At 44.7% G+C, this 922,746-nt stretch carries 790 protein-coding genes, 5 tRNA genes, 7 rRNA genes and 1 riboswitch (2 of these 803 only partly in view); of the genes, 399 read left to right on the top strand and 403 right to left on the bottom strand.

Translation table 11 applies throughout. The features are described 5' to 3' along the window. The 3 genes in view from ftsX to ftsY are tightly spaced (at most 26 nt apart) and all read right to left on the bottom strand, a layout consistent with a single transcriptional unit that may run on beyond the window. Positions 1-618 carry the 5' portion of a permease-like cell division protein FtsX gene (ftsX, locus tag ACXAFM_RS11420; RefSeq protein ID WP_474829566.1) on the bottom strand. Its footprint begins 363 nt before the window's first position, so only the first 618 of its 981 coding nucleotides appear in the window; the start codon lies at positions 616-618; its stop codon lies beyond the left edge, outside the window. Next, on the bottom strand, positions 615-1,328 hold the full coding sequence (gene ftsE, locus ACXAFM_RS11415) for a cell division ATP-binding protein FtsE (RefSeq protein ID WP_474829564.1): 714 nt from the start codon (positions 1,326-1,328) through the stop codon (positions 615-617). Before ftsE ends, ftsX begins: the two co-directional genes overlap by 4 nt. A 26-nt stretch (positions 1,329-1,354) precedes the next feature. Continuing rightward, positions 1,355-2,965, bottom strand: coding sequence for a signal recognition particle-docking protein FtsY (ftsY, locus tag ACXAFM_RS11410; RefSeq protein ID WP_474829562.1), 1,611 nt, complete (start codon positions 2,963-2,965; stop codon positions 1,355-1,357). Between the two features lie 66 nt (positions 2,966-3,031). Here ftsY and rsmD point away from each other — a divergent pair, with 66 nt between their 5' ends. Next, a complete protein-coding gene (gene rsmD, locus ACXAFM_RS11405; protein ID WP_474829560.1) occupies positions 3,032-3,703 on the top strand; it encodes a 16S rRNA (guanine(966)-N(2))-methyltransferase RsmD in 672 nt (223 codons plus the stop codon). A 63-nt stretch (positions 3,704-3,766) separates the two neighbouring features. Here rsmD and ACXAFM_RS11400 read toward each other — a convergent pair whose 3' ends face one another. Beyond that, positions 3,767-4,345, bottom strand: a complete 579-nt coding sequence (locus ACXAFM_RS11400) for a YjaG family protein (RefSeq protein WP_474829558.1) — start codon at positions 4,343-4,345, stop codon at positions 3,767-3,769. Then, positions 4,346-4,948, bottom strand: coding sequence for a YhgN family NAAT transporter (locus ACXAFM_RS11395; RefSeq protein WP_118491750.1), 603 nt, complete (start codon positions 4,946-4,948; stop codon positions 4,346-4,348). Positions 4,949-5,445: 497 nt separating this feature from the next. Here ACXAFM_RS11395 and ACXAFM_RS11390 point away from each other — a divergent pair, with 497 nt between their 5' ends. Then, positions 5,446-5,628 carry a helix-turn-helix domain-containing protein gene (locus ACXAFM_RS11390; RefSeq protein ID WP_118491748.1) on the top strand — a complete coding sequence of 61 codons (183 nt, stop codon included), beginning with the start codon at positions 5,446-5,448 and terminating at the stop codon, positions 5,626-5,628. Between the two features lie 46 nt (positions 5,629-5,674). Here ACXAFM_RS11390 and pepB read toward each other — a convergent pair whose 3' ends face one another. Next, a complete protein-coding gene (gene pepB, locus ACXAFM_RS11385; RefSeq protein WP_474829555.1) occupies positions 5,675-6,958 on the bottom strand; it encodes an aminopeptidase PepB in 1,284 nt (427 codons plus the stop codon). Positions 6,959-7,148: 190 nt separating this feature from the next. On the opposite strand from pepB, the gene sfsA reads away from it, so the two are divergent. The 7 genes from sfsA (at position 7,149) to panC (ending at position 13,180) form a co-directional block, all read left to right on the top strand. After that, the gene (gene sfsA / locus ACXAFM_RS11380; protein WP_474829553.1) at positions 7,149-7,865 is read left to right on the top strand and encodes a DNA/RNA nuclease SfsA; all 717 of its coding nucleotides are present in this window, start codon (positions 7,149-7,151) and stop codon (positions 7,863-7,865) included. 240 nt (positions 7,866-8,105) lie between these two features. Further along, positions 8,106-8,555, top strand: coding sequence for an RNA polymerase-binding protein DksA (gene dksA, locus ACXAFM_RS11375; RefSeq protein WP_474829551.1), 450 nt, complete (start codon positions 8,106-8,108; stop codon positions 8,553-8,555). Positions 8,556-8,628: 73 nt separating this feature from the next. Beyond that, positions 8,629-9,552: a tRNA glutamyl-Q(34) synthetase GluQRS gene (gene gluQRS, locus ACXAFM_RS11370; RefSeq protein ID WP_474829549.1), complete on the top strand. Its 924-nt coding sequence runs from the start codon at positions 8,629-8,631 to the stop codon at positions 9,550-9,552. Between the two features lie 98 nt (positions 9,553-9,650). After that, on the top strand, positions 9,651-10,973 hold the full coding sequence (gene pcnB / locus ACXAFM_RS11365) for a polynucleotide adenylyltransferase PcnB (RefSeq protein WP_474829547.1): 1,323 nt from the start codon (positions 9,651-9,653) through the stop codon (positions 10,971-10,973). Beyond that, positions 10,966-11,481, top strand: a complete 516-nt coding sequence (folK, locus tag ACXAFM_RS11360; protein ID WP_474829545.1) for a 2-amino-4-hydroxy-6-hydroxymethyldihydropteridine diphosphokinase — start codon at positions 10,966-10,968, stop codon at positions 11,479-11,481. Before pcnB ends, folK begins: the two co-directional genes overlap by 8 nt. Positions 11,482-11,522: 41 nt before the next feature. Next, on the top strand, positions 11,523-12,317 hold the full coding sequence (gene panB, locus ACXAFM_RS11355; protein WP_014980494.1) for a 3-methyl-2-oxobutanoate hydroxymethyltransferase: 795 nt from the start codon (positions 11,523-11,525) through the stop codon (positions 12,315-12,317). Between the two features lie 11 nt (positions 12,318-12,328). Further along, complete coding sequence (panC, locus tag ACXAFM_RS11350; RefSeq protein WP_474829543.1) at positions 12,329-13,180, top strand: pantoate--beta-alanine ligase; 852 nt, start codon at positions 12,329-12,331, stop codon at positions 13,178-13,180. A 140-nt stretch (positions 13,181-13,320) separates the two neighbouring features. Here the strand turns inward: panC and panP are convergent, their stop codons facing one another. Continuing rightward, the gene (gene panP, locus ACXAFM_RS11345; protein ID WP_474829541.1) at positions 13,321-14,955 is read right to left on the bottom strand and encodes a pyridoxal-dependent aspartate 1-decarboxylase PanP; all 1,635 of its coding nucleotides are present in this window, start codon (positions 14,953-14,955) and stop codon (positions 13,321-13,323) included. Positions 14,956-15,514: 559 nt separating this feature from the next. Between panP and ACXAFM_RS11340 the strand changes: the two genes are divergently transcribed. After that, positions 15,515-16,246 carry an EAL domain-containing protein gene (locus ACXAFM_RS11340; protein WP_474829539.1) on the top strand — a complete coding sequence of 244 codons (732 nt, stop codon included), beginning with the start codon at positions 15,515-15,517 and terminating at the stop codon, positions 16,244-16,246. Between the two features lie 102 nt (positions 16,247-16,348). Here the strand turns inward: ACXAFM_RS11340 and trmB (ACXAFM_RS11335) are convergent, their stop codons facing one another. The 3 genes from trmB (ACXAFM_RS11335) to ACXAFM_RS11325 are packed head-to-tail and all read right to left on the bottom strand — an operon-like array spanning position 16,349 to position 18,803. Beyond that, complete coding sequence (gene trmB, locus ACXAFM_RS11335; protein ID WP_474829537.1) at positions 16,349-17,029, bottom strand: tRNA (guanine(46)-N(7))-methyltransferase TrmB; 681 nt, start codon at positions 17,027-17,029, stop codon at positions 16,349-16,351. Then, positions 17,029-17,844, bottom strand: a complete 816-nt coding sequence (locus ACXAFM_RS11330) for an ABC transporter permease (protein ID WP_474829535.1) — start codon at positions 17,842-17,844, stop codon at positions 17,029-17,031. Before ACXAFM_RS11330 ends, trmB (ACXAFM_RS11335) begins: the two co-directional genes overlap by 1 nt. 26 nt (positions 17,845-17,870) lie before the next feature. Further along, positions 17,871-18,803 (bottom strand): ABC transporter ATP-binding protein, encoded by a 933-nt coding sequence (locus ACXAFM_RS11325; protein WP_474829533.1) that lies wholly within the window; start codon positions 18,801-18,803, stop codon positions 17,871-17,873. Positions 18,804-19,534: 731 nt separating this feature from the next. On the opposite strand from ACXAFM_RS11325, the gene pdsR reads away from it, so the two are divergent. From pdsR to ACXAFM_RS11295, 6 genes are all read left to right on the top strand, one after another. Continuing rightward, positions 19,535-20,224, top strand: a complete 690-nt coding sequence (pdsR, locus tag ACXAFM_RS11320) for a proteobacterial dedicated sortase system response regulator (RefSeq protein WP_474829531.1) — start codon at positions 19,535-19,537, stop codon at positions 20,222-20,224. Positions 20,225-20,283: 59 nt separating this feature from the next. Next, positions 20,284-22,452 (top strand): proteobacterial dedicated sortase system histidine kinase, encoded by a 2,169-nt coding sequence (pdsS, locus tag ACXAFM_RS11315; protein ID WP_474829529.1) that lies wholly within the window; start codon positions 20,284-20,286, stop codon positions 22,450-22,452. 272 nt (positions 22,453-22,724) lie between these two features. After that, positions 22,725-25,031, top strand: coding sequence for a TonB-dependent receptor (locus ACXAFM_RS11310; RefSeq protein ID WP_474829527.1), 2,307 nt, complete (start codon positions 22,725-22,727; stop codon positions 25,029-25,031). Between the two features lie 72 nt (positions 25,032-25,103). Then, on the top strand, positions 25,104-25,784 hold the full coding sequence (locus tag ACXAFM_RS11305; protein ID WP_474829525.1) for a Fe2+-dependent dioxygenase: 681 nt from the start codon (positions 25,104-25,106) through the stop codon (positions 25,782-25,784). A gap of 171 nt (positions 25,785-25,955) precedes the next feature. Further along, a complete protein-coding gene (locus tag ACXAFM_RS11300) occupies positions 25,956-26,612 on the top strand; it encodes a methylamine utilization protein (RefSeq protein WP_474829523.1) in 657 nt (218 codons plus the stop codon). Further along, entirely contained in the window at positions 26,612-27,823 is a 1,212-nt protein-coding gene (locus ACXAFM_RS11295; RefSeq protein WP_474829522.1) for a porin family protein, read from the top strand. The genes ACXAFM_RS11300 and ACXAFM_RS11295 overlap by 1 nt, the downstream gene beginning before the upstream one ends. A gap of 64 nt (positions 27,824-27,887) precedes the next feature. Here ACXAFM_RS11295 and ACXAFM_RS11290 read toward each other — a convergent pair whose 3' ends face one another. From ACXAFM_RS11290 to ACXAFM_RS11270, 5 genes are all read right to left on the bottom strand, one after another. Then, a complete protein-coding gene (locus ACXAFM_RS11290) occupies positions 27,888-28,883 on the bottom strand; it encodes a hypothetical protein (protein WP_474829520.1) in 996 nt (331 codons plus the stop codon). A gap of 43 nt (positions 28,884-28,926) precedes the next feature. Beyond that, positions 28,927-30,120, bottom strand: a complete 1,194-nt coding sequence (locus tag ACXAFM_RS11285) for an energy transducer TonB (protein WP_474829518.1) — start codon at positions 30,118-30,120, stop codon at positions 28,927-28,929. 53 nt (positions 30,121-30,173) lie between these two features. Beyond that, entirely contained in the window at positions 30,174-31,256 is a 1,083-nt protein-coding gene (locus tag ACXAFM_RS11280) for a CNNM domain-containing protein (protein WP_474829517.1), read from the bottom strand. Between the two features lie 147 nt (positions 31,257-31,403). After that, complete coding sequence (locus ACXAFM_RS11275) at positions 31,404-32,573, bottom strand: SO_0444 family Cu/Zn efflux transporter (RefSeq protein WP_474829515.1); 1,170 nt, start codon at positions 32,571-32,573, stop codon at positions 31,404-31,406. A 269-nt stretch (positions 32,574-32,842) separates the two neighbouring features. Further along, entirely contained in the window at positions 32,843-34,528 is a 1,686-nt protein-coding gene (locus tag ACXAFM_RS11270) for a carbon starvation CstA family protein (RefSeq protein ID WP_474829513.1), read from the bottom strand. 315 nt (positions 34,529-34,843) lie between these two features. Between ACXAFM_RS11270 and ACXAFM_RS11265 the strand changes: the two genes are divergently transcribed. Beyond that, positions 34,844-35,362: a hypothetical protein gene (locus ACXAFM_RS11265; protein ID WP_474829511.1), complete on the top strand. Its 519-nt coding sequence runs from the start codon at positions 34,844-34,846 to the stop codon at positions 35,360-35,362. A gap of 117 nt (positions 35,363-35,479) precedes the next feature. Here the strand turns inward: ACXAFM_RS11265 and ACXAFM_RS11260 are convergent, their stop codons facing one another. Beyond that, positions 35,480-36,511, bottom strand: a complete 1,032-nt coding sequence (locus ACXAFM_RS11260; RefSeq protein WP_474829508.1) for an alpha/beta hydrolase — start codon at positions 36,509-36,511, stop codon at positions 35,480-35,482. Between the two features lie 319 nt (positions 36,512-36,830). Here ACXAFM_RS11260 and ACXAFM_RS11255 point away from each other — a divergent pair, with 319 nt between their 5' ends. Both ACXAFM_RS11255 and ACXAFM_RS11250 read left to right on the top strand, forming a co-directional pair. Continuing rightward, positions 36,831-37,718, top strand: a complete 888-nt coding sequence (locus ACXAFM_RS11255; RefSeq protein ID WP_474829506.1) for a TraB/GumN family protein — start codon at positions 36,831-36,833, stop codon at positions 37,716-37,718. Positions 37,719-37,914: 196 nt separating this feature from the next. Beyond that, positions 37,915-38,385, top strand: a complete 471-nt coding sequence (locus tag ACXAFM_RS11250) for a prepilin-type N-terminal cleavage/methylation domain-containing protein (protein WP_474829504.1) — start codon at positions 37,915-37,917, stop codon at positions 38,383-38,385. 266 nt (positions 38,386-38,651) lie between these two features. Here the strand turns inward: ACXAFM_RS11250 and tuf are convergent, their stop codons facing one another. The 10 genes from tuf to rplK form a co-directional block, all read right to left on the bottom strand. Beyond that, the gene (tuf, locus tag ACXAFM_RS11245; protein WP_012519826.1) at positions 38,652-39,836 is read right to left on the bottom strand and encodes an elongation factor Tu; all 1,185 of its coding nucleotides are present in this window, start codon (positions 39,834-39,836) and stop codon (positions 38,652-38,654) included. A 63-nt stretch (positions 39,837-39,899) separates the two neighbouring features. Next, positions 39,900-42,002, bottom strand: a complete 2,103-nt coding sequence (fusA, locus tag ACXAFM_RS11240; RefSeq protein WP_474829502.1) for an elongation factor G — start codon at positions 42,000-42,002, stop codon at positions 39,900-39,902. 27 nt (positions 42,003-42,029) lie between these two features. After that, positions 42,030-42,500, bottom strand: coding sequence for a 30S ribosomal protein S7 (rpsG, locus tag ACXAFM_RS11235; protein ID WP_014980519.1), 471 nt, complete (start codon positions 42,498-42,500; stop codon positions 42,030-42,032). A 75-nt stretch (positions 42,501-42,575) separates the two neighbouring features. Then, positions 42,576-42,950 carry a 30S ribosomal protein S12 gene (gene rpsL, locus ACXAFM_RS11230; protein WP_025257518.1) on the bottom strand — a complete coding sequence of 125 codons (375 nt, stop codon included), beginning with the start codon at positions 42,948-42,950 and terminating at the stop codon, positions 42,576-42,578. 309 nt (positions 42,951-43,259) lie between these two features. Next, positions 43,260-47,432: a DNA-directed RNA polymerase subunit beta' gene (gene rpoC / locus ACXAFM_RS11225; RefSeq protein WP_474829500.1), complete on the bottom strand. Its 4,173-nt coding sequence runs from the start codon at positions 47,430-47,432 to the stop codon at positions 43,260-43,262. An 81-nt stretch (positions 47,433-47,513) separates the two neighbouring features. Then, positions 47,514-51,542, bottom strand: coding sequence for a DNA-directed RNA polymerase subunit beta (rpoB, locus tag ACXAFM_RS11220; RefSeq protein WP_474829498.1), 4,029 nt, complete (start codon positions 51,540-51,542; stop codon positions 47,514-47,516). A gap of 325 nt (positions 51,543-51,867) precedes the next feature. Beyond that, positions 51,868-52,245 carry a 50S ribosomal protein L7/L12 gene (gene rplL / locus ACXAFM_RS11215; RefSeq protein ID WP_015068303.1) on the bottom strand — a complete coding sequence of 126 codons (378 nt, stop codon included), beginning with the start codon at positions 52,243-52,245 and terminating at the stop codon, positions 51,868-51,870. 57 nt (positions 52,246-52,302) lie between these two features. Continuing rightward, positions 52,303-52,821: a 50S ribosomal protein L10 gene (gene rplJ / locus ACXAFM_RS11210; RefSeq protein ID WP_014951041.1), complete on the bottom strand. Its 519-nt coding sequence runs from the start codon at positions 52,819-52,821 to the stop codon at positions 52,303-52,305. A gap of 306 nt (positions 52,822-53,127) precedes the next feature. Continuing rightward, positions 53,128-53,823, bottom strand: coding sequence for a 50S ribosomal protein L1 (rplA, locus tag ACXAFM_RS11205; RefSeq protein ID WP_014951042.1), 696 nt, complete (start codon positions 53,821-53,823; stop codon positions 53,128-53,130). A 4-nt stretch (positions 53,824-53,827) separates the two neighbouring features. After that, complete coding sequence (rplK, locus tag ACXAFM_RS11200) at positions 53,828-54,256, bottom strand: 50S ribosomal protein L11 (RefSeq protein WP_014951043.1); 429 nt, start codon at positions 54,254-54,256, stop codon at positions 53,828-53,830. Positions 54,257-54,717: 461 nt separating this feature from the next. Here rplK and ACXAFM_RS11195 point away from each other — a divergent pair, with 461 nt between their 5' ends. Together ACXAFM_RS11195 and ACXAFM_RS11190 are read left to right on the top strand one after the other, a co-directional pair. Further along, complete coding sequence (locus ACXAFM_RS11195; RefSeq protein ID WP_474829495.1) at positions 54,718-55,245, top strand: methanogen output domain 1-containing protein; 528 nt, start codon at positions 54,718-54,720, stop codon at positions 55,243-55,245. After that, complete coding sequence (locus ACXAFM_RS11190; protein WP_474829493.1) at positions 55,229-56,185, top strand: GGDEF domain-containing protein; 957 nt, start codon at positions 55,229-55,231, stop codon at positions 56,183-56,185. Before ACXAFM_RS11195 ends, ACXAFM_RS11190 begins: the two co-directional genes overlap by 17 nt. 317 nt (positions 56,186-56,502) lie before the next feature. Here the strand turns inward: ACXAFM_RS11190 and nusG are convergent, their stop codons facing one another. The 5 genes from nusG to ACXAFM_RS11165 all read right to left on the bottom strand — a co-directional run bounded on the left by nusG (position 56,503) and on the right by ACXAFM_RS11165 (position 60,570). Beyond that, entirely contained in the window at positions 56,503-57,054 is a 552-nt protein-coding gene (nusG, locus tag ACXAFM_RS11185) for a transcription termination/antitermination protein NusG (RefSeq protein ID WP_015068310.1), read from the bottom strand. Between the two features lie 4 nt (positions 57,055-57,058). Continuing rightward, complete coding sequence (gene secE / locus ACXAFM_RS11180) at positions 57,059-57,436, bottom strand: preprotein translocase subunit SecE (RefSeq protein ID WP_020744440.1); 378 nt, start codon at positions 57,434-57,436, stop codon at positions 57,059-57,061. Positions 57,437-57,516: 80 nt separating this feature from the next. Further along, a tRNA-Trp gene (locus tag ACXAFM_RS11175) sits at positions 57,517-57,593 on the bottom strand. 166 nt (positions 57,594-57,759) lie between these two features. Continuing rightward, positions 57,760-59,601: an ABC transporter ATP-binding protein gene (locus tag ACXAFM_RS11170; RefSeq protein ID WP_474829490.1), complete on the bottom strand. Its 1,842-nt coding sequence runs from the start codon at positions 59,599-59,601 to the stop codon at positions 57,760-57,762. Positions 59,602-59,943: 342 nt separating this feature from the next. Beyond that, on the bottom strand, positions 59,944-60,570 hold the full coding sequence (locus tag ACXAFM_RS11165; RefSeq protein WP_474829488.1) for an RraA family protein: 627 nt from the start codon (positions 60,568-60,570) through the stop codon (positions 59,944-59,946). Positions 60,571-60,829: 259 nt separating this feature from the next. Between ACXAFM_RS11165 and ACXAFM_RS11160 the strand changes: the two genes are divergently transcribed. Beyond that, positions 60,830-62,896, top strand: a complete 2,067-nt coding sequence (locus ACXAFM_RS11160; RefSeq protein ID WP_474829486.1) for a M13 family metallopeptidase — start codon at positions 60,830-60,832, stop codon at positions 62,894-62,896. A gap of 119 nt (positions 62,897-63,015) precedes the next feature. Further along, positions 63,016-63,687 (top strand): lysoplasmalogenase, encoded by a 672-nt coding sequence (locus ACXAFM_RS11155; RefSeq protein ID WP_474829484.1) that lies wholly within the window; start codon positions 63,016-63,018, stop codon positions 63,685-63,687. Between the two features lie 2 nt (positions 63,688-63,689). Here the strand turns inward: ACXAFM_RS11155 and ACXAFM_RS11150 are convergent, their stop codons facing one another. The 5 genes from ACXAFM_RS11150 to ACXAFM_RS11130 form a co-directional block, all read right to left on the bottom strand. Further along, complete coding sequence (locus ACXAFM_RS11150) at positions 63,690-64,094, bottom strand: ACT domain-containing protein (RefSeq protein ID WP_474829482.1); 405 nt, start codon at positions 64,092-64,094, stop codon at positions 63,690-63,692. Positions 64,095-64,148: 54 nt separating this feature from the next. Continuing rightward, on the bottom strand, positions 64,149-65,528 hold the full coding sequence (gene dbpA, locus ACXAFM_RS11145) for an ATP-dependent RNA helicase DbpA (protein WP_474829480.1): 1,380 nt from the start codon (positions 65,526-65,528) through the stop codon (positions 64,149-64,151). Further along, positions 65,528-66,751 carry a substrate-binding periplasmic protein gene (locus tag ACXAFM_RS11140; protein WP_474834617.1) on the bottom strand — a complete coding sequence of 408 codons (1,224 nt, stop codon included), beginning with the start codon at positions 66,749-66,751 and terminating at the stop codon, positions 65,528-65,530. Before ACXAFM_RS11140 ends, dbpA begins: the two co-directional genes overlap by 1 nt. A 56-nt stretch (positions 66,752-66,807) precedes the next feature. Further along, positions 66,808-67,854, bottom strand: coding sequence for a dihydroorotase (pyrC, locus tag ACXAFM_RS11135; RefSeq protein ID WP_474829477.1), 1,047 nt, complete (start codon positions 67,852-67,854; stop codon positions 66,808-66,810). A 97-nt stretch (positions 67,855-67,951) separates the two neighbouring features. Further along, positions 67,952-68,488, bottom strand: a complete 537-nt coding sequence (locus ACXAFM_RS11130) for a lipocalin family protein (protein WP_474829475.1) — start codon at positions 68,486-68,488, stop codon at positions 67,952-67,954. A 273-nt stretch (positions 68,489-68,761) separates the two neighbouring features. Between ACXAFM_RS11130 and ACXAFM_RS11125 the strand changes: the two genes are divergently transcribed. Then, positions 68,762-69,712: an aldo/keto reductase gene (locus ACXAFM_RS11125; protein ID WP_474829473.1), complete on the top strand. Its 951-nt coding sequence runs from the start codon at positions 68,762-68,764 to the stop codon at positions 69,710-69,712. A gap of 19 nt (positions 69,713-69,731) precedes the next feature. Then, entirely contained in the window at positions 69,732-70,115 is a 384-nt protein-coding gene (gloA2, locus tag ACXAFM_RS11120) for an SMU1112c/YaeR family gloxylase I-like metalloprotein (RefSeq protein WP_474829471.1), read from the top strand. 70 nt (positions 70,116-70,185) lie between these two features. Here gloA2 and ACXAFM_RS11115 read toward each other — a convergent pair whose 3' ends face one another. Together ACXAFM_RS11115 and ACXAFM_RS11110 are read right to left on the bottom strand one after the other, a co-directional pair. Continuing rightward, a complete protein-coding gene (locus ACXAFM_RS11115; RefSeq protein ID WP_474829469.1) occupies positions 70,186-71,001 on the bottom strand; it encodes a mechanosensitive ion channel family protein in 816 nt (271 codons plus the stop codon). Between the two features lie 140 nt (positions 71,002-71,141). Continuing rightward, positions 71,142-72,359: an MFS transporter gene (locus ACXAFM_RS11110; protein WP_474829467.1), complete on the bottom strand. Its 1,218-nt coding sequence runs from the start codon at positions 72,357-72,359 to the stop codon at positions 71,142-71,144. Positions 72,360-72,640: 281 nt separating this feature from the next. On the opposite strand from ACXAFM_RS11110, the gene ACXAFM_RS11105 reads away from it, so the two are divergent. Together ACXAFM_RS11105 and ACXAFM_RS11100 are read left to right on the top strand one after the other, a co-directional pair. Beyond that, positions 72,641-74,590 carry an alpha-amylase family glycosyl hydrolase gene (locus ACXAFM_RS11105; protein WP_474834616.1) on the top strand — a complete coding sequence of 650 codons (1,950 nt, stop codon included), beginning with the start codon at positions 72,641-72,643 and terminating at the stop codon, positions 74,588-74,590. Between the two features lie 344 nt (positions 74,591-74,934). Next, positions 74,935-75,234: a hypothetical protein gene (locus ACXAFM_RS11100; protein ID WP_474834614.1), complete on the top strand. Its 300-nt coding sequence runs from the start codon at positions 74,935-74,937 to the stop codon at positions 75,232-75,234. 103 nt (positions 75,235-75,337) lie between these two features. Here ACXAFM_RS11100 and folE read toward each other — a convergent pair whose 3' ends face one another. Beyond that, the gene (gene folE, locus ACXAFM_RS11095; protein WP_474834612.1) at positions 75,338-76,021 is read right to left on the bottom strand and encodes a GTP cyclohydrolase I FolE; all 684 of its coding nucleotides are present in this window, start codon (positions 76,019-76,021) and stop codon (positions 75,338-75,340) included. A 160-nt stretch (positions 76,022-76,181) separates the two neighbouring features. Here folE and folM point away from each other — a divergent pair, with 160 nt between their 5' ends. From folM to ACXAFM_RS11070, 5 genes are all read left to right on the top strand, one after another. Further along, positions 76,182-76,889: a dihydromonapterin reductase gene (gene folM / locus ACXAFM_RS11090; RefSeq protein WP_474829460.1), complete on the top strand. Its 708-nt coding sequence runs from the start codon at positions 76,182-76,184 to the stop codon at positions 76,887-76,889. Between the two features lie 114 nt (positions 76,890-77,003). Continuing rightward, positions 77,004-77,552: a hypothetical protein gene (locus ACXAFM_RS11085; RefSeq protein ID WP_474834610.1), complete on the top strand. Its 549-nt coding sequence runs from the start codon at positions 77,004-77,006 to the stop codon at positions 77,550-77,552. Positions 77,553-77,556: 4 nt separating this feature from the next. Then, complete coding sequence (locus ACXAFM_RS11080) at positions 77,557-79,575, top strand: alpha/beta hydrolase family protein (protein ID WP_474834608.1); 2,019 nt, start codon at positions 77,557-77,559, stop codon at positions 79,573-79,575. A gap of 151 nt (positions 79,576-79,726) precedes the next feature. Beyond that, positions 79,727-80,791, top strand: a complete 1,065-nt coding sequence (locus tag ACXAFM_RS11075; RefSeq protein ID WP_474834606.1) for an agmatine deiminase family protein — start codon at positions 79,727-79,729, stop codon at positions 80,789-80,791. Further along, complete coding sequence (locus ACXAFM_RS11070; RefSeq protein WP_474834604.1) at positions 80,778-81,671, top strand: carbon-nitrogen hydrolase; 894 nt, start codon at positions 80,778-80,780, stop codon at positions 81,669-81,671. The genes ACXAFM_RS11075 and ACXAFM_RS11070 overlap by 14 nt, the downstream gene beginning before the upstream one ends. Positions 81,672-81,741: 70 nt before the next feature. On the opposite strand, the gene ACXAFM_RS11065 is transcribed toward ACXAFM_RS11070, so the two are convergent. From ACXAFM_RS11065 to ACXAFM_RS11055, 3 genes are all read right to left on the bottom strand, one after another. Then, positions 81,742-82,791 (bottom strand): Gfo/Idh/MocA family protein, encoded by a 1,050-nt coding sequence (locus ACXAFM_RS11065; RefSeq protein ID WP_474834602.1) that lies wholly within the window; start codon positions 82,789-82,791, stop codon positions 81,742-81,744. 179 nt (positions 82,792-82,970) lie between these two features. Beyond that, positions 82,971-83,675: a ligase-associated DNA damage response endonuclease PdeM gene (gene pdeM / locus ACXAFM_RS11060; RefSeq protein ID WP_474834600.1), complete on the bottom strand. Its 705-nt coding sequence runs from the start codon at positions 83,673-83,675 to the stop codon at positions 82,971-82,973. Positions 83,676-83,862: 187 nt separating this feature from the next. Next, positions 83,863-86,373 (bottom strand): ligase-associated DNA damage response DEXH box helicase, encoded by a 2,511-nt coding sequence (locus tag ACXAFM_RS11055; protein WP_474834598.1) that lies wholly within the window; start codon positions 86,371-86,373, stop codon positions 83,863-83,865. Between the two features lie 298 nt (positions 86,374-86,671). Here ACXAFM_RS11055 and ACXAFM_RS11050 point away from each other — a divergent pair, with 298 nt between their 5' ends. The 4 genes from ACXAFM_RS11050 to efpL all read left to right on the top strand — a co-directional run bounded on the left by ACXAFM_RS11050 (position 86,672) and on the right by efpL (position 91,579). Then, a complete protein-coding gene (locus tag ACXAFM_RS11050) occupies positions 86,672-87,883 on the top strand; it encodes a DUF418 domain-containing protein (RefSeq protein WP_474834596.1) in 1,212 nt (403 codons plus the stop codon). 273 nt (positions 87,884-88,156) lie between these two features. Beyond that, a complete protein-coding gene (locus ACXAFM_RS11045) occupies positions 88,157-89,173 on the top strand; it encodes a ligase-associated DNA damage response exonuclease (protein WP_474834594.1) in 1,017 nt (338 codons plus the stop codon). Next, positions 89,173-90,903: a cisplatin damage response ATP-dependent DNA ligase gene (locus tag ACXAFM_RS11040; RefSeq protein WP_474834592.1), complete on the top strand. Its 1,731-nt coding sequence runs from the start codon at positions 89,173-89,175 to the stop codon at positions 90,901-90,903. The genes ACXAFM_RS11045 and ACXAFM_RS11040 overlap by 1 nt, the downstream gene beginning before the upstream one ends. Positions 90,904-91,003: 100 nt before the next feature. Continuing rightward, positions 91,004-91,579, top strand: a complete 576-nt coding sequence (efpL, locus tag ACXAFM_RS11035) for an elongation factor P-like protein EfpL (RefSeq protein WP_474829438.1) — start codon at positions 91,004-91,006, stop codon at positions 91,577-91,579. A gap of 135 nt (positions 91,580-91,714) precedes the next feature. Here efpL and ACXAFM_RS11030 read toward each other — a convergent pair whose 3' ends face one another. Continuing rightward, positions 91,715-92,683: a carbohydrate kinase family protein gene (locus ACXAFM_RS11030; protein ID WP_474834590.1), complete on the bottom strand. Its 969-nt coding sequence runs from the start codon at positions 92,681-92,683 to the stop codon at positions 91,715-91,717. 363 nt (positions 92,684-93,046) lie between these two features. On the opposite strand from ACXAFM_RS11030, the gene ACXAFM_RS11025 reads away from it, so the two are divergent. Both ACXAFM_RS11025 and ACXAFM_RS11020 read left to right on the top strand, forming a co-directional pair. Beyond that, the gene (locus tag ACXAFM_RS11025; protein WP_474834588.1) at positions 93,047-94,219 is read left to right on the top strand and encodes an ROK family transcriptional regulator; all 1,173 of its coding nucleotides are present in this window, start codon (positions 93,047-93,049) and stop codon (positions 94,217-94,219) included. Between the two features lie 27 nt (positions 94,220-94,246). Further along, positions 94,247-95,152: a homocysteine S-methyltransferase family protein gene (locus tag ACXAFM_RS11020; RefSeq protein WP_474834586.1), complete on the top strand. Its 906-nt coding sequence runs from the start codon at positions 94,247-94,249 to the stop codon at positions 95,150-95,152. A 32-nt stretch (positions 95,153-95,184) separates the two neighbouring features. Here the strand turns inward: ACXAFM_RS11020 and ACXAFM_RS11015 are convergent, their stop codons facing one another. Then, positions 95,185-95,946, bottom strand: a complete 762-nt coding sequence (locus ACXAFM_RS11015) for a hypothetical protein (protein WP_474834584.1) — start codon at positions 95,944-95,946, stop codon at positions 95,185-95,187. A 119-nt stretch (positions 95,947-96,065) separates the two neighbouring features. Between ACXAFM_RS11015 and ACXAFM_RS11010 the strand changes: the two genes are divergently transcribed. Further along, a complete protein-coding gene (locus tag ACXAFM_RS11010) occupies positions 96,066-96,965 on the top strand; it encodes a LysR family transcriptional regulator (RefSeq protein WP_474834582.1) in 900 nt (299 codons plus the stop codon). On the opposite strand, the gene ACXAFM_RS11005 is transcribed toward ACXAFM_RS11010, so the two are convergent. From ACXAFM_RS11005 to ubiG, 5 genes are all read right to left on the bottom strand, one after another. Continuing rightward, entirely contained in the window at positions 96,958-97,617 is a 660-nt protein-coding gene (locus ACXAFM_RS11005; protein ID WP_474834580.1) for a glutathione S-transferase family protein, read from the bottom strand. The two genes, ACXAFM_RS11010 and ACXAFM_RS11005, sit on opposite strands and share 8 nt — an antisense overlap. Further along, a complete protein-coding gene (locus ACXAFM_RS11000) occupies positions 97,617-98,225 on the bottom strand; it encodes a glutathione S-transferase family protein (RefSeq protein ID WP_474834578.1) in 609 nt (202 codons plus the stop codon). Before ACXAFM_RS11000 ends, ACXAFM_RS11005 begins: the two co-directional genes overlap by 1 nt. A 188-nt stretch (positions 98,226-98,413) precedes the next feature. Then, positions 98,414-99,412, bottom strand: coding sequence for a lipase secretion chaperone (locus ACXAFM_RS10995; RefSeq protein WP_474834576.1), 999 nt, complete (start codon positions 99,410-99,412; stop codon positions 98,414-98,416). Further along, the gene (locus ACXAFM_RS10990) at positions 99,412-100,386 is read right to left on the bottom strand and encodes an esterase/lipase family protein (RefSeq protein WP_474829420.1); all 975 of its coding nucleotides are present in this window, start codon (positions 100,384-100,386) and stop codon (positions 99,412-99,414) included. The genes ACXAFM_RS10995 and ACXAFM_RS10990 overlap by 1 nt, the downstream gene beginning before the upstream one ends. Positions 100,387-100,636: 250 nt before the next feature. Next, positions 100,637-101,386 carry a bifunctional 2-polyprenyl-6-hydroxyphenol methylase/3-demethylubiquinol 3-O-methyltransferase UbiG gene (ubiG, locus tag ACXAFM_RS10985; protein ID WP_474834574.1) on the bottom strand — a complete coding sequence of 250 codons (750 nt, stop codon included), beginning with the start codon at positions 101,384-101,386 and terminating at the stop codon, positions 100,637-100,639. A gap of 175 nt (positions 101,387-101,561) precedes the next feature. On the opposite strand from ubiG, the gene ACXAFM_RS10980 reads away from it, so the two are divergent. After that, entirely contained in the window at positions 101,562-101,927 is a 366-nt protein-coding gene (locus tag ACXAFM_RS10980; protein ID WP_269918491.1) for a DUF2237 family protein, read from the top strand. A 141-nt stretch (positions 101,928-102,068) separates the two neighbouring features. Here ACXAFM_RS10980 and ACXAFM_RS10975 read toward each other — a convergent pair whose 3' ends face one another. The 15 genes from ACXAFM_RS10975 to ACXAFM_RS10905 all read right to left on the bottom strand — a co-directional run bounded on the left by ACXAFM_RS10975 (position 102,069) and on the right by ACXAFM_RS10905 (position 120,170). After that, entirely contained in the window at positions 102,069-103,499 is a 1,431-nt protein-coding gene (locus ACXAFM_RS10975) for an aldehyde dehydrogenase family protein (RefSeq protein ID WP_474834572.1), read from the bottom strand. 31 nt (positions 103,500-103,530) lie between these two features. Then, positions 103,531-105,171 (bottom strand): acetolactate synthase large subunit, encoded by a 1,641-nt coding sequence (locus ACXAFM_RS10970; RefSeq protein WP_474834570.1) that lies wholly within the window; start codon positions 105,169-105,171, stop codon positions 103,531-103,533. Positions 105,172-105,322: 151 nt separating this feature from the next. Further along, positions 105,323-106,207 carry a dioxygenase family protein gene (locus ACXAFM_RS10965; RefSeq protein ID WP_474834568.1) on the bottom strand — a complete coding sequence of 295 codons (885 nt, stop codon included), beginning with the start codon at positions 106,205-106,207 and terminating at the stop codon, positions 105,323-105,325. Positions 106,208-106,349: 142 nt separating this feature from the next. Then, positions 106,350-106,751 carry a DUF4112 domain-containing protein gene (locus ACXAFM_RS10960; protein WP_014977648.1) on the bottom strand — a complete coding sequence of 134 codons (402 nt, stop codon included), beginning with the start codon at positions 106,749-106,751 and terminating at the stop codon, positions 106,350-106,352. Between the two features lie 93 nt (positions 106,752-106,844). Further along, the gene (gene hemH, locus ACXAFM_RS10955; RefSeq protein ID WP_474834566.1) at positions 106,845-107,924 is read right to left on the bottom strand and encodes a ferrochelatase; all 1,080 of its coding nucleotides are present in this window, start codon (positions 107,922-107,924) and stop codon (positions 106,845-106,847) included. A gap of 210 nt (positions 107,925-108,134) precedes the next feature. Further along, a complete protein-coding gene (locus ACXAFM_RS10950) occupies positions 108,135-109,736 on the bottom strand; it encodes an AbgT family transporter (RefSeq protein ID WP_474834564.1) in 1,602 nt (533 codons plus the stop codon). A gap of 294 nt (positions 109,737-110,030) precedes the next feature. After that, entirely contained in the window at positions 110,031-110,912 is an 882-nt protein-coding gene (hflC, locus tag ACXAFM_RS10945; RefSeq protein WP_474829402.1) for a protease modulator HflC, read from the bottom strand. Positions 110,913-110,917: 5 nt separating this feature from the next. Next, a complete protein-coding gene (gene hflK, locus ACXAFM_RS10940; RefSeq protein ID WP_474834562.1) occupies positions 110,918-112,069 on the bottom strand; it encodes an FtsH protease activity modulator HflK in 1,152 nt (383 codons plus the stop codon). A gap of 67 nt (positions 112,070-112,136) precedes the next feature. Then, entirely contained in the window at positions 112,137-113,426 is a 1,290-nt protein-coding gene (gene hflX, locus ACXAFM_RS10935) for a ribosome rescue GTPase HflX (RefSeq protein WP_474829398.1), read from the bottom strand. Positions 113,427-113,443: 17 nt separating this feature from the next. Beyond that, positions 113,444-113,692, bottom strand: a complete 249-nt coding sequence (gene hfq / locus ACXAFM_RS10930) for an RNA chaperone Hfq (protein WP_014951092.1) — start codon at positions 113,690-113,692, stop codon at positions 113,444-113,446. 78 nt (positions 113,693-113,770) lie between these two features. Further along, the gene (gene miaA, locus ACXAFM_RS10925) at positions 113,771-114,724 is read right to left on the bottom strand and encodes a tRNA (adenosine(37)-N6)-dimethylallyltransferase MiaA (protein ID WP_474834560.1); all 954 of its coding nucleotides are present in this window, start codon (positions 114,722-114,724) and stop codon (positions 113,771-113,773) included. Then, complete coding sequence (gene mutL, locus ACXAFM_RS10920) at positions 114,708-116,573, bottom strand: DNA mismatch repair endonuclease MutL (RefSeq protein WP_474834558.1); 1,866 nt, start codon at positions 116,571-116,573, stop codon at positions 114,708-114,710. Before mutL ends, miaA begins: the two co-directional genes overlap by 17 nt. 110 nt (positions 116,574-116,683) lie before the next feature. After that, a complete protein-coding gene (locus tag ACXAFM_RS10915) occupies positions 116,684-118,033 on the bottom strand; it encodes an N-acetylmuramoyl-L-alanine amidase (protein WP_474834556.1) in 1,350 nt (449 codons plus the stop codon). An 85-nt stretch (positions 118,034-118,118) separates the two neighbouring features. Next, complete coding sequence (gene tsaE / locus ACXAFM_RS10910) at positions 118,119-118,601, bottom strand: tRNA (adenosine(37)-N6)-threonylcarbamoyltransferase complex ATPase subunit type 1 TsaE (RefSeq protein ID WP_474834554.1); 483 nt, start codon at positions 118,599-118,601, stop codon at positions 118,119-118,121. A 69-nt stretch (positions 118,602-118,670) separates the two neighbouring features. After that, on the bottom strand, positions 118,671-120,170 hold the full coding sequence (locus tag ACXAFM_RS10905; protein WP_039221788.1) for a bifunctional ADP-dependent NAD(P)H-hydrate dehydratase/NAD(P)H-hydrate epimerase: 1,500 nt from the start codon (positions 120,168-120,170) through the stop codon (positions 118,671-118,673). A gap of 6 nt (positions 120,171-120,176) precedes the next feature. On the opposite strand from ACXAFM_RS10905, the gene queG reads away from it, so the two are divergent. Continuing rightward, complete coding sequence (queG, locus tag ACXAFM_RS10900; RefSeq protein ID WP_474834552.1) at positions 120,177-121,319, top strand: tRNA epoxyqueuosine(34) reductase QueG; 1,143 nt, start codon at positions 120,177-120,179, stop codon at positions 121,317-121,319. A gap of 40 nt (positions 121,320-121,359) precedes the next feature. On the opposite strand, the gene ACXAFM_RS10895 is transcribed toward queG, so the two are convergent. From ACXAFM_RS10895 to nudC, 3 genes are all read right to left on the bottom strand, one after another. Next, positions 121,360-122,007 carry a hypothetical protein gene (locus tag ACXAFM_RS10895; RefSeq protein ID WP_474829387.1) on the bottom strand — a complete coding sequence of 216 codons (648 nt, stop codon included), beginning with the start codon at positions 122,005-122,007 and terminating at the stop codon, positions 121,360-121,362. Between the two features lie 23 nt (positions 122,008-122,030). Further along, positions 122,031-123,122, bottom strand: coding sequence for a uroporphyrinogen decarboxylase (hemE, locus tag ACXAFM_RS10890; protein ID WP_179984851.1), 1,092 nt, complete (start codon positions 123,120-123,122; stop codon positions 122,031-122,033). Positions 123,123-123,388: 266 nt separating this feature from the next. After that, positions 123,389-124,222, bottom strand: coding sequence for an NAD(+) diphosphatase (gene nudC, locus ACXAFM_RS10885; protein ID WP_474829384.1), 834 nt, complete (start codon positions 124,220-124,222; stop codon positions 123,389-123,391). Positions 124,223-124,446: 224 nt separating this feature from the next. Here nudC and rsd point away from each other — a divergent pair, with 224 nt between their 5' ends. The 5 genes from rsd to ACXAFM_RS10860 all read left to right on the top strand — a co-directional run bounded on the left by rsd (position 124,447) and on the right by ACXAFM_RS10860 (position 127,599). Beyond that, entirely contained in the window at positions 124,447-124,911 is a 465-nt protein-coding gene (gene rsd, locus ACXAFM_RS10880) for a sigma D regulator (protein WP_474829382.1), read from the top strand. A 35-nt stretch (positions 124,912-124,946) separates the two neighbouring features. Then, a complete protein-coding gene (locus tag ACXAFM_RS10875) occupies positions 124,947-125,420 on the top strand; it encodes a transcriptional repressor (protein ID WP_474804052.1) in 474 nt (157 codons plus the stop codon). Continuing rightward, positions 125,410-125,874 carry a chemotaxis protein CheX gene (locus ACXAFM_RS10870; RefSeq protein ID WP_118491578.1) on the top strand — a complete coding sequence of 155 codons (465 nt, stop codon included), beginning with the start codon at positions 125,410-125,412 and terminating at the stop codon, positions 125,872-125,874. The genes ACXAFM_RS10875 and ACXAFM_RS10870 overlap by 11 nt, the downstream gene beginning before the upstream one ends. Continuing rightward, positions 125,864-126,301: a secondary thiamine-phosphate synthase enzyme YjbQ gene (locus tag ACXAFM_RS10865; protein WP_269918476.1), complete on the top strand. Its 438-nt coding sequence runs from the start codon at positions 125,864-125,866 to the stop codon at positions 126,299-126,301. The genes ACXAFM_RS10870 and ACXAFM_RS10865 overlap by 11 nt, the downstream gene beginning before the upstream one ends. Before the next feature lie 101 nt (positions 126,302-126,402). Continuing rightward, positions 126,403-127,599, top strand: coding sequence for an OmpA family protein (locus tag ACXAFM_RS10860; RefSeq protein WP_474829379.1), 1,197 nt, complete (start codon positions 126,403-126,405; stop codon positions 127,597-127,599). A gap of 153 nt (positions 127,600-127,752) precedes the next feature. On the opposite strand, the gene dnaB is transcribed toward ACXAFM_RS10860, so the two are convergent. From dnaB to ACXAFM_RS10835, 5 genes are all read right to left on the bottom strand, one after another. Then, positions 127,753-129,138, bottom strand: coding sequence for a replicative DNA helicase (dnaB, locus tag ACXAFM_RS10855; RefSeq protein WP_179984856.1), 1,386 nt, complete (start codon positions 129,136-129,138; stop codon positions 127,753-127,755). A gap of 115 nt (positions 129,139-129,253) precedes the next feature. Beyond that, complete coding sequence (locus tag ACXAFM_RS10850) at positions 129,254-129,724, bottom strand: hypothetical protein (RefSeq protein WP_474829376.1); 471 nt, start codon at positions 129,722-129,724, stop codon at positions 129,254-129,256. Between the two features lie 264 nt (positions 129,725-129,988). Further along, positions 129,989-131,002 carry a DUF4097 family beta strand repeat-containing protein gene (locus ACXAFM_RS10845; RefSeq protein WP_474834550.1) on the bottom strand — a complete coding sequence of 338 codons (1,014 nt, stop codon included), beginning with the start codon at positions 131,000-131,002 and terminating at the stop codon, positions 129,989-129,991. A 13-nt stretch (positions 131,003-131,015) separates the two neighbouring features. After that, entirely contained in the window at positions 131,016-131,528 is a 513-nt protein-coding gene (locus ACXAFM_RS10840) for a hypothetical protein (RefSeq protein WP_474829373.1), read from the bottom strand. Further along, positions 131,521-132,096 carry an RNA polymerase sigma factor gene (locus ACXAFM_RS10835; protein WP_474829371.1) on the bottom strand — a complete coding sequence of 192 codons (576 nt, stop codon included), beginning with the start codon at positions 132,094-132,096 and terminating at the stop codon, positions 131,521-131,523. Before ACXAFM_RS10835 ends, ACXAFM_RS10840 begins: the two co-directional genes overlap by 8 nt. Positions 132,097-132,207: 111 nt before the next feature. Here ACXAFM_RS10835 and ACXAFM_RS10830 point away from each other — a divergent pair, with 111 nt between their 5' ends. Then, positions 132,208-132,858, top strand: a complete 651-nt coding sequence (locus ACXAFM_RS10830; RefSeq protein ID WP_474829369.1) for an MOSC domain-containing protein — start codon at positions 132,208-132,210, stop codon at positions 132,856-132,858. A gap of 21 nt (positions 132,859-132,879) precedes the next feature. On the opposite strand, the gene ACXAFM_RS10825 is transcribed toward ACXAFM_RS10830, so the two are convergent. Further along, positions 132,880-134,010: an MBL fold metallo-hydrolase gene (locus tag ACXAFM_RS10825; protein WP_474829367.1), complete on the bottom strand. Its 1,131-nt coding sequence runs from the start codon at positions 134,008-134,010 to the stop codon at positions 132,880-132,882. A 272-nt stretch (positions 134,011-134,282) separates the two neighbouring features. Here ACXAFM_RS10825 and ACXAFM_RS10820 point away from each other — a divergent pair, with 272 nt between their 5' ends. Both ACXAFM_RS10820 and ACXAFM_RS10815 read left to right on the top strand, forming a co-directional pair. Continuing rightward, positions 134,283-134,972, top strand: a complete 690-nt coding sequence (locus ACXAFM_RS10820; RefSeq protein ID WP_474829365.1) for a response regulator transcription factor — start codon at positions 134,283-134,285, stop codon at positions 134,970-134,972. Further along, positions 134,969-136,411 carry a sensor histidine kinase gene (locus ACXAFM_RS10815; RefSeq protein WP_474829363.1) on the top strand — a complete coding sequence of 481 codons (1,443 nt, stop codon included), beginning with the start codon at positions 134,969-134,971 and terminating at the stop codon, positions 136,409-136,411. The genes ACXAFM_RS10820 and ACXAFM_RS10815 overlap by 4 nt, the downstream gene beginning before the upstream one ends. Here ACXAFM_RS10815 and ACXAFM_RS10810 read toward each other — a convergent pair. The 7 genes from ACXAFM_RS10810 to rpsF all read right to left on the bottom strand — a co-directional run bounded on the left by ACXAFM_RS10810 (position 136,380) and on the right by rpsF (position 145,539). Next, the gene (locus ACXAFM_RS10810) at positions 136,380-137,519 is read right to left on the bottom strand and encodes a PepSY-associated TM helix domain-containing protein (protein ID WP_474829361.1); all 1,140 of its coding nucleotides are present in this window, start codon (positions 137,517-137,519) and stop codon (positions 136,380-136,382) included. The genes ACXAFM_RS10815 and ACXAFM_RS10810 overlap by 32 nt on opposite strands. A 13-nt stretch (positions 137,520-137,532) precedes the next feature. Continuing rightward, positions 137,533-139,578: a TonB-dependent receptor gene (locus tag ACXAFM_RS10805; protein WP_474829359.1), complete on the bottom strand. Its 2,046-nt coding sequence runs from the start codon at positions 139,576-139,578 to the stop codon at positions 137,533-137,535. A 95-nt stretch (positions 139,579-139,673) separates the two neighbouring features. After that, a complete protein-coding gene (locus ACXAFM_RS10800) occupies positions 139,674-140,762 on the bottom strand; it encodes an efflux RND transporter periplasmic adaptor subunit (RefSeq protein WP_474829357.1) in 1,089 nt (362 codons plus the stop codon). Positions 140,763-140,775: 13 nt separating this feature from the next. Then, entirely contained in the window at positions 140,776-143,961 is a 3,186-nt protein-coding gene (locus tag ACXAFM_RS10795) for an efflux RND transporter permease subunit (protein ID WP_474829355.1), read from the bottom strand. 458 nt (positions 143,962-144,419) lie between these two features. After that, a complete protein-coding gene (gene rplI / locus ACXAFM_RS10790) occupies positions 144,420-144,872 on the bottom strand; it encodes a 50S ribosomal protein L9 (RefSeq protein WP_202262762.1) in 453 nt (150 codons plus the stop codon). 26 nt (positions 144,873-144,898) lie between these two features. After that, positions 144,899-145,126 carry a 30S ribosomal protein S18 gene (gene rpsR, locus ACXAFM_RS10785; RefSeq protein WP_012519954.1) on the bottom strand — a complete coding sequence of 76 codons (228 nt, stop codon included), beginning with the start codon at positions 145,124-145,126 and terminating at the stop codon, positions 144,899-144,901. Positions 145,127-145,137: 11 nt separating this feature from the next. Further along, on the bottom strand, positions 145,138-145,539 hold the full coding sequence (gene rpsF, locus ACXAFM_RS10780) for a 30S ribosomal protein S6 (protein ID WP_014951120.1): 402 nt from the start codon (positions 145,537-145,539) through the stop codon (positions 145,138-145,140). A 246-nt stretch (positions 145,540-145,785) separates the two neighbouring features. On the opposite strand from rpsF, the gene ACXAFM_RS10775 reads away from it, so the two are divergent. From ACXAFM_RS10775 to ACXAFM_RS10765, 3 genes are all read left to right on the top strand, one after another. Beyond that, the gene (locus ACXAFM_RS10775) at positions 145,786-146,073 is read left to right on the top strand and encodes a YebG family protein (RefSeq protein ID WP_014951121.1); all 288 of its coding nucleotides are present in this window, start codon (positions 145,786-145,788) and stop codon (positions 146,071-146,073) included. 222 nt (positions 146,074-146,295) lie between these two features. Then, the gene (locus tag ACXAFM_RS10770; RefSeq protein WP_474829352.1) at positions 146,296-147,120 is read left to right on the top strand and encodes an ABC transporter ATP-binding protein; all 825 of its coding nucleotides are present in this window, start codon (positions 146,296-146,298) and stop codon (positions 147,118-147,120) included. Beyond that, positions 147,120-148,442 (top strand): ABC transporter permease, encoded by a 1,323-nt coding sequence (locus tag ACXAFM_RS10765; RefSeq protein WP_474834548.1) that lies wholly within the window; start codon positions 147,120-147,122, stop codon positions 148,440-148,442. The genes ACXAFM_RS10770 and ACXAFM_RS10765 overlap by 1 nt, the downstream gene beginning before the upstream one ends. A gap of 24 nt (positions 148,443-148,466) precedes the next feature. Here the strand turns inward: ACXAFM_RS10765 and ACXAFM_RS10760 are convergent, their stop codons facing one another. From ACXAFM_RS10760 to ACXAFM_RS10720, 9 genes are all read right to left on the bottom strand, one after another. After that, on the bottom strand, positions 148,467-150,050 hold the full coding sequence (locus ACXAFM_RS10760) for a methyl-accepting chemotaxis protein (RefSeq protein WP_474834546.1): 1,584 nt from the start codon (positions 150,048-150,050) through the stop codon (positions 148,467-148,469). A 152-nt stretch (positions 150,051-150,202) separates the two neighbouring features. Continuing rightward, the gene (locus tag ACXAFM_RS10755) at positions 150,203-151,708 is read right to left on the bottom strand and encodes a sensor histidine kinase (protein WP_474829347.1); all 1,506 of its coding nucleotides are present in this window, start codon (positions 151,706-151,708) and stop codon (positions 150,203-150,205) included. A gap of 72 nt (positions 151,709-151,780) precedes the next feature. Next, on the bottom strand, positions 151,781-152,863 hold the full coding sequence (locus ACXAFM_RS10750) for a methyl-accepting chemotaxis protein (RefSeq protein ID WP_474834544.1): 1,083 nt from the start codon (positions 152,861-152,863) through the stop codon (positions 151,781-151,783). A 150-nt stretch (positions 152,864-153,013) separates the two neighbouring features. After that, entirely contained in the window at positions 153,014-153,412 is a 399-nt protein-coding gene (locus tag ACXAFM_RS10745; protein WP_474829343.1) for a hypothetical protein, read from the bottom strand. A gap of 45 nt (positions 153,413-153,457) precedes the next feature. After that, the gene (locus ACXAFM_RS10740; protein ID WP_474829341.1) at positions 153,458-154,756 is read right to left on the bottom strand and encodes a sulfite oxidase; all 1,299 of its coding nucleotides are present in this window, start codon (positions 154,754-154,756) and stop codon (positions 153,458-153,460) included. 65 nt (positions 154,757-154,821) lie between these two features. Continuing rightward, complete coding sequence (locus ACXAFM_RS10735) at positions 154,822-155,826, bottom strand: YeiH family protein (RefSeq protein ID WP_474829339.1); 1,005 nt, start codon at positions 155,824-155,826, stop codon at positions 154,822-154,824. 4 nt (positions 155,827-155,830) lie between these two features. Then, positions 155,831-156,838, bottom strand: coding sequence for a TauD/TfdA family dioxygenase (locus tag ACXAFM_RS10730; protein ID WP_474829337.1), 1,008 nt, complete (start codon positions 156,836-156,838; stop codon positions 155,831-155,833). Between the two features lie 9 nt (positions 156,839-156,847). Continuing rightward, positions 156,848-157,801 (bottom strand): aldo/keto reductase, encoded by a 954-nt coding sequence (locus tag ACXAFM_RS10725; RefSeq protein WP_081366557.1) that lies wholly within the window; start codon positions 157,799-157,801, stop codon positions 156,848-156,850. A 316-nt stretch (positions 157,802-158,117) separates the two neighbouring features. Further along, entirely contained in the window at positions 158,118-158,867 is a 750-nt protein-coding gene (locus tag ACXAFM_RS10720; RefSeq protein ID WP_474829334.1) for a GntR family transcriptional regulator, read from the bottom strand. 98 nt (positions 158,868-158,965) lie between these two features. On the opposite strand from ACXAFM_RS10720, the gene ACXAFM_RS10715 reads away from it, so the two are divergent. From ACXAFM_RS10715 to ACXAFM_RS10700, 4 genes are all read left to right on the top strand, one after another. Then, positions 158,966-159,718 (top strand): TSUP family transporter, encoded by a 753-nt coding sequence (locus tag ACXAFM_RS10715; RefSeq protein ID WP_474834542.1) that lies wholly within the window; start codon positions 158,966-158,968, stop codon positions 159,716-159,718. 173 nt (positions 159,719-159,891) lie between these two features. After that, positions 159,892-161,958 carry a glycoside hydrolase family 31 protein gene (locus ACXAFM_RS10710; protein WP_474834540.1) on the top strand — a complete coding sequence of 689 codons (2,067 nt, stop codon included), beginning with the start codon at positions 159,892-159,894 and terminating at the stop codon, positions 161,956-161,958. A 16-nt stretch (positions 161,959-161,974) separates the two neighbouring features. Continuing rightward, complete coding sequence (locus ACXAFM_RS10705; protein ID WP_474834538.1) at positions 161,975-163,702, top strand: solute:sodium symporter family transporter; 1,728 nt, start codon at positions 161,975-161,977, stop codon at positions 163,700-163,702. Positions 163,703-163,988: 286 nt separating this feature from the next. Then, positions 163,989-166,421: a TonB-dependent receptor gene (locus ACXAFM_RS10700; protein WP_474834536.1), complete on the top strand. Its 2,433-nt coding sequence runs from the start codon at positions 163,989-163,991 to the stop codon at positions 166,419-166,421. A gap of 126 nt (positions 166,422-166,547) precedes the next feature. On the opposite strand, the gene ACXAFM_RS10695 is transcribed toward ACXAFM_RS10700, so the two are convergent. Then, a complete protein-coding gene (locus ACXAFM_RS10695; RefSeq protein WP_474829324.1) occupies positions 166,548-167,489 on the bottom strand; it encodes a cation diffusion facilitator family transporter in 942 nt (313 codons plus the stop codon). A gap of 394 nt (positions 167,490-167,883) precedes the next feature. Here ACXAFM_RS10695 and ACXAFM_RS10690 point away from each other — a divergent pair, with 394 nt between their 5' ends. From ACXAFM_RS10690 to ACXAFM_RS10675, 4 genes are all read left to right on the top strand, one after another. Beyond that, on the top strand, positions 167,884-170,568 hold the full coding sequence (locus ACXAFM_RS10690; RefSeq protein ID WP_474829322.1) for a family 16 glycosylhydrolase: 2,685 nt from the start codon (positions 167,884-167,886) through the stop codon (positions 170,566-170,568). Positions 170,569-170,635: 67 nt separating this feature from the next. After that, positions 170,636-173,581, top strand: a complete 2,946-nt coding sequence (locus ACXAFM_RS10685) for a TonB-dependent receptor (RefSeq protein ID WP_474834534.1) — start codon at positions 170,636-170,638, stop codon at positions 173,579-173,581. Positions 173,582-173,730: 149 nt separating this feature from the next. Then, complete coding sequence (locus tag ACXAFM_RS10680; protein ID WP_474834532.1) at positions 173,731-175,566, top strand: Lnb N-terminal periplasmic domain-containing protein; 1,836 nt, start codon at positions 173,731-173,733, stop codon at positions 175,564-175,566. 31 nt (positions 175,567-175,597) lie between these two features. Continuing rightward, the gene (locus ACXAFM_RS10675) at positions 175,598-176,029 is read left to right on the top strand and encodes a DUF3015 family protein (RefSeq protein WP_474834530.1); all 432 of its coding nucleotides are present in this window, start codon (positions 175,598-175,600) and stop codon (positions 176,027-176,029) included. 77 nt (positions 176,030-176,106) lie between these two features. Here ACXAFM_RS10675 and ACXAFM_RS10670 read toward each other — a convergent pair whose 3' ends face one another. Further along, positions 176,107-178,659, bottom strand: a complete 2,553-nt coding sequence (locus tag ACXAFM_RS10670) for a glycoside hydrolase family 3 protein (protein WP_474834528.1) — start codon at positions 178,657-178,659, stop codon at positions 176,107-176,109. A 12-nt stretch (positions 178,660-178,671) separates the two neighbouring features. Next, positions 178,672-179,934, bottom strand: coding sequence for a sugar MFS transporter (locus ACXAFM_RS10665; protein WP_474834526.1), 1,263 nt, complete (start codon positions 179,932-179,934; stop codon positions 178,672-178,674). A 205-nt stretch (positions 179,935-180,139) separates the two neighbouring features. Between ACXAFM_RS10665 and ACXAFM_RS10660 the strand changes: the two genes are divergently transcribed. Genes ACXAFM_RS10660 through ACXAFM_RS10650 form a run of 3 tightly spaced genes read left to right on the top strand, consistent with a single transcriptional unit; the run spans position 180,140 to position 184,096 of the window. Continuing rightward, a complete protein-coding gene (locus tag ACXAFM_RS10660; RefSeq protein WP_474834525.1) occupies positions 180,140-181,498 on the top strand; it encodes a GH1 family beta-glucosidase in 1,359 nt (452 codons plus the stop codon). 20 nt (positions 181,499-181,518) lie between these two features. Continuing rightward, positions 181,519-182,520: a LacI family DNA-binding transcriptional regulator gene (locus ACXAFM_RS10655; RefSeq protein ID WP_474834523.1), complete on the top strand. Its 1,002-nt coding sequence runs from the start codon at positions 181,519-181,521 to the stop codon at positions 182,518-182,520. A 1-nt stretch (position 182,521) separates the two neighbouring features. Next, on the top strand, positions 182,522-184,096 hold the full coding sequence (locus tag ACXAFM_RS10650; protein ID WP_474834521.1) for a sugar porter family MFS transporter: 1,575 nt from the start codon (positions 182,522-182,524) through the stop codon (positions 184,094-184,096). On the opposite strand, the gene ACXAFM_RS10645 is transcribed toward ACXAFM_RS10650, so the two are convergent. The 6 genes from ACXAFM_RS10645 to ACXAFM_RS10620 all read right to left on the bottom strand — a co-directional run bounded on the left by ACXAFM_RS10645 (position 184,086) and on the right by ACXAFM_RS10620 (position 191,433). Continuing rightward, the gene (locus ACXAFM_RS10645) at positions 184,086-185,672 is read right to left on the bottom strand and encodes an ATP-binding cassette domain-containing protein (protein ID WP_474834520.1); all 1,587 of its coding nucleotides are present in this window, start codon (positions 185,670-185,672) and stop codon (positions 184,086-184,088) included. The two genes, ACXAFM_RS10650 and ACXAFM_RS10645, sit on opposite strands and share 11 nt — an antisense overlap. Next, positions 185,665-187,446 carry an ABC transporter ATP-binding protein/permease gene (locus ACXAFM_RS10640; protein WP_474835556.1) on the bottom strand — a complete coding sequence of 594 codons (1,782 nt, stop codon included), beginning with the start codon at positions 187,444-187,446 and terminating at the stop codon, positions 185,665-185,667. Before ACXAFM_RS10640 ends, ACXAFM_RS10645 begins: the two co-directional genes overlap by 8 nt. Positions 187,447-187,621: 175 nt before the next feature. Then, positions 187,622-187,735, bottom strand: coding sequence for a cytochrome bd-I oxidase subunit CydX (gene cydX, locus ACXAFM_RS10635; RefSeq protein WP_012519975.1), 114 nt, complete (start codon positions 187,733-187,735; stop codon positions 187,622-187,624). 10 nt (positions 187,736-187,745) lie between these two features. Continuing rightward, positions 187,746-188,882, bottom strand: a complete 1,137-nt coding sequence (gene cydB, locus ACXAFM_RS10630; protein WP_474803939.1) for a cytochrome d ubiquinol oxidase subunit II — start codon at positions 188,880-188,882, stop codon at positions 187,746-187,748. Continuing rightward, positions 188,879-190,459, bottom strand: coding sequence for a cytochrome ubiquinol oxidase subunit I (locus ACXAFM_RS10625; protein WP_474834518.1), 1,581 nt, complete (start codon positions 190,457-190,459; stop codon positions 188,879-188,881). Before ACXAFM_RS10625 ends, cydB (ACXAFM_RS10630) begins: the two co-directional genes overlap by 4 nt. Before the next feature lie 371 nt (positions 190,460-190,830). Beyond that, positions 190,831-191,433 carry a Tll0287-like domain-containing protein gene (locus ACXAFM_RS10620; protein WP_474834516.1) on the bottom strand — a complete coding sequence of 201 codons (603 nt, stop codon included), beginning with the start codon at positions 191,431-191,433 and terminating at the stop codon, positions 190,831-190,833. Positions 191,434-191,584: 151 nt separating this feature from the next. On the opposite strand from ACXAFM_RS10620, the gene ACXAFM_RS10615 reads away from it, so the two are divergent. The 3 genes from ACXAFM_RS10615 (at position 191,585) to ACXAFM_RS10605 (ending at position 195,567) form a co-directional block, all read left to right on the top strand. Beyond that, positions 191,585-192,907 carry a sigma-54 interaction domain-containing protein gene (locus ACXAFM_RS10615; RefSeq protein WP_474835555.1) on the top strand — a complete coding sequence of 441 codons (1,323 nt, stop codon included), beginning with the start codon at positions 191,585-191,587 and terminating at the stop codon, positions 192,905-192,907. Between the two features lie 62 nt (positions 192,908-192,969). Continuing rightward, on the top strand, positions 192,970-193,380 hold the full coding sequence (locus tag ACXAFM_RS10610) for a hypothetical protein (protein WP_474829294.1): 411 nt from the start codon (positions 192,970-192,972) through the stop codon (positions 193,378-193,380). Between the two features lie 69 nt (positions 193,381-193,449). Then, positions 193,450-195,567, top strand: coding sequence for a TonB-dependent receptor plug domain-containing protein (locus ACXAFM_RS10605; RefSeq protein WP_474834514.1), 2,118 nt, complete (start codon positions 193,450-193,452; stop codon positions 195,565-195,567). 76 nt (positions 195,568-195,643) lie between these two features. On the opposite strand, the gene ACXAFM_RS10600 is transcribed toward ACXAFM_RS10605, so the two are convergent. Beyond that, on the bottom strand, positions 195,644-196,414 hold the full coding sequence (locus tag ACXAFM_RS10600; RefSeq protein ID WP_474834512.1) for a sulfite exporter TauE/SafE family protein: 771 nt from the start codon (positions 196,412-196,414) through the stop codon (positions 195,644-195,646). Positions 196,415-196,529: 115 nt separating this feature from the next. On the opposite strand from ACXAFM_RS10600, the gene ACXAFM_RS10595 reads away from it, so the two are divergent. Further along, positions 196,530-196,706 carry a hypothetical protein gene (locus ACXAFM_RS10595; protein WP_201282662.1) on the top strand — a complete coding sequence of 59 codons (177 nt, stop codon included), beginning with the start codon at positions 196,530-196,532 and terminating at the stop codon, positions 196,704-196,706. A 321-nt stretch (positions 196,707-197,027) separates the two neighbouring features. Then, positions 197,028-197,450 (top strand): YybH family protein, encoded by a 423-nt coding sequence (locus tag ACXAFM_RS10590; RefSeq protein WP_474834510.1) that lies wholly within the window; start codon positions 197,028-197,030, stop codon positions 197,448-197,450. A gap of 224 nt (positions 197,451-197,674) precedes the next feature. Here ACXAFM_RS10590 and ACXAFM_RS10585 read toward each other — a convergent pair whose 3' ends face one another. Further along, positions 197,675-199,090 carry a 5-methyltetrahydrofolate--homocysteine methyltransferase gene (locus tag ACXAFM_RS10585; protein ID WP_474834508.1) on the bottom strand — a complete coding sequence of 472 codons (1,416 nt, stop codon included), beginning with the start codon at positions 199,088-199,090 and terminating at the stop codon, positions 197,675-197,677. A 40-nt stretch (positions 199,091-199,130) separates the two neighbouring features. Then, positions 199,131-201,554 (bottom strand): TonB-dependent receptor, encoded by a 2,424-nt coding sequence (locus ACXAFM_RS10580; RefSeq protein WP_474834506.1) that lies wholly within the window; start codon positions 201,552-201,554, stop codon positions 199,131-199,133. A gap of 90 nt (positions 201,555-201,644) precedes the next feature. Here ACXAFM_RS10580 and ACXAFM_RS10575 point away from each other — a divergent pair, with 90 nt between their 5' ends. The 4 genes from ACXAFM_RS10575 (at position 201,645) to ACXAFM_RS10560 (ending at position 204,727) form a co-directional block, all read left to right on the top strand. Further along, positions 201,645-202,298, top strand: a complete 654-nt coding sequence (locus tag ACXAFM_RS10575; protein WP_474834504.1) for a ZrgA family zinc uptake protein — start codon at positions 201,645-201,647, stop codon at positions 202,296-202,298. A 70-nt stretch (positions 202,299-202,368) separates the two neighbouring features. Further along, the gene (locus ACXAFM_RS10570; RefSeq protein WP_474834503.1) at positions 202,369-202,845 is read left to right on the top strand and encodes a MerC domain-containing protein; all 477 of its coding nucleotides are present in this window, start codon (positions 202,369-202,371) and stop codon (positions 202,843-202,845) included. A 95-nt stretch (positions 202,846-202,940) separates the two neighbouring features. Further along, complete coding sequence (folE2, locus tag ACXAFM_RS10565) at positions 202,941-203,867, top strand: GTP cyclohydrolase FolE2 (RefSeq protein WP_474834501.1); 927 nt, start codon at positions 202,941-202,943, stop codon at positions 203,865-203,867. A gap of 62 nt (positions 203,868-203,929) precedes the next feature. Continuing rightward, the gene (locus tag ACXAFM_RS10560) at positions 203,930-204,727 is read left to right on the top strand and encodes a 5'-nucleotidase, lipoprotein e(P4) family (protein ID WP_474834499.1); all 798 of its coding nucleotides are present in this window, start codon (positions 203,930-203,932) and stop codon (positions 204,725-204,727) included. Positions 204,728-204,745: 18 nt separating this feature from the next. Here the strand turns inward: ACXAFM_RS10560 and ACXAFM_RS10555 are convergent, their stop codons facing one another. Genes ACXAFM_RS10555 through ACXAFM_RS10545 form a run of 3 tightly spaced genes read right to left on the bottom strand, consistent with a single transcriptional unit; the run spans position 204,746 to position 206,523 of the window. Continuing rightward, the gene (locus ACXAFM_RS10555; RefSeq protein WP_474834497.1) at positions 204,746-205,474 is read right to left on the bottom strand and encodes a DUF3299 domain-containing protein; all 729 of its coding nucleotides are present in this window, start codon (positions 205,472-205,474) and stop codon (positions 204,746-204,748) included. A gap of 15 nt (positions 205,475-205,489) precedes the next feature. Further along, complete coding sequence (locus ACXAFM_RS10550) at positions 205,490-205,936, bottom strand: hypothetical protein (protein ID WP_474834495.1); 447 nt, start codon at positions 205,934-205,936, stop codon at positions 205,490-205,492. Positions 205,937-205,941: 5 nt separating this feature from the next. After that, a complete protein-coding gene (locus ACXAFM_RS10545) occupies positions 205,942-206,523 on the bottom strand; it encodes a DUF3299 domain-containing protein (protein ID WP_474834494.1) in 582 nt (193 codons plus the stop codon). 195 nt (positions 206,524-206,718) lie between these two features. Between ACXAFM_RS10545 and ACXAFM_RS10540 the strand changes: the two genes are divergently transcribed. Continuing rightward, the gene (locus tag ACXAFM_RS10540; RefSeq protein WP_474834492.1) at positions 206,719-208,593 is read left to right on the top strand and encodes a tetratricopeptide repeat-containing diguanylate cyclase; all 1,875 of its coding nucleotides are present in this window, start codon (positions 206,719-206,721) and stop codon (positions 208,591-208,593) included. A 73-nt stretch (positions 208,594-208,666) separates the two neighbouring features. On the opposite strand, the gene ACXAFM_RS10535 is transcribed toward ACXAFM_RS10540, so the two are convergent. From ACXAFM_RS10535 to ACXAFM_RS10465, 15 genes are all read right to left on the bottom strand, one after another. Then, positions 208,667-209,647, bottom strand: a complete 981-nt coding sequence (locus ACXAFM_RS10535; RefSeq protein WP_474834490.1) for an AgmX/PglI C-terminal domain-containing protein — start codon at positions 209,645-209,647, stop codon at positions 208,667-208,669. Then, entirely contained in the window at positions 209,640-210,179 is a 540-nt protein-coding gene (locus ACXAFM_RS10530; RefSeq protein WP_474834488.1) for an ExbD/TolR family protein, read from the bottom strand. Before ACXAFM_RS10530 ends, ACXAFM_RS10535 begins: the two co-directional genes overlap by 8 nt. Beyond that, positions 210,176-210,760 (bottom strand): ExbD/TolR family protein, encoded by a 585-nt coding sequence (locus tag ACXAFM_RS10525; protein ID WP_474834486.1) that lies wholly within the window; start codon positions 210,758-210,760, stop codon positions 210,176-210,178. The genes ACXAFM_RS10530 and ACXAFM_RS10525 overlap by 4 nt, the downstream gene beginning before the upstream one ends. A 6-nt stretch (positions 210,761-210,766) precedes the next feature. After that, positions 210,767-211,432, bottom strand: a complete 666-nt coding sequence (locus ACXAFM_RS10520; RefSeq protein ID WP_474829269.1) for a MotA/TolQ/ExbB proton channel family protein — start codon at positions 211,430-211,432, stop codon at positions 210,767-210,769. A 116-nt stretch (positions 211,433-211,548) separates the two neighbouring features. Continuing rightward, positions 211,549-211,896, bottom strand: coding sequence for a hypothetical protein (locus ACXAFM_RS10515; protein ID WP_474834485.1), 348 nt, complete (start codon positions 211,894-211,896; stop codon positions 211,549-211,551). Position 211,897: 1 nt separating this feature from the next. Further along, on the bottom strand, positions 211,898-212,710 hold the full coding sequence (locus ACXAFM_RS10510) for a tetratricopeptide repeat protein (protein WP_474829265.1): 813 nt from the start codon (positions 212,708-212,710) through the stop codon (positions 211,898-211,900). Next, positions 212,697-215,660: a tetratricopeptide repeat protein gene (locus tag ACXAFM_RS10505; protein ID WP_474834483.1), complete on the bottom strand. Its 2,964-nt coding sequence runs from the start codon at positions 215,658-215,660 to the stop codon at positions 212,697-212,699. The genes ACXAFM_RS10510 and ACXAFM_RS10505 overlap by 14 nt, the downstream gene beginning before the upstream one ends. Further along, entirely contained in the window at positions 215,660-217,816 is a 2,157-nt protein-coding gene (locus tag ACXAFM_RS10500) for a hypothetical protein (protein WP_474834482.1), read from the bottom strand. Before ACXAFM_RS10500 ends, ACXAFM_RS10505 begins: the two co-directional genes overlap by 1 nt. A gap of 11 nt (positions 217,817-217,827) precedes the next feature. Next, a complete protein-coding gene (locus tag ACXAFM_RS10495; protein WP_474829261.1) occupies positions 217,828-218,403 on the bottom strand; it encodes a hypothetical protein in 576 nt (191 codons plus the stop codon). Between the two features lie 10 nt (positions 218,404-218,413). Then, on the bottom strand, positions 218,414-219,547 hold the full coding sequence (locus tag ACXAFM_RS10490) for a DUF3570 domain-containing protein (RefSeq protein WP_474829259.1): 1,134 nt from the start codon (positions 219,545-219,547) through the stop codon (positions 218,414-218,416). After that, on the bottom strand, positions 219,534-219,788 hold the full coding sequence (locus ACXAFM_RS10485; RefSeq protein WP_474834481.1) for a DUF4266 domain-containing protein: 255 nt from the start codon (positions 219,786-219,788) through the stop codon (positions 219,534-219,536). Before ACXAFM_RS10485 ends, ACXAFM_RS10490 begins: the two co-directional genes overlap by 14 nt. 2 nt (positions 219,789-219,790) lie before the next feature. Further along, positions 219,791-220,315 (bottom strand): TlpA family protein disulfide reductase, encoded by a 525-nt coding sequence (locus ACXAFM_RS10480; protein ID WP_474829256.1) that lies wholly within the window; start codon positions 220,313-220,315, stop codon positions 219,791-219,793. Between the two features lie 10 nt (positions 220,316-220,325). Beyond that, positions 220,326-220,955 (bottom strand): outer membrane beta-barrel domain-containing protein, encoded by a 630-nt coding sequence (locus ACXAFM_RS10475; RefSeq protein WP_474834479.1) that lies wholly within the window; start codon positions 220,953-220,955, stop codon positions 220,326-220,328. Then, positions 220,925-221,680 (bottom strand): SH3 domain-containing protein, encoded by a 756-nt coding sequence (locus ACXAFM_RS10470; RefSeq protein ID WP_474829253.1) that lies wholly within the window; start codon positions 221,678-221,680, stop codon positions 220,925-220,927. The genes ACXAFM_RS10475 and ACXAFM_RS10470 overlap by 31 nt, the downstream gene beginning before the upstream one ends. 3 nt (positions 221,681-221,683) lie before the next feature. Continuing rightward, the gene (locus ACXAFM_RS10465; RefSeq protein ID WP_474834477.1) at positions 221,684-224,395 is read right to left on the bottom strand and encodes an HzsA-related protein; all 2,712 of its coding nucleotides are present in this window, start codon (positions 224,393-224,395) and stop codon (positions 221,684-221,686) included. Between the two features lie 476 nt (positions 224,396-224,871). Here ACXAFM_RS10465 and ACXAFM_RS10460 point away from each other — a divergent pair, with 476 nt between their 5' ends. The 3 genes from ACXAFM_RS10460 to ACXAFM_RS10450 are packed head-to-tail and all read left to right on the top strand — an operon-like array spanning position 224,872 to position 230,243. After that, complete coding sequence (locus ACXAFM_RS10460; RefSeq protein WP_474834475.1) at positions 224,872-226,131, top strand: hypothetical protein; 1,260 nt, start codon at positions 224,872-224,874, stop codon at positions 226,129-226,131. A 1-nt stretch (position 226,132) separates the two neighbouring features. Further along, positions 226,133-228,613, top strand: a complete 2,481-nt coding sequence (locus ACXAFM_RS10455; RefSeq protein ID WP_474834473.1) for a LamG domain-containing protein — start codon at positions 226,133-226,135, stop codon at positions 228,611-228,613. Between the two features lie 10 nt (positions 228,614-228,623). Then, positions 228,624-230,243 (top strand): hypothetical protein, encoded by a 1,620-nt coding sequence (locus ACXAFM_RS10450; RefSeq protein WP_474834471.1) that lies wholly within the window; start codon positions 228,624-228,626, stop codon positions 230,241-230,243. A 64-nt stretch (positions 230,244-230,307) separates the two neighbouring features. Here the strand turns inward: ACXAFM_RS10450 and ACXAFM_RS10445 are convergent, their stop codons facing one another. Next, complete coding sequence (locus tag ACXAFM_RS10445) at positions 230,308-231,276, bottom strand: FAD:protein FMN transferase (protein ID WP_474834470.1); 969 nt, start codon at positions 231,274-231,276, stop codon at positions 230,308-230,310. 918 nt (positions 231,277-232,194) lie between these two features. Here ACXAFM_RS10445 and ACXAFM_RS10440 point away from each other — a divergent pair. The 3 genes from ACXAFM_RS10440 to ACXAFM_RS10430 all read left to right on the top strand — a co-directional run bounded on the left by ACXAFM_RS10440 (position 232,195) and on the right by ACXAFM_RS10430 (position 234,955). Then, positions 232,195-233,358, top strand: a complete 1,164-nt coding sequence (locus ACXAFM_RS10440; RefSeq protein ID WP_474835554.1) for an MFS transporter — start codon at positions 232,195-232,197, stop codon at positions 233,356-233,358. A 430-nt stretch (positions 233,359-233,788) separates the two neighbouring features. Further along, positions 233,789-234,562, top strand: a complete 774-nt coding sequence (locus ACXAFM_RS10435) for a siderophore-interacting protein (RefSeq protein ID WP_474834468.1) — start codon at positions 233,789-233,791, stop codon at positions 234,560-234,562. A gap of 201 nt (positions 234,563-234,763) precedes the next feature. Next, a complete protein-coding gene (locus tag ACXAFM_RS10430) occupies positions 234,764-234,955 on the top strand; it encodes a CsbD family protein (protein WP_071816347.1) in 192 nt (63 codons plus the stop codon). A gap of 203 nt (positions 234,956-235,158) precedes the next feature. Here the strand turns inward: ACXAFM_RS10430 and ACXAFM_RS10425 are convergent, their stop codons facing one another. The 3 genes from ACXAFM_RS10425 to ACXAFM_RS10415 are packed head-to-tail and all read right to left on the bottom strand — an operon-like array spanning position 235,159 to position 237,000. Then, on the bottom strand, positions 235,159-235,680 hold the full coding sequence (locus tag ACXAFM_RS10425) for a CC0125/CC1285 family lipoprotein (protein WP_474834466.1): 522 nt from the start codon (positions 235,678-235,680) through the stop codon (positions 235,159-235,161). Then, positions 235,670-236,509 carry an anti-sigma factor gene (locus ACXAFM_RS10420; RefSeq protein WP_474834464.1) on the bottom strand — a complete coding sequence of 280 codons (840 nt, stop codon included), beginning with the start codon at positions 236,507-236,509 and terminating at the stop codon, positions 235,670-235,672. The genes ACXAFM_RS10425 and ACXAFM_RS10420 overlap by 11 nt, the downstream gene beginning before the upstream one ends. After that, positions 236,506-237,000 (bottom strand): RNA polymerase sigma factor, encoded by a 495-nt coding sequence (locus ACXAFM_RS10415; protein ID WP_474834462.1) that lies wholly within the window; start codon positions 236,998-237,000, stop codon positions 236,506-236,508. Before ACXAFM_RS10415 ends, ACXAFM_RS10420 begins: the two co-directional genes overlap by 4 nt. A gap of 250 nt (positions 237,001-237,250) precedes the next feature. On the opposite strand from ACXAFM_RS10415, the gene ACXAFM_RS10410 reads away from it, so the two are divergent. Next, entirely contained in the window at positions 237,251-238,666 is a 1,416-nt protein-coding gene (locus ACXAFM_RS10410; protein ID WP_474834460.1) for a S8 family serine peptidase, read from the top strand. A 42-nt stretch (positions 238,667-238,708) separates the two neighbouring features. On the opposite strand, the gene ACXAFM_RS10405 is transcribed toward ACXAFM_RS10410, so the two are convergent. From ACXAFM_RS10405 to arfB, 4 genes are all read right to left on the bottom strand, one after another. Continuing rightward, a complete protein-coding gene (locus tag ACXAFM_RS10405) occupies positions 238,709-239,728 on the bottom strand; it encodes an outer membrane beta-barrel protein (RefSeq protein WP_474834459.1) in 1,020 nt (339 codons plus the stop codon). 305 nt (positions 239,729-240,033) lie between these two features. After that, positions 240,034-240,942: a hypothetical protein gene (locus tag ACXAFM_RS10400; RefSeq protein ID WP_474834457.1), complete on the bottom strand. Its 909-nt coding sequence runs from the start codon at positions 240,940-240,942 to the stop codon at positions 240,034-240,036. 124 nt (positions 240,943-241,066) lie between these two features. After that, positions 241,067-241,744: a hypothetical protein gene (locus ACXAFM_RS10395; RefSeq protein WP_474834455.1), complete on the bottom strand. Its 678-nt coding sequence runs from the start codon at positions 241,742-241,744 to the stop codon at positions 241,067-241,069. 126 nt (positions 241,745-241,870) lie between these two features. Then, complete coding sequence (gene arfB / locus ACXAFM_RS10390; protein ID WP_474829226.1) at positions 241,871-242,287, bottom strand: alternative ribosome rescue aminoacyl-tRNA hydrolase ArfB; 417 nt, start codon at positions 242,285-242,287, stop codon at positions 241,871-241,873. A gap of 146 nt (positions 242,288-242,433) precedes the next feature. Here arfB and ACXAFM_RS10385 point away from each other — a divergent pair, with 146 nt between their 5' ends. Then, positions 242,434-243,375: an alpha/beta fold hydrolase gene (locus tag ACXAFM_RS10385; RefSeq protein ID WP_474834453.1), complete on the top strand. Its 942-nt coding sequence runs from the start codon at positions 242,434-242,436 to the stop codon at positions 243,373-243,375. Here the strand turns inward: ACXAFM_RS10385 and ACXAFM_RS10380 are convergent. The 4 genes from ACXAFM_RS10380 to ACXAFM_RS10365 all read right to left on the bottom strand — a co-directional run bounded on the left by ACXAFM_RS10380 (position 243,372) and on the right by ACXAFM_RS10365 (position 245,355). Beyond that, positions 243,372-243,806, bottom strand: a complete 435-nt coding sequence (locus ACXAFM_RS10380; protein WP_474834451.1) for a hypothetical protein — start codon at positions 243,804-243,806, stop codon at positions 243,372-243,374. The genes ACXAFM_RS10385 and ACXAFM_RS10380 overlap by 4 nt on opposite strands. A gap of 117 nt (positions 243,807-243,923) precedes the next feature. Further along, positions 243,924-244,376, bottom strand: coding sequence for a hypothetical protein (locus ACXAFM_RS10375; protein ID WP_474834449.1), 453 nt, complete (start codon positions 244,374-244,376; stop codon positions 243,924-243,926). A gap of 137 nt (positions 244,377-244,513) precedes the next feature. Next, positions 244,514-245,077, bottom strand: a complete 564-nt coding sequence (locus ACXAFM_RS10370; RefSeq protein WP_474829219.1) for a CBS domain-containing protein — start codon at positions 245,075-245,077, stop codon at positions 244,514-244,516. A 44-nt stretch (positions 245,078-245,121) separates the two neighbouring features. After that, positions 245,122-245,355 carry a hypothetical protein gene (locus ACXAFM_RS10365; RefSeq protein WP_474834447.1) on the bottom strand — a complete coding sequence of 78 codons (234 nt, stop codon included), beginning with the start codon at positions 245,353-245,355 and terminating at the stop codon, positions 245,122-245,124. A gap of 460 nt (positions 245,356-245,815) precedes the next feature. On the opposite strand from ACXAFM_RS10365, the gene ACXAFM_RS10360 reads away from it, so the two are divergent. Together ACXAFM_RS10360 and ACXAFM_RS10355 are read left to right on the top strand one after the other, a co-directional pair. Then, positions 245,816-246,343, top strand: coding sequence for a cytochrome b (locus tag ACXAFM_RS10360; RefSeq protein WP_474834445.1), 528 nt, complete (start codon positions 245,816-245,818; stop codon positions 246,341-246,343). Positions 246,344-246,365: 22 nt separating this feature from the next. Beyond that, positions 246,366-246,932: a YceI family protein gene (locus ACXAFM_RS10355; RefSeq protein ID WP_474803851.1), complete on the top strand. Its 567-nt coding sequence runs from the start codon at positions 246,366-246,368 to the stop codon at positions 246,930-246,932. A gap of 76 nt (positions 246,933-247,008) precedes the next feature. On the opposite strand, the gene ACXAFM_RS10350 is transcribed toward ACXAFM_RS10355, so the two are convergent. Both ACXAFM_RS10350 and ACXAFM_RS10345 read right to left on the bottom strand, forming a co-directional pair. Further along, positions 247,009-248,301 (bottom strand): NAD(P)/FAD-dependent oxidoreductase, encoded by a 1,293-nt coding sequence (locus tag ACXAFM_RS10350; protein WP_474834443.1) that lies wholly within the window; start codon positions 248,299-248,301, stop codon positions 247,009-247,011. A gap of 185 nt (positions 248,302-248,486) precedes the next feature. After that, complete coding sequence (locus tag ACXAFM_RS10345; protein WP_474834441.1) at positions 248,487-250,559, bottom strand: TonB-dependent receptor; 2,073 nt, start codon at positions 250,557-250,559, stop codon at positions 248,487-248,489. 316 nt (positions 250,560-250,875) lie between these two features. Between ACXAFM_RS10345 and ACXAFM_RS10340 the strand changes: the two genes are divergently transcribed. Together ACXAFM_RS10340 and ACXAFM_RS10335 are read left to right on the top strand one after the other, a co-directional pair. Then, positions 250,876-251,319: a DUF2721 domain-containing protein gene (locus ACXAFM_RS10340; RefSeq protein ID WP_118491429.1), complete on the top strand. Its 444-nt coding sequence runs from the start codon at positions 250,876-250,878 to the stop codon at positions 251,317-251,319. Positions 251,320-251,601: 282 nt separating this feature from the next. Next, positions 251,602-252,486 (top strand): LysR family transcriptional regulator, encoded by an 885-nt coding sequence (locus tag ACXAFM_RS10335; RefSeq protein WP_474834439.1) that lies wholly within the window; start codon positions 251,602-251,604, stop codon positions 252,484-252,486. A 99-nt stretch (positions 252,487-252,585) separates the two neighbouring features. On the opposite strand, the gene ACXAFM_RS10330 is transcribed toward ACXAFM_RS10335, so the two are convergent. Next, complete coding sequence (locus ACXAFM_RS10330) at positions 252,586-253,944, bottom strand: OmpP1/FadL family transporter (RefSeq protein WP_474834438.1); 1,359 nt, start codon at positions 253,942-253,944, stop codon at positions 252,586-252,588. Between the two features lie 384 nt (positions 253,945-254,328). On the opposite strand from ACXAFM_RS10330, the gene ACXAFM_RS10325 reads away from it, so the two are divergent. Then, a complete protein-coding gene (locus tag ACXAFM_RS10325) occupies positions 254,329-255,327 on the top strand; it encodes an NADP-dependent oxidoreductase (protein WP_474834436.1) in 999 nt (332 codons plus the stop codon). Positions 255,328-255,374: 47 nt separating this feature from the next. Here ACXAFM_RS10325 and ACXAFM_RS10320 read toward each other — a convergent pair whose 3' ends face one another. The 8 genes from ACXAFM_RS10320 to glmU all read right to left on the bottom strand — a co-directional run bounded on the left by ACXAFM_RS10320 (position 255,375) and on the right by glmU (position 266,405). Then, positions 255,375-256,445 (bottom strand): GGDEF domain-containing protein, encoded by a 1,071-nt coding sequence (locus tag ACXAFM_RS10320; RefSeq protein WP_474834434.1) that lies wholly within the window; start codon positions 256,443-256,445, stop codon positions 255,375-255,377. Between the two features lie 102 nt (positions 256,446-256,547). After that, positions 256,548-258,473, bottom strand: coding sequence for an ATP-binding protein (locus ACXAFM_RS10315; protein ID WP_474834432.1), 1,926 nt, complete (start codon positions 258,471-258,473; stop codon positions 256,548-256,550). 19 nt (positions 258,474-258,492) lie between these two features. Further along, entirely contained in the window at positions 258,493-259,515 is a 1,023-nt protein-coding gene (locus ACXAFM_RS10310) for an ABC transporter substrate-binding protein (RefSeq protein WP_474834430.1), read from the bottom strand. 123 nt (positions 259,516-259,638) lie between these two features. Further along, a complete protein-coding gene (locus tag ACXAFM_RS10305; protein WP_474834428.1) occupies positions 259,639-260,625 on the bottom strand; it encodes an LLM class flavin-dependent oxidoreductase in 987 nt (328 codons plus the stop codon). Positions 260,626-260,847: 222 nt separating this feature from the next. Next, positions 260,848-262,680, bottom strand: coding sequence for a glutamine--fructose-6-phosphate transaminase (isomerizing) (gene glmS / locus ACXAFM_RS10300; RefSeq protein WP_474834426.1), 1,833 nt, complete (start codon positions 262,678-262,680; stop codon positions 260,848-260,850). Positions 262,681-262,682: 2 nt separating this feature from the next. Beyond that, a complete protein-coding gene (locus ACXAFM_RS10295) occupies positions 262,683-263,495 on the bottom strand; it encodes a DeoR/GlpR family DNA-binding transcription regulator (protein ID WP_474834424.1) in 813 nt (270 codons plus the stop codon). A gap of 209 nt (positions 263,496-263,704) precedes the next feature. Then, positions 263,705-264,745: a Gfo/Idh/MocA family oxidoreductase gene (locus ACXAFM_RS10290; RefSeq protein ID WP_474834422.1), complete on the bottom strand. Its 1,041-nt coding sequence runs from the start codon at positions 264,743-264,745 to the stop codon at positions 263,705-263,707. Positions 264,746-265,046: 301 nt separating this feature from the next. Beyond that, a complete protein-coding gene (gene glmU / locus ACXAFM_RS10285) occupies positions 265,047-266,405 on the bottom strand; it encodes a bifunctional UDP-N-acetylglucosamine diphosphorylase/glucosamine-1-phosphate N-acetyltransferase GlmU (RefSeq protein WP_474834420.1) in 1,359 nt (452 codons plus the stop codon). Between the two features lie 236 nt (positions 266,406-266,641). Here glmU and ACXAFM_RS10280 point away from each other — a divergent pair, with 236 nt between their 5' ends. Next, positions 266,642-268,063 (top strand): sensor domain-containing diguanylate cyclase, encoded by a 1,422-nt coding sequence (locus ACXAFM_RS10280; RefSeq protein ID WP_474834418.1) that lies wholly within the window; start codon positions 266,642-266,644, stop codon positions 268,061-268,063. A gap of 17 nt (positions 268,064-268,080) precedes the next feature. On the opposite strand, the gene ACXAFM_RS10275 is transcribed toward ACXAFM_RS10280, so the two are convergent. The 3 genes from ACXAFM_RS10275 to ACXAFM_RS10265 are packed head-to-tail and all read right to left on the bottom strand — an operon-like array spanning position 268,081 to position 270,968. Next, entirely contained in the window at positions 268,081-268,965 is an 885-nt protein-coding gene (locus ACXAFM_RS10275) for a DMT family transporter (protein ID WP_474834416.1), read from the bottom strand. 33 nt (positions 268,966-268,998) lie between these two features. Continuing rightward, a complete protein-coding gene (locus ACXAFM_RS10270; protein WP_474834414.1) occupies positions 268,999-269,511 on the bottom strand; it encodes a methylated-DNA--[protein]-cysteine S-methyltransferase in 513 nt (170 codons plus the stop codon). Positions 269,512-269,513: 2 nt separating this feature from the next. After that, entirely contained in the window at positions 269,514-270,968 is a 1,455-nt protein-coding gene (locus tag ACXAFM_RS10265; RefSeq protein WP_474834412.1) for a DNA-3-methyladenine glycosylase 2 family protein, read from the bottom strand. Positions 270,969-271,190: 222 nt separating this feature from the next. Between ACXAFM_RS10265 and ACXAFM_RS10260 the strand changes: the two genes are divergently transcribed. Then, positions 271,191-272,339 (top strand): serine hydrolase domain-containing protein, encoded by a 1,149-nt coding sequence (locus tag ACXAFM_RS10260; protein ID WP_474829176.1) that lies wholly within the window; start codon positions 271,191-271,193, stop codon positions 272,337-272,339. A gap of 67 nt (positions 272,340-272,406) precedes the next feature. Here ACXAFM_RS10260 and speA read toward each other — a convergent pair whose 3' ends face one another. The 5 genes from speA to ACXAFM_RS10235 form a co-directional block, all read right to left on the bottom strand. Beyond that, the gene (gene speA, locus ACXAFM_RS10255; RefSeq protein WP_474829174.1) at positions 272,407-274,317 is read right to left on the bottom strand and encodes a biosynthetic arginine decarboxylase; all 1,911 of its coding nucleotides are present in this window, start codon (positions 274,315-274,317) and stop codon (positions 272,407-272,409) included. 156 nt (positions 274,318-274,473) lie between these two features. Beyond that, positions 274,474-274,899, bottom strand: a complete 426-nt coding sequence (locus ACXAFM_RS10250) for an arginine decarboxylase (RefSeq protein ID WP_474829172.1) — start codon at positions 274,897-274,899, stop codon at positions 274,474-274,476. 187 nt (positions 274,900-275,086) lie between these two features. Then, on the bottom strand, positions 275,087-276,475 hold the full coding sequence (locus ACXAFM_RS10245; protein ID WP_474829170.1) for an NAD(P)(+) transhydrogenase (Re/Si-specific) subunit beta: 1,389 nt from the start codon (positions 276,473-276,475) through the stop codon (positions 275,087-275,089). Between the two features lie 11 nt (positions 276,476-276,486). Beyond that, positions 276,487-276,768 (bottom strand): NAD(P) transhydrogenase subunit alpha part 2, encoded by a 282-nt coding sequence (locus tag ACXAFM_RS10240; RefSeq protein ID WP_014951245.1) that lies wholly within the window; start codon positions 276,766-276,768, stop codon positions 276,487-276,489. Between the two features lie 2 nt (positions 276,769-276,770). Continuing rightward, on the bottom strand, positions 276,771-277,928 hold the full coding sequence (locus ACXAFM_RS10235) for an NAD(P) transhydrogenase subunit alpha (RefSeq protein ID WP_474834410.1): 1,158 nt from the start codon (positions 277,926-277,928) through the stop codon (positions 276,771-276,773). 514 nt (positions 277,929-278,442) lie between these two features. On the opposite strand from ACXAFM_RS10235, the gene ACXAFM_RS10230 reads away from it, so the two are divergent. Then, positions 278,443-278,637: a DUF6435 family protein gene (locus tag ACXAFM_RS10230; RefSeq protein WP_474834408.1), complete on the top strand. Its 195-nt coding sequence runs from the start codon at positions 278,443-278,445 to the stop codon at positions 278,635-278,637. Between the two features lie 113 nt (positions 278,638-278,750). Beyond that, positions 278,751-279,497, top strand: coding sequence for a hypothetical protein (locus ACXAFM_RS10225; RefSeq protein WP_474834406.1), 747 nt, complete (start codon positions 278,751-278,753; stop codon positions 279,495-279,497). 58 nt (positions 279,498-279,555) lie between these two features. Here ACXAFM_RS10225 and ppiC read toward each other — a convergent pair whose 3' ends face one another. Next, positions 279,556-279,837 carry a peptidylprolyl isomerase PpiC gene (gene ppiC, locus ACXAFM_RS10220; protein ID WP_474834404.1) on the bottom strand — a complete coding sequence of 94 codons (282 nt, stop codon included), beginning with the start codon at positions 279,835-279,837 and terminating at the stop codon, positions 279,556-279,558. 201 nt (positions 279,838-280,038) lie between these two features. Next, complete coding sequence (locus ACXAFM_RS10215) at positions 280,039-282,219, bottom strand: methyl-accepting chemotaxis protein (protein ID WP_474834402.1); 2,181 nt, start codon at positions 282,217-282,219, stop codon at positions 280,039-280,041. Between the two features lie 595 nt (positions 282,220-282,814). Here ACXAFM_RS10215 and ACXAFM_RS10210 point away from each other — a divergent pair. Then, on the top strand, positions 282,815-284,089 hold the full coding sequence (locus tag ACXAFM_RS10210) for a tyrosine-type recombinase/integrase (RefSeq protein WP_474834400.1): 1,275 nt from the start codon (positions 282,815-282,817) through the stop codon (positions 284,087-284,089). Positions 284,090-284,242: 153 nt separating this feature from the next. On the opposite strand, the gene ACXAFM_RS10205 is transcribed toward ACXAFM_RS10210, so the two are convergent. The 3 genes from ACXAFM_RS10205 to ACXAFM_RS10195 all read right to left on the bottom strand — a co-directional run bounded on the left by ACXAFM_RS10205 (position 284,243) and on the right by ACXAFM_RS10195 (position 286,915). After that, positions 284,243-284,563, bottom strand: a complete 321-nt coding sequence (locus ACXAFM_RS10205; protein ID WP_474834398.1) for a hypothetical protein — start codon at positions 284,561-284,563, stop codon at positions 284,243-284,245. A 6-nt stretch (positions 284,564-284,569) separates the two neighbouring features. Continuing rightward, positions 284,570-285,547 carry a hypothetical protein gene (locus tag ACXAFM_RS10200; protein ID WP_474834396.1) on the bottom strand — a complete coding sequence of 326 codons (978 nt, stop codon included), beginning with the start codon at positions 285,545-285,547 and terminating at the stop codon, positions 284,570-284,572. Positions 285,548-286,048: 501 nt separating this feature from the next. Next, positions 286,049-286,915, bottom strand: a complete 867-nt coding sequence (locus tag ACXAFM_RS10195) for a hypothetical protein (protein WP_474834394.1) — start codon at positions 286,913-286,915, stop codon at positions 286,049-286,051. A 319-nt stretch (positions 286,916-287,234) separates the two neighbouring features. Here ACXAFM_RS10195 and ACXAFM_RS10190 point away from each other — a divergent pair, with 319 nt between their 5' ends. After that, positions 287,235-287,792, top strand: coding sequence for a recombinase family protein (locus ACXAFM_RS10190; RefSeq protein WP_474834392.1), 558 nt, complete (start codon positions 287,235-287,237; stop codon positions 287,790-287,792). A gap of 11 nt (positions 287,793-287,803) precedes the next feature. On the opposite strand, the gene ACXAFM_RS10185 is transcribed toward ACXAFM_RS10190, so the two are convergent. Then, positions 287,804-287,995: a hypothetical protein gene (locus tag ACXAFM_RS10185; RefSeq protein ID WP_474834390.1), complete on the bottom strand. Its 192-nt coding sequence runs from the start codon at positions 287,993-287,995 to the stop codon at positions 287,804-287,806. 104 nt (positions 287,996-288,099) lie between these two features. On the opposite strand from ACXAFM_RS10185, the gene ACXAFM_RS10180 reads away from it, so the two are divergent. The 3 genes from ACXAFM_RS10180 to ACXAFM_RS10170 all read left to right on the top strand — a co-directional run bounded on the left by ACXAFM_RS10180 (position 288,100) and on the right by ACXAFM_RS10170 (position 291,532). After that, positions 288,100-289,155, top strand: a complete 1,056-nt coding sequence (locus tag ACXAFM_RS10180) for a DUF3427 domain-containing protein (RefSeq protein WP_474834388.1) — start codon at positions 288,100-288,102, stop codon at positions 289,153-289,155. Between the two features lie 629 nt (positions 289,156-289,784). Beyond that, positions 289,785-291,038 carry a hypothetical protein gene (locus ACXAFM_RS10175; protein WP_474834386.1) on the top strand — a complete coding sequence of 418 codons (1,254 nt, stop codon included), beginning with the start codon at positions 289,785-289,787 and terminating at the stop codon, positions 291,036-291,038. 26 nt (positions 291,039-291,064) lie between these two features. Continuing rightward, positions 291,065-291,532 carry an RNase H family protein gene (locus tag ACXAFM_RS10170; protein ID WP_474834384.1) on the top strand — a complete coding sequence of 156 codons (468 nt, stop codon included), beginning with the start codon at positions 291,065-291,067 and terminating at the stop codon, positions 291,530-291,532. Between the two features lie 110 nt (positions 291,533-291,642). Here ACXAFM_RS10170 and ACXAFM_RS10165 read toward each other — a convergent pair whose 3' ends face one another. The 4 genes from ACXAFM_RS10165 to ACXAFM_RS10150 form a co-directional block, all read right to left on the bottom strand. After that, positions 291,643-292,635 (bottom strand): hypothetical protein, encoded by a 993-nt coding sequence (locus ACXAFM_RS10165; RefSeq protein ID WP_474834382.1) that lies wholly within the window; start codon positions 292,633-292,635, stop codon positions 291,643-291,645. Positions 292,636-292,843: 208 nt separating this feature from the next. Next, the gene (groL, locus tag ACXAFM_RS10160; RefSeq protein WP_474829158.1) at positions 292,844-294,484 is read right to left on the bottom strand and encodes a chaperonin GroEL; all 1,641 of its coding nucleotides are present in this window, start codon (positions 294,482-294,484) and stop codon (positions 292,844-292,846) included. A gap of 40 nt (positions 294,485-294,524) precedes the next feature. Further along, positions 294,525-294,815, bottom strand: coding sequence for a co-chaperone GroES (locus ACXAFM_RS10155; protein ID WP_012520088.1), 291 nt, complete (start codon positions 294,813-294,815; stop codon positions 294,525-294,527). A 290-nt stretch (positions 294,816-295,105) separates the two neighbouring features. Then, positions 295,106-295,642: an FxsA family protein gene (locus tag ACXAFM_RS10150; RefSeq protein ID WP_474834381.1), complete on the bottom strand. Its 537-nt coding sequence runs from the start codon at positions 295,640-295,642 to the stop codon at positions 295,106-295,108. Positions 295,643-295,855: 213 nt separating this feature from the next. Between ACXAFM_RS10150 and cutA the strand changes: the two genes are divergently transcribed. From cutA to ACXAFM_RS10110, 8 genes are all read left to right on the top strand, one after another. Beyond that, positions 295,856-296,170 (top strand): divalent-cation tolerance protein CutA, encoded by a 315-nt coding sequence (gene cutA / locus ACXAFM_RS10145; RefSeq protein ID WP_474829154.1) that lies wholly within the window; start codon positions 295,856-295,858, stop codon positions 296,168-296,170. A 63-nt stretch (positions 296,171-296,233) separates the two neighbouring features. Continuing rightward, positions 296,234-298,120, top strand: a complete 1,887-nt coding sequence (locus ACXAFM_RS10140; RefSeq protein WP_474834379.1) for a protein-disulfide reductase DsbD — start codon at positions 296,234-296,236, stop codon at positions 298,118-298,120. 115 nt (positions 298,121-298,235) lie between these two features. Further along, positions 298,236-299,045: a M23 family metallopeptidase gene (locus ACXAFM_RS10135; protein WP_474834377.1), complete on the top strand. Its 810-nt coding sequence runs from the start codon at positions 298,236-298,238 to the stop codon at positions 299,043-299,045. 304 nt (positions 299,046-299,349) lie between these two features. After that, the gene (gene aroQ / locus ACXAFM_RS10130) at positions 299,350-299,790 is read left to right on the top strand and encodes a type II 3-dehydroquinate dehydratase (protein WP_014951275.1); all 441 of its coding nucleotides are present in this window, start codon (positions 299,350-299,352) and stop codon (positions 299,788-299,790) included. Between the two features lie 14 nt (positions 299,791-299,804). Further along, positions 299,805-300,269, top strand: coding sequence for an acetyl-CoA carboxylase biotin carboxyl carrier protein (gene accB / locus ACXAFM_RS10125; RefSeq protein WP_474829148.1), 465 nt, complete (start codon positions 299,805-299,807; stop codon positions 300,267-300,269). A gap of 14 nt (positions 300,270-300,283) precedes the next feature. Next, positions 300,284-301,627: an acetyl-CoA carboxylase biotin carboxylase subunit gene (gene accC / locus ACXAFM_RS10120; RefSeq protein ID WP_474829146.1), complete on the top strand. Its 1,344-nt coding sequence runs from the start codon at positions 300,284-300,286 to the stop codon at positions 301,625-301,627. A gap of 361 nt (positions 301,628-301,988) precedes the next feature. Next, on the top strand, positions 301,989-302,933 hold the full coding sequence (locus ACXAFM_RS10115; RefSeq protein ID WP_474834375.1) for a hypothetical protein: 945 nt from the start codon (positions 301,989-301,991) through the stop codon (positions 302,931-302,933). Positions 302,934-303,232: 299 nt separating this feature from the next. Next, complete coding sequence (locus ACXAFM_RS10110) at positions 303,233-303,673, top strand: hypothetical protein (RefSeq protein WP_474834373.1); 441 nt, start codon at positions 303,233-303,235, stop codon at positions 303,671-303,673. A 55-nt stretch (positions 303,674-303,728) separates the two neighbouring features. On the opposite strand, the gene ACXAFM_RS10105 is transcribed toward ACXAFM_RS10110, so the two are convergent. From ACXAFM_RS10105 to ACXAFM_RS10095, 3 genes are all read right to left on the bottom strand, one after another. Beyond that, entirely contained in the window at positions 303,729-303,992 is a 264-nt protein-coding gene (locus ACXAFM_RS10105; protein ID WP_179984972.1) for a TIGR03643 family protein, read from the bottom strand. 99 nt (positions 303,993-304,091) lie between these two features. Then, positions 304,092-306,236 carry an exonuclease domain-containing protein gene (locus ACXAFM_RS10100; RefSeq protein ID WP_474834371.1) on the bottom strand — a complete coding sequence of 715 codons (2,145 nt, stop codon included), beginning with the start codon at positions 306,234-306,236 and terminating at the stop codon, positions 304,092-304,094. A 118-nt stretch (positions 306,237-306,354) separates the two neighbouring features. Beyond that, positions 306,355-306,660 carry a hypothetical protein gene (locus ACXAFM_RS10095; RefSeq protein ID WP_474834369.1) on the bottom strand — a complete coding sequence of 102 codons (306 nt, stop codon included), beginning with the start codon at positions 306,658-306,660 and terminating at the stop codon, positions 306,355-306,357. Between the two features lie 172 nt (positions 306,661-306,832). Here ACXAFM_RS10095 and ACXAFM_RS10090 point away from each other — a divergent pair, with 172 nt between their 5' ends. The 3 genes from ACXAFM_RS10090 (at position 306,833) to ACXAFM_RS10080 (ending at position 308,162) form a co-directional block, all read left to right on the top strand. Beyond that, entirely contained in the window at positions 306,833-307,024 is a 192-nt protein-coding gene (locus tag ACXAFM_RS10090) for a zinc ribbon domain-containing protein (RefSeq protein WP_105932532.1), read from the top strand. After that, positions 307,017-307,646, top strand: a complete 630-nt coding sequence (locus ACXAFM_RS10085) for a flavin reductase family protein (protein ID WP_474829137.1) — start codon at positions 307,017-307,019, stop codon at positions 307,644-307,646. Before ACXAFM_RS10090 ends, ACXAFM_RS10085 begins: the two co-directional genes overlap by 8 nt. Positions 307,647-307,868: 222 nt before the next feature. Beyond that, positions 307,869-308,162 carry a high-potential iron-sulfur protein gene (locus ACXAFM_RS10080; RefSeq protein ID WP_118491294.1) on the top strand — a complete coding sequence of 98 codons (294 nt, stop codon included), beginning with the start codon at positions 307,869-307,871 and terminating at the stop codon, positions 308,160-308,162. A 120-nt stretch (positions 308,163-308,282) separates the two neighbouring features. Here ACXAFM_RS10080 and ACXAFM_RS10075 read toward each other — a convergent pair whose 3' ends face one another. Beyond that, entirely contained in the window at positions 308,283-309,905 is a 1,623-nt protein-coding gene (locus ACXAFM_RS10075; RefSeq protein ID WP_474834367.1) for an amidase, read from the bottom strand. Positions 309,906-310,072: 167 nt separating this feature from the next. Next, complete coding sequence (locus ACXAFM_RS10070; RefSeq protein WP_474834365.1) at positions 310,073-310,834, bottom strand: substrate-binding periplasmic protein; 762 nt, start codon at positions 310,832-310,834, stop codon at positions 310,073-310,075. A gap of 206 nt (positions 310,835-311,040) precedes the next feature. Between ACXAFM_RS10070 and prmA the strand changes: the two genes are divergently transcribed. From prmA to ACXAFM_RS10030, 8 genes are all read left to right on the top strand, one after another. Beyond that, complete coding sequence (gene prmA / locus ACXAFM_RS10065; protein WP_474834363.1) at positions 311,041-311,919, top strand: 50S ribosomal protein L11 methyltransferase; 879 nt, start codon at positions 311,041-311,043, stop codon at positions 311,917-311,919. A gap of 369 nt (positions 311,920-312,288) precedes the next feature. After that, the gene (gene dusB, locus ACXAFM_RS10060; protein ID WP_014951289.1) at positions 312,289-313,287 is read left to right on the top strand and encodes a tRNA dihydrouridine synthase DusB; all 999 of its coding nucleotides are present in this window, start codon (positions 312,289-312,291) and stop codon (positions 313,285-313,287) included. Between the two features lie 30 nt (positions 313,288-313,317). Continuing rightward, positions 313,318-313,611, top strand: a complete 294-nt coding sequence (gene fis, locus ACXAFM_RS10055) for a DNA-binding transcriptional regulator Fis (protein WP_012520109.1) — start codon at positions 313,318-313,320, stop codon at positions 313,609-313,611. A gap of 82 nt (positions 313,612-313,693) precedes the next feature. Beyond that, complete coding sequence (purH, locus tag ACXAFM_RS10050) at positions 313,694-315,292, top strand: bifunctional phosphoribosylaminoimidazolecarboxamide formyltransferase/IMP cyclohydrolase (protein WP_474829131.1); 1,599 nt, start codon at positions 313,694-313,696, stop codon at positions 315,290-315,292. 341 nt (positions 315,293-315,633) lie between these two features. Beyond that, on the top strand, positions 315,634-316,449 hold the full coding sequence (locus ACXAFM_RS10045; RefSeq protein ID WP_474829129.1) for a class I SAM-dependent methyltransferase: 816 nt from the start codon (positions 315,634-315,636) through the stop codon (positions 316,447-316,449). A gap of 27 nt (positions 316,450-316,476) precedes the next feature. Beyond that, the gene (gene purD, locus ACXAFM_RS10040; RefSeq protein ID WP_474834361.1) at positions 316,477-317,766 is read left to right on the top strand and encodes a phosphoribosylamine--glycine ligase; all 1,290 of its coding nucleotides are present in this window, start codon (positions 316,477-316,479) and stop codon (positions 317,764-317,766) included. Between the two features lie 207 nt (positions 317,767-317,973). Further along, positions 317,974-319,170, top strand: a complete 1,197-nt coding sequence (locus tag ACXAFM_RS10035) for a hypothetical protein (protein WP_474834359.1) — start codon at positions 317,974-317,976, stop codon at positions 319,168-319,170. Next, positions 319,170-319,586 (top strand): hypothetical protein, encoded by a 417-nt coding sequence (locus ACXAFM_RS10030; protein WP_474803701.1) that lies wholly within the window; start codon positions 319,170-319,172, stop codon positions 319,584-319,586. The genes ACXAFM_RS10035 and ACXAFM_RS10030 overlap by 1 nt, the downstream gene beginning before the upstream one ends. 149 nt (positions 319,587-319,735) lie before the next feature. Here the strand turns inward: ACXAFM_RS10030 and ACXAFM_RS10025 are convergent, their stop codons facing one another. Continuing rightward, a complete protein-coding gene (locus ACXAFM_RS10025; RefSeq protein ID WP_474834357.1) occupies positions 319,736-320,497 on the bottom strand; it encodes a sugar-binding protein in 762 nt (253 codons plus the stop codon). Positions 320,498-320,660: 163 nt separating this feature from the next. Between ACXAFM_RS10025 and ACXAFM_RS10020 the strand changes: the two genes are divergently transcribed. The 5 genes from ACXAFM_RS10020 (at position 320,661) to envZ (ending at position 326,270) form a co-directional block, all read left to right on the top strand. Beyond that, positions 320,661-321,605: an ion transporter gene (locus tag ACXAFM_RS10020; RefSeq protein WP_474834355.1), complete on the top strand. Its 945-nt coding sequence runs from the start codon at positions 320,661-320,663 to the stop codon at positions 321,603-321,605. 121 nt (positions 321,606-321,726) lie between these two features. Beyond that, positions 321,727-322,632 carry a phosphoribulokinase gene (locus tag ACXAFM_RS10015; RefSeq protein ID WP_474803640.1) on the top strand — a complete coding sequence of 302 codons (906 nt, stop codon included), beginning with the start codon at positions 321,727-321,729 and terminating at the stop codon, positions 322,630-322,632. A gap of 163 nt (positions 322,633-322,795) precedes the next feature. Further along, a complete protein-coding gene (locus tag ACXAFM_RS10010; RefSeq protein WP_474834354.1) occupies positions 322,796-323,926 on the top strand; it encodes a DUF2855 family protein in 1,131 nt (376 codons plus the stop codon). Positions 323,927-324,079: 153 nt separating this feature from the next. Continuing rightward, on the top strand, positions 324,080-324,802 hold the full coding sequence (gene ompR, locus ACXAFM_RS10005) for an osmolarity response regulator transcription factor OmpR (RefSeq protein ID WP_118491268.1): 723 nt from the start codon (positions 324,080-324,082) through the stop codon (positions 324,800-324,802). Positions 324,803-324,935: 133 nt separating this feature from the next. Further along, entirely contained in the window at positions 324,936-326,270 is a 1,335-nt protein-coding gene (envZ, locus tag ACXAFM_RS10000) for a two-component system sensor histidine kinase EnvZ (protein ID WP_474829114.1), read from the top strand. A gap of 110 nt (positions 326,271-326,380) precedes the next feature. Here envZ and ACXAFM_RS09995 read toward each other — a convergent pair whose 3' ends face one another. The 5 genes from ACXAFM_RS09995 to hslR form a co-directional block, all read right to left on the bottom strand. Then, positions 326,381-327,562: an MFS transporter gene (locus tag ACXAFM_RS09995; protein ID WP_474829112.1), complete on the bottom strand. Its 1,182-nt coding sequence runs from the start codon at positions 327,560-327,562 to the stop codon at positions 326,381-326,383. A gap of 153 nt (positions 327,563-327,715) precedes the next feature. Next, positions 327,716-330,142, bottom strand: coding sequence for a TIM-barrel domain-containing protein (locus tag ACXAFM_RS09990; RefSeq protein WP_474829110.1), 2,427 nt, complete (start codon positions 330,140-330,142; stop codon positions 327,716-327,718). Positions 330,143-330,376: 234 nt separating this feature from the next. Beyond that, complete coding sequence (locus ACXAFM_RS09985) at positions 330,377-331,939, bottom strand: phosphoenolpyruvate carboxykinase (RefSeq protein WP_474829108.1); 1,563 nt, start codon at positions 331,937-331,939, stop codon at positions 330,377-330,379. A gap of 445 nt (positions 331,940-332,384) precedes the next feature. Further along, positions 332,385-333,284, bottom strand: a complete 900-nt coding sequence (gene hslO, locus ACXAFM_RS09980; protein WP_474829106.1) for an Hsp33 family molecular chaperone HslO — start codon at positions 333,282-333,284, stop codon at positions 332,385-332,387. A gap of 23 nt (positions 333,285-333,307) precedes the next feature. Then, positions 333,308-333,712, bottom strand: a complete 405-nt coding sequence (hslR, locus tag ACXAFM_RS09975; RefSeq protein WP_179984995.1) for a ribosome-associated heat shock protein Hsp15 — start codon at positions 333,710-333,712, stop codon at positions 333,308-333,310. A 128-nt stretch (positions 333,713-333,840) separates the two neighbouring features. Between hslR and gspC the strand changes: the two genes are divergently transcribed. From gspC to ACXAFM_RS09910, 13 genes are all read left to right on the top strand, one after another. Next, positions 333,841-334,761, top strand: a complete 921-nt coding sequence (gspC, locus tag ACXAFM_RS09970; RefSeq protein ID WP_474829104.1) for a type II secretion system protein GspC — start codon at positions 333,841-333,843, stop codon at positions 334,759-334,761. A 116-nt stretch (positions 334,762-334,877) separates the two neighbouring features. Continuing rightward, complete coding sequence (gene gspD, locus ACXAFM_RS09965; protein WP_474803613.1) at positions 334,878-336,923, top strand: type II secretion system secretin GspD; 2,046 nt, start codon at positions 334,878-334,880, stop codon at positions 336,921-336,923. A gap of 1 nt (position 336,924) precedes the next feature. Beyond that, positions 336,925-338,484 carry a type II secretion system ATPase GspE gene (gene gspE / locus ACXAFM_RS09960; protein WP_474829101.1) on the top strand — a complete coding sequence of 520 codons (1,560 nt, stop codon included), beginning with the start codon at positions 336,925-336,927 and terminating at the stop codon, positions 338,482-338,484. Continuing rightward, entirely contained in the window at positions 338,485-339,711 is a 1,227-nt protein-coding gene (gene gspF / locus ACXAFM_RS09955) for a type II secretion system inner membrane protein GspF (protein ID WP_474829099.1), read from the top strand. Then, positions 339,711-340,148 (top strand): type II secretion system major pseudopilin GspG, encoded by a 438-nt coding sequence (gene gspG / locus ACXAFM_RS09950; protein WP_474829097.1) that lies wholly within the window; start codon positions 339,711-339,713, stop codon positions 340,146-340,148. The genes gspF and gspG overlap by 1 nt, the downstream gene beginning before the upstream one ends. A gap of 5 nt (positions 340,149-340,153) precedes the next feature. Next, positions 340,154-340,780 carry a type II secretion system minor pseudopilin GspH gene (gene gspH, locus ACXAFM_RS09945; RefSeq protein WP_474829095.1) on the top strand — a complete coding sequence of 209 codons (627 nt, stop codon included), beginning with the start codon at positions 340,154-340,156 and terminating at the stop codon, positions 340,778-340,780. Between the two features lie 41 nt (positions 340,781-340,821). Next, positions 340,822-341,250, top strand: a complete 429-nt coding sequence (gene gspI / locus ACXAFM_RS09940) for a type II secretion system minor pseudopilin GspI (protein WP_474829093.1) — start codon at positions 340,822-340,824, stop codon at positions 341,248-341,250. 1 nt (position 341,251) lies between these two features. Further along, positions 341,252-341,878 (top strand): type II secretion system minor pseudopilin GspJ, encoded by a 627-nt coding sequence (gene gspJ, locus ACXAFM_RS09935; RefSeq protein WP_474829091.1) that lies wholly within the window; start codon positions 341,252-341,254, stop codon positions 341,876-341,878. Between the two features lie 59 nt (positions 341,879-341,937). Continuing rightward, complete coding sequence (gspK, locus tag ACXAFM_RS09930; protein ID WP_474829089.1) at positions 341,938-342,966, top strand: type II secretion system minor pseudopilin GspK; 1,029 nt, start codon at positions 341,938-341,940, stop codon at positions 342,964-342,966. Beyond that, positions 342,966-344,165, top strand: a complete 1,200-nt coding sequence (gspL, locus tag ACXAFM_RS09925; protein WP_474829087.1) for a type II secretion system protein GspL — start codon at positions 342,966-342,968, stop codon at positions 344,163-344,165. The genes gspK and gspL overlap by 1 nt, the downstream gene beginning before the upstream one ends. Beyond that, entirely contained in the window at positions 344,162-344,641 is a 480-nt protein-coding gene (gspM, locus tag ACXAFM_RS09920) for a type II secretion system protein GspM (RefSeq protein WP_474829085.1), read from the top strand. The genes gspL and gspM overlap by 4 nt, the downstream gene beginning before the upstream one ends. After that, positions 344,638-345,393 carry a type II secretion system protein N gene (locus ACXAFM_RS09915; protein ID WP_474829083.1) on the top strand — a complete coding sequence of 252 codons (756 nt, stop codon included), beginning with the start codon at positions 344,638-344,640 and terminating at the stop codon, positions 345,391-345,393. The genes gspM and ACXAFM_RS09915 overlap by 4 nt, the downstream gene beginning before the upstream one ends. Before the next feature lie 87 nt (positions 345,394-345,480). Then, positions 345,481-346,914, top strand: coding sequence for a YdgA family protein (locus ACXAFM_RS09910; protein WP_474829081.1), 1,434 nt, complete (start codon positions 345,481-345,483; stop codon positions 346,912-346,914). Positions 346,915-347,125: 211 nt separating this feature from the next. Here ACXAFM_RS09910 and ACXAFM_RS09905 read toward each other — a convergent pair whose 3' ends face one another. From ACXAFM_RS09905 to yrfG, 4 genes are all read right to left on the bottom strand, one after another. Further along, a complete protein-coding gene (locus ACXAFM_RS09905) occupies positions 347,126-348,217 on the bottom strand; it encodes an MBL fold metallo-hydrolase (RefSeq protein ID WP_474829079.1) in 1,092 nt (363 codons plus the stop codon). Between the two features lie 189 nt (positions 348,218-348,406). After that, positions 348,407-349,795: an NAD-dependent succinate-semialdehyde dehydrogenase gene (locus ACXAFM_RS09900; protein WP_474829077.1), complete on the bottom strand. Its 1,389-nt coding sequence runs from the start codon at positions 349,793-349,795 to the stop codon at positions 348,407-348,409. Positions 349,796-350,076: 281 nt separating this feature from the next. After that, complete coding sequence (gene yjjX / locus ACXAFM_RS09895) at positions 350,077-350,622, bottom strand: inosine/xanthosine triphosphatase (protein ID WP_474829075.1); 546 nt, start codon at positions 350,620-350,622, stop codon at positions 350,077-350,079. A gap of 13 nt (positions 350,623-350,635) precedes the next feature. Further along, the gene (gene yrfG / locus ACXAFM_RS09890; protein WP_474829073.1) at positions 350,636-351,349 is read right to left on the bottom strand and encodes a GMP/IMP nucleotidase; all 714 of its coding nucleotides are present in this window, start codon (positions 351,347-351,349) and stop codon (positions 350,636-350,638) included. Between the two features lie 71 nt (positions 351,350-351,420). On the opposite strand from yrfG, the gene nudE reads away from it, so the two are divergent. The 3 genes from nudE (at position 351,421) to ACXAFM_RS09875 (ending at position 353,544) form a co-directional block, all read left to right on the top strand. Continuing rightward, complete coding sequence (gene nudE, locus ACXAFM_RS09885) at positions 351,421-351,984, top strand: ADP compounds hydrolase NudE (RefSeq protein WP_014951322.1); 564 nt, start codon at positions 351,421-351,423, stop codon at positions 351,982-351,984. 3 nt (positions 351,985-351,987) lie between these two features. Beyond that, positions 351,988-352,833, top strand: coding sequence for a 3'(2'),5'-bisphosphate nucleotidase CysQ (cysQ, locus tag ACXAFM_RS09880; RefSeq protein WP_474829071.1), 846 nt, complete (start codon positions 351,988-351,990; stop codon positions 352,831-352,833). A 126-nt stretch (positions 352,834-352,959) separates the two neighbouring features. Further along, entirely contained in the window at positions 352,960-353,544 is a 585-nt protein-coding gene (locus ACXAFM_RS09875; RefSeq protein ID WP_474834352.1) for a YceI family protein, read from the top strand. Between the two features lie 110 nt (positions 353,545-353,654). Here ACXAFM_RS09875 and mdoH read toward each other — a convergent pair whose 3' ends face one another. Next, positions 353,655-355,655 carry a glucans biosynthesis glucosyltransferase MdoH gene (mdoH, locus tag ACXAFM_RS09870; RefSeq protein WP_474829067.1) on the bottom strand — a complete coding sequence of 667 codons (2,001 nt, stop codon included), beginning with the start codon at positions 355,653-355,655 and terminating at the stop codon, positions 353,655-353,657. Next, positions 355,636-357,261: an OpgD/OpgG family glucan biosynthesis protein gene (locus tag ACXAFM_RS09865; protein WP_474829066.1), complete on the bottom strand. Its 1,626-nt coding sequence runs from the start codon at positions 357,259-357,261 to the stop codon at positions 355,636-355,638. The genes mdoH and ACXAFM_RS09865 overlap by 20 nt, the downstream gene beginning before the upstream one ends. Positions 357,262-358,072: 811 nt before the next feature. On the opposite strand from ACXAFM_RS09865, the gene ACXAFM_RS09860 reads away from it, so the two are divergent. Continuing rightward, positions 358,073-358,627, top strand: a complete 555-nt coding sequence (locus ACXAFM_RS09860) for an outer membrane beta-barrel protein (RefSeq protein ID WP_474829064.1) — start codon at positions 358,073-358,075, stop codon at positions 358,625-358,627. A gap of 92 nt (positions 358,628-358,719) precedes the next feature. Here the strand turns inward: ACXAFM_RS09860 and ACXAFM_RS09855 are convergent, their stop codons facing one another. From ACXAFM_RS09855 to ACXAFM_RS09840, 4 genes are read right to left on the bottom strand one after another with little or no spacing between them, the layout of a single operon-like run. Then, complete coding sequence (locus ACXAFM_RS09855; protein ID WP_474829062.1) at positions 358,720-358,953, bottom strand: YheU family protein; 234 nt, start codon at positions 358,951-358,953, stop codon at positions 358,720-358,722. Positions 358,954-359,011: 58 nt separating this feature from the next. Beyond that, a complete protein-coding gene (locus ACXAFM_RS09850) occupies positions 359,012-360,046 on the bottom strand; it encodes a hydrolase (protein ID WP_474829060.1) in 1,035 nt (344 codons plus the stop codon). 20 nt (positions 360,047-360,066) lie between these two features. Continuing rightward, on the bottom strand, positions 360,067-360,573 hold the full coding sequence (locus tag ACXAFM_RS09845) for a TIGR02444 family protein (RefSeq protein WP_474829058.1): 507 nt from the start codon (positions 360,571-360,573) through the stop codon (positions 360,067-360,069). After that, the gene (locus ACXAFM_RS09840) at positions 360,554-362,527 is read right to left on the bottom strand and encodes an ATP-binding cassette domain-containing protein (RefSeq protein ID WP_474829056.1); all 1,974 of its coding nucleotides are present in this window, start codon (positions 362,525-362,527) and stop codon (positions 360,554-360,556) included. Before ACXAFM_RS09840 ends, ACXAFM_RS09845 begins: the two co-directional genes overlap by 20 nt. Before the next feature lie 118 nt (positions 362,528-362,645). Here ACXAFM_RS09840 and ACXAFM_RS09835 point away from each other — a divergent pair, with 118 nt between their 5' ends. Next, positions 362,646-362,852 (top strand): YheV family putative zinc ribbon protein, encoded by a 207-nt coding sequence (locus ACXAFM_RS09835; protein ID WP_012520152.1) that lies wholly within the window; start codon positions 362,646-362,648, stop codon positions 362,850-362,852. 178 nt (positions 362,853-363,030) lie between these two features. Then, positions 363,031-364,140 (top strand): DUF748 domain-containing protein, encoded by a 1,110-nt coding sequence (locus tag ACXAFM_RS09830; protein WP_474829054.1) that lies wholly within the window; start codon positions 363,031-363,033, stop codon positions 364,138-364,140. Between the two features lie 138 nt (positions 364,141-364,278). On the opposite strand, the gene ACXAFM_RS09825 is transcribed toward ACXAFM_RS09830, so the two are convergent. The 3 genes from ACXAFM_RS09825 to ACXAFM_RS09815 form a co-directional block, all read right to left on the bottom strand. Then, on the bottom strand, positions 364,279-364,437 hold the full coding sequence (locus ACXAFM_RS09825; RefSeq protein WP_474829052.1) for a hypothetical protein: 159 nt from the start codon (positions 364,435-364,437) through the stop codon (positions 364,279-364,281). Positions 364,438-364,686: 249 nt separating this feature from the next. Then, positions 364,687-364,935, bottom strand: a complete 249-nt coding sequence (locus ACXAFM_RS09820; protein WP_474803538.1) for a SlyX family protein — start codon at positions 364,933-364,935, stop codon at positions 364,687-364,689. Positions 364,936-364,944: 9 nt separating this feature from the next. After that, positions 364,945-365,877, bottom strand: coding sequence for a WD40 repeat domain-containing protein (locus ACXAFM_RS09815; protein ID WP_269917973.1), 933 nt, complete (start codon positions 365,875-365,877; stop codon positions 364,945-364,947). Between the two features lie 197 nt (positions 365,878-366,074). Between ACXAFM_RS09815 and fkpA the strand changes: the two genes are divergently transcribed. Next, positions 366,075-366,860, top strand: a complete 786-nt coding sequence (gene fkpA / locus ACXAFM_RS09810; protein WP_118491202.1) for an FKBP-type peptidyl-prolyl cis-trans isomerase — start codon at positions 366,075-366,077, stop codon at positions 366,858-366,860. Between the two features lie 264 nt (positions 366,861-367,124). Here the strand turns inward: fkpA and ACXAFM_RS09805 are convergent, their stop codons facing one another. After that, entirely contained in the window at positions 367,125-367,394 is a 270-nt protein-coding gene (locus ACXAFM_RS09805) for a hypothetical protein (RefSeq protein WP_474829049.1), read from the bottom strand. A gap of 174 nt (positions 367,395-367,568) precedes the next feature. Here ACXAFM_RS09805 and greB point away from each other — a divergent pair, with 174 nt between their 5' ends. The 3 genes from greB to ACXAFM_RS09790 all read left to right on the top strand — a co-directional run bounded on the left by greB (position 367,569) and on the right by ACXAFM_RS09790 (position 372,811). Then, the gene (gene greB / locus ACXAFM_RS09800) at positions 367,569-368,054 is read left to right on the top strand and encodes a transcription elongation factor GreB (protein WP_474829047.1); all 486 of its coding nucleotides are present in this window, start codon (positions 367,569-367,571) and stop codon (positions 368,052-368,054) included. 179 nt (positions 368,055-368,233) lie between these two features. Next, entirely contained in the window at positions 368,234-370,594 is a 2,361-nt protein-coding gene (locus ACXAFM_RS09795) for a Tex family protein (RefSeq protein WP_474829045.1), read from the top strand. Positions 370,595-371,032: 438 nt separating this feature from the next. Next, entirely contained in the window at positions 371,033-372,811 is a 1,779-nt protein-coding gene (locus ACXAFM_RS09790; protein ID WP_474829043.1) for a C1 family peptidase, read from the top strand. Positions 372,812-372,945: 134 nt separating this feature from the next. Here ACXAFM_RS09790 and ACXAFM_RS09785 read toward each other — a convergent pair whose 3' ends face one another. The 3 genes from ACXAFM_RS09785 to bioH form a co-directional block, all read right to left on the bottom strand. Beyond that, a complete protein-coding gene (locus tag ACXAFM_RS09785) occupies positions 372,946-373,896 on the bottom strand; it encodes a putative metalloprotease CJM1_0395 family protein (RefSeq protein ID WP_474829041.1) in 951 nt (316 codons plus the stop codon). A gap of 14 nt (positions 373,897-373,910) precedes the next feature. Then, positions 373,911-374,228, bottom strand: a complete 318-nt coding sequence (locus ACXAFM_RS09780; protein WP_474829039.1) for a hypothetical protein — start codon at positions 374,226-374,228, stop codon at positions 373,911-373,913. A gap of 175 nt (positions 374,229-374,403) precedes the next feature. Further along, positions 374,404-375,213, bottom strand: coding sequence for a pimeloyl-ACP methyl ester esterase BioH (gene bioH, locus ACXAFM_RS09775; protein ID WP_474829037.1), 810 nt, complete (start codon positions 375,211-375,213; stop codon positions 374,404-374,406). A gap of 98 nt (positions 375,214-375,311) precedes the next feature. Here bioH and ACXAFM_RS09770 point away from each other — a divergent pair, with 98 nt between their 5' ends. Next, complete coding sequence (locus ACXAFM_RS09770) at positions 375,312-376,025, top strand: ComF family protein (RefSeq protein ID WP_474829035.1); 714 nt, start codon at positions 375,312-375,314, stop codon at positions 376,023-376,025. A gap of 67 nt (positions 376,026-376,092) precedes the next feature. Here the strand turns inward: ACXAFM_RS09770 and ACXAFM_RS09765 are convergent, their stop codons facing one another. After that, the gene (locus tag ACXAFM_RS09765; RefSeq protein WP_474829033.1) at positions 376,093-378,750 is read right to left on the bottom strand and encodes a M14 family zinc carboxypeptidase; all 2,658 of its coding nucleotides are present in this window, start codon (positions 378,748-378,750) and stop codon (positions 376,093-376,095) included. Positions 378,751-378,911: 161 nt separating this feature from the next. Between ACXAFM_RS09765 and nfuA the strand changes: the two genes are divergently transcribed. The 5 genes from nfuA to ACXAFM_RS09740 all read left to right on the top strand — a co-directional run bounded on the left by nfuA (position 378,912) and on the right by ACXAFM_RS09740 (position 382,043). After that, positions 378,912-379,490, top strand: coding sequence for a Fe-S biogenesis protein NfuA (gene nfuA, locus ACXAFM_RS09760; RefSeq protein ID WP_118491185.1), 579 nt, complete (start codon positions 378,912-378,914; stop codon positions 379,488-379,490). Positions 379,491-379,535: 45 nt separating this feature from the next. Then, entirely contained in the window at positions 379,536-379,766 is a 231-nt protein-coding gene (locus ACXAFM_RS09755) for a hypothetical protein (protein ID WP_474829031.1), read from the top strand. A gap of 214 nt (positions 379,767-379,980) precedes the next feature. Next, positions 379,981-380,676 (top strand): aspartate/glutamate racemase family protein, encoded by a 696-nt coding sequence (locus tag ACXAFM_RS09750; protein ID WP_474809188.1) that lies wholly within the window; start codon positions 379,981-379,983, stop codon positions 380,674-380,676. Between the two features lie 73 nt (positions 380,677-380,749). Then, complete coding sequence (locus ACXAFM_RS09745) at positions 380,750-381,133, top strand: VOC family protein (RefSeq protein ID WP_474829029.1); 384 nt, start codon at positions 380,750-380,752, stop codon at positions 381,131-381,133. Between the two features lie 193 nt (positions 381,134-381,326). After that, the gene (locus ACXAFM_RS09740; protein ID WP_474829027.1) at positions 381,327-382,043 is read left to right on the top strand and encodes a class I SAM-dependent methyltransferase; all 717 of its coding nucleotides are present in this window, start codon (positions 381,327-381,329) and stop codon (positions 382,041-382,043) included. A 96-nt stretch (positions 382,044-382,139) separates the two neighbouring features. Here the strand turns inward: ACXAFM_RS09740 and ACXAFM_RS09735 are convergent, their stop codons facing one another. After that, a complete protein-coding gene (locus ACXAFM_RS09735) occupies positions 382,140-383,486 on the bottom strand; it encodes an MATE family efflux transporter (protein WP_474829025.1) in 1,347 nt (448 codons plus the stop codon). A gap of 122 nt (positions 383,487-383,608) precedes the next feature. Here ACXAFM_RS09735 and ACXAFM_RS09730 point away from each other — a divergent pair, with 122 nt between their 5' ends. After that, complete coding sequence (locus ACXAFM_RS09730) at positions 383,609-384,769, top strand: polysaccharide deacetylase family protein (RefSeq protein WP_474829023.1); 1,161 nt, start codon at positions 383,609-383,611, stop codon at positions 384,767-384,769. A 93-nt stretch (positions 384,770-384,862) separates the two neighbouring features. On the opposite strand, the gene ACXAFM_RS09725 is transcribed toward ACXAFM_RS09730, so the two are convergent. The 6 genes from ACXAFM_RS09725 to ACXAFM_RS09700 are packed head-to-tail and all read right to left on the bottom strand — an operon-like array spanning position 384,863 to position 389,462. After that, the gene (locus ACXAFM_RS09725) at positions 384,863-385,450 is read right to left on the bottom strand and encodes a GNAT family N-acetyltransferase (protein ID WP_474829021.1); all 588 of its coding nucleotides are present in this window, start codon (positions 385,448-385,450) and stop codon (positions 384,863-384,865) included. Between the two features lies 1 nt (position 385,451). Next, on the bottom strand, positions 385,452-386,096 hold the full coding sequence (locus ACXAFM_RS09720; RefSeq protein ID WP_474829019.1) for an SCO family protein: 645 nt from the start codon (positions 386,094-386,096) through the stop codon (positions 385,452-385,454). Beyond that, positions 386,093-387,010, bottom strand: coding sequence for a heme o synthase (gene cyoE, locus ACXAFM_RS09715; RefSeq protein ID WP_474829017.1), 918 nt, complete (start codon positions 387,008-387,010; stop codon positions 386,093-386,095). Before cyoE ends, ACXAFM_RS09720 begins: the two co-directional genes overlap by 4 nt. Beyond that, positions 387,003-388,220 (bottom strand): COX15/CtaA family protein, encoded by a 1,218-nt coding sequence (locus ACXAFM_RS09710; protein ID WP_474829015.1) that lies wholly within the window; start codon positions 388,218-388,220, stop codon positions 387,003-387,005. The genes cyoE and ACXAFM_RS09710 overlap by 8 nt, the downstream gene beginning before the upstream one ends. 5 nt (positions 388,221-388,225) lie before the next feature. Then, the gene (locus tag ACXAFM_RS09705) at positions 388,226-388,765 is read right to left on the bottom strand and encodes a hypothetical protein (RefSeq protein WP_474829013.1); all 540 of its coding nucleotides are present in this window, start codon (positions 388,763-388,765) and stop codon (positions 388,226-388,228) included. Next, positions 388,758-389,462, bottom strand: coding sequence for an SURF1 family protein (locus tag ACXAFM_RS09700; RefSeq protein ID WP_474829011.1), 705 nt, complete (start codon positions 389,460-389,462; stop codon positions 388,758-388,760). Before ACXAFM_RS09700 ends, ACXAFM_RS09705 begins: the two co-directional genes overlap by 8 nt. Positions 389,463-389,507: 45 nt before the next feature. Between ACXAFM_RS09700 and ACXAFM_RS09695 the strand changes: the two genes are divergently transcribed. Next, positions 389,508-389,717, top strand: a complete 210-nt coding sequence (locus tag ACXAFM_RS09695) for a DUF2909 domain-containing protein (protein WP_474829009.1) — start codon at positions 389,508-389,510, stop codon at positions 389,715-389,717. Positions 389,718-389,731: 14 nt separating this feature from the next. Here the strand turns inward: ACXAFM_RS09695 and ACXAFM_RS09690 are convergent, their stop codons facing one another. The 7 genes from ACXAFM_RS09690 to ACXAFM_RS09660 all read right to left on the bottom strand — a co-directional run bounded on the left by ACXAFM_RS09690 (position 389,732) and on the right by ACXAFM_RS09660 (position 401,560). Further along, positions 389,732-390,625 carry a cytochrome c oxidase subunit 3 gene (locus ACXAFM_RS09690; protein ID WP_474829007.1) on the bottom strand — a complete coding sequence of 298 codons (894 nt, stop codon included), beginning with the start codon at positions 390,623-390,625 and terminating at the stop codon, positions 389,732-389,734. A gap of 23 nt (positions 390,626-390,648) precedes the next feature. After that, positions 390,649-391,236, bottom strand: coding sequence for a cytochrome c oxidase assembly protein (locus tag ACXAFM_RS09685; protein WP_474830563.1), 588 nt, complete (start codon positions 391,234-391,236; stop codon positions 390,649-390,651). A 147-nt stretch (positions 391,237-391,383) separates the two neighbouring features. Then, the gene (gene ctaD / locus ACXAFM_RS09680; RefSeq protein WP_474829005.1) at positions 391,384-393,042 is read right to left on the bottom strand and encodes a cytochrome c oxidase subunit I; all 1,659 of its coding nucleotides are present in this window, start codon (positions 393,040-393,042) and stop codon (positions 391,384-391,386) included. Between the two features lie 10 nt (positions 393,043-393,052). After that, positions 393,053-394,216, bottom strand: a complete 1,164-nt coding sequence (gene coxB, locus ACXAFM_RS09675; RefSeq protein ID WP_474829003.1) for a cytochrome c oxidase subunit II — start codon at positions 394,214-394,216, stop codon at positions 393,053-393,055. 580 nt (positions 394,217-394,796) lie between these two features. Next, positions 394,797-395,423, bottom strand: a complete 627-nt coding sequence (lexA, locus tag ACXAFM_RS09670; protein ID WP_039221362.1) for a transcriptional repressor LexA — start codon at positions 395,421-395,423, stop codon at positions 394,797-394,799. A gap of 112 nt (positions 395,424-395,535) precedes the next feature. Continuing rightward, entirely contained in the window at positions 395,536-399,096 is a 3,561-nt protein-coding gene (locus ACXAFM_RS09665) for a hypothetical protein (protein WP_474829001.1), read from the bottom strand. A 175-nt stretch (positions 399,097-399,271) separates the two neighbouring features. Next, a complete protein-coding gene (locus ACXAFM_RS09660; protein ID WP_474828998.1) occupies positions 399,272-401,560 on the bottom strand; it encodes a sensor domain-containing diguanylate cyclase in 2,289 nt (762 codons plus the stop codon). A 280-nt stretch (positions 401,561-401,840) separates the two neighbouring features. Here ACXAFM_RS09660 and plsB point away from each other — a divergent pair, with 280 nt between their 5' ends. After that, positions 401,841-404,294, top strand: a complete 2,454-nt coding sequence (gene plsB / locus ACXAFM_RS09655) for a glycerol-3-phosphate 1-O-acyltransferase PlsB (RefSeq protein ID WP_474828996.1) — start codon at positions 401,841-401,843, stop codon at positions 404,292-404,294. A gap of 280 nt (positions 404,295-404,574) precedes the next feature. On the opposite strand, the gene ilvA is transcribed toward plsB, so the two are convergent. Beyond that, a complete protein-coding gene (gene ilvA / locus ACXAFM_RS09650; RefSeq protein ID WP_474828994.1) occupies positions 404,575-406,122 on the bottom strand; it encodes a threonine ammonia-lyase, biosynthetic in 1,548 nt (515 codons plus the stop codon). After that, positions 406,122-407,972 carry a dihydroxy-acid dehydratase gene (ilvD, locus tag ACXAFM_RS09645; RefSeq protein ID WP_474828992.1) on the bottom strand — a complete coding sequence of 617 codons (1,851 nt, stop codon included), beginning with the start codon at positions 407,970-407,972 and terminating at the stop codon, positions 406,122-406,124. Before ilvD ends, ilvA begins: the two co-directional genes overlap by 1 nt. 429 nt (positions 407,973-408,401) lie before the next feature. Between ilvD and ACXAFM_RS09640 the strand changes: the two genes are divergently transcribed. After that, positions 408,402-409,019: a trimeric intracellular cation channel family protein gene (locus ACXAFM_RS09640; protein ID WP_474828990.1), complete on the top strand. Its 618-nt coding sequence runs from the start codon at positions 408,402-408,404 to the stop codon at positions 409,017-409,019. Positions 409,020-409,222: 203 nt separating this feature from the next. Continuing rightward, a complete protein-coding gene (locus ACXAFM_RS09635; protein WP_474828988.1) occupies positions 409,223-410,737 on the top strand; it encodes a YifB family Mg chelatase-like AAA ATPase in 1,515 nt (504 codons plus the stop codon). A 19-nt stretch (positions 410,738-410,756) separates the two neighbouring features. Here ACXAFM_RS09635 and ilvY read toward each other — a convergent pair whose 3' ends face one another. After that, complete coding sequence (gene ilvY / locus ACXAFM_RS09630; RefSeq protein ID WP_474828986.1) at positions 410,757-411,629, bottom strand: HTH-type transcriptional activator IlvY; 873 nt, start codon at positions 411,627-411,629, stop codon at positions 410,757-410,759. A gap of 157 nt (positions 411,630-411,786) precedes the next feature. Between ilvY and ilvC the strand changes: the two genes are divergently transcribed. Beyond that, complete coding sequence (ilvC, locus tag ACXAFM_RS09625) at positions 411,787-413,265, top strand: ketol-acid reductoisomerase (protein ID WP_474828984.1); 1,479 nt, start codon at positions 411,787-411,789, stop codon at positions 413,263-413,265. Positions 413,266-413,413: 148 nt separating this feature from the next. Here the strand turns inward: ilvC and ACXAFM_RS09620 are convergent, their stop codons facing one another. Beyond that, positions 413,414-414,664, bottom strand: coding sequence for a multidrug effflux MFS transporter (locus ACXAFM_RS09620; protein ID WP_474828982.1), 1,251 nt, complete (start codon positions 414,662-414,664; stop codon positions 413,414-413,416). Positions 414,665-414,802: 138 nt separating this feature from the next. Next, the gene (locus ACXAFM_RS09615) at positions 414,803-416,788 is read right to left on the bottom strand and encodes an alpha/beta hydrolase family protein (protein ID WP_474828980.1); all 1,986 of its coding nucleotides are present in this window, start codon (positions 416,786-416,788) and stop codon (positions 414,803-414,805) included. A gap of 275 nt (positions 416,789-417,063) precedes the next feature. Here ACXAFM_RS09615 and ACXAFM_RS09610 point away from each other — a divergent pair, with 275 nt between their 5' ends. After that, positions 417,064-418,902 carry an autotransporter assembly complex protein TamA gene (locus ACXAFM_RS09610; RefSeq protein WP_474828978.1) on the top strand — a complete coding sequence of 613 codons (1,839 nt, stop codon included), beginning with the start codon at positions 417,064-417,066 and terminating at the stop codon, positions 418,900-418,902. Further along, complete coding sequence (locus ACXAFM_RS09605; protein ID WP_474828976.1) at positions 418,899-422,789, top strand: translocation/assembly module TamB domain-containing protein; 3,891 nt, start codon at positions 418,899-418,901, stop codon at positions 422,787-422,789. Before ACXAFM_RS09610 ends, ACXAFM_RS09605 begins: the two co-directional genes overlap by 4 nt. A gap of 43 nt (positions 422,790-422,832) precedes the next feature. Here the strand turns inward: ACXAFM_RS09605 and ACXAFM_RS09600 are convergent, their stop codons facing one another. Both ACXAFM_RS09600 and ACXAFM_RS09595 read right to left on the bottom strand, forming a co-directional pair. Beyond that, positions 422,833-423,453, bottom strand: coding sequence for a hypothetical protein (locus tag ACXAFM_RS09600; protein WP_474828974.1), 621 nt, complete (start codon positions 423,451-423,453; stop codon positions 422,833-422,835). Continuing rightward, positions 423,446-423,952, bottom strand: coding sequence for an RNA polymerase sigma factor (locus ACXAFM_RS09595; RefSeq protein WP_474830561.1), 507 nt, complete (start codon positions 423,950-423,952; stop codon positions 423,446-423,448). The genes ACXAFM_RS09600 and ACXAFM_RS09595 overlap by 8 nt, the downstream gene beginning before the upstream one ends. A gap of 210 nt (positions 423,953-424,162) precedes the next feature. Between ACXAFM_RS09595 and ACXAFM_RS09590 the strand changes: the two genes are divergently transcribed. Continuing rightward, positions 424,163-424,438, top strand: a complete 276-nt coding sequence (locus tag ACXAFM_RS09590; RefSeq protein WP_136782441.1) for a hypothetical protein — start codon at positions 424,163-424,165, stop codon at positions 424,436-424,438. Between the two features lie 16 nt (positions 424,439-424,454). Here the strand turns inward: ACXAFM_RS09590 and ACXAFM_RS09585 are convergent, their stop codons facing one another. From ACXAFM_RS09585 to proB, 4 genes are all read right to left on the bottom strand, one after another. Continuing rightward, entirely contained in the window at positions 424,455-425,357 is a 903-nt protein-coding gene (locus ACXAFM_RS09585) for a DMT family transporter (protein ID WP_474828972.1), read from the bottom strand. A gap of 9 nt (positions 425,358-425,366) precedes the next feature. Beyond that, positions 425,367-426,383 carry a D-2-hydroxyacid dehydrogenase gene (locus tag ACXAFM_RS09580; RefSeq protein ID WP_474834349.1) on the bottom strand — a complete coding sequence of 339 codons (1,017 nt, stop codon included), beginning with the start codon at positions 426,381-426,383 and terminating at the stop codon, positions 425,367-425,369. A 3-nt stretch (positions 426,384-426,386) separates the two neighbouring features. Then, a complete protein-coding gene (locus ACXAFM_RS09575) occupies positions 426,387-426,824 on the bottom strand; it encodes an acyl-CoA thioesterase (protein ID WP_474828968.1) in 438 nt (145 codons plus the stop codon). A gap of 125 nt (positions 426,825-426,949) precedes the next feature. Continuing rightward, positions 426,950-428,050: a glutamate 5-kinase gene (gene proB / locus ACXAFM_RS09570; RefSeq protein WP_474828966.1), complete on the bottom strand. Its 1,101-nt coding sequence runs from the start codon at positions 428,048-428,050 to the stop codon at positions 426,950-426,952. 193 nt (positions 428,051-428,243) lie between these two features. Here proB and ACXAFM_RS09565 point away from each other — a divergent pair, with 193 nt between their 5' ends. The 4 genes from ACXAFM_RS09565 (at position 428,244) to ACXAFM_RS09550 (ending at position 433,579) form a co-directional block, all read left to right on the top strand. Further along, a complete protein-coding gene (locus tag ACXAFM_RS09565) occupies positions 428,244-430,706 on the top strand; it encodes a M1 family metallopeptidase (protein WP_474828964.1) in 2,463 nt (820 codons plus the stop codon). Beyond that, entirely contained in the window at positions 430,696-431,280 is a 585-nt protein-coding gene (locus ACXAFM_RS09560; protein WP_474828962.1) for a DUF6702 family protein, read from the top strand. Before ACXAFM_RS09565 ends, ACXAFM_RS09560 begins: the two co-directional genes overlap by 11 nt. A gap of 278 nt (positions 431,281-431,558) precedes the next feature. Continuing rightward, positions 431,559-431,978, top strand: coding sequence for a hypothetical protein (locus tag ACXAFM_RS09555; protein WP_474828960.1), 420 nt, complete (start codon positions 431,559-431,561; stop codon positions 431,976-431,978). Between the two features lie 233 nt (positions 431,979-432,211). Beyond that, complete coding sequence (locus ACXAFM_RS09550; protein ID WP_474828958.1) at positions 432,212-433,579, top strand: ABC1 kinase family protein; 1,368 nt, start codon at positions 432,212-432,214, stop codon at positions 433,577-433,579. A gap of 131 nt (positions 433,580-433,710) precedes the next feature. Here ACXAFM_RS09550 and ACXAFM_RS09545 read toward each other — a convergent pair whose 3' ends face one another. After that, positions 433,711-434,019 (bottom strand): DUF6482 family protein, encoded by a 309-nt coding sequence (locus ACXAFM_RS09545; RefSeq protein WP_474828956.1) that lies wholly within the window; start codon positions 434,017-434,019, stop codon positions 433,711-433,713. Between the two features lie 96 nt (positions 434,020-434,115). Further along, positions 434,116-434,502 (bottom strand): hypothetical protein, encoded by a 387-nt coding sequence (locus ACXAFM_RS09540; RefSeq protein WP_474828954.1) that lies wholly within the window; start codon positions 434,500-434,502, stop codon positions 434,116-434,118. 382 nt (positions 434,503-434,884) lie between these two features. On the opposite strand from ACXAFM_RS09540, the gene ACXAFM_RS09535 reads away from it, so the two are divergent. The 7 genes from ACXAFM_RS09535 to ACXAFM_RS09505 all read left to right on the top strand — a co-directional run bounded on the left by ACXAFM_RS09535 (position 434,885) and on the right by ACXAFM_RS09505 (position 440,156). Continuing rightward, positions 434,885-435,745, top strand: a complete 861-nt coding sequence (locus tag ACXAFM_RS09535) for a DUF3014 domain-containing protein (protein ID WP_474828952.1) — start codon at positions 434,885-434,887, stop codon at positions 435,743-435,745. Beyond that, positions 435,732-436,313, top strand: a complete 582-nt coding sequence (locus ACXAFM_RS09530) for a DUF1285 domain-containing protein (RefSeq protein ID WP_474828950.1) — start codon at positions 435,732-435,734, stop codon at positions 436,311-436,313. The genes ACXAFM_RS09535 and ACXAFM_RS09530 overlap by 14 nt, the downstream gene beginning before the upstream one ends. Before the next feature lie 176 nt (positions 436,314-436,489). Further along, positions 436,490-437,782, top strand: a complete 1,293-nt coding sequence (locus ACXAFM_RS09525; RefSeq protein WP_474828948.1) for an amidohydrolase family protein — start codon at positions 436,490-436,492, stop codon at positions 437,780-437,782. Positions 437,783-437,806: 24 nt separating this feature from the next. Beyond that, positions 437,807-438,394, top strand: a complete 588-nt coding sequence (locus tag ACXAFM_RS09520; protein ID WP_474828946.1) for a YqaA family protein — start codon at positions 437,807-437,809, stop codon at positions 438,392-438,394. Positions 438,395-438,564: 170 nt separating this feature from the next. Further along, positions 438,565-439,026, top strand: a complete 462-nt coding sequence (locus tag ACXAFM_RS09515) for a hypothetical protein (RefSeq protein ID WP_474828944.1) — start codon at positions 438,565-438,567, stop codon at positions 439,024-439,026. Positions 439,027-439,053: 27 nt separating this feature from the next. Then, positions 439,054-439,236 carry a hypothetical protein gene (locus ACXAFM_RS09510; protein ID WP_474803402.1) on the top strand — a complete coding sequence of 61 codons (183 nt, stop codon included), beginning with the start codon at positions 439,054-439,056 and terminating at the stop codon, positions 439,234-439,236. Between the two features lie 116 nt (positions 439,237-439,352). Next, entirely contained in the window at positions 439,353-440,156 is an 804-nt protein-coding gene (locus tag ACXAFM_RS09505) for a DUF1206 domain-containing protein (RefSeq protein WP_474828942.1), read from the top strand. A 52-nt stretch (positions 440,157-440,208) separates the two neighbouring features. Here ACXAFM_RS09505 and tusA read toward each other — a convergent pair whose 3' ends face one another. The 3 genes from tusA to rph are packed head-to-tail and all read right to left on the bottom strand — an operon-like array spanning position 440,209 to position 441,871. Continuing rightward, the gene (tusA, locus tag ACXAFM_RS09500; RefSeq protein WP_474830559.1) at positions 440,209-440,469 is read right to left on the bottom strand and encodes a sulfurtransferase TusA; all 261 of its coding nucleotides are present in this window, start codon (positions 440,467-440,469) and stop codon (positions 440,209-440,211) included. After that, complete coding sequence (gene pyrE / locus ACXAFM_RS09495; protein ID WP_474803393.1) at positions 440,459-441,100, bottom strand: orotate phosphoribosyltransferase; 642 nt, start codon at positions 441,098-441,100, stop codon at positions 440,459-440,461. The genes tusA and pyrE overlap by 11 nt, the downstream gene beginning before the upstream one ends. Positions 441,101-441,157: 57 nt before the next feature. Next, the gene (rph, locus tag ACXAFM_RS09490; protein ID WP_025257195.1) at positions 441,158-441,871 is read right to left on the bottom strand and encodes a ribonuclease PH; all 714 of its coding nucleotides are present in this window, start codon (positions 441,869-441,871) and stop codon (positions 441,158-441,160) included. A 300-nt stretch (positions 441,872-442,171) separates the two neighbouring features. Here rph and ACXAFM_RS09485 point away from each other — a divergent pair, with 300 nt between their 5' ends. The 3 genes from ACXAFM_RS09485 (at position 442,172) to ACXAFM_RS09475 (ending at position 444,991) form a co-directional block, all read left to right on the top strand. Continuing rightward, complete coding sequence (locus ACXAFM_RS09485) at positions 442,172-443,035, top strand: YicC/YloC family endoribonuclease (protein ID WP_269917860.1); 864 nt, start codon at positions 442,172-442,174, stop codon at positions 443,033-443,035. Positions 443,036-443,306: 271 nt separating this feature from the next. Next, positions 443,307-444,308, top strand: a complete 1,002-nt coding sequence (locus ACXAFM_RS09480) for a LacI family DNA-binding transcriptional regulator (RefSeq protein WP_474834347.1) — start codon at positions 443,307-443,309, stop codon at positions 444,306-444,308. Positions 444,309-444,493: 185 nt separating this feature from the next. Continuing rightward, positions 444,494-444,991, top strand: coding sequence for a nuclear transport factor 2 family protein (locus tag ACXAFM_RS09475; protein WP_474834345.1), 498 nt, complete (start codon positions 444,494-444,496; stop codon positions 444,989-444,991). A 37-nt stretch (positions 444,992-445,028) separates the two neighbouring features. Here the strand turns inward: ACXAFM_RS09475 and ACXAFM_RS09470 are convergent, their stop codons facing one another. The 3 genes from ACXAFM_RS09470 to ACXAFM_RS09460 all read right to left on the bottom strand — a co-directional run bounded on the left by ACXAFM_RS09470 (position 445,029) and on the right by ACXAFM_RS09460 (position 447,658). Then, positions 445,029-445,670: a YiaD family glycine zipper/OmpA-like lipoprotein gene (locus tag ACXAFM_RS09470; protein WP_179985088.1), complete on the bottom strand. Its 642-nt coding sequence runs from the start codon at positions 445,668-445,670 to the stop codon at positions 445,029-445,031. 377 nt (positions 445,671-446,047) lie between these two features. Then, positions 446,048-447,247, bottom strand: coding sequence for an HD-GYP domain-containing protein (locus ACXAFM_RS09465; protein WP_474834343.1), 1,200 nt, complete (start codon positions 447,245-447,247; stop codon positions 446,048-446,050). Between the two features lie 72 nt (positions 447,248-447,319). Then, a complete protein-coding gene (locus tag ACXAFM_RS09460) occupies positions 447,320-447,658 on the bottom strand; it encodes an MGMT family protein (RefSeq protein WP_474834341.1) in 339 nt (112 codons plus the stop codon). A gap of 99 nt (positions 447,659-447,757) precedes the next feature. Between ACXAFM_RS09460 and ACXAFM_RS09455 the strand changes: the two genes are divergently transcribed. Next, positions 447,758-448,339: a tRNA-uridine aminocarboxypropyltransferase gene (locus ACXAFM_RS09455; RefSeq protein ID WP_474834339.1), complete on the top strand. Its 582-nt coding sequence runs from the start codon at positions 447,758-447,760 to the stop codon at positions 448,337-448,339. A 23-nt stretch (positions 448,340-448,362) separates the two neighbouring features. Here the strand turns inward: ACXAFM_RS09455 and ACXAFM_RS09450 are convergent, their stop codons facing one another. The 25 genes from ACXAFM_RS09450 to rpmH form a co-directional block, all read right to left on the bottom strand. Next, entirely contained in the window at positions 448,363-448,962 is a 600-nt protein-coding gene (locus tag ACXAFM_RS09450) for a glutathione S-transferase family protein (RefSeq protein WP_474834337.1), read from the bottom strand. A gap of 70 nt (positions 448,963-449,032) precedes the next feature. Beyond that, positions 449,033-449,896: a hypothetical protein gene (locus ACXAFM_RS09445; protein ID WP_474834336.1), complete on the bottom strand. Its 864-nt coding sequence runs from the start codon at positions 449,894-449,896 to the stop codon at positions 449,033-449,035. 21 nt (positions 449,897-449,917) lie between these two features. Next, positions 449,918-450,871 carry a hypothetical protein gene (locus ACXAFM_RS09440; RefSeq protein ID WP_474834334.1) on the bottom strand — a complete coding sequence of 318 codons (954 nt, stop codon included), beginning with the start codon at positions 450,869-450,871 and terminating at the stop codon, positions 449,918-449,920. 210 nt (positions 450,872-451,081) lie between these two features. Continuing rightward, entirely contained in the window at positions 451,082-451,495 is a 414-nt protein-coding gene (locus tag ACXAFM_RS09435; protein WP_474834332.1) for a F0F1 ATP synthase subunit epsilon, read from the bottom strand. A gap of 60 nt (positions 451,496-451,555) precedes the next feature. Continuing rightward, a complete protein-coding gene (atpD, locus tag ACXAFM_RS09430) occupies positions 451,556-452,941 on the bottom strand; it encodes a F0F1 ATP synthase subunit beta (protein WP_474834330.1) in 1,386 nt (461 codons plus the stop codon). A gap of 33 nt (positions 452,942-452,974) precedes the next feature. Continuing rightward, positions 452,975-453,835: a F0F1 ATP synthase subunit gamma gene (atpG, locus tag ACXAFM_RS09425; protein WP_012520217.1), complete on the bottom strand. Its 861-nt coding sequence runs from the start codon at positions 453,833-453,835 to the stop codon at positions 452,975-452,977. Between the two features lie 58 nt (positions 453,836-453,893). Then, positions 453,894-455,435, bottom strand: a complete 1,542-nt coding sequence (atpA, locus tag ACXAFM_RS09420; protein WP_014951450.1) for a F0F1 ATP synthase subunit alpha — start codon at positions 455,433-455,435, stop codon at positions 453,894-453,896. Between the two features lie 13 nt (positions 455,436-455,448). Then, on the bottom strand, positions 455,449-455,982 hold the full coding sequence (gene atpH, locus ACXAFM_RS09415; RefSeq protein ID WP_014951451.1) for a F0F1 ATP synthase subunit delta: 534 nt from the start codon (positions 455,980-455,982) through the stop codon (positions 455,449-455,451). Between the two features lie 14 nt (positions 455,983-455,996). Next, the gene (gene atpF, locus ACXAFM_RS09410) at positions 455,997-456,467 is read right to left on the bottom strand and encodes a F0F1 ATP synthase subunit B (protein ID WP_014951452.1); all 471 of its coding nucleotides are present in this window, start codon (positions 456,465-456,467) and stop codon (positions 455,997-455,999) included. A 45-nt stretch (positions 456,468-456,512) separates the two neighbouring features. Further along, positions 456,513-456,734 carry a F0F1 ATP synthase subunit C gene (gene atpE / locus ACXAFM_RS09405; RefSeq protein WP_012520222.1) on the bottom strand — a complete coding sequence of 74 codons (222 nt, stop codon included), beginning with the start codon at positions 456,732-456,734 and terminating at the stop codon, positions 456,513-456,515. A gap of 99 nt (positions 456,735-456,833) precedes the next feature. Then, on the bottom strand, positions 456,834-457,667 hold the full coding sequence (gene atpB, locus ACXAFM_RS09400) for a F0F1 ATP synthase subunit A (protein ID WP_474834328.1): 834 nt from the start codon (positions 457,665-457,667) through the stop codon (positions 456,834-456,836). 101 nt (positions 457,668-457,768) lie between these two features. After that, entirely contained in the window at positions 457,769-458,155 is a 387-nt protein-coding gene (locus ACXAFM_RS09395; protein WP_474828916.1) for an ATP synthase subunit I, read from the bottom strand. A gap of 206 nt (positions 458,156-458,361) precedes the next feature. Next, on the bottom strand, positions 458,362-459,240 hold the full coding sequence (locus tag ACXAFM_RS09390; RefSeq protein WP_474834326.1) for a ParB/RepB/Spo0J family partition protein: 879 nt from the start codon (positions 459,238-459,240) through the stop codon (positions 458,362-458,364). 45 nt (positions 459,241-459,285) lie between these two features. Further along, a complete protein-coding gene (locus ACXAFM_RS09385; protein WP_014951455.1) occupies positions 459,286-460,080 on the bottom strand; it encodes a ParA family protein in 795 nt (264 codons plus the stop codon). A gap of 35 nt (positions 460,081-460,115) precedes the next feature. Beyond that, complete coding sequence (rsmG, locus tag ACXAFM_RS09380; protein WP_334038552.1) at positions 460,116-460,751, bottom strand: 16S rRNA (guanine(527)-N(7))-methyltransferase RsmG; 636 nt, start codon at positions 460,749-460,751, stop codon at positions 460,116-460,118. 321 nt (positions 460,752-461,072) lie between these two features. Continuing rightward, positions 461,073-462,974: a tRNA uridine-5-carboxymethylaminomethyl(34) synthesis enzyme MnmG gene (gene mnmG, locus ACXAFM_RS09375; protein ID WP_474834324.1), complete on the bottom strand. Its 1,902-nt coding sequence runs from the start codon at positions 462,972-462,974 to the stop codon at positions 461,073-461,075. Positions 462,975-463,870: 896 nt separating this feature from the next. Continuing rightward, a complete protein-coding gene (locus ACXAFM_RS09370; RefSeq protein WP_071960318.1) occupies positions 463,871-464,698 on the bottom strand; it encodes an ATP-binding protein in 828 nt (275 codons plus the stop codon). Between the two features lie 6 nt (positions 464,699-464,704). Next, positions 464,705-465,373 carry a DnaT-like ssDNA-binding domain-containing protein gene (locus ACXAFM_RS09365; RefSeq protein WP_474828905.1) on the bottom strand — a complete coding sequence of 223 codons (669 nt, stop codon included), beginning with the start codon at positions 465,371-465,373 and terminating at the stop codon, positions 464,705-464,707. A 27-nt stretch (positions 465,374-465,400) separates the two neighbouring features. Next, positions 465,401-465,838: an FMN-binding protein MioC gene (gene mioC, locus ACXAFM_RS09360; RefSeq protein WP_474828903.1), complete on the bottom strand. Its 438-nt coding sequence runs from the start codon at positions 465,836-465,838 to the stop codon at positions 465,401-465,403. A gap of 97 nt (positions 465,839-465,935) precedes the next feature. Next, the gene (gene mnmE / locus ACXAFM_RS09355; protein WP_474828901.1) at positions 465,936-467,324 is read right to left on the bottom strand and encodes a tRNA uridine-5-carboxymethylaminomethyl(34) synthesis GTPase MnmE; all 1,389 of its coding nucleotides are present in this window, start codon (positions 467,322-467,324) and stop codon (positions 465,936-465,938) included. Positions 467,325-467,326: 2 nt separating this feature from the next. Then, positions 467,327-467,809: a YajQ family cyclic di-GMP-binding protein gene (locus ACXAFM_RS09350; protein ID WP_014977844.1), complete on the bottom strand. Its 483-nt coding sequence runs from the start codon at positions 467,807-467,809 to the stop codon at positions 467,327-467,329. A 70-nt stretch (positions 467,810-467,879) separates the two neighbouring features. After that, positions 467,880-469,538, bottom strand: coding sequence for a membrane protein insertase YidC (yidC, locus tag ACXAFM_RS09345; protein ID WP_474828900.1), 1,659 nt, complete (start codon positions 469,536-469,538; stop codon positions 467,880-467,882). Positions 469,539-469,548: 10 nt separating this feature from the next. Then, positions 469,549-469,797 (bottom strand): membrane protein insertion efficiency factor YidD, encoded by a 249-nt coding sequence (gene yidD / locus ACXAFM_RS09340; RefSeq protein WP_205422076.1) that lies wholly within the window; start codon positions 469,795-469,797, stop codon positions 469,549-469,551. Further along, positions 469,782-470,141: a ribonuclease P protein component gene (rnpA, locus tag ACXAFM_RS09335; RefSeq protein ID WP_334059820.1), complete on the bottom strand. Its 360-nt coding sequence runs from the start codon at positions 470,139-470,141 to the stop codon at positions 469,782-469,784. The genes yidD and rnpA overlap by 16 nt, the downstream gene beginning before the upstream one ends. 17 nt (positions 470,142-470,158) lie before the next feature. Beyond that, positions 470,159-470,293 (bottom strand): 50S ribosomal protein L34, encoded by a 135-nt coding sequence (gene rpmH / locus ACXAFM_RS09330; protein WP_014290886.1) that lies wholly within the window; start codon positions 470,291-470,293, stop codon positions 470,159-470,161. A 616-nt stretch (positions 470,294-470,909) separates the two neighbouring features. Between rpmH and dnaA the strand changes: the two genes are divergently transcribed. From dnaA to gyrB, 4 genes are all read left to right on the top strand, one after another. Further along, the gene (gene dnaA, locus ACXAFM_RS09325) at positions 470,910-472,577 is read left to right on the top strand and encodes a chromosomal replication initiator protein DnaA (protein WP_474828898.1); all 1,668 of its coding nucleotides are present in this window, start codon (positions 470,910-470,912) and stop codon (positions 472,575-472,577) included. A 32-nt stretch (positions 472,578-472,609) separates the two neighbouring features. Further along, positions 472,610-473,710: a DNA polymerase III subunit beta gene (gene dnaN, locus ACXAFM_RS09320; RefSeq protein WP_118491027.1), complete on the top strand. Its 1,101-nt coding sequence runs from the start codon at positions 472,610-472,612 to the stop codon at positions 473,708-473,710. A gap of 124 nt (positions 473,711-473,834) precedes the next feature. Next, positions 473,835-474,923 carry a DNA replication/repair protein RecF gene (gene recF / locus ACXAFM_RS09315; protein ID WP_474828895.1) on the top strand — a complete coding sequence of 363 codons (1,089 nt, stop codon included), beginning with the start codon at positions 473,835-473,837 and terminating at the stop codon, positions 474,921-474,923. Between the two features lie 8 nt (positions 474,924-474,931). Continuing rightward, positions 474,932-477,352, top strand: coding sequence for a DNA topoisomerase (ATP-hydrolyzing) subunit B (gene gyrB / locus ACXAFM_RS09310; protein WP_474803310.1), 2,421 nt, complete (start codon positions 474,932-474,934; stop codon positions 477,350-477,352). A gap of 166 nt (positions 477,353-477,518) precedes the next feature. Here the strand turns inward: gyrB and ACXAFM_RS09305 are convergent, their stop codons facing one another. The 3 genes from ACXAFM_RS09305 to glyQ all read right to left on the bottom strand — a co-directional run bounded on the left by ACXAFM_RS09305 (position 477,519) and on the right by glyQ (position 481,033). Then, positions 477,519-477,962 carry a hypothetical protein gene (locus ACXAFM_RS09305; protein WP_474828892.1) on the bottom strand — a complete coding sequence of 148 codons (444 nt, stop codon included), beginning with the start codon at positions 477,960-477,962 and terminating at the stop codon, positions 477,519-477,521. 84 nt (positions 477,963-478,046) lie between these two features. Then, complete coding sequence (glyS, locus tag ACXAFM_RS09300; RefSeq protein WP_474828890.1) at positions 478,047-480,125, bottom strand: glycine--tRNA ligase subunit beta; 2,079 nt, start codon at positions 480,123-480,125, stop codon at positions 478,047-478,049. Positions 480,126-480,127: 2 nt separating this feature from the next. Then, the gene (gene glyQ / locus ACXAFM_RS09295) at positions 480,128-481,033 is read right to left on the bottom strand and encodes a glycine--tRNA ligase subunit alpha (protein ID WP_014947716.1); all 906 of its coding nucleotides are present in this window, start codon (positions 481,031-481,033) and stop codon (positions 480,128-480,130) included. A 146-nt stretch (positions 481,034-481,179) separates the two neighbouring features. On the opposite strand from glyQ, the gene ACXAFM_RS09290 reads away from it, so the two are divergent. Beyond that, positions 481,180-481,788, top strand: coding sequence for a DNA-3-methyladenine glycosylase I (locus tag ACXAFM_RS09290; protein WP_474834322.1), 609 nt, complete (start codon positions 481,180-481,182; stop codon positions 481,786-481,788). A 126-nt stretch (positions 481,789-481,914) separates the two neighbouring features. On the opposite strand, the gene ACXAFM_RS09285 is transcribed toward ACXAFM_RS09290, so the two are convergent. The 4 genes from ACXAFM_RS09285 to ACXAFM_RS09270 form a co-directional block, all read right to left on the bottom strand. Further along, a complete protein-coding gene (locus ACXAFM_RS09285; RefSeq protein ID WP_474828886.1) occupies positions 481,915-482,376 on the bottom strand; it encodes a DUF2489 domain-containing protein in 462 nt (153 codons plus the stop codon). 18 nt (positions 482,377-482,394) lie between these two features. Next, the gene (yihI, locus tag ACXAFM_RS09280) at positions 482,395-482,898 is read right to left on the bottom strand and encodes a Der GTPase-activating protein YihI (RefSeq protein WP_474828884.1); all 504 of its coding nucleotides are present in this window, start codon (positions 482,896-482,898) and stop codon (positions 482,395-482,397) included. 127 nt (positions 482,899-483,025) lie between these two features. Beyond that, the gene (locus tag ACXAFM_RS09275; protein WP_474828882.1) at positions 483,026-483,673 is read right to left on the bottom strand and encodes a class I SAM-dependent methyltransferase; all 648 of its coding nucleotides are present in this window, start codon (positions 483,671-483,673) and stop codon (positions 483,026-483,028) included. A 353-nt stretch (positions 483,674-484,026) separates the two neighbouring features. Further along, positions 484,027-484,650: a c-type cytochrome gene (locus ACXAFM_RS09270; RefSeq protein WP_179981871.1), complete on the bottom strand. Its 624-nt coding sequence runs from the start codon at positions 484,648-484,650 to the stop codon at positions 484,027-484,029. A 174-nt stretch (positions 484,651-484,824) separates the two neighbouring features. On the opposite strand from ACXAFM_RS09270, the gene yihA reads away from it, so the two are divergent. Then, the gene (gene yihA, locus ACXAFM_RS09265) at positions 484,825-485,460 is read left to right on the top strand and encodes a ribosome biogenesis GTP-binding protein YihA/YsxC (RefSeq protein WP_474828879.1); all 636 of its coding nucleotides are present in this window, start codon (positions 484,825-484,827) and stop codon (positions 485,458-485,460) included. A 401-nt stretch (positions 485,461-485,861) separates the two neighbouring features. Here yihA and polA read toward each other — a convergent pair whose 3' ends face one another. After that, positions 485,862-488,651 (bottom strand): DNA polymerase I, encoded by a 2,790-nt coding sequence (gene polA, locus ACXAFM_RS09260; RefSeq protein ID WP_474828877.1) that lies wholly within the window; start codon positions 488,649-488,651, stop codon positions 485,862-485,864. A gap of 421 nt (positions 488,652-489,072) precedes the next feature. On the opposite strand from polA, the gene elbB reads away from it, so the two are divergent. Together elbB and ACXAFM_RS09250 are read left to right on the top strand one after the other, a co-directional pair. Continuing rightward, the gene (elbB, locus tag ACXAFM_RS09255) at positions 489,073-489,726 is read left to right on the top strand and encodes an isoprenoid biosynthesis glyoxalase ElbB (RefSeq protein WP_474828876.1); all 654 of its coding nucleotides are present in this window, start codon (positions 489,073-489,075) and stop codon (positions 489,724-489,726) included. Between the two features lie 251 nt (positions 489,727-489,977). Beyond that, entirely contained in the window at positions 489,978-491,429 is a 1,452-nt protein-coding gene (locus ACXAFM_RS09250) for a TrkH family potassium uptake protein (RefSeq protein WP_474803290.1), read from the top strand. A 148-nt stretch (positions 491,430-491,577) separates the two neighbouring features. Here ACXAFM_RS09250 and trkA read toward each other — a convergent pair whose 3' ends face one another. From trkA to def, 4 genes are all read right to left on the bottom strand, one after another. Then, positions 491,578-492,957 carry a Trk system potassium transporter TrkA gene (trkA, locus tag ACXAFM_RS09245; protein ID WP_136782368.1) on the bottom strand — a complete coding sequence of 460 codons (1,380 nt, stop codon included), beginning with the start codon at positions 492,955-492,957 and terminating at the stop codon, positions 491,578-491,580. 63 nt (positions 492,958-493,020) lie between these two features. Beyond that, positions 493,021-494,340 carry a 16S rRNA (cytosine(967)-C(5))-methyltransferase RsmB gene (gene rsmB / locus ACXAFM_RS09240; RefSeq protein ID WP_474828873.1) on the bottom strand — a complete coding sequence of 440 codons (1,320 nt, stop codon included), beginning with the start codon at positions 494,338-494,340 and terminating at the stop codon, positions 493,021-493,023. Between the two features lie 2 nt (positions 494,341-494,342). After that, the gene (gene fmt, locus ACXAFM_RS09235; protein WP_474828871.1) at positions 494,343-495,293 is read right to left on the bottom strand and encodes a methionyl-tRNA formyltransferase; all 951 of its coding nucleotides are present in this window, start codon (positions 495,291-495,293) and stop codon (positions 494,343-494,345) included. 8 nt (positions 495,294-495,301) lie between these two features. Beyond that, on the bottom strand, positions 495,302-495,811 hold the full coding sequence (def, locus tag ACXAFM_RS09230; RefSeq protein WP_474828870.1) for a peptide deformylase: 510 nt from the start codon (positions 495,809-495,811) through the stop codon (positions 495,302-495,304). Positions 495,812-496,030: 219 nt separating this feature from the next. On the opposite strand from def, the gene ACXAFM_RS09225 reads away from it, so the two are divergent. From ACXAFM_RS09225 to ACXAFM_RS09195, 7 genes are all read left to right on the top strand, one after another. Next, positions 496,031-497,092: a LysM peptidoglycan-binding domain-containing protein gene (locus ACXAFM_RS09225; protein ID WP_474828868.1), complete on the top strand. Its 1,062-nt coding sequence runs from the start codon at positions 496,031-496,033 to the stop codon at positions 497,090-497,092. A 40-nt stretch (positions 497,093-497,132) separates the two neighbouring features. Then, entirely contained in the window at positions 497,133-498,263 is a 1,131-nt protein-coding gene (dprA, locus tag ACXAFM_RS09220; protein WP_474828866.1) for a DNA-processing protein DprA, read from the top strand. Between the two features lies 1 nt (position 498,264). Beyond that, positions 498,265-498,741, top strand: coding sequence for a DUF494 family protein (locus tag ACXAFM_RS09215; RefSeq protein WP_474828864.1), 477 nt, complete (start codon positions 498,265-498,267; stop codon positions 498,739-498,741). Between the two features lie 84 nt (positions 498,742-498,825). Further along, a complete protein-coding gene (locus ACXAFM_RS09210) occupies positions 498,826-499,368 on the top strand; it encodes a DNA topoisomerase family protein (protein ID WP_474828862.1) in 543 nt (180 codons plus the stop codon). A 33-nt stretch (positions 499,369-499,401) separates the two neighbouring features. Further along, entirely contained in the window at positions 499,402-500,007 is a 606-nt protein-coding gene (gene tsaC / locus ACXAFM_RS09205; protein WP_474828860.1) for an L-threonylcarbamoyladenylate synthase type 1 TsaC, read from the top strand. Next, complete coding sequence (hemF, locus tag ACXAFM_RS09200) at positions 500,004-500,936, top strand: oxygen-dependent coproporphyrinogen oxidase (protein WP_474828858.1); 933 nt, start codon at positions 500,004-500,006, stop codon at positions 500,934-500,936. Before tsaC ends, hemF begins: the two co-directional genes overlap by 4 nt. 213 nt (positions 500,937-501,149) lie before the next feature. Next, on the top strand, positions 501,150-501,830 hold the full coding sequence (locus tag ACXAFM_RS09195; protein ID WP_474828857.1) for an OmpW family outer membrane protein: 681 nt from the start codon (positions 501,150-501,152) through the stop codon (positions 501,828-501,830). 115 nt (positions 501,831-501,945) lie between these two features. Here ACXAFM_RS09195 and ACXAFM_RS09190 read toward each other — a convergent pair whose 3' ends face one another. After that, complete coding sequence (locus ACXAFM_RS09190) at positions 501,946-502,377, bottom strand: group II truncated hemoglobin (RefSeq protein ID WP_474828855.1); 432 nt, start codon at positions 502,375-502,377, stop codon at positions 501,946-501,948. On the opposite strand from ACXAFM_RS09190, the gene aroE reads away from it, so the two are divergent. Then, a complete protein-coding gene (aroE, locus tag ACXAFM_RS09185) occupies positions 502,376-503,215 on the top strand; it encodes a shikimate dehydrogenase (protein WP_474828853.1) in 840 nt (279 codons plus the stop codon). The two genes, ACXAFM_RS09190 and aroE, sit on opposite strands and share 2 nt — an antisense overlap. On the opposite strand, the gene ACXAFM_RS09180 is transcribed toward aroE, so the two are convergent. Then, a complete protein-coding gene (locus ACXAFM_RS09180) occupies positions 503,212-503,754 on the bottom strand; it encodes a gamma carbonic anhydrase family protein (protein ID WP_474828851.1) in 543 nt (180 codons plus the stop codon). The two genes, aroE and ACXAFM_RS09180, sit on opposite strands and share 4 nt — an antisense overlap. A gap of 344 nt (positions 503,755-504,098) precedes the next feature. Between ACXAFM_RS09180 and ACXAFM_RS09175 the strand changes: the two genes are divergently transcribed. From ACXAFM_RS09175 to rrf (ACXAFM_RS09155), 5 genes are all read left to right on the top strand, one after another. Next, positions 504,099-504,926, top strand: a complete 828-nt coding sequence (locus ACXAFM_RS09175; protein ID WP_474828849.1) for a UDP-N-acetylglucosamine 2-epimerase — start codon at positions 504,099-504,101, stop codon at positions 504,924-504,926. A 383-nt stretch (positions 504,927-505,309) separates the two neighbouring features. Beyond that, positions 505,310-506,842 (top strand): 16S ribosomal RNA (locus ACXAFM_RS09170). Between the two features lie 329 nt (positions 506,843-507,171). After that, a 23S ribosomal RNA gene (locus ACXAFM_RS09165) occupies positions 507,172-510,047 on the top strand. Positions 510,048-510,182: 135 nt separating this feature from the next. Continuing rightward, a 5S ribosomal RNA gene (rrf, locus tag ACXAFM_RS09160) occupies positions 510,183-510,298 on the top strand. 139 nt (positions 510,299-510,437) lie between these two features. Continuing rightward, positions 510,438-510,552: ribosomal RNA gene (rrf, locus tag ACXAFM_RS09155) — 5S ribosomal RNA — on the top strand. The 16S, 23S and 5S rRNA genes sit together here, the layout of an rRNA operon. 393 nt (positions 510,553-510,945) lie before the next feature. Here the strand turns inward: rrf (ACXAFM_RS09155) and ACXAFM_RS09150 are convergent. The 8 genes from ACXAFM_RS09150 to ACXAFM_RS09115 all read right to left on the bottom strand — a co-directional run bounded on the left by ACXAFM_RS09150 (position 510,946) and on the right by ACXAFM_RS09115 (position 520,814). Beyond that, on the bottom strand, positions 510,946-511,476 hold the full coding sequence (locus tag ACXAFM_RS09150) for an acyloxyacyl hydrolase (RefSeq protein WP_474828847.1): 531 nt from the start codon (positions 511,474-511,476) through the stop codon (positions 510,946-510,948). 165 nt (positions 511,477-511,641) lie between these two features. After that, positions 511,642-512,433: a hypothetical protein gene (locus tag ACXAFM_RS09145; RefSeq protein WP_474828845.1), complete on the bottom strand. Its 792-nt coding sequence runs from the start codon at positions 512,431-512,433 to the stop codon at positions 511,642-511,644. A 142-nt stretch (positions 512,434-512,575) separates the two neighbouring features. Then, positions 512,576-515,665, bottom strand: a complete 3,090-nt coding sequence (locus tag ACXAFM_RS09140) for an error-prone DNA polymerase (protein WP_474834320.1) — start codon at positions 515,663-515,665, stop codon at positions 512,576-512,578. A 35-nt stretch (positions 515,666-515,700) separates the two neighbouring features. After that, positions 515,701-517,197 carry a Y-family DNA polymerase gene (locus ACXAFM_RS09135; protein WP_474834318.1) on the bottom strand — a complete coding sequence of 499 codons (1,497 nt, stop codon included), beginning with the start codon at positions 517,195-517,197 and terminating at the stop codon, positions 515,701-515,703. 2 nt (positions 517,198-517,199) lie between these two features. Continuing rightward, the gene (locus ACXAFM_RS09130; RefSeq protein WP_474828839.1) at positions 517,200-517,925 is read right to left on the bottom strand and encodes a recombinase RecA; all 726 of its coding nucleotides are present in this window, start codon (positions 517,923-517,925) and stop codon (positions 517,200-517,202) included. 247 nt (positions 517,926-518,172) lie between these two features. Continuing rightward, positions 518,173-518,685: a hypothetical protein gene (locus tag ACXAFM_RS09125; RefSeq protein ID WP_474828837.1), complete on the bottom strand. Its 513-nt coding sequence runs from the start codon at positions 518,683-518,685 to the stop codon at positions 518,173-518,175. Between the two features lie 2 nt (positions 518,686-518,687). Next, entirely contained in the window at positions 518,688-520,439 is a 1,752-nt protein-coding gene (locus ACXAFM_RS09120) for a DUF885 domain-containing protein (RefSeq protein WP_474834316.1), read from the bottom strand. A gap of 39 nt (positions 520,440-520,478) precedes the next feature. Beyond that, positions 520,479-520,814: a DUF1820 family protein gene (locus tag ACXAFM_RS09115; RefSeq protein ID WP_474834314.1), complete on the bottom strand. Its 336-nt coding sequence runs from the start codon at positions 520,812-520,814 to the stop codon at positions 520,479-520,481. A 188-nt stretch (positions 520,815-521,002) separates the two neighbouring features. On the opposite strand from ACXAFM_RS09115, the gene ACXAFM_RS09110 reads away from it, so the two are divergent. Both ACXAFM_RS09110 and ACXAFM_RS09105 read left to right on the top strand, forming a co-directional pair. Continuing rightward, positions 521,003-522,640, top strand: a complete 1,638-nt coding sequence (locus ACXAFM_RS09110) for a M28 family metallopeptidase (protein WP_474834312.1) — start codon at positions 521,003-521,005, stop codon at positions 522,638-522,640. Between the two features lie 786 nt (positions 522,641-523,426). After that, on the top strand, positions 523,427-524,110 hold the full coding sequence (locus tag ACXAFM_RS09105; protein ID WP_474834310.1) for a capsular polysaccharide export protein, LipB/KpsS family: 684 nt from the start codon (positions 523,427-523,429) through the stop codon (positions 524,108-524,110). 57 nt (positions 524,111-524,167) lie between these two features. Here ACXAFM_RS09105 and slmA read toward each other — a convergent pair whose 3' ends face one another. Together slmA and coaBC are read right to left on the bottom strand one after the other, a co-directional pair. Further along, a complete protein-coding gene (gene slmA / locus ACXAFM_RS09100; RefSeq protein WP_012516568.1) occupies positions 524,168-524,755 on the bottom strand; it encodes a nucleoid occlusion factor SlmA in 588 nt (195 codons plus the stop codon). A 115-nt stretch (positions 524,756-524,870) separates the two neighbouring features. Next, a complete protein-coding gene (coaBC, locus tag ACXAFM_RS09095) occupies positions 524,871-526,100 on the bottom strand; it encodes a bifunctional phosphopantothenoylcysteine decarboxylase/phosphopantothenate--cysteine ligase CoaBC (RefSeq protein ID WP_474834308.1) in 1,230 nt (409 codons plus the stop codon). Between the two features lie 205 nt (positions 526,101-526,305). Between coaBC and radC the strand changes: the two genes are divergently transcribed. The 5 genes from radC to ACXAFM_RS09070 all read left to right on the top strand — a co-directional run bounded on the left by radC (position 526,306) and on the right by ACXAFM_RS09070 (position 531,095). Beyond that, positions 526,306-526,983: a RadC family protein gene (gene radC / locus ACXAFM_RS09090; protein ID WP_179981900.1), complete on the top strand. Its 678-nt coding sequence runs from the start codon at positions 526,306-526,308 to the stop codon at positions 526,981-526,983. A gap of 93 nt (positions 526,984-527,076) precedes the next feature. Then, positions 527,077-527,436, top strand: a complete 360-nt coding sequence (locus ACXAFM_RS09085; protein WP_474834306.1) for a hypothetical protein — start codon at positions 527,077-527,079, stop codon at positions 527,434-527,436. A 94-nt stretch (positions 527,437-527,530) separates the two neighbouring features. Beyond that, entirely contained in the window at positions 527,531-528,220 is a 690-nt protein-coding gene (locus ACXAFM_RS09080) for a YjbF family lipoprotein (RefSeq protein WP_474834304.1), read from the top strand. After that, positions 528,220-528,969, top strand: a complete 750-nt coding sequence (locus ACXAFM_RS09075; protein WP_474834302.1) for a capsule biosynthesis GfcC family protein — start codon at positions 528,220-528,222, stop codon at positions 528,967-528,969. The genes ACXAFM_RS09080 and ACXAFM_RS09075 overlap by 1 nt, the downstream gene beginning before the upstream one ends. A gap of 8 nt (positions 528,970-528,977) precedes the next feature. Next, positions 528,978-531,095, top strand: coding sequence for a YjbH domain-containing protein (locus ACXAFM_RS09070; RefSeq protein WP_474834300.1), 2,118 nt, complete (start codon positions 528,978-528,980; stop codon positions 531,093-531,095). Between the two features lie 67 nt (positions 531,096-531,162). Here the strand turns inward: ACXAFM_RS09070 and ACXAFM_RS09065 are convergent, their stop codons facing one another. From ACXAFM_RS09065 to ACXAFM_RS09055, 3 genes are read right to left on the bottom strand one after another with little or no spacing between them, the layout of a single operon-like run. Then, entirely contained in the window at positions 531,163-532,185 is a 1,023-nt protein-coding gene (locus tag ACXAFM_RS09065) for a CDP-glycerol glycerophosphotransferase family protein (RefSeq protein WP_474834298.1), read from the bottom strand. Beyond that, complete coding sequence (locus tag ACXAFM_RS09060) at positions 532,182-532,580, bottom strand: FAD synthase family protein (RefSeq protein WP_474834296.1); 399 nt, start codon at positions 532,578-532,580, stop codon at positions 532,182-532,184. The genes ACXAFM_RS09065 and ACXAFM_RS09060 overlap by 4 nt, the downstream gene beginning before the upstream one ends. Then, on the bottom strand, positions 532,568-533,668 hold the full coding sequence (locus ACXAFM_RS09055) for a CDP-glycerol glycerophosphotransferase family protein (RefSeq protein WP_474834294.1): 1,101 nt from the start codon (positions 533,666-533,668) through the stop codon (positions 532,568-532,570). The genes ACXAFM_RS09060 and ACXAFM_RS09055 overlap by 13 nt, the downstream gene beginning before the upstream one ends. Positions 533,669-534,026: 358 nt before the next feature. On the opposite strand from ACXAFM_RS09055, the gene rpmB reads away from it, so the two are divergent. The 4 genes from rpmB (at position 534,027) to mutM (ending at position 536,067) form a co-directional block, all read left to right on the top strand. After that, positions 534,027-534,263 carry a 50S ribosomal protein L28 gene (rpmB, locus tag ACXAFM_RS09050; protein WP_012516576.1) on the top strand — a complete coding sequence of 79 codons (237 nt, stop codon included), beginning with the start codon at positions 534,027-534,029 and terminating at the stop codon, positions 534,261-534,263. Between the two features lie 11 nt (positions 534,264-534,274). After that, positions 534,275-534,430 carry a 50S ribosomal protein L33 gene (gene rpmG, locus ACXAFM_RS09045; protein ID WP_012516577.1) on the top strand — a complete coding sequence of 52 codons (156 nt, stop codon included), beginning with the start codon at positions 534,275-534,277 and terminating at the stop codon, positions 534,428-534,430. A gap of 362 nt (positions 534,431-534,792) precedes the next feature. Further along, entirely contained in the window at positions 534,793-535,254 is a 462-nt protein-coding gene (locus ACXAFM_RS09040) for a hypothetical protein (RefSeq protein WP_474834292.1), read from the top strand. A 3-nt stretch (positions 535,255-535,257) separates the two neighbouring features. Continuing rightward, positions 535,258-536,067 (top strand): bifunctional DNA-formamidopyrimidine glycosylase/DNA-(apurinic or apyrimidinic site) lyase, encoded by an 810-nt coding sequence (mutM, locus tag ACXAFM_RS09035; protein ID WP_474834290.1) that lies wholly within the window; start codon positions 535,258-535,260, stop codon positions 536,065-536,067. Positions 536,068-536,166: 99 nt separating this feature from the next. On the opposite strand, the gene coaD is transcribed toward mutM, so the two are convergent. Further along, complete coding sequence (gene coaD, locus ACXAFM_RS09030; RefSeq protein WP_179981907.1) at positions 536,167-536,655, bottom strand: pantetheine-phosphate adenylyltransferase; 489 nt, start codon at positions 536,653-536,655, stop codon at positions 536,167-536,169. 108 nt (positions 536,656-536,763) lie between these two features. Then, the gene (locus ACXAFM_RS09025; RefSeq protein ID WP_474834288.1) at positions 536,764-537,489 is read right to left on the bottom strand and encodes a 3-deoxy-D-manno-octulosonic acid kinase; all 726 of its coding nucleotides are present in this window, start codon (positions 537,487-537,489) and stop codon (positions 536,764-536,766) included. Between the two features lie 93 nt (positions 537,490-537,582). Here ACXAFM_RS09025 and ACXAFM_RS09020 point away from each other — a divergent pair, with 93 nt between their 5' ends. The 8 genes from ACXAFM_RS09020 (at position 537,583) to glpG (ending at position 546,486) form a co-directional block, all read left to right on the top strand. Next, positions 537,583-538,587, top strand: a complete 1,005-nt coding sequence (locus tag ACXAFM_RS09020; RefSeq protein WP_474830557.1) for a glycosyltransferase family 9 protein — start codon at positions 537,583-537,585, stop codon at positions 538,585-538,587. 86 nt (positions 538,588-538,673) lie between these two features. Beyond that, entirely contained in the window at positions 538,674-539,147 is a 474-nt protein-coding gene (locus ACXAFM_RS09015) for a hypothetical protein (protein ID WP_474828806.1), read from the top strand. Continuing rightward, positions 539,144-540,319, top strand: coding sequence for a hypothetical protein (locus ACXAFM_RS09010; RefSeq protein ID WP_474828804.1), 1,176 nt, complete (start codon positions 539,144-539,146; stop codon positions 540,317-540,319). Before ACXAFM_RS09015 ends, ACXAFM_RS09010 begins: the two co-directional genes overlap by 4 nt. Before the next feature lie 9 nt (positions 540,320-540,328). Beyond that, positions 540,329-542,773 carry a putative bifunctional diguanylate cyclase/phosphodiesterase gene (locus ACXAFM_RS09005; protein WP_474834286.1) on the top strand — a complete coding sequence of 815 codons (2,445 nt, stop codon included), beginning with the start codon at positions 540,329-540,331 and terminating at the stop codon, positions 542,771-542,773. A gap of 162 nt (positions 542,774-542,935) precedes the next feature. Continuing rightward, positions 542,936-544,132 carry a glycine C-acetyltransferase gene (locus ACXAFM_RS09000; protein WP_474834284.1) on the top strand — a complete coding sequence of 399 codons (1,197 nt, stop codon included), beginning with the start codon at positions 542,936-542,938 and terminating at the stop codon, positions 544,130-544,132. Further along, the gene (gene tdh, locus ACXAFM_RS08995; protein WP_474828798.1) at positions 544,129-545,154 is read left to right on the top strand and encodes an L-threonine 3-dehydrogenase; all 1,026 of its coding nucleotides are present in this window, start codon (positions 544,129-544,131) and stop codon (positions 545,152-545,154) included. Before ACXAFM_RS09000 ends, tdh begins: the two co-directional genes overlap by 4 nt. Then, positions 545,154-545,465: a thiosulfate sulfurtransferase GlpE gene (gene glpE, locus ACXAFM_RS08990; RefSeq protein ID WP_474828796.1), complete on the top strand. Its 312-nt coding sequence runs from the start codon at positions 545,154-545,156 to the stop codon at positions 545,463-545,465. Before tdh ends, glpE begins: the two co-directional genes overlap by 1 nt. A gap of 157 nt (positions 545,466-545,622) precedes the next feature. Beyond that, positions 545,623-546,486 carry a rhomboid family intramembrane serine protease GlpG gene (glpG, locus tag ACXAFM_RS08985; RefSeq protein ID WP_474834283.1) on the top strand — a complete coding sequence of 288 codons (864 nt, stop codon included), beginning with the start codon at positions 545,623-545,625 and terminating at the stop codon, positions 546,484-546,486. 204 nt (positions 546,487-546,690) lie between these two features. On the opposite strand, the gene ACXAFM_RS08980 is transcribed toward glpG, so the two are convergent. Beyond that, positions 546,691-547,104 carry a flagellar basal body-associated protein FliL gene (locus ACXAFM_RS08980; protein ID WP_474828792.1) on the bottom strand — a complete coding sequence of 138 codons (414 nt, stop codon included), beginning with the start codon at positions 547,102-547,104 and terminating at the stop codon, positions 546,691-546,693. Positions 547,105-547,252: 148 nt separating this feature from the next. Here ACXAFM_RS08980 and ACXAFM_RS08975 point away from each other — a divergent pair, with 148 nt between their 5' ends. The 4 genes from ACXAFM_RS08975 to ACXAFM_RS08960 all read left to right on the top strand — a co-directional run bounded on the left by ACXAFM_RS08975 (position 547,253) and on the right by ACXAFM_RS08960 (position 549,531). Continuing rightward, on the top strand, positions 547,253-547,822 hold the full coding sequence (locus ACXAFM_RS08975; RefSeq protein ID WP_474834281.1) for a chorismate--pyruvate lyase family protein: 570 nt from the start codon (positions 547,253-547,255) through the stop codon (positions 547,820-547,822). Then, on the top strand, positions 547,819-548,676 hold the full coding sequence (gene ubiA, locus ACXAFM_RS08970; RefSeq protein ID WP_474834279.1) for a 4-hydroxybenzoate octaprenyltransferase: 858 nt from the start codon (positions 547,819-547,821) through the stop codon (positions 548,674-548,676). Before ACXAFM_RS08975 ends, ubiA begins: the two co-directional genes overlap by 4 nt. Positions 548,677-548,848: 172 nt before the next feature. Then, positions 548,849-549,208, top strand: a complete 360-nt coding sequence (locus ACXAFM_RS08965; RefSeq protein WP_474828786.1) for a type II toxin-antitoxin system RelE/ParE family toxin — start codon at positions 548,849-548,851, stop codon at positions 549,206-549,208. Between the two features lie 17 nt (positions 549,209-549,225). Beyond that, the gene (locus ACXAFM_RS08960) at positions 549,226-549,531 is read left to right on the top strand and encodes an XRE family transcriptional regulator (protein WP_474828784.1); all 306 of its coding nucleotides are present in this window, start codon (positions 549,226-549,228) and stop codon (positions 549,529-549,531) included. 105 nt (positions 549,532-549,636) lie between these two features. On the opposite strand, the gene ubiK is transcribed toward ACXAFM_RS08960, so the two are convergent. Beyond that, positions 549,637-549,888, bottom strand: a complete 252-nt coding sequence (gene ubiK, locus ACXAFM_RS08955) for a ubiquinone biosynthesis accessory factor UbiK (RefSeq protein WP_012516595.1) — start codon at positions 549,886-549,888, stop codon at positions 549,637-549,639. Positions 549,889-549,999: 111 nt separating this feature from the next. Here ubiK and rep point away from each other — a divergent pair, with 111 nt between their 5' ends. Continuing rightward, positions 550,000-552,015, top strand: coding sequence for a DNA helicase Rep (gene rep, locus ACXAFM_RS08950; RefSeq protein ID WP_474834277.1), 2,016 nt, complete (start codon positions 550,000-550,002; stop codon positions 552,013-552,015). Between the two features lie 220 nt (positions 552,016-552,235). On the opposite strand, the gene ACXAFM_RS08945 is transcribed toward rep, so the two are convergent. Continuing rightward, positions 552,236-554,836 (bottom strand): sensor domain-containing phosphodiesterase, encoded by a 2,601-nt coding sequence (locus ACXAFM_RS08945; protein ID WP_474834275.1) that lies wholly within the window; start codon positions 554,834-554,836, stop codon positions 552,236-552,238. 103 nt (positions 554,837-554,939) lie between these two features. After that, positions 554,940-555,347, bottom strand: a complete 408-nt coding sequence (locus tag ACXAFM_RS08940; RefSeq protein ID WP_474828778.1) for a c-type cytochrome — start codon at positions 555,345-555,347, stop codon at positions 554,940-554,942. Positions 555,348-555,612: 265 nt separating this feature from the next. Here ACXAFM_RS08940 and ACXAFM_RS08935 point away from each other — a divergent pair. Next, a tRNA-Arg gene (locus ACXAFM_RS08935) sits at positions 555,613-555,689 on the top strand. Between the two features lie 334 nt (positions 555,690-556,023). On the opposite strand, the gene ACXAFM_RS08930 is transcribed toward ACXAFM_RS08935, so the two are convergent. The 4 genes from ACXAFM_RS08930 to ACXAFM_RS08915 all read right to left on the bottom strand — a co-directional run bounded on the left by ACXAFM_RS08930 (position 556,024) and on the right by ACXAFM_RS08915 (position 562,620). Next, positions 556,024-558,054 (bottom strand): multiheme c-type cytochrome, encoded by a 2,031-nt coding sequence (locus tag ACXAFM_RS08930; protein ID WP_474828776.1) that lies wholly within the window; start codon positions 558,052-558,054, stop codon positions 556,024-556,026. Between the two features lie 564 nt (positions 558,055-558,618). Then, entirely contained in the window at positions 558,619-559,476 is an 858-nt protein-coding gene (locus ACXAFM_RS08925; RefSeq protein WP_474828774.1) for a helix-turn-helix domain-containing protein, read from the bottom strand. A gap of 74 nt (positions 559,477-559,550) precedes the next feature. Then, on the bottom strand, positions 559,551-560,948 hold the full coding sequence (locus ACXAFM_RS08920) for a sugar porter family MFS transporter (RefSeq protein ID WP_474828772.1): 1,398 nt from the start codon (positions 560,946-560,948) through the stop codon (positions 559,551-559,553). Positions 560,949-560,958: 10 nt separating this feature from the next. Beyond that, complete coding sequence (locus tag ACXAFM_RS08915; RefSeq protein ID WP_474834273.1) at positions 560,959-562,620, bottom strand: sulfatase family protein; 1,662 nt, start codon at positions 562,618-562,620, stop codon at positions 560,959-560,961. A 592-nt stretch (positions 562,621-563,212) separates the two neighbouring features. Between ACXAFM_RS08915 and ACXAFM_RS08910 the strand changes: the two genes are divergently transcribed. The 4 genes from ACXAFM_RS08910 to ACXAFM_RS08895 all read left to right on the top strand — a co-directional run bounded on the left by ACXAFM_RS08910 (position 563,213) and on the right by ACXAFM_RS08895 (position 571,387). Next, positions 563,213-565,552 (top strand): TonB-dependent receptor, encoded by a 2,340-nt coding sequence (locus tag ACXAFM_RS08910; RefSeq protein WP_474828768.1) that lies wholly within the window; start codon positions 563,213-563,215, stop codon positions 565,550-565,552. A 241-nt stretch (positions 565,553-565,793) separates the two neighbouring features. Then, positions 565,794-568,085 carry a beta-glucosidase gene (locus ACXAFM_RS08905; protein ID WP_474828766.1) on the top strand — a complete coding sequence of 764 codons (2,292 nt, stop codon included), beginning with the start codon at positions 565,794-565,796 and terminating at the stop codon, positions 568,083-568,085. A gap of 11 nt (positions 568,086-568,096) precedes the next feature. Next, complete coding sequence (locus ACXAFM_RS08900) at positions 568,097-569,803, top strand: sulfatase family protein (protein WP_474834271.1); 1,707 nt, start codon at positions 568,097-568,099, stop codon at positions 569,801-569,803. A 399-nt stretch (positions 569,804-570,202) separates the two neighbouring features. Further along, positions 570,203-571,387: an MFS transporter gene (locus ACXAFM_RS08895; protein WP_474834269.1), complete on the top strand. Its 1,185-nt coding sequence runs from the start codon at positions 570,203-570,205 to the stop codon at positions 571,385-571,387. A 42-nt stretch (positions 571,388-571,429) separates the two neighbouring features. Here the strand turns inward: ACXAFM_RS08895 and ACXAFM_RS08890 are convergent, their stop codons facing one another. Continuing rightward, positions 571,430-572,140: a GntR family transcriptional regulator gene (locus tag ACXAFM_RS08890; protein WP_474834267.1), complete on the bottom strand. Its 711-nt coding sequence runs from the start codon at positions 572,138-572,140 to the stop codon at positions 571,430-571,432. A gap of 210 nt (positions 572,141-572,350) precedes the next feature. On the opposite strand from ACXAFM_RS08890, the gene ACXAFM_RS08885 reads away from it, so the two are divergent. Beyond that, positions 572,351-573,394: a Rieske 2Fe-2S domain-containing protein gene (locus ACXAFM_RS08885; RefSeq protein ID WP_474805514.1), complete on the top strand. Its 1,044-nt coding sequence runs from the start codon at positions 572,351-572,353 to the stop codon at positions 573,392-573,394. 19 nt (positions 573,395-573,413) lie between these two features. After that, complete coding sequence (locus ACXAFM_RS08880) at positions 573,414-574,367, top strand: PDR/VanB family oxidoreductase (RefSeq protein ID WP_474834265.1); 954 nt, start codon at positions 573,414-573,416, stop codon at positions 574,365-574,367. 85 nt (positions 574,368-574,452) lie between these two features. Here the strand turns inward: ACXAFM_RS08880 and ACXAFM_RS08875 are convergent, their stop codons facing one another. From ACXAFM_RS08875 to ACXAFM_RS08850, 6 genes are read right to left on the bottom strand one after another with little or no spacing between them, the layout of a single operon-like run. Further along, entirely contained in the window at positions 574,453-575,586 is a 1,134-nt protein-coding gene (locus tag ACXAFM_RS08875) for an FAD-dependent oxidoreductase (RefSeq protein WP_474834263.1), read from the bottom strand. Next, on the bottom strand, positions 575,583-575,945 hold the full coding sequence (locus tag ACXAFM_RS08870) for a Rieske (2Fe-2S) protein (RefSeq protein ID WP_474834261.1): 363 nt from the start codon (positions 575,943-575,945) through the stop codon (positions 575,583-575,585). Before ACXAFM_RS08870 ends, ACXAFM_RS08875 begins: the two co-directional genes overlap by 4 nt. A 9-nt stretch (positions 575,946-575,954) precedes the next feature. Continuing rightward, complete coding sequence (locus ACXAFM_RS08865) at positions 575,955-576,878, bottom strand: VOC family protein (RefSeq protein ID WP_474834259.1); 924 nt, start codon at positions 576,876-576,878, stop codon at positions 575,955-575,957. Positions 576,879-576,890: 12 nt separating this feature from the next. Next, the gene (locus ACXAFM_RS08860) at positions 576,891-578,048 is read right to left on the bottom strand and encodes an alpha/beta hydrolase family protein (protein WP_474834257.1); all 1,158 of its coding nucleotides are present in this window, start codon (positions 578,046-578,048) and stop codon (positions 576,891-576,893) included. Between the two features lie 53 nt (positions 578,049-578,101). Then, positions 578,102-578,890, bottom strand: coding sequence for a cyclase family protein (locus tag ACXAFM_RS08855; protein WP_474834255.1), 789 nt, complete (start codon positions 578,888-578,890; stop codon positions 578,102-578,104). Next, positions 578,883-579,872 carry a fumarylacetoacetate hydrolase family protein gene (locus ACXAFM_RS08850; protein WP_474834253.1) on the bottom strand — a complete coding sequence of 330 codons (990 nt, stop codon included), beginning with the start codon at positions 579,870-579,872 and terminating at the stop codon, positions 578,883-578,885. The genes ACXAFM_RS08855 and ACXAFM_RS08850 overlap by 8 nt, the downstream gene beginning before the upstream one ends. Before the next feature lie 150 nt (positions 579,873-580,022). Between ACXAFM_RS08850 and ACXAFM_RS08845 the strand changes: the two genes are divergently transcribed. From ACXAFM_RS08845 to ACXAFM_RS08835, 3 genes are all read left to right on the top strand, one after another. Then, entirely contained in the window at positions 580,023-580,922 is a 900-nt protein-coding gene (locus ACXAFM_RS08845) for a LysR family transcriptional regulator (RefSeq protein WP_474834251.1), read from the top strand. A gap of 246 nt (positions 580,923-581,168) precedes the next feature. After that, on the top strand, positions 581,169-581,570 hold the full coding sequence (locus ACXAFM_RS08840) for a protocatechuate 4,5-dioxygenase subunit alpha (protein ID WP_474828743.1): 402 nt from the start codon (positions 581,169-581,171) through the stop codon (positions 581,568-581,570). After that, positions 581,563-582,402, top strand: a complete 840-nt coding sequence (locus ACXAFM_RS08835; protein ID WP_474803091.1) for a class III extradiol dioxygenase family protein — start codon at positions 581,563-581,565, stop codon at positions 582,400-582,402. Before ACXAFM_RS08840 ends, ACXAFM_RS08835 begins: the two co-directional genes overlap by 8 nt. A 91-nt stretch (positions 582,403-582,493) precedes the next feature. Here ACXAFM_RS08835 and ACXAFM_RS08830 read toward each other — a convergent pair whose 3' ends face one another. From ACXAFM_RS08830 to ACXAFM_RS08805, 6 genes are read right to left on the bottom strand one after another with little or no spacing between them, the layout of a single operon-like run. After that, a complete protein-coding gene (locus ACXAFM_RS08830; protein ID WP_474834249.1) occupies positions 582,494-583,462 on the bottom strand; it encodes an aldo/keto reductase in 969 nt (322 codons plus the stop codon). 30 nt (positions 583,463-583,492) lie between these two features. Further along, entirely contained in the window at positions 583,493-584,431 is a 939-nt protein-coding gene (locus tag ACXAFM_RS08825) for a Gfo/Idh/MocA family oxidoreductase (RefSeq protein ID WP_474803085.1), read from the bottom strand. Positions 584,432-584,466: 35 nt separating this feature from the next. Then, the gene (locus ACXAFM_RS08820; RefSeq protein ID WP_474803082.1) at positions 584,467-585,357 is read right to left on the bottom strand and encodes an amidohydrolase family protein; all 891 of its coding nucleotides are present in this window, start codon (positions 585,355-585,357) and stop codon (positions 584,467-584,469) included. Next, positions 585,354-586,373 (bottom strand): amidohydrolase family protein, encoded by a 1,020-nt coding sequence (locus ACXAFM_RS08815; protein ID WP_474834246.1) that lies wholly within the window; start codon positions 586,371-586,373, stop codon positions 585,354-585,356. The genes ACXAFM_RS08820 and ACXAFM_RS08815 overlap by 4 nt, the downstream gene beginning before the upstream one ends. A gap of 21 nt (positions 586,374-586,394) precedes the next feature. Beyond that, positions 586,395-587,513 carry a 4-oxalomesaconate tautomerase gene (locus ACXAFM_RS08810; protein ID WP_474834244.1) on the bottom strand — a complete coding sequence of 373 codons (1,119 nt, stop codon included), beginning with the start codon at positions 587,511-587,513 and terminating at the stop codon, positions 586,395-586,397. A gap of 5 nt (positions 587,514-587,518) precedes the next feature. After that, on the bottom strand, positions 587,519-588,205 hold the full coding sequence (locus ACXAFM_RS08805) for a 4-carboxy-4-hydroxy-2-oxoadipate aldolase/oxaloacetate decarboxylase (protein ID WP_474803073.1): 687 nt from the start codon (positions 588,203-588,205) through the stop codon (positions 587,519-587,521). Positions 588,206-588,329: 124 nt separating this feature from the next. Between ACXAFM_RS08805 and ACXAFM_RS08800 the strand changes: the two genes are divergently transcribed. Continuing rightward, positions 588,330-589,526, top strand: coding sequence for a LysR family transcriptional regulator (locus ACXAFM_RS08800; protein ID WP_474834242.1), 1,197 nt, complete (start codon positions 588,330-588,332; stop codon positions 589,524-589,526). A gap of 10 nt (positions 589,527-589,536) precedes the next feature. Here the strand turns inward: ACXAFM_RS08800 and pobA are convergent, their stop codons facing one another. After that, positions 589,537-590,751 carry a 4-hydroxybenzoate 3-monooxygenase gene (pobA, locus tag ACXAFM_RS08795; RefSeq protein WP_474834240.1) on the bottom strand — a complete coding sequence of 405 codons (1,215 nt, stop codon included), beginning with the start codon at positions 590,749-590,751 and terminating at the stop codon, positions 589,537-589,539. Between the two features lie 127 nt (positions 590,752-590,878). Between pobA and ACXAFM_RS08790 the strand changes: the two genes are divergently transcribed. After that, the gene (locus tag ACXAFM_RS08790) at positions 590,879-591,790 is read left to right on the top strand and encodes a helix-turn-helix domain-containing protein (protein ID WP_474834238.1); all 912 of its coding nucleotides are present in this window, start codon (positions 590,879-590,881) and stop codon (positions 591,788-591,790) included. A gap of 89 nt (positions 591,791-591,879) precedes the next feature. Next, positions 591,880-593,286: a Na+/H+ antiporter NhaC gene (nhaC, locus tag ACXAFM_RS08785; protein WP_474834236.1), complete on the top strand. Its 1,407-nt coding sequence runs from the start codon at positions 591,880-591,882 to the stop codon at positions 593,284-593,286. Between the two features lie 113 nt (positions 593,287-593,399). On the opposite strand, the gene ACXAFM_RS08780 is transcribed toward nhaC, so the two are convergent. From ACXAFM_RS08780 to ACXAFM_RS08770, 3 genes are all read right to left on the bottom strand, one after another. Next, positions 593,400-593,819, bottom strand: coding sequence for a DUF6691 family protein (locus ACXAFM_RS08780; RefSeq protein WP_474834234.1), 420 nt, complete (start codon positions 593,817-593,819; stop codon positions 593,400-593,402). A 20-nt stretch (positions 593,820-593,839) separates the two neighbouring features. After that, positions 593,840-594,268 (bottom strand): YeeE/YedE family protein, encoded by a 429-nt coding sequence (locus ACXAFM_RS08775; RefSeq protein WP_474834232.1) that lies wholly within the window; start codon positions 594,266-594,268, stop codon positions 593,840-593,842. Between the two features lie 85 nt (positions 594,269-594,353). Further along, complete coding sequence (locus ACXAFM_RS08770) at positions 594,354-594,806, bottom strand: RrF2 family transcriptional regulator (RefSeq protein WP_171337007.1); 453 nt, start codon at positions 594,804-594,806, stop codon at positions 594,354-594,356. 129 nt (positions 594,807-594,935) lie between these two features. Between ACXAFM_RS08770 and ACXAFM_RS08765 the strand changes: the two genes are divergently transcribed. The 6 genes from ACXAFM_RS08765 to ACXAFM_RS08740 all read left to right on the top strand — a co-directional run bounded on the left by ACXAFM_RS08765 (position 594,936) and on the right by ACXAFM_RS08740 (position 601,877). Continuing rightward, the gene (locus ACXAFM_RS08765; RefSeq protein ID WP_474834230.1) at positions 594,936-595,736 is read left to right on the top strand and encodes a sulfite exporter TauE/SafE family protein; all 801 of its coding nucleotides are present in this window, start codon (positions 594,936-594,938) and stop codon (positions 595,734-595,736) included. Positions 595,737-595,746: 10 nt separating this feature from the next. Beyond that, positions 595,747-596,601 carry an MBL fold metallo-hydrolase gene (locus tag ACXAFM_RS08760; protein ID WP_474834228.1) on the top strand — a complete coding sequence of 285 codons (855 nt, stop codon included), beginning with the start codon at positions 595,747-595,749 and terminating at the stop codon, positions 596,599-596,601. Positions 596,602-596,612: 11 nt separating this feature from the next. Then, complete coding sequence (locus ACXAFM_RS08755; RefSeq protein ID WP_474834226.1) at positions 596,613-598,286, top strand: bifunctional protein tyrosine phosphatase family protein/NAD(P)/FAD-dependent oxidoreductase; 1,674 nt, start codon at positions 596,613-596,615, stop codon at positions 598,284-598,286. A 409-nt stretch (positions 598,287-598,695) separates the two neighbouring features. Next, positions 598,696-600,774 (top strand): TonB-dependent receptor, encoded by a 2,079-nt coding sequence (locus tag ACXAFM_RS08750; protein ID WP_474834224.1) that lies wholly within the window; start codon positions 598,696-598,698, stop codon positions 600,772-600,774. 6 nt (positions 600,775-600,780) lie between these two features. Further along, positions 600,781-601,317 carry a DUF2938 family protein gene (locus ACXAFM_RS08745; RefSeq protein WP_474834222.1) on the top strand — a complete coding sequence of 179 codons (537 nt, stop codon included), beginning with the start codon at positions 600,781-600,783 and terminating at the stop codon, positions 601,315-601,317. Between the two features lie 74 nt (positions 601,318-601,391). Continuing rightward, positions 601,392-601,877 carry a hypothetical protein gene (locus ACXAFM_RS08740; RefSeq protein ID WP_474834220.1) on the top strand — a complete coding sequence of 162 codons (486 nt, stop codon included), beginning with the start codon at positions 601,392-601,394 and terminating at the stop codon, positions 601,875-601,877. Positions 601,878-602,009: 132 nt separating this feature from the next. On the opposite strand, the gene ACXAFM_RS08735 is transcribed toward ACXAFM_RS08740, so the two are convergent. The 7 genes from ACXAFM_RS08735 to ACXAFM_RS08705 form a co-directional block, all read right to left on the bottom strand. Then, positions 602,010-603,674 (bottom strand): amino acid ABC transporter ATP-binding/permease protein, encoded by a 1,665-nt coding sequence (locus tag ACXAFM_RS08735; RefSeq protein WP_474834218.1) that lies wholly within the window; start codon positions 603,672-603,674, stop codon positions 602,010-602,012. Positions 603,675-603,681: 7 nt separating this feature from the next. Beyond that, positions 603,682-605,373, bottom strand: coding sequence for a thiol reductant ABC exporter subunit CydD (gene cydD / locus ACXAFM_RS08730; protein WP_474834216.1), 1,692 nt, complete (start codon positions 605,371-605,373; stop codon positions 603,682-603,684). Positions 605,374-605,375: 2 nt separating this feature from the next. Further along, positions 605,376-606,377, bottom strand: coding sequence for a cytochrome d ubiquinol oxidase subunit II (gene cydB / locus ACXAFM_RS08725; RefSeq protein WP_474828700.1), 1,002 nt, complete (start codon positions 606,375-606,377; stop codon positions 605,376-605,378). A gap of 2 nt (positions 606,378-606,379) precedes the next feature. Then, complete coding sequence (locus ACXAFM_RS08720) at positions 606,380-607,777, bottom strand: cytochrome ubiquinol oxidase subunit I (RefSeq protein ID WP_474828697.1); 1,398 nt, start codon at positions 607,775-607,777, stop codon at positions 606,380-606,382. 268 nt (positions 607,778-608,045) lie between these two features. Continuing rightward, complete coding sequence (locus ACXAFM_RS08715) at positions 608,046-608,441, bottom strand: rhodanese-like domain-containing protein (RefSeq protein ID WP_474834214.1); 396 nt, start codon at positions 608,439-608,441, stop codon at positions 608,046-608,048. Positions 608,442-608,449: 8 nt separating this feature from the next. Next, positions 608,450-609,313, bottom strand: coding sequence for an MBL fold metallo-hydrolase (locus ACXAFM_RS08710; protein WP_474828693.1), 864 nt, complete (start codon positions 609,311-609,313; stop codon positions 608,450-608,452). 62 nt (positions 609,314-609,375) lie between these two features. Then, the gene (locus ACXAFM_RS08705) at positions 609,376-610,026 is read right to left on the bottom strand and encodes a peroxiredoxin (RefSeq protein ID WP_474834212.1); all 651 of its coding nucleotides are present in this window, start codon (positions 610,024-610,026) and stop codon (positions 609,376-609,378) included. A gap of 137 nt (positions 610,027-610,163) precedes the next feature. On the opposite strand from ACXAFM_RS08705, the gene ACXAFM_RS08700 reads away from it, so the two are divergent. From ACXAFM_RS08700 to ACXAFM_RS08690, 3 genes are all read left to right on the top strand, one after another. Beyond that, positions 610,164-610,607 carry a hypothetical protein gene (locus ACXAFM_RS08700; protein WP_474834210.1) on the top strand — a complete coding sequence of 148 codons (444 nt, stop codon included), beginning with the start codon at positions 610,164-610,166 and terminating at the stop codon, positions 610,605-610,607. Between the two features lie 325 nt (positions 610,608-610,932). Continuing rightward, entirely contained in the window at positions 610,933-612,693 is a 1,761-nt protein-coding gene (locus ACXAFM_RS08695) for a BCCT family transporter (RefSeq protein ID WP_474834208.1), read from the top strand. Between the two features lie 175 nt (positions 612,694-612,868). Continuing rightward, positions 612,869-613,498 (top strand): hypothetical protein, encoded by a 630-nt coding sequence (locus ACXAFM_RS08690; RefSeq protein ID WP_474834206.1) that lies wholly within the window; start codon positions 612,869-612,871, stop codon positions 613,496-613,498. Positions 613,499-613,557: 59 nt separating this feature from the next. Here the strand turns inward: ACXAFM_RS08690 and ACXAFM_RS08685 are convergent, their stop codons facing one another. Beyond that, a complete protein-coding gene (locus ACXAFM_RS08685; protein ID WP_474834204.1) occupies positions 613,558-613,806 on the bottom strand; it encodes a DUF2960 family protein in 249 nt (82 codons plus the stop codon). 320 nt (positions 613,807-614,126) lie between these two features. Between ACXAFM_RS08685 and ACXAFM_RS08680 the strand changes: the two genes are divergently transcribed. The 9 genes from ACXAFM_RS08680 (at position 614,127) to dpdD (ending at position 632,829) form a co-directional block, all read left to right on the top strand. Further along, a complete protein-coding gene (locus tag ACXAFM_RS08680) occupies positions 614,127-614,921 on the top strand; it encodes a hypothetical protein (protein ID WP_474834202.1) in 795 nt (264 codons plus the stop codon). 290 nt (positions 614,922-615,211) lie between these two features. Continuing rightward, a complete protein-coding gene (dpdE, locus tag ACXAFM_RS08675) occupies positions 615,212-618,265 on the top strand; it encodes a protein DpdE (protein ID WP_474834200.1) in 3,054 nt (1,017 codons plus the stop codon). A 5-nt stretch (positions 618,266-618,270) separates the two neighbouring features. Continuing rightward, positions 618,271-620,766: a protein DpdF gene (gene dpdF / locus ACXAFM_RS08670; protein ID WP_474834198.1), complete on the top strand. Its 2,496-nt coding sequence runs from the start codon at positions 618,271-618,273 to the stop codon at positions 620,764-620,766. Continuing rightward, complete coding sequence (dpdG, locus tag ACXAFM_RS08665) at positions 620,766-621,731, top strand: protein DpdG (protein WP_474834196.1); 966 nt, start codon at positions 620,766-620,768, stop codon at positions 621,729-621,731. Before dpdF ends, dpdG begins: the two co-directional genes overlap by 1 nt. Further along, entirely contained in the window at positions 621,728-624,808 is a 3,081-nt protein-coding gene (dpdH, locus tag ACXAFM_RS08660; RefSeq protein WP_474834194.1) for a protein DpdH, read from the top strand. The genes dpdG and dpdH overlap by 4 nt, the downstream gene beginning before the upstream one ends. Further along, positions 624,805-625,605, top strand: coding sequence for a hypothetical protein (locus ACXAFM_RS08655; RefSeq protein WP_474834192.1), 801 nt, complete (start codon positions 624,805-624,807; stop codon positions 625,603-625,605). The genes dpdH and ACXAFM_RS08655 overlap by 4 nt, the downstream gene beginning before the upstream one ends. Before the next feature lie 18 nt (positions 625,606-625,623). Then, positions 625,624-630,033, top strand: a complete 4,410-nt coding sequence (gene dpdJ / locus ACXAFM_RS08650) for a protein DpdJ (RefSeq protein WP_474834190.1) — start codon at positions 625,624-625,626, stop codon at positions 630,031-630,033. Positions 630,034-630,056: 23 nt separating this feature from the next. After that, the gene (gene dpdK, locus ACXAFM_RS08645; RefSeq protein WP_474834188.1) at positions 630,057-630,641 is read left to right on the top strand and encodes a phospholipase D-like domain-containing protein DpdK; all 585 of its coding nucleotides are present in this window, start codon (positions 630,057-630,059) and stop codon (positions 630,639-630,641) included. Continuing rightward, positions 630,622-632,829, top strand: coding sequence for a protein DpdD (gene dpdD, locus ACXAFM_RS08640; RefSeq protein ID WP_474834186.1), 2,208 nt, complete (start codon positions 630,622-630,624; stop codon positions 632,827-632,829). The genes dpdK and dpdD overlap by 20 nt, the downstream gene beginning before the upstream one ends. Before the next feature lie 251 nt (positions 632,830-633,080). On the opposite strand, the gene queC is transcribed toward dpdD, so the two are convergent. Genes queC through queD form a run of 5 tightly spaced genes read right to left on the bottom strand, consistent with a single transcriptional unit; the run spans position 633,081 to position 637,413 of the window. Beyond that, entirely contained in the window at positions 633,081-633,761 is a 681-nt protein-coding gene (gene queC / locus ACXAFM_RS08635) for a 7-cyano-7-deazaguanine synthase QueC (protein ID WP_474834184.1), read from the bottom strand. Next, positions 633,762-634,856 carry a DGQHR domain-containing protein DpdB gene (gene dbpB / locus ACXAFM_RS08630; protein ID WP_474834182.1) on the bottom strand — a complete coding sequence of 365 codons (1,095 nt, stop codon included), beginning with the start codon at positions 634,854-634,856 and terminating at the stop codon, positions 633,762-633,764. A 2-nt stretch (positions 634,857-634,858) separates the two neighbouring features. Then, on the bottom strand, positions 634,859-636,109 hold the full coding sequence (gene dpdA, locus ACXAFM_RS08625) for a tRNA-guanine transglycosylase DpdA (RefSeq protein WP_474834180.1): 1,251 nt from the start codon (positions 636,107-636,109) through the stop codon (positions 634,859-634,861). 7 nt (positions 636,110-636,116) lie between these two features. Beyond that, the gene (locus ACXAFM_RS08620; RefSeq protein ID WP_474834178.1) at positions 636,117-637,061 is read right to left on the bottom strand and encodes a hypothetical protein; all 945 of its coding nucleotides are present in this window, start codon (positions 637,059-637,061) and stop codon (positions 636,117-636,119) included. Further along, positions 637,054-637,413 (bottom strand): 6-carboxytetrahydropterin synthase QueD, encoded by a 360-nt coding sequence (gene queD, locus ACXAFM_RS08615; RefSeq protein ID WP_474834176.1) that lies wholly within the window; start codon positions 637,411-637,413, stop codon positions 637,054-637,056. The genes ACXAFM_RS08620 and queD overlap by 8 nt, the downstream gene beginning before the upstream one ends. A gap of 189 nt (positions 637,414-637,602) precedes the next feature. Here queD and ACXAFM_RS08610 point away from each other — a divergent pair, with 189 nt between their 5' ends. Further along, the gene (locus tag ACXAFM_RS08610) at positions 637,603-637,788 is read left to right on the top strand and encodes a hypothetical protein (RefSeq protein ID WP_474834174.1); all 186 of its coding nucleotides are present in this window, start codon (positions 637,603-637,605) and stop codon (positions 637,786-637,788) included. On the opposite strand, the gene ACXAFM_RS08605 is transcribed toward ACXAFM_RS08610, so the two are convergent. Beyond that, entirely contained in the window at positions 637,785-637,967 is a 183-nt protein-coding gene (locus ACXAFM_RS08605) for a helix-turn-helix domain-containing protein (protein ID WP_474834172.1), read from the bottom strand. The two genes, ACXAFM_RS08610 and ACXAFM_RS08605, sit on opposite strands and share 4 nt — an antisense overlap. 167 nt (positions 637,968-638,134) lie before the next feature. Here ACXAFM_RS08605 and ACXAFM_RS08600 point away from each other — a divergent pair, with 167 nt between their 5' ends. Beyond that, the gene (locus ACXAFM_RS08600; protein ID WP_474834170.1) at positions 638,135-638,326 is read left to right on the top strand and encodes a hypothetical protein; all 192 of its coding nucleotides are present in this window, start codon (positions 638,135-638,137) and stop codon (positions 638,324-638,326) included. 46 nt (positions 638,327-638,372) lie between these two features. On the opposite strand, the gene ACXAFM_RS08595 is transcribed toward ACXAFM_RS08600, so the two are convergent. Continuing rightward, positions 638,373-640,070, bottom strand: coding sequence for a class I SAM-dependent methyltransferase (locus ACXAFM_RS08595; RefSeq protein ID WP_474834168.1), 1,698 nt, complete (start codon positions 640,068-640,070; stop codon positions 638,373-638,375). Positions 640,071-640,269: 199 nt separating this feature from the next. Here ACXAFM_RS08595 and ACXAFM_RS08590 point away from each other — a divergent pair, with 199 nt between their 5' ends. The 5 genes from ACXAFM_RS08590 to ACXAFM_RS08570 all read left to right on the top strand — a co-directional run bounded on the left by ACXAFM_RS08590 (position 640,270) and on the right by ACXAFM_RS08570 (position 647,561). Then, the gene (locus ACXAFM_RS08590; RefSeq protein ID WP_474834166.1) at positions 640,270-642,363 is read left to right on the top strand and encodes a TonB-dependent siderophore receptor; all 2,094 of its coding nucleotides are present in this window, start codon (positions 640,270-640,272) and stop codon (positions 642,361-642,363) included. Positions 642,364-642,587: 224 nt separating this feature from the next. After that, on the top strand, positions 642,588-643,109 hold the full coding sequence (locus tag ACXAFM_RS08585; protein ID WP_474834164.1) for a hypothetical protein: 522 nt from the start codon (positions 642,588-642,590) through the stop codon (positions 643,107-643,109). A gap of 109 nt (positions 643,110-643,218) precedes the next feature. Then, complete coding sequence (locus ACXAFM_RS08580) at positions 643,219-643,776, top strand: hypothetical protein (protein WP_474834162.1); 558 nt, start codon at positions 643,219-643,221, stop codon at positions 643,774-643,776. A gap of 389 nt (positions 643,777-644,165) precedes the next feature. Beyond that, positions 644,166-646,892, top strand: coding sequence for a TonB-dependent receptor plug domain-containing protein (locus ACXAFM_RS08575; RefSeq protein ID WP_474834160.1), 2,727 nt, complete (start codon positions 644,166-644,168; stop codon positions 646,890-646,892). Between the two features lie 150 nt (positions 646,893-647,042). Next, positions 647,043-647,561 (top strand): hypothetical protein, encoded by a 519-nt coding sequence (locus ACXAFM_RS08570; protein ID WP_474834158.1) that lies wholly within the window; start codon positions 647,043-647,045, stop codon positions 647,559-647,561. Positions 647,562-647,626: 65 nt separating this feature from the next. On the opposite strand, the gene ACXAFM_RS08565 is transcribed toward ACXAFM_RS08570, so the two are convergent. Further along, on the bottom strand, positions 647,627-648,847 hold the full coding sequence (locus tag ACXAFM_RS08565) for an acyl-CoA dehydrogenase family protein (RefSeq protein WP_474834156.1): 1,221 nt from the start codon (positions 648,845-648,847) through the stop codon (positions 647,627-647,629). A 223-nt stretch (positions 648,848-649,070) separates the two neighbouring features. On the opposite strand from ACXAFM_RS08565, the gene ACXAFM_RS08560 reads away from it, so the two are divergent. The 4 genes from ACXAFM_RS08560 (at position 649,071) to ACXAFM_RS08545 (ending at position 653,634) form a co-directional block, all read left to right on the top strand. Next, positions 649,071-650,006, top strand: coding sequence for a LysR family transcriptional regulator (locus ACXAFM_RS08560; RefSeq protein ID WP_474834154.1), 936 nt, complete (start codon positions 649,071-649,073; stop codon positions 650,004-650,006). Between the two features lie 191 nt (positions 650,007-650,197). Then, positions 650,198-650,959, top strand: coding sequence for an MBL fold metallo-hydrolase (locus ACXAFM_RS08555; RefSeq protein ID WP_474834152.1), 762 nt, complete (start codon positions 650,198-650,200; stop codon positions 650,957-650,959). A 201-nt stretch (positions 650,960-651,160) separates the two neighbouring features. Continuing rightward, positions 651,161-652,552, top strand: a complete 1,392-nt coding sequence (locus tag ACXAFM_RS08550) for a YcjX family protein (RefSeq protein WP_474834150.1) — start codon at positions 651,161-651,163, stop codon at positions 652,550-652,552. Further along, positions 652,549-653,634 (top strand): DUF697 domain-containing protein, encoded by a 1,086-nt coding sequence (locus ACXAFM_RS08545; protein ID WP_474834149.1) that lies wholly within the window; start codon positions 652,549-652,551, stop codon positions 653,632-653,634. Before ACXAFM_RS08550 ends, ACXAFM_RS08545 begins: the two co-directional genes overlap by 4 nt. 105 nt (positions 653,635-653,739) lie before the next feature. On the opposite strand, the gene ACXAFM_RS08540 is transcribed toward ACXAFM_RS08545, so the two are convergent. The 11 genes from ACXAFM_RS08540 to hemC all read right to left on the bottom strand — a co-directional run bounded on the left by ACXAFM_RS08540 (position 653,740) and on the right by hemC (position 666,344). Continuing rightward, entirely contained in the window at positions 653,740-654,966 is a 1,227-nt protein-coding gene (locus ACXAFM_RS08540) for a threonine/serine exporter family protein (RefSeq protein WP_474828636.1), read from the bottom strand. A 229-nt stretch (positions 654,967-655,195) separates the two neighbouring features. Continuing rightward, positions 655,196-656,329, bottom strand: coding sequence for a 2-iminoacetate synthase ThiH (gene thiH / locus ACXAFM_RS08535; protein ID WP_474828634.1), 1,134 nt, complete (start codon positions 656,327-656,329; stop codon positions 655,196-655,198). Then, positions 656,326-657,096, bottom strand: a complete 771-nt coding sequence (locus ACXAFM_RS08530) for a thiazole synthase (RefSeq protein ID WP_474828631.1) — start codon at positions 657,094-657,096, stop codon at positions 656,326-656,328. Before ACXAFM_RS08530 ends, thiH begins: the two co-directional genes overlap by 4 nt. A 1-nt stretch (position 657,097) precedes the next feature. Continuing rightward, positions 657,098-657,307: a sulfur carrier protein ThiS gene (thiS, locus tag ACXAFM_RS08525; RefSeq protein WP_474828629.1), complete on the bottom strand. Its 210-nt coding sequence runs from the start codon at positions 657,305-657,307 to the stop codon at positions 657,098-657,100. After that, complete coding sequence (locus ACXAFM_RS08520; protein ID WP_474830552.1) at positions 657,294-658,046, bottom strand: HesA/MoeB/ThiF family protein; 753 nt, start codon at positions 658,044-658,046, stop codon at positions 657,294-657,296. Before ACXAFM_RS08520 ends, thiS begins: the two co-directional genes overlap by 14 nt. Positions 658,047-658,173: 127 nt before the next feature. Next, positions 658,174-659,808, bottom strand: a complete 1,635-nt coding sequence (gene thiE, locus ACXAFM_RS08515; RefSeq protein ID WP_474828627.1) for a thiamine phosphate synthase — start codon at positions 659,806-659,808, stop codon at positions 658,174-658,176. After that, positions 659,805-661,715, bottom strand: coding sequence for a phosphomethylpyrimidine synthase ThiC (gene thiC / locus ACXAFM_RS08510; RefSeq protein ID WP_474828625.1), 1,911 nt, complete (start codon positions 661,713-661,715; stop codon positions 659,805-659,807). Before thiC ends, thiE begins: the two co-directional genes overlap by 4 nt. A gap of 313 nt (positions 661,716-662,028) precedes the next feature. After that, positions 662,029-662,140: riboswitch (TPP riboswitch) on the bottom strand. 111 nt (positions 662,141-662,251) lie between these two features. Beyond that, positions 662,252-663,427 carry a heme biosynthesis HemY N-terminal domain-containing protein gene (locus ACXAFM_RS08505; protein WP_474828623.1) on the bottom strand — a complete coding sequence of 392 codons (1,176 nt, stop codon included), beginning with the start codon at positions 663,425-663,427 and terminating at the stop codon, positions 662,252-662,254. Next, positions 663,424-664,596 (bottom strand): uroporphyrinogen-III C-methyltransferase, encoded by a 1,173-nt coding sequence (locus tag ACXAFM_RS08500; protein ID WP_474828621.1) that lies wholly within the window; start codon positions 664,594-664,596, stop codon positions 663,424-663,426. The genes ACXAFM_RS08505 and ACXAFM_RS08500 overlap by 4 nt, the downstream gene beginning before the upstream one ends. Further along, complete coding sequence (locus ACXAFM_RS08495) at positions 664,597-665,328, bottom strand: uroporphyrinogen-III synthase (RefSeq protein WP_474828619.1); 732 nt, start codon at positions 665,326-665,328, stop codon at positions 664,597-664,599. It lies immediately after the preceding gene. A 77-nt stretch (positions 665,329-665,405) separates the two neighbouring features. Further along, complete coding sequence (gene hemC, locus ACXAFM_RS08490; protein ID WP_474828617.1) at positions 665,406-666,344, bottom strand: hydroxymethylbilane synthase; 939 nt, start codon at positions 666,342-666,344, stop codon at positions 665,406-665,408. 197 nt (positions 666,345-666,541) lie between these two features. Here hemC and ACXAFM_RS08485 point away from each other — a divergent pair, with 197 nt between their 5' ends. Next, positions 666,542-667,603, top strand: a complete 1,062-nt coding sequence (locus ACXAFM_RS08485; protein WP_474828615.1) for a GGDEF domain-containing protein — start codon at positions 666,542-666,544, stop codon at positions 667,601-667,603. Positions 667,604-667,766: 163 nt separating this feature from the next. On the opposite strand, the gene ACXAFM_RS08480 is transcribed toward ACXAFM_RS08485, so the two are convergent. Further along, positions 667,767-668,438, bottom strand: coding sequence for an alpha/beta hydrolase (locus tag ACXAFM_RS08480; protein WP_474828612.1), 672 nt, complete (start codon positions 668,436-668,438; stop codon positions 667,767-667,769). Positions 668,439-668,715: 277 nt separating this feature from the next. On the opposite strand from ACXAFM_RS08480, the gene gmk reads away from it, so the two are divergent. The 12 genes from gmk (at position 668,716) to ACXAFM_RS08420 (ending at position 681,472) form a co-directional block, all read left to right on the top strand. Beyond that, the gene (gene gmk, locus ACXAFM_RS08475; RefSeq protein WP_474828610.1) at positions 668,716-669,357 is read left to right on the top strand and encodes a guanylate kinase; all 642 of its coding nucleotides are present in this window, start codon (positions 668,716-668,718) and stop codon (positions 669,355-669,357) included. 170 nt (positions 669,358-669,527) lie between these two features. Then, entirely contained in the window at positions 669,528-669,800 is a 273-nt protein-coding gene (rpoZ, locus tag ACXAFM_RS08470; RefSeq protein ID WP_015065914.1) for a DNA-directed RNA polymerase subunit omega, read from the top strand. Between the two features lie 142 nt (positions 669,801-669,942). Next, entirely contained in the window at positions 669,943-672,054 is a 2,112-nt protein-coding gene (gene spoT, locus ACXAFM_RS08465) for a bifunctional GTP diphosphokinase/guanosine-3',5'-bis pyrophosphate 3'-pyrophosphohydrolase (protein ID WP_474828607.1), read from the top strand. Positions 672,055-672,078: 24 nt separating this feature from the next. After that, positions 672,079-672,465, top strand: coding sequence for a RidA family protein (locus ACXAFM_RS08460; protein WP_014975316.1), 387 nt, complete (start codon positions 672,079-672,081; stop codon positions 672,463-672,465). A 3-nt stretch (positions 672,466-672,468) separates the two neighbouring features. Continuing rightward, positions 672,469-673,176, top strand: a complete 708-nt coding sequence (gene trmH / locus ACXAFM_RS08455) for a tRNA (guanosine(18)-2'-O)-methyltransferase TrmH (protein WP_474828605.1) — start codon at positions 672,469-672,471, stop codon at positions 673,174-673,176. A 188-nt stretch (positions 673,177-673,364) separates the two neighbouring features. Further along, positions 673,365-675,437: an ATP-dependent DNA helicase RecG gene (gene recG, locus ACXAFM_RS08450; RefSeq protein WP_474830549.1), complete on the top strand. Its 2,073-nt coding sequence runs from the start codon at positions 673,365-673,367 to the stop codon at positions 675,435-675,437. Then, positions 675,430-676,230 (top strand): class I SAM-dependent methyltransferase, encoded by an 801-nt coding sequence (locus tag ACXAFM_RS08445; protein ID WP_474834147.1) that lies wholly within the window; start codon positions 675,430-675,432, stop codon positions 676,228-676,230. Before recG ends, ACXAFM_RS08445 begins: the two co-directional genes overlap by 8 nt. A gap of 1 nt (position 676,231) precedes the next feature. Beyond that, complete coding sequence (locus tag ACXAFM_RS08440) at positions 676,232-676,705, top strand: peroxiredoxin (protein ID WP_136783182.1); 474 nt, start codon at positions 676,232-676,234, stop codon at positions 676,703-676,705. A gap of 353 nt (positions 676,706-677,058) precedes the next feature. Further along, positions 677,059-677,868, top strand: coding sequence for a hypothetical protein (locus tag ACXAFM_RS08435; RefSeq protein ID WP_474828601.1), 810 nt, complete (start codon positions 677,059-677,061; stop codon positions 677,866-677,868). A 9-nt stretch (positions 677,869-677,877) separates the two neighbouring features. Further along, complete coding sequence (locus tag ACXAFM_RS08430) at positions 677,878-678,912, top strand: extracellular solute-binding protein (protein WP_136783180.1); 1,035 nt, start codon at positions 677,878-677,880, stop codon at positions 678,910-678,912. Continuing rightward, positions 678,909-680,432, top strand: a complete 1,524-nt coding sequence (locus ACXAFM_RS08425) for an ABC transporter permease (protein WP_474828598.1) — start codon at positions 678,909-678,911, stop codon at positions 680,430-680,432. Before ACXAFM_RS08430 ends, ACXAFM_RS08425 begins: the two co-directional genes overlap by 4 nt. Further along, positions 680,432-681,472 carry an ABC transporter ATP-binding protein gene (locus ACXAFM_RS08420; RefSeq protein WP_474828596.1) on the top strand — a complete coding sequence of 347 codons (1,041 nt, stop codon included), beginning with the start codon at positions 680,432-680,434 and terminating at the stop codon, positions 681,470-681,472. The genes ACXAFM_RS08425 and ACXAFM_RS08420 overlap by 1 nt, the downstream gene beginning before the upstream one ends. A gap of 91 nt (positions 681,473-681,563) precedes the next feature. Here ACXAFM_RS08420 and ACXAFM_RS08415 read toward each other — a convergent pair whose 3' ends face one another. After that, positions 681,564-682,394: a mechanosensitive ion channel family protein gene (locus tag ACXAFM_RS08415; RefSeq protein WP_474802956.1), complete on the bottom strand. Its 831-nt coding sequence runs from the start codon at positions 682,392-682,394 to the stop codon at positions 681,564-681,566. A 289-nt stretch (positions 682,395-682,683) separates the two neighbouring features. On the opposite strand from ACXAFM_RS08415, the gene ACXAFM_RS08410 reads away from it, so the two are divergent. Continuing rightward, positions 682,684-683,865, top strand: a complete 1,182-nt coding sequence (locus tag ACXAFM_RS08410; protein ID WP_474828594.1) for a BaiN/RdsA family NAD(P)/FAD-dependent oxidoreductase — start codon at positions 682,684-682,686, stop codon at positions 683,863-683,865. Here ACXAFM_RS08410 and ACXAFM_RS08405 read toward each other — a convergent pair. Then, positions 683,862-684,341 carry a hypothetical protein gene (locus ACXAFM_RS08405; protein WP_474828592.1) on the bottom strand — a complete coding sequence of 160 codons (480 nt, stop codon included), beginning with the start codon at positions 684,339-684,341 and terminating at the stop codon, positions 683,862-683,864. The genes ACXAFM_RS08410 and ACXAFM_RS08405 overlap by 4 nt on opposite strands. Before the next feature lie 210 nt (positions 684,342-684,551). Here ACXAFM_RS08405 and ACXAFM_RS08400 point away from each other — a divergent pair, with 210 nt between their 5' ends. From ACXAFM_RS08400 to ACXAFM_RS08390, 3 genes are all read left to right on the top strand, one after another. Then, positions 684,552-684,860, top strand: coding sequence for a hypothetical protein (locus ACXAFM_RS08400; protein WP_474828590.1), 309 nt, complete (start codon positions 684,552-684,554; stop codon positions 684,858-684,860). A gap of 160 nt (positions 684,861-685,020) precedes the next feature. Further along, positions 685,021-686,193, top strand: coding sequence for a diguanylate phosphodiesterase (locus tag ACXAFM_RS08395; protein WP_474828588.1), 1,173 nt, complete (start codon positions 685,021-685,023; stop codon positions 686,191-686,193). A gap of 212 nt (positions 686,194-686,405) precedes the next feature. Continuing rightward, positions 686,406-687,953, top strand: a complete 1,548-nt coding sequence (locus tag ACXAFM_RS08390; protein WP_474828586.1) for a diguanylate cyclase — start codon at positions 686,406-686,408, stop codon at positions 687,951-687,953. Positions 687,954-687,960: 7 nt separating this feature from the next. Here the strand turns inward: ACXAFM_RS08390 and ACXAFM_RS08385 are convergent, their stop codons facing one another. After that, a complete protein-coding gene (locus tag ACXAFM_RS08385; protein WP_474828584.1) occupies positions 687,961-688,845 on the bottom strand; it encodes an ArgP/LysG family DNA-binding transcriptional regulator in 885 nt (294 codons plus the stop codon). Between the two features lie 217 nt (positions 688,846-689,062). Between ACXAFM_RS08385 and ACXAFM_RS08380 the strand changes: the two genes are divergently transcribed. Together ACXAFM_RS08380 and ACXAFM_RS08375 are read left to right on the top strand one after the other, a co-directional pair. After that, a complete protein-coding gene (locus ACXAFM_RS08380; protein WP_474828581.1) occupies positions 689,063-689,665 on the top strand; it encodes a LysE/ArgO family amino acid transporter in 603 nt (200 codons plus the stop codon). Positions 689,666-689,768: 103 nt separating this feature from the next. Next, positions 689,769-690,086, top strand: coding sequence for a DMT family transporter (locus ACXAFM_RS08375; RefSeq protein ID WP_334058715.1), 318 nt, complete (start codon positions 689,769-689,771; stop codon positions 690,084-690,086). 119 nt (positions 690,087-690,205) lie between these two features. On the opposite strand, the gene ACXAFM_RS08370 is transcribed toward ACXAFM_RS08375, so the two are convergent. After that, positions 690,206-690,922: a DUF1499 domain-containing protein gene (locus ACXAFM_RS08370; protein ID WP_474828578.1), complete on the bottom strand. Its 717-nt coding sequence runs from the start codon at positions 690,920-690,922 to the stop codon at positions 690,206-690,208. A 162-nt stretch (positions 690,923-691,084) separates the two neighbouring features. Here ACXAFM_RS08370 and ACXAFM_RS08365 point away from each other — a divergent pair, with 162 nt between their 5' ends. From ACXAFM_RS08365 to ACXAFM_RS08340, 6 genes are all read left to right on the top strand, one after another. After that, positions 691,085-691,756, top strand: coding sequence for a DNA-J related domain-containing protein (locus ACXAFM_RS08365; RefSeq protein WP_474828576.1), 672 nt, complete (start codon positions 691,085-691,087; stop codon positions 691,754-691,756). A 309-nt stretch (positions 691,757-692,065) separates the two neighbouring features. Beyond that, positions 692,066-693,211 (top strand): efflux RND transporter periplasmic adaptor subunit, encoded by a 1,146-nt coding sequence (locus ACXAFM_RS08360; protein WP_474828574.1) that lies wholly within the window; start codon positions 692,066-692,068, stop codon positions 693,209-693,211. A gap of 21 nt (positions 693,212-693,232) precedes the next feature. After that, a complete protein-coding gene (locus ACXAFM_RS08355; RefSeq protein WP_474828572.1) occupies positions 693,233-696,334 on the top strand; it encodes an efflux RND transporter permease subunit in 3,102 nt (1,033 codons plus the stop codon). 56 nt (positions 696,335-696,390) lie between these two features. Next, positions 696,391-696,888 carry a YqiA/YcfP family alpha/beta fold hydrolase gene (locus ACXAFM_RS08350; RefSeq protein ID WP_474828570.1) on the top strand — a complete coding sequence of 166 codons (498 nt, stop codon included), beginning with the start codon at positions 696,391-696,393 and terminating at the stop codon, positions 696,886-696,888. Positions 696,889-697,188: 300 nt separating this feature from the next. Beyond that, on the top strand, positions 697,189-699,036 hold the full coding sequence (locus ACXAFM_RS08345; RefSeq protein WP_474828568.1) for a GNAT family N-acetyltransferase: 1,848 nt from the start codon (positions 697,189-697,191) through the stop codon (positions 699,034-699,036). Next, positions 699,026-700,009 carry a histone deacetylase family protein gene (locus tag ACXAFM_RS08340; protein ID WP_474828566.1) on the top strand — a complete coding sequence of 328 codons (984 nt, stop codon included), beginning with the start codon at positions 699,026-699,028 and terminating at the stop codon, positions 700,007-700,009. Before ACXAFM_RS08345 ends, ACXAFM_RS08340 begins: the two co-directional genes overlap by 11 nt. Here the strand turns inward: ACXAFM_RS08340 and ACXAFM_RS08335 are convergent. Both ACXAFM_RS08335 and ACXAFM_RS08330 read right to left on the bottom strand, forming a co-directional pair. Then, positions 700,006-700,524, bottom strand: coding sequence for a DUF6436 domain-containing protein (locus ACXAFM_RS08335; RefSeq protein WP_474828564.1), 519 nt, complete (start codon positions 700,522-700,524; stop codon positions 700,006-700,008). The two genes, ACXAFM_RS08340 and ACXAFM_RS08335, sit on opposite strands and share 4 nt — an antisense overlap. A 38-nt stretch (positions 700,525-700,562) precedes the next feature. After that, a complete protein-coding gene (locus ACXAFM_RS08330; RefSeq protein WP_474828562.1) occupies positions 700,563-702,044 on the bottom strand; it encodes a methyl-accepting chemotaxis protein in 1,482 nt (493 codons plus the stop codon). 172 nt (positions 702,045-702,216) lie between these two features. On the opposite strand from ACXAFM_RS08330, the gene ACXAFM_RS08325 reads away from it, so the two are divergent. Next, positions 702,217-703,098, top strand: a complete 882-nt coding sequence (locus ACXAFM_RS08325; protein WP_474828560.1) for an ATP-grasp domain-containing protein — start codon at positions 702,217-702,219, stop codon at positions 703,096-703,098. 112 nt (positions 703,099-703,210) lie between these two features. Here the strand turns inward: ACXAFM_RS08325 and ACXAFM_RS08320 are convergent, their stop codons facing one another. From ACXAFM_RS08320 to ACXAFM_RS08305, 4 genes are all read right to left on the bottom strand, one after another. Beyond that, the gene (locus ACXAFM_RS08320; protein WP_474828558.1) at positions 703,211-704,683 is read right to left on the bottom strand and encodes a DUF3300 domain-containing protein; all 1,473 of its coding nucleotides are present in this window, start codon (positions 704,681-704,683) and stop codon (positions 703,211-703,213) included. A 183-nt stretch (positions 704,684-704,866) separates the two neighbouring features. Continuing rightward, entirely contained in the window at positions 704,867-705,481 is a 615-nt protein-coding gene (ribA, locus tag ACXAFM_RS08315) for a GTP cyclohydrolase II (protein WP_014947836.1), read from the bottom strand. 132 nt (positions 705,482-705,613) lie between these two features. Beyond that, positions 705,614-708,403 (bottom strand): EAL domain-containing protein, encoded by a 2,790-nt coding sequence (locus tag ACXAFM_RS08310; protein WP_474830547.1) that lies wholly within the window; start codon positions 708,401-708,403, stop codon positions 705,614-705,616. 198 nt (positions 708,404-708,601) lie between these two features. Beyond that, positions 708,602-708,919 carry a hypothetical protein gene (locus ACXAFM_RS08305; protein WP_474828556.1) on the bottom strand — a complete coding sequence of 106 codons (318 nt, stop codon included), beginning with the start codon at positions 708,917-708,919 and terminating at the stop codon, positions 708,602-708,604. A gap of 105 nt (positions 708,920-709,024) precedes the next feature. On the opposite strand from ACXAFM_RS08305, the gene ACXAFM_RS08300 reads away from it, so the two are divergent. Next, a complete protein-coding gene (locus ACXAFM_RS08300) occupies positions 709,025-709,693 on the top strand; it encodes a glutathione S-transferase (RefSeq protein ID WP_474828554.1) in 669 nt (222 codons plus the stop codon). An 86-nt stretch (positions 709,694-709,779) separates the two neighbouring features. On the opposite strand, the gene recQ is transcribed toward ACXAFM_RS08300, so the two are convergent. Next, on the bottom strand, positions 709,780-711,621 hold the full coding sequence (recQ, locus tag ACXAFM_RS08295; RefSeq protein ID WP_474828552.1) for a DNA helicase RecQ: 1,842 nt from the start codon (positions 711,619-711,621) through the stop codon (positions 709,780-709,782). A gap of 268 nt (positions 711,622-711,889) precedes the next feature. On the opposite strand from recQ, the gene ACXAFM_RS08290 reads away from it, so the two are divergent. From ACXAFM_RS08290 to rarD, 3 genes are all read left to right on the top strand, one after another. Then, positions 711,890-712,390 (top strand): thioesterase family protein, encoded by a 501-nt coding sequence (locus tag ACXAFM_RS08290; protein WP_474828550.1) that lies wholly within the window; start codon positions 711,890-711,892, stop codon positions 712,388-712,390. An 86-nt stretch (positions 712,391-712,476) separates the two neighbouring features. Then, positions 712,477-713,814, top strand: a complete 1,338-nt coding sequence (locus ACXAFM_RS08285; protein ID WP_474828548.1) for a magnesium transporter — start codon at positions 712,477-712,479, stop codon at positions 713,812-713,814. 314 nt (positions 713,815-714,128) lie between these two features. Next, positions 714,129-715,043 carry an EamA family transporter RarD gene (rarD, locus tag ACXAFM_RS08280; RefSeq protein WP_474828546.1) on the top strand — a complete coding sequence of 305 codons (915 nt, stop codon included), beginning with the start codon at positions 714,129-714,131 and terminating at the stop codon, positions 715,041-715,043. 160 nt (positions 715,044-715,203) lie between these two features. Here rarD and ACXAFM_RS08275 read toward each other — a convergent pair whose 3' ends face one another. Further along, positions 715,204-716,481 (bottom strand): GGDEF domain-containing response regulator, encoded by a 1,278-nt coding sequence (locus tag ACXAFM_RS08275; protein ID WP_474828544.1) that lies wholly within the window; start codon positions 716,479-716,481, stop codon positions 715,204-715,206. A gap of 42 nt (positions 716,482-716,523) precedes the next feature. Then, the gene (uvrD, locus tag ACXAFM_RS08270; RefSeq protein ID WP_118490711.1) at positions 716,524-718,695 is read right to left on the bottom strand and encodes a DNA helicase II; all 2,172 of its coding nucleotides are present in this window, start codon (positions 718,693-718,695) and stop codon (positions 716,524-716,526) included. A gap of 513 nt (positions 718,696-719,208) precedes the next feature. Here uvrD and cysE point away from each other — a divergent pair. Next, complete coding sequence (gene cysE / locus ACXAFM_RS08265) at positions 719,209-720,006, top strand: serine O-acetyltransferase (RefSeq protein ID WP_474828541.1); 798 nt, start codon at positions 719,209-719,211, stop codon at positions 720,004-720,006. A gap of 83 nt (positions 720,007-720,089) precedes the next feature. On the opposite strand, the gene ACXAFM_RS08260 is transcribed toward cysE, so the two are convergent. From ACXAFM_RS08260 to ACXAFM_RS08225, 8 genes are read right to left on the bottom strand one after another with little or no spacing between them, the layout of a single operon-like run. Further along, positions 720,090-720,830, bottom strand: a complete 741-nt coding sequence (locus ACXAFM_RS08260) for an HAD-IA family hydrolase (RefSeq protein ID WP_474828539.1) — start codon at positions 720,828-720,830, stop codon at positions 720,090-720,092. Between the two features lie 20 nt (positions 720,831-720,850). After that, entirely contained in the window at positions 720,851-721,771 is a 921-nt protein-coding gene (xerC, locus tag ACXAFM_RS08255; protein ID WP_474828537.1) for a tyrosine recombinase XerC, read from the bottom strand. 5 nt (positions 721,772-721,776) lie between these two features. Further along, a complete protein-coding gene (locus tag ACXAFM_RS08250; RefSeq protein ID WP_474828535.1) occupies positions 721,777-722,472 on the bottom strand; it encodes a DUF484 family protein in 696 nt (231 codons plus the stop codon). Further along, entirely contained in the window at positions 722,469-723,299 is an 831-nt protein-coding gene (gene dapF / locus ACXAFM_RS08245; protein ID WP_474828533.1) for a diaminopimelate epimerase, read from the bottom strand. The genes ACXAFM_RS08250 and dapF overlap by 4 nt, the downstream gene beginning before the upstream one ends. Before the next feature lie 35 nt (positions 723,300-723,334). Continuing rightward, a complete protein-coding gene (lysA, locus tag ACXAFM_RS08240) occupies positions 723,335-724,585 on the bottom strand; it encodes a diaminopimelate decarboxylase (protein ID WP_474828531.1) in 1,251 nt (416 codons plus the stop codon). Then, entirely contained in the window at positions 724,585-724,782 is a 198-nt protein-coding gene (lptM, locus tag ACXAFM_RS08235; RefSeq protein ID WP_474828529.1) for an LPS translocon maturation chaperone LptM, read from the bottom strand. Before lptM ends, lysA begins: the two co-directional genes overlap by 1 nt. A gap of 51 nt (positions 724,783-724,833) precedes the next feature. Further along, on the bottom strand, positions 724,834-725,901 hold the full coding sequence (locus ACXAFM_RS08230; RefSeq protein ID WP_474828527.1) for an MJ1255/VC2487 family glycosyltransferase: 1,068 nt from the start codon (positions 725,899-725,901) through the stop codon (positions 724,834-724,836). A 1-nt stretch (position 725,902) separates the two neighbouring features. Then, a complete protein-coding gene (locus ACXAFM_RS08225; RefSeq protein WP_167483156.1) occupies positions 725,903-726,415 on the bottom strand; it encodes a phosphatase PAP2 family protein in 513 nt (170 codons plus the stop codon). A 366-nt stretch (positions 726,416-726,781) separates the two neighbouring features. On the opposite strand from ACXAFM_RS08225, the gene rraA reads away from it, so the two are divergent. Beyond that, the gene (gene rraA, locus ACXAFM_RS08220; protein WP_474828524.1) at positions 726,782-727,267 is read left to right on the top strand and encodes a ribonuclease E activity regulator RraA; all 486 of its coding nucleotides are present in this window, start codon (positions 726,782-726,784) and stop codon (positions 727,265-727,267) included. 146 nt (positions 727,268-727,413) lie between these two features. Here rraA and ACXAFM_RS08215 read toward each other — a convergent pair whose 3' ends face one another. The 3 genes from ACXAFM_RS08215 to mpl form a co-directional block, all read right to left on the bottom strand. Then, positions 727,414-728,223 (bottom strand): S1/P1 nuclease, encoded by an 810-nt coding sequence (locus ACXAFM_RS08215; protein WP_474828522.1) that lies wholly within the window; start codon positions 728,221-728,223, stop codon positions 727,414-727,416. A 2-nt stretch (positions 728,224-728,225) separates the two neighbouring features. Beyond that, entirely contained in the window at positions 728,226-728,858 is a 633-nt protein-coding gene (locus ACXAFM_RS08210) for a flavin prenyltransferase UbiX (protein WP_283629947.1), read from the bottom strand. Positions 728,859-728,930: 72 nt separating this feature from the next. Then, positions 728,931-730,289 (bottom strand): UDP-N-acetylmuramate:L-alanyl-gamma-D-glutamyl-meso-diaminopimelate ligase, encoded by a 1,359-nt coding sequence (mpl, locus tag ACXAFM_RS08205; protein WP_474828508.1) that lies wholly within the window; start codon positions 730,287-730,289, stop codon positions 728,931-728,933. Between the two features lie 309 nt (positions 730,290-730,598). On the opposite strand from mpl, the gene ACXAFM_RS08200 reads away from it, so the two are divergent. The 4 genes from ACXAFM_RS08200 (at position 730,599) to ACXAFM_RS08185 (ending at position 733,856) form a co-directional block, all read left to right on the top strand. Next, a complete protein-coding gene (locus ACXAFM_RS08200; protein ID WP_474828506.1) occupies positions 730,599-731,576 on the top strand; it encodes a class 1 fructose-bisphosphatase in 978 nt (325 codons plus the stop codon). A gap of 162 nt (positions 731,577-731,738) precedes the next feature. Continuing rightward, a complete protein-coding gene (ppa, locus tag ACXAFM_RS08195) occupies positions 731,739-732,269 on the top strand; it encodes an inorganic diphosphatase (RefSeq protein WP_014947861.1) in 531 nt (176 codons plus the stop codon). 141 nt (positions 732,270-732,410) lie between these two features. After that, on the top strand, positions 732,411-732,896 hold the full coding sequence (locus ACXAFM_RS08190) for a DUF3299 domain-containing protein (RefSeq protein WP_474828504.1): 486 nt from the start codon (positions 732,411-732,413) through the stop codon (positions 732,894-732,896). Between the two features lie 27 nt (positions 732,897-732,923). Next, positions 732,924-733,856, top strand: a complete 933-nt coding sequence (locus ACXAFM_RS08185; RefSeq protein WP_474828502.1) for a dihydrodipicolinate synthase family protein — start codon at positions 732,924-732,926, stop codon at positions 733,854-733,856. Here the strand turns inward: ACXAFM_RS08185 and ACXAFM_RS08180 are convergent. Together ACXAFM_RS08180 and ACXAFM_RS08175 are read right to left on the bottom strand one after the other, a co-directional pair. Continuing rightward, positions 733,853-734,551 (bottom strand): 2OG-Fe(II) oxygenase, encoded by a 699-nt coding sequence (locus tag ACXAFM_RS08180; RefSeq protein WP_474828500.1) that lies wholly within the window; start codon positions 734,549-734,551, stop codon positions 733,853-733,855. The two genes, ACXAFM_RS08185 and ACXAFM_RS08180, sit on opposite strands and share 4 nt — an antisense overlap. A 22-nt stretch (positions 734,552-734,573) precedes the next feature. Further along, a complete protein-coding gene (locus tag ACXAFM_RS08175) occupies positions 734,574-734,993 on the bottom strand; it encodes an acyl-CoA thioesterase (protein ID WP_474834144.1) in 420 nt (139 codons plus the stop codon). Between the two features lie 186 nt (positions 734,994-735,179). On the opposite strand from ACXAFM_RS08175, the gene ACXAFM_RS08170 reads away from it, so the two are divergent. Then, complete coding sequence (locus ACXAFM_RS08170; RefSeq protein ID WP_474834142.1) at positions 735,180-736,682, top strand: Hsp70 family protein; 1,503 nt, start codon at positions 735,180-735,182, stop codon at positions 736,680-736,682. A gap of 64 nt (positions 736,683-736,746) precedes the next feature. Here the strand turns inward: ACXAFM_RS08170 and ACXAFM_RS08165 are convergent, their stop codons facing one another. Beyond that, positions 736,747-736,914, bottom strand: a complete 168-nt coding sequence (locus ACXAFM_RS08165; RefSeq protein WP_474828496.1) for a hypothetical protein — start codon at positions 736,912-736,914, stop codon at positions 736,747-736,749. Between the two features lie 202 nt (positions 736,915-737,116). Further along, positions 737,117-739,948, bottom strand: a complete 2,832-nt coding sequence (gene uvrA / locus ACXAFM_RS08160) for an excinuclease ABC subunit UvrA (RefSeq protein WP_474834140.1) — start codon at positions 739,946-739,948, stop codon at positions 737,117-737,119. Positions 739,949-740,330: 382 nt separating this feature from the next. Here uvrA and ACXAFM_RS08155 point away from each other — a divergent pair, with 382 nt between their 5' ends. Together ACXAFM_RS08155 and ACXAFM_RS08150 are read left to right on the top strand one after the other, a co-directional pair. Beyond that, complete coding sequence (locus tag ACXAFM_RS08155; protein WP_474834139.1) at positions 740,331-741,668, top strand: MFS transporter; 1,338 nt, start codon at positions 740,331-740,333, stop codon at positions 741,666-741,668. 65 nt (positions 741,669-741,733) lie between these two features. After that, positions 741,734-742,318 carry an HAD family hydrolase gene (locus ACXAFM_RS08150; RefSeq protein ID WP_474834137.1) on the top strand — a complete coding sequence of 195 codons (585 nt, stop codon included), beginning with the start codon at positions 741,734-741,736 and terminating at the stop codon, positions 742,316-742,318. A 74-nt stretch (positions 742,319-742,392) separates the two neighbouring features. Here the strand turns inward: ACXAFM_RS08150 and ACXAFM_RS08145 are convergent, their stop codons facing one another. Further along, positions 742,393-743,001 (bottom strand): hypothetical protein, encoded by a 609-nt coding sequence (locus tag ACXAFM_RS08145; protein WP_474834135.1) that lies wholly within the window; start codon positions 742,999-743,001, stop codon positions 742,393-742,395. A 214-nt stretch (positions 743,002-743,215) separates the two neighbouring features. Between ACXAFM_RS08145 and ACXAFM_RS08140 the strand changes: the two genes are divergently transcribed. After that, a complete protein-coding gene (locus ACXAFM_RS08140; protein ID WP_474834133.1) occupies positions 743,216-744,076 on the top strand; it encodes an alpha/beta hydrolase family protein in 861 nt (286 codons plus the stop codon). 413 nt (positions 744,077-744,489) lie between these two features. Here the strand turns inward: ACXAFM_RS08140 and ACXAFM_RS08135 are convergent, their stop codons facing one another. Further along, positions 744,490-745,491 carry a LacI family DNA-binding transcriptional regulator gene (locus tag ACXAFM_RS08135; RefSeq protein ID WP_474834131.1) on the bottom strand — a complete coding sequence of 334 codons (1,002 nt, stop codon included), beginning with the start codon at positions 745,489-745,491 and terminating at the stop codon, positions 744,490-744,492. 308 nt (positions 745,492-745,799) lie between these two features. On the opposite strand from ACXAFM_RS08135, the gene ACXAFM_RS08130 reads away from it, so the two are divergent. The 7 genes from ACXAFM_RS08130 to ACXAFM_RS08100 all read left to right on the top strand — a co-directional run bounded on the left by ACXAFM_RS08130 (position 745,800) and on the right by ACXAFM_RS08100 (position 754,659). Beyond that, a complete protein-coding gene (locus tag ACXAFM_RS08130) occupies positions 745,800-746,822 on the top strand; it encodes an aldose epimerase family protein (RefSeq protein WP_474834129.1) in 1,023 nt (340 codons plus the stop codon). Positions 746,823-746,991: 169 nt separating this feature from the next. Beyond that, positions 746,992-748,047, top strand: coding sequence for a UDP-glucose--hexose-1-phosphate uridylyltransferase (locus tag ACXAFM_RS08125; protein ID WP_474834127.1), 1,056 nt, complete (start codon positions 746,992-746,994; stop codon positions 748,045-748,047). Next, a complete protein-coding gene (galK, locus tag ACXAFM_RS08120; RefSeq protein WP_474834125.1) occupies positions 748,040-749,179 on the top strand; it encodes a galactokinase in 1,140 nt (379 codons plus the stop codon). The genes ACXAFM_RS08125 and galK overlap by 8 nt, the downstream gene beginning before the upstream one ends. Before the next feature lie 360 nt (positions 749,180-749,539). After that, a complete protein-coding gene (locus ACXAFM_RS08115) occupies positions 749,540-751,102 on the top strand; it encodes a sodium/sugar symporter (protein ID WP_474834123.1) in 1,563 nt (520 codons plus the stop codon). A 254-nt stretch (positions 751,103-751,356) separates the two neighbouring features. Then, on the top strand, positions 751,357-751,941 hold the full coding sequence (locus ACXAFM_RS08110) for a single-stranded DNA-binding protein (protein WP_105929930.1): 585 nt from the start codon (positions 751,357-751,359) through the stop codon (positions 751,939-751,941). A 211-nt stretch (positions 751,942-752,152) separates the two neighbouring features. Continuing rightward, on the top strand, positions 752,153-753,109 hold the full coding sequence (locus tag ACXAFM_RS08105; protein ID WP_474834121.1) for a hypothetical protein: 957 nt from the start codon (positions 752,153-752,155) through the stop codon (positions 753,107-753,109). Between the two features lie 263 nt (positions 753,110-753,372). Continuing rightward, positions 753,373-754,659, top strand: coding sequence for an alpha/beta hydrolase family protein (locus tag ACXAFM_RS08100; RefSeq protein ID WP_474834119.1), 1,287 nt, complete (start codon positions 753,373-753,375; stop codon positions 754,657-754,659). A gap of 136 nt (positions 754,660-754,795) precedes the next feature. Here ACXAFM_RS08100 and ACXAFM_RS08095 read toward each other — a convergent pair whose 3' ends face one another. From ACXAFM_RS08095 to glpK, 6 genes are all read right to left on the bottom strand, one after another. Then, the gene (locus ACXAFM_RS08095) at positions 754,796-756,925 is read right to left on the bottom strand and encodes an alpha-galactosidase (RefSeq protein WP_474834117.1); all 2,130 of its coding nucleotides are present in this window, start codon (positions 756,923-756,925) and stop codon (positions 754,796-754,798) included. 270 nt (positions 756,926-757,195) lie between these two features. After that, positions 757,196-758,653, bottom strand: a complete 1,458-nt coding sequence (locus ACXAFM_RS08090) for an SLC5 family protein (RefSeq protein WP_474834115.1) — start codon at positions 758,651-758,653, stop codon at positions 757,196-757,198. Positions 758,654-758,673: 20 nt separating this feature from the next. Then, entirely contained in the window at positions 758,674-759,423 is a 750-nt protein-coding gene (locus ACXAFM_RS08085) for a SapC family protein (RefSeq protein ID WP_474834113.1), read from the bottom strand. A gap of 13 nt (positions 759,424-759,436) precedes the next feature. Further along, positions 759,437-760,969: a tryptophan halogenase family protein gene (locus ACXAFM_RS08080; protein WP_474834111.1), complete on the bottom strand. Its 1,533-nt coding sequence runs from the start codon at positions 760,967-760,969 to the stop codon at positions 759,437-759,439. Positions 760,970-761,092: 123 nt separating this feature from the next. Then, positions 761,093-763,891, bottom strand: coding sequence for a TonB-dependent receptor (locus ACXAFM_RS08075; protein WP_474834109.1), 2,799 nt, complete (start codon positions 763,889-763,891; stop codon positions 761,093-761,095). A gap of 305 nt (positions 763,892-764,196) precedes the next feature. Continuing rightward, positions 764,197-765,681: a glycerol kinase GlpK gene (gene glpK, locus ACXAFM_RS08070; protein ID WP_474834107.1), complete on the bottom strand. Its 1,485-nt coding sequence runs from the start codon at positions 765,679-765,681 to the stop codon at positions 764,197-764,199. 159 nt (positions 765,682-765,840) lie between these two features. On the opposite strand from glpK, the gene ACXAFM_RS08065 reads away from it, so the two are divergent. From ACXAFM_RS08065 to tldD, 29 genes are all read left to right on the top strand, one after another. Continuing rightward, the gene (locus tag ACXAFM_RS08065; protein WP_474828456.1) at positions 765,841-766,599 is read left to right on the top strand and encodes a DeoR/GlpR family transcriptional regulator; all 759 of its coding nucleotides are present in this window, start codon (positions 765,841-765,843) and stop codon (positions 766,597-766,599) included. Between the two features lie 346 nt (positions 766,600-766,945). Next, positions 766,946-768,493 carry a glycerol-3-phosphate dehydrogenase gene (gene glpD, locus ACXAFM_RS08060; protein ID WP_474834105.1) on the top strand — a complete coding sequence of 516 codons (1,548 nt, stop codon included), beginning with the start codon at positions 766,946-766,948 and terminating at the stop codon, positions 768,491-768,493. A 153-nt stretch (positions 768,494-768,646) separates the two neighbouring features. Beyond that, entirely contained in the window at positions 768,647-769,228 is a 582-nt protein-coding gene (locus tag ACXAFM_RS08055) for a phosphoglycerate mutase family protein (protein ID WP_474834103.1), read from the top strand. A 230-nt stretch (positions 769,229-769,458) separates the two neighbouring features. Then, positions 769,459-769,962: a hypothetical protein gene (locus ACXAFM_RS08050; protein ID WP_474834101.1), complete on the top strand. Its 504-nt coding sequence runs from the start codon at positions 769,459-769,461 to the stop codon at positions 769,960-769,962. Positions 769,963-770,188: 226 nt separating this feature from the next. Beyond that, positions 770,189-771,043, top strand: coding sequence for an agglutinin biogenesis protein MshI (locus ACXAFM_RS08045; protein WP_474834099.1), 855 nt, complete (start codon positions 770,189-770,191; stop codon positions 771,041-771,043). After that, complete coding sequence (locus ACXAFM_RS08040; RefSeq protein WP_474834097.1) at positions 771,040-771,666, top strand: PilN domain-containing protein; 627 nt, start codon at positions 771,040-771,042, stop codon at positions 771,664-771,666. Before ACXAFM_RS08045 ends, ACXAFM_RS08040 begins: the two co-directional genes overlap by 4 nt. Continuing rightward, the gene (locus ACXAFM_RS08035) at positions 771,641-772,288 is read left to right on the top strand and encodes an agglutinin biogenesis protein MshJ (protein ID WP_474834095.1); all 648 of its coding nucleotides are present in this window, start codon (positions 771,641-771,643) and stop codon (positions 772,286-772,288) included. The genes ACXAFM_RS08040 and ACXAFM_RS08035 overlap by 26 nt, the downstream gene beginning before the upstream one ends. Positions 772,289-772,306: 18 nt before the next feature. Then, positions 772,307-772,624 carry an agglutinin biogenesis protein MshK gene (locus tag ACXAFM_RS08030; protein WP_474835553.1) on the top strand — a complete coding sequence of 106 codons (318 nt, stop codon included), beginning with the start codon at positions 772,307-772,309 and terminating at the stop codon, positions 772,622-772,624. Further along, a complete protein-coding gene (mshL, locus tag ACXAFM_RS08025; RefSeq protein ID WP_474834093.1) occupies positions 772,608-774,365 on the top strand; it encodes a pilus (MSHA type) biogenesis protein MshL in 1,758 nt (585 codons plus the stop codon). Before ACXAFM_RS08030 ends, mshL begins: the two co-directional genes overlap by 17 nt. A gap of 2 nt (positions 774,366-774,367) precedes the next feature. Continuing rightward, complete coding sequence (locus ACXAFM_RS08020) at positions 774,368-775,270, top strand: ExeA family protein (protein WP_474834091.1); 903 nt, start codon at positions 774,368-774,370, stop codon at positions 775,268-775,270. Further along, entirely contained in the window at positions 775,267-776,586 is a 1,320-nt protein-coding gene (locus ACXAFM_RS08015; RefSeq protein ID WP_474834089.1) for a tetratricopeptide repeat protein, read from the top strand. The genes ACXAFM_RS08020 and ACXAFM_RS08015 overlap by 4 nt, the downstream gene beginning before the upstream one ends. Further along, positions 776,586-778,298 (top strand): GspE/PulE family protein, encoded by a 1,713-nt coding sequence (locus tag ACXAFM_RS08010; RefSeq protein ID WP_474828434.1) that lies wholly within the window; start codon positions 776,586-776,588, stop codon positions 778,296-778,298. Before ACXAFM_RS08015 ends, ACXAFM_RS08010 begins: the two co-directional genes overlap by 1 nt. Continuing rightward, positions 778,298-779,527 carry a type II secretion system F family protein gene (locus ACXAFM_RS08005; protein WP_474828432.1) on the top strand — a complete coding sequence of 410 codons (1,230 nt, stop codon included), beginning with the start codon at positions 778,298-778,300 and terminating at the stop codon, positions 779,525-779,527. Before ACXAFM_RS08010 ends, ACXAFM_RS08005 begins: the two co-directional genes overlap by 1 nt. A 30-nt stretch (positions 779,528-779,557) precedes the next feature. After that, positions 779,558-780,058, top strand: a complete 501-nt coding sequence (locus ACXAFM_RS08000; RefSeq protein ID WP_474828430.1) for a hypothetical protein — start codon at positions 779,558-779,560, stop codon at positions 780,056-780,058. Positions 780,059-780,102: 44 nt separating this feature from the next. Beyond that, positions 780,103-780,690 carry a prepilin-type N-terminal cleavage/methylation domain-containing protein gene (locus tag ACXAFM_RS07995; protein WP_474834087.1) on the top strand — a complete coding sequence of 196 codons (588 nt, stop codon included), beginning with the start codon at positions 780,103-780,105 and terminating at the stop codon, positions 780,688-780,690. A gap of 22 nt (positions 780,691-780,712) precedes the next feature. Further along, positions 780,713-781,210: a prepilin-type N-terminal cleavage/methylation domain-containing protein gene (locus ACXAFM_RS07990; protein WP_474834085.1), complete on the top strand. Its 498-nt coding sequence runs from the start codon at positions 780,713-780,715 to the stop codon at positions 781,208-781,210. A gap of 1 nt (position 781,211) precedes the next feature. After that, positions 781,212-781,673, top strand: a complete 462-nt coding sequence (locus ACXAFM_RS07985; RefSeq protein WP_474830545.1) for a type II secretion system protein — start codon at positions 781,212-781,214, stop codon at positions 781,671-781,673. Next, complete coding sequence (locus ACXAFM_RS07980) at positions 781,663-782,184, top strand: prepilin-type N-terminal cleavage/methylation domain-containing protein (protein ID WP_474828424.1); 522 nt, start codon at positions 781,663-781,665, stop codon at positions 782,182-782,184. The genes ACXAFM_RS07985 and ACXAFM_RS07980 overlap by 11 nt, the downstream gene beginning before the upstream one ends. Then, on the top strand, positions 782,184-782,927 hold the full coding sequence (locus ACXAFM_RS07975; protein ID WP_474834083.1) for a PulJ/GspJ family protein: 744 nt from the start codon (positions 782,184-782,186) through the stop codon (positions 782,925-782,927). The genes ACXAFM_RS07980 and ACXAFM_RS07975 overlap by 1 nt, the downstream gene beginning before the upstream one ends. 7 nt (positions 782,928-782,934) lie before the next feature. After that, positions 782,935-783,408: an agglutinin biogenesis protein MshP gene (locus ACXAFM_RS07970; RefSeq protein WP_474834081.1), complete on the top strand. Its 474-nt coding sequence runs from the start codon at positions 782,935-782,937 to the stop codon at positions 783,406-783,408. Then, positions 783,408-787,130, top strand: a complete 3,723-nt coding sequence (locus ACXAFM_RS07965) for a DUF6701 domain-containing protein (protein ID WP_474834079.1) — start codon at positions 783,408-783,410, stop codon at positions 787,128-787,130. The genes ACXAFM_RS07970 and ACXAFM_RS07965 overlap by 1 nt, the downstream gene beginning before the upstream one ends. A gap of 355 nt (positions 787,131-787,485) precedes the next feature. Further along, the gene (locus tag ACXAFM_RS07960) at positions 787,486-788,529 is read left to right on the top strand and encodes a rod shape-determining protein (RefSeq protein WP_118490596.1); all 1,044 of its coding nucleotides are present in this window, start codon (positions 787,486-787,488) and stop codon (positions 788,527-788,529) included. Between the two features lie 37 nt (positions 788,530-788,566). Further along, on the top strand, positions 788,567-789,469 hold the full coding sequence (gene mreC / locus ACXAFM_RS07955; RefSeq protein WP_474834077.1) for a rod shape-determining protein MreC: 903 nt from the start codon (positions 788,567-788,569) through the stop codon (positions 789,467-789,469). Then, positions 789,462-789,938: a rod shape-determining protein MreD gene (gene mreD / locus ACXAFM_RS07950; protein WP_474828413.1), complete on the top strand. Its 477-nt coding sequence runs from the start codon at positions 789,462-789,464 to the stop codon at positions 789,936-789,938. Before mreC ends, mreD begins: the two co-directional genes overlap by 8 nt. Positions 789,939-789,974: 36 nt before the next feature. Continuing rightward, on the top strand, positions 789,975-790,565 hold the full coding sequence (locus ACXAFM_RS07945; RefSeq protein WP_474834075.1) for a Maf family protein: 591 nt from the start codon (positions 789,975-789,977) through the stop codon (positions 790,563-790,565). Next, positions 790,562-792,028 (top strand): ribonuclease G, encoded by a 1,467-nt coding sequence (gene rng, locus ACXAFM_RS07940; protein WP_474828409.1) that lies wholly within the window; start codon positions 790,562-790,564, stop codon positions 792,026-792,028. Before ACXAFM_RS07945 ends, rng begins: the two co-directional genes overlap by 4 nt. 26 nt (positions 792,029-792,054) lie before the next feature. Further along, a complete protein-coding gene (locus ACXAFM_RS07935) occupies positions 792,055-796,056 on the top strand; it encodes a YhdP family protein (protein ID WP_474834073.1) in 4,002 nt (1,333 codons plus the stop codon). Then, the gene (locus tag ACXAFM_RS07930; protein WP_474834071.1) at positions 796,049-796,867 is read left to right on the top strand and encodes a carbon-nitrogen hydrolase family protein; all 819 of its coding nucleotides are present in this window, start codon (positions 796,049-796,051) and stop codon (positions 796,865-796,867) included. Before ACXAFM_RS07935 ends, ACXAFM_RS07930 begins: the two co-directional genes overlap by 8 nt. After that, the gene (gene tldD, locus ACXAFM_RS07925; protein WP_474834069.1) at positions 796,860-798,302 is read left to right on the top strand and encodes a metalloprotease TldD; all 1,443 of its coding nucleotides are present in this window, start codon (positions 796,860-796,862) and stop codon (positions 798,300-798,302) included. The genes ACXAFM_RS07930 and tldD overlap by 8 nt, the downstream gene beginning before the upstream one ends. 87 nt (positions 798,303-798,389) lie before the next feature. On the opposite strand, the gene ACXAFM_RS07920 is transcribed toward tldD, so the two are convergent. Beyond that, positions 798,390-798,818, bottom strand: a complete 429-nt coding sequence (locus tag ACXAFM_RS07920) for a hypothetical protein (protein WP_474834067.1) — start codon at positions 798,816-798,818, stop codon at positions 798,390-798,392. Positions 798,819-798,878: 60 nt separating this feature from the next. Further along, a complete protein-coding gene (gene yjgA, locus ACXAFM_RS07915; RefSeq protein WP_269917653.1) occupies positions 798,879-799,436 on the bottom strand; it encodes a ribosome biogenesis factor YjgA in 558 nt (185 codons plus the stop codon). 72 nt (positions 799,437-799,508) lie between these two features. Here yjgA and pmbA point away from each other — a divergent pair, with 72 nt between their 5' ends. After that, the gene (gene pmbA / locus ACXAFM_RS07910) at positions 799,509-800,840 is read left to right on the top strand and encodes a metalloprotease PmbA (RefSeq protein WP_474834065.1); all 1,332 of its coding nucleotides are present in this window, start codon (positions 799,509-799,511) and stop codon (positions 800,838-800,840) included. Here the strand turns inward: pmbA and ACXAFM_RS07905 are convergent. Further along, positions 800,837-801,691, bottom strand: a complete 855-nt coding sequence (locus tag ACXAFM_RS07905; RefSeq protein WP_474834063.1) for an AraC family transcriptional regulator — start codon at positions 801,689-801,691, stop codon at positions 800,837-800,839. The two genes, pmbA and ACXAFM_RS07905, sit on opposite strands and share 4 nt — an antisense overlap. A gap of 104 nt (positions 801,692-801,795) precedes the next feature. Here ACXAFM_RS07905 and ACXAFM_RS07900 point away from each other — a divergent pair, with 104 nt between their 5' ends. Further along, complete coding sequence (locus ACXAFM_RS07900; protein ID WP_474834061.1) at positions 801,796-804,906, top strand: beta-galactosidase; 3,111 nt, start codon at positions 801,796-801,798, stop codon at positions 804,904-804,906. A 76-nt stretch (positions 804,907-804,982) separates the two neighbouring features. On the opposite strand, the gene arcA is transcribed toward ACXAFM_RS07900, so the two are convergent. The 6 genes from arcA to ACXAFM_RS07870 form a co-directional block, all read right to left on the bottom strand. Beyond that, positions 804,983-805,690: a two-component system response regulator ArcA gene (arcA, locus tag ACXAFM_RS07895; protein ID WP_131093847.1), complete on the bottom strand. Its 708-nt coding sequence runs from the start codon at positions 805,688-805,690 to the stop codon at positions 804,983-804,985. A 154-nt stretch (positions 805,691-805,844) separates the two neighbouring features. Next, positions 805,845-807,491 carry a HAMP domain-containing sensor histidine kinase gene (locus ACXAFM_RS07890; protein WP_474828391.1) on the bottom strand — a complete coding sequence of 549 codons (1,647 nt, stop codon included), beginning with the start codon at positions 807,489-807,491 and terminating at the stop codon, positions 805,845-805,847. Positions 807,492-807,711: 220 nt separating this feature from the next. Beyond that, entirely contained in the window at positions 807,712-809,136 is a 1,425-nt protein-coding gene (glgA, locus tag ACXAFM_RS07885; protein ID WP_474834059.1) for a glycogen synthase GlgA, read from the bottom strand. Between the two features lie 146 nt (positions 809,137-809,282). Next, a complete protein-coding gene (locus ACXAFM_RS07880) occupies positions 809,283-810,365 on the bottom strand; it encodes a methyltransferase (protein ID WP_474834057.1) in 1,083 nt (360 codons plus the stop codon). After that, the gene (gene trmB / locus ACXAFM_RS07875) at positions 810,365-811,084 is read right to left on the bottom strand and encodes a tRNA (guanosine(46)-N7)-methyltransferase TrmB (RefSeq protein ID WP_474828385.1); all 720 of its coding nucleotides are present in this window, start codon (positions 811,082-811,084) and stop codon (positions 810,365-810,367) included. Before trmB (ACXAFM_RS07875) ends, ACXAFM_RS07880 begins: the two co-directional genes overlap by 1 nt. Positions 811,085-811,175: 91 nt before the next feature. Then, a complete protein-coding gene (locus tag ACXAFM_RS07870) occupies positions 811,176-811,880 on the bottom strand; it encodes an alpha/beta fold hydrolase (RefSeq protein WP_474828383.1) in 705 nt (234 codons plus the stop codon). A gap of 150 nt (positions 811,881-812,030) precedes the next feature. On the opposite strand from ACXAFM_RS07870, the gene mutY reads away from it, so the two are divergent. The 4 genes from mutY to ACXAFM_RS07850 all read left to right on the top strand — a co-directional run bounded on the left by mutY (position 812,031) and on the right by ACXAFM_RS07850 (position 814,113). Continuing rightward, on the top strand, positions 812,031-813,098 hold the full coding sequence (gene mutY, locus ACXAFM_RS07865; RefSeq protein WP_474828381.1) for an A/G-specific adenine glycosylase: 1,068 nt from the start codon (positions 812,031-812,033) through the stop codon (positions 813,096-813,098). Between the two features lie 59 nt (positions 813,099-813,157). Next, positions 813,158-813,430 carry an oxidative damage protection protein gene (locus ACXAFM_RS07860; RefSeq protein WP_025256893.1) on the top strand — a complete coding sequence of 91 codons (273 nt, stop codon included), beginning with the start codon at positions 813,158-813,160 and terminating at the stop codon, positions 813,428-813,430. A 151-nt stretch (positions 813,431-813,581) separates the two neighbouring features. Then, positions 813,582-813,657, top strand: a tRNA-Phe gene (locus ACXAFM_RS07855). A 276-nt stretch (positions 813,658-813,933) separates the two neighbouring features. Then, complete coding sequence (locus ACXAFM_RS07850) at positions 813,934-814,113, top strand: DUF2986 domain-containing protein (protein WP_474834055.1); 180 nt, start codon at positions 813,934-813,936, stop codon at positions 814,111-814,113. 241 nt (positions 814,114-814,354) lie between these two features. Here the strand turns inward: ACXAFM_RS07850 and ACXAFM_RS07845 are convergent, their stop codons facing one another. Next, positions 814,355-816,148: a polysaccharide lyase family 7 protein gene (locus ACXAFM_RS07845; RefSeq protein WP_474828377.1), complete on the bottom strand. Its 1,794-nt coding sequence runs from the start codon at positions 816,146-816,148 to the stop codon at positions 814,355-814,357. Positions 816,149-816,966: 818 nt separating this feature from the next. On the opposite strand from ACXAFM_RS07845, the gene ACXAFM_RS07840 reads away from it, so the two are divergent. The 18 genes from ACXAFM_RS07840 (at position 816,967) to ACXAFM_RS07755 (ending at position 839,584) form a co-directional block, all read left to right on the top strand. Next, positions 816,967-818,127 (top strand): methyl-accepting chemotaxis protein, encoded by a 1,161-nt coding sequence (locus tag ACXAFM_RS07840; protein ID WP_474830543.1) that lies wholly within the window; start codon positions 816,967-816,969, stop codon positions 818,125-818,127. A 57-nt stretch (positions 818,128-818,184) separates the two neighbouring features. Then, positions 818,185-818,550, top strand: a complete 366-nt coding sequence (locus tag ACXAFM_RS07835) for a response regulator (RefSeq protein ID WP_474802668.1) — start codon at positions 818,185-818,187, stop codon at positions 818,548-818,550. A 38-nt stretch (positions 818,551-818,588) separates the two neighbouring features. After that, positions 818,589-820,760: a chemotaxis protein CheW gene (locus ACXAFM_RS07830; RefSeq protein ID WP_474828374.1), complete on the top strand. Its 2,172-nt coding sequence runs from the start codon at positions 818,589-818,591 to the stop codon at positions 820,758-820,760. Beyond that, positions 820,757-821,260, top strand: a complete 504-nt coding sequence (locus tag ACXAFM_RS07825) for a chemotaxis protein CheW (RefSeq protein WP_474828372.1) — start codon at positions 820,757-820,759, stop codon at positions 821,258-821,260. Before ACXAFM_RS07830 ends, ACXAFM_RS07825 begins: the two co-directional genes overlap by 4 nt. A 51-nt stretch (positions 821,261-821,311) precedes the next feature. Beyond that, complete coding sequence (locus ACXAFM_RS07820; RefSeq protein ID WP_474834053.1) at positions 821,312-824,215, top strand: methyl-accepting chemotaxis protein; 2,904 nt, start codon at positions 821,312-821,314, stop codon at positions 824,213-824,215. A gap of 3 nt (positions 824,216-824,218) precedes the next feature. Beyond that, positions 824,219-825,049: a CheR family methyltransferase gene (locus ACXAFM_RS07815; protein WP_474828370.1), complete on the top strand. Its 831-nt coding sequence runs from the start codon at positions 824,219-824,221 to the stop codon at positions 825,047-825,049. Between the two features lie 14 nt (positions 825,050-825,063). Continuing rightward, a complete protein-coding gene (cheD, locus tag ACXAFM_RS07810) occupies positions 825,064-825,693 on the top strand; it encodes a chemoreceptor glutamine deamidase CheD (protein WP_474828368.1) in 630 nt (209 codons plus the stop codon). Then, on the top strand, positions 825,668-826,714 hold the full coding sequence (locus ACXAFM_RS07805; protein ID WP_474828366.1) for a protein-glutamate methylesterase/protein-glutamine glutaminase: 1,047 nt from the start codon (positions 825,668-825,670) through the stop codon (positions 826,712-826,714). Before cheD (ACXAFM_RS07810) ends, ACXAFM_RS07805 begins: the two co-directional genes overlap by 26 nt. Positions 826,715-826,938: 224 nt before the next feature. After that, a complete protein-coding gene (locus ACXAFM_RS07800; RefSeq protein WP_474828364.1) occupies positions 826,939-828,150 on the top strand; it encodes a methyl-accepting chemotaxis protein in 1,212 nt (403 codons plus the stop codon). A gap of 65 nt (positions 828,151-828,215) precedes the next feature. Then, on the top strand, positions 828,216-828,581 hold the full coding sequence (locus ACXAFM_RS07795) for a response regulator (RefSeq protein ID WP_039217225.1): 366 nt from the start codon (positions 828,216-828,218) through the stop codon (positions 828,579-828,581). A gap of 38 nt (positions 828,582-828,619) precedes the next feature. After that, positions 828,620-830,566 (top strand): chemotaxis protein CheA, encoded by a 1,947-nt coding sequence (locus ACXAFM_RS07790; protein ID WP_474828361.1) that lies wholly within the window; start codon positions 828,620-828,622, stop codon positions 830,564-830,566. Then, positions 830,563-831,066: a chemotaxis protein CheW gene (locus tag ACXAFM_RS07785; protein WP_474828359.1), complete on the top strand. Its 504-nt coding sequence runs from the start codon at positions 830,563-830,565 to the stop codon at positions 831,064-831,066. The genes ACXAFM_RS07790 and ACXAFM_RS07785 overlap by 4 nt, the downstream gene beginning before the upstream one ends. A 5-nt stretch (positions 831,067-831,071) precedes the next feature. Continuing rightward, complete coding sequence (locus ACXAFM_RS07780; protein ID WP_474828357.1) at positions 831,072-833,378, top strand: methyl-accepting chemotaxis protein; 2,307 nt, start codon at positions 831,072-831,074, stop codon at positions 833,376-833,378. A gap of 104 nt (positions 833,379-833,482) precedes the next feature. Further along, the gene (locus ACXAFM_RS07775; RefSeq protein WP_474828355.1) at positions 833,483-836,398 is read left to right on the top strand and encodes a methyl-accepting chemotaxis protein; all 2,916 of its coding nucleotides are present in this window, start codon (positions 833,483-833,485) and stop codon (positions 836,396-836,398) included. Beyond that, positions 836,398-837,228 (top strand): CheR family methyltransferase, encoded by an 831-nt coding sequence (locus ACXAFM_RS07770; protein WP_474828353.1) that lies wholly within the window; start codon positions 836,398-836,400, stop codon positions 837,226-837,228. Before ACXAFM_RS07775 ends, ACXAFM_RS07770 begins: the two co-directional genes overlap by 1 nt. An 8-nt stretch (positions 837,229-837,236) precedes the next feature. Then, positions 837,237-837,854: a chemoreceptor glutamine deamidase CheD gene (gene cheD / locus ACXAFM_RS07765; protein ID WP_474828351.1), complete on the top strand. Its 618-nt coding sequence runs from the start codon at positions 837,237-837,239 to the stop codon at positions 837,852-837,854. Positions 837,855-837,856: 2 nt separating this feature from the next. Beyond that, on the top strand, positions 837,857-838,903 hold the full coding sequence (locus ACXAFM_RS07760) for a protein-glutamate methylesterase/protein-glutamine glutaminase (RefSeq protein WP_474828349.1): 1,047 nt from the start codon (positions 837,857-837,859) through the stop codon (positions 838,901-838,903). Positions 838,904-839,323: 420 nt separating this feature from the next. Next, a complete protein-coding gene (locus tag ACXAFM_RS07755) occupies positions 839,324-839,584 on the top strand; it encodes a hypothetical protein (RefSeq protein WP_474828348.1) in 261 nt (86 codons plus the stop codon). A 68-nt stretch (positions 839,585-839,652) separates the two neighbouring features. Here the strand turns inward: ACXAFM_RS07755 and ACXAFM_RS07750 are convergent, their stop codons facing one another. The 3 genes from ACXAFM_RS07750 to ACXAFM_RS07740 form a co-directional block, all read right to left on the bottom strand. Beyond that, positions 839,653-840,324: a haloacid dehalogenase type II gene (locus ACXAFM_RS07750; RefSeq protein WP_474828346.1), complete on the bottom strand. Its 672-nt coding sequence runs from the start codon at positions 840,322-840,324 to the stop codon at positions 839,653-839,655. Positions 840,325-840,521: 197 nt separating this feature from the next. After that, positions 840,522-842,318, bottom strand: coding sequence for a GGDEF domain-containing protein (locus tag ACXAFM_RS07745; protein ID WP_474828343.1), 1,797 nt, complete (start codon positions 842,316-842,318; stop codon positions 840,522-840,524). 130 nt (positions 842,319-842,448) lie between these two features. Beyond that, on the bottom strand, positions 842,449-843,342 hold the full coding sequence (locus ACXAFM_RS07740) for a DMT family transporter (protein WP_474828341.1): 894 nt from the start codon (positions 843,340-843,342) through the stop codon (positions 842,449-842,451). A gap of 280 nt (positions 843,343-843,622) precedes the next feature. On the opposite strand from ACXAFM_RS07740, the gene ACXAFM_RS07735 reads away from it, so the two are divergent. Then, positions 843,623-844,141, top strand: a complete 519-nt coding sequence (locus ACXAFM_RS07735) for an HAD family hydrolase (protein ID WP_474828339.1) — start codon at positions 843,623-843,625, stop codon at positions 844,139-844,141. On the opposite strand, the gene ACXAFM_RS07730 is transcribed toward ACXAFM_RS07735, so the two are convergent. Next, positions 844,138-844,296: a hypothetical protein gene (locus tag ACXAFM_RS07730; RefSeq protein ID WP_474828337.1), complete on the bottom strand. Its 159-nt coding sequence runs from the start codon at positions 844,294-844,296 to the stop codon at positions 844,138-844,140. The two genes, ACXAFM_RS07735 and ACXAFM_RS07730, sit on opposite strands and share 4 nt — an antisense overlap. A gap of 71 nt (positions 844,297-844,367) precedes the next feature. Between ACXAFM_RS07730 and ACXAFM_RS07725 the strand changes: the two genes are divergently transcribed. After that, positions 844,368-848,252, top strand: a complete 3,885-nt coding sequence (locus ACXAFM_RS07725) for a hybrid sensor histidine kinase/response regulator transcription factor (RefSeq protein WP_474828335.1) — start codon at positions 844,368-844,370, stop codon at positions 848,250-848,252. Positions 848,253-848,276: 24 nt separating this feature from the next. On the opposite strand, the gene ACXAFM_RS07720 is transcribed toward ACXAFM_RS07725, so the two are convergent. Both ACXAFM_RS07720 and ACXAFM_RS07715 read right to left on the bottom strand, forming a co-directional pair. After that, on the bottom strand, positions 848,277-848,600 hold the full coding sequence (locus ACXAFM_RS07720; protein ID WP_474828332.1) for a DUF3392 family protein: 324 nt from the start codon (positions 848,598-848,600) through the stop codon (positions 848,277-848,279). Between the two features lie 103 nt (positions 848,601-848,703). Next, positions 848,704-849,852: an iron-containing alcohol dehydrogenase gene (locus ACXAFM_RS07715; protein WP_474828330.1), complete on the bottom strand. Its 1,149-nt coding sequence runs from the start codon at positions 849,850-849,852 to the stop codon at positions 848,704-848,706. 500 nt (positions 849,853-850,352) lie between these two features. On the opposite strand from ACXAFM_RS07715, the gene ACXAFM_RS07710 reads away from it, so the two are divergent. From ACXAFM_RS07710 to ACXAFM_RS07680, 7 genes are all read left to right on the top strand, one after another. Further along, positions 850,353-851,885, top strand: a 16S ribosomal RNA gene (locus ACXAFM_RS07710). A 77-nt stretch (positions 851,886-851,962) separates the two neighbouring features. After that, positions 851,963-852,038: transfer RNA gene (locus tag ACXAFM_RS07705), tRNA-Ala, on the top strand. A gap of 37 nt (positions 852,039-852,075) precedes the next feature. Then, positions 852,076-852,152, top strand: a tRNA-Ile gene (locus ACXAFM_RS07700). A gap of 402 nt (positions 852,153-852,554) precedes the next feature. After that, positions 852,555-855,430 (top strand): 23S ribosomal RNA (locus ACXAFM_RS07695). Positions 855,431-855,549: 119 nt separating this feature from the next. After that, positions 855,550-855,665 (top strand): 5S ribosomal RNA (gene rrf, locus ACXAFM_RS07690). A 434-nt stretch (positions 855,666-856,099) separates the two neighbouring features. Beyond that, entirely contained in the window at positions 856,100-856,636 is a 537-nt protein-coding gene (locus tag ACXAFM_RS07685; RefSeq protein WP_474834051.1) for a PH domain-containing protein, read from the top strand. A gap of 206 nt (positions 856,637-856,842) precedes the next feature. Next, the gene (locus tag ACXAFM_RS07680) at positions 856,843-857,844 is read left to right on the top strand and encodes a branched-chain amino acid aminotransferase (protein WP_474828326.1); all 1,002 of its coding nucleotides are present in this window, start codon (positions 856,843-856,845) and stop codon (positions 857,842-857,844) included. 65 nt (positions 857,845-857,909) lie between these two features. Here ACXAFM_RS07680 and gpmA read toward each other — a convergent pair whose 3' ends face one another. Continuing rightward, positions 857,910-858,656, bottom strand: a complete 747-nt coding sequence (gene gpmA, locus ACXAFM_RS07675; protein ID WP_474828324.1) for a 2,3-diphosphoglycerate-dependent phosphoglycerate mutase — start codon at positions 858,654-858,656, stop codon at positions 857,910-857,912. Positions 858,657-858,832: 176 nt separating this feature from the next. Next, a complete protein-coding gene (locus ACXAFM_RS07670) occupies positions 858,833-859,294 on the bottom strand; it encodes a cupin domain-containing protein (protein ID WP_179982112.1) in 462 nt (153 codons plus the stop codon). Between the two features lie 474 nt (positions 859,295-859,768). Between ACXAFM_RS07670 and acnA the strand changes: the two genes are divergently transcribed. Beyond that, complete coding sequence (gene acnA, locus ACXAFM_RS07665; protein ID WP_474834049.1) at positions 859,769-862,486, top strand: aconitate hydratase AcnA; 2,718 nt, start codon at positions 859,769-859,771, stop codon at positions 862,484-862,486. Between the two features lie 78 nt (positions 862,487-862,564). On the opposite strand, the gene ACXAFM_RS07660 is transcribed toward acnA, so the two are convergent. Together ACXAFM_RS07660 and ACXAFM_RS07655 are read right to left on the bottom strand one after the other, a co-directional pair. Next, positions 862,565-863,059 (bottom strand): SEL1-like repeat protein, encoded by a 495-nt coding sequence (locus ACXAFM_RS07660; protein WP_474828319.1) that lies wholly within the window; start codon positions 863,057-863,059, stop codon positions 862,565-862,567. 109 nt (positions 863,060-863,168) lie between these two features. Then, positions 863,169-865,385, bottom strand: a complete 2,217-nt coding sequence (locus tag ACXAFM_RS07655) for a GspE/PulE family protein (RefSeq protein ID WP_474828317.1) — start codon at positions 865,383-865,385, stop codon at positions 863,169-863,171. A 427-nt stretch (positions 865,386-865,812) separates the two neighbouring features. On the opposite strand from ACXAFM_RS07655, the gene rpsJ reads away from it, so the two are divergent. Genes rpsJ through rpsQ form a run of 11 tightly spaced genes read left to right on the top strand, consistent with a single transcriptional unit; the run spans position 865,813 to position 870,750 of the window. Continuing rightward, positions 865,813-866,124 (top strand): 30S ribosomal protein S10, encoded by a 312-nt coding sequence (gene rpsJ / locus ACXAFM_RS07650; protein ID WP_010179497.1) that lies wholly within the window; start codon positions 865,813-865,815, stop codon positions 866,122-866,124. An 18-nt stretch (positions 866,125-866,142) separates the two neighbouring features. Beyond that, entirely contained in the window at positions 866,143-866,781 is a 639-nt protein-coding gene (gene rplC / locus ACXAFM_RS07645) for a 50S ribosomal protein L3 (RefSeq protein ID WP_014947975.1), read from the top strand. Between the two features lie 18 nt (positions 866,782-866,799). Further along, complete coding sequence (gene rplD / locus ACXAFM_RS07640; protein WP_118490523.1) at positions 866,800-867,405, top strand: 50S ribosomal protein L4; 606 nt, start codon at positions 866,800-866,802, stop codon at positions 867,403-867,405. Then, positions 867,402-867,701, top strand: a complete 300-nt coding sequence (gene rplW / locus ACXAFM_RS07635) for a 50S ribosomal protein L23 (RefSeq protein WP_012516959.1) — start codon at positions 867,402-867,404, stop codon at positions 867,699-867,701. The genes rplD and rplW overlap by 4 nt, the downstream gene beginning before the upstream one ends. Before the next feature lie 14 nt (positions 867,702-867,715). Beyond that, positions 867,716-868,540 (top strand): 50S ribosomal protein L2, encoded by an 825-nt coding sequence (rplB, locus tag ACXAFM_RS07630; RefSeq protein ID WP_012516960.1) that lies wholly within the window; start codon positions 867,716-867,718, stop codon positions 868,538-868,540. Positions 868,541-868,555: 15 nt separating this feature from the next. Beyond that, a complete protein-coding gene (gene rpsS, locus ACXAFM_RS07625; RefSeq protein ID WP_012516961.1) occupies positions 868,556-868,831 on the top strand; it encodes a 30S ribosomal protein S19 in 276 nt (91 codons plus the stop codon). 11 nt (positions 868,832-868,842) lie between these two features. Beyond that, positions 868,843-869,175 carry a 50S ribosomal protein L22 gene (rplV, locus tag ACXAFM_RS07620; protein ID WP_012516962.1) on the top strand — a complete coding sequence of 111 codons (333 nt, stop codon included), beginning with the start codon at positions 868,843-868,845 and terminating at the stop codon, positions 869,173-869,175. A 9-nt stretch (positions 869,176-869,184) separates the two neighbouring features. Continuing rightward, complete coding sequence (gene rpsC / locus ACXAFM_RS07615) at positions 869,185-869,889, top strand: 30S ribosomal protein S3 (protein WP_014947978.1); 705 nt, start codon at positions 869,185-869,187, stop codon at positions 869,887-869,889. A 2-nt stretch (positions 869,890-869,891) separates the two neighbouring features. Further along, positions 869,892-870,302, top strand: a complete 411-nt coding sequence (rplP, locus tag ACXAFM_RS07610) for a 50S ribosomal protein L16 (protein WP_012516964.1) — start codon at positions 869,892-869,894, stop codon at positions 870,300-870,302. Next, on the top strand, positions 870,302-870,493 hold the full coding sequence (rpmC, locus tag ACXAFM_RS07605) for a 50S ribosomal protein L29 (protein WP_012516965.1): 192 nt from the start codon (positions 870,302-870,304) through the stop codon (positions 870,491-870,493). The genes rplP and rpmC overlap by 1 nt, the downstream gene beginning before the upstream one ends. Continuing rightward, complete coding sequence (gene rpsQ / locus ACXAFM_RS07600) at positions 870,493-870,750, top strand: 30S ribosomal protein S17 (RefSeq protein WP_012516966.1); 258 nt, start codon at positions 870,493-870,495, stop codon at positions 870,748-870,750. The genes rpmC and rpsQ overlap by 1 nt, the downstream gene beginning before the upstream one ends. A gap of 121 nt (positions 870,751-870,871) precedes the next feature. Here the strand turns inward: rpsQ and ACXAFM_RS07595 are convergent, their stop codons facing one another. Together ACXAFM_RS07595 and ACXAFM_RS07590 are read right to left on the bottom strand one after the other, a co-directional pair. After that, a complete protein-coding gene (locus tag ACXAFM_RS07595; RefSeq protein ID WP_474828312.1) occupies positions 870,872-871,978 on the bottom strand; it encodes a glycosyltransferase family 4 protein in 1,107 nt (368 codons plus the stop codon). Between the two features lies 1 nt (position 871,979). After that, positions 871,980-873,053: a glycosyltransferase family 9 protein gene (locus ACXAFM_RS07590; protein ID WP_474828309.1), complete on the bottom strand. Its 1,074-nt coding sequence runs from the start codon at positions 873,051-873,053 to the stop codon at positions 871,980-871,982. Positions 873,054-873,182: 129 nt separating this feature from the next. On the opposite strand from ACXAFM_RS07590, the gene ACXAFM_RS07585 reads away from it, so the two are divergent. Then, positions 873,183-874,493: a 3-deoxy-D-manno-octulosonic acid transferase gene (locus ACXAFM_RS07585; RefSeq protein WP_474828307.1), complete on the top strand. Its 1,311-nt coding sequence runs from the start codon at positions 873,183-873,185 to the stop codon at positions 874,491-874,493. Positions 874,494-874,764: 271 nt separating this feature from the next. Here ACXAFM_RS07585 and ACXAFM_RS07580 read toward each other — a convergent pair whose 3' ends face one another. After that, positions 874,765-876,573, bottom strand: a complete 1,809-nt coding sequence (locus ACXAFM_RS07580; protein ID WP_474828305.1) for a cation:proton antiporter — start codon at positions 876,571-876,573, stop codon at positions 874,765-874,767. A gap of 207 nt (positions 876,574-876,780) precedes the next feature. Here ACXAFM_RS07580 and ACXAFM_RS07575 point away from each other — a divergent pair, with 207 nt between their 5' ends. Together ACXAFM_RS07575 and ACXAFM_RS07570 are read left to right on the top strand one after the other, a co-directional pair. Beyond that, positions 876,781-877,635 (top strand): hypothetical protein, encoded by an 855-nt coding sequence (locus tag ACXAFM_RS07575; protein ID WP_474828303.1) that lies wholly within the window; start codon positions 876,781-876,783, stop codon positions 877,633-877,635. A 199-nt stretch (positions 877,636-877,834) separates the two neighbouring features. Further along, on the top strand, positions 877,835-878,422 hold the full coding sequence (locus tag ACXAFM_RS07570; RefSeq protein WP_474828301.1) for a hypothetical protein: 588 nt from the start codon (positions 877,835-877,837) through the stop codon (positions 878,420-878,422). A 59-nt stretch (positions 878,423-878,481) separates the two neighbouring features. Here the strand turns inward: ACXAFM_RS07570 and ACXAFM_RS07565 are convergent, their stop codons facing one another. Both ACXAFM_RS07565 and ACXAFM_RS07560 read right to left on the bottom strand, forming a co-directional pair. After that, positions 878,482-880,392, bottom strand: a complete 1,911-nt coding sequence (locus ACXAFM_RS07565) for a methyl-accepting chemotaxis protein (protein ID WP_474834047.1) — start codon at positions 880,390-880,392, stop codon at positions 878,482-878,484. A 386-nt stretch (positions 880,393-880,778) separates the two neighbouring features. Continuing rightward, entirely contained in the window at positions 880,779-882,968 is a 2,190-nt protein-coding gene (locus tag ACXAFM_RS07560) for a M3 family metallopeptidase (protein WP_474828297.1), read from the bottom strand. 255 nt (positions 882,969-883,223) lie between these two features. On the opposite strand from ACXAFM_RS07560, the gene ACXAFM_RS07555 reads away from it, so the two are divergent. Next, complete coding sequence (locus tag ACXAFM_RS07555; RefSeq protein ID WP_474828295.1) at positions 883,224-883,742, top strand: YgjV family protein; 519 nt, start codon at positions 883,224-883,226, stop codon at positions 883,740-883,742. A gap of 64 nt (positions 883,743-883,806) precedes the next feature. Beyond that, positions 883,807-884,244 carry a hypothetical protein gene (locus tag ACXAFM_RS07550; protein WP_474828293.1) on the top strand — a complete coding sequence of 146 codons (438 nt, stop codon included), beginning with the start codon at positions 883,807-883,809 and terminating at the stop codon, positions 884,242-884,244. 95 nt (positions 884,245-884,339) lie between these two features. Here the strand turns inward: ACXAFM_RS07550 and purU are convergent, their stop codons facing one another. Next, entirely contained in the window at positions 884,340-885,194 is an 855-nt protein-coding gene (gene purU / locus ACXAFM_RS07545; RefSeq protein ID WP_039217723.1) for a formyltetrahydrofolate deformylase, read from the bottom strand. A gap of 249 nt (positions 885,195-885,443) precedes the next feature. Continuing rightward, positions 885,444-886,097 (bottom strand): RNA 2',3'-cyclic phosphodiesterase, encoded by a 654-nt coding sequence (thpR, locus tag ACXAFM_RS07540; RefSeq protein WP_474828290.1) that lies wholly within the window; start codon positions 886,095-886,097, stop codon positions 885,444-885,446. Positions 886,098-886,283: 186 nt separating this feature from the next. Here thpR and ACXAFM_RS07535 point away from each other — a divergent pair, with 186 nt between their 5' ends. Then, the gene (locus tag ACXAFM_RS07535) at positions 886,284-889,007 is read left to right on the top strand and encodes an ATP-dependent RNA helicase (protein ID WP_474834046.1); all 2,724 of its coding nucleotides are present in this window, start codon (positions 886,284-886,286) and stop codon (positions 889,005-889,007) included. Between the two features lie 178 nt (positions 889,008-889,185). Continuing rightward, on the top strand, positions 889,186-889,998 hold the full coding sequence (locus ACXAFM_RS07530; RefSeq protein WP_474834044.1) for a DUF4198 domain-containing protein: 813 nt from the start codon (positions 889,186-889,188) through the stop codon (positions 889,996-889,998). A gap of 88 nt (positions 889,999-890,086) precedes the next feature. Here ACXAFM_RS07530 and ACXAFM_RS07525 read toward each other — a convergent pair whose 3' ends face one another. Beyond that, positions 890,087-891,373 carry a lytic murein transglycosylase gene (locus tag ACXAFM_RS07525; RefSeq protein WP_474834042.1) on the bottom strand — a complete coding sequence of 429 codons (1,287 nt, stop codon included), beginning with the start codon at positions 891,371-891,373 and terminating at the stop codon, positions 890,087-890,089. Between the two features lie 268 nt (positions 891,374-891,641). Between ACXAFM_RS07525 and mrcB the strand changes: the two genes are divergently transcribed. Then, the gene (gene mrcB / locus ACXAFM_RS07520; protein WP_474834040.1) at positions 891,642-893,993 is read left to right on the top strand and encodes a penicillin-binding protein 1B; all 2,352 of its coding nucleotides are present in this window, start codon (positions 891,642-891,644) and stop codon (positions 893,991-893,993) included. 267 nt (positions 893,994-894,260) lie between these two features. Here the strand turns inward: mrcB and ACXAFM_RS07515 are convergent, their stop codons facing one another. Further along, the gene (locus tag ACXAFM_RS07515; protein ID WP_474828280.1) at positions 894,261-894,545 is read right to left on the bottom strand and encodes a hypothetical protein; all 285 of its coding nucleotides are present in this window, start codon (positions 894,543-894,545) and stop codon (positions 894,261-894,263) included. A 416-nt stretch (positions 894,546-894,961) separates the two neighbouring features. Continuing rightward, positions 894,962-895,885: a DUF808 domain-containing protein gene (locus ACXAFM_RS07510; protein ID WP_474834039.1), complete on the bottom strand. Its 924-nt coding sequence runs from the start codon at positions 895,883-895,885 to the stop codon at positions 894,962-894,964. Positions 895,886-896,013: 128 nt separating this feature from the next. Here ACXAFM_RS07510 and ACXAFM_RS07505 point away from each other — a divergent pair, with 128 nt between their 5' ends. Next, a complete protein-coding gene (locus tag ACXAFM_RS07505) occupies positions 896,014-896,793 on the top strand; it encodes a helix-turn-helix domain-containing protein (RefSeq protein WP_474834037.1) in 780 nt (259 codons plus the stop codon). A gap of 75 nt (positions 896,794-896,868) precedes the next feature. On the opposite strand, the gene ACXAFM_RS07500 is transcribed toward ACXAFM_RS07505, so the two are convergent. After that, the gene (locus tag ACXAFM_RS07500) at positions 896,869-897,723 is read right to left on the bottom strand and encodes a hypothetical protein (protein WP_474834035.1); all 855 of its coding nucleotides are present in this window, start codon (positions 897,721-897,723) and stop codon (positions 896,869-896,871) included. Positions 897,724-897,965: 242 nt separating this feature from the next. On the opposite strand from ACXAFM_RS07500, the gene glnK reads away from it, so the two are divergent. The 4 genes from glnK to ACXAFM_RS07480 all read left to right on the top strand — a co-directional run bounded on the left by glnK (position 897,966) and on the right by ACXAFM_RS07480 (position 902,608). Beyond that, positions 897,966-898,304, top strand: coding sequence for a P-II family nitrogen regulator (gene glnK / locus ACXAFM_RS07495; protein ID WP_012516988.1), 339 nt, complete (start codon positions 897,966-897,968; stop codon positions 898,302-898,304). A gap of 32 nt (positions 898,305-898,336) precedes the next feature. Beyond that, positions 898,337-899,584 carry an ammonium transporter gene (locus tag ACXAFM_RS07490; protein ID WP_014948004.1) on the top strand — a complete coding sequence of 416 codons (1,248 nt, stop codon included), beginning with the start codon at positions 898,337-898,339 and terminating at the stop codon, positions 899,582-899,584. 221 nt (positions 899,585-899,805) lie between these two features. After that, entirely contained in the window at positions 899,806-901,497 is a 1,692-nt protein-coding gene (ggt, locus tag ACXAFM_RS07485; RefSeq protein ID WP_474834033.1) for a gamma-glutamyltransferase, read from the top strand. 184 nt (positions 901,498-901,681) lie between these two features. Continuing rightward, positions 901,682-902,608, top strand: a complete 927-nt coding sequence (locus ACXAFM_RS07480) for a Dyp-type peroxidase (RefSeq protein WP_474834031.1) — start codon at positions 901,682-901,684, stop codon at positions 902,606-902,608. A 77-nt stretch (positions 902,609-902,685) separates the two neighbouring features. On the opposite strand, the gene ACXAFM_RS07475 is transcribed toward ACXAFM_RS07480, so the two are convergent. The 4 genes from ACXAFM_RS07475 to ACXAFM_RS07460 all read right to left on the bottom strand — a co-directional run bounded on the left by ACXAFM_RS07475 (position 902,686) and on the right by ACXAFM_RS07460 (position 907,031). Beyond that, positions 902,686-903,762: an adenylate/guanylate cyclase domain-containing protein gene (locus ACXAFM_RS07475; protein WP_474828267.1), complete on the bottom strand. Its 1,077-nt coding sequence runs from the start codon at positions 903,760-903,762 to the stop codon at positions 902,686-902,688. A 166-nt stretch (positions 903,763-903,928) separates the two neighbouring features. Then, complete coding sequence (hemL, locus tag ACXAFM_RS07470) at positions 903,929-905,209, bottom strand: glutamate-1-semialdehyde 2,1-aminomutase (protein WP_474828265.1); 1,281 nt, start codon at positions 905,207-905,209, stop codon at positions 903,929-903,931. A gap of 4 nt (positions 905,210-905,213) precedes the next feature. Then, the gene (locus tag ACXAFM_RS07465; RefSeq protein ID WP_474830538.1) at positions 905,214-906,227 is read right to left on the bottom strand and encodes an aspartate carbamoyltransferase; all 1,014 of its coding nucleotides are present in this window, start codon (positions 906,225-906,227) and stop codon (positions 905,214-905,216) included. Between the two features lie 144 nt (positions 906,228-906,371). After that, positions 906,372-907,031, bottom strand: coding sequence for a TetR/AcrR family transcriptional regulator (locus ACXAFM_RS07460; RefSeq protein ID WP_474828263.1), 660 nt, complete (start codon positions 907,029-907,031; stop codon positions 906,372-906,374). A gap of 129 nt (positions 907,032-907,160) precedes the next feature. Here ACXAFM_RS07460 and ACXAFM_RS07455 point away from each other — a divergent pair, with 129 nt between their 5' ends. The 3 genes from ACXAFM_RS07455 to ACXAFM_RS07445 all read left to right on the top strand — a co-directional run bounded on the left by ACXAFM_RS07455 (position 907,161) and on the right by ACXAFM_RS07445 (position 912,306). After that, the gene (locus tag ACXAFM_RS07455; RefSeq protein ID WP_474828261.1) at positions 907,161-908,300 is read left to right on the top strand and encodes an efflux RND transporter periplasmic adaptor subunit; all 1,140 of its coding nucleotides are present in this window, start codon (positions 907,161-907,163) and stop codon (positions 908,298-908,300) included. Then, entirely contained in the window at positions 908,300-911,446 is a 3,147-nt protein-coding gene (locus ACXAFM_RS07450; protein WP_474834029.1) for an efflux RND transporter permease subunit, read from the top strand. The genes ACXAFM_RS07455 and ACXAFM_RS07450 overlap by 1 nt, the downstream gene beginning before the upstream one ends. 164 nt (positions 911,447-911,610) lie before the next feature. Next, a complete protein-coding gene (locus ACXAFM_RS07445) occupies positions 911,611-912,306 on the top strand; it encodes a DUF2982 domain-containing protein (RefSeq protein ID WP_474828257.1) in 696 nt (231 codons plus the stop codon). 39 nt (positions 912,307-912,345) lie between these two features. Here ACXAFM_RS07445 and ACXAFM_RS07440 read toward each other — a convergent pair whose 3' ends face one another. Beyond that, positions 912,346-915,465 carry a hybrid sensor histidine kinase/response regulator gene (locus ACXAFM_RS07440; protein ID WP_474828255.1) on the bottom strand — a complete coding sequence of 1,040 codons (3,120 nt, stop codon included), beginning with the start codon at positions 915,463-915,465 and terminating at the stop codon, positions 912,346-912,348. 359 nt (positions 915,466-915,824) lie between these two features. Here ACXAFM_RS07440 and parC point away from each other — a divergent pair, with 359 nt between their 5' ends. From parC to ACXAFM_RS07425, 3 genes are all read left to right on the top strand, one after another. Continuing rightward, on the top strand, positions 915,825-918,110 hold the full coding sequence (parC, locus tag ACXAFM_RS07435) for a DNA topoisomerase IV subunit A (protein WP_474834027.1): 2,286 nt from the start codon (positions 915,825-915,827) through the stop codon (positions 918,108-918,110). A gap of 63 nt (positions 918,111-918,173) precedes the next feature. Next, positions 918,174-918,713 (top strand): heme NO-binding domain-containing protein, encoded by a 540-nt coding sequence (locus ACXAFM_RS07430; protein WP_474834026.1) that lies wholly within the window; start codon positions 918,174-918,176, stop codon positions 918,711-918,713. A 10-nt stretch (positions 918,714-918,723) separates the two neighbouring features. Beyond that, a complete protein-coding gene (locus ACXAFM_RS07425) occupies positions 918,724-920,892 on the top strand; it encodes a putative bifunctional diguanylate cyclase/phosphodiesterase (RefSeq protein ID WP_474834024.1) in 2,169 nt (722 codons plus the stop codon). Between the two features lie 65 nt (positions 920,893-920,957). Here ACXAFM_RS07425 and ACXAFM_RS07420 read toward each other — a convergent pair whose 3' ends face one another. Together ACXAFM_RS07420 and astD are read right to left on the bottom strand one after the other, a co-directional pair. Beyond that, positions 920,958-921,764, bottom strand: coding sequence for a DUF1338 domain-containing protein (locus tag ACXAFM_RS07420; protein WP_039217670.1), 807 nt, complete (start codon positions 921,762-921,764; stop codon positions 920,958-920,960). Positions 921,765-921,878: 114 nt separating this feature from the next. Then, positions 921,879-922,746, bottom strand: partial view of a succinylglutamate-semialdehyde dehydrogenase gene (gene astD, locus ACXAFM_RS07415; protein ID WP_474828246.1) — the 3' portion only. The gene runs 602 nt beyond the window's last position; only the last 868 of its 1,470 coding nucleotides appear in the window; its start codon lies off the right edge, out of view — the gene reads right to left on this strand; it ends in the stop codon at positions 921,879-921,881.

Genomic DNA, 922,746 nt, shown 5'->3' with positions numbered 1-922,746 from the left:
CAAAAGCAGGCCAATTAAAGTAACTAAGTCTCTTGCAATATCAATAACTGCGTACAAGCGCTCTAACCACTCAATATCAAGCTTTCCGATGTCTACCTCGCGCTGCTGGCGAAGCTTGTCTAACAGCGCTTTAGCTGCAGTGGGTGAAGCATGCTTTTCATTAGGGGTAACTAATACAACATCCGGAAGTGGGTTTTTCTCAAGATACGCGATGGCATCGCCTAATCCAGATAAGTGCTGAAATTCCTTGAGCGCATCATCGGCAGGAATGTAAACCACACTGTCTATTTCAGACCAAGTATTCAGTCTTGCGACCAGCTGTTGTGAGCTTGCAGCATTGATATTAGGCTTGAGAAAAAGAGAAATTTCTGATGCCTGATCCCAGCCAGCGGTAATTTTCTCGGTGTTTTTTACCATGATATAAAGTGTGCTTGGCAAGGTTATGCTCAAACCCAGAACACCTATTGTCATTAACGAGGCTAAGGGCTGTCGCCAAAGCTCACCAAGGCTAGACAGGGCTTGTCGCACATGGCTGACAAAAAACATGATAATAATTTGTACCATGCCCACTTTTGCTGAAGATGCGCCTTGTGCCCGCCCCTTAAATAAAATACTCACGACCACTCTCCTTCGCCATTACCTGAACCCGCGCCACCCATATCGTCGGTTAGCCCATCAGTAATCATTTGCCCGTTTTTAAGGGTAAGCGTGCGGTAGCGCATACGCGCAATTAGTCCTAAGTCGTGAGTCGCAATCAGCACAGATACTCCCGCTTGATTGAAATCTTCGAACAAACGGATAATTTCCATTGAAAGTTTAGGGTCGAGGTTACCGGTTGGCTCATCGGCTAGCAATAAGGGAGGTTTATTTACCACTGCTCGCGCAATACCCACCCGTTGTTGCTCACCACCAGATAACGTAATGGGTAAGCAACGGGCTTTGTCTCTAAGCCCCACCATTTCAAGTGCGGCTTCTACACGCTTGCGAATTTCTTTATGGGTGTACCCTTCAATGACAAGAGGTAACGCCACGTTGTCAAAAACCGATTTATCCATTAACAGCTGGTGACTTTGGAAGATCATCCCGATATCGCGACGAATGTAGGCAATATCTCGACGGGTAATGGCGTTAAGGTCGTGACCATTAATGAGAACGCGCCCTACTGTTGGGCGCTCCATAATACTGATAAGTTTGAGAAGTGTACTTTTTCCTGCACCTGAATGGCCTGTTAGAAAGGCCATTTCACCCGGGGCGATATGAAAATTAACCTTACTAAGCGCGCGTTGCCCGCCTGGATAGGTTTTGCTTACCTGCTCAAACTTTATCATTATTTTTCCCTACCGCTTTGCTGGTTTTAGCTTTCAGGTGTGTCCATTTCGCTAAACAAGGCGTCAATAAACTCTTGGCCGTCGAACTGGCGTAAGTCATCGATACTTTCGCCAACACCTATATACCTTATAGGAATTTTAAACTTATCGGCAATAGAGAATATAACACCGCCTTTTGCTGTACCGTCTAATTTGGTAAGGGTGATACCCGTTAAGCCCACGGCTTCGTTAAATAACTTAGCTTGGCTAATGGCGTTTTGCCCGGTACCAGCGTCTAGTGTAAGCATAACTTCGTGAGGCGCGTTCGGGTTGATCTTTTTCATTACGCGAACCACTTTCTTTAGCTCTTCCATCAAGTTGTTCTTGTTCTGCAAACGCCCTGCGGTGTCAGCAATAAGAATATCTGTGCCACGCGATTTGGCCGCTTCTAGCGCATCATAAAGTACCGATGCACTGTCAGCCCCAGTATGCTGTGCAATAACAGGAATATCGTTGCGCTCGCCCCATACTTGAAGTTGTTCAACGGCAGCAGCTCTGAAGGTATCACCGGCGGCAAGCATCACTTTCTTGCCTTCTTGCTGGAACTGCTTAGCCAGCTTGCCAATAGTGGTGGTTTTACCTACACCATTTACGCCAACCATTAAGATAACAAACGGGCCTTCACTAGAATCGTGCGCTTTCATAACTTCAGAAAGCGGCTGGTTTACTTCAGACAGCATACCCGACATTTGCTGCTTCATGATCTCCAGTAAAGCTTCCGCGTCTTTAAGATCTTTACGAGAAGCACTATCAGTCAAGTGGTCAATAATTTTCTGAGTGGTATCCATGCCCACGTCGGCCACTAAAAGCTGTGTTTCAAGATCCTCGTACAGCTCATCATCAATAGTTTTGCCTTTAAATAGGCTAACGATACCACTGCCCAAATTCTCTTTTGTGCGAGATAGGCTGGCTTTCAAGCGTGCGAATAGCGACTTTTTCTCTTTCGGCTTTTCTTCGGCTTGGGCTTTAGCCTGTGCTTCAGCTTCTGCCTTTGCGCGAGCCTCTTCTTCAGCTTGGGCTTCGGCTTGCGCCTTTGCGCGAGCTTCTTCTTCCGCTTGGGCTTTCGCCTGTGCTTCAGCTTCTGCCTTTGCACGAGCCTCTTCTTCCGCTTGGGCTTTAGCCTGTGCTTCGGCTTCCGCCTTTGCACGAGCCTCTTCTTCCGCTTGGGCTTTCGCCTGTGCTTCAGCTTCCGCCTTTGCACGAGCCTCTTCTTCCGCTTGCGCTTTCGCCCGTGCTTCAGCTTCCGCCTTTGCGCGAGCCTCTTCTTCAGCTTGGGCTTTAGCCTGTGCTTCGGCTTGCGCCTTTGCGCGGGCCTCTTCTTCCGCTTGGGCTTTCGCCTGTGCTTCAGCTTCGGCCTTCGCGCGAGCCTCTTCTTCCGCTTGGGCTTTAGCCTGTGCTTCAGCTTCGGCCTTCGCGCGAGCCTCTTCTTCCGCTTGGGCTTTTGCCTGTTCTTCAGCTTCTGCCTTTGCGCGAGCCTCTTCTTCCGCTTGAGCCTTCGCCTTTGCTTCGGCTTCCGACTTTAAGCGAGCTTCTTCCGCTTGGGCTTTTTGTTTCTCTGCTTTCTTGTTCTTACTGAACCAGCCAAAAAGTTTCGACATCGTTAGGACAAATCCTTATAAATTCTTAGCAATTTCGGCTACACTTGCCGCCTAATGTATGAACGCATGATACCATTGTCGGCCACTATGAAGCGAGTTTCTCGCCCCACTCGGGCACCATCTTCTGCAAAAAAACCTCATTCACCAAAAAATGGTAGAGCCCACCGTGAAAATAGCACGGGGCAAATACGCATTATTGGTGGTCAATGGCGCGGTAGGAAGCTGCCTGTACTAAACGCAGAAGGGTTAAGGCCTACTACCGACAGAAATAAAGAGACCTTATTTAACTGGCTAATGCCCTATATTAACGACGCACGCTGTCTAGATGTATTTGCGGGCTCAGGTGGACTGGGTTTAGAAGCAATATCACGCTATGCGGCACATTGCGATTTTATTGAATTAGATAATCAGGCTGCTTCGCAGCTAGAAAGTAATCTTTCTTTGCTTAAAGCAAATGAAGTAGCGTCAGCCAATGTCCATAAAGGTAATGCGCTAAACATCTTGAAGGGGCTCAACGGATCACCCTACGATGTAGTATTCGTTGATCCGCCGTTCGGCAAAGATTTAGTAGCACCTTCGCTTATATCGCTTGCAGAAAATAACCTAGTGCAAAGCGGCAGCGTAGTTTACTTAGAGCATGAGGGTACGCTCACAACACCAACGTTACCTACCCACTGGCAAGTTATTAAGGAAAAACACACCAGCGCACTGCGCTACATGTTAATAGAAGTGAGCTAATAGAACGTACGCTTAGCGTAGCGCAAAGCCGTGAACTTACCTAGAGTGCACGGCCTAGCTACTTTAAAGTTCAAGGCCTATGTTTGAGATACCCGCTTCCAGCGCGAGGGCTTTCATTTCGTCTGCTGCCTTTGCGGGATACTTAGCCTGCTCAACGTAATCGAGCAGTTCGTTTTGTACCTCTACTTCAAATTCCATAAGTGGATGACCTTTCACGGTCTCATCATCAGCTTCTTCGCTTTCTAATAAATAAGCTTCAACGCTACCTTGAGATAGTTTGCTGATCACCACAGCACCTTGGGGGTCGTCACCTGCTATTAGATTAAGCAAGCCCGCTAAACCGATGGCTGCATCAATAGCAGGGTACACGCCATAGTTATCGTGTTCGCTGGTATCCGGGGTGGCAACTTCTACTTTTTCAAGCTGTACCGCAATATTAAATTTACTTTTAGGAGACTTAAGTGTTTCCCAGACCAAGTTTAAGCAGTTGCGTAAGGCATTCGCATCACCACTTTCTGTAAGCTCACAAAAAAGCGTGTAGTTAGGCAGCATACGTTCAAGTAAAGCAGCGCCGAATGCAACGGATTTCCAGCCTTCCAAGGCGCGAACACGCCCAAAGGTATTAAGTTTTTGCTTTGCCATTTAAAGGGCTCCAGTGGCATGCATGAAATATTTGGTAACGCCATCTAACAACATTTGGATAGCAATCATAACGAGGATCATACCCATTAATCGCTCCATCGCAACTAGGCCACGCTCCCCTAAAATTTTATGAAACACGTTTGAAAATAATAAGATGACAGCGCTAATCGACCAGGAAGCAGCAAGCGCTAGTGACCAATCAACCATTCTATCCGGCGCTTGATTAGCAAGGAGTATTAGCGCCGCTAAGGTTGAAGGGCCTGCGATCATAGGAATAGCAAGAGGCACCAAAAAAGGCTCTTCACCCACAGCAAGACCACTTGGGTTGCCTGACGAAGGAAATATCATCTTAAGCGCGATAAGAAATAAAATAATGCCACCGGCAATACTTACAGTTTCTTGCTCTACATTCAAAAAGTTAAGAACCGACTGACCGCTGAACAGAAATAAGAATAAAATACCAAGCGCAAACAATAGTTCTCGTATAAGAATAAATTGCCGCCTTTTAGGCTCAATGGATTTAAGCACCGACATAAAAACCGGCAGATTACCAAGCGGATCCATGATCAAAAAAAGCATGACGGCAGCGGACCAGGTATCCATTTTTTTATTGTCTCCGATTGAGAGCGTAAGCCCAATTTAAGCGTGAATTGTAAAGTATAACCCAATATTCATGCAGATAGGTGGTTATGGCGCGCAATGGTAAACCAAGCAGAGTGAGTAAAAAACACCTTTTAACACTCGACTACTGCTCTTTATATCGATCTAAATCCGATTTCTAAGCAAAAAGCACATACTCAACATTAGTGAACATTAAAAGAATCGCTAAAAAAGACTCGAAAAATGGCAGAAATGGGCTTAACTAAAACAATAGGAAGCAGTATGCAACAGGCGTAGCAACGATAACCTTATCTAGCGTTTGGTTTATGCAATGCGTAAATAAGTACTCTCACCATAGCTGGATGTTAAGTATTTTATTCGCCTTTTAGGTAATGTCTTGTACAAAGCGCTTCTGATGTAATGACAAAATCACACAGCCTTGACCGAAGTAGAGGCCTGGTTAAAACCTAACAAAAACAACCACAATAGGAAAAATTGTAATGAGTTTGATGACGGTAAAAGAAGTGGCGGCATTTCTGGGTGTGCAAGAAGTACGCGTAGAGCGTCTAGAGCGCGAAAGCCTTTTAGTATCAAAAGACAAAGATACCGACGGTAACCCACTTTTTGATAGCGGTGACGTTGAACGTTATAAGAAACTTGCTGAACGCTTGGGCGGGATCTAGTTAACGAAAAGGGGCGACACACTGTGAAGCCCCCCTGTTTTTTTATTTATGCAGTGAAATCTTTTAGCATTCTGGCAATTGAACGAATGCCTTTTGCTGTAGCACCTACCGGCATTTCAGCGGTTGCACCACCGTGATAGGCCGCAGCCAAATCTAAATGCACCCAGCCTTCAGGCTTAACAAAGCGCGATAAGAAGCCCGCAGCGTTTGACGCACCGCCACCACCGCCACCTTTCATCGGGCGACTGTTCGCCGTGTCAGCAAACGCTGAAGGGCAACGGTCTGCGTGAAAGTCTTCAAGGGGTAATGGCCAAAAGCGTTCATTTTCTGCTTTCGCTGCTTTAAGCATTTGTTCGCGTGCATTGTCATCCAGAGAGAATACGCCATGATAATCAGAGCCCAGTGCAACCACTGCTGCACCGGTTAACGTTGCTGCATCGATAATAAGCGGTGCGCCAGTTTCCGTTGCCGCCATCAAACCATCAGCCAGTACTAAACGCCCTTCTGCATCAGTGTTAACAACTTCAACGGTTACTCCATTTTTGTAGGTAAGTACATCACCCAACTTATAAGCGTGACCGCTAATAAGGTTTTCTGCACAGCACAAAATAAGCTGAATACGCTTTTCACTGCCTTGAGAAATAGATAAGCCTAGCGCACCTGTTACCGTTGCCGCGCCACCCATGTCGCACTTCATATCTAACATACCTTCGCTAGATTTAATGCTGTAACCACCGCTGTCGAACGTGATACCTTTCCCTACTAGCACGGCATCGACGGGAGCATCTGCGTTGCCTGTAGGATTGTAATCAAGGACTAGCATTGCAGGCGGGCGTTCACTACCACGACCTACGTTATAAATACCTATCCAGCCTTGCTCTTTAAGATCTTCACCTACAGTCATTGAGTAAGTGACTTTGTCCCCACCCAGTGATTTCAGCCATTGCGCAGCGCGTGTCGCTAGGGTTTCAGGGCTAAGGTCTTCCGGCGTTTCGTTTACCAGCTGTCGAGTAAATAATAATGCCGCATACTCCTGCTCTAGCGTTGCTCTGTCAGCAGTATCCGCCCATTGGATAGAGGCAGGCTTAAGTGCACGTGTAAAGCTAAGTGCAAAGGCCCACTGTTGTTCTTTATGCCAATTACCCTTCAGCGTAACGGCAGGCAGCCCTAGACCATCTAGCTTTCTCGCTGCTTGCTGAATTACTCGCTCGTTAAGCTTGTCATCAGGTAGGTGAATAACTGCGCCTGATTCAGTGAAAGAAAGCTTAGCGCTTTCGCCCCATACAGCTTCAGCACTATTGGTTGAAAGGCTAACGGTAAATTCTGCCATCGCGTTTTATTCCTTATACATCGTTATGTTTTCGATAAGCGCTTTTTGCGCTTGCTCAAATCTTTGTTACTCTCTTTTGCCTGCATACCGCGAACATGTAGCGCGTTTCCCATAAATCCGATGCTATAGCACACGAGTACCAGCAGGAAACGCCTACGCGGTGAACCTAATTTTTAAAAAAAGGCGATACATGAAGTTTTCACCTTCCTTATTACGCGGCACCTTAATTAAAAGGTACAAGCGATTTCTTGCCGACGTTGAGCTAGACAACGGTTCAATCGTTACTGCTCATTGTCCAAATACAGGTGCAATGTCCGGCTGCGCTGAGCCGGGATACACGGTTTTTTTAAGTGAGTCGACAAACCCTAAACGAAAGCTAAAGTATACATGGGAACTTGCACAAACGTTTGATGGCCACTTCATCGGTATCAATACACACAATGCTAATAAGTTGGTGGCAGAAGCACTAGATAACAAGGTGCTAGATGAATTTTCCGATATCAGCGGTTGGAAAGCAGAAGTAACACCACCAACTGCCAATAGCCGATTCGACTTCGCGTTAACGCGAGAAAACACGCAGGGTCAAGAGCTTACAGAATATATGGAAGTAAAGTCCGTTACCTTAGCGGAAAATAATAAAGGCTACTTTCCCGATGCGGTAACCCAGCGAGGTGCAAAACACTGCTTAGAGCTAGCTCGCCTAGCGCAAAGCGGTGTAAAAACTAGCTTGTTGTTCTGTGTGCAACATACCGCTATTGAAAGTGTTCAAGTTGCAAAGCATATTGATCCAACCTATGCAGAAAGCGTACAGATTGCCGCTAATGCAGGTGTAACTCTGTTTGCCGCAGGCTGTATAATTGATGAACAAAAAATTCAATTAAATCAAATACTCCCTGTGATTTTATAAAAAATAGGTTGATTTTTTTCATTTCGCCTTCATATTTGCGCCTTGTTTTAGTGGTAGAACGCACTAATGCGTTTGCTGGTAGCCAGTCGTATAAGTGATTAAACATCTGGCAAATGTTAGAAACAACACACCAGCATAATAATTACATAGACACGATCGATTGCCTGAAGCTGTCGAGTCTGATATAGATATCGGTCCAATCAGGACAAGATGGATGTCGTAGTGTAGGAGATGTGGCAGATGCCAACAGGAAAAGAAACAAAATCCCTGGGACTATTAGCGCTGGCAGGTTTGCAGCCGTACGAGCCAAAAGCTGACGAAGAGTACATGGGCGAGGCCCAACTTGAGCACTTTCGTCTATTGCTTAAAGCGTGGCGCAATCAACTTCGTGAAGAGGTTGACCGTACGGTAACGCACATGAAGGATGAAGCAGCAAACTTCCCTGATCCTGTAGACCGTGCAGCTCAAGAAGAAGAGTTCAGCCTTGAGTTACGTACACGTGACCGTGAGCGTAAGCTAATAAAGAAAATTGAAAAAACGCTTAAGCGCATTGAAGAAGACGATTTCGGCTTCTGCGATTCTTGTGGTATCGAAATTGGTATCCGTCGCTTAGAAGCGCGTCCTACAGCTGATTTGTGTATCGACTGTAAGACCATGGCTGAAATCAAAGAAAAACAACTTCAAGGTTAAGCTAATAACCGCGAGTATGTTGATATAGAAAGCCTCATCCCAAAAAGATGGGGCTTTTTGTTAAACCTTAATTATGCATAACCACTATGTAGGGCGCTTTGCTCCCTCACCCTCCGGCCAATTACATTTCGGTTCACTCGTTACTGCTGTCGCCAGCTACCTAGACGCGAAAAGCCACAACGGCACTTGGTTGCTTCGCATGGAAGACATCGACGAACCACGCTGTATAGCAGGCGTCGACAAGGACATCCTCACCACACTTGAAGCCCATGGTTTGTATTGGGATGGCGATGTCATTTACCAAAGTCAGCAACATCCTCGTTATCAAGCGTTCCTTAACGATTTACTTGCTCAAAAGCATGCCTACTTTTGCACATGTACACGTAAGCAAATTAAAGCTATGGGCGGTATCTATAACGGCAATTGTCGAGACAAGTCAGTGTGCTCAGCCACACAGGACTGTGCACTGCGCCTAAAAGTAGATACGCCACTTGAGGCATTTGAAGATGTGCTCATGGGTGAGGTTACGCCTTCTAGTTCAAGCGCCAGCTTAAACGCCGAAGATGTACTACTAAAGCGACGTGACGGTTTGTTTTCTTACAATCTTGTGGTCATTTTGGACGATGTATTTCAGCAAGTTAACTGTGTAATCAGAGGGTGCGACCTTATTGATGTGACGCCATTGCAACGCGCGGTGTATAAAACACTTGGTTACACCGCCCCTCAATACGGGCATGTGCCGGTAGCGGCTGTCGCACCAGGCAGAAAACTCAGTAAACAAAACCGAGCAGCCCCCGTTAATAACAATACAGCGCTAAATAATATTGTGCGTGTAATGGACTTTTTAGGCTTTCCCTTTCCAATTGCATCAGAATTTGATGATATTGATTCAGCGCTTAAAGCGGCTATTTCGATGTGGGATAGGAAAAAAGTAGTGAAAACACCCGAAATTATTGTTCCACAGCATGAATCCACTTATTATAGCGAACCTTTATAGTCTGCGGAGATACCATCATCATTCATCGTGTTTTTAAATCTGTTAAGCGCGCTTTTTCAAAAGAGAGCTCGTCCTCTGACGCTTTGAAGCCAAGGACAATGACCCGTGGAGAACACGGCATTTCTCGTGAAGATGTAAGCGCAAATGCATTGAAAGTAATGTATCGCCTTAATGGAGCTGGCTTCGAATCCTATTTGGTCGGAGGCTGTGTACGCGATATTTTGATGGGTCACGAACCAAAAGACTTCGATGTGGTGACTAATGCTACACCTGAACAGATTAAGGGATTATTTAGAAACTGCCGCTTGATAGGCAGGCGCTTTCGCTTAGCTCATATTGTTTTTGGTCGAGAAATTATTGAAGTTGCCACATTCCGTGGTCACCACCAAGAGTCCGACGAAGACGAAAATCTGCCAAAGGGCAAAGCTATTGCAAAGCGTGATGCACATGGTCAGTTAGTTCGCGATAACGTATTTGGCTCTATCGAAGAAGATGCCGAGCGTCGTGACTTTACCTTTAATGCCATGTATTACAGCGTGGCTGACTTTACGGTGAAAGACTTTGCAAATGGTCTAGCCGCCATAGAAAAGCGTGAAGTTGAGCTAATTGGCGACCCAGAAACACGCTATCGTGAAGACCCAGTGCGAATGCTACGTGCGGTACGTTTTGCCGTTAAACTGGGCATGAGCATCGAAGAAAAAACCGCGGCACCGATAAAATCTCTGGCGAACCTTCTTCAGAACATACCACCAGCACGTTTGTTTGAAGAAACCCTTAAATTGTTTTTATCGGGTAAAGGAGAAGAAACCTTCTTAATGCTGCACGAATACGGTTTAATTGAGCCTTTATTCCCTCAGCTTACGCCGTTTTTAAAAGATGAAAACAGCCGAGAAATGCAGTTTGTACGCCGCGTGCTTGCCAATACCGATGAACGCATTAACAACGACCAGCGTGTTACCCCCGCTTTCCTTTATGCGGCACTATTGTGGTATCCGGTTGAAGAGCAGTCTCAACGCTTGCAAAGCGAATCTGGCTTAAACGCACACGATGCGTTTAACATTGCATCAGGCGAGGTTATTGCCCGTCAGACGCAACGCATTATGATCCCTAAGCGCTTCTCTACCGTGGTACGGGACATCTGGATTTTACAGCAACGCCTTCCCAAACGCTTTGGTCGTCGCGCGTTTCAATTGCTTACTCACCCTAAGTTCAGAGCTGGCTATGACTTCTTATTGGCTCGAGGTCAAATAGAAGGCGGCGACCTGCTTGAACTCGCCCAGTGGTGGACGCACTTCCAGCACGCTGACAATGGTAAACAAAAAGGCATGCTTAACGCACTTCGCAAAAGCGAGGGTGGCGGAAAAGGTGCACCGCGTAAACGCAAGCGTAAACCAGCAGCGAAACGAGGTCCAGATGCATAAAGAGCACGTTTACATTGGCGTAGGTAGCAACCTTGGCAATAGCCAAGAAAAAGCGCAGCGTGCGTTTGATGCCATTAACCAATTAGAAGATACTCGCGTACTTAAAACCTCTTCACTTTATTCCAGTAAGCCGATGGGGCCGCAAGACCAGCCTGATTATATTAATGCAGTATGCTTAATAGAAACGTCACTCAAACCTCACGGACTATTAAAACAACTTCAGCGCATCGAGCTAGAAGAAGGCCGCGAGCGTAAGGGTGAACGCTGGGGCCCACGCACGCTGGACTTAGACATATTGCTATACGGCAGTGAAACTATCGATACTGCAGACTTGATTATTCCTCACTACGGTATGGCTGAGCGTGAGTTCGTTATGGTCCCCTTGTTTGAAATTTCCCCTAATATGGTAATGCACGACGGTAAGCCTATTTCAGCGTGGGTTGCTAACTGCTCGCTAGACGGACTTAGTCGCCTGCGAGACTTCCAATTAGCAACAAAATCCGTATAGTTCGCCACACGATATCAACAAATATCAATCTGAGACATGTCATGAAGAAAGTAACAGTATCTGGCTTGCTTAAGAAAAAGCAGGCTGGGGAAAAGATCACCTCTTTAACCGCTTACGACGCCAGCTTCGCCAAAATGTTTGATGAACAAGGCGTAGACGCCCTTCTTATCGGCGACTCTTTAGGCATGGTTCTTCAAGGTGAAGACGACACCCTTCCGGTAACTATCGACGATATTGCTTATCACACAAAAAGTGTACGACGTGGTACCGAGCGCGCTTTCGTTTTAGCTGATATGCCATTCATGTCTTACGCTACACCAGAGCAAACCTACACTAATGCAGCAAAGCTAATGGCTGCCGGTGCTAGCATGGTAAAGATGGAAGGCGGAAGCTGGTTATGCGACACCATTAAAGGCTTAAACCTTCGCGGCGTGCCCGTATGCGGGCATTTAGGCTTAACACCGCAGTCAGTTCACGTATTCGGTGGGTTTAAAGTACAAGGTCGTGAAGCAAGCCAAGCGGAAAAGCTGCTTAGTGAAGCAAAAGCATTAGAAGAAGCCGGTATTCAGCTACTGGTACTTGAATGCGTACCCTCATCACTAGGGAAAGCAGTAAGCGAAGCCTTAACCATACCTGTAATAGGCATAGGCGCAGGTAAAGATACTGACGGCCAAATTCTAGTGATGCACGATATGTTTGGTATCAGCGCCAACTACATGCCTAAGTTTTCTAAGAACTATCTTGTAGAAACTGGAGATATGCGCAAAGCAGTATCAAAATACATTGAAGATGTGCAAAGCGGTGCGTTTCCTTCTGCTGAACACAGCTTCGAATAACGGGGTAAAATATGAAGGTGCTTGATAGTATTTCAACATTGCGCGACACCGTAAATACGTGGCGTCGAAATGGTGAAACCGTAGGTTTTGTACCCACGATGGGTAACCTGCACGACGGTCATCTTAAACTAGTTAAAAAAGCAAAAGCACACAACGACAAAGTGGTGGTAAGCATTTTTGTTAACCCCATGCAGTTTGGTGCGAACGAAGATTTAGACGCCTATCCACGCACTATTGAAGAAGATAAAGCTAAGCTTATTTCGGTGGGCGCAGATGCCGTATTTTTACCAAGTGTTGCTGAGATGTACCCGGCAGGTCTAGACGCGCAAACCTTTGTTGAAGTGCCTGGTATATCAGACTCTCACTGTGGGGCAAGTCGTCCAGGACATTTTCGCGGCGTGGCAACCGTGGTTACTAAACTGTTTAACATGGTACAGCCAGACGATGCCTTCTTTGGCGAGAAAGATTTCCAACAACTACAAGTTATTCGCGCTCTAGCGCGCGACTTGTCGATGGCGGTAACAGTTCATGGCGTACCTACCGAGCGCGAGGCGTCAGGTCTGGCAATGAGCTCTAGAAATGGCTACCTGACAGAGGCGGAAAAAAACACAGCAAGCGCTATTTTTGAAGAGATGCAGCGTATTAAAGCGAGCATTGAAAGTGGTAATACTCACTTTGCTGAGCTTGAAAATATCATGGTTGCTAACCTTGAAGCGAAAGGCTTTAAGAAAGACTACTGCCAGGTAGTTAACGCAGCTACGTTTGAAGCGGCTAACGATAGCGACAAAGAGCTAGTATTGCTAGTTGCTATGTTTATGGGTAAGACCCGTTTAATCGATAACATGCAAATTACGCGACGTTAAGCGAAAGCCACATATAAACGAAAAAACGCCCAATGCATTACTCTTAAACAGAGCCCGCATTGGGCGTTTTTTATTTGTTCGTTCTGAGAAGTTAGCTTTTTCGTTAGCGTCTAAAAGACTAACACTTGATAAGCTAACATCTATAAAGCAACGGTATCTGCTTCGCGAACAAAATCCATTAGCTCTTTCCACGCCTGTGTTTCTTTCGCGATTAAGTGCTGCTCAGCCAAAATAGCGGCCAAATCATTATGACTCGTTAGCGGGTTGGCTAACACCACGCGAAATACGGTAATACACTGAGATGGGTAATCTGGCGCTTCTAAGCGAGTACGAGATACAAATGACTTACCCGCTTCACGCTGCTGCTTTTGGACGGCAACAACAAGGGCATCAACCTTCTCATTAATAGCGTTGCGGGTTTTAGCATTCACATGCTTCAGCTTTTCCTGCACTTCTTCAGGGCACACTCGATAGGTTAATAGCGATAACGTCGGCGTAGTAGTTAATTCAAAGTCACTCGCCTTATCTATCATTTGTGAAAAGTCTTTGGCTTTATCGATGCTGCGATCAATAAGGAGCTCGTAACCTTTGCGACCAAATATATGCAGTGCCGAGTACACCATCATAGCCATACCGTTACGGGAGCCCTCTAACGTGGTAGCACCTAAATCTTTCGAGCCTGCACGCAGTATATACTGAGCATGATGTCTTACCGCGTTGGCATGTTGTGGGTCTTTAAAAAGGGCCATGCCTGCACCCATAGGCACGTACATTTGCTTGTGAGCATCAATAGTGACTGAGTCTGCTCGCTCTATGCCTTTTAGTCTGTCGCGATAACGCGCTGAGAACAACGTAGCGCCGCCCCAAGCTGCATCTACGTGGAACCAACAGCCCAGCTCTTTGGCGACGTCAGCAAGTTCATCCAGCGGGTCGACGTGACCGGTCTCAGTGGTACCGCCCACGCCAACAATAGCAAGGAGTTTATTGCCTTCTTCTTGATAGCGTTTACCAATGCGAAGGGCTTTCGCTGGATCTAGGGTTTGTTTCGGCGCAGCGACCGTTAGTAACTGCTCACGCCCTAAGCCTAGTAAGTCTACTGCCTTTGATAACGAGTAATGGCCACGTTTACTGCACATTACCCCTAAGTTATTAATATCGTAGTGACGATAAGCAGCGGCAAGGCCCGCTTTAGCCACGCCTGAAAAGCCCTTTTGTGGGCCGAGCAATTTATTGCGAGCTACCCACAAGGCAGTGATATTGGCGATAGTACCACCTGAACAGAATGCGCCTAATGAGTGTGCCGCACTGTGCAAGTGCTCATCGTAAAAGTCCTGGGGCTGGTCATACACAAGGTTGTGCATCATACCCAGCACTTGGCGTTCTAGGGGCGTAAACGCTTTAGAGGTCTCTATTTTAACCAGGTTCTGGTTAAGCCCTACCATTAGCTTAGAAAGCGGTAGGTGAAAATAAGGCAGCGCAGAGGTCATGTGACCAATAAATGTAGGCGAGTAAGTATTTACAGAGTGCGCAACGAGCTTATCGAGCAAGCTTTCAGCATGAGTAGACACAAACTCGGGTGACTCAGGCACCTTGGAGTCTGAAAAGTCTTTTTCAATTTCTTCTAACGACGTTTTTTTTGTCACGACATGCTGCGACAAAAAATCTAAGATATTGTCAGATAAATGCTGCTCTATTTGAGCCAGCTTTGAGTCTTTGTGTTCAGGTTTGGTAAAGACCCTAAACAGGTGCTCTAAACTAACTTGCGCTTCACCCACTCAACACACCTCATACTTTAAACAATCACACATTTCGCTTACATTTATTGGGCGAAATAAACAGGCGGTTTTGTAGGATACCGGCCTGACACTTACTTTTCCTTTTAGCCATTTAGCATGCTTCTTAAACAGCAGCTATTTAACCCCTATACCTCGTTGCTATAAAAAACTAGATATCGGCTAGGCTAATGCGCGTTGACGCGGTCCATTCGTTGCCAAACCTGAAACTTATCACAATACTTTCAGGGTGTGGCACTTTACATCAGATTGCAATGCTCGCCAAGAGGCAGAAACCGCCAATTCACCGTCTTATGTGAAACATTCAGACTAGTTAGTCAATTTTCATGGACACGGTGCACACACTATACCTATAGCTGCCTAGTGATGTGACCTGCAAGGATAAACCATACTTCTTTCAAATTAGTACCGCAAAATTTTGCACTCTCAACTATATTTAATTTATGAATAGTGCGAATGCGCAGTCTGCTATAGCTGTTAAGTACAGGTGTCAGCGACGTATCAGTCACTATTAGATACATTATTGCAAGGAGGTCGGTTTATGCCCATTCGCGAAATATCCGAGGATTTCTCCATAGAAGATATTGTCCCCTACTTTCAACCCATCGTTGATTTAAATAGCCAAGGAGTGTGGCGATACGAATGCTTGGCACGCCTTATTACACGAGGGGATAAAACCTTTCTGCCCAGCGAATTTCTTTATCTTATTGAACGAGAGCAACATGTAAATTCACTTGCAGCAAGTATGTTCGTTCAGTGTGCCAGTTACTTTCACGATGTGAATATTCCTTGGAATATTAATATAAGTGCCAAAGATTTGTATAACCAGGAACTTACCAACACACTTATAACCCATTTAGCGAGTTACCCAGCGCCAGAGCGAGTAAGCATTGAAGTCAGCGCATCTACAGCACTGTCTAACCCTAAAAACTTAACCGCCTTTATAGAAAAAAGTATGCATGCCGGGCTTGGCGTGTTTATCGATAATGTAGGCTCTTGCCCAGGAAATATACGGGCGTTGATGAACCTGCCAGTTCGAGGCATAAAGCTAGCGGGCGGGCTCATTAAACATTACGATGAACAAGAGGCGGTAAGAGAATATGTGGACTATTTACTGTCGCTGTGTGAACGACATAGCGTAAGCACCATAGCCGAACACGTTGAAGATGAAGCGCATTTAGAACGCGTAAAACGCTTGCCCATTCGCTATGCTCAGGGCTATGTGTTTAGTCCGCCTTTAGCGAACGTACGCTCTGCCACAGCACGGCATTAATAGGCTCGTCGTTTAGCGATATAGACGAAAAAAGGGCGAGGTATTGAAGTAAGCTCCCCGCCCTTTTATTTAAGTTAAGCTGCCGCCCAAATATTGAGAGCTTTATGCGCTTTCTTCACTACGACAATTTAGCTTCCAACAGGACTGCCCGCTACCTCGGTACTTTCGTTCAAACGGCGTCATGTGATTGTCGCCGGTGACTTCAGATAAGTCTGACACCATGCCGTAGTGTTTAGCCGCTTGCGCAAATTCCATTAGATAGATAAGCCAATTGCTTCGCACCTCTATGTTAGGGGTGATCGCCATCAAATCCACCATGGCCGCACTGCCGTGCCAACGCTTTTGAACCTGGGTCTTTTTGGGGTACGGGTTTGGGTACAGTAAAAAGTGCTGCGTCACGTTCCAGTTAGACTGTTTTACCAGGCGCCAAAAGTCATTCACATCAGCACGGATCACCCGATAGTTATCCTGCTGCGCGCTGTAATGCTCATGTTTATCTACTCGTAAAGCTGACTTATCAATGCCGATAACACGGGCATCGGGGTTAGCTCTTGCTATGTTTGCCGTACTTTCGCCAACACCACAGCAAGAGTCTAGAATAACCTCGCCGTTGAAGCCGTCGCCAGCATCAAACCACGCACTTACCTCGTCAAAGGCGGCTTGTGTATGCTCGCTAATGGGTCGCTTGTTTTCACTCGCTTGGTACTTTTTTACTAAGTCATCTAACTTATCGTGAATACCCACCTGCGATGTGGTGATTTCTCTAGAGTTACCGCTTGCCATTAGCTCCGAATACCTTTACCGGTTTTAAGTAAATAGTACGCTACGCTAAATAGCAACGCGTTGAAGCCCACTAACAAAGTAAGCGATAGTGTCACGTTCACGTCAGATACACCTAAAAAGCCGTATCGAAATCCGTTAACCATATATACAACAGGGTTCGCTTTGCTCACCCATTGCCAGAATTCAGGCAATAGCGTAAGAGAATAGAATACGCCGCCTAAATAAGTTAACGGCGTTAAAACAAACGTTGGCACCACGCTGATATCATCAAAAGTTTTGGCAAACACCGCATTAATCAGGCCCGCAGTGGCAAACAAGGTAGAAGTAAGTAATAACGTCAGCGCTATAATGCCTAAATGATGTATTTGTACATCAACGAAAAATAGCGATACCAAGGTAACAATAATGCCAATAAGAATAGCGCGGGCTACACCGCCACCCACATAGCCAAGAATGATGACCGAGGTGGGTACAGGCGATACCAATAGCTCTTCAATATTGCGCTGGAACTTTGCGCTAAAAAATGAAGACGACACATTGGCGTAAGAGTTTGTGATCACCGACATCATAATGAGACCCGGTACAATAAACTCCATGTAGGTAAAGCCCCCCATTTCGCCAATACGGTTACCGATAAGGCTACCGAATATAACGAAATAAAGGCTCATTGTAATAGCTGGCGGCACTAGGGTTTGTACCCATATGCGCAAAAAGCGCGTGCATTCTTTTATCCAAATCGTGGTTAGCGCTACATAGTTTTGTTTAAACCAACCCACGTTTTCTTCTGTGTTCATTTGTGTACTTTCAGTTTTCATGTTCTTCACCTTTTCCTGCTGTGGGCTTAGCTAGCTTGTTTAGCTGATTCAACTAAACGCACAAACAATTCTTCAAGGCGATTAGATTTGTTGCGCATACTCATTACTTGAACGCCCTTTTCACTGAGTTGCGTGAAAACTGGGTTTAGTCCTTCGGTTTTCTCTACATCAACTTCAAGGGTGTGGTCATCAATCAAGCGGTGCTCGAAACCGGTTAGCAGGTTGTCTGTGGTCGACACGCCATTTGGGGCTTTAATATCTAACACAAAGGTTTCTACATTAAGCTTAGACAGCAGCGCCTTCATGCTGGTGTTCTCTACAATGGTGCCCTTATTAATAATGGCGATATTGCGACACAGCATCTCTGCTTCTTCAAGGTAGTGGGTGGTGAGGATAATGGTTATCCCCTGACGGTTTATTTCTTCTAAAAAGCCCCACATAGAGCGGCGAATTTCAATATCTACGCCTGCAGTTGGTTCATCTAGAATAAGTAGCTTTGGTTCATGCATTAACGCACGAGCAATCATTAAGCGGCGTTTCATACCGCCCGATAACTCACGGGCGCGGGCATCGCGCTTTTCCCATAGATCGAGTTGAGCAAGGTATTTTTTAGCGCGTTCTTTCGCAACACTGCGCGGTACGCCATAGTACCCAGCTTGGTTAAGCACAATTTGCAGCACGGTCTCAAACTGATTGAAGTTGAACTCTTGTGGTACCAGACCAATGCAGGCTTTAGCTTGTTCTTTTTGCGTTGTGAGATCATAACCAAACACCGAAACACTGCCGTTAGTTTGATTAACAAGTGAGCTTATAATACCAATGGTGGTAGATTTTCCCGCCCCATTAGGGCCGAGTAATGCAAAGAAGTCTCCTTCTTGTACTGTAAGGTCGACGCCTTTTAGTGCCTGTACGCCACCTTTGTAGGTTTTGGTTAACCCTTTAATGTCCAACGCTTTCATGATTTGCCCGTAGTGAGAGTGTGACTACTAAGACATACTGACCTTTGCTATGAGCCGAAAATCAGTACGCCCTAACCAACTTTAGTGAGATGTCGTTATCTGTCGCTAACAATATATAGCCTACAAAGTGTAACCTAGTTCATGCTATTAAATGAATACACTCGCGTTTAGTGGTTGCTTTAAACAGTTAGAAAATGAGAGCGAAAAGCACTTTTTCAACCCTAATAAAAAAGCGCTGCGTACCGTTGGGGGAGCACGCAGCGCAAAGGGTAGCTATAAGCCAATAGAAATATTTACGTAGAAGTTCAGCCTTACCGCTTCCACGGTGCTGTTTGTCACTCTCTTGAGAATAAAAAAGACGTCAACAGCACAGTCTGTTTTAATCACGTTGCACCTGTTAAAACAGACTGAGTAAAGAAGCCTGTTTAGAAGCGGTGCGCACTGTGTTCGACAGATGATGTTTATTTAACACGGTATAAATGGCAGAAAAGGCACCCAATTGTGGAAATGTAATGATGGTTTAATACTAATCCACACAGACAGTACAATAGAACGCTAAGCCAGATAGAAACTCGCGTTGTAGAATGCTCTATTAATAAAAATTTCGCTCAACGCTTCTCAAATATGGCGTAAATGAGGCAAGTTTGAGGATTTTATGTCGAACTTAGGCAATAGCTTTTGTTCATAGGTATAGTGTGCGCTTTATTAGAATTATAATTGCGGGTTAATGTATGCCAAAGACAATTGCATTAGTGGAAGATGACGCGGCCATTCGCGAAAACTACATTATGGCGCTTAAAGCGCAGGGATATAGCGTAAATGCCTATGAAGACAGACCCTCTGCGGCCGAAGCGTTTAACCACACCCTACCCGACTTAGCCATTATTGATATTGGTTTGAAAGATGAAATAGAAGGTGGCTTTATGCTGTGCCAGCAACTGCGAGGTCTTTCTCAAACCCTTCCTATTATCTTTTTTACTGCGCGGGATAACGACGTCGATACTATTAGTGGCCTTAGAATGGGCGCTGATGATTATCTAACTAAAGATATCAGCATGGCCCACCTGCTAGCCCGAATTGCCGCACTGTTTAGACGTACAGATTTGCTTGCTGCTCCCACAGAGCAAAAAGATGAGCTAAAAGTAGGTGACTTAAAAGTAGATGTATCGAGAATGACGGTAAACTGGCAAAACCAACCTGTTTTACTGACGGTAACAGAGTTCTGGATGCTGCACGCACTCATCAAGCGACCAGGTCACGTAAAAAGCCGTCAACAGCTTATGGATGAGTCGAGAATGGTAGTCGACGACACCACCATTACGTCTCACATAAAACGTATGCGCAAGAAATTTGTGCAGCTTGACGCAAACTTTGATCATATCGATACCGTGTACGGTATGGGGTATCGCTGGCAGCTTTAAAGTACGTGGGTTTAACGCTGTGTATCATCAGTAAAAAATAGAGGCAACCGGCTACACACATGGGATTTCGCTTTTCTATCCGCCTTCAGCTTATGGTGCTGTCGTTGTTCCTATTCACCATTCCCTACTTGGGCTATAACTATGTGTGGGAGCTTGAACAATACCTTAGAAATGGTCAAGAGCAGACCATGATAGGTACGGCGCGAGCCGTCGCCACTGCGCTTCACGAGCGACCAGCTTTATTTGATAGTCAATCAGCTTATCTTCAAGACGTACGCCCCGGTACAGACCTTTACGCGCCGCCTATTCCTTATCCTATTCAGCTAGATGGCGAACTTAACGACTGGCAGCAAGTTAGTGAGTTGATGAGCGAGTATGGCAGTGATGAAATCATTGAGTATTACAACGGCTTTGCTGGCGAACCCACTAGCCTGTCTTTTAAGCATATGGTGGGACGCTACGGACAATTTTTGTATGCCATGTTTGAAGTGAGCGATGACGTGCTGTTATGGCGGCAACCTAATAGCTTAAGTGTAGAAACGGGCGACCATTTACTTATCGGCATGGAAACCCCAGAGGGCGAACTAGCAAGATACGTTGTTGCGCCCTATGAAAGTGGCTGGGTAAATGCGTACAAACTTGCTAGCAACACGTCTACAACGCGGGCAATAGAGAACGCCCTTTCAATTCAAGGTCGCTGGCAGGAAACCGCCACTGGCTACAATGTTGAATTGCGCTTTCCGCTGTCTATGACCACAGGCGGCTTAGCATTTTCACTTGTCGATGTTGATAATGAAGACAGCAGGTTGAAGCAATACGCGCTCGGCACGGCAAATACAAAAGAACTCGCTGAACTGGGAACTGTCATAACACCCTCCCCTGAAATTGAGCGTATTTTGGCAGGCTTGAAATATGCCGATTCTAGGGTGTGGGTTGTGGACAAGCACAAACGCGTGCTCGCTCGCGCTGGTGATATTCAATCGGCTACAGGCATTAAAGTCGATGAAAAAGAAGCCCCATCTAATGCGGTATGGCATTGGATAGAAAGTGAGTGGTTACTTCCACTTTACTACCAAATTCTTACGCGCCCACCTGCCGACTTTATCGATGAGTTAGACGATGCCTACGCACTCGTGGGGCAGGATTTAGGTACGGCGTTAAATGGTCAACCAGACTCACTGTGGCGTTTGTCTCCCGATAACAAAGCTATTGTACTTTCTGCTGCTTACCCCATTTTTATTGAAGGCAATGTAATGGGGGCGGTAATTGTAGAACAGACAACCAATGGCATTCGCACATTGCGAAACCGAGCCCTAGAACAACTTTTCCACGTTATTTTAGCAGTAATGACCATAGGTACATTGGGGTTACTGCTATTCGCTACGCGAATTTCAAATCGTATCCGTTCCCTTCGCGATAACACCGAGGCTGTCATTGATGACAATGGTAAAATTATTGGCACATTGCCGGTATCGAATCAACGTGATGAAATTGGCGATTTATCCCGTTCATTTGCGGACGTTCTTTCACGCTTACAGCAATACAACTCTTATCTAGAGAACATGGCCTCTCGTTTGTCTCATGAGCTTAGAACACCTATCGCTGTGGTGAAGTCATCGTTAGACATGCTTTCTCACGTTAATGACGCTGATCAACAAGCAGTATTTGTTGAAAGGGCTCAGTCGGGCGTAAATCGCCTAAGTACCATATTAAACAGTATGAGTGAGGCAACGCGATTAGAGCAGGCGATTGAGCAGGAAGACCTAGAAACCTTCAATATTATTAAGGTGATTGACGGATGTGTTCAGGGCTATCAGCACGCTTATGCGCAAAGAAAATGGACCTTTATATCTACTGATAATAGTTTGCTTATTAAGGGGTCACCTGAACTTATTGCCCAGCTTTTCGATAAAATCGTGTCAAACGCTGTGGACTTCAGCAAAGACAATGATGAAATTATCGTCAAACTCGAAAAGCACGAAAAAACTGTTCAATTGTCGGTGAGTAACCCTGGGCCTTTACTACCCAAAGGAATGAAGAGTCAGCTTACCCAATCCATGGTATCGGTAAGAAAAGAAAATGACGTGCAAAACGCGACTAACTCTCCTCATTTAGGATTAGGACTTTATATTGCGAACATGATAGCCACTTTTCATAAAGGTCAGCTCTTATTAAATGACAGAGGAGATGGCACGGGTGTCATCGTTACCGTTACTCTGCCGCTTTAATTCTGATATAAGCTATTTTTGGCAAAGTTACTTGTTATAAATAGTCGGAGAATCTAATAGCAAAGCAAAAGTCTCTCCTCATGAGACGTCCTTTTTGTTAAATGGCAGGCTATCTTACAAAAGCAACTGGCCGAAATATAAAGAGAATTTGAATTAAGCATTACTTAAGACTCTTTCAAACATATCAAATGAGAATGTTTATTATTTATATTTACATTGCTTTGCATATCTCATAGACTTCGTCCTCCTTACACACACTCAAGGGAAACAGGATGAAAAACACTAAATTAACTATGGGCGCACAAACCATTGCCGCTGCACTGGCATTTGGCAGCAGCGCAGTTATGGCCCAGGAAGAAGTAGAAACGTGTAATGACACTACTTCAGCAGAATGTGAGGCCGTAACTGACGAAGCAATAGAACTGATTAAAATTCACGGCGTACAACAATCTATCTACCGCTACAATAAATCTGGCGATCCTCGTCGCCTAGCAGATCTTGTTGACACACCACAAACCATTAGCGTTCTTACCCAAGACCAAATTCAAGAAAGTGGTAGAACAGATCTTAAAGACATTCTACAGGCACAAGCTGGTGTAACTTTAGGTACAGGTGAGAATGGTAATGCTTTTGGTGACCGCTATATTATTCGTGGCCACGAAGCACGCAGTGATGTATTCGTTGATGGTCTTCGCGACCCAGGTATGACAACCCGTGAAAGCTTCGCTACCGAACGCGTTGAAATAACCAAAGGCCCTAGTTCTACTTTTGCCGGTCGCGGTTCTTCAGGTGGTGCGGTTAACTCTATCACCAAAAAGGCGTCTACCGCTTATAACTTCGGCCGTATTGATGCCGCAGTAGGTACCGACGAGCACAAGCGAGTAACCGTTGATTTAAACAAAACGCTGACTGAAACCAGCGCTGTGCGCTTAAATGGCCTTTATTCTTCTGAAGATAAACCTGGCCGTGAAGGCATTGAACGTGATCGTGAAGGTGTGCAGCTTTCATATGTGAATCAGCCTACTGACCGCTTGTCTTTTACTGGCGATATTTATTACCTGAACGCTGAAGACATTCCTGACTTAGGTAGCTATTACGACAGCGAAGCCGGTTATCCGCTAGAAGATATTCCTGTATATGCACAAGACGAGGACTTCCAAAACTCGGAAGTGACCACATTCACCTTGCGTACTGAATATGATATTAGCGATAACGTGCGTTTTTATAACGCCACCCGTGTAGGTAAAACGGAAAACGAATACATTACAACGGGTATGCGTGGTACAAACCGTGATGCGACAGACCCTACTGCCCCAGGTGCTTACACCCTATCGCTAAGCAACCACCAAGGTTGGCAGGAAGTTGACTACGTAACTACCCAGTTTAACCTATTCTGGGATACGGCTTTTGCAGGTATTGATCACCGCTTTGTATTCGGTTTTGAATACACCGACGAATCGGTAGACAATGGCGTATTCAATATGGATTACACTAATCCATCGAACTGTTTAACTAGCGGCCGCCGCGGTGTATCTGAAAGTTACTGCCTATTAGATGGCAGTGGCAATGAAGTTGATAACATTAGTTCGTTGATGGGCAAAGCCTTCACACGTGGTGACGTGGATGCGCTATTCGACATTGAAACTTACTCACTATACGTTATGGACACCTTTGAGCTGACCGATAACTTTAATGTTTTCGCAGGCTTGCGTGTAGATAGCTACGACTATACTAATGCGACGTCGGGTCGTGGTGGTGATCAAGTGTACGCCTTCGAAGATGAGCTCTACAACGGTCACTTAGGGCTAGTGTACGATGTGACCGAAAACGGTAACATCTACGCTTCGTATAGCACGGCAACCAACATAAACGGCGGTGAATCAGATCTTGGTGCTAACTGTGGTTATGGCGGTATTTGTGGTACGCCCGAGCAAGCATCTCAAGCTGACCCTGAGCAAGTAGAAAACATCGAACTTGGCACCAAATGGTCACTGTTTAATGAAAAACTTGTCGCAAATGCAGCGCTATTCCGCATCACTAAGAGCGACGTACACGAGAGTGTAGGTGATGCCTACTCAACGCTTGGTACATTAAACACCGGTGAAAACCGCGTAGAAGGTATTGAGTTCGGTTTAAGCGGTGATATTACCGATAAGCTAAGTATCCAAGCATCTGCTGCATTTATGGATTCTGAGATTCTTGAGTCTTACAGCGAAGATAACATCGGTCTTGCGCTAAGTAACTTCGCAGACGAAAGCTTCTACATACAAATGCGCTATCAGCCCAATGAGAAGTTTGCCTTTGGTGGAGACTACAGCTACCAGTCAGAAATGTACGGCGGCCAACCAGATACTGCAGCTGGCTATAGCGCTGAAACCGGAGAGTACTCTATTGTAGTTCCTGATTATCAAGTGGTTAATCTATTCGCCAACTACTATCACTCAGAGTCACTAACTTTCCGTGTTAACATTGGAAACTTGTTTGACGAAGAATACTGGACGGCAGCCTACCGTTCTGGCGCCTTCATGTATATCGGTGATGGTCGCAACATTACAGGTACCGTTAGCTACGAATTTTAATGCTAGCATGACCTAGGCAGGCAACTGCCTAGGTCTTTTTATATTAAAAACACTCTTACAAGCGTTGAAAACATGATTATTATTGATGACTTATTGACGAAAAACGAAGTTGCTCAGTTTCGTCAGCAGCTTACTGATGTGCCCTTTGTTGATGGCAAGAACACAGCGATGGGTATGGCTGCAGGCGTCAAAAATAACGGTCAGGCAGATGCACAGGACAAACGTGTTCAGCAGCTGGCTAACCAATTGCTAAGCAAATTAGGTAACCACCCCAAAGTTATATCCGCCGCCCTTCCTCAACGTATTTTCCCGCCGTGCTTTAACCGCTACAGCGAATCGCAAACCTATGGCTATCACGTAGACGCCGCCATTATGCGTATTCCGAATACGCCCGATGTCTTACGCAGCGATATGTCGATGACGATTTTTCTTACTGACAAAGACGAGTACGAAGGCGGTGAACTTGTTATTCAGACAGGATTTGGCGAGCAAAGAATCAAATGCGATGCAGGTAGCGCAATAATCTACCCATCTTCAAGTCTACACAAGGTGACGCCTGTCACTAAAGGCGAGCGTATTGCCGCTATCACCTGGCTGCAAAGTATGGTGAGCGACCAACAAATGCGTGAAACCCTTTTCCAGCTTGACCAAAGTATTCAGTCGCTAGTTAACGCGGGCACCGCAGAGCGAGAGCAGCTTGATGGACTTCATCATGTTTACCATAACTTGGTAAGAAAGTTTTCTCAGCTTTAACCTCAATTCAACACAAGTACAATTTGTCACAAGCATTAGCGCGAAAGCTTTCTTAAAAACGAAATAAAGTCGCAGTCGATAGGGTCCTATACTAAAGGTGTAACGCAGTTGTATATTACTGGGTTTATTCTATTAACACTTTCTTTTTAAACTTTGTGCTGGGGTACTTGAATGAAATATAAAACACTTTTTAGCGCCCTTCTTTTTATGGTTTGTTCAAGTATGGCCTTAGGACAAAACGGCGAAACCGCTAGCTTTTCTATCACACTGAATGATAGCGATGGTGAGCCTGTCGATAACGGCGTGTTTCTTTTTGAGCCCCAGTTTGAGCCGGATGCACATCAGATGCCGCAGCAAGAACCAGCCGTAATGAATCAAATAGATAAACAGTTTGAACCTCACGTGCTTGTGGTAAAAGCCGGTACTGAAGTGACTTTCCCTAATGCGGATAACTTGTTTCACCACGTCTATTCTTTTTCTCCCACAAAGCAATTCGAACTGAAGCTTTATAAAGAGTTTACGGCAGAGCCTTTACGCTTTGAAAATGCAGGTATTGTGGATATTGGCTGTAATATTCATGATTGGATGCTGGGGTATATTGTTGTTTCAGATTCTCCTTATTTTGGTAAAACTGATACTCAAGGGCAATCTTTAATTTCACTTCCTCATGGTGAGTACACCGTCCGTTTTTGGCACCCGCAAGTGGAAGGTGAAAAAGCGCTCCCTGCACAGTCCATTTCTGTGTCTGCCGATACTCAAGTAACATGGGCACTTAATACAAACATAATTAGGGATGACGGATTCGATTCTGGTTTCGGCGACTATTGATGCGGTTTGTCACTCAATCATTAGCCCTATTGTCGTTAGTTTTCTCTATCGCAAGCTACGCAGAAACAGACTTTTTGTTGCGCGGAACCTGGGCGCTGAAAGAAAACACACAAAGTTTTCAAGACTTTGGCCAAAACCACCAGCGATTCGAAGGTGATGGCTTACACCTTTCTCAAGCCGTTATCTCAACCAACCTGCGTTTGTTTGATGATTGGACATTATCTGGTGTTTTAAACGCTTACAGTGACGGTGAGGAACGACTCAACTTTTCTCAGCTATATTTAAAATATCGGCCACTTAGCGCCTCATCTATAAAGCCAGAAGTAAAAGTAGGTGCATTTTATCCTGCTATTTCAGCTGAAAATACAGACATTGCTTGGCTATCACCTCACTTCCTCACTAACTCAGCCATAAACAGCTGGATCGGAGAAGAACTCAGAACCGCTGGCGTTGAACTGAGCTTTAGACAAAATGGCAGGCAAGTGCGAAGCAACTGGTCATGGAAAGTATTGGGCAGTGTATTTAAAGGTAACGACACCACAGGTACGTTACTTTCTTGGCGTGGCTTTGCACTTCACGATAGACAGTCACTTTACAACGAACGGGTGAATTTTTTACCTATACCAGGTGTCATCGATGAAGATAGATTGGGTGCTCCTGCATGGACCGAACCCTTTAGGGAAATAGACAATCGCTTTGGCTATTATTTCGGGGCGCACGTGGCGTACAAGCGCAGTGCTGAAATGCGCTATTACTATTACGATAACAACGCAGACGCCAATACAGTCGAGTCTGATCGCATCTACGCATGGCATACACGCTTTCATTCGTTAACGCTTCGCTATATGTTTAACCCTAACCTTACGGTATTTTCTCAGTTGCTGGTGGGCGACACTCTGATGGGTGAAAGTATTGTAGATAACGATTTTAAAAGTGGCTTTGTTGCTGCTGTATATAGCATGACTCCATATATGCTTGCTGCACGTGCTGACTGGTATCAAGTGAATGATAATGACAATTACGCGCTCGACCCTAATGGCAGTTTAGGGCGTGCGCTTACCATCAGCGCTGGGCGCAATATTAGCAAACACTTCTCAATAACCGCCGAGTGGCAAATAAACTCAGGCACTCAGCAAAACCTTCGCTTTTTTCAAGACAGCGAGCACTTTACCGAGCACTTGTTCCAGTTGGCACTTACAGCCACTTTCTAATTAACCTGCTTTCCATCAGAGTTATCTTTTTGCGTATTTAATCGACTTATATTGCTATTCTTTTCTAAAATAAACGCTTAGCGCAATCTGGTAGATTTTCAAAATCAAAACCCATGTTTTTCAGATTTTTACTGCCCAGTATCAGACTTCCAAAGGTACGATATTCAAGAGCTAAGCTTTTTTCAAATTGACGTTTGGCCACTTTCGGAAACGCTTTTTCCTCGATAGTTGAAAGGTACTTTTCTTCTCTTTTTTTGTTTAAGTATTTTTTAAATTGCGCTTTTGCAAATTTCACGGTTTCCACTTCCTTTTGAGAAAGTGCCGCTTCTACATCCAAGGCATAACTTCCATTTTCGTGTCGCCGAACAAAATACAAATAACTGCGAAGCGCCGTTACATCAAGTTGCTCAAGCCCATAGCTAACATACGTTAAACTGTTCACTACATGTGCTTTTACTTGTTCATTGACTTGCCCTTCTATTTCGAAAATATGATTGGCTCGTGTCAGTTCTGTAACAATCAAATGTGACAAGGCAGTCGAAGTATTTCCCATTACCGTTAAATGACGAGCGGCATTATTTCGATGTTTCATAGGAACATCTCTGCGCTGCATAAGAGTCAATAATGCGAATAAATCATCGTTTTTTGCGTGTGCAATGAGATCTTGTAAGTCCAGTTCTGCATAAGGCGCTAGCAAAGTAGCATTTGGTGATTCAAACACTGAATCTTCGGCGGCTAGTAAAATATCACCTCTCTCGATATCCCACTCTAAAGATTCTTTTTCGACTATTACACTCTCTGAATGCTCGGGCTCCGCTTCTATGGAACACCATCGACTTGCGCTGTGACTTTCTGGCGACAAAGAAACGTGAGGTTCGCTTTGCAGAATCGTTTGCGTTGAGTGAGATTCCTCTTGAAGACTAAGTTGGTGTACTCTTTCTTCGCTAGCCCTCTTGTTTGCGTAATTTGTATTGGGTTCAGCTCCAGATGAAACATCAAGCAAGTAGTAAAATAAAACCGCGACAATACCAATCGCAGCTATAAGTAACTTACGGTCCATCTGGTTAATTCCCTTTATCTAGTTTTAGCTCGTCTTAGCGAACTTATGAACTCTCAGCGACTTCAATAAGGTCGAAGGTGGTGGCGTCGTCACCTTTGACCATAACCTGACATTGACCCCAGCTTTGTGGAATATGCCAAACATGAGCCTCGGCTACGGTGAACTTTTCTCGATGAGAATCACAGCGCACTTCAACCGTATCAAGGTCGCCCTGTATATTATCAAAAGCAAACTTATTTCTTACCAGCGTGTGGAACCAACGTCCGTTGTCTCCCATGCTTACGGGTACCTTAAGATTTTTTTCAGACGCAATAGATGTTTCAATCTGATTTACTATTGCGGCAATTTCGTCAATACGTGGTTGTTGCTCATCCATTTCTTGAAGCCTGCTGTACGACTTTAGGGCTTCTGCGTAATACCCGCGCTGCGCATCAAGAAGTATTTTCCTTTGTAATACGTAAGCCACATAATCGTCATCAAAAACGGCATTGTTAAAACGCTTTTGTCCATTACTGGCAAGTAAACGCGTTAGGCTTTTCGCTTCTCTTTCAATGTCGCCTTGTTCTCTTGCAATCTGTGACTCCAAGTTGAGCAACCAAGCATTCTCGTACCGATTTAACGTATCCCAGTTCAATAGCTCTTTAAGCGCTTCGTCTGCCGCTTCAACATTACCTGCTTTGAATATTTTATCTACGTTTTTATACGCTTTAATAAATTTGCGAGTGGCGCCAGTTTTTCCGTTAATAGCAAAATCCATTTGAACCGCTTGATGGCATTGTTGAGTAGGTTCGCCATCTTTTAATGCAGGGTTATACTGCCACTTCTTAACTGCTGATAGTGCACTGCGTTTGAAAGACGGACTTCCGAAGAAATCTTCGACAACAGGGTCTTTCACTCGACCTTCTTCATCGATAACGTAGCTTAATCTAACCCATCCTTCACGGCCTTTTCTCACGGCTGTAGTCGGGTATCTGGGATTCACTCGCTCAAGAGGAGTAGCAGGTGTGAATGCGGTTATTCGCTCAACTTCATTGGCTTTCGCTTCTGCAAGGGCTTTTTCTTCTGCTTCATCACAGGGAATGCTAAGTTCTTGTGCAGCTATACTTGAGGTACAAGCCGAAAAAAATAACACAGCGAGTGTAAACGGTTTTCGCTCAGCTATGTGGGCACGCCATGAAACATTTGTGCTGGCGCTTTTTTTAAAAAGCGAACGTTTAGTCGTTACGGCCCAAATCATGTTTATCATCCTTAATAGTTGTTTTAACGATTAACGCATTCTAAGTTTATAAGCTATTTCTTGTTTGCCGACTTTTCAAGCGATGCATCAGGCACATTTTTGATCATCATCTGCTCTTTACGCTTGGTCATCATTTTAGCAAGCCTACGCATGCTTACCGTGGTGTCTTTTTCATCTACGATATCAACACCTAACAAGCGTTCTAGCAAGTCTTCTAGCGTAAGCACCCCTTCTAAACCACCGTATTCGTCGACTACCAGCAGCATATGTACATGTTTATTGATGAAGTGCTCGAAGGTGACTGACAGCGGCATAGTGTTTAACACGGTAACCATGTCTTTGGCATATTCTGAAAGTGGCTTGTCGGTGTTTCCTCTCGCCTGCGCGACCAACAAGTCAGAGCGCATAACGTAGCCAGTAATGTTCTCAGAGTCACTATCTTCAAACACAGGTATACGTGAAAACTCAATATTTGCGTGCTTATGGAAAAACGCTTCCACCGTCATCGACTCTGAGACTTTAAACAGCGCCGTGCGGTGGGTAATTGCGTCTTTCACTTTCAGCTCGTGCAAGCTTAACAAGCTTTGTAGAAACGCCGCTTCGTGATTGGCTAACTGCCCTTCCTGCCCTGACAATTCAGCCATAGCATGAAGTTCACTGCGGCTTAACCCGCGAAGTGGGCTGTCTTCTTTAAAGCCTTTCGTCATTAGCTCAGACATTTTAACGAACGGCATAAGTACAATTGAAAGGTATTTAAGAAAATATGCGGTTACCGGTGCTAATGCCCGCCAATAGGTAGCGCCAAGTGTCTTTGGAATAATTTCTGAAAAGATAAGAATAAGCAGCGTAAGCACTGCTGAAATAACACCTAAATAGGCATCGCCGAACACTGCGGCCGCTTGCGCACCTGCGCCTGCCGCCCCCATAGTATGAGCGATAGTGTTCAGCGTTAATATCGCTGATAAAGGCGTATTTATATTATCGGTTTGCTTACGTAATAGCGCACCACTGGCTTTACCCTCTTTTTCTAGAACAGAAATGTACGCAGACGAAACACTCAGAATTACAGCCTCTGCAATGGAGCACAAAAAAGAAAAGCCCAGTGCAATGAAGACGTACACAATAAGTAAAAGCATGTAGTTATTCCAAGCGTCCTTGTAGGTTTAAACGCGTTTTAATTTTAATTAGATGAACGACTATTATGGATAATAGAGCGGGATATACAAGCGCTCTATGAATATCATTTAAGCACTTTAATATGAAAGGCATCCGCTGGGCTACGGTTAGCCGCAGCACGCCGAATGTTGCTCTTGGTTATGACGGTGTTGCTGCAGCTTTTTCACGCCCAGCCTCACCATAAGCCCAGTCAACAGGATTGCACATAATCCGTAGATTATCTGAACACTTGCCCCGTGCTCATGAACGTGGCTGGTTGTTTTTATCATTGAAGATAAAGAAAGCGAGGACACCAAGTAGTTAAGTGCATAACCAAAACCTATACTTGCAGAGATAACACTGAAAAGGTAAAGCACTAACGTTCGCGTGCCCATTTCTTGTTTGATCATGCCCATGGTTGACACGTTAGTGGCAGGCCCTGCCATTAAAAATACTAGCACAGCACCTGGTGATAGCCCGGCAGCCAGAAAGCCAACCGCTAGCGGTGTAGACGCGGTGGCGCATATGTACATAGGAATACCTATAAGTGCCATAACAAGCATGGCGACCAAACCATCTCCCCACTGGGTAAGAAAGTCGGTAGGCACCCAGGTTTTTATAGCGGCGGCGAGCGCTAAACCAATAAGTAGCCACACCACAATATCTTCGAGCAACTTGCCGCTAGCATATGAAAGCACGCTTGTGATTTTCGAAGGCGAAGACTCGGGTAGAGGCGTGTCTGTTCTTTCGTGGCTATGAGAATGTGTTTTTTCGCTTGCACAGCAGGAGGTGCTGGCCTGTATTTGTGATTCTGGTTTGGGTGCTTGCTTTGACCCACAGCACGAGGACTCCGTCACCTCAGACTGTCGTTGTTGAGTTTCTTCTGCTTCTGCGAAAAAACGTACCATCGAACCAGCATAAATGGCGCTTGTAATGGCCGCGATGGGTCTAACAATGGCATATAGAGGCCCAAGCAATGCGTATGACACAGAGACACTGTCTACGCCAGTCTCGGGCGTAGATACTAAAAAAGATATCGTTGAAGACTTAGAAGCACCACTTCGGCGCAAACCAAGTGCTGCCGGAATAACGCCACATGAACAAAGTGGCAAAGGCGCGCCGATAATAGCTGCTTTGCTAATCGAGCCAAATGATGCGCTACCCATGTGCTTTTCAAGAAAAGAGACAGGCACTAACTCATGCATCACTCCTGCGACCAGTAACCCCAACAGCAGCCATGGCGCTGATTCCATGAACAACGCAAGAAAATTTTGCCCTAGTAAAATGATATCTGACACATAGCCTCTCTTGTAACCCTGACATAAGCTGCCTTACTTGCAGACATACACTACTCGTGTACAAAGTCACCTAGTCTTAAACGCTGTAAATAGTAACAGATATAAAGTGCGACAGAAAATCAACAAAACTGATTAGGTCAATTGTAGAAGCATAAAAATGGCCAGTACAAATGTACTGGCCGAATGTTGACTATCTCGAGAGTGTGCTTTTTAAACTCAGAGGTCAACCATGAAAAATCGTATCAGTGCCCAATTAGCTATTGAACTGCTTATTCTTGTGTGGCCTTTTGTTGTGACTCCTTTTTAAGCTTAGACACTACAGAGAAAGCTTCGAGCATGACGAGTACTGAAACCACCAGCACTACTGCGTCTAAGAAGACCAACAAATAGTTTCCTTCTACGTAGTACTCTTTAAGCTTTATCAGGCCAGCAAAGAAAGCCATGATAAGCACAAAAACCATTGGAATGAGCGTATATTTCGCTGGTCGGCCTAGTTTAATCAGCATAACCGAGATTACTAACAGCGTTAAACTGGCTAGTATCTGGTTGGTAGAGCCAAATAAAGGCCAAATAATCATACCGCCACTGCCTGACGCACCACCTGCACCGAAGGCCAGCAATAGGCAACATCCAACGGCTACAAGCGTCGCAACTACGCCGTTTTTCAGTGCACCGATAGAATAGATATCGCCCCACTCTTGTATGATGTAGCGCTGTAAGCGCACACCAGAGTCCATCGTTGTACCTGCAAACAGTACAACCATTACCGCAAGGATCGTTGAAGAGAAATCTACTGGCAATCCCCAGCCCTGCTGAATTAAGTTCGCACCACCGGTGATAAACGCGCCTACGCTGCCAGCGCCTAAGTGGCTGTATACCTCGTGCCACTCTTCAGGTGATGCAGCGAACGCGACACCACTTACTGCCACTATGGTAATAAGTGCCAATGAACCTTCACCAATTGCACCCAAATAACCAACAAAGCGCGCGTCTGTTTCTTTGTCGAGTTGCTTAGAGCTGGTACCCGATGACACTATGCCGTGGAAACCAGAAACCGCACCACACGCAATGGTAACGAACAGTAATGGAATGAGACTTGGTGAATCAACCGCAGTTTGCGTATTAAATGCCGGCGCTGTGATATCCGGCATTGCAAAGAATACCGCACCGTAAAGTAAGAATAAGCCAACAAGCAGCTGCATACCGTTAATGAAATCACGAGGCTGTAGCAACATCCAAACTGGTAGTAGGGAGGCAATAGCAGCATAAACAAAAAGAATGATTATCCAATTCGCTTTATCGGCCAAACCAAACATGGTTTCCGGTAGACTCAGTGGAATATAACTGCCTGCATAGACCGAGGCGTAAAGCACGATAATGCCGACAAGGCACAAAGGGATAAGGCTGAAGTTACGCTTTAACAACTGACCGATAATCAATGCAACGGCAATCGCCATCCACGCAGGGAAAACCGCATTGGGCTGAGACACAAAAGAATTAGCGATAACAACACCGAACACAGCGTTAACCATAAGAAGGACTAGGAATATTACTATCATGAAAAGCGCACGGGAGCGTTTACCGATAACGCTCTCAGAGAGTGCTCCCATGGATTTTCCTTTATGACGAGCGCTTGCCCATAGCGCGCCCATATCGTGGACACCGGCAAACAAGATAGTGCCGAAGACAACCCAAAGTACGGCAGGAACCCAGCCCCAATAAACTGCGATTGCTGGCCCTACTATGGGTGCTGCGCCTGCTACTGAGGTAAAATGATGGCCCCATAACACTACTTTATTGGTAGGAACAAAGTCGACACCATCTTGCATGGTATGGGCTGGGGTTACAAAACTATCATCCAGTTTGAATATGCGGCTCGCAATAAATTTTGAATAGACGAACCAGCCGAACAACATTCCAATGATGCCCAGTATCACTATGGCAATAGACTGCATATTATTATCCTAATATTGTTTTTCTAAAGCCTTTGAAATTCTAGCGTGTATCAGAGTTCAAAAGGCTCTAGCCTGTCTTTTAACATTAAACCATTTGTCGCCATGGTTTAACGCCATTGTAAGACTAAAGTCTAACTCGAACTTAGTTTTTTCCAACTCTTCATACCACTTGGTTGATTTTTTACGACTCTGATTCGCACAAGCTTGAGCCAAAACGGTTACTTAACGTAAATTTTGGTCAAATAAGAAATCAGCACTTTAAATAAGATGCATTCTCGTTTATAACTACGCTCTTTTTTTGGGGCGGATAAAAATATGGCATCACCTAAATTTCACATGGCTTTTCGCAAATATCACCGTTGGCTTGGTTTTTTTCTCGCGGGCATAATGGGTGTATACGCTATCAGCGGCATTCTTTTGATATTTCGCCCTACCGATATATTGAAGTATGAACAAGTCCAGACCAGGCAATTTGAAGCAAACCTATCAGGTGAAGAACTGCTGCCTTTGCTTAAAATGAGAGGCAGTAAAGTCACAAGTGAAAACGTAGACGAAATCGTACTTAATGTAGGCCAGTACAATAAAGCTACGGGTGAAGCCACTATCACCAAAAAAGATTATCCACTTGTACTCGCCAAAATGGTGAAGCTACATAAGGCGACCAACAACAGCCCACTATTCTGGCTGAATATAAGCTTTGGTTTAGGTTTGCTGTTTTTTGTGATTTCCGCGTTTTTGATGTTTGTTCCCAAACTACCCATGTACAAGAATGGGCTTAAAATTGCCGGTATCGGCGCTATCGTTACTGTATTAACATTAATCTTTGGTTCGTAAATTTTGCTTTGTAGTGTTTGCTTCGTTGTGATGGCTTCTAAATATTCGTTTAGTTAAGTCTGTGTCATGGCGCGCTTAGTACGCATACTGAACGGTATGCGTACTGGCTAATTAGAATCAGATGGCAGAGAGAAAAAAGGATTTCATCGACCTGTAAGTGGTCTCCGACTCTGGCGTTTTATAGAAAATCAAATATTCGGCGTGGGATAGCCCTTCAAAGATTTCTATTTGCGCAACACCTCCACTATCACGTATTGCACGACTCACTCTTACCGTATCGCTTAAAAACATGTCTCGCGTCCCTGTCACCAGCAAAGTTGGCGGGAATGCTTCAAAAGAACTGTAAAGTGGCGATATAGCAGGGTCTGTTAGTGCTTTTTTGCCAGCATATAGTTTTGCGGCAGCTTCAAGTACCCCATCGTAGGTCACCAACACACCATCTATACCCTCATTTGTAGAAAGGCTATCGCTGGTTTTGGTAAGGTCGGCCCAAGGCGTGCCTGCATACACAGCTTTGGGTAGAGGGCTTTTGCTGCTGATGAGATACTGGACTAGTGAAAGCACTAGACCACCTCCAGCCGATGTTCCTCCCACAAATACATTTCCCTTACCAGCTCGGTCGAGTAAAGCATTGTAAACTGCAACTACGTCATTCAGTGCAGCGGGAAAAGGAAACGTTGGTGGCATCCTATAGTCAACGCTATATACCACGATACCTAACCGTTCAGCGACGAGAAGCCCTTCTTCGATACTCGGCAAACCGCCAAAAAGCACAAACGCCCCACCATGAATATCAAGATAAACCTTGTCTTTAAATTCAGGAGTAATCGTTCTAGGTGTCAGCTTGCGCACTACCACATCATTTAAATCAATAAGCTCAACATCCACGTTAAGCTCTTTCTTCATTTTTTTAATCTTTTTCTTTTGTTCGCTATTTCTAGCGTGAACATAGTTTCTCCATGCGTCATTAGTACGAGGCGTACTCGCTACTATTTCTTCTTTGGCGAAGTGGGGAAATGCTGAGATGCTTTCTATGAGCGCCTCACTGGCTGCTTGGGGTAATGGTGGCTTATTGCTGTGCATAGGGCTTGTAGTAGTAGGAGTAAATAACAATGCAAGTACGTACATCAGTAGGTATATTAATTTCATAATGAATAAACGCCTTACGTAAATGTGTAGCTTTGTATAAGAGTTAAGGTACGTGAACAAAGCTGTAATACCAATCCGCATAAATGTAAAGCTTAGTCTGATTTGCGGCTTCAATTGCTAGCATTCACCTAGACCTAGATGCGCCTTTTCTAGGTAGTCTGAAAAAACTGCACTAAGTACAGGTTATATCTAAATTGCATTTTGCTATGCTAGCTTATACTTTACTCACTACCGTTAAAATGATTACGACTTTTTTTAAAAGCGAAGGGATACTAAATCGCACGCTTTAGCTAATAAGTACACAACCTTAGGGATGAAGATGAAAAGCTTTTCTATACACAAACTACTGTTCTCACTAGGACTCGCTGTATCTACAGTAACAACCGCTATTGCCAACGATGATAGCCAAACGTCAGTTTGGAAAGTATCTAATGGGGAAGACGCGGTATATGTAGGTGGCACTATCCATATTTTACCTATTTCTGAATTCCCTCTTCCGAGTGAATTTACCGACGTTTATGAACAAGCAGACACACTAGTGTTCGAAGTCAAAATGCCAGCTCCCACAGACATTGAAGGCCAACAGAAAATGATGGCAGGGCTCGCCTACGCGGAAGGTAAGTCGCTCAAAGATGATGTATCAGAAGAAACCTATCAAGCCCTTAATGCTTATTTAGCTAACTTCGGCGCTACTGCCGATCAGTTAGCTCGATTTAAGCCGGGTATGGTTGCATCAATGCTAGTTGCTATGGAAGCACAGCGCTCTCAAATGGCTGGGCAAGGGGTAGATGCCTACTTCATGCAGTTAGCAGCACGCGATGGTAAAGCAAGCGAATACTTAGAATCACTAGATTTTCAAATCAACATGCTTGCGAATATGGGCGCGGGTGAAGAAGATCGCCTTATTTCTGAAACGTTAGAAACCTTACCAGAGCTAAAAGACATGCTACAAAGCACTATTAAAGCATGGCGAAACGGTGACACTGATCAAATTGACAAGTTGGTGGTAGACACATTCAAACGTGAATCTCCTACCTCTTATGATGATGTGTTTACCAAGCGTAATCAAAACTGGCTACCTCAAATCGAAGCTATGTTCGGCGATGAAGACCAAGAGTTTGTTTTAGTGGGTGCGGGGCATTTAGTGGGTGATGACAGCGTTATTGCCCTATTAGAAGCTAAAGGTTACAAAATAGAACAAATGTAATTCGCCTTTGGCACAGGAAGTTCTAGACTAAAGCTAGGCAAATGCCTAGCTTTTTTATATCAACATTTGGTTAAAATTAGACTTAGACTTAGACTTAGACTTAGACTTAGGCTTATGTCTAAATTGAAACGTTTATTCAATGGTATACACTTTGACTAGGTTGCGAACGGTTTTAAGCTTCCAAGTACGGTAAGGTATGCACGTTAAAAATAAAGGCTTCACTTTAATAGAGCTAATTATAGTAATTGTTGTGCTTGGCATACTTGCTGTTACTGCTGCGCCTAAACTTTTAAACATTCAAAAAGACGCGCAAGTGGGCGCGCTACAGGGCTTAAAGTCTGCCTTAGTCGCTTCTTCAGATATTGTCTATGCAAAATCACTCCTTGAGGGCGTTCAAAGCAGCGCTGATACCACCTTAACTTCAGGTATTCGCGTACGTTATGGCTACCCTTACGCAACACAAACAAATTTGAAACTCGTAGCAGACTTCACCGAAGTAGATTGGAAATTAACAGGCTCGGCCCCTGAAGTTACCTTTACTCTAGAAAGACAAACTAGCGGCTTTAGCAATGATGAGATTGAAGAAGACGAAGTATGTAAGCTTACCTATCGCCATCCTAATCGAGGTGACAAACCCACTATAACCGTTAATAACTGTAATGCGTAACACAACCTTCGCGCAGTATTAGCAGAAACTTTTCGCGCTTTCACACTCTCTTCTAGAAGCCTTCATTTCACGCAGAGTAACGGGCGTGAGTGTTGTGCCTTCTGCCCCCCCATACCGCAGGGATGTGGTGTTGAAGCTCTCACATTAAAGCTGAGATGGGTTTACGGCGTGTTTTTGATGTGGCCTCACTCCCGAAGATTCAAATCGCAGGCATAAAAAAAGCGCACCTAAGTGCGCTTTTTTTGGCTTGTGTTGCTAAGTCTAGATTAGTCTAGGATCTTAGATACAACACCAGCACCTACTGTACGACCACCTTCACGGATTGCGAAACGAAGACCTTCTTCCATCGCGATCGGAGCAATTAGCTCAACTTTGAATTTAAGGTTGTCACCAGGCATTACCATTTCTACGCCTTCTGGAAGCTCTACAGCACCAGTTACGTCAGTTGTACGGAAGTAGAACTGTGGACGGTAGCCTTTGAAGAATGGAGTATGACGGCCACCTTCATCTTTAGATAGTACGTATACTTCTGCTTCGAAGTTAACGTGTGGAGTGATTGAACCAGGCTTAGCTAGTACTTGACCACGTTCAACTTCATCACGCTTAGTACCACGTAGAAGAACACCAACGTTCTCACCTGCACGGCCTTCGTCAAGAAGCTTACGGAACATCTCAACACCAGTACAAGTAGTCTTAGTAGTGTCTTTGATACCTACGATTTCTACTTCTTCACCAACCTTGATGATACCTTGCTCAACACGACCTGTTACAACAGTACCACGGCCTGAGATTGAGAATACGTCTTCGATTGGAAGGATGAACGGCTTGTCGATTGCACGCTCTGGCTCTGGGATGTATGAATCAAGCGCTTCACCAAGCTCGATGATTTTCTTTTCCCACTCTGCGTCGCCTTCAAGCGCTTTAAGAGCTGAACCTTGGATAACTGGTAGGTCATCACCTGGGAATTCGTATTCGTTAAGAAGTTCACGAACTTCCATTTCTACTAGCTCTAGAAGCTCTTCATCATCAACCATGTCACACTTGTTCATGAATACGATGATGTAAGGAATACCAACCTGACGACCAAGTAGGATGTGCTCACGAGTCTGAGGCATAGGGCCATCAGTCGCAGCTACTACTAGGATACCACCGTCCATCTGAGCAGCACCAGTGATCATGTTTTTAACGTAATCAGCGTGTCCTGGGCAGTCTACGTGTGCGTAGTGACGAGTAGGAGTGTCATACTCTACGTGTGAAGTAGAGATGGTGATACCACGAGCTTTCTCTTCAGGCGCGTTATCGATTTGATCGAAAGCCTGAGCAGAACCACCGTAGGTCTTTGAAAGAACTGTAGTGATAGCTGCAGTAAGGGTAGTTTTACCGTGGTCAACGTGGCCGATTGTACCCACGTTTACGTGGGGTTTCGTACGTTCAAACTTTTCTTTTGCCATTTTTCTCGTTTCCTAAGTTAAAAGTCCGACCCACCAATAGACCGGACCGAACCTTCATTTAGATTAAATTCTAGATTCAATAATAGCCTGCGCCACATTGTTAGGCGCCTCAGAATAATTGAAGAACTCCATTGAGTATGAAGCACGACCTTGTGTTTGTGAACGCAAATCAGTTGCGTAGCCAAACATTTCTGAAAGCGGCACTTTTGCACGTATTATTTTAACACCTGCTACGCCATCTTCCATACCTTCGATCATGCCGCGGCGACGATTAATGTCACCAACTACATCACCCATCCAGTCTTCTGGAGTAGTCACTTCAACTTTCATTGTGGGTTCAAGCAACACCGGATTTGCTTCTGCGGCGCCTTTTTTGAAACCCATAGAGCCGGCGATCTTAAACGCCATTTCAGAAGAGTCAACATCGTGGTAAGAACCATCAAACAAAGTAACCTTTACATCTAGTACTGGGAACCCTGCAAGAACACCACTTCGCATCTGCTCCTGAATTCCTTTATCGACCGCTGGAATGAACTCTTTTGGTACAACACCACCGACGATTTCGTTCACAAATTCGTAGCCTGAACCTTCTTCCTGAGGCTCAATGCGTAGCCATACATGACCAAATTGGCCTCGGCCGCCTGACTGACGAACGAACTTCCCTTCCACTTCAACAGATTTACGAAGGGTTTCGCGATAAGCAACCTGTGGGTTACCTACGTTACATTCAACTTTAAATTCGCGCTTCATGCGGTCGACAATGATATCAAGGTGAAGTTCACCCATACCTGAGATAATTGTCTGACCCGTCTCGTCATCAGTTTTAACTTTAAACGATGGATCTTCTGCCGCAAGTTTACTCAGGGCAATGCCCATTTTTTCTTGGTCAGCTTGAGACTTAGGCTCAACCGCAATTGAAATTACCGGCTCTGGGAACTCCATACGCTCTAGCGTAATAACATGATTAGGATCACAAAGTGTATCACCGGTGGTAACATCTTTAAGGCCGATAGCGGCGGCAATGTCACCTGCGCGTACTTCTTTAAGCTCTTCGCGGTCTTTTGCATGCATCTGCACGATACGACCAAAGCGCTCACGTTTACCTTTTACTGGGTTATATACAGTATCGCCCGTGTTAACTACACCTGAGTAACAGCGGAAAAAGGTCAACGTACCCACAAATGGGTCAGTTGCTATTTTAAATGCTAGTGCTGAGAAAGGCTCATCGTCGCTTGAATGACGCTCTGCTTCAGTCTCGTCTTTATCGTCAAGCACACCTGTAATGGCTTTAACTTCTGTTGGAGACGGTAGATAGTGAATTACAGAGTCTAGTACTGCCTGAACACCTTTGTTTTTGAAGGCACTGCCACAAGTGGCAAGAACAATTTCGTTGTTCAGTGTACGCGTACGAAGGCCTAAACGGATTTCTTCTTCAGTCAGCTCTTCGCCTTCTAAATACTTATCCATCAGCTCATCAGACGCTTCTGCAGCCGCTTCGATCATTTCGGTGCGGTACTGCTCAGCGGTATCAAGATATTCAGCTGGAATGTCTTCATAGGTAAATGTCATACCCATGTCTTCTTCATTCCAGTTAATGGCTTTCATCTTCACAAGGTCGATGACGCCATGGAAATTCTCTTCAGCGCCCATGTTGATTTGAATCGGAACACAGTTTGCGCCTAAACGCTTGCGGATTTGCCCCACAACGCGCTCAAAATCAGCGCCAGCCCGGTCCATTTTATTAACGAACACTAGGCGTGGCACTTCATATTTGTCAGCCTGTCGCCAGACTGTCTCTGATTGAGGTTCTACCCCAGAAGACCCACAGAAAACAACTACTGCACCGTCTAGTACACGTAATGAACGCTCTACTTCAATAGTGAAGTCTACGTGTCCAGGGGTGTCGATGATGTTAATTCTGTGCTGATCGAACTGTTGCTCCATACCAGACCAGAAACAAGTCGTTGCAGCAGACGTGATAGTAATACCACGCTCCTGCTCTTGCTCCATCCAGTCCATGGTAGCAGCACCATCGTGCACTTCACCGATTTTGTGAGACAGCCCTGTATAAAACAGGACACGCTCTGTGGTCGTGGTTTTACCCGCGTCCACGTGAGCCACAATACCAATATTGCGATAACGCTCAATCGAGGTCTTACGAGGCATAAATCTCTCTCAGTTAAATAACGTTGATTACCAACGGTAGTGAGCAAACGCTTTGTTTGCTTCGGCCATACGGTGAACGTCTTCACGTTTCTTAACCGCTGAACCTTTATTATCTGCTGCGTCTAGCATTTCAGCCGCTAGGCGTTGTGCCATAGACTTTTCGCCACGTTTACGTGCAGCTTCTACCATCCAACGCATACCTAGCGCGTTACGACGAACTGGACGTACTTCAACTGGAACCTGATAAGTTGAACCACCAACACGACGAGACTTAACCTCTACTGTTGGGCGGATGTTATCAAGCGCTTCCTCGAAGATATCTAGGTGTGCTTTGCCGGTTTTTTCAGCAACAATATCAAGCGCACCGTAAACGATTCTTTCAGCGACTGACTTTTTGCCGTCGAGCATTACGACATTCATGAATTTCGCAAGCAGTTGTGAACCAAATTTTGGCTCTGGTAGGATTTTACGTTGACCTACGACTCTTCTTCTTGGCATTTTCTATTCTCCGTATGAATTCAGGGAAAACCCAAAACTCTTAAACTTCAGTTTGGCCTTACTAACGGAGAACCGTTAAGATTTAGGCTTCTTCGCGCCGTACTTAGAACGGGCTTGTCTACGATCGTTTACACCTGCGCAGTCAAGAGTACCGCGAACTGTGTGATAACGAACACCTGGTAGATCTTTAACACGACCACCACGGATAAGTACTACACTGTGCTCTTGTAGGTTGTGACCTTCACCACCGATGTATGAAGAAACTTCAAAACCGTTAGTTAGACGTACACGACATACTTTACGTAGTGCAGAGTTTGGTTTCTTAGGCGTAGTAGTATATACACGAGTACATACACCACGTCTTTGTGGACAAGCTTGTAGAGCAGCTACGTTGCTTTTTTCAACGGGCTTTCTACGCGGCTTGCGCACTAACTGGTTAACTGTTGCCATTAACTAGCTCCTGATTAAAAACTACGAAAACCCAATCACTGTGATTGGGTCCATATTAATGCGATTAATTGTTTAATCGCGCTTGTTTGTGAACATTGTGCTCGTCAATATTCACTGAGCGCTGATACGAAAAACCGCGACCGTTTATCGAGCCATTTGATGGCTATCCAAAATCGGGTCGCGGAATATTAAAGATCATCGCTCTGACTGTCAAGGTGTACAAAGCTTAAGCAGTTAATTTATCTGCAATCTGTACAACTTCACTGCCAAATTGTTAGGAGTACGTTAACGTACTCCTATGATCATGCCTTATTCGGCAGTATCTTCGTCTGCACCTGCATTAAGCGCTTCGGTTAGTGCCTGTTCTGCTTCAGCAGCAGATACTGACATTTCTTCGATTTGCTCTTTGCGTTTTTGTGCACGGCGTTCATGGTAAGCGAAACCGGTACCCGCTGGAATTAGACGACCAACGATTACGTTTTCTTTCAGACCGCGTAGGTCATCTTCTTTACCTTGAACCGCAGCTTCAGTTAGAACACGTGTTGTTTCTTGGAACGATGCCGCTGAGATAAATGACTCAGTAGACAGTGACGCTTTAGTGATACCAAGCAGCTGTGTTTCGTACTGCGCTGGGATCTTACCGTGTTTTTCAATTTCACGGTTAGCCACTTTAACGTTCGATACTTCAACCTGTTCACCTTCAAGGAACTGCGTATCGCCTGGATTAGTGATAATACACTTACGTAGCATCTGGCGGATAACTACTTCGATGTGCTTATCGTTAATCTTAACACCCTGTAGACGGTAAACTTCCTGAACTTCGTTCACGATGTAGTTTGCTACTGCTGAAATGCCACGTAAACGTAGGATATCGTGTGGAGACTCTGGACCATCGGCGATAACTTCGCCTTTTTCCACTTTCTCACCTTCGAACACGTTAAGCTGACGCCACTTAGGAATCATCTCTTCGTACGCGTCACCTTCAGCCGGTGTGATTACAAGACGCTTCTTACCTTTGGTCTCTTTACCAAAGCCGATAGTACCTGAGATTTCTGCAAGAATTGCAGGCTCTTTAGGCTTACGTGCTTCAAATAGGTCCGCTACGCGCGGTAGACCACCGGTGATATCACGAGTCTTCGAGCTTTCCTGCGGAATACGTGCTAACACGTCACCTTCGTTAGCCACTTTGCCTTCTTTCGCTTCGATTGTGGTGAAGCTTGGAAGACGAATTTCTTGAAGACCGAACTCGTCGCTTTCAAGAATTAGCTTAGGCTCTTTCGCGTTAACTTTCGCAAGGTCTTTAACAACGATACGTGTTAGACCAGTAAGCTCGTCTTGCTGCATTTCGGTGTTAGAGTCATCAATGTCTGCAAAGCTAATCTTAGCTGCACGTTCAGTGATGATTGGGTGACTATGCGGGTCCCAGTTAGCAACAATGTCGCCAGCTGCAATCGTTGCGCCGTCATCCACGCTAAGTACAGCACCGTAAGGTACTTTATAACGCTCTTTCTCACGGCCTTGCTCGTCGATAACAGTAAGTTCTGTTGAACGAGAAACAATAACCACTTTGCCGTCAGAGTTACGTACGAATTTCGCGTTGTGTAGCTTAAGGCTACCCGCCGTCTTAACTTGTACGCTGTTCTCAGCAGATGCTCGTGATGCCGCACCACCGATGTGGAACGTACGCATGGTAAGCTGTGTACCTGGCTCACCGATTGACTGTGCTGCAATAACACCAACCGATTCACCGCTACCCACCATGTGACCACGTGCAAGGTCACGTCCGTAACACTTAGCACAAACACCGAAGTCGTTGTCACAAGTGATTACCGAGCGAACCATGATTTGGTCAACAGAGTTAGCTTCAAGCATGTCTACTAACGCTTCGTCTAGAAGAACATTACGCTCAACTAGTACTTCGTCAGTACCTGGCTTAAGTACGTCTTCTGCTACCACACGACCTAGTACACGCTCGCGTAGCGGCTCAACAACGTCACCACCTTCGATTAGTGGTGTCATTTGAACACCTTCGAATGTGCCACAGTCGTCGTTTGTAATTACCAAGTCTTGTGCAACGTCTACTAGACGACGTGTTAGGTAACCCGAGTTAGCTGTCTTAAGTGCGGTATCCGCTAGACCTTTACGAGCACCGTGAGTTGAGATGAAGTACTGTAGTACGTTCAGACCTTCACGGAAGTTCGCCGTAATTGGTGTTTCGATGATTGAGCCATCTGGCTTAGCCATCAGACCACGCATACCTGCTAGCTGACGAATCTGAGCGGCACTACCACGAGCACCCGAGTCGGCCATCATGTAAACAGAGTTAAATGATGATTGCTCTTCTTCTTCGCCATCGCGGTTAATTACGATGTCAGTCTTAAGGTTATCCATCATGGCCTTAGCAACTTTTTCGTTGGCATTTGACCAGATATCGATAACTTTGTTGTAACGCTCACCCGCGGTAACAAGACCGTTTTGGAACTGTTCCTGAATTTCAATAACTTCTGCTTCTGCTGCGTCGATGATGTCTTTCTTAGCAGCAGGGATAACCATATCGTCGATACCAACAGACGCACCCGCGATCATCGCGTAGTGGAAACCGGTATACATGATTTGGTCAGCAGCAATTACTGTGTCTTTCAGACCTAGCGTACGGTAACAAGCATTCAATAGTTTTGAAATTTGCTTCTTGCCCATCGCTTGGTTGATGATTTCAAATGGCAGACCCTTTGGAAGGATCAATGAGAAAATCGCACGACCAACAGTAGTGTCAGTTAGGGTTACTTTCTCAGTTTTGTTGCCATCTTCATCGATGTCATATTCAGTAATACGTACTTTAACGCGAGAGTGAAGCTCAGCATTACCTGTACGGTATGCTTTTTCTGCTTCATTCGGGCTGGTAAATACCATGCCTTCGCCTAAGCCGTTTACTTTGTCACGCGTTAGGTAATAAAGACCTAATACAACGTCCTGTGAAGGTACGATGATTGGCTCACCGTTCGCTGGTGACAGGATGTTGTTCGTTGACATCATAAGTGCACGTGCTTCTAGCTGTGCTTCGATTGTCAACGGTACGTGTACCGCCATTTGGTCACCATCGAAGTCGGCGTTGTACGCCGCACACACTAGCGGGTGAAGCTGAATCGCTTTACCTTCGATTAGTGTAGGTTCGAATGCTTGGATACCCAAACGGTGAAGTGTAGGTGCACGGTTAAGTAGTACCGGGTGTTCGCGGATAACGTCGTCTAGTACGTCCCAAACCTCTGGTGCTTCGCGCTCTACTAGCTTTTTAGCTGCTTTGATTGTTGTTGCAAGACCACGACCTTCAAGCTTACCGTAGATAAACGGCTTGAATAGCTCAAGTGCCATCTTCTTAGGAAGACCACACTGGTGAAGACGTAGCGTTGGACCAACGGTAATTACAGAACGGCCTGAGTAGTCAACACGCTTACCAAGAAGGTTTTGACGGAAACGACCTTGCTTACCTTTGATCATGTCTGCAAGCGACTTAAGTGGACGCTTGTTAGAACCGGTAATCGCACGACCACGACGTCCGTTATCTAGAAGCGCATCTACAGACTCTTGAAGCATACGCTTTTCGTTGCGTACGATAATGTCTGGAGCAGCTAGGTCTAGAAGACGCTTAAGACGGTTGTTACGGTTGATTACACGACGGTATAGGTCGTTAAGGTCAGACGTTGCAAAACGGCCGCCATCTAGTGGTACTAGAGGACGTAGATCTGGTGGAAGTACCGGAAGAACCGTCATGATCATCCACTCAGGCTTATTACCAGACTGTTGGAATGACTCAAGTAACTTAAGACGCTTAGTAATCTTCTTACGCTTAGTTTCAGAGTTGATTGAAGGCAGTTCTTCACGCATAGCCGCAACATCTGCGTCTACGTCTAGAACCGTTAGAAGGTCGAATACTGCTTCAGCACCCATCTTCGCTTCAAACTCGTCACCGTGCTCTTCAAGTGCATCCAAGTACTCTTCTTCGTTAAGAAGTTGGCTGCGCTCAAGCGTCGTCATACCTGGCTCTGTTACCACGTATGATTCAAAGTAAAGTACACGTTCAATATCACGAAGTGTCATATCAAGCATAAGGCCGATACGAGACGGTAGTGATTTAAGGAACCAGATGTGTGCAACCGGGCTAGCTAGCTCGATGTGACCCATACGCTCACGACGTACTTTAGTCAGTGTAACTTCAACGCCACACTTCTCACAGATAACACCACGGTGCTTAAGGCGCTTGTACTTACCGCAAAGACACTCATAGTCTTTAACCGGACCAAAGATACGCGCACAGAACAAACCGTCACGCTCAGGCTTGAACGTACGGTAGTTGATTGTTTCAGGCTTTTTAACTTCACCAAATGACCATGAACGAATCATGTCAGGTGAAGACAGACCGATTCGAATATTATCGAATTCTTCAGTCTTGTTTTGTTGCTTTAGAAACTTTAATAAGTCTTTCACATTACTCTCCCAGCGGAGTCAGTCTCTAGAGCCCGGCGCAAGCACCGGGCCATCTCATAACATTACGCGGCGATTGCCGTATTACTTTTCTTCAAGCTCGATGTTGATACCCAACGAGCGAATTTCTTTAAGTAGTACGTTGAATGACTCTGGCATGCCAGGCTCCATTCTGTGGTCGCCATCGACGATGTTCTTGTACATCTTGGTACGGCCGTTAACGTCATCTGACTTAACAGTAAGCATTTCCTGAAGGGTATATGCTGCACCGTATGCTTCAAGTGCCCACACTTCCATCTCACCGAAGCGCTGACCACCGAACTGTGCTTTACCACCAAGAGGCTGCTGTGTAACAAGGCTGTAAGAACCAGTAGAACGCGCGTGCATCTTGTCGTCTACTAAGTGGTTCAGTTTCAGCATGTACATGTAACCAACCGTAACTGGACGCTCAAACTCGCGACCGGTACGACCGTCGAACAATGAAATCTGACCGCTTTCTGGAATATCAGCAAGCTTCAGCATTTCTTTGATTTCAGATTCACGAGCACCGTCGAATACAGGCGTTGCTACTGGAACACCCTTACGAAGGTTTTCAGCTAGACGACGTACTTCGTGGTCTGTAAAGCTATCGATGTCAACTTCTTGGTGATTCTCACCAAGCTCGTACACCTTCTTCAAGAACTCACGCAGTTCAGCTAGCTCACGCTGCTCTTTAATCATGCGATCAATCTTCACACCAAGACCGTGCGCAGCCATACCCAAGTGAGTTTCTAGGATCTGACCGATGTTCATACGAGACGGTACACCTAGTGGGTTAAGAACGATATCTACCGGCGTACCGTTAGCATCGTATGGCATGTCTTCTACAGGCTGGATAGTCGAGATAACACCTTTGTTACCGTGACGTCCGGCCATCTTGTCACCCGGTTGGATGTGACGCTTAACCGCAAGGTAAACCTTAACAATCTTAAGTACGCCAGGCGCTAGGTCATCACCTTGTGTGATCTTACGACGCTTAGTTTCAAACTTCTTATCGAAGTCCGCTTTAATTTCAGCGTGTTGATCAGCGATTTGGTCTAGTTCTAGCTGTGCATCTTCGCTGTTAAGTGCAATTTCAAACCACTTTTCACGCGGTAGGCTGTCAAGCTTAGCTTGGTCAACACCAGCACGCAGAAGTGCAGTTTGTGCACGGGCAAAGATGCCGTCAGCAAGAATTTCGAACTCATCAGTAAGGTCTTTCTTAACCTGACGTAACTGCATGTCTTCGATTTCTAGCGCGCGCTTGTCTTTCTCTACACCATCACGGGTAAATACTTGAACGTCAATTACCGTACCATGAACAGAGTTAGGTACACGTAGCGACGTATCTTTAACGTCAGACGCTTTTTCACCGAAGATTGCACGTAGTAGTTTCTCTTCTGGCGTAAGCTGAGTTTCACCTTTAGGCGTTACTTTACCTACTAGGATGTCACCGCCTTTCACTTCCGCACCAATGTAAACAACACCTGATTCATCAAGCTTGCTTAGTGCAGATTCACCCACGTTCGGGATATCAGAAGAAATTTCTTCTGGCCCAAGCTTAGTATCACGAGCGATACAGCTAAGCTCTTGAATGTGGATTGTAGTGAATCGGTCTTCCTGTGCTACACGCTCAGAAATAAGGATTGAATCCTCGAAGTTGTAACCATTCCACGGCATGAACGCGATACGCATGTTCTGACCAAGTGCAAGGTCACCTAGGTCTGTTGAAGGACCGTCAGCTAGCACGTCGCCAGTAACAATCGGGTCGCCAACACTACAGGTAGGCTTCTGATTGATACAAGTGTTCTGGTTAGAACGCGTGTATTTAGTCAGGTTGTAGATATCGATACCCGCTTCACCAGGAAGCATTTCATCTTCGTCTACTTTAATTACGATACGGCTGGCATCAACATAGTCAACCACACCACCGCGCTTAGCAACTACAGTAACACCTGAGTCAACCGCGATAGTTCTTTCCATACCGGTACCAACTAGCGGCTTATCAGCGCGTAGTGTAGGTACTGCCTGACGTTGCATGTTCGCACCCATAAGTGCACGGTTTGCGTCATCGTGCTCTAGGAATGGAATAATGCTCGCAGCAATTGAAACGATTTGCTGTGGTGAAACGTCCATGTATTTGATGTCTTCAGTTGGCATCAAAGTAGTTTCACCGCGGTGACGACATGGAATTAGGTCGTCTACCAACTCGCCATTCTCTGTCAGCGCAATGTTAGCCTGAGCGATTGCGAATTGACCTTCTTCAATTGCAGATAAGTAATCGATTTCGTCTGTTACCACACCGTCAACAATGCGACGGAAAGGTGTTTCAAGGAAACCGAAGTCATTGGTACGCGCGAAGCTTGCCAATGAGTTAATAAGACCGATGTTCGGGCCTTCCGGCGTTTCGATTGGACATAGACGACCATAGTGAGTCGGGTGTACGTCTCGAACTTCGAAGCCTGCACGTTCACGTGTAAGACCACCCGGGCCTAATGCAGAAATACGACGCTTGTGCGTTACTTCTGATAGCGGGTTGTTTTGGTCCATGAACTGAGAAAGCTGAGATGAACCGAAGAACTCTTTAACCGCAGCCGAGATAGGCTTAGCGTTAATTAGGTCCTGTGGCATTACGTTGTCTAGATCGCCTAAGCTTAGGCGCTCTTTAACTGCACGTTCTACACGTACAAGACCAACGCGGAATTGGTTCTCTGCCATTTCACCAACAGAACGGATACGACGGTTACCTAGGTGATCGATATCATCTACTTCGTCTTTACCGTCACGAATCATTATTAGCTGCTTCATTACAGAAATAATGTCTTCTTTATCTAGCGTGCCTGAACCAATAAGTTCTTCACGACCGAGACGGCGGTTGAACTTCATGCGGCCAACAGAAGATAGGTCGTAACGTTCGTCAGAGAAGAACAAGTTATCGAACAAGGTTTCAGCTGCGTCTTTTGTTGGTGGCTCACCAGGGCGCATCATACGATAAATTTCAACTAGCGCTTCTAGGCGGTTAGTTGAAGAGTCGATACGAAGTGTATCTGAAATATATGAACCGTGGTCAAGTTCGTTGATGTAAAGCGTTTCGAACTCTTTGATACCCGCTTGGCTTAGCGCCGCTAGGTTTTCAAGAGTAAGTTCTTCGTTCGCACTTACAATAACTTCGCCAGTATCTTCGTTTACGTAGGTAGCAGCGTATACGCGGCCAATTAGGTAATCAGCTGGAACTTCTAGCTCAGTAAGACCGGCTTTCTCTAGTGCACGAGTATGACGTGCTGAGATACGACGACCCGTTTCAACAACAACGTTGCCTTCACCGTCAATGATGTCAAATGCAGCAGTTTCACCACGAAGGCGATCTGGAACCACTTCCATCATCAACTTGTCTTTATTGATACGTATGCCAACTTTGTCGAAGAAAGTATCAAGGATTTCTTCAGACGTCATTTCAAGTGCGCGCAAAATAATAGTTGCAGGCAATTTACGACGACGGTCAATACGTACAAATAGGTTATCTTTCGGGTCAAACTCGAAGTCTAACCACGAACCACGGTAAGGAATTACACGTGCGTTATAAAGCACTTTACCTGACGAGTGGGTTTTACCTTTGTCGTGATCAAAGAATACACCAGGTGAACGGTGTAGCTGTGACACGATAACACGCTCAGTACCATTGATAACGAACGTACCGTTCTCAGTCATCAACGGGATCTCGCCCATGTACACTTCTTGTTCTTTAATATCTTTTACGGTACCTGGGGCAGCGTCTTTATCGAACAACACTAACCGTAGTTTTACTCTTAACGGAGCAGAGAAAGTTACGCCACGAATTTGACATTCTTTAACGTCGAAAACTGGCTCTCCCAGGCGGTAGCTTACATATTGAAGCTCTGAACTACCTGAGTAGCTTTTAATTGGAAAAACGGAACGAAATGCTGCTTCCAAACCGTATTGAGCTTCCGGATCGGTCTCAATAAACTTTTTGAAAGAATCAAGCTGAATTGAAAGAAGGTATGGAATTTCCAGTACCTGTGGGCGTTTGCCAAAATCCTTACGGATACGTTTCTTTTCGCTATAAGAGTAAACCATGGGTTCCTCAGCCTGCTGATTTATGACCCAACCTGCTGCAAAATGCTTTAAAACGCGTGCTATGGGCTAAAAGCTGCGTTTCAAATGGCGCACTAAGCAACAAACTTCCACAACCCTTTTTCGGGCAGATACACCAGCATACAACAAAATTTAACCAATTATTAGTTAACTTGTTGGATTTTTATGCTTTTTATGGGTATTTCCGAATAGCGCTTAAAGTAGTGTAACCAAGGGTTAGTTTCTACACACTATACAGCGCAAAAAGGCTGGTGGTTCAAAAAACCACCAGCCTTGCCGTCTCAGGCAATAATCTGACTAGGTCAGATTACTTGATTTCTACTTCTGCACCAGCTTCTTCAAGCTCTTTCTTAAGTGCTTCAGCTTCATCTTTGCTTACGCCTTCTTTGATAGCTTTAGGAGCAGACTCAACTACTTCTTTAGCTTCTTTAAGACCTAGGCCAGTCGCGCCGCGAACTGCTTTGATAACTGCAACTTTGTTGCCACCGAATGATGTCATTACAACGTCGAATTCAGTCTTTTCTTCTGCAGCAGCAGCGTCGCCGCCAGCAGCTGGACCAGCAACAGCAACAGCAGCTGCAGCAGATACGTTGAATTTCTCTTCAGCCGCTTCAATTAGTTCTACCAGTTCCATTACCGGCATTTCAGCGATTGCGTTTAAGATATCTTCTTTAGTTAGAGCCATGTTCTCTAAACTCCTGGGTATAAAATGTTAAAAAAATCAATATGCCAAAAACGCCAATTACTTGGTGTCTTTGACCGCCGCCAATACGCGCACAAACTTGCCAGGAACTTCGTTGATTGTTTGAACGAATTTCCCAACTGGTGCTTTGAAGGTTGCAAGTAGTTTCGCAAGCGCTTCGTCGCGGGTAGGTAGTGCTGCAACTGCGTCCAATTTCTCTGGACCAAGAAGACCGCTACCAATAGATAGTGCTGTAACTTTAAGCTTATCGTTAGTCTTACCGAAGTCTTTGAAAAGACGTGCCGCACCGCCTGGTGCGTCGATAGAGAAACCATAGATAAGCGGGCCAGTTAAGGCGCTGTCTAAGTCTGCAAATTGACTGTCTGCTAGAGCACGCTTTGCAAGAGTGTTACGTACAACCTTTAGGTATACGCCTTGCTCACGAGCTTTAACACGTAGGTCAGTCAGTTCTGCAACTTCCATCCCACGGTATTCAGCAACGGCTACGGATAGAGCGCGAGACGCAACTTCAGAAACTTCTGCTACGATCTCTTTTTTTGCTGCTAAACCTAGTGCCACTGAGTTCACCTCTTTGTATCTGACTTTGTGTGTAGTTACCTACTCACGCCGTCAGGGTTCACAGATTGATACCAACCCTCATGGTTGATACCGCTCTACGGTGTTTGTTACCCCAGAGAGTCTGAGTCAAACCACCGTCTGCGCAGGTTGTTGTATTAAGCAGTATGTTGACTGTGAAAGTTCTCTTACCTCTTTCACCACACCGCACCTGCGGTCTAGGACGGGAGCTGCTTATTAGCACTGCTAATTGTCACAGCTCCAACCCATAACCTTTAAGAGATTTCGATGAGCCTAAGCTCAGCGAAATTAAAGACCTACAGAAGCCTTATCAAGAGCAACACCAGCACCCATTGTAGTGCTTAGGCTGATCTTCTTGATGTATGTACCTTTAGCAGAAGAAGGCTTAGCTTTCTTCAGTGCTTCAAGTAGCGCCTCAAGGTTTTCTTGAATTTGGTTCGCTTCGAACGCAATCTTACCGATGCTAGCGTGGATGATACCGTTCTTATCGTTACGGTAGCGTACCTGACCAGCTTTAGCGTTCTTAACTGCCGTTGCAACGTCAGGCGTTACAGTGCCAGTTTTAGGGTTAGGCATAAGGCCACGTGGACCTAAGATTTGACCTAGCTGACCAACAACACGCATCGCGTCTGGGCTAGCAACTACTACGTCAAAGTTCATTTCGCCTTTCTTAACTTGCTCAGCTAAGTCGTCCATACCAACGATGTCTGCACCAGCTTCTTTCGCTGCTTCAGCATTTGCGCCTTGAGTAAATACTGCAACGCGAACGTCTTTGCCAGTACCGTTAGGTAGCACAGTTGCACCACGAACGTTTTGGTCAGATTTCTTCGCATCGATACCAAGGTTTACAGATACGTCAACGCTTTCCGCGAACTTAGCAGTTGCTAGTTCTTTAAGAAGCGCTACTGCTTCGTTGATTTCGTACTCTTTAGTAGAGTCAACTTTGTCGCGTATTAGGCGAGCGCGTTTAGTTAATTTAGCCATTCGATTAATCCTCTACGTTCAAGCCCATTGAGCGAGCAGAACCCGCGATAGTGCGTACCGCTGCATCTAGATCAGCTGCAGTAAGGTCTGGCTCTTTAGTTTTAGCAATCTCTTCCAACTGAGCGCGAGTAACTTTACCCACTTTTTCAGTGTTAGGACGGCCAGAACCACTCTTGATGCCCGCTGCTTTCTTAAGCAGGTAAGACGCAGGAGGAGTCTTAGTTTCGAATGTGAAAGAGCGATCTTCGTATACAGTAATTTCTACTGGTACTGGAGCGCCTTTCTCAAGACTTTCAGTTTTTGCGTTGAAAGCCTTACAGAATTCCATGATGTTTACACCGTGCTGACCTAGTGCAGGACCAACCGGTGGACTTGGGTTAGCAGCGCCAGCTGCAACCTGAAGCTTGATAATACCGCTTACTTTTTTAGCCATTTTACATGCTCTCTTGTTTGGGTCTAACGCCTCGCAAATACAGAGATTATTTGCTCAATCGGCTTCCCGTTTCCGTTTAAAAGGGCGCGCATTATATAAGGTGATTAATTACTATGCAAGGGCTATTTAGAATAAAAAACCATCGAAAGGTCAGTATTTTTATCGCTAAAGTGATTCAAAGTTTATATAGCTTCACACGGGTCGTGCGAACGCGTCTATATTCATTTAAATAAGGATTAATTAACAATGGAAAAACTAACTGAGTTAAACAATGATGAGATACCCCCTTTGCCCCACGATATTTTCGCAAAAGCATTTTCCAAGCACGAATAAAGTTCTTCTCACATTTTTTGTATTAGGAAGAGCTCATTTAACTACTTAAACACTGTGGACTGCGACAGCTGATTGTTGATTATTTAACCACCATGATCTACAACTAAAGTATAAGTTAAGGAGCTGACATGACAGAGCAAAATATTGCAAATCGAATAGCATGCAAGAATATCGATATTGACGCTAGTTCATTCCATCAAACTATCTTGCTAGAGCTTGAAAAGCTTTTAGAGGACGTTATTGGATATGAAGAGTCGAAAAGCTTCATCAGTATTGTTGCAGATAAATTGGGAGAGTTGCTGTACAACAAATACAAGGTTGAGATAAATGATGACGCCATGACGTTAGATACTATTGCCCATGTTTTAGTTGATTTAAAGCGAAGAATAGGGGGACGGTTTCGGGTGTCTGAGGTTTCTAAAAATGAAATTGTTTTGCTCAATACAAAATGTCCATTTGGTGTAAATGTAGTAGGCAAACGTCCGCTTTGCTCAATGACGGCGAATGTCTTTGGAAAAATTGTGTCAACGGAATTCTCGTATGCCGCTGTTGAATTGAAGAAGACAATTGCAAACGGAGATGGTCATTGCCACATAGTTATTCATTTAGAGCCAAACAGCGATGATATCGGAGGACTTAATGAGTATTTCGGTTGACCACGCCAAGATTGTTGATGATGTGAGTCTTCGTTCTTTACTGGACAATATTACTGAGCCTGCTGTTATTGCAGCCATGGATGGAGAGATACTTAATTACAATCGCCAACTTTATTATAAAGTGCCAAAAATCATTACCAAAGACAATATTCAACAAATTTTTTGCCTCACATCTAATGTCTACGATACTGAAAATATTCTAGAAGTAGCGACAATAGCTACAAAGAGAACTGGTTTATTCCCAGTTAAGTTGAAGTTGGAACTTGACAGCTGCGGTGTTCAAAAAAGCGTACCAGGCTATATATCCGCGCTGCGTTATAAAGAGTCTGGATTACCAGCGGCAATGCTTGTGCAGCTTGATGAACATTTACTTAAAATTACATCCCGCTTTAGGGAGATGCAAGAGGCTGAAATTAATCACGCTAGAAAGGCACGTATTGCCTCCCTTAAAGCAACAACAGATGAACTAACAGGGCTAAAGAACCGCCGTTTTTTAAACACATCTCTAGAATATCAATGGCATTCGACCAAAAGAAGTAGTGAAGATGCAGTAATAGCCCTTTTTGACATAGACCATTTCAAAAAAATTAACGATGTTTATGGTCATGACTCTGGTGATATAGCTTTGAGGGTATTTGCATCTTGTCTAGAAGGTGAGGCTCGTGCTGCCGATATTGTAGGCCGCTGGGGGGGAGAAGAGTTTATGGTCATTCTCAGCAACTGTACAGAAGATGAAGCAGCACTGTTTCTCTCTAGAGCAATGAAAAAATTACGAGAAAGTGTAGTTAAAACCAGTAGAGAAACTCTTAGAATGACCGCCAGCGCTGGGTACTGTTCACTATCAAAGGCTTTATCGCCTGAAGATGCCATAGCCAAAGCTGATAAGGCACTTTACAAAGCAAAGAGCAACGGGCGTGATCAATTTATCAAGTACACATGAAACTAAAGATAAATCACCAATGTTTATAGATGTAGTGGAAGCCGTTTCATACTGTCTACAGGCTCTGTAGTGATAGGTTTTAACTGAAGAGACCGCACGCCAACAATAAACTTTAACTGTGTTAGTGAATGACTAATCACTTTCATCTCGCTAAACACTCAGCGCCTTACCTCTCAATCGCCTGCAATACACGGTCTGCCTATTTTTGTTGTTTTGCTAGCAATATAGTAGAAGAGGAAATTCAATTAACTTATTCGACAAATAAAAAAGCCCCTATGTAATAGGGGCTTTTTCAAAATTGCAAGTCGTTGTTAGCTTTAGCCTTTCTCTACCTGACCAAATTCTAGGTCTACTGGTGTAGAACGACCGAAGATAAGTACCGATACTTTTACGCGGCTCTTTTCGTAGTCGACTTCTTCTACCACACCGTTGAAGTCTGCAAATGGACCGTCGGTAACGCGAACCACTTCGCCTGGCTCGAACAATGTTTTTGGTCTTGGCTTATCAACATTTTCTTCAAGGCGATTTAGGATAGCGTCTGCTTCTTTTTGCGTAATTGGCATAGGACGGTCTGATGTACCGCCGATGAAACCCAATACGCGAGGAACGCTTTTCACTAAGTGCCATGACTCTTCGGTCATCGCCATTTCTACCAATACATAACCCGGGTAGAACTTACGCTCTGATTTGCGCTTTTGACCTGCACGCATTTCAACGACTTCTTCTGTTGGTACTAGTACCTGACCGAAGTAGTCTTCCATGTTGTGCATTTTTATATATTCAAGCAGCGTCTTCTTAACGCGAGCTTCGTATTGCGAATAGGCTTGAACTACGTACCATCTTTTCTTTACTGCTTCTTCTTCAGACATACGTTTATGCTCCTATTCCAGTAATAAAGCCAACTACACGAACGATGATGCCGTCTAGTCCCCATAAAATTAGTGCCATAACTAACGTCGCTGCAAGTACGATAAGCGTAGTTTGGTTCGCCTCTTGACGGGTTGGCCATACTACTTTGCGAACTTCTGTGCGAGACTCTTTAGCAAAGCTCAAGAAGGTACTACCTTTTTCGGTAGTTGCCGCGATGAAACCAGCTATACCAACTACTACTACAATCGCGATGGCACGGTATAGTACCGAGATCTCACCGTACATTGTGTTAGCGGTTACTAAACCGGCAAGCAGTGCAAAAACCACTACCCATTTAAACATGTCCAATGCATTGGACTGATTTTCCGTCTTTTCGCTCATGTTACGATCCTAGCACTACAGCGTCGTTGTTTTACGCACTTATTCGATGCGCAATTTAAAATTCTTCGTTTAAGTAAATTTGGCAGGGGTGGAGGGACTCGAACCCCCAACCATCGGTTTTGGAGACCGCTGTTCTACCAATTCGAACTACACCCCTGTGGTGTCTATGTCGCAAAATTTACTTACACTGCCCTTGGGAGTTGTGCGTCTTTTCTTAGGAAAGTGCGGTATCGCAAGGGAGGGACGCGTATTATACTTAACCACTTTCAAGATACAAGCGGTTTATCGCTCCCAAATGCTCTTCCTATTATTTCTTTCTAAGATTATTCTACCCCAATGAAACCACCGGTTTGATGCGCCCACAGCTTCGCATATATACCATTATGAGCAATGAGTTCGGCATGTGTGCCCTGCTCTACAATATTGCCTTTATCGAGCACCAACAACCGGTCCATTTGCGCTATCGTCGACAAGCGATGTGCAATAGCTAGCACGGTTTTGCCCTCCATTACTTTGTCTAGGCAAGCCTGAATAGCCGCTTCAACTTCTGAATCCAATGCAGATGTCGCTTCGTCTAGTACAAGTACAGGCGCATCTTTCAGCAATACCCGAGCAATCGCAATTCGCTGTCGCTGCCCACCAGAAAGTTTCACACCCCGCTCGCCTACATGGGCGTCGTATCCTGTTCTTCCGTGACTATCGGTGAGAGTCAGAATAAAGTCATGTGCTTCGGCCTGCTTGGCCGCCCTAACCATATCCTCTTCTGTCGCATCCGTACGCCCGTATAAAATGTTGTCGCGTACCGAGCGGTGCATCAGTGAAGTATCCTGCGTTACCATACTGATTTTGGCTCGTAGGGTTTCCTGCCCCACTTGGGTAATATCCTGCCCATCAATGATAATTCGACCACTTTGGGTATCGTAAAAGCGCATTAATAAGTTAACTAATGTTGATTTACCTGCGCCAGAACGCCCCACTAAGCCCACTTTTTCTCCGGGCTTGATGTTCAAATCGAGGTTTTTAAAAACATCTATCGGTTTATCATCGGCACCGGCATAAGAAAAGTGAACGTTGTCGAAGTTAATTCCGCCGCCATTTACTTTAAGGGCGTTAGCCTTAGGCTTGTCTTTAACCGCAATCGGCTGTGCTAAGGTATTCATACCATCCTGCACTGTGCCCAAGTTTTCAAATAAGCCTGATACTTCCCACATTACCCAATGGGACATACCGTTTAGGCGCAGGCATAAGCTGATCGCAATGGCTATGTCACCGGGGCTCGCGATGTTTTCCATCCACAAATACACAGAAAGCGCGCCTACGGTGAAAATGAGAATGGCATTAGCCATTTCCACACAAAACTCCAATACGGTAACCAAACGCATTTGCGGGTAAACCGTTTTAAGAAAACCATCCATGCTCTCTTTTGCGTAATCCGCTTCACGGCGGCTATGTGAAAACAGCTTTACCGTTGTGATATTGGTATAGCTATCAACAATGCGCCCCGTCATTAATGAACGCGCGTCCGCTTGTTTTTGCGATACTTCTTTTAGTTTAGGCACCAGCACTTTTAAGATACCAATGTACACAAAGAACCACACGATAAGTGGCATGGCTAAGCGCCAGTCTGTGCTGAAGATAAGCACAACCATAGAGACAAAATAAACGCTGATGTACACCAGCAAATCGAGAACCTTAGTCACGGTTTCTCTTACCGATAGTGCAGTCTGCATTACCTTGGTAGCCACACGGCCGGCAAATTCATCGTGGAAGAACGTTAAGCTTTGACCCAGTAAATAGCGGTGCGCCTGCCATCTAATGCGCATTGGGTAGTTCCCCATCAACGACTGACGGGAAAATAAGGAGCGAAGCAAAATAAACAGGGGAATTAGTACAAGTACGGTAACTCCCATTCCTATAAGTGTAAGCTTTTGGTCGGCTAAGAATGTTTCGCGATTTTGCTCGGAAAACCAATCGACTAGCTGTCCTAAGAAACCAAACAATGCCACTTCTAGCATGGCAACAATTGCACTTAGCACGGAAACGGTGAGAATTACGCCCCACATACCTTTGGTATAATACTTACAAAAAGCAACAATACCTTGCGGTGGTTGGGTAGGTGGCGTATCAGGGAAAGGCTGGGTAAGCTTTTCAAAAAATGAAAACATGTAAAACTCGTTAATTATTCAGTGACAGAGCACATTTACGCATGCCCCAAAATGCTAGGTCACAATTCTACACGATATAAAAATGCGTGTTGAACTTTGCGTCATGTTTTACCGCAAAGTTCACTTAAAGTTGGTTAATATTTTGTAGAAATAAGGGCTGATTTCCTTCTTTTTTACTGTGTTAGAAAGCTCATGACCACGCCCGTCGATAGAACACTTGGTCATGGCTGCTAAACATTGAGAAACTCTTAGGTGGTTTGACTGAACAACCAGCCCCAATTAGATAATGCCGTGAACCGCTGGCAGTGACATAGACAAACACGGTTCGTTTAATGGGTAAGACTACTCTTTTGTATATCCGAGTTCTGTCAGAATACTCTCCACTTTTTTGGCGTGCTCGGCCTGCCATTGCGCTAACGTCATAGCCCCGTCTTTCTCGGCCCGCTTTTTAGCAGTATCAAAAGCCGTTAATGCATCCGCTTTTGGAATAACAGCAATGCCCTCCTCATCCGCCACGATAATGTCACCTGCGTTAACTACAACACCACCGCAGCTCACTGGTTCATTCAGCGGCGATATGCATTTTTTGGCACCCGGCTTGGGTATAACGCCCTTGGCAAATACCGGAAATTTGTTGTCACGGGTTTCTGCAATATCGCGAATCACACCGTCAATAACAAAACCTTTGATCCCGCGAGCCTGCGCAATTGCACACACATTACCACCAGCGACAGCGAACTTGTCATCGGCCTCTACGACAATAATGTCACCAGGGCTTGCGCGATAAATTGCCGCATGGAGCATAAGATGGTCTCCTGGTGCACATTTTACGGTGAAAGCTGGGCCAGCTATACGCGGGATACCATCCCATAAAGGTTTTATGGCGTAGTCCATAAACTGGTCTCTTGGAAGCGCATCTGCGTATTCGCAAGGCGAGACGCTGTCAAAAGGGATATTGTCTAATTCCATTGCCTTTCCTGTCTTTTTTCTGGTGAGAGAAATCACTATAACGAAATTGAGGCCCCAAGTTGTTACAAGCTGTGTATTTTCACTATAAACACTTTTTCTGTTAGCACTGCCATGCTAAAAACATGTGTGATTAATAAAGACAAGTAGGTGATTCAGGTTCTTAACCTTTCAAATAAATGAAAGAGCTATTGCCTCGAGCCAAAAACAAATTAACGGTAGATGTCACCACTACCGATAAAATAAAAAGGAAAAACTCGACATGTTACGTAGCGTTTTAAGCTTAAGCGTGGCGCTGGCCTTAACGGCTTGTAGCCCACAAAATTCGTCCACAGAACAACAGACACAAAGCTCGGCCACTGAAGAGACTCAACAGCAGCTTTCCTCAGGTGTAATAAAAGAAAATATGGACCTGTCTGTTGACCCAGGTGATGACTTTTTCCGCTATGTAAACGGCAAATGGTTTGATAATTTTGAAATACCAGCAGATAAATCGAGCTACGGTTCTTTTGTGATCCTTAGCGATGAAGCACAAGATCACGTTATGGACATTATAAAATCATCTGCCGAAGGTGACTTTAAAGCGGGAAGCGACGAACAAAAAGTGGGAGATTTCTACCGTGCCTATATGGACATGGAGACCCGCAACGAGCTTGGCACGACGCCGCTAAAACCTGAGCTAACCAAGATTGATGCAATTGAAGACTATACCGACCTTGCCGAGTACTTCGCATACGCCGCTCGCTATGGCTATGGCACACCATTTAGCCTAACCCAATATCCAGATCTTAAATCGCCGAAAGAATATTTGATGTATACGTGGCAGTCGGGACTGGGGCTTCCTGAGCGCGAGTACTATTTCAAGAACGATGAGACGTCACAAACCATTCGTGATGCCTACGTTAAACATATCCAAACCATGTTTGAGCTAGCGGGCTTCGAGGCGCCTAAAGAAAGCGCAGATATGCTCTTCGCGCTAGAGACGAAGATTGCTCAACTGCACATGAAAAAAGAGCAGGCCCGTAACTTTGCTGCCAACTACAACAAGCTGACCATTGAAGAGCTCAAAGCCTTAATGCCTAAGTTCGACTGGGACGCTTACCTTTCTGAAGCTAACATTAGCGACATTCCTTCACTCGGCATTTTACAAAAAGACTACATGCAAAACATTGATGGCGTTATTGATGAAACCTCACTTGAGGACTGGAAGACGTTTCTTAAATGGGGCTTATTAAATGCGTCTGCCGGCCGCCTGAACGCCGAACTTGATGAAGCAAACTTTAACTTCTACAGCAAAGTGCTTCGCGGCGTAGAAGAGCAGCAGCCACAATGGCGTCGTGCAGTGAGTCTTTCAAATGCCCACGTTGGTGAACTTATCGGTAAGGTCTATGTAAAACAGCACTTCCCGCCTGAAGCGAAAGAGCGCATGATGGAAATGGTTAACAACCTGCTGTTGGCTTACAAAGAAAGTATTGAAAATCTTGATTGGATGACAGATGAAACTCGTGCGCAAGCGCTGGACAAATTGTCTAAGTTTACCGTGAAAATTGGTTACCCTGACCAGTGGAGAGATTACTCAGCTCTGACGGTTAATGCCAGTGACCTATTTGGAAATTTAAAGCGTTCTTCAGATGTGCTATACGAGGAAATGTTGAAGAAACAAGGCGGCCCAGTGTGGACCCATGAATGGGGCATGACACCACAAACCGTTAATGCCTATTACAACCCACCGCTAAACGAAATTGTATTCCCTGCGGCTATCCTTCAGCCTCCGTTCTTTGATATGAACGCCGAAGACGCGGTTAACTATGGTGGTATTGGTGCAGTAATCGGACACGAAATTGGACACGGGTTCGATGATGCAGGTTCAACGTTTGATGGCGATGGTGTACTTAGAAACTGGTGGACAGATGAAGATCGCAGCGAATTTGAAGCACGTACCGCAAACTTGATTGAACAGTATAATCAGTTTGAGGTGTTGCCTGACTTGCACGTGAACGGTGAATATACCCTAGGTGAAAACATCGGCGACCTTGGCGGCATCAGTATCGCACTTAAAGCTTATCATCTGTCTCTTGATGGTAAGGAAGCGCCTGAACTAGATGGTTTCACTGGCGTTCAGCGTGTATTCATTGGTTACGGCCAGGTTTGGGCGAGCAAATATCGCGAAGAAGCGTTGCGCAGCCAAGTACAAACCGATACTCATTCACCTACCAAGTTCCGCACTAACGGTGCTGTTCGCAACGTGCCTGAATTCTACGAAGCGTTTAACGTTACCGAAGAAGATGCGTTGTATTTACCACCAGAAGAACGGGTGAAAATTTGGTAATTCGCATACACATGCAAGCGTAGACAATACGACAGTTAAAGCCCCATGTTTTGTTCGTCAAACTGGGGCTTTTTTTTCGTGTTGAAGTGTATGACTGAGCAGGTTTAAAAAGGCTAACTATGAATGTAAGAACAACTATTGTCTTTATCAGCTTAGCGTTGCTTTACTTGGCGACGCTGCCGTTTTCACCTTATGTCGCACAATTCCTACCTAAAGCGCTTCCTATCTGTGTACTGATGGTATTTGCGTTTATAAAGCTTAATAGTACGCCGCGATATGTCGTGTTGGCTGCACTACTTTTTAGCATGGCTGGAGATATTAGTCTGGCTATACCGTTTGAGGAAAGTTTTATAACTGGATTATCGTGCTTTTTCCTCGCGCATTTATCCTACGCCGTATGCTTTGCTTCACTGCATTGCCGTCAACAATGGATACACAACGACAATGTTATTTCGCACAAAACTAAGTGGCTAGTGAGTATTATTATCGTTAGTTTCGCCACGCTGATGGCCGCTTATATCCTGCCAGCATCGAAAAGCTTATTTTACCCTGTCGTCGCCTATATTAGCGTTATCACGCTAATGGGATTAGCCGCGGTATGCCTAGGACGAACCAAGCTAATTATAACTGGTGCTATGCTTTTTGTGGGCTCAGATGCCATTCTCGCCCAGTCGGTTTTTAAAACGCCGCTTCCACTATCAGCCTTTTGGGTTATGACGACGTATTATGCCGCGCAATATTGTTTAACGGTTGGCCTTGTTAACGCGTTCTTAAGAAAACAGACAAGGTAGGATTAGTTAGACAACGACGTTAAAACGTCTAGCGCCACATCGACTTTTTCGGCTGGCACAAAAATATGGTCATGGTAATAAGCGGCGACCACGTTGGCGCTAATTCCTGCTTTACCTAACGCAGTAGACATAGCGGCTGTCATGCCTACCGCTTCCAAACTGGAATGCACTTCACAGGTTATACAGCGGTAATACCCTTCAAATTGCAAGTTAGCTTTCTCGGCGGCGGCAACCGGAAGAATGAGCGTGGTGCCCTCGCGTTCCTGAAACATGCCCTTAGCCGCTTTAATCAACGTACTGGTTAATCTCTCAGCAGCCAAAGTAGTAAAAACGTAATTTTCGCTATTTGCCACAGGATTCAGATTTTTCAGTAAAACATTTAAGTCAGTTTCAGCAACCACACTCATCGTCCTTCGTATAACATCAAACTTATTTGTTAAAGCAAGCTTGAAGCGCGCCTATTAAAGTTTTCTGGCTCTAATACGTTTGCCTTTAATCTTACCTTCTCTAAATTGCGCCATGGCTTTTTTTACGCTTCGGGTTTTCACTGCAACAAAACTCATACTGTTTTGCACCTTTATTTTGCCCAAGTCATCGCCAGGAATGCCTGCATCTTTGGTAAGGGCACCCACCAGGTCACCAGGGCGAAGCTTTTCCTTTTTACCCGCACTTAACGAAATACAGGTGAATTCTGGCTGAGTAATTTTGTTTTTATGAAAACGTAAGCTTTGCGCGCCCTTAAGCGGAATATCACTTTCTTGTAACACTTCTATTTTTCGCAAAAAGTGTTCTTCGTCATCGCTCACTAGCGTTACTGCCATGCCCTTTGCCCCCGCGCGTGCCGTGCGACCAATGCGGTGAATATGGGTTTCCGGCTCTTCACTTACCGTGTAATTAATTACGCAGGCAACATCATCAATATCCAGCCCTCGCGCAGCTACATCGGTAGCAACAAGTACTTGTAGCGCATCGCTGGCAAACTGCATAAGCACCGACGTACGCTGATGCTGTTCCAAGTCCCCCTGAAGCCCAGCTGCGCTAAAACCATCCTCGATAAGCTCGTCAACCACTTCATTTACCTGAACCTTGCGGTTACAAAATACAATAGCGTTTTTAGGTTGGTAGTGGGTAAGTACCGCTTTAAGCGCCTGAGTGCGTGTGTGCGGGAGCACGTTGTAGCCCAATTGTGTGATAGCGGGTTTACTGTCTTGAGACTCAACTTTACAGGTTACCGGATTGTGCAGGTACTGCTTAGCTACGCGCTCAATTTGTTCTGTAAAGGTTGCAGAAAATAACAGGGTTTGTACTTGTTTCGGCGTTTGACCGAAAATAATGCGTAAATCGTCTTCAAAGCCCATATCTAACATGCGGTCGGCTTCATCAAGCACGCGTAGTTTTACACTGCTTAAATCAATACGACGCTTTTCCACGTGATCCATTACGCGACCTGGCGTGCCCACGATAATGTGAGGGCTGTGCTTTAACGACTGTATTTGCGGCCCCATAGGCTGCCCACCGCATAAGGTGGTTACTTTGATATTACCGATATTCTTAGCCGCGGTACGACACTGCTGCGCGACTTGGTCGGCAAGCTCACGGGTTGGGCAAAGCATAATGGCTTGTGTAGTAAACTCGTTTACTTCAATGTGCTGTAGGGCGGGGATCACGAAGCACAGCGTTTTACCACTGCCGGTCTGGGCCTGACCAATAATATCTTTACCTTGCAGGGCTTCGGGTAGCGACTGCGCCTGTATTGGAGAAAGTTGGAAAATGCCTTGTGAGTCTAGCGCCTTAGTGATGGCAGGGTTTATATCTAAATGCTTAACGGTTTCAACTGTCATTAATTGGGTTTCCAAAGGTGAACTACACCATTTTTGGTATGATGAGCTATGCCGTATTCTTCAGACACCATGTCACTCCATGAAGAAAGCTGCTCATTAAACTTGTCACTCATTTTCACACCGGCCGCCGCTAACTTGAGCTTCTCTAAAGCCAAAACACAGGTGTCTTTTTTTGACAGTGCTAGGTAGGCCGCTGAAATGTCGTACTTACTCGAGAGTGTTATTGTCTCACATTTAAATTGCTTTGGGTTACATCCAAAGTCAATTGCTCCCCGAGAACCGAAAATAGTATCAATTTCGTTGTTAATCAGTGCGTCCACTAACGCTGGCCATGAATCATAAGCTTTCACTTTAAAGCCGTGGTCTATTGCGATTTGATAGCGATAGTCCTCTAGCAAGGTGCCTACCCTGTAGGTTTTCGGAACATCGGCAAAGAAGGGAAAATAGGGTTTATCAATACCGTACAGACCGTGAAGATTTCTTGAAACCGGCGTTACCCAGTGGAACACGTTTTCTCTTTCATCAGTTCGAATTACAGAAAATACCAACACGTTAGACTTGGTCATGGCTTCCTTTGCTATTCTTTTCCAAGGCGCAGAGAGAATCGTCTGGTCAAGTGCCATCTCATCCAAAATATCGCTAACCAAATCAGCAGCGATACCTTCAATTCTTCCTCGCTCTCCGACTTCAGAAAACAAAGGCACTACGTCAGCGATTACCCAAAGGTTGTCGGTATCTGTATGCAGTTCGCCCACTAGGCTTAAAGCTCCAAAGGCAAGTATCGTATCTGGAAAAATTAGCTTCAATTCACCTAGCATCGTTTTAGCAAGCAGAGCAAACGCTTCTGAGTGCTTGTATTGGCTCACTAGTTCACTCAGGCGCTCTGCAGTTTCAGCAGTGCTTTTAGTTTTTGCAAGTGCAATGTAGCTCACTGCTATTGTTGTTTCCTGACTACCTGCATTCGGCGTACAACGAACATCACCGCCACATTTAAAGGCAAATAACGGTGTTATCCAGTAGTAATAATGTTCGTTATCTTCATTTCTTATCACGTTAAAAACAATTTGGGATTCGCTAGATGTTGCTTTATCAGCAGGCCTTAAATCAATACCACTCTTTGACAAAGCATTTTCAAACACTGTGAATGAATAAGATTGGATACTCTGTTGGTCTGAGGGAGTGATGGCGCTGGGTAAATCTTGGGCGTGGGAGTAAGAGAGCACTTGTGCCCTTATAGAAAGGCTCCATAGGGCACATAAACAGACACTAATATATAATACTAAGCTTGAAATGCCTTTTCTAATTTCCACTGCAACGTTTGCCCCGCAAAAAATGGAACCATATCGGTGCCATCAGCTAGGGTTACTTGTTCTGGCACCGTCCACGACTCTTTCACTAGTGTCATTGTAGTCGTATTTCGCGGTAAGTCATAAAAATCCGCACCGTAATGGCTAGCAAAGCCTTCAAGCTTATCTATTGCGCCTAGCTGCTCAAACACTTCTGCATAAAGCTCTATTGCAGACCATGCGCTGTAACAACCTGCACAGCCGCACGCATTCTCTTTTTTATGCTTAGCATGAGGTGCAGAATCAGTACCTAAAAAGAATTTCTTGTTGCCACTTGCCACCATGTCGCGCAACGCTTTTTGGTGTGTGTTGCGTTTTAGCACTGGCAAACAATAGTTGTGAGGGCGTACCCCACCAACCAGTAAATCATTTCGGTTAAGCAATAAATGCTGGGGCGTAATAGTGGCGCCTACAAACTCGCTAGCGCCCGCTACGAAGCTAGCTGCATCTGCTGTAGTAATGTGCTCGAACACCACTTTCAACCTAGGAAATGCGTCAACAATAGGGCCTAAGTGGGTATCAATAAATACTTTTTCACGGTCAAAAATATCAATGTGATGCTCGGTAACTTCACCATGAATTAGCAAAAGCAAACCCTGCTCTTGCATGGCTTGGAATACTGGGTATAAAGCCTGAATACCTTTTACCGCCGCGTCTGAGTTAGTCGTCGCACCTGCTGGGTAAAGCTTACATGCGGTTACGCCTGCTTGCTTTGCATCGATAATATCCTGCGGCGTAGTTTGGTTGGTAAGGAATAAAGTCATTAACGGCTCAAAGTTACTGCCTTCAGGTCGCGCAGCTTCAATTCGCCCTTTGTACGCCATCGCCATTTCAGCATTAACTACTGGTGGTACTAGGTTTGGCATGACAATAGCGCGTTGGAAACAACGCGCAGTTGCAGGCACGGTTTCAGCCAGCATTTCGTTGTCGCGAAAATGAAGATGCCAATCGTCTGGCGTAGTAATATTGAGCGTTTGCATGCCTTGTCTCTCTTAATACTTATTCAAACAGAGGGGAATTGCGCCCAATAATAGCACAATTCCCAATTTGCGCGCAGAACAACTCGCTTGATAGCAGCTATGATTTTACTTGGCCGTGCTCTACCCAAATAAGCTTGCTAACGTCGTACCCAGCCGCGGTCGCTTTTCCTAATAAACGCGTGCGAACTTCATCTGAAATTGAGGGTGTCCGCGCTAATATCCAAAGGTAATCTTTATCCGGGCCTGTTATCAGTGCATATTGATAACCTTCTTTGTCTAGTTCCATAATGACATAGCTCGCGTAGAATGGACCGAAAAAGGATACCTTTAAATGTCCTGTGGTTTCGTTCTCTACAAAATACGCTTTGCCTTCGGCTTCATCCCACTTACCTTCTTCCTTTGAATAACCGCGATTGATAACTTTCACGCCACCATCTTCGCGCATACTATATGTTGCTGTGACTTCGCTTAACCCTTCTTCAAAACTGTGGTCAAAGCGCGCGATCTCGTACCACTCCCCTAAATACCTAGGAAGCTCGAAACCTTTAACTGGCTTTACGTTTTCCGGTACTCCGGTGCAGCCAGCTAACCCAACAAGTAGTGCAATTGCCAATAAAAACCATTTTTTCAACATAAACCCTCTTCTCTTGTGATGAGTTTGTAGTGATGAATATTCACTACGATATTAAACGCCTACACCAGCAGTTGTGATCTTTATTGCTAATTCACACCATAAATATCCCAAGCGTTAACTGTCGCTAGTTAAAAGACACTCGACTAATCAAGCTTTTATTATCCAACACGTCATACTAGAGTACTGTCCAGTTGATAATAAGAATAACCGCCAGAGCTTCTATGAGTGCAAAGGTAATTTTGTTCACTCACACCTTTAAAGGGAGATAACTACATGAATGCACACTTTCCAAACGCAAGCCGCCTAATTTATGGATGCATGGGCCTAGGTGGAGGTTGGAATAACGACCCCGTATCTAAAGCCGATGTGACCCAAGCAAGAACAATCATTGACGCTGTACTAGACTTAGATATTAACGTTTTTGACCATGCTGATATTTACACATTCGGTAAAGCAGAAACCGCCTTTGGTGAAGCCCTGAAGCAAGCGCCAGAACTTAAAGACAAAATGATTATTCAATCTAAATGTGCAATACGTTTTGAAGATGATTTAGGACCAAAGCGCTATGATTTCTCGGCAAATCATATCCACACGTCTGTCGAAGGCATTCTCTCTCGTTTAGGTATTGAGCAACTCGATATACTGCTACTACACCGCCCCGACCCGCTTATGGAACTGGAAGAAGTGGCTGGTACCTTATTACTGTTACAGCAACAGGGGAAGATTAAACACGTGGGTGTGTCTAATATGCACGGACACCAAATAAACTACCTTCAATCAGCACTCTCAACACCTATTGTTGCCAACCAACTTGAAATGAGCCTCGGCTTTAGGGACTGGTTGGAAGACGGCATCACCAGCAATAGTGCGGCTAATCGCAATATGGGTTATGCACCAGGGACTCTTGAGTACTGTATGATGAATAATGTTCAACTTCAGGCGTGGGGAAGCTTAGCTCAAGGGAAGTATACGGGCGCTAAGACCGAGAACAGTGTTGACCTTGCTACGGCAGAATTGGTGGAAAAGCTTGCAAGCGAGTATCAAACAACACCTGAAGCGATTGTTTTAGCATGGCTGATGCGACATCCAGCTAATATCGCGCCTGTTCTAGGCAGCACTAATGTAGAGCGTATCAAATCTAGCCAAAAAGCGATGGACGTTCATCTTTCTCGCGAACACTGGTACAAGTTGTTTGAAGTCGCTCGCGGCCAAGAGATGCCATAAGTAGTAATAAGGAAATAGCATGCTAAAAGGCTTTCACCATGTTGCTATTATTTGTAGCGACTACCCACGTTCAAAAGCGTTTTACACGGACGTACTTGGGTTTTCCATCATTGACGAAAACTATCGAGAAGCCAGGAACTCATATAAATGCGATCTTGGCCTGCCTGACGGAAGTCAAATTGAGTTATTTTCGTTTCCAGGAGCGCCTCAAAGGCCTTCACGTCCAGAGGCCCAAGGACTTAGACACTTAGCGTTCAAAGTCGACAATTTAGATGAAGTGATTAATCACCTGACCAATAAAATGGTGGAATGCGAGCCAGTAAGAACTGACGAATACACCGGCAAGCGCTTTACGTTTTTTCAAGACCCTGACGGGTTACCGCTTGAACTTTACGAGCTATAAAAAAAATGCCGAATAGCTGAGTAGCTGTTCGGCATTTATCTAACAATAGGTCTGCTAAAATAACCTTATCCTAGTCCAGCATTCTGACTTCTCGTTGCGGGAATGGAATATCAATGTTGTGCTGTTGAAGCGCGTTAAAAACTGCTTGATTAAGCGCATAGCGCACTTCGAAATGCCTTGTCGCAGGAGCCCAAACCCGAACCCCAAAATTAATACTGCTGTCACCAAAATTATCGACACCAATAGCAGGTGTTTTTTCTGCACTAACACCGTCAACAGATGCAACCGCATGCCGAATTACTTCAATGACGTTATCTACATTACTGGAGTAAGCAACGCCTATCTCGAGTTCTATAAGCATGTTTTCAGCAGAGTTATGCAAGATCTCCCCAACAATTAGCTTATTGGGGATCTGTATGTGCACGTTATCTTCATCGATAAGAATGGTATAAGGCAGCATAACCTGATCAACAACGCCGGCAACGCCACGAACCCGAATAGTATCTCCTACTACAAACGGACGGGTAATGATTATCGTAAAACCTGCGGCGTAATTTGCCAGCATGCCTTGAATAGCAAGACCAGCTCCTAAGCCCACTGCACCAAGAGCCGCTATTAACGGGGTAACGCTTATCCCCACGTTACCAAGCGCAATGATGATAACTATTCCAAGCAACACCAATTTACATATACCACCGGTAAACCGGCTTAACGTAACGTCAATTTTTTTGTTTACCATGAGGTTTTCAACCACATGGCCTATTTTATTTGCCACCCACCAGCCAAGTAAGAAAATGATAATGGCACCTACAATTTGGAAACTGTAGGTCACAGCAAATTCAACCAGCGTGTCGTATAGGGCTTGGGCTTGTTTTAATTCATCCATGGGACGTTATTGCAGATTGATAAATGAGGGAATGTAGGGAAGCTTAAACAACAACGCTATGAAAAACCAGTGCCGAACATAAGTCCGGCACGTTTAGGTTAACTAACACCGCGAGCGACTAGCCTCGCGGTTATTTTCACTTAGTTAGCGTACTCACTCGCTTCAATTTCTGCTAAACGCTCTTTGGTGGGGTTCTTCACGTAGTTATATACTAAGCCGATAAACAGCAAAGCGGCAAAGCCAGTGGCGACCATGAAACCGTATTTTGCATCACCGCCGTTAGCATCGCTCACAAGGCCCATAATAAACGGGCCAGCCGCTGCGCCAGCAGCAGTAAAGAACAATATAACTCCTGCCACACTACCGTGTTGATGTTTAGGGAAGCAGCTTATTCCCTTTGAATTGAACGTAGGGTAAATGACCGACATGAAAATACCTGTGAGTGGGAACAAATAAAGCGCGAGCTGCTTTCCGCCCCATAACCCCAAGCCGAAGCACAGTACTATAGCGCCTGTAAACAACATCAACACCAACGCCCAGTTAAAGCGAGACATCATCCAAATTCCCACGAAACGGCCTGCGGCACGCAAAATAAAAAATGCGGTTACCGAATAAATAGCCAGTGTTTGAGAGAAACCCTGACTGTAACAGTCGTAGGTCGCTTTAAGCGTAGTTGCGTCGCATACTAAGTAACTCGGCATCCACACGTAGATAGCACTCTCTGCCGCAACATATAAAAATGCGCCAATTGAAAAGCCTAACGCGTAAGGGTTTTTGACCAATTTTAAGCTTTGCGCAATGGACACTTTGTTTTCGCCAGAAGACGTGTCACGAGAATAGGCCGGGTACTTAACCAGTAGAGCCCCGACAATAAGAACGGTGCAAACCCCACCAGCAATAACATAAAGCCACTGCCATGCTACCCCTTGATGGATAAGGTAGGCTACAATCAAAGGGCCTATAATTGCGCCAACACCAAAGAAGGCTTCTGCACCGTTCATCGTTGCGGTATGTTGTTTTGTTGAAGTTGAAATGTCACCAATAAGGGCCAGTGCACCTGTCTTGAAAATACCAACGGCCACCCCTGACAAGCTCATCAAACTAACAATCAGCATAAAGTCATTTGCAATAAGGAAGCTGTAACAAGCTAACCCAAACAATGCTAACCCTATAATAATGGTTGGCTTACGACCTAACTTATCGGCTAGAAACCCCAAAAACAAACCAGATAGGGCGATACCCAGCATAGGGAGTGAGTGCATTAAGCTAGCTTGTGCATTAGTGACCGAAAACGCCACTTTTACTTCTTTGATTATCTCGCCTACAGAATCTGATGTCATTGCAAACATCATAAACATTAGGTACGTCAACCACCTGATAATTCTGCTACTAGAGTCATGATTAGGCATATTTTGTCTCGCAAATACACTGGCGAAAGGATTAGCTTAACCTTTCTTAAATTCATAAAAATACGTTTATTGTTACACGTACTCATTTTGTAAAAAATAACGATTTTATAACCTTGAAAAATGAGCTTAATCGTTTAAGATAAAAGTTAACAGAATTTAAAAAGCCTGTAAACCCGATAATTTGGATAGGCTAACTTAGCATACAAGCGTGTAACAATTTGGAGTTTTCTATGAGCTATGCTGCTGACAGTGGTGTATGTTTAGACAGAATCTTGGCATCTACCGATTTATCTGGCCTTACAAAGAGGGATGCGACGACATTCACTCGTCGACTGAAAGAGCATTTTCCTCGCCTTTTTGAAAATTATACTTATGTTTATGGACATCAGTATGACTGCTATTTTCATTTACAAAAACTCGTCGAAATATTAAGAGATGGGTTGAAAAGTCGAAAGCCGGCGCTCAAAAAACTCGATAATGAAAGACTGAAAACGCCTCTATGGTATCGCGACGAGCAACAGGTAGGTATGGCTTGCTATGTGGACTTAATGGGGCCTACGCTAAATGACTTACACGATAAGATCCCTTACTTCAAAGCACTCGGTGTAACTTATGTACACCTCATGCCTTTATACGACGCACCTAAAGGGGACAGTGATGGTGGTTATGCCGTATCGGACTATCGCAAGGTAAATCCCTCTTTAGGTACTATAAAAGATTTGGAAAAGCTTGCGTCGGCCCTCCAAAAGGAAGGGATTAACCTTGTGCTCGACTTTGTTTTTAATCACACATCTGACGAACATGCGTGGGCGAAAGCTGCACTTAAAGGCGACAAGCAATTTCAAAACTATTATTACTTGTTTGATGACAAGACAATCCCCGACCAATATGAGGAAACGCTGAGAGAAATTTTTCCTCAAGTAAGAAGGGGCAGCTTTACCTACAATGAGCAGATTAAAAAGTGGGTGTGGACGACCTTCAACAGCTTTCAATGGGATCTAAACTACAGCAACCCTGAAGTATTCAACGCGATTACCTCTGAAATGCTATTTTTGGCTAATGTTGGTAGCGCCGCTCTGCGTTTAGATGCATTGGCATTCATATGGAAAGAACTTGGTACAAATTGTGAGAATCAAGAGAAGGCACACGTACTTATTCAAGCATTTAATTGTTGTTTGCAAATTGTTGCGCCAGCGGTGGTGTTTAAATCAGAGGCTATCGTTCATCCGGATGAAGTACTTAAGTATATCGATAAAGACGAATGTCAGCTGTCCTATAACCCCTTGTTAATGGCGCTACTCTGGAACTCATTGGCAACACGCAAAACCCGTCTGCTCACACAATCGATGAAAAAGAGCTTTGCTATTTCAGACGAATGTACATGGGTGAACTACGTGCGCTGTCACGATGACATAGGTTGGACTTTTGACGATGCCGTCGCTAATGAATTAGGTATAAACCCGTTTGATCATCGCTATTTCTTGAATCAATTCTACACCGGTCGTTTTGAAGGAAGTTTCGCAAACGGCGTGCCGTTTGCAGAAAACCCGAGTAACGGGGATTGTCGTGTATGTGGTTCATTAGCATCTTTGTGTGGGCTAGAGGGCGCATTACAGGCTAATGACACGAAAGGCATTGAAGAAGCAGTGAAGCGGATGCTGCTGTTATATGGGATAACGTTCAGCATCGGTGGCATCCCATTGCTGTATTCAAGCGATGAAATTGGAAAGCTAAACGACTACAGCTACCGTCAAGACGAAAGTAAAAAACATGACGACAGATGGGTTAATCGCATCGCAGTTTATGAAGAAGATACCGCATTGGCTCTAGGCCAGACAACACCGGTTAGTAAAGCGGAAGACGCTAGCCTTCGCGTATTTAAAGGCTTACAAAAAATGATCGAAACGAGAAAACAGTATTCGGTTTTTGGCCAAGCTCAAACACATATATTAGATTCTGACAATCAACATTGTTTTGTTTTTATGCGCGAGAATGATGGAGGTGAAAAACTCCTTGTTGTCTGTAATTTTAGTGAACATAAGCAACAGCTTCAGCGTTCCCTATTGGCGACAGTCAACTGCACATCGACCACAGACTTGCTGTCAGGCGAAACTGTGCTCATGGAAGCTGCACCTTTATCTCTCGCCCCCTATCAGCAGCTATGGCTGTTAGCCAACTAATTACTTTCGTATATGACACCCTGCTTGTTGCGAAGCTTGCGACAAGCAGGGTGTTGTCAATAACATGAATTGTCTTTGTCGCCAAAGACTTACTAAATAGCCCCTATTTACACAGGTAATAAAGGAATTGCCGACTATACTTTAGCCGAGGGTTGGATAGTTCATTTACCTCCTACCACGTTAGAAAAGGTCTTACAGCTGTTCAGCTTGTCTGACGGTAACCTAACGTGTAAGTAGCACTTTACCAATGTGTGTGGTTTGTTTTTTGCAGCTTCTATATAGAGCGACTCTTGATAGAGTGTTGCCGGCAATTTGATTCTTACCAATAGGGACCGTCAAATTTAATGCATAGAAGCAGTACAAATATCTTTTTTCACACAGCGGATTTCGACTTACGTCATATGGATATGTTAAACATGGTAATGGATAAAACGATGCAAAGTGATAATGCGTTGGAATACATGTGCCCCTATTGCGGCGCAATTAATGATTTTTATTTAAACTCTGCTCGCGACATGTATAACGAGCAACATGAATCGTGCGGGTGTTGTAATAAGGTGCTCAGCCTAACAGCAGCTGATGGTATAGGTGGTCGTGTTAATCTTATTATCGATGCGCTAGATTCAGAGCTTATTATTAAATAGCTCGACATTAAAAGCCTAACGCTCCACTCTTATCAATACCCTCAGTTGAAAAAGCCGCTTCAAGAGCGGCTTTTTGAGTTCTTCGTTGGAATATGCAAAGACGTTAACGAAAAAACTCTCGTTTTAATTCACTATCAGTAAGGAAACGACCACCAAGTGCAGATGTTTTCGTATACGAGTTGGTATCACGAATACCCCTTGCTTTAACACAGTAGTGCGTAGCATTAATACTTACGGCTACGTCTTCAGTATTAGTGAGAGTTTGTAACGCTACTAACACCTGTTGTGTTAGGCGCTCTTGTACCTGAGGGCGCTGAGCAAAAAAGCCTACAAGACGGTTTATTTTTGATAGCCCAATCACCGTATCTTTAGGTATATATGATACGGTCGCGGTACCATCAATAGTCACAAAATGATGTTCGCAGGTACTTGTTAAGCTAATGTCAGACACCTGAACAGGCTGGTCGATCTGCATCTTGTTTTCAATAGCAGTAATCTTCGGAAATTTTCGGTAATCCAAGCCACCAAAAATTTCATTAACGTACATTTTAGCAATACGGCTAGGCGTATCACACAAGCTGTCGTCATTGAGATCTAGGCCAAGTGTGTCCATTACGTCACGCATGGCGCTTTCAATTCGTTTGCGCTTTTGTTCGTCAGAAAGACCATTAACCACCATAGGCGTTTCTAAACCTTTGGCTTCTAATGCATCTCGTACGCGTTGCGCTGGCTCTGATATAGAGGGGTCTAGTGCATCACGCACAATTACCGCTTCTTTTGCTAACATCACTTTATCCGTTGTTACTTCTTTTTTGATCTTCTACGACTTTCAGCTCGTTAGAGATCGATTACTTGGCAACATGACTTTTATTTAATGTCATTGCTACCTACTGTGCACTTAGCACAAAATATAGAGACCGTTTCCTTTCTGTTAAAAGGACATTACTTTGAAATCACCTGTATTGATAACAGGCGCAAGCCAACGATTGGGCTTAGCAATGGCTGAAAGCTTACTTGAACAAGGCCATCACATTGTTGTGACTTACCGAACCCATCGCTCGAGTATTGCACTACTTAAGGATAAAGGCGCTACAGTCATACAAGCCGATTTTAGCACTGAGGCGGCTATTGATCGAGCAATTGATGAGATTAAGGCAATCAGTAAAACCTATCGAGGAGTAATTCACAACGCTTCAGATTGGGCACAGGAGAAAGATAACGATAATAAACACGAACTAATGCAGCGCATGATGATGATTCATGCCGTCGCCCCCTACCGCATAAACTTGGCACTAGAAGAGGCATTATGTGGCTGCGAAGTGCCAGCTGACATTATTCACATGACGGATTACGTTCAAGAAACGGGAAGCGCGAAACATATGGCTTACGCCGCGAGCAAAGCTGCCTTACACAACCTCACCTTGTCCTTTGCAAAAAAGCTGGCGCCACGTGTCAAAGTGAATAGCATTGCACCTGCTCTCCTTATGTTTAATGAAGGTGACGACGACGCTTATCGACAAAAGGCAGTAAAGAAGTCGTTGCTTGAAATCGTACCTGGCGCACAAGAAGCCGTGAAAGCCATGAATTACTTATTCGATAGCGAATACGTGACTGGGCAAACGCTTCATTTAAATGGCGGGCGGCAATTAAAATAAAGAAACGAAACCGTTATATCCTTGTTGATTTTACCCACCGTAATTTGTAGGGTTGTTTAAAATGCTCACATAAAAAATTTGTGATAAACAATAAACTATCAAGGGAATGAAGTAATGAAAGCTGTACTCGCATTATTGCTTTTTGTATTTTCCACACCACTTATCGCTAATACAACCACAGTTGAACCACTAGGGCCTGATGAAGGCTACGCTATCATCGCACTATATTCTAAGGGCTACACGGAAAGCGTAGTACTTAAAGGTAATGGATTAACGAACAAATATACATTTGGCCCTCTTAATCACTCACAACATTTTGATGTGATTAGATTACCTGCGGGAACCTACACGTGGGACAAAGTGTTCGAACGTACTGGCTCCCTATCGAAAGGAAACTTACTTGAAAGTTACATGGATCTAGAAAGCTTAGATCTTACTTTTACTGTTCAGCCAGGTAAGCTCAATTATACCGGACTATTCATGATAGAGAGGCTGGGAAGCCGAGCAAATATCAAAGTACTTAATCGCACGTCTATCATTCTCAAAATTCTTGAACAAGACTTTTCCCAATTTGCGGATAAATACGATATCGCTAACGGCTTATACCCTGACGATCACTATATCGACTTTTATTTAAAACATTCTGAAAAGACGGGGGAATAGCCTGATGCCTATCAATAAACTGCTGGTTACTCTTTCAATAGCCGTCTTAACTCTTGTTTCATTACAAACGCAAGCCGACACTGCTCAATCTACCGATTTTCAAACCGAGTCTTTTTTTAAAGATGCAAAGTACAAACTATTTTCGGTAAATCCTTCGGGTACAGCAATTGCCTACATTGAACCTAAGAGTGACTCATACAATTTAATTATTCACGATTTAGTTCGCGGTACTAAAGACGACCCAATTACATTTGAGCGTCAGCAAATGCACGTTCAACATTCAAACAGAATAATGTCATGGGAACGGCACTTTAATTATATTGCTGAATTAGTATGGCTCTCTGATAACTTCATCTCATTGAAGCAATACTCTAATGGTCGATTCCATCGCTATGTCATTGTGGAATTTGCCGATCGCACTAAGTCACCCAATCCTCCGTTTCGATTATCATACATTTCACAACCGGGTCATTGGTTAGACACACTTCCCAATAAACCAACCCATGCTATTTTTGCTCGTTACGAAGATGATGACGAATACAATTACTATGTTGACTTATTCAACTTAGATTTATCTCAGAAAATCACAGAAAGTGACTTCCGCCGCAAATTAAAACTAAATAAGTCTGGCCCTGATTTACAAGACTGGATTTTTGATGCAAGAGGCTGGCGTTTAGGTGGAAGCAGAACTGTTGATGGCATAACCGAAGTTTTTGCAAGAACGGGGTCAAAGCCTCGTAAATATCGCTACAAAGAAATGTGGAAGAGCGATAAAAACGACGCTGTTAAAGTGGTAGGTGGCAGCGAATCAGGCGATAAACTCTTTGTTCTCACTAACCACCGCAGCGATAAAATAAATTTGCGTAGCTTTAATACACAAAGCAAACAGTTTGAAGACATAATATTTGAGCACCCAAATTACGATTTAACAGGCGTTCTCAAACACCCTGAGACAAAAGACATCATAGGTGTCTCCTTTCTTGAAAAAGGAATGAGCAAACAACTCTATTTCTCCAATAACTACAACGAATTAGTCTCTCGCTTAAAGACCCAGTCCAAAATTGATGGCGTTTACGCGATTGACATGGACGCCTCTGGTAGCAATATTTTGTTTGTCGCAGATGATAGTGCAAATCCAGAGCAAGTCTTTTATTACAATCGCCAACGCGACACCTTTAGTCACCTTGTGGATTTATACCCTTGGCTTTCAGACAAAAAACTTAGCAAGACCGCCCTACTCAAACTCAAGTCTGACGATGGGGTAGATTTAGAAGCGTTTCTGACATTGCCTGAAGCAAAAAACCCTCCGTTAGTTGTTATCCCACATGGCGGCCCCATTGGCGTAAACGACTCTCGACACTACTCAGGCAACATTCAAGTACTTGTTGATGCCGGTTTCGCCACACTGCAGGTTAACTACAGAGGTTCGTCAGGGTACGGAAAATCATTCAAGCAGCAAGGTATGCAGCAGTGGGGACGTCTTATTGAAGATGATATTGAACAAGCATTGTCATATGCGAAAGCACATCACAATATAGATGCTAAAAATGTATGCATAATTGGGGGGAGCTATGGAGGCTACTCTGCGTTGTATAGCATTATTCGTTCTCCTGAACTTTATCAGTGCGCCGCCTCGTTTGCTGGCGTTACCGATCTCGCATTACAATTTCAGCGAAGTGACGTCCAAAACGACGATATCATGACTCTACTAACTGAGATCATTGGAAACCCTAGCACGCAAAAAGAAGAACTGTTCAAATACTCACCGCTGTATCAATTTAAAGGTATTACCAAGCCTGTGTTTATTGCACATGGTACTGACGATACCGTGGTAGATATAGAGCATGCTTATCGCCTTCACTTTGCGTTAAAAGATAATAATATTAAACATGAGTGGATGGTATTAGACGACGTAGGGCATGGATTCCATTATGTAGAGGACGAAGCAAGATACTATAACGCGCTAATAAAGTTTCTGAATAAACACCTCAAAAAAGACAGCATGACAGCGACACAAAGCTAAGCCTTTCCCGGTTAATAGTGATAGCGCTTTACTTCACAAGCGCTATCACTAATCGTCACCGCCAATTAATTTCATCGCCATTTGCCTTGGTCTCCTGCTTGGGCATAGCTATAATCCGAACCCTATTTTAAAAGCGACTTGGAATTCTACTATGCACGGCAACCGTATTATGGCGCCTGAATGGCATAAGATTGATGCTGTTATGTTGGCATGGCCGCACGCAAACACCGACTGGGCACCATGGTTGGAAGAGGCGAGAGCGACCTATCTAAATGTGATTGCAGCAGTAAACCGCAATAATGCTGGTGTTATTTTGTTGTGCTCGCCAAATGACGTTGACGATCTTAGGTCTCGTTTAGCCGAGAGCGCCCGAGTGCTTATTGTTCCATCATCTTTTAACGACACCTGGATGCGCGATTATGGTTTTATCACTTGTAAAGACAACGAAGGCAATGGCTCACCTGTAGAATTTCGTTTTAACGGCTGGGGAAACAAATTTAACGCCGCTGAAGATAACCTGGCTAATCAGCGTTACCTCGCCGCCATGTGCAAATCAGTGCTGCGCAGCAGCCCAGTAGTGGCTGAAGGCGGTGCGTTAGAAATCGACGAAAACGGTCATCTATTAAGCACCGCGCAGTGTTTACTTAATCCTGAGCGCAACGGTGATATGTCGCTAAGTGCTTATGAAGACGCATTTAAAGATATGCTGGGCTGTAGCAAAGTTACCATTTTGCAGCACGGTCATTTAGAGGGTGATGATACAGATGGCCACATCGACACTTTGGTGCGCTTTACGCCAAGCAAAGGCTTAGTTATTCAGGCGTGTAATAACCGTCCTAATGATAGTCACTTTGAAGGGTTGAAAGCGTTGTGCGACGAGTGTGCCCTTGAACTACCTGAGCATAAGCAGTTTCATTTACCGCTGCCTTATATCGTAAACGATGAAGGAGATCGCCTACCTGCCTCCTACGCTAATTACTTAATTTGTAATAAGGCTATATTGCTTCCCGTCTACGGTGAAGAAGAAGATGCTGAAGCCATTGAGACGGTACAAAAAGCACACCCCAATCATATTGTTGAACCAATTGATTGTAGTGTACTCGTAAGACAATACGGCAGCTTGCATTGTATTTCTATGCAAGTACCCACAGATACATTAAAAGATTCGATTATCACCACCTTAAAGAAAGGAGTGTCATTACATGCGCCCAGCTAAGCTAAAAGTGGGTCTGGTACAACAGGCCGTTGCCGATAACGATAAAGCAACGAACTGGAATAAAAGTGCCGAGCAAGTTGCCAAATTAGCAGCTGAAGGTTGCGAGTGTATTTTGCTTCAAGAGCTGCACAGCACCCTGTATTTTTGCCAGCAAGAAGATACTGACGCCTTTGATTTGGCTGAACCAATACCGGGGCCAGCGACAGACTTTTTTGGTGAGCTAGCCGAAAAACACAATATCGTTTTAGTGACGTCGCTTTTTGAAAAACGCGGCTCAGGTTTGTATCACAACACTGCCGTAGTGTTTGACCGCAGTAAAGAAATTGCGGGCAAATACCGTAAAATGCACATTCCTGACGACCCGGGTTTTTACGAGAAGTTTTACTTTACGCCGGGCGATATGGGCTTCACACCGATTGAAACCAGCGTAGGCAAACTTGGCGTTTTAGTATGCTGGGATCAGTGGTACCCAGAAGCAGCTCGCCTAATGGCAATGGCAGGTGCAGACTTGTTATTCTACCCTACTGCTATTGGCTGGGACTTAACTGACACTGAAGAAGAGCGTACCCGCCAGCACGGCGCATGGGAAACCATTCAGCGCTCTCATGCTGTGGCAAACTCAGTTCCGGTTATTGTAGCGAACCGCACAGGTTTTGAAGCGTCACCTGTTGAAGGCGACCCAGGCATTCAGTTCTGGGGGCAAAGCTTCATAGCAGGCCCGCAAGGCGAGATATTGGCAAAAGCTGAAGCTGAGGGTGAAACAACGTTATCAGTAGAGCTTGATATGGAACGTACCGAGCAAGTTAAGCGCATTTGGCCTTATTTCCGTGACCGCCGCATAGACGCCTACGACGAGTTGACCAAACGCTGGCGCGACTAACTCGAATAATGGGGTCAGAGTACATTTTTTCTAAGCAGCAATAACTGTGAAATGTACCCTGACCCCATTTTTACACAAGTTCCTTTTCACCGCCGTTTTTCGCTGAGCGATAAATAGCGTTAAGTAACGCAATCGATCTACGTCCTTCAAATCCATCTACAAGTGGTTTAGTGCCGTTATCAAGGGCATTTAATACATCTTCGAAGTTTCTTTGATGCCAAACGAAATCGATGGCCGATGGATCAGCTGCTCCTGCTCCCGCTTCATTTTCAGAAAGCCCATACTTGCATCTAATCTCTTCGTCTTCTTCGCTTTCTTCAGCAAACTCCCAGACTCGAAATTTATCATCGCTCATAAAAACTGAGCCCTTAGAACCAGTAATTTGTACCTCTGCCGGATGTCCACTTTTAGACCAGCAAGCTGTTGAGCCTTGAATAACACCTAATGCACCGTTTTCAAACTCTAGCATTGCAATTCCAACATCTTCCACCTCTATGCCATCATGGGCCACCAGCCTGGTTTCTGCTCGCACAGATTTTACATCCCCCATTACATAAAGAAGCAAATCAATCGTATGAATTGACTGATTCATCAACGCGCCACCGCCATCAAGCTTCCATGTCCCCCGCCATGCGCCACTTTCATAATACTCTTGGGTTCGCCACCATTTAATATAGGCATCTGCCATGGCAATATTGCCGAAGCGCCCTACGTCTATAGCTTGCTTAAGTAACTGTGACGATGCATTAAACCTACGAGGGAAAATGCCCGCTAACATCACCTTGTTTTGGGCACACACCGCAATCATTTCATCGACTCTTTCAGCTGTAACTTCCAGCGGCTTTTCACAAATGATGTGCTTGCCCGCTTTTGCGGCAGCGGATATGGGTTCTAAATGAAAGCCTGAAGGCGTACATATAGTAATGATGTCAATATCAGGAGACGTTATAAACGACGTATAGTCGTCGTAAGGTGTACAGCTATGCTTTTTAGAGAACGCATTTGCTTTTTCAATTGAACGTGAATAAATCCCTGTTAATTCTGCATTGGGAATAGCGTGGATAGCCTGAGCATGAAAATCCGCAATCATGCCTGCGCCGACAATTCCAAAACGATACATTTTCCTGTTCCTTTTTTGTTCAGTTGAAAAAGTATATGGGAACTCAGCTCGCTAAACTAGGCTTAAAATTATGGGGTCAGAGTACATTTAAAAAGCGACATTGTTCTAAATAAATGTACTCTGACCCCCATTTCGATTCTTCTGAAGGGAAAATGTACTCTGACCCCATTTTTGGTGTGTTATATTTTGAAGATAATGCCGTCACAGAGCATGAAAACCTGACGAGTCGACTTGGGCAGAAGCGTTAGCATTACCTCTTCATCTATATCCAGACCACCGGTGAACTGCCCGAAGGCGGGCATTACAAATAGACTGTTGTTGTTGGTAAAGCATTTGCCCGAGTAACGGCGCCGAGAAATAGTGGTGCGCTTTTTGGGGTGATAGTGGCCGATAACTTGCGCTCGCTTTTCGTTTAACTCCGGCTCATGCCTAAATACCATATTATCTAGCACGACTTCAAAACATGGCGTGCCTGGAATGCCTTCAGGTAAATCAGGGTCATGGTTGCCTTCAACCCACATCCACTCATTGACGCTATCAACAAGCCTACACAAATGCTGACGGTCATCAAAGGTCATGCGGGACATGCTGTGTTTATCGTGAAAGCTGTCACCTAAGCTGATTACTCGCAGTGGCTTGTAATCATCGATGATACTTTCCAACCGCGTTAACGTGGCGGTGGAATCTAAGCTGGGTAAGGGGTTCGCATAGCTGCGTAAATAGCTGCCTTTTTCTAAGTGCAGATCGGATACCACTAGCCAATCACATGCGGGTAAATACGCCACGCCACGTGCGTCTAATAACCACAGGTAGTCTGCATATTTCGTAATAGTAATGTGGCGCTGACTAACTTTTTCAGTAAGCCACGCGTCGGTTATTGCCAAATTATCCTCTTTATTTTTCGTTTGTGAGTTTTTAGTACCTCGGTAACGCTGCTCGTTTATTTAGCGAAATACTATTAAGCTTTCCTGCTTAACGGACTTACCGCAAATGTTTGTTAAGTAAAGCATCGAACGTGAAGTGCTTAGTCAATATGGGAAAGTGAAGTTTAAATATTCTGCTTAGTCCCACCTATTCAACGCTAGCCCCTGAGAGTAACGCGCGAACTTCATCTAACATGGTTTCAGCTTCGGCGTATAAATTAGCTTGTTCAATAATAGCTTGTGCGCCAGCGCCTTTCACTTGTTCACTACGCACATCCAGCACTATAGGAATGGCCATGGGCGACGGCTTTTCAAGATTCACTAATGTCGCTGAATCTACATAACGAATAAGTAAATTAGCGAGTCGTCGTAAATCTAGTAGCTCACGCTCTGCATCTGCCCGTGCTACTTTAAGTAAGATATGGTCGCGGTCGTGTTCACGCAATGTATCGTAAATAAGGTCGGTAGAAAACGTTACCTGCTTCATGGTTTTTTGGCTGGCGTGATAGCGCTGTTCAGTGAGGCCACTCACCACCGCCACTTGCCTGAACGAGCGTTTAAGCATAGGCGCCTGTAACATCCAATCTTCTAACTCGTCGCCTAGAATATCCGGCTGAAACAGCTGCTGTAACTGCCCTTGGGTGATGGCGTTCACTGATGCTACCGACAAACCATAATCAGTCACACTGAAGCTTAAAGGCTTAATTCCCATTTTTTCCATTCGCCGCGTTAACAACATACCTAAGGTTTGGTTCGCTTTGCGACCGTCGAAAGTGTAGTACAAGGTATAGTGCGCCTGCCTAAACGGAAACTGCTCCACCAGCACTTTGTCTGGGCTAGGCAGCTGAGAGAACGCCTGCTGAAGATTAAGCCATTCTTGTACCTGTGCGGGCAGTGCCTTCCAGGATTTTTGATCAGCCAAGATAGACCGTACCCCCTCTGCTAGATAGGTAGATAGCGGCATTTGGCCACCTGCGTAGCTGGGTATTTTAGGCTCTTTGGCTTTTGCCGGCTTGGCGTGAAGTTGCATGTCACGGATTGCTTCAAAGCGTAGTACTTCTCCACCAAAATAAAAGGTATCTCCGGGCGTTAACTGCTGGGCAAAGTACTCTTCTACCTCGCCAATGATCTTGCCCTGATTTCCCCTACGAATGCGTTTTACTTTAAGCCGACCTGCTTCAACGATGGTGCCTATGTTTTGCCTGTGTCTTTGAATAACCCGCCGATTCGCTGGCGAGTAAGTGCCATCGTCGTTTTTCGTCAGCCGCTGATATCTTTCATACGCATTAAGCGCACTGCCGCCGTCTTGGGTAAATTGCCATAGTTTGTCGAAATCATCTCTATCGAGCCCTTGGTATGGCGTGGCGGTAAGTATCTCTTTATACAAGGTATCTGGGCTATCAGCCCTACTACACAAGCAATTCAATATGAATTGCGGGACGATATCTAAAGCGCCCGGCTGTGGGCTTTCACCATCAAGCTCACCTTTTTCTATAGCAGTAATTGCCGCTTGGCATTCCAGCGCTTCAAAACGATTTGCCGGAACAAGCAGCGCTTCGCTAGGTTCATCTAACCTGTGGTTCGCTCGTCCTATCCTTTGCAGCAGCCTGCTTACGCCTTTAGGTGCACCTACTTGAATGACTTTGTCGACGTCACCCCAGTCGATACCTAACTCTAACGCAGAAGTACACACAATTGCCCTTAGCATACCGCTTGCCATCATGGCTTCGGTTTTGCGCCTTTGCTCTTTGCTCAAACTGCCGTGATAAAGCGCAATGGGAAGCGCCGCTTTATTTGCTTCCCATAGCATTTGAAAGAGAAGCTCGGACTGAGCGCGGGTATTAACAAAAACCAGCGTGGTCTGTGCATTTTCTATGGCCTCATAGATATCATCAATGGCGTAACGGGCCATAAAGCCGCCAAAAGGCATGCGCGCTTTAGAGTGCAGCATCTCAACTTTTGGCTTCTCACCCGCTTTTACTTTAATGATATTGGCAACACTGTCACTGCCCGCTAGCCACGCGCCCAAAGTTTCAGGAAATGCTACGGTCGCTGACAGGCCTATGCGTTTACAGCTTGGTGAAAACACGGTCAACCGCGCTATGGCGAGTGATAAAAAGTCGCCGCGTTTATTTGCCATTAAACTGTGAGTTTCATCGATGATCACGCGTTTTAGCTTGCCGAAAAGCTTATCGGCATCGGCGTAACTTAACATCAGCATGAGGGATTCGGGGGTAGTAAGTAGAATATTAGGCGGCTTTTTACGCTGCCGCTGACGCTTATGAGAGGGTGTATCGCCAGTACGCGTTTCAGCAGTAATAGGCAGCGACATTTCTTCAATAGGCTGTAACAGATTGCGATGGATATCCTGAGTCAACGCTTTAAGCGGTGAAATGTACAGGGTATGTAAACCATTAAACCCACTCTGCTTACCCTTGTTTTCATCTGAGTTTTCAGCTGATTCATTTACTTCATTTAACTCACTAAGCTCTACCAAACTCGGCAGAAAACCTGACAAGGTTTTACCCGCCCCTGTTGGTGCTATCAGTAACGTACAGTCATGTTTATCTTTTTCCACCAACATGGTCTGTTGATAATCACGTAGTTGCCAGCCTTTTTGCTTAAACCACTTAGCGAAAGCAGAGGGAAGTAATGTCATTTACAGTATCTGTTATGCCTTTTCCGCTTTATACGCCAATTCCTTAGTTAAGTTTATATACGCCAACACCTTGCTTTTACCTTTGTAATAACCGTCAAAGCTCAGCGCTAAAACTCAGCGCCCTAACTCAGCACAATAAGGCTTTTTTGAAAAAATAAGTATCTCCTGTACTTTTTATTTATTAGTGCATTAAAGTTATTAGCAATAGTTAATATTCGGATACACTTTAAGTATCGACACTTCGTAAACGAGTACACTACACTCGCTAAACTACAAGATATGATTACAGGGAACGTAAATGCGAATTCAATCCATAGATGCCATTAGAGGTTTAGCAATCCTTGGCATTTTGTTTTTAAACATTACATACCATCAAAACTTTCACACCGGCTACGCGTTTTTTGAACAGCCACTTTTATCTGATGAAATTATGTCGACAGTTAGCGCGCTTTTCTTAGATGGAAGATTTCGCACCTTATTTTGCCTGTTGTTTGGAGCAGGTTTAGCTATTCAATTCGACGCTTGCCAAAAGCGTGGGCACAACTTTTTAGACTTTTCTAAATCTCGGCTTAAATGGCTATTTTTATTTGGGTTAATACATGGTGTATTTATATTTGGCGGCGACATACTACTTTATTACAGTCTTTGCGCCTACTTTGCACTAAAACACCTAACGCTTGACCAAGAAGCGCTTCGCGCAAAGAGCGTTAAGTACCTAATTGTAGGCAGTATCATTATGCTTGTTTTTGGCATAGTACTTACGCTTGGATACGACTACGGTGGCGCACCTCCACTTAGGTCTAGCGAAGCTTACGCCGAAGAGGTTACAAAATGGCAAAGCAGTTATTTGTTCCAAATTGGAGTTCAAGCTTCTTTTGTCCTTGCTACCGTTATTGCAGCACCTTTTACCATGCTATGGCAGTCGATGGGGCTTATGATGTTTGGTGCCTATCTTTATAGAAGTGGTTTCTTTAGCGTTGGGTTTTCATCTACTATATTTAAAAAGGTGGCTATAATTGCCATAGCCACATCTGTCGTTACGGTTATACCTCAGTTGATATTTGAGCAAGTAACGTCGGATGTTATTCCCATGTTTACCAGCATCCCAGCAATTTTCTGTGCTTTTGCCTACGCACATCTGTTAATCAAGGTGAAAAATACAACCACTTGGTGGTATCAGTCACTTATTAACTGCGGCAAGGTAGCGTTTACCCTCTACCTAACGCAATCTATTGTTCTAGCTGTGTTGTTTCGTGTGATTATGCCCGCTTACTATCCCGACTTTGCCTATACCGTGACGCTGCTCGATTTGATGTTAATTACCCTTGCGCTCACAGCAATTCAAATGTTTCTGGCGAATTTTATAACTAAGCATTTTGAACAAGGGCCATTTGAAGCGGCATGGAGAAGGCTATACCTGCGCAACTTTTATAAGAAGCAACAGAGCAAGCAAAACGACGGCTTAATTGCAGAGCAAGAATTAGCGACAGAGGCGAACAAAACCTCCTAGCTAACATCCGTACTTAAAGAAGTTATATAAATCCGATTAAAACCAAAAGGACCAGGTAAAGCCTGGTCCTATAGCATATTGGCGCAACTATCTAGAACCTGAAAGTACCTATCAAAGTAGCCGAGCCTAGTTGGCTTTCGTCAGTATCATAGCCCAACCCAAATTTGATAGATGAATGTGGGTTGAACCAATAGAGAGTGCGACACAAGTGGTCGATTACCGGGGTTAAATACGTAGTAACAAGCATTCTCTGATTTGGCAGGACTATGAGTAGTGCACCCATCAACATGGTTAAAAGCTGACGATACTGGCCTTTATTGTGAGCCCGGTGAGTTCTACATCGACCCAATGAATGAAGTCGCCACCGCGCTTGTTACACACGGTCACGCTGACCATGCACGGGCAGGTCATAACAGTGTGTATGCAAGCCCAGAAACACTGGCGATTATGCAAACCCGCTACGGTGAAGATATGGCTATTCACCAGCACGCTGTAGCTATAGGTGAAAGCATTAATTTTAACGATGTAAGAGCCACATTTTATCCAGCAGGACATATTCTTGGCTCTACACAAATTCTTATCGAATATGCAGGCTACCGCGTGGTGGTTTCCGGCGATTATAAGCGCCGTCACGATCCTACCTGCCCGCCTTTTAAAGTTGTACCTTGCGACGTATTGATTACCGAAGCCACTTTTGGGCTTCCTGTTTTTAAGCACCCGCCTATTGAACATGAAATTGAAAAACTCCTTCACTCATTACGCGTGTTTCCCGAGCGATGCCATCTAGTAGGCGCTTATGCATTGGGTAAATGCCAACGGGTGATATTAGCGCTGCGAGAAGCAGGCTACACCAAACCCATCTACTTACATGGTGCGCAGCTAAAACTGTGTGACCTATACAAGCAATTAGGAATAGACTTAGGTGAGTTGATTCCAGTGTCTGAGGTTGCGGATAAAAAAACATTATCTGGTGAAATAGTTATTGCGCCCCCTTCTGCACTTGCCGATAGGTGGTCACGAAGCTTGCCTAACGTGCGACCTGTGGTGGCATCTGGGTGGATGCAAATCCGTGCTCGCGCTAAGCAAAAAAATGCAGAGCTACCGCTTATCATCTCTGATCATTGCGACTGGCCTGAATTGCTGCAAACCATTGAAGAAGTCAACCCGAAAGAAGTGTGGGTGACTCACGGCAGAGAAGATGCGCTGATGTATCAGGCAGAAAAAATGGGGTTTAAAGCCAGAGCACTATCGCTAGTCGGTTATGATGAAGAAGAGCAAGGAGGCGATTAGTGGAAGCATTCAGTCACTTACTTGAGCAGCTGTATTTCACGTCTGGAAACAAAGCAAAAGCACAACTCATCGCTAACTACATTGCCAATACGCCGGACCCTGACCGAGGCTGGGCAATTGCTGCTATGGCAGGTACATTGCGGTTCGACTTTTTTAAGCGCAATACGGTTAAAAAGCTTATTACCGAACATACCGACCCTGCGCTTTTTGCCATGAGCTATGACTATGTGGGTGAGGTTAGTGAAACCGTAGCCCATTTATGGCCCTATAGCGAGCCAACAGATTCGCTACCCACGCTAACCGAAGTGGTAGAAACGTTCGCTTCGGTCAGTAAACAGAAAGTTTCTGAGACGCTAGCCCATTACCTAACAATAATGACGCCTGCTCAACGCTGGGCGTTGCTAAAGCTGGGCACTCGGGGGTTACGTATAGGTGTGTCGGCTCGCTCCATAAAACAAATATTGGCCGACTATGGCAATAAAGACATCAAAGAAATAGAAACACTATGGCATGCGGTTACTCCTCCTTACGTTGATATGCTTAGCTGGCTAGAAGGAAATGCTGACAAACCTGATATTGAAAATGCCGTCACATTTCATCCAGTTATGCTTTCTCACCCCATTGAGGATAGCGATATAGACACTTTCACCAAAAACACTTGGCAAATTGAGAACAAGTACGACGGTATTCGTGTGCAGCTTGTTGTTAACTCGAATAAAACTGTTGATGATAAGACTCAGAAAGATAGTCAGGCCGATAATGATAAGCCTGAAAAAGCCCTCTTTTCTCGTACTGGCGATGATATTAGCCACTCATTTCCTGATCTGCTTGAGTCTGTCAGCGGCAATATGGTGCTAGATGGAGAACTGCTGGTTATCCATAACGCAGAACATGGCTTTCATCCATCTGAAGAATCAACTGCCCAAGGTGCGGTTAGTCAACGCACGAGTAGTGATAAAAGCGGTAAACAGGCTTCATCCGCCACACAGCCAGACGTGGATACCTTTAATGCCCTTCAGCAGCGCCTTAATAAAAAGAAACCGAGTAAAGCGTTACAGTCTTCCTCTCCGGTGGGACTAATCGTTTACGATGCTTTAATGCTTAATGGTGAAAATCTAACTGATAAAACACTAAAAACAAGGCGCGACGCCCTTGAAGAATGGTTTAGCAAAACGAATAACAGCCGTTTGTTTCTTTCTGAAACGCTCAATGCCACTTCCCCTGAAACTTTGCGCAAGCTTCACACCCAAGTATGCCAAAATCGTGCGGTAGAAGGTCTGATGATCAAGCGCTTAGATAGTAAGTATGTTCCTGGCAGACCTAAAGGCCAGTGGTTTAAATGGAAGCGCGACCCGCTAGTTGTGGATGCGGTAATGATGTATGCACAGCGCGGGCACGGCAAACGCTCCAGCTTTTATTCAGACTACACCTTTGGCGCATGGGAAGACGGGCAACTCCTACCTATTGGGAAAGCCTATTCTGGATTCACTGATGAAGAACTCAAAAAATTGGATAACTGGGTAAGACGCAACGCCGTGGGACGGTTTGGTCCGGTAAGAGAAGTGAAAAAAGAGCTGGTACTAGAAGTGGCTTTCGACGCTGTACACCCTTCATCTAGGCACAAATCAGGGGTCGCGCTACGCTTCCCCCGTATTCATAGAATTCGTTGGGACAAGCCTGCGAGTGAAGCTGATACCTTAGCGAATGTAAAAGCGTTAATAGAAGGGTAACCCCATCAAAAATACTTTCTTAGTATTGTAAAATCGCAGAGAATAAGGCGAGATAGAAACAAGGCTTGCACTTAAGAAAATAAAACAATAGGAAATCGCCATGCCTAAGGCTAGTGAAATTAAAAAGAATAACACTGTGGTATTTGACGGAAAAACTTGCATAGTGCGAGACATTGAACGCTCTGTCCCTCAAGGTCGTGCAGGCGGTAGCATCTATCGTATGCGCATGTACGATGTGGTAACAGGTGCCAAATATGATGAAACCTTTAAAGACTCAGATACCCTAGATATGGCTGACTTAATTCGTCGCCCTGCTATGTTTTCGTATATTGACGGCGAAGAATATGTATTCATGGATAAGGAAGACTACACCCCTTATCACTTGAACAAAGAGAGCATTGAGAACGAAGCTCTGTTTATTAACGAGGAAACTGACGGCATTCAAGTTGTTATCGTTAGTGAAGTGCCTGTTGCCCTGGACTTGCCTATGAGCGTAGAGCTTGAAGTAGTTGAGACCGATCCGTCAATTAAAGGGGCATCAGCAACGTCTCGTACTAAACCTGCCACACTTTCAACCGGGCTTGTGGTGCAGGTACCAGAGTACATCAGTACAGGCGAGTGGATAAAGATCAACACCGAGGAACGCAAGTTCCAAAGCAGAGCCGATAAGCACTAAGTCAATTTAACGTATTAAATTAGGCTGCCATCGACGCTTGTGACATTTTCTCAGCTTTAAAAAACAAAAAAGGGTTCAATCGAACCCTTTTAAATTGCCTTTATCTTAGTTTTTGAAAAGGTTATTCACCGTTTATTACTTAGCAATATTAGCCTGTGTAGGCAGTGCGCTGAACGCGCCGTACTGGGTTACTGTGTAAGCACCACAGCGAATAGCAAATTCAGTCGCTTCGCTAACATTTTCAAAGTTTTCAGCCCACGCATCGAACTCATCCGCATTCTTAACTTTGGTCGAAAGGAAATACAGGAATCCACCGATAAACGAATCACCGGCTGCAGTGGTATCTTTTACGTCCATTTTTGGCGAAGCCAATGAGCCGCTGAACGACTTAGTAATATAGTGAATAGGTTCGCCACCGTCTGTTACCAATACAACCTTCACACCGCTATCTAGCCACTGCTGTACTTTTGCATCGGCATTTTCTTCGCCGTAAAGCTCTGCAAGTTCTTCACGACTTGCCTTTAACACAGAAACTTTTTTAGCAGCCTCATCAATACGTGCTGGTGCATTAGCAGTATCATCCCAAAACGCTGGGCGATAATTAATGTCTAAACACACCATCATGCCGTTTTCCTTCGCCTTGTTTAAAATAAACTCGGTGCCAGGAATAAGTTCAGGGCCAGAAATTGAACCCGAACAGAAGTGCAGTACTGTATTTTTGTTGCAGTCAATGGTAGATAAGTCTTGTTCTGAAATGTGCTTATGCGCGGCATTATCTACGTAGAAGTCGAACGAACGTTCGCCGTCTTCATCTAAATTTACAAACGCCAGCGCCGTATTGCCTTCTTGGGTTGTCCACACAAAGTCAGTGTTCACTTTATAGTGTTCAAGCATTTCTTTAAGGAACGCCCCAAAAGTGTCATCACCCACTTTAGATACCATTGCGCTATCACCACCTAGTTGGGCAACTGCAACCGCCACGTTAGCAGGCGCGCCACCAGCGTAAGGCTGGAAAGGCTTCATGGCTGGTATGTTGCCATCTTTGGGCGCTGCACCTTGGCTTAACATATCAATAAGCACTTCACCTAAACACAAAATTTTCATACCAGCCTCACTCAAAAAATGTCAATAAAGGACGTTCACCTAGTGCGCACAATACGTAAGGTTAACGAATCGTTAATTAATTGCGGCATAGTATTGACGAACAAACCCATTAAATCAACCCAATTGATTTACTTTTTTCAGAAGGATTGTAGGATGTGTACCTATTGTATTAAAAAGATTAAAATTTTTATTTGAAAGGTCTGGTAAGATTCCTAGCTTCATTCTGGGAGTTTGAAAGGGGACACGTTCCTGCATTCCCACGCTTCGCTAGGAAACTTGCCTGCGCCTTCTGGATGGGCAATTATCTATGCGCATTGATATTATTAAACTCTTTTCATTTTTTAACGGTAGATAGTAATTACTTTGAATATTGAATCGGCTTTTCACCTGCCACAACAAAACGCACCAGAGTTACTTGATGATCGTTCTGCGAATGAGCGCGCGATCTTAACCCTAATACGGCAACGCATTGCCTTACCTAAAGCTGAAATTGCACAATTGACTGGCCTGTCGGCGCAGTCTGCAACGGTAATTATCAAGAAGTTAGAAACCGATGGATTGGTCAAACGCCTAAAGCCTATAAAAGGCGGTGTAGGGCAGCCTAAGGTACCTTTCGGATTGAATGCTAACGGTGCGTTCAGTATCGGCCTCAAAGTTGGTCGCCGTAGTTTCGACATAACCTTGCTCGACTTAAAAGGCAATGTTAAAGCCACCCTTCACGAAAAGTTCGCCTATCCAACGGTAAGCAACCTACTGAACTTTGCAGAGCGTGCATTCAATGTTTTAATCAAAAACCTAGATGCAGCACAGCAAAAGATGGTTAGAGGCTTAGGCGTAGCTATGCCTTTTGAAATTTGGAGTTGGGCAGAGGAAGCAGGCGCGCCGAAAAAAGAGTTAGAAGAATGGAAAGAGTTTGACCCACAAACCGCGCTTGAAAGTTTATTAAACCTACCTGTTTTCATTAAAAATGATGCTGGGGCTGCATGTAGCGCGGAGATGTCGTTCGGCAATCCAAAGCGTTACGATAGCTTTTTATATATTTTCGTTGGTACGTTTTTAGGCGGCGGTCTGGTACTTAACAATCAGCTTATCAATGGCAAAGCGGGTAATGCAGGCGCTATTGGCTCACTCCCTTTTTTTAACCAGAATCAGCAGCGCCAGCTAATAACACAGTCTTCACTTTATTTATTGGAAAGAGAACTGGAAAAAGCGGGGGAAGACGCCAAGCATATTTATGAGTCTCCTTCTTACTGGCAGTGCAATGCATCACTTGTAGAAAATTGGGTGGATGAAACGGCCAAAGGGCTGGCGTTCGCTTCACAGTGCGCGATGAGCCTTTTGGATTTAGATGGCGTAATCATTGACGGCGCCATACCCAGCAACATAAAAGAATTATTAGTTGAAGCAACCCAAAGTGCGCTGAAAGACTTGGATATGCGAGGAATTGCTCCCGCGCAAATTAGCCCCGGTCACGTGGGCGTAAAGGCCCAATCGATTGGAAGCGCAAACTTAGCGCTTCAGGCTAACTATTTTTAACTATTCAGATGTCCAGTTAAGGTTTTCATGACAGTAACTAGCAAAGTGATTCATATTCTAGATGGTGGTATGGGTCGTGAACTTGAAAAGATTGGTGCACCTTTTAGGCAGCCGGAATGGTCCGCACTGGCGTTAATGCAGACTCCTGAACTAGTGCGTGAGGTTCATACCCACTTTCTAAATGCTGGTGCCACTGTCATCACTACAAATGCCTATGCCCTCGTTCCATTTCATATTGGTGAAACCGCGTTTAACGAGCAAGCATTTTCGCTGGCCGAGTCTGCGGCTAAGCTAGCGAAGGAAGCCGTTACTTTTCAGCAGGATAAAAGCAACCAGTTATCAGTCGCGGGCTGTGTGCCACCTGCTTTTGGTTCGTACCGCCCAGACTTATTCGATGCAGAACGAGTGGCAGAGATTTTAACGCCTCTTATCAAAGCGCAAGCGCCTTTTGTGGATGTTTGGCTTATTGAGACTGCTTGCTCTATTGAAGAAGCTGATGCCGTAGTTTCACTAATAAAAACATTGTCTTCCCATCCCATCTGGCTGTCGTTTTCTTTGCATAATAGAGCGTCGTCAGACGAGCTTGTAACTCTTCGTTCAGGCGAGCCGCTAGAAAAAATCGCACCTTTGCTGGATCGTGTTGAAAGCGTACTTTTTAATTGTTCACAGCCTGAAGAAATGGAAAATGCACTAACAATTACGCGACAGTTGAATGAAAACATTGCTACTGGTGCATACGCCAATAGCTTCTCTGAAAGGAAGCGTCAGCATGAAGCTAACGCGCTTTTGTCAGAACTGCGCGACGACATAACGCCACAGCGCTATGTAGATTACGCTCAATCATGGATAGCGGCAGGTGCCAGTATCATTGGAGGCTGTTGCGGCATAGGCCCTGAACATATCAAAGCCATAAGTGATAGCGTAAAATCTTAAAACTGAAATCACACTAGCGCAGATCAGCGGCGTCAGTGCGCAAAATCCTGTGTTTCAAAGTACACTAGAAAAGGCGATTCGCAGTGAGTAAAAACCTCTTTAATTTGGGCTTTGCTCGGCACACTTTCGCCCAGCATGTTTCCTAAGGTTTTCTGACAATCGCCGACGATAAGCAATGCATCAAAGGATGGGCGTTCGCCAATGAGGTGAATGTATAGATACTTGTCACCGAGGCTGATGCGCGTCCACTTTTCATCAGGCTCATATGTAACGCTATCTTCGTCAGAATGTGGCGGTTTGTATTGTTTTACCAAGCGACGTTTAAACATCAGCTTTTCAAATGTCAGTTCCGATTTACCCAACCACTTAGTGCCGCCTCGCTCAAAATGACCTTTATAAAACTGTGCTGGAATAGAAAGTCTTTCACCATCAACAAGTTTATTTAAATCAAAATTTTCTGGTAACAGGGTCACCATGTTGCTGTGAGAGGTTGAGCCTGCTTGTAGATACGCAATTAGCGTAGCTTTATGCGGACTTCCTACTGCATAAATAAGTTGGTAATCATGTGGCGAATAATAAAGGGGTAAGTGACTCGCATAGAGTTCAGCGCCATCTGTAAATAGCACCATACCGTGAGAACCAACTCTTTTGTGGTTTTTATGGCCGGCGTGTATAGAAGAACTAGCATTGGATGCTTTACTAATGCCATCTGCACTTAGTTCTTTTGTGGTTGTCGCCGTTGCTCCCGTGCACACCATATATAAACACAAGACAGTCAAATAAAGACGCTTCATAAACCTTTTACGCTTAATAACAATTTTATTATGGCGATACTGGCACAGGAACCACCTACAATTAAGCTACAATAAATACATGTATAATTCCCAACCGGAAACAATGAGGCGGCAAACCCGTGGATATTGAAGACTTAAGAAAATTTATTGTTGTTGCCCAACATGAGAACTTGAATAAAGCGTCTGTGCACTTATCGGTTACCACAGGCGCATTGTCTAAAGTGGTGAAACGCATAGAACAACAGTTAGAAAGCCAACTGTTTGACCGCGTAGGTAAACATATTCGACTCAACCAACGAGGAAACAAATTCCTTATTTATGCCACTCATCTTGTTCACGAAGCCGATCAGGCACTCAGTGAGTTTAGGGGTAATACTGCTTTATACAACATTACCGTTTCTGGCCCATCACTCTTGCTTCAATATTACTTGCCAACTTTGCTTGCTAAACCTTCCTCTTCACAAGATCGCTTTCACGTCAATATCCACGCTTGCTGGGAAGGGAAAGCGCTGGATAGCGTTTCTAAAGGGGGGAGCGACGTGGCTATCGCCACCTCTTTTGCAATGGAAGAACGAGAGAAAGACCCGTCTCTGCATAGCATATTATTAGGGTCGTCTACCTATGTGGTTGCGGCCGCAAAAAATCACCCTGCGGTAGCTGAAGCAAAGAACGGTATATTAACAAGTCAAAGTTTGTTCGCTTTCGCTTTTGCTTGTCCTGACGTTTCACCTTTTTGTGGAATAAAACGGGGCATAGGCTCTGATGGGTGGAGAGACGACAAAGTCCCCCGCTCTATACACTATCGATGTAATGATTTTGGCACACTGCTGTCTATTGTCAGGCAAGGACTGGCTTTGGCCTACGTACCTGACTTCATAGCGAAAAGTCATGATCTTACTTGCGTGTCCGTATCAGATTATGACTTTTGCCATGAAGAGCATTTTGAGTTGATTTACAAACCGAGTATGGCATCAGGCTGGCTCAATCGGTTTGTCGATTCAGTTAAAAGCGTTATTTAGTAACCACATTTTTGGCGCCTTTAAGAAGCGCCTCTTTATCAATTTTATTGGGCACTTCTACGCCACGTCTTGCTGCAGGTCTCGCTTCAATACTGTTCTTCCAACGTATCAAGTTGTCCAAGCCTTCAATGCTAACGCCAGACCATTCGTAGGTACGCACCCAGCACCAGTTAGCCATGTCAGCAATACTGTAGTTGTCTACTAAGTATTCACGATCCTCTAGCCTGCCATTGAGCACGGTGAACAGACGTCTAACTTCGTTTTGGTATCGATCAATAGCAATAGGGATTTTTTCTTCTAGATAACGATGGAACACGTTGGCTTGCCCCATCATCGGGCCTATTCCACCCATCTGAAACATTAACCACTGGATAACTTGGCTCTTTCCCTTAGCATCGTTCGGCAAGAACATTCCGGTCTTTTCAGCGAGATAAATCATAATGGCGCCGGATTCGAAAACAACGTGGCCATCGGCTTCTCTATCTACGATAACCGGTATACGTCCGTTCGGGTTCATGGCTAAAAACTCAGGGGTTTTCTGCTCGCCTTTCATTAAGTTTACAGCATGGGCAGTATATTCAAGTCCCATTTCTTCAAGCGCTACCGAGGCTTTCCAGCCGTTCGGCGTAGCTGCAGTGTATAAATCAATCATTAGGCTTTTGCACTCGCTCGGTTGCTTACGGCCTCATACCAGCGCGCTAAATTAACGTGGTCGTCAGTCATACGAATTTTTACCACTCGGGCGAAATCCATAGCACATAACGCGGTTATGTCGGCGATAGAAAAGGTATCGCCAGCGATATATTCTTTTACACCAAGTCGGCGTTCTAGAATATTGAGATATTTAGACGCGTTGATACCCGCTTCTTTGCCATATTCAGGTACAGGTGTCATACGATCTTTAAAGTAACCTGTGGTATGTTGAAAGCACATGCCAATTTGCATCATGAAGGCTAACTCTACTTGGCGCTGCCACATAGATATCGTTGCTTTTTCAACGGGCGTTGTTCCCATTAAAGGGGGCTCTGGTTGCAATGCTTCAAAGTAAGTACAGATCGCATCGGTTTCTGCAATACAGGTACCGTCATCTAACTCTAGGATGGGTATTTTCCCTAATGGGTTTTTAGCGCGCATTTCTGCACTTAGGTTTTCACCTTTTTGAATATCGACTTGCATGTAATCAACATCAATGCCTTTTTCGGCTAAAAACATGCGTACTCGACGCGGGTTAGGTGCCGTTTTCGTTTCGTATATTTTCATAATGATTGCCACAGACCTTATGACAGAATGTTAAATATAGGGTTGGTTCTAGATTAGTAACTGCACATACCGCTTTCAAATCACTCTGCCTATGCGTAGAACTATTCAGTTCTTTTATGGTTATACCTCTTGGGTAATTTTAAATACTGAAAAACAATGAAAAGCCAGTATTGGGGTCCGATCATTAGTTATGAGCCCGTAATCACCTTAAGACGTTTTATTTCATTATCAGTAAAGCGTGCAGACAGGTAATCGCGCTGGGCATCCTCTGCCTCGCTCGGCGAAAGTGCCTGCTGCGATAGGCTTTCACGAAACGCCTGATAATCTGCAATTTTGCTTTCCCATTGTGCCTGCTTTTCCCAGGTTTTCGCGAAGCGGTCTGCCACTGCACTACCAAACTCGGCCGCCACAGCGTTATAGCGGTCGCTAATATCGCTATAGCTGCGTTTTATCTCGTTGATGCGATGCATATTAAGCGTTGGCTGAAAGGCTTCCCGTTCGGCTTCATTCCCTGCTTTGATAGAAGCAACGATTAACGCTTTTCTTTCCTTTCTGGGTAGCGCGTTTTCTTGGGCGATACGCAAGCGCTCCAGTGCTGCTTCGTCAGCTTGCGCTTCTTGGCTAAATAAATAGTCGTATTCGGTGTCGTTGAAGTAAGTGCGTCTTATCTTTTCGCGCTCATCAAGTTTGTAAGACACATCCTGCAAACTATGAGTAGCCAAGTCGACTTCTGTTTCGATAGAAGAAAGCGCCACTTTATAATCTACATAACGGGTAAATAAGTCAGACGCTACCGCTTGGGTAGTTGGTGTAAACACGGTGCTAACGTAAGTGGTATAGGCAAACTTAACGGTTTGAGGGTCTCTTGTTGTGCGCGCAAAAATGAAGCGGTCAAAAGCATCTTTGGTTGAATAGTTAAGCTCAAAGGGAATAAGGTTTCTATTTGCGTTTGCTGCTTCGTTTTTTAGAGGGTGGCGCGCACCTGTCTCATTATGCGTTGTTCCATTCTCGCCCAGTTTTTCACTGGTTTCTTTTTGCCTGCTAACTTCCAAGCGTTCGGTGGAAGACCCAGCACCATTGTTTTTGGTGTCGGGTGCAAATTGGATATAAACAATAGTACCCAATACTAACAGAGCAACTAGCCCTGTAAGTATTGGGAACGCATGGCGTACTTTACCTTTTGTCACTACAAGCCCAATCTCTTAAGTCGATTAGCCTGACGGACAAACACATCTACCGGATCGGTTTCAAACCAGTGCGTAATTCCAAAACTCTGGTTCACTTCATCGAGGTGATTCATTTTGTAGTTATCTTTTAGCACCTTACCCAAGTGCGAGCTACACGTTGAGACTAAGCCGTCGTTTGGCTCTTTAAACACTGTGCCAGTAATAGCAAGGAAAGGGTCGACAACGTCCAGAGCATTGGTATAGGTTCTTCCGCCACTCCATGAGAAATAGTACACGCCATTTTCAGCCAACATCTTACCGTCGTTTCGGCAATAGGCGGTAGGCATGCCTTCAGGGTATTTTTTATTGAATGCTACTGAGCCTGCAGTTGACAAAGAATCAAGTGCAGCAATTGAGTCGGTGGGCTTGTCACGCGGATCTGATCCAGACGCAATTTCAATAATATTGGCAAATGCATTAACAACGACGCCAGCGGCGCCTTCTCCCACAGAGCCCTCGGCGAATGCGTCCCGTAGCTCATCTGCGACTTTACTGCCCCAATTAACACCGGCGACAGAGCTTACCGAAGCGACTTTTTCTGGTGCCACACTTGCGGCGTAACGTGCCGTTGGGCCGCCGTGACTATGCCCAATAAGATTCACTTTGTCTGCGCCTGATAGGGCGAGTACTTCGTCGATATACTCAAGCAACTGCTCGCCGCGCACCTCTGTGGAATTTGCTGGTGAAACTTCAGCAATGTATACCACAGCGCCGTTGCGGCTGAGTTTATGCGGAACCTTATAAAAGTAATCTACAAAGAGTATGTCTTCAAAGCCAAACAGGCCGTGGACCAATACTATGGGGTTTTCAGTTTTTGCGTATGTTCCTGCGAAGGCTTGTCCTGCTCCTCCAACTAACGAACTGACCCCTGCTGCTATGGTAAGTAGAGTGACAATGAGAGCACTCCTTGCTCTACTATTTTTGGATTTTCTCATCGTGTATGCCTCATAATTGTAACGTTGTGGTCCGTGGTCAGACCTTTGTTATAATTATGTAAACATATTGTAAAGATCAACCTTTGTGTTGAAACTTTAATAAGGAGGATAGTCTCGCAGTTGTGAGATTTATCGTCAGCTAACCGTCAATGACCATTAAATTCAAAAAGATAGTGTTCACAAAAGAGTATACTCGCCCATACCATTTTCGCTCGAAATACAAACCATAAACAAAACTGATAAACCCTCATCAATTTCTGGAATAGGATTGGATAAAGTTTACCGCAAGGCTAGAAGTGGTTAGCCACTCTCCCTTGAAAGGGTTGAGTTTCATACCTATCTGATGTTTCAATGTAAAGTCTTCCCCGACCCATTTTTCTAATTCACTAGGTTTTACAAACTTTTGCCAATCATGGGTTCCTACAGGCAAATACCGCATGACGTATTCAGCCCCCACAATAGCAATCACGTAGCTTTTGATAGTACGGTTTAAAGTGGCAAGAATGAGCAACCCGCCCGGTTTGACTAAGCTAGTGCATTCATCAATTAACTGCTGCTGATCAGGCACATGCTCTACCACTTCAGCATTTATAACAATGTCATATTGCTGTGCTTCTTTAACTAGTTCACCGGACAACATGTGTTTATAGGTTACCGACACACCACTTTTTTCAGCATGGCGTTTTGCCACTTCCACACTTACCGCACTTGCATCAATGCCGGTTACCTTCGCGCCAAGCTTCGCCAAAGGCTCGCTAATAAGCCCGCCGCCGCTACCTATATCAACAATAGACAAAGACGAATAATCAGGTAGGAGGTTACCCTTACCGAAATGGTTTTCTATTTGCGCTTTAATGACATCTAAGCGCGCCCGATTAAACTCAAGGGCAGTTTTATATTTGCCGTTAGGGTCCCACCACGACTCTGCCAGCGAATCAAAGCGCGAAATTTCCTCTTCAGAAAAGTTAACTTTCTCGGTTTTTTTACTTTTATCGAGCACGATATTTTACCTTTAAGCGTAATGACTCTAGTGCTTTTTTATTGACCCCTATCATTCAGGGTTCTAAGGTGAGTACATTGAGATGAGCACTTAAAATGTTCACCTTTATGTTTCTTTAGAAGGCACATAGATAAAGACATTTAAAGATTATACGTTGTGAAAGAGGGTTCTGATTTTGGCAAACGCAAAAAATGTTTATGGTCGACCGCTGCAATTATGTTGTGGAAACACGGGGTTCACCCGTGAAGGTTTTTGCTATGTACCCGATGCTGACGTGGGCAATCACAGTGTATGTGCTGTGGTGAGCGATGAGTTTCTACAATTTTCCCTGCGACAAGGTAACGATTTGATAACCCCCTGGCCTAGCATGTCTTTCCCCGGTCTACTCGATGGCGACAGATGGTGCCTGTGCGCTGCTCGTTGGTTAGAAGCGTACGAAGCCGGTGTTGCGCCCAAGGTGCGACTGGAAGCTACCCATGAAAAAGCCCTAGATATTATTCCTCTATCTTTGTTAGAAGAATATGCGGCTGACAAAAACTAGGGGATTGGACAAGATATTTTCCACTGACAAGCTTCACCGTGAGCTTTTCACACCAGGTATTGATTGATGAAACTAATTCTAAAAAAGAGCATGCTTGCCTAAACATGCTCTTTTTATTTATTAATAAAAAGCTTTCTTAGCTTACTGGGGCGTTCGAATAACCATAAGTCGGGTCTCAGACATATCCTCTATCGCGTAGCGAATACCCTCACGACCTAGTCCTGAATCTTTAACGCCCCCATAAGGCATGTTATCCACACGCCAGCTAGGCACATCGCCAATAACAACGCCGCCCACTTCTAGTTCATCCCAAGCTTTATGTGCTTTATAAATATCGCGAGTAAACACACCAGCTTGAAGTCCGTAACGACTGTTGTTTACTTCTTTAAGTGCGTCGTCGTAGTTGTCGAAAGGCTCTAGAATAGATAGCGGACCAAACGCCTCTTCGGCATTGGCATCACAGTCTTTGGGCACGTTTTCCATAACCGTAGCTTCAAGCATTGCCCCTTCGCGAGTACCGCCACACAGGATAGTTGCGCCCTTTTCTTTGGCCTCTGTAATCCAACCGTGTAAGCGTTCAGCTTCGCCTTCAGAAATCATGGGGCCTATGAAAGTATCTTCGTTTGAAGGGTCACCAGACACCAATGCTTTTACTTTTTCTACATAGCGTGATTTAAATTCATCATATATTTTACTATGCACTAAGAGGCGCTGAACACTGATACAGCTTTGACCAGACTGATAGTAAGCCCCAACAATCACGCGGTCGATAGCGTCTTCAATGTCTGCATCTTCATCAATTACGCAGGCTGCATTACCGCCTAGTTCCAGCACAACTGGCTTTTTACCAGCCTTTGCTTTAAGCGCCCACCCCACATCCGGAGAGCCCGTGAAACTTAGCAGTTTTAGTCTTTCGTCTGTGGTAAACAAGTCAGCGCCATCACGGCTACACGGCAGAATTGAAAACGCCCCTTTGGGCAGATCTGTTTCTGCCAATACTTCGCCAATAATAAGTGCCCCAATAGGTGTACGCGAGGCCGGTTTAAGCACAAATGTGCAACCTGCGGCAATGGCAGGCGCCACTTTATGAGCAGCTAAATTTAGCGGGAAATTAAATGGTGATATAAACGAGCATGGGCCAATGGGGACCTTTTTGGTCATACCTTGATAACCTTTTGCCCGCGCTGATATTTCTAAGTTTACCGTTTCACCATTGATACGAACCGATTCTTCTGCGGCAATTTTAAAGGTGTCTATTAATCGGGTCACTTCGCCCTTGGCATCTTTAATAGGTTTACCTGCTTCAATACACAAAGCTTGCGCCAGTTCGTCTGCGCGCTCAGTAAAGCGTTTAACACAGTGCTCTAACACCGCTTGTCTTTCGAAAGGAGCCATGGCGGCCATGGCCGGCTGCGCTTTCTCTGCCGCAGCTATGGCTTTATCAATGGTATCAGCACCAGCCATAGCAACTTTAGTTGCAACTTCGCCGGTATATTTGTTGGTTACCTCTAGGTCGGTGTTCGCGTATTCGGGTTCACTGGCTAAATAGTATGGGTAGCTTTCCTTCAACATTTTTTAACTCCTTACCTTTTCAATAATGTGTTTAAAGCTTGGCGCTAAGCTCTTTAATCGTATGATTTAGTGTTTTGTCATTCATACTGTAATCAACTGGACAATCGATAATATGTACGCCTTTTGTGTTCAAACACTTATCAACTAGGTGAATAAGTACATCCGCGTCGTCAACTCTCCAGCCCTGTGCGCCGTAACTTTGTGCGTATTTAACAAAGTTGGGGTTGCCATAATCTAAACCAAACTCATCGAACTGCATGTTTGCTTGTTTCCACTTAATCATTCCGTACGCGTCATCACGCAAGATGATCACCACAAGGTCTAGCTTAAGCCTGACGGCGGTCTCAATTTCTTGGCTATTCATCATAAAACCACCATCGCCACATACGCTGAGTACGGGCGCATCTGGGTTAACGAGTTTTGCAGCGATCGCTGAGGGCAAACCGGCCCCCATTGAAGCCAGTGCATTATCTAAAAGCAGGGTATTCGGATGATATGCGGGGTAATTTCGGGCAAACCATATTTTATATACGCCGTTGTCTAACGTAACAATGCCGTTATCAGGCATAACTTTACGAATATCGCGTACAAGACGTTCTGGTAAGATAGGGAATCGATTATCGTCTTCTGCTTCAGCACGGTGGTCTACATAGGCTTGATGCACATCTTTGTAGAAGTCGAGTTTCCAACTGTCTTGGGGAGTAATGCCTTCCTTTATTTGCCAGATGCTGTTAGCAATATCTCCAACTACTTCGAGTTGCGGGAAGTAAACAGGGTCTACGGCAGCCGAATCAAAGTTGACATGAATCACTTTTTTATCGTTGTGGTGCATGAAGAACGGTGGCTTTTCTACCACATCATGGCCTACGTTGATAATAAGATCGGCACGCTCTATTGCCCTGTGTACAAAGTCACCGTCAGACAGAGCAGTATTCCCTGCGAAACGCGGGTCGCTTTCGTTTAGTACCCCTTTACCCATTTGGGTGGTAACAAATGGAATGCAGGTTTTATCGACAAACTCCCTTAGCATTTTTGCAGTAAGTTTACGGTTCGCACCTGCGCCTATAAGCAAAAGCGGAGACTGCGCTTCTTCTATCATCGTAATTGCCGAAGCAATCGCTTTATATTCAGCTATCGGTCTTCGCGTACTGCTTGGCGTTAATATCTGCGCGCTAGTTTGCTCTGCTGCTATATCTTCGGGTAGCTCAATATGTACCGCGCCGGGCCGCTCTTCAGAAGCAAGACGGAACGCTTCTCGAACCGTTGAAGGAATTCTGTCTCCACTAACAACCTGATTGGTAAATTTGGTGATAGGTCGCATCATGTCCACTATGTCGATAACTTGAAAGCGACCTTGTTTGCTGGTTTTAATTGGCTTTTGCCCAGTAATCATTAACATTGGCATGGCGCCTAACTGAGCATAGGCAGCGGGCGTGACTAAATTAGTGGCCCCAGGCCCTAAGGTCGAAAGGCACACTCCCACTTTTCCGGTAAGCCTGCCATATGTAGCAGCCATAAAACCAGCGCCTTGCTCGTGACGAGTCAGCACCAGTTTAATAGAGGACTCGCGCAACGACTCAAGTAAGTCGAGGTTTTCTTCACCTGGGATACCAAAGACGTATTCCACGCCTTCTGCTTCTAACGCTTTAACAAATAAATCGGACGCTTTCATGTGCTGCACGCTCCTTGTAATTTGAGCAGAAAATAAAGTTCTTATGAGATGTGCTACGAAACAATGCTGCGAATGGGTTTACTGTGCGTAATAAAATGCCCGTTGCTAACGGGCATGTTAAAAAATAGTGTATAGGAGAGAAAATGGAAGTCTAATCACTGATTATTATGCGCTTGTATGCGAGCAAAGAACCATCTTCGTTTTGTGACACACTAAATGTATATTCATTGTAGTCACTGCCAAACACTGTATCTTGCCCCAGCAACGTGTCTGGCTCACCCCGGTGACTATAGTCGGGATGATTGGTACAAATGTTTTGGCAAAAACTATCGGAAAAGCCAAATTGAGAAACCAATTGATCAGTGTTGTTGCGACGTATACGAAAATGGATGTGGATAGTTCGGCTGCTATACCAGCCGGGAAAACAGCTTTTTAGGTTTATTCTTCCGCTAGCATCTGTCACAGCAACACCTCTGAACCACTTCGCACTTAATGCATCCACTTCATTTCCCGTGCAAAATGCCGAATTAAATCCGCTGGCATCAGCACTATCACTGGTATCTCCTGAATAAACGCCGTCTACATCGCAATGCCATACTTCAATTTCATAACCCGATAGGGGATTACACGCTTCATCAATTAACTGAAGACACAACATCATCGGCAAACCTGTTTGCTCATATGATATGTCGTCAAGATAGTCACTTTGAAAATAGCACGGGCCTTCCGTTTGAGAGCCTGTGAGAGCCACACTGCATACAGAAGCAGTGTCAAATAAACTATCGTCTGGAAAGTCTGACGTCATAGCTGACGTGCCACCGCTTGCCCAACCGTCAAAATCTTCTTCAGGTTCGGCATTTGAATCGGTGTCGTTATTGGAAGATGAGGAGGTAGATGCTGTGGAACTTGCAGAGGTGGAATTAGAACCTCCACAACCCCACAACCCGATAGCAATAGGAGCCAATGTAAGTCCCACCGCTGTTTTCATAAAGCGGCGTCGTTTGAGCGGCTCTTCCGTTAATTTGTTTGATGTCATCGTACGTTGCCCTTGGTTGTCTTTGCAAAAAAGACATTTAGCTAAAGGACAAGGTTCTCTTATTTACTCAAGCTTTACGTAGCTTTACACAGTAATTAAGCAAAGTGAAAAAAGCGCAGGTATTTGGGTAACTAAACCTAGGTTATTCAGCACTCCATTCGGATAGCGCCTTCTGTGTTACTTTATCTACCTCATGTTTATTTTCGCTTATCCACCAGCGCTCCATAATACGAACATTTTTCTGATTGGCTTTATAGAATATATCCACGATGTCGCCAACAAATGGAATAAAACCTAAGCCAAAGTCGATTGCTGAGTTTTTTACCATTTGAGCTATTAACGCTTTGGGCATACCCAATGATTTTCCCAGCCAAACTATTCGAAGTGAAACGAAGAGCATCAGCGCGTCACCGGCTCCAGGGATAAGACCCACGATTGAATCCAAGCCTATTCTTATTGGGATAAAAGGGAGCTTTACGGCAGTGTCCAGCAAGTTCGCCAGTTTTTGCGCTTTAAGTAATGCCTTTGGTGCTTTTCCTTCCACGAACTTATCTCCCTTTTAATTTAATCAATGCGCCACCAAGAGTGATTTCCCTATTGGTTTTTCTCGAAACGTTTGCTGTCAGCTTTTCAAACGCTACTTTTCAGCGCCTAGCGCTCTCGCTAAGCCCGCACGTAAACCGTTGTCTGATTCTACCGCCCAGCCATGTAGATTTTCTTTCACTATGTCAAAAAGCACATCTATGTGCTCTTTATCACTGTTAAGTGCCGCGATATATTCATAGCGCTCACCGCCGGCTTCCATAAAGTACTCGCGATTTTCTTCACCAATTTCTTCAATAGTTTCTAAGCAATCGGCTGAAAAACCAGGGCACATAACCTGAATGGATTTCACCCCTTTTTCAGGTAAAGATTTTAACGTTTCATCTGTATACGGTTTCAACCACTCTTCTCGACCAAAACGAGATTGGAAGGTTGTCATATACTCGTCGTGTGACAGCCCAAGCTTTTCGGCAAGCAAACGCGATGTTTTATGGCATTCACAGTGATATGGATCACCGTTCATCAAGTAGCGCTTTGGAATACCGTGATAAGACAAAATGAGCTTGTCTGCGCGGCCATGTACTTCCCAATGTGCTTTCACTTTATTGGCAAGTGCAGTAATGAAGCTGTCGCGGTCGTGGTAGTGATTAACGAAACGAAGCTCTGGAAGCCAGCGGCGAGAGGTAAAATCTTTTGCAATAGCATCAAAAGTAGAGCCCGTTGTCGACGCACTGTACTGAGGATATAGCGGAAGCACTACAAGCTTGCGTACGCCTTTTGCCAACATAGCATCGATAGTGTCGCTTATAGCAGGTTTGCCGTAGCGCATAGCAAAGTCGACAATAACATCATCGCCGTATTGTGCTTTACAACGCTCTGCAATCGCTGATGCTTGTGCTTTCGTAATAGCCATTAGCGGTGAACCTTCTTCAGTCCACACAGTAGAGTAAGCTTCTGCCGAACGCTTAGGGCGAAAGTTTAGGATTATGCCATTTAATACAAACCACCAAATCGCTTTAGGTACTTCGACCACTCGAGGGTCTGATAAAAATTCTTTCAAATATGGGCGTAGAGCCTGCTTTGTTGGCGCTTCTGGCGTCCCCAGATTCGTTACAAGTACACCAATTTTATCTGATTGCCCGTGGGTAAAGCCTTTGTTTGATTTGTATTTCATGTATTCATAGTCCGAGAAGTACTGCGCTATATCCGTATTATACTGAATTACCTTAGATTATGATCTGCTATAACGCCAAAAAACTACGATTGCACTAATAGATTTTAGGCATTAAAAAAGCGGCATATGTTTAAAAATAATATTTAAAAACACATACCGCTGTTTAACTGTCAACAAATAAATATTGTGGCAATAAAGCTAATTATTTACTTAGGGCTGGTAGTAAGTTGCTGCGCCCGGACCTACCGGCATGCCAAGTAAAAATACCCAGATGTAGAATAAGATAGTCCAACCTACTATGAAGACCATAGAGTAAGGCAACATCATGGCGATAAGCGTGCCCATACCTAAGTCTTTTTTGTATCTAGCAGCCATGGCAAGGATAAGTCCAAAGTAGCTCATCATAGGTGCTATAACGTTAGTCACTGAATCACCGATACGATAAGCCGCCTGAATAACTTCTGGCGCGTACCCAATTAGCATAAGCATAGGTACGAAAATAGGCGCCGTTACCGCCCACTGCGCAGATGCACTACCTAACGATAAGTTAACCACGCCACACATCAATATGAATAGGATAAACACGGCAGGGCCATCTAATCCGGCAGCTTGCAAAAGAGCTGCGCCTTTAACGGCCAGCACAGTACCTAAATTTGTCCATTTAAAGAAAGCAACAAATTGTGCAGCAAAGAATACTAACGTTATGTAAAGCCCCATGGCTCCCATACTCTTCGCCATAGCATCAATGACATCTTTGTCGTTTTTCATCGACTTGGTCACTTTACCGTAAACAAAGCCTGGAATTGCAAAGGTAATGAAGATGAAAGCAACAATGCCTTTAAGAAACGGAGAGCCCGCCACTTCACCCGTTTCAGGGTGACGCAAAATACCGTTTTCAGGTACTACCGTTAACGCCAGTATTGCGCAAACCACAACAAAAGATATTCCCGCCCAACGCAGACCTTTCTTTTCTAAGTCTGTAGGCGCATCCATAGATTGCTTGCCTAAATCTATTGAAGCCTCAGATGGGTCAAACTTACCCAGTCTTGGCTCTACCACTTTTTCAGTAACTAGCGCCCCCATAGTGGCTACCACAAAAGTACTGATAAACATGAAGTACCAGTTAACCTCTGGGCCTACCATATATTCAGGGTCAATCATGTGCGCTGCCGCTTCTGTTATACCGGACAATAGTGGGTCGACCGTACCTAATAATAGGTTTGCACTGTAACCAGCAGAAACACCTGCAAAGGCCGCCGCAAGACCGGCTAGCGGGTGGCGTCCTAGAGAGTGAAAAATCATCGCTGCAAGCGGAATGAGTACCACGTAGCCGAGCTCAGAGGCAGTGTTAGAAATAATGCCCGCGAAAACAATAGCAAAGGTTACAGCGCGTTTTGATGCGTTCATAACCAATGCGCGCATTGCTGCCGACAAAAGGCCCGAATGTTCAGCTACCGATACACCAAGAAGGGCAACGAGCACGGTGCCTAGTGGTGCGAACCCGGTAAAGTTAGTGACCAACCCCGTAACTATCCGCTGCAAACCTTCTGCACTCATCAAGGATATTACTTCAATCATGCCGTCTTCTTCACGGCCCTTCGCACCAACAGGGCGAGGATCGGCAACAGCAAGGTCGAAATAACCTAATATGCCGCTTAATACCACGATGAAAAGTGAAAGCAGCGCAAATAGCGTTACCGGGTGCGGAAGTAGGTTTCCTAACCACTCCACCGTAGCGAGAAATCGCGAGAATAACCCACCTTGTCCGCCGTTATTATCGGCAGACGCTGTATTCTTGTTTTCCGTTGTCAAAATTTTCCCTCTGTCGTTTATTTACGCCTACTACATCAAAGTTAACGCTGGGACGGCGCTTACTTTGTACTTAGTGAGTGACGTGTTTTAATAATATTCGGGCGGTATTTTACCCGATTTAGTGAAAATTTGGCAGTGGATAGGGAAAATGAGAGGTAAACTCACTGTACACTTGGCTAAAACGGCCTCTTATAAACAAAAATAACTGTTTTGTATCAGTAAGTTATTTTTAGAGAAGGTATAAAAAAGCCAGTCTAAAAGACTGGCCTTTATATTCATAATAACATTTGGTCTTTAGTTGCCGCTAGACTGATTCATATACTTAAAGAAGTCGCTGTCAGGTGCTATTACCATAACGTCTTGTTTGCTGTTAAAGCTTTCTTTATATGCATCCATGCTACGCAAGAAGCTGTAGAAGTCTGCATTTTTAGAGTAAGCGTCAGCGTAGATTTGCGCTGCAATCGCATCACCTTCACCACGCAATTGACGAGCATTACGCTCAGCATCTGCCAGCATTACTGTTACTTTTGCGTCAATGTTAGCTTTAATTACTTCAGCCTGTTCCTGACCTTCTGAGCGGTGCTCACGAGCAACAGCAGCACGCTCTGCGCGCATACGTTGGAAGATAGAGTTGCTCACTTCAGTAGGTAGGTTAATTTGCTTAACGCGTACGTCAACAATTTCAATGCCTAGCTCGTCTGATGATGTAGACGCCTGTTCCATTGCCTGGTTCATTAATGCTGAACGCTCGCCAGAAACAATCTGCGCAATGGTACGTGTACCAAACTCTGAACGTAAACCGTTGTTCACTTTTTGCTTAAGCAGCGCTTCGGCTTGAAGCTTGTTACCGCCTGTTGACAGGTAGTAACGCGCAAAATCGTCAATACGCCACTTAACGTAAGAGTCAACGATAAGGTCTTTCTTCTCGCTTGTTACAAAGCGGTCTGGTGACCCGTCTAGCGTTTGAATACGCGCATCAAGTACACGTACTGAATCGATAAACGGAAGTTTAAAGTGAAGACCCGGTTCGAACACTTTTGTGTCGCCAGTCGCGTCGTCTCTTTGCACTTTACCAAACTGAATAACAATGGCGCGTTCGCCTTCTTTAACTGCAAACAGTGAGCCTGATGCAAGCAATACAAGAAGAACAAATACTGCAATTAACAAATTCTTCATTGTGCTTATCTCCCCTCTCTGTAGCTATCGCCGCGCAAGCCTGAACTTGGCGAACTGTTGCGGCTGCGGCCATTAGCGTCGGTTACTGGTGCTTGTAAGCCTTCCAGCGTATTACGCGTATTTTTATTATTTGTAGATTGCTGACGTTCCATGATTTTATCTAGCGGGAGATACATCATGTTGTTGCCACCTTTGCTATCAACCATGATTTTGCTAGTACTGCTAAGTACCTCTTCCATAGTTTCAAGGTAAATACGCTCTCGAGTAACCTGAGGAGCACGCTCGTATTGCGGAAGTAGCTCTTCAAATCGAGCCACTTCACCTTGTGCCTCTAACGTCACGCGCTCTTTATAGGCTTGTGCTTCTTCGTTCATGCGGTTTACTTGACCACGTGCACGAGGCTCAATTTCTCTTGCATAAGCTTCTGCTTCACGAATGAAGCGCTGTTCGTCTTCCTGCGCAGCGATGGCATCATCAAATGCATCTTTAACTTGCTCAGGAGGGCGAGCATCACGGAAGTTCATATCAATGATAGATACACCCATGTTGTATGGTTCGATAATCGATTGAAGTTCTTCCCACACCCGTTGACGGGTTACTTCACGTCCGTCGGTTAAAACGTCATCCATTGTAGAATGTCCAACTACATAACGGATAGCGCTATCAAGAGACTGACTTAAGCTTTGCTCAGGGCTTTCAACGGCAAACGTCCAACGGTATGGGTCAACAACGCGGAACTGCATTTCCATTTGAACGCTCACTACGTTTTCATCTTCAGTAAGCATAGAGCCCGATGACGACTGATCGCGTATTGATTGAACATCAACAGGAATAACAGAGTCGATGAACGTAGGCGCCCAGCGAAGACCCGGCTCAACTTGTTGGTGATACTCACCAAAGCGAAGGACTACGCCGCGCTCAGCTTCACGAATGGTATAAAAACCACTAATGAACCAGATCACGACAAGTAAACCTACTAGAATACCAGCACCGATGCCGCCTAGGCTTTTGCCCGAGCCACCACCGTTGCCACCTGACTTTCCAAACTTACCAAATAAGTTTTTAAAAACATCGTCCAAATCTGGGGGACCTTGCTCTTTCCCACCGCGATTCTTCCACGGGTCGTTATTATTGCCACCCGGCTCATTCCAAGCCATGCTGATACTCCATAGATTACTGTTATATTTTTGAATTTTGCATGCTCAATGCAGTATTTAACACTGCTTAATGTCGCACAACATACTCTGATATTCCGTTTTCCAGACGTTTTTCAAGCCTGTTCCAGTCGGCAGAGGGCATTCTTACATCAACTACCCAGTCTCCCTGACTGTCGTATTCTTCACTTGCAATACAGTTTAGCTCGTACAACACGCCGCGCAATTGACTTTGTGCAGGTGGAATCTTCAACGTATAGTTCACCATGCTTTTTGCTAAACATTCAGTTAAAGCTTGGCTCAACAATTCCGTCCCTTCGCCCGTTTGTGCAGACAACCACACTCTAACGGGAACGCCCTCGTCATTTCTTTCTATACGCGGCTGAACGTCGTCTAGTTTATCAATCTTATTACAGATTAGTAATTGTTGAATGTCACCCGCTTCAATTTCTTCAAGTACGTCGTTCACCTCGTCCATGGTTTCACGATATTTTGCATCGGCAATGTCGACAACATGAAGCAGTAAATCTGCCTCTTGTGTCTCTTGAAGCGTTGCTTTAAATGCGGCAACTAGGTCGTGGGGAAGATGACGAATAAAACCAACCGTATCGGCCAATATTGCGGGGCCAACATCTTTTAACTCGATTTTACGTAACGTAGGATCTAGCGTTGCGAACAACTGGTCGGCAGCGTAAACGTGAGAGTCGGTAATGGTGTTAAATAGCGTCGATTTTCCCGCATTCGTATAGCCAACTAAGGATACCGTTGGAATTTCAGCGCGTTTGCGAGAGCGACGACCCTGCTCACGCTGCTTTTGCACTTTTTCCAAACGACGAAGAATGGCTTTAATACGACCACGAAGCAATCGACGGTCAGTTTCTAGCTGCGTCTCACCTGGACCGCGAAGACCAATACCACCTTTTTGACGCTCAAGGTGAGTCCATCCTCTGATAAGACGCGTTGAGATATGTCTCAACTGGGCTAGTTCAACCTGTAACTTACCTTCGTGAGTTCGCGCGCGCTGCGCGAAAATATCGAGAATAAGCCCAGTTCTATCTAACACCCGGCATTTACACACCGCTTCTAAATTACGCTCCTGAGAAGGAGAAAGCGCGTGGTTGAAAATAACAACGTTAGCATCGTGTGCTTTTACTGCTGCTGCTATTTCCTCTGCCTTACCTGAACCAACAAAAAACTTAGCATGAGGCGCACTGCGTGACGTCGTGATGACCTCGACCGCATTTACTCCTGCTGAAGACACAAGTAATTCAAGCTCACTTAAGTCTTCTTTACTGTTCTCGTCGGAAAAATTAACATGAACAAGTACAGCCTGTTCACCGGCTTCATAACGGTCAAACAAGCGCGTTACCTTTTAAATTATTCACCTTTAGTATTTTCAGAATCTCCTGCGCTAGGCATAGTGATAGCGCGTGCTGGAACAACAGTAGAAATCGCGTGCTTATACACCATTTGGCTTACTGTGTTCTTCAGTAAAATAACGAACTGGTCGAATGATTCAACCTGCCCCTGAAGTTTAATACCGTTTACCAGATAAATTGATACTGGAATACGTTCCTTACGCAAAGCGTTCAAGAATGGGTCTTGTAAAGATTGCCCTTTAGCCATTTGATATCCTTAGTTTTTATTATTCATGATAGAAATTTCACTATCACTGCACGTCTAATGTATACCACACTCAAACATTTAAAGTGTGACTTTCGCTGTAATTTTAATCAAATTATCGTTAGCAAATGTGTCAAGCCATGTAACCTGCTCCCAGCCCCGTAACCACGTAAGCTGGCGCTTGGCAAGCTGCCTTGTAGCGATAATACCTCTTTCACGCATTTCTGCGTAACTCAATTGGCCGTCTAGGTACTGCCACATTTGTCGATACCCTACTGAACGTATAGAAGGTAATTCTTCATGTAGATCACTGCGCTCGTAGAGTTTTAATACTTCTTTTTCGAACCCTTGCTCTAGCATCATATCAAACCGGGTCGCGATTCGTTCGTGCAACACTGCCCTGTCTTCGGGCGCTATGGCAAATTGTGCAATGTTATAAGGGCACTTTTCACCCTCTTGTTGTTGCCAATATGTCAACGTCTTGCCGGTACTTCTATACACTTCCAGTGCACGAGTAATACGCTGTGGGTCATTTGGGTGGATCCTCTCACCACTGATTGGGTCTACACCACGTAATTCATCGTGTAATTTAGACCAACCCAAGCGTTGTGCCTGCTGTGTTATATCATCTCGTACTTTTTCATTTGACTTAGGTAGTGGCGAAATTCCATTTATCAAGGCATTAAAGTACATCATTGTACCTCCAGCCAAAATTGGCACCTTGCCTCGAGCTAAAATATCGCCGATAAGCCCATTCGTATCGTTTACAAATTGCGACACCGAATAGCTATCTGCCGGGTCGATAATATCAATTAAGTGGTGCACTACCCCCGCTCGTTCTTCCTGCGTCGGCTTCGCTGTGCCAATATCCATGCCTTTGTATACAAGAGCTGAATCTACACTAATTACTTCACTATCAACCTGAGCTGCTATATCTAACGCCAACCCCGTCTTGCCTGACGCTGTGGGACCCATAATTGCTATTACAGGTAATGCAGAATTTATGCCATTGGACACGTTATTCTCCCCACACATCTAGCAACGAACTTAAGGGGCGCACTTTAGCAAATTGCTCAATAATTTCCCATTGTTTCGCTTCGCTTTGCTGATCCAACCAGTACCAGAGCATATTTGATACATCGTCGTCGAACACTTGCTCTTTTAAAACTAGCGATGTCATCGCACCTTCAAGAGAATCTAATTCACCGCTACCCTTGATGGATAAAAAGGATTCAAACCATTTTAGCCAAGGTAAATGCCTTGTTCCGGCAGGCACCTGCTGCAAGCGGTACTTTCCGGCTACTTTATTTATTTCGAAATGCGATGCGTTTAATAACTCGATAAGCTTTTCATCCACATTTTCAAGTGAAACGGCGACAGGCATCAATAGCGGTTGTCCGTGCTTCGCTTTTAAAAATAGTTCGCTTAACCAGATACTTGCAACTTTAGTTGCAAAAAGGAGGTAAACTTCTTCTGATCTTGGGTAAATTCTACACAAGGGAGAAAGATTAACGTGAGCATTAGTCCGCTGTTCGCCGTTATCACTATCGGTAATGTCACTATTTGGCGTCATCAATGCGTTATAATTAGATTGATAAGCAGCGCTTGGCCCTCGACTTTGCCCTCTTCCTTGCAAAGACGTCGCGCCACCGCTACCACTAAAACTCCCCGCTGATGGCGGTTTCGCGTTACCAAGGTATTGACCCCGACTATGCGTCGAATTTTGCGAATATGCTCCCGACGGATAATGAGAGCTTTCATTTAACGCGCGCTCGTTATCAGGCGTTTGCTCTTGTAAGGGCCTAATGTAGTCGTGTTCTACCTGAGATGACATGAAATCTGAGCCTGTAGGACGGCTTGCGTCCATTCCTGCCAGAGGCTGCTCTTCGGTCATGGCATGCAGCGCATCACTCACGGTTTTACAGATAAAGTCGTGCACCAACCTACCTTGTTGAAACCTAACTTCATGCTTAGCGGGGTGAACATTCACATCCACATCTTTAGGATTAACCGTTAAGTACACCACAAAGCTGGGTTGCTCCACCACACCCCAAACGCTTTCGTACGCTTGACGAATAGCGTGCATAATAAGCTTATCTCGCATGCCTCTGCCGTTAACAAAACTGAACTGGCAATCATTACTGCTGCGAAGCATGACCTCGTTACCTAGCCAAGCATCAATGTGAAGACCTTCATACGCGGTACTAATATGTACGGCGTTTTGAACAAACTTTTGTCCAACCACAGCGCCAATTCGGGTGGCTAAACTGCCTTCCTTGTCGGCGATAAAGCGCTTTGCTACTTTATCGTTATGTTTTAAAACAAATGAAACCTTGGGATAGCTCAGTGCTATGCGTTTTATAATTTCTTCAATATGCTGAAATTCGGTTTTTTCGGTGCGTAAAAACTTACGTCTTGCTGGCGTGTTGTAAAACAGATCTGCCACGTCAATTGTGGTGCCAACAGGGTGAGCCGCTGGCTGGATATTTACCGCCATTTCCCTACCCTCACAGTAGGCCTGCCACGCCTCACTTTGAGATTCAGTGCGCGATGTCAGTGTTAATCGGCTTACCGAGCTAATACTTGCCAGCGCTTCGCCACGAAAGCCTAGGGATAGAATTTGTTCCAAGTCATCCAGAGTGGTGATTTTGCTGGTTGCATGGCGACTCAATGCCAGCTGTAGTTCGCTTTTGACAATGCCTGACCCATTGTCTTTTATTCGAATGCGTTTATGACCACCTTTTTCGATATCGATTTCTATTTTAGTGGCACCAGCATCAAGGCTGTTTTCTAGTAACTCTTTAACCACAGACGCGGGGCGCTCAACCACTTCACCAGCGGCAATTTGGTTAGCGAGTTGGGGAGATAAAAGCTGTATAGGCAAAGGGCTACCCTATGATATTCAATGTATAGTATTCACTATATGAATTCGTAATGAGGTTATATGTAAGCGCATGGAGGCACTGGCAATATCCGGTAAATCCAAACCATGGTTTATGTTCTCGGAATATTTAATACCTGTCCAACGCGAACAACATCACTCGAAAGATCGTTAGCAGCTTTAATGCTGCTCACTTTCACATTATAGCGCTGCGCCAATAGTGAAAGCGATTCACCGCTTCTGACTTTGTGCGTCCTGTTGTTCGCTTTTTCTTGAGCCCACAGTGTACCATCAGGCGGTATTTGCTTGAAGTAGCGCTTGGTTGCCTTGAACATTGCATTTGCCAAGCGCTCGCGATATTTCGACCAATTTAGGTTTTTCTCTTCTTGCGGATTCGATATAAAACCAACTTCAACTAATATTGACGGGATGTCTGGCGCGGTTAACACAGCAAAACTAGCAGCTTGTGGCTTTCTTTTATGGAGGCTGGTCACTTGCTTCAACTCTTCTACCACTTTATTACCTAAATCATGGCTGGTCGCCATGCTGTGATCCATAGATAAGCCCAGTATGGTTTCAGTAAGGTATCGTTCGCTGGACTTATCATTAATCACTTCAGCGGCACCGCCTAACAGCTCAGAATGGCGCTCTGATTTTTCTAACCAGCGACCTAGTTCAGTGTCGGCCCTGCGTGTTGAGAGCACCCATACCGAGCCACCTCGCGGCTGTGGCTGACTAAACGCATCGGCGTGAATAGAGATAAGTAAGTCGGCTTTTTTCTCTCTGGCAATTTCAGGACGACGATTGGGAGAAATATAATAGTCACCGCCGCGTGTCATTATGGCACGCATACCAGGTTCTCGATTGATTTTGCTTTCAAGCTTTTTGGCTATGCTCAGCGTGATGTGCTTTTCATACGTCCCTGCAGGCCCAACTGAGCCTGGGTCGTGTCCTCCGTGTCCGGCATCAATGGCAACGATAATATCTCTATCACGAGCGCTACTTGTATCGTCAATCACCACTGATCCCGTTGATGTCGATGCCGACATTGTAGTAGGTGTTTTAGGCGCACTGTCAGGTAGGTCAACCACAAGCCTGTGACCTAGAGAGCCATTAGGCGTTACGGCAAACAATGAGGGCTTCGTATTTCTGTTAAGTTCAACAACTATCCTAGCCGATGACTTACTTTGAGGGGTTGAATAGCGCAGTTTTTTGATCAAATCACCGCTATTCTTTACGCGTGAAAGCTTTGCAGAATCGCTGGTATTCTTGATGTCGATAACCAAACGAACGGGATTTTTAAGGGTAAAATAGGTGAACTCTGGCGCTGATTTCATATCGAAAACAACGCGCGTATTGTCCGGCGACGGCCATATCCTAACCCCGTCGATGTTATTTTGCGCGCCGTGTGCGAATTGCACGACGAAACACAATAATAATACCGAAACTATACTGCGCACCATAATTAGCCTTTCTGTTATTGTTATGCTGCTCTCGTCAACTCCGGAGCGGCTATTTATTCAGTTTTTCTTTCATTTCGCATTTGCGCTAAACGCGCTTGCATTGCTGTAGCAATTTCGCACCGTGGGCACTTTTTGCTTCCAAATTAAACTGCCTGCCCGATGGCGTAATATTTATACTAATCACTAAGTCTGGGGATGCCAAGTATTCGCCCCCTTTTTCCGACCATTCAATAAGCGCGATAGCGCCCGAACCAAAGTAATCGCGAATTCCCATGAACTCCAACTCTTCTGGGTCGGCTAAGCGATACAGGTCGAAGTGATAGATATTGACGCCATCCAACTCATAAGGTTCAACCAATGTATAGGTTGGACTTTTAACGCTACCTGAATGACCTAACGATTGAATGAAATATCGGCAAAATGTCGTTTTCCCTGCACCTAAGTCGCCGTTTAAATAAATAACAGCATCGGTAGGGAGTTGACTCGAAACGGCCTGCGCTAAATCTCTGGCAAGCTGCGCAGTATCATCTACTTCATTAGCAAAAAAAGAGGTATGCGGGTAAGACATCAACAATATTCCACAGTAATACAAAGAAACACAGTAGATGCCTGCCCGTTTAAGACAAAACCAACCTATTTAGTGGTTGATAAGCGCACGTACTGCGTCGAACAAATCGCTCGCTATCATACCACGTTGACCATACAGTTGGGCAATATCATCACCGGCCTTTGCATGAAGCACCACACCATATTTTGCTGCAATGTCTGTTTCTACACCTTGCGCGAGCAACGCACCCAATATTCCGCTTAATACATCACCACTTCCTGCGGTAGCCATACCAGGATTACCGTGACGGCAAACCCAGGTTTTCTTTTCATTGTCGATAAGCGTGCCCGCCCCTTTTAGTACACAGACCGCATGGTATCGCTGTGAGCACTGCCTTGCGTAGTTAAAACGGTCGCTTTCTACATCATCAATAGAAACACCGAGTAAACGCGCAGCCTCGCCTGCGTGAGGGGTTAAAATACTGTCAGACAAGGTGTACGCGGTTGACTGCTGACACAACAGATTCAGCGCGTCAGCATCAATGACCACAGGCTTATTTTGGCTTTGACAGTGCTTCATGGTGGTTTCAAATGCGCTTTCTGCCCATTCATCTTGCCCAAGACCCGGTCCAATAACCACACAGGTTGCCCAAGCTAATGCATCTTCCAAATTAAAGTCGGTGACCATGAGTTCAGGTCTGCCTGCACTGACCTGAACGACCGACGACTCATGGGTATACACGCGTACCATGCCCGCACCGCTTCGAAGTGCGGCTTCGCTGGCGAGTCGAATGGCACCTGCTGTTCCGCGATTACCGCCAATGCACAATAGTCGACCGTAAGTCCCTTTATGACTGTTAATCTCCCGTGGCCCCATACCTTTAAAGTGGTCGATATTTAGCATGGTCGCGCTCGCTTTAGCTAATGCTTGGAACGCTTTGCCGATACCCAAGTCCGCATACACTAACTTACCGCACGATTGTTTACCCGCACCAGTAACAAGCCCCGGCTTAATGCCCACAAAAGTCACGGTGATATCGGCCTGAACACATCGCCCCAGGCTCTGTCCTGTATTTGCATCAAGCCCTGACGGCACATCAACGCTTACAACCGGTGTTGATGACGTGTTCACCGCATCAATGATGTCTGCAAACTCATTGCGAATGTAGCTATTAATACCTGTACCAAGAAGCGCATCAATCACTACGTCAGACTTCTCGAGGAGCGCAGCGTCAAACCCATTGATACTGCCTCCTGAATCAAGCCAGCGCTGCTGTGCTTTGCCAGCATCACCTTCCAGCGTACGTTCAGGCTCAACCGCACATAAATGCACTTGTTTACCCGCAAGTTTTGCGTTTATTGCTGCAATGTAGCCGTCACCCGCATTGTTACCTTGGCCCACCAGCACTAAGTAAACGTCTGAGTTTGGCATAAGCTCAAGACACTGCTTAAATACCACATCACCAGCTCGTTGCATTAACGTGAACATATCGCAGCCCGAATCCGCGGCGGCTTGTCCCTCATTTTCCCTAACCTGATCGGCCCGAAATAATTTGTATGATAAACTTGACGTTAATTGAGTATCTAGCATGAGCACATGTCCGAATTTAGTTCTATCGACCTTGTTGAATTAACCAACAATATCAAGGCTTGGGGTACAGCGCTAGGCTTTCAGCAGGTTGGCATCAGCGATATTGATCTGCATCAGCACGAGGCACACCTACAGGAATGGTTAGACAATGGGTATCACGGTGACATGGCCTTTATGGAAAGTCATGGGATGAAGCGTGCCCGGCCTGATGAGTTGGTCCCGGGGACATTGCGGGTTATCAGCGTTCGCATGAACTACTTACCTCCTGACGCCTCGTTTGCCAAGCATTTAAAAAAGCCAGAAATAGGATACATCAGCCGCTATGCATTGGGTCGTGACTATCACAAAGTTTTACGTAAGCGCTTAAAGCAACTAGGCGAAAAAATTACCGCCTCCCTTGCGCATACCCAATATCGCCCGTTTGTCGACTCGGCACCTGTGCTGGAACACGCCATTGCCGAAAAAGCGGGTATTGGCTGGACTGGTAAGCATAGCCTTACACTTAATAAAGACGCCGGCTCTTGGTTCTTCCTAGGTGAACTTTTTATTAATTTACCGCTGCCGGTAGATACACCTGTTGAAGAAGGTTGCGGAAGCTGCACAGCGTGCTTAACCATCTGCCCAACAAACGCGATTGTAGCGCCATATAAAGTAGACGCTCGCCGCTGTATTTCCTACCTCACCATTGAATCGGATAAAGACATACCCGAAGAATTACGGCCAATGATGGGTAATCGTATTTATGGCTGTGACGACTGCCAGTTAGTCTGCCCTTGGAATCGTTTCGCCGATATCACTAGTGAAGAAGACTTTCACCCTAGACAAGTACTGCACGGTCAAAGCCTTAATGATTTGTTTTGTTGGTCTGAAGAAACCTTTTTGCGCAATACCGAAGGCTCACCTATCAGGCGTATCGGATTTGAAAAGTGGCAGCGCAACATTGCCGTAGCCTTGGGCAATGCGCCCTTTAACGAAGACTCTATTCAGCTCTTAAAAGAAAGGCGGGGATGCGTGAGTGACCAGGTAGACAGGCACATTGATTGGGCTATCGCGCAACAGCAAGACAAACAACAAACTGCGAGTGGTGACAGCAGACAACAAGCTCGGCTGATACGCATTGTTGAAAAAGGTTTACCCCGAGACGCATAAGATTTACTTATAAAAGCAGCATTAAACCTAAATTTTAACGTTATCCTGCTGATGCTATGCGGGCCGCTCCAATCTGATTATTCGAGTCGGGCTGAGCACTATTTTTATTTTGTACTCGGGCACTTGTACCATTTTGTACTTTAGCGCTTGGCAAATATGAGGCAACAAAAGACACATTTAGGCTCAGACCGCGCTGCACTTCCTTTGTAGTAATGGTCGGCGAACCAAACTGCCACCATGGTTCTTTCTCTAAGGCTGCAATCACCAAAGATAGCTCAGTTTCAGAACCATCGTACTCACCTGTTATTTCACATAGCCCATTCCCACACTTTACCGACTCCAACATGAAGCGTTCTTTGTTGGAAGGTAAAGCGAAAAAGGTATTTAGTGAACCTTCTGTTTTCTTATAAAACGGGTCGGGGAGTATTGAATGAGCGCTTTCAGCGGCTTGCATGCTGACTAGTTCATTATCGTCTATATCAGTGCGCGGCGTTTCGCTTTTTGCTAGCTTTGCGGCAGGCTTAATGACTTTAAGTTCACTGGTTTCCGTGGCGCGAGAGCGCGCTAACACACTGGTTAGTCGCTCTTTCTCTGCATTGGATTCACTGAGTTGGTGTTGATAGCCAGAGAATTTATACCCCGCTACCAATGCAAACGCTATCAGCAACAACACAAGCCACGTTTTCATTCCACTTCCTTTATTGAAGTCGCTTACTTGTGATATTGCTTACTAAGGTCGTGCACCGCGTTAACAAACACGCCGGCGTTTTCAGGTGGTACGTCTAAATGAATTCCGTGGCCTAAATTAAATACGTGACCGCTTCCTTCGCCGTAGCCTTCTAAAATAGACGCCACTTCTTGCTCAATTCTTTGCGGCTGAGCGTATAACATAGAAGGGTCCATGTTGCCTTGAAGCGCTACTTTATCGCCAATACGTGCACGGGCTTCTTTAATATCGATAGTCCAATCTAAACCTACTGCGTCACAACCTGTTGCCGCAATCGACTCAAGCCACATACCACCGTTTTTCGTGAACAAGGTAACAGGCACTTTACGACCTTCATTTTCACGGGTCAGCCCACTAACAATGCGCTCCATGTATTGAAGTGAAAACTCTTTATAGTCACGAGGAGACAATACACCGCCCCAAGTATCGAATACCATGACTGACTGCGCGCCCGCTGCGATTTGAGCATTGAGGTACTCAGTTACAGAGTCGGCTAATTTGGCTAACAATGCGTGCAGCGTGGCTGGCTCCGCGAATGCCATTTTTTTAATTTTGGTAAAGGCCTTACTTGAACCACCTTCGATCATATAGGTAGCTAGTGTCCAAGGGCTTCCAGAAAAGCCAATTAATGGTACTTCACCTTTTAGCTCTCGGCGAATGGTGCGAACAGCATTCATTACATACTGCAGCTCACCTTCTGGATCCGGCAGACCAATTTTATCTACATCCGCTTTGCATGTAATCGGATTTTTAAAACGAGGACCTTCTCCTGTTTCAAAGTAAAGACCAAGCCCCATTGCATCTGGGATAGTCAAAATATCAGAGAAAAGAATAGCGGCATCGAGAGGAAAGCGGCGTAAAGGCTGCAGCGTTACTTCACAGGCAAGCTCTGCATTTTTGCATAACGACATAAAGTCGCCTGCTACTGCACGGGTCGCTTTATACTCAGGAAGGTAGCGTCCTGCTTGTCGCATCATCCATACAGGTGTCATATCAACCGGCTGCTTAAGTAATGCACGTAAGTAACGATCATTCTTCAACGCGGGCTTATCAACACTGGGGAAATTTTGCGACATATAACTCACCTAAATAACTGTCTATATTTGAACCGCGAAGTATACCAGCATTCTGAACAAGGTGTGCTAAAACCTGAATTAAAAAGTCGATGTTTTAATGACAAATCGACGTAGTGTCGATAATTAAAGACGAACATTCCTTGCACATTGTTTAAAAAGTAACTTGCACTTAAAGTGAGTGTTTGCTATTACTATAACCGTTAAATAAAAGAAGCCCTTTATGGGACCGTGCTAAATGTATTGAAACCCTGCTTCGGCAGGGTTTTTTATTTGTCTCCGATGAGAGACACTGTTTTCTCGATTAGCTGCCCAGCGATAGACACTTTAGGCGGAATAGTCGGCAGTGCATCCACTTCGAACCACTGTGCGTCATCTATCTCGTTTTCTTGGCAACGAATTTCTCCGCCATCATACTCAGCAATAAAACCTACCATAAGTGAGTGAGGAAACGGCCAAGGCTGGCTGTTGTAGTAACGCAAGTTTTTAACTTTTACACCAACCTCTTCAAATACTTCTCGATGGACGGCTTGCTCTAAACTCTCCCCGCTTTCAACAAAGCCGGCAAGGGTCGAATACATATTAGACTCCTTGTGGCGAACCCCTTTTGCTAATAGTATTTTTTCATTGTTGTGAATAGAAACGATAATACATGGGGACACCCTTGGATAGGTGCGATGCTGACAGCGGTAACACTGCATAGCCATCTCCCAATCTACACGCTCGGTTTTCGCACCGCACTGGCCACAAAACTGGTGTGTTCGTAAAAAGTGAATGTATTGCCAAGCTCTACCAATAACAGAAAAAGCAATGTCGTATTCTGCAAACAAAAGTTGTCTAAGCGATACTTTTTCCCAACCGGGTTCATCTATGTGTTCAGCGCCTAAATCTACAACAAAGACAGGTAATTCTCTGTGTGCTGTTTCGTTTAACGGCGGGAGTTGATGTATTTCGTTAACATATGACGCTAGGAAAGGAATTTCACTCAGATAAGCAACGGGAATAGACTCAGATGATTCTTGTACTAGAACTTTTCCACGACTAAAAACCACCCACATCGCCTGCTGGGAGGACAACTTCCCTTCATCTAACTTTATCATCATCTCATGTTACTCCTACGCTTCTGTACTTCATAATACACTAGGGCTGATAAAGGTTACTGTACATTCTGACCAAAATTTGTAAATTCAAGACAAATAACCCGTCCACTGCGTGTTAGTCTGCCTTAGCACCATGTTTTTACTGCAAACTTTTTCGTGCAAAATTTGTGTCGCTAGTGCACGGTGTTATACTGAAACTTATTGTCGCTAAACGGGTAGCACATACAATGTTGCAACAGTTGGAAAGCGTAAAATCTAAATGGGGTGGCAAAAGTCAGGTCATAGACCGTTGGCTTTTAGACAGACAAGCTTTACTAGTCTCGTACTGTGAACTTGCCGGCATTAACAGTCAGAGCGAGTGTTTACCCGATGCCGATGAAATCGCAAACTTTTGTGGTGCTTTACTCGATTATCTCTCTGCTGGTCACTTCGAAGTTTTCGATATTTTAGTTGAGGGTGACAGTGAGGGTTCGGCACTGCGGGACAAGCTTTACCCTGAATTGACAAAAACCACTGACGCCGCACTGGAATTCAATGATACGTTTGCGCAAGCAGTGACGCCAGAGCAGGCTGCAGGCTTTGATTCTGCCTTAGCCAAGCTTGGAGAAACATTAGAAGAGCGTTTTGCCTTGGAAGATGAGTTAATTGCTCACGTTCACACAAACAAACGTGATCCAGAAGTAGCGCTTTAATATAACAATGAAAGTCGAGTTTACGGTTATCATCAATGAACAAAACCACACTTATCCATAAGGCACGCGCGTATTGTGAACAGCGCGGCGCTAGATTTACACCGCTTAGAGAAAAGGTGTACGAGATTCTTGTATCAAAGCACGGCCCCATGGGTGCTTATGAACTACTCGACTCATTAAAAGAAACGGAGTCCAGTGCAAAACCTGCCACCGTGTATCGCGCTTTAGATTTTCTTCTCGATTTTGGTTTCATTCATCGCTTAGAGTCTACCAATGCGTTCGTAGCTTGTTACCATTTCGGATGTAACCACCCCGTTCAGTTCTTAATTTGTGACAGCTGTGGAGATGTTGCTGAAATTCAATCTGAAGGTCTTCAAGATACTCTCGATAATCAGGCCAAACAGCACGGCTTTAAAGTCTCAAAACAAACGATCGAGGCCCATGGATTATGTGCCGACTGCCAACAAACCGAAGAGCACACTGACCAGGAGAGTGTACATGAATGCTGATTTTGTGAACCCTTTTATTGCCGGCCTGCTAAACGTGCTAGAAACGATGGCACAAACAAAGTTGACACCGGGCAAGCCCAAACGCAAACAGAGTGATATCGCGAAAGGTGACGTTTCTGGTTTGATAGGCATGGTAGGTCCAGATGTTCGCGGTTCTATGTCTATCACGTTTGATGAATCACTTGCCCTTACAATTATGGAGCGAATGGTTGGAGAGCGCCCTGAAAAACTCGATGCTGAAGTGGGTGATATGGTTGGTGAAGTTACCAATATGATTTGCGGAAACGCAAAACGAGATCTTGCAGAACGCGGGTTCGAGTTTGGAATGGCGACACCTATCGTTGTGTCGGGAAAGCAACACACTATCAGCCATCAGGTTGATGGCGCTAAAATTATTCTCCCCTTTATGTGTGATGAGGGATTAGCGCATTTGGAAATCTGTTTTGACAAATAATTTCTGGCACTCTGAAAAAATTACACTCGACAGTTACCCCAGAGGATTTCACCTAATAACCGACCAAGTAGAATCTGCGCTACCGAATATTCGCCATGTTGAAGTTGGGCTGCTACACCTATGGCTTCAACATACCAGCGCAAGCTTAACGATAAACGAAAATGCCGACCCTACGGTGAGGCACGATATGGAAGCTTTCTTCAACCATAGTGTAAAAGAAGAACTTTCTTTTTTCAGGCATACTTATGAAGGTAAAGATGATATGCCTGCTCACTTAAAATCGAGTATACTAGGCTGTCAACTTACCATTCCTGTCCAACAAGGCAAACTTGCACTTGGTACGTGGCAGGGTATCATGCTCGGTGAACACCGAGATCATGGTGGAAGACGAACAATTATTGCCACATTACAAGGGATAGCAGCCTAACCCATATTATAAATGGCACAATTTGTGCTGGCATTATTTGCTAAGCACAACACAAAATTATCAAAAATCGATAATCACTCAACGTTAAACAGGATGTGACTATGAAACAACACTTTAAAATGGCAGCGCTATCTCTTGCTGTACTTTCATCTACTAGTGCATTTGCTCAAGACTCTTCTGAGCCAGAGTATAAAAACTGGTTCGGCCTTTCTGGCATGTACTACAACACTGATGACTCACGCCCGCTAGACCTTACTGAAGGCGAGTTATACGACGACGGCCGTGGTGTATCTTTTGAATACGGTTTCCGTTTCACTCAAAGCTGGGCTGCTCGTGTTGAATTTACAGCGCTAGACCTTGATTATGCTGGCGGCGGTGACGACAGCGGCGAGATGGTTGGTGTTGACGCACTTTATTTCATGCCTAACGATGCATGGTTCGTGTTTGGTGGTGTTAAGCGCCAAGCTGTGGGTGAGTCAACTACGCTAGGTAACATCGGTATCGGTAAACACTGGGACCTTCATGAAAGCGTTAAGCTTGTTACTGAAATCGCGGCATACCACGACTTTGGTGAAGACTACAACGATTACAGCATTAAGCTAGGTATCGCTGTACCATTTGGCAAATCTACACCTGCTGCTCCTAAAGACAGCGACAACGACGGTGTTGTAGATGGTAAAGACCAGTGCCCAATGACTCCAGCTGGCGTTCGCGTTGATGCGACTGGTTGCAGCGTTGATAACGACAACGACGGCGTTCTAAACAGCGTTGATCAGTGTCCTAACACTCCAGCTGGCACTAAAGTAGATGCTACTGGTTGTGCACTTAAAGATGCCGACAATGACGGCGTTGTAGACAGCAAAGACATGTGCCCTGATACTCCAGCAGGCGTTAAAGTTGACGCTAAAGGCTGTACAGTGTTTGACGAAGAGACGGTAGAAATTACGCTACGCGTTCTATTCGACAACGAAAGTGCTGTTGTTAAAATGCCTAAAGATCCAGAAATCTCTGAATTTGCTGAGTTCATGAAGCAGTATCCTTCAACAACTGCGGTAGTAGAAGGCCATACTTCTGCACCAGGTTCTGAAGCGTACAACATGGACCTTTCTAAGCGTCGTGCTGCTAACTTCAAAGAAGTAATGGTAGACATGTACGGTATCGACAGCTCTCGCCTAGAGACTATCGGTTACGGCGAAACTCAGCTTCTAGACGAAGGCAATAATGCTGAAGCACACCGTGTTAACCGTCGCATTTCAGTGACAGTTAAAGACACAGTGAAAGTAGCTGAAGAAAAGTAATTCATATTATATGAATTGAAGAAGGCGCCGAAAGGCGCCTTTTTTGTATCTATCGACCCGTCCTAAATAGCGTTTTGCAGAAACGAATGCAGCACGCTATTCAACCACAGCTTGGAAATTACTTAGACAATTAACTCGACCAAAGATAGGGCGTTAGTACTCATCAGCAATGGCAGGGCCTGCGTAGTTATCAAATCGTGAAAACTGACCTTGGAAGGTAAGTCGACAGGTGCCAATTGGGCCGTTACGCTGCTTTCCAATGATTATTTCTGCAATACCCTTATACTCACTATTTTCATGATATACCTCATCACGATAAATAAACATAATAAGGTCGGCATCCTGCTCGATTGAACCAGACTCACGAAGGTCAGAGTTAACGGGGCGTTTATCGGCACGTTGCTCAAGCGTACGGTTAAGCTGCGACAGTGCAACTACAGGTACTTCAAGTTCTTTAGCCAGCGCTTTTAATGACCGTGATATTTCGGCAATTTCTAATGTACGGTTATCGCTTAGCGACGGTACTCGCATTAGCTGAAGGTAATCCACCATGATAAGGCTAATCCCGCCGCGCTCCCGTGCAAGCTTACGGGCTCGGCTTCGCACGTCCATTGGTGTTAGACCGGAAGAGTCATCAACAAATAAGCTGTCTTTGTCTTTGAGCATAGCCATGGTGTTGGATATACGTGCCCAGTCCTCATCATCTAGTTGTGCAGTACGGATTTTAGTTTGGTCTACGCGACTTAACGATGCCAACATACGCATCATGATTTGTTCAGAAGGCATCTCTAGACTGAAGACTAGCACTGGCTTTTCTTCTGCCATCATGGCGTTTTCAATCAAGTTCATGGCAAAGGTAGTTTTACCCATCGATGGACGCGCCGCCACAATGATAAGATCAGAAGGCTGCATACCACTGGTCATTTTATCTAGATCGGTAAAGCCCGTTGTAACACCCGTTACTTCTTTATTGGTTTTTACCAGCTCTTCTAGACGGTCGATGGTCTTACCTAGAATAGATTCGACATCACGAGGCCCCTCGTTTTCACCAGTTCTTCGCTCGGCGATTTCGAATACTTTACTTTCCGCAAGATCAAGAATGTCTGCACTGTCTCGGCCTTCAGGGTTGTAGCCTACTTCAGCAATTTCATGGGCTACACCGATTAGCTCCCGTGTTATAGCGCGTTCGCTGATAATTTGCGCATAAGAGACGACATTTGCAGAACTCGGGGTATTTTTTGCTAACTCGCCGAGATAAGCAAAACCACCCGCATCTTCGAGTTCATCGTGCTTCTCAAGCTCTTCGGATACGGTAATAAGATCTATCGGCTGACTGCTATTGAGCAATCGCGTGATAGCACGGAAGATTATTTGATGTGAACGATTATAAAAGTCGTTATCGGTAACGAGTTCCGCGACCTTATCCCAACTTTCAGGGTCGATAAGCATGCTGCCTAAAACAGACTGCTCGGCCTCAATGCTATGAGGGGGAACCTTCAATTTATCAACATTTTTATCGTTGTTAGACGCAGACGCCACAAGTAAAGCCTATTCTGATGCACAAAAACCAGTTGGATATTATGCGCTTTTAACGCACATGTCACAACAAAGGAAGCAGGTCTTTTATTACGAGAGCCTAAAAAGACCGCTTAGGCTATAGCGCTTTTTCTAGCTTCAAAAACGTACCATCTACCAAGGTGTAAGTATTGATATTTTCCTGAAAAATCAGTGTCGACCCAATGATTGCCTCGCTATCTGAACAATCCAAATTAACTTGGGTGATCTTGTCATCACTAAAGTCTAATGAAGAAGGTGATGTCCCAAAAGTAGCGTGAAAGTCACTTCCACTCATCTCTTCAGATGTATACACAGGCGACTCGCAAAAGGCTTGGTCAAGTTTCGCCTTCTCTTTTTCATAGGTTACAGAGCGCCCGAGAAACTGCTCTGATTCAGCTGTTGAGTGAGCAGTTATGCCCACATTATAAGCCTTAGTAACAACCCAAGTCCCTTCATAATAAGCGGGCTCTTGAACAGCACAACCTAAGGTTAGCGCACATATCCCAAACGCACCAATAACTAGGCTATGAAACCGCCAAAACCTTTTGACGTGTCCAATAATACTCAATTGACTCTCCACATATAAAATTCATTAAAAATAAGTAGTGTAACGTAGAAGCCCTATATAAAATTCACTTGAAGTCACTTGACTATAGAGCCTTAAACCTTTTTTATGGTTCTCACTAAACGCCCAAATACCAACATTCAGCGACCAAAGAAAAAAGCTGCGTTTACTCGCAGCTTTTCAACAATCACTTCATTGATGATTAATAAATGTGGACTAAATTCATTTTTTCAACCTAAAGTTTCAATTGGGTTGCCTATAGCTTATTCAGTTTTGGTCTATTTCAACCCGACCGTGTACCGTAGAGATATCTACATTTGCAGCGCCACCGTTGTGGATAAAGCGTAGCCAGCTACCCGGGCCATACTTCGGTTTTTGGGCTTTTTCATCGCTAATATTATTCACAATATTTCCACCTGCGTGTGTCTCAATATCAAACTGGGCTGACACATCATCTTGGAAAACAAATTCCATCGCACCACCAACCGAATTGGCTTTAATACTGCCATTCGAATTCAGCCCCAATTTAGCGAAAGTACGGCCGTTAACGGTATTTATCTGCAGGCTATCAATATTTTGCAACGATAGATCAATACGTCCATTCACAGTTTCAACAGATAAGTCAGGGCTGCTCGATGCTATATCAAGCTTTCCATTTACCGCTGTAAAACTCACAGGCGTGGTACCTTCGTGCGTTGCTTCTATATCGCCGTTAACCGTGCCGGCTTCTAAACGGCCTCTGACGTTCTTTAATAAGATATCGCCATTCACAGATTCAACCTCTACGCGCTCACCAATGTTTTCCAGCGTGACATTGCCGTTAACAACTTCTACATCTACCGCTTTTGTTATTCCTTTAGCTTTCACATCCGCGTTAACTGCGGTGTAATGAAGGTCGCTTGCCGATGGCACGTAAATTATCAGGTCGTCACCATCTCGACTCTTCTGATACCAACTCTTTGAGTGGTGCTCTACCTCCACGTGAATAACAATAACATCGCCGCGCTTTTCGAAAATAAATTCTTCGGTTTGATCACCAAGCTCTCCTGTTACCCGTACCTGAGCTTTATCCCACACTCGGATGTCAGCCTTTCCATCGATATGTTCAATATCAACTTTAGGAGAGGATGAGGTATCAATGGTTTTATCAACTTTTTCACCCGCAAAGGCGGCAGTAGCAATGCTTAATAATGCCGTAGTTAGCACAGCTTTAACCCTGTTCGATGTGCTGAACGTGTGCGTTAACTTATCCGATATTGTGTTTTTCATATTTTTAGTCATTTTAAAGCCCTTATTAAATTTGCTGCCACTTGGGCGCGTGCACTCGCTCAATTAAGGCAATTTGCTGTTGATATACATGATGCAGCATCTTTATTAATGCTGAGTTGTCTGGATCGTCTTTTAACGCCGCTTTAATAACATCCGCGGCATCATCTAATTCTTTCAGCTGCTCCTGCCAGTCTTGGGTTAGCGCAGGTGTACTTTCATAACTTGCTAGCAGGCTGTTAACTTGCTGCTGCTGTTGGCTGCTCATTGCGTCAATTAACGCGTATCCACTGCTTCGACTTTCATCGCTTTTGAACGCAAAGGGAGCAGCAAACCACAAGACAGTGACCAAACAAACACTGGCAGCTATAGCCATCCATTGTCTTGAAGTTACCGTAGAACGTGAGCTCTCTTCATTTGAAGCATCGCTCTGTTGAGACGCTATGCCTAGCTCAATTCCACGCCATAGATCCCGTTCTGGATGTTTCTCCTTCGATAACCCAGACACATGCTGAGCAAGCTTGTCATCAAAATCACTCATCATCGACTCCCATAAAATCTTTCAATAATTGCTTAGCACGGAAAAATTGCGCTTTGCTTGAGCCCACTGCCATATTCAACATGTTGGCAATGTCTTCGTGTCGGTATCCTTCAAGTGCGTGAAGTACAAAAACCATTCTGGCACGCTCTGGTAGGCGAATAATCAATGCTTCCAAATCCACATCGGTGCTGTTCTCTTGCGCTGGCATTTCGTTAATGCCGCTATTTTCCAAGTTAAACATGCGCTGCACCCAGCCTTTCTGTTTGCGCATGTAGGAAATGGTAATGTTTGCCGTTACACTATGTAGCCACGTAGAAAACTGGCTTTGCCCATCGAAATTATCAAGCTTTTTCCACAGCTGAATAAAGACTTCCTGAGACGCATCCTCTGCCATGCCTTTTTCACCAGTAAGCCGATAACACAGTGCGTAGACTCTGCCAATATGTTCGTCGTAAAGAGACCTAAACGCCTGTTTGTCGCCCTCTTTCGCTTTAGATATAAGCTCGTGTTCGCCTTTGTTACCAAACACCACATTGGCGTGTACAACACGTTGTTGTGTGTGCTCCATTATTTTCTCTTTGTTATTTGTGATGCTGATTAGCATTATTAGTGTTATAAGGTTAGTCGTACCCTATAGTAGAAAGGTTTAAATACACAAAAATAATTTTTTGGAGTTGCCATGTCTGCCACCTTTACTGTTAATGCTTTGTTTGCTGGAAAACCTCAACCGCTTGGTCCTCGTGGGGCACCAAGTAGTATTGTTAAAGCCTCCGTCGATGCGTTAACCGTGCACATGGACAGAACCGATGAAGACGAACAAGCCAACAAACGTCTTCACGGTGGGCCAGAAAAAGTGCTTCATCAATTCAATCCGACCAACTATCTAACATTAAGAAAACACTTTCCTGAAGGCGAATTCTCGCTAGGCAGTATTGGCGAAAACATCAGTGTTGAAGGCATGGACGATGCCACCGTTTATATCGGAGACATTTGGAAGTTCGGCGAGGTAGAGTTGCAAGTAAGTGCACCGCGTGCGCCTTGCAATAAAATTTCTCACCGCTTTGGCATCCCCAACTTAGATAGATTTGTTGGAGAGCGAGGCATTACTGGCTGGTACTACCGAGTTATTAAAATCGGCACCATTAACGTTGGCGACGAAGTGACACTACTGCATCGTGAAGACGATACAGTCAATGTTCACACCCTAATGCAGTGCGCACACACGAAAGCCGACAAAGCATTGGCTGAAAAGCTAGCTAAGCTGGAACCGCTTGATGATGAGTGGCGCGGAAAATGCCAAAAGATTGCTGGTAAGATTGCGAATAAATAGGCCATTTATCCGTAGCTTAAATTAAAAAGACGCCTGTTCACCTTCATTCAAAATAACCCAAGGCATAGCGGGTTCTAGTTGCTTTTTCATTTTCATCAGTCGAAATAGCGCAGAATGTGAGGTTTTGTCACCCATCATCCAGCTCGCATTTCCATAGCCCCAGGGCACTACGGCTTTACAGCCTAGGTCTTGGGCCGCAACGATGGCATCTTCTGGCGTTGTATGTACCTTGCGATACCATTTAGGTGAGGTTTCGCTGAAATAAGACGCTATGGGTAACAGGCAAACATCAATATCACCAAAGCGAGCTTTAATATCTTTGAAGTGAGGTGAGTACCCTGTATCCCCCGCAAAAAATAAGGTGTTACCTTCATGTTCAAAGACCCAGCCGCCCCATAATGTTGCATTGTCGTCCTCATATAAATACGGCACCCAAATTCGGTTACTGAAGTGATGAGCTGGCACGAAGTGAACAGAGGTTTTGCCTACGTTTTTGCTGGTGTACCACGCCATTTCATTAACCGTATAGCCTCTATTAGGAAAATGCGCTGCGAAACCTAACGGAACAAGATATTCTGGCTTTGTCCCTAATTCGGCAATATCGGCCTTATTAAAATGATCGTAATGAATATGGGAATAGACCACTGCATCGGTTTGTGTGAGTTTGTCTTCATCTACCTTAGCGGGTTCTTTGCGGCTGAACCCCTCCGCCAATCGAAACGCCCAGTTAACGGGCCAATCAAACTGCCCAAACACGGGGTCGATAAGTATTTGCTCGCCACCTGCGGTATTGAGTAAAAAGCTTGCGTGCCCTAACCAGGTAACGGTAAAGCCGGTGTTTAAGTTCACTGGCGGGTTGTTGCCAACAAACTGACAATTTTGCATGTCACTTTCACATTCGATATCTGCAGACGCTGGGTAGCAATCATCAGTACAGGTGACGGGGTAAGTCTTAAAACGGCCGTAAATATTGCTAAATCTATCCTCGAAGCCCGGTGTATCTGAGTACTTAATTACCGCTTCGTCACTATCAACCTGAGTAACCTTATTCGGCATTGCGCACCCTGTCACATTAATTGAAATTAAAACAGTGGCTGCAACAGTCGCTAAAAACGTCCTCTGCTTTGTTAGCTTATCTAAACAGCTCATCATTTTTAGTATTCCGTCCTTGTAATTCAACTCTTGCAGATAAAGGCTTAAATCTGTCGCTATATCTATATTCCATTAACTCCCTTATAAGAAAGCCGCTTTTGAAAAGCTTGCGCTAGAACACAGCATCACGATAGCCACCATTGTAAGACAAGAAAACAATCGCTTAACAGTAAATTTGTAACAAGATAAAAAGTTGAATAGAGCAAAACCGAGAAGTTGCAAATGATAATTATTATTATTAATATAAAATAAAATTTATTTCTTAAGCCGTTATGTGTAAAACCCGAATACTCATTATTGAAGATGACGCGACGTTAAGTGAACAAATTACTCAGCTACTGCAGGCTCGAGGATTTGACACTCGCCATGAAAACGATGGTCATGCCGGATTGCACGCTGCGCTCGAGGAAAACTTTGATCTTGTGTTACTCGACATTCGCCTTCCGTCGTTAAATGGTCTCTCATTGCTGCATCAACTCAGGCAAATTAAACAAACACCTGTAATGATGATTACAGCATCTGGTGCCGAGCAAGAGCGAATTGAAGGCTACCGCAAAGGCGCAGATGACTACTTACCTAAGCCCTTCAATTTTACAGAAATGATGCTTCGCATCGACGCAATACTAAGGCGTAGCAAAGCGATGAATAGTTCGGGTACGCAAAAGTCAGAAATATTAGTTGATGTGCTTTACCTAAATCGCATTCAACAAGTAACTAAATATCACGCTAAAGTGCTCGAATTCACCCCCATACAATTTAAGCTTCTTTGGATGCTTGTAGAAAACAAGGGCGAAACCTTGAGCAAAGCATTTCTTTACCACAGTGTGCTCAATAAACCCTTTTCTCGATATGACCGAAGCCTAGATATGCACCTTTCTAGAGTACGCAAAAAGTTAGTTGAAACGGGTATGCCCCCTGAGCGCCTTGCCACGGTTCATGGTCAAGGATATCGCTTCTCGTGAAAAATAAATTGCTTTGGCGGCTATGTGCATTCATCGCTGTTGGCACTGTTTTGCTATTTTGGGCCATTGCTTGGCTTACTAATCACACCGAAACTAGCATGAGCTTTTTAGATAAGACTCATCAAGAAACCCTTTACGCCTACGGGAAGGAAGCCGAAAAAATCTATCTGGAAAAGGGAGAAGAAGGGTTAGCCGTTTTCTTAAAAGAGATAAGAGCGAAAGAGAACACCTGGCTTGCTGTGCTTAACTCTGAAATGACAACATTCGCAGATACCAAGATGTTAGATGAGTTTGCTGATAGGTTTCAAATTGGGCGGAGCCCTGAATGGAAAATACATTTGTATTTCTCTGAAAACCCTGTAATGGAAGTGCCTTTTGTAGACAACAACACGCACTTTTTGATTCAGCTTCCACAGCGGATGCGCCCAGGCTCGTTATTACTCGCCACCCGTCTATCATTACAAATTGCATTACCTTTAGTCATACTAAGTCTATTGAGTTTTATGCTTTATCGACATGTTATGACACCGCTTAAGCAGCTAGAAAGGGCAACAAAAGACTTTGCTAACGGTAACTTAGAAGCCCGTGCAATGGCTACGATGCCCGAGCGAAATGATGAACTGACTACACTTGCTCAAACCTTCGATAAAATGGCGCAAAGAACGAGCAGTCTCATTTATAACCAAAGAAGTTTGCTTGCAGACCTTTCTCACGAGCTTCGCACGCCTCTTGCCCGCATTGATATGGCGATAGACTTTGTAGAGCAAGACATTAATCGTGAACAAGCCCTTTCACGCCTGCGCTATGAAGCAAGTACGATGAGAGAGCTTGTTGAAGATACCCTAACCTTTGCCTGGCTAAATACAGAATCGCCTCAATTAAATAGCGATGATTTTGACCTTGTAGAGCTTATCAACGTTATTTGTGAAGATGCCCGCTTTGAATACCCAGATAGAACCTTATGTGTGAGCACGCCGGAATGTGCGAGTATAGAAAAAAGCAGTCAGCTTGCTTTGGGGCAGGCATTAGAGAATATTATTCGTAATGCTTTGCGTCATACCCCTGAGCAAAGCAAAGTGAGTTTAACGCTGACCAGCGATAACAATAACTATGTTATCACGGTTAAAGACGAAGGCACCGGCGTCCCTGAATCAATGCTAGACGCCATATTCGAACCTTTTTTCAGGGTAGACAAGGCACGGGCAGCCAAAAACTACGTCCATGCCGCAAAGCGCTCTGGCTTTGGTCTTGGGCTTGCACTGGCGAAACGCCAAATTGCCGCGGTCGGCGGCGACATATCAGCATGCAATCGCGCAAGTAAAGGCGATGAGCAGATCAATAACGCTTATCTAAATAAAGATGCAAGCGCAACAAAGCAGACAGGACTGATGGTCACCATCACCCTGCCTAAGTTTTCTGATGCGGCTTTCGCAAATTGAGAAGCCTTTTCACACCAAGCAGTGTGCCGGTATAAACTAAGATACAGCAAAGCAAGCTAACCAATCCTGCTATAGTCTGGCCTACAAAGCCAAAGTATTCTCCGGTATGTAGAAACCGAGAAGTACCCCAAGCCTGACTCCCTTTGGGCCAATCGGTTTTGTACAGTGTCCTAGCGATGTCACCTGTTCCCGTGTCGAAATACAGAGAATATGCTAGCTCTTGACGGTGCCCGATACTCTTATCAATATAAAATCGTGCAACGCCCTCACTTTTACCAATTTCCATCCACATGGAGTACCAATCCTGATAGCCATGCTCATTGGCATGTTGCCGCGCTTTATTAAATAACGTGTGGTAACTGACAACGTCGGCGTCTAGCGTTTCGGGCATTGCCTTCTTTTCACGAGCAGGTACTTGTTCACCATACATGCCATACAGTGCCTTGTTAGCCCATTCAAAATAAAACAGCGTAGCCGTCGTTCCAATCACAAGTAAAAAAGGCACTGACCACATACCAAAAACAAAATGCCAATGTCGGCGTCGATGTTGTTTGTTTGTGTATTTTTGCCGCAACCACATTTGCTGCATTAAGGACTTTTTCGATATGTGTTTCGGCAACCAGATGATGACACCCGATAACAGCAAAAAAATAAAAATAAGATTGCTATATGCCGTTATGGTTTTGCCAATTAATTTGTAATCGCCTTCCATTAAGAGGTATCGATGGAGGTCAGTGATGAAGTGAAATACTTCTTCAACAATCCCTTCTCCCTCTCTTAATATGTCTCCGGTATAGGGGTGAATAAGATAACTATGCTCACCCGCCCACGCCGGAATGGCTGCTCCTTCTCTATTTACCCATCGAACGAAGATATGCGCTTCGTTAGGATGCTTTTTGCGAAGTAGTGATACAACTTGGTCGGTCGAGATCACCGACTTTTCAATATCAATGGTTTGCGCATAAGCCATTTCACTTAGCTCTTTAAACTGGCGCTCATAAGTTAGCAATACCCCAGTAAAAGCCATGATAAAAACGACAACGCTGGCCAATAAGCCAGCAAATAGGTGGGTCCAAAAGACCCACCTTTTAAACGTGGAAAAGTTCATCTAAAGGCGTTACTTAGAAATCGTAAGTCACTGACAAACGAATATCACGCCCCGCCTCTTGAGGGCCAACAACGCTAGGGAACACTTCGCTGTAATCACCCACACTTGAATGGTCGATATAGGCTTCATCAAACAGGTTAGTAACAGCAAGGTTGAGACTAAGGTCATTTGTTACTTCCCATTCGCCATAAATATCCACTAGGGTGTAGTCTGCTTTGTTAAGTGAATAAAGCGAATCAGTCCAGCCATTTTCTAGGGCCTGATGAAGGGTATCTATATTGATATCATCAACCATAGTAATGTTGAAGCCAATGCTGATGTCAGCCGTAACAGTATAATCTGCACCAAGCACCCAGGTATCGCCGCGGCTATTACCTAAGCCCACAAACTCGTACCCGTTAATATCGATGCTGTTATACGGTACGCTGTACAGGCCTTCACGAGGCATCAGCTCAACGTCTACGCTTGAAAACCCAAAGTACAGGTCAACAGAGTCCCAGCGATACGCAAGGTTAAACTCTACGCCAGATGATTCTAGGTCGCCGATATTATTAAATACCGAGTTACCTTGATAACCGCTAAATAGCACATCGTCAATGGTAGACTCATAAGCGCTAAGACGCGCGTTTAGATTATTGGCGCTGTATTCAATTGACGCTTCGATATTGGTAACAGTTTCAGGCACCACGTCGCTAGCAACAACAGGAACGTCTTTGCCATCGTATAAGTACTCATCTAGGGTGAAGCCATCACCAATTTGCTTGCCGCGCGCCGCTTCTGCGTAGCCAAGACCAAGGGTCCAAGCTTCGGTAAGCTGATACTCAAGACCTACGTTAAAGCTGAGCTCATCATCGTCTAGCCCAGATGGCTCATCGGTAACTGGTGTGCCGTAATAGTCATCAATAAGAATTTCTTGCTGGAAGTCAAAATCGTCATAACGAACGCCATAACTTAACAACAACTCTGGCGTAATGTTGCTATGAGCCTGAGCATAGATACCTAAGACACTACCTTCTTCTGCATTTTGAACAGGGCCCATTCCAGGGCCGCTCTCAACTTCGTCTTTGCGATAATCGATACCATAGGTAAATACATGGTTAGTAACGTCGCTCGTATTTCTAATATCAAACCCATAGGTATCGATATCAGATAAGAAGTCAAAGCGACCGCCACGGAATGACGATGAAGTTTGATATGCTGTGGCTTCTAAAAACACCATCGCACTATGGTCAAAACGATAGTTCGCAACATAGGTATCACGCTCTGCTTCACTAGGATAAAGCGGGGCACCTTCTAGTACTACCCAGTTAGGTCTTGCCGAAAACTCACCCTCTTCATCGCGCTGCTCTGCACTTATTGAAAGGTATTGATTATCCGCAATGTAGCCACTGGCTTTAAGGAACATGAGATCTTGATCTGCGGCAGTACCTAGTACTTCATTGCCGTCACCGTCTTCAAAGTTATCTCTATCTACCGTGCTGTAATAACCTAGTAAGCCCCAAGTGTCGCTTAGCTTTCCATAAAGGCTACCACTATATCGGGTACCATCGTTTGAGAAATAACTCGCTTTTACTCGACCACCAAATTGTTCGTCTTCTTTTAATAAATCCTGTGCATCTTTGGTCTTGAAGCGAATTGAACCGCCGATAGCACCTGGGCCGCTGGTTGCTTCACCGGCACCAGCCTGCACATCAATTTGCTTTAAAAGATCAGGGTCTAAAGTAACGCGACCAATGTGGTGAAACAGCGTTGAGGTTTGCTGCGCGCCATCTACGGTTACATTCAAGTACGCGTCTTCTAGCCCGCGAATAAAGATTTTTTGTGCTACACCCACTGAACCGCCAACGCTGACCGACGGCGACTCTCTAAAAATATCCGCTAAGTCATTTGCCTGAAACTGGTCAATATCTTCCGCAGTAATGCTTAAGTTAGTTGCTGCGCCTACCACAGCAACTCGCTCTATAGACTTGGCTTCTTCGTTTTGGTTTTCTAAGGATTGCGCGAATATTACTGGGCTGGATAGCGTGCACACTGCACCAGCTAAGACTAACTTTTTCAAGGGTAACTCCATTTGACAATCAACAATTACAAATAAGAAACATTCTCATTAAGTTTTACCTAAATGGATAGCACTTTTACAATTGTTACACTTCCTCAATTTTTCGCCGTCAAAGACTCACGCTCATCGTTGTAGCGCACTTTCTGGCCCGCACGTAAACGCTCTGCCCCCCTCACAACAACAGAACGCTTCGGGTTCACATCACCAAACACTTCAATTCTATCGCCCATGCCCACTCCTGTTGTCACCTTTACTTGCTCAGCTTCGTTATTTTCATTTAGCTGATAAATAAAAGTACCTGATTTTCTTAGTACCAAAGCGTCGCGGGGTATGGTGACACCATCATGAGTATCGCTGCTAGGTAAGGCCACGCGCACTGCACTGCCTATAGGAAAGTCACCGGGGTTGATGGCAATTCGTAGCTCCATCATGCGCGATGTACTGTTGCCTACCGGTACAATGGCACGAATAGATTCTTCTACTTGGTTCACGTTATTGTGAACACTTACGCTCATGCCGTTAGCAATATAGGGTAATACGTTAAGGGGGGCGCGCACCTGAACTTCAACGCTATCAGGGTTTACCACGCGAAGCAGGGTTTGCCCTACCCCAGTGTATTCGCCCGGCGACTGCAGCCTTTCAACCACCAAAGCCGTAAAGGGAGCACGAATACTGCTTTGTGCTATCTGATACTCGGTGAATTCTAAATCCAATTTGGCTTGCGCTAACTCCTGCTTAGCATTCTCTAAGTCAGCTTCCACTTCCTCTAACTCACCTCTGGACGTGTTTTGACTGGCCTGAAGGTTTTTGTACCTCGCGAGACGTTTAGTAAACAGTTCAACCTGCGACTGCCATCTGGCAATATTTGAGGCATTTTGATTGCGGGTAATGCTTAAGCGAGTATCGTCGACTTTAACTAAAGGCTCCCCTGCTTCAACCACATCACCTACATCTGCCATCCAAGTGATGCGACCGTCTACCTCAGAGGCAAGGTTTGCATCGATAACGCTTAGTACCGTTCCAGGAACCCAGGTTAGTTGTGAAATCGCTTGCTCTCTGGCTTCATCTATTTGTACCAGCACCGGCGGTGGTTGATTGCTATCCTGTGCTTGTGCGCTCAACGATACACTGCTTGCAAATAAGGTAAACAAACTAAGGGCGAGAGTAGAAGTCATTGCTTTCATGGTTGTCTTTTCCTTACACATGATCGTTGTATTTATTTTGTTTTACGGTGGATGAGGTAGTCGGCGAAGCGCCAGTGCTCTCTATGCGCTCGGCCAGGGGTTTGAGTATATTTACAGATGACGTTGAAGCCGTCATGCGCAGCAAGGTAGGCAGTAATAGCAAGGTGAATATGGTACTCACCGTCATTCCTCCCACAATAACAGCCGCAAGACCTCGGTAAATAACGCTGCCTGCACCCGGTAGTAACAGCAGGGGCAGCATGCCAAAGATTGAAGTCAGCGTGCTCATAAAGATAGGCCGTAAACGTAGTTTGATGGCTTGCTCTACCGCGTCATCACGGGTCAGCCCTTCTTGCTCTCCTATACGAGTCTGATGCACGAGTAAAATGGCATTGTTCACCACAAGCCCTAGCAAAATAATGAAGCCAATCATGGTTAACAGGTCCATGGGCTGGAAGGTAAAGATGTTCATGATACGAATAGCAATCACCCCGCCCACCGTGGCTAGCGGAATAGAAAGTACTACCAGCACGCTGTCTTTTAACGATTTAAACAACCCCGCCATTAACAGCAATAGCAACACCATGGCAAAAAGAAAGTTATCAGCCATCGAGGCAATAGCGCCTTTTAGGCTATCCGCGCTACCACCATAATTAATAGCGCCATCGGTAGGCATCATGGCCATAATGGCGGGCTCAACCTCAGAGGTAATCACTTTCATGGCTTCTTCTAAACTCATCCCCTCTGGCGGATTTACGTTTAGCGTAAGGGTTCTTCGACCATCAATGCGCTGAATACGGCTTGGTCCTACGGCTCTTTCAATACCTACCAGTTCGCCTAATTGCACCACCTCGCCTGACGGCGTCATGACTGGCGTGCTATTTAAGTCTTCGGGTGTAAACCAAGGTGCTGAGCGGAAGATAATATTCATGCGTTTGGTGCCATCGAAATACTCCCCCACATACATACCATCACCCATGGCACGTACCAGGTTCCCCATACTGCCCCGATTTAACCCGACTTCCATCATTCGGCTGTCATTAGGGTAAAAGCGAAGCTCTGGTTCGGCTTGCTCTAGAGGAGGATTCGAACGCGCATTAGCGTTAGGGAAAACTTCTCTCAATTTATCTAAACCTGCTTGCGCAGCGATGCCGAGCATGGCTTGGTCGGTACCTTGAAGATGAATGTCGATTGACCGACCGTTTCCAAAGCCGCCGAACAAATTGCCTTGTTGTGAAAAGGTTTGTGTATCGGGCAAATCCTCTAAAATTTCATCGCGAACAATGGCTTCTAACACTTTGACCTTAGACTGATCTTTAGCGCGCACACCCAAATTTCCGCCATTTGGCCACGTAATAATGTAGTAGTTTTTCAGCGCTGGCTGCTTTTCTCCGTCCATATAAGGCTGCAGTCGCTCAACGATAATTGGCATCACTTCTTCACTAATAAAGTTTTCACTGGCACCCGCAGGCAAACTCAAGAAGGCGTCAACGGCATCGCGTTTTACGGGCGGCAAATAATCCATGGAAGGCATAAGCAAAACACTACCTGTAATAGGCACGCCCATGAGTGTTATGACTAATACAAGGCGGCGAAGCGGCGTACTTGATAGCGACATAATAGCGCGGGTTATCTTCGCCCATACCCGCTGTAAGCTATCAGCTGGCATGTTGCCATTGAGGTATCTAGCGGCAACGACAGGCAATACCGTTACCGCAACCACTAGCGACATACACACTGCAATGGCAATGGTAAGAGCGAGGTCAGCAAACAATTGCCCTTCAACATCTTCCAAAAACATGACGGGAATAAAAATAGCGACGGTGGTAGCCGTTGACGCCATGAGGGCACCAAACACTTCTTTCGTTCCTCGATGGGCACAATCCTCCATGTGCGTTTGTGAATTTGGGTCTTTATTATCGATTTCGGCTTCGGCGCTCTTGCGTGTTCTTACAATATTTTCCAGCACGACGATAGCGGCATCTAGCACCATACCTACCGCGAAGGCGAGTCCTGCCAGTGAAATGATATTGAGCGAACGACCGGTAAGTTGAAGCACCACAAAAGTGCTAAGTAGTGAGATAGGAATGGCCAATGCCACAATGAGCGTAGCCCGCAGCTGGCGCATAAAGAGCCAAAGCACGGCAATGGCAAGCAGCACGCCTATAAATAAATTGCTGGTAACTAGCTGCACCGCTCTATAGATAAACACTGAGGCATCAAAGCTTTGCGCCATTACTAACTGTTCAGGGGCCAAGTCCTGTTCGTTTATTTGTGCAACTTTTGCTTTTACGGCTTCTAAGGTAGCTAAAACATTGGCGTTGTTTTGTCTGTCTACGCGAATAGATATAGCCGGATTGCCGTTTTGCACACTGTAGTTTGCACCGTCAGCGCGGGTGATTTTAATTTCGGCAATGTCATTTAGAGTGATAGGGCTGCCGCCTCGCCATTCAAGGATCATTTCACCCATTTGCGTAGGCTCGTAGCGACCTTCGAAACGCAGGGTATAGCGTCTTCTGCCCACATCGACAAAGCCGCCTGAAATATCATTCGCACGCCCCAACTCGTTGGCAACTGCCGTTAGGTCAATGCCTAACTGCGCCGCTTTAAACGGGTCGAAAACAATTTGAAACTCCTCAACGCCGCCAACCCCGCTTTCCATACGCGCCCTTGCAACGCCCGGGATAGATTCAAGCTGAGGTTTAATGACATCGGTAAAAAAGGTTACATAGGTATTAATTTCGTTTGGATTGCCCGGAAGGCGCTGAAGAAAAAAGTAGGTCAAAGCGGGGGCGTCTCCCCCACTTCCAGCAAGCATTATGTTAGGGGACAAGGCATCGCGAGGTAGTGGCGGTACGCGATTCATGCGGCTAATCACTTCAATGAGCGTTTTCTGCATGTCCGTATCTAAACCAAACTCTAGATTAATCCACGCATTACCTTGGTTTGCCCATGCATTCATCGACTCAAGGCCAGGGATGCCTTGCAGCACTTCCTCTTGAGGTTCAATGATCTCCGACTCAATTTCTTGGGGCGACGCAGCGCGCCACGAGGTCTGGATGTTAATATTCGGTCTTTCAATGTCAGGAAACAGCTGTACCGGTAAATTAAACAGGCTATATAGACCTAAAAATACCAGCAGTGTTATTCCTATACCTACCCCAGTCGCGTTTTTTATTGCTTGCTTAGTGATGTCCATAATATGGCACTTATGCTTTTTATTGTTTGGTTTACTATAGGTCGCGGGAATGACAGAAAAAGTTTAAAGCCATGACACTAAGAATTTCAGCGATTATTAACATTTTGTTTAAATACCGTTTAAAAAACGTTATTTATCGCAGATGAGTAGACCTCAAAAATACGCCATTTGTCGGCCCTGGACATATTTACTTACACCCATCGTTAATTAGGCGTCGCGACGTCAAGTGAGGGTACGGATATTTTAAACTCGCCCTTCGGGAAGGTCTGGCAAGCTTCACTCTGGGAATTTAAAAAGCAACGGCCATTCCTGCATTCCCACGCTTTGCTAGGAAACTTACCAGGGCCTTCTGGGTGGGCAATCATCTATGCGGATTGGTATTGTTCTTAAATATCGGACAAAAATTTAGAGCAAAAAAAAGCCGCTCTAGGAGCGGCTTTTTTCAAATACGTCAGCGATTACGCTTCAGCAATGATGATCACTTTGATTGAAGTGATAACGTCAGAGTGAAGTTGTAAGTCGATGTCATACTCACCAGTCTCACGAAGAGTACCAGTAGGTAGTTTAACTTCTGCTTTTTGTACTTCAACGCCAGCTGCAGTGATTGCATCAGCGATGTCACGAGTACCAACAGAACCAAACAGTTTACCTTCGTCACCAGCAGGAGCTGCGATTGTAACTTCAGCAAGCTCAGCAATTTTCTCACCGCGTGCGTTAGCAGCAGCTAGTTGCTCAGCAATTTTCGCTTCAAGTTCAGCACGACGTGCTTCGAACTTTTCAACGTTGTCTTTAGTTGCAGGAACCGCTTTACCCTGTGGGAAAAGGAAGTTACGAGCGTAACCAGACTTAACAGTCACTTGGTCGCCCAGGCCGCCAAGGTTGGCGATTTTATCTAGTAGGATGATATTCATCTTAGCTAACCCTTATATTCGCCAAATTACTTGTGTGAATCAGTGTACGGAAGCAACGCAAGGAAACGTGCGCGCTTGATCGCAGAAGACAGCTGACGCTGATATTTTGCGCTTGTACCAGTAATACGGCTAGGGACAATTTTACCGCTCTCAGTGATGTAGTTCTTAAGAGTAGCGATATCTTTGTAATCAATCTCAGTCACACCTTCTGCAGTGAAACGGCAGAACTTACGACGTCTGAAAAAACGAGCCATGGGTGATCTCCTTAAGCGTTGTCTTCAGTGGTTTCAGTTTTCTTTTCCGCGCGATCTTGGCGAGGAGCAGAATCGTCACGACGCTCACGACGAGGCTCTTCTTTCATCATTGGAGAAGGCTCAGTCACAGCAGTCTTAGTGCGCATAACCATATTACGTAGGATCACGTCGTTGAAACGGAAAGCATTTTCCAATTCATCAACAGCTTCTGCAGACGCTTCAGCATTGATTAGTACGTAGTGGGCTTTGTGCAGCTTTTCAATTGGGTAAGCCAGTTGACGACGGCCCCAATCTTCTAAACGATGAATCTGACCACCGTCTTGCTTTAGGATTGTGGTATAACGCTCGATCATACCAGGTACTTGTTCACTCTGATCAGGGTGAACCATAAATACGATTTCGTAATGACGCATTATAGCTCCTTACGGTTGTAGCCTCGACAGTACAGCCGACTGTATGGAGACAAGGAACGAATTGGGATGGCTGTAAGGGCGCGCATTATACGCAGTAGTTACTAATTGCACAAGCATTAATCACCTTTAGAACAATCATTTGCCCTTTCCCCAAACACTACGCTCAGACATTTAACCAAAATACTGTTTATTTATACAGTAAAATACTGTACAGTTTTTGTGTCTTTAATAAACAGGGGACCTACCATGGCCATTACCACACAGTATGTTGTTACGCACAAAGGGGTAGAAAAATTGGTAACTACCGACAAAAAAGAAGCCGATCAGTATGACAAAATGCTCGATGCAGCAGATAACCTTGCTGACTACATTCATGCGAAGGGCATTAAGCTAGACGATAGCGTAGTGGAAGAGCTCACCATCATGCTGTCTAAAAACAAAGATAAAATCAGTAAGATTTTCAAAGGCGCTACCGCAGAAAGCGTATTAGAAGATGAAAGCGCAGAAGTGGTAAAGCTACAAGCTAACGGCTGATAATTTAGGCGCACCTCTCTTTTGCGTCGTTATGATGAGCAATTAATAAGAGCAATTGCCGCTTTAGGCTGATGGCATCTGATAGCATAGCTATACGCAAAAATGTTATTTGATAACATTACCTCAACGCGGCAATGTATTTTCTCTGGTTTTTAACTAGGTGAACAGATGTGTCGCTTTTGCTAATGTGAACATAAGACGTAAATACAGGTCGGGCTTAGCGTGAATACCATTAATAAAAACAATAGCACTCACTCCCAGCGCAACGCAGTGTCAGAAGGGCGCAGCTCAGTGTCTGAAGAGCACAACGCAGTGAATAAAGGGCGCAACACAGCGATTGAAGTTAGCAATTTACAGTTTTCGTACACCAAAGAAAGTCCTCCCATCGTTGACATTAAAGCGTGGCAAGTTTCGCAAGGTGAACACGTTTTTCTTTCAGGGCCTTCGGGTAGCGGAAAGAGCACATTGCTCAATTTGCTGTGTGGAACGTTGGCACCCACCCAAGGTGACATAACTTTGTTATCGCAGCCATTCTCTTCCTTATCAAACCGCCAGCGAGACAAGTTTAGGGCGCGCAATATCGGCGTCGTCTTTCAACAATTTAATCTTATTCCCTACCTTTCTGTGGCACAGAATATTAATGCGGCGGTGTATTTTGCAAGTACAAACGTTAGCAAGGCAGCATCAGACGCAAAGCTTCGTCATTTACTCGACAAGCTACAACTCCCTTCACGGGTACTGCATGCTAAAGCCGATGCCTTGAGTATTGGCCAACAGCAGCGTGTAGCAATAGCCCGAGCACTCATTAATGACCCAGAGTTATTGATTGTCGATGAGCCAACTTCGGCGTTAGATAGCGACGCGCGAGATAGCTTTATGTCGCTGTTAAAAGATGTAGCAGGTGAGAGCACCATGATTTTCGTTAGTCATGATAAAGCCATGGAGAGCTACTTTGACCGTCATTGTAGTATGAGTGAATTGAGCCCAAGTACAAACCATGCAGTGTCTTCACTCGGTGGCATCGAGCAAGTACAGGAGCGTACATAATGCTAAGTACCATTGCTATTGAAAGTTTAAAGCGCAGAAAAGCCACGGCAATTCTCACGCTTCTAAGCATTACTATCAGCATAAGTTTACTTTTGTGCGTGGACATTATTCGAAGCCAAGTGAAAACCAGCTTTACGCGCACAGTGTCCGGCGTCGACCTTATTGTTGGTGCACCGAGCGGTCAGCTTAATCTACTATTGTCGTCAGTGTTTAATATAGGCACCCCCACTAAAGGTATTGAATATAAAAGTATTGCGGCGCTTCAATCTAACAAGCAGGTATCGTGGCTCATTCCACTATCTTTAGGTGATACTCACCGAGGTTTTAGGGTGGTAGGTACGACCAACAGCTTTTTCGACCACTTTAAATACGGGGACATGCAGTCACTACAGCTATCTGATGGAGCGACATTTACTCAGCCACTATCTACGGTAATTGGTGCTGATATAGCCGAATCATTGGGATATAAAGTAGGAGATAAAATTATTATTTCTCACGGCTTAGGCAGTGTTTCATTCAATAATCATGACGATCACCCTTTTACTATTTCCGGAATCTTAGATAAAACAGGCACCCCCGTGGATAAGGCTGTTTATGTCACTTTGCAGGGCCTTGAAGAGGCCCACACAGGGCCCAAGCATTCACCCACCTCAATGTTAGGCCGTAAATCTGCTGACAAGGTGAGCGAGCATGAGCACGAGCATGAGCATGAGCATGAGCATGACAAGCATACCGATGAACATGCTGCTTACAATAGCGAAGCGTTTACGCCTGAGTCTGTATCTGTGGTGATGCTGGGGCTTAAACATCGGGTAACTGCGCTGCAGTTGCAGTATCAAATTAATCAAAGTAAAAAAGAGCCGTTAATGGCTATTCTGCCGGGTATGGCACTCGCTGAGCTTTGGCAAATTATGGGAAATGTAGAGTCGCTATTGCTTGGTCTTTCCGGTCTTATCGTCATTTGCGCGCTAATTGGGTTAGCGACTATGCTACTTGCAACTATGCGTGAACGTTATCAAGAAATCGCTGTTTTACGCACTATTGGCGCCGGACCATTTACTCTACTACTGCTAATTCAAATTGAAGCTATGCTGCTTACTATGTTGAGTGCCGTACTAAGCTTAGGCTTGGTGGCTGGGCTTATGAGCGTACTAAAGCCTTGGTTAAGCAGCACTTATGGACTGTTTTTGAGTAGTCCACTGTTTGGGCAAAGCAGCGTTATTATCATTTTGCTTATATTAGGGTGCACCTACTTAGTTTCTCTTTTCCCAGCCGTTGCTGCCTATAAACGCGGCTTACATGCTGGACTGAATACAAACTAGACAAAACCAACGCGTAGGAGAGTGTTACTCTCCTACCCGCTTGTCTGTACTGAAGCGCAAAATAAGCTCATGAACTTGATTTACCGTAGCGCGTAAATCGTGGCTCGCTGCTAGCGATGCCTCAGATGAACGCTGGGTTTCAGACGCGCCGTCAGCGACTTCTACTAACTGCTGGTTAATATGCTCTGCCACCGTGCTTTGTTCTTCTACCGCTGAAGACATCTCTACCGTGGCATCCGCGATACCTTTCACTGCATTGTTAATTTCAAACAATGCACCTCGGGTTTCTTCTACTATAGCGCTGCCGTGCTCTGCTGAAGCTAGCCCTTCCGTCGATACCCTAACAGCGCGGTCAGAACGCTCAGCCAATTCTGTAATAATGTTGTGGATTTTGTCGGTCGATTCGCGAGTTTTCGAAGCTAAGGTACGAACTTCATCAGCAACAACCGCAAAACCTCTTCCTTGTTCGCCAGCCCTTGCAGCTTCAATCGCAGCGTTAAGCGCCAACAGGTTAGTTTGCTCTGCGATGGTGGATATAATGTTGGCCGCTTCACCTATATCGCTGGTTGACTGAGCGAGTTCAGTTACTGTTGTCGAAATTGACTCAACAGCTTCGCGTAAAGCAACAATGGCCTGCATGGCTTCTTCTGCTTTTTGGTTACCTGTTTCTACGTTGGCCGCTGCTATTTTTGCACTTTTGGCATTACCTTCAACCCGCTCAGCAACTTCTTGGATAGCTTGGCTCATTTGTGTAACCGCGGAGGCTATTTGCTGAGTAGCTTGGTTTTGCTGAACAACCGCGGCACTGGTGCTTTCCGCTTGTTGATGCGTGGTGTTAGCTATCGATTCGAGCCCCGCTGATGCATCTTTAATTCGGGTTAACGCCGTGCGATTTCTGGCAAGTTCGCACCCCAGTGCAAGTTTGGCTTGGCTTATGTGAGGGGGGTCTGGGAAGTAGGTTTGTGCCACCGTTTCATTAGCGTAGCTTTCTGGGCTAAGAGAAAGCAGCGCGCCCCAGTCTTTTCTTGTCTTGGCTTCTTGAGCAATCATTAAAACTATAGCTCCAAGCAGCGCAATGCCTGCCGCTGTCCAACCATGGGTAAACGCGAGTACTAAAACAAGTAGGGCGCTTAACAGTATTGCTGGCGCCATGTGCATGAGGCCTTGCCCCAGTCGCGACATCGGTGATACCGCAGATTTTCCTTCCTGCATTCTGGCGTAAACACTAGATGCGCGTGCTATTTCGTCATTTAACGCCGGCACTCGAACAGATTCGTACCCCACAATTGTTTTACCTTCATAAACGGGAGTCACGAATGCCGAAACCCAGTAGTGATCGCCATTCTTCCTTCTGTTTTTTACTAGTCCCAGCCAGCTTTGCCCAGACTCTAAAGTACGCCACATTTCTTTAAACACGGGCGCTGGCATATCGGGGTGACGAATCAAATTATGGTTTTTTCCTATTAATTCTTCGCGGGTAAAACCACTCGCTTCCACAAACTCACTATTGCAGTGTTGGATAACCCCACGCTTATCGGTTGATGAAATAAGGCGGTGGTGGGATGGAAACTTATACTCTTTTTGGGTAACAGGCTGGTTATTTATCATTAAATACTTTCTCCATTTTGCAAAGTACTCATCCGTAGAGCATAAAACCTTTGCTTTCTCATAAGACTAGAACATAAACAGCTGCTGTCTAGTTCAAGAAAAAAAATAGAGAAATTTTAATTTTATCAAACAGTTATAAAAGCATTCATACTTTAGGATAATGGCAGTACGACTGACACTTTTGTGCCTCTGCCTTCAACACTGACAATATCTATCCTGCCATTATGCTCCTCGACAATGGTCATGGAAATTGACATACCCAGCCCTGTGCCCTCACCTGGCGGTTTGGTAGTAAAAAACGGAGTGAACACTTTACTAAGCGTTTCTTTTGACATGCCCATACCTTCATCTTCAACGATAAGACAGACACTGCCACCCTCCTTCTGTATTTTTAGTGTTATGCCTTTCCCTTCCGGCGTGGCATATATCGCATTGGTTAAGAAGTTTACAAGTACCTGCTGAATTTGCCCGGAGTTACCGTTAAAGAAGGCATCTTCCTCTGGTACTTCAAAGCGCACCGTATTGCGATAACGATGCAAATTATTGGTGAGCTTAATCGCTGTATTCATGGCTTCGATAGCGCTAATTTCAGAGTGCTTGCCCGAGCCTGGATAAGAAAAGCTTCTTAACGCTTTCACAATTTCGATTATACGCTCAATACCTTCATGAGACTCATCAAACATTTCCGCAATTTCGGTCGCACTGTCTTTAAGGGAAAAACGCTTTTCAAGCGCCATAAAATGCGCGGCAACTTCACCACCTGCTTTTTTACAAAGACTACCTATTTCCTCAAGCGCACGCTGATAGTCGTTAAAAATATCTTTTGCAACGACAGTATTACTTCGCACATAACCAATAGGGTTATTAATTTCATGAGCGATACCTGCGGCTAGCTGACCTAGCATAGCCATTTTATCAGCACTGACTAATCTTTCTTCAAGGAAATCCCGGTCCTTTTTCACGTTACTCAGTTCTACTTGCCTAGTATTTAATTCACTTTTCTTATTTTGGTATCGAGACGTGATATTGAGGTAATGCTTCGTGGTATCTAATACGTAAAGCGTTTCTTCTTCCAAATTATCGTCTTTGGTCAATAATACTAGCCACGTATATTCCCCCCGCGACATTTCATGCATAAAGTGAAGTAAGCGAGACTCTGTATCTTTTTCCGGCTGTATTACTGCACTAACACACCAATGGGAATAGCTTTCTCGTAAATCTAGTGGCGTTTCCTGCTTGATAAATTGCGCTAACGCGGGGGACGTTGTCCAGCCTTTCCCCTGAACCAGCACACTATCATCATTGCCAATAATTAGTTCACCATCTTTAACGGTAAAGGCTTTGCCACAAAACGCACCGCTAAATTCTACGGCAGATTCAAGCGCCGAAAATATGTAACTTTCCCCGGATGTCGCTTGTGTAAGTTGTGAGGCCGTACGGTTGAGGTAAAGAAGCTCGCGCTCTCTTTGTTTAGAGTCTTTGAGTGCTTTGCGTAATGCTTGATTGGCAAGATAGGCGTCTTGGGAGTAGGTTTCTAGGAAAGATTCAGCGTTTTTGCGTGCAACTTTTTGGCGTTTAAGCTGTCGCTCTAGCGAATTAACACGGGCCTCAAGCGCACGAATACGTTCGTTTTCGGTGGAATACGATGTTTCACTCACCTTAAAGCCCTCCAATGTGCGTGCCGCGTGCTAATGCGCACGCCTTATACTAATACTTCAGCACAAAATAGCCTAACTAGCTAATCGGTCAAGAAGCATCATTACACGCTCGCTCGCCTGTTCCATTTCTATCAGTTTAGCATCTGCCTCTGCATTATTGCCTGCTTGTTTTGCTCTGATAGCTTCAACACCACTTCTATGTACTTTTGCATGTGGCGCTTCAATCTCTCTAAAGGCTGTCGTCTGACCGATAGGATTGGTTACATTTTCACTATACCATTGCCCTAAACGACAACTCGCGTGATCACTAAAGTCAGCGACTGATTTGTTACTAAAGCCACAGAGCACTTCGTAGATCCCTGCTTTCCACACAACGTGATCTAACTTTACAGTTTGAATGAACGTAGTCATTGCGCCTTCGCTGATGGTGGTCTTCATGCTGTCGCAATGTTGCACCATAGTCTCGTAACTATTATTCAGCTGGTTAATGCCAGCTTCTAACTCTTCATTGTTACTACGCAGTTCATTAACACCCGACACCGCTTTCGATGTTGATTGGATAATGCCGTTTACAAGCTCTGATACTTCTGTTGCAGATTTATTTGTCTCAGTTGCCAGCGCTCTTACCTCGTCAGCTACCACACTAAAGCCTCGTCCAGCATCACCAGCACGGGCGGCTTCAATCGCTGCATTCAACGCAAGCAAGTTAGTTTGATCAGAAATACTGGTAATAGTGGTTACAAACTTATTGATATTGTCAGCTGTCGTAGACAGTCCAGAAATACGCTCGCTCATACTTCCCATCTGAACATTCAGGCCGCTCATGTCAGATACAATCTTACTTAATGTAGAGGCCGATTCGCTAAACAAATCATTTATATCAACAATCGACTGACTTTCCGCATTAATTCGTTCATAAGAACCTAAAACCGTCTCACGGACACCCTCAACCTGTGACAGTGAACCTACTAAACATTTAACTACAGTAGCATTGGCAGATGAAACTTCTTCGTGCTTGGCAATCTCTAAAGCGGTAGTCAGCTCTGCATTTTCGGCTTCAAGCAAAGACACCCTGTCTAACGTTTCTTGAAGTCGCTTTTCTAATAGCTGAACTTGAGCTTCTTTTTCTTCGAATTTGCTGCGTGATACAAACATGTTTAGTTACCAATAATTTTTATAGAGTTATTTTGTTCAGACTAACAGAGGTTATATCGTCTTAGCCATTAGTCTGAAGTAGCGTTATTGTTTGATTATCGGCAGAAAATTATAAAACTGAGGGGATAAATTAAACTATTATCTCTGCTTTTAGTTAGCTGGCAGTAAATGAGGTGGTAGAGGCGCACGACGAGCGCTTTTTTTAGGGCCATACCACGTTGATAGATAATCTAATATCGTTGGTTCTGCCTCACCCAGTGACCACAGTTTCTGCGTTTCTTGCATCCAGCGAATAGTCTCAAGCCACCTTTCACGGCTCATGGCATTCTGAGTAATAAGAGAAGTCGAGTGACAGGCACTGCAATGGGCTAACACTAAGTTGAAGCCTTCTGCTTTTATAAGACCTGACTGGGGATCGACGTCATGCAGCACATGCTCTTTTGATGAACTTGTCATGCTGTTCGTATTATTCGTCTCAATATCGGCCGCTGCAACGGGTAGATGAAGGACTCCTACTAGGGCAATAAATCGAACCGTTATGCTAGCCATATCAATTGCCCCACTTAACATACATAAAATCTCGTACTCATATACCTACACCACACGCACAGCGATACGGTGACAGGCATTGTTCAAATACCCTTTTGGATTCCATCCAGGTAGCACCATAGGCTGAGACTTTCCATGCTCATCTTGTGCTTTAGCCCATACCTCGTAATAGCCCTGCTGAGGGAAGTTTATCTGAGTACTAAACTGCTGCCATGCGTGTCTGTTTGCCGGTACGTTCAGCTGAGCAAGATTCCAGGTTTGGCCAAAATCGATAGAGGTAAACACCTTGGCAATTTTGCCCTCACCACTCCATGCATGTCCCCGAACGGTTAGCTTTTCTTTAAGAGAGTGGTCGCTGCCAGACTTTGGAAAGGTAATAAGCGACTTAACTGGCATAGCTTCAATAATACACATGTCTTCGTCGGCAACTTCAGCGCCAGGCGCAACAGGTTTACATGGAACCCGATAGGCTTTTCCTAGCATTTTCGCGCCGTCGTGCACGCGGTCTCGAATTACTATTTTCTTAAGCCATTTCCCTGACGTTGATGCAGGCCAGCCACCAAATACCAATCGCAGCGGATAGCCGTTCATTAAGGGAAGTGGTTCATCATTCATAGCCCATGCGATTAACGACTCATCTTCCATCGCTTTGTCAATGGGCACGCCTCGCGAAATCGCCGCCTTGCCCGGTGTTCGGCTTAAGTGCTGATCGTCACCGTAATAACCAATGTAAACCGCATCATCATTAACACCCACGGCCTTTAAAACATCTTTTAGCCTTACCCCCGTCCAGCGTGGGCAGCCTACCGCGCCCGTTGTCCACTGGTTACCGGTAGCGGCCGGTGAGAACTCGGCACGCCCGTTTCCACCACACTCGAGCGTTAACTGATAGGTATAATGCTTAAATTGAGTTTTTAGCTCTTCAAGGGTAAAGGTTTTTGACTGTGCTGCAGACTCCCCTTCAATAGTTAGCGTCCAGCTATTTGCATCTGGTGCTTGCGGGGGAATACCGTTATTTCTCACGAAAAAACGCGAAGCGGGTGTCACTGCGTCATCTAACAAGTGTGCAGGAGTTTCTGCATTTAATGGTCTGTCATTAAGTACGGTTAACCCATCTTTACCTTTTATTGAAAAAGGTGTGTCAGCTTGGGCATATGCAGCGGGAATAAGACCCGCTGGCATAAATTGTCCGTACACCACTTCCGCACCGAGTAGCAAAGACAGTGATTTCAAACCTTTGATAAAGCCTCGGCGGGTTAGCTTATCACTGGTTCTTTGAAAGACCTGCTCATCGGCTTTTACAGGGTCTTTGGCATAAAGTTCGTGAAGACCTTGCTTTTTCACTTAGACCACCTTATCAGTACAAACGACTTTGTATTTAAAACATGCTGCAAAATGATGAACGGCCTTTACATGGCGTAAAGAAAGCCAAGAATAAGCAGTGCAATCCACAGGGTCTCAACCACTATCATGACTATGGGAAGCACGCCCACTTCGGCAAGCTTGCCCAAGTTTGATTTCATGCCGATAGCAGTAATGGAAACAACTAAAAAGAAACGAGAAACTTGCGTGCCTGCTTCAATCGCAAATTCAGGTAACGCCACAAAACTATTGAGCAACATTAATGCAATAAAACCGATGAGGAACAGAGGCATTTTAGGTACTTCACCGCCTTCTGCTTGAGTACTGGCTTTGTAGAATCTTTTTATCACAAGCATCATAATCAGTACCACCGGCATGAGCATGGCAACGCGCACCAATTTGGTAAGAGTCGCCATATCACCCGCACTTTCTGACACCGAGTAACCAGCCCCTACCACCTGTGCCACGTCGTGAATTGTGCCGCCAAGAAAAATACCAGCTTCAGTGTCAGTCATACCCAATTGACCCGCAATTATGGGGTAAAGCACCATGGCGATAGTGGACATAGCCGTTACACCAATAACGGTAAGTAATGTATCTCGCTCGTGGTTATCGCCCTTTGGCAGTATGGTAGAGATGGCTAACGCAGCAGATGCACCGCAAATAGCGACGGAGCCGCCGGTTAGTGCACCAAAGCGCTTTTGAAGCCCTAACGCTTTTGCCAAGACTACGCCCAAAACAATGGTAGTAAAAATGGCGCCAGCGAGCATGAGTGCCGTTTGCCAACCTAGCACCGCTAAGTCACCAAGGGCTATTCTTAACCCAAGTAAAACGACACCTGCGCGAAGCAATGTACTTGCGGTAAAGTCGATACCGCAAGCACATGGCGTATCGTTTTGGTATAGAAACGAAACCGCCATGCCTAACAGTAAAGCGAACAACATAGCAGGGGCATTGTAGTGCTCACTTAAAAACAACGCCGCCATGCCCGTGATGGTAGCAATACCCAGCCCAGGCCAAATGCTTTTACATTTTACTGCTATGTCATTCATTGCATTAACGCTCTGAAGCAACCAATGCCACAAGCACTACACGCTTGCGATCGCCAGAGTAGGGGCGACGGCCGTGCATGGCGCGATAGTTATCGACAATTGCCACGTCCCCGTCTTGCCACTCTAAATCAAACGTGAAGTCTTCAGAAAGCTCAGCAATGCGCTCTAGCCCTTCTTTCGGGATAGCGCTGCCGTCACCAAACGTAATTGCTGAAGATGGGTTCTCGCGAACGCCTTTCCAGCCCATGTAAGCTGCAATAAGCTGGTTGTAGAACACTTCAGAACCGTCAGCTAACTCAATGACTGCTGGAAGTACAGGCGTAATAGCTTTTAAGCTACCATCTTCCATCCACTCCCAGCTGTAACCTAGTTCTTTAAGCTTAGCTTCACCCTCTTCTACGGTTTCAACACTTAACGTGCTTTTCCAGCTACGGCCCTGACCAGAGTTAGCGTCATCAGCCGCTGGCATGGTGGTGGTGTACTTCAGACCTTTCTCTTTGAAATCACTTGCCAATTCAGGGTTCTCTGCCTTCAATGCTTCAAACAATTTGTCTGAACGACACAGCGGCGTAGCTCCGCCCTCATCTGCTGCAGTTTTACAAAAAAAGAAAAGCTTACTTGGAGAAATAGGGGTTTGAGCCATTTCGTGATGAAGAAAAATTTCTACATCTTTAGGTGCTTCGTTAGCAGTAAATACACGCTCGGTATAGTTAATACGCACCGCGTTAGACAGCGACTCTTGATAAGTAAAGTTAGGATAGCCGAAGCCTGCTGAAAAAACGTCAAAGGTCTCTGCTGAATCAAGAGGGAACCCTCTAAAAAGCAGCGCACCTGATTTAGCAAGTTTTGCCTCTAGTTCTGCCTGATTCGCTTTAACAAACGCAACCGTTTCTTCTACAGTGGAACAGCTTTCATTGTTCACGACTATTTCAGGGAACACGCCGCCGTTGTAGTTGTGCTGAGTAGGTACGCGTGCATACGCTACCGCAGAGCTGTCATTGACGTTTTTCATAGTTTACTCCTAGTCGTAAATGGGGTGGAAACGATTAAAGGCTGCTTCGCAGAAGTGACCCGGATCGTTAAATCGACGATTCATGTTTAATGCAGAAATAGCCTGCATTTCACTTTCACTTAATGAGAAATCGAAAAGCGCCAAGTTCTCTTTCATGCGTTCTACTTTTGACGTTTTCGGAATAATCGCGTTGCCGCGCTGAATACCCCAACGCAATACAATTTGCGCTGGCGTTTTACCGTGGGCTTTTGCAGCAGCTTTCACTACGTCCTGCTGAAGTACTGATTCAGTCTGGTCAGCCATTTCAAGCTCTAAGTAAGAAAGCGCACCTAAAGGCGAGAACGCGGTAACATTTAAACCGTAGTCTTTTGCTAAACGAATTAAACGTTCTTGGGTAAGGTACGGATGAGATTCAATCTGTAGCATAGCTGGCTTAATGCGCGCATAGCTCATTAGGTCGTTAAGCAACCCTGTGTTGTAATTACACACACCAATTTGTTTTGCTTTACCGCTATCTGCGAGCGCTTCCATGGCTTCCCATGTTTTGTGAAGCGGCACAGGAGCAAGCTCCATCTTTGGTTCAGCTGCATCAGGGTCGTAAAACCACTCTGGCGGATACCGTGTTTCGATTGGCACGAACTTTTGCGCGATCGGGAAATGGATAAGGTATAAATCCAGGTAGTCTAGCTGTAAATCAGATAGCGTTTTTTCAAGCGCTAGCTCTACATGCTCAGGGGCGTGAAAGGTGTTCCAGAGCTTCGAGGTTACCCACAACTCTTCTCTGGTACATAAACCTTCATCAATAGCGCGCTTTATGCCTTCACCTACTTCTTTTTCGTTACCATAGTCTGCTGCGCAGTCTAGATGGCGATATCCAGCTTTAATTGCTTGGTATGTTGTTTCAGCACAAATGGCGGTATCTACTTTCCAAAAGCCAAAACCTACCTCAGGTATCTTATTCATTGCTTCATTCACCTTAGAATTTGTTGCATTAAGCTAATTAGTTTTACTTTAACACTATGCTCTTGTATAACTTCAGCTTCAAACTTTAGTCTTGTATAAGACATAAGTTATTACACAGGCACTCTTATGTCAACAAAGTGTTAACAAGCTAAATTAAAAGATCGAGTTTGGCTTCTAATGGTGGGATTGAATAACGTTTGTACCCTAATTTAGTGGCGGATATTTTAAGCGGACGTTTATCTATGTCCGCTTTTTAGGAAAGGGTCAGCAGTGTGGGCGATAGAAATGGCATAGAGCCGACTAGAAATGAAGCATGTCAATCAAGTTCAACTTGATAGTGATAATGGTCGGTTCTGCATTTACTCTCTCGATACTCTATTAACTTGCCATCAATAGATTCTGTGACACGAGTGACCAAAAGTAGCGGTGTTCCTTTTTCAATACCCAAGCTTTTCGCATCACTTTTTGATGCAAGAACGGCTTTAATGCTGTCACGGGTTTTAAACACGGTCTGGTTATAATCAGTTTGATAAAAGTGATACAAGGTATGCGGAATATCTTCGCGCAGGTGAATTTCGGGAAACATTTTGAAAGGCAAGAATATGGTTTCTAGCATACAAAATTCGTTTTCGAGTATGCGTCTGCGTTTAAGCTTTATCGTTTTGTCTTTTGCCGTTAAAGCAAGTGCAGCTTGGACTGTTTCACTTGGTTCAACCAGCTCTTTACTGATGAGTTCTGCTTTAGGTAAATCAGCGCCCTTGCCGTCAGCTTGCAGGGGAAAGAAACGAAATAACGCATCTTGAGCGGTATGTTCAGAAACGAATGTACCCACCCCTTGTCTGCGGGTTACAATTTTTGTGTCAGTAAGCAGTGTTAATGCTTTGCGAACGGTTCCTTGGCTCACTTTGAACTCGTCTGCAAGTTTGAACTCACTAGGCAACATCTCACCAGGTTGCCATCGACGCTCCACAATAAGTTGCTTAATGTATTCAGCTACCTGTTGGTATAGAGGCTGAAAAGCGAGACTCGGACCGCTGAGTTTGTGATCGAACTGAGATGAAGACATGAACCCTAACCTAAACGCTTAATTATTGTTTTTATATCATACACAAGATTTATAGCGCATTTTTGACTTAAATCACATACATCGTAGGAATAACATACATGCTCTTGGAAACACTACTCCCCATGTTCGCCCTTTTAGGTCTTGCGACGCTCCTGCAAACATTAAGCGGGTTTGGCTTTGGGTTAATGGTAGTGTCTAGCTTTACCTTGTTCGGTATTATGCCGCTTACCGCAACTACATTCATGGTAAGCTTTTTAAGCCTTTTTAACTCAGTAAGTCTAGTTGCCAGAAATCGTGAACAGATTAACACGCGTGCATTTAAAATCTTACTCATTAGCGGAATCCCTTTTATGGCAGTTGGCTACACGCTGCTAGAATACTTATCAATAGGCATGGCAACCTGGTTAAACCTATTGCTGGGCTTCGCTATTTTAAGCTGCTGCGGGCTTTTACTGGTTAAAAGAAAACGTGGGCAGCCGTCTGGTAGTGCCTTTGGTTTTACTGTTGCGGGCGGTCTTGGAGGAATGTTAGGCGGGCTTTTCTCTACGTTCGGTCCGCCTGTGGTATTTCAGTGTTACAGACAAGCCTGGCCAATCAATGAAATACGCTTTACTTTGTTGGCCGTATTTAGCGTAACCGCATTAATACGTCTTGCTATAGTACCTTTTGGTACACTCCCTTCAATAGACGTTATGATTTCTGCACTACTCGCAGTGCCAGTCATTCTTATATTTACACGACTAGGCCGCGTGCTCGCTGCGCGAGTTTCAACATCTTCGGTAAGGTTACTAGCGTTAACCATGCTTGCGCTAAGTGGCGTCACGCTAATTGTGAAAAACATAAGCTTTTAAACCCTTTTAGCGCAAATTTTGATTACAGAGAATTGAACTTAATGAGCTACAAGCGCAAGACAGCAAAGAACATACCTCGATCTAAATCTTCATAATTTGCTAATTGCAGATTGACACCCAAGTTACATTTCATTAACTTATGTCTTATATAAGACACTAAGGGTAATGTAGAAATGAGTAACGCTTTTTGTGTAACTGAACCAGATTGGAACGATATTGAAGCTGCTGACATCACTGAGCAGCCCTTTTTGTCTGACGATAAAACACTTGTTGTCCCCACTCAACATGGCGAGTTGAGCCTAAGTATCAGTCAGTTTGGCTTACGCATTCAAAGTGATGCAAACGCAACTGATGACTTTGAAATGCTTACACAAGCACCCGATAAGCAAATATTGGTACTTTCCGGTGACAAGTCTCACAGTACCTTGGCAGCAGGTGATTATCGATTAGAAATTTTTGCCGCTCCTCTTCATTTCAAGCTGTATAAAGATGACGTTTTAGTTCAGCAAAGCGCCACCGACGGCCACTTTGTGCGCCAGCATCGTTTACCGCCCTTTGCTAAAACAGACAGCGGATGGTTAGTGAGCCTGGAGCTTGGTTATGATGAGGCGGTTTACGGTCTTGGAGAGAAATGGGGCAAGCTTGATAAACGCGGCCAGCTAATTCGCTCATACAACCACGACGCTTTAGGCGTAAACGCCGAAAAGTCTTATAAAAACACACCTTACGCATGGAGTCCTGAAGGCTGGAATTTATTTGTGCACACTCCAGCACCAGTCACCCATGGAGTCGGCTACGCACTTTGGTCACAGCGAGCGTATGTGTGTTTAGTTGAAGATGGCGTACTCGACATGTTCTTGTTTCATCAAGACTCGCCAGCTAAAAGCCTTCAAACCTACAGCGAGTTAACTGGCTTTGCGCCAACGCCGCCTACATGGAGCTTAGGCGTAATCCTGTCTAAAGCGTATTATAAAGATGCCGACGAGTTACTTGCCGTTGCCCGAGAAGTGCGCGAAAAGAATATGCCTTGCGATGTTATTACCCTTGACGGTCGCGCATGGCAAGACACTGATACCCGTTTTGCCTTTGAGTGGGACCCTAAGCGCTACGAAGACCCACAGCCGGTTATTGATGAGCTCAAAGCCTTAGGTTTCAAGATCTGTGTATGGGAATATCCCATGATCTCAGTGAAAAACCCTCTTTATAAAAAAGCTGCAGAAAAAGGCTGGCTGATAAAGGATAAGCGCACTGGCGAAGCGTATCGCTATGAATGGGACTTGAGCCCATTTGGGGAAGTGCTTACGCCCCTGCCAGACTCCGGCATTTTAGACTTTACCCACCCTGAAGCTTACGAGTTTTGGAAAACCTCGCATAAACCTCTTTTTGACCTTGGCGTAGACATGATCAAGGCCGACTTTGGCGAGCAGCTAGAAGACGACAATATGCTGTCGTATAGCAGTGATTCAGGCAATCGTCTACACAATGTTTACAGTATGCTTTATAACCGCTGCGTTTATGAGGCAGCTGCGGCTTACTGCAAAACTGGCCCGTTCTTATTTAGCCGTTCTGCTTGGACAGGAAGCCAGCGCTATCCATCACAGTGGGGCGGCGACCCGCAAGCCGATTGGCACGGCCTAGCGGCAAGTATTCGTGGCAGTTTGTCTTGGGGTATGTCAGGCGGACCTTTCTTTGCCACGGATATCGGCGGTTTTTACAAAGATACCCGAGATGCAGAGCTCTATGTACGATGGGCGCAAGCATCAGTATTTAGCGCCCACATGCGATTGCATGGTATTGGCCCTCGTGAACCCTGGTCATATGGTGATGAAGCATCAGATGCCGTGTTTGACGCATTAAAGCTGCGCTACAAGCTTATACCTTATTTAAAAGAAACCGCAGAAAAAGCATCTATTACGGGGCTGCCCGTTCAGCGGGCCATGGCGTTAGCCTTTCCTGACCAGCCGCTATCTCACGCTTTTGAGCAACAGTTTATGTGTGGTGATGACTTGCTGGTTGTGCCTTGTGTCGTGCCTGGCGGCAAAATTAAATACTACTTACCTAAAGGCGAGTGGGTGCGCTTTGGTACCGATGAAGTGGTACAGGGTGAACAATACATAGAAGAGATATTGGCACTTAATGACGTGGCGGTATTCATTCAAAAAGGCAGTCGCATTGTAATGGGCCCAGATGTTCAGCATACCGATATGGATATGTCGAATATTTCGCACTGGCCAGCATAGCGCTTAGGAGTAGTTCATGGATATTACCCTTACCCTACTGTCATGTATGGCATTTATGGCAATCGTTGCCGCTATCTCTTACATGAAAACCAAAGGGGAAGTTAACACACAAGATGGTTACTTCCTCGCAGGAAGAGGGCTGACCGGCACCTTTATAGCCGGGTCCATGATCCTTACCAACCTCTCCGCTGAGCAGCTTATTGGCTTAAACGGCTCTGCCTTCGGCTATAACCTTAGCGCGATGGCGTGGGAAGTAACCGCAGGTATCTCTACCATTATTATGGCGCTTATTTTCCTGCCTCGTTACTTAGCGGGTGCGTTCTCAACCCTACCTGAGTTTTTGCGAGACCGTTTCGACGACAGCGTGCGTAGAATGACGGTAGTACTATTTATGGTGGGGTATTCGTTAGTTACCATTCCATCGGTGCTTTACTCTGGCTCTATTGCCGTGCTTAGGCTTTTTGATGTACCCGGGCTTTTCAATGTAAGCTATGAGATGGGACTGGTACTTACCATCGTCATAGTCGGTACGATTGGCGCTCTCTATGCCATTTTCGGTGGTTTAAAAGCGGTAGCCGTATCAGACACGATTAATGGAGTTGGCCTTTTAATTGTGGGTTTATTGGTTCCCGTTCTTGGCTTGGTGGCCTTGGGCGACGGCAGCTTTAGCCAAGGTCTATCTACTATTGCTACCACAGAAACCGAAAAGCTCAACGCTATAGGCGGCGCTGACGATCCTGTCCCTTTAGGTACTATTTTTACAGGTATGATATTAGCTAACCTGTTTTACTGGGGTACAAACCAATACGTTATTCAGCGAACCTTGGGGGCTAAAAACCTGGTTGAAGGTCAAAAAGGCGTGCTGTTCTCTGGCTACTTTAAAGTGCTTGTGCCCTTTATGATGATGCTACCTGGCGTTATTGCTTATCACTTATATCAAGACGAAAATCTTCAAACCATCGACCTCGCCTACCCCCATTTGGTTAAAGATGTACTCCCACAGTATTTGTCGGGTTTCTTTTTAGCAGTATTGCTTGGTGCCGTGTTTAGCTCTTTTAATTCACTGCTTAACAGTGCTGCCACCCTATTTTGCTTAGACGTATACAAACCCTTCAAAAAAGACAAAGTGAGCGACGAAAAGCTTATTCGCGTTGCCAAGATCACCAGTATTGTTATTGCTGTGCTCTCTTTTATCACGGCGCCGCTGCTTATGTTTGCCCCTGAAGGATTGTGGCAAATCATTCGCATATTTACCGGCTTTTACAATATTCCCGTTATCACTATTGTGCTTGTTGGCTTATTTACAAAACGCGTTCCTGCGCTGGCGGCAAAAGTCGCGATTATCTTCCACGTAATTGCCTATGGACTGCTTAAGTTTGTATGGGAAGTCGATATTAACTTCATTCATATTTATGCCATTTTATTCGCTATAGAACTGACCATTATGTTAACCATAGGTAAGCTCTATCCAATGGCTACACCATGGCACTTTACGCCGAAGGCCGAAGTTAATATGACCCCATGGCGCTACGCTATCCCCTGCGCGATTGTGCTGGTTGGTCTTATTGCTACCTTGTATTTGATGTTCTCCCCAGTGGGCTTTGTAGGCGGAATCAGTAACATCTTTATACCGGCTCTAGTTGGCTTGTGGGCAAGCTGTTTCGCTGCCATAGGCATTAGCCTTAAATGGTGGCGAGTAAAATACGAGCAAGGCCTAAAGCGCCTTGCTTCCCAGCCGGCTTAAACTAAACGCTTCTGTATAGAAAAAACACAAAAAAATTAACATAACGTTTGCAAACGACTTAACAATTGTTTAACTTAATTACTCTTATATAAGACATCAGACGAAAGATATCTTTTATAAAGGCTGGTAATGATAAATCACATAGTGCGCCATTTTAAATGATGCCCCTTGTGTAGCTAAAAAAAATAAAAAACCAAACACCGTCTACGTACAACGGTTGATATATAAAAAAAGTGTTGGCCATTGTTAGTTAGAGCGAGATAAGCGAAATACCCTGGAGAACAACATGAATACAAAAAGATCGATCATTAGTAAGGCGGTAACCCTTGCTATGACATCTGGCTTGCTGCTTCACGCAAATGGCTATGCGCAAGATGCAGAGACCGAACAAACTAAAACAGCTAAAGACGACAAGTCATTCGAGCAAATTGTCGTTACCTCACAGAAACGTGTACAGAGTATTAGCGACGTCCCTGTAGCAGTATCCGTATTACGCGGTGACCAGATAGAATCGGCTTTCGCAAACAATGTTGAAAATCTTCAAGCGCTTGTTCCATCAGTAAGTTTCCGCAAAGGTACAACAACCCGTAACTCTGCACTAACCGTTCGTGGTATTGGCACAATTTCATTTAGTATCGCCGCCGAGCCAAGTGTGGCGACAGTGGTAGATGGTGTGGTACTAGGCCGCTCAGGACAGGCTTTTGCCGATTTATATGACGTTGACCGCATCGAAGTGCTGCGCGGCCCACAAGGCACCCTTTTTGGTAAAAATGCATCAGCCGGCGTAGTCAACATTACCACTAAAGACCCTTCGCAGGAACTAACCGGTAGCCTTTCTACCGAATTCTACCAAGATAACGAGTATCGTTTAAAAGGCACGGTGAGCGGTGGTTTAACAGACGACCTTTCAGCTAGCCTGACCGTGTTCCAAGGTAAATTCGACGGCTACATCGATAATGTTTATAACAACGAAACGGTAAACGGCTATGATCGAGAAGGTGCGCGTGCGGTAGTCCTCTACGAACCAACCAACGACTTAAAAGTTAAGTTTATTAGCGAATTTTACAGTGCTGATGACGACTGTTGTGCCGATTTAGAAGGCGTATCAAGCGGTCGTAATCCAGAATCAGAAGCAGCACCTAGCAGTGCAACTATTGCTGACGGCATTGATTTAGAACAGCGTCAAATCGACCACGATTTTGAGTCTCGCACCATCGACGACCACTCAGCTTTCTCTGTGCAAGTTGATAAAACTGTCGGCGACTATACTTTCACCTCAATCACAGCCCAGCGCTCATGGGAAAACACTGAATTCCGCGAAGGTGACTTTACCTCAATTGCTGGCGACAGCGACCAGCCAGTGTTCGGCGTACCTTTCCAACTGCACGATGTGGGTGAGCAGGAATGGAGTCAGTTTTCTCAAGAATTCCGTGTTGCTTCAAACCTAGCAGGCCCGTTTAACTTCCTGGCGGGTATGTTCTATTGGAACATGGATTCAGAGCGTAACTTCACTCGCGATGCAAGTTGCCAAAACAATAACCTTCAACTTGACCAAGCACTGACATTCTATGCGCAGAATAACCTGTCTGGAGACGACCTAACTAACGCGCTTTCAGACCTCGACGCCTATGCAGATTCATTAGGTGTGTCGTGCAATGCGAACGATATTGTTTCTGCCACAGCGTTTATGAGCACTGAGTTTAATAACTGGGCAGTATATGGCGATGGTACTTACGATTTAAGCGATGATATGCGCCTTATCTTCGGCCTTCGCTATACCGACGATGAAGTGTCTTACAAGCATCGCCGCATCAGCAACGATGAATATGGACGTCGTGGTGTTGGTGTGCGCCCTGCTACCGAAAATACAGATGCCGAAGGCGTGGTAGATGAAACCAATCTATCCGGCCGTGTTGGTCTTCAATACGATCTCGACCAAAATCAGATGGTATATGCCACCTACTCTCAAGGCTACAAAGGCCCTGGTTTCAACGTTTACTATAACTTTAATCCAGTCAACGATGGTCGACCTATCGGCGCTGAAGAATCTGACGCTTTCGAGATAGGCTACAAGTACGCAAGTCGCGACCTATTGTTAAACGTTGCCTTGTTTAGCACCGACATTGAAGGTTTCCAAGCGAATAACTTCGACTGTTCAGACGGTGCATGTATTACCCGTCTTACTAATGCCGGTGATGTTACTACGCAAGGTATCGAGCTTGATATGATGTGGAATGCAACCGACAACCTTACTTTAATCGGTGGTGCTGCATACACAAAAGCAGAAATTGATGAGTTTAATTGTCCGATTGAGACTATAGTGAATGGCGATGAGCCACCGAGATGCGATACACGTTCAGGTGACGATGTACCATTCTCTCCTGATTTAAAATATTCACTTTCAGCTGAATACTTTATGGAAACAGAGCACGGTTTCGATGTTTACTATAACGCTTCGTATATTTACACCGACGAACAGTACTCTGACTTACCGGGAAATGTTGGAGGATTCAATCCTCACTCATTGCTACCTGACTACAGCATGCTTAACGCAAGCGTAAGTTTCTCATTCAAAGACGATGCATTCCGCGTATCTTTGATTGCTAAAAACTTACTTGATGAAAGCTATGCAACAACGTATAGCGGCGATAACTTTCGTTATCAAATTCCTCGCGACGCAGACCGTTACTATGGCGTAGCCTTCAAAGCACAATTCTAAACCTTCAAAGCGTGTGTGTTTAAAGGGGCGTATATACGCCCCTCTTTTTTGAGTGCGATTGTTCAAGCGCTTAGACAGCAGAAACGTAATTAGCTAACGCCTTCCTGTCCCTACATATATTGCGCGTTAATTTAGCTCGTCGTGTTTATGATGATGAGAATGGGCATGCAAATGATCATTTTCATCACGGCATGGCTCCCCTGGTAGTTCAAACTCTACGGTTGTATGTGCAAGTGCAAATGGCGAAAGACGTTCATGCACCTGTGTTTTTAACTGGCGTAACTTGTCATTGTCGATTGCACAATTAATAACGACATGAGCGGTGAGTACATGTTGTTCACCATCTAAAGACCAAAAATGTAAATGATGAACTTCTTCAACATGCTCCATAGACAGCAACGCTTGGCTAATAGCCTTTCGCGTAAATTCATCAGGCACACCTTGTAAGAACAATGACATTGTCTGCACAACGTATCTCACTACGTTTATTAATATAAAGAGGGTAAAACCAATCGATAATATTGGGTCGAGAATGGGCCAATCTACAAAATGAAGTACAATGGCCACAATAAGCACCGCCACCCAACCCATCGCATCTTCAATTAAGTGCCAGTTAAGCACTTTCTCATTCATTGAATGGCCGCCATGAAGTTTATAGGCCGCGAGGCCATTTACCAGAATACCCAATATCGCGAGCCCTATCATGCCTTCCGTCACAGGCATCTCTGGGTTATAGAGACGGGGGATGGCCTCAGACATTACCCAAATTGAACCAAGTACTAAAATGAGACCGTTAATCATGGCTCCCATTAAACTTAGCCTTTTGAAGCCATAGGTATACTTTTCGGTGGAGGCTTTGTGACCTAGTTTACTCAAGTACCAGGCTAATCCAATTGAGAGGGAATCGCCTAGATCATGAACAGCGTCTGCCATTATAGCCACACTGTTAGTGAGCCAACCGCCGATAAACTCAATAATGGTAAAGGTAAAGTTCAGCCAAAATGCCCATCCGATACGAGTGGAGTCTTCTTTAGAAGAAGTAGTGTCGACATGATGATGATTATGCATGGGCTATACTCTTTTTGTGCTATAGAGAAAGCTTATCGTGAAGCACTATTTGTTGCGAGCGAAATGCTCAAAACACCTTATTAACAACAGTGCCTTTTAATTTGTAAATGACGAGTGAAACGCCAAATTAAACTTTTTCAAAGAAATATCAAAAATAATATAAATCATTGATATTAAGATTGTTTTTATATTTATTGACGATATATACCTATTCTACTAAATGTTAATTTTTTGAGAACAGTATTGATCTTTACGTGTCAGTGGCTTAATGTAATGTAAGCGCTTTCAAACAGCCATTTTTATTTGACCCACTTTGTAAGCGCTTACACAAGCTTTTTACGTGGCATTTGCCACAACATAAAAACCCAATTTCTTTTGATCAGGGCTGAAAACAATGACGAAAAAAGCATCTCAACTCTCGCGGATAGCTGCCGCGATCTCAGTCACAACCCTATTTGGCTGTGGAGGTGGAGCAACAACCTCTACAGATATCGACGTTGTTGACGCAACGGTTCCCGTTACCGACTGGGAGCTTGTTTGGAGCGACGAGTTCGATGGAACCAGTATTAACGATGATAACTGGACCCATGAAGTAAACTGTGACGGTGGCGGTAACAATGAAGCCCAATGCTACACAGACAGTGAAGACAATTCATTTGTGTCTGACGGTAGCCTGAAAATTGTTGCGCTTCCTGCCGAAGAAGGTGCCCCAAAACCGTATACGTCAGCCCGATTAATTACTCAGTATAAAGCCGATTTCAAATACGGCCGTTTTGAAATGCGCGCTAAGCTACCAGAAGGTCAAGGTAGCTGGCCAGCATTTTGGATGATGCCTACTGATTCAGTATATGGCGGCTGGCCGCGCTCTGGTGAAATCGACATTATGGAAGCGGTAAACCTGAAAGCAGCAGACGCAGAAGGTAACCCAGAAAACCATATTTACGGCACCCTTCACTATGGTCAAGAATGGCCGAACAATGATAGCTCTGGTCAAGCATATTCTCTTCCTGATGGCGCGAACCCAGCTGATGACTTCCATACCTACGCTATAGAGTGGCAGGAAGGTGAAATTCGCTGGTACATGGACGGCTACTTGTATGCCACCCAGCGTCGCTCTGAGGTGCGCTATAACGCAAATGGTGATGCAACAGGTCTTTCCCACCGCGGTTGGTACACTGAGTACTTCGACCAAATTACCGGTGAACTTGAAACCCAATGGAATAACGCCCCTTACGATCAAGATTTTTACATGATCCTTAACTTTGCTGTAGGTGGGAATTGGCCTGAAGCCGTTAACGAGACGGGTATAGATGCAGATGCATTCGTAGACGGTCAAACGTTCGAAATTGACTACGTACGCGTTTACGAGTGTGCCTCTGACCCAGAAACAGGTAAAGGTTGTGAAACGGTTCGCCCCGGCTACGACAGTGTAGACGATGCTTTGGTTGAAGGCGCTGCTCCCATCCCGTCGCCCCCTTCTACCGGTATTCCACAAAATCTAACGATTTTTGATGGTACACCTAACCCAAACTGGCCAGCGTGGGATTGCTGTGGCGGCACTACACCAGCGCTAGTTGAAGATGCAGAACAAGGCCAAGTTTATGAATTTACAATAAACGAAGCACCTACTGTAATGGGTTTTATTAGCCGTGGACAATTTATTACTGACCCTGAAGGTGAAGCCTCTCCTTTTGATGCATCTCCAATAGAAGAAACCGGCAGCGTTAAATTTGATCTGAAGGTAGCATCGCTTCCAAACAATGCCACCACAAACTGGCTATTTAAAATTGAAAGCTCTGAAGGCTCTACCGCGGCTGAACTGCCGTTGATGAGTGGTTACGTGGGCCCAGCAGATACTGAGGGCGATACCCCAGAACAAGGCGTGTGGGAGTCTTATGAATTCCCACTAAGTGCGCTTGCTGAAGCAGGCTTAGATACCAGCGCTATTGATGTCATTATGGTGTTTCCTGCCTGGGATACTGGAAATGGCGCAGTTTATCGCATGACAAACGTTGAAATTTCACAAGAAGGTGGTGTTACCTACCCAGAACTCACTATCTTCGAAGATGGCCAAAACCCTGATTGGCCTATGTGGGACTGCTGTGGTGGCTCTACGCCAACTGAAGAAATGGACGATGAAGAGCACGGTTTAACTGCGGAATTCCGCATTGGCGCTGAACCTACCGTAATGGGCTTTATAACTCGCTCTGCCGCTGGTGGTGGTGATACGCCGTTTGATGCAACAGCATTAACGGACGGTGGACTACTGCAATTCGATATGAGAGTAGTAAGCGCTCCAAACAATCCAGATTCAACATGGCTCTTTAAAGTTGAGTCAAACGATGCAGCAACCGCTGTAGAGCTTCCATTAGCGGATAGCGTTGAAGGTCAGGCTCCTGTTGAAGGCGAGTGGCAGACATACACTTTTCCTATTTCAGATTTGCAGGCCCGTGGTTTAGACGTTAGCGCCATTGACGTAATCATGGTGTTCCCAGCTTGGGGTTCTGGCGAAGGTGCAGTATACCGCTTAGATAACGTAAAAATATACCACCCTGACAGTGGTCAAGAAGCGCCTTCAGCGTCTGGCATTACCTTGTTTGCAGACACTGCGGCAGACCAATGGCGTATTTGGGATTGCTGCGGTGGCTCAACACCTACAGAAGAAATTGATGATGCAGAGCACGGTACAGTAGCTGAGTTCCGTATTGGAGCAACGCCAACTGTTATGGGCATCATTGCTGATGACGGTCACTCTTACGATGCGTCAGCACTACTAACTGATGGTGCTGTGCGATTTGAAATGAAAGTAAGCGCTATGCCTAATGATGCTTCAGCGCCTTGGTTATTCAAGATTGAGTCTATCGACGTGTCATCAGCAGTAGAACTACCCATTTCAGCTAGCCTTGAAGGTGTAGACCCGGTTGAAGGCGAATGGCAAACCTATACCTTCCCTCTTCAAACGCTGTACGACTTAGGTCTGGATATCAGTGCAATCAACGTCATCATGATGTTCCCTGCATGGGGCTCTGGTGAAGGCGCAGTGTACCGCGTCGATAACGTTGAAATTGCAGCGCAATAGCAAAGCATATGTTGCCTAAGCGGAGCTTGGGCAACATACGAAATTGATAAGAATTAGTAGGGCAATTATGAAAAACACATCTTTTAAAAAGACCCAACTTGCCACATCAATGGCTTTGTTGATGGGCTCTTCACTTGTACTACCCGCATATGCTCAAGAAGCAGAAGCAGCAATACCTGCAGAAGGTGAAGTAGAAGTTATTCAAGTTAGTGGTATTCGCGGCAGCATGATCCGTTCAATGGATTTAAAGCGCAGCTCAAGTGGTGTAGTAGACGCCATATCAGCTGAAGAGCTAGGTAAATTTCCTGATACAAACCTAGCGGAAGCACTGCAACGCATTACCGGTGTCACCATCAGCCGAAATAACGGTGAAGGTAGCCAAATTACCGTTCGTGGTTTTGGTCCTGAGTTCAACTTGGTAACCCTAAACGGCCGTCAAATGCCTGGTACTGGTTTTACCCGTTCTTTTGACCTCGCTAACCTTTCATCTGAAGGCGTAAGCACGCTAGAACTTCAAAAAACGGCTCGTGCAGAAAACCCGAGTGGTGGCTTAGGTGCTACGGTAAACATCATTACCATGAAGCCGCTAGCCCAGTCGGGGCAAAACGCTACTATTTCAGTGAAAGGTATTTACGATACGTCGAACGAAGAAGGTGACGATGTAACCCCTGAAATTGCGGGTGTTTACACAAATACTTTCGCCGATGACATGTTCGGCTTCGGCGTATCTTTTTCGCACCAAGAGCGTGATTTCCAGCAGCAGTCGGCAAATATTCAAGGTTGGGTACTTCAAGAGAATGATGCACTGCCTGAGCTAGATCCAAGCGACGTTGTTGATAACCGTACTAATATTACAAATGCGGCTTTCTTCCCGAAAGACATGAACTACAGCATTAATGACGTACAGCGCGAACGCTCAAATGGGCAGGTTACTTTCCAGTTTCGTCCTGTTGACGAGTTTACCGCGACTATCGACTACACAGCGTCTCGCGCAACCACCGGAACTAACAGTGTAGGTTGGGGTATTTGGAACAATTTTGGTGCTAACATCAATGCTTACGAGCTTGATGAAAATGGTACGGCTGTTTATGCAGACATCAGTGGCGATGACGGCTCGTTTACCGCAAGCCGCAACACTACCCGCGTTGATGCACGCTCACTGGGTGTAAACTTAGACTGGATGGTCAATGACGATTGGCACTTCCGTTTGGATTATCATGATTCTTACAACAAAACCGACAATGGTTATGACGAAGGGTTAGGTAGCGCTGGACAGATCATTCTTGGTTCAAACCAGTTAGAATCTAAAATTTATGACTACCGTGAAGGTGAAATCCCTCAGGTCTTCGTTAACTGGAATAACGGCACTAATGAAATTTTGCCGGGTGAAATTGACTCTAACTTCAGTCAGTTCATCTATTCACCAGGACGCTCTGACATTGAACAGTTGCAGTTAGACGGTACTTGGTATAACTCAGCGTGGGATATCCCGCTTGTCAAAATCGATTTCGGTGTAGCTCGCACAGAACAGTCTTTGACTGGCTTTACCGCATGGAGCGGACTACGCGGCGGACCTGGCTTTAGCCCATCGTTCACTGAAATTTTCCCAGACAGCATGTTCGTTCGCAACGACACCTCAGGCTTCCTAGACGCTTTTGATGGTGGTGGTGCGAGCATGAACCCAGGCTATTATTACACCTTTGACTTTGATGAAGCCATTGCGCGTCAGCTTCAATTTATCACTGCCGACGTTGTGGGCGAAAGCAACGCGTACTCTATCGACCCGTACTTCAGCGGCGCACCTTCAGTAAGCAATGTAGAAGAGACAACCGACTCAATTTACGTACAGACCGAGTGGGACTTTGACGTTAGCGATTACTACGTTCAAATTAACGCTGGTCTTCGCTACGAAGAAACAGAAGTACCTAGCACGGCTGAAGTTCGCGTACCTATTCAAGTAAACTGGGTTGCAGCTGGTGAGTGGATCACTGTTTTCCAAGACGGTGTTGAAGAGCAAGACTTTACCGGTAAGTACGATGTACTGCTTCCTATGTTCGACGTGAAAGTTGATGTTACTGACGACATTGTTGCCCGTTTCTCTTGGGGTAAATCAATTACTCGCGCACCTATCGGCTTTTTACAAGGCGGACGTTCATTTAGCGGAAGCCCTAAAATCGGTTCAAGAACAGTGTCTGAAGGCAGTACCGATCTTAAGCCTTACGAGTCGACCAACTTAGACTTATCTTTCGAATGGTACTACGACGAAGCAAGCTATGCGTCTGTAGGGCTATTCAGAAAGTCGGTTAAGAACTACATCGATACGCAAGGTGCACTTGAAACTTTCGACGGTCTGAACGACATCTATCAAGGACCAAGATGGCAAGAAGCGGTATCAGCACTTGAAGCAGACGGAATCCAAGCTACTGACAGCAATATATACGACTACTTCTTGTCGGCGGGTTACGCCAACGCTGAAGGCGTAGTAGAGCCTAATTCAGATGATCCACTCATTGAGTGGAACGTGGTGAAGCCTCGTAACCTTAACGAATCAAAAACCGTAGAAGGCATCGAGCTTGCTGTTCAGCATACGTTTGGTGAAACGGGCTTTGGTTTTGGCGCTAACGCAACGCTGGTTGACGGTGACGTAGAGTACGACCCATACAATCTAGAACAGCAAAACCCGCTAGTAGGTATCAGTGATTCAGCTAACTTCCAAGTGTTTTACGAGAAAGAAGGTCTGTCTGTAAAAGTCACTTATGCATGGCGTTCAGACTATGTTGTTGGTATTGGTCAAGCGCAAGGTTCATCTGACAACCCAGCGACCCAGTTCGACACCTTTGGTCAGGTTGATGCCAGCATCAACTACGATGTAAATGAGCACCTAACGGTGTTCCTAGAAGGTGTAAACATCAACGACGAAACCGAGCGTGGTTATGGCCGCTTTGAAGAGCAATTCTTATTTGCCCGTCAGTATGGCCCTCGCTACACGCTAGGCGCTAGATATAGCTTTTAATTTTTCTATCTAACTTAAGTCAAAAAGCCATAACGTTGTTATGGCTTTTTTCATTGAATTTGTTGAATAGTAGTGAGAACTTTGTGTATCATCACAATGGCTAGAAGCCCAAAATTAGAATAAAAATTTACGGAAAGATAAAGCATTTCATGGAAGGAATTATTCGTTTCCTTGTAGTTTCCATATTTATGCTGTCGCAGCTTTTTACCTTTGCAAGCGCTGATACATTAATAGAAACCGCATCACAACACCCTACATGGCTATCACTGTTGCATTATGAAAAGCCATTAGTTGGTTCAGCCTCTTCAGCTATTAAAACTTCTGATTTTTTTTATTCAGAAACTGGGGCAGTTGACGCTTACGCTGAATTAAAAGCCACACTTAGTGCCTTTCGTGACTCTCCAAATGAGCAATGCAAGTTTCCAGCTAGATCTTTGTTTATATCTGAGTACGTCCAACCACTAACTGAAGTGAATTGTGTGCAATTCGATGCTTTTTTATCGAACATCAACCCAACTGACATGAGCCTCATATACGCGTCTGGATATCTAGGAAATCCAGCCAGTATGTACGGCCATGTCTTTCTGAAGTTTAATAATACTGAGCAAAGTGAACTACTAGACAACACATATAATTACGGCGCTCGTTATCCTGAAAACGAACACCCTATCGCTTATATTTTAAATGGTATATTCGGCGGCTATGATGGCTATTTTGCGAACCAAAAATACCATCATCAAACGCTTACTTATACTGAAAGTGAGCTTAGAGATTTGTGGGAATACTCTCTTTCGCTTGGCTCTAAAGAAATCACGTTTTTATTAGCGCATCTTTGGGAACTAGAACAGGTCCCAATGACTTATTATTTCTTTAAACAGAATTGTGCGTATCAAATTGCAAAGCTTCTTACCATTGCTACCAATCATTCTTATCTGCCAAAGGGGAAGCCATGGGTAATGCCATTCGACATTGTCACAACAATTAAAGAGAACCACCCAAGTCTCATTAAATCGGTTAAATATCACCCTTCTAGGCAAGAGGCATTGTATACACGCTTCGTGCAGTTATCTGATAAAGAACGGGCGGCACTGAAAGATGCATTGGAAGCTGAAGAAGTTTCATCTCACTCACTTACAGAAATTTTGGCTCCACTAAACGACGAGCAAAAAAAGCGTGTAATAGACACAGCATTTGATTACTTTTCATATATTACACAAACAAAAGATGACGATGCACTTTTCGCTGCTCAACAAAATAGAAAAGTATTTGTAGACGCACGCTTTGGACTTCCTCCAGGAAAAAGTAATTTTGCCGCAAAAGCACTAAAACCTCCTCACGATGCTCAAGATACAACGCTCATACAAATTGGACTAGTTCGCAATACCAGCACAGGTACGCAAGCCCGTATTAGGTTTAGAGCAAATTATTATGATCTACTCACTATTAATCCAGCGCGAATACCATTTTCGGAACTCTCAACTTTTGATATGAAATTATATATCGATAGCGAAGCACGGATTGATTTTGCTGAGCTAACCGCTCTGCGCATAACTAACTTGAATGCAGCCACTACTGACCTTCCTGGCGATAGCAAATTGACGTGGAAGCTAGCCACAGGTTACAGGGAATTATCTGTAAAAAACGACATGAACTCCTTATATATCGACGGGCTTGTCGGTAAAAGTTATTCACCGAAACAAAATATTGCAATGTACGGCGGTTTATCTACAACCGCAACAAGCAAGAACAATCTTGGCGGCTACCTTGCGGTAGGGGCTGAGTTTGGTGGTGTCACTCACATTTCACCACAATATTCTATGTCCTTTAGCGTGGGACATCAGAGGTATGTCAATGCACCCGACCAGAAGCGAACCTATGCAACGTGGGAACAACGCTTTTTGAATAATCAAAAATACGATGTTAGGGCATTGTTACGCTATAACGAAGAGTTCGAATATTCGGTATCTCTGTCGTATTACTTTTAATAAAACAATAAAACCAAAATGGAGTTTTAAAATGAAAAAAATTGCATCTATTGCACTAGCAGTTGCAGCACTATCTTCTAACGCGTTTGCGCAAGACAATGTTGAAGGCGTAAACCCTTGGAAACACTGTGGTATTGGCGCAGCAATTTTTGATGACAACGGCACTGCTGCCGCCCTTTCTAATATCATCTGGGACCTTGGTACTACAGCTATTACTTCTAAAGTATCTTCTGAAGATTCTTGTAACGGAAAGCGCACTAAAGTTGCGATGTTTATTCAAGATAACTTTGACGCGGTACTTGAGCAAACTGCAATGGGTGAAGGCGAGCACGTAAATGCAATGCTGGAAATTCTTGAAGTAAACGAAGAAAATAAAGCTGATGTTGTAGCTGCGATCCGTACTTCTGTCGATGCACAAACACAGCCAGAAGCATACTACAACGCGGTTATTGCTGCGATTTAATAGCTTATAAAGCAAACGTCGCCAGAGTTTAAACTGGCGACGTTTATTATAATTTAGTATTAACGCTGAAGGTTTCGTCAGTTCTGGCAGCTTATACTCGCTGACTCTGCCGCACTTGGTGTAAACTGAATATCTGCTACGCTCAAACTTGCCTTACCTGAGCTGCCTAGCTCAAACGGTACGACAAGGCCAGTGAAGTCAATGCCTTCGTCGACAAAGCACTGAAGATCAATGCTCACGTTCGTCCACGTATCAGCAGGCATTGCTTTTAGCTGCTCGCTAATATTAATCTGCGTTGAACAGCTGCCAGCAGCATCACCTTCGCCTTCACAGTTCATGCCTACGGTAACAGGCCCAGTAATATCTGAGTGACGGCTAACGTTAAAGCTTAGCGCCCCGCTAGTGAGTAACTGTGCACTTAAGTCTTCGCGGAAAAAGCTTTTGCTCGCAAAGCGCATCGCCGCAAATTCAGAACCATCAAAGGTCACTTTTCGTGCATCTTCTTGCACTACCTTGTCCACAGTGCGGTAGGTCAGCGCACCAAGGGTGTGAGTACTTGCGTTCACAGGTAGCGTTTCATCACCTGAATAAAGCCATAGTACCCACGGTGACTGCACGGCACCGTTTAGAATTTCCATTGCCTCGTTGTTATCCGTGCTTACTTTAATCTCAGTGTTTAGCGAATCGCTTAACACGTTTTCGGCATCAAAGGTTAACCCAAATCCATAGGGTAGCAATGGTTCGTAGGTCTCATCGCCCTTGTTCACGATTTGCTGAGGTTTTGACGGCCAAGAGAAAGAAAGCTTTCCTTTAAAGTCTTGTTCGCCAAACAACACATCTGCAACCGCATCACCTTCAGAGCCAGGCAACCAAGCGGCGACAAAAGCGTCAGACGCATTAAGCTCAGCATTCACCCACATTGGGCGGCCGCTGATAAACACAGATACCACAGGAATACCTTGAGACTTCAGCTTTTCAAGTAGCGCTAAGTCTTTCTTACTGCCGTATTGGTAGATAAGCGTTTCTCTATCGCCGTGGCCTTCTGCGTAAGGCTCTTCTCCGAATACCACAATGGCGACATCTGGCTTAGTTTCAAAATCGCCCTCAACAGAAAGCTCTACGTTACCACCTGCACTTTCGACATGCTCTTTGATGCCGTCGTAAATAGAGCTACCGCCTGGGAAGTCCGCATTAGTATTGTTGGTGCCTTGCCACGTAATACTCCAGCCACCAGACTGCTTACCAATGTTGTCGGCGCCATCACCCGCTACTAATATGTTTTTATTCGCAGAAAGAGGCAGTGTTTTATCTTTGTTTTTCAAAAGCACAAGTGACTCACGTACCGCTTGCGCAGCTACTTCACGATGCTCTGCCTTACCTATAAGCGAACGGTCGCCAGATAGTGGTCGATTTGCTGGGCTAGGCTTATCGAAAAGACCCGCACGTACTTTCACGCGAAGAATGCGGCGCACTGCATCATCGATGCGGGTCATAGATATAGTGCCATCTTTTACTTGAGCGAGGGTGTTGTCGTACAGTACCTTCCAATCGTTAGGTACCATGAAAATATCCAGACCCGCGTTAATAGCTTGCGCGCAGTCTTCATTATTACAACCTTCAACCTGCCCGTGTCCGTTCCAATCGCCTACTACGAAGCCGTCAAAGCCCATTTGATCTTTAAGTACATCATTTAATAGATACTTATGACCGTGAAGTTTTTCGCCGTTCCAGCTGTTGAACGATGCCATTACAGACTGCGCCCCAGCGGTCAATCCGCCAACATAACCTTGGGCATGTATATCGAACAGGTCTTGCTCGCTAGCTAGGTTGTTACCTTGGTCGTCTCCACCTACGGTACCGCCATCACCGACAAAGTGTTTGACCGTGCTAATTACACGCTGATCGCTTAAAAAATCTTTATCAGCAGCACCTTGTAGACCTTTAACCACTGATGCGGCATATTCCCTAACAATGGCAGGATCTTCAGAGTAGCTTTCATAGGTTCTACCCCAACGGTCGTCACGTACAACAGCAACCGTTGGCGCAAATACCCAATCAATGCCCGTCGCCATCACTTCTTTCGCTGTGATATGAGCAATTTTCTCTACTAGCTCAGGGTTATTTGCCGCACCTAAACCTATGTTATGGGGAAATAAAGTGGCGCCAATAACATTGTTATGACCGTGAACCGCATCGGTACCCCACATTGTCGGGATTGTTGAACCATCTAGGCTGTCGTCAATGGAAGCTTGATATAGCTTTTCGGCAAGTTCCACCCAATCTTCAGGAGTTGCATGCTTGTCGTTATTCGGAAACGCGCCACCACCATTGAGGTAAGAGCCAAACCCATACTTACGCATGTCTTCAACAGTGATATTGCGAATTTCTGGCTGTATCATCTGCGCAATTTTCTGTTCAAGCGTCATGGTAGATAAAATATCATCTACCTTTTTCTCTACCGCAGGGTCTGACTTTACTTCGATATCTAGCTTAGGCCATATCTCACTGGCTCTATTCGTTTTTTCTACGGCACTGTTAACTGAAGAAGCGTCTTCATCGGATGCACAAGCGCTAACTAAGACACTGACCAATGCACCTGCAACAACCTTCGCGATTAGACTTTTTCGCATTATTAATCCTCGTTACTTTTCAGTGGTTTGAAATTTAGATACGCGACTTCCTACAAGGCCATAATAAGCGATGTAGAGATAGCACGAAGCGGGCAATAGAAATGAAAGCGTAACCCCAATCGAGTCGGCCAGCATACCTTGGAAAAGTGGAACGATAGCTCCGCCCACAATAGCTAGACATAAAATGCCTGAACCTTGCGGTGTGTCCTTACCTAATTGCTGTAGTGCAAGGCTGAAAATGGTAGGGAACATAATTGAATTAAATAAACCTACGCCTAATATACTCCACAGCGCAAGGTCACCCGTACTTGAAAGCGATAGCAAAATAAGACCAATTGCCATACAGGCATTAAAGGCAAGTACATAGCCGCCAGAGATTTTTTGCATGACTACAGCGCCGATGAAACGCCCTACCATGGCTCCACCCCAGTAATATGCCAGCAATTTTGCCGCGCCAGCTTCAGTTAGTCCGCCAACCGCGGGACTGGCTAAGTAATTAACCAACATACTGCCAATAGCCACTTCTGCACCAACATACATAAAGATACCTACCGCACCTAACACAAGGTGCTTGTGATGCCATGCGCCACCTTTTAATACACCTGCATTTGCGCCTGTGTGATTAAGCTTAGGTAACTTCAAGTACATAAACACAAGAGCAAGAAGCAGTAGCGAAGCTGCCAATATTAGATAAGGAATTTGCACATCTGAAGCGCTTGGCGTGCCGCCACCGTGCTCGCCTGTAGCACCGTAAATAAGATAAGAGCCGAAAAATGGTGCCACTGTTGTACCAAAAGCGTTGAACGCCTGAGTCATGGTAAGTCGTGACGAGGCCGTTTTAGGGTCTCCTAGTGCTGTCACGAAAGGGTTGGCAGACACTTGAAGGATGGTTATACCTGACGCCAACACAAAGAGCGCCAACAAGAAAACACCATAAATTTGACTAGACGCAGCAGGGAAAAACAGCAAACAGCCTACACATGCTATAGCTAATCCAAGCACAATGCCCTTTTGGTAACCAATGCGCGACACAACCATTCCCGCGGGGAGCGATACGATGAAATAAGCGCTAAAGAAACAAAATTGAATTAACATTGCTTGCGTAAAGCTGAGGTTAAAAGCCCCCTTTAGATAGGGAATAAGTATGTCGTTCAAACATGTAATAAATCCCCACATGAAAAACAACGTGGTAAGTGAGATTAGCGCAAAGCGGTAGCTACCGTTTGCCCCTTGCTCCTGAGCGGATGAAATATTCGGCTGAACTGGTGTGTCCACAAGTAACCTCTGTTGCTATTTTTCTGATTAATGATAAATTTACATTTGAAAGCGCTTACATGCTTATCTAAATTATTTTGTAAGCGCTTACATTGAATAAATAATTACATGAAGCGTTATCGAATTCAATGTAAATATGATGTTATTTGCTTAGCGATTAGCAAAGCAAATATGATGAAATTGTTATTGCTAGGACATTTCTACGATGAAAGACATTAACCTTCCATCCAATTCTATGATGCTTTCTAAAGACTTTCTGTTTGGTGTAGCAACATCAAGCTTTCAAATAGAAGGTGACAGAAAAGGAAGGTTGGAATGCATTTGGGACACCTTCTGTGAAAAAAGCGGGACAATTTCAGATGCAACTAACGGTGATGTAGCTTGCGATCACGTCGCGCTTTGGAAGGAAGATGTAGCGCTTATCGATGCCTTGGGTGTCGATGCCTATCGACTATCTATTTCTTGGCCTCGCGTTATGATGCAAGACGGTACCGTTAATGAAGTAGGTATGCAATTTTACGTCAACCTAGTTAACGAAGTCGTAAAACGCGGTATGAAAGTGTTCGTTACGCTTTATCACTGGGATTTACCGCAGCACCTTGAAGACAATGGCGGCTGGCTAAACCGAGATACCGCTTACGCATTTGAAAAATACGCAGAGGCCGTGGCAAAAGCATTGGGCGATAAAGTTTATTCTTACGCCACCTTAAACGAGCCATTTTGCTCTGCTTATTTAGGCTATGAAGCCGGTATTCATGCACCTGGTAAAACAGGCATGGGCAACGGGCGTAAAGCAGCGCACCACCTGTTGCTTGCACATGGGTTAGCTTTGAAAGTACTTAATAGCCATTGCCCGAACAGTCAAAACGGTATTGTGCTTAACTTTAGTAACTGCCATACAACGACGAATTCTAACGAAGATAAGCACGCAGCTAAACTGGCCGACGACTACCATAACCAGTGGTATTTAAAGCCGATAATAGAAGGTAAATACCCTGAAATTATCGACATGCTCGATGCTGATAGTAAACCAGAAATACTTGAGGGTGATATGGATATCATTTCTCAAGCTATCGATTATTTGGGTATTAATTTCTACACTCGCACCCTCTATCAAAGTGATGGAAATGGTTGGTTTAAAATTGTTCCACCAGCAACAAACGAGCTAACCGCAATGGGCTGGGAAATTACCCCTGACGCATTTACCGAACTGCTCGTTGATCTCAATGAGCGCTATGACTTACCGCCCATTTATATTACAGAAAACGGTGCGGCAATGGATGATGTCCTTAATCACGGTGAAGTTATAGATGATACGCGTACCGCTTATTTTCACACTCACTTAAATGCCGTAAATCAAGCAATGGAAAAGGGTGTGGACATTCGCGGGTATTTTGCATGGAGCCTGATGGACAACTTTGAGTGGGCGCTGGGTTATTCCAAGCGTTTTGGCATTGTATATGTTGACTACGAAACCCAAAAACGCACCTTAAAACAAAGTGCTTTAGCCTATTCAAAACTGGTGAAGAGTCGCATAAATGGGTACATTAGCGGTATTAAATAAGGACAATTACTAGAAACCGTATGGCAACAATTTACCAAGTATCAGAAGCAGCTGGGGTATCGCTGGCTACCGTCTCTCGCGTTATGAATGGAAACGCGAAAGTAAGCGAACGCACGCGTAAAAAAGTGGAAGACGCTATGGCATCGCTGGGCTATCAGCCCAACGCTATTGCGCAATCTCTGGCATCAAACCGTACCAATAGTGTTGGTTTACTTGTTTCCGAACTGCATGGCTCATACTTTGGTGACTTGATGAGCACGGTTGAACACGTGCTAAAGAAAAACGGTAAACACGTAATTATCACTGCGGGTCACGTGGATGAAAAGCGTGAACACGAAGCCATAGAGTTCTTAAAAAGCCGCCGGTGTGACGCGCTTATCTTGCACGCTGAGGCAGTCTCTGACGAATACTTGAAAAAGCTGGTCGACAGCAAAGTCCCGGTTGTAGTGATTAACCGAAAAGTAGACGAGCTTGAGCAACATTGCTTTGTTGTAGACAACGTAAAAGGTGGCTACTTGGCAACAAAAGCAGCCATTGACGCGGGTCATACGAAGATAGCTTACATTAGCGGCCCGCTATTTAAAAAAGATGCGAGCGATCGCCTTGCTGGTCACAAAAAAGCCCTTGAAGAAGCTGGACTTACATTTGACAGCAACAGCTTGTTCGAAGGCGACTTTCATGAGTCTACAGGTCAGGAAGGGATGCATCATCTTCAAGCGACCTTTCCGGATTTTACCGCCCTTGTGTGCGCAAACGATGAAATGGCCTCTGGCGCAATGACGGCGGCTCGAGAAGCTGGATTTGATATTCCAACTCAGCTTTCCATTGTTGGTTTCGATAACGTGCTATTTTCGCGCTATCTCTATCCTAAGCTAACAACCATTAATAACCCTATTCACGCTATGGGAGAAATGGCCGCTTATTGGGTACTTGAACATGTTTATGACATTAAAAGTCCTATCCCAATTGAGCACTTATTTGTTCCTGAAGTCGTTGATAGGGACACATTAGGCAAATTATAAAATGCATAAAGCCCTGACTCCCTCGCTATACTATACGCTCATTGTTTCCCTTGGTGGGTTCATATTTGGTTTTGATGCCAGCGTGATAGCCGGAGCCAATGGCTTTATTGATGCCGAGTTTAACCTAAGTGATTGGCAGCAAGGTTTTGTAGTCAGCTCTCCTACGTTGGGCGCACTTATTGCCATGCTCTTTGCAGGCGGCATAAGCGATGCTATCGGAAGACGAAAAGCCCTGATCCTTGTGGCTTTCTTGTATTTGCTTTCCTCTATAGGCTCTGCCCTCGCCCCTAGTTTCGAACTCCTAGTACTTGCTCGGTTTATTGGCGGCATAGCATTTTGCTCACTAATCATTGCCCCACTGTATATTTCAGAGATTAGCTCACCAGAAAACCGTGGAAAAATGGTATCGGTGAATCAACTCAACATTGTGTTTGGTTTCGCCTTGTCCTATTTCACTAACTACTACTTGCTACAACTTAGCGGCAGTGGAGCAGCTTGGGTTGCCGATTGGGGTTTAGACACTCACCTTTGGCGCTACATGTTAGGGCTTGAAGTCATTCCAGCCGCATTGTGGTTTGGCCTACTATTTACTATTCCACGTAGTCCTCGATGGTTAGTACTAAAAGGAAGGCAAGAAGAAGCAGAGCAGGTGATAAACCGCCTTTTCGATAAGGCACAAGCCCATGCACTTGTTGAGGATATTGCGTCTTCGCTTAATGAGAAAACTTGGACGCTACGTGAACGCCTTGATTTTTTAAAAGCAAAAGCCATGCGCTATCCTTTGATGGTAGGAATCATTATTGCCATTGCGCAGCAAATTACCGGCATCAACGTTATCTTTTTCTATGCTCCTACTATTTTTGAACAAAGTGGCGTGGGTACCAACGCCGCCTTTATGCAGGCGGTATGGATTGGCGTAGTGAATGTCGCCTTTACTGTTGTGGCAATGATGACTATTGATAAGTGGGGTAGAAAGCCACTACTCATTGTGGGTTTAACCGGTGTTGTAATTAGCATGGCTATCTGCACCTATGGTTTTAAACAAGCCACTTACCAAGTACAACAAACAGCTGTTAGCACTATTCAACAAGAGGCTCCCATCGCAACAAGCAAATTAGAGCCTCTAACTAACCAAGTCTATTATTCGGACGTGGAATTTAAACGGGCACTCAGAGCTGTTTTATCAAGTGAAGAGTTTGATACCTATCAACAGCCATTGCTTACCACCGGTATCACTATGAACGCGCCCTTAGTGCTGTTTGGCATTATCGCGTTTGTAGCCTCTTTCGCTATGTCTTTAGGCCCTGTGATGTGGGCGATGCTAGCCGAAATTTTTCCTAATCAAACTCGTGGTTTGGCTATCTCTTTGGTGGGCGTGATTAACTCCTTAACCAGCTTTCTAATTCAAATTATCTTTCCATGGGAGCTAGCTAACTTAGGGGCAGCCACAACATTTGCTATTTACGGCTGTTTTGCATTAATCAGCCTCATTTTAGTTGCTAAGCTCTTTCCGGAAACTAAGGGTAGAAGCTTAGAAGACATTACAAGAAACTTTGAACATAAGGCTATGAAATAGCGCACTGTGTTTGCAGTGAAATTTTAATGTCGGCTTCGCCTAGTTGAAGGTGCGTTTTTACGTTTAGCGCGTCTGGTGTTGTGTGGGATGCAACTAAAATCAATGTGGTAGCAGAAAGACTATTTAGTACCTCACTCACCTTTTGTTGTGTGTAAGAATCTAACCCCTCAAAAGGCTCATCTACAGCAAGAACAGGTGGCTTTGCTAGTATTGCACGAGCTAGCGCCAATCGCTTTCGCTCACCACCGGATAAAGGCCTTCCAGCTTTTCCTACCCAATTCGTCAAGGGCAGAATCTCTTCCAGGCCAAGCGAAGACAACAACTCACTCATTTCATTTTGAGAAATATCGTTGCCCGCTGGGTCTAGGTTTAAGGATATACTGCCTGATAACACAATAGGTTCCTGCTCTACATAACGCCAGTTTGTTACCATGCCCTCAGGCATGCCTATGCCGTCAATTTCGCGCAGCCCCGTAGCTGGCAGCAAACCAATAATTGACTGCAACAATGAAGACTTACCGCATCCCGACGGCCCAGAAATACAAACAACACCATTCGCAGGTAGTGAAGTATTAACCAAACTTGCATGTCGACCTTTAGCAGAAAACTGAATTAAATTAAGTGAGTGTTTTATTTCTCTATCACGATACTGCCTAATTGGCGTGGCTTTAAGTTGCTTAAGAGCATTGACGCTTTGTTTGTACTGCGCAAATTTACTTACACTTAAAAAGCCTGTACTTGCCCAGTCAGGCGCTGCCAATAGAACCATAGGTATGACTATAGCGATAGGCGCGAATACAAGGGCCGACGCCACGGGTGAAACACCCGACATGACTAAAACAACAAATAAAAACGCTAATCCCTGAAACCACCATGCTGTTCGTTGTGCCTTAGCTTTTTGCGCCAGCTGATAGCGCCATACCTGACTAGCACTCGGTATTTTAGTGTTGTCAGGGTTAGGTGAGGCAAGGTCATTTTCAATCATCGATTTGTCCAGATGCCAAATGGCACTGCGGTTGAAAAAATCGGAAGATTGCTGGCGAAATAGCTTGTTTGCTTTATTGGCCTCTTTCGCAAGCGTTAGTGCGGTTACGCCTTGCACGGCCACAAAAGCTAGCCAAGCAACAAATAGCGACAGAATATAAAAAGCGCCGGGGAGGTCGAGGTACACCGCAGCAACGCACAAACCTGAGAAGATGAATACAACGCTTGATAGAGGGGCAACCCATGCAATCCATTTGCTCGCAAGCTCTTCAGTATGTTGTGCTAGTGCTTCTGTGGTATAGGCCTTATCAGTAATCTGACTGTTTTCTAGCTGACAAAAAACGCGCAGCCGTGCTTTTGCAATGCGAGCTAGGAGGTCATTGTGTCCAAACCACATACTGGCATAACCTGACGCAATACGAAGAAGCGCCAAAGCGCGAATGACCACAGCAGGTATTACATAGTTAAACCCCACTGGCGCTATTGCACTAATCGCAATAAACCAAGCAGAAATAACAAGAATACTAATCCCCGCTATGCCGTGCAAAAGAGCCAGTAGTAACGTCAGATAAGCGGGTTTTTCATTATTCAAAACCAAAACTCCTTTTCTGATCATTTGAATTTTTATTCACAGCACTGGTTACTACTTTCACTACACTTGTTACATCACAATCGTGGTTGCCGTGTTCTATACCAGTGTCGCTGTGATCATTATTCGCTTCAGTATTTGCTTGGTTGAGTGACGTTTTTTTCTCAACCGACCAAAACTGATTAAACCAATTACTTGGCAATGCTTTGTGAGAGGCCCATATCAAGGTTTTGCTCTCGCCCAAACGCTTAATCAACTGAGCTAGCCTATGGTGTTGCTCATCGGGTAAATGTGCGGTTGGTTCATCGAGAAGCCAGATACTTTCATCACGTAATAACGCTCTTGCCAGTGACAAACGCTGTGCTTCACCGCCTGAAAGTTGAGGGTAGTCTGTCATCACAGTATCAAGCCCATAGGGCAACAGTGTTAGCCAAGCTTCAAGTTCAACGTCTTGCAATGCGGTCATTAAGATGTCATCGGAGTAAGTATCGTTAAGACATAGGTTCTCCCGCACTGAACCTGGCGTGATGACTGGGTGCTGAGTGATCCACACTACTGGCTGTTCGAATTTATGGGTCGCTGGCCTTTGGCCACTAAGCGCCTCTAACAATAAGGTTTTGCCCGCTCCAGATTTCCCATTAAGGAGCACCTTATCGCCTTTTGAGATTATCAAGGAGTTAGCTTTTAGTAAGGCAGGTTGTACGTGCCCTCCATTAAGTGAAGCAGGCTCGCGCAAGTCGAACACGTTGAAGTTAGAAGCATCTAGTAACCGTGACATTTCCTCAGGATTATCAGCGCGTTGAGCATAAGATTGTAGTGAAATCGTATTAGCCACATGTGAGTACAATGGAGCCAGTTCTTCTTGCGCTGCTTCAGCCTGAGCTTTTTGATGATACACCTGCCCCAGTTTTTTCATTTCACTTAGTAACAAGGGTACGGTAAGTAAAACCCATAAGCCTTGCTGCAAGGTTATAGCCGGGCCAATTTCAAGCTCACCTAATAGCGAAAACCCAATAAACACCGCCACTAACGCCACAGCAAGCGTGGCAAAAAAATCGAGCACACTATTAGATAAAAATGCGACACTGACGACTTTCATTGTGCGTGTATTTAACTGTTCGCTTGCTTCTTTTAGCAGGCCGGTTTGTCTTTGATGCGCTTGAAAATTTGCTAGCATCGGCAATGCCGCTAAACGGTCTGTAAATAAGCTTCCCAACCTTTCAAGAGCGACAAAGTGTTTACGATGCAGTGCAGCTGCGCCCTTACCAACAATAATCATGAAAAGCGGCACAACAGGAAGTGTGATTAGTAACCCAAGACCAATAACCGGATTGACATAAAAAATTACTGTTAATGCTAATAAAGGCACTACAACGGCTATTGTTTGCTGAACACGATATTCCAATGCCCAATCTGTAAAAGCTTGTAGATTCTGTAACCATAGCGTTTGCCAGTAATAAACTGAGTGCTGTCGAACCAAGGCATGTTGGCGAGAAACAAACACCTTACTTAACTTCTGCTCCAGCTTGTTGAGCACCGAGTCTTTCGCTTGGCACGACAAGCGATTCGCTACGCCTTGAAGCACCCAGGTTATTCCCAAGCAAACAGATAAGCCCGCTAGATCACTTTGTAAGGCGGGTGTTTTATTCACCACCCAGTCTTGGGCAATATTAGAAAAGTAATAAAAACCAATAATTAAAGAAAAAAGCGACAAACACTTAACCGCTACCTGTGACATAAGCGAACGGCGCAAGCCAAGCGTGTGCGCGCTATCCATTTCCTTACACCACTGAGTAAGTGTTTGCCTGTTGGGAACCTTTTCTTTAATCACTGTTCGTATCTTTCTCGTTATTTGATTTCTTTTTCACCCTCTTCGAAGGGGTGGTGGGCTGGCCGCAAAGCCCCCTTTGACGGGTTCACGGCGTGTTCTTGCGGCCAGCCTACTTCCATTTCTACTCTTGATCTTCCGGTCTATCCATATTTTCTGTAGCTTCTAACCACATGGCGTTGATAATGCCGAAAGAGCACGCCAGTAAAACACCTAATATCCAAGCGAAATACCACATAAATATCTCCTTAATAGATAGTGTGAGATTGGTCGAGGTCATCATTTTTGATACGACCACGCATCACGTAAAAGCTATAAGCGGTGTAGCTAAGTACAATGGGCACAAAGATACAGGCAACGATGAACATAACATTTAGCGTCATGTGACTAGACGTTGCATCCCATACGGTAAGGCTAGCTTCTGGCATTGTGATGCTAGGCATTAGGAACGGGAACATTGAAAAGCCCGCAGTTAAAATTACGCCAGTGATAAACAGTGCACTTGATACAAACGCCATACCCGGGTTGCCTTTCTTAGAGAAAAACGCACAGGCAAGGCCAGCTACTACACCTAATACAGGGGCCACCACCATGAAAGGATATTTGCTGTAATTGCTCATCCAAGCGCCCGCTTCAATAGCGACCTCTTTCTTAAGCGGATTCGATGTAGCAATAGTGTCTACCGCAGAGGTAATCACAAAGCCATCTAAGCCAAATGCTACCCAAAAACCTGCAATAACAAACAAGGCTACGCCTACAAGGCTCAATACTACTGACACGGCGCGGGCTCTAACTTCAATAAAACCATCGGTTTTCATTTGTAACCAGGTTGCACCGTGGTTAAGTAAAATAGCTACTGACAGTAATCCGCTCACTAAGGCAAAAGGCGTCAGCAAACCAAAGAACGAACCTGTATAGGTTGATTTAAGGGTACTATCTAGCTCGAAAGGCACACCTAATAGCAGGTTACCAAACGCCACGCCAAAAATGAGCGACGGAATAATGCCACCAGCAAAAAGCGCCCAGTCCCAGGCTTTGCGCCACTGAGGGTTTGGTAGTTTACTGCGGTAATCAAAACCAATAGGACGCATCCATAGGGCAATTAAGGTTAATGCTAACGCGAGGTAAAAGCCCGAAAACGCCGTAGCATAAATCATTGGCCACGCCGCAAAGATAGCGCCACCAGCGGTAATAAACCACACCTGATTTCCGTCCCAGTGAGGTCCAACAGTGTTAATCATCACACGACGTTCTTTGTCATTTTTCCCGATAAGGGTAAGCAAAGCGCCCACTCCTAAATCGAAGCCGTCAGTTACGGCGAACCCAATTAGCAGCACGCCAACTAAGCACCACCAAATGACGCGTAACAGTTCATAATCAATCATGCTTTTGCTCCTTGCTCATCAAGGTCAATAAGATCAAGCTCAGTTTCAGTCTTTGTATCTTCCGGAGGCACAGGACCTTTCTTCGCGAATTTTTTCATTAGGTAAAAACCAATGATGAACATTGCTGTGTAGAAGACGGTATAGGCAACAATAGTGGTTACCACATCGCTAATCGCCAGGTTAGACACTGAGGTATGCACCGGCAATACTTCTGCAATAGACCATGGCTGACGACCATATTCAGCAACGAACCAGCCAGCTTCACAGGCCACCCAAGGAAGTGGTAAACCATAGAGAGCGCCTCTTAGTAGCCAGCGAGGCTTGGTGATTTTATGCTTTGTGCTGTAATAAAATGCACACAAGAACAGAGCAAGCATAATAAAGCCTGCGGCAACCATGATTCGGAAACTCCAAAATAGCGGGGCCACCGGTGGAATGCTGTAGTCAACGGCTTGTTGAATGGCTGTGTCTGATGGGTTTGACACATCGTCTGTGTAGGGCTCAAGCAGCATGGCGTAGCCAAGACTGTCTTTGTTGGCTTCAAAGGCTGCGCGCTGCTCAGCTGTTGCAGTACCATTTCTTACATTATCAAGCACTTCATAAGCTTTGATGCCGCTTAAAATACGCTCGCGATTCTCTTCTTTAAGATCCTTAATACCTTTCACTTCTTCAGTTAACGAGCGAGTAGCAATGATGCCCATTGCCCACGGAATCTGAAGAGCGTATTCAGTTTCTTCTTTTTCATCGTTAGGTATACCAAAAACAGTGAAGGGTGCTGGCGCAGGGTGGGTCTCGTATTCAGCTTCAACTGCAGCTAATTTCACTTTTTGCACGTCACCCAGTTCATAGCCACTTTCGTCACCTAAAACAATAACTGACAAAGTTGAAGCTAAGCCAAAGCTGGCTGCAATCGCAAACGAGCGACGGGCAAACGCAATATGCTTGTGGTTTAGTAGATAGTAGCTAGAGATTGCCAACACAAACATTGCGCCGGTCACGTAGCCTGCTGAAACTGTATGAACGAACTTAACCTGAGCTACAGGGTTAAAAATAACGTCAGCGAAGCTGGTCATTTCCATACGCATGGCTTCAAAGTTAAATTCAGCACCTACTGGATACTGCATCCAGCCATTAGCGATTAGGATCCAAAGCGCTGAGAAGTTAGAACCAATAGCAACTAACCAAGTAGCCATAAGGTGCTTCACCTTAGACATTTTGTCCCAGCCAAAAAAGAACAGGCCCACGAAGGTAGACTCCAAGAAGAAAGCCATAAGCCCTTCAATAGCCAAAGGCGCGCCAAAGATATCGCCGACATAGTGGGAATAGTATGACCAGTTCATGCCAAACTGGAATTCCATGGTTAAGCCTGTGGCTACACCAATGGCAAAGTTAATACCAAACAGCTTTCCCCAAAACTGGGTCATTTGCTTGTATATCTCTTTACCTGTCATCACATAGACCGACTCCATGATGGCAAGTAGAAAGCTTAGCCCTAATGTTAAGGGTACAAAAATAAAGTGGAACATCGCAGTTAATGCAAATTGCCACCGCGATAGTTCTATTAACGTATCGCTCATGGGTTATCTCCCTCGTCTCTCTTGCGCGATAAGCGCTTGACCTTAAATAAATTTATTGGTTATTCAGTGGTTGTCACATGAACATTCATCACAGCTAGAGCATGGTTTGTGCCATTCATCACTTTTCTCGTTAATCTGAACTAACAACTGATGAATGACAGTCTATTCGTACTGTGCAGGACAATTATTCCATGGCGAAAAGTTGCGCACTTTGATCCATCGCAAGGATTCAATACGATTACCGCGCCAATTTTGTCACTTTCAATGACAATATTGACGCAGATAAAAAGAAGAGGGGGGGCGTCGTAGCCTTGTTTAATAGGTTGAGAAGAGAGCTTTTTTGCTTCAGCTAATAAAAAAATTAACTTAAATTACTGCGGCGAATAGGTCAGCGTGAACGCGCCGCGCAATTCACCAAGTTCAAACCCAGTGGCCTCATCCTTAGGGTAATGTTTTATAATGGTTTCCTTTACTGAAGGTGCAACTTGGCCGCCGTGGCACGCCATGCAAACTTGACCTTGTTGAATAGCCATCATGTACCGGAATTCGCCACTGTCGCTGTCATATTTATAGGTGTCTATAGGCGTAGACGGCGGCTTACCCTCTAGCTTAGTCTTTTCCAATAGAGAAGCGAAAAGGGCTAGCTGCTCGCGCTCCCATTCGTCTGGCGCGTTATTCGGGTTTCTTACTTTTAGCGCAGTACGCCCTACTTCCCACCCATTTTGGCTAAGCCCCTCGGCGATAGGCTCAGCGGCCAACTGACACTCTTCTACACCCGCTTCCAAACCGCCAGACTGAATTGCCTGTTTTAGCCTCGATTTAAGCGCTCCACCAAGGGCTTTAGCGTGAACTCTTGCCTGCTTTACTTTTGTTTGTACTTCGCTTTCAGCTAGCTCGCTGGTTTGTGCATTAGCGAAAGAGCACCCAGCGCTTACGGCTACCCCCAACGCAATTAAAAAGATGCGTTTTTTCATTGTGTAACTCTCCTATTGACGGACGTATTTGCACTCAGGCATTGTGATTCAACTAAAACAATCAACAAGCTCTATGCCAATATGTTAAGTTGGCAAAATAAAAGTAGCATTAACTAATACGCTGACAATGAACATATCAATTGTACAAGCAATGATAGATGCAATAGACAAACCCGCTATTTTCATCAATCAAAACTACATTATTGAGGCGGTCAATGCGCCTTACAGAGATACTTACCCTGTCGATATCAAGCTCGGTTATAGCACCTGTTATCAGGTATCTCATCGAAACAATAAGCCCTGTGACCAATGCGGCGAGCAGTGCCCTATGCAGGAAAGTAAAAAGTCGGGCCGAGCAGCTAGTGTGGTGCATATCCATACCACCAGCGAGGGCCAAAGCTACTGTGACATTCTGATGCGACCTATCTTCGACGGTCACGGGGATTTAATAGGTTATCTGGAAATTCTAGATAAGCTTGCCTTTGCGTCTAACCGCCCCTCTGCTGGAAAAATGATTGGCGAGTCTGAAGCATTCAAAACGATGCTGAATAAAATTAACCGCGCTGCAAACTCAGATATATCTGTTTTACTGTTTGGTGAAACCGGAACCGGGAAAGAACTGGTGTCTCAGGCTCTACACTCAAGTAGCCATCGGGCTGAAAAACCTTTTGTTGTAATTGAATGCACTGGGTTGTCTGATGCGTTGCTTGAAAGCGAGTTATTCGGCTATGAAAAAGGTGCGTTCACCGGCGCGACCACTAATAAAAAAGGACTGGTAGAGGCGGCAGAGGGTGGCACTCTATTTTTCGACGAAGTAGGCGATATTCCCCTCGCCATGCAGGTTAAACTACTCCGGCTTTTTGAAACCCAGACCTACCGCCCTGTGGGAAGCGTAGTTTCAAAGAAGGCCAACTTCCGTTTGGTGTGTGCATCACATAAAAATTTAAAGCAAATGGTAGAAAAGGGGGAATTCAGGCGTGACCTTTACTATCGAATTGCTGGCTTTCCTATCAATCTTCCGTCCTTACGAGAGAGAAAGTCAGATATTGCGTTAATTGCAACGCACTTTTTGGCCCAGTCCCACGAGAAAAAGCGTTTCCATAAAAAAGCCCTCGAAAAATTAAGCAGCTACGCCTTTCCGGGTAATATTCGCGAGTTGCGCAACATCGTTGACCAAGCTGTATTACTTGCCGATGAGACCATAATCTACGAGTCGGATCTCCCCGTGTTAGACGAGTTCACCGACGAGAATAACGCTTCCATCGAGGGTATAGATGATCAATACCCACTAACAACAAGCGGAGTTAATCTTGGCAAGGGTATTATGACTCTCGACGAGGTAGAAGATGCTTATCTTGCTCAGGTAGCAAGCTCCTTTAAAGGCGATATAAACAGCCTCGCGGACGCGCTAGGCGTAAGTACCCGCACGCTTTACCGAAAGCTTAAAAAGGCCGGTGTTAAAGAACTTAATTAAAATGTGGAAACATTCATCCATCGCACGCTATGATAAAGACGCGCAACGTAAAAAGATAAACAATGTCGATTAAACACCTGACAGCCTTAACACTCTGCCTTTGTATGCTTTTGCAAAATGCATTAGCACTGGGCCTTGCTTCGCATACTATGCAGCATGCCCGTGGGTTGGTGGGTGATGACATTGAGCTTATCTGTACTGGCAAAACCATGCGCTATATATCGGTAAGCGCAACAGAGCTTGAAGGTGAGTTTGTATTTATAAGCCCAGAACTACTAAAAGCACCTGTTGAGCACGTAGATTGTACCAACGGCACGTTGGCCGACCTTCCTCAAATGGACAACGTACCTGTAGATGCATTAGTAGTGATATCCCTTGTGCGCTATCGCGCCTTGGCGTCTCGCCTTGCAGCAGCACCCTACACATCTTTTGCCTTTGCGGCTCCGCCAGGTCGCGCTCCACCTCTCGCATAACAACGCCTAAAACACACTTAACACGCATGGTTTAACCGTGCACACGTTCGTTTATTTAATGGAATTGTTATGAAGCATTCTTTACTGGCATTCGCTGTAACAGCTGCCTGCACATCTGCACACGTTTATGCAAACACATCTGAGTTCATTGATAGCGCTTCAACAGAAGTGATTACAGTTATTGGCTCTTCGCTTAAGGATAATACAGTAGAAATTGAGCGAGAAACGGTGGCCGCCGCAACCAATATAGACGCTGATTTTGGCGATCAGTTAGCGCAACTGCCTGGCGTATCCGTTTCCCGAAACGGGCCGGTTACAGGTCTTATTCAATACCGAGGGCTGTTTGGCGATAGGGTCGGTGTATCTATCGACGGTGTCGATATAGCGGGCGCTGGGCCTAACTCCATGGACTCGCCATTATCCCACGTACTACCAGAGCCAGGTCTTACTGCTACTTTGTATCGCGGTATTGTACCTGTGAGTGCTGGGGTGCAAACGCTAGGTGGAAAGCTGCGAATTAACGCCGATGCGGCATCTCTTTTTGCTTTAGGTAGCGGTATTACTGGCAGTGTAAATGCAAGTTTAATTGGCCCGGGTAGCGGACAACAATACCAAGGCTATGTGCTTTACAAAACGGACCAAGCTTTCATTAGCGGCGCCTTCATGCATCAGCAGCGTGATGAGCGAGAATCGGGCGATAACGCCGTTATACCTAATAGCTACTACCAAAGAAATGGCGGCAAATTTAGGCTTGGCTATGAATGGGGAAAGCACCAATTCGATGCTAGCTATCAACAGCTAAATACGAATGAGAGCGGCACACCAGCGCTCGCCATGGATATAGGTTTTATTGATGCAGCATGGTACCGACTAGGTTATCGCTACAACGCCGGCGAAGCAGAGTACTTTGCTATAAATTGGTTTGGCAACAGTAACCAACATGCCATGGATAACTTTTCCCAGCGCATGGTGATGTCTGAGAGCATGGCTAGAGAGAATAATGCAGACGCTATCGCTCAGGGCTTGGATGCCAAGTATGTTATACCGTTGGATAACGGCGAGCTTGAACTGGGCGCTTATCTACACCACAGCCGAAACAACTCTGTTATTACTAACCCAAATAACGGTATGTTCTTTGTAGATAACTTTACAAATGTACAAAGAGATACTGCGAGTATTTATGCCCAATGGACAATAAACAAAGAAGCCTATTCGTCTACTTATGGTGCGCGATACACCCGCGTTAATATGGATGCTGGAGAAGCGGGTTCTAACATGGTGATGATGAACCCAGCAGTTGCTACGTTAGCCAGTAATTTTAACACCGCTGAGCGTGACGAAAACTACAACATGTTAGATATAGCCGCTACCACCCGCTACCATGCGAGCGACTCGCTCGATATCGTGCTTGGTATTTCTCAGAAAAATCGCGCTCCTACCTATTTCGAACGTTATACCTGGCTGCCACTTGGCATCTCGGGCGGCATGGCTGACGGCTTTAACTACATAGGCAACCTCGAGTTAGACAATGAAACTGCGCGTAAATTAGATGTGGGTGTTGATTACACCTATAAAAATTGGACTATCTCTCCACGCCTTTTCTATCAAGACATAGAAGACTACATTACCGGCTCACCTAGTACGAATATGGCGGCGAACATGGTATCTACCATGACGGCTGGTACAGCGCCATTTCAGTGGACGAATACCGACGCTGTTATCAAAGGTGTGGATATGACGGTGCAAGGCGAGCTTAGTGAAAACCTAAGCTTGCGAGCAGTAGCAACCATTCAGCATGGTAACCGTGATGACATTGATGACGCTTTGTTCCGCATTGCGCCAGAGCAGTTAACAACAACAGTTCAATGGAATACTCAGGTATTAGACGCGCCGCTTCAGATGCAGCTTACATCTGAATTAGCAGGTGCACAAAACCACGTTTCAGCTCTGCAAAATGAAGCATCTACAGCAGGGTATGGGTTGGTTCACATTACGGGGCTTTTAACACTTCTTGATAATGCGCAGTCGAATCTTCAGGTTACGGCAACTATTCATAACCTGTTTGACAAACAATATGCCCCACACACAGCCGGCATTAATCGTGTAATGAATGCCGATGTGGAAGTAGGTGAGCGCGTGCCTAGTGCTGCAAGGGAGTGGCATCTGTCGCTGAGCTATCGCTTTTAAATAAAAGCCAAAAGCAAGCAACAAAAAAACTAAGAAAACGTAGAGCTTAAGAAGCTAACTTCTTAAGCTCTTTTTTCTATAACAAGCTAGCTATAGCCTGCCATAGCAGGCGAAGGGCTAAAAGCGTCACTACAATCTTAAACGCCAGCATAAACTTCTCCGCCGGCACACGCTTTAATACTTTCAAGCCGAAAAATGTGCCGAGCGCACCACTGGCAATCATAATGATGATAAGCCCCGCCCACTGTGCAAATGAAAACCCTACAAAGGTAAATACGAAGGCTTTAAGGCCATGTTGCAGTGTCATACAGCTGGCAAACGTGCCGGTTATCTGCATTTTGCTGTAATTATTTCGGTGTACAAATGCCGCAACCAAAGGCCCGGTGGCACCTACAAACATTGAAACCAAGGTGGTTACCAACCCCGCCAATGTTCTACCCGCAGGCCTCATTTCTTGTGCTTTGGGTTTACTCCCCCACACTAAGAATAGGATAAATGCGGCAACCGCAAATTGAATTATCACCAGCGGCAGCTGAACCACAATAAACGACGCCAAGAAAGCGCCGACGATTGCGCCTAGAGAAAAATATTTCAGCATATTCCAGTCGATATGCTTCGCCGTCATTAGTGCACGGTTTCCATTGGAACCAAGCTGCACTAACCCGTGAACGGGGATCAGCGCACTAACCGGCACAGTACCAGCCATTACAGCAAGTAATAAAACCCCGCCGCCAATACCTAATGTTGCTGTCATCATAGACGTAAAGAATGATGTGACAACAAGCACCACTGACGTTGACATCGACAACGCATCATTAGCCGTTAACCAACTATAAAGTAAATTCAAGATTTAAACTCCACAACAATTTATGATGCCTTTACGACGTTTCAGTGATCACAACCTCACCTTTATTCGTTCAAATAATAGACAACAATGAAGTATGGCACATGAGGCTTTTATCATGTCTTCAGTTAACTACTTAAACAAAGCACTTCAAATATTAAGTGACAGAAATAGTACAAAAGATGCCAAGCTTGTTGCTAGACAAATTCTTCATAACAGTGGCTTTACTGATGAAGACATCTATGAATGTTTGAAACAGGGCTCGACTATTCGCATTACCATATTTGAAGCCTAAACTAGCAACAAGTCCAATTGTCATCGCTTATTCTCCAGACCATATGTGGCTAACTTGTTCGCCTAAAAAACCCATTGACTTTCTCTTTGGTGCAAAGGATACTCAGGTCATTAAATACTCACTAGCAGCGCACTGTTTTTAAATACTATGCCTAAAAACACGAATACACATACTGCTTACTCAGCGACTGCGCTGATTATTATTCTCGCTATTCTAAGGAATGGGCGGGTTAGCTAGTGCGTAATTAGAATTCACTAAACCCGCCGCAAAGGCGGGTTTTTTATTGGCTCGTCTTGCGGTAAAAAGAACGGAACGACAGCCATGAACAATCCAATATCTCACGTGTTACAACAGTTGCATGACGCAGTAAACCGCGGCGATCAAGACGCCTTATCCCAATGTTATGCTAGCGATGCAACAGTGGTCGCGACCCCCATGTCCAGTTCAACGCAAAACCTGGCTACAGACGAACATGCCACGCAGCGCGACTGCGTTAACGCCCTACTTAAATTTCAAAAGAAATTCATGCCCGATCATTTGGTTACCACCGGAGACGAACGGGTTATACAAGCCGGTGACGTAGCGCTAGTCGTCGCTAAGCTTTACCTTGTTCCCAAAGCCACACCCAACGCCTTACCCTGCGAGGGCAAGCGCGCCGTTTACGTTCTTCAAAGGGATGTAAATGGTGAATGGCGCTGTGTCATCGATAACTTCTTCGGTACTGACTTGTTAGATTTTGCGTGACCTACACCAACATACGAATTCAGAATCGATAACGGTAAAAAGCAATTGAGAAACAGACGCTTTTTTATATAAGGCGGAGAAAAAAGCGAGGGCTGTTATAAACAAAATTAACGAATGTTTAATAAATATGAAAAATTCAAAAAATAAGGGCATATCGCTATGCCCTTAATCTGTGTATTGCTAGATTCAAACACTTATTAGCGTTTGTAAAATACTACGCCTGATTAGTGATCGTGACCGTCGTGCTCGTGTTCTTCTGCAATACCTAGCCAAACTGCACCTGCAGGCTCAAAATCCAGTTCAAGCAAGGTTTCCGTGGTCTCAGTTTCCAAATCAACAGCAAGGATAACTTGCGCAACAGGGTCAACAACAAACAAGGTTTCTTCGTGTTGCGATGCTGCCATGCTAAATGACTGACCTTCTGCTAGGTTTGCCGCGCTGGCACTGGCCACATCAATCTTGTGCACAAACTCCCAGTGAGTGTCACCATCTTCCTCGTGCGCTTCTAGCAGCGTTACAAAACCTTTGTCATCTAGAATTGCAAAGAATTCGCCGCCCATTGAGAAACCGTATGACACAGCTTGAGCATCAGTCTCTGGCTGCCAATCAATTACACTCATGGTGCTGGTTACAGGCGACACATTGGCCAAGATGGCACTACCGCCACCATGTTGTGAAGCAATACCAATAAACGCTTCTGCGTGTTCATGTCCATACATTGTGCCAATGCGCAGATCGCCAAGCCCATCAATGTTGTCGATAAACGTGCTGGTAAATACCTCATCACCATCGTTGAGAATTAATACGCCGTCGCTACAGCCAAATGCCACAGCGATTTCGTTTTGAGCTGCGCCATGTAAGTCAGCACATTCACCGTCAAAACGTTGCTCTTCTTCGTACTCGCCATCATGCCAGTGATATACCGCAACGCTGTCTGGCAAGATTGGATTAGCAGAACGAGACTCTGCATCATCACGACGTACAGTACTAATTAGCATGTCTCCACGCGGTTCCGCGACACCGTGCATATTTACAGTAAATTCCAAAGTAGGAACTTCTGTAATTTCACTGGCAATTTGGGTATCGGTTACCACTTTTACCGCTGCCGGCATGCTGGTATCGGCATTTCCGTCGTAAAACACAGCAAGTTGACCGTCGTGTGTTACTACGTGAGTCGGTTGACTCCCTTCAAGTGTGAAACCAGACAGGCTTGGGGCTTCTTCATAGTCGTGCAGGTGCTCTACGTGATCTTCTCGCCATAATCCACCATCAAGAAACTCAGTTAATCCGTTTGCTCGGCTGTTGATGACTGCAAAGCGATAGTCTGCAGAGGCGCTTACACTACTTCCATCAAAGGTTGCAGAAAACGTATCAAGTACTGAATTATCATCTAGATCAAAGACAGTGAGCGTATTTGATGCAGCATCGGCAACAACCAATCTGCCTTCACTTTCAATTTCATAATCTGAGTCGTGGTCGTCGTGGTCGTCGTGGTCGTCGTGGTCGTCGTGGTCGTCGTGGTCGTGATCATCCTCTGGCACCTCAATAGGATCCAGCTCTACAATATTGGTTTCTGCATCACCACAGCCTGCAAGCAAAAGTGCGCTGGCTATGGCGCTTAGTACTAGTCTATTTTTCATGTGTGTATCCCTATCAATAATTCTTTTTTATAAGCTGATCTTAGAAATAACCGCGTACGCCGAAAGCAAAGTTTCTACCCGGACGTGGTGCAATATCTTTCAAAAACGAGGTGTGAACGCGCGCTTCTTCGTCGGTTAGGTTTTCACCGCTCAGATAAACCGATAAATCAATATCTCCCAAAGGAATGTCGTACGTGATTGAAGCATCAACAAGGGTGTAGCCGTCCGTTTCAGTCTCGAACGTCGAGATATCGTCTTGTTTTGCAAAATATGTGAGGTCTAAATCTGCGCGAATGTTATCTAACGTGTAGGCAACGTGTGAACCCACTCGCATGGGCGAAGTGCGAGGCAGTGCGCCACCATCTTTAAGGCGGGCTTTAACGTAGTCGGCGAAGAAATCGAGTTTTAGGTTGTCAGTGGTTTGCCAGGCAACTTGTAACTCAAAACCATGAAGAACGGCGTCAGCTGAATCAAACAGGTAAACAGGTAATTCATCGCTGTGTTCATCTTCGCTATGCTCTTCTTCACCGTGGCCTTCTTCATCGTGAGCATGGTCATGACCACTTTCAGCGAATAAGCCGGTTTCTTCTTGGAAGTAGTAGTTATCTACTTGGTTATAAAAAGCATTAAATACAAAGCCAACGTCACCCTGTGTTTTTCTGAACGTTAGGTCGATGTTATTTGCTGTCTCAAGATCGATTGCCATTTGAGAAAGCACAAACTCGCCTTCCTCTGACAAATCAAAGAGGGCGCCAATTTCATAAGTACGGGTGCCAATATGCGGGCCAAAAGAAAGAAGCTCAGAGGCAGAAGGGGCGCGCTCTGAACGGGAAAGTGAAACGCCCACGTTATAGCTTTCATTAATGGTATAAACCACACCCGCTGATAGCGATATAGGTGTAAACTCTTGATCTACCTCGAACTGTCGTACGAACTCGCTGCCTTCATGATCGTGCTCGTCGTGGGCATGCTCATCATGATCGTGGTCGTCATGTTTGTGTTCATCGCCATGGTCGTGAGCATCAAGCTCAGGTAACAGCACACTCGAAGCGTCCAGTGTTACTCTTTCTGCACGGGCCCCTAACTGAACCAGAAAATCACCAAAGTGACGCTCTTCCATGAGTGCTATAGCAAACATCTCCATTTCTGAAGGTGGTGTAAAGGCTTCTGCGCCTTGAGCAAATACATCGCTCCCTTTGTAATGAAGGCTGATACCACCGCGCCAGCCAGCCATGGGTTTATGCAATAACTCTACGCGAAGTTCTTCGGTTTCATTACTAAAAGTGGTACCTACTAAACCGCCCTCAACTTCAGCATGTTCATAATCGGTATAGCCCGCTCTAAAGTGAACACTTTGCAAAAAATCACTGGTAAAGTTGTACTCACCTAAAAGCTGATATTTAGTTTGCTCAAGATCAGCGAATACCGAAGTATCTCCGCCGTGACTGTGCCCAGGCACGCCGTATTCTCGCTCAAATCGCTCTACTGCTACGCCAACATAGCCTTGGTCGAATAAATAGCTGGTCCCTAACGTAAACCCATTCGATTCTTCGTTACTGTTTTCAACCACATTGGCGCCATCTGGGTCATCAATGTCAGGGGCAACAGGTGTTTCATAATCATTTGAATCGCGATAAAAACCGTCAGCGTAAAAGGCTATGTTGTCCACCCCAGTAGTCACGTTAAACGTTCCAAGTTTCTGGTCGTTAACGGTTTGCGTTTCTAATACAAATTCACCGCGCGTTTCAGTGGACGTGGGCACACGTTGGTCAACTACGTTCACCACACCGCCTATCGCACCGCTTCCGAAGAACAGGGTTGCTGGCCCACGCAGCACTTCAATTTGTTTAGCGGTTGAGGCTTCACTTGCTACTGCGTGGTCGGGGCCAACACGGGAAACGTCGCTCACATCCAAGCCATTTTGAGTAATCAGTACCCGTGGTCCGCTAAGGCCACGAATAATTGGCGTGCTCGCAACATTGCCATGGAAGTTAGACTGTACGCCGGGTAATTTTTCTAGCGTATCGCCCAGCGTGGCCGCTTGTTGACGACGTAGGGTTTCGCCAGATAACACGCTCACTGGAGTGGCCGATTCCATCACCGATAAATGCATAGGCGTGGCGTGCACGTCAATCACTTCGATAGCACTGCGCGCCAAAACAAAGTTAGCGCCACCCGCGCTGTCAGATTGAACTTGCGTATGCTCATGTAAGTGAGCGAAGCCAGAGGCGAATATATGAAGCGTATAGTCGCCCTCCTTTACGTTAGAGAAAGTAAACTCGCCCAGCTCGTTAGTGCTGGTAACACGCTTTAGCGCCTCAATTTCAACAGTTGCGTTGACGAGCGGCTTTCCGGCTGCATTAGTTACCGTGCCAGAAAGTGTTTGTGCCAGTACTGACGGAGATGCTAATAGCAACGCAGGCGCTAAAAGCGATAAGCCTAACGCCAATCGAGACAATTTCATTATTCTAACCTCTGAATTTTTGTAATGTGATAATGTATCAACTCTAGTTTTATGGTATGTTATACTGTAACAATTGCGCAAGAGGTAAAAATGAAAACCATTTCTATTACGTGGAAGAATTCACAAAAAGCGCCACGCGCCTCTTCAACTTTTCTAAAGGTAGGTGCTTTGGTCGGATTGAGCTTGGCTGGGTTGAGTTTCAACGCTGTTCATGCTGCACCTCATACTCACGGTGAAGGCAAGCTACAAATCCTGCAAGCGGGAAGTGAATGGCAGTTTGTGCTGCAGCTGCCTGCTGCTGATGTCCTGGGGTTTGAATACGCGCCATCCACGACTAGCGATAAAAAACGTTATGAAGAAACGCAAAAGGTTTTTCAGCGCTTTGACGACATTTTTACCCTAAGCAATGCGTGTGAATTACTCGATACCACACTTGAAAGCCCATGGGAGGTAGCTAACGAGCATGACGAGCATGACGAGCATGACGAGCATGACGAGCATGACGAGCATGACGAGCATGACGAGCATGAAAGTGAACACGAAGGCCATGCCCATCGCAACACGCATTCTGATTTTCGTGTCGCATACTTGCTTAGTTGCCAAGGCCCCGTAAAGCGTATTGAGATGACAGGGTTTCCCCATTGGCCAAGCCTGCAGCATGTTAATGCAATTTGGGTAACCAACAAAGGACAAGGCGCACTGGAGATAACTCCAAGTCAGCCAACCTTACTGATAAGCAGCTAGTTATATTTTTACTCTCTCAGGCGCAAGCTTCACCCATTATAGCTGCGCCATAGCAATTTTCGGACATATTATGAATTCGATATATCAAGGAAGCAGCGCAATGCCAAAAGTGCAGTTCATTTCAGACAGGCTCGCTATGCTCCTTTCATCGCTTTGCGTAATACATTGTTTATTAACGCCTATTCTATTGATTTCCATACCTGCATTGGCAAGTGTGTCAATGCTCAATGATGAAACCTTCCATCAAATATTGCTGTTCTTCGTGTTGCCCATTGGGGTTCTTGCACTTTCACTAGGCTACCTACATCACAAAAATAAGTGGGTAGTATTTGCTGGCGTTTTTGGCCTAACACTTTTAAGTAGTCCGCTGCTCGTTGAGTGGATAGGCTTAGGACACGAAGTGCTAGGTGAATATGGTGAAGTGATAATTACGGTAATCGCATCGTTTATTATCGTTGGTGCGCACCTGATTAACTATAGGCTTAGGTCGACCGTACAGGTGCCTACTTGCGAAGAGCGCGAGACCACCCAATCACAACCCTATTAGTTTCATCATAACCTCAAAAGCGGGTAATTCTTATCTAGCGAAGCTCGCAATATTAGTGATGTAAGCCGTTTTTGAGGTCTCATTCAGAGGTTATTTTGTCTAGTTTCAATCATTCCGACACGGTACTTCCCGATGTCACTACAGAGCATTCCACTGCGCAGCTTCCTGTTATTGATAATGTTGGTATGCAGGGTATTGCAATACCGCTACACGTGTTAGGTAAACGCGGAGAGCGTTTAGCTAGCCAAGCAAAGGTAGATGTAACGGTAAGTTTGGATCATCCCAACGCCAAAGGCATTCACATGTCTCGCTTGTACAGCTTGCTGCAGCGATATTTGAGCAACCAAGACTTACATAAGTCGGCACTTGTGTCGTTAATGAACGCGCTTATCGAGTCTCAAGATGGGCTGAGCAACAGCGCCCAGCTTAATCTACACTTTGACCTCACCGTGTCGCGTCCTGCGCTCATAAGTAGGATGTCAGGATATCAATCGTACCCTGCTTCACTTTGCGTAAGACGATCACCTGAACGTTATGAGGCACAGCTTAAGTTAAGAGTACCGTACTCTAGCACTTGTCCTTGTTCGGCCTCCCTCTCTCGCAAGGCGTTATCAGAAGTATTTGTGCAGCAATTCGAAGGAAAAGGTTTATGCGTAGAAGAAATGGGCGCTTGGCTCGCTTCTAAACAAGCCAGCATCGCCACGGCGCATGCACAGCGTTCCTTTGCCGATATAACCCTAGATTTAAGCGACAACGAGATCCCCGATTTTATTGGTATTATTGACCTGATAGAAAACGCGTTAGGCACACCGCTTCAAACCGCAGTTAAGCGTGAAGATGAACAGGCGTTTGCCAAGCGTAATGCTGAAAACCTAATGTTTGTAGAAGATTCGGTAAGGCGACTGCATGAAGCGTTAAGTACGTATTACCAAGCTACCTATTTTCGTGTAAAAGTAGAACATCAAGAAAGTCTGCATGCACACGACGCCATCGCTGAAATATCAGGCCCAGTTCATCGATAAGCTCAGACACCAATTGGTTGTTGGAGCAGGTAGACAGAAGAAACAATAAAAGGAAAATAACATTGTTATCTCTTAACAAGCTCTCTTACATCAGCAAAGCGGCGTGCATAGGCGCTGCAGTATCAGCTATTGCGGCATGCTCGTCTGCGCCCTCAACCCCGCTTGCTGGTGTAAAATCACACGCCCTGTCGAATGCCGTGATATACCAAACCAGTAGCAAAGAGTACCCTGTTCTTTCAAGTTTTGTGTACAACCAAGCCATTGCCGCACTGCCTACGCGTTTTGCTAATGGCGACGTTGTCGTCATGGATGTTGATGAAACCGTGCTAGATAATAGTACCTACCAAAAAGAACGCGAAAGTGTCGGCTTAGGTTATTCATCAAAAAGCTGGGCTGACTGGGTAAAGCGTGAAGAAGCCACATTAGTACCCGGCGTCGCTGATTTTATCGACGAGGTTATTAAGCGAAATGGAAAAGTGGCGCTTATTACGAATCGCGATAAAACGCTTGATAAGCACACGTGGAATAATCTTTTAGCACAAGGTTTACCGCTGACCACCAGCAATACCTGCGTAGTTGGCCGTACTGCTGAAGATAAAAAAGCAGTCGGACAAGAAGGTATGGTTAATGACAAAGACTTGCGAAGAATGCAGCTTACCCAAGGTAAAATCGCATGTTCAAATACGTCTAAAGATGCGACGTCTACGTGGGCTGTGCCTCACACTATTATCATGCAAATTGGCGACAACATTGAAGATGTGGGCGGCGTAACCCAAGAATCTGCCGACGTTGAGTTGCTCATGCCACGAGTGGGCACAGAGATTTTTATTCTGCCAAACCCCATGTACGGTTCTTGGTAGACCATTGATAAAGTAAAATCAACGAATGTCGCTTTCTATATGGAACGCGCCGTTCGTTAAATTAGCGTTGTCATCGTTAATGCCATTTCCCAGCCCTGAATAGGGCTTTACTTCTACCACGTCCAGTAAGTAAGCAGATGTGCCCTGAGGGTCTTCATACAACCCGGTAGAAAACTCACCCGAGAACGTATACGCCTGCTGGATGTCTATTCCTCTAATACCGCCTTGCTCGTGGGCATTATTCAACGAAACAAACACAATTTGATTTGGTGGCGGTGGTGGGTAATGAATGCACGCGCCGAAATAAGGCACAATGAAGAACGCCGTTATTTCTCGCTGTGCATTGACTTCTACAGGCACAATAAACCCGCTGAGTTCGACGTACTTGCCGTTAAATGTATCAACTGTATTCACCGAAATTAGCGCTTGCTGGTATTCATCGTCAAATGTGCGTTGAATAGACTGAAATACCTGTTCATGAAGGGGTAAATTCTGCTGAGGATTTTGAGTCGATCGGGTCTTGCCCAACAGCGCCTTTTCGGCGTCAGGTAACAGCGCGTCCCAAGATAAGGGTTGGAACTGTTGAACGGTAGTTAACCTGTGGCTGTCTTGATAAATCGCCGTGTTATTCTCGAAAAAACGCTCTATTACGCTATCAAGCTTACCCCTCAGGCCGAGCCCCACCAGCGCGCCCAATGCAATGAAAACAATAAGAGAAGCCAGTAAAACGTACGTGGCGCGCTTCATACATTATCCTAGCTTTTAACTTGCTAAAATTTTGACTTTGCGGGTGTAAGTTACCGGCACATTCTTTTTAAGCGCATAGACTTTTAGAACAAGTTCGTGTGTGCCTTCTTCTTGTGCCTGAAAGCTAATGGCTTGTTCGCCCTTTGTAGAAGACAAAGAAAAGCGCTGCGGCGAGAGTAGCGTTACGCCATCACTTGCCATCACATCTACGCTAACTTCTTTGTAGTTCGAAGGAATAGTAAATCGCAGCGGAACGGCTGACGCCTCAAGCTTAGCCACTTCTCGCTTTCTGTCGATATTGAGCGAAATAAGTGGCTCCTTAGCTGCCGCTAAATGCTGTTGCATCATGGGGTGTTGAAAGCCAAACTGCATGTTTCCCATACCTGCATGTAGTTCACACGCAGTACTATGAAATGCTATAAGACTTGATAAAATGGTAGCTGCAACGACTGTTTTTTTCATATCAGTTACTCCTCGTAAAGCGCGAAGCTGTCTAGCACTAACGAATAGGCAGATGTACCTAGTGCGCTTTCGTGGTTGTCTATTTTTACCGTGCCTTCAAACCAATAAGGGTCGTACAAGTTCTCAACTGCAATGCCTTCTTTGTATTCAACATACAAAATTTGATTCGGCGGCGGTGGCGGCATGTGTAAGCAAGCCCCAAAATACGGTACAACGAAAAAGGCGGTGGCTTTTTGTTCTTCGTTTTGCTCTAAAGGTACAATAAATCCGGGGATGCGAATAGCCTTCCCGTCAAACGCCTCTATCACTCGCGTCGACACTAACGCTTGTTGGTATCGCTGTGCTTGTTCATCTTCTAGCTGCTTTGAAGCAAAGTCATCGACAGAGTCGGCGGCAGAGCCATCGGCAATATCGTTTAAAAACTCAGGCCTGTTTAAAAGCGCGCTCAAATCGTCCTCGGGCATAAGAGCTACCCAGTCAATTTCTTCGTAATCGGCAGCTAGAATTGGATTTAACGCGCCAAACAAAATCAGTAGCGCCGCAATTAAACCGAATTTAACGCTAGAAAGCGTAGCAGAAAGTTTCACAAAAATGACTCACGAAATTTTTACATAATCACGTTATAACATATCGTAAAACAAGAGGCGAAGCTTTACGTTTATCTACTCACATTGTTAATTGAGCACTTCTATCACAAGAAAGTTAGCTCAATATTGTCGATGCTCGAAAAGAGCGACTATATTTTAGTGAATGGAGTTTTTCTGAAACAGGCACATAGTTGAATGTCTAAACTTGGATTGATAGTCGCGATTTTTGTTTTCACCGTTTCAATATTAAAACCTGTTTCCTCCTCTGCTAACCAGCTGAATTCAGCACCAAATGATGACGTCATAGCCGGTATCAAAGCACTACATCGAGCACCTGAAAAAGAAATGGCCAGATTGAAAACGCTGCTCGATGAAAATAAATCAGCGGCCAAACGTCATGAATGGGTATACCTTTATGCCTTAGGTAAAGAAAAACAGGGCGAATATGATGAAGCTTTAGCACTCGCAGAGAAATGCATAAGCGATGTTTACGCTAGTAGGCTAATGCAGCAACGCGCAAAATTGCTCAAAGCCAAAATACTTTCACGCAAAGGCGAAATACAAGAATCGATTAGCTTGCTCAACGCCGTTAAGCAGTGGTCTATGAACCACGGCGTAATACAATTGAATATTGGCGTATTAATGACACTAGGTACTACTTTTGAAAATATTGAAGAACCTAAGCTTGCTCTTGATAACTATCTCTCCGCTTATGAATTCGCTACACAGTTCAAGACACAAGTCCCTACCTCTCATATTGCTGGTCTGATAGGCACTATTTATTTGCAGCAGTCTAAATTCGAAGAAGCAAAAGCATATTTAAACGAAGCTTATGAATTTGCGGTTAAAAAGAAAAACACTGTTAATCAAAGTCGGGTAGCAGAAAAGCTTGCTCGAACAGAGCTAGGGCTTTCAAACTTTAAAGCCTCCGCGCGCTTTTTTGAATTAGCCATAGAGATTGCAAGAAAAAACAATAACTCCCTCCTACTAGCCAAAGCCCTACTCGGCAAAGGGGAAATGTTGTTAGCGCAAGGGAATACCTCTGAGGCAGCCAGCGCCGCTCACCTTTTATTTGAAGAAGCAAGCGACCTAGCCCGTGATTTAGACTCTACTACTATTTACTTTAACTCGCTTATAGCGCTTTCTCGTCTGGCGCTGTCCAGCGGAGACAAAACAGAGGCATTAGAGATGGTTAGGCTTGCAGAAGAGGTAATAGCGAGCGCAGAAGCAGGCGTTGCCCATTTGGAAGCCGCTTATCTTAAACTGTCTATTCTTGAAAGGCTTGGCAACGAGCAAGATACGATAGACGCGCTCAAGCACTACATTGAATTAAATAAGAAAATAATCGAATCACTAGATAAGTCGCGGGTACAAATAATTCGAACGCTTTACGAACTAGACGAAATTCAGGCAGAAAATAGCGACTTAAAAGCTATCACTCAATTACAAGAAGAAAAGCTTGCGCTTAACCAGCAACGAAATTTTTTATTAGCTGTAATCACTGGGTTATGTCTAATACTAAGCCTACTACTGTTTTTACTCTACATTAAGCGTGCGCGTTACCAGAAAAGATTAGAACGGCTTGCTACTACCGATGCATTAACCCGCTTTTATAACCGGGTCAAAATTCTAGAGTTACTGGAAGGATCGCTCGCCACCTTTGAAGCGGCTAACGAAAAATTTTACGTAGCAATGTTAGACATCGATTTCTTCAAATCTATCAATGATAACTATGGTCACAAAATGGGCGATGATGCATTGCGCCTATTCGCGAGCACTGCGCGACAGCTTTTTACTAAACACGTCGATATGGGCAGGTTAGGAGGTGAAGAGTTTCTGTTTATATTCCATTGCGCTAAAGAAGACCAAATTTACAAACAGCTTGATCGCTTCCGTCAGACGCTAAAAATAGCCTCTGCCAGTCAACTCTGTGCAGACATTAAATTAACATTCTCAGCAGGATTAAAAGTAATTGAGTCACCGCAAAGCACTACTGCCATTTTAGAAGACACAGACAGAGCCCTTTATGAAGCGAAAGAAACAGGCAGAGATAAAACAGCTGTAGTTTAATGTTTATAATGTGATAGACATCAATGGGAAAAAACTAAGGCCAGAGCGAAAGCTAGGCCTTAATTCTATAAGGTTAAAACGGTAGAAAATTAAATGCGTATTCAAGTTTAGTCTGAGCCACGTCAGCAGCACCGAAGTTAATCATACGAATGCGTGCTAGAAGCTTACTCTCAAGCGCTTCATCTTCTAATTCGCTATTTACCAATGTAACCGAAGACAAACTTCCACTAGGTTCTATCGTTAAGCTAACCGTGACTTTACCTTCTAGGTCAGGGTTTTGACGGAGCGCTCTTCGATAAAGGGCGTAAACGGCACCTTTATTCGCATCTAATACTTTGCGTATTTGCTCTATATCTCTATTACCTATCACTTGAGATTCAACTTCGATGCGCTTGGCAGCGAGAGATGCGGCACCCTCCTCAGGCGCAGTAAACTCTGTAGTGCGACGCCCTTCTAGCTCACCTTTAGCCCCAATATTTTGACTAATACTCGCGTTTTTTAAACTGCCAGACGTTGGCGTTGCAATCTGTTTACCTATCCGCTTTCTGCTGGTTTGCTCTTGTTCACCTGCACCTTCAATGGTTTTCGTGTTGGCCACATTTGCTAGGTTGATATCGCTTCGCATGCTGGCTAAATCATCTGAAAATGCCAATAACCCGGTCTGCTTTGCGTTTTCCCGTGCTTCAGCCACTTTTTCTTCTTTCGTCTTTTCCACCGGAACAGGTCTGGGCTTTACCGCAGGCTGAACTTTCTTAACAGGCTGCTGTGGCTTTGGCTTAGGCTTTATCTCCTCTTTTGGCTGTTCAACCTTAGGTTGTGGCTTAGGTTTCACTTCAGGAGGCGGTGGCAACGGCTTTGGCTTTAGTATGCGAGCAAGTTGAGGCGGTAACGTCTCTTTCTCTTCGCGAGTTTGCTCAGGTAGTTGAACCCAATTGATAACCAAAGCAAAAGCAACAGCAATAATAAGACAAGCATAGGTTATTTTACTGAAAAGCCTGTTCTCTTGTTCGCTCGACGACCAAGGCAATTGAGTTTGAAAATAGATGCTACTCATCACCGCCCTCCTTCGTCATGATTTGCTCTACTGCCAAAGATACATCTGTATAGCCAGCTTCTGCACAGGTATACATAATTCTTTTTAATAACGCATACGGCACAGACTGATCGCCCATCACAGTGATCGCTCTAGCTATTGGGCCGCCACCATCTTGAATATCCGAAGGAGTATCACGCCCCTTTTCATCAGCTTTTTTCGCACGGTAGTTTAGCTCTTCTAATAGCGAGGTAATTGTACTTTCTTGGTTTTCTAAGACATCACTCACAGCCGCGACTTTATTACCCTGCAGCACGATATCTTCGTTGTTAACAAGAATAAGCAATGTCTCCTTAGCAGGCTTTTCGCTCACTGCTTCTGGCAAAGTAACCGACTTATGATTATCTAGCACTTGCACATCGGACGCATTCAGCATTAAAAAAAACACAAGAATGGTAAATATATCCATTAACGATACGAGACTAAGTTTTGCTTGTTGACTATGGCGCTTGTGATTTCGAGCCATGCGCTTGGCTTGCACAGATTGTTTCACAACACCTCCTCAGCACTAGAAGGTGAAGTATCTCCGCTTTCAGCCCACTCTATGCGAGACATGTCTTCAGGCACCTCTGCGAATGAAACATCAGGAAATAGCTCTGCATCTACTACTGACGCAGCAACAACGTCTTTGTAAGAACGTGTTTTTTCTAATAATGTTACAATAGTCTGATAATTTACATCGTCTTCAATCATTAAGACGATGTCACTTTTTTCAGTTCCTTTTGCCAATAAGGTTTGCTTCAACTGCTTAAGAACTAGCTGAATTCCATCCCAATCTTGATTTACTCGGCCCTGCTCAGTATTTTTCATCACTGGCAGCTGTTGCACTAAATAACCCGCAGGGAAATATATTGCGCTACCTTGTGAAGTTACCACCAATTCGATTTGCTGACTTTCAATACTTGCCCCGTCGCCTAGCACTTCTAACCCAGGTAGTTTCAACTCAACTACGGTTATGCGAGAAAATACCATCATCATGAGTAGAACTGGTACCAACACAATCATCAAGTTAAGAAACGAGGTAATATCCAGTTCTGCGTCAGGCTTTCTCAGGCGTTTACGTTTGCCTAACATGATTATTTACTCATCTGTATCGCGACTAAGTGACGCTACTGCTTTTTTTGCCATAAGTGCATTAAGGCACTTCACGCCAGCCATCTCCATACTGTCTACAATCTCGGTAGTTTTAGATTGAAGCACTGAGTGGAAGCCCAGCAGTGGTATGGCAGCAATCAAGCCAAAAGCAGTGGTATTCATGGCAATTGAAATGCTTTGCGACAACAGACTGGCTTTTTCAGAAGGGTCTGCGTTTGCTACTGCTGAGAATGCTGCGATTAAGCCAATGATGGTCCCCAATAGACCAAGCAAGGTAGAAATGTTAGCCAGGGTGCCTAAGTACGGTGTGCGCTTCTCAAGGCGGGGAATAGTTTCCATTAACCCTTCTTCCATTGCATACTCGATATCTTCCCGACGGGGGCTGACTTGAAGGCGAGCAATGCCGGCCCCAATAACACGACTGATGGGAGCTTTTCCTTGCTCACCCAAACGACGAACCTGATCGTATTGCTGGCTGCTTAAAAGCGGCTCTAGTTCGGCAAAAGCACGTTTATTTGTGCGCTTCGCTGCGCTTAAGAAAAAGTAACGCTCAAGAGCAATGGCGATTCCAATTGCTAGCACGATAGCAATTGGAAACATAAAAGGGCCACCTTCTTGAAAAAAGCGAACGACTACTTCGAAGACTTGCATGGTTTTTCCTCTCTAAAATGACAGCGGTAACTTCACCGCTATTTTTATTGTTGTTTTAACTTATTCTAGGAAGGGAAAGGTTATCTCTATTCCCACATCCTTGATGGAATCAATACCTATTTGTCAGCCTGATTAATTGGCAAATTCTTTTTAGGCCCCGTCGTACTAATTTGCTTCGACAACGCGACTTTGCGCAAAAACTGCTTTCGCTCCAACGGTTTTAGTTTGCTATTCTTCGGCTTCCACGACAGGGTGCCTTCTATATCGCGATGTTCCGGCAATTGCCAAGGTACAATACTGATCACACGGGGTTGCTCTTTGTCACCGCGGATCGTCGCTTCTAAACGCAAAGGTTCATCAGTTTGCGTTTTTTCTTGCTCTGCGCTTTTAAGTAACCCCGAAAACATAACAGTCGAAGCAAAAACTAAAAACATAAGTGGCTTTTTAAAATTCGGCTTAGTCATTTCAGCTTTCCTCGTCAATTGCGGGCAACTGGCGTCTTAAATCGGCTATCCATCTTGCTATTTCTTTCGACGCTTTCTTGTCAACCTCACCAATTAAGGGGTTGTTAACTAATGCTGCATACTTTTCGTAATTTCTAAGCGCCTTCTCTTTTTTACCCATATACAAATCGTACAAGATGCCCAAATTGTAATAGGTGACTGGATTCCCAGGCCACGCATCAATAGCCTCTAAATAAAAACGCTCTGCTTTAGTAAACTGACCTTCTTCTCTGGCCATTACGCCTAGTCGATTCAACGCTAAGTAATTATTTTCATTTTGCTTTCGCGCCAACTCATAATACAAACCTGCATCTTTGAGCTGAGCAAGTTGTATAGCTATATCACCACGCAACACGTAAATTGATGAAGGAACGTCAGCAGTATTAGACGCTTTTAAATCTTCAAAAAGTGCTTCAATCAGCACTTTGGCCTCTTCATGATTACCTTGTTGGTATAACAACAAGGCACCATCAAGCTTTGCTTGATGTTCTGCAAAAAGCGTAAGTTTCGTCAACTTGTAACGATTAGTGTGCTGCCTTAATGCAAGCGCTTCTTGCTGTAAACTAGTGAGGGCATCTTGGGGCTTGCTTTCTTTTAGCGTATCTTCCTTTGATAAATTTTCAGAACCACTCGCATTTTTATCTTCCGCAACTTGATCGCTTTGTTCATTTGAAAAAATAGGTAAAGATAAGCTGCTACATCCAGTTAAAGCCAGCGCAATTAGCGTGCTAAATAGCCATACTTTCAAAGTTGAAATACGGTTAGAAGGTTTCAATGTTTATCTCCTCACGTATTTCGTTTTTCCGATAGCGATTTGGGTAAAGCTCTGCCAGTGCATTGAAGCTCTCTTCCACCCACTTGTCATAAATACCATCCCAACTTCTTTTAGCGTTGATTTCATATACCTGAATTGCTTGCTCTTCGAAGGGATATGCTTGCTCTTCTAGCAATAAGTCGTATTGTTCTAATTCCAATGCATTGAGCTCAGAGGGGCGCTCTGAACTCATCAAATCTCTTGCAAGCGTTCGATACAAGCCACCAAGCTGATGATTGGCAATAGTAGCGTAATCACGAACTCCGTAAGCAAGAACCTTATTATGTGCATCTACCGCTTTGACAAGGGTGCTGCGCTTTTCAGCGAGGCTTTTCTTTAAAGGTTGAGTGAGTTTCTGTTGTTCAAAAACATATTTTGCATCATCAGCAAATACCATTGCGGCCATTGCGGCGAGTGTTTTAGAGCGCAGTGTAGCCTTATCTCCTGCGCTATCATGTGACTTGATAAGCTTATCTAACCAATAGCGTCGTTTACCGCTCTCTTTACTTTCAAGATAAAACTGACTCATAGTAAACCGCGCTTCTGTAGCTAATTCGAAGGGCTCTGGATAGTTATGAGCATACGCGCGATAAGCAGGCAGAGAGGAAGCACGGTTTCCGGCTTTCTCGTAATAAACTGCTGATTGATATAATGCCTCTCGCCCTGTTTCGCTTTGTTTATTTTGTTTCCAAATAGCTTGCAACATGTCAGCCGCGCGCTTCCATTGCCTGGTTTCTTCATAAACATAGAGTCTTTTCTCATCAATTGAGTCGGCAAGTTCGTGACCGGCAAAGCGAGTGGCAAAATCATCTAAAAGCACTTGAGCTTCTTCAAAGCGTGACTCAGCAATTAAATAATTCGCCGCGTCATACTGTACGTTCACACGAACGTCTACGTCCGGGGTTTTCGCTATTATTCGCTCTAAGTGAGAAATAGCTAACGCAAGATCTCCACTTTCTACAGCATTTTCTGCCTGTCTATACATGCTTATTGCATAATTTCGAGTAAGTGCGTCAAAACCTGTATCTTGCTTGGTCATTCGCTGCAATAGGTTCGCATAGGCCAGCTCCGATGATTTAAAACGCGACAGCCCAAACAAAGCGTGTGCCTCTACGAGTTCCGCTGAATGTTTTATTTCTAACGTAACCGACGCATGCTGAGCTTCTGGAGGAGACAGCAACCATTGACTGAATTTGAGCGCTTCCTCAAATCTGCCTTCTTCAAAATAAGCTTGCATCACGGTTTGAGTCACTTTTACTGCTCTTGAGTCAAGTTCGAAAGTATTAATAAACCGTATTTGACTCTCTCGTTGCTGTTCTAGCAACTCACGCTTTTTATCACTGCTTGTGTAGGTAGAAGACGATAACATTTTCACGTATGACAACAGGGCTGTGTACGCTCCGTCACCAGCCAAAGCGTGGGAAGGATACTCATAGGCAAATTGTTCGTAATGAAGAATTGCTTTACTAAATTGTTCTGATTCAAAGTAACTTTCGGCTAAGTTAAACTCCATCTCAGGTCGTAAATCATCATGAGGAAATGTGGTGATAAATTCAGTGTAAAACCTTGCTGCTCTGCCATACGCGATATCTGCTTGTCTATCTAACGACGCATCATCTAGATTACGCAAGGCCTCAGGTAACAATTTTCGTCTTTGTGATTGAGACAACTGTTGAGCTAAACTATGCTCTGTTTGTGCAAGCTCTTGTAAATAATCATACAAATAAAGCTTCGCCCTCTCTCTACATACCGAACATAGCTCATCAAGTACCCCTTGCTCCTTGCCAAAAGCGTCAATGAAGCCCGCTTTAGCCCTTACCACCTCGCTAGGGAAACCCCCTAAGATAAACGCGTCAATGTGTTTAACGTAGAAAGGAACCGCTTCTCTATGCATGGGGTAAGCAGTAGCAAATGCTAAATACGCTTCACTGGCGTCAATAAACCTGTCGTTATCAAGATGCTGCTGAGCCAACTCATCAAAAACCAAGTGTCGATAGGTCGCTTCGTCTTTATTTTCATAAAAAGCCACAACGGCTTTACCATTACCGCGATACGAAAACAGTGAGGCCATAAGCCTTAAACTATCTTTAACTAATTTCTGCTGCCCTTTTGAAAGTAAAGCTAAATCTGATGATTTCGCTTTTTCAATTTTTTCAATTTCAAGATAAAGGAAACTTGCAGAAAGCATATTATCGAAGGCGACTAGGGCTGCATCATAGTCTTCTAAATTATAGTAAGCCCACCCTTGCATGTAAGATGACATCCCGTAAAACGGGTTGTCTTTACCGTATTTAATGACTTGGTCATAGACTACTGCCGCTCCACTGTAATTTCCTTCACTATAAAAAGCTTCCCCTAGCCTAAACCAAGCTTCAGGCGCGTGAGATGATTCAGGAAATGTTTCTAATAGCTCCCCCAACATTTCTACGCTTTGCTCTCCCTGTGCATTTAAATCGTATGCTCGAGATAGTTGGTACATCATCGCTTCTTTTGACGGGTCATCAGGATAATTGGCAAGGACCTTTTCATACGCTTTTATCGCTTCGGTGTACACAGCCGTGTTGTTAAGCACATCTCCGGTCGATTGCTTTTCTTCGGCTAGTAACATCTCGACATCAGCTAGCCTGAGATCTAACTGACGAGCCAGGCCCTCATCGTCAAGCCTATTAACCAGTTGGGCATAACCATTGCGAATTTCACTCAAGCCAAGTGGCTGAAGCTTGGTTGGCGTCACTTCAATGGGTTGAATAGGTAACTCTGCAAGTAATGCACTTTCTGTTCTTTTTTCCGCATCCTCTTGCTGTTCATTAAATGTAAAAGAGCACCCACAAAGAAATAATAAAAGTGCACTAGTCCAATATTTTTTAGCAGGAAACAAGCTAAAGTTGCTCAAACTACAACCAAGATTCATCACTCTCCCCCCGATTTGTTTGAACGGCTAGAGGGCGAGGGTGTTTTAATGTTCATATCTCTTAACTGCAACATGGCTAACTTACTTTGTGCGCGTTGCTGTGTCAGATATGCCCTTCTTTCTGTAATAACCATTTGAGCAGTCAATGTTAGGGAGTTTTCTAACGATGCAATAAGACTGCGCGTTGAGTACAAGTGTTCTTCTATTCGCCTCTGGACTGAAGAGACTCTCTCACGTTGGGCTTCGGTTAAACTCGGTTTATTAAGAAGCGCGTCAAAGTTAATCTGTGCTTCAACAGCCTGATTCAACAACTCACCGACTTCCTCTAGCGCACGCTGACTTTGCCAACGCACTTTTTGATACTGTTCCGCTAATTGCCAAATCAAAGCCCCTTTTAATCTCGCCAGACGGGCACTGTAACTGGGGCGCATGCTGCGCTCTTGCGTCAATCTTAACAAGCGCGCTTCGCTGCGTTCGAGTCTGGTATACCATTCGTGCTGCTCAGCGGTGGCAAAGGTAAGCAAAGCATTCAGCCACTCGCTATCGTCTTTTGTTTTTAATTGACCTGTTTGGTCTACACGAACGGTGAGTTCTTGGTAAGTGAAAGCAAGCGAATTTAAACGGCCTTCAATATCACTGGAACTGGCATTGTGCGAACGTAAGGCGTGAGTCTTATCGCGTTCCTCTAATAAATTCGAGTAAATCGCAGCGTCTGCTAGCTGTAACCTTAACTCGTGTTCAATGTTGTAAAGTTCAAGCAGCTGCTCAAGCTTGTCTTGTTCACCACTGGCTTGATTTACGATAATTTCAGCCAACAAATCATGTTGAGACAATGGCCACAATGTATCCCAACTAACCGCTTTTAAAGGCGCTTCCTCACCATTGGCCTCTATTTCCTTGCTTATCACTTTTGCCCCTTTCGCAACAGCCTTCCAATAGCCATCGGTGGATATTTTTAAGGTTAAGTCATCAAGTTGGCTAATAGCGATTTCTAATTTGTTTACCAATTGATTGAGGGTGTCGTAGGCTTGTACTTCTCCCCCTTTTTGCGCGTAGCCATATGCAAGTGCGTGGATTGCTTGAAGAGTAAACAAGTTAGTTTCTTGCTTAGAAAGGAAATCCCAAACACCAAGAGCAAGCGGCCAATCGTTACTTTGAGCTAGTCCCCAGCCATAATGCAATAGCGCTTCGTCTCTAAGCAGCGCTTGCCCATTCTCGGCAAATGTATGCTGAATATTAGCGGAACGGTCTCCGCTTGGATCAGTACCCGATACCAAAGCTCGCGTATTTATCTTATCAAATGCGCGAAGTGCTTCCTCTTGTCGCTCTAAGTCTAACAACATTTGCCCTTCGGCTAGCAGCACTTGGTTGAGTAAAGCTCGAGTTTCACTTTCCTCGACACCGTCATCAATATTGTCGTGCCACCAGCTAAACCAAGACATCCAGCCGCTATTATCAACTGCGGAACCACTATTCTCACCTAGAGCTAGCTTTAACTCCTCAAGAATATGATGAGCTTCCAACACATTGTCCTTAAAATACGCATCTATCGCGCGATTGTATTGTAAGTAGTGTCGCGTAATGTGGCCTTGAGGTAGAGCATCAACATAAGTAGCAATATCACTACCGCCCATGGCAAGCACACCTTGCGCTGCTTCGTAGTTCAATTCAAACCACTGTGCTGGCGTGATTAAGTCATATATGTCAGCATCCATAGCGTTTACAGCATTGGAAAAAGCGGTATGTGCTTTCAGCCCCTCATTCACCCTTTGGTGAGAAAAACTCAATCGTGCTAACCAATACCACGCTAACGGGCGATTATTTTCCAGTAACGAATTGGCTTGTGCGGAAAGGTTCTCTTGGGCTAACTTGGGCATGCCATAGCCTAACTGCACACCGCCTTCTAACAGCGTGATTTTTTGTAGCTGTGCTTCCTCTAGCCCCTTTTGTTTTGCAACTGCCATTCGTCCCAAGGTTGTCAGAGGGTCGTCAACATAAAGTGAATATACGGCTTCGCCAAAATGCACATCATTCAAGCGCTGGCGTTGTATTTTTATATCTTGACTCGTCATTCCGTTGTCTACGACACTCAGAGCCTCCTGAGGCATAAACACAATAAGCGCAGCCAGCAATAATCTAGGGCTATATAGCTTCATGTAACCGTGTCCTACAGCACACTTGCCGTAAATTCAGGCTGATGCTTAGAAGTGGAATCGGAGATTTTTAGTTCAATCGCTTGTGGATCTTCACTTTTATCAAACGTCAACGAAACGGCTCGTTTATAGGGTCTATCTTCAGGCCCGATACCAACAAAAAATGCCGTCAGCTGGTGCTTGCCTTGACTTAAGTTACCTAAATACAGGCGCTGTACACCACCGCGTTCTAACGCATTAACTTGTCGCTCGGTATACAAATAATGCGTAGCAAGCTCATCATCTATCAAGAGTTCAACTGAATCGAGCCCGAAATAGGTACCCACATCTAACGCCAGATAGACTGCAACTTGCGTACTTGACGGAAAAAGCAAATCTTCTTCAAGAATAAATAGATCTCGATTTAGGCCAATCAAGGCTTTTTTGAGGTCTTCAATTTGTTCTGCTATAGGCACTTCTAACGCTTGTTCTTCTGCAATAGCTAAATTATTCAAAGAGGCTATAACCACAATCGTGCACACCACACTTCGAACTGCCGCGGATACAAACGAAAATAGATAGAAATTTTTTACTGCATGGTAAATTGTCATTGTTGTTTTCCTAATACCATATAGATACATAAGCGCGGATCACGTTTGCAGAGAAGCTGAAAAGCGCCTCTTCTCCGGCAGGGCCTCCAGCCGTCGCGTCACGAAAGTCATCGTAATTAAACTGCATATAGTCATATTCAAAGTTAAACGCGCTTTTTTCTATGAGTGCTTCTGATGAAAACTGCCACTCGTAAGTAACCCCAATACCGCCAGATACACCAGAATAAGTCGACAGTTCTTTATCTCGGGCCATAAAAGTAAATTCGTCAGCCCGATTGAAAATGTCTTGGTAGAAGTTCGCTTTATCTTGCTGATAAAAGCGAATGTGAGCATCTAAAATCCACGCTTTGCCAAACGTGTGTATATACCCCAGCTTTGCATTGGTTGCTTTAATGCCCCATGTATCTGTGTAATAGCGCAGGTCGCCATAAATACTTGCGCGATAGGGCAAGTAGTAATTTGCATTAATAGAGAATGCATTACTGACTCGCGTTTTTGGATAAACTTCCGTTATAAACGAAAAGCCTCGAGCGCTATCTTGATCTAGATAACGAATGGCGCGGTAGGGATTGTTTAGATAACCTTCATCGGATACGTTTTCAGCGTTAAAGCCCACAATCATATTCTTAGTAACAACTTGCGTAAGACCCACGCCGAACTTTTGTCGCGCCGCTTCTTCTAAAAAGCTTTCATCTCCAACACGACGAATTTCATCATCTCCTCTAGAGTAACTTAGAGCGAGTGTGGTTAAGTCTCCGAAAAAGTCTTGACTGAAGCTAAGGTGATACGAGTTGGCTTCAAAATCGTTTTCGCTTGAATTGGTGTAACTTACATTCATCAATGTTTTATTGTGAAGAAAGTCAGCACCAATGGTCGTCTCGGTGCGCTCTTCTTGGTATTTACTCGCTTGAGCGCGCACGTCAATGGAAGCCCCCGATATTGCATCAACATAATAATTTGCTGAAACTGATACCTTATTACCAATTTTTTTGCGCAGCAAAACGGAAGGCCCATCTATCGACACACCATCTCCGGAGTAACTGTGATACATGACATCCGAACGGTCTTGTGGCAATACAGCCGCAACGGCACTGTAGCTAAATATAATTGAAATTAAAGCTAACCAACGCTTAGTTGCACCCACAGCCACCTCCTGCACCGCCGTCTGCGCCTCTAGCTCCCTCTCTGGCCTCAAAAACATGTTTGGTGTAAGCCGTTGCAACAGGGTTACGATTCATACTCATAATAGGGTCGGCGAGGTTACTGCGCTCATAGGGTTTTACCCAAGGTTCAATATTAGCAATCTCTTCCATTGTGCTTACACAGCCAGATGTAGCGATAACACACATCGAAAGAAGCATGCTTAGCTTAAGTTTTGTTTTCATTGTTATTCCCTTAACAACGCTTTAATGGCTTGTTCATAACGCTTTTCATCACCCGACTTATATCCCTTATGAATTAATCGAGTATTGCCATCACGGTCAACCATGACAGTAGTTGGCATGGCAGAAACATCGTAGAGCTTACTCACATCACCATTGGTGTCGAATAATACAGGGAAGCTCACATCAATATCTTTCAACAATACATTGGCTTTTTCAGGGTCATCATCCACATTTACCCCGTATATCGTCACGCCTAAATCGGCATACTCTTGGTAAAGCGACTCAAACGCAGGCAATTCTTCTCGACAAGGTCCACACCATGATGCCCAAAAATTAACGATAACAATGTTACCTACTTCTTCACTCAAGCGATGATTGGCACCATCCCGCCCTTTAAGAGTAAAGTCTGATGCTGGGGTATTTTTAGTTGCGGCATGAGCATCTGTACATACTAGTAAGGCAGTACTGAGTAGAATAAAAACACTCGCAACGAGGCTAGTTATAGGATCTAAATTTTTAACTTTCATAGGGTCTTACTCAAAAAAAGAACGTCGCACCAAGGGTGTACTGAATGTTATGGGTATTTTTCTCTTCGCCTATCAGTTCGCTGTTAAAAATGCGATCGCGCACATCTAAACGAATGGCAAAAAAATCGGTAAGTAACACGCGATAACCTGCTCCAACGCTCACAGTAAACTGACTTTCACCACCGAAATCTGTATTTCCTCCACCTAATGTGAAGTAAAGGTCCGTGTTAAATACGGTGTTATCGGTGATGAAAAGCTCGCCATTGGCGTTATATCCAACAGATAAGTCGTAGTAGCGATACTCTCGCTCATCGTCGGTTAAAAAAGGCGCACCACCTGACAATACTTCGAAGCTAGTTTCTCCGGCATCCGCTTGCGCATAGCTTGCCTCAGCAAAAATATTTTCAGTGATGTGATAACCAAGAGATACGCCAACAACGGCTGAGGAAGAAAAGTCCTCAATACTCACTTGACCAGCAAACAAGCCAATTTCTATATTTTCGCTATCAATGTCGGCTTCACGTATTTCGCGACGATCTAAATCTGGTTCGATCACAGGGGTTTGCTGTGCGTATGCACCTACACTCATTATTAGCGCAGCTGCACCACCTAAAAGAACACAGAAAGGCCTAATGTCCATTGATTTAACTCCTCTAAGTCATCGCGTTCAGTTAGCGCCGTCAACCGCTTATATTCAGCTCTAACGACAAAATTTTTAGTAAGGTAATACCTTGCACCAGCCCCAACCTCTAACAGATCATTAGTTCTCGACTCTGCTCCGCTTTGCACCAAGGTTGCGCTAGGTTCAGTGCGTATTTGCCCTGCGCCTAAAGTGAAATAAGGAGAAAACTCCCATTCGGGGAATGTGTAATGCTGAAGGCGCACCAACCATAACCTGTTATCTGAAAAATTGCCTAACGCTTGCCCAGCGCTTACTTCTACAGCTATGTTATCGGTGAGTACCCACGCCGCGCTTATCATCATGGCGCTAACGTCTTCTAACTTCCCACCATGTAAACCAAACTCCCAAGTACGTTCGGCATAGCTAGAGAAAGTGCGTTCTGGTAGTTGTATTTCACTATTATCAAGGCCAAGAGTGGCCGCCAGTGCTCTTTTTGCTATCCATCCTAGTTTGTCATTGGCGGTTCGGACTTTGTACCAGCCAGTGTGTGACTTCAGAACGGAGATAACCTCGCCCTTTTTAATAACATGGAAAACCGGAAATTCAGAGGCAGGTCCTGTATGCATATCTGCATATTGCTCAACTACTTTTACTTCAATCTCGTCCGCAGCGTAGGCTTTGTTTAAGTTACTCGCACTAACTATCAAAAGCACAAAACAAATCAATAGCGATACTCTGTTCATTGCTTAGTCCTGAGGCGTGTCGAAAGGGTTGTTATAGTACTGCGCACCTACGTCGAGCCATTCGGCGATAAGGCGCAATTCAGCCTTACTTAGCCAACCTGCGTGTGAGCCACTAGTGAATTGAGAAAAGAAAACTGTGCTAGCTGCCGCGTTCCCTCCACGCGCTGATGCACGAACAGTAATTGTTGTTAACACCGGAATAGGGTTTCCCTCGGCATCCAAGATAAGTTCACCGTCTTCATCGGTTTCGAAAATTGGATTACCGTTACCGTCTACTGCCTGTACCAGTTTATCAAGCAAAACACCCTCTACCACTTCTACTTCGGCATCATTAAACAACAGTTCACGAAAGCCCGTTAATTGGTCTGCGTTATCCAGTGAAGGCTGATTTGTTAAGTCTAGCTGAGCAGCAGGAACTTGTGTCATTCCATCGGCATCGCTTGGTGAATGGCAGCTTACGCAAGTGTGATCACTTACTAACATTCCTTGGGAATCAAACGTGGTTCGAGGGAGTTCGAATAGTGGCTGAATGTGGTCAGGATAGTTGATCACAATCCGGCACAAGCTAGTCCAAGCTTGGGCACAACTCTGAGAAATAGGAATTGCTGTGGTCATATCACCATATGCGTATGAAAAAGATTCGGCCACTTCATTTGTTGCGGGGTCAGTCCAAATATCTTCATACATAATGTCAGCGCTTGGGAAAACGTCACCTTTTATACGCGCCCTAGTCTCTGCCATTGTTTCGCCTAAATCAGCAAATAGTGCGGGGTTTGCACCAGGGTGAGGGCCACCAGTATTTGGCGCACCCAAATTTATTGATGGATATTCAGCGTCTAATCTACCATGGGGTAATTCACTGTCGCTTGTGTGGCATCCATTACAAGTTTTCACCTCGCCGGGTACCAGTTGAATCCAGTTGTTGTGTCTAGGCGAAACTCGCATGCCGTCTTGGTTTAAAAAGCTGAATGACAGTGGTACGTTTGCCGGCAAATCAAGCATGACAGAACCGTCCGGTTCAACCATTTCGTAGCCTAAAATCTCGCGCATTAGCAAATTTCGAGATGGCCCAAAATCGCTGCGCTCAACCTCTATAATGTCGTCATCAGGAATGGATACACTTTTTACAACACGCACGAAGCGAATAGGTCTCTGCTGCGGCGATGTTAACGCTGGGTTGGCCATATCAGTGATCCCCAAAGGTGTAACATCTTCGCCCGAGAAATCGTAAACACTTCGAATATGAATCCTTCCTAAGCCTTGCTCTGCAAGTTCACTACTATAATTTTCAGCCTGCTCATAGTCTTGGGGAAATCCGCGCTGCTCCATAGACACCACCTCGGTGTACGCAATGCCCTCCTGTGGCGGTGCAATCACTTGCTGCGTATTAGTAACGGGATCGTACATCCACAACCCATAAAGTTCAGGGGCAGCTTCTACATTTTCTTCTGTGAGAAGTTCTTCAGTGCAGGGAACTATTTTACGCTCGTCGCTACTTTGCTCATCGCTTTCTGGTGCCAAAACTCGGCATTGACTCCAAGTAAAAAGCTGCCTTCCACTGCCATCAAATAACGGGTATAGAGACGATACGTAGCCGCCAAGGGAAAGCTGAGACTGTGTATCAATCGTGTCAAAGAGCGCTGGAATTTGCCCGGGCCCTGCAGCACCGTAGTTTGCCGCTACAGGCGTATCTCGATCAATGAAGTCGCTAGTATTTAGTTGAAAGAAATTCCCACCTAACCGAGTGCGTTGATATTCACTTACAGCCACAATGACTTGCCCATCAGGTGTTATTCGGCTTTTGGTAAAATGTTGGTTGCTGCCTTCGAAATCATGACTGTGTCGACCATAGACAACCTCTAATTGACTACCATCTGGGTTCATTTGATACAAATGCATACCCTTATCACCTGCTGCTTGGTCCCATCGGGTGAAAAGCACTTTGCCATTTGGGAGCACTAGAGGATCGAGGTCATGACTTTGATTGAATGAAATCTGCGTTATATCGGTACCATTAGCGTCCATAACATGAAGCACAGACGCAGCGACTTGAAGGCTTTCTTCTAAACCTGAGTATTGGGCTTTACCCTCGTCAATCAAAATCGCTTGATTAGTACGCTGACGAGTAGAACTAAAAACAATACGGCCATCAGGTAGATAGACTGGGCTCGTATCTTCTCCTGCTTCAGCAACAATATCTGAGGCGATAACTCTTCGTAGCGAATCGCTTAGTAAGTTATATTCCCAAATATTCCACGTTGGTTGTTCATCGTCATCAGCGTCTTCAATTTCCGGAGCTCGCATGGCGAAAAGCAAACGAGTGCCATCGTAAGAAGCTTCTAAATCTTTGACATCGTATTGTAGCGTAACGAAGTCTTCAGAGCCTTGTTCGTCAGAGTCAGTTTCTAGAAAAACCCGGTCAGTGATATTGATTTCTTCACTGCTTACCGCGGCCCTGTTTTTGATAAAAAGTGCGGCACCTGGGATGAATTGAGTAGGAGTTCGAAGATCGATATCAATTTGATTTCCAGCGTCGTCAACAGGAAGCGTTCGCTTTATAAACGCGATTGGAATATCGACAACGACAGGATCAGGCTCTTCATTGCTTTGAGAAACAACAGATTCACCACAACCAACAAGCAACAATGCAATTAACACGCACACGCTGTGCATAGCCAAATAACTCGCGTTTTTTTGGCTTAGTAAAAGTTTCATGGTCCCTGAACCTCTAACTGAAAATACCTTTCCTAAAACATTTTATTTATCAGTGAGGAAACAACCAATACTCATTTTTAAATGGTAAAGCGATATGCTTAGGCATTTTTACTGGATAAACATTGGGTGGCCATTTACATACCACTGACATTTGTAAATGTTGCTCCATCATTCCATTAACTGCGAAATGACTCAAGCTGAAAAAGTATAAAAAAGGATATTTTTCCATACCATTCCACGTACCAATTGTGCTTTTCGTCCTAGGCAACGAAAAAATTCACAGCGTCTAAACGCTGCTATTGGCGAATACTGGACTGACCAGAATGCCTTATTTCACGTGTTTTTTAGTAACTACGATGTTAAAAAAATTGGCTATTAGTTATTAGAATTCAAACGTAAAAAAAGAATTAACACTTTACACATATGCAACTGGTTGGTTTCATAGCGCATAATTGTGAAAATTAGGACAATAAAAAGTGCACGAAGCAACTAGTTCACAAAAAATTAAGCGCGGTGAATATCGAAAAACGCTCAAGATAGCGATAAAGGCTCTTTCACTATTTACCTTTTCAATTACTCTTGCTGCTAACGCATACGCTGGCGCGCGAGAACAGGCCATGCGCATGCATGAAAGATTGGCTGGCGTTCCTGCCTCGCCAGCTACGCTTGCAGAAATGCAATTGCTGATAGAAAACGGTGATGTTGATGGCGCAGCGTATCTTGCTATGGAACATCCTGCTTTTTACAACGCCACGTTGAAGACTTGGGTCGCGCCTTGGACAAATGAAGCTTTCGATAAGTTTGAACCACTCAACGACTACATTGCTACCGTAATAGGTATAGTGAGAGACGATGTTGATTTTAGAGAAATCTTAACCGCAGATATCTTGTACATTGGCAGTAATACCCTCTCATTGCCAGCATATAGCAATAATAACAATAGCCACTACCTTGCTATGGAAGACGAGGTAATCGATCTAAAAACGAATCTTGTTCAAACTACACAATCTGCTGTTACAGGCCTGCCAAGTGAAGCTACAGCCGGCATCATGACAACTCGAGCGGCGGCTAAAGCGTTTTTTAAAGACGGCACTAATCGAGCCATGTTTCGCTTCACTTTGATGAACCACATGTGTACTGACCTTGAAGGTGTTGCCGACATCACCCGACCACCTGACAGAATTAGACAAGACGTAAGTAGAAGCCCAGGTGGAGACAGCAGGTTATTCCACAATAATTGCGTAAGTTGCCATTCTGGTATGGACCCTTTAGCTCAAGCATTTGCCTACTACAACTACCGCTATGATGCTAACAGTGATCCCGAGGGCGAGCGCGGTGCAATTGAATATAACGACAGCAGCACTGTAGACCCTGTGACTGGTACGCGTGTGCAAGAAAAGTACTTGATCAACGGTAATAACTTTGTACATGGTTTCGTCACTGAAGACGATAGTTGGGACAACTACTGGCGAGAAGGCGTGAATTTTAATCTTGGGTGGTCTTCTGCGCTATCAGGTTCTGGTCAAGGCGCTAAATCTATGGGACGAGAGTTAGCAAACAGTCAGCAATTCGCACAATGCCAAGTGAAGAAAGTGTTCAAAGAAGTATGCCTTCGCGAGCCACAAGACAGCGAAGATCGCGAGCAAATAACGAACATGCAAGCTCGCTTTGCCGCATCAGGGTATCAAATGAAGTCAGTGTTTGCCGACGCAGCAAACTACTGTAAGGGAGAGTAAGATGCCCCAATATACACCTAAAAAAATCATGTCTCGCAACGTAGCTATTATTGTCTTTGGTGCACTCCTTACAGCTTGTGGAGGTAATGATACCGTTGTTGAACCTACTCCACTACCGCCTCCTACTGAGCAGCCTGTGGTCAATTATTCTGGCCCAGCACCAAGCACTGACGACGTTGCTAATTTCAAGCAAGCATTGTGGGATAATATGGCGACAGCAGAGCGGTGTGGCGCTTGCCACACACAAGGAGCGCAATCTCCCACATTTGCTCGTAATGACGATATTAACCTTGCTTATGCCGATACGGGTATCTTGGTAGACTTAAGCCAGCCGAGTGAATCTAGATTAGTGACTAAAGTGGCCGGTGGACACAATTGCTGGCTCACCAGTGACAGTGCTTGTGCAGATATCATGACCACTTGGATAACCGACTGGGCGAGTGCTTCAGAGCAACTAAACCAAGCGACGGAAATTGAGTTACAGGCGCCTCCAATTAAAACTCCGGGCTCCACAAAAAACTTTCCAGAAAGCCCCGCGCTATTTGAATCTACTGTCTATCCAATGCTGCAAACTTATTGCGCTAGTTGCCACACCAATAGTGCTACGATCCCTATCTCACCCTACTTTTCGTCAAGCGATATCAATGAAGCTTATGAAGCAGCAAAAGATAGAATGAACCTAGATACACCCGCGAACTCTCGTTTTGTCGTTCGCCTTCGCGACGAGTTCCACAATTGCTGGAGCGATTGTGAGTCGGATGGAAACGCTCTGAGTGAGGCGATTGAAAGCATGGCTAATGGAATTGAGCTGACAGAGCTAGACCCAAGCTTGATCACCTCTAATGCCCTCTCCTTATTCGAAGGTACGCTTGCAAGTGGAGGGGGGCGCTATGAACAAAATACCATTGCTAAATGGGAGTTTAAAGCTGGCTCTGGTAACACAGCTTTTGACACATCAGGCGTAGATCCAGCGCTAGATTTAACTTTATCTGGTACCTACAATTGGGTTGGAGGCTACGGTATTCAGTTGAGTGGGGGTAAAGCCCAAGGAAGTACAACAAATAGTAAAAAGTTGTATGATCTTATTTTGGGCAGCGGCGAATTTGCTATTGAAGCGTGGGTTGCCCCCGCTAATGTTACACAAGAAGGTCCGGCTAAAATTGTAAGCTACTCTGGCGGACGAGACAGACGTAACTTCACGTTAGGCCAAACACTTTATAACTACGACATGTTGTTGCGCTCAGCAAACACAGACATTAATGGTGAACCTGCGCTTTCAACTGATGACGCGGCTGAAGTATTGCAAGCCGCACTTCAACATGTAGTGGTCAACTATGACGCCAATAATCGCCGCCGCATATATGTTAACGGCGAATATACGGGTGATGTCGATTCAATTGAAGGAGGCAACTTACTCGATTGGGACGACAGCTTTGCGTTTGTGCTTGGCAGCGAGGTGTCTGGTGAAGACGAGTGGTCAGGTACCATACGAATGGTTGCCATCCACAACCGAACCTTGTCTGATGACGAAATAATTAAGAACTTCAACGCTGGCGTCGGTCAACAATATTACCTTTTATTTGGAGTAAGCGACCTGATTGATGTACCAGAAAGCTATATTGTCTTTGAGGTAAGTCAATTTGACTCTTTCAGTTACCTTTTTGCAGAACCGTTTTTCATCTCTCTTGATAACACCGTAGCAATTCCCGATATTGCTGTAGAAGGGTTGCGAATAGGCATCAACGGTAAAGAATCGTTTGCAGGCCAAGTGTTCTCTACTCTAAACACTCAAATCAGTAATACAACTTATAGTGCCCAAAGCGGTGCTCCTCTGTCACGACAGGGTACAATCATTCCCCTAGAAAAAGGGCCAGAGTTAGATGAGTTCTTCTTAACTTTTGAAGTTCTTGGCAGCAATCGAAATGTAAGGGTAGCTGCAACCCCTCCGGCACCGGCAGAGCAATCAGACCTTATTCCTCAGTCTGACATAGGTACAAAACACTTTGCACAAATCAATGCGACTATGTCAGTGTTGACAACGGTGCCTATGAACACTCCGACGGTAAACAATACATTTGTTCAACTAAAGCAACAGTTGCCGTCGGTAACTGACATAACAAGCTTTTTAGCTTCAAATCAAATGGCTGTAACACAATTAGCTATCCGCTATTGTGATACCTTGATTGAAACAGACAGCTTACGAAATGCGTACTTCCCGGATTTTGATTTCAGTCAGCCAGCCAATACAGCGTTTAATGGGGCGGCGCGTGATAACGTACTGAATCCCATCATTAGTCATATGTTGCAAGACAACATTGAATCGCAAGCAGACAGCGACTTGGTGCGCGGCGAAGTAAACCAACTTGTCGATCGCCTTACTCTATGTGGTTCGGGTACTAATTGTAACGCGCAATATACAAGAACCGTAGCAAAAGCGAGTTGTGCCGCCGTGCTAGGCAGTGCCACAATGTTGATACAGTAGGACAAGGAACATGGCTAAATTAACATCTCATTTTTTCAAAAAACGTCCTAAACAGGCCGCCAGCGCAGATGCGCCCTTGTATCATCTTGATCACGGCAAGCCCATGACAAGACGAGAATTCATAGCACAAGGCTTTTGCACAGGTGCAGCTACTGTAGCGGGTGGCTCGGTTTTAAGTTTGTTTGCTAACCCCAATAAAGCCCATGCCGCGCTATCTCCAGATTTAGAAGCACTGAAAGCCAGTTGTGGCATTGCATCTCAGGGGGCGGGCAAGATTCCTTTCATAACTTTTGACCTAGCAGGAGGCGCAAATATTGCGGGGTCAAACGTGCTTGTTGGCGGACGTGGCGGACAGTTAGATTTCTTGAGCACTTCGGGTTACAGCCGACAGGGGTTGCCTGGAGACATGGTGCCTTCAATAGCCAACCCAGATACGGGGCTTTCCGATTTTGTTAATACTGAATTGGGCTTAGCATTTCACAGCGACAGCGCTTTTTTACACGGTATTTTAGACAAAGTCAGCATAACCAACCGTGCGAATATCAACGGAGCAGTTATTCCTGCTCGCTCAGAAAATGACACAGGCAACAATCCTCACAATCCGATGTACGGCATAAACCGTGCGGGAGCAGACGGCTCGTTATTAACGCTAATAGGCTCTCGCAATAGCGATTCCGGTGGCAATTCTATGGCCCCTGCAGCAATGATAGATGCTGCCGTACGTCCAACCAAGATAGATAGACCTGCAGACGTTACAGGGCTTGTTGATACCGGCGATCTAGTTGGCTTGCTCAGTCAAGAAGATTCCGTTGCGGTTATGGAGTCTATTCAGCGTATTAGCGACATGAAGCTAAATAAGGTTAATACACAAATTACCGCTGATGATGTGATAAAAGACATGGTTCGCTGCGGTTATGTTAAAAGCGCAGATATCACCGATCGCTTTGGCGACCCGACTACACTCAGCCCAGAGTTAGATCCTAATATAGTGGGTGAATCGGGTATCTTCAGTGAAGAAGAGTTTAACGGTGATGGTGAATTTAGAAAAACCGCATCGGTTATGAAACTAGTTATGAATGGATTCGCGGGTGCCGGAACGATTACCATGGGCGGTTACGACTATCACGATGGAAGCCGAGCAACCGGCGAAGTGCGAGACCGGCGAGCAGGACGTTGCATGGGTGCATGTTTAGAATACGCCGCACGCTTGGGCACGCCATTAATGATGTACGTTTGCAGCGATGGTTCGGTATTCAGTAATGGCATGGTCGACGATTCCGAAAATGGGCGCGGGAAAGGGGTATGGACAGGAGATAATTCATCCACATCCGCCTCATTCTTCCTTGTTTATAATCCAGGTGGTGCACCGCAGTTAATTGGCGCTAATGCCGATACACAAGCGCAGCACCAACAGCTTGGCTACATGCGTAATGACGGGTCGGTAGAAACTGCCTCAACGCCAGCAGCGAACAACGTAAACTTGCTAGTTGAGACCGTGATACTAAATTATCTGGCGTTACACGGCGAGCAAGGGCAATTTGCTCAATTATTCCCCGGACATGGCTTAGGGAACACTACACTAATGGATAGCCTCACCGCTTTTGAACCGATAGTAAGCGGTACAATCTGAAATTAAGCTAAGAGAAATCATAGAAAAGCACAGCGCAAGCGTTAGCACTGTGCTTTCTGTTTTTTCATTGCGTTAGCCCGCTTGAATAATGCAGCTTGCGCGAACTGTCTAACACAATCGCTTCGTAATCAGGCAACGTATTAATCAGTGAAATTCCCGCATGTACGCCCATTACAAATACGGTAGTAGACAATGCATCGTTGGTAAGGCTAGAGGGGCCGATAATAGAAACCGACTGCACTTCATAAGCCGATTCACCTGTCTTGGGCGACAAGATATGATGATATCGCTCGCCTCCCTCTTCAAAAAAGCGCTCGTAATCACCTGACGTTGATATAGCTATACCTTCGAGAGGCAGTTTAACTGCCTGACGGTCTTCATTTCTTGGGTCGCGGATACCCACAATCCATGGACGACCGTGCCTATCACCTAATAATCGCGTATCACCTCCGGCAGTGACAAGCGCATGCTCAATTCCCATTTTTGCAAGCGCATCAATAGAAATATCTACCGCATATCCTTTAGCAATACCGCCTAGGTCAATTTTAACATCAGGGTGAAGGAAGCTGATCGAACGCGACGCACTATCTAAAACAATATGACGATAATTTACTGCGTCGAGCGCACCGTTTATTTTTTCTTGCGATGGTTTTGTGCGCGATCTGTAGTCATACATAAACCCCACGCTAGCAAACGTTATATCGAACGCACCCTCACTCAATTCACTGAATGTTAGTGCCTTTTCAACAACGTTGAAAAGAGCTTCATCTACTACCACAGGTTTGCTAGCGGCATAATTGTTTACGGCATAAAGTTGGCTTGACGAGATATAAGGGCTCATCATCTGATCTACTGCATTCATTTGATCAAAAACGCTTTCAATCGCCGCTATACCTTTACTGTCCTCCTCTGCCCAGACTTGAACCTCGATATTGGTTCCCATGATATAATCTTCCCCATAATGCCATTTGGCAGCGGCATTAGGGTGTGCAAAAAAAGCGCTGAGCCATGCCAGCAATAAAAGCCTTCTCATTTTCTTTTAACCTGGGTTGATTTCAGCGCCACATTATCACAATTCGCTAATTTTTATGCGCTAAACGAAACTCTGAAGCAATACATATCTTCGCTATAACTGTGCAATAAGTAATTAATCCCTCCTTCAAAACCTGTTTGTAAAACGCTACACGCTACTGAGAAAAATCTACATAGTCCTATATTTTTCGACTGCTCACACAACAATTCAAAAATTACAAAAAACAATAAATACTTATAATTCAATACTATAAATAAAATTTCAAAATGACTTAATATTTGGCACAGTTCACGCATACATTAGACTAACGAATAAGTTCAGAACGTAATTTGTAGCTAGGAAGGCTTTAGCGACGGAGAGGCCAAGTTACATAAATATCAAAGATTGAAGGTAACGACATAGGAAGCATATGGAATGGTTACCAAGGATAAATGGATGTATCAGTTTTTGAAATTTAAGGATGACTGAAGAAGATTCGTGAAATTGCTGGTCGATGATGAGGTTAGGTAATAGATAACCTAGATAAACTCGCAGGATGCAAGGCTCTTGTTTCATAAGGATTGCAAACAAGCTCTGAGTGCCTACATCGCAAGCACTGACAGTGATGTCTCGTGCAGCAAGGGATTGTTGACCCTATTTGGATTCGTTGAAGTACATGTGTGTTGCTTCAGCGAGACCATAGTGAGGACACTGGTAATGTCGTCGATATTATTAGTGAGTTGTCACCCGACGACATTCCTCTCCCCTCAAAGGCCCATCCCGGCCTTTACATACCTCTGATTTTGGCCCGCCTTTGGCGGGCATTTTTTTATCCTCTACTGTGATAATATAAATAATACCAGTCCGCATAGATAAAGAGCCACCTGCGTGTTATCGCCATCCGCATCTACTGTTGTTTTTAAAGTGCTCTTCTGTGCATTGCTAGCGACATCTGTTGGTCAAAGCGTCATGCTAACCACACTACCTTCTATGGGACGCCAGGCTGACCTGTCTGAGTTTCACATAGCCACAATTATGTCGAGTTCAGCGCTTATTTTCGCGTTTGGCACCAATGTGTGGAGCAAAGTAGCAAAGCGCGCTGGGTTTAAGCGAATTCTGATGGTGGGGCTAACTGGCTATAGCTTGGGCACATTTGCCTTTGCTAGCGCTTGGATGGCAGGGTTTTCGGGCTTAATTAGCGGCACCAATTTGTTTCTGGCGTTATTAATAAGTCGCAGTTTACAATCCACCATAATGTCTGCAACGCCGCCCTCTGCCGTGGGTTACGCTGTGGCTATAAGTTCGCCGCAGGCTAGGGTAAGTGCTATTAGTAAAGTGACCTCCGCAAGCAATGTCGGGCAAATTGTCGGTCCAGCTTACGCGGGGTTATTGGTGGGGTTTGGCTTATTAGCTCCGCTGTACAGTATTGTTTTATTAACCTTGTTAGCACTGACGTTGGTGTATTTTAAGCTGCCAGTTTTACCCCCTTTATCTAAGCAACAGACAGCTGTGCATACAAGCGAAGACCACCAAGCTCCCACCAAAGTGCCTTATGTGTTTGTTGCTGCGTGTATTTGCGTGTTCTGCGCTATGGCAATGATGCAGCAGTCGCTAGGTTTCTTTTTTATCGATTTTTATCATTACACGCCCGTTGAAGCTGCACGACAAGTAGGATTTGCAATGATGATCAGTGCCGCAGCGTCTCTTACTGCACAGTTTGGTTGGGTACAAAAAGGGCGCATAAGTAAAGAAACAATGATTACGCTCGCACTTCCTCTATTAGGATTGGCCTACCTGTTACTGTTCCTTCAAAACTCATTGTTTGTGCTTTATATTGCCATGTCATTAATGGGGTTAGGTATGGGTATGGCCTACCCATCATTAGCCGCAGCCGCAACAACCTATTGCACGCCCTCTCAACAAGCAACTGTTACTGGGTTAATTACGGCCACTACCGCCATGGGCTATGTTATAGGACCACCACTCGCAGCAGTGATATACCAAGTTAACATTGCCTTGCCTTTCGCTGTAGCGTCAGTGCTAATTGCCCTTACCACTTGTGTAGTCTATATAGCGCTGCAAAGAGCCAGCCGCCACGAGTAAGATTTAAAAACCAATACCAAAGGTGCGCACCGGTTGTTTTATCGATGCTTTTCAAAGGTATTTATTTTTTACCATTTATTTTTAAAAAAACGGAACCTTTTGAGAATTAGGCTATCTTACTTAATACATGAAGTCGTTGAGTGTGCGTCTTTATGGTGTGTAAATGTGTTTTCCAAGTTATGTTGTGGTTTTTTAAGGGGCTTTTTAGCCCCTTTTCTTTTGCCTGCTATTTTCAAAACTAGCACCTTTTAAAAACGGCACTTCGCTGTGTTTGTTAAACAATAGGGCCTAACAATCGTAGTCAGTTTTCGCAATACCCTGCATTCAATCTAAAAAATAGAATCTAATAAACATTATCGTTTCATCTTAAGGAATGGAAATAAGAATCATTATCAAATAAGATTCTAAGTACATTTTTAAGGAGAAGCCAATGTCTAAACCTCAACCCCGCCAAGCGGTTGTTACGCAATCTGTTCGTATAACCCCCACTATGCAGCGCGTCTTTTTAGGTGGTGAAGACCTTCGCACTTTTCCTGCCGTAGCCGCCGGTGCTTATATAAAGCTTATGTTCGATAAAAACGGAAGCCCGCTTAAAAAACCTGAAGAAATGGGCCAAGTAGCAATGCGCACTTATACGGTTACTCACTTTGATGCGGATAAACCTGAAATGGTTTTGGATATGGTTATTCATGCAAATAACGGAAAAACAGGGCCTGCTTCAGCGTGGGCAACCAGTACTAAACCTGGTGACGTTATTACATTGGCAGGTCCAGGCTCTAGCAAAGGATTAAGCGAACATTATGACTGGATATTGCTAGCAGGCGATATGACTGCTCTTCCTAGTATTAGAAATCACTTAGCGGCACTTCCCTCTGATGCCAAAGGCTATGCCGTGATCCGTATTGAAGACGAAAGAGACGCAGTGGTGCTTAAAAAACCTGAGGGTATTGAGGTGATATGGGAGTTTGAAAACACCTTATCTAATCGCCTTACTCAGCTTAAATGGCTAGAGGGTACACCCGCAGTTTGGGTAGCGTGCGAATTCTCGGATATGCGCACTATCAGAACATGGCTAAAAGATGAAAAAGCCGTAGCGCATAATAACATCTACATTAGTAGCTACTGGAAAAAAGGTCGTAGCGAAGATCAGCATAAAATAGAAAAACGGCAAGACAGCGAAGCCTTTGCAAAAACGTTAGCCTGACACAGCTTCAATGAGCCTGTAGTGTTTTCAAGCGTTTGTAAGAACTGCATAAAAAGCCTTGAAATCACCATTTACAAAACACAATAAAAGCTAACGTTTTCAACAAAATAAACCATGGAACATCATTTGCTCTAAGTAAAATAGCTGGCGAATATTAGTGCCAGTGTTTTCAACCAATTGTTTAGATAAGGAGAGCAAATTATGAACAGTGATCGTATTGAAGGTAATTGGAAAGAAATGAAAGGTAAAGTACAGCAGAAATGGGGCAAACTTACCGATGACGACTTAGATGTTATCGATGGTCGCCGCGAAGAATTAGTAGGAAAAATTCAGCAAGAGTACGGCAAAACCCGTGATGAGGCTGAAAAAGAAGTAGACGCTTACTTCAACTAATAGCTTCGGTTTTCTTCAGTGCTCAAACGAGAGAGTGCTTGTTAGCAAGCGTAAACGTTTGCTAATGCAAAATTAAGAAGGGCCGCAACTTTACGTTGAGGCCCTTCTTGTTTGTTCAGCCTATAAATGCATAACGCTGATACTTTAGAAGACCGATTTCACCCTATTACCACCCGAACTTAAGGAATGGCCGGTGAAATACATTATTCTTCTATATTCGGCTGAAGATTTTCACGTACTTCCCTTGCATCAAAACTGGTCACTGATGAAGGGCGCGTGCCTTTACCTAATTCAATGTTTAGAATGCTCTCAATCTCACTCTTCTGGGAACCACCCACAAATACACCGGTTTCGAATTGAGTAGTCGGGTGATAAGAAGTACGGCATGTAAGCACACCACAATCGGTAACTCGTGCGTAACGCTGGCTAAACCCAGCGGTAGGTGTAGTTTGAACCGTCTGTTTATCGACTAGCGTTTCGCGGTCGGTAACAACAAACCAGTCGTAACCTTCTAAAAGCGTAAGCTCAGCGCCACGCAGCATGGCATAGTCCATAGCTTTGGCCTTATCTGTTCCTTTAGCTTTAAAATGCACACGGTATTGTGTGTCACTCAGTTTGCTTTCAGTATAGCCAAAGCCGCCCTTTTTAGCTTGTCTGTAGTCAGGTTGACTCGCACAACCCGCCATAATAATTACCGCAAGTGCTAACAAAATTTTAGTTTTCATCATTTACTCCTTTGGCCTTATCAGATAGCCAAGTTGCTTCTATTGCGCTTTTTTCTTGCTCTCGGTTTAATGGCGCCGATGCCATCATTTTATCTAACTCATCTTCCAGTGATTTGGCGCTAGTAGCCGTTTGATATTCACCTACTATTTCGCCTACCTCATCCAATTTGCTAGCGGCGAGCTGCCATGTGCCTTGCTTGTCCTTACAAGCTATCATTACGCTTAGTTCATCTTGTGATGCAACTTCAGCTTGTCGGCAGTAGTTAAATTCAGTGTTTAAAAAAGACAACTGTGGCGTTACCGCAACGCCGGATACGAACGAAGTAGTTTCACCCGAAAGATTTTCATCGAGCACAGACGATACGTTAGCCCAATGAGAAGGTTGTGCTGTTTCAGCCCCTTGTTGATTAAAAAATACTAAGCCTGCTAATACCGCTACACTCGCCGCTATTGCAAAAGGTCCTTTCCACTTTGTTTGCACACCTAGCCCACTATTAGTTGCGTCCACCTTCTTTGGAAACGGCTTAACATTGTCCGCAAAACTTTGATTTGACGAGCTTTCACTAACTAAGCTCTGGCCAGAGGCCTGTACTTCGCTTTCTTGGCTCAGCTGTTTTTCATCACTCAAAAGGGCCACGATTTCTTTGGGTAGCGCAACTGCAGTCGCCTTTTCTGCCGCTACTTTTACTACTCTGTCTACTTCTGCCAGTGCGGCGAGCCGGTCAGAAATGGATGCATCTTGCACTATCGCTTCACGGACTGTGTCCATCTCTGCTGTGCTTAACTCTCCATCTAAAAACGCAGAGAGTTTCTCGTCAGTTAAGATCACGATAGCACCTCTTTTTGCCCGTTTAATAAGTTTGATATCTTCACTCTTGCTCTGGCTAGGCGGCTCATGATGGTCCCTGCTGGCACTTGTAAAACTTCAGAAGCATCGGCGTAACTCATTCCCTGTACCGCCACTAAAGAAAGAGTTTCCCTTTGCTCACATGGTAGTTCGTCCATTGCACTGGAAACCTGTTTCAAGGTTATTGATTGTGTCACTGCCTCATCCATATTTAGTTGATTTGCTGACTGTGCTTCGTAAGCAAGGGCATCGCTGGCATTAGCCCGTACTTTCTTTGCTCTGTATTCATCAATCCAGCAATTACGACACACTCTAAATGCCCATGCCATTAACGTCACTTGCTCAGGGATAGGTTTACTTAGTAAACGCTCAAGCGTGTTTTGAAGTAAATCATCAGCATCATGTATGCTTCCCGTCAATGAATATGCGAATTTTCGCAATGACGGGACGAGTTCTGTTAACTCATCTTTCATTTTCATGTACCTTCGTGAAGATTTCCGTTATCTATGCTCTGTTAACGAGCCACTAGTATTTTTATTCCACGGTATTGCATCTTTTTTTCGTTAAAGTGGAGCACCTAGCGTTTTGCATTGGAATTTTTTTTCTATCTATTCGTCACTACAATATAAGGCAGTGGTAATACATAGTAAGGACCATGGCACAATTTATGCCATTCCTTCTATTAGCGCCGAACTGCACCAAGGTTAATGGAAAGGTAGCAAAATGAAGTACGCACTTATTGTGGGGGTAGCAAGCTTGTTAATGGCATCAATCTCTCAGGCCCAACTCGCTGGAACTTTGAATCAAGTTGTGTCTCCAGTGCGCCCGATAATTGATAGAACACCTTCCGACTTAAAAGCCATTCGCGAAGAAGCAAAACGACGGGTGCAATCATCTATTGAGGGAGTAGACAGCGCAACGACGTTGGTTTCGAGCGTAGTTAACAGTATTCCTTCACCTCAATTTGTCGCCCCTGAAACAGCCACTATTCTATCTTCATCAGGTCAAGTAATTGTCAATGAAGTTATGGTTGAAAATGGTTTTCTTGCTGTCGAAAATGAATGGCTTTTTTTAGGGGAAGAAGCAGACAGCATACATTTTCAAAATAACAACATTGAAATAAAAAAGGCCCAGTTTTTACCGGCTCTCTCTCAGTGGCTTTTTAAAGTAAAAGTCACAGGTGATAAAGATGAGGTGTCGTCTATTCGCAACAGTTTACCGAAAAAGCTTCAGTCTCAAATTGGCCGAAACCATATTTACTTATCGCAAAACAACGCAACAAAGACTGAAAACAAACCAGAAGCTGACCCCAAAAAAGAATCACCATTTCAAAAGTTTGAAGCATGTGCCACACCGCTGCGTATTGGAATGGTTGATACGCATGTTATGCCTACTCACCCCATGCTGTCACACATAAACCTTACGCAAGCCTCTTTTATTGTTGGCCAAAACACCAACACAGCTACAAATCCAACAAACAAAGAAACTAAAAAAAGTCTGGTGACTGATCGAGTGGGAGACGTCCCCATTTCTTACGATCATGGCACGGCTGTAGCGAGTTTATTAGCATCATCGCTACCAGAATCAAGCCAAGTTTTTAATGCTGGCGTTTTTTATTCTCGAAACAGCGTTAGCCAAGGGGCTACGTTAATGTCGCTAATTGAGGGCCTCAACTACCTTGCATCACAACAGGTAGATGCCATCAACATGAGCCTTGCAGGCCCCGACAACCCTATTTTAGCGCGGGTAATAGAACAATTAGATAATAACGGTATTCAAATAATAGCTGCGGTGGGCAACGAGGGGCCGGCCTCTTTACCTTTGTACCCTGCGGCTTATCCTGAAACATTGGGCATTACGGCCGTTGATAAATCTAATGCAATTTACAGGTGGGCGAACCAAGGAGATTACGTTGACTTTGCTGCGTTTGGCGTGTCGGTAGATGCTGCACACCCCAATGGAAAAACGGTGAGGCAAACGGGCACCTCTATGGCTTCACCGCGCGCTACCGCCTTGTATGCATGCTTCTTGCGTGCAAAGCAAGAAAGAAACGCTGCTTTACTGAAACTGCAGAAGCTAGCTTTAGATGCGGGAACTCCCGGGCGAGACAGCGTATTTGGTTTTGGCGTGCTGCCTTAAATTCAAAAACACCGTTAATTGTAAGGTTTGCATTAACGTTTACTAGAAATGAACGTTAACACCTAACTCGGCGATGGTTTCTTTATAATTTGCGCCATCGACACTCGAGGCATAGTCGCCATATTGGGTAGACAGTTTTATATCGACATTGTTGTGAATGGCATAGTCTGCACTCATTTCAACAACATGCCTGTCGTCTTCCCTGCCTATACCTCCATCTTTCTCTGAGGCGTAGTCTCTCAAGTCTAGCTGATAGCCAACTTTCAGCTTAAGAGGTTTATTAAACATCGCAATAGGATAGGTGTAGGCAAGATCTACCCCCTTACCTATGTAATCGAACACACTATCTTGAGCATCTTCATTTTGATACTTAAGTGCGATTTGGAAAAAGTCTTCCCCTTCGAAGAAGTAAAAAAGGTCACTGCGCACGGCAACGGCTTCACTATCTCGAATAGGTGCCCCTTCTGGCGTGTTCCCGAATTGTTTATCGATAATGTCGCTACTAAGGCGCAAATAAGTTTGCTGCCCCAATAATTTTCCGGCAGATAGCCCATACTGCTGATAGGTTAAAAAGTCTCGCCCGTCGAGCTTGGCACTAGCGTGATAGTAGTGCGCACCTAGCTTAGCAACGTCAAACGTATAGCTGGTGCTTGCAGACAATGTGGTAAGGCCTAGATCAAACTCACTTAAGGTTTGATAGTTGGTATTAGCCTGACTTATCGACAGTACGTTTTCCCACTTAGCTGTAGGCATCAACGATACCTTTAGCTGCGCCTCCGCCTGTAAAGCGCCGTCGGCTGCATCTGAATTTGTATCGAGTTCGCTTACACTTACGTTGCTATCAGAACGGTACCCTATATACCCAGAGCCTGAGAATGAAATCGTTTGATGCTCTGCTTCAGCATGATCCGCACTTTTATCGTCATGGGGTTGATTATCAGCGCCCGCATAGGCTGCACTACAACCAAGTAAGACAGCAGTTGCTGCAAGTGAAAGGCGTTTGCGGCCGCCAAGAGTAACGTTGGTTTTTGCTGATGAATGTTGGATTGTTTGCGTTTTCATTGTCGATACCTATTACAGAGAAAGTAAAACTTAGGGAGGGCGTTTATGGCTTTATAAGCATGGCGAGATGTGAGTTTTGAGTTGAGCGGCTGGCTTTAATTGGTGCCTGACGACCTTTTTGTACATTAAAGGTCAACAGACTCCAAAAGTGCACAATAGCGAAGTCATGTGTTCGCGTCTTCAGTCTAGGCCTTAATGAGCGGCTTGCCTTCTAGTTAGACAAGCCGAACTCAGATTTTAAGGTGGCTGTTTACAGCGCTAGCTCTAGATTGCTCTATTCCCACCTAGTGGTTTAGGCCGTAAAATTAAAGGCCAAGTGCACCTGAGATACTTGAAGCTACATTGTCGTTAACCGTACCGGTAACGGTGCTCTCGACGGTACTTGCCACTGTATTATTTACCGTGCTTGCAACCGTGCTCTCAACCGTGCTCTCTACCGTATTTACCACCGTCGCAGACACAGTTTGTTCAACAGTACCTGACACTGCACCTTCAACAGAGCTTGCTACCATGTCAGTAACAGTCCCTTCCACAGCGGTGCCAACCGTCCCGGTTACAGAACCGGCTACTGAGCTTACTACTGTATTGGCTACGTCGCTGTTTACGGCATTTTCAGCGGCGCCTGAAGCCGTGCTGTCTGCCGTGACCGATAAGATACTGCCTGCTGCTGTTTCTGCAGTATTATTAAGTGCACCGCTTAAACTACCATTTAGCGAACCACCTGCATTATTGTTAACGCTATTGTTTGCTAGCACCCCTATTTGGTTTGATGCCAAACCTTGCGCGGTCTGGGCTGTACTTTCTGCTTCACCTTCTGCCCCGTCGATTTGTTCAGCGTTTTCAGACGCAGATAACAGTGTAGATAATGAACCTGAAGCACTCCCCGTTAGTGTTCCTGCCACTGACGTGGTCATAGAATTAGCCATGTCTGATGCTGCAGAAGCAGCTCCATCAGTGGACGTTTGTGATGCTGATAACTGTCCGTCAGCATCGGCTGAACTCTCGGTAGACACTTGGCTTTGCGTAGTTGCTTCGCCTTCAGTAGTAGTCTGCGCATTTACTTGAGTAGCAGATTGGGTGTTTGTACCGCTTGATAGCGAAAGCGATGTAGATGTATTCGCTGAAGTATTTGCAGAAAGCGTGGCTTCTTGAGCCAAGGCCGACGTTGATACGATACCTAACGCTAGTGCAATTGCAGTGTTTAACTTTTTCATCCGGTTATCTCCGTTTTTCATAAAGGACACTGAGATAACGATTAGAGAAAACGATTTATTCCACTGAAAAATGATTTTTTGAAGATAATTAAAAAAGCCCCGTAAAAACAGGGCTTTATTTAAGTTATTTTCCTGAAGCAGTCATACTCTTTTCCCACCAAGGAAGAGAGTAATCTATGTTATCGGGGTCGTAGGTTTTAGCATATTTCATTTTGACCGAGCTCCAAAACGCTGCTTTAAAGACAGGGTCGTAAATGACAAACTCACCTTGTTCTCGATACTGCTCAAACAGCTTTTGGTAAGCACCTACAGGTGTTAAAGGGTTGTCTTGTTGGAAAACCACATCGCCGCCGTAGGCCTCGTAAAGCGCTTTAGATACTTTCCAACTTTTAGCCATGCCTTCGGCCATCGCAAGACGGTAACGCTCTAACTCGTCGTTGTGATAGGCGCCATTTTCGTCTAAATCAACTGTCCACAGCTTTATCACGGAATACGCAGATTGAATTTCACTTTCGTTGGGCTCTATCGCGTTTTTATCGGCAAAATCAGAAAGTACAGATTCAGTGATTTTATTACCAAGCGCACGTTGCGCCAAAATATCTCGAACTTCTTTCTCTGATTTGTCAGTGAGAATTGCCTGAAAACGATCAACATCTTCCTGAGAAGGCTGAAGTTCGGTATTAGAAATAGATTTATTGAACAAACGAGCAATAATCTCATTTGCGGCTTGCGGTGTATTAATCCCAAGCGACACTACTATGGCTGCAAATAGCACCATAGGAATAACGTTCGAACGCGTCACTTTATATGCTTCCTTAAGTTCCAATAATTAGCATAAGCACAAGACACATTCATTTATTATTGTAAGAATTTTCCGTTGTCTTGCGAAATGACATCTAACAGACTTAATACTTTAGAGTAGTTTTGCTTAAAATTCCACTTTCTTACGCATAGATTTTTTCGCGCCCTGTTGTTTTTTTACATCTAAACGACGGGCTTTAGCCGCTCGACTCGCCTTAGTTTTTATACGCGGCTTTTGTTCTACAGTTGCGGCCTTAATCCACGCGACAAGGCGCGCTAACGCATCCTCTCTATTTTGTTCTTGAGTGCGAAAATTTTGTGCTTTTAACACAAATACTCCGTCATTGGTGACGCGACTATCTTTCGCATTCAGTAATTTGGCTTTTAGCTTGTCTGGTAAGGTCGACTTATTGATATCAAATCGCAAATGTATTGCGCTACTTACTTTATTGACGTTTTGTCCGCCACTACCCTGAGCCCGAATAGCCTGAAGTTCGGCCTCGCTCTCATCTATCGAGATAGAGTGGGTTATCGGTAATTCCATATCAGTTCCTATATTCTTAATGGTATGGCGTATAATGTATTTTGCGTTTTTATCACGCGAATAACTTGCGACTATAACTCATTGGTAACTTGACCGTTCAATGGTAACCCGATAGGTTAATTTCTCCCCAATCTTGGAAACGCAACATGCTGATTATTTTACTTGTCGTTATTTGTATCTTTGTAGGTCTTATTTGGTTTACTGCAAAAATGGATAGCAGCATCGAGTCAGCGTTTCGGCCGTCGGGAAAACTTACCCCTGTCGAGGGAGGAATTATTCACTGGCAAAAACAAGGGAATGGACCATCACTTTTACTTATTCACGGCTTACTAGGCAATAGTAACAACTTTAATGAATTAGCCAAAACCCTCGCGCAGCATTACACGGTTTATTCCGTAGACCGTCCTGGTTGCGGTTTTTCTAGTCGATACAAAACCACATCAGCCAGCTTTGAGCAGCAAAGCAAAATGATATTAGAATGGATGGAAAAAGAGGGCATTGAAAAAGTCAGTATTGCTGGTCACTCGATGGGCGGGGGTATTGCATTAAGAATGGCTATAGACGCGCCTGAAAAAATCACTTCTGTGTCATTGCTATGCCCGTTAACTACGCCACTTAAAGGTGGTGCAGGCCCACTTTCGGTACTGTATATACCTAATGAATTCGTGCGCAATAGTGTAGCGAAAACCATCGCCAGCCCGTTAAGAGCAAAGTTGGGACGAAAGCAGGTTGCTCAAATCTTTCACCCAGAGCCGGTTCCTTCATCCTTTTCTATAGAAGGCGGCGGCTTACTCGCGCTTCACTCGCGAAGCTTTTATGAAGGAAGCCGAGATACAGTCTCTGCACAAGGTAGCCTGCATAGACAGCAGAACTATTACAATGACATCCAATGTCCAGTGGGTATCTTGTATGGAGAAAAGGACACAATTTTAAAGCCAAGCGAGCATATCGAAGCTGTTACTTCTTCAATAGGCACGGCCGTACAGAAAATAATTCCTAACGCAGGGCACATGATACCCATTACTCAAGCGCAAATATGTGCCGACTTTATTGTCGAGATTGACAGCAAAGGGCGACAAGTCGACTAATGAAACACAGCGCCCATTTTTGAAGTGTGAGCATTGTGAGAGAACTCAACAATAGCCAGCGCGTTTTGTCTGCCAGATTCAGTCTGTTTTAATTTACGCAGCTGGTCAGCCACACGCTCAATACCATCGTATTCCTTACACATCTCAAGAGGACTCGATTCAAGCGTAATATTGTAGCTACTAAACCACGTTTTCATTTGTTCACTGTCCCCTTCTGACAATGAGATGAGTAAATGATACATACGAATAAATGCAAGCTGCTTTCGGTACTCCGCTGTGCCGCTTTCAAAACCAAGCAAGGTAGTTTGCGCAAGAGATGAAGGAGAAATACCCAATATTTCAGAAGCTTGTTTGATATTTAAACCCAGTTCTTGATAAGCCCAAGTGAACGCTTTGGTTACTACGCTGGTAGGAAATGGTGATCTATTCATAATTTCGCCTCGTTTCATCAAACAATCGCAACAAGATTTTTTAGCTATCTATGCATTGATTTGCGAAATACATACCAACTCGCTTGCTAGTTAACAATTCACTTTAAACGTCCCCAACTAAGACGCTTGCTTTGCTGCAACTTTTGCTAAATGTGATGAGATACCTTCTGGTTCGATATTAAACCTGTGCTCGGAAAGCCATTCAACGGCCTCTTCGAATAGTTCAACAAACGTAACTTCGATATTGAGCCCTTTGTACACGCGTTTAAGTTGCCCCGTAGTCGTTGCTTTTGCTGTCGAGTCACCTAATACAACCGCAACGTGAGTCAAGCCCAAAGGTTGCATTGCCGCCGTACGCTCGCGCAGCTGTGCTTCTGCATCGGGTATCAGCAGCGACTCTCCTGTAACGCACACGATATTACACCACACCTTTCCAAATAACCCTTCCGCGCTGGTGCGATATTCCTCACCAAAACTTTTTACACATTCCCTATTCCAAGGCCCGTAGGCTTGTGTTACTACCGAATCACCACACAGAGTCACAATAAACTCACCATGCGCGTACCTCATACAACCACCTAATCATTTTTATTAATATTCTGGTCAGCACATAGCCAAATTGCATTGTGGACTATATGCGTTTTACTGCGCGTTGTTTAACGACAACGCGCAGTAAAAGTATGGTCCAAAACTTATAAAATGGAAGTTTAAGCCGCTAATATAGTGATGAGCTCGGCGAACGTAGGCTTACCTTGTATATCAAGGGGCAAGCGCAACTCTCTCGCAATATCACTAACGCTAATTACACCACGAATTTCATGGCTGTCTCTGTCCATGACAAGGCAATGGTGCTGCCCGTAGTCTTTGAGTGTTTCTATCACGTCGCCCACTGATGAACGTACTAGCTCACTGAAATCGAACGACATGAGCGAGGTTTTAGGACGCATGAAATCATGAACAGTGAGCTCTTCTCGCTTAATCTTGAGCTCGCTTACACGCTGAATGATTTGCTGTTCACCTACATCATGGCTGGTCACAATACCAACGAAACGGTTCTCACTGTTTACCACCAGCATCATACGAACATGAGACTGACGCATGATCGACTCTACTTTCGTCGCTGGCGTTCGAGCATCAATAACGTGTGGTAAGTGCTGCTTAAAGTCAGTGAAGACCGCCATAGCAGATGATTTTACAGTAATGGTGTTTTCAACAACCGGCCATGCCAATGTATCGATAGCTTCGGTTTTATATAGATTTAAGGCGTGCATACCTTTCTCCTAATCAAAAATAAAAAATTCAGTTTTTTTAATGATTAAGTGAAAGAAGGTGGCCCTCGAATGATGTTAGCGCGCTGCCTAGTAAGGGCTTTTGCATCAATCGTTTTACCCGCCGAAAACCGGTATTTTTCCAAGCCGCTGGTGATGTCGACAAACGAAATGCCATCATCAATGTCGTCGTCAGATACTTCAAAAGCGGAGCTTTCCCATTCGCTAATGAGGGTTGAGAGCGTACTTGCACTGTTCGACTGCCCCGCAATATTTTGCACACTTCTTCCCTCTCCCAATACTGAGACGGATACTAGTGATGAAAATAACGCTGGCAGAATAACGGCCAACAAAACGTACGAAACGCGCAAAGCGTACAACCTCTACTGAACTAAACAACATTGAAGCAAAGCAGCCACTTTTGTTACTGCCTATTTAAACTATAAGAGTATTTAGCGCGTTTAATAGAGGTGTTTAGCGCATTTTATCGGCCATTAAACGACGCGTCTTCGAAAACTAACCGTGTCGCGACTCAGGTTTGGTGGGTTGTTTGCTGTACATTCGTTCTAAAAACAAGAACGAACACTCCCATTAAATGTGATGTTTAACCAACGTAATTAGAAATACACTAGATTCAACTGATCCATGAGGTGTTTTTTCAGCGGTCATCTAGCGTTTGAGATAACGCATTAACTGAAGCTCTAAACAACCTGATTGCAAGTAAGTAATAACGGAAGTGATATGAAACCAAGATGGTCCAGACCTATAGTTATTTTGCATTGGATATCTGCCATTGCCATTGTCGGCATGTTTGCTTCAGGGCTGTGGATGGTCGACCTCACATATTACAGCGACTGGTATAAGACGGCACCGCATTGGCACAAGAGTGTTGGTTTAATTTTGCTTGCCATCACTGTTATTCGCTTAGTCACGCGCGTTGTTACTTCACGGCCGCCGTCACATGGCACCCCGTTAGAAAAAAGGTTAAGTCGCATAGGTCATGGGCTTCTGTACACCTTAATTATCGCGCTATTCGCGAGCGGCTATTTAATTTCAACGGCCGATGGAAGAAGCATCGACGTATTTAATTGGTTTTCTGTACCTGCAATGGGCGAATTCTTTGAAAATCAAGAAGACATTGCAGGAGAGGCCCATTTTTATATTGCGTGGTCAGTGATTGTATTGGCGATCATTCACGCGCTGGCTGCGCTGAAACACCACTTTATTAGTAACGATGACACACTGAAGCAGATGTTACGGCTTCGATGATATTGAGGAAAAAGGAGAAATGATGAAGAAGTTAACACTTGCCTTGGCCGCTGCGCTGTCTTTAAGCACCGCTAACGCCGCAGATTATGTGATTGATAGCAAAGGCGCCCACGCGTCTATCAACTTTAAAATTCAACACTTGGGCTACTCGTGGCTTACTGGTCGCTTCAACGATTTTAAAGGTACTTTTAGTTACGACGACGCAGCACCTAGTACAGCAAAAATTATGGTGACTATCGATACCGACAGTATCGACTCAAACCACGCAGAGCGTGACAAGCACCTTAAGAGCGACGATTTCTTAAACGTTGACGACTTTCCAGAGGCGAAGTTTGTCAGCACAAAAATTGTCGATAAAGGCAATGGCATGATGGATGTAATGGGTGACTTCACGCTTCATGGTGTGACAAAGCCTATTACAATTGAAGCCAAAAAGATTGGCGAAGGCAAAGACCCATGGGGCGGATATCGTGCAGGCTTTATGGGCACAACGACGATTGCACTTAAAGATTATGGCATCGACTATGATTTAGGCCCAGCATCGCAAACGGTAGAATTAGAGCTTCACGTTGAAGGCGTGAAACAATAGCTATTTACATTTAGTCCCAGCGAACTAAATTTATGATTTAAGAAAGCCCCAAACATGGGGCTTTTTTTATATGTGGTTAGTGAAGCTTCAGCTTAGGGCTGATGGCCTGACTTAACTTCTTCACAAGGAGCTTAAGAGCGCCTTTAATTTTTCCGTGTACTGCAAACTGGTGCATATTATACAAAGAAACGTAAACCAACTTAGCTAGACGCCCTTCTATAAACATACTGCTGTTTGACAGTGAGCCCATTAAGCTTCCAACAGTGCTGTATTTACTTAAGTGAACCAAGGATCCATAGTCCTTGTAAGTAAAATCTTTCGTGTCTTTTTGAGTAAATAACGACGTTATATTATGCGCAACAATATTCGCCATTTGGTGGGCAGACTGCGCTCGAGGCGGCACCCACTTCCCATTTTCCTGCTGGAAACCACAGCAATCGCCTAACACCCAAATATTCTTATGAGATGAACTGCGAAGCTGCTTATCAACAAGGATCTGGTTCGCTCTATTTGTTTCAAAAAGCTCAAGCTTTGTTATGAAATCTGGCGCTTTCACGCCTGCAGCCCACACCATTAAATCAGCATCAATGCGCCCACCGTCTTTGGTGATCAGCCCTTTGGCATCGGCTTCAGCCACCATGGTCTGCTCTTTAATATCTACACCCAGCTTATGCAGCGCTTTTCTTGCAGAGTTTGCTATACGCTCAGGTAGCGCAGGCAATATACGATCTCCGGCTTCTACTATAGTAATTTTAAGACGAGAAGCTGACATGTCTGGCATTCCGTAAGCCTTGGACAAATTCGCCACATGGTGCAGTTGAGCGGCAAGTTCAGTACCGGTTGCTCCCGCCCCTACTATGGCGACATCAATTTTAGCGTCTTTATCTTCTTGCTGGTTGATGCGGATTAGCTGATTAAGAAGCGCTCTGTGAAAGCGTTCAGCTTGCTTTAACGAGTCGAGAAAGTAGCAGTGCTCAGCAACGCCAGGTGTGCCAAAGTCGTTACTCACGCTGCCAACCGCCAGCACTAACTGGTCATAATGAATCTCGCGTTCAGGCAAAACCTGTGTCCCTTCTTCATCGATTAAAGGCGACAAGGTTATGGTTTGAGCTTGCGCGTTAAGCGAGCACATTTCACCTAATTGAAAGCGGTAGTGGTGAGCTGCAGCGTGGATGGCGTAGTCCACACCGTCTGAATGCTTATCAATTACACCGGCGGCCACTTCGTGTAATAGCGGCTTCCAGATATGGGTTCGACTGCGGTCGACGAGGGTGATTTCGGCTTGTTTCTTTCTCCCGAGGGTGCGGCTTAAGCGACTGGCTAATTCAAGACCACCAGCACCGCCACCAACAATTACTATTTTTTGCATGGGTATACCTATTAACAATCATTCCACGTATGTCGCCTGACCTTTCCAAGCGCTATACATGGCATGACTGAAACCCATGCTGATGCCTACAGACTACGCCTGAAGCTTGTGGGGTACAAGCGGATCACGGCAATAGTCTGTATTTTCACGATTAATAATTATCTATTACAGCTGTTTATTTAAACCTATAACGCAAACGATGCCGTTATCATGTAGTTCCTAGGGCGCCCAGGAAAATAGCGCGGCCCAGTGAAACTGGTAAAATCAGCGCGCTCAGCGTAGTCCGTATCAAGTAGATTGTTTACCCGCGCATACAGCGAAATATCATCGCTCACACGGTAACGAACGCGAGCATGCACTAAATCATGCCCTTCGTACTCGTTTAGGTTTTCAGCGTCGGTAAAATAGCGTCCAACATGCTGCCACTCTAGCTGCGCTTGTACTTTGCTCGACACATCAAAGCTTAAGCGAGTGTTAAACTGAAGCTTGGGCGCAGTGTCGATATCATTGCCTTTAATGTCTTGTTCACCTGAGAGCTGACTGTGCTCGTAGGTATGCCTTGCGTATGTACCAGCAAAATCTAAGCGCAGTATATCGCTTAACGGTTGGTCAAAAGTAAGCTCTACGCCTCTATGCCAGGTTTCGCCGTTGCTTACGTTGAAAAAGTCGCTGTCGCGGTAAATCACATTATCTTTTTGTAGGCTGTAAAGGCTTAGCGTATAGCTGCCGTCAAATAGCGTACCTGTAACGCCCACTTCGAGATTATCGGCCGATACCGAGTCAAGATCAGTAACAGTCTGCGCACGCTGTAAACGATACAGCTCGGTAGCCTGAGGGGCGCGATACCCTCTTGCAACACCCCCAAACAATTGAGTTTGCTCATTTATTTGGTAACGAATTGAGAGTTTGGGGCTGAAGTTATCAAAATTATTTTCACTGTCTTCAGGCCTGGAATATCTACAGCCGCCAAACCCACATTCTGTGCCATCTTCACGTACACGACCTACGTTCATATTGTTGGTGTAGTCGTATTTCATGGACTCAAAACGCCCGCCAGCAGAAATAGCCCAACGCTCAGTTTGCCAGTTAAAAGTAAAGAACGGCGCAAATAGCGTGGCATCTACATCATAATCATAGTGCTTTCCTACAGGTATGGTTTCAACCAAAAAGGCAGACCCTTCTGTGACGCTGTCTTGTGACTGGGTTAATTCACCTTCTGTATATTCTACGTCTAATCCTATATCTGCATTTAGGCTGTCATTAATGACATAATTGAACTGAGACAGCACACCCACGCCTTTTTGAGCATTCGTTTCAAGGGGTTTGCCAGGTAAAAAATGCATTCGGAAACGCATGTCCTGGTTGCGTACGTAAGGTGTAATCGACAGTGCATGGCCGCCGCTAAAGTTAGTATCGAACTTGCTCCATAGCCTAAAACTTTCTGCTTTTCGAAACGCTTCGGGGTTTGGGTTGCTTTTGGCTATTTGTCTATTTTTGTAGCTTTCAAACCCTTCGATGTAGCCGGCAGTTTCTTGGTCCAAATGGGTATAGGTAAGGCCGCTCGTGATAACCGTGTTATCCCACTCTAGCCTGTGGCGAAGAGAGACTTTCTCTTGGTCAACGCCTTCTTCATCCCTGTAACCGGTGTCGCGAGTTACGCTAGCTGCAATACCTACACCGCTACTACCGAAGTCTTTCCCTTCTTTAAGCTTAATGCGATGAAAGCCATAGGAGCCATAATCAGCGCTTAGCAAGCCGTCGCCTTGCGTGGTATCTGGCGTGATTACGTTAATAACGCCGTGAATGGCATTAGACCCATAAAGCGCTGAAGCAGGGCCTTTTATTACGTCAATACGCTCAGCAAGCTCGCCATGGGCTTCAAACAATTCATTTATATTGCAAAAGCCTGCTGCTCGAAGCGGAATACCGTCTTCCGCTGCTAAAATACCACCGCATGCTCCTGCACCGGTTAATACGGGTGAACGAAGGGCTGGTAGATACTCTTGTCCGTTACCACGCTGCACACCTGCCCCCGCTATATAGTTTAGCGACTCTTGAATATGCTGAAATGAAAGCAGTGAAAGCGTTTCTGCTGAGATAGACGATACAGCGTAGCCAGATGCGTTCACACTGCCCTGTATACGAGAAGACGTAGTTTCTATCCTTTCTATTTCATCGGGTACTTGGGCGATAGCGGCAGAAGACAATAGTGCCGTAGTTAGCAATGAAAAAAGTGGAAAGCTTGGGGCAAAGCGCATTATCTATCCTTGTGATAAGAGGTGTTTTTTTAGTAAATAGGGCTAGTGTATCGTTAATTAGTGAATGAATGGGTTAAAAACCGATAAACTATTGCAATGTTCAGATAACTAAGCCAATTATGTGATTAAACCCTTGGCGTAAACTTTGCTTTGAACATGGCTAATAACGCTATCAAAGTAATGAGTAGTTACCTTACTCACTAACTACACACGGCGATAAACTCTGCACATTAAGTAGGCGGTGCGTTGTCAAAAAGTTAAGCGATTAGTTAAACACTGTTGCACTAAACAAAAACCATGTTCGCTGGAGGAATCATTGGACACACTTATTCCGAGCCTTTCACAGCTTATCGAATTCGCTGTAGCCCCCGTATTTTTACTTACCGGTATTGCGGGGTTCCTAAACGTTATGTCGTCCCGGTTGGGGCGAATATCAGATAGGGTCAGAGTAGCAGAAAGACAAATTCATACCTTGTCAGATCCACATATTGTCGACCGCTCTAAAAAAGAAATAAAAGTACTGTGGCGCAGGGTGAAAGTCATCAACTGGGCGATTGGACTTTGTGTCGCTTCGGGGCTAATGGTTTGTACGGTAATTATGGCGCTGTTTTCCGGGTCACTCTGGGTGGTCGATTTGAAAACGCCGATTATAGTGCTATTCATATTGGCCATGATGTTTCTTATCAGTGCGCTTATTGTGTTTTTGGTTGAAGTCAAGCTTGCCACCAATACCATAAACTTAGTTAGAACTATTCGATAATTTCTTTCTTTTAACGCCAAACTCACCAGTACTGTGTTTGCAATAATTAGCCTCATAACTAAGACGACCAGAGAGTTTACAACTCTCTGGTCGTCTTAGTTCATTCCTACGCAAGGCTTTAATTTATTTTAAAAGCATTTTTTGTGTAAGAATTGAGTAAAGGGCCCAACGAAAAACGCTCATCAACATCTAACTGAGGTAAAATTCACCCAATAAAGTCGTTGATTTGCTACAAATGTAGGCTCACAAGATTTCGGCCAATAGAAAGGATTTAACTGCGCCATGAATACCAAATTACTTCGCTCTCTTCAGGTTTTTGTTGCGGTAACAGACAGCGGTAGCATGAGTGTTGCAGCCCGCGAGCTACACATGACTGTTTCTGCAATTAGCCAACAGCTACGAAAGCTTGAACATGATATAGGGCTTAGTCTTTTTAACCGAAATACGCGAAGCTTAAGCCTGACTGAAGCCGGACGCATATACTACGACACCAGCAAGCAAATGCTGCAAACCGCAGAACTAGCGCAACAGAAAATTGAAAGCCTTCAAGACAACCCTACTGGGAACATTAACATTATAGCCCCTGAAGGATTTGGTGGAGGTTTACTCAGTGAACCGTTAAAGAAGCTGTGTGAAGAATTCCCCAAAATTACGATATCTTTAACGGTAACTGATGAACCGAAAGATATTATTGCATCAAGTGCAGACCTGGTACTTTGCTTCGCCCCAGTTTCAGACACTAACTTTAGTAGTTTGAAGCTTGCTACATGGAAACGGATTTTATGCGTGTCCAATAAGCACCCGCTAGCTAGCATAAGCTTGTCCTCACCAGAAGAGTTGAATGGTCATGCTTACATTGTGCACAGGCATATTGAAGACTATGTGATGAAGCATGACAGCAAAGGGGAGTTTGAACTGGACTCGCAGCGTATTGATGTAAACTCAATGCAGACGCTAATAAAGCTTACTCAAGATAATCTGGGCTACGCCGTATTGCCTGAGCCAGAGGTAAGACACTTACTTAAATCAGGTGAAATGAAGCAGCTTTTCACAGAATGGGAATTGCCTGACTACACTGTTTATGCGGTTACTCCGAAACAAGATCTTATGCCGGCCAAAATTAGCGCTGCCATTACTTGCCTGCAAGATTTATTTGCGCAGATCTAATTACTGACTAGTGGCAAATTTGCCTAAAAAGTATTTGCTCTTAAACGAAAAAGGCAGCGTAACAACGCTGCCTTTTTATTGCACTTATCTTCTTCGTTTTTAGAAGCGAGTGTTCATTTGAACACTTAGAATGTGCGCTGTAGCTGACTGAGTCCCCGTGAAGTTAGTGGTGAAGTCAGTGCCAGGAAGAACGTTACTTAAAATAGTTCTGTCTTTATCAATGTTCGCCTCGCGGCCATCGATAAATACATAAGCTAAATCAATTGATGTATCTTCGCTCATCGTGTAAGTCATACCACCAGAGAACCAGTGACGGTCAGTGTCTGGAATACTTAGTGAGCGGTTCTCTACCGAAACCACACCATCATCATATGCATAACCAGCACGAAGAGTAATTTCGTCATTTAAGATGTAGGTAACACCAACAGCCGCACGCCATGAGTCATCAAAGTTCTCTTCTTTAATTAAGAAGTCAACACCGTCTTCTAGATTAGCTTCAAGCTTCTCAAACGTGCTCCAGTCGGTAAACGTCAAGCTTGCTTGTACAGACCATTGGTTATCTATTTTTTGATCAACCGCTAGTTCGGTAATAGCGGCAAGATTCAAATCTAGGCTACCTGGCTGGTTAAGATTAATAGGAAACACAGGTGTCTCTGAAGAAACTGCGCCTTCTAGCTCTAGTTTCGTTTCCGCGCGATATGAAAGCGCGATATTCGTCATGTCAGTTGGCTGCCAGAAAACACCTGCATTCCAACCGAAACCTATGTCATCACCTTCCATGCTAAACAATGAGTTACCAGGAGTAAGGGTCGGTAAAGTGATGCCTAAAGCTTCAGCTGTTGGAGCTAGACCCGCAACTGTGCCTGCTAGCGTGTTCGAAACTCCAGAGCCAATTTCAGCTTCTGCGTACGTGATGTTAACACCAAAACCAACCATAAGTTGCTTGTTCACTTTATAGGAAACCGCAGGGTTAACCGTTACGGTTTTAACTTCTGCTGTATCAGCGAAGTGAAGGGCACCGAAATCATCTGAGTAATCAGAGCGAAGACCATAAGTAGTGAATACACCAACACCAGCAGATAGCTCATCGTTGATAGGTGAAACATAGAAGAATCCAGGTACGATAGCAGTGTCAGCAATATTGTCCTCTGCCGCAGGCATTGGCTGTCCAACCGGGCCTTCGCCTAATGCAAAGCTAACATCACCATCGATGTCGACATTAGGATCAATAAAGCTTGCTGATGCACTAAACTCAGCTTCTTTAAATACACCAATTGCTGCAGGGTTGGTTGCAAGAATAGAGGCATTCTCTGGCTTTGCCGCTTGACCGGCCATCGCGCGACCTAGACCGTTTGCACTGTGTTCATTAACTTGGAAACCAGCTGCCAGCGCAGAAGAAGAGGCTAAGGTAGCAAGCGCTAAGCAAACTGAGGCACGTAAAGAAAACTGTTGCTTCATAAAATACTCATTGTAATAGGGGAAAATTGCAGCGGGCATTTTACGGATATGAGTAGTTTTGTTCAATGCAAGTAAACGCTATTTACGCACTTTTATCGCATTTTTTACAATTATAGCAACAACTTCGACGCATTTATAAGCAACATTGATAATACATAGTTAAATAAAGATCACTACATTGTTAACAGATGTTTGGAAAACCATCACCAATAACTATTGGAACTGTTCACATCTTTCACTCACATTTATAGATTCTATGCTAAAAGGTTGCATTTATACCAACAAGCCCCACCCTATTTTCATAGTTGCGGGGTGATCTCAACCAACCAAAATGCGTTTCAACATTGAGCACACCACCCCTTTTAACGAGTACAGGAGGATACAATGCCAACATATAAAGCTATTACTTTGGTAAAGCGCCCCGACGATAGAAAAATCGGTTCGCATTTATTTGAAACAAAAGAACTTGAAATACCCACACCAAAAGATGGTCAAATTCTAATTAAGCAAACTCACATGTCTTTAGACCCTGCCATGTTAGGTTGGATGAGCGAAGACAGGGAAAGCTATATTCCTCCTGTAGAACTTGGTGATGTTATGCGCTCTAGCGGTGTGGGCGAAGTAGTTGAGTCTAATAATCCAGGCTTTTCAGTAGGCGACAAAGTTATGGGCATGACTGGCTGGAGTGAATATGTATTAAGTGATGGCTCAGGCTTTAATAAGCTTCAGCAAGGTGTTGCTGAAGAAATGGCACTGTGTGTATTTGCGCTGCCTGGGTTAACCGCCACCACAGGCCTTTATAACTTTGGCGAACCAAAGGAAGGTGAAACCCTTATTGTAACAGGTGCAGCGGGTTCTGTAGGGTCTATAGTGGGTCAACTGGCAAAAGCTGATGGACTGCGTGTAATCGGCGTTGTAGGTAGTGACGACAAAGCCGACTGGATTGTTAATGAACTGGGTTTTGACGGCGCAATCAATTACAAAACTGACGACTTAGAGAAAAAACTGGCTGAGCTTACGCCAGACAAGATTGACGTATTCTTTGAAAATACGGGTGGCCCTATTCAACAGCACATATTCAACAGAATGAATGCCCATGGTCGTATTGTCGTGTGCGGGATGATTGCCGACTATCAGTCGGACAACCCTGCTCCGGGCCCAAATTGGATCCCGCTAATCAAAAAGCGGATTAATATTCGTGGGTTTGCGATGCCAGACCACTGGGGTGAAATTCCACAACTTTTACAGAAGCTTACTCCATACGTACAGCAAGGTAAGATAAAGTACCGCGCGCATACCATTGAAGGTTTAGATAACGCCGAAAAAGGCTTAAATATGCTGTTTGAAGGTAAAAACACCGGAAAAATGATAGTGAAGCTGTAATTTTTAAATTTAAGAGTACAGTCTAAATCAAAAGCACAGCGTTAATATCAGCACTGTGCTTCTGTTACCACATACTGTGCTTTTCCTTTTTCTTTAGCTTCATAAAGTACTTTGTCGGCTTCATCGATAAGCCAATCAATGGAAGTGTCGCCAACTGAACTGGCGTAAGCAACACCAATTGAACAACTCATAAACGGGTGCTTTGCTCCCTCGGCATGTTTTAATTCAGCCTGCTTCCATTTATCCAATAGTGCTTGTGCGTGCTTTTCAACCTGTTCTTTGCTGATATCGCTTAAAACAACAATGAATTCTTCGCCACCGTAGCGGCCCAAAATATCAGTTTCGCGCTTAAGCACCTCTTTCATAATACGTGCCTGCACTTTTATTGCTTCATCGCCCTGTTGGTGACCAAAACTGTCGTTGTATTTTTTAAAGTCATCTAAATCGAGCATTAATACCGCCATAGAGACATTATGACGCTTACTCAAGGCCAACAGTTTTTCACTTTGATCTCGCAGGGCACGCCGGTTAAGTAAGTCCGTCAACGGGTCGAACTTGCTAAGTTTTAATAATCGGTCGTTAGTTTCTTTAAGCTTGCGCACACTGCGATCTAATCTGTACTTCGCATAGACACATATAAACAGCGAACCTGTTACAAACGCAGCTGAGATTAACACCCTGTCACCGTAAACCGGTGCTAACCACATCAGCCCTAAAAACCCAAAGATATTGATAACATTAGCTGCTATCGCTAATTTGAATGGGATACCCAAGGCAAATACGCAGAAGAACGCATATAAAATGGTGCCTTCGTAAGGAAAAATAAAATTGTGCTCTTCCCAACATACCCAAATCAGCCAATAATTGCTGTAGGAAAGGGCTACAAGCAAACCTGCAAAAATATACGCTCTATACCGTATAAAATCACGCCAAAAAGAGAGTACAACGACGGCGATTACAATAGGAAATTGAAGCAGTAGACGGTCGAAGATATAGAGCTCGAACATACTACTAGGAATTAACACCAAGTCGGCAGCCATGAACAAAAGCACCAGAACTGCGCCTATGATAAGAGCGATTCTAAGCCTGCGAAGTTCACTGGGTCTGTTGTTGTGCACGCATCACCTTGATAAGAATATATCCATTAAAGTTTTCCAACATAGCCAATCATGACAATTGCCACCGGCTATGCTAGCGCTACGCATTTACGCAGAGCTGGTTTAACTATTATCAGAGACTTCTTGGCTAAGCGCCAGTTTTAACAAACTTTCTTCAAGCGCTTCAACGGTGACAGGTTTAGTGACTATATCGTCCATTCCCGCCTGCTTAAATGAGATATGGCGCTCTTTAAACGCTTCTGCTGTAAGCCCAATAACGGGCGTTTTGCTAAGCTCACCTTCTAGTTTTCTAATGCGCTTAGTTGCTTCAATCCCATCCATAACAGGCATATGCACATCCATGAAAACAACATCAATACCGCCTTCTTCTACTCGTGCTACTGCTTTTAACCCATTATCAACATGCTCCACATCGCAGTTTAACTGCTCTAATAGCGCCTGTGCGACTACCGCGTTTATTGCGTTGTCTTCAGCCAATAGCACCTTTAGGCCCGTTGGTAGGTTAGTGCTACGGGCTTGACGCGCCAATGAAGATTCGGGTGATGAATCTGATATAAGCCGAGACTGAACTCTTGCAGTTACTGTAAAGCATGACCCTTCGCCCACTTTACTAACAACTTTTATATCGCCACCAAGTATTTGGGCAAGCTGCTTAGCAATAGCAAGACCAAGTCCAGTACCACCATATTTGCGCGTAATAGAAGAGTCGGACTGCGTGAATTTATCAAATATATGCTCAAGCCTTTCAGCCTCAATACCAATACCGGTATCTTTAACTGCAATAACTAAAAGGTTATCACCCATGGTTGCTGTTGAAGGCTGTTTAAGTTTAGCCGAAATGCTCACTGTGCCTTTGTGAGTAAACTTAATAGCATTGCTGACCAAATTAATAATAATTTGGCGAAGCTTGGTAATATCGCTAGTTACCGCCACAGACTTTAAGTTCTTGCTCTTATAAACTAACCTGGTACTGTTAGCGCTAGCGTTCGTGCCTAATAGCGTAATAAGATCGTTCAGCATTGAGTCAAGGTCAAACTCTGTCACGTCAACCTCTGACATACCTGATTCAATTTTTGAGAGATCTAAAACATCATTTATAACAGTAGCGAGAATGGATGCTGACGATTTCAAATCGCTGGCATACTGATGTTGCTTGCCAGAAAGCGGAGTATCTAAAAGCAGCGTTGCCAGCCCTTGGATACCGTTTAGCGGCGTGCGAATCTCATGGCTCATCACTGCAAGAAAATCGGTTTTAGCGCGGTTTGCTTGCTGAGCTTGAGCAACGTATTGCTCTATTTCGCCAGACATTGCCTCAACGTCTCGCGCTAAACTACCTAACTCGTCGTTCTGCTGTAAGTCTATGCTGACCTTCTTATGGTCAAGGGCAATGCGACTCGCTGCTGATTTTATTTTTTCGATAGGAGCAACAACAAACACCTGTGTGACTCTTCCCATAAGCAAACTAACAATAACGACAGCAAATAGCGTCACTAGTGACGTTAGCCACGCAATAGTAGACAGGGAAGATTGCAGTGCGTCAGCAGGCTGCAATACGGTAACTTTCCAATTCCATGGCGCAAATTCAGCACACGCAAACAATACATCCATATCATTTACGTTCGACTCGCCAAACGCCACACGCCGGTTGGCAATAGTCGCCAAATTAGCGTCTTCTACATTAAGTACTAACGCATTATCGGCCGTGCTAAATATGACAGTATTTTTGCTTGTGTCATTAATAGCAAAATGTCTGTCTGTAGCTTGTTGCAGCGATTTTAACTCTTCAAACACTTCGTTTTGATAAGCCTCGCGAAACACAGGAACATTCTCTAGCCCAGATTCAATGAGCAGTTCTCGCCTCTCATCGATAATTTCTAAAACGTTCAACGTAAGGGTTTGAGTAAGAAGCTGATATTCTCTCTCGCGCACCGAGTCGTACGCGGTTAAATAAGCCCAATACCCAGTAAGTGCCATGCCAATTAACAAAATTGGAATGTAGATAACTAGCAGTTTTGATTTGATCCGCATACTAACTTCTAATTAGGCCTTATTGATACACATGTTCTTTCGAGAGTTTTAAGTAACTTGATGGAATGGGCAATTGCAATTTAATTGCCGTGGTTACGTTTACTGCAACAGTGTACGTGTCCATTTTGCCAACGGGAATGTCTCTCGCCGATTTTCTCTGAAGTATCAGCTTTGCCTTTCTTGCCGCTGATTTTCCAATACTAGCCGGTTCAGATACCACACCGATAAGCGCGCCTTCTTTAACTGATGAAATACTTTCAGCGAATAAAGGAAGTAGTCCAGTCTTCTCTTTAACTTTATTCACTAACCCTTCGGCTTCTGCTAAGGGGCCTGATGACAACCAATAGCCGTCCAGTTCTGCGCTTCTTTGGTCTAAGCTATCAACCATACTATCCGTCATTTCAACGCGCCCTTCATCACCTTCTAAATAAGGCGTACTGATAGCGACTAAGTTTATATTTTCATACTCACTGTCTAACGCTAGCAATTGGTTTACCAGGTTGCTCGATGAGGGGTAGGTAGAATGCACTAAACCTATAGTAAATGGCGTCTCGGGGTTCGATGCTCTAAGCACGCCGTCTAACATATCAAGCTTTACCTTCGCATCGAGTACGTGTGACTCACCCGTTATATTGCGTTTACTTGTAGTATCAATAGCGGGAACTATTCCTTCTTCGACTGGAGCTGACACGACCATGAAAAGCTTTGGCGTATTAATAAACTCTTCAGAGGCATTCAAAGCACGAGTGGCTAAGGTAGCGACAGATACAATAAGATCAGGTTTAGGCTCTTGTGCCAGTTCGCTTAGTATTTCTGTAGCGCGCGCCTCCGACCCTTCCGCATTATATGTGGTAACGTTAATGTCGTAATCGGGCATAATTCGAATGAGCTCTTTTTCAAATTCGGTCCGCGACTCAGCGACAATTGGAACAGGCAGTGTTTCAAGAACAATAAGGTCTAGGGTTTCTTTCGCTTTGGCAGAATTTAAAGTTGCCGCGAAAAAAACGAGGGTAAGGAGAAAGGAAAACCAGACCTTATGCATGACTGTAAACCTTTAATAACTAAATAAAATACATACGTCATTGCATATCATAAAGTTATTCCTGCGTATTGCATAGAAAAAGATATGACCAAACGCTTAAAACTGGTCATAGCTTTTTAGGTGCTAGGATGCGATCTCTGCGAACTCTTTAACGCTAAACAAGCGCGCTTCTATATCGTAAATCGGCATCGACACTATAATTTCATCAACACCCGTCGCTTCAACAAACTGAGCTAGCTTGTTTTGCACCGTTTCTTTCGACCCTACCAACGCATACCTCAATACATTCGATAACATTGCTTCGTCAGTCGCCGTACAATATTCGTCAAAGTTAGGCATAGGCTTAGCGAAAGGCCTATTAAGACCACGTCGCATGTTCATAAATTGCTGCTTCACCGACGTAAATAGCAATTCTGCCTCGTCATCGGTTTCAGCAATCACCACCATTACACCAGCCATCGCTTTTGGCGCTGATAACTGAGGCGACGGTTTAAACATATTGCGGTACACATGAAGCGCATCGAATAACGCATCGGGCGCAAAATGCGAAGCGAACGAATATGGCAGCCCCATTTGTGCCGCCACCTGTGCACTGTACAAGCTAGAACCAAGTAACCACAAAGGCACATGGGTATTCGCCCCTGGTACTGCAACAATTGGCTGCCCCTCTTGTGGGGTACCAAGGTAATGCTGAAGTTCCTGAATATCTTCTGGATAGCTATCTACATCACTTTGTAAGTTTCGTCGAAGCGCTCTTGCCGTTGCCATATCAGTTCCTGGCGCTCTCCCCAATCCAAGCTCTATGCGATTGGGAAATAACTCGGCCAGGGTGCCAAACTGTTCAGCAATAACCAAAGGCGCATGGTTAGGCAGCATAATGCCACCGGCCCCCACTTTAATAGTCGAGGTTGCATTAGCAATGTGGGTTAACACTACAGAGGTGGCAGAACTGGCAACACCACGCATGCCGTGATGCTCGGCTAACCACACACGTTCATAGCCACTGCGCTCAGCTTCCAAAGCCATTAGCTTTGAATTGTTTAACGCGTCTTTTACCCCAAACCCTTCAGATATTGGCGCTAAATCTAGCAGTGAGTAGGGAATAGCCATGGTGCCTCGCAATGTTGAAATTTGATGATGAGTTATAGGTATGAACTTACTTTCCGTTTTACAACTGGGTTACCTGACAAAGTAAGACGGATGGAGAAGGTTTGTCGATGATGCTACGTAATTACCAGCCACAATACTCGCCTATTGAAAATAAAAAAGCCTGCGCTTTTGTCAGTCGCAGGCTTTGTTTGTGAGCACAAAGAAGCGCTTCAGCAGTGCGCTTTATTCCACAGTAACCGATTTCGCCAAGTTACGCGGCTGGTCAACGTCCGTACCTTTAATTAACGCTACATAGTAGCTTAATAGCTGAAGCGGTAGGGTATAAATGATAGGTGCGATTGGTTCGTCGCAGTGCGGCACGTCGATAACGCGCATGGTTTCATCTCCGGCGAACGCGGCATCTTTATCTGCAAAGACATACATGATACCCCCACGGGCGCGCACTTCTTCAACGTTTGATTTCAGTTTTTCAAGCAGTTCGTTATTTGGTGCAACCACAATTACCGGCATTTCATCATCAATTAGCGCAAGCGGGCCGTGTTTCAATTCACCAGACGCGTAGGCTTCGGCGTGAATGTAAGAAATCTCTTTAAGCTTAAGCGCACCTTCCATAGCAATGGGATATTGATCGCCACGACCTAAGAACAAACTGTGGTTTTTATCTGCAAACTCTTCAGCTAAATCTTCGATACCGCCTGTAATAGCTAGGGTCTCTTCAAGTTTGGCGGGCAAGCTGTGAAGCGCAGAAACAATGGCCTTGCTGTCGGACTCAGTCATGCCGTTTTCTTTACCTAATGCAAGGGTTAACATCAAGAAAGCAGCAAGCTGGGTAGTGAAGGCTTTGGTAGACGCTACGCCAATTTCCGCGCCAGCACGGGTCATAAATGCCAGGTCTGATTCGCGTACCAACGACGAGCCCTGAACGTTACAAATAGTCAAACTAGACATATAGCCCAGCTCTTTGGCTAAGCGAAGCGCAGCTAGCGTATCGGCGGTCTCACCTGATTGAGAGATAGTAATAAGCAGGCTATTTGGGTGAACCACTGACTTGCGATAACGAAACTCTGATGCAATTTCTACGTTACACGACACATTAGCGTACTGCTCTAGCCAGTAGCGCGCCGTCATTCCCGCGTGGTAACTAGTTCCACAGGCAATGATTTGTACATGCTTTACTTTTTTGAATATATCGTCAGCGCCTTTTCCAAATACATCAGCGGTAAGTCCGTTTTCATCAATACGGTCTTTTAATGCGTTGCGCACCACCGTTGGCTGCTCGTGAATTTCCTTAAGCATGTAGTGGCGATAACCCGCTTTGTCACCCGCATCGTGCTCGATATTCGACTCAATAATTTCGCGCTCAACGGCGTTGCCGTCTTTATCGAATATTTTAACGTCTCTGCGCGTGATCTCTGCCACATCGCCTTCTTCTAAAAAGATAAAGCGGCGTGTTACTGGCAATAGTGCCATTTGATCTGACGCAATAAAGTTTTCACCAAGCCCAAGCCCAATAACTAAAGGGCTGCCCGAGCGTGCAACCACTACGCGGCTTGGGTCTTCTTTATCCATGATGACGGTGCCATAAGCGCCGTGAAAAGTCTTAACCGCACTTTGTACTGCGTGAAGCAGGGCTTTACCCAACTTTAGTTCCTCGTGCACAGTATGAGCGATGGTTTCAGTGTCAGTGTCGCTGGTAAAGGTGTAGCCCTTTTCTTTTAGTTGGGCTTTTAAATTTACGTAGTTTTCAATAATACCGTTGTGAACCACAGCCACGCGCTCAGTTGAAAAGTGTGGGTGCGCATTCGCTTCAGTCACACCACCGTGCGTTGCCCAACGGGTATGAGCAATTCCAGTTGTACCCAAAGCTTCACCTTCTGCTACTGCATCAGCAAGCTCTTGTACTTTGCCTGTACGGCGAATACGGGTAAGCGTGCCGTCGTTTTGCAATAGCGCAACGCCAGCTGAATCATAGCCGCGATACTCTAGTCTTTTTAATCCTTCCAGAAGAATTTCAACCACGTTACGCTCAGCAACAGCGCCAACAATTCCACACATAATTATTCTCCACTCGGCGCTGCAATAAGCACGGTCACGCCCTGATTTTCAATATTAAGTTTGTCTTGTTCACTAATGCCTTCATCAGTGATCAAAACAGAAATGTTTTTCCAGCTCAGCTCTAGATTAGGCATTTTATGCGTTAATTTTTTAGAACTGGCTACTATCACCACCTTACTGGCCGCCGAAGCCATGGCGCGGGTTACCCCAATAAGCTCGTTAAAGGTGGTGGTGCCCCGGTTCACATCTATGCCCGCTGCGCCAATAAATGCAATGTCAAAACTATAGGCGCTAACTAACTGTTCAGCCATTGCACCTTGGAACGACTGAGACTGGGCATCCCATGTGCCACCTACCATTAACACCGTAGGCTCTTTAGCACTTTGGGTAAGGTAATTGGCAGTGGATAATGTATTGGTCATTACCACTAAGTCATCAATACCCGATAGATAAGGCAAGACTGCCGCGGTGGTTGCGCCGCAATCTATCACTATCTTATTGCCCGGTTTTACCAAGCTCGCTGCGAGTTGGCCTATAGCATTGATTGCTGGGCTAGCAGTTGTATTAGTGAATGGATCATTTACCGTAAATTGAGATGGTTTAGCATTTGAGTTTGTAGATGATGGCACGGGCACTGCGCCACCAAACTGTCGAATCAGTAAACCTTGCTGCGAAAGGGCCGCGAGATCTTTTCTAATGGTGACTTCAGACGTAGCAAACCGCACGGCCAAATCTTCAACTTGTGATTGACCATGCTCTTTCACCCACGCCACTATCTGCTGGCGGCGCTGTTCAACTGATTTACTACTTTTCAATATAACCTCGATGCTTTTGCCGTCTTCTCGCTAAACCTTTCTGTATGCATTGCTCCACCTGAGAACAAGCCATGAAAAGTCTGCAAAACAGTCCGCAAACACACGTTCAACATTAAACTGAACATCCAACTCAACTTTCAAAACGAAAGCTTTGAGTTTTAAAGTGAAAGCATCGTAAGTTAAATTGAAACGACGATCAAGGTAATTGTTTAATTAAACGCCAGCGATTTCTTTTGAGCACTCGCTTTTATGGCTAGCTCAATGACTTTGATAACAGGTACGACCGTACTCGCGTCTGCGGGCGAGAACTTACCGTCTTCAATAGCGTGAGCAAGGCGATTGAAAAACGTGAGATATTCACCTTTCAATGTTGTAACCGTCTCCTCAACTAGCTGACCACTTTCATTGGCCACAGCAAGTACGCCATGCTCGTTATCTTTTGTAATCGCCCAGTGCTCATCGTCAAAGGATAGCTCTGCACGCAGTTGGTTTTCTTGTGGGTCCAAATAGAATTTTCTAAAGCTGCCATTTGTACCTTGCAAGTCGTAGCGCAGTGTTGGCCCTGCCTGAAAGGCTGAACTACCTAGCTTTACAACTTTATCACCATAGTGAAGTGTTATGTCGAACGTGTCGTCTGACTGCCCATTTTCACGCAAGGTCTGTATGTTTGCCGACACTTCTTCCGGCTTGCCGAAAAGCTGTAGCGCTTGGTCGATTAAGTGGGGACCTAAATCCCAGAAGATACCGCTTCCTGGCCCTGCATTTTCACGCCATCTATCTCTTGGTACCGGGCGAAATCGGTCGAATCGGCTTTCAAAGCGTTTAATGTCGCCTAGCTTGCCATCGTCAATTAGCTGCTTAATCGTAAGAAAATCGCCATCAAAACGTCTGTTGTGATAAACACAAAGCTGTTTATTTTGAGAATGTGCAAGCGCTACTAAAGCTTCTGCTTCTTCACTATCTAATGTAAATGGCTTTTCTACCAGCACGTGACAACTGTGCTCTAATGCCAATTTCGCCTGTGGCCCGTGAAGGTGATTTGGAGTGGTAATAACCACCAAGTCTACATCGTGAATTTTAAGTGCTTCGTCTAACGAGCTGTACACTTCAGCTTCAGGTAAGAGCGCTTTAACCGCATCAGGTTTTGAAGAAATAACCACATCTACCGAGAATTGCGGAAGGTAATTTAGAAAGGGTAAATGAAAGGTTGTGGCGGAAAACCCAAAGCCGACCAAAAGAGTAGATACCATTGCATATCCTTGTGTAACGATAATTATAAGGTAAGTAAACACACACTATCAGCTATGATAGATGGAGGAAACCTCAGATAGTTCATTATTTAGAAGATGTGAAACAAATAAGATAGCAGGATGAGTTGCGTGTATACCAACACAGTAGACGTTGATTTAGGTCCTCTGGTTTTATCATCTTTCTGACAGGGCAGTATTTTGGTGGGACTGAAGAAGAAACTGGGCTAGCTAATCACTAGTTGTGTTTGCCAGCCCTAACTCATCAAATAACCCGTTAGCGACCTTTAATGAAGATACGCCTTTATTTTTTAGTCGGACGCGGCCAATTTGGAATATTGCGCTGCTTACCGCGAGCCACGGCTAGCGCGTCCTCGTCTACGGTTGAGGTGATAACTGACCCTGCCCCCACAGTTGCTCCTTTACCGATGTTGACAGGCGCGACAAGCGACGAGTTTGAGCCGATGAAAGCATTTTCGCCGATGACGGTCTTGGACTTGTTTACACCGTCGTAGTTACAGGTAATTGTGCCTGCGCCAATGTTCGCTTTGGCACCCACTTCTGCATCGCCTAGATAGGTTAAGTGATTCGCTTTGGCGCCTTCACCTAAAATAGCCTTCTTCATTTCTACGAAGTTACCCACTTTGGCATTTTTCTGCATTACTGCACCTGGGCGTAGTCTAGCGAAAGGCCCAACTGTGCAAGCTTCGCCAACACTGGCTTCTTCAACAATAGAATTTGCTTCAATTACCGCGTTATCGGCAATGGTGCAGTTTCGCAGGATACAATTAGCACCAATAGTAACGTTGCTGCCAAGCGTAACCTTGCCTTCAATAATAACGTTTACGTCGATAATTACGTCGTTACCGGTTTCTAACTGACCGCGTAAGTCAAAACGAGCAGGGTCTAACAAGGTTACACCGTTGGTCATTAGCTCGTCGGCTTGACGGTGTTGCAGCGCGCGTTCTAAGTTCGCTAACTGCAAACGATTGTTCACGCCTTCCACTTCTACCGCAGACTGTGGCTGTGCAGACTGAATTCGCTTGCCTTCAGCGGCAGCCATTGCAATAACATCAGTAAGGTAATATTCGCCCTGAGCATTGTCGTTGCTTAACTCGCCCAACCAGCGCTTGAGGTCTTTGCCAGACATCATCATCATGCCGGTATTAATTTCTTTAATTTCACGCTGAGCTTCAGTGGCATCTTTGTGCTCAACTATCGCGGTAATATTGTCATTTTCGCGAATAATGCGGCCCATGCCTGTAGGGTCGTCTAAATTTACAGTGAGCAGTGCTAAATCACAGCCTTCCTTTGCTACTTTTAAAGCGCTCAATGTTTCTTCGCGAATAAGTGGTGCGTCGCCAACAAGTACAAGCACGTCCTCATTATCTTTAATGTGAGGTGCCGCTTGCTGAACAGCGTGGCCTGTACCTAACTGTTCGGCCTGCAAGCACCAGTTTAGACTGTCTTCAACAACCGTTGCCTTTAGCTGGTCGCCGCCATGGCCGTAAACCAAATGAATATTATCCGCACCCAGTGATTTTACTGTGTTGATAATTCGCTGCACCATAGGCACACCACCTACTTTGTGTAATACCTTCGGTAACGACGACTTCATACGGGTACCTTTACCCGCTGCTAATACAACCACTGAGAAAGCCATATATTTCCTTTATTTCGCAAAGAGAATGAAAATCGGAGCATAGTGTAACCAAGGCCCAACAATATGTCAGCGATTGATTCTCTTCGAGGTCTGACCGGACGACTCCACATTGCGCTTTTGCTCTTCGTTATTTAGTCTAAGTTAAGACAAACCGCCTAGTAGTTCATTATTGCTACAGGTATACTTAACGCTTAAGTTAGGTTAGGTTCAGCCAGGCAAGGGAGCATGCGCAGTCTGTGAACACATTTCGTACACTACATAGAAGTATTCTGGTGTTATTTGCGGTAGTGGTTATCGCTATTGTGACACTGGTTCATTTCAGTATTTCAAAAATCGTTGCCGAACAAAGTCGTGCGCAGCAGCAGTCATTGTCGCCTGCAATATCGCTTATTGTTGAGCAACTTCTTAAGCCACTACATATATCTGAAGCACTCGGCCACTCTACCGAACTGGTAGACTTAATGGATGGCGAGGCTATAGACCAAGAAGCCGTTTTCAAAACATTGGACCGTCTTGAAAATGAGTTTGGTTTATCTTTCTTTATCGCCAGTGAGGCAGACAGAAAGCAATACAATTCTGATGGCAGTATTATCAACCTTATCGAAGGTGAGGTAAGCTGGTACTTCAAATATCGTGACTATCCCGCTGATGCCGTTGCCGATATTGGTAAATGGGAAGACACACACTTTTATATTGATATTAAAATTCACGACGAAGACGACCGCTTTTTAGGTTTTTTCGGTGTAGGAAAAAGCCTTCGCAGCTTTATCGAAGTGTTCGATACCTACAAACAAGAATACGGCTATGACTTCTTATTCGTAGATGGTGAAGGCGATATTATGTTGTCTTCAGACCCAAGCCTTATTGCTTCTTATTCTGATTTTACTAACTTATCTGAACTTCCTTGGTATGCCAGTCTACCCATGACTATTCAAAGCGAGCAAGCCTTAAACAATAAGTTAGTCACTATTGATCAAAAAGACTTCCTTATTGCCGAAGTTAAGCTGAATCAATTCGGGTGGACCGTATTTCTTTTAAGCCCACTTGAAGACCGCCAAGCAGAAATTTCTCAGGCGTTTATCTTTAGCGTGGTAACACTGCTTGTTGTTGTATTCTCACTGTTCTTACTTATCTACAATCTTCTGTATTATTTCAGAAAAGATATGCAGCCAGATTTGGTGGTACGCCACAGCAACCGATTGCCTGAAAAGGATAATTTACAGCTTATTTATACAACGCTATTGGCAGAGCACAAATCGCTTAGTGTTATGTTAGTCAGTGTTGATGAACTTTCAGAAATTGTTGACGCCCATGGACGTAACGCAGGCGATGACATTTTAGATAAAGTGGTATCTTACTTAACTGAGAACATACGCGAACAGGATGTAGTAGGTAGATGGAGTAGCGCTGAGTTTATTATTCTGCTACCTCAAACTGGCCCACATGTGGCATTCGACATGGCGCAAAACCTTCGCCATGGCATCGCGACGCTTCCCCCTCTGCAAGATTTATCCGAGGTAGTAATTACCGCTTCTATTGGTATTTCATATACTGCGTCAACTCGCGCTATGCACGAGGTAACCGCACATGCCGAAGACGCGCTTTATCAAGCTAAGCGCGATGGCAGCAATTTAGTAAGAATGCAGCTAATAGACTAGCCAATACTGGCTTCAGTTTAGGCAGTTTTAACCTTAAGGCGTTTTCGTTTGAGAACGCCTGTTGTTAGCGCCACGCCAAACAAAATCATCAAGCCGCCTACTATAGTTTGCACTGACAAATGCTCTTGCAAGAAAAGTACGCCCCAAATAATGCCAAATAGCGGCACTAAATAAGCAACCGTTATTGCCTTTGCCGGGCCAATATCGGCAATAAGCTTGAAATACAAGATATACGCGACACCGGTACCACCGACGGCTAGCGCCACGGCGTTTACCCATGCATTCACGCTTGGCATTGTGGCGGGCAAAGTTGCCAGGGCGAACGGCGCCAGCATTACGCTTGCCATGGCCTGACTGCCTGTTGCAACAACTAAAGGCTTAACCCCTTGCAGCCATTTTTTCATCATACATGCCGCTATCCCGTAGCCTGTTGTGGCTAGTAGCGCAGTCAAAATAGGAAGAAAACTGACCTCACCCTCACCTAGCTTTTGCTGACTAATAACGGTAACGCCCACAAAGCCGACAACAAGCCCAGCAACCGCTGATCTTGTTAACTTATCGCCTAACCACAGCCAAGCAACAATAGCCCCAAACATGGGCGCGGTAGCGTTTAGAATAGCGTTGACACCAGCCTCTAAGTGCAGACTGCTGTAATTAAACAATACGAAAGGCACCGCCGTATTAGCCATGCCCACTAACGCAATGGCCAGCCAGTGTCGCTTAATGTCTTTAATCGAACCACGTAGTAGCAGCAAAGGTAAAAGCACTGCTGTCGCCAACACTGTTCGAATGGCAACAAGTACGTAAATACCAAACTCTGGTGCCGCAACACGCATAAAAATAAACGAGCCGCCCCAGATACCCGCTAATATCAGTAGCGCGGTAATGTCTCTTATTGCCATGCTTTTATTACCATCTTTCTTATAACCATTCTTTTATGACCACAGCACCCCTTGGGCTCCCTCTAAATTAAGTAGGTACTGCTTACGGGGTAAACCACCTGCATAGCCTGTTAGGGTTTTATTGCTACCAATTATACGATGGCATGGCACTACAATAGCAATAGGATTACGGCCATTTGCCATGCCCACGGCCCTAACGGCTTTTGGGTTACCTATTGCTTTGGCGATATCTAAATAGCTGGCCGTTTCACCATACTTTACTTGCTGTAAAGCCAGCCATACTTGGTTCTGGAACACAGTGCCCTTAGGAGTAAGCGGTAAATCGAATTCCTGAAGCTGCCCATCGAAGTACGCCTTAAGCTGACGACACGTTTCATCGGTAATTGCGTTAGTGCATGAATGCGTATGGACGTAAGCCTCATTACCAAGAGAGCTGTATTGCGCAGCTTTATCTGCGCTTAAAAACGCGATGGCCGTTACCCCTTCATCAGTCGCTTCAACTTTAAGCGGCCCTTGCACACTATTTACGAAACCTGTGTATATCATGGTTAAGCCTCTTTTTGCTGATTGCTAAGCTGCCAAAGCTGAAGGGTTAAATAGCTGCGCCATGGCGCGGCATTATCAGGCTCAATCGGATACTGCTGCGCCACCTTACGAACAATTAAATCGCCCCCAAGATAGATATCTGGGTTTCTCTCACCGCGCATTTTTAAGTAATCCAGTGTCCAGGGGCCCACCCCCTTAATTGCAAGGATATCCTCATGAGTTGGCATGCTATCGCCAACAAATAATTGTGCAAAGTTGCGTAGCGCGTTTTTTCGCGCCTGTGGCATACGCAAAAACTCTAAATCATTGCCAACGACAGCGTCTGGTGTAGGAAAACTGTAGCGCTCACTTACCTCAGTATCAAAGTCGTGTGAAGATGTTACGTTTGTTACCCTTTCGCCTAGCTCATGTACAAGTAGCGTTACCTGTCCAATAGCCGCTTTTACACTGACTTGCTGCCCGACAATAGCGCGGCAACCGCTTTCAAATACGTTCCACGCGCTGGGAAGGCGTAGGCCTGATGTTAGCTGCTCTTGTGACAGCCCTGCCTGCATTAGGCTTTGATTTATTAATAGTGGGTCGGCGTGAAGGTCTAAGACCAGCTTTATGTTTTCTATTACGGTATGAAGAGCGCGTAGATCTGGCATATCAATGTGAACAGTGAAGCCATTGCGCGCATGATCATGTTCTGCTTTGAAGACACCAGCGCTGTACTGACCTGAAAAATAACGCTGGTAGCTGTTTTCTGTAACTAGCTCCATACCCTCAATGGCGCGCGCTGCTAAAAAATCACGTACATAGGGCCAGTTATACGGAGGACGATAAGCAAGAAACAAGGATATCGACTTTTGGTCAGCGCCCTGTTTTTTTCTAAGCTGTGTTGGCGAGATTCCGCAATATTGCTCTACAGCTCGCTGCAATTGCCTAAGCGACTGATAACCTGCGGTTACTGATACATCTGTCATCGACAAGTGGGTTTGTTGAATAAGCTGTTTTGCAAACAAAGTACGTTGCATATTTTGAAACTGTTTAGGCGATATACCTACCGCATTGACGACCAGCTTATTCAAATAGCGTTCACTTATACCTAGACGGCAGGCAATATCTGCCACACTCTCAATAGGAATGGCTGATAATAGCGATAGCGCTCGGCTTACTGTTGCGCCCACGCCTTTCCAAGCCGCAGAAAGAGGCGCACTGTCGGGCCTACACCGAAAACAAGGTCGATAGCCTTGCGCCATAGCCTGAGTCGCATGTTCGAAATAAGTAACATTCTCTTCTTTAGGCAAGCGCGCTGGGCAAATCGGCCTACAAAAAATGCCCGTGGTTTTTACTGCAACGAAAAATCGCCCGTCGAAACGCGGATCTCTGCTAAGCCTCGCCTTGGAAAATACGGACTCAGCTAAACTTTCCCTTTCTGACGCCTCTTCTTCTTGCGCATTATTGCTATCTAACATAAGTATGCAGCACTCGCCCTTAACTCGTTACTAGAGCATAGTGTATCGCGTCTTTACTGTGTAAGTGCGACAAAATCGGTACTCTATAAAACCAGGGTTAAAATGAGTGAGTATAATTAGCGACATTTGATCATTGATGCGGCTAAACGCATAATAACAAGATAATAATAATGAACGCCCTGTGAAGTAACCTTGAAGGCACAGGCACAATGAGCTGACTATATGCTGAAATCTTCGCGCTTTTCACTACTTAGCCTAGCTACACTTTGGCTATTTGCGACACTAATGCTCATAGCTCAGAGTGCTTCTGCTGATTGGTTAGATGACTACGCAAATCACGTTAAAAAAGAAGCGTCAAAATACAATGTTCCTGGTTATGCATTTGTGTTTTACGAGCAGGGAAAAGCACCGCGGGTTTACGTTTACGGGAAAACCCGTAAAAAAGGCGGGAAGAGCGTTACCGAAGATACAGTATTCAGGCTAGCCTCTGTTTCCAAAACCTTTACTGCCCTTCTGTCGGCCAAACTTGTGGAGAAAAATCAGCTTAGCTGGAAGACACCTATCTCCACTTTATTGCCCGACATACCTTTTACAGGAAAAGGTATGGGCGCGCTTCAGCTACAACATATTGTAGGGCAGTCAAGTGGCTTTATGCCTAACGCCTACGACAATCTAATTGAAGCCGATTATTCGTTACAGCGCGTATTAAAATCTCTCGGTGAGCTTGAACCCTTGTGTACACCTGGCGAATGTTACACCTATCAAAATGCACTTTTCGGAGCATTGGAGTACTACTTTAGCAACAATAATACATCCTACTCGCGCCAGCTTCAGGCAAACCTTTTTTCACCATTAGGCATGAAGACAGCCAGCGTTGGTAAAGGCGGTTTACTCGCATCAAAGTCATGGGCACAACCTCATATCGCCATTGCTAGAAATAAATGGCGTGAAGGCAAAGTTGAAAGCAACTACTACCGCTTTTCTCCCGCGGCAGGAGTTAATGCCAGCATTTCAGATATGACCATTTATTTACAGGCACTGCTTGGCGAATTCCCAACGGTGATTTCTGATGAAATGGTGGACTATGTCACAACAAAACGAGTCAGAACCAAGCGTGAAACCTATCGCAGGGGTTGGCGCGGTATGATCAGCGATGCTCATTATGGTTTGGGCTGGCGTATTTATGACTTAAATGGCGTGCAGCTTAACTATCACGGCGGCTGGGTAAAAGGCTATCGCGCCGACGTTGCCTTTATGCCCGAGAAAAAAGTAGGCTATGTTATGTTGATGAACGCAGAGTCAAACATGATTAACTCTACAACAGCGGAACTTTGGAAGCGCTATTTGAAAAAAGCCGACGCAGCTAATTAGTAGCGGCATCGGCTATATGAACCTGAGAAACTTAAGTGTTAAAAAGTAGCAGGTTCTCGGTTATTTACTATTGCTTAAGGTAAGTGTAACCCGCCAAACACTTCTCGTAGAAATCAGTCCAGCGAACACCTTCACGAGGGTTTAAGTTGCCGTCCCACACATGCTTATCTATCATGCGCTTCACATCTGACGCCATTGCACGCGGGTTATACTGCATAACGTTTAGCACGTCTTCTACTGACGAGCCTTTTACGACTTCTTCAATGTAAAAGTCTTCCGGGTCGTCATCATAGCTGTAAATATGCACTTCGTTTAAGCGGCCAAACAGGTTGTGCATATCGCCCATGACGTCTTGATAAGCGCCCGTTAAAAACAAACCAATATAGTAAGGCTCATCTTTCTTAAGTGGGTGCATTGGCAGTACATCAGTAATTTCACGGCCAATAGTGAACTGATCAATTTTACCGTCGCTATCACAGGTAATATCCACTAGTGAGCAGTTTACCGTTGGTTCTTCATTCATGCGAATAAGTGGCACGACTGGCAGCAACTGGTCGATTGCCCAAGTATCTGCAGCCGACTGAAACACAGAGAAGTTGCACAGGTACTGAGACGACAAACTGTAATCCAGTTCTTGCAGCTCTTCTGGCACATATTCTTCGTTTCGATACCACTTCTGCAAGCGTCCCATGATATCCCAGTACAGGGTTTCTATTTTGCCTAACTCTTCTAACGTAAGTACACGCAACTTAAATGCATCGAGGGCTTGCTCTTTATACTGAGACGCGTCGTTGTAAATCTCATGCATATTTGTTTGTTCGTCAAACGTATCGGCAAGTTCACGCATATTTTTCAAAAAGAAGTGCTCGCCTTCTTTTGCAGACGTATCCATGTGCGATGCATTCGATTTAATCTCGCCCACAATTTCTGTGATAACGCAGCTGTGATGCGCAGTGATTGCACGCCCACTTTCACTTACCAAGTGCGGATGTGGTACACCTTCAAGGTCACACATTTCCTTCATGCCATAGACAACATCGGCAACGTATTCTTGCATGCTGTAATTACGTGATGATTCATTGGTTGAATTACTACCGTCGTAATCGATACCAAGGCCACCGCCTACATCAACGTAATCTAGTTCGAAGCCCATTTTATGAAGGTCTGCATAAATACGTGCACCTTCGGTTACCGCTTCTTTAACCGCGCGAATATCGGTCAGCTGACTGCCAATATGGAAGTGAAGCAGCTTTAAGCAATGGGCCATGCCCTGCTCTTCAAGATAGCGGGCTGCGTTGATAATTTCAGTAATAGTTAAGCCGAATTTCGCACGCTCACCGCCAGAGCTTTCCCACTTACCTCGCCCTTTTACGGTCATTTTAGAGCGCACACCGATAATAGGGTCGATGTTAAGCTCTTTTGAAATTTTCACGAGTAAAAGGAGTTCGGTATACTTTTCCACTACCACAACAACTCGGCGACCAAGCTTTCTACCTAACAAAGCAAGACGCATGACTTCATCGTCTTTATAGCCGTTAAGGATGGTCAACGAGTCTTCGTTGGTATTCATTGCCAATACAGTAAGTAGTTCAGCTTTAGAGCCTGCTTCTAGGCCGTAATTGTATGGTTTGCCCGCATCGACAATTTCTTCAACCACTTCGCGCATTTGGTTAACTTTCACCGGATACACGCCTTGGTACTGGCCTTGGTATTCAGCTTCTTCGATGGAGCGTCTAAATGCTTTGTTCAAGCCAGCAACTTGCGAACGCAAAATATCGTGAAAACGCACAACGACAGGGAACTGTACGCCCTCTTTACGGATATCTTCTATTACCGAATTAAAGTCGATTCGAATGCTAGGATCTTCAGGAACAGGGGTAATATGTACATTGCCATTTTCACCGATTTGAAAATAGCCTCCACCCCATTGAGACACGCCATAGACGCGCTCTGCTTCTTCGATGCTCCAATCTGACAATTTATTCACCTATGTGTAAGTGGGCTAGGTTTATTCCTAGCAAAGTAAGTGCGAAAATAAGCCGCGTATTATAGACAACACAAGGCTGAACGCGAGTATTGTTGCGATGTAAAATATCTATTGTCGCGACTAATTTTGTTTATCGAACGTGAGCTTTTATGTGCCTATCCATGTTCGAACATAGTCTATAACTATTTTGTCTGCTTTTTCTTCACAATGCGCTAAAAACTCCGAGATGTTTTGAGTACGCACAAGCTCAAAACCCAGATTAATTTGCGGTGATTTAAAAAACTTCTGCGCGATATGTTCAACCTCAGTCTCGTCATCTTCTAACCATGTCTCGCTAAGTTGGCTTCGCCGATCTAACTTTATAGGTGCTTTTATTTGATTGAAGGTATCTGAATTGGGAACTTGCCAGCCGCGCATGTCTACAAATAGGTGGAAGGGTCTACCTTTACGGGTTTTCAAGCACTCAGAAAGTTTAGCGAGATACTGAATGTTGGTGGACATATCCCACTTGCCACGAAGCGTGACCAAAATACAATTTCTAAACGGCTCAATATGAAACGGGGTCGTCGACATTTATTCGTACATCTCTATGACTATATGAATAGTGAATTCAACTTCTATAGCCTTCACATACTAAAACCGAATCTCGTCAATCACAACTAAAGTTGTAGTACGTTTTAATCAGGTTTTATACCTTTAAACAAAAGGCCTGCGTATACGCAGGCCTTTAATGGTTGCCTATAAGAGAACAGGCAGAGTATTAGTCGTCTCCGAACTCACGGATAATACTGTTTATCGTGTCTTTGGCGTCACCCAATACCATGCGAGTGTTATCTTTGAAAAACAGCGGGTTGTCTACGCCAGCAAAACCGGCATTCGCAGAACGCTTAAGTACAAAGACCGTTTTCGCACGATGGGCTTCGATAACTGGCATTCCGTAAATAGGGCTGCCTTTCATCTCTTTGGCTGCTGGGTTTACTACATCGTTTGCACCGATAACAATAACCACGTCATAGTTCTCCATACGAGGGTTAACGTCATCCATCTCGTATAATTGATCATAAGGCACGTCAGCTTCTGCCAATAACACGTTCATGTGACCCGGCATACGCCCTGCTACCGCGTGAATGGCGTAATCAACCGTACAGCCATTTTCCTCTAGCAACGACTGAAGTTCACGTACAGCATGCTGCGCTTGCGCAACCGCCATACCGTAGCCGGGCACTACCAGTACTGCTTGTGCTGCTTCTAATACATAAAATGCATCTTGTGCAGCCAGTACTTTAATTTCGCCTTCTATCTTTTCACCCGCCTCTACTGGCTTGGCAAAGCCAGACAGCAACACATTCATTAATGAACGGTTCATGGCCTTACACATAATATTGGTAAGAATTAAACCTGAAGCCCCCACTAATAAACCGGTAACAATCAATATTGTGTTACCAGTAGCGAGACCTGCCGCAGACGCCGCAACACCTGAGTAGCTGTTCAAAAGTGCGATAACCACCGGCATATCTGCACCACCAATTGAAATGGTAGCCCACAAGCCGAAGCTTAGTGACAACGCAATGGCACAGTATATCCAAAGTGGGTTGCTTGGATCGGTAGTGAAGAAATAACCAATCACTACCATGCCAATGAGGTGCAAGATACTTAGCTCACGAAGCCCCGTGAAGATAACCGCTTTAGAGCTCATTTTGCCCGACAGTTTACCCCACGCCACCACAGAGCCTGAGAATGTAATCCCCCCAACTAAAATTGTGAAAAACAGGGTAATAAAAGTAAACGCGCTTTCAGTTTTAAGGGTAATTAGGCTCATTCCCGCCAGTGTCGCCCAGCCCAGAAGCAATGACGCTGCACCACCAAAGCCGTTAAATAAAGACACCATTTCCGGCATTGCCGTCATTTCAACGGTCTTAGCTTTCCACGCACCAAAGGCGCCACCAATAACAAAACCCAGCAGGATGTAATGATAGCTAATAATTTGCTGATCAAGCAGGGTAACAACCACAGCAACCAGCATACCTATGGCAGAAATGAAGTTACCTTTTTTCGCGGTATCTGGATGGCTAAGTAATTTAAGTCCTAGGATAAATAGTGCCGCAGCAACTACATACGCAAGGTTTATTACAGTTACGATATCACTCACTTGCGTACTCCTTATTTATCTTTTTTCTTGAACATGCCAAGCATGCGGTCGGTAACAAGATAACCGCCCACCACGTTTATACTGGCCAGCGCTACCGCAGCCGTACCAAGAATTGTGGTTAGCAAGTTGTTGTCGCTACCCGAGGCAACTAATGCCCCCACTAACGTAATACCCGAAATCGCATTAGAGCCAGACATTAGAGGCGTATGTAAAGTAGCAGGTACTTTTCGAATTAACTCAAAACCCAAAAAAGCAGCCAATAGCACTATGAAAAGTAGGTAAATGATTTCCATGATTAGGCTCCTTTGTATGCGTTGTTAAGCATGTCGTTGGTTATCTTGCCGTCGTGGGTAATAACACAGCCAGCCAGAATGTCGTCTTCTAGATTCAGCCCAAAGGTTTTGGTTTCATCATCAAAGAACTCATCCACAAGGTTATAGATGTTATTGGCGTACATGTCGGTGGCGGCTCTCGCAACAAACTGACTCCAGTTGCCGTTACCGATTACCTTTACACAGTTAACTTCAACTGTTTCGCCAGCAACCGAACCTTCAACGTTACCGCCTGATGTAGCCGCCATATCAACCACAACACTGCCTGGTTTCATCAGTGCCAGGGTGTCTTTTGAAATTAGTACGGGTGGTTTGCGACCAAATAGTTGAGCAGTAGTTATAACAATGTCAGAGTCAGCAATCGCGTCGCGCTGGGCTTCTTGCTGCTTTGCTTTTTGTTCGTCTGTCAGTTCTTTTGCATAACCGTCTTTCGTTTGGCCTGTTTCACCAATGTCGATTTTAAGGAATTTGCCGCCTAGAGACTCTACTTGCTCTGCCACTACCGCACGGGTGTCGTAAGCAAGCACGTTTGCGCCTAAACGTTTAGCCGTTGCAATGGCCTGAAGGCCCGCTACACCTGCGCCAATAATGAATACCTTCGCTGGCTTTATGGTACCTGATGGTGTCATCATCATAGGGAGTATTGATGGCAGCTGATTGGCTGCCTGCATCACCATTACGTAACCGGCAAGACTGGCTTGCGAGCTCAATGCGTCCATTTTCTGAGCGCGAGATGAGCGTGGAATCATTTCTACAGAAATGGCGGTCAGCCCTTTTTCTGCAATAGATTCAATAAGCGGTTGCTGAAAGAAAGGGTCAAGATGGCCTACCACAATGGCCCCTTTTTTCATCAACGCTAGCTGCGCATCGGCAGGTTTATTCACCGCTACCAGCATATCTGCTGTTGATAATGCATCATTCACATCATCAAGGATTGTGACGCCCACATCTTGATATTCTTTATCTGAATAACCAGCCCCCTTTCCTGCACCTGTTTCGAGCAGTAAAGTTGCACCTTTCTTCACCAGACGTTGAGCGCTACTTGGCGTAGCCGCACAGCGCTTCTCCACATTATTGAGCGTATCCGGCGCTTTTGACTCATTTAATATTATGATCTTCACACATACACCTCCTCACTTGTTGGCAATTTGAGAATGACACCAACCTTATGCCGCACAGCCATTTAATTCGCTTATGCTTAGCATTCCTTGGCTAAATTACATTCAATTTTTGCTTTATTCGCTCTTTTTTCTGCAGTACTCATCCGTGGGACCGCTTTATTTTTAGGCGAAAGCAGAGAAAAGCTACGCGAAAGACTTATGCTTAACCACTACCTTTTCCTTACGACTAATAACTAATACGAATAAAGAAATGGCATACAGATAATAAATGGCCTCGATATTTTCTTATTCACAATGTGAATAAAGAAAAATGTGATTATTTTTTGTACAGACGTAAATGTTGAAATTAACTTCAAGGAAGTTTTTACAATGGTGGGGCGCATACGAAATGAAGAATCTGTTGAAGAAAAATAGATCTCGCTTTCTTACCATGAAAGTTTGTTAATTAAGTGTGGTGATCGAAACCTTCCCTTATTGCGTTATACCGCAAACTACTAAAAAGAGAAATTTTTCCATGTTTGGACTTTTTAAAAACAACCCCACGAAAAAAATGCGCAAGCAATACGATGCCTTATTGGAGAAAGCCATGCATGCACAACGAAATGGTGATATCAAAACGTATTCGCTGTTAACGGCTGAGTCTGAGACACTTTGGAAAGAGATAGAAAAATTAGAAAGCTCTGGCAACGAAAAAAAACAACTAAGCTAATTTTCCCTGGTTTTCTCGCCCTTTGTTTTCTAAGCCCTTACAATGACGCCTTATACCAGTCCGCATGCGTTGGTATTATCTATAAATGCATCAAACAATAAGGCGTCTTTGATATGCAAATAGGCAGTGCTGTAACGGCAATTAAGCAGCTCACTTCTAGGCTACTACTTCTGGCCACCTGCGCGGTGCTGTCCAATACAGCTTTCGCTATTGAAGCGGGCCAGTATTACTATTTCATTTCTGACAAGTGCGCAGCCAAAGGCCCTCAAACGCCTGAAGAGCGCGGCGCTGTAACGCCAGATGTTATGCTGTTTGAAGTGGTACCTGCGGGGATCAGCGACTACTACGTAAACATGAACACAAACGCACTGGTTAACTATGCAGAAGTAGGACAAGAGACGCTCTCTTCGTTTGAAACAGAGCAGGCCTATACAGCCGGCAAAACACCGTCAAAGGACAGCCTTAGAAAAGACGGGAATGCTATTCATCACGACTTTATGCTGCAGCGCGAAGCCATAGATTTGAAAACCCTGATTAACACCTTAAACGGTTTTTCGCAGCTGCAATCTGATAAAGGCTACTTTTTTAAAAAGATTGTAGGGCTTTCAAACCCTAACGCTAAGTTCAAAGCCATTACCCGAGTACGTTTGAGCGATATGGGTTATGAAAACCGTATGATGCTAACAAGCTATACCAGCGATTATTTTATGTTGGATGGACAAGGCAAAGCGCCTGATACGCCTTTTATTGAAGTAGATCACGGTGCAGCACTTCGCAGTTCACTTCACGAGACCAACAGCCCTTACGCCATATTTACCAAAAATTCAGTATGCGGTGAAAAATGGGAGCCAGGTAACTAGCGCATCGCCGGTCTAATATGTGATGACAGGAAGGCGCTTGAAGCCTTTCTTTTATTGCCTAGCTACTGCGGTAGAGTGTTTTTATTAGATGAAAACCAAAGCGAGTTTTAACTGGCCCATGCACTTTAAGCACTTCTTTCTTAAACACCACATCGTCGAAAGCTTTTACCATTTGGCCACGACGAAATTCACCAAGATCGCCGCCACGCTTACCCGACGGACATTTGGAATGGCGCTTTGCTAACGTCGCAAAATCCTTACCCTTTTTAAGCTGCTCTAAAATAGAAAGCGCTTCTTTCTCTGTTTTTACCAAAATGTGAAGTGCGGAAGCCGTTGCCATGTGTTGGACCTAATGCGTATCGAGGTTAATGAGGTTTAAATGGTGCTAGCTAATTATACCCTAGTAAACTGCTTACATTCTATTGGTCAGTTCAACGTCTTGACGCACTACCCTATGCAGAACTCCGACTGATAGCTCATTTCTAAAAATCACAAAAGTCTCAGCTAAAGTAAAGACTAGCTAAGACCTTTGCTCAAATGTTTAAAACGATTCCCACTCACTTGAGGCAGGCATGCTTGGTTTAAGCACTTGTTTTGTGTCTAACAAATTCAGATGTTCAGCAGCTTTATCTTCTAGCTTTGGGTTGTTACTTACTGAAGATAAAGCAGAGGCCTGCACTTCAATAGGTCTTTTTGCAACACTGAACATGGACACCTTTTGCGATAAGTTACCTGCTTGATGCTGTAAACTTTCGGCTGCTGCAGCAGCTTCTTCAACAAGTGCCGCATTTTGCTGCGTCATTTCATCCATTTGCACAATGGCTTTGCTCACTTCTTCAATGCCTGAGGCCTGTTCAGAACTAGCCGCAGCAATTTCAGTCATAATGTCGTTTACCCGCTTTATCGACTCTACAACGTTTTGCATTGTTTCACCTGACTGCCTAACTAGCGTGTTTCCACTCTCTATTTTGCTTACTGAGTTAGAAATTAGCTCTTTAATTTCTTTTGCGGCTTCTGCCGAACGTTGGGCCAAACTTCTTACCTCCGAAGCAACAACTGCAAAGCCTCGCCCTTGTTCACCGGCTCTGGCTGCTTCGACTGCAGCATTTAGCGCCAAAATGTTGGTTTGGAAGGCAATGCCGTCTATGACACCAATAATGTCTGAAATTTCTTGCGCTGACTCGTTGATTAGTGACATGGTATCAACGACTTGACTGATAAGCTCTCCACCTTGGGTTGCCACGCCGCAGCTTTGGGATGCTAACCCATTAGCTTGCGCCGCGTTTTCTGCATTGAGTTTAACGGTACCGGTTAACTCCTCCATACTCGACGCAGTTTCTTCTAGACTAGAAGCCTGCTGCTCTGTTCTGCTTGAGAGGTCTGAATTACCAGTTGCAATCTCTGATGAGGCTGTATTAATAGTCTCAACTGCCGTATAAATCGCGCCAATTGTGTTGGACATTTGTTCAACAAATTGATTTATTGCGTTTCCAAGAACCTCAAATTCACCTTCAAATTTGTGTTCTATCTTGCAGTCCAAATTGCCTTTAACTAGTTCACCCATTGTAGTTTTGATGTCATTAATAGCCTGCTTCCTGCCTGTGATATTTACGGCATACTGTACGACTTTAAATGGCTTGCCGCTTAAGTCGAATATAGGGTTGTATGAAGCTTGAACCCATACCTCCTTATTCCCTCGACCTGTACGTTTGAATTCACCACTTACAAGTATACCGTCTTGAAGCTGGTCCCAGAGCTGACTGTATTCGATGCTGCGCTTAAACTCTTCATCGACAAATAAGCTATGATGACGCCCTTTTATCTCTTCTAAGCTGTAGCCCATCAAAGAGAGGAAGTTATCATTTGCATGTAACACCTTTCCGCCCATATCAAACTCAACCACAGGTTGCGCTTTATTTATCGCATCTATCTGGCCTTCAAAGTAAGCGTTTTTCAATTTAGCTTCTGTAATATCGTTAGCAAACTGCACTATTCTGATTACTTTGCCCGCTTCATTCATAACAGGGTTAAATGAAGCCTGTAACCAAATTTCGTCACCACTATTGCTAATAACGCAATATTCGCCTTCTTGCTCATTACCATTGCGTAATTCTCTCCAGAACTCTGAATAAGCCTCAGATTTTTTCTCACTCGTAGTACAGAGTATTTTGTGATGGTTTCCTATCAAGTCCGACTCATCGTAGCCTGTTATTTCTTGAAATTTACTATTAGCATTTTGGATAACACCATCTGCTGTATATTCAACGACCGCTTGTGCCTTGTTAAGAACATTGAGCATAGTTGTTTTAATCAATAGCTCAGATTGATCTACCCACTCAACCATAGTTCCAATGTTTTTGTTTGATTGGTCAAAAAGAGGGGTGAGCGTAAGCTTAAATATCAAATCGCCAATAGTAACGGAAGATACCATTGTAGACTTTAATTCAGCTAGCACATTACGCTGATGGGAGGGGTTCTTATGAAACTGATCTATGTTTTGTCCAACTAAGTTGGAAGCCGAAAAGTTAGGTAAAACGGCCTTGAGTTTAGACTCGTTGTCTTTCAGTAATTTTTGGACGGCGTCATTTACGAAAATTATATTGCGATTGGCATCTGCCATCATTATGCAGCATGTTGTTGCATTCAGCGCTTGTTTATTTCGCTGCGCCTGCTTCGCATCAGTTGCAGAAGAAAAGTCTTCTAGCCATGTCATTACACCCATCGCTTTAACCTCTAGTTTAGTAATTTTGTTTTTTCATTAACCAAATCGATAAGCTGACAAAGATATAAGTTTCAATGAAAGTGCTAGAAAATTTGGCTATACGCGTTGTACCCCCGATTACGTAGGGCCCTAAGCTTTCCTTAATCTGCAATTAAGCTTTGTTCTTGGATTAAATTAATTTAACGCTGTCTTTTAAAGTATTATTTTTGATCTTTTTTTAGCCATTATACTTTTGGATACTTTTATTAGGTAAAGCGCATAAAATAAAACTTAATTTAATCAATAAGATAAAATCTTATATAAAATTTCACGCGAAAAAAACCTGTCAAAACCAATCTTTTAAATGCGACTTTTACGACAGAAATGACAATATGAAAGAGGAGTTTGAGTTAGTGCAGATTAGGCCTAAGAACTATGGCAAAGTAATTGATACAAAAAAACGCAGCTTCAAGAGCTGCGCTTTTCTTTAAAGCGTAAAGCTTTGGGGGTGATTACATCATGCCGCCCAAAACATTAAAAAACCCTCATTTCTATTGACTTTCAGTCAGTTATGAAAACAATACTGTCTACATTGTTGGCTACATTACGCGATAATATGAGCAAGAAGACAGACACAAAGCACCTAAAGTTACGTGGGAATATCTGGTGGTATCAACGCCGAGTTCCAAAGCACCTAGTAAATCATTATCCAGACCAGACATTTATTCAAATAAGCCTTGAAACTGGAGACATTCGGCTAGCCAGGCAAAAGCGAGATGTTCTAAATGGTGAACTAGAAAAGAAGTCACTCACCACTTTACCAAGCAGCGAAGGGCAGAAGTTCCGAGAGCTCGTGAGAGATTTGGAGCGGAGCCGCAAGCATTATCCTAAAGAATGGGACCTTGGAATTTACCCTGAGCGTCTTTTAGAGCAAGGGCGTACTCTCGAGCTCGAGGCTTACATGACTGTTAATGGTGCACGTGACTTTAGTGATAAGTACAAGATAAGGCTAACTGAAGCATACAGCTTATGGAAAGCAGACTGGGGTAAAGGAAAGACAGCCGAGACCTTACAGAAGACCGAAGCATCTATTTCTGATTTCAATAAGTATTGCTTCAAGCATTTTGACTGGCTTCAAGACCCTGATGTCGCACTTGATGATATATCCAAGAAGATGGTTTATCAGTACATAAGACACCTGGAAAAGACATACAAAAAAGCTACTGTGCAAGCCAAGATTAGTAGACTTAAAGTTATTTGGCAGTTCGCGGAAACAGTAGAAGAGGTATCAGGAGACAACCCTTTTGCTGGACATAAATACTCTAGTGAAGACGGAAGGCTGACAGAGAAAAGGGAACCTTTCAGTGCAGAGGAAATGATGAAAATAAGAAGTTATGAGTGGGAAAAGCCGGTTTATAAATTACTTGTAGACTTAGGTATCTACTCAGGATGTCGTATCAGCGAACTTTGCAACTTGAAGAAGAAGCATGTTGTTATTGTTGACGGAATCATTGCGATAAACATTGAGAAAGGCAAAACTAAAGCAGCAACACGTACAGTGCCTCTACCTGATTCAATAGGTGAAAAACTGTTGAACCACATTGAAAACAAACAGGAAGATGACTTTGTTATTGGCATTGGAAGCAAGGCAGCTAGCCGAACATTCTCAAACTTTAAAGTAAGACATGTAACTGACAATAAGCTTAAAGGCTTTCACTCTTTTAGACACATGCATATAACAGCAATGGAGAGAGCTGGCATAGCGGAGAATATAGCTGCTCAAATAGCAGGCCATGAACGCGGAGAAACAATGTCTTATGGTTACTATTCGAAAGGACATGAGTTAAGTAAGCTTAAGGAAGCTATGGATAAAGTGTCAACACTACTTTAATTTTGGGAATTTGTATTAGCCCATACTTTGGCGAACAGTTACTAGGTTTTTCTGGACCCACTGTCGGTTTAGATTTGAGCTAGGCTCTCTCCAACACTGGGCTGTTTCCCATCTACTAATGTCCCTAGTTAAACTGTGCCACATACAAAACTTTCACTCCAATGGGCTAAAGTGCTCAATAACCAATGATATCCAAATCTCATTTGCTCCCGTTCCAGTCTTTAAATAATTGCAATACTCTTTTTTTGATTTCTTTAAAATTAATCTCTCGTGAGGGTCTTTTTCCTTAAGGTAGTGCCATAGCTTATTATATTCACCCTCAATTCGCGTATAACCGGCATGCCAATCGAAAGCTTGGGTATTACTTAGTAATGTTCCGTAAGGATTTTCCTTAATCGATACCCCATCTATAAATGCATCTTCACCTTCGCGGCGAGGCAGTTTAATTGAGTTGTTCAAAGTATATTCATCCATTGTTGACTAGTCATTTTGACCATCAACGTCTTCTTTTTTTATTTCTACAATATGATTCAATTCAGTGAGGCTTAAAGTACTATTTTCTCTAGTCGAATAGCTTTTGAGGCTATCGGTCACAATGTTAAATAAAATTTGAGCTTTTTCGTCTTTCCCATTCTGGGTATACAACATCTTTCTTATTGTGTCTTTCCAAAACTGAAGCTCTTTCTTATAGTCTTCCAACCTACGTAAATTAGTCATCCTGAATCGTGCTGCAACCTTTTGGACCGATAAGAGCTCATCTTTCATTTCCCTTGCGGTACTTTTTAGGTCCTCACTGTCCTGTCGACTTTCTTCGCTTCTTCGTTCTAGTTCTTCTTTTAACAGGTGATATCGTTCGTCTTTTTCTTTTTCTACAGCCTCAAATTTAGCCTTAGCTTCAGAAATTCGTGAAGACATTTCTTTCTCAATAGACTTTGCCCGTTTAGTGCTATCATAGATCCCCAATATAAAGAAAAGTGAATATATAGTTATAGAAATAGCAGCATATTTAAAAGCTTGCCATAGAGCATTTGGGCTATAACCTCCATCAACGACACTAATTCCAACTTGACCTGGGTTTAAAATTTGGCAGCACTCTAAGCCGGTTTTATAAGGTATCATTAGGGCAATTGTTTTATTCGCAGGTATTAGCGATAGTGTAAGGATTTTATCATTTGGCGAAGATAATGAGTCTGAAGTCAGGCTTACTTTTATTGGAATAGAGCTCTTAATATCTGATGTTGTTATTTCATCAGGCACTAGTATCTTGATGTCTTCTAGTTCGTTTCCGCCATGATTTGAAACTTGTATGCTAGCAACAGACTTCACTTCGTCTACTACCACTTTGTTCAATTGGTAAGTACCTTTATATGAAGATGCATAATTAATGACCGTCGATAAAGCTAGAGAAAACAGGATTAAACTCACCTGGACTACTGCTTGACTGATTGTTGGATTCACCTAATTAACTCCATTTAATTTGTTCTGTATTAGACTAACATTAATTTAGGCCTAGACTGATTTAATTTATAAGCTGCTCAAATCTTTGACCCTTACACTTGGAACCTCAAAGACCGTCAACGATTTTTACTGCAAAAACCTGAGAGACCGAATAGACAGTGATGAAGTCTCTACTCCCCCATAGGGTACCTCTATGCACCACCAGAACACCGCAAAAACAATCTTCACCCCAAACGACAATCTTAAGGATTAGTGGAGTACACCAAAACAAGGGGCTCCGAGTTCAAAGTCTAAAAGACAGGCCCACACTCGTTCAGAGGTTTTTTTTTGCAACGGCGCTAGAACAGATGGGACGCCCTAAAGACACCGCGACGAAACTAGCGAGCACAAGAAGCTATCCTCGGCGTATAACTTGTGCAATAAGTACAAAAACAAGGACAGCTGTGGCAGTATGTTGAGATGGTACATGAGACTGACTGCCTGAAGGAATTTTGCTAAAAGTTAGACTAGAATCACTATGTCGGGGTTATTTATTAATTCTTCATACATCTTCCAGCCCTCACTCATCCTATCAGTTTGGATGTTATGGGCGATTGTGTACATCTTAAACAAAAAGCCATGTACTATCTGAAGTTCATCTCTAATCAGATAAGGTGGAACCCCCATCTTTAGAAGGTCCATGGCCGCACTGGATAACTCTATAAGCTCCTGGTTTAAATTAAAATATATGCGGTCTACATGGTCTTTAATCTTTTTAAAGTCACCTTCCGAGAATAACACCTTGTGTCTTATTTCACTGTATTCGTAAACAAGAATCGAAAGAATTTCCTCTATAGAGCTGTTAAAAGAAACCTCATCTGTAGGGAAAAGTGTGTGCTCGGATTTTACTTCAAAGACCCTTTCTTTCTTGTGAAGCATTATGTCACTAACCCTCTTTTTAAATATTTTGGTAGTGTCCTCGTATAAAAGTGACTGAGTATGAACTTCACGAGTCAAGCTTAGCTCTTTAGTAGCATCAGATAACTCTTTGTTTTGCAGCCTTAATGACCTCACAAGTAAAAGTATCGTTAAAATCGATAGTATAGGGTTAAGCAACCCCCCAAAGAAATCACCGATAGCGCCCCAAACCGCAGAGTCAAGACTAAAAGGCACCGAAGATATCCACCTAGGGATGAAGTAAATCAAAACCAGAACAAAAAACGCACTTGCGATGTAGTACTTCAAATTTTGAATGAAGGTATCCAACTCGACTGAATAATCCTTTATCTTTTTGTTTTTAATAACATTTCCCTCTTGGCAGTATCTTTTTCGTCCATTTATGTTACACCGCAAAGGACTCAGTGTGAAATACCCGAACACCAATTTCACTACAAAAACCTGAGAGACCAAATCGACATTTAAGCCCCGTATTGCGCCTCTACGCACTATAGGAACGCCCGATGGGGCAAACATAAGGCTGCTAATATTAACCAAACACAAAGACAAAACGCAGGCTCTACTGGTGGCTTTAGAAGTCGAACGTCAAATTTGGAGGTTGTTCCAATCAGTGTTCGCAATACAAATTCCCGCATTGACATTCATCTACTAAGGTATACTTTTTTGAACTTACCTATTGACCGTTCACTTACCGTTCATTATCTTACTGGTCACTTAACCCTTAGACTTTATTGAACAGGATGAATTTATCATGACAGGTCAACTTATCGGTTACGCACGAGTATCAACCACAGGCCAGAAGCTAGACGTTCAGCTAGACGCATTGAAGGCGAAAGGCTGCACAAAGATTTACCAAGAGAAGCGCTCGGGTAAGACAGCGGAGCGACCAGAGCTAGAGAAGATGCTTGATTACGTGCGTGAGGGTGAAGCTATTGTCGTGACCAAGTTAGACCGTTTAGGTCGTTCAGTGGCTGACCTAGCGAATATCTCGAAGTTACTTGATGATAAAGGTGTAGGTCTCATTGTAATTGACCAAGGCATCGACACAACCACACCACACGGTAAGCTAATGTTCCACATGATTGCTGCTGTTGCTGAGTTTGAGTTGTCTCTGCGCTACGAAAGACAGATGGAAGGTATCGCTAAGGCACAGGAGAAAGGCGTTAAGTTTGGACGTAAGAAGTCTGTAGACCGTGAGAGAATCCACCAGCTACGAGAGGAAGGCTTGAGCATGGCTAAGATTGCCGCTGAGGCAGGCTGTAGTAAAGGAGCGGTACACAAAGTACTGACGGAAGGCGTTAAAGCATGAGCAGCCTAGGGTTAGTCGAAATGGAACGCTATTGCTCTAACATTAACGTTTGCTAGGCTAACCCACCCGCCCCCTTCTAACTCAACACCGGGCTTTGGTTTTACCCTAAAGTCAGATATTTCTGTGTCCTGGTATGCAAAGTAAGAGTTGTCTGGCAGCCGGATATTGGCTGCTCTAAGTTTCAATAGCGTTTCTAGGTCCATTCAATTACCCTCTCCAATGATATGATTACAAGCTAACACAGTTAATTTTCGTTTTGACCTGTATCACGGGCCAGAATACCTAGACAAAGCACAAGGAGGCGCTTATGGCCGGAAGACCATCACAAGTTTTTAACTATCATAATATGGAAGTTGGTGAAGAATACTCACGTGATGAAGCGCTACCTTTAGCGAATGTCCCTCCGCCGTCAAACAGTCGTGAGATTACTGGTATAACCCGCTTCAAGAACTGTGTAGTTTTGTTCGTAACACTGGACAAAGACAGCAAAGCAGAGGCTTATCGGTATAACAACGAGTTTCTTATCGACGGTAAGTTTTTTCAGTGGGAGTCACAAAACACGAATACACCCTCTACGCCACATATGCAGATGATTTTTGCGAAGGAGCCTGTAGTTCTATTTGCACGACCAAAAGCAAACCATAAAGGGAAGACATCGCGCTTCACATATGTAGGACGTCTAACTTACCTTCAATATTCCTATGATGCTAGTGAGCCCAATAAGCCTGTGTGGGTTATGTATAATGTAGATGACCACCAACTATCACCATCACCAAGCTTAAAGGCGCTATACGATTGGGTGCCTGGAGCTAACGTGGCGGTCGAAGAAACTGCTTTTGATACATCGGCAAGCAAGCTTATTGAAACGGCACCTCCAAAGAGACGCAACTCGAACAATACCAAAGCTGGCAACAGCACTGACAGCCAAAGGGGCCAGAAGGGTGAGGTTGACTGGGCAGCTAGAGATGAAGCCAATCGAAACTTAGGGTTAGCTGGCGAAGAGCTGGTTATTACACACGAGAAAGAAGAGCTTGAGAAACAAGGCAAGCACAAGCTAGCCGCTAAGATAAAGCATGTGGCGCTTGAGGACCCTAAAGCTGGCTATGATGTACTTTCATTCGATGCTGACGGTAACGAGAAGTATATCGAGGTAAAGACGACCAAAGGCAGTGCTAGCAATGCTTTCTACATCTCTCGTAATGAGGTTGAAGTTTCAGAGGCTAAAGGCGACAACTTCTGGATTTACCGAGTACATTCGTACTCAAAGAAGACAGGTACGTGGAAAGTCTACAAGCTCAAGGGCGCAGTCTCAGAATCGTTTGAACTAACACCTGAATCATTCAAGGCTAGAATCAAGTCATAATAGCGTAAAGCAGGTTCTGTATGGCCTCCTAAGATCGAATCTCGAAGCGTTAAGGCAAACACAAGCAAATAAGCAGTTCGATCTAAGAGAGGCTCTCAGGAGTTTTTACACGCTCTAAGCTGAACCTCAATCCACACAAGGGCTGCAGGTGTCCCCGCCTTAGGGAGCAGGCATATACATTAATTGGATGAATCTTTGTCTACTCCCCTGTTTTTTCCAGTGGCTCTGTGTGTCCCCGACATAGGATACGAAAAGCAAGGAAGATTACCTATCACTCCCTGACCTATGGAAGAGCTATTGGTAATCTCAACATTCCCTTGCGTAAGCAGAAGACACACTGAGTATCCCCGGCATATAGATATAGAGACACTACGCAGAAGACTTATCAATTTTGAGTACTAAGTGCGCATAACAAAAAGTCGCAACTCTATATCCGCCTAACTTAATCACCCTAACAAATCCACTTAATGCTGACTAAAGCTCTCTAGCGTTTTACCTAGAGGCTGGCTTTTGTGTGCCTGTAACAAATTACCTTAATTGGTTGGTAATTAACGGACTTAGCGCCAGGCCAAAGGCTAGACCAGGAGCCACCAGCAGCACTATGTGGGCATTTAAGAGAAGGAGAAACAATGAATCAATTATTAGTCAACCCACAACCCCATCACCAATGGTCCAAGGCCATACAAAGTAGCGAAGGTGAACTTACTGAGCCAATACACGCTTTCCCGCTTCGTTCGACAAAAGGCGTTGCTACACGTGTGCCCGATTGTCTTGCTGAGCCTCTACTAAAGCGCCGAACAAGAGAAACAAAGCAGACTCTAGCCGCAATGAGCTGTATTACGCTGAACCTACTTAGAGCCACTCGAGACAAAGTGACAACCGGCATCCTGGTTCCTTTCGGAAAGAAGCGCGCTGAAATACCCAAGAGATTTCGTGTATCACCCTTTAGCAACAGAGTCGTTACACACCAACTTAAACAACTTGAAGAAGCTGGACTGGTGAGTATTAGAAAAGGCTTTAAGTCCAAAGGGCATCTATCAGGTATACCGTCGTTAGTACTCCCCACTGAACACTGCATTGAACTATTGCAGCCTGAATCCAACTTTAGCGCTGTCGATATTTCTCAGGTAGCTGACCCAATCATCTTACGGCATAGCCCGAGTGATTATGTGCTTTATGAGGATAACGAGCTGACTCAGACAATGCGCTCAGACATACAGCAGCACAACAAACTGAGGCGCAGTGTCACTTGGTGTTACCAGTCAGGCTCTTCAAGCACACAAACGCTTTTACCTATTGATGTTACGTGCCGAAGAATCTTTAAGAATGACTGGGACGCAGGTGGACGCTTCTACTGTGACGCGCAGAACCTGTCGCAAGCACAAAGGAGGACTATCACAATCAATGGAGAGCCATGCATTGAGCTTGATTATAAGTCTCTACACCCAAGGCTTATGTACAACCGAGTTGGCTTACCCGCACCAGATGACTGCTACGACATTGATGGATTAGACAGGCAGACAGCAAAGAAGCTTGGACTTGTAGCCACCAGCACCAGCAGCAGAACACAGGCTATACGTTCAGTAGCGTTCCACTTAAGCATGACACACAAAGAAGCAGAAGAAGCACTGAGCCTCTTTGAGTCGAGACATAGCGACATAAGAGACCAATTCTATGTTGAGCAGTGGAAGTCGTTGCAACATCAAGACAGCCTCATAGCTAACAGTGTGCTTAACACTTTGACCAACTTAGATATACCAACACTTCCGGTTCACGACAGTTTTATTGTGCCGGCCAGCAGCACAAGCGTCTTGTCTGACGCAATGAACGATGAGTACTTGAAGGCGACGAACTTCGAGCCAGCACTATCACAAAACATTTAACGATAACTAACTAAGAGGAAATACTTATGAATACCAACCCAAGATACATATACACAGATGGCGCAGCACCAAATAATCAAAACGGGTGTAAGCAAGGAGGCATTGCCGTTGTGATACTTAACGAAAATGACGAAGTTCTAGAGACCTACAAGGCACGAGTAGAGCCCGAGCAGGGTAAAGATACGACTACGAATGTACGTTGTGAAATGCTAGCAGTCATTAAGGCTCTCGAACTCGCAGTAACTCACGACATCATTCATACAGACAGCGATATGGTCGCCAAGGGCTACAATGAGTACCTTAAGCGATGGGTATCAAATGGGTGGCGAAAGTCAAACAAGAAGCCTGTAGAGAATCAGGATTTATGGCGACGTATCGACGAACTGAAGCAAGATAAGCCTGATGTTGTCGTTAAGTGGGTAAGAGGCCACAGCGATGTTCATGGTAATGAGCTTGCTGACAAGTTAGCGACCGAAGTTGCGACTTCTAAATGACAAATGAAAATGCTTTACTTAAATTAAAATAACACTGCCTTAGCGACCGTACTAACTTCTAAAGTACATACATCAGCTAGCAAAGCGATATATTTAGATTACCTTCAGCCCTACCGAGTGTTCACGAAAGCCTCATTCTTTAGGGCTGCATCCAAACTATTTCGCTCTGCCTGCCTGTAGCGATTGATTAGGCTAAATCTTATCTCGCAAGGCTCAAAAGGTTTAATCAAAAATAAGTCTGATTCGTTCCTGCCTGATGGTTCTGGTGAATCAGATAACGATAATAATAAATCATCAAGGTATCTCAAAACTAAGCCAAAACATTGCAGGTTTGCAAAGTCAGTATAAGCATTGTCGTATGGATAGTTTGTTTGTTGGTGACAATAAAACTGCCGTTTTTTAAGACCTCGATGCAATGAAACACCCGTAATGCCAGACAATTTCTCAAGCATTTCATGTGCTTTTACGTTAAGTTTTTCCGCGTCTGCTGAAATATCTATCTCTGACATTTCAATCAAACTCGCCCGCTTGGTTATATCAAAATTTTTATAATCATTGTTTGGAAAGAAAAACCTATAAAGTCGCTCTTTATCTAAGTGAAAGTCCATATCGTAATCACTCACATCTTGAAAACTATCATCCCTTTCTAAAGTAAGCATTGCCCTAAAAGCTATACCGTCAAAATCTAACTTTTCAAAAAAAAGTTTTTTATGTTCGATATAGTTTCTAAAGTTATTGTTGCTTTCCGTTTGGCTAAGCCCCTCATACCGCTGAACAGAGCCATGAAACCTCCCAACAAGTACACCAAAAATTATGGAACCGGACGCTATCCAGAGAGGGAACGAGAACAGCTCTACAAATTTTGAATATCCTTGCGGCGTAAAATCAAACTTAGTAGACAAGAACATTGGTATTGAAAGCGCAAGCGCAATTGCTAATGGAAATAAAGTAGCTAACCAGAAAAGCTTTATCTTGAAAAGAGGAGCGTGGTCTATCCTAAAAAGTGTTTTGACAATAGCGTGAAAGCCAAGGAATTCTGTAATAGCAACTATAAGCAGCAAGATAAAAAACGAAAATATAATCCCACCTACTATATCACCCACTAACACCTCCCTGGCTACAACCCTAATATAAATTATTAAGCTACTAGACTAACTAGTCATTTACAAACAAAAAGGCGCTGAGCCTAAACTCAACGCCTTTCTTAGAGCTTCTTTTCGTCCTACATCACTGTCTACATTTGTGTATACTTAACTGTATACATCATTCGTAACCCATTGATTCAAAAGGACCATAAAAGGCAGCGACTGATTACATCATACCGCCCATACCGCCCATGCCGCCCATATCAGGCATTGCAGGCGCTGCTTCTTCTTTAGGTAGTTCAGCTACCATTGCTTCAGTTGTGATCATTAATGAAGCAATTGACGATGCGAACTGAAGTGCAGAGCGCGTTACTTTAGTTGGGTCAAGGATACCCATCTCTAGCATGTCGCCGTAAGTGTCGTTACCAGCGTTGTAACCGTAGTTACCTTCGCCGTTCTTCACTTCGTTAACAACTACTGATGCTTCTGCACCTGAGTTGATAGAGATTTGACGTAGAGGCGCTTCCATTGCACGTAGCGCAAGCTTAATACCTACTGTTTGGTCGTCGTTGTCGCCAGTAAGCTCAGCAAGCTTAGCTGCTGCGCGAACTAGTGCTACACCACCACCAGGTACCACACCTTCTTCAACCGCTGCGCGAGTTGCGTGTAGTGCATCTTCTACGCGGTCTTTCTTCTCTTTCATTTCAACTTCAGTTGCTGCACCAACTTTAATTACTGCAACACCACCAGAAAGCTTAGCTAGACGCTCTTGAAGCTTTTCTTTGTCGTAATCTGAAGATGACTCTTCAATTTGACCTTTGATTTGAGCACAACGGCCTTCAATCGCTTCTTGGTCGCCGTTACCGTCAACAACAGTGGTGTTGTCTTTGTTGATAACTACGCGCTTAGCAGTACCTAGGTCTTCAAGCTGTACTTTTTCAAGGTCTAGACCAATCTCCTCAGAGATTACAGTACCGCCAGTTAGGATAGCGATGTCTTGAAGCATTGCTTTACGACGGTCACCGAAACCTGGTGCTTTAACCGCTGCAACTTTAACGATACCGCGCATGTTGTTTACTACTAGAGTAGCAAGCGCTTCGCCTTCAACATCTTCAGCGATGATCATAAGCGGCTTACCAGCTTTCGCTACGCCTTCAAGGGTAGGAAGTAGTTCGCGGATGTTAGAAATCTTCTTGTCTACCAATAGAATGAACGGGTTGTCTAGTTCAACAGTACCGTTTTCTTGGTTGTTGATGAAGTATGGAGATAGGTAACCGCGGTCGAACTGCATACCTTCAACAACGTCTAGTTCGTTTTGAAGCGCCTGACCTTCTTCTACTGTGATTACACCTTCTTTACCTACTTTTTCCATTGCTTGAGCAATGATATCGCCAACTTCTGAATCAGAGTTTGCAGAGATAGTACCTACTTGTGCGATAGACTTGCTGTCTGCACAGTCAGTAGAAAGAGCTTTAAGCTCTTCAACAGCCGCTGCAACTGCTTTGTCGATACCGCGCTTAAGATCCATTGGGTTCATACCCGCTGCAACGCTCTTAAGACCTTCAGTTACGATTGCTTGCGCAAGTACAGTTGCAGTAGTTGTACCGTCACCTGCTTCGTCGTTCGCTTTAGACGCAACTTCTTTTACCATCTGCGCGCCCATGTTCTCGAACTTGTCTTCAAGCTCGATTTCTTTCGCTACAGACACACCATCTTTAGTGATAGTTGGTGCACCGAAAGACTTGTCTAGAACAACGTTACGGCCTTTTGGACCTAGTGTTACTTTAACTGCGTTAGCTAGTGTGTTTACGCCTTTTAGCATTTTGCTGCGAGCGTCATCACCAAAACGTACTTCTTTAGCTGCCATGATTAAATTCCTCTAAAATTCGTTTTAACGTTAGTTGTAATTACTCAACAATCGCTAGAATGTCGCTTTCGCTTAGGATTAGTACTTCTTCACCATCCAGCTTTTCTGTTTTAACGCCGTAACCGTCGTTGAAAATAACGGTGTCGCCTACTTTAACGTCTAGCGCTTTAACTTCGCCGTTCTCAAGAATGCGACCGTTACCTACTGCGATTACTTCGCCGCGTGTAGATTTTTCTGCTGCAGAACCAGTCAGAACGATACCGCCTGCAGATTTGCTTTCTTGCTCTGCGCGCTTAAGGATTACGCGGTCGTGTAAAGGACGAATTGCCATTTTCAAGTCTCCTGAAAATTCCACTATTCAAGTTTATGTGATTACCAATATTCAGACTGTCTGAATATTGTGTGCCTGGGTTGCTCATTGCTGAGCAGTTAAAATCTTATCTGCACGGATAGATGGGGTAGTACCCAGATAACTTCAAGGGTTTTTAAACAAAAAAATGTAAAAAAATTGGTTTTTTCGCTAAATACTTCTTTTTATTGGGCAAGTAAACGCCGTTTATCGCGGTAAACGGCGTTCATAGCCTAAGGGAGGGGCCATTAAATTTGGGCCTGTAGATCTTTTTATTTTAAGCGCTTATCCGGGTCGTTGGTGGTGCGATCCGAGTACTCTCCTTCAAACACATCACCATCATCGTTGTGTGAGCGTGAATGCTCGCCGAAAGGACCTTGACCAAAAGGAGACTGACCTTGCCCGAAACCTGAAGCTCCCGGCCCCATACCAGGCCCCATTCCCGGAGCAACAACGCGCATTTTCATATGCTTACTTACCTGTGCAGCAAAGAAATGACGTGAGCCCGGCATTGCTAAAAGGAAACCGAAGATATCGGTAATAAAGCCTGGCGTAACAAGTAAAATGCCCGCTACCACTAGCATTAATCCTTCAACCAGCTCTTTTCCAGGCACTTCATTTCGCTGCATTTTCTCTTGTGCCGTCTGCAGCGTACTTACCCCTTCGCGTTTAACAAAGTAAGCACCAATAAAGGCAGAAAGAAGTACCAAGCCGACGGTATTCCAACCACCAATCACGCTGCCCACATTTATCAGCAACGCAATTTCTAAAATAGGTAATAGGGCAAACAGTATAAATAAAACCCGCAAAATGCTTCCTCTTTCATGTATTCATAACCTGTTATAAGGTCTTTGTACGTAATAACAAGAAAAGGTGCCCACCCTTTCGCTTAAATAGCCACGTAAAGCGACCGATAACGATTGAGCTATACGTTAGCTATGAAAGAATAGAGTGCTGATTCGGGTCTATAACGCATCGGCTCATTAGCAAAGTAACAGGCGCAAACAAGGTAGGATACGTTTATGACAATAAAGCTTGTACTGTGTACCACTCCAGATGAAAAGACAGCGCAGTTGATTGCCAGCACCTTGGTTAAAGAAAGGCTTGCAGCTTGCGTGAATATTGTTAAGGGTATTGAGTCTGTTTATGAATGGCAGGGTAAGATAGAGACCGATACGGAATGCCAGTTAATCATTAAAACGAACACACAGCTTGCATTACAAGCTTTTGATAAGGTTAGCGAGCTACATCCGTACGATGTACCTGAATGGCTAGAACTTAATGCCGAGGCTAGCAGCGCTTACGGTCAGTGGTTACAAATCACGCTACAGCGCTAGTTAAAAACGTTTTTCCAATAAAAATAACGACAACGCACAATAGATATAATGAACCGTAACTTTATGACTTTACCTTCTTTTTCATCAGGCACTACATCAGCTTCGCTGTTCCATCGCTTTACTGCTTATGTTCTCTCAGCGTTTTGTTTACTGTCGCTATTAAGCGCATTCGCCTATGCACAGGTGCCAAATGCTTTTGACGATCCATTTGCAGATGAACCCCAGTTTTTAGATGTAGACCAAGCGTTTGCGTTCGATTTCAATCAAAAAAACAATGTGCTTACCTTAAGCTTCGATATTGCGGATGGCTATTATCTGTATTTAAAGCAGTTTAAGTTTGTGGCGAAAGAAGCCGAAATTGGCGAGCCTGTGTACCCAAATGGGGTAATGATTGAAGATGAGTTTTTTGGCGAGTCTGAAGTCTTTTATAACGGCGTATCTATTACTCTGCCTATCGAATCGGCAGTTCGTGACAGCGTAGTTAAAATTCGTTATCAAGGCTGTGCAGACGCAGGGCTTTGCTACCCGCCCACGGTGAAAGTCGTATATTTAAATGAAGTGGGAAGCAGTGCAGTTGCTGACACAGATACGGCCTCAGAGTTAAATGACGCAGCGACCTCTTCGCAAAGCGAGCAGTTTGATTTAGCCCAACAGCTTATCGATAAAGATAACCTTGCTCTAACTCTAGCCTTATTTTTTGCATTAGGCGTTGGCTTAGCCTTCACGCCTTGCGTGTTCCCTATGTACCCCATTGTGTCGGGCATAGTGATTGGTCAGGGCAAACCTAAAACCGCATCGCATTCATTCTGGTTAACCTTTGTTTATGTGCAAGGTATGGCGATCACATACTCACTGCTTGGATTAGTGGTTGCCGTAGCAGGCGCACAGTTTCAAGCTGCGCTGCAACACCCTGTGGTGCTGGGCGTATTCATTGTGCTATTTGTGGCACTTGCCGCTGCCCTGTTTGGTGGCTTTGAAATTCAGCTACCGGCAAAGTATCAAGAAAAGCTCACTCACATGAGTAACAATCAAACGCCCGGCAGTTTCGCAGGTGTATTTGTGATGGGTGTTTTGTCAGGTCTTATCGCATCGCCCTGCACTACTGCGCCGCTAACCGGCATATTGTTATTTATCGCCCAAACTGGCGATATGACCTTGGGCTTCATTTCCCTTTACTTACTTAGTATAGGCATGGGCGTACCACTTATTCTGTTTGGTATGACGGGCGGTAAGCTGCTTCCTAAGGCGGGTAACTGGATGAATGTGGTTAAAGTTACCTTTGGTTTTATGATGCTAGCGGTAGCCATTGTGTTTATAGAGCGTTTATACAATAGCCCTGCCACTGGCCTCTTATGGGGCTTGCTAGGTTTTGGTCTATTCGGTTATTACTGGGTACTCAATCGCGCAAGTAAGAACTCACTGATGAAGCTTGTACGTGCTGTTGTGGTGGCAATAGGCATTATGGGAAGTGCTGGTCTTACTTATCAAGCAGGGCTCAACACCGGGCTTTGGGGCGAACACGCTGAAGGTGTTCACGCCGGGCACCCAGACTTTGTTGTTGCCAGAGACTTAGCAGACTTACGCAATAAAATAGCGGCGGCTAACGCACAAGGTAAAACCGTGATGGTCGATTTGTACGCCGACTGGTGCGTAGCCTGTAAGGAGTTCGAGAAGTACACATTCCCAGATGAGCAAGTGGTATCTGCGCTTAGTAATACAGTATGGATGCAAATGGACCTTACCGATAACACGCCAGAGCGCCAAGAGATTTTTGACACCTTCACTGTACTAGGCCTGCCAACCATTTTATTCTTTGACAAAAACGGCGACGAGCTAACCAAGGCCCGTGTCACCGGGTTTATGAAAGCAGACGCCTTTGCCGGTCACGTAAACGCGTGGCTTAACAATGGGTCTGACGTTAATGATGCTCAAAGTGGTCGCTTGGACTAAGGCGCTTCTATTCGAGACCTTTCCTCTTCTCATATGGCGAGTATGGCGAGCGGTGCGAAGCGCTGCTCTCTTTATCTTGGGTAGAAACGGGGTTCAGAAAAGAAGGTTGGATTCAATGCTGGCCTTCTTATTTATTTCGCTTACTTTTTCCCTATCAATAACAGCGAAAACCACGGGGTGCTTCGATAACAAGCGCTTTTGTTTTGTGCTTACTCCTTCGTCTTCTTCTCTTTATTTAGTCTCAGTACAGAGAAATGTAGAATTGCCCGTAGCCTTAACCCTTTATTCTTCTGTTTTGCAGGATATCCCTACAGGCAAGGGTGAGCTTAAATCAAAAACCCATGTTAACGCGTTTTTAGATACCAATGATCAGGTGCCCCTTGGCGTAGTAAAAAATGCCGATGCATTCTGGGCGTCTATGCGCGTTAAATGGACGGTGGGCCGCGTAGACGCGATACACGACAACGCCTATACGTATCTGCCACCGCTACAACCAGCTAGCAAATACCGTATTGTTCAAGGCTTTAACGGCAATTTTAGTCATTCGGGGGCGTCAAGGTATGCTCTCGATTTTGCCGCGCCTGTTGGAACCCCTATTTTAGCCGCCCGAGAAGGCGTAGTGATCGACACGAGAGATGACGGCACGAAAGGCGGGCCAGCGCCGAAGTTTGCTAAACACGCTAACTATGTTGTTGTTCTTCATAGCGACGGAACCACCGGCGAATACTACCATCTGAAATATAAAGGCGTTGTGGTAACAAGAGGGCAAGCTGTAAAACGCGGGCAACTTATCGGTTATACCGGCAATACGGGGTTTTCTTCCTTACCCCACCTTCACTTTGGCATATATGTAGCCAAATTCCATGGTAAATACGTTAGTGTGCCGTTTTCTCTAAAAGGCTCCTCAACGAAAGCCGCACCTTAGTATTTTACGACAATACATCACCGGTACTTTTCGCTAAAACTCCAGCATATCCTGAACTAACGCCTTCTGAGAGCGCTGCATGCTGCGATTTTTAACGCACCAACTGAGCAAACCACCCAATAAACTTTGCGCCGAAAACACCTGATTAGACCAGTATTTTGCTGCTAAATCTTTATCTATCACTATAATCATCAGTTAACACAATAAACGAGCAAATAAATTGGCTTTTTTTCGTGCAACTGTCACAAAAGTTTGTTGAAATAGCAATAACCGTGACTTTTTCCCGAAGATAGCAGCAAACTAGATGAATATTTTATTATTAAATGGCCCTAACCTGAATATGTTAGGCCAAAGAGAACCCGACAAATACGGCACGCAAACCTTGCAAGACATCGTAGATGATTTGCAGGCGCAGGCTGCGTCAAGCAACGTGACCTTAACGCATTTTCAGTCAAACGCTGAGTTTGAACTGATTGATCGCGTGCACGCTGCTATGGGTACTGTTGATGCCATTATTATTAATCCTGCTGCCTTCACGCACACCAGCGTCGCCCTTCGCGATGCATTATTAAGTGTCAATATCCCGTTTATTGAAGTGCATTTGTCGAACGTTCACGCCCGTGAACCGTTTCGTCATCATTCTTATTTTTCTGATGTTGCAGCTGGCGTCATTGTTGGCCTTGGTGCCATGGGCTATTCGCTCGCGCTAACTGCAGCAATCAACTTACCGAAATCGCATAAATAAAGCAGAGACAGAACATGGATATTAGAAAGATTAAAAAACTCATCGAACTAGTGGAAGAATCTGGCATTGCCGAGCTAGAAATCACTGAAGGCGAAGAGTCTGTACGAATCCACCGTGGCCCAACGGGTGTTCAAGCGCCAATGAACTACAGCTTTGCAGCACCTGCTGCACCGCAAGTGGCACCTGCTCCAGCGGCGGCCGCTACCACTGCTTCTGAAGCACCAGCAGAGCCAGCTCAGCCAGAAGGTCACGTTGTTAAGTCTCCAATGGTAGGTACGTTCTACCGTGCATCTTCACCTACGGCAAAACCATTTGCAGAAGTTGGTCAACAAGTAAAAGTTGGCGACACGCTTTGTATCGTTGAAGCGATGAAGATGATGAACCAAATTGAAGCAGACAAAGCAGGTGTGGTTAAGGCAATCTTGGTTGAAAACCAAGACCCTGTAGAATTCGACCAGCCAATGTTCATCATTGAATAAGCGAGTGCTTAACTATGCTAGATAAAGTACTTATTGCTAACCGTGGTGAGATTGCCCTACGTATTTTGAGAGCCTGTAAAGAATTGGGCATCAAAACCGTAGCCGTGCACTCGACTGCGGATAAAAACTTGAAGCACGTGTTGCTAGCTGATGAATCAATTTGTATTGGTAAAGCATCGGCAACCGAAAGCTACCTTAATATACCGCGCATTATCGCTGCTGCAGAAGTCACTAACTCTATTGCTATTCACCCAGGTTACGGTTTCCTAGCGGAAAACGCAGACTTTGCTGAAGCGGTAGAAAAAAGCGGCTTTATTTTCATTGGTCCTAAAGCTGAAACTATCAACCTTATGGGTGACAAAGTTTCTGCTATCAACGCCATGAAAAAGGCAGGCGTACCGTGTGTACCAGGTTCTGACGGCCCGCTAACTGACGACGCCGAGCGCAATAAAGCCATTGCTAAGCGCATTGGTTACCCAATCATCGTTAAAGCTGCGGGCGGCGGCGGTGGCCGTGGTATGCGCGTGGTGCGCAGCGAAGCTGAGTTGATTAAAGCCATTGAAACAACGCAAGCGGAAGCTGGCGCTGCATTTGGTAACTCAACGGTTTACATGGAAAAATTCCTTGAAAACCCACGTCACGTTGAAATTCAGGTATTAGCCGATGGCCAAGGCAACGCCATTCACCTAGGTGAGCGTGACTGTTCAATGCAGCGTCGCCACCAAAAAGTGGTTGAAGAAGCACCTGCACCGGGTATTTCTGAGCAAATGCGAACAAAGATTGGTGATCGCTGCCGCAAAGCCTGTATTGAAATTGGCTACCGTGGTGCAGGTACTTTCGAGTTCCTATATGAAAATGGTGAATTTTATTTCATTGAAATGAATACTCGTATTCAGGTAGAGCACCCAGTATCTGAAATGATCACAGGCGTTGATCTTATTAAAGAGCAGCTTCGCATTGCAGCCGGTCAGCCACTGTCAATTGATCAGTCTCAAATTCAAATTCGTGGCCACGCTATTGAATGTCGAATTAACGCAGAAGATCCACAAACCTTTATTCCTAGCCCTGGTCCAATCAATATGTTCCATGCGCCAGGTGGTTTGGGTATTCGTTGGGAGTCGCATATTTACGCGGGCTACCACGTGCCTCCTTACTACGACTCAATGATAGGCAAGCTTATCACTTATGGTGAAAGCCGCGACGAAGCGATTGCTCGTATGCGCCATGCTCTTGAAGAAATTGTGGTTGAGGGCATTAAAACGAATATCCCTCTTCAACGCGCCATTATGGCCGATGAAAACTTCTTCGCGGGTGGAACTAACATCCACTACCTAGAGAAGAAGCTAGGTTTAGCCTAATCCCCCCTTTGGGCTACACGCTGTTTTTTGTGTAGCCCAATTTTCTTTGTTCGCTATTCGCTATTCGCTATTCGCTATTCGCTATTCGCTATTCGCTATTCAGAACATTCTAATTTTCCGATTACCACAATCAATTTTTAACGATTTTCCTATTTAAAAACTGGTTCTATACTGCACACAAGTTTTAAGACATCTCCCTTAAACTTTTGTGTGTTTTACCCTCATTGGAGTCCCACTCCACTTGTTGCCGGCATCCCTGCCGGCTTTTTTTTGTATTTTTTTCGTTAAGTCGTTCTTTTTTGCGCTAATTAATTAGATTTAATGTATAAACTAGCTAATTGCTTTGTTTAAGGTTCGATAGGTGCGAATTCCGTTTTTGCTTGTTTTACCACTCATTACTTTTTCGGGAACCAGTGCGTTTGGAGAACAAATAGCACCCACTTTTTCACAGAAGCTAGACATACAGGTTCGATACGATGATCGCTCTAACCGCCCTAGCCGCGAACAATATCGACTGCGCTACTATCCCTCTCTAGCCATCACATCATCGTGGTCAGTAAACAGCTTTGTCGTTACGGGCGATGACTTTTCATCAAGCCACAATACGTTCGGCAGCGATAACACCGATTATCTCTATGCGAGACGACTTTATTTAAGACATGAAAACAATTACGGCAAAACTGAACTAGGCATTATTCCGACCTACAAAGGGCGTGTTTCTTCCACCGGCTTGTCGAAAGATGGCTGGATAACGGGGGTACGCCACGTGAGGCAATTACAAAACGACACCGCCATTGAAGTAGTAGTTGGCCAACTAGCTAACGCAGAAGCGTCTGAAGCCTTTAATATTGGGGGCGAAGATGAATATTTCGAAGTAGAGTACTCAGCAAAAATGGGCCAACGCCACAGTTATGAGGCCAGTTTTGAAAAAATGCTCGGCGGTGCATTTGCTCGTGCAGAATATCGGTTTCGAGTAAACGACGAAGATACGGCGTTTGTTGAATTAGTGCAGCGTATTGATGAAAGTGCCGCAAAAGTTGTAGTGGGAACTAGCGGCGAATTTGCAGCCAGTGCGTTTAACACGTCATGCCCTATAGAATACTTCGCATACTACTCCTACATAGACAGTAGCTTTGGTGAGCGCGCTGAATTAATTGAAGATTTTCTGGGAACAGGTCACGGTGGTTCACTAGAGTTTAGCGGTGTGCTTTCTGAAAAAAATGATGTTGAGTGGTTTGTCAGAGCGGATGTTGTAGATAGCGTCAGCCGGTTACTGGCCGGCATAAAGCTTTCCTTTGAAAGTTAAGTGACTGACGCCCGTCAGTTCGTTAAAACAACCGATAGCATAAGAACGGCTAAGCTAAATAAAAAAGGCCCATCAAACGATGGGCCAAACAGCAAGAACGCGTACACACTTTAACAGTGCATAATAGGTTACGGGCTGGTCTGCTAATACGTTCAGTTATTTTAGATTACGTATTTTTAACCAAGCCCACTTTCATCCAGCTATTGGTTTTACTACAATCAGGCGAAGTTATTTAGTTAGGATTATTGGGTCTATTACTAGAAAGCTATAAGTTTTACCCGCAACAAAAAGGTGTTCTTGTGCCAAGCCGCTACGCTCAGTTCAAAGAAAAACTTCCCATTTCTCGCCTTTCTGACGAAGTGCTTCTTGCATTTCGGGTCTTATTCGATGCTCCACTTGATATTGTAGATTTAGCGCAAGATATTGCAGATTTGGCGATATACCCTGAACGCTTAAAAGAGAGCTACCGGAAAGAGTGGGAAGCCTATGTTCTTAAAGCGCTTGCTTTTGAAATTAGGCAGCACGACGATTTATCCACCGCCGAGTTTATAGAACTCATGATGAGAAAGGTTGAAGCATTGCAGCGAAATGATGAAACCTACCAAAATCTTTTGCGTCAGGTTCACCATGCGAAGAGCATTCTGCAATCAGAAAACACGGTTGTCTTCCCAACGCCTTTGCGCCAGGAACTTACCGCGTTTCTTTTACCTATAACCACTATTACTCCGCCAAAGAAATAGCCACAGCATTACATTTTTTAAGAAGCTAGAAGCTCCCGAAAATACAAATATATTTCTATTTATTGGCACTCTTGTATTTATACTGAGATGGGCAGTAACCTCTATCCACACCTTCTGGGCGCAAGCTAGCGTGTTTAGTTTTTCTGCCCGACACGCGCTCTCGCCAGTTTTTAAAGGTTTTCTGTTTAAGGTTCTTACGCATAAGCTTTATCACGTCTTTTTCCGGCAGCCCGTATAAACGTTCAATTGCTTCAAACGGCGTACGATCTTCCCACGCCATTTCAATAACTCGTGATTCTTGTTCTTCAGTTAATGCCATGTTTTACATCTCAATATGCACGTTATAACTCAACTCAATACTGAGTTTACGCGCATTTTGTTCAGTGCCCATATGCTAAAAAGTTTAATAACAACGTTATTAATTCGCTGACAGACTCGTTAATTCATCATCTTTCTCAAACGCCAGCTTTAACAACTCGGCAGCAGCCTTGGCATCACTTAACGCGCGGTGGTGCTGTTCCATTTCGATATGGAAGTGCTTAGTTAGGTTAGCCAATGAGTACGAAGGCAACCCGGGATAAGTTCGCCGCATTTCGCGAACGGTGCACATTTTGGGGCGCCTAAAATGCTGCTCTAGTCGCGCAAACTCTTGTTTAATGAAGCCATAGTCAAAATTCACATTATGGGCAACAAACACAGCGTCTTCAGTAAAGCGCGCCACCTGATCTGCGACTTCAGCAAAAGTCGGCGCGTCAGCCACCATATCATCCGAAATCCCGGTAAGACGGGTAATGTTACTAGGAATTCTGCGCTGCGGATTCAATAAGGTTTGAAATCTGTCTACCTCTTCACCGCCGACTAGTTTAACCATGCCTATTTCGGTAATGCGGTTATAACTATTGTTTCCACCGGTAGTCTCAATATCCACTACCACATAGGGTTGGGCTGGGTCGCGCACCCAATTCACTGTCGTCACAGCAACGTCAAAACCGGCTTGCTGCAAACGCTGAATAGAAACCAATTGGTTTCGACGAAGCTGATCGCCAGGCGCTTTAATTTCTTCAAAGCGAAGCGCGCCGTCAAACACCATAATGTCGGGGAAACCATCGCGCAGGCTTTCAAAGTCTTTACACATCATGCGAAGTAAAGCATAGATGTTGTCGAGCGAACCGTGCTCAAGCAGAGCTTCTAAAGGCGTAAGCAAATGGCTTGACCACATAAACAGGCTGTTCACTTTGCCATAGTGCATTGTGGCCATTTTATGAATGTGAAAGCGCAGTTTCTCTTTGCTATCAAGGGCAAGCAGCAGTGCTTCAATACTTTGCTCAAACTTGGCGTAAAAGTTATTCTGCTTAAGCGATAATGGCCTGCGATCAAACTCAGTAACCAGTGTATCTTCTTCGTAAAGTTGCTTCCAAAAAGTAAGACCGAATAAACTTCGCCACAAACGGTTTTCTGTGCGCCAGCCTTCTACGCCTTGTCTCGCATAATGGGCCAATACGCCACGTTCTACCTGTTGATTCTGGCTTACATCAATATCTAACGACCGACTTGCATTACGAAGCATATCGGTGACGGTACTGGTGCGCTTTTTATGGTATTTACGGGCATAAAAATCTTCGGCAAACGCTAATAGCGTATCGGATTGAGGGTTATCAATAATGTCCTCAAGGGCTTGTTTGACGTCATCTTCTTGTCCGTCTTTATAGCTCTCCCTTAGCCACTTTTCTTTTGCTTTATCGCTTTGAGCTAATTTTAAAATGCCTAACCCTTTGGGTTTATCGAAAGCCAACACTTTGAGCCCTAGCGCATAAAGCAGCTGGTCGCGGTAGAAACTGGCTGACACACCCTCTGTTATAGGAAAGTCACCTTCCGCTAAGACAATTAACATATCATCGTTATAAAAGGCTATCTGGCTGTAGTGGTTGGCGTAAAACCAAGCGGCTTCTGCGTCGCTTTTGGTATCGAAGCGCGCTGTATCGGTTACCGAATCTGAGCGGGTTCTCATTACGCCTAGATCACGCATAGAAAACTGGTTTAAACGACTTTTGGTGTTACCGAAATAGATAAACAGCAAATAGCGAAGCGCATTATCAAATAAACACACTAAATAGTTGTTTAGCGAAAAGCGCTCTGGCCAACCTCTAGCACCGATATGTTCATTAAGTAACGTCACGAGTTTAGGCTTGGTGAGAGACGCTAGCCCCTGCGTACTGCCGTATTCAGCAAGAAGCGCCAACAACGCGTCTTTGGTTAGAACGCCGGCGATATCATTAAGCGATGCGTTCGAAAGGTCGCCAAACCACCCGCTATCAATGAGACAATCTATTTGTGCTTGCGGCTCGCTGATTTCACTGTAGTTAAACTGGGTTCTGTCAATAACCGCATACTTGCGATTTGCAGCGCGTACTACAATACATTTTTTGTCATCGTCTAATGCGTTAAAGCGCTCGACAAAATCAGCTGCCTCATCACTCAAAAGCATGCTGTTCGCACCTTCAAAGAACTTAAGGAACTCGTGAAAATGTGTGAGGTAATAACGTGGCGGTAAATCTTTTCGCATGAGGTATCTTTGGCTATGAAAACACCAATAGTGTATATTTATACAGCCAAGTTAATCAAATTAAATCCATATCGAATGTATTTAAAGTCTACTGGCCGTTATTAGACCAAGCCCTTTATTAAACACGTACTCTTTGTTTAGACACCCACTGAAAGAACGTTGAAAGCTGCTCGTCATCTAGTAAACGTTGTAAATTGAAGTAGTGCTTGGCCAATGTCATCTCATCATAAAAGCGATGTATGCCGCTATGGCACTGCCTACAAATATAGATACCGTCCTGCAGTTCGGCTTTGCTAAAGTGCTTTTTGAAATAGGTGCGTCGGTGCATTTTTTTCGGGATAAGGTGATGATAAGTCAGGCGCGTTTCTCTATTACAACACGGGCAGTTTCCTACTTTATTTGCCACACCATCACCTCTATTCATTCACCTTACTGCTGTTTATTAGGGCTCATCATCAAGACTTTCATTTAATAATGGCTATTGCGATTGCCTCGGCGCGTTCTTTTCATAAACAACGGGGTATTTTGCTAAAGAAAATCCACTCGTCTTAGCATTACGTAATAAACACTATTCATGATTAATAAGGCAATGAAATATGAGCTTAACCCGTTCCATGGGCTTCTCCTGCCCTTACTGTATGGCGCCTAACGACGTTGAAATAGATGAAGTTAACGATGTGGGTCAAGTCCAAGTACTCGACTGTCAGGTGTGCTGCCAACCCATAGAGTTGACCACGTATCAGCATGGTGACGACATTCAAATTGAGGCAGAACGAGAAAATGACTAAGCAGTTTACACGCAGCGATATTGACGAACTTGCTCAGCGATACCGAGCTAATCTAGTCAACAGTTTATCTGGCTTTAAGTCGGCTACTTTGGTGGGTACCACAAACGGGAACACCAACAATTTAGCCATTGTAAGCTCTATCGTTCATGTCGGTGCTAACCCACCACTTATAGGCATGATCATGCGCCCACATACTGTGGTAAGAGATACCCTTAGCAATATAAAGCAACAGGGCTTTTATACGCTAAATCACGTGTCGACTGATTGGGTCGATAAAGCACACCAAACATCTGCCCGTTATGTCCCTGATGAAAGCGAATTTGAAGCAGTGGGTTTAACACCGCTGTTTAGCGAGTCATTTAGTGCGCCGTTTGTTAAAGAAAGTGAAATCAAGATGGGCTTAAAGGTGGCGCAACATTTAAAACTGCTTAACGAAACCGAAATGGTTATTGGAGAGATTCAAGAGCTTCATATGCCAGAGAGCATTATTGATGAAGACGGATACGCCGATATAGAAAAAGCAAACACTGCCTGTATTTCTGGATTAGATAGCTATCATAGCACTAAGCGTGTTGCACAGTTTGCCTACGCCAAACCCGGAGTCCCCCTAGCTAAAAAATGAACTTGTAGCAGATAGAAGGGTCTGATAATTACTATCGGGTATTATTACTCTGAAGTTTATTTAATCTAGATCAAGTGAAAATAAGACATTTCATTCGATCTTTTTTCAAAAAGAGATAGTATTTAAACATTACACAAAACCTGCCTCTTTGGGCAGGTTTTTGCGTTTAAGACACTGAATAAAAAAGAATCATTATCGTTTCTATCTCTTAAGGAGAATGTTATGAAATCTGTAAACCGCCGTGACTTTTTAAAACTGTCTGGCTCTACAGTTATCGGTCTTACATTAGGTGGTGTAGCGTTACGTGCACAAGCTCAAGAACAATTGAGCGCTGATGACCCAACTGCGAAAGCATTAAACTACACACCGTCTTCAACCGTTGAAGGTGCAAAATGTGCAAACTGCATGTACGTGCAGGGAGCCGATGGCGAACAATATCGCCCTTGTAACATTTTCCCTAACAAGCTGGTTAACGCTGATGGCTGGTGTAGCGCGTGGGTTAAAAAGCCAGGCTAAACCATCACTCGCAGCTACATAAACAGCATACATAAATAGAAAAAGCCCCCGATAAGTATCGGGGGCTTTTTAGTTTCAATACTGCTTAACGGACTACACATTCAAACCACGTGCTTTTATCTAGCTGCTCTCATTTAGTCCATTCTGGATGCCCTTTAAGCTCGGGTCATCAAAACGTGTAGGTAAAAGGCCGGGCTTAATGAAAAAGCCATGTTTAGCTTCAAAGACTTTACCTATTTTCAGCACATTTTCATCCTGCCACTTACCTCCGATAAAGCTAATGCCTACTGGAAGGCCTTTCACTTCACCCGCCGGTACTGTGAGATGTGGATACCCCGCTACAGCGGCTAGATAGCCTATACCAATGAAACCCGCTGGCGAATGATCGCCATACACACCGTCAATTAAAAATGAAGGGCTATTTGAAGGTGCAACTAATACATCGACATTGTGTTTTGCTAGCAATGCGTCAATACCATTTTTGCCCGCTGTATCTTGAATAAGACTTAGGGCGCTGTGATACGCTTCGCTATCAATAGGCGCCGCGTCTAGCGACTTTTCAAAAATATCTTGGTTGAATAACGCTAGCTCTCGCTCGGTTTGGTTGTTAAAAGCGATAAGCTCAGATAAATTTCTTACGGGGATCTCTGCTGGCGATCCCGACAAATATTCGTTGATGCTGTGATGGAATTCGCTGAGTAAAACATTGTAAGAGTCGGCCCAAAATGAATCAGGCTGTGAAAAATCACTAATATCCACCAGCGTAGCACCCGATGCTTTCAACTGATTTAGCGCGCTTTCGTAGACGTCAAGTACATGAGGGTTATCACCTTGACGATACCTGACAACGCCAATGCGCTTGCCTTTTAAATCTGTTGCCAACATTTCCGATGAAGGCATGTCAGGTCGATGGGAAGCTGTGTTTTCAGTAGCACTATCACTTGCATCTTCGCCCGCCATTACCGCTGTCATCAGCCATGCGTCTTGAACGTTGGATGTCATGGGTCCAGCCGTATCTTGGCTGAATGAAATGGGTACAATGTGCGTTCTTGAAAGTAAACCAACGGTTGGCTTAAAGCCCACTACACCGTTAATAGATGCCGGGCAGATTATAGAGCCATTGGTTTCAGTACCTACGGCAAGTGACGCTAATCTAAGTGACATTGCTGCGCCCGAGCCAGACGATGAACCGCATGCGCTTCTCGATAATATGTGAGGGTTACGGGTTAGTCCCCCTACTGCACTCCAACCGCTTATCGATGATTCAGAACGAAAATTTGCCCACTCGGACAGGTTAGTCTTGCCAAGAATGATCGCGCCCGCTGCTTTTAGCTTCGCCACAATGGGGGCGTCTCGTCCGGTGTCGTTATTAATAAGCGCCATAGAGCCTGCCGTTGTGGGCATTTCTGCGCTCTCTATATTGTCTTTTAAAAGTACAGGGATACCGGCTAACGGGCCTAATTCCGCTCCACTGGCAAATTGTTTATCAATTGATTTAGCGTCTGCTAATGCATTGGGGTTTAGTGCTAAAACGCTATTTGTCTTTTCATCTAACTCATTAATTCGAGCTAAATACCCGCTCACAAGCTCTGCCGATGTAGTATCGCCATTAGCGATAGCTTGAGCCTGCAGGTATGCTGGCTCATCTAGCCACTTTTTATTATCGCTATCTTCACGGTGCGCTTGCGACACACAGGCGGTGCACAGCAAGGTTACAGCCAGTAAATACCACTGTTTCAACATAGAGCTTTCCTTAACGCATTGTTTTTATGAAAACGTTCTTATGCCATGACCTTTTTACCATCATCCCTTATCTACGGTTAGGTAAAAAGTGACGGACATAAACGTATTGCTAGTTTGATATACGTTGAAACAAAAATGGTTCACTGTCTACACGATAAAATACGTATTTACAGTTTGGCGGACGCCTTTGGCAGCTTGTGAAGCAGATTATCAAGCTGATATTCATCGAGCAGTAATTGATACCGACCATCTGCAATAAAGCGATGAAGGGCTGAATTAAACTCTGCTCTCAGCTTTGGGTTGGGTATAGCCGCGCAATATATTGAGATAGGAAACAACTCGTGGAATACGGTTTCCTCTTCAACATAGGCGCTATTTTGAGACTTGAAGTAGTTGAAAATGTTTCTATCTAGAACAATCGCGTCCACGTGGTCGGCCATGAGCATATCGACCTGACGGTCTTGCCTTGCCATTTCCATATACATTGACTCTGTCGCTAATGCTTGCTTGAACTCTTCACCTAATACCGATTGCGCAGTTTGAAACCCGATGACACGCTTGCCCTTCAGATCATCAATATCATTGATAACATAGTGACTCTGCGCTTTTGTCACAACAACATTTTGATAGATGATATATGGGTCGGAAAGGACAGTATCATCCACATTGTGCGCAGCGTTTTGTGTCAGTCCTATATCCACAGCTTTATCTTCCAAAAGCCGAGCAGTTCGTCCAAACGGAACATAGATGGGCGAAAGCGTATGTCCCATTTCCGCTAAAATGGCTCTTACCAAATCAATTTCAAAACCGCTGTGTTCTTGAGAAATAACATACGGTGGCTTGTTCCAGCCAACAACCACATCCAACTCACGGGCTTTTGTAGGCAAAGCAAAGACAACAACACACATAAAAGAGATAAGAAGACGCATAAAACTCCGGTTAACTTAATAATTGAACCGCATTAAGTACCAATATAAACGCAATATTAGTTTGTACCAGTGGACAAAAGAATAAGGCACTCCGCTCCCTGACACCAACAAACGGCGTCTGTTGTTATCGCTTTTCAATTCCTTTCATTTTGTTTAACGCCAAGCGAGGGTACAATAACAAGCAAAGGTCTCAACGAACGATAAATATGGCTTGGCTACAACTTCGAATTAATACTTCTTCTGAATACGCAGAATCAATAGGCGACATGCTAACGGCAAATGGCTCGCAGGCGGTTACCTATGTAGACGCGAAAGACACCCCAATGTATGAACCCAAGCCGGGTGAAGTGTTATTGTGGCCAGATACACAAGTGGTAGGGCTATTTGAAGCTGATGCCGATATGAAAGGTATTCTGCAACGTCTAGGTAAGGCGAAAGTGCTTGGTCCAGACTTTAAATACAAGCTAGAGCCGCTTGAAGATAAAGACTGGGAGCGAGAGTGGATGGATAACTTCCATCCTATGCAGTTTGGTGAGCGCTTGTGGATTTGCCCAAGCTGGCGTGATGTTCCAGATCCAAACGCTGTTAACGTGATGCTCGACCCAGGGCTTGCATTTGGTACTGGTACACACCCTACCACGGCGCTTTGTTTACGCTGGCTAGACGGTATCGATATGACAGATAAAACTGTGGTCGATTTTGGGTGTGGCTCAGGCATTTTAGCGCTAGCAGCATTAAAACTAGGTGCTAAGCGCGTTATTGGTATTGATATTGACCCGCAAGCCCTGCAAGCGACAAAAGAAAACGCACGCCGCAATGGCGTTGAAGACCGCCTAGATGTGTATCTACCGGAAGACCAGCCTGAACTTGAAGCCGATGTGGTTATGGCGAATATCTTGTCAGGTCCATTATTAGAACTCCAAGGCGTTATTACTAATTACTGCAAAAAGGACGGCTTGTTAGTGCTCTCAGGCATACTGGCAGAACAAGTTACTCGCATTGAAGACGCTTATTCAAACGACATTACGCTTGAACCCAGTGCCATTGACGGAGAGTGGGCACGAGTGTCGGGTAAAAAACACTAAGCGCGATTAAAAAACTGACTAGACGGTTAAATATACGTCTAGTCGCATTAGAGCGTTTACGGCAAACCACCTCAATATTGCGACGAACATTCATACGATAAAAATCGTCATCATCTAATAATTTGTTAATTTTTTCACATTACAGCCCTTTCAAATCGGGGGCTGTAAGACTTTCGTACAATATTCGCACTAAAAATCGACGTTAGCTTACTAATGTGACAGATTTTTTTCACTGTCAAGACCACGAAGTGAAATTTTGTGTGATTTTTAGCCTTTTCAAGCCTTGCGAAAACACGTACACTTAGCGCCCCGTTTTAGCCGGGTGTATATTTTCTGTGCAGTTTTAGATGGTGAGCTATACATTTTACAATGCGAATTGGACCTTACGAGTTAGAAAACAATTTGATGTTGGCCCCCATGGCTGGCGTAACAGATAGACCGTTTCGCCAACTTTGTAAGCGCTTAGGTGCAGGGCTTGTTGTTTCAGAAATGCTTTCGAGTAATCCGAAGGTTTGGAACACAGCTAAATCACAAGCGCGTATGAATCATGAGGGTGAAGAAGGCATTCGCTCTGTACAGATAGCTGGGGCTGATCCTGAGCTTATGGCTCAAGCAGCACAATTTAATGTTGAGAACGGTGCGCAAATCATCGATATCAACATGGGTTGTCCTGCTAAAAAGGTCAATAAGAAGCTAGCAGGTTCTGCGTTGCTTCAATACCCAGACACAGTGGAAGCGATTATTAAAGCAGTAGTTAATGCTGTTGATGTACCCGTGACACTAAAAATTCGTACCGGCTGGAACCCAGAAAATCGCAATGGGGTAGAGATTGCCCGCATTGCAGAGCAAAACGGCATACAGTCGCTTGCTGTTCACGGCAGAACACGAGCTTGTATGTATAAAGGGGAAGCTGAATACAGCACCATACGCCAAATTAAAGCGGCAATTTCAATTCCTGTTATTGCAAATGGTGATATTACTTCTCCAGAGAAAGCACAAGAGGTGCTGAATTACACCGGTGCAGATGGCGTAATGATAGGTCGCGGCGCGCAAGGTAAACCTTGGATATTTAAGCAAATCCAACACTATCTTGAAACGGGCGAGAACCTACCAGCACCGCCGCTGTCAGAGTTATATGAACTCTTGCATGAGCACGTAGCCAATGTGCAGGACTTTTATGGCGACATAGCCGGTGTGAGAATTGCCCGTAAGCACGTGGGCTGGTATCTCGCGGAGCACGATACGGATCGTCAGTTTCGTAAAACGTTTAACGCTATCGATGATGCGAATGAGCAACTCGATGCACTAAATGCATATTTTCAAGCGCTGCAGACACGAGAAACCCGACAGATTTCTCCCGCAGCATAGTGATGACTAACTTAAGAGCAACACAGTATTATGTTCGATCAAAACGTGACTTCACCTTTTACTACTACAGTAACTACGCCTTCACAAACGCAAGCTCAAAAGCCACTGCGTGACTCTGTAAAGCAAGCGGTTAATAAGTACCTTAAGCAATTGGATAACGCAAACATCGATAACCTGTACGAAATGGTACTGGCTGAAGTTGAAGCGCCGCTACTAGAAGAAGTCATGACTTACACACGCGGCAATCAAACCCGCGCTGCCATCATGATGGGCATCAACCGTGGCACACTTCGCAAGAAGCTTAAGCAATACGGCATGAACTAAGATTCCAAGGGCTTTGCCCACCAAAGAGCACCAATCGGTGCTCTTTTTGTTTCAACACTACAACATTAGAAACTTAAAATTTATGCAAACACCAAAACCTATTAAACGTGCTCTCCTTAGTGTCTCTGATAAAACCGGTATCCTCGATTTCGCGACAGCGCTGCATAACGCTGGCGTAGAACTTCTGTCGACGGGCGGTACCGCGAAACTACTTGCTGATGCTGGCTTACCTGTGAAAGAAGTCTCTGATCACACAGGTCACCCAGAAATCATGGCAGGTCGTGTTAAAACGCTTCACCCTAAAATTCATGGCGGTATCCTTGGTCGTCGCGGTACCGATGAAGCGGTAATGGAAGAGCATAGCATTGCGCCTATCGACCTTGTGGTAGTTAACCTTTACCCGTTCGCTGCAACCGTGGCAAATGAAGATTGCACGCTAGAAGATGCGATTGAAAATATCGATATCGGCGGACCGACCATGGTACGTGCTGCTGCGAAAAACCATAAAGATGTGACCATTGTGGTTAATGCGTCTGACTACGCTCGCGTACTTGCTGAAATGAACGACAACAACGGCTCATTAACGTACAACACCCGTTTTGACCTTGCTATTAAGGCGTTTGAACACACGGCTGAATACGACGGCATGATTGCAAACTACTTTGGTGCCCGTTTAGATAGCACTGGTTGTGAAGCAGATTGTGACCACCAGCACAGCGAATTCCCACGCACCTATAATATGCAGCTTACTAAGAAGCAAGACCTTCGCTATGGTGAAAACAGCCACCAAGAAGCAGCATTCTATGTTGAAAACAACATTCAAGAAGCGTCGGTTGCTACTGCTACCCAGCTTCAAGGTAAAGAGCTATCGTTTAACAACATTGCTGATACCGATGCGGCACTAGAGTGCGTGAAAGAATTCGAAGAGCCAGCATGTGTAATTGTTAAGCACGCTAACCCGTGCGGTGTTGCTATTGGCGACGATATCCTAAGTGCCTATGACCGCGCATTTAAAACTGACCCAACGTCTGCATTTGGTGGCATTATCGCGTTTAATCGAGAGCTTGATGCGAAAACGGCGCAAGCGATTGTTGACCGTCAATTTGTGGAAGTGATTATTGCGCCGACAGTAAGCGATGAAGCGAAAGAAGTCGTAAGTGCGAAGAAAAACGTACGCCTTCTAGCGTGTGGCGATTGGGCTGGTCAGCTAACTGAAGGTTATGACTTTAAGCGCGTAAACGGCGGTTTATTAGTACAAGAGCGCGACTTCGGCATGGTTGAAATGGAAGACCTAGAAGTTGTGACTAAGCGTAAGCCAAGCGAAGATGAACTACGCGACCTTATGTTCTGCTGGAAGGTAGCAAAATACGTGAAGTCTAACGCGATTGTTTACTGTAAAGACGGTATGACGGTAGGCGTGGGCGCAGGCCAAATGAGCCGTGTTTACTCTGCAAAAATTGCGGGTATTAAAGCAGCTGATGAGAACCTTGAAGTGGCTGGCTCGGTAATGGCATCTGATGCTTTCTTCCCATTCCGTGACGGCATTGACGCAGCAGCTGAAGCTGGCATTAAGGCAGTAATTCAGCCAGGCGGCTCTATGCGCGACCAAGAAGTGATTGATGCAGCTGATGAACACGGCATTGCTATGGTGTTCACAGGTATGCGTCACTTCCGTCACTAATAGGTATCTACACCATATCTTTTAGTGCAGGCTTAGTGAGGGCAACCAACACCTAAGTTAAACACGCAGTAAAGTGGCACATTGTTACTTTACTGTGTGTTTGTTATTTTTCCTTAACCCTTTTTAATACGTAAACTCAAGGTCATTTGCTTGGTTGTAGTGAAACCTTATCGAAGCGACAAAGTTGCGAATTATTATGCTAAGGCGTAAATGCGAATAAGGGTTAGCTGATAGGCTTGATCTGACTTGTGGTAATTTGTAGTAATAGTGTTACTAATAAATGTTATGTTTTACTAGTCCGCATAGACAATTACCTACCCTAGACAGAAAAGGAAATAAGAATGAAAAAGTTAGCCCAACTTGCGTTAGCCGCAACGCTAGGTGTAACAGCAACCTATGCTAGTGCCGATGCTATTTCTGACGCCGCGATGAGCGATATCCGCTCTGATAAAGCCAAAGTGCGCGACGAGTATCGCAATCCTCAACAAACATTACGCTTTTTTGGTTTACAACCAGACATGACAGTAGTCGAAATCTCTCCAGGTGGCGGCTGGTATGCCGACATTCTTTATTCTGTTGTAAAAGAAGACGGTAAATATGTTGCGGCACACTTCTATGTTGACGATGAAACTAGCGGCTATTACAAAAAGTCGGTAGAAGGCTTCAAAGAAGAAATGAAGCCGGGCATGAAGTACGAAGGTGCGGAACTTACCGCATTCGACCCTATGAAAGCGCTAGATATTAGCGAAGCGGGCAGCGCTGATATGGTGCTAACCTTTCGCAACGTACACAACTGGTACATGCGTCACGGTGACGAAGGTATCGACAATGCGTTTGGGGCTTTCTTCAAAGCACTTAAACCAGGTGGCGTACTGGGCGTAGTGGAACATGAACTACCTGAAAGTGCAGATGATGAAGCAATGAAGAAAAGTGGCTACATGAAGCGTTCTTACGTTGTAGCTGCCGCTGAAAAAGCGGGTTTTGTGCTTAAAGCAAGTAGCGATGTAAACGCAAACCCAATGGATACTGCAGACCACCCGAAAGGTGTGTGGACGCTACCTCCTCGTTTGGCGCTAGACGACCAAGATCGTGAGAAGTACATGGCGATTGGCGAGAGCAATCGCATGACGCTAAAATTCACCAAACCAAAATCGTAATATTAAACACTCAAAACGGAACAGTTAATGAACGTACTTGTAATTGGCGGCGGTGGCCGCGAACACGCGCTAGCGTTTAAAGCAGCGCAGTCTTCTGATGTTTCAACAGTATTTGTAGCACCTGGTAATGCCGGTACTGCTACAGAACCTAAGCTCGAGAACGTGGCTATTGATGTAAACGACATCGCTGGCTTAGTTTCTTTTGCTCAAGGTAACGATGTTGAGCTTACTATTGTAGGCCCAGAAGCGCCGCTAGTTGCAGGTGTAGTAGATGCGTTCACTAACGCGGGTTTAATGATATTTGGTCCTACTCAAGCTGCGGCACAGCTTGAGGGCTCAAAAGCGTTTACTAAAGACTTTTTGGCTCGCCACAATATCCCAACGGCTGAGTATCAAAACTTCACAGAGATTGACCCAGCTATTGCCTACGTTCGCGAGAAAGGCGCGCCGATTGTAGTAAAGGCTGATGGTCTTGCTGCCGGTAAAGGTGTTATCGTTGCGATGACCCTTGAAGAAGCTGAAGATGCTATTCGCGACATGCTAGCAGGTAACGCCTTTGGTGAAGCGGGCAGCCGCGTGGTTATTGAAGAGTTCTTAGACGGCGAAGAAGCGTCGTTTATTGTAATGGTAGATGGCAAGAACGTACTGCCTTTTGCCACCAGCCAAGACCACAAGCGTGCGGCTGACGGTGATAAAGGGCCAAACACAGGTGGTATGGGCGCTTATTCTCCTGCTCCGGTCGTTACGCAAGACATTCACGACCGTATTATGCAGGAAGTGATTATGCCAACGGTTAATGGTATGGCCGCTGAAGGCAACGACTACGTTGGCTTTTTATACGCTGGCCTTATGATCATGGCCGACGGTACACCAAAAGTCATTGAGTACAACTGCCGCTTTGGTGACCCAGAAACCCAGCCTATTATGCTTCGCTTAAAATCTGATTTGGTTCCACTTTGCCAAGCAGCGTGCAAAGGCGAGCTTGCAGACAAAACCATTGAGTTTGATGAGCGCGCGTCGGTAGGTGTTGTGCTTGCCGCAGGCGGCTATCCAGGCAGCTATGATAAAGGCGACGTGATAACTGGTTTTGAAGACGCCGCGAAGCTAGAAGGAAAGGTTTTCCACGCAGGTACCGCACTTCAAGACGGTGATGTGGTTACCGCAGGTGGCCGCGTGCTTTGTGCGACTGCTTTGGGTAACAACGTTACAGAAGCGCAGCAAAAAGCGTATGAGCTACTTAAAACCATACAATTTAAAGATGTGTATTACCGTACTGACATTGCCCACCGTGCAATTGCCCGTGAAGCTGAAGCTTAATAAGCGGCGCATATAACACAAACATTAAATACGCGGCGTAAGCCGCGTTTTTTATATCGCCTATTTTTTTGACTGTCTTACCAAACGCTCACACCAGACTCTCACCCAACGCTCACATACTCTCACTTAACGGGTTAAAAAGACGCAACTTTTTATTTTGAGCGTATATACTTGAACGATATCAAAGTACAAAAGAATTCATGGTGAATGAAAACCCTTTACATACTGACAATATGCCTAGCATGCTTTACCTGTGCGGCGAAGAGCAGCGATTCCCTCTCTGATTCGATAGGTATCAGTGGCTTTGCTAGGGTTGTCGGGGGACAACTAGACACGAGCGAAGCTGAATTCCAAGGCTATTCAAATGATTTTAGCTTTTCTGAACAGTCCTTATTCGCGTTACAAGCGGACTTAAGCATTAGTGAAAAACTTAAATTGTCTGGCCAATTACTTGGGCATTCTAATGACGATAGAGATTCAGGTCTTGAATGGCTTTATCTAACGTATAACGCAAACTCCAATTGGAGCTTTAAGCTAGGCAAATTGAGAACCCCATTTTTCCGCTACAGCGACGTACTTGATGTGGGCTTCGCTTACCCCTGGATTACGCCTCCCGAACAAGTTTACGGCGGCTTTTTATTTTCAAACTATGAAGGCTTAAGCGCAACGTATCGCATTCACTTCGACAAATTGAATGTAGAAGTTGAAGCTTATTACGGCACTTATGATGGTACTTTTGACCGTGCAGGTGAAGAAACAGCCATTGAAGTAAACGATATTCGGGGGCTTATATTAGGCATATCTAAAGGCGGCTTTCGCGCGCGGGCTTCAGCCATAGTGTCGTCTGACTTCTTTGCAGACATCCCCGGCTTTCAAGACTTCGCTACTCTCTTAGAGCTTGCGGGTTACACAGAAAACGCCAACGTTTTCCGATTCGACTCGGACGCGGTTGCGTATCAAGCTAGCCTGCAATATGACTCTCTCGATTATTTTGTTTACTCAGAAGTTATTAAAATTGAATCAGATTTAATCAGTGTTCCTGAAGTTAATGCATACTACCTGACTCTTGGGTATCACTTTGATGAGTTTCAAATATTTACTACTATTGCTTCTGCAAATAGCAGCAATGATGTCCCCACAAATCAAATTCCGAAGGGACAATCACCACAACTCACTTCATTGTCTTTTGCCTATGATGCAATAGTCGATAGCCTTCCGCGCTATGACCTTGATTCACTTTCAGTAGGGCTTCGCTGGGACTTTAGACACAATATGTCGGCCAAAGCTGAGGTGACTTGGTTAAGTGGTGAGGAGGGACAGAACTCATTTTATTCAGAAATTAAGGATCCGAGCTTCGATAGAAATGCGGTACTCACCCAATTTGCACTAGAGTGGGTGTTCTAATGAAAACTCGCACGCTATTGTTTGCCATTCTTTTTGCCATGTTTGCTTCATTCGCAAGGTGCGAAGAAGTCATCATTGTTGCTAACTTGGAAGCGCAAGACGCTCCAACTGAAAAATGGCAAATTCGAGACATCTTTATGGGAAATTCTTCTGACTGGGATATAGAGCCTGTAGGATTGCGACCACCCAATACCGCTAGGACAATATTCAACACTAAGTTTATTGCGCTTACGGAATCCCGTATTCAGGGGTATTGGGCACAAATGCGTTTTAGTGGAAGAAAAACTCCACCAAAAGAGTTTCGTTCTCAAGAAGAAGCGTTGGCATATGTACTAAATAATAAAAACTCAATGACGTATGTTTTATCAACCACCGAAGTGCCCCAAGGCCTTGTTGTTTTGTTTAAAGAACAGTAACCAGCTACGGCTTTGTCTAGCGGTAATTCGATAATTGAATATGTGAGCATCCACAGCCAGTGGATAAAGTTTATCTTATAGCAATACACTGGCTGAAGGGGGCGCGCGAACTCCTTTTTAAGGCTCAAACGCCTTAATTTAGGTCTTCACTACTTCGCTAAAGTCACTTTCCCAAACACAGACGCATCCTTAAACCCCAGGTTTTTATCACCGTTTACCGGAGTAATGTTATGAGAGCCTAAAAAGTGTTCTCTGTCACCGCCATCGGCGTCACAGTAGGCCAACATAAAGCCCAGCGCCATATCTTCTTTTAAGGTTAATGGTGAGTTGTCTTTTCCGTGCTGATAACTATCGTCAAATACACGCACAGCCGCTTCCCAATAAACCTTATGAGGCGCCGATATATCTCGCTGCCATTTGTTTTCAACGTGATTGTTATACAGCTGCGGCACGGCTTCACCCGCTTCATTCGGACCAATATCAACAACTTGGTTGTCTAGCGCTAAGTGATAAGCGAACGCGTTGTAGTTATTAAAGTGATCGCCACCAGAGGCATCCGCATCAATAAAGATTTCTAGGCAATCATCATCCCAATATCGCTCAAGCGGGTTGGCATAGGTATCTGAGAGGTGGTCGTCTTCTATTTCTGCTAAAAGGTACAGCGCCTTTTTATCCCATCGTAGTTTATATCTACCAGAAAAGTCACTGGGCTCGGGCCTGGTGCCCCACATCAGCGAGGTCATGTCGTGCCAATCACCTTCTTTCCATGCAGCATCATTTGCTACGCCATCTATAACGGGTGCATTCGCGGTAAACATAACATTGTCCGGCTTCGCTTGTGCTGCCGGGGCAAGCATAGCGACAAGTAATGTAGAGGTGAATGCTGATACTAGCGGTTTAGTACTTTTCAACTGAATACGCTCTTAGTTTGCCTTCCTGACGTTTAAACTAACATGTTTTGAGCCCTACTGCGTTTGAAAAGCTGCACAGTAACGTCTCTCTTTATCAGAAGGATTACCAATTCATCTCTGTTATTGATATAACAAGGTTAATTCTTAAATCATAAATTTAGCTATGTCATTTCGAAACGCGTGCTATCACATTCTTGCTCCCGCTAGCGAAGCTCACGAATACAAAAAACGTAGCAAGTTGTTTGATATATTGCTTATTGCGCTGATTATCGTAAATGTAGCGGCCATGATGCTAGAAACCGTACCGGGTATTCCCACCATTTGGCAGCATGAATTGCATATCATTGAGGTCGTTTCGGTACATATTTTCACTGTTGAATACATACTTCGCGTTTACAGCAGTGCATCGGCGCCTCCCCGAACTTTCAAAGCTAACGGCATTTCCCAAGAAAAAACGACGGCATGGCAAAAACGTTGGGCTTATATAAAAAGTCCTATGGCACTGGTGGATTTAATGGCAATACTACCTTTTTACTTAAGCGTTTTCGTGGCATTTGATTTACGTATATTACGGGTTTTCAGAGTACTTCGAATTTTGAAAATTGGTCGCTATTCCCGTTCAATGCAAACCCTTATCACCGTATTGCGCAACGAGTCGCATAGCCTCATTGCTGCTATTAGCGTACTTTTGCTTTTCACTGTTATCGCCGCCACCTGCATTTACTATATCGAACATGCTGCGCAACCCGACGTCTTCAGTAGTATTCCCGCGTCTTTGTGGTGGGCACTGGTCACGCTAACTACCGTAGGTTATGGCGATGCCGTTCCCGTTACAGCATTAGGCAAAGTATTTGGTGGGCTTATCACTATCATGGGCATATGCTTTTATGCCTTACCTGCGGGCATTTTATCGTCAAGCTATACCACCCAGATGCAGTTAAAACGGGACCGGTTTAAAGATACGGTACAAAGTGCATTAGACGATGGAAAGTTGAGTGAGCATGACATCCATCATTTAGAACACGTAAGAAGATTACTAGATTTAGATGAAGAAGAAGCAAAATTAATAACGCGTTTGTTGCAGCATCATCATAAGCTCGATCGTTGATTCCGCGCTGGCTTCCGCCAAAACACATGACCTAAATTAGGCTGCGCGCGTAGGGTCGCCCCTTGATTCTTGTCGCACATCAGCTTATAACTAGTAACCGTCATTTCCAAAAAGAATTCCTATGTCTGTCAAACACCCTATTATTGCTATAACAGGTTCTTCCGGCGCGGGTACTACTACCACGACCAATGCTATTCGCCATATTTTCAGGAACTTAAATGTTAATGCTGCAGTAGTTGGTGGTGATAGTTTCCATCGTTTCACTCGCCCAGAAATGGAAGTAGAAATTCGTAAAGCCCAAGAACAAGGCAGGCATATCAGCTATTTTGGCCCTAAAGCCAACGACTTTGAACTGCTGGAGACGCTTTTTAGAGAATATGGCAGTTCGGGGACGGGACAGTTTAGGCAATACCTTCACACCTTTGATGAAGCCGTTCCTTTTAACCAAATGCCGGGCACCTTTACACCGTGGCAAGATTTACCTCAAAACACTGATTTGCTGTTTTATGAAGGTTTACATGGCGGCGTTAAAACTGAAGAAAATGACGTCGCAAAGCACGTGGACTTGCTGGTCGGCATGGTGCCGATTGTAAACTTAGAGTGGATTCAAAAAATTGTGCGCGACACCACTGATCGTGGCCATTCTCGTGAAGCGGTGATGAGCAGTATTGTTCGCGGCCTAGACGATTACTTCCACTATATCACGCCGCAGTTTTCTCGCACTCACGTTAACTTTCAGCGCGTACCGACCGTTGATACCTCGAACCCTTTCAGCGCTAGGGAAATTCCCACCCAAGATGAAAGCTTTGTTGTAGTCCGCTTCAGACGAGAAATGAAGAATGTCGATTATCCTTACTTGCTTCAAATGATTGACGGCTCATTTATGTCGCGTATCAATACGCTAGTGGTGCCAGGTGGTAAAATAGCGTTGGCAATGGAGCTTATCCTAACTCCGCTGCTTGAAGATATTCTGAATAAAAAGCGCCGCGCTGGCCATCAGATGGATTGGCTTAACACCGACGAGTAGCTTCAGGCTGTATACACCACTTCTATAGGCATATATTTAAAACATTAAGTCGTAATGGCTACTCCTCTGCGTCAGTCTAGGTTTATAGCTGCTTAGCTTTTTTTGACTAAGCTTTTTTCAACTGGGCCTTTTAACCCAGTTCTATGACCGTCGGGCATCTATTATGACTACATTTCAAAGCCAGCAGATTTGGATAGATCAGCAAGACCTTTCTAACACGAAAGTTGTTCACTGCGATATAAACGTAAGCGATTTACAGCAAGACGAAGTATTGCTTGAGACCGATAGTTTCGGCTTTTCTGCCAATAACATCACCTACGCGGCATTGGGTTTTAAAATGGGTTATTGGGGTTTCTTTCCACCACAAAGTGATGACAATGGTGATAACCCAAACGGCTTCGGAATAGTACCTGTTTGGGGCTTTGCCACAGTCAAAGCCTCGAACCACCCTGATATTCGCGAAGGTGAGAAAGTGTTTGGTTACCTTCCTATGGCGAGCCACTGGGTAATAAAGGCTGGTAAAGTCGCATCTCATGGCTTTTCTGACATTCACGAACAACGCAAAAGTATTAGCCCCGTTTACGACCAATATCTACGCTGTGCAGCGGACCCTGGCTACAACAAAGACCGTGAGGCATGGCAGCTAAATTTCAGGCCTCTTTATATGACCTCGTTTGTGCTTGATGACTATGTGGCAGAGAAAGCAAAGGGTGAAACCTTACTGCTATCGAGCGCTTCAAGTAAAACCGCGTTGGGTACAGCACAGTTACTAAAAGATCAAAAATCGGCGCGAAACGCCAGCTATCAAGTGGTTGGGTTAACCTCTCAGTCAAATGTAGATATGGTCAAAGCGTCTGACTGCTACGATGCGGTGTATAGCTATGATGACCTTAATGCGCTTACGAGTGACAAAAGCGATTCGCGCTACTGGCTTCTTGATTTCGCAGCTAACGGTACGCTAATTAATAACCTTAGCGAGCTGCTTGGCGATAGTTTAAGCGAGGTAACCTTAATTGGTGCAACAGATTGGAAAGCCGAAGAAAAGCCCAACCCCAAACTGCTTAATGCAGAGATTTTCTTCGCACCAGCACGCGTAAAACTGCGCCAAGGGGAATGGGGGCATGAGGCCTTTTTATCGAAATACGCGGGTGCATGGCAGCGCTTCGCCTTAAAAGTCAGCGATCAGTTCTTCGAACAGTCGCACCAGGGCACTGGTGCCATAACACAGTTATATCTGGAGACACTTAACGGCACGGCAAATACTAAAGCCCTTAATATCGCTACTTTTGATTAGCGTTACTTTGAGTAGCGTTACATAGCAACATGGGGCCGTACCCGCTTTAGACACTATTTGTAACAAACATGCGCTATCTTTTACGCTTTTGTCGCTTTTGTATTTCACATCTTGTGGTTATAGTGAAACAAACGTAAAACAAAAGGTATGAGTATGGGTCAGGAAACCTCTAAAATTCTCGTTGTCGATGATGACATGCGTCTGCGAAGCCTATTAGAGCGCTATTTGCTAGAACAAGGCTATCAAGTTCGCAGTGCGGCCAACGCAGAGCAAATGGATAGACTGCTTGAGCGCGAGAATTTTCACCTTATGGTTTTAGATCTAATGCTACCAGGCGAAGATGGTTTATCTATTTGTCGCCGACTGCGTCAGCAAGAAAACGACATGCCCATTATTATGCTTACCGCAAAGGGCGATGAAGTTGACCGCATTATTGGCCTTGAAATGGGTGCAGATGATTATTTGCCAAAGCCATTTAACCCACGCGAGCTTTTAGCCCGCGCGAAAGCAGTATTGCGCAGGCGCAGCAGCGAAGCGCCGGGCGCACCGTCTAAAGACGTGCAAATTGTGGAGTTTGGCAATTACAAACTTAATCTCGCCACCCGTGAGATGACAGCAGGCGATACGCCGCTCACTCTGACAAGCGGCGAGTTTGCAGTATTGAAGTCTTTGGTTACTCACCCCCGCGAGCCATTGTCACGAGACAAGCTGATGAACTTAGCACGAGGCCGAGACTACAGCGCCCTAGAACGCAGTATTGATGTTCAAGTTTCTCGCCTTCGGAGAATGCTCGAAGACGACCCAGCCAACCCGCGCTACATTCAAACTGTGTGGGGATTGGGCTACGTATTCGTGCCTGATGGCGAACAAGTTTAGCACCTATGATGGATACGGCGGATGCTACCGCCTTAGCCAGTTCGTTAGTGAAGTATGTATTCATGACGGCTAGCTACGCGTTCACATACTGTCATTACAGACACTGGCTCATTTCCCACAGTGACAGCATGTTATGCGTTTAATTCCCAAAAGTGCATTTGGCCAAACCGTCATGCTTATTGGCGTGTTGTTGCTCATAAACCAAATTGTGTCCTACATCTCGGTCACCTATTACTTTATTCATCCTAGCTACCAGCAAATTAATAGCTTATTGGCCACACAAGTAAAGTCGGTACTAGCTAACGATTTACTGGTGACTAATCAAGAAACACGTGACAGCTACTTTCAGCAAACACAGGTTCAAGTATTTGATGAAAGCGTAGCGAGAGAGAACGGTCTAGAAAGCGCGGTTTATTACAGCTATATATCAACGCAGGTTAGTGAACAGCTTAGGCAGCTTGCCGATGTACGCATTAGCACAGCCACACAAGCTAGCGACGAAAACGCGCCTTACATTGTGTGGATATCGCTTAATCGCTACCCAGACACCTGGATTTCTATTCCTATTTCAGGACTTAACGAAGCGAATATCTCCCCACTGACTATGTATTTAATGGTGATTGGGATATTGAGCGTAGCGGGTGGCTGGCTGTTTGTAAGGCGCATGACGCGGCCATTATCAGCCTTACAAAAAGCAGCAATTGCCGTGGGTAAAGGTGAGCATCCAGCGCCGCTTCGCGAACAAGGCAGCACGGAAATGATCCAGGTTACTCGCGCTTTTAACCGTATGAATCAGGGCATAAAGCAGCTAGAGAACGATCGTAATATCATGACCGCAGGTATTTCTCACGACTTGCGCACGCCGCTTACTCGCATTCGCCTTGCATCAGAAATGCTGCCAGAAGATCAAGATTGGATAAAAGACGGCATTGTGAACGACATAGAGGACATGAACGCTATCATCGACCAGTTCATAGACTATGCACGTTACGACACCGAAGAAGTGACTCAAGAAACCGATTTAAACGCGATTATTGCAGAGCTGGTGCAAGCAAGGCACTTGGATGATAAACATCATATTGAATTAAAGCTTAACACCATCCCGCCATTATCGCTGCGGCGTATTGCAATGAAGCGAGTCATCGATAACCTCATCGAAAATGCCTTCAAATACGGCTCTGATGAAATCGCCATTAGCAGTTTCTATAACCGTCACGAAAAGCGTGTGTACTGCAAAGTGCGTGATTTTGGCCCAGGCATACCTGAAGAGGAATTAAACAGTGTTTTCATGCCGTTTGCACAAGGCGATAAAGCCCGTAACTCGTCAGGCTCTGGCTTAGGACTTGCCATTATTCGAAGAATTGTAGAGGCCCATGACGGTGAGGTGACACTAAGAAACCATCCGCAGCAAGGGCTAGTGGCCGAGTTTTACCTGCCATACCTATCTGAACTGCCCGAAAAGAAATAGCACAGCGTTACACCGTTAATTTGTAGCGCTATGCATACCGGCTAGAAATGTTTGTTCTCACAAAGCCAGCTTTCTCTACTTTCTTAGGCTTCTCAGCCTTCTCAGAGCGCTCAGCCTACGGGGTCTTTGTGGTACTTTATCTTTCTGCTGTAACCGTAAGAAGCTAGCCACAGCACACACCCCCCTATTGGAATCACCCAAAATGCCGTGGTAAGCGGTACAAAGTTAGCCCAAAGCCCGGTAGAAAAAGAAGCGACCTGCACTCCGGTAGAATTGCCGATAATCGCAATGCCAGAAAGCACAGGGCCGTTGTCGCTGTCGATATTCATTGCCGCAGACAGTGCAAGCGGGAATAGCCCACCTAGTCCTAAACCTAGCAATAAATTACCCGCGCCTATGCCATAGAAAGTTGGCATCAGCTTAAGCGCAAAGACACCAGCAAGGGAAGCCGTAGCCATAAGCACTATCATGCGATGGAGTGACACAAAGCGAAGCAGAAATGGAAAGGTCAGACGGCTTATAACCATACCTGCGGTAAAGCATGCGAGTAGATTACGCGACTGTTCACCGCTAAAGTCTAAGCCGTTTTGCGCATAGCTTACAAACCAGTTAGCGTTACCAAACTCTACCGCGCCATAACCAAATGTGAGCAAGGCTAGAAACATAAAAACGGGCTGTTTGATGATGGTACCAAATGCCAAGGTTTTCTTAGGCTGTTTTGGCTGACCTTTGAGAACTTTTGCCTGCGACCGCGCAGCGATATAGGTATAGCACGATAGAATGATCATCACGCCAGCCACTACTTGAATAGGCAATCGCCAGTTTTGTTCAATAAAATATAACAGTGTTACAAAAAACGACGCAGCAAACGTACCTAAGCTGAACATGAAGTCCATTAAGCCCATCATAGTAAAGCGCTTTTCAGCGTACATCCGCGCGATTAGTGTGTGACCTATGGTAAAGATCGTTGAGCTTACCACCCCAATCAAAACAGCTAACACCAGAAACCATTGCCAAGATGACAGTACTGAGACTAAAAGCAGCAGCCCCGTATTCATGCTAAACAGGGTCGCTAATAGCGGCATGTACTCGAAGCGACTGGCGTATTTACCGCCAATCACTGCGCCCAACATCATGCCTACCGAAAACAGCGAGAACAAAGCACCACTGACGACCTCAGACATATTCAGGTCGGCGGCGATATCAGGTAGAAGTATTCCCCATAAAAGAAATAACTTACCAATTAAGAAAAAACCGGCAAAAATAACAATGGTCGCGGGAAGTCGGCTCATTTAGGCTCCACAGTTGATATCAGTTGGGAAACAGCGGATGTAGTTGTAAGGGCACAATCTAGGTAGCGCCCTTAACTTAGAAAGTGTGCCCTTGGGAAAACTGCCTAGTAAGACAGATCAGGGCCCTTTCTTATCTCATGAGCACAACTTACATTATCGCATGATCACAACTTCAACAGACTGCTGATAGTCGCAGTTAAATGCAAGCGAAAGCGTTTTCCCTTTTTCATCCCATGCAACTGGCACGCTATGGCCATCAATCAAAACACGCGAAGGTTTTTGACTAAAGCCGTGCACCACGTAGGTGATGTTGCGCTGCTTCGGCATACCGATATAGCTGCCGTCACTGCCAAGAGAAAGGGTTAACTTAGCGTTATCATCAACTGACGAGCGTAGCTGTAAACTAGTGTACAAACCTTTTTCAACAGACGCTGGATTCTTACCGTCATCTTCGTAATAGGTGTAAGAAGATGCTGCTACAGAGCTGTCGTGCCAGTAATGTATCTCTAGCTCGCGAGCATTAAACTGCTCTGTACGATCAAGCCCTTTTGACATGGGCATAAAGCTGCCTGCTTTAACCCATACAGGGAAGTTTTCTTGGGTTAACGGGTAATCTACCGTTTGCCCGCCTTGGTATTTGGTGTTTGAGAAAAAGTCGAACCAAACGCCTTTTGGAAGAGTTGTCGGCCATTGGGTCTGGTCAGGGCTAGTCACGGGTGAGACCAACAGCGCGTCGCCCCATAAATAGCTGTCGGCGTTCTCAAACCAATCGCTTTCACTATACTCCATGGCCAAGGGGCGCATTAGCGGCGTACCGTTCAGTGCATTTTCAAATGCCATCGAATAGTTGTAAGGCAGCATGTCGTAACGAAGCTGAATGAACTTGCGCGCAATAGACTTCACCGGGTCGGCATGGAAAATAGGCTCTGGGGCAATATTATCCTGTGCATGAGGCCTAAATACCGGCGAAAAAGTACCGAACTGAAGCCATCTTGTATAAAGCTCGGCATCAAAGGTTTCGCCTCCGGCAAACCCACCTAAGTCAGAATGGGTATACGCCATTCCAAAAACACTCATTTGAAGTGCCAACTCTACCTGAGGTTTAAGTCCGCCCCAGCTTCGACTCACATCGCCTGTCCACGGCACCATACCGTAGCGTTGGCTGCCCAAAAAGCCTGAACGCATCAGTACGAAGGGGCGCGTGTCGGGTTGTAGCGCAGTTAAATTGTTATACACGGTTTTCGCCCACTGATGACCGTAGGCATTGTGCACTTCTGCGCCGCTTACTTTTGTAGACTGCCACATGTGCTGAATATCGTCAGGGTGCACTTCAGGCTCGCCCAAGTCGCCCCACCAGCCCGCAACGCCCTGTGCAGCAAGCTTTTCATAGTATTGCCAAAACCAATCTTGGCCGGACTCACTGAATACATCGACAAGGCCGGTATTGCCAAAATAAAAATCAAAGGTATACGGCGTGCCATTATCGTTTTGAGCAAGAGCATTATTGGCAACGGCGCTTTCCCATTGCTTTGAAGTTGTAAGAATAAAAGGCTCGGTTATAAGCACGGTTTTTACATCTTGAGCGCGTAGCTCGCTGATCATTTTTTCAGGCTCAGGGAAAGTGACAGTGTCCCAGCTTAAGTTCCCCATGTGCCCTTTTATGTCTTTACCAAACCAGTAAAGGTCTAGTACCACGGCATCAACAGGAATATCTTGCGTGTTAAAGGCATCGACAACATCCATGACCTGCTGCTGCGACTTATAGCCAAAGCGAGAAGCAAAGTTACCTAACAACCAACGCGGTGGAAGCGGCTGTTTTCCCGTTACTGCTACGGTATTCGTAACCGTGTCTTCTAAATTTTCACCCAACACCATGATGTAGCTGGCACGGCCGCCTTGTGCCTTAAATAGCAATTCGTCGCTGTTCGTTTTGCCAATATCTAGCTCGCCAGAAGCGGTGTTATCAAACAATACGCTATAATTTTTTGACGACATCACAGCCGACAAGCCAAAGTACATTTGATTTGAAGAGGTGGTGTAACCGTAGTGTGCTTTGTTATAAAGCGGCATGCTATGACCACGACGATCCATACCTAAAACGCGCTGGCCGCCACCGTAGAGTTTTTCGTTTTCATCTAACGCAAACGACAGGCTGACGCCGTTACTGGAAATACTTAGTCCGCCTTGTTCTTTTGCTACTACTTTGCCGTTTACCGAGTAACTGATAACGTGCGTTAATTTATCGACATGCGCAGAAATATTATTGAATTTCAAGGTAAGCGTTGTTGCGGTTTCTTCTAGCTCAACATCGCCTGCGATATCTTTTGTAACTGCACTCGTGCCTTCCTCAGGAAGTGCCATAGAAGGTAGGTTTGCGTAGGGCGCACCTTTGACATCGGTAAGATAGGTTACCTGAAAACTGTTGTTACGCAGCGCCTTTATCTTAAAATCATTAGTATCCGTATCAATGGTAAGCGTTGCGTTTTCAAGTGTTGCTGTTTGAACTTCCGCTAGCGCATTTACCGAAAAAAATGCCAAACTAGCACATGCAAGTGCTATACGCTGTTTCCTGTCTATCATGCTCAAAACCTTTTTTATGCTTCCTAGCGAAGCGCACTTAATTGACGAAGCGCGCTTAATTAAAAGCCTACTTGTGTACCGTGAATGATAGCCAGTGCATTGCTCAACTTAAATAAACATACGTATTCATAATGTTAAATTTGTTAACAGCAATAAAAAAAGCCCGCAACACGGTGCGGGCAAAACATCAATCACGTTGAGTGTGATGAACGTTGGGAAGGGGCGAACGGGGTATTAGTTACCCGGCCCGGCTTTAACGATAGCGTCGCTAACGTCATATTTTTCAAAGTTCTGTTTAAAGTCGTTAACTAAGTTAGCGGCATATTCGTTGTACTTCTCTTTGTCTGCCCACGTGTTTTGTGGCACAAGCAAATTGCTGTCTACACCGTCTATTGCCACTGGCACATCTAGGTTTAACGCGTCAATGTGCTGGGTTTCAACATCAGCCAAGTTACCCGATACAATCGCATCGATGATGGCGCGCGTAGTAGGAATATCAAAACGGCTACCTGTGCCGTAAGGGCCGCCTGTCCAACCGGTATTAACTAAGTAAACCTTTGCACCAAACGCTTTAACACGCTTAATCAGAAGCTCAGCATACACGCCTGCCGGACGCGGGAAGAAAGGCGCACCAAAACAAGTTGAGAAGGTTGATTCAATATCGCTAGTAGAGCCAATTTCAGTAGAGCCTACTTTCGCTGTGTAACCGCTTAGGAAGTGATACGCCGCAGCTTCTTCAGTTAGTACAGAAACAGGAGGCAATACGCCACTTACGTCACAGGTCAAAAATACGACCGAGCGAGGTTCTCCACCACGGTTTTCAGCAACGCGCTTTTCAATGTGTGAAAGTGGGTAGGCCGCTCGTGAGTTTTGGGTTAACGATGTGTCGGTGTAATCTGGTGTACGCGTATCATCAAGCACTACGTTTTCTAAAATAGTGCCAAACTTAATCGCATTCCAAATAACTGGCTCGTTCTTTTGAGATAGGTCGATACATTTAGCGTAACAACCACCTTCGATATTAAATACGCTACCTGGTGCCCAGCCGTGCTCGTCATCACCAATCAAGAAACGCTTAGGGTCAGCTGAGAGCGTAGTTTTACCTGTGCCTGAAAGACCGAAAAACAGAGTCACATCGCCTTCTTCACCCACATTAGCTGAACAGTGCATAGGGAGCACGTCTTTTGCTGGAAGCAGGAAGTTTTGCACTGAGAACATGGCTTTTTTCATTTCACCTGCGTAACGCATGCCAGCAAGCAACACGCGCTTTTTGGCGAAGTTGATGATAACTGTGCCGTCGCTGTTTGTGCCGTCACGCTCTGGTTCACAGGTGAAACCAGGTACGTTTAAGATTTGCCAAGGCTGGTCACCTTTCACATTCCACTGCTGTGGAATAATAAATAGATTACGAGCAAACACATGCTGCCAAGCAGTTTGCGTTCTTACCTCAAGAGATAAGGCATGTTCGGGGTCAGAGCCCACTTGAAGGTGTGAAAGAAAGTGTTCTTGGGTAGACAGGTAAGCTTCTACTCTATCCCACAGTGCATCGAATTTGTCGGCGTCAAAAGGCTTATTAACTTTGCCCCAATCGATGTCGTTTTCGGTAGTTGGCTCTTTCACAATAAAGCGGTCGTTTGGAGAACGACCGGTACGTTTGCCGGTTTCAACGACAAGCGCGCCGTTTTTGTCTAATACACCTTCTCCGCGCAATACGGCGCGTTCGATGAGCTCTGCATTTGGCAGGTCGATAAGTGGCGTTACTTTCAGTTCCGTTTGAATTGAGGCTGCTGCGGTCATGGCTGTTACCCTATATGTAATTTTTCAAAAGCACTTTCAAAAAAGTATCACCTCTTTGAGTGTAATGTAAACAAGGCCTTTAGAGCATTTATAAAACGCATACTCACTATTTAGAACATACTAATTTCATAAATATTGTAAATTAATTACAAGGAAAGCCTTTACCTTGGATATAAATGCAAAAATAGGGATTAGAAAACCTATATTGATCGATGAATTTCAAAATAAAAAATTAAATTTTTTTTGAAACAGCGAGTGAAAACTTTGACTGAAACCGGGAGAAAAAGGAAAGTGGGACTGTGGAGAAAAGTTAAACACTTACTGCTGGGCATTTTTTGACCACAAGTGAAGTGTTGAGCGAATGAATTGAGATATACTGCGAGGTGTTCTGAAATAAAAAAGCACCTTTGAAAGAAGGTGCTTTAACACAGAAGTAAACAAGTAGTTACTGATTAGAAGAAGGAGCGTCGAAGTTGCCACTGTGAATAGCTTCAACGTCTATACTGTCAAAGCGGTATTCTGCATGGCAGTACTGACAGTTCATTTTGATCGCGCCTTCTTCAGCAATAATCGCGTGAAGTTCAGACTTCTCTACATGACGAAGCGCTTCTGCGCTGCGTTCCTTCGAGCATGAGCAGGCAAAGGTTACGTCTTTAGCTGGATACACTTCCACATCTTCTTGGTGATAAAGACGGTATAAAATGTCTTCAACAGGCAAAGAAAACATCTCTTCTTTGGTCAATGTTTCGGTAATTTTTGAGATGTGAGCAAATTCATTGGCCTGCGACACGTCGGTTGCGCTTGCATCGGTAGGTAGAACCTGAAGCAATACACCCGACGCTTTCGCATTTTTAGGGTCGCTCATGTCTGTCATCAGATGAACGCTGGTTGCAAGCTGCTCTGACTGAGCAAAGTAGCCCTCAATACATTCAGCAAGAGACGGTTTATCTAAAGCTACAACACCCTGATAACGTTCACCTTCATCTGGTGTAATCGTAATAACCAATACGGCCTGCGACAATAGCTCAGAAAAGGTATCTGGCAGCGTTTCCAGTGTTTCATCCCAGCGCGCCACACCGCGAAGTGTTTGCTCATGAGTGGCATTTAATACCGCGTAACTTACCGGCCCTTTACTTTGAATTTGCAGTGAAATTTCACCTTTAAACTTAAGGGTTGCCGTTAAAAGTGACGTCGCCGCAGCCATTTCACTTAGCAAAGTTTGAATTTGCACTGGGTATTCATAGCTGTGCACTATTTGCTTCAAGCTTTCATCCAGGCGAACCAGTTCGCCACGAACGTTAGCTTGAGTAAATAGGAAGCGGTGTAATTTATCGAAATCGCTCATAAGTAATCCTGTTTAGCAGCTCATTATTGCTGCTTAAATTTAATAATCTGTCTTCGCTGCTTTTTATCAGGTCTATGATCTGGTTTAGGACTGTGAAAAGCGCTCATTTTTCGTGCAGCCTGGTTTTCTTCACGTTTTGTTACACTTTCAGCCGTTTCTTCGAAAAGAGCTTGTGCCAATGGCGCACTCAAGCGCTTGTCGCTTAAGCCTAGCACCTTTATTTCGCGAATATCCCATCCCGCGGGAACTTTAATCATGGCTCCAAGCTCTACATGTTTACCAGGTTTGGCCCGTTGCCCGTTGTACTGGACTTTTCCCGATTGCACCATGTCTCTCGCAATGGCGCGCGTCTTAAAGAACCTTGCAGCCCATAGCCACTTGTCCAGCCTAACATTTTGTGGTGTATTGTTACTTTCCGATTGGCTCATGTAATAATTTCGTAATGGTGCGGCTTTAGTGTTTGACCCTCACCTTTACTAGGCTATTATGGGTTTGCTAAAGCGCGGTTAACCAAAAATTCACTATATTATAATAAAGCAGTACCATTAGTGGCAGCATGACATTCAATAAACCCAATCCACAATCTCTGGTTGTTTATCTAAGCCAGCATCAAAAACAGCTACATACCATAGTAGTGGTTCTGCTTAGCCTGTATTTAATTGCGTTTGCTGCCAAACTCGTGTGGCGAATTATACCTGAACCTCAACTATCTGCGACACCCACAGTAAGCCGTGCTCCGGTTATCTCATCGTCATCAGGCAAAAGTGGGGTCAACATTGCAAAAATACAACAGCTGAATTTATTTGGTAATGCGGCAGCTAGACCTGCTGAACCCGTTGCAGAAGTGACCGACGCCCCTGAAACCCGTTTGAATCTAACCTTAACGGGCGTTGTAGCCAGTTCAGAGCAGGAAGCGGGTACCGCGATTATTGAAAATCGTGGGAGCCAAGCGGTGTATGGCTTGGGTGAAAAGATTGAAGGCACCAATGCCACGTTGCAAAAGGTGTATAACGATCGCGTCATTATTAAAAACGGGGTGAGAAACGAAACCCTGATGCTAGACGGCATTGACTACGACGAAGCTAATCGTCGCCGTGAAATGCAGGCAAGAAATCGCCCTGAGCCAGAAGATGAATTAGAAGAAGATACCGTCGAGCTTAGCGATGAAGCATTAGAGGCAACTGCGGCACTTCGTGAACGGCCTGCTAGCTTTACAGATTTTATTTCGATATCGCCGAAAACCGAGGAAGGCCAACTTATTGGTTATCAAGTTAGTCCTGGGAAAGAGCCTGAGTTATTCAAATCGGCCGGGCTTCAGGCTGGCGATGTCATTACCCAAATTAACGGGCTAGACCTTACCGACTTGCAACAATCGCAAGAGGCACTGTCTGAGCTACGCAATGCACAAAATATAGAATTAACGATTATTCGAGATGGCAGTTTAACCACGCTCTACTTAGATTTACCCGAGGCGTAACAACAACTAAAACGGTAACGGCTCGTTTTTTACTGGTAAGCGTTTGTGTAGAGGTCAGCACAGTAACTGTGCAAGCAATTCAGCCATCGACATGTTAGGAAATGAAGGAAGTTAGAATGAAAAGGCGCACTAGCCATAAACTATTATCTCGCTTAGGCACCGCCATGTGCACAGCGCTTCTGTGTTTCTCGGTGACTGCCGCTGAATACATGCCTAATTTCAAAGATACTGACATCAATGAATTCATTAATATTGTTGGTAAAAACCTAGAGCGAACCATTATTGTCGACCCTAACGTACGTGGAAAAATAAGCGTACGCAGTTACGACATGCTTAATGAAGATCAGTACTATCAATTTTTCCTAAACGTACTCCAAGTTTACGACTTTGCTGTAGTTGAAATGCCAAGCGGCATCTTAAAAGTTGTACGCTCTAAAGACGCGAAAACTTCTAATATTCCAGTAGTGGAAGGCGCACAACAAGACGGCGATGAGTTTATTACCCGCGTAGTGCCTGTTTATAACGTGCCGGTACGTGAACTAGCCCCTATTTTACGACAGCTAAATGACCAAGCGGGCGGCGGTAACGTGGTTAGCCACGACCCATCAAACGTGATGATGCTAACGGGCCGTGCTGCAGTGGTTAATCGTCTTGTTGAAATCATTGAACGCGTAGACCGCGCTGGTGACGAAGAAGTAGAGATTGTTAAGCTTCGCTATGCTTCAGCCTCTGAGATGGTACGTATTATTGAAAGTATCAACAAATCACAAGGCAAAGCGAATACAGGCGCAAAGTCAGAGCCTCGCGTAGTAGCTGACGATAGAACTAACTCGGTTATAGTGAGTGGCGATGTTAAAGCACGCCAGCGCCTCATTAACCTTATTCAGCGTATGGATCAGGAACTTGAGTCTAACGGCAACACACGCGTACTGTTTCTTAATTACGCAAAGGCAGAAGACTTAGTTAAAGTTCTTCAAGGTGTATCAGCCAGTATCCAAGCAGAAGAGCAAGGCAGCGGTACCACATCGCGTAGAGCAAGTTCAAACCGCGAAATCAGCATTGATGCGCATGAAGATTCTAACGCCATCGTTATAACTGCAGAGCCAGACATGATGCGCTCGCTAGAAGAGGTTGTACGACAGCTGGATATTCGCCGTGCACAGGTACAAGTTGAAGCTATTATCGTAGAAGTGTTTGAAGGCGATGGCACAACGCTAGGTGTACAATGGGTTTCAGAACAAGGTGGCGGCACGCAGTTTAGCAACGGTGTAGTTCCTGTAGGTTCATTAGCCGTAGCCCTTAAGCAAGCAGAAGATGATACAGACACTGAAGCCTATGTTACCGACGACGGTGAAGTGGTAACTGTGACTACCACCGATGAAGGCGACTATACTTCACTAGCAAGTCTTTTAGGTGGAGCTAATGGGTTGATTGCCGGTGTTATCGAAAATGGCTGGGGCGCTGTTGTCCAAGCGGTAAGCACTGACACCAATTCTAATATTCTTGCCACACCTCACCTTACCACTATGGACAATGAAGAAGCCTTTTTCATTGTAGGTCAGGAAGTACCGATTATTACCGGTACTACAACGGGCGCGAACAACTCTAACCCGTTCCAAACGGTAGACCGTCAAGAAGTAGGTATCAAACTTAAAGTGACACCGCAAATAAACGAAGGCGATGCTGTTCAGCTACTTATTGAACAAGAAGTGTCGAGCGTAAGCGGTGCAACCTCGGTAGATATTTCTATCAACAAACGTGAAATCAAAACCACAGTGATCGTTGATGATGGCGGTACTATCGTACTAGGTGGATTGATTGATGAAGACGTACAAGAAAGTGTGTCTAAAGTACCACTCTTAGGCGATATCCCTATTCTTGGTCACCTTTTCAAAACCACGTCTACCAGCAAGCGTAAGCGTAATCTAATGGTGTTTTTAAAGCCTACGATTGTGCGTGACGGCGCTACTATGAACTCAATCAGTCACCGTAAATACAACTATATTCGAGCGCTACAGCTTAAACGTCAGCAAGAAGGTGTGTCTCTAATGCCAACGGCTGAAACGCCGAGCATGCCTGAGTGGAACGATGCACTAGCCCTACCACCTTCATTTGAAGAGTACCTTTCTGAGAAAGAGAAGCAAAAAGAAGGTAACGAGTAGTATGGCGGATGAACAACTTACTCAAGCACTAGAGGCGCAAGAAGAAGCCCTAGAAGCCATGGGTGAAGAGGCCGGTTTACCTGAAGAAGAGGCTGGCCCTAAGCAGTTATCGTTTAGTTTTGCAAAGCGCAACCAAGTGTTGCTTGAAACCAACGAAACGCCTGCAGTTCTGTATTTTACAGAAAATACGCCATTTGACGTGTTTGCCGAAGTACGTCGCTTCTATGGTGAGCCCTTTGTACCTAAAACCATACCCGCTGACGAGTTTGAAAACTTACTGACTAGCGCGTTTCAGCGCGATAGCTCTGCAGCTAAACAGCTTATGGAAGACCTTGGTAATGAAAGCGATTTATTCGCCCTTGCCGAAGACTTGCCTGACACTGAAGACTTATTAGACAGTGAAGATGATGCGCCTATCATCAAGCTTATCAACGCTATGTTGGGCGAAGCGATTAAGGAAGGCGCGTCGGATATTCACATCGAAACCTTTGAGAATCAGCTTGTTGTTCGCTTTCGCGTAGACGGTGTATTACGCGAAATTTTGCGTCCTAACCGCAAGCTTTCTTCTATGTTGGTGTCCCGTATAAAGGTAATGGCCAAATTAGACATCGCCGAAAAGCGTGTGCCTCAGGATGGTCGTATTACGCTTCGCATCGCCGGTCGCGCTGTGGATGTTCGTGTTTCTACCATGCCATCGAGTCATGGCGAACGTGTAGTGCTGCGTCTTTTAGATAAGAACAATGCTCGCTTGAATCTAGAAGATTTGGGCATGACGCTTCAAAACCGAAACCATTTTTCGTCCCTTATCAGAAAGCCTCACGGCATTATTTTGGTTACCGGCCCAACAGGCTCTGGTAAAAGTACCACGCTGTACGCAGGTCTAACCGAAATAAACTCGCGAGATAGAAACATTTTAACGGTTGAAGATCCTATCGAATTTGACCTTCCAGGCATTGGACAAACACAGGTTAACCCTCGTGTGGATATGACCTTTGCCCGCGGGCTTCGCGCGATTTTGCGTCAAGATCCTGATGTAGTCATGGTGGGTGAGATTCGCGATATCGAAACCGCACAAATTGCCGTTCAAGCCAGTTTAACCGGTCACTTGGTACTGTCTACGCTGCATACTAATACCGCAGCAGGCGCTATTACTCGTTTAGAAGATATGGGGATTGAGCCATTTTTGCTGTCTTCGAGCTTATTGGCCGTATTGTCACAGCGACTGGTACGTACCCTGTGCTCAGATTGTAAAAAGCCCCATACGCCAGACGCTTCTGAGCTTGAAGTGCTAGGGCAGAGCGCAACGAGCGACACCACTATCTATAAGCCGCACGGCTGCGCAGCGTGTAATCAAACTGGTTACCGTGGCCGTACCGGCATTCACGAGCTGTTATTAGTTGATGAAAAAGTGCGTGAAATGATGCACGAAGGTGTGGGCGAACAAGCTATTGAACGTTATATCAGAACCTCGACCCCAAGCATCCGTGAAGACGGCTGTAGCAAGGTGCTAGCTGGAGAAACTTCTCTTGAAGAAGTGCTTCGAGTAACGAGGGAAGATTAAATGGCGGCATTCGCTTATAAAGCGGTTAATGCCCGCGGTAAAAATACAAATGGGGTGCTTGAAGGCGATAACGCACGTCAGGTACGCCAACAGCTGCGTGAAAAAGGTTTAATTCCGTTAGAAGTAGAGCAAGTTGCAGAGCGGTCTCAAAGCGAAGGCAAAGGGCTTTCTTTTTCACTGTTTAAGCCACGTATTTCAGCATCGGATTTGGCGCTTCTTACACGCCAAATGGCAACGCTTGTAGAATCAGCACTTCCTGTTGAAGAAGCTCTACTCGCTGTCGCCGAACAGTGTGAAAAACCCCGCCAGAAGAACATGATGATGGCGGTACGCAGTAAAGTGGTAGAAGGTCACGGCCTTGCAGACGCGCTTGCACAATTTCCTAGTGTGTTTGACGAGCTATACCGCGCGATGGTCGCAGCTGGTGAAAAATCCGGTCACCTTGATACCGTGCTTAACCGATTGGCCGACTACACTGAACGCAGGCAGCAAACCCGCAGCCAAATTACTCAAGCGATGATTTACCCATCGTTAATGCTGTTCTTTGCAATGGGTATCGTATTACTGCTGTTAACCGTAGTAGTGCCAAAAATTGTTGGCCAGTTTGACCATATGGGGCAAGACCTGCCGGGCATAACACAGTTTCTTATTTCCGTAAGTACATGGCTTCAGAACTACGGTTTATTTATGCTAATTGGCATAGGCGTACTTATTGTTATTATTCAGCGCGTGCTACAGCAAAAACACATGAAGCTGCGCTATCACAGAGCACTTTTAACCCTACCTTTAATAGGCAAAGTGTCTAGAGGCTTAAATACAGCTCGCTTTGCGCGAACCTTAAGTATTTTGAGTGCCAGCGCAGTGCCGCTACTTGAAGCTATGCGTATTTCAGGCGATGTACTGGAAAATCAGCATATTAAAAATCAAGTAGCCGATGCGGCAGTCAACGTTAAAGAAGGCTCTAGCTTGCGCGCTGCGCTAGATAACACGAAAATGTTTCCGCCAATGATGATGCACATGATTGCATCAGGTGAAAAGTCTGGCGAGCTACAGCAAATGCTAGCTCGCGCTGCAGATAATCAAGATAGGGAATTTGAAGCGCTTATTGGTGTCTCACTTAAGGTATTTGAACCCTTACTTATTGTATCGATGGCAGGCATTGTCCTGTTTATCGTTATGGCAATATTGCAACCAATTTTAGCATTGAACAACATGGTGAATATTTAATGAAAACACTTAATCGCAGTTCTGGTTTCAGTTTGATTGAAGTCATGGTCGTACTTCTAATCATCGGTATTATGGCCTCAATGGTTGCACCACAAATTTTGGGTAATCAAGAGGAAGCACAGCTTAAAAAGGCCGCGGTAGACATTCAGCAAATGGAAAGTGCGCTTGAAATGTACAAGCTACGTAACAACCGCTTCCCAACTACTGAACAAGGTCTGGACGCGCTAGTAACAGCGCCGACTATCGACCCAATCCCACGCAACTATCCAGAAGGCGGCTTTATCAAGCGTCTTCCTGAAGATCCATGGGGCAACCCATATACGCTAATTAGCCCGGGAGAGCTTGGCGTGGTGGATATCTTCTCTAATGGCCCAGACGGTGAGCCGGGTACTGATGATGACATCGGTAACTGGAACATCAACGAATACTTGAACTAACCTATATGCGCTACCGCGGCAGTACATCGTTTCATAAAGCAGGCTTCACCCTATTAGAAGTCATGCTGGTACTGCTGCTTATGGGCTTGGCGGCGGGTTACGTTATGTTTAACGCCTTCGGCGCAAGTAAATCAGACCTATTGAAAACCCAAGCACAGCGCCTGCAGGTGATTGTTGATATGGCCAGCGACTTCGCGGTGTTAAATCAACAACAGCTGGGCGTACGTTTTGAAGCTGACAAAAACGAATACTACTTCGTTTACCTAGACGACGATGATGAGTGGCAGCGTATTGAAGGCGAAAAAACCTACGAGCCTTACACGTTACCCGAACCTTTTACCTTCACCTTAAATTTAGATGACCTCCCATGGGACGTTGAAGATAGACTCTTTGACAGAGAATTATTCGACGAAAACCTAAGTGTTTCCGAAGAAGGGGTAGAAATAGGTAACGAAGAAGAGAAAAAGCTGCCTCCACCGCAAGTGCTTATAATGTCGAGCGGCGAGATCACACCTTTTACCCTATCGTTTAATTATGAGGGCGATGATGGCGACGCCCCTGTTTATTTCAGTCTGCAAAACCAAGACTTACCGCCTTTAGTGCTTGAAGGGCCCCTGGAGCGTCCACTATGAAAGCGTCCATTATGAACGCGCCCACTCTAAAAGCACCTTGTATGAGAACAAACTCGGTAAATTCTTCTGGCAAAAGCGTTTCGGTTAACCCCCCCCATAACCAACGTGGCCTGACCCTACTTGAAGTTATGGTGGCACTGCTTATTTTCGCACTAACAGGCACCGCAGTGCTTAAAGCCGCTGGCGAGCATTTATCTAGCGTCGGCCAAATAGAGTCTGTTACTTTTGCCAATTGGGTGGCAAGCAATCGCCTAAACCAGCTTCAGCTTGATACCACCTGGCCGCCCAAAAATAATTTAAAAGGCACCATGGAGATGGCTGACCGCACTTGGTACTGGCAACAAACCGTCGCGAAAACCAACGATAACGACTTACGTGCAGTTACCGTTTCGGTAGGCGAAGATGAAAGCTACGAAAGTTCAGTGACATCGGTTACCACTTTTGTGGCTAAGCCAACGGCGGGGAACTAGTATGCAGCGCGGATTTACGCTTATAGAAATACTGATTGCCATGGCCATATTTACCCTTATCGGGCTGGCATCAACGGGTTTATTAACCACAGTTATCGACAGCAATGACATTTCAGAAGAGCGTTTTGCCAAGCTCCAATTGCTACAGCGTGCCATGATCACTATCGAGCGAGACCTTCAACAAGCCGTGCCTCGCGCAGCAAGGGTTAATGGAGAAAAGCAAGATGTAGTAATGGCAGGTGGAGAAACCGACGATAGCGATGATGATGGTATTGGTTTTGTAAGAGGCGGTTGGCACAATCCACAGTTAATGCTGCCAAGAAGTACTTTGCAGTTTGTTGCCTACAGGCTTCAAGAGAACAAGCTTGAGAGACTTTACAGTAATTACGTGGATAATGTTATTGGCTACGAGCCGAAAGTACGAGTGCTGCTAGAAGACATAGAAAGTTTAAAAATTGAGTTTCTCGCCACAGCCGACAGCGGTTCATTAGATGAAGACGAAGACCTATCGTGGAGCGAGAGCTATAAAGGTACAGCACTGCCGCGGGCAGTCGCGATAGAGTTTGTAAGTAAAGACTTTGGCAAAATTCGAAGGGAATTTACCTTAACCACGGGTGAATCATCATAATGCCAAACACAGGAACACGCCTTTTAAAAAACCATACGCGCGCCAAGGCTGAGACGTGTATGCCCCAACCGTCTACCCCACCGGCTAAACAAAAAGGTGTGGCACTGATGATTGTGCTGATGATAGTAGCTTTGGTTGCGGTATTGGCCACAGAAATGGGCACACGCTTGCAGCTTCAGGTGCAGCGTACGATGAACTTAAAAGACAACAATCAAGCCTACTGGTACGCCATGGGCGCCGAGGCCTTTGCGCGTAAGTCTATCCAGTCTTTGATAGAAGAAAGCCCGGATGTGATTTCTATAGATCAGCCTTGGGCACAAGAATTCAGCTATCCTCTAGAAAACGGTGGTTTAACCGCTAACTTAGACGATTTGCAGGCGTGTTTTAATCTAAACGCGATTACGTCTGGCACTGCAGGAGGCACAGGCAGTAACAGCGGTACTGGCAGCAGTGGAGCGGGTGACACCACGGAAGCCATGGACGCTTTTCACACTATGTTGCTATCACTTAGCGTTGACGGACTAGACAACTACACCGCAGATACCTTACGCGATAGTTTAGCTGACTGGGTCGACGAAGATGACAGAATGCGTCCTTACGGCGCAGAAGACAGCGAATACGAGTCCAGAGAGTTTCCTTACCTTGCGGCTAACGGTCCACTGGCATCAAAAAGTGAATTGCGTATTATTAACGGTGTATCACCACAATGGCTAGACGCATTACTGCCATTAGTTTGCGTGATTCCGGATTACAATGAGTTGAAAATTAACGTCAACACCTTAGAAGAAGAAGATGCACCATTACTTGCAGGCCTGACAGGCTTAGACATTCAACAGGTCACAAGTTTAATTAGTAGTCGCCCGCAAAACGGCTGGGACGAAATTAATGATTTTTTAAGCGAGCCTTCGATTCAAGCGCTTAATTTAACAAGCACTCGACAAGATTGGTTTGCGGTAAAAACTGAATATTTTATGTTGCACACAAAAACACAGTACAACAAAGCAACTTTTAAGCTTTCCACCGTGTTTCACGTTAATGCCGATACCGGTGTTAGTATTGTGAATCGCGAGTTTGGGGGAACCTATTAATGGAACAATTATTGGTGCGTTTAGGCGCCAACTACACAGACCCGATAAGCTGGCTCGTTTATTCGCGAACAGAAGATGAAATTATTGCGTCGGGCGAACTGCCTAATGCCGACGCCTTATCGTCGCTTACTGAACGCGCAGGCCAACGTAGCGTCATTGCGTTAGCGCCCAGCAGCGAAATTTTACTCAAATGGGTTGAGCTGCCGCCGAAAGCTGGCCGCAAGATCATTTCTGCCATCCCGTTTATGCTAGAAGACGAGCTTGCTACTGACATTAGCCAGCAGTTTTTTGCAATCGGCCCGAAGCGCGGCGATGAGCAAGCCGTTGCTGTAGTTAGCCATGAAAAAATGCAACTGTGGCAGTCTTGGCTGAGCGAAGCAGGGTTATTCTGCGACACCATTATTCCTGATGTACTTGCAGTGCCAGTAACGGAAAACGGCTGGTCGGTACTGACCTTAGGTGAACAGCTACTGGTGCGCCAAGATGAGTTCAAAGGGGTTCAAGGTGAACAAACTTGGTTGCTTCCTACTTTAGTGCACTTCACTGCGCAGCAAGAAGCACCTGTGACAATCACAAACTACGCAGGTATCGATTTAAGCAGTCTGCCGAACATTGAAGAAGCACAGGCACCGCTTGAACTGCCCATGCAAGTTTTGGCTAAAGAAGCCATGCAAACCAGTTTTAACTTGTGCCAGGGCGATTACAAGATAAAACGTAAGCGCAGCGGTGTGCTAAGTCAGTGGCGTGTAGCCGCTGTACTCGCTGTACTTGCACTGTGTACCAGCTTAGTAGATAAAGGCGTTACTCTTTATCAGTTAAAGTCGCAAAACCAAGCACTTAGCAGTGAAATAAGTAGCGCAGTTAAAGCCGGCTTCCCCAATATTGGCACCTATCGCAACGTGCGATTAAAGCTACAAAGTGAACTGGCTAAGTTAGAGCAGGGCGGTGGGGATGCTTCCATGCTTATTATGTTAGATCAGCTTGCACCGGCTTTTTCAGCCACCGACGTTAAGCCGCAAACATTGCGCTTTGACGCTACCCGCACAGAAATTCGTATTCAGGCGCAGGGCAAAAACTTTGAAGCCTTAGAGCAGTTTAAACGCAGCGCTGAAAACGCAGGTTTTGTGGTTGAACAGGGTGCTATTAATAATCGTGACAATGGCGTTGTGGGTACAGTGTCAGTAAGGAGTACGTCGTGAACGCACTTTTAGAAAAATACAAAGCCCTCACTGAACGGGAACAAAAATTAGTGCTAATTTCTGCAGTAATGATAGTCATTGCACTGTTTTATTTTGCAGTTTGGTCGCCACTAAATGCTGCGCTAGACAAACAAAAACAATTGCTTGATAACCAGCAGTCGCTTCTAGTTTGGGTAAAAGACAGCGGTGCACGCGCTCAGCAATTACGCCGCAGCAGCGGTGGAAAGCGTGCATTTTCTGGTTCGTTGCCGCAAGCGGTAAACCGCACTACTGCTCAGTACGATATTGCTATTTCTCGGATGCAGCCACAGGGCGACGAGCTTCAAGTATGGGTTGATCAAGCGCCGTTTAACAGTGTGTTAGACTGGCTAAAGGCCATGGAAAACATGGGTGTAGTTATTCTTCAAGCCGATATAGCTGAAGCAGATGCGCCAGGCTATATCAAAATTCGCCGACTACAGTTAGGTAAAGCATGAAGTCGAAAGTTAGTTGGATCATAGGCGGAATTCTTGCCTTCCTATTGTTTGCTATTGCTTATATGCCCGCAGTGCAGGTTATCGGTCGTATAACACTACCGAATAATGTTTCTGTAAGCGGAGTAAGTGGCACCTTATTTTCTGGTAAAGCACAGACCCTAGTGGTTAACGGCTTGCCTGTTAACAACCTGAAGTGGGAACTCAGCCCACTTCACATGTTATTGGGTAAAGTTAAGCTAGATCTTAAAGCAGGTAATATTCGCGATAAAAACGACATCGCGTTTGAAGGCCCTATCACTACCGGGCTTTTCAGCCAAGATACGATCAATACCGAGAACTTTACGCTGTACCTACCTGTAGATAGAGTACTTGCACAAGTTCGCTTGCCTTTACCGGTAAATGCAGGCGGACGCTTTAAAGTCTCGTTAAGTGACCTAACCTTTGGTCCAGCATGTGAGTCGCTCGATGGCACAGGAGACTGGTTAAACGCTACGGTTGCAGGAACACAAGGACCAATTGATTTCGGAACTTACTCAGCAAAGCTTCGTTGCGAAGGAAAAGACATTGGCATAATGGTAAGCGAGCCAAACTTACTAAGCTTATCGATGGATGCGGTTATCCCTACTACGATGAAAAATATCCGTGTAAGTGGTAAATTCAAACCTGACGACAGCTTACCGCAAGAAGTCCATCAGGCTGCACGCTTGTTTGGTACGCCTAATAGCAGCGGATATATCCCAATAAAGCTTTAAAGTGCTAAACCCAATAAACAATACAGAAAAAGCCTTGGTTTTTCACATCAGGGCCACTAGGAAAAACACTCAACAAAGGATTGTACAATGAACAAACCTCTTTTTGCTGGCGCTAGCGTTACTTTAGTTGCACTTGGCGTTGCCCCTTATTTTATCGGTAATAGCGTTGAAGAAAATGTTAACGCTGCAGTAACCGAAATTAACGAACAGGCTGTCTATTCAGCCGAAATCATTTCGTACGACAAAGGCTGGTTCTCAACGAAAGCAGAAGTCAAACTCGCTATCGATTTTCAAGCGCTTTTTAATGCGCAAAATATCGACCAATCTGAGATACCACTAGAAGAAAACCCTAGTATAACTGCTTCGCTGGTTGCCCATCACGGTCCTGTTTACTTCGGTGATGGCGTTGGATTAGGTCGCGTTCACTACACGGTATTTATCGATGGGGATGAATTAAGAGAATACGTTCAATGGGACGGTGAACAGCCAATTTATAGCAATGAAGGCGTTGTTGGCCTGCTTGGCAATTTAAGCTACGAAGATGTAATTCCGGCCCTTAGCGCAACCAATGAGGAAGAAGGTTTTACAGTGCTTTTCTCAGGTTATGCTGGTAAAGCTGTTCCTGAGGGCGATCAGACCTTTTATACCTCATCGGGTGAATCACTGAGCATAAACGCCGATGCCGCGTCGATTAAGATATCCAATCTTTCTATGGATGTGACCTACGATGGCAGCATGGTAGAAGCCTTTAAAGGCGAACTGTTTGAATCGAAAGTTAAAGCACTTATAGAAACCATGGAATTTACGGGCCTTGAAGCAGGAGAAACAGTTCAGCTAGACAATATTGCGCTTATTACAGACACTAAAATTGATGATGACAGCAATACAGCTAATGTATACGTAGAATACGCCATTGATAAGGTAGAAGGGCCTGAACTTGCAGCCACTGATATGGTGTTAGGCGTCGCTTTAAATAACTTAGACGTTGACTTCATCAAAGCATATCAAGAGTTCAGCAACACATCCCTGTTGGTGCCTTCTGAGGAAGTACCCGCCAAAATGATGGAATTTATTGAGACGAACCTGCTTACCCAGCTAAAAGCAGAGCCTGAACTTAACATAACGAAGCTTAAAGCAACGTTGCCCGAGGGTTCGTTTAATGCTCACGCAAACACTAAACTAGTTGGCATTGATGCCTTGCCAGGCACAATGGAAGATGTGGCTTACTGGGTAACCCATTTGCTGGTCGATGCACAGGTAACAGCCGACAAAGCCTTTGCGCAAAGCGTAGTATCTGGTTACATGATGGGGCAATTAATGGCAACACCTCAGGCGCAAAACATGACGGCTGAGGAACTTGAGGCCGCAGTAGACCAACAGACGCCAATGATGTTGGGTACTTTTGCCCAACAAGGCTTGATAAAAGAAACAGAGCAAGGTTATGAGGCAAAATTAGAGCTTAAAGACGGCAAAGCCAGTGTAAATGGTATGCCTATTCCATTGCCTTTTGCGCCGCAATAAGATGTTTAGAAGTGACTAAAAAAAGCGCCAGCAAAGTACAGTTAACATTAGGCGCTATTAGCGGCAAATGCTGACAATACCCAGTCAGAATTAAAAATGCAGAGCCTAATGCTCTGCATTTTTTCATTACTTCATCTTTACCACGTTCAACCCTGCTAACTCCCCTCTTGGCATAGGCTGACCAGTCTTATGTTTCTACTTAAAACCGTACCTAGTTCTCATCAAAAAGCGTGATATTCATCAATTCTTGCGCAGCATAGACACGCCCCTCAGCAACAACCGTAATAGCCTCAGTAAGCGCATCTAAGCCCGATTCGCTACGTTTCATAATATGAGACAGTAAAATGCGTTTTGCTTTAGATTGCGCGGCGATATCGATTATTTGTGTAGGTGTCATATGCAGGTTCTTCGCAACGCGCCCCGCGTTATCGTCAATTGCGTTGTGCAATACTAAAAGGTCAGCGTTTTTAGCGAAGCGAGCCAGGTTTCCCTGTTCATCATTCGTATCACCAGAAAATACCGCTACACATCCGTTAGCCTTAACTTTCCACGCGAGTGTGGGGATCGGCCCGTGATTCACCGACATCGCTTCAACACTAATGTCACTATTCACATCATATTCAAAAGGTTTCTCTAATGTGGCGTCTACAACGCTTTTTGCCGATATGGTGTAGTCGTCTTGGCCATCGATAGTGTAAGAAGACAGATATTTAAATGCGCCCTCCTCGCCAATTAGCGATGAGAGATAAGCGTTGGTCGAGGGCATGGCGTCATTACCATCAGGCCCTATTACCCATAAATTTTTTTCGCGGTTAGTGAAATAACCACCTTTTACGAAGCTCGGCAAATCGGCACTGTGGTCAGTATGTAAGTGAGAAAGCAAAATCACATCAAGGGATTCAAATGACGCACCGGTTGCGCCAAACTGAACACTGCTGCCGCTGCCAGCATCTACCAAAACACGTGCTTTGTTATCAACCCAGACCAAATAGGCGCTCGATGTTCTTCCGTCATCCAATTCCGGCCCCCCTGAACCTAGCACCTGAACAGACACGTTCTGGCAGGCCATAAATGCCTTACTTTCACCAGCACTTTCTTCTGAAGTCGGCGGTTGAGGAAATGATGGAGACGATGTTTGCGTAAAAGGCGCCGATGAGGCTGGCGCTATTGCCAAGAACAAGAAAATAGACGTCGTTGAAAGCAAACTCACCCACGCAGTGCGTAGTTTACCTTGTTCCTTTGTGTGCACTTTTTGCACTGTGCCCTTGCTTATAATACTTAACTGCCTGTGTAAGACTTTCATCGCCGTCATCCTAAACCATTCCTTATATTTTTATACCTTCATATCAAGATAAAAGACCGAACGGTGGCGTAAAAATATTCAGGGAAACAGAAACGCGTCAAAGAGCGTGTTGATACTAAAACGAAGATATAAAAAAACGGGCACGTCGCACGCGCCCGTTTCAATACAATGATGATAAATATCTAGTAATTACTCAGCAGCACTTTCAGCTACCATAATGGTTTTGATATTCACAAATTCGCGCATACCATAGCCACCGTGTTCACGGCCGTAGCCACTATCTTTTACACCACCAAAAGGCAGGTTTGGCTGTGCTAGTGAATAACCGTTAATATTCACCATACCAGTGTCGAATTCATCTTTCGCCAGTGCAATAGCTTTGTCTGTATCTGTACTAAAAATGCCGCCGCCTAAACCATAGCGTGAGTCGTTTGCGACTTCCATTGCCTGTTTGTCGTCACGGGCGCGGATTAATGACGCGACAGGACCAAATAACTCATCGTCGTAAGCGGGCATGCCAGGCGATACATTTTCAAGCACCGTCACCGGATAAAAGTAACCATCAGAATCTGGAACTTCTCCACCGAGAGACAGCGTAGCGCCGTTTTCGATCGATTTTTTCACTTGGTCGTGCAGTTCATCTCGCAAGTCTTCTCTTGCCATGGGGCCAAGGTCGGTATTTTCATCCGTTGGGTCACCCACTTTAAGCTTTTTACATTGCGCCACGAACTTGTCTCTAAACTCGTCATAAACGCTATCAACGATAACGAAGCGTTTAGCCGCTACACAGGTTTCACCATTGTTGATTACGCGACCTTGAATACACATTTCTACCGCATGGTCGATGTCAGCATCCTCTAACACCAAGAAAGCATCGTTACTACCAAGTTCCATCACGGTTTTCTTAGATAGACTCGCAGCCTCTTTCGCCACTTGCTTACCTACTTCGTCGCTCCCTGTAAAGGTGACGCCACGCACATATTTGTGTTTAATTAAATCACTGGCCGTACCGCCATCAATAAGTAGAGACTGATACACATTTTTTGGAAAACCAGCATCTTCGTACATTTGCTGAATAGCTTGTGCCATTCCAAACACGTTTTTTGCGTGCTTCAGCACCGTAGTGTTACCCGCCATAATATTCGATACGCTGTAGCGAATAACCTGATAAAGTGGGAAATTCCAAGGCTGAATGCCCAGAATAACGCCGATAGGTTGATAAGTAATGATGGCACGACCGCCCTCGAAAATGCGATGTTCATCTTCTAGAATTGAAGCGCCATGCTCGGCCGTGTAGCGACATATTTCAGCGCATAGCTGCACCTCTTGCTTACCTTGTGCGGTCACTTTTCCCATTTCACGAGTCATGAGACTAGCGAGATCGTCGATGCGTTCTTCCATTAAATCCGCAAGGTTATTGAATAAATCTGCGCGGGTTTCAAATGATGTACGACGCCAGTTCAAATAAGCCTCTTGTGAGCGGGTTACCGCTTGTTCGGCATCCTCAGCTGACATCAAATGATAATGATCGATCTTTTCACCTGTAGCAGGGTTGTAGGTATTGATTGTCTCACTCATCGTCACTCTCCTTATTCCGTTTGGTCTGAAGGATTTGCAACTAAAAAGCCAATGTGCCAAATGAAATTTTATTCAATACTTTCAAAAGCTTATATAAGACCCCCAGTAAGAGAAACCGAGAGAGGTAAAAGAGGATACAGAAAAGATTACCTATCGCAGTAAAGATTTCAGGGCGACCATTGCGATCGCTTTATCTATTTTCCTAAGCGAAAAGACCCTTGTGGCAATCTGTTGAAATAACGGAGTGAAGTGCTTCGTTGCGCACCAAATGCTGTCTCAACCTAGTCAGTGTATAAGTCAGGAAAATGAAACTTCGCCATAGCAAGGGTCAACGCCACTTCATAAACACTTTGTCGCGAAGCATGATTTAGAGTCAGTAACCCTATAGCACCGCCTTTTTGTTTTATATTTACGGTATCGAAAAGCTTGTCCATAACCGGCCCAAGCTCTTCGCCACGCTGTAATGCTTGATACACGCTAACAGGCAAAGGCAAACTCGCACTTCGTGTTACCGACCAGTGACCTTCGTGGTAAATCGCCACATAGGCAAAGGTAGCAGGGCCATCTTCAAAAACATCCACCCCCCCTTCAATTGCCACATACCAAGAGTCTGTGAGTCCACCTTGATGATGAGCGAGCATGGCCTTCACGCGATTAATGGCGCCCAAGCGCGTTTCGTCCTCATTCATTGGCTGGTCGGGTACGCCGCTTGGCACAGCCATACCCTGAGCGTCGAAATCGTGCTCTAGTGTGTCGGAAAGTGTATTGAGCGCAGCGTTTATTTTTACCGGATTTAGCGAGCCTACGTAAATTGTGTCAGAAACCATTTGCTTTCATCCTTTAAAAACGTTTTTTCAAAGCAGTATCAACTGGATTCTGCTTTATGTCTTCTAGCATTAAACGGTAATCGCGCACCGCTGAAAACTCACTAATATTGCGATTTGGCAAGGTGCTATCGGGGTTATCGACAGCAAGTAAATGTTTAATACCGTACGTCTTTGCCGAATGTAAAATGGGTAATGAGTCATCGACAAACAAGGTACGACGAGGATCAAATTGTACTCTCTCTTGTAGTCGCTTCCACAAAAGCTGAGACTCTTTAGTTACACCAAATTCATGGGTAGAAATAAGGTTGTCGATATGCGCGTCGAGCTGAGTATGTTCTACCTTAAGCGCCAAACTGTTTGGGTGGGCGTTGGTCACCAATACCACCTGCCTGCCTGAGTCATGAAGCGCATCAAGGAAAGGAATAGTATCGTCGCGAAGGGCGAGCAAATGCGCCAGTTCACGCTTAAGCGGCATAAACTCATTTTCTAAGTCCATTTCGAGGGATTCAGCCCAGTAATCTAAGCAATACCATTGAATTTGCCCGAATACTGACTCATATCGCGCAGTCATTTCACGTTGACTCTGCGCCTCTGATATTCCCCTTATTTCCGCCAATCGTTTAGGCAAATGATGTAGCCAGAACTGGTTGTCGTAATGAAGGTCTAACAGGGTACCGTCCATATCTAGCAGTACAGTTTCTATTTCATTCCAGGGCAGAAAGGGCAAGCGATTTTCCTTATAATGAAGTAAGCTAAGAAATTGTATACAAGTATGATAACAAAGTTGTAGCGATAGACATGCCAAAAATTGATCCGAACAAACCGTTACCACAAATTCATTCTCGTGAAATCGTTGCGCAAAGCAAACTCTTTAGGGTAGAGCGCTTAGACCTTGAGTTTTCAAACGGCGCCACCCGTGAGTTCGAGCGGATGGCGGGTGGAAACAGGGGCGCGGTAATGATAGTGCCCATGCTTGATGAAAACACCATGGTGTTAATTCGCGAATATGCTGCCGGCACTCATTCGTATCAACTAGGCTTCCCTAAAGGTTTAATAGACCCTGGTGAAACTGCCATTGAAGCGGCTAATCGCGAACTACAAGAAGAGGCTGGCTTCGCGGCCAATGATCTTGTTGAGCTTCATAAGGTCAGCATGGCGCCCACTTTCTTTAACGCCAATATGACCATTGTTTTGGCTCGCGACTTGTATCCTAAGCAACTTGAAGGCGACGAACCCGAGCCTCTTGAGGTGATTCACTGGCCTTTAGATGAAGCAGATGCTTTACTTGCACGAGAAGACTTTGTTGAAGCACGCTGCATAGCCGCGCTGTTTTTAGCTCAAAAGTGGTTTAAGGAACAATAAACAATGCCCGATGACGCCCATGCCGACCTACTAGAACTTGCGAAAGAAATTGCCATCGAAGCCGGTGAAGCCGTATTAGACGTATACGATAAAGGGGAATTTGACGCTTATCAAAAAGACGATGAGTCTCCCGTTACCAGCGCAGATTATTTGGCAAATGATATCATCAACAAACGCTTACAAGCCGCGACGCCTGATATCCCTATCCTCTCAGAAGAAAACAAACACGCAAGTTTAGAAGAGCGAAAGCATTGGCCCAGATACTGGCTAATCGATCCCATCGACGGCACTCAAGAGTTCATCGCTAGAAGTGGTGACTTTGCGGTTAACATTGCCCTAATTGAGAATAATGAACCTACCATAGGCGTTATCTTCTGGCCTCCTGGGCAATCGTTGTATTATGCGCAAAAGGGGAAAGGGGCATTCAAGTCTTCACCTGATGGCGATCATCCCATTAGCGTACGCAAGCTAGACGATCCTAAAAATAGCGTGGTGATGATTGCAATTAGCCGTCGCCAGTCAAGAGAAAAAGTGCTTAGCAGAATGTGCGCTAAGCGCGTTTATCACACTCTTCCCTTGGGAAGCTGTTCACTAAAAGCCTGCTTTATTGCCGAAGGAAAAGCTGACGTTTTTATGCGCATAGGTATTACCGGTGAATGGGACACGGGGGCATCGCAATGTATTGTCTCTGAAGCCGGCGGGAGTATCGCCGCTGCTAACTTCGAGCCACTTACCTACAATCAGCGTCATTCGCTAGAGAACCCAGATTTTGTGGTAATGGGCGATCAAAGGGTGCCATGGCGAGATGTAGTCCAGTATGATGACTTCGTAAACCCACATCAGCGCTAGCGCGTACTATTTAGTTAGCACAGCGTGTTAACCTACGTATAATAGCGTAGTAATGTTGCTGGGCCACATTACTCTGGTAGTGGTTAAATCAAGCCAGATGGAACCAAAAAGTAAAAGGAGTAACCTATGATGACTACACGTATTCGCACGTTATCTGCAGCATTGCTCACATGTGGGCTAGCATTTCCTGCCGCAGCCGACTGGTCAATAGACGGCGAAACAAGTGCACTACACTTCTTATCAACGAAGAATGCACAGGTCACCGAAGTACATAAGTTTGATAGCTTTGATGGTACGCTGTCTGATAGCGGCAAGCTCTCCGTAGCAGTAGACTTATCGTCAGTAAATACAGCCATTGATATTCGCAACAAGCGAATGCAAGAGATGCTGTTCAACGTGAGCGAATTTGCACAGGCAACGTTTGAAGCCAAGTTACCTGAGTCGATGACAAACCTGAAAGCGGGTCAAGTCGTTAACGGGAAAGTAGATGGCATTTTGATGTTACATGGAAAAGCCGTTCCTACATCATTTGCGGTTAAGGCGAGTAAAGTAGACGACGATACCCTAACTGTATCTACTACTGCTCCTACGCTTATTAAAGCAGAATCTTTCGGCCTTGCCGAAGGCGTAGCTGCGCTACAAAAAATTGCAGGGCTAAAGAGTATAACGACGACAGTCCCAGTGACGTTTTCTGTTACCTTTACGCAATAGAATACTGCTATTGCTAGGGTCTATCGATAAGAGTTAGGCAGTGGTAATAAATGAAAGCACAAAAAAACCGCACGAAAACGTGCGGCTTTTTTGGTTTAAAGAGCTTCTCTCTAAGACTGATGCAGTCTGTTAGGAAGTCTGTAACGCATAGGTAATGGCTTTTGACTTAACGCTTGCTCTGGCATACCTTGCCACACGTTCTCAGGAAGGGCAGGTACTTCAGCCTTATATTGAGAGACAGTGAAATATCCCATCGCTACACGTAAACGCTTAAGAGCTTTACACTCATTCACTTCCTGATCGATGACAAACACTCCCCACTTGCGCATCGCTATGCCTAGTTTATCACTGCTTGTTAAGCGGATAACCGGTGCTGCCAACACCATGCCAATTAATACAGGTAGCAGCCACATAAACAGCGACGGTGTGAAATAAAAGGTAGTTACGCCCCACGCTACCGCTAAGCAGCTCATAATTTGCGTGTGTTTGATTGCAACGGTCCAAGGTACTTTGCGACCTTCACGCTCTTGTGCTTCCCATTTAACTGAGTGACCGATAAACACGCTGATCACAAAATAGCTATGGTAGAACATCATCAGCGGCGCAATTAGTACAGCCATGGCTAATTCAATTGCCGCGCCTTTTAGTAAAGACCAAGCCCCACCAAACTCTTCACGACGTTTCATTAAAGCCAAGGTAATACCTAAAAGTTTAGGTAAGAATAGTAAGGCGGCGGTACCCCACATGGTTACCATCATCATGTCTTGGCGTGCTACCTGCCAACTGGGGAAAAGCTGATACTCAGATACGAAGAACTCTGGCACTGACGTGGCGCGAATTAATGCATCTGCGGTACCTAGTGCCAACATACAAAACAGTATTAGTGAAGAAATGTACGCAAACGCACCAAATAAGAAGTGCAGGCGATTCGCCATTTTAAGACCTTTCACCTTCAAAAGCCCTAAATGCTGTATGTTGCCCTGCACCCAGCGACGGTCGCGAATGGCGTAGTCTACAATGTTACTTGGCACTTCTTCATAGCTACCTGTTGTGTCGGTAAGTAAGTAAGCCTGCCAACCGGCACGGCGCAAAAGCGCAGCTTCAACAAAGTCGTGGCTTAGTATTTCGCCACCAAAAGGTGCACGACCTTCAAGGGTGGGTAGACCGCAATGCTGCATGAATGGTGCAATGCGAATAATGGCGTTATGCCCCCAGTAGTTTGCACTATCTGTTTGCCAAAATGATAAGCCTGTTGCCAACATTGGGCTGTAAAGGTGAGCAGCAAACTGCACGAAACGACCAAAGAAGGTGTTTTGACGCACTGGCATAGGAATAGTCTGCACTAAGGCCGTATCAGGGTTTTGCTCAATACGGCGGGCCAGGTCCTGCATACGCTCTGCGGTCATTACGCTATCGGCATCTAACACAATCATCGACTCGTAATTTGCGCCCCAGCGTTCGCAAAACTCTTTAAGGTTACCCACTTTTCTGTGCAGGTTTTGCTCGCGACGGCGGTAAAACACTTGGCTAGAGAATGCTCCCAAACGCTTTTTCAATCGAGTAAAAGCGCGTAGCTCAGCATCCGCTTTTTCCATGTCACGGGTATCGCTGAGCATATAGAAATCGAAATTCGAACTGTTTTCGCTTTCCATTAACTCGCGAATACAGGCTTCGAACCCCACCATAATACGGCGGGTATCTTCGTTATAAACCGGCATGACTACAGCGTGTTTTTGCTTTAACGGCGACGAAGCATCGGGCTTTACTTGGTTTCTGCGTAAACTCAGTGGATCTATATTGAAAAGCTGTAAAAAGAAACCAATGATACCTGTCCAAAACGCCATGCACAGCCAAGCGAATAGGGTCAAACCCAAGCCTAACTGCGCAATTTCTAAATTCGTAAGGCCGTTAGGTAAAAATATCTCGTATAAGCTCCAACCGGCCAATGCCGTGCTTGGAATTACTAGCATTGCCATGATAAACAAACGCATATGCTCTCCTTTTAAGATGAATTGTGAAGCACGTGCAGTGCTGTCACGTTTAACCTGAGGCACGGCTTTAGCCTCGTTCGATACTGATGTTTGAGTACGATTATTTTGGCTGGTAGACATAATTCCAAACCTCGCTCACACGCTCGCCGTCTTTTTCAATGTAAGCGCGCATATCTACCGTTTGCTTCTCTTTCGGCTTCACGAAGAAGGAAGCACGCCACTCTTGGCCGTCGGCTACAGGGTAAAGTCTCTGCTGAGAAATTGTGCCGTTAGTACCCTGTACCACCAGCTTCATCGACTCGTTATCAAAAGCAACGGCAGAAGGCGCGCTAAAATCTACATTGAACTGCCGTGTCGTATTTAAACTTTCGTTTTTAAACTCGTCACCGGGCAATACAGCCTTTCCCTGACGGGTGCGCACAACAGACGCTAATTCGCTTACAAAAGGGTTTTGCTCTACCGTCTTAAGGTCGTAAGAGAAGTACAGGGACTCACCGGATTTAAATGGCTTTTCAGGTGTCCAGAAAGCCACGATATTGTCATGAATTTCAGACTTAGTTGGTATTTCTACGACTTCCAAGCGACCTTTCTCAAAGCCGGCTTCCGGAGTAACCCATAGCCCTGGACGTATATGATAGTTGGCCTCAGCATCAAGGTAGTTACCCCACTCGCCGTCGCGTTGAAGCATGCCAAAGCCTTTTGGATTTGTATCGCTAAGTGACGTAACCTGAAGGCGTGCTGGGTTAGTCAGTGGACGCCAAATCTCTTCACCCGCATGAGTTACCATTAGCACACCGTCACTATCGTGCACTTCTGGACGATAATCGTCATGACGCTTTTCTGTGTTCTCGCCATATAAAAACATACTGGTAAATGGCGCAATACCTAGCTTATTCACGTCGTCGCGAGCAAATAACCAGCTCTCTACCTTTACACTGGTATCAATATCAGGCTGGATAACAAATTTATAAGCCCCCGCAACAGAAGGACTTTCTAGGCGAGCATAAATAGTAATTGGCTTGCCTTCACCAGGCTCGATAACCCAGAACTCTGTGAAATGAGGGAACTCTTCACCTTTCGCTAACGCGGTATCAATTGCCAAACCGCGTGCTGAAATACCATAAACTTGATTTTTACCTACCAAACGAAAATATGAAGCACCGAGGAATACAGCAAATTCATCTTTGTACTCTTCGTTTTTTATAGGGTAGTGAACACGAAAGCCTGCAAACCCTGACTTTTCATCCGTCATGTCCGCTAAACCTGCTGCAGAACCATCGTAGTTAAACATGTCGCTGTTAAACGCTAAACGTTCGGGCTTATTGCTTTCGCCAATAGTGTGAATGGTAACGGGGTATTCGTATAAAAAACCTGGATGAAAAAACTGAAGTTCGTAGTCGTTCTCACCGTGCCAAAGACTTTGCTCAGGCTTAAAGCGAATAGAACGATAAGTGGTGTAATCAATCTCTTTTAATTTGCTGTTTAGTCCGTGATCGTCTTGTTCATAGCTTTCTGTTGCTGATTTGCGAGCAGCATCAATAATAGATTGAAGAACGGGTGATGCTTTTTGAGGCTGATTGTTGTCATTGACCTCGACAGCGCCCGCTTGTTGAAATGCAAATAGGGCAATAACGCTGGTCATTGCTAAAAGAATGCGCGACAGCTTTCGATGCTGAAACGCATTAGTTTGTAAATCTTTTCCGAAAATTGAAACTGGCTTAGCCATTCGTCCTCTCCTTATGAAAACAATGGTTATCCAGATGGTCGTCAATCTCTTAGCTTTATCGCTTAGCTATACATAGCGAGCAACAGATTATCTGCTGCTTTAAAACGATGATGAGAAAAAGTATTCATTGAAACCATTCAAGAAAGGCGCTCTATTCCTTTCTTTATTCACTGGTATCGCAAAAAGTCGAATTCCGTGCCTGTTGGCAAAAGTGAATGCTGGATAACACAGAAGTACTTGAGCAAAAGCTGTTCCAATACTAAAAACACGGTCTTATTAATTAAATTTACATTTATTTACAACAACTTAAAAACATCGACATTGAAGGTGGAAGACAATTTCGTTGTTGTAAATTTGTCCGATGAGCTAGCCAAAAGGTTAACTGTTGTTTTTTAGAGACAGTTCTCCATGCCAATATGTTTAATTTTTAGCCTCAATCTAGGCTTTAGCTGCTTCGTCATTCGCATACCGCCTCTTCTTACTTTAAATTTCTCTATAATTATTAGATAGATAGCCACTTCCTCTTTGTATTTCAGCTGAGCTTTTTTCGAAGTTGGCAGACGCTTTGCACTTCATGGTTTTGATAAATACATCGGACACTATTTCTGAAAAGAAATAATTGAGATGACATGAAGAAGTTTTTAGCTTTGTGTTCATCACTTAAGTAACCCACTGAAAAGCGACGTATAGGGCCAGCACGTTTTTGAAGAGCAGCGCATCGTAAAAGCGCTGACCTCCGAGACGCTTTGCAAACTTATTGAGCGACTGCGCTGCAGACAGTGGGCTACTGAGCATACTAAGGAGTTATCACATGCGTAAATCAATCACACTTATTGCAGCTACACTTACTGCGGCAACACTTCCTCTTACAGCAATGGCCGACAAGCCAGACTGGCGTTACGTAGAAGGTGGTTACACCAAAATGGACTTTGACGACAACGAGTCTTTCGAACCAGACGGCCTAACCGTTAACGGTAAATACCTGTTAAACAGCAACTGGTACTTAAACGGCGAGTACAGCTTTTTTGAAGAAGGTAACTTCGACTTCGATATGCTAACCCTAGGTGCAGGTTACCGCTTACCTGTAAACGCCACAACAGATGCCTATTTTGGCGCTAACCTAGAGCGTGTTGATGGTGACATAGATGATGAGACAGGCTACAGCATTAATGCAGGTCTTCGCTCAATGATTACAGAGCAGGTAGAGCTTGCTGGTGAAGTGGGCTATTACGATGTAGATGATGGTGAAGCGACATTCAAAGTAGGCGCTAACTACTACATCACGCCACAGTGGGCTGTTGGTGCAAACTACAAAGTCATTGATGATTTAGACATTATGCAGGTAACTGCACGCTACGCTTTTTAAGCCTTCCTCTCCTCAGGTAGGTAGCCGGGTTGCTCGACCCGGCTTTTTTGTGTCTGCACTTCAAGAAGACGGCTATTCTTTCGCTTCGTTTTTTATTCAGCTGTGTCGCTGGGCTCAATATCTTCTTTTCTTTTTATATCCACACTTTCGTGGAGCTCTGAGTATACAAGTACTGCCTCGCCCGACTTTAACCTGTCTAGCACCTGCTGAACTTTTACTTCTAGCTCAACTTCCTCAGCGCCATAGTCGGTGCCTTCGCGTAATACAAAAGATTCAGCCAAGCTATAAAGCGTATCGGCTTCTAACGCGTCGATGGGGACTATCATTCACACTCCTGGGAAAAACGTTTTATAAAACTTAAACGACATCAATATCACCGCGGCATTAGCGACTAACATAACCACAAGTTGAGTTTACCGGTAATGCTTCGCTAACGAAGCGTTTTACGCGCTCGTGCAGCCAAACCTTCGGGTTTAATACAGAGCCTTGCATGAAGCCGACATGACCGCCTCGTTCGCTCAACTCTACGGTAACGTTACGCGCAAGCTCTTCTTCTTTTGGCACAATTAAGTGGTTCATAAAGGGGTCATCGATGCTATGCAATACTAACGTTGGACAGTGGATAGCGCTTAAAAAGTGATACGCGCTGCACTTTTCATAATAGTCTTGCGCATCTGCAAAACCGTGCAGGGGAGCCGTGATCTTTTCGTCAAATTGAGTAAAGCTAGTAATGCCTTCTACATCACTTTTTGTAAGCTGAATAAGCTTGCGATAATCAATGTATTCCATCTTCTTACGCAAAGTATCTTTCATGCTAGTAAGTAAATACTTTTGATACACACGAGAAAAACCCTGATTGATTGACTTAGCGCACTCAGATAGTTTAAGCGGAGAAGATATGGCAACTGCTGCCTTTAGCCACTTTTGTGCTGGGTTTTCACCTAACAGCTTCAACAGCATATTACCGCCAAGGGAAAAGCCAATAGCTACTTTGGGAGTACGGGGAAATTTATCGTGCAGCCACTCTAAGAAAAAACTGGGGTCTTCTGTTTCGCCACTGTGATAGGCCCGCGCTTTTAGATTGGGCACACCGCTACAGCCGCGATAATGCATCATTACCACCTGCCAACCATTCACAGATAGTTGGGCCATCATATCATTCGCATAGTGCGATTTAATGCTGCCTTCCAATCCGTGAAATATCACCACTATCCCTGATATTTCTTGAGGTTTAGGGCCCCACGCCACGTCAACAAAATCGTCATCCGGTAAAGTTAAACGCTCCATATTATAAGAAAGGGGTAAACGCTTTTGAATAAAACGCGGCCATATAGTTTGCACGTGACGGTTCTTTGCCCATCCTGGTACTTTAAAGCTACTTTTTATTATCTTTCCATGCGATAGCGCTGATTTGCTCATTGTATTTTCTTATTGTGTTTTTACGATAATTGATTAACCACAAGACTCACTAACTGGCGCGCCTCGTTGTTGTCGCGTAACTCGTATGCATTAATGAACGCAGCTATAGACGCGTTAAATATATTCGTTGACGAGGCCTGCTGACCCAAGTGCGTAACCGCCTGCTCATTAAAAGACGCAACGATGTCTTGCTGCTGTTGCCTTTCAAGCTCTAACTCTTGCGCTTTGAGTACATCGTAGGCTGTTTGCTCACCACCTTTCTCGGGGCTTGCTGCTTTGCGCTTCTCGCGATGCTGTTTTAACTTTTCGTCAGTGCTCGCTGATGCCGCTATAACCGATTTAAGCTGAGGCAAATTTATAATGACATTATTCTCTAAACACCAGCAAATCAGCAAGAGAACGTTTACATTCACCTTGTGGTTATCTTGAAGCAGAAGCGCGAGTGGTGCCATATCACCTTTCTTATAGCGAGATACGCTGTACTCCCAAAACACACTGTTTTTTATATTAGGCGCTGACACTGTCATACTCTTCTCTTTTTTGCTCTATCTGCTCTTGGGCATCTAGCCATGCCATTTCTTCCTCTTCAAGCTGTTGCTTAAGCTCAGTTTGTTTTTCGAGCAAGCCCATGAGTTCTGCTTTTTTGTCGTCGCTGTAAAGCGAGGTATCGGCGAGTGATGCTTCTACCTCTGCCAAGGCGGTACTGCATTTCTCCATGGCTTTTTCGTGTTTTTCGATGGCTTTTTTAAGTGGCGCTACGCTTTGCCTGAACTCGGCTTCGCGGCGCTTTTCTTCTTTACGATCTAACTTGCGTTCCGGCTTACTGTCCGCTCCTGCCTCTTGCTGCGCGCCGTTTTTAGCGTCGCTGTTAGCACTTTTAGCCTCGCTGTTGGCCTTGGCTTTTTCTGCAGCCTGCTGCTTTAAAATCCAGTCGCGATAATCATCCAAGTCACCTTTAAATGGCTCAACTTCACCGCTGTCTACCAAATAGAAATCTTCACACACCGAGGAAAGTAAGAAGCGGTCGTGAGATACCAGCACCATTGCCCCTTCAAAACCTTGCAGCGCAATATTTAGCGCATGGCGCATTTCTAGATCTAAGTGGTTGGTAGGCTCATCCAGCAGCAATAAGTTAGGTTTTTGGTAAACAATTAGTGCCAACACCAAGCGCGCCTTTTCACCACCTGACATAGGTGCCACAGGAGCCAATGCTTCATCGCCGTTAAATCCAAAACCGCCCAGGTAATCGCGAAGCTGCTGTTCAGTAGCTTTTTCATCAATACGCTGCAAATGTAAAAGGGGTGTGGCATTAGCGTCTAGTGTTTCTAACTGGTGCTGCGCAAAATAACCAATCTTAAGACCTTTAGCGGTATTGAAAATGCCCTGTTTGGGCGCATGAACGCCCGCTAACAGCTTAATTAATGTTGACTTACCTTGCCCGTTTCTACCTAGCAGACCTATTCTGCTGCCAGGTACTAAATTCAGTTTTACCTGTTGAAGCACTATATGGTCATCGTACCCCAGCTGTATTTTTTCCATTTGAACCAGAGGGTTTGGAAGCGCTGTTGGCGGTGCGAAAGAAAAACTAAATGGGCTAGCCATATGGGCTGGCATTAACGTTTCCATTTTCTCTAGCTGCTTAATACGGCTTTGCGCTTGCTTTGCTTTACTAGCCTTGGCTTTAAACCGCGTAATAAACGAGTTTAGATGGGCTACCTTTTGCTGTTGTTTTTCATACTCTATGTTTTGCAAGCGCATGCGCTCAGCACGCTGAGTTTCGTAAGATGAATAATTACCTGTGTAGGTAACAAGCTTTTGTTGCTCAACACTAATAATTTGCGCGACGGTATTGTCTATAAACGCTTTATCATGAGAAATAAGTAAAAGCGTGCCCGCATAGCGTTGCAACCATTTCTCTAGCCAAATTACGGCATCTAAATCTAAGTGGTTAGTGGGCTCATCAAGCAGCAGTAAGTCTGAAGGGCAAAGCAGTGCTTGTGCAAGGTTTAAGCGCATGCGCCAACCACCAGAAAAGTCACTCACCGGTGCGCTTAGCTGCACATTAGTGAATCCGAGGCCGGAAAGTATGGTCGCTGCACGTGATTCCACATCGTAAGCCCCAGCCTGCTCAAGTTGCCCATGAATTTGGCCTATTTTCACACCGTCGCCGCTTTTTTCAGCGGCGTCTAGCTTAGCCTGTAAATCACGTAAATGTTTGTCACCGTCTATCACGTAATCTATCGCTGTTCGATCAGTTGCTGGCGTTTCCTGAGCCACGCTTACAATTCGCCAATCACTTGGTACGCTGCAATCTCCTGCATCGACGCTTATTTCACTGCGCAACAGTGCGAACAGCGTGGACTTTCCGCAGCCATTGCTGCCAATAAGCGCCACTTTGTGGCCTGGGAAAACCTGTGCCGACGCCTCTTCCAGCAGCATTTTGCGGCCGCGAAGTAACGATACATTTGAAAGCTTAATCATGACTAACCTGTGATAGAACAATCTAGGGCGCGTATAGTATCAAAAACTTAAGGTAAAAGCTGATCAACACATGCTATTTCAAGGTATAATAATGGCGAAATTCCCCAAAGGTGTATGTATGTCAAAACGTGTAAAACGCCGCTTTGTAGCAGGCGCTACGTGCCCAAAATGCCAAGAGTTAGATACGATTTCGTTATATTTTGAAAATAACGTGGAAAAGCTGGAATGCGTCGCATGTGGGTACAACGAAGCGCAAACCGACGAAAAGGTCAGTGCCGCTACGCGCTCTAACGAAAACGTGATTGGTATCTTTAAACCGCACTAGCATTCCTACCCACATCTCAGTAAATCTTACCCTTAAGCCTGTGTAACACCTTCTCATACTGTACTCAGGCTTTTTAAAACCTTCTCTGGGTATCGCGCCACTAGCGGCTAACGCCCTTACCGAGGAAAAACGCTCTCCAAGGCATGTTTTTTGTATTCCTTTCCCTAAGGAGTGAAATATGAAACACGCTAAAAAACGATTTTGCTATGTAGTAGCAGGGCTATTGCTCATGCTCATCGCGTTCAGGTTGTACCTTCCTTATGCCGCAGCCACATACATTAACAATACACTAAGCCAATCGGACCAATACGATGGTCGAGTGGGCGATGTCGATTTAATGCTATGGCGTGGTGCTTACAGCTTAGAATATGTGTTGCTGTATAAAGCGAATGGACAAATAGATAAGCCACTGTTTAAGGCTGACTATGTGGAGTTTACACTATCATGGTCACAGCTTTTTAAAGGTGCCGCCGTTGGCAGGGTGGTGGTAGATGCTCCCGAAATTAACTTTGTAGACGGAAACACGGAAAAAAAGAGTCAGTCGGGTAAGAACGAAAACTGGCTGTCTATTGCCGACCAATTATTTCCTCTGCGTATAGACAAACTCACCATTAACGAAGGGAAAATTGCCTTTCACAATCCAGATACCTCTCCGGCTATCGATATTGCGCTGCACGATATTCATCTTGAAGTGAATAATTTGGTAAACAGCGACGACTTATCAGACACGCGCGTAGCTACAGCGACAGTGAAAGGGCAGACGGCAGAGCAAGGGACTATTTCATTAAACGCCAAGCTTAATCCTGCCACCAAAGCCCCTACTTTTGATCTAGACATTCAAGCTGACAATGTGGGTCTGGTGAATTTTAAAAATCTGCTTGATACCTATGCGCCTTTCGACCTAGAAGCCGGAACGCTTACGCTTGCTGCCGAGGTCGCGTCTAATGAAGGGCAGGTAAAAGGCTATATAAAGCCTATTTTGCATAACGTTGAAGTATTTTCTTGGAAAGGCGACATTGAACGTGACGGAGACGGTTTTATTGAGGGCAGTATCGAAGCGATTTCCGCGTTTGTCACTGAACTGTTTGAAAATCAGAGCCAAGACCAAATTGCCACACGTATACCTATTGAGGGCGACTTATCTAGCCCAGAAACACAGACTTGGGAGGCGTTTACTGCGATATTGAAAAACGCATTTATTAAAGCATTTCAAGGCGATGTGGAGGAAAGTGTAGAGCTCGACCGGTTGGAGTTAGACAGACTAGAAAACCCTGAAAGGTCTAATTAAAAACGCTGAATTTTACTTACGCTGCTAAGGGCTTGTATAACGCTAAGGGCCTTTTTAACCGCTAAGGGCCTTTTTAACCGCTAAGGGCCTTTTTAACCGCTAAGGGCTTTGCACGAGCCCTTAGCGGTTTAGATAGTGTTATATGGTACAGCTATCACCACAATCGTTGGCACCGTCGCGCATGCCTTCAATTTCTTGGCTTTCTTGCTTGTCTTTTTCAGCCTGCTTTTCGGCTACTGACTGCTCAATTGAGTCAAAATCGATGCTGTCAAACGCATCCATATCAAAATCACTCATAATTTTCTCTCTTAAATAGTAAAAAGGCTTCTCTAACTGAAGCCTTTGTATCGGGGCGCAAGTGTAATCCAATTAAATTGTCAGGATAAATGCAGTCTTAGCCTAACTCATAACAAGATAAACTAGTGTTTAAGTCGAAGCTTGTGCAGCTTGGTTTTATAAACCTTTGATTTTACTAATTTGTCGCCTGCCTATGAGGCGCCCCCTTCAAACCACAGGCGCCCCGATGCCCTTTACAAATGGCTACAATTAATAGTGCGGGGGCGGGGTTTCTTCTGATTGCTTAGCAATATTAGACGGCTCTATGCTTTTAACACGGTCTATTACGTGACTTACTTTAAACGCTAAATCATCGAGTTGCTTTTGTTGTGACGCCAGCGCTTCATTAAGTGCCTCGATAGTGTGTTCTTGAAAGGCTACTTTCATCTGTAACTCTTCAATATAGCTATTGGCGCTATCTATTTGCTGTTGTAACTGCTCAGCGCTTTTGTTTGTCATGTAAATTCTCTATCTCTCTCGTTGCCATTCTTCGGCAAGGCCACTGCTACTTATAGACAATATATTATCATTGGGAAGGAAGCCGACGCCATAAACAACTGCGGTTGGCGGTGAAATAGACTCTCTCGATGCGACTTGAATAGACTGAACTTGCTCGCCGTTTTTCAAATTCCAAAGATAAACCTTCCTAGCTGGCGAGCCTGTTAGTAAATACTGGCCATCCTTTGAAAACTCGACGTCGGTGAAGATTTTTTGCCTTGATGCAAACTTGAGTGAAGTTACGGGCTGCCCGGTTTGTACATTCCACACTTGCGATTTGCTTTGACTGTCGGCAGTAAAAGCAAACCGGCCTTCATCGTCTAACGCAACTTTGGTTACTCTGGTGGGGTGCGTGAAGGTGTGGATAATCTGCCCAGTGTCTGTACTCCACAAGTAGGCAATGTAGTCATTGCCACCAGTAAGCGCAAACTTGCCATTAGGTGAGATATCAATGGAATTAACTTTTTCTTGATGCCCAAAAAACTCGAGACGACGAGAGGTGCGCGGCTCAAAATACATTACCTTACCATTTGAGCGAGCGACGAGTATGCCATTACCATTATTGGTGACTACCACATCGCGAATAGAAGACTCATCAATTCGCCAAAATCCTTCTGGCTCACCAGTTTCTAAACTCCACAGAGCAAACGCTTCACGGTCGGCAGTGACCACATAGCGCTTATCTGCACTAATGTGCACTGACATCACTAGGTTGTTACCTTCCCCTTGATGACTCCAGTGATAGAGGGGCTCGCTCTGCCCAATTCGCCATACATTGACCCCATTATTCACGCCAGATACCACCGCTAAGGTGCCGTCGGTGGATATATCTGCCGCGTATGCGCCCTCTTCTACATGACGCCACTGCTGTATTGGCGTAGTATCAGGGACAGAACATCCCATGGAATTGCCAATAAGTAAGGTGAGTAACACTATTCTATGGAACATTTGAGGCCTAAACATAATCAAATGGGTTTCGCTTTGTAAACGCTAGGTTTAACATAGCATGGATCACGCATCTTTAACTATCGTGCAAACTGCCCTAGATGCAGCAGTATAGACATAGACGCATGATGATAATAATTAATGGAGACGTTTTTATGCAGAAGTCGCTCGTTGCCTTATCTACTATCGCTGCGCTAGGCCTTTTCGCTTGCCAGCCAAACACATCTGATGAGGCCGCTTCTACAAGCGCTGATAGTGCAAAAACAACTGCTGTTGCAGCAGAAGAAATGACAGATACACAAAAGCAAGCTTACGCCATGGGCGCAAGCATGGGTTTGTTTGTTAGCAACCGTGCCGAACAACAAGAGCAGCTGGGTTTAACCCTAGACCAAGATGCGCTACAACAGGGCTTTAAAGACGGCCTAAACGACACCCTTAAGTTTACGCCAGAGCAAATTCAGCAAATCGCTCAACAGGGCGAAGAAGTATTGCGTGCTAAACAACAAGAAATGGCTGAACAAGCTGCTGAGAAAAACATTGAAGCAGGTCTTGCTTACTTAGAAGAAAATGGTAAGAAAGAAGGCGTGACCACAACAGAGTCTGGTCTTCAATACGAAGTACTTGAAGAAGGCGAAGGCGCAAGCCCAGAAGCAACCGACATGGTAAAAGTTCACTACCGTGGTACCTTGCTTGATGGTACAGAGTTCGACTCTTCTTATAAGCGTGGCGAGCCAGCTGAATTTCCACTTAATCGCGTAATCGCGGGTTGGACTGAAGGCGTACAGCTAATGAAAGAAGGCGCGAAATACCGCTTCCACATTCCATCAGAGCTTGCTTATGGCGCACGTTCAACAGGCGCTATTACGCCTAACTCAACGCTAATTTTTGATGTTGAGCTTCTAGAAGTGGTTAAACCTGAAGCCGAAGCGCCAGCTGAATAAGCTAGAGTTTCAGAAAGGAGAAAGCCGACGCTGTGCGTCGGCTTTTTTGTTTTAGTGAGTCAGCGTGATCCTTGCTTACCTTTTCCCTACGAGCTAGTGGATTTTCACCACGCGCGTACCCAAATAGTAATGTGGGTTATTCAATATGCTTGGTGCCTCGAATTACACTTTTAAGCTTAGCTCAAAGTTGAAATATTTCACGGCCCTAACGAAGGTTTTTAGGAACATTTAAACCTTAGAAATGCGGGCTTAAAACTAAAGGTTTTAACGGTTAGGTGCGCGTCGTCTTTCCGTATGGACTTTAAACGTCGCAAAGTGATTGAGCAGTGAGTGCCCTACTTTATACATGGCACACGCTAAGATAAGGTATATCACGGTTCGTACACTATTTAAGCGAACAACTATATCAAGTAAGGCATACAACAATAACAGCGCGCCGCTTAAAAACAGCATAAAACCTATGATAGTGCCGCTGGTTTGAAGCGGATCGCTTCCCGACCTTCGACGGTTCATCACAGGCATTCTGTTACGCATTCATTTCCCCTAATGGTTTGGTCATTATTTATACTACGACACTAAACAAAAGGTTTATGTTCAATAAATATTCAATCTGCCTGTTTTGTCACTTTTTACCTTATCGAAAGATTGCGTTTTGCCTTATTACCCACATAAAGTAGGGGTAACTAGCTGGATTATTTATAGGACATTGTGAAAACACCGCTTATCACTCGAAAAGGCTATTTAAAGCTTAAACAAGAACTGGATTTCTTGTGGCGTGAAGAACGGCCAGAAATCACTCGCAAGGTAACTTGGGCAGCCAGCCTGGGCGATAGAAGCGAGAATGCTGACTACCAGTACAATAAAAAGAAGCTTCGCGAAATTGATCGTCGGGTTCGTTACTTACGCAAATGCTTAGAGAACCTAAAAGTTGTTGATTATGATCCACAGCAAGAAGGAAAAGTGTTCTTTGGTGCTTGGGTTGAAATTGAAAACGAATCGGGCGCAGTTATGGAGCTTCGCTTAGTTGGCTATGATGAAATATTTGGCCGAAAAGACTACATCTCTATTGATTCACCCATGGCCCGTGCTCTACTTGGCAAAGAAGAGGACGATGAGTTTATTGTTAAAACTGATGCGGGTACTAAAGAGTGGTGGATAAACCGTATTTGGTACGACGTAACAGATAAACTTTGAAAAAAAGAGATGGTCTACTTAACTACTCAGTTGTAACACAATGATCAGACGACTTTCCCTACACCGCGGTGATATACTCACCGCTCTTATTTTCACTACGAACGCTGTGTATGTAAGCCTGTCACACACCGTTTATTCGCCATTGCCTAACGCGAACTTTTAGTATCTTAGAGCGACTTATGATTACCAATAAAATTGCAGAAGAGCTTAGCGTTCAACCCTCGCAAGTAACTGCCGCAGTAAAACTTCTCGATGAAGGGGCCACCGTTCCTTTCATTGCCCGATACCGCAAAGAAGTAACCCAAGGTCTTGATGATACGCAACTGCGTAATCTAGAGCAGCGCTTGACCTACTTACGTGAGCTAGAAGAGCGCCGCGACGTTATTCTTAAATCTATTGAAGAGCAGGGCAAACTAACTGACGAACTTAAAAGCAGCATTGCAAGTGCTGACAGCAAAACAACCCTTGAAGACTTGTACTTACCGTATAAGCCTCGCAGGCGTACTAAAGGACAAATTGCAATCGAGGCAGGTTTAGCGCCGCTAGCCGATGCATTATTTGGCAACCCTGATACAGACGCTGAAAGCAAAGCGCAAGAGTTTGTAAATGCAGACAACGGCGTTGCTGATACTAAGGCCGCGCTTGAAGGTGCTCGCTATATCCTTATGGAAAGGTTTGCTGAAGATGCCGCTTTGCTAGCGAAAGTGCGCCATTACCTTACTGAAAATGCTCACGTAAAAAGTACGGTTGTACCAGGTAAAGAGCAAGAAGCAGCTAAGTATAAAGACTATTTTGAACACAGCGAAAAATACAAAAAAGTCCCGTCGCACCGCGCATTGGCCATGTTTAGAGGTCGCAATGAAGGCATGCTTCATATTCAGCTAGATGCCGACCCACAATCAGAAGAAAAGGGACCATCTCATTGCGAGCACATTATCGCAAGCCACTACGATATCATGCACCGCGGTCGTGGCGCTGATGATTTCTTAGCTCAGGTAGTCCAGTGGACGTGGAAAATCAAAATTGGTTTACACATGGAAACTGAGCTGTTCAGCGCCCTTCGAGAGCGTGCTGAAGAAGAAGCCATTGAAGTATTTGCTAAAAACTTAAACGACTTGTTGATGGCTGCACCAGCAGGTGCCAAAACCACTATGGGTCTAGATCCAGGTTTAAGAACTGGCGTTAAGGTAGCGGTAGTAGACAGTACAGGTAAGGTGGTAGCGACGAATACCATATTCCCACACGCACCGCAAAACCAGTGGGATAAGTCTATTCGCACGCTAACAACCTTGTGCAAACAATACAAAGTAGACTTAATCAGCATTGGTAACGGTACAGGTTCTCGTGAAACCGACAAACTTGTTGGTGAAATGCTTAAGAACAACAGCGAACTTACAGCACAGAAAATTATGGTAAGTGAAGCTGGCGCTTCTGTGTATTCAGCGTCTGAGCTTGCCTCGAAAGAACTGCCTGAACTGGATGTTTCAATTCGTGGTGCCGTGTCTATCGCACGCCGCCTGCAAGACCCACTCGCAGAGCTCGTTAAAATTGAGCCTAAAGCTATTGGTGTAGGTCAGTATCAGCACGACGTAAGTCAAAGCCAGTTAGGTAAGTCCCTAGACCGCGTTATTGAGGATTGTGTAAATGCGGTAGGCGTAGACCTAAATACAGCATCGCCAGCCTTGCTAAGCTATGTATCAGGCTTAAACAAAACCTTAGCGCACAACATTGTGAATTTCAGAGACTCCAATGGTGCTTTCCCAGACCGTAAAGCGCTGTTAAAAGTTGAGCGTTTGGGACCTAAAGCCTTTGAGCAAGCGGCAGGTTTCCTTCGCATTGTAAACGGTACCAACCCCCTTGATGCTTCTGCGGTTCACCCCGAAGCATACCCTGTAGTCGATAAAATTGTAGATACCACTGCGGTTGCGGTTAATGACATTATCGGCAATACCGAGCTTCTAAAAAGCCTGTCGCCAGATACCTTTACCAGCGACGCATTTGGTTTGCCAACAGTTAAAGACATTCTAAAAGAGCTGGATAAACCAGGCCGTGACCCTCGTCCTGAATTTAAAACAGCGGCTTTTAAAGAAGGCGTTGAAACTATTAACGACCTGAAGCCAGGTATGATCCTAGAAGGCGTAGTGAGCAATGTAGCTAACTTTGGCGCATTTGTTGACGTGGGCGTGCATCAGGATGGACTGGTACATATCTCTGCATTGACCAACAAGTTTATCTCAGACCCTCGCGAGGTTGTTAAAGCAGGCGATATCGTTAAAGTAAAAGTGCTTGAAGTCGACGTACCGCGCAAGCGTATTTCCTTTACCATGCGCTTAGACGATACACCAAGTCAAAGTAATAATACCGGTGGCAAAACTAGCTCAGGTAAAGGTGCAGGCAGAGCACAAAACAAAGGAACTGGACGTGCAACCCCTAAAGCTAGCCCTCGTTCAAATCAGGGTGGCGGCAATCGCAACAGCCAACCTCAAAATAGCGCTATGGGCAACGCCTTTGCCGATGCATTTGCAAAAGCGAAAAAGTAGATAGTAGCGATTCACAACAATTTAATGTTGCTTATAAAGGGCCTGTCACTGACAGGCCCTTTTTTATCACGCTTTCATTTAGCCTGTCGTTTTTTTCTACATTATTTTGTGGCACATTAGTTTGTGGCGCATAGAAATCCTATATGCCTAAATACTCTTTAGCCAAGAGCGCCAAAATAGAAAATACCGAAACAATGAAGAAGGGTGTGGGTCACCCCGAAACCGAATTTCGTATATTGGTAGCGTTTAGCAAGGCCGTTGACATGCTTTAAGTGCCTTAACGTTTAACGAAGGTAATGTAGCTCATTTGACCTCAGCCTTTTTCCAGGCAGTACTTTCGGACGATCATAATGAGTTAACGGCTACCGACCTTTGATGTACGCACGTTTCATTTAGCTGTACAGCAAAGATCAACTGCCCTCATCAGAGGATGATGTTATGAACTTACCTGTTTCAAAAAGTATGCTGAATGTCAGCGCAGACTATCCCGACCTTCGGGATCGCTACTACCAACCCAACCTTACCCCGCTTAAACCTTTTATCGACCCGCCGGGTAACTTGGGTATATTAGACCAAGGCAAAGACGGCGCTTGTACAGGTTTTGCGTTGGCCGCCACCATAAATTTTATCTATCGCAAGCAAGGCCGAAAACATACCGTGAGCCCATGGATGCTTTATGCCATGGCAAAGCGTCACGATGAATGGTTGGGTGAAGCTTATGATGGCTCTAGCTGCCGCGGCGCTATTAAAGGCTGGTATAACAGCGGAGTTTGCAGCGACTCACTGACGCAAAATATCAATCACAGCAACGAATTTGAAATGACCCTCGCCATAGCTGATAACGCCAGTAATCATAGGCTCGGCGCATACTACCGCCTTGAACGGGAAATTAGCGATTTTCATGCAGCACTTAATGAAGTGGGTGTAATCTTTGTTTCTGCGAGAATTCATGAAGGCTGGAAAGACGCCGCGGGCGACGCAATAAACTTAAGACCAGAACCCATGGGAGGCCATGCGTTCGCCATTGTTGGCTACAATGATGAAGGCTTTTGGATCCAAAACTCGTGGGGTACGGATTGGAAAAAATCAGGGCTAGCGCTTTGGCGATACGATGACTGGGCGTTGAATGTTATGGATGCCTGGGTGGTACAACTCGCTCTTCCTATTTCAGGTACGGGTACCTACCATCAGGCTACGCGCTCTGTTGCACAAGGACTGTTTTCTCGCTCCACACCACGGGTAAGCATTCAAGATCACTTCGTTCATTTTGATGACGGGCACTTTGATACTAAAAGTAAATATTGGAGCAATAAAAACCACGTCGACGCCATTATTGAAAAGCTTTCTGACAGCAATCATCAACATGTAATGCTATACGCGCACGGCGGCTTAAATAGCATTAAAGCCTCGGCTAAACGCATTGCTGCCATGAAAGACACCTTTCTTAAAAATGATGTGTATCCCATTCACTTCATGTATGACACAGGCATGCTTGAAGAACTAAAAGACATTTTAGGCTTCAAGAATGAAGAAATTAGCACCAAAGTTGGGGCATTTACCGACTATACCGACCGCATTTTAGAATGGGCAACACGCAAAGTAGGCGGCGCGCTATGGCGTGAAATGAAATCAGACGCTTGCACGCCTTTTACTCGTACCACGTCCGACGGCACCTACTTTTTAACGAAGTTAGCCGGCTATCTTAAAAACAACCCAAGGATACAGCTTCACGTTGTGGGTCATTCGGCAGGCTCTATTTTTCATGCACACAGTCTATCAAGGTTATTCAAAGTTGATGAAAATATAAAAGTAAAAAGCCTGCATTTAATGGCCCCCGCCATTAGCTACTCTCTATTCAACGAAAAGCTTTCGGAGTTTATTAAGGGAGAACATATCCAGTCGACCACGATTTACAACTTATCCGAAGCGTTGGAAAAAGATGATCACGTGGCGCGTATTTACCAAAAATCATTACTTTATTTAGTATCAAATGCATTTGAGCCTAAACCGGAGATGCCATTATTAGGTATGGCCGTGTTTAATCAGCCGCTGTCTAACGTAACGTTTAAATACAGCGAAGGAAAAGAAGGTGATGCGACGGCAGCCACATCCCACGGTGGATTTGATAGCGACGTAGATACCATGAACTCGGTGCTATCAGATATCACTGGTGGTGCACCTAAATATCCGTTTACGAAGGCAATATTGGATTATTAAGGCTTGCTGATTTGCAGTGACCTTTGCATCAATAAAAAGGCCGTACTCCGAAATTTCCTTGAGCTAGTTCGTGAGTTATCCTCCGTCAATAAAGTGCTGGCGTAACGTGAAGCAGCCAGCGCTAACTTAAGGTATCATGCTTGCAGCGATAAGCCTTCTCTTGACGGAGTATAGGCTTGCAAATAGGCGTTTTGAATACGGCCTATTCTTGTTTGCATGGCGTCAGCCGCATTTGCTTCTAAGCCTTTCGAAGATATAGCGTTTGCGGGGTTAGGCGCTACATCCAACACTTCATCTACCGCCTCTCCTATTCTTGGGCCTGTGTTAATTTCGGACTCAGTGATAGCTTCAATACCTGAAACTGTATCGTCGCCAGCTGTTGAAACCTGCTCTCCCGGAGCTCCCTCTACTGATAGGTTATCAGCTTGTGCTTTGGCAATCTCACTTCGCGCCTCAGTCGCTTTTTGAGAGGCCTCTGCGGCTACTTTTAAGTCTTGCGAAGAAGGCTCAGCTGGCGCGAGCGCTGCGGCGCGCACCTGCTCCATTTTTTGCAGGGTTTCTTCTGGTGTTTTTTCTTCCGAAACATCGATAGACACCTCGCCATCGGTAACATAGCGCTTGTTATCAGGGCCCGTTGTGTATTCATAGCGCGGTGCACCAGCGTACTGCCCACCTGTTGCCGCATGCGCCTGTTCGTGAACTCTTACTTCCTGGTCTCGGGCTTTTAGTTGTTCAATTTCCGTGGCTTCTTGCTTCTCTTGTTGTTCTTGCTGCCTGTCTTTCGCGTCTTGCTTGCCTGCACTCTCGTCCTGCGCATTGTCTTTTTCTTGCCCAAAAACGTTTTGGAAAGCGGCTTGAAGCTCGGTTTGTATTTGAGGGCGTTCGTAGGTGACAGGAGCTGGCGGCTGACCCGGGCTTTTAGCCTTATCAGTTTCAGAACCTAAACCTTTTTGAGAAGCGCCTTGCTGGGAGTCTGACGCTTGGGGAATAGTTTCCCGCTGCACGTTGTCTCTACGGGCAGATTCTGTATTAATGTTCGCCGTGGGATAGGCAATGGCGTTAAGTATCGGTGTAACGAAATTCATCGCAACAGCTCCACTTAAGCCAGTACGTCGATAATAGTACCGAGCATCTCGTCGGCCACGCCCAATACTTTTGCAGAAGCCTGAGCATTACGTTCGTTTACATTAAGCGCAATTAAATCGTCGGTTAAACGGGTAGTGCTAGAAGCTGTGTTAGAAGAAGTGTTGTTTGTTTCGCTGGTAGCCACAGTAGGTTGAGCGGGAGCAATAGCATCTTCAGCCGTCCGCTGAGCAATATTAGCCGCTGCCTGCGATACGCCATCGCTTGCACTTTGTAATCCATATTGAGCCGCTGCAAATGCAGAGCCTACACCTAAACCATCAACACTTGTCATACACTACCTCTAACCTCTCATGTGTAATTATTGACCAACTTTACACAAATGGAAAGGCGTGTATCAGGCACTGCCATTAACTTATTGTTAGCTGGCGACTTTTATTTGGCTGTAACGAAAGAAAAAGCTTCAAACCACCAATTTAGATAGGCTTGAAGCCTGTTGAGGCGTTAGTTCAAGACGCTTTCTGTTGGTAAATACCTGCTGCAAAACGAAATAGAATATCGGCGGTTTGCTGAGGATGAGAAATGAACGGGGCGTGAGAAGCGTGTGGCAGCACTACCGTATCCGCCTGCGGATGCAGTTCGCAAATTCGGTCTATACCGCTTGTAGGCACCAAACTGTCTAATCTGCCATACAATCGTAATGTAGGCGTAGTTATTCGCCCTACATCTTGTCGCATGTCTTCAGTAGAGAGTATTCGTAGCCCTTTTTTAAGCGCTTCCTCTGCAGGTTCTGGAAACTGCGTAACCTGCTCTCTAATTGACTTAATATCTTGCTTTGCAGTTTCACTACCCATAGCCTGAATTGCCAAAAAGCGCTCAAGTGTCTTTTGGTAATTCTTCTCCAGCTGTGTTTCAAACATAGTAAGTAAATCAGCCGCAATACCTGGCCAGCACGGCCCAGCTATAAAACGAGGTGTTGAGGCAATAGTAACCAGTCCATTAAGCTTTTCTGGTGCTAATAAAGCGAGCTTTTGGGCTACCAATCCGCCTAGTGACCATCCAACCAACACGCACTGGTCTGGCAGTTTGTCTACAATAGCCTGGGCAAGGGACTCAACATTGTAAGGTGAAGGCACGATCTCCGCGTTTTCTCCAAACCCAGGAAGATCGATGGTGGTAACGCGAAAATTATCACTAAGGTAAGGAATAAAGGATGTGAACGCGCCGCTGTTCATACCCCACCCGTGAAGAAATACTACATCTACGCCTGTACCCTGAGTACGGGTGACAAGCTCGCCATTTGTATGCAAAATTTCCATTTACACCTCCTTAGGCAGAAACGTGTTTTTGAGAAAACACGAAATGATGAAAATAGGTCGACGTTCGACAATTCAAGGAAGTTGATGGAATCAACACTATGAACCTTTCATGCTTGCTATGTTATCAGGCAAGTCCTACGCCAGTATGTCACTGGTGTGAAGATGACATGTTTTTTTTCGAAGCCTCATTACATGGGAGTAACCTACTTCAATACGGCCCTGTGGCAGGCCACGTTAAGCATAGCCACTACGACGCACTATCCGTGCTTGGTCTACACACATGGCCCATGTCATCGCTGGTTCACCAGTTAAAGTTTACGCATTCGCTGACGGCAGGAAAAGTATTAAGTAACTGGTTTGTCCATAAAAAGCGACAGTGCACTCTATCAGTGCCAGATGTACTGCTTCCGGTTCCAATTAGTGCATGGCGACTTGCAACGCGGCACTATAATCAAGCAACGCTTTTGTGTGAAAGCTTATGCCGCGAATTAGGTATACCCATTAACCAAACGTGGGCTAGCCGCAAAGGCTTTAGTGTGCAGCACCACTTATCCAAGCTAGCCAGAGCAGAGAACGCAAACCGTGTATTTACTTTATCCAAGCAGTGTATCGATGACGAAATAGCAACGGCGCATGGTAATAAAGATGGCAGCGATTTCACCGTGGCGATAGTGGATGACGTGCTTACCACAGGCGTGACCGTAAACACACTAAGTAAAAGACTTAAGCAGCGCTACCCAAAGATAAAGATTCAAGTGTGGGCAGCGGTATTCACGCCGCCACCTAAAAGCAGCTTATTGCTAAAGGCGTAAGGCTTAAAAAAGGAATATAGAAAAATGCGCTGTTAGGCGCGGCATGCACCGCGCCTCATAAACTGATTTAACGGATAAAATGTGACTGGTAAATTGCATTAGCTAGCATTTTGTTCGTGCCGTACCAGTAGCCTCTAAATTGCGTATTGTCGGTAAAACCAATGACCACACCACGCCCCATCTTCTGAGTCGTCACCGCAGTTGATTCAGCCATTAACGCAACCATTCTTTTATCACTAAACCCTGCCACAAGGGGCTCGTCAGTGTAGCGTGCTGGTGTGACAAACGGCGAGCTGCTTGCTTCCACGATCATATTGTTCGTTTTAAACATAGGTAGCGTGTCATCGCTGTAGCCATAAAAAAGTGGATGCGTATTATCAATATCTGCTTCAAATACAGCGCCCGCCACCAACTTTCTGGCATAGAGCGATGAGCCGTCTTCGTAGCTTAAATCGCTTTCATCGAAAGCGTTATCAATGGTTTCTCTGCTGACAATATCCGCATCTAGCCACTTGTGTTTGGCGAAGTAACGCAGTGCAGATTTTTGGCCTACAATCACGCCACCGGCTTTCACCCAGTCTTCAATTCTCGCTCTGTCGTCCTCTGTAAAGCGATAGCGACCGCTTGGAAATAGAATGTGAGTGTATGAGGTGCTAGGGTCATCAAGCGCACCTAATAGGTGTTGTTGCTCTACAATACTTGCAGACAAGCCGACTTTTGTATCGAAGTAGTGCCACATTTCCCCCACTTCGTATTCACTCGTCCCTTCACCCCCTACAATTAATACCTGCGGTAAGCCAACTGGCGCCATACTCCGGCTACCTAAATCATTACCTGTCGGCGTTAACCCACTACGCAAGCTAAACACAGGTACCTGAAGTTGTTGCTGCGCTTCGCTCAAAATGGCTACTAAGTTTTCAGGCTGCCCCAAACCTTTAGGCACCACGATACTACCGGGCTTAAGGTCGACACTTTCGCCATCGTATTTAATAGCGGAAAACGCTTTTTCACTGCTTCGCACTTTCACACCGGCTTCCAGTAAAGCTTGAAGCATGGCGGGCGCGTAATAATGCTGCCATGAAAACGCGTAGGCATAAGCGTTTTCATGGATATTATTAAGTGTTGCTTGTGCTAGAGCAGAGTTGTCACTTAGCGCAAGGCTTCGCACATCGCCTTTGTCTAAGGGCGTGTAGTCCAAGTTAAACGCCAACGCTAAATTCCACGTTGAAACATCATAAAAGGTGTTATTTTCAAATGATGTTTGCGTAGAAAAAATTGACTTTACTAGGCGGTATTGAGGTTGATTAGTAGGGATAAATATTGCCTTCCCAGCCTTGTAGCTAATCTTGTTCACGTCGAAGTTCTTTGTAAGCACTTCATATTCAATGTGATGCTGCTCAAGTAATGCGATAAACGCATTAAAACGAGCGGTATCATTCGATGCACTTACCACAAATCCAGCCTGGGCATCTTGCTTAGCCAAAGACTGCGTACTCTTCACAAAGCCCGATTGGTAATCAAGGATTGCAGCCTTATTTTCCAATGCGCCCCTAAAGGTACTAAGAGACGTGGTAATTTGGTTCGCTATGGTGTCTTTAAAAGCAAGCTTGCCGTTTATAGAGTCTTGGAGGTGCCCCCGTGAACTGGCCTGTTCAAACAGAATACCCACGCTACCGTGTAAATCCGGGTAGGTAGACCCTTTACCAGCGTAGAAATCGTCGAATGCTTCTTCGGTGAAATACAGCTCGCCTTGTTCATCAAATGCAGCCGCGTGATAATTCGCAAGCGCTTCGGTTAAGGTGACGTTCTCGTCTGGCGTTAAAGGGTTTTTGCGCGAGCGCACACCAGGCTGGAAAAAATAGGTGCTGTCTGTCCCCATCTCATGAAAATCGGTGAGGATATGTGGGCGCCATTTGTGAAACTGTTTAATACGCGCCTGCGACTCAGGATGCGCCAGCAATAGCCAGTCGCGATTTAAATCGAACCAGTAGTGATTTGTTCTGCCTGACGGCCACCCCTCGTCATGTTCACGGTGGCGGCTGTCAGAAACTAACTGCTTGCCTTTGTGCATATTTGCCCACTGAGCAAAACGAGAGAGACCATCGGGGTTGAAAGATGGATCAAACAGCACAATATTGTTGTTCAACAAGGCATCAATTTCTTCACCTTGAGCGGCGGCTAAGTAATAAGCCAGCGCTAGCGAAGCATTGGTACCAGAAGGCTCGTTACCGTGAATACTGTAGCCCATGTAAAAAATCAGAGGAGCGTCGTTACCTACTTTTTTGCCACTTTTCATGGCATCAATGTGCTGCTGCCTCATGGCTTCAATGTTGTTTCTGTTTGACGGCGCAGTGATAGTCATGAGTAAAAGCGAGCGATTTTCGTGGGTACGGCCAGTTTCCTCGATGGTAATGCGGTCAGATTTCTCGGCAAGCAGCTGCATATAATTTACGACTTGGTCGTGACGTACGTGCCACTCACCAATGTTGGCACCAAGTACAGATTCAGGCGTAGGAATAGCTGGGTTGTAGGATACTGTATCAGGTAAGTATGCTGTAACTGGCTGCCCGCCTGTATCAGGGGTAATAGTAACCACTGATGATAAGGCTGGCTGTGCCAATACTTGCTGGCTGGTCGTAGCCCCAAGGCCGATAGTGCCAAGCGCCAACAAAAAAGCGAGTGATAAAGGGTTCTTTTTGGCGGAGTTTTTTAGCTTCGCTAACATAGCGCTTCCCGTCTTGTTGTTATGGTTGAGAGTAATAGCGGTGTACGTCACTCTCAACAAATTCGATTCACTGGAATTATTTATTTAATTAATACCTGACTGTTTTACTCAGGTAAATTTGATACAATAATCTAAATTTTCAAAATATGTAGGACTTGCTGATGATAACTATATCAGAAGAAGCCCAGGCTCACTTCGTAAAACTGCTGAGTAAACAAGAGTCTGGCACGAATATTCGTGTATTCGTCGTAAACCCAGGCACCTCGTCAGCTGAGTGTGGCGTGTCCTATTGTCCGCCGGACGCTGTCGAGGAAACAGACACTCGCCTTACGTTTAACGGCTTCGATGCCGTGGTAGACGAAGAAAGTGCACCTTACCTCGATGAGGCGGAAATTGACTACGTTACCGATCAAATGGGCTCACAATTAACACTTAAAGCGCCTAATGCTAAAGCGCGTAAAGTGGCCGACGATGCCCCTTTAGTCGAGCGAATCAACTACATGATCGAATCAGAAATCAACCCGCAGCTAGCCAGCCACGGGGGTAATGTTGTACTTACCGAGTTAACTGATGATGGCTACGCTATTCTTCAATTCGGCGGTGGTTGTAATGGCTGCTCGATGGTAGACGTGACGCTTAAAGAAGGTATCGAGAAGCAAATGATTGAACAGTTTGCTGGCGAGCTTAAAGGCGTGCGCGATGCCACTGAACACCAAGCCGGTGAGCACTCTTACTACTAAGCGCAATATTGCGCTTATTTAGGTGCACAGTACAATGCTGCCCTTATGCTGACGCAAGATCCACTCAAGAGCTGGCAACGATTCAAAATAGGCTTATCTATTTTCGTTGTCGGCGTCTTGATGTTGTTTACCCTTAGCGAACTTCATGTTGCGCTGCGTTACCTAAGCCTTCTGGTGCTATTTCTTGGTTTTGCTATTGCCATGTTGGGCTACTGGGGCATTTTCATTCAACGTTTCTCGTTTATGAAAAATAAGAAACCGCCACCTAAGTTTTAGCAAACCAATTTTCCCTAATTTTTATCAGTAGTTTAACTCCTTCGTGATAGTAAACACTCCTTTTCTTCTAGCTACAACAAATCATATAACGCCGTTATATCGCATTATCTTGTGTTTACTATTTCATTAGCTTTGCTACTAGTCCTGAATACATTTTATCGGTAGATTGAAAGTTCTACTCAGTACTTAAAAAAGGTGAACTGTGGAAAATACTATTAAAAAGCTAGGCTTGCTCGGCGGCATGAGCTGGGAATCAACGGTAAGTTATTACCAAGCAATAAACCGTGACGTTAATACGCGACTTGGCGGCCTTCACAGTGCACCGCTAATAATAAGCAGCGTCGATTTCGCTCACATTGAACAGCTTCAACATAAGGGTGAATGGGATAAAACCGCCGATATACTTATCCGCGAGGCAAAGCATTTAGAAGTTGCTGGTGCAAAAGCCGTATTAATTTGTACCAATACCATGCACAAAGTCGCGGCTGACATAGAGCAAAATATTAGTATCCCTCTTATTCACATTGCCGATGCCACGGGTCGTGTGCTGCAGAAAAATTCAGTTAAGAAAGTTGGGCTACTAGGTACACGATTTACCATGGAGCAAACCTTTTATACATCCCGTCTTGAAGAGGCTTTTGGTATTGAAGTTGTTATTCCAAATGCGCAACAACGAGATACAGTCCATAACATTATTTATGAACAATTATGCAAGGGCGTGATTTGTGTTGATTCTCGTGAAGCGTATATTGAAGTAATAAACGCGCTTGCGGCCGAGGGTGCTGAAGGCATTATTTTAGGCTGCACCGAAATTGCGTTATTAGTGCAACAACAACATACCAAGGTTAGGTTATACGACACTACAGCTATCCATGCTAAAGCCGCGGTAGACTTCGCTTTGGGCCAATAAATACATTAAAGCAGAGTACAAGTAACCTAACTTGATAAAAGGGGTTACCCCTACTACTTCAGAGGACACAACTATGTTTAGCCACGTTATGTTAGGTGCAAACGACCTTGAGGCGTCGAAGAAATTCTATGACGCTATTTTAGGTGTATTGGGTTACGAGCCAGGCGTTTTTGATGAATATGGACGCGTGTTTTACTACACGCCCAAAGGTATTTTAGCCCTAACCAAGCCAATTAATGGCGAGGAAGCGACACACGGCAATGGAACAACCCTTGGTCTTGCAGCGCGTACACCAGACATCGTAGATGAGTGGCATAAGGTAGGAAGCGAAAATGGGGGCGTTCCGTGTGAAGACCCACCAGGCATTCGGGGAAATAGCGAACGCCAATTATACCTTGCTTACCTGAGAGACCCGTCAGGTAACAAACTCTGTGCCACGCACATAGTAAGAAAATAGAAAGCATTAAGCCTAATTTTATGTCGAGCAGCCTAATAGGCTGAAATGACGCGAAAAAGTATAGGCGGTATCTGTTGGCAGTTTATGACCAAGGCAGGTAGCGTCTTTATCCTCCCTGCATACACTTCCCACTATACATTTTGGCTAGATGAATTAATCTTAAAGAAGCGAAAGTTCAGCTAACAGATAGCATATGACTCCTGAAGAAACTGGTAAGGCCTACGACACCATTACTCACCTTTGGACTCGCCCTGAATTTAATCAGAAAAATGGCATGACGGCCTATCAAAAAGCCCTGTCATTTTTGCCGGACATCCCATCACAAGAGCCCGATACAGTGCCAAGCGAAGCGCCCAACAAAGGAGAAGCGCTAAATAAAGGAGACGAGAGCAATCAAGTCAAACCAAAAAAACGAGGTTACGCTCTAGACATAGGTTGTGGATGCACAAACCGTTTTGTTCAGGTTGTCGAAAGCGCAGGGTTAACTTACGAAGGTATTGATGTATCCGAAGAAATGCTCGCCATTGCGACAACTCAATTACCCGCCCATACCTTCTATCGCGCAGACGTGTGTACATTCACTATGCCCAAGCACTATTCGTTTATAAGCGCTTGGGATAGCTTTTGGCATATTCCTCTAACGCAGCAAGAGCCTTTGCTTAAGAAGCTAGTGAACCACTTAGCCGATGACGGCGTGTTACTTTTTAGCTGCGGGGGCACAACAGAAAGTGGAGAGCACACAAATGAAGTGATGGGCCCAGAAGTCTACTACGCCTCGCTAGGGCTACATAGATACTTGGAAATATTGATGGAAGCGGGCGGATTTGTTCGCCACGTTGAGTTTGATCAGCACCCTGAGCTACACACTATTATCATTGTGCAAAAAAGAGCCGCGCAAAAAACTCAGTAGCAAAAATAAAGCGGGATAATGCACTAAGAAGACTTAAAGAAGCAGCGTGCTAGGCGCGCCCTCCCTAAATAAGGTCAACAATACGCTCTAAAAACGCTAACTTTGCGATGTAGCTAGTTCACCGCGTTTATCTAAACGATAAAAACTCCACGCCAATGTTACGCCACGAGCGAGTAAAAAGGCGAGTAGGGCGTACCACAGGCTAACGTTACCTTGGCCTTGCGTGAGGAACCAGACAGGGAAATACACAGCTAGTGCACTTATTATCATGGTATTACGCATTGCGCTCGCTCGGGTAAGGCCAACAAATACACCATCGTACAAAAAGCACCAGTGGGCTAATAAAGGAAGTAACACCATTAGACTAAGATAAGGTAGCGCAGCGTCTACAATGTCACCATGCTCAGTAAGCAGTTCTATAATGGCTTCGCCTCCCAACCAGAATATCAGGCTGTAGATGAGGGCGAACAAGCTCGACCAGGCTAGCCCTTGATAGGTGCGTCGCTTTACTTCACCGCTATTAGACGCCCCTTTAGCTTCACCCACCAGCGCTTCGACACCATAGGCAATACCATCAAGCCCCAATGCAATTAAAACAAAGAACTGCATAAGTATGGCATTGACTGCCGCCGACGTTTCACCGTAACGGGCCCCTTGAATAGTGAGGAACGCTAGGCAGCCTTGCAGTGCCAGATTCCGTAGTAACATATCGCCATTTAACTTCATTAGCACCCTACGGGCCGCTCGGCTAAACCAAGACGCACTAACAGCTACACCGCCAACGTGCTTAAATGCCACCATTAACGCCATTATGGCCATAGTATATTCAGCAATAACACTGGCTAATGCCACGCCAGCTACTGACATATTCAGCGCAAATACAAATACCACATCAAGTGCAGCATTCAGTAAATTGCCCACAATTTGAATAGTCATAACGCTGCGCGTTTTTTGCTGTCCCACTAGCCAGCCTACCAACGCAAGGTTGAGCATGGCTGCAGGCGCGCCCCATACGCGCACAGAAAAATAGCTTTGAAGGTGTAAGGCTACTTCGTTATTAGGTTGAGTTAAGGTTAATCCTATAGAAAGGATAGGGGATTGAAGAACCAGTACGACTGCACCTAACAATAAGGCCACAGCCACCGTTTGCCACAATACCTTAGCCGATTCTAACCTATTATTGGGCGAGCCTTTCGCTTGCGCACTTAAGCCTGTTGAAGACATGCGAAGAAATCCGCACACCCAGTATATTTGCGTTAGAATTAGCGCGCCTACCGATGCTCCCGCAAGCATTGCAGGTAAAGACATATGCCCCAAAACTGCGGTATCAACCAAGCCCAATAGGGGCGTGGTAATATTTGCTAAGATCATGGGAAGCGCTAACGCCAACAGACGGGAATGATCGTCAAAAAAAGAGCGCTGAGTTACTTGGGAACGGGGCATAAATGATCTCAGTAGGGGTTAATTTCGCTATATACTATCAACCTAGGCAACAGCATAAGTAAAAGCGTACCTGCGCGGCCAAATATAAAATTGGCTTAATTTGCGTAATTTTGAAGTTTACCATGCTATTGAATTTGTTCAGGCACTCAGTGGATGATGATATGAAAACCAACAATGTAATTCAAAATAGAATGATGATTCGCTCGCGTTTGAAGATCTTTTCTTTAACGTTGTTGGGGCTCTTCAATATGTTGCTGGCCTCGCCTAGCTTCGCTTCAGATTCTAGTACGAGTGCCACGCCTAACGCGGCCATTTTACTTTATCACCATGTTTCGTCTTCAACACCGGCCAGCACTAGTATTTCGCCTGAAGCCTTTAGATCGCACATGGAATACTTGGACAAACACCACACGGTTGTTTCGCTACAGGACGTTGTTGAAGCAATACAACACAATAAAACACTGCCCGAAAAAGCAGTGGCTATCACGTTTGACGATGGTTACGCGAATATCTTACACAATGCTCATCCTATTCTGGCGGACCTTGGTTTTCCATACACAGTGTTTATTAACCCCGATGAAATTGGCGTAGGCCCCAAGCAACTGACATGGGAGCAAGTCATTGCTATGCATAACGATGGCGTTGCTTTTGCCAACCACACGCTAGACCACCTTCACATGCTAAACGGCGAGCAAACGATGGGGGAGCGCGCATGGCTGGAAAAAGTGTGGGAAAACGTAGAAAGTGCTGAAAAGAAAATTGAAGACAAACTGGATATTAGCCTTAAATATCTAGCGTACCCGTTTGGTGAATACAATACTGCGCTCGCCAATAAGCTAAAAGCCAAAGGTTACATTGGGCTCGGTCAGCATTCCGGAGCTGTGGGCCCAACCAGCGACATGCAAGCCCTTCCACGGTTTCCAGCTGCAGGCCCCTATGCCAACTTAGCAACATTGAAAACCAAGCTAAATAGCCTTGCTTTGCCAGTAACGCACAGTTCACATGAAGACCCTCGTATGACAACGCGAAAGCTATCATCGCCGATAAGCTTAACCATAGACAGTGACGATGTGCGCCTTACCCAGGTGAATTGTTTTTTTGGGGGCGATACTATTGAGACAAGTCTTGAAGGTAAGGTGCTTTCCTTCACCTTAGATAAGACACTTCCCGTAGGTCGCTCAAGGGTAAACTGTACAGCACCATCCAATACACAAACTGGTCGCTATTATTGGTACTCAACGCCTTTCTTTGTAGCAGATGAAGGTGGTATTTATCCTGACTAAGCAAATTAGAATTGTTGACTTGAAATTGGTCTAATGAGGAGCTCGCGCGAGTCCTTGTAAATGAAACTCGCGCTTATATAAGAAAACGTTTACCTAAACAGGCCGAGCAAAGCGGATGAAGCCTTTATTAATCGACTCTTCTACAAAGTCATGGCGTTGATAAAAGCGAATAGCCGATACATTTGATACTTCAACATCAAGCACAAGCTTACGTTTTTTTAGCTTCTCCGCGCGCGCCTGCATCGCATCTACCAGCATAGAGCCCACTCCAGTTCGTCGGGCGCTCTCTTCTACCGAAATATGGCCAATCATAAGCTCTGTATTGGTGGGTGGCGTGAGGTTTACCGCTACCGTTTGGTTACGCATGAGTACTGTCATAGCTTCGTCGAGAGTAAAGTATGACGTAATACTGTCTAGGGTTGCCCTATCAAACGCTGCACCTAGTTTACTATGCCAGGCAGTCACCACACCTAACACTTCACTGCCGCTACACGCCACCCAATGGTTCTTAAAACCATATTGGCCGCCACCGAGTTCCCATGCATGAGCAAGGTAGCCACCGGCTGTTTTATTCTTATTATGTCCAAAAATAGACGTTAATAATGACTGCGCCGCACTTAATATCAGGGGCGCTGTTTGCGCGGCATCAGATGCCACACCTTGCCTAATTTCTATTTCCATACTACTGCTTCGAGGTAATTATCGGCATATCTGCCAATATTTGCTGGGCATCACTTATCGATAGCTTTCCGGGCTCTCTTTTTGGTTTAAACCTTCCTATCACTCTAGCTTCAGGGTTAACAAGTACGACAGATGCACTGTGATCAACTAAATAGTTAGGGTTATCGGTACTTTCAGCGATAGCATACATCATCCCTAAATTACGTACGAACGGGAATAGCGCTTTATGCTCTCCGGTAACAGCAGTGAACTCCTTATTAAAATAGCTGACATATTCTGAAAGTCTTTCAATCGAATCGCGATTTGGATCAACAGATACAAAAACAACTCGAATAGGTTCGACACTATTTAATGTTTTTAGTTCAGGGTATATACCATTTAGTTCAGCCATGGTAGTTGGGCAAATATCAGGGCAGAAAGTATAGCCCACAAACACTAAGCTCCATTGGCCTTTGAGCGAGGAATTATCGAATACGTCACCTTCATGTGACGTTAGTGTGAAAGGTGATAATGCTCTTGGCTCTGGGTAGGTTTGAAAGTATTCAGGCTGACTTTCAACACTTGGAGGCGCGATATAAAGCGCCCCGACAATGCCCGCACACAACGCTAAAAATGCAACAAGGCCGACAATAGTTCGTTGGTTCATAAACTCAGTGGAATGTAGTGATCTAAGAGTAATACTACAAACAATACCATGAGATGAATAATTGAAAACCTAAAAGTTTTCATTGCGGTTTGTGGCTCCGCATCGAATTTTAACTTTAATGCATAGTATAAAAACCCGATATTAAGCACACTTGAGCCAATCAAATAAATGAGATCGCTCATGCCTGTAAGGTAGGGCAGCAAACATACAAGCCCCAACAATACTGTATACAGCAACACTGACGTTTTCGTAAATGATACGCCGTGGGTTACCGGCAGCATAGGTACCTTCGCTTTGGCGTAATCTTTTTCTCTATGAATAGCGAGCGCCCAAAAATGCGGTGGCGTCCACGTAAAAATAATCAACACTAACAGCAAAGCATGGGCATGTATTTCTCCTGTAACCGCGGTCCAACCCAGTAGCGGTGGAGCAGCCCCTGCTAAACCGCCAATCACGATATTTTGCGGTGTCGCTCGCTTTAAATACATCGTGTAGATAAACGCGTAGCCTACTAAACTTGCTAAGGTTAACCACGCGGTTAGCATATTTACAAAAAAAGCCAGCACCACAAATCCAACCACACCTAAAATGCCGGCAAACCACAGCGCGTTGTTTACGCTGACCTTGCCTTTTGCCACGGGGCGATTAAATGTACGCGCCATTACACTATCTATCTTATGGTCGACAACGTGATTAATAACGGCAGCAGACGCAGACAACATACCAATACCCAATAAGCCACAGATAAGTACGGTTGCGTTTACCCACGTAGGCGTAGCTAAACACATGCCTACTAACGCGGTTAACAGCAACAACATGACGACATTAGGCTTAGTCATTTCATAGTAATCACGCCACGTGACTACAGTGTGCTGACGTGAAGTACGTGCATGTAAAGAGACCGATTTAGCCATGGAAACCTCCTGGAGCTTTAGGGAGAATATGAGAAGACGTTGACGCGTTTAAAGGGTCGTGCAAAGGCCCTTCGTGGATGCTAAATGCACCTGCACCCTGCAGTGGTTTCGAACCTGAGAATGAGCCTGTATTTCGTTTTTCTGTACCGAAGACGTTATCGTTTTCTAGTGCCAAAAATACGGTAAAAATGAGGTTGAGTAGGGAGAGAAGTAACACAGCTGCGACCGCGTTATGCATTACAGCGACAGCCAGTGGCAGCATAAAGATAATGTTGCTAAGCCCTAATGCTACTTGCGTGCATAATGCTACCAACATAAACGCACCCACATATTTTTGTTTACTTGTGGTGTGGCGGCTTATCAACACACTTATCCCTAGTGCTAGTAAATATAAAAACGTGATGACCGCGCCGAACCTATGCACTATGTGCATGGTAACTCGCTCGCCATAATCGTGAGCACCAAATTCATAGTTGTCTGCATCAGGCACACTGAATGCACCTGCCAAATCAATTCTTTCCTGCCAGCCACTCTCGCAAACTGGCATTTCCGTACAGGCTAACGCAGCATAATTGGCAGAAGTCCATCCACCAAGAGCAATCTGTGTAACAAGCACGCCAAGCCCAATGAAAGCGAAAAGTTTAAGGTTTCGCTGAAAGGCTTTGGCCTGAGGTAAGTCGGTAATGCCATGTTCATGCATAGCTGACGCTACGGGCGCTTGTTTAGTTTCCGATGCATCGGCTGCGGTGTTGCGCAAACGCAGATAGAGAATAAACAGGCAAGAGATTACAGAGAAGCCACCAAGCAAATGCCCCATAACTACAACGGGAAGTAAATTGAGTGTCACGGTCCACATGCCAAGGGCTGCTTGGAATACAATGAGCCCCAACAGTAACAGAGGTAATTTAACCGGCGTGCCTTTGTTGCGCTGCCGAACAGCAATAATGGCAATTGCCAGTACACACAGCCCCAGCGTCCCAGCAAAATAGCGGTGAATCATTTCATTCCACGCCTTGAATGCTTCCACCGGGCGTTCAGGATAGGCGGCATTAGCCTGTGCTACCTTTTCTTCACTTAAGGGGACGGTTAAGTTTCCATAACACCCAGGCCAATCTGGGCAGCCGAGCCCCGCGTCGGTCAAGCGCGTATACGCTCCCAGAATAATAACGACCGCCGCAAGAAAAATACTGAAGAGGGTTAATTTTTTCATGGCCGTTATCCTATGCGCGATAGTTTGAGAAGCTTTCTCATGTCCGCCAGCATATTGCGGCTTTCCATCACGGCATCTTTTCTATCGTCTTTAATGTCGTAAAAAAGCATGGCGTTATTTTGCGTATCGACGATATAGACACTGCTAGAGGCAAGGGCGGTTGGCGTGGTAACCGTTAAGGTTTCGACAAAAGGGTAGTCTTTTAGCGCGGCTATCGCTGTTTGGTCGCTTGACGCTGTCGTGACGACCACTGCTTGTGCACGGTCCGATTCTTTGCCTAGCGCGAGCCACACTTGGTTAATACTGAAAAGGGCGTTTTCGCACACTGCGTCACATTCACTTGGCATCACATACAATAAACGCCACTTAGGTTCCGCGTTTTCTAAAAGCGCACTCATGTCGATGGTCGGCGCGAGCAACTGACCTTTATTAGTCGCGCCTTTAGTAAACCAATCGTTATCAAGTGCGAGCTTTGCCAGAACAACAGGTAAAACAAACACGGCTACCATAATAATTAATGTTTTTTTCGAAGCAGCATTATTCATAACTACGTCCTTTCTTACTAATTGCAAAGCCGCCAATGGCCGCGGCAGCAATGGCTAAACCAAACCATTGAACTGCGTAACCAAGGTGCTTTTCGGGAGACATTACAACGGCCTGATGTTCGCGAATAAACGCAGGGTCTGGCGTGGTAAGTTGAAGAGTAAAAGGTAAAAACTTGCGCTCTAGGGCGCTGCTGAGCGCAGGGAATTCGATGTGCTGTATAAGTGCGGGGCTTTGCGACAGCGCCATGTTAGTTTCTTTAACCAAGGGGTTGTGACCCGGCACACTAATGACGCCAGTAAACTCGCGTGTTTCGCCAACAAGACGTATATCCGGCAATGTGCGTGTTAAGTCTGGCGCCGGTACCCAGCCGAAATTAACTAAGAGCCAACCTGCATTCGTATATACAGGCGCAATCACGTCGAAACCCACCCGCTGATTGTGAATCTGATTATCTAATAGCAACACATGGTTAGCGTCTATTGCGCCACTGAACGACACATTAATATCCCGAGGATCATCATGAGCCAGCGCCGCTTCTAAACTCAAGGTTCCATTACTTTGCTTTTGCGCTATGCTAGCTAAGCGTTGTTGCTTTTGGACCATGCGATCAAGTTGCCAGTACCCTAAACCGCACATAATCGCCACACTAAAGCCTGTGAGTAACCAAGGAATAACGTGGCGCGTGCGAGAAAACATGATTATTTCGCACCATGTAAAATTAGAATAAAAACAGAGGTGAATATGTTGATAAAAATAATCCTTGTTGCGTTGGTGCTGTACATGATTGTGAATTTGTTTATGGCGATGCGAATCATGATGAAAAATGACACGTCTAAAGGCCCTATGAGTAAGTACATTGGTCGACGAGTGCTCACTTCTGCCGTCATTGTTATTATTATTCTTATCGCTATTGGTACCGGTTTAATTACCCCAAACCCAAGGCCTTATTGAGTTTGGGGTTACCCTTAAAGCACGTAAACGAAGATGTAGAGCATGACCCACACTACATCTACAAAGTGCCAGTACCAACTCCCCGCCTGAAACGCGAAGTGGTTTTCAGGCGTGAAATGGCCTTTCAACACTCTAAAAAATAATACAATAAGAATGATGGTACCGAGGGTCACATGCATGCCGTGAAACCCTGTGAGCATAAAGAAGGTGTTGCCGTAAATGCCTGACTGAAGCGTAAGCCCCAAGTCGCGATACGCATGTATGTACTCTTCTACCTGTAGGAACAAGAACCCACATCCAAGTAAGATAGTGATACCCAGCATGAGGGTTAGCTGTTTGCGTTTGTTTTGCTCTAGTCCCACATGAGCGAAGTGCAGTGTAATTGACGAAATAAGCAAGATAACCGTGTTGATTGTAGGCAATCCCGCTGCACTCATTTCCTGTGTGGTAGTGCCGCCAGGCGTTGACACCAGCGGCCACATGGCCTCAAAGGTCGGCCACAATACTTCATTGGTCATAACGTTATTCGATGCGCCACCAAGCCAAGGAACGGAAATAAATCTGGCGTAGTAGAGCGCACCGAAAAACGCAGCGAAAAACATCACTTCAGAGAAGATAAACCAGCTCATCCCTTGTCGATATGAACGCCCCAGCTGATCGCTGTATAGGCCGGCCATAGACTCGTCTATTTGGTTTTTAAACCAGCCCACAAGCATAACCAGCAGCACGGCTATCCCAGCTAAAAGGACATGACCGCCATAGCCGGTTTCGCCTTTGGTTGCTTGAACCACATAGTTTCCTGCGCCAACGGCAATAAGAAACAACGCGACTGCGCCCACAATGGGCCATGGACTTTGTGCGGGTACATAGTATTTTTGGTATTCGTGATTCTGTACTTCGGTTTGCATTTTCATCTCCTTACCCCTTCGGCTTATTCGCCAGCTGATGGTGTGGAAGCCATAAAGGGATTCGGTGTTGTTGTTAGGTCACTGGCTCGCGCTGTGACGTCATAGAGTGTGTACTGCAAGGTAAAAAACGTAATTTCTTCAGGTAGCTGAGGGTCTACATAAAACTGCATGGGCATATAGGCTTCACTACCCGCATCTAATGGCTGCTGATTGAAGCAGAAGCATTCAGTCTTGTTCAGGTACAGTGCTGCCGTTCCGGGGGATACTGAGGGAATGGCCTGTGCTACGATATTGCTTGATGCAGGGTTTCTCACATAAAACGACACCGTATTAAGTTCGCCAGGGTGCACTTTCACGCGCTTGGTTTCAGCACGAAACTCCCACGGCATACCAGTATTTGTGCGAGTGATAAACTCGACGGTCACTTCTCGCGACTCATCAATCTCAACCGATTGATAAACGGCTGCCGTGTTCTCGGTTTTGCCATTGATTCCCGCTACGTCGCAAAATACGTCGTACAAGGGAACAAGGGCAAAGCCGAAGCCAAACATGCCAATGACAATAGCCACAAGTTTGATAACCATCTTGTTATTTGCACTTTGCTGTGACATCACGTGACCTCCGGGTAAATCCAAAGGTGAAGGTTGATAAACGCTTGTTTAACCGCTTATCTCCCTCACCACCTGCAATGTGTGAATGTCATTCCCGTCTGCTTTTGTCGATTGAAAGGAATGACCAATTCACAACTCCATCTACCGTTACTTAACGACAGGTGGTGTTTCAAACGTGTGATAAGGAGCGGGTGATGGAATTTCCCATTCCAATCCTTCTGCGCCGTCCCAAACTTGCGCTGATACTGGCTCACCTTGCTTTTTGCATGCCTTGATAAGCAGGGCAAGAAAGATGAGCTGAGATAAACCGAATGCAAAACCACCCAGGCTTATCCATTTATTAAAATCAGCGAACTGCAATGCATAGTCAGGAATACGGCGTGGCATACCAGCCAAACCCACAAAGTGCATAGGGAAGAACAACACATTGACCGATACTAGTGAGCACCAGAAATGCCATTTAGCTAAGGTTGTGTCGTACATTTTGCCTGTCCATTTAGGCAACCAGTAATACACGGCTGCCATGATAGAAAAGACCGCGCCAGTTACCAGTACATAGTGGAAATGGGCTACAACGAAATATGTGTCGTGATATTGGAAGTCTACAGGGGTGATCGCCAACATTAATCCTGACAACCCACCAATGGTAAACAGTACAATAAAGGCAATAGCAAACATCATAGGCATTTCAAAACTTAGAGAACCACGCCACATGGTCGCTACCCAGTTAAACACTTTTACCCCAGTTGGCACCGAGATAAGCATGGTGGCAAACATGAAAAACATTTCCATGTACACCGGCATGCCCGTAGTAAACATATGGTGGGCCCACACGACAAAAGAGAGCAGGGCAATAGACGCCGTGGCGTAAACCATAGACGCGTAACCAAACAGCTGCTTTCTAGAAAAGGTAGGAACAATTTGCGAGATAATGCCAAAAGCGGGCAAGATCATTATGTAAACTTCAGGGTGCCCAAAGAACCAGAAAATATGCTGGAACATAACCGGGTCGCCGCCACCAGCAGCATCAAAAAAGCTAGTGCCAAAGAACTTATCAGTTAACACCATGGTAACCGCACCGGCGAGCACTGGCATTACCGCAATCAGCAAGAATGCCGTGATAAGCCACGTCCATACAAACAGCGGCATTTTCATCCAGGTCATGCCTGGCGCACGCATATTAAAGATGGTCACAATCACGTTAATCGCACCCATAATGGATGAAATACCCATGATGTGAACAGAGAACACAAACAATGCTGTCGAATCGCCACTGTAAGTCGTTGAAAGGGGTGCGTAGAAAGTCCAACCAAAAGCGGGGCCGCCGCCTTCCATAAAGAGCGAGCTCAGTAGAATGAGAAAGGCACCAGGTAAAATCCAGAAGCTCCAGTTATTCATGCGCGGTAACGCCATGTCAGGGGCGCCGATCATCATTGGAATAAGCCAGTTTGCAAGCCCAGTAAAGGCAGGCATTACTGCACCAAATACCATGATAAGTCCGTGTACCGTGGTCATTTGGTTAAAGAAGTTTGGTTCTACAATTTGTAGACCGGGTTGGAATAGTTCAGCGCGGATCACCATGGCCATCGCACCACCCACTAAAAACATGATAAAGGCAAACCACAGGTAAAGTGTGCCTATGTCTTTATGGTTAGTAGTAAACAACCAGCGCGTTATCCCTTTAGGGATATGATCGTGGTGTTCATGATCATCATGTAGGTGATCGCCATGTGCGTGACCGCCATTTACTTGATCACTGTGAGGCGCAGAGGTATCTGGCGAAATAACTTCAGTTGCTTTGCTCATTTTTCTGCTCCTAGTTTCCGTTTGCCACTGCGTTGACATCTTTGGCCTGCACCATGTCGCCAGTGTTATTGCCCCAGGCATTGCGCTCATAAGTCACTACCGCTGCAATTTCCTTAAGGCTTAGCATTTTTCCAAACGCTTGCATGGCTGTTCCTGACTTTCCATGCAGCACGATGTCAATGTGACCTTGCTGATCTTCTAGTGCCATCTTGCTGCCTTTTAATGCCGGGAACACGCCAGGTAAACCTTCACCATTTGGCATATGGCAAGCAGCGCACGTTGCGTTGTATACTCGCTCGCCCTCTTTCATCAGTTCATCCATAGACATATTCATAGAAAGTAGACGCTGCTCTTCTTCTTTTGCTTTACGAACAATCTCTTCTTGTTCGCCCATCCACTTTTCAAACTCGGCGGGTTCTTTAGCAATTACCACAACCGGCATATAGCCGTGGTCTTTTCCACAGAGCTCTGCGCACTGTCCGCGATAAATACCAGGCTCATTCACCTTGGCCCAAGACTCGTTAATAAATCCGGGGTTGGCATCTTTTTTCACGGCAAAGTCAGGAACCCACCAAGAGTGGATAACGTCGTCAGAGGTAATAAGAAAGCGTACTTTTTTCCCAGTAGGAATAACCAAGGGACGGTCAACTTCCAACAGGTAGTTATCTGTTTTCTGAAATTTGTTTTCTATTTGCTCGCGCTGAGTGGCGAGTAAAGAATAAAACTCTACATCGCTATCCATGTACTTGTAGTGCCATTTCCATTGAGAGCCTGTTACTAGCACAGTCATGTCAGGCTCAGACGTGTCTTCCATAGCAATTAGAGTATTCGCTGCGGGTACCGCCATGAAGATAAGAATAAGGAAAGGAATAACGGTCCAAGCAATTTCAACCTTCACGTTTTCGTGAAAATTAGCTGGCTTGGCGCCACGGGACTTTCTATGTAGATACATTGAGGCGAACATCACGCCAAAAACTACAACCGCGATACCTACACAAATGAAGAACATCAGCATATGCAGGTCGTAAACCTGCCCGCTGATGTCGGTGGCACCGCGCCTTAAATTAAGTGAAGAGGCCTCTTCACTGACTTCTTGGGCAAGAAGCAAAGGGGAAAAAAGCAAAAACGGTATTGTCGAACACCATTTTGCGAAAACGGTCGTTAGTTGTTTCACTCAGCACCTCCGTAATAGCAAGACCAAAAACGCTGATTATTTTGCGCGATGCCCTACCAAATGGTTTGCGAACGATTGACCCATCACCTCAACTTGTAAAACAAATTTAGAGTCATTGTTATTATTTTGTTAATCTCTGTATAAGAATTGCGCAATAATGTCGTGCCGTCTAGTCTTTTCTATTAAAAATTTAACGAAGCGGTTAATTTTTAATCACTTCCGTGGCAGCCTTACGTTACATATTGGATGGAAAAAGAAATGAGCATGTATTAAGCGAGAATAAAATCAAACGTACATTTTGAACAACACAAAGGTTCTACTAGCAATCATTTGATTATAAAATCAACAACTAATAGGTTATTAATATTTATTTTCAAACAAACTTTAGAATAATGAATGCATATTCAGTAGTTCATTCACAGGCAAAATACGCGTAATACGCTTTCTGATAGTCATGGTTGGGTTCGCTTTTTAAAGGCGGGCTTAGTCACCCTAACTCCAGAAAACTGGTAGAAATAAAGCAATAAAAGGCATAAAAAAAGCGGCTAGTGCGCCGCTTTTCGTTGAAGGTGTTAAAACCTTACATCCAGTCCGCGTTTCTTATAACGCCTACTGCAATCCCCTCAATAGCAAAAGGTTCGTTGGCTAGGTCTACTCGAATAGGTGCGAATTCTTCGTTTTCGGCATGAAGTAATACTTCACGACCACGTTTTTCTAAACGCTTTACCGTAACATCTTCGTCTACACGTGCCACAACGACCTGGCCATTGTGAACATCGGTGGTGCGATGCACAGCAAGGAGATCGCCATCTAGAATACCGATGTCTTTCATACTCATGCCGTTAACACGCAGTAAAAAGTCTGCTTGAGGTTGAAACAGTGCAGGGTCTACCTTGTAGTGTGATTCTACGTGCTCTTGCGCCAAAATTGGCTCACCCGCCGCCACACGACCAATGAGAGGTAGGCCTTCTTCTTCAGGTACGTCATTTTCGAGAGGAATATTGAGTTTAATACCCCGAGAGGTACCCGGCAGAATTTCTATCACGCCTTTACGCGCCAAGGCTTTCAAATGTTCTTCTGCTGCGTTGGCAGAACGAAAACCAAGTTGACGAGCGATTTCCGCACGCGTAGGCGGCATCCCCGTTTCTTGCATGGTGGTTTTGATAAGTTCTAAAACTTCGGTTTGTCGAGCTGTGAGTGGGCGCATAAAAGACCTGTCTGTTCATACAGTTCCTGTAAGTATATACACCTAAAACTAAATAACAAGCACTTGCCGCGTCTTTTGCTACAAGCAATAGACAGCGACAAGTGTATTACCCTTATTTCACAAGAAGGGCCATGTTCGGATTACCTATTTGAAGCTCTACTTCGCCGGCATTGTTCTTTCGGGTACGCATACCATCGACATGATTAATGCCAATGGAAGGGCTACGCCAAATGACATGTCCATTGATATCTATTTCAGTGACTCGGTAAGCAACGTTGTCATAATATCCATACGATGAGTCATATTCTTCAGCTTGGTAAATGCCAAGTATTGATTGATTAGACGATGTCGTTGGAATAACGGCTATATTTTGAAGATCGAATGTAGGCGTTATGGCGTCTTTAAGTACTAAGGCGTCATTTGTTACGTCATAAATATTTATTCTATTGTAGTTTCTATCTAAGCATGCAAACTCAGAGGCGTCGTCGCCATCAGCATTAATTCTTATCAATTGACTACAAGAAACATCTAGTTCATTCAGTCCGACAAACTCGCCATCTTGCATTGTATAGAGCTTTAATGATTCATAGCCACTAACAGCAAAAAAGTGTTCGCCATTATTGGTGAGCTCAGCGACAGCATCAATTGAAAACTCATTGATGACAGAGTCAATGAGCACTTGGTTCTCAATATCGAATGCTTTGAGTCGATTGTTTTCAACAATGACCGCATCAACAAAATTATCGTCATTCACGTCTACAGCTTCGATGAGTGAGACTTGGCTGTTTTGATTTTGGCTCAGCGACCACTGAATTGAATTATCTGACAACTTAACTACGTTGAATGATGTATTGCTATTCAAAGCTCCTGTGAATAATTCACCCAGGCCATCATTATTATAGTCAGTAACAACGGGTCTGCTATAGTCAAAAACATCGTCGCCGAGTTCGTCGCTAAGGGTAATCTCATTCTCCATGTTAACTGACAGCATCTGAATTGATGTGTAGTAGTTAGTTGTCTCACTCACAAAGACAGCTCTTTCATCATTATCACCAAAAGGGGCCCAGCCGGCAGCAAAGTAATTAGAAGAGTGTGCTTCCGTTCGTATATCTGATAATACGTAGTCACCCTCAGCATCTTGCAGTGCAACCTGAATTTCGCTGTCGCCGGTCCAGATTATTTCGTTTCGGCTATCGTTATTCAGGTCGCCGATTAAAAGCGACATACCGCTATACGCATTGTGAATAACACTCCACTGTTCCGAAATTTGACCACCTTCAAGCGCGAAAGCTTTCACCTCTCCCCACTGGCACTCAGAAATTACAAGCATTCCCTCATTGGTCTGGTCATCTTTGCTATAGCTCAAATCGCAGATATCATTATGTTCAGCTGTCGCCAAACTACTTTTCGACACCGCAGAGTAGACTGAAATATTCTCCCAACGGTCGGCACCAATGATTTCATCGACACCGTCGCTGTTCATGTCACCGACAGCGACGTAAGCGTCGCTAAACCCATTGCCATAAAGCCATTGATTGGCGCCGCTATTAATATCGAATACGTAGCCATTGTTAGTCACCAACTCGATAGACGCGTCGTCGTCTACATTACCAAAAGAAATGGTTGATACACCATCGACATCGAACTGCTGCAACTTTTCACCAGTTGTCACATTATGAATGGAGATAGACGTCGCACCGTAATAATAATCGCCGTGAAGGTATGCAATTTCTTCTATACCGTCGCTATCAATATCGTAAAGCCATCCTGACGTTATTTTATCCTCTGCTACAAATACCGTTTCCGCGTTGTCTTTCCGGTCTTTTATAACCGATAAACCTTGTTCAGTAAGGATATAGATTTCATCATTACTATCGCCGTCAGCATCTTGTGTATAAACGCCCTTAATTTCTCCTCTTGTAGGTAACTTGTAAGGGTACACATAGGTATTTTCTAGTTTATTTCCGTTTAACAAGAAGGCGCCCACATTCCGGTGATTGACCGATATGAGTTCATTCACGCCCTTGGTTGAGGCAATCGCAAAACCTCTATTGTAAATCGGTGTTATTGAAGTTGTGCGGGCAAACGCCGGTGCTTTATCTGCATAAGCAGTTATTTCTACGGTTTGCAGGCTCTCATCGCCATCCAGACTCGCAAAGCTAAAAATATAGGTTTGCGCATTAAACAGTTGACTGTTGGGCACCTGCCACGTTAGTAAGCCGTCGTCGTTTAAGGTAACTCCTGTAGGTGCAGCGACAAGCTGGCCTGCAACATCACTATTAATTTGATCGGGGTCAGTCATACTTACCGTGAACTCCACGTAACCACCAGCAGTTACCGATTCAGGCATATTGGAGATGACGAGTGTCATTGGAGAGTCACTGATAGTGATAAACACGGGTTGTGATTCAACGATGTTAACACCGTCAGACACTACCATAGTTACTTTCAGTTCATCGCCGAATACCGCGTTATATGCAGGCAGAGTGTTACCGCTAACACCCTCTAGAACAATGTTATTAATGTACCAGCGGTAGGATACTGACAAGTCAGATTCAGGCGTATCAGAGTCGTAATAATACCCCTCATCAACGGTTATATCGTCAGACGTGTAAACAGGGTCATAAGCATAATAATAGGGTTCACCAGCAACGGGAGGCGCTGAAATAGTTTCTATATCGGATAGAACGATATTCGCGGTATTGCTGCTTGCAAATGTCTCGATACTGCTGAAAAACACGCCAACATCATAGGTGTCATCCCCGTTCGTATCTTCACCATAGCGAACCGCTCCTTGCATAATATCAATGCCAGCGGTTCTATTGCCTTTAACTACAAGAGAACCTTGGTAAGCATAAGGTAGCCCTCCTTCCTCTGAGAAGTAAGAAAAATCAAGCTTACCTTTTGAGCCAATATGCAATGCCCCCTCGAACTCAGAGGAGTACCCCACCCCATTAAAGCCATCAAAAGCAGTTCCATTTATTTTATAGGCTTCACCGTTAAAGGTAGCGGTCATGTACTGAATAAGTTCTTCGTTGTAGTACCCCGTGCGTGGATCGTAACTTATTTCAGCTTTCATTAACCCTTTTAGCGTTGCACGTTGACTACCTCTCCCTATCGAAAGGCTCGTAAAATAGGATGTTGCCTCAAAATTGTCGTCATCTGATTTCGTAATAGCAACAGAAAATTGACCATCGTGATACGCGTTCAGATAATAGTGTAGACATTGATCATAATCGACGATTATGGTTCCAAGACCTGTGTCTAAATCAAGTTTTCCAGAGTACTTAATTGAGCCGCTATCTGAACATTGTGTAACGCCATCAATGTTGCCGTTAGCATCGACAAGTTCAGAAACTTCAAATATGTCAAGATAAGGTGAGCTGGCAAGATCTTCGCCAAAAAGCGCAATATATACGTTTTGCACAGCGCTAATGTCTGCGATTGCAATGTTTGTTTCACCCGTATAGCTATTATCAGCATAACGCTTAGCTGCGTTGTCTAGCTGTGCTATAGAGTAGTCTAAGGGGTTCGATAAAATTTCTAATGCAGTCGGCTCTGGAGGCGGTGCAGGTGTTGGGTTAGTCGGAGAACCCGAGCTCCCTCCACCTCCACAGGCTGTGAGAGCTAGAATAGAAAATAGGCCACAAAAACCCAAGCGCGAAGTGTTCATACATCGTCCCTGATTTGTAAGGCATGGTGGCCTAACATCAGCCAAAAGTACGAAACACGCCTAATTTGTTTACAACAATAAAATATTCGGTTTTTATAACTTATTGTCGTTTGCCTGGCAATATCTCTGTTGATTGATACACAACTCGCTAGCGTTTATCGACAAACAGCGACGGTCAATCGTCCCCCCAGACTACGCGATTTCGGCCTTGTTCTTTTGCCTTATAAAGGGATTTGTCAGCCGTTGATAACAGGGCGCTAAAGTCTGCGCCATAGGTACTATCGACAAAAGTGGCTCCTATGCTGATGGTAAGGTTTATTTTATCGGTTTTATAGTTAACCACACTTTCTTCAACGGCTATGCGAAGCGCCTCTAGCTGCGTGTTAATTTCTTTTTTATTTTCCCCCAACATCACGATTGCGAACTCTTCACCGCCAAGACGGGCAACGACATTCGGTGAACCGTTTTGCTTGGATATTTTTCGAGCAACAGTAATAAGCGCCTGGTCACCAGCGTCATGACCGTACGTGTCATTTACGCTTTTAAAATGGTCGATATCAACAATGGCAACACACGCGCTGTGATGCAGCTTTGAAAACGCGACACACTCGTCAATGAATGCTCTTCGGTTGTACAAACCCGTTAATGAGTCAGTCATAGCTAATTGCCGCAGCTTTTCTTCAGCGACAGCGCGTGCATCTTCTAATTCTACTGCATAGAAAAGACCGGCTAATGCATCTAAAAGAGGCTGTAGAAATTTGGCATCTTCTATAGAGTAGGGTTCAAACTTATTGGCCAAACCAATCATACCCACGACTCTGTCTTTGACTTTGATAGGCAAACCTAAAAAGCGGCTAATTCGCGGATGCCCTTGGGGAACACCTTTAGATTTCGGATGACTCCCAGAAGTATTACTTATCGTAATTTCTCCCGTTAAAATAGTGGTACCGAAGAGGTTATCGAAACTGCTGAAGTATAAATTTCGCTTTTTATACTCGTTATATTGTGTGAAGCTGCTGGTGTCCCATACGATTTCGGAAATGGCATGGATAAACAGCCTCGATGCATCGCCTTCATTTTTCATTTGCCCTACGAAAGCAAATTGACTGTCCGAAATGTCAATGAGTTCAGGCAATACTGTTTGACAGGCCATGGTTAAATCGTTGTTTTGAAGGTATGAAGCCCGGGTCTTATTAATAAATTGCAGGAGCTGAGTTTTCTTTCGCTCGTGAAGTTCACTTTCCATTCGTTGGGTAATGTCACGATGAATTCCAGCAACCCGAGTGGGTTTACCCATAATGTCAGATTCTACAGTTTTTCCATAGCTTTCGACCCAAACCCATGAGCCGTTAGTATGCTTCATGCGAAACGTAGTATTGAAAACCTTGCTCTTTCCAGCAATATGTTCGTGTAACTGCTTTTCTACTTTCACATAATCCGCAGGATGAATCAGCTGTCTGAAAAAGCGCGAGCTGGTGTCATAGTATTCATATTCAAGACCGACAATGTCACACCAGCGTTTGTTCACTTGATTTACATCAGCGGTCAAATTCCAATCCCACGTACCTAACTCAGAGGCTTCCAATAGTAGCCGCATACGCTGGTTTGTTTTGTTGAGCTTGTCTTCCACATATTTTTGGTCGCTTGTGTCAAATAGAAAAGCCTGAACGGAATACAACATACCGTCTTCACGGAAACTAGCCGTAGAGATCATACTTACCCAAATGGTACGTGTGGGCGTGGCAATTTGAAGACGACAGGTATGCGTTTCCACGCCCTCCATATGGGCCTGCATGGCAAACGTAAAGTCTCCCTCAGCCTCTTGTGTTAAAACATCGCCAAGCTCGACTGCACCGCTCAGTAAATCCTGGGACGATATGCCCAAAACGCGCTCGCTGTTTTTTGATATATGAACCAGTTTGAGCGACGTAGTATTTCGCCACGTAGCCAGAACGATAGGGGACTTTTCTATTAACCCATGCTCACGCTTAAGTGCTTCATGTTCTTTTGAAAGAGAAATATGCTGACTAACAAGCGCGCCAATTCGATCTAGAACTTCTAGATATTTCTTGTCAATTTCTCTTGGAACGGTATCAATAATACAGACAGCACCAATAATCTCATCATTAATTTCAATGGGCGTGCCTGCATAAAAGCAGATGTGCGGCTCACCCGTCACTAGTGGGTTGTCTTTAAACCTTGGGTCTTCTTGGGCATTGTTTACAACAACTTGTTGACGCTCTTGCACGACATGACTACAAAACGCATGTTCCCTACTCACCTTGGAAAGTGAAGTCCCAAACCGCGCTTTGAAAACCTCTTCAAACTCACCAACGATGCCAATTAGCGCAATAGGCACTTTGTATGCCGCAGCTAACACCACCATAAGATCGTTGAGATCTAATGGCACCTCACTATTGAGCATAAAATCATCAATTGTCTTCAGGCGGTTTTGATCATCCACTACATCTTGCTCATATTCATTAACCTTTATAAAAGTAGTAACAATCAAAGCTTATAGCAATTTAAATACTGCTAATGTTGCATTGCTAAAAGGGACAGAGAGCCTTACCCTAAGTGATGCTACGAAAAATATAAAAACACAGACGCTTTTGAACTTCTTGAACTTACAGCTAGGTACGGAGTCTGTAAAACAAGCAAATCAATAACATTGGCTCATCGCGAGATTGCGACGCGATTGTGTTACACTTCACTCGTTTTTATTTCATAGGATTACATAATTCATGTCGTGGATGCGAAAAGCCCTTCTGTCGGTGTTTCATTATCCTGTTAAGTTGCTGGTCAAAGCTCACAGTATTCCAGTTAACGTTGAAACCGAATTAGGAATAGATAAAAGCAAACCTATCGTTTATCTACTTCCCAACAACTCAGTGACAGATCAGCTTGCACTGAGAATGTCGACAAAAGCGCTAGGTTTACCTAGTCCTACAGATACGCTCACATTGGCAGGGCGAGAATATTCGTCGACGCTGTTCTTACGTAAAACCCAGCCTATTTTTCGCTCGTCAGCCAAAGATACCGGGATTGAAGAGGTTTTCACTGACCTTTTTCATTTGCATAGAGATCATGAAAATCTAGATTTACAGGTTGTGCCTGTATATGTCACGTGGGGTCGAGCCCCGGGGCGGGGGAACCCAGGCTTAAGCGATTTGATTACGGAGGCAGCAGCACCAAGTTGGCTTCGCAAATTGTTCATCGTGCTATTTTTAGGCCGTGATAACTTCATTAACTATTCTAAAGCAGTATCAGCACGTGCCATGTCTAACCAACACGGCAGCGATCAAAGTATTGCTCACAAACTCGTGCGAGTAGCAAGTACTCACTTTCAGCGAAAGCGTCAAAGCATGACTGGCCCAACGCTGCTCGAGCGCCAGGAACTGAATAACAGTGTGTTAGGTTCAGATGCAGTGCGTCGTGCCATTGCTGAAGAGTCACGAAGCAAAAAAGTGACTCATGAAAAAGCAAAGGAAACTGCACAGAGCTATATTACCGAGATTGCTGCAGATTACCGTGAAGGACTTATCCGGTTTGGTGACAGACTGCTCACACGCATTTGGAACAAGATTTATAACGGCATTAGCGTAGGCCATGCTGAGCGCATACGTGAGCTGGCCGCTAACGGTCACGAAATTATTTATGTTCCTTGCCACCGCAGCCACATGGATTATCTGTTATTAACTTACGTGATTTATCACGAGGGTATGGTAACGCCTCACATTGCAGCGGGTATCAACCTTAACTTTTGGCCTGTCGGAAAAATGTTTCGCCGAGGAGGCGCTTTCTTCCTACGCCGGAGTTTTGCTGGCAACAAGCTTTACACGGCTGTGTTCAGAGAATATTTAGAGTTGCTGTTTAACAAAGGTTACTCTGTTAAATATTACCCCGAGGGTGGACGCAGCCGTACTGGTCGCCTAATTCCGCCTAAAACCGGTATGTTAGCTATGACTATTCAAGCCATGCTCAAAGGCGTTAACCGCCCTGTAAGTATTGTGCCTGTCTACATTGGCTATGAAAACGTAATGGAAGTGAAGAGCTATTTGAATGAACTTAAAGGCTCTAAGAAGAAAAAAGAATCTAACCTTCAGGTGTTCTCTGCCATTCGTAAACTTAAAAATTACGGGCATGGCTATGTAAACTTTGGTGAGCCTATTGCGCTTAACCAGTTTCTTGAGAGTCATGTGCCGAATTGGCGAGATTGCCGCGACGCCGAACCTGAGAAAAAGCCTGCTTGGTTAACGCCTGCCGTTAATGAGTTGGCTAACAACGTCATGACCCGCATCAACCGTGCAGCAGCATTAAACGGTATGGCGTTAGCGTCGTTATGTCTTTTATCATCTAAAAGACAAACCATGAGCGAAGCCGAACTAAAACAAGCCATGGGCGATTTCATGCACTTGTTTAAAGCCGTGCCGTTCAGCAATGATGCCACCATTCCAGATTCGTCGGCGGAAGAACTATTGCGCGATACGCTCAAGTTAGGTCGCTTTGATATCAACGAAGATGATTACGGGCGCTTGATCAGTCCACAGCCAAAATCTGCGGTGTACCTGACCTATTACCGCAACAACATTTTGCACTTATTCGCAATCCCAGGTCTTATCATGGCCTCTATCTTTGCGAAGAAAGGCGCCACGAAGAACAGCATTTTTCAGCTTATTGCTGCACTTTATCCGTTGCTGCAAAAAGAGCTGTTCTTGCACCTTACCCAAGATGAAGCGCTTGCGCACACTGACGCACTAATCACAGCGATGCTTGACAATGGGCTATTACGCCAAAAAGATGGTGAGCTTTTACCGCCAGATGCACACTGCAAAGAGTTCCATTCATCATGGCTATTAAGCCGTTGTATGCAGGAAACATTACAGCGTTATGCCGTTGTATTAACTATTTTAGATAAAGAAAAAGTCATTAGCCGCAGTGCATTAGAACGAGAAAGCAAACAAGTCGCCGAGCGTTTATCAGCGCTTTACGGGCTTAGCTCACCTGAATTCTACGATAAGAACGTACTGTCTAGCTTTATCAGTGCTCTAAAAGATAACCATTGGTTAGACTCTGAAAAAGACGGCAGCCTAAAATACTCGGAAGAGTGCGAAGCGTTGCGCGCTGATGTTATGGACTTAATATGGCCTGAGATGATTCAGCATTTGGAAAATGTTGCCCTTAATTCTGCAAGTTAGGCCTATTGCCGCAGCCAGCAGCTTTGCATTAGTCTTAGCAAAAACCCATGCATTGGCATGGGTTTTTTATTGCGCGTATATCTAGTCAATGACTTCTTTTAATGCAGTTATGCAACGTTCAACAAATGCGAAGCCATTAAGGTCAAAATAGTGCCGCTTTGTATCGCTCCTCGGTAAACCTGCGCTTAACGTGAAGCAATACAAAGCGAAAACGGTTAAAAACGAGCCATTTTTCGTATATGTATTGTTATCAAAGCCTGTTCGGCATACCAATAAGACTTTACGCTGGTTGCGACAGGAAAAAGCGATATGCAGGATTATCCGTTACTTCTTCAACCTTATAGCCTAACTCGACAACATGCTGGTTAAAGTCATCTCGACTTTCTGGGGCTATATCAAAGCCAGCCAGTACCAAACCTTCTGCTGCGCCGTGGTTACGATAGTGAAATAGCGTAATGTTCCACTGTTCACCTAACGTATTTAAGAAATTCAATAACGCACCCGGGCGCTCCGGAAACTCAAAGCTAAATACTTGCTCGTTGAGTATAGTTGGCGGCCGACCACCAACCATGTGACGAACATGGAGCTTCGCTAACTCGTTATCCGTTAAGTTAACGCAGTCATACCCCTTGCTTTCAAGGTCGCTTTGCAGTGCAGCGAATTCTTGCTGCCCGCCTTTAAGCTTAACCCCAACAAAAATATGTGCTTCGCTCTCACTGGCATAGCGATAGTTAAATTCGGTGATCGCTTTTGCCCCAACGCACTCGCAAAACTGTTTAAACGCACCTTTGGTTTCAGGAATTTTAACCGCAAACACGGCTTCTTTCTGCTCGCCTAACTCACAGCGTTCAGACACGTAGCGCAAGGTATGAAAGTTAATGTTTGCACCACATAAAATACCGCCTAGCTTTTTACCTTTAAGGTCGTGCTGTTTTGCGTATTTACGAATTGCCGCCACCGACAATGCGCCCGCAGGCTCAGCAATAACACGGGTGTCATCGAAAATATCTTTTATAGCCCCGCAGATTTCATCATTGGTAACGGTAATGGTTTCGTCGACTAAACGATTACACAGGCGGAAGGTCTCTTGCCCCATTACTTTAACAGCCACACCATCGGCAAAAATGCCCACGCTTTCAAGTTCTGTTGGCGCGCCTTGCGCTTTTGCTTTAATAAAACAGGCCGACTCTTCTGACTCTACTGCAATAATTTTTATACTTGGCTTTAATTGCTTTAGGTAAACCGCAATACCCGCGGCTAAGCCGCCGCCGCCAACAGCTATAAACAAAATATCAAGATTGGGGTTTTGCTCTAGCAGCTCTCGCGCAACTGTGCCTTGTCCTGCAATAACATCAGGGTCGTCAAAGGGCGGTACAAAAGTATAGCCATGGGTTTCGCACAAAGCTTTGGCGTGGTTACTGGCTTGGTCAAAGCTGGTGCCATGCAATACTACATTTACGTTATCACCACCGAAGCGACGTACTGCATCTACCTTGATATCTGGCGTGGTCTCAGGCATTACAATAGTCGCTTGAATGCCTTTCATCTTTGCGCTGTACGCTAAGCCTTGCGCATGATTACCCGCCGAGGCGCCAATTACGCCAGCTTGCAATTGCTCGTCGCTTAGTGAGCAAATACGGTTATAGGCACCGCGCAGTTTAAAGCTTTTTACCGGCTGCTGATCTTCACGCTTAAGAAAGATTTCGTTGCCAAGTTCTGCCGAAAGCAGAGACATATAGGAAAGCTCGCTTGCTACGGCTACATCGTAAACCGGGGCAAGTAAGATCTTTTTTAAATACTCGTGATCGCTTACGTGTGTTGATGTCATTACAAATTTTCCAGCTTACTGACATCGCGTACTGCACCCTTATCGGCACTGGTTGCTAACGCCGCAAAGGTTTTAAGTGACGTAGAAACTTCGCGTACACGATCTTTCGGTTTCCAAGGCTTATCGCTTGCTTCCATTTTTGCACGGCGCTCGGCAAGTGCTTCATCAGAAATAACAATGTTGATGCTTCTATTAGGGATATCTATTTCAATTTTATCCCCATCTTCAACTAGGCCAATACCGCCACCGCTGGCGGCCTCTGGTGAACAGTGTCCGATAGACAAGCCACTTGTACCGCCACTAAAACGCCCGTCTGTTACCAAGGCGCAGTGTTTGCCTAGGCCTTTCGATTTCAAATACGACGTTGGATACAGCATTTCCTGCATACCTGGCCCACCGCGAGGGCCTTCATAGCGAATAAAGACCACATCACCGGCTTTTACTTCATCGCCCAAGATACCTGCCACCGCGTCGTCTTGGCTTTCGTAAATACGGGCGGTACCATTGAATTTAAGAATAGACTCATCCACACCAGCGGTTTTAACAATGCAGCCATCTTCTGCTAAGTTGCCATAGAGCACCGCTAGGCCGCCTTCTTGGCTAAACGCATTCTCGATGGAGCGGATGCAGCCGTTTTCGCGGTCATCATCAGCCTCATCCCAGCGACAATCTTGGCTAAAGGCTTTAGTAGTACGAATACCCGCAGGGCCCGCACGATAGAAAGTAATTGCGTCTTTATTCTCTGGGTTAGTGATATCCCACTCACTGATAACGTCAGTAAGCGGTTTACCTAAAACATGGTCAACATCGGTGTTAAGCAAGCCCGCTTTATTTAGCTCGTTCAAAATACCCAATACGCCACCCGCACGGTGTACGTCTTCCATGTGGTATTTAGGGGTAGAAGGCGCCACCTTGCATAAGTGAGGCACTTTGCGAGACAGGCGGTCAATATCATCCATAGTGAAAGGCACTTCACCTTCCATTGCTGCCGCCAATAAGTGCAGGATAGTATTGGTTGAGCCGCCCATAGCAATGTCTAAGCTCATGGCATTTTCAAAAGCTTTAAAGTTGGCAATGTTACGTGGCAATACGCTTTCATCATCATCGCCATAATAACGTTTACAAAGCTCTACAATTTGCTTACCGGCTTGCTTAAACAAGCCTTCACGGTCGGCGTGCGTGGCTAGCATAGAGCCGTTGCCCGGCAGCGATAGACCTAACGCTTCGGTTAGACAGTTCATGGAGTTCGCAGTGAACATCCCAGAACACGAACCGCAGGTAGGGCAGGCAGAGCGCTCAATTTCATCGGTATCAGCATCGCTAACTTTGTCGTCAGCCGCCGCGACCATGGCATCAACCAAGTCTAGTTTAATAAGCTGGTCTGAAAGCTTGGTTTTACCCGCTTCCATTGGGCCGCCAGACACAAAAATTACCGGTACGTTCAAGCGCATAGACGCCATTAGCATTCCCGGGGTGATCTTGTCGCAGTTAGAAATACACACGATGGCATCGGCGCAATGTGCGTTCACCATGTATTCCACTGCATCAGCAATGATTTCGCGAGACGGAAGGCTGTACAGCATACCGCTGTGACCCATAGCGATACCGTCATCTACCGCTATAGTGTTAAATTCTTTGGCGACACCACCAGCCTCTTCCACGCTGCGCGCTACTAGCTGACCAAGGTCTTTGAGGTGAACGTGCCCAGGTACAAACTGCGTAAATGAGTTAGCGATAGCAATAATAGGCTTGCCGAAATCAGAATCTTTCATTCCTGTAGCACGCCATAGCGCACGAGCGCCGGCCATATTTCTACCTTGTGTGGTAGTTGCAGAACGTAACTTGGGCATAAATCCTTCCCGTTAATTTAAGGTACTAGGCTTTAATGCTAGACCTTTTATGTGAAACTTAAAAACAGTGGTAAACCAGTAATGCCTTGGCTTGTTTTCCAATACGCGCTGTTTTACTCAAAATTGCATGTCATACTGATGATGTATTAAATCATCTTAGGTCGTTCAAGCGAAGGGCGACAAAGCCTTACTGCTTACAGTTCAGTAGCGCTTTGTTTTATATGATATCTTTGACTTACAATGCCTTATTCTTTTGGCATTATAAAAATGAAATGTTGTTCGTTAGGGGTTATGGCTTTCCCCCTACACACAATGCGCAGTACACAGCGTATTGGTATTGCGCAAAGAAATATCATGAAACACACGGCTTGATCAAGTTTTTTGCGGCAGAAATAGCGAGTTCTTAATAGTAGTAAAAGGGTATAAAGCATGTTCGATTGGTTTCACTGGTTAAACCTAGCAGGCGTTGCCGTGTGTGCAATTTCAGGCACCCTTATGGCATATCAAAAACGCATGGATGGATTTGGCGTGGTGGTCCTCGCCAGTGCTACCGCCATTGGCGGCGGAACACTTCGTGATGTGATGCTAGATGTACCCGTGTTTTGGATTGCTGATACCGATTACTTGTACACCACGCTAATTGCCGCCTTTATTCCCATTGTTTGGCTACGAATTAGCCCTCGCTTCCCGTTTCACTATTTATTAATTGCCGATGCTTTTGGGCTGGCGCTATTTAACGTGGTTGGCATAGAGAAAGCCTTAGCCAACGACACAGGCATGGCAGTGGCAGTTGCAATGGGCACCATTACTGGCGTATTTGGGGGCTTGCTAAGGGACGTTATCTGTCGCGAGGTACCACTGGTACTAAACGGCGAGCTTTATGCGATGACCTGTATTGCTGGCGGTATTGTATATGGCATAGCACTTGAATTTAACCTTGCTACTCAATGGTGCGGAATTGCCGCCCTTGCAACCACCGTATTGTTTAGGCTAGGCGCCATGCGCTGGCATTGGCAGCTACCTGTATTTTATAGCGATCATCATTAGCATGTACTCTTCCTTGCCAAGCAATATAATTAATGGACTCACTCGATGAATATTGGCGATAAATCCCGTCGTTAGTACAGTTACATCTTCGTCCCACTCTCTCTAGAGTTTATGCCTAGCGCGTTGGCTATTTGGCCGCGCCTGAGTTTTGAAATTTCAGTTAGGCAAATAATAAGCGTGTACGAAGAGAGGGTGTTCACAATATGGGAATGGCTGTTGTTAAAACCTTTGCAGGGCAGGGGGTGTCGGCACCAGAGGTAAGTGTAGAAATTCACCTAGCGAATGGTTTACCTGCTTTTCAACTGGTCGGCATGGCAGAAACCAGTGTAAAAGAAGCCCGTGAGCGGGTTCGCAGTGCACTCATTAACAGTGGTTTTGAATTTCCCGCTAAGCGTATAACCGTGAATTTAGCGCCAGCAGATATTCCCAAGTTTGGCGGGCGGTTTGACCTTCCCATTGCCGTAGGTATTTTAGCCGCGTCGGGCTACATATCAGACATCAGCCTACTTAACATTGCCTTTGTGGGCGAGCTTGCGTTAAACGGTGAAATAAAGCCGGTTAACGGGCTAATACCTATAGTCATGGCAGCCGCGAATGAAAATATTGCGCTGGTTTATCCCGGAGATAATGATGTTGAGGCCGCATTGGTTACCCACGCGACACGCTTTCCCGCCTTTGACCTTCTATCTGTTTATGAACATCTTACCGGCAACAAAAAACTCGCTAAAGGCCAGCCATTTTCTTCGCGAGTAACGAATAAAACTCCTTCAGGGTGGGATGACATTATCGGTCAAGAGCAAGCCAAACGAGCCCTGATTATTGCGGCAGGTGGTTCGCATAATTTACTTATGGTAGGGCCTCCAGGCACAGGTAAAAGCTTACTCGCCAGTCGTATGTTGTCGCTATTACCGGATATGAGTGAAGAAGAAGCCTTGGAAGTCGCCGCTATTCATTCCGTAAAAGGTGAAAAACTGCATGCAGAACGGTTTTTAAACCGCCATTTGCGCTCGCCACATCATACGAGCTCGGCTGTAGCGCTTACTGGCGGTGGCTCTAACCCTGTGCCAGGTGAAATATCACTGGCCCACAATGGTATTTTGTTTTTAGACGAACTGCCTGAGTTTGGGCGAAAAGCACTGGACGTATTGCGCGAACCACTTGAAACCGGCGACGTGCATTTGTCTCGCGCTTCAGGAAGTGCAACATACCCTGCTAACTTTCAGTTAGTCGCAGCGATGAACCCAAGCCCGACAGGGGATATTGATGATAACCGATTAACGCCACAGCAGCAGCTCAACTACCTAAACCGTTTGTCTGGACCGCTGCTAGATAGAATCGATATACAAGTCGAGGTACCTCGACTGCCAGACTATGACTTGCCAGAACCTGCCAATCAGCCTGACGACTCATTACACGCAACGCGAGACAGAGTTATTGCCGCACGCCACAAACAAGGGCTACGACAAGGTAAACCCAATGGTGCACTACACGCAGGTGAATTAGCCGATATATGCTTACTTGATGACGCGGATTTACAGTTTCTACAGGCCGCTGCCAAACAGCTTAATTTATCTATGCGTGTATTTCACCGTACGCTAAAAGTAGCTAGAACCATTGCCGATCTTGAAGAAGAAGACGCCGTATCGCGGGCGCACATTGCCGAAGCGCTGGGCTATCGTGCTCTGGATAACCTTATAAAACAGCTTAGTGCCAGCTAAGGGAGTTAAAAACTCTAACTTAGACACGCGCTTGTATGTTGAGCTGCATAAATGCGTTAACAAGCGGTTCGTTTTGCTTGTCTTGGAGACAGCATAAACCAAGTGCGTAAGGCTCGATATCTTCAACAGGTATTTGAGTTACTGCATTGGCCATACTGGAATGATCAAGCACCACTTTAGGTACAAAGCCCACCCCACACTCAAGTGCCACCATACTTACAATGGCTTCATTTCCCCCAACATAGGCATATACGTTAGGGCGAATACCGTGCTCCGCAAACCAGTGATAGGCGGTACGACGGGTTGGGCCGGTTTCAGGCATGATCACTTGGTGTTTGGTCCAGTCTAACTGACTCAGTTGAGTGAGCCGCCATTCCTTTGGTGCAATAAGCACTAAGGGTACGTTATCAAGAGCCGTGAAATGTAAGTCGGTTGGCAGGTCAGGTGTGTAGATAGCAATAGATAAATCACACTGCTTGCTCTTAACTTTTTCTATAGCAAGGGCAGGGTCACCGGTTATAAGTCGTATATCAACGCCGGGGTGCTGTTGTCTAAATTGTCTTAACATTGCGGGCAAATGACTTTGACTAGCGGTAACCGAACAAAATACGCTGAGCTCCCCCTGCAGTGCATCGTTATCTTCTTTTAAATCTATTTTTAATTGCTGCCAATCTGCTAGCGCTTGCTTTGAGAATGACAGCAGCTTGTGCCCACTATGGGTGAGCGCCACTTTGCGGTTGTCACGTTTGAATAGCGTACAGCCTAACTCGTCCTCAAGGCGTTGGATAACCCGGCTTAGCGTAGAAGGCGACACGTACATGGCCTCTGCGGTGACGCCGAAATGTAGGCTGGTAGCTAGGTGATTAAAGAGCTGTAGACTGCGAAAATCCATATACATTTCACTTTATGCAATATTATCTTGCAAATATATCATTTTCCAAAACAAAAGAAATCTTTTAGTCTCATTATCAAGTCGTCATAGACGAGGTCTATCAACGCCAAGGTCGGTGTTTGATATTGACAAAAATGAATGTTGTTCGGAAATTTTTATGGCTAATTATTTCAACACCCTGTCACTTCGCCAGCAGTTAGATCAGCTTGGCCGCTGCCGCTTTATGGCACGCGATGAATTCGCTGACGGTTGTCAGTTTTTAAAAGGCAAGAAAATTGTCATTGTAGGCTGCGGCGCGCAGGGTCTTAACCAAGGCCTGAATATGCGTGACTCAGGGTTAGATGTCTCTTATGCGCTGCGTCAAGCGGCCATTGATGAGCAACGCGACTCTTACAAACGCGCTTCAAGCAATGGATTTACTGTTGGTACATATCAGCAGCTTATTCCAGAAGCTGATGTAGTTTATAACCTGACACCTGATAAGCAGCACGCGAGTGTAGTTGAAGCAGTAATGCCGCTTATGAAAAAAGGGGCAACGTTAGGTTACTCACACGGCTTTAACATTGTTGAAGAAGGCCAGCAAATTCGTAGCGATATCACAGTAATTATGTGTGCGCCGAAAAGCCCAGGGTCTGAAGTACGTGAAGAATATAAGCGTGGCTTTGGTGTACCAACACTAATAGCTGTGCACCCAGAAAACGACCCTGAAGGTAAGGGCTGGGATCAGGCCAAAGCACTTGCTAGTGCAACGGGCGGTGACCGCGCAGGTGTACTTGAGTCATCATTTGTGGCTGAAGTTAAATCTGACCTTATGGGCGAGCAAACCATTTTATGTGGTATGCAGCAAGTTGCAGCAGTACTTGCGTTCGAGAAAATGGTTGATGACGGTATTGACCCAGGATACGCAGGTGCGCTTATTCAGTACGGCCTAGAAGCCATTACTGAAGCACTTAAGATTGGCGGTGTAACTAACATGATGGACCGTCTATCAAACCCTGCAAAAGTGAAAGCGTTTGAGCTTTCTGAGCAGCTAACTGATTTACTTCGTCCGCTATTTGAAAAGCACCAAGACGACATCATCAGCGGTGAGTTCTCTCGCACCATGATGGAAGATTGGGCAAACGGCGATGCGAACCTACTTAAGTGGCGTGAAGAAACCGGTGAAACCGCGTTTGAAAACGCACCAGCTTACGAAGGCGAAATCAGCGAACAAGAATTCTTTGACCACGGCATCTTGCTAGTTGCCATGATCAAGTGTGGTGTTGAAGTTGCGTTTGACGTAATGGTTGAAGCTGGAATTCTGCCGGAGTCTGCGTACTACGAATCACTACATGAAACACCGCTAATTTCTAACACAATCGCACGTAAGCGTTTGTATGAAATGAACGTGGTTATTTCAGACACAGCAGAATACGGAAACTATTTGTTTGCCAACGCAGCAATTCCGATTTTGCGTGAGAAATTTATGCCTACCATTGATACCAGCGTTATCGGTAAGGGTTTAGCAGCTACTTCTAATCAAGTAGAGAACAAACGCCTTGTTGAAATTAACGAAGCCATTCGTTCACACGGTGTGGAATCGGTAGGTAAGACCTTGCGTGGCTACATGACTGACATGAAAGCCATCATAGGATAGGACAGTTTCTGTCGTTAGGTGCTTAACTAAGCCCTCTTGCCCGACCATTTTGGTCGGGCTTTTTTATGCCTGTAATTCAGTAATTCACATCTCTTTTTACAGCGAACTACTTCTCACTCAAAGCGGTTACTGACAAATGCTTATCTCGTTAAGAAACAACCACTTCCCGCACCCGTTCAGCGAAGCGAACTGACACATAAGCCAGTGCAAAAAAGATTAGAAACCCCCAACCTATTGGCATCAAGTTCCCATTTAAAAAACTATCGACTATAAGGGCAACGGGCACCGAGAATAAGCTTGAAAAGCAACCAATAATTGCTGCACCTAAACCAGCCATATCGCCAAGAGGCTGCATTGCCATAGCGTTTAAATTGCCAAACAGAATACCTACAAAGAAAAAGCCAACGAACATAACGGCCACGGTCGGAATTAATGGCGGCAGACCATCGTAAGCAAATAGCAGTGCCAAATACACCACCGCAAAACAATTTACGCCTTTAAGCGCAAATCGACACAGCTTGCGCATGCCGAAGCGCATTACCATTTTTCCGTTAAAGTAAGAGGCAAGACCGATGGAAAAGGCAAGGGTAGCGAAGATATAGGGGAACCATTCACCTACATTGTAAAACACAGTAAAGATGGTTTGTGACGCGCTTAAATACGCCAAAAACGCGCCGAAAATACACCCCATCGCAAAGGTGTAACCCATCACTTCGGGGTGGGTTAGGATAAACTTTGATGATTTGAAAAAGTGTGCGCGCGAGAATTTTCTGCGCTTTGCCCGAGGCAAGGTTTCTCCCTGACGAGAGAAAAACCAGATTCCAGCCATAGTAGCCACTATGAGGAACATAGTGAAAATATGAAACCATGACGTCAATTCCATCACCGTTTGTCCGATGATGGGGGCTAACATGGGCACCAATATAAACACCATCATGATAAACGACATGACTTTTGCCATGGCATCCCCCACGTATAAATCACGAATGATGGCCATTGAAGCTATGCGAGGGCCTGACACGCCGAATGCTTGAATAACCCGCCCCACCAGCATGGTTTCCAGGTTGGTTGCCAACATACACACAAAAGTACCTAAGGCGAAAATACACAAGCCCACTAATATAGTTAAACGACGACCACGGCTGTCTGAAAACGGGCCAAAAAACATTTGTCCAAATGCCATGCCTAAAAAGAAAACGGTTACAATCAAATGGGTTTGATGGGCCTCCTCTACATTTAGAGCTTCACCAATTTGAATGAGTGCGGGCAACATAGCATCTATACTAAGTGCCACTAGCGATGTCATGGTTGCCATTAAGGCAACAAATTCAACAAGGCCAAGGGCGGGCTTTTGCACAATTACAGTATCATCAGATACGCCATTAGATGTCTGGGGCATAAATTCTCGAAAACGAAATAAAGTGGGGAAATTAAAAAGGCGCGAAACAATCGCGCCTTGCATAGTATACCTGAAATATGGTTAAAAAGCCGTCAATTCACACACGCTTGTCGTAAATACTGACACGTTTAACGGGAGCTATTCGGTTGTAAGGTCTGCCGCCATCCTCTCGCCGCTTTTATTTGGTTTCAAATACGCGCCCAAAAATGCATCCATTTCTTTAAAAAACAAATGTCGATTACGCTGAATAGAAAGGTGGTGATCGCCACTTTCAAGTTCTACATACTTAAAGACTTTATCGAGGTCTTCCAATTCGTCAGCCATGTAACGACTGTGAAGAGGTGGAACAATACGGTCTTCTTCGCCATGTACAAGTAAAATAGGTGTCTTGATACTTTCCGCATTGTAATAAGGTGAACGCGCTTCTAGATCATCGTAGTCGTCCCCAATCTGATTTTTAACGAATTCATTGTTCAGGAAACGGCGAGAGTGAATGACGACGTGTTTAAGTGAACTTACGCCGGCAAAACTCACCGCGCATTTAAATAAATCAGGGGTTTTAACCGTTGCCATTAAAGCTGCATATCCACCGTAGCTTGCGCCAACAATGCACATATTATCCTGTTCAGCATAACCTTGTTTAACCATCCAGCCTGCCGCGTCAGTGATGTCGTCTTGCATAGCTAATCCCCAGCCTTTCATTTGGCTTTGCGCAAAACTATAACCATAGCCTCTTGAGCCTCTAAAATTCGGTCTCAACACTGCGTAGCCTTTCGATGTAAAATATGCCGTCCAATAGTCGAAACCACTGAAGTCTCGTGCACCCGGACCGCCATGAGGATGAATAATTGTTGGGAAGGGCCCGTCACCTTTGGGAAGGGTTAAATATGCTTCGATCTTGATGCCGTCTCGGGCTTCATATTCAATGAGTTTATGTTCTGATAATTGTGCAGAGTCAATTTGGCTGTATTGCTGAAACAATACATCGAGCGTGCCTTCCTTACGGTTACCCAGTAAGTAAACACCGGGCAATACGTCCGATTCAGAATAAACGATATAGGTTTGTTCATCATCACTGAAACTGACTAGCGTGTTATCGTAATCGGGGAGCCCAATATCTATACCGTTTTGAAGTGCAACATAGCGCTCATCCCAATAAAAACGACCATCATGACGCACTCCAATAGCATCTCGGGTAACTGGTGAATAGATCAGGCTGCCATCTACGTCGTACCCATCATCGGCATACACTTCAGTTCGCTCATTGGTTTTAAGGTTTAGGGTATAAAGTGCGCGGTAGTCGCCTTTGTAGCCCTTGAAGTATAAGATATTAGGGTCTTTTGCAAAGCCTACAGGGTATTCACCCTTCTCCGTCATAGCGTTATAGGCAAACAAAGTTCGCCATTCATCTTCCTCTTTTAGGAAAACTTCACGCTCACCGCTGTCATAATTGAGTGAGATACCAATACGTACGTTGCTCTGTTGATCGGTAAGCCAATCTCTGATGCGCTTTTTACCGCGCATAATGCGGCTTACGCCTCCTGTGTTAACGTTGACTTTATACACTGAAGGTAAACCTAGCACCTCTGCATCTATTGCTATAAGTACATGATCTGGGTCATCAGGTAGCCAATCGATAACCTCATCTTGAAACTGGGGAATGTGGTTAGGGTTACCGGCCCGGCGCTTAATGCGTTCCCATTCAACCATATTAAACGCGCCGCCCTCGCCATCAAACTTAACGCTAAGTAACCGCGTGTCGTGCACTTTGGTTGTGCCTCGCCGAGTCTCATAACGAGCACTGACCACTAATCGCTCATTATTAACCCAGTGATACCAATTTATTTTGACGCGCTCATTGTCAGAGCGCAGCAGGTAATGCTTCTCTCCCTTTATCAGGTCAAAGGTGGCAAGCATGGCAAAAGCCTCTTCTTGCTCAACATTTTGAACAAAAGCGATTTTCTTTCCATCAGGTGACAATGACGGAGTCCAATAGGTTGGCAGCGAGCTAAACGCTTCGTAGGTAGGCTTACCAACGGAAGGCTCTGCACTCAACGAGGTAGACATAGTAAATAGCAGTAGGGCAATAAATACAGTCAGTGAGACCGTCTTTTTATAAGACATAACATTCCCTTGTAATTTTTTGTTGTTGGCGGAACTTAGCGAATGAGCAATTCTCAAAGCTATGCTAGCTTGAGTATACAAATTCACTCTCTAATGTACAAAAATAAACCTTCCAAGATTTGAAGTATCTACATTAGCGCAAGAATTTGATCTCTCGTCGTACTTTACGAATACAAACTGTAAATGTGGTACTATTAACCATAGATAGAACATGGATTTTACCCTCTAGTGGTAAGCTTCTAAGCCCAGCGTTACCTTAAGGATTTGACCTTTTCATGCCTTCAACTTGGAGCAGGCTTGCCAGTTTGCAAGACCTATTTTTCCGACAATTTGCGCTCAGAATATCCCAAGCAACGTCTTTATTGACTAAAGCTGTATGCTGCACGCTGTTGTGGTTACTGTGCATGGCATCGTTTGCCGAAGAATCAATCACTTATGACATCAAAGGCGTAGACGACTCAAAGCTTCGTAATAATATTCGTCTACATCTAAATGGGCTTGATGTAGAAAAGGCGCTATTGACGGATCCCTATTGGCAAGATGAAGTTGCAGGAGCGGTGGCAACAGCAGTACAGCCTTATGGCTTTTACAATAGTGAAACAAAAGTACGCATACTAGAAGGTGACAAAGTCGCCGTAAATGTTGCGTTAAATGCGCCGCTCACGATAAATAAAGTGACCCGTGAAATTATTGGTGCAGGGCGTGAAGACAAAGCCTTTAGAGAGCGATTTAATTCGTTACAACTTAAAGAAGGCGACGTGCTCAACCAAACCATTTACGAATCGTTTAAATCTTCTATGTTCAGCTACGCGCTATCCAACGGCTATTTTGATTATTTCTGGCAGGCAACTCGCTTGGATTTGGTTCGCGACGAAAAACAAGCGAACGTGCTTTTAATTGCGCAAAGCGGGCCTCAATATCAATTTGGCGAGTTAAAGTTTGTAGGGGATGACAAGGCTAAGGACATTATTGAACGGTTAAAGCCTTTCAAAGCTGGCGATGCCTATTCGTCTGCAGTACTTGGTGATTTCAACCGCAGATTGAATCAATCTGGGTACTTTACTCGGGTTATTGCCCGCCCCGTTGTCAGTGAAGCTGAAGGCTTACTTGTGCCAGTAGAGGTATCACTACTTCATAGACCCACAGATGCATTTAACGTATCAGTGGGTGCCGCCACTGATACAGGTCCAAGGGTTCGCTTGGGCTGGGAACGACCTTGGGTAAACGATAAAGGACATTCGATCTCATCTGATATTTTCATTTCTGAACCCGAACAATCGGTTACCGCCGACTATCGCATTCCCATGAGAAATATAACCCGAGATTACGCCAGCATCGAGGCCGGTTATCAGTTTATTGAATACAGCAACACCTCGTTCGAAAGTGAAACACTATCCCTTTCTGCACACCGCTATTGGCAAGGTGACGATTCTCCGTGGCAGCATGATGGCTCTATTACCTATTTACGGGAAACATACGATCAGGGAGAATTGAGCACGAATACCACATCGCTTGTGCTGCCTGGGTACTCTTTAACCTATCAAGATAAAGATAGTGAGCTTAGTATTACCAACGGTGCTTATCTACAAGTGCTCACTCAAATAGGAAGAGAGGGCTATGGCTCTGACATCGATTTCGCTAAAGCCGTTGTTGAAGCTATGGTTATTCGCACTTTTAATAATGTACATAGAGTTACAATTCGTGGCGAAGTTGGGGCCATTAAAACCAATAGTTTTGATGAAGTACCGACATCACTTCGTTTCTACGCCGGCGGCGATCAAAGTATAAGAGGCTTTGAGTACCGTGAAATCTCACCTACTGCCGAAGTTATCGACCCAGAAACCGGCGAACTTGAAACAGACTCAATCGGTGGAAAGTATTTGTTCACATCAAGTGTGGAGTACGCTTACCAAGTGGCAGATAACTGGCGGGTTGCAGCGTTTATCGATGCGGGAACAGCCACTAACGATACCAGCACAACGCTGACCTACGGCATCGGACCGGGTGTTCACTGGCTTTCCCCTATCGGGCCGGTGAGGTTTTATATCGCTAGAGGTTTTGCGCCTGACGGGAACACTTGGGATTTCCATATAATGCTAGGGCCAGAGCTATGAGAAAACGTACGCTTTCGGCTATTTTACTGTCACCTATTTTTATACTGGTGGGCATATATGCAGTATTAATCAGCCCGCTAGGGGGCCCTACCGTTAAGTTAATGGCCAACGCGCTTGTTGATAAACTTTCTATTGATGCTATTGAAGGCGGATTCGCTGACACCTTAGAAGTGCATAATGTTGCATGGGAAAACCCGCAATGGAAGGTAACGGCACAATATGCCTATATTGATGTAACGTGGCGTTGTTTGTTTGAGCCCAGAGTATGCGTCAACGAGCTAACGCTTGAAAATGCAACGCTTACACAACTATCAAACGCGCCTGAATCGTCGAGTGACACTCCCACAGGAGACCAAGTTGAATTACCGCTGCCTATTGATGTCGGGTATTTAGCACTAACGAATATAAAACTTGCTTTACTTACGACAACAGTAGAAATAGATGAATTAGAGTTAGCAGATTTTGAAGGCAATAGCGCCTTGATACTCGACAGCATAGCCGCGAAAGGAATCCGCATTGCTCTGTTAAACCCAGATGAGGCAGCCAGCTCTTCACCTGTAGCCATAACCAATGCACCGGACACTAATAGTGAGCAATCTGCTCAAAACGCTACTCCAAAGCAAGAACAGGCGTCAAGTACTGAAAGTGCTTTGCCTACGTCATACTCGCTAAGCTACAACGTACCTGAACTACCCAGTATAGCTTCGCCTATTCCCTTGTCTCTTGGCACATTATTGGTAGAAGACCTTCAAATAGCCCAAAAAGGCAATAAACAGCACATTTCTCTCATATCCGTATTGGACGCCCACTTCAAAGGCGCCGATGTTGCAATTGAAGATTTGGCAATTGTGCATGAACAGGGGGAAATAAAAGGTAAAGCAACAGCCTCGCTCAATGGAAACTACCCGTTGGATGTCGCGGTTACCGCCAAAACGAAGCTCGGCGATGCTCCGCAAGAAGTGAACATAACCGCCGCAGGTGCGTTGGACGACCTAACGCTGTCTGTTATTGCCAAAGGGGCGGTTACCGCAAACGCTAATCTCATGGCGAACATACTAGACAGTAACCTTCCTATAGAATTCACTGCGAACTGGCAAGAGCAAGCTGTACCCACCATGGAAAATACCACGCTAAAAGAAGGACAGTTAACGCTTGCAGGCACCATGGGCGACTACGTGCTTAAAGGAGCTGGTGCTGCTACCTTGCCCGATATTGGGAATGTGCCGGTGTCGTTAGATGTGGTGCTGAAAAAGAACAATATCTTTGTTAATCAAGCCAATATTAACGCGTTGGAAGGCAGCTTAACCAACACGGGTACACTATATCTTAACGAAAGCATTGCATGGGAAGGTAAGACAACGCTTAAAAACGTGTCAGGTAGACAGTTCAGTGCTTATGCCCCGGAGAAAATTAACGGGCAGATCGACAGCATCTTGCAATATTCTGAGCGCGGCGGCTTACATATGAGCCTAAGAGATATGACGGTATCAGGCGTGCTTCAAAACAAACCGCTGCAAGTAAAAGGGAATGCTGTTTATGCCGGCCCCAGTGATTTATTTGTAACTAATATTAATGTTACGCAAGAAAATGAGCAGGAAAGAAATACTATCCGCGCCGTCGCTCAAGTGCTTAATAAACGTCATTTAAATGCTGATATTGCAATTAGTGTTAATGCTGTTTCAAGCCTATACCCAGAAATAACCGGCGGGATAAATGGTAAGATAAATGCCACCGGTCCCTGGCAGAACCCTAGCGCAAACGGAACCCTAGCCCTCTCTAATATTGCCATCTCGCCTAATCTAAACGCTGCCGCAGCCCAGCAAGGGCCGTTAAATGGCGAAATTGCAATCAATGGAACCTATCGCGATCACACAGCAAAACTAGACATGGCAGTGCCCAACAACAAGATCGCGCTTTCACTCAAAGGTGCATGGACCAATAACCATTGGGTTGGTGAAATCAGCGATACCGCATTAAAACTCGCTAATATGCAATGGACATTATCAAGCTCGTTTAGTCTAGACATTGGCACCACACCGGTAACGGCCAAAATAGGCCAACATTGCTGGTCCTCTAGAAAGGAAGGGGAGCTGTGTATTTCAAATGTGAATTATCAGGAAGATAAAGCCAGTTGGGACATAAGCGCTACTTCACTACCGATTGGGTTATGGGCGAATGAATTAGCACCCACCGTTGTTTCAAGCCCTTCGCAAGCAACGCTCACGGTAAAAACCAAGGGCAGTTATTCACCAAAAGATCCGATAGATGCGACGTTTTCCGCTTCAATGAGCGCCGCCCCGTGGCAACTAGGGGAAACACGGCCCCTTACACTTACGATTAATTCCATAGAAACTAACGGAAAAATCAAGCAAGGTCAGCTAACGTCGACATCCTTAATCTCTAGTCAAGACATTGGCGATGCAACGCTTTCTTTAAATACCCGCCCGTTTGATGAGCGCATACCACTAGAGGGCAAGTTAGTGATGGAAGGGCTCAACGTTGCGCCTTTTAAACCGCTTTCCCCGGCGATTAGAACCCTGACAGGAAAGCTTAATGGAGATATTAGGCTAAGTGGTTATGTTGACGACCCGGCGCTTAATGGTGAATTAGCCATTTCAAATGGTGCTATTGATATACAAGATACCCCCGTAACATTGGCAGATTGGAATCAAAAAGTGGTACTTGATGGCCAGACCGCAGCACTAGACGGTGCGTTTGTGCTGGGTGGAGGGAAAGGAGCGCTTAAGGGCAATATAGACTGGTCGTCTGACCCAAGCGCGACATTCAATTTAAAAGGGAATGGCTTCGAAATTCGTCAGCCAAATATCCGGCTCAAGGTATCTCCGAATATTGATATAGCGGCCACAAAAGAAAAGGTTGATGTTACCGGCGAAGTGAATATTCCGTGGGCGCAAATTGAAATAGAGTCGCTCCCTGAAAGCGCTGTTTCGCCTTCAAAAGACGTGCACCTACGAGGCGAACCCGATAGAGAAGATCCGCTAGATATCGTTCACGCGTCGGTGCTAGTTAACATTGATAAAAACAAAACCGAAGAAGTGAAGCTTGAGGCGTTTGGACTAACCGCAAGCTTATATGGCGGAATTCGTGTGAACACCCAGCCAGCACTTGTGGGTTACGGCGACCTTCAAATACTAAACGGGCGCTACAGTGCTTATGGGCAACAGTTAATTATTCAAACCGGTGAAGTGCAGTTCAACGGCCCCATCGACCAGCCTTTGTTGCTAGTTGAAGCCATCCGCGACCCCGCTAAAACCGATGACGACGTTATTGCGGGAATTCGTATTGACGGTGCAGCCGACTCGCCAAGTATTAACCTATTTTCAGAGCCAGCTATGGATCAGCAGGGCGTACTGTCGTACTTGCTTACTGGCTCAGGGCCAAACTCGGGAACACAAGATCCTAATTACGCTGCACTGCTATTAGGCTTTGGCTTGTCGAACACCAAAACCCTCACAGGGCAAGTCGGCAGCGCCTTGGGGATAGATGATTTTAGCCTAAGCACCAACGAAAACATGTTGTCGGTTACAGGGCAAATTAATGAGCGACTATCAGTGGAGTACAATGTCGATGTTGGTTTAAGTAACAATGATGCCAACAGCACGCTACGTCGCAGACAGCTTCCACCTGATTTGGCACTGAAATATCAGTTATTACCTAGCCTATATTTAGAGGCAATCCAAACCACATTGGAAGACCAGTCAGAGTTTGCGTTAGACCTTTATTATGAGTTTTTCTTGGGCGATAAAAGAACTCGTAAAGGTGATAACGGTGTTGAAGACAGTGATGATACTGATGAGGTTGATAACAATTCAGAGTCACCACAAGAAAGTAACGCTGAAACCTCAAGCTCCAGCAAAGACAACTAAATCATGAGCGTAATGAAGCACCCTCTCAGTTCAGTCCTATTTTCTAGCAATGCTGCACCATACTTTCTAGCGTTTTAAGCTGTCGCTCGAAGCGCTTTTGTCTTTTGTGAGCCCATACATACCAAATCATCATCCCGATGGTCATAAATGTCATAACAATGGACAACTTAGTGATTTTTTCGGGGGAAAGGTCACCGAAGAAGTATCGTTCTAGAATGAATGCAAATCCAAAAACTACGGCTACCCAAGTTGAGTGTTTGGTTATAAATGCGATTTTAACATTGTTTTTTATTTGCTTTATCAGTTGGGCAAGATGGTCTGCTGTTTGGCTATCTTTGTAGAAGGCAGCGATGCGTCTTAACCATAGCTGATAAACGAGTAGCGGCAAAGATGTGACTAGCATAAAAAGAAACATCATTTGTGCTACAAGCGTCATATCCCCCCAATACTTGTTAAGAATGTAACTAGCGGGGATAACCATTAAGGAATCCAAAACCATATACCAACGTTGCTTTGTTCGTTCACTGCTTAGGCTGGCTTTTACTTCCGAGAGGTTGATAATCGTAACTGGCTGAGCTTGCCATAGCGCAGAAAGGGCATCATTTTGCTCATGGTCTACTGATACGGGCGGATTCGTTTGATTCTCTTTATCTGAATTATGCATGCGGTTGCTCCTGCATGATACTTTGCTTGGCGCGTTTTAATATCACACCAACATGGTTTTTAGTCAGACCACAGACGTCTGCAATTTCATCGTAACTTAAGCCTTCTAGAGAAAGCGTTAGCACTTGTCTTGACTGCAATGGAAGTGCCCGTACCGCGCGCAACAAGCGCTCTAGCGACTGGTGTTGACTAGACATTTCCTCTGGTGAGTGGGTGTTACTGACGAACCCGTCATAGCCCAAATCATCTTGGTCGTATTGATGGGTATCAATACGCTTCACTTGATTTGCTACGTGAGTAACTGCGCGGTTATGAGCTATCTTCAAAATATAGGTTTTCACGCTGCTATCGCCCTTAAAGCGAGACAGCCCCTGCCAAACGGCAATAGCAATTTCTTGCAATAACTCTTGCTGCATCGCTTCGTTTGCTTCATAGCTGTTTGCTACACGGCTTAGTATTGCCCCGTATTGCGCAAAAACATCTTCAAAACCCTGCCCCAAGATCACATCCCTAATCACAAAAACTGTTGTTATTTTATTGTGTTGCTTCTATCAGTCTGCCCCCACGAATTTTTATTACAAACTTTTTTCGCCAATGCTGTAATTTTTTTGAACAGCGAATGACTAGTTAAAACAGTAAGTGCAGTAGCGTGCGTTTAGGGCATTTTCCCTAAAAGCCTTCAACCTTGAAATTCGGATTAGGAAAACATTATGTCTACGTTAAGTTTAGTTTTGTTAATTGGCAGCATCACGTCGCTTGTGCTTTTGGCAAGCTACCTAGACGCAAAATTTCAGTGGCGATTAAACGACTGGATGAATGGCGAATGCAGCAACCCATTTGTAAAAGGCGTGACCGACAAACAGCAGCAGCGTTTAGAAGAAAAAGATGCGCAAATTAAAGCCTTGATGACGCGTATTGAAACTCTCGAAACCATTGTTACCGAACCTGCTTATGAACTGAATAAGAAAATCAACGCGCTCAAATAAACGGTTTTACCAGCCCCTAACTCGACACCGGTGGGCGACGCATAAAGCGGGGAACTTTCCCCATTGCAATGGCGTTGCCTACCAGCACAATGACCACCCCAACCACAGATAAAACGCTCCAGGTATAGCCTTCGAAAAAGGTGGAAATAACCAGTGCAACCATGGGGTATACCAAGACGACATACGCGGCTTTGTCAGCGCCCATTTGCTTTAACAGTTTCATGTACGCGCCAAACGCAAACACAGAGCCAAAGATAGCCAGATAAAGCAGCGACAAATAGAACTCGGTATGGGTAGGAATGACTAACTTACCCGGCATTGCCAGTGAGGTGATGAAAAGCAGTACCATGGCGTAGCTCATGGCATAGAAATTCATTTGGATGACAGGCGTGCCCGAAGTCAATATACGCTCTGAGATAACGTTACCTGTTGAGGCGCAGAAAAAGCTGACAAACGCTATGGCAAGACCAGTGGCAAGGGCTGCATCCATGGATACTTTGGAAAACTCAGGCACAAACAAACACACAATGCCCAGCAAGCCAAATGTAGCACCTATAACCACTTCTTTTCTTATAGGCTCTTTAAGCCACCATCGCCGAAGCACAACGTTGATGTAAATAATGCAAGAGCTCATGAGGGCTAACAGCGCGCTAATAATGTGCGCTTGCGCCATATACAGCAGCGTGTAATTTAAGCTGTATAAAAAGAGACCGACTGCGGCCATTTTCACATGAACATGTACCGGTAGCTTAAGCGGCAAACGCCTAATAACACAGTAAACTCCTAAGCAGGCCGACGCCAATAAATAACGCAGCGCAATGGCAAAGGTTTCAGAGGTATGCCCTATTTGATAAGTGATGGCTATCCAGGTTGAGCCCCAAATAAGGCAGCACAAAGTAAACAAGGTCGCGTTATTCATAGCAGCGTTCTAACCCTGAGGCTCTGATAAACAAGAAGATAAGTGGGCAGATAAATGGGCGATAGCGCTATTAAGCAGTTTTTGCCTAGCGCCATTACCAATCCACGCATTATGCGGCGTTACCAGCAAGTTGGGTAGCGCCTCTTTAAGCAATATATGATCAACAGGCGGAGGCTCCACGCTTAGTACATCTAATCCCGCGCCGCCAATTTGGTTGTTTTTAAGCGCATGATAGAGTGCCTCCTCATTAATCAAACCGCCGCGAGCCGTATTAATGAGAAAAGCGGTTGGCTTCATCAGCGACAACGTCTCGGCATTAATAAGCTTATCGGTGGCTTCAGTAAGAGGGCAATGAAGACTTACCACATCGGCATTGGGTAAAAGCGATGCAAGACTTGGACGAGGGTCGTCTTGTTTACCTGGGCGAGCAGCGATACTCACCTGCATACCCATAGCCTTGAACAATGTCTCTACACGCTTGCCAAGCTCGCCATGCCCAACAATTACCGCATGCTTACCCGCCAATTCCACCACGGGGTGGTTGAGTAAGCAGAAATGAGAAGAACTAGACCATGCTTGGTTGCGTATATCGCGCTGATACGTCACAAAATTGGTGGCCAAATTCAACGCCAAGGTCAACGTATGTTGAGCAACGCTGTCAGTGCCATAGCCCTCTACATTTTGAACGGTGATACCCGCCTGTTTGCAGTAATCACGGTCGATATTGTTCATGCCGGTCGCAGTTACACCAATATAGCGAAGCTGACTGGCCTGTTGTAAATCTTTGGCTTGTAGCACGACTTTGTTAACCAGCACAGCATCGGCATTTTTTATGCGCTCGGCAACGTCTTCGGCTTGAGTTTGTTGATGAAGCGTAATCGCGGCGTCAAAATTAGTTCGTAAGTCATCTAGTGACGAGGTATCAAGGCTAGGCAAATCCATGGTTTCGGCGTCTAGAAAGACAACCTGCTTTCGTTTGCCGTTGCTGATCTCTTGAGAGGCGTTGTGTTTCGTCATTTTTGCCATGACCTACATCACTTCCACAATCGACTCTAACGCTGCTTTCACGTTTACTGGGATAGGAATAGCCTTATCGGTCTTCCTATCTACAAATACATGCACAAACTGGCCATGAGCCACGCGTCGCTTATTTTCGCCCGCATACACCGACAACCCATAAGTCACTGAACTTCGACCTATTTTGATAACGCGCAAACCCACAAAAATGTCTTCGGGATAAGCCGCCGGCGAAATGTACTGACACTGACTGCTCACCACATACGCCACGGTTTGCCCATTGTGTATATCTAGTCCACCTTCTTCAATCAAAAAGCGGTTTACCGCGGTATCAAAGAAACCGTAATACACAACATTGTTGATATGTCCGTACGCATCATTGTCTTGCCAACGCGTGGCGATAGTAACTTTATAAGGGTAGTCGGCAAGTGTAGGTGTGATATCAGTCATGATCGTCCCTTAGTGAATAAATGTATCGCTTTGTTGTTGGCGCAAATAATGAAAATCGATGAACGACTAACGCCAATTAATGTTTAATGTGCGGTAGTCTATTGCAGCGATTCTTTTGGGTAGCGCTATGAATAAAGCACCATATCGTCACGGTGAATGGCAACATCCGTTGTTTCATAACCTAACACACTGGCAATTTCTTTCGACTTTTTCCCTTTTATAAGCGTTAAGTCTTTTGCGTTATACAGGCAAAGACCTTTGGCAATAACTTCTCCTTGGCATACCACTTCAACAGCGTCGCCTTGTTCAAACAAACCGACAATATCAACAATACCCGACGGCAGTAATGATGCGCCTTTTCGCACTAACGCCTCTTTCGCACCGCTATCAACTTCTATTCTGCCAGCGGTTTTAAGAGTGTGAGTAAGCCACAGCCTTCGGGCATTAGCCGGTGTGCTGCTTGCTGTAAACAGAGTCCCCGGTACACTACCTTCAAGTAATGCATCAAAAGTCTCTCCTTTTCGACCATTTACAATCAGGGTTTGAATACCGCTACTGGTACATTTATCCGCTGCTTCAATTTTTGTACGCATGCCCCCAGTTCCTATCGCAGTTCCAGCGCCGCCGGCAAGGCCGTAAATAGTGCTGTCTATTTTATCTACCTGTGGAATGAGTGTGGCGCTGGCGTCTTTTCTTGGGTCTGCGGTAAATAAACCGTCGATATCTGAGCAGATAATGAGGGTGTCAGCTTGAGCAACTAACGCCGTATAGGCACCTAAGTTATCGTTGTCACCCACTTTAAGCTCATTAACAGCAACTGTGTCGTTTTCATTCACAATAGGTAGCGCATTGTGATTCAAAATTTCGCGCAAGGTATTTTTAATATTTACGTAGCGGGTTCTATCGCGTAAATCATCCGCCGTTAACAATACTTGTGCACAGGGAAAGTCGAAAAAGCGCTGCCAGTTGGCCATCATTAAATTCTGGCCAATCGCAGCCATGGCCTGCTTTTCTGCAATAGATGCGTTGTGGCGAACCTTCACTTTGCTGCGGCCCGCGGCAACACTACCAGAAGAGACAAGAATAATTTCTTTGCCAGCTTCGCGACTAGCAGTAATAAATCGAGCGAGAGACAGCAAATAACGCCCGCTGCACTCGTTGCCTTCAGGAGCAATGAGCGCACTGCCAACTTTTATAACGGCACGTTGCCAATTGAAACGGTTCATAGGGGAAAGAAAAAAGATAACAAGAGCTTAAGAATACGACAGTTGAAGCGCGAAACAAAACGATCTGTTACAGTTTTTTTGCGTTAAAACATGGTTAGTTTACGGTCAAAAAATTGGATTGTGGCAGGCATGCTTATATACTAGATGCTGTTATCTTATAACAATTCTAACTTACAAGTTGCAAGGAAACTGCATGAGCACCGCAAAACGACACCTATTCTGGCTAGCGCCAGTGTTGTCTATGCTGATTTCTCTTCCTACGACCGCCGCTATAAAACAAACAAAAGGCGATTTTGAAGATAAATTCCGTCAGCTGGACGAAGTTCTTCCTACTCCAAACGTATACCGTAACGCCGCTGGTGAGCCAGGCCACCAATATTGGCAACAACAAGTAGATTACGATATTGACGTAAAGCTGCTTGAAGATAAACGCCGCATTGAAGCAAGCGAAACCATTACTTACCACAACAACGCGCCAGATACGCTTAAGTACTTGTGGATCCAGCTTGACCAAAACAAATTCCGCGACGATTCAATGTCTGCGCTTACTACTACGTTTGGCGGTATTGGTAACCGTGGGCCAGGCACGCAAGCCGCAAGTGGCAATACGCCCGCTAAATTAAGCATGGGTGCATTGCGCCGTCAGCAGTTTGTTGACGACAACGAGCTGGGCTACACCATTTCTCGTGTTGAAGACAAAGCGGGCAACGACTTACGCCACACAATTGTTGGTACGCTTATGCGTGTTGATTTGGCCAAGCCTCTAAAGCCAGGCAGCAAAGTAACATTTGATATCGATTTTGCGTTTAACATTGTAGAAGAAGATGCGGTTTCGGCACGTGCAGGTTACGAGCACTTTCCAGATGACGAGCGTGAAGGTGGTAACGACATCTTCTTGCTAGCACAGTGGTTCCCACGCCTAGCTGCATACACTGACTACGAAGCATGGACCAATAAAGAATTTATTGGCCGTGGTGAGTTCACGCTAGAATTCGGTAACTACGAAGTAGATATTACGGTTCCTGCTGATCACATCGTATCGTCAACGGGTGTACTTCAAAACCCGAAAGACGTGTTAACTAAAACACAGCGCGACCGTCTGAAAAAGGCAGAAAAAGCTGACCGCATCGTATTCATCGTTTCGCCAGAAGAAGCTATTGAAAACGAAAAAGAAGGCACGACCAAGCTTAAAACTTGGACCTTTAAAGCGGATAACGTTCGTGATTTTGCATGGGCCTCTTCGCGTAAATTTGCGTGGGATGCGCGTGGTTATCAGCAAGGCGGTGACACTCAGCCACTGGTAATGGCGATGTCTTTCTACCCGAAAGAAGGTGGCGAGCTATGGCAGAAGTATTCTACTGAATCAATCATCCACACCATGGATGTTTATAGCCGCTTTAGCTTCGATTACCCATACCCAGTAGCCCAATCAGTAAATGGCCCAGTTGGCGGCATGGAATATCCCATGATCACCTTTAACGGCCCGCGTACAGAGCTTCGTGACGATGGTTCGCGCACCTATTCGCTTGCTGAAAAACGCTTCCTTATTGGCGTAGTTATTCACGAAGTCGGTCATATCTATTTCCCTATGACGGTTAACTCTGACGAGCGTCAGTGGACGTGGATGGATGAAGGTCTTAACAGCTTCCTAGACGGCGTTGCTGGCCGCGAGTGGGACCCGACGATTCCATGGGGCGTTGAACCACGTGATATCACAGGCTACATGAAGTCTCAGACGCAGGTTCCAATTATGACGCAGTCTGATTCTGTACTTCGCCTTGGCCCAAATGCTTACACAAAGCCAGCAGTAGCGCTGAATATTCTTCGTGAGACGATTCTTGGTCGTGAGCTGTTTGACTTCGCATTTAAAGAATACGCACAGCGCTGGATGTTTAAACGTCCGACGCCATCTGATTTCTTCCGCACTATGGAAGAGGCTTCAGGTGTAGATCTAGATTGGTTCTGGCGCGGTTGGTTTTATACCACAGACCACGTAGATATTAGCCTAGACAGCGTACACAAGCTGCGTTTAGACACTGAAGATCCAGATATCGACTTTGCTCGTGAGCGCGAAGCGGAAATGGAAAAGCCTAAGTCACTTACCGATATTCGCAATAAAGAAGAAGGTAGAAAGCTGTGGGTAGACCGCTTTGAAGATATCAGCGATTTCTACGATGAAAATGATCGCTATACCGTAACCAACAAAGAGCGCAACAAGTACAAGAAGTTCCTTGATAAGCTTGAACCTTGGGAGCGTAAAGCCTTTGAACGTGCGGTAAAAGAAGACAAAAACTACTACGTGCTAGATTTTAGCAACAAAGGTGGTTTGGTAATGCCGATTATTCTTGAGCTAGCCTTTGAAGACGGTACGAAAGAAGAAATGCGTATTCCTGCGGAAATCTGGCGTCGTACACCTAAAGCCGTTAGCAAGCTTATTGTTACCGACAAAGACAAAGAGTTGGTAAGCGTGACGGTTGACCCGCATTGGGAAACAGCGGACGTAGATGTGGAAAACAACCACTACCCACGTCGTATCATTCCTTCGCGTATTGAAGCGTATAAGAATAAGCCGCGTAACACTTACGAGTACCGCGACCTTATGCACGATTCAAAGACCGAGCTAAAAACTGACGACGAGGATAAAGATGACGAATAAGTTGTCTTTAGCCCGCCTGCTGCAGAGCTCTCATGCTCTGCTTGCAAGCGTTGGTGGGTTAGCTATTGCGGCTGCGCTACTAGTTAGCGCAATGTCGTTCAGCACGACTGCTCAAGCGCATCAAATAAAAGCCGCGATTACAACGGTACTGTTCAACCCTAGAACAGAAAATATTGAAGTGATGCACCGCTTTAATTTGCATGATGCTGAGCACGCGGTTAAAGCCCTGTTCGATAAGCATGCAGATATTATGGACGACGTTGAAACGCAGCAACAATTTGCCGATTACGTTGCTAAGCATTTTGCTATCTTAAACGCGGCAGGCGAATCGTTAAGACTTGCTGACGTGGGCTTTGAAGTTGAAGGTAAGCACTTTTGGGTTTATCAGGAAACTGCTGAACCGCCTGTGCTAGAAGGCATTAAAATTCGTCATGATGCATTGCGTGACCTGTGGCCGAAGCAAGTGAATACGCTAAATGTAGAAGGCAAGGGCAATATTAAAACCCTCACCTTTGCTGATAGCGTAAATCTGCTGGAAGTAAGCTTCAAAAGCCAAAATAGCGACCATCACTAATACCTCGCAGAATAGGTGTATGAAAGCCCACCCGCATTCCTTGTCAAACGGCAGTGATTGCGGGTGGGCTTTTTTGTTTGCGTGCTTCACGGTGTTCTTGTAGATAATGTATGCCTTCCTCAGCCTTTACCCCCTCTAATTCAAGCGCCGCATTCGAATAGGGAAAATCAAATATCTAAAATTGTCGTGTGAGACCGAAGTCGTATAGTCATATTGGCATGCATGCTCTACCTTAACTATGGATAAACAGTTACTAAATTCAGTTAATGAGGTATATCATGACCAATAGCGCTACAGCACCGTTGCCTTCACAGGTCAAGAAAACCCTATCAAGAAGCGAGCGTCGTGCAAGAAAAATGCGTACTGCTCACGCAGCAGAGCGTACTGAGCAAGAGGCAAACGCTGAACTAACGCCAGACGCTAAACCAGCAAATGGTAAAACCAGCAATGCGTTCGCTGATAAGAAAAATATCATGTGGGTGCTGTTAAGTGGCGCTATGGCATTGACATTTATCGTAATGCTATTTCTGCCCGATACAGGGATGGGCGGGGGCCTAATATCTACTTATTCTGCAATGCTATGGTGCGGATTTTTTGGTGCTGCGCTTTGGCGATACAGAACAGCAAGCGGATGGACTGGGTTTGCTTATGGAAGCGTTATTGGCTTGGTGCTTCAATTTATTTCACAGATCATCTAAATATATAGCACTGTGTAAGCCGTAAACTTATGCAGTGCGCCACCTTTTTCTCAAATTTCTATATTATTTCCCCCTTAGTTTCTGTTTCTAAACTCAGCTGTCAGGTCTTATACCTTTAAACCCGATCCAGCCACCTTACTTAAAGGTATAAAAGGTTAAGGTACTTTTTAAGTAATGCTTTAAACGATAAAAATTAGTGTCCCTATTCGTCTTCAATAAAACAGAGAGCCAACATGGCAGAGAAGCCCAATAAATCCACAGAATCGCCAAACCGTTCAAGTAAGGCTGTACCCTCGTCTCGTCTATCGCGTATAGGTCGCTTAGGCACGTTAGCAGGTAGGATTGCAGGTAATGTGGTTTCTCAGGGGGCTGGCCAGCTGCTAAAAGGTGAGAAGCCGGTCTTATCTTCGCTGCTTTTAACACCAAAGAATATTTCAAATATTGCCGATCAGCTTGCCAGCATGCGCGGCGCAGCCATGAAACTCGGCCAACTTATATCAATGGATGCGGGTGACTTTCTCCCTGAAGAACTCGCCGCTATTTTAGGGCGGTTACGGGATGATGCAGACCCTATGCCTAAAGACCAATTAATAGCCAGGTTGAATCAGTCTTGGGGCGATAAATGGCAAGACGGCTTGCTTTATTTTTCTTTTGCACCCATTGCCGCAGCCTCTATAGGCCAGGTTCATAAAGTCATTACTATGGACGGTAAGATGTTAGCGGTAAAAGTACAGTACCCTGGCGTGAAAAAGAGTATTGATAGCGATGTGGATAACGTAGCTGCGCTTATCAAGCTTACTGGATTAGTGCCCAAATCATTAGATATAGGCCCGTTATTGCAGGAAGCCAAAGTGCAGCTTCACCAAGAAGCGGATTATGTGCGCGAAGCTGACATGCTCAACCGTTATCGCGCGTTGGTTGAAAGCACTGACATCCAATGCAAAGGGAATAAGGTGTTTATCATTCCGCAAACCTACGCACCGCTTACCACCAGTACGGTGTTAGCTATGGATTTCATAGAGGCGCAAGATTTAGACTCGCTATCAAACGAGCCACAGGACGTCCGAGATGCTGTGATGACGGCGTTAATGACGTTGTTTTTTAATGAAATTTTTCATTTCAAACTGCTTCAGAGCGACCCTAACTTAGCCAACTATCGGTTTAAACCGGATACAAAAGAAATCGTGTTACTAGATTTTGGTGCAACACGAGACGTCCCCGACGCCATTTCAGCCCAATATCAAGCCTTACTCGACAGCGCCGCAGCCAAAGATCGGGCGATGATGCAGCAAGCCGCGTTTAGCATTGGATTGATTGATGAAAGTCACTCTCAAGAGCAAATTGACGCCGTTATAAGCATTGGTATGGAGGCATGTGAAGCGATCCGCTGCGAAGGCGCTTATGACTTTGGTCAAAGCGATCTCATTGCAAGGCTTCACGAAAAGGGAATGGCGCTGACTATGGAGCATAACTTTTGGCATACGCCACCGGTTGATGCGCTGTTTATACATAGAAAATTGGGTGGGTTATTTTTGCTGGCGAAGCGGCTGCAAGCGAGAGTTAATATGCGCCAAGCTGCTGGTAAATGGCTTACTACCTGACAAGCAGCGCGTTAATCCAATACGTTACGTTAATAAAAATTCAGGAAAAGCCCAAGATTTAACGTGCTATGCGCTCTTCTTACAAATCGATTTATAAAAAAACTATGGCTCTATGCCAAATTGAGTTGCCTTTAATAAGGTAACTCCATACTAAAGGGTAGCGCCATTTGCTCTTTACTTTTTGGCGGGTTACCAATCATTTCATCGTAAGGCGTGTCGTGCTTCATTACCGCCTGCAAAACGCGGCAGTGCGCAAAAGCCTCGCGTATATGGCCAGCACTAAAAAAACGCATCGGCTTATCTCTATTGTCATAAAGCATACCGCTTTGGTTATTGATAGTCAGATAAACCAGATACACGTTCATTTCATAAGACTGAACTTCTAAGTAATCGATAACCGTCGGCGACTCTTCAACATCCCGAAAATAAAACTTATGCATTTTTCTACCTCATGAAATAAGCGTGCGCATTACGCTCATCCTGCTTGGTTTTATTTACATTGAATATGTACAGAACGAGGTAATAACAGATATACGCTATGCAAGGTTTTCAGGTTCATTTGCTAGGTCAAACGGAGGACGGTGATTTTTATATCGTACAGCGTTAACTAAAACTAATAGCGATGCAACGGAAAAGACGCTGTACACCAACGCCGCCAGCCCCATCCCTGTCGCGATCCAAAGAAGCGGAAATACCAATAATCGAGGCCCTTCAACGGCAAGTGCCACTTTTGTTCTCGATAAGATGAAGCCGTTTTGTATACACATAACAACGAAAGTTAACGCGGCAATAGTTTGGTGATACATTGATAGACTATGCATATTTAAAAACAGATATAGCATAACCCCGAGTGCAATAACGCACTGTATAACAGCATAACGTTTAACCGCTCGATGTAACTTCGGATGATATAATTTACTCACGCTAACTATCCTACAGGGGCGTATTTAACTAAAGCTCTAATTAATAGGCTTAACTGATTCATTAACAACCATAATTGATAACGCTCTAGCATTCGCTGACTCTCGATTAGAAACAACATTTATACACAATCCAAAAATGTTAAACAAGTGTTTGAATTGTTATTTCACACTCACATCGTATTGCTATAAAAGAAGATAAAAAATGGGGAGTTCCCACTAATTTTGTGGTCAAAAACAAATCGGAAAATGGATTTTGAACGTTAAAATATTTTAAAAGTAAGAAATTCATTTTTTGGGGGAACAATTCTCTTGATTGATTTTCTAATTTTGAGTGTTATCTCTGGTAGTATTACCGAAAGGATATTTTTGTAGCGGAGTCATTATGAGCGAATCGTCAGAAAAGAAATCGTTAGGCCCACATTTTATTATTGTAGGCATTCTTCTTATTGTTATTCTGGCTGTAGTTTTTTGGCCAAGCGACGAAGAGCCTGAGCCAGTTATTACACCCGAACCTGAAGTGACTGAGCCTGAAGTCACAGCACCGGAAGAACCCGAAGTTTTTGAACCTACCCAGCCAGCACCTACCGTTGAACTTGAAGAGAAAGATGAAGTTGAACCGCTTCCAGAGCCTGTTGAACCAGACCCAGAGCCGCTGGATACCAGCGATCCGGCAGTCAAAGCTTCATTAATTGAGAGTTCATCTGCAGATAAAGAGACCGTAAATCGCATGCTGGTTAACGAAGGGCTTATTCAACGCTTTGTTGTATCGGTAGCTAATTTGGCGAATGATGAGATGGCGCCCAACCATCAACTGCTTACGCCGCCAGAGCAGAACTTCCGCGTTTACTCTCAAGCGGGAAAGCAGTGGATAGATGCTGCAAGCTACAAGCGATATACGCCCTATGTGGACATGTTAGAGTCATTTAATAATGAAGCGCTGCTTAATATCTACGGTATTTATAAAGACGATATCCAAACGAAGTTTGCAGAAATTGGTAGTCCAGACCAAGACTTTAACAGTGTATTGCTAGAGGCCATCGACCAGTTACTTGATACGCCAGAAGTACCGGTTCCTGTGGAGGTGTATACAGACTCGGTAGCTTATAAGTATGCAGACGATCGTTTGGAAAGCCTTAACGAGCCGCAAAAGCAGTTACTTCGCACAGGTCCGGACAATATGCGTCGCATTAAAGCAAAGCTACGCGAATTGAAAGTTTTGGTTGAAGAGCGTGGATCTAACTAGATTTCAACAACAACTTAAGGGCGCGTCTTCAAAGGCACGCCCTTTGCCCCCCGTCGACCAATGGAATCCAGGTTTTTGCGGTGATATTAATCTGACGATTGCTCTTGATGGCCGATGGTTTTACGAGGGCAGCCCTATCGGGCGGGCAAGCTTAGTTCAGCTTTTTGCCTCTGTATTAAAGCGTGAGGGTGATAAATACTTCTTAGTTACGCCCGTAGAGAAAGTGGGTATAACCGTTGAAGACACGCCGTTTCTTGTTACCCAATGGAAAAAGGAAGAATGTGGGTCTACAAGTGACAGCGTCTACTTATTTACCACACAAACGGGCGACATCGTCCGGTTAGAACATTCTGATCAGCTTGAACTTCGCGTTCCCCCAAAAGCAATACGAGACCCAGAGGCGACGCCCATTCCCTACCTATGTGTTCGCAAAAACCTGTGGGCGAGACTACATCAAAACACCTATTATCAGCTGTTAGAGCAGGCTGAAGAAGAAACGGATGATTCAGGTACGCGATTTACTATTCAGTCTAGCGGCATACCTTTTGCGTTAGGTGAAATACGTTAAACACGCTTATTCATCGTTTTACTGGTTACTTCAATGTTTTACACCAGTGCGTTTTACCCACAATTCCGTTATTCGTCATCAATAATACGCCATTGATGGCGCTTTGTTTTGCGTTCTCGGAGCCCGTGCATTACATTCGATATAGTCTATAAAACAATCAAAAGAAGACCTACATCATGAAAAAGCCTTTGCTCACCCTTGCGATTACCAGCGCACTAATCTCATCACCTTTTTCTACGGTTGCCGATACCCTCATACACGCGGGAAAAGTGTTTACTGGCACCTCAAAATCACTTCAAGAAAAAATGACCATTGTTATTGAAGGCAACAAAATAGCAGAGATAAAGAAAGGGTTTGCTAAGCCACAAAAAGGCGACACCGTTATCGATTTAAGCGCTTCAACGGTTATGCCCGGTCTAATGGATATGCATGTTCATTTATCGTCGCAACACGGCGGGCCGCAAACCTACTTAGAACGTTTTTCACTTAATGAAGCCGATTACGCATTGCGTGCAGCAAACTACGCAGAAATAACCCTAGATGCAGGCTTTACCACAGTGCGTAACCTAGGTGATGGCTATAACGAAACAGTGGCTCTAAGAAATGCTATTGCAAAAGGCTATGCTACCGGCCCACGTATTTACACGGTAGCTAAATCTATTGCGACTACAGGCGGACACGCTGATCCAAGCAATGGTATGTCTCACTTACTTCGACCAGACGTGGGCCCTAAACAAGGTGTTGTTAATGGCGAAGTGGAAGCCCGCGAAGCGGTACGGGCCCGTTATCAAGATGGTGCCGACCTAATCAAAATTACTGCAACTGGCGGCGTACTAAGCGTAGCCAAAAGTGGCCAAAACCCTCAATTTATGACCGACGAATTAGAAGCGATTGTCGATACCGCGAAAGATTACGGCATGACGGTAGCTGTGCATGCCCATGGTAAAGAAGGCATGAAACGCGCGATAGAAGCTGGTGTTGATTCTATTGAGCACGGTACCTACATGGACGATGAAATTCGCAAACTAATGAAGAAACACGGCACCTATTACGTACCTACTATATTGGCTGGAAAGTTTGTAGCAGATAAAGCCAAGATTGATGGTTTCTTTCCTGAGCTGGTTCGCCCTAAAGCAGCAGCCATCGGCCCGCTAATTCAAAATACCTTTGAACAAGCGCACAAAGCGGGCGTAAAAATTGCTTTTGGTACAGACAGTGGTGTATCGGCCCATGGCGATAATGCACAAGAATTTTCTTTAATGGTTGAAGCAGGCATGAAACCCGCTGACGCACTTCTTAGTGCTACCGTTAATAGCGCAGATTTACTGGGTATAAGCGACATTTTAGGTACATTAGAGCAAGGCAAGTTAGCAGATATTGTGGCTGTTCAAGGCGACCCGCTTGACGATATATCGCTTATGGAAAGCGTGTCTTTTGTGATGAAAGACGGGGTAGTTTACAAGCAGTAAGACAATAAAAGTGGTAGAGGTTACATGGCACTAGGTAAAAAGGTTAAGCATAAAACTAAAAAGCTTATCGATTCCAAACATATGTTAAAGGGCATTACCTTAGCGTCATTTTTAGAATCGACCATTGTTCCTATACCGCTTGAAGCCGTTATGGTGCCGTTAATGCAGGCTAGACGAGAGTCGCTCTGGAAAATAGCATTAATGGCCACTATAGGCTGTGTGATTGGCGCTGTTTTCGGCTATGCCCTTGGCTATTACCTTTTCGACCTTGTTGGCCAGTGGGTTATTGATACCTTCTTTAGTCAAGACCAGTTCGACAGCGTTAAACAACAAATGCAAAATCAAGGCTTCTGGTTTGTGATGACGCTAGGCATTGCGCCTATTCCTTTTCAAGTGGCCATGTTAGCTGCTGGCGCCACCCAATACTCACTCCCGCTATTCCTTTTAGCCACGGTTATTGCCCGCGCTATTCGCTATTTTGGCCTTGCAGTAGTGGTGTATTACGCAGGTGACAAAGCAGAGCAACTTATAAAACGCTACAAGATGAAAGCCGTGTTTGCTATCACGCTAGTGGTAGTCTTACTGTGGTGGCTTTCTAATATGCTCTCCTAATTGAAGAGCCTTTCGATTTGAGGGCGCTAAAGCTATCAAAATAGCATCAACCAAATCGTGTGAGCTCACCCTAAATCCCCATTTCAAATTACGCTAATAGATTTTTTGAACTTTACATTTGATAATGATTCTTATTTGCACTAATGTTATAAAAAACAGGAGGTGCTTATATGAATGTTCAACGTTTATGCCCAGTTTACAGAAAGTGGCTACAGCTAAACCCTTCTAGCGCACGAGAGCATCGCTTAGCAATGCAGGCACAAACGCAAAAAGCCCATCAACAGGGTAAGTTAGATTATGCCAGAGAGTTAGGTTATCAAGCCTTTGAAGCGGCTAAAGCTATTCTCAACGCGCTGCAGCCCACATCCTCTCAAAAAGTGAGCGCTGTGCAAGAAGATGTACTCGCGTTCGGCACTATGGGCATGTACTTATCTTCTTTACTTACTCTAGAGCATAAAAAACAAGAGTCTCATGCAATTTTGCAGGAGTGCCAACAGCAGCTAATTGCCATATTGCCTTTGCATGCCACTAACCCGTCTGTATGCCGGCTTATATCCGCCATTCAGCACACGCTAGAGCAAACCTACGAACCTCAAATTAGCAGACAGCTTGCCCCTGCAGCTCTGCATTAAATCAAACAGTTGAAGGAGCGAATGATGATGTCGAAACCAATCCCTAATGAAGACGGCTTTGTCTCATTAAGTGTAAGAGCATCTGTACTTCAAAAAATGCTTAAAGGTGAAGTTCTACATATGACAGATGTTCACTGCAATTGTGCTCACAGCAAACGTACGCTTCAAAACTTGCTGCTAAAAGCCGTTGCAGACAGTTCAGAACGTTAGCCTTAAACGCTAGCTAGTAAGCGTAAAATACAGACGGAAGCAAAACGGAACATAACTTGATACAGAATAAGTAACGAAATCGTTTTTATTTTGCAATTAAGCTATGAGAGGACACCGTGGAACCTTCGTCTAAATGGAAAGAGATAATCGCTAGAGCGGGGTATAGCGCCAAAACCGTCATGTACGTTATGCTTGGTGTCTTCATTCTTACATCTGTATTTACTGCGCTTAACCGTGAAAAAGCCTCTCAGTCCAATGTCTTTCTTACACTTAAAGAGCAACCACTCGGGCAGATCTTATTAGGCATTCTAGTTCTTGGCTTAGCATGCTATGCCTGTTGGCGTTGGCTGCAGATTTTTATTACCGACAAATCTGACGACGACAGCTGGTTCATTCACATCATAAATAAGCTGTTCTTCTTTATATCAGGCTCGTTCTATCTTGTTGCTGCTTACGCGGGAGGTAAAACCTTATTAGAAATACAAAGTAGCTCATCATCGCAAGGGAGCGGAAAGAAAGTGAGTGAATTTCTAATGCAATACGAGTGGGGGCTGTGGCTTGTAGCCGCGATCGGGCTTTGCATCATCATATTTGCCGTTGTGCAGTTCAAACATGCTTACACTGCCGACTTTCTAAAGAAATTTTCACTACACGCTTTAAATCAGCGCATTAGAAAGAGTGTAAAAGTAACCGGTCGCCTAGGGTATACCGCAAGAGGGGTCGTTTATTCCTTAGTAGGTGGCTTTTTTATCCTTGCCGCCATATTAAGTAACCCATCCCAAGCAGGTGGATTACAAAAAGCACTAGAAACCTTAATAAAGCAGCCCTTCGGCCCTTATCTCATTGCCGCAGTGGGCGCAGGCTTTGTTATGTTTGGTCTTTATTGTGCGCTAGAAGCGAAATACAGAAAGGTAGGGTAGGAAATTTAAATGGAAGGCGCTAAAAGCCTAAATTTGAATGATAAAAGGGCGCTTAAGCGCGCCCTTTTTTAATAACATATTGGTAAGGCAAGGTCTCTGTTTGAGACGCTACCAACGTATGGTCCATAAAACGGCAAAAGCTAGGAATATCTCTTGCCGTTGAGGGATCGTCAGCCGTGACCGATAAGGTTTCCCCATCGGCCAGCTTACGAATATTTAAACGAACCATCATCACCGGCTCAGGGCAACGTAAACCTAGCGCGTCTAAATGCTGACTTGCCGCGCTGAAGGCGCCATCAAAATCAGATGCCATAGTTTTCACGGTAGGCGTTAATGGCACTGATTTCATTTTCAAAACCGCCTTTCTCTGTCAGATAAGCCACAACATCGGCTAGCGATACGATAGAAATCACCTGAGTGCCAAAATCACGTTCTACTTCTTGAATAGCTGACAGTTCACCATTACCGCGCTCTTGTCTGTCTAATGCGATCAATACGCCAGACAAACTTGCCTGCTGCTGTTCAATTAATGTCATCGATTCACGAATAGCGGTACCCGCGGTAATTACGTCATCCACCAGCATCACCTTGCCTTCTAGTGGGCTGCCAACTAAATTGCCGCCTTCGCCGTGGGTCTTTGCTTCTTTACGGTTGAAGCAATAAGGTACGTCAAGGTTGTGGCTATCGGCCAGTGCTACGGCGGTAGTCGTCGCAATAGGAATGCCTTTATACGCTGGACCAAACAGTACATCGAACTCGACACCTGCATCCATTAGCGCATCAGCGTAAAAACGCCCTAGCTTGGCCAAATCGCCGCCGCGATTAAACAAGCCTGCATTAAAAAAGTAAGGGCTAACGCGGCCAGACTTTAAAGTAAATTCGCCAAATTTTAGTACGCCACGTTCAATGGCAAACTCGATAAAATCACGCTGAAACGCTTTCATGATGACCTCTTAATTACTAACTATTACGTAGGCGTTAAATACGCTTAATTGTCTCGCTTACGCAAGTGCCGCTTTTTGAATATCGAATAATTCGCGTAAGCCGTGCTTACCAATTTTCAACAGTTCATCAAGCTCTTCAAACGAGAAGGGTTCACCCTCAGCAGTACCTTGAACTTCAATCAGTTTACCGGTTTCGGTCATCACTATGTTCATGTCTGTTTCAGCTTCAGAGTCTTCAGTGTACTCAAGATCAGCGATTGGCGTACCTTCATAAATGCCCACCGAAAGTGCAGCAATCATGTGCTTAAGCGGGTTAGTTTTGATAATGCCTTTTGCACGCATATAGGTAAGCGCATCAACAAGAGCAACACATGCACCTGTAATAGATGCTGTGCGTGTACCGCCGTCGGCTTGAATAACGTCGCAGTCTAACGTAATGGTGTTTTCACCTAGAAGTTTTAAATCAATTGCCGCGCGAAGTGAGCGCGCAATTAGACGTTGAATCTCTAGCGTACGACCGCCTTGCTTACCGCGGGCCGCTTCACGACCGCTACGCGTATGGGTTGCACGTGGAAGCATGCTATATTCGGCGGTAACCCAACCTTTACCTTGGCCTTTCATAAAGCGTGGTACACCTTCTTCTACCGTCGCATTACACAACACCTTAGTATTACCAAACTCTACAAGAACAGAGCCTTCTGCATGGCAAGTGTACTGGCGAGTAATAGTAACAGGGCGAATTTGACTGGCGGTTCTGCCGCTTGGACGCATAGTGTTCTCCACAACGTAAATGCTTAAAAAAGGTAGCGCTTTACAGGTTTTTCGTGCGATATGGGAATAGAAAGCTCAATTCGCGGTCAAACCCTGTAAATTCGATGTAGCTACGAAATTGTGCCTAAGTATAACGCATTACCCGTGACCGATAAAAACGAACTTTACATGTTTGCTTATTGAATTACCTAAATGTGCGCTAATATACAAAATACAAGAAAACCTGCTGTAGAAATTCACGTATACAACACGACGTTCGGGTTGTTTTTGCAGGCTTTCAGTTAAATTTAAAGGACATTTATGATTTACAGCATGACAGCGTTTGCGCGCGTAGAAACCAAAAAAGAGTGGGGCTCAGCCGTATGGGAAATACGCTCGGTTAACCAACGCTTTTTAGAAACCTATTTTCGCTTACCGGAACAGTTCCGCTCGTTAGAGCCGGTTTTGCGCGAGCGTTTTCGTAAAAAGCTAGCCCGAGGTAAGGTGGAATGTGCGCTACGCTTTACCGCGAACGATGCTGCTGTAACCAAGCTAAGCTTAAACGAAGAGTTGGCTAAGCAAGTGCTTCACGCTGCCGACTGGGTGCAGTCACATGGCCAGTCTACAGGTGTAAACCCACTAGACGTTTTGCGCTGGCCTGGCGTAATTGCTGCAGAAGAAACTGATATGGATACCATTCACGGCGACGTAATGGCAGCGTTCGATCAAGCGTTAAACGACTTTATCAGTGCTCGCGCTACAGAAGGCGAAGCCCTTAAAGGTATGATCACGCAGCGCCTAGACGCCATTGAAGTTGAAGCGGAAAAAGTAGCTGCCCGTATGCCTGAAATCATGGTGTGGCAACGAGAAAAAGTGCAAACCCGCTTTGAAGAAGCAAAGGTAGAGCTTGATGCAGGCCGTTTTGAACAAGAAATGATTATGCTTGCGCAAAAAGTGGATGTTGCCGAAGAACTAGATCGCCTAAACGCTCACGTCAAAGAAACGCGCAATATCCTTAAAAAGGGTGGGGCAGTGGGTCGCCGTTTAGATTTTATGATGCAGGAATTTAACCGCGAGTCGAACACGTTAGGTTCAAAATCTATCAGCACTGACATCACACAATCAGCCGTTGAACTTAAGGTGTTGATTGAGCAGATGCGCGAGCAGATCCAGAATATAGAATAGGTTCCTAACTATAAGATTACTTGTTTTGTAATGTGTAGAAAGCCCTTTCTTTACCTCATAGTAACTTCTGACTGATGTGAGAAAGCGCTTTCTCAAAAATTCATTTTTAGGTACTTTGGTATGCAAAATGCGTTTACTGGTATCAACATAAATCAAAAATGACGTACCACATTTCCTTGAACTTTCCCGCCCTTTTCATAGCGAACCATATTAGATAACGGCATAATACAAAAACGTTAAGTGATTGTTTTAATAAACGAGGTTTTTACACGTGCCTACCATTTACCAAGTTGCCGAGCGCGCAGGTGTTTCTCTATCTACCGTATCCCGCGTTTTAAACGGAAAAGCCTCGGTAAATAAGGTGTTGCGAGAACGGGTGGAAAAAGCGGTAGAAGAATTAAACTATCGTCCAAATTCCGTCGCCCGCTCTTTGGCTAATAGCCGAACTGACAGCATTGGTGTGCTTGTACCTGAACTAAATGCTCCTTTTTTTGGCGACTTGATGCAGGCTGTAGAATCAACATTACGCGCCGCAGACAAGCACGTCATTATTACTGTAGGGCGAAACTGCTTAGAAACTGAAATAGATGCGGTCGAATTTTTAATAAGCCGTAATTGCGACGCACTTATCATGCACGCCGAGGCGCTGTCAGATGAATACTTATTAGAACTTAATCAGTCCAAACTTCCCATCGCTTTAGTTAACAGGCAAGTCGAGGGGCTTTCTGAAGCGTGCACTACGCTGGATAATGAAAAAGGGGGTTATCTTGCCACCCGTCATTTACTCGAATTAGGCCATAAAAACATTGCATATATATCAGGTCCAATAGCAAAGCGTGACGCCAAACTTCGTTTGGAAGGGCACAATCGTGCGCTGTCCGAAGCTGGGCTTTCGATTAACTCCGAGCTCATTTTTGAAGGCAATTATACTGAAGACGACGGAAAGCTTGGGCTACTGGAACTTATGGCTCGCGACTTACCTTTTTCCGCATTAGTATGTGCTAACGATTGGATGGCATCAGGAGCAATAAGCTGCGCCCGAGATTTGGGCATGAGTCTACCAGACGACCTATCAATTGTTGGTTTCGATGACGTTGTTTTCGCACATCATGTGTTCCCCAGACTTACAACGATAAGTAACCCTGTTGCAGACATGGCCGAGATGTCTGCAAAATACATTTTAAACAAAGTTTATGGGCAATCTAACGAAGTCAAGCTGAGCTTTGACCCCGGACTTATAATTCGAGAATCTACGACACTGTATGAAGGCTAGGGTAAGCTCTAAACCATAGCTGCTCCCAAATGACATGCGAGACTCCTCTATATATTTAATACATGAAGCGAGCCGATAAACGCCCTTTAATAGTTGAAAATTAGAGCTTTGAGGCTGTTTCATGTGGAACATCGCCAAATGTTGGGCTTAACTACACAATATTTAATACAGGATAAGAAGGTGCCATGAAAAGTTTATTATTGAGTTGGCTACTGCTTTGGGTCGGCGCAGCAATAGCGACAAGCGTTAGTGCCAATACAGATAAAGTATCGGTGAACCGAACCCTTGATGCGTTGCATCACAATGCCTCTGTTGCTAGCTTTGAAGCGTATTTCAACTTGTATCACGAAAGCGCCGTCTTCATTGGCACTGACGCGTCGGAAGTGTGGGACAAAGAGGCGTTTAAATCTTATGCGAAGCCCCACTTCGATAAAGGTACAGGATGGACGTACCACCCAAAAGACAGACACATCTATTTTTCGCCTAGCCGAAATATCGCTTGGTTCGACGAGTTGCTGGACAATGAAAGTTTAGGCGAAACAAGAGGGACTGGCGTTTTGATAAAAGTTGGCGAAGATTGGAAATTAACCCAATATCATTTAGCTATACCAATTCCAAACTCGCTAGCTGACAGCGTTGCAGAGCAAATTAAAACCATGGATAACGAAAAAGCCCCGAATTAGAACGGGGCTTTTTAACCTATCACTTATGTACTAATTACTAGGTATTAGATTGGGTAAGCGGCTGAATCTCCATCTCAACACGGCGGTTCATAGAGCGGTTTGCCGCACTGTTGTTAGGCACTTTTGGCGAGTATTCACCCATGCCTACTGTTGTAATACGTGTTGGATTAACTGAATAGTTAATCAGTAAGTTTTTAACCGCTCCCGCACGACGCTCAGATAAAGACTGGTTATACTGCTCTGATCCAGTATCGTCGGTATGCCCTTTAATCATCAATACGGTTTTTTCATAGTTGTTAACGACCTTCGCAACATCTTGAAGCACAGGATTAAAGTTAGGGCTAATGCTAGAACTGTCAGTAGCAAAAGTAATATCACCAGGCATGATCAAACGCAGGTTATCACCCTCACGTACCACTTGAACACCAGTATCAGAAAGCTCGCTTCGAAGTTCTTCTTCCTGTTTGTCCATGTAATTACCAATTGCACCACCCGCAATGGCACCTACCGCAGCGCCCCATGCATAGCGACTTTTATCATTATCGCCAGTTGCTTTACCTAGCAATGCACCTACTACCGCGCCGATAGCAGCGCCTTTTTGCGTATTATTAGGGTCATTTGCACAACCTGCTACGGTTAATGATGCAGCAATCAAACTTACAGCAAGAGTCTTTTTCATAGCTTCCTCTTATTTCAATTAAGCCTCATATTAAGAAGCGACAGATGTCCCTTGCCACTCTCAATAAGCTCTGTATAAAAACTTTTGTTAATTACTTAACCTTGTACTTAAGTCTAGCAATAAATGTTCCACCACTATTTGCGATATAGTCAGCAGGGTATTGATACTACAACCTATACTTTAACTTAATAAAATTATTGCTGTTAGATCAGTGATTAAGGTCGACTCCTTCTCACCTCGAGCAACTAATCTGACTAAAGTCTAAATGACACATGCTGAACGTAAGCTAAACGAATTAATTTATTTTTGCAGAGAGGGAAAAGAAAGTCGTTACAACACAGTGTAAAGACTACACTGTGTTGCCCATAAGTAACGTTTCAACCAACCGAAACCGAACGCTCAAAGAATGCATTTACATCTATTTTGTAATCTGAAGCAATGACAGCTTTCGTTATCCTGACGCTTTTATCTATAGATAGGTCAATATCTTTCGGGGTTAGGTAATGACTGTTACGAACTGAATAGAAAACCTTCACTACTGGTGTGAGAGGTGAATCTTTCTGTTCAAGCACCATGGCTAGCCTTTCGTTAGAGAGCAAAACTAGGCTTCCCACAGGATATACCCCTAGGCATTTAATAAATTGCTGAACAAGCGATTTATCAAGTCGGTCGGGCGCATCACTCATCAAGATCGAGAAGGCTTTTTGACTAGACATACCGGCCTTATAAACCCTATCAGCAGTCAGCGCATCGTACATATCGGCGATCGCCAACATACGTCCAGCTTGGCTAATATCGTTACCTTTCGTTCCGGCCGGGTAGCCTAGTCCGTCTAGGCGCTCGTGGTGCTCACTGATAGCCTGGATAAGCGGTGGCGCTATGTCAGTCTCCTTTAGATAGTCTACGCCGTATTTCACATGCCCCTTCATAATATCCATTTCGCTATCAGTTAAACGACCTGGTTTATGAAGAATTTCATCTGGAATTTTTATTTTTCCTAAATCATGCAGGAAACCGGCGTAGGAAAGCTCTTGAACCTCTTCATCTGACATGCCTAAGAATTTACCAAAATTCGCTAAAAGAACAGCAACGTTAAGTGAATGCTCTAATAAATAGTCGTCTTTTTCGCGAATTTTAGTTAAGCAAAGCAGCGCATCAGGATTTCTATCAACTGACTCCACCAGCTTGTTTGAAAACGCTTTTGGAATACTTGCATCAAAAGGCGTTTCTTTTTGAACACTAGCAAGCAAAAGCTTTTGAATCGCTTTGCCTTGTTCGTGAAGTTTAGATGCTCTCGTTAATTCTTTCTCGAGGGGGACTAGCTGGGGCTTCGCTGCCTCACTTGGGCTTGCCAAATCGCCTTTAACGTCAGTAGAGGAATATGCGCTCCCCCTAGCCTCGAACGCTTTTTCGGTATCGATGGCAAGGGTTTTAACGCCTTGCTTTTTCAGTGTATTGACAAGATCAATTGATGTAACGCGCCCTTGGCTTTTTACTGTCAAGGTACCTTTTTGCTCTAATATTTGATGAACAAACATACCCGGCACTAGCTGATCTATAGTAATCTTTTTTATCATTCTGAATGCACAACACTTTTATTCAAACGCTATTATACTGCTACTGGGCAACTCCTGAACTCGCAGAAGCGATTAATACTCTAACTCCACCAGTATAGTGTGTAAATCTGGCTCCCAGCCGAATTTCTTCATATTTATTCGGTAGTTTTTTACTATAACGCCTTCTGCAGTTAAACGCTGTCGCTGCTCTTCTGCTTTTTCCGAACCTGCAGGAAAGGCAATCTTTCCGTCACTGCGCAATACTCTATGCCAATTACAGTCTACGTTTATCTCTTTTAAACATTTTCCCATCATTCTTGCTCTGCCTGGAAACCCGCATAAATCAGCAAGCAGACCATAACTGACTACATGTCCTGAGGGTACAAAAGAAAGCGTTTTTTCTACTCGGAATTGTACGGCCCCATCTGGCATGCTGTATATTATCCTATCTGGTAAGTTGCGCAGTTAAATAGGTGATTGCGATAAATAAACACAGTTAGCATTGTAAAATAAAAGTAGAGAAATTAGCTAATGCGCCTTTATTGTCAAAAATGTGGATACCCCGAAGCAACGTGTATCTGCCCCCATATTAGCACTTTGAATACGTCGTTAAACATCGTCATTATTCAGCATGAAAAAGAAGCGTATCACGCGAAAAATACAGCAAGGCTAATCTCTTTGTGTATCCCAACAAGTCGTATTGTTCTTACAAACGATGTGCAGGCCATGCAACACTTGGAAAAGGAGTGCTCGTTCGAGCATACGGCGCTGATTTACCCCAGCGATAAAAGTATGCCGATAGAAAATACCGCCCATACAAGGTTACATCAAATTTCAACCTTGTTGTTAATTGACGGCAGTTGGAAACAAGCTTTTGGTATGGTTAAGCAGAACCCATGGCTTACCACTTTACCCGCCTTTCACTTTACTGCGGCTCCTACGTCTAATTATGCAATCCGCCATACAAAGCTAGAGCACGCGCTCTCGACACTAGAGGCGACTGCCTATGCGATAAGTTGCTTAGAAAAAACTGACGTCTCTGCACTTCACGAAGCACAGTGTGCCTTACAAAAACATTGGAAAGGGCCAAAGTCGCATAGAAGACAAACCTAACGCTCAAAAGGCTACAGGCTTTTCTAAGTGCCCATTGGTACAAAGCCTCTATGCTCTTTGATTAGACTTATCCAATGGCGAATAGCGGGGTATGCTGAAAGGTCGAAGCCACCTTCATGTGCTACATGGGTATAAGCAAACAGTGAAATATCAGCTAGGCTAATAGTATCGCCCAGTAAATACGGTGTACTGTTAAGTTGATGTTCCATTACCTCAAGCGCCCGGTACCCTCCCGCTTGTTTAGACTCATATTCTGCTTTTCTCTCATCGGGCAACCCTAAATAAACATTGATGTAGCGAGCAACGGCGATAAAAGGCTCGTGGCTGTACTGTTCGAAAAATTGCCACTGCAACAATTGTGCAAAGTGATAGGACGAAGATGGAACCAAGGGCGTATTAGAAGCAAGGTAGTGCATGATAGCGTTCGACTCAGACAAAACTCTTCCGTCATCGAGTTCTAGTATGGGAATCTTACCGTTAGGCGTTTTTTCAAGAAAGGACAGCGCTCTGGTCTCTCCCTTCATTATATCAACATCAACCCATTCACAGGTTTTGCCTAGCAAAGAAAGTAGCAATTGAAGCTTGTAGCAGTTTCCAGAACGTTTATCGCCATATATTCGCACAGTGGTATTCTCAATACAGTTATGTAGAAGACTTCATGTGAGCTTGAGCTCACTGATTCACTTAGCAACATTAACGTTTATTTATACAGACAGCAAAATTAGAATTGCAGTATTTTTCTTTCAGACTGAGTAAATTTTCTATTTCTTTACTTCTTTCTGAGGTAACGCTTTCTTTGATGAGGCACTCTATCCTTGCATCTAATTTAATCGCAAGTGACTGCTTTATATTGAGTAACTTACGATAATAATTGATTAACGGAGAAACGAGTAGGAGCGTTAAAAACAGGCATAGTGTAGATATGAGAACCGCATCAAACAGATGAACTGACAAGTTTATCCAAAATACAGGCATTATTAACAACACCAGTAGTGTAGTAGATATAGTGATAGCGGCAACGGTCATAACACTTTTATACATCTTTATTTTCACAATAAGCTCCAATCCTTCAGTATTGAGAAATGTCCTTAGATGCCGGTTAACTGTCGTTATTTGAAATATATAGAGGGACATGAGTAACCAGAAAGGTATTGCTCCCATTGCAACAATGAAGACTTCTTTCTCGTTAATTCTCGAGATCACACCTTCAGTTACCATGTACAAAATAGGCATAATAAAACCCAATGAAACCGACCAAATCAGGTGTTTTTTGAATTGCTCTGACAAGTTCTTTCTATGTAGCCAAAAATCATGACGTTGTTTAGTTACATCAAGGATCAGCAAAAGGTGCTTGGCAACACTCTTTTGCATGACTCTAATAGAAAACAGAAATGCCCCGCTTAGTAGTGATGTTCCAATTGCGGTATTGAAGTCTCGCTGTGCATCCTTAGAAGCGATATCTATCTGTATCGTGCCGCCAATAATATGAAGCGCAATCATAGAAGCTACGAGTATTAGGGGATACATTAAGTTTTCTAGTAGTTCAACTTTACTCATAAAAGGTTTTAACAAGGCGTTTTATATTTGCCCTTTGATGTTATGGGAGATGATTAGAACCGTACTCCAAGAAATAATTATTAATAATACACAGGCAATAAACCTAATTTTGTCTCTGGCACCAAAAAAATTCATCAATAGTGAATTTATTCTTTCTAGGTCTTGCTCGTATAACACAAGCTTTTCAGAAGACTGTTCTTTGTCCATTAACGCATTAAGTTCATAACATTTTTCCCTTTTACCTTTGAGCCACTGGGATTGTAGTTTAAGTACAGGATAAAAGAGATACCCCCCCACAATGCATAAAAACGATATCGTTATAGCAATATCAAACAAAGGAACGGTTTTGTTAATCCAAAATATAGGGAACAGTGAAAATGCGCCAATGGACAATGTCGCATTAATTAATGATAAACGAGCCAAAGATGAAAGGGAATTTAGATGATCAATGTAATCCTCTGTTTGATTAAGCACATACTTTCTTAGATAGTTTACATTCGAAGTAGACTGAATCAAAACGAGAAAAAACAAGAACCAAAAAAGTACTGCGCATAAAGTTATTACGTATTGACAAAATTTCACCTCGGAAAAAAGGGGATTGTCTATAATTACGTATACTGAGGTGGTGAAAATTGCTGTAATGAGACTATTTATCTTATCTAGTTGTAATTTCGAAAAAAGTTTTTGCCTATGTCGGCTCAGATGACTCAGCTGGTTTGTTTTTACCAACATCGAAATTAATGTACTCAGTACATTCTTATGATTTATTTGTAAACAAAGCCAAAAATAACCAGAAAGCAAGGTCATGCCAAATGCTGTATTGAAATCAATCTGCTCGCGAACACTTCCATCATTACTCAACATCAAAGCACCACTAAAATAGTGCACACAGAGAAGAACACCAACCAATAAAAATGGATATAATCCTATAAATACACCGTTGGGCGTATTCGAATATGGATTTAGCTTCATCATTCAAATAATTATTTAAAGGCAGCTTTCCTTACTATCAACTGATGCAAAAGGCTTGAAGAAAGCATGCCTATGGGCCACTAATAACCTGTCAACCATAAGCGCTAAAGACAGCGTAAGCAATAGAAATAAACGTAAGAGAATGTGAACGACTACTTTTCGTTCGACAATAAAAAACCCGCCTGTTGGCGGGTTTTTTCAAAGCTGTGCTTTTTACTTGCGTAACTTCTGAATAAGGCGAAGTTGTGCAATTGCTTCTGCAAGCTCGTGAGCTGCTTCCGCATAGTTAAAGTCAGCGCCTGGGTTGGCGATGTGCTCTTCTGCACGTCGTTTGGCTTCTTGTGCTGCCTGCTCGTCAAGATCTTCAGCTCGAACCGCGGTATCAGCCAGTACGGTAACATTGTCAGGTTGTACTTCTAGTACACCACCAGCAACATAAATTACTTCTTCTTCACCGTGCTGTTTAACCAAACGCACCATACCAGGTTTAATAGCAGAGATAAGTGGCGCGTGCCCTGGGTTAATACCCAATTCACCTTCGCTACCTGTCACCTGAATCGATTCAACGCGTCCCGAGAAAATCGCTTTCTCCGCGCTTACTACGTCCAAATGTACTGTCATTGCCATGTGAACCTCCTGATTAGGTACGTTAGCATGATGCTAGGCTAGCTAGTGCTAGCCTTGTCATTATGCTTTTTTGGCTTTCTCTAGCGCTTCTTCGATAGAACCAACCATGTAGAAGGCTTGCTCTGGAAGGTGATCGTATTCACCGTCTAGAATGCCTTTAAAGCCACTGATTGTGTCTTTTAGCGATACATATTTACCAGGTGCACCAGTAAATACTTCTGCTACGAAGAACGGCTGAGATAGGAAACGCTGAATCTTACGAGCACGTGATACCACTTGCTTGTCTTCTTCAGATAGTTCGTCCATACCTAGGATCGCGATGATGTCTTTCAGCTCTTTATAGCGCTGAAGAACAGTCTGTACGCCACGTGCTACGTCATAGTGCTCTTGACCAATTACTAGCGGGTCTAGCTGACGAGACGTTGAATCTAGAGGGTCTACCGCAGGGTAGATACCTAGAGACGCGATATCACGAGAAAGTACTACCGTTGCATCCAAGTGAGCAAAGGTTGTCGCTGGAGATGGGTCAGTCAAGTCATCCGCAGGTACGTATACCGCTTGGATTGAAGTGATTGAACCTGTCTTCGTTGACGTAATACGTTCCTGAAGTACACCCATCTCTTCTGCAAGAGTAGGCTGGTAACCTACCGCAGACGGCATACGACCTAGAAGTGCTGATACCTCAGTACCTGCTAGGGTATAACGATAGATGTTATCTACGAAGAATAGAACGTCACGGCCTTCGTCACGGAACTTCTCAGCCATTGTTAGACCGGTAAGTGCAACACGTAGACGGTTACCCGGTGGCTCGTTCATCTGACCGTATACAAGCGATACTTTATCAAGTACGTTTGATTCGTTCATTTCGTGATAGAAGTCGTTACCCTCACGTGTACGCTCACCAACACCAGCGAATACTGAGAAACCGCTGTGCTCGATTGCGATGTTACGGATAAGTTCCATCATGTTTACGGTTTTACCTACACCCGCACCACCGAATAGACCAACTTTACCACCCTTAGCGAATGGACAAACCAAGTCGATTACTTTGATACCAGTTTCTAGTAGTTCTACCGAGCTAGACTGATCTTCGTAGCTAGGCGCTTCACGGTGAATAGACATACGCTCTTCTTCACCAATTGGGCCAGCTTCGTCGATTGGGTTACCCAATACGTCCATGATACGACCTAGTGTCTTCGTACCAACTGGAACCATGATTGGGTTACCGGTATTTTCTACTTCAAGACCACGTTTTAGTCCGTCAGTAGTACCTAGTGCGATGCCACGAACAACACCGCCACCTAATTGCTGTTGCACTTCCAGGGTTAGACCTGACAAGTCACCTTCGGTAACTCGTAGTGCGTCATAAACTCTTGGTACCGCATCTTGTGGAAACTCAATATCCACAACGGCGCCAATGATTTGGACGACCTTACCTTGACTCATAATTTGTCCTCGTTATCTCTTTTAAACCTTTGCCTACACCGCTGCGGCACCGCTAACAATCTCACTGATTTCTTGTGTGATTGCAGCTTGACGCGCTTTGTTATATACCAGTTGTAACTCATCAATAAGGTTACCGGCGTTGTCGGTTGCTGCCTTCATGGCAACCATTCGCGCAGCTTGCTCTGAAGCCGCGTTTTCTACAACTCCCTGATACACCTGAGACTCAATGTAACGAACCATTAGTGCTTCCAAAATTTCTTTTGGATCTGGCTCGTAGATGTAGTCCCAACGATGTTGATATTCTTCGTCTTCTGACTTTGGCAAAGGCAATAACTGATTGATCACAGGTTTCTGTGTCATGGTGTTAACGAAGTCATTGAATACCAAGAATACTCGGTCAATTTGTCCTTCGTCGTACGCCTTAAGCATAACGCGTACAACACCCACTACATCGCTCACAGACGGCTTGTCACCTAAACCAGATTCAGCAGCAAGCAACTTGCCACCAAAGCGGTTGAAGAAACTGCACGCTTTAGAACCTAATGCAGCGAAATCCACTTCTACACCCTGTTCACGCCATTTTTTGACGTCTTGAGTGACGAGCTTAAATTCATTGGTGTTCAAGCCACCACATAAGCCTCGGTCAGTGGAAATCACAATGTAACCGACGCGCTTGACTTCACGCTCTTCCAAATAAGGATGGCGATATTCAAGGTTACCGTTTGCAATGTGACCAATCACTTTAAGCATATTTTGTGCATATGGACGGCCAGAAGCCATGCGTTCCTGCGCCTTTTTCATTTTAGACGCAGCAACCATTTCCATCGCACTGGTAATCTTCTGAGTATTTTTGATACTCCCAATCTTACCTTTTATTTCTTTACCGCTGGCCATGACTATCTCTCCGATTACTCAACGAATTGCGCTGGTGGTTAAACACCAGCACCATTGATTACCAAGTTTGTGTCGCTTTAAAGTTTGTTAAAGCGTCGTTCAACTTAGAGGCAATCTCGTCGTTGTAGTTACCTGATTCGTTGATAGTCTTCATAAGGTCAGCGTGTTCGCTGTTCATGTAAGAGTGAAGAGCGGCTTCAAAATCTAGAATTTTGTTTAGCTCGATACCCTTAAGGAAACCTTTTTCTACCGCGAACAGAGATACACCCATATCAGCAATTGAAAGTGGTGCGTACTGCTTCTGCTTCATTAGCTCAGTTACGCGCTCACCGTGCTCAAGTTGCTCACGAGTTGCGTCATCAAGGTCAGAAGCAAACTGCGAGAACGCCGCAAGTTCACGATACTGAGCTAGGGCTAGACGGATACCGCCACCCAACTTCTTGATGATTTTAGTCTGTGCAGCACCACCAACACGAGATACCGAGATACCAGCGTTAACCGCTGGACGGATACCTGCGTTAAACAAGTCAGTTTCTAGGAAGATCTGACCGTCGGTAATTGAGATTACGTTAGTTGGTACGAATGCAGATACGTCACCAGCTTGCGTTTCGATAATTGGAAGCGCAGTCAATGAACCTGTCTTACCTTTCACTTCGCCGTTTGTGTAACGCTCAACGTATTGTTCGTTTACACGTGCAGCACGTTCTAGTAGACGTGAGTGAAGGTAGAATACGTCACCTGGGTAAGCTTCACGGCCTGGTGGACGCTTAAGTAGTAGTGAGATTTGACGGTAAGCAACAGCTTGCTTAGACAAATCATCATATACGATTAGCGCGTCTTCACCGCGGTCACGGAAGAATTCACCCATAGTACAACCAGAGTAAGGCGCTAGGTATTGAAGCGCAGCAGACTCAGATGCAGATGCTGCAACCACGATAGTGTGGTCAAGTGCACCGTGCTCTTCTAGTTTACGTACTACGTTAGCGATAGTAGATGCTTTCTGACCAACCGCTACGTACACACATTTAATGCCTGTACCTTTTTGGTTGATGATAGCGTCAACAGCCATTGCTGTTTTACCACACTGACGGTCACCGATGATAAGCTCACGCTGACCACGACCTACTGGGATCATGGCGTCAACTGACTTATAACCAGTTTGTACAGGCTGGTCTACCGATTGACGTTCAATTACGCCAGGTGCAATTTTTTCAACTGGTTCGAAACCAGCAGCGTCGATTGCGCCTTTACCATCGATAGGCTCACCTAGTGTGTTAACAACACGACCTAGTAGTGCGTTACCTACTGGTACTTCAAGAATACGGCCAGTAGATTGTACTTTATCGCCTTCTTTAAGGTCCGCATAAGGACCCATAACAACTGCACCTACAGAGTCTCGCTCAAGGTTTAGTGCAATTGCGTAACGGCTTCCAGGAAGCTCAATCATTTCACCCTGCATTACATCTGCAAGGCCATGAATGCGGATAATACCGTCAGTTACTGCGACGATAGTACCTTCATTACGTGCTTCACTGCTTACATTGAACTGTTCAATTCTTTTCTTGATCAGTTCAGCAATTTCAGTGGAATTAAGTTGCATGCTCTTATCCCCGTTATGCTTGCAACGCGTCTGCTAGACGGTTCAATTTCGACTTTACGGAACCATCAATTACTGTATCACCGGCATTTATTACCATTCCAGCGATCAGGGCAGGGTCCACGTTACAATTAAGCTTCACTTTACGTGCCAAACGTTTTTCCAAAGATGCAACCAACTCGTTTTGTTGTGCATCAGTCAGCGTAGATGCTGAGGTTACGTCCACTTCTATTTCTTTGTCGTAATCTGCTTTAAAGGCGTCAAACAAAGTAGAAATTTCAGGCAACGCGGCTAAACGTTTATTCTCAGCCAACACCTTAACTAGGTTTTGGCCGTGTTCGTCGAGTTGCTCACCACAAACATTGTTAAAAATGTCGGCTAGCGTGTCAGCGGCAACCGCACCAGACAAAAGCTGGTGCATGTCATCGTTCGCTGCTACAGCGCCTGCAAAGGCAAGCATTTCTTGCCATTTTGCAACGGCATCTTTCTCGACAGCAAAATCGAAAGCAGCTTTAGCATAAGGACGAGCAACGGTTGTCAATTCAGACATGGCTCATCTCCCTATTAAAGCTCAGCGACAAGTTTTTCAACAATGTCGTTTTGTGCGTTTGCATCGATTTCACGTTGTAAGATTTGCTGTGCGCCAGCTACTGCAAGTGCAGAAACCTGCTTGCGCAAATCTTCTTTGGCACGATTGCGTTCAGCTTCAATCTCGGCATAACCAGAAGCGATAATTTTTTCGCGTTCCGCATGGCCTTTTTGCGTTTCTTCGTCAACCAATTGGTTGGCACGCTTTTTAGCCTGCTCGATAATTTCAGCTGCTTGCGCTTTCGCATCTTTCAATTGCTCAGTAGCTTTCGCTTGAGCAAGCTCTAGGTCTTTCTCTGCACGCTCAGAAGCTTCAAGCCCATCGGCAATCTTCTTCTGACGTTCTTCAATCGCTGCCATTAGTGGAGGCCATACATATTTCATGCAGAACACCACGAACACAGCGAAGGCGATTAATTGACCAATAAAAGTGGCGTTAAAATTCACAATCGCCCCTCCTCTTAAAGTTCGCTAAAAAAGTGTTTAGTAGAATTAGGCACCAACAGCGAACAATAGGTATAGAGCGATACCAACACCGATCATCGCGATGGCGTCGATAAGACCCGCTACGATGAACATCTTAACTTGTAGTTGAGGTGCTAGTTCAGGTTGACGAGCAGCAGATTCAAGGAATTTACCACCTAGTAGACCGAAACCAATAGCGGTACCTAGGGCACCAAGACCAATCAGTAGTGCAACAGCGATGTATAACATTTACGTCTCCGATTTAAGTTAAATTTAAAGTTAATGTTTAAAAGTCAAACTCTGTAAAAACGGTGTCGGTTACAAATAAAAACCAACACCCGTTAATGCTTAGTGGTCTTCACACGCCAGGCTTAAGTACACGATGGTAAGCATCATGAAAATAAACGCTTGAAGCGGAAGTACCAGAATATGGAACACAGCCCACATGAAGTGCAGTGGAAGCTGGAAATAACCAATTGTAGCAATCAAAATGAAGATTAGCTCACTGGCATACAAGTTACCGAACAAACGCAGTGCTAGTGAAAGCGGACGCGCCAGCAAAGTAACGGTTTCAAGAATAAAGTTCACCGGAATAAAGATAGGGTGACCGAAAGGCTGCATAGTTAGCTCTTTCGCAAAACCACCAATGCCTTTCATCTTGACTGAATAGAAAAGAATAAGGATAAACACGCCTGAAGCCAGTGCGAACGTTAAGTTAAGGTCAGTGGTTGGAACTGCCTTGTTGTAAACGTCATGTGGATCCATGCCAAAAGCCGCCTGGCCAATAAGACCAGATACCCATGGAATAAGATCAACTGGCACCAAGTCCATAAGGTTCATTAGCAATACCCATACAAAGATAGTTAGCGCTAATGGCGCAATAAGTGCGCTCTTACCATGGAAAGTGCTTTTCACGTTGTCGTCAACAAACTCAACAACAAGCTCAACAAACGCCTGCATTTTGCCAGGTACGCCTGTTGTCGCTTTTGAAGCAACGCTTCTAAAGATAATTAGGAAAAGAAGACCAAGACCGATAGACCATGCCAGTGTATCAACATGCCATGCCCAAAAACCGGCGTCAGAACACGCTTTGTTAAAAGCAATTCCGTTGTCAGTTGAGCACATGGTGGCATTGGTCAAGTGGTGCTTGATGTATTCTGAGGTAGTGTATTCAGATGCCATTGTTTAACCCAAGTTGTAAAGTGTAAAAATTTGGTGACTGGTTCTATTGTCTCAATCGGTCGATTACGTTGTTTTCGTTATCGCAACGCCTTGCGTTGTCTTTATTGTTTCGTACCGTAATGAAACATGGCTAGCCCGTGGCTAGCGGTTGTAATCACAAATGCCATGAAAATCTCTAATGGCGCGGCGTTTAAACCTTTAAAAGCAATTACAAATAAAATGATTGTCAATGCCAGCTTCAATTTTGAGCCTTGGCTAAAACTACGTGCAACAAGGTCGTTTTTACTTGCACCTGCGTATCGAAACGCGAAAGCCATAAAAACACTATTGGGCAGGATACTGATTAGAGCGCCTGCTGCTGCCGACATGGCGGAATGACTTCCTCCCGCAGCACCTGCGATGACCGTAACGAATAGGGCCGTGACAGCCTGAAAAAGTAGCCCTTTTTTTGCGAGGTCTAGCCCGCGTTTTGCTAACTTGTTCGTCACTTTTACTCGCAGCTTGTTCACGTCTTACAAAAAGCGTCAGAAGTATACTGTTTTACCGACAATTTTCAACAGTACAACGCTTTTTGAAAGTTATTCTGAAAATTTTCTATTGCTATAACCGGAAAGGAGAGTGTCCGGTATTAGCTCCGAACAGCGTATCAATTGCGGGTAGGCAAAGGAACCATCTAAATTCTTATTATTATAAGCTATTGAATTTTAGAGATAATCCCATCTAGTTGTTCAAGATCGTTAAAGCTAATAGTCAGCTTACCTTTGCCTTTCGCATTGTGGTCAATACTCACAGGTGTGCCTAAATTTTCTGAAAGTCGTGTCATAAGGTTTTGCACGTCGGGATCAACTTTCTTCTCAGGCTTAGGTTTAGCTGGCTCTAAAAGCTTTTTAACAAGCTTTTCCGTATCGCGCACGGTAAGACCTTTGCCTGATACTACTTGCGCCGTTTCCGACTGGGTATCACCTTCTAGCGCTAACAGCGCTCTAGCATGACCCATTTCAATATCACCGTGCTCAACTAACAGTTTTACATCGTCGTTCAAATTATTCAGGCGAAGTAAATTTGTCACCGTGGTGCGTGACTTGCCCACCGCTTCGGCTACTTCCTGATGAGTAAGCGCGAATTCACTCATTAAACGGTCAAGGGCTTGCGCCTCTTCCATTGCATTTAAATCTTCACGCTGGATATTCTCGATAAGGGCAATGGCCACTGCCGCTTCATCAGGCACGTTCTTAACCAAACAAGGCACTTCGTCTAGTTGTGCTAGCTGCGAAGCGCGCCAACGACGTTCACCAGCAATGATTTCATAGCGGTGTTCGTCGACCTTTCTCACTACGATAGGCTGAATGATTCCTTGAGCGCGAATAGACGATGCCAATTCTTCTAATGCCTCAGGTGACATGTCTTTACGGGGTTGATACTTGCCCGGCACTAAGTATTCAATAGGGAGTTTACTCAACTCACCGTTGGTTGAATTTACCTCGGCGGCATCTTGTTCTTTTTGAGCAGATGATTGGCTGGTTGCGAGTAGCGCATCTAAACCGCGGCCAAGGCCTCTTTTACGTGCTGACATAGTGTCCTCTATGGCATGTGCTGATAGTATTCAGCTTATTGTCGTTTAACTTGCTTTTGCCTGTGCAGGCGTTGTTTTGTCCCTACGACGCAATATTTCACCCGCCAGTGCCAAGTAGGCTTTAGCGCCTGTCGATGACTTATCATAGTACATCGCTGGCGTACCGAAGCTCGGTGCTTCAGCTAGACGAACATTGCGCGGAATAACCGTGCGATAAACCTGTTCACCAAAATGACGCTTCAACTGTTCTGAAACGTCGTTAGCGAGGCGATTGCGCGGGTCGTACATAGTACGCAATACGCCTTCAATCTTCAATTCTGGATTCACTACAGATGCCAGTTTTTGAATGGTATCCATAAGGGCAGTGAGGCCTTCTAATGCGTAATATTCGCACTGCATAGGCACCATTACCGAATCGGCAGCCGCCAGGGCGTTCACAGTTAACTGGTTTAGCGAAGGCGGGCAGTCGATAAAGACAAAATCGTAGTAATCCATAACGGGCTTCAGCGCGTTGCGAAGCCTTACTTCACGGGCAAACATTTCCATCAGCTTAATTTCTGCCGCGGTTACGTCACCGTTCGCCGCGATGAGGTCATACTTGCCGCTTGTCGCTTTAACGATAACATCGTTAATTGGCTTTTCTTCAATCAACAATTCAAATGCCGTAGACTCGACGTCGTATTTATCAACGCCGCTTCCCATGGTTGCATTACCTTGTGGATCGAGATCAATCAGCAACACTTTGCGTTTAGTTGCTGCCATTGACGCTGCCACGTTAACTGCAGTGGTTGTCTTTCCAACACCACCTTTTTGATTCGCGATCGCGATTACCTTAGCCACGTTAGATCCTGTTCTCGTGTATTTCTATTTTTCGGCTATTTCTTTTTTAGCCAAACCAGATGTCGTTCGCCTACCAAATTTGGCACAGTGAGGTTTTCCGTTTTGCTCACATGGAAGTGATCACTCACTTCGTCTATCTCATCTTGTGGAAACTGACCTTTAAGCGCCAAAAATTGACCTTCTGAATCTACCAGATGCTGACACCAGTGCAACATATCTTTTAGCGAAGCGAAAGCTCGGCTTAGCACAATATCGTAAGGCGTATCGCCATTGTGCTCTTCAACGCGGCTTTGCACTGGAGTTACATTAGTTAATCCAAGCGTGTGCACACATTGGGTCATAAACCGTACACGCTTGCCTAATGAGTCAAGCAATGTGAATGATTTATCTGGAAACACGATTGCCAACGGCATACCTGGAAGGCCAGGGCCCGTTCCAACATCAATGATATTGTTACCATCAAGAAAGGGCACAATCGCCAGCGAATCTAGAATGTGTTTCACCATCATTTGCTTAGGATCGCGCACAGAAGTCAGGTTGTACGCCTTATTCCATTTGTCCATGAGCAGCACATAGTCAACTAACTGCTGCTGTTGCTTATCACTTAAATCTAGTGAAAGGGCATCGAGTCCAGACACCAAAATGGTGTGCAATTCTTGCTGTATCGTCATCGAAAAATCTGTCTGTTCGCGTTAAATATTTTTTTTGCTCTACACAGTCCCTACTATAAACACGCGTGGCGAATCGTTATTTGCCGCTCATTTACAGCTGTTTCTTAATGCAGCTATTCATGCTCGATACAAGTGCGCTTGAAAAAGGCACATGGATTAATCAAAGCCGCACAACGAATGTAAATTGGTGCAATGGGACAGTGTGAAAAGCGCCGAGTTTTTCTAGTTTTCGTATAGTTTAGGCAATTATGATTATCATAATACGCGAATAAATAGGAAAAACTAAGCGCTGCGAGTAATGTGTTGAGTTAAGCGCGTGTTTTACGCACTGATTTTCTCATGCTTACGCAACATGCCGTGTTTTTTAAGGTAAACCAGCAGTAAAGAAATGGCCGCCGGGGTAATGCCCGAAATGCGCGACGCTTTACCAATAGTTTCCGGTCTGGCTTCGGTTAATTTGGCTACAACCTCGTTCGACAAGCCGGAAATCTTGCTGAAGTCCATATCAACCGGCAACAAGGTATTTTCGTGTCGCTGCGTTTTCGCGATTTCATCCATTTGACGGGCAATGTAGCCGGCGTACTTAATTTGAATTTCCACTTGCTCTGCAGCAATCGGATCTTCAAGACCTGGGCCAACACTTTCAATTTCCATTAACTGACCGTAAGTCATTTCAGGTCGACGGATCAGCTCTTCAAGAGAATGTTCACGACTCACCGGATTTTTCAGCATGGTATTAAGTTCAGGCGTTGCCGCATGATCAGGGTGAATCCACTGACCGCGTAGACGCTGCAGTTCACTTTCTACCGCTTCCATCTTGTCGTTAAATTTCGCCCAGCGTGCATCATCAACAAGACCAATCTCTCGGCCCATTGCGGTTAGACGGCTATCGGCATTATCTTCACGAAGCAGTAGTCTGTATTCCGCACGGCTAGTGAACATGCGGTACGGCTCTTTCGTACCCATGGTGGCTAAGTCGTCGATAAGTACACCCATGTATGCTTGGTCGCGGCGTAAAATCATCGGGTCTTTTTCTTGAACTTGTAGCGCTGCGTTTGCGCCTGCTACTAACCCTTGCGCACCCGCTTCTTCATAACCAGTGGTACCGTTAATTTGGCCAGCAAAGAACAAACCTCGAATAAACTTCGTTTCCAGTGTTTGTTTCAGATCGCGTGGATCAAAGAAATCATATTCAATCGCATAACCCGGGCGAACAATGTGGGCATTTTCAAAACCTTTAATCGAGCGGACAAGGTTCATCTGTACGTCAAATGGCAAACTGGTTGAAATACCATTTGGATAAACTTCAATGCTGTTTAAACCTTCTGGCTCAACAAAAATTTGATGCGATGTCTTGTCTGCAAAACGGGTGATCTTATCTTCGATACTTGGGCAATAGCGCGGTCCGATACCTTCGATAACCCCAGTAAACATGGGTGAGCGATCTAATCCCCCGCGAATGATATCGTGGGTTTTTTCGTTAGTGTGGGTGATATAGCACGGGATCTGTGTAGGGTGCATGCTTCTATCACCCATGAACGAAAATACCGGCGTAGGATTGTCACCAGGTTGAGGCTGCATTACAGAAAAATCTAACGAGCGAGCATCAAGTCTTGCTGGTGTCCCAGTTTTTAAACGGTCAACACGAAACGGAAGGGCACGTAGTCTATCTGCAAGTGCGATAGACGGTGGATCGCCGGCACGACCGCCGCGATAGTTTTCCAAGCCAATGTGTATGGTTCCGCCAAGGAAAGTACCCACTGTCAGTACCACTGACTTAGCTTTAAACTTCAAGCCCATTTGCGTAACAACACCGCATACCTGATCGTTTTCAACAATCAGATCGTCAACGCTCTGTTGGAACAAGGTTAGGTTTTCTTGATTTTCAACAATGTCGCGAATAGCGTTTTTGTAAAGCGTACGGTCAGCTTGCGCACGCGTTGCACGAACAGCTGGGCCTTTAGAAGAATTCAATGTTCTAAACTGAATACCACCTTTGTCGATAGCCAGTGCCATTGCACCACCTAACGCATCGATCTCTTTTACAAGATGGCCTTTACCGATCCCACCAATTGCAGGGTTACACGACATCTGGCCTATCGTTTCAATATTGTGAGTGAGCAAAAGCGTATTTGCACCCATGCGAGCAGCTGCAAGTGCCGCTTCTGTACCTGCATGTCCACCACCTACAACGATGACATCAAATGCTTCAGCATAAAACATGGTTAAACCTCACTATTAACTTACGATAAGCCGATTAAAAACTAATTTTTCTCACGCAGAGACTGCTGAAAAAAGGGCGCGTATTTTATCTGACTTATTGGATAAAGAAAATGATTAAATTTTCCTCAAAACCTGTTTTTGAAAAGGTGTGATCGAATTATAAGATCTTAAGATCTCTTTTAGATCTGTTTATTTTTACTTTTATTAGGATCATCAAGAGCTGTGGGTAACCGATCAAAGCACATAAAGATCATCAAGTTACGCGATCAATAACATTGGGAAACCCCGATCCATAACCCTACCTCAAACTTGTGTATAAATGGCCTTTTTATCCACACCCCGAATCGTTTGAAAAGTTATTCTTTTTTCGATCAAAGCTTATGCACAGTGGTTTGTAGGATCCTATCCACAGGGGTGATCAAGATGTGATCCAACTGGGGATAAAATGTTTGCTATTTATGTATCGCGATCAAAAGATCGTGTAGATACGTGCGTTATAGCGTGATCATATTGTGGAGGAGATCTTTTCCAAAAGCTGTGATTAGATCGCCCGATCGCATTTATCAACACCTTCAAAAAAAGTGCACGTTTTTATGAACGACAAGATTATTTTTTCAAAACAGCCCATTTTTCAGGAGAAAAACATAGGAAATGACCAAAATACAGTCACTTTTACAAGGAAGAAGTCGGTCTGTAAGAATGGTTACTTGTTTAACTGCAGGAGATCGTTGAGTGTATCTATGAATTGAAACCGTATTGTTTTGGTAAAAAGCGTGATCAATAGGCTAAGTTATTCGCTATTACCTGGCACAACAGGAACATGCAATAAGGTTTAATGAAGGAAAAGACCTAGCAGAGTAAGGGCAAGGTTTTGAGAGAGAGGAAACCAGGTGCTGTTAGCGCACCTGGTTAGGTTGATAGCGTGGCTGTGCAACAGAGCCTTGCATATCCTCTTGTTCGATAGTTAAGCCTTCACGGCGGCTTGGGCCTTGGAATCGAACTTTGTAAGTATCGTACTCTTTAATCGATTCGAAACAATAACGACCAAGGGCATTTTCAAGTTCTGCTAAGTTGTGATTAGTGATTAAGATACAGTTTTTCTTATTCACTAAGCGCTGTCTGAGTAAGTTCCCAAACCAGCTCTGTGCGTTTTTCTTAAGTGCAGACTCGTTGACACAGACCTCATCTAAAATAAGTAAATCTACGTCTAAAAGCTCTTGGTTAATTTCTCTGAAACGCTGACTAGCATTATCGGTAGCAGAGAAATCAAAAGAAAAGTTGCGCATTTCGAGCAGAGTCGAAAGCTGACGGTATAGCACAGAGATCTCATATTGCTCGATAAGTTGATGAGCAATAGCACCCGCAATATGAGATTTACCACGACCATAATCGCCATAGAAAATCATCATATGAGAGCCACTTTGGCGCCACGCTGGATCATCATGAGCAGCAATAAACGACTGTGCGATAGAAACAGCTTCTATGACATCGTCACTGTCTTCCACTAAGTTAGCAAACGTCCACTTTGGATTTAGGTCAGAACGGCCATGGATAGCTTCTACACGCGCTTTCTTACTGCGCTGCTGTAGTTGTGATACTTCCTCGTTAGCTTTCGCTTCATACTGCTTGCGCAGCGTTTTGTAGTCGATGTACTCACCATTGGGATCGACATCTTTTTTAAGCGCTTTGGCAAGATTAGCAATTTTGTCAGTTATACGATCCATAATGAATTAACTCTTCTTTGTTGCGGCATACTTTTCCACCAGCTTTCTAGCATTATCATCTGCTTCTATGCCGGCTGCAACTTTCACTTGTTGCGTTCCCACCACCTTTGTTGGTGCGTAGCCTGAAGCGAGACGCTTGCGCTTGATATTGTTGGCAAACTTTTGTGTCCATTGGAATTCGCTAAACACTGAACTTGGTCTTCCTAACCAATAGGCAATGAATTCACCCACCTCATTGTCATCAAATGTTTTGTCGATAATACCAAGTAGCGAGGCCATTTCTTCAAACAACGCCTTATTGGGCGTCCAATTAGCGGTCATGGCGCTATGACGGGCATGTAGTTGGTCGAAGTCCGATTGTGGCTCGCTTAGAAGCGGAAGAAGTAGGGTTTTCCCGTTGATTGTGTGCTCAAGATCAAGTTCAAGGGGCAGGGCAACCAACCCCACTTGTTCAAGCTGCTTCACCAAGCTATTGATTTGACGACCGCGTTGGTAAGGTTCGTCTTTGCTGTCGCCGTTTAGCAAGTTCAATAATTGCTTATAATCAATAGGTGCTGACGATGTCGTTGCCGCATTTGCACCTGTTCGAAGCCCAAGTAAATAAAGTACCCGGCAATCGTTAGAAAGGGGAGATTGCAACGCCGCTAGTTCAGCTTGGGTAAGATTGCTGTTCATAGTGCAATGTCCACATTGATGGTGTTGTTAAGCATTGGCCAGCTTTTCTTCAAACCATTCTACTGCAGCTTCTTCAGGAATAGGATGTTCAAGCACATCGATGTAAAGGGCATCAGTGATTAATGTACCACCAGCGTTTTTTATGTGCTTCTCCATTTCTTTCGCGCCGAAACAAAAGGTGTCGTAACTGGTGTCACCTAGACCAATAACATAAGCGTTTACTGCGCTTAAATCCGCGCCTTCTAGTTGTTTGGCAAATGGTTGTATATTATCAGGAAGTTCGCCTGCTCCATGGGTAGACGTGCACACGATCCACGTTGACTCTGTTTTTATTTCGTCCAGATTAGGTTCAGCGTGAATAGTGTGGGTGTGCCCGCTCGCATCAAGCTTTTCCGCAATGGCATCTGCCACGTATTCTGCGGCGCCTAACATGGTGCCAACGATGATTTCAAAATGCTTGCTCATTATTGGGTTGCTTCTCTATTTTCGATTATCGTCTTAACGTAAGTAAGTTTTATCCGTTAGGTTATTCACCTTCTTACTTATCACTTTGTTTATTACGCTACTTGCCGATACAGAACGATGAAAAAATCTTGCCAAGGAGATCGTCGGATGTGAACTCACCCGTTATCTCACATAGTGCCTGGTGAGCCAAGCGCAATTCTTCAGCGAGTAATTCACCGGCCATGGCGTCATGTAGCTGCTGTTCACCAGTGCTTACATAGCTGTAGGCTTGATCGAGTGCATCTATGTGTCGTCTTCGCGCAATAAACTGACCTTCGGTGGTCGTATCAAAGCCCATTGTTTTTGCCAGATGTGCTTTTAGCGTATCGACACCGCTACCTTCTTTGGCAGATAAGTTGATAACCGAGATATCGCCTTGTTCGGTAGCAACCGTGCTTTGTCCGATATCTAAGGTACTCAAGTCCGCTTTATTGCGAACTACGGTAACGGGAATGCCTTGTGGCAAGCGCGCCATAAATTCTGGCCAAATTTCATAAGGGTTGATAACTGATGTTGCGGTAGAGTCTACAACGAATAATACGTGGTCAGCTTCATTGATAGCTTGCCACGCACGTTCAATGCCTATTTGCTCTACTTTATCTGGGCTTTCACGAAGACCTGCAGTATCGATAATATGCACCGGCATACCATCAATGTGAATGTGCTCTTTTAGTACATCGCGGGTAGTACCGGCGATATCAGTAACAATAGCGCTATCCCGTCCTGCTAGGGCGTTTAATAAGCTCGATTTACCGGCGTTAGGGCGCCCCGCTATAACCACCTGCATACCTTCGCGCAACAAGGTTCCTTGTTTAGCCTGCTCGCGCACTTTGGTTAAGCTTTGCATGATTGCGCTTAAGTCACCCGATACTTTACCGTCAGATAAAAAATCAATTTCTTCTTCAGGGAAATCAATAGCCGCCTCTACGTACATACGAAGGTGTACGATTTGGTCAGACAACGTTTGAATTTGTGTGGAAAACTCACCCTGTAGCGAGCGCAGTGCACTTTTGGCTGCCTGTTTAGAGCTTGCATCAATTAAGTCGGCAATCGCCTCTGCCTGCGCAAGGTCTAATTTATCATTCAAAAAGGCCTGTTCACTGAATTCACCGGGGTTGGCAAGCCGGGCATGGCCCGTCGCAAGCACGGCATCAATCAGCATGTCCATCACTACTTGGCCTCCATGGCCCTGTAACTCAAGCACATCCTCTCCGGTAAAAGAGTTTGGCCCTTTAAAAAACAGTGCTATGCCCTGGTCTATTACGCTGTTGTTAGCATCAACAAACGGCGTGTAGGTCGCAAGACGTGGTGTTAGTGCGCTTGGTACTAACGCCTCTGCGATGGCTTTAGCCTTAGGACCTGAAACACGCACAATACCTACGCCGCCACGGCCGGGCGCTGTCGCTTGTGCAGTAATAGTGTCGGTAGAAAGGGTGAGTGATTCCATAATTAGTCGCGGAAGTTCTTAAATTGGAAAGGTTGGCCTAAGTTCGACTCTTTAACCAGCGAAATCACTTGCTGCAAATCATCACGCTTTTTACCTGTTACGCGAAGTTCTTCGCCTTGAATAGCCGTTTGCACTTTGATTTTGGCGTCTTTCACCAGCTTCACAATCTTCTTCGCCATCGGCTGCTCAATACCTTCTTTAAAGGTAATGGTCTGACGGTAAGTTCTACCGTGTGCATCGTAGGGTTTAACATCCATAGATGAAGTGTCTACGTTACGTTTAGACATCGCCGTTCTAAACATGCTTTCCATTTGCTGAAGTTGGAATTCAGCTTCAGCTTTCATGACCACGGTTTTATCTTTGTACTCAAAGCTCGCGTCAATGCCGCGAAAATCGAAACGCGTAGATAGCTCACGGCTTGCGTTCTCGGTGGCGTTACGAACTTCTTCCATGTTGATTTCTGAAACAATATCAAATGATGGCACAGGTTAATCCTCTATCTTTTAAGACAAAACAGCCCGCATAGGCGGGCTGTATAATTAATTGATCAGCGTGTTATTTACTGCTGATGCCCCGCTTCTCCATGGAAGCATAAATCATTTTGGCTTGAACCAAGGTAATCACGTTACTGACTAGCCAGTATAGTACCAGACCTGCAGGGAACCACAGGAAGAACACACTCATTGCTACCGGCATCCACTGCATGATTTTTTGCTGCATTGGATCAGTAATGGTGGTTGGCTGAAGTTTTTGCAATAGATACATACTCGCGCCTGTTAGAATAGGCAGTACAAAGTATGGGTCTTTTGTAGAAAGATCTGTGATCCAGAGCACAAAGTCTGCATGGCGTAGTTCAACACTTTCCATCAGTACCCAATAAAGGGCTAGGAAGATAGGCATTTGCAGAAGAAGGGGTAAACAGCCGCCCATCGGGTTTACTTTTTCTTTGCGGTATAGCTCCATCATGGCTTGCGACATTTTCTGTCTGTCATCGCCAAAGCGGTCTTTAAGCTGCTGCATTTTAGGCGCTAAGTTACGCATACGCGCCATTGACTCATATTGCTTCTTGGTTAACCAGTACATTGCGCCTTTCACTACAATAGTGATAAGGATAATTGCCACACCCCAGTTATTAACTAGGCTATGAAGGAATGTAAGAAGGGCGAATAGCGGCTGTGAAATCCAGAAAAGAATACCGTAATCCACTGTTAGGTCTAGGCCGCGCGCAATCTTCGCTAGGCTTTCTTGATCTTTAGGACCCATATAAAGGGTAGACGCAAGGGTTTTGGTTTCACCAGGCGCTACGCTTTCAGACGGTTGCAACACACCAATTACCGCATACTGATTTTTTAAGTTACGCGAGTAAAGGGTATTGGTTTGCTCCTGTGAAGGTACCCATGCAGATACAAAATAGTGCTCTAGCATGCCTACCCAACCCGCTTTTGTGGTCTCACGCAGGTTGTCATCTTCAATCTCGTCAAACGAATATTTCTGATAGCGGTCGTCTTCGGTAGAAAAAGCGGCACCGCGATAGGTTGGCATAAACATGTTGCCGTCGTCTTCAAATTCCATTACTTGCTTAAGCTGTGCATACGGTTGAACCGTTGCTGCGCTACCGGTACCATTTTCAACGCTATAGCTTACGTTTACGTCATAGTGACCTTTTGTGAAAGTGAAGGTTTTGGTAACTGACAAGCCTTGGTTGTTTTTCCATGTAAGAGGAATAACAAGGGTGTCGCCCGTCATTTCATAATAGTCACTTTGCGCATTATACACCGGGCGGCCACTGCTGCTTGCATCAGGCCCTTGAGCACCGATTAGGCCACTTTGCGCTACATAAAGACCGTTGCCAGAGCGAAGTAGGCTGTAAGGAATATCCGAACCTTGCTCTACCGGAAACTTAAGTAAGTCTGCTGATACTACATCGCCGCCTAGCAAATCGATGCGTAAATCAAGCGTATCGGTTTTTACTTCAATAATGCGGTTTGAACTTTGCGCCGCTGCGATAGGTTGTGCAGCAGGAACGCTATCACTACTAGGTACATCTTCGCTGCCATTTTCATCAAATGACGGTACGCCTTGTGATGTCTCTTGCGTTTGTTGTTGCTCAACAGGCACAACTGGCTGCGGCCCATAATCTTTTTGCCATGATTGCCAAAGCAAAAAGCTAACTAGCGCAAGGCCAATTATCAGAAAACTACGTTGCGATTCCATAGAGGTCTCTTTATTTTGAGTGTTTATCTTGTTGTTTTTCCGGCACTGGATCATATCCGCCGGCATGCAAAGGGTGGCATTTTAATATGCGTTTAATAGATAACCAACCGCCTTTTACTAATCCGTGTGTTTTTAATGCATCTATAGCATACCAAGAACAAGAAGGATGAAAACGACATCGTTGCCCTAATATAGGAGAAATGAACCATTGATAAAATTTTATCAAGGCCAAAGGCACAGCAATTAAGAGTTGCCGCAACGCTTGTTTAATTTTTTCCATAGCTTGTCCAATGTAGCGAAAACTTCTTGGTTGCTAAGGTTGTCAGCGCCTGACTTGCCAATAACGATAATATCAACATTGGGTAAGTTGTGCTGCTTATGCCGAAAACTTTCTCTGACTAATCGTTTTAATCGATTTCTATCGTGCGCTTTACGAATACGTTTTTTAGCGAGCGTAATACCCAAACGAGGATTAGAAAGTGTATTTTTTCTAGCTAGAACAGTAAAAGAGGGGGATACAGCAGGGGTTGCGTCATCAAACACATAGGTAAAGTGGGTGGGAGTTAACAGACGTAACTCCCTTGAAAAATTATTCTCACCCACTTTTGGCGTCTTTCTAATTAAGCAGAAAGACGAGCGCGGCCTTTTGCACGGCGAGCTGCTAGTACTTTACGACCATTTTTAGTCGCCATACGAGCACGAAAACCGTGAGAACGCTTGCGCTTTAGATTGCTCGGTTGAAATGTTCTTTTCATGACCAAAGTCTCACTTATATTTAGTTAAACATAGGCGTTTTTGGTAACACATTATACTGTTGCCAGAACAATGTGGTGTTTTCACCAGAAAAGCCCATCGAAAAAGGACGCTGAATTCTAGAGATCTCGGGGCCTGCTGTCAATGGATATTCTTGCTTTTCGGACGAATAAGTGAACAATTTATGCTGTTTTTTGAACGATAACATTGTTTTTTACACAATTTAGTTGTGAATAACGCATAAATTTGACTCAGGTTATCCACAGCGGATTGTGAAAAACATGATGTTAGATATAAATTGCAAGGTGATCTAGCGGTTTTCTTAGTGAAATTTAGAATGATTTTTTCTTCTTATAGTTATATTTGATCTAAAGGTTAATGTCTTTAAATTCAATAGTTTAATATTTTGATCAGAAAGATCGATCGGGATCACCATTTACATTGTGTTGATAACGTAAGATAATCCACAGCGATTAAAACGAAAACTTAAATTTCTCGCTGCTACTCTACACCTCCAACGCTATTTTCTTCTAATGGCGCGCTTCAGTGCCTGCTATTCTATGCTTGGCTTTCAAAAGAGGGTGGTTTTTAGCGAGTTACGGGAGCTAACAACGTACCATGTCCTTGTGGAACCAATGTCTTGAAAGACTGCGTCAAGAACTACCTACGCAGCAATTTAGTATGTGGATACGACCGCTTGTTTGTGAAGAGCAGGACGGTGTTGTAGAGCTATACGCTCCTAATCGTTTTGTGCTTGATTGGGTAAGAGACAAGTACCTGAATAATATTACTGCTCTGCTAAGGGAATTTGCTGGAGCCGATGCACCTCAGTTGCGTTTAGAGGTAATGAGTCGCAATAGCGTAAACCGTTCTCAGCCGGCTACGGGTAATGCTGCTGGTTCAGTACATAGTTCAAACGGTGATAGCTACACCAATAGTTCTACTACTGTAAATTCTCCGAATCACGGACATAATTCAAATTATAGCGCGCCACAATTTACTAACCGCAACGACGAGAGCCAGGTTCAGCATTCATCGTATCAGCGTCAGCCCACCATACCTCAAAATAGTAATGTGGCTAGCGGTAGCGATCACTTTAATTATAAAGATCAAAATAAAGATCTTGGTGCTTATTCACAGCAAGCCGATCAGAATAATACTGCTGCAAGAAATGTAGATCCTAATGGTCAGAATCGTTACGGAAATCATGCGCCACGATCGTCAACGCCGCCAAAGGTGATCCCGATCCCTGAAGCGATGAAACATAAGAGCAATATTAATCCGACGTATCAGTTCGATAATTTCGTCGAAGGTAAATCTAACCAACTAGCACGCGCGGCGGCGACTCAAGTTGCGAATAATCCTGGCGGTTCTTATAACCCGTTGTTTATCTATGGTGGAACAGGTTTAGGTAAAACTCACTTATTGCATGCGGTAGGCAATGGTATTGTGGCAAACAATGGCGATGCCAAAATTGTTTATATGCATTCCGAGCGCTTTGTGCAAGATATGGTTAAGGCGCTTCAAAATAATGCGATAGAAGATTTTAAACGTTTCTATCGAAGCGTCGATGCGCTACTTATCGATGATATCCAATTTTTTGCAAACAAAGAGCGTTCGCAGGAAGAGTTTTTCCATACGTTCAACGCGCTTTTAGAAGGTAACCAGCAAATTATCTTAACCTCTGATAGATACCCCAAAGAGATTGACGGGGTAGAGGATAGATTGAAGTCGCGTTTTGGCTGGGGCTTAACAATTGCTATTGAGCCACCTGAGCTTGAAACCCGAGTTGCAATCTTGATGCGTAAAGCAGCTGAAAACCGCATACATTTACCGAATGAGGTAGCGTTCTTTATCGCTAAGCGTTTACGCTCGAATGTACGTGAACTAGAGGGCGCTTTGAATCGAGTTATAGCAAATGCTAACTTTACTGGCCGTCCTATCACCATTGATTTTGTGCGCGAGGCGCTGCGCGATTTATTGGCACTTCAAGAAAAGTTGGTTACTGTTGATAATATTCAGAAAACTGTCGCCGATTATTATAAAATAAAAGTAGCTGATATTTTGTCTAAACGCCGTAGTCGTAGCGTAGCACGTCCTCGCCAAGTAGCGATGGCGCTGGCTAAAGAGCTAACTAATCACAGTTTGCCTGAACTAGGTAATGCGTTTGGTGGCCGAGACCATACTACCGTTTTGCATGCGTGTAGAAAAATAGAGCAGCTAAGAGAAGAAAGTCATGATATAAAAGAGGACTATAAGAACCTCATTAGGACTTTGTCTTCCTAACAACACGACTTTAGAGGCGAGATAGCACTGCGATGAAATTTTCTATAAGCCGCGAACAATTTTTACAACCCCTACAATTAGTGTCAGGTGCTGTTGAGCGTCGACACACATTGCCAATTCTTTCAAATGTTCTCATTAAAGTTAGTGAGGACGCACTTTGGCTTACTGGTACAGATTTAGAGGTCGAGCTAATATCTAGTGTAAAACTAGAGGGCGAGTTTACCGAAGGTGAAATTACTGTTCCCGCTAAAAAACTCTTCGATATTATTCGCGGCATTTCTGAAGGAACAGATATTCATTTTTCGTTAGACGGAAGTAAAGCGCTCATTCGCGCTGGTAGAGGTCGTTATACACTTTCAACGTTATCTGCTAACGATTATCCTAATCTTGAGGATTGGGAAGGTGAGGTTGAGTTTGAATTATCTTGCAGTGACTTAAAACGCCTTATCGACGCAACTAGTTTCTCTATGGCGCAACAAGATGTGCGCTACTATCTAAACGGTATGTCGCTAGAAACGGAAGAGAATATCATTCGTACCGTTGCCACTGACGGTCACCGTTTAGCACTTTGCCGTTTGAACTATGAAACTGCGTTACCGTCTCGCCAAGTGATTATTCCTCGAAAAGGGGTATTAGAAATTTCTCGTCTTATTAGCGAAGATGACAAATCGCTAAAAGTGCAAATTGGCGCCAATCATTTACGTATATTTTCAAACGATTTTATTTTTACTTCAAAACTAGTGGATGGTAGGTTCCCAGACTATCGCCGTGTTTTACCCCAAAATGGCGACAAAGAAATTATTGCGAGTAAAGCTGTATTAAAAGAAGCATTTTCACGTGCGGCCATTCTATCTAACGAAAAGTTTAGAGGTGTACGATTAAACTTGTCTTCTGGTGAGCTTAAGATAACGGCTAACAATCCAGAGCAGGAAGAAGCAGAAGAAATTGTTGATGTTCAATATCAAGGTGACGATTTAGAAATTGGCTTTAACGTTGCCTATCTTATAGATGTATTGAATGCCTTAGGCTCCGATGGCGTAAAAGTAAGTCTGTCTGATTCAAATGCGAGTGCACTCATCGAGGATGATGCAGATGATGCCGCTTTGTACGTAATCATGCCAATGCGACTATAGCTTCCTCTATAAAAGCATTTGTACCCTTTTCTTATAACGACTTTATTTTGTTATCTACATATACAATTCAAGAAGCGATAAGTTTAGTTATTTATCGCTTCTTTTTTATCTTTAGTGTGGCCTCATGAAACTGGACCGCGTCCAGATTACTCAGTTTCGTAATCTTACCTCCGTAACGTTTTCTCCTTCACCATCCTTAACGATAATAAAAGGTGCGAATGGCAGTGGGAAATCATCACTAATTGAAGCGCTTTACTATCTAGGTTTTGGTCGTTCTTTTAGAACGAATAAACACGGCTCAGTAATTCAGAGTGGGAAAGACAGCTTTAGCGTTTTTGCTTCCTGTAAATCTGAGGCAGGTGAAATGCTGAAGCTAGGCTTTCAAAGAAGTAGAAACGAAACATTTACCTGTAGTATTGACGGCGAACACTCAAATAAATTGTCTGATTTAGTTAGTTTAGTTCCCATTCAACTTTTCACACCTCAAAGTACAGACCTCATCATAGGCTCGCCATCTGAACGTCGGCGTTTTTGTGATTGGGGGTTGTTTCACGTGGAACATCAATTTCAGTCTATTGCTAATCAGTATGGTAAGTTTCTTAAACACAGAAATGCACTACTTAAACAGCAAGCAAACTTGTCCGCACCACAAAACCAGTACTGGGAAACACAGTTCGCTGAGCTTGGCGAGACTTTAACTCTAACGCGCCAAGAATATGTCGATAGACTTACACCAATTTTTAAACAGTATGCAGAGGAATTTCTTCCAAACTTTGACGTTGAATTAAGTTACTATAAAGGGTGGGAAAAAGATGTCGCTTTATCAGAAAGCTTAGTTAAAAAACGCGAGTATGATGGTAAAATAGGATATACCTCTTCTGGGCCTCACAAAGCTGATTTAAGGCTTAAAGTGAATGGTGTTAACGCCCAGGAGCTTTTATCGAGAGGACAGCTTAGAATGGCTGTGGCTGCACTACAAATGTCACAGACAAAGCTATTCAATTCGGCAACGCAGCGGAAAAGTATATTTCTACTTGACGATGTAGGTGCTGAGTTAGACGCAGATAAAAGAGAACAATTTATTGATGGGTTGCTCGAAATGGACACGCAGGTTTTCGTTACTGCAATAGAGTCCACGCAACTCGCATTTATACAAAAATACAACGAAAAGAAAATGTTTCACGTGGAACATGGAAACGTGAAAGAGGAGTAAAAGCTAGTATGTCAGAAGAGAACAACTACGACTCGTCCAGTATTAAAGTACTTAAAGGATTAGATGCCGTAAGAAAGCGTCCTGGTATGTATATCGGTGATACTGATGATGGTACCGGATTACACCACATGGTTTTCGAGGTGGTCGATAACTCTATCGATGAAGCACTGGCGGGACATTGTTCTGAAATAACTGTGCAAATCCATAGTGATGGATCAGTCTCTGTGTCTGACGATGGACGAGGTATCCCTACAGAATTGCACCCAGAAGAGGGTGTGTCTGCAGCTGAAGTTATTATGACGGTGCTTCACGCAGGCGGTAAATTCGATGACAACTCATATAAAGTTTCCGGCGGTCTTCACGGCGTTGGTGTATCGGTAGTAAATGCACTTTCTAGTCGACTGAAGCTGCGCATTCGTCGCGCTGGTAAAGCTCATGAGCAAGAATACCAACATGGTGTTCCACAAGCACCTCTTGCAGTTACTGGCGATACAGACAAAACAGGAACAATGATTCGTTTCTGGCCAAGTTCTGATACGTTCACAGATACACTGTACCATTACGATATTCTTGCTAAGCGCCTTCGCGAACTTTCATTCCTAAACTCTGGCGTTTCAATTCGTTTGAAAGACGAACGCGACGGTAAAGAAGACCACTTCATGTACGAAGGTGGTATTCAAGCTTTCGTCGAATATTTGAATGAAAAGAAAACACCAGTACATCAAAAAGTATTTCATTTCGCGAGCGAGCAAGAAGATGGCATTGCTGTAGAAGTTGCAATGCAGTGGAACGATAGCTTCCAAGAAAACGTATTCTGTTTTACCAACAATATTCCACAGCGAGATGGCGGTACTCACTTAGCAGGTTTCCGTGGAGCTTTGACGCGTACACTGAACAATTATATGGAAAAGGAAGGCCTGAATAAAAAGGCTAAAACCAATGCCAGTGGTGATGATGCTCGTGAAGGTCTTACGGCTGTAATTTCAGTAAAAGTACCCGACCCAAAATTTAGTTCACAGACAAAAGACAAACTTGTATCTTCTGAAGTTCGTCCTGCAGTTGAATCTGCGATGAATGAAAAACTTGCTGATTTCTTATTAGAAAACCCAGCTGAAAGTAAGATTATTGCGGGTAAAATCATTGATGCTGCGAGAGCGCGTGAAGCAGCCCGTAAAGCTCGCGAAATGACACGCCGTAAGGGCGCGCTAGATTTAGCTGGTCTGCCAGGTAAGCTTGCTGATTGTCAGGAAAAAGATCCTGCACTAAGCGAACTATACATAGTGGAGGGTGACTCGGCGGGCGGTTCAGCCAAGCAGGGTCGTAATCGTAAGAACCAAGCTATTTTGCCGCTTAAAGGTAAGATCCTTAACGTTGAGAAAGCACGCTTTGACAAGATGCTTTCTTCACAAGAAGTTGCAACGCTTATAACGGCACTAGGCTGTGGTATTGGCCGTGACGAATATGACCCAGAAAAGTTGCGCTATCACAGCATTATTATCATGACCGATGCTGATGTGGATGGCTCTCACATTCGTACGCTTTTACTGACTTTCTTCTACCGTCAGATGCCAGAAATCATTGAGCGTGGTTATGTTTATATTGCGCAGCCGCCGCTTTATAAAGTGAAAAAAGGTAAGCAAGAGCAGTATCTAAAAGACGACGATGCTTTGACTAATTACCTCACAGGCATCGCAATTGATGGTGCTTCATTGCACACTAGCGATGACGACCCAGGCATCAGTGGTGTGGGGCTAGAAAACCTTGTTAAGCAGTACCAATCGGTAGAGAAGATGATTGCACGTATGAAGCGCAAAATGCCTTCAGCGATTCTTTACCGCATGCTGTACACACCTACGCTTAACCTTGAAGATCTGAAAGATGAATCAGCTCTAGAGCACGTAGCGAAACACTTCGTAGAGCAGCTTACAGAGCGCGAAAACGATGGAGCTACATACCGCTATGAAATCCGCACTGATGCTGAGCTGAGCGAATACTACATCACGATCATTATGCGTATGCACGGTATCGATTATGAGTACATTATCGATCACGAATTCATCGAGTCGTCTGAGTACCAGCGCCTGAAAGAACTTAACTTAGCTATTAATGACATGATGGGTGTAGACGCTTACATTAAGCGTGGTGAACGTAAACAGCCAGTAGAGTCTTTCAAGGACGCTTTAGAGTGGTTAATGAATGAAGCGAAACGTGGTCAATACATTCAGCGCTATAAAGGGCTAGGCGAAATGAACCCGGAGCAGCTTTGGGAAACGACCATGGACCCTGAAAGCCGTCGTATGCTTCAAGTTACTATTGAGGATGCCATTGGTTGTGATCAGCTGTTCACTACATTGATGGGTGACCAAGTTGAGCCTCGTAGAGAGTTTATCGAAGCTAATGCGCTTAAAGTAGAAAACTTGGACGTGTAGTAGATAAAATCTGCTGAAAAAAAAGCGACCACATGGTCGCTTTTTTTATGTATAAAGAACGAGAAAATTCGCTAAAAAGACAGTAACGTTATAGCGTGTTTACCGCAGTGAATTAAATGATTAATGATATATGTAAAAAAAATGCCGCTTCAATGCGGCATTCGTTTTAAACTTTGGTCACTACCAATGCGACTTCTCCCGCACTTGCAGCTGTTGCTGTAAAGCGATAGGTTCCTGTTGAAGAAGGCGTGAATTGCAAGTTCTCTGAGCCCTGCTCACAAACTAAATAAACGGTAGAGCCTAGCATCACAGGCTGGCCTTTATATTTGCCTCCACAGCTCTGTGAGGGCGTCCATTTTGCATCAGATAGTCTGAAGTCGTAAGGTTGTCCGTCGGCAATCAGTTCAACATCTACTGCCCAACCTGAATCTGACCTTTTGAACTTATAGCTTGCATCGGCTTCCCACCAATTAAACACGCCTCTTAAAAACATGTTTTCAAATTGAATACGTGGCACGTCCGGTGCTATTTCTGGGATCTTAAAGCTTCCACTGCTTGAGCATGCTGACAGGGCTATGCACATAGAAGCAATAGTTAGTAACTTATTCACAGTTTCTCCCTTTATAAAAAAGCCCAACGTAAGGGTTGGGCTTTCATTTATTGCAGCATTAGACTGCATTAACGTTAACTAGCCTTATGACTTCGCAAGGATTGAAATATCTGCGGTAGTAAGGAAAAGTTGCCTTAAAAGCGACAGTAAAGCAAGTCGGTTATTCTTAACTGCTTCGTCATCTGCCATAACCATTACGTTATCGAAGAAGTTATCGATTACATTACGCAGCGTAGCAAGTGCCGACAGAATGCGTGTGTAATCATGCGAAGGTAGCGCGCTATCCACTTCTTTTTGTGCGGCTTTTAAGTCAGCGTAAAGCGCTTTTTCAGCGTCTTCCACTAGTAACGATTCATCTATATTCGCCGAGTTAGTCACATCTACTTTTTGCTTAGCAAGAATATTGGCTACGCGTTTATTAGCGGCGGCTAACGCCTCTGCCTCTTCTAATGCCTTGAATTTATCTACCGCATGGACACGAGCTAGATAATCAGAAGGCTTAGTAGGGCGACGGGCTGCTACGGCCTGAATAACGTCAATGGCGATAGCTTGATCTTGTAGGAGGGCATTGAAGCGACCTAATACAAAATCAACAACCTGCGTTTGTGTTTCAGCATTTGTTAACTTATCGCCATATACCTCAATAGCTTTGCTCACAAGTGTTTCAAGGTCTAAAGGCAGCGATAGCTCGGTAACGATACGCAAAACACCAATGGCTGCACGACGAAGCGCAAATGGATCTTTATCACCTTTTGGCAGCTGGCCAATACCGAATATACCAACCAGTGTATCAAGTTTGTCAGCAAGGGCTACTGATGCGCTTACGCCAGAACTAGGAAGGGCGTCACCAGCAAAACGCGGCATGTACTGCTCATATAAAGCTTCCGCTACAGGTGCATCTTCACCGTCGTTTAGCGCATAGTATTTACCCATAACACCTTGAACGTCTGGAAACTCCATAACCATGTTCGACATTAAGTCGGTTTTAGCTAGAAGTCCTGCGCGTGCTGATTGTGTTTCATTTGCGTCAATTTGCGAAGCGATAAATGCCGATAGGGCTGATATACGTTCAGACTTTTCTTTAAGCGTACCAAGCTGCTTTTGGAATAACACGGTTTCTAAGCTTTCAAGGCGGCTTTCTAACGTTGTCTTTTTATCGCTATTAAAGAAGAACTCTGCATCGGCAAGGCGAGGGCGTATAACCTTCTCATTACCAGAGATAACTTGAGATGCGTCATGGCTTTCGATATTCGTTACAAACAAGAAGGTATTAGAAAGTGCGCCATCACTATCAAGCAGCGGCACATACTTCTGGTCGTCCTTCATTGTGTAGATAAGCGCTTCTTTCGGGACTTCTAAGAAACCCTTATCGAATCCTGCTTGCAGCACAACAGGCCACTCTACCAGGGAAGCAATTTCCTCAAGCAGTTCTTCATCGTAATCTGGCTTAAGCGATAGGTTTTTAGCTGCGTCTTCTAATTGCTGACGTACTTTATCTTTACGCGCCTCAAAATCTGCCAGCACATATTGTTGCTCTAGTGCAGAGGCGTAGTTGTCAGCATGATCAAGCTCAAAGCGACCTTCGCCGTGGAATCGGTGACCTTGAACAATGCGGCCGCTGGTTAGACCCAATACTGAAACATTGACCACTTCGCTTCCATAAAGCACACAAAGGGTGTGCACAGGGCGAATAAACTGAGTGTTGTAGTTACCCCAGCGCATAGGCTTTGGAATAGGTAACTTACTTACTGCTTGATTAATCAAACCTTCTAACAACTCGGCAATAGTTTGACCAGGCACATGTGCTTTATGAAGAAGCCATTCACCTTTATCTGTAACCAAGCGCTCTGCGTCAGAAACGTCGATACCGTTACCGCGTGCCCAACCTTGTGCTGCCTTGGTTGGGTTGCCATCAGCGTCAAACGCCGCAGATACTGCTGGGCCGCGTTTCTCTACCACTTTGTCAGCCTGACCTTCAGCAAGACCTGAAACGTAAACCGCTAAGCGGCGAGGGGCAGCAAACCAGCTAACTGAGTCAAAGCTTAAGTCAGCTTGGGTAAGCGCCGCTTCAAATTGCGTGGCGAAGGCTTCGCCCAAAGATTTAAGCGCTTTTGGTGGTAACTCTTCAGTACCTAATTCAACTAAACAATTTTCTGTACGCACGCTTATGCCTCCTTGTTACATAGCGGGAAGCCTAGTGCTTCACGTGCTTGGTAATAGCTCTCTGCACACGCTTTAGCCAGCGTTCGCACACGAAGAATATAGCGTTGGCGCTCTGTCACTGAAATAGCGTGACGTGCATCAAGTAAGTTAAATGCGTGAGACGCCTTCATTACCTGCTCATAAGCGGGTAGTGGAAGGTTATTCTCAATTAGCTTTTTACTTTCGGCTTCACACTCGTCGAAAGTTCTAAACAGGGCTTCTACGTTGGCGTGTTCGAAGTTATACGTAGATTGTTCTACTTCGTTTTGATGGAATACATCACCATAGGTGACTTTACCCATTGGGCCGTCAGTCCATACCAGGTCATAGATACTATCTACACCTTGAACGTACATAGCTAGTCGCTCTAAGCCGTAGGTGATTTCACCAGTAACAGGCTTACATTCAAGGCCGCCTACCTGTTGGAAGTAGGTGAACTGAGTCACTTCCATACCGTTAAGCCATACTTCCCAACCTAGACCCCACGCACCAAGCGTTGGTGATTCCCAGTTGTCTTCTACGAAGCGAATGTCATGAACCAGCGGATCAAAGCCCAACTCTTTCAAAGACCCCAAGTACAATTCCTGAATATTGTCAGGTGAAGGCTTAAGCATTACTTGGAACTGATAGTAATGCTGTAAGCGGTTTGGGTTCTCACCGTAACGACCATCGGTGGGTCTACGGCATGGTTGAACATAGGCGCTACTCATTGGCTCTGGACCTAAAGAACGTAGGAATGTCATAGGGTGAAAAGTACCTGCACCCACTTCCATATCCAGAGGCTGAATAATAACGCAGCCCTGACGCGCCCAATAATCTTGAAGCGCAAGGATCAACCCTTGAAAGGTTTTAATATCGTATTTTTGCATACATCCGCTGCTTATTAGTTAACTGACTTAAAATTGAGGTGGGATAGTATACAATTTGTGAGGCATAGTATGTAGGTGTAAAGGGTGAAAAAACGTCACGAATAAAGGCAATATGCTACTTCACAACAAGGATTTAATCTTAAGCCATGACCAGTCAATTAAAAACAGCACAAAACACGCCATTACACCGTTGCGGTTGGGTGAGCAATGACCCTATTTATCTGGCTTATCATGACAACGAATGGGGCGTACCTGAACTAGATAGCCGAGCGTTGTTTGCCAAGTTATGCCTAGATGGTCAGCAAGCAGGCTTGTCTTGGTTAACTACCCTTAAAAAACAGCAGAATTTTGAGCGGGCATTTCACCAGTTTGATCCTGAGAAAATCGCGACAATGGGCCCTGCTGATGTTGAAAGATTAATGCAGGATAGCGGTATAATCAGAAATAAGCTCAAAATAGAGTCTGTTATTAAGAATGCTAAAGGGTATCTGGCCATAGAAGAAACACAGCCATTTAGCGAGTTTATTTGGCAATTCACAGGCGGACGTACTGTGATAAATGCTTGGGATAACTTTAAGCAGGCACCTACCTCTACGGACGCTTCGAAAGCGATGTCAAAAGCATTAAAAAAGCATGGGTTTAACTTTGTTGGTGAAACGATTTGCTACGCTTTCATGCAGGCAGTGGGAATGGTTAACGATCACGAAGTAGGGTGCCACTGTTATCAGCGTACCTGTGACTTAGCGATAAAGTGATATGGCAAGGGACACAACATTGAATATAGAAATTAATCCATAAAAAACAAAAAAGACCGAGCACCTAATGATGTTCGGTCTTTTTTTATATATGCCTGACGCTAAAGCTTTTGTTTTTACGCAGTCTTATTGAGCGTTTATCAAAGTTTCACAGTAGGCTTTAAGCGGTGGTAATTCATCCAATACCTTAGACTCGTATTCAGACTCAATTTGCTCTCGTGCGATATCCTGTTTTCTTCGCTCATTTTTGGGAAGTTGTTGTCTTGCCTCTAAAATCGCAAAGCCACTGACTTCGGTGAAAAGTGCGTGAACTTGCGGGTACTGCGCTTTAAAGTCAGGTGGCGACTTAATAGGAAGTGCATTAAGCAAGTTAACAATGCGAATAACACCTTCTGATAAATCACATTGCTGTTGCTCCATTGCTTTAGCAATCACTATGATGCTATCAGTGATAGTAGCAATACGAGATTGTCTTGCGGCTTCCTGTCGCGCTTTCTGCTGCTTTAGCATAAACAGCAGTTTACCTGCGTAAAAGCCAAGCCCAACAATGATGAGTAGCGCAATGCCTGAAAGTACTGCCCAAAGCATAACGTTTTCCTGTTTCTATTAATGCTTAAAGTCGTCGATGTTAATAGCGTCTAAATCGTTAAACGGATCCATATCGTCATCCTCATCATCGTCTTCCACTATACCTAACAGGTCACAAAGGATGCGATGGCGCGCCATTTTTTCATCTACGTATGCTTGTTGCTCGCGAGTAAGCGGCTTGTCATCATCAAGCTTATCAAGTAAATCTGTTAAGCGTTGGTCTGCTTCTAAGGCTGCTAACTCTTGGGCTGGAGTAGCGTACTTTTTCTTTTGAGCCGGGGTTGGTGTTACCGTTTTCACAAGCTGAACAGGCTTCTTACTGCCGTGACGAGGATCTTTGTTCTCAGCACTCTTTTTGCCAGTTACTTTTTTCTGTTCAACATTGTGACGACTACCTGCAGGCTTACCCTTGTGCTTTTTAGGGCGAGGCGAATCTGATTTACGGTTTTCGCTAGGTTTAAAGTCAGGGTCTTTACGAACGCCGATTTGACCGACTTTACGAGATTTCTTTGAACGTGCCATAATTTCCAAATAACAAAGAGAGTGAAAAAAACAGCGCTATTATAGCGCGAATTAGTGCCTACGTATTGATCTTTGGGTGTGTGGTTAAAAATCAATATGCCATAAAGGTAGTGATAGATAATCTATTTCAGCGCTTCTTCATTAGCACAACGTCATTTGCTGGGAATTTAACGTCATAGCCGTCTCTTTGTGCTAAATACTCAAAGGTTTTTTCGCTGAAGAAGCTTACATGTGTGATGTCGTTTTTATAATGCCAATTTGCAAAGCGAGCCTTATCGAGCACGCGCTTTGTCATGATGGCAAGAACTCCACCTGGCGCAACTAGTTTGTTAAACAGTGCCCATTCCACGTGCGGTGTGTGGAAGTGTTCGATAGCTTCAGTACAGGTTATAATGTCGTAACTTCTCTCTAGTACCTTTAAGGTCGGGGCATAGAAGGGGTCGTATGTACACATATTCACTCCTTCTTCTGACAGCATGCTTGCTAGAACAGGTGCTGGACCGCAGCCAAAGTCTAGTCCAGAAAGCTCTCCTGCGTTAGTTGCTTTTATAAAAGGTGAAAGCGGGGTTAAAACCTTTCCTAAAAACTTTCGATATCCTTCATCTTCGAAACTGTTTTCGTGAAGATCATATTCCTGTTTTTCGGCTTCTTTTGACGGCAGAAACGCAGTAGAAACATAAACAAGGTCGCACTGACTACACTGAAGGTAATTTCTTTTTTTATCAGTGTGATAGTGAGACGATGTATTAGCGCTTTGACATAAAGGACAAGACATAAAAGGCGGAAATTTATAAAGGGACTAAAAAAGAAAAAGGTGATGGTTTTCACCATCACCTTACATTGTTTGAGTGTCAGATGACACCTCTCCCGTTATACACATCTATGTGTAGCTGGCTTCCCTAGCTGTGCTCCCCTTATTTTTATTGTTAGCAGAGCTGTATTGTTGTTTTTGGCCCTCGTGGCTCTTTATCCCGTCTTCCATGCTGCATTTTTATTATTATTCTTGTTATTTAGTTTGTAGATTTTCAAAGGTACCTACAAACTACGCCGTTAGATTACACGAATAATTTAAAAATACAACTTTTATGGTAACAAAATTTTAACAACAATGTGTATAAACGGTAAGGCCTAGTGTAAGCCTGCGATATAGTTAGATAAAATTTCGATATCTTCATCGGTTAATTTCATCGCAATATCGCGCATCATGCCATTCATGTCATTGTGACGTTGACCAGAACGGAAAGCTTTTAGCTGAGATGCAGTGTAAGTTGCATGCTGTCCGCTGATGTCAGGAAAGCCCGCGAGTGCCATACCGTTACCTTTAGGTCCGTGGCATGCGATACATGCGGTTACGCCACGTGACTCGTCACCACCTTGATAAAGTGCACGTCCAGCTTCTACATATTGCTCTGGCGTTTCTCCCGCTTTAGGTTCTTGGCTTGAGAAGTACGCAGCAAGGTCTTTCATGTCTTGCTCTGATAGGGGAGCAGCCATGCCGTTCATCACAGCATTGTTACGACCTTCCTCACCACCTGTTTGAGAGGCAAGTTTAAACTCGGTTAATTGCTTAACAATGTACTTCTCATGCTGGCCAGCAAGTTTCGGGTTCATGTCAATCATGCTGTTGCCATCAGGGCCATGACAGGCTGCACATACTGCAGACTTCGCTTTACCTGCCTCGGCGTCGCCTTCTGCCATAGCAGTTGCGCTTAAACCTAAAGACATACATACCAACAAACACAGTTTTTTCATAATAAATCTCTTAAATGGATCCAACGGCTCGCGTGATATACGTGATATCATGCGTATTTTACACATTTAACGCGTCAGAAAAACCTATTCCATGATAAAACTATGGTTTTTAGCTGGTTTATTCATTAAAAAACTGTAAACCGAAGGTTGAGACGCATGTGGAGGTAAGTCTAGATGTCGTATTACACCAAAGCAAAATTCTTTACGAGTGCACCTGACATTCGTCATTTAAAGAATGACAGCGGAATTGAAGTTGCGTTTGCGGGTCGCTCGAATGCGGGTAAGTCGAGTGCACTTAATACATTAACTCGCCAAAGGAACCTGGCGAGAACCAGTAAAACACCAGGTCGTACTCAATTAATCAATGTATTTGAATTAGAAGAAGACTTGCGCCTTGTAGATTTGCCGGGATACGGGTTTGCAAAAGTCCCGGTTGCGATGAAAAAGAAGTGGCAGGCATCACTAGGTGAATACCTTCAAAAGCGTAAGTCGCTAAAAGGTTTAGTGGTTCTAATGGACATCCGCCATCCTTTCAAGGATTTAGACCAAGATCTTATTCACTGGGCAGTGGCGTCAGATATTCCAGTGCTCGCGCTTCTTACGAAAGCGGACAAACTCAAAAGCGGAAAGCGTAAAGCACAACTATTAATGGCCCGTGAAGCAGCAATGGCATTTATGGGCGATGTAACGGTGCAAACCTTTTCCTCATTAAATAAACACGGTTTACCAGAGCTTGAGCGTATTTTGGATTCATGGTTCGGGCTGGGCAAATCAGTTGATGAAGATACATCCGATAGTGAAGCCGAATAACGTTTCACTTGTATTGACTTAGTGTATTAGTGGGAAAGCTTGATGCGCCAAAAAAAGAACGCCCCGCATAGAGCGAGGCGTAAACTGAGAGAAAACACATAAAAACCGTAGATATAGAGTAGCGGTAATCAAAGAAGTTCAGGAAAAATAGAAAGAAAAATCACTAAAATTGATATGTGTCTGATATTTAAAGGTTATTTATTTTCTGCAGACATAAAAAAACCCCGACAAAACTGTCGGGGTTAAAGCAAAGGTTTGAAAACAGCTTTCTCACCTCTGTACCCTACATGTGTAATATTACAACAAAGCACAGAAAAGGCAAGGGCGTTATGTAATTAAATTACCAAATTTAATGAAATTATACGGCCTTTGAATGTGAAAACTGTAATCTAATTACCAAACTAATGAGCTTCATCCCAGTTTTCGCCCACTCCAGCCTCAACAACCAGTGGTACATTAAGCGTAGCTGCGCTTTCCATAAGTGAAGTAATAGTCGAGACATAGGTCTCTACCTTGTCTTCTTTTATTTCGAAAACCAGCTCATCATGCACTTGCATCATCATGGTTACATCGTCGGATGCATTTTTTCTGATCCAGTCGTCAACTTTAATCATAGCCATCTTAATAATGTCTGCCGCCGTACCTTGCATTGGCGCATTGATTGCTGCGCGTTCTGCACCTTTTCGGCGTGCGCCATTGCTGGCTTTAATATCAGGCAGGTATAGCCTGCGACCAAATACAGTTTCTACATAACCCTTTTCCTTTGCACTCTCACGAGTAGAGTCCATATATTCAAGCACACCAGGGTAGCGCTCAAAGTAAAGGTCCATGTATTTTTGGGCTTCGTTACGTGGAATATTAAGTTGCTTAGACAGTCCAAACGCACTCATACCATAAATTAGGCCGAAGTTAATCGCTTTCGCGCTGCGTCTCTGCTCGGTTGTTACCTTATCAAGTGGTACGCCGAATACTTCAGATGCCGTTGCTTTATGAATATCTTTGCCATGAGCAAAGGCATCGAGTAGGCCTTTATCACCAGAAAGGTGGGCCATGATACGCAGCTCAATTTGAGAGTAGTCAGCTGCGACAAACTTATTTCCTTCCCTTGGAACAAAAGCCTGGCGTACGCGACGACCTTCTTCATTGCGAATAGGGATGTTCTGTAAGTTAGGATCGGTTGACGAGAGCCGTCCTGTCGCCGTTACCGCTTGATGATAAGACGTATGCACCCGACCTGTGCGATGATTGATCATCTTAGGAAGTTTGTCGGTGTAGGTATTCTTTAGCTTAGTTAAGCCGCGGTATTCCATGATCTTTTTAGGCAGCGGATACTCAAGTGCCAGTTCTTGAAGCACATCCTCAGAAGTAGAGGGCGCTCCTTTTGGCGTTTTCTTAATAATTGGCAGCGACATCTTTTCAAATAGAACATGCTGAAGCTGTTTTGTTGAGCCTAAGTTAAATGGCTCGCCCGCTTCCTCATGAACTTCACTTTCAAGTTCGGCAATACGACTAGCAAGATCTTGGCTTTGTTGACTAAGTCTCTGGCTGTCAATCAGCACGCCTTCTTGTTCCATGCGAGAAAGGACGCACGCAAGGGGAACTTCAACGTCTATCAACAAGTTTTTAAGTTCTGGAATATCTTTTAACTTAGTCCAAATAGCGTTATGTAAGCGACGCGTTATATCAGCATCTTCCGCTGCATAAGGGCCTGCTTCTTCTAGGTCAATTTGGTTAAAGGTAAGCTGTTTTGCACCTTTGCCAGCAATTTCTTCAAAGTGAATGGTTTTATGACCAAGATAAGCTAGAGCTAGCGAGTCCATATCGTGGCGCTGGGCGGTGCTGTTTAGTACATAGCTTTCAAGCATGGTGTCAAAGCCAATGCCATTTAAGGTTATGTCATAGTTCGCTAATACATTTTTATCGTACTTAATATGCTGGCCTACTTTGATAATCTTGTATGATTCCAAAATAGGTTTTAATGCGTTTAATACGAACTCTCGTGATAGCTGTGCCGGCGCATCGGGGTAATCATGGGCTACAGGTACGTAAGCTGCTTCACCTTCTTCTATACAAAATGAAACGCCAACTAATTCGGCATCCATGTAGTTAAGGCTAGTAGTTTCGGTATCAAAGGCAATTAGCTCAGCTTTTTCAAGCTTAGCGACCCAAGCGTTAAATCGCGCTTCATCAAGTACGGTTTCGTATCTCGATTTGTCTATATCTACCGATGTACTTTGCTCACTTTCTTGTGCACTGCTGCTATCTTCACTGCTAGTCGTGTCGCTATTTGAGGTATCACCGCCCGCCACAAGCGCACTTACTTCTGTATGCCAGCGTTTAAATTCATACTCAGCAAATAGATCGCGAAGTTGTTCATTATCGGGTTGGCAAGGCATCAAGGCTTCAACATCATAGTCTAAGTCAAGATCGATGCTAATAGTGGCCAAGGTGTAAGAAAGGCGTGCTTGCTCCTCGTACTCCTGCATTTTAGCCGCCATTGATTTGCTACCCCTAAACGATAGATCGGCAATTTTATCCAGGTTCTTATAAATATCGTCGATACCGCCAATACCATTTAGTAAGGCTTGAGCACTTTTATCGCCTACACCAGGTACGCCGGGTATGTTATCTACTTTGTCGCCTTTTAGTGCTAGAAAGTCGATCACAAGCTCTGGTGGAATGCCAAACTTAGTATTTACGCCTTCAACGTCCATTACCTGATTGGTCATGGTGTTGATCAATGTGACATGTTTATTCACCAATTGCGCCATGTCTTTGTCACCAGTGCTGATAAGGGTATCAATGCCTTTTTCGGTGGCGTGCTTGGCTAGCGTCCCAATCACGTCATCTGCTTCTACACCTGACTCAACAATAACGGGCAAGCCCATTGCTTTAATGATGGCGTGCAACGGTTCGATTTGACTTCTTAGCTCATCCGGCATCGGAGGACGGTTAGCTTTATATTCTTTATAAATGTCGTCTCGAAACGTTTTTCCTTTAGCATCAAAAATCACTGCCATGTGGGTAGGGTTGTATTGCTTGATCAAGCTTTTAAGCATGTTCACAACACCATAAATGGCACCGGTATCTTGACCTTTTGAGTTCGTTAAAGGGGGTAACCCGTGAAAGGCACGAAAGAGATAGGACGATCCATCGACAAGAATAAATGGAGGCTTTTTAGAATCTGGCATAGCGGGCGATTTTCCAATATACAATATGAGCGCAAGGATGCCACAGGCTAGGGCAGATCGCCATATCATGAAAGAAGATTAAACGTGACAGTCGATCACATTTCGCCTGTGGATAACTTTGTGATCTAAAGTTTCAGGCACAGTGATCCAGATGATCTTTGTCAAGTTAAAGATCACCTTCTAAATCAAGAAAAATAAGGGAATGAGACTAAGGTGTGAAAACAGCGTACCTGCTACTAATCATTCCATTTTGTGTGGATAACTTGGTGTACGTTTATTTTTGGTTTAACCAAGTTGGTCAAGTAATGTAGCATAACCGTTAACATTGTATACACGTATTTATAAGAACTTTTTTTGTACACTTGTGTGTTTAATAGCCAAATTTTGAATAAGTAGATGGCATAACGTCTAGGAGGACAATATGAAACAAGTAGCCGTTATTTTAAGTGGTAGTGGTGTGTTCGACGGGGCAGAATTACATGAGGCGGTATTAACGCTTTTAGCCATTGAGCAAGAAGGGGCGTCTTACCAATGTTTCGCGCCCGATGTAGAGCAACTTCACGTGGTCAATCACTTAACCGGTGAAGTGGCGGAAGGTGAAACCAGAAACGTATTGGTAGAGTCAGCTCGAATAGCCAGAGGCAATATAAAGCCTGTCACTGATTGTGACGTTAATGCATTTGATACACTCATAGTGCCTGGCGGCTTTGGTGCGGCGAAAAACCTTTGTACCTTTGCTGTAGACGGAGATAAATGTACCTTTAACGAAGAAGTTCTTGAGGTCTGTAAGGCATTTGCACAAGCTAAAAAACCTGCAGCTTATGCTTGTATTGCACCCGCATTAGCCGCCAAAGTGTATAGCAATAAGACTAAGCTAACTATTGGCGACGATGAAGTCACGGCTTGCGGCTTGAATGCCTTAGGTGCCACTCATGTGGAATGCCCGGTAGATGAGGTTGTGGTGGATAATGATGCAAAGCTGGTAACCACCCCTGCCTATATGCTGGCCCAAAGCGTTAGTGAAGCAAATGCGAGTATTAGCAAAATGGTCAAGACTGTACTTGCCATGAAATAGAAAACTTGGGGCTGGCTTTTCTGAACCGAAAAGTTAAGCGCCATCCTATATAATTAGCTTAATTATGTGGGGAGACAAAGGTTTCCCCTTACTGATTATAGTCCTATAATCAAAACCCTATACGAAACACATTAAGTTTACCTTTTTTGTTTTAGGTAACGACGTTTGTTTTTTGAAGTCAGTTCAAAAAACATTAAAACTAGGGTACTTAAGCCCTTATGCGCGCTATAAAAATAAAGGCATCATAAACAATGCACTACCGTGCCATCATACGAATACTCGGGTTACTAATAGCGCTTTTTAGCGTAACCATGATCCCACCCGCTATTGTGTCGTTGATTTATCAAGATGGCAGCGGTCTTCCTTTCACTCTCGCTTTTATATTCTGTGTTATTGGCGGTATGGCCTTGTGGTACCCCAATCGTCAGCAAAAAAATGACTTAAGGGCGCGAGAAGGGTTTTTGATAGTCGCGCTATTTTGGTCTGTACTGGCAAGCGTGGGTGCAATACCGCTTATCTTGCTTGAGCAACCTAGCATGACAGTTACCGATGCTTTTTTTGAATCGTTTTCTGGCCTGACGACCACAGGTGCTACGGTGATTGAAGGGATAGACTTTCTTCCACATTCAGTGCAGTTTTACCGCCAGCAGCTTCAGTGGCTAGGCGGTATGGGTATCATTGTACTTGCTGTTGCCATACTTCCTATTCTTGGTGTTGGGGGCATGCAGCTGTATCGAGCAGAAACGCCTGGCCCGGTTAAAGATAACAAGATGACGCCGCGTATTGCCGATACGGCAAAGCACCTATGGTATATCTACCTAACTATCACCATTGCATGCGCGGGTGCATATTGGCTTTCAGGTATGAATGTATTTGATGCTATATGTCATGCATTCTCAACCGTAGCCATTGGAGGGTTTTCTAACCATGATGCGAGCTTAGGGTACTTTAACAGTCCCATGGTAAACGTGGTTTGTACGGTCTTTTTGCTTATTGCTGCGCTGAATTTCTCACTGCACTACGCCGCGGTAAGTTCACGCTCAGTGAAAGGCTACTTTAAAGATCCAGAGTTCAAAGCCTTCTTTATTATCCAAGCGTCGCTAATCGGTATTTGCTTTCTAGTGCTAACGCTATCAGGCTACTATAGTTCCGCTGAGCAAGCCTTAGATCAGGCTATGATTCAGGCCGTGTCTATTAGCACGACGGCCGGATTCGCCACTACTGACTTTTCTGTATGGCCTACGTTTTTACCCATAATGCTTATTTTTTCTAGCTTCATAGGCGGTTGCGCCAGCTCCACAGGTGGTGGCTTGAAGGTAGTACGTGTGTGCTTATTGTTTTTACAAGGCAAGCGTGAAGTAGACAGACTTATCCACCCTAAAGCCGTGTACAGTGTTAAGTTTGGCGACCGTGCTATGCCCGACAGAGTGGTAGAAGCTGTATGGGGTTTTTTCTCGGCTTACGCCGTAGTATTTGTGGTAATAATGATAGGCCTAATTGCTACAGGTTTAGATAACCTCAGTGCTTTTACTGCAACCGCGGCCATGCTAAATAACTTGGGCCCGGGCCTTGGCAGTGTGGCAGCAAACTATGCCGATGTAACTGATGCAGGCAAATGGATCCTAGTAACGGGTATGGTGTTTGGTCGACTAGAAGTCTTTTCATTACTGGTACTATTCTCGCCTACGTTCTGGCGAAGCTAATATCTAGAATTGAAGGCGTTGTTCAACCGCAGGGTTTAGAACAAGCTAAAACAAAGGGCGATAATTATCGCCCTTTGTTCTATAAGTCTATATTCGAATCACTGTACTCAGATATCTTTGCAAAGCGCCAATAAAGAGAGGCTTAGCGCTAGCCAAAGAAGAATGCACTAGGCTGGAACAGCTTTTCTACATCATTGATGTACTTCTTATCCACCAAGAACAAAATAACGTGATCGTTAGCTTCTATCTTGGTATCACTATGAGCAATAATCACCTGTTCGTCGCGAACAATAGCACCGATAGTCGTACCTGGAGGTAGCTTAATATCGCCAATTTGTCTGCCAACCACTTTAGACGTGTTTTCATCGCCATGGGCAATGGCTTCAATAGCCTCTGCCGCGCCACGACGTAATGAGTAAACGTTAACAATGTCACCACGGCGCACGTGCGTAAGTAGTGCCGAAATAGTGGCTTGTTGTGGTGAAAACGCAATGTCTATCTCGCCACCCTGAACGAGATCTACGTAAGCACTTCGCTGAATAAGCACCATGGCTTTTTGCGCGCCCATACGCTTTGCCAGCATGGCCGACATAATATTCGCTTCATCATCGTTGGTAACCGCAATGAAGGCATCGACCTGTTCGATATTCTCTTCGCTGAGTAATTCAGGATCAGACGCGTCACCACTGAAGACAATGGTTTTATCTAAGTTGGCAGATAAATACTTTGCCCGCTCTGGGCTGTATTCAATAAGCTTAACGTTATGATTGTGTTCAAGCTTCTTCGCTAACCCTGCGCCAATTAAACCTCCGCCGGCTATCATAATTCGCTTGTAGCTAGACTCCAGCTTTTGAAGCTCACTCATAACTGCACGAATGTGCTTGGTAGCGGCAATAAAGAATACTTCGTCGTCTGCTTCTATAACCGTCGTGCCCAGTGGACGAATAGGACGGCCGCGACGGTAAATAGCTGCAACCCTGGTTTCCACATTAGGCATGTGATCTTTAAGTGCAGATAACGCGTGGCCTACCAATAAGCCGCCGTAATAGGCTTTAACGGCTACCAAGCTTGCCTTGCCTTCTGCGAACTCAACAACCTGAAGGGCACCGGGATAATCGATAAGGCGTTTAATTGCCTTGGTTACCAGTTGCTCTGGGGCAATAATGTGGTCTACCGGAATGTCTTGCTGCTTATATAGCTGCTCTTGGTAAATAATGTATTGTTCTGAGCGTACGCGGGCAATTTTTGTGGGCGTTTTGAAAAGGCTATAGGCAACCTGACAGGCAAGCATGTTGCTTTCATCACTATTGGTTACGGCTATCAGCATATCAGCATCTTCCGCACCGGCTTTGCGCAATACATCAGGGTGTGAACCCACACCTGTAACAACCTGCAAATCAAGACGGTCTTGCAGCGCGCGCAGAATAGTGGGGTCAGAGTCAATAACGGTAATTTCGTTATTTTCACCTACTAGGTTTTCAGCAAGAGTTCCGCCTACTTGTCCGGCCCCTAAAATGATGATCTTCATCGTTATTATTTTGCCTTCATATCTGTGCAGGCCATAACTATGTAACCTGCACAACTATTAAACTTAGTCTGACGACTTTACCAGCCTCGCATAATAGAAACCATCCATTTGTTCTTCCCCCGGCGTTATCTGACGTCCAGGTTTATCTATGGTTTCTGTTTTCACTACAGGCGATAACTTGGCGTTTGGCGTGTCGGCTAGAAACTGCTGTATTTGCGCCATGTTCTCTTTTGGTAAAATAGAACAGGTTGCATAAAGCAAGGTGCCGCCTGGTTTTAATAGGCCCCACAGCGTATCTAATATGCGGCGTTGTAGCTGCGCTAAATTGTCGATGTCATTGGATTTTCGAAGCCAGCGAATATCTGGGTGGCGTCGTATAACGCCAGTAGCAGAGCAGGGGGCATCCAGTAATATTCTATCGAAGGGCTTTCCGTCCCACCAAGTTTCTGGATTAGCTGCATCACCCTGCTTAATATCCACAACGTGTTTAAGGCGCGTCATGTTTTCTTCTACGCGTTTTAGGCGTGTAGCGTCGGCATCAAGTGCCAGCACGTACTTAGTATTCGGTTCGCATTCTACAATATGCCCGGTTTTACCACCTGGTGCAGCGCAACAATCTAAAATACGCTCATTTGCTTGTGGCTGTAAGTAGTGTGCGGCTAATTGAGCTGCACCGTCTTGCACCGCAAAGTGCCCTTTATCAAAGCCAGGCAGGGACGTAATGTCTTCACGTTTAGCCAGAATTACTGCATCTGCGTGATTGTCGCTAAGGGTATATTCTACGCCAACACTATCTAGCGCCTCGGTGAATGCTGCCAATGTTGTTTGCAGCTTATTTACACGAAGCCAGATGGGAGCCATAGCGTTAGTTTCGCTACGCACTTGGTCGGCATCGGCGCCATAGGCGTTTTCTATTGCCTTAAACAGCCACTTAGGTAAACCGCTGTTTATAATGGCATCGTCAACGTTTTTGTCGGCAAGGTTCTCTCGCTGAAAATTGCGTAATACCGCATTTACCAAGCCTTTAAGCGCTGCTGCATTTAAATAAGACGCTGCAGCAACGGTTTCACCTACTGCAGCATGGTTACTAACACGTGAAAAGTTAAGCTGGTACAAGCCAAGAAGTATAAGGTGCTCAATAACCTTTTTATTTCCCTTTAAGGGTCTATCTAGCAAAGAGCGTAGCCAGTGTTGCAAAAGGGGAAGGCGACGCATTACCCCTAACGACATTTCTTGAATCCATGCGTTATCTTTGGCGTTGTGTCTGCGCTGAACGCGTTCTAAGCATTCACGCGATGATTTGCCTTGCTCTAAAATTTGATAAATGACCCACGCACAATCTGCGCGCAGGTTTTTTTGCTTGGGAAGGGGTAATGGTTTCACGTTTAGTCCGCTTGTGTCAGACAACGACCCACTTCAAACCACGTTTGGCGAGCATTGATAACGTCTGACGCTGGTAGCGCCTTTTTACCTGGAATTTGAAGTGATGTGATGCAAAGTGCATCGCGCCCGGTAGCGATAGTAATGCCTTCTTTATTGGCACTAACTACAGTACCTGGCTCAACGTCTTTTTCTAACGGCACAACGCTAGCAGACCATACTTTAACGTTCTGATTTTCGACCTTCATCCACGCTACTGGCCAAGGGTTGAAGGCGCGAATGTTTCGTTCTATTTGCTCGGCATCGTCTGCCCAATTGATAAGCGCTTCTTCTTTGGATAGTTTTTTAGCGTAGGTCGCTTGAGAGTCGTCTTGTTTGGTGGGCGTGTAACTATCAAACGCATTAACGACGTCTACCAACGCTTGTGGCCCTAGCTCTGCAAGCTTTTCATATAAGGTGGCGCTGGTATCTTTAGATGCAATGGGTAATGTTGCGATATGCAGCATATCTCCCGTATCTAAGCCTTCATCCATTTGCATTATGGTTACGCCAGTCTCAGCGTCACCCGCCCATATAGCGCGCTGGATTGGAGCAGCCCCGCGCCATTTGGGCAGAATAGAGCCGTGAACGTTAATGCATCCTAGCTTAGGCGCATTTAATACTGCTGTAGGCAATATTAAGCCATAAGCAACCACCACCATTAAATCGGCCTTTAGCAAGGCTAACTCTTCCTGTGCCTCTGGCGCTTTTAACGACTGAGGCTGATACACAGGAATGGCATTTTCTTCGGCTAGCACTTTAACCGGACTAGCTGTAAGCTTTTTACCACGCCCAGCGGGTCTATCTGGCTGAGTGTAAACAGCGATAACATCGTGCTCAGTTTCTAGCAACGCTGATAAGTGCTTAGCTGCGAAATCCGGAGTACCGGCAAAAATCACTTTTAATGGAGTTGTCACGTTATACCTTATGCTTTTGCAGCAAGACGCGCTTCTTTCTCAAGCTTTTTACGAATACGCTGGCGTTTAAGTGGTGAAAGGTAATCAATAAACAGTTTACCTTTTAAATGGTCCAACTCATGCTGAATGCAGATAGCCAGCAGGCCCTCAGCATCTAGCTCAAAAGTCTCGCCGTTTTGGTCTAGCGCCTTAACAGTTATCGCTTCTGCGCGCTCAACTTTGGCGTAGTTACCTGGAACAGACAAGCAACCTTCTTCGCTAATAGTTGAACCATCTTTGCGAGTAATTTCAGGGTTTATAAATACGCGTGGCTCGTTTTGATCTTCCGATACGTCCATTACAACAACTTGAACATGACGGTTAACTTGCGTTGCAGCAAGGCCAATACCGTTCTCGTCTTTCATGGTATCGAACATGTCCGATACCAATTGTTTAATTTCGTCGTTAACTTCTTCAACCGGCTTAGCTACCGTGCGAAGACGTTCATCAGGAAAGCTTAATACGTCTAAAATTGCCATGGCCTATCATTTCACCTTTTCGCTGTATAAATTGGTATACGATCAATTTATTAGCACGCTTTACATAAAGATTTGGGTTATTATTCTAACTTATATCGAGGCTTTCGTGCAGTTTTTTACTAAAGCCTTTAATATTAAATAGATGTACTGATATAGTAATGTTGTCTGGAAAAACAACAATAAACAGCAGGGAGTGTATTAGAGGTGGTAAAATTCAAAATGCGATTCAGTAAAATTCGTAGACCGTTAGCGATAGCACTATGCATGCTATTTGCGCTACCCGCACTTGCGCTTCAACTCAAGGATGATGCGCCAAAAACTTACACAGTAAAAAAGGGAGATACGCTTTGGGGTATTTCAAGCGTATTTTTAAGTGAGCCTTGGTTATGGCCTGAACTATGGCGTACCAACACTCAAATAGAGAACCCTCACTTAATTTATCCAGGAGATGTGATTGTTCTTACTATCGTTGATGGCAAACCTGTATTGTCAGTTCAACGAGACAAACCCTCCTTCAATTTATCACCAAACGCAGATAAAAGAGTAAAACCAAACCCTATTGATGTACTGGCTTGGGAAACTATTGCCCCTTTTATTAAACAGCACACTATTATTGACGAAGCTGCATATGAAATGTTGCCGCGCGTGCTTGGTAATGGCGATGGCAATATTGTTTTCTCTTCTAACGATTTTGTTTTAGGTCAAAAACAAAACAGTACTGAGGAACAGTACAGAGTAGTAAGAAAGCACGATACCATTACCGACCTTAAAGGAAATGTGCTGGGTATTCAGGCGACTCATATTTCGACAGCAGACGTCATAAAAGAAGGTGAATCGGAAGACGCTATCTTGCTTTACATCGATACTGTAAACCAAGAAGCAAGACGCGGTGACAAGCTGTTATCTGGAGGTTTTGAACACCCTGAAAGCTTCGAGCTCAAAGCAGCTACTAGCACTCGTGGTGCTGTGATTGGCGATCTTCACGATCATGATTTACTTGGAAGATACGACGTCGTGATATTGGACTTGGGTAGCAATCAAGTTGAGCCAGGTACAGTTATGGGTATATACGCTCAGGGGCCTTCAATAATTAACGAAGAGAACCCTCGCTATACTGATGAGCCCGGTGCTAAAGGTGACTTGTTTATTAATACGGTTCATCAACCAGCACTTAAAATTGGTGAGTTAATAGTGTTTAAAACCTTTAATGCGGCAAGTTATGGTTTAATTACGCGAGCGAGTAAAGGTGTCAAGCGCGGTAATATAGTTGCTAACCCTTAACCCTTAAAAGTTTCATTGCCGCTTACTATCAGGAGCGGCAATGACGCCTTTTATTTCTAAAAATACTTCAGCATCATCTCAAACGCTAACCGAACAAGATCTTGCTTGGTTGAATTTTGCCTCTGCACACTCAATACCAAGCAAAAAATGGCTTGATGCTATTGTAGCTTCAGGTATAAAACCATTAGATTTATATCAGCACCAATCTGATTTTCCGCATATTCAAGCGTTGACAACAAAAATGTCACCTTCGCGGGTGGGGCGAGCAATTAAATGGCTCGAAAGAGAGGCTAGCCGGTCCATAATATCTATTGAATCACCCTTTTACCCAAAAAGATTAAAGCAGTTAAGTAACCCTCCATTGGTTTTGTTTGTTGAGGGCGAAAGCTCATTGCTCAGTGCGCCACAAGTGGCCATTGTTGGAAGCAGACGAGCAAGCATTCATGGGAAGTCTATTGCTGAAAATTTTGCAAAGGGCTTGTCTGCCAATGGTGTAACGGTTACGAGTGGGCTCGCATCGGGAATAGATGGCGCGGCACATAAAGGAAGCATGAAAGAAAAGGGCGGAACAATTGCAGTTATGGGTACGGGGCCAGATAATTGTTATCCAACGAAAAACCTTTCATTGGCTGAAGAAATTATTGAGTGCCAGGGGGCATTGGTGACAGAGTTCTTCCCTGGTGTAGGCCCTAAACCCTGGCATTTCCCTAGGCGAAATAGAATTATCGCGTCGTTATCACTTGGAACTTTAGTGGTAGAGGCAAAAATTAAGAGCGGTACCTTGATAACTGCGAATTTGGCCGCAGATTTGGGACGAGAAGTATTCGCTGTACCTGGTAGTATCTTTCACGCGTACTCTGAAGGCTGCCATTGGTTAATCCAGCAGGGCGCCAAATTAGTAATTAATATTAACGATATTCTTGATGAAATTAGTTTTCAGCCTGAACAACTGAGCTTGGATGTAAACGAGCCCAACGAAAAAAGTGCAGCGAATAGCTTGGCAACCGATAAATTATTAGCTAGTGTGGATTATGACATCACCGCTATTGATGTTATAGCCCAGCGCAATGCCTTATCTGTATCGCAAGCAATGGCATCTTTATTAGAATATGAGTTGCGTGGTTTAGTAGCCGCTGTCCCTGGTGGTTACGTTAAATTGAGGGGAAAATAATATGTTCGATATCCTCATGTATCTGTTTGAAAACTTCATTCACAGTGAAACGGAAATTCGTGTTGATCAAGACGAATTAACGGAAGAACTTGTGCGTGCAGGTTTCCATCACGATGAGATTTATAAAGCCCTCGCTTGGTTAGAGAAGCTAGCGGCTCTTCAAGAAACGGATATCAAGCCGTACTTGTGTAAAGGGATTAGCACTAGCTTAAGCCGTATCTACACCCACGAAGAACAGATGCGTTTAGATGTGGAATGTCGTGGTTTTCTTATGTTCTTAGAACAGGTTAATGTACTAGATGCGTCTACACGTGAAATGGTGATAGATCGGGTAATGGAAATCGATTCCAATGAATTCTGTTTAGAAGACCTCAAGTGGGTTGTGCTAATGGTACTATTCAACGTACCTGGCAAAGAGAAAGCCTACGAACAAATGGAAGATCTTTTGTTCGAAGAGCCAGATGGCGTGCTGCATTAGTGTAGTCGTAGTCACCGATACTTAAATCTTTACTTACAAAATGCGCTGTGAATCACAGCGCGTTAAGGCCTTAACGTCTAATACATGTCTAAAATAGACCACTCACTTTTTTCAGCGCACGAGCATGCTCTCGATGATAATTTCGGAGATTGCCCCGAGTGCGGTAAACCTCTTCATATAAAGAACAGTAAATCCGGCCCTTTTATCGGGTGTGCGGGCTATCCGGAATGTAGCTTTAGTAAGCCACTTCACGATAAACAAACCACCATACTGAAAACCTTAGACGGTGTAGCCTGCCCTGAATGCGCATCCGACTTAGCCATAAAGAAAGGGCGGTTTGGCATGTTTATCGGCTGTACAAATTTTCCTTCATGCCATCACATAGAGCCCATTAAAGAAAAAGAAGATACTTTGGTGGATTGTCCAAAGTGTAAGAAAGGGCATCTAATCTCGCGTACTAACAAATACGGCAAACAGTTTTTTGCGTGCAACCATTATCCACAATGTCGATATGTGCTAAATTTCACGCCGGTTAATGAAAGCTGCCCAGACTGCGGTTGGGGAGTATTGATAGACAAAAAGGGGCAGTTACAGTGTCCTCAGCCGGCTTGCGGCTATAAAAAGTAATTATACGAAGAACTATACGTAGAGATTAAAACCATGTCTGATATCCAAAATGGGAACGTAAACACGTTTACCCCCGTTGAGGCTAATTCGTCTGAAGTAGACCCTGTTGTTGCCGCTTTTGAAGCGGGAAGTTTAATCGTTTATCCAACCGAAGCGGTAATGGGCATTGGATGTGACCCGGACAACGAAGCAGCGGTAAATGCGTTGTTAGAGATAAAACAACGACCGGTAGAAAAGGGCGTTATTTTAATAGCTGCCAATTACAGTCAGCTATTGCCCTATGTCAACGACAACGCCATACGACCACACCGACGCACCGATATTTTCTCTAGCTGGCCAGGCCCTAATACTTGGCTATTACCTAAGTCGTCATCGGCGCCGGTTTGGTTAACCGGCAAGCATAATAAAATAGCTGTGCGTGTAACTAATCATCCAGTAGTACTAGAGCTGTGCAACAAGTTAGGTAAACCGTTAGTTTCTACAAGCGCTAACTTAACCGGTCAACCGCCAGCCATCACCACTGAAGAAGCAAAAGCCGTATTCGCTGATTCCGTCTTCTACGTTGACGGTGCAGTAGGCGGTGCAACTAAACCCAGTACCATTCGCGATGGTGACACAGCAGAGGTAATAAGAGCATGACGTCAGCAGAATTACTGGACGGTAAAAATGCCGCTGAAGTAATCGAACAAGTAAAAAGCTATCTACTAGGGCTGCAGGACACCATTTGCCAAACCCTCGAGCTCGCCGACGGGAAAGGTCAGTTTGTCGAAGACAGTTGGCAGCGTGAAGAAGGGGGAGGTGGTCGCTCTCGAGTCTTAAAAAACGGTGCGGTGATTGAGCAGGGCGGCGTTAACTTTTCTCACGTGTTTGGCAGTCAAATGCCTGCATCAGCAACGGCAAATCGTCCTGAGCTTGCGGGAAGAAACTTTCAGGCAATGGGCGTATCACTTGTTATTCACCCACATAACCCGTATATCCCAACGTCACACGCTAATGTTCGCTTTTTTATTGCGGAAAAAGAAGGTGAAGCACCTATCTGGTGGTTTGGCGGTGGTTTTGACTTAACGCCGTTTTATCCGTTCAAAGATGATGTTGTGCACTGGCATGATACTGCAAAGAAATTATGTAAGCCGTTTGGCGATAATGTATACCCTAAGTATAAAAAGTGGTGTGACGACTATTTTTATTTAAAACATCGAAACGAAACTCGCGGCGTGGGAGGGTTGTTCTTTGACGACCTGAACGAACTGGGCTTTGAACAGTCATTTGCATTTATGCAGGCGGTAGGCAATGGTTTCATCGATGCTTACGTTCCTATTGTTGAACGCCGTAAGCAAACCGACTTTGGTGAAAGAGAGCGTGATTTCCAACTTTATCGCCGAGGTCGCTACGTCGAATTCAATCTAGTATTCGACCGCGGTACCCTGTTTGGATTACAAACCGGAGGGCGCACAGAGTCTATTTTAATGTCGATGCCGCCCTTAGCCCGCTGGGAGTATTGCTATACGCCGGCACCGGGTAGCGCTGAAGCTAAGTTAACTGACTGGTTAAAGCCTACTGACTGGTGAATTTAACGCAGTAAGGTCGCTTCTACTGTTTTAACTAAAGTCATCAATTACAAAACACGCCGTGTGAAATGAACATACGGCGTGTTTTGATCTGAATCAAGTCCGAATATCATCTTTGTTTCAGTGAGTTATCAAGCTTGCGCTGGATCAATGTTTCTCTTAACCAAGGGCGTAAAGTAGCGTCATCTTAGTTAAACACAAAAGAGACACATCATGCGCAAACACTTTTTATCTGCATCTGCACTTTGCCTTACACTTGCTGCACTTTCACCTTTAGCTAACGCTCATCAACAGGGCGACTGGATTGTTCGTGGCGGTCTTACTACCGTTGCTCCTGACGAATCGACTTCTAACATCGTAGCGGGTGGAACTGATCTTGGCGTGGCCCTTAATATCGATAACGATACTCAACTAGGTTTAAATGTAGCGTACTTTATTACCGATAATATTAATATCGAGCTGCTTGCCGCAACGCCCTTTAAGCACGACGTGAACTTTTCTGTGGCAGACCCTCTAGGCACAGGGAATCAGCTTGGTGAAGTTACACACCTTCCACCTACGCTTACCGCAAACTACTATTTTAATGATGCCAGCTCTGCATTTCAGCCGTACATTGGTGCAGGTATCAACTACACCTTTATCTTTGATGAAGGGTTTACAGGTGCGAATGAAACAGCTGGCTTAAGCGACCTATCGCTTGATAATTCATTTGGCTTATCAGCACAGGTGGGAATGGATTACCAAATAGATACCAAATGGCACATCAATGCATCGGTTCGATTTATTGATATTGATACAGAAGCCACCTTTAAAGTAGGTGATGCTGCTGGAAAGGTGAGTGATATTGAAATAGATCCTTGGGTATATACGATATCGGTAGGTTACACCTTCTAAAGCCTAAACCTAACAGTTGAAGCTTTCACAATTGCACTACTTTATACGCCAACAAGAGCGTAGACAGTAACAGGGGACTTGCGCGTTAAAAGGTTAATCTTTTCAACGCGCTTTTTTATTTTGTATTCACCATGTGATTGGCAAGTTGATCGAGTGCATCAAGTAACTGTTGAGCTAAGGCGATATCTTCAACCGTTTTAAACATGGCTTTTCGCATACAATACATCCACTGGGCCTTTAACTCTGGTGTTACGGTGTAGGGAAGGTGGCGTGCACGTAGACGCGGGTGGCCAAATTGCTGCTGATAATCATCAGGACCACCCAGCCATAAGCTTAAATATAAAAAGAATACATGGCGAATTCTGTCTAATGGCTGAGGGTGAATAGCAAGTAGTTCATTGGCTAATGGGTCGGTCTCCATAATGTCGTAAAACGTATTTGCTAATTCCCGTACTTTCTCCTCTCCACCTATACGCTCATATGGTGTACTCTGCGAAGCACGACTATCGCTTTTCTTCTTTATATTAAATAAGTCTCGTATTCCCATGAAAAAATTCGCTGTATTCGGAAATCCTATTGCACAGAGTTTATCACCAACTATTCATCAAATGTTTGCAGATCAAGTTGGAGAAAAGATTTCTTATGAAAAGATACTTGCGCCTGAAGATGGTTTTGTTGAAGCTGCTAAAGCGTTTTTAGCTCAAGAAGGTGCTGTAGGCTGCAATGTTACCATGCCTTTTAAGCTTGATGCCTTTAACTTAGCAAAGGTAGATGACCAAGCAGCTAAAGATGCACAAGCTGTTAATACTCTAATGAATGGTGACAGCGGTGAACTGCTGGGGTTCAACACAGATGGTGTGGGGTTGGTAAATGATTTACTTAATAGTGGAGTGGAAATTAAGGGCAAACGCGTGTTGCTTATCGGTGCCGGCGGCGCAGCCCGAGGCGTTATTTCTCCGTTGTTAAAAGCGGGTGCTGCTTCACTGACTATTGCGAACAGAACCAAAGCAAAAGCTGAAGAAGTCGCAAGCGCCACGTCTAACGCTAAAGTGCAGGTGGTGTCCCTTGAAGATATCGCAACGATAGCACCTCATATTATTATCAATTCAACAGCCGCTAGTTTAAGTAATGAGTTGCCGTGTAGTTTGAACGATGGTGTTTTAGAACACTGTGAAGTGGTTTACGACATGGTTTATAAAAATTCACCTACGCGCTTTATGAGAGATGCGGCCGAACTAGGTGTCAGTACGCAAATAGATGGGTTAGGGATGCTGGTTGAGCAAGCGGCAGAAGCTTTCTATATATGGACACAAAAGCGCCCCGATACCTCGGACATTGTGAAACAGGTTAGAGATATTGTTGAGCAAAGTGAGAAGCGAAACTAGTTCGCTTCTTCAAGGTACTCATTTTTCAATACAACATAGTTAACGGCAGACTGTTTTAGAAATGCCAATTCAGCGTCGTTGAGTGGCCTTTTCTTTTGCATGGGGTTTCCAACGTAAAGAAATCCGCTTTCTAATCTTTTGTTTGGAGGTACTAATGTACCTGCGCCAATGAACACATCGTCTTCAACAACAACGCCATCCATTACAATAGCGCCCATACCGACCAGAATACGATTACCCAATTGGCAGCCATGCAGCATACACTTATGCCCAACGGTAACGTCCTCACCAATAATAAGTGGGAAGCCGTTGGGGTTTTTCTCAGATTTACGGGTAACGTGTAAAACACTGCCATCTTGAACATTAGAACGGGCACCAATACGAATTTTGTTCACGTCACCGCGTGCAGCAACCAGCGGCCAAATACTCGCATCATCTTCTAAAACTACATCACCGACGATTCTTGCCGAGTCATCAACATAGACTTTCTCTCCTAATGTAGGAGAAACACCTTTAAAACTATCAATCGATTTATACATTACACACTCATATAAACTATGCAGAAAGTGAATTACGCAAACTTTAACAGCAATATAGATGAGTTGGTACTGATAGGGTGGTTACAGAGCCTACCTGTAATGCTTTAAGCAACAGGTAACTATCCTTACATTGCAACACGCGAAGAGGAGGGTAGTAAATCACAAGGAGAAAAATGATAATGTAGCTTGCTAATAGAATTTATCGAGACGTTGTAATGCCCTAGCGCTATGTATTTTTCACTGCCCTTTCCTATGCGTATCCTATTTATAGACCACTACAAGAGGCCATTAGGGCTAGAGGTGACGAAGTAGCGTGGTTTTTGGAAGGAAAATGTCCCGATCTTTTGAAGCCTGATGAAATTCGTCTTCACACTATTAATGATGTTGTTGAATACAACCCCTTAGCCATATTTGCGTGTGGAAATATCATCTATCACTTCTCTATTCGTGGGTGGTTTGATATGTACTGTACTCAGGGGCCAAGTAGCACAGAGTATTTCAAGCAGCTTGAGGTAAAACATCAGTTTTTTAAAGTGTACCAAACAGGTTTGGCTAAAGTGGATGACTACTTTTCTTCACATAAGAAGGAAAACGATGTTCCCACTATTCTCTACGCCACCACTTTTTCTAAAGGCATTACCTCTGCTCCTATACTTGTCGACACAATAAGTAAGTTAGTGAAAGAAAAGAAATGGAATTGGCGTTTAACATTTCATCCTAAACTCAACGATCAAGCACTATTAAATAGATACCGTGCTTTGGCAGATGAAAATAGTAACGTTACCTTTGTCGATAATGTGCGTCTTGAAGACTTTCAGCAATCAGATGTCATGTTGTGTGACAGCAGCTCTATAATTTTAGAGTTTATGATGATGAACAAACCTGTTGTCACTTATCGCAATACAAACCCTGGACAACATTTACTTAATGTCACAGAAGTAAGCGAAGTAGAAAACGTCATCGAAACTGCGTTGACGCGACCAGCATCATTAATGAAAGAGGTTAATGACTTAGCCCATTATCATGAAGCCTATAGAGATGGACGTAATTGCGAACGTATTTTAGATGCAGTCGATGACTTTAATAGTAACTATAAAGGTAAGATAAAAGCTAAGCCGCTTAACCTGTGGCGCAAGTTCAGGTTAAGGAATAAGCTAAAATACTGGAAGTAGTTGGTATTTTGAGCGTTCAAAGCCAATATGACACTTTTTTTAAAATAAGTGTTGACGTGAGCGCTCATTTCCCTAAAATGCGCATCCGCTTCGGGGGAAAAGCAAAACAGCAACCCTTCTGAAGTAAGTCTCTACTACCTTTATAGGCCAGTAAAGACGGGAGTTTAGAAGAAGCGCTTTCGAAAATAAATTTTCAAAAAGTGTTGACACTGAAAACTTCCAGCGTATAATGCGCACCTCACTCGAACAGGGTGAGTCACTAAGAAGCAACGGCTTCTAGTGAATTGCGACGAAGTCGCAACGTTCTTTAAAAATTTAGACAAGACAATCTGTGTGGGCACTCGTTAAGAGTGTCACAACGACGATTCATATTTCGATATATTTAATTGAAGAGTTTGATCATGGCTCAGATTGAACGCTGGCGGCAGGCCTAACACATGCAAGTCGAACGGTAACATTTCTAGCTTGCTAGAAGATGACGAGTGGCGGACGGGTGAGTAATGCTTGGGAACTTGCCTTTGCGAGGGGGATAACAGTTGGAAACGACTGCTAATACCGCATAATGTCTACGGACCAAACGGGGCTTCGGCTCCGGCGCAAAGAGAGGCCCAAGTGAGATTAGCTAGTTGGTAAGGTAAAGGCTTACCAAGGCGACGATCTCTAGCTGTTCTGAGAGGAAGATCAGCCACACTGGGACTGAGACACGGCCCAGACTCCTACGGGAGGCAGCAGTGGGGAATATTGCACAATGGGGGAAACCCTGATGCAGCCATGCCGCGTGTGTGAAGAAGGCCTTCGGGTTGTAAAGCACTTTCAGTTGTGAGGAAAAGTTAGTAGTTAATACCTGCTAGCCGTGACGTTAACAACAGAAGAAGCACCGGCTAACTCCGTGCCAGCAGCCGCGGTAATACGGAGGGTGCGAGCGTTAATCGGAATTACTGGGCGTAAAGCGCACGCAGGCGGTTTGTTAAGCTAGATGTGAAAGCCCCGGGCTCAACCTGGGATGGTCATTTAGAACTGGCAGACTAGAGTCTTGGAGAGGGGAGTGGAATTCCAGGTGTAGCGGTGAAATGCGTAGATATCTGGAGGAACATCAGTGGCGAAGGCGACTCCCTGGCCAAAGACTGACGCTCATGTGCGAAAGTGTGGGTAGCGAACAGGATTAGATACCCTGGTAGTCCACACCGTAAACGCTGTCTACTAGCTGTTTGTGACTTTAAGTCGTGAGTAGCGAAGCTAACGCGCTAAGTAGACCGCCTGGGGAGTACGGCCGCAAGGTTAAAACTCAAATGAATTGACGGGGGCCCGCACAAGCGGTGGAGCATGTGGTTTAATTCGATGCAACGCGAAGAACCTTACCTACACTTGACATGCAGAGAACTTTCTAGAGATAGATTGGTGCCTTCGGGAACTCTGACACAGGTGCTGCATGGCTGTCGTCAGCTCGTGTCGTGAGATGTTGGGTTAAGTCCCGCAACGAGCGCAACCCTTGTCCTTAGTTGCCAGCCTTAAGTTGGGCACTCTAAGGAGACTGCCGGTGACAAACCGGAGGAAGGTGGGGACGACGTCAAGTCATCATGGCCCTTACGTGTAGGGCTACACACGTGCTACAATGGCATTTACAGAGGGAAGCGAGACAGTGATGTGGAGCGGACCCCTTAAAGAATGTCGTAGTCCGGATTGGAGTCTGCAACTCGACTCCATGAAGTCGGAATCGCTAGTAATCGCAGGTCAGAATACTGCGGTGAATACGTTCCCGGGCCTTGTACACACCGCCCGTCACACCATGGGAGTGGGATGCAAAAGAAGTAGTTAGTCTAACCTTCGGGAGGACGATTACCACTTTGTGTTTCATGACTGGGGTGAAGTCGTAACAAGGTAACCCTAGGGGAACCTGGGGTTGGATCACCTCCTTACCATTACGTCGATAGACGCACTTGATGCAGTGCCTACACAGATTGTTTTGTTTATATTTAAAGATGACTTAAATAAAAGCCCTTAGCTTTGATTTAAGATCAAACCTAAGTGTTTTGAATTAAGCACTATGTTCTTTAACAATTTGGAAAGCTGATATTAATAGTAATCAATCAAAATTGAGTAACTGAGAAATCGAAAGATGACTTTTTACTCTACTTGACTGAATTGCTTGTTATCAATTTATTGATAGCAAGGCAATTCTTCCGATTAGCTTGTCATGCATACGACATAACTTAGACAGAAGTCAAAAGGCTGTTTGGGGTTGTATGGTTAAGTGACGAAGCGTATACGGTGGATGCCTTGGCAGTTAGAGGCGATGAAGGACGTGTAAGTCTGCGAAAAGCTGTGGTGAGCCGACAAAATGCATTTGAGCCACAGATGTCCGAATGGGGAAACCCACCTGTTTACAGGTATCGTTACATGAATACATAGTGTAACGAGGCGAACGAGGGGAACTGAAACATCTAAGTACCCTTAGGAAAAGAAATCAATTGAGATTCCCCTAGTAGCGGCGAGCGAACGGGGAACAGCCCTTAAGCTGTATTGAATGTAGTGGAATCCTTTGGGAAGAGGAGCGATACAAGGTGATAGCCCTGTACACGACGCAATCTTTACAGTGAAATCGAGTAGGTCGGGACACGTGTTATCTTGACTGAATATGGGGGGACCATCCTCCAAGGCTAAATACTCCTAACTGACCGATAGTGAACCAGTACCGTGAGGGAAAGGCGAAAAGAACCCCTGTGAGGGGAGTGAAATAGAACCTGAAACCGTATACGTACAAGCAGTGGGAGCCCTTCGGGGTGACTGCGTACCTTTTGTATAATGGGTCAGCGACTTATATTTAGTAGCAAGGTTAAGCGAATAGCGGAGCCGTAGCGAAAGCGAGTGTTAACTGCGCGTTTAGTTGCTAGGTATAGACCCGAAACCCGGTGATCTAGCCATGAGCAGGTTGAAGGTTGAGTAACATCAACTGGAGGACCGAACCCACTAACGTTGAAAAGTTAGGGGATGACTTGTGGCTGGGGGTGAAAGGCCAATCAAACCGGGAGATAGCTGGTTCTCCCCGAAATCTATTTAGGTAGAGCCTCGGACGAATTCCATTGGGGGTAGAGCACTGTTAAGGCTAGGGGGTCATCCCGACTTACCAACCCTTTGCAAACTCCGAATACCAATGAGAACTATCCGGGAGACACACGGCGGGTGCTAACGTCCGTCGTGGAGAGGGAAACAACCCAGACCGCCAGCTAAGGTCCCAAAATATTGCTAAGTGGGAAACGATGTGGGAAGGCATAGACAGCTAGGAGGTTGGCTTAGAAGCAGCCACCCTTTAAAGAAAGCGTAATAGCTCACTAGTCGAGTCGGCCTGCGCGGAAGATGTAACGGGGCTAAGCAATATACCGAAGCTGCGGCAGCATGTTTACATGCTGGGTAGGGGAGCGTTGTGTAAGTGGATGAAGGTGAGTTGTAAAGCTTGCTGGACATATCACAAGTGCGAATGCTGACATGAGTAACGATAATGGGAGTGAAAAACTCCCACGCCGGAAGACCAAGGTTTCCTGTCCCATGCTAATCAGGGCAGGGTAAGTCGGCCCCTAAGGCGAGGCAGAAATGCGTAGTCGATGGGAAACGGGTTAATATTCCCGTACTTATATAATCAGTGATGGAGGGACGGAGAAGGCTAGGCAAGCTTGGCGTTGGTTGTCCAAGTGAAAGTGCGTAGGCTGAAGACTTAGGTAAATCCGGGTTTTCAAGGCCGAGACACGAGACGAGCTCCCAAGGGAGTGAAGTTGTTGATGCCCTGCTTCCAGGAAAAGCTTCTAAACTTATGATTATATGAACCGTACCCCAAACCGACACAGGTGGTCAGGTAGAGAATACTAAGGCGCTTGAGAGAACTCGGGTGAAGGAACTCGGCAAAATTGTACCGTAACTTCGGGAGAAGGTACGCCTCTGTTTGTGAACACCTCGCGTGGTAAGCAAATGGAGGCCGCAGTGACCAGGTGGCTGGGACTGTTTATTAAAAACACAGCACTCTGCAAACTCGTAAGAGGACGTATAGGGTGTGACACCTGCCCGGTGCCGGAAGGTTAATTGATGGGGTTAGTTTTCGGACGAAGCTCTTGATCGAAGCCCCGGTAAACGGCGGCCGTAACTATAACGGTCCTAAGGTAGCGAAATTCCTTGTCGGGTAAGTTCCGACCTGCACGAATGGTGTAACCATGGCCACGCTGTCTCCACCCGAGACTCAGTGAAATTGAAATCGCAGTGAAGATGCTGTGTACCCGCACCTAGACGGAAAGACCCCGTGAACCTTTACTACAGCTTGGCACTGAACATTGAACCTACATGTGTAGGATAGGTGGGAGGCTTTGAAGCACAGTCGCTAGATTGTGTGGAGCCGTCCTTGAAATACCACCCTTGTATGTTTGATGTTCTAACATTGGCCCCTAATCGGGGTTGTGGACAGTGTCTGGTGGGTAGTTTGACTGGGGCGGTCTCCTCCCAAATAGTAACGGAGGAGCACGAAGGTTAGCTAATCACGGTCGGACATCGTGAGGTTAGTGCAATGGCATAAGCTAGCTTAACTGCGAGACAGACACGTCGAGCAGGTACGAAAGTAGGTCATAGTGATCCGGTGGTTCTGTATGGAAGGGCCATCGCTCAACGGATAAAAGGTACTCCGGGGATAACAGGCTGATACCGCCCAAGAGTTCATATCGACGGCGGTGTTTGGCACCTCGATGTCGGCTCATCACATCCTGGGGCTGAAGTCGGTCCCAAGGGTATGGCTGTTCGCCATTTAAAGTGGTACGCGAGCTGGGTTTAGAACGTCGTGAGACAGTTCGGTCCCTATCTGGTGTGGGCGTTGGATGATTGATGGGAGCTGCTCCTAGTACGAGAGGACCGGAGTGGACGAACCGCTGGTGTTCGGGTTGTGATGCCAATCGCATTGCCCGGTAGCTATGTTCGGAACGGATAACCGCTGAAAGCATCTAAGCGGGAAGCCGGCCCAAAGATGAGTCATCCCTGAACTTTAAGTTCTGGAAGGGTTGTTATAGACGATGACGTTGATAGGCAGGGTGTGGAAGCGTTGTAAGGCGTTAAGCTAACCTGTACTAATTGCCCGAGAGGCTTAACCATACAACGCCCAAAAAGCTTTAGGCTTTTGCGTGTTGTAGACAAGCTAAGCTCTGAAAAATGAGCAGAAAGTAGAGTGAAAAGTAGTTACTCACTGATTGAATTAATATTATCTTTCCCAAATTGTTACCAGTTTTTCCTGGCAGCCATAGCGATACGGTACCACCTGACTCCATTCCGAACTCAGAAGTGAAACGTATTAGCGCCGATGGTAGTGTGGGGCTTCCCCATGTGAGAGTAGGACACTGCCAGGTCCCATTAAGAAGAACCCGCCTAACGGCGGGTTTTTTGCTTTATATAGAAGCTACAGCATTTTATATGCGAGCTCACAGAATTTAGTGAAGTTGAGAGTTCTCAGCTTTACGCAGTAAACGCTACTGCAAACCAGTTTTTCCTGGCAGCCATAGCGATACGGTACCACCTGACCCATTCCGAACTCAGAAGTGAAACGTATTAGCGCCGATGGTAGTGTGGGGTTTCCCCATGTGAGAGTAGGACACTGCCAGGTCCCATTAAGAAAAACCCGCCTAACGGCGGGTTTTTTGCGTCTGGAAGAAACAAAAAAATGGGGTCAGAGTACATTAATCCCCAATCTTCCCCCTTTAAAACATCAAAAAGGGGTCAGAGTACATTAATACTTCTAATACTCCTCGAAATCAAAACAGCCCTTGACCCAATGATTGCGGAATGAAAATGTACTCTGACCCCAAAGTTTTTCCATCCCATTTTATGGGCAGCCTGAAGCCTCTATTTCCTTATCATAAAGAGGCCGAGGGACAAGTCAGCTTGAATATAGAATAATGGGGTCAGTGTACTTTTTTGAATAAATGATCTTAACAGTGTAACAACACAGCCTAGCGTCGTTATTTGCAGTGCAAAAATGTACTCTGACCCCATTTCTTTAAAAGTGGTAGGCGTAGGATAGGTTTAGGAAGTCTAATCCGGGGTTGTTGTTGTTAAAGCCGCCGTTTGAAAAGTGCATGTAACGCAGAGCAACGTGTTGTTTTTTATCGATCTCTACAAACACACCTAATCTGTCTTCAAATTGGTAGTTAGATCCAATATCTTTACCAGCCACTTTTTGATCGCCAATGTAGCTTGCGCCAATACCTGCTTCTATATATACAGGATACTTGTCATATAGTGTGGTTACCTGTTTCATAAAAACAGGAGTCAGTGATGCGCCATAACTTGTACTGTGCGTATCGTTCTCGCCATATTCCCAAACAACCGCGCTCACTTCCCAGTAAAGCTTTATGTCGCCAAACCAATCTGTCGCTAATGTTTGTTCAAGTGGTCTGTATGCGAAGCGCATACCGTCGATATCATCAAATCCGTGCATATAGTCTACACTGACAGTTTGCCTTGCCTGCGCGCTATTAGCGGTAAAAATGATTAAAAAAGAAAATAAAAGTAGTGATAACTGTTTCATGATTGCTCCTTGATCTGATGATCAACAAGCAAAAAATTATCCAATCAAAAAAAAGCCGCTATTTCAGTCGGATAGGGCTCTAGAATTAGTGGGGCTTTAGTTTTAGAAAGTCTACTTTACTGACATTATTGAAGTTTTTACAAGGGTTTCCATAGCGCGTTTTTATTATTTCCAAACCTCTTCAATTTCCAATCCTTGTTCGTTAAGAAGCTGCTGAGACAATTTCTCAATCGGGGTTATTCCGTATTTTGTTTTTATGCTATCAATTAATTCTGGATTTGAGGATATGAACTTATTAAGTTCATTAATAATGTCTTGATGATAAAGCGTAGACAGGGAAAAAGGAATTTCATTATGTGGAAGTGTCAAATCTAAAGTAAATGCGTCTTGCTCATATGATAGAGGAGCAGATCGCTGGCTAACGAAATACTCTAAATCTAACCCGTCTACACGTTCTTGGTACAAAAGCGCCAAGCCTTGTTGAATATCCGTAACCCAAGTTATTTGGGTACGTTGAGTGTCTATTCTTTCTTGCCAATTTACCGGTGTGAAGCCTAACGGCATGGCGAGGTTTTTTATTTTTTCGATGCCTTTCCCAGCGTTCTGTCGTTTTACAATTGTCCCCGTTACTGCGCTGGTTAATGGGAGGGAAAAGTACTTGTCATTTGAAGTGGTAATGCTGTTATACCAGCCTCTATTATCAGGGTATACAAAGTCAACATTACCTTTAACTAACTCGAGTTGAAGCCGTCTTATAGGCAAGCTTAAATACACAAACTCGTGTCCCGAAGCTTCAGAAAAAGCTTCTAAAATTGACCAGGCAACCCCTTTATCTGTTGATGATGCAAAATCGTAATGGGGGAAATAAGCTAAGTTTTGTGCGCCAATCACATATTTATCTGCATAAATATTAAGGCTAAACAAACAGCCAATGAAAAGCCCAATACATCGCATCATTCTAAACTCCAAAATGACTACAGCAATTTACAATATACAAATAAATTATCTTTGAAGCATTTCCTTGAGAGGAAGTTTTTTAATACAAAAATAAATCGCGTATCTATACACCATAATTTATCGTTTTGCGGGTGTAAAATACTCAGTGAAAATCTCTTGAACTTAATGACAGCTTTTCGAGCCACGGCGTCCGATCAATAAGCTTACCTGCGATGATATGAATAACTCCCTCTTTGGAGCGTTCAATAATACCATTTACCTGTAATAGTTTAGCTTTTAAAAATGTTTGTTGTTGAGCACGAGCGGTAGCTTGCCATACCACAACATTTATATTGCCTATATCATCTTCTAAGGTCAGAAAGGTGACGCCTGCGGCAGTGCCTGGGGCCTGTCGACCAGTTACTGCCCCAAGTACTTTAATTACAGACTTATTTTTTTTGTCTTTAAGTGAATTTGACCAGCTTATGTCTTTAAGCTCATGTTGCTGCCTAAGCAATGAAATAGGATGGTTATTTACAGACAAGCCTGTCGAGGCATAATCTTCAAGTAAGTTTTCTGCTTCAGAGGGTTTAGCGTCAAGGGTTGCGGCACTTTTATCTGCATAAAAATCATCGGTATCAAATAGCGGTAAACGCGTTTGTGTATCCATAATTCGCCAGCGGGTTTCGTACCGGTTCCCTGAAATAGTACGAAGTGCATCTGCGCTGGCAAGTGCCTCTAGTTCATTACTTTTTATCGATAGCTGCTGTAACTGTTCAACGTTGGTGTAGCCTTCATCTGAACGGTTTTGAACAATAATCTGAAACGACGCTTCACTTAAACCCTTAATAAGCTTAAGACCAAGCTGAATGTACTTTTCTTGGCCTTTTACAACCAAAGTGTGCTCTGCGTTTGACTGGTTCACGCAGGGCGCCTCTACCCGTATATGATGACGCTTAGCATCTTGAACTAACTGAGAAGGAGAATAAAACCCCATGGGCCAGCTATTTAACAGCGCCACGTAAAATTCGGCGGGGAAGTAAAACTTCAGCCAGCAAGACACATAAGCTAATACTGCAAAAGATGCCGAATGAGATTCAGGAAAGCCGTAACCTGCAAAGCCTTTTATTTGTTCAAATAAGTTGTGGGCGAACGTACTGTCATAGCCTTTATCCGTCATCCCCTTAATAAGCTTGTCTCTGAACTCAAAAATTCTACCGTCTTTTTTCCAGCTCGCCATTGCGCGACGCAGTTGGTCGGCTTCTCCGCCACTAAAGCCTGCTGCAACCATGGCAAGCTGAATCACTTGCTCTTGAAAGATAGGCACGCCCATAGTGCGAGACAGAACTTTCTCCACATCTTTAGATGGGTAGCTAATGGTTTCGTTACCGTGTCGGCGTATCAAATAAGGGTGAACCATATCACCCTGAATTGGACCTGGCCGTACAATGGCTATTTGTACGACCAAATCGTAATAACGGCGGGGCTTTAACCTTGGCAGCATAGACATCTGAGCCCGTGATTCTATTTGAAAAACGCCTACGGTATCGGCACGACAAATCATATCGAAAACTTGTTTGTCATCTCCAAGCTTAGTAATAAATGGAATACTGGTTTCAACCGGATATTGCTTGTTGATAAGAGAAAATGCACGACGAATAGCGCTTAACATCCCAAGCGCGAGTACATCCACTTTTAATAGACCTAAGGTTTCAATGTCGTCCTTATCCCACTGAATAATAGTGCGGTCTTCCATCGCGGCGTTTTCAACAGGAACGAGATCGTAGAGCGGCCCTGCGCTAATAACAAAACCGCCTACATGCTGCGATAAATGTCGGGGCGTACCCAGTAAAGCTTCGGTAAGGGTAATTAACTGCTGTACTCTAGGCTCCTCAGGGTTTAACCCAAGCCCCGCTAGCTGAGACTTCCACGGAATAACACTGTCTCGGCGATTGATTTGTTTAACTACAAAATCAAGTTGTGACTCGCTAAAACCAAGTGCTTTACCTACATCTTTAAACGCTGATTTAAAGCGGTAGCAAATAACGGTAGCCGCGATAGCGGTTCTTTCTCTGCCGTATTTTTGATAAATATATTGAATAATCTCTTCACGGCGCTGATGCTCGAAATCCACATCAATATCGGGCGGCTCGTTACGTTCTTTAGATATGAAACGCTCGAACAGTACGCTTATTTGCCTTGGATCTACAGCCGTTATCTCTAGGCAATAGCACACTACAGAGTTAGCTGCCGACCCTCGTCCTTGGTACAAAATACGCTGCTGCTTAGCAAATTGAACAATGTCGTAAATGGTTAAAAAGAAATACTCGTATTCTTGTTCGGCAATAAGTGTTAGTTCTTTTTCTATAATTTGGCGAATTTCAGAGGTTATACCTTCAGGAAAGCGTACTTTAATACCGGCTTCTACGCGCTCCCGTAAATACGATGTGGGTGTATAGCCCTGTGGCACCAGTTCCGAAGGATAGTGATAGCGCAACTCTTCTAAAGAAAACGTGAATACCTGGGCTAGGGCATTGGTATTGGCTATCCATTTCTCAGGGTAAAGCTTCTTAGTTTTTTGTACGGTTCGCAGACTACGTTCTGCGTTACTCAATGCTTCCCGGCCTATATTATCTACACTGGTATGCTGTTGTGTAGCATGTAAAACATGTTGAAGCGGTAGCCTGTCAGCGTGATGCATGAGTACACCTGTACAGGCAATAACCGGAAAGGAGTAGGCAGACTGTAAATGGTTGTAGTGCGCAAACCTCTGATGATCCTGCCCGTCTAATAGGCGCTGAGCGCCAATATAGGCATCAATACTAGGGTGTTTTTGCAGCCATTCAGCCCAATGCTTGTCGTGGGCTTCTTTGCCGCTTGGTAACCAAATGAATTTGCAATGGCGAATGGTACGCAAGTCCCACTCAGCTAGTTGATATTCACCTTTCTCAGAGCGACGCCTGGCGTTAGTTATAATTCGGCACAGTTCACTGTAGGCTGGTTTGTTCGGGCACAGCAGTACAAAAGATAAAGTGTCATCGAATACAAAGTAACTGCCAACGATAAGCTTAATAGGCAGACCCTGATGCTTAATTTCATCGAAAGCCCGTACGACTCCCGCTACTGAGCACTCATCTGTAATGGCAAGCGCGTCATAGCCAAGAAAAGACGCCGTTGTGACAAGTTCTGCAGGAGAGGAGGCTCCGCAAAGAAAGCTATAATTACTTTGGCAAAAGAGTTCGCTGTATTTCATGGTTTCGCCTTTCCCTCTTCTTTAACCGCATGTGGCTAACAAAAAAGGCCCTGTACCCACCAGCGGCTCTCTTCATCTTTAAATACTAAAAGCCTTACACATTGCTCAGTCTGGGCGATGAAATAATCTCGCTTTGTTGGGTTGTCATGCCACCACTCGCTGTGTAACCGCACGGGGCCAAAGCAAATTTGGGTCGCCTGAGTAAGTGGCTTAGGTGTATCAAAGGTAAAGGTGGGCGTAATGTCACTGCTATAAGCGTAATTATCGGTGCAGCTACCGGCGCTCGATTCAGTCACCGTCATGTATTCAAACTGATGACTGTCAGCAGCGCGAGGTTGAAACGTACTGTTATCGCCTAGCTTTGCATTTAAGCGCCCAATCAATTGTTTCTGTGCAACGTCATTAAATCTATCGCTAAAAAAGTCGCCATTCTGCGAATCTATTTCTTCAAACTGCCGACAGGTAAGCGCAATCGCTGTGGCAGGCTCAGGTAACTCCAAGTTCTCGGTTTTAAGGCTAAACAGTGGTAGCCAACTATGCACCGAAGACTGAGGCATTGCAGAGCGAATATTAATATCCAATACAGGTGCTTCTCTGAAATGAATATGCACGCTTATGCTTGATGTATATAAGTTCCTGGCCCGTAAATAGTGAGACAAATGCTCAAACTGCTGTGTGACAAAAGGTGTTAGGTGCTGCGTGTTTTCAATAGCAAAAGGCAATAAAGTAAAGTTATCAAAATGCTCTAAAGGCCTAAATAGCGTAACGCGGGGAAAAGTTTCTCCTCTGAGCGCAGTAAGGTACATAATGGTGTTATTGTCGAAGCGCCGCCCCAGCTCTTGTACCGGCATGGCCAAGAGTTGCTGTACACGGGTAACACCTACCCTTGCTAAGGCCTCAACGACTTTAGATGACAAAGCAGTAATAGAAAGCGGGCATGTACTTAGCGCTTTTTTTATATCATCTGGCGCATGCATATAGGTATTGTGTTGATGAAGGGCTAATACCCTTGCAGCCTCAATCGTCCATGCACTAGCAAAATGATAGCGAATATCTGCCTCTGCGAGTGCTTGAGTTAGGGTTTTCCACAGCGGCTTATGCCCGCCATAATAATGAATTAGGTTATCTAGCCTTACTGCCAGGCCATTTACGCCATTCGAATGAATGTGGCTGTCTAGTACGATGTCAGAAGCAAGAGGGTACAGCCTATGGGCTAGCTGCGTCAGCATATGCTTTTCGGCTTCTTCACTGAAAGGCAGAATATGCACGCAGGGGCACAGCGCCGCGGCTTGGGCAAGTCCATGGCCAATTTCAATGCCTTCTTTTTTCGCAATATCATTACACTGCGTAATTTTGTTTGTTTTACTGCAATACACAGCAATAGGTGTATTCGACGGTAATGAAGAAGAACTTCCGTTAGATTCGTCTCTAGGTTCGTTTCCAGGCCCTTTCCTGTGCGCACGTTTAGTTTTAGCCGCTTTTATGTGGCTGTCTAAAGTAAGTTGATAGCAGTAAATATAAGCCCACAACATTATTAGCTCACAGAGTGTAGCGCCTTGTCGGAAAGCGTGTTGTGTGCCATGGCCCATTTAATGGCCTGATTGTCAGGGGTCCACTGATGAGAAATAACAATGTTATCTTTGGGCCACCCATGACGCTGTTTGCGTATATTCACCGACAAGGCGTGGGGTTTGCTAAGTAGCGCAATATCTAAAGTGATGGGCAATGAGCTGTCGTTTTGGCTTGTCGTTTCAGCCTGCAAGCTTGTCTGTAATGCCTGCTGTTGCGGTGGAGTATACAGCAAGCACAGCGCATCATTATGCGTTGCTGCAACTTGTAGGCGCCGTGCTTCTTTTTGATTTACAGCATTACTCCACAGCACCACGCAATGGCAAGCCGTACTTTTTAAGCACTGTTCTGCTGCCCATAATGATTCTTGTTCTGCACCTGTTTTTACTACCAGCACTTGTTGCGCTTTAAGTCCCAGATTTTCTAACCACGGCGACTGTAGTAGCCCGGGAGGGTTAATAAACACCACCAGTTTATGCATGCGGTGCTGGCAAATAACCCGTTTAAATAGTGAAAGCTCACCCACGCCGGTTAGTGAGGCAATACGTACAAGCCCCGTAGAGGCAACGCCACCGTTAAGCGCTTTATCCAGACGCGGAAAACCCAGCGAAAACTTAGCTTCACTTTGCTTTTGATCTCTGGCCCGCCAAATATGCGGATGGTTGTTAAGCACGGATAACGATTTATTCATGGCACTCAAAATAAACTGTATTTTTATACAGTATTATAGTGCAGCAATAACCCTTTTCAAGACAAAAGGTTTTTGACTTGTTGTTTTAAGCGCTAACTTACTGATTAGTTTGGAAAGGTAAAAAGATTAAACTTTTAAAAAAGTAGGAACATGGCTAGGGTCGCTGGCCTTACTACATAGTAAAGCAGGCGACCCTGTCATACAGTTAGCACCTTATCGGCGCTAACATGGGGATAAGAACAAGAGGTTACTCTTGTGATGATGGTTCTTTTTGTGATTTTGCTGCGGTACCGCTTACGGTTGCTGTAACGGCTTGGCAAAAAGCAATAAATCCATCTGCGGTATTTTTTGCCCACACCATGCGAACGTTACTAGGTAGAGCCTTTACCACTTCACGAATTTCCTCAAGCGTTACTTCTTCATTCTGCAACGCTTTATTTAAAGACTCTTCAAGAGACATTCCTTTTTCACAACAAGCCATAATAATGCTTGAAAAGTTGCGCATAAGCGGGTGCAGCGCATTGTATTGAGTTTGGTCGATAAGGCGGCTTTTATAGGCACTTTCAATACGCGCAGTAAGGTTTTTTTCCAACGCATCTGTAACAAGAACAAGATTGCGATAAGCATACGTAACTTTGTTACTGGTCTGTTTATTCGAGTGGCGCAACAGCGCCAGCTCTTTTTGCAAATTCTGCGCTCGCAGCACAAAGTAAATTAAAAACAGGATAAGTAATCCAATAACACCAAATGCAACGATCATGTTTATTTTGCCTTTTGTTCTTCTATAAACGTATTGATGTTTTGCTCCAAGATAAACAGTGGAACTGAGCCGTTTTCTAACACGGCGCGGTGGAATTTACGCACATCAAAACGCTCGCCTAATGCTTTCTCTGCTTTCTTGCGAAGGTCTTTAATTTTGATTTCACCAATCTTGTAAGACAAAGCTTGCGCTGGCCAAGAAATATAGCGGTCTATTTCAGTATTTACGTTGTGTTCTGAAAGCGCGGTGTTTTCCATCATATAATCAACCGCTTGTTGACGGCTCCAGCCCATCGTGTGCATACCGGTATCCACAACCAAGCGACACGCACGCCACATTTCGTAGCTTAAGCGACCGAAGTTGTCGTACGGCGTATCGTAAATACCTGCTTCAATACCTAAAAACTCAGAGTACAAACCCCAGCCTTCACCAAACGCTGAAATATAGGTGTTACGACGTACCATAGGTAAGTCTTCAAGCTCTGCTGCCAACGATATTTGAAGGTGGTGTCCAGGCACTGCTTCGTGCAAGGTCAGTGCAGGCAATGCATACAAAGGGCGCTTATCAAGGGCGTAAGTATTTACCCAGTAATATCCTGGCTGGTCATCGCGGCTGGGATGGATATAGCGGCCCGTTGTATATTTGGGCGCGATAGCGTCTGGTACAGGCGCTACACCGTAAGGCGTTCTTGGCAGATACTCAAAGAGCGAAGGAAGCTTTGCGTCCATTTTCTTTGCAATAAACGACGCCTCTTTCAGCAAATCTTCAGCGCTGGTGGCATAGAATTGCGGGTCTTCGCGTAAAAACGTAATGAATTCGTTAATGTCGCCATCAAAGCTAAGTTCATCCACAATTTGCTGCATTTGCGCGCGAATGCGTTTTACTTCAGACAAACCTAAATCATGGATTTCCTGAGGCGTCATATCCGTGGTGGTGTAATGCTTGGCTCTATTGGCGTAATACGCAACGCCATCAGGCCAGTTATTCGCGGCAATATCTTCACGGGCATTAGGAATGTATTCATCTACCATGAAGTCGTAGAATATTTGATACGCAGGCAACACGCTGCTGGTTATGGCAGCCTTGCCTTGCTCCGTTAGCGCTGATTTTTGCTCGGCAGTAAAGTACTCTGGAAAACGGGTAAATGGAGAATAAAAGCCACTGTCCTCGGCGTTTTCAACAATGTATGACGCCACTGAGTTTTCAAACCCTTTCAGCACGACTTTAGGCTGTGTGTAGCCTTCTTTTAGCGCCTGTTTCATGTACGCAATTTGTTGGTCAAAATAAGGTTTCAGCGCATTTAGGCGGCTAATATAGGCCTGATAATCTTCTACGCGCTTAAAGGTGGATAAATTAGGAAGCGAGGCCATTGCACCGTGAAAGCCATATTCTGAATTGATAGGCACTAAATGCGCGCGATACGTATATTCGTCCACATAGTTAGCTAAACGGTATTGCTGCATTAGCAAAGCAATATAAGCGTCAGTAGAGATATTGTCTTTTTTGTACTGATTTAAGGCTTTTTGAAACGCACGCCATTGTTCATTTTGTGCTTTTAGTGCTTCGGGCGAAATATCGGGTAGCACATGAGCGAGGGAGCTATCGCCTTGGCGAGAAGCTAGAAGCGGGGAAACCGAAAGCTCATACTGCCAAATGTCATCAAGTAGTTGGTACAAGCTTTCATCGTCAAGGTCCTTTGCAGATGAACTAACGCTGCAAATAAATAGTAATGCAGCTAACAGATAGCGATACATAAGGGTCTCCGGTAACCTTTACCGGATAGACTCCGGCGGCTACTCTTTCGTTGGTGTATATATTGGACTAGGGAAAGCAGTTACTTTATCAGATTTATTTTCTAATTTAGTAATTTTGGCTATTCCTTTTTTATTTACGGCGTCAATGCGTAAAACGTTGTGCATAGGAATATACGTTTTTGTTACTTCAGAAAATTCGGCTTTTAACCTTTCATGGCTAGGGTCTACAACAACACTTGTGTGGGTGTCCCACACAAAGTCACCTATCTCGATAAAGCCAAACAAAGCGCCCTGAGTAAGGGCTCTAACGTAAAGCTCGTAACGTTCTCCATTGCTGATGAACTGAACGCGGTAAAGAATATCGTCTTTCGACATGGGTGCTGCTCTTCACTAAAAAATATAGATACTCCCGGAAATTGCTCCGGCGTTTGGCCCACAATTTTACCTTGCTCCTAAAATGCGAGCAACGGTAGGAAACACATGGTAAACGTAAGTAGTTTAATGGTATTCCCCCTATTAACTGCGTTACCATGATGCACACTTAGTTATATGGTGAAATTAGAATGATAAAAAAACTCCTGATAGGTAGTGCAATGACAGCAATGAGCTTTGCTGCTACTGCACATAACCACGCATCGACAGACAATGCTTTTAACCCTGATACACAGCGAATTAAATCACATCTGTTTTTCTTAGCAGACGATTTACTTGAAGGTCGTGATACTGGCTCTCGCGGTCATGAAATTGCGGCGCTTTATATTGCTACCGAATTTGCCAAATATGGTTTGAAGCCGGCAGGTACAGATGGTTACGTACAAAACGTATCGTTTCGTAAAGCCAATCTGGTTCAAGAGTCTCCTAAGTTTACCTTCACCCAAAACGGCGAGATCATCGAGTTTGACTATCCGAAAGAGTATCTAGCTAGCCCGAGTTTGCTTAGCACCGAGGCTAATGTAAAAGGTGAAATGGTATTCGTAGGCTACGGTATCGTAGCTGAAGAGCTATCTCACAACGATTACAAAGACTTAGATGTAAAAGGTAAAATTGTTGTGGCCCTTGCAGGTAAGCCAAGTGACTTCCCATCAGAAGAGGGCGCTCACTTTGCGTCTGGCTATCAAAAGCAAAAGTACGCGGTAGATCATGGCGCAATTGGCATGATCACTATTACTACGCCTAAAAATGAAAAGGTACGCCCTTATCAAAGCCGTTTGAACTACATTCATACACCGCGTATGGCTTGGTTAGACGACAAAGGTCAGCCTGCAAATAGCTTTACTCAACTGAAAGGTGGCGCTTATATGAGTGAAGGTGCGGCGCGTAAGTTATTTGAAGGTGCTGAAAAGAGCCTTGATGACGTTTATGCAGTTCTTGAAGCTGACAAAGTACCGCGAGGTTTTGCGTTAAACGGTGTGGTAGATATCAGCAAGAAGAGTGTGCACGACACCATTACAAGCCCGAATGTTGTGGGTGTACTTGAAGGTTCAGACCCAGAGCTTAAAAACGAGTACGTGGTTTTCTCTGCTCACTCTGATCACATTGGTTTTGCCAAAACAGTGAAGAAAGACAACATTAACAATGGTGCTATGGACAATGCGTCGGGCACATCAGTGATGTTAGAAACTGCACGCCTGTTTAGCGAAATGAAAGAAAAGCCAAAGCGCTCAATTCTGTTCGTGTCGGTAACGGGTGAAGAGAAAGGCCTGCTAGGTGCAGATTATTTCGCTCGTAACCCAACGGTACCTGTTACTTCAATGGTGGCGAACGTAAACCTAGATATGCCGATTTTGACCTACGAGTTTGCAGACGTTATTGCGTTTGGCGCGAACCACAGTGATTTGCAAGAATCAGTGGAAAAAGCTGCAGCTAACGCCGATATCGAGCTAAGCCCAGACCCATGGCCAGAGCAGGCACTTTTCACTCGCTCAGACCACTATGCGTTTGTAAAACAAGGTGTACCTTCAGTATTTATGGTGCCTGGTCTTAAATCTAAAGATCCTAACGTAGACGGCAGCAAGGTATTTGGTAAGTTCTTATCTACGCACTATCACAAGCCTAGTGATGATATTAATCAGCCTTTCAACTGGAATGCTGCAGAGACGTTCACTAAGGTCAACGCGCAAATCGGTTGGACATTGGCAAATCAGAAGAACAAGCCTAAGTGGAACGATGGTGACTTCTTTGGTAATACGTTTAGTAAATAACCCATATTTGTTCGACGCTAAAAAGCAGCATTTCTATGCTGCTTTTTTTGTACCTGTGTATTGATAATTTGTTTCGTCTTTACACAACCTTTAACTAATAAGAAAGAAATTATGTCTACAATAATAGAGGTAGGGTAAAATTTTTAATATATGCTATGAAGTCTATGTTATTACTAATAACATGAGTTCTGATATAAGCGCAGAACCGAAGAGTTCATCAAGTTAGAACGCAGGAGAAACTTACAGTGGTAAAGCAACAGAAAAAGTATACGCTAATTGCTAGAGGTAGTTCTCACATACGGTACTTTAAGCAATTTGCGGAGCAAACTTCGCTAAATGTATCTGTTGCTAATATTGCCTCTACTTGGTTTCTGCCAATTAACGTCCGGCACTGAGCCCTCATGAAACATATCGATATTGACGCTTTAGTTAATCCCCACTTATTGAAAAAAGCGCAAAAACACAAAAAACTTCATCATTCTTTTGTGTGACTGATTTACGAAAAAATAAGTCGATGGCTTACGATATTAGATATTGCTAAAAGTGCAGCGCTTATTGAAAGGGAAGATTCAGACGTAGTGGGGGGTCTGGAACGGACAAAAACAGCCTAGTTCATCAATTGCTGCTGCGAAAGCACTAAAAAAAGAAGTCGTATATTTTGAAAACGGACTATTCCCAAATTCTACAACATGTGATTGGGCTGGCGTTAACTGCGAAAACTCATTACCGACTACCAAAGACTTTTACAAACAGTTTTATGAGAATAAAGCATTACCTTGCAAACTAGTGCCGCGTAAACCAGTGTGCGAAAAAGCATGCGGGGTAAAAGCAAGAGAATTACCAGAACGTTACATATTTGTACCATTTCAAGTAGAGACTGATAGCCAAATTATTTCAAATTCACCTTGGATACGAAGTATGGCGCAGTATTACCAGCATTTACTCAATGTCATAGACAAAGTGGATGATCCTACGCTTCATATTGTAATCAAAGAGCACCCATCAGAATCAGTGAGGCACGACAACCTACACAATAAACACGAACGGATTTTGTTCGCTAATCACTGCGAGACTCAAGAGTTAATAGAACGTTCATTAGCAGTGATGACAGTGAACTCTACAGTGGGAGTCGAGTCTCTATTACTGGACAAGCCGGTGGTGGTGTTAGGTAAGGCATGCAACGGCATTGAAGGCGTAACAAAACTTGTGCGAAGTGAAGCTGAAATGCTAGAAGTCATGAAAAATATTGAATTGCTTGCAGCAGATACTGAAGCTAAATGCGGCTACTTAAATTTCATGTACAATTACTATGTTATTCCAACTACGTGGAAAAATATTGATAGTCAGCATGTTGAAGCACTTACTAAAAGATTACTGAAGCAAGATGCTTTGGCACACTATATATCAAATTTTGTGAATAGTGAGACGATGACAGAAAAGGTGATGACGACTACATGCAAACTTGCTTAATACAATAACAGTAAAGGCGCTAAAAAGCGCCTTTACTGTTATTGGTTATCGCTTGACTTAAACAAACATCTGCTTAAACGCAGCCCATTGCTCATTGAATTGTTCTGTTGGCTTTCGGGTAAAGCCGCTGCGGATAAAACCATTGATACGTCCGTCGGTATAACAAATCATCATATTGGCGATAATCGCTTCATCGGCGGAAAGGGTTTTCCCTTCACGCAGTTTGCGCTCTCTTAGCACTTGTTTAAGCTGGGTTTCTAAACGCTCAAAAAGCTTGGCGATACGTGCACGTAGTCGGTCTTGCTCACCCATTAACGCGTCGCCGTTTAAAATACGGGTAATGCCTGGGTTCTTCTCTGCAAAGCCTAAAATAAGGTGGAGAATTAGCTGACAGCGCGTGAGCGAGTCTTTTTCTTCATTAACAATTTTGTTGATACGCGTAAAAAGCGTTTCTTCAATAAATTCGATAAGCCCTTCAAACATTCGCGCTTTACTGGGAAAATGACGATACAGTGCCGCTTCAGACACCCCGACCTTTTCCGCTAACTTAGCAGTAGTGATACGTTGACCTGGGCTGGTTTCTAACATTCCAGCAAGTGCTTGCAGAATTTGAGCTCTGCGATTTGTTTTTTTGACAGCAGGCATGACGAAAGTGGTTCCTCCGCTACCGAGTTATAGCAACCCGGGCTCCATGTTAAGTTGGCTTACGCCAAAGCGTTTATATTTATCGTTTTTATTATCGACACTTAATAAGTATCTGTTAGTTTTTATTGTTGAAAGCGAAACGTTCTGCAATAAGCGCTAGCAGCTGCTCGGCTAGCGCATTTTTGCTGGTGGCAGGCAGTCGCTTATCACCGTCTTGCCATATTACATGCAGCGCGTTTTTATCGCTATTAAACCCTAGACCTTCCGCCGTTATATCATTTGCCGCAATCATATCTAGCTTCTTTTTAGCAAGTTTGCCGCGTGCATAATCTTCCACATTTTGGCTTTCAGCTGCGAAGCCTACGCAAAATGGGCGGTCTTGTCTGTTGGACACAGTTGCTAGAATATCAGGGTTTTTAACAAAAGTAAGTGTTAACTCATCACCTGTTTTCTTTATTTTATTGTCCGCCACAGAACATGCCTTATAGTCGGCAACCGCGGCGGTACTGATAAAAATATCTGTAGAAGGTACAAGTTGTTCACAAGCCTTAAGCATTTCATCTGCGGTGGTGACATCGATACGGTTACAAAGGGTAGGTGTAGAAAGCGTTACTGGCCCTGCAACTAGCGTTACTTTCGCGCCCGCTTGAGCCGCGGCTTGCGCAATAGCAAACCCCATCTTTCCAGAACTGTGATTAGAGATATAGCGTACCGGGTCTAACGGCTCTCTGGTTGGCCCTGCGGTAATCGTGATTTGTTTTCCCGCTAGATTTGTTAATGCTAATGCCAACTCTGAAGTCTTATCTTCATTTTCGTTTAATACATCGGCGATATCTACAGGTTCAACCATACGGCCTGAGCCCACATCACCACAAGCTTGCTCACCACTTGCTGGGCCAATAAAGGTTACACCGTCTTCTTGAAGTGTAGCAATATTGCGCTGTGTCGCCGACGCCTTCCACATCTGCTGGTTCATTGCTGGGGCAACAAAAAGCGTAGCGGTTGTGGCCAAGTAAAGCGTGGTTAGTAAATCGTCTGCCATGCCGTGAGCAAGTTTAGCGATAGTGTTTGCTGTGGCTGGCGCGATAAGTAGTATGTCGGCCCATTTTGCTAATTCGATGTGTCCCATCGCGGCTTCAGCAGCTGGGTCTAGAAGGTGCTGATGCACCGGATTTCCTGACACAGCTTGTAGCGATAAAGTGCTCACAAACTCTGCGGCAGAGTCGGTGACAACAACACGTACGTTTGCACCTAATGCGGTGAGCTTGCGCACTAAATCTGGAGCTTTATATGCGGCAATACCACCCGTCACGCCCAGCAAAATGTTTTTATTAGCAATAGACATAAAAGAACACGAAATCTAAATATTAATATTAGCCTACCATGGTGACAAAAAATCGGATAGCTGAACAAAAGTCGATCTTGGCGTTTTGATACTGTTTGTCTTATATCTGCTCAACTTCAAAAGAAGAAACCCGCCTTTTATACAGTCGTTAATCTCTTTCAATTCAACTATAACCACTGTTTTATTGAGTTAACGGACCAAGTACATGTCGATAAAAGTATGGCCGATAAGTGAAAGGCCAAGAGAAAAGCTACTACAGCACGGTGCAGAAAGCTTAAGTGATGCTGAGTTGCTCGCTGTGTTGCTGGGCAAGGGGGTGAAAGGAAAGAGCGCCTTATCTGTAGCGCATGAATTGTTAAACGAACTCGGATGTTTGCGAGGAGTGGTAACCGCAACGAAAGAAAGCTATTCAAAGGTGTCAGGTATTGGGCCGTGTAAGTATGCCCAGTTCCAAGCAGGGTTTGAAATCTTTAAGCGCAATTTAGAAATAAAACTTAAACGCCAAGATGTATTTAACAACGTAGATGACACTAAGCGTTACTTACAGGCCAAATTAAGAGACTGCGAAAGAGAAAAATTTGCGCTTTTGATGTTAGATAGCCAACATCAACTTATCGCTTTTCGTACCATGTTTAACGGAACGATCAACAGCGCTGCAGTGTATCCGAGAGAATTGATCAAGCAGGTTATGATCGACAACGCGGCGGCGATCATTTTGGTCCATAATCACCCTTCAGGCGTAGCAGAACCTAGTCACGCAGACATTCGGTTAACAGCCGAGATCAAAAATGCTATGGCATCGATCGATGTACCTGTGCTTGATCATTTTGTGGTTGGGGACAAAGAAACCATTTCATTTGCGCAGCGTGGCTTGCTAACATAAGATTTCTAAGTCATTTGTCGATTATAATCTAGTCAAATAGATGAAAATGATTTAGCATAGGACCTAGTGGGTAATTTTTTTTAAAGGACTGTTATGAAGAAGTCAATTATTGCATTGTTTGCAGCTGCTACTATGGTAGCTGGTGTTAACGCACAAGAAGGTGAAGGCGGTGCTGGTGCAGGTGGTGCGGGCGCAGTAAGCGGTGGTCTAATCGCTACTGGTGTTGTTGCTGCTGGTATTATCGCTGGTGTTGCAAACAACAACTCTGCAGACGCGCCAGGAAATGGTGGGACTGATCCAGTTCAGCCTACGTGTGAAGGTGATGATCCACTTGTTGACGGCGTATGTGTTGGTACAACTAACACTGTTACTGTAACTACTTCTGGTACAAGCACTGTAACTAAAACAATTACTGTGCCTGTTACATTTACTTACGCGCCGACCGTACAGTAAATTTAAGAGTATTCAAAAAAGCCGCTTTTTTTAGCGGCTTTTTTTATTTTTATAGCAAAATTTAATTGTTTTTAGTTTTTGTCGGCGTACCTCAATGAAACTACATATTCTATCAGCCGTTATTGGCTTTCTTTGCCTGTCTCTTTCAGGATGTTCCACCACAACACTTGCCTACTACAATACGCTTAAACTTGCTTTAAAAGATCGAACGGTAACTTATACCGCTGAAGAGGTTGCGGCGAGTAAGGCCGATATTATGCAGATCAAAGCCGGGGAACGAGACGCCGCTTCCCTTGCATTAGCCTACATTGATGGTGATAAGTATAAATGGGTGTCGGGTGATAGAGTCATTTTTACTATGCACCACGGTATTATCGTGAAAACTGAAGGTTTAGATAACGACCTCTTTTATACAGGCAATTTGCAGCATAATCCGTTAGCTACCAATGATGTTTTGCCTTTCAGTTGGAAGCGTAAAGTGGATATCGAAGCAATTGGCTACGGTGTTCCAGTGGACTCTTCATGGCGAATTGTGGGTGAGGAAACTCACGAATACCTTGGCTTCTCTGTGCCCCTTATCAAAGTCGTAGAAACCGTAGACTTTTCAGAATATACCCCCTTTATAGACGTGGGATTGTCGTGGGAAAATACCTATTTCCTACATAAACACACGAAAGAGCTAATGGCCACGAAGCAACAGTTCAGCCCTAAGGGAGACGTGTACGACATGGTTTATCTAAGCCGTGTAGTACGTGAGATGAACAAACAAGGAGTAACGCAATAATGAAGTTTATTTCTACGCTTTTTATTGCCTTGGGTCTTATTACATCTACTAGTTTATATGCCAATGACGGCCTTGTAAGCGTTATGGTGAACAAGCAAACTTATCAGTTCGACCGACCAATCAGGTTATCAAGTGTGTTGTCTATAGTGGCTGATAATGGCGATTGGTATTGGCCTACAGCTTCTGCATTTGATTTAACCAACCCAACAGCTGAAAGAGAAAAAGAGATTGCGCTGTCGCAAATAAGAGAACTACTGGCTAGCTTTGATAAAGACTCAGACACTCACAAAGCACTGCAAAACCTCTTTGAACAAGTATCTTCATGGACGGTGTCTACACGTATCGATATGCCTATTTCTTACAATCGAGCTAGGTTGTTCTTTGAAGACAACCCTATGTTCCAGCCGGGTAAATATTGGATCCGTTTAAATGGGCGCCCTAACGTAGTGCATTTCTCGGGTGCAGTAATAAAGCCAGGCGCTTATCAACATCAAAGCGATACCTCAATTTATACGGCGGCTCATACGGTTAAAAAGGCGGTAGACGCCGACAGAAGCGTGGTTTATGTCATTGACCCCATGGGTAATATAGAAGAGAAGGGTATTGCTTACTGGAATTTAGATTTTGCTCAGCTTATGCCGGGTAGTCAGGTTTACGTGCCTATTTCTTCAGAGCTTTTCAGCAATAAACTTAAGCAATTAAATGAGCGGGTTGCCGCGTTAGCTGTACATAGGGTTTTACCTCAATGAGTGCGCCAATGTTTAAGAAAAAAGTATCTAAGAAACAAATGCCTAAGAAAAAAACACTCGCGCTGGTAATTAGCAGCGCATTATCTTCTGCCACGCTTGCTGATACTCAACTTCGCGTTACGCCCTCGCAGATGGTGCAAGGCGGTAATGGCCTAATTCAAACGCCAACCGCGCGTATGCGAGATGAAGGCGGAATGGCCATCAATTATACCGATAACGGTGAATACCGCTTCTGGTCAGTTAATATCCAGCTTTATGATTGGATGGAAGCGACCGCTCGCTATACCGACGTACGTACACGTTTATATAGCCAAGTTGAATCATTCAGTGGCGACCAAACCTTAAAAGATAAGGGCCTAGACGTTAAGTTCAGGCTATGGAAAGAAAGTTACTACCTACCAGATATTAGCGTTGGTTTTAGAGACTTCGGTGGCACTGGCTTCTTTGAAAGCGAATACGTAAACGCCAGTAAATCGGTAGGACCGTTTGATTTCCATTTAGGCTTAGGCTGGGGATATTTGGGGACAGCAGATGATATTACTAATCCATTTTGTGAGGTTAAAGATAGCTTCTGTGAACGCCCTGGCGGATTCTCAGGCCGCGGTGGTAAGGTCGATTACGACCAATTTTTTAAAGGTACCACTGCCTTCTTTGGTGGCGTAGAGTATCAAACACCATGGGAGCCGTTAACGCTAAAACTTGAGTTTGAAGGCAACGATTACTCCCGAGATAGAGCGGGCCAGCTAGAGCAAGATTCTCGCTGGAATGTGGGCGCGGTATATCGCTATAAAGACTTTGATTTCTCGTTAAATTACCAACGTGGAAATACCATTGGTTTTGGTGTTACATATCGCTTCAACATGAACACAGCATCACAGATTAAGTTCGACGATGCGCCGCGAAACTTAATGGGAAGAAATGCGCCATCTAATATTAAAGATGTGAACAAATCACGTCTTTATAACGACCTTTATAACTCAGGTGGTTTCCTCTTATCCGATGCTGAAATTAAAGAAGACAGCGCAACTTTCTATGGAACGCAGGTCAAATACCGCGACCAAGATGAAGCTATCGAGCGGGTAGGTCGTGTTGCGGCTTCTGAGCTTCCAGATAGCGTTAAAACCTATCATATGGTAGATAATCGCGGTGGCCTTCCACTGGTTGATACTCAAATAGACTCTGAAGCCTTTATCTCAGCGGCGCGATACGAATCGGTCGATGCCGATATAACGGAAACATACGTGAGAACATCGCCTTCTGAAGAGATAAAAGAAGCATACGACCCTGAAAATACCTCGGGTTTTTTCTACAGTGCTGACTTCTTTTTCACTCAGTCGTTTGGTAATCCAGAAGATTTCTATCTTTATCAAACAGGGTTAATGCTAAATGGCGGCTATGCGTTAAACGAAAACTTCTCGGCTATGAGTAGTGCACGAGTGACGCTTCTTGATAACTTCGATAAGTTTAATTACCTCGTAGATGGTGAAGACGTGTCTTTACCTCGCGTGCGTACCCGGGTACGTGAATATGTGTCTGAAAATGATGTATGGTTAGATACTGCGTTTTTACATTACAAAGACGATATCGCTGACGATCTTTATGCTCAAGCATACGCAGGTTATCTAGAAACCATGTTTGCTGGTGTAGGTGGTGAAATTCTTTATCGCCCTGTCGATAGTAATGTCGCCTACGGCATCGATATCAACTACGTTAAACAGCGCGACCCTTACAGCCAAACAGGCTTAGAGGATTACGACACGATAACCGGCCATGCAAGTGTCTATTGGCAGCCTGAATTCCTAGATGATACGCAAATTACGGTTAGTGCGGGTCAATTCTTGGCGAAAGATAAAGGCGTGAATATTGATTACGCCAAGCGCTTTGATAGCGGCATTATAGTAGGTGCTTACGCTGCCTTCACTGATGTTTCTTCAGAAGAATATGGGGAGGGGAGTTTTACTAAAGGCTTCTATATTTCCATTCCTACCGATCTGTTCTTGCTAGAGCCGTCGAAAGGGCGAGGATTGTTCCCTTGGGTACCAATCTCTCGTGATGGTGGGCAAATGTTACGCCGACCTTCAAGGTTAATAGACCTCACAGAAACCAGGTCACCTTTTTTCGACTAGCGATAGTTTAGCTACGTAAAAGTTAGAAACTAAAAAGGGAGCACATGCTCCCTTTATCATTTTACTATCAGCGCCAGTATTTCAAACGCTTTCGCAGTTTTAGATTTCTGAACCAATTCTTAGGCTTAGTGCAGTTTTCAGACCTTGGAAAATGCTTAATCTCATCAATTGTTGCCGCTAAGACGCGCTTTGCTGATTCCCCATCTTTATAGGGGTGCATTTCGCTGCTGTAAACACTGATGGCATTTTCAAGTTCTGAATCCATGGCTAACGCCTTTATTATGCTCATCTCAAGTGCATCGGCATTGTCAATATTAATAAGTACTGGCTCTGGCTGCCCATTTTTGTATGTCACAACTGGTTTACCCGTTAATAAGAACTCAGTAATAGCAGACGAGGTATCTGAAATCATAATATCGCTTTCCCGCAACAAAGGAAGAATACTAGAAGAGGTGACAACTTCTAGTTTATCGTGCTGTGCGAGCATATATTTTTCAATGGTTGCTTTGTCCATCTTAGGATGAAATTTTACCTTCCATTGCCAGTCGTGCTTTTTGCTCAGTGCAACAATATGCTCAAACAATGCTTCGGTAGAGGTAAGGCTTGGCGAGAAGGTCGGGGCGTAAAGGATAACTCGCTTTTGGTTAGTCGGGGTATCAGGATTACCACTTTTAAATAAGTTATCTAGCTTAGTCCATCCAGTTTCTTTTACTGTAAAGTGAGGATGTTGCAATCTTAGCTCTTCAAACTTTTTAGTGAAAAACGGGCCCTGCGTACAATACAAATCAAAACAACCTCTGATCCGAAAATGGCCTTTCTTTTTCCATTCAAAGCCGTGGAATAACTGTACCTTTAAGCCAGGTAAGAATGAAGGAATAAGGTTGCCAGGCACAAAGGATGCATCGGGGTTGAATTGGATGACCTCTTTGATTGATGGTAACACTTGTTCATCCTCACGAAAGAGTGATGTGTTGATGTCATTCCCTTCTACGAACCATTTTACTTCATGACCAGCGCTACGCATTTCTTGTTGAAGCGGTCGTAGGATCTCAAAAGAGTAGTTTTGAGATATATAAAGCAAAAATCTCATGAATGAGTGTCTCGAATAATTTCGATGATTTCTGTCGTCGATATGGAAGGTGTTCTGGGTAAATAAATGACCTCACAAATATCTCCAAATTCGTCAAATTTACCCTCCCAGTCATTACCCATAACCAGTACATCGGCGTTGTGCTGCATAATGTAATCGCGCTTCTTTTCTAACGACTCTTCCATGAACACATCATCAACGAAGCGCAATGAAGACAGTAATTCTTCCCTACTGCTATAGGCGTACACAGGAGAGCGCCCTTTTTTATCTAAGTTGAGCTCGTCAGAAGATAGGCCTACAGTTAAGTGATCGCCACAAGCTCTGGCGCGCTTAAGAATACGGATATGCCCAATGTGAAGCACATCAAATGTGCCGAAGGTGATTATTTTTCGCAAGGTAATTCCTGATTATTTGTCGTAAGGTAATGTGCTATCCGTGAACTGCACTTTCCATCCATTGCTCCCACCATGCAACGGGTAACTGAAAGTCGCTCAGCACGCCTTGCATCCGGAGCATTGACGCATTCCCTGAGCAATCTATTAGATTCAATAGGATTTGAGGCACGGTTTGCAATATCGTGAAAAAGTACAATATCGGGATCGAGGCGCTTTTTCATTCTAAATTTAAATAGGCCAGTATAGTTCCACTTTCTTTTGGTAAAATCGCACCACACGACGGGTTTATCGATCGCTGCAAACTCAAAAATAGCAGAGGACGCATCAGAAAGCATTACATCACAAATCTTCATAAACGGTACTAAACAAAACTCGCTTTTTTGTGTTAGGTAGACATTGTCATACGATGACCAAGTGTGAAGTTTATTCTTCTGATTAGCATATTTTGTTTTGGTTACGCTGAAGAAGTGAGGTTTAAGAATAATATTGAAATCAGAAAGCGAACGGGGCCAACTATCGTCAAATTGCTCTATACTACTTGGAAAAAAGGTAGGGGCATAAAGGACCGTAGGCTTAGTGGGATCCAACCCCATATCTTCCAATGAAATCGGAGCAGGGTTATCGCCATAAAGAGGGTCGAGTTTTGCATAACCCGTATTTACAAAAGTGCGTTGTGGAAAACGCTCGATTAACCTTGCTAGCCTACGCTCTCCTTCAACAAAGCGAACATCGAAAGGGTATTCTGATACTTTGTAATAGCAAGATTTAGGGCCTATCCCATGTTGCATTAGGGCAAGTTTTGCGTGTAGAAACGCTTTCTTTTTACGATGAAATGGAGGTACGTTGCCGAATATAATCCAGTCTACTTTTTGTTGCTCATAAAATTCAAACACATTTGATTTATCGGCAATAAAATAATATTCAAAATGTTCCTCGTCAAGTTTTTGCGCTTTTATCTCGTCGTATCCATCTTCTTTGTGCAATATGAACCGAACCTTAGCACCTTGGCTTTTTAGCTCCTTTGCCACAGGCAAGTATTGAGGTAGATAATAGAGATGTTGCACATCAAAAAGCACACTTGATGACATATTTCGACTCCAAAATTACAAACAACCTACATAATGCTGCAAACTGATGCTTTTATCAGTAACGATTAACACGAGCTAGTATATCGCGCTGAAATGAAAATGTAACAAAGTTTGCCCGCATAGACGAATGATAAGGTTGAAAGGTGGCTATTTGGGAGTGAAATGGAGTATTGTTTAAAAATTGAGCGCCAGGGAAAATAAAAAGTAACCTTTTTGTACTTTCTTATTGAAATGATCCTGCCTTTGCTGTATAAAATGCGCCCTCTAATTTATAGTAATACGTCATTTGACCCAACCACTGTTTGAGCGCTTGGGATTAACTGACGCGACAGTTATCGTTGTTCTGGAGACAAATACAATGTCAAGAGTATGCCAAGTAACAGGTAAGCGTCCAACGGTTGGTAATAACCGTTCACACGCACGAAATGCGACTCGTCGTCGCTTTTTACCAAACCTTCAAACACACCGTTTTTGGGTTGAGAGCGAAAGCCGTTTTGTAAAACTACGTTTGTCTGCTAAAGGCATGCGTATCATCGATAAGAAAGGTATTGATTCAGTACTAACTGACATCCGTGCCCGTGGTGAGAAAATCTAAGGAAGCCGACAATGCGTGATAAAATTAAACTAGTTTCTTCAGCAGGTACAGGTTTCTTCTACACTACTGATAAAAACAAGCGTAACATGCCTGGCAAAATGGAGATCAAAAAGTATGATCCCGTTGTGCGTAAGCACGTTATGTTCAAAGAGGCCAAAATCAAGTAATTAGCTTGCTTTTGTCTCCACGAAAACCCAGCCTTTGCTGGGTTTTTTGCTTTTAAATTCGCAATACTTGCTCGCATATCTCACAGATCCCACAAGATCCCGACGTCGCATTTAAATGATCCCGCTTTTGTTCAAACATAGATAGTTGCCTTACCTGCAGCAGATCAGTCGTAAGCAGCACGCTGACTAAGGCTTACAGCATCCTAAAAACGTATTAAGCCAGACTTCAAGCAGCGCCAACTTTTCGTTAAAAGCGCCCTACACAGAGTTAAGCAGGTAATCTGCACATTGGATTAGCTTATAAGAGAATGAGGCATTACTATATTGCGTTGTTTATAGTCGACCATATTACGGAAAAACGCGTGGCAAGAATTTCTCAGCGGGCAATGAACAACGTCGTTATCATCGCAATGCTCATTATGATTGCACTGTTTAACTTAGACAGTTTGGTACCAAAGAAAGACCCTGTACAAACGCGTAGTTTATTACCTGAAGATGCTTACGTGCTCAAGATAGAGCATGATACAAATAGCCTAGAGCGCATCGGGCAACAATGGCGTCAAAAAAGCCTTAACACAAGCCTTGCTGTAAAACCTGACGAGCAGTTTTCACACTGGCAACGGGCTATGCTGAACCCAGCTACTGAGGTACCTGAGTCGGTCATGAATAGCCAGCCTTATATTGTTGTGGTTTGGCTTGCGGGTAATAGTAACGGCAACGTTTATGCTATTTACCCCAATACATCACCTGTAGTGATCAAATTTGAAAATAACTGGTACACATTAACCAATACCAACCTCAATAAATTATTACCTTGGACATGATAAATGCCTGAATTACCAGAAGTTGAAGTAAGCCGGCTAGGCATATCACCGCATTTAATCGGCAATACCATTACTCGTGTAATAGTACGGGAACGAAGAATGCGCTGGCCCATACCTGAGGAGGTCTCAAGTGTTGAGGGGCAGAAGGTAATTGCGGTAAAACGTCGAGCGAAATACCTGCTTATTGAAACAGCAACAGGCACGCTTATTTTACATTTAGGAATGTCGGGCAAGCTGCGTGTCATCGACGCAACCACACCCGTTGTGAAACACGACCACGTGGACATTGTTCTAGATACCGGGAAATGCTTGCGTTTAAATGACCCTAGGCGCTTTGGAGCAGTTTTATTTCAAGCGCCCAATACGCATCAAGTAATGTTTGACAACCTAGGCCCAGAGCCACTTACAGACGACTTTGACGAAAAGCACCTGTTCAAGCTATCGCGTAACCGTAAAGGCCCGGTAAAAAATTTCATTATGGATAACGCAATCGTTGTTGGTGTGGGCAATATCTATGCAAACGAAGCTTTGTTTCTTGCCGGTATCGATCCGCGTAGAGCGGCGGGTAACATCAGTGCGGCTCGCTATAAGTCACTCACCGCTACAATAAAGCAAGTGCTCGCTAAAGCCATCGAGCAAGGTGGTACTACGCTCAAAGACTTTGCACAAACCGATGGTAACCCCGGTTATTTTGCGCAGCATTTAAATGTGTACGGAAGAAAAGGTGAGCCTTGTGAAGTGTGCGGTAAAGCCATTGAAAGCAAGGTGATAGGGCAGCGCAATACCTTTTTCTGTACTCGCTGCCAGCGCTAATAGCTAAAAAAGATTTATGCTAGAAAGGTTTACAGCTAGAAAACTAACTTAAAGCAACTTAACACCGTAAAGCGACTGTACTGGACAACGCCGGTTTACCTAACTCTTTTTACCTAGCCTGTCTCTTAACGCTTGCTCTACTACCGGGTGGCAAAAACCACTTACGGCCCCGCGATGCAAGGCTACCTCTTTCACTAGAGTAGAAGAAATAAACGAGTTTTCTTCAGCTGGAGTTAGAAATACACTTTCAAGCTTCGGGTTTAGGCGTCGATTCATATTGGCCAGCTGGAATTCGTATTCGAAATCAGATACCGCGCGTAAACCACGAATCAAAATAGTCGCGTTTTGTTCATCCGCAAAGTCCGCTAGTAAACCAGTAAACCCTACTACTTCAACATTAGGCAGATCGGCGGTAACTTTCTTTATCATTTCTACCCGTTCCTCTAATGTAAAAAGCGGTTTTTTACTGGGGTTAGAAGCGATAGCCACAATAACGTGAGAGAATAGCTGAGACGCCCGCTCAATAAGGTCTGCATGACCGTTAGTAATGGGGTCGAAAGTACCTGGGTAAAGTGCTCTAGTGTGCATAAATTGAATCTTATTGTCGTATAGGGTTTATAGGTTCAACTGGGCTACTGTACCACATTAACGAGTAATGCTAAGTACTGCTGCAATTATGTTTATTATTCGCGGTTTTTAACGCTTCACCAATTCGTTATAGCCATCTAAGCATGCCTTCCAATCGTCTTCTTTCCAGTGAAATACCGGGTTTTTCGCTTGCTCTTTATGTAGAGAGCGCAATAGACGATCTAGGTTACTTTGTTTCCAGCTATCCCCTTGGCGTTTCGAACAGCGGTCAAAGTCGATTAGCCAAATTTGCTTATCGCCATCAATCATAATATTTCGAACATTCGCATCGTGATGATAAACCTGGCAATTGTGCATTCGAGCCAGCGCTCGCCCGACTTCATGCCATTCGTTTTTTGATAGTGGCTGCTGGCACAAAACGTGGTGCAGGTCTTGGCTATTAGGAATGTTAAGGGTGATAATATCGCCCCGATAAATTAAGCCTCTGCGATGGATACGAGCAGCGACAGGAATAGGTACCAAAAGACCTTCACCTCGCATGTATTCGAGCAATGCGAATTCTTCGAAAGGTCTAGAACGTTCAATGCCATTAAAAAAGTATTGGTCACTGAGTATCTTGCCTACCAGTCCGCCACGCATAAAGTGCCGTAAAACCCAGTGTTGACCTTCATGCTCAATGAAGATGGTTGTACCACGCCCCTTGGCTTGACCTGTTATCTTGTTCTGCAGTTGCCAAAACTCAGGGCTAAACATTTCAGTATTGGGCTGACTAACCAAGGTATTGTCGAAAATAAAGTGGTGCCCAGCACCTATGTCTCGTCGCATTGTCGCCATGTTGCCCACAACTTATGGTAAATTTCATATTCTAATGATTTATTTTGGTTTTTCAGCAACGAGAGAGCTTCTGTGGGAAAAAAGATTTGTTTAATGCGCTTATCGGCCATTGGGGATGTGTGTCATGCCGTTGCTATGGTTACTCGAATTCAATCACAGTGGAACGATGCTGAAATTACGTGGGTAATAGGGAAAGTGGAGTATCAGCTGGTGAAGCTGATGCCAAACGTACGGTTCATTATTTTTGATAAATCAAAAGGGAAAGCTGCAGTAGATTCGCTAAAAGCGGAAGTGGCCGGTGAAACCTTTGATGCTTTATTAATGATGCAGGTGGCATTACGGGCAAACTTAGCTTCGCGAGTGATTAAAGCAAAACAGCGCATAGGTTTTGACTGGGCGCGAAGTAAGGAGCTGCACTGGTTGTTTGCCAATAAACGGGTGGCTGCCACAAAGCACGCTCATGTGCTTAAAGGTTTTATGGATTTTGCCGATGCATTAGGCGTACCAGAGACAAAGCCAGTATCTTGGAATATCCCGGTTGCTCCAGAAGATGAGCAGTGGGGCGAAGAACAAGCAAAAATACTGGGTAAATATGTGGTTATTTCACCTGCTGCAAGTAAAGCTGAAAGAAATTGGTTGCCACAGCGATACGCAAGTATTGCTGACTATATCCAGGAGGCCGGCGTCAGCGTGATATTATGTGGCGGTCCAGGAGAGTTAGACCGCAAAACTGCTGATGCAATAAAAGCGTGTGTAAAATATCCGCTTAAAGACTTTACTGGGCAAACAACATTGCATCAGTTGCTTATGTTGCTTAAGCATGCCCACCTAGTTATTGCACCAGACACTGGTCCGGCTCACATGGCTACAACTGTTAGCACACCTGTAATTGGGCTATACGCACACTCTAACCCACGCAGGACGGGGCCTTATAACGACCTTGATAGAGTAGTCTCTGTGTATGATAAATGTGTAGAAGAACAAAAGGGAAAACCCTGGGACGCGTTGCCATGGGGTACGCGAGCCAAAGGGCGCCAATTAATGGAAAAAATTACCGTAGACATGGTAAAGCAAAAAGTTGCGACGTTTCTCGTTTAATTTTTTATCGTAAGGTAAAACTACCAACTATTATCTACACTTAGCGTTGTGAACTGTACTTCTGTGAAACAGGGAGCTGTTACTTAATGAAAAAGCCCGCTTTGCGATGGCTGTCCGGTATTTACGCTTTTACCACATCAAAAATAGTGCTGCTAGCATTAGCAGTGCTAGTACTGTGCGTGTCTAAAGTAAATGCGTCTGAACTTAACGTCATGGTGAATGAAAGCGTAATGGTTGCAGAGCTTAATCGCTCTGAGCTTCGTCAGATCTTTACAGGGCAGCGTCAGTACTGGGGCAACGGCACTAAAATAACGGTTTTTGTACTGCAAGACAGCGATGAGTTACACCGTCAGTTTTGTCGCGATATCCTTCAAATGTTTCCTTACCAGTTGTCTCGGCTTTGGGACCAAATTACCTATTCTGGGCAAGGTATCACACCTATCAGAGTAACCTCTTATCAAGCGCTAGTTGATGCACTAGAGAATACCGTGGGCGCTATCGGTTACGTTGAGCGAAGTGATATTGTTAAGCTAAGACGCGTAGAGGTAGACTTAGAATGAAAAAATATATCGCTTTTTCGCTCGTAATCGTCAGTTCGTTCGTTGCTAACGCACAGACAGACTTCACATGGCATGGCTATATTTCACAAGGCATTACCCAGTCGAAAGACAGTAGTTTTATCACTGACAACAACAAGGTTACTGGTGAACTCACAGAGATAGGCTTGAACGGTTACTATCAGGTTGCAGAAAATATATCCGTTGCTGGCCAAATTAATTATCTAGACGGTGGTAACCGTTTCGAACAAGGTGCTCGCCTAGACTATCTATTTGTCGACTGGAAACTGCCTGACTTACCTAGCGGATGGCGCGGGCAAATTCACGCAGGTCGCTTTAAAAACATCCATTGGCTTTATTCCGCAACCAGAGATGTTCCTCAAACTCGATATACGTCATTATTACCTCAATCAGTTTATAACGACGGATTTCGTGACGTTGCATTGGGTAGTAATGGTATTTTGACCAGTTTTTCTCACTTTAGTAAGGAATATACGTGGGAGCTTAACTGGAGTTATGGGCGCTCGAACATTAACGATTCTCAGCGCGACTTTCTGTTAGGTAATGAAGTTAAAGGGAAAATTAAACAAGACTTCGTACATCAAGCGAGCCTGTTTTTACAGCCCTCATCCATGACGTGGAAAATAGGGGCTGGTTGGCTTGATTCCGATTTCAGGTACACGCCATCACCGGATGAAGATGGTTTGCCTGGCAGCGCGAACATAGAGCGATTTATGTTTTCTGCGCAATACTTCGCAGAAAATTGGGAGCTGTCTGCTGAATTAATACGCGACAAACAACTAAGCCAAGGGCTGTTTTCGTCAGATTTTATCGAAAAGCGCACCGGAGAAGGCGGCTTTGTTCAATTCAGGTACCTTTTTAACAACCACGTTAGCGGCCTATTGGGCTACGACACTTACATCAATGATACATCTGACCGTGATGGTAAAGACCTAGAGACAAAGACAGGAGGTCTTATCCCTGCCTACTTTGGATATCAGGATACGTATACGGTGGGTTTACGTTGGGACATCGCTCCAAAATGGAGGCTCCAAGGGGAATATCACTGGGTAGAGGGGGCAACCCGCGTGGTGAGTTTGTTGAACCGTGATGTGGCATCCTACTCTGATAAACATTGGGAAATGTGGTCAATACAATTGATGTATTGGTTTTAAGGCTAGTAAATGAAGGTTCAGGTATCTTTTACCACTAAAACCATCGCCATATTATTGGCAATGGTTTTAACTGTTACAATTGTAATTTCTACCATGCTTATTCAAGAATCTGAAGCTAAGCTTGAATTACAGCAGCGTGAAAGCCAAATCAGCAATCAACGTCGCGTGCAGTTGTTTGAAGATATTCTCCATAGCCGCATGATCACCTTTATTGATATTATAAGCCGTAAAAGTGGCGCCTATTCCAATAACCTTGATGAATTACGTAGTACGTTAGATGACCTAAACGAATACCTAACGCTCAATTTTCAGGTCGAAAGCCTGTACTTATTCGATGAAAATGGCGTTGTTGGACAGCCCGCTTACCCTGTTAACGCCACTATAGAGCGCCTTGTAGATTCCACCCGGGCAGCATTTGAAAGCCGCTCGTTACTGGTCTGCGAGAGCGTATGTACCCATTATATTTCCATACCCATAATGGCGCAGAGTGAGAAAGTGCCGGTTATCATTGTTTCTACTTCTATGCGGGAACTGCTGTATTTGTTCAGCCGAGCGACCGATGTGCATAAGGTTGCGGTTGTTCAGTTGAGCGAATTACAAGAGGGCAATCTTTCATTAAAGGTAGCAAGCCAAGTTACGGCGGCCAATCGACAGTTCATAAATTTACTTATTGACGCTTTGCCGGCTAACTGGCGTGTTGACGATCTCGTTATCAAAGGCGTGAATGTAGGTTTAGACAGCCAGCAGCTTTTAGTGAGCCTTCTACCTTTTGACCACGCGTCAGGAGACCATCCTTATTTACTTATTGTACAAGATGTGTCGGCAATGATACGTCAGAACGAGCAATATCAGTACGTGGTTATTTCAAGCGCTATCGCATTATTTCTTCTTTTCTCTTCGTTGCTCTATCTTTTCTTAAATCAATATCGCACAAGGCTATTAGATATCAGCGAACGCCTACCTATGTTGGCTGAGCATAAGTTTAGCGAATTTTACACGGTTGCGGCTAAGCGTAGAAAGCAGCCGGTATTTAAGCTAACCGACGAACTCGACGTGGTTGAGGAAGCGGCGAACGATTTAGCGCGCCAGCTAGAAAGCTTTGACGGACAAATGGCAATTAACACCGCTAAGCTCGAAAAAATGGCCATGTTCGACGTGCTAACAGGGCTGCCTAACCGCAACATGTTGACCTTTCAAATTGAAAAACAATTAGCTAGTTCAATTCGCGATGACAGGCTAGTTGCTCTTATGTTTATGGACTTAGACGACTTTAAGAAGGTCAACGATAGTCATGGGCACGACGTGGGTGACAAGCTTCTCAAAGCCGCTGCAATGCGAATTTCAAAACCTATTCGGGAATCTGATATTGCGTCTCGTTTTGGTGGCGATGAATTTGTTATTTTGCTGTCAAACATAGATAGCAAAAAGCATGTTGATACTGTTGCGCAAAAAATCATAGACGAATTCAAAGAGCCTATCATTGTTGATGGCGTGACCTTTTATGTTTCAATCAGTATTGGTATTGCCATAACTAATCACTCTCGTGCCACGCCGGTGGAACTGTTACGTCACGCTGATATTGCAATGTACGAAGCTAAGGCGAAGAAAGGCGCAGAATTTAGGGTGTATGACGCCACCATGAACCTCAAGGTAATGCAAAAAGTCGAGTTGGAATCTGAAGCCCGTGAAGCCCTCAGAGGTAACCAGTTCAGCCTTGCCTTGCAACCGCAAATTGACATTCACAGCGGCAAACTTATGGGCTTTGAAGCGCTATTGCGCTGGTATCACCCTAAAAAAGGGCATATTTCACCAGGTGATTTCATTCCTCTGCTTGAAAATACGTCGTTTATGCTCGAGCTAGATTACTGGGTTATCACGCGCTCCACCCATTTGGTACGTGAGCTTAAAAATAGCGGATATCCAGATATTAAAGTGGCAATTAACTTATCGGCAGGACAGTTCCTAGACCCCAGCTTACCTGAGTTTTTACAGCACCAAATCATCAAAAATGATATTGCGCCTGACCAAGTTTGCCTAGAGCTAACGGAAACCGTTTTGGTCTCAGACATCAAGCGGGCAACGGAAATAATGCAAACCATACGTGATATGGGGTGTATGTTAGCCATTGACGACTTTGGGACCGGCTATTCATCATTGAGCTATTTAAAATCACTGCCAGCCGATTACATAAAGGTCGATCGTTCTTTTGTTGCTAATATTGCCAGCAGCGCAGACGACAGAAATATTGTGCATTCCACCATATCTATGGTGCGTAATATGGGCATGCAGGTAATAGCTGAAGGCATTGAAACCAATGAGCAGTATGAATTGCTTTGTCATTTCGACTGTCATCAGGGGCAGGGCTATCTTATCAGCCGTCCTATACCTGAAGTAAACCTTTGGGACACACTAAGCAATAAGGTAGAAAACGGCTTTTGGAAAGATTTCACATAGCACCTAAAGCAAATTAGTGTGATTTAAGTGTTTTTCTTTGACTGTGCTAAATAATTTACAAACTTAGTCGACAAACCCATTAAATACAGCGCATGGGTGTGTACCCTTTCACGCGCTTTCATTACACTAGCGGTTTTTATATACCCACACTTGGAGAATGGCATGTCTGCGGCATTTATTTCTCATTTGCAATCGCAAATTGAAGCCACAAAAGAAGATGGTTTGTACAAAAAAGAGCGTGTGATCACATCCCAGCAACAAGCGGATATTGGTGTTGATAGTGGTGAGCATGTTATTAATTTTTGCGCTAACAACTACCTCGGCCTGGCAAACAACGAAAGCTTAATCGAAGCGGCGAAAGAAGGCTTAGATAGCCATGGCTTCGGTGTAGCATCTGTGCGATTCATTTGCGGAACGCAAGACATTCACAAGCAACTAGAAGCCTCTATCAGCGACTTTTTAGGCACCGAAGACACCATTCTTTACCCGTCTTGCTTTGACGCAAATGGCGGTTTGTTTGAAACCCTGCTTGGGCCGGAAGATGCCATTATATCTGATGCGCTAAACCACGCTAGTATCATTGACGGCGTACGTTTGTGTAAAGCAAAGCGTTACCGCTACGCTAACAACGACATGGCAGCGTTAGAAGAGCAGTTGATGCAAGCCGATGCCGACGGCGCACGCTTTAAAATCATTGCTACCGACGGCGTGTTCTCTATGGACGGCGTTATTGCCGACCTTGCTTCAATCTGCGACCTAGCCGACAAATATGATGCCATGGTAATGGTTGATGACTGCCACGCCACGGGTTTCTTGGGCGAAAACGGTAAAGGTAGCCATGAATACTGCGGTGTAATGGGTCGTGTAGACATTATAACAGGTACTTTAGGCAAAGCCCTTGGCGGCGCGTCAGGTGGTTATACTTCGGGCAAAAAAGAAGTTGTAGAGTGGCTACGTCAGCGCTCGCGTCCTTACCTATTCTCTAACTCAGTCGCGCCACCTATTGTTTCAGCATCATTAAAAGTGTTTGAAATGATGAAAGAGGGTGATGAGTTGCGCGCTAACTTATGGCGAAATGCCAACCATTTCCGCAAGCGCATGGAAGAGGCTGGCTTTACTCTTGCCGGTAAAGACCACGCTATTATTCCAGTGATGCTTGGTGACGCTCGCTTAGCCAGTGAAATGGCCGACAAACTTTTAGAGAAAGGCATCTATGTTATTGGCTTCTCATACCCTGTTGTACCTAAAGGGCAAGCTCGAATCCGTACGCAAATGTCAGCAGGTCATAGCCTTGAACACGTAGATAAAGCCATCGATGCTTTCATTGAAGTAGGCCGTGAAATGGGAGTGATTTCATGAAGTCGCTTGTAAAAGCAAAAGCGGAAAAAGGCATTTGGCTACAAGACACGCCAAAGCCTGAAGTAGGGCACAACGACCTACTGATTAAAATTCGCAAAACCGCGATTTGCGGTACTGATATGCATATCTACAACTGGGATGAGTGGTCGCAGAACACGATTCCCGTACCTATGGTGGTTGGTCACGAATACGTTGGCGAAGTAGTGGGTATGGGGCAAGAAGTAAAAGGCTTCGAAGTTGGTGACCGTGTTTCTGGTGAAGGTCATATCACCTGTGGTCACTGCCGCAACTGTCGCGCTGGTCGCGTACACTTGTGCCGTAACACTGAGGGTGTGGGTGTAAACCGCCCTGGTGCTTTTGCAGAGTACTTGGTAATTCCAGCATTCAACGCGTTTAAAATTCCAGACAATATCAGCGACGACCTCGCGTCTATTTTCGACCCGTTTGGTAATGCCGTTCACACCGCGCTAAGTTTCGACTTAGTAGGCGAAGATGTGCTTATTACAGGTGCTGGTCCTATAGGTATTATGGCGGCGGCGGTCGCAAAACATGTAGGTGCGCGACACGTTGTTGTTACCGACATCAACCCTTACCGTCTTGAACTGGCTAACAAAATGGGGGCAACCCGTGCTGTTGATGTAAGTAAAGAAAACTTACAAGACGTTATGGACGATCTGGGTATGACAGAGGGCTTCGATGTGGGCCTTGAGATGTCTGGTGTGCCAGTAGCCTTCAGAGACATGCTCGACAAGATGAATCACGGCGGCAAAGTGGCCATGCTGGGCATTCCTCCGCAAGACGTTGCTGTCGATTGGAACCAAGTTATTTTTAAAGGTTTGGTAATAAAAGGCATCTATGGCCGAGAAATGTTCGAGACCTGGTACAAAATGGCGAGCTTATTACAAAGCGGCCTAGACCTTTCACCCATCATCACTCACACCTTTTCCATTGATGACTTTCAGAAAGGGTTTGATACCATGGGGTCAGGACACTCAGGTAAAGTTATTTTGGATTGGCAATAATGACAACATTCTCACACATTAGCGTAAACGACGTGGCTAACTTTCAAGGCGACGTAACTATTGTGGATATTCGCGATCCCCAATCGTTTGCTAATGGCCATATGCCCAACGCGGCACCGCTGAACAACGACAACTTTGGGGCGTTTATTGATCAAACACCCAAAGATATCCCAGTTGTTGTGGTGTGTTATCACGGCGTAAGCAGCCAGCAGGCTGCGCAAGTGATTGCTCAACAAGGTTTTGAAACCGTTTACAGTATGGACGGGGGCTTTGAAGCGTGGCGACAGGCGAAGCCGGTAGTAACCGAATAGCTATTTTATAAAGGTGCACAATGTGCACCTTTATTTTATGTTTTGCAGGTCCTTCACTATTTCAGTATAAAGAGTCAGTAACGAGAGCTAGGTTTCCACGCTCTCGCACATCTTTATCGCTTCACACTCTTTTTGCTTTTGGGGTAACAACTAGTTTATGGGTCATCCTTTAATCGCGTTTAATCAGCAAAGTCCTGCGCACCTTCTCGCCAACTATTTAACCAGTCAGCATATCAGCGCCAAGGTCGTACAGCACGACAAAGAATTCGTGGTTGTACTGGATAATAGCGAGCATACCGATCGCGCAAAGGTTATCGCAGAAGATTTTTTAGTAAATCCAACAAACCCTAAATATCAGCAAGCGGCTTGGGATAGTGGTAAGAACGTACAGCTGGCCCCATCAGGCAACGGCTTTTCGTTAAGTAAAATAATGTCCGACGCCGTTAAAGCACCGTTTACGTCTGTGGTGTTTATGCTGTGCGCAGCGGTGTACCTATTATCTTTATTTGGCTTGTTTGCCCCCATAGCACAGCACTTACTGATGCAACCGTTTTCTGTTTTGTTGCAAAATCACGAGTGGTGGCGGCTACTTGGCCCGGCGTTTATTCATTTTTCAGTACTTCACATCGTATTCAACTTACTCTGGTGGGCCATGCTGGGAGCCAAGATCGAGCGTACGTTGGGCATAAGCATGCTGCTGATTGTTTTTGTAATATCAGCCACGGTTTCAAATGCTGCACAAGCGCTATTTAGCGACCCTGTACAAGGTAATCTACTCTTATTTGGCGGTTTGTCTGGTGTGGTTTATGCCGTGATGGGCTTCGTGTGGTGGCTTGGCTGGCTGCGCCCAAGCTGGGGACTTTCGCTGCCAAACTCCATTGTCGGCTTTATGCTAGTATGGCTAGTACTTGGCTATGCCGACATTCTGTGGGTGAGTATGGCAAATGCAGCGCATACGGCGGGCCTTATTTCAGGCTGCTTACTTGCCGCTACGTTAAGCTTAGGTTCTGGAAAGCGTTAGCAGTTGATGAAGGCAGGGCTTAAAACCAAAAGATACTGAAGTGTCTAGGTATTACGACGTATAAGTATGAGATAGCATGCCGTTCTAACCTAGAAAATTGGCGTGTTACATACTAAGACAAAAAATGGTAAAACTGCTTTAGAAACAAAAAGCGAGCTGATTAAAAGCTCGCTTCTTCATTGGCCTAGACAGCGGTTATTCTGTTTAAGCGCCCTGATATAAGTACTTAGTAAAGATAACGTTCTTAATCACTTCACCACCGGTTTCTTGCTGCATGTGCTCTTGAAGGGCTTTCAATATAGCGCGACGAATATCTTCACGACCGGTAAGCGACTTTACTTTCTCTGCAGGCTGCTGCCCGAAAATCTCAATGGCGGTAGAACGTAGCAGCGGCATATGGTGTTCAGCAATTTCCAGTTGGTTCACATCGTGAATCATTAACTCTACCGACACGCGAACGTAACCAAGCTTCTGTGCGCTGTCGCTAATATAGTTGGTAACAATCTCTGGCTCTAAGCCCAAGTAAGCGTAGTTGGCTTTATCTTGCGCCAATGCTGAATTGCAACCAAAAACAAAAAAACTAACCGCAAATACACGTAAAACGAGTGACTTAAACATAGTGAAGCCTGAAACACCAAAGTAATAAATTCACTTGATAGTGTAGCAAATCCCTTATCAAACACACTACTGCAAAAGTTTAACCAAGTGAAAATATTCTCACATGACGTGTTATCATACTAACAGATTCATTATTCGGGCTTTTCGTGTGAGTTTTAATGCCACTTTTCCAGTGGGTTTGGCGGTTGACTGGCAAGCACCTTCTGGCATCACAATTCCTAATGCGCAGCTAAAAAACTGGTTGTTAGACACAGGGTCGTTGACCGAGCGGGTGCAATCACTAAGCGATCATTTTTCGCTGGAGCTTATCGGGCAGCGCACGCAAATACCTCACGACAACGAGCTGTCGTTACTTCACAATAACGGTAACAGCAGCTATCAAGCTCGCGAAATCCTGCTGTGCGGTAACCATCAACCCTGGGTGTTTGCACGTTCTATTATTCCCCAAGCGTTTGTAGACAGCGAGCTTTCTGACTTAGGCCGCGAGCCACTGGGAAAACGCTTATTTAACGACACGCGGTTCACCCGATCAGAGTTCCAATTGTGTACTGCCCAAGCCTCCCAGTTTGGCATTAACAGTAACCAAACCTTGTGGGGAAGACGCTCGTTGTTTACGTTAGACAACTACAGCATGATAGTGGCTGAAGTTTTTCTTCCCGATTCTCCGGCATACGGCTATATAGCGACAAGCGAAAAGGAAAGCGAGCAACAGTTATGAAGCATAATTGGAATGCGTATGCGCGACTTATGCGCCTTGATAAACCTGTCGGTATTTATTTACTGCTATGGCCTACATTGTGGGCGCTGTTGATGGCGGCCCAAGGTTTACCGCCTTTGGGTATTACGCTTATCTTTGTGGCTGGCGTAGTCGTAATGCGTTCAGCTGGCTGCGTTATCAACGACTATGCTGACAGAAAAGTGGACGGACGCGTAAAGCGCACAACACAGCGTCCGCTTGCAACGGGCGAAGTGAAACCTAAACAAGCGCTGCAGTTATTTGGCGCACTTATCGCCATCGCCTTTGTGTTAGTGCTGTTTCTTAACTGGCAAACTATCGCGTTATCTTTCATAGCGCTTTTGCTTGCTGCAAGCTATCCCTTCATGAAGCGTTATACCCACTTACCGCAGGTGGTATTAGGTGCGGCATTTGGCTGGGCTATACCTATGGCTTTCATGGCCGTGCTAGAAACTGTACCAACGTACGCTTGGTGGTTGTTTATTGCTAACTTACTATGGACAGTAGCGTACGACACCATGTACGCCATGGTAGACCGCGACGACGATTTGCAAATAGGCGTTAAATCTACCGCTATATTGTTCGGTAAAAACGACGTGCTAATTGTGATGTTGTTGCAAGCCTGCGCGCTAACTATTCTGTGGTGTATAGGCTTAACAATCAATGCGACATGGCCTTATTACACAGCCGTGCTGTTTTCTACTTTGCTATGCGTGCGCCAATATCAACTTATTAAACGCCGTCAGCGTGAAGGCTGTTTCACCGCGTTTATTGAAAACCACTACATTGGTTTAGCCATTACGCTGGGTACGGCGCTGCATTTTTGTTTGGTTTAGTAGGGTACTTGTTAATACACCCGAAACCATACAACTATTGAACAAGTAAGCCGCAGTGAAAATTACTCGCAGTAGCAATTTGTTGCTTTTACCTTCTTACGTCACATTATAACTAAACGAAAGTATATACGTTTGACGATATATACTTTCGAGAGTATGTTAGGAGGTGCCAATGGAATGGCAAATTGTTGTCACAGATGAATTTGAGCAGTGGTTTTTGTCACTCTCTGATCTCGAGCAAGTAGATATTCTAGCGATGATCGATGTCTTAGAGATTAAAGGCCCCACTTTAGGAAGGCCTTATGCTGATACATTGAAAGGCAGCGCTAAAATTAGAAACTTAAAGGAATTAAGGCTTCAACACTCAGGAAAGCCCTACCGTATTTTGTATGCTTTCGACCCAAAAAGAAATGCAGTGCTTCTGTGTGGAGGGCGCAAAAACGGTAAGAAAGATAAACTGTTTTACAAACGAATGATTTATCTGGCTGAAAAAGTGTTTGCGCGATATTTAAAAGATGAAGGACTTTTATAAACCGGAGGCTTAGTATTATGGCAAAAACAATAGGTGAGCTACGTAAGCAAGTAAAACCCGAAATTCAAGCGACAGCTAGAGCTAAAGCGTTGGAAATTATTGCAGATATGACGCTTTCTGAAACCCGAAAAGCGCGTGGTTTAAATCAAGGGGAAGTCGCAAAACGCCTAAACTTAGCGCAACCCAATATCTCTCAAATAGAGTCTAGACCAGATTTACTCGTAAGTACTTTATCTCAATACATTGAAGCACTCGGCGGAACATTAGAACTTCATGCAAAGTTTCCCGATGGGCAGACTATCGATATTAAACTGTTTAAATAGTTGCATGTCAGAAGCGTGAATGAAGAACTTCAACACTCAAACATGATTGAAGACAACAAAAAAGCGCCATAAAGGCGCTTTGAGTTTTCTATAAGCTGTGAACAACTATTTTTCAGCTAGTTTTGCTTCTAGCTCGGCAATGCGACTTTCCATAGCGTCTAGCTTTTCGCGGGTGCGAATAAGCACTTGGCTTTGAATATCGAACTCTTCGCGAGTCACTAAATCAAGTTTCGACAGCTGCGACTGCAATACTGTTTTCACTCGGCCTTCTGCTTCTTCAGCCATGTTTTTAACGCCTGGTGGTACGGCATCAGCAATTTGTTTCGCTAAATCTTCGAGTTTCTTCGGATCCAACATGGAATTCCCTTATAATGCGCAGCTCAAAATATGAAAGCTATTCTATCGGTATCGTCGCGACATGCAATGAAAACCGTGTTACGCCCAAACGTACGTTGTTTTAGGAATTAAATGAAACTAAATGAAGCTCAAGAATCTGCCGTAACCTATGTGTCTGGCCCATGTTTGGTGCTGGCCGGGGCGGGCAGTGGTAAAACCCGTGTAATTACCAACAAAATTGCTCATTTAGTTAGAAACTGCGATATGCCAGCACGCTATATTGCGGCGGTTACCTTCACCAACAAAGCAGCACGTGAAATGAAAGAGCGTGTGGCGCAAACCTTAGGTAAGCCAGAAGCCCGTGGGCTAAAAGTATCGACCTTCCACACCATGGGCTTAACCATTATTAAAGCCCATGTAAAAGACTTAGGCCTAAAGCCGGGCTTCTCGTTATTCGATGATAAAGACTCGTTTGCTCTGCTTAACGATTTAACGTCCGAAACACTCGATGGCGATAAAGAGCAGCTTCAGCTACTACAAAGCTGCATTTCGAACTGGAAAAACGACCTTATCTTGCCCGATGCCTTATTAAAGTCGGCAACCAGCACGGGCGAGCGAGAATTTGCAGAAGCCTACAAGCGCTACCAAGACAACCTAAAAGCCTACAACGCGCTAGACTTCGACGATCTAATTTTATTACCCACACTGCTTCTAAAAAGTAGCGAAGCAATTAGAGCCAAATGGCAGAGCAAAATTCGCTACCTGCTGGTGGATGAATACCAAGATACCAACACCAGTCAGTACGAGTTAGTAAAGTTATTAGTTGGTGAGCGCGCACGCTTTACTGTGGTTGGCGACGACGACCAGTCTATCTATTCATGGCGTGGCGCTAAGCCGCAAAACCTGCACCTATTACAACAGGACTTTCCGCGCTTAAACGTTATCAAACTGCAGCAAAATTACCGCTCGTCAGGCCGTATCCTGCATTGCGCGAATATACTTATTCAGAACAACCCGCACTTGTTCGATAAAACCCTCTTCTCAGAGCTGCAGTATGGCGAGCCGCTTAAAGTGATAGAGGCGAAGAACGAAGAGCATGAAGGGGAGCGGGTAGTGGCAGAACTGCTTGCGCACAAGTTCATGAATCGTACTCAGTTTAAAGACTACGCCATTTTGTATCGCGGGAATCACCAAAGTCGTATTTTTGAAAAGCTGCTAATGAGCAACCGCATTCCTTACAAAATTAGCGGCGGCATGTCGTTCTTTGGCCGTGCCGAAGTGAAAGATATCATGGCTTATTTACGATTACTGGTGAATCAGGACGACGATAACGCTTTGCTACGTATAATAAACACGCCAGGGCGCGGTATAGGCCGCGCTACGCTTGAAAAACTAGGTAACTTTGCCAATAGCTTGGGCGTATCTATGTTTGAAGCCGCAACCCACCCTAATTTAAACAGCGTGCTGCCCGACAAAGCTTTTCATTCGGTATCGACTTTTGCCCGCTGGGTAGTTGAGTTGTCGGACAATGCAGAGCGTGGCAACACCGCTGATGCAGTTCGCACCATGATCCGCACCATGGGCTACGAAGAGTGGCTGTATGAAACCAGCGCCAGCCCCAAAGCTGCTGAAATGGCCATGGCTAACGTAAGTACCCTATTCGGTTGGGTGAACGATATGCTTGAAGGTAACGACCTAGACCAACCTATGACCTTAACCGAGGTAGTGAACCGCTTAATACTGCGCGACATGATGGAGCGCGGCGAAGACGACGGGGAAGGGGACCAGGTACAGTTAATGACACTGCATGCTTCGAAAGGTTTGGAATTTCCCATTGTGTTCTTAGTGGGTATGGAAGAGGGCTTATTGCCACACCAAAGCAGCATTGACGAAGATAACGTAGAAGAAGAGCGCCGACTTGCCTACGTAGGTATTACCCGTGCCCAGCGCGAGCTGATTTTTAGCCTCGCTAAAGAGCGCCGACAGTTTGGTGAAGTGATAAACCCTGAGCCAAGCCGCTTTTTATTCGAGCTACCGCCCGATGACGTTCAGTGGGAAAACCAAAAGCCAAAGGCAACGAAAGAAGAGCGCCAGCAAAAAGCACAGGTGGGTATTGCTAACCTAAGAGGTATCTTAGGTAAAAAGTAGTCGGTAAGTATTTAGCTGAGTTAGCTTTATCACTGCAGGCTGGTTGTAAAAACCGCAGTGAAAAATTTCCTGGTCAGATGTCTTGGGCATACCTTGTTGAGCAAGCATCAGCTGAAAGCGGGTAGTTAGCCTACAAAAGTTACAGATCGCGCGGCTCGGATCTTACACCACCCATTTGTTTTTTATTATAAGGCCTTTTATCGTAAGTGAGTGCTCACTTTTAGCCGGCTAGCAGTGCCATATCAAGCACTTTTGCGTGCTTCAATATCTTGCCCTGGCCATATGAACATTCAATTTCACTAAGGGCATCAAGCTGTGCCTGAGAATCTACACCTTCTGCAATTACTTGGAACTTCAAATGCTCAGAAATAAGCATGACTGATTGAATTAGCTTTAAATTACGCTGAGAACGCGGGAGTGATTTTACAAATCTGTGGTCAATCTTAATGAAGTCGAAGGGGTAGGCAAACAGATAACTTAGCGAGGCTAAGCCGCTACCAAAGTTATCAAGAACAAGGGTTACGCCAGCCCGTTTAAGTTTTTTAATTGCCGGTAAGATAAACTGCGAACGGCGGTTTAAGTCATTTTCATCAAACTCAAACACTAGCTGGCTCGGCGTAATGTTAGACGTTGCAATCACATCTATCATTTGATTAACCATAGAGGCCTGCAGTAAATGATTAATCGATACATTAACTGCTATTTTGTTGATAGGCTCATCGGTATCTTTATAGTGATTTAGTAGCTCGCAGGCTTTGTTCAACTGGAATAAATCGAGATCTAGGGTAAGACCGCTGTGTTCCGCCACTTGTCTGAACTGCTCGCGGGCTATTTTGCCGTAGGCCGGGTGAGACCAGCGAATATACATTTCTTTGTACAGCGTACTGTTATTATTTAAATCAATTACTGGCTGCAAAAAGTAATCAAACTCTTCTTCACGCAGCGCACGCCGGAACTCGTTTTCTAGCTCAAGTTCTTCTATTAGCCTGTCGCGCATGCTCTTATCAAACATGACAAAGCGACCCCGCCCAAGCGTTTTAGCCTGGTACATGGCGGCGTCGGCGTCGCGCAATACTTCATCTGCGCTGCGATAATAGGTTTCTAAGTGCGCAATACCCACGCTGGCGCCGGAATACATTTCGCGGCCATCCAGTAAAAATGGCTCTGAAATAGATGAAATGATACGGCTGGCTACTTCTTCGACATCCGCTTCGTCTTCGAAGTTATCCAATAGAACTACAAACTCATCTCCCCCTAAGCGGGCTAATAAGTCGTGGCCACGAATACACAACTCAATACGTCTGGCTACTTCAATTAAGAATTCATCGCCGGCATGATGACCTAGCGTGTCGTTAATAACTTTAAAGCGGTCTAAGTCGATAAATAAAACCGCGAATAAGTTATCGCTGTAACGCTGTTTACTGGCAATGGCTAGTTCTAACCGGCTAGTGAACATAGCGCGGTTGGGTAAATCGGTTAACGAGTCGTGGTGGGCGTCGTGAATTAACTTAAGCTCAATTTCTTTGCGCTCTTCAATTTGCTGTTTAAGAAACTTGTTCGCACGATTAAGCTCTGCGGTACGCTCTTTTACGCGCTCCTCAAGCTCAATGTTATAGCGCTGCATCGACTCGGTGTTGCGCTTTCGTTCGATGGCTACAGCAATATGATGCGAAACAAAGCGCAGAAGCTCTTGGTCGCGGGCATTGTATTTTGCCAGTTTACCGTAGGTTTGAACCGCGATAACCCCGGCAATTTCGCCTTCAACGACAAGTGGCGAGCCTAGCCATGAGTTTGCGCTATTCAACATCGTTTGCGCCAACGAAACGTCAATTTCCCCTGACTCTGCAAGCTCCAGTACCCTTGGCGGGTTGATTAGCTCTGTCTGCCCAGTACGCAATACAAACTCTGTTAGCCCCAATCCAAGGGGCCTGGCGTTAATTTCACTTTGTTTGGTATCGCTAAAGTAAGGGAACTCTAACAAGTCCTCTTCTTTATTGTGAATGGCGATGTAGCAGTTTGGTGCACTAATTAGCCTTGCCAAAATCTCATGCAAACTGGAATAAAACGCATCCATATCGCCTTCAAGATTAGCGGCCAGCTCAGAAATCTCGAAAAGTGCTTGTTGCAACGACTCTACTTTTTGGCGCTCAAGAATTTCTTCCTGTAGGTCATCGTTAATTTTTCGCAGTTGTCGGGTTCTTTCGCGGATGGTGCGCTCGGTGAGCTCTCTATTTTTTACCCTATCTACTGTTGTCACAATATGCTGGGAGACAAAAAGTAGAACTTCTAAATCTTCTTGGCTGTAGTGCACGCCTTCATCGTAAGTTTGCACTACCATTGCTCCAATCACCTGACTACCGCGTTTTAGGGGAACGCCCAGTAGTTCAAATGGTTGGGAACCGACTAGCTTAATGTCGTAATCAGAGGCGAAGGTTTCTTCTTCGTTGCGCTTATAAAAAAGGTGGTTGCCGGTTTTGAGAATATAACCCGTCATACCGTCCATCAAAGATTCAGCGGGAAGCTGAGGAACAGTTTGCTCGTCGAACTCATCAACAAAATAGGCAAAGTCGACAATGTGGGTTTCTGGTTCGTAAAAGGCAACAAAGAAGTTGTCTGCATTCATGAAATCGGCAATGATTTCATGAATGGCGGAGTAAAGGCGATTTAGGTGGCTTACAGAACTGGCAAGTTCAGAAATATCAAAAAGCGCCTTCTGAACACGTTCAGCGCGCTTATATTTGTCGGTAAGTTGTTGAAGCTGCGGTATAAGTTCGCGCAGCTCTTCTTCCGTCAACTCATGTTGCGTCGAATCTTGTGACATTCCGCTCGCCAGTAAAAAAGTAACGTTTCCCCAATAGGCTAAACTACCCGATCAGCGGGTAAAACGCTACGTTTTCAATCAAATTGTTGCTATTTATCAGGTACTAAATACCTTCAATCATGTACTCAATAGCGGCTTTAATTTCGTCATCAGAACAGTTGCCACAGGTACCACGAGGAGGCATAGCATTAATACCGTTCAGCGCGTTTTGCCATACACCATCAAGACCGCGCTCGTCCAAACGAGGCTGCCAATCAGCTGCATTTTGAAGCTTAGGAGCACCTAAAACGCCCGCTGCGTGACACGCAACGCATGCAGAGTTATAAACGTCTTCGCCTGACTTCGCGCCGCCCGCTGCGCCTGCACTACCTTCAGCTGCTGCACCTGCAACGTGTACTTGACCTACCGGCTTAATGCGATCGGCAATTTCATCGTTACTCATTTCTTGTGCTTGTGCTGCAAATACAGTTAGCGCAGTAGCAGCAACAGTTAACCAAGTCTTTAATTTCACATCTGTCTCCAGGCAATGATGAATTTGTTTAAAATATAACTGGCCAGATTATAACGGTTAATTGGGGTTGAACAACTATTTGAAGCCAATTACCCATAAAAAGTAAGGATTTTTAACACTGATGCCAAGCCAACTAAAGAGATTTTAATAAATGAGTTGAAGCCAGCCCGTGGCGTCAGTATTATTACGCCCCGTTTGCTACATACGTTTAGCCACGTAGTTCATTACAGTAAACGCTCGGTGATTATCTCACTGGTACTACAAACCGCCCTTAGCTCAGCTGGATAGAGCGCGGCCCTCCGGAGGCCGAGGTCAGAGGTTCGAATCCTCTAGGGCGGGCCATTACCCTCTTTTTTGCCCTTTGCTATTTTTGGTCACAAGTAATTCAAAAGTGGCCTTTGAACAGATTGTGACCAATTATTGTCTGGCGTCGGCGGCCCGCGAACTCAACTCCAAAGTGCACCACTCGCTAAATTAGGCCGCCTTGCGCTATTCGTCGAATACCGCGACTGGTTGCTTAAAGCCGAGATACTTTCACGGTCATAGCATCGTCATTATATGCAAGTGTCTGACGCTTGATACCGCCATCCATATCTTCAATATCACCTAACTTTTCAGACATTTCAGTTTTTATCCTAAAAGTGGTTTAACAAACAGTTACGTAATTCTCGCGCATCTACGGGCGCTGAATTTTCTCAAGTTCTTTTCTAAAGTATGTAAATTCATCGTTGAGCCCCATCTTTTGGGATAAAGTCAATCCGAGTTGTAGCACTTCATAACGACCTTCAACGCGTGGATTCTGTATTTTTAACAACTCAATAGCTCGTCGCGTTTTGCCAGCTTTGTCTAGCGCTAACGACAAAATGTATAGATAGTTACTGTTTGTTGGCTCGATATCGGTGGCAGTGGTAAGGTGTTCTATTGCAGTGTTTAAATCTTGGCTGCGTATTAAGCGCATTCCTTCTGCGTAATGCATTAACGATGAGTGTCGATTAGCATTTATACCTTTTTTAAGCGTTGCTGCCTCTAAAGTATTATCCTCTAAAGAACGGTATAAATTTGCTAGGTTTATATAATTGGGTTCAAAAAAGGGGTCTCGGGATATACCAGCTTCAAGAAAATCTCTTGTTCTCTTAAAGTTACCTTGATTTGCTTGTATAAGACTAGCGTTTAAGTTTCCTTCACCCCGCCAGAGGCTCTGTTGAGAGGCTTCGTATAACTCGTCTAATACAGTTGCGGGAATAAGTGCTACTTTTCCCGAAGCAATGAGCTGTTCAGCAGCCGAGACCCTAATCGCTTTATATTCATCTGCTAAAAGCGCTTTTAGAAGCTCGACGCGTCTGTGTTTATCGACAAGAAATGAAATATCGGAAAATGCTAGACGAACTAGCGGGCTCTCGTCATTGGCCAGCATTTTGGCATACTTATACGCTAGATTTTGAACTGAAGCGGGAAGCAGTGAAACGACAGTCGCTCGTTTTATATCAGGCAGTGCTTTGTTTTTTGCTAAGGAAAAGTGACTATTGGGTGTCAAGGTGTCGCCACTTAGCAATACCATATATTGCATTTCAGCAGGGTGTGAAGGCGCTGACGGGCCATGCCACTCGTCGATTTTGTCTTGCGCCCATCGCGGGCCTTTGTCTTCGTGGCAGCTATTACAGGCGTTAGGCGTGCCAAATTTTTCAGTAAGGTGCGGTGCTGGGACCTTGAAACTATGATCTCTTCGTTTATCAACGCCCATGTAAGTATTCGTAGGCATATGACAATTTACACATTGTGAGCCCTGGCTATCGGGTTCGTGCTTATGATGCTTGATGTCATTGTATGCTGATGCTTGGTGGCACTGTAAACATAATCCATTTCCTTCGACTTTCACTTTCGCAGTATGAGGGTTATGACAGTCGTTACAGTTCACGCCGGCCTCAAACATTTTGCTCTGTAAAAATGAGCCATAAACGTAGACTTCACCCTGTATCTGACCATCTAAATGATATTGAGGCGTCGTCAACAAAGCAGGCTTGAATTGCGATAAGAACGGTTCGGATGGCGTAATACCGTCGGTGAGTGGGGTGCGAAGTGAATGACATGCAAAACAGCGCTCCATGAAGCTATTATCGCGTTCAGGACCTTCCCACGTGGCTATCTTTTTGCCTTTGCCTAACAGCCAGTTGCCAATATCTTGCTGTTCGCTCTCAGAAAGAACCGAGTGAGTAGAGCCGTTACCAGCATAATGATTGTCGTCAACGTAACCATGGCATGATTGACAAGAAACGTTAATTTCATTCCACACAGTACTAAAAGTGTCTTTTTCATCATCATAGTTTCTCTTTAATCCTGATGAGTGGCAGTCCGCACACATACCATTCCAGTTTTGCAAAGGTTGAAGCCAATGCAGCCTATCCTGCCTGCTTATCTCCTCGTCGGGATATATGGGGTACCACTTTTGACCGCCACTCGACTTATCTCTTGAGTCCCATGCAAATGGAAAGACCTGCATTTTCCCCCGTCCAGTTTTGATGAGATATTCCTGAAGAGGGAAGTGACCGAACACATAGCTGACTTCGTAATCTATTGGCTCAGTTTTATCTTCTTGAAACTTTACAAAGAACTTGTTTTCTTTTTTAAAGAATGTGGCTTTTTGATTGAAGTGTGTAAACGTCGTGTCATTGAAATCGCCTAGAACCGTGCTTTCTGAGGCAATAGCCATTGCTTTACTGTGGTCAGACTCGAGCCAACCGTTTAACTCCTTCTCATGACAAGCACCACACTGGTGCGCCTCGTTCGCAAAAGAGTTGAACGAAATACCAATAAGAGTGAGTAAAAAGCACAGTCGTAACATTAATTAAGAAAGCCAAAAGTAACAAAAAACAATCATAAAATATCACGGTAGAGGTACGGTCGCTAACGTTCGATTAACTTTCACTTTCTTGTTAAGTATGTAAAGCGCGAAATGAAGTAAATTAAAAAACAAAAGAGAATACGATTTAACTTAATATGTTTTTTAACGACAGATAAAGATGGTATTTCTGGTTTGAGATTCAACTTTATTCAAGAGTAGTTATGAAAGTTACCTTTTAGCATGGCTACTTAATTAAAAGTGTCAATTAACTAATCATAAATGGCGTTTTAGATGTTTGGCAGGTGTGACTTAGAATCTGCTCGATCAGGCAGTACTTACTGGGAAAACCAATCAATAGGCCTGTTTAATTTCGCAAAGTCGCCTCCTCCGGAGGCCGAGGTCAGAGGTTCGAATCCTCTAGGGCGGGCCATTTTATTTGTGGTTTTTGCGGAAACTAGAAGGTGTATAGTGAGTCGCTTTCTTAAAAAATTTAGTGAAATGAGCTTGGTCTTGAAAACCCAGACGCTCTGCTATGGCAGAGATGTTGATATTCGAAAAAATCAAAAGCCTTTTCGCCTCATCTAATAAGTACCTGTAAATCAATTCTGAAGCGCTCGATTGAGAATACTGCCTGCAAATTACATTAAGATGAGCGCTACTTACTCCTATCTTATTCGCGTACCATTTCACTTTGTGTTGTTCGCATCCATACTTCTTAATTAGCATCTCGTAAAAGCGGACTTTGTGTTCAGATCTAGACGGCTTAATCACAGGTTGACTTGTTGATGGCTCAACCCTACCGAGGATAATTAAAAGTTGTTGAAGTAATGCTATTGTCATCGCCCCGCTACAAGCGAAGACGTTCCGGGCTTCGTCTTCCAGCTTTTGGCACAAATAGACGATATCATGTATGTACTTTCCGTCTAAATTCCCTATCAATGCATCGTCAATGAAACCCAAGGAATCTACATTCTGTGCTATTTGTTTTACCACGGGTGAAACAACAGATAATACATGCCCTTTCGACCCCACCTCCCAATCAAATCCATGAACAACATTTTCAGGTATAAAAAGCGCGCAGGGAGCGGTCACTATCGTATTTCTGTCATCGAGTTGAACTCTGCAACCGCCGGTCGTGATAACAAAAATTTGGCAAAGCGCCTTGTGACGATGAGGTAGTACCTTCCACCCGTGTAGCTGACTACGAACGGTCAGTGCTTCGCCATGAAAGAAAGCTTCGAACTCGTCAAAGCTATTCTCTACATAGAGCTCGAGATTTTTAGCGGTCAATTTTGACCTCCGTCGTGAACCATTTCCCTGCTTGACGAGAGTTGATGACAATAGCGTCACTTTTGGTGTTGCTGTTACATTGCTTCAAGTGATTTGCCTTTCGTCTCTTTCACGAACTTCACGACAAAGAAAATAGATAAAAATGCAGCAAGCGCGTAAAGACTATAAGCACCAACCAAACCAATTGCTAAAAGCAATATTGGGAAGGTTATTGTAATGAGGAAGTTGGCGCTCCACTGTGCAAGGCCACTTATAGCTAAACCAGACCCCCTTACTTGATTAGGAAACATTTCACCTAACATTACCCACATCACGGGCCCCCACGATAAGTTAAAGAAGAAAACGTAAACATTAGCCGCCACTAGAGCGAGTGTTCCCATATGACCCGGCAGCTGAAGCTGTCCTTCTATAAATTGTCCGCTTTGAAATGCGATAACCATTAACGCTAGTGCTGTTGCCATACCGACAGAGCCGACAGTGAGTATGGGCTTTCGGCCCCATTTATCGATCAAGGTAATGGTAATAATACAAGCAAAGATACTTAGCCCTGCACTGAGTATATTTATTAGTAATGCATCTGACTCTGTAAACCCAACGGCTTGCCACAATACGGCACCGTAATAAAACACCACATTTATACCAACAAGCTGTTGTAAAACGGCTAGACCAATACCTACCCACACAACGGGCCTAACTTTGTTCGTTGATGTGTCGAAAATGTCTCGCATTGAAGGCTTATGATCAGCTTGCAGCGAGTCAGATATTTCGTGGTATATAAGATTGGCCTGCTGTTCTCCAAAAAGCGCACTTAACACGCTTTTGGCTTTTTCTTGTTTTCCAGAGAAAACTAAATATCTTGGGCTTTCTGGTATAAAGAACAGTGCGAAAAAAAACAAACTTGCTGGGGCAAGTTCTACCCAAAACATCCAACGCCAGGCTTCAAATTCTGCCCACAATATGCCAGTTGATTTGCCTGCCGATAGCGCCAATGCATAGTTGCTAACAAATGCCGAGAAGAGACCAGTAATAATGGCAACTTGTTGAATAGTCGCCAAAGCGCCCCTGTATCTAGCTGGTGCAATTTCTGCAATATAAGCCGGTGACATGACGGAAGCTGCCCCTACAGCTATCCCTCCAAGTACGCGGTATATAACAAATTCAATCGAGCTACTAGCGAGCCCCGAGCCTAATGCTGAGATAATAAAAAAAACTGCTGCGACAATCAGCAGGCTTTTCCTACCAAAAATATCTGCTAATTTCCCCGCAAAAAAAGCGCCAATGGCACAACCTAATAGCATTGATGCAACGTTAAAACCTGTGCCTACATCATCGGCATTAAACGCCGATTGCAGTCCGTCGATGGTCCCATTAATCACGCCACTGTCGAAACCAAATAAAAAACCGCCAATAGTCGCTACCAAGCTGACAAGAATAATAGTGAATCGGTTTTCGTTAGTGTTTGCTTGTTGCACAAACTTTCTCCTAGTTGTTTTTATTCAGACTTTCCATGAAGGGAAAGTAAAGCTCACCTTTTCTTTCCTTTTCTATCTTCAAAGGAGTATCAGGGAATAAGCCGTTGTATTTATCAAATCTATTAGGTTCTACTTTCCACCAATCGGGAAAGGGAGCAGCTTCTGAACCCTCTTTTTTGCGTAAGTTCAACCCCTCTGAAAGGCGAGCGTTGAAAGGAACCGAAGGCTTTGCACCTGTTGCTGGAAATAAAGATTGATAAAGCGCTTTGCGAAGAGGAAGCAGCTTTTCTGCGTAATCAGGGTGGCGAATTAAGTTTTTTCGCTCATCGGGGTCAGTACTTAAATCATACAGTTCTTCTATGTCCCAAACGCCGTGGTACTGAATGTATTTAAGGTCGCCTCGTCGTATTGAGAATGTGGTTGGGGTCATAGGAAATGAATATTCCCAGTAATACTCGTACACAAAGTCTGGGGCATTCCACTCTTCTTCCTTTACTGCACCAGTGGCAACGGGTAAGAAGCTTTTCCCTTCGAAGTGACTTGGTGCCGCTATACCAGCAAGGTCTAGAAATGTTGGGGCTAAATCAAGGTTTCGCACTAATGTATGGTTGCTCTCTCCTTCAGGAAGTAGACCGGGAGCACTTATAACAAGCGGTACCTTTATAGAGCTTTCATAAGCATTTCTCTTATCAATTAGGCCGTGTTCCCCAATCATAAAGCCGTTATCGCTGTAGAAAACAACCATAGTATTATCAAAGAGGTTTTTCTTTTTCAGATAGCTAATAATTTCGCCTAAACCATCGTCTACCGCTGACAACGTAGCGTAATAATTTTTTAAGTAGTCACGCATTCTTCTGTCACTGGCATAGAAAAATTCGGCGCCATGCCAGCTATTTCTTTGATTGTGAACCCACATAGGCTTGTTTTTAGCATCTTCTTTTGTCACCTTTGCGCTTTCAGGCAATGTAAATTCGACATCCTTGTACTGGTCCTTGTGGCGAGCGGCAGGCGTTGCATCTGAATGCACTGCTTTATGGCTTAGATAAAGTAAAAATGGCTGTGTTTGGTCGATATCGTTATCTAGCCACTCAAGTGCATAGTCGGTTAACTCATCTGTGATATAGCCTTTTTGATCAACGTGAACACCATCCACATTTAGCTGGTTTACAATCCCTTTGTTGCGTAATGGTGGAGGTACCCGGTCTTGCGGATAATAGGTGCCCTGACCGGTGAAACTTACCCATTTATCGAAGCCTTTACGGGGCATATCTGAGTGAGACCCCATATGCCATTTCCCAAAAAAGCCCGTTTGGTAGCCCGCGTCTTGTAAATACTGAGGGAAAAAGGTTAACCCTTCTTCGCTAGAATTATTATTATCAACGATCTTATGATTGCGAGTAGACATGCCTGTCAAAATTGATGCACGGCTAGGTGAGCACAAAGACGAAGTCACCAATGCATTTGTGAAGTGCACGCCGGTTGATGCCAAATCATCAATATTGGGGGTTTGGAGCGTAGGCTGAATGAAGCCCATCCCGTCATATCGAAGATCATCAACTAATACAAATACAATGTTTCGCTTCTGGCTATGCTCGCTTTCAGTTGCCGAGGCCTGATCAATAAGAGTAAGTACACTGCAAACCGTGATAAAAACCTTCAATGTGCGCTTCAATTTATGCTCTCCAAAAAAAGTGCGCCGCCTTAGCGGCTCACACTATTGCGAAACTTCACAGTCGTCTGATGGTTCAAGCAAAATGTAATGTGATCATGTCGAGGTGAAGTAAGATATGGAAAAGTAATGCGTGCCCCAATCAAGCGCTGAACTACCTGTAGCGAATGTAACCTACAGCGTGAATTTCATCGCTGGTCATGAAACAAATTACTTTTAACATTTCAGTAACTACCGATCCTAGGAAAAGCCGCGATAAGGTAAAAATCGAAATTACAGATACTAAATATCTCTATACTCGATAGACGCTGTTGCCGTTATTTTTTTCGATGTTTACTCGGCTCAATAAAGGAACGAAGTCCACGGGTTTAGCTGCGTTTAGAGCTTAGGTGTTAAACGTTTTGCTAAGTATCATAGTTTGCGATAGGTGGGTATCACGAAATCGGAGTGTTCAAACGTTTCTATTTGGTTAAATTCTTGTAAACCGTTGGGTGGCTAGATTCAAAGACCGCTTTGTGAAACTAGCTAGCACATAACGCACTTTAATGACGCGGCACAAATAACACTCTCGAATGACTACTGAGAAGAGGGACACATGAAAAGCACATCAAAATTTAAACAATCAGCGCTGGTAACCCTTATAGCAGCTGTTTTTGCTCAATCAGCCGTTGCGCAGAACGCTGAAACCGAAGCCAAAGACTCTGAAGGCTTTGAAGTAATTATGGTTAAAGCACAGCGTACTTCGCAAGATATTCAGAAAGTACCGGTAAGTGTACAAACATTATCTTCTGACGATTTACAAAAACAAAGCATCAATGAAATCACTCAACTTTCAACGCTGGCGCCTACATTACAACTAGGGCAAGACAACACCTTTGCCATTCGCGGTATTGGCACTCAAGTGTTTGCAGAAACCATTGACCCGAGTGTGGCGTTGGCAATTGACGGCGTAAGCTTAGGGCGAAATGCGCTTGCTGGCCAACCATTCAACGACATTGCCTCTGTTGAAGTGCTTAACGGTCCTCAAGGCTTGTTATTTGGTAAAAACGCATCCGCAGGTTTGGTAAACATTACAACAAGAAGGCCTGAGTTTGATGAATTCTCAGGTAATGTCTCATTAGAATATAACTACAGAGATACCACGCCCACTGATGCCAAAGGGCACATTATCCGAGGGACGGTAAATGTTCCTGTTTCAGATAATTCAGCGCTTCGTGTAAATCTGCTCAAATCGTCTCAAGATCCGCTTATCGAAAACGTGTTTCCTAATGACGATGTAAGAACAGACTTAGGTCAGGATAAATCGGGGATTAAAGTTAAGTACCTTTATGAAGATGGCCCCTTTTCTTTATACGCGATTGCCGATTATAACGAAAACGAAGGCACGGCTGAGCGCTACAGCCGAACCTATCGAACCGTAGATCCAAACAGTGAGTTATTGGACTTTTTTGAGCCAGACAATATTGTTCCAGGCCCTGAAAATATGACCAACAATTCAGATGGTGCAATGTTTAGCGACGTAGAGACAGGTGGAGCGCAAGTTGAGTTGGCGTATGAGTTTGATAGCGGTATAGAGCTCATTAATATTGCTGCGTGGCGTTACTTTGAAAGCGATACTAATTTGCACAATGACTTTGCATCTAGAAGAGACATTGTTGATAACCCAAATACCAACGACTACGAGCAATATTCAAACGAAGTGCGACTCGTATTCCCAAAAAATGACGATTATTCAGGGCAGGTTGGACTTTTCTACTTTAATTCTACCTCTGGTATGACCAACAGCTTAGACGTTGAAGGCCCTCCTCCATTTGTTGCAGTTGGGTTCCCATTTTGCGTTGGCGCAGAGATTTCTGGACCGCCGCCAGAATGCCCGTATAGCAATGACGTTTTCTTAGGGAACGACAGCGATACTGAGCTAAAACAGGAAAGCTATGCTGTTTTTGGTCAGTTCGATTTTTACTTGACCGATAAATTTACGGCAGTCGCAGGTGCTCGCGTTACGCAAGACGATATTTCAACAGACGTTTTACAAATGCAGCGTAATTACTTTGTAGGGATAGGTGGCCCGCGTGGTCGATTCCAAGAATCAGTCGATAATACCAACGTCAGTTGGAAGCTGGGCGCTAACTATGAGTACACCAATAAGGTCATGCTGTACGCATCGATTGGGCAAGGCTATAAAGCACCTGGATTTAATACAGATAACCAAGGTAACCCTGATATTCCATTTGCAGTTGAAGATGAAATATCGACCACGTTCGAGGCCGGTGTAAAGAGCAGACTGCTAGATAACAAGGTTATCTTGAACGTGTCTGTGTTTAACACTGATTTTGATAACTACCAAGCGCAGTCGTTTAATCTAGACGCTCAAGCGTTCATTATTCAAAATGCGGCAAGCGTAACGTCCCGAGGTGCTGAAATTTCATTAAAGGCCATGGCAACTGAAAACCTCACGCTCCAATGGGACACGTCATTACTAGACGCAACGTTTGATAGTTTTGAAGGTGCATCGTGTACGCCGGATTCTGAAGTTTGTGGTCCTGACGATGCGTTTTTTGATGCCTCGGGTTACACGCTTCCAATGGCACCTGATATTACTTCAACGCTGCAAGCAAACTATGAACAAGAGTTGACCGAAAACATGTACGGCTTTGTGAATGCAAACGTATACTATCGCTCGGAAACGTCTTATGGCATTGGTTCGCCTCAGAGAGAACTTGATGCAATAACAACCTTAAATTTGAGTGCCGGTATCTCTACCTACGATGGCTTAAACGTCTCTGTTTTCTGCAATAACTGTACTGATGAAAAATATCCAGTTTCTATTGGTTTTGACGCAGGTGAAAACAATGCCGGGTTAGCCTCAACCGTACAGACATGGGGACTTAACTCAATGCGTACCATTGGTATAAGAGTATCTCAAGAGTTCTAATCAACTAAAGCGCTAGGCCTGCGCCTAGCGCACTTTTCACTCATTAAAGACCCAAAAAATTCGATATCCTGTAACTATCGTTTTTAACGATAGTTATATATCCAAATTATCAACTATTTCTCACTTTGTGATTCTTTTAGCATAATTTGTTAATTTTGTTTTAAAATTTTTCGACGATGTTGCGATTTACATGGCCTGGCAAACAGGGCAAAAGCGCGCATACTGCATGGAAAAAATTCATATGAAGTTTATAAAAAGATGCTCTGTTTTGATGGTTTTTCTCTCCGTACCCACTTTTTCTTCAGCTAATACGTCAGACGAGCTTAAACTTGGCAACGCGCCAGTGGAAGACATTGTTAAAGCAATGACGCTAGATGAAAAGGTAATGCTTGTTCGAGGAACGGGTATGGCCATGGAAACCGGTGGGCCGCAAGTCGGTGTAACTAAAGATAAAGTGCCTGGCGCCGCAGGAACAACGTATGCGATTGAGCGACTAGGTATTCCTTCCATCGTTTTTGCCGACGGACCTGCAGGTTTGCGTATCTCGCCCACTAGAGATGACCATGAAGCAACCTTTTACGCCACTGCTTTTCCTATCGCCACCTTAATCGGTTCAAGCTGGAACCTTCCTCTTGTTCAAAAATTTGGGCAAGCCGTAGGTAATGAGGCCAAAGCGTACGGCATTGATGTGATGCTAGCGCCTGCATTGAATATACACCGGCATGCAATGGGAGGGCGGAACTTTGAGTATTTTTCTGAAGATCCCGTTATAAGTGGAATGATGTCTGCTGCGTATGTTGAAGGCCTGCAATACCAGGGGGTAGGTGCAACGCTAAAGCACTTTGTTGCTAACAACCACGAATGGAATCGTGATCAAATTGATGTAGAAGTGGATGAAAAAACGTTTAGGGAAATCTATTTAAAAGGGTTTGAAATTGCCATAAAAGAGAGCGCACCATGGGCGTTAATGTCTTCGTACAATAAAGTAAATGGCGAATATACATCAGAAAGCAGTGCTATTTTAACGGACACCCTTCGTCACCAGTGGGGGTTCGACGGCATTGTGATGACGGATTGGTTTGGTGGCGATAATCCCGTAAAGCAAATGTCGGCGGGCAACGATTTACTGATGCCTGGTATGGATCATCAAAATGCTATCATCAAAGGTGCCGTTGAAAACGGTGCACTAGAAGAGTCTGTTTTAGATCGTAACGTTAGCAATATTTTGAATCTAATTGTCAAAACCCACTCGTTTAAGAAAAGCACGATCACCAACAACCCCCCCCTTCAAGAACATGCCAAACTCGCTCGCGAAATCGCTACAGAAGGGATGGTACTGCTTAAAAATGAACACCAGGCACTACCTTTACAGGCTGGTGCTTCAGTTGCGTTGCTTGGTAATAGTTCGTATCAAACAGCGATTGGCGGCACTGGCAGTGGCGATGTTCATGAAGCTTACAGTATTTCAATAGCGCAAGGGCTTAAGAACGCAGGAATACATTTAAGCGAGGAATTATCATTACGTTACGATAAACACATTGCAACTGAAACTGCCAATTTGCCTGTATCCCACCATCCTTTAGCGGACATGATGCCAAGCCCTGCACTAGGTGAATTAGACATATCAACAACAATGGCTGAAGCGCTTGCACAAACCCACGATGTTGCCATCTTTACTTTAGGTCGCAATTCAGGAGAGTTCGTAGATAGAGAGCGTGAAGACTTTTATCTTACAGAACATGAACAGGCTCTTTTGACTGAGCTATCACGCGCTTTCTCGGCCAAAAACAAACCTTTTATCGTTCTTTTAAATGTTGGCGGTGTAATCGAGACGCAGAGCTGGAAAGAAAAAGCTGACGCCATATTGCTTACTCATCTACCTGGACAAGAAGCGGGTAATGCTGTGGCTGATATACTTACTGGTGAAGTAAGCCCGTCAGGCAAGCTTGCATCAACATGGCCACTTAAGCTTGAAGATTATCCATCAGATAAAGGCTTTCCTGGTTTTATCACCGATAAAGAAGCAGAACCAAATGGCATAACCGGCTCTCAACCATCTAAAGTTGTTTATCAAGAGGGGACACGAGTAGGCTACAGGTACTTTGATGGAGCGAACGAAGCGGTAGCATTTCCTTTTGGCTTTGGCCTGTCATACGCTAACTTTAGCTATCAAAACGTGTCTTTAAGCAGTACGTCTTTTTCAGATGAGGTGAAAGTTAAGGTAACGGTTACTAATACCGGGGAGGTGCCAGCCAAAGACGTCGTTCAGCTTTATATTGGTGCACCACAAGGCCCACAATCCTTAATTAAAAAGCAGTTGAAGCATTTCGCTAAAACATCGCTGTTAGCGCCCAAGGCGTCAGAAGATGTAGTGTTTACCTTAACCGCAGAAGATCTCATGTCGTTCAATACAGAAAAGAACGCTTGGTACGCCGAGGCCGGGTTGTATGACGTGCATCTTGCTTCTTCATCTAAAAACATTTTCTCAACCCAGCCCCTTGAGTTGAAAAGCCCCATTTACCAGCCGCTTTAAAGGAGATTGCGATGTTAAGAAAACTTATAGCGATAGCATTATTAGCGGCGAATACGTCACAGGTAATGAGCGCTGAATTTAATGAGCAACGAGACAGCGAAAAGCCGAATATCGTTCTTGTTGTGGCAGAAGATTTAAGCGCGCGTATTGGTGCCTATGGTGACGACGTTGCGCGTACGCCAAATTTAGACAGCTTGGCTAACGAAGGCGTAATGTTCAACAATGTGTATACCATGGCTGGTGTTTGCGCACCATCTAGAGCGGGGCTTATCACTGGTGCTCCGCCACACAGAGTAGGCCTTCAGCATATGCGTACTGCAGACAGAGAGTATTTTGGTGTTCCGCCTGCACAGGTCAAAGCCTATCCTGAAATTCTTCGTAAAAATGGCTACTTTACTTACAACGATATCAAGACCGACTACCAATTTGCCAAAGGTGCCGTTGGCGTGGGGCCTTTTACTATTTGGAGTGCTAACGGAAATGTTCGCAACCCTGAAGACTCGCTAGTGCCTTCGGCATGGAGAACACATGACCTGCAGGGTAAACCGTTTTTCCTAAACTTAAACCCTTTTATTACACACGAGTCAGCGCTGTTTATACCAGAAAATACGCCACCTCATTTACAGCAAATGAACCAAATTAGTGAAGGGATCCGCGCAAACTACCAATTCAGTACACCCGACTTAGATAAAATTACGGTGCCTCCTTATTTAGTCGATACAAAAGAAACGCGGCAGGAAATCGCGAGGTTTTATGAGAATATCGAGGTGATGGACCAACAAGTTGGGGCTGTCATCGAGAATTTGAAGAAAGATAAACTGTGGGACAACACCATCTTTATATTTACCACCGACCATGGTGATGCGTTGCCTCGCAGTAAGCGCGAAGGGTTAGTATCAGGTATCAAAGTGCCAATGATTATGCACATTCCTGAAAAATATAAACCTGATTGGATGCCAGGAAGTGGCCAAACGATAGACAGATTAGTGTCTTTTGAAGACATAGCGCCAACCCTGTTGGGTTTTGCAGGCATCGAAAGGTTACCCTATATGCAGGGGGTTGATTTGTCTGATGACGCACCGGTCAAACGGCACTATATTTTTGCTGACCGTGCCAGAATGGACTCTGTCGATCTTCGCTCTTACTATGTGTTAGACGAAAAATATCAGTACGTACGCAACTACGCTACCCAACCAAATGGCGCTGAAATTAAATTCAGAAACGTACTCTCATCAGTTAAAGCGTTGAACAATGCTAAAGCGAGCAACACGCTCACAGCTCAGCAGAAAAAATGGTTCGACAGCAAGGCGCCTGAAGAGCTCTATGATTTATCAAAAGATGCAGATCAACTTGTTAACTTAGCGAGCAATCCGGATTACGCGCATGTTCTGTCGCGTTTCAGAGAGCAGCTGGATAACTGGCGTAATCTTGGTAGTGATTACAACTTGATTGACGAAAGCGTATTAATTCAAGATAGCGGAAATCGTCATGACGCGCAGCAAACAACCCTTCCTGCCGTTGCCGAGATTGATGAGATCACAGGTAAAGTTTTCATAGCCCCTAGAACAGAAGGTGCATCCATAGGCTATAGCTATGACAACAAAGTATGGCAAGTTTATGATAAAAGCTTTGTACCAGATAGTGCGCACAATAAGCTTTTCATCAAAGCGGTACGCTATGGCTGGGCAGAAAGTGAAGTTACAACATTAATGTACTAGCCACCACTAGGCTGGCTCTGCAAGGCAGCGCCAGCGCCTTCAAAGGGATCTCTCTGTAAAAAAATCTGCTACAGCCTTCTAATCCGGCTGTAGCTATTTTTGTAATCTTTCAATACCTAACTATTTGCTACCTCTTATTCCTGAAGACATTTGCCTTGCAATAAAAAGTAAATCTAGCTAGCGGCGGGTCGGAGAGAGAACGCATAGCTTAGACCAGCACGCATCAGTGAAAAGCTCACTCATGAATATGTCACAAGGGCCTTTTATGAGCGCATACGGTAAGTATCGCCATTGCCAATACCTGTATATCGAGGCGAACAATTATCCTTCGAATCCTATGCAAATTACTATCAAGTGAGATAAGCGGTAGAGACAATAAAAACCAGAAGGGGTACTTGTATGACTGCTTTAGATAAACAAGGCGTAGCGGCGTCTAAACATGGTGTGATTTTAGTTTTAGCAGCCATCATGCCCACTATGGCAATCATTTCTTTAGTACCGGTTTTGCCGCTATTTATGAAAGAATTTGCCTATATAGAAGGCGCTGAATTTCTAGTACCAATGGCAATGACAATCCCCGCGCTTTGTGTAGCACTGTTCTCTCCCATAGCCGGATGGCTATCCGATAGAGTTGGCCGAAAGCCAGTGTTGCTTACCGCGCTAATCATCTATGCATTCATTGGACTTGCACCCTTCTTCCTCACTAATTTGTTCCATATTATTTTATCTCGCGTGGTGTTAGGTATGGCAGAGGCTGCCATTATGACGGTCGCAACAGCACTCATTGCAGATTACTACACGGGTAAAGCACGTCAGCGATGGGTAACAATACAAATTGCCAGTGTCAGTATTAGTGCAATAGTACTTATTGCCTTTGGCGGTATTTTAGGAGAGCTGTTAGGCTCAAGAGGCCCTTTCTTATTGTATATTCTCGCTCTACCCATAGCCCTCTTAGTCCACCGGGTTTTGTTTGAACCTTCCGCGTCTTCTAAAGATACCGCATCCGGCGTTAGAACGCCGTGGCGCGACATTCTTCCTATACTTATAACAACGTTATTTGTTGGTGTAATCTTCTATACAATCATCGTTAAATTAGGAGAGATATTAGCGCTATCAGCCGAGGTGTCACCAGGTGTCATTGGGGGGATTGGTGCCGCTGCAAATATCGGTGTTGCGCTAGGGTCTATCGCATTTAAAAAAGCCAAAGGGTTAACTGGCCCAGCGCTTATAGCTGGTGGTCTAATACTAGCTACCCTGGGCTATGTGGGCGCGGCGGTTTCCACGTCGTTGGTTATGACTTCTGTATCTGTGGTGATAGCTTGCTTGGGCTTTGGCTTGTTACTACCCACCACACTCAACTGGGTATTGAAAGTGCTACCAGTAAATGTTCGCGGAAAAGGCACTGGACTGTGGACTGGCGCATTTTTCCTTGGGCAATTTAGTGCGCCAATTCTGGTTACCTTACTTCAGGTAGAGTTTGGTGGTCTGTATAACGTATTGATGCTATTTGCGGCGTTAGCGTTTTTGGCCGCGCTACTAGCGCTTGCAAAAACAAAGCATGCGCAGCCGCTTGTTGCAAAATAGCCGATAATTAAGATTCTCTGCGGGCCCTCATGCACCTAGGGCCTACATTTTTCTAGGCTTGTATAGCTTATACGTATTGGAATTAAATAAGTCGATATGATTGATAGTGGCAAGAGAGTGCTCTTTTAATAAAGCCTCCACACGCGCACCTTGGCCTTTGATCATGGCATCTGCAATAGCATGATGCTGAGTATGAGCGTATTTGAGGCGATGAAACTCTCTGTCTAATTGGTTCGGGTCGTATGCAATGGCACTTACCGAGGCGAAAGGAAAATGTTCATTTAGCTGCAACGCACTTTTAATTGACGTGTTTCCGCTTGCGTTGATAATAATATCGTGAAATGTTTCGTTCATCTGTTGATATGCTTCTATGCCAGCCTCATCAATGCTGCCATCAACAAATAGTGCATCTCCTTGTGCCAAGCACGTTTTTAGCTGTTCAATTGTGTGCTCGCTGCATCCTATCTCAACCGCTTGTCTGGCTGCTAGCCCTTCAAGTACACCGCGCACTTCTACCGAATTCGTAATTTCTGTGACGGTGACTTCTTTTACTCGATAGCCTCTAGCAGGAAGCTTTTCAAGAAGTCCTTCCTGCGCTAAAGAGCGCAGCGCAATACGAACCGGGGTTCTTGATACTCCCAAGGCTTCTGCAGCTTGTGTTTCTGCCAGACGCTTCCCAGCAGGGAATTCACCCATCAATATTTTCTCTCGAAGAATACTTACCACGGCTGGGTTCGTTTTTGTCTCGCTCATAATTCACTTACATACATCGAAATTGGATCCAATTTACCGTTTTTAATCAGTGCAACTCAAGCCCTGTTTCCTGCTAATTGGTGATTATCAAGGGTGCTTAAGGCCTTAAAGGACACGTTATTTAATTATTGGATCCAATTTACGTTTAAATAACTTGATTTTAACGTGTTATGGCATATATTGGATCCAATTTTGGATGGGGACAACAATATGAAAGAAAAAATTTATCCGCTAAACACATGGTATGTAGCGTGTTATTCACATGAAGTAAATTCTGATAAACCATTAGCACGTACAATTTGCGATGTGCCGCTGGTTTTTTTCCGTGATAGCAATAAAACCGTTGCTGCAGTAGAAGATTTTTGTCCCCACCGCGGCGCACCTCTTTCGCTAGGCTATGTTGAAAATGGAAAGTTGGTGTGTGGCTATCATGGCCTAGTGATGGGGAGAGAAGGTAAAACCGACGCTATGCCCAAGCAGCGGGTAGACAAATTTCCATGCATCAAAGCGTTCAAAGTCGTCGAAAAGTACGGCTTTATCTGGCTGTGGCCGGGCGAACAAGACCTTGCAGATGAAGATGCGTTACCTAATCTATTTTGGGCCGATAGCCCTGACTGGGCTTATGGTGGTGGGCTGTATCACATTAATTGCGATTATCGGTTAATGGTAGATAACCTGATGGATCTCACCCACGAAACCTACGTACACTCAACAAGTATCGGGCAATCAGAAATAGAAGAAGCACCAGTAAATACAAAAGTTGAGGGTGCACAGGTTGTGACCTCACGCTTTATGGAAAATATTGTAGCCCCTCCATTTTGGCAAGCGGCTTTGGAAGCTAATGATTTACCTAAAGAAGGAAGCGTAGACCGATGGCAAGTTTGTCGCTTCGACTTACCCAGCCACATTATGATTGAAGTGGGTGTTGCTGTGGCGGGAGAAGGCGGTATCAATGCGGCACCAGATAAAAGGGCTGGCAGTATCGTTGTCGACTTTATTACGCCAGAATCTGACCAATCCATACATTATTTTTGGGGAATGGCGCGAGATTTCAAAGTTGATGATACAGCACTAACTGAGCAAATTAAGCAGCAGCAGGGAGCGGTATTTGCTGAAGATCAAGAAATCTTAGAAGAGCAACAGAAGAACTTAAACTTATATCCCGATAGGCAGCTTCTCATGCTGGATATCGATTCTGGCGGTGTTATGGCCAGAAGAATGATAACCCGCGCCATCAAAGCTGAAAGCCGTTAAGTCACGGGAGATAAAGTTTATGCAAAACGTTAAGATAACACTTAAAGAAAAGCTCACCGATAACATTACAAGGCTTAAACTAAGTGCCGTTGATGGTACAAGTCTGGCGCCATGGGAACCCGGTGCACACATAGAACTACATTTAGCTAATGGGTTACTCAGACAATACTCCTTGTGTGGCGCTTCTAACAATAGCGACTATGAAATTGCAATTCTGCGTGAAAGCAATAGCCGTGGCGGCTCATCGTTTATTCACGATGAGTTGGAAGCTGGTCATGAGCTACAAATTAGTGAACCCAAAAATCACTTCCCGTTTACCCTGCCCGCTAAGGATACTACAGTACTATTTCTTGCCGCAGGAATTGGCATTACGCCTATTTTACCTATGGCAGAGTTATGCAAAGAAAAAGGGCAGCCCTTTGAATTCAGTGTGTGTGCAACTAATGCTTCTGCAATGCCCTACGGCGACAGAATAAGGCAGTTGCCAAATACGAAGTTCTACTTTTCTAACGATACTCAGTCGTCTCGACTTAGCGTAAAGGACTATTTGAAGAGTAAATCTACCCATATGCCTATTTATGTGTGCGGCCCTCAGCGATTTATTGATGATGTTATAGAAAGTGCACTTGCGCTTGGGTGGAATGACACGCTAATAAACCGAGAGTACTTTTCAATCGATAAAAGCAGTCTTGAAAGTGACGAAGATAAAGCTTTTGATGTCGAGATAAAAAGTACCGGTCAAATAATTCACGTTCCAGCAGATGAAACCATTCTTACCACATTAGAAGACAGCGGCATTTTTCTTCCTGTTGCGTGTGAAGAAGGGGTCTGCGGAACCTGCGTAACTAAAGTTCTGGAAGGTGACGTCGAACATCGTGATGTGTTTTTAAACGAAGAAGAAAGAGCGGATGGCGCCTTGATGACACCGTGTTGTTCTCGAGCAAAAGGCACAAAGCTGGTATTGGATCTTTAACTTTAACAGGTTTTCGTTTTTTATATTTAAAGCAAAAAAGCTAGCAGTAAACTGCTAGCTTTTATTTTATAAGCACTTTAAAAGTTTAGATAGGCTGTGCTAAAGCAATAATAGATTCGCGCATAATTTGTGTGTGCTCTTCTTTATCGCCACCTTCAATTTCTATCTGACATAAGCGAGCAGAGTTTTCGACAACCATTCTACAGCGCTCCCAGCGTCTTTCTAAGAACGAATTGAGTGCCTGTTCAACTGTAACATCCTTTGCTAACTCTTCAGCTAAAACGATGGCACTTTCAATGCCTATGCACGCCCCTGAAGCTAAATGCGGAGTGGTTGCGGCCACAGTATCACCAATCAGCACCACTCTTTTTCTATGCCAGGGGGCAGGTACTAAAAGATTTCCCAGAGCTCGAAAATCGATAAGTGAATTTTCGTTCAGCATATCTTTAAACTGATTAACCATGGGGGCAGGGAAGGTACCCATTAATTCTTTCAGTTTTTCAACGTAAGTGGCAGGGTCGTATTTAGGTCTTTCCTTTTTGTCTTCTGTCAAAAACAAGTACATTTCATCTTTAGACATAGGGTTAACGCCAACTTTCAAGTGCGGACCTACCCACATCATTGTATTTTTTACTTCAGGAAGTTTTGGCAGCACAGCGCGCCACACACCTTGGCCGATATATTTTGGTGCTTCAACTTCAGGAAATACATCTTTACGTACTTGCGAGTGCACGCCGTCTGCACCGATAACTAGGTCGTAGGTTTTGGTCGTACCGTCGGTAAAACTGACTTCTACTCCCTCGTCGGTATTAACCATTTCTTTATAGGTACAGCCTAAGCGTACATTCGCGCCAGACGCCAAGGTTTTTTCGGCAAGGATCTTCGCAAGGGTGGGTCGCATAATTGCGCCTGCGCCTGGTATGCCCTCAGCGTTGGCAACAGAGGGCGTAGGGACATGCGCTAAATGCAAGCCGTGCGGCGCAAATACATCTAATCCGTTATGTGCATGGCCTTGCTCTAAAAACTCATCCAATATCCCAATTGTTTTGAATGCTCGTAAAGTTGCACCGCCAATGCTGATACCCGCGCCGTCTGTACGCCAGTTTTCATCTATCTCCACTAAGTCTGTTTCTATATTGCGCTTTCTTAATTCGATAGCGGCGGTCATACCTGAAAAACCGCCCCCAATTATTAAAACATTGCTCACACTTGATTTCATAATTTAAAGGCCTTTATTGTTTTTTTTGAAATCCAAATTTGTTGGTTCGATTCAATCCGTATGGGTATTTTTTGAATTCGCTGATGTTTACAAGGTCCTTGAATACAAACACCCGTCGCTATGTTGAACAGCGCGCCATGTGCAGCACAAACAATATGCTCGCCTTTTACATCAGTGTACTCATGTCGCTTCCATGGAAGTGTAGTACTGTTGTAGTGAGGGCAAACATCTAAATAAGCGAAAAACTGGTTGTTTTTTCGAGTAACGAAGAACGTATCTTTACCATTTTCGCCTATCTTGAACCCTTTTGCCTTCCCCTCCGGGATCTCTTGGGTACTGCACACTAAGTGTTCGTCCATAACGGCAGTCTATTTAGCAGGTGGTCCACCTGAGGGTGCCCACTTCTCTCTATGTTCTAACAAAAAGATTTGAGAGTAGTCTGGCCCCATGTTCGCTGCGCGCTCCTGCCACGTGTCGTCATGTTGATCCATATCGGCATCAAATTCCATATTGCAACCAAACGGACTTTTGAAATACCAAAACCAATTCGACCCATAAATGTGGCGACCGGGCCCCCAAAAGCTCTGATAACCTTTGTTCACCATGTTCGTGCCCGCCCTGACAACATCTGTCGGGCCGCCAAGGTGGAACGTAAAGTGCTCAATACCCTTCATGTGAGGTGGGGTTTTGATAAAGAATAACGTGTGATGGTCCGTTGTCCCTGCCGGGCGCATAAACGCCCCGACACCGTTAAACCTGTCAGTGGTTTTAAAGCCCAGGCGCTGCTCGTAAAAACGCTCGATGGCGGCTGAGTCAGGTACAAAGTAAACCACGTGAGATAACGAGTGAATATTAGGTGGCGTCGAATCGTCTACCCCGTTGATATTAACGCCACGGTTAATATCGCCCGGCGCATTCACTTTTTCTGATGGTAAATTTGTAGAAGTGCGAACGGTAATTTGAAAGCCTAAAACAAAGCCTAAATCGTCGACAGCTTCAATACTTCCGTCAGAAAGTACCTTTACCTCTCTATCTTTAGACAATTCAGCGTTAATGGCATCTAAACTCGCTTGATCCGGAACACCGTAAACCGTTTTTCTAATGCTAGCGCCGGTTTCTAACGGTGCAGGTAATGAAGGGTCGTCTTTCAACCGAATCTCTAGGCCGGTACCGTCTTGAGCAACAAAATTGTGCTCATCTACTTGTTTAAGCCCATAATCCAAAACGAATTGTGTTGTTGCGTTTGTGTCATCTACACCAAAGACTAGCTTGTCTAAGCCAATAATATTCATCGTTTTTTCCTTCTAGGCAGTACGCGCGTTAAAGGTTTCAGCAACCCAGTCCGCGATGTATTGACCCGCGTTAGCGCTGTTATCGAAACTCGAGTGTTGAACACCACCTTCTCGCTCGGTAAAAATCTTAAGTTCGCGTTTCGGGCTGTTTACAAGCTGCTCATAGGTTCTTTCTGCCCATTTAAGAGGGATTTGTGAGTCCTTCGAACCATGGGTGACCAAAAATGGCACTTTGATCTTTTCAATTTGCCCGTCTAAGTGAACTTTCTCGGCGATTTCCATGAATTCTTCCATGGTTTCTGCACCCCATACCCATTTCACGTGCGCCCAGTAATGCGGCACTGGGAAATCACCTTCCTTTTCTAAGCGGCGCTTCTGAACATCACGCCAGTCATGGTTTGCACCCCAGCATACACCCAAGGCTAAACGTGGCTCGTTAGCGACTGCGCGGGGGCAGAAATAACCGCCTAACGATACGCCTTCCATGCCAATGCGATTGCTGTCTATCTCTTCGCGCTGTTCAAGCCAATCAACAGCTGGAGACGTCCAGTGCTCGCTGTCGTAACGGGCGTGAAGACCTTGCAGTCTTAGCGCTTCACCTGTTCCAGGCTGATCTAAAATCAACGAAGAAACCCCACGCTTGGCAAGCCAACCCGGTAAGCCAACGCGATATTTCATTTCTTTGGTTGAGTCTAAGCCGTTAACTTGGATTAACACGGGGGCGGGGCCTTCTACATTTTCAGCTCTGACATACAGTGCTGATATGTGTTTGCCTTCATAAGGAATTTCCACACGCTCGCAGTTTTCTTTGCCCAAGGTAATAGATTTTTGAAAAAGCTCGAGCTGATGCTTGTACAACTCTAGGCGTCCTGGCGCTTTGTGGGCTTGTAGGCGTTCGCACGTAATTAAGTACGAGGAAGCACGGTTGTATTTTTCAGCCGCTGAAAACAATCGGCCTCGGCTTTCATCTTCTTCAGCAAGCTCGACGAGTTTATTTGCCATTTTTGCCCAGGTATCACGAAATGCCTGCACACCTTCTTTGTCGGGTTGTTTTGCCGCTTCTTTTAATGGCGCACACATTTCTTCAATTTCGCCAATACGTGCACCCATTTCTATGGCCAGGTCGACTGACAGGTTCCAAACATAGTTTGTCGGGAAATATTTAAACATTGTAGTTTCCTGATTTTTCTGCGGCGCAAATGCGCCAAGTTAGCTCTGATAATTTATTTTTTTATAAATGCAACTGCGCGAACAAAGCCTGCAGAGGCGTGTTTAATTTTGTAAGGAAAACAAGAGATCAAAAATCCAGTTGCGGGCAACGCTTCTAAGTTGCTCAATTTTTCCATTTGACCGTAACCAATATCTCGACCTGCTTTATGGCCTTCCCAAATTAAGGATGCATCGCCGGTCTCTGCAAAGCGTTCACGTGTGTATTTGAAGGGAGCGTCCCAACTCCAGGCGTCAGTGCCGACCACTTTTACGCCTCTTTCAAGCAAATACATTGTGGCTTCGCGGCCCATGCCGACCCCTGCGTCTAAGTAACCTGGTTCACCAAATATCTTGCCTGCACGGGTGTTAACCACAACAATGTCCAGCGGCTGTAAATCGTGATTAATGCGTTGCAGCTCTTTTTCCACATCGCTGGCAGTAATAATGTAACCGTCTTCAAAGTCGCGAAAGTCCAGCTTTACGCCCGGTTGGAAACACCACTCCAGGGGCAATTCATCAATACCGAATGCAGGCTTACCGCCATCAGTAGTTGAGGCATAGTGCCAGGGTGCATCCATATGAGTGCCGCTATGGGTGGTTATTGCAAGTCTTTCTGCCGCCCATGATTCGTTGCCAGGTAACTGATCGAGGGTTAGTCCCGGAAACATTGACGCCATTTCGGGCCAGCCTTCCTGGTGGTCCATGTAATCGATTTTGGGCAATAAAGGAGGTGGGTCGGTGTGTGGGTTATTGTCTAACGTCACCGACAAATCGATAATTTCGTATTCTCTTGGGTTAAACATTTGAGGTCTCCAACTCAACGTCTTGGATAATGTCGCCAAATAAGCTGAAGCCATTTTTATCCAGCGCTCGCATCGCTATTGTTTCGCCCACTTTTAAGAAAGGCGTCTTGGGCTCGCCAAATTGAACAAGTTCTTTTGCGCGGAGTTCTGAAAGGCAGGCTTGGCCTTTGTTAGGTGTGTTATCAGATACCGTGCCCGAACCAACGACTGAGCCAGGGAGAAGGCTTCGTGCTACAGCAATATGTGCGATGAGTTGGTCAAACCCAAAGAACATCTTTGCGCCGTCTGGTGCACCAAACCATTCATTGTTTCGATGGATTTCTAAAGGAGCACAGACCTTTGAATCTTGCCAATGCTCACCAAGTTCATCTGGCGTAACGGCAATAGGTGCGAAGGCTGTATCGCCTTTTGCTTGTACAAAGCCGAACCCCGTTTTCATTTCGCGGGGGGCAAGGGCACGGAAACTGACGTCATTTAACATGACGACCAGACGAATGCTCTGCTTGGCCTCTTCTTGTGATGCGCCTACAGGAACATGGCCAGTTATTACGCCGAACTCACCTTCAAAATCGATACCGTGCTCTTCTTTGGCGGCATAGAGAGGTTCGCGTGCTCCTCTAAAGGAAATACCTGAGCCCTGGTAAACCAGAGGGTATTTGTCGGCGCCTTCAATAGGATCTAAGTTGAAGGCTCTTTGCATTAAGTGCCCGTGATTTAAATAGCAAGAGCCGTCAAGCCAGCTCCAAGCGCGGGGTAGGGGCGCTAAACATTGCTCGGGCTTAAAGTGAGACGCATTATTCGCGTTCCCATTATTAAGTAACTGATATCGCTCGTTAAGCTTGTCATAACACGCATCCCAATTATCCAGTGCAAACTGCATAGTAGGGGCAATATCACTAACCTCTGTACACAAACTATGGTCCTTAGAAACAAGTACTAGCTTGCCATCAGGCCCATTGCTTTTGAGTGACGCTAACTTCATTGAATAAAGTCTCTTCGTAATTAAAAGTTTTAATTATTGTTAACAGAAGATGGTAGTATTCAGAGTTACTAAGCAAAAATCGTTTGTGCCGATACGTGATATCTCAAAAACCGTTGGTACAAAATAGGTAGATAAGTTCTCGGGGTAGAAATGCGGTACGAAAAACTAGACTTAAACCTGCTGGTGGCGTTAGAAGTTTTGCTAGAAGAAAAAAACATTACGAAAAGCGCTTATCGACTGCACCTTTCGCAGTCGGCAACAAGTGGTATTTTATCTCGTTTGAGGGACTATTTTGATGATGATTTGCTTGTACAAATGGGTAAGCAAATGCACATCACGCCACTTGCCGCTGAAATGCAGCAGCCAGTCAGCGAAGTGCTAAGCACTATTAGAAACCGCATTATAGATAAGAAAATAAACACACCAGAATTATCAAATCGCAATTTCAAAATTATTGCGTCAGACTATGTAATGCAGGTGGTGCTGGCTGATTTATTGGCCTACGTCACGAAAGTAGCGCCGAACATAACATTTGAATTTATGTCTACTTTTGCTGGTGATTTAGACAGCCTCGCAAAACAAGGCGCTGACCTTATTATTGCCCCTTCTGCTTTCATGCTCGATGGCTATTCATCCCAAGAAGTTTTAGATGATGAGTTCGTTTGTATAGCGGATGAAAACAACAGCAAGCTAAATGGCCATATTACCCTAGAACAATTCTCAGACATTGGCCATGTAACCATTGGCTATGAAAAAGCGAGTCAATTGAGCATAGAGAAATGGATGGTAGACTCAGATGAAGTTAACCGCCGCGTAGAAGTCATCGTCAACGATTTCTCTAGTATGTTTTTTACAGTGATAAATACCGAAAGGGTGGCCCTTGCACCAAAGCGTCTTGCTGAAATTAACGCAAGACATCTCCCTATAAAGATTTATGATATTCCGTTTAAAACGCCACAGTTGAATGAGTCTATGATGTGGCACCCAAGTTTAAATAACGACCCGCTACACAAGTGGCTGCGAGAACAAATTCTTAAACATAGGCCCTAAAAAGGTTATAAAAAAGGCCTCTACGGCCTAGTATTGCTGCTGCCTACCCCTCCAGTCATTGGAGCTTGGTCAATACAGCGTTAACCGTTGTCCCATAATGGTTAGTGCTGTATTTGTACCAAAACCATGCGTTTACTCACCTTCGACAAAAATCTATGAAATGTACAAATATTGATGCGCTTTCGCCATTATAAAAGCAGGGCGCATTCATATAATAAAGGTACGTTTTAATTTGGAATACGTCTAATGACTTGGCAGAAAAAAGATTACGAGGACATCCCTGGTACCTATGTGTTCGATGGTAAGCGCGCTCACCCTGCTTATGCTCTAAATAAACTACTGTTTTCTTTTAACAACGAAGAAAACAGAACGGAATTTGATAAAGACCCTGCAGCCTATTGTGACAAGTATGGGGTTAAAGGTGAGTATAAAGACGTCGTGGTAAATTCTGATTTTCTACAAATGCTTAGATTAGGCGCCAACATATACTTCATGGCAAAAATGGCTATTCCTCGCGGCGTGTCTGTACAAGACGCAGGTGCCGCTTTTCAAGGTATTACAACGGAAGAATTTAAGCAGAACTTGATGGCCAAAAGCGACGGTCTTATAGAAAAAATCACGAAAAAAGGAGACTACTGGAATGGCTAAAATCATTGGTGGAATAACCAGTTCGCACATACCTGCCGTTGGCAACGCTATTACTGAAGGTCTTCAGCAAGAGCCTTATTGGAAAAGGTTTTTTGACGGGTACGGACCTGCGAAAGACTGGTTAAATGAAGTAAAGCCAGACCTGGTTATTGTTGTATATAACGACCATGGCTTAAACTTTTTCTTAGATACCGTTCCGACCTTTGCTTTAGGGTGTGCAGATGAGTATCACAATGCCGATGAAGGGTGGGGCTTAAAGCCGGTTAACCCGTTTAAGGGTAATGCACCACTTTCTTGGCATATTGCAGAGTCGCTTATTGAACAAGAAATAGATATCTGCACTTGCCAAGAAATGAAAGTCGATCATGGTTTCGTTAATCCTATTCGCGCGTTGTTTGGTGATTGCGAAGAGTGGCCGGTAGAAGCTATTCCGCTTGCTGTAAATACAGTTCAGCACCCAGTACCAACTGCTGCTCGTTGTTTAAAATTGGGCAAGGCGTTGGGTAAAGCACTGGAGTCATATCCTGAAGACCATAAAGTTGTGATATTGGGTACGGGCGGCATGTCGCACCAGCTTCAAGGCGAACGAGCCGGTATTATAGACGTCGACTTTGATCTTGAGTGCATGGATAAGATAGCTGAAGAACCTGAATGGATGACGCAGTTTTCAAATGCTGAAATTATGGAGCGAGCGGGAACAGAAGGTATTGAAACCATAATGTGGCTGGTCATGCGCGGTGCGCTAAAAGACGATGTTAACGTGATACACAAGCATTACCATGCACCTATTTCAAATACGGGCGCAGGTGTTTTGGTTTTAGATAATCGCTAAGATTACGCGGCGTACATAACGCCGTAAGCATAGCGTAAACAAAAAAGCGGCGAGTACATGTGAAGTACTCGCCGCTTTTTATTTAGCAGTATTAAAACTCTTCTGTGTCTATATCAGCCTGTGCAGCGGCAGGATATCTTGGGCCTTGCACCGTTTCTTGATTAATTAACTGACCGGCGCGCACCAATATATTGCTATCAATGGTTAATTCGCTCGCCCGCAGATTCTCCTCTAAATGAGTGATAAAGCGGGTGCCGGGTAAAGCGTGTATATAGTCTGCTTGTTTCAAAACCCAATGAATGGCCAGTTGCGCGGGTGTACATTCAGCTTCATTTGCTAAGGCTGCAAATTGGGTAAATATACGTCGGTTTTGCACCCAGTTTTCACCTTGGAACCGAGGCATTCCCCGCCTAATATCACCACTATCTAAGTCATCAATATGGGCAAATGTATTACTTAAATATCCACGTGCTAAAGGGCTAAAGCCAACGAAAGCAACGTCTAGTTCTTCGCATTTTTTCAGAACTGCAATTTCTGCATTACGTGTCCACAGTGAATACTCTGTTTGCATCGCGGCTATTGGATGAATGGCGTGCGCTTTAACAAGCGTTTCGGCAGACGCTTCAGATAAACCAATCGCGCCAATCTTGCCTGCTTTAACCGCATTTGCCAACGCGCCAACACTTTCTTCTACCGGCACGTTAGGGTCAATCCTGTGCAAATAGTACAAGTCGATAAAGTCGGTTTGTAAGCTTTTTAACGCATTATTAAGCGTAGCCTCTATAGCTTTAGGCGAGCCATCAATAGTGCGCTTGCCGTTCACGCCAGTCATCCCGCACTTACTGGCCAGCAAAATCTTGTCTCTGAAGGGTTTTATCCCTTTTCCGACAATGCGCTCATTTTCTCCGAAGCCATATAATGCCGCAGTATCAAAATGATCGACGCCTAAATCATAAGCCTTGTGTAGTAAATCGATAGCATCATTTTCGCTGAGTTTTCCAGAATAGGCATGGCTAAAGTTCATACAACCAAAGCCAATCTCACCCACCTGTTTACCCAAAAGATTACGCGTTTTAATAATCGCCTCCCACTACGCTAGCTGTTGCTCAAGGTCATGAAGTACTTTATAGCAGCCCAATACGCTCGCTACGCTAGCATTGGGTTGGCGGCCTTCTTTTATCGCGCTAATAAATTCGCGGTCTTGTAGCTCAATACCATTTAATGATACATCAACGGTAGACACATCAATTGGTTCTTCATGGCCGTTAACAAGGTCGTCGTATCTTGCGATATAAGTGCCGTTGTCGCAGATGTATCGGAAGAATGTACCTAACGGTCCGTCATTATTGAAAGATAGTGAAAGGGTACAAATGGCGCCATTTTCAGCTTGAAGCTGAATTGACATATCCATAGCAATACCCAGTTCAGGGTGAATCGGCCCCTGTACGGCGTTCGCTTTTACAATAGGCGAGCCTGCTTGGTAGGCAAATAAATCAACCGTATGAGCAGCGTGGTGCCAAAGCAAATGGTCTGTCCAAGAACGAGGCTCACCTTTCGCATTAATGTTTTTGCGACGAAAGAAATAAGTTTGAACGTCCATTTGCTGAATATTCAATTCACCCTTGCGCAAACGCTTGTTTAGCCATTGATGAGACGGGTTAAAGCGGCGAGTATGACCCACCATGCATACCAAATTAGACGCTAGTTGTGCATCCATGACGGCTTGAGAGTCTTCCCAGCTGTCGGCGAGTGGTATCTCAACTTGTACGTGTTTGCCCGCCTGCATGCATAAAATAGACTGCTCGGCATGCATCTGGGTGGGGGTGCAAAGAATAACGGCATCGGCATCAGAGGTTAGTGCCTCTTCAAGTGTAGTGTACACATGGGGAATCTTGTACTCATCGGCAACCGCTTGCGTTTTTTGCGGGTTTCGGCCCACTAAACCGACAACCTCAGCATCATCAATTTTGCTCAATGCATCTAAGTGCTTTATACCAAAAGCGCCAGGACCTACAACTATAATTTTCATAAAATCTTCCTCAATTTCAAAAGCAGTATCGAGCCTTAAGACCAATAAAGCTTCATTGGGTTATCAACCAAAAGTTTGCGCTGTAATCTTTCTGTAGAGGCAATAAGCGGAATGAAATCAACCAGCTTTCCGTCATCCGGCATGTGACTTTTCATATTCGGGTGAGGCCAATCTGTGCCCCAAATAACACGGTCTGGAAAGCGTTCAACCACTTCTCTGGCGAAAGGGATGACATCGTGGTAACCGTTACTCGGCCCAGCCAGTGAGATTCGCTCTGGGCAACTCACCTTCGACCAAAAATTGGTGTTCTCTGTCATTAGTTTTAGAAATAACCCAAACTCTTCACCGTCTACCGGTTTACTCACGTCGGGACGACCCATGTGATCAACAACAACCGTGGTAGGCAGTGCGGTAAAAAACGAATAAAGCTCTGGTAGCTCTTGGGCTTCAAAGTAAATAACAATATGCCAGCCAAGTTCTTTAATGCGGTGCGCTACTGTATTTAATGCATCAAACGGCAGGGCATCGACTAAACGTTTAACAAAGTTAAAGCGCACGCCTCGTACGCCAGCTTCGTGCAGTGCATACAACTCTTCATCTGAAATATCAGGTTTTACGGTGGCAACGCCTCGCGCAAGTCCCTGAGAGTTGTTTAGCGCATCAACTAATGCACGGTTGTCGGCACCGTGACATGTCGCCTGCACAATAACATTTCGGCTAAAACCTAAATAATCACGCAGCGCCCACAACTGCCACTTAGATGCGTCACATGGTGTGTATTTTCGCTCAGCAGCAAAAGGAAATTGTTCACCAGGGCCAAACACATGGCAGTGCGCATCTACCGCGCCTTGCGGTAATGTAAACTGTGGTTTCGACGGTGATGGGTGCCAGTGTAACCAATCTGGATCAACGGTAAATTTGCTCATAGCCCCATTCCTTTTAGTTTGGCATCTAGTCGAGGGTATACCCTACGAGCATTGCCAGAAAATATTAACTGCTTATCTTCTGTTGGAATATCCAACGCATCAATATAGCGTTTTGTGTCATCAAAATAATTACCCGTTTGAGGGTCAATACCTCGCACTGCGCCAATCATTTCTGAGCCGAATAGAATGTTTTTAATGTCAATAACATCGAACAACAGGTCTATCCCGGGTTGGTGGTAAACACAGGTGTCAAAATACACGTTTTGCATTACATGTTCATCGAGTGGAGGTTGCTTTAGCATATCAGCTAAGCCACGATAACGCCCCCAGTGATAAGGTACGGCGCCGCCGCCGTGTGGAATAATAATGCGCAGTTCGGGGAAGTTCTTAAATAAATTACCCTGCAAAAATTGCATGAATGCCGTGGTATCTGCATTCATATAATGAGCACCCGTAGCGTGGAAGTTCGCGTTACACGAGCCCGACACGTGGATCATGGCTGGTACATCTAGTTCTACCATTTTTTCATAGAACGGATACCAGCTTTTGTCCGTTAAAGGCGCTGATGTCCAATGGCCACCGGAGGGGTCTGGATTTAAGTTGCAGCCTACAAAGCCCAGCTCATTAACACAGCGCTCTAGCTCATCAATAGAGTTTTTGATTGGAACACCGGGTGACTGGGGTAATTGACACACACCAATAAAGTGTTGAGGGTATAAATCGACAACGCGCTTAATCAGGTCATTGCATGCGCTGGTCCACTGCTTTGAAACTGCTTCATCGCCAACGTGGTGCGCCATCGCAGATGCGCGCGGAGAAAATATTGTCATGTCTGAGCCACGCTCTTTTAGTAACTTAAGCTGGTTTTTCTCAATACTTTCTCGAATTTGGTCATCGCTAATATGAGGAACTTCAGGCAGCGCTTTGCCGTCTTTAAACGCTTTAATTTGCGCCTCTCTGAAAAGCTGTAGTGGCTCGGGTGCAGTGGTGTAATGTCCGTGGCAATCAATGATCATTTTCGGTCCTCTTTATCGTTTTTATTCATGAGCTAGTGTAGGGTCAGAGTCGGGAGCAAACACCGTTCCCTGCATGAGCAGTCTGGCTGTGCGCAGTAAAGCGGCGCGCTTCACTTCAAATGTTTCGAATGCATCAGCATTTGCGACCTCCATATCTACCTTGAACGCTCCCGTTGGATGCTCAATTGCAAGGGGCACAGCAGATTGCAATTCGTTATCACGTTTAGCGCAATGGCGGCGATAAAGGTCGTAGGCAACGGTGCCTTTTGCCAAGCAAGCCGTCGCAACACTAACTGAGCCTAAAACGCCAATAGCGTCGTGTACTCTGTGTGGAATAAAGGTGCGAGTATTGATATCTCCGCCATTTAGAGGGGCAGAAATGATCGTCATCTTAGGGACCGTTTTGGCCGTGACATCGCCTAACTGCATCATTTCGCCAGCCTTAAGCCTGATAGCTTCTACTTTTTGTTTTAAGGCGGCATTACTTTCTAATTGTTCTGGTGTTTCGCTTCCCTTAAGTCCCAGCGAGTGAGCATCAATAAGCACGACCGGCATACCATTATCTATACACGTAATATTAATCTCTTCTACGGTATTTTGAGCGGCCCCGGTGGGGAATAAGCTTCCACAGGAAGAACCTGCAACATCTAAAAAGTCAATATAAACAGGGGCGGCGGTATTAGGTACGCCGTCAATACTCGCACTGCCTTCGTAATTGACCACGCCGTTAGGCGTTTGAACTCTTACTACAGCGAACGTGTTGGTATTCACCATGCGAATACGTACATCGGTTGTCGTGTCCTGCGCTTTTACTAGCCCCTGTTCAATAGCAAACGCACCCACGCCGGCAAGGATGTTTCCGCAGTTTTGCGTATCGCTGACCTGGGCTTTATCTACCGCTACCTGTAAAAATAAGTAGTCAACGTCGGCTTCTGGATTAGACGACGGGTTCACAACGGCCACCTTACTAGTTAGCGGGTGACCACCGCCCACACCGTCTATTTGTCGGCTATCGGGAGAGCCCATAACCGACAATAAAAAGGCATTTCTACGATGAACATCAAGGGGTAAATCTTTGGCTAAAAAATAGAGTCCTTTAGAGGTTCCGCCCCTCATTAGGCACGCAGTTACGGCTTTCATAAATGCTATTGCTCACCGTGCTTTACATAGCGAAGGCCTTTAGCTGCTAGGCGTTCGCGCATATTATAAATATCCAGACCAAGCTCACCTTGTTCAAGACGTTTGCGTTTGGACTCTTCGTTTTCTACGCGCAGCTTAACCTTTTCAAACGTGTCATCTGCTTCTTCTTGTTTCACCACCACCACGCCATCATCATCAGCAACAACAATATCCCCAGGGTTTATCAAAGCACCTGCACAAACAACAGGTACATTAACACTAGCAATCGTCTCTTTTACGGTGCCTTGCGCAAACACGGCTTTAGACCACACGGGGAATTTCATGTCAGTTAAGGTAGCGATATCGCGAACACCTGCATCAATAATCAGCCCTCTTACCCCTCTTGCTTTTAACGATGTAGCCAACAGGTCACCAAAAAAGCCATCTGAACAAGGGCTGGTTGGCGTAACAACCAATACATCTCCCGGCTGACACTGCTCAACCGCAACATGAATCATCCAGTTGTCTCCTGGCGCTACTTGGCATGTAACCGCAGGGCCGGCTATTTGAGCAGGTCGATAAATAGGGCGCATATCTTGCGCTAAAAGCCCCTTTCTACCCTGCGCTTCGTGAACGGTAGCAACCTCTGACCCCTGATATTTTTCAATGGTTGACAGAGAAGGTCGTGGGCAGTCTGTTACGCAAATAGCCATTAGGATATTCCTTTAATATTGAAGTCCCTCGATTATGGATAACTCAGCGCTGAAAAGAACGTTAGATTGCTGCCCTTTGCTATTAATTTTTTCTATAATGACTAAAAAACATTAGGGGCATACGTTGGTTTTTAATACGCGTCACTTGCTTAGTGCTATGAAAGTTAGAGAGTTCGGTACGCTAACCGAAACGTCTCAGTATATTCATTTATCACAATCGGCCTTAACGCAAGGCATCAACAAGCTGGAGTCTCAGCTTGGCCACATAATTTTCGAACGCACCCAGTCAGGTATGTTTACAACAGATGTAGGCGATGTTTTTTTGAAGCGGGTAACAAGAGCGTTCGACTATTTACTGTCTTTTGCCAATAACGTGTTTGAAAAAAGTGCGAAGAGAAAAGAAGGGTTTTTACGGCTGATTACAACCCGTCAACTTATTGCATTAATTACGGTTGTAGATACCGGAAATTACACCAACGCAGCGACAAAGCTGGGTTTAACGCAGCCAACGCTGGGTAAAACGATCAAAGACCTAGAATTTACGCTTGAACAAAAGTTATTTCGTCGAATTCCCACTGGTGTTGAACCAACGTGGAGAGCAAAGCAGCTTGCCCGTCTTGCTCATTTATTTGTAGCTGAAATTGAACAAGGGCTGCAGGAAGTCAACGAGTTCGTTGGGCAGCGCTCTGGCAAAATACGTATAGGCAGTTTGCCGCTGGCAAGGGCAAACATAGTACCTATGGCGGTGTTGCGGTTATTAGAGGAATATCCCCAAGCAGAAGTGAGTATTGTTGACGGCCCATATGAGGAACAACTTGTTGGCTTGCTGCAAGGGCAAGTTGATATCATTGTAGGGGCATTGCGTGCCCCCAACCTTGATAACACAATCACGCAGCACAAATTGTTCGACGATAAACTGCACGTTGTAGCGCGCAAGCACCATCCTTCTTTAGCGACCATAGAAGAGGGGACTTACGCTTCCAACATAAGTAAATGGCAGTGGGTTATTCCCAAAGCCGGTACGCCAACGCGAAAGGTTTTTAATCGCATGTTCGAGCTTGAAGCTATGCCGGTACCCAAAGATATTATCGAATGCAGTACTATGATGGCGATCCGCGGGATCTTGTTAAAAAGCGACAGAGTAACCTTGTTATCTGCAAGGCAAGTTCAAGACGAGGTCGATGCTGGTTTGCTTTATGTAAGCCCCAACCCGTTGCCAGATAGCTGTCGAGAAATAGGCTACACACTAAGACGCGATTGGCAGCCAACAGCACTTCAAAGACGCTTCCTTGAAGTGCTAGATGAATATAAACGTAACTGAACGTCTGCGACTAATTACTTAAGTTTTCATAGGGCATGCCTACATACTGGTTGGCAATAACCTTTTTCCCTTCCTCGGTAGACGTGTAGTAATCCAGCTCAGAGTTCATGAATCGCTGAAATGTCTCTGGGCCCATATCGTTAACATGCTCATTATCGAAATTATGCAGCATGTTCGAGAGCCACCACGAAAATCGTTCGCCGTGCCATACCCTTCGTAATGCAATTTTTGAATAGTCTTCAATATGTGAGTTGTCGCCTTCAAGATAAACGCGACAAAGTATTTTGTACAAAGTTGCCACATCGGATGCTGCTAAATTTAAGCCTTTTGCGCCTGTTGGGGGAACAATATGTGCAGCGTCTCCAACAAGAAAAAGTGCACCGTATTGCATAGGTTCGCAAACAAAAGAACGCAAAGGAGCAATACTCTTTTCAATGCTTGGCCCAGTTATGAGCTTTTGGGCAACCTCTGCAGGTAAGCGCTTTTTAAGCTCATCCCAGAACCTTTCGTCTGTCCAATTTTCTACCGCGTCAGTGGCAGGCACCTGAAGGTAATAGCGCGAACGCGTAGAAGAACGTCTGCTTGCTAAAGCGAAGCCCCGTTGGCTTTTGCAATAAATAAGTTCTTCACTAACAGGCGGCGTATCGCTAAGCACTCCTAGCCAGCCAAATGGGTAAACTCGCTCGTGCTCTGTTCTTTCCGACTCAGGAATAGTTTTACGAGAAACACCGTGAAAACCATCACATCCAGCGATATAGTCGCAATTAAGCTTGTAAACATCGTCCCCTTTTTTGAAAACCACATAGGGCGATGCGGTATCAATGTCGTTCAAAGTCACATCTTCAACTTCGTAGAAGCTGGTTAACTTTGCCGCCTCGCGCGCTTCCATAAGATCTTTAGTGATCTCGGTTTGGCCGTAACACATAACAGCTTTGCCGTCAGCCAACGCTTTTAAATCGATATGAACCGTTTTATCGTCAATGGCAATCTCGAAACCATCATGCACTTCACCTTCTTCGTCCATGCGAGCACCAACGCCGGCCTCTCGCACAAGATCGGTAAATCCCTGTTCCAAAATGCCCGCTCTAATACGACTTAAAATGTAATCTTTGTTTGCTCTATCAATAACAATGTTATCTATGCCTTGCTTAGCTAAGAGTTGACCAAGTAATAAACCAGAAGGGCCAGAGCCAACAATAGCTACTTGTGTGGTTAATGTTTTCATCTTCACTACCTTTGCGAATATTGTGCAAATAGTGTGAAGTTAAATGCGGTAACAAATTATTAACTTTTCACTCATTTTATTGTACTTTTCAATCAAGTTGATAATTGTGTTTAATATGGTTTTTAGAATGACATCGCAAATTCATCAATATCCAAACTACGACCTATATGGGGAAAGTGGGCTTATAGAAAGGCCGGGAGCGGTGCATTTGGAAGATATCTCCACGCGAAGTGAAAGCCTGGACTGGGTAATAAAACCGCACAGACATGCACATTTATTTCAAGTGTTGTACATTTTAGATGGGCAGGCAAACGTTACGTTAAACAAAAAAACATTCAGCATAAGGGGGAAATGCGCAGTAACTATTCCTATGGGGGTAGTACATGGCTTTACGTTTCAGCCAAACATTAAAGGTTTTGTACTATCTGTTACAAGCGCTATCTTGGGCGAAGAAATGCAAAATGCGCAAGACTCCGCCATAAACAACCTTTTCCATTCTGCTCATGTGTTTCAAGAAGACAGTCAGCAGTTTAATAGGTTAACGCGATACTTCATTGACATTCGCGACGAGCTAAAGCGTGCCCCAAAAAATCAAGACCAATCATTGCTGTTGTTAACAAAGCTTGTGTTGTTAACCCTTCAACGACTAGCAGCAGAGCAGCAGCTTGAATACAGTGCTGGGCCACACGAAGCGCGCATATTGATCAAATTTAAAAGGCTAATAGAAGAGCATTACCTAGAGCACTGGCCCTTATCCAAATATGCCAGTGAACTATTTGTTTCTATGTCTAGCTTAAATCGCCTATGTAATAAAAATTTAGGAGAGTCACCCAAAAACATTATTCAAAGGCGATTAATTGACGAAGCGAAACGGAAATTGGTTTACACCCAACAACCAATACAAGACCTATGCTACAGCCTTGGCTTTAAGGATTACCCCTACTTCTCAAGGTTCTTCAAAAAACACATAGGCATGACGGCGGGTTGTTATCGACAATCTTTTCAAAATGCTCCTCGGCAGCAAGGCAAACCTGAGTAGGTAATGACTAACACTGCTCTTTTCTTGATCACAACACATCGCAAAGTCGTTATACTGAAATTCACTACTTCACTTTTAAGCGTATCCACGTGTCACTAACGTTGCCTCCATCTTTGCGTAGCCCCAGTTTTGCTCAGTCACTGCTTTGTTTTGGCGTTATTGTCGCGTTAATAGCAGGTGGATTGTTCGGCTTAGGTATTAGCCTTCACGCGCTCATATTTTTATGTTTGCTGTGGGCTGGGGCGAATGCTTTTAGTTTGGGTTACACGTACCTGCAAATTCGCGAATTAATGACCAGCGCATTAACCCGGGCCATGCCGGCAATTTATATCTTCATACTCATTGGAATGGTTATCGCCAGCTTTATGCAAAGCGGCACTATCTCAACGCTCATTTATTATGGGTTAAGCTGGCTAAATCCCAGTGTGTTCTTAGCTGTGGGGTTAGTTCTTTGTGCGGTAATGTCGGTATCAACAGGCACATCGTGGGGAACCGTAGGGACTATGGGCGTGGTGCTAATGGGCATTGGCGCGGCCATGAACATACCGCCTCCCATTGTAGCGGCCATGGTGGTATGCGGCGCAACCTTTGGCGACAAAATGTCGCCAGTTTCTGATACCACCAACCTCGCTGCAATGAGTGCGGGCACGAACCTCTATCGGCATATGTACGCCATGTTGCTAACTACGTTGCCTAGCTTTCTTCTTACTTTCGTTATTTTCTTGGTAATAGGGTTCAGCTACGCAAACCAGAATATAGATGTTGGGCAGATAGTTGAAATTAAAGCAGTGCTTGCCACGCATTATAACCTTGCGCCTTATATAACACTGTTACCGCTGGCGCTACTTACGGTACTAAGCATCAAAAAAGTCCCTGCTGAAGTCACCATGTCATTCAGCATTCTGCTAGCGGTTATCATCGCTATTTTCTACCAAAACGCTAACGCCATAAGCGTACTTAATGCTCTTTGGGAGAATACCCCTCAAAATACGGGGATCGCGAATTTAGATGCTCTACTTGGGCGGGGCGGCATCAGCAGTATGAGTTGGACCTTACTGCTGGCCTTAATGGCAATCGCACTGGGCGGTATATTACACGGCGCGGGTTTTTTAGCGGCGCTGTTGGCGGGCATTATCAAACGGGTGAAGCGCACAGCAAGCTTAATTGCGGTAACCATAGCCTCTGGTTTTTTGGGCAATGTGGCTATGGGCGAAGCCTACATCTCAATCATATTAAATTGCCAGTTATTCAAAGAAAAATATGAACAACAAAACCTCGACCCTGCTGTACTGTCTCGGTCGGTAGAAGAGGGCGCCACCATGACCACAGGCCTTATACCTTGGACAACAGCGGGAGCATTCTATTCTGCCACCCTTGGGGTTGAGGTTCTCGATTATGTACCCTATGCCTTTTTCAACTATCTAAATGGCGTTATTGCCGTAACCATGGCCGCCTTGGGTGTGGGTTTATTGAAAGGGAAAACCGCAAATCGTTAAGTAAGCTATTTGCACTTTTTGTAAGTGGCTGCCACGTTTTATCCTCTAGAGGGGATGATTACGACTTTATCTCCACCAGGGGATAAAGCCGCAAGGAAAGAAGCAGTTATGTTTTATGCCGATTTAGGCTTCAGCCAATGCTGCGCCAGCATGCCAATGATCATCGCGCCAACAAACATCAGCACATCAGTTTGAAGCGACGCAATGGCAACCACGGCAGGGCCTGGGCAAAAACCGCTAATGCCCCAGCCAATACCAAAAGCGGCAGAGCCCAATATCAATTTAGCATCAATAGTTTTGCTAGTTGGTATATCGAACTTATTCGCAAACAAGGGTTTGCTGCGCTTGCGCACCCAGTACATGCCTGGTGCCGCCACCAAAATCGCGCCGCCCATTACGAACGCTAACGTGGCATCCCAGTTGGCGCTTAAATCTAAAAAGTTAAGTACACGGGCAGGGTTACTCATACCTGAAATTAGCAGGCCTAAGCCAAACAACAGCCCACAAAGTAGCGAGGCGATAATTGCTCTCATGTTCTCTTTCCTCAGTTAATTTACAGGTGTCTGATAATTGTGGTGGTAAGTACAGCCGCACCCATAAACGTGAGCGTGGCAACAATAGAGCGGGGGGATAGCCTTGAAAGGCCAGCTACTCCGTGGCCCGATGTACACCCAGAGCCAAGGCGTGTACCAAAGCCTACGAGTAAGCCAGCCACAACTAACCATGCCGAGCTCATTTGCGTTTGCACCTGCAAATCGCCAACAAACACCATGTAAAGCACGGCAGATAGCACAACACCTATTAAAAACGCCAAGCGCCAGTAGCGTTCAACGCCGCGCTGTGTCATCGCGCCTGCGGCAATACCTGAAATACCTGCAATACGGCCTAGGGTAAGCAGTAATAAAACCACCGATGAACCAATAAGCAGCCCGCCTGCTAAACCGGCAAGCGGCTCAAAGGGAGTTGATGTCCAGTTTTCCAATTCTCTCTCCTAAATCTACTCGTGCGATGCACTGTTAGTAACGCTATCGCGGATAAACACGGTACAGATAGAAGCCTTAAAACTTCTATTCAACTTCTATAAAATCGATGGCAAGGTGCATCGCCAGCGCGCCTTCTCTGTCTTTCACCAAATCGTGCAGGGTAAATTGGTCAAGCTCGCTAATAAACTTATCAGCTGCGTCTTGAAGAATTGTTTTCAAGCGACATGTGGGCGAGATAACACATTTATTCGTTGGTGATGCAAAACACTCCGCCAATGCCACGTCTTCAACCGTTAACCTAAAAACTTCACCTATATTTATAAGCTTGGCATCTTTTGCCAGACGAATGCCGCCCCCGCGTCCCTTTGTGCCAATAATGTATCCCTTGTCGATCAGCAAGGTGATGACTTTTTTTAAGTGATTAAAAGATACGAAGTACGCATCTGCAATTTCACCTGTCTTTACCAATTGATTTTTTCGTAACGCGAGATAGATCAAAACGCGAAACGCTAAATTACTAAAAGTATTGATTTTCATGGATTATCTAAAAAAGCGATTGTCTTAATCGCTGAATTTTACCGCACCATAAAAATTAAATATATATTTAGAATATACTTTATTGTATATTTTGTTCTATCATATATCAAAATGAAATAAGGTGTCGATATGATTATTCTTGGTTACATCGCTGCTGTTCTTATGGGAATGGTGTTAGGCGTAATAGGCGGAGGGGGCTCAATCCTTACCGTGCCTATTCTCGTTTACTTAATGGGCGTTACGCCAGATGTCGCCACCGGCTATTCATTGCTTATTGTGGGTGCCACAGCCGCATTCGGCGCAGTAAGATATTTCAAAGAGGGTTTAGTTGACGTTAAAGCGTCTATTTTATTTGCTGTACCTTCCATCATTGCTGTTTATCTAACACGGGCCTTCCTCATGCCCGCCATTCCCGAAACTATCGCTTTTCAATCGCTAACCATAGATAAAAATCTGGGCATCATGGTGCTGTTCGCCATGCTGATGTTGGCCTCGGCCGCCATGATGTTGAAAAAGGCTTACAGCAAATCGGCGCCAGCAACCCAGGTTGTTGAGAATAAACAACCCAACGTTGGGCTGATAATTATTGAAGGCGCCGTAGTTGGTGTTGTTACCGGCATACTCGGCGCGGGTGGGGGCTTCCTCATCATACCTGCCTTGGTACTTATTTTAGGCATGCCCATGAAGAATGCAGTGGGCGCGTCGCTATTCATTATCGCCTTAAAGTCGTTACTTGGCTTCATTGGCGACCTACAAACCGGAATTCAATTGGAGATGCCTTTGCTGCCGCTTATGCTGGTAGCCACGTTTATTGGGATGGCTGTCTCCACGAAGGTAGCGGGAAAACTAGACGGTGCAGCTTTGCAGAAGTTCTTTGCATTCTTCACTCTAGTTATTGCCGTTTTCATCATGACCAAAGAACTTCTTTAGGAGAAAACCCATGAACGTTGAAACCTTTTACGATAACAAAACGGCCACGTTTACCTACGTGCTATTCGACCCCACTTCCAAAGAGTGTGGCGTGATAGATTCGGTTGCCGATTACGATATCTTTTCGGGGCGCGCGTCAATGGAAAGCGCCGACAAAGTTATCGACTTCGTCAATCAAAACCAGCTTAAGAATAAATGGATTTTAGAAACCCACGTGCACGCCGACCACATTACGGCGGCGCACTATTTAAAGTCTAAAATTGGCGGCAAAATTGGTATTGGCTCAGGTATTAAAACAGTGTTAGATACCTGGTTAGACGTATTTGAGACGGCCAACGATACGCCGAGCGATGGCAGTCAGTTTGATGTGCTGTTCGAAGAAGGCGACACCTTCAATATCGGTGAATATGAAGTAAAAGTATGGCATACACCGGGCCATACCCCAGCCTGCGCAAGCTTCTTGGTAGACGGCAAAATATTTGTAGGCGACACCATGTTCGCCCCTAATCTAGGAACGGCGCGCTGCGACTTCCCGGGAGGCAGTGCCGAGCAACTTTACAATACCATTCAGCGCTTCTTCACCCTGCCTGACGATACTACTGTTTACCTTGGTCACGACTACCCTAAAGACGGTGCAGCTCCGCTATCAACAGTATCTATCAAAGAAGCCAAGGAAACGAACAAGCAAATTCGCCCAGAAGTAACCCTTCAGGAATATGTGGAAAAACGCGAGGCAAGAGACGCAACCCTTGCGGTACCCAAATTACTGTTACCCGCTATTCAAGCAAACCTTCGAAACGGCCAGTTTGGCGAAAAATCTGAAGGCGGTAAGCAGTTCATTAAAATTCCTGTGAATGCCATTTAATGGGGTGGGTTATGCAATATGCCAACGTAACACAACAGCTATCTGTCTGCCCTCAAATATCAGTAGACGATATAGAAGCAATAAAAGCAGCAGGGTTCAAATCTATTATTTGTAACCGCCCTGACGGTGAAGGCGCAGACCAGCCTACTTTTGCTGAAATAGAAGCAAAAGCATCTTCACTGGGTTTACCCTGCGTATATCAGCCTGTAGTAAGCGGTAAAGTAACTCAGCAAGACGCAATAACATTTGAAGCCAACTTACAGAAGTTAGAAGGCCCCGTATTTGCCTACTGCCGCACAGGCACACGCTCTATTACCCTATGGGCCATGACCGCAACCAAAACGCTGTCTTATGAAGAGGTACTCTGCCTGTCGCAGAAAGCAGGCTATGACTTGAGCGGGGTAGTCCGTCGCCTAAAAAACGGCGGTGAAACGCCTAACGACCATGCCGATCACTCTCATGCGGTAGTCATTGTAGGGGCGGGCGCGGGCGGTGTTGCTGTTGCATCTAGTTTGAAGTCGCGATGCCCAGATTTAGATATCGCCATAGTAGAGCCCAATGAAGTGCACTACTACCAGCCAGGCTGGACGCTAGTAGGCGGGGGCGTATTTAACGCCAACGACACTGTGCGCACTGTGGCCTCTGTTATTCCTAGTAATGTTAAATGGATAAAAGCCGGCGTAGCGGCCTTTGCGCCAAAAGAAAACATGATTGTGGTAGACGGCTGCCGCACCATTAAATATGAACACTTGGTGGTTTGCCCCGGCATTAAGCTAGATTGGAATAAAGTGGAGGGCTTAAGCGAAACCCTAGGTGAAAATGGTGTGACGTCAAACTACCGTTTTGACTTAGCGCCCTACACATGGGAATTGGTAAAAAACCTTAAAAAAGGGAAGGCAGTATTTACACAGCCACCGATGCCTATTAAGTGTGCAGGCGCGCCACAAAAAGCCATGTATATGTCTTGCGACCACTGGTTTAAAGAAGGCGTGCTAGATGACATTAACGTAGAGTTCTACAACACGGGTGCTGTACTGTTTGGTGTAAAAGAATACGTGCCGGCACTTATGGAATACATTAAGAAGTACCACGCAGACCTTAACTTTGAACACCAGCTGGTAAAGGTGGACGGCAAAGCAAAAGTGGCTTCATTTAAGAAGGTGGCAGACCCAGACGCCCCGCTCGTTGAAACTGAATTCGACATGCTGCACGCGGTTCCGCCCCAGTCTCCGCCAGATTTTATCAAAGTCAGCCCGCTTGTTGATGGCAATGGTTGGATTGATGTCGACCAGTCAACGCTACAGCACAAATCGTTTGAAAATATCTTTGCCCTTGGCGACGCCATAAACGCTCCTAATGCTAAAACCGCGGCGGCGGCGCGCATGCAAGCCCCCGTGGTTGCCAATAACTTACTCTACGAGCGCGGTGTGCAAACAGATAAAGCCATTTACAACGGTTATGGCAGCTGCCCTCTTACTGTAGAGCGAGGTAAAGTGATATTGGCCGAATTTGGCTACGGCGGCAAAATTCTTAACAGCATGCCGGCGTGGATATTGGATGGTACGAAACCGTCGCGCCTAGCATGGTATTTAAAAGAAAAGTTGCTTCCTCCCATTTATTGGGAAGGCATGCTAAAAGGCAGAGAGTGGCTGGCTAAGCCCGAAACTCAGCATATTAATAAGTAACTCGTCATTAAATTCGACAGGAAGCTTTAGCCTGGTAAAAAGGCTAGAGCTTTTTTATTTTAAAAAATGAACTGCACTTGAGTATTGCGTAAGCACGCTTATTAGGTGGCAACGTTAAATAAATTACTGCTTGTTCCTATCTTTCGCACGCCTCCAATTTTCAAAACTAAAAGCAAAAATATAAATAAATCTTTATTCAATATTGTAATGTGTATTTGAAATATATATTATAACGGCGTAGTGAGTTAGCGCAGTTTAAAACAGGAAGTTGCCTAACTTATTACAAGGCACTTCATGTCTTTTCCATTTTGGATATGGTCGAAACTACTTGGCCACCTATCAGAGGTGGCGCTTTTTTTCAATTTGCCGCTTCCGTGCATTGATATGTTATAACGTTTGAGAGGGTGAAATGAGCAAGAAAGTAACCATGAGCGTGATCGGATTAATAATCAGCTCTCTTGTAAATGCACAAGATACCCCACAATCTCATAATCATCTGCATGAGATCGAACGGGTCCGCGTTACGGGTTCGCCAATGGCACTGAAAGTAGAAGAAACTGCAATAGCTGCGTCTATTTTAAGTGGCAAAAGCAAGTTATGGCATCACAGCCTTTCTTTAGGCGACTCAATTGCACATATGGCCGGAGTAGATACGGTAAGTACAGGCGGGCAAGCGGGAAAGCCAGTGATAAGAGGCTTAACAGGAAACCGCGTGCGAGTGTTGCAAGATAGTGTACCTCAAGACTTTCAACAGTTTGGAATTAGACATGCTCCAACTGTTGATCCGGTTAACGCGCACAGAATAGATGTAGTACGTGGGCCTATGAGCGTTATTTTTGGGTCAGATGCAATGGGCGGTGTCGTTAACGTAATAAGCGCTCAAGTTCCCATGTACAGCGAATCACTGTTGTCTTCTGCCCTCCTGAGCTTTAAATACGGCACTAATAACGAACAGCTTGGTACGTCTTTACACGCAGAAGGCGGCAAAGCACAGTGGGGGTGGGCATCTTCATATCACCGTGAAAAAGCTGATAACTTTGAAACGCCTTCTGCAGATGTTAATTCAATGAGTGTCAGCAGCCTCCCTCGCTTTTCAGGCGAAATACCATTTACTGACTTTGATATTGAAAGTATCAGTTTGGCTAGCGGGTTCGTTTCAGATGCTTTCGATTGGACGTTAAGGTATACAGGTTTTTCAAACGAGCAGAATTTTCTTCAACCTAATAATGTGCCAACAGGCCAGCATCTAGACAACAAGAATGTCTTGTCTGATATGGCCCTTCACCTTTCTGACCAATGGAATGTTCATTTTATTCTTAATTGGCAGAAGAATGAGCGCACTGCTGGCACAGGAATATCATTCGAAAAGTTAAGTAACGCCAACAGCGATTTAGACATTGAGTTAGAGCGCACCCAAAGTAAGTTGGTTTTTGAACATGACTATAGTACAGCGTGGAAAGGTCAATTCGGTGCTGAATACATATACAAAAATCAGATAACCAACGTTGGTACCTTGGTCCCAGATGCCTCGGTAGACTACATAGCCTTATATGCTTACGAGAAGTTTGAAAACGATTTTCTCATTGCCGAATTGGGTGGCCGATGGGACAAAATAGCCTTGGAGCCACAGAACGAAAGTCAGCTGTGGGTTGATAACTTTGACCGTAGAGTTTGGACAGCATTAACAGGATCTATGAGTTTAAGTTGGAAACTCAGTGATAACTGGCTGTTCATTCAGAGAATAGGAAGAGGGTTTAGAGCCCCATCTATTTTTGATTTATATGCGGGTGGTGTACATGGTGGTGTTGCGGCTTATCAAACTGGCAACAGCGAACTAGTAGAAGAATACTCGTTCAACAAAGAAGTTGGGTTGAATTACATAAGTCAAAATATACAGGCATCTATCACGTTTTATCAAAATACGTTTCAAGACTACATTTACCAAGCTGATACCGGCACTACGCATCAGCCGTCCGGTTTGCCCCTGTTTGAAATGAGGCAGGGAGACGCCGAAATAGAGGGCGTTGAGATAGGCGCAAACTTCAAAATAACCCAACATATCGACTGGGAGTTTAACGCCAATATTATCAACAGTGAACTAGCTAGTGTTGGTTCTGAGCTGCCACTAATGCCTGCAAATAGCTTTTATCAGCGAATTAACTACAGCTTCGGCGAGCTATCATTATTTAGCGGTATTAATTTTGTTATCGAGCACGAATACAAAAATAACAAGTCGATTGCAGGAAAATTTGAACCCTTTGCTCAGTACGATTTTCTCCCTTTTGGTACCGCATCGACAGAACAATATCACTTGATAAACCTTGGTGCTTCAGCGCAGTTACAGATAAACAAGCATCCAGTTACCCTTAGCGTAAAAGTAAATAATGTAACTGATGAGGCTTATCGAGACTTTTTAGATACCTACAAAGGCTATGCATTAGGCATGGGTAGGAATATTCAGCTGAGCCTGTCTGCTCAACTTAGGTAATTGACCATGAATCTCGCTTTAGCAAACAAAACTGACAGAACAACAATCCTGATCTTATCAGTGGTGCTTGGTGTGGCAGCAACCGCCTTTTTAGATGTTGTGAACTATCTACAACACATTATTCTAGGTAAGCCACTAACGCGGTATGAATTTATCGGGCGGTGGGTTATTTATATGACAGACGGCGTATTTTCTCATCAATCAATTAAAACTGCGGTACCAAGAGCAGGTGAATTAATGTTGGGGTGGTTTGGGCATTACGCAATCGGCATAGGGTTCGCACTGCTCATGCTCATTTTTACCGGCGTTAAGTGGGTGCTGAAACCGTCCTTCTTGCCTGCTTTTATTGTGGGTTTTGCAACGTGCAGTATTCCTTTTTTTCTTATGTATCCAGGAATGGGATACGGCATTGCAGGCTTGCATACACCTAACCCTGCCATGCTTCAGTCGAAAGTATTGTTATCCCATTTTATTTTCTCAGTGGGTCTTTATGCCGCAGGCTGGCTTTTAAGCAAGCGGATTCAAGATGCCTATAATGAATAAAGGACTTTCACCACACGCACTGTCGCTCGTTTGCGTTAAATAAAACAGCGGAACGTCACTCAAGAGTAAACTATATGAAAACGATACGTCTAAATTCACACCGCTTAGGCTTAAAGCACGGTTTGTTATTACTGATATTGTCTGTACTGGCGTTCTCAACAAACGCGTCAGAGCATGAACACAGTCCGAATCACATCTCGTTATTCATCGGTCATACGGATTTTTCTGAACATGGCAACGGTGAAACCGTTGGTATAGATTACGAATACAGAGTTTCACCGCTTTTAGGCTTAGGTAGTGTGGTAGAATATGCCTTCGGCTCATTAGATGCGCTAACTGTACTTGCAGTGGCAGATATTCACATCACCAATGAGTTTATTATCCAGGTGGGTCCTGGCTACGAGTACACCTCTGAACATGAGTTCTTTGTTTCTAGACTCGGTGCCTTGTATGAATTTCGATACAACGGGTATACCGTTTCACCGCAGTTTCACTTTGATTATCACGAGGGCGTTGGAAGTTCAAAGGTTGCTGGTTTGGCTGTTGGTTTCGATTTTTAACTTACCCTTCTTCCTTGTCGTTTAATACGTTAACAGTGAGATAAGGTAATCAATGCGTAGGCGCCCCAACTAATTAAACAAAAAGGGAGAATTAAATAAAAGAGGGTAATTAAATAAAGGGCGCCTCAGGTTTTACGCCTTAGATAAATCCACATTAAGCGAATGGTAATCAATACTTTGCTGCTCGATAAACAAGGGTACTTCATGAAGTAAAATAATAGATTTTCGTGACGTCAGCCACGGCAATATACGCATGAAAATGCGCTCTGTCATAGCGCTATCAAGCCCATTAAATGGCTCATCTAACACAATAAGCTCAGGGTTTCTAAGTAGTAGCCTAGCCAAACAAATACGTCTCGCTTGTCCACCTGAGACCTTTGCTCCACCTTCACCTAACCAGGTGTTCAATCCCTCGGGAAGCGAATCAGCCCACGTTTGTAGCTCAACTAGCGAAAGTACATCGAACACTCTACTGTCTTCTATGTTTTCAAGCCCCAACGTTAAGTTGTAGTACAAACTGCCAGACAGTAACGAAGAGGTTTGCTCTAGATAGGCACAGTGGCGATACAAGCTGTCTGACGAAATATTTTGTACAGATATATTATTTATCATTACGCTAGCGTTCGATTTATCTAACGGTACAAGCTTAAACATAAGCTTCGCTAAGGTAGACTTGCCAGACCCAGAACGGCCTGTGATAAAAAGAGGGGGGCTATCATTCAAATTAAAACTTATCTTGCGTGACGCACTCGCGGGAATATGTGGGTGATTACTTACCGCGCATGATACCGCGCTTACTGCCGTAATATCAGTGCTATCGTTATCACAGCGTTCACTGGCCAATGCTGATAGTCGCTTACTTGCATAGTCGGTTTTTCCCCACGAACTGAACTGCTCTGGTGTGGCTTGTAATAGTTCAGCCACGCCAACGAACAAAAGTGCCAACATGATAGATGTTGGCCCCTCAATAACGTGGTGATTTACTGCCCATAAGCTGGCATAAAGAGTAGCTACTAGGGCAATACCAAATATTGAATCGGTTATCATCTGAATTCGAGCAATACGTTTTTGCAAATTATTGTGATGCCGTTCAAATAGCGAGAGTGCTTGGCTAGTATCTTGCGAATGATGACTCATCAAGTGCTGGCTATTGAGCACAAAAGCGCCCTTGAGATGGCTAATCAATGTTTCTCTAGTACGATTTAAGTGCGAAATGGCTTGCGAGGCGGCACTTTTGGTTTGCCGTATTGAAAACAATATAAGAAGTAACCAGGCTAGGGTTGAAACAATTAGAAAAACAACACCAAACTCAAACCAGATAAAGCACAAAAATACGCTTACTACACCTAAAAGAAGCCCTGTGGCAAGAGTTGGAATAGTGTAGCGAATTAATATGCTATCAAGAGCATCTAAGTCTGAGGTGAGCCGACTTAGCCACTCACTGTCGGATGTTTGCCTAACATCGTGAAGTGGCCTATGGGAAAGCGCATTAAATATCGTGACGCGATATGTCGCAATTAGCCTCAAAATAGTATCGTGATTGTATAGCCTTTCAATATATCGGCCAATGGTCCGACTAAGGGCAAAATAGCGGATCCCAGAGCCCGGCATATACATATCAAGCTTCACAATTAAACCCGCACCTATGGCTATTCCAGCTAACGCCGTGGCAGTAATGAGCCAACCGGAAAGCGCCAGTAACCCCACGCCAGAAAGCATAGTAAAAAACGACCAAAAAAGCCCAATTAGCAGGCGTTTACGTTCATTCTTAAAGATAATTGAAAACCAAAACTTCATATTACCGTTAGGCCTTATGGGTTAAGTCAAAATGATTACTGGCTTTTGCAATAAGTTCACTGTCGTGCGTTGCAACCACTACAAGGGCGCGACTTTTAAGCTCGTCCAAAGCCTGTATAATTATGAGCCTACTTTTTATGTCTAAACTTGCCGTGGGCTCATCAAGTAATATGAGTTCGGGTGGGTTTAACAGTACTCTTGCTAGCGCAATACGCTGCATTTGCCCGCCAGATAATCCTTGTCCGTGTTCACCTATCACTGTGTCTAGCCCGCTATGATGCGTTAAAAGCTCGTCTGACAACTCAAGCTTTTTAAGCACCCTTAACATATCTTCATCTGATGCAGAGGAGGCCGAAACGGATAAATTCTCTCGAACGGTAGCGTTTTTAATCCATGCTTTCTGAGGTAAATAAGCAATGGAGTGCGCTTCTTTAAGTGTTAGTTCAACACTACCCGACACTGGGTGTAAATAACCTGCAATGGTGTTGAGAAGGGTGGTTTTACCACACCCCGATTCGCCAGAAAAAACCAGTAAACCTCGCCCGGAAAAAGAAAAATCGAGGGCAGGTTTTTTCTCTTTATCGCCGTTATATCCAATTACGGCGTCTTTAAGTGTTAAGCGAGTAACTTCACTTGAAGCTGTAATCTGTCTGCCATCGCTGTAGCCTAATACTAATTCTTGTTCTTCCAAGTGCTGCAGTGAAGACACTATATTATTAGCGGCGCCTAAAGCGCTGGCTCTGTCATGATAGTAAGTAGACAGCGTGCGCAATGGCTTAAAAAATTCGGGAGCAAGCAACAAAATACCAAGCCCTGAAAACAACGTTAACGACTGTGCTGGCCCCCAATTAATTGCCCCGTAAAGTGAAAAGCCAATATAAATAGCAAGGCTTGCAATGGCTACGCTGGTGAAAAACTCCAGTACGGTTGAAGAAAGAAACGCCAGCTTAAGAGTTTTCATAACAACGTTACGATAAGTATCGCCGCGCTTGGCAACCTCATCAGACATATTTTTCTGCGCGCCTAAAAGCGCAATAGTTGAAAGGTTCGCAACGCGGTCGAGAAAGTGCCCAGCTAATCGCTGGCGTAATAACGCATACTTTTCGTTCACGTGCTCGGCCCCCATGCCTACTAAAATCATAAATAGTGGAATGAGAGGCGCTGATACTAAGAGCAAAATGGCACAAAGCCAATTCAAATAGGCAACAGTAACAAGAATGAGTAGGGGCGTTATAACGGCAAGCATTTGTTGAGGCCAATAACGGGAAAAATAGCCATCGGTAGCCTCGATGTCTTCAACCCACTGCGATGCCAATGCGCCGCTAGACAGGCTCTGTAACGCCATGGGGCTGGTAGTATTCCACCGTTTAAGCAATGTTTTCCTTAAATGGTTTCTTACATTGGCGCTTGCGTCTTGCGCTAGGTTAGTTTGTTTCCATGTGAACAATGGTTTTACAACACTTACTGCTAAAAGAAGCAGCCAGTAGCCAGGCATAGTGGTGAGAGGGGATTTGTCCACCAGCGTGTCGTGTGCAATGAGTGCAACCAACAGCCACTGCACTATCATGAATACTGCCCCTATCGAACCATAAAGCACTGATTGATTCAAAAGGGAGCGTTGGCTAGCCATTTGCTCTTTTAAAAACTGCGCGCCTGATACCGCTTTGGTATCAGGCGCGCTTGGGGTACTACTCGTCATGATTAATGGTAACCAGCGTCGCCCACTTTTCCTCTAAATACCCAATAGGTCCAGCTGGTGTAGGCTAATACAATGGGAATAACAAACAAGAAGCCTAACAACAAGAACAGTTGTGAATTATAAGAAGACGCGGCGTCGTAAATAGTAAAGTTTGGTGGAACAATATAAGGCCATTTGCTCACTAGTAAACCAAGGTAGCTGAACAAGAAAATACCCATGGTAGCAACGAAAGGCATACCATCTTGCTGCTTTTTAACCGAACGAAATACTACATAGGCACACCATAATACCAATACCGGAAGTGCCCAAATAATACTAAAACCTTCAAACCATCTGACCATTGCTGTGCTATCTACATAAGGCGTATAAAAAGACACTACACCAAATACAACAAGCAAAGCGATAAGCAGCTTAGGCGTAATTTTATATGCCCATTGTTGTACCGCACCGTCTGTTTTCAGAATGAGCCAGGTGCTGCCTAGAAGCGCATAGCCTACAACAAGACCAAAACCTGTTAGTACGGTAAACGGCGTTAACCAGTCAAGGGGGCCACCTGAGTAAGCAAAGCCCTCAGTTTCGAACCCCTGAATATAGGCACCTACTACTGCTCCTTGCGCGAACGACGCGACGAATGACCCTATAGAAAATGAATAGCTCCATAAGTACTTAGACGTTTTCGCCTTGAACCTAAATTCAAAGGCAACACCTCTAAAAATAAGCCCTGCTAGCATTAAAAACACGCCAATATAAAGAGCGGGTAAAAAGACCGAATAAACTAACGGGAAGGCCGCGAGTAGTCCCGCGCCTCCCAATACTAGCCAAGTCTCGTTGCCATCCCACACTGGGGCGACAGAATTCATCATTTTATCACGTGCTTGCTCGTCGGGTGCGAAGGGGTACAAAATGCCCTGGCCTAAATCAAAACCATCCATTAGCACGTACATCATGATCCCGAAACCAATGATGCCTGCCCAAATTAAGGTTAAATCAAATGTTGGTTCCATTTTTATAAGTCTCCGTCAATAGCCACGTGGCCAGCAGAAAATGGACGTGCAGGACGTTCTACTTCATCCATTTCATGAGGGGCGTTAGCTTTCTCAAGTCCGCCTTTGAACACTTTAAGCAAGTAGTAAATACCCGCGCTGAATACTAGTGCGTACACCACCACATACCCAATTAGAGAGAATAATGCCATGCCACCGGTTAGCGAAGGCGTTAATCCTTCTGCATGCGTCATTTGGCCGTAAATGAGCCAAGGTGCTCTTCCTGTTTCGGTCACTATCCATCCGGCTAGCACCGCAAAGAATGGGCTTATACTCATCAATCTAAGGCCTTGTAAGAACACTGGCGATGTATAAATTTTGCCGCCCATTCTATAAATAAGCCCCCACACACCGAACAACACCATCAGCAGTCCAAGCCCAACCATGACCCTGAATGACCAAAATACGACAAACACCGGTGGCTGCTCTTCTTTTGGCACTGCTTTTAATCCGGGTACTTCACCGTCCCAGTCATGGGTGAGTATGAAGCTGGCTAACTTAGGAACTTTTAATTCAAAGTGGTTGGTTTGCGCTTCTTTATCTGGAATAGCAAACAGAAGTAGCGGTACTCCAGTGCTGGTCTCCCAGTTACCTTCCATCGCCGCAACTTTCGTAGGCTGGTGTTTCATAGTGTTTAATCCATGGAAGTCTCCAACTACAGTTTGAAGTGGTGCAAGGAACAATAAGAACCATAACGCTACCGACAGCGCTTTTTTATTCGCTTCCAATTCACGTTTCTGCAAAATGAACCATGCACTTACACCAGCAACAACAAGGGCGGCCGTAAGAAATGACGCTAGCGCCATATGAGCAAAACGATAACCAAAAGAGGCAGTAAATAATGCGTCAGCCCATGATTTTACGTGGTAAATACCGTCTATAAGCTCTAAGCCATCTGGGGTTTGCAGCAGTGAGTTGGCTGACAATATCCAAAATGAAGAAATAAATGTTCCTGTTGCCACCATGATAGCGGCAAAAAGGTGTACGCCTTGTGGTACTTTTTCTCGACCGAAAAGCAGAACGCCAAGAAAAGCGGCTTCTAAGAAGAAAGCAGTAATGACCTCGTAACTTAATACTGGCCCAAGGAAGTTAGCCGTGGCGTACGAAAAGTTACTCCAGTTTGTGCCAAACTGGAACGACATAACAATACCTGAAACCACGCCAATACCGAAAACAACGGCAAAAACCTGAATCCAAAATTTTGACAAACGTTGCCAAATTGGGTTTTCAGTTTTGAAGTAAAGTGTTTCAAATCCAGCAATAGTACTTGCCAGACCAATCGTAAACACCGGAAATATGGCGTGGAAACACACCACAAATGCAAACTGTATTCTCGACAGTACGAGAGGATCTAATTCCATAATGCTGGCCTCTTTAGAGATAAACGCAACAGGGTTCTAAATTCACCCTACATAGGGCTAATGACAGGTATTTTACGCAGTATCGTTTTAAATGTATATTTAAAATACTTGTTTATCTTTTGGTTTAACTATTATTAATGTTTAGGTAACTATTTATTGCGAGCAGTTCACTGCTTAAGCGGCCTGAAACGCCGCTTTATTGCAAACAGGAACACGTATTTAAATGAAAATTTAGAGTTAACCAGAAAGTGTAGAGCTGTGTGCGATTTCAATGGCTTAAAGGCAGCTGTTTACGTTGCCATTCATCCATGCCCCCTGCCACAGAAAACACATACTTATGGCCCATATCAGTTAACGATTTAGCCGCTAACGCAGACCGGCCGCCTGTCTTACAAATCAAGTAAACACTGCGTTGTGCTAGGTCGTTAATCGCATCCTGCTCTTCGCAATGGTGGGCAAGAAGCGGGTGGCTGCATATTTTTGCTTCAAGCATGCCTCTAGGAAAGTTCACCGAGCCATTAATGTGACCATGTTTGTATTCCTCACTTTCCCTAACATCAATCAAAATAACGTCTGGTTGAGTTAGTGCCACCATTAAATCGTCTACCGTTACTTCCTCAACCGCAGCTTTTACTTCGCTAATGAATACCTTTGGCGTTTTCATTATTCACCTCACAGTTGGTTAATAGGCACTTTAATGTAGCTAACGTCGTTACTTTCTGGCGGTGGCAACTCACCGGCTCTCACGTTTACTTGAATAGAAGGTAAAATGAGTCTGGGCATACTTAATGTTGCATCCCGCGCTTCACGCATTTTCACAAACTCATCCTTTGAAACACCATCTTTAACGTGAATGTTGTATTCGCGCTGCTCGCCAACCGTTACTTTACTTTCATGGGTGCGATGTTGAGTGGGGTAATCATGGCAAACGTAGATATTAGTATCTTCAGGTAATGCCAAAATGCGATGTATTGAATCGTAGAGCGTGGTTGCACTGCCACCTGGAAAATCACATCGTGCGGTGCCCACATCAGGCATAAACATAGTGTCACCCACAAATACCGATTCGTTATTAAGTAAGTAGGCAATATCTGCTGGCGTGTGCCCAGGTACATGCATAACCTCAAAGCGCATGTTACCCACTTCAAGAACATCACCCTCTTCAAATAATCTATCGAACTGAGCACCGTTAGGTAAAAACTCTTTCTCTAAATTAAACAGCGCTTTAAATATTTTCTGTACCTCAGTAATGCGCGCGCCGATGCCGATTTTGGCGTTGTATTTGCGCTTGAAAAATGGAGCGGCTGACAAGTGATCTGCATGAGCATGGGTTTCCAAAACCCATTCAACTGACAAGCCCCGTTCATCTACAAAATTTGCAATTTTCTGTGCACTGGCGGTATGTACGCGGCCCGCGCTATAGTCAAAATCTAATACCGGGTCGATGATTACCGCTTTTGAAGAAGCTTTATCCTCAACAACGTAAGTGAAGGTTTCACTGTCATTATCTAAGAAAGAAGTAATTTCAATATTCATGGTGATCTCCTAAATTTTGAAAAAGGTGGCATGCTTTCATGCCACCAACAAAAGCGTTTTACTTACAGCGCTTTTTTACAGAAGTACCAGTCGACATAATTGTGGCCTGCAGACTCTCTGCTTTCTGCGTCTTCGATAGTGTGTGGAGGCGGTACAATTACTTCTTCACCAACCTTCCAGTTTTCAGGTGTAGCACAGCTGTTTGCATCGCTGGTTTGTAGTGCCTCAACTAGTCTTACAAACTCGTTAACCGCGCGGCCGTTACTCATTGGGTAATACACCATGGCGCGCAGAATACCTTCTGGGTCGATGATGAAAGTTGCACGAACCGCAGAGGTGTCGCTTGCGCCAGGTTGAACCATGCCGTAAGCCTTCGCCACTTCCATCGATAAGTCAGCAATGATTGGGAAAGGAATAGTTACGCCAAACTTCTCTTTAATGTTGCGAACCCAAGCAATGTGCGAATGCGTGCTGTCGATAGAAAGGCCAAGTAGCTCAGTATTAAGTGAAGCAAACTTGTCAGCAGCATTAGCAAAGCCAATGAACTCAGTAGTACATACCGGCGTGAAGTCAGCAGGGTGAGAGAAAAGTACTAACCACTTGCCTTTGTAATCAGAAAGTGATTTTTGACCGTGGGTTGTCTTTGCACAAAAGTCAGGTGCAGGGCGGTTTAATTGCGGGAAAGTTACGTTGTTTTGAGTTTCTGTCGTCATGATTAAGCTCTCTTTTGTTTAAAGGTGTATTTAACTTACACATTTAATGTATAGTGAGTTATGAGGTTTTTCTAATATATTTTTTTGAATGGCTTCATCGGATTAATCGTTTAATGGAATTAGATAGGAATGAAATGATGGCAAAATTTTTTAAAGCACTTGTTCTAGGAGCGCTCTTAGTTAGCGTTTCAGGCCTCGTTGAGGCAAAAGAGAGCGACTTAGTAGACGGTCTAGCAGTAGTCATTACATCTGAAAATGAACAAGCTCAGATGATGGCGATGGTGCTATCGTTTCAAACTATAAAGGCGCATGGAAAAGAGGCACATATTACATTATGTGGTCCTGCGGGCGATTTAGCACTAAGCAGCACGGTAACAAAGCCGATGAAGCCAATGGACGCCTCACCATCAATGATGCTTAAAAAGTTAATTCAGTTAGGCGCGAAAGTAGAAATTTGCCCGCTTTATCTCCCTAATAAACCGGGTTCTGATGATGTACTAATAGAAGGAATTACCGTTGCGAAACCCGTGGAGGTTGCAGAGCGTTTGCTTAGTAAAAATTTTAAAAACTTAACGTATTAATTATAGTGTGAAGGAAGCCCTAACCCTTAGGTTTTAGGCTTCCTTATCTACTAGAATATATTTGGCCACTATTCTTGACCATGCTCTACTCAGGTTGCTTTATCGAATTCGAAACTATTTAGCCACTATTATAAACTCAATTAGCGGTACGTAATCAAAAAGCCTATTAATAAAGCTGTCGAGGTTAGGTGAACATTAAGCGTATACATGCAGTTAGTTTCACCTGCGTACCCATCGCGTAAATCTGTTAAACTATTTTAAAAGATCGCCCGTTTAAAGCTGTACAGCATAATGGCGTCTATAAAAATAAAACAAAGGATCGTGTATGAGTAGTAATACCCGAGATGCAGCCTCATCAAAGGCTGGCACTGAACAGGAAACCGCGTTTAGCGTAATCGATAAGCCTACGTTTTTTGGCTCTCTTATTCTTCTTCTTTCCGTCACCATCCCCCTTATCATTTGGCCCGACCAAGGCGCACAGTGGGTAGCCACGGCCAAAGAATTCGTTACCAGTAAACTGGGCGTTTTATACCTGTTACTTGGTGTAGGCGCAGGTGGCTTCATGGTGTACATCATGTTCAGCGATATCGGCCAAATAAAACTGGGCGAGCCTGAAGAAAAGCCTGAGTTCTCGCCCGTATCCTGGGCCGCCATGCTGTTTTGCGCCGGCATTGGGGCGTCTATCTTATACTGGTCAATGATTGAGTGGGTGTACTACTACCAAGCGCCGCCGTTTCATATAGAAGGCGAGACTCCAGAAGCCGCAAAATGGGCCGCGGCCTACGGTATATTCCACTGGGGGCCGTTAGCCTGGGCTATCTACCTTATTCCTGCGGTACCTATTGCTTACTTTTACTACGTGCGTAACCACAGCGTACTTAAAATATCCGAAGCCCTAATGCCGGTAATTGGCGAGAAAATGGCTCACGGCTGGCTAGGTAAAATTATCGATATCAGTTTTATTTTCGGCATGTTAGGCGGCGGGGCAACAACGCTTGGCTTGGCGGCACCTATGATAAACGAAGGGGTACACGAACTGTTCGGTGTACCTAAATCGCTGACTACGCAGGTGCTGGTGCTAATAACCTGTACCGCCATATTCGGCTACAGCGCGTATGTTGGCCTTAAAAAAGGCATTAAGCTGCTGTCAGACATTAACTTTTGGCTGGCAGTTGGCTTACTGCTATTTATCTTCATTGTTGGGCCCACGCTATTTATGGCCAATACCGGCTTAGACGCCCTTGGCCGAGTAATGAGCAACATCATTAAAATGGCCACATGGCTAGAGCCGTTCGCCGAATTCAACGGCTTTGAAGACACCCATTTCCCTCAAGACTGGACCATTTTCTACTGGGCTTGGTGGCTGGTGTTCGCGCCAAGCGTAGGCTTGTTCATTGCTCGTATTTCAAGGGGCCGTACTATTCGCGCTATGGTGGCAGGCTCTATGTTCTTCGGCACCATGGGCTGCTTCTTATTCTTCATGGTAATGGGGAACTACGGCCTGTATTTACAGCTATCGGGTGAACTAGACGTAGTTACCATACTGAATCAAGAAAGCCCAACGGCCGCTATTTTTGCCATGCTGCATACGCTGCCGCTCGACTACTTAGTTATTTCTGTATTCACGCTACTGGCGCTAATATTCACCGCTACCACGTTCGATTCAATTTCTTACATCTTGGCGGCCGTAGTACAAAAAGAAGTAGACGAAGAGCCACTGCGCTGGAACCGTTTATTCTGGGCCTTCGCGCTATCTTTCATGCCCATAGTGCTTATGTTTGTGGGCGGGTTAGAAACGCTACAAACCGCATCGATAATTGGGGGCGTACCGCTATTGGCCGTAGCCTTTATGTTGTGTGTTGCCATTGTACGGGCCGCAAACTACGACATGCGCTACCAGCCCGACTATTCGGTAAAAGAAATCAACATAGGCGAGTTCCCAGACGACGACCCATGGAGCGAAGAGGGCAGCTGGGACATTGAAGAAGAAGCCGAAGAAGATGTGCCCATTGCCGCAAAACCCAAACCGCGCGGGCCAAAAGACCACATTGAAGGCGACCCGCACAGTAAGCCGTCGAGGCTTTAGTTTTTAGCCGTTAACTTATAGATAGTGATCAAGCTCTAAAGCAAAGCGCTGCCAAAAGGTGGCGCTTTTTCATTTTCACGCGCCACAATTAACTTTCACAAAAGGCGTGCTGTGTTAACGTAGCCACCATAAATAACCGTATTGTTTTCGCAACAACGTTCAAGCAAATGGCAGCATGTCAGTAAAGAATTACCAAAAATTCTACCAGCCACTAAGAGCCGTGAATTCAGAAGACTTCGGGCGCTGCTTTTATTGTGGCTGCGAAACTGCACGCCAAGACTTTATTCCACCCATAACATTCATTCACGACTGGCAAAGCGGGCACCTACAGGCCGATTTCATCGCTGTACCTTCATGCAACGAATGCTTCGACCTGCTAAAAAACGAAAACAACGGCACCCTAGAACCCAGAATAAACACCTTAAAAAAGCGATTGGCAGAAAAGTATAAAAAGGCCATTAGGGTATATAACCACTGGAGCATGGAAGAAATTGAAGAAATGGACGCCGCATTTCAAATAAGCCTAAAAGGCGGCATGCGACTAGGTATAGAAACCCTGTCACGCCTTCAGTTTGCTGGGTTCGACTATGAAGTAAACGGCAGCATAACGCGGGTGGCAAAACCCCAGCGCGACGTGTTTAAAGTATTCGACGAAGAATTTAGCAGCTTTAGAGAAGCGCTAGCCTTTGCCAGCGCCACCTACAAAATAAAGAAAAGCCGACTAAGCCAGCTTTATTTCGACAACGACGAAAGCTTCGATAGGGCGATTGAGGTATTTCATGGGTTGGTTGAGGGTAACCAATAAAAATTTAATTGTTGGCTTTGCGCTCCGGTGTCAGAGGTTCGAACCCTATCGGCCCACCATTATTCTTGACCGTTTTTTAAGAAGTACAAGTCAGAAAACCCCATTTTTGTAAATTCGGTATCTCTGAAGTTTCTTACGGTTTTTTTGTCTTTACTGATAGCGGCAAGTTGCTGTTCAGTTTGCAGAAACTGGGAAAGGTCTATTCCCTCAGCATCGGCCACAGCTTCATGCATATTTTGATGGAGGCTGTAAGAAAAGTTTATCTCTTTTGCCACACCTTTAAACTTATAACGTACTTTATGGGCCATGTTCTACTCAGGTCGATCGATGTAATTCAAAAACGGTTTAACCGCTATTATAAACTCAATTGGTGCTAATGATTAGCGAGTTAAAAAAGCGGGTGGCAAAATCACAGTGCGAGGTGTTCGATAAAGAGTTTAGTTGCTTTGGAGGAGCGCTGGCGAAAGGCGGTTCTTTATTTATAATTAAATTATAATATATTTATCATAAGCTTGAGATTGTTTTAGATTCTTAGTTTAGCTATTCACAAGCCGTCAAATTTAGACTATGTTTGAAAGTATGTCATAAGAGATGACATAAAATTTCAATGAAAGGCGCGTCATTAGTAATGGACTACGAAAAGTATTACGAACCTTTAAAAGCTGTTCACTCCGCTGATTTTAATCGCTGTATCTATTGTGGCTGTGAAGCCTCATGTTCAGACTATATTCCCCCCATTAACTTTATTCATGAATGGCGAGAAGCAAGCAAAGAGGCTGATTTTATATCTGTGCCTGCCTGTACTGAATGTCGAGATTTGCTTAAAAAGCAAAATCTCGGATCGCTAGATTTACGAATAGATGCTTTAAAAGGGCTATTAGCAGATAAATACGAAAAGGCGATTAGAGTGTTTAATCATTGGAGTGATGATGAAATACAAGAGATGGATGCGTCATTCCAAAGGAGTCTCAAAGGTGGTTCGAATCTTGGCAAAGAAGCTATTTCAAGAGTTCGTTTTGCAGGCTTTGACTATGAAATAAATGGCAGTATTACACGAGTCGCCAAACCTGACAAAAGATTGTTTAAAGTGTTCGAACACGAATTTAGTAGCTTTAAAGAAGCCCTAGAGTTTGCATGTTCAACTTATCAAATAAAGAAAGGCAGGCTAAGCCAGCTTTATTTTGATAGCGGTGAGTCTTTCGAAAAAGCGATAGAAAACTTTCATTATACGATGAAACTTCAAGAGCTTGAAAACGAGATTAAGCAGCCTTGCCAAAAATTCGCGAAACAATACAAGCAAAATAGTGATTTCGTTTTGCGAACAGCAATGAAATTCATGATTGAAGATGAAGAACTAAATGTAAACATGGCTTTAGCCAAGCTAGGGCAGAGGTATGTGAAAGGTTTTAAAGCGGCTGACTAAGAAAAATGCTTATATTCAAAAGAGTTGAAATAATACGCAATACGCTTTAATCAAACTAAACTTTCGATAAACGCCGTTGAATCAGAAAATAATTCAATGTTATTTTATTAGGCTAAAGACTAACTATAAGGATGTAGAATGCGTTTTGTTGATGTTTTGAGCGTATTGTCCAAATCACATTGTTCTAACGGTTTTAAGCAAACAGCCCTCCTCTTATCCCATCGAGCACTTTTTCGTCATGTCGACTTTTACTGTTTTAAGCAAAAAGGTGATAGAAAAGAGAAAGTAGTATGAGATTAATAATCGGTTCTCTGGTTGAAAGTAGTTCTTTCATTGGCATAGGTAAGATTTTATCAATTTCTAAGACAGACCAAAGCGCGATAGTCGGTTTTTTTACTTCTCCTTTAACTCCATTTGATAAAAAAGTCGAAGTTAAAGGAAGTGAACTAACTGGAAAAAGCAAGTTATTCGAGAAAACGCCCATTTATGTGCAGTTTGGGCCACAACAGCGTTGGCGATTGGGGTTCTACGATGGCGAGAGACCAGGCGATAAACATTTAGTTTACTTTAATAGCAGAGAGTCAGAGGTATTCGAACTAGAGGATTTGTTCGTCCCCAACTTGTTAGGAGATGCTTCATTCCCTGCGTATAAATTTCTAGCATCGCAGGCAACAACTGCTTATAAGCATTATGTAAATAGAACAAATTTTATTACCTCATATATTGAACAAAGAGCAGCATGTAAATCAATATCTTCTTTAACCAGTAGTGCAGTTAACCTCGAAACCCATCAATTATCAGTCGTATTACAAGTTCTGAAAGATTCAAATCAAAAATACTTATTAGGCGATGAAGTTGGCTTAGGTAAGACTATTGAAGCTGGTTTCTTGATCCGCGAACATATTCTTGAGCTTAAAGATAATGCTTGTGTATTGGTTATCACTCCTGCTTCCCTAATTAGCCAATGGAAAGAGGAGTTAACATTAAAGTTTCATCTAGAGGATGTGCTTGGCGATGAGTTAGAGGAAGATCAAAGAGTCTTTGTCTGTGATTATTTTGATTTGCCGTTGTTTGATGTAAATGAAAATAAACCAACTATGGTTGTGGTTGATGAAGGGCATAACCTCGCTGACTTGGCATGGGATAGCGACAGTTTTGTAAATTACCAAAAAATAGTCACCTTTTGTTCAAATGCACGTTCCACAGTTATTTTATCGGGTACGCCTATTGCTGGGAATGCGAAAAGTTTCTTGGCTATGTTGCATTGTCTTAACCCGGAAAGCTACAAAATTACTGAGGCAGGTATTGATGAATTCAACAAAAAGGTAAGTGAAAGGGAGCGCTTTTCAGGGCTTTATACAGCAATTTCATCAGAGTCTGATGACTTTACATTGGCTGGGATACTAGATGAACTAGAAAGTTTGGGGTTGGTGGATGCGGAATTAACGACACTGATTGAGCGTCTAAGGCCTGAGATTGATTACTTCAATAAGAATAAGGATGAGGATAAAAGAAATTCGGCAATTCATGAGCTTAAGGAACATTTTGGTGAAAAGTATAGGTTGTTTCAACGCTTTATCAGAAACAGGAGAGGTAGCAAAAACAGTTCGATTGAACTACTTTTTCCGGGCCTTGGTGATTGCGCACTGTATAAATGGGAAATTGCAAAACAATTACCCTCTTTAGATCAACAACTAGATGACTATAGAGACTACCTGATTTGTGAAGGCTTGGAGCAAAAAATACCAAGTGTGATAACCCTTTTAGACGCGCTTTTAGATTCTCCAAAGAGTTTTTCGCATGAACTCGATAAGTTAATTAATACTGATGATTATAAGCAGTTTTCTGAAACATTCTTGATTATGAAGGAGTCGGCACTCGTTGAACAAAACAACAAGGATCAACTTACAAGAAAAGTACTTGAAGAATGGTTGGCAAAAAATATAGATGGCAAAGTAGTTATTTTCTGCGGAAATAAAGCCTCGGCGGACCACCTTTATGTATTTTTGCAAAAACATAGAGGCGATGTAGAAAGGCATTCTCCAGATTTTAGGCCGCTTTTTGTCGCAGACCCCTTAATAAAGGTACTCGTTACCGATGAGAAAGGTGAGGATGGGTTAAATTTACAAGGAACTTCACGACTCGCGATTCATTACAGCATACCACGCTCTTTGGTAAGAATTGAGCAACGTATTGGTAGGTTAAATAGGTATAGTGCGACGTCGAAAAGCATGAAACCGATTGAGAACTATGTTCTTGTTCCAAATTATGAAGGTTTCATCCAAAACTGGACTCTTCTTTTAAAAGATACCATAGGCGTATTTAATGAAACAACGGCAAGTATCCAATTAGTTGTAGAAGAAGCTATCCAAGCTGAAGAAGCTAACCTGTTAATAAATGGTTTTGGACACTTGACTTGTCTTAGAGATAAGTTGGGGGGTGAAAAAGGCTTAATTGCAAAAGAGCGGAAGAAGGTAGCAGATCAGGAAGTTTGGAATGAAATGCAGATTGATCTCGCTTCTATCAATAAGTTTGCCGAGAACATTCAGAACGTTGACCTAAATGCTGAATCTTTACATAACTCATTACAAAGCTGGATAAAACGGAGTTTAAAATTTGGTATAACTCGTAATGAGGATTCCTCAATTGTTTATCAATATAGACTTGGAATAACTCGTTTAAATATAGACGACTTTTTACATCACTGTATTTTAGGAATGGACTTTAATAGTGGGTTACGGAACCCCTCTACAAAACCAATGACACCTGACAGGGAAGTTACCGCCAAAACTGGTGCTTATCCATTGCGGTATGGCCAACCTTTTATCGATACGATCTACAATTTTACTCATGCGAGCACTTTAGGACTTGTAAGCTCAATTTTGAGACAAATAAAGATAAAACTCGAAAAGCCCAAGACTTTTTTTAAGCTGAATTGGCTAGTTTCCTGTGAGTCAAATGAAGGTTCAGTTGTAGAACAGAGGAAACTTGATGCAATGTTCGAACCCCACGTAGTAACTGAGTGGGTAAATGACTCTGGGAACCTAGTCAACAATGAAGCGATACTGAAATTGCTAGAAAAGCCGGTAAAAGCATCGAACGGTGAGCGTGATAGTGGTTATAGAGATTTTGAAGTTCAAGTATCTGGAGAACAGGATATGTGGGAATTATTCGATTCGTTTTGTTCGAAAGATGAGTGGGAGAGAGTAATTGAGAGTGCTGTCACACATAGAGAGTCTCAAATCAAAGAAAGTGAAGTGACTAAAAATGAACATTTAGACCTAATAAATAAATTATCTGTGACGCTGGTTTCCGCTTTGAGCATGACATTAGTAGGTGGATGATAATAATGCCTGAAATAAATTCATTGAAATTAAATGAGTTTGAGTCCCAGTTTTTTATTGAAGAACTGTCAAATTTTCAAATCTCCTTCAACGGTAACTTTTTCTTTGACAGACTTCTTTCAGTTGTTAAATCCAATAATGTTAGTTCAGTAGATGTGCTGTTGGCAATAAAGGATTTCTTAGTTTCAATTCATCAAACAGTCAATCAAAATTACATTAGTTTTGCCTTTCCACGAGAATTAAATGGACTTGAGTTGGATGTTGCAAAAAAGGCTGGAGTGACTCAAAGGCAAGGGACTAATTTACTACAACTTGATCAAAGCAGCCTCCACAAACACGATTTCGATGTTTATACCTTGAAGAACACAAGAAAAACCGTACCCGTAAAGCTAGATGAGTGTTTAAAGAATAAGCTTGATGGACTTGGGTACAGCAAATACCAAACGGCAGGGCAAAGATTAGCTGTTCGTGCATGCCTTACAGCTAAAAAAGGTTCAACTATCTTTGTTAATTTGCCCACCGGATGTGGTAAGACTCTGATTTCACACGCCTCGATAATTTTCCAAAGAGAATTTGCTAATACCATTGTTATTCTTCCTACAGTAGGCTTGGCAATCGAGCAAGCTGCAAGAGCTAGAGAAATAATTCAACATTGTGGCATTCCTGTTGTTTCCAATTACTGTTGGCATGCAAGTTTAACTCAGGAAGAGAGAAAAGAAATAAAGTTAAACATGCAATCAGGCCGTCAGAAAGTTCTCTTTACATCACCAGAGTCGCTTACTGGCAGTTTACTTCATTTACTGTTTTCATTATCGAAAAGCGATCAAATAGCAGAAATTATTGTTGATGAAGCCCATCTAATTGATAGTTGGGGCACTAATTTTAGGCCCGACTTTCAAAAATTTGGAGCGTTGCTTGCAACACTTAGACAGGTTTCAAAAAGTAAGTTTAACACTGTCCTGATGTCGGCAACGTTTACCCAATCGAATATAGAGGCTATCAATAAAGTTTATGGCGATGGGGTGAACGAACCGATTATCGTCAACGGTAATTTTCTTCGCCCAGAAATTAAAAGCTCTGTTTTAAAAGTTAATAGGCAAGAGCATCTGACTTCAGTATGCAAATATGCCTTTTTACTACCGAAACCATTGATTTTGTACACGACAATAAAGTCTGAAGCCGAAGACGTTTATAATAAGTTAAAGGGTTATGGGTGTACCAGGATTGCTAAGTTTGTCGGCGACACAAAATATGAAGAACGAAATAAGATAATAGAAAAATGGAAGAGTAACCAGTACGACATTATCGTTGCAACTTCTGCTTTTGGTGTCGGTATGGATAAATCTGATGTTAAAACAGTTTTACATGCTAGTGTTCCAGATAACATCGATAGGTATTATCAGGAAATTGGAAGGGCTGGCCGTAATGGTGACTCTGCAATAGCACTAATGGTTTATCATCATGATCAGTTATCCATTGCTCAAAATATAAACAGAGAGAATGTCATATCGATCGAACTAGGGTTTGAACGCTGGATGGATATGTTTGCGCGAAGGCAGACTGTTGATAGTGATTTGTTTGAAAGTGACGATCTTTATAAGCTAAACACTTCCATTTTTCGAAAGGATCTAGAAAAAAAAACAGATAGGAATAGCGAGTGGAATTGGTTGACTTTGCTGTTTATGCAGCGTGCTGGTGCAATTAAAATATATTATGAAGTTCCTAAGCCACCTTCAACGTTAGATAAAATTCATGACCAACTAAAACTTCAAAAGTTCTGGGAAGATTACTCTGAAACAATAGTAATAGAGTTGTTAGAGCCAAGAGCACTGAAAAAGGATTATTGGGAAACTGAAATTAATGAATACAGAGAAAGTGAGTTAACTGTCCAAAATGAGCGATTCAACGTTCTGAGGCATTACCTGGAATATAATTCAAAACCACTCTGTAAAACGCTTTCTAAGTACTATTCAATTAATCATATACCCGCACAGCGCACCTGCAGAGGGTGTGTCAACTGTGACGGTTTTTTCCCGACTGTTGGAAAGACAGCCTATCTGGATAATTACAACTCTCTGGCAACATCAACCTCCAGTTTAAAAACGCTGATTTCTAACCGGAATATGTGCATGGTTTATTTTGAGAATCACGATAGTTTCGATTGGAAAGGATTACTGAAATCAATGCTAGAGAAAAACATTATTTCGGGAATTCAAGCATCTGAAAGATTTTTAGCTGAATTCCAAGAATCTATGCCCGTTGGCTTTGATAGATTCTGGATTTCTCAAGAGTTTGAAGATGAAGCAAGCTACTGGCCAACCGCATTAATTACTGATGGAAGCGCGAAAGTGATTGATGTGCCGAGGTTTAGAGAGAATGTAACGTATTTCTTTGCTGAGCGGTCAAAAAAAGAGTCGGGCAAGGAATATCGAAATTGGTACGAAAATTATTCAACATCATTATCAATAAGTAACTTTAGAAATCTGCTAGGAAAAAACTGATGTCAGTAATAAATAATATGCACCCCGGCAGTCATATAACCTCACTGCATTTTATTGATCGTTTGGTGAACCGTCATTTACGCTCAAAGAAAAAAAGCTCAGAGCTTATATCTGTATCCGACATTTTAACATCAAGCATGCCTGACTACCTTTTTATCGCCGATGAAAAAGACGAGCTAGGTCAGTTTAAAAGAAACGGGAATCCAGAAAAAAAGTTAAAGGACACTCTGACGTTCTGGAAGAGCGAGGGCCTGTGGGAAGAAGATGGTGACAATATTAAAGCTTGGTCAGAATTGTCAAGTAACGAAAACCTCGGGGAAAGAGTATCTCAAGTCTTATTCAAAAAGCGGTTGGATATTGTAAATGGAACAAGAATAGAACCACTAATAAGAGGAATGGCTCTCTTACTGAGCTTAGATTCTTTGACTTTTACTGGTGGCAGTTTTTTTACATCTACAGAAATCGAAAATATAGTTGGGAAGTATCTTCCGACTAGATCAGATGCTGGCACACGCCTGACTATTAACTCTAGTAATGAGACTAAGGCTTTTGCTAATTATGGACTTCTAATAGGTTTTCTAGAAAAAGTTACGAAAGATAAGTTTGTGGTTGACCCTACTCGCTTAATTAGGCCTGTCATTAATAAGATCTTCAAAAATTCAGATAATGTTAATGAAATGCCAGTAGAAGAATTTTTAATTCAACTAAGAGACATACTTCCTGTAATTGATGGTGGAGAATATCGCATCATAATTGAGCAACTTATTCGATCTAAGATAAAAGATTGGACACCTTTGCCTGACCATGAATTGTCGGCAAGCCTTTCTCATGCATTGTACCGACTCAACCTTGAAGGGATTATTTTTCTTATACCTAAATCTGATGCTGAAAAAACCGTGCAGTTGAAACTGCCTGGAAATAAAAAAAGGCCAGTTAGTCACATAAGATTTGGGGGAGTAAAATGAGTTTAGACAGATATTGGCCCTCCGTACAGAACGTTATAGATTGCATCAAAACTGAAGCTGAAGAACTCTCTGATGAGACATTGCTTGCTGTACACGAACCGATGAGGTTGACGAAATATAGTAGCAATACATCTGAAGAAGAGGCCACTGAGAAGGACCTGTTAGAGCACTTTTTAAAGATTGACAGGCCAATTCCTATCGTTGCTGATGCAGGCCTCGGTAAATCACACCTAATAAGGTGGCTACATGCTAAGCTTAAAACAGAGAAAATAGTTCAGGAAGAGAATTGGCAGATAGTTCGAATCCCTAAGAATGCGAGTTTAAGACAGACGCTTCATCTACTTCTTGACGGTTTGGAAGGTGATGTTTTCGAAAGTGCGAGGAAACAAGTAGATGAAGTCGGGAGTACTCTTGTCGCCCGGAAAATAGCGGACCTTTTTGGTACTCATCTTAAGCATGGTATTCAGGATATTGGTGAAGAGAGTATACAACTTCTGGAAAACTGCGAACGTGGATCCCCCAATGCCAAAGAATTAATGGAAAGGATACAGTTTGCTAAACAACTCCCTAATTTAGTAGATGATATTGAGTTTAAATCGAGACTCATTGGCGATGATAGCTATATTTACAATATAGCAACCAGGTGGATTAAAGGGGCAACAGAGGAAGAGTTGCGCCAAAAAGAATTTGCATTATCACAAAAAGATTTCGACTCGATGATTGAAGAGATTGAAATAGATGATTTGTCTTTACCCGGTCGAAGAGCTCTAAGCACACTTAGATTAGACAGTAATCCCGAGCAAAGTAAAAAGGCTTTAGAGGTAATAAATGAAGGGGTTGCCCGCGCCTCACAAACCGCTTTCCAACAGTTATTTCAATTTGGTAGCGGTAACTTTCAGGATTTATTCAAGGAAATAAGAAAGCATCTAAAAGTTCGTAATCAAACACTTGTTATTTTAGTTGAGGATCTCGCTGCAATTTCGGCTATCGAAGATGTCCTGATAGATTGCCTGTTAGAGGAGGCTAAAGATGAATTATGTACTCTGAAATCAGTACTCGCAGTTACAAGTGGCTATAGTGGTTATACAAGAAGACAAAACACCATTAGGACGAGAGCAAGATTTGAATGGCAGATCAGAAATAATCAGGATAGTCAGGAAGAGATCTCTACAAAAATTGTCGACTTCTGCAGTCGCTACTTAAATGCGGCGCGCTATGGGAAATCCCAATTGCAGGAATTAATTAGCCTTGAGAGTTGGGATGATAGTATTCCTATATGGAATGACGAATTAGATGAGAGTGATAGATTGTGTTTGGATGCATTCGGTAAATCTTCCTTAAAGATTCCACTTTTCCCTTTTAATAAAGAGGCCATAGTAAACCTTGCGAAATGGTATTGTACCGACGATTCAGGTTCGTTAATATTTAACCCACGAGATGTGTTGAATGATATTTTGCTTAATATTTTAAGATATCAACGAAACGACTATGAATCTGGCATATTTCCGAAGAATGTTGAACTTAAAGAGCGCAAACCAACTCTTCTAGCTGAATTGAGCAATTTGGGTCTGTCAACTCCGCAACAAGCTATAACTCTTTGTTCAATCTGGTCAGATAAATCTAGCATGGAAGCTTTGAAATCAGCTTTACCCAAAGAAGTTGCTATTTCATTCCATATACCAGAACTTGCTCCCTACTTAGGAAGCGAAATTAATATCCCTACACCAAGCCCTATCGTTGTACCACCACAAAAACCTATTGAACCTGTGCCTCTTCCTACTCCCAATAAGTCGGATTTATTGGAGGAGCAACTTGGAAAATGGTTCAACAAAGAGGCACCAATCGATTCTAAGCTGGCGAATGATTTTAGAAGTCAACTCTATAAAATGATTGAAGAATCCCAATTTTCCGAATGGATGGGGTTTAAGAATAGTAAAGTCTTTGAAGTCGGAAAAACTAAAAGAACAGCATTAGAAGCAATTCTGAAACAGGGAGATCGTTTCCTAATTTATATACCAGGTTCTAACAACAATATAAGAGACACGCTGATTGAATTTTGTTCAGAAGATGACTTTTTTGCTACTCAAGAGTCTTCCAATGTAATTCAAAGAACTGCACTAGCGATAATCCGCTATCACAGAAATAATAAAGTTAACCCTGCCACGGGTTGGAATTATGAAAAAGGATATGAAGATTTTGCTTATTATCAAAGTTTCGCTGAGAAATGGGTTCCACATGTTTTAAAGATAGCCCTCAAGGCGTTACGTAAAAAGTATTTAGTACGCTCAGTGGGTAAGCAGTTGATGTTGCTAAATGGTTTGGGTCTAAAAGAGCAAGGTAGTCTCGAAAATACGCTTTTCATGAAAAGTGTACACATCAAATCGATTCTAAAGGAACCGTTAAATTCTGGTTTCGAACAATTAAGGGTTGCTTTGTTAGATCAATGGGACGATACGCAAAAAGTGTGGTCCAGTCTTGTTCTTATTGACAATGTTGCTGCCGACTCAGACATATTAAAGGCGGCAATCAAAGAAGCCAAAAAAAATGGAGAGGAGAAGCTTGATTCAGTATTGCGGCGACTTAAGAAAGCGGCAATCGATGAAATAAAGCCTAACCTTCATAGAATAAAGATGTGTATAGGCGATTGTGACAATAAAGAGGAATTTCAAAGTTTACTCGAAGAGATAAGAGGAGTTTATAAATCTATTCAAGATTTGGGATTGTATCCTGATGAAACCCTGACGCGTAAAACGGCTAATCAAGATATCAAAACGTTACTAGAAACTTTAAGTTGGATTGATGTTAAAAATGCCATCAAGCTAATAGCCATTGAAGATGAGCAAAAAGAGATTGAGATACTTGCCAACCTTGATGGGAAACTCATCAGCCTATTGTCAAAAGTTCTTTCCCAATGGGAAGCTTTTGAAAAGTTAGCATTGCCGGAAATACAATTGGTCAATAACACTGTTGGAGCAAACCGGTTAAGTTCTGTCAACCAAAGCATCAAAAATACTAACGCTGATTTAAGCCAAACACTTTCGGACTTAACCTCGTTTATGGAGTCAGATAGTAAATGAATAGTTTGAAGGAAAGAGTCGCTACTTTTAAATCAGAAATAATGTTGGCAGATAGCTCCCAACAGAATGAAGTGATTATCGAGGGTAATGAGATTATTTACAAGGAACTGCGTCTTGTAAGTGACAAACTCAAAACACAGTTTGAAGTTATAAAAGCTTTGAACTTTGTGAACAAAGTATTAGAAGAGACGCCAGACTACACCACAGTTTTTTCTGATGATGGTATATATCGAAATGGCGTAAACTCTATTGTTTTCGATCGGGAGGTAGCAGAGTTAATTGGCAACACTATTATAAAGTTTGACGAGTTTGAGCATGCATGGAGAGAGGAAAGTTATAAAGTACAACAAAAGGATTCCTATATTCATGCCCGAGAAATGTTGAAAGGATTGTTAGAAAAAATAAAAGCGGCTAATGAAGATTGTTGGCGAAAGTGGTTAGCATTGATAGATAAAAGTGTTTTTATTGAAGAGCAGGTCTTAGAAAGCCAGAAGCACAACCCAACTCAAAAAGATAATTACAAACAATTTATCAGTAATGCTTCTAATTTAGAAGCGCTAAAACGAACCAGAACAGTTACAAAGGAAGACGCAGTTCAAATTAAAAAGTTACATGATTCAATGGTGAGTCTGAAAGCTCAATTTGATGTTTCTGATTTCCCCGAAGATGTTGCCAGGTTTTTTAAGGCGCTGAATTCTCGATTTGAACCCGCAACTTTAGATTTGCTGACCCCTCAAGTCCTAGACTGGCTTAATTCCAACAGTAAATTAACGAACTTCAAGGTAGAAAGAAAATAATTGGGGAAGTAGTCGTTTATGGTAGATGAGAAAGTACTGCGGCAAAGTTTGGATAACTGCCTGGACATAATTGAGCAGAGAGAGTTTAAGCTTTTGGCGTGGGGCGATGCAGAGGTTCGCCATACAAAGGGTGAGATACTTGAAATTATAAAGTCTCAAACTTCTCAAAATGCTCAAGATGTATTTAGAGAATTAATAAAGAGATGTTTAATCTTTTCTGTCGCTGATATTTTCTTTCCCGATGCTTACCGAAGCCGAATGGCTCAGTCGGTTTATCTTTCTAAGAAGTTGCGACAGTGGTTCCACGGACAAAGACTCCAGCATACGAAGACTCTAGTCTCAGACTTCAGATTTATACGTAGGGCGAGAAAGTACCCCCAGAGGGATATCGAACCTAATTTAGTTGTTAATGAAGTATGTAAATCGAACCAGTTGGGCGGGAACCACAGAGACGCGCTCTTTTCTATGCTTGATGGTAACCAAGAGTTAAAGCTTTCTGGATTTCAAAAAAGAGCGACAACAAGAATTCTGAATAAACTGACTAAAAAGAGTAATGTCGCTTCTGCAACTATAGTGTGTGCAGGAACTGGTAGTGGTAAAACGCTTTCATTTTACTTACCAGCGCTAGCTAATTTGGCTACCGAACTCACTCAAAATCAAGAGATCAAAGTTAGAATCTTAGCAATTTATCCTAGAAAAGAATTGCTTAAAGACCAATTTCAAGAAACATTTTTCCAAGCGAGGAAGCTAGACTCTTACTTGCAGAGACATGACGCCCGAAAAATTAGAATTGGCACGTTTTTCGGTGATACTTGGAGTAAAAACGACCCAGAACTAGCTAATGGGAACCTTTCTTATAATATGTTGAGTTGTAAATGCTCGGGCGTATTAAAATGGAAGTACGAGGATTTTGTCGCCAATAAGGAAGTACTAATTTGTGGTTCTTGCGGTGAAAGAATTAATGGAGATGAGATCGCGTTAACACGAGAGTCTCCAGCGCCTGATATTCTATTTACGACAACCGAAATGCTGAACCAGCATTTAGGAAACAGTTTCTCAAACCATCTGTTTGGTGCTCGAAAAAATCAATCTATTCCTTTGGTACTTCTAGATGAAGTGCATACTTATGAAGGTTCTACTGGGGCGCAAACGTCTTATTTACTTAAGCGATGGATGAAGTATACGAATTCTTCACCACACTTTGTGGGGCTGTCTGCTACGTTAAACAATGCTTCCAAGTTTTTTGCCTCATTCACCGGTGTTTCTGATTATCAGGTTGAAGCTATTGAACCGCTAGAATCCGAAATGTTAGAGGAAGGGGCCGAGTACTTGTTGGCTTTGCGAGGAGATCCCGTATCTCAAACTGCGTTACTTTCTACTACGATTCAGACTACCATGCTGTTTCAGAGAATGATGGATACTAAAAACGACGCTGTTTCAAAAGGTACGTATGGAAGCAAACTGTTTGTATTTACTGATGACTTGGATGTGAATAACCGTTTATTTGAGATGATGGCCGATGCTGAAGGTTGGGATCATGCGTTCAAAAATCTCAAACCGACTAAAGTTCCCTTAGCATTTCTAAGAAGCGGCAAACACCCCGAATATGACGTTCAAAAAGAGCAAATGAACGCACTAGGCCAGGATTGGTCTAATTGTGAATACATCGGCCATGCTATGAATGAGCATGATAGAGCCAGAGTTTCTAGAACTTCTAGTCAAGACTCAGGGGTTGATCGCGACGCAGATATTACAGTCGCAACTGCATCACTTGAAGTTGGGTTTAATGATCCAGAAGTAGGGGTTGTTATTCAACATAAAGCTCCAAGAGGAATGGCATCGTATGTTCAGCGTAAGGGACGAGCTGGGAGGGCTAGGGGAATGCGTCCCTGGATGGTAACGGTCTTATCTGACTACGGTAGGGATAGAGTTGCATTTCAGCGGTATGAGGGTTTGGTAGACCCTCAGATAAAATCTAGCAGGCTTCCCGTCGAAAATAGCCACATTCAAAAGATGCAAGCATGTATGGCAACACTGGATTGGCTTAGTTGGAAAGTGGGTAAATCGCACTTGTGGTCTAACCTTAAGAATCCCGTAGGGAAAACTAATAAATTTTATTTTAAGACTCTTAAAAATGAACTTGAAGCTCTTAATAGTGATGAACAAAGCATAAAAGAGTTGAAGAAATACCTGACGGCAGCATTGAGATTGTCGGATGAAAAAATCAACCAACTCTTTTGGCAAAGCCCTCGTTCGCTAAGAATGGACTTCATCCCAAATTTATTACATAAAATTGAAACTGATTGGTCCATAGATGGAACCAAGTGGAAGGGGGTTACTAAAAGCGGGTCGCCTATGCCTGAGTTCTTCCCTGCTACTTTATTTAGCGAATTGGTTTTACCCTCACTTAATATTTGTATATTGAGAGGGAAAAAAGAAGACAGAAAACAAGAGTGGCACGAGTTACCTTTGTTTCAAGGCTTAAAGGAATTTGCTCCTGGTAGGATATCTAAAAGGTACAGTGTCAATAACAAGTCCGAAAGCGATTGGTTGGTATCTGACAGTTTTTCACCCATACCAGAAAAAGACATGAAGTGTGGGATTGAGGTTTATGACGCATTTGGAAAAAGTGCAGAGCCAATTAAACGGGTTGTTTTAGACTCGAGTAATAGTATCGAAATATTTAACCCGACTGAGTTATATACAAAGAGAGTTGAAAACAAAAACATAACAGACACTAGTAATGCATTCTTAAATTGGGAGTCAGACTTTTATGTTGATTCTGATTCTCATAAATTGAACATTCCACATAGTTCTGATTGGTTCGAACTTCTGAAGAGCGTCTGCTTTTTCAGCCACGCCCAAATGACCCCGATTGAGTTAACTCGATATACAACAGGATCAGAGGCTACTATAAAATTTAAGACAGGTGAGTCGTCCAAGGTTGACTTTTACTGGGAGAATGACGGTTCACCGGTGGGTGTAGGAAGTGTACTTTTTGTTGATGGAGTTTGTTGGGATTTTCATTTTACCGAAAAGTGCTTGATTCAACTGCTAAAAGATCCTGTTCTCATAAGTAGCCTTCGGGCTGCTTATGTTGAAGCATTATTCAAAGAATCAGCATTGTTTAAAAACCAGTTCCAAGGTGGTTGGGTTTTCGATTGCATCACAACAGCAATATATTATTTAGCTTGCTCACTAAATCGAACAATTAAGTCTGTTGTAGAATCTATTTCAGAACCCGATATTAAGAGCGCAATTTGTTCAATTCCATTGGAGGTCTTTCAGATGAAAGACTTAGATGGTGAAAATACTGAAGAGCAAGTTTTGCAGAAGGATATTATTGAATTTCTGCACAATGAAAATAACTTAGTTGCCTTAAAGCCTTTGCTTCGTTTTTTATATGAAGAAAAATTAACCACAAAACATTTCATATCATGGTTCAGAAATATACTCGCAAATACACTGTGCGGTGGGATATCTGCAACGCTCCATAGTCTTCTTCCGGATGTTAGTGAATCTGATATTAACGTCGATCACGTGTGGGCGGGGGATAATTTGAAAGTTTGGTTAACAGAAAATGAAGCTGGCGGTGTTGGTATTGTGTCTCGCTTTGAAGATTTGTATGTCAATGACCCGTTGAGCGTGCTAAATCATTTATCAAGAAGCTTTGACATCGGAGAATACGAACAAGTTAACTACGATATCCATCAGTTATTGATTCAGTTACAAAAGAACGATGAATTGTCAGATGCAATAGAGAGATTTAGGCAATCTAACTGCTACCGCGATAGGTTGGAGGCTTCAAGAGAACTTAGAACCGCTATTTCTAAGCTTGGAGTGACCCAAACACATAGTTTCAACAGTTTACTTCATACCAGGTTGTTAAAAGCTGGGAGTACATCAAGAAATGATAAAGAACTCTTAGGATGGTTAAATCAATGGGAAAATATAGAAAGTCAATTTCAGTTAGAAATACCCTTAGTTTCTATGGCTTATCTAATTGCTAAAAACAATGCAATTGATGGAAAGGTCAATGAGGCAAAAGATAAAATTTTAGCACTTCTTTGGCCGAAAGGGAGTGCTATTAGGCAAGGTTCTATTCAATTCTATAACCGATTTGCGAGTGGCATAAAAGTTTTTGAAAGGCTTGCTGTAAGTCGATTGTTTGTAGACAAAGTCAAGTCTGTCGAGTACTCAACAAACTGGAAGCAAGAAGTGTCTGATGTTTTAACTTCGAAAAAACAAGGCAAAGTTGAACTACGGATGAGTTTTGAAGATGTGGATAAGCTAAATAGTATTATTTACGAAATTAACACGTCAGCGATTGAGTACTTAGGGATGTTGTTTCACACTCGAATTATCAAAATAACTCGACAAAAAAATTATTTATCAATTCATTTGGAAATAGCAGAAACAATACAATGATCGAGTTAACGTCTAGGGACATAATGACGAAATCTCTTCTTGGCAAGAGAGAATTAAGAGAAGTTTTATCGAGCATTTTTGCTGGCGTAATCATTGTGCCTCAGAATTTATGGTTGGTAACTGCATGGTTAACTGATTTTGACGTTTTGGACAATAGGTCAGGTAATTGGAGTTATTTAAACCCAGAATGGGGGGCTAGGCAGGTAAGTTTTCTTGATTTGTTAGAAACTGCAGTCAAGAGCGGATGTCACCTAAATTTAGTAGTAAAGGAAGACACTATTAACGATGCGGCTCTGTATCGACTTCGGACTAATCTTGGCAAAGAGGTTGGCTTCGGAATATGTGAAAGCCAAGAAGTTCATATAAAAGGTTTTCTTACAGAGTCATGCTTTTTAAAGGGATCTATGAACTTCACCTATTCAGGCGCTAGCAAAAATGAAGAGATGCTTTCACTCACTGGAGATGAGCATCAACTTTCAAGTGCGAGGATTGAATTTAAAGAATCCTATCACTTTGAACCTAGGGCAATCGAGCCTAACAATCCAATTATTAATGATGAACATGTTTCAAACATAGAAGATGACGAAGATGAGCATGACTTCTTTTAGGCAGGGTAGTTGGCTGAAAACATTCTTCAGTTATGAGAACTTTATCGAAGTTGATAAACCTAACAGTGATGATCTGCTAAATACAGTCTATCCGTTGATAATAGATGCTAAGGACAAGTTACAGGGGAATCGCCCCTTCTTTTTGGCATCATATAGTGACAATGTTCTTTACTTCTATGGATTTAGTGACGACCGCAAAAATCTAATGGAGTTAAGGAACAGTTTACATTTTGCCTTGGGTACTTCTGATACGAGTCATTGTCGTATAATTCGGCACCCCTCTTTTGAATACGAAAAAGATGCCTTACAGGTTTTTCCTCATGGAATCGTTAGATTTGAACTCCTTGAGCACTCAAACAAAGATCAACAACTTGAAAGTGTTAAGTATGTAATTGCGAAATTACTTCAGATATCTAAAAGATTCGAAATTAAGCCAGCTTTTAACCCGAATACATCAAGGCCTGTAGGCCGCATACTAAGGGATTTCTTTGTTGCCTGCAGGCATAAAGATTCTGATTTAATCACAGGCTATTTGGCTGAGATTAAAAACTCTGGAAAACTCAGTCATAGAAACATTCTCAGTCTCGAATTGCAGTCTCTTTATGCGCAGTCAAAATGGGAAGAAATACTTAGCCATGACTCCTTAATAGATTACGTAAGCGGAATAATTCCTAGTCGCATCTATCACATTTTAGTTAGAGCCATTGCAAAAACTTTGGCAATAGACGAAGTCCGTATTGAAGAGATGGATTTGATGTTAGTTAGGGCTAAGTTAGACAAGTTCCAGCCCTTTTTAACAAATAAGCTGGCATTAAAGAGGGAATCGAGGTTCCAAGACGATTGGAAATCTTGGGTTTTGCTGAATGTTATATTGGGCGTAGAAAATATAGTTGATGTAATCCCTGACTTTATAGAAAAGCCTTGGATTGAAAATATAGAGTCTTTAATAAAGAAGACAGCACTAACACTCAAAGTGAAGCAATCTTTCAGCGAAGAGTTCAAATCTTTATTAGCGGGCCCTAAAGACGTAAATACAGCCAGTGCTTTATTTCGCTATGCTGAAAATTGCTCGTCCAGTGAGATACCCGAAATTCTTGACTGGCTTGATAATCTGCCGCTAGAAATTAGAAAAGAGATAAAATCGTGCATTCCTCTGAGAAAAAAATGGAATGAATACGAAGACTATGTTTATGGTGTTAATGATGAATCTAAGGATGTCCAGGAAGAAGAAGTAACAAATGGCTTGCCTCATTCTGAAGTACATCCTACTTTGGATTGGAATACCTGGTTTTCTAATGGGTATAAACGTTCAGTTAACGTCGATCTTCTTATGGAATCAAAATCGGAAGGTTTCGATTTAGATATGGTTACTAATAAGATAAAGGAATGTAGTGAACCTGAGAAAATTAGAGACATATCACCGCACCTCCTAAGGTGGATTGAAGAACGAGAAGTTAAAACGGATTCAGAATTTTGGTTATCTTTAATTGAACTAATCTCAGTCGACGACCAGACTTCATTAACGACAATTCTTCTCCTTAAGGACCTGATTCATCACTTTTTGCAAACTCCCCATTCTGAAGCTCAATACAAGGAAGCTTTGGATGCATTTGACTTGGTACTGACCGTCGAGTTAAGCAGAAGGTCACTTGGAGTGGTAATTGATTTCATTGAGTCCCTATTTGACTACGCAATAAAAGACGAAAATTATTTGAAATTTGGAATATGGCCCAAAATAAGATCGTTTGCAGCAGACCATTGGGATGAATATGAAGTTGATACACAAAGTGTGCTTATTTGGCTAGAAAAGCAACTTTCGCCCGAGTCCCTTTTATTCGAGAAACTTCGCTCTCAAAATAACAATGCATCTTTCAATACGAATTTTGAACGATTAAAGGGCAAAAAAATTGGTATTTCTACTCTTACGGAGAAAGCAGGAAAACGAGCTGCAGAAATCCTTAGGACTTTGTTTCCCTCTGTTGATGTCATTTTAAACCATGACAAGGTTGCCACAGATAAGTTAAAGAGTTTGGTAAAAACAGCTGATTATTTTGTTTTTTGTAACAAAAGTGCTGCTCATCAATCATATTATGCGGTTAAAGATATAAATAAGAATATTATTTACCCAGATGGAAAGGGCAGTTCTTCGATTGTAAGGGCTTTAATTTGTAGTTTGGAGAAGGTATAAATTACCAGCGATGTTTAGCCATCAAAATAAAATCTGACAGTTACCCGAGTTTTTAGTGGGTGCTGTCAGATTAAGTCTTACTAATTCACTTAAGTGAATTAGTGTGATTACCAAGGGATACTGACCGTATAAGTACCAAGCGATTTTGACGCAATTGTCCACTTCCCGTAAACGATAACGCTAAAGTAATTGAAAAGTAAGAGTTTGTGTAAACATTTTTCGTAACTAAATTCTTATTGAGTCCATTTTTATTAGTAACTAGTGTTAGCACCTGATGAGTAACCTAAGGGATCGATTTTGCTATGAAATTTGAACGCTTCTAGTCTTTCACCACACGAGCCACATTTGCCGCAAGCTTTATCGCGACCTTTATAGCACGTCCAAGTTTTTGAGTAGTCTAGTTCCATGTCTAAACCATCTTTTAAGATGCCGATCTTATCCGAGTTGAGATATGGTGCGTATACTTTGACTGGCTCAAAGTTAGCTATTTTGGAAGCCTTATCCATGATTTCAACAAATTCCGGTCGGCAATCTGGGTATATCACATGATCACCAGAGTGCGCTCCATACCATACTTCACAGGCCTCAATATTTACTGCGTACCCAATAGCCAGAGACAGTAAGATCATATTCCTGTTCGGCACTACGGTCGATTTCATATTGTCGGCTTCGTAGTGGCCCTCTGGTACGTCGATTTGGTCAGAAACCAACGATGAATTAGTGAACAAGGAGCTTATACTTTGGATATCTAGTATTTTATGCGGAATAGAATGTTCTTCGGTAACCTCTTGGGCACAGATGAGTTCTTTGCTGTGCTTTTGGCCATAATTAAATGATAAAGCATAAACCTCATGACCGGCATGAAGAGCTTTGTGAAGAACGGTAAAAGAATCCATACCGCCTGAATAAACCACGACTACTCTACTCATCATTTATCTCCATACTTCATTACGATACTTGCGTAACAAGTAATTGGTAAGAGTTTGTAAATCTTTAGAGATGTTTTGTAGTTCATTCCATTTTACTTTGTGGTCGACACCAAAGTCCCAGAATCCATTAGTCCATTTACAATATGGTTTTAATAGCTCTAAATCTTGTTTGAATTGCTCTTTAGATACTAAAGCGTCATGAGTTTCAGAATGATATCGGTCGTATATTGCATCCATCACATGTCCCATTGCTGAGATGCCTGCACCATGCATTAATCGGGAATCTTTAGGGTTTACGTCCCAAGCCTCAGGAAATACTTCGCTTATTGCTGTCCAGTAGTTACATAACAACGTAAACATAGAGTCAATATCGCCTTCGCCTGTTTCTGAATCTCTAAACCTATAAAGCGCACCTTCTGTAAGGCTACTTTCAATTAACTTCAAAATAGAATTGTCTTTAATCTTCCCATCAGGATTGGTTGCGGTTTTGATCATCCGATACATGGGCGACGCTTTCTGATAATTCAATTCATCTAACAACTTTGCAGGGAACCGTTTTTTCTGTAAAGGTCTGGCAAGCTTTGTTTCAGTAAATGGTAGCAATTCATAAATTAACCCTTTAGGTAAAGGCTTTGTAGAATTTACCAATATAAATTGCTCTCTTTGCTCTTGCGTATCATTTGTTATAAAAGCCGAGACTGGCATTTGGAAATCACCGCAGTCTGCCTCTCTTAGTGCTGCAGAGCGCTGTTGACCATCCACCACCCAACCAGGCTTTGTTTCTTCTCCGTCAACAAGTGGGATTTTAAGTTCACCAAAAGTACCGTCTGTCGACAAAGGAGTAAAGGACACCCGTTCATCAAATGCTATTACAATAGCGTTGGGAATCATCGGGTTATCTGACTCTAGATATCTTGCAATTTCTCCAATGTGAGAAGACACTTCTGGGCGTTGATACCCGGCTAGGTTATTCTCTTCACGTTTAACCCGAGAAATAGAAGCGATTTCTTGAATAGATTTTCCATTGATCGCGAAGCTGAAAAGTTCTCTCTTGGGACCTTGTTTTATTTTCAAAGCAGGTATAGTCAGCATTTTCATTATTATTCCGAAATTTTCTCTAATTCTTTGCTAATTGTGTTGTAAGCGTTGTAAAGATTATGAAAGCCTCTCCGGCGATTACGCGCAGCAGCTCGTTTTAGAATGACATGTATTCCAATATCTTGGCATATTTCGCAAGGACAGCTTTTCCAAGGTGCGTCAGTTAACACCTTATCCATTAACTCTCTTCTGCTTTTTAGATGCGCATTTTTCAGATATAGCTTTTCATATTCGCATAGTGAATTTAATGTTTCTTCTTTTGAAACGAGCCCTTTGTCAAACTTATTAATTAAATCCAAGCATTGCTTTTCTAATTTAAAAGCTTCTTCTTGGCTTACAGTGCCGCTAGCTACAAGTTTCCTCATTGTATTGTTAGCGTCTACTTGAGGGACTGCTATCGATGTATACTTATGAGTTGGGGTATGGTAATTGAACTTTTCGTCTTTTAATCCTTGCATTAACGGTGAGGTAGAGTCGAAACTGGTAACACCATACTTATAAAATTCAGTGATATACTCAAGCCTGTTAATCCCAAGTAAATGCAGTTGCGTTGTCTTATTCCTTACTGTTTCTACTCGCTTCAGGATGTCCAGAATATCTTTAGTTTTGAGGGGAATCATGCCCCCTAAAGCTATCCTAGAGTACCCCATTGTTTGGAGTTCGTTGACTGATTCAGCGTAGGAAGTCGGATTCCAACCATGAGCGACTCCATAAGGCGTAAAAGGCTCATTTTCTGATACCTTCAAAAACTTACTAGCGTTCTCTAGGTTTAGCTCTTTTCTTCTCAAGCATTCAGTCAAGCGCTCGTCTACGACCTTTGGTGTTTTAACGTCATCATTTTCATAGTCAAAAATGATATGGTCCATCGCGATACCATAGGTCATTCCCGAGTTTGTATAGAACTCTGCCACATCCTCAACAGTGTATGGTGGTTGTTCTTCTTTTACGTAGCTAAAAGCGCCACAGTCGCCAATAGTTTCATAGGATCTTGGTAGCCTGAAAAAGCGATAAATCCCTTCTCTAAAAAAGCGCTGTCTTTGTGCTACAGAATATCTACCTTTTACTCCACTCAAGCCCTCTACAATAGCTTTTGATACGAGAATTCCATCATAAACAGGCGATGAGAAAATTTCATGGGCGTATTTGTCATCTCTCTGGATAACTCGGTATTCATTGTTTGTTTCAGTAAGGAAATCAAACGTAGGGTCGACAAAATCGTGACTGTCGGGAAAGTAAAACTTAACTTTTTTCATTCTCTAACTAGCATTTAGTGTTGTTTGCGCTTTGATATAGTCTAAAGAAACGCTTTTGTTCGCACGAAAAACCTTCATCTCTGAACTGTCTAAGAAGTACAGAAGCACTTGTCTTTGTAGCAGTCGTGAGAGTTAGCTTAACTCTTATTTTTTCCAGTACTTCATCATCACTTAGCTTTTTAACAGGAGGCCTTATTACATCTTGAATTTCACTCTCTATGACTTCATAGGCTTTTTTCATTTTAGAAAGACTAAATTGGTTCTTTTGTCCTTCTTTCAGAAGATACCTCGCGACCCTGTTGTTAAGCGAGATGAGTGAACCTTTTATTTTGTTATGTGTTCGTAGTTTTTCTTTCGTTTTTACCGAATAAGTACTAAGCGCACTATGAATATCGCTCGAGACGATCAAAAGGTGGTCAGCATCAATAACTCCAGCAGAGATACAGTTGATTATGCTTTCTTGAACTACTTTTAAGTAGGCTGGGGCAGCAGCAATAATGAATATATCGCCTTTATGATTGGTAAATAAGTCTTCAATCGATAAAGAGACATGGTTAATTTCAACAAGTTCGTTCCACCAACGCCTATTTCGTTCATTTGGGGGGAGGTCCAAAGCGAAATTAGCACCAATAGAGTTTTTCGAACCTGTGGCAAATGTTGCATCGTACTTTGTTATTTGGCAATTTGCATTTATGAGTCCGTACCCGGCCGATAAAATCCATAAATCGTCTGCATATTTGTTGAATATATCCTTTGCTACAGACCAATGGTCGCCAGTGTAAACATTTAGCGCTTTTGCTTTTGGGCTATTATCTAACAACTTATTAAGCCACTTACTAACATTAATGCTTCCAGTTTTTCTGATCTCAGATAAAGAGACTGGTTTCCCTAGTTTTGTAGACTTTGATTGTGTACAACTTGTTATAAAGTGCACTTTACAGTCGTTAGCCACGATAGATAACCCCAGACGTACAAGTCTCTTTTATCTCTACCGCGCTCAATTGTGTCAATAAAGGCTTTAATTTATCCCATATCCATATAGAAATTACCTCTGCGGTTGGGTTTTCCAATCCATCGATTTCATTCAGATAATTATGATCTAGCATTGAAATAATAGGCTTTGCGATTGATTTAATATCTGAGAAATCAATGAACCACCCATCGGTTTCATCAATGTCGTCTTTCAGATACAGGCGAACTTTATATGAATGTCCATGAAGTCTTCCGCACTTATGACCTTTTGGTACATTAGGCAAAAAATGGGCTGCTTCAAATGTGAAATCTTTATATATCTCTACAGTCATTTAATGACCTCCTCTTTATATGAACATTGTATCGCAATGTCGCGCGAGACAGCTATACCGAATATCTGTTAAATGGCTTTATATGGTGTTATTTTCATTAAGAAGGTATTAGACGGTGCTGTAATCTATTTATATTGACATATATTCGATGAAGAACTTTACTGTACTAAGGAACGTTTAGGGGAAGCTATGATGAAAGAACAAGAATTGGTTCACTCTCTAGAAAGAATTGTAGAGGTTCTAAAGCAAAACAAAAATGGTTGTAAAGAAGAAGCAACCAACATAGCACTGGATGCGTTAGGTGTTCATGTCGAACACAATGTAATTCGAGAAATTTTAAATTCTACACAAGGCGATTACCGACACCCTTCTTAGTCGTCTTTAACTTTTTCGAGCAAATCGCCAACATTGCAGTTAAATAGATCACATATTTTTTCTAAAGCTTCTATGTCAATTCTGGTGGCATTTTCTTTATAGAGAAGGGTGATCGTGTTCCTATTGAGACCAGTTTCCCTAGCCACATCTGCGACTTTCATTTTCTTCTCGCCCATCATTTTAGCTAAATTACACTTAATCAAACTGCTTAATCTCAACTCTTAAATAGAAAAATAGTTGAAAATGTCATCCAGGATGCTATTTTGTCACTCTGAGTGGCATTTTCGGCTTGGTCGCATTCCATTTATAAAGTTACCATCTAATTTTGGCAAAAGTGAAACTATCTATGTCTAAATATGTAACAACTGCAGAGTTGGCTAGATTGATAAAATATGATGCCCGAACGATAAGAGAGCAGTTGATTGATACTGTGCTTATTCAAGGCGTTCACTATATCCGCCCGTTTGGTGGCAGGAAGATATTGTACGATTGGGAAGTAATAGAAAAAGATATGCGACTTTTTTCAAGCGCTCGGTAAGACGCATTTTTCTGCGATTTACTCAGTTGTATTAGCTTGTTCATTATCATCGCCAATCCTCCAACTGTTGCAACGCCTTAATACGATCACGCTGCAGCGCGAACGCTTCAAATACGTCATCAAAGTTAGTGTTGCTTGGGCTTAAATTCGGAAGAGCCAAATTGGCTTGGCTGAAAAATTCTGCTTGGTTATTCTGCCAGCCTTGCTTCCACCAAGAGATTATTTGTTCACGAGAACTAGAAAGCTTTAAACCAGTGGGTAACTTGTCTGATTTGTTGGCGTTTATGCTCGATTTAGTAGGTAGCAAATTCCACAGGTCGTTGTTAGGCCATCGTGCAAACGGAAACGCGTGATCGATAGCGTAGCTAGATAGCCTCAAACGCTTACCTGACCAGCAGCATGCAACATCTTCACTTTCTAGTAATTCGTTAACGCGCTTTCGAATCCTTGAAGTGGTGCGTTCTGGATCGTCCCATTTAAGTGCATTTAGGTAATCTGCTTTAGTAAGTGGCTTTTGTTTGTTTTGGCTGTACCCAGCCATTAAAGAAGACCATTCGATAATCAAAGTAGGCTCTATCCATACGCTAAACTGCGTTAATGAATCCCAAATATGAGTAGGAACATAGAACTTACCCAGTGAAGACAAAAAATCGAAGTCTAAGAGAAGGTCGATTTTAGGTTTTCGAGTTTGATTAAGTTCAACATGAAAAACACCTTCATCAGTGCCGGGTAACGTAATGTATCTAGCCGGCATGTTTTTTACAGTCGATGCTATGTCTTTAAGGGTTCGGTAAATCGCTTGTACCGTTGCACTATCTGAATAGTGCGCGCCAATATAAAAATCATTACTGGAAAAGGCTGTAATCTGCTGCCAGCCGTCAGTTTTGATAAACCCCAACCCTCTACTAGAGTTGCTGTTTTGCTGCATTTCGAACTTATCAATTAAGGGTTTGTAAAGCTTCAGCCAATAGAGCGCCACCAGTCCAACCGGTAAAACAACATGCTCGTTTGTTTGCTCTATTACAGCGCCTGGATGGCCTTCGGCGATTCTAAGCAGTGTTCGTAATAGTGCTATCTTATACGTTGATGATTTACTGTCGTTTATTACGATATTCCTGATTAAAGGAAATGCACCTGTACCATTATCAGGCAGCGTCAGTAAAACCGTTTGCCACTGAACATTAGCGCGACCTAGCTCATCGTTTGACTTTTCAGGAGTAAGCAGTCGATAAGTAAGCCCGAACTGGCTAGCAAATTTAGCAAGTTCATCTGCTGAAACAGGGTACATGGTACGTTCGTCAGCGCAGTTGCCATGTCGCAGCGAGATAATTAACTTGCCATTAGGCTTTAGCAAAGAAGATAGCTTTCTAAAAGCCCGTTCTCGTGACGATGGCGCGAGGTGCATCCAAACGGCACTTAGAAGTATTAAATCAAATTTAGTTTGTAAGCGAAAAACTTCAGTCAGTTCGGGTAGTGTATCTGATATCCAGTGAATTGGGTTTGAAACGGTATAGCCTTGCGCAAGCTCTCTAATGCCAGTTGCGGGCTCGACCGCAACCACACCCAAACCCTTTGAGGCTAAATAACGCGCATCACGTCCAGAGCCTGCACCCACATCCAGCACCATTCCTTCTTTAGGTATGGCGTATAACCATTCTTTGTGAACAGACTCAAAGGGTACGCTATCGTATTGTTTCGCAAGTGTCGAAGCGTTAGTTGAGTAGTACGTTATATTTTGGGTCAAACCGCTAACTTATTGCCAATCCGTTGAGTGTCTATTTCTAAATCATTTAGTAAGTAAACTCAAATCATCCTTCTTAAAGCATATAAACATTCTTGTTGAATTGTAAATAGTAACAATTATCATTTAAATTAAGCTTAAGGTGTTTTATACTCCTGCCCCGAAAACATACAACCCTTCAAAACCAATAGCAGAGAAAACCATGAAACTAAGCAGTTTATTTGCACTAACGCCTATCGCGTTTGCATTGTCGGTAAATGCGCAAACTACACAAAGCGATACGGTAGAAGTTAAAGAAGCAGATGTTGAAAAAATTCGTATTGTTGGCGTTCGTCAAAACCGCGTTAGCCGCGGTGCAACGGGCTTAACCATGGAAATTAGCGAAACGCCGCAGTCTATTAGCATTCTGTCTGAAGACTTAATGCAGTCGTTTGGTGCGTTTAATATTAATGATGCGCTAAAGCTTGCGCCGGGTATTAACGTAGAAGAGTGGGAAACTAACCGTACCAACTACACAGCCCGTGGTTTTGAAATTAAAAATACCCAAATAGACGGTGTTGGTCTGCCGAACGACTGGGGTATTGTTACCGGTTCTGTAGAAGCGTACGGCTATGAAGAAATTGAAGTTATTCGTGGTGCCAATGGCCTGCTAACTGGTGTGGGTAATGCGTCGGGTACCATTAACTATGTGCGCAAGCGCCCAACCAATGAAGAGGGCGGTGAAATTGGCGCAAGCATTGGCTCGTACAACTTTAAGCGTGTGCAGGGCGACTATTCAATGCTGCTTACTGAAGACGGCAGCTGGGCAGCCCGCGTAGTAGCAAGCGTTGAAGATAAAGAGTCACACCTAGATGGATTAGAGAACGATCGCAGCTTTGTGTACGGTGTTATCGACGGTCAGTTAACCGACAACGCTACCGTAACCTTTGGGTTGTCTTATCAAGATGCGAATACCGACGGCAACACCTGGGGCGGGCTAGTATTTAACTATACTGATGGTACCCAAGCCGAGTGGGACATTAGCGATACCACGGCCCAAGAGTGGTCGAAATGGGATACCGAAGCCACCAATGCGTTTGTAGAGCTAGACTACGTGTTCGACAACGATTGGCAGCTTCTGCTTAGCTATAACTACCGCGACTTTGAAGATCAAAGCAAACTCTTTTACGCCTACGGTGCAATTGATAAAGACACTGGCTTAGGCCTTGTTGGCTGGCCGGGTCGTTACGACTCAGAGCGCGATTCTCACCTTGTAGAAGGCCGTATATTTGGTGATTTCGAGCTATTTGGCCGCAATCATGAAGTGAACTTTGGGGTAAGCCACGCTACTAGCGATGATGTGTCTTTCGTTCATGCATTCGATTACGCTGCTACTCCTGCCTATGGCCCAACACCAGCGTTCCCTTATGCGTTAGATGCTATTGCCGAGCCAGATTGGCTAGCTGCTGCTGAGTATTCAAACATCGAGCAAAACCTAACCCGTTACTTCGGTTCTGCGCGTTTTAGCGTTACCGATGTAATGCATGTTATTGCTGGTTTCAACGCTATTGATTTTGAGCGTACAGGGCAAAACGCTGGCGCGGTTATCGATAATTCAGAAAGCGAAGCCAGCCCTTACGTTGGTGCCACTTACGCGGTAACTGAAGATGTGAACGCGTACGTAAGTTATTCAGATGTGTACCAGCCGCAAGAACAGTACGACATTAACGGCCAGTACCTAGACCCTACCAAAGGTCAAAACTTTGAAGCGGGCGTGAAAGCCCAATGGTTCGACGACCGTTTATTAACTACGCTTTCTTACTTTACTGCAGAGCAAGATAACCTAGCCGCCTACGCTGGCACTAACCCAGAAACGCTACAGTATTACTATAAAGGCGTGTCGGTAGAGTCTGATGGTTTTGAAATTGAAGTGGCGGGGCAGGTAACCGATGCACTGCGTGTTAACGCGTCTTATACCGCTATCGACGTAGAAGACGAGCAAGGTAATGATGCTAACCTATGGGCACCACGCGACGTAGTTACGTTCCAGCTAGCGTACACAGTGCCGCAAGCACCAGAGGTTGAAGTAGGCTTTGGCGGTCGTTGGCAGTCTGAGATAAGCAATGTCGATTATAACGTTGAGCAAGGTGCGTATTTCTTGGGTAATGTTTATGCATCGCAAGCGTTTACTGAAAACCTAACCGTTCGCATGAACATCAATAATATCTTTGATAAGAAGTACATCAATAGCCTGCACACCGTGGGTTATTACGGTGCGGGCATTAACGCCCAGCTAAGTGCTTCGTATAGCTTTTAATTAAAGCGCTTTATTTAAAAAAGGGTAGTCAACTTTTAATTGTCGGCTACCTTTTGCTTTTACATTTAACGCCTTGCTTGTTGCCCACCTGTTATAGGTGTTCAAAGTGATGCAGCTAAGTATGTTGGTATCTTAAAAAACACGAAGACTTAATCTTAATTAACTTGATTGAAAAATGAACACTGATTAGCGTTTCCTTGCCACTAATGCAAAAGGAAACCGTTATGCAATCATTGAAGAAAGTATCCGTGTTTTTTAGCGCCGCCTTTTTATGCATAAGCATGCACACGCCTGTACTTGCTCAACCCGATAAGCAGTCTGTTGAAACCATAGACGTACAGGGCGAGAAAACCACGCCTCAATTAAAGCGCGCATTTAAGAAGCAGCAAATGGCGTTTATTGAGTTATACAATTCCGTTAATACAGATGCCCAGTTCGAGGTGGTTTGCAAATGGCGCAAGTTTACCGGCAGCCAAATTGCCCGCAAGTTGTGCGAACCCAGATACATGATTGATTTTCGTGCCTTAGCGGTGCAGACCTGGTCAACGCAACCAGGCATCGACTTTAACCGCCTACCCAACGACGATACCCTGCGCTTTTTAACTAAAGACACCCGTGAAGAAGCTTATCAACACGTTGCAGCTTTGGTAGCGACCAATCAAAAGCTTTTAGACAGCTTTTTGAAGCTAGACGCACTTCATGAACGCATTAAGGCGCGTGAAGAAGAAGGAATGAATGGCAAATAACACAGTTGGCTCAAAGCTACATGTAATTGCTATCGACTAAAGTACAAGCGACTTGCTTAAAAATTGGGCGCTTGCTAGTGTTGTGTTACATCTAAAAAAAGGACCTTTTATGAAACACGCATCAATGGCTTCACTCTCGTCTGTTTTTAAGGCGCTTGGCACTGTTTTTTTACTTTCTGCGTCAGGCTTTGCGCTTGCCCAAACAGGCAAGCCAGAATCGGATAAAGAGAGCATGGAGCGAATAGAGGTTGCAGGGCAGAAAACCATTGCTCAGCTTAAAAATGTGTTTGATAAACAACGCTTCGAATTTTTAGATTTATATAACACCATCAACGAGACGGCTAAGTACGATGTACTGTGTAGCTATAAACGTCCGATAGGGTCGAAGATAGCCAAAAAACAATGTGAGCCACGTTATTTGAAAGATTTTCGTGCTATCGCAACGCAAACGGCAGTAATGTCTTCTTCTGCCCCCGGCTTTGATATAGGTCGTCTTCCGACAGATGATCACATCGTATTCCTTACAAGGGAACAGCGCAAAGATGCCTTTAAGCACGTGGCTGCCCTTATCGCTACGCATCCTGAATTGTACGAAAGCTTTGTTCAGTTAGATGCGTTGCACCAGAATATCGAAGCGCGTAAAGAGCAAGCCAAGAAAGACTATTAAACGTTAAATTAAAACGCGGCCTATCTTATGTTAGGCCGCGTTTTTTATCGTTAGAAATGTTTAAACACCAACACACCAAACTGACGAGGCACACTAGGTGCCACTAATCGAGCATCGCTTCCGTCAATGCCGCCTGCACCAATCTACACTTTCTAATAAACGCCAAAACGGCCTTATCCTAAAGGCTAATATAATATTCGTCTAATGAGTGATAATTATCTCAATAAGGTATATTTTTTAGTGAATTTATTCTAATTTAAAGATGCATATTAGTTTGGTTGTCTCACATTTTATTCAACAACCGCTAATAAGCGTTGCCTACGCCAATAATAAAAATAATCAAAAAACTTAAATTACTTAAAAACAACAAGTCTTGAAGGAGAAACACATTGGATCAAGGTAACTTCCCTAAAGGGAAAAAACTTAATCGAATAACCTCAGCTATTATTGCTAGTTCTATGCCGTTTTTTGCGGCGATGTCAGCGCCTACGTTTGCACAAGAAGCAGAAGAAAAAGCAGAAGATGTTGAAAATATCATTGTAACGGGTACACGCATGAGCAACCGCTCAGCGGCTGATTCCCCCGTACCTGTAGACGTAATTACCGGTGATGAATTCCGCCAAAACTCGTCTAGCGACGTGCAAGATATGCTGCGTACTAACGTACCGTCGTTCGATGTAAACACCCAGCCAATCAGTGATGCGGCTACCATTGTGCGCCCCGCTAACATGCGCGGCCTGTCGCCAGATAACGTGTTGGTACTGGTAAACGGTAAGCGTCGTCACCGTGGCTCTATCATTTCTTTCTTAGGTGGTGGTATTTCTGATGGGGCGCAGGGTGTTGATATTTCAGCAATTCCTTCGCTAGCTTTAAAACAAGTAGAGGTACTGCGAGACGGTGCATCGTCTCAGTACGGTTCAGACGCTATCGCAGGGGTACTTAACTTCTTGCTTCGCGACGACGATGAAGGTTTTGAGTTCCGCGCTAACTATGGTTCTACTTATGAAGGCGATGGCGACAACTACACTATTTCCGCTAACGCTGGTTTCTCACTAGGTGCCGACGGCTTTGTTAACATCACAGGTGAAATTCGCGATGTTGAAGGTACCGTGCGCTCAGTAGTGCGTGACGACGTACAAGGTATGGTTGATGCAGGTTACTTAACACAGTCTGATTTTTCTACCATCAACACTTATACCAATGAGGTGCCACAGTACTGGGGCCAGCCAGACGTAGAAGACGACTATAAAGTTTTTATTAACTCAGCGTACGAGCTAAACGACAAAGCTGAACTTTACCTATTTGGTAACTACGGTAAACGTACGGTTACTGGTGGTTTCTTCTACCGTAATCCAGTAACCGAAGGCAGCCAGCGCGGCGGTGTATATGCAGGCCCACTGGTTGACCCACTAACCGGTTTAGAAGATCCAGACGGTGTACACTCAGTGCTTGTAGGCGACCTTGATGGCGTTGGCGTAGGTGGAAGCTGTATCGACGGCATTCCAATTGGCGGTAATGGTAATGTATTCCCAGACCCAACGTTCCTAGCGCAAGTACAGGCAGACGATAACTGCTTCTCGTTCATTGAAACTATTCCAACGGGCTTTGTACCTCGCTTTGGTGGCGACAACGAAGACATGGCGTTTACCGTAGGTGTACGTGGTGACTTAGAAATTGGTAACGGTTTAGGTTACGACTTCAGTGCGCAGCGTGGCTCTAACCGCACAGATTTCTTCATTAAGAACACAATTAACGCCTCTTTAGGCCCAGCTACTCCGCGTGATTTTGTACCTGGTGGCCAAGAACAAACCGAAACACTAGTTAACCTTAACTTTGTGTACGGTGTTGATGTAGGTTTAGCGTCTGACTTAAACGTTGCGTTTGGTGCAGAATACCGTAAAGAAGAGTTTGATTTGTTTGCCGGTGATGAAGCGTCTTACGCCCTAGGCCCACTAGCTAGCCAAGGTTTCTCATCTAGCTCGAACGGTTTTGGTGGTTTCCCTCGTGATACTAGCTCGTCGCAAGACAGTAACGCGGTTTATATCGATTTGGAAGCTGACGTAACAGACCAACTAACCTTGCAAGCAGCGCTGCGTCGTGAAGACTTCAGTGAGTTTGGTGATACTACCGACTTTAAACTGGCCGGTATTTTCCACGTAACGGACGACTTCCGTTTACGCGGTGCATACTCAACCGGTTTTCACGCGCCAACAGCGGGCCAGGCAAGCATTACTAACGTTACCACGCAAAACGTGAATGGTGTGCTAATTGACCAAGGTACACTGCCATTATCATCGGCGGCAGGTCAGCTAGCGGCTGACTTCATTGAAAGCCAAGGTAATGGTCGCCCAGATTTAGGGCCAGAGGAAGCGGTGAACTTCTCATTCGGTGCATCAATTGATGTGGCAGATATGAGCTGGACCATCGACTTCTACAACATTGAAATGGAAAACCGTGTTGCACTAGGTGCTAACGTAAACTTCCTAGATGCGCTTAACTTCGCCGGTGGCGGTACAGACTACGCAACCGTATCTGAAGCGCTTACCGAGCTTGATGCATCGGGTATTATCGACCGTTCAGACTTTATCGGTTTAGACGACCTATCACAGTTCCGCTTCTTCTCGAACAGCTTCGACACCACTACACGCGGTATCGACATTGTAGGTAACTACAGCTTCGATTTATGGGAAGGTAATTCACGTATTACGCTAGCGGCGAACTACAACGAAACCGAAGTAGACGATGTAGGCACGCTTAACCCAATTGGCGAAGGCCGTGTTGCTGCAATTGAAGACTTACTGCCAAACCTACGCGGTAATATTTCTTGGACGCACACGCAAGGCGCACTTCGCACTCTCGTTCGCGCTAACTACTACGGTGGTTGGGACGACACAGGCAATGGTGTAGATGGTATTGATGCGGCTATTTTGATAGACGTAGAAGCCAAGTACTCTTATAGCGAAAATCTTGATCTTGTTGTTGGTGTAAACAACCTGTTCGACGAGTACCCAGAAGAAAACCCAAGCGCAGGAAGCTTAGGTCAGCTTTACTCAGAAGCTAGCCCGTTTGGTTTCAATGGTGGTATGTGGTACGTGCAGGCACGCTATACTTACTAAGTCATTTTTAGCCAAATAAAACGCTAACTAATTAGTTTATAAACAAAATTGAATACCGCTTCTTGTTATAAGAAGCGGTATTTTTTTGACTAAAATTTATTCAAGTGCTAGTTTGAGAAATGTACAAGTAAAACAACGAGGATGTTAATTGTGATAAACCTACGTAAATACGGGCTTCATGCCATAAAAACAGCTGCGCTTTCGCTAGCGCTTGCAGCAAGCTTTCAAGTAACTGCGCAAAACGATAAAGAACGCGTTGAAAAAATTGAAGTATTTGGCCAAAAGACCACGCCGCAATTAAAGAAAGCCTTCGATAATCAGCGCTTCGAATTCCTAGAACTGTACAACAGTATCAATGACGTCGCAAAGTTCGATGTTATCTGCAAGTATGAAAAGCCCATTGGTAGCAAAATTGCCCGCAAGAGTTGCGAGCCCCGCTATGTGAAAGACTTTCGCGCAATGAAGATTCAAGCTTCTTCTACAGGCCCAGGTATCGACTTTAATCGCTTACCTAGCGATGACGATATTCGCTTTCTTACTAACGACACGCGAGAAGAAGCTTTTGAGCATGTTGCAGCGTTAGTTGCCACACACCCAGACCTGTTCGAAAGCTTTAGCAAACTAGACGCGCTGCATCAGCGCATCGAGCAGCGTAAAGAAGACAACTAGTTTTTTAGGTCCATCGAACCTACAAAAAATGCGGCATTAAGCCGCATTTTTTGTGTTAGTTTTTGCTACTGATACTTTTTAAGCTCTAGGCGCGATACCATACCCTTGTGTACTTCGTCAGGGCCATCAGCTAAGCGAAGGGCTCTTGCGCCAGCCGCAAAGCGTGCTAGTGGGAAATCGCTACACATACCTGCGCCACCGTGAATTTGTAGCGACATATCCACCACGCTTTGTAGCATGTTCGGCACTACTACTTTGATGGCTGAAATCTCTGTCATAGCGTGCTTCACGCCAAGGTTATCTATCTTCCAAGCTGCGTGAAGAGTAAGTAATCGCGCTTGCTCAATCGCCATACGAGCATCCGCCACACGTTCTAAGTTGCCGCCTAAGCGGATGATAGGCTTACCAAAGGCAACCCGTTCGTGACCGCGTTTAAGCGCAAGCTCTAACGCTTTTTCTGCCATACCGATAGCGCGCATACAGTGGTGAATACGGCCAGGGCCTAAGCGACCTTGTGCTATAGCAAACCCTTTGCCTAAACCCATTATAATGTTGTCTTTACTTACGCGTACATTGTCGAAGTGCATTTCGCCATGGCCGTATGGTGCATCATAATCGCCGTAGGCATCTAGCATACGCTTTATTGTAATTCCGGGTGTGTCTAGCGGCACTATCACCATGCTGTGGCGGCTGTGCTTGTCGTTATCTGGGTTCGATAAACCCATGAAGATGGTAAATGCCGCGTTAGGGTGCCCCAAGCCTGTCGACCACCACTTCTTGCCGTTAATAACGACGTCGTCGCCGTCTTCAATGATGGTGGCGGCCATGTTGGTAGCATCAGACGATGCAACATCAGGTTCGGTCATGCCAAACACCGAGCGGATCTCACCAGCCAGTAAGGGTGTTAGCCACTGTTCTTTTTGTGTATCGTTGCCGAAATGATAAAGCACTTCCATGTTGCCGGTATCTGGCGCATTACAGTTGAAGATTTCGGGGGCAAATAAGTATTTACCCATGCGCTCTGCCATTGGCGCATATTCAAGTGTGGTGAGGCCTTGGCCTAGCTCTGCATCGGGCAGAAACAAATTCGCTAAGCCCGCTTCACGTGCTTTAGCTTTTAGTGCCTCGGTGCCAGGGTGCAGCTTCCAGTTTTTCCAGTCGCCGTGGTTATTTTCTTTATGGTGAAAGTCGTAAACTTCATTCTCGATTGGCGCAATATGCTCGGCAATGAAGTTATCCAGCTTTTCTAATAAGGCTTTGGTTTTGTCGTTATGTGAAAAATCCATAGGGTACCTTTATTTTTAAATTGTTCGCTTTAGTTTGTAATGCTTATCAGCAGCATATTTAGGCTTTGCATCACATGGTTATTTTGCTTGTAAAGAGCGCACTAAATTCATGCTCCTTAGCTATCGATGAATGTGTGCAAAAGTGCTTCGTTGGCTTAATACTAGAGAAACTTGCTCAGTGAATGAAATGAAATATAATCCTTAAATAGTGTGAATTTCATTCATGGTGATGCGTGTGTTAGAAAACAGGCAATTTGAAAAGCTAGATTTGAACCTACTCAAGGTTTTCGAAGCGCTTTGGCAGCATAGAAATATGACCCGTGTGGCCGAGGCGCTGCACATTACGCCGTCTGCAGTTAGCCATGCTATGCGCCGATTTCGGGATATTTTAGGCGATCCGCTTTTTGTAAAAGAAAAGCAAAGTATGCTGCCCACTGCTGCCTGCGAAAGATTAGCGCCGGCTATTCTAAAAGCTCTGGGTGAAATTCGAAAAGCATTAGGCGAGTTCGCCGATTTCAACCCGCTACACAGCCATCAGCGCTTTGTTATTGCCATGCAGGAGTCGTTAGAGTTAGGGGTTCTGCCCGTACTACTTTCAACCTTAGAAAAGCAAGCGCCTAATATTGAAATAGTAAGCACTCGCTTACACCGTGACGCCATGCTAGCTGATTTAACCAACCGAAACCTCCATTTAGTTATTGATATTGGCCGTGCGGTTGCTGCACCCATTTCCCATTCGCTTTTACGTCGCGATACCTACAAAGTGCTTATGAATAAGCAAAACCCATTAGCGAAGAATTTAGATAAGAAAAAGTATGTGGCAACTCGACATATTACGGTATCTAACCGCGCTAAAGGCGCGTCGGTTGAAGAAATTGCATTGCAACAGTTGGGAGTAAGCCGGCCTTCCTTGTGGCGCTGCCAAAACTATCGTGCGGCTGCTGATGTGGTGGCTAATACAGATGCGCTATTAACCTTGCCCGGTTCAGTGGCCGATGCGGTAAGCGACGATAACTTGATTAGTACTAAACTCCCTTATCAAATACCCGCATTGGAAACACACCTTTACTGGCATAGCCAGCAAGAAGGCGAGCCAGGGCTAATGTGGCTTAGGGATTTAATGTTACACTTGTTCGCTGAATCTGGTCATACCAGATAGGTTCTGATAGGATTAATTCCAATCATCGCTAATAGCATACAGGTACTAGCACAGTATTTTACGCTTTGTAATGCCAAGCGACTTTCACGGTAAAAAGCGCGACGGTATATAGATAAGTAGAAGTAAGTGCTTAAACTTGTTAGGCAGTACTTTTAGCAAGCGTTGCAGGTTCGGGTGAAAAGGAAGCGGTAATGAAAATTCACACATTAGCAGGCTATATACAGCACATTTATCTTGTTGAAGACAGCAACGGCATACTATTGCTTGATGGCTGTAGCCGGGCCGATGTAGACAATGTGTGCAAATACATTACCCAAACCCTAGGCCGCCCGTTAACCGACTTAAAGCTTGTTGTGGTTACCCACATGCACCCCGATCACGCCGGTGGGGCTATTAAATTGCGCAAGCGTACGGGAGCACAAGTAGCATCACACCCCAAAGCGATTAAGTGGTATGCGGGCTTTGCCGGGCGTACCGCTCACGGTATTGATTTGCTGCTAACCTGGTGGGTGGCAAACCGCATTGGCAAGCCTAGAATGCCTATTTGGTACAACCCGATACTAGCACCAGATATCACGCTTGCCGACAATCAGCGGTTGCCGGGTTTTCCCGATTGGCAGGTAATGTACACGCCGGGTCATACCGATCACGACCTAACCCTTGCGCATATTCCCACGCAACAAGCTTACATTGCCGATGTATTGGTACAGGTTAAAGGGGAGTTAGTACCGCCGTATCCGCTATGTCATCCTAATCAATATCGTGAAAGCTTAAAAAGGTTGGCGCAGTCACAAATTGATACATTCTTTTGTGCACATGTACCGCCAACGAAAAAGTCGGATATTGATTTTGAGCATGTTATCGAGAATGCACCTCGCAAACCTAAGAACCACTGGCACTCCAGCAAAAATCGTATAAAGAAAAAGCTCTTCAATCAAACTCGCGAGCATTAACTTGCAGGCCAAGGGTAACCTGGCTTTGCCTGCTAAGTGGCGTGTTTAAATGGCACTGCCCTTGCTTTTAAACGTACAAAACCTCATTACTCTTATATCGCGAACTTTATATTAAAGTAAGTGCAGCCCCTCTCGGCACGTTATGTTTGTTGAGATAGGCTCAAAGGTATAGGAGCTGCAAAGGCAGAATATAAAACAATAATGCAGAAAAATATCGCTACGCTTTTTGACAAAACTCGGGAATTAGCGTCGCTAACCGGCGACAAACTAAGTAGTGCGTTTAACAAAGAAACGCACCGATTCACTATTACTGGGCTGAGTCGAAGCGGTAAGTCCATGTTATTTACCAGCCTTATCACCATGCTGAAAAGCCGCAGTGAAGAGGGCTATGCTTGCTTACCTTTGCTGCGATATTTGCCGCCTTCCCATGTGCTTGATATGCGCATAGAGCCCATTGAAGGCTATAAACCTTTTCCGCACTTGCAGAATATTGGTGATCTTGAAAATGGCCAGTGGCCTAAAGCTACTGAAGAAGCATTCGGTTTTAAGCTAGTGGTACGTTTAAAAGAAACAACATCATTAAAGCGCCATGTTCTGCCCCATAGCGAAGTGGTGTTTGAATTTATTGATTACCCTGGCGAGTGGGTGACCGACATTCCTATGTTAAGTAAAACCTATGCTCATTGGTCAGACTCTGCGTGGGCGCAGCTTAGCAGCGGGCCGCAACAATATTTTGCCAGCCAGTGGAAAGCTTTTGTTAATCAGTTCGACTTTGAACAAGAGCCTACAGAACAGCGTATTCAGCTATTGGTTAATGCTTATCGCGATTATTTGGTTGAAGCTAAAGCCAACGGCATATCTTTGCTACAGCCGGGCAGTTTTTTGTTAGAGTCGAGCGACTTTAACTGGCAGGCCTTCGGCTTTACGCCGCTGCCCTCCAGTATTACCAGCGATGTGTCGCACCCATGGTTTAAAATATTTGATAAGCATTTCTCGAAGTTTCAAAGCGGGTGGTTAACGCCATTAAAACAGTCCATTTTCAAAGAAACTGATAAGCAAATTATTTTGGTAGATTTGTTTGAAGGGCTTAACCATAGCAGACAGCATTTGTATCAGCTAAAGGAAACCCTAAGCCATTTGGCCGATACCTTTGTGTATGGGCAAAGTAATTGGTTTTCGCGCAATGTGCTGAAAAAAGAACAAATAGGCAAGGTGGCGTTTGTCGCCACGAAGTCTGACTTGGTGCCGGTAAGTCAGCGCGGTAATTTACTTAATTTGCTTACCCAGATTACCGAAGGGGCACGAGCACGGTTCGACGGTAAACCTATTCAGTTTGAACATTTCTTAGTGTCTAGCATGCAAGTCACAGACGACGGCAGTAATGAAGACGCTATTCGTTATAAAGACAGCGAAGGCCGCTATGTAGAATCTACGTTTGAACCCATTCCTAGCACACTAAAAGATATGGAAGAGGGCAGTCATTTCCCAGTACCTAATGTGAGTGTGCCCAGCGATTTTAAAGCGCGTATTTTAGCAGGTAAGGGCGTAGACAGATTGCTTCAGTTTTTACTGGGCAAAGGAGAACAACAATGAGCGATAAACCTTATACATTTGATGAAAGCCCAGAGCCGTCTAGCTCGTCCGATATTAGTAATTCGCCCAGTTCGCCCATTTCTAGAAGCGACGCGCCTTATGGCGAGAATAGTGACCAGCAAGGTAATGCAGATAGGCAATTTCAAACTGCCTCTCAGGGCGAACAAAATAGTAGTGCGGTAAACAAACCGCAGTATAAAACCAAGGTTAAAACACAAACCTTAGATATTGCGCAGCCTGAAACCAAGCTTCCGCAGCAGGTTGGTGAAGATGTGTGGGAAGTTGAAGCTAAGAAAGACGGTTTTTCGTTAGGTGCCGCAACCCTAGGATTTGGTGTTGTGTCGCTAATTGGCTTTTTTGTATTTGAAGCTTATACCACCCTTGCTGCGAACCTTTCTGAGCATCCCATTGGTACAGGCGTTTTAGGTGCGCTTCTGGTGGCCTTTGTAAGCTGCTTTAGTTTTTTAAGCTTTAAAGAGTGGCGCGGCTATAAGCAAGTAAATACAGCGATGGAAGATGCTGGTGTTATCCGGGAATTACTGGCTAATAAAGGAAGTGAAACATCGCCGCAACAAATAGACCGCGTGTTAAGTCAGCACGGCAAACGCTTTTCTAGAGGGTCTTACGCGGCCCATTGCTTCGACCGCTATAAGCAGCAGCTGCAAGATGACATGACGGGCCCAGAACGATTAGGCCTGTACGAAGATACGGTGCTAAAACCCGTCCAAGAAAAAGCGCATAAGGTGTTAAATAAAGAGTCGGTGACCGCCGGAAGCCTGGCATTTATCAGCCCGAATAACCTTATCCAAACCTTTGCCGTGGTTTGGATTAGCTTTCGCACTATTCGTCGTATGGCGCGAGTATACGGGTTAAGGCCGAGCACAGCGGGTAACTGGAAATTATTAAAAGTACTGGCACAAAATATTGCTGCGCAGGGCGTATTCGACCTAGCCACCGACGAAGTAGCCAATCAAATTGGCGGCAGTTTGTCGGCCAAGTTTATGGAAAACTCGGCTGAAGCCATTGCCGCTGGCGCGCTTAACGCCCGTTTAGGGCGTGCGTTAATCAAGTTGCTTAAATAGCACGACTTTCTTATTTGTTAGGCCGCGCTATGGACGTTGTGCATCCTAACTGCCAATGGTGCATTACGTAATTTAGCGCGAGATCTACTCGCTGTCGTAACAGCGTTATAGCGCCTTTTTGGTGGGCATAACCACGTTAGCAAAGATAAGCCCAGCCACTAGCGACATAAAGATCAGAAACACTTCTTGGCCCAAATGGTCGGCTTTTACAAAGTCTTGGCCGGTCATAAACGAGTTCAAGCCAATATAAGTTTTAGAACCCGGCACCAGAACAATAAGCCCGTGCATTGCAACAATGGTGGCGGGCTGATCGGCAATGCGGGTGAACGCATTAGCAAAAATGCCTAGCGCAAATGCGCCTACGAATGCACCAAGCCCCGGGCTCATGTAATCAGAGCTCCACGCGGTAGCGCTATAAGCAATAAACGCAGCTGCCAGTGCCCAAGGTATGTGCTTAATACGGGTTCTAAATATGGCTACTAGCGCAATACACAGTAAGAACACGGCAAGCCAGGTTGCCCAGTAAGGCAGCGATTCTGCAGGGGTATACACGTTTTCACCAAACACGCTAAAACCTACCGAAACACCTAAGAATGCACCGAAATACAGTTTAAATAGTTGCATAATGGCGTCCATAGTACGAGCCGTGCCCGACACCATATTGCGAGATGAAAGCTCTGCAAGGCCCATCGTCAGCGCAAGCCCAGGCACAAATACAATCACTGATGAAAGCACAACCAAGGGAATGTTAATTCCTGGGTCCACGTACTGGCTGATGGCACAGGTTAAAATGCCACCTACAAATGCGGTAACAGGCTCTAGCATTAGGTTTACGCGCTTCGAGCGCTCTGCCCATAACGTCCACAAATAGGCCACAATTCCCAGCGCAGCAGACCAACCTATTTCGCTCCAGCTTGCACCCATTAGCATAGCGAATGCACCGGTGGCCATGGCAAATGCCGTACCGGTAGATAATTTACCGTAGGGGCTGCCCATGGCATCTATTTCATTTAAGCGCTTATCGGCTTCAGCTAGCGAAAGGTTTCCCGATAGTAGCTCGCTGGCTAATTCGTCGGTGAGCGACAGCGCGTTCATATCTAAATCGCCTGGCTGTAATCGCGCCGAGTGGTTGTATTCGTCTTCGTGACGGTCACTCCAGATAACGAAAGTTAGCGATGTAGGGGTAGAAATAAATGACGCGTGCACGCCTAAATACTGAGCGACTTCACCAAGATAAGCTTCCAGACGGAACGCAGGAGTACCATACTTGTGCAGCATTTTGCCAAGTTTTACTATAAATCTACGAATTTGAATAAATTCAACGGTATCCAACGCACTGCCCTTAAGTTTTGATAACTTTAATATGAAATAAATAAGACAAAAAAGCCAGACACATAGGTAAAGTGTCTGGCTAAAATTTGGGCGGATTCTACGGAGGGTTTTACTTGAAAGCAAAAGAAATTTTTTATTTGTTTTGCCTTAAAAAAACTAATGTTTGACGGGGTGTAAATCAGCGCTCTAATCACGCATTGACCATTAGTAGGCACCCAGTATGGTAAGCCTAAACGCGTACTTCAAATGACATCCAATCCTTCCAAACAGGCTCTAGTCCTTTCCTAGCAATTGCGTTTACCACTTCTGACACCGAGCGACTATCATCAATATCAAACTGGTTTAAAGCCTGTGAGGGTTCGCTGTAACCGCCAGGCTGAGTTTGTGACGCAGCACTCATCGATGTGATACCAAGCGGCATTACGCCGTCTCTAAATACTGCCGACTCGCGGGTAGACAGGGATAATTCCGCTTGCGGGTTAAACAAGCGGTGGGCGCAAATTAACTGCAGCAGCTCTCGTTCGTTAGGTAGTTTGTTATTGGTAAGAGCGTTGCCGCCACTGCTATTACCTTCACAGCTTCTAAGGCGCGGAAAAGCAATAGATACACGACTTTGCCAATAGTGCTGCTGTATTAATTTGCCGTGAAGGGCGGTCATGGCACTATCAACTCTCCAGTCACCTAAACCAAGTAACGCACCTATGCCTATTTTATCGATACCTGCTTTCCCAATACGGTCGCTGGCTTCTAATCGCCATAAGAAATCCTGCTTTTTACCTCGGGTATGGTAGCTGGCGTAGTACTGGGGCGAATAGGTTTCTTGATATACCAGCACCGCATCTAACCCCAGATGCTTTAACGTTTGGTATTGTTCCCATTTTAGCGGCTGTACCTCCATCATAAGGTAGCTTACCTTGTTGCGAATTGCGCTAAGGGTTTGCTCAAAATAGTCCATGCCCACCTTTGTCTCGTGTTCGCCAGTTACCAGCAATACCTGAGAAAAGCCCATATCTTTAATAGCTTCAATCTCGGTAAGCACTTCACTTATAGATAAGGTTTTGCGCTTGATTTTGTTGCTCATGGTAAAGCCGCAATAGGTACATTCGTTGGCACATAGGTTCGACAGGTACAAAGGCACGAATAGCTGCATGGTATTGCCAAAGCGATGACGGGTTAGCGCCTGCGCGCGACTTGCCATGGCTTCCAGATAATGTGAGCCGGCAGGTGAGATCAGCGCCATAAAGTCATCGAGTGTAAGTGTATTGGCGTTTAACGCTCGCTCTACGTCACTCGCGGTTTTACTGTTAATTGACATAGCTAGATGAGATAAGTCTTGCTGCATTAGTGCTTGAGCTACCTTCATACCGCTGGCTCCAAAAACGCAGTAAGTGGGCTAGAGGCCTGCGCAAAATTGCTTGTGGTCCCTAGTCCTGCTTCAAACGCTTTTCGGCCTGTTCCTACAGCGCTTGCAAAGGCCTCTGCCATGGCAACAGGGTTTTGAGCAGTGGCAATAGCCGTATTTACTAATACTGCGTCTACGCCCATTTCCATGGCCGCCATGGCTTCACTGGGCTTGCCAATACCTGCATCTACAATGACCGGAATAGAGGCTTGTTCAACAATAATTTGCAAAAAAGGCTTAGTTTGTAAGCCTTGGTTGCTACCAATGGGGGCGCCTAACGGCATAACAGCAGCGCAGCCGACTTCTTCTAGGCGTTTACACAAAACGGGGTCTGCCCCGCAGTAAGGCAGTACATGAAACCCTTTTTTCACCAAAGCTTCGGCGGCCTGAAGAGTTTCGATTGGGTCGGGCAGCAAGTAGCGTTGGTCGGGGTGAATTTCCAACTTTATCCATGGGCTACCTAGCGCTTCATAAGAAAGTTCTGCGGCAAATATGGCTTCTTGGGCATTTTTAGCCCCTGATGTGTTGGGTAGCAGTGTAACCCCTAACTCTCGAAGCGCCGTTAGCGTTTCGTCTTGCTTGCTATTAGTCGACACGCGCTTCATTGCCAGGGTAACAATGTTACTTTGTGTAGCGGCCACTGCGTCTTTCATAGTGGCGGCGTTGCTGAACTTTCCTGTACCGGTTAAAAGACGTGATGAAAATGTGTGGTTTGCAAGCGTTAGCATATTAGCCTCCTGCAACTAGGGTGAAGATATCAACGGTGTCGTTATCTTTAAGATAAGTGGTCGGCCATTCTTTTTTACTTACTATGGCAGCATTTCTAGCAATGGCGGTACCGTCGTCATTGAGTTGTTTCAGGGCGACTAACTCGCTAAGTGAAATGGGTGAAATAACGTTCATAGGTTGATTGTTTACGTTCACTTTAATTTGCGTCATTACACACCTCGCAAGTAGAAGAGGGGGGTAATGCAAAGCTTTGAAGCGAACCAAGGCCTGCATTTCCAGTTAGGTAGTGGCCCCACTTGATGTCGGCTTGAAATCCTTTTGCTAAAAACAACAAAGCCTGTGTTGCCTGATGACAAGCAGCCATACCAACAACAGGGCCAAGTACGCCTTTACTTACGCAGTCTTCACGTACGGAAACCTTGTCCACTAGGCACTCGTAACAACCACAGGAGGTAGAGTTTTGTGGCAAATTCAGTGCTTGCCATGTAAGACCGCTAGCGGCTGCAATAAAAAGCGGAATAGAGGCGCGATAGGTTGCCGCATTAATCTGTCGTCTTACCGTTATGTTGTCGGTGCAATCCAATACACAAGTGGCTGACGAAATTAAAGTTGGTAAGTTATTACTATCAGCAAAAAGGCTTTTAAATTGTATGTTCAGATGAGAGTTAACTTTGCGAAGCTCGTTATACAGTGACTTGGCTTTAAGCTCGCCTAGGTGCATTTCGTTGTAGCTAACCTGGCGCTGCAAGTTACTGATATCGACAGTGTCTCCATCTATCAAAGTAATATTGCCAACACCAGCGCCAGCTAGATAGCGGGCGGTTAAGCTTCCTAGACCGCCCAGCCCAATAACAACGGCGTGTGCGTTTACTAAATTAAGCTGGCCGTCGTGGTCGATACAGTCGAGCAAGAGTTGCCTGCTGTAGCGGCGTATGTCTTGATGTTCAATCTGGGCGCTAGCGAAGCCATTGGTGGGAGTAACTGTGCCACTGGCGTTATTGAATGAACCGTTACCAGTATTAAGTGAGCCATAAGCGTTATTGACTGGGCCAGTTGCGGTACGATGTGCTGATTGACTATGCAAAACCTGCCTCCTGAGCCAATGCTTGATAAGCTTTCAGCGGATGCTCCGCATGTGTAATGGCACTGACCACGGCAATACCGTCAACGCCAGTTTTAGCCACGTCTCTAATGCGCGATAAGTTAATACCGCCAATGGCAACGGTGGGTATGCCTTCACACAGCTTCACATATTTTGCCAAGCGCTCTACACCTTGGGGTTTAGAGGGCATGTCTTTGGTATTGGTTGGAAATATATGACCAAGGGCAATGTAAGACGGGTTTAAAGCGCGAACCCGCTGAATTTCGGCGAATCCATGAGTTGAAATGCCCAGCCTCAGCCCGGCGCTTCGAATAGCGTTTAAATCTGCAGTGTCTAGATCTTCTTGACCTAGATGTACGCCATAAGCCCCTAACTCTATGGCTAGCTCCCAGTAGTCGTTAATAAATAACTGACAATTGGTGTGTTCCACTAACTCAATGGCCTCTTTTATCTGTTGGCGAATGTCTTGTTGTGAGCCTTTCTTTACCCTCAGTTGAATGATTTTTACGCCCGTTGGCCAAAGCCGAGCTATCCACTGAGCGCTGTCTACTATCGGGTAAATACCCAACTTGTTATGAGTGAGTGTAGGGAAGGAAGCATTGTCAGCTATTGTCGTTTCTAATCCCTTTTCGTTGTGTGGTGTGTTACCAATACCCGCTGCATTTCTATTAGAAGCAGTGTCACGACAATGAAAAGTGACCTGCGGAAAACTAGCCGCCTGCGCGGGAAAACCATTAGCCCTTGCGAAGTAAGCAGGTAGGCTAGAAGCTTCGTATTGATTTGAAATAGGCGTGATGGGGTGATTACTATCAGGTTCGCCAAGCGTGTTACGTCTCACTTCGCTCACATAAGCGTTCGCCAAGGTTAGCGCGTCTTCAATGCAATAGTCGTGAACGATGAATGCCGCAATGGCACTTGCAAGCATGCACCCCGTACCACGAAGATTACCTTTGCTGTTTTTTGGTTGCCTAAAATAAAGCGTGTGTGATGCGCACACAAAGGTGTCGCATATAGGGTCCTGCCATTGTGCATGACCGCCCTTTACATAAACGCTTTGTGCGCCTTTTCCAACAAGTCGATTTACTGCAGTTTGCAGGCTTTTGTCATCGTTAACAGGAAGGTGAGAAAGTGTCGCGAGTTCATCAATGTTTGGCGTTACCAAATCGACCGTGGTTAACAGTTCGTCGATCACGCTTTCACTTAAGTCGCTTAATACCCCCCCAGATGAAGAACACAGCACAGGGTCCCATATTACAAAGGGCCGAGGCGCTATTAACGACTGGAGACGTGCGCAAAGTAAAAGCGCTTGTTCATCGTTTGCGATAGCGCCTATTTTAATGGCGCGTGGTGGAGTATCTTCGTAAAGCACTTGCCACTGCTGGTTTAACGCAGATGCACTCATACTTTCTTTATTAAGCAGATGCTGGTTTGATTGCACAGTAAGTTGTGTAGTGAGCACGCAGGCATGGGCACTTAAATCGGCAAGCGTGATGGCGTCGCGGGTTATACCCGCGCCACCGCTTGAATCAACGCCGCCTATACACCATACCACCGGCAGCCTTGCGCTAGGTGGCTCTAGTATGGGTGTGGTTAGGTGGCTGTTTGTCATGGCAGCTCTACCTTGCTATCTGCAGTGTGATAAAGCTCAGCGCCCGATTGATTAAACGCATCAGCCATGTCTTTCATGCCTTTTTCTTTCTCAAGCTCTTGGGTTTCTGCTTGTTTAGCGACGTCACGTACTTCCTGAGAAATTTTCATGCTGCAGAATTTTGGGCCGCACATAGAGCAAAAGTGCGCAACTTTACCAGAGGCCTGCGGCAAGGTTTCATCGTGATAGGCACGGGCAGTGTGAGGGTCAAGTGCTAAGTTGAACTGGTCTTCCCATCTGAATTCAAAGCGCGCTTTCGACATAGCGTTGTCACGAATTTGTGCGCCGGGGTGTCCTTTGGCTAAATCGGCAGCGTGGGCCGCTATTTTGTAGGTAATAAGCCCTTGCTTTACGTCTTCTTTGTTAGGTAAACCCAAATGCTCTTTAGGCGTTACGTAGCAAAGCATCGCGCAGCCGTACCAACCAATCATGGCGGCGCCAATACCTGAGGTGAAGTGATCGTAGCCAGGTGCAATGTCTGTGGTAAGCGGGCCAAGGGTATAAAACGGTGCTTCGTGACAGTGCTTAAGCTGCTCTTCCATGTTCTCTTTAATCATGTGCATTGGCACATGACCAGGGCCTTCAATCATTACCTGAACATCGTATTCCCATGCAATTTTAGTTAGCTCACCAAGAGTACGTAATTCAGAGAACTGCGCATCATCGTTAGCGTCGGCCACGCTACCTGGGCGCAAGCCATCACCTAGCGACAGCGCCACGTCGTACTTAGCACAAATCTCACAGATATCACGAAAGTGTTCATACAAGAAACTTTGCTGGTGGTGGCTTAAACACCACTTCGCCATGATTGAACCGCCGCGAGATACAATGCCAGTAACCCGCTTTGCGGTAAGGTGAACGTATTCAAGCAGCACGCCGGCGTGAATGGTGAAGTAGTCTACCCCTTGCTCGGCCTGCTCAATTAGGGTGTCTTTAAACATCTCCCAGGTTAAGTCTTCGGATACGCCATTCACTTTTTCCAGCGCTTGGTAGATAGGTACGGTGCCAAGAGGTACCGGGCTATTACGCAGCAGCCACTCGCGGGTTTCGTGAATATTTCTGCCGGTAGACAAGTCCATGATGGTATCGGCCCCCCAGCGCGTTGACCACACCAGCTTTTCTACCTCTTCCTCAATAGACGACGTCACAGCCGAATTACCAATATTCGCGTTAATCTTTACTAGAAAGTTACGCCCGATAATCATTGGCTCTAACTCGGGGTGATTGATGTTACATGGAATAATGGCGCGGCCTGCTGCCACTTCCTGGCGTACAAATTCTGGCGTGATGGTATCGGGCAAATTCGCGCCAAAGTGCTCGCCTTTATGCTGTTGCGTAAGTTCGGCATCTTTAATGGCTTGGCGGCCCATGTTTTCACGAATGGCAATGTATTCCATTTCAGGGGTAACAATGCCTTGTCTTGCGTAGTGAAGCTGAGTGACGTTCTTGCCCGCTTTCGCTTTTAGAGGTTTGCGGCTGCGGATAAAGCGAAAATCTTCAGTAAAAATATCGTTTTCACGCTCTTTCGCAAAATTTGATGAAACACCCTCTAACTCAAAAGTATCGCTGCGCTCTTCAATCCACTTTTGACGAAGTGGACTTAAGCCTTTGTGAACATCTATGTTCTCTTGTGGGTCGCCGTAGGGACCCGAGGTGTCATACACCGGAATAGGTGGGTTCGGCTCTAAGATAGGGTTTTCTTCGGTGCCACCGATTAGGCTATCGTGCTGGTGGATAAGGCGCATGGCCACGCGGATATCGTTGCGGCTACCACTCTCGTAGTGGCGCGTTGAATTGGGGTAAGCTTCGCCCGCTAGTTCATTTATGAATTGTTGAGCTTGTTGGCGTTGTTCGCGTCTGTTCGACATAGCATTTGACCTTGTAAATTTAGGTTCTAAAAATGCTTGTCAGGAGTGAAGGAGAATACAGTATGTAAGAGCGGATAGGCGTTAGCCTATTACTATAGCGAAGTAGATTATAAAGGTGCTGGGTTTGAACCCGCTTAACTTCATGGAAGTTTGCTTTACAAGAACTTTAGCAATGCACTTTGAATTATAAACGGCATCATTGAAATTTGATGCTCTATCTCAAAGTGAATGCTTGGTGTCTGTTATAAGAGCAACAAACCACTAAGTAATCTAACCTTGCTTCACAATGCCAAACTGTTGCTTAACATCGTACACATTGTATTTTCTTGTTCCCTTCGCAGGTACTAGCCTGATCAGGTTCTACGGATCCCACTTTCGCGGTCTCAGCTTACTGGGTTACCAGTGAAGCACTCCGACAAGTTGTTTAAGTCAATTCGGGTTGTTGTTGAAACAACCCGAATTGAGAATTCCTTGTTACTATATCTTCAACTTTAGTTGAAATACAAGTACTACCAGAAAGCTAAACGAATATTCATTTAGCTAGCTAGTTGCTGTCCTTCCTTATAAAGCTGAAGGGCAGTGGCTGTGTCATGCTTGCGCTCACTAATGGCAGATAGCAGCAATAAGTCTTCTTTGCGCGACTCCATTTTGGTAGCTTTTAGCAAGGCTTTTTCAGCTAATACATCATCGCCCGAGTTGAACGCCACTTGGCCTAGTGTGGAATAAAGCTCAACGTTTTCTTCGTCCTGCTTTATCCAGCTTTCAAGTAAACGTAGTGATGGCGATGCATCAGGAATATTAAGCTGCGTGAGCAGCGGGAATAGGGCGCTATTCGGGCCACGTTTTTGCCATTCAACTAGTAAATTTTGTGCGTCGGCATGCATGCCTTGGTCAAGCAATTGCTGAATATAAGCGGCGCGATAAGCGTCATCGTGACGTAGTTTGCGAGGCAGGGTGTCCCAGTATGATTTAAGCTCAACGGCACCTTGCTTACTGGCAATTTCTGCAAACTTACCTTTAGCAATACGCTGGCTCCACGTGGTGTAATCAGCTTTTGGCAAGGCTTTACGCCAGCTTGATAAATTCTCTTGAAGCACCTGCCACTTACCTAGCTTGGCAAGAATTTGCGCTTTTAACTGCACAACCTGCTTGTTGTCACGATCTTGCTCGTCTAGTTCGTTAAGTTTTTCTAGTGCTGCATCAAACTTTTCTTCAGCGACATCAATACGTGCGTGCATGACGGTTGCGGCTACTTTCGCTTTCGGAAAGTCGGTGGCCTGAAGCAGAAAATACCGGGCTTTGGCTAGATCGTCGTTGGCAAAGGCAATTTGTGCCGAGGCCAAATAGTTTACGCCTTCAAAATCACCATTGGTGGTTTTGCCTAATGCTTTTTGCGCCGAATCAAAATCACCAGCGGCCATGGCGTGCAAGCCATCGTAAAATGCGCGCTTGCGTTTACGTTCACCTAAGCTACCAAACCACTTGTGGGAGCCCGTTATCAGGCTTAACGCCCACACAACAAGTCTCGATAGTACATACCAAGCAATAACGGCACCAATGACCAAAATACAAAAACTGATCACTGTCATTTCAATGGCTGTACTGCCAAGAGAAATAAGCACGTAACCTTTATCGCCAAGTAGCATTGGTCCAACAATGAGTGCAACAACGAATGCGGCTAATACCGCAAGGGCAATAGCTAACCATTTCATAGTGCGCTTGCTCCTTGTCCGAACACTTGCTTAACGCGGTTGTCCAATAAACGCTCTAGCGGTTTTTGTGACGCTAGCTCTGTTGGAATAGGGCGCGATATATCGGTGGCAATCAGGTTTTGTAATGCGTCGACAAAGCCAGTTACTTGGCTTTTTTCAGTATCGTATTTTTCAATAAGCAGCGTTTGTGCATACTGAAGCGATTGGCTGTAAAGCCCCGCATCGCCTTGAAGCGCAGCGGTTTGCGCGTGCATAAGCTGAAGGCGAAGCTGCTCTTTTGCCAGGAACTGCGCTTCTAATGACAGCACTGGCTCTACAGGACCCTCAATGGTTTTAACCGTAAGAAAATCGTTCACCAACGAACGCCACACCTTCGCAAGGTTGTCCTGCCAGTCGTCAGCTGACTCTGACAAGGTGGTGTCTTCTGCGTTAGCATCGTCAGGTTTTTCGAAGGTATCCAATGGCAGCTTATCGATTTGCGCAATCATGCCGGTAAGCGCAAGCGCTACTGAGCTTTGCGATACAGGGTTTAGCTGCTGTAGCGTTTGAATGTCTTCAGCTAGGCTAGCGCGAACGGGTAGTACCGACGGGTCAGCCAATGATTTTAAACGCTTATCTGCATTAACCAATAGCAAAATTGCTGTGCGAACATCGTTTTCCAGCCAAAGCTTTCTGCCCGCCATGCGAACCAAGTAATCAGCTTCTGCAATTAGCCAGTCAGCTGGGCGGCGGCCTTCCATATTGTTTAGCTGTTGAAGGGTAGACTCGGCCTGTAGGCTAAGTTTCTCATTCTCAGACTTAAGTTCATCTACCTTATCTTGTAGGGCTTTATTCGTTCGCGACACTGCTTCTAGCGACGCTAAGATGTCACTGCGCTCGCGCTCAATACTGTTTAACTTTGCTGTGTTGCTTTGCTGTGCGTTTGCGGAGTCTGCGCTAGCCGATTGCTGCTGCATGTAATACCAGTAGCCTGCGCCAGCCATGCCTATTACGGCTAAGAACAAAATGATTACAACGAACCACAATAGGCCGTTGCCTGATGATTTCTTCTTCTTAGCGCCAGTCTCAGTCGATTCACTCTGCGTGGCAGAAGACTCAATTACTTCTTTTTCAGCTTCCACTTTTACGAGTTCCTCTTTTTGTGGGCTATTTTCATTGTTGTTGGCCATTCAATACTCCCAGTTATCCTTTACCCAGGCGATGAGTGCCTGATCGGTGGCTCGCTGACAAACCGCTACCTCTTTAACGCCTTTGCTGTTAAGGGTTTGGGCGACTCGGTCACTCACTGTTAACCATTTAAAGGCTAACAAAGCGTTACCAAATTGTTCTATCAGTTGCAGTGCCATTGCCTCGCTTGTAGCGATAATGCCGCTAACTTCGCCCATTTTCCAACGTTTTGTGTAAATTGGGTGTGTAAGTAGCTCCCTTTTATAAACGCAAAAGCTATTTACTAAAATACCTTTTTCGTCTAATCCTTTTGCTATGGCTTCTCGTCCACCTTCACCTTTAATGATAACGACATGCTTACAGTTTGCCTCATTAAGCTGATGCATTGCCAGTATACCTTCGGATGTATGGACCTTTGGAGTAACGACATTCGCCGAAGAAAACGTTTCAAGGCCTGCCTGCAGTTTGCGCGCAGTGGCATCGCCAACGGCAATAAACAAAGGGAGAGGGAGGGCTGTGTCACGCAGCCCCGAAATAACACTATTCACAGCGTATACGCTGGTAACAATAATTGCGTTTACTGTATTTGAAGCTAAATATTCTGCCGCGGCTTCTCGTTCAGATGAGATATCGATAATATCAGAGGTGGCTACCCCTACCGCTTCAATGCCCGCCTGATCGAAAGCCGAAGCACTTGCTTTTAATTTTGGCAGTGGGCGCGTGAACAGAAGCATATTATCGAACTCTCGTCCTTTTAAGTTTGCGGCGCATTCCTATGTGCGTAGGAATGCGCGCTTCTACTAAATATAACTTAGTTATAAAGTGCTTTAAGAATTTCTCCGGCACCTTGCTCTAAGAGGGCTTCCGCTACTTCAACACCTATGTCTGCGGCTTTTTCTCGTGACGCGGTAGCCGACGCAAACAGCAGTTCGGAGCCATCTGGTTTTCCAACCATACCCGTTAAGGTTAGTACGTCGCCGTCTAGGGTAGCAAAGCTACCGATAGGTACTTGGCAGCCGCCTTCCAGTCTTTCGTTCATGGCGCGTTCTGCGGTAACACGGGTATTGGTATCTGAATGATTCAGTGCTTGTAGCAAGTTAATTAGCTCTTCGTCGTCGTTACGGCATTCAATACCTACTGCACCTTGGCCTACAGCCGGCAGCGAAATGTCGGCAGGCAGCGGCATACGAATACGATATTCCATTTCAAGGCGAATAAGGCCTGCAGAAGCTAAGATAATGGCGTCGTATTCACCGGCGTCGAGCTTGGCTAGGCGGGTATTTACGTTACCGCGCAGGTCTTTAATGACAAGATCCGGACGATATTTGCGAATTTGGCACTGTCTGCGAAGGCTAGATGTGCCGACAACTGCGCCTTGTGGTAACGCATCTAGGCTATCGTGATCATTAGATACAAAAGCGTCAAACGGGTTTTCGCGCTCACAAATAGCGTGCAAACCAAAACCTTCTGGAAACTCTACCGGAACGTCTTTCATTGAGTGAACCGCGATATCAGCACGACCTTCTAGCATGGCTATTTCAAGCTCTTTAATGAACAGACCTTTACCGCCAATTTTCGCCAGCGGCGTATCTAAAATTTTATCGCCCTGGGTACTCATAGGCACAAGCTCAACGGTCATTGATGGATAATGCTCCATTAATTTTGCCTTCACATACTCTGCTTGCCAAAGCGCTAGCGCGCTTTTTCTAGTAGCAATTCGAACGGTGCGGGTAGTGTTGAGGTGACTCATGGCTATTCCAAACTCTGTAAAAAAAGAAACTTAAACGCTGTAACACAACGTTATACGAGATACTTCGTAGTATACGCATTTTCTAGGTTAATGTTTGAAATTAGGCGCAGTTTTCTATTTGGTCTTTGTGCACATATACGTCTATGCTGTAGTTGGACGAAGTGTCTGCTTATAAATCCGGGGAGTAGAGTTGTTAGATGGACAACACGCCAATTGGTCAATTACTAAGAAACGCACAACAAGACGAAGCTGAAGTAAAAAGGCGCAAACTGACGTTGTATTTTATTTCCTATGTTGGTGGCACCATAATCGCATTTATGGCGTGGCTTAATTTTGGTACAAATAACCCATTGTTGGTTAGTGTATTAGCTACATCTGCCACCGTTATTTACCTTAACGTTGCGCTTTCACATATTTTCCCCAAAAGTGACGTATTTTATTACGTCGCGGGGCTCATCGTTCTATTCACTATCAATGCGTTGGTTTATACAGGCGGGCTGAATAACACGGGCTTGTACTTCATCTTTCCATTGCTTTTTATTCAGATAATAGTAGTGCGATTTAAGCCCGCTATGCTCTATGTTGCGGTCACCATAGGGCTGTCTATTTACATGCTCTATAACCAAGACGTTATTGTTGCAAAATATCCTGCTGAGCATGTTTCACGATTTTTAATTGCCACATTCTGTTTCATTTGTGTTGCCTTTATTGGTGAAAATTTTTGGCATAAAAGCCGAAAAGAAATGCTGCGTGAAAACTTAGAGCGAATGAAGCAGGCGAACACAGACCCGCTAACCAAGCTCCCAAATAGACGCTTTCTGGAAGCGGTCTTTTTTGAACGTGCCATGAAAGATCCTGGCGCCTATTTTCCCCTAACCGCAGTGGTTGTTGATATTGACCACTTCAAAAAAATCAACGACACCTATGGGCATGATATTGGTGATGAGGTGCTAATCCACTTCACTAACATTATCAAAGGTGCTGTTAGAGCATCTGATGTTATTGCGCGTACTGGTGGTGAAGAGTTTTTAGTACTCTTTCCTTTGGCGCCTTTGAGCCAAGGCGTAAAACTTGCGGAAAAAATGAGAAAAGTGGTTGAAGAGAGTCCATTTGTAGAAGGGGATATCAGTCACAGTATTACCGCCAGCTTTGGCGTAGCTACCGCACTTACCGATGACAAACTGCACGCTAGCTTAAAACAAGCCGACGACAACCTGTACAAAGCCAAAAATGGGGGCAGAAACCGCGTTGCTGAATAGCGCGATGTTTGTAACGACCTGTTTGGCATCTTAATGCCATGTATGAACGCAACGCGTGAATATAACGGTAGTACCCGCAAAGGCGCTCGGCGCAGTGTGATATTTAGCCCTGTAGCTAGCTATCACACTGGGTATGGCATTGTTGAGTAAGGCATCGTAAAAGTTAGTTTAAAACCTTCTGAAGCCAAGCGCTGATATCGTTTAGTTCTTGCATGCAGACATTATGCTGCATTGTATACGTCTGCCAAGTAGCGTTAAAACCGCTCTCATTTATCGTTTTAAATGCCGCGTTGCCCATAAATACCGGTACCACTTCGTCCTGGTCACCGTGGGCCATCATAATAGGCGTTTCACGGTTGGTGTCTGTTGCCTCACTTGCAAGTAGCGATGGCTCACACATGTAGGTTGATAGCGCGATAACGCCAGCAAATTTACGGCTATATCTAGGCGCTAGGTGAAGTGCAATCACACCGCCTTGAGAAAATCCGGCAAGCACTATGCGTTCACTGGGAATGCCACTTTCAATTTGCGCTTCAATCAGTGCTTCTACCTGCGCAGCAGACTCTTTTACGCCTTCGAAATCGGCACGACTTTCGAAATCTAATGACTTGATGTCGTACCATGCACGCATTCGCATCCCACCGTTAATGGTAACGGGGCGCTCAGGTGCATGGGGAAAGAGAAATTTGACCGCCATTGATTCGGGAAGTTTAAGTTCAGGCACGATTGGCGCAAACCCGTGGCCGGAATCGCCTAAACCGTGTAGCCAGATAACGCAGGCATCAGGCGTAGTGGATGGGTTTATCTCTACGCACGGCAGAAGTTGCTGAGTCATTCTTTATTTCCTAGTTTTGTTGTTGCTTTACCACCAATGGTTATCCTTTCTCATGGGCAATCTCTGTCTTTTCCAAAAAAATGGGGTCAGAGTACTTTTTCTACCACCATCATTCTCAGAAAATTATTATTGTTATTTATTTTGCTAACACCGGTCTGCGACTAAAGAGTATGCACCATCAATGGATAAACCAGATGATCGCAGTTACAGCGCAATAGGTTCATATGCTATCATTGCCACTTGAAATCACCACATTTTGATAGAATTTTTATATCCTATGGCTTCACTACTCGGTAATTTATTTATTCTTGCTGCTCCTTCAGGGGCAGGAAAATCAAGCCTTATCAAGGCACTAATGGAAAAGTATGAAGGCAATGCAGCCACGCCTATGCAGGTGTCTGTGTCTCATACCACACGTCAACCGCGTCCGGGTGAAGTAGACGGTGTCCATTACCATTTTGTAAGCCGAGAGCAGTTTGAAGCACTTATCGAACAAGGCGTATTTTTTGAGTACGCAGAAGTGTTTGGCAATTATTACGGTACATCCCGTGTGACTATCGAGCAAACATTGCATCGCGGTATTGATGTGTTTTTAGATATTGATTGGCAGGGCGCTCGCCAAGTCAAAAAGCTTATGCCAGATACATGCGGCATTTTCATTCTTCCACCGTCACTTGATGTATTAGAACAGCGTTTGAATAATCGCGGCCAAGACAGTGAAGAAGTCATTGCGGGGCGTATGGCACAAGCAGTAGCAGAGATGTCTCACTTTAGTGAGTTTGATAGCGTGATCATCAACGATGATTTTGCGACGGCATTGAGTGACTTAGAAGCCATTGTGACAGCGCAGCGTTTACGAACAGCAAAACAGCAGATGCGTCATCAAGTGCTATTGGACGAATTGCTCGGTAGCGCGTAAGCTTAACCAAACAATAAGCGTTTTGTTTAAAACTGATCCCGATCGCTGTATATCTTGCACGATCTGACTGCTTCAATTTCAAACAAAATGCTAGGATCGCGCTACGTATCTGTGTATACTACGCGGCCGTTTTTTGAATAACTTGCTCAACCTAATTTTCGGAGAAATACATGGCTCGCGTAACTGTAGAAGATGCCGTAGATAAAATTGGTAACCGCTTTGACCTAGTGCTTGTTGCTGCACGCCGTGCACGTCAAATTGCCACTGAAGGCAAAGATCCTATGGTTGACGTTCAAAACGACAAGCCAACTGTTACAGCACTTCGTGAAATTGAAGAAGGTTTTGTAACTGCTGCAACGCTTGAACAAGCAGAACTTCAAGCCCAAGAACAGCAAGAACATGCTGAATTTGCATCAGTAGCAAACATCCTATCTGATCAGTAAGACCTCTTTTTAACGGTTTTATCGGTATTTTGGCGCCAGTGCTTTGAAAAAAGCACTGGCGCTTTGCTTTTGGTGTATTGGCTTATTGCGCATTTAAACGTATTCTTAGGGTTGTAACGTTAGATAAGGGTCACGCTCCACTGTGTATTTGTTTGAAGGTTTAAAGCAGAAAGTTTTAGAGTATTTGCCAGCTGAACGCGTACAGCAGGTTCAGGAATCTTTTGTGCTAGCCCAAGAAGCGCACGATGGACAAATGCGCTCAAGTGGCGACCCGTATATTACTCACCCTGTAGCTGTTGCCGGCATACTGGCCGACATGCACCTTGATCACGAAACGATCATGGCGGCACTTCTTCACGACGTTATTGAAGATACCCATTACAGCAAAGAAGATTTAGCTGAAGCGTTTGGTGATACCGTTGCAGAATTGGTAGAAGGCGTTAGTAAGCTTGATAAACTTGCCTTTAGTACCAAGCAAGAAGCGCAGGCGGAAAACTTCCGCAAAATGATGATGGCCATGGTGCAAGACATCAGGGTTATTCTTATCAAGCTTGCCGACCGTACCCACAATATGCGCACGCTGGGCTCGCTTCGCCCAGATAAGCGCCGTCGTATCGCACGCGAAACGCTAGAAATATATGCGCCTATTGCCCACCGTTTGGGTATTCACGATATTAAAAATGAGCTTGAAGACTTAGGTTTTCAGGCCATGTACCCCATGCGCCATCGCGCATTAAAATCTGCTGTTCGTCAGGCCCGAGGCAACCGAAAAGAAATCATTGAAAACATTCGCGAAGAGCTTAAGACGCGCCTTGATGCCTACGAGATTGAGTCTGATGTATTAGGCCGCGAGAAGCACCTGTATTCCATTTACCGAAAAATGAAAAACAAAGAACTGATGTTCAACGAGGTAATGGATATTTATGCGTTTCGTATCGTGGTTAAATCAGTAGATAACTGCTATCGCGCGCTTGGCGCTATGCATGGTTTATACAAGCCAATTGAAAATCGTTTTAAAGACTATATCGCTATTCCGCGCACCAACGGCTATCAGTCGTTGCATACGTCATTAATTGGCCCGCACGGCATTCCTGTGGAAATTCAAATTCGTACCCAGGAAATGGACCAAATGGCGGATAAAGGGGTAGCGGCCCACTGGCTTTACAAAGAGCCAGGCGATAATGGCACTACTGCACAGCTACGTGCTCGCAAGTGGATGCAAAGCTTACTTGAACTTCAGCAGTCAGCCAGTTCATCGTTTGAATTCATCGAATCGGTGAAGACTGACCTGTTCCCTGATGAAATTTACGTGTTTACGCCAGACGGCCGTATTATCGAATTGCCAATGGGCGCAACCGCTGTCGATTTTGCCTACGCCGTGCACTCTGATGTGGGCAATACCTGCGTGGGCGTGCGCGTAGAGCGCAGAAACTTCAGCTTAAGTAAGCCTCTTGAAAACGGCCAAACCGTAGAAATTATTACCTCGCCAAAAGCGAAGCCTAATGCGAATTGGCTGAACTTTGTGGTTAGCGCCCGCGCGCGTACCCGCATTCGTCAGTACCTTCGTAAACAGCACTCTCAAGAAGCCGTGAACATGGGTAACCGTCTACTTCGTCATGCATTAGGTGCAGTGAAGTTAGATGATATTCCTAATGAAGACATTGAACGTGTGGTGGCAGAAACCAAGCATGCTAATTTTGACGACCTATTGGTAGATATCGGCTTAGGTAACGAGCTAAGCGCTATCGTGGCTCGGCGTTTATTAGGCGAGAGTACGACGGATCTGTCTGACAAGAAAGGCAATGTGGCTATTCGTGGTACAGAAGGCCTGCTTGTTCACTACTCTCGCTGTTGTCACCCTATACCTGACGATGAAATTGTAGCCGTATTAAGCCCAGGTCGCGGTATGACCATTCACCAAACTGGCTGTAACAATATTCGCAAGCTTACCCGTGAAGAGCCTCAGCGCGTGCTACCTATGCAGTGGGACGACAATCCGCAGGGTGAATTCAAAGCGTCGCTACGCATTGAGTTGTTTAACCATCAGGGCACACTGGCAACTTTAACGAACACTATTTCAGGGTGCGATTCCAATATCATTGGCCTGCAAACTGAAGAAAAAGAGAGTAATATCTACTTTATCGACCTAGAACTTACTACGCACAACCGTGTGCACTTGGCCCGCGTGATGAAGAAAATACGCACCATGCCAGAAGTTCAGAAAGTGTCTCGTCATAGTCAATCACGACACTAATTACTACACTATTTAGGAACTACTATGTCTAAGTCTATTATTCAGACCGATAAGGCACCTGCTGCTATTGGTACTTACAGCCAAGCAGTTAAAGCAGGCACTACCGTTTATCTTTCAGGCCAAATTCCTTTGGTTGCCGAAACCATGGAAATGGTTTCTGACGACTTTGAAGCGCAAGCGGTACAAGTTTTTGAAAACATTAAAGCGGTGTGTGACGCTGCTGGCGGCACTACAAACGATTTAGTGAAAGTGAACATCTTCCTTATCGACTTAGGTCATTTTGCAACGGTTAATGAAATCATGAGCCGTTATTTCACTAAGCCTTATCCTGCGCGTGCTGCAGTTCAGGTGTCGGCACTGCCTAAAGGTGCACAAATTGAAATTGATGGTGTAATGGAACTGCCGGAGTAAGCCATGTCACCTGAGCGTTACCAGCGCATAAGACAAGTGCTGGAAAGAAGGCAAACTGACCTTACGGTTTGCCTTGAAAATGTACACAAGCCGCATAACGTATCTGCTGTAGTGAGAACCTGTGATGCCGTTGGCATTCATCGCGTTCACACCGTGTGGGAAAAGAAATATCAGTTTCGTCGCGGTACGGCTATGGGCAGTCAGCAGTGGGTGCGCCAAACCAACCACGACAATATCAATGACGCGATGGCTGAGCTAAAAGGCCAGGGTATGCAGGTGCTGGTTACTCATTTATCCGATACCGCTGTCGATTTTCGTGATATTGATTACACCAAGCCTACGGCTATTTTGTTTGGTCAGGAGAAATACGGTGCCTCTGATGAGGCTAAAGCCATTGCCGATCAAGACATCGTTATTCCCATGATGGGCATGGTGCAGTCGTTGAACGTATCGGTGGCCGCAGCGCTAGTGCTATACGAAGCTCAGCGCCAACGTACCATAGCGGGCATGTATAACACTCAGCAGTTACCCGAAGAAGAGTGCCAAGCATTGGCCTTTCAAAATGGTTACCCGCGTTTGTATAAACTATGCCAACGCAAAGGTTTGCCTTTGCCTGCTATTAACGCCATTGGTGAAGTGGATGCCGACGATAGCTGGTGGCGAGAAATGCAAATTACTAAAGCAGAGGCTAACGCGCTAGAAGCCGACTGAGAACTAACGTACTAGTTTTGCTTTTACTATCACTTTTGCATAGGCCAGCGTAAAAAACTGGCCTAAAGCGTACTCGCCAACCCCTCAACAATCCTTTACACTTCTTTTCCTATAACACGTTGAATAACACCAGCTTGTGCCAATTCAAAGGTTAAATAGTTAATGTTCCAAAAGAAGGATATCGCTTGATGCAAGCACTGGCCACTACCCCCATTACTGCGCTTAAAGGCGTAGGCGCTAAGGTGGCAGAAAAGCTTAACAAAATAGGCTTGTTTACCCTTCAAGATATACTGTTTCATCTTCCTCATCGCTACGAAGACAGAACCCGTATTTACAGCGTGGCTGAGTGCCGCCCGTTTACCCATGTAAGCGTGCAGGGCGAGGTAATGAGCGCCGACATTCAGTACGGTAAAAAACGCATGCTGGTGGTTAAGCTTAGCGACGGCACGGGTACTATCACTCTTAGATTTTTCCACTTTGGCGCAGTACAGCGGTCAATTATGACACCGGGAAACACGGTGCGCTGTTTCGGTGAAGTGCGTACTGGCAAGTGGGGCATCGAAATGATGCACCCCGAATTTAAATTAGTGGATGAAGACGCGCCACCCACTGAAGAATCACTAACGCCAGTTTACCCCACCACGGACGGTGTAAAACAGTTAACCCTCCGCAACTTAACTGACCAGGCCTTAAAACTTCTAGATAAAGGAGCGCTGGCCGACCTACTGCCCGACGGTATTTACGATGACCAAATTAGCCTCAATGAGGCGCTTCATTTGGTGCATCGCCCACCACCCGATGTAGACGTACACGAAATGGAAGAGGGGCTTCATCCTGCTCAGTATCGTTTAATATTAGAAGAACTTCTGTCTCATCACTTAAGCGTGCTTAAAGTACGCAAGCTATCTGACGCGCAGCCTGGTATTCCTATTAAAGTGAATCAGCCGCTTATCGATAAAATGCTCGCTCAGCTGCCGTTTTCACCAACGGGTGCACAGGCTAGAGTAGTACAAGACATTCAAAAAGATATGCAGCACGCACGGCCTATGATGCGCCTTGTACAAGGGGACGTGGGCTCGGGTAAAACCTTGGTTGCTGCACTGGCCGCGCTTTCTGCCATTGGTGCAGGACATCAGGTAGCATTAATGGCACCCACAGAGCTGTTGGCAGAACAGCACGCGAATAACTTTCGTGGCTGGTTGGAACCACTTGGTATTGAAGTAGGCTGGCTTGCTGGAAAGCTAAAGGGTAAAGCCCGCAATGAAGTTTTAGCTCGCTTAGAAGCCGGAGACATTCAAATGTTGGTGGGTACTCACGCTATTTTCCAAGAGAGCGTAAATTACCAGCAGCTAGCACTGGTTATTGTGGATGAGCAGCACCGCTTTGGTGTACATCAGCGCTTGGCCCTTCGTGATAAGGGTGAACAGCAAGGTCGCTATCCTCATCAGCTGATCATGACGGCTACGCCTATTCCAAGAACGCTGGCCATGACAGCCTATGCCGATTTAGACACCTCGGTTATTGACGAACTGCCCCCAGGCAGAACACCGGTGCAAACCGTGGTGCTGCCGGATACACGCCGCGCCGATGTGATAGAGCGCGTACGTCAGGCTTGTAAAGAAAACGGCCGCCAAGCCTACTGGGTGTGTACGCTAATTGATGAGTCGGAAGTGTTGGAGTGTCAGGCAGCAGAAGACGCTGCGGTTACTCTTCGTACTGCGCTGCCAGACTTACACGTTGGTTTGGTACACGGGCGTTTAAAGCCTGCAGAAAAAGCGCAGGTTATGGCCGACTTTAAAGACGGTAAGCTAGACTTATTGGTAGCGACTACCGTTATTGAAGTAGGCGTAGACGTACCTAATGCCAGCATCATGATCATTGAAAACCCTGAACGATTGGGCTTAGCGCAGCTTCACCAGCTAAGAGGCCGAGTAGGGCGTGGTGCGGTGGAAAGTCAGTGTGTACTTATGTACCAGAGTCCACTTTCGAAAACCGCTACTCAGCGCCTTGGCGTATTGCGCGAGTCTAACGACGGTTTTTATATTGCACAGCGCGATTTGGAAATTCGTGGCCCAGGTGAATTTATGGGTACTAAGCAAACGGGAATGGCCGAGCTTAAAATAGCAGACCTAGTACGCGACGCTGCTCTTATTCCAAAAGTTCAAGAAATTGCCTATACCCTTTGGGATAAATACCCGTCTCACGCTCAAGCCATCATAAATAGATGGATAGGGCATAAGGAGCAGTACGGCCATGCTTAATAGTGTGCCTTTGGTTGTATGTGATAACAGCAACAGCGCTAACGCCAATAGCGATGACGCAGGGCTAATTGACGCGGTTAGCGAAAAGTGGGGTTTTCCTGTTGTTAGCAGTAGTGAAAAGCCTAGCGAAGGCCTGTATTTGCAGGTACAAAACGGCGTGCTTGGTCTTGCCGACGCAGGTGAGAAAAAAGTGAATCCGGTAGAGGTTGATTTTGCTTCGCCAGCTAGTTTGTATCGCAAGCAGCACGGCGGTGGGCGCAAAGAGCCCATTGTTAAGGCCATTGGTCTTAAAGGCAATGAAGTATGGCACGTAGTGGATGCAACGCCTGGGCTAGGTCGTGATGCCTTTGTTTTGGTGAGCGTTGGCTGCAAGGTCACTATGATAGAGCGATCGCCCGTGATTGCTGCCTTGCTTGAAGATGGTATTCGCAGATTAGCGCTTAGTTTTCCGGAACTTGCAGCTAAAATGTCGCTTCAACATGGAAATAGTGCTGAGGTAATGCAATACTTCTCTGGTGAGAATGTGAACGCTATTTACTTAGACCCCATGTTCCCACACAAAAAGAAGTCAGCCTTGGTGAAAAAGGAAATGCGGCTGTTTCAGCAACTGCTTGGTCATGACCCAGACGCAGATGCGCTGTTACCGCCAGCACTAAAGCTAGCTACGCACCGGGTAGTGGTTAAACGCCCAAACAGTGCAGACGTGCTGGCAGGAATAAAAGCATCAATGGCTATTGAAAGCAAAAAACACAGATTTGATGTGTATTTGTGTCAAAAAAATCTAGGAGAGTAGCATGATACAAGTTGGGGGCACTTTGCCTGAAGTAGATTTTAGCCTTTTAGTAAATGGCGAAATAACTAACCCAGGAACGAACGAGTTGTTTTCAGATAAGCGCGTTGTACTATTCGCTGTACCCGGCGCTTTTACACCTACTTGCTCACAAGCTCATTTGCCAGGCTATGTTGCGCTTGCTGATAAGCTTAAGGCAAAAGGTATTGATAGCATTATTTGTCTGAGTGTGAACGATGCATTCGTTATGGATGCGTGGGGTAAAGCAAACAATGCAGAAGAAATTACCATGCTGGCCGACGGCAATGGTTTCTTTACCAAGCAAATTGGTTTAGACATGAGTACAGGTAACTTCGGTGGCTTACGTTCGCTACGCTATTCTATGCTTGTAGAAGATGGCGAAGTGAAAAAGCTAAACGTTGAAGATCCTGGTCGTTTCGACGTGAGCGATGCCCAAACCATGTTAGATAGCCTTTAATTTTTTAAAAAGCGTTAAATACTCAAAGCCCGCAACAATTGTTGCGGGCTTTTTTCGTTTAGCTTTTTGTGAATATTCATTAATTCATATATGCGTATACTTGGTCGCTATTTTCATTAAAATGTAACCCAACTATGATCTAGCGTTTTGCAAATTACGTTGAATATCAAAGTGTTCAGCGAGGGTTAATGAACTAACCTGCATTATTCTGAGTTAAAAACGTAGAGAAACTAAAGGCTCGCGTAAGGCTCATGCACTGCGTTACGTAGCATGTAGCCTCGTTTAGTTACCTTTACTTGATTAATGATAATAAGTATCATTTGCGAGAAAAGACAAACGGTTTAGGAAAAAATATGACAATAACACTGAAAAAAATAAGTGCTTTAGTAATGGCTTCGGCCGTTACTTTCTCAATGTTCTCTACTCAGGCGCTTGCTAACGGTGCAATTGGTGATCACGTAAACAACTTGCATGCGCATATTGGTGAGTACACCGAAGAAGTACATTGGTTAGAAAGTAAGTTTGGCAGTGTTGTTGATGCGTATGAAGCAAAAGATAAATCGCTTAAAACAGACGCGTTAATCGAGTACTGGGAAGAAGTGGACTTTCACTCAGCTATCGAAACCCAATACGTGCCTATCTATGCTTCTATTTGGCAAGGTATTTATGGTGTAAAGGTAGCTATTGATGAAGGTAAGCCAGTTTCTGACGTGCGCGTAGAGCAAGAGAAGCTAAATCATGCCTTGTGGCAGGCGCTAGGCGCAGTTAAACTTGCGTCTCAATATCAGAAGAAAGGTCTGGTAGGCAAGGTTCAAACCACTGAAAAAGAGCCGACTACAGGGCCTGAAGTTATCGACGATATCAAAACACGTCTTGATCGCGTTGTCGCTAAATATGCAGAGCAGCTTCACGAGGTTGCAACAACACTAGTGCACGACACCTACCTTCAACGTTTTGAAGGTGTAGAGGGTGACTTGATTGCAAAAGACGCAGCCTTGGTTGAAGATCTAGAAAAAGATTTTAACGTAACGCTTCCGCAAGCCATTTCGAAAGATACTGGCGTAGACGCGGTACGCAAAGTTGTAGAATCTATGCAGGCTAAACTTGATCGCGCTCGTACACTGCTAGTTGAAGTAGAACAAAGTCGTAAAGACGTATTTTAAGGAAGGGGTATGCAACGTAGAACATTCTTACAAGGCTTAGCAGCAGCCGGTGCATTGACTGGTTTGCCGTTTAGTTTTGCCCACGCTATGACCCAAACTGGCAGTGTGTCAGTTGAGTCTTTACCTAAATTAGAAGGTGATCTCACACTCTATTTAGGGCGTGGCGAAGGCGGTCTGTATGAGAATGTTCTAAAAGCCATTGAAAAGCGCAACCCCAAGTTGAACCTAAAAGTTAGACGCGGCGGCTCAGCAGCACTGGCAAATACCATTGTTGCTGAAACAAAAGCTGGCGTTAAACGCGCTGATTTGTTTTGGGCTGTAGACACCGGTTCTATTGGCGTTGTTACTGATGCTGGCGCTGCAAAGCCATTGCCTGATGACTTGCGTTCGCAGCTTCGCGAAGATTTTCAGTACCCTAGCTGGTCACCGGTAACTGGGCGTGTGCGTACACTGCCGTATAACACAGAGCGCGTTAAGCCCGAACAAATCCCAGAAAGCGTAATGGCGTTAGCCGATAGCGATTTAAAAATTGGCTGGGCGCCGGCTTATTCATCATTTCAGTCTTTCGTCACCGCCATGCGTATTTTGGAGGGCGATAAAGCAACCAAAGCTTGGCTTAAAGGCATTAATAAGCATTCGAAAAAGTATGCGGGTGAACTTGGTGTAGTAATGGGCGTTGAACGTGGTGAAGTAGATATTGGTTTTGCCAATCACTATTACACGCTTCGCCTTAAATCGGGTAAACCAAACGCAAATGTGGCCCTTGCTTACAGCAAAGGCGATGCAGGTTGCTTGGTTAATGCGTCTGGCATTGTGGCATTAAGCGACGGTGACTTACCGGTTAACTTTATCCGGTATCTGCTGTCGCATGAAGTGCAGTCTTACCTTGCTCGCGAGGCATATGAAATACCTTTGGTTCAAGGGGTTGAACCACCACAAGGCTTAGCGGATTTAAGCACGCTTTCGCCACCTGAAATGGATCTTCGTAAACTGGCTGATTTACGCCCAACACTTAACCTTATGAGGGAAGTTGGCGTACTGTGACAAACTGGCCAAAGTCGTATCCACTGGCACTACTTATTGCGCTGATGGCTTTATTGCCCGTCGGCGTTTTGTTTTCTTTAGCTCAAGATAGTGCGCAGCTTTTCGATACCCATAACCTACGTGTTCTAGGCAATACTATTTCATTGGTAGTGCTTACTATCATTGGTTCGGTGCTTATAGGCGTACCGCTTGCCTTTTTAACCGCCTATGTGCAAATGCCGTTCAAGCGCTTCTGGCTAATTCTACTTGCTGCGCCACTGGCGTTGCCTAGCTATATTGGCGCATTCGCCATGTACTTCTCATTTGGTATTGGCGGAGAGATTGAAAACGTTCTAGGAATTAGCACACCCCCTATTAGCGGCTTGTGGGGCTCGGCGTTGGTCATGAGCCTATACACCTATCCCTTTGTAATGATGACAACACGCTCGAGCCTGTTGAGTTTAGATGCAAGCTTAGTTAACGCGGCGCGTACGCTAGGTCTGTCGTTAGGTGCTAGCTTATGGCGTGTGGTGCTACCGCGTGTAGTAAACAGCGTTGCCGCGGGGGCACTTCTTGCTGCGCTTTACGCGTTATCTGATTTTGGCACACCCGCAATAATGGGCTTCGACACCTTTACCCGCGTTATTTTCGTTGAATACAACGCTTTTGGTTTAAGCCAAGCGGCCATGCTAAGCCTGCAGCTTATGGTGATTGTTGGGCTTATTCTGTTTATAGAAAGCCGTATAGGCGGGGCACAAGAACGCCCAGGAAAGCACTTATCCTTATTTCCTGCACGCTGGCAGCGCAACCTCATGTTGCTTGCGACCATGCCTGTTGTCTTTATGGCTATTGTACTTCCTCTAGCTATCTTCACGTTGTGGTTAGTGCGAGAGGGCACAGGCGGCTTTGAATTAAGCTATGCATGGAATTCAGCCCATGCGTCATTTATCGCCGCGATTGTGGCCGTGCTACTAGCCATTCCCGTTGCTCACGCGGCTATTGCGGGTAAAGCTGGGCGATTTATGGAGCGCATTACCTATTTCGGCTTTGGTGTACCAGGTATTGTTATGGGAACGGCACTGGTTTACGTGGGCCTTAAGTACTTACCTGCGCTGTATCAAACCTTAAGCTTATTGGTTATGGCCTATGTATTGCGTTTTATTCCTCTTGCAGTGGGAAGTGTTAGAAGCACCGCCGAGAATATAGATTCGGGCCTAGTGAAAGCTGCCCGCGTACTTGGCGCTAGCCAAAGAGAGGCCTTTATACGAGTTACGCTGCCCTTAACCCTTCGTGGTATGATTGCAGGGGCGGCATTAGTGTTTTTGGAAGCCATGCGTGAACTGCCCGCTACATTAATGTTAGGACCTACAGGTTTTGAAACCTTAGCCACTTATATGTGGCGTGTTTACGAGGCGGGCTACTTTGGACGCGCTGCCGTACCTGGGCTTCTATTGGTTTTATTATCTGGTGTGGGGCTGGTTCTCATGCTGTCGGGCGAAAGAAAAGCCCAGTTTACCGTTACCGAGGATGATCGTTCGTAATGCTTAGTGTAAGTAATTTGTCAGTGAATTATGGGTCTACCCGCGTTGTCGACAAGTTAAATCTTGAGCTTGGGCAAGACGAAATCCTTATGTTGGTAGGGCCAACCGGCTGCGGTAAAACCACTATTTTACAAGCATTGGCAGGGCTTATCCCTATTTCAGAAGGCGCAATGAGCCTAGGTAATTGGGAAAGTACAGCAAGCAAACACGTGCCGCCTGAAAAGCGAAACGTGGGCATGGTGTTCCAAGACTTCGCGCTGTTTCCCCATCTTACTGTTCAGCAAAACGTATGCTTTCGATTAAAAGACACTAAGCTTGCCGACCATTGGCTTAAATTATTAGGCCTAGATAATTTCCGCGATGCCAAACCTGCACGCCTTTCCGGTGGTCAAAAGCAGCGTGTCGCGCTAGCCCGCACTCTTGCGCACGAACCCTCTTTCGTCCTACTCGATGAGCCTCTTTCTAACTTAGATGCAGCGTTAAAAGACAGCTTGCGTTGGGAAATTCGCGATGCGCTCAAAAAGGCAGGCGTGCCTGCAATTTGGGTAACTCATGACCAAGAAGAAGCACTAAGTGTTGGTGATAGAGTAGGCATATTAAATAAAGGTGTATTAGAGCAATTAGACACCCCTGAAGCCTGTTACTCATCGCCAGCCAGCCGCTTTGTGGCGCGTTTTATGGGTGAGGCAAGTTTCTTAAGTGCAACCTTTGATGCTAGTGAAGTAAATACAGACAAAACGGTCGTTACTGAAATTGGCAAGGTGCCTGGAACGCCACTTCAAGGTGCTAACGGCAACGTAGACTTGCTGGTGCGTCCTGACGATTTAAGCTTAGATGCCACACTTAGTGAAACGAACTGTACCGTTGAGTGGGTGCGCTATGAAGGCGAAAGCCGCCTTTATGCCGTTCTGCTAGATAGCGGCGATGAACTAAAGGTACGCGTAAGTCATGAAAACGCCATTAAGCCAAATACTCGAGCGTTCGTTCAGTTAATTACTACGCACCCCTTGGCCGTGTTTCCTAAAAAAGATAAAGCATAAGTCGGTTCATAACTGACTAAAACCAGAACATAAAAAGGGCAGCCAATCGGTTGCCCTTTTGCTTACTAGGACGTTATTTCTTACCTGCGCGCTATGCGTTTTCGTTTACCACAATCACTTTACGGTGTGGGAAAGGAATTTCAATGTTAGCTTCATCTAGCGCTTTCTTTACCTGCTCTGGCACTGAGAACAGGATGTCGAAGTAATGCTCGCCGTGACAGAATGGACGCACAATGAAGTCTACTGAGCTATCGTTAAGAGTAGACACTTCAACAAATGGCGCTGGATCTTTAAGCACGTGCGGGTGGTCTGCTAATACTTTATCGATAACAGCGCGGGCGGCATCAATGTTTTCGTTGTAGGCAATACCAAAGGTCATGTCTACGCCACGAATTTCATGATGAGAGTGGTTAACAATTTGCTCGCCCCAAATTTGGCTATTTGGAATGATAATTTGCTTATTATCAAAGGTTTGCAAAATAGTAGTGAATAAGTCGATTTCGGTTACCTTACCGAACTTACCCGCGGCATCCACAAAGTCATTCACTTTATAAGGGCGGAAGATAAGTAGCATGACACCTGCAGCCAAGTTAGACAGTGTGCCTTGAAGTGCTAAGCCTATCGCCAAACCTGCGGCACCTAAGAGGGCAATAATAGACGCGGTTTGTACACCAAAGCGATTAAGTACTGCTATACCCACAAATGCAAGAATGGTGTAGCGCGCTACACTACCAAAGAACTTAAAAAGGGTGTCATCAAGTTGAGGGTGGCTATTCGCAATGGCGACAATAGCGTTATACACCTTGCTTGCTACCCAAAGACCAATAATTAGAATGGCTAGGGCTAGAAGTATATTGGTGGCCCAAGCTAATGCTGCAGGCAGATACTCATTAATATCGAGTGATGCTAAGAACTCTTCCATGGATACAATCCTCTGTAATTTGTGAAGTAGTTACTGCTTGATTTGTTCGTTTGTTCGTTAAAATTGAGTTGCACCTCAATCTTGGAGCGTATTTATAGAGGAATTAAAATTTCTTTAGTATTGTTAAAAAGTATTAAAACCCATAATTTTCTACTAAAGAACTAGATTAAATTTACAGTAAGATTGGGCTTTGCGTTGTGCAGCAAGGCTTATTACGTATAATCCCGAACTCTTAACCTACGCTTGAATGAGCGTGAGTATTTTTGGCTTGATGTAAGGTGAATACAGAGTGATTAAGCGCGATGTTATTGTTATTGGAGCAGGTGCAGCAGGGCTTTTCTGCGCGGCACAGGCAGGCGCGCGAGGTCGCAGCGTAGAAGTACTCGATCATGCCAAAAAAGTTGGCCGTAAGATCCTTATGTCAGGGGGCGGACGCTGCAATTTCACCAATATGTATGCAGAACCCGCCAATTTCTTATCGCAAAACCCGCACTTTTGTAAGTCGGCATTAAGCCGCTATACCCAGTGGGACTTTATCGGTTTGGTTGCCGAACATGGTATTGCCTATCACGAAAAAACCTTAGGTCAGCTATTTTGTGATGGCAGCGCAAAAGACATCGTCGATTTGTTGCTTAACGAATGCAATAAAGCAGGCGTGACCATTACTACTCGCTGTGAAATTACAAGCGTAGAAATGGTTGAGGGTGGGTACTTACTAACTACGTCGAACGGCGAATATAGCTGTGAGTCTCTAGTAATCGCGACCGGTGGTTTAAGTATGCCAAAGCTGGGGGCGACGCCATTCGGTTATAAAATTGCGCAGCAATTCGGCCTGAACGTATTACCCACACGGGCCGCTCTTGTGCCCTTTACCTTACACGATAAAGACAAAGAGACGCTGGCAGAGCTTAGCGGTATAGCCGTTGACGTGTACGCCAGCTGTAACGACACCACGTTTAAAGAGGCAATGCTCTTTACCCACCGTGGTTTGAGCGGCCCTGCTATGCTCCAAATTTCAAGTTATTGGGAGGCGGGTGATAGCTTAAGCATTAACACACTGCCCAATGACGATGCCACTGCACTTATACAAACTGCTCGTACCGAAACACCAGATGCCTTACTTGCTACCTGCTTAAATAAAGTATTCCCTAAGCGTATGGTGCAAAGTTTTATTGAATATCATAACTGGCGAAACGTGCCAGTGAAGCAGCTTACCCACAGCGAGTGCGATGCTATTGCTGACACATTAGAAAATTGGCAAATAAAGCCAAACGGCACAGAAGGCTACCGAACAGCAGAAGTCACCATTGGTGGCGTAGACACCAACGAACTTTCGTCAAAAACCATGATGGCCAAAAACGTCGAAGGCCTTTACTTTATAGGCGAAGTAGTAGACGTTACTGGTTGGCTCGGAGGCTTTAACTTCCAGTGGGCGTGGAGTAGCGGCTGGGCAGCGGGGCAAGTGGTTTAAAACGACATACCAATTGCTAACCCAGCAACAACGGCGCTTTTGTGGTTTCGGTGGTAATCGTAATGAAGCTGGGGTGATACGGTAATGCCCGACATTTCAAATTCATACAAAAAGCCCAACCGGGCTACTTCCATTTTATGGCTGCCGTGAAATTCAACGCCAGGGCCAATTTGTGCGATAAAATTGTTGGTAATGTGAAGGTCGGCGACGAGTAAATAAGTGTAGGCATCTAAATCTTCAAACGCGTATTCAGCAACAAAACCCACCCCTAAGAAATCACTTAGCCGGTATTCATAATCAATACCCAACGTAAACGCGTTACCACATTCTTTCGTGTAGGTCGTGCCCACAAGAGCAGACAAGTGGTGAGGGGACGTTTGCCAATGATGAGCATTTCCATGTGCTGCCTCTTTAGCTTCAGCAGCGGGTGTAAATACCAAGAAAGTGGCCATACCTAAAAGTGTTGGTACTCGCATAATGGAGCTCGCTTTATTACTTGTGACTTCCTAGAAGATTAAACCTCTAGCACTTAGCTAAGCGTAGGAGGTATACCTCATTTTCACCAATGAACTTTAGTTGTAGTCATTGTTAGGGCATAGGAATGAACGCAAGGCCCCTTTTCTTGGCTGCTATCTATATTTGTGATTTACCGCTAAGGTATAGAGGCAAATAAAAGGGATGCGAAAATGCAAAACGAGACTGAAAAACAACTATTTTTAGACGCCTGTAAAGCGCAATTGGTAAGCCTTTACAAGGCAAGTAAAGAGGGGAAAAAAGTAGAGGCAGAAAAGTATCGAGTGCAAGGATTCATGCACGCCGGTGAAGTAATGGGCTTAATCAGCAAAGAACAAGGTAAGGCCCTTATAGCCGATTTGCACATGGAAGTATTTGGAGAAACCATTAACGAAAGGGCACAGAGAAAGCGCAAACTCGAAGCATTAAAAGAAACAGACTTAGATGCTTATTTTGCAATACCAGCCATTGAACGGCGTTAAATAAACCTTCACTTATGAACCTACTTTGTGAAAACGGCGTTTTTACTACTATGATTATTTTTGTGGGTCTACCCGCAACGGCTATAAATGGACGTTCTGCAATTTACAGCATCAGCCTAGCCTTAAAATGGATTGGAGTATGAAGTAAAAGAGAGGTCTTGTGCTAAAACAGTTAGTTTATAGAAGCCATTCGACTCGTCACGTAGATGAAACAGGTTTACGAAAAATTACTTGTGACTCTTTACCCTTTAATGAACGTCATAATATAACCGGTATTTTGCTTTTCGACGGAGAGTATTTTTTTCAGGTACTTGAAGGTGAGAGTGAGGACGTTAATTTTCTCTTTGAACACATAAAAAAAGACAACCGCCACGAGAATGTGGTGAAGGTCACGGAAATTGTTGTTCATAAAAGAGATTTTGGTGATTGGCACTTACGCGCCTTATCAATCGTAGAAGGCAGCAGTTGTTACTGGTTACCCCCAGAAATTACACTCGACCGAGAAAGTCGGATTTTTGCCCTTCTCAATAGCTTTGCTTCCGGAAAATGGCGCACATGCTTGACTGATGAAGCCCGCAAAAATCTGAGGGTAAATCTAGTCACACCAGAAAAAAACACTGCACCTTATATAAATTCCCATATTCAGTTTGCGTTCCAGCCCATTGTCGATACAAGCAGAGGAAAAGTATCATCCATAGAAGCCCTTATAAGGAGCGAAGATGGTAAGTATCCCGAGGATTTAATGGGGTGTCTCAAGGGGGCGGAAAAGTACGAATTTGACCTAGAGACCAAAGCTATTGCTATAAAGCAGGGGGCGGCTCTAATCTCTTCTGAGCAATCGTTGTCGATAAATCTATGTCCTGGTGCAATTACGCACCGAGCAAATGTAGGTGAATACTTACATAGTCTTGCTATTGGCTCAGGGCTAAAACCTCGACAACTAGTTTTGGAGGTAACTGAGGTTGAGATAATCAGTGAAAGTGATGCGTTTCACAACGCAATTGAACAGATTCGTTCTTTTGGTATTCGTATCGCTATTGATGATTTTGGCGCAGGCTATGCTGGGCTTTCATTACTAGCAGACTTTTCTCCCGACAAAATAAAACTAGACAGAAAAATCACAACAGGAATCCATGAAAGTGGGCAAAGGCAAGCTATTACTGAGGCGGTATTGGAGTTTGCGAATTCAATGGGTATTCCTTTAGTAGTTGAGGGAGTAGAAACCCTAGATGAATGGTTATGGTTACAGCATGCGGGTGTTCAACGCTTTCAAGGGTATTTATTTGCTAGGCCTAAACTCAACGGTGTAAGTGGTGTTGAGTTTAGCGTCTGAGAGTTTGTTAACTTGGCTTACTATATTTCTAAATATTAACTTTTAATGTTCAAGAAACATTTTTTCGAGCGAACTGAAATTTATAAACTAAACTTAATGTGTGTTGGTTTTTATACCTTAATATAACCAAGCATACATATCTTAGTGTAATAGCCGTACAGGGATATTTTTGCTACACGGATTTGGCTGCGGTACCAGTAGGAAGCAAATCTATGACATGGCGTGTGTCAGGTAATTTTATTCGCTTATTATTAGGGCTTGTCTTATGTGCAGTAAGCTCTTACTCGCTTGCTAAATGTAACTTCGAAAACGAAATTGATGCATCCACTTCAACAACTTTTCTTCTTAAAGCGGGTGATCAGCGACTTGTGCTAAGCTGTAATGTCGATGCGCAGCATGTTCTGTATTTTCCGCGTAATTATATTAATTACAACCAGCTATACGATAGCAAAATGCGCAAAGTTGAAAGATTACCTAGTGCCTTTGAAGCATACATAATCAACAATTCAAACAACCGCTTTTATTTAGATATCAACGCACAGGTGGAACGCCGCGTATCGGTCAAGGTGACGCCGCTTGGTGATTTTCATAAATTTGCTTCTATTCACACTCTCACAATGAGCTTATTTATTGGCTTTTGTTTGGCACTTACTCTATACGTAGGCATGCTGGGGGCAAGTATGCGCAACTATGGCCTGTATTCGTATAGCTTCTACGTTTTCAGTGCTGGCGTATTCTTTTTGCTCCAAGAAGGGCTGTTGAACATTGTATTTCCGCAAGTCGCTTTGCTTGCGAATTTCCAGCTACATTTACTCTTTGCTGGAATTACCCTTTTTGCAGGCGTGAAATTCTTAGATCAGCTACTTGATTTTAAAGCGCTTCTAAAAGGTTGGCAGCGCCAATTTATGCTTGGAATGGCATGTGCAGCACTCGCGTTTTCTGTAGTTCAGCTTATTCTTCCAGTCTCAGATGCTATGAAAATTAACAGCATGCTGAGTTTAATTACACTTATTACTATGACGTGCACGCTATCAAGTTGTGTTTATGCTGCCTATCGTAAGGTGCATTGTGCAAATTTGGTCATGCTTGGGATTGCAGTGATGGTTTTGTCCATGCTTTTCCGTTTGGTTTTTACAGAAGTATCGCCATTTTTATATCGATATTCCCTTGTATTAGGGATAACTATCGAGGCCTTTATTTTTGCCATTGCAACGTCAAGAAAAGTGAAAAAGCTTAATGACGACAGACTTAGTGCATTTAAACGGGCATCCACAGACTCATTATGTAATGTGTTAAACCGCGCCGGTTGGGAAGGCGTAGCGCAGTCGCTGCTGAATAACTTCAACAAAGAGGGTGGCTACTTAACACTGCTTTTCATTGATATTGATAAATTTAAAGAGATTAATGACCAATACGGACACCACGCCGGAGATAAGGTCTTGCAGGTGGTTGCAAAAATTTTAATGAGCCGCTGCAGAGAGCAAGACGCCGTGGGGCGCTTAGGAGGCGATGAGTTTGTGGTATTAAGTCACTGCTATAGTGAAGGTCAGTCTAAGCGATTGGCCGCCCGCATTGAGGAAAGCTTATCCGAGCGTGATATCAGAACAGAAAACTTGGTGATAAACACCACGGCGAGTGTAGGCGCTTATATCACAAAAGAACGCTTCAAAGACTTGCCGAGCTTGTTAAACAAAGCCGACAAATTGATGTATAGCGTGAAAGAAAAGCGTAAAAACGCCGAGTATGCTACTAGCTCTTAAGGTGGCCTTACCTTAATTGTGCCTTCGCGACTTGCTTAACAGCTTTAGTAAGGTCAGCAAGCGCAGCCGACTCGAGTGTTGCGTAGTGCCAAAAAAGAGGAACCGCTAGTGCTTTGTCTGGGAAAAGCGCAATAAGCTCGCCTTCTTTCACTTCTTGTGCCACCTGAAGAGTCGGGAGTAGGGCCCACACCACGCCGCCCAGCGCCATTTTTACAAATCCGTGAGATGAGGGATACCAGTGACACGTGGTAAAGGTAGGCGAAATATTTAAGCATTCTCTTTGATAGTCAGTAAGTAACGTAACATCGTACTCATCATACAAAAGTCCTGGAGTATTCATCACATTTTCAGGCGTTATGCCCTTGTGAAGATATCGCTCAATAAACCGTGGTGACGCATAAAGTTGATAGCGCATGGTGCCCAGTCTTACCGATTGCCCGCCAGTAACCGGTGTGCCTGTTTGACTAATACATGCCATAACGCGACCTTGCTGAAGAATGTCTCGTGTTTGGGTTTGATCCGCGTTAACAATGTGAACTGGGTTGGCCCGCTTATCGCTGAATGCTGCCATAACTTGCGAAAACCAAGTAGCGAGCACATCGTTATTCACCGCTACGCTGAGTGGTACCGCCGAGGCTTCTAAACCACTTTTTATATTCAGCGCTTCTTCTAGCACACTCACTTTTTGTATATGCGCTAGCAATTCTTGCCCTAACGGTGTAGCACGAAGGGGCTTTGTTCGCACCATAACAGGCCCGCCCACGCTTTGTTCAAGACGTTTAATTTTTTGCGACACCGCAGACTGCGTAAGGTTTAGCGCCTGAGCGCCTTTTTCAAAGCCACCATAGCGCAGTACTTCATGAAAGCATCGAAGGGCATCGTAATCGAGCATTTTTTAGAACCTGTGAAAGGAAAGTTAAAGTTATTAATTTTACTTATTGAATACAAATATCATTAATTTAATTAAGTATCGCAAGTTGTATAAAATAGCGCCACTTCAAATTCTTGTTTGGCCGGCTATACCTAACGTTAGGCATCATAAAGCCAAGCAACGAAAGACCGAGCAATAGAACCGTACTTTCAATTTATTATTTTAAGAGGCATTTGGCATGTTAGCGGCAGCAACGAGTGGTTTTGTAATGGGCGGCACCCTTATCATCGCAGTAGGTGCGCAAAACAGCTTTCTGATTGAGCAGTCCATGAAAAAACAGTGGACCTCTCTATTTGTTTTGCTGTTTATTTTAAGCGATGCCATTTCTATTAGTTTGGGTGCCATGGGCTTTGGCTTATTGCTGCAAGAGTACCCAATGCTAGTTACGGTAACCAAATGGGCTGGCGTAGCCTTTTTGTTGTGGATTGCATTTAACAAAATAAAGTCTTCGCTGGCCAATGATGCCCTTGTATTAGAAATGGCACAAAAGCAGCTGTCGTTTAAAAAAGCGCTACTTATTGCGCTAGCAGTAACCTGGCTAAATCCACACTTTTATTTAGATACATTACTGCTAATGGGTAATCTGGCGAGCCAGTGGCAGGAAAATAAATGGTGGTTTGTGGGTGGTGCGATTGGTGCGTCTATCGTGTGGTTTATTGGTTTAAGTACGCTGACTGCACGTTTTGCGCATCATATGCAGCGGCCCAATTTTTGGCGTTGGTTTAACCGGTTAAATGCTGCGGTCTTGGGGATGGTAAGTATCCAGCTAGCAAGCCTTTAGTGAGAAAAACGCTGAATAGCAAAATACTAAGGTGCGTTGAATATCCCCCCTTTTTACGAATAGGTATACTTTTGTACATACTGCTGTTTTTAAGGATATATAAGTGAGCTGGATTTATTTGATTGTTGCGGGCTTACTGGAAATCGGATGGCCCGTGGGGCTTAAAATGTCGCAAGAAGCAGAAACCCGTGTTATGGGAATTCTGCTAGCCATAGGTTTCATGGCTGCCAGTGGTTTCTGCCTTTGGATGGCACAAAAACAAATACCCATAGGTACGGCGTATGCCGTATGGACGGGGATAGGTGCCGCGGGCACGTTTTTGGTGGGGGTGATGTTTTACGGCGACCCGTCTTCATTAGCGCGTTACTTTGGCGTGGCGCTTATCGTGGCCGGTGTAGTGGTGCTCAAACTCGCGCACTAGTACGAAGTTGATTTCTGTTTGAAATGGCCCTGTTTAAACCAAATTGATACAACGACAAAAAAGCCCGTTAGTAATTTACTGACGGGCTTTTTAGTTTGCGTTTGATTTTCTAAGTGAGCCTATTGATAACCTAGCTGGTTTCTAAGCTCGGCCATAAAGGTTTCAATCCGTTCGGCATTTTTGCCTAAGTCGCTTTTACCTACTCTAGACTTACTACGAACATCTACAAGTGTGTCATCGCTTTTGGCTGTTAATCGAATAACTACGTCGTCCTTAAAGCCAAACCAAGCCGTAGTATCGGTTGCTTCTAGCGTATTAGGGAGTGCGCCTTCACTTGCTCGTTCCCACCCAAGCGCTACAACGGCTTTTTCTGCAGCCATGTAAACTTCGTTTATAGGTTGAGGGAGTAGCTGAGTTTTAATTTCAGGATAAGCCTCAAGCTGCTGTTTGGTTACCTCACCGCCTTCATAGGCAATAGAATTTGGCGCTCCTTCTCTAAGCGGTGCAATGGCAACAAATTCAGGCGGGTTCGTTACGTCGGTGGTAATATCGTGAATTGGCGGTACGGCGCTAGCCTTGCTCATCATGCTAACGGGCATGCCGACGGCTACTAAAGCAAGAACAGCACATACAAATGTACTACCCCAACTTACGTTCTTACGATTAATTAATACTTGAAGAATAATCAGTATCAACGCTGCACCACCTACGTATACACCAAAGCGAAGTGACGTAAATGCGGTGCCTAAACTAACACCAGCATACTGATATAGTGGTCCGGGTAACACCACCATCAAAAAACCAACAATACTGGTAAGGGCAATGAGTGCTTTCAAGGGAACTCCAAGGTTGTTATTTTAGTTTGATCAACCTACTTTAACAGTGAAAGCGGTAATTTGGTTTACTTTCGACAAACAAAATTTATCTATGCCCGTACGCGACATATTTGTACGCTTCGTTTATCTTTTTCTACCGACGATAGTTAATAGGTACCAGGTTTGAATACACAACCGGACACCAGTCATACGTACGCTATGCAAGCTGAACTCCTTGTTGATATCTTATCGACGCAAAAAAGCCAGTTCATCAACGGTATCACTGAATATGCTCTTATTGAATTGTTAAAAAAGCCGCCTTATCAACTTTTCGATGAAGATGCTTTGCGTGACCCGCTCATGCTTTTTAAAACCCACTTTATTCTGTTTCATGCACTGTACGAGTTGAGGCAGTATTGGATAGAGCAAAACGAAGGTGTGTTAGAGATTCACGCACTTGGCATAAAGCTAAACCTGTTTAACGAGAGTCATTTGACGCAAAGCAATGTTGGTTTAGGTGAGACGACTCTGGAAAACCCTGATCCACTCGCTGCGTATTATCTGAATTGGGAGAATTTTGAAGAGGCTGATCGCGATACGGTCGATAACCTGCTAAACGCGTTTTGGGAAAGAATGCTGAAGGGAGATACTGTCAGCTATACGCTAGGTGAAATTGAAAAAGCGCATGCTTTGCTTGGTCTTTCCCTGAACGAGCCTGTCACGCTGCTACAGTTAAAACGTGTCTACAAACGCTCGCTGCAATCGGCACACCCTGATAAAGGTGGAACACAGCAAGATGCTCAAGCGGTCATACACGCCTATCAAACCCTTAGCCGTTATTATTCGTTTAAATAGAACGTGTATTGGCGTTCAACTTCGTATTATTCGCATAATGCATACAGGCTTCGGTAATTGACCGACAACATCGGTAACTTCAGCTTCATTGACTTTCCTTGTATGTGATAAATGCGCACAATATGACCTATTAGAGCGTAGATTCGTATCAATGATCGCTTAACTATGCCACGTCTTTTCCGATTGTCCTCATGTCCAAGCTATAGGAGCAGGATGAATCGGCGCATTGGAAGCAAAACTTACGTTTAATTTATCCGTATAGAACGCAGACCGCGTTCTATGTGAAAGTTATTGGGAAATAGAAAATATATGAGTCGCATTTTTTATGTTACTGCAGCACTAATAACACTATTAGGTGTTACTGGGTGTTCGAATGAAGGCGAGCAAGCACAGCAAGGTGCTCAGCAAGGTATGCCTGCACCATCGGTGTCAGTAGTTACGCTGAAACAGCAACCTGTAGTACATGAAATGGTGTTGCCAGGGCGAGTAAGTCCGTCTCGCCAATCGCAAGTGCGACCTCAGGTGGATGGTGTTATCACTGAGCGGTTGTTTGAAGAAGGCGCTCATGTAGAAAAAGGGCAGCAGCTATATCAAATAGATGAAGCGCGCTACATGGCACAGCTAAACAGTGCCAAAGCTGATCTAAAGAGTGTGCAAGCAAATTTGAAAACGCTGGAAGCTAAGGCGCGACGTTACGACGACCTTGTTGCACAAAATGCAGTCAGTAAGCAGGAGTATGATGACGTAATTGCGCAAAAAGATCAGGCGCAAGCCGCTATCAGTGTGGCGGAAGCGGCAGTAGATGTAGCAAAGGTAAACATGGGCTACACCAAGGTATACGCGCCCATAAGCGGTCGAATTAGCCGTTCATATGTTACCGAAGGTACATTGGTTACCACTAACCAAGCACAGCAGTTAGCCACTATTACTCAGTTAGACCCTGTTTATATTGATATGCAGGAATCTGGCGCATCTATCATTACACTTCGCCAGTCTATGCGTAAGCAAGGCTCAATGGATGTTGAGCTGACTGTAGATGAAGTCACTGGCAAGCGTTACGAAAAAACAGGCAGCGTGAAATTTTCAGAAGTGACCGTAGATGAATCTACCGGCTCGGTTACCCTTCGCGCCGAAATGCCAAACCCTGATGGTGTGTTGCTTCCTGGTTTGTTTGTAAAGGGCCATGTCATTACCGGTCGTGAAAATGCGCTTTTGGTGCCTCAGCGTGCGACGACTCGCCAGCCAGACGGTTCGCTTTCGGTTTACGTAGTGAACCAGAACAACGAGGTAGAAGGCCGAACCATAGAAATCGGCAAGATATACCGTGATCAGTACGTGGTGATAAGCGGCGTAAATGAAGGCGAAAAAGTCATTGTAACTGGCTACCAGAAGGTAAAGCCTGGGGCGAAAGTTAACCCGTCAGAATGGCAACCATCTTCACGTGGTTCACGATAGCAAACAAGGGATTTAAGTAATATGGCTCGTTTTTTCATAGACAGGCCCGTGTTTGCATGGGTGCTGGCAATTATCACAATGATGGCGGGTGTGTTGGCGATAACCTCACTCCCCATTGAACAATACCCTAAGGTAGCGCCTCCGTCGGTTACTATCTCGGCAACGTATCCTGGTGCTTCAGCAGAAACCGTTGAAAACTCGGTAACGCAGGTCATTGAGCAAAGCTTAACGGGTATCGATAATCTCCGCTATTTCTCGGCAAGTAGCTCTAACAGCAGTATGTCAATTACCCTGACGTTTGAGCCTGGCGCTGACCCAGATATTGCACAGGTTCAAACTCAGAACAAGGTGCAGGGGGCACTACCATTGTTGCCCACGCAGGTGCAGCAACAAGGGGTAACCGTGACTAAGGCAAACAGCGCGTTTGCATTGGCAGTAGGTTTTTACTCTGAAGACGACTCAATGACGCAGTACGACTTAAGTGACCTGCTTGTTTCCCAATTCCGTGACCCTATTTCTCGAGTTAACGGTGTGGGTAACGTAAGAGTATTCGGTGCACAGCGCTCTATGCGTATCTGGCTAGACCCAGACAAGCTGTACAGCTTCAACCTAACGCCAACTGACGTACAGGCCGCAGTTCAGGTCCAAAATACCGATGTTTCAGCAGGTCAGTTGGGCGGGCTACCTGCTATCGAAAATCAGCAAATCAACGCCACTATTCAGGCGCAAAGCCGCCTTCAAACCGTTGAAGATTTTGAAAACATCGTACTACGTGTGAACACAGACGGTTCTCAGGTCCGTGTACGTGATGTGGCCCGAGTAGAGCTAGGTGCGCAAAGTTACGATGTTATTGTTCGCTATGACCGCAAACCCGCATCTGGCATGGCGATTAGCCTTGCTTCTGGCGCAAACGCGCTAGACACTATCAAAGCAGTGAAAGCTCGTGTTGAAGAGCTGCGCTCGAACCTACCTGATACGGTGAAAGTGGTTTACCCAGTAGACAGTTCGCCTTTCATCGAGCTTTCTATAGAGTCAGTAGTACATACGCTTATCGAAGCGGTTGTGTTGGTTTTCTTAGTGATGCTGCTGTTTCTCCAAAACTGGCGCGCAACGCTTATTCCCACCATTGCCGTACCTGTTGTACTACTTGGGACTTTCTCGGTGCTATTGGCCTTTGGTTTTAGTATCAACGTATTGACCATGTTTGCCATGGTGTTGGCTATCGGTCTTCTTGTTGATGACGCTATCGTTGTTGTAGAAAATGTTGAGCGCATTATGGAAGAAGAAGGTCTGCCGCCTGCTGAAGCGACGAAAAAGTCGATGTCGCAGATCACTGGCGCACTTGTGGGCATTGCCGCGGTGCTGTCAACGGTCTTTATCCCTATGGCGTTCTTTAGCGGTTCAGCCGGGGCTATTTATCGTCAGTTTTCAGTAACTATCGTTTCAGCGATGGCGTTCTCTGTGCTGGTGGCTATCGTGCTCTCGCCCTCCTTATGTGCCACGTTATTGAAACAGCACTCAGAGGATCACGATAAAAATAAAGGTTTCTTTGGGTGGTTTAACCGCACGTTTAACAAAGGGCGCGACCGCTATCAGAAAACGACCAACCACATGGCGAAGCGTTTTAAGCGTTATTTCGTTGTATACGGCTTACTTGTTGGCGGAATGGTGTTTATCTTCAGTCAGCTTCCTGGGGCCTTTCTTCCAGACGAAGATCAAGGTCGAATGATGGTGTTGGTAAGCACGCCACCAGGCGCTACGGCAGGCCGTACCCTTGAATCCATTAAACAGGTGGAAGACTACATCCTTGAAGCAGAGAGCGAAGCAGTAAACGGTATGTTTGCGGTAGTGGGCTTTAGCTTCGCAGGACAAGCGCAAAATGCCGGTATGGCATTCTTAAACTTCAACGACTGGAGTGTGCGTGACGAGAGTAACTCGGCCTTTGCTGTAATGAGCCGAGCTTTTGGCGCATTTAGCCAGATTCAAGATGCTTCAGCGTTTCCCATTGTACCGCCACCCATTATGGAATTAGGTAATGCAACGGGCTTTGATATGCAGCTGGTGGATCGCGGTGGTAACGGCCACGAAGCCCTTATGAATGCCCGTAATCAGCTGTTAGGTATGGCGGCACAAAACTCCAAATTGGCGGGTGTTCGTCCTAACGGTTTAAGCGATGTGCCCCAGTTTAAAATTAACATTGATAGCGAAAAGGCTTCAGCGCTTGGTTTGAACTTGAGTGAAATTAACAACGCGCTGCAAATTGCTTGGGGCTCAAGCTATGTGAACGACTTTATCGACAAAGGGCGAATTAAGCGGGTGTACATGCAGGCGGACCTTCCTCATCGTATGACGCCAGAAGACCTTGAGAAATGGTTTGTGCGCAATAGCGATGGTGAAATGGTGGCTTTTAGTACCTTCTCAACAACCGAGTGGGTATATGGCTCGCCCAAGTTAGAACGTTTTAATGGACTTTCTTCGGTAAATATACAAGGTAGTGCTGCTGAAGGTATCTCTTCAGGTGAAGCTATGGCTGAAATGAAGAAGTTGGTTGAACAGCTGCCTCCTGGTTTTGCGATTGAGTGGTCAGGCTTATCTTATGAGGAGCAAGAAGCGGGATCTCAAGCGCCTATGCTGTATGCTATTTCCATATTGGTTGTTTTCTTATGCTTAGCAGCCCTTTACGAGAGCTGGTCGGTACCCTTTGCGGTAATGCTTGTGGTGCCCTTGGGAATCTTAGGTTCGGTGACGGCAGCCTTCATTTTTAACCTGCCCAATGATGTGTATTTACAGGTCGCATTTTTAACTACGGTGGGTCTTGCTGCGAAAAACGCGATTCTTATCGTAGAATTTGCTAAAGAGCAGTACGAAAACGGTGAAGACTTGATGACGGCTGTGTCTAATGCGGCGTCTCAGCGCTTCCGCCCTATATTGATGACGTCTATGGCGTTTATCTTAGGGGTTACGCCGTTAGCACTGGCCAGTGGTGCAGGTGCAGCAAGCCAAAACGCCATTGGTATTGCAGTAATGGGTGGCATGTTCGCAGCAACCTTCTTAGCCATATTCTTCGTGCCTATGTTTTACGTTATGGTAGAAAAACTATTTCATAAGGAAGACAAGCAATAAGTAAGTACGCTAGAGTGGGTAAAACTTTTCAATTTTTTTGAATAGGGATATTGGTAATGACCACCGTTGTTTTTTCTCACGGTAAAGAAAGCGGGCCATGGGGCAGCAAGATTACCACGCTTTCTAATGTAGCAAGCGATATGGGCTTTGGTGTTGAGAGTATCGATTATCAAGATCTCGACTGCCCCGAAGCCCGCCTAGAGCGCTTAAAAGAAACCATCGCTGAAAAGTGTAATGACGTCGTGTTAGTAGGCTCGAGCATGGGCGGTTATGTATCACTTGCTGCCGCAAGTCAGATTTCAGCCAGAGGCGTGTTTTTGATGGCGCCTGCGCTTTACTTGCCTAACTACAAGATTCAACGCTTCCCGTACGATGGTTATGTGAGCTTGGTGCATGGTTGGAATGATGACATCGTACCTATTGAAAACAGCCTTAAGTATGCCCGTCATCAAAAGGCGCAATTGTTGCTGCTAAACGATGGGCATCGCCTTGCGAACAGTAAGTCCGTTATTTCACCTTTTTTCAGAAATTGGTTGGAAAAATTCCGCTTCTAGGGCGCTGAGTACCATGGCAACGTTTGCGGAGCTTTAGTTTTCTTAAGCTATACTACCGTGCTTCGTTGGGGATCTGTGCTTGGCGGTCTATACAAAAAATAACGCCTAGCGATTAAAAGCTAAAATCACTGAAGCCTACTTATCGATAACCGCAAAGGCGCGCTTTCGATCATGTAGGCTTTTTTTGTATCCGCGTTTTAAGGTTAAGACTAATCGCTTATAGCGCTGCGTCGGGTTAATACATGAAATTGCCTGTATTTATGGCATCATGGGATATTGCTTAAAACAGGGCAGATGGAAATGGCATTTAACTTACCTCAAGCGCCGCAGTGGTCGTCGCTGATAAAGTCGGGTTGTCGTGTCTTTGTTGGCGGGAATGCGGCGGTACCGCACGCGCTGGTGCAGCACCTTATTGATAACAGCGAAGGGTTTAGCGATATCGAACTGGTGCATATGCTGGCCTTAGGTGACACGCGGTGGGTAAAAGACGAGTATAAAAACCTTTTTAAAGCTAATACGTTTTTTATCGGCGGCGAAGCCATGCGAAAGGCTGTTGATGAAGGCCGAGCTGACTATACCCCCGTATTCCTCTCTGAAATTTCTAGCTTGTTTAGCGATGGCACGCTGGCGCTTGATGCTGCCCTTGTTAACGTAAGCCCACCAGATGAGTTCGGCTATTGTTCCCTAGGCCCAGCGGTAGATATTGCCATGTCTGCAATTAGGCAAAGCAAAAAAGTCATAGCCCAAATTAACCCTCAGGTGCCAAGAACTTCAGGGCACTCTTATATTCATATTAGTGAGATAACGGCGTGTATAGAAGCCGAAGAGCCATTGGTAGAAGTGTCGCCGCCACCAATAGATTCAGTGGCAGAACGCATTGGTCAGTATGTATCTATGTTGGTTGATGATGGCGCAACGCTTCAGTTTGGTATTGGTAAAATACCTAGCGCCACGCTGAAATACCTGTGTAATCACAAAGATTTAGGTATCCATAGCGAAATGCTTACCGATAGTATTATCGAACTGTTGGAATCTGGCGCTATTACCAACAAGAAAAAGACGTTCCACCCCGGTAAAATTGTTACCAGTTTTGCCATTGGTACACGCAAGCTATACGATTTAATCGACAGCAACCCGCATATTGAATTTTACCCCAGTAGCTACGTTAACAAACCTACTAATATTGCCAAAAACGACAATATGGTTGCCATAAACAGTGCCCTTGAAGTGGACTTAACCGGGCAGGTAGTAGCCGACTCACTGGGCTATGACTTTTACAGCGGCATAGGAGGGCAGGTTGATTTCGTTACTGGCGCGTCTATTAGTAAAGGCGGTAAAGCCATCATTGCGCTTCCTTCCACCGCAAAAAATGAAACTATCTCCCGCATTACGCCGCGTATAAGCGAAGGCGCAGGCGTGGTCACCTCCCGCGGAAATGTGCAGTATGTGGTAACCGAATACGGTATAGCGTCACTTAAAGGTAAGAGTATTCGAGAGCGTGCGCTAGAGCTTATTCGCGTGGCCCATCCTAAGTTCCGTGCAGCACTGTTAGAAGAAGTACGTCAGCATTATTGGGTGCCCCACTACCAAGAAAAGTACCCCACAGATATTCCAGAACTGGGAGCTATTCAGCTTAAAAAGCTTAATATTCAAGGCGAAACGTTCTACATGCGCCCTCTGAATCCGGCAGACGAAAGGCGTCTGCAAGAATTCTTTTATTCCCACACAAAAGAAACGTTAAGGCTGCGCTACAACTACGACCCGAAACAAATGTCCCGTGAAAAGTCGTGTAACTTGGTGTCGGTAGATCAAAGCTCTGATGCAGCGCTGTGTATTGTGAGGCAAGAGGGCTCGCGCATTACTATTCACGCAGTGGGGCGCTTTTACTACAACCCAAACGACAATACCTGCGAAGCCGCTTTTGTCACTCGGGAAACCCAGCAAGGAAAAGGCATGGCAAGCCGCTTGTTAAACGAGCTTATCACGGTAGCAAAAATAAGAGGCATTGCGAAAATGATGGCCTATGTGCGTGGCGATAATAGCCCCATGATCACTATTTTCGAACAAGCCAAATTTAAACGGAAATTTACTGGCGACCCCAGTGATATAGAGTTAGTACTAGACGTGGCATCTCTACATGACAATTAAAATATTTCGCGGCAAGCACGGCACCAAACACGATTTAGGCAAGGACCATCCCGAATCGCCAGACCGTTTATTTGCTATTGACGACCAACTGCTTTCTTCAGGACTCGATATGGTGTGTGAGCATGCTGACGCTACGCCTATTGCCGAAGCCTACCTGAAACTAGCGCACGACCCATATTATGTGAAAAGTGTATTTGAGCATGCAGCTCAATCTATCTTTAACGACCACGAAAAAACGCTGTATTCAGAAAACAAAGACAACGTGGCTTGGTTAGATGAAGACACAGGTTTGATGCGCCACAGCTTAAACGCAGCGCTAGAGTCAGCGGGAGCAGGGTGTAATGCTGTCGATTGGGTAATGGAAGGCAATGACCGGCAAGCCTTTTGTGCTACTAGGCCACCCGGGCACCACGCGACATACGATAGTGCTATGGGGTTTTGCATTTTTAATAACATTGTTATAGCTGCTCGCTACGCGCTTCAAAACTATGAGCTAAAACGGGTTGCCATTGTAGACTTTGACGTGCATCACGGAAATGGTACCGAGCAAATTGTAGCCGGCGACCAGCGCATTATGCTGTGCAGCAGTTTTCAGCACCCTTTTTATCCGCACAGTGGCTCGCCGGTGTTGGCAAGTAATATTCTCTCTGTACCGCTAGAAGCAGGCACAACAGGAGAGGTTTTTCGGGAAAAAGTGCAGTATTGGTTTGATGCATTACGCAACTTTCAACCTGAACTAATTTTTATCTCTGCAGGTTTTGATGCTCACGCTGAAGACCCAATGGCTCACCTCCGCCTAGTGGAAGATGATTATTTCTGGGTAAGTCAACAGCTTCGCGCCGTTGCTGATACATGTTGCGAAGGTCGTATCGTAAGTATGTTAGAAGGCGGCTATGATTTAAGTGCATTGGGTCGCAGCGTAGTGTCTCACCTAAAAGGCATGAGTCTTCCTATTGATGCGCCTGCGTTTTAGCAGAAACAACCTGTAGCATCAGTGTTAATAACGGCACCTGCATAGGGATGCTGCGTGGTGTAGCTTACCACCTGTTCGACGAGGTTTTTGCCAGTAAAGCATCCATAGCCTGTGGCGTAAGGGCCTAGATAGCGAAGTTGCGCTTGTTTATCTATCACGATAAGGGCCGGCACGGCCTCAAGTATAGCTGCTAGTTCAGGTACATCTTCCACGTTTAACCTGACTTGGTGATAGTAATCCCCGAGCTTTGCTAGCAACTGAGACTGGTGTGGTTTTGTTAGCGTGTCGCAATAGCAGCGGGACTGAGTTCCCACATGAATGATAGAACCTGGTTGGATATCCTGTGTTTCTAATATTGAAACGAGGGTGGCGTCAAAGTCTGGCGCAGTAGTGCGGTGCAGCAATTCGCCGTTAGGGTCGAAGTCTGATAGCTGACGCTGGCCATATACTAATAGGGCGCAGAGCAGCCCTATCGCCCATAATATAAGTAGCAGCCAGCTAGCCTTTTTATGCATGAGATAAAACGCTTTCGACTGTGCTTTAAGATTTGTGTTTACAGCTTAAAGCGTTCAATTGCGCTGCGCATACGCTGAGAAATTTGTGACAACACTTCAACTTCACCTGCAAGCGATTCAGCGGTAGCAAGCTCTTCAGAAGTAAGTTCACTCAATCGCGCGGTGCTTTGCGCAATGGAAGCTGACGCGGTTTCCTGTTCCACAGCAGAGGTGGCAATTTCAGTCATACTTTCGCTGGCTTCGCGGATTTGCTGCATGATTTCTGACATGGCCGATGTGGCACTATCACTTGAAACAACAGCTTCATCGACCAGTTGTATACAGGTTTGCATTTGATCAACCGAACTGGCGGTTTGTGCTACTAGCTGTTCAGTAATGCTAGTAATTTGGTCTGCACTTTCTTTTGAGCGAATCGCCAGGGTGCGCACTTCGTCGGCTACCACGGCGAAACCGCGGCCGTGTTCGCCAGCGCGAGCTGATTCAATGGCAGCATTCAGTGCAAGCAAATTAGTTTGTTCAGCCACAGCAGTGATAGAGCGCATGGCGTCAGAAATATGTGAACATTGTTCGTTAAGCGCTGTATTAGTCTGCGCCGCAGCATTTAGCGTGTTGCGCAACGAGTCTATTGTTTTACTGGATTGAGAAATAGAGTCGCGGGTAGACTGGGAGGCACTTTGCGCTGCCGACGCTTTATCACTAGCAAGGGTAGTTTGCTCTGTTGAAAGCTGCATGGTTTGTGCGATTTCTTCTGACGATGCCGACACCATGGCAAGTTCTTGGTCAGTATTTCTGCTAATTTCAAACATGTTATTAGCTGCTAACTCCATATTTGAAGCCCCTTTTACCACTTCATCAGTCAAGTTAGAAGCAAGCTCGATGAGAGACTTCACTTGATCAATAAGTTCAGCGAAAGGCCTGACTATTTTATTGCCGCGATTTAGCTCAACGGACAAATCGAGCTTGCCATCATCTTGCTGCATGGTTTCAATGGCCAAGCGTAGTTCGGCGGCGCCTGCACCTTCTTGATGGGCTTGCTTAGCCATGTACATCAATACGCCACCCTCGGACAATGCAAAAGCAGCATGCATAAGCAGGATAGGGAAAGTTACGTGACCTTCCTCAAAAATCATCAACGGCGCTCCGCCAGACTGTAAAAAGAAGAATGAAATATGATGAACTGCTACAACCGCAGTCCCTGTTGCAACCACTTTCCAGTCTCTGAAATAAGAAAGAAAGGCAAGAAGGACAAAAATTTCGAAGTGGACTTCGATTAAACCGAAAGATTGATGAATATGAAGCGCAGTTAGCAATTGAACGCCGATTGCCATAGCATGGCGGCTTATCGCCGAGTAAGGGTTTTGAAGGCTGAGTACAAGTGGCAAAGCTGCAATAGGAACACCTAAGATAAACGCAGGTAAAAGTTCACCTGTAAATACACCAATAGCGATAGCAATGAGTAATTGAACAGCAATTACAACGCGAAAAATTTTATGACCTTCAAGGAGCCAAGGGTACTGCATGCCAATCTCCGATGGTTGTTTTGCAATAAGTGTAGGTTAAAAATTATAGGTGTGCTAATTTCGCTGAAGTCTACGCCAGTTGCGGTGTCTACGCTATTTGACTTTGGTATAGACACTTAAATTATTACAGAACATTAATGCGCCGAAGCCCGTGTAAATTAAGGACTCAGTTATGCCAGCTATCGCTTTTTTGTCTACCGATAATCTTGAAGACTTTTTTGTTTATGATGAATTATTAATTCCGTTTTTCGAAAAACGCGGGTGGTCTGTTGAAACTGTCTCATGGCATAGCGACTCGCCGAATTGGGATAAGTTTGACTATGTTATTGTTCGCAGTACGTGGGATTATCAGCAGCACGCTGAAGACTTTTTAGCGTGTTTAGAAGGTATTAATACGTCGAGTGCGGTGTTATTGAACCCGTTGTCCTTGATGAAGTGGAATATTGAAAAGCTCTACCTTAAAGACTTACAGAGCAACGGGGTTCCTATTGTCGAAACAATGTGGGGGAGCGAGTTCAATAACGGTGTTATAGAGGAAGCTTTTGCGCATTTTAGCTGTGACACTGTGGTGATTAAACCCACGCTGAGTGCTAACGCTGATGATACTTTCAAGCTTTCTGCTGACGACTGGCGTGAGGGGCATGTGAATCAGAAAGTACTCTACGATACATTTCAACAGCGAGATTTTATGATCCAGCCTTTCTTAAGTAGCGTTGTTGATGAAGGGGAGTACTCATTATTTTACTTCGGTGGTGAGTTCAGCCATGCCATTAAGAAAGTGCCGCAAAAAGGCGACTTTCGCGTGCAAGAAGAGCATGGCGGCAGCTTGCACTCTATAACCGTAGACAGTGAACAATTGGCTGTCGCTGAAAAAGCACTGGCAGCTATGCCCTGTGACGCACTATATGCGCGGGTTGATTTGGTGAAACAGAATAACAACTGGGCGATAATGGAGCTTGAGCTCATTGAACCCTCACTGTATTTCAACCTTGACCCCCAGTCTCCACTTCGCTTTGTAGAGGCTTTAGTGAGATTTCACGCGTCTGCGCAGTGACCAAATAAAAAAAGCGGCATGCAAACGCTGAATCTGCAAGCCGCTATATAACCATCCATCCTTGCCCTCTTTTTGTAAAGGCTAGTGTTCAACGCAAGTTAAATTCTTAAAATCAGTGTTTAAAGCTATTTCCTTTTGAAACGCTGCGCTCCACCCGAGATATTTGCCTTTGTGGTCTTTCTCGCTGAGACTGTTTTACCGATCTATGGCTAGATGTTCGTTCTACACGCTTAGGTTTACTACTTTCACGGGCAACGGAACGGTGTTGTGGACTCGTCCTTTCAATCCGTTGACGATTTACGTTTTGCTTCACTGAACCATGTTGCGCACCATTCCTGTTTGCATACTTCCTAGACTGTGGCGATGGCGCTGTTTTAGCCGGCTTGTCACGCTTCAAGGCTTTAAGTGTGTTGTTCCGCGTTGGTTTTTCATTTTTAGCCACCGATTGATTGCGTTTCAGCGCATGCTCTATCGATTGTTTGCGCTTCACAGAATCTTGCTTGTTCTGAAAGCGATTTTCTCTTAACGGTGTTACCTGTTTCGGCTCGATAGTCCGTCTTACCGGTTTGTTATCGCCTACTCGCGTTAAAGGCTTATCTGCAGAGCGCGCTAAAGGCTTATTAACCCGTTTATCGTTATAGTGAGACGGTGAATTCGCCGTTCTCACTTGCTTGTTCGACAAGTGCTTGGTCCGGGTAGCGCCAGCATGCTCATAGCGCGCAGGCGCACTGTGAATCACGCGATTAGAATAACGTGCCCGGCGATGCACTGTATTGTGCTCCCAACGGCGATAGTCACGACTTACCACGCGTTTACGTGGGCTACCGTGGTAATAGCGGCGCACGGGCTCGCGGTGAATGACTACGTGACGGTTATGCCAATGCACGCTGCCAAAGAAGAAGAAGGTAGAAAGGTGAACGCTTGGAGACCAGTATACATTGCTATGGTGATGGTAGCTTACATGGTGTCTCCAGCGAATTGGCGAAATTGGGTGCCACCAGTTACCATATACAACATGTGGGTCGTAATATGGCACATAAACCACCTCTCTCTGACGCGGCTCTATGTAAATAATTTCTCGACTGCTTTCACGTTCTCTTTCAACTTCAATGTAGTCGTTAGTTACCAAGTTACCCGTGTTATGGGCATGCTGCCTAAGTACCTGAACACGATCTAACACTCGACTTTGATCAATAAGTACATTATCGCCAAGCTGCTGTAACCACTCAAGATCACTGGCCAAGGTATTAAGTAGCTCGGTGAATGGCGCGAGTGCTTTTACGCTCGGGTCCCAACTTACGCCATCTAATACACCCTCTACTTGTTCAGGCGTTAGATGCTTATTGCTTTGACGCCAGCGGTCGGCTGCAACTACGTCTAAAGGGTAGGTAGAAGCAATTAAAATATGGGTAAGCAGTGTATCGGGGTAAAGGGCAATGGGCGCAAGTGCACTATCTAATTCGGCATCAGAATACTGCTGGGCTGAAGACGAAACCTGAGCAAGGTTTGTATTCGACTGAGCAAGTACAGGCAGCGCCTGCGCACTGGACAGCGCTATAACTATCGAAAAGGTTATGTTTTTCATACATTCTCCTTACATTGCTATGCTGCAGATTTGCTGCTTTTTACGCGCAATGTGGTAAGTCTGTATACATTATGCTCGAACGATAATTAACCGAAGCTGAATAGAAAACGCCCACATTGTTGTAGTGGGCGCTTTTAGAAGATAATGGATGCTAGCTTGTATGGACGTTGCCAATGTCTCTAGCTATTTGAAAACATGCGGGTCGAAGGCGTGACCGAGCTTTTCCGTCTTTGTCTTTAGGTAGTGTTTGTTGTCTTTGGTGATGCCGTGATCTATCGGCTTTCTTGCTACAACATCAATACCCAGTGCTTTTAGTGCGGCAAGCTTCTTAGGGTTGTTTGTCATCAACTCCACGTGCTTAACATTAAGGGTGTCTAACATGAGTTTGCAAATGTCGTAACTTCTAAGGTCCGCGTCAAAACCAAGGTGTTCGTTAGCTTCTACGGTATCCATGCCGCTATCTTGAAGGTTATAAGCGCGAATTTTGTTTAAAAGACCAATACCGCGGCCTTCTTGGCGCAAGTAAAGCAGTACACCGTGACCGTTATCTACAATATTTTGCATGGCTTTTTCTAACTGAAAGCCACAGTCGCAGCGGGTACTAAATAAAGAATCACCGGTTAAACATTCTGAATGAATACGAATAGGCACAACGTCGTCTTCTTTCCACTCTCCGTAAGAAAGGGCGACGTGCTCCTGACCACTGGCTTCAACAAAGCCGTGTATTTTAAAATCACCCATTCTTGTAGGTAATTTTGCGGTGCTGACATATTCGTACTTAGGCTGTTTGCTACTCATGTTACTTCTACACTTTGGACAGTAGGCAATAAGTGGGGATGACTTCTATTTTTGCAAGTCTACCATTTTATTATACGCGAGTTGACGCTTGTGCTATCACTTTTTTCGTAAAGGTTATATCAGGGATAGTTATCAGAGGGGCTTAAATTCCCGTAAAGGCGCGGGCTTAGCAACACCGTAGCCCTGGGCGAAATCAACGCCCATCTTGCCTAACTGTGCCATGGTGCCTTCATCTTCTACAAATTCACCAACAGTTTGCATACCCATGGCTTTGGCCACGTCGTTAATAGAGGCAACCATAGCCGTATCTACGCTATCATTTAGCATATCCTTGATAAACATACCGTCAATTTTTACCTGGCTCACGGGTAAGCTTTTAAGATAATTATACGATGAGAAGCCACTGCCAAAGTCGTCGAGGGCAAAAGAACACCCGAGACGGTTAAAGGTACGCATAAAGGCAAGAGTGACTTCCATTTTAATGATGGCTACCGACTCAATAACCTCAAAACATATTTTGTTGTGCGGGATATTAAAGGTTTCGAATGCATTGAGAATAAACAAGGTAAAATCTCTATCTGCCAGGGAGTGGCAGTTAAGATTGATGCTGCATCGTTTCAATTCTGCAAGGTGCTTAGGGTTTTCAGAGAGCCATTTGAAGGTATTTGTTACAACCCATTTATCAACACTGACATTCATCTCGAATCGCTCAGCCGTGGGTAAAAAGTTGGCAGGCTCGACAAGCTGCCCGTCTTTTTCCCTAAGACGCAGCAGAACTTCATAGTAGTGCCCGTCGCTGGTTTTACTTAATGGTCTTAGCGATTGATAAAAAAGCTCGAAGCGACCTTCTTCTAACGCGTTGTTAATAGAGGATACCCAATCAAGTTCGCGCTGGTAGCGCTGCATACTTTCGTCATTTTTGTTGTATCTATGAACCTGATTTCTTCCTTGTTCTTTAGCGAAGTAACATGCGGCATCGGCCATACTTAAATACTGGCCCGGGTCGACATCGGTATCGTCGCATACCACCATACCTATGCTCACGCCTAAGTTGAAAATGCGGTTGTCCCACATAAAGCGATAAGCCTGCACGGCGTTAAGGATTTTTACTGCATTTAAGTAAACGGCGTCGGCATCAATACCTGAATAAATAATGCCAAACTCATCGCCACCAAGGCGGCCCAATTGCGCGTCTGAAAGCAAGGTGTTCTCAATCAAACGGGCAATATCCTTAATAAGTACATCGCCAGCTTTATGGCCGCAGGTATCGTTGACCACCTTAAACCTGTCGAGATCTAAAAACAGTAAACACAATGGTGTGTCGCTTGCGTTGACGACTTTATCTTTGAACATAGATTCAAACTGGCGTCGGTTGTAAACGCCAGTCAGCGAGTCATGAGTAGCTAAATAATGCAGGCTTAAGTCTGACTGCTTCTTTTCAGTGATATCTATGATAGAGCCGTACAAAAAGCTGCCTTCGTCATTTTCTCGAATTTGACACGAGAGAGAAAACCAAAATTCACTACCGTCGCGGCGCTTGCCTCGTATTTCTTTGCCGGTAACGTGACCTTGCTGCGAAATCTCGCCGAGTAAAATTTGCCTATCTTCTACACTGGCGTAGAACACTTTTGTGTTCTCTGCTTCGGCAAGCATTTCTTCTTCATTGTCGTAGCCAAAAACTTTACACATAGCGGGATTTACTGAAATGAGCTTTCCATCCCATGTGGATGTATAGTGCCCTTCTGCTGAGTGCCTAAATAAATCATAGAAGTGATTCAAGCTTGATATCGTTTCTGCCTGTGTTGAAAGCTGGCGTTGATTCAACACGTTTTCTTTGGTGATGACAGCAAAACCAAAACATAGAAAACCGAGTGTAAGAAAGAAGAGCATACCGATAGCAACATCGACGGTATAAACCAAATTACTGAATAAGTTCTGCGTCACTAGTGCGTAGAATGCGTAAAAGGAAAGCCAGGCGAGAATATAGGTAATGCAGACTGCACGGCTCCCTTTATCTTTAAATACGAGTGCTAGCAAAACGTGATAAAGCCCCATGCCTGCGGTTAACAGCAGAAGTGTGATAGACGCGATATAAGTATTTACAGTAAAACAGTAGGCGGTAGCCACAACGGGTACAAGATAACTTAAGGACCGCAAAGTAATGGGGATACGGGTGAAAAGATGGTGCGTTACTTTGGCAATGCACAATAACAGCATGCAAAAACAGACGGCATAGAAGTGCTCGCTGCCGTTAGTTAAGCTTGGCCAAATTGCCAATCCTCCTGCTGTTATAAACAATAGTGCCATAAGTACAAGCGACGACATGGCAAGCCAAAAGCGGGTGGCAATGCGTTGATACAGGTAGGAAAACAGGAAATAGAGCGCAATCAACGCCATGATGCCCGTTACTGCGCCAAGCAAAGTGAGCATATTGGTGTCGTGCTGTGCGAGTAAGTCTCTTTCCCACAAGGTGATTGGAAAGTACTTTAACCCTTTGTCTTTTACCGCAATCAGTAAGCGAGCGTCCTGATAGGGCTGAAGCGTAAAAGCCAGTCTTATATTAGGAAGAGGCTGCCTTAAAGAATAGTCACCTTTTCCTGCTTGATAACGATAGGACTTAATAATTCGTTCACTGCTATCAAGTAGAAATATCTGTAAATCGTCAACATTTAAGCGGTCAACATTAAGCACCAGTGGAATAGGGCTGTAGCCCGTATGAACAAGTTCGGTGGAGTACCATATACGTTCATCGGAAAAAGAGGCGTTGGCTGAAATATCTTTAGTGTTACCATGTAAAACATCAAAATATGTGGCGCTAGTGGGGGCGACAGACAAACGCGCATGGAGATTAATAATCTGGCGCTCAAAGGATTCGTTAACGGTAAGCTGACTGCTAGCCGAAACGCTGACGCTTAGCAACATCCAACTGATGAGCAATGCTGATACGTACTTAAATAGCCGGGCTATTACCACTCGTTAATTCCTTGTACCACATAGTAAGAGGATGTTTGTAAAGGCGAAATATGTATTGTTAAGCCCTCTTATCCCTCGGGTGCTTTTCTTAGAATAATACTAGTTGTAACGAAAAGCCAAACCCAACGTACAGTGATAACTCAAGTGTTATGTTTGCAAAAGGTAGTTAAAAATTGCTGATGGCGATTGCTGCACACCTATAGGTTCCAGCCATATAGCTTCACAGAGCCATTCTATACAAAGCATACACTGTAAATCTGTTTCGCTTGCACTTGCGGTTATGATGGCCTGAAACCGGTCAGCCCCCCAATCTGTCTCTAAAAGTTTGAAGTTAAAAAAAGCACAAAACTGTTCCACCCACTGTTGAGTTTTAAGAGGGGTAGCGGGTAGCGCAGTGCGAATTTCTAGGCTGCCTTCGTTAACAAGGGTATGTTGTAGCATGTCTTCTTTGGTGAGGTTTTTCATAGAAGTTATCAATTTATTGGCAGTAGTAAACCCGCTTGCTTTAAAAAGTGTATATAGTACAACACAAAAACAATAGCGTTAATTTAAGCGTATTAAGGACGGAGTATGCTAACACTTCACCATTTAAATAACTCTCGCTCGCAGCGAATTTTGTGGCTTCTTGAAGAGCTAGGCGTAGAGTACAAAATAGAATTTTATCAACGAGACAGCACTACGAACCTGGCGCCTGACTCGCTGCGGGCTGTTCATCCATTGGGGCGCTCTCCAGTGCTTACTACGCCGAACGGTGCAATTGCAGAATCTGGCGCTATTGTGGAATATTTAGTTCGTCATCACGCTACCGACGCATTTGCTGTGCCCCAAGACCCCGAAGCACTTCAACAATATTGGTTTTGGCTGCATTTCGCCGAAGGCTCACTAATGCCGCCACTAGTGGCAAACTTAGTGCTGGAGAAAGCACGTCAAAAAGGTTCGAAGCCTTTTTTTATTAAGCCAATTACTAACAAACTGATAGACGGTATTTTAAATGCCTATTATGGCCCTAATTTAGCGCAGAGCTTACGCTATGTGGAATCTTACTTATCAAAAAATACCTGGTTTGCGGGTGACGCGCCTAGTGGCGCTGATGTTCAAATGATATTTCCTCTAGAATCGCTGGTGGCCAGCGGCCGCGCTAAAGAATTTACCGCTATTCAAGGTTACGTAAAGCGCGTTCATGCCAGAGAAGCTTACAAAGCAGCGTTAGAAAAAGGTGGTGAGTACGCTTACGCTTAATGTGTTCATCCGCAAGGCGCGCCCCTTTACTCTGTGCAAACCCTGCGGCCGACTGGGAAATAAAGACCTAGTTGGCCCTGAAGCTTTTAATGGTCGCGATTGATATAGTCGTCAATAAGCTGGATAAAGGCTTCTCCATAGCGCTCCAGCTTGGTTTGGCCCACACCGCTTACCTCTAATAACGTGTTGCGTGTAGTAGGTAGCTTACACGCCATATCAACCAAAGTGGCGTCACTAAATACCACATACGGCGGCACTTCATTTTCTTCGGCCAACACTTTGCGTAGGTGCTTAAGACGGGTGAACAACGTTCGGTCGTAGTTAGCAGGCGCTTGTTTTGCTTTTTTCTTGTCGGGCTTAAATTCAAGTCGCGGAACGGCAAGCTGAACCGCCACTTCACCTTTTAGCACAGGCCGAGCGGCCTCGGTTAAGCGCAATGCGGCATGGGCGGTAATATCAACGCGTATAAGGCCTTTATGAACAAGCTGGTTGATAATGTTGTGCCAGTAGCTATCCGATTTATCTTTACCTATGCCGTACGTGGAAAGCTGGTGGTGACCTGATTCCTGAAGGCGCCTAAGTTGCTTGCCTCGCAACACATCAATGACGTACTGGCTAGAGGCTTGCTGAGAGAGCCTAAACACGCACGACAGTACTTTTTGTGCAATGACTAAACCGTCAATCATTTTAGGCGGGTCTAAGCAGATATCACAGTTGCCACAGGCGCTGTCGCTAAATTGCGAAAAATAGTTCAGCAGTACTTGCCTGCGGCAGGTCTGTGCTTCTGAAAAGGCTTCCATGGCCGCGAACTTTTGCAGCTCTATTTGGTTGCGCTCAGCTATTTCGCCTTGCTCTATCCACTGTTTTACACGGGCCGCGTCTTTTTCATCAAACAATAGTAAAGCTTCAGACTCCAGACCGTCTCGCCCCGCTCGACCGGTTTCCTGATAATAGCTTTCAACACTACGCGGAACGTCGTGGTGAACCACGTAACGCACGTTCGATTTGTTAATACCCATGCCAAAGGCAACGGTGGCCACCACAATATCAATTTTGTCGTTAAGGAACTGGCGCTGCACTAGCTCTCGCTCGTCGTTATCCATACCTGCGTGATATGCCGCGCAACGAAAGCCTTGCCTAAATAATTTAGCGTGCAGGTCATCGACTTTCGCACGACTGTTGCAGTAAATAATGCCGCTGCCCTCTTGCTGCTTTACGTAAGCAACAACTTGGTCGAAAGCTTTGTACTTGCTCATTACGCGGTAACGAATGTTGGGCCTGTCGAAGCTGCCTTTATAAACCAGCGGGTTGTTAAGGTTTAGCTGCGTCAATATGTCTGCTTGGGTGGCTGAATCTGCCGTAGCCGTTAGGCCGATGACAGGAATAGTGGGAAAACGAGACTTTATTTGACCCAAAGCGCGATAATCCTGCCTAAAATCGTGCCCCCAATGGGAAACGCAGTGGGCTTCATCAATGGCAAACAAGGCTATGTCGGCGTGGGCTAGCGATTGCTGGAAATAGTACTGCATTAAACGCTCAGGTGACACGTACAGCAAGTCGAGCTTTCCAGCTTGCAGTGCGTCATTTATGTGCGCTTGTTCGTCTGCTTCTAGCGTTGAATTGAGATAGGCAGCGTTCACACCCAATGCTTTTAGCTGCTCTACCTGATCTTGCATTAAAGAAATAAGCGGTGAAACAACAATAGCAGTGCCGGGGCGTACTAATGCAGGAATTTGGTAGCACAGCGACTTACCACCACCTGTTGGAAGCAAAACGAGTGCGTCTTTACCTTCACATACTTGGTGAATGACTTCGCCTTGACCGTCGCGAAACGCATCGTAACCAAATACATCTTTTAAGACAGTTTCTGGTGTTTTTATACGTTGCGTTTCTGGCGCTGATTCTGTTGGAGCTATTGCAGTTGTCATGACGCTGGATTTTACGCGTTTTTAGGCTCGGCTTCACGGGGCAATTCAAAAAACTAGACTAAAATGCAGCGATGACTTGCCTAATAAAGTTTAATTAGATGTGTTCGTGCATTTTTTGCGCACATTGTGTGACGGGAAGGCGATGAATTAGCGACGGCGTTGAGCCAAATAATCCATTCTAATGAGGTATTATTGGCTGGATGAATTTCCTTGCTTGTTATGTTCAGTAGTAATGTTATCGACACTGTGACAGTAAGTGGATTACACAATGCCTAATAATGAAAAACCTACGGTAAATAAAATGCTAGACCATCAAACTATGATCGATCATGTCATTGCGCTTTTTCGTGATAATATGCCGTTTAACCAGCTGCTTGGTTTGGAGTTTGTCACACAGGGTACTGGTCTGGAAACGCAGATTTCGTTGCATCTTAATTGGCAGCCCACGCTTACCGGCAATCCAATGCAAAAAATTCTACACGGTGGCGTAACAGCGACTATGCTAGACACCATCGGTGGTTTAGTTTCAATTATAGAAACCATTAAGCAAACCACAGAAGAGCAACTTGAAGACCTGCAGATAAGATTGCCCACCATGGGTACGGTTGATATGCGTGTTGACTACTTAAGGCCAGGACGAGGCAAGCGTTTTATTGCAACAGCGGTGATTATACGCAAGGGCAGTAAATTAGTGGTTTGCAGAATGGAATTACACAACGAAAAAGGCGATCATATAGCCTTTGGCACGGGTACGTATATGCTGGGATAGCAATGTCTAAATAGGTTTGCATCATTCCACAATGCCTGTTGTTACGTTGTGTAAAGGAAGTGAGCGGTATTAACGGGAGGTGTAGCATGGCAGAGCCATTACCAGATTTAATTGAAGAGATTGTTACCGAAAGTATGGGTGACGATCCGGCGACCTTGTTGGCGGCTTTAGCCGGACAAGACGAGGTATACATTGCATCTCTTTTAGAATCACTGCCTGTAGAAAAACGTTTGGTGGTATGGGAAGGCATTCCTCGCGACCGCAAGCTCGACGTACTTGTTGAGATGCGTAGCGACCCTCGTGAAATTCTAATCGACAATACGCCGCACGACGAATGGGCGTCTATTTTTGCTGATATTGATGCAGAAGACCTGTTAGAGCTACTCGACTCTTTGCCAAAACGCCTCGTCGATATGGCCTATGAATCGCTTGATTCTAAAGAACGAAAGTACTTCAGAGAAGCCACACAATTCCCTGATAACCAAATAGGGCACTGGGTTAACCACGAGCAGTTAGTGCTGCCGTCGAACGCGAAAGTACGCGAAGGGCAGCGCTTGTTAAGGCGGGATATACCTCAGCACTGTGACAGTATTTTTTTGGTGAATCGCTCAGGTCAATTTTCAGCGCTGGTTAAAATTAGCCACCTTTTCAATGCGCAAGATCACGTGTCGCTATTCGATTTGTCGGAAGAAAACGTAACGACGATCCAAGGGGCTGACGACACCATGAATGCGTCGCTACTTGTTCAACGTTCTGGGCTAGCATCGTTGCCGGTAGTTGATGAGAACAACAAATTACTTGGTCGATTAGATGTGACTTCGGCAAGTGAACTGGTAAACGAGTTTTACGAGCGCCAAGTAATGGCTTCGGCCGGTATGGACGAGGATGAAGATTTATTCTCGCCTGTAGCGAAAAGTGCGAAAAACCGGGCCCTTTGGCTTGGCATTAACTTGCTTACCGCATTTTTAGCTTCGTGGTTTATTGGATTGTTCGAAGGCACGCTGCAACAAGTGGTTGCCCTTGCGGTACTTATGCCAGTGGTGGCGAGCATGGGCGGTATTGCAGGTAGTCAAACGCTAACTCTTATTGTACGAGGGCTTGCGCTGGGGCAGGTCACGCCGGCTAACTTACGGGCGCTCATGGTGAAAGAGCTAAAGGTCGGTGGCGTTAATGGCGTTATTTGGGCCTTGGTTATCGGCGTGGTTGCTTACTTCTGGTTTACCGATGCCATGTTAGGTTTGGTTATTTGTTTGGCCATATTATTCAATATTGTCGCCGCTGCCTTAGCGGGCGTATTTGTGCCTGTCATCTTAGATAAACTAAAAATAGACCCCGCACTGTCGGGGTCGGTCATTCTGACTACCGTCACTGACATCGTAGGCTTTGTGGCATTCTTAGGTTTAGGGACACTCTTTCTTCTCTGAGACGGCTTCTTCTGAAATATTGCTCCGGCTGAAGGCCTCGTTCAGCTTAAAAGTGCCTTACACATATAAAGCCCGACTGAATGAATACATTTGGTGGGGCTTTTTCTTTGGTAGTGTCACCTTGATGTAGAACCACTATACCTGCGGTAACACGCCGCGATTACGAACATTTTATTTCTCGCTGAGTGGGTAATTATTTATGCGGGCTGGTATTACATGCGCTTTGCCGCATTGGAACGCGTTAAGGGTTGTGTATTCATCTAACCTGATAAACAATATGCGCCTTCTTACCCTGAATCTCGTTGGAGCCAGCCTTGTCTAAGCAAGCGAGTGCCGCGCAAGTCGGCGTTATTTGCGCAATTGCCGCATACAGTATGTGGGGTGTTGCGCCTGTTTACTTCAAACAGTTAATGGTATTGCCGGCGGCTGAAATCCTTATGCACAGGGTCATCTGGTCTGTGGTGCTGTTGGTTGGGTTTATTGCTGCGCTAAAGCAATGGTCAAAAGTAGGCGCAGCCTTTCGCAACAAACGGGTTATGCAGATTTTGTTCGTAGCTGGGCTGCTGCTGGGGGCAAATTGGCTTTTGTTTATTTGGGCAATTAATAACGACCATATTCTTGATGCAAGCCTAGGCTATTACATCAACCCCCTTATCAATGTATTCTTGGGGCGACTTTTCTTAGGAGAAAGATTGCGCAATTTACAGCGCGTGGCGGTAGGTCTTGCTGCTATTGGCGTGGCTATTCTTGTTTTCTCTTACGGCCACGTTCCGTGGATTGCCTTGGTGCTTGCGGGTAGTTTTAGCGTTTACGGCTTATTGCGCAAGCAAGTGGCAGTAGACTCGCTACCCGGCCTTTTCATTGAAACCTTAATGCTGTCGCCATTAGCTATTGTCTACTGGGTATTCTTTGGCTCTGAATACAGCAACTTATTTAATAACGACGCCACCCTAAATGCCCTTATTCTGGCGGCTGGCATTGTAACTACCGCGCCACTTCTTTGTTTTACCGCCGCAGCAAGGCGGATTATGTATTCAACGCTGGGCTTCTTTCAGTACATCGGCCCAACGCTAATGTTCATACTGGCGGTTTACCTTTACGGCGAGCCACTTGAAGAGTCGCGTTTGGTGACCTTTGGCTTTGTGTGGTTTGCGCTTATCTTGTTCAGCGCCGACTCACTATTTAATTACCGCAGTCAGCGTAAAGTGCAAAAGCTTGCCTCAGAGTAAGGGCTTCTGCACACAAGCTAGCGTGATGTAAGCCGGGCATCAAGCGATTACCTAAAGCGCTCGTTTAAGAACGCTATTTGCTTTTTGTGGTAGTAATGCATAGCGGGCAAGTTTTGACTTAAGCGTCAGAAAGCTTAGGGGGAGTTGATTGAGTGAAAAGCTAAAGCAAGGACCCTTGCTCTTGTTGAGGTATATCGGGCGGTTCGCATTTCACCTGGTTGCGCCCGCTATTTTTTGCAGCATAAAGCTGTTTGTCGGCTAGGCTCAAAAGCTTATCCACACGCTGAGTGTGTGCGCCACTTACCCCAATACTGCAAGTCACTTTTATGTCCGTTTTGGGAAGTTGGATAACTTCAGCTTCCACCACTTTTCTAAAATCGTCTAAGCGTTCGCATGCTTCTTTAAGCGGCGTTGCAGGCATATAAATACAAAACTCTTCGCCTCCAAATCGGGAAATGATTTCATCAGGGAAATAAAATTCAATGAGGGCCGCCATGGCTTTTAGCACAACGTCACCGGCGTCATGACCATGGGTGTCATTGATTGATTTGAAAAAGTCTAGGTCAATCAGAGCAAGGGCATGGTCTTCAGAAAGGATTTGGTGTTGCACTGTGACCATGTAGAAAAAGTGACGTCGGTTCGGTAAACCTGTCAGATAGTCGGTATTCGCCACACGGCGTATTTCTTCAACACTTTCAATATATTCCACGTTCTGCATCACGCGACACAAGAACTCTTCATGACAGTACGGTACGCGTAAGAAATCATTAGCGCCGCTTTTGATAAAGTGCGCAGACATCAACATTCCTTTACCACCCGCTATCCCCATTATGGCAAGTTGTTCTTTGGAGAAGGCCTTTCTTAGGCTTGCCACAAAATGGGTGCCTGTCATGTCTGGCAGCGTGTTGTCAGTGATGACCAGACGTACATTTTTGTGTTCAGAAAGGCAGTGCATTGCGTCGGTAGCTGTTAAACATTCAAAGGCAATAAAATTATGACGCTGAAGTAATGAAACCGTTTTTGAGCGTATAACACGATTGGTACTTACGACTACAACGCCGGTAGATTTGTTTTTTTCTAGACGGCTGATAAGGCGGTTTAGGTAATCGTAGTTTTGTGAATTTTCTTTGGGAATGTAATCGACAACATCCCGTTCAAGAACCTTGTCGCGAATAGCATTGTCTAGATTTTCCGTTGTCGCTATGGTCGGAATAAAAGATTCGACAGCAAAGTCGATAGCTTCACCTTTCGGCGCATCAGGTAAAGCATAGGCAACAATGGCGCACAAGAAGGTTTCAGGCATTTCTTGTGAAAAACGGGCCTTACCTTCGGTAAGCGAGGTTGCGCCGACGGGCGTAAGTCCCGCACGGCGGACTAATTTCGCTATAAGCTCAAGGTTGCCTTCACCATTTTCGATGATCAGCACATGTTGCTGCATACATTCCAACTTAGAGTAAGGCTACCTTGCCAATTAATGATGTTACGCTTTCTCCAGCTTTGCGTAAGCAAGTACCAGCCATTTGCTACCAAATTCGTCGAAGTTTACTTGAACGCGGCCATGCTCACCACTCCCTTCATAGTTAAGCACAATCCCTTCGCCGAATTTACGGTGCACTACGCGCTCACCTAAACTGAAGCCTGTTTCTTCAAAACTGGCGTGCGAGGTTGCTTGACTAAAGCGGTTATGTACTGGTCTTGAGATTGTTGATTTAAGCCTAACTTCTTCCACACAATCTGCTGGCATCTCGCGAATAAAGCGCGACGCCGTATGATACTTATCTTGACCATATAATCGACGACTTTCTGCGTAAGTAATATACAACTTTTGCATAGCGCGAGTCATACCAACATAGCAAAGTCTACGCTCTTCTTCCATTCGACCTGGTTCGTCGTTGGTCATCTGGCTAGGGAACATACCTTCTTCCACGCCGGCTAGGAACACCAGTGGAAACTCAAGACCTTTGGCAGTGTGGATAGTCATCATCTGCACCGCATCTTGGTCTTTATCCGCCTGAGTTTCGCCCGCTTCAAGCGAAGCGTGGGCCAAAAACGCGGCTAAAGGCGACATCTCTTCGGCTTCTTCGGGCACGATAAAGGTTTTACATGCACTGACTAGTTCTTCTAAGTTTTCTAGTCGAGCCTGGGCCTTTTCTCCGCGTTCTGCTTGGTACATGGCGTACAGACCAGATTGACGAATCGCTTTGTCGGCTTGCTGATCAAGCGGCTCATCTAACGTGGCTTGCTCAAGCTCTGTAATTAGTAATACAAAGCTTTGCATCGCGTTTAATGCACGGCCCTTAAACCCACCTTCGTTTATAAGCAACTGGCTGGCTTGCCACATAGAACAGTTATGCATGCGTGCAGTGTCGCGCACTTGCGAAAGAGTTTTCTCACCAATACCGCGGCTTGGGGTGTTTACCACGCGCTCGAAGGCAGCGTCATCGTGAGGGTGACTTACCATGCGCATATAGCCAAGGGCATCTTTTATTTCTTGGCGTTCGAAGAAGCGCAAACCGCCGTAAATGCGATACGCCAGCCCTTCGTGTAGCAAGGCTTCTTCCAGTACTCGAGACTGGGCGTTGTTCCTGTAAAGAATGGCAGTGTCGCTAAGGGCGTTGCCTTGGTTTAGCCAGTCTTTGATTTTAGACACGATAAAGCGCGCTTCATCTAGCTCGTTGAAGCCCGCATAAACAGAAATCAGCTCACCTTGCGCATCTTCCGTCCACAACTCTTTGCCTAAACGGCCTGTATTATTGTCGATAACCGTATTCGCTGCTTTTAGAATGTTCCCGGTAGAACGGTAATTCTGCTCAAGGCGAATAGTGGTAGGCTCATTAAAGTCTTTTAGAAAATGCTGAATATTATCTACGTTTGCGCCTCGCCAGCCGTAAATAGACTGGTCGTCGTCGCCAACAATCATAATATTGTTATTGTCGCCGCTACACAGCATGCGAAGCCATGCATATTGGATATTGTTGGTATCTTGGAACTCGTCAACTAACACAGCACGGAAACGGCGTTGATAGTGCGCCAACACTTCAGGATTCTTTGCCCATAACTCATGAGCGCGTAGCAATAGTTCGGCAAAATCAACCAAGCCTGAGCGGTCGCAGGCGTCCTGATATGCCGCATAGACTTCACGCATGGTCTTTTGGATATGATCGCCGTGAGTCTCGATGTGCTGAGGGCGCAGGCCTTCGTCTTTATTGCCGTTTATGTACCACTGAATTTGACGAGGGGCCCAATGCTTTTCGTCCAGGTTCATGGCCTTCAGAATACGGCGAATGAGTCGATACTGATCGTCAGAATCAATGATCTGAAAGTTTTCAGGCAAATTAGCTTCAGCGTGATGCGCGCGTAATAGGCGGTGTGCAAGCCCGTGGAAGGTACCAATCCACATGTTGTGTAGGCTGCGACCCATCAACGACTCAATACGGCCGCGCATCTCTTTGGCGGCTTTATTTGTAAACGTCACTGCCAAAATAGAAAAAGGGGCGATGTTTTCGACTTCCATCAACCACGCGATGCGATGCACTAATACGCGGGTTTTACCACTACCAGCGCCAGCTAATACTAGGGCATTTGATAATGGGGCTGCTACTGCTTCACGCTGTTTGTCGTTAAGCTCGTCTAGCAGTCGAGATACATCCATAGTGTGGTACCTGTTAGTTGATAGTGTTGTACATTCAGCAGCGGGCTATTATGCCATCTGACTGTTAATTTATACAGTCCAGTTTTTCAGCCCTTTTCGTTAAATAAGAACGCAGTTATTTGCCAAGTTAAGCTTTGTGTTTATGCGAGTCTCTTAATGAAAGAAACGGACGCTTTAACCGTTCTAATTGAGTAGTGACAGAGCCTAGTGTGGTCGACGTAAGGCTCAAAGGTACACAAATGAAAGATACAGTTATTAGCTATAACGAATTAATACGATAAATTGATCGAATTATGCGCTTGGCAGGTATCACATCGGTATTGCATCACGCCAAACTCGGGTAAACTTTCTGCTCTCTTAATTCGGCTACCTCTGCGCTTTCTTACAGGGCGAGTGTTAGCAAAAGAGTTAAGCCATTTTAGGCAAGTTAAAAAAAGCACACGGCCCCAACTTTTTAACGACATACATTGGCACAAAAACAGCTAATTAACAGCACACTAACGGGACATGCTCATGACCGCACTTTCTACGCCCATCGATTTCTGGTCGACGCTCAAACAAGAAGCGCAAATTGTTGCTGACAACGAACCATTGCTATCTAGCTATGTGCACGCCAGTGTTCTTGCTCATCATAATTTCGAATCGTCGCTAAGCTTTATTCTGTCAAACAAAATGGCAGATGACGTGATGCCTGCGATTGCTATACGTGAGGTGTTCGACGAAGCCTACTTGTTAGAGCCTGGCATTAGCGAGGCAGCCATTGCTGACATAATGGCGATTAATGCGCGAGATGCCGCAGTGAACGACTACCTTACTCCTTTACTGCACTTTAAAGGTTTCCACGCCGTTCAGGTGCATAGAATGGCGCACTACCTTTGGGTTCACGGGCGCCACCAGTTAGCCTTATTTTTGCAAAGCCGCAACTCGGCAAGTTTTGGTGTAGATATACATCCTGCTGCACGAATTGGTAAGGGCGTTATGTTCGATCACGCGACTGGTATTGTGGTGGGTGAGACAGCGGTAGTAGAAGATAATGTTTCTATTCTTCAAAGTGTCACCCTTGGCGGTACGGGTAATGAGTCGGGCGACCGTCACCCTAAAATTCGCCAGGGTGTGTTAATTGGCGCAGGTGCCAAGATCCTAGGAAATATCGAAATAGGCGAAGGCTCAAAAGTTGGCGCAGGTAGCGTTGTATTAAATAGCGTACCAGCCCACGTTACCGTGGTGGGCGTTCCAGCAAAGGTGGTTGGGAGACCGGTTTGTCAAAGCCCTTGTGAATCCATGCGCCAAAACGTCCTAGAAGATAACTAAAATATGGGGTCAGAGTACATTTCCCCTTTTACACTTCGTAAAAGTTTAAAGTACTCTGACCCCGTTATTCATGACCCCATTATTCATAGGAAGTGGGTTAACTCTTTGAGGTTGTCTAGTGCTACGTGAGGCAATACGCTTACAGGTTCGTTGGCTAGCGTCATGGGTCTGTTACAGGCAAACCATGCAGCTTGGAAGCCAGCGTTAATTGCACCTTGGACGTCCTTTATGATGTTATCGCCTACGTGAAGAATATGTTTCGGTGCAATTTGTAAACGTGCTGCGGCTTCATCAAACATATCGCGGGCTGGTTTCATCGGCCGTGTTGTACTGGCGTGAAGAATAGATTCAAAATAACCTTCAATGCCTATTTTTTCTGCGTTTACATTGCCGTTAGTAATGCCGATAAGCGGTAATTTACTACTAATTGTTTTAAGTGCTGCGTGTACCTCATCAGCCAATTTAAAGTCGCTTCTAGCGTCGTAAAAGCAGTTAAAGCAAGCTTCTACCGCATCACTAAGTTCGCCGGTGTTGGTCACATCTGTTTTTAACGTTTCGGGAGCCGTATTCGATAGTGCTGCGGTTAGCACTACACGGCGAAGCTGCCCCATGTCAGAGGCTAAGCGCGGGTCCTTTTTTATGGCAGCTCGCTTTAGTGCTGACCAGTCGTTTGGGGAGAGCGCGGCGGCTGACTTGTGGTGTTTTGCAATATGCGCTTGAAGCGCTTCTTCGGCCCGTCGAATAATAGGTTCGTTATTGTAAAGGGTGTCGTCAAGGTCAAAGGTCATCGCCTCGACTTTGTTAATAGACCTGAAAAACTGCATGGTGAAACCTTAGGTTAGTATTACTTTTTGCGTGCCCGCGGATGAGCCGCATCATAAACGTTGGCGAGATGCTGGAAGTCGAGGTGAGTATAAACTTGTGTTGTCGATAAGTTAGCGTGACCTAACAGCTCTTGAACCGCACGCAAATCGCCACTAGATTCTAATACGTGAGTAGCGAAAGAATGGCGCAGTTTGTGGGGGCTTACTTTCTGCGATAGCGATTGATCTTTAGCCATCTTGTCCAAGCGATTGGCGACCTGCCTGTTTGATATTCGGGTTTTGCGCTTACTCACAAAGACCGCACTTTCGTAAGGCGATGCGTAGGCAGGGCGCACTTTTAACCAGGCATTTAGCGCTTTTTGCGCATGTCGGCCTAATGGGAGTATCCGTTGCTTACTTCCTTTACCCATGACCTTCACCGTACCGTCTTTTAGACAGTCGGCTAAATTAAGCCCAGTAAGTTCGCTTAAGCGTAGGCCACAGCCATATAGCAGTTCAAACATAGCTACATCCCTTAACTGCATGCCTTCATCATCGTCACTGCTTTGAGGCGACGCATTAAGTAACTGCTGCATCTCATCTACGCTAAGCTGCTTAGGTAATGGCTTTCCCTGTTTAGGAGCTTGAATGCCCTCAACAGGGTTGCTGAATAGCTGCTGGTGGTCAATAAGGTACTGACAGAAGGTTCTAAGTGCTGACAGTCTAAGTGCAATACTGCGCGCGCTGTGCCCAGACATTTTGGCATCAGCCATAACGCGCTTAATATCACTGGGCGTGAGCCCTGACCATTCGTAAATCCCAAGGAGCTTAGCCACTTCGGTTAGCTGGCGCTGGTAATTTTTGATGGTGTGAGGAGATAGCCCACGCTCCACCTGAAGATGAAGCAGAAACTTATCTAGCCATTGCTGGCAGGGTTCGCTGATTAAGGCGTCCGTAGACACTTCACCTAATATCCCATCATTTCAGGCAAGATAATATTAAGCACTTGCTGAAGTTGCTGAAGCAAAAGGGTATCCATGTCTGGAGTAAAGTGGCTGGCATCGCTGCTGCTGATGCCCAAAATGCCTAACTCTCGGTTATCACCAAGCAACATTAGCGCTACAGATTCTGCAGAGCTTTCGCCGAAAAGAAGTTGACGTTCGTGCTGTGACAAACGGCCAAAAAAGAAGTTGGTATTCTTAAAGCGCTTCTCTGTGAACAAACGTTGTTGCAGCTCAGGAATAGCGTGGGGGCCTTTAAAGCTTTTTATTACAGCAGAGGACAACTGCAAACGCTCTTGTAATATATCTTCCAACGTAAACTGCACTTCGGCAACACTTTCGCAGCGTAGTAGCTGCACGTTTAAGTCGGTATAAACGCGATATATTTTTTCGTTCTGCTTAGCGATGGTAACTAGCTGATTCAGTTTGAAGTTAAGCTGTCTGACCTTTTGTCTTAACTGGTCACTTTGAATTTCAACAAGTGAAACACTGCCTTTGTGTTCGTGGGGAAGCTTAATTTTTTCGAGAAGGTCGGCATGCTCGGCAAAGAACTCAGGATTTTGTAGTAAGAACGCGCGCACATCAGCACTCGACAATTCCGTCGTGTCGTTAAATGGCTCAATTAATTGCGTGGCGTTAGATTGCCCAGATACTTCACTCATAAATTTATATGTCCGTCATATACGTGTTCGGCAGGTCCTGTCATTTTTAACACGTTATCTGGGCCAGGCCAGCGTATACGTAAACTGCCTCCGGGCAAGTCTACCCGTACATCTTTACTCAATTTACCCTGTATTTGACCAATTGCAACTGCTGCACATGCACCGCTGCCGCAGGCCAAGGTTTCACCTGAACCACGCTCAAATACGCGAAGTTTGATATAAGACTCGTTAATTATCTGCATAAAGCCCACGTTTACGCCTTCGGGAAAGCGTTCGTGCTTTTCAACAAGCGGACCAATTTCGGCTACATTGGCCGTATCAACGTCGTCAACTTCCATAACGCAATGGGGGTTGCCCATTGACGCTGATCCGATAAACAAGGTGCGTTCGCCCACACGCAGAATATAGGTATTCTCTTGCTTGTTGGCTGTAAGTGGAATATTCGCAGGCTCAAACTCCGGTTTGCCCATGTTAACGGTCACTTGGCCGTCTTTCTCCAAATAAAGCACCATCTTACCTGCTTTGGTGCTCACCACTATCTTATTGCGGTTAATCAGGCCTTTTTGCTTAACAAAGCGCGCAAAACAACGAGCGCCATTGCCGCATTGCTCTACTTCTGAGCCGTCAGCATTGAAGATGCGATAGTGGAAGTCTTGTTCAGGGTCGTATGGTGGTTCTACCATCAACAGCTGGTCGAAGCCAATGCCGAAGTTTCGGTTAGCTAATTGCTGAATTTTTTCTTTAGAGAAAAAGACGTTTTGAGTAACGTTATCAATAACCATGAAATCGTTACCCAAGCCGTGCATTTTAGAAAATTGAACCTGCATTAAACGCGCATCTATCTTGTTAGTTTGTCTCTAGTTTACGGAAGTTTGTGCTCACCTTGCCAGAGATCTTTTTGTTTTTCTCTTTCGCGAACCACAATTGCTTTGTCTCCGTCTACCATAATCTCGGCTGGACGGCAGCGGCTGTTGTAGTTTGACGCCATCACAAAACCATAGGCTCCGGCGCTGCGAACTGCAAGTAAGTCGGTAGGCTCAATGGCTAATTCTCGGTCTTTACCTATAAAGTCACCGGTTTCACAGACAGGTCCTACAACGTCATAGGTGCGAGGCGTTGCCGTGCTTCCTTCTTTCACAGGAATAATATTTTGCCACGCTGAGTAAAGCGCAGGGCGCAATAAATCGTTCATTGCAGCATCGACAATCGCAAAGCTCTTCTCTTCACCTTCTTTGATAAATTCAACTTCGGTGACCAGGATTCCAGCGTTAGCTGCAATAGCTCGACCAGGTTCAAGGATTAACTTAAGGTTTTCACGGCCTACCATTTTTTCAGCCATGGCTTGTGCGTAGGCTTTAGGATGAGGCGGTTGCTCGTCGTTATAAGTTACGCCAAGACCACCACCTACATCTAAGTGCTCAATATTAATGTTGCGCTCAGCCAGTTCATCAATAAGCAGAAGCAGACGCTCTAGCGCATCTACAAACGGACCAATTTCAGTGAGCTGCGAGCCAATATGGCAGTCCATACCAACCACATTTAGGTTAGGCAGGGAGGCGGCTAATTCATAGGTAGCAATCGCGCGTTCTCGGGCAATACCAAATTTATTCGCTTTCAACCCTGTAGAAATATAAGGGTGAGTTTTGGCATCTACATCGGGGTTTATGCGCAGTGAAATAGGGGCTTTCACGCCCATCTCGCCCGCAACCTGGTTAATTCGATGAAGCTCTGGCTCTGATTCTACGTTGAAACACATGATGCCTTGCTCTAGCGCATAGCGAATTTCGTCGTGTTTTTTACCTACGCCTGAAAATACCACTTTGCTAGCATCGCCACCGGCTTCGATTACACGGGCCAGTTCACCTGCTGAAACGATGTCAAAGCCTGAACCTAATTTGGCTAGAACACTTAACACACCGATATTTGAGTTCGCTTTTACGGCGTAACAAACAAGGTGAGGGTGTTCACCAATAGCATCATTAAAGGCGTGCCAATGGCGCTCTAACGTAGCGCGAGAATAAATATATACCGGCGTTCCGTGCTGGGCTGTAATATCAGAAACAGACACTTGTTCAGCATGCAGCTGACCTTGGCTGTAGGCGAAAAAATCCACTAGTTCAGCTCTCCAGAAGTAGTTGCGGGGGATGGGGTGTTGGCGCTTGATGAAGCCTCAGCTTCTGCATTTTTAGAAGACGCTGGTTCAGCAGATGTGTTTTGTGCAGGCGCCTCAGGAATGTAGAGCGCCCCTTTGTACCCACAGCCACACAATGCTGAGAGTGTTAGCAAGAAAACAACAGACTTTTTAAGCACGAAAAATCCCGCAAAGAATACGACAAATGCCGCTATCATCGCATTGCGGTGTTAAATTGCAAGAGCCAATAATCGTTCTTGTGTTTTATCACCGTAATGAACGTTTTTCCAAAGTGTGTCGCATAGGCTCTTGGTATCAGAAAAGTCTTTATTTTTGAGCCAGTCGATGAGTATGTTTGGATTGTCAGGAAAGGCTATCGCTTCGTTTTCGGGCGCCTCAAGCCATTCTTCTACAATATCGGTGTCGAGTTGAAAAAGGGTCTGGCATAAATCCAGTTTATTCAGGGTTAGTACGTTGGACAGCTGCTCGAACTGGCCATGTAAGGGCTTAATGAGCAGTTTTTTTCCTAACTGAAGTGCTTCACTTGATAGCTCAAAGCCGCCATTAGCAATTACACCACTAGCGTGCTGAAGCGCTTTTTGAAAATGCTTTTTGGACGTGGGGTGCCAATGAATGTGGCCCACTTCTTTTGCTTCATCAATATTAGGATGGAAACACTCAAATACTTGATCGCTTAGCGGCTCAAGCATCTGTTGAATATCTTCGATATCTTCAAACGGCAGGTAAACTAAAACATGGCCATTACCTGAAGACGTTATTGGCTTTTCAGCAACGAAAGGCGGGATGATAGGCTGATTGAAATGATACCAATGCACGCCTAGCTGTAAATCGGTAGGCGCAAACATTTTCATGAGCACGGTATCAAATATGGTATTCCCGCTTTTCGGCACATTATAAGCAAACGCCGCTTGGTGGCTGATAGAAATAGACGGTAAGCCTTGCTTTTTTGCTGCCCACGCCGTTACCGGTTCAAAGTCGTTAACCAGCAAATCGTAATCGCGAGTATCGAATGCTTTAATATCTTTATTTAGCTGACGAATGTTGGCTTCTTTCACCGTAGACCATTTGTCTACTCGTCCGCTTTTCGTAATGAAACTAAGTCCTTTATATGTTCGGTATCCTCCGAACACTTCCATATCAAAATATTTTTCAGGGGCGCGGCCGGTAAAAACAAAGTCAACACTAATGTCATCCCGCTGCGCTAGTGCGGCGGCCATGATTCGTGCTCGGGCAATATGCCCATTTCCGGTGCCTTGCACACCATACAATAATTTCATACTACCCCAGAATTGAAATACTTAGTGTCGCGATAGTTACGCCTAGCAGTGATCCTGCGACCACATCAGAAGGATAATGTACACCTAATAACACTCGTGATAGCCCGATAAGCGCCGCCCAACTGTAAGCAAGTAAGGCAAATGGCGGGTAATAGTGCGCCACGATACAAGCCATTAATGTTGCGGCCGCAGTGTGGCCTGAGGGAAGTGAAAACTTATCCGACGGCGTGACATGTGCTGTTAAATTCATTAGAAAATCGCAAGGGCGCGGGCGCTTGAACATTTTCTTAAGCAGCACATAGATGGGTAATTCCAGCGCATATGCCATCAGCGCCGTATAGAGGAAAAGCTCACCGTGTTCAGGCTCAAACGCCCAAAGCAACATGCCAATGACGAAGTATAAATAGCCGTCACCTGTTTTTGATAGCCACACAATACTTCGGCAGTCTCTTTTTTGCGTCAGTTTGTAGAGGCGATAAAATAAGTCAGTGTCGTACTTGGTCAAGGATTTCATTAACATTGCCTTGTCCCCTATCGATTAATTACTGCACAGGCTAAAGTGCGTCTGTGAACAGTGGGTGACGGAAAAAAGAAACTTTTTTGACAACTCACGTGGTTTCTTTTTAGCCATGCACCCTTTGCTCAAACGGGGAAAATGATTATTAAACAAATTTTTTAGCAAAAGTATTTCAGCTGAATGTATGAAGCAAAATACGTGCTCATGTTGGCTATGGCTAGAGGAAAGTCTTGCATTTTAAACAAATGCGAAAAATTTAACGAAACGCGGTAAATCAACCGTTTGCATCATAAGATTTAATGCTATGCTAAGTTTTACTAGCTTAGAGCTTCAACGCTTCTCAATTTTAGTAAGGCAAAAAGAATGGAATACAACACATCTGAATTATGCGACTTGTTTGCTGATAGCGTAGACGTAGTAGATCCAATTTTCGCAAGCTTTGGTGGCCGTTATTCTTTCGGTGGTGAAATTACCACTATTAAATGCTTTGAAGATAGAGGTCTTATTGACCGTGTACTTGCTCAGCCTGGCGCGGGTAAAGTGCTGCTGATAGATGGCGGTGGTTCAAGCCGCCGTGCGTTATTTGATGCATCATCTGCTCAAATTGCTATCGATAACGATTGGGAAGCTGTTGTGATTTACGGGAGTGTGCGGGAAGTCGATAGCCTTGCTGAACTGGACATTGGCGTGTTGGCTGTTGCAGCAATCCCTGTGAATGCTGAGTGCGAAAGCATAGGTGAGGTAGATGTCCCCGTTAACTTTGGTGGCGTTACGTTTCTACCTGAAGACCACCTATATGCTGATAGCACGGGTGTTATTCTTTCCCCCGAGCCGCTAGACTTAGATTAAAGTTAAACAGTAAGCAGAAGCTAGCTGCTTTAAGAATTAAAAAACGGAGGCGTATGCCTCCGTTTTTGTTTTAGGTACTTACGACATTCCCGAAACCTAGGTGAGGCGAATTAATCAGCCTTGGAGTAACTCGGGGTTGAGAAAAGCTATTTATTGGCCTCGTCAAACACCTTGTTTAAATACATAGCGATACGAATTCCCGCCATCTGCAAACGCTTTTTGGCAGTAGGTAGGTGATTGTATAAATAATCGTAGCTCATGTTGTTGGCGTCATCTGGATAAATAGTGTCGCGAATAGCGGTACTTTCCTCAATCCATACCATAGGGTCGGTGGTTGCCCAGCTTCGAATATCTTTTGAGTTAATGGTCTTTGTAAGCCATTCAGTCCATTCAGAATATGACAAGTCGCGCTGGTCTAACATTTGCGAATCCCACACACGGTGCAAGTTAGAATCTTGCCAGAAGAAGCGCACTTTTACATCGTTACCGCCACGATCGGTGCCGTTTCCAGCGTGAAGTGGTTGATGCAAGTCGCCGATAATATGCACGATAAATTGAAGGGCTAGACGTTTTTCTTCAATGCTAGCCGTATCGCTTTTTAAGGTTTCAGTAAATTGCTTTAAAGCGGTAACTGCATCACCTTGTTTTGGTGCGCCAACGTCTTTATAGGTCTTGCCCTCAGGTACAGAGACATAATGCCAAGGACTGGCCGTTTTCTGCCAAAATTCGCTTGGGTTAGAACGCATTTCATCGGCATGGGTTGAGGCTTCAGCCAAGGAGCCATGTGGCAGCAAATCCATAATTGCCGCTTGAGAAAGAGGGCTAAGATATTGCTCGGCAATAGCGCCCGTTACTCGGTGCCCGGTCTGACCCCAGCCGAAAGCAGGTGATGAAATGCACAATGTAAATAGCGTGCTCAGCGCAACTGCGCAAATCCTGTTTGCAAACGCGAACATGGTTAATCCTCAGAATGTTTGGAAGACTGATAGCCCCATCTTGCGACAAGAGACTGCTCAATACCTAAATGATCTAGTATGCGCGCCACAACAAAATCTACTAAGTCATCGATAGTCTTGGGGTTGTGATAAAAACCTGGCGCTGCAGGCATAATAGTAGCACCCATTTGCGAAAGCTTGAGCATATTTTCTAAATGAATAGAAGAAAGCGGCATCTCTCGCGGAACCAAAATAAGTTGGCCTCTTTCTTTTAACACCACATCTGCCGCACGCTCTATAAGGTTGTCACTCGCACCGATACTGATGGCAGACAAGGTGCCAGTAGAGCAGGGGCATACCACCATTTTGGCAGGCGCAGCTGAACCAGACGCAACTGGGGAAAACCATTCTTCTTTACCAAACACTTTTATTTGGTCGGGTTTGGCATCGCAATGTTCGGTAAAAAATGCGGCAGCGTCCTCAGGACGCCCGGGTATTTTTACATTTTCTTCAGTGGCAAAGACTACCTTTGCTGCGGAAGAGATAAGTACATACACTTGATAATCTGCATTAACCAGCGATTTCAAGAGTGTAAGTGCGTACGGTGCGCCAGATGCACCTGTGATAGCAAGTGTGACTTGCTTGTCGTGTTTCATTACATTGCCTCTGTAGACACTACGTCTTAGTGTTAGCTTTTTAGCTGTAGCTAATTCAAAGACTCGTGCTTTTTATACTTTAAATTTCGATTCTAAGGCATCTAAAAGTCGGCCGTGGATCCCTTCAAAGCCGCCGTTACTCATTACAAGTACGTGATCGCCTGGTTGTGCTACGTTGCAAACGCCTTGAACGATCTTCTCTACATCTTTGAAGCAGTGCGTAGGCGCATTGCTGTGCGCTACCGAATCAACTAACGACCAGTCCATACCTTCAGGTTCATAAAGGTAAACCTCATCGGCTTTTTGCCATGAATTCGCCAGTGTATCTTTATGCACGCCCATTTTCATGGTGTTTGAGCGCGGCTCTAGCACGGCTAATATACGCGCATTACCTACTTTTTTGCGCAGACCATCAAGTGTAGTCGCAATTGCAGTAGGGTGGTGTGCAAAGTCGTCATAAAGGGTGATGTTGTTTACTTCCCCCTTTACTTCCATGCGACGCTTAACATTCTTAAAAAATGATAAGGCGTCTATGGCATCAGGTAAGGTAACGCCTGCATGGTGGGCTGCTGCTATTGCCATAAGGGCATTATCTACATTGTGCTGACCTACAAGTGACCAAGTTACAGTTCCGGCTATAACGCCGTTATGTAATACATTGAATTCACTGCCGTCTTTTTTAAGTAGTTCAGCATGCCATTCTTTGCCTAACGATTGACGAGAAGACCAGCAGCCTTTCTTAAGCATATCTTCTATAGCAGGTGTACTGTCTGGTGTAAGAATAAGCCCATTTTCAGGCACCATGCGAACCAAATGGTGAAACTGAGTTTGGATAGCAGCAAGGTCAGCAAAAATATCTGCATGGTCAAACTCAAGGTTGTTAATGACCAAGGTTTTTGGGCGGTAGTGTACGAATTTAGAACGTTTATCGAAAAATGCGCTGTCGTACTCGTCAGCCTCTATCACGAAAAAAGGGCTTTCACCCACGCGCGCTGACACGCCAAAGTTTTCCGGTACGCCACCAATCAAATAGCCAGGATTGAGACCAGCGTGCTCTAAAATCCACGCGACCATGCTGCTGGTGGTGGTTTTACCGTGGGTACCTGAAAGCCCAATTACCCAACGGTCTTTTAGTAAGTTATCAAGTAGCCATTGCGGGCCGCTGGTATAAGGTAAATTGCGGTTTAACACGTACTCTACCGCCGGATTACCCCGCGACATGGCGTTACCAATCACTACCATGTCAGGTGCTGGATCAAATTGGCTTTCGCAATAGCCTTGGGTCAGCTCGATGCCTAGTGCTTCAAGCTGGGTGCTCATTGGTGGATAAACGTTTTTATCTGAGCCAGTAACTTTGTGGCCGAGTGTTTTAGCAATAGCGGCGATGCCACCCATAAAACTTCCACAAATGCCTAAAATATGTACATGCATAGCGCATTCTCAATGAATTTTCATGTTATAGGGGTACTTTATCAGAACCCTGCAACCTATAGATAATTCAATTTTTGTATTTCAACCTATGCTTCATGCCTTTAAATTACGCTCATCTTAGGATGTCTGCGGGATGCAAACTGGTATGGTGTGTGTATGTCATTGAACTGGTATGTTCCACTTCGCAGTGAACACGGTTACAATCTAACCACAGGCTTAAAACCTGTGTGTGCTTCAGATAAACGCCGGTAAGGAAAGCTGAGCGACTGCAAGTACAACACCCTACACACAAAAAAAGGCTTACATTCAATGAAACGTTTAAATTCCCAATTGCAACAAGACGGTGCACCGCTTGAGTTAATACTGCTCATTCGTACACTGCTAGCGGGCTGTAAAGAAATTTCTTTCCGCGTGAGTCAAGGCGCACTTGCTGGCGTGCTCGGTTCAACCCTTTCAGAAAACGTACAGGGCGAAACACAGAAAAAGCTCGACGTTATCTCAAACCATATTCTAAAGGACACGCTAAGGGAATCTGGCTATGTTAAAGCTATCTCGTCTGAAGAAGAAGACGATGTAGTACCGTGCAATCCGGAAGGTAACTACTTGGTAAGCTTCGATCCGCTAGACGGCTCGTCAAACACCGAAATTAACAGCCTAATCGGTACTATTTTCTCTATCACACATGCACCGCAGTGGATGAAGCCAGATGATCCATCTGCTTTCTTACAGCCGGGCACACAAATGGTTGCTGCAGGTTATGTGCTTTACGGCCCGTCTACAATGTTAGCGTTGACTACCGGTCGCGGTACGCATATCTATACCCTTGATAAAACTCACGGTGGCTTCCTTCTGACTCACCCGAATATTCAAGTGCCTGAAGAAACCACTGAGTTCTCAATTAACGCGTCGAACCAGCGTCATTGGGAACCGGCAATGCAGGCGTATGTTGCAGACCTGCTAGCAGGTAAAGAAGGCCCTCGCGGTAAAGACTTCAACATGCGTTGGGTAGCGGCAATGGTAGGTGATATTCATCGTTTGCTTTGTCGGGGCGGTATCTTTATGTATCCATTCGATAACAGAGACCCGTCTAAACCTGGCAAATTGCGTTTGCTTTATGAAGCCAACCCAATGGCATTTTTGATGGAGCAAGCTGGTGGTAAAGCTGAAACGGGTACTGGCCGAATTCTAGAAGTAATGCCTGAAGAAATTCATCAGCGCGTACCCTGCATTATCGGCTCGAAAGACGAAGTTGAAATGTGTTTAAGCTACAACGATAACGCGAAGTAACGAAAAAATGGCCCTTTAGGGTCATTTTTTATTAAAAAGCAGCAAAATTTAGCGAAAAATAAAGAGATTAGTACGACATGGGTCGTAAAGCGTTTTTATTTTGCTGCTGTCACCGTATACTTACGGCCAAAATTTTTAATCCATTATTGAAAGGACCTAAGAATGAGCTTGAGTGCTATTTCTGCTGGTAAAAATGTACCAGATGAAGTGAACGTAATCATCGAAATTCCAGCACACGCTGACCCGGTGAAGTACGAAGTAGACAAAGACACTGGCGCGCTATTTGTTGACCGTTTCATGGCAACTTGCATGCACTACCCAACTAACTACGGTTACGTGAACAACACCTTGTCTGAAGACGGCGACCCAGTTGACGTACTAGTTATGACTCCATTCCCACTACTTGCAGGTTCTGTAATTAAGTGTCGTCCAGTTGGCGTACTAAACATGACAGACGAGTCTGGTAAAGATGCAAAAGTACTAGCGGTACCAGTAGACAAGCTTTCTACTATTTACCGTGACGTTAAAGAAATTGCAGACGTACCTCCGCTTCTTCTTAAGCAAATCGAGCACTTCTTCGAGCACTATAAAGATCTTGAAGAAGGCAAATGGGTGAAAATTGACGGTTGGGCAGACGCTGCAGCTGCAAAAGAAGAAATTACCGCAAGCATCGCGCGTTTCGAAGCAGAATAATTCACGCTGCTTTAAATTGATGGTACAAAGGGCTGGTGTAATACCGGCCCTTTTTGTATGTGGCTAAAAAGTGAAGATTGAAAACGAAAAGCAAAAGCCGATACAAAAAAGCGAACAAAATACTCAACGATAGAGAGCAGTATGATCCACCATAAATTATCCATGACCTCATTATTCGCTGTAGTAATGATGGTTGTAACCTTCAATGCTCTGGCAGATGAAGCTCCGGTAGAGGTATATTGGGAAGACCTAGTGCCTGAAGGCTTTAATGAGCTCGCGCCACCATCAGTTCAACACAATGGTGAAATGAGTCAGCTTCAGCCTGATGCACCAGTAATCGATACCTTTGACGGTAAACGAGTCAAAATCCCTGGTTTTGTTGTGCCGCTAGAAGGTACCGCTGAGCTTACCACCGAGTTTTTACTTGTTCCGTATTTTGGAGCCTGTATTCACGTACCACCGCCGCCGTCTAATCAAATTGTGTACGTAAAGTTTGAAGAAGGTGTGCGCATAGATAATATTTACGATGCGATTTGGGTAACCGGTGAACTGTCGACAGACGGTTGGAAAGGCGACATTGCGTCTGTAGGTTACCGTTTGAAAGGCGAAGCCGTAGAAGGGTTTTAAGCATAAAACGTTTAAAAAGGATATCAAGTGTTTACAGGATTATCAGCGTTTCCCATTACCCCCTTTAAACAAGAAGCTATTGATTACAAAGCGTTTAAAGGGCTTGTTGATAATTTGGCTTCGGCGAATGTAGATTCAATTTGCGCGATAGGCTCTACTGGGCTGTATCCTTATCTAACGCGAGAGCAAAAGTACGACGTAGCCAAGCTCGCCGTCGACCACGCAAATGGCATTCCTGTTATGGCAGGCGTTGGGGCGCTGCGCACCTATGACGTGCTAAAAAACGTTGAAGCTGTGCAGCAAGCGGGTGTTAGTGCTGTGCTGTTAGCACCCGTTTCCTATCAAGTGCTTAACGAAGAAGAAGTGTATGGCCTATATGAAGCAGTGAGTCACCAGGTATCTGTGCCTATCTGCGTTTACGAAAATCCTCGCGTGACTAATTTTACCTTCAGCGATGATTTATACCGCCGTATAGGGAAATTACCGAATATCGGAGCGATCAAAATACCCGGAACTCCATTTGCCAAAAGCGCTAGCAAGGATATCTCACCCTCTGGAGCAAGCAATAGCGAAGGCGCTCGCCGATTATCATCATTGCGAGAGATAGTGCCTGCACACATTGCTATAGGCGTGAGTGGTGATAGTTTTGGCGCAGCAGGAATGAGCGAAGGTTGTGACCTTTGGCTTTCTGTTATTGGAGGAATATTCCCGCGAACTGTAATGCGCATAATCGACGCCGCTCAGTCTGGTAATGCTGTTGATGCACAGGCTCAGTCACAAGCGTTAAGCGGAATATGGAGCATGTTTGCGCGCAATGGCGGCGGCTTGCGTGTGGTTGCAGCCGCGGCAGAAATTTTGGGCTATTGTGAAACGCCTAGCTTACCTGCACCCTTCTTACCTATCGACAAAAATGAGTACAGCGAGCTAGAGCACATCATCACGAAGTTATCGTTAAGCTAGCCCTGCGTATAAATCTGTTCAGCGCGGTTAAATAGAAGCCACGACGTTAGAATGTACTTGTCGTTACTTTTTGGAATTTGGCCGCGATGGGTGTGAGTAAAGTAGGCCGGCGCAATTACCATTCTACCTGCTTTGGGTTTAACTGCACGATTTTGATAATAAAATTCCGTCTCGCCCCCTTCTTCCACATCGTTTAAGTAGTACATAAACAGCAATACACGGTGCAGTGCATCGTTATGTTGAAGCTGTGGATAGACTTCTGAATGCCAGTATGGGTAGCCACCATTGCCCGCGGTGTAGCGCTGTGCATTAACATCGCCGACCCGAAACAGGTAATTCACCAAATTCGCCAAATTGGGTTTGCCCACTTCATCAAAATTTTCACCTGTTACTTTTACCGGTTCACCAGTTTTGGGATGACGTACGGTCAAGCCAATAGGCCCAACAAGCGCAAAATAGTACTTTTCAATGTAGGAGACCAGTTGCTTTCCGGTATGCTGCATCACTTGCTGAAACAAGTCTTTAAATTCCGGACTGCGACTTATCGATACATCCATGCTTCTTTTTTTATCTAAGTCGACGCCACCACCGGTGCGGCCTTGAGACAAATTAGGGCTGCTTTCAAAGCGTTCCATGAGTTGTTTGCACAGCTCTGGTGGTAACACATCATCAATAACTTCAATTAGATCGCTCATGGGTACCTCGTACTGCGCTTTATTACTTAGTGGGTAGTTCTTTAAAGTGTGACTGCAGTTTCGACTTCACTTTATCCGGGATAGGCGCAGAGCGCTGTGTTGTGTAGTCAAAATGCACCATGGTAGTCACGCCAGTTGAGCATAACTTGTCGTCTTGCCAAAGCTCTTGAAACACGTCGAATGCACTGTTACCCAATCGGCTAATATAGGTTTTCACCGTCACCGGTTTGCCGTAAAAAATTTGCGCTAAAAAATCGACCTTATAGCTGGCTAAAATAAGCGGCCAGTTTTGTAAGTCTAGCTCAGGGGTAAACATTCTGAAAATGGGCTCTCGGGCCGCTTCAAACCACGCAACCAGTGCCGTATTACTAACATGCTGTAAGGCGTCGGTTTCGCAAAAACGCACGTCAAAAGAAGTGATAAGTGGTGCTGTATTACTCATAATTTTTTGTAGGCATTGTTATAAGTTTAATTCCTACTCTAGCATTATGGGCAAAGGTTTTCAGTAAGCCCTTGTGTAAGCGATTGTGTTTAAGGTAAATCGTTGTGTTTTGATTAGCTTACAGGGGGTGTGCCGTTAAGTGCTTTTGCATTACAATCCGCTTCTAACTTTTTGAGCGAACATACTATGACTGCGATTGGGATTGACTACGGTACATCAAATTCTGAGGTTGTGTATTTTGATGGAACGGCCCATCAGCACATCAAACTTGACCCGCTAGATAAAAAGGGTAATAAAATTCGTTCTTCGGTGTTCATTTACTTTGAAGATGAACTGCCGCCGCCTCCTGATGCTATGGTGGAGGCGAAAGTTGCGCAGTTGCAGCGAGTGATCAGCGAACAAATAGACAAAGCCAAAGACGGCTATTATTCGGCAAAAGACCCGAAAGAGCAGGCAATGTATAGCAGCCGAATCGATTCGCTGCGTGGTGATCTGCATAACAAGCCAGCCCTTCAACGCAAAGCGATTCAGCAGTTAATGCACGCCATGTCGCTAGACGAGATTCCTTTGCTGCGTTTAGTAGAGCACGGCAAGTTTGCATTTGGTGAAGAGGGGTTTAGACGCTTTCTTAAAATGCCGGACAAAGGCCGACTTATTTATTCACCAAAGAACTTTTTAGGCGCATCGCTAGATGGCGACCAAAAACAGGCGTTCATCGGTATTATTGCCAAGCAGCTAGCTTACTTTAAACAGTGTGCCGAGCAGCAGCTAGGCAAGGTGGTAAATAATGCCGTTATCGGCAGACCCGTGAAATTTCACGGCACCCGTGGTGAAGAAGGGAACGCCCAGGCCATTCAAATTATGACCGAAGCTGCGACTAAAGCAGGGTTTACAGGGGTTAATTTCCTAGATGAGCCTATAGCGGCGGCGTATAAAATTGAGCAAACATTACCAAAAGATACCACCACGCTGATTGTAGATATTGGTGGGGGAACAACGGATATTTGCTGTATTAAGCTTTCGCCGGAACGTTCTAATCAGCTTGACCGTAAAGACGATGTGCTAGCGGTAACAGGCAGGCGTCTGGGCGGTATGGACTGTGATAAAAGCTTGGTTCTTAAAGGCATAGCCCCTGAAATGGGTATGGGCCTTAAGATGATGAACGGGCTTCCTGTTCCGCCTACCTATTTTTCTGATATGTGCGCTGTTGATAACATTCCTGCACTTACGCGCTTTTTCTCTGATGATTACGGGTTAGACATTTCACAAACCATGTCTGTGATTAAAGAGCCGGCCCAGTTAGAACGTTTGCTTATTGTGCAAGAGAATAAGTTGTCTGCTCGGGTAGTCAACTCAGCGCGCTTGGCCAAAGAACTACTTTCGAGCAAGCAAAACATTACGCTGCCGCTGCACTATATCGAAGATGATTTTGACGTGGAGATTTCACAAGACTCGCTCAAAAAAGCATTAAAGCCTTGGCTTGATAAAGTGAAAGCGCTAGTGGTGGAATGCTTGGAAAATAGCAGTGAAAAACCAGAAGTAGTAATGATAACGGGTGGTATGAGCTTATCACCTATTGTGGTTGATGCCCTTTATGAAAAACTGCTTACGGGGTTACCGCGGTTAGAAAACGACGCATTTAACTCTGTGTGTGAAGGGTTAGCTATTCAAGCGGCGAAACACGCTTAATATCGTTTATAAATAAACACAAAGCCTTAGCGTAGTTACGCCTACTACGCTAAGGCTTTTTTGATCAGTGCTTAAGAATATTGTGTTCTTTCAAATAAACTGCGATGGCTTCTGGCGACTCGAAGGCTTTTAACAGCATTTCTTGTGCGCGCGCCTTTACATCATTATCTTCAGATGATGAAAGTAGGTGGTACCAAGTCTTTACTAAGGCTAGTGGTGGCGTTTGAGTCATTGGGTTTCGCTCCAGCAATTCTTACTGCAAAATTCACATAAATCATCGTAACGTATGATTTGCCAAAACAAGCTCTGACCAGCGTAAAAAACGTGTAAATAAACATCAACGCGCACTTTCTACAAATTGAAGTGTAAATTTCACAACAACTCTCAAGAAGAAATCGTGCGCTTAATGCCTAAGAATTTACATCATAACTGGCTCAAGCCTGTGTGAGCATGGGTTTCAGGAATCGACCTGTATGTGAAACTTCTTGTTGTGCCACATGCTCAGGTGTTCCCTCTGCAATAATCTGGCCACCTCCGGATCCGCCTTCTGGTCCAAGGTCAACAATCCAGTCTGCGGTTTTAATCACATCTAGGTTATGCTCAATAACCACAACGGTATTACCGTGATCGCGCAGTCTGTGAAGGACGGCTAATAACTGTTTAATATCGTGGAAGTGCAAACCGGTAGTTGGCTCATCTAGGATATAAAGGGTCTGCCCAGTGTCTCTTTTTGACAACTCTTTCGCCAATTTCACACGCTGTGCTTCACCACCTGATAACGTAGTGGCAGCTTGGCCTAGTCGAATATATGACAAGCCTACATCCATAAGGGTCTGCAATTTACGTGAAATAGCAGGAATGGCATCAAAGAACTGACGGGCATCTTCCACCGTCATTTCTAACACTTCGTGAATGTTCTTATCTTTGTACTTTATCTCAAGGGTTTCACGGTTATAGCGTTTGCCCTGACACACGTCACAAGGCACGTACACGTCTGGTAAAAAGTGCATTTCCACTTTAATTACGCCGTCACCCTGACACGCCTCACAGCGCCCGCCTTTCACGTTAAAGCTGAAGCGACCAGGTTTGTAACCTCGTGAACGCGACTCTTGTGTGCCGGCGAACATTTCACGAATAGGTGTGAAAATGCCAGCGTAAGTCGCGGGGTTAGAACGCGGGGTTCTGCCGATAGGGCTTTGGTCAATATCGACCACTTTATCTAGCTGGTCTAATCCTGTCATCGACTTATGCGGCGCAGGTTCAGACGTGGTCGCTTTGTTCAGCTCGCGCTGGGCAATTTTGTAGAAGGTGTCATTAATCAGCGTTGATTTACCCGAGCCAGACACACCGGTTACGCAGGTCATTACGCCTGTGGGTATACGTAAATCCACAGACTTCAAGTTGTTGCCGGTAGCGCCTAAAAGTTCTAGCCACTTATCGTCTTTTACCGGTGTGCGTGTTGCAGGAATATCAATCTTTTCTCTGCCAGATAGGTATTTTCCGGTAAGTGAGTCTTCACTGCTTTTGATGTCTTCAAGTGAACCTTCGGCGATAATCTCACCACCATGCACACCCGCTCCTGGGCCAATATCCACAATGTAATCGGCTTCGCGAATGGCATCTTCGTCGTGCTCTACAACTAACACCGTATTACCTAGGTCACGCAATCGCGTAAGTGTGCCGAGTAAGCGTTCGTTATCCCGTTGGTGAAGCCCGATAGAGGGCTCATCGAGTACGTACATTACGCCAACAAGACCAGCCCCAATTTGGCTCGCCAAACGAATACGCTGAGCTTCTCCGCCTGATAGGGTATCGGCGCTGCGCGACATAGAAAGATAGTTAAGTCCCACATTAACCAAAAAGCTTAAGCGGTCCATAATTTCTTTTAAAATCTTCTCGGCTATCTGAGCACGTTGGCCTGCAAGGTTGAGTGTCTCGAAGAAGCCATAAGCATCGGCAATCGACATCTCGGCAATGGCCGGGAGATTGGTGTCTTGTATAAATACATTACGCGCTTCAACACGCAAACGTGTGCCGTTGCAGCTACTGCAGTGCTGCTGGCTTAAATATTTTGCTAGCTCTTCGCGCACCGAGTTCGACTCGGTTTCACGGTAGCGGCGTTCCATATTAGGGATAATACCCTCAAATGGATGCTTACGCTCCATCACGTCACCACGCTCGTTTATATATTTAAACGACAGCGACTTGCCTTTTGAACCATACAGCACAATGTCTTGGTGCTTTTTATCGAGTTCTTCAAATGGCACGGTAAGGCTAAACTTATAATGGTCTGCTACTGCCTGTAGCATTTGAAAATAGTAATAGCTGCGCTTGTCCCATCCGCGAATAGCGCCGCCAGACAGACTCAATTCGGTATTGCCGACTACGCGTGCGGGGTCGAAGAACTGTCTTGTGCCTAAGCCGTCACAAGTAGGGCAGGCACCCGCTGGATTATTAAATGAAAACAGGCGCGGCTCTAATTCGCTAATGCTGTAACCACAGTGTGGACATGCAAAGTTAGCAGAAAACACAACTTCTTCTGCGTCTTTGTCGTCCATATCAGCCACAACCGCGTTACCGCCAGCTAGGCTGAGCGCCGTCTCGAATGATTCAGCCAAACGCAGTGCCATATCGTCGCGCACTTTAAAGCGGTCAACCACAACTTCAATGGTGTGCTTCTTGTGCAAATCGAGAGGCGGGGGATCAGATAGGTCACACACTTCACCGTCGATACGCGCGCGAATAAAGCCTTGAGCAGACAAGTTTTGCAGCGTCTTAACGTGTTCGCCTTTACGCTCTTTAACAATAGGCGCTAGCAGCATTAACTTACTGCCCTCGGGCATGGCTAACACTTTGTCTACCATTTGACTGACCGTTTGTGCATCTAGTGGCACATCGTGATCTGGACAGCGTGGCGTGCCCACTCGCGCAAACATTAAACGCAGGTAGTCGTAAATTTCGGTGATGGTACCCACGGTTGAACGGGGGTTGTGCGACGTTGATTTCTGCTCAATGGATATTGCTGGTGACAAACCCTCAATATGATCAACATCTGGTTTTTCCATCATAGATAGAAACTGGCGAGCATAAGCAGACAAAGATTCAACGTAACGACGCTGACCTTCTGCATACAGCGTGTCGAAAGCAAGAGACGATTTACCCGAGCCAGAAAGGCCGGTTATCACCACCAGTTTGTCTCGTGGCAGTGTTAAATCGATGTTTTTCAAGTTGTGGGTGCGAGCACCGCGAATTTCGATTTTATCCATTGAAGCCTAAATGAGAGAAAAAGAATCAGTATGCCATAGGTGTCAAGTAAAGTGATATGACATTCAAGTTATACTGTAAGCTGAGTAAGCAGATCACCTTTCGCGCGCATACTTACGATTAGAGCTAACAAAACGACATTGTAAAATGGAGATATTATTCCCACTTTTAAACCCCGCTAGAGGTAAAGGGGTTAAATCAACCTCAAAGGTGAGGAAAAGGCCAAGTGCATTAACCGAATTTAAGTCTCGCTGAGTGGGTAATTATTTATGCGTACTGGTATTATGCTACACTTCGCGCCCTTATTCTTAACGCAGCAGAAACTGGTGTTCTCTGCGCGCTTTTATGTTTTTTTGATTCTATTTATTGAGGGAAACAGACGCTTTGAACGCTTTGGAATTACGCGCCGCGCTTGCACTCGCCTCCGTTTACGTATTACGCATGATGGGGTTGTTCATGGTTATGCCCGTGTTGGCTGTGGCCGCGATGGACTACCCGGATTACTCGCCGCTGTTGGTAGGGCTTGCCGTGGGTGGATATGGCCTAACCCAAGCTGCGCTGCAAATTCCCATGGGCATGATGTCTGACAAATGGGGGCGTAAACCTGTTATTTTGCTAGGGCTTGCTGTATTTGCATTAGGAAGCTTTGTTGCAGCAAATGCCGACAGTATGGCCATGATGATTGTTGGGCGTATTCTTCAAGGCGCAGGGGCTATAGCCGGGGCAATAATGGCGCTAGCTACCGATGTTAGCCGGGAAAGTCAGCGAGCCAAAGTGTTAGCTATTATAGGTATAGCCATTGGCTTTTCATTCTATTTAGCCGTTATTTTAGGGCCTCTCATTGCTAACAGCTATGGGCTTGCCGGTGTGTTTGGTATTACTGGTATTCTGGCCATTCTTTGCATGCCACTGGTTAAATGGGTAGTGCCAAATGGCGTTCAACTTAGTAGCGGCGATACACTTCCACAAAAAGACCAGCTAAAGCGTTTGGTCTTTTCTTCTCAATTATGGCGTTTAAACGTCAGTGTAATGATTCTGCACATGCTTATTACGCTGTTGTTTGTCCAACTGCCCATTACGCTACTGAACTTTGATATGACGTTAGATAGTCATTGGACGGTGTATCTACCCGTATTAGGTGCGTCAATTGTTGGTCTAATCATAATGATGGGCGCAGCAAGAGGCCGTACCCCAAAATCACTTCTTGTAACCGGTGTAGTGCTTATGGGCGGCGCGTTTTTGGCGTTGAGTTTAGAAGACCATAGCTGGTGGTGGGTTACCGCAGCAGTGGTTCTTTTCTTTACCGGCTTTAATTATTTAGAAGCGAATTTTCCTGCTTTGGTGTCAAGCATTGCGCCTGCCGGACAAAAAGGAACGGCCATGGGGCTTTACGCTAGTTTTCAGTTTTTTGGCGCGTTTTTAGGTGGTGTAATTTCAGGTTTCGTTACCGATATTTGGTCGCAAGAACTGGCGTATGGCATCGGCGCTGCTAGCACTCTGCTTTGGCTTTTCATTATTCTTGGTGTTAAAGAAGTGAGCCGAGTTAAGCGCGTAATGATGCATGGTGAATTTGATGGTTCAAATGTTTCCACTATCGAAGCCGAGCTGCTGTTAGTGCCTGGTGTGTTGGAAGTGACATTAAACAGTCAAAATAACGCGGTATACTTGAAAGTTGATCGTGATTTTGATGCGGTAAAAGCGCGAGACGTGTTGTCTGCATAGTTGCTTATCTCATTGCAACCATGAAAGCTTAACATCACACTATTTTCGAAAAGGAAGCGAAAACCATGATTGACCTAAGCCGCTACAAAGCCATTATTTTTGATATGGATGGCACCTTGGTCGATTCAATGGGAGCGCATATTGATGCGTGGCAGCTTACGTGCGATGCGTTTGGTTATCCCTTCGACCGAGAGTATCAATACAGTTTAGGTGGTGTTCCTACCTTTGAAACCGTACATCTTATGAATGCTAGGTATGGCAAAAGCCATGAACCTGCAGAGGTTGCTTCATATAAAAAACAGGCCTTTGAAGGGCTAGATCATGTGCCAAGACTTATTCAAGATACCCTGGATGTGTTTAATCACTATAAAGGAAGTATGCCCATTGCAGTGGGGACAGGCTCAGATAGGCAGCACGCTCAAATGGTATTAGATGAGCACGGCCTGCTCGCCCAATTATCGGCGCTGGTCACAGCCGATGACGTAACCCAAGGTAAACCTCACCCTGAAACTTTTGTGCGTGCGGCAGAGTTAATGGGTGTAGCACCACAGCAGTGTGTGGTGTTTGAAGATACCGACATGGGCCGAAAAGCTGCTATAGAAGGCGGCATGGCGTGCTTTATGGTCGAAAATACGCGGTTAATCTACTGAATCTTACCCTATTTGAAAGTTCGAGTTTAGGGAGATTGTTCACTCAGTCGCGTCCACTATAAAACTTCTCAGGCTTATACCGCCTCTAGTTCGCTTAGCGCATTTCCGCAATTGTGTAACAGTGAAGACTTTATACGCTTAGTAGCATCTTCGATGGCGGTTTTCATAGCATCAATGGCAATTTGATTGCTCTCTTCTTCATTGACGTTCACGTTCATGCTTCTACCCTTGAACACAGTGACGGGTGAATATTCCTCAACGTAAGCTGGCTTGTATCTCACGTTAAGTACAACCGTAGCGACCATATTACTCCCTAAGCTTTTCACAAATGCGCGGTTAAGCGAAACTTTCACGCTGTTTTTTGCATCAATATTAGCGCTTACATTCATTTCTTCTAAGCTTTGTTGTAGCAGGGCATAGAGTGTGTCTTGTGTTACGTTGCTATTTCCTACTAATAAATCTTTGCTCGATCGAGTATCAACAAGTTCTGCTAAATTCACAGGGCACGCTTTCGCCTTAGACAGTGTCAGTTGGTAATCTTCCTTTTGCGATTCTGGTATTAAAGAAGTATCGAGATCAGGAGTCGTCGATTCGCAAGCGATAAGCAGTGGAAGGGTGCCGCACGCAAAAATGATTCGTGCAGAACGCTTTATACGGGAAAAGAAAAACATTTTATTTTTCATTATTTTAATTTTTTCTTATAGATAGCTTATGTAAGTAATATAGACTCGAGTATAAGAAAGTTCTTAGCGCGAAGAAACATAACAACTGTTGCAAACTGTTACAGCTTGTTTAGCATAGCAGAGTGTAAAATTTGGTCAGTGGCACAGCAATGAAGCCTTCCTTGCTGATAACTCAATTTCACGATTACCATTCAACATGGACAGTTCTTAAATTATGACTTTTAAAAACGCAGTAATCAGTTTACTTACAAGTGTTTCATTAATGGGGTGTGCGATTAACGTTTCCCCTTCGGCTTTCTTTTATCAAGACACTCAGCAAAAGCCCCTAGATACTACAAAGCTACACGCGGCTATTCAAAAAGATAAAACGTCAGCGGGCATCACCCGTGTTGAAGTTAAAAATGAAGCGGGGTTAACCCTAAGAGGTGTTGCCGTTTCATATCCCGACCCAATTGTTAACATTGTTTTCTTTGCAGACAACCGTATGCCGGTAAGTGAAAATAACAGTGTAATTCATAGGCTGGGAAAGCTGCCTGCTAATATATTGTGGCTTGATTATCAGGGAGTAGGTGCTAGCGATAAAGCGAAGGACCTAAGTATTAACGCTATTAAGCAAGACGCGTTAACTCAATTTGATTATGTAGAAAGTGCGTTTGATGCCTCAATTCCCACTATTGTTCACGGCCGAGGTATAGGCAGCTATTTCGCAAGCTATGTTGCTGCAAATAGAAAGATAGACGCTTTAGTATTAGACGGTGCTTTCAATAACATCTCTGACCTAATTGCCAATATGGTGCCAGGATTCTCTAATTCATTCACAAACATGAAGCTTCACGATGAAGTTCATAGTATGCAAATTGCGCCTATTCTCCGTCATTATGAAGGCCCGTTGTGGTTGGTCGTTGGTGAGGAAGACAAAATAACGCCTTATCCTATTAGTCAGCAGTTACTAAAAGATGCATCAAGTAGCGAGAAATACATTTCAGTTATTCCTGGTGCTACCCATAACGCTACGCTAAAAAGCGACTATGCTATTGAGCAGTACAAGCAGTTTTTAGCTAGATTTACGCAATAAGCCAATCACACTATCTGTGGATAAGTAGTGGAAAACCTTGTTGGTAAGTCTGTTAATAGCCATATAGAACAACAGATCACGATCTTAACAATCTTTTCTGGTCGGATCACGAAATGTCAGTTAAATCAAGCGATGTAGAGCAATTGTCGCTGATCTTAATATTTTTTGATCGTAACCTTGTGCAGGATCAGGCAATTTTCTGTATTGGGGATAAAAATCTTAAGCAAAATGATCAAGCATGTATTTTTGTCAATAGTTTCGTGTCATGAAATTTTTAGAACACGGTCGCTCAAGAATACATCGAATTACGATTAATCACTCACCAAACCGGTCTAGTACTGACTAAATAAAATACCCGCCAATGGCGGGTGTTCATTTTGCGTCCTATGAAAGTTATCCAAATTAAGCGAAGGTTATATCCTTACTACAGAATCTCGTTTAACCACCGTAGGTGTATATTTAAAGGTTAACCCTTCTTCTGGTTTACTTCCAGACGCATACTTTAACGCCAGCTCAGCCGCTTTCGCCGCCATCATTTCAACGGGATAACGCAGTGTGGTTAATTTAGGGCGACAGTATTTTGCCAGCAGCACATCATCGTAGCCCATTACTGAAACTTGTTCGGGAACTGAAATACCGTGGTCCTGCAACATGGTCATAGCCCCTGACGCCATCGCATCGTTATATGCCAGCACTGCGGTAAATTTCGCGCCGGTGGCAAGCAAGTTTTGCATGGCTAGTTCACCCCCCTCTTGATCAGGAGTGGCGTATTCAATCATGCTCTCAGGTAAGCTTAGCTTTGCGCTATCAATGGCGTTTCTGATTCCTTCAAGACGATGATTCGGATCGTCAATACGATATTGGCTGCTTATTACCGCCACATGTTCATGCCCTTGATTAATGGCGTATTCCGCCATAAGACGACCACCGGTTACGTTATCAAGCCATACGCAGCGGTTTGCTATTTCTGGAATAAATCGGTTAATTAAAACAAAGCCTGGTACTTGGCTAGCAAAGCCAATCAAAGTCTTGTCATCAAGGGCTTTGCTGTGCACTACCATGGCTTCAACACGGTGTTCTAATAAGGTTTCAATGGCGCGCAACTCTGTCTCTTTCTCTATAGAGCCGGCACTAAGTAGAATTTGAACATTATTTTTTCGTGTTATCGACTCGACGCCATGAGCTAACATTGCGAAAAAGGGGTCATGCAACTCGGCAATAACCACGCCCAACGAGGCGCTGCGTTTTGTAACAAGTGCCCGCGCATTTGCGTTGGGGCGATACCCCATCTCTTCCATGATTTTTTTAACGCGCTGTCGGGTATCGTTGCCTACTTTCGGCCCATTATTGATAACCCTTGATACAGTCGCTAAAGAAACTCCGGCGGCTTGGGCTATATCTTTTATTGTTGCCATTTTCTCTTAAACTTTGTTTTGTAATGCATTGAAGGCCATAAGACCTGATTGCCATAGCGTACATTATATTTACAAAAAAAGGTAAAATTCTCACGCTTTGTTGTCTTGCAATAAGCCTAATAAACCAGACAAGACCATGAAGTGGTTTTACCAACTCTAGTTCTTTGCTAAACCCCTGTCAAAAAGCGCGGAAAACGTATACCCTTTTACGCGTTATAAATGCTCTACCTATACCCAAACTTACGAAAGTGCACGATAGATAGCCCGAACTTTATTTATCTAGCATCTGAGAAGGTAAAAAAATTGTTATGAAAATAAACGTGTCTACATTTGGTGAAATAGCCGGTAAAACGGTACATGCTTTTACCTTGACTAATAACAACGCGATGTCGGTTACCCTGCTTAACTACGGTGGAATTATTAAGGAAATTCATTTTCCAAATGCGAAAGGCGAGTTAATAAGCTGCGTGCAAACTTTTGATACGTTACAAGGTTATATTGAAGACCCTAGTTATCGCGGCGCCATCGTGGGGCGCTTTGCAAACAGGATAGGGCACGGCACATTTACTTTAAATGGCAAGCAGTACGCGTTAGATAAAAACGGTGGTGACCATAATCTACACGGTGGGCTTACGGGCTTTCACAAGAAAGTATGGGAAGCGAAAACACATGAATCGTCCGATAGTGTCAGCGTCACTTTCACATTAACTAGCCATGACGGAGAAGGTGGCTTTCCAGGCAATATCATTGTTGAGGCTTGTTACACGTTGAGTCAGGACAATGAACTATCTTTAAATATTTCTGCAACAACAGATAAAGAAACGCCGCTTAGTTTCACGCAGCATGCTTACTTCACGTTGAGCAATGAAGAGCAGGTTGGTAATACACTGGTTCAGATTGACGCAGAAAAGGTTACTGATGCAGATAGCAGTTTACTCCCAACAGGTGATTTGGTCGATGTCGGCAATACACCCTTTGATTTCACTTCGCTTACTGCAATTAAACAAAGAGTAGAGCAATCTAATTCCCATCCGCTGTTTGATAATGTGGGAGGCTTTGACCACAATTATGTACTTCAAATTACGTCTGTTGATAATCCTCAAGCAGTAGTGAAAGCAATCGATACAGGCGTAACCATGGAGTTATTTACTAGCCTTCCCGGATTGCAGTTTTATACCGGTAGCCTGAAAGAGCGTGATCAGTTAGGTGCATTGTGCCTAGAGCCGCAGCATTTTCCTGATGCGCCTAATAAGCCTTTATTTCCAAACTGTTTTGTAAAACCAAATGAAAAGTATCAAGAGATTATTCGATATAGGTTCAGTGCCTTTTGATATGAGCAGAAAGGCAAAAGAAAATTAATTGTTATTAATTTAACAATTAATTTTCTTTGGGACTTAATTGATAATCGGAGTTTCTTCATATATTATTATCAGGGTAAACGTTTAACCCTATTTTATGTTGCGCATTCCAGCGCATTTGGCTAATGCAGAGAGAGTGATTATGGGAACCCCTTTTGACCCAACTAATGATCCACATCGCCGTTACAACCCGTTGTTGGGAGAGTGGGTGCTTGTATCACCACACCGCGCTAAGCGTCCTTGGCAGGGGGCTTCCGAAGAGCCGAACAATGAACAAAAACCCTCTTATGACCCTACCTGTTATTTGTGCCCAACGAATACCCGGGTGAACGGTGAGGTTAATCCAGATTATAAAAGCACGTTTGTTTTTCAAAACGATTTTGCTGCACTTAAGCAAGATACAGCGCAAGCCAGTGAGAAAAAAGGTCTGTTCCAATTTGAAACAGAGCAAGGCTGCAGTCGCGTTATCTGTTTTTCACCAGATCACAGTAAAACGTTGCCGGAGTTAACCGACGAAGAACGGGTAGATGTGGTTAACACTTGGAAAGCTCAAACGGCTGAACTGGGTGAAAGCTATCGTTGGGTTCAGGTTTTTGAGAACAAAGGCTCGATGATGGGGTGTTCTAACCCTCACCCGCATGGTCAGGTATGGGCACAGCAGCACATTCCCACAGATCCAGCAAAAAAAGTTGTTCAGCTTAAGCAGTACTTTGGTGAACACAAAACGCCTATGTTGCTAGACTACGCTGAGCAAGAAGTTAAGAAGCAAGAGCGCGTAGTGTGCCAAAACGATGATTGGGTAGTTGTGGTTCCATATTGGGCTGCATGGCCGTTTGAAACCCTTTTATTGCCGCGTTTTGATGTTCAATCTTTGCATATGCTATCTGATTCGCAATCGCTTTCACTTGCTAAAATCATTGGTGAGATAACAGCGAAATACGACAATTTATTTGAGACGTCTTTCCCATATTCAATGGGGTGGCACAGTGCACCATTTGATAATGAAGACCACCTTGAGTGGACGCTCCATGCTCATTTCTTCCCGCCGCTATTGCGCTCAGCGAGTGTTCGTAAGTTTATGGTTGGGTACGAAATGATGGCCGAAGCACAACGTGATTTAACCCCTGAGCAGGCGGCAGACAGATTAAAAGCACTGCCTACGGTGCACTACAAGCAACGTGAGAATACCAATGGATAACCAAGTACTTTTTTCAAAATTTGAAGCGCATTACGGCAATGAGCCGACCCTAATCGCACACGCGCCCGGTCGAGTTAACATCATTGGTGAGCACACCGATTATAACGAAGGGTTCGTCTTTCCGGCTGCTATCAACTTTGGTACTTGGGTTGCGGCAACGAAGCGCGACGATAATGACATTCTGGTTACTGCTATGGACTACGAAAATCAGCAGAACCAGTTCTCATTGTCAGACATTAATTACGACGAGGAACAAGGTTGGGCAAACTATGTTCGCGGCGTAGTGAAAGTGCTAAAAGAGGCGATGCCAGATTTTGGCGGCGCAAATTTGTTGGTAACGGGTAATGTTCCACAGGGCGCCGGTTTAAGCTCTTCAGCGTCTTTTGAAGTGGCAATACTAAAAGCCTTGAGCGCATTGTACGAATTGTCTCTAGACGGAGTGCAGGCTGCGCTATTAGGCCAAAAAGCAGAAAACACTTTCGTAGGCTGTTCGTGCGGCATCATGGATCAGTTAATCTCAGCCATGGGCAACGAAGGTATGGCAATGCTGCTTGATTGTCAGTCGTTAGCCATCGAACATTCACCACTTCCAGATTCTCACCAAATCGTGATTATCAACTCCAATGTGAAACGTGGCTTGGTAGACAGCGAGTATAACTTGCGTCGTCAGCAGTGCGAGCAAGGTGCATCGCTACTGGGTGTTTCATCATTGCGCGAAGCAACCATGGAGATGCTAGAAGAAGCCAAAGCACACATGCCTGAAGTGGTTTATCGCCGAGCAAAGCATATCATTACTGAAAACGCGCGCACGTTGGCCGCAAGCCAAGCGTTAAAGTCTGGTGATATTGAAACGGTTAGTGACGCTATGGCGCAGTCTCATGTTTCCATGCGTGACGATTTCGAAATTACCGTACGCCCCATTGATTATTTGGTTGAAATCATCGGTGACGTGTTAGGTAAATCTGGTGGTGTTCGTATGACGGGCGGTGGTTTTGGTGGCTGCGTTGTAGCGCTTGCCCCTACAGACAAAGTTGATGCTGTGAAGCAAGTAGTAGCAGACAAGTACTTTGACGAAACTGGCTACCATGCAGACATCTACGTGTGTACAGCTACGCAAGGTGCATTTGCTTAAGTTTGCAGGAACGAAAACAAGGATTAGAAACGAAAACCTCTCCCTTTTCTAAAAACAATCCTAATGGTTAGAATTGTTTGTGTCCCTTAAGCCGTATCCATTGATGCGGCTTTTTTTTACAAAAATACGCATTTCTTGTTAAAAAAAATCAACAAAGTGTGATACTAATACTACCCGCAATATCACGATGTATTTATCGCTGAATTTCTGATCAGTTGATAATTCTTCGTAAATTGCGAAACGCGTTTTAAAAACGTGACACTGGTGTGGCAACAACCAATAAAATAATAAAAACAATTTTTCACCTGTGTACCCTGCATAACAATCGCCGCACCCAAAATAAGAACTTTGGGAAAAACTATGAAATTAGCATCAATAGATATCACGTTGTTCGTGGTATACGTCGTCGCGCTTATCGGAATTGCGTGGTGGGTTTCGCGCGAAAAGCAGGGGCATCAAAAAGACACAAACGATTACTTTTTAGCAGGCTCAAGCTTGCCATGGTGGGCGATTGGCGCATCGTTAATTGCCGCCAATATTTCCGCTGAACAAATCATTGGTATGTCTGGCTCAGGCTACCAGCTAGGGCTTGCCATTGCGTCTTATGAGTGGATGGCTGCCATTACACTGCTTATTGTGGGCAAGTTCTTTTTACCTATCTTTTTAAAGCATAAAATTTACACCATGCCTCAATTCTTAGAGCAGCGATACGATCATCGCGTGCGTAAGGTAATGGCAATATTCTGGCTAGGCGTTTATGTATTTGTAAACCTGACAGCTGTGCTGTGGCTAGGTGCATTGGCCATCAATACCATTACTGGTGTCGATATGGTTTACGGCATGATGTTCTTAGGTCTTTTCTCGCTAGCCTACTCACTTTATGGCGGCCTAAAAGCGGTCGCGTTAACCGACATTATTCAAGTGGTGCTGTTAGTCATTGGCGGGCTGTTCCTGTCGTATACCGCGTTGAACCTAATCAGTGATGGAAACGGTGTTATTCAGGGTTTTGTCGATTTAACCAATAAACTACCTGAAAAATTCGACATGATTTTGTCAAAAGACAACCCGCACTATATGGACTTGCCGGGCATTTCTGTACTGGTTGGCGGTATGTGGATAATGAACCTGTCGTACTGGGGCTTTAACCAGTACATTATTCAGCGTACGTTGGCGGCAAAAAGTGTTCAAGAAGCGCAAAAAGGCATCGCGTTTGCGGCATTCCTAAAACTGCTAATGCCTTTAATTGTGGTATTGCCGGGAATTGCAGCAGTACTTATTGTGCCTGACTTAGCTAAGCCAGACCAAGCGTATCCAAGCCTAATGACGCTAATGCCTGTTGGCCTTAAAGGTATTATCTTTGCCGCGCTTGTGGCGGCAATTGTGTCATCACTAGCCTCAATGACAAACAGCGTGTCCACTATTTTTACTATGGACCTTTATAAAGATAAGCGCCCGAACGAGTCACAGCAGCACTATGTAAAAGTAGGGCGAATAGTAAGCTTGGTCGCGCTAATCATTGCGATGGTGGTAGCTAAACCGTTATTAGGTAATTTCGACCAAGCATTCCAGTATATCCAAGAATTTACGGGCTTCTTTACACCGGGCATTTGCGCGTTATTCGTGCTAGGTATGTTCTGGAAGAAGACCACGGCAAACGGTGGTTTGCTTGCCGCGTTAGGTTCATTTGTTTTAAGCATTGTGTTTAGACAGTTCTGGCCTGAGCTGCCATTTATTGACCGCGTTGGGCTTGTATTCCTGCTTTGCGTTGCCTTGGCTGTAGTTGTTTCACTTCTGGAGAAAAAGGGCATTAGCGAAAACGCGGTCGACCTTAATGAAGTGCAGTTCAAAACCACAAGTGGGTTTAACGTAGCATCAATCGCAGTAGTGATTTTGACCGCAGCGTTTTATATTACGTGGTGGTAATCATAAAAATGGCAGGGTGTTACTATAGGCCTTGCTAAAAACAACGCGAAAGTTCAGAAGACGCTGACAGTAAATTTTGTTAAGTTCTAGAACGTGTTGCAGTTAGTAACGTAAACGTGGGTCGAAAAATTTCAATTTTCCCTAATAAAATACGATATACTAGCTGGCTAATATTCGATGAACTTTCGCGCTTGCTGATGTCTTACAAAGAAGAGTTATACAGCAAGCCACTAAAAACGTTACAGGAGACATCAATGGCAACGAAAGGCGTTAATAAGGTTATTCTTGTTGGAAACCTTGGCAATGATCCTGAAGTTAGATACATGCCTAACGGAAACGCCGTTGCGAACTTAAGCCTAGCAACTAGCGAAAGCTGGAAAGACCAACAGGGTCAGGTTCAAGAGCGCACTGAGTGGCACCGCCTTACAATGTACCGTCGCTTAGCAGAAATTGCCGGAGAGTACCTGAAAAAGGGCTCGCAAATTTACGTTGAAGGTAAATTGCAAACGCGCAAGTGGCAAGATCAGCAAGGTCAGGATAAGTACACTACTGAAATTATCGTAGACCAAATGCAAATGCTTGGCGGTCGCGGCGGTGAAGGTGGCGGCGGTAACGGTGGTTACCAGCGTCCTCAAAATAATCAAGGTGGTTACAACCAAGCACCAGCGCAGGGCGGCTATAATCAAGCGCCACAGCAAGGCGGTGGTCAACAAGGTGGTTATAATCAAAACCAAGGTGGCGGCTACAATCAAGCGCCTCAAGGTGGAAATCCGTCTCAGCCTAAAAATCCTCCAATGGCTGAACCTGATTTTGATTTCGACGACGACATTCCGTTTTAGGTCTTGTAATAAATATAAATGTAAAAATAATCTTAAAAGCCGCTTTTTAGCGGCTTTTTTTGAGCTAAATTCAGTCAATTATGAGACTGAAACCAATTAATTTTGTATCCGACTAATGTAAGATCACATTCCAGTTATATCCACAGCGCCGCATATAGACTGGTGATGGATAAATGCCATTAAATTTCACATCCAAGGGTAGTCTTATAACGTGTCGGTATTAGCAAGATTATTCGTTTTTGCATTTTTCAGTATCAACATCAGCGCTTCAACAGCTCAAAATAATGTTGAGTGCGACGTTGAAGGTTGTGATGAGAAGAAGCCTACCATTATTTGGATGCGTCCACCTGAACTTGGTGTTGAAGGGCCTGGTATTACTATTACATCTGGCCCGGTGTATGATCTCATGGTTCATCTTTCTAGTTATCTTGAAAGTTATAGCCACCAATTTGAAGCCTACCCAGTTAAGCGTGCCTGGTCGTTAATTCAACATGAAAAGTCGTCTCAAAAGGTCTATTGTTTTTACGGCGCGTCATACCAAGAAGAGAGAACGAAATGGGGGTATTATTCTGAACCTACCTCTATCAATTTGCCTTTACTTGTTGTGTCAAGAAAAGCGCTCCCACCTTTAATTGATGATGAAGAAAATGTCGGCTTGTCACAAAGTGTGAAAGGCTTGTTTGAGTCAGTTTCTTTGCAAGCTTTACTCAATCAAAACTTAAAAACAGTGCTCTACAAAGACGTAAGTAACGCTTATGCACGAACCGTCGAACAGTGGGCAACAAAATACAATGTATTAAGAGTGCATAGTCTAGGTACAGACCTAGGCATGCATACCATCGCATTGCTTAAAAGCGGGCGAATTGATTTTGGCTATGTCGGTCCGCGTGAAATAGCTGCATTATCAAGAGAAGAGCTCGACACCTTGCATGTGTATCAAGTTAGCGAACTGTCGGAAGAATTGAGAGGAACAAAGCGCTTGCTATGTTCAAAGACAGCGCTAGGGCAAGAGGTAACAACGAGTTTGGATCAAGCGCTAGCGCGTATTTTTGCGAATCCTGAAAAAAGTGAGATTTTGAGAGATACTAATTTCAGAGCGGATGGTTATTCTCAACGCCTTAAGCCTTTATTCGATCAACGATGGAATACTTTTCTATCGAAAAAGTAAATGTTGGGTAGCACGTTTAACCTATTTCCCAGTCTCTTTATTATATGAATATGTGGAGATTTTTAGTTAGTTCATAATTTCTTCCATACACCCTTTACCGTAACCTCTATCGTTTTCGAGGTTGTTGCTGATCCCTTATATTCTCGTTTTATTACCGCTTCTTATTTCGTTTAATCAGCAATAATAATGGAGGTTTACTTGTATGGAGTTCGTTAGGCAGTATTATAAAATTGTCTTTCAATAACAAGAAAATCAGCCTAATTATGAAAACGTTATCCCTGCTCTGTGGCGCTGCTACACTCGCGTTTAGTACTGCTATGTTACCTACACCGGTTTCTGCAGCTCAGAACCTCTATAAGCCTTTTCCAGCGGATGTTATGCCATCGCTAAGCGAGAAAGGCGCTCACGTAGTTGGCGTAAAAACCATTGAAGCGACTTACCCAGAAAAAGTGAAAGATATTGCTGGGAATGATGTCGAACGTAAATTAACGCTAGAGGTTTGGTATCCAGCTTCAAGTGCAGCCGAGACGGCAAAATATGTGAATGAAACGCGAAGTGGTCAAGTATTTGAAATTGAAGGCGATGCAAGCCGCGATGCGCCTATTGCTACTGCAGGTTCTGATTACCCGGTGGTGGTTATATCTCACGGCTATACCGGCTATCGTACGCTTATGTATTATTTAGGTGAACACCTTGCGTCTCATGGCTATGTGGTTGCGGCTATCGACCATACAGACTCCACAAACAAAGACGTTAACTTTGCGGAAAATCCGTATTCAGGCTTTCCAAGCACGCTACTAAATCGCTCTCGAGACCAGGTTCTAACCTTGAACAGCATTAGCGAACACGAATTTTTTAAAAACAGTGTTGATGCGAGTAAGGCAGGCGTTATTGGCTATTCCATGGGAGGCTATGGTGCGGTAAGTACAGTAGGCGGCTGTTATGCGTTTAACGACCAAACGGCAGCGACCTTCACTGGCACACAAGACCCTAAAGTAGCAGCGCTTATCAAAGACGCGCTAAATACTTGCGCAGGTGGCAACGACAGTAGCAAGGATGTACTACCAGCTTGGAAAGCAGCGTTAGCGCTAGCTCCATGGGGAGGGCAACACCAGCTGTTTGATGTTGAATCATTGAACAATATCAAGGTACCTGTTCTTTATGTGGCGGGTGATAACGACGATATTTCAGGTTACGATGGTATTAAATGGTTATTCGAAAATACCGGCAGTGAAGGTTCTAAGCTACTTACTGTTAAAAACGCTCGTCATAATGTCGCACCTCACCCCGCCCCTAAAGAAGCCTATGGCAGCGAGTTTGATTTGGGCAGCTACATTGAGCCTGCGTGGGAAGTGCAAAAGCTGAATGCTATCAACGAGCACTTCGCGTTGGCGCTTATGAACTGTCATGTGAAAGACTTAAAAGATGATTGTGAATACCTGAACATGAGTGGCAGCAGTGCCCAAGTTCCCGTAGACGGTAAAAAGCCAGAACCTTGGAAGGGCTTCGACGACCGATGGGCACTAGGCCTTGAGATGGAAGGCAAGTAAGCTAAACCAAAACAAAAAAAGCGAGCGGCGGTGTAATACCGCGTAGCTCGCTTGTTCGTATTTTACTTAGGCAGCGCTTAAAAGGGCACAGCGCTTATGAGACCACAGTGATTAGAAAGCCATAGCGCTTAGAAAGCTACAGGGCTTTAACAGTATAAATCAGCGCTGTTTGCGGGAACAGTACCGGCAGCTGCATACCGTATTTCATTAAGACTTCGCCAGAGAACACTTGCCCTTCAGTTTGCTGCAAAATTGAAGGAGTGTATTCTTTCAGCTTTTCAGGCCATACACGCTCAATGGTGTATTGCTTGTTAGCATCAAGCCCTGCAAAGTAGAAACGATTCGGCGTAGTGCGTACGGTTTCTGTAACACTGTTATATGCAAAAATACCCTCCTGCTTGTCTTTCGACACATAACCAAATTTCACATTCATGCCGTCATCGTCCATGCGGAATAGGTCGCCGCCGTGGGTAATATGACGATATTTCTTATAAAGCGAAATGGCGTCCGCTAGCACTTTTTGCTCGTGGTCTGTCAGTTCACGCGGGTCCATTTCTATCCCCATATGACCAAACAAGGCGACCGCAGAACGAATCTCAATAGGTAGGTTACGACCTGTAATATGGCAGTCACGCGGACCTACGTGGGCGCCCATGACTTCAGAAGGGAAGAAGTAAGAGCAGCCGCGCTGAATATATAAGCGGTCTAATGCATCGTTAGAGTCTGACGTCCAGAATCGATCTGTGTGTGGCAATATGCCTAAATCTACTCGTCCGCCGCCTGAACAACAGCTTTCTATTTCAATGCCTGGCTTAGCTGCTTTTACGCGGTCAATTAAGCCGTAAAGCGCTGCCATTTGGCCGTGCATTGCTGGTTTGCCTTGAAGGTTACCCGGATGGTTTACGTCGCGGTTCATGTCCCATTTGATGTAGCTTATTTTTGGATAGGCTTTAAGTACATCAGTAATAACTTTATAAAGGTACTCAACCACTTCAGGGTTGGTCAAATCTAGAACGTATTGGTTTCTAAATGGCACATGAGGGTTGTTTTCAGTTTGAAGTGCCCATTCGGGATGCGCGCGATATAAGTCGCTATCTGGGTTAACCATTTCTGGCTCAAACCAAATACCGAATTCCATGCCAAGGCCAGTAACATGATCAATTAGCCCGTCTAGTCCTTCTGGGTAGATGGCTTCATCTACAAACCAGTCACCAAGCCCAGCTTTGTCGTTCCTGCGGCCTTTAAACCAACCATCATCTAATACAAAGCGCTCAATACCTAGCGGAGCTACCTTGTCAGCCAAGGCTTTAAGTTCGTCTTCGTTATGATCGAAGTAAATTCCTTCCCAGGTGTTGTAGTGCACTGGGCGAGGCTTTGATTCAGCGCTGTGGTTTAGCACATTACTGCGAATGAAGTTATGGAACTGTTGCGACAAGGAAGAAAAACCTTCACAGCCATAGCCGGTGTAAAGCACTGGTGATGTATAGCTGTCCCCAGCATTAAGTACAACTTCACCTGGAAATAATAACTCACCAAACTGTACGTAGCTTCTGCCGTCGGCCATTAGCTCGGCGCGAAGTTTATGGTTCGCTGAAGCGCCAAGGTGGTAACCAAAGCACTCACCGTTAAGCTCGCCTGTTCCTTCAGGGAACGCGATTAAACCGGGAAAAGTATCGTGAGAGGTTTTGCCACGTCGGTTTTCGCGCACGTAGCTGCCAAAGAATAGGTCGTGATCTTTGGTTTGGAATTCAGCAGACCAACGACCTTCGAATGTTTTAATTTTACTAACCGTTGTAGGAAGAGGAAGGCTAGCAGCATTCAAGTAATTGAGGTTCAGTGCACTGCTGCCGGTGTTTTCTACACGAGAAACATATTTAACCACACTGGTCGCGGTATCAAGCTCTACACTTGTGATAAGGCGCATACCGCGATGTGCATCTTCAGAAATGAAGGCAACCGATTGAGCGTCTTGATTTATCTCTACTAAGTTAAAGCCTGCTGACCACTGGTCCGCATCACCGGAAACTTCAAGGCCTGGCTGTCCTGTCCAACCTTCACCATGGGTAGGCACTAAAGTAATTGGTGGCTCTATTACTGGTGCGCATTTAGCTTCTTGGCGTGTGTTTAAAACGCTAAGCATTTCAGGCGTTGTGCTATCACTTAATGGCGCACCATAGTAAATGACTTTTGGCATGCGACCCTGACAGTCGAATATTAAGGTGACTTTTTCGTTCGACAGGCGTACGAATTGAGAAAGTGACGACATAAAAACCTCAGCGTTAATAAAACGTAAATTAGGTGGTAATACAAGTTTTTTACTACGTAAGACGTGTCTTCTTACGCGATAATTTCGCATATTAAATCACGTTCACTATACCTATTCTACAGTTTTAGGGTAAACGTTTTACTTTCAATGGTAGTCTGCATTGCGAAGGAAATGAAGTCTGACCAATAGTTGTAAAATATAGACGATATTAATTGTTAAAAACAAAAAAGGATGTCAAAAGACATCCTTTTTCGACATGTAACTAATTTGTTAGGCTTCTTTCTTATAAAGCTCTAACGAAAACTCTGCCTTTTGGTTAAACACTACGCGGTTCACAATAAGAGCAAAGGCGACACAGCCGATAAGCGTTGCGAACATTAGGTGTATGTAATGAAGCCCAAATGGTGCATACAGAGGTGAAGCTTCAAAGCTCATTAATGCGTAAATTGAAACACCGAACAGTACTGCGCCAATGGCTGCGAATGCATGCACGTTTCTAAACAGTAAGCCAACGATGAATACCGAAAGAATCGGCATACTTAATAGGCCGTAAAGCTTTTGAACTAGGTTAATAATACTATCAGCTTGTTGGTATACGGGGATTAGCGCAAGCGATACTAAGCACAATAAAACCGTAACGTAGCCGCTTAATTTAGGTACGTTAGGTGTTTTGTTGATGTAGCTTTCGTGGATATCACAAACATATAGCGCAGTAGCAGAGTTCAAGTTGCTGTTAAACGTGGTTAACACCGCAGCCGCCATAGCCGCAGCGAATACACCAGAAAGCCAATCAGGCAATACCGTTGCAACAATTTTTCCGTAAGCACTATCACCAATATCACCAAATAGTTTGTATGAAACAATGCCTGGAATAACAATAATGGCAGGTACAATCAGCAAGCGAATACCGGCCGCAGCGAATACGCCTTTCTGCGCTTCTTTCAACGAAGGTGCCGCCATTGCGCGCTGTGTAATTACTTGGTTGGTTCCCCAGTAAAACATTTGGATAAAGATCATCCCGGTAAGCAAGGTATGCCAAGGAATTGGAGACTCATCATCGCCAATTAGGGTAAGTCGCTCTTGCGGAATGCCGTCAAAGTTATAGTCGATGGCTTGAAGCGCCAGAATAACCACCAGTACGGCCATGGTTAAAAGAAGCACGCCAGAGTAGGTGTCAGACACCGCTACTGCGCGAAGGCCGCCGAAGATAGCATATAGGGCACCAACGATAACGAAGATAACCGCAATGTACATAAGCGGCAGCTCAACGTTAAACATAGACTGCATGAACAATGAGCCCGAATAGATTACTGCCGGGCAAAATATCAAGGCACTGCCTGCGAAGAAGAGCGCACTAATAACCGCGCGAATGTGCTTATCGTGATAGCGCTGCTCTAGAAGTTCTGTCGTCGTTGTACACTTGAACTTGTAATACACAGGTAAGAATACTTTTGCCAGTACGAAAAGGCCCACAACGGCTGCTAATTCCCATAGGGCTAACAAGGCCATTTGGTTACCGTTCATACCTACAAGCTGATCGGTACTCAAGTTAGTGAGCGTGATACTACCTGCAACGAAATACCAAGCTAGACCGCCACCTGCAAGAAAGTATTCGCGGTTTTGGTTTTGGGCACTTCTATTTTGTCCGCGGCAACTTAAATAGGTAAGAAAACCAATTAAAGCAGTCACAAAGACAAAAACAGACACCTGAATAGTGCTGGAAAACATGTTTTACTCCTAGAGGATAGTTATGACTTGCTGGTTTCGAACTTAATGTTGTTTACAGCGCGATCAGGGAATTTAGTGTTATGAAGACGGATAACGCGGTTCACTTGCAAAATAGAGCCAAGAATATTGAAAAGCACGTTGAGCAGGCCCTTTTGATTCAAACTAGCCAGTTCTTCACCGGTAAGGTTTTGCAAACGTTGTTCATTCACCGTAGCTAATCCGCCCACGCGCTGATTGGTGTTGTCCTTATATTCTATTATCAAGTCAACAGTATGAATGAGCCCCATCTCGCTAATTTGATTCATCATTACGGCGGTTTGCTGCATGGCGGTAACACGCTCATCCAGCAATTTCTTTTTATTATCTAAGTACGCAGTAGGGCGCTTTGAAGACAAAAAGAGCGCTTCACCGTTTTCAGAAGAAACGGCCGGCGAGTCGACATCAACTAAAACTTTTTGCTGTTGAGCGTCATTTCCTAGCCGTACGATAAAAGGTAAGGTGCGAAGACTAAGCGGTGCATAATGACCAAGCCATGTACCCTGCGTTTCAAATACGTTTTCTTGGGGGGCTAGCCCGCACAGGGCTGAAATAGTCCAATACTGCGCTTCAGTGGATTTACTGAAAAACAGAGGAAAGTCGCTAGATGCTTGAACGGCTTCCTTTATCTCAATGTTGAGAAGGTGAAATTTCGAATAAGTACTAGCAAGCTTGCTCTCATCAATAGTAAGAGCGCTGTGGGTATCAGCCGATAAGGTTTCAAATGTTGGCATATTATAGTTCTCGTTAGCTTGCCAACCACTGCTCAATGTAGTCGCGGTGATTAGGTAAGCTGCTTAGTTTTTGCTGCGTGATTAGCTGATTTTGTTGAATCACTTTATCAGCTAGGTCACGTTCGTTGTAGAAATGAGACTGCAAAGAAAAGTCTGGAGAAAATCCCATTCCATATAGTACGTACTGATAGCTGGCGGCAGGGAATAGCTCTATTGCCGCTGAAAAATCAGCAATTTGAGGGCCACGATACTTCCAAATTTCCAAATCTTCTTTTAAAGAGTCGGGGATAGAAGACGCATCGCGATTAGCAACCCAGTAAGGTTCACTGCGTTGATTGAAAATATAATGAAGTTTCAAGAAGTCGATAATGCGCTGCCAGCGATAGTTCATTTGTTTGTTAAAGCGCTGGCTGACTATAGGCATAGCAGAAACGGGCAGCGGCATTTGCTCTGCAATATAACGTGCTGAAATCTCAATAAGCATGAGGGCTGTTGCCTCTAACGGCTCTACAAACCCTGCGGAAAGACCTACTGCAATACAGTTGCCTTTCCAAATACGCTTCTTATAACCAGAGTTAAAGCGAATGGTGCGCGCTTTCAAATCACCGTGTTTGTCACCAACGTACTGACGCAATACTTCTTCGGCGCGTTCATCGGTAGTAAATTCGGTGGAGTAAACATGGCCTACGCCTCTTCGAGAAGATAAACCAATATCCCAAATCCAGCCTGCTTCTTGTGCTGTGGCTTGGGTGTAGGGCTTTATTTCAAAGTCTTCTTCGTGGGGTACATGAAGGGCAAGGGCAGAGTTATTAAATAGCACGTCATCTGTGGAAACAACGCTTTCGCCAAGGGTTTCGCCAAGCAATAGTGAGCGAAAGCCAGAACAGTCGACGAATAAATCGGCGTCTAAAACCATGCCGTTGTTAAGCGTAACGCTTTCGATATGTTCGTTTGAGGTTGCGGCTACGCTTTCTACCGTGGCGACAATGTGTTTAACGCCTAGCTCCGTTTTGCTGAAGTCTCGTAACATGTCAGCAAATGCGCCAGCATCTAAATGATACGCATAGTTCGATTGCGCGCTGCTGTATTCCTGTTCGCTGAGAGTGCGAGGCGCCATATTACGCTCACACACGTGCTGCTGAAAGTTAGTGGCGTTGGCAAAATTTGCAATATCGCCTACATAGGGGGCCATCTCAACGCGGCCATAACCTAGCGGAACGGTAAACGGGTGGTAATAAAAGTCGCCGTCGCCATTTACCCAATTTACGAACTTACCGCCTTGCTTAAATGCAGCGCTGCAGCGTCTAAATACTTCTTTTTCTGACAGCCCAATGTCTTTAAGCGTATTACGCATCGTTGGCCAAGTTCCTTCACCTACGCCAACAGTGGGAATATCACTAGATTCAACCAATGTAATGTCTAAACCACATTCACCCATTGCTACCTTATGTTTGGCTGCGACTATGGCGGCAGTAAGCCAGCCAGCGGTGCCGCCACCTACGATAACAATACGCTGTTTTTTAGATGTATCAGATGAATGGTTCATGAAACAACACTACTTAAATGGAATTATGACTGCTTTCTACATTTATCCATAAACGTACTCGATTTGCCAATAGGCTTATGGATAAATGGCAGGGTTTTACCCCTGCCAAAACACACACAAATTTTAGAATGAGCCTCGGATACCTACAGAGTAGCGAGCACCATTGTCTTCAATTGAGTAAATTTGGTCTGGGAAGCGACCTGTTTGCGTAAGCTCTTCCTCAGTCACGTTGATACCTTCAACAAATACCGTAAGGTGTTCGTTGATGTCGTAACTTGCACTTACGTCCCACTGACCATAGGTTTCAGTAGTAGTCGGCTCACCAGATAAACCATTATCAAGTGAAAACAGGAACGACTCACGGTTGTTAAACGCTACACGAGCTTGGAACGCATCGCGCTCATAAAACACGATAAGGTTTTGTGAGTCGCCAAGCCCTTCTAATGCAAACGTTTGGCTAGTATCACCAGATACTTCCGCATCACTGTTAACTACCGTAGCGTTAGCCGTTACACCGAAGCCGTTATCCCATACGTGGGTAATAGCCACTTCATAACCATTAACCGTTGCTGTTTCGCCGTTTTGAGGGCGTGTAACGGTATAAACTTCACTTGCACCGTTAAGTTCTTCAGTGTCAGCTACTACATCGCGGTCAGGGTCTTGTGGGTCAAGCGAAACGCCCGGCGCACAATCTGCTGCAGCACAGCGGAAGTCTCCTGGTAGGCGGTCAGTCATGTTATAAGTTTCTGCGCCTGAAAGTGTAACAATGAAGTCTTCTACTTCTTTGCTAAATACTGCAAACGAGAAGACTGAGTCATCGCTGTAGTACCACTCAAACGACAGGTCCCAGTTTTCTGCACTAAATGGCTTAAGGTTAGGGTTACCACCACTTGCTTGAAGGTTTTGACGGCGAGGTTCACCAAATGTAGTAGCCGGAGACATCTGCGACATAGTTGGGCGCGTCAGAGAGTCGTAGCGCGAGAAACGTACAATCATATCTTCTTGTACTTCTAACTTAACGTTCAAGCTAGGTAATAGGTTAGAATACGATGTTGTGCCTGTAATGTTTTCTGCTGGCGCAAATACGTTTGAAAACAGAGTCAAGTCGGTAGTTGGAACGATATCCGAAACAAAGGCTTGTACCGCTGAGACAGCCACGCTTGTCTCTTCATAACGTGCGCCAAAGTTCATGGTTAATGGCATATCACCAATGTCATAACCAAATTCGAACTGAGCATAAAGTGCAGTGACTTCTTCTTCAATGTTGTAGTAGTTGTTTTGCAACGTTGGCGTTACTGGAGCACCTTGAGAGGCAAGGTAGTCTAGATATGCATCACCATCATAGGTATACCAAGTGTCAATCAGACCGCTGAAGAAGTTGTTTGCAGTAAACGGGCGGATATTAAGCTCATCAATTGGCGCTGCTGTACCATAACCACAGAACGCACATTGTGACGCAAACTCTTGGAATACGAATTTTTCGCGCTCAGAACGCAAAATACCAAAATCAACCTTACGGAAAACGTCAGAATCAGCTAAATAAGTGAAATCTGCTTTGTACTCTGTTACTTCGTCTTCTGATGCAACTACGTTACCTAAGTCATTGTAGTGAAGGCGGTTAAGGTTAATGTCAGGCAATTGACCGTTGCCAAAACCGTCGTGAATTACTGTAGGTGTGCTCCCTGTGCCGTCAAACTCATAGTTGTTAATAATACCAACTACATTAAAGCGACCTTTACCACCAATATCGTTCTCAGCTTCAGATGTTGAAACGTCGAATGTTGCTGAAAGGGCATCAGTTACTTGCCAATCAACATTTAAACCAAAACCTTTATTGGTTACATCACGTACACCACGGGTCGATGAAACGAAGTCAGACGCAGGGTTACCGCTACCTTGGTGTAAGTCAATTTCTTGCGTAAATTGAATAGCAGTGCCGTATTCAGAAATGGTCGCAGAGCCAACGCGGTCTGGTTCGAACCATGATGCTAGGTCAGTTACTTGTGAATCAATTTCAAATTTAGATACAAAACCGTCTAACGTGATAGTGACATCATCAGATGGTGCGAACTGCGCAACAAGCGACGCATTTGTACGCGTTCTGTCTTGTTGATCTACAACCTGATCCCAGTTACGAGGAAGGTATACATTTGATGCAATTACGCCGTCATTTCTGTTCGACAGTGTCAGTCCTGGTCGCCAGCCTGCTGTTTGAATGCGGTTGATCTGAACTTCACGCTCTTGGTGTGATACCGCTAGAAGTAAACCAAACTTATCGTCGGCAAACGTATTGCTTACTAGGAATGAGGCTTGCGGTGATGTTTCTTCTGAAAGCGTCTCGTACATTCCTTTTACGCTACCAACCGCTTGGAAACCGTCATAGTCGAACGGGCGAGCAGTAGAAACATTGATGGTAGAGCCGATTCCACCTGACTGAAGGTTTGCAACGCCACTCTTGTAGATATTTGCGCCAGTAATTTGGTCAGCAGCAAGTACGTCAAAGTTAAATGCACGGCCAGCATCGTCTGAAGCGAGTTGGCGACCGTTAACAAGTACCGTGTTAAATTGAGGGCCAAAACCACGTACTGTTACTTGCTGGCCTTCACCACCGTTACGGTCGATAGAAACACCAGTGATACGCTGAAGTGATTCAGCAACGTTAAGGTCAGGAAACTTACCTAAATCTTCTGCTGCGATACCGTCTGAAACAGCTAAGTTTTCTTTCTTATCAGACATTGCTCTTTTCAAGCTGCTTACAATGCCGCGAACTTCAATAACTTCAACAGGTGCATCGTTTACATTCTGCGCGTCAGCGTCTTGCGAAAATGCAACCGGTGCGTGTAGGGCAGAGGCGATAGCAACACCTAAAAGTGAGCGTTTCGCAATTGGGCCTAACTGTGATGTGTTAATTTTATGTGTCACTGTGTTTTCTCCGTGAGTAGGCTACGTTTTAACGTACTTTGCACTTAAATTACGTTTTTAGTATGTGCGGATCAAGCTTATTAACATTACTTTTACACATTTAACGTTATATTTTCTCGATTATTATTTGTAACTTTATGAAAAATATAAGTTTTCTTTTTTAAGGTAAAAGGTGAAACGTTTACCTTGGGTTCAATACTAGCACAAAATTACAATGTAATGACAATGTTATAAAAATTTTTTTTGTATAAAAAAAGTGCGGAATATAACCGCACTTTATTAACAATAGGAAAAATAAGGAGAAATTAACTGCAGCGGATACGGTCTACAGCGGCCTTCCAGCCGTCGTAAGCCTGATCGCGTTCTTGTTTTGATAAGCGCGGTGTGAAAACGCTATCACTTTTCCAGCACTGAGTTAAATCATCAATATTGCTGAACACACCTGCTTGTAACCCAGCAAGAAAAGCGGCGCCTAGCGCAGTAGTTTCGGTAATTTCAGGGCGCTCTACTTCAGCACCCAAAATATCTGACAAAAAGCCCATAACCCAGTCGTTACGCGACATGCCGCCGTCTACGCGAATGGTCGTGGGACGCGCTCCGTCGCTTTCCATTGCTTTTTGAAGATCTTTAGTTTGATAACAAACTGATTGCAGGCCTGCAGCCACGATTTCACTGATCCCCGTATCCCGAGTTAGCCCTAAAATAGCTCCGCGGGCATCTGGGTCCCAATAAGGCGCGCCCAAGCCGGTAAATGCGGGAACCAAGAACACACCGTTATCTCGTCTTGCACGTTGCGCTAAGGCCTCTGACTCTGCAGCATCATCAATTAATTTAAGTCCGTCACGTAGCCACTGAACGGTCGCGCCAGCCATGAAAATACTGCCTTCTAATGCATAGGTGGTTTTGCCGTTAAGTCGGTAACCTACCGTGGTAAGTAATCGGTTTTTCGACTGAAGAGGGGCGTCGCCTGTATTAAGGATCATAAAGCAACCCGTACCGTACGTACTTTTTGCCATGCCTTTTTCAAAACACGCTTGACCCACAAGTGCCGCTTGCTGATCACCTGCAACACCCTGAATAGGAATAGCTTTTCCGATAATGTCTTCTTTAATTACCCCGAAATCTGCTGCACAGTCCATAACTTCCGGCAGCATTGAAGCTGGGATATTAAATTTATTAAGGAGCTTTTCATCCCAACATTGTTTATGAATATCAAACAACATGGTTCTAGACGCATTTGTGGCATCAGTTTTATGTGATTCGCCGCCCGTTAAGCGCCAAATTAAATACGTATCCACAGTACCAAACAGAAGCTCGCCATTTTCTGCTTTCTCTCGGGCGCCTTCGACGTTATCTAGTATCCACGCGACTTTGGTTGCTGAGAAGTAAGGGTCAAGTAAGAGCCCTGTCGACTCTGTTATATACGATACAAATTCTTCGTCTTCGCTAAAATCTCGGCAGTATTGCGCTGTACGTCTATCTTGCCAAACGATTGCAGGGTAGACAGGCTTTCCTGATTGTTTATCCCAAACTAGCGTGGTTTCGCGCTGATTAGTGATACCAATAGCGGCGACATCAGACGGGGTTATATTACATTTGTTAAAAACTTCCTTCAGGGTTGCGACAACGCTTTCCCAAATTTCTTCCGGGTCGTGCTCAACCCAGCCATCTTTAGGATACTTTTGAGAAAACTCCTGTTGAGCGATGGCCTCTATACTGCCTTTTGCAGAGAAAATAATGCTGCGAGAGCTTGTTGTGCCTTGATCAATGGCAAGAATATGTTGTCCCATAAGGTCACTCCTGAAGATAATTTTCATAGAGTTTGCATCATTTACAGATGTTTAACAACGGCATATTTTCGAAAACGAACATTTGCTTTTCGTTTTATCGTGGGAACTTCCTCTTTAAGCACGTATAATCAATATCGATTTTTACTTTGAGGATGTGTGATGAACCAAACGCAACGACACGAAAAAATTGTTGGGCTAATAAAGCAACAGGGCTTTATGTCTATTGATGATTTGGTGAGTGCTTGTGACGTTACACCTCAGACCATTCGAAGAGATTTAAATCAACTGGCTGATGCTGGTGTAGTCAGTCGTTATCACGGCGGTGCGGGTTTAAATCGAAGTTGGGAAAACACGCCCTATCAAGAACGTAAAACGCAAAACAGCGAAGTCAAAGAAAAAATTGCTGAAGCGGTTGCGGCCATGATACCTGATGGTGCGTCTTTGTTTATCAATATTGGTACTACAACAGAGCTTATTGCCACTAAGCTGCTTAATCATAAAAATCTACATGTAGTAACAAACAACATTCATGTAGCGACAATCCTATCTGCTAAAGAAGACTTCTCGGTGATTATCGCCGCAGGTGAAGTACGGTATCGCGACGGCGGTATTATTGGTGAAGCAACCTGTGACTTTATTAGTCAGTTTCGCATGGACTACGGAATCATCGGTATAAGTGGTATAAGTTCAGACGGCGCGTTATTAGACTTTGACTTTAGAGAAGTTAAAGTTTCACAAGCTATTTTAGAGCACACTCAGCACGTGATTCTTGCGGCCGACTACAGTAAATTTGAACGCCGCGCTATGGTTGAACAAGGCCATATATCACAAGTCGACTGCTTAGTTTGCGACAAAACACCACCGCCAAGCATAGGCAAAATTATAAAAGAAAATAACATTACTTTTGTAAAAGCATAACTATAAGTTGTCTTATTCATTTATCGTCACAATCACAGATCTGTCATAATTCTGGACTAGCCTTATCATTCGACAATGTTGTGCGTTGCCAAGTGTTCTTTGCACATGGTTTTGTGTTGATTCACTCATCTAGTTGTATTTACAAACATGCGACTCAGCGTATGTAGATTAGCTAAACCCTACATTCTTCCTATGCATTATTTACCAGCACGTTAACGTATAACTGGGTTCATTTAACTTTCTTTAATGTTCGATAATGTTCGTTTTGTGTTGACATGTTTTCTTTTTGGTTGTCAAATAGCCAACAATTAGATAAAGCAAATGTGAATACGAGCAGGGGCAAACTATGAGTCACAGCAATGAATCTGAAAAAACAGTCGACGTTTTAGTCGTTGGCGGCGGCGTTAACGGTGTTGGCGTAGCGCTAGACGCTGCAGGACGTGGGCTTTCAGTAGCATTATGTGAAAAAGGTGACCTTGCTGGCGCTACCTCTTCTTCAAGTAGCAAGCTCATTCACGGCGGCCTTAGATATCTGGAACATTACGAATTCCGCCTAGTAAAAGAGGCATTAGCGGAACGGGAAGTGTTGCTTAAAAAGGCACCCCATATCATGTGGCCGCTGCGCTTTCGCCTGCCACATCAAAAGCACCTACGCCCAGCTTGGATGATTAGAATCGGATTATTTCTATATGACTCTTTAGCGAAACGTAACATGCTGCCACGTTCGCGTAAGCTTTCTACAACGAGCGAAAGCCCACTAGTTAGCGACATTACAACCTGTTTTGAATATTCTGATGGGTGGGTAGATGATGCACGCTTAGTGGTGTTGAACGCACTGGCCGCACAAGACCAAGGCGCACAAATTTACACCCGCACTGAATGTGTGAAAGCTGAAAAGCAAGACAACCTGTGGAGTGTTGAACTTAAAACGGCAAAAGGGAAAACGTTTACAGTAAAAGCGAAGTCTATTGTCAATGCTGCAGGCCCTTGGGCGGTATCGTTCTTAGATCGTTTAGTAAATGTTAACAACCCAAATGCTATGCGTATGGTGAAAGGAAGCCACTTCATTGTGCCGAAACTTTACGATACTGATGAAGCATACATACTGCAAAACAAAGACGGGCGTATTGTTTTTGTTATCCCATATGAAGGGGATTTCTCGCTGGTAGGTACTACTGATGAAGACTTCAAAGGCAACCCATCAGATGCTGCTATATCGGATGAAGAAACCGAATACTTAATTGACGTGGTAAACACCTACTTTAAATCAAAAATTACCCTAAGCGATATCGTTCACTCTTACAGTGGCGTAAGACCTTTACTGGAAGAAAAGAATGCTTCTGCTCAAGAGTTAACGCGAGACTACAAAGTTGAGCTAAAAGGTGAGACAGGTAAGCCTGTGTTGCTCAATATTTTTGGTGGGAAAATAACGACCTACAGAAAATTAGCTGAGCATGCGGTAGACAAACTGGTTACTTGTTTTCCTAAAGCTAAAAAAGCATGGACCAAGGAAGTCCCTTTACCAGGTGGCGCATTCGAAAGCCAAGGAGAGCTTGTAGATAAGTTAATTGGTGAGTTCCCGTGGTTGAACAAAGATATTGCTCAACGCTATGCCCGTCAATATGGCCTTTTAAGCTACAAATTTTTAAAAGGAAAATCGTCAATTGCTGAGATGGGAGAAGACTTTGGCGCAGGCATGTATCGCGCTGAAGTAGACTATTTAATTGAGAGTGAGTGGGCATGTACCCTGGAAGATGTTATTTGGCGCAGAACTAAGCATGGATTGCGTTTAAATAAAGCGCAACAAGAGGCGCTATCGCAATACATTGAGCAAAAAGCTCACTCCCTTGATAGCGAACAACAAGCTATTGACCCAGTATTAGCGAGTGCGTAACTTTGTTCATTAGCTTCAGTATGTACAAAGGGCGTTGCGTTTAAGCTCACGTTCTTCGTTCCGTATGCTCCCGCTGTATAAAGAAAATAACGATTCATAGAACCCTTTACTTAACGCTAGCGAAATCGTTAGCTTTTATTAACTGGACACAATATGAACACGGATGTCGTGAAAGAAAGTGCAGTCAAAGAAGTAATTTTCATTCGCCACGGAAAGCCACTTTCAGCCCACAATGAGAAAGTGAATGCCGCGGATTATGCAAGCTGGGTGCGTAACTACAATAAATCTCCCCTTGACCCAGCCAGCCAACCTAAACGAAAAATAGATATATCTGGTAGCTATATCGCCGTCAGTCCGCTTTTAAGAGCAAAGTTAACAGCAGCCCAATATGGGGCAACTTCAGTTGACGAAGAGCTACCGGAACTGAGAGAAATGGATATACCTTATTACAAGCTGCCTTTCACTTTACGCAGTTGGCACTGGGTTTTGCTGAGTCGGGCCCTTTGGTTTATGGGGACTAAAGGCCGCTTTGAGAGTTTTAAATATGCTAAAAAGCGGGTTGAAAAACTTTCATTGCATATCGATAAACTCAGCGAAACACACCATAAAGTGGTTCTGTTTGGGCATGGTATGACGAACTACTATACGCGAAAAGTGCTTATGAAAAGCGGATGGCAGCTGAAGCAAAAAGACAGTGATTTCTGGGGAATTACTATCCTACAAAAAGCCGTTTAACTAAGAGTCGTACTTCAATCATTGATACTGGTGAACGAGGTAGACTAAAGGTTTCCTTCAAGTTTCTTTGCGAACTGATAATACTTCATATTTTATTCACAATGCCGATAAACTAAGAACATAGCCAAGTCGATTTTCGCCTGCTACAGCCGCATCATGTTTTGCATATAGCGACAAACACCGAGGCTAAACAAGGTTTATTACTTCAGTTATAAGCTGAGAATCCACAAATGAACAAAAATAAAAAAGACTCAGACACCACTAAAAACGTTATTAAAGCGTCTATTGCCGTTATTTTCGCGGTAGCATTGGGGGTAGCAATTAACAATTTTCACGTTGATGAAGCAGATACGACAACAGAAGCTCTTGCAGAGCGTTTCGATACGTTTAAACGCCACGTTGTTTCTTCACATTGGCAATGGCGAGTGCGCCAGCCTACCACTATGATAATGCTTATTCACTATGATGACACAGGCAGCGAAATTAACCGAACACCAGTGCGTATGAACCACAATGGGTGGCCGACATCTGACATGTCAGATGCTGGATGTGAAAAAATTTGGTCATCAATAGTGGCATCCCCATTACGTGTCGACGGCTTCAAAGTGCATGCAAGATACTACGCCGAGCTTGAAATAAATGAAGATAACTATTGGTGCCGTTACAGCTTAAGCAGAGGAACCTACTTCGACTACTATCCCGCAAACGGTTCAGTTATGGATTTAAAAGGCTAGTAAGGTCTTCATACTAATACATATTAATATAAATGATCGCCTATGTAGGTATTTGGTTTATTTAGATAATTAGTCTACTTTTTAGTTAACGCCATGTCACAAACTGACGCCTTGAGGTATTGTTGATAATAAGATAATACTCGACACTAATGAATTAAGTAGGCATATGCTTTCTAGCTTATTCTCTTCGAAAAAGAACAATACAACGCTCACAGTAGGTGTTTCTGTGAGTGCTACTGAATTACATATTGCCGCTGTTAACTTTGGCAACAGTGGTCATGTACTCAGCTCTGTTGCGTCTGTTCCTTTCAATAATCTACAACCTCTTGAAACGCAATTAAGTGACGTATTGCGTGATTTCGAGAAGGAAACGTGTCGATTATCTGTTGTGCTTTCACAAGAAATGTACCATATGGTACAGGTCGATAAACCTGAAGTGCCTGAAGAAGACATTACAACCGCGCTCCCTTGGACCCTTGGCGAGTTGGTTCCGTTTGATTCTAGCAATATTGTTTTGGACTACATCGACTACCCAGTTCAAACTCGCGCCGGCAATAAAAAAATTGATGTGTTTGCTGCAGATAAATCCTCGCTTTCCGCGCTGGTTCAAAGTTTGTCGAAAAAGAAAGAGGTAAAGCTCACTCATATTCACGCCAAAGAAGTGTTGGCTACAGAAATGGTACCTGATGATGACTATGCGCGATTACTCATTATTCAAGAGCCCAATAGCGAACCTTTTTTGATGATAGTGCGTTCGCGTGCTATTTGGCTATCGCGACGATTGAGAGGCTTTGTCAAAAAAAACGCCGCCGAAGAAGATTTAGTCCAGTTAGGCGACATGCTTGGATTAGAAATACAGCGCTCGATGGATTTCTATGAGTCACAGCTAAAACAGCCACCGCTAAAAGAAATTTTGTTCAGAACACAGTTTGATTGCGAGCCTGTAATAGAGCGCTTAAAGCCGTTTCAGCCTGCGGCTATGAAAAAGTTCGTGCCGGAGCTCGAGTTAGCTGATGTTGTTGACCCCACTTGCCACTTTGCTTTGGCCAGTGCGCTTGTTGCAGCGAGGGAGGCACAGTGAAACGAACAATAAACCTTTACCATCCATCGCTTAAGCCTAAAAAAGAGCGCTTGCCCCTATCAAAGGTGCTTTGGGTAAATGGCGTGGCGTTTGCCATAATGCTCATTGCTGTTGTGGCTTTTAACGTGTTGCTAAACGCGAAACAAGAAAAAATACAAGAGATGTCGGCATCGACACGCCAAATCAATGATGAGATTAAATCACTCAATGATGCCCTAGAGAAAAAGCGAGATACCAAAGCGCTTGAGCAGCAGCTTGAGCAAGTGAATGCAAAGATAGAAAACAGAAAGCAATTGCTTGCCTATTTAGAAAGTGGAGAGCTGTCTTTTGATGCAACCAAGTATGGCGAAGTGATGGACGACTTAGCCAACTATCACAACCAGAACCTTTGGCTTACCAGCATAAACATAGATACCCAGAAAATTCGTTTGTCAGGGCAAACGGTGGCACCGTCGTCTATTCCTGTTTGGTTAAAGAAATTACAGCAATCACCTTTCTTTCAGGGTAAGTCATTTTCGTCAGTGAAGTTCGACGAAGTAGATGGGGCTGAAGACGTGAAGCAATTTTTAATATCAACTGATTTTGAAGGAGACGCTGATGAGTCAGTATCAACAGCTCTCTGATAAGTTTTCTGCGCTCGAAAACAGAGAAAAGCAGCTTATTTTGTGGGTGAACTTTGGCCTTATCGTTTATCTGTTCTTTTGGTTTGGCATATCGCCCGCGCTAGATAGCATGTCTGGTGCGGATAAAACCCTTACTCGAAAAGAAAGTGAATACAAGGCGCTGGTTATTCAGAGGGATGCCATTCAGCAAGCGCTGTCTGTCGATTACACACAGCGTATGCAACAAGAATTGGATAGCGCGAGAAAAGTACTATTGAGCGTAGACGATGAGCTACTTTCATTGAACGAAGGTTTCGTGGCTGCCGACAGAATGCCCGAGTTGTTAATGACGTTATTGAATGAAGAAAACAATGTGAGCTTGGTTAACTTTAACGTAGAACCTACTCAAATTCTTCGTTTTGGTGAAGGTGAAACGCAAAGTACATCATTCTATCGTCACAATATGCGTTTAGTGATTGAGGGTAGTTACTTCGACTTACGCAGTTATCTAGCGCGTCTACAAGCGGCACCAGAAAAAGTCATTGTGACGGACTTCGCTTATAACGTCGACGAATATCCCAGTGCATCACTGACATTGGGGTTAGCGACAGTAAGCAATAACGCTACCTTCATTTCGCTTTAAGGAGTCTAGGTGAAGACGATGAAATGCTTCATATTTAGTTTGTTGATAGTAGGTAGTGTTTTCAAGCCTGCAATGGCCGCAGTAGACCCAACTAAACCTGCCCAGTTCAAGGGGGCGAGTGCAAGCGAAAGCAACTTACTAGATGGTGAATTGGCACTGCAGTCAATTTTTAAACGCAGTTCCGGTTATAGCGCGATCATCTCTGGCAAGTCTTATCGAGAGGGTGATACGCTCAATGAATTTACTGTGTCTAAAATAAACCCTAAACACGTGATTATAACTGACGGTCGTCAGCAGAAAATACTAAGAATGTATGCATATGAAATTAAAAAATAGCCTTATTTCTAACGCACTGGTGCTAGCTGCGGTGTTTGTTATCGCGGGTTGTCAAACCTATGGTGTTGGCGAGGAAGTGAAGCCACATATTCGCGACGAACTCAATCGTTCGCAGAATGTTCCAGTTAGTAAGCCCACACCTCCGCCACAGTTAAACCAAGAATTGCTGTCAGAAGTAGCGCGTTATCAATCGCTACCGGCTCCTACCTCTCAGAAAATGTTCGCGGTATCTGCCAACAATGTAGATGTTCGCCCTTTCTTTGATGCGCTAGTGGAAGATACGCCTTATAGCGTGGCAGTGCACCCAGCTGTGTCAGGGCAAATCAGCTTAACGCTTAAAGACGTAGCGCTTGATGACGTGCTTACGATTATCTCTAGAATGTATCCGCTGGATGTATTTTTAGAAGGTAAGGTCATCCAGGTTATGCCTTCTCAATTAAAAACAGAATCTATCCCGGTAAACTTCCTTATGATCAAGCGTTTTGGTGTGTCGAACGTAAGCGTGATTGCTGGTGGAGTAAGCGAGCAGGACCAAAATAACGGTGGTAACAACGGCGGTATTAACGGCAACAATAACATCAGCGGTAACGCACTGGGCGGTCAAGGTGGTTTTGGTGGACTTGGTGGCCAAGGCGGTCTTGGCGGCAACAACATACAGCAGCTAAACGGTTCAAACATTCAAACTACCAGTGAAAACGATTTTTGGAGTGACTTAAAAGAAGCGTTAAAAGTTCTGGTATCACCCACTGAAGGTCGTCAAGTAGTGGTTTCACCGCAGGCGGGGTTAGTGACGGTTCGTGCGCTGCCAAGCGAAATTGCTGTGGTCAAAGATTTCTTAAACCAAAGTCAAGAAAGTTTGCAGCGCCAGGTAGTGCTGGAGGCGCGTATTATTGAGGTCACGCTTAATGATGGTTACCAGCAAGGCGTACGGTGGGACCGGATAGCAAGTGGCTTAACGGGTAGCCTCAATTTTGGGTTTAGCGGCGGGGCGCTTGCTTCGAATTTTGCAGCAAACACCGCTTCGGGCATTGACCCTGCAATTAACGCCGTAAATGCTATCGGCAACTCGATTTCTAGCGATATCGGTGGAGTATCAACGCTACGTATTTCCCGCGGTGACTTTGATGGCGTAATCAATATGCTTCAAACCCAGGGCGACGTGCAAATGCTCAGTAATCCGCGCGTAACGGTGACTAACAATCAAAAGGCCGTTATTAAAGTAGGTCAAGATGAGTACTTTGTTACAGATGTATCGACTAGTGAAGATCAGAGTGCGACCCAGACTGAAAATGAAAACGATATAGAACTAACCCCCTTCTTCTCTGGTATTGCTTTGGATGTAACTCCGCAAATAGACAAGAGCGGCTCTGTGATATTGCACGTTCACCCTTCAGTTACAGAAACAGCGGAGCAGACCAAGGTTATCCAAGTGGGTGACCAACAAATTTTGTTACCGCTAGCACAAAGCAATATCCGTGAATCAGACACAGTGATCCGCGCTCGCGACGGTGAAATTGTGGTGATCGGCGGGTTAATGGAAACGGTTACTAGCGAGCAAGAATCCAAAACGCCGCTGTTAGGTGACATCCCTATTATAGGTAACGCGTTTAAAAACAAAGCGAAAACCCAGAGCAAGCGCGAATTGGTTATTCTTATTCGCCCTTCTGTGGTACAGCCAGATACGTGGGAAAAGCAGCGCCTTCGCACTCAGTCTTTGCTTGACCAGTGGTATAGAAACTAATTATGTATCAGGGCTTTTATCACTTCACAGAAATGCCGTTTTCGCTCACGCCGAACACGGATTTCTTTTGTGCACTGGCGCCGCACAATGAAGCGTTAAAAGTCATTTTGTCTGCGTTAAGTATGTCTGAAGGTTTTATCAAAGTGACCGGTGAAGTAGGTACAGGTAAAACCTTGTTGTGCCGCAAGCTGATAAATCACCTTTCGGATAAATTTGTAGCCTGCTACTTACCGAATCCATACCTTAGCCCTGACGAGTTGCGTATAGCATTTGCCAATGAATTAGGTATTGATGTAAGTAAAAACGAAGCCTCTCAGGGGTTACACAGTGCCATAGAGTCAAGGCTGTTAGCACTTAAACAGGAAGGGCGGCAAGCAGTACTGATTATCGATGAAGCGCAATCGTTAAGCTGGGATGCACTTGAGATGCTGCGCTTATTTAGCAACTTAGAAACTGAGAAAAGTAAGCTACTTCAAATTGTTTTATTCGGTCAGCCAGAACTTGACGCTAACCTGTCAAACCCCAAGGTTAGGCAAATCCGTCAGCGCATCAGCTTTTCGTACACGCTGCGCACAATGACGTCGGCGGAAGTGGATTATTACATAGGGCATAGGCTAACAACGGCGGGCGGAAGCGAGCAATTAATTTCTAAGGGTTTACGGGCTTTTATCGCATTAGTCACCCGAGGAACGCCACGGTTGGTTAACATCGTTTGCCACAAAATTCTTCTTCGTGCTTACGGTCAAGGGAAAAGTTCGGCGAGTTGGCAACATACGATAAGTGCAGTAATTGATACTGATGACTGTAAACGGCGGCTAGTACCTAGACAAAGTATTGTGGTTTTATCGATAGCCGTGGTTGCTGTAGCAAGTGCGCTTCATCTTTACGGAGCGCAGAACTTTTGAGTATTTTGAATGACACCCTAAAGTCCCTTGATGAGCGAAACCAGAACGAAGATTTTGGCTTGCCGCCTACGGTTCACGTCGAAAATCGTTCGCTGTGGCCTAAAGCGCTGATTGCGCTCACTGTACTAGGTCTAGCTATTTGGCTGGTGTTGAGCAGCATGACTGAGTCTGGGAATAGTAACAGTGTTGGTAATACAGGTAGCGCTGACATTGTTGCAAAAGGCGATGTACAGAATACAGCAGCAAGCTCACTGGAAAATAAGCCCATCCAAGCGGACAGAGAAAGTACTTCCAAGCAAGGTGTCGATAGTGCCGAACAACAGTTAGAGGGCATGAAATCTACGCCGTTATCCGAGCAAGATTTGGCATACCAAAATACGCCGTCAGATGTGGCCGAGATTGTATTTAATAGTATTGATGAGACGGTAGTCGACGACGAGGCTGAATATAGGCAGCGTGCGCAAGCTGCTAATACTTCAAACGCAAGCTCGAATGTTAAGTCAAAAGTAGGGGCAACCGTAATTGCAGCCGAGACCACAACAGCTGAGGCAGAAGAAACTGGGGCGGCAGGAGTGAAAGCCTCAGGCTTAACCCAAGAAAAAGCAAATATACAAACGGCCAACAAGACAAGTGTTGGAACAAACGTTAAAACAAGCGGTGAATTGAGCTCGCCTAAGTCAGACAACATTATTTCGCGTGAGCCAGCAATTGACATTACGCCTAAATCTCCAGAGCAACAAAGCGCTGTTCATTTAGAAGCTGGGCTGAAAGCTTACAATTTTGGAATTTTCGACGACGCCCAAAAAAGCTTTACTCTTGCACTGTCTACCTATCCACAAAACACCGAGGCTCGCAAACAATTAGCCGCGCTTTATTTTGGGCAGAATAACAACCTACAAGCTCTCCAGGTGCTTTCAGAAGGCGTTGTGATGTCGCCAGAGTCGTTAGTGTGGCGCGAGCTTATGGCCAAGATTTTGGTTCAAGAAAGTCGTTTTGAAGAAGCATTGAACCTGATGCCTGACAGCTTAGATGTAAAAGCACTGGCTGAAAAACGTATCGATTACTTGATACTAAAGGGCACCTCTGCACAAACCATCAACAAACCAAAACAAGCTGTCTCGGCGTTTAGTGCCATGACTTCGCTACAACCAAATAACGCTAAATGGTGGCTGGCACTGGGGGTTAATTATGATGCACTGGAAGACAAGCGTTTGGCTATTTCTTCATATTCCAGAGCCCTAGCAATCGGTGGCCTCTCTTCTACGTCATCGCAATATGCCAGTGCCCGCCTAACTGATTTACAGGAGCAACCTTAATGCGTCCTCGATTAAAGATGCGCCTCGGCGATTTATTAGTTCACGAAAATATTATTACCAGCGAACAGCTTGATAATGCACTATCTGCACAGCGTTCATCTGGGCGCAAACTGGGTGATACGCTTATTGACTTAGGGTTTATCAGCGAGCCTCAACTTCTGCGCTTTCTTGCGCAGCAGCTCAATATTCCGTTTTTAGATATAACACAGCGCCGAATTGATCCAGAGCAGGCGCAACTTATACCAGAAACTTATGCAAGACGCTATCGCGCGCTAGTACTAGAAGCTGACGACGATGAAGTGCTGCTTGGTATGAGCGACCCCACCGATTTAGGCGGTCTTGACCAGCTTGGGCCGCTAGTAGCTCCTCGCAATATTGAACTAGCTATCGTGCAAGAGCATCAAATGCTTGAAGCATTCGATACCGTGTATCGTCGCACTCAAGATATTGCGTCATTTGCAGAAAAGTTGGGCGAAGAATATGCCGATGAAGCCGATTTTGAACTCTCTGCCTTAGACGATACCACTTCAGATGCCACAGTAGTAAAACTACTCCACTCTATTTTTGAAGATGCAGTACAGGTGCGTGCATCTGATATTCATATTGAGCCAGATGAAAATATTCTGCGCATAAGGCAGCGTGTTGACGGCGTGCTGCAGGAAAACACGCTAAACCAGGTTAAAATTGCCTCGGCATTGGTACTTAGGCTAAAGCTAATGTCTGGACTCGACATATCAGAAAAGCGCATTCCTCAAGATGGGCGTTTCAATATTAAAGTGAAGGGTCATACCCTTGATGTGCGTGTTTCCACCATGCCTGTCGCTAACGGTGAAGCGGTGGTGATGCGTTTGCTAGATCAATCCGCGGGTCTTTTGACGTTAGATCAGACGGGGATGCCGGATGCGATGGCCGAGAAATTTCGCGCAGCAATAAACCGACCTCACGGCATGATATTGGTCACTGGGCCTACAGGTTCAGGTAAAACCACGACCTTGTATGGCGCATTGAGCGAACTCAACAAGCCAGACTTGAAAATCATTACCGCTGAAGACCCCATTGAATATCGTTTGCCTCGTGTTAATCAGGTGCAAGTTAACTCAAAAATTGGTCTCGACTTCGCGTCAATTTTACGTACCACCCTTCGACAAGACCCTGACATTATCATGGTAGGGGAGATGCGCGATCAAGAAACAGTTGAAATAGGACTGAGAGGAGCACTAACTGGCCACTTGGTTTTAAGTACGCTTCACACCAATGACTCTGTAACTAGCGCCATCCGTCTTATCGATATGGGCGCGGCGCCCTATCTAGTAGCAACATCACTGCGTGGCGTTTTGGCGCAGCGTTTGGTACGTCGTGTATGTGACAACTGTAAAGAAGAGCGGCCGCCAAGCGCGCAAGAGCAAGCATGGGTAGGTTTCCTAAAGCCAGAACTAGCAAATGCGACTTTTTACAAAGGTAGGGGCTGCAATAGCTGTAACCACACAGGTTACAAAGGTCGTATTGGTGTTTTCGAGTTTTTGGAAATGAACGAAGATATGATGGAAGCGCTGCGAGATGACGATACGCAGGGGTTTGTTGACGCGACAAAGGCCAACAAGGACTTTGTTCCACTTTCTCATATGGCTCTTGATTATGCAGCTGAAGGCAAAACCTCATTAGATGAGGTCTTCAAAGTCGCTGAGTTTGTTCCTGAGGTGGTGAACCACTAATGCCTCAGTTTAGCTATGCGGGTAAATCGACTCAAGGTGGTCCTGAAAAAGGGGTTATTGAAGCTGCCTCAGCACAAGCCGCAGCGCAGGCTTTACTGTCTAAAAACATAGTTCCTATTTCTATAGAAGAAACTAAAAAGGCAGCAGAAGCGGGCAGTGGCTTAGACATTGGCCACTTATTCGAAGCTAAAGTGGGACTGGATGAGATGATCATCTTTTCTCGCCAAATGTACTCGCTTCTTAAAGCGGGTATTCCGATTATTCGGGCAATTAAAGGGCTAAGTGAAAACGCCTCACATAAGCGTTTCCAAGAAATTTTAAAGGACATTGCCGATCAGCTTGAACAAGGCAGAAGCTTATCTTCGGCCATGACAAAGTATGAAAAAGTCTTCACGCGGTTGACCATTTCTGTTGTCGTAGTAGGGGAAAATACCGGTAAGCTGGACGATGTTTTTCTGCAGTTAGCCCTCTATTTTGAACGAGAACAGGAAACACGAAAACGCATTAAATCGGCGTTGCGGTACCCCACATTTGTATTGATAGCACTCGCTATTGCTATGTTTATATTGAACCTTTTCGTTGTACCCGTTTTTACACAAATGTTTGAGCGGTTCGACACCGAGCTACCTATAATGACTCGCGTGCTGATAGGCACTTCAAACTTCTTTGTAAACTACTGGTGGTTAATCTTAATTGTTCTAATTGGAACAATTTTTTCGGCTAAACAATACGTTAATTCGACTAATGGACGACTTAAATGGGACAAATTTAAACTAAAGTTGCCTGTTGTAGGCAGCATTATTGAGCGATCATTGTTAGCAAGATATAGCCGTAGTTTTTCTATGATTTTGCGAGCTGGTGTGCCGTTAACCGCAGGCCTGTCACTAACAGCGGATGCTGTAGATAACGCCCATATGCAGATGCGCATTAAAGAAATGCGCCAGGGCATAGAAAAAGGCGAAAGTTTGCTGAGGGTTTCGAAAAATAGCGAACTGTTTTCTACACTTGTACTACAAATGATAGCTGTGGGTGAGGAAACGGGTCGATTAGAGCCGCTTTTGGAAGAGAGCGCAGACTATTACGAACGTGAAGTTGATTTCGACCTTAAGAGCTTAACGGCCAAAATTGAACCTATTTTGATAGGTTTTGTAGCGGTAATGGTATTAATACTGGCGCTTGGCATATTTACACCAATGTGGAACATGATGTCGGCGGTAAAGGGCGGGTAAGAGTTTCGCGCCATTTTAGTGGGGTAAAGCGTGGCTAGCACTAAGTCAGGGTTATTTAACTTTATCGTGATTGGTTTGGTGCTTGCTGTTGTGGCTGCTACGTATGTTTATCACGCAACGCCAGTAATAAAAGAAGCTGAAAAAGTTAACAAAGAAAACGCAGTGGCTCAGTTTCAGCGGGTTGTTATGTTGGCAAGGGCCCAGTGGATAAAGACCAAGCAATCAAAGGTTTTGATTTACGAAATTGACTTTGATGCCAGTGGCGACATAAAGCAGAAGCGCCAACAAGAAGTCGCTGCAGAGTTATTTGTAAATATAAAAGGCTGGCCTGAAGGGCTTGAGGCTGGGTTAGGGAATGCCTGTGAATATATGTTCACGTTGGCGACACTAAGAGAATTCGATATGTCGTCTGAAGTATCGGTAAACGATGAATACGTGAACGGCTATTTGCGATGTGCATACTTTTTTCAAGACAAGGTTTGGTTCGAGTACCACGCCGATAGCGGCTTGGTAAGAGAAAAAAGAAGTTAACTAAGCGTCGGAGTTATGCGCTTATTTGTAATCTAGGAGATGCTATGAACACGAGACAGCAAGGCTTTACACTAATAGAGCTTATCATTGTTGTAATTATTTTAGGCTTGCTTGCGGCTACAGCGCTACCGCGTTTTATCGATGTTACTGATGAAGCGCGAGAGGCCAGTGTAGAAGGAGTAGCAGGTGGCTTTGCGGCTGCTGTTGGTCTTGTGCGCGCACAGTGGGAAGTGGAAGGCCGCCCAAGCGGCAACAACAGTGGCGCTAACAGCACAGTAGTCACCTATGACCAAACGCCAGTGGGCGTAGATGGCACCATTGGCTATCCCACAGGCAGCCCAACGGGCAATACGCTTATTTCTTCGGTGAACAATGCCGAATGTAAAAACACATTTGACCTAATTCTACAGTCAGCGCCTACTAACACAACATCAACCAATGATACGGTTGTTGCTGACTTCAGATATGCGGTACGTTCAGATGACTCTGGCACAAACACGCTTTGTGTTTACTACTTAGTTGAGTCTATGGGTTTACCTAACAATGTAGCGCCAGCAGACGGCACGCCTGACGGTACGACGTTTGACGGTTTCACTTACAACCCAGCCACTGGCCAGGTTACTGTTTTTTAATTAATACTCAGGAAGTTTGATTATGCAAAAAGTATCAACACAACAGGGTTTCACCCTAATCGAGTTAATCATTGTAATTGTATTGCTGGGTATCCTAGCGGTAACCGCAGCACCTAAGTTTCTGAACCTTCAAGACGACGCACGTGATTCTGTATTGCAGGGTATCGCTGGATCTTTGGAATCTTCATCATCTGTTGTTTATGGCAAAGCGCTAATTAATGACGTGGCGGGAACGAGCGATGCTTCTCAAACTGTAGACGTAGGCTCTTCAACAGTATCTTTGGTATATGGATATCCAGCAGGTCAAACAACTGCTAATTTCACAGCTTTGCTAGACCTACCAGATGAATACCAAGTTTCTACTGATGGGACTGGCGTTGCGATTATATATTACACAGGGTTCGGAACTTACTCTGACACAGCTCCAACAGCAGCGGACGCTGCGTGTACTGTAGAATATACAAATCCAACAGCCGAAGGCGAGCGCCCGTCGATTGAAGTCAACACTTGCGTTCAGTAATGTGAAGAAAAGCGGTTTTACACTAGTAGAACTTATAATAACCATTTTGGTTATTGGGGTGCTGGCGGTTACCGCCGCACCTCGCTTTCTTGGTAGCGATACTGAAGAAGCCATTGCACTTCGCGACAGAACCCTTCAGTTAGTGCGTAATATGCAGCTTCGCGCCATGCAAAACGTACAAGACAGCAGCTGCGTGAAAATAACGAGTACAGTTATTGCTCCCCCCGCTGGACACGACTGCGCGAACGCTCTTTCCACTGCTTTTGATGACGACCAAATTGTTAACGCATCCAACACCGACTTTATCTTCCAAACTGCAGATGATAACGGCGATAGTTTTTCGCAAATTCGGTTTGACGGATTCGGCCGACCGAGCAACATTGCCTGCTTAACTAACTGCAAAATTCAAATAAGTACCTTTGCCATGTGTTTGCAAAGTGAAGGGGCCATTTATGCGTGCTAGCGCAGTGTTTCCTACGCGTAAAAAACGCAGTGAAGGCTTTACTTTGTTAGAGCTAGTAATTGGTATTGTTGTATTCACTATCAGCTTAACAATAGTGTTATCGCTTATTGTTCCGCAAGCTGAGCAAACGGCTGAGCCATTTCGCCAAGTAAAAGCAGCTAAGTTAGGTCAGTCGTTAATGAACGATATTCTAAGCCGTTCGTTTGATGAAAACAGCGACCGAAGCCCGCCTTTTGAAACCTGTAATACCAAAGGAAATTGCTCAACAACACTTGGCCCTGAAGAGGCGAGCGAAGACGACTATGATGATGTTGACGATTACAACGGCTATGTAGTGAGTAACGTCGGCGGTAACTACAACAATTTTGCTTTTACGGTAACGGTAGATTACGACAGTGACTTAGATGACAGTACGCTCACTGACGGTCAAACGTTCAAGCGAATTGATATAGCCGTGACTGCACCAGACGGCCAAATCTACAACTTTAGCGCTTATCGAGGGAGCTATTAATGTTTCCACGACAAGCACAGCGTCAGCGCGGTTTTACGCTTATAGAGCTTATTCTAGTGATCACTATTTTAGGTGTAATTAGCGTATCTGTCGCCCAAGTGATTTCTTTAAGTGCGCAAATTTATATAACCGGTGCAGAGCGGACCCGCCTTGTTTCAGAAGCGCGCTTTATTATTTTGCGACTGGAAAAAGAACTACGTAATGTAGTGCCAAACTCAGTGTCATTTGACGCAAGTTTAGGGTGCCTTTCTTACTACCCGATTAAAGAAAGCGGTACATACGTAGGTGATGCGTTTAATAATCCCATGCACGTAGTCGTGTTCAACAGTCAGTTAAGTGTGAATGACACACTCGTTATATACCCCACAAACCCGCAGAGCGTGAATGATAACGGCCGAACTATAGATGCTATTACTGATGCTGCTTCTGAGCCGACTAGCGATAATCAATATGAGCTCACGCTTAGCGCCGCGAACACACAATCTTCCCCAGGCAAACGCTTCTTCGTTCCTGAAGCGCAAGTAACAGTGTGCAGAACATCTACCTCTCAGGGAGAGCGTTTAATCAGAACGCAAGGTGGTACTTCCGGCGTTCTTGGAACTAATGTGACATCGTGGAGCGCGAATGTAGTCACCGCGGGTTTACGCCAAAATGGCTTAATTGAGCTACAAATGACCTTAGAAAACAGTGATGATGAGCAGATATCCGTTGTACACGAGGTTCATTTCCCTAATGTGCCCTAGTAAAGAAATGCCCCAGTTAATAAACCACCGAAGAGGCCAACGTATTCTTGGTTTGTCTGGTTCTCCAGTTCGCCAAAAAGGCTCTACAACAATAGTTGCGATTATAATAAGCATTGTTCTTTTAGGGCTTGGTATAGCCTTGTCTAATCAAATCTCATCTAATATTCGTCAGCAATCTATTGAATATTATGGCGCTCGCGCTTATTTGGCCGCGCAAAGCGGAATGGAAGTTGCGATTTCGAGACTCATTAACGGTGCTAACCCTGCTTGTACCGCCATTACTCAGCCAGTAATTATTAATGCAGCTAACGTGCAGAATTGTGTTATTACGCTATCTTGTGAAGTAGAGACCGAGGTCGAAGAGCCAGAAGTAGCCGCTGGTGAAATTAGGGTTTATGCGTTAGGTGCGGAAGCACAGTGCAGTGCAGGCCAGCTTGAAACCTCAAAACGCGTTCTTGTTGAAGTGAGGCAGGAAGAATAATGACATACCGTATATCTCGTTTTCGAGCCTTTTTTATTGGGATGCTATCTGTATTAGCATTGCCCGTGTTAGCTATCCCCCAAATCGAAGGCAGGTTCATCGAACTTCAAAATACCTATAACAAAGCAGAGTGGACGACTATTAGTTTTTCGCAGGTGTACGATGAGCCGCCCGCAGTATTTATGCTTTCAACCAATCAGGGTGCTAACCCTGCTATCGTCAAAATTCGCAACGTGACCAGAACGGGTTTTGAAGCATTGCCCCTTGAACCCTCTGGTGAAGATGGCCCTCATATCACCATGGGAGGTCATTACCTAGCGATTGCCTACGGCGTTCACGAATTCCCTGACGGCGATATTGTTGAGGTAGGAAAAATGGAGCTGGATGCTACTACCATCCAAGCTGCTACCAATTCTCCCTGGTATTTTCCAACAGGACCATTAGTGCCTGGTACTGAAGATGCGCGATACGCAGAAGTGCCTCTTCAGACAGACTTTGGAGAGCAACCCGTTTTTTTCCACTCTATTCAAACTGTTAATAACCAAGTTGACGTAAATGGCAAGAAACCTCCCAATGAACATCTACTGCCATTCCTAACCATTGCAGCTAAATATGAAGCGCCTTCATACTATATAGCTTTGGAAGCGTCAGAAACAGATTATGAGCCCGTAACACGCACTGAAACGGTTGCTTACATGGCCACCACTGAAGGGTTTGACCGCAGGTTCTTTGACGACAATGGCGTAGAGGTAGTTTGGGAGGCGGATTTTGCGGATGTTCGTATTCAAGGCTGGAGCGACGGCTGTTTTCGAAATAACTTTAAGAACTCTTATACGCAAACCCCATTGGTTGCTGCCAGTAAGATCAGCCGCAATGGTCAAGACGGAGGGTGGCTGCGCAGTTGTCAGGTAAACAAAGACAGGTTAGGCCTTCGCGTTGATGAAGACCGAAGTTTAGATTCAGAACGTAACCACGCTGAAGAAGATGCCAGCATTTTGGCCATGACATCAGAGTTTGTCTTTAGTGGTGAAGTGCCCAGTTGTGACGTGGCATTTCCTGGCGCGGTTGCAGCTTTTGGTGGCTCTGCCATTAATCTTCCTGCTAATAGCCGTATTATCGATGAAAACAGCGGTGTACTCAGTGCAACGCAATTAATTCCTGGTGGAACCGCTGGCACAGCGGATTATCCTAAATGTGGAGAGCCGGGCGTCGACTGTACCGTAAATAACACAGACTCACTGACTGAATCACAAGCCAGAGCAATACCTAGTATTACAGTTGATGACAGCGGCCCCGAAATAGCAGCCGGTAATTTAGCAGGGGATTACTACTTCAGCAGGCAAAATGTGCTGATGGCAGCGGGTAACTATAACGTCGTAGCCCCTACACGCATCTATATTTCCGATCCAGGTACAAATCCAATTGGCGAGCCAACCCGATTCGTTATGGCTAATGCCAACGTTACTGTTGCTGATGGTGCTTACCTAGCGATTTATGTAGACGGCGACGTAGTTATTGATGGCTCTAACCCTAACGCCTTGGTTATTGCAAAAGGTTCGGTCACATTCGCTAATGTTGGTGATGAAACCATCATTGGTCGTTTTAATGCTGGTGGAGGAATTGAATCCGTTTCTTCAACAACGGCAACTCTTCCAGCACCTCTTAGAGTTACTGCAAACGAAGTACCGAATAATATCCCCGGCATATGCGGTCGAGAGGTTATCGAAGTACTTAATCACTATCGCTATGAATTAGCGGACAACAAAGGCAGTAGCTGCGCGGCTAAACAGATAACGCTTAAGGCTTGTGCAGATGTGAATTGCGATCTCATCTACTCTCAGCCTTCAACGGTTAATCTGTCTCCGCAAAACAATGCTAATTTTCAGTGGAGCGGAAATGATGTCGTCTCTTTTACTGGACAGATTTCGTTAGCGCTAGACAGCTTGAAAGGAAACGATACAAAGCTTGCAACACTAGGCGAAACGCCATCTTCACAGCTTCGCTGTTTTATTGGGGGAAAGGATGTAGGTATTGAAGGGTGTAAAATTGACTTCAAAGACGATGGTCTAGTGTTTAAAAACCTTACAGACAACACCGCCACTATTGTAACCCAACTATCTGGCAAACCATCAGATCAAGGCTTTAATAGTAAGACCTATGCTGTCGAGGCCTGTGGTAACTCAGAATTTTTAAGAAACAAAGTTGTAGATGTGGACCTTAACTACAATTGCGCAAGTTCTAGCACTTGCTCGAATAAGGTGGCCCTTTCAAATAACAATAACACGTATGAACTTGGGTTATCTGCGGATACCTTCGCACTGCAATTTGACGCAAACTCTCGCGCTGAGTTTACGGTGCAGTATCCTGATGCGGGTGAATTATCGCTCACAGGAACAATCACTGACAGGACAGCAATATCTGGGTCTTCAAATATCTTTACGGTTCGTCCGTTTGGGTTTGCTATGGACATTTTAAATGACGGTGGCACCAGTACGAACCCTAACGGGTATGCAACGAACGCGAATGGTACATTGCTAGCGCGCACGGGAGAAAACTTTGTGCTAGGTCTTCGTGCGGCGCAGTGGGTTGATGGGGAAGATAATAATAATGATGGTGTGCCAGATAATTTTGCTGATTTAGGCAATAACACCACCGCTGAACATTATTCTGGTAGCGTAGCGTTGACACCTCAGCAAACATTGCCAGCAGGTGGGACAACAGGTTCATTAAGCCTCATAAGCGTTAATTTTGACAACGAGGGGAAAGTTAATCAGTCATTAAATTATGATGAGGTGGGTGTCATTTCTATTGCTGCTCAAAGTGCATACTTGAACGATACCACGGTATTAGGCCGAGTTGATAATGTGGGCCGCTTTGCACCATCGAATTTTTCACTGTCAGGAACCGTGGTGGCAGCATGCGCTGCAAGCGATGCGTTCAACTACTTTGGCCAGCCCATCAGCGAAGTGAGCTTTACTCTTACTGCCCTTAACCAAAAAGGCAGCCGCACTGCGAACTACTATGATGGCTTCGACAAACTAACAAACCTTGGGCTGCAAGTTGAACATGACGGAAGTTTGTTAGACCGTTTAGAAAATACAAACACGATTTCATGGCCTCAAAGCGGTGCTACAGGTCAAATTACCTTTTCTGACGATGATATAGCATTTAGCCGCTTGGGTGGCGCAGCACTCGATGGAGCATATATGGATGCATCTATTGCGCTGGTGGCTGATAGTGGACAAATTGACAACGCAAACTTTAATGGGCTTTCTTGTACGGGTTCCTGTGTTGATGATTTTGGTGATGCGATCAGCTTTGCCTACGGCCGAGCCACGTTAATTAACAACTATGGCGGTGCAGATGAAGCCTTATTGCTTCCCCTTCGTACCCAATACTGGGATGGTCAAACGTGGCGCATAAACACGTACGACAGCTGCTCAGACTTTGCTCACGCTAATATAAATGATGCCTCAGGTGAGCTAGTTTCTTCTGAAGACGGAACCCTAAGTGAAGGTGCGTACGTCACCGGCGAAGGTATGCGCTTATCATCGCCAAATGGAGCGGGTAATTATCCTTTAACTTATACCCCCGAAGCGTGGTTGCTTTGGGATTGGGATGGAGATGGTGAAGCTGACAACCCGCCTAGCGCCACGCTGACCTATGGTGTTTATAGAGGAAACGACAACATCATTTACAAGCGGGAACAAATCAATAACTAATAAGGCAGTTAAATAGTTTTATTCACGACATTACAGGTAGGCCGAGCGGTAGCGGCCTCATTGTAAAAAGGTGTGAATATTTAGCTAATTGTTTTTGAACCTTCTAACGTTCTCGGGGTCATTAATGGTTCTAATGTAGGAATCAAATGATAAGCGCGTATGCATTATGCGTTTGTGGGGCTGACGCCGAATTTGCTTATCAATAAAGTAGTTATTTTGGCGCTAAGTGACACCATTACTTGCCCAAAATTGCCCCCATTGTTAAAGTGTGCGAATAAATATCGACTTCACGTTAAAGCGTCGCCATCTCACCTTTGCAAATACGCGTTAACACAGGAACAGGAATACACACTTCATGTTTAAAAAGCTTCGAGGCATGTTCTCTAACGATCTGTCCATCGACCTCGGAACAGCTAACACGCTGATTTATGTAAAAGACCAAGGTATCGTTCTAAACGAGCCTTCAGTAGTAGCTATTCGTCAAGAGCGCGCGGCAGGACCAAAAAGTGTTGCAGCAGTAGGTGCAGAAGCTAAGCGAATGCTTGGTCGTACACCAGGTAATATACGTGCAATTCGTCCGATGAAAGATGGTGTTATCGCCGACTTTTACGTGACTGAAAAAATGCTTCAGCACTTTATTAAACAAGTTCACGACAATAACTTCTTGCGTCCTAGCCCTCGTGTATTGGTATGTGTACCTTGTGGTTCAACACAAGTAGAACGCCGAGCGATTAAAGAATCTGCTTTGGGTGCGGGCGCGCGAGAAGTTTACCTCATTGACGAGCCAATGGCTGCGGCGATCGGTGCAGGCTTGCCTGTATCAGAAGCGCAGGGTTCTATGGTAGTTGATATTGGTGGTGGTACTACCGAGGTAGCCATCATCTCACTAAATGGCGTTGTCTATTCATCTTCTGTTCGTATTGGTGGTGATAAGTTCGATGAAGCTATCATTAACTATATTCGTCGTAATTTCGGTTCTTTAATCGGTGAAGCCACTGCTGAGCGCATTAAGCACGAAATTGGCGCGGCGTATCCAGGTGAGGAGGTTCGTGAGATTGAAGTTCGCGGTCGCAACTTAGCAGAAGGCGTACCTCGCGGGTTCACACTTAACTCAAATGAAATTCTTGAAGCGCTTCAAGAACCGCTAACAGGTATTGTTTCTGCCGTTATGGTAGCGCTAGAACAGTCTCCACCAGAGCTTGCTTCTGATATTTCTGAGCGCGGTATGGTACTTACCGGTGGTGGTGCACTTCTTAAAGATCTAGATAGGCTATTAATGGAAGAAACGGGTATCCCAGTGGTTATCGCTGATGATCCGTTGACCTGTGTAGCACGCGGCGGTGGTAAGGCTTTCGATATGATTGACCTTCACGGTGGCGACCTGTTTAGCTACGAATAAACAGGAAAGGCAACCATAAGGTTGCCTTATTTGTATCATGGATACTATTTTTACTCGCGGCCCTTCTCTAAATATCAGGCTTACGCTGGCGCTTGTTCTGTCAGTAACACTGATATTTGTTGATCATAAAATGGATGGCTTTAAATCAACGCGAGTATACCTTAACTCTCTAATGAGCCCGCTACAGTATATTGCTAACCTTCCGGGGTTAATGCTTAGCGAAAGTGCCCAGCGGCTTACTTCTAAAGAACAGTTGTTGGCAGAAAACCAAAAGCTTAATAACCAACTGCTGCTGATGAGTGAAAAGCTGCAGCAGTACGAAGTTATCGCAAAAGAAAACGCGCAACTTCGAGAATTACTGCAATCGCCCGTGCGTCTATCTTCGAAAAAAATGGTTGCCGAGCTGATGGCGGTAGATAAAAACCCCTATAGTCAGCAGGTGGTCATCAATAAAGGGGCTATAGATGGCGTGTATCCTTCTCAGCCGGTCCTTGATGACAAGGGGATTGTGGGTCAAGTGATGGAAGTGGGGTCAACTAACAGCCGGGTATTGCTGATCGCTGACGTTACACACGCCATTCCTGTGCGCTCCCTTCGAAATAATATCCGCTTTATCGCCACCGGCAGCGGCTCGCTTAAAGAATTATATCTCGAGCATGTACCGCACAGCGTAGACATTCAGGAAGGTGATACGCTTATTTCATCGGGGCTTGGAAATGTGTTTCCAGAAGGTTACCCCGTAGCAACAGTTAAACAGGTAGTGAGAGATGAAAGTCGTCCTTTCGCTCGGGTTATTGTTACACCGCTGGCAAAATTAGATAGGCTTCGTCATCTTTTGCTTTTATGGCGTACGGATGATTCATCACAAAAGTCTAAGTCAGATAAGGTTGAAAAGATAAATACACCTGCTACCAGCGAGGAAGAGTCTTCAGATGCGTAAACGTAACCTCGTTATTTGGTTAAGTCTGCTAGTGGCTCTGGTACTGCAAATAGTTCCTCTGCCCACTCAAGTAGATGTGTATCGGCCTGACTGGGTGCTAGTTGTGCTTGCATACTGGAGTATGGCCTTGCCCCACAGAGTAAATGTAGGTGTGGCGTTTTTAACTGGTGTTGCTATGGATGTGCTGGTGGGCACAACGCTGGGCATTCACAGCTTCGGTTTAAGTATTTGTGTCTATGTACTGGCCGCCAATTACCAAAGGCTCAGGAATTATTCTGTGTGGCAGCAGGCGATTATCATCGGTCTACTTGCTTCACTATATCATTTGTTGACGTTTTGGGTTCAGCACCTGTTAACGGATATCTATTTTCAAGTTGATTACTTGTGGCCAGTCTTAACGTCCATGGTGATTTGGCCGTGGGTATTTTGGCTACTTAGGCGCACGCGCAGACAATTATCAATTTCTTAATGTAAACACCTTCACGATTAAACCAAAGGTAAGCCAATGACAAAATCGGTAGTGTTAGCGTCAGCCTCACCACGACGCACAGCTTTGCTCAAGCAAATGAACATAGCCCATACAATACAACCTGCCGATATTGACGAGTCGCCCCGTGATAATGAGTCACCGATGGAGCTTGTTGCAAGGCTTGCGACTGAAAAAGCCCAAGCAGTTAGGGCGCAACTGTCATCTCAGCAAGCAATAACGGAAGACAAGGTTATTTTGGCCAGCGACACCCTGATATCGTTTAACGGGCGAAGTGTGGGTAAGCCCGAAGATAAAGCCGATTCAAAGCGCATTCTTTCGATGCTTTCTGGTAAAACCCATGAGGTACTTACCGCTATATGCGCACTCAATGACGCTCAGCAACAGACACAAGTCATTACCACATCTGTAACTTTTGCAGCATTGACGGATGAGCAAATTGACGCATACTGGGAAACAGGAGAACCTGCTGACAAAGCAGGGAGTTACGCTATTCAGGGTATTGGTGGCGAGTTTGTGGTCTCTATCAACGGTAGTGCAAGTGCCGTAATAGGGTTGCCGTTATACGAAACCCGCCAATTACTTAATGCATTTGGAGTTGTGTCGTGAGTGCTGAACTGCTTATTAACGTTACCCCGTCAGAGTCACGGGTGGCGCTTATTGAAAACGGAATACTGCAAGAAATTCACGTAGAGCGTCATACTAAACGGGGTTTAGTTGGCAATATTTATCGCGGAAAAGTGAGTCGTGTATTGCCGGGTATGCAGGCTGCTTTCGTCGATATTGGGTTAGAAAAAGCGGCGTTTTTACATGCCTCTGACATTGTCATCCACAATGAGATTGCTGAAGAAGTCTCGGCAAGCCACATTCAGAAGCAAGACATTCGTGAGCTGGTACGAGACGGTCAAGATATTGTGGTTCAGGTGGTAAAAGATCCCATCGGTACTAAAGGTGCTCGCCTTACCACAGATATCACTATTCCCAGCCGATATCTGGTATTTATGCCCTCGGTAACCCACGTGGGTGTATCGCAGCGTATTGAAGAAGAGTCAGAAAGAGATCGTTTAAAATCCCTTGTACAAGAATTTTGCGATGAGAATGGCGGCTTTATTCTTCGTACTGCCGCAGAGGGCGTGGGTAAAAATGAGTTGCAGTCAGACGCCGCGTTTTTGCGAAGACTGTGGGATAAAATTCAGTCTCGCATGAAAAAGCGCAAGTCGAATGTGCTTTATGAAGATTTACCGCTTGCAAGACGGGTTCTGCGAGACTTTGTAGGCACAGAGCTAGATAGAATTCGTATCGACTCAAAACTATCATTCAACGAACTACACCAGTTTACCAAAGAGTACGTGCCTGAAATGAACGGCAAGCTCGAATATTACCCAGGTGATAGACCTATTTTTGATTTGTATGATGTGGAAAACGAGGCGCAGCGTGCGCTAGAGCGTCGCGTGGACTTAAAATCGGGCGGTTATCTGATCATCGATCAAACCGAAGCCATGACCACTATCGATATCAATACGGGTGCCTTTGTTGGTCACCGTAATTTAGAAGAAACAATTTTTAACACCAATATTGAGGCGACGCAGGCGATTGCGCGTCAACTAAGATTGCGTAACTTAGGCGGTATGATCCTTATCGACTTCATCGATATGATGGAACCAGACCACAAACGACGTGTCTTACATTCATTAGAGGTGGCGACGAACAAGGACAGAGCCAAAATAAACATTCACGGTTTTACCGCGTTAGGGCTTATTGAAATGACCCGTAAGCGCACCCGTGAAAGCATTGAGCATATTCTGTGCGGTGAGTGCCCGGTGTGCAAAGGCCGAGGCACAGTAAAAACTATAGAAACCATTTGCTTTGAAATTATGCGTGAAATTGTAAGGGTGAATCGCGCCTATGACGCAGACAAGTTTGTGGTTTATGCCTCACCAAAAGTGGCAGAAGCCTTAATGGGTGAAGAGTCTCATATGCTGGCAGAACTAGAAGTATTTGTTTCTAAACAAATCAAGGTTCAAACCGAAACACTGTACAATCAGGATAAGTACGACGTCGTCATGATGTAATGCATTAACGTATACAAAGGCAAAATGTGACAAATTTTTCGTCGGTAGCCGCTTATCTACTTAAGAAGTTTTGGCTGCTACTCGCCGTGTTGCTTGTACTTTTCGCGCTTGTTTTAAGCGCTGCACGCTATGCTCTTCCGCATATTGAGCACAACAAACACCTGTTGGAAAATTATATTAATGAGCAGTATGGCGTAAACCTATCTATTGAAAGTGTGCATGCTGTTTGGCAGCGCAGTGGTCCTAGCGTTGTGCTCAATTCTGTGTCGCTGGCTAAAAACGATGCTTCTCCTGTTGCGCTGGATATCAGACAAATCTACGTTGAGCTAGATTTTTGGGAATCGCTACGTCACCAGCTTATTTCTTCCAATCGTTTTGAACTGCGGGGCTTAGAACTCGATATTGATGCCGAACGCCTTTCCGGTGACGGTAAGAATAACTTTCCTGTGGTGAAGGCCCTTGAGCGACTTTTTCTAGAACAACTGCAAAGCTTTTCACTAGAAGACGGAGTGGTTTCCGTGACCCACCTTAACGAAACCAATTCCTTCGATATAGAGAGCTTATCCTGGAACAACTATGAAGAGAGGCACCAAGGTTTAGGACAACTGAAAGTTGTAGACTTAGCCGCTAACTCCGCGTCTTTCATTATCGATATAACGGGCACGCGAGAAGAGTTTGAGGGCGTGTTCTACGCCAAAGCCGAAGAGCTTGATATTTCTCCTTGGGTGAGCGACCTGATAAAAACTAAGCGCCCATTAGCCCAAAGCCGTGCAAACTTCGAGGTATGGACGAACTTTTCTCAAAGTGAAATCACGAGTATACAAGCCGAACTAAGTGAAAGCCTCCTAGAGTGGGGAAGTGGCCGTGCGAAAACGGTAACCGGCATCAGCGGCGGTAGTCTTCAGGCGTTGCCCAATGCTGAAAGCAATCAGAGCGGGTGGAATGTTAGGGTAGACCAGCTTGTGCTTAACTCAAGTAATGAGACTCTTACCACTGATCTTATCGGGAGCGTAGGCGCAAACGGTGATGCGTTGATAAACACTGTGAAACCCGTGCAAATTAATCCTTTTTTGCTGCTACTCCCACTTTTCATGGACGACACTAGTGAAGAGGAAATACGCGGGCTAAATCCAAAGGGGGAATTAGCTACGTTGCAAATACAGCTGCATAACGGTCAGCCTTCTTTAGCCGCTAAAGTACTCGATCTACAGTGGGATAAAACGGATAAGGTGCCAGGCCTTTCTTCCCTCAACGCCGACCTCTTTTGGTATAAAAATAATGGCGCCGTTTACTTAGAAAGTGAAAACAGCGTGCTCAGCGCTGATGGTGTTATCAAAAAAGACATCCATATAAACCAGTTCAAATCCCGTTTTTATATTTATCCAGAGCAAGTAGACCAAGCAGCAAAGCAGTGGATAGTAAAAGGCAGCGACATGCTACTAGATAGTGATGCTGTTAATTTGCAACCGCAGTTTAAGCTGAATACGTCGACAGGCTTTATGTCACTTTATGTGGATGTAAACCCACTGGCGCTAAATGAGGTGAGCAGTTTATTTCCCCCTTCTTTAATGGGGGCTAATACCGACAAATATCTGACTCGTGCGTTTACCGGCGAAGGTGAAATTACAAACGCGCGTGTTTTGTGGCATGGCCGTACGAGTGACTTCCCCTTTGAAGACAATACCGGTATTTTCCAAGCTTATGTCGATATCAAGCGAGGGGATTTTCTTTTTGCACCTGACTGGCCTGCGCTCAATAACTTAGATTTGTCTTTGTATTTTGTGAACAATGCCCTAGTGATGGAGAGCCCAAGCGCAACACTTGCTGATGTAAAAATAACTGATATGTCGGCCAGTATACCTAGCTTTAAGGCTGATGCTCGCTTGAACATCTACGCCACCGGTTCAGGCTCTGGCGAGGCGCTTACGGCACTAATGATGGGCTCATCACTCAAAAACTCTTTGGGCAAAGTGTTAAATGATGAAGTGCAAATTAGTGGGCCGCTAACCACTAACCTCAAGTTGGATATTCCTTTTAAGGGCAAAGATGTAACGGCATCGGGTGCTGCGCATTTATCCAACAACTCTGTTTATATTGCGACAACTAAAATGCTTTTTGATAATGCGTCGGGGGAGGTGTCGTTTACTAATGGAAATATAGACGCAAGTGAACTCACTGCACTGTTTTTGAAACAGCCGGTGAATTTGTCGCTGTCTGGTAGGCAAAGCGACACGTACGATCTCCATGTAGAATTAGGTGGGCGTTGGCACGTACACCCGCTGGCTAACTATGTAAACACGGGTCTCACTACGTACATAGATGGTGAAAGTGAGTGGAATACTAAGGTAGACTTAACTCTTTCTAAAACCGGATTTGAATATTCCGCAAATCTCTCGGCAGATTTAACGGCAACACAAAGTATATTACCTGCTCCTTTTGATACTGCAGCCGGTACAAGCTTACCTCTACAGATAATCAGTACTGGCGATGGCAAAGCATCGAACGTTAAAGCCACGCTTGGCAGTAAAATCCGTTTTGACGGTGTGCTACCCCACAAAGAAATGCAGTTTTCGCGGGCGCATTTGGCCCTAGGTGAAAGCGATATAGCCAATATTGGGACAGGCTTTAGTATCAGTGCGAATCTAGCTCACGCCGATGTACAAGAGTGGTTTACCACTATCGACATGTTGCTCTCTGGCAAAGGGGAAAACACCGGCAATACTTATACGCAAACCGATGAACAGCCCGCTAGCCAATCTGACGTGACTGAAGTTAAGCGCACGAATTTGTTCGGCACGCCCTCTCGTATATTTGCTAAAGCCGACATGCTTAATTTTGCTGGTCACAGCATTAATAAGGCCGAACTAAATGCAGTTGAGCGCAACAAGGATTGGATTTTGGACCTAGCTTCACCTCAGGCTAGGGCAACTATTCGCATTAACAGTGATTTAAATGAACAAGGCATCGAAGTAAACGCCGACTATTTGTCGTTAGATAAACCTATTGAACCTGAGGCATCTGCAACAGCAGATAGTCATAGTAATGCCGCATTATCTGCAACTAGCGCCGCTTCAAGCGAAGAAGATGAGTCACCTTATAATATCGACCCCAACACACTGCCGCCCATTTATTTTTATTGCCAGTCATGCGGCGTACATGGCATTGATTTAGGTGAAGTAACGTTAGACGTGGCAAAAGAAGATAATGGCCTAGCAATACGACAGCTTTTGGTAAAATCTGATGAAACCAACATTACCGCAACGGGCTACTGGAAGCATGTAAGTGGCGAGGTGAAAAGCGCGTTAAACGGCACCTTAACGTCTCCAGATGTTGGGCAAATGCTAAAAGAGTATGGCGTTGAATCTGGCATTAAAGATTCCAGTGCAAACGTGCAGTTCGACATTAACTGGCCCAATGCGCCAATGGACTTTGGGTTTGAACAGCTTAACGGCAACGTAGAGTGGACGCTGTCTGATGGTTATCTTACGGAGTTGAGTGACCAGGGGTCGCGAATATTTACCCTGTTCAGCTTAAACTCGTTAGTAAGAAAGCTCAGCCTTGATTTTCGAGACGTCTTTGCCAAAGGCTTTTTCTACGACGACATGGGCGGTACCTTAAGCATTGTTAACGGCAAAGCATATACTGACGATACTGAAATTGACGGCGGCGCGGGAGAAATAGAAATTACCGGCTTCACCGACTTGAATACGGGCGGATTAAATTACAACGTGTCGTTCGCGCCCAATGTAACAGGGAACCTCCCGTTTCTCGTGTATTTCTTAGCAACGCCGCCTACCGCATTAGCTGCCCTTGCCATTGACCAAGTGTTGACCTCTGCGAAAGTCATTTCAAATGTGAACTATCGCGTAACGGGTACCATAAAAGAACCTAAGTTCGACGAAGTTGAGCGCAATAGTAAAGACATTAGCTTACCTGCTCAAAATGCGCCCGTACCGGCCAATCCCCAAGACAGGCCATTAACGGAAGATGACGTACGCAGGCTGAAAATGGAGGTGATCGATGGTTGATTTAGTAGCACTACAAATGACTTCTACGCCAAATGTGGAAGAGAATCTCGACACCGTTGCAAACGAAATGGCATCGGCAAAGATTGAGAAAGACAGTTTAGTTGTGCTTCCAGAGTGTTTTGCTTATTTCGGCGGTCAAGACAAAGGGCAACTTACTGTGGCAGAAACAAAGGGCGAAGGTGAGATTCAGCGCCGTTTGTCAGCGCTTGCTGCACAATACCAGTGCTATCTGGTCTCGGGTACGTTTCCAGTGAAAACCAATAGCCCAGAGAAGTTTTCCGCAGCCTGTATGCTGTTTGGCCCCAATGGCGATGTGCTAGCAGACTACCGCAAAATTCACATGTTCGATGTATCGGTTAACGACAACACGGGCAGTTATCGTGAATCGGCGACAACCGAAGCGGGCAGCGAGGTGGTTACTGTTGAAACGCCAATAGGCAACATTGGTCTTGCGGTGTGCTATGATGTACGCTTTCCAGGGTTATTTACTGCAATGGGCGATATCGATATTTTGGTGTTGCCAGCGGCCTTTACCCAACGCACCGGAGAAGCGCATTGGCATGCGTTGTTGCAAGCCAGAGCCATTGAAAAGCAGTGCTTTGTGGTAGCTGCAAATCAAAGTGGTGTGCATGCAAATGGCCGCGAAACTTACGGTCACAGTCTTGTACTGTCGCCTTGGGGAGAAACCCTTGCCGAACAAGTCTCTGAAACGGGGCTGGTATCGGCAAACGTAGATATTGCAACAAGAGAAACTATTAAACAGAATATGCCGGTTGCCGAACATAACCGATTCAGGAGTCACTTTGTCTAAATCTGTTGAGCGTCATTTATTATCTGACTCAGGGCTAGATATCACTAAGCTAGAGCGTGCTTTAGCGACCATTCATCGCCACGATACCGACTATGCCGATTTATATTTTCAGTCGAGCCAACACGAAAGTTGGGTGTTGGAAGACGGTATTATCAAAGAAGGCAGCTATAACATTGAGCGAGGCGTAGGCGTACGTGCTATTAGCGGTGAAAAAACGGGCTTTGCTTATTCTGATGAAATAAGCGAAGAAGCGTTAACTAAAGCGTGCAAAGCGGCTCGCGGCATTGCGCCAAGCGGCGGTTCACAACAAGTTGCTTCGCTTGGACAAAAACCAGTGCAAGCGCGATACAGCGAAAATAACCCTATTCTTGCGATGCAAGACGCTGAGAAAATTTCGCTTTTAAAAGCAGTAGATGCCTACATCCGCAAACAAGAACCGTCTGCCAATCAGGTAGTGGTGAGCTTAAGCGGTGTGTATGAAGAAATTTTAGTTGCTGGTAGCGACGGTACGTTAGCCACAGATATTCGTCCGCTTGTGCGCTTAAACTGCTCAGTATTGCTAGAACAAGGTGATAGGCGCGAGCGCGGTTCAGCGGGTGCTGGCGGGCGATACGCTTACTCATTCTTTAAGCAAGATGAAGATGGCAAACCCTATTATGAGCAACTAGCCGATGATGCACTTCACATGGCGCGGGTTAACATGCAGGCAGTGGCCTCACCAGCAGGCGCTATGCCTGTGGTGTTAGGAAACGGTTGGCCTGGTGTATTACTTCACGAAGCAGTAGGTCACGGTCTGGAAGGCGACTTTAACCGTAAAGGTGCATCAACTTTCAGCGGTCGCATTGGCGAGCGCGTTGCCGCCAAAGGTGTAACCGTTGTTGATGACGGTACATTAAGCGATCGTCGCGGTTCGTTGTCAGTGGATGACGAAGGCACGCCAACAGCACATAACGTGCTTATTGAAGACGGTATTTTGAAAGGCTATATGCAGGACAAACACAACGCTAAGCTTATGGGCGTTGCGCCTACCGGAAATGGCCGTCGTGAGTCTTACGCACACTTGCCTATGCCTCGTATGACCAATACTTACATGCTGGAAGGTCAACACGATCCGCAGGAAATTATTGCCTCTATCGACAAAGGTATTTACGCACCGAACTTCGCTGGCGGCCAGGTAGATATTACGTCTGGCAAATTCGTGTTCTCTAGCGCTGAAGCTTATCTTATCGAAAACGGTAAAATTACTGCACCAGTGAAAGGGGCAACCTTAATTGGTAACGGCCCAGAGGTTATGCAAAAAATCTCAATGATTGGTAACGATACTGCGCTAGATAAAGGCGTGGGTGTATGCGGTAAAGACGGTCAAAGCGTACCAGTAGGTGTAGGCCAACCTACACTTAAAATTGACGAGTTGACGGTGGGTGGTACGGCTTAATTCAGCTCAAGCCCGTAAATTGGAAAATTAAAAAAGGTTGGGCCTAGGCACCAACCTTTTTTGTATGCGGGCTGGTATAGGCCGTGGCTAACTTTCAAATCCTTTTTCATTTAACCACTCAATAGCATCTTCCTCGTTGGTAAAAATACCTAGCTCAAGGCCTGCATTGTCGTAAATTCTCTGAAATTGCGCCCTTACAATAGGCTGTACTGTAGTGTCACCAATAACTAGCGCACCAAGCGCCATTCCGTGTTGCGCACGCCACTCAACCGAACGCTGAAGTTCTTTTTCGCCGGCTTTCGTTAGAAGGGCTGAACCATGCAAAAAACCTAAAAATGCCCAGTGATTCCCACCAAAGCTGTTTATTACATCCATCATATCCCGCGCATAGCGTTCAATGTCTGAGTCATCGGCAATACCTTCAGCCGACACGCCAACAATGTTACCAAGTACAGCAATTTGATACTGACCGTACTTGCTTTTCAGTGTTGCGCTAGGGTTGGAAAATATTTTCACACTTCCCCCTTTGGCTAGTGAACGAAACTGTGGTGTTGAGATTACTTTAATTGCAGACCGTTAATCCTCATGAATAACGTCTTTCAAATATTGAAATAACTCTCTGAACGCTTTGGGCGGCGCATTTTTTTCACGCTCTTTCTTAATTTGGCGGTGGAATTGACGCAACTTTTGGCGGTCAAGTTCTGGGTGCGCTTCAATCAACTTCTGAATGGCGGGGTCGCCCTGTTCAATTACTGCTTCTCTGGCTTTCTCTAGCGCATGAAAAGCCGCGTTGGCAGCTTGGTGCTGGTGGGTAAGTTTTGCAAGAGCTTCTTCTATATCGGCAGTATCGCGATTACGCAGTGCTTTACCAATAAACTGAAGCTGGCGTCGATAGCCATCTTTTTTCTTGTTAACTTTACGGGCAATAGCAACCGCATCGGCCAGCTCTTCATCCATTGGAATCGTCGCTATGTGAGCATCGGTCAGGTTAACCAAGGTTTCACCTAGCTTGTGAAGTTCTTTTGCTTGACGCTTTAGCTCAGTTTTACTGACAAACTCTTCCTCTTCGAACTCATCTGCTTGCGCATCTTCGAAGTAAGGATCTTCAGGAGAATTGTATTTCTGATCACTCATTTCAAACTCATTAGTGTTACACTTTAGCTAAATTGTAACTATCACAGTCGAATTAAGACAGCGAAACTTACTATGCAAATTGAGCAGCAGTTAGCCGACATTCAAAATGTCGTAGATGATGTACTAAAATTAGCCGTTTCAAAAGGCGCAACACAAGCCGAAGCCAGCATGTCTAAAGTGCAGGGCATCGCCGTGTCTTCACGTATGCAAGAAGTTGAAAACGTTGAATTTACCAACGACGGTGGCTTAGGTATCAGTGTATACGTAGGCAAGCGAAAAGGCAGTGCTTCTACTGCTGATCTAAGTAAAGCAGCACTAACTTTAGCGGTAGAAAAAGCCGTCGATATTGCACGCTATACGAGTGAAGATCCTTGTACAGGTTTGGCCGATGCTGACCTTATCGCCACTGAATTCCCTGATTTAGACCTGTATCATCCTGAAGAGTTAGATACTGAAAAGGCTATTAAAACTGCTATTGAAGCCGAAACGGCGGCAATGAATTACGACTCGCGCATTACAAATTCAGATGGCGCGTCGTATAACGCAAATCTAGGTATGCGCGTTTACGGCAACACGCACGGAATTAACGCCGGTTATCCAAGCAGCCGTTATTCACTAAGCTGTATGGTGATTGGGGCACAAGATGACGACATGCAGCGCGATTACGCTTACACAGTAAGTCGTAAAGCCTCTTTGCTGCAATCAGCAAGTGCAGTGGGTGTTGATGCCGCTAAAGCTACTGTAGACCGTTTAGGTGCTCGTAAAATCAACACGGCTAACGTGCCTGTACTTCTACACCGTGATATTGCATCTAGCTTATTTGGCCACTATGTCGGTGCTATCAGCGGTGGCAGTCTTTATCGTCGCTCTAGTTTCTTACTTGATAGCCTTGGCAAACAAGTTTTCCCTGAGTGGCTTAATATTGAAGAGCGCCCGTTTATTAAAGGCGGCTTGGCAAGTTCTAGCTTCGACAACGAAGGTGTAGCCTGTTCAGATATGACTATTGTAGACGCAGGCAAGTTGGCCACATATCTTTATACTACGTACTCCTCGCGTAAGCTAAACACCCGCTCTAATGGTCATGCTGGTGGTATTCACAATTGGCTAGTAGGCGATACAGGACATAGCGACGCTGACCTGCTTAAAGAAATGGGCACAGGTTTGTTTGTGACCGAACTTATGGGGCAAGGCGTTAATGGTGTGACGGGTGATTACTCGCGCGGCGCAGCGGGATACTGGGTCGAGAATGGCATTATCCAATACCCAGTTCACGAGGTAACTATTGCCGGTAACCTAAGAGATATGTTCAAAGGTATTGTGGCAATTGGCGCTGAAAAAGATGTGCGCGGTAGTGTTCAGACTGGCTCTGTGCTTATCGACCAAATGAAGATTGCGGGCAGCTAGCTCGCGTTTTCTCGAAACGCTGAAGGAGAGAGACCTGTCGATTTCTTAAAGCGTTTTGAGAACGTAAATACATTTGTGTAGCCCACATAGCTTGCAATGTAGGAAACGGGCCACTGAGTGCTTAACAATAAGCTTTTGGCCCGTGCCATACGCAAATGAATAACGTGCTGTTTGGGGCTTCTCCCGAACACCTGCAAACACAGTCTATGAAGATGAGGGGCAGAGTAATGGGCCTTCTCACTTAAGCTTTTCATATCCCAGTCAAACTGTAGCTGTTTATCCACTACTGAAAACAGCGCATGCACTCGACTTATTTGGCGTCGCTCCTTATCTTCACTGGCATGCTTTTTACCTAATGGAGCATCTGCTATGCGGCATAAGTAACGAGAAACAAGCTGCATGGCAGCGAGACGGTTCTCAAGTTCGCGTTCCAAATACACAAGTTCCATGGCGTGATGTAGTCCTTCTAGCATGGCGTTATCTACAACCAGCGCATCGCTTTTTCTAAATGACTTCCAGCGCTCGACATTAGCTAAATTTACCCAAATTATGTCCCACTGCTCGCTGATAATGGAAACTTCAAAGTTTTGTCCAGCAGGTAAAATAATAAGCTGCCCTTCTCGTAACTGAAGTTCGCTTGAGGGAACGCGAAAATTTCCTTGCCCCTTGATGCTATAGAACAAGGTATGGTTAGGCGGAGAAACACGCCCCACTGTATAGTTCCCTGATAAGTTTGAGCATCCTGCCAGTTCAATGCCTAGATCACTGATTTCTGGCGCGTTACTGCTATCTATAAAGCGTTCGAAGCAATTGGGGCCAATATCTACAATGTCTCTGAAGCTAGGTTGCATAAATGTAAAATGATAGTTTTGGATAAATAGATGTAAGGTTAGAGCATAAAGGATCTGTGGAAAGTTAGCTATATTTCGCTTAACGAAAAAGTAAAGGATATGACATGCTTAATGTTGCCCAAGTAGTCGCTCAAAAAGACTGGCAAAACCCGGTTGTGTTTCAAAGAAACCGCATCAGTGCCCACAGTCCACATCGCGGATATAAAACGCTAGAAGATGCACTGCACAGCACCAATGCGCAAAAGCGCAGTTTAAATGGTCAATGGGATTTCCGTTTATTTAATGCCCCAGAAAGCGTACCTGAAAGCCTGATTTCTAAAACACTTACTGATGATGAATCTGCTAATTGGCAAGCTATCACGGTGCCGTCTAACTGGCAGCTGAGTGGGCACGACAAACCGATTTATTGTAACGTGAAATATCCTTTCGCGGTGAATCCTCCTGTGGTACCCAGCGATAACCCAACGGGTTGCTACCGCACAACGTTTAACGTTACCAGTGACCAGTTAGACCAGCGCAATCATATCGTCTTTGAAGGGGTAAATAGCGCCTTTCACCTTTGGTGCAACGGAGAGTATGTAGGTTATTCTCAAGACAGTCGCTTGCCCGCTGAATTCGACTTGTCCCGTCTCTTAGTGGAAGGTGAGAACCGCTTGGCAGTAATGGTGATCAGATGGTCTGACGGTAGCTATTTAGAAGACCAAGATATGTGGTGGCTAAGCGGCATCTTCCGCGACGTTAATTTAGTCACTAAACCTCAGCAGCATATTCAAGACGTGTTCGTTACACCAAAGCTTGATGCGTGTTACCGCGACGCTACGGTTTCAGTTCGTACTGCCATCAATGCGCCATCTACCTTTAAAGTAGGTATCCAGCTTTTTGATGGCGATAGCGCTGTTACCGAGCAAGTTATTACCGGTACCAACAATAAGCGTATTGATGAAAAGGGCGGTTGGGATGATGTGGTTTTCCAAACATTAGATGTGAAAGAGCCCAAGCACTGGACTGCTGAAACCCCTAATTTGTATCGCATCGTAGTTTCCCTTATTGATGAGAGCGGTGAAACGGTAGACCGTGAAGCTTACAATGTTGGCTTTCGAAATATTGAAATGAGAAACGGCCAGCTATTGGTTAATGGCAAAGCTGTGCTTATTCGCGGGGTAAACCGACATGAGCACCATCAGCTTAAAGGTCATGCCATCAATGAAGATGACATGCTTGAAGACATTAAGCTATTAAAACAAAACAACTTTAATGCCGTGCGTACTGCACACTACCCAAATCACCCTCGATGGTATGAGCTTTGCGATGAATATGGGCTCTATGTGGTCGATGAAGCGAATATCGAAACCCACGGTATGTTTCCCATGGGTAGGTTGTCTCGCGACCCGCTTTGGGCAGGCGCTTACATGGCCCGCTTCACCCAAATGGTTGAACGGGACAAAAACCACCCTTGTATCATCATTTGGTCGTTAGGTAACGAATGTGGTCATGGGCCTACCCATGATGCCATGTATGGCTGGGCGAAGTCATTTGACCCATCACGACCTGTGCAATATGAAGGTGGTGGTGCCGACACTACGGCTACCGACATTATCGCGCCTATGTATGCGCGGGTAGATACGGATGTAAAAGACGACGCTGTACCTAAATGGGCTATCAAAAAGTGGCTGTCGATGCCCGGTGAAAACCGGCCCGTTATTTTATGTGAGTACGCCCACGCTATGGGTAACAGTTTGGGAAGCTTTGATGAATATTGGAAGGCATTTAAAGACTATCCACGTCTTCAGGGCGGCTTTATCTGGGACTGGGTTGACCAAGGGTTAACTAAGTACACCGATAGTGGTGAAGCTTACTGGGCTTATGGTGGAGACTTTGGTGATACCGATAACGACCGTCAGTTCTGTATTAACGGATTGCTGTTCCCAGACAGAACACCACACCCCCATTTGTTTGAAGCTAAATATTGTCAGCAGCACTTAAGCTTTTCACTGACCGAGAAAGACAGTGCGTTTGAACTAACAGTAAACAGCGATTACCTATTTAGACATACAGATAATGAGTTGTTGTGTTGGCAAGTACTAGAAGATGGAAAACCAATTGCAAATGCAAAGGGCGAGTGCGAAATCAATATAGGTCCGCAGCAAGCACAGACCCTAACGCTATCTCCTGAAATCACGTTTAAATCAGGCGCTGAGTATCATTTAAATATTGATGTTGTAACTGCGAATAATTGCCCATGGGCTAATGCAGGGCATGTTATGGACACTGCACAGTTAGCACTGACAAACATGTGCGGTATGGCCCCGTTTTCTTTTAATGAACAAGACGACAAAAGTGAGCTCGTTGTTGAGGCCCAAGATGGGATGCTGCTGGTAAATGTCCAAAATAACGTATTTAGCTTTAATAGTGAAAGCGGGCTATTAACCTCGTGGCTTCAAGGTACAGAGGAGGCACTTAGCGCACCGCTAGAGGACAATTTCTTTAGAGCACCGCTAGATAATGATATTGGGGTAAGTGAAGTCGATAATCCAGACCCTAATGCGTGGGAGTCCCGCTGGCGTCGTGCAGGCATAGGTGAGTGGTTACGCACTTGCTCTGGCGTAAACGTCGAGCAGGGCGCTCAAGACGTGCGAATAACGTCGTTATTTGAATATTACTATGATCAAAAGCTGATAGCTTCAACCAAGTGGATTTATACCGTAAATGCACAAGCTGAGCTTTCAGTAGAAGTAGAGGTGTTATTGGATGATGGCTTACCGCCGATGCCGCGTATTGGTATGCAAATGGCAGTGCCTGTGACCCAAGAGCACATGCAAGTTAATTGGAAAGGGCTAGGACCGTTTGAGAATTACCCAGACAGAAAAGCAGCGGCACGCTATGGCCACTACACTTTGCCTGTAGAAGGAATGCAAACGCGCTATATATTCCCTACGGATAATGGCTTGCGCAGTAACTGCAAAGAACTAGCTATCGGCGAATTAAATGCCAGCGGACGGTTCCATTTCAGCGTAAGTGAATATGGGCAAGCACAGCTGGACAGAGCAAAGCATACCTATGATTTAGTACCTCAAGACTGTGTGTTTGTTTACATTGACCATGCGCATATGGGCGTTGGTGGAGATGACTCGTGGAGCCCGAGCACGCACAAAGCCTTCTTACTGGAAGAGAAGTATTACCGTTACGCAGTATGCTTTAAGACTACTGTTGGCTAGCCAGATATTCACGCACAAAAAAGCCGCTACATGGTAGCGGCTTTTCTATTAACTTAATATTTGTTCAGGTAGAGGTTTAGCCGTCAACCTGACCGCAGAAACGGTAACCTTCACCGTGGATAGTTACAATCAACTCTTCATCTGTTGGATCTGACTCGAAGTGCTTACGAATACGACGAATAGTTACGTCAACCGTACGGTCATTTGGACGAAGCTCGCGACCTGTCATTTCCATAATTAGCTGTTCACGGGTAAGGATTTTACCTGGGTTGCTTAGGAAAAGGTGAAGCGCACGGAATTCACTACGAGGTAGACGGAATTCTTTACCGCTAGGAGAAATCAAAGAGCGGCTGTCGCCGTCAAGAGTCCAGCCGTTGAAGCTTACACGGCTTGGTAAATCGTCATCTTCTGAAGAGTTTGTTGTACGAGACAGTAGGTTGCGCGCGCGAATCGTTAGTTCACGAGGGTTGAACGGCTTAGTCAGATAATCGTCTGCGCCAATTTCAAGACCTAGGATGCGATCAACATCGTTATCGCGACCCGTTAGGAAGATAAGGCCTACGTTTTTACGATCACGTACTTCACGTGCCAAAATCAGGCCGTTTTTGCCTGGTAGGTTTATGTCCATGATAACCAAATTGATAGCGTGATTCTCGAAGAAATCATGCATTTGATCACCATTTTCGGCTTCAAATACATTATACCCTTCCGCTTCAAATAGACTCTTAAGCGTGGTACGGGTTACCACCTCATCTTCAACAATTAACACATTTGGCGTCTGCATGGTGTTTTACACTCTTTCTAAAATACGATTTAAGCAACTAACTGGTTAAATTTTAATATCCATGTACTTGATTGCAAGCAACTTGTGAATATTCTTACTGCTAAGGTATTGGGATTAGCCAATAAAAATCAAGAAAAGTTCAGCCTTTATACAACTATTCTGATGTTTTCGCATTAACAACGGGGAAGATAATTACAAATTCCACTCCGTTACCTTCCTCGCTAGTAATCGATATCGAACCATTGAGGGCTTGCGTAACTAAGTTGTACACCAAGTGCATTCCCAACCCTGACCCCCCTTGTCCACGCTTCGTGGTGACAAAGGGGTCAAAAATCCGCTTGCGGATTTCAGGAGAAATGCCCTTTCCGTTATCGGTATAAACAAGCTTGAGCTTGTCGCTGCTAATCAACTCAGCACGAATATCAATGGTTCCTTCATCCACGGATTCGAACCCATGAATAACTGAATTCATGATTAAATTAATCAAAATTTGATTTATAGGGCCAGCCTTCGTTTCAACGCTAAGGGTAGGGTCGCAATTTACGTTGATTTTGTGTTTTAATTTTTTGAGTCGAGGCTGCAATGATAACAGTATCTCATTAACTAGCTGTACAACGCAAAAACTTCTACTAGATTCTGAGGTTTGATCTACGGCAACCTGCTTAAAACTACTAATAAGCTCAGCAGCTCTGTTTAAATTGCGGTAAATAATATTGAGGTTTTCGTTACTTTCATCCAAGAAGCGCTTCATGACACTGGCTTTCAGTGTTTTATTTTCAAAGTCTTTCTGAATAACTGCTAGTCTGTCTAGCATCATGGTCGATGCAGTAACACCTAGGCCTATTGGCGTATTAACTTCATGTGCGACACCGGCAACCATGTCACCGAGGGAAGCCATTTTCTCATTTTGTACAATTTGACGCTGGAATTGATGTAGCTTTTCTAGCGTTTGAATAAGCTCTTGGTTCGCGTCTTTAAGCGCGGTTGTTCGATGGCTGACCATATCTTCAAGGCTGGCATTAAGTTTTCTGTGTTGCTCCTCTGCTTGCCTTTGTTTTTGCATGTATTCTTGCATGCGCAGCAGCATCACGTTGACCGCATCAGCTAATATGTCGAGTTCTTTAATGTTAGAACCACGAGCGCGAGCTGAATAATCACGCTGACGCGACGTACGTTGTAAAAAGTTGGCTATGCTTTCAACTGGGCCAGTTACGACGCGCTGCATTTTAAGTGCCGAGTAAAAGCTTATTGCCAACAGCGCCAAGGCTATCGCTAAATTTAGCCAAATTGATTTCCCAACCAGTTGGTTGAAGTTTTCCGATGAAACCCTTAGATACACCCATCCCAGCTGGATATTAGTTTCGGGGTCAAATACTTTTGCACTCAGTTCAAGGTAATGCCCGTTATCTGCCAGTAGTGGATTCATAACCATTGAAGCTAGCTGATTTTCCTTACCACCTAGTAAAAGCTGACCCTCTTTATTGTACGAAGCAAAAATTTCTGGCTGCAGTGTATTGTTTTGCGCTTTGTAAACGTGAGCATTTAGTACTTGCTCTGCTGCCGCGAGGTTATTTAATGCGGCTTCAATACGTTCAGGGGTTTCATCATAAAGATAAGAAGATGAGCTTCTTGCCACCAATTTGGCGAGCATAATCGCGTTAGATTCAAGCTCATGTCGATAAGTTTTTATTTGCGTATAAACGGCAAGACCTGATAGCACTGCAAGAGAAAAGGTAGCAATAGACATCACAACCCATAGAAAAAGGCTTCTTATTGAAAGCTTAACTGCTCTGTCCGTCATACTTGCCCAGCGCAATGTCCATTCACTTCGTCCGTTTTTTAATAGTGGCGCAAAAATGGCCAAAAAGAAAGGTGTTTATAAACAATAATTAATGTGAAATGTTTCGGTGCTATAACACCCTTCAGCTAACGTTTTTGCACGTTTCTTGCGCTACTAGCTATGATGAATAATAAGGGCAAAAAAGCTGTACACATACAAAAAAATACAACAGAACTAATGGCTAGTTTACCGCAGATAAATATAACTGCTGGTAGCTTTCAGCGGCCGTTTCCCATGTAAAGCGAGTTCGCATTCCCCGTTGCTGCATCGCTCTGAATTTACCCGTATCTTCGTAGAAAGCCAGTAGAGCACGTCGAATACAAGTCAACAAAGCATGGGGTGTAGGTTCATCAAATACAAACCCTGTACCTTCACTATCGTTGCTATAGTCGATGACCGTGTCTTTAAGGCCTCCTACCGAACGTACGATAGGGATAGTGCCGTAGGCTAAGCTGTACATTTGATTTAATCCGCATGGCTCAAATTGCGAAGGCATAAGAAAAAAGTCGGCGCCCGCTTCTACAAGGTGTGCATGCTCTGAACTAAACCCGTTAATAAATGCAAATTTGTCAGGATGTTGTTGGGCAAATTCACCTAGGTCCATACATACTTCAGGGTCGCCCGTGCCCACAATGACTATTTGCACGTTGTGCTTAATTAAATCGTCTAAGATTGGCAATATGTATCCGAATCCTTTTTGTTCTGTTAGCCGGCACACCATTCCAATAAGCGGTACGTTGCCATTGTCAGGTAATCCTGACTTCTCTTGTAATGCTCGTTTACATGCAGTCTTTGGATGAAGATTCTCTACATTGTAGTTCTCAGGGAGAAATCTATCTGTCTCGGGGTTCCACTGAGTGTAGTCACATCCATTTAGAATACCGCTCAAGTCGGCTTGACGATTTACAAGCCGCTCGTGTAGGCCGTGACTGCCCAAGTCTGTGAGTAACTCGCTTGCATAGTTAGGGCTTACGGTTGTCACTTTCGTAGCAAACTCAATCCCACTCTGAAGCATATTGATGTAACCGCCGTGCACTTGCGCCAAAATGTTTGGATGATGGCGAAGAAAGGGGATGGCTTCTAGTTTGTGTACGCCCTGGAATGCGGCATTGTGTATAGTAAATATTGTTTTTGTGCTATCGAAATACCCAGATTTGTCATGAGTAAGTAAAAACGGAAGCATGGCCGTATGCCAATCGTGACAATGTATTATATCCGGCTTCTTATCCATCGCTTTTAGCGTCTGAAGGACGGAACCACTGAAAAAGCTAAAACGCTCACCATTATCTTCATATGCTTCAAAGGCGTTGGCGTATAACCCTTCACGCATGAAGTAGTCAGGCGCGTCTACAAAGTAAATTGCAATGCCGTGCCATTGCATAAAGCGAATATCGAAATGGTACACTTGCCCTTCAGTAAAGAGGGTTTGTTGCTCGATGACTGTGGGTAGATTCAATTGCTCTGCCAGTACTTGATAATACGGCATTATGATAGTGATGTTTTCGCCTAAACTATGTAGTGCGAGAGGAAGCGCTTTGCCAACGTCAGCAAGTCCGCCTGTTTTAACAAACTCTTCAACTTCTGAAATAGCAAATACAATATTCACAGTTAATCTCCCAGAGCGCACACGTTGTGCATTCGTTATGCTTTAATAGAGTATATGGAAAGCGCTGAGTGCCATTGTGAGGTATTCACCATGGCATAAGCAACAGGTAGAAAAGCCAAGTTAGCACAAGCTAATGGCTTTTTTAATTACAAAGCTACCTGATAGACAGAAAATTGCGATGTTTGTGCTGTGGTATAAACCGTTTGGAAGTGCTCTGCGAGCAAACCTGGGTATGGCAAGAATCGGTTTGCCACCATTTGCATACTGCCACCACGGCTTAAGGTTGCCTTTGCATCTGAGATAAATCGCTTCGTAATGGTGTAGTCGGTTTTAATACCGGTGTGAAATGGAGGGTTGGTGACAATATGCTGTACTTTTTGAGTAAAACCGTGCAAACCATCAGCAGCGTAAAGTGTTGCTGATAATCCATTTTCTGCCAAGGTTAGGGCGCTACAATAGACAGCAAGGGCGCTCACGTCGGTAAGGTGCAGCTTTAAATGCGGGTATTTCAGCATGATGTAGCTACCAATAACGCCGGCGCCACACGCAAAATCTAAAACTTCACCGCTCAGTGAGGTCGAAAGTTTTTCTAGCAGTAACTCTGTCCCTGCATCCAGTTCTTTATAACTAAAAACGCCAGGCATAGAGGCAACTTGCCATTCGGTACCTTCAACTTGGTAGGTATTCATGTCAAGCCAAGCATCGGGCTCAAAGGCAAGATGGGGCTCTTCTACCATAACGGTGATAAGGCTGCAGTGGCGCGCCGAATCAACTTTTTGCGTAGGGCCATATTGTTGCATTAACTTAGCGGCACTTTTAATGCCGCCTTTGTTTTCACCAACCACATGAATACGACCATGTTGGCCAACCATACTTGCGGCCATTCGCAGTAACATCTGAAAATGAGTTTTTGCTTTAGGTAAGAAAATCATCACGTCAGAGTGGGATTTTTCTAAAGCCAAGAAAGGCGCAAAAATATGGGTATGATTGCCAACCTTTTGCGTCACCTCAAAGCCAGTGTGCGTAATGTCTCTGCTGTCGAACGATACAGAGGGTATCACGCGCACGCACTCTGAAAAAATATCGAAAAACTGGTGAATTACCGTGACGTCCTGCGATTTAAGGCCATCCAGAAAATACGCGTCAGAAGGATTGATAAATGCCCACTGACCTTCGTCGAAAAGCGCGATATTTCGTTCCAACAATTGGCTTTGAGGAGATAGAATCATTACTTAGTACGCTCGAAAATTAGATCCCACACACCGTGGCCTAGTTTTTGACCGCGAGTTTCAAACTTGGTGATCGGACGGTAGTCCGGACGGGGTACGTAGTCGCCATCGGTTGCGGTGTTGGTGTATCCGTCGGCGTTGGTCATGACCTCTAGCATATGCTCAGCATACTGTTCCCAGTCGGTCGCCATATGAAAGCAACCGCCAATAGCCAATTTAGTGCGAACTAATTCAACAAATTCAGGCTGTACGATACGGCGCTTATGGTGACGCTTTTTGTGCCACGGGTCTGGGAAAAACAACTGCAGGCGAGACAATGAACCATCTGGGATCATATTCTTAAGCACTTCAACCGCGTCATGTTCCATTACACGCAAGTTCTCAACGCCTTGCTCATTGGCGTCAGCTAAGCATGCGCCAACACCAGGGCGATGCACTTCAATGCCGATAAAATCTTTCTCTGGCGCGTTTGCCGCCATCTCAACTAAAGACTTACCCATGCCAAAGCCAATTTCTACAACCACATCTGCGTCTCGGCCAAACACCTCTGGTAAAGACAAGGGTGCATTAATATAGTCTATGCCTTTGGTTGGCCAGTGATCTGCTAGTGCTTTTTCTTGTGCTTTAGTAAGTCTACCTTCGCGCTTTACGAAGCTTTTTACCTTGCTTACATATACTCCAGCGGCTTCTGCTTCCGCCTGACTTTTGAATTGCCTCATTTGCAATGCCTTTCTAACCCAATTTTCTGGTGGCGCATTATCCACTTACCCACGGCTTATGCAACGCTGTAGTGGTAAAAATGCTGTAATTTTATACGCCAATTTGTTTAGCAATAATAGACGCTACAGTGTCAGGTTGCTCAAGTATCAACATATGCCCCGCATCGCTAACAGTGTGGAAGGTTGCTTTGGATAACGAACCTTTGAGCTGCTGGATTGCTTCTGACGGTGCAATTGCGTCTTGTTGAGCGGTAATAAAGGTTACAGGTGCGCTGATCTTCGCCAGTGATTTTACGGTACTCTCTCGTGGCGTTGTGGCGAGTGTGTGATTAAGTAGCGTGGTTTTACCTAAATCTTGCGCCATCGATTTTACAATGCCAGCCACGTTTTCATCGTTCAAACGTGTGGGGTGAATAAATCGCGAGAGGTAGGCATCATTGTCGGGTTTGAAGTTTCCTTGCTTCAGCATGGTAGTCAGCTGCTTACGCTTGGCAATCTCTTCTTTTGATAGTCCTTGTGGGTTGTAGCCTATCAGCGTAACAGAGGCAACATTGGCAGGATTGCGCTGTGCGACCAACGCTGCAATAAACCCGCCCATGGAGTAACCTACAAGGTGCACTTTTTCGTCATCGAGGATACGGTCTTCACTTAATGCCAGCATTTCTTCTTGTGATGCTGCCCATTGAAGCGGCACATACCTGCGCTGTGAAATATTCAACAAGCGCCATAGTGGCAGGAATACACGTTCGTCGCAGAGTGTACCGGGAAAAAACAAAACAGGGTGCTGCACAGACACGTGTGCTCCTTAACATTAAACTAGCTAGTTACATGCTACCATAGCGCGCCAGTTAATGAATGGTCGCTTACTAGAAAGCATTACGCTTTTTGTGTGGCTAAGCTTTATTAGTAAAAGAATAAGCAGTAGCAATTACTTTTTTAGATAATTATGACAGAACAACAATATACAGGAAGCTTCGCAGAGCGAGTGCTTGCATGGTTTGACAAGCACGGGCGAAAGCATTTGCCTTGGCAGCAAGACGTAACGCCTTATAAAGTATGGGTGTCGGAAATTATGCTCCAGCAAACCCAAGTAACTACGGTAATTCCTTATTTTGAACGTTTTATGGCGTCTTTCCCCACGGTTCATGACTTAGCTAAGGCATCCCAAGACGATGTGCTTCATCATTGGACGGGGTTAGGCTACTACGCGAGAGCTAGGAATCTCCATAAAGCTGCGAATATGTTGGTAGACAAATACAACGGCGAGTTTCCCTATTCTCTTGAAGAAGTCATGGATTTGCCCGGTATAGGGCGCTCTACTGCTGGGGCGATACTTTCCCTATCTCGCAATATGCGCTTTGCTATATTAGATGGCAACGTGAAGCGTGTGCTGGCGCGTTACTATGCGATAAGCGGGTGGCCGGGGCAGAAAAAAGTGGAAAACCAACTGTGGGAGGTGGCAGAAACAAATACGCCGACTAACCCAGAAGGCGGACGTTGTGCCAACTATACGCAGGTGATGATGGACTTGGGCGCGATGATCTGTACGCGAAGCAAGCCAAAGTGTGATGAATGCCCGCTTCAAGCCGACTGTATTGCCTACGCCCAAGGCGCGCAAGCCGACTACCCGGGTAAGAAGCCGAAAAAAACGCTACCGGAAAAATCCACCTACATGATGGTGGCACAGTTTAACAGCCAAGTGTATTTAGAGCAGCGTCCCTCAACAGGGCTGTGGGGCGGTTTGTATGGTTTTATCGAGGTATCTTCAATAGAAGAGGGAATTGAGCAGCTTAACAAACGGGGAATCAGTGTTGAAGATACGCGAGAGCTTGAAGGTTTCCGCCATACCTTTAGTCATTTTCATTTAGATATCACCCCGGTAGTGGCCGTGGTAAACTCTGCTCCAACAAAGCGCGTAGCCGAAACGGCATATCGCTGGTTTTCGTTGAACGAGCCTATTGAAGTTGGTTTAGCGGCGCCTACAACCAAGATTATTCAGCAGTTAGTACGTTAGGCCTTCTAAGCCCAACGTAATATTTATTGTTAAGCAGATAGCATACGAAAGGAAATAACATGGCAAGAACGGTATTTTGTCGCAAGCTTCAAAAAGAAGCTGACGGCTTAGATTTCCAACTTTACCCGGGCGAACTGGGTAAGCGTATTTTCGACAACATTTCTAAAGAAGCATGGGCTGAATGGCAAAAAAAGCAAACCATGCTAATTAACGAACACAAGTTGAATATGATGGAGCCGAATGCCCGTTCATTTTTGGAAGAAAAAATGTCGGCGTACTTGTTTGACGACGTTGAGCCTACGATTGAAGGCTATGTTCCGCCTGAAAAATAAGCAAAAAAGCGTTTTTTGAGCAAACAATGTGCAAACAGTAATAAAAGCGCAAAAAAAGCGAGAAAAACGGTTGACTTGTGAAGGCGAAAACCGTTTAATACGCACCCACAGCAGGACAGGCAGTAAACGCCTAGAACGCTAACAAGTTTCAGCCTCGATAGCTCAGTTGGTAGAGCAGCGGATTGAAAATCCGCGTGTCCCTGGTTCGATCCCGGGTCGAGGCACCATCATTTAAGCCCTTGCAGAAATGCGAGGGCTTTTTTGATCCAGGCGTTGGAAATACCAGGCACACGCTATCGTGCCCCTGCGGCTGCGCCGCGCGTTACAATCCCGGGTCGAGGCACCATTATTCAGAGAGCCCTTGCAGAAATGCGAGGGCTTTTTTGATTCCAAACCACTTTCCTTTATTTTGAAATTTGTGCTCGCGAAAACGCATATGGCAGCTTTACCGCTTCGCATCGTATAATGCGAACAATATGCGATACTGATTAAGAGAACAGAGCATGAGCCGTCGTAAGAAAATCTTCACTAAGCTTAAGAAAAAAGATAAGAAAGCGAAGGCTAAACTTCACAAAAGCAATAAGCCAGCATACATCTCTAAAGCGGAACGGGCAAAGCTTGCAGAACAAGAGCACGATGAATTGTCTGTGACCGAAAAAAGTACCAAGCCAGTCGACATATAATATTGCCGTCAAATATGTTGATGAAGTCACACAGCTAAAACAATGGGACTGTTTTTTGTGTCCAGCAGAGGTGAATAATTTCAAATACGTATGTCAAAGCGAAACGCCGTTATCCATTTTGGAATGCTATCCGGGTAACACGAAGTAGCGCGCTATTGAGTCTTGCGCCATTTTGAATTGCAAAAAAGAGAGAAAGAAAATAGCCAGCTTGTAGTTAAGCTGGCTATGCTTTTTGGGTTATCTAGTCATGCGTTACATCAAGCGCATAGAAGGTCGCTTGAACATAATCATCGCCATCACCCGTATTGTTTTGATTGTAAACACCTGCTTTAAAGTACATGTAGTCATCGGCAACATCGTAGCCGCTGTTGTTCATGTCCACTTCTTCAATTAGCGTAGGTTTACCTTCGCGCAATATTTTAACCGTTAGGGTATTACCCGTTACGTCTATCTCGTAACTGAACACTTCATTAAGTGCAATGCCGTCGCTAGGCTCACTTGCTGAGCTAGAACGCGAACCAATCATTTCATACCATTGCTCGGCATTGCCATTACCCGGTTCATGGGCAAAGTAAATCGAGCCTTTGTCGTGCCCGGGTAGTTTTCTGTAGTAAAGGCGCACAGGTTCATCTGTATCAGCATGTATCTGCCCTATAATTACACGGCCTACTTGCCCGCTATCACCTGTAGTGGTTACGTGATTAACTGCAACGGTAGCCTTCATGTTCCCATCAACACCGCCCGCTGCATTTTGCGCAGAAGAGGGGGCAGAACTAAATACCCAATTGTTTTTATTAACGCCTTGCGTATCGATAGATGTGTCACCGGCCCGTAGCATCTCCCGTAGCTCAGAACGAGTATAGCTAGTGTTAGTTGATGTTTTATACCCATCTATTTCGCTTCTAAACGTCATGCCCCCATCGTTAGCTGTATAAAAGAAACGATCATCTTCAAAGCCTGCGTTAAGTTCGTCTTCTTTAATTGAATCTGCTTTTCCATTACCGTCATCGTCAGTCTGAATACTTAAATACCAACGAGACAAATCGAAATTGGTTGACGGTGGTGCACTTGGATCTAGTGACGGATTCGAAGTTGGCGGCGTAACAGAGCCGCCCTCATAGACTTCAACTTCTGTGATATTTGTCCAAGTTGAATTTGCAGTGTTAGAAAATGTTTTAATGCGAATTTGTTGAGCTGCAATATCATCAATATCGAACACTTCGATATTTGACGTAGAGCCGCTACTCACATCATCAAATACTTTCGTCCACGAGCCGCTTGTGCCTGGGCGTGCGTATATTTCAAACGTGTATGCCTGCGTATCGCCTCGACCCCAAGCTATACCAACTTCTGATACCGTTGTAGTTTCGTTAAGCTGAACGGTTAAATTTACTGGCGAGCCGCTACCTGCCCAACGTGATGAAAAGTCGGTATTACCATCAATAACATTGGTCGCAGGATAACTACCATGGCCGCTACCATCGTCAAAAGCGGTATTAATTGAAACAGAGCTTCCAGTATTGCCCGTAGACGGTGAATCTGCGTCTGTTCGAGTTAGTTCCCATTGCTGGTTAACGTTACTGTTATTAGAAGACCAAAGGTATAATGGTTGACGTCGTGTGGCGCCATTTCCCCCGTCTATCGAATAGCCAGAGGCGTTGCGCTTCTGAAAGCGATAAATTTCTGTACCGCTGATCACCTTTATTTTTTCCCAATGCTGATCGTAATTCGATGCATCACAAGGTTCTAAAGTTATAGCTTGGCCGTTAGAGCCACCGCTACCACCGTCCCAGCAAAGGTTTGTATCTTGTTTTTTATATGAGTAATAGCCATCACCATGACTAATTTGTACCCACTGCTGGTTAACATTGTTGAGATTCGTGTTCCATAAGTAGGGCTGTTGGCCAACAACAGCACCACCGTTTCCATCTATAGAGAACGCAGTGTTATTTTTTTCCATTACAAAGGTTGCTGCATGTGCATTAGTAGCGGCAATAGCTAGCAATGCACACGGTAGGGTGTAGGCAACTTTCATTATTAAGTCCTTACTTAATTATTAAAGGGTATAACCAATTTAATGATGATTTGTGTAAAATTGGTTAACACAATGTAAAGGAGTATTTGCGATAGATCAAAACAACAATGATATTTATTTTTATATCCCGTATAAATAAATGAAAATATTGACTATTTTAATCTTGCTATATTTCTATCAAAAATTATTGGTATTACCAATTTGAATTTAGTTCTATCTATTGAGCTGCGGAAGGGCATACGAAAGGGTACTTAATATAGCAAGTGGTGCACTTGTTGATTTTTAATATAAGTAATTTCATGCACTTAATCGTCGAGGTTTGATTTAACGCATTTCTCGACTTTAAGAGGGAGTTAAATCGTTACGTTTACCTGACTCGATGACATTGAATAGAGGTAACAATATGTCTTCACCTAGACTATTGCTCGGTGTCAAGCACTTGTCGCATAGTGGAGCGAAGCCAAATACTCTGAAAACAAGTCTGATAAGAACTAGTTTACGCTTTTTAGGCGCAGTTAAAGCCAAAGAGCGCTTTTTTTATAAAAAACTTATGCATGTTCTTGCCTACTTTTCAAAATGGGTACTACGCTTATCTCATGTGTGCAAAGCCAGTTAAGCATAACGTTGTTACCCACCTTGGCTAACAACGTTATGTTGCCTTTGCGCTAGGCTTATGTCTATTGGCGCTCATAGAGTGTGCCCAGCGCTTTGTAATTCGTGAACCAAGTAACGTGCTTAAATATGAAAGATGACTGTTGGAGTTAAGTAGCAGTGTTTTTTCAAGGAGAGTTTTTTTGTCATTTAATAACTTACCTTCAATGCAGCAAGGGGCTTTAAAGAGCATATATGTACTTTGTGTAGTAGGCATAGCTGCTTCTTGGGCTTTGTTCTTTTTTGTGTCTGCGCTCACAGCGCTTGCGGTACTGACAGGCGTAGTTGTCTTTAGTGCTTTCATTTATAGCAAAAGTGCGGAGGAAGTTGACGAGGTCTATCCAAATAATGATCCTCAAGCGCAAAGCGAACAAGCGGGTAGTGCTGATATCAAAAAAGCGAGCGACGAGCTTGCTCTGTCTTTAAGCACATGCGACAGCAATTTATCGTCCATCAAGTCTACCCAAGATGACGCTGTTGAAACCTTATCCAATGCTTTTAGTAGTTTAAAAGCGCTTGTTGCACAACAAATTCAGTGTATCGATGCGTTATTGAGCGTCGATAGTGCGCAATCACAATCATATTCAGAACGCATGCGTACGTTTGCACAAGAAACCGATGGAACCCTGACCCAATTTATCGATTCAACCGAGCAAATGTCCTCGTCAACAAAGCACCTTATGGAACAAGTGCAAACCATTCAACAGGCGATGCCAACGGTTATTGACGCACTTAGCGGCATTGATGATATTGCCGCGCAAACCAACTTGTTGGCACTAAATGCTGCGATAGAAGCGGCAAGGGCAGGCGAAGCTGGTCGAGGGTTTGCGGTGGTGGCTGATGAAGTGCGCGCATTATCAACGCGATCTACACAATTTAGTGACGTTATAAAAACCCAAGTTGAGAATATCCGTAGTTTGGTAGACAAACTCACTGACACTGCAGAATTTGTAGCCTCGCAAGATATATCTCAGGTTGTTAATGCTAAATCACATATAAGTGATCAACTGGCCGAAATCATTAGAAAAGCAGAAGCAGACCTTGTTACTACTAAACAAATTGAAGATATAGGCTCACAGCTTGATGAGTCTATAAACGCTGCTATCCGAGGTATGCAGTTTGGCGATATCAATGGCCAGCATATCCAATATACCCAAGACATGATTACGTTCATTTTAGAACAGTTGGCAACGTTAGATCCCCACAATATTGAGCGTTTCGTCAGCGAATTAAGCGAGTACCAAAGAGGGCTCGCACAAAAAGGTAAAAATGACCACAACCCAGTGTCTGCCACCTCTATGGACGCTGGAGAAGTTGAATTGTTCTAAGCTAAGAAAGGAACAGGAAGCACTGTCAGTAATGACATATTTTGGAGAAGTGAGCACATGAGCAAACATATTTTAGTTGTCGACGATTCGGTGTCGATTCGTCAAATGGTAGAGATGACACTAAAGGGCGCCGGATATACCGTCACTACAGCCCAAGACGGTCAAGAAGCGCTGGATAAATGTAAGGGGCAGCAATTTAACTTTGTACTCACTGATCAAAACATGCCTCGTATGGATGGCCTTACGCTTATTAAAAACTTGCGTGGGTTAGGGGCCTACAGCAGAACCCCAATTGTCATGCTTACCACAGAAGCGGGCGACGATATGAAAGCAAAAGGTAAAGCTGCGGGAGCAACCGGTTGGATGGTAAAGCCTTTTGATCCAAACAAACTTCTTGATGTGACTAGACGCGTCTTAGGTTAGTCCCTTTTACTAATTCCTTAAGTCTGGAAGGATTCAGAATGAGCATCGATATTGAACAGTTCCATAGCGTATTTTTCGACGAGAGCGACGAGCATCTCGACGATATGGAACAGCTATTGATGAGCTTGGACGTCGAGTCTCCCGATCCTGAAGAACTCAATAGTATTTTTCGCGCAGCCCATTCCATCAAGGGCGGTAGCGGTATTTTCGGTTTTGATGCGTTGATGAACTTAACGCATGTGATGGAAAATTTACTCGACAAAGCCCGCAATAATGAACTCACTGTAACGGCTGACATTGTCAACGTGCTTTTAGAAACCCTCGACGTTTTAAAAGACACCTTAAACGCCTATCGTGATGAAACTGAAATTCCACAAGAAGGCATTGATGAGCGCATAAAAATACTCAACGCTGTTATTGACGGGCAACCCACTGATGCCGAAACAGATGGTAACAATGGGTCAACTGAAGTAAGCGTGAACGCGCAAATCGAAAGTGAACACGATGACAGCTTTGGCTTCTTTGATGACGAGCCTTCTGAGTCTAGTTCAGCTACTGACGACGGTTTTGGCTTTTTCGATGATGAGCCTATTCAAAATTTATCTAGCGAAAGCAGCGAAGAAAACGATGATGGCTTTGGATTTTTTGATGACGTATCTGATAGCCAAGACCTTCAAGACGGCGGAACTACCCATTCGTCACCTCAAGCTGAAGAAGGCTTTGGGTTCTTCGACGACGAAGATACCCAAAGTAATCTCGTCGAATCTAAAACGGAAAAATCAGAAGCAGCAACAGCTGAAAGTGGTAACAAAGAGGAAAGCCAAGGCTTCGGCTTTTTCGAAGACGTACCTTCGGCTCGCCACATAAATACCGCAGCAAACACAACTAACAACGGGCAAAGTCAAAGCGCCAGTACTTCAAAAAGTTCAGCAACAGCCTCTAGAGCACCGCAAGCTGAGGCTGGCTCTACGCCTGCAACTGCTAAAAAGAAAACTAAACCTTCTACGAAAAAAAGCTCTGCTCGAGAGTCGGCTTCAATTCGAGTAGATACCACAAAAATTGACGCCATGGTTAACTTGGTGGGCGAACTGGTAATCACCCAGTCAATGCTTTCCATGATAGGCCAAGATGTTGATGGGCAAATTGGCGAGCGGCTACAGCTTGCTATTGATGAGTTACAGCGCAACACCCGAGAAATACAAGAGTCGGTCATGTCTATGCGCATGCTTCCGCTAACGGCAACTTTCAATCGCTTCCCCCGTTTAGTGAGAGACCTAGCAGGAAAGTTGGGTAAACAGGTTGAATTGGTACTTCAAGGTGGCAGTACGGAAATAGATAAAAGCCTAATTGAAAAGATTGTCGACCCGCTTACTCACTTAGTGCGCAATAGCATTGATCATGGCATCGAAATGCCAGAAAAGCGTGCGGCTGCCGGCAAGCCGGAAAAGGGCACGGTTATCTTAAGTGCCGAGCAAAAGGGCGGTAGTATTATCATCAGTATTATTGACGATGGTGGTGGCCTTCATCGCGATAAAATTCTTGATAAAGCGCGTAGTAACGGGCTTGCCGTATCTGATGATATGCCAGACTCAGAAGTATGGCAGTTGATATTCCAGCCTGGGTTTTCAACCGCTGAAGCCATTACTGATGTATCGGGCAGAGGGGTAGGTATGGATGTGGTGCGCCGCAATATCGAATCAATTGGCGGACGTATCGATATTGAATCGAGCGCTGGTGAAGGCTCAGCTTTCTTCATTCACTTACCGCTTACGCTAGCTATTGTCGATGGCATGTGTGTGTCGGTGGGTAAGCAAATCTTTGTTGTTCCTCTTTTAAACATTATCGAATCTTTCCAACCCACAAAGCAGCAGCTTAAAACCTTGGGTAACGACACCGTACTTTACATTCGAGACCAATATTGGCCTTTAGTGCCTCTTTACGACTTTATGGAAGTAGAAGGCGCCGCACTTTCTCCAACAGAGGGCATTGTGGTGTTACTTGAAAGCAGTAAAAAGCGCTTTGGTATTTTAGTTGATGCGCTAGTGGGCCAGCAGCAGGTGGTAATTAAAAGTTTAGAGGAACACTACCGTAAAGTGGCTGGAATAGCGGGGGCAACCATTATGGGGGACGGTAAAGTCGCACTTATTATCGATGCAGACTCCATTGCTACAACCTACACCTCCAGTCAAATAGAGGAGTTACTTTCATGAGTGAAACGGCCTTGCATCAAGCGGTTACTGGTGGACAAGACAAAGAATACTTAAGTTTCGTGCTTGGCGATGAGCATTACGCCTTGGACATAACAACAGTGAAGGAAATCAGAGGGTACGAACAAGTTACTAAAATTGCGAATGCGCCTGCTTTTATCAAAGGGGTAATTAATTTGCGTGGTGACATAGTTCCTATCGTGGATTTGCGTATCAAGTTTAGCGTAGGCGAGGCCACATATAACGACTTCACAATAGTGATAATGCTAAACATTCAAGAACGTATTGTTGGCATCGTGGTAGATGGTGTATCCGATGTTATTCGCTTGTCTGAAGAGCAAGTACTTCCGCCACCAGAGTTTGGCGTAGCTTTTGATAGTAGGTATCTACACGGCTTAGCCGATGTAGATGAAAACATGGTCATTCTGGTGAACATAGAGAGCTTAATAACCAGCGAAGAGCTGGGTTTAGTTGCACCTGAAAGCGTTAACGACGACGCGTAGTTACAAGGTCCTTCACTAAACGGAAACACCTGACATTGGGAAATATTAGTTATGGGCGTATTTAATTTTCTTAACGGCGAAGAGTTGAAGGTAGCGAAACACGACGCGCTATTGAAATCGAATATTTTAAAGGCTAGTGCCTCAAACTTGTTGGTTATCGACAAGTCTGGGGTTATTCAATACTGCACACCGGCATTCCTGCATATGGCAAAAGCCTACCCTAAAGACTTTTCTGTCGGTGGTGGCGAGACAACATTATCAGGCAAGCACATTGACGATATTACTGTTGGGACTAGCTCTTCAGAAAATCCGTCTTATTTACTCACCCATGCTTCAGGTGACAAGAAGCAGCTTGTTTCACTCGCTGAACATAGCTTTTGCGTAAGTGCATCTTCAATAACAGCGGACGAAAACGGCACTGAGCTTTTCGTTACGCAGTGGCAGGACAATACAGAAAATAAACGCAACAAAGGCATGGTCGATGCCATTATGCGAAGCCAAGCTGTAATCTCCTTTACTACGGATGGGGAAATATTATCGGCTAACGACAACTTTCTGTCCGCCATGGGTTATAGCGAGACTGAAGTGGTAGGAAAGCACCATCGTATTTTTGTAGACAGTGACTACGCACAAAGTGATGAGTATAAAGCGTTTTGGGCAAAGCTAAAAAGCGGAGACGTACACAGCGGTGAGTTTTGCAGAATCAATAAGCAAGGCGAAGAGGTGTGGATCCAAGCTACCTATAACCCTGTGTTTGACGACAACGGCGAGGTGGATTACATCATTAAATTTGCCTCTGACATTACGGCTCAAAAACAGAAAAATGCAGATTTCGAAGGGCAAATTACCGCCATTAACAAATCTCAGGCCGTAATCGAGTTTGACCTAGAGGGAAATATTCTAAACGCCAACGAAAACTTCCTTGCCGCAATGGGCTATAGCCTGTCTGAAATTAAAGGGCAGCATCACAGTATGTTTGTCGACCCAAGCTACAAGCTAAGTGCAGAATACGCTGCTTTTTGGCAGAGTTTAAAATCAGGAGAGCACAGCGAGGGGGAATATAAACGGATAGCAAAAGGTGGCAAAGAAATATGGATCCGTGCGTCTTACAACCCCATTTTTGACAGTACTGGCAAACCATTTAAAGTAGTTAAATTTGCCACCGACGTAACGCAAGATAAGCTAAGAAACGCGTATTTCGAAGGGCAAATAAACGCTATCAGTAAATCGCAGGCGGTCATCGAATTCGATGTAGATGGCAACATTATTACTGCTAATGACAACTTCCTTAACACCATGGGCTACCACTTAGACGAAGTCAAAGGTAAGCATCACCAACTATTTGTGGATGAAGAAACCAGGCAGTCAGAGTCGTATCAGCGCTTTTGGTCTGAACTCAAATCTGGCAAGTTTTTCTCTGGCGAGTTTAAGCGAGTAAGCAAGTCAGGGAGTAGCGTGTGGATTCAAGCTTCTTATAACCCCATAGAAGACATGAATGGCAACCCGTTTAGGGTAGTCAAATACGCCACCAATATTACCGAAGATAAACTGAAAAACGCTTACTTTGAAGGTCAGTTGAACGCAATAAGTAAGTCTCAGGCTGTTATTGAATTTGACCTAGAAGGCGTAATCTTAAACGCGAACAGTAACTTTTTAGCCGCTATGGGATATACCCTTGACGAAGTAAAAGGAAAGCACCACAGCATTTTTGTAGATCCTGCTTTTAAAAATAGCCCCGAATACGCAGCCTTCTGGGAGCAATTGCGTCAAGGCGTTTATGCCAGCGGTGAATATAAGCGTTTCGATAAATCGGGAAAACCAGTTTATATTCAGGCTTCTTACAACCCCATTTTAGACCAAAATGGCAAGCCGTTTAGAGTAGTGAAATACGCGACAGATGTTACGGGTAGAACCTTAGCAGTTGAAAGTATCAAGTCTATTATGGCCAGCCTAACAGAAGGCGATTTATTGAAAACAATAGATGAGCCACTAGATGGTGATTTCAAAGTACTCGGTGAATCCATTAATCACTTTATTGACGAACTACACGACACCATAGTGAAAATTCACACTGCTGTTGAAACCATTGATACTGCCTCAAACGAAATAGCCACGGGCAACGCCGACCTGTCTAGCCGCACCGAGCAGCAGGCCTCTAGCTTAGAAGAAACTGCCTCAGCCATGGAAGAACTAACGGGAACAGTGAAGCTAAATGCTGAGAACGCTGACCAAGCGAAAGGATTAGCAAGCCAGGCGTCGGATGTGGCATCTGAGGGTGGCAAAGTTATTGAGCAAGTAGTGCATACCATGGGTGAAATTAACGATTCTGCCCAGCGCATTTCAGACATTATCGGTGTTATTGACGGCATCGCGTTTCAAACCAACATACTTGCGCTAAACGCAGCAGTTGAAGCCGCGCGAGCCGGCGAACAAGGCCGCGGGTTTGCGGTTGTTGCTTCTGAAGTAAGGACGCTGGCTCAGCGCTCTGCAGAGGCAGCAAAAGACATTAAGGCGCTAATTTCAGCATCGGTGGAAAAGATTGGCGATGGCAATGTATTGGTGAATAAGTCTGGCGAAACCATGGCTAATATCGTCACTGCGATTAAACGCGTTAACGACATTATGTCTGAAATTGCTGCGGCATCATCTGAGCAAGCCACAGGAATACAGGAAGTAAGTAATGCGGTGGTTCAAATGGACGAGATGACTCAGCAAAATGCCGCGTTAGTTGAGCAGGCAGCGGCAGCGGCTGACAGTATGAGACAGCAGTCAGGTGAATTAGCGCAGCGGGTGTCGGTATTTAAAGTAGGAAATAATCGAAAGGCCGAACAGGCCTCTTACACACGCTCGTTAAATGGCAGTAGTGCATTACCTAAAGAGCGTGAAGTGCCCAAGCAGCGAATTAAAGCGCTGAATCCAGCCGCGCCTGATGCGTCGGATTGGGAGGCATTTTAGTGTATGTCGGCCATACAAAGCACGGACGCGCAAAGGGAGTTTTCATATAGCCGAAGAGATTTCGAGCGGGTAAAAGGTCTGCTTTTTAAACAAGCAGGTATCAACCTCGCCGATTCTAAAGATGCGATGGTTTATAGCCGCCTTGCGAGGCGGCTGCGCACGCTCGAAATAAATAGCTTTAAAGAGTACTTGGCTTATGTTGGAAGCAATGATGATGAAATGGAGCACTTCATCAATGCGCTTACCACCAATCTCACCGCGTTTTTCAGGGAGCCTCATCACTTTGAAGCGCTAGCAAATTTCCTTCGAAAGCGACCGCAAACTAAACGTATTTGGTGCGCTGCGAGCAGCACGGGTGAAGAGCCTTACAGTATTGCGATGACGGTGGCGTCTGTGTTTGGCACCTTTACGCCCAACATACAAATACTTGCCACAGACATTGATAGTAAAGTGTTGCAGAAGGCCCGCCAAGGCATTTATGCCCAAAACAGTATCAGCCAGCTTTCCCACGATTATAAAACCCAATTTTTTTACAAAGGAAGAGGGCCCCAAACCGGAAGGGTAAGGGTAGTAGACGAACTACGAAAAATGGTGCAGTTCGAACCACTCAATTTAATGTCGCCAAACTGGTGTGTAGATGCGCCGATAGACGTAATTTTTTGCCGCAACGTTATGATTTACTTTGACCGACCTACGCAGCGCAAAATTTTAGCGCGTATGGTTAAGTTAATGTGTCGTGAGGGCATGTATGTAGCAGGGCATTCGGAAAACTTCACTATGTACCCTGAACTGGTGGCGCCCATGGGGAAAACCGTTTATCGACCAGTTGTTTGAAGGGAACTTGCAGTATGAGTCAGGATGAAAACCCCATACGTTATTTTGATAACCGCCTTCAAAAAGAAGCGGTAAAACTCCTGCCGGGGCAATACTATGCTACTGCCGCAGACAAAGCTTTGGTAACTATTTTGGGTTCGTGTGTTGCGGCGTGCATTTTCGATCAAGAAAAGAAAATTGGCGGTATGAACCACTTCATGTTGCCCGATCTCAACTTTACTACCAATCTCGACGCCTGCTTGGCCACAAAATATGGCGTGCACGCTATGAATATGCTGATAGACCAACTCGTGCATTTAGGCGCGCGTCGAAACAAGTTGGTGGCGAAAGCATTTGGCGGCGGAAAAGTCTTGCCAGGGTTTGTGCAACAAGATATTGGGCGAGTAAATGCAGAGTTTGTTTTAGAGTATTTAGATAATGCAAATATTCCCCTTGTTAGCAGCGATTTAATGTCTACTTATGCTCGAAAAATTTATTATTTTCCGGCTGACGGAAAAGTTTATATGAAGCGAATTCGCGAATTTAACAATGCAACGCTTTACGAGCGAGAATCTACGCATCGCGTATTACTCTCAGAACAAGCGAAAACCGGCGTTATTTCATTTTCGGAACAGTCACATGCCTATAAAAGTCCTCGTCGTTGATGACTCTGCGTTAATACGCCAAATCCTGTCAGAAATTATCACGCGCGATCCTAACTTATCGCTGGTGGGGGCGGCGCCAGACGCCTATGTTGCAAAGCGAATGGTACAAGAGTTCAGGCCCGATGTTATTACCCTAGACATTGAAATGCCGAAGGTAGATGGGCTTCGCTTTTTAGAAGTGATGATGAAGGCGATGCCAACCCCAGTGGTAATGATTTCCACGCTCACTGAACGAGGAGCCGATGCAACATTGCGCGCCCTAGAGTTGGGAGCGGTTGATTTTATGGCAAAGCCAAAGTTAGGTGTGGCGCAAGGTATGGCCGAATATGCCGCAGTTATCGTAGAAAAGATAAAAGCAGCAGCCCACTCAAAGTTAGGCCACCCTACTGAAACTCGCTGTACTAAGCATGCTTCCATGCGCTACACCGGCACAGAAAAGCTAATTGGTATAGGTGCGTCAACCGGGGGAACTGAAGCGATTAAAGATGTCATCATGCATTTTCCTCGCAATGCCCCGGCAACTATCATCTCCCAGCATATGCCGCCAGGCTTCACTACTACCTATGCCAAGCGGCTTGATAGCCTTTGCGAAATAACCGTAAGAGAGGCGCAAGGTGGAGAGCGCTTATTGCCAGGCTTTGCGTATTTAGCCCCAGGCAATAAACACTTAAAGGTAGAGCGAAGTGGCGCTGACTATCGCTTAACTCTTGATGATGGCCCTAAGGTGTCGGGGCACAAGCCTTCTGTTGATGTGATGTTCGACTCGCTCGCTGAGCATGCAGGTGCAAACGCAGTGGGCGTATTGCTTACTGGTATGGGACGCGATGGGGCAAAAGGTTTAAAGAACATGCACACTAGAGGCTCTGTCACTTTCTGCCAAGATGAAAAAACCTGTGTGGTGTATGGCATGCCTAAAACCGCTGTAGAAATGAAAGCTGCAAGTTTCATAAAGCCCCTAGAAGAAATTTCAGACGCTATACTCGATACCCTCGAAGCATTAGGAGCGGGTAGTCGGCTTTAAGGTGTTCTCATGCCTTTATTTCCTCTAACACTCTAACAATTTCTTTACCAACTTCCCTTTTCAATTCTCATGTTTTCTTGCTATCGCAACGTGTCGCATTTGTCGCCAAAGTAACAAGTTAACAAAAGTATTCAAAAGTATAATGGTCGAATATAAGAATTAGATCATAATTTGATTGTGTTTTGTACAGCCGTTAACGCGGTGGTAACAATTGAGGTGGTATTGTGGTCGCTATAGCAGCAAATTATTTGGATAACTTTTTCTCTAGTAAGAGCAATGCCTTTATAGTCGCGTTTTTGATGATGTTAGGAAGCTGGAGCCTATCCCTTACGTCAGTATCGCATTTGGGCCTTGCTTTAAGCTCTGCCTGTGTAGTTTTTTTGTTGTTCGTACTACTGAAAGTTACAAACGCTAGTCAGGCTTCATCAGAATACAGAGTGAGCCATTCAGCTGTTCAAGAACCATCTTTATCTGAGGCCTCGCTAGCGACTGATTCAATCAGTACTGCCGTGTCTGAGGCAAGTGACATATTATCCGTTACTTCAACGAATATTGGCGACATCTTTTCAACGCAAAGCGATGCAGTGGCTACGCTTAGCGAATCCTTTATCTCTCTTCAAACGCTGTTAGGTCAGCAAGAGAGCAGCATAAACAATTTACTAAAAGACGATGACAATAGCGACTGTGCCTATGCCGACAAGATGCGTTCATTCGCGTCAGAAACCGACTCAACGCTCACGCAATTTATCGCTTCAACTACCCAAATGACCGACTCAACAAGAGCGCTAGAAACCCAAGTTCAAACTATTCAGCAAGCCATGCCCACCGTGATTGAAGCGTTAAGTGGCATTGATGATATTTCTTCACAAACTAACCTACTAGCGTTGAACGCGGCCATCGAAGCTGCTCGTGCAGGTGAGGCTGGTCGTGGGTTTGCCGTTGTTGCTGATGAGGTCCGCGCGCTATCTACCCGTTCAACCCAGTTCAGCGATGTGATCAAGACCCAAATAGAAAATATCAAATCGCTCATTGATAAACTGACAGAAACGGCTGAAGTAGTGGCTTCTCAAGATATCTCTCATGTGGTCAATGCGAAAGACGCCATCAGCGCTCAGCTTAAAGGCATTATCAAAAAAGCAGAAGCCGATATAGAAGGGGCCAGTGAGCTCGAGGCCATTAGACAACAGCTTGCCGATTCCACAGCCTCCGCCATTCGCGGTCTTCAGTTCGGCGATATTAACGGCCAAAACCTTACATACACCCGAGAGATCATTGAGTTCGTTGTTGAGCAACTTTCAGATCTGACCCCGGAAAGCGTAACTCGTGTTCGAGAAAATCTAGAAAACTATCAGCACTCTTTAACTGAAAAAGGGCAAGCGGATCACAACCCTGTGTCTGCTACTTCTATGGATGCGGGCGATGTGGAGCTGTTTTAGCGAAAACAAAAGTCTCTACAAAGCAAGGTAAGAGCAATTTTGACAATTCAAAAGGTGATTGAATTATGAGCAAAAGCATATTGATTGTTGACGATTCAGTGTCTATTCGTCAGATGGTTGAAATGACCCTCAAGTCAGCGAATTACAACGTAACTACGGCGCAGGATGGACAAGATGCGTTAGACAAGTGCCAGGGGGCTCGCTTCGACTTCGTACTGACTGATCAAAACATGCCTCGCATGGATGGGCTAACGCTTATTAAGTCGTTGAGAGGGTTAGCCAACTTCCGGTCAACGCCAATTGTGATGCTTACTACAGAGGCTGGCGATGACATGAAGGCTAAAGGTAAGGCGGCGGGAGCCACCGGGTGGATGGTGAAACCTTTCGATCCAAACAAGCTGCTAGATGTGATGAAGCGAGTGTTGGGTTAATTGAGCGTCGGTTTTAATAGGGCAAGCGGGAGTCAACCATGACCATTGATGTAAACCAGTTTCACGGTGTGTTTTTTGACGAGAGTGATGAACACCTTCAAGACATGGAGCAGTTGCTCATGACCTTGGATGTGGATGCTCCCGACCCGGAAGAATTAAACAGTATTTTTAGAGCAGCTCACTCCATAAAAGGCGGAAGCGGAATTTTCGGCTTCGATGCCTTAATGAATCTTACTCACGTAATGGAGAACCTACTTGATAAAGCCCGCAACCAAGAAATTCAAGTAACGGCAGAAATCGTTGATGTTTTCCTGCAAACCCTTGATGTACTTAAAGACACCATGTCTGCCTATAAAGATCAGACAGAACTTCCTCAAGAACAAATTGACGCAAGTATAAAGGTACTCGAAGAGACGCTGGCGAGCGCTTCAGGTGAAGTCGTTAACGAGCCCAATGAGCAAACCGAAGATATTGAAGGTGCTTCGGACAACGAGATTGAAGGTTTTGGCTTTTTCGATGATGAAGAGACTGAATCGCAAAGCACCGCTTCTGAAACTTCGCAAAATAAAAAAGAAGCAGAGGAAATTGAAGGGTTTGGATTCTTTAAAAATGATGAAGTAACAGCGGAGAAACAGGCTGAAGAGGCGCCTCACGCGAGTAAAAACGACGAAGGCTTTGGCTTCTTCGAACCAGAAAGTCTTCCTGTTAAACCAGATGTAACACAAACGACGCCGACACAGGCCTCACCTAAACAACCTATCGTTAAGCCAGTCAAGACTAAGCCCAAAGCGGGGGCAAAAGAAGCCGCGTCAATTCGTGTAGACACCACAAAAATTGATGCCATGGTTAATTTAGTTGGCGAACTCGTTATTACTCAGTCCATGCTTTCCAACGTGGGCCAAGAAGTAGAAGGGCAGGTAGGTGAACGCCTACAGCTTGCAATAGATGAGCTTCAGCGCAATACCCGTGAAATACAAGAGTCGGTAATGTCTATGCGTATGTTGCCGGTGAATATGACGTTTAATCGTTTCCCCCGAGTAGTGCGCGACCTTTCATCAAAGCTAGGCAAAAAAGTCGACTTGGTCATTCAAGGGGGCAACACTGAAATTGATAAGAGCCTTATCGAAAAACTGGTCGACCCGCTTACTCATTTAGTTAGAAACAGTATTGACCACGGTATAGAAAGCCCTGAAGAGCGCCTTGAAGCAGGTAAATCTGAAAACGGAACCGTTATTTTAAGTGCAGAGCAAAAAGGCAGCAGCATTATCATCGGCATTATTGATGACGGAGCGGGTTTAAACAAAGCGCGTATCTTAGAAAAAGCCACGCAAAACGGGCTAGCCGTTACACCGGATATGCCAGACAGTGAAATTTGGCAGCTTATATTCCAAGCGGGTTTTTCAACCGCAGCTGAGGTTACTGATGTGTCGGGCCGTGGCGTAGGTATGGATGTAGTGCGCCGAAATATCGAATCTATTGGCGGGCGCATTGAAATCGAATCGTCGCAAGGCGAGGGCTCAGCCTTTTATATCCACTTACCCCTTACGCTCGCCATTGTCGACGGCATGTGTGTGTCTGTTGGCGATCAGATTTTTGTCATCCCGCTGCTTAATGTTATCGAGTCTTTCCAGCCCACCGCTTCCCAAGTAAAGACACTTGGTAATGACAAGGTGCTGTGGATTAGAGACCAGTATTGGCCGTTAGTGTCGCTTACACAGCTTATGCAGGTTGACGACGGCATTACTGAACCAACCAAGGGCATAGTGGTACTTCTTGAAAGTAGCAAGAAACGTTACGGCGTGCTGGTGGACTCTTTAGTGGGTCAGCAGCAAGTCGTGATCAAAAGCTTAGAACAACATTACAAAAAAGTCGCAGGGATTGCCGGCGCTACCATTATGGGCGATGGCAAGGTCGCAATGATTTTGGATGCCGACTCAGTGGCAGCAAATTGTACCAATATTCCAAATGAAGAGGTTTCACTATGAGCGAAGCAGCATTACAGCAAGCCGTTAGTGCGTCAAAAGAGAATGAATTCTTAAGTTTTGTATTGGGCGAAGAGCATTACGCTTTAGACATCACGACGGTAAAAGAAATTCGCGGCTATGAGCAGGTCACCAAAATTGCCAATGCGCCAAGTTTTATTAAAGGTGTAATAAACCTTCGTGGCGATATTGTGCCCATCGTGGATTTACGGATTAAGTTCAATGTAGGCGAAGCAACCTATAACGACTTTACTATCGTTATTATGCTCAATGTCCACGAGCGAATTGTTGGCATTGTCGTCGACGGGGTGTCCGACGTAATCCGTCTTTCGGAAGAAGACATGCTTCCTCCTCCAGAGTTTGGTGTGGCGTTCGATAGCAAATACCTTCATGGGTTAGCGGATGTAGACGAACACATGGTTATTTTAGTGAATATTGAGAGCCTAATTACAAGTAACGAATTGGGCTTAGTTGAAACAAAAACACAAGTGGTTGAGGGCTGAAGACAATGGGAATCATGACGTGGTTAGAGGACTTCACGAAGGCAACGGACGTAAATCAAGCATTGAGAAACAAACAGGCGCTTGATGCAACAACATGTTGCATCATGATGGCTGATGCAGAAAGAAATATTATTTACGCGAATCAGTCGGTAAAAACACTGCTTAAAGAAAATGAAAAAAAACTTCAGGCTGTTCTTCCCAGTTTTTCGGCTGATAATTTGGAAGGTCAGAACATCGACCAATTTCATCGTAATCCGTCACATCAGCGCAATATCTTAGCTGAACTAAAATCGACAATGACTTCTACAATAAGCATAGGCGACTTGAACTTTAAGCTCACGCTAACGCCTTTTTTCGACCAAGACAATCAAAACATAGGCACTATGGTTGAATGGGTTGATCAGTCTGAGCTACTTATCAAAAGTACCATGCTTAATGTATTAAACGACGCTCAAGCGGTGATCGAGTTTAATGCAGACGGTGTAATTCAAAACGCAAACGACAACTTCCTAAATACGCTTGGCTATAGCCTTAACGAGATCGTAGGCAATCATCACAAAATGTTCTGTGATAACCAGTACATTCGCACGGAAGAATACGCACAATTTTGGCGCGATCTCAAAGCGGGTAAGCCGCAAAGTGGAGAATTTTGCCGTTTTGACAAAATGGGTAAAGAGGTTTGGATTCAAGCGACCTACAACCCGGTATTTGATGGTGATGGCAAGGTTATTCGCGTAGTGAAGTTTGCCACTGACATTACTGCATCTAAATTACGTAACGCTTATTTCGAAGGGCAAATTGAAGCAATAAATAAAGCTCAGGCGGTTATTGAATTTGACCTTGACGGAAAAATTCTTAACGCCAACGAAAACTTCACCAACACGGTTGGCTACAGCTTAGACGAAATTGTTGGCAAGCATCACAGCATGTTCGTTGATGAAGAGTATAAGCGCAGTGTTGAATATAGTCAGTTTTGGGAGCAACTACGTCAAGGCGTACTGTTTACTGATGAGTTTAAGCGCGTGGGCAAAGGCGGTAAAGAAATTTGGATCCAAGCATCATATAACCCTATTTTGGATCAAAACGGCAGACCCCATCGCGTAGTGAAATATGCCATTGATATCACGGGTAGGAAGCAAGCTATAAGCGATATCAAAACGGCAATGAATGAGCTTGTTCAAGGGAATTTGGACTGCCGCATCGAGCATGAGTTCGACGGCGAGTTTAAAGAACTCGGAACATCAATCAACCGCTTTATTGACGATATGCGCCGTATTATCGGTTCTATCAGTGATGTGATGACCCGCTTATCCGGTGGCGACTTAACGGCAGAATTGGACGAACAGTTTGAAGGTGAGTTTCAGGTATTGGGCGATGCCATAAACCAGTTTGTCGGAGAGATGTCTGGCACTATAGGGTCCATTTACGAAGCGGTAGAAACCATCAATACTGCGTCTTCTGAGATAGCTACCGGTAACTCAGATCTTTCAAGCCGAACTGAACAACAAGCATCTAGCCTTGAGGAAACTGCTTCGAGTATGGAAGAGCTGACCGGTACGGTAAAACTCAATGCCGAAAATGCTGAGCAGGCAAATGGCTTGGCGTCACAAAGCTGCGACATTGCAACAAGAGGCGGTGAGCTCATTCGCCAGGTGGTTGACACCATGTCTTCAATCAACGAGTCAGCTCAAGAGATCTCAGACATTATCGGTGTGATCGACGGCATTGCATTCCAAACCAATATACTAGCCTTGAATGCCGCTGTTGAGGCAGCTAGAGCAGGCGAGCAGGGCCGAGGGTTTGCGGTAGTGGCATCAGAAGTACGAAGCTTGGCTCAGCGTTCAGCAGAGGCGGCAAAAGAGATAAAAGAGCTTATATCAGACTCGGTGAACAAAATTGATGGGGGCAATAAACTCGTCAATCAGTCTGGCGATACCATGGAAGAAGTAGTCACGTCTATCAAGCGGGTTAACGATATCATGTCAGAAATTGCTGCCGCGAGTTCGGAACAAGCTTCAGGTATTGAAGAAGTGAGCAAAGCGGTGGTGCAGATGGATGAAATGACACAGCAAAATGCAGCACTGGTAGAAGAAGCAGCAGCGGCGGCTGAAAGCTTACAACAGCAGGCCGGTAACCTGACTGAACGTGTGTCGACATTTAATATTGGTGACAGAGCCACTATCACTGAGGCACTTCCTCAAAAAGTGCATCAAGTAGTGAAGGAAAAAAAAGTGGCTCCAGTGGCCATGTTAAATACAAATAAAAAGCTAGCTCCTAAAGTACCGAACAATGATGAGTGGGAGTCTTTCTAGTTAACTAAAGGCGAATTCTTCAAAGGGGAATTCGCCTTTTTTATAAGTTGCGGGTTTATTCAGCGCTTCAAACAACTAGCGCGACAAATATGATAGGTGATGCTATGGGTGTTTTTAATATATTTCATAATGAAGAGTTGGTGGCTGCTCAAAGCCTTTCTCGTTTTCAAGAGCAGGCGCTGAGCGAGAGTACGGCGTGTTTGATGCTAGTGGACGCATCGGGAACGATAACCTTTGCCAATAAAGCATTTAGACAGCTAGCGCAAGAGCACAGCGAACAGTTTTCTAGCGCGCTTCCCAATCTTAATTTTGAAGAATTGACCGGCACCTCAATTGCAGGCTTTTTTGCTAGTAGTAGAGAATTAAGCCAGCGGTATAGCACCTGTAATAGTAGCGACGCCTTTTTACTGCCGGTAGACAAACTGTTGTTTACATTAAGGCTCACCACAATTAAAAGTGTTGAGGGCGAAAAACTTGGCACTATGGTGGAATGGATAAACGACCAAGAATTGCAGCATAAATCTGGCTTACTGGAGGGGCTCGACCGTTGCCAAGCCATAATCTCGTTTACTCCAGATGGCATTGTTGAAGATGCTAACGATAACTTTCTCAAAGTAACAGGTTATTCAAAAGAGGACATTGTCGGTAAGCATCATCGATTATTTGTACTGCCAGATTATGGCGTTTCTGAAGAATACAGTCACTTTTGGGAAGGGCTGAGAAATGGTGAACGCAGCAGTGGAGAGTACTGCCGTGTAGCAAAAAACGGTGACAAAATTTGGATCCAAGCCTCTTACAACCCTATTTACGACAAACTGGGTAATATTGTTCGCGTAGTTAAGTTCGCAACTGACATTACGGCGGAAAAACGTAAAAACGTGGATTATGAAGGGCAAATAAACGCAATCGATAAATCTCTAGCTGTTATCGAGTTTGACCTAGAAGGGGTAATCCAACACGCCAACGAAAACTTCTGTAATACAACGGGTTATGACTTAAGTGAGATAAAGGGGCAACATCATAGTATGTTTGTTGAGCCCAATTACAAAATGAGCCCCGAATATGCCGCATTTTGGCGTGACTTGAAAAAGGGTGAATTTAAGTCTGGCGAGTTTAAGCGGGTAAAAAAAGACGGTAGCGAGCTTTGGATCCAGGCGTCTTACAACCCTATTTTTGACGAGTTCGGCCAGCCCCAGAAAGTGGTGAAGTACGCATCCGATGTCACTGAACAAAAACTACAGAATGCATTTAACACAGGTCAGATAGATGCGATCAGTAAATCTCAAGCAGTTATCGAATTTGACCCCAACGGTAACATCGCGACCGCAAACGATAATTTCTTGGCCACGGTTGGGTATGCACTAGACGAAATCCAAGGAAAGCACCACAGAATTTTTGTCACTAAACAGGAACGTGAATCTGAGGAATATCGCACTTTTTGGAAGAAGTTGGCTGAAGGTCAGTTTTATTCGGGTGAATTTCATCGTGTTGCCAAAGATGGTTCAGATGTATGGATTCAAGCAACCTACAACCCCATTTTAGACATGAGTGGTAACGTAGTAAAAGTGGTCAAATACGCGAGCAATATTACCGAACAAAAAGTGAAAAATGCCTATTTTGAAGGGCAGTTGGCGGCCATAGGAAAGTCTCAAGCAGTCATTGAATTTAACATGGACGGCATTATCCAAGATGCCAATGAAAACTTTTTAAATACGGTGGGATACACCCTAGAAGAAATTAAAGGTAAGCACCACAGCATGTTTGTCGATTCGTCATATCGTGCTAGCCCTGAGTATGCGGCATTTTGGGATGCGTTGCGCAGTGGCACCTACTCTTCTGGTGAGTACCGCAGAGTTGGCAAAAACGGCAAAGAAATTTTTATTCAAGCGACATATAACCCCATCTTAGATCACAACGGTAAGCCCTTCCGCGTAGTGAAATTCGCTACGGACATTACAGGTCGAACTCAGGCAGTTGATGAAATTAAGCACGTTATGACTAAGCTTACAGAGGGCGATTTAACCGTTAATATCGACCATGCATTAGATGGCGACTTTGCTGTCTTAGGCGAAGCAATAAATCAATTTATCAATGAAATGCGCGGCACGATCACCAGCATTAATGAAGCGGTAGAAACCATTAATGTAGCATCGGGGGAGATTGCAACAGGAAATGCCGACTTGTCGAGCCGTACAGAGCAACAAGCGTCAAGCCTTGAAGAAACAGCATCGAGCATGGAAGAGCTAACCGGCACCGTAAAGCTTAACGCCGAGAATGCTGAGCAAGCCAACGGCCTTGCAGCGCAGGCAAGTCAAATTGCCTCTCAGGGGGGAGAGGTTATCAGTGAAGTGGTTGATACCATGACGCAGATAAATGACTCTGCTCAGGAAATTTCAGACATCATAGGTGTGATTGACGGCATTGCGTTCCAAACTAACATACTGGCATTAAACGCCGCAGTAGAGGCTGCACGAGCAGGTGAGCAAGGTCGTGGTTTCGCCGTTGTTGCTTCTGAAGTGCGTAATTTAGCGCAGCGTTCTGCAGAAGCCGCGAAAGACATTAAAGAACTCATCTCTGACTCGGTCGGAAAAATTGCAAGCGGTAACCAGCTGGTTGTTAAATCGGGTGAGACTATGGCTGAAGTAGTAACCTCTATTAAACGAGTGAATGACATTATGTCTGAAATTGCAGCGGCGTCTGCAGAGCAAGCTGCGGGGATAGAGGAAGTCAGTAAAGCCGTAGTTCAGATGGATGAAATGACCCAGCAGAACGCTGCGCTAGTGGAAGAAGCTGCTGCTGCGGCCGATAGTCTTAAACAGCAATCACTGCAATTGAATGAACGGGTCTCAGTATTTGAAGTAGGAAAAGGGCTAAGCAGTGACCAACAGCATGTCGCGGCCCTCACCCACGGAGATTTTCGACAGCCGCAGCGCTTATCTGCAGCACCAGCTCAGCGAGCCTCTCAAGCGAAGGCGCTAACACCGGCTATGCCTGACGAAGCAGAGTGGGAGTCATTCTAATGACAGCGGCTGTTTCAACAAAAGATAGCACCAGGGAGTTCGCCTTTGAAAAGGCGGACTTTAAAAACGTGCAGAAGATGTTGTTTAAAAAGGCAGGAATAAATCTATCTGATGCCAAGGAAGCAATGGTCTACAGTAGGCTAGCGCGTAGGATTAGGGCGAGAAATTTGCGCAGTTTTAACGAATATCTCGCTTTAGTGAACAAATCGGAGTCAGAGTTAGAGCAATTTATCAATGCACTAACCACGAACCTTACATCTTTCTTTCGCGAGCCGCACCACTTTACCGCGTTGGCCGATTACCTAAGACAGAATAATGTTACCAACATTTGGTGTGCAGCCAGCTCTACTGGTGAAGAGCCTTATTCAATCGCGATGGTAGTGGCTGAAGCGTTTGGAAGTTTTAAAACTCCGGTCAAGATCATTGCCTCAGACATAGACAGCAAAGTGTTAGCCAAGGCCAAAGCCGGTGTTTATCCCTTAGCCTCGATAGCGAAAATACCTCAATACCGGCAAAAGCAGTTCTTTCACAAGGGTAAAGGTGCTAACGAGGGAAAGGTGAAAGTGGTCGATGAGCTTCGCAATATGGTGCAGTTCAAAAAGCTGAATCTTACCGATGCAAAATGGGATGTTAAGGGGCCGCTTGACGTTATATTTTGCCGCAATGTGATGATTTATTTTGATAAACCAACACAACTCAAAGTACTACAAAAAATGGTGGGTATGTTAAAGCCATCTGGACTTTATATGGCTGGGCATTCTGAAAACTTCAATATGTATACTAATCTTGTGAGACCGGTGGGGAAAACCATTTATCGCCCCGTCGGTTAGGAGATATCGTGGCGACCCCCAATTTTGAACTGCCCATAACTTACTACGATAAACGTTTTTCTACAGAAGCAGTCAAGCTGTTACCTGGTCAGTATTTTGTTACCACACAAGACAAAATGCTGGTCACTGTTCTTGGTTCTTGTGTGGCGGCGTGCCTGTTTGACCCCATCACAGGGTCTGGTGGGATGAATCACTTCATGTTGCCCACCATTAATAAAGCGGCAGGTGAATTTGAAAAGATTCAGGGAATGGCAGCAAAATACGGGGTTCACGCCATGGAAATTTTGATTAATGAACTTGTGAAAGTAGGGGCAAAAAAGAACCGACTACAAGCAAAAGTCTTCGGAGGCGGGAAAGTCGTGCCGTCTTTTATTCAAAACGATGTAGGTAAGTTTAATGCCGAATTTGTAACTCAGTTTTTAGAAACCGAAGGCATACCTATTTTAGCCAGTGACTTGTGCGATGTTTATGCGCGAAAAGTCTATTTCTTCCCAAGTAGTGGCCACGTGATGATGAAGCGCATACACGAGTTAAACAACGCAACAATCATCGAGCGAGAAAGTCAGCACCGCTGGGAATTATCGAAGCAAACGCCAAGTGGCAGCGTAGATTTATTTGAGGACTAGTTATGACAATAAAAGTGTTAGTGGTAGATGATTCAGCGCTTATCCGCCAAATACTCAGTGAAATCATAAAGAGTGAGCCAGACATGACGCTGGTAGGTGCAGCGCCAGATGCGTTTGTAGCGAAAAAGATGGTGCTTGAGAAGTCGCCCGATGTCATAACATTGGATATCGAAATGCCAAAAGTGGATGGTTTGCGCTTTCTGGAAGTGCTTATGAATGCCAGGCCAACCCCTGTGGTTATGATATCAACGCTAACAGAGAAAGGGGCTGACGCCACATTAAGGTCGCTGGAATTAGGTGCGATTGATTTTGTTGCTAAACCTAAAATCGGTGTAGCTCAAGGTATGGCGGAATACCACGAGTTAATCGTTGACAAAATTCGAACGGCCGCACGTTCAAAAGTAAAGAAGGCGTCGCCCACTAAGACGGCTTCTGTAAACAAAGTCAGTTACTCCGGTACAGAAAAACTTATTGCCATAGGCGCCTCGACTGGCGGTACCGAAGCTATAAAAGAGGTGCTGCGAACCTTCCCTGCAAACGCTCCTGCAACGGTGATAACCCAGCACATGCCGGCAGGCTTCACCTCTACCTATGCACGGCGGTTAGACTCTGTGTGTCAAATGCAGGTTAAAGAAGCGAAGGGCGGCGAGCGTTTGCTTCCTGGTCAGGCATATCTAGCACCTGGCGACAAGCACATGGAAATTGAAAGAAGCGGAGCCGATTATCGTATCAGGCTTACCGATGGTGCGCGGGTATCGGGTCATAAGCCCTCTGTGGATGTACTTTTTAATTCGCTATGCAAAAGTGCGGGTAGTAACACGATAGGTGTACTGTTAACGGGAATGGGTAGTGATGGTGCTATCGGTCTTCAAGAATTATTCAACGCCGGTTGCGAGACATTCTGTCAGGATGAAGCAAGCTGCATCGTATTTGGCATGCCTAAGGTCGCTATTGAAAAGGGGGCTGCTAAGCAAGTATTAAGCTTAGATGATATGGGAAAAGCGGTTATGCAAACTGTAGAAAAGCTCTCTGCTGGTAGCCGCTTATAACTATGGTGAGTAAGCACTTACAGAAAGCAATTTCTGTCTTAAAGCTGTAAAAATATTGTTAGAAATTTGCTTGTTAAAGAACACCTTAGGTGTTTTAATAATGCTACTTAATAAGTAAGTAATGTTGCTTCAAAATGCTGTTGCTGAAGTCGATACTATGGATAGACTTACTTTTAAGTACTTAAAATATAAAAACGTAAGTGAAGTGGTAGAGTAAAGCATTGTCGCCATAATAATTTAAAAGATAATGTTCTACATGCACTGGTGGGGAAATAAACAAAGTTTTATTACTGCGTATATTTTACTGTACCTATAAGCAATAAAAGGCCTGCTATATTCCTTACAGATTTGAGAGCAAATATATGCTCATTCTTATGGTATGACACTCGCTCGGGATTTAACGAGTAGTTGGGGATTCTTATGAAACAGCAAATGCTAATAGCGCTATCTGCGTTAATGTTTTCTTCTTCTGTTTTCGCTAATGGCGGTTTTGAACCGAATAAGAAAGCATGCGTTAACGTCGGAAAAGAAATTACTCGCGTAAGCACTGAAATGGATACGGCAACGTCAGGTATTCAAAAATCATGGCTTAAGCGTCAATTAAGCGCATTAGAAACTAAACGCAATTCATGTAGCATAAAAGGTTTCAAAGCTAATCAGTCAGCTTTAGCAAAACTTTAAATACTTGATGTTTAGAAGTAAAAAAGTCTTACGTTGGTAAGACTTTTTTGTTTGTAAAGTAGATAAAGTTAGTTAGTTACTATACCTATTAACTCATCAAGCGAACCAATACTGTGATCAGGTGCTAAACCTAACGGGTACATCATTTTGCCCGAACGCTCTACAAATGCAGTTTGCATACCTGTCGCCTTAGCACCACTTACATCCCAACCATGTGCCGCCACCATCATGGCATCTTCGTTCTCTACATTAGCCTGCTGACAGGCCCAGTGATAAACCGCTGCATGAGGCTTGTAAGTTCGTACGCTTTCCACACTCAATACATGAGAAAAATACGGCTTAATATTGGCATATTCCAGCTGTGCGTCTAGCCCGGCTTTTGATGAGTTGGAAAGTGCAACCAAGGTTACGCCAGCACTTTGAAGCACTTTTAATGTAGGGATAACATCGTCATGCGCAGGCAATCGGGTAATATGCTGTTTGATGGTATCTTTTGCGGTAGCTTCATCAACAGATATATTCCTACTGTGAGCTACCATGGTAAGTGCTGCGGCTCCAATATCAATGAAATCGTGAAACTGCCCAGTCGCAACATCTACTAAGCTGTGATGCAAAAGGTTAGCAAACCATAAGTCTACCAGTGTCTCATCGCCGTTTAGCACCGACGCTAAGCCTGTTTTTATAGCCTGCATGTCTAAAAGTGTTTCATTGATATCGAAAAAAATAACCCTTGGCGTCACGATTCACCTTCCTTTAGTTAATGAGAGTAAACGGTACGTTTCGTTTTAGCTTGTTCGTTGCTTATACCACTGTAAACCAGAATTGGTTTTGCTAAAGCACATTACGACCAATGTCGATGGGTGGTGTTGATAAGAGATTATGGAGGTATTGGGAGCGCGCGACACTGCAAATGCAGGTCGCGCGTTTTCTGTTTAAGCTAAATGGTGCCGGTGCGACTTTCTATATCAATCGACATGGCGATGTCGTCGAGTATGTCGTTTAGCCCAGTAATTTTTTCGGTGCCAACAAATACGCTCATTTGAGACTCAACCGTAATATCGTCATCTGTGGTGTTGCCCTCAAAGGTATTTGCTAGCGCGCTTTGCACGCGGTCGAAGAATTGGCGTGCACTTCGTTCTTCAATGTTGTGAAGGCATAAAATGAATTGGTCTGTACCAAAACGCCCTAAAATATCGTTACCCCGGGTTACGGTCTGTAGAGTTTGCGCAATTTTTCGCAATACAAAATCGCCTTTCGTAGAGCCCATTTTACGCGTTATCTCTCGTAGATTACTGATGTCGAATATTGCAATAGCAATGGCGCGCCCCTTTTTAGGCGCATCCAGTTTGTTAATGCGAGCAATGGCTGAGTCGGCGTTAAGTAAAAGTGTTACCGGGTCAATGGCTTTGCGTGCTAAGTGCTTTTTACGTAAAACGTACCCGGCAATAAGAAAGAGCGCTAAGAACACAACGATGGCGGTATACAAAGTATTCCTTCTTTGTTCTTCGGCTTTTTCAATAGCTGATTCAAGATCATAAATACGCGTATACAAGTTGGCAGCACCGACAATCATCGCGGTATCTTGGGTAACTTCTCTCCGCTTAATGACCTCTTTTGAGTAGATATTATGGGCTTCTTTTGCGCGCTCTATATCGTTTAAAGCCAAAAATATTGAAACGTTGAAGCTCAAGTAGTCTAGGTTGGTTTCGAAAATCCTTGGAATAGCATTTTTATCTAACGCACCTATGTCAGCTAAGTATTGCTTTATACAGGTTAGGTTATTGTTGTGTAAGCATAGTTCTGCTTTGTGCCAATCAACCAGCATTTGACCAAAAGAGCTAGAGATATTGGCTGATGCTTCTTCTAAATCGGACAGAGTATAGGCTAGGTTATTGTAATCTTGCGTTTTTCTATAATAGATAGACAGTGCATATTGATACAAAAAGTTACTAAGTGGCGTGTTGATTTCGCTATTCAGTGCACCTAGCTCCAAAATACTTTGATAGGCTTTGTCGGTTTGTCCGCTGCTTAGCAGTGATACAATGGCGCTAATAATAATACTGACCTTATTACTGCCTTTGTAAACAAGCAGGCCCATTTCATGGGCTTTTAAATACTGCTCTGCGGCCAAGGCGTGTTGTTCTAAATCACCATAGAGAAGGCCGATAGCATTGTGGATATGCGCCAACTCGCCTGGACTACCGTTATCGGAATAGCGCTTAAGCACGCCAAACATTTTGCCCAGCCTAACCTCGGGAGACGTAGACTCTGAACAATAGTTAATAAGCCCTAGCGAAGAGCTGGTAAAAATATCGCTGTGGCGCTCGGGCGAAGATAAATCTTGAGCTTGTTGGTAATACTTACAGCGCGCCGGGTTTTCTCTGGCATCATAAGAAAAGCCAATTTGATAAATAGCCGATGCAAACGCATAAGAGCCCTCGTCAATATTGTTTTGCATTATGGCTTTAAGTAGCAAGCTCTCAGCTTCTTCATACTTGCCACGACAAATTAAAAACTGCCCTTTGGCTACGGTTAAAGCAAAACGTTGTTGGGATGTTAAGCTTTCTAAAGCGAGCGTTTGTTCTAGCTCTGGCAGCAACGATTGGCTTGGACAATCGTAGGAGGGCGCTCGAACTTTTTCGATAACGGCATCGACATCAGTATTCGCCAGCGCACAAGAGGCAAATAGCACACTAAAAAAAGATAAGATTGTTAAATATAACCTTCGAGCCATAAGAGATAGCGTTTACGTTTTTTCTTTATAATATCGATTTGAGTTACGAACTACCACATGAAGCCCTTAAAACTTACGGCTTTTTTGTGTCTGAATCTCATATTTCTTGAAGGTAAAAAGTAAACGGCCTTTAATGCACCGACGATCCAAAGCTTACCAAAATTGCAACGCCTACTAATGCAACGGCAGACCATGCAATAGTGGCTTTTGTTGCCCTCTCACCAAGTACCCAGGCAACCCCTAGCGACATTAACGCGCTTGTAGCAATAAGGGTTTGAACCACGGCAGCTTTGGCATAGGCAAATGCAAACATTTGTAAGTAAATAGCTGCAGTAGTGCCAAGCAGAGTAGCTAATACAAAGGCAGGCCATATGCGTTTGCCGTGGCTACTTTGATAGTCGATAACAGGTATATAGCGGGTTTTGGTTAAGGCGATAAGCGGTATCACAAAGGCCATACCACCCACTAGGCGCAAAAATGCCGCGCTTGCAGCGTCAACTTCTCCAGCGCTTAAAATGTCGCGGCTGACTACCGCGCCAATGGCCTGGCATAGTGCGGCGCCTACGCCATATAAATAACCGCTGGTAGCAAATACATGAGTAGAACTGCGTTTACGTGCCTTTATCACCATATCTACCGAAAACAGTACCACCGCAACGCCAACCCACTGCTGCCAGGTAATCCATTCGCCAATAAAGGCCATAGCGAAAAGCGCGGTAAATAAAGGCGCAAGGGTTTCGGCAACCAGTACCGCTTGGCTATCGCCAATACTTTGTAGGGCTTTAAAGAAACAGGTGTCGCCAATGCCTATGCCAATTAGGCCGCTAAGTAATAGCCACAACACTGCGCTGGTGGTAAGCCCGGTTGGCTGAACCACAACTAAAACCAAGGCTAAAATGGCAATTGAAATTAGGCCTTTCCAAAAGTTCATAGTTAGTGGCGAAAACGCGTTACCGGTTCCCCGGAATAAGCGTGCAGCAATGGCCCAACAAAGCGCTGTACCTAGCGCAGCAAAAACACCCATAAATTACCTGTTAAAACTTTGCCCAATAACGCTGGGGCAAATAAGTAGTCTGACAAAAAGAGCGGCTATGCTAATGCAAGGTGTGGGCGGGGTAAACTTAAATCATTCAGTTGATTTTTAGTCAGAACATCATAGCCTTAAGCAAACGTAACAGAAGGCTAAAGGCATTCGTGGCATTATGTTAGTGGCAAGGTTAGTGAGTAAGTTAAGCGCAGTCCACAATTAAGTGGGCGTTAACCGAACTTTAAGAATAACAGTGAAGTAAAAGGACGAGAAAACCGTGAGTATTGAGCAAATGAACTTAAGCGGCATAAAAGGTGTGATATTTGATTTAGATGGCACCTTGGTAGAGTCTAGCCTTAACTTCACGCAAATGCGTGCCGATGTAGGCTGCCCACAAAACGAAGACATTCTTACCTTTGTTGAAGCCCTTAGCTGCGCCGAAACCAAAGCCAACGCCCACCGCACTATTTTGCAACACGAACTAGACGATGCAGAAAACGCCAAGTGGTTACCCATTGGCAAAGCCATGGTAGAGAAAGTGCAGGCACACAAGCTCCCCATGGCAATTGTTACCCGCAACTGCCGACAAGCCACCGCAATTAAGGTAGCCAATAACAGTATACCTATCGACTACGTGATAACCCGCGAAGATGCCCCAGCCAAACCCGACCCAACCGCCTTATTAATAGTGGCGAACACATGGCAGCTTCAACCTGAAGACTGCCTGTATGTAGGCGACTTTATTTATGACCAGCAAGCCGCCGAGAATGCTGGGATGAAGTGGTTGTTGGTTTAGATGTCGACTTTATGACCCGAAGGTAGAGTTGGAAATTCGGGCATTATTGCCATTAAGTCTTCTTCTAATAAGCAAAAGTGCCCAGTGCCTGCATATACTTTAGTATAGTCTTCCTCTGCCAACTCTTGCATGTTCATATTTTGTTCGATACTCATAGTTAATTCCTTTTTATAAAGTTTGTTATTGCTTAAAGAAAGCATTTAAAAAATAACAAGGCTAAAGACATATGGATTTGCAGTTAGAGACAAGAATTAGACTTTTTGGAAAATTGGTCATTATTGGCGCAATTTTTATGTTTTTTTGTTTCACCTATTCAAAAAGTGTTAGTGCTTTTGGTGTTACTTTGAACGGGAAAACTAAATTTGCTGGTATTCCCGTAGGAATAATTAGAGATACTGAAGTTGTTGGCAATGCAGTCTATATAGCTTCAGAAAATGGTTTGTTTAGGTATTTAGGCGGTCGTTCAGAGAAGTTAGAATATAACATCGACCCTAATGAGCGGGGGACTATTTCAGACTTATACTATGATGGAAAATATACACTCTGGATCGTCGAATTTGGTGTAGGGGTTTTCAAATACAGGACAGACACGGGTGCCATAGAAAAATTTCGTTCTGGAGATAAGTGGCCACGATATGCTTGGAAGATAGGGGTTCTTGAGCAGTACACAGTAGTTTCACTAATTACTGGAATTATCGTTGTTGACAAAAAGACCGGAGAGCTTCAGGAGTGGGCATCAAACGTTGCGCCGGGTAATGTAAGCAATGTACTTTCTTTGGCAGTATCAGTAGATGGCTTGATTTACCTTGGATCTGAAAGTGGGTTAGTTAAAATTGATCCTAAAAAAGAAACGAGCGAAATAATACCCGTAGATAGTTTTCTAACTAGTCTTTCATCGATCGATGTCGTGTCAGTGCTCGGCGAGACTCTTTACCTTGGTGGTAGCGAGGGGGTCTATGTTTGGGACACCGTAACTGACAATAAGTCGTTTTTCCCTTTTGGAAATCCTCAGTACCCTGTTGGCCCTGTTTCAGATATCTATGTCTCAAATTCTCACAGGATATTTGTCGCTGCAGGAGGTCTTTATGAATTAAATGATGGAAAAATTAACAAACCTGATTTTATGGCGCCGCTCATAACTTCAGACGGTATTAGGAGTATCGTAAAATTAGCAGAACTTCCTTCAGGCGAATTACTACTGGCCTCGTCTCAGCTTGGTCTTATCTCAATTACACAGTCTCACGAAGCTATTAATCTAATACATAAAGATGAACAAGTACTTAGGCAAAACATTAAGTCGTTTGGCTTTAGTGATGAGTTTGGGTATGGAGTTAGTACTCAAAGGCAAGATTATCTTATAAACATAGAAACAGGAGAGTTAAAGCCCTTCAGTTTTTGGGGAGGGAACCGCTGTATTGATGAAAATCTATTTGAGTATGCCGAACTTTCTAAAAGTTATAGCTTTCATGATGATTACTGCAGTTCTAGGTTTAGTCATGCCATTCAGCAATCAGGCTCGCTTCTCTATTTGTATTATGATGATGGGAGTAAAGCTTTTTACGATATATTAAATGATGGCGTAATAGTAGATAAGATCCCTGCACCTCGGAAAATGCTCAGCTCATTCTTAACAACTTCAGGTGAAATAGCAGGGTTTGATAGCGATAGTAATTTTCATATACAAATGTCCAAGTTTAATTGGAAGTCTATTTCACCTGATGACGGTGGATGGGTAGGGCTTACTTGCTTGATTGAAATGCAAGAAGTTTTCTTACTTTGTACTTCAGGGCAGGGTATCAAATCGATAAATAAAGTCACAGGAGAAATAAGTACCTCCGACCTATTAGCTGGTACTGGAGCTAGGTTTGTTAGAGGAGCCCTATATAGTGAAAGTAATCACTTGTGGTTTTTGACCAATATGGGGCTTTTTGTGGTCACTTCAGATAAGAAACTAGTTTCCTTCAATGAAAGCGACGGCGTATTTGATACAGATTTCGAATATCGAGGGATACACCAGTTTGGTGAAAGGTTGATTATTCTTGGCGATAAGTATTCTTATCTGGTTGACGAAGAAAAAGCGATAGCAGCCATGAAAGCCAAAGACAGCTTAAAAAGTAAAGTTGTATTTACTAGAGCAGAGTGGGCCGATAGTGGGATGCAAACTCATAAAGTTTATTCACAGCCGATAGCGTTTGAAGAGACTATAAAGTTAGAAAGTGATTTCGATAAACTTTCTCTTGATTTTAGGACGAGCAGTTTTTCTAACCATGAGAATGAAAAGTTAGAGTTTAGAATTTTAGGCATGGACGAAGAGTGGAAGTTACACCCTTTACCCCAAGCATTTCTTACCATGGCAGATTTAGAGCCTGGTCGGTATGAATTCCAAGCAAGAGTAAGCGGTGGCGAAAACCCGATTACGTCTCTTAGTTTCGAGGTAGAGCAACCAATATACCTCCAACGGTATGCATTAGGCGGATATTTTCTTGTGGCTTTAAGTCTGCTTATTGCATATAGGTTGAAATATTTAGCAGCGCTTTGGGGTTATTTCAAAACCACCTCGCTATACACTCATCTCACGCGGTATGAAATAACAGATGGACACTCAAAGTTCGAAAAAATGCTTCGCAGTAAAGAGCGTTTCATCAACGAAATAACCTCTGAACTTCGAACACCAATCCAAGTGATTAACGGCTCGTTAGAAAAAATTCCTGACGCAGATAAGGGCACGCGCAAAGAATTAGTCTGCATTCAAGACAATGTGAAAAGGGTCGAGCAATTAATTAATCAGATGAGTCAGGATGTCCCTACAGCTTTCAAAGCAGAAGATTATTACAAGTCTTATTCACCCGAAAATATCCGTTTTATTTTGTTATCTCTAGAACCTTTAGCCAAGCAAAAAAGGCAAAATCTAGAAGTGCGGATAAAGGTTAAAAAAAGTGTGTCTCTGATCAGTGAAAGCCTTGAGAAAATCGTGGCTAACTTAGTCCAAAATGCTATCAAGTTTACACCTGAACTTGGCACGATAAAGGTAAGCGCTATACAGGATAGTAAGGCACTAAAGATTACTGTAACTGATGATGGTGAGGGAATTGAGGAAAACTTACAGAGCAAAGTATTTGAAAGGTTTGCTAAAGGTAACACTAAATTAGATGGAAATGGTGTAGGGCTGGCTATGGTTAAAACTCTAGTAGAGTTGAACCAAGGAGATGTTGTACTTCAGAGTCAAAAAGGTGTGGGTACGAAAATAACCGTAACGCTTCCGATTGACGATATTGTTTTTGTGAATTCGCACGCTGAAAATCTTTTGCCAGCGGATGCTAAAACAAATAAGAAATCGCTGTTAATCGTTGATGACAGCAGAGAGTTCCGTTCTTATCTTTTTGACCTATTCTCTGACAAATACCGCTGCCTAGTTGCGCGAAACGGTGTCCAAGCCTTAGATGTAATGCAACATTATTTGGTGGACTTAGTAATAACAGATCAAATGATGCATGAAATGGACGGGCTTAGTTTAACTAAAGCTATTCGCAGCAATGCAAGTTATGCAAATATTCCGATATTAATGCTGACTGCTGAAATAGGAACTGAACTCGAGAAAGCTGCGTTAGAGGAAAAGGTAGATTACTTCTTAGCGAAGCCAGCTTCAAATGAAGAGATAATACTGCGTGTTGAACATTTATTGTCTGTCAGAGAAGCAAAAGAAAAAGAAGAAGATGAAAGCACGCTTCCCGTTTTCAAATTTGGGTGTTTAACAATTCCAGAATTTGATAACGAGAAGGATATGGCGTTTTATCTGAATTTTATCGCTGTACTTGAGAAGAATTATCAAGACGAAGCGTTCAATCGAGACCAAGCTGCTTCTCAGTTATTGATAAGTCCAAGAAGCTTAAATCGAAGGATGTCTGAATTGTTCGAGTACAATTTTAGCGAGTTTCTGTCGCGCTTCAGAATTGAAAAATCTATCCCACTGCTGCTAGAGGGAAATAGTATTTTAGATACATGTTTAGATGTTGGCTTTGGAACAGCGGCTTACTTTTCTACTTCTTTCAAGAAGGTCATGCACCTACCACCTAAAAAGTACATCGAGCAATATAGTAAAACAGTCGCTTAGTTTTTTAGACGGGGTAAAAAGCTGCTAAACATACTTACGCCTCTCAGCCAAAAAGCCAATCAACAGAAACGAAGCCACGTAGCCTGCACCTTGGTACTGCCAAGGCAAGTAGGCTAGGGTGTGTTTTAAGAACGGTGCGCCGTATAAGGTTAGTGCGCCATAGCCGAAGGCACAAAGGACTACAAACAAACTAACGCGAATGATGAAATGATAAGGTGCCAGTATGCGTTTTACATGGCCGTTAATCAGGTCGCCGTACACCACTAAAATTGTGGCCATAAGCATAATGCTCATTTCGGTGTAATAGGGGCTTAATGCGCGAGAAAGGGCACTGAAAAGTTGACTCATAAAATTACTACTATTATGACGTTGTTACTGTGTGCCCATTATAACCACGGCAAGTATAAAAGCGTTAACTAAGGCTGAATTGAAATTGGTGGGTAAGACCACTTTAAAAAGCAAGCCGATAGATATCTTCAATCTCTTCAATACTCAATTGCTTGGGATTATTGCGAAGAAGGCGAGTCACTTTACTCGCCTCTTCTGCTAATTCACCTACACAAGAAGGCGAAATATTAAAGTGGGTGAGTGAAGCGGGAATGCCAACATCGCGACACAGTTTTTCTACAGCAACTAATAATAGTTTTATTGCCTCCTCTTTTGGGTGGTGGCGCTCACATACCTTTAAAAGCTTAGCCACACAATAAAGTTTGTCTTGGCAGAACGGTGCATTTACTTTCAATACATGAGGTAGCATTACCGCGTTACTCATGCCATGTGACAGATGAAACCGTCCCCCTAGTGGATAAGCTAAGGCATGTACTGCCCCCACGCCCGCGTTTCCAAACGCAAGACCGGCCATTAAACTGCCGGTGGCCATATCTTCCCGTGCTGATAAGTTCTCACCGTTACTATAAGCGTGAAGTAATGAATTAAAGATAAGCTTCAGTGCTTTCTCTGCTAGTGCATCGGTAATTGGGCTGGCATTTACACTTATATAAGCTTCAAGCGCGTGAACGAATGCGTCTATACCGCTCGCTGCTGTAATCGACTGTGGGCACGTTTTTGTCATCTCAGGTGCAACAATAGCAACATCGGGTAACAAGCAGTGGCTAACAATCCCTTTTTTCATCTGTGCTATCGGGTCTGACAAGATAGCAATGTTGGTAACTTCTGAACCTGTACCTGCGGTAGTAGGGATAACAATAAGAGGCAAACGACGTTTTGAAAGCGTATTTTCACCGAAGAGTTCACTGAGGGGGCCGGCATGATCATATGTAGCTGCAAGTACTTTTGCACTATCAATAGCGCTACCTCCACCAAGAGCAATAATTCCGTCTACTTGCTTCTCACGAAGTGTCGCTAACTTATCCTCTATGATATTCACTTCAGGCTCAGGTGGAATGTCATCAATAATAAGTAACGGTGAGGAGGGTAGCAGTGTGAGTAGTTGATCAAGAAGACCGGATGACGAAACGCCTTTGTCAGTAACGATGGCACAGTCCTTTATGGATAATCTCGCCATTTCATCAGTGAGAGCTTTTATAGCACCAAGACCCGTTATGAGTTTTCCAGCGGTTCTAAATTCAGAAACCTTCATGCGAACCCCTTAATAATCCACGTACACGTTCAAATACTGTTCTATTAATTTATAGTACACAGCATGACTTACCAATTAACTAACCTTATAGATCGTGAAAAGCGCGGTTAATTAGTGGTTTTTATGAACGTATTGCGCATTGTTTATGCAAACGATCGAAAAATAAGGTTTTTTTTAAAATACTTGTTGACGTGAGCGCTCATTTCCCTAAAATGCGCATCCGCTTCGGGGGAAAAGCAAAACAGCAACCCTCCTGAAGTAAGTCTCTACTACCTTTATAGGCCAGTAAAGACGGGAGTTTAGAAGAAACGCTTTCGAAAATAAATTTTCAAAAAGTGTTGACACTGAAAACTTCCAGCGTATAATGCGCACCTCACTCGAACAGGGTGAGTCACTAAGAAGCAAGGCTTCTAGTGAATGTTCTTTAAAAATTTAGACAAGACAATCTGTGTGGGCACTCGTTAAGAGTGTCACAACGACGATTCATATTTCGATATATTTAATTGAAGAGTTTGATCATGGCTCAGATTGAACGCTGGCGGCAGGCCTAACACATGCAAGTCGAACGGTAACAGGAAGTGCTTGCACTTCGCTGACGAGTGGCGGACGGGTGAGTAATGCTTGGGAACTTGCCTTTGTGAGGGGGATAACAGTTGGAAACGACTGCTAATACCGCATAATGTCTACGGACCAAACGGGGCTTCGGCTCCGGCGCAAAGAGAGGCCCAAGTGAGATTAGCTAGTTGGTAAGGTAAAGGCTTACCAAGGCGACGATCTCTAGCTGTTCTGAGAGGAAGATCAGCCACACTGGGACTGAGACACGGCCCAGACTCCTACGGGAGGCAGCAGTGGGGAATATTGCACAATGGGGGAAACCCTGATGCAGCCATGCCGCGTGTGTGAAGAAGGCCTTCGGGTTGTAAAGCACTTTCAGTTGTGAGGAAAAGTTAGTAGTTAATACCTGCTAGCCGTGACGTTAACAACAGAAGAAGCACCGGCTAACTCCGTGCCAGCAGCCGCGGTAATACGGAGGGTGCGAGCGTTAATCGGAATTACTGGGCGTAAAGCGCACGCAGGCGGTTTGTTAAGCTAGATGTGAAAGCCCCGGGCTCAACCTGGGATGGTCATTTAGAACTGGCAGACTAGAGTCTTGGAGAGGGGAGTGGAATTCCAGGTGTAGCGGTGAAATGCGTAGATATCTGGAGGAACATCAGTGGCGAAGGCGACTCCCTGGCCAAAGACTGACGCTCATGTGCGAAAGTGTGGGTAGCGAACAGGATTAGATACCCTGGTAGTCCACACCGTAAACGCTGTCTACTAGCTGTTTGTGACTTTAAGTCGTGAGTAGCGAAGCTAACGCGCTAAGTAGACCGCCTGGGGAGTACGGCCGCAAGGTTAAAACTCAAATGAATTGACGGGGGCCCGCACAAGCGGTGGAGCATGTGGTTTAATTCGATGCAACGCGAAGAACCTTACCTACACTTGACATGCAGAGAACTTTCTAGAGATAGATTGGTGCCTTCGGGAACTCTGACACAGGTGCTGCATGGCTGTCGTCAGCTCGTGTCGTGAGATGTTGGGTTAAGTCCCGCAACGAGCGCAACCCTTGTCCTTAGTTGCCAGCATTAAGTTGGGCACTCTAAGGAGACTGCCGGTGACAAACCGGAGGAAGGTGGGGACGACGTCAAGTCATCATGGCCCTTACGTGTAGGGCTACACACGTGCTACAATGGCATTTACAGAGGGAAGCGAGACAGTGATGTGGAGCGGACCCCTTAAAGAATGTCGTAGTCCGGATTGGAGTCTGCAACTCGACTCCATGAAGTCGGAATCGCTAGTAATCGCAGGTCAGAATACTGCGGTGAATACGTTCCCGGGCCTTGTACACACCGCCCGTCACACCATGGGAGTGGGATGCAAAAGAAGTAGTTAGTCTAACCTTCGGGAGGACGATTACCACTTTGTGTTTCATGACTGGGGTGAAGTCGTAACAAGGTAACCCTAGGGGAACCTGGGGTTGGATCACCTCCTTACCATTACGTCGATAGACGCCTTGATGCAGTGCCTACACAGATAGTCTTGTTTAAAATGAAGAACGACACAAGTTTATGGGGCTATAGCTCAGCTGGGAGAGCGCCTGATTTGCATTCAGGAGGTCAGCAGTTCGATCCTGCTTAGCTCCACCATCTACTTGACACTGAGCTTGCATAAGCGAAGTACTGAAGGCTTGTAGCTCAGCTGGTTAGAGCGCACCCCTGATAAGGGTGAGGTCGGCAGTTCAAGTCTGCCCAAGCCTACCATTTCCTTAATTTAAGAAAGGAAGGTAACAAAGGTAGAAACGTGTCACGTTGGACCCGAAATCCTAATGAATATTTACTGTTTCAGTAAAGATTGATTAGGGTTTTTTACCCTGAGGGAGCATTTACGATACTTGAAAGAGTAATGTAGGTCCTCCTTGCGCAAAAGTCATGACAAAAAGCGTCATGATTTTGCACGATAGTTCTTTAACAATTTGGAAAGCTGATATTAATAGTAATCAATCAAAATTGAGTAACTGAGAAATCGAAAGATGACTTTTTACTCTACTTGACTGAATTGCTTGTTATCAATCGATGATTTGATAGCAAGGCAATTCTTCCGATTAGCTTGTCATGCATACGACATAACTTAGACAGAAGTCAAAAGGCTGTTTGGGGTTGTATGGTTAAGTGACGAAGCGTATACGGTGGATGCCTTGGCAGTTAGAGGCGATGAAGGACGTGTAAGTCTGCGAAAAGCTGTGGTGAGCCGACAAAATGCATTTGAGCCACAGATGTCCGAATGGGGAAACCCACCTGTTTACAGGTATCGTTACATGAATACATAGTGTAACGAGGCGAACGAGGGGAACTGAAACATCTAAGTACCCTTAGGAAAAGAAATCAATTGAGATTCCCCTAGTAGCGGCGAGCGAACGGGGAACAGCCCTTAAGCTGTATTGAATGTAGTGGAATCCTTTGGGAAGAGGAGCGATACAAGGTGATAGCCCTGTACACGACGCAATCTTTACAGTGAAATCGAGTAGGTCGGGACACGTGTTATCTTGACTGAATATGGGGGGACCATCCTCCAAGGCTAAATACTCCTAACTGACCGATAGTGAACCAGTACCGTGAGGGAAAGGCGAAAAGAACCCCTGTGAGGGGAGTGAAATAGAACCTGAAACCGTATACGTACAAGCAGTGGGAGCCCTTCGGGGTGACTGCGTACCTTTTGTATAATGGGTCAGCGACTTATATTTAGTAGCAAGGTTAAGCGAATAGCGGAGCCGTAGCGAAAGCGAGTGTTAACTGCGCGTTTAGTTGCTAGGTATAGACCCGAAACCCGGTGATCTAGCCATGAGCAGGTTGAAGGTTGAGTAACATCAACTGGAGGACCGAACCCACTAACGTTGAAAAGTTAGGGGATGACTTGTGGCTGGGGGTGAAAGGCCAATCAAACCGGGAGATAGCTGGTTCTCCCCGAAATCTATTTAGGTAGAGCCTCGGACGAATTCCATTGGGGGTAGAGCACTGTTAAGGCTAGGGGGTCATCCCGACTTACCAACCCTTTGCAAACTCCGAATACCAATGAGAACTATCCGGGAGACACACGGCGGGTGCTAACGTCCGTCGTGGAGAGGGAAACAACCCAGACCGCCAGCTAAGGTCCCAAAATATTGCTAAGTGGGAAACGATGTGGGAAGGCATAGACAGCTAGGAGGTTGGCTTAGAAGCAGCCACCCTTTAAAGAAAGCGTAATAGCTCACTAGTCGAGTCGGCCTGCGCGGAAGATGTAACGGGGCTAAGCAATATACCGAAGCTGCGGCAGCATGTTTACATGCTGGGTAGGGGAGCGTTGTGTAAGTGGATGAAGGTGAGTTGTAAAGCTTGCTGGACATATCACAAGTGCGAATGCTGACATGAGTAACGATAATGGGAGTGAAAAACTCCCACGCCGGAAGACCAAGGTTTCCTGTCCCATGCTAATCAGGGCAGGGTAAGTCGGCCCCTAAGGCGAGGCAGAAATGCGTAGTCGATGGGAAACGGGTTAATATTCCCGTACTTATATAATCAGTGATGGAGGGACGGAGAAGGCTAGGCAAGCTTGGCGTTGGTTGTCCAAGTGAAAGTGCGTAGGCTGAAGACTTAGGTAAATCCGGGTTTTCAAGGCCGAGACACGAGACGAGCTCCCAAGGGAGTGAAGTTGTTGATGCCCTGCTTCCAGGAAAAGCTTCTAAACTTATGATTATATGAACCGTACCCCAAACCGACACAGGTGGTCAGGTAGAGAATACTAAGGCGCTTGAGAGAACTCGGGTGAAGGAACTCGGCAAAATTGTACCGTAACTTCGGGAGAAGGTACGCCTCTGTTTGTGAACACCTCGCGTGGTAAGCAAATGGAGGCCGCAGTGACCAGGTGGCTGGGACTGTTTATTAAAAACACAGCACTCTGCAAACTCGTAAGAGGACGTATAGGGTGTGACACCTGCCCGGTGCCGGAAGGTTAATTGATGGGGTTAGTTTTCGGACGAAGCTCTTGATCGAAGCCCCGGTAAACGGCGGCCGTAACTATAACGGTCCTAAGGTAGCGAAATTCCTTGTCGGGTAAGTTCCGACCTGCACGAATGGTGTAACCATGGCCACGCTGTCTCCACCCGAGACTCAGTGAAATTGAAATCGCAGTGAAGATGCTGTGTACCCGCACCTAGACGGAAAGACCCCGTGAACCTTTACTACAGCTTGGCACTGAACATTGAACCTACATGTGTAGGATAGGTGGGAGGCTTTGAAGCACAGTCGCTAGATTGTGTGGAGCCGTCCTTGAAATACCACCCTTGTATGTTTGATGTTCTAACATTGGTCCCTTATCGGGATTGTGGACAGTGTCTGGTGGGTAGTTTGACTGGGGCGGTCTCCTCCCAAATAGTAACGGAGGAGCACGAAGGTTAGCTAATCACGGTCGGACATCGTGAGGTTAGTGCAATGGCATAAGCTAGCTTAACTGCGAGACAGACACGTCGAGCAGGTACGAAAGTAGGTCATAGTGATCCGGTGGTTCTGTATGGAAGGGCCATCGCTCAACGGATAAAAGGTACTCCGGGGATAACAGGCTGATACCGCCCAAGAGTTCATATCGACGGCGGTGTTTGGCACCTCGATGTCGGCTCATCACATCCTGGGGCTGAAGTCGGTCCCAAGGGTATGGCTGTTCGCCATTTAAAGTGGTACGCGAGCTGGGTTTAGAACGTCGTGAGACAGTTCGGTCCCTATCTGGTGTGGGCGTTGGATGATTGATGGGAGCTGCTCCTAGTACGAGAGGACCGGAGTGGACGAACCGCTGGTGTTCGGGTTGTGATGCCAATCGCATTGCCCGGTAGCTATGTTCGGAACGGATAACCGCTGAAAGCATCTAAGCGGGAAGCCGGCCCAAAGATGAGTCATCCCTGAACTTTAAGTTCTGGAAGGGTTGTTATAGACGATGACGTTGATAGGCAGGGTGTGGAAGCGTTGTAAGGCGTTAAGCTAACCTGTACTAATTGCCCGAGAGGCTTAACCATACAACGCCCAAAAAGCTTTAGGCTTTTGAGTGTTGTAGACAAGCTAAAGTAAGTAGAGTGAAAAGTAGTTACTCACTGATTGAATTGATATCCAGTTTTCTAGATTGTTACCAGTTTTTCCTGGCAGCCATAGCGATACGGTACCACCTGACTCCATTCCGAACTCAGAAGTGAAACGTATTAGCGCCGATGGTAGTGTGGGGCTTCCCCATGTGAGAGTAGGACACTGCCAGGTCCTAATTCTAAGAAGCCCTTGTCTTATGACAAGGGCTTTTTTCGTATAGGCACGTTGTAGTAAAAAACTGAGCGTACTGTGTGTCCTCCTTGCGCAAAAGTCGTGACAAAGAGCGTCACGATTTTGCACGACAAAACCCGCCTAATGGCGGGTTTTTTGCGTTTGGAAGAAAGAAAAAATGGGGTCAGAGTACATTAATTCACTGGCCATGTTCCAGCGAACATCAAAGAGGGAGCAGAGTACTTTATTTCATTAGGTGCCACTGTATTACTCTAGTAAGCGTCAACTTTCTTTGCGTCTTATTGGCAACGTAGAAATACACTCTGACTTCAAAAGCTATTACTTAGCGCATCAATAATAACCAGAAAATTGTTTACCATTTCTCGCACTTGTTAGGGTTATACTTGAATATATCCAACTAAAAGGAACTGATGATGTCTGAGAGAGTAATATTTGAAGCTACCTTTAACCCTGCGGTAAAAACCTACTGGCTTTTAAGTTTACTGTTGGTGTCGTCTATCACTATAGTAGGTATACCTTTCTTGATTGTATCCATTCCCTTGTTTTTCCTGATCAGTGGCAAAATAATGGCCGCTATGTCTGCTGTTGTTACAGAGCGAAAGCTGGTCGTAAAACGAGGTGTATTTAACAAAGAAGAGAAGTCTATTCCTTTAGAGAAAATTACCGATGTAGCTATGGTCCAAGGACCGTTAATGCGGCTCTTCAATTTATATCGGTTGTCATTCGAAACTGCTGGGCAATCGGCGCAAGGCGCTTTGGTTTCACTTATTGGTATCAATGACGCCGATGCATTCAGAGAGACAATTTTGTCACAAAAAGACAAGTTACTAATAAATAATAGCACGTTCCCTAAAGAAGAAGTCGATGAAAACGGTGATTTGAAGATACTTATTGAAAGCGTTAAACGAATAGAACAGTTGCTAGAAAAAGCGTTAGAAGGAAAACAGTAAACATTCAAGATTAACGTCTTACAGAAAAGCTTACGTCTAAAGCATTTTCTTTGCTTTTGGGACCCTTAATTCTTCTCACTGTCAGTATTCATAGACGGTCTTATTCGATAAAAGCCTTAATAGAGTCGACTTACTTTTAGCAATGTGTAGGTTTTTTGGTAAACTCTTGCGAATAACATTTTAGTCGAAGTAAATAGGACGAACTAATGGCCGTATTCGGTACAGTATTCATGCCACAAATGGCGCTTACTACCTTTGTCAACGATCAATGGACTGACACCGAATTTGTCAGTGCAGACAGCATTTCACTTCACCCTGGTGCGCACGTGCTTCACTATTCGAGTACATGCTTTGAAGGTTTAAAAGCATTTAAGCATGAAGATGGCAGCATCAATATATTTAGAATGGATAAGAATATTGAGCGCTTTGCTCAAAGTAGCCGCCTTTTAAATTTGCCTGAAATAGATAAAGCGCAAGTTGAAAAGATGATTATTGATATTGTTGCTAAATACGCTTCTGAGGTTCCAGAGCCTCCTGGTTCTATGTACATTCGTCCTACTCATATCGGTACAGAAGCGTCCATTGGCAAAGCTGCAGCACCGTCAGCGGATTCAATGCTATACGTATTATTGTCTCCGGTCGGCGATTACTTTGCCGGCGGAGCAAAACCGCTTCGTTTGTTGTTAGATGAAACTGGAATGCGCTGTGCTCCACATATGGGAATGGTTAAAAGTGGCGGTAATTATGCCAGTGCTTTACCACCTATTCTTAAAGCGCGCGCGGAAGTTCAAGCTGATCAAATACTGTTTTGTCCTAATGGTGACGTTCAAGAAACCGGTGCAGCAAACTTCTTACTTATTGACGGTGACGAGATCATTACAAAAGGGTTGGACTCTAGCTTCTTACACGGAGTAACCCGTGCAACCGTTCTTCAAATTGCTAAAGATCACGGCATGAAAGTAAGTGAGCGCGATATTACAGTTGAAGAGCTATTAGAACGCTCTGCAAAACCAAATACAGAAGCGGCGCTGTCTGGTACAGCGGCTGTGCTTACGCCAGTGGGTACTTTTATTCATAACGACAAAGAGTATCAGGTTGGAAGCGGCGAAGCTGGCCCGGTGACAATGAAACTTAGACAGGCGTTAAATGATATCCAATGGGGTAAAGCCGAAGATACCCACAACTGGCTAGTCAAAGTGCCAAATTAGTCTAATTAGATACCCATAAAAAAGCCTGCTTAAGCAGGCTTTTTCGTATCTAAAAAGGCACTCGATTACTTCGCTTTGCCTTGCTTTGCAACTGCATCCATCATTGCTTTAATTGCATCAGCATCGCCAAGATACTCTTTAGAGATTGGCTTAAGGTTTTCATCTAGTTCATATACTAGTGGTACACCTGTAGGAATGTTTAGTCCCAACACTTCTTCGTCTGACATACCATCTAGATACTTAACAAGGGCACGAAGGCTGTTGCCATGGGCAGCAATAATTACACGCTTACCAGCTTGGATGTCTGGACGAATAACGTCGTGCCAGTAAGGTAATACACGTTCGATAGTAAGCTTCAGGCTTTCACCACGTGGCAGAATATCAGCATCAACATTGTTATAACGAGCGTCGTGACCTGGGAAGTGTTCGCTATCGTCTTCAACTGCCGGAGGTGGAATATCGAAGCTACGACGCCAGATTTTCACTTGCTCTTCGCCGTGCTTAGCAGCAGTTTCCGCTTTGTCTAGACCGGTCAGAGCACCGTAGTGACGCTCGTTCAGGCGCCAGTGGCGCTCAACTGGAAGGTAGTGTTGACCCATTTCTTCAAGGGCAATATTAAGCGTTTTGATTGCGCGAAGGAGTACAGACGTATATGCCTGATCAAATGTAAATCCAGCATCTTTAAGAAGCTGACCTGCGGTCTTTGCTTGTGCTACACCAGTGTCGGTCAAGTCAACGTCGTGCCAGCCCGTGAAACGATTTTCCAAGTTCCACTGACTTTCTCCATGACGAATAAGTACCAATTTATACATAGTTGGGTTACCTGCGGCGTTAAAGTGAAATAGTCTGAGATAATTCCAGAAGTTGGACGTTCAGACGTATATTTAAAAACTGCTGTTATCATCCTTGATTGGCGCTTAAAAATCCAGTTTAAGCGGTTATAAAATCGCAGGTAAGACGTGTCTTTGCCTTTCAGTTAAGAGATTTATTAAATAAACCGTGTCAGGTCTGGATGGGCAACTTTTATCCACTCTTTCATTGATGGTTCTTCAATAAAGCTAAAATCTTCAAAATCAAACCCTGGCGCGACTGTACAACCGACAAGTGAGTAGTCACCCATAGTTGCAGCTCCTTGAAAATTGCCCGCCTCAACGACTTCAACATAATCGTTGTTGCCACCACCTATACGGCGTTCCCATAACTGCTGTTTTTGAATTTGGAATAGCTGTAAAGGAGCACCTTCATAGTGATTCCATACTTCATCGTGTAAAACGCGATGAAAGCGACTGACTTGGCCCTTAAGTAAAAGAAAATAGATATGGGTGAGTGCTGGACGACTGGCACCATGGACATAGGATGTAGTCTTATTTTCTGAACGAAAAACCTGACGATAAAAACCTCCCTCGGGATGAGGTTCTAGGTTGTATTTCTTAATAAGCGGATGGGTCATGATAACTTCGTATTGTTGTTATTGCTTTTTTACCGGTGCTCGTTTTTCAATGACTTTCTGAGCATGTATCAAGGTATTAGGCGTTTAGCGTGGTAATTAGCATACCGCTTGCAAGATTATAAGAAAACACGGATGTTATATATTTGTAAATGAACGAGGTGTATGACATTTCATTCGTAATAACTTCCTCCTTGTCGCCACAGGCCAAAAGCTTCTATTTGTCCATAAAGGCTAACTATTCTAACTGGCTGCTTTTCGCTGATAGGAAACACTTTTTCCGCCCACCTCTTTAGAGGCACATGTCGAAACGAAAAGCGGCGATACGAATAACTAATAATAGGTGAACTTTTTTTCATGTTTATGCCGTACAAACTTGAAAATAACGCGACGGATTAAACACGTCGCTCGTTTCTTGCATTGGCAAAATTGAAACGTTGACAATATTCATGAACAGGCAAAGAAGGATGAGAGCGTATGACATATAAGTCTTTTTCGCAGCTTGAAGTAAACGGCAAAAACTTCAAGGCGGTCAATTTTGACAGTATAGGTAATCAGTATGCGCTCGACCGGCTACCTTTTTGTATTAAAATTCTTCTCGAGAACCTAATCCGACATGAAGATGAAGAGTTTGTAACTAGTAGTGATATTGAGCAAGTGGCTAAGTGGGACACTGACAACCACGCCGATCACGAAGTATCATTTGTTCCTGCGCGGGTTATTCTTCAAGACTTTACCGGCGTTCCTGCCATCGTCGATTTAGCTGCAATGCGAGATGCAGTCAATCGCTTGGGAGGCGATGCACAAGCAATTAACCCCCTAAACCCTGTAGAACTGGTCATTGACCACTCTGTGATGGTTGATCATTTCGCTGAAGAGAATGCATTAGAAAAGAATACCGATATAGAGATTGAGCGCAATAAAGAACGTTATCAATTTCTGAAGTGGGGGCAGTCTAGCTTTGACAATTTCAAAGTGGTTCCCCCTGGTCGCGGTATCGTGCATCAGGTTAATTTAGAGTATCTGGCTCGTTGTGCTTTTACCAAAGAGCAAGATGGTGAGACCTTGGTTTATCCAGATACCCTTGTGGGTACCGATTCTCACACCACCATGATTAATGGCCTTGGCGTACTTGGCTGGGGTGTGGGTGGTATTGAAGCAGAAGCGGCAATGCTAGGTCAACCCGTTACTATGCTATTGCCGAAAGTAGTAGGCTTTAGATTGTCCGGGAAATTACCTGCTGGTGTCACTGCTACTGACATGGTGCTAACTATCACACAGCAATTGCGTGAGCACGGCGTTGTTGGAAAGTTTGTAGAGTTCTATGGACCGGGTCTTAAGCATCTTACTACGGCAGATCGCGCAACAATCGCAAACATGGCACCAGAATATGGCGCAACGTGCGGTATCTTTCCGATAGACGATGTTGCGTTAGATTATTTGCGACTTACAGGTCGAGATGAAGACCAAATCGCTCTTGTAGAACAGTACGCCAAACTTAGTCACTTATGGCATGATGATCATTCAAAAGATGCACAGTACCATGAAACAACTGAACTCGATTTGGGCGAAGTAGTGCCATCACTTGCTGGGCCGAAACGCCCACAAGATCGCATTGCCCTAGACAATGCAGCAGAAGCGTTTAATGAATGGCATCGTTCGCAAATTGATGTGAAAGTACTAGATGAAGAAACCGATTTAATTGCTGAGGCTGGGCTGGGAACCAGTGATGATGTTGATGAAGACCATGATTCTTTTGTCGAGTTCAGAGGTAACAAGTTCAACTTAGAAGATGGTGCAATTGTAATCGCTGCTATCACCAGTTGTACTAACACGTCGAATCCATCAGTACTTGTTGGTGCAGGCTTACTAGCTAAGAAAGCCGCGGAAAAAGGATTAACACGTAAGCCGTGGGTTAAAACATCATTAGCACCTGGCTCACAGGTTGTTACTCAATATCTAGAAGATGCTGGTCTTATGGACCCGTTAGAATCCCTAGGGTTTAACCTAGTGGGCTATGGCTGTACAACCTGTATCGGTAACTCTGGTCCACTACCTGATGCCATTACTGATGCTATTAGAAAGGCGAAACTTACTGTTACTTCGGTGCTATCTGGTAATCGTAACTTTGAAGGACGCATTCACCCTGACGTAGCGGCAAACTATCTTGCATCACCACCTTTAGTAGTCGCGTATGCCTTAACAGGGAACATGAATATAGATATCACTAAAGAGCCGCTAGGCCAAGCGAGTGACGGTTCACCTGTTTACCTTAGAGACATCTGGCCTACTGAAGACGAAATTCAGCAATATATTGCTGAAAACGTTACTGGTGATTTGTTTAAAGAAAAGTATGCAGACGTGTTTAAAGGCGCCGGAGAATGGAATGAGCTAGAAGTGAGTAAAACATCTGTCTATGACTGGCCAGAGTCGACTTATATCAAGCATCCACCTTTCTTTGAAGTAATGGGTAAAGAGCCGGAAGCCTTGACGGCAATCGAAAATGCGCGATGCCTAGTGAAAGTTGGTGACTCAATCACGACAGACCATATTTCACCAGCGGGAGCCATCGCAAATGATAGCCCAGCAGGTGAGTACTTGCAGGCACAAGGTGTTGAGCCTAAAGACTTCAACTCTTATGGCTCTCGTCGCGGTAACCATGAGGTGATGATGAGAGGGACGTTTGCGAACGTTCGTCTTCAAAATCAACTGGCGCCGGGTACACGAGGCAGTGCGACAACCCACTATCCGAGCGGCGACAGCATGTCTATCTTCCACGCTGCTATGCGCTATAAAGAAGACGGTGTACCCGCAGTTGTCATTGGTGGTAAGGAGTACGGCACTGGCTCAAGTCGAGACTGGGCTGCAAAGGGGCCATCTCTTATGGGCGTGAAGGCTGTGCTTGCAGAAAGCTACGAGCGTATTCACCGATCTAACCTAATAGGAATGGGTATTCTGCCACTTCAATTCAAATCAGGTGACAGCGCGAGTTCTTTGGCGCTTAAAGGTAACGAGTCGTTCTCTATCGAGGCAGTTGAGCGCGGGCAGACCGAGGTTGAAGTAAAAGCTGTGTCAGACGACGGGCAAACAACCACCTTTATGATGGACATCAGAATTGATACATCTAACGAATTTACCTACTTTGAAAACGGTGGAATTCTTCACTACGTTATTCGAGAGTATTTAAAACGATAAGCGTCTATTCAAAAAACGTGGTAAAGGCTGCGTTTTCACCGCAGCCTTTATCCTAGTTTGATTTACAAAAGTTAACTACTAGTAGTAGCGTTTTTCGCAAATGATTTCTTTTATATGTGAACCAATTGCCGAACGCTTTTCACATCTTAAATCTTGCGCTTCCGCACCATATAAAGTGATATATTCTTCGACGTAAGGTTCTAGCGCTTTAATATAATCTTCGGGTAGAGCGTCTTTAATTTGACGGTAAGAGCGGTTCCATTCGGCAGTTTTTTGCTCCATTGCAACGCTCAGCCACAGCCAGCCCTCTTCATAATTGACCGGTGTTCCCCAGCCCTGAAAGTACATCTGTGCGAGATAGTACTGGCCTTCTTTATTACCCATCTTGGCAGACTCAGTGAGTTTCTCTAGCGCTTTTTCATACTTTTCAGCCTTGAGAGCATGTAGTCCCAAATCCAACGTCGAAAGATACTCAGACTTCCAAATATGATTTTTTGTCTTTACCTGCGCTATCGCAGGTACAGACAAAGTAATGCTAGATATGATTGTGACAACAGCGATAAATTTTTTCATTGGTATCCTTTCCGTTCCTTTTTTCTGTTTATACTATATTTTTCGTATTCAAAAAACCGTATTTAAGTACAGATTATGGAGGCTGCTATAGCGAAAATGATAAAAGCATTTAATCCCCACCTATAATTTGAACCTGCGCTATATCGGTATCGCCTTTGATTACTTTAAAAATGGCGTCTTGTACAAGGGTTCTCATGCCATCCGTAGTCGCTTGTGCTTTCATTTCTGCAACACTTGCTTCTTTATACACAAGAGAGCGCAACTCTGGTGTCATACCCAAGAGTTCATGAACACCTGTTCTTCCTCTATAACCGGTATTTCCACAGTCATTGCATCCTTTTCCACGATAGAGCATTAGAGGTTCCGGTAGATTCAATTCATGTAGATACTCAGCTCCATATTGACGCTCAATGAACGCCAAATCTTTTTCGCTTGCAGGATACTGTTCTTTACAATTAGGGCAAATTGTTCTTACTAGGCGCTGAGCTAATATGCCCACACAGGCATCTGAAAAGTTTACTGGGTCAAGTCCTAGATCAAGCAAACGTGTAATTGTTTCAGGCGCAGAGTTTGTATGAAGTGTAGATAACACTAAATGCCCCGTTAGTGAGGCTTCAATACCAGCATGTGCGGTTTCCTTGTCACGCATCTCACCAATCAGAATAATATCTGGATCGGCACGAAGAAAAGCTCTAAGCGCATTGGCGAACGTAAAGCCTATTTTTGCACTTACTTGCACCTGTTGTAGACCTGCTTGAGTTATCTCAACAGGGTCTTCCGCTGTCCAAATTTTCTTTTCTGGTGTGTTTAAGTAACCCAAAATGGCATGAAGAGTGGTAGTTTTACCTGAACCGGTAGGCCCTACAACAAGCAAAATGCCATGAGGCTTTTTGATCATATGCTCTAAGCGTTGCCTGTTAGTAGGTGCAAGATTCATTTTATCAATTGGCATTGCACCACCAGATGCCAATATCCGCATTACAACACCTTCTCCTGCAACTGTGGGGATGGTTGCAACACGAACTTCAACCAACTGCCCGCCCATTTTGAAGGCAAGTTTACCGTCTTGAGGTACTCGTTTTTCGGCAATATTAAGATTAGACATAATTTTAATACGCGCAATTACAGCATTGTGGTGCGAGTTAGGAACTTGGTTCATGTCTCGACACACGCCGTCTACGCGCATTCTTACGCGAGTAGGGGCATTTTTTTCTGGATCAATATGAATATCTGATGCGTTAAGGCGCTTAGCGTCATGTAAAATTCGACTAACTAATCTAACTACCGCAGGGGCGTCGTCAGATAGTTCGTCAAATTGTTCGTCGCTATCTTCTACTGATGAACCGATTTCATCTAGAATATCGCTCATCTCTCCTGGGCCAGAACTTGCGCCTTTTTCACCTAGATACTGCAATATAGTACTAGGTAAGCTCACTGCAATTTCATAACTATCTATACCCATAGCGCTTTCAATTTCCATTAAAAGCGAAGCGTTATTTGGCTCTGCCATGAGTACGATAGGTTTGTCATGAACATCAGCGAGTACAGCAACATAGTTGCGCTTTAAATAGCTGACATTAAGGCGACTGTCGTTTTCGAAGCGGTGATATTTGTCTGGTAAGTAAGGAAGATAAGGTACTTGGTAGTGAACGGAAAGTGAATTACCTATTTCTTCTTCTGGTACTCTATGCTCTTGCACTAGTATCTGAATCAGATTTCGAATATCTGACGCCGCTGCTTTAACATCTTCGAGAGCTTGCTCTTCGATAAGGCTCTTATGGACGAGTAAGTCAAAGGGGTTATTTGTGCCACCTAATTCAAACCTAAACTTATCCCCTAGTATCAGTGCTAAAGCATTGCAAAGTTCAACATCCTCTTTTAAAAAAGGCCCGGTACTTTTATTGATTACTTGGATAACGCCCATAAGTACGCCGGCATTCATAATGGGCACACATAAAATATTCCGAGTTTTAAAATCGCTATCTTTATCGAATCTATCTGCGAAGCGTAAACGAGGATGGATACTCTTTAATTGCTGGGAGTCGTACGGGTCATCTATAGTAATAGAGTTTTGAGAAAGCGCTACATATCCAGCAATAGACATGGGGCTGATAGGAACTTTGATCTCCAAAGTCTCCTTACCCGTTTTGAATCGTGCTACTAGGTCTTGATGCTGACGGCGACGTTGGAAAATACTCATTCGCTTAGCATCGAATAAGTCTAAAATCATAGGTTCAATTACGCTGTAAGCATCAAGCAGCGTAGAATGATTATTTAAGATGCGTCTAATTTGCGCAAATGTTTGTTGATTATTTACTACTTCCATAAATACACTTATGTAAGGTCAATGCCTACTTCCCTGTTGAACATTGAAGCTATGCTAACACTTCCTCTTAATTAAGACAGAAATTATACAATAAAACAGACATTTCTTCTCTACTACTCTAGTTTATGGGGAGCAGAAATAAAATATGTGTATAAAAACCAAACTGCCTCTTGCATTGCCCTCTTCTTTCTGTATAATTCGCGCCCACTGCCCAATTAGGGTATGAAGTTTTTAGCCGCAACCTCACTGCTTTTAGGGTGGTTGCCGAAGTAACGGATTCATCATTACTGATTAGCCTGTTGCTGGCGTGCTAGAAAAAAGAACAGGGTTCCGATAGGGAACCATCGGTTTACGCACATCTTTTCTTTCCGGAATTAATGGAAGAGAAAAGGTGAATTTTTTTGTTCTTTCGATTGGAGCTTAATCGATGCCAAATCAAAGAATTCGCATTCGTTTGAAAGCGTTTGATCACAAGTTGATCGATCAGTCTACGGCTGAAATCGTTGAAACTGCGAAACGCACTGGTGCTCAGGTAAGTGGTCCTATTCCTCTACCTACTCGCAAAGAACGCTATACAGTTCTGATTTCTCCGCACGTTAACAAAGACGCGCGTGATCAATATGAAATCCGTACTCACAAGCGTTTGGTAGACATCATCGAGCCAACTGATAAAACAGTTGACGCGTTGATGCGTTTGGACTTGGCTGCTGGCGTTGATGTTCAAATCAGCCTGGGCTAATAAGAGAGGGTTATAACAATGGCGATTGGTCTAGTCGGTCGTAAAGTGGGTATGACTCGCATCTTCACTGAAGATGGTACGTCTATCCCTGTGACTGTTATTGAAGCGACCCCAAACCGCGTTACTCAGCTTCGTACTGAGGAAACTGACGGTTATCGCGCTCTTCAGGTTACTGCTGGAACTAAGAAAGCTAACCGCATCAACAAAGCTGAAGCAGGTCACTTTGCTAAAGCTGGTGTTGAAGCTGGACGCACTCTAGTAGAATTCCGCCTAGAAGAAAACGAAGGTGCCGATATTGAAGTAGGCAGTGAAATCACTGTTGAAATCTTTAACGACACTAAAAAGATTGATGTAACTGGTACATCAAAAGGTAAAGGTTTCCAAGGTGCAATCAAACGCTGGAACTTCAGTTCACAGCGTATGACACACGGTAACTCTTTGTCACACCGCGCACCTGGTTCAATTGGTCAAAACCAATCACCAGGTAAAGTATTCAAAGGCAAGAAAATGGCTGGTCAGCTTGGTAACAAGCAAGTGACTACTCAGTCTTTGGAAGTTGTACGTGTTGACGTAGAGAACGGCCTTATCCTAGTTAAAGGTGCCGTACCTGGCGCAACTGGCAACGATGTAATCGTAAAGCCAGCTGTTAAAGCGTAACGTCTGGGGAGTGAACTGATGGAATTAACATTGAAAGACGCGCAAAGCGCTCTTGAAGTATCCGAAGCGACCTTTGGACGTGAATTCAACGAAGCCCTGGTACACCAGGTAGTTGTAGCTTACGGTGCAGGCGCTCGTCAGGGTACAAAAGCGCAGAAAACTCGCGCTGAAGTTCGTGGTGGCGGTAAGAAGCCATGGCGTCAAAAAGGTACTGGCCGTGCACGTGCTGGTACAATCCGTAGCCCAATTTGGGTTGGCGGTGGCCGTGCTTTCGCAGCAAAGCCTCGTGACTTTGACCAAAAAGTTAACAAGAAAATGTATCGCGGTGCACTTAAGAGCATCCTGTCTGAACTAATCCGTCAAGACCGTTTGGTTGTTGTAGAGAAGTTCGGTGTTGACGCACCTAAGACTAAAGCTCTTATTTCTGCACTTAACGAATATGAACTAAATGATGTTCTAATCGTTACTCCAGAAGTTGATGAGAACTTGTTCCTAGCGGCACGCAACTTGTACAAAGTTGACGTACGTGACGTAGCAGGCATCGACCCAGTGAGCTTGATTGCATTTGAAAAAGTGCTAATTACTGCTGATGCGGTTAAACAACTTGAGGAGGCGTTAGCATGAAAGAAGAACGTCTACTGAAGGTGCTAGTAGCACCTCACGTTTCAGAAAAGTCTACAATGGCTGCTGAAGCGAACAACACAGTTGTATTTAAAGTAGCTAAAGACGCGAACAAAGCTGAAATCAAAGCTGCAGTTGAAAAACTGTTTGAAGTTGAAGTTGAAGGTGTTCGTACTGTGAACGTTAAGGGTAAAACCAAGCGTCACGGCATGTCTTTCGGTAAGCGCAGCGACTGGAAAAAGGCCTACGTGGTTCTTAAAGAAGGTCAGGACATCGACTTTGTCGGTGGTGCTGAGTAAGAAGGGGATTAGAAATGCCATTATTGAAAGCTAAGCCAACTTCTGCCGGTCGTCGTCACGTTGTTCAGGTCGTAAATCCTGACCTGCACAAAGGTGCACCGTACGCACCTTTGCTTGAAAAGAACAGCAAATCTGGCGGTCGTAACAACAATGGTCGTATTACCACTCGTCACATTGGTGGTGGTCATAAGCAACACTACCGTGTAATCGACTTTAAACGCAACAAAGACGGCATTCCAGCCAAAGTTGAGCGTTTAGAATACGATCCAAACCGTTCTGCAAACATTGCACTAGTATTGTACGCAGACGGTGAACGTCGTTACATTCTGGCTCCAAAGGGTATGAAAGCAGGTGATGCAATCCAGTCTGGTTCGGGTGCTCCGATCAAGTCTGGTAACACGCTACCTATGCGTAACATCCCTGTAGGTACTGTTGTACACGCAATTGAAATGAAGCCTGGCAAGGGTGCACAAATCGCACGTTCTGCTGGTGCTTACGCTCAGATCCTAGCACGTGACGGAAACTACGTTACCCTACGTCTACGCTCTGGCGAAATGCGTAAAGTTCTTTCTGATTGCCGCGCCACCATTGGTGAAGTTGGTAATGCAGAACACATGCTTCGTTCACTAGGTAAAGCTGGTGCTACACGCTGGCGTGGTATTCGTCCTACCGTTCGTGGTGTTGCCATGAACCCGGTTGATCACCCACACGGTGGTGGTGAAGGTCGTACATCAGGCGGTCGTCACCCAGTAACTCCTTGGGGTGTTCCTACTAAAGGTAAGAAAACCCGAAGCAACAAGCGTACTGATAAGCTTATCGTACGTCGTCGAAACAAGTAATAGCGAGGATTCACCATGCCACGTTCTCTCAAGAAAGGTCCTTTTATTGACCTTCACTTGCTGAAGAAGGTAGAGGCTGCAGTGGAAAAGAACGAACGTAAACCAATCAAAACTTGGTCTCGTCGTTCTATGATCATCCCAGATATGATTGGGTTGACCATTGCGGTCCATAACGGTCGCCAACATGTACCTGTCATTATTAGTGACGAAATGGTCGGCCACAAGTTGGGCGAATTTGCGCCAACGCGTACTTACCGCGGCCATGTCGCGGATAAGAAAGCTAAACGTTAAGGGGTAGGAAGATGGAAGCATTAGCTAAACACCGTTTTGCCCGCACGTCGGCTCAAAAGGCACGCTTGGTTGCGGATCAAATTCGCGGTTTACACGTAGAGAAAGCTTTAGAAGTTCTTGCGTACAGCCCGAAGAAAAGCGCAGCGCTAGTAAAGAAAGTTTTGGAATCTGCGATTGCTAACGCAGAGCACAACGAAGGCGCGGACATCGACGAGCTAGTCGTTGCCAAGGTTTTCGTTGACGAAGGTCCAACTATGAAACGCATCAAGCCACGTGCTAAAGGCCGTGCTGATCGTATCTTTAAGCGCAGCAGTCACATCACTGTGGTTGTAGCGGATAACTAGGAGTAGATAATGGGACAGAAGGTACATCCTACAGGTATACGCCTGGGTATCAGCAAACCATGGACTTCTACCTGGTACGCTAATACTGCAGACTATGCAGACAACCTGTATAACGATCATCAGGTACGTCAGTATCTGACTAAGCAACTTAAGAACGCTTCACTTTCTAAAATCGTGATCGAGCGTCCTGCTAAGAGCATCCGTGTGACTATTCACACTGCTCGTCCAGGCGTAGTAATCGGTAAGAAAGGTGAAGACGTAGAAAAGCTGCGTAACTACGTATCTAAGCTAGCCGGTGTGCCAGCTCAGATCAACATCGCTGAAGTACGTAAGCCAGAGCTAGATGGTCAGCTAGTAGCTGACAGCATCTCTAGCCAGCTAGAGCGTCGTGTTATGTTCCGTCGTGCTATGAAGCGCGCAGTTCAAAACGCAATGCGTCTAGGCGCGAAAGGTATTAAAGTTGAAGTTAGCGGCCGTTTGGGCGGTGCAGAGATTGCACGTTCTGAATGGTACCGTGAAGGTCGCGTTCCTCTGCACACTTTCCGTGCGGACATCGATTACGCAACCTCTGAAGCGTCAACTACTTACGGTATCATCGGCGTTAAAGTATGGATCTTCAAAGGTGAAGTTCTAGGTGGTCTACCTACAACTCAAGAGCAAGCACCAGCTGCTCAACCTAAGAAGAAAGGCCGCAACGCTAAGCGAGAGGGCTAATCATGTTACAACCAAAACGCATGAAGTTCCGTAAGATGCACAAAGGCCGCAACCGCGGCTTCGCAGCGGGTAGCACTGTTGCCTTTGGTACTTACGGCCTTAAAGCAGTTGGCCGTGGTCGAATGACTGCGCGCCAAATCGAAGCAGCGCGTCGTGCTATGACTCGTCACGTTAAGCGTCAAGGTAAAATTTGGATTCGAGTTTTCCCTGACAAGCCAATTACTGAGAAGCCTCTTGAAGTGCGTCAAGGTAAAGGTAAAGGTAACGTTGAGTACTGGGTATGCCAAATTCAGCCTGGTCGTGTTCTTTACGAGATGGAAGGTGTTCCTGAAAATCTTGCACGCGAAGCGTTTGAATTGGCAGCGGCTAAACTGCCATTTAAAACAACCTTTGTAACTCGGACGGTGATGTAATGAAAGCGACTGAACTGAAAGACAAAAGCGTAGAAGAGCTGAACGCAGAGTTGATTAACCTGCTACGCGAACAGTTCAACCTACGCATGCAGCACACAACAGGTCAGCTTGAAAAAACTGATCAGTTGAGAAAAGTACGTCGTAACATCGCGCGTGTTAAAACCATTCTGACTCAAAAGGCTGATGCGTAATGACTGAGCAAAAAATTCGTACAGTACAAGGTCGTGTGGTTAGCAACAAGATGGATAAAACCATCACTGTTGTAGTTGAACGTTTTGTTAAGCACCCAATCTACGGGAAGTTCATCAAGCGCTCTACTAAGCTTCACGCCCACGACGAAAACAACGTGTGCAACCAAGGTGACGTAGTAACAGTACGTGAATGTCGCCCGCTATCTAAGAACAAATCTTGGATGCTAGTTGACGTTGTTGAAAAAGCTGGCGTTTAATCGCTAACTTTTTTCAAAGTCTTAAAAAAGCCGCTTTCGAGCGGCTTTTTTGTGTTTGCTAAACCACCCTAAATAGTCAACAGGGTGAACTTTACTCAATAACAAACTTTGCTTTTTTCTTTCATACTTTCACTACTCGTCGATAAAGCGCAGCATACTCTCTTGCCATATTCTCTATGCTAAAGTGTGTTTTCACATGCTGGTGAAGTGCTTTACCTAATGCTATCTTTTCTTCGGGTTTTGCTATCAATAAGCTTACTGCTTGCACAAGTCCGCTGACATCTCCAGGACTTACCATCAAACCCGTTTCCTTGTGTTTTATAATTTCCGGAATTCCGCCAACGGGGGTTGATACAACAGCACGTTTGCTTATACCTGCTTGTAGAAGTATAACGCCAAGGCCTTCAGCGTAAGCGGGGTGAACCAGCGCGTCTATATTTGGCAATATGCTAGCGACGTCGTTAGTAAACCCGCACAGCTTTACGCTACTGTGCAGGTTGTATTCGTCGATTAACGACTTATAGTGTTCTTCTTGCGAGCCCTTACCAAAAAGAAGGCAAGTTAGGTTATTGAATTGCGTTGTTAGCTCTCGCATAGCGAGTATCAAATCGGCTTGCCCTTTACGGGGGATATATTGTGCAAAATTAGCGATAATGAAGTGGTGCTGAGGAATATTAAACTTATTCCTTAACCACTGCTGGTCAGCCGGCTGTCCGTATTCTTCCTGGTCAACGGCAGAGTGAATAACTCCTTGGTATTTTACTTTTTCGCAATGCTTTGAGACAACCTTGCGCACACCTTCCGATATGCTTATAACAGCTTCGTATTCTCGATATTTAAAGCGAGCGAATTTACTTTCTGTGTTATCTACACGTCGGGTACATATCGCCGGTATTCCAGTGAACTTTGCTGCCAGTGCGCCCCAGACATCAGCGCCACGTCGACTATGTACGTGAATTATGTCGGGCCTAATGCGCTTTATAGCGTCAAGTAAACGCTTAAAGCCCATTAGGTCGGTATCGCCATTGTAGCCAATAGAGAGGGTTTTACAGCGGTCAAAATTGTAATGACTGATTTCGCTACTAGCGGCACAAACAAGATGTTGAGTAAACCTAGTGTCTTTATCTAGCGCACCGATTAGATAAGTTACTTGCTTCGCACCACCGTATAAATGCCTTCCCAACTCGATATGCAGAACGTTAATGTTGACAGAATGCTTGTTGCTCATATTAGTGGTTTATATATGGTTTAAGCTGATTAAAGACTTGTTCAGGTGTAACGAGCGTCATGCAGTCAAAGCGGCCATTGCATGTGGGTTTTCGTTTACATGGGGCACAAGGCATGTCTTCAAACAGTACATGGGTATCTGCATTTTCAGTGATGGTGTAGGGTCTTGTTGAACCAAAAATGGCAATAGTAGGTTTTTTATAGCTTGTAGCTAAATGGGTAAGACCCGTATCTACGCCAACAAATGCATGGCAAAGTGATAGCACGCTTACGGACTCCTCTAAGCTAATTTTACCTGCCAGCGAAATTACTCCGTTACATTCAAAGGTTAAGGCTTCTGCTTTTGCAGTATCCCCAGGGCCTCCTAAAATAGCGATAGGTAAACTAGAGTGTTTGCGTACCTTGTGAATTAAACTTTGCCAGTGTTCAGAAGGCCAATGCTTTTGAGGGCGAGTGGTAAAAGGCGCGATGGCTATAAAGGGTTGTGTTAAGCCTAAGTGACTAGTTTTCAATATCGCTGACTGCATAGTAGCGCTACTTGATCTGATGCACATTTCATAGTCTGAGCTATCATTGTTTTCAGCGCTGCAAAGTGAATATAGTGTTTTAGCGAGATGTCGATATTCGCTGCTAATTTGTTGTGATGTTGGCTTATCTAGCGCGAGAGTGAGTAATCTCTGGCTATTTTCCTTGCTCTTAAAACCTATACGTTGTGAAGCACCACTGATGTAAGCGAAAAAGGCGCTTTTCAACAGACCTTGCGCTTCAATTGCCACTTTGAAGTTCTTTTCTCTGAGCTGTTTTCTAAACGCTTTTATAGTTTTAAAAAGCGCCCAGTATTTTTTAGCCTTTAACAGCGCTCGCCATTCGTTTTTTGGCCACGCAATAACGTGGTCGACATAAGGCTGACTGCTAACTAGCGCGACATAGGGGGCTTCTACTAACCAAGTTAATTCAACAGGCTCACCGTGTTGGGAATAACTTTGCTTTATGCTAGACGGTAGGCCAGAAGCCATTACAATATCGCCAATTGCGCTAAGCCTGATAAAAAGAATTTGTTGTACGTCTTTCGGCATTAGAATAGGCTTTCAAAATTCACGTGAAGCTAACTAGCTAGCAATATCATCACAGTTTGACGACACTTTAATGACGCACATTGTATTAACGGTTATGTATGCGTTTATGTTTACCATTAAGGACAATTTATGTTTGCTGCCGAGCGTAACGGCTACAAACCCACACTTATCGAAGATATATGCCGATGGGCATATTCGCTTGTATTAGTGTTCATTATTCCCTTCGCCTTTTTACAGTTAATGCTAAGAGGTACCACCAGAAACAAAGACTATAACCGCAGAAGGTTTGAACGCTTTGGGTTCGTCGCACATGCACCTAAAAAAGACGGATACTTATTTCACTGCGTTTCAGTGGGAGAGGTGGTCGCGGCTTCTTGTTTAATTAAGCGCATCATGGCGGACGATCCCGATTGCCAAATTACGGTGACCACCACTACGCCTACTGGCTCTGCGCGGGTACGCGCAATCTTCGGTGACAGCGTGCATCACTTTTACTTACCTTACGATCTACATATGGCTATGGCAGGAATGCTTAGAAGAATTCAGCCCAAAGCTGTGCTAATTACCGAGGTAGAGTTATGGCCTAACCTTATCCACGCATGCTGGAAACGGGATATACCTGTAATGGTCGTTAACGCTCGTATGACCGATAGGTCTGCCAGACGTTATAAAAAGATTGGTAAGTTGTTTAACCCTATGCTCGCTAAGCTTTACCATATTTGTGCCCAAGGGCAGCGCGACTACAAAAATTACGCATGGCTTGGGGTGCCCGATAAAAAGCTTACGCTTACTAACAACATTAAGTTCGACCAAGTAGCTTCTGCTACCGCGCCGGAGCATCCTTTTTTAGGTTTGAATCGAGCAGATTACCCCATACTTGTAGCGGGGAGTACCCATGACCTTGAAGAAGAAGCGGTACTTCAAGCGGCCAAAGAGTTGTGGCAAAAAAGCCCTTCCTTAAAAGTAATTATTGTTCCGCGTCACCCCGAGCGTTTCGATACAGTAGCGAAACTTATTGAAGCTAATTCACTACCCTTTGTTCGAAGTTCTCAAGTGCAATCTGTACCAGAAGATACCAATGTTGTGTTACTCGATGAGATGGGAAAATTAAATGATGCCTATGCGGTGGCTTCTTTCGCCTTTGTTGGTGGCTCCATAGCTGATAGAGGGGGGCACAATGCCCTAGAGCCTGCAAGCTTTTCTATTCCAATAATAATGGGCCCTCACACTTATAATAATCCGGTTATCTGCAGTTATTTAGAAGAGTGTGGCGCGCTGATAAAAGTAGAGAGTGGGGAAGCAATGTCGGCGATTGTGAATAGATGGCTTCTAAACCCCAATGAGCGAGAAAAAGCAGGCCAATCAGGCCGTAAAGTACTAGAAGAAAATAGTGGTGCTCTTGAAGCTACAGTTCAGTGCATACGAAAATACGTTAACTAATTGTTTTGATTAAAAAACGAACCCCTAAATAGTGCGCCTTATGCACCTAAATGGGGTTTTCTAAGAAGTGGCAGTAAAACTAGAACGCGTAAATTAATGTAAGGTTATGTAAATTATGGTTTTTATTAATTTGGTCTACTCTTTGCTTTAAAGGCTACGACAGCGTAACAGCAGTAAAATCCAAATAAATATGCACCTTTAAAAAAGGGCACTGTGTTACGTGTTCTCCAGGGAGAGACCTCCTGCCGAGAGGCAGGAGGTTTTCTTACTTTTACTCTTCTACTTTTTGTTCAAGCTCTGGCTCAATCAAGCTGATAACACGCCAGCCAGCTTTAGGCTGAATACTGTTTCCGTTAATAAAGGTGTAGCTTTTACCTTCGGCGTTAATGGCAATAAGCGGCGTAGCCCGTTCACCATACTGCTTCGTATACTGCTCAAAGGTAAACTCTTCCGAAAGCCGGGTCGTTTTAACCGCAGATTCACGGGCTATAGCAGACGCTAAGTAACCATAAGTTACACCTTCATCAAATAACGTTAGCTTTTTAGCGTATTGTTCGCTTACTTGGTGACTAGGTCGCGTCGACTGCTCATTATTAGTAAGCGCCCACACTTTGTCCTTACCCATAGTGTATTCAAAGTGATAGGCAATAAGCGGGTTCAATTGTTTATAGGGCGACATTATTAATACAGTGCCAAAGCTGTTTAAATCGAGGTGTCGGGCTGCATGATCGGACATAGGGTTTCCGAAATACACCGGAATATCCATCATGCGCGCTTCTCTAATGGCATCCCAGTTGGTATCTGCAATTGTCACGTCTAATTTTTGATTTAGCATTTCACACGCCAAGGCGCGGTTAAATTTGCTGCCACCAAAAATGAGGTAGCCAGTTGGAGCAGGGGCACGTACTTTAAGTAACGACGCAACGGTGCGTGATGTAAGGCTCTGTACCACAACTGTCGCGATAATCACCATGAATACGATAGGCACTATAATGCCCGCTCCTTCGTAGCCGATTTCTTCAAGCTTAAGAGAGAACAGGGCTGAGACTGCTGCCGCAACGATACCACGTGGGGCAATCCAACTTAGCAACGCTAATTCATTAAGCTTAAGCCCAGTACCAATGGATGATGCTAATACTGACAGAGGCCGAGCTACAAACATAATAGCGGCTAGCACCACAATCGAGCCCCATCCTACATCGATGACAGACTGTAAGTTCAGTCGGGTGGCAAGCAGTATGAACAAGCCGGAAATAAGTAACACGCTTAAGGTTTCTTTAAATTCGAGGATGTCTTCTACATCAACATCTTTCATATTGGCTAACACCATGCCAGAGATGGTCACGGCCAAAAGGCCCGATTCATGCGCTACGTAATTTGATGCAGCAAATACACCTAAAATAACGGTTAACACAGCGGTGTTGAGCAAATAGTGAGGGATCCATTCCTTACGAATAGATAGACCCAGTAAATAGCCTGAGGCAAGCCCCAATACAGAGCCTATACCAACGGTTTTTCCAAAGGCAATGAGCGTATGTGTGATAGCTGTCTCTTGTGACGCTACGATAAATTCGAATACCAGCACCGCTAGCAAGGCGCCAATAGGGTCGATAACTATACCTTCCCAACGTAAAATATTGGCTAGGTTAGTTTTAGGTCGTACAGTCCTTAGCATGGGAACAATAACGGTAGGGCCAGTTACAGTAACGATAGCACCGAACAAAAAGGACAACTGCCATGAAAGGTCTAGGCTATAGTGTGCGGCTGTCGCCGCAACCACCCAGGTGACTAATACACCGATAGAGCATAAATTCCTCACCATATTGCCATGGCCCGCAATATCACCAAATTTTAGCGTCAGTGAGCCTTCGAACAGGATAATGGCAACAGAAAGAGAAACGACGGGAAACAATAAATCGCCAAATAAGTCGTCCGCATTAAGCACACCGAATACCGGGCCGACAACAATACCGACTATTAAGAGTGGCAAAATTGCAGGAAGCCTTACCTTATAAGCTAAGTATTGGCATGTTATTGACAGCAGTCCTACTGCAACGAGTGAGAGAAGCGGGTCTGACAAAGTGAATCCTTAAGAAGTTGTTATTATTCCATCGTATATTAGCTTAATCATTTATCATACTGAGACTTTAGAACAAGTTAAGCTTACAGCGATATACGCTTGGGTAAGAAGTTTAGACCAATAGACTGTCTTTAGCGTTGTAATATGCATGTTGATGTTTCAAGCTTTGTTATTATTTATACTTATCGTTTATTCTGGAGTTATCTTTTGAGCCGCTTTTTTAAACTTACCTTTTTACCGTTAGCGCTTTTGCTAATCTCGGCATGCGTGACTCAATATCCCACTCCAACTGCTTCATTGATCGTGAACAGTACTGTTAAACTACCTGAAGAACTGTCAGAAACCTCTGGTTTATTTTGCGACGTCGATAGCATGTTTTCGCTCAACGATTCCGGAAATGCGCCCGTTATTTATCGCATTAACTATCAAGGTGAAATAATTGAGCGCACGCGCTTACCGCTTACTAATAGAGACTGGGAAGCCATAACGGCTGACGACACATCGTTTTATATAGCCGATGTCGGAAACAACAAAGGCAACAGAGAAAAGGTAGAGGTTCACAAAGTAAGTCGCCGTAACGCAAATGAAATTACCACCTTTACGCTAAAGTATGCGGGTAATAACGCTAACATTAATATCCCATACGCTCATGACTTTGATTCAGAAGCAATGGTTAAGCATGGTGATGAACTTCTCTTGTTCTCGAAAAGCTGGAGAACGGGCATAACTCATGTTTACAAAGTTAACGAAGGGGAGATCGAACAAACTATCAGCCCTTTTACATCAATTGATGGCCTACCAGGTGTGGTTACGGGCGTTGACTTCGACCGCCATCAAAACCGGTTTGTTATCACAGGTTATAAATCAGACCCCTTTGGCAATTTTGCTACCTTTATTGCGCAAATCTCGCAAGACTATACGCTTCATGATATTTGGGCGTTAGAGCAATATAAACAAGTTGAAGGTGTCTGTGTGGATAGCAAGGGCACCTATTGGTTTAGTGAAGAAGCAACGGAGGGGCGCAAAGCATCTCTGTCTAGCTCACAGGTTGTATCAAGGTAAGCGCCCTTTGATATGCCAGCATGGCTAGCTTATCGTGTGCATACGCCGTCACTGGTTGTGTGACTCATCATCATTCCTTTAAAGTTATCTTTTAGTCCATATTAGTAAAATGGCTAATACCCAACTAGCCGTACTACCGTCTATACTCAAATTGTGATTGAACAAGTTGTAGCCAACCACAATTTCAGAGGCAATCAAAATGAGACGTTTACACCAGTCCTTTTTAGCAATGTGTGTTTGCCCAAGTCTATTAATGGCTGGGGCAGCTAATGCCTCTGTGGTTGAAAAGGCTCAACAATGGCTCAACAAATATTCAGACAGCGACGATATATTCTCTTTAACCCTCACCAAAAATAAAATTAAATTTAAAGGCTGCAAGCAGAAGCAATATCAATTAGCTTTCAGCCAAAAAATAGCGCCTATGTTTAACATTGAAGCTATTGTGCACTACAACAAAGGCCTTCTTGACTACGGTGTTTTGTCGCAGCGTGTCAGAAGTCATGAATTTGAAGTAGTTAGCTGGTGGGATAGAGGGGATTACCGTGTAGGGTTGAGTCATAAAGTGCGCCCACAACATGAGATGCGTATCCCGGTTGCCGATACAATCAGACTACCAACGAGCACAACAGCAGGTCTATACGTAGAAGTTCCGTTAAACGAAGATAAGCACCTACTTACTTTCGGCGCTATGCGAGAGTCGTGGGAAAGCGATGGTGCGTCACTCCAATTACCTTGGCGTTCAAGCCGCGACAATCAAGTTAAAGTGCAGTACGCCATCACTTTTTAAATGATGGCGTAAAAGGTTGTTTTACCTTGTCACTTTCAGCAATGGGCATATAGAAAAGCCTACAACTTAAACCTGCTCACTTCTGACGAAAGCTCTTGAGCCAACTCATCAAGCTTGTCACTCACATTCACCAATATCTGTGTCGCATTTAATGTTTCTTCACTAGATGCGCTGATATCGTTAATGTTTCGGTTTATATCTTCAACCACAGTTGCTTGCTCTTCTGTAGCTGTCGCTACCTGCGTGTTCACATCATTAATGTGAGCAATTTCTTCAGCAATATCTTGAAGCAGTTTGTCAATTTCATTAGTTGCGGTTACCACATCGGTAGTGCGCGCACGACTTGACTCCATTTGCGAAACCGCAGATTTGGAGTCCTGCTGGAACTTGTCAATTTTAACCTGTATTTCATCAGTCGCTTGGGCGGCACGTTGCGCCAAAGTTCGAACCTCATCGGCAACAACCGAGAAACCTCGGCCGTGATCGCCAGCCCGCGCGGCTTCAATTGCAGCATTAAGCGCAAGTAGGTTAGTTTGCTCCGAAATACCTCTTATAGTATCAAGGATACCGCCAATGGCTGCTGTATGTTCATCTAGCGACTGAATAACGCGTGATACATCTTGAATTTGCTCTGACAGGCCGTTTATCGCCTGCACCGCACGCTGAGTAATTTCGCGTCCGTGAGCCGAGTTTGTGGTTGCTAAATTCGCATTTTGCGCTGCATGAGTCGCTGACTGGGCCACTTCATTTACCGTACTGCCCATCTCTGTTAATGCCGCAGCAGCTTGCAACGTCTGATCTCGTTGGCTTTTCGTAGAGCTCTCAGTTTGATGAGACTGATTTGCTACATCCTGAGCCGATGCTTTTAATGCATGGCTTGTTTTAGCTACTTGAGAGATAGTGCCGTGAAGGTGGTCGATAAAGTTATTAAACCCTTCTACTAAGCGGGCAATTTCTTTTTGTTCAGGCATAGGAATTCGCGAGCGCAGATCGCCTTGACCTCTACCAAGCTGTTGGAAGACATCTGCGAGTGATTCAAGTGGTTTAGTAAGAGTTCCAGCTAGCCATATTCCGATAAATGCAAAAGCACCGGCTATGGTCAACGCCCAAATAATGATTTGGCGACTACCAGCATCTAAAGATGCATAAAGTTCGTGTTCGGGTACTTGCGCTACTACGTACCAACCCGCCTTTTCCACATAGGTACTGGCAAATAACTGAGTATCGCCTGCTGAGTCGCTGGTGGCCATGGCGAACCCCTGACGATTGAGCAGTTGCCCCGCTGTGTTCGAATCACTTATTGACGCTAATTTGGCTTTGCCCAGTAAATCGGTATTGGGGTGCGCGATAATAGTACCGCTTCCGTCTACAAGAAAAACAAATCCGGTTTGCGCAATTTTAACGGCATTGATAATACCTAATAACTCATCTACCGATTTAGCTACCCCTGACATACCTCTGCCGTTTACTTGCTGATAATTAGCAAACAGGCGGTAACCCTGTCCGGGTTCGTTGTACAAACTCAGCGAGATGGGTTCGCCACTATTTTTGTAAGCGAAAAACCATCCATCAAATTCGTCGTTTTGAAGCACGCGCAAAAAGCCATCTTGGTTCCAATATTTGTAGGTGGTTCTGTCTACAAACGAGGCTACCGTTAAATCGTTAAATTCAACGATATTATTTAGATAGCCCAGTAGACGACGCTCACCTGCCGAATCGGCGCCGGCTGATGACCAAGCGAGAATATCCGGGTTAGAGGCAATGCTGTGTGCTACGGTAAGCATCACGCTAGCCTCTCTGTCTACGCGGTTGCCAACCTGTTTCAGTAAAGAAGGGAGCTGTAGTTCTTCCATGTTCTCTTTAACGAGATCACGGGCAATCCATTGGCTAATTGAACCTACAAGAATAGCTGCGGCAAGTACGGCCACAATAAGAGAAATAATAAGTTTTTGTTTAATACTGAAAGTCATGACTTTCGACCACGTAAGTTAATGCTGAAAATTAATAGATTAAAGGTGACGTGGCATTGCAGGCACAGCAACGTCTAATACTGGATCGTAAGCTGGCCAGTACTACTTTATGATTCTTACGCTAATGCTTTTATTATTTTTTAACGCGCAGAGAAGTTATCGACCTATTCATTGCAAAGTTTATACTTTTTGCTAATGAAAAGGGTAAATTGATTGTGAGGCATAATTGACCAACAGGTCAATAAAAAATATTAGCCTTTACATATGAAGGGGATAAATAAAAAGGCTCTCGTATTTGTTATAACAAATACGAGAGCCTAAGCATTTCAGAAACGGATTTGGTTAGTCGCAGGCGTTAACTTAGCCTGCTGCTGCCGCCGTTTCGCTTATTCTTTATTTTCCTGAGGAATAGGGAAACCACGGTCACGCATCAATGCATCTACCTTGGCGTCACGACCACGGAACTTGCGATATGCTTCAGCTGGATCCATTGCGTTACGTACGGCGAATAGATATTTTACTAAGCGATCGCCTACTTCTTTATCGTAGAAACCACCCGGTGCTTCCATAAAGGCTTCCGCTGCGTCAGCGGTTAATACCTCTGCCCACATGTAGCCATAATAGGCCGCTGCATAACCTTCGCCTGAGAATACGTGGCCGAAATGAGGTGAGCGGTGACGCATAACAATTTCTTCCGGCATGTCTAGCTTCTTAAGCTCTTCACGCTCAAAAGTGTCAGGGTCAATCTTGCTAGGATCGGTAGTGTGGTACTTCAGATCCATGATGGCTGAAGCCATGTACTCAGTGGTTTTGAAGCCTTCATTGAAGGTTGAGGCCTTCTTAATCTTCTCAACTAGTTCTGCTGGAATTGGCTCGCCTGTTTCATGGTGAACCAGATAGTTGTTGATTACCTCATCGGTGGTCAACCAGCGCTCTAACAACTGAGACTGGAACTCAGTGTAATCGCGTACACCAGAATGCGAAGACGGGTATTCTACGTCAGACGCTAAGAAGTGAAGAGCATGACCAAATTCATGGAAGTAGGTTTCAGCATCGTCCCACGAAATAAGCGTGGCTTCGCCTTCAGCGCCTTTTACGAAGTTCGAGTTGTTTGAAGACAATACGGTCTTCTTACCATCGAACGTGGTGTAAGAGCGATACGTCGTTGCCCACGCACCAGAGCGCTTACCCTGACGAGAGAACGGGTCAAGATACCAAAGACCAATGTGCTCACCGCTGTCTTTGTCGGTTACTTCCCAAACTTTCACGTCTTCGTGGAAAACTGGCACTTTGCCTTCTTCAACAGGTGTGAAGTTGAAGTTGAACAAGCGACCTGCAACGTAAAACATCGCTTCGCGAAGCTTATCAAGCTGTAAGTACTGCTTTACTTCGTTTGAATCTAGGTCGTATATTGCTTGGCGCACTTTTTCTGCATAGAAGCGGTAGTCCCATGGCGCAATAGTGATGTCTGCACCTTCTTCATCGGCAATGGCCTGCATGTCGGCCACTTCTTCTTCAACGCGAGCAATAGCAGCAGGCCATACTTTCATCATCAGATCCATAGCGTTTTCTGGGTTCTTCGCCATTCGATCTTCTAAGCGCCACTGTGCGTAGTTTTCGTAACCTAATAGCTCAACACGCTCGTCACGAAGAGTTAAGATGCGTTTAATAATGTCGTTGTTATCAAACTCGTCAGCATTGTCACCGCGGTTGTAGTAAGTACGCCATACTTTCTCGCGAAGCTCTCTGTTTGTAGAGTAGGTCAAGAACGGGTCCATTGATGAACGCGTATTGGTAATTGCATATTTACCTTCTTCGCCGCGAGACTCGGCTGCTGCTTTTGCTGCCTTAACAAATGAAGCTGGTAAACCGTCAAGCTGGTCTTCAGTAATATAAGTAACGTAGTTTTCTTCGTCTGCTAGCACGTTGTTAGAAAACTTAGTGTGCAGCGTAGCAAGCTCTTGGTTAATTTCAGCGTAGCGCTTCTTTGCTTCGCCATCTAGCGTCGCGCCATTGCGTGCGAAGCTATTGTAAGTCATCCAGGTTATACGCTGTTCTTCTGGCGTAAGTGAATCTAACTCGTCAGATTCGTATACCGTTTTAACTCTTTCAAAAAGCTTTTCGTTTTGCGTAATTTGCGTGAAGAAAGCCGATAACTTAGGTGACATCTCTGCCTGAATCTCGCGGAATTCAGGGCTAGACTTGTTTGAGCTCCAAATGCCGTAATAGGTGAATACGCGGCCAAGTTCTGCACCTGCACGCTCCATTTCTACAATAACGTTTTCAAACGTTGGTGGCGCTTCGTTATTCGCGATGGCTTCAATCTCTTTAAGATTCAGTTCCATGGCTTTTTCTAGTGCAGGCTTTAAATCTTCTAAATTCATCTTATCAAAAGCAGGCACACCGCCGTAAGGGCCTTTAAACTCTTGAAGCAGCACGTTATCAAACTGTGCTTGTTGAGATGTCGCTGTATTTTGTACATCTGTGCTGGTGGTCTCAGGTGCTTTTTGTTCTGAACATGCACCAAGTGCAACCACAACCGCTATCGCGGTAAGTGATGTTTTAAATTTACCCATGAGTTTTCCTGTCTGTTTTTATCTATAGGTTTTTTGACAAAAACCATCTTAAGATAATGTAAAAATAAGTTAAATGCTCTTTAACGTAATTCCTTGCAGTACAGCGGTTTGGAGGGGAAATCGTACTGGTATGCAATTCGTCGAAATTGCACAAATTTTGATTGGTTTTGCGCTGGTTGGAAATTACACTGCGCGCGTTCTGAATTAGCTGTACTCCACAGCCCGTAAACCACTAACTTATTTACTGTGATCACCATGTTTGAATTACTTCTTCACGGGTTTCCCGTAGCATTCGCTTTGGCCTCTTTTGGGTCGAATACTGAACGCAAATTACTGCTGCTGAACTTGGGGCTATGTATTGCCATTGGCTCTCTTTTGGCTTTCGAGCAAGCGTGGGGAGGTGCCGTAGTTATCACGGTGGCAGGACTGAGTACCAGTTATCGACTAGTAAAAAACAAGCTACTGTCGCCTATCGCAACTTACATTACTTTAATCACTATGATGGTGATTGTACTGACAGTAAACAATTTAACCGGTAAAACATCTCTGATTGAAGCTATGCCTGTGTTAACTTTCATGGCTTATCGCTTTGGCGAACTGCACTGTAAAGAAGCAGGCCTTCGCGTGTGTATGATTATTGGTTCAATCAACTTCACGGCATACGGCGTCATTACTCAAACGTGGGGGTTAGCCATTACTGAAGCGCTATTTGCGGTATCAAACCTGTGGTACTACATGAAGCTTAGGCGTGCCATGCGCACTAGCCCAATTTAGTTGAATATATAGTCGTTTTGTGATGTATTTATTGTCAAACGGAGTTGAATCCACAGGCAAGGTAATGCAACGCAAACCCATCGACAAAGCTCTATTTTTCGGTGCTCCGGCTCTTCTACTCGCTCTTTTTATTTTTAACATAAATGCAGATGGTGAATTGAAACTAGCGGCTACCCTTGGCAGTGTAGGGCTTTGTGTTAGTTATTATTCTTTTTTAAGAAGCGGCGGGGTCAGCAGAAGATACCCTATCGAAGATTTGATAGAGAACGATGGCGAGTTCTTGGTCTTTCATTATTTTCACCGTCACGAGCGCCAGCCACTAAAAGTGAACGCAGACACAATTTATGCGCTAAATGTTTCTCACCGTTATCTCGGGGTAATTTTAGATAAGAATGGCAGGGGATTTGATTTTCACTATCCACACAAGGAAGCCGTAATAAAAGCTAGGCTTCAAGAAGTGCTCGGTGATGATGGATTTAACAACGTAAAAAAGAATGTCTAAATAAAACGAAAAAAGTGTAGAGCGAAAACAGTGTAAGAAGAAGCCCGAAAGTAATGTTTACTCGCGGGCTTTTTTTATTTTATCAGTATAAAAATTTACGCAAACACCACGGTCTTATTTCTGTGAATAATTACGCGGTCTTCTAAATGGTAGCGCACACCGTGAGCCAGTGCGGTTACTTCACAGTCTTTACCTTTGCGCACCATGTCAGCTGCGCTGTCGCTATGGCTGATACGTTTAACGCTTTGCTCAATGATTGGGCCTTCATCTAAGTCCTTAGTGACATAATGACAGGTTGCGCCAATTAATTTTACGCCGCGATCATAGGCTTGCTGGTAAGGCTTAGCACCGGCAAAGCTAGGTAAGAAGCTGTGGTGAATATTAATGGCTTTACCTTCCAGCTCTTGGCACAACGTATCAGGTAAAATCTGCATGAAACGGGCAAGCACGGTCAAATCAATTTTGTACTCTTGAAGTAAGGTGGTGATTTGCGCAAATGCTGCTTCTTTTCCTAAGGCTTTAAAGTCTACCCAATGAAAAGGGACTTTGTACCAGTCAGCAAACTGTTTCATTTGCGGGTGGTTGCCAATAATCACTGGAATATCACAGTGCAGCTCGCCAGTATGCCAGCGATGAAGCAGGTCAACTAAACAGTGAGATTCGAGGCTCGCTAACAAAGCAACGCGCTGCTTTTTGCTAGAGTCACTGAGTTTCCAGTTCATCTGATACTCGTTAGCAAGTGGGGTGAACTCTTTAACGAAGCTTTGGTGATCTAACTTAAGCGAATCGGTACTAATTTCATGGCGCATAAAAAAGCGGCCGGTTTGTAAATCGGTATGATGGCTGGCTTCAACGATGGTTGCGTTGTGGTCGGCTAAAAATTGCGACACGCTGGCAACTAGCCCTATTTGGTCAGGGCAGTCTATAACTAATCTAAATGTTTGTTGCATGTGAGCAGTTTGAATAAAAAAACAGGCTATCTTTTTACCCGTGACGCTAGGCGTTGTAAAGGCTATAGGCGATTTAATACCAGCTTAAATTGCTATAACTCATAATCACTCTCAGTCATTGCTCTCAGCCTTTACTTTCAGTCATCAGGGCTGCTTAGCTATGAAAGGCATTTTTTATAGCGGTACAGATGCATATAACCCAGCTCGGTAGTACATTTTCCTTATTCGCCGCTCTTTACTTGCCTCTTTTTACTCATCTGTAATACCGCGGCGAAGTTTCTCTCTTACCGACATATTGTGTTTCAACGGCCAAGATTGACGAATAGGGTAGGTCACCCCCTGCGGCGTAGTCACAGATTCAAATAGGTGAAATGCTGAAATGTGAACGTCTACGCTCGGGCTGTAAAGCGGTAGCGGCAATGTCGACGTAGCCTTTCTTACAAGAGTGACGTGAGGCTTATACTCTCTGCTTTCTACTTCGATTGCTGCTTTACGGGCCGCTTTTCTCGACAATTTAGCGAGTTCATTAAGTGCCTTTGGTGTTTCAGTGGGTGCAGCAAAGAGTATTTTAGGTCCATTCCATAACCCGGTAGCATTAAGAGTTAGAGAAAAGGGCTCACTGACGAGCTGATCGAGTTCATACACAAGCGCTTCGTGCTGACGGTGATTTATTTCGCCTAAAAAGCAAAGCGTGATATGAAAGTTTGCTGCTGGCACTGCATAAGGTATTGCGGGCCCTTGATTGTTGATGTGTTCGTTACGCTTGTTGCTAGACTTACGAGTACGAGTCACCTCGCTTTTCACCCATTGACGAGGCATTACTTCAGGCAACGCCTGTTGACGCCAGCTATCTAGAGCAAGTTTTTCTGTGGCGCTAAGATCTAAACCAATAAAGCTTCGCATAGCTTTCCTCCTTTAAATTTGCCCTATCTATGTACATTAAACAGTAGTGCAGCCCACGAGTTTAAGAAGGCAGCGAACGTCCGTACGACAATAAGTTTATCATGGCGCTGCGGACGAGTTCCAAAACAAGTCGCGCGTATTGAATATTTACCAAATTTAAAAAAATAGCTGTGATGTTCGAGTGCATTGTTTACATCAGGTACACTATACCCACCAACTTATAACACCTTTATGCCCTTTATGTTACAGCCGTTTTCTCACCTACCCGCTTATGAACTTGTTACGCCGCTACAAGAAGCCGTAGTTACTAACAACATCATTATAGGGGCGCCTCCAGGGGCAGGGAAATCTACTGTACTGCCTTTGTCACTGCTGCAATCTTCGCTAAAGGGAAAAATACTGCTTATGCAGCCACGCCGGGTGGTGGTAAGAAATCTTGCTGACCACTTAGCAAAACAGTTAAATGAAAGTGTGGGTGAAACAGTTGGTTATCGTATAAAGGGTGAGTCGAAAACATCGTCTGCCACTCGGCTTGAGATAATAACCGAAGGCGTGCTAACGCGCATGATCCAGCAAGACCCAGAGCTTACTGGTGTAGATGCTATTGTCTTCGATGAGTTTCATGAGCGCAGTATTCATAGTGACTTTGGTTTGGCACTGGCACTTGAAGTCCAGTCTGGGCTTCGCGATGACTTACGCCTAGTGGTGATGTCGGCTACTTTGGATATTGCGCCACTTCAAACATTGCTTAATGCGTTTAGCGTACTGCCAGTAGCGAACTTAGAAACTCAAGGGCGCATGTTTCCTGTTGATGTTCGCTACACCCAAGATGTGCAGGCTTATGAGTTGGTGCCGAAAACCAGTAATCTCATAAAACAGGCAGTAAGCGAGCACGATGGTGATATTTTAGTGTTTCTTCCCGGCCGAGGAAGCATAAATGCTGTTGCCAGAGAAATAAAAGGGGTAGCTGAAAGTGCGGACATAGCCGTTCACATGCTTTATGGCGCTTTAGGAAAATCAGCGCAACAAGCAGCCATTGCGCCAGACCCACAGGGCAAGCGAAAAATCATATTATCTACCAATATTGCAGAGACAAGTTTAACCATTGAAGGCGTGACAGTAGTTATTGATACTCTGTGGGAGAACAGTGCTCAGTATCATCCTTCAAGCGATATCACCGCGCTTACCCAGCAACGTATTTCACAAGCATCTGCCATTCAAAGAGCAGGGCGAGCAGGACGGGTTATGGCCGGAACCTGCTATCGTTTGTGTAGCAAAAGCAGCTTCGAGCGTTTGGCGAAACATAATGCAGCGCAAATTGAAAAAGAAGATTTAAGCAGCTTCTTGCTTGATACTTTAGCCTGGGGCAGCAGCCCAGATACGTTGGCATTGCTGACGAAGCCTACACAAGCGCAGCAGCAGGTGGCACAACAAAAGCTTCAGCGGGTTAATGCTATCTCTCAATCGAGCATTACTCCCTATGGAAGAGCGCTGGCCCAGCTACCTTGTCAGCCCCATTTAGCCCATTTATTGCTAACGGCAAAAACAGGCATAGACGGGCTAAGTGCTGATGAAAATAGCGCGCTTCGCTTTGCTGCACCGTTTGTTGTGGCAATAAGCGAAAGCAATATTAATGTGAATGGTGCGACAAATGTAATGGATGCTCTGCTTCATGCTAATAGCAGCACTCGCAATCAGCTTATTCAACAAGCTTCCCGTTATGCGAGCTATGTGCAAAGCGGGCAGGGCAAAGCGCAGACTTTCACCCCCGATATCAATGCATTAGACGAACGCGCCCTTGGCCTTTGTATTGCCATCGCATTTCCTTTGCAGGTGGGCTATAGGCGCAATGCGCCAAGCAGTTCTAGCGGTAGCCCTGGTAATTCGAAAGGCGCAATAAAAGGGGCTACACGAAGCGGTGCTTCTCAGTCTCATATTATTGAGTACAAGTTAGCGAGTGGAAAGGGGGCTGAGCTAACAGCTACAGCCAGTAATACATTCTTCAACGAAAGCGAAAAGGACAATCACCCGTGGATAGCAGTGCTTGAGGGGCAGCTAATCAAAAGCACAGTGTCAATACGCCTAGCTCAGCATGTTCCTGAACGCTTGTTGCGTTTAGCTTTCCCTGACGCATTTAGCGAAAAGCGTAGCGTTATTCTTAACAGCGACACTGGCGTAATGGAAGCCAGAGTAAGTACAGGGTTTTATGACATAACGCTAGATAGTGCGCCAGTATCCGGGCAGGAAAAAAGCCGGGAACAAGTGTTTTGGGATAGCGCAATGTGCGATGCTTGGTTTGCCTATCTCGATACCTTGCCGTTATCCAATTGGCCACTGTCGGATGCCGATTGGCAATGGTGGCGAAGAGTTCTGATGGCCGCAAAGCTCAATCTCCCGCAAGATAAAGCTTTTGACGAACCAGATCCCTGGCCGTTGTCATTAAGCGATCTGGTGCATAGGGCAAAAGACAGCCTAGTGCCTGTTCTAAAAAGCTGTAAAAGTATTAAAAACCTTAAGCAGTTACCGTGGAAGACGGCCTTAAATAATGGGTTATCTTGGCCTCAGCAAGACGCATTAGCCACGCTTTTGCCCACTCACATGACTATTCCTACGGGCAGGGAGGCTAGCCTAGATTATCGCGACAATGGAGATGTAGTGCTGTCGGTCAAAATGCCAGAATTGTATTCACAAAGCACTCCACTAAGCTTAGCGGGTGGGCGAGTTACTGTTGTGTGCGAGCTGCTGTCGCCAGCGGGTAGACCACTGCAAACCACCAGTGATTTAGGTGCGTTTTGGCAAGGCAGCTATAAGGAAATACAAAAAGAGATGAAGGGACGTTACCCCAAGCACTTTTGGCCGGATGACCCTGCCAATGCATTGCCGACCAGTAAAACAAAAAAGCATATGTAGCCATTGATACTTAACACCACTTACTGTTTTCAAATGATTGTTGTGTATTTCAAGCACCAGCAACTGCTTATACGCCAGTTGCTTGTACAGTCTGTTTTTAACGACAGTGGTTACACATTAAAAACTAAGCTAAGTTGGTGGTAGCAATTACAAACTTTTATTTAGGTAACCTTACGCTATGAAATTATCCAGTTTAGCCACCGCGGGCTTTCTGTTTGTTACATCTTTAAGCGCTCAGGCTCACGATTTTTGGTTAGAGCCAGCAAGCTACCGTTCACAAGAGCCAAGTGCTGTTGCCTTGCAGTTTAAAGTAGGCCATAAAGAAGATACCTCTCATTGGAACCTGTCCTGGAATAGGATAGTCGCGTTGCGCACTTATTCTTCTGACGGCGTGAGTGATATGGCCGCCAGCGTAGTACCTAAAACGTCAATGCTGCCCGGCATGGCTAAAACGGCCAAGCTTTCTTCTGGCACCCATGTCATAGGGTTTGAAAGCTATCACGCTACTAGCGTACTAAAAGCGAAGAAGTTTAATCAGTATGCAAAAGATGAGGGTTTAGCTGAAATACTAGCTCATCGCGAGGCGAGAGGGCAAAACGATATCGCTGGAAAAGAGCTCTATTCAAGGAAAGCAAAAACCATCGTGCAAGTGGGTGAGGCAATAACGGACAATGCCCTAAAACCTATTGGCCACACGTTAGAAATAGTGCCCCTTGAACACCCTTATAATCTTGAAGATAACACCCTATCTGTTCAGGTGTTATTCAAAGGAAAGCCCTTAAGCAATGCACTTATCGATGCAGTATCTTTGGTTGATCACAGTGCTGAAGTGCAAGCGGTGCAAACTGACAGTGAAGGAAAGGCGATGTTTAAACTTAATGTCGAAGGGCCTGTTATGCTAAATACGGTTTGGGGCGTACCCCTCACAAATAGTTCTGCAGCAGATTTTGAAACTTACTTTTCAAGCCTTACGTTTGAATACGTTCAGTAACCAATAAGATGAACGGCTTCTACCTTACCGGTCACTGAAAATACTATATGATTAATGCGCTCCTAAAAGGGCGCTGTTTTCATCAAGGTTAAGAGGTAGCCTTGCTTGCCAATTCAATATTAAGTGCAGCCATTACCTCTAGACCTGGAAACCCATCTGCGATCATATCATTGCTAATTTGGTAGTTGCGGATACCCTCGCGAGTGGCAGGGCCAATGATGCCGTCTGGTTTGCCCACATCGAAGCCTAAATTATTCAGCTTACTTTGAAGCGTAATAATGTCTTTGCGGCTGTAGGCGGGGAGATCAGGTAAGGTTGCTTTAATTCCTGATGCCCCAGCGATGCGGTCGGCCAATACGCCTACGGCGATGGCATAAAACTCGGAGTTGTTCCAGCGCATAATAACGCGGAAGTTCTTATAAGCAATAAAGGCTGGGCCGTTATGTCCTGCAGGCACAATAACGTAAGCTGTGGTATCGTCTTCGCCCAGCGCAGAACCATCGGCTTTCTTCACGCCTTGAGCGTTCCATTCGCTAAGAGGTTGTCTATTTTTATAGCCAGACTCTTGATAGTCAAAAGTCTCAGGCAACTGCACTTCACGACCCCAGCGGAAGCTGCGCTCCCAACCTAGGCTTGCAAGGAAGTTTGCGGCAGAAGATAACGCATCTTCTTCACTTGCCCACAAATTAATTTGTCCGTCGCCGTCGCCGTCAATGGCATAGTGGGTATAGGCCGAAGGCATAAACTGAGTGTGGCCCATAGCGCCAGCCCACGAACCAATCATATCTTCTTTTTGTAGCTTTTCCCGTTCCATTAGCTTCACGGCCACAAGAAACTCTTGGGTAAAGTACTTACTTCTTCGTTTGTCACAAGCCAGAGTAGCAAGAGAATCAAGTACGGGCATTTTGCCTTTGTAAGAGCCGAAGTTTGTTTCTAGACCCCAGAAAGCGAGCAAGTAATGAGGAGGCACGCCGTACTTATCACTTAGTTTGTGTAACAGCGCCTTGTGCTTAGCGTACATCTCTTTGCCTTTTTCAGTGCGCCAATCGGTAACGCGCTTACTAAAGTATCCTGGAAAGGTTTGTACAAATTCGGGTTGGCTTCGGTCTAGCTCAATCACACGGTCCTGATGAACAAGGTTAGGAAATACATTATCAATGGTTTGCTGGCTAACCCCTTCCTGCTTGGCTTTATCAGCAAGCGCTGCGGTGCAGCTAGCGAATTGTTCATTGGCTAACGCTGAATTTATTGTCGCACCCGCGAGAAGCAGTGCCATAGACGTGCGAAGTGACGGTCGAAGAAATGAGGCGTAAGACTTGGCCCCTTTAGGCGAACGAGTAGAGAAAAAAGAAGACTTAAATGAAGCTAAGCGCATAGTACGGTTCCTGTGTTACTTGCCAGCATGCTATCGCATTGTGACCGTGAAACGCGAGTAAAATTCACTTTTCCTAGTGCGTACAGAAGTACTTTATCCCGCATCTATAGTAAATGGGCTTTAAGTGTGCATATTTGGAAACAGTTGTTGAGCGGCGGCCCGAATGGTAATGTTGATACTATTAAAACTAACGTTTTAAGCGACGTTCGTTAAATCTATATCGCAAAGTATGCGATGTCATCTTCAATGATCTTCATGGCGTTTTCACGTGGCAAAAAAACAGACACAAAACACATCATCTTCAAAAAGCAAAGCAACCAACAAGGGTAAGAGCTCAACCAAACGCTCGTGGTTTTTTAAGCTGTTTTGGCGAGTCACTTTAATTGGCTTGGTCGTGCTTGGGGCTTATGCGTTTTATCTCGACGCACAAATTAAACATGCGTTCTCGGGTAACAAGTGGGAAGTTCCTGCGCAAATCTTTGCACGTCCTTTAGAAGTAAGTAAAGGCGAGGAGATCACGCCACAAGAAGTCATCGATGAACTCAATTTGCTAGGCTATCGCAAGGTAACCTTTGCTGACAGTAGCGGCGAATATAGTTATCAAAACAAAGTGTTAACTGTGCAGCGCCGTGCGTTTCAGTTCCCTGAAGGTGCAGAGCCTCTTCGCCACTTGGTAATTACGTGGGAGGGTGCACGCATTGGGGAAATCTATGACAAATCGCAAGGGCGTCCTTTTGGCTCTGCAAAACTGGAACCTTGGTTAGTAACGCGTATGACAAGCGGTTCGCAAGAAGATCGAATGCTCGTGACCCTTGATACTATTCCTGAAATGTTACCTAAAGCGCTTACGCTGGTGGAAGATCGCAATTTTTATAATCACCATGGTGTTGCACCACTTTCAATATTGCGAGCGCTAATGGCGAATATTGCAGCCGGACGAACGGTTCAAGGTGGCAGCACGTTGACGCAGCAGCTAGTTAAAAACATGTTTTTAACCCGTGAGCGCTCAATTGTACGTAAGGCAAAAGAAGCCATTATGGCGGTGATCATTGACGCACGTTACAGCAAATCAGAAATTATTGAAGCTTATTTGAACGAAGTGTTCTTAGGTCAAAACGGTGACATGGCCGTACATGGTTTTGGACTTGCCAGCTATTTTTACTTTGACCGACCAGCAAACGAGTTAAGCACGCCTGAAATAGCCACGCTTGTTGCCATTATTAAAGGCCCATCTTATTACAACCCCCGCAAATATGCCGAGCGAACAAAAGAGCGACGTGATTTAGTACTTCGCATGTTGTTTGATGAAAATGAAATTGGCCGCCAAGACTACGAACGCTTTGTAAATATGCCGTTAGGGCTTGCCAGTGGTGCGAGTTTAGCAAGCGGCAAACACCCTGCTTTCATGGAGCAGGTACGTCGAGAGCTTAATGAAATTTTAGCAGAGCCAAGTTTAAGAGACTCGGGCGTAAAAGTGTTCACAACACTTGATATCGTGGCCCAGCGCCGCGCTGAAAGTGCATTGTCAGGCACCTTAAATGGCCTGCAAAAAGATAGAAGCGTTCCACTGCAAGGTGCCATGGTAGTCACCGACAGCGCAAGTGGTGAAGTGCGCGCGATTGTGGGCGGTAAAGACTTTGCGTTTAAAGGTTTCAATCGAGCATTAGACGCTAGGCGGCCGATAGGTTCTTTGATTAAGCCCGCTGTGTACTTAACTGCATTAGAAGACCCTACACAGTTTAACTTAGCAACACCTCTTGAAGATGAACCGATAACGCTTGAGAGTCGAAACGGCACCGAGTGGTCGCCGCAAAACTACGACAAAGAATTCAGAGGGCAGGTACCTTTACTTCAAGGACTTGTCGAGTCTTTAAATATACCAACCGTTAATTTAGGCATGCAGATAGGCCTAGATGCGTTGGCCGATACCATTGAGCGCTTGGGGATTACTACGCCAGTAGATAAAGTACCGTCGTTAACCCTAGGCGCCTTCGAACTTACACCGTTTAGCACTAATCAAATGTATCAAACCCTATCTAACGATGGGCGCTACATACCCCTCCATACAGTGACATCTGTAGTGACAGCGGATAACGCTTTGCTTTGGAAAAAAGCGGAGTTCTTTAGCCAGCGAACTGATGAGGCTGCCACCTATCTGCTTAATTACGCGTTGTATAAGGTAACCACAGAGGGCACTGCGAAGCACATCGGTTGGAATTTTGGCAATGTGAATATGGCTGGCAAAACGGGCACCACAGACGATTACCGCGATAGCTGGTTTAGTGGCTTCGATAGAAACAATGTGGTCACGGTTTGGGTAGGTAACGACGATAATAAACCCGTTAACTTAACCGGTGCCGGTGGAGCGCTTCCCGTGTTCATTAATTACATGAAGTCTCAATCACCTAAATCATTATCAAGACGTTTCCCTAAAGGTCTGGGCATTGCGCATTTCGATGCAAAAACGGGTGCAGTCGTTGTTGCAGGATGTGCTGGAAGTTTAAGCGTACCGGCTATTTTGGATGTGCTTCCTCCACCCCAGCAAGACTGCTCGGGTCGTCCTGTGAAGGAAGATAGCGAGAAGAATGATAAAAGCTGGTGGGAACGGATATTCGGATAAAAAAACTCCAGTAAGAAGATAGAAAACACGATCACTTGGCTGGGATACTGTCAGTGCTTTCTATCTCCCTCTGGAGTAAAAGGCCCAGGGAAGGCAAAACAGGTTATGGTAGTCGGTTAGGTCCCTATTTGTTTTTATTGCGTTTTCAATGCCCTTTCTGAAGGAAGAGGCGCGCTGTAGAAAACACCAGCGCACTTACAGCAAACGCAATAACCGGCCCGAGTACTACCATAAATAGGGTTGCGGCGGTTAACATGTGCACTCTCCTTATGCGTCGTTATCGTCCGAGTTGATTGGCTCAATCGGTGTAATAGTAATCTCTGCAACCAACGAACGTGCTTCTTCTACTTCAGGTTCAAATGTATGACTTGTAGTTAACACGTCATAGGTCACATCCAGCGCTAAGTTCTGCTTTACGTCGTTCATGGCGCTTTCAACGATAAAATCTGTATGTGAAACAATGTTACTCTGAGATTCGTCAGCGAATGCTGCTGCGCTTAATACGCTAGTTGCTAAAGTTAGTGCAGTGAAAAATTTGCGACCGATAAACATAGTAATCTCCAAAAATTAAGTTAGACACTGCACTTGAACATACTGCGTGGCAGCTATCATGTTGCTAAAGGTTTCGATAATAAGTCGTTATCAATTAACAATTAGTTTATAGCGAGGGATGTGCCAACTCGTTTAAATTGTTTATCTTTTTGAAATTGTTGAGTTTTATTTTTATTGGGGAAATGAGCGAAAAGTTTGTTTGTTACAAAAACGCTAAAATTTAGTGCTTTTCATACGGGGGTGGTCAAAATGACTAACGCAACGTTTTTGCGAACATATGCTAAGGCATCTTTTGTCAGATAAAGAGCTAAACAGAGGGGCTGCGGTACAGAAAGCCGCGACGCCCTCGCTTAAAAGAAAAAGTGAAAAAGCAAAGGAAAAAGATCAAACAAAAAGATAAAGCATAGAGCACGGCCCTAGGACTTTTTGTCTTTAAACTTCGTAACCATTGTCACAACTAACGCAACGATTACACCAGCAGCAATACCTACTACGCCATCTGCCAGTATCGACATGATCAGCGACGCGCTTGGGATCAGCGTGGTAAACCAGTCGGTAAAAATATGTAAAAAGCCTATGCTGTGAGTAAGAATTCCGCCTCCCACTAAGAACATGGCCACAGTACCCACTACCGCGAGGGTTTTCATTAGTGCGGGCGCGGCAACCAGCAATGCTCTGCCGATAAATCGTTGAAGGGTGTTCATAGAGCCTGTTAGCGATTTGCGAAGCATGTAAAGGCCCACATCGTCCATTTTAACTAAGCCCGCGACTAGTCCATATACGCCAAGCGTAATGGCTAAGCTTAGTGCCACTAACACACCAATTTGCGTTGTAAGCGTTGCATCTGTCACGGTACCTAACGCAATAACAATGATTTCAGCAGATAAGATGAAGTCGGTGCGTATAGCGCCTTTAATTTTATCTTGTTCAAAAGCCACCATATCTACATCGTCTTTAGAGAGCGCTTCAATTCGAGCTTCTCGTATTTCTTCCTCACCTTCATGAGGAAGATATTTATGCAGCAATTTTTCTGCACCTTCAAAACATAAATATAATCCACCCAGCACTAATAACACGGTAATGAGGGAGGGAACAAAGGCACTTATGGCTAATGCAGCGGGAACCAAAATGGCCTTATTGATAAGCGAGCCTTTTGCGACAGCCCATACAACAGGCAATTCCCTATCTGCTTTAACCCCTTGGACCTGATCAGCATTTACCGCTAAATCGTCACCCAAAACGCCCGCAGTTTTTTGCGCTGCGACTTTCGACATGGTTGCGATGTCATCCATTAACGTTGCAATATCATCAAGTAAGGCAAGTAAGTTAGCTGCGGCCACTGTGATTTTCCTTATATTCGTTGTTATTAAGTGTGCTGTTTTTATGTTTCACTAACATAGCAAATCGGCAAGCGATAAGTAGTTGCGGCATACAAAGAATACGCGCAGCATCTTACCTTTGGCAACTTATGAATAATGTGACATCAGAGAAAAAGGCTGGAATCAGTGTGAGTAACGACAGAGAAACAGATGAAGAAACACAATTACCCTCGCTTTCAGTTCGTTCTTATGCAAGAAAAGCCCGTAGTCACGCTCACCCTTTTTATCAGTTAGTATTGCCTGTAAATGGGCATATAGAAATAGCGCAAGATTGTTTTACTGGCAGCGTCGGTGTAGGTGAGGGAGTGTGTATAGCGCCGCTCGAAGTACATAGTTTTAGTGCAAACGAAAATGCAAAGTTTGTGGTCGCCGACTTACTTTCAGTACCTGAGCAGTTAAAAGACAAACGAAGCCCTATCTTTCAGGTTAATACCGCCCTTCAAGCTTTCTTAAGTTTTACTGAAGTGCAATTAACGAATTACGCGTTTTACGGACAGGATGAAATGACCGCGTTATTTCAGGTGTTACTGGCGAAAAGCGAGGTGGGCGGGGGAACAGACAAGCGGATCACCCAAGTAATAAGCCATATACATAGTGACTTAGGGGCATCGCATTCGTTGCAGTTGCTTTCAGAGATGGCCTGTATGGGAACCACACAGTTCAAAACTCGGTTTAAACAAACCACTGGTCTTAGCTTACGTGATTACCTAGTGAAGATAAGGATGGAGAAAGCCAAAGCACTGCTTAGAAACACCGATACGCCTATGTCGAGCATCGCTCAATTAACGGGGTACGAAGATGTTGCTGCATTCAGCCGCCGATTCAAAGCCTATTTCGGGCAACCACCAAAGTCTTTTAAAAGAAAGTAATCACGCCTTGCTAAAGGGGGACACTAGTCGGCTACGGACTATCGCAAAAAAGAGCACGGCAAAAATCAATACGCGCTAGTTTCGCTCTTCATCTTTGGGCAGTTTATTCACTCTCGCATCTATAAAACGTTTGTGATCGTCCATTTTGGTGCATTCTAAGGTTCCACCAGCAATCCCACTCAATATCGCCAACGTTTTATTGGTCGTACTGCTACAGTTTACGCGTTTTGAAGGGCGTCGATTTTCATTAGCTTGTATTTCTTGTGTACTTGGCCCGCTTAATATAGGGCTATCTTTTCGTTCTCGGAAATTCCTTGCTGCTTGCTCGGCGTCTTCAGCTACTTTTTCACTGTTATATTTTTCAAAATAAAGCGCAGCGCCATCTTTGACCGATAAATTTAACGAACCCGCGCGACGATTTGCATCTTTTGAAAGCGTAGGCGTTGGTGGCGCAGTAATTGGCTTATTTTCTACCTGGACTTGCTGTATTTCGGGCTCAGTAACTTTCTGCTGCTTTGCTTCAGGAATTTCAGAAATTTTAGTTTTACTATCAGGTGCTTCGATGGGTTGAGTGACATCAGACTTCAGTTCAATTTCTTGCCTTTTAGCGGAAGCATCGACTGCTTTAGTGTCTTCTATTTCGGCTTGGATTGAGGGACCCGGAGTTGGAGGGTAGTATAGCTTGGCACTGATCTCAGGTGTTCGCTCTAAAACGTTAACACGAGCTTTTTGATTATCAATACTCAATTGAGAAAGTAAGACAACCAAAATCACCCCAAATACGTGAACACCACATGAAACTAACAGCGCTCTCCACGCCGTTTTTTTAGTAACGGAATGGTTCTCAGTGCTGCGTTCTGGCGCAAAGAAAGATGGGGTGATAGTCGTCATAGTAAACAACAGACCATTCGCTCTCTCGAATAGTTCCATCCTAATTTCATCGCACTTTTTAGTCACCTTACCTCAGTAATTTCTTTGGCCGCTACATTATTGGGCATTTTTCAACTCGTGCACCATTAATGTGCATTATTTTTGTGCGCGCCGCCGCTGCTTGTGATTATGTGTATGATTTATATAGTTAAATATTTATGGCATGGCTCTTGGTTTATCTTCCCGTAGTTGGAAATACGACCATAAATTACAGAATAACCAAAACAAACTGGGAGCAACTCATGAAACTAGTTACAGCGATCATCAAGCCGTTCAAGCTAGATGATGTTCGTGAAGCCATTTCAGAAATCGGAATCGACGGTTTGACCGTGACCGAAGTGAAGGGCTTTGGACGTCAAAAAGGACACACTGAACTTTACCGCGGAGCGGAATATCAGGTGGATTTTCTACCTAAAGTCAAACTGGAAATTGCTGTTCAGGATGATCAAGTAGAACGCCTGGTAGAGGCCATCGTTGGCGCTGCCAAAACAGGCAAAATTGGAGACGGCAAGGTGTTTGTTTATGACCTTGAACATGCCGTTCGTATTCGAACTGGTGAGTCGGATAGCGACGCGCTGTAAGCCACAACGATATATTTGCGGAGAAAACCATAATGGAAATCACTTTTGAACTTGGGTATGCGCTAGATACCTTTTATTTTCTAATCTGCGGTGCACTAGTTATGTGGATGGCTGCAGGTTTTGCGATGCTTGAAGCTGGTCTTGTTCGAGCGAAAAACACCACAGAAATTCTAACTAAAAACGTGGCGCTATTCGCTATCGCTTGCACTATGTACATGATTTGCGGTTACGGCATTATGTACGGTGGCGGCGACTGGGGTCCATTCCTAAGCGGTATCATGGCTGATGGCGCAACAGGTGTAGCTGAAGAGCCAGCAACATATGCACCTTCTGCTGACTTCTTCTTCCAAGTAGTATTTGTTGCAACAGCAATGTCTATCGTATCTGGTGCGGTAGCTGAGCGTATGAAGCTTTGGGCATTCCTAGCGTTCGCAGTTGTCATGACGGGCTTCATCTATCCAATGGAAGGTGCTTGGACATGGGGCGGCGAAGCAGTATTCGGTATGTATACGCTTGGCGACCTTGGTTTCTCTGACTTTGCAGGTTCAGGTATTGTTCACATGGCTGGTGCAGCAGCTGCTCTTGCTGGTGTGCTTGTACTTGGTGCGCGTAAAGGTAAATACACTGCAGACGGCAAAGTAAATGCTATCCCTGGTGCTAACCTGCCGCTGGCAACATTAGGTACATTCATCCTTTGGATGGGTTGGTTTGGTTTTAACGGTGGTTCAGTACTGGCTACTGCAACTGTTGAAAGTGCAAACTCAGTAGCAATCGTATTTATGAACACGAATGCTGCAGCTGCGGGTGGTGCAATTGCTGCACTTATCGTTGCACGTATTCTATTCGGTAAAGCTGACCTAACTATGGTACTTAACGGTGCGCTTGCGGGTCTTGTTGCTATCACTGCAGAGCCATCAACGCCAACGCCTCTTCAAGCGACTCTATTTGGCGGCCTAGGCGGTATCCTAGTAGTACTTAGCATTGTTGCACTAGACAAGCTTAAAATTGACGATCCAGTGGGCGCAATTTCAGTTCACGGTGTGGTTGGTCTTCTAGGTCTAATCCTTGTACCTTTCACTAACGATGGTTCAAGCATCTCTGGTCAGCTAATTGGTGCAGCGACTATCTTTGTATGGGTATTCGTAGTGAGCCTAGTGGTATGGCTAGTGATTAAAGCGGTTATGGGTGTACGTGTGAGCGAAGAAGAAGAATTCGACGGCGTAGACATGAGCGAATGTGGTCTGGAAGCATACCCAGACTTCACAAGCAGCCGTTCGTAAGAGAGTCTCGATTAGGCAACGAAACAACAATAACAATAATGCCTTATTACTTCGTTTAAGCCCCGCTAATGCGGGGCTTTTTTCGTTTCATGCAATGTGTTTTAAGACCATTACTGAGCTTAGGAAAAGAGCCTAGGCGTAATGTGACAATAACGCTACACTATGAACCGATAGACTAACGCTAGATTTATTATCGGCAACGTTTTAGTAAAAGGACGGTTATGATTGCAAGTGTGCGACTTCTACCTTTGATACTGGCTTTCTTTAGTATCAGCTGTTTGGGCTACGACAGAATAACGGGGCATCCCTTTGCAAGTCGCTCAGAAGTTATTGCAAAGAACGGCATGGCAGCAACAAGCCAACCATTAGCTACGCAAGTGGCGTTGGATATTTTAAAACAAGGCGGCAGTGCAGTTGATGCAGCTATTGCAGCTAACGCCATGTTAGGTTTAGTTGAGCCTACAGGCAGCGGTATTGGCGGCGACCTATTTGCCATTGTGTGGGATGCAAAAGAAGAGAAGCTAGTCGGCTTAAACGCTTCTGGCCGTTCACCCAGACAGTTAACCAAAGCGGTGTTTGCCGAGCGTGGTTTGCATCAAATTCCAAAATTTGGTCCGCTACCCGTTTCTGTCCCTGGCGCTGTAGATGGCTGGTTTGCACTACACGAAAAATTTGGCAAGCTGCCCATGTCTGCGCTGCTTACCCCATCTATCAAATATGCCCGTGAGGGGGTTCCTGTTTCAGAAGTCATTGCCTATTACTGGCAGATGAATCAAGAGCGAATTGGTCACTATGACGGCTTCGCAGAGACTTTTCTTATCGACGGAAAAGTACCGCAAAAAGGCGATATTTTTAAAAACCCCGGGTTAGCTGTGACCTATGAAAAGATTGCAACAGGCGGGCGAGATGCTTTTTATAAGGGCGATATCGCACGCACCATCGATGCTTACATGAAGTCTCAAGGCGGCTTTTTGTCATACCAGGATTTGTCATCGCATACCTCGGAGTGGGTAGAGCCCGTTTCTGCTAACTATCGAGGGTATGATGTGTGGGAACTTCCGCCCAACGGACAAGGCATAGCGGCACTACAGATTCTTAATGTGCTTGAGCACTATGATATCGAAGGAATGGGGTTTAACTCAGCAGACTACATCCATACCTTTGTTGAAGCCAAGAAGCTCGCCTTTGAAGATCGCGCTAAGTTCTATGCGGATCCAGACTTCAACGATATTCCAGTCGACTGGCTAATTTCGAAAGAGTATGCCGCTAAGCGTCAGAAGCTCATAGATAATGAACGCGCAGCGAATCGCGTTGATGCGGGTATTTATGAAGGAGATACCATTTATCTGACCGTTGCTGATAAAGAGGGCAATATGGTGTCCTTAATTCAAAGTAACTACCGCGGAATGGGCTCAGGCATGACACCTCCAGGGCTAGGTTTTATTCTTCAAAATAGAGGTGAGATGTTTACGCTTGAAGAAGGGCACTTTAATGAATATCGCCCGGGAAAGCGTCCATTTCACACCATTATCCCGGCTTTTGTAACGAGAAACGGTAAGCCAGTGATGAGCTTTGGCGTGATGGGCGGTGGAACTCAGCCTCAAATGCATGCACAAATTATTGTAAACATTCTCGACTTTGGAATGAATTTGCAGGAAGCGGGGGATGCTCCACGCATACTGCACAGTGGGTCGAGTAGCCCAACGGGTGCGTTGATGACTGATGGTGGCTATGTGAGCTTAGAATCAGGGTTCAGTGAAACCGTTCAGCGAGAGCTAATGGAGCGGGGGCATAAGCTTCAACGCGTGGTAGGCGCGTTCGGTGGCTATCAGGCCATCGCTTGGGACGAGCAGAAAGGTGTCTATTTTGGCGCTTCAGAAACGCGAAAAGATGGACAAGCCGCGGGCTATTAAGCACACTAATGTAAATAATAGGCGGCGGAGTTAATTTGTTCCTCCGTTTGCTGCTTCGCTTTAAAGGGTTTCAAAGTTTGAAGCAGCCGCTACACTTTACAATAAGGTTCGCACAACAAAGCGCGGCGAATGATCGCCAGCAGCGAAACGTCAGAACAAGGCGTTAATAACAACAAGAGCGGCAATGACACAACCACAAAAAGGCCTCTGCGCTGAGCCAAATTTACATGCACAGTATTTATTACTGAACGTCATTGATGACGATAGCCAAGCGGTACGCGCTAAACTATCTCGCGTGCTGGATATATTCGAGCATTTTGAGAATGAGCACTACGAAGCCATGGTAACCGGCGTTGTCGCTGTTGGCACCGGTTACTGGGCTGAGGTATACCCCGGTTTGATACCTGTTGAGCTTGCCCCTTTTCCTGATATGCAGTGTGAAGACAGAAGTGCGCCAACAATGCCTTGTGACATCTTTATTCAAATTCGAGCTGATAGGCTAGATATCTGCCACGCCGTTGGCATTGAAGTAATGGACTTGCTGCGTATTCATGTTGAGCTCGTTGAACAAATAAGAGGATTTAGATATTTAGATGGCAGGGACCTCAATGGGTATCTTTATGGCTCGGATAACCCTCGTGGCATGAAGCGTAGACAAGTCGGGATTATTGGCGAAGATGACCCTGATTTTAGCGGTGGCAGCTATGTTCACATACAACGCTATCGCCATGATTTAAGGCGCTGGAATAGTCTTTCAAGCCGTCAGCAAGAACAGGTGATGGGCACCACGCAAGAACACAATTTGGTAAGTAGCGAACAGTCTGAATCTTCGCATTGTGTTAGGGCAAGCACTGTTGCACCCGATGGCGACGAACCAAGGCTAATTAAGCAAGGCATGCCATACGGTGATATGGCCTCTCAAGGTTTATTCTTTGTAAGCTGTAGTGCCAGTGCGCGGCCATTTAAACAGATGCTCCACAGCCAAATATACGGCAACGGTGAAGGCGATTATGACAGATGGCTGGACTTTACCAGTGCTGAAACAGGTGCTGCATTTTTTGCTCCTTCGATCACTTTTATTCGTCAGCAGGCAAAGCTCTCAGGAAATTAAATTTGCAGGCTTTGTGTCAATAGTGGGTAATGACCTACGTGTACTGGAATATTGGTTATGAGCCAAGTCTGAAACAATTAGAGGACCAGAGCGCCATCCCAATCTTCACTGAGTTCTAAATTTTGATAAACTTGACAAACGTCCAGATGATGTTTCGCTAGAGAGTCATTGGGACTGATTGCTAACGCTGCCTCAAAATAGACAATTGCTTCTTCCCATTGCTGGTTAACTCTGCACGCTAAACCCGTCGCTATCTTTGCTTGCACCGCAAGTTTCTTTTCTTGCTCTTCCTTTGGCAGGTGACTAAGTATTTCATATATCTCGATTGGCGCTTTTCTACCCTTAACCCTAACCCAATCAAGGAGACGGGTTTTAAGAGATTCGTCAGGACCGATAATTTGAAGCACCTGTGCACTAACAATAATATCGGCTTTATACTTAGGCGTAAGGGCTTCTAAACGAGAGGCGATGTTAACACTATCACCTATAACCGTGGTGTCCATCCTATCTTCTGAGCCCACTGTTCCCATAATGACTTGGCCAAAATGGATGCCTATCCCCATGTTAATAGCTTCGTAATCGCAGTTTTTTCTATGCCCGTTATAGATAGTTAGCGCTTTTCGTAAATCTAACGCAGCTTTAACTGCATCTAACGCTTTTTGTTTAGGGGTTCCACCTTGGTGGTCGAATAGCGCCATTATGCCGTCGCCCATAAACTTATCAATAAAACCGCGATTTTGGTGAATGGGGTCGTTCATTCGCGTAAAGTAAGAATTAAGGAAGTTCATTAACTCTTGCGGCGTAATCCGCTCACTAAAACCGGCAAATCCACGGATATCACAAAACATTATAGCGACATCGTTCTCAGCCGCGTAGCCAAGCTCGAGTGACTCTACTTCGGTAGTAGCCATATGCTCTACAAATTGACGGGGAACAAACTTTTGGAAAGTTTGAGTGAGTTTTAAAGCTTCATCGGCGGCCGCCTGAAATCGAGCCTGGTCTGCAGCTTGAAGTGTGGCAGCATGCCTACTTGTGTTACGTGAAAGTGCTCTTTGTAAACGATACTTAAAACGCCTGCTTCGCCTCACATAAAGAACGCTTACAACAATGCTATAAATTCCAAGCGAAAAAAGGGCATATAATTGCCAATCCATTGTTAACCAAACCTTTCAATTTCCTAAAGAAAAACAACTCAAAAAGAATGAAATTTAAGCTGCTAAGGAAGTATAAAGGAGAAAACGGCGTTAACATACAGTTTTTAGTTACATTTATACTAGTGTTAGCGCCGAGAGTTAATAAATACTTTAAGCAAAAATGAGCTTATAGAGTTGAGAAAACTTTATCTGCTGCAGCAAGAGTTTTTTCAATGACCTCTGCATCGTGCGCTTTAGAGACAAAGCCTGCTTCGTAAGAAGCGGGAGCCAAGTAAACACCTTGCTCTAACATACCGTGATAAAACTTATTAAACTGCTCTGTATTGCAGTTAATCGCTTGCTTATAGTTAGTAACTTTCTCTACGTCTGTAAAGAATATCCCAAACATACTTCCAGCAATGTTAGTAGTTAGGCTGATATTGTGTTTGTCAGCTAGTGCCTGAAATCCATCAACTAGTTTTTGTGTATTCTCGAAGATGGAATCGTAAAGGCCTGCCTGTTTAATTTGGGTTAATGCAGCAAGACCTGCCGCCATGGCAACTGGGTTGCCTGAAAGCGTACCAGCTTGGTAGATAGGGCCGGTTGGCGCGATATGCGTAATGATATCGCGGCGACCACCGAAACAGCCCACTGGCATGCCTCCGCCAATCACCTTACCTAGACAGGTTAAGTCAGGTTTAACCTTGTAGCGCTCCTGAGCGCCGCCACGAGATACGCGGAAACCTGTCATCACTTCATCAAAAATAAGCACGCTGCCGTACTTATCACATATCGCGCGAAGCCCTTCAAGAAAACCCTCTACAGGAGGGATACAGTTCATGTTGCCAGCCACTGGTTCAACGATAATGCAGGCGATATCATCGCCGTGAGCTTCAAAAACCTCTTTAACGCTGTCTAGGTTATTGTATTCAACCGTAAGAGTATGTTCGGCTACGCTGGCAGGGACACCTGGTGAGCTAGGCACACCAAGGGTTAATGCGCCAGAGCCAGCTTTCACTAAAAGTGAGTCTGCATGTCCATGATAGCAGCCTTCAAACTTAACAATTTTGTTTCTGCTGGTGTAGCCGCGAGCAAGACGAATAGCTGACATGGTGGCTTCTGTGCCAGAGTTCACCATGCGCACCATCTCCATGGATGGAACCAGTTCGCTAACCAATTCAGCCATAGTCACTTCAGCTTCAGTAGGCGCGCCAAATGAGAGGCCGTTGTATGATGCTTCAATTACGGCCTCGCGAATTTTTGCATTATTGTGACCTAGTACCATCGGCCCCCAAGACTGAATGTAGTCAATGTATTGCTTGCCATCCGCATCCCACATATAAGCGCCGTCAGCTTTAGTAATGAAGCGGGGTGTACCGCCTACCGCTTTAAATGCGCGAACAGGTGAGTTTACGCCACCAGGAATGGTTTTTTGGGCGCGGGTAAATAGGGCTTCAGATTTTTGCATGTAATTACTTACTCTTATTGCTGTACCAAACTACGTCACGCTCATACTTAGTGAGAAGGTTTTCTACACCTAGAGTAAGCGCAAACAAAGCCATTCTTACAAGCACCCCATTGTCGGTTTGCCTAAAAATAGCGAGGTTTGGGTTAAGGTTTAGATCGTTATCTAATTCGTTGGCTTCCATACGTGAATCTCGTGGAAGTGGATGCATGATAACTGTCTTCGACTGAAAATGTTTCGTGTAGATTGACTGGTTTAAACGGAACTTACCTCGGTATTTGTTCGCTTCTTCTTGAGAAGGAAAGCGCTCTTCTTGGATACGTGTTTGATAGCATATATCCGCATCCATATTTCCTTCGAGCGTGTCCGTGATAGTAAGTTGATGTCCAGCGTTTTCTATTGCGTCAATAATTGGTTGAGGCATGGCCAGCTCTTTCGGCGAAATGAGCGTAAAGCGAATGTTTTTAAACAAACATAACAAGCGAGATAATGAGTGTACCGTTCGACCGTATCGCAGATCGCCAATCATTGCGATATGTAAACCATCAATACCGTGACCGTTGTACTCGAGCTCACGTTTAATTGTGAATAGATCTAAAAGTGCTTGGGTGGGGTGTTCGTTTGCGCCGTCTCCCCCATTAATTACAGGCACTCGACTACCTTCTGCAAACTCAGCAACGGAGCCGGCTGCAGGGTGTCGCATGGCAATAATATCAGAGTAGCCGCTGAGCACGCGGGCGGTATCATAAAGTGATTCGCCTTTAGCCAGTGCAGAGCTCGACATACCGGTAGTTTCTCTTACTTCGCCGCCTAAAAGATTAAAAGCAGTGCCAAAGCTCACGCGGGTACGCGTGCTAGGTTCAAAGAATAGATTGCCGAGAATTGCGCCGTCTAATACGGTCGTGCGCTTTTGTCGCTTGGCATAAGGCTTCATGGAATTGGCGACTGAGAAGACTTTCTCAATGGCGTCGCGATCGAATTGATTAACCGAAAGAATGTGGTTACCGGTAAAGTCAGACATGCGCTTCTCAATCATCAACGAAAACGCCGCTAGTTTATAATACCGCAGGTGCTAAGTCATTAGCGCAAGGTTAATCTTGTTTTACGTTTCTCTTTGTCTGCTAGCTTATCAAACCTTTATTTAAGCTAATCGAGAAGGTTCTTATTATTTAAGGTGTTTGTCACTTTGCTGCGTGTAATGAGAAAAAAGCAGCAGGATTTTTTCTGCGGCACTATCAACGTGCGTCTTGATTTCGTCGTCTGTCAGCGGAGACTTTATGCCACATAACATCATGGTGTGGTACTCGCCCTTTAGTAGCGCGCAATAATCCACAGCAAGTTGCTGTGCAACCTCAGCGTTCAAGCTACCTTGTCCAAATTTCTCAATCACTGAGCTTAGTGTAGCGAGTGAAGCCTCAGGGCCTGCTTGATAAAAAAGTGTAGCTACGTGTGGGCTATTCACCGCTTCGGCTATAATTACGCGGAATATAGCGATAGCTTCAGGGTCTTGTAGGAGGCGTACAAACTGACAGCCCACTTTTTGTAAGCACTCAAACAGTGAAAGTGAGCCTAATGAGGCGTCGATGAGTTGTTGAGTATCGAGTTGATACGCTCTGCATTTTGAAGAGATAGCCGCTTTGAAAAGAGTATCTTTATTCTCGAAATGAGAGTAAACAGTCTGTTTTGATACTCCAGAGGCCTTAGCCACAGTGTCCATTGATGTATTGGCAAATCCTTCCTTTAAAAACAGGCAGGACGCAGCATGCAGTACAAGGTGATACTTCTCTTCACTCTTTGGACGGCCTTGCTTCTTGGTGTTTGCCACGTAGGTTCTCTCTGTATTGATGAATATTTAAATATCATACTGGACGGTCTAGTATTTATATACTAGCATAGCACAATAAGTATGCAAATATAGCCGGAAATGTTCGCTAAATCGGTTAAAGGAACTGTTATGACTGCTGCAAATAAGCCGCTTAAAGGTGGTAAATTCACGTTAATAATTTCGATTGCCGTTTTCACTGCAGCTTTAATTATTCTTTTAATGACGGCAGGTTTGGGCAACGCAACACAAACGCCAGAGGCAAGGCTGCCCGTAACAGTGTCTACAGGCCAAGTAAAAATTCAGTCAGGCTTTGAAACACCCATTAATGTGTTTGGCTTAGTTGAATCACCCAAGGCAACATCGTTATCGTTTGATGTCGCTGGTCAAGTAACCCAAATGCTTGTTGATGAAGGCGAAGTGGTAAAGAAAGGCGATATACTTGCTCACCAAGATTTGCAGCGCCTAAATGCAAGAAAGCGTGAGTTACAAGCCGCGCTCGAGCGAGCAAACGCTGACCTTACACTTGCTAAAGTTAATAGTGATAGAACCACTTCATTGGTGGAGAGAAAGCTAGAGTCAGCACAACGCTTAGACGAAGCAAAAGCGAATTTAAATGTCGCTAAGGCCCAAGTGAGTGAAATACAGGCCGCCTTAGAATCTCTTAATGTGGAAATAAGAAAAACCACACTTCTTTCTCCGTTTGATGGTGTAGTTAATCGTCGGTTTTTCGATGAAGGGAGTGTGGTGAATCCAGGCAGTCCTGTGTTTGGTATTACAAGTACTGAAAACTATCAGGTGCGCTTTGCGGTGCCCGCGGAAGTTGTTGAGCAGTTTGACGATAATAAAGCCGTGCTCGTGAGAGTTGGAGATACCGATGTTACGGGAACGGTAACTCAGCGTCTTCCCGTTCGCAATGTACAAACTCGAACTGTGGATATTCTTGTTACCCTTAATAACAATGAAAAAGTTCGTCCAGGTGATATGGCAATATTGTCTGCGTTACGTTCACACTCCGAAACTGGTACATGGCTTCCAGTTAGTGCGTTAAGTAATGGACTTAGAGGGTTATGGCGTGTGTTGGTTTTACCAAGTAAGGGAAGCCCTACGTTGCAAGCGCGTGTAGTCGAAGTGGTATACACCGATGGAAACAAGGCGTTCGTTCGGGGTGCACTTGAAGATGGCGATATTTACGTTGACGAAGGCACGCACAAACTTGCGCCCGGACAAAAGGTAGCCTTTCCCAATCAGCAAGAAACCGGGGCGCATTAATGAAGTCATTCAATGTCGACACCGATAAGCCTTATCCTTGGTACACGCTTTTTTACCGACGCGGCCATTTGCTGATTTTAAGTCTGTTGATTTTGATCACCGCAGGCTTATCCGCGCTAGGCTCACTGCCGCGAATAGAAGATCCTCGAATTGATACAAGAAACGCGCTGATCATCACTCAATATCCAGGAGCTTCAGCCGAGCGTGTTGAAGCTTTGGTCAGTGATGTACTTGAAGACAGGTTAAGAGAAATATTTGAAATTAAAGAAGTGAAATCCACCTCTCGAGCAGGGATTTCCATCATATTAATTGAAACCCAAGACTGGATTGATAACACTAGTAACGAGCAGCTATTTAGCGAGATCCGCGATGCATTAGGTGATGCCGCCGAGTCCTTTCCAGAAGGCGCGATGGCACCGATATTTGACGAAAAGCGTGGTGCAACCGCTTTTACCTTGCTCCTTTCTGTTCGAGCCGACCATTTTGATAATACTCCTATTACGCTAACTGCTCGATTGGCCCAAGAACTTACCGATCGACTTCGCAATGTTAACGGAACCGAGTTGGTGCGCGTTTACGGCGCACCGCAGGAAGAAATTAGTGTAAATATTGACCCTATTAAGCTCGCCGCTACAGGGCTTACACTTCAGCAGGTCAGCAATACAATTAGCCGAGCCGATCCCAAATTGCCAGCGGGTATGCTGAACACCGAGCAAAGCAACGTGCGCTTTACAGTAGGAGAGGGCTTAAATGGCGTAAATATGATAGCGTCTATTCCTTTGGTGAACGCACAGGGCCGCTACTTGAGGGTAGAAGATGTGGCGGCGGTAGAGCGCAGTTACACCACGCCTAGAGGCGAAGTAGCCTTTTTGAATGGCGAAGAATCAATTTTTGTTGCAGCCCGTATGCAGCCTTCACTGCGCTCTGATGTGTGGACAAAAAATGCATTAGCGGTAGTAGAGCAATTTAATAATGAATTCAGCGGAACGTTGACTGCGACAGTCGCATTTGAGCAAAACGAATATACGGCTAACCGCCTTGCTGACTTGTCGATGAACCTGCTTATGGGGTGTGCCGTTGTCATGATGGTCATTCTACTGTTTATGGGATTTCGAGCGGCGTGGATTGTGGGTTTAGCACTGCCATTGTGTGCGGCCTTTGCTTTGTTTTCGTTAAGCTTTTACGGCGAACAAATACATCAAATGTCTATTTTTGGGATGATTATTGCCATCGGCTTGCTTATTGATAACGCCATTGTAATCACCGATGAAATACGCATTAATCTGCAAGATCCTAACCTGACAAGGGTGGGAGCAATGGCTAAAAGTGTGTCTCACCTATTTGCGCCACTATTGGCTTCAACACTTACTACCATTCTTGGCTTTATGCCAATTTTTCTTCTTGATGGAAATATTGGTGATTTCGTAGGGCCAATAGCAATTAGCGTGGTTATGGCGCTGATTGGTTCACTGTTCATCTCGCTGACTATTATAGCTGCGTTGGCCGCTCGCTTTTTACCTAAGCACGATAATGACTCGGTCCGTGAAAAGGCATCACCATCTTGGTGGAAAGTTGGGTTACAAGCACCACAGCTTAGTTTCGCCTTTAAAAAACAGCTAGGTCGCTGGATTAAACAGCCTATTTTCGTGCTGCCGGTCGTTGCCTTACTTTGCTTGTCCGGATTTGTGCTGTCTACAACACTTGCTAACGTGTTTTTCCCAAGTGCAGATAGGGATCAATTTGAAGTCTACCTGTGGACGAAAGAAGGAAGCAGTATAGATAACACTACTCATTATGTTAAAAAAATTGATACCGCAATTCGCGGCGAACAAGGGGTGAAGCAAGTCAGTTGGTTGGTGGGGGGATCTGCGCCGTCGGTCTATTACAATCAAACAATGACCCGCGACAACATGCCGTATTTTGCAAATGCGGTTGTGTCGACAAACACGGTAGAAGACACCGTAGCGCTGGTAGGTAAGCTGCAGCACTCCCTTGATAGCGAGTATCCTGAAGTACAGATTGTAGTAAGAACCTTTGGACAGGGGCCGCCTATTGCTGCGCCTGTCGAAGTAGAAATCTTCGGCCCTGATCTTAACATACTGAACGATCTAGGCGATAAAGTGCGTATGCTGATGTCACAAGTTGACGGTATATCTCAGTCGATCACCAGTATTTCAATGGCTGAACCTGAACTTAAAATAAATGCTGACAGCGATAATCTGTCTTATCTCGGCTTAACGCTTTCTGAGCTTGCCAATCAGATGCAAATTAACTTTTCGGGGATTACAGGCGGCTCTGTGCTGGAAAGCACGGAGGAAATTCCCGTTAGAGTGCGACTTGATGAGGCATACAGACAAAACGTTGCGGGTGTGGATGCTATGCCCATACCTGTCGCCGGTGAAAGTGGTATCTCATGGTCGCCTCTAGCTGCTGTGACGAATTTAACACTTCGGCCAGCCACTAGCAGTATCACCCGTGTAGATGGAGAAAGGCTTAATCGTATCCAAGCATTTTTGCTTCCCGGTGTACCGGCAATTGATGCCAGTAATCAGTTAAGAGATTTGCTTGAAAGCCGCCTTATTTTGCCCGAGGGATACAGCATCCATTTGGCAGGCGATGCAGACGAGCAACAGCAGGCGTTAGGCAAGCTTGCTACCTATGCTCCGGTTTTATTAGTGCTAATGGTCACCACGCTCATTTTAACCTTTACTAGCTTGCGTATGGCTGGCGTTATTGCGCTTGTTGCTGTTTTCTCGGTAGGGTTGGGAATGTTTAGCTTGTGGATTTCTGGTTTGCCAGTTGGATTTAACCCTCTACTTGGTTGTGCTGGGCTTATCGGCGTTGCAATCAACGGCTCGATAGTCGTCATTGCGGCCATTAATGCTAATCCTGCAGCAAAGCAAGGCGATACCAAAGCCATTGTTGAAGAAACCATGAGCTGTAGCCGTCACATACTTTCGACAACATTTACAACGGTAGGCGGCTTAATACCGCTGTTGTTGTTCAGCGAGGGGAGTTTCTGGCCGCCGCTAGCTGTTGTCCTTGCTGGTGGGGTAGGCTTCTCTGTTATCTTATCGCTAGTTTTTACGCCGACTATAGTGGCGGCATTTCAGCGGTATCGCTATAGAAATAACACATTAGCTTAATTTTAGGGTTAAACTATCCCTTTTTAATAGGCGTATAAGAGAGTGTTGTTAGCGTATGCGAAAATCAAACCCAATTTTGCGCTGGTGGCATACTGACTGCGTAAAATGCAAACGCGTTAGACTCTATATTGTTTGGGCTGTAGTTATGTTGATGGTGTATTTATATGTCTGGCACTAGTGTTGAACCTATCTATATCCGAGCTGCGTCAAAAAGTAACGGCATTACTAGCCTAGTTTTAGGCTGTGTAGGGCTATTTGTTGCAGCATTGTGGCTGGTCTTTTTGCCAGATTGGCTATTTTTAGCCGGTATCTTTATGACAAGTGCGGCACTGGTGTGTTTGTTGGTCGGCTATTTTAAGGTGCGCGAACCAGACTATAGTTTAGAAATAGCCAGAGATTACATCACCTATCGCCATCGTCTCGGGAGTTGGCGAATTCACTGGGACAACCTACAGCGCGCAGATTGCCCACGTGTGCGCCATGGGTTAGATCACGTGCCCCTAGAGACAATCGGTTTCAAAATAAAAAGCTACACTGATTTTCTAAACACAATATCACCTAGGCTTGCTACACATTTATTGATGGAGCAGCGGCCTCTGCTAATGCAAAATACTGACGAAGGCTGTGCGTCGGGAAGTTGTTACGAACAATCGATGTTTGACGATAATCATTACGTTATGGAAGACGGCACTATCATTAAGGGAATAAAAGCCATGTTAGCTCACCGAATGGTAGAGCTACGAAAACGACTTGGTTTTGATATTTTTATAGCTAGTTCAGAGTTAGATAGGGACGCCAGCGAATTTGCCAGGCTAATCGCCGAATGTCAGCACACTCGGCAGTCTTTTCAAAACGATTAAGCCACGCTGCACTTATCGTGCTGCGTGGTGAATCATTCGTTAAGCATTGGTATTACCCTCTCGTAATACTTTCTTAGCTTCAGCGATAAGTGCGGGTAAGTGCTCATCAACGAGTTTATGTTGGCCTAATTTGAGCGCACTTTCAGTTTCATGGGCGAGGTGCTGCATGCGTGGCAAGCCAGTATAACAACATGCTCCATGAAGCTTGTGTACCTCGGTTTTAAGCTCGTTATAGTCTTGTTCTCCCCACAAGACTGAAAGCGTATCAATAGTTTCTGGAAGCATTGTGATAAAGCTTTCCAACATTTCTTTTGCGGTGTCTTGGTTTTGATTGGCACGTTTTAGCGCAAGCTGCCAGTCAACGGAAGGGATTTCGATTTCTCCTGGCTCAATACTATGGCACCACGACTTGATAAGGTTGATAAGTAACTCTACCTCGATAGGTTTAGGAAGGTAATCATCCATACCTGATGCGAGCAATCGCTCTTGCTCTTCCTTAAATGCGTGTGCGGTGACAGCGATGATGGGCGTGCCCATATTGACAGGAGACTTGCGTATCTCACGAGTTGCCTGTATACCATCCATGCCTGGCATCTGAACGTCCATTAAAATTAGGTCGAACTCTTGTGTCTGACACTGGTTTACGGCATCTTGTCCGCTAATTGTTGTAATGAGCTCAACAGGTGACTGGTCAAGCCATGTGTGCAGAAGTTTCAGGTTCATTTCCATGTCATCAACAGCCAATATTTTCACGTTAGGCAAGCTGCTGATTTTTTCTTGCATGGCGTTTTTCGCTGGCGTTGTGTGTTGGTTTACCAGGCTATCTAGCTTAGTCAACGTTATTGGCATACGTATTTGCGAATGGAAGTGCTGCGATAGGCTAGGGTATTGCGCAAAGGGCTCAGGGCCAGAATACCAGAGTACTCGTTTTTTGGCTGGGAACTGCACAAATTGGCTAAGGTAAGTATCACGCAGTACCATTTTGCTTACCGGTACCGTTGCCATAAAGAAGTCATGCTGGCCGCTTAGTGTAGCTAAATATTCTAAGGACTCCACCGAGGTGACCTTGGCACCCAATATCGACAACATAGTAGCGCTTGAGCGGCGGGTAGCAGGAATGGGGTCGAAAATGACCACGCTTTTCCCTTTCCAGTCTTCGCTACTCGTCAATGAATACTTTTGGCTAAGCTGATTCATGCGAAGGGAAACACTAAACATAGAACCCTGGCCCAGCACACTTTTAAGCGTTAGATCTCCGTTCATCAGGCGAACGAGTTCTCTACTAATAACAAGACCTAAGCCCGTGCCTTGATAGTTGCGATTAAGCGCATCGTCTACCTGAGAAAAAGCGTTAAAAAGCTTTTTCCTGTCTTGCCGGCTAATGCCAATCCCCGTGTCTTCAACGGTAATATTTAACTCGTGGATACCGTGAGGAAGTAAACGCCCATTTACTGATAATGTAATGGTTCCGCTAGACGTAAATTTAAGTGCGTTGCTGAGTAAGTTGTTAAGCACTTGCTTAATGCGAAACACATCGCCTAAAAGTTTTTCAGGTAGTGGTTTTAAGTCAAAAACGAACTCGATACGTTTACTATGCGAAGATTTAGCCATTATTGTGACCATCTCTTCGAGCAATTTATTAGGAGAAAAAGGTTGGTTATTGATTTGAAGTTTGCCCGCTTCAATTTTTGAAAAGTCGAGTACATCGTTAACAATAGTAAGCAGGTTTTCGGCTGCGGTACTGACTATCCGCACCTGTTCTTGCTGGTCAGTAGGCAATAATGCGTTATTGAGTTCTTTACTGAACCCCAGTATTGCATTAAGTGGCGTTCTAATTTCATGACTCATGTTTGCAAGGAACTGAGACTTTACGTTACTGGCCTTAATGGCATCTTTTCGTGCAATGTCTAAACGAGCATTTTGCTCTTCAATAAGTTCAACGTTGTTGCGTAAATCATTGGTTGCTTGTTCCACTTCACTTTCAAGCTGCCCCCTGCTTTTCTCCATCAATGCAAAAGAAAAAAGCCCTGCTTCAAGGAAAACGCCAACTTGGAAGCAGTAGGTAGTAAAATCGTTTGAAGGCAGCACGCCGATAAGGCTTAACATGCCAACAATAGCGCCCGTGGCAAGCATACCCCATGCAAAAATAAAGTATCGTGCCGGTTTGAAGTTATTTAAGAAGGCCTCAAACCCCGCGTAGACATAGCTTAAAATTGCTATAAGCCCAACGCCATACACTAGATTGTTCTTCCACATAGAAGGAAGAAGATCAATAAAACACACCAGTCCCGTCAGTGCTTGGCAGATTAATAATAGGTTAATAATAGGGTGAGCAGTGGGCGAATACTTTTCGGTTTCTAAGAAAGTCTTGGCAAACAGGCCTGAACTGATACCAATAATGACGAATATTAACTCTGAATGACCAGCTAACCAAATGGGGATACCTTGAGTGAACAATAGGTGCGTATGCCCACCCCACACGAATTGCCACAAGATAACCGCTAATATATATCCGACATAAGCAAGCAGGCTTTTTTCTTTCACGCCTAAAAATAGGGCTAAATTATAGATAGCAAGTATGAGTAAGCCGCCGTAAAAAAAGCCCCATAGCAAACTGTCCATTTGGAAATAGCTGCTGTGTAAAAGTTCAGCCTGTATGCGAAGTGGAGCTATAAGGCTTGAAGAGTGACTTTCGATACGTATATAAAGATCGACAGGGTCGCTGTTAGGGAGTTCGACGCGAAAGGTGGGGACGCGAAAACGTTGTTCTTTTTGCGTCTTACCTTGATGGCTCTGGTTAATGACCTTTCCATTTTGTACTAAATAGAAATCAACACTATCAAGTTGGCTAAAGTTTATTGAAAACACCCAGTTCTTGTCGTTTGAAACGTTGGCAACGGATGTAAGCAACCACATACCATTATTGCGAAAGCCAAAATTCGGATTGCCGTGAGGATGCATAAGAAAGTCGTTTCGTCTTCTTGATACATCGCCAATGGTAAGTTGGTAGTCGGTTTCGAATAAAAAGTACAGTGAGTCGGATAAATCTAACGTACTTTGTTCGTCAAAAAGCTGCTCGATATGTTGCGCTTGGGAACAAGAAGGCCAGAAGCTAGCTAGCAAAATAATTAGGAAAGAAAGTGCGCGAAAGGTTGCCATATTATTCTGTACTTTAACTACCATTTAGATAAGGGTTTTATTATTTTTAGGGTGAATATTGAACGGAAACTTCAACCCGTTCTATTTAAACACTCTATTTGCAGAATAACAAAGCAAACAATTAACACATTGATAGCATTTACATTGCAAGGATCTTTGCTAAATAGCAAAGACTGAGAGGCATTGGCTATTTGAAAAGTGGTGACAATTGTTTTCAAAGATTGCACACAAATGCGGTTTACCCCACAATAGCCTAAACGCTCGCGTACATTCAGTAAGTAGTGCGCTACAACACAACGGGAATGACGGCCTTTCTATTACGAGCGCATTGGTATTAATAACAAAACGAAAAAACTATCATGAGTGACGAGATCATCATTAATCGCGATGGGGTAGAGCAACTTCCTCTTCGACGTTTCACCGAAGACGCTTATCTAAACTATTCCATGTACGTCATCATGGACCGTGCTCTTCCGCATATTTCCGATGGTTTAAAGCCGGTACAGCGACGTATTATTTATGCGATGTCCGATTTAGGCTTAAGCGCGAATGCAAAATATAAAAAGTCTGCCAGAACTGTAGGTGATGTACTTGGTAAATTTCACCCACATGGTGACTCTGCCTGCTACGAAGCCATGGTGCTTATGGCGCAGCCTTTCTCATATCGCTATCCCTTGGTTGACGGTCAGGGGAACTGGGGCGCACCGGATGACCCTAAATCGTTTGCAGCCATGCGTTATACCGAAGCTAAGCTTTCTCGATTCTCGGAAGTGCTGTTAAACGAACTTGGCCAAGGCACGGTAGACTGGGTGCCCAACTTCGACGGTACGTTAGAAGAACCAAGTGTATTACCTGCCCGTTTACCGCATATACTACTTAACGGTGTGACAGGTATTGCAGTAGGCATGGCCACTGATATTCCACCGCACAATGTAAGAGAGTTGGCTAACGCATGCGCTATGCTGCTGGACAACAGTAAAGCTGAGCTTAGCGATGTCCTTGAACATGTTAATGGGCCAGACTATCCCACTGAAGCCGAAATTATTACGCCAAAAGCCGATATTAAAAAGCTTTACGAGACTGGGCGTGGCTCAATAAAAATGCGTGCTGTCTACGGCGAAGAGAATGGGGATGTGGTCATTACTGCTCTACCTCATCAGGCGTCTGGCGCCAAGATCCTAGAGCAAATAGCTTCGCAAATGCAGGCGAAAAAGCTGCCAATGGTAAGTGACCTGCGCGATGAATCGGACCATGAAAATCCAACTCGCTTAGTTATTACTCCTCGTTCAAATCGCATTGACGTTACCCAATTAATGCAGCATTTGTTTGCAACTACCGACCTTGAGAAAAATTACCGCGTTAACCTGAACATGATAGGTCTAGACGGTCGCCCTCAGGTTAAAGACTTGCGTACTATTTTATCTGAGTGGTTGCAGTATCGAAAAGATACAGTGACACGACGTTTGCAGTATCGCTTAGATAAAGTATTGGCTCGTTTACATATTTTAGAAGGTTTGTTAATTGCGTTTTTGAATATCGATGAAGTTATCGAAATTATTCGTACCTATGACAAACCCAAGCCTGAGCTGATGTCGCGTTTTGGTTTAAGTGATAAACAGGCCGAAGCCATTTTAGAGCTGAAACTTCGCCACTTAGCCAAATTAGAAGAAATGAAAATTAAGGGTGAGCAGGACGAGCTAGCTGCCGAGCGTGACAAGCTACAGCAACTGCTTGGCTCAGACCGCCGCCTTAAAACCCTCATTAAAAAAGAAATCCTTGCTGACGCCGAGAAATACGGTGACGAAAGGCGTTCACCTATTGTCGAGCGTAGCGAAGCTAAAGCGCTGTCTGAAAAAGAGTTAGTGCCTGCGGAATCAGTTACAGTTGTACTTTCAGAAAAAGGCTGGGCACGTTGTGCAAAAGGTCACGATATTGATGCTGAAGGGCTAAGCTATAAAGCGGGTGATGCTTATTTATCTAGCGCTGAAGGCAAAAGTAATCAACCTGCCGTATTTATGGATAGCTCAGGGCGAACATTCTCGTGCGACGCTCACGGACTTCCCTCTGCACGAAGTCAAGGCGAGCCTTTAACCGGGCGCTTTAGTATTGTTGGTGGGGAATCCTTCCAGCACGTGATTATGGCGCAAGACGAGAGTAAGTTCTTGGTGGGTTCTGATGCGGGCTATGGCTTCGTCGGCACATTCAAAGATATGGTTAGCAAGAATAAAGCGGGTAAAGCCTACTTGTCTTTGCCTACAGCAGCGAAAGTAATGAAACCAATGCCAGTGACTAACCCTGACTCTGATTGGTGTTTAAGTATTTCTAACGAAGGGCGTATGCTTATGTTCCCGCTTCGCGACTTGCCAAGTTTAGGCAAAGGAAAAGGAAATAAGCTGATCAATATTCCTTCAGCAAAATCACAGTCTCGTGAAGAGTATGTCAAAGTGCTGACCGTTGTGCCTGATGGCGCGGCCATTAAGGTTGGAGCAGGGAAGCGCAATATGACGTTAAGTGCTGAAGACCTTACCCATTATCAAGGAGAAAGGGGCCGTAGGGGGAATAAATTGCCTCGCGGTTTACAGCGGGTTGATAGCGTAGAAGTAGTGCTATCAAATAAAGACGAAGCACCTGAAGATTTGTCATAAAGTTTAAGTTGTTCTTATGCTTAGGTGAACTACACTCATTAAAGGAATGAATGAGGAATTTACATGTTAGGCATAGTTTTTACATCATTAATCGATATGCTTGAGGAGAAGGTTTCTCCCGAGTTCGCTGATGATGTCATCATGGAAGCTGGGTTAGAGAACGACGGAGCATATACCGCAGTGGGTTATTACCCGTTTGAACAGATGCAACGCCTGGTAGGTGTGCTGGTAGAGAGAACGGGTAAATCTGCTAACGAACTCTTATACGATTTTGGTTTTTATTTATTCGGTAAGTTAGGGGCCGTACACGGTGACGTATTAGCCAATACCAATAGCATGCTAGACATGTTGGAGCACTTGGACGGCGATATCCATGTCCAGGTTAAAAAGCTTTATCCTGACGCAGACCTCCCTCGTTTTAAGGTGCTGTCACGCACAGACACCTCCATGCGCCTACAATATTACTCTGAAAGAGAGTTATATCCCCTAGCTGAGGGCTTGATGGACGCCGCTGCAGCCTATTACAACTGCAAAATTGAAAGGGAAACCCATCAACTAGAAACGCCTCACACGTACGAATTTAGCATATCTCTTGTTGTTTGACGGGGGTTTAATGTCAGATGAAACATCGAATGGCAAGCCCACTAATAATGACGCTGTAGCTTTAATTGAGCGTCGTTTAAAGCGAGAGCGAAATGCCAGAGAGCAAGCCGAAAGTTTGCTCAGAGAAAAGACCCAAAGCTTATATGCTACTTTGCAAAAGAGCCAACGCGCGCAGAAGGATTTAGAGCTTGCCCTGTGGGCTTCGCAAGAGTCATTTTGGAGTTGGGAAGCACGAAGCGACGTTATGGAGATTCGCTCTTTCTCTCTTCACTCACAAAGTGTATCTACGTGGTCGGGCACCTTAATTCAGCTTCTTGAACGGGTCCATGAGGACGATTTGGAAGGGCTTCAGTTTCACTGGACCATGGCACTTCACGGCAATCGCGATCGCGTTGAATTTTCCTTTCGTTTAATGCTAGAAAATAGCTACCAATGGGTAAGGTTACGCGGCCGTGTACTAGAGCGGGGTAGCGCGGGCGAAGCACTGCACATTGTGGGAACTACCAAAGATATCACCCAGCAGCGCAAAGCCGAACAATCTTTCCATTTAATGGCCTCTGCGTTCGCTAGTTCAAGAGAGCCTATGTTAGTCCTCTCTCCCGACCTTATTATTACAGAGTGTAATGATGCCTTTATCCATTTACTTGGTATGTCAGTAAAAGAGCAATGTGTAGGGGTGAATTTCAATCAAATATTTATCGCAGAGAAAGTTGATAAAGCGCAATTGGCCATCGATAAGCAGGTTCGATTTGAGTCAAAAATAAAAAACCAAAGCGGCGAAATGAAAGTGGTAGATATTTCTGTGGCTTTGTTCGAAACCTATCAACAAACCTCGACTTATTTAATCGCAACAATGCGCGACATCAGCGATAGAAAGCGCAACGAGGCCAAGCTACGTCAACTCGCCTTGCACGATGAATTGACCGGTCTTTCTAATCGTAACTCGCTACGTGAGTCTATTTCAGAGTTAGTGAAAAAGGTGCAGCCTTTTTCTCTTGTATTTATTGACCTAGATGGGTTTAAAGCCATAAATGATAATGCGGGGCATGAAAGAGGCGATGCAGAACTACAGCGCATGGGTGCGTTACTTACCGCTATGTTCGGTCCCATTGGGGAAGTTGGCAGGTGGGGAGGTGATGAATTTATTGCCGTAGTGCCTAACCAAAATATTGAAGACATTGCCGAACGTTCACAGGAACTTATTAGTCAAATTGAAGAAGACGCCATTGTTGTAAAAGGGACAGAGCTCAGACTGTCGGCCAGTATTGGCATTGCAGAATTTCCAGAACACAGCAACAGCATTGAAGGTTTAGTCCAGTGTGCCGATGCAGCAATGTATCGCGCAAAAGAGCTGGGGAAAGGGCAAACCTTTGTCTATGAGCCAGGGCTTTATGAAAGCATGACGCAGCAAGTCAGTATGGTAAACGACTTGCGCAAAGCCGTAGAAAATCATCTTCTTGATTTTTATATTCAAGGTAAATATGACTTAAATGGCGTCTTAAAAGGTGGTGAAGTATTGTGCCGCTGGATCTCAGGACTGCATGGTGTGGTATCGCCAGCAGTGTTTATCCCCATAGCAGAAGAGCACAAGCTAGATAGCGCCATTGGTTTACAAGCGCTAGAAGCGGCATGCGACTACATATCGATAATGGAATCGCAACAAGGCGAAGCTATTCCGCTATCGGTTAATATTAGTGCTAATCAGATGCTCGCCCCGGAATTTCCCGACCAAGCAGCCTCCATTTGTCTGGATAACAATGTATCTCCGGAATTTATAGAATTAGAGCTCACTGAGTCGGTGTTTATTCGGGACGAAAAGTCAGCGCTAAGAGCATTAAATACACTCAGAGAGAGTGGGTTTAGGTTGTCTTTAGATGATTTTGGCAGTGGCTTCTCATCACTTAGCTACCTGAGGAGTTTTCAGTTTGAGGTGGTCAAGGTAGATAAAAGCTTAATTCAAGGTATACACCAAGATAGCAAAGCAAACGCGCTTTTTAATGGTTTAATAGCTATGTTGAAGAGCCTGCAAATAGATGTAGTGGCTGAAGGGGTAGAATTAGAGTCTTATCTACCTTTTTTGGAGCAAGCAGATATTAAGTTAATGCAGGGCTTTTACTTTGATAAACCTATGCCTTACGACCAGTTTCTTGCCAGGCATAGCACTGAGCCTAATCGGTAATGTCTTTTGCTCAGCTTAAACAAAAAAAGCCCTAACGGGCTTTTTTTAATGACTAAGCAGGCGCGCTACTTAGCATTTGTACTTTCAAAGATTTTATCTGCTGATGCAGCAACAAAGCCTTTATAAAGTTTACCGTCAGGCATTTCATAGCGCTGCGCGAATTCATAAAAACAGCTTGGAATAGCCACAGTCTCATCGCTAAATGCTACGTCAGCACGGTCAGCCATAGTTGACGACTGCGCTAAAAATACATCTGGACCGCCTTTAATTTCGCCGCCTGAGGTGTTTAGCACAAAGCCTGCTTCTTTAAGCAATGTGTTTACGTCAGTCAACTCGTCAGTGCGGGTTAAGTGATTAACACTTACTGTAAAGTGGTTAGCACGAAAGCCCCATGCCGCCATCCACGCCGCGTATTCTGATTCGTTAAGCAGTGTGTCGTATTCTGCTTTAGTAACGTCCCAATGCTTACCCGAGTACAAGAAGTTATCGGCATCCACTACAGACTCAGGCATTTGATCAACCATCTTCTTGATAATAGCTTGAGCAGTTTCAGAAAGCTCGTTTACCCGAAGCTCGCTGATAAATACTTTTGGTTTAGTATCGTCAGGGTGCTCAAAGTGCTTTGCAGTCAGCTTTTTAGCTTCAAAGTCATAGTCGCCTTTCGCTTCATAACCCAATGCTAAGAAGTGCGCAGCAAGCTTGTCTAAGCGGGTTTTATCAAGAGCAAAAGTTCTAAAAGCCACATGGTCGTTAACGATGTCGTTCGTGTTTTCCTCTCCCGCCAAAAGTGCATGGATTTTATGCGCTGAGGGAGTGATGGTTACGTAATCGTCCCACATGTTGCTAAACAACGTATCGATGTTGCTATGCATAGTGATAGGGTCCTTTCTGTCGTCGACTATTTCTAAATGAATAGTTCGTATAGGGTTGGTGCTTAACCGGCCGATACACTCTGCATCGGCCTTTTATCGCTGTAAAAGCTTGGGTTACATCGACAAGCCTGGGCTTAATTTGCCCGGCATAGTGACTTTGTCTAGCTCTACGGAAGCGACTGGGTATGCACAGTAGTCAGCGGCATAAAACGCGCTTGCTCTGTGGTTACCACTATCGCCCACACCGCCAAACGGCGCAGCGCTGCTTGCACCGGTAATAGGTCTGTTCCAGTTTACGATGCCCGCACGTATACGCGCGAAGAAGTAACGATAGTCTTCTTCGTTGTCGCCCAGAAGACCTGCTGATAAGCCAAAGCTGGTGTTATTCGCTTCTGCAATAGCAGCATCAAAGTCGCTGTAGCGGATTACTTTAAGTAGTGGACCAAAGTGCTCTTCGTCTGGTAGCGAAGCAAGCATGTCGGTAACGTCAATAATGCCCGGGGTAGCAAAACCTTTGCTTTCGTCTTTTTGTTCAAGACGAACCAGCACGTTACCACCAAGGTCTTCAAGTTCTTGCTGCGCTTTCACCATAAGTGCAGCGGCGTTGCTTGAGATCATAGCACCCATAAACGGCTGGTCTTCTGCATCGTAATCGCCAACTTTAATGTTTTTGGTTACTTCGATAAGGCGAGCAAGGATTGCATCACCTTGTGCATCGGCTGGCAAGAATAAGCGACGAGCACACGTACAGCGCTGACCTGAAGTAATGAAAGCAGATTGCACGATATCGTGTACTGCCGCATCAACATCAGCCACGTCTTTTACGATAAGTGGGTTGTTGCCGCCCATTTCAAGCGCCAAGATTTTACCTGGGTGACCTGCGAACTGCTCGTGAAGGATTTTCCCAGTACGAGAACTACCCGTAAAGAACAGACCATCAATGTCGTTATGCGACGCCAACGCTTTGCCTGTTTCAACTTCA

The organism is Alteromonas sp. ABD4_190, from assembly GCF_056160105.1.
Note: the sequence above shows the minus strand (reverse complement) of the source record. Positions and strands in the feature narration are given on the sequence as shown.

Excerpts from the sequence above, each read along its gene's own strand:
- dbpB (WP_474834182.1), bottom strand. The coding sequence starts at position 634,856 with ATGAAAATGCTGACTATACCTGCTTTGAAAATAAAACAAGGTCCCAAG.
- coaD (WP_179981907.1), bottom strand. The coding sequence starts at position 536,655 with ATGCACACTAGAGCACTTTACCCAGGTACTTTCGACCCCATTACTAAC.
- tsaC (WP_474828860.1), top strand. The coding sequence starts at position 499,402 with ATGTCTGATATCCAAAATGGGAACGTAAACACGTTTACCCCCGTTGAG.
- rplP (WP_012516964.1), top strand. The coding sequence starts at position 869,892 with ATGTTACAACCAAAACGCATGAAGTTCCGTAAGATGCACAAAGGCCGC.
- ACXAFM_RS07880 (WP_474834057.1), bottom strand. The coding sequence starts at position 810,365 with ATGATTCTATCTCCTCAAAGCCAATTGTTGGAACGAAATATCGCGCTT.
- ACXAFM_RS10915 (WP_474834556.1), bottom strand. The coding sequence starts at position 118,033 with ATGGTGCGCAGTATAGTTTCGGTATTATTATTGTGTTTCGTCGTGCAA.
- ACXAFM_RS08815 (WP_474834246.1), bottom strand. The coding sequence starts at position 586,373 with ATGATCATTGATTGCCACGGACATTACACCACTGCACCCGAGCCACTA.
- purH (WP_474829131.1), top strand. The coding sequence starts at position 313,694 with ATGCAAACACCAAAACCTATTAAACGTGCTCTCCTTAGTGTCTCTGAT.
- ACXAFM_RS09525 (WP_474828948.1), top strand. The coding sequence starts at position 436,490 with ATGAAAAAGCCTTTGCTCACCCTTGCGATTACCAGCGCACTAATCTCA.
- ACXAFM_RS09475 (WP_474834345.1), top strand. The coding sequence starts at position 444,494 with ATGAAAAGTTTATTATTGAGTTGGCTACTGCTTTGGGTCGGCGCAGCA.
- rpsC (WP_014947978.1), top strand. The coding sequence starts at position 869,185 with ATGGGACAGAAGGTACATCCTACAGGTATACGCCTGGGTATCAGCAAA.
- ACXAFM_RS09695 (WP_474829009.1), top strand. The coding sequence starts at position 389,508 with ATGTTGATAAAAATAATCCTTGTTGCGTTGGTGCTGTACATGATTGTG.
- ACXAFM_RS11115 (WP_474829469.1), bottom strand. The coding sequence starts at position 71,001 with ATGGATGAATTAAAACAAGCCCAAGCCCTATACGACACGCTGGTTGAA.
- ACXAFM_RS09835 (WP_012520152.1), top strand. The coding sequence starts at position 362,646 with ATGTCAAAACGTGTAAAACGCCGCTTTGTAGCAGGCGCTACGTGCCCA.
- proB (WP_474828966.1), bottom strand. The coding sequence starts at position 428,050 with ATGAACCGTTTCAATTGGCAACGTGCCGTTATAAAAGTTGGCAGTGCG.
- ACXAFM_RS11395 (WP_118491750.1), bottom strand. The coding sequence starts at position 4,948 with ATGGATACCTGGTCCGCTGCCGTCATGCTTTTTTTGATCATGGATCCG.
- ACXAFM_RS10225 (WP_474834406.1), top strand. The coding sequence starts at position 278,751 with ATGCAAATAGGCAGTGCTGTAACGGCAATTAAGCAGCTCACTTCTAGG.
- ACXAFM_RS07975 (WP_474834083.1), top strand. The coding sequence starts at position 782,184 with ATGTTTCCACGACAAGCACAGCGTCAGCGCGGTTTTACGCTTATAGAG.
- ACXAFM_RS10030 (WP_474803701.1), top strand. The coding sequence starts at position 319,170 with ATGAAAACTCGCACGCTATTGTTTGCCATTCTTTTTGCCATGTTTGCT.
- hflC (WP_474829402.1), bottom strand. The coding sequence starts at position 110,912 with ATGAAGAATTTGTTAATTGCAGTATTTGTTCTTCTTGTATTGCTTGCA.
- ACXAFM_RS08580 (WP_474834162.1), top strand. The coding sequence starts at position 643,219 with ATGAAACACGCATCAATGGCTTCACTCTCGTCTGTTTTTAAGGCGCTT.
- rpmB (WP_012516576.1), top strand. The coding sequence starts at position 534,027 with ATGTCAAGAGTATGCCAAGTAACAGGTAAGCGTCCAACGGTTGGTAAT.
- ACXAFM_RS08495 (WP_474828619.1), bottom strand. The coding sequence starts at position 665,328 with ATGCTTCTGTTCACGCGCCCACTGCCAAAATTAAAAGCAAGTGCTTCG.
- ACXAFM_RS08835 (WP_474803091.1), top strand. The coding sequence starts at position 581,563 with ATGGCTAAAATCATTGGTGGAATAACCAGTTCGCACATACCTGCCGTT.
- plsB (WP_474828996.1), top strand. The coding sequence starts at position 401,841 with ATGTCGTGGATGCGAAAAGCCCTTCTGTCGGTGTTTCATTATCCTGTT.
- ACXAFM_RS08230 (WP_474828527.1), bottom strand. The coding sequence starts at position 725,901 with ATGAAATTATTGTATGGTGTGCAAGGCACCGGAAATGGGCATATTGCC.
- glnK (WP_012516988.1), top strand. The coding sequence starts at position 897,966 with ATGAAACTAGTTACAGCGATCATCAAGCCGTTCAAGCTAGATGATGTT.
- ACXAFM_RS10305 (WP_474834428.1), bottom strand. The coding sequence starts at position 260,625 with ATGGCTATTCCCTACTCACTGCTAGATTTAGCGCCAATATCTGAAGGG.
- dnaA (WP_474828898.1), top strand. The coding sequence starts at position 470,910 with ATGTCCTTGTGGAACCAATGTCTTGAAAGACTGCGTCAAGAACTACCT.
- sfsA (WP_474829553.1), top strand. The coding sequence starts at position 7,149 with ATGAAGTTTTCACCTTCCTTATTACGCGGCACCTTAATTAAAAGGTAC.
- ubiA (WP_474834279.1), top strand. The coding sequence starts at position 547,819 with ATGAAGCATAATTGGAATGCGTATGCGCGACTTATGCGCCTTGATAAA.
- ACXAFM_RS10310 (WP_474834430.1), bottom strand. The coding sequence starts at position 259,515 with ATGCATAAGGTCTGGTTTTCCTTTCTCCTTACCCTCGTTTTTTTCGCG.
- cysE (WP_474828541.1), top strand. The coding sequence starts at position 719,209 with ATGACCGCACTTTCTACGCCCATCGATTTCTGGTCGACGCTCAAACAA.
- ACXAFM_RS10650 (WP_474834521.1), top strand. The coding sequence starts at position 182,522 with ATGCATAAAGCCCTGACTCCCTCGCTATACTATACGCTCATTGTTTCC.
- ACXAFM_RS09080 (WP_474834304.1), top strand. The coding sequence starts at position 527,531 with ATGAAACTACATATTCTATCAGCCGTTATTGGCTTTCTTTGCCTGTCT.
- gspI (WP_474829093.1), top strand. The coding sequence starts at position 340,822 with ATGAGAACAAACTCGGTAAATTCTTCTGGCAAAAGCGTTTCGGTTAAC.
- ACXAFM_RS09130 (WP_474828839.1), bottom strand. The coding sequence starts at position 517,925 with ATGAATAAATCGTTATCCGTGCTTAACAACCATCCGCATATTTGGCGG.
- ACXAFM_RS10505 (WP_474834483.1), bottom strand. The coding sequence starts at position 215,660 with ATGAATCTTGGTTGTAGTTTGAGCAACTTTAGCTTGTTTCCTGCTAAA.
- rpsL (WP_025257518.1), bottom strand. The coding sequence starts at position 42,950 with ATGGCAACAGTTAACCAGTTAGTGCGCAAGCCGCGTAGAAAGCCCGTT.
- ACXAFM_RS09790 (WP_474829043.1), top strand. The coding sequence starts at position 371,033 with ATGAACTTACCTGTTTCAAAAAGTATGCTGAATGTCAGCGCAGACTAT.
- ACXAFM_RS07770 (WP_474828353.1), top strand. The coding sequence starts at position 836,398 with ATGACAGCGGCTGTTTCAACAAAAGATAGCACCAGGGAGTTCGCCTTT.
- ACXAFM_RS08585 (WP_474834164.1), top strand. The coding sequence starts at position 642,588 with ATGCAATCATTGAAGAAAGTATCCGTGTTTTTTAGCGCCGCCTTTTTA.
- ACXAFM_RS08865 (WP_474834259.1), bottom strand. The coding sequence starts at position 576,878 with ATGAATATTATTGGCTTAGACAAGCTAGTCTTTGGTGTAGATGACACA.
- ACXAFM_RS10525 (WP_474834486.1), bottom strand. The coding sequence starts at position 210,760 with ATGTTAGGCAAACGTAAACGCCTGAGAAAGCCTGACGCAGAACTGGAT.
- dpdG (WP_474834196.1), top strand. The coding sequence starts at position 620,766 with ATGTCAGTAATAAATAATATGCACCCCGGCAGTCATATAACCTCACTG.
- ACXAFM_RS09270 (WP_179981871.1), bottom strand. The coding sequence starts at position 484,650 with ATGAAAAAACTGTGTTTGTTGGTATGTATGTCTTTAGGTTTAAGCGCA.
- ACXAFM_RS09855 (WP_474829062.1), bottom strand. The coding sequence starts at position 358,953 with ATGATAGTCCCCATCGACGCGTTAGAAGCCGATACGCTTTATAGCTTG.
- ACXAFM_RS08505 (WP_474828623.1), bottom strand. The coding sequence starts at position 663,427 with ATGAAATGGTTAGCTATTGCCCTTGCGGTATTAGCCGCATTCGTTGTT.
- ACXAFM_RS08250 (WP_474828535.1), bottom strand. The coding sequence starts at position 722,472 with ATGAGTGAAGTATCTGGGCAATCTAACGCCACGCAATTAATTGAGCCA.
- ACXAFM_RS07805 (WP_474828366.1), top strand. The coding sequence starts at position 825,668 with ATGCCTATAAAAGTCCTCGTCGTTGATGACTCTGCGTTAATACGCCAA.
- atpH (WP_014951451.1), bottom strand. The coding sequence starts at position 455,982 with ATGTCTGAATTGACAACCGTTGCTCGTCCTTATGCTAAAGCTGCTTTC.
- ACXAFM_RS08565 (WP_474834156.1), bottom strand. The coding sequence starts at position 648,847 with ATGGATTTTTCACATAACGACAAAACCAAAGCCTTATTAGAAAAGCTG.
- ACXAFM_RS08400 (WP_474828590.1), top strand. The coding sequence starts at position 684,552 with ATGCAAAACGAGACTGAAAAACAACTATTTTTAGACGCCTGTAAAGCG.
- ACXAFM_RS08080 (WP_474834111.1), bottom strand. The coding sequence starts at position 760,969 with ATGAACCATTCATCTGATACATCTAAAAAACAGCGTATTGTTATCGTA.
- ACXAFM_RS10400 (WP_474834457.1), bottom strand. The coding sequence starts at position 240,942 with ATGAAAAAGTTAAACACTGCAATTGCACTAGCGTTAGGTATCGTATCA.
- efpL (WP_474829438.1), top strand. The coding sequence starts at position 91,004 with ATGCCTAAGGCTAGTGAAATTAAAAAGAATAACACTGTGGTATTTGAC.
- ACXAFM_RS07425 (WP_474834024.1), top strand. The coding sequence starts at position 918,724 with ATGTCAGATGAAACATCGAATGGCAAGCCCACTAATAATGACGCTGTA.
- ACXAFM_RS08590 (WP_474834166.1), top strand. The coding sequence starts at position 640,270 with ATGAAACTAAGCAGTTTATTTGCACTAACGCCTATCGCGTTTGCATTG.
- ACXAFM_RS09110 (WP_474834312.1), top strand. The coding sequence starts at position 521,003 with ATGATAAAAAAACTCCTGATAGGTAGTGCAATGACAGCAATGAGCTTT.
- ACXAFM_RS09195 (WP_474828857.1), top strand. The coding sequence starts at position 501,150 with ATGCGCAAACACTTTTTATCTGCATCTGCACTTTGCCTTACACTTGCT.
- ACXAFM_RS10610 (WP_474829294.1), top strand. The coding sequence starts at position 192,970 with ATGTCGATTAAACACCTGACAGCCTTAACACTCTGCCTTTGTATGCTT.
- ACXAFM_RS11065 (WP_474834602.1), bottom strand. The coding sequence starts at position 82,791 with ATGTATCGTTTTGGAATTGTCGGCGCAGGCATGATTGCGGATTTTCAT.
- ACXAFM_RS11160 (WP_474829486.1), top strand. The coding sequence starts at position 60,830 with ATGTTACGTAGCGTTTTAAGCTTAAGCGTGGCGCTGGCCTTAACGGCT.
- ACXAFM_RS09125 (WP_474828837.1), bottom strand. The coding sequence starts at position 518,685 with ATGATCGTTGCATTTGGTGTTATTGGATTACTTATCCTGTTTTTAATT.
- ilvD (WP_474828992.1), bottom strand. The coding sequence starts at position 407,972 with ATGCCCAAGTTACGTTCTGCAACTACCACACAAGGTAGAAATATGGCC.
- ACXAFM_RS07655 (WP_474828317.1), bottom strand. The coding sequence starts at position 865,385 with ATGGAAGTAGTAAATAATCAACAAACATTTGCGCAAATTAGACGCATC.
- tusA (WP_474830559.1), bottom strand. The coding sequence starts at position 440,469 with ATGGCATCTGATTTTGATGGCGCCTTCAGCGCGGCAAGTCAGCATTTA.
- thiH (WP_474828634.1), bottom strand. The coding sequence starts at position 656,329 with ATGAAGGTAGCTCAAGCACTAATGCAGCAAGACTTATCTCATCTAGCT.
- ACXAFM_RS08900 (WP_474834271.1), top strand. The coding sequence starts at position 568,097 with ATGTTAAGAAAACTTATAGCGATAGCATTATTAGCGGCGAATACGTCA.
- ACXAFM_RS09020 (WP_474830557.1), top strand. The coding sequence starts at position 537,583 with ATGCGCTTATCGGCCATTGGGGATGTGTGTCATGCCGTTGCTATGGTT.
- gloA2 (WP_474829471.1), top strand. The coding sequence starts at position 69,732 with ATGCTAAAAGGCTTTCACCATGTTGCTATTATTTGTAGCGACTACCCA.
- ACXAFM_RS09435 (WP_474834332.1), bottom strand. The coding sequence starts at position 451,495 with ATGGCAATGACAGTACATTTGGACGTAGTAAGCGCGGAGAAAGCGATT.
- ACXAFM_RS08035 (WP_474834095.1), top strand. The coding sequence starts at position 771,641 with ATGAGTCAGTATCAACAGCTCTCTGATAAGTTTTCTGCGCTCGAAAAC.
- ACXAFM_RS08780 (WP_474834234.1), bottom strand. The coding sequence starts at position 593,819 with ATGAGAGCAATTATCGCCTCGCTACTTTGTGGGCTGTTGTTTGGCTTA.
- gmk (WP_474828610.1), top strand. The coding sequence starts at position 668,716 with ATGGCTTCACTACTCGGTAATTTATTTATTCTTGCTGCTCCTTCAGGG.
- ACXAFM_RS08290 (WP_474828550.1), top strand. The coding sequence starts at position 711,890 with ATGCCTAATAATGAAAAACCTACGGTAAATAAAATGCTAGACCATCAA.
- ACXAFM_RS09070 (WP_474834300.1), top strand. The coding sequence starts at position 528,978 with ATGTTTAAGAAAAAAGTATCTAAGAAACAAATGCCTAAGAAAAAAACA.
- ACXAFM_RS08820 (WP_474803082.1), bottom strand. The coding sequence starts at position 585,357 with ATGAGCAAATTTACCGTTGATCCAGATTGGTTACACTGGCACCCATCA.
- ACXAFM_RS07860 (WP_025256893.1), top strand. The coding sequence starts at position 813,158 with ATGGCAAGAACGGTATTTTGTCGCAAGCTTCAAAAAGAAGCTGACGGC.
- ACXAFM_RS10745 (WP_474829343.1), bottom strand. The coding sequence starts at position 153,412 with ATGGCTAGCATAACGGTTCGATTTATTGCCCTAGTAGGAGTCCTTCAT.
- ACXAFM_RS09865 (WP_474829066.1), bottom strand. The coding sequence starts at position 357,261 with ATGGCTAAGCCAGTTTCAATTTTCGGAAAAGATTTACAAACTAATGCG.
- ACXAFM_RS08860 (WP_474834257.1), bottom strand. The coding sequence starts at position 578,048 with ATGTTTAAATATTTCCCGACAAACTATGTTTGGAACCTGTCAGTCGAC.
- ACXAFM_RS10670 (WP_474834528.1), bottom strand. The coding sequence starts at position 178,659 with ATGCGAAAAAGTCTAATCGCGAAGGTTGTTGCAGGTGCATTGGTCAGT.
- ACXAFM_RS10695 (WP_474829324.1), bottom strand. The coding sequence starts at position 167,489 with ATGCATAATCATCATCATGTCGACACTACTTCTTCTAAAGAAGACTCC.
- ACXAFM_RS10555 (WP_474834497.1), bottom strand. The coding sequence starts at position 205,474 with ATGAAGCGCGCCACGTACGTTTTACTGGCTTCTCTTATTGTTTTCATT.
- ACXAFM_RS10820 (WP_474829365.1), top strand. The coding sequence starts at position 134,283 with ATGTGTAAAACCCGAATACTCATTATTGAAGATGACGCGACGTTAAGT.
- ACXAFM_RS08110 (WP_105929930.1), top strand. The coding sequence starts at position 751,357 with ATGGCAACGAAAGGCGTTAATAAGGTTATTCTTGTTGGAAACCTTGGC.
- ACXAFM_RS09910 (WP_474829081.1), top strand. The coding sequence starts at position 345,481 with ATGAACAAACCTCTTTTTGCTGGCGCTAGCGTTACTTTAGTTGCACTT.
- ACXAFM_RS07890 (WP_474828391.1), bottom strand. The coding sequence starts at position 807,491 with ATGACGGACAGAGCAGTTAAGCTTTCAATAAGAAGCCTTTTTCTATGG.
- ACXAFM_RS09180 (WP_474828851.1), bottom strand. The coding sequence starts at position 503,754 with ATGTATAAATCGATTGATAGTTTTAAAGGTGTTTCTCCTACATTAGGA.
- ACXAFM_RS09720 (WP_474829019.1), bottom strand. The coding sequence starts at position 386,096 with ATGAACCAACGAACTATTGTCGGCCTTGTTGCATTTTTAGCGTTGTGT.
- ACXAFM_RS08385 (WP_474828584.1), bottom strand. The coding sequence starts at position 688,845 with ATGCTCGATTACGATGCCCTTCGATGCTTTCATGAAGTACTGCGCTAT.
- ACXAFM_RS07550 (WP_474828293.1), top strand. The coding sequence starts at position 883,807 with ATGCAACGCAAACCCATCGACAAAGCTCTATTTTTCGGTGCTCCGGCT.
- rpmG (WP_012516577.1), top strand. The coding sequence starts at position 534,275 with ATGCGTGATAAAATTAAACTAGTTTCTTCAGCAGGTACAGGTTTCTTC.
- ACXAFM_RS10435 (WP_474834468.1), top strand. The coding sequence starts at position 233,789 with ATGTCTAAACCTCAACCCCGCCAAGCGGTTGTTACGCAATCTGTTCGT.
- ACXAFM_RS09585 (WP_474828972.1), bottom strand. The coding sequence starts at position 425,357 with ATGAATAACGCGACCTTGTTTACTTTGTGCTGCCTTATTTGGGGCTCA.
- ACXAFM_RS08440 (WP_136783182.1), top strand. The coding sequence starts at position 676,232 with ATGATACAAGTTGGGGGCACTTTGCCTGAAGTAGATTTTAGCCTTTTA.
- rpsS (WP_012516961.1), top strand. The coding sequence starts at position 868,556 with ATGCCACGTTCTCTCAAGAAAGGTCCTTTTATTGACCTTCACTTGCTG.
- ACXAFM_RS10795 (WP_474829355.1), bottom strand. The coding sequence starts at position 143,961 with ATGGACATCACTAAGCAAGCAATAAAAAACGCGACTGGGGTAGGTATA.
- ACXAFM_RS10325 (WP_474834436.1), top strand. The coding sequence starts at position 254,329 with ATGCCAACATATAAAGCTATTACTTTGGTAAAGCGCCCCGACGATAGA.
- rplI (WP_202262762.1), bottom strand. The coding sequence starts at position 144,872 with ATGAATATCATCCTACTAGATAAAATCGCCAACCTTGGCGGCCTGGGC.
- pobA (WP_474834240.1), bottom strand. The coding sequence starts at position 590,751 with ATGAAAACATTAACCACACAAGTAGCTATTGTTGGCTCTGGCCCTTCT.
- gspE (WP_474829101.1), top strand. The coding sequence starts at position 336,925 with ATGGCGGATGAACAACTTACTCAAGCACTAGAGGCGCAAGAAGAAGCC.
- ACXAFM_RS11195 (WP_474829495.1), top strand. The coding sequence starts at position 54,718 with ATGACAGAGCAAAATATTGCAAATCGAATAGCATGCAAGAATATCGAT.
- mnmG (WP_474834324.1), bottom strand. The coding sequence starts at position 462,974 with ATGTTTTATGCTGAAGCATTTGATGTCATCGTTGTAGGTGGTGGACAT.
- ACXAFM_RS07715 (WP_474828330.1), bottom strand. The coding sequence starts at position 849,852 with ATGAAGGTTTCTGAATTTAGAACCGCTGGAAAACTCATAACGGGTCTT.
- ACXAFM_RS08750 (WP_474834224.1), top strand. The coding sequence starts at position 598,696 with ATGAGCAAGAAAGTAACCATGAGCGTGATCGGATTAATAATCAGCTCT.
- ACXAFM_RS09485 (WP_269917860.1), top strand. The coding sequence starts at position 442,172 with ATGATTTACAGCATGACAGCGTTTGCGCGCGTAGAAACCAAAAAAGAG.
- ACXAFM_RS10495 (WP_474829261.1), bottom strand. The coding sequence starts at position 218,403 with ATGACAATTTACCATGCAGTAAAAAATTTCTATCTATTTTCGTTTGTA.
- ACXAFM_RS08605 (WP_474834172.1), bottom strand. The coding sequence starts at position 637,967 with ATGATGGGCGAGAAGAAAATGAAAGTCGCAGATGTGGCTAGGGAAACT.
- ACXAFM_RS10180 (WP_474834388.1), top strand. The coding sequence starts at position 288,100 with ATGGCCGGAAGACCATCACAAGTTTTTAACTATCATAATATGGAAGTT.
- ACXAFM_RS11330 (WP_474829535.1), bottom strand. The coding sequence starts at position 17,844 with ATGAAAACTGAAAGTACACAAATGAACACAGAAGAAAACGTGGGTTGG.
- panC (WP_474829543.1), top strand. The coding sequence starts at position 12,329 with ATGAAGGTGCTTGATAGTATTTCAACATTGCGCGACACCGTAAATACG.
- ACXAFM_RS10330 (WP_474834438.1), bottom strand. The coding sequence starts at position 253,944 with ATGAAGCAACAGTTTTCTTTACGTGCCTCAGTTTGCTTAGCGCTTGCT.
- ACXAFM_RS09555 (WP_474828960.1), top strand. The coding sequence starts at position 431,559 with ATGACCAATAGCGCTACAGCACCGTTGCCTTCACAGGTCAAGAAAACC.
- ACXAFM_RS08715 (WP_474834214.1), bottom strand. The coding sequence starts at position 608,441 with ATGAAAACGCCAAAGGTATTCATTAGCGAAGTAAAAGCTGCGGTTGAG.
- recG (WP_474830549.1), top strand. The coding sequence starts at position 673,365 with ATGCAAGCACTGGCCACTACCCCCATTACTGCGCTTAAAGGCGTAGGC.
- ACXAFM_RS11400 (WP_474829558.1), bottom strand. The coding sequence starts at position 4,345 with ATGGCAAAGCAAAAACTTAATACCTTTGGGCGTGTTCGCGCCTTGGAA.
- ACXAFM_RS09140 (WP_474834320.1), bottom strand. The coding sequence starts at position 515,665 with ATGAAATACAGCGAACTCTTTTGCCAAAGTAATTATAGCTTTCTTTGC.
- yjjX (WP_474829075.1), bottom strand. The coding sequence starts at position 350,622 with ATGGTTTCTGACACAATTTACGTAGGCTCGCTAAATCCGGTAAAAATA.
- ACXAFM_RS10190 (WP_474834392.1), top strand. The coding sequence starts at position 287,235 with ATGACAGGTCAACTTATCGGTTACGCACGAGTATCAACCACAGGCCAG.
- ACXAFM_RS08285 (WP_474828548.1), top strand. The coding sequence starts at position 712,477 with ATGGCAGAGCCATTACCAGATTTAATTGAAGAGATTGTTACCGAAAGT.
- ACXAFM_RS09075 (WP_474834302.1), top strand. The coding sequence starts at position 528,220 with ATGAAGTTTATTTCTACGCTTTTTATTGCCTTGGGTCTTATTACATCT.
- ACXAFM_RS09580 (WP_474834349.1), bottom strand. The coding sequence starts at position 426,383 with ATGGCAAAAATGACGAAACACAACGCCTCTCAAGAGATCAGCAACGGC.
- ACXAFM_RS10800 (WP_474829357.1), bottom strand. The coding sequence starts at position 140,762 with ATGAAAGCAATGACTTCTACTCTCGCCCTTAGTTTGTTTACCTTATTT.
- ACXAFM_RS09995 (WP_474829112.1), bottom strand. The coding sequence starts at position 327,562 with ATGAGCCGACTTCCCGCGACCATTGTTATTTTTGCCGGTTTTTTCTTA.
- ACXAFM_RS07595 (WP_474828312.1), bottom strand. The coding sequence starts at position 871,978 with ATGAGCAACAAGCATTCTGTCAACATTAACGTTCTGCATATCGAGTTG.
- purU (WP_039217723.1), bottom strand. The coding sequence starts at position 885,194 with ATGCAACAAACATTTAGATTAGTTATAGACTGCCCTGACCAAATAGGG.
- ppiC (WP_474834404.1), bottom strand. The coding sequence starts at position 279,837 with ATGGCAACGGCTTCCGCACTTCACATTTTGGTAAAAACAGAGAAAGAA.
- ACXAFM_RS07480 (WP_474834031.1), top strand. The coding sequence starts at position 901,682 with ATGACACAACCACAAAAAGGCCTCTGCGCTGAGCCAAATTTACATGCA.
- ACXAFM_RS08130 (WP_474834129.1), top strand. The coding sequence starts at position 745,800 with ATGAAAATAAACGTGTCTACATTTGGTGAAATAGCCGGTAAAACGGTA.
- ubiK (WP_012516595.1), bottom strand. The coding sequence starts at position 549,888 with ATGTTGGATCCGAAGAAACTCGAAGATTTAGCGAAACAAATTGCTGAT.
- ACXAFM_RS08770 (WP_171337007.1), bottom strand. The coding sequence starts at position 594,806 with ATGAAAATCAATACTTTTAGTAATTTAGCGTTTCGCGTTTTGATCTAT.
- gspG (WP_474829097.1), top strand. The coding sequence starts at position 339,711 with ATGAAAACACTTAATCGCAGTTCTGGTTTCAGTTTGATTGAAGTCATG.
- ACXAFM_RS11070 (WP_474834604.1), top strand. The coding sequence starts at position 80,778 with ATGCGCCCAGCTAAGCTAAAAGTGGGTCTGGTACAACAGGCCGTTGCC.
- ACXAFM_RS07430 (WP_474834026.1), top strand. The coding sequence starts at position 918,174 with ATGTTAGGCATAGTTTTTACATCATTAATCGATATGCTTGAGGAGAAG.
- ACXAFM_RS10810 (WP_474829361.1), bottom strand. The coding sequence starts at position 137,519 with ATGAACTTTTCCACGTTTAAAAGGTGGGTCTTTTGGACCCACCTATTT.
- ACXAFM_RS08930 (WP_474828776.1), bottom strand. The coding sequence starts at position 558,054 with ATGGCTATTGCCTCAGAAAGCACGGTTCTAGGCGATTTCAATGACACG.
- ACXAFM_RS10725 (WP_081366557.1), bottom strand. The coding sequence starts at position 157,801 with ATGAATAAGATACCTGAGGTAGGTTTTGGCTTTTGGAAAGTAGATACC.
- ACXAFM_RS11325 (WP_474829533.1), bottom strand. The coding sequence starts at position 18,803 with ATGAAAGCGTTGGACATTAAAGGGTTAACCAAAACCTACAAAGGTGGC.
- ACXAFM_RS08805 (WP_474803073.1), bottom strand. The coding sequence starts at position 588,205 with ATGGCTATTTGCGTAACAGACTGCCCACGACCTTCTCTGTCAACCATT.
- ACXAFM_RS08445 (WP_474834147.1), top strand. The coding sequence starts at position 675,430 with ATGCTTAATAGTGTGCCTTTGGTTGTATGTGATAACAGCAACAGCGCT.
- ACXAFM_RS08100 (WP_474834119.1), top strand. The coding sequence starts at position 753,373 with ATGAAAACGTTATCCCTGCTCTGTGGCGCTGCTACACTCGCGTTTAGT.
- ACXAFM_RS10480 (WP_474829256.1), bottom strand. The coding sequence starts at position 220,315 with ATGAAAGTTAAAAATTTAGATCCTATAACTAGCCTCGTTGCGAGTGTT.
- glpK (WP_474834107.1), bottom strand. The coding sequence starts at position 765,681 with ATGGGACAACATATTCTTGCCATTGATCAAGGCACAACAAGCTCTCGC.
- ACXAFM_RS10470 (WP_474829253.1), bottom strand. The coding sequence starts at position 221,680 with ATGAACAGAGTATCGCTATTGATTTGTTTTGTGCTTTTGATAGTTAGT.
- ACXAFM_RS09635 (WP_474828988.1), top strand. The coding sequence starts at position 409,223 with ATGGGAATGGCTGTTGTTAAAACCTTTGCAGGGCAGGGGGTGTCGGCA.
- hslO (WP_474829106.1), bottom strand. The coding sequence starts at position 333,284 with ATGAGCGATTTCGATAAATTACACCGCTTCCTATTTACTCAAGCTAAC.
- ACXAFM_RS08350 (WP_474828570.1), top strand. The coding sequence starts at position 696,391 with ATGACCACCGTTGTTTTTTCTCACGGTAAAGAAAGCGGGCCATGGGGC.
- ACXAFM_RS10315 (WP_474834432.1), bottom strand. The coding sequence starts at position 258,473 with ATGCGGATCAAATCAAAACTGCTAGTTATCTACATTCCAATTTTGTTA.
- ACXAFM_RS08420 (WP_474828596.1), top strand. The coding sequence starts at position 680,432 with ATGCTTAGTGTAAGTAATTTGTCAGTGAATTATGGGTCTACCCGCGTT.
- ACXAFM_RS10620 (WP_474834516.1), bottom strand. The coding sequence starts at position 191,433 with ATGAAAAAACGCATCTTTTTAATTGCGTTGGGGGTAGCCGTAAGCGCT.
- accC (WP_474829146.1), top strand. The coding sequence starts at position 300,284 with ATGCTAGATAAAGTACTTATTGCTAACCGTGGTGAGATTGCCCTACGT.
- ACXAFM_RS08125 (WP_474834127.1), top strand. The coding sequence starts at position 746,992 with ATGGGAACCCCTTTTGACCCAACTAATGATCCACATCGCCGTTACAAC.
- ompR (WP_118491268.1), top strand. The coding sequence starts at position 324,080 with ATGGGTCAGGAAACCTCTAAAATTCTCGTTGTCGATGATGACATGCGT.
- ACXAFM_RS07980 (WP_474828424.1), top strand. The coding sequence starts at position 781,663 with ATGCGTGCTAGCGCAGTGTTTCCTACGCGTAAAAAACGCAGTGAAGGC.
- ACXAFM_RS08560 (WP_474834154.1), top strand. The coding sequence starts at position 649,071 with ATGGTGATGCGTGTGTTAGAAAACAGGCAATTTGAAAAGCTAGATTTG.
- ACXAFM_RS09745 (WP_474829029.1), top strand. The coding sequence starts at position 380,750 with ATGTTTAGCCACGTTATGTTAGGTGCAAACGACCTTGAGGCGTCGAAG.
- ACXAFM_RS07900 (WP_474834061.1), top strand. The coding sequence starts at position 801,796 with ATGCTTAATGTTGCCCAAGTAGTCGCTCAAAAAGACTGGCAAAACCCG.
- ACXAFM_RS11080 (WP_474834608.1), top strand. The coding sequence starts at position 77,557 with ATGCCTATCAATAAACTGCTGGTTACTCTTTCAATAGCCGTCTTAACT.
- ACXAFM_RS10385 (WP_474834453.1), top strand. The coding sequence starts at position 242,434 with ATGCTGATTATTTTACTTGTCGTTATTTGTATCTTTGTAGGTCTTATT.
- gspL (WP_474829087.1), top strand. The coding sequence starts at position 342,966 with ATGGAACAATTATTGGTGCGTTTAGGCGCCAACTACACAGACCCGATA.
- ACXAFM_RS10465 (WP_474834477.1), bottom strand. The coding sequence starts at position 224,395 with ATGAAACTTTTACTAAGCCAAAAAAACGCGAGTTATTTGGCTATGCAC.
- ACXAFM_RS09275 (WP_474828882.1), bottom strand. The coding sequence starts at position 483,673 with ATGTCTTGTCCTTTATGTCAAAGCGCTAATACATCGTCTCACTATCAC.
- ACXAFM_RS10840 (WP_474829373.1), bottom strand. The coding sequence starts at position 131,528 with ATGAGTGATTTTGATGACAAGCTTGCTCAGCATGTGTCTGGGTTATCG.
- ACXAFM_RS10895 (WP_474829387.1), bottom strand. The coding sequence starts at position 122,007 with ATGAAAACGTGGCTTGTGTTGTTGCTGATAGCGTTTGCATTGGTAGCG.
- ACXAFM_RS11000 (WP_474834578.1), bottom strand. The coding sequence starts at position 98,225 with ATGAAAATATACGAAACGAAAACGGCACCTAACCCGCGTCGAGTACGC.
- prmA (WP_474834363.1), top strand. The coding sequence starts at position 311,041 with ATGGCTTGGCTACAACTTCGAATTAATACTTCTTCTGAATACGCAGAA.
- rsd (WP_474829382.1), top strand. The coding sequence starts at position 124,447 with ATGTTGCAACAGTTGGAAAGCGTAAAATCTAAATGGGGTGGCAAAAGT.
- ACXAFM_RS09440 (WP_474834334.1), bottom strand. The coding sequence starts at position 450,871 with ATGATGAAGCTAAATCCATATTCGAATACGCCCAACGGTGTATTTATA.
- ACXAFM_RS08840 (WP_474828743.1), top strand. The coding sequence starts at position 581,169 with ATGACTTGGCAGAAAAAAGATTACGAGGACATCCCTGGTACCTATGTG.
- ACXAFM_RS10350 (WP_474834443.1), bottom strand. The coding sequence starts at position 248,301 with ATGCAAAAAATAGTAATTGTTGGTGGCGGTGCTGGTGGTCTTGAATTA.
- ACXAFM_RS10185 (WP_474834390.1), bottom strand. The coding sequence starts at position 287,995 with ATGGACCTAGAAACGCTATTGAAACTTAGAGCAGCCAATATCCGGCTG.
- uvrA (WP_474834140.1), bottom strand. The coding sequence starts at position 739,948 with ATGGATAAAATCGAAATTCGCGGTGCTCGCACCCACAACTTGAAAAAC.
- atpB (WP_474834328.1), bottom strand. The coding sequence starts at position 457,667 with ATGGCATCTGAATACACTACCTCAGAATACATCAAGCACCACTTGACC.
- ACXAFM_RS08055 (WP_474834103.1), top strand. The coding sequence starts at position 768,647 with ATGAACACGGATGTCGTGAAAGAAAGTGCAGTCAAAGAAGTAATTTTC.
- ACXAFM_RS09640 (WP_474828990.1), top strand. The coding sequence starts at position 408,402 with ATGTTCGATTGGTTTCACTGGTTAAACCTAGCAGGCGTTGCCGTGTGT.
- ACXAFM_RS10425 (WP_474834466.1), bottom strand. The coding sequence starts at position 235,680 with ATGAAAACTAAAATTTTGTTAGCACTTGCGGTAATTATTATGGCGGGT.
- ACXAFM_RS11030 (WP_474834590.1), bottom strand. The coding sequence starts at position 92,683 with ATGAAAATTTTGTGTTTAGGTGAAGTGCTTATTGATATGTTAAGCCAA.
- ACXAFM_RS10575 (WP_474834504.1), top strand. The coding sequence starts at position 201,645 with ATGAAAACCATTTCTATTACGTGGAAGAATTCACAAAAAGCGCCACGC.
- ACXAFM_RS09290 (WP_474834322.1), top strand. The coding sequence starts at position 481,180 with ATGACCAGTCAATTAAAAACAGCACAAAACACGCCATTACACCGTTGC.
- ACXAFM_RS08765 (WP_474834230.1), top strand. The coding sequence starts at position 594,936 with ATGATTATTCTTGGTTACATCGCTGCTGTTCTTATGGGAATGGTGTTA.
- ACXAFM_RS10835 (WP_474829371.1), bottom strand. The coding sequence starts at position 132,096 with ATGGAGCACACACAACAACGTGTTGTACACGCCAATGTGGTGTTTGGT.
- ACXAFM_RS11050 (WP_474834596.1), top strand. The coding sequence starts at position 86,672 with ATGCGAATTCAATCCATAGATGCCATTAGAGGTTTAGCAATCCTTGGC.
- ACXAFM_RS07740 (WP_474828341.1), bottom strand. The coding sequence starts at position 843,342 with ATGGGTGTTTTTGCTGCGCTAGGTACAGCGCTTTGTTGGGCCATTGCT.
- ACXAFM_RS09825 (WP_474829052.1), bottom strand. The coding sequence starts at position 364,437 with ATGAGTGATTTTGATATGGATGCGTTTGACAGCATCGATTTTGACTCA.
- ACXAFM_RS10035 (WP_474834359.1), top strand. The coding sequence starts at position 317,974 with ATGAAAACCCTTTACATACTGACAATATGCCTAGCATGCTTTACCTGT.
- ACXAFM_RS11085 (WP_474834610.1), top strand. The coding sequence starts at position 77,004 with ATGAAAGCTGTACTCGCATTATTGCTTTTTGTATTTTCCACACCACTT.
- trmH (WP_474828605.1), top strand. The coding sequence starts at position 672,469 with ATGTCACCTGAGCGTTACCAGCGCATAAGACAAGTGCTGGAAAGAAGG.
- ACXAFM_RS08135 (WP_474834131.1), bottom strand. The coding sequence starts at position 745,491 with ATGGCAACAATAAAAGATATAGCCCAAGCCGCCGGAGTTTCTTTAGCG.
- coaBC (WP_474834308.1), bottom strand. The coding sequence starts at position 526,100 with ATGTCTATTGCTAATAAAAACATTTTGCTGGGCGTGACGGGTGGTATT.
- ACXAFM_RS11100 (WP_474834614.1), top strand. The coding sequence starts at position 74,935 with ATGCATAGAAGCAGTACAAATATCTTTTTTCACACAGCGGATTTCGAC.
- cydB (WP_474828700.1), bottom strand. The coding sequence starts at position 606,377 with ATGGAACCAACATTTGATTTAACCTTAATTTGGGCAGGCATCATTGGT.
- ACXAFM_RS08340 (WP_474828566.1), top strand. The coding sequence starts at position 699,026 with ATGACAATTAAAATATTTCGCGGCAAGCACGGCACCAAACACGATTTA.
- ACXAFM_RS09795 (WP_474829045.1), top strand. The coding sequence starts at position 368,234 with ATGATTACCAATAAAATTGCAGAAGAGCTTAGCGTTCAACCCTCGCAA.
- ACXAFM_RS10595 (WP_201282662.1), top strand. The coding sequence starts at position 196,530 with ATGTCTTCAGTTAACTACTTAAACAAAGCACTTCAAATATTAAGTGAC.
- ACXAFM_RS11265 (WP_474829511.1), top strand. The coding sequence starts at position 34,844 with ATGGCATCACCTAAATTTCACATGGCTTTTCGCAAATATCACCGTTGG.
- rplL (WP_015068303.1), bottom strand. The coding sequence starts at position 52,245 with ATGGCTCTAACTAAAGAAGATATCTTAAACGCAATCGCTGAAATGCCG.
- ACXAFM_RS10775 (WP_014951121.1), top strand. The coding sequence starts at position 145,786 with ATGGCCATTACCACACAGTATGTTGTTACGCACAAAGGGGTAGAAAAA.
- ACXAFM_RS10345 (WP_474834441.1), bottom strand. The coding sequence starts at position 250,559 with ATGCGCTTTGCCCCAAGCTTTCCACTTTTTTCATTGCTAACTACGGCA.
- ACXAFM_RS07420 (WP_039217670.1), bottom strand. The coding sequence starts at position 921,764 with ATGCATAGCAACATCGATACGTTGTTTAGCAACATGTGGGACGATTAC.
- ACXAFM_RS08090 (WP_474834115.1), bottom strand. The coding sequence starts at position 758,653 with ATGTTTTCCAGCACTATTCAGGTGTCTGTTTTTGTCTTTGTGACTGCT.
- ACXAFM_RS09990 (WP_474829110.1), bottom strand. The coding sequence starts at position 330,142 with ATGATAGACAGGAAACAGCGTATAGCACTTGCATGTGCTAGTTTGGCA.
- ACXAFM_RS07440 (WP_474828255.1), bottom strand. The coding sequence starts at position 915,465 with ATGGCAACCTTTCGCGCACTTTCTTTCCTAATTATTTTGCTAGCTAGC.
- aroQ (WP_014951275.1), top strand. The coding sequence starts at position 299,350 with ATGAATATTTTATTATTAAATGGCCCTAACCTGAATATGTTAGGCCAA.
- ACXAFM_RS08550 (WP_474834150.1), top strand. The coding sequence starts at position 651,161 with ATGCAGAAAAATATCGCTACGCTTTTTGACAAAACTCGGGAATTAGCG.
- ACXAFM_RS10860 (WP_474829379.1), top strand. The coding sequence starts at position 126,403 with ATGAAACAACACTTTAAAATGGCAGCGCTATCTCTTGCTGTACTTTCA.
- rplC (WP_014947975.1), top strand. The coding sequence starts at position 866,143 with ATGGCGATTGGTCTAGTCGGTCGTAAAGTGGGTATGACTCGCATCTTC.
- ACXAFM_RS07815 (WP_474828370.1), top strand. The coding sequence starts at position 824,219 with ATGTCGGCCATACAAAGCACGGACGCGCAAAGGGAGTTTTCATATAGC.
- ACXAFM_RS08965 (WP_474828786.1), top strand. The coding sequence starts at position 548,849 with ATGGAATGGCAAATTGTTGTCACAGATGAATTTGAGCAGTGGTTTTTG.
- ACXAFM_RS08845 (WP_474834251.1), top strand. The coding sequence starts at position 580,023 with ATGCGGTACGAAAAACTAGACTTAAACCTGCTGGTGGCGTTAGAAGTT.
- gspC (WP_474829104.1), top strand. The coding sequence starts at position 333,841 with ATGACATTCAATAAACCCAATCCACAATCTCTGGTTGTTTATCTAAGC.
- yjgA (WP_269917653.1), bottom strand. The coding sequence starts at position 799,436 with ATGAGTGATCAGAAATACAATTCTCCTGAAGATCCTTACTTCGAAGAT.
- recQ (WP_474828552.1), bottom strand. The coding sequence starts at position 711,621 with ATGACAACTGCAATAGCTCCAACAGAATCAGCGCCAGAAACGCAACGT.
- ACXAFM_RS09145 (WP_474828845.1), bottom strand. The coding sequence starts at position 512,433 with ATGATGCGATGTATTGGGCTTTTCATTGGCTGTTTGTTTAGCCTTAAT.
- rraA (WP_474828524.1), top strand. The coding sequence starts at position 726,782 with ATGGAATACAACACATCTGAATTATGCGACTTGTTTGCTGATAGCGTA.
- ACXAFM_RS10015 (WP_474803640.1), top strand. The coding sequence starts at position 321,727 with ATGTCTGTCAAACACCCTATTATTGCTATAACAGGTTCTTCCGGCGCG.
- cydD (WP_474834216.1), bottom strand. The coding sequence starts at position 605,373 with ATGACGAGTAGTACCCCAAGCGCGCCTGATACCAAAGCGGTATCAGGC.
- ACXAFM_RS10735 (WP_474829339.1), bottom strand. The coding sequence starts at position 155,826 with ATGAATGACATAGCAGTAAAATGTAAAAGCATTTGGCCTGGGCTGGGT.
- cyoE (WP_474829017.1), bottom strand. The coding sequence starts at position 387,010 with ATGGCTAAATCGGTCTCTTTACATGCACGTACTTCACGTCAGCACACT.
- rsmG (WP_334038552.1), bottom strand. The coding sequence starts at position 460,751 with ATGACGATACAGCAAGAATTGCACACCATTTTGGTGTCTGGACTCGAT.
- ACXAFM_RS07965 (WP_474834079.1), top strand. The coding sequence starts at position 783,408 with ATGACATACCGTATATCTCGTTTTCGAGCCTTTTTTATTGGGATGCTA.
- ACXAFM_RS08790 (WP_474834238.1), top strand. The coding sequence starts at position 590,879 with ATGACATCGCAAATTCATCAATATCCAAACTACGACCTATATGGGGAA.
- ACXAFM_RS07590 (WP_474828309.1), bottom strand. The coding sequence starts at position 873,053 with ATGCCGAAAGACGTACAACAAATTCTTTTTATCAGGCTTAGCGCAATT.
- ACXAFM_RS10990 (WP_474829420.1), bottom strand. The coding sequence starts at position 100,386 with ATGAGAAAATCCAAAAATAGTAGAGCAAGGAGTGCTCTCATTGTCACT.
- ACXAFM_RS07450 (WP_474834029.1), top strand. The coding sequence starts at position 908,300 with ATGAAGTCATTCAATGTCGACACCGATAAGCCTTATCCTTGGTACACG.
- ACXAFM_RS11280 (WP_474829517.1), bottom strand. The coding sequence starts at position 31,256 with ATGCTTTTACTTATTGTGTACGTCTTCATTGCACTGGGCTTTTCTTTT.
- ACXAFM_RS08895 (WP_474834269.1), top strand. The coding sequence starts at position 570,203 with ATGACTGCTTTAGATAAACAAGGCGTAGCGGCGTCTAAACATGGTGTG.
- ACXAFM_RS11390 (WP_118491748.1), top strand. The coding sequence starts at position 5,446 with ATGAGTTTGATGACGGTAAAAGAAGTGGCGGCATTTCTGGGTGTGCAA.
- ACXAFM_RS09005 (WP_474834286.1), top strand. The coding sequence starts at position 540,329 with ATGAAGGTTCAGGTATCTTTTACCACTAAAACCATCGCCATATTATTG.
- hslR (WP_179984995.1), bottom strand. The coding sequence starts at position 333,712 with ATGAGCCAATCGGAAAGTAACAATACACCACAAAATGTTAGGCTGGAC.
- rpoB (WP_474829498.1), bottom strand. The coding sequence starts at position 51,542 with ATGGTTTACTCTTATAGCGAAAAGAAACGTATCCGTAAGGATTTTGGC.
- ACXAFM_RS08545 (WP_474834149.1), top strand. The coding sequence starts at position 652,549 with ATGAGCGATAAACCTTATACATTTGATGAAAGCCCAGAGCCGTCTAGC.
- trmB (WP_474828385.1), bottom strand. The coding sequence starts at position 811,084 with ATGAGGCAATTCAAAAGTCAGGCGGAAGCAGAAGCCGCTGGAGTATAT.
- ACXAFM_RS07970 (WP_474834081.1), top strand. The coding sequence starts at position 782,935 with ATGCCCCAGTTAATAAACCACCGAAGAGGCCAACGTATTCTTGGTTTG.
- envZ (WP_474829114.1), top strand. The coding sequence starts at position 324,936 with ATGCGTTTAATTCCCAAAAGTGCATTTGGCCAAACCGTCATGCTTATT.
- ACXAFM_RS07660 (WP_474828319.1), bottom strand. The coding sequence starts at position 863,059 with ATGAAAAAATTTATCGCTGTTGTCACAATCATATCTAGCATTACTTTG.
- ACXAFM_RS11295 (WP_474829522.1), top strand. The coding sequence starts at position 26,612 with ATGCGGTTTGTCACTCAATCATTAGCCCTATTGTCGTTAGTTTTCTCT.
- dapF (WP_474828533.1), bottom strand. The coding sequence starts at position 723,299 with ATGCAGGTTCAATTTTCTAAAATGCACGGCTTGGGTAACGATTTCATG.
- dpdH (WP_474834194.1), top strand. The coding sequence starts at position 621,728 with ATGAGTTTAGACAGATATTGGCCCTCCGTACAGAACGTTATAGATTGC.
- dpdK (WP_474834188.1), top strand. The coding sequence starts at position 630,057 with ATGACGAAATCTCTTCTTGGCAAGAGAGAATTAAGAGAAGTTTTATCG.
- ACXAFM_RS08435 (WP_474828601.1), top strand. The coding sequence starts at position 677,059 with ATGACAATAACACTGAAAAAAATAAGTGCTTTAGTAATGGCTTCGGCC.
- ACXAFM_RS09735 (WP_474829025.1), bottom strand. The coding sequence starts at position 383,486 with ATGCCCCGTTCCCAAGTAACTCAGCGCTCTTTTTTTGACGATCATTCC.
- mdoH (WP_474829067.1), bottom strand. The coding sequence starts at position 355,655 with ATGTCTACCAGCCAAAATAATCGTACTCAAACATCAGTATCGAACGAG.
- ACXAFM_RS09285 (WP_474828886.1), bottom strand. The coding sequence starts at position 482,376 with ATGCTTTGGGCAGTACTTTCAGGCATTGCGCTACTCATCATTGTTGGG.
- ilvA (WP_474828994.1), bottom strand. The coding sequence starts at position 406,122 with ATGACATCAACACACGTAAGCGATCACGAGTATTTAAAAAAGATCTTA.
- atpA (WP_014951450.1), bottom strand. The coding sequence starts at position 455,435 with ATGCAACTTAATTCCACTGAAATTGCTGAACTGATCAAGAAAAGAATT.
- ACXAFM_RS10675 (WP_474834530.1), top strand. The coding sequence starts at position 175,598 with ATGAAAAAAATTGCATCTATTGCACTAGCAGTTGCAGCACTATCTTCT.
- rplA (WP_014951042.1), bottom strand. The coding sequence starts at position 53,823 with ATGGCTAAATTAACTAAACGCGCTCGCCTAATACGCGACAAAGTTGAC.
- ACXAFM_RS11150 (WP_474829482.1), bottom strand. The coding sequence starts at position 64,094 with ATGAGTGTGGTTGCTGAAACTGACTTAAATGTTTTACTGAAAAATCTG.
- ACXAFM_RS09900 (WP_474829077.1), bottom strand. The coding sequence starts at position 349,795 with ATGAGTGAGACAATCAATACCTACAACCCTGCTACAGGTGAAAAGATC.
- ACXAFM_RS08405 (WP_474828592.1), bottom strand. The coding sequence starts at position 684,341 with ATGCGAGTACCAACACTTTTAGGTATGGCCACTTTCTTGGTATTTACA.
- ACXAFM_RS10155 (WP_012520088.1), bottom strand. The coding sequence starts at position 294,815 with ATGGCAATTCGTCCTTTACACGACCGCGTAATCCTTAAGCGCGCAGAG.
- mutM (WP_474834290.1), top strand. The coding sequence starts at position 535,258 with ATGCCTGAATTACCAGAAGTTGAAGTAAGCCGGCTAGGCATATCACCG.
- ACXAFM_RS10360 (WP_474834445.1), top strand. The coding sequence starts at position 245,816 with ATGAAACCAAGATGGTCCAGACCTATAGTTATTTTGCATTGGATATCT.
- pepB (WP_474829555.1), bottom strand. The coding sequence starts at position 6,958 with ATGGCAGAATTTACCGTTAGCCTTTCAACCAATAGTGCTGAAGCTGTA.
- ACXAFM_RS09010 (WP_474828804.1), top strand. The coding sequence starts at position 539,144 with ATGAAAAAATATATCGCTTTTTCGCTCGTAATCGTCAGTTCGTTCGTT.
- ACXAFM_RS08275 (WP_474828544.1), bottom strand. The coding sequence starts at position 716,481 with ATGCAGCAACATGTGCTGATCATCGAAAATGGTGAAGGCAACCTTGAG.
- ACXAFM_RS07755 (WP_474828348.1), top strand. The coding sequence starts at position 839,324 with ATGAAACAGCAAATGCTAATAGCGCTATCTGCGTTAATGTTTTCTTCT.
- ACXAFM_RS08960 (WP_474828784.1), top strand. The coding sequence starts at position 549,226 with ATGGCAAAAACAATAGGTGAGCTACGTAAGCAAGTAAAACCCGAAATT.
- gluQRS (WP_474829549.1), top strand. The coding sequence starts at position 8,629 with ATGCATAACCACTATGTAGGGCGCTTTGCTCCCTCACCCTCCGGCCAA.
- ACXAFM_RS08810 (WP_474834244.1), bottom strand. The coding sequence starts at position 587,513 with ATGAAAGCCGTAACTGCGTGCCTAATGAGGGGCGGAACCTCTAAAGGA.
- ACXAFM_RS10680 (WP_474834532.1), top strand. The coding sequence starts at position 173,731 with ATGGAAGGAATTATTCGTTTCCTTGTAGTTTCCATATTTATGCTGTCG.
- ACXAFM_RS10170 (WP_474834384.1), top strand. The coding sequence starts at position 291,065 with ATGAATACCAACCCAAGATACATATACACAGATGGCGCAGCACCAAAT.
- ACXAFM_RS09615 (WP_474828980.1), bottom strand. The coding sequence starts at position 416,788 with ATGTCTTATAAAAAGACGGTCTCACTGACTGTATTTATTGCCCTACTG.
- ACXAFM_RS08180 (WP_474828500.1), bottom strand. The coding sequence starts at position 734,551 with ATGAGCGATCTAATTGAAGTTATTGATGATGTGTTACCACCAGAGCTG.
- ACXAFM_RS10335 (WP_474834439.1), top strand. The coding sequence starts at position 251,602 with ATGAATACCAAATTACTTCGCTCTCTTCAGGTTTTTGTTGCGGTAACA.
- glpE (WP_474828796.1), top strand. The coding sequence starts at position 545,154 with ATGACAACATTCTCACACATTAGCGTAAACGACGTGGCTAACTTTCAA.
- ACXAFM_RS09820 (WP_474803538.1), bottom strand. The coding sequence starts at position 364,935 with ATGACAAACAAAAGCGCTGAGCAGTTACAACAGCAAATAGATAGCGCC.
- arfB (WP_474829226.1), bottom strand. The coding sequence starts at position 242,287 with ATGGAATTACCGATAACCCACTCTATCTCGATAGATGAGAGCGAGGCC.
- ACXAFM_RS09535 (WP_474828952.1), top strand. The coding sequence starts at position 434,885 with ATGAGCGAATCGTCAGAAAAGAAATCGTTAGGCCCACATTTTATTATT.
- fkpA (WP_118491202.1), top strand. The coding sequence starts at position 366,075 with ATGCAGAAGTCGCTCGTTGCCTTATCTACTATCGCTGCGCTAGGCCTT.
- ACXAFM_RS08200 (WP_474828506.1), top strand. The coding sequence starts at position 730,599 with ATGAAACGTTTAAATTCCCAATTGCAACAAGACGGTGCACCGCTTGAG.
- atpE (WP_012520222.1), bottom strand. The coding sequence starts at position 456,734 with ATGTTATACATCGCTGTTGCACTACTGATTGGTCTTGGTGCCCTAGGT.
- ACXAFM_RS07585 (WP_474828307.1), top strand. The coding sequence starts at position 873,183 with ATGTTTGCTGCCGAGCGTAACGGCTACAAACCCACACTTATCGAAGAT.
- ACXAFM_RS10765 (WP_474834548.1), top strand. The coding sequence starts at position 147,120 with ATGCTAAGTACCATTGCTATTGAAAGTTTAAAGCGCAGAAAAGCCACG.
- gspK (WP_474829089.1), top strand. The coding sequence starts at position 341,938 with ATGCCCCAACCGTCTACCCCACCGGCTAAACAAAAAGGTGTGGCACTG.
- ACXAFM_RS08335 (WP_474828564.1), bottom strand. The coding sequence starts at position 700,524 with ATGCATAAAAAGGCTAGCTGGCTGCTACTTATATTATGGGCGATAGGG.
- ACXAFM_RS11155 (WP_474829484.1), top strand. The coding sequence starts at position 63,016 with ATGAATGTAAGAACAACTATTGTCTTTATCAGCTTAGCGTTGCTTTAC.
- ACXAFM_RS09805 (WP_474829049.1), bottom strand. The coding sequence starts at position 367,394 with ATGCGTAACAGAATGCCTGTGATGAACCGTCGAAGGTCGGGAAGCGAT.
- ACXAFM_RS10825 (WP_474829367.1), bottom strand. The coding sequence starts at position 134,010 with ATGATGAGCTGTTTAGATAAGCTAACAAAGCAGAGGACGTTTTTAGCG.
- ACXAFM_RS09575 (WP_474828968.1), bottom strand. The coding sequence starts at position 426,824 with ATGACTGATATCACACCTACACTTGCCGACTACCCTTATAAAGTTACT.
- parC (WP_474834027.1), top strand. The coding sequence starts at position 915,825 with ATGAGTGACGAGATCATCATTAATCGCGATGGGGTAGAGCAACTTCCT.
- ACXAFM_RS09840 (WP_474829056.1), bottom strand. The coding sequence starts at position 362,527 with ATGATTAAGCTTTCAAATGTATCGTTACTTCGCGGCCGCAAAATGCTG.
- hflK (WP_474834562.1), bottom strand. The coding sequence starts at position 112,069 with ATGGCTTGGAATGAGCCGGGTGGCAATAATAACGACCCGTGGAAGAAT.
- ACXAFM_RS10500 (WP_474834482.1), bottom strand. The coding sequence starts at position 217,816 with ATGAAGCTATATAGCCCTAGATTATTGCTGGCTGCGCTTATTGTGTTT.
- yihI (WP_474828884.1), bottom strand. The coding sequence starts at position 482,898 with ATGGCACGTTCAAAGAAATCTCGTAAAGTCGGTCAAATCGGCGTTCGT.
- yidC (WP_474828900.1), bottom strand. The coding sequence starts at position 469,538 with ATGGAATCGCAACGTAGTTTTCTGATAATTGGCCTTGCGCTAGTTAGC.
- ACXAFM_RS07570 (WP_474828301.1), top strand. The coding sequence starts at position 877,835 with ATGAGACGTTTACACCAGTCCTTTTTAGCAATGTGTGTTTGCCCAAGT.
- ACXAFM_RS07775 (WP_474828355.1), top strand. The coding sequence starts at position 833,483 with ATGGGTGTTTTTAATATATTTCATAATGAAGAGTTGGTGGCTGCTCAA.
- ACXAFM_RS09710 (WP_474829015.1), bottom strand. The coding sequence starts at position 388,220 with ATGAAAAAATTAACCCTCTTCAGTATTTTTCTTGCGGCGGTCGTTATT.
- lexA (WP_039221362.1), bottom strand. The coding sequence starts at position 395,423 with ATGCGCCCACTCACAGCTCGACAAACCGAAGTTTTAGAACTTATCAAA.
- ACXAFM_RS08890 (WP_474834267.1), bottom strand. The coding sequence starts at position 572,140 with ATGAGCGAGACAAAAACGAACCCAGCCGTGGTAAGTATTCTTCGAGAG.
- ACXAFM_RS09520 (WP_474828946.1), top strand. The coding sequence starts at position 437,807 with ATGGCACTAGGTAAAAAGGTTAAGCATAAAACTAAAAAGCTTATCGAT.
- dprA (WP_474828866.1), top strand. The coding sequence starts at position 497,133 with ATGACGCCTTTTATTTCTAAAAATACTTCAGCATCATCTCAAACGCTA.
- ACXAFM_RS11270 (WP_474829513.1), bottom strand. The coding sequence starts at position 34,528 with ATGCAGTCTATTGCCATAGTGATACTGGGCATCATTGGAATGTTGTTC.
- ACXAFM_RS08980 (WP_474828792.1), bottom strand. The coding sequence starts at position 547,104 with ATGTTTAAGTCACTCGTTTTACGTGTATTTGCGGTTAGTTTTTTTGTT.
- ACXAFM_RS11110 (WP_474829467.1), bottom strand. The coding sequence starts at position 72,359 with ATGTTTATGATGTTTGCAATGACATCAGATTCTGTAGGCGAGATAATC.
- trmB (WP_474829537.1), bottom strand. The coding sequence starts at position 17,029 with ATGGCAAGCGGTAACTCTAGAGAAATCACCACATCGCAGGTGGGTATT.
- ACXAFM_RS07530 (WP_474834044.1), top strand. The coding sequence starts at position 889,186 with ATGAAATTATCCAGTTTAGCCACCGCGGGCTTTCTGTTTGTTACATCT.
- ACXAFM_RS10455 (WP_474834473.1), top strand. The coding sequence starts at position 226,133 with ATGCCCCAATATACACCTAAAAAAATCATGTCTCGCAACGTAGCTATT.
- ACXAFM_RS11055 (WP_474834598.1), bottom strand. The coding sequence starts at position 86,373 with ATGACATTACTTCCCTCTGCTTTCGCTAAGTGGTTTAAGCAAAAAGGC.
- ACXAFM_RS08705 (WP_474834212.1), bottom strand. The coding sequence starts at position 610,026 with ATGACGACAGAAACTCAAAACAACGTAACTTTCCCGCAATTAAACCGC.
- ACXAFM_RS10615 (WP_474835555.1), top strand. The coding sequence starts at position 191,585 with ATGATAGATGCAATAGACAAACCCGCTATTTTCATCAATCAAAACTAC.
- ACXAFM_RS09915 (WP_474829083.1), top strand. The coding sequence starts at position 344,638 with ATGAAGTCGAAAGTTAGTTGGATCATAGGCGGAATTCTTGCCTTCCTA.
- ACXAFM_RS08755 (WP_474834226.1), top strand. The coding sequence starts at position 596,613 with ATGCAATATGCCAACGTAACACAACAGCTATCTGTCTGCCCTCAAATA.
- ACXAFM_RS08695 (WP_474834208.1), top strand. The coding sequence starts at position 610,933 with ATGAGTAGTAATACCCGAGATGCAGCCTCATCAAAGGCTGGCACTGAA.
- ACXAFM_RS08700 (WP_474834210.1), top strand. The coding sequence starts at position 610,164 with ATGGCAAAATTTTTTAAAGCACTTGTTCTAGGAGCGCTCTTAGTTAGC.
- glmU (WP_474834420.1), bottom strand. The coding sequence starts at position 266,405 with ATGGCTTTCTCAGTGGTTGTATTAGCAGCGGGTAAAGGTACCCGTATG.
- ACXAFM_RS09850 (WP_474829060.1), bottom strand. The coding sequence starts at position 360,046 with ATGAGCAAATCAGCGCTATCGCATGGAAAGATAATAAAAAGTAGCTTT.
- gspH (WP_474829095.1), top strand. The coding sequence starts at position 340,154 with ATGCGCTACCGCGGCAGTACATCGTTTCATAAAGCAGGCTTCACCCTA.
- ACXAFM_RS10515 (WP_474834485.1), bottom strand. The coding sequence starts at position 211,896 with ATGACTAAGCCGAATTTTAAAAAGCCACTTATGTTTTTAGTTTTTGCT.
- ACXAFM_RS11130 (WP_474829475.1), bottom strand. The coding sequence starts at position 68,488 with ATGTTGAAAAAATGGTTTTTATTGGCAATTGCACTACTTGTTGGGTTA.
- purD (WP_474834361.1), top strand. The coding sequence starts at position 316,477 with ATGAACGTACTTGTAATTGGCGGCGGTGGCCGCGAACACGCGCTAGCG.
- ACXAFM_RS10760 (WP_474834546.1), bottom strand. The coding sequence starts at position 150,050 with ATGATAAATAACCAGCCTGTTACCCAAAAAGAGTATAAGTTTCCATCC.
- rpmC (WP_012516965.1), top strand. The coding sequence starts at position 870,302 with ATGAAAGCGACTGAACTGAAAGACAAAAGCGTAGAAGAGCTGAACGCA.
- ACXAFM_RS09215 (WP_474828864.1), top strand. The coding sequence starts at position 498,265 with ATGTTCGATATCCTCATGTATCTGTTTGAAAACTTCATTCACAGTGAA.
- rpsF (WP_014951120.1), bottom strand. The coding sequence starts at position 145,539 with ATGCGTCATTACGAAATCGTATTTATGGTTCACCCTGATCAGAGTGAA.
- ACXAFM_RS10275 (WP_474834416.1), bottom strand. The coding sequence starts at position 268,965 with ATGGCAATAAGAGACATTACCGCGCTACTGATATTAGCGGGTATCTGG.
- ACXAFM_RS10975 (WP_474834572.1), bottom strand. The coding sequence starts at position 103,499 with ATGTTGAAGGAAAGCTACCCATACTATTTAGCCAGTGAACCCGAATAC.
- ACXAFM_RS07730 (WP_474828337.1), bottom strand. The coding sequence starts at position 844,296 with ATGAGTATCGAACAAAATATGAACATGCAAGAGTTGGCAGAGGAAGAC.
- ACXAFM_RS07930 (WP_474834071.1), top strand. The coding sequence starts at position 796,049 with ATGGTTGATTTAGTAGCACTACAAATGACTTCTACGCCAAATGTGGAA.
- ACXAFM_RS10905 (WP_039221788.1), bottom strand. The coding sequence starts at position 120,170 with ATGCTAGATACTCAATTAACGTCAAGTTTATCATACAAATTATTTCGG.
- ACXAFM_RS08945 (WP_474834275.1), bottom strand. The coding sequence starts at position 554,836 with ATGTCACAAGATTCGACGCAACATGAGTTGACGGAAGAAGAGCTGCGC.
- ACXAFM_RS09210 (WP_474828862.1), top strand. The coding sequence starts at position 498,826 with ATGTCTAAAATAGACCACTCACTTTTTTCAGCGCACGAGCATGCTCTC.
- ACXAFM_RS08500 (WP_474828621.1), bottom strand. The coding sequence starts at position 664,596 with ATGGCCAACAACAATGAAAATAGCCCACAAAAAGAGGAACTCGTAAAA.
- ACXAFM_RS10445 (WP_474834470.1), bottom strand. The coding sequence starts at position 231,276 with ATGAGAAGGCTTTTATTGCTGGCATGGCTCAGCGCTTTTTTTGCACAC.
- glpD (WP_474834105.1), top strand. The coding sequence starts at position 766,946 with ATGAGTCACAGCAATGAATCTGAAAAAACAGTCGACGTTTTAGTCGTT.
- gspJ (WP_474829091.1), top strand. The coding sequence starts at position 341,252 with ATGCAGCGCGGATTTACGCTTATAGAAATACTGATTGCCATGGCCATA.
- ACXAFM_RS07505 (WP_474834037.1), top strand. The coding sequence starts at position 896,014 with ATGAATAATGTGACATCAGAGAAAAAGGCTGGAATCAGTGTGAGTAAC.
- ACXAFM_RS09085 (WP_474834306.1), top strand. The coding sequence starts at position 527,077 with ATGAAGAAGTCAATTATTGCATTGTTTGCAGCTGCTACTATGGTAGCT.
- ACXAFM_RS10250 (WP_474829172.1), bottom strand. The coding sequence starts at position 274,899 with ATGTCGACGACCCCGTTTCATATTGAGCCGTTTAGAAATTGTATTTTG.
- ACXAFM_RS10020 (WP_474834355.1), top strand. The coding sequence starts at position 320,661 with ATGTCATTTCGAAACGCGTGCTATCACATTCTTGCTCCCGCTAGCGAA.
- ACXAFM_RS09815 (WP_269917973.1), bottom strand. The coding sequence starts at position 365,877 with ATGGGATGTTCTGTCCCTGATACTACGCCAATACAGCAGTGGCGTCAT.
- ACXAFM_RS10660 (WP_474834525.1), top strand. The coding sequence starts at position 180,140 with ATGAAAGACATTAACCTTCCATCCAATTCTATGATGCTTTCTAAAGAC.
- ACXAFM_RS11165 (WP_474829488.1), bottom strand. The coding sequence starts at position 60,570 with ATGGAATTAGACAATATCCCTTTTGACAGCGTCTCGCCTTGCGAATAC.
- ACXAFM_RS11125 (WP_474829473.1), top strand. The coding sequence starts at position 68,762 with ATGAATGCACACTTTCCAAACGCAAGCCGCCTAATTTATGGATGCATG.
- ACXAFM_RS09845 (WP_474829058.1), bottom strand. The coding sequence starts at position 360,573 with ATGACAGTGTCAGCGCCTAATATAAAAAACAGTGTGTTTTGGGAGTAC.
- ACXAFM_RS11340 (WP_474829539.1), top strand. The coding sequence starts at position 15,515 with ATGCCCATTCGCGAAATATCCGAGGATTTCTCCATAGAAGATATTGTC.
- ACXAFM_RS08165 (WP_474828496.1), bottom strand. The coding sequence starts at position 736,914 with ATGACTCAAACGCCACCACTAGCCTTAGTAAAGACTTGGTACCACCTA.
- ACXAFM_RS08600 (WP_474834170.1), top strand. The coding sequence starts at position 638,135 with ATGTCTAAATATGTAACAACTGCAGAGTTGGCTAGATTGATAAAATAT.
- mnmE (WP_474828901.1), bottom strand. The coding sequence starts at position 467,324 with ATGGAATCACTCACCCTTTCTACCGACACTATTACTGCACAAGCGACA.
- ACXAFM_RS10450 (WP_474834471.1), top strand. The coding sequence starts at position 228,624 with ATGGCTAAATTAACATCTCATTTTTTCAAAAAACGTCCTAAACAGGCC.
- queD (WP_474834176.1), bottom strand. The coding sequence starts at position 637,413 with ATGACTGTAGAGATATATAAAGATTTCACATTTGAAGCAGCCCATTTT.
- ACXAFM_RS10260 (WP_474829176.1), top strand. The coding sequence starts at position 271,191 with ATGCTGAAATCTTCGCGCTTTTCACTACTTAGCCTAGCTACACTTTGG.
- rplD (WP_118490523.1), top strand. The coding sequence starts at position 866,800 with ATGGAATTAACATTGAAAGACGCGCAAAGCGCTCTTGAAGTATCCGAA.
- ACXAFM_RS08415 (WP_474802956.1), bottom strand. The coding sequence starts at position 682,394 with ATGGAAGAGTTCTTAGCATCACTCGATATTAATGAGTATCTGCCTGCA.
- ACXAFM_RS07820 (WP_474834053.1), top strand. The coding sequence starts at position 821,312 with ATGGGCGTATTTAATTTTCTTAACGGCGAAGAGTTGAAGGTAGCGAAA.
- ACXAFM_RS08190 (WP_474828504.1), top strand. The coding sequence starts at position 732,411 with ATGATCCACCATAAATTATCCATGACCTCATTATTCGCTGTAGTAATG.
- ACXAFM_RS10430 (WP_071816347.1), top strand. The coding sequence starts at position 234,764 with ATGAACAGTGATCGTATTGAAGGTAATTGGAAAGAAATGAAAGGTAAA.
- ACXAFM_RS07555 (WP_474828295.1), top strand. The coding sequence starts at position 883,224 with ATGTTTGAATTACTTCTTCACGGGTTTCCCGTAGCATTCGCTTTGGCC.
- dpdE (WP_474834200.1), top strand. The coding sequence starts at position 615,212 with ATGAGATTAATAATCGGTTCTCTGGTTGAAAGTAGTTCTTTCATTGGC.
- ACXAFM_RS08310 (WP_474830547.1), bottom strand. The coding sequence starts at position 708,403 with ATGTTGCTAAGCGTCAGCGTTTCGGCTAGCAGTCAGCTTACCGTTAAC.
- ACXAFM_RS11020 (WP_474834586.1), top strand. The coding sequence starts at position 94,247 with ATGACAGTAACTAGCAAAGTGATTCATATTCTAGATGGTGGTATGGGT.
- ftsE (WP_474829564.1), bottom strand. The coding sequence starts at position 1,328 with ATGATAAAGTTTGAGCAGGTAAGCAAAACCTATCCAGGCGGGCAACGC.
- ACXAFM_RS09545 (WP_474828956.1), bottom strand. The coding sequence starts at position 434,019 with ATGCATAAGTTTTATTTTCGGGATGTTGAAGAGTCGCCGACGGTTATC.
- cheD (WP_474828368.1), top strand. The coding sequence starts at position 825,064 with ATGAGTCAGGATGAAAACCCCATACGTTATTTTGATAACCGCCTTCAA.
- secE (WP_020744440.1), bottom strand. The coding sequence starts at position 57,436 with ATGAGCGAAAAGACGGAAAATCAGTCCAATGCATTGGACATGTTTAAA.
- ACXAFM_RS07745 (WP_474828343.1), bottom strand. The coding sequence starts at position 842,318 with ATGGCTCGAAGGTTATATTTAACAATCTTATCTTTTTTTAGTGTGCTA.
- ACXAFM_RS08010 (WP_474828434.1), top strand. The coding sequence starts at position 776,586 with ATGCGTCCTCGATTAAAGATGCGCCTCGGCGATTTATTAGTTCACGAA.
- ACXAFM_RS07500 (WP_474834035.1), bottom strand. The coding sequence starts at position 897,723 with ATGGAACTATTCGAGAGAGCGAATGGTCTGTTGTTTACTATGACGACT.
- ACXAFM_RS08095 (WP_474834117.1), bottom strand. The coding sequence starts at position 756,925 with ATGTCGTCACTTTCTCAATTCGTACGCCTGTCGAACGAAAAAGTCACC.
- ACXAFM_RS09690 (WP_474829007.1), bottom strand. The coding sequence starts at position 390,625 with ATGCAAACCGAAGTACAGAATCACGAATACCAAAAATACTATGTACCC.
- ACXAFM_RS08905 (WP_474828766.1), top strand. The coding sequence starts at position 565,794 with ATGAAGTTTATAAAAAGATGCTCTGTTTTGATGGTTTTTCTCTCCGTA.
- glpG (WP_474834283.1), top strand. The coding sequence starts at position 545,623 with ATGGGTCATCCTTTAATCGCGTTTAATCAGCAAAGTCCTGCGCACCTT.
- mpl (WP_474828508.1), bottom strand. The coding sequence starts at position 730,289 with ATGCATGTACATATTTTAGGCATTTGTGGAAGTTTTATGGGTGGCATC.
- ACXAFM_RS11255 (WP_474829506.1), top strand. The coding sequence starts at position 36,831 with ATGAAAAGCTTTTCTATACACAAACTACTGTTCTCACTAGGACTCGCT.
- aroE (WP_474828853.1), top strand. The coding sequence starts at position 502,376 with ATGAAAAAATTCGCTGTATTCGGAAATCCTATTGCACAGAGTTTATCA.
- ACXAFM_RS07560 (WP_474828297.1), bottom strand. The coding sequence starts at position 882,968 with ATGGGTAAATTTAAAACATCACTTACCGCGATAGCGGTTGTGGTTGCA.
- ACXAFM_RS08685 (WP_474834204.1), bottom strand. The coding sequence starts at position 613,806 with ATGGCCCATAAAGTACGTTATAAGTTTAAAGGTGTGGCAAAAGAGATA.
- ACXAFM_RS10270 (WP_474834414.1), bottom strand. The coding sequence starts at position 269,511 with ATGATATACACAGGTTTCGTAAATAGTGTGCAAGGGCCGCTTAAAGTT.
- ACXAFM_RS10135 (WP_474834377.1), top strand. The coding sequence starts at position 298,236 with ATGCTGGCCTTCTTATTTATTTCGCTTACTTTTTCCCTATCAATAACA.
- queG (WP_474834552.1), top strand. The coding sequence starts at position 120,177 with ATGTCCGAATTTAGTTCTATCGACCTTGTTGAATTAACCAACAATATC.
- ACXAFM_RS08460 (WP_014975316.1), top strand. The coding sequence starts at position 672,079 with ATGTCTAAGTCTATTATTCAGACCGATAAGGCACCTGCTGCTATTGGT.
- thiC (WP_474828625.1), bottom strand. The coding sequence starts at position 661,715 with ATGTCGAACAGACGCGAACAACGCCAACAAGCTCAACAATTCATAAAT.
- ACXAFM_RS10070 (WP_474834365.1), bottom strand. The coding sequence starts at position 310,834 with ATGCGTCTTCTTATCTCTTTTATGTGTGTTGTTGTCTTTGCTTTGCCT.
- rpoZ (WP_015065914.1), top strand. The coding sequence starts at position 669,528 with ATGGCTCGCGTAACTGTAGAAGATGCCGTAGATAAAATTGGTAACCGC.
- ACXAFM_RS10690 (WP_474829322.1), top strand. The coding sequence starts at position 167,884 with ATGACGAAAAAAGCATCTCAACTCTCGCGGATAGCTGCCGCGATCTCA.
- ctaD (WP_474829005.1), bottom strand. The coding sequence starts at position 393,042 with ATGAGCAAAGCAACTGAAGTTATTTCGCCAGATACCTCTGCGCCTCAC.
- ACXAFM_RS08140 (WP_474834133.1), top strand. The coding sequence starts at position 743,216 with ATGACTTTTAAAAACGCAGTAATCAGTTTACTTACAAGTGTTTCATTA.
- ACXAFM_RS07465 (WP_474830538.1), bottom strand. The coding sequence starts at position 906,227 with ATGTCTGACTTTACCGGTAACCACATTCTTTCGGTTAATCAATTCGAT.
- gspF (WP_474829099.1), top strand. The coding sequence starts at position 338,485 with ATGGCGGCATTCGCTTATAAAGCGGTTAATGCCCGCGGTAAAAATACA.
- ACXAFM_RS09390 (WP_474834326.1), bottom strand. The coding sequence starts at position 459,240 with ATGTCAGCACGTAAAAGAGGCCTTGGCCGCGGTTTAGATGCGCTACTC.
- gyrB (WP_474803310.1), top strand. The coding sequence starts at position 474,932 with ATGTCAGAAGAGAACAACTACGACTCGTCCAGTATTAAAGTACTTAAA.
- dpdJ (WP_474834190.1), top strand. The coding sequence starts at position 625,624 with ATGGTAGATGAGAAAGTACTGCGGCAAAGTTTGGATAACTGCCTGGAC.
- ACXAFM_RS08210 (WP_283629947.1), bottom strand. The coding sequence starts at position 728,858 with ATGAAACACGACAAGCAAGTCACACTTGCTATCACAGGTGCATCTGGC.
- dpdD (WP_474834186.1), top strand. The coding sequence starts at position 630,622 with ATGAGCATGACTTCTTTTAGGCAGGGTAGTTGGCTGAAAACATTCTTC.
- ACXAFM_RS10535 (WP_474834490.1), bottom strand. The coding sequence starts at position 209,647 with ATGAGTAGCATCTATTTTCAAACTCAATTGCCTTGGTCGTCGAGCGAA.
- ACXAFM_RS09465 (WP_474834343.1), bottom strand. The coding sequence starts at position 447,247 with ATGATAAAAAAGATTACTATAGATCAGCTAGTGCCGGGTATGTTTGTT.
- ACXAFM_RS08735 (WP_474834218.1), bottom strand. The coding sequence starts at position 603,674 with ATGAAGTTTTGGTTTTCAATTATCTTTAAGAATGAACGTAAACGCCTG.
- ACXAFM_RS09460 (WP_474834341.1), bottom strand. The coding sequence starts at position 447,658 with ATGCCAGATGGGGCCGTACAATTCCGAGTAGAAAAAACGCTTTCTTTT.
- rplK (WP_014951043.1), bottom strand. The coding sequence starts at position 54,256 with ATGGCTAAAAAAGTAAGCGGTATTATCAAGCTTCAGGTTGCAGCTGGC.
- ACXAFM_RS08880 (WP_474834265.1), top strand. The coding sequence starts at position 573,414 with ATGCAAAACGTTAAGATAACACTTAAAGAAAAGCTCACCGATAACATT.
- ACXAFM_RS07490 (WP_014948004.1), top strand. The coding sequence starts at position 898,337 with ATGGAAATCACTTTTGAACTTGGGTATGCGCTAGATACCTTTTATTTT.
- thiS (WP_474828629.1), bottom strand. The coding sequence starts at position 657,307 with ATGACGCAAATTAAAGTGAACGTAAACAATCAACCTATGAACGTTATT.
- ACXAFM_RS09055 (WP_474834294.1), bottom strand. The coding sequence starts at position 533,668 with ATGTCATCAAGTGTGCTTTTTGATGTGCAACATCTCTATTATCTACCT.
- ACXAFM_RS09830 (WP_474829054.1), top strand. The coding sequence starts at position 363,031 with ATGAAACACGCTAAAAAACGATTTTGCTATGTAGTAGCAGGGCTATTG.
- ACXAFM_RS08850 (WP_474834253.1), bottom strand. The coding sequence starts at position 579,872 with ATGAAGTTAGCGTCACTCAAAAGCAATGGGCCTGATGGCAAGCTAGTA.
- ACXAFM_RS09860 (WP_474829064.1), top strand. The coding sequence starts at position 358,073 with ATGCGTAAATCAATCACACTTATTGCAGCTACACTTACTGCGGCAACA.
- ACXAFM_RS08760 (WP_474834228.1), top strand. The coding sequence starts at position 595,747 with ATGAACGTTGAAACCTTTTACGATAACAAAACGGCCACGTTTACCTAC.
- ilvY (WP_474828986.1), bottom strand. The coding sequence starts at position 411,629 with ATGGATTTTCGCAGTCTACAGCTCTTTAATCACCTAGCTACCAGCCTA.
- ACXAFM_RS09610 (WP_474828978.1), top strand. The coding sequence starts at position 417,064 with ATGCCTTCAACTTGGAGCAGGCTTGCCAGTTTGCAAGACCTATTTTTC.
- tuf (WP_012519826.1), bottom strand. The coding sequence starts at position 39,836 with ATGGCAAAAGAAAAGTTTGAACGTACGAAACCCCACGTAAACGTGGGT.
- ACXAFM_RS09000 (WP_474834284.1), top strand. The coding sequence starts at position 542,936 with ATGTCTGCGGCATTTATTTCTCATTTGCAATCGCAAATTGAAGCCACA.
- ACXAFM_RS07680 (WP_474828326.1), top strand. The coding sequence starts at position 856,843 with ATGGCCGTATTCGGTACAGTATTCATGCCACAAATGGCGCTTACTACC.
- ACXAFM_RS09150 (WP_474828847.1), bottom strand. The coding sequence starts at position 511,476 with ATGAAACAGTTATCACTACTTTTATTTTCTTTTTTAATCATTTTTACC.
- ACXAFM_RS07455 (WP_474828261.1), top strand. The coding sequence starts at position 907,161 with ATGACTGCTGCAAATAAGCCGCTTAAAGGTGGTAAATTCACGTTAATA.
- ACXAFM_RS07445 (WP_474828257.1), top strand. The coding sequence starts at position 911,611 with ATGTCTGGCACTAGTGTTGAACCTATCTATATCCGAGCTGCGTCAAAA.
- hemH (WP_474834566.1), bottom strand. The coding sequence starts at position 107,924 with ATGAAATACAAATCAAACAAAGGCTTTACCCACGGGCAATCAGATAAA.
- ACXAFM_RS10265 (WP_474834412.1), bottom strand. The coding sequence starts at position 270,968 with ATGTTAGATAGCAATAATGCGCAAGAAGAAGAGGCGTCAGAAAGGGAA.
- glmS (WP_474834426.1), bottom strand. The coding sequence starts at position 262,680 with ATGTGTGGAATTGTTGGCGCTGTTGCTGAGCGTAACGTGGTTGAAATT.
- ACXAFM_RS10075 (WP_474834367.1), bottom strand. The coding sequence starts at position 309,905 with ATGTTGAAACAGTGGTATTTACTGGCTGTAACCTTGCTGTGCACCGCC.
- ACXAFM_RS09190 (WP_474828855.1), bottom strand. The coding sequence starts at position 502,377 with ATGGGAATACGAGACTTATTTAATATAAAGAAGAAAAGCGATAGTCGT.
- trkA (WP_136782368.1), bottom strand. The coding sequence starts at position 492,957 with ATGAAGATCATCATTTTAGGGGCCGGACAAGTAGGCGGAACTCTTGCT.
- rpsJ (WP_010179497.1), top strand. The coding sequence starts at position 865,813 with ATGCCAAATCAAAGAATTCGCATTCGTTTGAAAGCGTTTGATCACAAG.
- ACXAFM_RS10375 (WP_474834449.1), bottom strand. The coding sequence starts at position 244,376 with ATGAGGTACGCGCATGGTGAGTTTATTGTGACTCTGTGTGGTGATTCG.
- ACXAFM_RS10550 (WP_474834495.1), bottom strand. The coding sequence starts at position 205,936 with ATGAAAAAAACAGTCGTTGCAGCTACCATTTTATCAAGTCTTATAGCA.
- folE (WP_474834612.1), bottom strand. The coding sequence starts at position 76,021 with ATGTTAGCAAAAGAAGCGGTAATTGTGCGTGATGCACTAGACCCCTCT.
- rpsR (WP_012519954.1), bottom strand. The coding sequence starts at position 145,126 with ATGGCTCGTTTTTTCAGACGTCGTAAGTTCTGCCGTTTCACTGCAGAA.
- ACXAFM_RS07720 (WP_474828332.1), bottom strand. The coding sequence starts at position 848,600 with ATGAGTCAACTTTTCAGTGCCCTTTCTCGCGCATTAAGCCCCTATTAC.
- ACXAFM_RS11300 (WP_474829523.1), top strand. The coding sequence starts at position 25,956 with ATGAAATATAAAACACTTTTTAGCGCCCTTCTTTTTATGGTTTGTTCA.
- ACXAFM_RS08145 (WP_474834135.1), bottom strand. The coding sequence starts at position 743,001 with ATGAAAAATAAAATGTTTTTCTTTTCCCGTATAAAGCGTTCTGCACGA.
- ACXAFM_RS07960 (WP_118490596.1), top strand. The coding sequence starts at position 787,486 with ATGTTTAAAAAGCTTCGAGGCATGTTCTCTAACGATCTGTCCATCGAC.
- ACXAFM_RS07990 (WP_474834085.1), top strand. The coding sequence starts at position 780,713 with ATGCAAAAAGTATCAACACAACAGGGTTTCACCCTAATCGAGTTAATC.
- ACXAFM_RS10705 (WP_474834538.1), top strand. The coding sequence starts at position 161,975 with ATGGATATTACCCTTACCCTACTGTCATGTATGGCATTTATGGCAATC.
- thiE (WP_474828627.1), bottom strand. The coding sequence starts at position 659,808 with ATGACAAACAGCCACCTAACCACACCCATACTAGAGCCACCTAGCGCA.
- acnA (WP_474834049.1), top strand. The coding sequence starts at position 859,769 with ATGACATATAAGTCTTTTTCGCAGCTTGAAGTAAACGGCAAAAACTTC.
- ACXAFM_RS09025 (WP_474834288.1), bottom strand. The coding sequence starts at position 537,489 with ATGGCGACAATGCGACGAGACATAGGTGCTGGGCACCACTTTATTTTC.
- ACXAFM_RS11250 (WP_474829504.1), top strand. The coding sequence starts at position 37,915 with ATGCACGTTAAAAATAAAGGCTTCACTTTAATAGAGCTAATTATAGTA.
- rep (WP_474834277.1), top strand. The coding sequence starts at position 550,000 with ATGAAACTAAATGAAGCTCAAGAATCTGCCGTAACCTATGTGTCTGGC.
- pcnB (WP_474829547.1), top strand. The coding sequence starts at position 9,651 with ATGACCCGTGGAGAACACGGCATTTCTCGTGAAGATGTAAGCGCAAAT.
- ACXAFM_RS10080 (WP_118491294.1), top strand. The coding sequence starts at position 307,869 with ATGAAATCTGTAAACCGCCGTGACTTTTTAAAACTGTCTGGCTCTACA.
- fis (WP_012520109.1), top strand. The coding sequence starts at position 313,318 with ATGTTCGATCAAAACGTGACTTCACCTTTTACTACTACAGTAACTACG.
- ACXAFM_RS08710 (WP_474828693.1), bottom strand. The coding sequence starts at position 609,313 with ATGAATATTGAAATTACTTCTTTCTTAGATAATGACAGTGAAACCTTC.
- ACXAFM_RS08175 (WP_474834144.1), bottom strand. The coding sequence starts at position 734,993 with ATGAGTAATACAGCACCACTTATCACTTCTTTTGACGTGCGTTTTTGC.
- ACXAFM_RS10105 (WP_179984972.1), bottom strand. The coding sequence starts at position 303,992 with ATGGCATTAACTGAAGAACAAGAATCACGAGTTATTGAAATGGCGTGG.
- dbpA (WP_474829480.1), bottom strand. The coding sequence starts at position 65,528 with ATGACAGTTGAAACCGTTAAGCATTTAGATATAAACCCTGCCATCACT.
- tsaE (WP_474834554.1), bottom strand. The coding sequence starts at position 118,601 with ATGTCTTACCCGCATACCTCTTTTTTTGCTAATGAAGTAGATGATACT.
- ACXAFM_RS07845 (WP_474828377.1), bottom strand. The coding sequence starts at position 816,148 with ATGAAAGTTGCCTACACCCTACCGTGTGCATTGCTAGCTATTGCCGCT.
- ACXAFM_RS09740 (WP_474829027.1), top strand. The coding sequence starts at position 381,327 with ATGACTCCTGAAGAAACTGGTAAGGCCTACGACACCATTACTCACCTT.
- ACXAFM_RS08355 (WP_474828572.1), top strand. The coding sequence starts at position 693,233 with ATGGCTCGTTTTTTCATAGACAGGCCCGTGTTTGCATGGGTGCTGGCA.
- ACXAFM_RS11015 (WP_474834584.1), bottom strand. The coding sequence starts at position 95,946 with ATGAAGCGTCTTTATTTGACTGTCTTGTGTTTATATATGGTGTGCACG.
- ACXAFM_RS10010 (WP_474834354.1), top strand. The coding sequence starts at position 322,796 with ATGACTACATTTCAAAGCCAGCAGATTTGGATAGATCAGCAAGACCTT.
- ACXAFM_RS10045 (WP_474829129.1), top strand. The coding sequence starts at position 315,634 with ATGAAAAAGTTAGCCCAACTTGCGTTAGCCGCAACGCTAGGTGTAACA.
- ACXAFM_RS07830 (WP_474828374.1), top strand. The coding sequence starts at position 818,589 with ATGAGCATCGATATTGAACAGTTCCATAGCGTATTTTTCGACGAGAGC.
- ACXAFM_RS07835 (WP_474802668.1), top strand. The coding sequence starts at position 818,185 with ATGAGCAAACATATTTTAGTTGTCGACGATTCGGTGTCGATTCGTCAA.
- hemC (WP_474828617.1), bottom strand. The coding sequence starts at position 666,344 with ATGAGTCACCTCAACACTACCCGCACCGTTCGAATTGCTACTAGAAAA.
- nfuA (WP_118491185.1), top strand. The coding sequence starts at position 378,912 with ATGATAACTATATCAGAAGAAGCCCAGGCTCACTTCGTAAAACTGCTG.
- ACXAFM_RS09370 (WP_071960318.1), bottom strand. The coding sequence starts at position 464,698 with ATGGATCGTATAACTGACAAAATTGCTAATCTTGCCAAAGCGCTTAAA.
- ACXAFM_RS09565 (WP_474828964.1), top strand. The coding sequence starts at position 428,244 with ATGAGCACCGCAAAACGACACCTATTCTGGCTAGCGCCAGTGTTGTCT.
- ACXAFM_RS08430 (WP_136783180.1), top strand. The coding sequence starts at position 677,878 with ATGCAACGTAGAACATTCTTACAAGGCTTAGCAGCAGCCGGTGCATTG.
- dusB (WP_014951289.1), top strand. The coding sequence starts at position 312,289 with ATGCGAATTGGACCTTACGAGTTAGAAAACAATTTGATGTTGGCCCCC.
- ACXAFM_RS07850 (WP_474834055.1), top strand. The coding sequence starts at position 813,934 with ATGAGCCGTCGTAAGAAAATCTTCACTAAGCTTAAGAAAAAAGATAAG.
- ACXAFM_RS08325 (WP_474828560.1), top strand. The coding sequence starts at position 702,217 with ATGCCAGCTATCGCTTTTTTGTCTACCGATAATCTTGAAGACTTTTTT.
- ACXAFM_RS08320 (WP_474828558.1), bottom strand. The coding sequence starts at position 704,683 with ATGAAAAACATAACCTTTTCGATAGTTATAGCGCTGTCCAGTGCGCAG.
- ACXAFM_RS07795 (WP_039217225.1), top strand. The coding sequence starts at position 828,216 with ATGAGCAAAAGCATATTGATTGTTGACGATTCAGTGTCTATTCGTCAG.
- ACXAFM_RS10100 (WP_474834371.1), bottom strand. The coding sequence starts at position 306,236 with ATGCGAAAAGATTTACCGCCACGTTATTACCTCACACATTTTCACGAG.
- ACXAFM_RS09755 (WP_474829031.1), top strand. The coding sequence starts at position 379,536 with ATGCTGACGCAAGATCCACTCAAGAGCTGGCAACGATTCAAAATAGGC.
- ACXAFM_RS11285 (WP_474829518.1), bottom strand. The coding sequence starts at position 30,120 with ATGATTTGGGCCGTAACGACTAAACGTTCGCTTTTTAAAAAAAGCGCC.
- ggt (WP_474834033.1), top strand. The coding sequence starts at position 899,806 with ATGATTGCAAGTGTGCGACTTCTACCTTTGATACTGGCTTTCTTTAGT.
- ACXAFM_RS08300 (WP_474828554.1), top strand. The coding sequence starts at position 709,025 with ATGCTAACACTTCACCATTTAAATAACTCTCGCTCGCAGCGAATTTTG.
- ACXAFM_RS11170 (WP_474829490.1), bottom strand. The coding sequence starts at position 59,601 with ATGTTTTCATTTTTTGAAAAGCTTACCCAGCCTTTCCCTGATACGCCA.
- rplW (WP_012516959.1), top strand. The coding sequence starts at position 867,402 with ATGAAAGAAGAACGTCTACTGAAGGTGCTAGTAGCACCTCACGTTTCA.
- ACXAFM_RS09700 (WP_474829011.1), bottom strand. The coding sequence starts at position 389,462 with ATGTTTTCTCGCACGCGCCACGTTATTCCTTGGTTACTCACAGGCTTT.
- ACXAFM_RS10175 (WP_474834386.1), top strand. The coding sequence starts at position 289,785 with ATGAATCAATTATTAGTCAACCCACAACCCCATCACCAATGGTCCAAG.
- ACXAFM_RS08390 (WP_474828586.1), top strand. The coding sequence starts at position 686,406 with ATGACATGGCGTGTGTCAGGTAATTTTATTCGCTTATTATTAGGGCTT.
- cydX (WP_012519975.1), bottom strand. The coding sequence starts at position 187,735 with ATGTGGTATTTCGCTTGGATATTAGGTGTTTTACTGGCGTGCTCTTTC.
- ACXAFM_RS08305 (WP_474828556.1), bottom strand. The coding sequence starts at position 708,919 with ATGAAAAACCTCACCAAAGAAGACATGCTACAACATACCCTTGTTAAC.
- ACXAFM_RS08720 (WP_474828697.1), bottom strand. The coding sequence starts at position 607,777 with ATGGAATTAGATCCTCTCGTACTGTCGAGAATACAGTTTGCATTTGTG.
- nudC (WP_474829384.1), bottom strand. The coding sequence starts at position 124,222 with ATGATGATAAAGTTAGATGAAGGGAAGTTGTCCTCCCAGCAGGCGATG.
- ACXAFM_RS08170 (WP_474834142.1), top strand. The coding sequence starts at position 735,180 with ATGACTGCGATTGGGATTGACTACGGTACATCAAATTCTGAGGTTGTG.
- ACXAFM_RS10085 (WP_474829137.1), top strand. The coding sequence starts at position 307,017 with ATGACTAAGCAGTTTACACGCAGCGATATTGACGAACTTGCTCAGCGA.
- ppa (WP_014947861.1), top strand. The coding sequence starts at position 731,739 with ATGAGCTTGAGTGCTATTTCTGCTGGTAAAAATGTACCAGATGAAGTG.
- folK (WP_474829545.1), top strand. The coding sequence starts at position 10,966 with ATGCATAAAGAGCACGTTTACATTGGCGTAGGTAGCAACCTTGGCAAT.
- ACXAFM_RS09875 (WP_474834352.1), top strand. The coding sequence starts at position 352,960 with ATGATGACTACACGTATTCGCACGTTATCTGCAGCATTGCTCACATGT.
- hemF (WP_474828858.1), top strand. The coding sequence starts at position 500,004 with ATGACGTCAGCAGAATTACTGGACGGTAAAAATGCCGCTGAAGTAATC.
- pmbA (WP_474834065.1), top strand. The coding sequence starts at position 799,509 with ATGCAAATTGAGCAGCAGTTAGCCGACATTCAAAATGTCGTAGATGAT.
- ACXAFM_RS08825 (WP_474803085.1), bottom strand. The coding sequence starts at position 584,431 with ATGAAAATTATAGTTGTAGGTCCTGGCGCTTTTGGTATAAAGCACTTA.
- dpdA (WP_474834180.1), bottom strand. The coding sequence starts at position 636,109 with ATGAAAAAAGTTAAGTTTTACTTTCCCGACAGTCACGATTTTGTCGAC.
- dnaN (WP_118491027.1), top strand. The coding sequence starts at position 472,610 with ATGAAATTTTCTATAAGCCGCGAACAATTTTTACAACCCCTACAATTA.
- ACXAFM_RS10355 (WP_474803851.1), top strand. The coding sequence starts at position 246,366 with ATGAAGAAGTTAACACTTGCCTTGGCCGCTGCGCTGTCTTTAAGCACC.
- ACXAFM_RS08690 (WP_474834206.1), top strand. The coding sequence starts at position 612,869 with ATGTCAGTAAAGAATTACCAAAAATTCTACCAGCCACTAAGAGCCGTG.
- rplV (WP_012516962.1), top strand. The coding sequence starts at position 868,843 with ATGGAAGCATTAGCTAAACACCGTTTTGCCCGCACGTCGGCTCAAAAG.
- ACXAFM_RS07780 (WP_474828357.1), top strand. The coding sequence starts at position 831,072 with ATGGGAATCATGACGTGGTTAGAGGACTTCACGAAGGCAACGGACGTA.
- rph (WP_025257195.1), bottom strand. The coding sequence starts at position 441,871 with ATGCGTCCAAGCGGCAGAACCGCCAGTCAAATTCGCCCTGTTACTATT.
- ACXAFM_RS11290 (WP_474829520.1), bottom strand. The coding sequence starts at position 28,883 with ATGGACCGTAAGTTACTTATAGCTGCGATTGGTATTGTCGCGGTTTTA.
- ACXAFM_RS09590 (WP_136782441.1), top strand. The coding sequence starts at position 424,163 with ATGTCTACGTTAAGTTTAGTTTTGTTAATTGGCAGCATCACGTCGCTT.
- ACXAFM_RS07840 (WP_474830543.1), top strand. The coding sequence starts at position 816,967 with ATGCAGCAAGGGGCTTTAAAGAGCATATATGTACTTTGTGTAGTAGGC.
- ACXAFM_RS10605 (WP_474834514.1), top strand. The coding sequence starts at position 193,450 with ATGAAGCATTCTTTACTGGCATTCGCTGTAACAGCTGCCTGCACATCT.
- ACXAFM_RS08005 (WP_474828432.1), top strand. The coding sequence starts at position 778,298 with ATGCCTCAGTTTAGCTATGCGGGTAAATCGACTCAAGGTGGTCCTGAA.
- ribA (WP_014947836.1), bottom strand. The coding sequence starts at position 705,481 with ATGAGTAGCAAACAGCCTAAGTACGAATATGTCAGCACCGCAAAATTA.
- rpmH (WP_014290886.1), bottom strand. The coding sequence starts at position 470,293 with ATGAAAAGAACATTTCAACCGAGCAATCTAAAGCGCAAGCGTTCTCAC.
- mreC (WP_474834077.1), top strand. The coding sequence starts at position 788,567 with ATGGATACTATTTTTACTCGCGGCCCTTCTCTAAATATCAGGCTTACG.
- thpR (WP_474828290.1), bottom strand. The coding sequence starts at position 886,097 with ATGCGAAGCTTTATTGGTTTAGATCTTAGCGCCACAGAAAAACTTGCT.
- ACXAFM_RS09905 (WP_474829079.1), bottom strand. The coding sequence starts at position 348,217 with ATGAAAGTCTTACACAGGCAGTTAAGTATTATAAGCAAGGGCACAGTG.
- ACXAFM_RS10540 (WP_474834492.1), top strand. The coding sequence starts at position 206,719 with ATGTCTAAACTTGGATTGATAGTCGCGATTTTTGTTTTCACCGTTTCA.
- ACXAFM_RS10410 (WP_474834460.1), top strand. The coding sequence starts at position 237,251 with ATGAAGTACGCACTTATTGTGGGGGTAGCAAGCTTGTTAATGGCATCA.
- ACXAFM_RS09600 (WP_474828974.1), bottom strand. The coding sequence starts at position 423,453 with ATGCATAATTCAGATAAAGAGAATCAAACGAATCCGCCCGTATCAGTA.
- recF (WP_474828895.1), top strand. The coding sequence starts at position 473,835 with ATGAAACTGGACCGCGTCCAGATTACTCAGTTTCGTAATCTTACCTCC.
- ACXAFM_RS10685 (WP_474834534.1), top strand. The coding sequence starts at position 170,636 with ATGAAAAACACATCTTTTAAAAAGACCCAACTTGCCACATCAATGGCT.
- pyrC (WP_474829477.1), bottom strand. The coding sequence starts at position 67,854 with ATGCAAACGCTCAATATTACTACGCCAGACGATTGGCATCTTCATTTT.
- polA (WP_474828877.1), bottom strand. The coding sequence starts at position 488,651 with ATGCCAGATTCTAAAAAGCCTCCATTTATTCTTGTCGATGGATCGTCC.
- mutY (WP_474828381.1), top strand. The coding sequence starts at position 812,031 with ATGACAGAACAACAATATACAGGAAGCTTCGCAGAGCGAGTGCTTGCA.
- ACXAFM_RS07905 (WP_474834063.1), bottom strand. The coding sequence starts at position 801,691 with ATGCAACCTAGCTTCAGAGACATTGTAGATATTGGCCCCAATTGCTTC.
- ACXAFM_RS10845 (WP_474834550.1), bottom strand. The coding sequence starts at position 131,002 with ATGACTAAAAATATGAAAAACACAATATCGGATAAGTTAACGCACACG.
- ACXAFM_RS09780 (WP_474829039.1), bottom strand. The coding sequence starts at position 374,228 with ATGACAAGTGTTGATGGTTTAGGTGTAGGCTCTGCATTTGCAGCGGCT.
- hemL (WP_474828265.1), bottom strand. The coding sequence starts at position 905,209 with ATGCAAAAATCTGAAGCCCTATTTACCCGCGCCCAAAAAACCATTCCT.
- ACXAFM_RS09455 (WP_474834339.1), top strand. The coding sequence starts at position 447,758 with ATGCGCCTTTATTGTCAAAAATGTGGATACCCCGAAGCAACGTGTATC.
- ACXAFM_RS09560 (WP_474828962.1), top strand. The coding sequence starts at position 430,696 with ATGACGAATAAGTTGTCTTTAGCCCGCCTGCTGCAGAGCTCTCATGCT.
- ACXAFM_RS10700 (WP_474834536.1), top strand. The coding sequence starts at position 163,989 with ATGAATACAAAAAGATCGATCATTAGTAAGGCGGTAACCCTTGCTATG.
- nudE (WP_014951322.1), top strand. The coding sequence starts at position 351,421 with ATGCCAAAAATTGATCCGAACAAACCGTTACCACAAATTCATTCTCGT.
- ACXAFM_RS08855 (WP_474834255.1), bottom strand. The coding sequence starts at position 578,890 with ATGTTTAACCCAAGAGAATACGAAATTATCGATTTGTCGGTGACGTTA.
- panB (WP_014980494.1), top strand. The coding sequence starts at position 11,523 with ATGAAGAAAGTAACAGTATCTGGCTTGCTTAAGAAAAAGCAGGCTGGG.
- ACXAFM_RS08260 (WP_474828539.1), bottom strand. The coding sequence starts at position 720,830 with ATGCAGTTTTTCAGGTCTATTAACAAAGTCGAGGCGATGACCTTTGAC.
- accB (WP_474829148.1), top strand. The coding sequence starts at position 299,805 with ATGGATATTAGAAAGATTAAAAAACTCATCGAACTAGTGGAAGAATCT.
- ACXAFM_RS10475 (WP_474834479.1), bottom strand. The coding sequence starts at position 220,955 with ATGGACATTAGGCCTTTCTGTGTTCTTTTAGGTGGTGCAGCTGCGCTA.
- ACXAFM_RS09120 (WP_474834316.1), bottom strand. The coding sequence starts at position 520,439 with ATGTATCGCTATCTGTTAGCTGCATTACTATTTATTTGCAGCGTTAGT.
- ACXAFM_RS10585 (WP_474834508.1), bottom strand. The coding sequence starts at position 199,090 with ATGAAAAATAGACTAGTACTAAGCGCCATAGCCAGCGCACTTTTGCTT.
- ACXAFM_RS10870 (WP_118491578.1), top strand. The coding sequence starts at position 125,410 with ATGAATGCTGATTTTGTGAACCCTTTTATTGCCGGCCTGCTAAACGTG.
- mreD (WP_474828413.1), top strand. The coding sequence starts at position 789,462 with ATGCGTAAACGTAACCTCGTTATTTGGTTAAGTCTGCTAGTGGCTCTG.
- mshL (WP_474834093.1), top strand. The coding sequence starts at position 772,608 with ATGAAATTAAAAAATAGCCTTATTTCTAACGCACTGGTGCTAGCTGCG.
- nusG (WP_015068310.1), bottom strand. The coding sequence starts at position 57,054 with ATGTCTGAAGAAGAAGCAGTAAAGAAAAGATGGTACGTAGTTCAAGCC.
- ACXAFM_RS08050 (WP_474834101.1), top strand. The coding sequence starts at position 769,459 with ATGAACAAAAATAAAAAAGACTCAGACACCACTAAAAACGTTATTAAA.
- ACXAFM_RS10090 (WP_105932532.1), top strand. The coding sequence starts at position 306,833 with ATGAGCTTAACCCGTTCCATGGGCTTCTCCTGCCCTTACTGTATGGCG.
- ACXAFM_RS10485 (WP_474834481.1), bottom strand. The coding sequence starts at position 219,788 with ATGAAAACAAAACTTAAGCTAAGCATGCTTCTTTCGATGTGTGTTATC.
- ACXAFM_RS08150 (WP_474834137.1), top strand. The coding sequence starts at position 741,734 with ATGATTGACCTAAGCCGCTACAAAGCCATTATTTTTGATATGGATGGC.
- ACXAFM_RS08030 (WP_474835553.1), top strand. The coding sequence starts at position 772,307 with ATGAAATGCTTCATATTTAGTTTGTTGATAGTAGGTAGTGTTTTCAAG.
- ACXAFM_RS08480 (WP_474828612.1), bottom strand. The coding sequence starts at position 668,438 with ATGACTCAGCAACTTCTGCCGTGCGTAGAGATAAACCCATCCACTACG.
- ACXAFM_RS10570 (WP_474834503.1), top strand. The coding sequence starts at position 202,369 with ATGAATTCGATATATCAAGGAAGCAGCGCAATGCCAAAAGTGCAGTTC.
- ACXAFM_RS10405 (WP_474834459.1), bottom strand. The coding sequence starts at position 239,728 with ATGAAAACGCAAACAATCCAACATTCATCAGCAAAAACCAACGTTACT.
- ACXAFM_RS10230 (WP_474834408.1), top strand. The coding sequence starts at position 278,443 with ATGTTTGGACTTTTTAAAAACAACCCCACGAAAAAAATGCGCAAGCAA.
- ACXAFM_RS07670 (WP_179982112.1), bottom strand. The coding sequence starts at position 859,294 with ATGACCCATCCGCTTATTAAGAAATACAACCTAGAACCTCATCCCGAG.
- ACXAFM_RS08020 (WP_474834091.1), top strand. The coding sequence starts at position 774,368 with ATGTATCAGGGCTTTTATCACTTCACAGAAATGCCGTTTTCGCTCACG.
- ACXAFM_RS08910 (WP_474828768.1), top strand. The coding sequence starts at position 563,213 with ATGAAAAGCACATCAAAATTTAAACAATCAGCGCTGGTAACCCTTATA.
- ACXAFM_RS09015 (WP_474828806.1), top strand. The coding sequence starts at position 538,674 with ATGAAAAAGCCCGCTTTGCGATGGCTGTCCGGTATTTACGCTTTTACC.
- ACXAFM_RS07475 (WP_474828267.1), bottom strand. The coding sequence starts at position 903,762 with ATGGATTGGCAATTATATGCCCTTTTTTCGCTTGGAATTTATAGCATT.
- ACXAFM_RS09685 (WP_474830563.1), bottom strand. The coding sequence starts at position 391,236 with ATGTCACAGCAAAGTGCAAATAACAAGATGGTTATCAAACTTGTGGCT.
- rplB (WP_012516960.1), top strand. The coding sequence starts at position 867,716 with ATGCCATTATTGAAAGCTAAGCCAACTTCTGCCGGTCGTCGTCACGTT.
- ACXAFM_RS10210 (WP_474834400.1), top strand. The coding sequence starts at position 282,815 with ATGAGCAAGAAGACAGACACAAAGCACCTAAAGTTACGTGGGAATATC.
- ACXAFM_RS09470 (WP_179985088.1), bottom strand. The coding sequence starts at position 445,670 with ATGAAAAAGACTCTTGCTGTAAGTTTGATTGCTGCATCATTAACCGTA.
- ACXAFM_RS09605 (WP_474828976.1), top strand. The coding sequence starts at position 418,899 with ATGAGAAAACGTACGCTTTCGGCTATTTTACTGTCACCTATTTTTATA.
- ACXAFM_RS08085 (WP_474834113.1), bottom strand. The coding sequence starts at position 759,423 with ATGCCAACATTTGAAACCTTATCGGCTGATACCCACAGCGCTCTTACT.
- pdsR (WP_474829531.1), top strand. The coding sequence starts at position 19,535 with ATGCCAAAGACAATTGCATTAGTGGAAGATGACGCGGCCATTCGCGAA.
- miaA (WP_474834560.1), bottom strand. The coding sequence starts at position 114,724 with ATGTGTGGGGAGAATAACGTGTCCAATGGCATAAATTCTGCATTACCT.
- cydB (WP_474803939.1), bottom strand. The coding sequence starts at position 188,882 with ATGATTGATTATGAACTGTTACGCGTCATTTGGTGGTGCTTAGTTGGC.
- ACXAFM_RS08875 (WP_474834263.1), bottom strand. The coding sequence starts at position 575,586 with ATGAAATCAAGTGTGAGCAATGTTTTAATAATTGGGGGCGGTTTTTCA.
- ACXAFM_RS09705 (WP_474829013.1), bottom strand. The coding sequence starts at position 388,765 with ATGAATAATGCTGCTTCGAAAAAAACATTAATTATTATGGTAGCCGTG.
- ACXAFM_RS09250 (WP_474803290.1), top strand. The coding sequence starts at position 489,978 with ATGCACTACCGTGCCATCATACGAATACTCGGGTTACTAATAGCGCTT.
- dksA (WP_474829551.1), top strand. The coding sequence starts at position 8,106 with ATGCCAACAGGAAAAGAAACAAAATCCCTGGGACTATTAGCGCTGGCA.
- ACXAFM_RS10205 (WP_474834398.1), bottom strand. The coding sequence starts at position 284,563 with ATGGATGAATATACTTTGAACAACTCAATTAAACTGCCTCGCCGCGAA.
- radC (WP_179981900.1), top strand. The coding sequence starts at position 526,306 with ATGTCGATAAAAGTATGGCCGATAAGTGAAAGGCCAAGAGAAAAGCTA.
- cutA (WP_474829154.1), top strand. The coding sequence starts at position 295,856 with ATGACAATAAAGCTTGTACTGTGTACCACTCCAGATGAAAAGACAGCG.
- ACXAFM_RS08485 (WP_474828615.1), top strand. The coding sequence starts at position 666,542 with ATGGACAACACGCCAATTGGTCAATTACTAAGAAACGCACAACAAGAC.
- atpG (WP_012520217.1), bottom strand. The coding sequence starts at position 453,835 with ATGGCCAGCGGTAAAGAAATAAAAGGTAAGATTGGGAGTATCAAAAAT.
- ACXAFM_RS09065 (WP_474834298.1), bottom strand. The coding sequence starts at position 532,185 with ATGAGATTTTTGCTTTATATATCTCAAAACTACTCTTTTGAGATCCTA.
- ACXAFM_RS11005 (WP_474834580.1), bottom strand. The coding sequence starts at position 97,617 with ATGATTGATTTATACACTGCAGCTACGCCGAACGGCTGGAAAGCCTCG.
- ACXAFM_RS08740 (WP_474834220.1), top strand. The coding sequence starts at position 601,392 with ATGAAAACGATACGTCTAAATTCACACCGCTTAGGCTTAAAGCACGGT.
- ACXAFM_RS09225 (WP_474828868.1), top strand. The coding sequence starts at position 496,031 with ATGCGATTCAGTAAAATTCGTAGACCGTTAGCGATAGCACTATGCATG.
- ACXAFM_RS10655 (WP_474834523.1), top strand. The coding sequence starts at position 181,519 with ATGGCAACAATTTACCAAGTATCAGAAGCAGCTGGGGTATCGCTGGCT.
- ACXAFM_RS09765 (WP_474829033.1), bottom strand. The coding sequence starts at position 378,750 with ATGTTAGCGAAGCTAAAAAACTCCGCCAAAAAGAACCCTTTATCACTC.
- elbB (WP_474828876.1), top strand. The coding sequence starts at position 489,073 with ATGAAACAAGTAGCCGTTATTTTAAGTGGTAGTGGTGTGTTCGACGGG.
- ACXAFM_RS10720 (WP_474829334.1), bottom strand. The coding sequence starts at position 158,867 with ATGTCTTCATCTCAGTTCGATCACAAACTCAGCGGTCCGAGTCTCGCT.
- ACXAFM_RS10710 (WP_474834540.1), top strand. The coding sequence starts at position 159,892 with ATGAGTAACGCTTTTTGTGTAACTGAACCAGATTGGAACGATATTGAA.
- ACXAFM_RS08745 (WP_474834222.1), top strand. The coding sequence starts at position 600,781 with ATGAATCTCGCTTTAGCAAACAAAACTGACAGAACAACAATCCTGATC.
- ACXAFM_RS10730 (WP_474829337.1), bottom strand. The coding sequence starts at position 156,838 with ATGAAAAACGTCAATGACAGCTCTGCGGTAGCGTATGCACGCGTACCT.
- ACXAFM_RS08065 (WP_474828456.1), top strand. The coding sequence starts at position 765,841 with ATGAACCAAACGCAACGACACGAAAAAATTGTTGGGCTAATAAAGCAA.
- ACXAFM_RS10520 (WP_474829269.1), bottom strand. The coding sequence starts at position 211,432 with ATGCAAGTCTTCGAAGTAGTCGTTCGCTTTTTTCAAGAAGGTGGCCCT.
- tdh (WP_474828798.1), top strand. The coding sequence starts at position 544,129 with ATGAAGTCGCTTGTAAAAGCAAAAGCGGAAAAAGGCATTTGGCTACAA.
- queC (WP_474834184.1), bottom strand. The coding sequence starts at position 633,761 with ATGATGAGTAGAGTAGTCGTGGTTTATTCAGGCGGTATGGATTCTTTT.
- pdsS (WP_474829529.1), top strand. The coding sequence starts at position 20,284 with ATGGGATTTCGCTTTTCTATCCGCCTTCAGCTTATGGTGCTGTCGTTG.
- ACXAFM_RS11190 (WP_474829493.1), top strand. The coding sequence starts at position 55,229 with ATGAGTATTTCGGTTGACCACGCCAAGATTGTTGATGATGTGAGTCTT.
- ACXAFM_RS09730 (WP_474829023.1), top strand. The coding sequence starts at position 383,609 with ATGCTATTGAATTTGTTCAGGCACTCAGTGGATGATGATATGAAAACC.
- ACXAFM_RS08610 (WP_474834174.1), top strand. The coding sequence starts at position 637,603 with ATGATGAAAGAACAAGAATTGGTTCACTCTCTAGAAAGAATTGTAGAG.
- ACXAFM_RS09135 (WP_474834318.1), bottom strand. The coding sequence starts at position 517,197 with ATGTTGTGGGCTTATATTTACTGCTATCAACTTACTTTAGACAGCCAC.
- ACXAFM_RS10580 (WP_474834506.1), bottom strand. The coding sequence starts at position 201,554 with ATGAAATTGTCTCGATTGGCGTTAGGCTTATCGCTTTTAGCGCCTGCG.
- cysQ (WP_474829071.1), top strand. The coding sequence starts at position 351,988 with ATGCCCGATGACGCCCATGCCGACCTACTAGAACTTGCGAAAGAAATT.
- bioH (WP_474829037.1), bottom strand. The coding sequence starts at position 375,213 with ATGGAAATTTTGCATACAAATGGCGAGCTTGTCACCCGTACTCAGGGT.
- atpD (WP_474834330.1), bottom strand. The coding sequence starts at position 452,941 with ATGAGTCAAGGTAAGGTCGTCCAAATCATTGGCGCCGTTGTGGATATT.
- ACXAFM_RS07760 (WP_474828349.1), top strand. The coding sequence starts at position 837,857 with ATGACAATAAAAGTGTTAGTGGTAGATGATTCAGCGCTTATCCGCCAA.
- hemE (WP_179984851.1), bottom strand. The coding sequence starts at position 123,122 with ATGTCGCAAAATTTCCCCAGTGTTGATAAGCCCGCGTTGAAGAATGAT.
- ACXAFM_RS09770 (WP_474829035.1), top strand. The coding sequence starts at position 375,312 with ATGAACCTTTCATGCTTGCTATGTTATCAGGCAAGTCCTACGCCAGTA.
- hfq (WP_014951092.1), bottom strand. The coding sequence starts at position 113,692 with ATGGCTAAAGGGCAATCTTTACAAGACCCATTCTTGAACGCTTTGCGT.
- ACXAFM_RS08115 (WP_474834123.1), top strand. The coding sequence starts at position 749,540 with ATGAAATTAGCATCAATAGATATCACGTTGTTCGTGGTATACGTCGTC.
- ACXAFM_RS09785 (WP_474829041.1), bottom strand. The coding sequence starts at position 373,896 with ATGAATTTCGTTACACCGATACTTAACGCCATTGCCTATCCCACGGCG.
- ACXAFM_RS08330 (WP_474828562.1), bottom strand. The coding sequence starts at position 702,044 with ATGCAGTACCCTTGGCTCCTTGAAGGTCATAAAATTTTTCGCGTTGTA.
- ACXAFM_RS10625 (WP_474834518.1), bottom strand. The coding sequence starts at position 190,459 with ATGAGCGATACGTTAATAGAACTATCGCGGTGGCAATTTGCATTAACT.
- ACXAFM_RS10215 (WP_474834402.1), bottom strand. The coding sequence starts at position 282,219 with ATGGGTGTAATGACATGGCTAGAAGACTTTTCTTCTGCAACTGATGCG.
- fusA (WP_474829502.1), bottom strand. The coding sequence starts at position 42,002 with ATGCCTCGTAAGACCTCGATTGAGCGTTATCGCAATATTGGTATTGTG.
- ACXAFM_RS07790 (WP_474828361.1), top strand. The coding sequence starts at position 828,620 with ATGACCATTGATGTAAACCAGTTTCACGGTGTGTTTTTTGACGAGAGT.
- galK (WP_474834125.1), top strand. The coding sequence starts at position 748,040 with ATGGATAACCAAGTACTTTTTTCAAAATTTGAAGCGCATTACGGCAAT.
- ACXAFM_RS11260 (WP_474829508.1), bottom strand. The coding sequence starts at position 36,511 with ATGAAATTAATATACCTACTGATGTACGTACTTGCATTGTTATTTACT.
- gspD (WP_474803613.1), top strand. The coding sequence starts at position 334,878 with ATGAAAAGGCGCACTAGCCATAAACTATTATCTCGCTTAGGCACCGCC.
- rsmD (WP_474829560.1), top strand. The coding sequence starts at position 3,032 with ATGATACCATTGTCGGCCACTATGAAGCGAGTTTCTCGCCCCACTCGG.
- ACXAFM_RS07725 (WP_474828335.1), top strand. The coding sequence starts at position 844,368 with ATGGATTTGCAGTTAGAGACAAGAATTAGACTTTTTGGAAAATTGGTC.
- ACXAFM_RS11305 (WP_474829525.1), top strand. The coding sequence starts at position 25,104 with ATGATTATTATTGATGACTTATTGACGAAAAACGAAGTTGCTCAGTTT.
- ACXAFM_RS10370 (WP_474829219.1), bottom strand. The coding sequence starts at position 245,077 with ATGCACGCCTTAAATCTATATAAAACCGAAGCTATCGATACATTGGCA.
- ACXAFM_RS09445 (WP_474834336.1), bottom strand. The coding sequence starts at position 449,896 with ATGAGTAAAGTTGAACTACTAGAAAACTTAATGTATCCCCTAATACTC.
- ACXAFM_RS09620 (WP_474828982.1), bottom strand. The coding sequence starts at position 414,664 with ATGCCCCAGACATCTAATGGCGTATCTGATGATACTGTAATTGTGCAA.
- slmA (WP_012516568.1), bottom strand. The coding sequence starts at position 524,755 with ATGCCTGCTGTCAAAAAAACAAATCGCAGAGCTCAAATTCTGCAAGCA.
- ilvC (WP_474828984.1), top strand. The coding sequence starts at position 411,787 with ATGGCTAATTATTTCAACACCCTGTCACTTCGCCAGCAGTTAGATCAG.
- ACXAFM_RS10415 (WP_474834462.1), bottom strand. The coding sequence starts at position 237,000 with ATGAAAGATGAGTTAACAGAACTCGTCCCGTCATTGCGAAAATTCGCA.
- dpdF (WP_474834198.1), top strand. The coding sequence starts at position 618,271 with ATGCCTGAAATAAATTCATTGAAATTAAATGAGTTTGAGTCCCAGTTT.
- glyQ (WP_014947716.1), bottom strand. The coding sequence starts at position 481,033 with ATGCAAAAATACGATATTAAAACCTTTCAAGGGTTGATCCTTGCGCTT.
- ACXAFM_RS08380 (WP_474828581.1), top strand. The coding sequence starts at position 689,063 with ATGTTAGCGGCAGCAACGAGTGGTTTTGTAATGGGCGGCACCCTTATC.
- ACXAFM_RS10140 (WP_474834379.1), top strand. The coding sequence starts at position 296,234 with ATGACTTTACCTTCTTTTTCATCAGGCACTACATCAGCTTCGCTGTTC.
- ACXAFM_RS10240 (WP_014951245.1), bottom strand. The coding sequence starts at position 276,768 with ATGGAAATCATTTACCTACTTTTCATAGTGCTATTGGCTGCTTTTTTG.
- ACXAFM_RS07785 (WP_474828359.1), top strand. The coding sequence starts at position 830,563 with ATGAGCGAAGCAGCATTACAGCAAGCCGTTAGTGCGTCAAAAGAGAAT.
- ACXAFM_RS10590 (WP_474834510.1), top strand. The coding sequence starts at position 197,028 with ATGAACAATCCAATATCTCACGTGTTACAACAGTTGCATGACGCAGTA.
- ACXAFM_RS10380 (WP_474834451.1), bottom strand. The coding sequence starts at position 243,806 with ATGAATAGATCACCATTTCCTACCAGCGTAGTAACCAAAGCGTTCACT.
- ACXAFM_RS09510 (WP_474803402.1), top strand. The coding sequence starts at position 439,054 with ATGTCGAAACCAATCCCTAATGAAGACGGCTTTGTCTCATTAAGTGTA.
- arcA (WP_131093847.1), bottom strand. The coding sequence starts at position 805,690 with ATGCAGACGCCAAATGTGTTAATTGTTGAAGATGAGGTGGTAACCCGT.
- uvrD (WP_118490711.1), bottom strand. The coding sequence starts at position 718,695 with ATGGATGTATCTCGACTGCTAGACGAGCTTAACGACAAACAGCGTGAA.
- ACXAFM_RS08225 (WP_167483156.1), bottom strand. The coding sequence starts at position 726,415 with ATGAAATCCTTGACCAAGTACGACACTGACTTATTTTATCGCCTCTAC.
- ACXAFM_RS10715 (WP_474834542.1), top strand. The coding sequence starts at position 158,966 with ATGCTCTTGGAAACACTACTCCCCATGTTCGCCCTTTTAGGTCTTGCG.
- ACXAFM_RS10970 (WP_474834570.1), bottom strand. The coding sequence starts at position 105,171 with ATGAAAGCGTCCGATTTATTTGTTAAAGCGTTAGAAGCAGAAGGCGTG.
- ACXAFM_RS07515 (WP_474828280.1), bottom strand. The coding sequence starts at position 894,545 with ATGTTTATCGGTCGCAAATTTTTCACTGCACTAACTTTAGCAACTAGC.
- ACXAFM_RS11105 (WP_474834616.1), top strand. The coding sequence starts at position 72,641 with ATGAGCTATGCTGCTGACAGTGGTGTATGTTTAGACAGAATCTTGGCA.
- ftsY (WP_474829562.1), bottom strand. The coding sequence starts at position 2,965 with ATGTCGAAACTTTTTGGCTGGTTCAGTAAGAACAAGAAAGCAGAGAAA.
- ACXAFM_RS09515 (WP_474828944.1), top strand. The coding sequence starts at position 438,565 with ATGAATGTTCAACGTTTATGCCCAGTTTACAGAAAGTGGCTACAGCTA.
- ACXAFM_RS08360 (WP_474828574.1), top strand. The coding sequence starts at position 692,066 with ATGAGTCGCATTTTTTATGTTACTGCAGCACTAATAACACTATTAGGT.
- yihA (WP_474828879.1), top strand. The coding sequence starts at position 484,825 with ATGTCGTATTACACCAAAGCAAAATTCTTTACGAGTGCACCTGACATT.
- ACXAFM_RS08680 (WP_474834202.1), top strand. The coding sequence starts at position 614,127 with ATGGACTACGAAAAGTATTACGAACCTTTAAAAGCTGTTCACTCCGCT.
- ACXAFM_RS08215 (WP_474828522.1), bottom strand. The coding sequence starts at position 728,223 with ATGTTCGCGTTTGCAAACAGGATTTGCGCAGTTGCGCTGAGCACGCTA.
- ACXAFM_RS10965 (WP_474834568.1), bottom strand. The coding sequence starts at position 106,207 with ATGACATCAAACAAATTAACGGAAGAGCCGCTCAAACGACGCCGCTTT.
- ACXAFM_RS09665 (WP_474829001.1), bottom strand. The coding sequence starts at position 399,096 with ATGAACACTTCGCGCTTGGGTTTTTGTGGCCTATTTTCTATTCTAGCT.
- ACXAFM_RS10875 (WP_474804052.1), top strand. The coding sequence starts at position 124,947 with ATGAACAAAACCACACTTATCCATAAGGCACGCGCGTATTGTGAACAG.
- ACXAFM_RS09115 (WP_474834314.1), bottom strand. The coding sequence starts at position 520,814 with ATGTCGAAAGACGATATTCTTTACCGCGTTCAGTTCATCAGCAATGGA.
- gpmA (WP_474828324.1), bottom strand. The coding sequence starts at position 858,656 with ATGTATAAATTGGTACTTATTCGTCATGGAGAAAGTCAGTGGAACTTG.
- ACXAFM_RS10830 (WP_474829369.1), top strand. The coding sequence starts at position 132,208 with ATGTCTGCCACCTTTACTGTTAATGCTTTGTTTGCTGGAAAACCTCAA.
- ACXAFM_RS09725 (WP_474829021.1), bottom strand. The coding sequence starts at position 385,450 with ATGGAAATAGAAATTAGGCAAGGTGTGGCATCTGATGCCGCGCAAACA.
- ACXAFM_RS08885 (WP_474805514.1), top strand. The coding sequence starts at position 572,351 with ATGAAAGAAAAAATTTATCCGCTAAACACATGGTATGTAGCGTGTTAT.
- ACXAFM_RS08655 (WP_474834192.1), top strand. The coding sequence starts at position 624,805 with ATGAATAGTTTGAAGGAAAGAGTCGCTACTTTTAAATCAGAAATAATG.
- ACXAFM_RS07685 (WP_474834051.1), top strand. The coding sequence starts at position 856,100 with ATGTCTGAGAGAGTAATATTTGAAGCTACCTTTAACCCTGCGGTAAAA.
- ACXAFM_RS08870 (WP_474834261.1), bottom strand. The coding sequence starts at position 575,945 with ATGGACGAACACTTAGTGTGCAGTACCCAAGAGATCCCGGAGGGGAAG.
- ACXAFM_RS08345 (WP_474828568.1), top strand. The coding sequence starts at position 697,189 with ATGGCATTTAACTTACCTCAAGCGCCGCAGTGGTCGTCGCTGATAAAG.
- ACXAFM_RS08555 (WP_474834152.1), top strand. The coding sequence starts at position 650,198 with ATGAAAATTCACACATTAGCAGGCTATATACAGCACATTTATCTTGTT.
- ACXAFM_RS07525 (WP_474834042.1), bottom strand. The coding sequence starts at position 891,373 with ATGCGCTTAGCTTCATTTAAGTCTTCTTTTTTCTCTACTCGTTCGCCT.
- ACXAFM_RS07825 (WP_474828372.1), top strand. The coding sequence starts at position 820,757 with ATGAGTGAAACGGCCTTGCATCAAGCGGTTACTGGTGGACAAGACAAA.
- ACXAFM_RS07565 (WP_474834047.1), bottom strand. The coding sequence starts at position 880,392 with ATGACTTTCAGTATTAAACAAAAACTTATTATTTCTCTTATTGTGGCC.
- ACXAFM_RS11075 (WP_474834606.1), top strand. The coding sequence starts at position 79,727 with ATGCACGGCAACCGTATTATGGCGCCTGAATGGCATAAGATTGATGCT.
- ACXAFM_RS10750 (WP_474834544.1), bottom strand. The coding sequence starts at position 152,863 with ATGTTTGTATCACGCAGCAAATTCGAAGAAAAAGAAGCTCAAGTTCAG.
- pyrE (WP_474803393.1), bottom strand. The coding sequence starts at position 441,100 with ATGAAAGCGTTTCAGCGTGATTTTATCGAGTTTGCCATTGAACGTGGC.
- ACXAFM_RS11310 (WP_474829527.1), top strand. The coding sequence starts at position 22,725 with ATGAAAAACACTAAATTAACTATGGGCGCACAAACCATTGCCGCTGCA.
- ACXAFM_RS08530 (WP_474828631.1), bottom strand. The coding sequence starts at position 657,096 with ATGCTAACGCTTGCAAACCACACATTTTCATCACGTCTTTTAACCGGT.
- ACXAFM_RS07995 (WP_474834087.1), top strand. The coding sequence starts at position 780,103 with ATGAACACGAGACAGCAAGGCTTTACACTAATAGAGCTTATCATTGTT.
- def (WP_474828870.1), bottom strand. The coding sequence starts at position 495,811 with ATGGCAATTTTAGACGTATTAAGCTTTCCTGATGAACGTCTTCGCACG.
- ACXAFM_RS10095 (WP_474834369.1), bottom strand. The coding sequence starts at position 306,660 with ATGAATAGAGGTGATGGTGTGGCAAATAAAGTAGGAAACTGCCCGTGT.
- ACXAFM_RS09365 (WP_474828905.1), bottom strand. The coding sequence starts at position 465,373 with ATGAACAGCAATCTTACCCAAGCTGAACTAGCGGCGTTGCAATCTCCC.
- rpsG (WP_014980519.1), bottom strand. The coding sequence starts at position 42,500 with ATGCCAAGAAGAAGAGTCGTAGGTCAACGTAAAATCCTACCAGAGCCA.
- mioC (WP_474828903.1), bottom strand. The coding sequence starts at position 465,838 with ATGAGCAAGCATTTTGAAATCATCGTTGGCACCATGTTAGGCGCCGCA.
- ACXAFM_RS09985 (WP_474829108.1), bottom strand. The coding sequence starts at position 331,939 with ATGACCGCAGCAGCCTCAATTCAAACGGAACTGAAAGTAACGCCACTT.
- ACXAFM_RS09550 (WP_474828958.1), top strand. The coding sequence starts at position 432,212 with ATGGCAGAGAAGCCCAATAAATCCACAGAATCGCCAAACCGTTCAAGT.
- ACXAFM_RS10640 (WP_474835556.1), bottom strand. The coding sequence starts at position 187,446 with ATGGATAGCGCGCACACGCTTGGCTTGCGCCGTTCGCTTATGTCACAG.
- groL (WP_474829158.1), bottom strand. The coding sequence starts at position 294,484 with ATGGCAGCTAAAGAAGTACGTTTTGGTGATGACGCTCGCAGCAAAATG.
- rpsQ (WP_012516966.1), top strand. The coding sequence starts at position 870,493 with ATGACTGAGCAAAAAATTCGTACAGTACAAGGTCGTGTGGTTAGCAAC.
- ACXAFM_RS07945 (WP_474834075.1), top strand. The coding sequence starts at position 789,975 with ATGACAAAATCGGTAGTGTTAGCGTCAGCCTCACCACGACGCACAGCT.
- ACXAFM_RS10290 (WP_474834422.1), bottom strand. The coding sequence starts at position 264,745 with ATGGTATCTACTCTTTTGGTCGGCTTTGGGTTTTCCGCCACAACCTTT.